Source organism: Ruegeria sp. BB10 (assembly GCF_056535725.1).
Genome location: NZ_JBQFIW010000001.1, coordinates 510817 through 1416752, shown reverse-complemented (window position 1 = coordinate 1416752; position 905936 = coordinate 510817). Strand labels below are relative to the sequence as shown.

Sequence of the window (905936 nt, the reverse complement as noted above, 5' to 3'; positions counted from 1 at the left end):
GGCCAGTGTGTTTGTGAACAGACTTGAAAAAGGCATGAAGCTGCAGACAGACCCGACAGTGATCTATGGTGTCACCAAGGGGCAAGGTGTGCTAGGTCGTGGCCTGCGCCGCAGCGAGTTGCGCCGTGCAACCCCTTGGAATACTTATGTGATTGACGGTTTGCCGCCCACACCGATCGCCAATCCCGGCCTCGCAAGCCTTGAGGCCGCGGTGGCCCCAGACAGCACAGACTATGTGTTCTTTGTTGCAGACGGAACTGGCGGGCACGCTTTTGCGGAAACTCTGGATGAGCACAACCGTAACGTCGCCAAATGGCGAGAGATAGAAGCCGAGAGAAACAGCTCGAGCAACTAAGAAAAGGGCCGCGTTGAAAAACACGGCCCTTTCTTTTTCTTATGCAGCGGGACGTCTGCGTGGACGGCGGCGTTTTGACGGCGCAGGTTTCGACGTCGAATTGGCGCCCTGCGGTTTCCGTCCCCGGAACCCACCACGATTGCGCGGTTTCTTGGGTTCGGCATATTCAGGCATGGTGCCACTAGCGACCGGAATTTCGATCTTCATCAGCTTTTGAATCTGCAGCAGCTGGTCCAGCTCATCGGGCGCGCAGAAGGCAATAGCTTCGCCTTCACGACCGGCACGGGCCGTGCGGCCAATGCGGTGGACATAATTGTCTGGCACTTCGGGCAGGTCATAGTTGATCACATAGGCAACGCCGGGAATATCGATGCCACGCGCAGCCACGTCGGTGGCGACCAGCACGTTGATCTCACCGGCGCGGAACGCCTTGATTGCGCGGTCGCGCTGGCCCTGGCTTTTGTTTCCGTGGATCGATGCCGCGTTAAAGCCATCGGCCACAAGACCTTTCATCAGCTTTTCAGCACCGTGTTTGGTGCGGGAAAAGACCAACGTCAGGGCGTCCATGTCAGCGGACAGAATTTCGCGCAGTTTTTGCGGCTTTTCGCCCCGGCTGACGAAATGCACAGACTGCGTAATCTTGTCGGCTGCCTTGCCCGGGGGGGAAACCTGCACCCTCTGCGGGTTGGTCAAGTAGGATTGGCTAAGCTCCTCCATCTGTTTCGGCATTGTGGCCGAGAACAACATGGTTTGACGCGGTGTACCCAATGCGGGCGCGATTTTGCGCAGGGCGTGGATAAAGCCCATGTCCAGCATCTGGTCAGCTTCATCCAACACCAGATGACGCACTGAACTGAGGTCAACGGCACCGCGTTCCATCAGGTCGATCAGGCGGCCCGGCGTAGCGACCAGAATATCAGTGCCTCGCGACAGGAACGAGATCTGTTTGCCAATGGATTGTCCGCCAACCACAGTGGCCACGCGCAGTTTCGTCTTTTGCGTCAGATTGCGCAGGCTTTCCGCGATCTGGTTCACCAGTTCGCGGGTGGGGGCGAGGATCAAAGCCTTCACCGTTTTCGGCGCAGGTTTGCCCGGTTGCGCCAGCAGATGATCAATCAGAGGCAAGCCAAAGGCCAAGGTCTTGCCGGTGCCAGTCTGGGCCAGCCCAAGAATATCATGCCCGTTCAGCGCCAGCGGAATGGCCTGGTTTTGGATCGGCGTAGGTTGGGTAAAATTGGCGCGTTTCAGCGCGTCGTTCAGGGCGGGCTCGAGGCCCAGCATGTCAAAGTCGAACAAATAACTATCCTTTGCAGCCCTCGGTATTAACCCAAAGGCAAGTCGTCACGGGCCGCATCTGCGACCGGCAGGGGTTGTACGAGACCTCGGGAAATGCAGGCGGCTCCTGCACCATCCGGTCGTCGCATCAAGAACCCTGCGTGATGGGGAACTATGGGTGGATCGGGCGCTGTGGGGCTGTTGATGGCCCGAATGCTCACGCGGCAGCGCTGCTTCATGGGCACATGCGGGTTGAGAGGTCGAATGTCAAGCTATTGGGCAGGGTTTTCTATGTCCTGTACGACGGTGTTGCTTGATTACTGACCCAACCCGACGGCCTGATGGATGGCAAAACCGGTTTTGACCGCGCGATAGGTCGGGAAGGGCATCCGCCCCGAGGTCTCGATATCGCGCTGGATCCAGTCGTGATCCTCTAACTGATGCAATGAGGCGGATAAGGCACGATCGGTGATGGTGATCAGATCCGACCTGATCGCCGAAAAGCGATGCGGGGTGCCGGTTAGGGCCAGGATGGGAACGATCCAGGACTTTCGGAGAAGCTTGTGCGTGGCGTCATCCGGGGCAACCTGAATGATCGCGCTGGCAATACGCGCGGCTTGGGTGCCTGCGGGGGTGAGGCGAAACTCGGGGCGTAGGGGATGGCCATGGCCGGGGTTACGCTCGAGCAGTTCGAGTTGGACGAGGTGATCGAGACTGGCCGCGAAGGCTGTTCGACTGGCGCTGGTTGCGGCGAGTAAAGGGGCTTGTCGCCCAGAAACACCGGAATGCAGCAGCGCCAGAATGTTCAGTGACCATGCGCGGGAGGTGAGCTTGACAAGTAGAGTTATGTCCATAAAGTATAGTAACTATATTTAAATACAAAGGAAAGTTCAATGCCGCATGTTTCGTTAAAAAACACGATCACGTTTGCGATTTCAGTCAGGGATCGTCACGCCAGTGCGGATTGGTATCGTGACATGCTTGGGTTCGAACTTGCCCATCACATCGATGAAGCCGGGTGGAGCGAAATGCGCACCAATGTGGACGGAGTGACATTGGGTCTGGGAGAACAGGCCGAGCCGTCACCGGGCAATTGCGTTCCGGTCTATGAAGTTGGTGATATTGCCACGGCGCGTGGTGCGCTGGAAGCTGCCGGGGTGGCGTTTGATGGCCCGACGGAAACGATCGAGGGGATGGTCAGCACGGCCACATTCTATGATCCGGATCGCAATGCGATGATGCTGGCGCAAGATTTGACGAGCGGTTAATCTTAACACGGCGTACGATTGTTGTTGCGTTCGATGTTGCGTAACACATTGACTTTGCGCGCTTAATCACGTAGAAGTTATGTCATGCTAGAAGAAGTGGGCGACGGCCCCGGGGCGACCCGGTGGCCGTTTTTCGTTTCTCTCGTGCGGAGAAAACTCACGCATGAGGTCACAGGCAAACATGACTTTGATTACCCCGGAAGAGCGGATTTCTCAGACGGCTGACTTGTTGCAGTCCCTTGAAAGATCCATTCGCGATCTGCGCCAAGCAGCGGAAGAACTGCGCCAGCAGATTGGTGCCGGGGAGGATGCAGACCTTGCCGGAGCAGGCAAGCAACTGGGGCAGCTAGAGGGGCTGATCCGAAGTTGTCAGAAAGTGGAGACAACCTTTGTCGAACAACATCACAGACAAGCCGGAATTGCCCAAGGAGGGTATGCGCTCGACCTTGAGCGCGCTCGATTTGAAATCGGGTGCAGGTTGGCTCGCCTCCGCAGATGCTGCGGTTCGGGAAAGATTTCTGAGTGAGATCGGGGAGGGGGGGCTGTGTGCCCTCCCTTTCCTGTTTGAGTTTTGGGCACTGCCACATCAGTTGCCGCCCGAGAGTGATTGGCGATGCTGGGTGATCATGGGCGGACGTGGCGCGGGCAAGACACGGGCTGGATCCGAATGGGTGCGGTCGATGGTCGAGGGGGCGAAACCGCTGGATCGGGGCGAGGCCCGCCGTGTGGCTTTGGTTGGAGAGACCTTCGATCAGGTGCGCGATGTCATGATTTTTGGTGACAGCGGGATATTGCGATGTTCGCCCCCGGACAGGCGACCCAGTTGGAAGGCATCTGAACGCAAGTTGATCTGGCCCAATGGGGCCGAGGCACAGGCATTTTCGGCAAATGATCCCGAGGGGCTGCGGGGACCCCAGTTCGATGCAGCTTGGGTGGATGAGCTGGCCAAATGGAAAAAGGCCGGGGAAACCTGGGATATGCTGCAATTTGCGCTGAGATTGGGTGAGCGGCCGCGGGTCTGTGTGACGACCACGCCGCGGAATGTGAAGGTTTTGAAAGAGTTGCTGGCGTCGCCTTCAACGGTGCAGACGCACGCGCCGACCGAGGCGAACCGAGCAAATCTGGCCGCATCGTTTCTGGACGAAGTGCGCGCGCGCTATGCAGGCACGCGGCTGGGACGGCAGGAGTTGGATGGCGTATTGCTGTCGGATGCCGAGGGGGCGCTCTGGACCGGTTCGATGCTCGAGGCGGCACGGTGCGCACAGGTGCCCGAATTGGACCGCATCGTGGTTGCGCTGGACCCGGCTGTGACGTCCGGTTCAGATGCGGATGCCTGCGGGATCGTGGTCGTGGGGGCTCAGGTGCAGGGGCCGCCCGAGGAGTGGCGCGCCTATGTACTGGCCGACCGGACGGTGCAGGGCGTTGGCCCGGCGGGCTGGGCGCAGGCGGCGATTGACGCAATGGATGAGTTCGGGGCCGAGCGTCTGGTGGCCGAGGTCAATCAGGGCGGGCAGCTTGTAGAAGAGGTCGTGCGGCAGGTGGACCCTCTGGTGCCCTATCGCGCGGTTCGGGCCTCCCGCGGCAAGGTCGCCCGGGCCGAGCCTGTGGCGGCGCTGTACGAACAGGGGCGTGTGGCGCATGTCTCGGGGTTGGATGCGCTGGAGGAACAGATGTGCCAGATGACCGCGCGGGGATTTGAAGGGCAGGGCTCGCCCGACCGGGTCGACGCGCTGGTCTGGGCGTTGCATGAGTTGGTTGTTGGGCCTGCGGGGATGTATCGACGGCCTAGGGTTCGAAGTTTGTGAGCGCTTTGAGGGTCGATAGATTACTGGCGCACTCAGGTTCTGGACGTTGGTTGCCCTTGACTTCAATTATCCTCGTATTCGCCGAGCAACCGGGACAGCGTCAGCAGCGATGAAAACAACCTTTCGTAGACATCCGGTGACATCATGGTTTTGTAGTCATCAAGCAGTTGGACAAGAACGACTACATTGGAGGCAAACACTTCGTAGACGTGTTTGTCGGCAGCGGTAGGTTCCTTGGTCCAGTCTTTGTTCGTATCGTAGTATCTGGACGGCACAAGTTCGTTTTCATTCATCGGGTGGCCTCTTCAATTTGAAGCACACGTGGGGGCATGTGAAACGCAGACAATTGCCGTGGCAAGATATCACAAGAACTTGGCGGTGATTGCAAAGGGTTTAGGCTATCGGTTCAACAAACTTCTGAATCTTGCGATTGGCCAAGCTGGAGTCAGGGGCAGGGCTAACCCGACCGCGTCGACGCACTGATCTGGGCGCTGCATGAGTTGGTTGTCGGGCCTGCGAGGGTGTTTAGAAGGCCGAGGGGCGGAGTTTGTGAAAGAGGATGCAGGCTAGGTAGTGCCGATGGCCCTGTCTCTATACCATCACCAAATAGCTTAACGCTGCGCGTGTTAGAAAATTCTTGAAATTACCGATTTGTGTTAGAGTAGGTGCTTGTAGAGCTTCATTTTACTTTTCGCTGTTGAGGGTTTTTGTTGTGCGCCAAAAAATAATCCAAGTTCTGAAAAGTATCGGTTATCACTTTAATGATCGCGACAATGAAATATCAGTCATCCGAAGACTTCATGAAGAGGCCGTGGAAGAAAGTCTGGAATTCGTTAGAGAGCGTATCGATGGAGCGGCGCTTTTTGGGATGCACCAGAACTCCGGCGCTATGTGATTGACAAAGCCGTTTCTGGTCCCCTGAGGGATGAGCTGTTTATGGAGTTTGGTGTTTTTCGAGGACGAACTCTAAAAGTTTTCGCTGAGAGAATGAAAGCTGGGCAGTCAAATCAAACAATCTATGGTTTCGATGCTTTTGAAGGGCTTCGCGACCACTGGAGTAACATAAATTACCCAAGTGGGGCCTTCAACTTGCGCGGCAAAACACCGCGTGTTCCAGATAATGCAGAACTTGTTGTCGGTTGGGTGAAGACACTTTGGAGGCATTTCTACGTAGACACGCGAAAAAAGTAGCTTTCCTGCATATTGATATGGATGTTTACCCTCCTACCGCTTTTGTACTTAGAAAAACACGTCAAATTTGTGTGCCAGGGACTATTATTCTCTTTGACGAATTCCACGGTTATCTGGGTGGAAGAACTATGAATACAAAGCGTTTTAGAAAACTACGACGAAGACGCATTCGAGTATATCGGGTTTTCAAAGATGCAATGTGCCATTAAAATCAAGTAGATATAAGCTCCCGGCATCATTTCGGGCAGGTACCCGAACATTAAAAAAATGTTCTTTGCCAGTGCGTGAAAATACTGTGATTGCGTATCTAACTGGCTCTTGGACAAGCAATTCGAGACCCCAACCTGTTGCCCACCCCCCGTACGCCCTGTTCCCAAGCCCTAAACTTCTTTCCGTCATAACTCCTTTCAACAAGCCGGGCAGTGCGGCGGCAGAAAGGAGCACAGATGGTATTCGATTTCTTGCGTCGTGGATCGGCTGGCGAGGCGCCCGAGGCGAAGGCGAGCGCGGCGGGGCCTGTGGTGGCGTGGCAGACGGGCGGGCGCGTGGCGTGGAGCCCGCGGGACGCGGTATCGCTGACGCGGACGGGGTTTTCGGGGAACCCGGTGGGGTTTCGCTCGGTTAAGTTGATTGCCGAGGCGGCGGCGGCATTACCACTGGTGTTGCAGGACCGTGAACAGCGCTATGAGACGCATCCGATGTTGACCCTCATGCGTCGTCCGAACGCAGCGCAGGGGCGGGCCGAGTTGATGGAGACCGTGTTCGGTCAGCTACTTCTGTCCGGCAACGCCTATATCGAGGCGGTACAGGCCGAAGACGGGCTGCCGGTTGAACTACATGTGCTGCGCTCGGACCGGATGAGCGTGGTGCCGGGCGCGGATGGCTGGCCCAAGGCGTATGACTATAGCGTCGGTGGCAAGACGCATCGTTTTGCGGCTGAAGTCATCTGTCACATAAAGTCCTTTCACCCGCAGGATGACCACTATGGATTTTCGCCGATGCAGGCGGCGGCTATGGCGATTGATGTGCATAACAGCGCGTCTCGGTGGTCGAAATCGTTGTTGGACAATGCGGCGCGGCCTTCGGGGGCGCTGGTGTGGAAAGGCGATGGCCATGGGGTGATGGCCGAAGATCAGTTCCGCCGCCTGTCCGACGAGATCGAGCAGAACTATCGCGGGGCGCGGAATGCCGGGCGACCGATGGTTCTGGAAGGGGGGCTGGATTGGAAGCCGATGGGGTTCTCTCCGTCCGATATGGAGTTTCAAAAGACCAAGGAAGCCGCTGCCCGCGAGATCGCGCTGGCCTTTGGGGTCCCGCCAATGTTGCTGGGAATTCAGGGCGACGCGACCTATTCGAACTATCAGGAGGCCAACCGGGCGTTTTATCGCCTGACCGTTCTGCCCCTGGTGACGCGGGTGGCGGCGGCAGTGTCAGAGTGGCTCTCGGGCTTTTCTGGCGAGGATTTGATGCTGAAACCCGATCTGGATCAGGTGCCCGCGTTGGCTACCGAACGTGATGCGCAGTGGACCCGCGTCAGCCGTGCCGATTTCCTGACAGATGCCGAGAAGCGGTCTTTGCTGGGGTTGCCGGCTCTGGCGGAGGATGCGGATGGCTGAAGGGTATCCGCCATTCGATTGCGCGCCGGGCTTGCGTCTGGCTGCGCATGAACGGGTGGCCGAGATTCAGCATGCGCACCTGTGCAAACGGTTGGATCAGATCGAAGAAATGATGGAGCGGTTAGAGCGCCGGTTGTGGCTGACGGTCTACGGTGTGGCCGCAGTGATCCTGGCACAGGCGTTTCAGTCGTTTTTGTCGGTAACACCATGAGTTCAGGGGCTTACGAGGAGTTGTTCATGGATTTGGAGCATAAGTTTGCGCGGTTCGGCGATGGGCTGTCTGTGTCCAAGGATGCAGTGATCGAAGGCTATGCCAGTCTGTTCGGTCAGGTCGATCAGGGCCGTGATGTGGTGCAAAAAGGCGCCTATCGTGCATCACTGGATGGGCTGGTGAAGGCTGGTCAGCGGGTTAAGATGCTGTGGCAGCACGACCCGGCGCAACCAATCGGCGTTTGGGACGAAGTGCGCGAAGACGATAAGGGCCTGTGGGTCAAGGGTCGTCTGCTGGAAAGCACACAAAAGGGTCGCGAGGCGGCAGAGCTAATCCGAGCGGGTGCCATGGACGGCCTGTCGATTGGCTATCGCACTCAGCGAGCCGTTAAGAATGACAAGGGCCAGCGGGTCCTGACGGAACTGGAGCTGTGGGAGGTGTCGCTTGTGACTTTCCCGATGCTGCCCAGTGCGCGGGTGGCGGCAAAGGGGACGACCCTGGATGCCGAAGAAACCCTGCACAGTATTGCCGAGGTGTTCAACGACGCCCGGCAGGAGCTGGCGCGACCCTAGCGCGCCTCAAACTCACCCAAGAATGGAAGTGCTGATGAGCAAGACCGAGACCCCGGCCTTGACCGGAGAGGGTGCGCCCCTGGTTCAGGAGGTGAAGCAGGCGATGGCTGGCTTCGTGGATGAATTCAAGGGCCTGAAGGCTGAAGTGAAAACCAAACTGCAACAGACAGAAGAGCGACTGACTATGCTGGATCGTAAATCAACCATCGCGGCACGCCCGCATCTTGCTGCCTCGATAACCGAAGGCGCACCGCACCAAAAGGCTTTTGACGCTTATGTGCGTTCGGGTGACGATGACGGCCTGCGTGGGCTGGATATGGAGGCCAAGTCGCTGACCAGTGCGGTCAACAGCGATGGCGGTTACCTAGTTGATCCGCAAACCGCCGAGATCATCAAATCGGTGCTGAAATCCACCGCCTCGATCCGTTCGATCGCCTCGGTTGTGAATGTCGAAGCGAACTCGTTCGATGTGCTGATCGACCACACCGATGTGGGTGCGGGATGGGCGGATGAGGCCTCGAACGCGACCGAGACTGCGACTCCATCGATTGACCGCATCTCAATCGCGCTGCACGAGTTGAGCGCGCTGCCCAAGGCCTCGCAGCGCCTGTTGGATGACAGCGCCTTTGACGTCGAAGGTTGGCTGGCCGGTCGTATCGCTGACAAGTTTGCCCGCGCCGAGGCGTCGGCGTTTATCAGTGGCGATGGTGCCGACAAGCCGAAGGGCATTTTGGATCACGCCAAAGTCGACAATGACGTCTGGGATTGGGGCAATATCGGCTACGTTCCGACCGGCATTGATGGCGGTGTTGAGGCGGATGCCATTGTTGATGTTGTCTATGCGCTGGGCGCGCAGTACCGGGTCAATGGTACTTTCGTGATGAATTCCAAAACTGCCGGCCTGATCCGTAAGTTGAAAGACAGTGATGGTCGCTTCCTGTGGTCTGACGGACTGGCCGCCGGTGAGCCCGCGCGCCTGATGGGTTATCCGGTGCTGATTGCCGAGGACATGCCGGATGCAGCCTCTGACAGTTTCTCGATCGCTTTTGGTGATTTCCAGGCAGGATACACCATCGCCGAACGCCCCGATCTGCGCGTTCTGCGCGACCCGTTCAGCGCCAAACCACACGTCCTGTTCTATGCGACCAAACGCGTCGGCGGCGACGTGAGCGACTTTGCCGCAATCAAACTGGTGAAATTCGGCACTGCCTAAGCGGTGGCGGATCCGGGGGGCTGGGTAACCGGCCTCTCGGGCGGCGGGTACGGGCCGGGGTGGGATCCTCTGCGTTGTCTAGCTGCTCCCCTCCGTCCGAGCAACGTGGGGCGGCGCGTGCCTGCCAATTTCCTGAAGTGACGACCCCCGGAGGGGGCCGAGATTGCGGAGTGAATGGATGATGTTGATCGAAGAAACCGCCATCGCGGATGCGGCATTGCCGGTAGATCAGTTCAAGGCGCATCTGCGTCTGGGCACGGGCTTTGCCGAGGGCAGTGTGCAGAACGAGGTGCTGAACGGTTTCCTGCGGGCGGCGATCGCTGCGATTGAGGCGCGCACCGGCAAGGTGCTGATTGAACGCGAATTTTCTTGGAGCCTGAGCGAATGGCGCGATGCTGCAGTCGAGGTGCTGCCGGTAACCCCGGTGGTGACTATGGGCGCGGTGACAATCCGCGATGCGGCGGGTTTGGAAAGCACAATCGCGCCCGATGCCTATCGGCTGGAACAGGACAGCCAGCGCCCCAGGCTGCGCCCAAAGGGCGCAATGTTGCCGAGCATTGCGACAGGCGGCTCGGTGAAAATCACCTTTGCTGCAGGGATGTCGGCAGATTGGGGTGGGCTACCTGCTGATCTGGGTCAGGCAGTTTTGTTGCTGGCCGCGCATTACTACGAATACCGCGACGAGACTGCTTTGGGTGCTGGTTGTATGCCCTTTGGCGTAACCAGCCTGATCCAACGCTATCGCGTCGTGCGCTTTGGCGCAGGGGTGACGCAATGAAGGCGCCGCGATTGAACCGAAAGCTGGTTCTCGAAGCGCCAATCCGAACTGCCGACGGCGCAGGTGGGTACATCGAAACATGGGCCTCGTTGGGTACGGTTTGGGCTGAAGTCACTGCACGCAGCGGGTCCGAGCGTCAGGTGGCCGGGGTGCCAGTTTCGCGCGTGAGTTACCGCATCGTTGTGCGGGGTGCGCCCGAGGGGTCATTGATGCGCCCGTCGCCGGACCAGCGTTTTGCCGAAGGCATACGGCGTTTTGTTATTCGCGCGGTCGCCGAGCGTGACCCGCGTGGCCAGTACTTGACCTGTTTCGCGGACGAAGAGGTGGCGGCATGAGCTATGGCGTTTCAGCGGCTTTGCAGGCGGCGGTGTATCAGCAGCTTTCAGGCGATACGCAGGTCAGCACGCTGTCGGGCGGCGCGATCTATGACGCGGTGCCGGCAGGGGCGGTGCCCCAGACTTATGTGACGCTGGGCCCGGAAGAGGTGCGGGATGCCTCGGACCGATCGGGCGCTGGTGCCCTGCATCGGTTCACGGTGTCGGTGATGTCCGAGGCCGCCGGGTTTGGCGCTGCCAAGGCCCTTGCGGGGGCGGTGTGCGATGCGCTTGAGGGTGCAGCACTGACCCTGGATCGCGGGCGACTGGTGGGGCTGTGGTTCGAACGCGCCTCGGCCCGCCGTACGGGAACCGGCGGTGCCATCCGCCAGATCGACCTGAGGTTCCGCGCCCGCGTGGAAGACGACTAAGCAATCAACGGAGAGAGCATATGGCTGCCCAGAACGGAAAAGACCTGTTGGTCAAAGTGGATATGAACGGCTCGGGCCTGTTCGAGACCATCGCGGGGCTGCGCGCCACGCGGGTCAGTTTCAACGCAGAAAGTGTGGATGTCACCAGCCTGGAAAGTCAGGGTGGTTGGCGCGAGCTGTTGTCGGGGGCAGGGGTGAAGTCCGCTGCGATCTCGGGTTCGGGCGTATTCAAGGATGCAGGCACCGACGAACGCGCACGACAGCTGTTTTTTGACGGTGAGACACCGAACTTTCAGGTGATCATTCCCGATTTCGGCATCGTTGAAGGCGCGTTTCAAGTCACCGGCATCGAATATGCGGGGTCGCACAATGGCGAGGCGACTTATGAGATGAGCCTGGCCAGCGCCGGCGCTTTGGCCTTCACGGCACTGTAATCCTATGGCCAATCCGTGGACGGGCGAGGTGGCATTGACCATCGATGGAGAGCGGCGGGTGCTCAAGCTGACGCTGGGTGCTTTGGCGGAATTGGAACAACAGTTGGGCACCGGGTCTTTGGTGGAACTGGTGCAGCGCTTCGAAGGTGGGGCCTATTCCAGCGGTGATGTGCTGGCATTGATCGTGGCCGGGCTGCGAGGCGGGGGCGCCGATGTCGCCCGATCGGATCTGCTGCGGGCCGAGATCGATGGCGGACCGATGGCTGGCGCCAAAGCTGCGGCTGAACTGCTGGCACGGGCCTTCATGGTTCCGGGGGGCGCATGAGCGGGTTCGACTGGCCCGTTCTTATGCGGGCCGGTTTCGTCGGCCTGCGCCTGACGCCGGATCAGTTCTGGCGTCTGACACCGGCTGAATTGCGGCTTGTGTTGGGGCAAGGGGCCGGGATGCCAGCGATGAACCGGGCGGGGTTGGACGCTTTGCTGGCGGCCTATCCGGACAAGCAACAAGGAGAGCGTGATGACGGATCGTGACGGGTTGGATGACCTGCAGGAACGGGGTGAGGCGCTGGGCGACTCGTTGGGGGATGCGGCGTCGATGGCTGCGGCATTCGACAATCAGATGAAGCGGATCAGCGCAGCCTTTGAAGAAACCGGCAAGGACGTCGCCACGTTGGAGCGCGGCATGTCCGGCGGTTTGCGCAAGGCATTTGACGGCGTGGTGCTGGACGGCATGAACCTGTCGGATGCGCTGGATGTGCTGAAGAACTCGATGATACGCACGGCCTATTCGGCAGCGATCAAGCCTGTGACCGATCACTTTGGCGGCATGCTGGCCAATACGGTTGGTAGTCTGGTGCAGGGAATTTTGCCCTTTGCCAATGGCGGCAGCTTTTCGCAGGGCCGGGTGATGCCTTTTGCCAATGGCGGTGTGGTCAGCGGCCCAACGACATTTCCGATGCGGGGCGGCACCGGACTGATGGGCGAGGCCGGCCCCGAGGCGATCATGCCTCTGGCGCGCGGGCCAGATGGCAAGTTGGGCGTGCGGACATCCGGCGGAGGGCGCGCAGTGAACGTGGTGATGAATATCACAACGCCGGACGTGCAGGGGTTCAGACGCAGTCAGGGTCAGATCGCCGCTCAGATGAGCCGCGCCTTGGGTCGCGGCAATCGCAACAGGTAACACGAGGGAGCAGCTCATGAATTTCCACGAGGTAAGATTTCCCGCCAGCCTGAGCTTTGGTTCGGTCGGCGGCCCCGAGCGGCGCACAGATATCGTGACGCTGGCCAACGGGTTCGAAGAACGCAACACGCCTTGGACGCATTCCCGTCGCCGCTATGACGCCGGGCTGGGGATGCGATCATTGGACGATATCGAGACGCTGGTTTCGTTTTTCGAAGCCCGTCAGGGGCAGATGTTCGGTTTTCGCTGGAAAGACTGGTCGGATTACAAATCCGGGGCTGCGACCGCAGACGTGGCAATGGATGATCAGGTCATTGCTCGTGGTGACGGTACAAGCACCGAGTTTCAGCTGGTCAAAACCTACAGCTCGGGCGGGTTCAGCTATGTCCGCCCAATCGTCAAACCGGTTTTGGGTACCGTGCGGATCGGTTTAGAACAGGATCAAATGCGCGAAGGCGTAGATTTTGAAGTGGATCTAAACAGCGGTCTGATCACGTTTACAGCGCCGCCGCCTGAAGAGGTGGAAGTCACCGCCGGGTTTGAGTTTGACGTCCCGGTTCGTTTTGACACCGACAAGATTCAGACCAGTGTCGCTAGTTTTCAAGCGGGCGACGTACCCAACGTTCCAGTGGTCGAGGTACGTGTCTGATGAGCGGTGATAAGCAAGGGCTGCAGACCCATCTGCAAACAGGGTTGACCACAACCTGCCGATGCTGGGCGATCCGGCGTGAGGACGGGCAGGAATACGGTTTCACCGATCATGACATGGTACTGAGCTTTGACGGGATGACCTTCAAGGCCAGCACGGGCCTGACGGCCACGGCTATCGAACAAGCCACCGGACTGTCCGTCGACAACTCTGAGGCCATGGGGGCCTTGTCCGATGCCGCGGTCACAGAAGAAGACATCGAAGCCGGTCGGTTCGACAATGCTCAGGTCCGGGCGTGGCTGGTCAACTGGGCCAAGCCTGAACAGCGTTTTCTGCAATTCAAAGGCTCGATCGGTGAGATGCGCCGCGCAGGTGGTGCATTTCACGCCGAATTGCGCGGTTTGACCGACCTGCTCAACCGACCGATGGGCAGGGTTTACCAGAAACCTTGTACGGCAGTTCTGGGGGACGGTGATTGCAAGTTCAATCTCGGCGCGCCAGAGTATCAGGCCGAGGCTGAAGTGGTCGCTTTAATTGCCGGCACTGTCCTGCAATTGAAAGGGGCAGAAGCACCGAATGAAGCCTGGTTCAGGCGGGGCAGATTGGATGTTTTGTCCGGGCGGGCAACCGGGTTGTGGGCCGCAATCAAACAGGACGACCGGATCGTGGGTGGGCGCAATGTTACGCTTTGGTCCGGGATCAGCGGCGGCCTGGCCGTCGGGGACCGGGTAAAGCTGACAGCAGGGTGCAACAAAAGTATGCACACCTGCCGGAAAAAATTCAATAACATCATCAACTTTCAGGGGTTTCCTGACCTGCCCGGTGAAGACTGGGTAATGGCGGTGCCCAAGCAAGGCAATCCCAACACTGGGGGAAGCAGACGATGAGCGGCCATAGGCAGGATATTGTCGACGAGGCGCGCGGTTGGTTGGGAACGCCTTACGTGCATCAGGCTTCGGTCAAAGGGGTGGGTACGGATTGTCTGGGCCTTTTGCGTGGTGTGTGGCGCGCGCTGCTGGGGCACGAACCCGAAACGGTGCCGAGCTATAGCATGGACTGGTCTGAGCCGCAGGGCGAAGAGCGCATGTGGGCAGCGGCCCGCCGTCACCTGATTGAAAAGAACCCCAGTTCTGCGAAGGCGGGCGATGTTTTGTTGTTCCGTATGCGCGATGGGCGTGTTGCCAAGCATGTTGGTATCGTCAGCGAAACCGCACCCGCGCTGCGGTTTATTCACGCCTATTCCGGCTATGGCGTCGTGGAAAACACGCTTAGTGATCCCTGGCGCCGCCGGGTGGTCGCCTGTTTTGAATTCCCGCTGGAGGATATGTGATGGCTACAATAATTCTGTCTGCGGCAGGAGCCGCGGTCGGCGGAGCGATTGGCGGCACTGTTGCCGGGCTGTCGACCGCGGTGATCGGCCGCGCCATTGGGGCAACGCTGGGCCGGGTCATCGACCAGCGGTTAATGAGCCAGTCGGTCATGGGCGGCGGCAGCGAAGTGGTCGAAACCGGGCGCTTGGACCGTTTCCGCCTGACCGAATCCGGAGAGGGTTCTCCGGTCGCTACGGTTTTCGGGCGTATGCGGGTGGGTGGTCAAGTTATCTGGGCGTCGGATTTTCTGGAAACCAAAAGCACAAGCACAACCTCGCAGGGTGGCGGAGGTGGCAAGGGATCTCCGAAATCGCCCGAAGTCACAACAACCACGCACAGCTACAGCTATTCGATTTCTCTGGCCATTGCGGTAGGGGCGGGGCAAATTTCGGACGTCCCGCGCATTTGGGCTGATGGAGAGGAACTGGAGCTCTCAACCCTGAACATGCGTATCTATCGGGGGAACGACCATCAATTGCCGGACCCTCTGATCGAAGCCATTGAGGGCGCGGGCAACGTTCCGGCCTATCGTGGCACGGCTTATGTTGTGATTGAAGGTTTGCAACTGGCGCCGTTTGGAAACAGGGTGCCGCAATTTTCATTCGAAGTCGTACGTCAGGAACAGCCGGGATTGCCGGATACGCCGGATGCCCTGTTCAAGACCATCCGGGGCGTTGCCCTGATGCCGGGCACCGGTGAATATGCGCTGGCCAGCGAACAGATCAATTACACAAAAGGGCGTGGGCAAAGCTGGGCGGCGAATGTCAACTCTGCCTCGGGGAGGCCGGACCTGGTGACCTCGACCCGGGCGCTGCAACGTGAGTTGCCTTCCTGCGAGGCGGCCTCTTTGATCGTGTCGTGGTTTGGCGATGACTTGCGGTGCGGGCAATGTCAAATTCAGCCCAAGGTTTTGCGCAAAGACATCGAAGGCAAGAACATGCCCTGGAGCGTGGCAGGTGTGACCCGACAGACCGCCCAAGCTGTCAGGTACGAAAATGACCGCCCCGCCTATGGCGCAACCCCTGCGGATCAATCCGTAGTTCAGGCAATCCGGCATATGAAAAGTATTGGCAAACGGGTTATGTTTTATCCGTTTATCCTGATGGATCAATTGCAAGGCAACGGTTTGCCAGACCCGTGGTCGGATGCAGCCAACCAGCCGCATTTGCCTTGGCGGGGGCGCATCACGCTTAGCACCGCGCCCGGTCGGCAAGGATCACCGGATCAAACGGCAACGGCCGACGCGCAGGTGGCCGCGTTCTTTGGACAAGCACGCGCCAGTGACTTTGCCGTTGGCGACGGCGAAGTGACCTATAGCGGCCCTCAGGAATGGGGTTTGCGCCGCTTCATTCTGCATTATGCGGCATTGTGTAAAGCTGCTGGAGGGGTAGAGTCTTTTTGCATCGGTTCCGAAATGCGCGGGCTGACCCAAATCCAAGGTCTGACCGGCTTTCCCGCCGTTTCCCAAATGCAAGCCTTGGCCGCCGAAGTGCGCGAAATCTTGGGACCAGGCACAAAAATCGGGTACGCATCGGATTGGAGCGAGTATTTCGGCTATCAGCCGAACGATGGAACCGGGGACCGTTATTTTCACCTTGATCCACTGTGGGCAGATGAAAACATCGATTTCGTCGGCATCGACAATTACATGCCCCTGTCGGATTGGCGGGATGGCGAGGATCACGTGGATCTGAAGGCCGGCACGGACGCGATCTATGACCTCGACTACCTTCGAGGCAATATCGAAGGCGGAGAAGGCTATGACTGGTATTATGCCTCGCCGGAAGAGGCCGAAGCCCAGATAAGAACGCCGATCACGGATGAGGAGCATGATGAGGCATGGGTTTGGCGTTACAAGGACCTTCGCAATTGGTGGTCGAACCGGCATCACGAACGCATTGGCGGTGTGCGTCAATCGAACCCGACCGATTGGGTGCCTGGCTCAAAACCTATCTGGTTTACGGAACTGGGTTGCGCGGCCATCGACAAAGGAACCAATCAGCCGAACAAGTTTCTTGACCCGAAATCCTCGGAATCCAGCCTGCCGAAATACTCTTCCGGTCGGCGCGATGATTTCATGCAGGTCCAGTACTTGAAAGCGATGTATGGCTACTGGTCTGATCCGGCAATCAACCCGCTTTCGGATCAATATGATGGTCGGATGGTGGATATGGCGAACGCCTATGTCTGGGCATGGGATGCGCGTCCGTTTCCAACGTTTCCGAACCTGCGAAGCCAGTGGAGCGACGGGGCGAACTATCCCCGAGGTCATTGGTTGAATGGACGGTCAGGCACGCGGACTCTGGCCTCTGTGGTCACTGAAATCTGCCACGGAGCCGGAGTAACGGATATCGACGTGTCGCGTCTGGAGGGCGTCGTACGGGGCTATCTGGTTCAAGATGTCTCCAGCGCGCGCGCGGCATTGCAGCCCTTGATGCTGCGTTATGGGTTTGATGCGATTGAACGGGATGGTGTGCTGCTGTTTCAGATGCGCGACGGTCGCAAGGTGGTCGGATTGGATACAGACGATCTGGCAGACAGCTCTGATATCGAAGGCCGCGTGGAATATCGCAGAGAAGCCGAGGCCGAAATGACAGGCCGCGTTCGGTTGCGCTTTGTACAATCTGACGCCGATCATGATGTTGTGTCAGAAGAGGCCATCTTGCCGGACACTCGAACGCATTCGGTGGCCGTGAACGAGATGCCTCTATCGCTGACACGCGCCGAAGGCCGCCAAACCGCTGAACGCTGGCTAAGCGAGGCGCGGGTCTCACGCGAGACAGCGCGCTTTGCATTGCCGCCGTCGATGTTGCATCTGGGGGCGGGTGACGTCGTGAGCCTGACCAAAGACGGGCAGAGTTCACGCTATCGCATCGACCGGCTAGAGCAGGCCGATCTGCAACTGGCCGAGGCAGTGCGCATCGAACCCGGCGTCTATGCGCCATCTGATCTGCCTGACGATCAAGTGTCGATCAAACCCTTTGTGGCACCGGTTCCTGTTTTGCCTGTGTTCCTGGATTTGCCGTTGCTGACCGGGTCCGAAGCCCCACATGCCCCATACCTTGCCACGTCGGCCAATCCTTGGCCCGGTGGCGTTGCAGTCTTTTCAGCGGCCAGCGACGAAGATTATGCGCTGCAAGAGGTGATCTCGGGGCAAGCGGTAATTGGATTTACCGAAACCCCGCTGAGACGGGCAAGCGCCGGTGTCTGGGATGAAGGAATGCCGCTGCGCGTCAATCTAGTTGATGGCCTGCTGGAATCGCGTCCTCGGGATGCGTTGCTGAACGGGGCCAATCTGGCCGCGATCGGTGATGGAACACCCGGCAATTGGGAGCTGTTCCAATTCGCCGACGCTACGCTGCAAGAAACGGGCATCTATACATTGTCCGGTCGCTTGCGCGGTCAGCTTGGGACGGATGCGATCATTCCCGATGTCTGGCCCGATGGGTCGATGTTCGTCCTGTTGGATCAGCGTGTTTACCAAACCAGCTTGTTGCGGTCCGAGCGGCGCGTGAGCAAGCACTACCGCATTGGTCCGGCAACGCGCGGGTATGATGACCCGTCCTATGTACATCTTGTCGAGGCGTTCGACGGCAACGGGTTGCGCCCATACGCACCGGTGCATCTGAAGGCGATGGGAACAGCCGCAGGTGATCAATTGTCGTGGATACGTCGAACCCGGCTGGATGGGGACGATTGGGCGGGGATTGAGGTTCCGCTGGCCGAGGAAAGCGAATCCTACCTTCTGCAAATACGAACCAACGGGACCCTGGTACGGGAACAGATCGTGAGCGTTCCAAACTGGACCTACACGTCGGCAATGAAAGCAGACGATGGGATCAACGGGCCTTATGAAGTCCACATTGCACAGGTTTCAGCCAGCTACGGAGCGGGACTATTCGCCCAAGTGACAGTCGGGTGATCCACTGAATGCGCCCTATCCTGCATGGAGATGTCGCGGCGGCGGCGCGGGCCTTGCTGGCCGCGCTGCCGCAGGATCGCGACCGCCTTTGTACACGTCTCATCCAAGAAGCTGCGCTGGCCGACCAATATGTCGGCCAGACGGGTAATCTTCATCCATTGTTCGGGAATGGATCTTTGATGGCAGCAGCGCGAAACAGGCGGCTGGCGGATGAACCCGGATTTGATGATGTGCAATATTGTCGCTGTTTCGAACTGGTTTTGCAGCATCTGATCCGGTTTCAGATCAGCCGGACGCACAACTGACGCATTTCGTGGCGGCAAGGTTCAGATTCAATCGACCGCCAGGAATCTCATCGCCGCAATCTTCGCAATACCCGAATTCTCCGTCATGTATGCGGTCCAGGGCGGCTTGTAACCGGTGCGTTTCGATATCCCGATTGGCCTGTTGTGCCTTGGCCATCGCCTGATTCTGCAGGGCATCCATTCTGCTAAGGCGGCCGACGGCCTGCTGATCAAGCTCAACAATGGCCTGAGCCTGCTTTTCCGCCGCGGAATGTTCTGAAAGTTCAGCCAATCTTTCCTGAATTTTCGCTTCATAGCCTGCCAAATCAGTTTCATTCATTTTCGTTACTCTGCCGATCACGGGTTTGCGTTTGGCGTTTTTCCCACTAAATGGCATTCTAGGCGCAGCAAAGGATCAAAAGCCATGTTGGAAAAGCGCAGTCAGGTTACTCCGGTCGACCCGGTTTGGAATCGTATCACGACCGAAGCTCATGCAGCGGTCGAAAGCGAACCATTGATGGGTGGTCTGGTTCACGCTTGCATCCTGCACCACCGAAGCCTTGAGCGGGCCCTCTCATACCGGGTGTCGGCCAAGCTGTGTTCGAACGAAATGTCGATGATGGTGCTGCGTGAAATCGTGGATGAAGCCTATGCGGATGACGCTTCGCTGCTTGAAGCGGCCCGTGCGGATCTGATGGCAGTCTATGAACGTGATCCGGCATGCCACCGATTGTTGCAGCCGATCCTTTATTTCAAAGGCTACCAGGCGATGCAGGCTTATCGCGTGGCGCATTGGCTGTGGAAAAAAGGGCGCCACGATCTAGCGTATTTCTTCCAGATGCGCTCGTCCGAGATTTTCGGGATCGACATTCACCCGGCGGCGAAAATTGGAAAGGGCATCATGATCGACCATGCCCATTCGATTGTCATTGGTGAAACAGCTATTGTTGGTGACAATGTCTCGATGCTGCATTCCGTAACGCTGGGTGGCACAGGTAAGGAAGAAGAGCAGCGCCACCCGACCATTGGTAACGGTGTGCTGATCGGGGCGGGGGCCAAGGTTCTGGGCAACATCGTAGTCGGCCATTGCAGCCGCATCGCAGCGGGTTCTGTGGTGCTGCAAGAAGTTCCTGCCTGCAAGACCGTGGCAGGTATTCCCGCAAAGATCGTCGGCGAGGCTGGGTGCGATCAGCCCTCGATCTCGATGGATCATATGCTGGGCAAAGACCAGTAATTCAACCTTAGTTCGAGCGGTTTTTCTTTCTGTTCAACCGCTCGAGCCGCTTTTCCTCGCGGCGCTTTTTGCGCGCCTCGATACGTTTGGCGCGCTCAGCTTTGCGCTTGGCGACTTCGGCGGGATCCGGGTTATAGGTCGAGTTCTCGCCCGGATAGCCGTTGGGTTTTGCGATCGCAGCAACGGGCAGCGACGTCGCCAACAATGAAACCACCAGAAAGCACTTGGCCGAGTTCACGAGGGTCATGGGGCACCTTTGCATCAGAACTATCAATGCAATCAAGGTGGTCTGTTGCGTGTGTCTGAACAACTATCGCAGTGATCACGACTGCTCACAACATGGCAGTGATTTGGTAGGCCACGCCAGGGAATGATCCGGCGTGGCCTGTGTTCAAAAGGCTTTACGCCAGCATAACCATGGGGTTTTCAAGGTTATCGACGATGGCTTGCAGCAATTCCGCACCCAACGCGCCATCAATGACCCGGTGATCCACTGACATGGTGACCGACATGACTGTGGCAACGGTAAGTTCGCCATCGTCGCCGACAACCGGTTTTTTGACGCCCGAGCCCACGGCCAGAATGCCGGCGTGAGGCGGGTTCACAATGGCGTCGAAATTGTCGATGCCGAACATACCCAGGTTCGAGATGGCAAATGTGCCGCCCTGATACTCGTGCGGTGCCAGTTTGCGTTCACGGGCGCGACCCGCAAGGTCTTTCATCTCGGTCGACAGGGCCGACAGGGATTTGGTGTCGGCATCCTGCAGAACCGGTGTGAACAGGCCCCCCTCAATAGCAACCGCAACGGCCACATCCGAAGGTTTCAGCTGCAGAACTCGGTCTTCCGCCCAGACGGCATTGCATTGCGGTACTTGCTGCAGGGCGTTGGCGACGGCCTTGATGATGAAGTCGTTGACACTCAGCTTTATGCCTCGGCCTTCCAGCTGTTTGTTCAACTGGCCGCGGAACTTGAGCAGCGCGTCGAGCTTGATGTCGCGGCGCAAGTAGAAATGCGGGATGGTTTGTTTGGCCTCGGACAGGCGCGCGGCGATGGTCTTGCGCATACCGTCCAGCTTGACCTCTTCATACTCTCGCCCTTCGTACATGCGGGCCACGGCATCTGCCGAGGGACCAGCCGGTGCCGCAGCGGGTGCGGGTGCCGTAGCAGGGGCCGAAGCGGTAGCAGTGGCCGGAGCAGCCGTGGCGCTTTCGACATCTGCCTTGACGATGCGGCCATGCGGACCGGACCCTGCGATTTGCGTCAGGTCCAGACCTTTTTGTGCCGCAATCCGGCGGGCCAGCGGAGATGCAAAGATACGACCGCCATCCGCCTTGGCCGGAGCAGCTGGGGCAGGGGCGGGCGCCTCGGATACCGCTGGCGCGGCGGCCTCGTTGCCCGCGGCGGCTGTGGGGGCAGCCGCAGGTGCGGCGATGGGCGTGGACGCGATATCATCGGCGCTTTCGCCATCTTCCAGCAGAACTGCGATGGCGGTGTTGACCTTAACCCCTTCGGTGCCTTCGGGGATCAGGATCTTGCCGATGGTGCCTTCGTCGACGGCTTCGAACTCCATCGTGGCCTTGTCGGTTTCGATCTCGGCCAGCAGGTCACCGGACGAGACGGTATCGCCTTCCTTGACCAGCCATTTGGCAAGCGTGCCTTCTTCCATCGTCGGTGACAGGGCGGGCATCAGAATTTCTGTGGGCATCTATCTGTCGCTCCTTACCGGTAAGTCACTTGTTTGACAGCGGCGATCACCTCATCGGTGGTGATCAGAGCCAACTTTTCAAGGTTGGCGGCGTAGGGCATTGGCACATCCTTGCCGGTGCAATTAATGATGGGCGCGTCGAGGTAGTCGAACGCCTCCTGCATTACTACGGACGAGATGTAGCTGCCGACCGAACCTTGCGGCCAGCCTTCTTCTACGGTCACCAGGCGGTTGGTTTTCATCACTGAGTTGATGATCGCGCCGGTATCCATGGGGCGGATGGTGCGCAAGTCGATCACTTCGGCGTTGATGCCTTCCTCGGCCAGCTTGTCGGCTGCTTCCAATGCGAACTGCATGCCGATGCCAAAGCTGACGATGGTCACGTCCGAGCCTTCGCGCCAGATACGGGCTTTGCCCAAAGGGATGGCCAGGTCATCGACCTGTGGCATATCGAAGGAGCGGCCATAGAGGATTTCGTTTTCCAGGAAGACCACAGGGTTGGGATCGCGGATCGCTGATTTCAGCAGGCCTTTGGCGTCGGCTGCAGAATAGGGCATCACTACCTTCAGGCCGGGGACCTGCATGTACCATGCGGCATAGTCCTGAGAGTGCTGTGCGGCCACGCGGGCAGCGGCACCGTTAGGGCCACGGAACACGATGGGGCAGCCCATCTGACCACCGGACATATAGAGCGTCTTGGCGGCCGAGTTGATGATCTGGTCCATCGCCTGCATGGCGAAGTTGAAAGTCATGAACTCGACAATCGGTTTCAACCCGCCAAAGGCAGAGCCAACCGCGATACCGGCGAAGCCATGTTCGGTGATTGGGGTGTCGATCACGCGCTTGGACCCGAATTCGTCCAGCAAGCCTTGGGAAATCTTGTAAGCGCCCTGATATTCGGCGACCTCTTCGCCCATCAGGTAGACATCTTCGTCGCGGCGCATCTCTTCGGCCATGGCGTCGCGCAGGGCTTCGCGGACCGTTTCAGATTTCATCTCGGCGTCGGCAGGCCAATCGGGTGACAGATCAACAACTGGTGCTGCCGCCGCCGTGGATGGAGCGGGGGCCTCAACCGCCGCTGGGGCGGCCTCGGCCACCGCTGCGGCTGCAGGCGCAGCCGCGGGCAGGGCCGAGGCGTCTTCGCCTTCCTCGACCAGAACCGCGATTGGGGTGTTAACCTTGACCCCTTCGGTGCCTTCCGCGATCAGGATCTTGCCGACGATGCCTTCATCGACCGCTTCGAATTCCATTGTCGCCTTGTCGGTTTCAATTTCGGCCATGATGTCGCCGGAAGAAACGGTATCGCCTTCCTTGACCAGCCATTTGGCCAATGTGCCCTCTTCCATCGTGGGCGAGAGTGCGGGCATGAGAATTTCGGTTGCCATGTCTTAATCGTCCTCTCAGGCGTAGATATCTGTCCAGAGCTCATCCAGCGACGGCTCGGGGCTTTCTTTCGAGAATTCGGCGGCCTGGTTGACGATCTCTTTGATCTCTTTGTCGATCGCCTTCAGATCCTCCTCGGTCGCGTGTTTGCCGGTCAGCAACAGCTCCCGCACATGTTCGATCGGGTCGCTTTGTTCACGAACCTTCTGAACCTCTTCGCGGGTGCGGTACTTGGCCGGGTCGGACATCGAGTGGCCCCGATAGCGATAGGTCTTGATTTCCAGAATGTAGGGGCCTTTGCCTGCGCGGCAGTGCGCGACGGCTTTTTCTCCTGCGGCTTTAACCGCCAGAACATCCATGCCGTCGACCATTTCGCCCGGTATCCCAAAGGCTTGACCTCGGTGGTAGATGTCAGCGGAAGACGTCGAACGCGCCTGAGCGGTGCCCATGGCATACTGGTTGTTCTCGATCACGAACACCACCGGCAGTTCCCACAGCGCGGCCATGTTGAAGGTCTCATAGACTTGACCCTGGTTCGCTGCGCCATCACCGAAATAGGTGAAGGTCACACCGCCGTTTCCCTTGTACTTGTCGGCAAAAGCCAGACCTGCACCCAATGGCACCTGCGCGCCAACGATACCGTGGCCGCCGTAGAAGTGCTTCTCTTTCGAGAACATGTGCATCGAGCCGCCCTTACCTTTGGACAACCCGCCTTCGCGCCCGGTCAGTTCGGCCATCACACCGCCCGGCTCCATCCCACATGCCAGCATGTGGCCGTGGTCGCGGTATGAGGTGATGCGCTTGTCACCTTCCTTGGCTGCGGCCTCAAGGCCCACAACGACAGCTTCTTGCCCGATATACAGGTGGCAGAACCCGCCAATCAGGCCCATGCCGTAAAGCTGACCTGCTTTTTCTTCGAATCGGCGGATCAAAAGCATTTCGCGGTAGTAGGTTTTAAGCTCTTCCGCAGAAACATTTGGTTTCTTTGTGGTTTTTCGCGCAGCCATCGTGGCGATCTCCCCCTTCCGGACAGATAGTTTAGCGTTAAACTATCTCATAGAGCATTTCCGGCAATCTGGCGAGAGTAAATATGACGCATCGTCATTTCGCGCGGCTTCAGGCCGGGGGAACCTTCTGGCAAAGTTGGATTTCCAAGAAAAATGTCGGTCCGGCTTAGCGGATGACAATTTCGTCCGAACGGATCATGCCAAGAACCGAGCGGGCCTGCTGATCCAGCAGATCGAGGTCCAAATAAGTGTCGGACAAACGGCGGGTCAGGTTATCCATCTCGGCGATCTCGGCCTTAAGCTTGGCCAGGTCTTGTGACAGGGCGTCCCGTTCCGCTGCAATCTCGACCCGTCTGAATAGGCCATAGTCGCCCTGCACGGCGGCGAAGGTGAAATACACACCCAGCATGAAAGCCACCATGAAGAATACAACTGCGCCCAAACCGGGCCGATGGGAACGGGACACTCTGTTTACCGCCGTATGAAGTCTGCCTCAAAAACGTGCCCTTTGCGGGCATCTGTTCGCACTATGTCACAGGTGATTCGGCTTGTGAATCCCTTGATTCGCACTTTTTCGCGAATGGTCGGATTAAGTTTCTCAGCGCGCAGACTTAAGGATCTGATTGCGCGTCAGGGTTTGTTGTTCCATGCAAGCCCAATAGAACATGGGCGCCGCGCTGCCGTCACTATCCAGTTCCGGGTTGCAGGCTGCGTCGCGCGCTTTCAGCCAGGCGCGCTGTTCGTCCAATAGGGCCTGACCGTTTCCACGTGCATCGGCCATTGGTTTGACCTCAGCCCAGATACGGTTCAGTTCGCGATCAGCGATTTCCCACTTTTCCTTGGCGCAGAAATTGGCGTCGAGTTGCGTTTGCCCTTCGCAGCTGGATTGTGCCGCAGAGTAGGCAGGTATCAATATGGCGACCAGGCAGACTATGAACCTCATGACAAAATCTCCGATTCAACAAGGAGAGACTACCATGAGGCCCGAAATGCGACCAATTTTGACCTTACGCCTGACCTTCTAGGGCGGCGACGCCGGGTAGGGTTTTTCCTTCCATCCATTCCAGGAACGCGCCGCCAGCGGTCGAGATATACGAGAAATCCTTGGCCGCACCGGATGCATTCAGCGCCGCGACTGTGTCACCGCCGCCAGCGACCGAAACCAGCTGTCCCGACCGTGTCAGCGCCGCCGCTTTTAGGGCCGCTGCATTGGTGGCGGTGTCAAAGGGTTCGATCTCGAACGCGCCCAGCGGGCCGTTCCAGATCAGGGTCTGGCTCTGACCAAATATGTCCGTAATGGTCGTTACGCTTTCGGGACCAGCGTCCAGGATCATTCCGTCTTCGGTGCATTGATCGGCTGGCAACACCTGATGTGGGGCATTTGCCTCGAATTTCTCGGCGACCACAACGTCCGAAGGCAATACGATCTTACAGCCCGAGGTTTCAGCCTTGGTCAAGATCTCGGCTGCGGTGTCCTTCATCGCTGTTTCCGCCAATGATTTGCCAACGCTAACTCCCTGAGCGACCAAAAACGTATTCGCCATACCGCCACCGATCACCAGGTAATCAACCTTGTCAATCAAGTTGCCCAGCAGTTCTAGCTTGGTTGATACCTTTGCCCCACCAACAACCGCTGTCACAGGGCGCTTGGGCGCACCCAGTGCGCCTTCCAACGCTTCCAGCTCGGCCTGCATTAGGCGACCGGCACAGGCGGGCAGCAACCGCGCGATGGCCTCGGTCGAGCTGTGGGCGCGGTGGGCGGCTGAGAACGCGTCGTTGCAATAGACATCGCCCAGCTTAGCCATGCCCGCGGCCAGATCGGCGTCGTTCTTGGTTTCAGCGGCGTGAAAGCGGGTATTCTCCAGCAGCAGCACCTGACCGGGCTTCAGGGCTTCGGCGGCCAGATCAGCCTCGGTGCCGACGCAATCTGCGGCGAATAGAACTTCGGTGCCGAAGGCGGCTTCAAGCGTGGGGATCAATTGTTTGAGCGACAGGTTCTCGCGCCGCTCGCCACCAGGGCGACCGAAATGGGCCAGCAGAATGGGCTTGCCGCCTGCTGCGAGGATATCGCGCACGGTGGGGACGATACGCTGAATACGGGTCGCATCGGTCACAACCCCGTCAACAACCGGCACGTTGATATCGACGCGCACCAGCACGCGTTTGCCGTTCAGGTCCATATCGTCCAGAGTTTTCCAGCCCATCGCTCTATCCTTGCCATTACAACAGATTCAGGCGGTTCTTTTCCTGCATTTTGCCTTCAGGTCAATGCGTCACTTGGCATTCACGCGCGTGGCGCATAGGTATTTGCGCAAGATAAACGACAGGAGGGCCTCATGGCCGAGATCAAGGATCCCGAAAACACGATCATCATGGAACTGAAAGACGGCAATGTCGTCATCGAGCTGCTGCCGGATGTTGCCCCGCAGCACAGCGCCCGGATGAAGGAACTGGCGCGTGGTGGTGAGTATGACAACGTGGCCTTCCACCGTGTGATCGACGGTTTCATGGCGCAAACCGGCGACGTGCAGCACGGCGACATGGAAGACGGGTTCAACCTGCGTATGGCGGGTACTGGCGGCTCGTCTTTGCCGAACGTCCCGGCAGAATTCTCGAAGCTGCCACATGACCGTGGCACCTTGGGAGCGGCCCGTTCGCAAAACCCGGACTCGGCCAACTCGCAGTTTTTCATCAACTTCAAGGACAACCATTTCCTGAATGGCCAGTACACCGTTTACGGCCGCGTCATCGACGGGATGGAGCATGTTGACGCCATCGTGCGTGGCGAGCCGCCTGCAAGCCCCGACCGCATGATCAGCGTCAAGGTTGCGTCTGATGTATAAGCTGGCCGCCGCTTTTGCCCTGCTAACCAGCCCTGCGCTGGCCACGGGCCTGCAGATCGAGATCGAAGGTGAGGGCGCCAACGGCACCGTCACCGTTGACCTATTTGATGACATCGCCCCCAAACATGTCGAGCAGATCAGTGCTCTGGCCTCTGAGGGCAAGTATGACGGCGTGGTGTTCCACCGTGTCATCGACGGTTTCATGGCGCAAACCGGTGATGTTGAATTCGGCCGTATCGGTGGAGACATGCGTCGTGCCGGAACCGGTGGATCTGATCGCCCCGATTTGCCTGCAGAGTTCTCGGATTTCAACTATGACCGCGGTGTAGTCGGCATGGCGCGAGCGCAGGATCCAGACAGCGCGAATTCGCAGTTCTTCATCATGTTCGAACCGGGTCCGTTTCTGAACGGCCAATACACGGTTGTCGGTCAGGTCACTGACGGCATGGACGTGGTGGACGCGATTAAGCGCGGTGACGGCCCGAACGGCGCTGTGATCGGTCAACCGGACGTGATGAAAAAAGTCACCGTCACCGAATAATAAAAAAGCCCCGATGCGCATCGGCATCGGGGCTTTTTTGTCTCAGTCGTCACCCATCATTTGCCAAATCAGCGCCCCGATGGCTGCGCCGATAAGTGGGGCGACCCAGAACAGCCAGAGCTGCGCCAGCGCCGGGCCATCAGCAAACAGGGCCACGCCGGTAGAACGTGCCGGGTTGACCGACGTGTTGGTCACCGGGATCGAAATCAGGTGGATCAGGGTCAGGCAAAGGCCAATCGCGATCGGAGCGAACCCGTCAGGTGCAAAGTTGGATGTTGCGCCCAGTATGACCACAATGAAGAACGCGGTCATCACGATCTCGATCACCAATGCGGACATCATTGAATAACCTTCGGGTGACGCTTCGCCGTACCCGTTCGAGGCGAACCCGCCAACACCTTCGAACCCTGGTGCGCCGCTGACGATCAGGTACAAAACGGCCGCAGCAGCAATGGCGCCGATCACCTGCGCGATCCAATAGGGGATCAGTTCTTGCGCCGGGAACCTGCCTCCGATCATCAAGCCAAGGCTGACCGCCGGGTTGAAATGCCCGCCCGAGATATGTCCAACCGCGTATGCCATGGTCAGAACCGTCAGGCCGAAGGCAAAGGAAACGCCCAACCAGCCGATGCCTACGTCAGCAACGCCAGCCGCCAGAACGGCGCTGCCGCACCCGCCCAGTACCAGCCAGAATGTGCCGAAGAACTCGGCCATGAGTTTAGGTGCCATGAAAATCCCTCCTGAAAACACTGGTTTAAGCGTAATTCAAAAATCACAATTTGTGAAATGTTAGGATAAGGAGAAAATTCTCCAACTGTGTTCAGGGATGACTTTTCACGTCCCTGTTGGCTTCATTTCTTTGCGTTGTCCCAACTGGCTGGATCCAGTCGAAACAGCTTTGACAGCTGTTTGTAGACATCGGGAACAGCGGCCTTGAGCTGCCGGGGCTGTTCAAAAAACACCTCGACCGACACGGCAAAGAACTCTTCGTGACCCACGGCACCATAGGGATCGATAACCGTATGTTGGCTATGCTCGACTGCGCGAACGTGGGCGTCATAGGCTGTCAGGAAAACACGTTCCCACTCCGCAAAGCTCTGACCGTCGCTCAGGATCGGAACGCCGTTGGTGCCCCCAGACAGGTCATCGACCTGATGCGCAAACTCGTGCAGGACGACGTTCTGCCCATCGTGATCATTCGCGGCGCCTTGCTTGCTGTGCGACCACGACAGAATGACCGGCCCGCGATCCCAGCTTTCGCCGGTGCGTACGATCTCTTTTTCACTGACGACATAGCCATCTTGCCGCCGCTGACGTGATTTGAAGGCGCTAGGATAGATCAGGATGGTTGTCAGGTGATCGTACCAAAGGTCGCTGTTAACCAACAAAAGGCTGGCTTGCGCAGCAATGGCCAGCTCCATCTCTTCGGTGACCTCCAGCCCGTCGCAGCCGTGGAACTCCACCTGGTCCAGCAAAAGGTTCACCTTGCCGTCCAGCTTGGCCCGCAGATCGGCGGGAAGGCGGCGGATCAGTGGTACTTGCTGCTCGATCAGCCTGCGCTGGTGGTCGGTCAAGGGCGTGGCCAGCAGGGCCTGCCGCGCTTGGGACTTTGACCAGTGGCGGTACAGAAAGAAGCCCAAAATCAACAGAAGGATAGAGAAAAAGATCAACATGTCAGAACCCTATACCGACCACAGCAACCGGCAAGGGCAAAAGAAAAACGCCGCAGGCTGACCCGCGGCGTTTGCTTATTCAAATTTAGGGGCAGTGTTACTGCTTGACCTCGGCCGCCGGGTTGGCGCCCGACTTGCCGCTGCGGCCAGGATTCAGCGGGTCGTCCTGACGCTGCACTGAACCTTCGAAATGCGCGCCGCTTTCGATGGCGATGGTCTTGTGAATGATGTCGCCTTCGACACGGGCAGACGAGGTCAGGCGCACCTTTAGGCCACGCACGCGGCCCACGATGCGGCCGTTGATCACGACGTCATCAGCGGTGACTTCGCCCTTGATGGTCGCGGTTTCGCCGATGGTCAGCAGGTGCGCGCGGATGTCGCCTTCTACTGTGCCTTCGACCTGGATGTCGCCCGTGGTTTTCAGATTGCCTGTGATGTGCAGATCCGAGGACAGAACCGATGCCGGAGGTTTGGGCTTGGGTGCGGTGCTGGCCTTGGTTTCCGCCGGTGCAGGGGCAGCCGGTGTCGCCGGAGCAGCAGGTTTTGCTGTCTCGGGGGCGTCGGATGCGGGCTCGTTGATTTTGCTCTTAGAAAACATTTCTCGCAGCCTTAATGTAAGTCATTGGATTTCTTGGCACACCGTCGACGCGAACCTCATAGTGCAGATGCGTGCCGGTAGACCGTCCAGTGCTACCCATATCAGCAATATGATCCCCGCGCGAGACCCTTTGGCCAACCTTGACCCGGATCTTGGTATTATGAGCGTAAAGAGTCTCAACCCCGAACGCGTGCTTGATTTTCACCAGCCTGCCGAACCCGGATTGCCAGCCCGCATGGGTGACGATTCCGTCGGCGGTGGCAAAGATGTCGGTTCCGTGGGCACCGGCAAAATCCGCCCCATTGTGCATGCGCCGCCCCCCGGTTTTTGGATCCCGTCGCGTGCCAAAGCCGCTGGTAAAGCGCACCACATCATGCACCGGGCTGGCAAAGGGGGCTTTTTCGGCGGCAATGCGGTACAGGTTCAGCTGGTCCATCTGTTGCAGCAACACATTCGCGCGGATTTCGTCGGGGGTCAGGTCCTCTCCGCGCGTGCTGAACGAGATGGGGGTGAGGGGGCCACCCATGCCGCTATAGCCGCGGCGGACTTCTTCGATAATACGGTCGGTGGGCATGCCGGCCTGGCGGAACATTTTGTCCAGAGGCTCAACCGAGATAATCATCGCCTCTTCCAGCTGGCGGAAAATCTCGTCGCTGCGTTCCTGCATCAAACGGATTTCCAACTCAAGATCGTCGCGCTGCGCCAGAGCATCCTGTGCATCGGCGGCGATTTGGTCGCGCTCTTGTGCCGTCCGGACCAGAGCGTCGGTCATGAAATTCATTTGTTCCGGGTCGCCTGCGGCGGTCATATAAATGTCGCCGTCATCGGTCTCGACCTGCATGCTGGCCAGCTCGGTGCGGGCCTCTTCGCGCTGTTTCATCGTGGCGCGCAGGGTAGTCTGGATGACCTCGATCCCGGTCTCAAGCTCGCGGCGGCGGTTTTCCGACGCCAGCAGCTCCGATTGCATCGCCGAGATCTGTTCCAGCGCCGCGTTGAACCGGTCTTGCGCGGCCAGCGCTTCTTGCGCGCGGGCATCCCGTTCCGTCGACAGGATGTTCAGACGGTCTTGATAGGTCGCCTGATCCCGCTTGGCTTGCTCGCGGAAGTTACCCGATCCGATGCTGTCCATCAGCAAAATCGCCGTAGCGACTGTGGTCCAGCCAACAAACACCGCAACGCCGGCGACGGCGAATATCTGCGATTCCGAGCTGAGCCGGATAAACCGCGTGTCGTTGTCAGATTTCAGAAAGACTCGGCGTTCGGGAAAATGCCGCTCGAGCAGTGAGTGTAACTTAATTGCCAGACGTGTTCGCACGCGTCTTCACCTCTCATCCCCAAGATTCGGGACCGGTCGTGAGTGATAGCCGTCCCTTTGGCGAAGTGCATAGAGGGCACGCGTGATTTGGGCAAGTTTGTAAACTAGTTCACACATGAAACCGCGTTATTCCCGCCAAATCTCGGCGGGAAATTGCCGATAACATCAATTTGCGCGCGTTTATTGCGCCGAGCCGGGCGCGGGCAGCTCCTCGGTCAGGGGCCAGTAGAAATCAGGCGGCAACCCGGCCTCGGCGCGTTTTTCTTCGTTGAAAGGTGGCTTCAACACGCCGTGAAAGTACCGGCGAACCAATTGGTGAAAAACATCCTTGGGATCGGCATTCTCGCGCCCACACAGGAAATGAAACCATTTCGAGCCATAAGCCACATGCCCGACCTCTTCGGCATAAATGACTTCCAGCGCAGCGATAGCTTTTTCGTCCTTGGCCTTGCGGAATATATCGATCATGCCGGGGGTCACGTCCAGCCCGCGTGCCTCAAGCACCATGGGAACCACGGCCAATCGACCCATCAAATCTTCGGCGGTGTCCTCGGCCGCGCGCCACATCCCGGCATGGGCGGGCAGAGCGCCATAGTTGCTGCCCATGGCCTCAAGGCAATCGCACACCATCTCGAAATGACGCGATTCCTCTTCGGCGCATTTAACCCAGTCGTCATAAAACCCGACAGGCATAGGTACATGACCAAAGCGGGCGATGATGTCCCAATGCAGATCGACGGCGTTCAACTCGATATGCGCGACGGCGTGTAGCAGGGCGATACGGCCCGCTTCTGTACCCGGTTTCCGTTTCGGTACCTCGCGCGGGGAAAGCAGTTCAGGCTGATCCGGGCGCGCGGGTTGCAGCGGTGGCGTAGCGGTGCCGATCTCGATCTCTGGCGCGTCACCGCTGCGCGATGCGAACCACGCGGCGGCATGACTTTTGGACAGGGCGGTTTTTTCCCGACCATCCGCCGTTGTCAGAACCTCAGTCGCCATCTGGGTCAGCGTTTTGGGCACCATGTTTCTCCGCTTGATTGCACGCGCGGCTCTTAGACCGGATGGCGCGCGTGGTCGAGGGGCGTTACATCGCCCGTACGGCTTCCAGCACCTCATCCACGTGACCGGGCACTTTAACCTTGCGCCAGATCTTGGCGATTTTGCCATCGGCGTCGATGATGAATGTCGAGCGCTGAATGCCCATCGATTTCTTACCGTACATATTCTTTTCAACCCATACGCCATAGTCCTCGCAGACCGACGAGCCCTCATCCGACAACAGCGGAGTGGTCAGATTGTGCTTGGCAACAAACTTGTCGTGCTTGGCGACGCTGTCCCGCGAGATGCCGAAAACGTGAGCGCCCGCGTCACCAAAGGCTTGAAGTTGTTCCGAGAAACCGATGGATTCCTTGGTGCAGCCCGGCGTATCATCACGAGGATAGAAGAACAGAACGACGGTGCCGCCGCGCAGGGCTGACAATGTGACCTCGCCGCCTCCGTCGCGGGGCAAAGTGAAATCAGGGGCGATGTCTGAAACGTCGGGCATTGGAAACTCCGCTAAAGTTTTTTAAGGGCTGCCCGACATCATAGGGCGGCGCGGGCGGGTTGGAAGACGTGGATAGAAAATTGGTGCAGCACGAAGACAAAAGTGCGTCGCAGCCCAAAAAGCCCCGGCGTCGCGGGTCCCGTCGTCGTATTGCCGCGCATTTTTCCGGTTGGACGGTCCTGTCGCTGGGGCTGTTGGTCTTTGTGGGCTGGTTTTTTCTGATCGGCCAGAATCTTCATGCACCCGAATGGTTGCGAAAGCAGGTTGAACTGCGCCTTGAACACAGCCTCGGAGGGCTGAAAATCCGGTTTGGCGACGTCAACTTTATCGTGAATGAGGAATGGCGTCCCCGTCTGCAGCTGAGCGACGTGACGATCAGCGACGCAGCCGGGCAGCAGATTGCGCAGGTTTCGGACCTGCGCACCCGATTGTCGATGCGCGGGCTTTTACGGGGTCAAATCCGCCCGCGCCGCATCATCCTTCGCGATGCACAGATCGCGCTGACCCGGGGTCTGGACGGGGCATTGTCGCTGACAGTTGGTTCAGGCAGCGCCCCTGTGCAGCAAGCACCGGACCTGGCCCAACTGATCGAGCAATCGGATGATGTATTCCTGTCGCCTATCCTGTCCGGGTTGCGTTCGGTCGACTTGGAATCGCTGACGCTGGATTATCAGGATCTGCGTCTTGGGCGGGCCTGGGTATTCGACGGGGGGCATATCACTGTGACCCGCACCGGCGATGAGATGCATCTGGCCACGGGGTTTTCCGTGCTGACCGGGCGCGACTATGCAAGCTCGATCGAGGCGAACTATACCAGTGTTCTGGGTACGCCACAGGCGCGGTTCGGCATTTCGATCACCGACCTGCCAGCCGAAGATATTGCCAGCCAAAGTCTTGCCCTGTCGTGGTTGCAGGTTCTCAAGGCACCGATCTCTGGGGCGTTGCGCGGCAGCATTGACGACAAGGCGGCGTTGGGGCCGCTGTTTGCAACGCTAAACCTTGGAGCAGGCGCGGTGCAGCCCACGCAGGAAACGCGCCCCATTCCATTCGAGTCCGCCAGAACCTACTTCACCTACAATCCCACACGGCAGGAGCTGGACTTCAACGAAGTCTCGGTGGTGTCCGCATGGGGCGCGTTTCATGCCGAGGGTAAGGCGTTCCTGCGTGGAATTGAAAACGGTGCGTTGGAAAGCCTGACCTCGCAGCTGAGCCTCAGCAACATCAACATCAACCCGGCCAACCTGTTTCCAGAAGCGCTGAACCTGGCACGCGCCGAACTTGATATGAAAATGAAATTGGCCCCGTTCGAATTGCGGTTGGGTCAGATCATGGTCGAAGACGCCAACTATCGGTTGCTGGGTTCTGGCAAGCTGATCGGCGAACCCGAGGGTTGGGCGGCGCAACTGGATGCACATCTGGACAGCATGAACGGGGATGAGTTGTTGAACTACTGGCCTGAACGCCTGGCGTCAAAACCACGGCTTTGGGTCCAAGAGAATTTGTATGAGGGGCGGTTCTCGGACGTTGACTTTGCTTTGCGGCTGCGACCAGACAACAAACCAGATATCTATCTGGATTTCGGTTTTGACGAGGCAAAGATCAGGTTCGCCAAGACCATGCCGCCGCTTGAGAACGCACAGGGACAGGCCAGTCTGATCAATCACCGTTTCACCGCCACCGCTGAATCGGGTGTTGTCATCGCGGATGAAGGGGGCGCAGTTGATGCCACGGGCACGTCCTTCATCATCCCCGATACCGAGATCAAGGGGATTTCCCCGTCGATTACCCGGATCACGGCCAAAGGGAGTGCGACCGCTGCGTTGTCGCTGCTTGATCGCCCGCCGCTCAGCTTGCTAACCAAAGCGAACCTGCCGGTTGATCTGGTCGAAGGTGCTGTAAATCTTGCCGGAACATTGTCGCTGCCAATGAAGAAGGGGTTGAAATTCGAAGACACCGAATTCCACTTTCTTGGTGATATCGACAATGTAGAAAGTGACAAACTGGTTCCTGGCTTTTCGGTCAGCGCCGACCAGCTTGCGCTTGAAGGCAACCAAACCGGCGTTAAAATTTCCGGCGAAGGATTGTTTGGCGATGTCCCCATCCAAGCTGCTTGGCGACAACCGATCGGTGGAACCGAAGCGCAGCGCAGCGAATTGACGGGCCAGATCGAATTGTCCCCCCGATTGATGACCGAGTTGAATGCCGGGTTGCCTCGGGGGATGCTGACGGGGCAGGGCACGGCGGATATTGCGCTGGGTATTGGCGCAGGTACTCCGCCAAAGCTGACCGCATCGTCCGATTTGAAAGGCGTCGCGCTGGCTATTCCCGAACTGGGCTGGCGCAAGGGGACGGGCACGCCCGGCACGATGACGCTTGAGGCCACGCTGGGGGACAACCTGCGAGTGGACGAACTTAAGCTGGATGCAGCCGGATTGCGCACCACCGCGTCGATCTCGTTCAACGACGGAGATTTCGACCGGGTTCAGTTCAGTTCCTTTGATCTAGGCAATTGGCTGGCGGTTCCGGCGGAGCTTGTCAATCGAGGTGGGGCAGTGCCGGATATTCGGGTGCTGGGCGGCGTGATGAACCTGGGCCGCGCGACCTTTGGCAGCAGCAGCGGCGGCGGCTCGGGCACGGGACCCCGAATGGACGTCACGTTGGACCGTCTGCAAGTGACCGAGACCATAGCCCTGACCGGGTTCAAGGGTGCGTTTCAAACCACTGGTGGCATTAACGGCTCCTTCACAGCGAACGTAAACGGGGGCGCCCCCGTGCGCGGACAGGTCTCCCCGCGCGCGGGCCGCAGCGCAGTGACGTTAACCTCGGGGGACGCCGGGGCAGTTCTGCGGTCTGCGGGCATGATCACACAGGCGCGAAGCGGATCCCTGAACGTGCAACTGGAACCGGTTGCGGGGCCCGGCAATTACGACGTCATCGCGAAGATCACCAATACGTATATCAAGGATGCCCCGGCCATGGCCGCACTGCTGAACGCCATCAGCCTTGTTGGTCTGGTCAATGAAATGGCCGGGCAGGGCATCTTTTTCTCGTCAATCGAAAGCCGGATGCGCATCACCCCGACCGAGGTCAAAGTCCTCAGCGGCAGCGCGGTAGGTCCGTCGATGGGATTGTCCTTTGACGGCACCATCAACACGGTTGCCGGAACGCTGAACCTGCGTGGCGCGATTTCTCCGATCTATCTGGTGAACGCGATTGGCAGTGTTTTCACTAAAAAAGGTGAGGGCGTCATCGGTTTCAACTATACCCTGACCGGACCGTTGCGGGACCCGAAAGTGTCGGTCAATCCGTTGTCTGGGCTGGCACCACTGTTTCTGCGAAACCTACTGAGGGCTCCAGCACCCACGGTGTCCGATGGGCCAAATGCACAGCCGATAAAACCGGATGAGCCGAAACGAACTTTCGGGGCACCACCATCAGACCGTTGAATTGGGAAGTGGGGCGCTGTATGGCGCGGCCATGAAACTCAGCGACTTTGACTTCCACCTGCCCGAAGACCTGATTGCCACACGCCCGGCGAGCCCACGCTCGTCCGCGCGGCTGCTTGTGGCCAATGGTGAAACGGTAACGGACGCCCATGTGTTTGATCTGCCGGATTGGCTGAAACCCGGTGACCGGCTGGTGCTGAACGATACGCGCGTTATCCCCGCGCGCCTGAACGGTCGCCGCCATCGCGACACCGCACAGGGGCCGGTCTCGGCCGCGATCGAAGCGACCTTGCTGGACCCGCAGGCCGACGGCACATGGGGGGCGCTGATCAAACCGCTGAAAAAGGTCAAGCTGGGTGAAGACATCAGGTTTTCCGATGACCTCAGCGCCACGCTGGACCGGGTCGAAGATGGCCAGGCTTATCTGCGATTCAACCTGACGGGCGAGGATTTCGATGCCGCGCTGGAACAGGCCGGCGCAATGCCGTTGCCGCCCTACATTGCGGCCAAACGCCCGGCGGACGAACAAGACAAGACCGATTATCAAACGATCTGGGCACGCAATTCGGGTGCCGTCGCAGCCCCCACGGCATCGCTGCACTTTGATCAGGCGCTGATGCAGGTGCTTGAAGCCCGTGGTGTCGCCATCAGCCACGTGACCTTGCATGTGGGGGCTGGGACCTTCCTGCCGGTCAAAGTCGAAGACGTGACCACCCACAAGATGCACGCCGAATGGGGCAAGGTCAGCGCCTCGGCCGTCGAAGAAATCCGCGCCACCAAAGCTGCCGGAGGGCGGGTGATCCCCGTGGGCACCACCGCCCTGCGCCTGATCGAAAGCGCCGCACGGTCCGGGCAGATCGAGCCGTGGGAGGGTGATACTGATATCTTCATCTATCCCGGTTTTGAATTCTACGTCACCGACGCGTTGATGACCAACTTCCATCTGCCGAAATCCACCCTCCTGATGCTGGTTTCGGCACTGATGGGGCAGGACCGGATGCGTGATGTCTACGCCCATGCGATTGAACAGAAATATCGTTTCTTTTCCTACGGAGACGCGTCGCTTTTGATCCCATAAGGGGCGCGTTGTCGGGATCGTCTACCTGCAATGTCGTAGACAAGCGCGATCAGAGCCGTTTTTCATATAAAAACGAATCCAGAGTTCAGGTCGGCATTTTTCGGAGGCCCCAATGATTCAGGTCCTGTCCAGCGCGTGGGCGCTTCTTCTTGGTATGGGCCTATTGATGGTCGGAAACGGCCTGCAAGGGACGATCCTGGGGGTTCGGGGTGAGATCGAGGGCTTTTCGACCCTGCAAATGTCCTTTGTGATGTCAGCCTATTTTATGGGATTTCTGGGCGGGTCGCGTCTGGCGCCCGAGATGATCCGACGGGTTGGGCATGTGCGTGTGTTTGCGGCGTTGGCCTCATTCATCTCGGCCGTCATGATCCTGTACCCATTGATGACCGACCCGGTCATCTGGATTTTGGGTCGTGTCGTGATCGGATTTTGCTTTTCCGGCGTGTACGTCACGGCAGAAAGCTGGTTGAACAACGCGGCCAGCAACGAGAACCGCGGTCAGGCGCTGTCGCTTTATATGATTTTCCAGATGACCGGCATCATCACTGCCCAAGGGCTGGTATTGTTGGGCGACCCGGCTGGGTTTGACACTTTCGTGATTGCCTCCATCCTGGTTTCCGTCTCATTTGCGCCAATCCTGCTGTCTATTTCACCAACACCGGCGTTCGACACAACCAAACCAATGACCTTACGCGAACTTTTCAAAAGCTCGCCGCTGGGCTGTGTCGGTATGTTTCTTCTGGGTGGTGTATTCTCGGCTCAGTTCGGTATGGCGTCGGTCTATGGTGCCCGCGCGGGTCTGTCGTTGGTTGAAATATCGACCTTTATCGCTGCGTTCTATGTCGGTGCCTTGGTGCTGCAATACCCGCTGGGTTGGATGTCGGACCGCATGGACCGCCGTTTCCTGATCATGTTGGTTGCAGGGGTGGGAACGTGTGCTGCATTAGCGGGCATGTTATTCGGCGTCACTTTCCCGATCCTGTTGGGCGCGGCCTTTGTGATCGGGGGAATGTCGAACCCGCTTTATTCGCTGTTGATCGCCCACGCGAACGATTTTCTGGATCATGAAGACATGGCCGCAGCCTCGGGCGGTTTGCTGTTCATCAACGGTCTTGGCGCGATTGCCGGCCCGTTGATCACCGGCTGGCTGATGGGGGACAGCGTCTTTGGCCCGCAGGGGTTCTTCCTGTTCATCGCCGCGTTACTTGCGACGATGGCTGTTTATGCGCTGTACCGTATGACACAGCGTGCGGCGATCCCGGTGGATGAGACGGGCACCATGTCCCCGGTCTATCCGACGGCCTCGCCAGTTGCGGTTGAAGTGGCGCAAGAGGTTGCCATTGAGGCCGCCGAAGCCGAGGCCGAAACGCAAGATGTTGCCTAAGACACAAGAATATGTCGCGAATGTTGCAATTTTTTACTGTTACAATCCTGAAAAACATCCTTAAATGACCTTACGTCCCTGGGGAGGGCAACACGACGGAGTTAGGGCAATGGTAGGGCCTGAAGAAGTATTGAGTTATTGGTTAGATGAGATTGGTCCCGAAGGTTGGTATCTACAGGACGATGCCTTGGACGCAGACATTCGCGAACGGTTTTTGACCACCTGGGAAGCCGCGAATGAAGGCAAATTCTCTCTTTGGTTGACGTATCCTAGTGGGTCACTGGCCTACATCATTTTGATGGACCAGTTCCCGCGCAACATGTTCCGCGGTAGCGCCAAGGCTTTCGCGTCAGATCGCGCCGCATTGTCGGCCGCGAAATGCGCGGTGGACAAGGGGTGGGATCTCAAGATCGACGAACCAGCGCGGCAGTTCTTTTACCTGCCGATGATGCATTCGGAAAATCTGTGTGATCAGGAACGCTGTGTCCGTTTGATGTGCCAAAACATGAGTGACAGCGACAAAAGCAATCTGCTGCACGCACGAGCACATCGTGAGGTGATACGCAAATTTGGGCGTTTCCCTTATCGGAACGAAGCACTGGACCGTCCGATGACCGAACACGAAGCCGCCTATGTCGACATGGGTGGATATGGTTCGACGGTACGCGAATTGCAGGCGTCCCTCTAGGACTGCGGCACGCAACCTCGAATGGCAATAATTCGGTCGGCGACCACGTCGGCCGATTTCTCTATGGCGGAATTGATCAGCTTGTCCGGAGAGTCGGTCAACTCGGCAATGCTGGCTTGCGCGCCTTGCATTCTTTGTTCCAGATTATCCAGTTTTACTAGCGCCGTGGATATCCGCAGTTTTTCGGCAATATCTGTGACTGAGCCGCTTGATTGCACCTCGGCAAGATCATTGCGTAGCGCCGCAAGTTCCCCCCGAACGCCGAGAATTTCGTCCTTCAGGGGCGCGATAACCTGGACTTTTTCCGAGAAGACCGTGGTGACGCCCTCGACTGTCGATGCCAGTTTCCAGCCTAGAAATAAGCAAAGAGCCACGAGGATGAGTGTCGCGTTGAGCAATGCAAGCAGCAGATCTTTAAGTGTTTTGGCCATGGTAAGCCTCTCGAATGATTTGCGTTTATGAAATGGCGGGCGAACCCGACATCTATGTTCTAGCCATTGAAGGATGCCCGGTATAGGCTGAAAACCGCATAAACTGATACCGATGATCCCACGTCGTATTTGTCGCGGGAATGGTGTGTTGATGCGTTTCGGAAATTAGTTTAATGGTAAACTAAATTTTCAACCGTCCTGCGCCGAGAGGGAAACATGGCTGCACAATCTTTTGATCTGATCGTAATCGGCGCTGGTCCGGGCGGCTATGTCGCTGCAATTCGTGCGGCGCAGCTGGGCCTGAAAACGGCCGTGGTTGAACGTGAGCATCTGGGCGGCATCTGCCTGAACTGGGGATGTATCCCTACCAAGGCATTGCTACGTTCGTCCGAAGTGTTTCACCTGATGGAGCGCGCCAAGGATTTCGGCCTCAAGGCGGACAAGGTCGGATACGATCTTGATGCTGTCGTTAAACGCTCGCGCGGTGTGGCGGCGCAGCTTTCAGGCGGCATCGGTCACTTACTGAAAAAGAACAAAGTCACCGTGGTGATGGGGCAAGCGACGATTCCTGCTAAGGGCAAAGTCTCGGTCAAAACCGAGAAAGGAACCGAAGAGCTGACGGCCAAAAACATCGTACTGGCCACCGGCGCACGAGCGCGTGAATTGCCGGGGCTTGAAGCTGATGGCGATCTGGTCTGGACCTATAAGCACGCGCTGCAACCGCCGCGGATGCCCAAGAAACTTCTGGTCATCGGCTCGGGCGCGATTGGTATCGAATTCGCCAGCTTCTACAACACGTTGGGCGCTGACACGACCGTTGTCGAAGTGATGGACCGCGTGCTGCCGGTGGAAGATGCCGAGATCAGCGGGCTGGCCAAGAAAGCCTTTACCAAGCAAGGCATGACCATCATGGAAAAAGCGATGGTCAAGCAGCTGGATCGGGCCAAGGGCAAGGTCACCGCGCATATCGAAGTGAAGGGTAAGGTCGAAAAGCACGATTTCGATACCGTGATCTCGGCCGTGGGGATCGTCGGGAATGTCGAAGACCTTGGGCTTGAGGCTTTGGGCGTGAAAATCGACCGCACCCATGTTGTAACGGATGAGTTCTGTCGCACCGGAGTTGATGGTCTCTATGCGATTGGTGACATCGCGGGCGCACCGTGGCTGGCGCACAAGGCAAGCCACGAAGGCGTCATGGTCGCCGAACTGATCGCAGGCAAACACGCGCATCCCGTAAAGCCCGAAAGCATCGCCGGCTGCACCTATTGTCAGCCGCAAGTGGCTTCGGTCGGATACTCCGAGGCAAAAGCCAAAGAGTTGGGTTACGACATCAAAGTCGGTCGTTTCCCCTTTATCGGAAATGGCAAGGCCATTGCGCTGGGTGAACCCGAAGGTCTGATCAAAACAGTATTTGACGCCAAAACCGGCGAATTACTGGGGGCCCACATGATCGGTGCTGAGGTGACCGAGCTGATTCAGGGCTATGTGGTTGGTCGTCAGTTGGAAACCACGGAAGAAGACCTGATGAACACGGTCTTCCCGCATCCGACACTCTCAGAGATGATGCATGAAAGCGTTCTGGACGCTTATGGAAAGGTCATCCACATGTAATCTGCGGTGGGTGGGGACTTTGCCCCCCGCCGCCCGTTCCGGGCGACTCCCCCGAGATATTTATAGCCAGATGAAGCAAGGGATCTTTAACTTCATCTGGCCGAAAATACCTCGGAGCGCGAGGCAGAGCCTCGCTTGGACTCATCAGCGCGTCAGCGCGTCCAAAATGCGAGCCCAGGACCGGATGCCTTTGTGAAAGCTTTTCACGTCGTATTTTTCGTTCGGCGAGTGAATTGCATCGTCATCGTTGGCAAAGCCAACCAGCATCGAATCCAACCCAAGTTCAGTATTGAAATAACCGACGACGGGGATCGAACCACCCATCCCGGTGAACACGGCTTCGCGCCCCCATTCGTCCGACAGGGCGCCGCGGGCGGCTTCGAACTCGGGGCGGTCCAGATTCATAACCGAAGCGGGGGACCCTTCTAGATCATTGTCCCAGTCGACCTTGGCGTCGGGCGACAGACGCTCTTGCACATGTTTGCGGATTTTGGTGCGCAAAGCGTCAGGGTCCATGTCACCGACCAGACGGCAGGTGATCTTGCAATGTGCCTGCGACGGGATCACGGTTTTCGAGCCTGCACCATTGTAACCGCCCCATAACCCGTTAACCTCAAGCGTAGGGCGCGCCCATTGCTGTTCCAGCGTCGAATACCCTTTTTCGCCATGGGGTTGCGAATAGCCGACCGAGCTCAGGTACTCGACCTCGTCAAACCCACAGTTTTGCCACTGGCGCAGTTGCTCGGCGGGCACTTCGTGGACGCCATCATAGAACCCCTCGACCGCAACACGACCGGTTTCGTCGTCATAGAACGATGCGATGATCTTGGACAATTCCCGCAGGGGGTTCAGGCCGGGGCCGCCGTAATGGCCCGAATGCAGATCGATGCGTGGGCCGGTGATAGTAAATTCATCCTTGAGCATACCGCGCAGTTGCGAGGAAATTGACGGTACGCCGCGAGATACCATCGAAGTGTCGCACACCAGTGCCAAGTCAGCTTTCAGTTCGGCCGCGTTTTCCCGCAGGAAAGGCACCAGGGACGGCGATCCTGATTCTTCTTCACCCTCGAAGAAAAAGGTGATGCGGCAGGGCAGGGAGCCATTGACGGCCTTCCAGGCCCGGCAAGCTTCGACAAAGGTCATCAACTGGCCTTTGTCATCCGACGACCCGCGACCGCGAATGACGGGGCCGTTGTCGGTGTCTTCAATGGCGGGATCGAACGGGTCGCGTTTCCACAGCTCAAGCGGATCAACAGGTTGCACGTCATAGTGCCCATAGAACAACACATGCGGTGCGTTGCTGTCCTCTCCGACATGGCCGACGACCATGGGGTGGCCGGTGGTTTCACGCTTTTCCGCTGCGATGCCAATACTTTGTAGGTCAGCGACCAACCAGTCCGCAGCTTGATCCACTTGCGCGTCATAGGCCGGGTCGGTCGAGATGGATGGGATGCGCAGCAGCTCCATCAGGCGATCGATTGAGGTTTGCAGATCAGTGTCGATGCGGTTCAGAACGGCGTCCAGCGACATGGGGTTCTCCTGCTTTCAAGATTTGGCAGAACCTATCAGCGCAATCGGCGCCGTCCAGTGCGCTTTGGCGGGAATATGGTATAATATCGGAAACTCCGAGTGGCGCCTGCGTCGTTTCCTCGCGCCCGATGGCCGTAACTTTACTTGTCGATGCGAGTGCGAGGGGATATTTGATGCAAATCAAATGTGTGATCCCAATGTTGTCTATACGTACGGGGCACAAGGGAACGCATTGGCGTATAATCGGATTCGTCCGGTGAGGGCGTCAGAAATTTTGTCCGGCTGCAAATGCAATGGGTCGGGCATGTAAGGAGATACCGGTGGACTATACTGCTCAGCTCGATACAGCGATTGCCAAGCTGCATGATGAAGGACGCTACCGGACCTTCATCGATATCGAACGTCGCAATGGCCATTTCCCGCATGCGGTGCGGACCCGCCCAGACGGGTCGCAGCAGAATATCACTGTGTGGTGCGGCAATGACTATCTGGGCATGGGCCAGCATCCGGTTGTTCTGAACGCAATGCACGAAGCCGTTGACGCCGCCGGCGCCGGTTCGGGCGGGACCCGCAATATCTCGGGGACGACCGTCTACCACAAAAAGCTTGAGGCCGAGCTGGCCGATCTGCATGGCAAAGAGGCCGCGCTGCTGTTCACCAGTGCTTATATCGCCAATGACGCGACGCTCAGCACTTTGCCGAAATTGTTCCCCGGCCTGATCATCTATTCGGACGAGTTGAACCATGCCTCGATGATCGAGGGCGTGCGCCGCAATGGTGGGGCCAAGCGTATCTTCCGTCACAACGATGTTGCCCATCTGCGCGAATTGCTTGAGGCCGACGATCCCAAAGCCCCCAAACTGATTGCGTTTGAATCCGTTTATTCGATGGACGGCGATTTTGGTCCGATAGAAGAGATTTGTGATCTGGCCGATGAGTTTGGTGCGCTGACCTATATCGACGAGGTCCACGCAGTTGGCATGTACGGCCCGCGCGGTGGCGGCGTGACTGAGCGCGATGGCCTGGCGCATCGCATCGACATTATCAACGGAACCCTTGCCAAAGCCTTTGGCGTAATGGGCGGTTATATCGCCGCCAGCGAGAAAATGTGCGATGCCGTGCGTTCTTATGCACCGGGCTTCATCTTCACCACCTCGTTGCCGCCTGCAGTGGCCGCAGGGGCAGCGGCCTCGGTCGCTTTCCTGAAAACGGCGAGCGATCTGCGTGAGCAGCATCAGACACAGGCCAAGATCCTTAAGCTGCGGCTCAAGGGGCTGGGCATGCCATTGATCGATCACGGTACACATATCGTGCCGGTGATTGTTGGAAATCCGGTACACACCAAGATCCTCAGCGACCGGCTGCTTGATGATCATGGCATCTATGTTCAACCGATCAATTTCCCCACTGTCCCGCGCGGAACCGAGCGTCTGCGCTTTACCCCATCTCCGGTACATGGGCCTGACGAAATGAACCGTTTGGTACAGGCGATGGACGAACTTTGGTCACATTGTGCGCTAAATCGCGCCGAACTTGCCGGTTAACCTCACGCTAAAGTGTGCAACGCGTTTGCCGCGTGTTAAGCTTAGGCTAACAAAAGTATCGGACGAATCGTTAATGGGATGATTCGCCGTTAGCGCGAAACGCGCGCAGGCAGAATGGGGCAGCAGGGATGATTGGGCGCAGATCTCAGCGCGATTCCAAGGACGAAGCCGACGTCAGGCCAAAGGGTTTTGACGATTACGAAGTGCGGCTTGGTGACAGGATGCGCGGCGAACGGGCAACGATGGGCAAGTCCCTGTTGGATGTTCAGCGCGAACTGCGGATCAAAGCCAACTACATAGCTGCCATCGAAGACGCCGATCCTGACGCGTTCGACACACCCGGCTTCATTGCCGGGTATGTGCGTTCTTATGCCCGGTATCTGGGGATGAACCCGGATGAGACTTTTGCCGCCTTCTGTAAGGAAAGCGGGTTCGAGGTTGCGCATGGCATGTCGGCCGAGGCTTCGGTTGTTCGCAAGCCTACGGGCGCGGTTCCGGCGCGCGGTCCGATGGGGCGTGATCCGTTTACCTCGCCCAACACGCCATACATTCCCGGTCGCGAATCCCTTGTCAGCCAGATTGAACCGCGGGCTATCGGCTCGTCGCTGGTTCTGGTCGCAGTGATCTGCGGCATTGGCTATGGCGGCTGGTCGGTGCTGAACAAGATTCAGCAGGTACAGGTAAGCCCGGTCGAACAGGCCCCGGTGGTTCTTTCCGATCTCGACCCGCTGGATGCGGCGCGCGACAGTGCCGAAACAGAGGTTGCCGTTGCGGCCACCCCCAGCGCCGAGGCGTTGGACCGTCTGTATCGCCCACAGGCGCTGGACGTTCCTGTTCTGGTCGCCCGTGATGCTCCGATCTCTACCTTGGACCCGCGCACTGTGGGCACCTTCCTGCCACAGGAATTGCCAAAGGTTGAGGTCGCCGAGGTTCACACTGTCGAACGCCCGGCCTTGCCGCAGGTGGTCGAGCAGATCGACACCACCTTGAAAATTGTCGCCGTGAAACCAGCCTGGATGCGGGTCACCGCAGCTGATGGAAGCGTGATCTTCGAAGGCACCCTTGGCACGGTTGAACAAGGTAATGTGTTCGAGGTTCCGCTGACGGAAGAGCCGCCTCAACTGCGCGCGGGTGCTTCGGGTTCGGTGTTCTTTTCGATGAACGGCGAACATTACGGACCGGCGGGCGCACCGGGGACCGTCGCCAAAGGCGTTGTTCTGTCCAAAGACGCGGTTGCCGAATCCTATGCGGTTGCCGATCTTGAGGCTGATCAGAACAGCGCGCTGAAACAATTGGTGGCTGAACTTCAGGCACAGGTTTCAGAAGACCCCGCCGAGTGATCTAGCCATTGCGGTGTCCTGACAGGCGGACTATCTAAAGACGCAACTTAGGTTGTCTTGGACCCGTCCTCATGTCGCTCAATCACGTTCGCCCGTGGCGCAATATCTACCGCCGCAAGTCCCGTCAGATCATGGTTGGGGATGTTGCTGTCGGTGGTGACGCACCCATTGCCGTTCAGACGATGACCAACACGCTGACAACCGATGTTGCGGCGACCGTGGCACAGGTGCAAGCCGCTGCCGAGGCCGGTGCCGATATCGTACGTGTGTCTGTCCCGGATGAGGCGTCATCAAAAGCCCTGAAAGAGATCGTACGCGAAAGCCCGGTGCCGATCGTCGCTGACATTCATTTCCATTATCGCCGTGGGATTGAGGCTGCCGAGGCTGGTGCTGCCTGTTTGCGGATCAATCCGGGCAATATCGGTGACGAAAAGCGTGTGAAAGAGGTCATCAAGGCGGCGCGCGACCACAATTGCTCGATCCGGATTGGCGTGAATGCGGGCAGTCTGGAAAAGCACCTGCTTGAGAAATATGGCGAGCCTTGCCCCGAAGCGATGGTCGAAAGCGGGCTGGAGCATATCCGCATCCTGCAGGACAACGATTTCCACGAATTCAAGATCAGTGTGAAGGCCAGTGACGTATTCCTATCCGCCGCTGCCTACCAGGGTATTGCCGAGGCCACCGACGCCCCCATTCACCTAGGGATAACCGAGGCAGGGGGGCTGGTGTCCGGCACCATCAAATCGGCCATCGGGCTGGGTAACCTTTTGTGGATGGGTATTGGCGACACAATCCGTGTCAGCCTGTCTGCCGATCCGGTCGAAGAGGTGAAGGTGGGTTATGAGATCCTGAAATCTCTGGGCCTTCGCCATCGCGGCGTGAACATCATCTCATGCCCGTCCTGCGCGCGGCAGGGCTTCGACGTGATCAAGACGGTCGAGGCGCTTGAGCAGCGGCTGGAACACATCAAGACCCCGATGAGCCTGTCCATTATCGGCTGCGTGGTCAACGGGCCGGGTGAGGCCTTGATGACCGATGTCGGCTTTACCGGCGGTGGGGCTGGGTCGGGTATGGTCTATTTGGCGGGCAAGGCCAGCCACAAGATGTCCAACGACCAGATGATCGACCACATCGTTGAAGAGGTCGAAAAGAAGGCAGCCGAGCTGGACGCCGCGCAGGAAGCGGCAGAATAACATAACCTAAGGTGGGCAGTTTCAAACCGCTGGCATCTGCTGTGTTGCACAGTGAATCCCGCCGCCAGATTGCCCTAGTACGTCCACGTTCAGGGCAATGACCTCGCGCCCAGGATAGTGGCTAGTAACTGCATCTTGCGCTAGTAGATCGGTTTCAATGTCGCCGAACTCAGGCATGATCACACCATTATTGCACACATAATAGTTCACATAAGACGCGACGAAATCCAGGTCTCTGATGCGCGGTGAATGGGGCTCTGGGATCACCTCGATTTGCAGCCCTTCGGCGGCCAATCGGTCATGTGTATCCAGTGCAGCCAGATGAAACGGGTCCCGCATGTCGGGCTCATCGGGCAGGTTCATCAAAACGCGCCCCGGCCCCGTGAAACGAGCCAAAGAGTCGATATGGTAGTCGGTGATATCTTCGCCCCATACCCCCTCGGACCAGATCATGCGATCTGCTCCGTAGGCGGCCAGCAAGCGCGTTTCGATCTGGTCCCGCGATAGGCCGGGATTGCGGTTCTTGTTCACCCACGAGCTTTCATGCGCCATGAGCAGCCCGTGCCCGTCCTGTTCAACCCCTCCAGCCTCGCCTTGTAAACCGCTTGGCAGCAGGGGCAGGTCCAAGTGTTCCGCTACGCGACCAGCGATGCGCGCGTCATGCGTATGGACCTGCTTCTTGCCCCAACCATTGAATTGAATCTGACGGATCGCCAACTGACCGCTTTCATTAACGACGAATACCGGCCCAGAGTCGCGACACCAAAGATCTTCGGTCGGAATGTCCCAGAGTTCGATGGATGGCGAGAGTTTTCGCTTTGCCGATGCGTGCTCAGCCGCAGAAGCCAGCATGACCACGGGCTCAAATGCGGATATGGCGTTGGCTATGTCGGCGATGGCCTGTTGCGTGTCTTCCAGTTGGGCTGCGTCCCAATACACCCGTCGGCTGCTAGGCCATTGCGTAAAGGTGCGCTGATGGCGGGTTTCCTCGGCGGGTACAAAATAGCCCAAGTCCGGTTGCGATGCAGAGTGATTGGACCAACCCATCAATCCCAGCGCCCCTCCGGTCAGGATCAAATGCCTTCTGTTCATGGCAATCTTATATCGGTTCCCGGACGTTAAAGCACGTCATCGTTTATGGCCCGAAAGTAATTAAGGTTTTGGACCTTCCGATTGACGCATTGTAGGCTGGCCAGTGCGAAGACTTTCAGGGTCGAACCCTAAGGGGCAAAGACATTGGCATTTCGCAATACCTCTGACCCGGTTTCCCCGACATAGCGGATGACCTTACTCGGCGGATGAGTGCTTTGCGTGCAGATCAAACCATCCGATGGCCATGGAAAACAGGTTGTCAGGGGCGGTTCGTCTTGCTTCCTTCAACGCTTTTTGGATTTTCACCGCGTCTTCATATTGAATCCAAGATCCCGGTAGGTCTTCACCAAACACACCTGATGCACTGGCTATAAACTTGTGATCTGGAACCGGTCCGTGGGGTGAGGCAGGCGAGATGGTTTGATATTCAACATATTTTTGGTTGGAGAACTTGAATCTGTCATACCCGTTCTCGTGCAGGGTATTGAGCATGCTCAGGCTTCCGTTCTCAACCGAAACGTAGGATGGCAGATCAGGCAGGGCCATGACTTGCTTAAGAGCAACCTTATCAAGACCCTCAATATCAATTTTGACGTAAAGAATTTGTTTCGAAACCGGCTGAAGCGCCTGCGAAAGATCAATCGTTGGAACAACGATTTTCTCGGCTCCGTCCCTCCGGCTTCCGTATTCTTCTTTGACGGAACTCCACGCTGTGTTGTATTTATTCACATAGAAAGTGACTTCGTCCTTACCGTCATCGGTAACAGCAAAATTCCTGATGTCGACGCCATCGACCTCTAGGTCGGAAAAATGGTCGGACATTGCCGCGCACAGATGGGGGATGGCTTCTACGGCGATGACCTCAAAGCCCCTTTTTCGGTAATACACGGTGTCTTTTCCGTCATTCATACCGATATCGACAATAACTCCCTGATCCGCAGCGGGGAACTGGTTCTCTGCCGATGTTTTATCCTTGGATAGCTGATCAATATAGGTTGGTTTGGTATGTTTTTTTGCCACGCAGAACACGACCTGCTTCGAGTACGCTTCGCGCCGCGCGGGACAGTCCAGATTTCTTGTTATCGCCCATGCGTGCCTCTGACTTTGGATAAACTACTTTTAGCGTGTTCAATGCCCGAGACCAAAATCTCGTTCAACACAAAAATTCGGATTTCAAACCTTGATAGGTGTGCGTGGCAATAGGTTGCTGAACAAGTCCGACCTATTGCCCGAACACTTGCGTCAGAAGCGAGAGGAGGGGCGGGTGAACCGCCCCTTTACTCAGCCTTGTTCAGCGCGCACGCCTTTGGCGATTTGCAGCATTTGATCCGCAGGAAGGAAGCCGCGCAGCATTTCGGTGCCCAAAACAAACGACGGCGTTCCCGAAATCTGCATCCGTTGTGCCAGGGCGCGGGTGCGGGTGATCTCATCGGTCACCTGATCGCTGTCCATCGCCTCGACGATTGCATCGCTGTCCAGACCCAAACCATCGGAAATGCGACGCAGAGAAACCTCGGTCGGTTCGCCGCCAAATTCCAGCAGCGCGTCATGAACTTGCTTGTATGCGTCGTCGCCGGCCACATGTTTGGTCGCCACCGCAAAACGCGAGGACAAGACCGAAGCTTCGCCCAGAATCGGGAATTCCTTGATCACCAAACGGATATTGCCGTCCTCAGCCAGCAGGTCGGCTACTTCGGGCACCGCACGGCGACAATAGCCGCAGCGGTAGTCCATGAATTCGACCAGAGTAATGTCGCCTTCTGGATTGCCACCCACCCAGCTATAGCCGTCATTGAAAAGTTCTTCGGCATTGGCGGCCACTAGTTCTTGGTCAGCGGCGGCCTCGGCAACCGCGTTGCGTTGTTCAAGGATGTTGATCGCCTCGATGATCACTTCGGGGTTCTCCAGCAGATATTCGCGCACCTGGGCGCCGAATTCTTCCTTTTCCGAGGCGCTAAGCGCGTTCAAATCCAACGCTTGCGCAGGGCCAGTGATCAAGGAAAGCCCCAGTAGGGCAGGTGCTGCATGTCTGAGGATCATTTCCGTTTCCTTTTTGCTTTCTTAGCGCGTTCCGAGGCAATCAGCACATCCTGCGCCCTTTGCCAACCCGGAGAGCCTTCGGGCAATTGCCCTAAGGCCCGTTTTGCGTGAATACCCGCGTCGGCCAACCGGCCGCGCAAGGCATATCGTTCAGCGGTCACGACCGAAGCCATGCCATTATTGCCGACCTTCGCATATGCGACCCCGAGATCCTGCATCAGTCGGGCATTTCGGTAATCTCTTTGACGTGCCTTTACAAGCATTTGCAAGGCGTTCTTTGTCTGACCTTGCGCCAGCAATGCACGCCCGTACCCAGCCAGGATCAACGCGTCATTCGGGGCCATTTCAACAGCTTTGCCATAGGCTTTCACCGCGTCCTGCATTTGCCGGTTTTCCAGTAAAATCTGGCCCTTAAGCTCATAGTAAAACGGATCATTTGGGCGAATGGCCAGGGCGCCATCTATGGCGGCGCGGGCGTTGGCCAGATCATGGTTCTGATGATAGGCCGATGCCTCACGCATCAGGCGGATGTCTTGCGCGTCTTCCTCTTTTGCGCGTCGCATGGTCCATGTTGGGGATCGGAGGAAAGCCGACAGCTTACCCTTGACCCGCGCGAACCAGTAATCGGCATTTGGGTCCGATTTGGACCAGTCGCCAGATTGCGCTAGAAACCTTTCGGCCACGCGCAGGCGCTCGCGGCTGGTGGGGTGCGACCGCATATAGGGGTCTTGATTGACCGCGTTTAGTAACTCTTGACCTGCGAATTTTCGATGCAGTTCAACCATCCCGATGGGCGAGATACCGGCCCATCGGAGGTAACTGGCGGCGCTTTGGTCGGCCGAGGATTCTTCGGCGCGGGTATGTCCCAGAAAACTGCGCAGGGCAGCACTTTGGGTTCCTGCGGCAATGCCTACTGCGGCCTCACCACCTCCGGCGGCAGCGGCAATTAGGGCCAGCGCAGTCCCTAACCCCGCCTTGCGTTGCGCCGCGCGCAGGTTTTGCGTCCGCCGGGCCAGATGGCCATTGGCGATATGCGCGGCCTCGTGCGCGATCACGGCCTGCAGCATTTCAGGGCTTTCGACGGTCAGGATCAGCCCGTAATTCAGGTAAATCGCGCTGTAATCGATGACAAAGGCGTTGAACGTGCGGTCATTGACGACAAATATCTTGACCCGATTGGTGTTCAGCCCGGCCGCACGCAGGATCGGAAAGGCCAGTTCGCGCAGCCCATGTTCGATATCGGGGTCTCGGATCAGGCCCTGAGCGATTGCCGGAACAAGGCTTGCCATCCATGTCACTGCCACCAGCAACAGGGTCGGGATTGACGCCACCCTGGATAAGCGTTCAAAAGCCATGGCTGAAACATGGGAGATTGGCATGAGAAACTCAACCCGGTCCGGGGTCGATCCCTTTATCGTGATGGACGTGATGGAGGCCGCGCGACGCGCCGAAGAGGCCGGGCGCCACATAATCCATATGGAGGTCGGCCAGCCCGGCACCGGTGCGCCTAAGGGGGCTGTTAAGGCTCTAGGGAAGGCCATGGAGCAAGCCCCGTTAGGTTATACGGTCGCGTTGGGATTGCCTGAGCTGCGGCAACGGATCGCACGTCTGTATGGCGATTGGTATAATGTTGATCTGAACCCCGAACGCGTTGTGATTACTCCGGGATCTTCTGGCGGATTCCTGCTGGCCTTCACCGCGCTGTTCGACAGCGGTGACCGCGTTGGCATCGGCGCGCCGGGCTATCCGTCTTACCGGCAAATTCTGAAAGCACTGGGTTTGGTGCCGGTTGACCTGCCCACTGCGCCGGAAAACCGCCTGCAACCGGTGCCTGCAGATTTCGCCGGGCTTGATCTGCAGGGGCTGATGGTCGCGTCACCTGCCAATCCGACCGGTACCATGCTGGATCATGCGTCAATGGGCGCGCTGATCGAGGCTGCGCACGGGCAGGGGGCCTCGTTCATCAGCGATGAGATTTACCATGGTCTGGAATATGAGGCCAAAGCCGTCACTGCGCTGGAGTTGACGGACGAGTGCTATGTGATCAACTCATTCTCGAAATATTTCTCGATGACCGGCTGGCGTGTTGGCTGGATGGTCGTGCCCGAGGATCAAGTGCGCGTCGTCGAGCGTATCGCCCAGAACATGTTCATCTGTGCGCCCCATGCCAGCCAGTTGGCAGCACTAGCCGCGATGGATTGCGACGCGGAATTGCAAGCCAATCTGGATGTTTATCGCCGCAATCGCACTTTGATGTTGGACGGTTTGCCCAAGGCCGGGTTCACCAATATCGCGCCGCCTGACGGGGCGTTCTACGTTTACGCCGATGTCTCGGACCTGACCGAAGACAGCCGTGCCTTCGCGGCCGAGATACTGGGCAAGGCCGGGGTGGCCGTGACTCCGGGGCTGGATTTCGACCCAGTGCGCGGGCACCGCACGCTGCGGTTTTCCTATGCGCGATCAACGGCAGATATCGAGGAAGGTCTGATGCGGCTTCAGCGTTTCATGGTTGAACGCGGTTCGATCACAACTCCGGCGTAACCCGTTCACAAATTAGCTTCGGTCCGCTAGTCTGACCGCCAAACGATCTCGGGAAAACTTGAGGCCATGAGCAGGATTTTCTACGCCATCGCGCTGATCTGGGCGCTGAGCAGCGCTGCGCTCGCGCATGATTTCAGCGCGCTTGCGCGGGTTTTGCCCGACGATAGCCGCATAACTCAAGATGGCCGCGCCGGAGTTCGCGTTGAACTTGGCCTCAGTCAGGGCGTTCCTTACCGTGTCTTCACACTGCGCGATCCGTACCGTGTCGTGCTGGATTTTCAGGAGGTCGACTGGACCGGCCTGGACGCCGACACTTTCCTGCAAACCGACCGGATCAGTGGTGTGCAATTCGGCGCCTATGTTCCCGGCTGGTCGCGCATGGTGTTGGAGCTGGGCGCACCGCTGGCCGTTGATACCTCTGACTTGAGGGTGGATCAGGTCAATGGAACAGCGCACCTGTCGCTTGGTCTGAGCGGCACTGATTTCGACAGTTTCGCCGCCAGCGCCGGGGCGCCGCGCCAGCCAGGATGGGACCTGCCGGAACCGTCGGTGACGCCTGCCAAACCCGGTCCAAACGGAACACGCCCTTTGCTGGTGATGCTGGACCCAGGCCACGGCGGTATTGATCCGGGGGCCGAGGTCGCGGGAACAAACGAGAAGACCCTGATGCTGACCTTCGCGCGCGAGTTGCGGGAAACACTGCTGCGGGCCGGGGGATATCAGGTGGTAATGACCCGTGTGGACGACCATTTTGTCAGCCTCGAACGGCGCATAGCCCTGGCGCATCGGGCGGGTGCGGACGTGTTTATCTCGCTTCATGCCGATAGTCTCTCCGAGGGTCGCGCGCATGGTGCGGCGGTCTATACGCTGTCCGACGATGCCTCGGACGTTGCCAGCCACAAATTGGCCGAACGTCACGATAGGGGCGATCTGATCTCGGGCGTGGATCTCAGCGGTGCCGACGACCAGGTGGCCGACATCCTGCTGGATATCGCGCGGCAAGAGACCAAACCACGCACCGACGCGTTGGCGCGGGCCGTGGCCGACGGGATGACGCAGCAGGGCGGGCCAATGAACAACAGACCGATCCGCACGGCATCCTTTTCTGTACTAAAGGCGGCGGATATCCCGTCGATTTTGGTCGAGCTTGGGTTTCTGTCCAGCCCCAGAGATCTAAAAAACGTCACGAATCCAGAATGGCGCAAACGGATGGCGCGCGGAATCCTGGCCGGGCTAGAGCAATGGCGGCAGGACGATCTGGTTAAACGCGCCCTGATTGGGCAGTGACCCTGCGGCGCAAACCGGCTAAAATTGGCCATCGTGTTTTGACCCTGCGCCGGGGCACCACTATATAGGCGGCAGCGCGAGTAAAAGGCAGTAACGTGATCCGTTTCATTCTTTCGTTTTTCGGGGCAATCTTCAGCCTCGTCACCCTGGGTATCTTCATGGCTGCGCTGGTGATCGGCGCGGTGTTCTGGATGTATGGGCGCGACCTGCCCAGCCATGAATCGCTGGCGCAATACAAGCCGCCGACGATCAGCCGGATTTATTCGGGCGAAGGTCAACTGATCGACGAATTCGCGCAGGAACGCCGCTTGTTTACCCCGTCCGAAGAAATTCCCGACCTGGTGAAGCAGGCGTTCATCTCGGCCGAGGACAAGAACTTTTACACGCATCAAGGCTATGACCCGCGCGGCATCATCGCTGCTGGTGTCGAGGCTGTGAAATCCAAGGGTGAAAACGTGCGTGGTGCGTCCACGATCACGCAGCAGGTGATGAAGAACTTCCTGCTGTCCGGCGACCGCCGGGCCGAGCGCAAGATCAAGGAAATCATCCTCGCCACCCGGCTTGAGGATACGCTGGACAAGGAACAGATTCTCGAACTCTATATGAACGAGATCTTTCTGGGCCAGAACTCGTATGGTGTGACGGCTGCGGCGCAGACCTATTTCAACAAGACGTTGCAGGAACTGGCCCCGCATGAGGCGGCCACACTGGCCGCAATGCCCAAAGCGCCGTCCGATTACCATCCAGTTCGCCAGAAAGAACGCCTGCTGGCGCGCCGTGATTACGTGCTGCGCGAAATGCACCAGAATGGCTATATCGATAAGGCGACCTATGAGACCGAGGTCAATCAACCGCTGCGCTCGGTCCAAAACGGTGACTTCGAAAGCTTCCGCACTGCGCTGCCACCGCGTGACTATTTCACCGACGAAATCCGCCGCCAGCTGAGCGAGGATTTCGGCGAGGGTGAGTTCTTTACTGGCGGCTTCACCGTCCGCGCCTCGGTGGACGAAGAGATGCAGGTTGAAGCAGCCAAGGCCCTGCGTACCGCGCTGCAGAAATACGACCGCTCACGCGGTAAATGGCGCGGCACGAAAGAAGTGATCGCCGAAGATAAACTGACCGATGAAGCCCAGTGGCGCGAGGCGCTGACGATCTTGGAAATCCCGCGCGACGTGGTGCTGCCAACGCGGTGGTATCCGGCGGTGGTTTTGAACGTGGCCGATCAATCCCTAACGGTCGGTATCGAGAACGGCCCAGCCGACGGCGTTGTGCCCCGTTCCGATATCAAATGGATGCAGGGCGATTTCGCCGCCAATTTCAAACGTGGTGACGTCATCCTGGTCATGGCCGGCGAAGAAGGTCAGTGGTCGGCGCGTCAAATTCCCGAAGTACAGGGCGGATTTGTCGCGATGGACGTGAATTCGGGCCGGGTTCTGGCGATGCAGGGCGGGTTCTCGTATCAGGATACGGTGTTCAACCGCGCCACGCAGGCGCAGCGCCAGCCGGGGTCCAGCTTTAAGCCTTTTGTTTACGCAGCGGCACTGGACAGTGGTTATAGCCCAGCAACAATCGTGGTGGATGCCCCGATCGAGGTGAACACGCCGCAAGGTTTGTGGCGGCCCAAGAACTCGACAAACAAGTTCTATGGTCCGACGCCACTGCGCACCGGGATCGAGCAGTCGCGGAACCTGATGACGATCCGTCTGGCGCAAGAGGTCACGATGCCGGTTGTCGCGGGTTATGCTGAACGGTTCGGCGTTTACGACCGGATGGGTGCATTCCTTGCCAACTCGCTGGGGTCCGAGGAAACCACGCTGTACAAAATGGTCGCGGCCTATGCGATGTTCGCCAATGGTGGCGAACGGGTCGAGCCCACTCTTGTCGACCGAATTCAGGACCGGTTCGGCAAGACGATTTACCGACATGACGACCGCCAGTGTGTGGACTGTAACTCTAGCTGGCTGGAGCCGGACGAGTCGCCCACCATTGTGACTGATCGCTGGCAGGTTATGGATGCGATCACCGCGTATCAGCTGACGTCGATGATGAAGGGCGTGGTGGATCGGGGAACTGCGTCGAGCGTCGTTAATCTGCCCGTGCCCACAGCGGGTAAAACCGGTACGACCAACGAATCCAAAGATGCGTGGTTCATCGGCTTTACGTCCAATATCGTGGCCGGCTGCTATATCGGGTATGACCGCCCGCGCCCGATGGGGCGGGGGGCCTATGGCGGCACAATGTGTGGCCCGGTTTTCCAAAGCTTTATGGAAAAAGCTGTCGAGAAATATGGCGGCGGTCCGTTTGAAGTGCCCGAGGGTGGCCACTTTATCAAAATCGACCGTTTCAGTGGCGCGCGCCTGCCTGCGGATGCGAACGGGGATTATGTCGTTGCCGAGTATTTCCGCGATGGCGTCGACGGCTTTATTGACCGCGTGTATGACGGCGGCTTTGCGGTTGGTTCGGACCTGCCGCTGTTCGAAGAGGTCAACACCGGCCGTCAGGTGACCACATCAACCGGGAATACCGTCACTGTTGGCCCCAATGCCAGCCAGGGTGATCTTTCGACCGGTGGGCTTTACTGATAACCGATATGTTTCGGGGCTCCGCTGTCTTGTGGTGCCCCGAACCTCTTGCTATCACGCAGGCCTGATTGAGCAAGTTGGGACAAGACCATGCGCGCCGAAACCCAGAATACCGTGGCGGAAATTGAAAAGTCGCTGGAGCTACTGGCGCAGCGTATGGACTATGAAACTGCGCCCCACCGCCTTGAGGAATTTAATGCGCGCGTCGAGGACCCCAACCTTTGGGACAACCCCGAGAACGCGCAGAAACTGATGCGCGAACGTCAGATGTTGGTTGATGCCATCGAGACCTATGAAACCATCAAAACCGATCTAAGCGACAATATCGAATTGATCGAACTGGGCGAGATGGAAGAGGACGAAGAGGTTGTCACCGACGCCGAAAACGCCATCAAAAGCCTGAAGGCCAAAGCCGCCAAGAAAGAGCTGGAGGCGCTGCTGGATGGCGAGGCTGATGGCAACGATACGTTCCTCGAAATCAACTCGGGCGCGGGTGGCACGGAAAGCTGCGACTGGGCCTCGATGCTGGCGCGGATGTATGTGCGTTGGGCCGAGAAAAAGGGCTATACCGTCGAGCTGCAATCCGAGACCTCGGGTGAAGAGGCGGGGATTAAATCCGCCGCCTACAAGATTTCCGGTCATAACGCCTATGGCTGGTTGAAATCTGAAAGTGGTGTACACCGGCTGGTGCGGATTTCACCTTATGACTCGGCGGCTAAGCGGCATACGTCGTTCAGCTCGGTCTGGGTCTATCCGGTGGTTGATGACAATATTGAGATCGAGGTGAACCCCTCGGACATCCGTATCGACACATACCGGTCCTCGGGCGCGGGCGGTCAGCACGTGAACACCACGGACTCGGCAGTTCGGATCACGCACATTCCGACCGGGATCGTTGTAACCAGTTCCGAGAAGTCGCAGCACCAAAACCGCGATATTGCGATGAAGGCGCTGAAGTCGCGCCTGTATCAGCAAGAGCTGGATCGCCGCAACGCGGATATCAACGCTGCGCACGAGGCCAAGGGCGACGCGGGCTGGGGCAACCAAATCCGGTCCTATGTCCTGCAGCCTTATCAGATGGTCAAGGATCTGCGCACCAACCATGAGACATCAGACACCAAGGGTGTGCTGGATGGTGATCTGGATGGGTTTATGGCGGCCACTCTGGCGTTGAACGTGGCGGGCAAAAGCCGGTCCGAGGCGCAGGGCGACTAGGACGGACAGGGGCTTTGCCCGGTCTCCGCAAGCGGAGCCTCCCCCGATATATTTTTAGCCAGATGAAGCGGATCCCGGTTTTCTGTGGGAACGGAAAAGATTCATTTAAACAGTGGGTTTAAATGGGGGGATGCCCCGGCTAGGTTGACCTTGCAAAAGGGACGAGCCTGGGATGAATCTGAGCCAAGCAACTGCAAGTGACCTGTTGAACGCGCTGACGGACCGGCAGGTGTCGGCGCAAGAGGTGATGCAGCAAACGCTGGAGCGGATTGGCGAGGTCAACGAGGCCGCGAACGCCATTGTGGCTTTGCGCGAGCGGGATGATTTGATGGCCGAGGCCCGCGCTTTGGATGCTGGTCCAATCCGTGGCCCCCTGCATGGACTGCCGATTGCGGTCAAAGATCTGGTGAACGTGGCGGGGATCGTAACATCGCAGGGATCTCCGATTTTTAGGGATCACGTTGCGCAAAGGGATGATCTGATTGCCGCGCGGATGCGGGCGGCCGGAGCGATCCTGATCGGCAAGACCAATGTTCCCGAATTCGGGCTGGGGTCCCATACTTTTAATCCGGTCCATGGCGCGACGACGAACCCTTATAATCCGGCCCGGACCTGCGGCGGGTCATCCGGCGGCGCGGCGGTGGCGCTGGCGACCGGGATGGTGGCGCTTGCGGATGGGTCAGACGCGATGGGCAGCCTACGCAACCCGGCGGCCTGGAACAATGTTTACGGGTTTCGGCCAAGCTGGGGGCGGGTGCCGTCGGAACCGGCAGGTGATGGCTTTCTGCATCAGCTGTCCACGCTTGGCCCGATGGCGCGCAGCCCCGAGGATCTTGGCCTGTTGCTGGACGTGATCTCAGGGCCGGATGTGCGGCAGCCGTTTGGTGGGGCCACCCCCGTAGTGTCGCCGGTGCAGGCGGCAGACATGCGCGGCGTGCGGATTGGGTGGCTGGATGACTGGGGAGGGGCTTATCCATTTGAGGATGGCATACACGCGCAATGTGAAAGTGCTTTGAATGTGTTCACTCAGCTGGGGGCCGAGGTCATCCCCGTTGCGCCGCCATTTGAGGCTGAGCGCCTTTGGGAGAGTTGGATAACCCTGCGATCCTGGAGCGTGGCCGCAAGCCTAGCGCCGCTTGCAGATCAACGTGAGGTGTTGAAAGACACGGCGCAATGGGAGTTGGACCGAGGGCAGACTCTGACGGCGATGCAAGTGCATGAAGCCAGCGTCATCCGGTCCGAATGGTTTCGATGCCTGGCAGAGTTGATGCGTGATTATGATGCCATGGTGTTGCCGTCTGCGCAGGTTTGGCCCTTTGAGATTGAGACGCCATACCCAACGGAAATTGCGGGGCGAGGGATGGATACCTATCATCGGTGGATGGAGGTCATGGTGCCAGTCAGCCTGATCGGCTTGCCCTGCCTGTCAGTACCGGCGGGTTTTGGAGCCAACGGATTACCGATGGGAATTCAGGTGTTTGGTCCACGCGGCTCCGACGCCCGCATGCTGTCGATTGGCGCAGCCTATCACGCCGCCACCATGTGGCCGCAAAAACGACCGGCCCAACCGTAGGGTCGGCAAGGGAGGAGGACAGAACATGGACAAGCCATTTGGTGTTCCGGAAATGGGGCCGGTGAATTTGGGGATGTTGCGCGAAGCCCTGCGCCGGGCCTGGACAGACTTTCGTCGGGCTCCGGTTTTTGGGCTTCTGTTTGCGGGGTTTTACGTGCTGGCCGGTTGGTTCATGGCCTGGATCACCTTGCAGACGGGCACGTCGTACTGGTTGGTTCTGGCTGCTATCGGGTTTCCTTTGCTGGGGCCCTTTGCGGCGGTGGGGATGTATGAAGTCTCGCACAGGCTGGAGCAGGGTGAGACCTTGGAATTCAAGTCTATTTTCGGAGTGGTGGTGCAGCAGGGGCGCCGTCAGTTGCCCTCGATATGCGCGATTATTGTGGTGATGTTTTTATTCTGGTTCTTTCTGGGCCATATGATCTTTGCCCTGTTCATGGGGTTGTCGACGATGACAAACGTGTCGACCTCGTTAGAGGTGTATTTGACCGCCAACGGGTTGACGATGTTGGCTGTGGGAAGCGTTGTGGGCGCTGTGTTTGCGACGGTGCTTTATATGATCACCGTACTTTCCATCCCCATGCTGTTGGACCGAGAGCTGGATTTCGTGACCGCTATGATCGCCAGTTTCAGCTATGTCCGTGATCATTTCAGCGTCATGTTGTTGTGGGGAATCTTTATCGCCATCCTGACTTTTCTAGCCATGATTCCGTGGTTTTTGGGCTTGTTTTTTGTGCTGCCGTTGTTGGGGCATGCCAGCTGGCATTTATATCGGCTGATCACTCAAGCGTCGGGCGAAAACGCTGCGTGACGTCAGCTTGCCGCTTGCTGAAGCGAGCGTTCTGCACGGCGGGCGGTTCGCGCCGCTGCCAGAACGGCCGAAGGGTCTTCGCCCAGATGACGCAGTAGAATGCGCCGGGTGGTTGTCTCGCTGGCGGTCGTTCTGGACAAGCAGATTGCCACGCCGCGCCACCGGTCCGAATGCTCATCGGTCCCGCGCGTCACCAGATAAATACGGCTGTTTTGCGAGGCTCGGCTGGACATCAGGATATAAATCTGCCGGCCAGCACAGGCGGCGATGCCTTGCACTTCACGTTCTGTCGGAGCGGCGCTCGGCATGCCAGGGCGCGGCTCATAACCACGCACCAGCGTGCATTGCGGCAACCGGCGTGCGTGAATCAACCGATGACGCGAGGGCTTAGGATCATCCAGTTCGGTCTCCGTCGCATAGTAGAACCCCGCCGGAAACAGGTTCTCGGTCAGTGTTGTGGGGCCCGAGCCCAGAAAATCTGTAAGGGCAGACGCTGCGGGATGTGTCGGAGAGCGGTCGATCTCGTCCAGCGGGCGCAGCAGAATACGGGCGTCCACTTCGAAAAACCGGCAAATCCGGTCAAGTACGTCAGGTCTTGGAAAACTCTCGCCACCAAGGTATCGGTTGAATTGCGTCCGGTTGACGCCCAATTGTCGGCAAAGTTCTGATACTGATGTATATTGCTGCGCAAGTTGCCTGAGATTGGCGCCGAACATCCTGCGCAATTCGTCCGGATTACGGATGTCTTTGGTCATAGGTGTCCCAGGTTCTCGCGACTTGTTTTATAGTACGCAACATGTTCGACCTGACGGTCGACATAACGCACATATCGTACAGATGACACGAACGGGCGCATCCCAACGCCACGTCACACCGAGAGGCTAACGTCCAATCTTACAAACGCAATAGGCTTTATCTTGTTTTGTGTGGTCTTTTCGGGCTGTTTTGCACAAAAAACCGGCACTCGGCCAGATTTAGCCTAAAGGTAAACAAATCAAACCGAAGTTTCCCCACCCTTATCGAACGGCCCGACCGGGTGGGGCAAAGTTCATTCGCCGCGCAACAGGGCCGCGACACCGGTGCGGGCCACTTCGACCAGACCCAGCGGGCGCATCAGATCGGCAAAGGCGTCGATCTTGTCCGGTGCGCCGGTGATTTCAAAGATGAACGAGTTCAGCGTGCTGTCGACCACATTGGCGCGGAAGATGTCGGCCAGACGCAACGCCTCGACCCGTTTGTCGCCTGCGCCAACCACTTTGATGATCGCCAGCTCCCGCTCGACCGCGTCGCCTTCGACGGTCAAATCATGCACGTCGTGAACGGTGACGATACGACCCAGCTGCGCCTTGATCTGCTCGATCACCTGCGGCGTACCGGTGGTGACGATGGTGATACGGCTCAGATGCCCGGTGTGATCGACCTCGGCTACGGTGAGGCTTTCGATGTTGTAACCACGGCCCGAGAACAACCCGATCACACGGGCCAAGACACCGGGTTCGTTTTCGACCAGAACCGCAATCGTGTGGCGCTCCTGCACGTCCGAAAAGGTCGGGCGTAGGTTATAGGCCGAATGGCGGGTAGAGCCTTTTTTGATATGTAGGGCAGACATTTACGTCCCTTTCATCATTCTTGTGGTGTTGGGCGCTCCGCCGCGCCCAACAAATTTCGTCAAACCAGAACCGAGCCTTTGGAATCGATCACGCCCTGTGTTTCGGCCTCGCCCAGCAACATCTCGTTATGTGCCTTTCCTGACGGGATCATGGGGAAGCAGTTCTCGTGCTTTTCCACCAGACAGTCAAAAATCACCGGACCGTCATAGTCGATCATCTCCATGATCGCGTCATCCAGATCGGCAGGGTCAGAACACAGGATGCCTTTGGCGCCGAATGCCTCGGCAAGTTTGACGAAATCGGGCAGGGCCTCGGACCACGAATGCGAATACCGCTCGCCATGCAGAAGTTCCTGCCACTGACGAACCATGCCAAGGCGTTCATTGTTCAGGATGAACTGTTTCACGGGCAGGCGGTACTGAACGGCCGTGCCCATTTCCTGCATGTTCATCAGCCACGACGCCTCACCGGCCACGTTGATCACCAGCGCGTCCGGATGCGCCATCTGCACCCCAACAGAGGCCGGGAAGCCATAGCCCATAGTGCCCAGACCACCCGAGGTCATCCAGCGGTTGGGGTCTTCGAACCCAAGATACTGCGCGGCCCACATTTGATGCTGACCAACCTCGGTCGTGATGTAGCGGTCGTGCTTTTTGGTCAGCTCTTCAAGGCGTTGCAGCGCATATTGCGGTTTGATGGTCTTTTCGCTGTTGGTGAACGCCAGGCAATTCACCTTGCGCCAGTCGCTTATCTGGGCCTGCCACTTCTTGACGGCGGCCGCATCGGTCTTGCGGCCGCGCGATTTCCAGACCTTGAGGATATCCTCAAGCACATGTGCCACATCACCGACAATCGGGATGTCCACGCGGATCACCTTGTTGATCGATGACGGATCAATGTCGATATGCGCTTTTTTCGAGTTCGGCGAGAATGCATCAATCCGCCCGGTGATCCGGTCGTCGAACCGTGCGCCGACATTGATCATCAGATCGCAGTCATGCATCGCCAGGTTGGCCTCGTACAGGCCGTGCATCCCCAGCATGCCCAGCCAGTTTTCACCCGACGCCGGATAAGCGCCCAGACCCATCAGGGTCGAGGTGACCGGAAAGCCCGTCGCATCAACCAATTCGCGCAGCAATTGGCTGGCAGCAGGGCCCGAGTTGATGACGCCGCCGCCAGTGTAAAAGACTGGCTTCTTCGCGGTCTCGATTGCCGCAACCAGTTCGGTGATCTCTTCCAGATCGCCCTTGAGGACCGGCTGGTAGTGCGATGTTGACGGCTTTGGCGCGGTATACTCACCCGAGGCAAACTGAACGTCTTTGGGAATATCGACCAGCACCGGCCCGGGGCGGCCCGAGATGGCGACGTGAAATGCCTCATGCATCGTCTCAGACAGCGAATCCGTGTCCTTCACCAGCCAGTTATGCTTGGTGCAAGGGCGGGTGATACCGACTGTGTCGGCCTCTTGAAAGGCGTCCGAGCCGATCATGAAGGTCGGAACCTGCCCGGTCAGAACCACAATCGGGATCGAATCCAGCAACGCATCGGTCAGGCCGGTCACCGCGTTAGTGGCGCCGGGGCCGGATGTCACCAGCGCGACGCCAGGCTTGCCGGTTGATCGCGCATATCCTTCGGCGGCGTGAACCGCGCCCTGTTCGTGGCGCACCAGAACGTGCCGAATGTCGTTTTGCAGAAAGATCTCATCATAGATCGGTAGCACGGCGCCACCGGGGTATCCGAATACCGTGTCCACGCCCTGATCCTTGAGGGCCTGAACCACCATCTTTGCGCCGGTCATCTCACGTGTCATCTGCTTTGCTCCGTTCGCGACATGTGTCTTGCGTTTAGCATAAAAAAAGCCCCCGAGATTTTTCGGAGGCGCATGGGTTCGATTATGGTTTACCGTTACCGGCCCATGCGCGTGTTTCCTACGATTACGACTAGCGCTTTCATCGCCAGAGGCTCCTTTTCAGCTTGGCAGGGACATTATGGGCGGGCGAAAGGGGCGTCAACAGGCAATCGTACCAATTTTGTAACCTGAGATGCAGATTTTGCGACATTTTATTGCGCAGATTGCCGCAGGTTGGGAATTTCCGCGAATTTTTGCCCGCTCATGATGATTTGGGCTGGCAAATGGCAGGTCTGAAAGCGTCAAGGCAATGTCCAAATTTGACATGAGCGACCCGGTTCTGTGCGGCACGCTGGTCTCAGTTGAACAGATAAGGGAGGCGAAGAATGTTGCAGGACCTCATAGATCTAGGGCGGTATCCGATCGATCGGCCCGGGTCGCGGGGCTATGATCAGACGATTGCAGATGTGCGGAAAGAACTTGATCAAGACGGCTGCGCGGTTCTGCCAGGATTTGTGCATGAGGACGGTTTGGAGTTGCTGGTGCGCGAGGCGGATGAGGTTGCCCCACAAGCGCATCGCTCTTTCAACAGGACCAACGCCTATTTCACCAAGGATGATCCGCGCTTTGGGATCGGGCATCCGATACGCCGTTTTTATGACCGCTCAAACGCCTTTGTTCCCGCAGATAATTTCCCCACGTCGGGTCCTTTGCGGCGGATTTACGAATATGAATGGTTCATGCCTTTTGTCCGTGACGCATTGGACGAGCCCGAGGATCGGTTCTTTCGCTATGATGATCCGCTGGCAGATGTGATCATTAACGTGGTCGAAGAGGGGCAGGGCTTTCCCTGGCATTTCGACACCAACAACTACACCGTTACGCTGGCCATTCAGAATGGAGAAATCGGGGGCACCTTTGAATATGTGCCGAACCTGCGCACGGCCGAGGATGAAAACTTCAAGTCCGTGGCCTCGGTTCTGGACGGAGACAGGGCACGGGTGCGAGAGCTGGAGTTGCAACCGGGGGACCTACAGATTTTCAAGGGACGGTACGCGCTGCATAGGGTGGCGCCAGTTACGGGTGCGCGCACCCGATATGTTGGGATTTTCTCGTTCGTTGAAGCCGAAGGGATGTGCGGCGGGGTTGAACGCACACGACAACTTTATGGGCGTGTGTTACCGCATCATCATGCGCGAGAAGGGATGCGAAAGGATCAATTGCTGGACTGAAAAATCTGGGGTTAAAATAAAGAGGTTTTCAGCGACCGGAGGGTCCGATGCCTAAGATTATACAGCTTACGCCATTTGTTCTGTGTTCCTCCCTGCAGAAGCAGATTGATTTCTATTGCGATCGTTTGGGATTTTCTTGCGGGTTTCGGCAGGACAATTACGCTTTTTTGTCATTGGGGTCCGTGGCCATTCGGCTATTGGAATGCCCGCCGCGCGATGATGGTCGCCCGTTGGGAGGAGATCAGTCGTTTTACATAGACGTCGACGAAATCGACGATTTGTACGACAGCTTGCTGCCGGGATTGGCTGATCTACCCGAAGGGCGCGTGCGCCCGCCGTTTGATCAACCCTATCTGCAGCGCGAGTTTCACGTTATCGACGAAGACGGGACGTTGGTATTCTTTGGACAGGATATCAGCCCGAGGGGGTAGGCCCTCCCGCCCGTTGTCGATACGCCTGCGGCTTATCTCCGCCGGTTGGGCCGAGCAGCGCTGCGCGCCGCGGGTGTGCTTAGAAACCGGGGCTGGTGCCTTGCAAGACTCCGTGTTCCAGCGCGTATCGGGTCAGACCCGCAGTGGATGAGATACCCAGTTTGCGTTTGATGTTCTTGCGGTGAGTTTCCACCGTGCGCACAGAGATTTCCAAGGTCTGCGCCACCTCTTTGTTGGACTTTCCCTGCGCCAGTTCCAGCAGGATGGTCTGTTCACGGCCGGTCAGCGCCTCACGCGCGCTGTCTTGTTTGGGCTGCAGCGACCCGCTGGCACCGGTGCAAAGGTACTGCTCGCCGCGCATCACCGCGTCGATGGCCTGTTTGATCTCATCCGTCGGTACGTCTTTGAGGACATAACCCTTGGCGCCGTGGTTCAGTGCGGTCGAAATATATTCGGGGCTGTCATGCATCGACAGTATCAGGATGCGGGTCTCGGGCAGGCGCTCCAAAATCATCTCGGTGGCGCTGAGCCCGCCTAGGCCAGGCATGTTCAGATCCATCAGGATCACATCGGGGGACAGATCGGCTACCTGATCGACGGCCTCTTGCCCGGTGCCAAGTGTGCAGACCACTTCGATGTCGGGATAGCTTTCAAGGATCGACTGAATCCCTTCAGCCACCATCGGGTGGTCATCCACGATCAGGACCCGGATCGACTGTGCGCTCATGTACCGGCCTTTCGGTTCGGAGTTGCGTCTTCCTGCGGCGGAAGCAAGTGGCTAAGCGGCAGGGTAACCTCGATCACGGTGCCGCCGTGCGGGCTGCGTGATGACAGAATACGCAGTGATCCGTCAAGCTGTTCGATGCGTTCCTGCATGTTGCGCAGCCCGATCCCGGTGCTGACGCCTTCAGCCTCGCGGGGCAGGCCGCGACCATTGTCGGTGATGCGCATTGTGGCACCCTTTTTGTGACCGCGCAGATCAATTGTAACATGCGTTGCGTCGGCGTGGCGTTCGATATTTGTCAGGGCTTCTTGTGCGATACGGTAAAGGGCGATCTTGGCGTCCTGATCCAAACGGTTTCGAAACACGACGGTCGAGAATTCGGTCTCAATCCCCGTACGCTCGCGGAAATCGTCGGTCAGCGCCTTCACTGCGGGGCCAAGGCCCAGATCGTCCAGCACACCTGGGCGCAAATCGCGGCTGATGCGGCGCACCTCGGTGATTGCGGTGCCGAGATGCTCGATCCCCTTGTCCAATGGGGCGTGGGCCCCGTCATCATCGCCCCGCGCAAGCCGCCGCCGGGCATTGTCCAGCGCGTAGCGTACACCGACGAGTATCTGGCTGATCCCGTCATGCAGTTCGCGCGCCACTCGGCCCCGCTCTTCCTCTTGCGCGTCGAGAACCCGTTGCGTCAGTTCCTTCAGCTTGGCATCCGCCAGCCGTCGTTCTCGGAAATTCAGGAGCATGCCGGATGCAAAAACGACCAGCACTGCCGCCAAAGTAATACCGCCGATATAATAGAATGTCCGGCGCACACGGGCCTCGACCTCGGCCCGGGCGGCGGCGATCGATGCGACAACGTCGTCAATGAACACCCCGGTTCCCACAGCCCACTGCCAGCTGGGAAAGCTGGTGACGTAGGTGATCATCTGTGCCTCTTCCCCGGTCGAAGGTTTGGGCCACAGATAGGTGTGATACCCCGCACCTTGTCGGGCGATCCGGATCAGTTCGTCCACGACTGGTGTGCCCTCACTGTCGGTCAGGCCGCTCCAGTTCTTGTTGATCAGGTCGGTTTGGCGCGGGCTAACCAGATTGGTACCGTCATAGTCATAGACAAAAAAGAACCCGTCATCGCCGTAGATCATTGCCGACAGGATTTGCGCGACCTGATCCTTGGCCGCCTGATCATCGGGTTGGGCCGAGCCGTAGACAAAGTAAAATCCGTTGCGAGCTTGGGTGACATAGTTGCGCAGTTCGGCCTTTTTGGCTTCGATCAGCTGTGCCTCAAGCTGATCGATTTCACGTTCGGCCAGTTTGCGCGACTGATGGGCGACGAGAATGGCAATTGCCGCCACGGCCACAATCAGCGGCAGTGTTGCCAGCAGCGACAGCTTTTGCGCGTAATTCGGTCTAAAGACGTTGCGGAATCTCCCCATATCTCTGCGATAGGCAAATTTCACAAAAAAAGCAAAGTCGGACCGTTCAATGCCGGGAATAGGTAGGTGCCGAGTAAAAAATCGCGGTGAATCCAGCGGTTTGACCCAACGAATGACCGTTTCTACGTAGTAGTAGGTATTTTCATCTTCAATTGCATGGATATGATCCGCCCCATCGACAACGATCAACTGCCCCAAGAGGCAGACCATGACTTTGGGAGGACTGACTATATGGATCGTCGTTCATTTTTGAAAACCACGGCACTAGGCAGCAGCGCGGCCGCAGCTACCGCGCTGGCAGCACCGGCATATGCGCAGGGCAAGCGGACCCTGACGATGGTGACATCATGGCCGCGTGGCTTTGCCGTTCTGGATGACGCAGCCAGCTATATGGAGCAGATGGTCGGCGAGATGTCCGACGGTCAGCTGACCATCGACAAGAAGGCCCCGGGTGAACTGGTGGGCGCGCTGGAAGTGTTCGACGCCGTGTCGTCGGGCCAGGCTGACATGTACCACTCGGCCGACTACTACTTTATCGGTCAGCACCCCGGTTACGCTTATTTCACCGCTGTGCCGTTTGGTGGTACCGCGCAGGAACTGACCAACTGGTACTACCATGGCGGCGGCGAAGAGCTGCACGACGAGCTGGGTCAGATCTTTAACCTCAAGGGCCTGCTGGCCGGTAACTCGGGCTCGCAGTCCGGTGGCTGGTTCCGTAACGAGATTAACTCGGCCGCAGACTTCAACGGTCTGAAGTTCCGTATGCCCGGTCTGGGTGGCAAGGTGCTGGGCAAACTGGGCGCCTCGGTTCAGAACATCCCCGGCGGCGAACTGTATCAGGCGCTGTCTTCGGGTGCGCTGGACGGTCTGGAGTGGGTTGGCCCGATGGCGGACGAACGCGCCGGCTTCCAGGAAGTTGCCAAGGTCTACTACACCGCGGGTTTCCATGAGCCGGGCTCGGGTCTGGCCGCATCGGTCAACCTGGATGTCTGGAATGACCTGACACCGGCACAGCAGGCGATCCTGCGCTATGCGTCGATGGCCACAACCCACTATCAGTTGGCTGAAACGCTGGCCAACAACGGTGCCGCACTGGCGCGTCTGCAATCGCAGGGCGTTAAAACGCTGCAATTCTCGGACGACGTCTGGGACGCGTTTGGCCAGGCATCCGCCGAGGTCATGGACGAGAACATGAATGACGAGTTGTTTGCCAATATCCGCGGTTCGTTCGAAGAGTCGCTGGCGACGTCGGCCTCGTGGATCAACAAGTCGGATGGATACTACGTCCAGCAGCGCGTTCGCGTTCTGGGTGGCTAAGTAGGCGCCGGAAATCTCAGAGGCCTCACGAAAGTGGGGCCTCTTTTCAATACATATTCTCTGAATCCTGCGACCCCTGCTAAGGTGAAAGTCACAGATATTCAGCTGAGTGAGGGACATCATGGACGACAGCAGCTCGGTTGGTCTGACCGACGCTCTTGCCGCAGTTGGCGGCGGGATTGTCTGGGTTCTGCAAAATCTGGCCCAAGCCTTCTACAACATTGGCTACGCACTGACCCATCCAAGCCTCTGGCTGGATTGGTCCGATAAAGAAGCTGTCATGCGCTTCGTCTACTATGGCGGATCGGTTGAGTTCTTCTTTGCCGTTTTTGCAGTTTTTCTGGTTATCACAATCATCGGCATGGTCCGCAATAACTTCATGTGGGGGTGTGTGCGCGGACTTGAGGGGTTCACCAACACGCTGGGCCGTTTCTTTGCCTGGGCCGGTCTGCTGATGGTGCTACAGCAAATCATCATCGTGATCATGCAGCGGATTTTCACCCGCCCCGACATCGTGATCGCCTTTGGCATTCCGCTGCAATACGACATCAGTTGGTATGCTGAAATGTTGAAGTTTTACAACGCTTTGGTGGTGTCTCTTTGTGTAGGGTACACCTTTGTGCAGGGCGGGCATGTGCGGGTTGATCTGTTCTATGCCCCGGCACGGTTCGGCACCAAAAAGGTGATCGACATGCTGGGCTCGGTGTTCTTCATGATGCCGCTGGCAGTGCTGGTCTGGATGTATGGCTGGTACTTCATGTGGCGGCACCTGATCGTGCCAAAACCCTCGGCCAGTGACACGCTGGAGCGGCTGCTGCTGAAATCGAAGGCGATGCGCTGGAATGTCGAAACCATCGGCTTCAGCCCCAACGGTTTCACTGCGTATTTCCTGTTCAAGATCATGCTGGTGGCCTTTGCCGGGCTGGTCTTCCTGCAAGCAATAGCATTCCTGTACCGGTCGTATCTTGAATACGTGGAAGGACCGGACAGTGCCGGAAAATACCTCGACAAAGACAGCCTTGGCGAGGGTGAAGAAGCCTTCGAAGGCGTACATTAAGGACGGAGACCAAGACTATGCTATTCGGACTTGATGGCGTCGAGATAGGCCTCATAATCGTATTTTTCTGCCTTTTCGGAGGCATCCTTTCCGGGTTCCCGGTGGCTTTTGCCATCGGTGGGGCTGGTATCATCTCATTCGGGATCATCGCGGCATTGGACAGTGCCGGGTTGCTGGTGCATCAGGCCATCGACTCGGGCACGCAGGCCTATCGGGATCTGGTGAATTCGGGCGTCAAACCTGACACCATATCTGTTTTCCGATACCCGGAATTGCCAACCATTGGCGAGCCGGTCTTCCCCTCTGGCTGGGAAACTGCGCTGGACCGCAACGTCTCGTTCATTGTGAACCGTATCAACGAACGTGTTCTGGCCGGGCAATCCATCGAAACCCTGTTGGCCGTGCTGATGTTCGTCCTGATGGGCATCACGTTGGAGCGTTCAAAGATCGCCAACGATCTGCTGACCACAATGGCGCGTGTTTTTGGCCCGTTGCCCGGTGGTCTGGCCGTGTCGATCGTGGTTGTGGGCGCGTTTCTGGCGGCCTCGACCGGGATTGTGGGCGCGACCGTTGTGACCATGGGTTTGCTGGCGCTGCCGACCATGTTGCGAAACAACTACTCGCCTGAACTGGCAACCGGTGTGATCGCGGCCTCGGGGACGTTGGGGCAAATCATCCCGCCTTCTATCGTGATCGTTCTGCTAGGCACGCTGGCTGGTGATTTGTATTCAACTGCGCAGGAAACCCGCGCGGTTGAGGCCGGGTGTACCGACGCGCTGACCTATCTGGGTGAGCCTGCGGTGGTCTCGGTCGGCACATTGTTCCAGGCGGCCTTGCTGCCGGGGATCATGCTGGCCTTGCTGTATGCGCTTTATGCCTTCGGCTATGCGTTGATGAACCCCGAAAAAGCCCCGGCCGTGGAACTGGGCGGCGGTGGCGGTGAACCGATCACCCGCGGTGAAGGTCTGACTTGGCTGCTGGGGGCGCCGGTCGCACTGATCGTAGGGGCCGTTCTGCTGGGCAGCACAGGTGTGATCGGCAGCCAGAACATCACTGTTTCGGCTTTCTCGGATATCGGCGAGGGTGCTTCGCTGCGCACCAACGTATCTGAGGAATGCAAGGTCTCGATGATCGATCTGCACGGTCAATCCGCCTGGGATCAGGCCGTGGTCGAGCAGCAAGCATTGGATGAGGCGGGCGGTGTTTCTCAGGCTCAGCGCCTGACTGAAGAAGAACTGGCCGCTGCGCAGGAGGCCAAGATTGCCGCTACTGCACCCATTGGTACTGGTGTCGCGGTTATCGTTGTGCTGCTGGGTCTGACCTTGCTGTTTGGTCGCGGCATAGCACCGTCGCAATCCACACAACCACTGATCATTGGATCCATCGGCCTGTTGTTGATGGTGCTGGTGGATGTGTTGCTGATTGCGCCGACGACCTCGTCAGGGGTGGCCTTCGTGATCATGGCGATACCGTTTGCGCTGGCGATCTATGGCTGCAAGTTCGCGGCTGAACGCTGTGCCACAAATGATCTGATCCGTGTGGTCTTTCCACCGCTTGTCCTGATCATCGCGGTGCTGGGTTCGATCCTTGGCGGCATTACCAACCCGACACCGGCGGCTGCGCTGGGTGCGGGCGGGGCGATCATGCTGGCGGCATATCGCAAACTGCAGGATCAGGGGCGCTCGGGGAAAGTGATCATCTGGTCGACCTTCGCCGTCATCATCTGCATGCTGATGGGCATAAATTTCGATCTGCGCATCAATCAAGGCGATGTCTCGGTCGAAAGCTGGATCGCCTTTATCTTTGCCTACGCGGCTTACCTCTATGCGCTGTTCGGATTGATCTTTGCCTGCTGGGTTCTGTTCTCAAGCGGAGTTCTAACCCCGGTTGTGCGCGAAACAGCAAAAGTGACATCGATGGTCTTTACCATCCTGATCGGATCGCAGCTGTTGAACCTGGTGGTAATCTCATTTGGGGGCGAACATTACATCCAGCAATTTCTACGCAGCTTTGACAACGAGTTCACGGTCTTCCTGATCGTGATGTTGGTGCTGTTCATCCTGGGCTTTGTGTTGGATTTTCTCGAGATCATCTACATCGTGATCCCCATCGTGGGCCCGGTGATCTATGGCGGGTCGTTCGATCCGAAATGGGTGACGATCATGGTGGCGGTGAACCTGCAGACCTCGTTCCTGACGCCACCGTTCGGGTTTGCGTTGTTCTACCTGAGGGGGGTTGCACCGAAAGAGGTGACGACGGGCCATATCTATCGTGGGATCATACCATTTGTCATCATTCAGGTGGTGGGGATTGGTATCCTGTGGTCCTTCCCGTCGATTGTGACCATCGTGCCGGATCTGATCCCGAATTGATTGGTTACTGTGATCCAACGGAAAAGGGGGCCAATTGGCCCCCTTTGCTTTTTGGTTTGTTGAATAGGCCAGCCCCTTCTTGGCCTACGGCCAATTCAACCCCGAGAAATTTTTTGCCAGATGAAGGCAGATCAGGTGAACTGAATCAGGTCCCAACGATTTCCGAACGGATCGCGCCAGACGGCGACCCAACCGTAGGGTTCTTGTCTGGGGTTTTCTTCGAAATGGACGCCTTTGGATAACATTTCGGCGTGATCGCGTTCGAAATCATCCGTTTGCAGAAAGAAGCCAACGCGGCCTCCGGTCTGATTGCCCACGGCGGCGATCTGGTTTGGACCGTCTGCCTGCGCCAGCAACAGTGACCCGCTATCTGATCCTGGAGGAGACACCTGCACCCAGCGTTTGCCACCGCCCAGGTCAACGTCTTGCGTCAGGGTGAAGCTGAGTTTTTGGGTGTAGAACGCAATAGCTGCATCGTAATCCGGCACCACAAGGGTGACGGCGTATAGTGTTTGGCGCATGGAAGTTTAGCCCTTGGTCGGGTGGCGGTCGGGCAGTTGAATACTGGCGACCTGCTCGGCAATCGGCGCGGTGGATAGCGGATGGTGCTTGCCGTCCGCCAGTTCAGACGGATTGTTGATACGCGTCCAATTGCCTTGGATATAGGCTTCGAGCCCTGAAAACCGCGCCTTGTACCCCATCTTGGGGCTGCCTGGTACCCAGTAGCCCAGATAGACGTAGGGCAGGCCAGCCTCGCGAGCGATGTCGATGTGATCGAGGATCATGTACGTTCCCAGAGAGCTTTGCGGCTGTTCAGGGTCATAGAAGGAATAAACCATGCTAAGCCCGTCATCCAAAACGTCAGTCAGGCTGACGGCGATCAGCTCTCCGTTTTCGGGGTCGGCATATTCGACCACGCGGCTGCGGATCGGAGTTTCTTCGATCATTGCAGCGAATTCGAACACATCCATATCGGCCATACCGCCATCGGCGTGGCGTGTGTCCAGATAGCGGCGGAACAGTTCGTATTGCTCATCAGTTGCCCAAGGCGAGTTTGCACGGCGCTGTAGGTAGGCATTGCGTTTGGCCGTGCGCTTTTGGCTTTTGCTGGGGCGAAAAGCCGACACGTCGATGCGGGCCGACAGACAGGCTGCGCAATCAGTGCAGGATGGGCGATAAAGCACGTTTTGAGAACGGCGAAACCCCTGTTGCGACAAGGAATTGTTCAGCTGATCGGCACCTTCGCCCTGTAGGGCGGTGAACAGCTTACGCTCCATCCTGCCCTCAAGGTAAGGGCAGGGTTGCGGGGCCGTCACATAAAATTGCGGCGCGATGGGCAGCGTGTGTCGCATGAAGGTTCCGTGTTTCCTGACACAGGATGATAACAACGGTTCCCTGAGCCGCCAAGTGATTCAATTGGCAGATATTTAAGCCCGCTGGTTGATCATGACCGTGCCAAGGAACGAATCCGTCAGGCCCTGACAACGTGCGCTGGTCAGCATCATGATGACCGAGATGATCTGAACCACGAAAAACGCCATGCTGATGAAATACCCGGCGGTATGGGCCACGGCTTTGCCCATATCCAGACGGGACCCGAATGCGTCCCGCAATTCAATGCCCATGAAACGCATGCCCAGTGTCGCCGATCCGTTGGCGATGGTAACAACGCGGTACACAAAGCTGATGACGCCATAGATCAAGGGCAGAAACAGCAGCCCCGCGCCAAATGTCAGGAAAACCGGCACGATGCACAGCAGCGAAATGAAGGCGATATCAAACAGCCACGCGACAAAGCGTTTGGTTGCTACCGACTGGTAGAACTCAGGCTGGGTATCAGGGTCGGGCAGGTGGGTCATGTTGTAATATCCGGATATTGTTCGGAAATTACCCTGTCCCGGATGGCGGGACAGGGCAAGCTTTGATCAGGCGCGCTCGCCGTTTTCGGGCTCGTCGTGGTTTTCGCGGGCGCGTTCGTCCATGAACTGGTCGAATTCAGCCTTGTCCTTGGCGTCACGCAGGCGGCGCAGGAAGGCTTCGAAGTCCTGCTGTTCGCGTTCAAGCCGCGCCAGAGTGTCCGCCTTATAGGCATCAAACGCGCTGTTGCCCGAGGGTTTCATGGCGCTCATGTGACTGTGCCAGGATTTGCGGCGGCTGCAGGATTTGCTGAACATGCGTTTGCTCCAGATCATATAGGCCAACAGGGCCAGGCCAACGGGCCAGAAGAAGATGAAACCAAGGACCATGACGGCGATCCAGGCGCCTTTGCCTTTGTCATCAAGCCAAGTTTCGATGCGGTGCAGCCATCCCGGATTTTCTGGGACGGCGGGGTCGGACAGTGCGGTCATTTGGGGTCTCCGGGGTTGATGTAAATCGTTTTCACATTGATAAGATGGGAAGCAGATGGCTGGTTGCAAGGGGTCGATGTGAAAAAGATTTACATTATGCGTCGGGGCCAAGTTTGGTTGACGTCACCCAGAGAACAAAGCAGTTTGCAAAAATGTCTGTCGAAGAACGAAAAACCGCCCCGTCACTTGCCGAAATTCTGGAACTGGAAAAGCAAGTCTGGACTGCACTAGTTGAAGGCAATGCCTCGGCCGACCGGGCATTGCTGAGCGCGGATTTTCTGGGGGTCTATCCCACCGGGTTCGCTAACCGCGATGATCATGTCGGGCAATTCGCTGATGCGCCAACGATGTCGCGGTACGAGTTGAGCGAGACAAAACTGCGGGTTCTGAACGCTGATATTGTCCTGTTGTCCTATCGTGCCGATTACCAACGCCCGGACAGTGATGCTTGGGAGGCGATGCTGATCTCTTCCCTGTGGGAGCGCCGCCATGACGTCTGGGTCAACAGTTTCAGTCAGGACACTCCATTGGAGGCGCAATGACCGGTCCGCTGACCATCCACCGTGTTCCGCGGGCGTTTGATGCATCACTGGGTGATGAAGCGCTGAATGCGGTATCTGGTATCACGCCTGAACAAGGGGAGCTGATTGCAGGGACGGCGGGTTCGAGTCCATACCTAAAGGGATTGATCGAACACGAACGCGATTGGTTGCCGTCGGCCTTGCAAGAGCCCGATCAGGCTTTTGCGGATGTGATGGATGCAGCGCGTGCCTTACCACCGGATCAGTTGAAATCCGGTTTGCGGCAAGCCAAGCGGCGCATGGCTTTGCTGACCGCGCTGGCCGATCTGGCGGGCGCGTGGCCGTTAGAGAAAGTGACCGCTGCGCTGACGGATTTCGGCGCGCTGGCTGCGGATGTTGCCGCCAAGGCGGAGATCGCGGCACTGATCCGGCGCGGCAAGCTGCCGGGGAAGACCGAAGACGATGTGGAAACCGCTGCCGGGATGATCATTCTGGCCATGGGCAAGATGGGCGCGCACGAGCTGAACTATAGCTCGGATATCGACCTGATCGTTCTGTTTGATGAGACCCGCTTTGACCCCGATGATTTCTTCGATGCGCGTCAGGGGATGGTGCGGGCCACGCGCAATTTTTGCGCCACGCTCAGCGACAAGACCGCTGATGGGTATGTGTTCCGCACTGACCTGCGATTGCGTCCCGATCCGGCGGTGACCCCGGTCTGTTTGGCGACCGAGGCGGCCGAGCGGTATTATGAAAGCCTTGGCCGCACCTGGGAAAGGGCAGCTTATATCAAGGCGCGCCCATGTGCCGGTGACATTGCCGCCGGGCAACGCTTTCTTGATGCATTGCGCCCCTTTGTCTGGCGCAGACATCTGGATTTCGCCGCCATTCAGGACGCCCATGACATGCGCCTGCGCATTCGCGAGAATAAAGGCACCGGCGGCACGCTGACCATTCCCGGCCACGATATGAAGCTGGGGCAGGGTGGCATTCGTGAGATCGAATTCTTCACCCAGACCCGCCAGTTGATTGCGGGAGGTCGCGACCCTGACCTGCGCGTGCGCGGCACGGTGCCCGGTCTGGCTGCATTGGCCGGAAAAGACTGGATACCGCAGGACGTGGCCGAAAAGCTGACCGACCACTACCGCTCCCACCGCGAGGTCGAACATCGCATTCAGATGGTTCACGATGCTCAGACCCATAAGGTGCCCCAATCACCGGACGGTATCGAACGCGTCGCCTGCCTGATGGGGATCGATAGCGCCGGCTTGACTGCTGACTTGACCCGCCGTCTGACCGAAGTGCATGAGCTGACCGAGGGGTTCTTTGCCCCAGGATCTTCGACGCCCGCACCTGCCGGTGAGGCCGATTTTGACCAAAATGTCCTGGCCCGCTGGACCACCTATCCAGCGCTACGCTCGCAACGCGGCGCGCGGATATTTGAACGTCTCAAGCCCGAGCTGCTCTCGCGCCTGTCGAAAACTGCAAAACCGGACGAGGCACTGCGGGCGCTGGACGGTTTTCTTGCAGGGTTGCCAGCAGGTGTGCAGCTGTTTTCCCTGTTCGAGGCTAATCCCCACCTGATCGACCTGCTGGTCGATATCGTGGGCACCTCGCACGCATTGGCGGCGCATCTGTCCCATAACGCCGCCGTGTTTGACGCGGTGATTGGGGGCAGTTTCTTCAGCGACTGGCCAGGGCAAACGGCACTTCAGTCTGATCTTGAGCAGGCGCTGCAGCAGGAATCGGACTATGAAACGCAGCTGGATTTCGCACGTCGCTGGTGCAAGGAATGGCATTTCCGTATCGGTGTACATCACCTGCGCGGTCTGATTGACGGTGTGCAGGCCGGGCAGCAATATGCCGAACTGGCCAGCGCTGTTATAGCCGCGATCCTACCTTGCGTGACTGAACAATTCGCCAAAAAGCACGGACCTGCGCCGGGGCGCGGGGCGACTGTACTGGGTATGGGATCGCTGGGGGCAGGGCGGATCAACTCGCAATCCGATCTGGACATGATCGTGATCTATGACCCGCTGGATCAGGACATGTCGGACGGTCCGCGCCCTCTGGCCACGCGTACCTATTACGCCCGGTTCACACAGGCGCTGATCACGGCGCTCTCTGCTCCGATGTCGCAGGGGCGGCTTTATGAGGTCGACATGCGCCTGCGCCCGTCTGGCAATCAGGGGCCGGTGGCGACCAGCTGGGCCAGCTTCACCAATTACCAGCGCAACGAAGCCTGGGTTTGGGAGCATTTGGCCCTGACCCGTGCCCACGTGGTCGCAGGCGACGCGGGTTTGACGCAGGATATCGAGAGCTTCCGCGCTGATTTTCTGGCGCAACCGGAAGACCGCCAGAAGGTCCTGCGCGAAGTGTCCGAAATGCGCGCCCGTTTGGCCGCCGCCAAATCCCCGGTGGGGATATGGGATGCCAAGAACGGCGCCGGGCGGATGATGGATATCGAACTGATGGCCGAAACGGGGGCATTGCTGTCTGGTGTGACACAGCGCGACGTGCAGTCCGGGTTGGACGGCACTGTCGCTGCCGGTTTGCTGGACGTCGCGCAAGTGCAAACGCTCAAGGATTGCTACGATTTATGCTGGTCCGTGCAATGCGCCGCCCGGCTGCTGTCGGGTAAGGTGATCGAGGCGGACAAGATCGGCGAGGGCGGCGCGGCTTTCCTGTGTCGGGCCACCGGGTTCGAACAGGTCGAACACCTGCAGGGCGCGCTGCAGGACAGTTACACCGCCGCCGCCGGAATCATCGGCCGCGTGCTTGAGGAGGGGCAAGATGCCGCGCAATGACGATCCAAACGATCACAAGGGCCTGATCCGCGAGGCGTACCGCATCGACGGCATCACGCTGCCCGAATGCCGCAGCATTTTTCTGGACTGGGCGCTGAGCCTGCCTGCGGATCGCGATCAGACACAGGCCCTTACTGCGTTACACGCCATCTATGCCACGCAAGAGGCCGATCATCCGATGACACAAGTGCTGGCCGAAGGGCTACAATCGGCTCAGACACCCAAGAGGCGCGGCGGCTGGCGGTCCCGGTCTCGCTAGGGCTTTTCCCCCGGCGCGTTCACCACTATGAGGGCGTCATGACCCAAGCCACCGACCGCCCCCGTATCCGCCTGAAACCCAAAGCCAACGCGCGCGGCCTGCGCCATGGCTTCCCGTGGGTCTATGCCAACGACATTGTCACTGATCGGCGTACACGCAAGATACCGGTTGGTGCTTTGGCCGTGCTGGAGGATGACAAACGCGCGCCCATTGCGTTGGTCGCCGTGAACCCCGAGTCGAAAATCATGTGCCGCGTACTGGATCGCGACCTTGACGCCGATTTGAATGCTGAATGGTTCGAATCCCGCCTGCGCCGCGCTATGGACATGCGCGAACGCCTGTTTGACGCCCCCTATTACCGCCTGATCCACGCCGAAGCGGATGGCTTTCCCGGCGTGATCATCGACCGCTTTGGTGATGCCTGCGTGATCCAACCCAACGCCGCTTGGGCCGAGGCGCATCTGGAAGCGCTGACCGACGCGTTGGTTGCTGTGACGGGTGTGACAACTGTGCTGAAAAATGCCTCGGGCCGCACTCGGGGACTGGAAGGGCTGGATGATGAAAACCAGACCTTGCTTGGAACTGCGCCTGACGCTCCGCTGCCGGTGCCAATGAATGGCGCGACCTATATGGCTGATCTTACCGGAGGCCAGAAAACCGGCCTGTTTTACGACCAACGCCCCAACCATGCATTCGCTGCACGGCTGGTGCAGCCGGGTGCGCAAGTGCTGGACGTGTTCAGCCATGTGGGCGGTTTTGGTCTGGCGATGCTGGCTGGCGGCGCGGCGCAGGCCCTGTCTGTCGATGGTTCGGCTGCGGCGCTGGACTTGGCGACGAAGGGTGCCGAGGCTTCGGGATGTGCGGATCGATTTGAAACCCGTCAGGGCGATGCGTTCGAGGTGCTGACCAAATTGGGCGAAGAAGGCGCGCAATTTGACGTGGTCATCTGTGATCCACCCGCTTTTGCGCCGTCGAAACAAGCCCTGGACGCGGGCCTGCGCGCTTATGAGCGTATCGCACGGCTGGCCGCACCGTTGGTGAAACCGGGCGGCTATCTAGGGCTTTGTTCTTGTTCACACGCGGCCGATCTGGGTCGGTTCCGCGACGCGTCCTCGCGCGGGATTGGCCGGGCAGGGCGCCAGGCACAACTGATCCACACGGGGTTTGCCGGCCCCGACCACCCGCAACTGCCGCAACTGGCTGAAAGCGGGTATCTCAAAGCCGTGTTTTACCGGCTGTGAAGGCGGTTCTGGATACCTGTGTCATCTACCCCACGGTGATGCGCGAGATGCTGTTGGGCGCCGCCAGATTGAGTCACTTCACGCCGATCTGGTCTCCTCGTATCCTCGAGGAATGGGCCCGCGCCGCCCGCAAACTGGGCCCGGAAGGCGAGGCGCAGGCCCGTGCCGAAATCGCCCTGACGCAGGCGCAATGGCTCAAGGCCGAACGCGCGGCCAAGCCGGGGCTTGAACAACGCCTCTGGCTGCCTGATAGCGCCGATATTCACGTTCTCGCCACCGCCGTTGAGGCCTCGGCCGATGTTATCGTCACCGTGAACGCCAAGGATTTCCCAAGAAATATTCTGTCGGAAGAAGGGCTTGAACGCCGCGATCCTGACGGCCTGCTATATGGATTCTGGATGGACGACCCCGACGGCATGGCGGAACTCGCCGACCGTGTTTTAGCCGAAGCCAACCGGCTGTCCGGTGATCAATGGACCTTGCGCGCGCTGATGAAAAAGGCCCGTCTGCCAAGGTTGGGCAAGGCGCTCAGCCATTAGGCCGTATCCAACTTCATCTGGTTAATAATATCCCGGTGGGGCTGGCCCCGAAGCTAACCGCCCGCGCCCCAACGCTGCTCAAGTGCTTCCAGCGCTGCAATACGCTCATCCGTTTTGGGATGGCTCATCAGCCAGGCCGGAGTAACACCTGCGCGCTGTTGTGTCAGGTCTTCCAACTTGTGAAACAGCGACTTTTGCGGCCCAATCCCGATCCCGGCCTTGGTCAGCAGAGCAGCGGCATATTCATCCGCCTCATATTCATCGCTGCGCGATAGACGCGAGGCCAGCAGGTGGGTCAGCATATTGGCAATCCACGCGCCGATGAAGGGAATGAACCGGTTCAACAGCATCATCAAAGCCGCCCGCAATGCGTTCTGGCCGGAAAAATCGATCATCCGCCGCCGCGCATGCCCCAGCGCAACATGTCCCAGCTCATGTGCGATAACGCTGGCCATTTCCTCGGCCGAAACCTCTCCGTTACGGAATTTGCGATAAAAGCCGCGCGTAATGAATATCCGCCCGTCAGCAGCCGCCAGACCGTTCACCGGGTCGATCTCGTAGATGTAAACCGGGACCCGGTCGATCTCGAGCGCGGCGGCCAGCCTGTCAGTCATGCGTTTCAGCACCGGATCAGCCAGTTCGGTCGATTTCGCATCCAGCTCTCGGTGCGTTCGCCAGACGGAAATCCGGTACATCACAAAGGCATAGGCAATCGCCAATAGGATCAGGGTCAATCGAAGCATGCAGTAGATATGGCTCTGAGTGGGGGAATAGGCAACCAGCCTTAATCATTTGTGCATTAAAGAGAGCGGACGTCCTATTTTCGTCGAAATTCTCAGTAGCCGGAATCGGAGAAAAATCACTAGGATTCAATTGATTATGAAGAAGTTTTGTTTTCGCGCGTACAGAGCTTGCCTAAGATCAATGGGATTATACGGGCTTCTATTGTGTTTCATGGCTGCTTGGACACTGACTTTCGGTTGGTCTCAGGAATGAGTATTGGACCGATGGCTTTGGCCACGCTGATTACACTCGGTTTCAGTGTAGCAATGACCAATTCAAAACTAACGCCGAATTGGTTGGCTGATCCGGATGGCATTGTAAAAGCACTAATCGTCTTTGTGGGTTCAGGCCCACTTATGCTTGTTTTTGGCGTGGCGGCCATCGCTGTCATTGGACCATTGGGGTTTGAAACACAGTTGGGTAAATCGCTGTCCATTCTGGTCGCGTTTCCCGCTTTGGTGTTGGGAACTGTGATGGGTTGGGCGGCCCTGTTCTACGGGGTTTGCCCAATAAAGACCAATCCGTCCCGCCAGCGCGGCCCAGTTTTCCTCTGCCGGGTAAACCACCGAAAACGCAATCCTGCGCGACCTGCGTCAATCGCGCACGAGCAGTTGATCCTGACTTAACGCGTCAATTCCTTCATTCCCTGCTCCAGTCCGGCTAGGGTCATCGGCACCATGCGATCCTCAAAAATTTCCTGAATCATGCCGATTGAGTGGGTGTATTCCCAGTATTTCTCGGGCACCGGGTTGATCCACAGGTTTGACGGCCATTGCTCGCGGGCGCGTTGCAGCCAGACCTGCCCGGCCTCTTGGTTCCAGTGCTCGTTGGCGCCGCCTGGATAGGCGATCTCGTAGGGGCTCATCGAGGCATCGCCGACAAAGATGCATTTGTAGTCCGAGCCATAGGTGCGCAGCACCTCATGCGTTGGGGTCTTCTGATCCCAACGGCGGCGGTTGTCGCGCCAGACGCCTTCGTACAGGCAATTGTGAAAGTAGTAGTACTCCAGATGCTTGAACTCGGTCCGGGCGGCCGAGAACAGTTCTTCGACCACTTTGATATGCGGGTCCATTGAGCCGCCGACGTCCAAAAACAGCAGCACTTTGACAGCGTTGTGGCGTTCGGGGCGGGTTTTCACATCCAGATAACCATGTTCGGCTGTGGCCCGGATGGTGCCGTCCAGATCCAACTCTTCCGCCGCTCCTTCACGCGCCCAGCGACGCAGGCGTTTCAAGGCGACCTTGATATTGCGCGTGCCCAGTTCAACCGTGTCGTCCAGGTTTTTGAATTCACGCTTGTCCCAGACCTTGACCGCACGCTGATGGCGGCTCTCGTCCTGACCGATGCGTACGCCTTCGGGATTATATCCATAGGCTCCGAACGGAGAGGTGCCAGCGGTGCCAATCCATTTGTTGCCACCCTGATGGCGGCCTTTCTGATCCTTGAGGCGCTCGCGCAGCGTCTCCATCAGTTTGTCGAATCCGCCCATGGCTTCGATTTCGGCTTTTTCTTCTTCTGAGAGATGTTTTTCGGCCATCTTTGCCAGCCAATCGGCGGGAATGTCGACTGCTTCAAGAACCTGTTCAAAGCTGATCTCGTCCAGCCCTTCAAAACTGGCGGCAAAGGCACGGTCGAATTTGTCTATGTTGCGTTCATCTTTCACCATCGACACGCGGGCGAGGTAGTAAAACGCCTCGACATCATATGTGGCCAGACCCTTTTTCATGCCCTCAAGAAAGGTCAGGTATTCGCGCAAGGATACGGGAATGCCCGCTTTTCTGAGATTTTCGAAAAAGGGCAGGAACATGGGTCAGACCACAAAACGTATGAGTATAAGGGACAGCACAAGGCCGACCAATGCAAAGGCAATGCCATACCCGGCTGCATATTGCGCCATGTCGGCGCCGGTGCCGTTGCGCTTGCGCGCTGTCATCGCCCCAAGGATTGCCCCCAAAATCGCCATTCCCAGAATTACGACCATGCGTTATCCGCCTCTGTTGTTGGGGGATCCTTCCGCAACTTCCTGATTAAGCGACCGGACCACCGTTTCCGAGCCGAACCCGTAACGTGCCCATCCCAGACTGTCCAGCCTGACAGAGCGTGCCTCAGCCGTCCGGCCCGCCTGATTTAGGGCTTCGGATTTCAGTAGCAACAATGTCGCCAGTTGCGAGGCATTTTCGGCCCGCATCATCACGTCGATGGCCTTATCCAATTCGGGCAGGGCTTCGGGGCCTTTGCCTAGTGCTAGTGCGAAAGCGGCAGTCTGTGTAGTGACATAGGCCTGATGGATTTCGGTGCCGGGGGTTGCGCGCAAGTATTGCAAAGCGGTCTGATAATTGCGCAGCGCGTCCTGCGGTTTGTCGAACTGACCCATCCGCCCCATCAGGTAAAAGGGATAGGCGCGGCGATGATCGGTCCAGCCCTGTTCCTGACCGATCCGCGCGGCCTTTTGCGCGGCCCGCAGGCGCCGTTGCGTATTCAGTTGCGGGCGCAGGGATTTTTGAACCGCATTGATCCATTCACGCGGCGTTTCAGATACCGGCTGCATTGGTATGTTCTCGCCACGCGGGTTCAGGCGCCTCAGAATGCCGGGTAGGGCGGCCTTAACCTGTTCGCTTGTCATGCCGCTGCGCAGTTCGGGTGCGTAGGCCGTGCGCAGGATCAGCATGTCGAACCCAGTAAGGACAGTATGGATATTGTCATCGTTGAACACTGAATCCGGCAGATGATACAGATCGTTCAGCGGCCCCAGTGACTGCGCAATCTCTTCATGCAGGCAATCGCGTTTTTCCTGCGGGCTGACGTCGTATGGAATAAAGATGCCCAGACGTTCGCGGCTGCGCAGCCGGCTCCAGCTGCTTATCTGTTTGCGCCGGTTACGGCGGTACTCTTCAAAGCTCGAAGAGTTCGGCACCACGAAACAGGCCGCTTGTGGCAGAATTTCGTGGATCTCTGCCTGGCTGACGGCCTCGATTGTGATGTTGGCCGTGCCGTCCGAAATCTGTTGAATGTCGATTCCGGCCTCGCGGCGCAGGCGGGTCAGCAATTGGGTCAGGTCGCGCTGCATCGAGGGCGTAGGTGAGCCGGTCAGACGCACGGTGATCGGCGTTTCAAACCGCGTGAATACCGGCAGTTTCGCGCCCCCTTCCAACGCGAAATGCAACGATACGAAATCCGCCGCGATATTGGCGTTCGACCGGCCCGGTGGCATCGGGAACGCGCGGGTGAAAGTCTTGGCTGGGGGCAACGTCTCTTCAATCGCCTGCACGCGGGTAGGTACTTCGGTCGTCTCAACCGCTGCGCAGCCTGCCAGCGCCACACCTGCAACAAGGGCCAGCCATCGCATCATGGGCGCTGATACCGGATAAAGGGCGTCTGTTTGCCGATGCGGTCATAAAGTTTGCGGGCGGTGTGGTTGAAATCCTGCGTCAGCCAATAGACTGACGGCGCGCCCTGTCGGTCGGCCTCATCATACACCGCCTGAATCAAGGCGCGGCCGACTCCGGAACCACGCGCCTGGGGGCGGGCGAACAGGTCTTGCAAGTAGCACACGGATTCAACCTTCCACGCGTGGCGGTGGAAAAGGTAATGCGTGAGACCAACAAGCCGCCCGTTTTGTTCCGCAACAAAACATGAGAAATCGTGCGGATCATCGCCCAGCAATCGTGCAAAGGTGCTGTCATAGATCTCATCTGCGACCGTTGTTTCATAAAACGCCAGATAGTCGCGCCACATGTCGGACCATTCAGCGCGGTCTTCAGGCCGCAAGGCGCGGATGGTCAAAGTGTCAGTCAATCACAGGGTCCCATCTGATCCGGTTATAGGTAGCCCGGATAAACCGGACCGCCACCTGCAATGCTGACAGCCAGACCTGTCCAAAGCAAGCAGCGATAACCAGATGTTCAACAGGTTTAGCGTTTGCTGCGCGCCATAAAGGCCAGTCGCTCGAACAGATGCACGTCCTGTTCGTTCTTCAGCAACGCACCGTGCAGCTTGGGCAAAGCGTTCACACCATCGCGTTTCAGGTCTTCGGACGTCAGGTCCTCGGCCAACAGCAGTTTCAGCCAATCCAGCACTTCGGAGGTTGAGGGCTTTTTCTTCAGCCCCTGCGTTTCGCGGATTTCATAGAATTGCGTCAGGGCAGTGGTCAGCAACGCATCTTTGATACCGGGGTGGTGGACCTCGACGATCCGGCGCATGGTCTCCTCGTCAGGGAAGCGGATATAGTGGAAGAAACAGCGGCGCAGAAACGCGTCGGGCAGTTCCTTTTCATTGTTCGAGGTGATGATGACGATGGGGCGGTGTTTGGCCCGGATGGTCTCACCAGTCTCGTAAACATGGAACTCCATCTTATCGAGTTCCTGCAGCAGATCGTTGGGAAACTCGATATCCGCCTTGTCGATCTCGTCAATCAGCAGAACAATCTTCTCGTCGGCGTCAAACGCCTGCCACAGCTTGCCCTTACGGATGTAGTTGGACACGTCATGCACGCGTTCTTCACCCAGCTGACTGTCACGAAGCCGGCTGACCGCATCGTATTCGTACAGACCCTGTTGCGCGCGGGTGGTGGACTTCACGTTCCACTCGATCATGCGCAGCCCCAGTGCGCCTGCCACCTGTTTGGCCAGTTCTGTTTTGCCCGTGCCGGGTTCCCCCTTGACCAGCAGGGGGCGTTCCAGCGTCACGGCAGCATTCACCGCAATGGTCAGGTCATCGGTGGCAACATATTCGGCGGTGCCTTGGAAACGTGCGGTCATGGGCCCCTCGTTTGGTTTTGCGCAATCTGTGTTGTTCGGGTTACAGAGAGGCGATGATTTTGACAAGCGGGCCACGGCGTCGCGGGATCAGATTTTCGTAACGACTCCAATCCCTTTTGCGTGATTCGACGTCCGGCGGGTGCCGTGTCTGTTGGGGATCGCCTAATTTTCGCCTGACAATTTCCACAGTATAACAAGGTTTTGTTGTTATTTGTCTCATATTTAGACATGCCGGGGACGTGACGTATTAAGACGACGTTTGTGTAGTGACATTCGTACGTGCGTCGGATACATGCACCGCAGAAGGGAGTGCCAAATGTCAGGTCAAACAACAGCAACCGACGTTACTGGCCATACCGAGGGAGCAAAAATGAAGCAGGAAGTTTTTCTGCCGGAGGATTATCGCCCGGCCGAAGATGAACCTTTCATGAATGACCGTCAGCTTGAGTATTTTCGCCGCAAGCTGCTGGATTGGAAGAATGAACTATTGGCGGGCAGCCGCGACACGATCGAAGGGCTGCAGGACAACACCCGTAACATTCCGGACGTTGCAGACCGCGCAAGCGAGGAAACAGATCGCGCGCTGGAGCTGCGGACCCGCGACCGTCAGCGCAAGCTGGTTGCCAAGATCGACTCGGCCCTGCGTCGCATCGAAGAGGGCGAGTACGGCTATTGCGAAAAGACGGGCGATCCGATTTCGCTGAAACGTCTGGATGCGCGTCCAATCGCGACCATGACGCTTGAGGCGCAGGAACGTCACGAGCGTCGCGAAAAGGTCCACCGCGACGATTGATCGCTGGAACTTTGGTACAAATTCAAACGCCGGGGCCTGTTGCTCCGGCGTTTTTGCGTTAAGCCAGTGCCATGGATATCAACGGTCTGAAATTCAATGTCATCGGCGGCGGAATAGGGGGGCTGGCAGCCTCTTTGGCACTGCGGCAACGCGGGGCGCAGGTCACGGTTCTTGAGCAGGCTCCGGCCCTGACTGAGGTTGGCGCAGGATTGCAGATCAGCGCCAACGGCATGGCGGTTTTGCGGGCGCTGAATGTGTTAGGGGATAAGCCCGAGGGCGGGCAGTTGTCGCACGGCACAATTCTGCGAGATTATCGCAAAGGTCGAGTAATAAGCCGTATTCCTGCGCCGGCGGCCGGACCGACCTACTATTACCATCGCGCGGATTTGCTGGACCTGTTGCGCCGGGCGGCTTTAGAGGCGGGCGTTATTATCCAGCTGGGCGCGCAGGTGGCGCAGGTTCTCCAACATCCGGCAGAGGTAGAAGTCGTTCTGAATGACGGCGAACGCTTGCGGTGCGACTGTGCTATCGCGGCGGACGGGGGTCGCAGCACCATACGTCCGACCCTGAACGGGCCAGAGGCCCCTAAGTTCACGCACCAGATTGCCTGGCGTGCGACTATCCCCTTGTCAGAACGAGAGGAGATGCCTTGCGCCTCACTGACAATGGGGCCTGGACGCCACGTCGTCACCTATCCGTTGCGCGATCAGAAACTGATGAATGTGGTGGCAATTGAGGAGCGCTCGGACTGGCAAGAGGAAGGCTGGCGACTGCAAGGCGATCCGAATGATCTGCGCGCGCGTTTTGCCGATTTCGGGGGGCCAGTGGGTGATATTCTGTCTGACGTGACCGAAACCCATCTTTGGGCCCTGTTCCTGCGGCCTGTGGCGCAAAGCTGGCAGAACGGGCGGTTGGCGCTGCTGGGTGACGCCGCGCATCCGACCTTGCCCTTTATGGCGCAAGGGGCCTGTTTGGCGTTAGAGGATGCGTGGATTCTAGCCCGCACCTTCGAAGAACAGCCCGATGTGACACAAGCATTTGCCGCCTATGAAAACCTTCGCCGACCAAGGGCTAAGCGAGTCGTTGCCACCGCCGGAGTTAACGCGCGAAATTTTCACCTGCGCGGTCCCATGCGACTGGCGGCACAGATGGCGCTGATGGCCGTTGGACCAAGGCTTTCGAAAAAATACGAGTGGATCTATGCCTACGACCCGACCGCATGATTGATTACAGGTCGAGCTGAACCCAGACTGGCACATGGTCCGACGGTTTCTCATGCCCGCGCACGGCTGCATCAATCTGGCAGTCTTGCATCAGATCGGCAGCCTGAGGTGTCAGCAGAAAGTGATCGATACGAATGCCATCGTTCTTGTTCCACGCACCCGCCTGATAGTCCCAGAATGAGTAGTGACCAGGTCCTTGCGTGCGGGCCCGAAACGCTTCGGTAAAGCCCAGATTGAGGATTTTGCGAAACGCCGCACGGCTATCCGGTCGGAACAAGGCATCCTCGCGCCAGGCATCCGGGCGGGCGGCATCTTCGGCCTGTGGGATGATGTTGTAATCTCCCGCCATAAGTGCCGGTTCTTCGCTGGCCATAAGTTCGCGCGCCCGATGATACAGCCGTTCCATCCAGGCCAGCTTATAGTCGTATTTCGGTCCGGGTACCGGGTTGCCGTTGGGCAGGTACAACCCGCAAATCCGCAGCGCTTGCTTGCCGATCACGGTTGCTTCGATCCAACGCGCCTGTTCGTCCTCGTCATCTCCGGGCAGGCCGCGGGACACATCCTCAAGTGGAAGTTTTGATAAGATGGCGACGCCGTTAAAACTTTTCTGGCCGTGGGTTTCGACGTTATAACCACGTTCCTCGAATATCTCGCGTGGGAAGTTTTCATCGACCGACTTGATTTCCTGCAATAGGACGACGTCAGGTTGTGCTTCGTCAAGCCACCGGGGCAGAGCTTCGGCCCGCGCTTTGATGCCGTTGATGTTAAACGTGGCGATTTTCATGCGCGATCCTCCGGCTGGCTGCCGGTTGATCTATCCCTCAACCACGCGTGCAGGGCAAGGTCACATTGAAAAAGACGTACCGCAGCCGCAGGATGAGGTCGCGTTGGGGTTTTCGATCACAAACCGCGCACCGATCAGTTCCTGCGTGAAATCGATCACTGCATTTTCCAGAAACGGCAGAGAAATCGAATCGACAATGACCTTTTGGCCTTTGCCTTCCAGCACAAGATCGTCGTCTTTGGGTTCGTCCAGCGCGATTTCGTATTGAAAACCGGAACATCCGCCGCCTTCCACTGCGACGCGTAGGGCCTGACCCTGATCCGCTGCACCAATCTCGGCCAGACGGTCAAAGGCGCGTTCTGTGACTGTGGGGGGCAGATTCATGCCGGTCTCCAAAGGTTTATTTCCTTTACGCCTTACAATATAGAAATTGCAAGGACAGGCGACAAGGATAAGGCCTTTGGACAGAGCAGGTTTTGCCTCGGACCCGGGCCGCGCAAGGGGGCGGCTAGTACCTGAGGAGGAAAGCAGTTTCCGGTCATGCTTTCAGCGCGACCGGGATCGGATCATTCATGCCAGCGCGTTTCGGCGGCTGAAACACAAGACACAGGTGTTTGTTGAACATGAAGGCGACAGTTACCGCACGCGCCTGACACATTCTATCGAAGTGGCACAGGTGGCGCGCACGATTGCCGGGGCATTGGGATTGAACCCTGAACTGACCGAAGCCGTGGCATTGGCGCATGATCTAGGGCACACGCCCTTTGGTCATACCGGAGAGGACGCTTTGCACGCTTTGATGGAGCCATACGGCGGCTTCGATCACAACGCGCAGGCCATTCGGATCGTCACCAAGTTGGAACGCCACTATGCCGAATTCGACGGCTGCAATCTGACATGGGAATGTCTGGAAGGCATAGCCAAGCATAATGGACCTGTGACAGGCGAATTGCCGTGGGCGCTGGCCGAGTGCAATGGCGGTTTTGACCTTGAACTGCACACCCATGCCAGTGCCGAGGCACAGGTGGCCGCGCTGTCTGACGATATAGCCTATAACAATCATGATCTGTTGGATGGGCTCAGGGCCGATCTGTTCACGGACGCGGAAATTCAGCAATTGCCCATCGTCGGTGATTGCTATGCGGAAGTGGACCGCAAGTACCCTGGTCTGGACCCGTATCGGCGCAGGCACGAAGCATTGCGTCGCGTGTTTGGGGTGATGGTTTCGGATGTGATCGACACCTCGCGCGACCTGATCGCTGAGTCTGGGGCGCAAACGGTCGAAGATATCCGGCATCTGGGTTATCCGGTGATCCAGTTCTCGGCAGGGCTTTGGGCGCAACTTAAAGAGATCCGCGCCTTCCTGTTTTCGCGGATGTATCGTGCGCCCAGCGTCATGAAGGTCAGGGCCGAAGTGTCTGCGGTCGTTGAAGAATTATTCCCGATCTACTTGAACGATCCCAAACAAATGCCAGCCCATTGGCACGGCGATATAGAAGCAGCCCGTGATGAGACGGTGCTTGCGCGGATTGTGTCGGACTACATTGCAGGTATGACCGACCGCTTTGCCTTGCAGGATCACAAAAGGCTGACGGGGCGGTCGTCACTCGATGCCGATATAGGCTAGCGCCCAAACCTGTTGCCCGGATTGCTCGTCTGCCAGATCAGCATCATCTGTGGGCGGAAAAACGATCATCGTAGGGCCATAGCCGCCGATCCCCATCGGACTGCCATCCGCATGGGTTGCCACGATGGGTTGGTGCGCCTGAATACTGTCCCATGGGATTTCGGACTGGTATCCATCCATCGCCATTGGTTTGGCAGTCTTCCCTTCGGCCCCTGCCATGACCATCAAATCCGACAAAAGCGGACCAGAGAAGGCGACGTCGCGCTGATTGTCTTCGGGGCCGTAGGCAATTGTGACCTCCACTTGCGCTAGACCGTCAAGCATCGCGGCGTCAAATCCGGCGCCGCCGCTGTGCTGCACTTCGAGATAACCCAGCAGACCACCGTCATTTTCACCCCGAGCCGGTAAGTTGGTTTCCGTCACCGCCCCGCCCAGCGTCAGAAGAACATGGCCCTGCGGCGCGGGCATATCGGCCCAGACCGGGATCGAAGTGGTCAGGACGAATGCAAGGGGCAGGGCAAGACGCATGGAACGATCTCCGAGGTTAGGAATTTCCTGTGACCTTAGCCCGGTTTACCGCTAATCCAAGCGGAAACTGATCGCTTCCATTGACCTTGCCGCTTTGCGTGGTAAACCGCCGGGCAAGCAAAAGGACATCCGAAATGAACCTGTTTTCCGAGATCCGCGGCCTTGTACTGGACGCGCTGGCACAGATGCAGTCCGAAGGCGCGCTGCCCGAGGGGCTGAGCTTTGACAATGTGGCGGTCGAACCACCGCGCGATGCCGCGCATGGCGACATGGCGACAAACGCCGCGATGGTGTTGGCGAAGCCGGCCAAGATGAAGCCGCGCGACATTGCCGATGTGTTGGCCGGAAAGCTGGCGGCGGATGACCGGATCACCAGTGCCGAGGTTGCGGGGCCGGGCTTTTTGAACCTGCGGTTGGCGCCATCGGTTTGGCAGGGTGTTCTGGCGGCAGTGTTGGAGAAAGGCACGGGTTATGGCCGCTCGACTATGGGGCAGGGGCAAAAGGTCAACGTGGAATATGTGTCGGCCAACCCGACTGGGCCGCTGCATGTTGGCCATACGCGGGGCGCGGTGTTTGGCGATGCGCTGGCAAGCTTGTTGGCCTATTCCGGCCATGATGTGACCCGCGAATACTATATTAACGACGGCGGTGCGCAGGTCGACGTGTTGGCACGCTCGGCCTACGAGCGCTATCGCGAAGCCAACGGGTTGAGCCCCGAGATTGCCGAAGGCTTGTATCCGGGCGACTACCTGATCCCAATCGGCGAAGCGCTGAAAGAGAAATACGGCGACAGCCTGATCGACAAGCCGGAAAGCGAATGGCTGGATGATCTGCGCGAGTTCTCGACCGACGCGATGATGGACCTGATCCGCGCTGACCTGAAGGCGCTGGGCGTAGAGATGGACGTGTTCTTCTCGGAAAAATCGCTCTATGGGACGGGCCGGATCGAGGCCGCGCTGGAGTCGCTGACCGAAAAGGGCCTGATCTATGAAGGCGTTCTGGAGCCGCCAAAGGGCAAAAAGCCCGAGGATTGGGAGCCGCGCGAGCAGACCCTGTTCAAGTCCACTGAACATGGCGATGACGTCGATCGCCCGGTGAAGAAGTCGGACGGCAGCTGGACCTATTTCGCCCCGGATATTGCCTATCACTATGACAAGGTGACCCGTGGGTTTGATGCTCTGATCGACGTGTTTGGCGCGGACCACGGCGGCTATGTCAAACGGATGAAGGCAGCAGTATCGGCGCTGTCTGATGGCAAAGTGCCGCTGGATATCAAGCTGACCCAGCTTGTGAAGCTGTGGAAGAACGGCGAGCCATTCAAGATGTCCAAGCGGGCCGGGAACTTTGTCACCCTGCGGGATGTGGTCGATCAGGTTGGGCCGGATGTGACCCGCTTCGTGATGCTGACTCGTAAGAACGACGCGCCTCTGGATTTCGATTTCGACAAGGTGCTTGAGCAGAGCCGCGAGAACCCCGTGTTCTACGTGCAATACGCCCATGCCCGCGTGATGAGCGTGCTGCGCCGCGCCGCCGAGGCCGGGATTGTCGCTGATGACGTGACCCTTGCGGGTGCGGACCTCAGCAAGAACGATCACGCCTCGGAACTGACTGTGGCCAAGAAGCTGGCCGAATGGCCTCGTTTGGTTGAGATCGCCGCGCGCACGAATGAACCGCACCGGGTTGCCTTCTACCTGTATGAGCTTGCAGGAGACTTCCACGCGCTGTGGAATAAGGGCAACGACGAGACTCAACTGCGTTTCATCCAGGATGGCGATGTTGCCACAAGCCAGTCAAAAATCGCATTGGCCCGCGCCGTTTCTGTTGTGATTTCAGCGGGCTTGGGTATTCTTGGCGTTACTCCGGCGCAGGAGATGCGGTAACAAACACCGCCCAAAGCACCGGTACGAGGTAGGCAAGAAATGACCCGCGCGCCTTATTTTCTGGCGTGAATCGGGCGGTGAGGCGGACATGGCACGTTACGATTACTCGGGGCAGATGCGCCCCGAGCAGATGCATTACACGAATCAACCACATCTTCAGGATGGGTATGACTATTCCGACGACATGCACGGGTATGAAGAAGCGCCGCGCGCAGCGGGTCTGGGGCGTATCGTAAATGCGCTGGGCGCGGTTGCGTCCCTGGCATTGGTCGCTGGCATTGGTTTTTGGGGTTACAAGCTGGTGATGCGCGATGTTAGCGGCGTACCGGTCGTACGTGCCATCGAAGGGCCGATGCGCATTCAGCCAGAAAGCCCCGGTGGAACACCTGCCGATCATCAAGGACTGGCCGTCAATACGGTGGCCGCGGTCGGAACAGCCGCACCTCCGGCGGATCGTCTGATCCTTGCGCCGCGCCCGGTGTCCCTGTCGGATGAGGACACGCCGGTTGAGCCTCTGAAGCCCACCCCGGCCGTGCATGTGGTGCAGGAAGAGATTTCTGATCAGGAGGCTGCGCAATTGCGCCAGGGTTCGGTAGACGCTCTGGTCGCCGAACTGGCAGGTGATGCGGCACAAATCGACCAACCGACCGAGCAGGGCGTGCAACTGGCCTCTTTGGTCGTGCCCGAAGAAGAGCCCGCGATTGACCCGGCTGATCTGGCCGCACAGTTGCCCGATCCGGAACTGGCCGCACTGCCGGGGGTTCGCCGGTCTTTGCGCCCCAACACGCGCCCGGCCCGTTCTACACCCAGCGGGATCACCACCAGCAGCAGTACTGAAGACGCGATCAACGCTGCGGTCAAAGCTGCTGTGGGGCTGGATATTGACCCGGACACATTGTCCAAAGGCACGCGCATGGCCCAGCTTGGCGCCTATGAAAGCACGGATGTAGCGCGGGCTGAATGGGATCGCCTGAATGGCCGTTTCGGTGAGTATATGGATGGAAAACAACGTGTTATCCAGAAAACCTCACGTGGTGGACGGACCTTCTATCGTTTGCGGGTTCTGGGATTTGACGACCTAAGCGACTCGCGTCAGTTCTGCGCTGCCCTCGAAGCACAAGGCGCCGATTGTATCCCGGTGGCCGCTCGGTGAGTTTCGGCGCGGCAATCACTGATGCCGAAGGCTTGCGCCTGACGCCCGAAGAAAAAAGTCTGTTTCAAGAAATGAACCCGTTTGGGTTCATTTTATTTGCCCGCAACATCGACACCGCCGATCAGGTCCGTGCCCTGTGCGACGACTTCCGCGAGGCTGTGGGACGCAATTGCCCGATCACCATTGATCAGGAAGGCGGCCGCGTGCAACGGCTGCGCGCACCACTGGCGCGGGAATGGATGCCACCGCTGGATCATGTTGCGGGCGCGGGGGATCAGGCTGAACGCGCCATGTATCTACGCTATCGCCTAATCGCGAATGAGCTGTTTGAGCTGGGGATCGACAGCAATTGTGCCCCGATGGTGGATCTGGCGCGTGATGATACGCATGCCTTTCTGAAGAACCGCTGCTATGGATCTGATTCAACAATAGTTTCCGGGATCGGAAAGACGGTTGCCAAGGGGCATCTGGATGGTGGCGTTCTGCCAGTGATCAAGCACATGCCAGGCCACGGCCTGTCCACGCTGGACAGCCACCACGACCTGCCACATGTCGATCTGACGCAAGACGCATTGGAAGAGACCGATTTCGCGCCGTTCCGTGCCTTGAACGACCTGCCGATGGGGATGACGGCGCATTTGGTTTATGACCGGATCGACCCACAACCGGCTACGATTTCACCCACAATGATCGGTCTGATCCGCGACAAGATTGGGTTTGATGGCCTGATCATGACCGATGATATCTCGATGAAGGCCCTCAGCGGCGCACCCGAGGAGATTGCCCGTCAGGCGCTCAACGCCGGGTGCGACGTGGTTTTGCATTGCAACGGCTCGTTTGAAGCCCGCGCCAAAGTGCTGGAAGCCGCCGGAGAAATGACCGAGCAGGCCGAGATACGCGCAGAAAAGGCGCTGGCAATGCGGCAAAAGCCTGCGGAACTTGACATCCCCGCGACTGAGGCGGAACTATCTGCCCTAATGGGCGGGCAGGTATATGAACGATAACCTTTTCAGCGAAGACCCGGTCTCGGTCGCGGATCGCCTTGCGGCCGAAGCCCTGATCGTTGACGTCGACGGGTTCGAAGGCCCGTTGGACGTGTTGTTGACCCTGTCGCGGACACAAAAGGTCGACCTGCGGAAAATCTCGGTTCTAGCGCTGGCGCAGCAATATCTGACATTTGTTGAAAAAGCCCGGGCTCTGCGGATTGAATTGGCAGCTGACTATCTGGTTATGGCGGCGTGGCTGGCCTTCTTGAAATCCCGCCTGCTGCTGCCCCCTGATCCGGATGACGAGGGTCCGTCAGGTGAAGAACTGGCCGCGCATCTGGCGTTTCAGCTAGAGCGCTTGCAGGCCATGCGTGATGCTGCGGCCCGCTTGATGGCGCGGGACCAGCTGGGCCGCGATTTCTTCAAACGCGGGCAGGGCGAGGACGTCACCCGCATCCGCACTGTGACTTATTCGGCAACCCTGCTGGATTTGATGCAGGGGTACGCTCGCATCCGCACACGCGACGAATTCCGCCCCTTCGTGATGGACCGTGACGCCGTGTTCACGATGGAACAGGCGCTGGAGCGGATGCGCCCCTTGATCGGCTTTGCGGGCACCTGGACGGATATGGAGACCTATCTGCCCGATGGTTGGGACGCGGACCCAGTCCGCAAACGCTCGGCCACGGCGGCGACCTTTGCAGCCTCGCTGGAATTGGTGAAAGAAGGACATATGGAGATCAAGCAGAGCGAGACCTTTGCCCCGATCCATCTGCGCAAGAGGACTGACACACGTGACTGACGCCCCCGAAGACGAAGGCACCGGCACCCTGTTCGAAGCGCCGCCGCTGGCAGAGCAAGAGCGCATGGTCGAGGCCGTGCTGTTCGCCAGCGCCGAACCGGTGACTACCTCTGATCTTGAGGCCCGGATGCCCCATGGCAGCGACGCGGCGCAAGCCGTTGAGATGCTTCAGAAACGATATGAAGGGCGCGGCGTGCGGGTGGTCAAGGTTGGCGAAGCCTGGGCCATTCGAACCGCCCCCGATCTGGGCTTTTTGATGCAAAAAGAAACAGTTGAAACCCGCAAACTGAGCCGTGCGGCCATCGAAACGCTGGCTATCGTGGCCTACCATCAACCCTGTACGCGGGCTGAGATTGAAGAAATTCGCGGTGTTTCGGTCTCACGCGGGACGATCGACCAACTTCTGGAAATGGAGTGGATCAGGTTAGGCCGTCGCCGAATGACACCGGGCCGTCCGGTGACATTCGTGGTGACGCCGCATTTCCTGGACCATTTCGGGCTTGAGAACGCTCGAGACCTGCCGGGGCTCAAGGAGCTGCGCGCCGCTGGCCTGCTGGAAAACCGGCCACCGCCGGGCACCATCCCACTGGGCGAGGGGCGCGAAGAAGAGCAGGATGAAGATCAAACCGAACTGTTCGAGGAAGAGTGACCAAACGACCCTTTTGGTGTCACACAATTCGCCTATGTTGAGGGTCAGAAAACGGAGTTGAGCAATGAATGCCAATCGGATGATCGACATGATCGTACGTCAGGTCATGCGCCGCCTTGTCAGTAAAGGCGTTGACAAGGGCTTTGACATGGCAAGCCGTATGGGTGGTAAAAACGAACAGCCCGGCGAGGCCAACCGTGCCAACAACAATGGCCCACGCCCATCCCAGAACCTGAAACAAGCGCAACGAATAACCCGTCAAGCGCGCCGGTTCATGAAGTTCTGATCAGTTAACCGCCTTGAAATGCTTGGACAATTTCAAGCCTTGTCCTTGGTAGTTTGAGGCGATGCCAGCCCCATAAAGCTGGGTGGGCATTTCGGCCATTTTCTCATAGACCAGTCGGCCGACGACTTGACCGTGTTCCAACACAAAAGGTGCCTCGTGGCAGCGCACTTCAAGCACTCCACGTGATCCAGCGCCTCCGGCGGCGGCGTGGCCGAAACCGGGGTCGAAGAAACCTGCGTAATGCACCCGGAATTCACCCACCATGGCCAGATACGGCGCCATCTCGGCGGCATAGAGGGGCGGGATGTGGACAGCTTCGCGGCTGACTAGGATGTAGAAGGCGCCCGGGTCAAGGATGATGCGGCCGTCGGTGGTGCGGACCTCTTCCCAGTATTCCTGCGGGTCGTATTCTCCGATCCGGTCCAGATCGATCACTCCGGTATGCGGCTTGGCGCGATAACCCACCAGATCGGTGTCAGGCAATTGCAGATCGACTGAAAAACCCAACCCGTCCTGAATCACTGCAGGACCGTCAACCAAGGGCGAGTCACTGTGCAGTGCGGTCAGTTCCGCATCGCTAAGCACGGCCTGACCTTGGCGGAAGCGAATCTGATTGAGCCGCATCCCCGGACGTACTAGCACCGAGAAGGAACGCGGGCAAATCTCCGCGTAAAGCGGGCCGGTATAGCCCGCGGGCACGCGGTCGAACTCGGTGCCGCCATCGGTGATGGTGCGGGTCAGCAAGTCCAGCCGCCCGGTCGAGCTTTTGGCGTTAGCCACAGCCGTCACGGTTTCGGGCAGGGCCAGCGATTCCATCAGCGGCACCAGATAGACGCAGCCTTTTTCCAGAACCGCACCGTCCGTGATGTCGATGCGGTGCATCTCGAACTCAGACAACCGATCCGCGACGGATCGAGTTTCGCCGGCCAGAAACGAGGCGCGAACACGGTAAGCCACTGTTCCCAAGCGCAAATCAAGGCTGGCAGGTTGAACCTGCGCAGGGATAACCTCGGGGTTAGCGGTGATTTCACCGCGCGCGATCATCGCTTCGATTTGCTGATTTGGGCATACACCTGTCATTCCGAACCCCCCTGATGCCAGAGCGGGATCTGGCCTGTCTGCCATAAACGTCGGTATGATTTGGTCGGGCTAGCAGGACTCGAACCTGCGACCTTCCGTCCCCCAGACGGACGCGCTACCAGGCTGCGCCATAGCCCGACGTTGAGGTGTTCATAAAGACTTTCCCGGCAGGGGCAAGAGGAAATCATCGCCTTTTTTTCTTATCCCGCCGTTCGGTTTTCAATGCGGTTAAGAACGGCGCGAAGGTCCTTTGCCACCGGAGCGATCTGTTTCAGCAGATCGTCATCGAAATCGGTGCGATTCCATGCCTGCGTTGCGATTCCACCCAGCAGGGGGGCCTCATCCAGAAACTCCGGTGTGGGTTGCGCCGCGACCGGCTGCGGTTTGGGTTCAGCAGGCTCCACCTTAGGGGCCTCGGCAACGGGTGCAGCGTCGTCCAGATTTAGGTTGATCTGTTCGCTTGTCTCGACTGGCTTAGAAGAGAAGGGCACAACTACACTGTCGTTAGCGGTGGCGTCCGGTTTGGCCACCTCGTCCAACCCTTGCGAAAGCGCGGAAACATGCGCTACGCCCTGTTCGCGCAGGATACGTTGAACGCCTTTGATGGTTGTCCCGTCCTCGTGCAGCAGTTTCTTGATACCGCCCAGCAGGCGCATGTCGTTGGGTCGGTAGTAACGCCGCCCTCCGGCACGCTTTACCGGTTTGACCTGATTGAAACGGCTTTCCCAGAATCGCAGGACATGAGCCTGAACGCCCAGCCAGTCCGCAACTTCACTGATCGTGCGAAAGGCGTCGGGGGACTTGCTCATGACCGTGTCGTCCTGATCTTACTTACGGTTCCCTGCGGCGACGCGATCCTTCATCAGGTGCGACGGGCGGAACGTCAGAACCCGGCGGGGTTGAATCGGAACCTCTTCGCCGGTTTTGGGGTTGCGGCCGATGCGGGCAGTTTTGTCCCGAACGCTGAACGTGCCGAATGACGAAATCTTCACCTGCTCGCCGCGCACCAAAGCGTCGGACATGTGGTTCAGAACGCTTTCGACCAGCTGCGCACTTTCGTTGCGTGACAGGCCAACCTCACGAAAGACGGCCTCGCTCAGATCCATTCGGGTCAGTGTTTTATCGCCCATACCATTTCCCCTGTTGATACCGCAGAATACGGCGAGGGGAAATTCGCTGTCAATATCAATGAATTGCAAGTCTGCGTGTAAGCCGAATTGCGCCGGTTACCAGCGCAGCACAACCGCGCCCCAAGCCAGACCGCCGCCGATGGCTTCGGTTACAAGCAGATCGCCCTGCTTGATTTGCCCGCGCTGTTTGCCGACGGACAAGGCAAGAGGAATCGACGCGGCCGATGTGTTGCCATGGTCCTGAACGGTGACGACGACGTTTTCCATCGGCAGGCCCATTTTCTTGGCGGTGCCCTGAATAATGCGGATATTTGCCTGATGGGGCACAATCCAGTCGACGTCAGTGTTGCTGAGGCCAACGCTTTGCAACGCGGTTTCCGCCGTTTTGGCCAGTTTTTCGACCGCATGGCGGAACACCTGATTACCTTGCATCCGCAGATGTCCGGTCGATTGGGTCGACACACCGCCATCGACGTAAAGCAGGTCCTTGTACCGGCCGTCCGAATTGAGGTCGGTCGCCAGAATGCCACGATCCTGCGCACTGCCTTCGCCCTCTTGCAGCTCCAACACTAGCGCACCAGCGCCATCACCGAACAGCACGCAGGTGGACCGGTCCGTCCAGTCCATGATTCGCGAGAAGGTTTCGGCCCCGATGACCAGAACGCGCTTGGCCTGACCGGATACGATCAGGGCGTTGGCATTGGTCAGCGCAAAGACGAACCCGGCGCAGACGGCTTGAACGTCAAAGGCAAAGCCTTTGGTCATGCCCAACTGTGCCTGCACCATGGTTGCGGCAGATGGGAAAGTCAGATCGGCGGTCGAAGTTGCCACAATGATCGCATCGATATCGTCAGCCACTAGCCCCGCATCGGCCAGCGCGGCCTCGGCTGCCTTGGTGGCCAGATCGGACGTTGTTTCGTTTTCGGCGGCGAAATGGCGGCGCTCGATACCCGAGCGGGTCTTAATCCACTCATCCGTTGTATCGAGCGTCTTTTCAAACTCGGAATTCGGAACGATGCGCTCTGGCAAATAGTGTCCGACACCAACGACAACTGAACGGCCTGCCATGCTTGGGTACTGCCTTTTTTGTTATTCGCCAGCCTTTGGCGGCGTGTGGGCGGCATCTTGTGCAAGCTCGGCTGTCGATGCAACCCGTGCCGCCAATTTTTCGGCGAAACCAGACTGGGCCAGGGTAAAGGCCAGTTTGACTGCTGCCGAGACTCCGATGGCATCCGCGCCACCATGTGATTTGACCACGGTTCCGTTGAGGCCAAGAAAAACGCCGCCATTCACTTGGCGCGGGTCGATACGCTTTTTCAAACGATTTAACGACGTGATCGCCAGTACCGAAGCGAGGCGTGACAGCGGTGAATACTTGAACGCTTTGCGCAACAGTTCGCCAATCAGGCTGGCGGTGCCTTCGCCGGTCTTAATGGCGACGTTGCCGGTAAACCCATCAGTGACAATGACATCCGCCTTGTCGCCGGGAATGTCGCTGCCTTCAACGAAACCGACAAAATCGAAATTCGCCTGCTCTGCGAATTCCGTGATCATAGCATGTGCTTCTTTAAGCTCGGCGCGACCCTTGTGTTCTTCGGTGCCCACGTTCAACAGACCGATCCGAGGACGTTCAAGCGCCATGCCGTTGCGCGCATAGGATGCGCCCATCAGCGCATATTGCAGCAGGTCCTTGGCGTCGGCGCGCACATCCGCGCCCACATCCAGCATCACGTTGAACCCCTGCGGGTTGCGCGATGGCCACAGAATCGCAATCGCCGGACGGTTTACACCGGGCAATTTGCGCAACCGCATCATCGACAGCGCCATCAGCGCGCCGGTGTTGCCGCAGGAAACGGCGCCATGCGCCTCACCTTGCCGCACTGATTCCAGCGTTGACCACATCGAGGTCTGCTTGCCGCTGCGGACAACCTGACTGGGCTTGTCCTCCATCGTGACTACATCGGGGCAATCACGAAAAACGACGCGCCCCTGCAGGACACGCCGTTTGGCAACAAGTTTGCGCAGCGTAGGCTCAGGCCCGTGCAGAATAAACGCGATATCGGGGTTTTTGATTGCCGATTTGGCAATGCCCGCAACCACAGTCGCGGGCCCCGAGTCTCCGCCCATAGCGTCAACCGAGATGGTAATCCGTCCGGCGTGCGAGGGCTGTTCAGTCATGCCTTGCCTGCGCTTTTAAAGGCTTAGGCCGCGTCTTCGTCCAGGTCGATTTCGTCGGCCTGTGCGACGACTTCGCGGTCATCGTAGTGGCCACAGGACGCGCAGACGTGGTGCGGGCGCTTCAGCTCGCCACAGTTGGGGCATTCGTTCGGGTTTGCAGCAACCAGAGCGTCGTGTGCGCGGCGGTTGTTGCGACGCGACTTGGAAACTTTGTTCTGTTGGACGGCCATGGTCTCAACCTTTGTCTACTGAGGGCCAACAGATTCGCTGTGGGCCGGGTTTCATTCTTCGTTTATCTCGTGGTTTGACGCGCGTTTAGGGGACGATCCCCGCAATGTCCAACCCAAATTCCGATGAGCGCGCGAAAATACTGCGATTCTCGACATGTTCAAGCGATTTTTCTGAGGGCCTGATATGACAGGAAAACAGACCTATGTCACTCGTCTTTTTTCAGCGCGTCGCGCAGACCGGCCAGACCGGCAAAGGGCTTGACGTCTTCGTCTGTCATGGCCTGTTTGCCCGGCTCGGTATAGTCGGCCTGTCCCAGTTCGGCACCGTCTTTACGTGGGTATTGGGGCAGGGCCAGCGACAGGGCCTCGACCATGACAAGCGCTGGGTCGATCTCAGCACCAAGCTGTTCGGTTTCATCACCTTCGGGAATTTCAAACTCGGGCTCTTCTGGATCAACCCAATCGGCCACATAGATTCGCGCGACCGGGATGTCGATGCGTGTGGTCACCGGTTCCAATGTCACCACGCAGGGCTGAATCACTGTAGCCCCCAGTTTTCCGTTCAATGCCCAGTCGCGCTTGCCCTGTGCCCTTACGTCACCCACAAAGCTGAGCTTGCGTAGGCCAAGCAAGCCCAACTCGTCCCTGATAGCCTCCAAAGCCTTGGCGTCTGGGCGCAACTCAAAGGGGGTTGGTGCATTTTGGGGCAGATCGGCCACCCGCAGAGATGTCTGGTTGCTCATTCGTGACCCTTTCCTGTGTTGAACCGGGGCTGCGGTTTGATGTAAGCGGATAGGGTCCGTAACGGGCCAAGGCAAGAGGGTGTGAATGTTGAAGGTTGTGAACAGGTTGAAACCGGCGTCGAAAACGCTTGTCTTTGCGGCCTGTCTGGCAGCGGCTGGTGCATGTTCGCCGGTCTTCAAGAATCACGGATATGTCCCAACGCCCGAGGATCTGGCCGAGGTCAAAGTGGGTGTGGACACCCGCGACAGTGTGATCGAGGCGGTCGGTGCCCCCAGTTCGTCCGGCGTGATCCGCGATTCCGGGTTCTATTACGTCCGGTCACGCATTCGTCATTACGGCCCGAAAAAGCCCGAAGTGGTCTCGCGTGAGTTGGTGGCGATCAGCTTTGATGACCGGGGCGTGGTTCGGAACATCGAACGGTTCGGGCTTGAGGATGGTATTGTCGTCACGCTGGATCGCCGGATTACCGAGTCCACGATTCAGGGGCAGGGTTTTATCCGTCAGCTGTTGGGTAACATCGGCAACTTCAACCCGGCCAATATTCCCGGCACGTCACAGTAACTTATAGCCACATCTTGCGATGGTCATGCGTCAGTCACACATTGTGTGATAGGGGCATGGCAAGAGGAAACAGGTCAGCAACCGCGGAGGATGCGACCATGGCACTATTGCTTGGTAAGGGGCGGTATCGCGCCCGGCTGGCGCAGTCGCGGCAGGACGTGGTGGCGGCACAGCAGCTTCGGATGTTGGCCTTTGGGACAGAAAAAATCGATCAGGACGATTTCGATTCGGTCTGTGCCCATATTCTGGTTGAAGATGTGCGCGCAGGCGGGCAGGTGGTCTGTTGTTTCCGCATGCTGACCATGGCGGATGGCACTGAAATCGGCCGCAGCTATTCGGCGCAGTTCTATGATCTTTCGGCGCTTGCGGGGTTTAGCGGTCGGATGGTTGAGATGGGGCGGTTTTGCGTTCATCCGGACTGGACCGACCCAGACATTCTGCGTGTCGCCTGGGGGGCAATGACGGCCTATGTAGATCAGAATAATGTCGAGATGCTGTTTGGCTGTTCGTCCTTCGCTGGGACCGAAACCGAGGAGTATCTGGATGCGTTCGCGATTCTAAAGCACAGGCATCTCGCCCCAAAACGCTGGTTGCCACGGGTCAAGGCACCGGATGTATTCCGATTTGCCGCACGTCTGCGTCGCAGGCCGGATGTGAAAAAGGCGATGTTGCGGATGCCGCCCTTGCTTCGTACTTATCTGATGATGGGCGGCTGGGTCAGTGACCATGCGGTCGTCGATCGTCATATGAACACGCTGCATGTGTTCACCGGGCTTGAGATTGGTGCGATTCCCCCGGCAAGGAAACGATTGTTGCGGGCGGTGGTTCGGTAATCCCCGTTGACCCCTTGGCCTTGCCGGTTTAGCTGGCGGGCATGGCGAGAATTCCTTTGTTGCAGATGTCCGGCATTTCCCTGACCTTTGGGGGTGATCCGGTGTTTTCGGGGCTGGACCTGGTGGTGCAGCCGGGCGATCGTGTCGCTTTGGTGGGGCGCAACGGGTCAGGCAAATCAACCTTGATGAAAGTGATGGCCGGTCTGGTCGAGCCCGACCAAGGCGACATTGTGATTCCGCCTGGAAAATCTGTAGGTTACATGGAACAGGACCCAACCATGGAAGGGTTCGCGACGCTGGGCGACTATGCCTCAAGTGGGTTAGAGCCAGGTGAGCTGTACAAGGTTGAACGCGCCGGAGAGGGGCTGAAATTCGACCCGTCGCGCCCGGTCGAAACGGCCTCGGGCGGCGAGCGGCGGCGCGCGGCTTTGGCCAAGTTGATGGCTGAAGCACCTGATCTGATGCTGCTGGATGAGCCGACCAACCATCTGGATATCGAAGCCATCGCCTGGCTCGAGCGTGAGCTGGGCGCGACGCGGGCTGCGTTTGTTCTGATCTCGCACGACCGCGCGTTTTTGCGGGCATTAACCCGAGCCACGCTCTGGATTGACCGCGGAATGGTGCGGCGACAGGAACAGGGGTTCGACGCTTTCGAAACCTGGCGTGACAAAGTTTGGGATGAGGAAGATCAGCAACGTCACAAGCTGAACCGCCTGATTAAATCCGAGGCGAAATGGGCTGTCGAGGGCATCAGCGCACGACGCAAGCGCAATCAAGGCCGCGTGCGCGCCCTGCAGGCGTTGCGGGCCGAAAAGGCGGCGCAAATCAAACGCCAGGGCTCGGCCGCTATGGCGCTTGAGGCAGGGCCGAAATCCGGACGAAAAGTGATCGAGGCCAAAGGCTTGGCCAAGTCCTTTGATGCGCAACAGATCGTGCGGAATTTCGACTTATTGGTGCAACGCGGTGATCGGGTGGCTTTTGTCGGACCCAATGGTGTAGGCAAGACGACCCTGCTGAATATGCTGCTTGGACAAGAGCAACCGGATGAGGGGGCGGTGACCCTGGGTACCAATCTTGAGGTTGCGGTGTTCGATCAGACCCGCGCGCAACTGGACCCGGAAATGAGCCTTTGGGATAGTCTAACCGGCGACCCCGAGATGCGGGTTTCCGGCAAGGCCGATCAGGTGATGGTCGGTGGCCAACCCAAGCATGTGGTCGGCTACCTCAAGGAATTCCTGTTTGACGAACGGCAGGCCAGAGCGGCGGTTAAATCCCTGTCAGGGGGCGAAAAAGCGCGATTGCTGCTGGCCAAGCTGATGGCGAAATCCTCGAACCTGCTGGTGCTGGACGAACCGACCAACGATCTGGATGTCGAAACGCTGGATCTGTTGCAGGAACTGCTGGACGATTATGACGGCACCGTTCTGCTGGTCAGTCACGACCGAGATTTCCTGGATCGCGTCGCCACTACGACCATCGCGATGGAGGGCAATGGCCGCGCAATCGTCTATGCGGGTGGGTGGTCGGACTATATTGCACAGCGAGGGGAGGTTGCGGAAAAGAAGGTAGAAAAATCAAAACCCTCAAAGCAAAAGGTCAAGCAGGAAAGTCAGGCGAAATCGGGTCTGTCTTTCTCGGAAAAACACCGGCTTGAGAAACTACCCGCCGAAATCGCCCGGCTTGAGGCCGAGATCGGCAAACTGGAAGACCTCATGTCCGATCCCGAATTGTTCACTCGCGAACCGGTTAAATTCCAGAAGGCGACCGAGGCGTTGGTCGAGCGGCAGGAAAAACTGGCCGCAGCCGAGGATGAGTGGCTGATGCTCGAAGAAAAGGCCGAAGGCGCTTAGGACTGTTTCAGCGCTCGGGCAGGGTTTCCAACGACCGTTTCTTCGGCCGCGACGTCTTTGGTCACGACGCTGCCCGCACCGATGGTGGCATTGTCGCCGATGGTGATGCCGGGCATCAAGATGGCTCCACCGCCCACCCAGACATTCCGCCCAATCGTCACCGGAAGACCAATTTCAAGACCCTGCGCACGCTTAACCGGGTCTTTGGCGTGTTGGGCGCAATAAATCTGAACGTGCGGTCCGAACATCGTGCCGTCTCCGACCCTCACCGGTGCGGTATCAAGAACCACGCAGCCTGCGTTGAAGTAAACGCGCTGGCCTAGATGGATGTTCACCCCATAGGCGCAGTGAAAAGGAGCCTCAAGAAAGCAATCCGACCCGGTGCTGGCAAACAGTGCCTGCAATTCCGGTGCCACCGCACCGCGGGTATCAGGCGGACAGGTGTTATGCGCGTGAACCGCGCGCCGGGCTTGTGCGCGCAGGGCATCCAGTTCCGGATCCAGACAGCAATACCACTCCCCGGCCTGCATCTTTTCGCGTTCGGTCATGAAGCTGACCTAGCGCATTCGCAGGGCACCGTCGATGCGGATGACCTCTCCGTTCAGGTATCCCATCTCGACGATAACCCCTGCCAGTCGTCCGTATTCGCGTGGATCACCCAGACGGGCCGGGTTAGGGACGTCAGCGGCCAGTTGCTGCTGTACCTCTTCTGGTAGACCGGCCAGCATCGGGGTCATGAAGATACCGGGGGCGATGGCCATCACCCGTATCCCGGTCGAGGCCAGATCGCGGGCCATCGGCAGGGTCATCCCGACCACTCCACCTTTTGAGGCCGCATAGGCCGCTTGTCCCTTTTGCCCGTCAAAGGCCGCGATCGATGCGGTATTGATGATCACACCGCGTGCGCCGTCGGGCTCAGGGTCATTCTTTGCCATTTCAGCCGCAGCCAGGCGCGAGACGTTGAATGTGCCCACCAGATTGATGTCGATGGTGCGTTGAAAGGCGTCCAGAGGGTGGGGGCCGTCTTTGCCCACCGTCTTGATGCCATAAGCGATTCCGGCGCAGTTCACGGCGGCCGTGATCTGGCCCATATTGTTCATCGCCTGATCGATCGCTGCGGCGACGGATTCCTCGTTCGTCACGTCCGTTTCAGCAAAATGCCCTGCGATCTCCTCCGCGACCTGAGTGCCACGGACGGCGTCGCGGTCCAGAATAGTGACCTGCGCGCCGCGCTCGGCAAAGTGGCGTGCGGTTGCTTCGCCCAGCCCCGAAGCACCGCCAGTGACGATCGCGGATGTGGTGGACAATTGCATGGCGGCGGTCTCCTCTCAGGATATGAACGTGTGTTCAGTTAATCTGAGGATTTAGGTGATGTCCACAATTCGGACGAGATTTTTCAAAGTTTTATGCCGTTTCTCAAGCGATTCTCAGAGGAACTTTAACTGCGCTTAATGCGCAAGTCTCACATCGGTACCTATCAATTTGACGCGTCGAGGGGGCGCCGAACAAGGAGACAAGTGTTATGCGTAAGAGTTTGAAAGTCGGAATTCCTGTGCTGGTAACAGCACCTTTTCTGACTGTGATGGCGGTAAGCAGCGCCGCAGCTGCGCCAGAGGTGTGCAACTGGAAGACCGCCCGGGATGCTGCAAATCGGGGGGATTATCAGGCGCTGTGTGATTGTCAGCAGGTGACACCCAGCTTTCTGGAGCGCCTGCAACAACGGTCAGATTTCGCGACCACATTGCGCAACACAACGGCGCAATGCCCAGGATTGGCTTCGTTGTTGACCGACCAACCAACGGGTTCGATTGGTGCATCGGGAAATCCAGGCGAGGCGCGGGGAAATGATCAGTTTGCCGGTCTTGATTCAGATAACGGAGGTGGTTCCGGGTCTGGCGGCGGAGGCGAAGGTGGTAACCCCGGCAACGGCGGCGGTGGCCCCGGTGACGGTGGCGGTGATCCCGGCGACGGTGGTGGTGATCCCGGTGACGGCGGCGGTGACGGAGGCAACGGCGGCGGCAATGGCGGCAACAACGGCGGCGGCAATGGCGGCAACAACGGCGGCGGCAATGGCGGCAACAACGGCGGCGGCAATGGCGGCAACAACGGTGGTGGCAACGGCGGCAACAACGGCGGCGGCAACGGTGGCAACAACGGCGGCCCCGGTAATGGTAACGGAAACAACGGGAATTCCGGCAACGGCGGTGGCAATAACGGCGGCTCTGGCCCCGGCACCGGAAACGGTGGCGGCAATAACGGCAATGGCAATGGCGGCGGTGGTCACGGCAATGGGGGCAGCAATGGCGGCGGTCACGGCGGAGGCAAAGGCGGCCACGGCGACGGTAAAGGAGGCCATGGCGGTGGCAAAGGCGGCCACGGCGACGGTAAAGGCGGCGGCAAGGGCGGCAAGCGTTAACCGCGCCGATGTGAACCTACACCTTTGAAAAGGAAAACGGCCACCCAACGGGGTGGCCGTTATTTGTAATGGGCGGGGCTGTGATCAGCCCAATTGCACAAGCGCGTGCCGCTTTTTACCAGCACTCAGTTTGATGGGCGAGGACAGCGCGCCCGCGTCAATCATCAGCCCTGCATCGGTCAGCGGCGCGTCATCCAACTTGGCGCCATTCTCGGCAATCAGGCGCTTGGCCTCTTTGCCCGATTTGGCCAGACCCGATTTCACGATGACCTGCACGATGGACATGCCGTCGCCCAGCTCATCCGCGCTGAGAGTCAGGGTCGGAAGATCGCCACCCACGCCGCCCTTTTCGAACACTTCACGCGCGGTTGCTTCGGCCTTGGCAGCGGCCTCGGCCCCGTGCAGCAGGGTGGTGATTTCGTTCGCCAAGCGGATTTTGGCTTCGTTGATCTCGGACCCTTGCAGCGCGCCCAGGCGCTCGCACTCATCCACCGGCATTTCGGTGTAGAGCTTCAGGAACCGCCCGACATCCGCATCGGTGGTGTTGCGCCAGAACTGCCAGAATTCGTAGGGCGAGCGCATCTCGGCGTTCAGCCATACCGCTCCGTCCTGAGATTTGCCCATCTTCTTGCCGTCGCTGGTGGTCAACAGGGGCGAGGTCAGGCCAAAGATCTCATGATCCAGCACGCGGCGGGTCAGGTCGATCCCATTGACGATATTGCCCCACTGATCCGAGCCGCCCATCTGCAGAACGCAGCCATAGCGGCGGTTCAGCTCAAGGAAATCATAAGCCTGCAGGATCATGTAGTTGAATTCGAGGAAGCTGAGCGATTGTTCTCGATCCAGCCGCGATTTCACGGACTCAAACGAAAGCATGCGGTTGACCGAGAAGTGCCGCCCGATGTCCCGCAGGAAATCGAGGTAGTTCAGGTCGTCCAGCCACTCGGCATTGTTCAGCATCAGAGCTTTGTTTTCGGCGTCACTGTCATAGTCGATATAGGCCGAGAACACCTTTTTGATGCCCGCGATGTTTTCGTCGATCTGTTCGGGGCCCAACAGGGGGCGTTCATCCGCGCGGAACGACGGATCGCCCACCTTGGTGGTGCCGCCGCCCATCAGGGTGATCGGCTGATGGCCGGTTTTCTGGAACCAGCGCAGCATCATGATTTGGATCAGGCTGCCCACATGCAACGATTTTGCCGTCGCATCAAATCCGATATAGGCCGGCTTGCACCCACTGATCAGCGCTTCGTCAAGGCCCTGATAATCGGTGCAGTCGGCGAGAAAGCCGCGCTCGATCATCGTGGCGATGAAATCCGATTTGGGGTGGTAGGTCATATCGTGCCCTTTGGGTTGATGTTGCGGGGCACTGTATAGGCGTCGCTTTGGGCAAGGAAAAGCCACCATTTCCAAGAAAAACGTGGGCAGTGTCAGCTTTTGACCGGAGGCAGGCGCAACGCATAGAGCATTGCGATCAGGTTCAGCGCGGCCAGTGCAAAGATCGGGGTGATTGGATCGTGCAGATGTGCCACCGCGCCCAGGATCGCAGCAAAGACCATACCGATCAGTCCGGCACTAACATCGCCAAGGGCGACCAGGTAGGGACGCTCCTGTTCCGATGTCTTTTCAATGATATAGAGATAGCGGCCATAAATGACGCCATTCCCGCCCAGTGACAACAGCAGGATGACCAGCGCATAAACCCAGACGTTCTGCGCATAGCCAAGGAATGTGAAGGCCAGCGCCAGTATGGCTGAAACTGCCGAGATCAAGCACCCCAGCCACATCACCGGCTTGACCGAGATCCGACCGCTGAGCCAACCCCACAGGATCGAGCCCAGCACCATACCAAGACTGGCGGCCATCACGAAATAGCTGAGTGAGTGTTTGGTGCCCACGTGAAAGGTCGCAGCGTGGATCGTGTAAAACGGCATGGCCAGCTCAACCGAGACAAAGATCAGACGCGCCGTTAGAAACTTGCGATACCACGAATAAGCCATGCCGGTTTTGAAACCGGTCACCAACTCAGCCAGCGGTTTGGGTTTGCTTTTGGGTGCGGGGGCACGGGCTTGCTCTTGTTCCAGCAGCCGGACACCGGCAAAGCTGACGCCGGCGGCGAACATGGCGACGACGCCGCACCACAGGACGACGATGTGGCGCTGCATTGGTTCATCCGAGGCCAGCAGATCGCGCGTCACCCAGACCACAAGAATGGCCAGAATGCCTGAGATTGTGGCCTGTGCAAACACCATCCGATTTCGTTTCGCCTCGGGCACCGAGATGCCATAGATTTGGCTGGTGCCCAGACTGGTGATCCCTTGGCACAGTCCCATTACAACCGCGGTTGTCAGAAATAGTAACACAATCAGAAGATTGGGGAGGTTTGTTGCGAACAATGCCACGACCGACAGAATGGCAGCCGTCAGGATGTTCGGCACGTAAACCGCCAGTTTCGCGCGGGTCACCCGGTTGATGAACGGAGACATGAAAATCTCGGCAATCAGGCGCGATCCGGTCACGAAGGGCAGCAACAGGCCCGCGAAAAACGTAGGCGCCCCCAAGGCCAGATACAGGAAGGGCAGCACCAGATTGGGGTTCACCAGCTGCCCGCCAATTGTGGCCAGTGACCCTGACCAAAAGATAAGCTGGTAATTGCGCCCCTGCGCGGGCTGGTTGGGTGTCTGTGTGTCCGTCATGGTCGTCCGTTTAGGGTGCAGTTGGTCGCAATGCTTACTCAGGCCGTGCGCCGGTGCAACCGTCCCGTCGCTCGTGTTGTGGTTGCAGGCGCGCAGGTTGTAGCAAAAAAGCACGTGGACCGCGTGATGTGACTTGCCTAGTGGGGCGATGAACAGGCAGGTTGAGCGCCATAAAACAAGATAAATGAGGTGAGCGTGAACCGGGCCATCAGGAAAGGCGGGCCGATCAAAGCCCTGGGTGCAATGTCTGGCACGTCGCTGGACGGTGTGGATGCTGCGGTGGTGGAAACCGATGGGCATCACATCATCGGTTTTGGCCCAAGCGGCTATCGCGCCTATACCGAGGCCGAGCGCAGCGATCTGCGCGCGGCGCTGGGTCAATGGCACGGCCCGGACGTGGACAAGGCGGCTGAGCTGGTTACCATTGCGCACGCCGAGGCGCTCTCGGAATTTGAAGAGATCGATCTGATCGGCTTTCACGGGCAGACTCTGGCGCACGAACCACATGGGCGGGGTACGTTACAAGTGGGCGACGGCAAGGGGTTGGCGCAGGCTTTAGGCGTGCCGGTCGTCTGGGATTTCCGCAGTGACGACGTGGCGATGGGGGGGGAAGGTGCGCCCCTAGCACCATTCTTTCACTTTGCCTGCGCTAAATGGATCGGGGCGACCCAACCGCTGTGTTTTTTGAACCTCGGCGGGGTGGGAAACCTGACTTATGTGGACCCCGGCTTTGACGGCCCGGAAGCGCCCGGAGCTCTGCTGGCCTTTGACACCGGTCCCGCCAATGCACCTGTTGATGACCTGATGCAGGCGCGTCTGGGCCTGCCGATGGACCGCGATGGTGCGGTTGCGCGTGGCGGCACGGTCGAGATGGGCGCGCTCGAACTGTTTCTGGCTGAGCCTTACTTTACCCGAATGCCCCCTAAGTCTCTTGACCGGAACGACTTTGCCGAGATGATCCGGTTGGTTCAGGAGCTAAACGACGCCGACGCGGTGGCCACACTGACCGGGATGTGTGCGGCGGGCGTGCTGCAGGGGATGGAACATTGCCCCAAACCGCCTGCGCGTCTTCTGGTCACTGGCGGCGGGCGGCATAACCCGGTGCTGATGGAGATGCTGCGCGTCGCACTGGACTGCCCGGTCGAGCCGGTCGAAGCGGTAGGGTTGGACGGCGACATGCTCGAGGCACAGGCCTTCGCCTATCTCGCAGTACGCGTGGCACGTGGGTTGCCGACATCATGCCCTGGAACAACTGGGGTTAAAGCTCTTGTCGGGGGAGGAGTTGTCAGTACGGTTTCGATGGGTGCTGCTGGCTGAAGGGAATTTGGCTGGAACCTCAGATGATAGGCTTTCGTGTCGCTCGGCAGCAAAATTTGCATTCGATGTCGCATGCAGACAAACCCAAGTCTGAAAACTGGTTATCCTCGCTCTTTATGAGCAAGGAAGGGGTCTACCAGAATCTACTGCAACAAGCTCGGGATGCATATGTCAGCCATCCCCAGATGACGTCGTTCGCACCGTTTCCAGATGACATTCAAAGACAGGAGATTGAGCCATATCATCTCCCGTGTGGCGACGTGTTGCGGCAGGAGGAGGGGCTGGTATCACAAACCTATGCTCACCTGCAGGATGCGATCGTAAACGCAGCACCTTATGCGGTTTGGCGAGAAACCTACAAATACACAGATATCGGCGATTGTTTCCTGAATAATTTTGGATGTTATTCCATCGTCGGAGCAGGAGGGCCGTTCCTATCGAACAAACTCTGGCTTTGGATTGTTCACATGCCGCCTCAGCTTTACTATCCGTGGCATCATCATCCAGCAGAAGAAATGTACATGGTGATTTCAGGAACTGGCGTGTTCAATCGCGAGGGCTGTCCGAGTGAAAACCTCGGCGAAGGCGGCACTGTGTATCACGAAAGCAATCAGCCGCATGCAATGGAAACGCAGGACGATCCAGTATTGTGCCTTGTGGCCTGGCGCAACCGTTTCGATACGCCTCCTGTCCTGACCCCATCCAATTGAACGGTTGGATAGGGGGTGACTTTGACCAGCTTTTTTGTCGGAGGTCACAGGGTCACTGGAAGACGGATTTTCAATTCAGGGATTTCATGTAATCCAGCGAAAAATCGGAATACCCCTCAGAAGTCGATTTCAAATGTGCCCGGGTCCAATCGTGCAGCGCGGGCAATTTGTGGAAAGGCACATTGGGAAACGCATGGTGCTCGGCGTGGTAGGGCATATTCCAGGCCAGAAACCGGACGATGCGGTTGGTGAAGGTTGTGCGAGAGTTCTCGAGCATATTGGCGACCGAGGGGCAGAGGCCATGTTCGGCTAATAGATAGAGGCGCAAGAAGGGTTGCGCGATCAACACCGGTAGAATCCATAGCCAGAACAATGCTGTTGAATTGAGCAGGCTGAGACCGACAAGGACGTAGAGAACCAGCAATAGCCGCGCCTCAATACGCATGGCGCGGTGTTGGCGGGCGGGCAGATAGGGGGCGTCGATCCGGCCAAAAGCATTTAGCATCAGAACCTTTGCCATCCCGCTCCAATACGGCCAGCCGCTTAGGTAAATCAGCAGGTCCCGCCAATTCCCGGGTCGTGGTTTGCCACCCAGCTCCGGGTCTTTTTCCGGGTGGTTGGTCCATTTGTGATGGGCCAGATGGAAATACCGAAACCACGTAAAGGGCAGGGCGATAGGGATCGAAACCAGATGCCCGATGACATCGTTCAACCAGCCACTGCGAAACGGTGTCTTGTGCGTACACTCGTGACTGAGCGTAAACAGGAAAACCAGAAGGATGCCTTGGGGAAGGATAAACAGAGGCCAAAGCGGCACCCGCAATGCGATACAGGCAGAGGTACCCGCCAGTACTATGCCATACGCCGCCAAATGCTTCAGCCCAGCGGCGTCAAATCGGAGCTGAAGCCTTTCTTTCGCCTCGGGCGGGATCGACGCTATGAGCGCGCGGTGGTCCACGGTTTACCCGCGCGCGATATCGAATTCCGGCGCGGCCAACACAAAGCCGTCGAATTCGAACCCGGGTGAGACGGTGCAACTGACCAGAGTGTACTCTCCAGTCGACTGCGCTGATTGCCAGTGGTTCTTGGGTACGATCAATTGTGGCGCGCCTTTGGTCAGGTCGGGGGTCAGCAGGTGATCGGTGGCAGGGCCGTCATCGGTGGCGCTGAGGGACAGGGTCAGTGGCGCGCCGGCATGATACAGCCAGATCTCGGTCGCATCGACGCGGTGCCAGTGGCTGTGCTCACCTGCTTGCAGCAGGAAATAGATGCATGTGCCGGTGGCGCGGCCTTCGTTATCGGCCCGCCAGGTTTCGCGGAACCAACCGCCCTCGGGGTGGCGCTGCAACTGAAGGTGGTCGACGATCTCTTGCGCGGTCATTGGGGCCTCTTGCTTGGTTGTGGTGATTATGCACGCAGGCGTGCGATCCGCTATGGTATTTACGTGTATCCACCATATGTTTGCCGCATGACCTTGAATATCCCGTTTGACAACAGCTATGCCCGTCTTCCCAACACTTTTTTTGCCCGGCAAGTGCCGGTGCCGGTGCGCGCTCCGCGTTTGATTGCGTTTAATGAAGATCTGGCCCGCGTTCTGGGGGTAACTCCGGGCGATGTGCAGGAAATGGCCGAGGTTTTCGCCGGGAATGCCCTGCCTGAAGGGGCCGAGCCGATTGCTCAGCTTTATTCCGGCCATCAGTTCGGCACCTACAACCCGCAGCTCGGCGATGGGCGTGCGGTATTGCTGGGTGAGACGATCGGAACAGACGGCGTGCGACGGGATATTCAGTTGAAGGGCTCGGGACAAACCCCGTTCAGCCGCCAGGGCGATGGCCGCGCGTGGCTTGGGCCAGTGCTGCGCGAATATGTGGTATCCGAGGCGATGCACGCGCTGGGCATCCCAACCACCCGTGCGCTGGCTGCGGTTGAGACAGGAGAGATCGTCTTGCGCGAAGGCCCGATGCCGGGCGCGGTGCTGACCCGCGTGGCGCAAAGCCATCTGCGTGTGGGGACGTTTCAGGTGTTTGCCGCAAGACGGCAGGTCGACAGCTTGAAGCGGCTGACCGAATACGCCATCGCCCGACACTATCCGCAGGCCGAGGGGCCAATGGGCCTGTTGCGCGCGGTGCGGGATGCGCAGGCCCGGTTAATAGCGCAATGGATGAGCGTCGGGTTTATCCATGGGGTGATGAACACCGACAATTTCTCGATCGCTGGCGAGACCATCGACTATGGACCTTGCGCCTTCATGGACATCTATCACCCGAATACGGTCTTCAGTTCAATCGACCGGATGGGACGATATGCCTATTCCAATCAGCCGGACATCGCCGTGTGGAACTTGGCGCAATTGGCGACCTCTTTGATTCAGCAGGTCGAGGACCCCGAAGCCGCCGTTCAAGAGGCCACTGAGATCGTGCATGCAATGCCGGGACTGATCCAACAGGAATGGCTGGCCCGCTTCCGCGCCAAGATCGGTTTGACGACCGAGGATAAGGGCGACGAGGCGCTGATCACTGATCTATTGACTCGGATGGCGCACAACAGTGCCGATTTCACCAATACGTTCCGTGCGCTGGGCAGTGACAAGGCCCGCGATCAGTTCGTGAACCCCGAAGCCTATGATGAATGGGCCGATGGCTGGCAGACGCGGTTGGCCCGTGAAAATGACCCGCAGACGGTGATGAACGCCGCCAACCCGGCCTTTATCCCGCGCAACCACCGGGTCGAGCAGATGATACAGGCTGCTGTCCAAGGCGATTTTGCGCCGTTCCATCGGTTGAACGCGGTGCTTGCCCGCGCCTATAAGGATCAACTCGACGCAACCGACCTGACACATCCGCCGGCCGAAAGCGAAGTGGTCCACGCGACGTTCTGTGGGACATAGCGAATATCAAAACTTGAACGTCTAGTTTTTAAGCTGTCTAGTGGGCGTTCTTCTGAACATAATGCCAAGCGACTTACCATCGGCACATAATGCTGCATAATGGACGCAACCGGGGGAACTGCAGATAAAATCAGTTTTGTTTTAGGGAGCATAAAATGCGCTACGCCATTTTGCTGGAAGACGCGGACGGTGTGTCTTATTTTGAAAATCGTGAGATTGATTTCGAGCTCAAGACCTTTGCCCCCCCGGCCGCACCGTTTCTGGTCTCAAAAGAGGTCGATGCCGCGCGTATTGCCTTCTTGTCATTGCCTGCTGGGTGGAAAGGGGTTCAACACCGTTCCCCGAAACCCCAACTTGCGACGGTTCTGTCCGGTACGTTCCGTGTTCAGGCGGGGTCGGGCGAAATACGTGATTTCAAAACGGGTGACTTGTTTTGGGCCGAAGATGTCAAGGGAACAGGCCATAGCTCATCCGCAGAAGGGGGTGAGCCCGCCAACCTTATGATTACACAGTTTAAATAGGGGCCGGGTGGCCGAGGAACCTTTGATGTCAGACACAGGATGCCAATGACCAAACCATCAACCCTGCGTATCGCCAGCTATAACATTCAGAAATGTGTGGGTCTGGATTTTCGGCGGCAGCCCCAGCGTATCATGCAGGTCATCGACAGCATGCAGGCTGATATCGTGGTGTTGCAAGAGGCCGACAAACGCTTGCCGCCCCGACCTGCCGCCTTACCACATTTCATGTTGGATGAGGCCGGCTGGCAGATCGTCGATCTGGGTGGGGCCGGCAGTCTGGGCTGGCATGGAAACGCTGTGATCTGGCGCGGAAATTCGATTCAGGTTCGGCAGACCGGGCACCACGACCTGCCAGGGCTGGAACCGCGGGGCGCTGTACGGGTGGAGTTCGATACCCAAATCGGGCCATTGCGGGTGATGGGGATGCACCTGGGCCTGTTGCCCGCATCCCGGCGCCAGCAGATCACGCATATCCGCCGCTTTGACGATGATCTGGACAACATGCCCACCGTCTGGGCCGGGGATTTCAACGAATGGTCGCGCCAGCCCGTGTTAGACCATTTGGCCCCGGACATGCGCTTCCTAGCGCCGGTTCCTAGCTTTCCGGCCGCACAGCCCCTGGGGGCCCTTGACCGCATCGCGCTGGGCGCAGGGCTTGAGGCGGTCGTCCACGGCGTGCACGACGCACGGCCTGCGCATATAGCGTCCGATCATCTGCCGATCTGGGCGGACCTGAGACGGGTGGCCTAGGACGCAATTCCCCTGTGGCGCGATCCGCGCAGACGTACTAAGACAGAATCCCGAACTACTCTGAGGGTCACTTATGTCCGATACGATCATCGCCCGCTGTGAAGCAAAAGGTCTGCGCATGACCGGCCAGCGCCGCACAATCGCGCAGGTGCTGCAACAAAGTGAGGATCACCCGGATGTTGAGGAACTGTATGCCCGTGCCTCGAAAGTGGATTCGGGCATCTCGATCGCCACGGTCTATCGCACTGTCAAACTGTTCGAAGAAGCGGGGATTCTTGACCGGCTGGAATTCGGTGATGGGCGCGCGCGGTATGAGGATGCTGAGCGTGATCATCATGACCATTTGATCGACATGCAATCCGGCAAGGTGATCGAATTCGTCGACCCCGAGATCGAAGTGTTGCAGGAAAAGATCGCGGCCAAGCTGGGGTATAAGCTGAAAGGCCACCGGCTGGAACTGTACGGCGTGCCGCTGGAACAGGACTGATTCATCACAAAACGCGAACGACAGGCGCACGGGAATTCATGCTTTCCGGGCGGATAATGCTTGCTTGAACGGCTTTCTTGCGATTTTGCTGAGAAAAGCGGCATTGGGGCCGCAGGATTCAACGGACACGGTCATGAACAACGTACACGGCATTTTGCTGGTCGTCGGCGCGATGGCGGCTTTTGCGCTTGAGGATATGTTCATCAAGCATCTGTCGGTGACAGTGCCGACCGGTCAGATCATGGTTGTGTTGGGTGTGATCTGCAGCCTGGCCTTTGTCGTGATGTCGTTGGCCACGCGCAAACGTATCCTTGATCCGGTGGCGTGGCAGCCTCTGCCTCTGATGCGCGCCGGGACCGAAGCGGTTGGGGCGCTGAGTTTTGTGACCGCGCTGTCTCTGGTCGATCTGTCCACCGTGGCTGCTGTGTTTCAGGCGATGCCGCTGGCCGTCACCATGGGGGCCGCGCTGTTTCTGGGCGAGCATGTCGGCTGGCGACGGTGGAGCGCGATTGGCATCGGCTTCATCGGCGTGCTGATGATTATCCGCCCCGGGCTGGCCGGGTTTCAACCCGAGTCTTTGTTTGTCGTGGCCAGTGTGCTTGCCATCGCCGCGCGCGACCTGATCACCCGTAAGCTGGATGTTCGCGTGGCCTCGTCCGTGGTCGCCCTGCAGGCCTATGTCGCCGTGGCATTTGCTGGCGTGGCGTTGATGGTGTTTTCCGCACAACCCGTTGTGCCTTTAAATACTTGGCAGATCGGTCCCTATCTGGGTGCCGTTGGCTTTGGTTTTCTGGGTTATTACGGCATCGTCATCGCCATGCGGATTGGTGAGGCTTCGGCCCTGACGCCCTTCCGCTATACCCGGCTGATCTTCTCGATCGCCGCGGGGATGCTGATGTTCGGCGAGCGCCCGGACCTGATGACGCTGGCCGGGGCCACGTTGATCATGGGGTCGGGCATGTACACCTTTATTCGCGAACGCCGTTTGGCCCGTGAACTGGCGGTTGCAGCCTGACGGATCGTCGCACGTTGGCGCAAACAGGTAATTGTTAGCCCTAAAGGGCCGGGAATATACATGTTAGCGTTAACATGACTGGTTTACTTTTTGCCCGGTGATGGTATGAGGCGTGCAACTGATTGCAGCCACAGGAACGGGCCTCATGAGCACCATTATCGACATCCACGCACGCGAAATTCTGGACAGCCGGGGCAATCCGACCGTTGAGGTCGACGTGATTCTGGAAGACGGCACCATGGGCCGCGCCGCTGTGCCCTCGGGCGCGTCGACCGGCGCTTATGAAGCAGTGGAAAAGCGTGACGGTGACAAATCCCGCTATCTGGGCAAAGGCGTGCTTGAGGCCGTCGCTGCCGTGAACGGTGAGATTGCCGAGGAGCTGGTCGGCTTTGACGCCACCGAGCAGGTTGCCATCGATGGCGCCATGATCGAACTGGACGGAACCGAGAACAAGGGTCGGCTTGGCGCCAATGCCATTCTGGGTGTTTCGCTGGCCACGGCTAAGGCAGCGGCGGATTTCACCACGCAGCCCTTGTATCGTTATGTCGGCGGCACGTCGGCCCGCGTGCTGCCCGTGCCGATGATGAACATCATCAACGGTGGCGAACATGCCGACAACCCGATCGACATTCAGGAATTCATGATCATGCCGACCGCAGCCGCGAATATCCGCGAAGCCGTGCGCATGGGGTCTGAAGTTTTTCATACCCTTAAGCGAGAACTGTCGGCCGCTGGCCTGGCCACCGGCGTAGGCGACGAGGGCGGCTTTGCCCCCAACATCGCATCCACCCGCGAGGCGTTGGATTTCATTCTGCAGTCCATTGAAAAGGCTGGCTACAAACCCGGTGAAGAAATCCACCTGGCGCTGGACTGCGCTGCCACTGAATACTATCGCGACGGCAAATACGTTCTGTCGGGCGAGAATATCTCGCTAACCTCCGAAGAAAACGCCGAGTATCTGGCGGCGCTGGTCAAAGACTATCCGATCATCTCGATCGAAGACGGCATGTCTGAAGATGACTGGGACGGTTGGAAGGCGCTGACCGACGCCATCGGTGACCGTGTTCAACTGGTGGGCGACGACCTGTTCGTGACCAACCCCGAACGTCTGGCTAAAGGGATCGACCGCGGCTGCGCCAATTCGATGCTGGTCAAGGTGAACCAGATCGGCTCGTTGACCGAAACCCTGCGCGCCGTCGATATGGCGCACCGCGCGGGTTATACCAACGTGATGTCGCACCGTTCGGGCGAGACCGAGGATGCCACCATCGCCGATCTAGCCGTGGCGACCAATTGCGGTCAGATCAAAACCGGCTCGCTGGCGCGATCGGACCGGTTGGCCAAGTACAACCAATTGATCCGTATCGAGGAATCGTTGGGCGAAGTTGCCGAATACGCCGGGGCTTCGATCCTTAAGCGCTGAGTGTTATTCTGATCTTCGTACCTTATCGAGGATCGGCAGTTGCTTAGTATCATAGAACCCAGAACGCCGGACCACTTTGATGCGGTCCGGCGTTTGTGTTGGGAATACCGCGACTTCCTCCTGACGCTGGATGAAAAGTCGCAACGTATTGTTCAGACCATCTATTCGCAGGATAAATATGCCCGTGTGATGGAGGCCATCGAGGCCGAACATAGCCCGCCGAACGGTGGCGCGCGTCTTGCGCTGATCGGTGATCAGCCCGTTGGATGTGGCATGTTCCACACGATCGAGCCGGGCGTGGCCGAGATCAAGCGCGTATTCGTCCAGGACAGCGCCCGCGGTACGGGGGCAGGTCGTGCCATCATGCTGTCTTTGATCCAGCAATGTCGCCAGCAGGGGTTTGACCTGATCCGCATGGACACTGGCAAACCATTGCAGACAGCGACCCGACTTTACCTCTCAATGGGGTTCGTTCTGCGGGACGCATATGCCGAGATTCCGGAAATCGCCGAGGGTCATCTGCTGTTTTTCGAAATGAAATTGTAGCGGAACGGATAAGATAGACCTTTTAGCCGAATTATTTTGCGCCGCTTTCTCGTTGTTAACGTGTGGAAAAAACATAACCCTAAATATTTCTCAGCATAATTTGCGTTATGTGTGAACTTTTTCCTATTTGTCTCAATTTGAGCTGACCTATTGTGACTGGATTACAGAAAAGGGGGTACACCATGACTGGTTCGAAATTCCTTCTCGTAGTTTCAGTGATCAGCACTGTATTTTTGGCGGCCTGCTCGGGGCCGGGGACTTATCCGGTATCGGGGATGCAGGCGTCGTCCACTGACCCGGTGATGGATATGGACATTCCTGGATTCGATATGGGCGTTGAGGCGCGCTAAAGCGGCTTGCTCATCAGCACATAGCGGTCTCGCGCTTTGAAACCGGTGCGCAGATACAGTCTTTGTGTGGCTTCATTGGTCCGGTCGACCTCAAGATGCAATGCGGTTAATCCTGCCCCGGCAAGGGCTTTGGGCAAGTCCAACAGGACTTCAGTGGCGATCCCGCGACCACGAACTGCGGGGCGGATGTAGATCTCGTCGACAAAGCCGTCCATACCGCCAAATTCGACCGACCAACCAAAGGTCAGCACGATATAGCCCAGCGGCGCGCGGCCGGGTCCGATCAGATAGACGCACCCGTGGGGGATGCCCTCAAGAAGCGGGGCCAGAGCCTCGCGACGTTGATCGGCATCCTGTTCAATTCCGGCCTCGGCGTGAAAGGCCGCGACCAGCGACATCAGGCGATCCAGATCTGTGGGACGGGCAAGTTTCAGCGCGGCGCTCATAGGCGGGCCAGCCTTTCTGTTAGCAGGTCAAAGAATCCATCGGCGTCGATATCCCCCATGAACATGGCATTGGGGGGATGATCCGTCACGCGCCACCAATCAGCGACGGTCATACCAAGGGTCAGGTCGGATTGCGTTTCGATCTGCACATTGACGTGACGGCCCGAGAACAGTTCGGGCCGGATCAGATATGCGGTCACGCAGGGGTCGTGCAGCGGCGCGCCCTCTGAGCCGTATTTTTCTTTGTCGAAGCGTTCGAAGAAATCTGTCATTTCGGCAACCGCATGGCCGACTTTTGAATCGAGCGCGCGGAACGCATCGTTGCGATGTTTCGTGACCAGCGCATCATGAGTGACATCCAGTGGCATCACGACGATATGAACGCCGGATTTAAACACGATTTCAGCAGCTTCTGGATCAACGTAAATGTTGAATTCAGCGGTGGGTGTGATGTTTCCCACCTCAAAATACGCGCCACCCATCAGCACGATTTCCTGCACGCGCTCGACGATATCGGGCGCTTTCTGAAAGGCCGTGGCGATGTTGGTCAGCGGCCCCAGCGGGCAGAGCGTCACCGTTCCCGGTTCCTGCGCGCGCAGGGTGTCGATGATGAAGTCAACCGCGTGCCCATCAGCCAGCGGCATCTCCGGATCGGGCAAGACAGGGCCGTCCAGCCCGGTCTTTCCATGCACATGCTCCGCGGTGACCAAAGCGCGATTCAACGGACGGTCGCATCCAGCGTAAACGGGGATATGCGTATGCCCGGCCAGTTCACAAACAATCCGCGCGTTTTTGGCGGTCAGTTCCAGCGGCACATTCCCGGCAACAGCTGTGATGCCCAGCACGTCGATCTCATCAGGGCTGGCCAACGCCAGCAAGATTGCGACAGCGTCGTCCTGACCGGGGTCAGTGTCGATAATGATCTTGCGCGGTGCCATGATTTGCCTCCGGGGTCTTGAAGCGCGGACACTCGCAAGTGTCACCCCACTTGTCCAGCGGTTTCAGGCCTCGGTCGCTGCGTCCACAGGCGGGAGTTTGCCATTGGCGCGGTGCTCTTCGATCTTCACCTCATCCCACAGCGCATCCATTTCGGCCAAATCACTTTGCGACGGCGTTTTCCCGCGCGCGGCAAGACGTGCCTCGACCTGTTCGAACCGCCGCGTGAACTTGGCGTTGGTACGGCGCAGGGCGGCTTCGGGTTCGATGCCCAGGTGACGGCCCAGATTGACCATCACGAACAGCAAATCTCCAAACTCGTCCTCTAGCGCATCGGCATCCATGCTGTTGCGGGCCTCTTCCAGCTCAGCTGCCTCTTCGGTGATTTTGGCAAGCACATGGCTGGCATCGGGCCAGTCGAATCCCACGCGGGCGGCGCGTTTTTGCAGCTTATGGGCGCGCAACAGGGCAGGCAGGTTCGCGGCCACACCGTCCAAAGCGCCTTTTTGTTCCTTGCCCTCACGCTCGGCTGCCTTGATGGTTTCCCAATCCACCGTTTGCTGTTCCGCAGATTTGTCGCGGGATTCGTCGCCGAACACATGCGGGTGGCGGTCGACCATCTTGTCCGACATGGTGCGCACCACGTCCTGAAAAGTGAAATGTCCAGCCTCTTCAGCCATTTGCGCGTGGAAGACGGACTGGAACAGCAGGTCGCCCAGCTCACCCTTCAACTCGTCATAGGCGTTGCGTTCGATGGCATCGGCGACCTCATAGGCTTCTTCGATCGTGTAAGGGGCTATGGTGGCGAAATCCTGTTCGATATCCCACGGGCAGCCTGATTCCGGGTCGCGCAGGCGGCGCATGATTTCCAGCAAACGCTCGATACCCGCATCGCTGTCGTGGATCAGAGGATTTTCGGCCATTGCGAACCCTTTCGTTCCGGTGTCAGATGCATCCATTCCGCAGTCAGGATCAGGAGTCCACCCCAGATGCCCGTCGTCAACCGAATTGCCGATTTCTCTGCCGATATGGCCGCATGGCGCCGGCACCTGCATTCGATCCCCGAACTGGAGTTCGAATGTCACGAAACATCTGCTTTCGTCGCCGACCGACTGCGCGAGTTCGGTGTAGAAGAGCTGTATGAGGGCATCGCCAAGACAGGCATAGTGGCAATCATCAATGGGCAGGGTGAGGGGCCGACCATCGGCTTGCGCGCCGATATGGACGCATTGCCAATCCCCGAGGAAACGGGTGTGTCTTACGCGTCCAAGAACTCCGGCAAGATGCACGCCTGCGGTCACGATGGGCATACAACGATGCTGCTCGGTGCGGCCCGCTATCTGGCCGAGACGCGAAATTTCCGCGGTCGCGTGGCGCTGATCTTTCAACCCGCCGAAGAAGAGGGCGGCGGGGCCGGTGTCATGGTCGAAGAGGGGATCATGGATCGGTTCAACATCTCTCAGGTCTACGCGCTGCACAACGCGCCCGGATTTGCCGAAGGGTCGTTCTATACTACGCCAGGGCCGATCATGGCGGCGGTGGACACGTTTGAGGTGCATATTCAGGGCGTCGGAGGTCACGGCGCCATGCCGCATGAGACCCGCGATCCGGTGATGGCGGCCTGCGGCATCGCGCAGGCGATCCAGACCATTGTCAGCCGCAACCACTATGCGCTGGATGATCTGGTGGTCTCGGTCACGCAAATCCATACGGGAACGGTGAACAACGTGATCCCCGACACGGCGTTCATCAATGGGACCGTGCGCACGTTCGATCCCGCAGTGCAGAAGATGGTGATAGAGCGGATGGAACAGATCGTGCAGGGGCAGGCGACCTCGTACGGGGTAACGGCGCGGCTGGACTATGAAAAGAGCTATCCCGCCACGGTAAACGACGCCGAAAAGGCTGGTTTCGCAGCCGATGTCGCGCGCGACATCTCGGGCGCTGACCAGGTAACCGCCAACGCAGGGCGTGAGATGGGGGCCGAGGATTTTTCCTATATGTTACAGGCACGTCCCGGTGCCTATCTGTTCCTGGGGCAGGGTGAGGGCGCAGGGCTGCACCACCCCAAATACAACTTCAATGACGAGATCGCGCCGGTTGGCGCCTCGTTCTTTGCACGGATTGTCGAAAAGGCGCAGCCTTTGGGCTGATGGGGGGAAGACATGGCACTGGAAGACGCAAAAAATCAGGTGGATGAGGCATTCACTAATCCGGACCTCAAAGGGTTATCGTTCGAAAACACGTTCGGCGGCGCGACGTCATTCCTGCGGCGGCTCTATACCAAAGAGCTGAAGGGCGTAGATATCGCCGTGACCGGCGTGCCGTTCGATCAGGCCGTGACCAACCGCCCCGGCACCCGCCTAGGTCCTCGCGCAATCCGCGAGGCCAGCGCGCTGCAATCTCCGGATGCGCCTTACGGCTGGCCCTTCGACGCGCTTAGCGAATTGGCGATCGTGGATTACGGAGATATGGCCTATGACTACGCCAATATCCCTGCCTTTCCCGATACGTTGACGGATCATATCCGTACTATTTTGGCGGCCGACGTGGCCTCGGTTTCGTTGGGCGGAGATCACTATATCAGCTTTCCGATTCTAAAAGCCTATGCAGAGAAGTACGGGCCAATGTCGCTGCTGCAATTCGATGCGCACACGGACACATGGGCCGATGACGACATGTCCCGCGTCGATCACGGGACGATGTTTTACAAGGCGGTGAAATCGGGGATCGTGGACCCTAAACGCTCGGTCCAGGTGGGTATTCGCACTACGAATGAGGACACGCTGGGCGTCAACATCATAGACGCGCGCGAGGTGTATGAATCTGGTCCTGCCGCCGTGGCGCAAAAGATCAAGGGTATTCTGGGCGACAGCCCCGTTTACCTGAGCTTTGACATCGACGGTCTGGACCCGGCCTTCGCCCCCGGCACCGGCACGCCCGTCTGGGGTGGGCTGACTTCGATACAAACGCAGATCATCCTGCGCGACATTGCCGGCATCAACATCAAAGGGGGGGACGTGGTCGAGGTCTCTCCGCCTTTTGATACGTCCGGTGCCACGGCGATTGCGGGCGCGCATGTGGCGACGCAGATCATTTGTCTGCTGGGGTGGAATAAGCTGGTCTCGGATTAATTCAACAGGCTTAACCATTGGTTAGCCATCTTTCCGATATCTGGTTAACCAAAAGGCCGGACGGGAGAATGACGGGCATGACAGAATATAACCAACCCATCAGCGGCAATGATCTGGCCCGGTTCTCCGGCCCAAACACGTTTATGCGCCTGCCGCAGGTGGATTCGCTTGCCGGGCTGGACGTGGCCGTGCTGGGCATTCCGATGGATATCGGCACCTCGTGGCGGTCGGGCACGCGGTTCGGACCCAAGCAGATCCGCAGCGAAAGTGCGATGATCCGGCCCTATAACATGGCCACGTTTGCGGCCCCGTTCGACAGCCTTCAAATCGCGGATATCGGCGATCTTGCGATCAATACATTCTCGTTGGCCGAAAGTCTGAAAATCATCAAGGAAAGCTATGATGCCATCCTGGCACAGGGTGTGACGCCAGTGGCAATGGGGGGCGATCACTCGATCACCCTGCCGATCCTGCGGTCAATCGCTGCCAAACACGGGCCGGTGGCACTGGTCCATGTCGATGCCCATGCAGACGTGAATGATGAGATGTTTGGTGAAAGAGAAACGCATGGCACGGTTTTCCGCCGCGCCTACGAAGAGGGGTTGATCGTCCCTGATAAAACCTTTCAGATCGGCATTCGCGGCTCGGGCTACGCAGCATCGGATTTTACCGAGGCTAAGGGCTGGGGCTTTCGCCAATTCCCTGCTTGGGAGCTGTGGCAGCAAAATCTGACCGTGACAGGTGCCCAGATTCGCAAAGAGATCGGCGAGCATCCGGTTTACATCTCGTACGATATCGACAGCCTGGACCCCTCTATCGCCCCAGGCACCGGCACGCCCGAGATTGCCGGGCTGACCACGCCACAGGCGTTACAGCTAATCCACGCGCTGGCGGGTATGAATGTGGTGGGCTGTGATCTGGTCGAGGTTTCCCCTCCGTATGACGCTACCGGCAACACCGCACTGACAGCGGCGAACCTGCTGTTCGAGATGTTGTGCATTCTACCTGGCGTGACGTCACGATAGGGGCAGTGGCGCCTTGCCACGACCAGCGATCCGAATATTGTTTTGCAAAGCGATGGGATCGGGATGAAAAGAATGTTGTTTTGGGGATTGGTTGCCTGCTTGATCGCCATGGCTGCCATTCGCTTAGCCCCATCAGACCCCAATCGTTGGCACGTCGCTCCTGTCGGAGACACGGATCGCGATATGCCGGGCGGCGTGTTTCGGGTGATCGAAAGCTACCCCGACCGTTTTGCGCGTCTGCATGAAATCGTGACAGATACGCCCCGAACCTATGTGCTGGCGGGATCCGTGCGAGAGGGGATGGTCACCTACATAACGCGCAGCAAGGCTTTTGGATTCCCAGATTACACAACGATTCAGCAGGATGGAGACACTCTGCGCGTCTACGGTCGGTTAAGATTCGGTCGGCGAGATTTCGGGGTAAACCGAAACAGGGTCGATGGCTGGCTGGCTGCTTTGCAGCCCTGAGGACAAACACCCCTCTTGCACTTCGCGCCACATGGGGACGTTCAGGGACATTTGGCACTGGGCGGTGAACATGCGGCCGTCGACTTGTAGGCAGATCATCTCACCCAACTCGATGCGCGTTCCGGATTTGTCGGTGCAATAGCAGTCCTGTACCTTGCCTCCGGGACCGACCACATCGGCCATGGCCGGGGCTGCGCACAACAAAATAACAAGTGCCAAACGTGTCATAGCGTCAGCTTAGCACAGGGACGGCCCTTGACCAAAGCGCCGGATTAAGAGACACCGCGCGGATGATCCCCGAAGAACGCCTTGAACAGATAACTCAGCGATTCCAGTATCTCGAAGCGGCCATGGCAGATGGCGCCTCGGGCGGAGATATTGCGGCCTTGGCCAAGGAGTATTCTGATCTGAAGCCGGTCGTGGATCAAATCATGGCGTGGCGTCAGCTGGTCGCCGATCTGGCTGAAGCTGAAACGATGCTGGCCGATCCCGACATGAAAGAGCTGGCCGAGGAAGAAATCCCCGAGCTTCAGGCTCGTATCCCGCAGGCCGAACAAGCCCTGCAACTGGCGTTGTTGCCGCGGGACAAGGCCGATGCGCGTCCAGCGATGTTGGAAATCCGCCCAGGAACGGGCGGGGATGAGGCTGCGTTGTTCGCGGGCGATCTGCTGCGCATGTATCAACGCTATGCCGAAGCGCGCGGCTGGCAGTTTGAGATCATTGAAGAGCAAGCCTCGGACCTTGGCGGAATTAAAGAGGTGGTGGCCCACATAAAGGGCGACAATGTCTTTGCCCGCATGAAATACGAATCCGGTGTACACCGCGTTCAGCGAGTACCCGAAACCGAAAGCGGTGGGCGGATTCATACCTCGGCAGCCACCGTGGCGGTTCTGCCCGAGGCCGAGGATGTGGACATTCAGATCGACGCCAATGACATTCGCATCGACACGATGCGCAGTTCGGGCGCGGGCGGGCAGCACGTGAACACCACGGACTCGGCAGTGCGGATCACACACCTGCCCAGTGGTCTGGTGGTGACGAGTTCCGAGAAATCACAACACCGCAACCGTGAAATTGCGATGCAGGTTCTGAAAACGCGCCTGTATGATCTTGAACGCCAACGGATCGACAGCGAACGATCCGCTGATCGCGCCAGTCAGGTAGGCTCGGGCGACCGGTCCGAGCGGATCAGGACGTATAATTTTCCGCAGGGGCGGATGACGGATCACCGCATCAACCTGACGCTCTATAAGCTGGATCAGGTGATGCAGGGCGATCTGGATGAGGTAATCGACGCGCTGACCGCTGACGGCCAGGCCCGCCTGCTGGCCGAGATGGCACAATGATCGCTGCGTTGACTGCCGCCCAGGCCATGGTTGCCGCCACCGCCCGCTTGCGCGCTGCTGGAGTCGATGATCCGGCACGTGATGCACGGGTTTTGCTGGCCCATGCCGCACGGATAGAGGCCAGCCGAGTCACGTTGATTGCGCCCGAGGAACTGTCACCCGAGATTGCCGAACGGTACGATCACCTGATCTCGCTGCGGGCTATCCGCGTGCCGGTGTCGCACTTGCTGGGAGAGCGCGAGTTTTATGGTCGCAGGTTCCGTGTCAGCCGAGATGTGCTGGACCCGCGCCCTGAAACCGAGACTCTGGTCGAGGCGGCGTTAAGCGAACCGTTCGATCATGTTCTGGACTTGGGCACAGGCTCTGGCTGTATCTTGATTACTCTGCTGGCCGAGCGCACCAGTGCTTCGGGTATCGGTGCGGATCTAAGCGAATCCGCCTGTCTGCAAGCCAGCGCCAATGCGGTGCAGCATCAGGTGCAGGACAGGGTCGAGATTTTACGCTCGGATTGGTTTGAAAATATCGAAGGGTTGTTTGACCTGATTGTTGCAAACCCGCCCTATATTTCGCTGGAGGAGATGCAGGACCTGTCCCCGGAGGTGCGTGAACATGAACCGCGTATGGCACTGACGGACGAAGGGGACGGGCTGGGCGCATACCGCCATATTGCCGCCTCGGCCCCGGATTTTCTGATGCCCGGCGGGCGGATTCTGGTTGAAATCGGACCGACACAGGGTAAGGCCGTTGCAGCCCTTTTCCAAGCGACTGGACTAGTTGATGCAGGCGTTATCCCCGATCTGGACGGTCGAGATCGTGTTGTTGTCGCCAGAATGCCGTAAAATTGGCGCATGATGAGGCTGAAATGCGCCGATCAATGTAAAAAAGCTGCGAATTTTTGGACAAACCTCTTGTCTGTAGGCGCTGGACATGCTTACTCAGAGTTAGTCGGAGAGGTTGACGCTGTTTCAGCGGGCCCCTGACGCCAAGCCCAAAAAAGTCGACATCGCGTGACGGCTAATGCCATTGAGCAGTGCAGGACGCGACTTGATCGGCACCGAATGACAAGGCTGACGTAAAGTACGATGAGATCTTCTAAATCCCGCTCGCGGGCCAAGAATAACCGCAATCGCCCCTCTGGCGGCAACGTTGTTAACCGGGTTTTCGATAGTTCAGGCCCCGAAGGCAAGGTGCGCGGCACGCCCCAGCAGATCATTGACAAATACAACCAACTGGCGCGCGACGCCCAGCTAGGTAACGACCGTGTGGCAGCTGAGAACTTTCAGCAGCACGCCGAGCATTATCTGCGTCTGCTCAGCGAAGCGCAGCGCGAAATCGAAGCGCGCCGCGAAGAGCAGGAGCGCCAGAATCGCGAACGTCAGGCCGAGCGTGACCGGGAACGTGCCGAACGACAGGAGCGCGAAGCGGCCCGTCAGGCCGATCCGGCCGAGGCACCGCAACCCGACGTGATGGATTTCGGAGCCGAAGCTTCCGCCCCCGAATCCGGTCTGGTCGAGACCCCGGAAAGCAAAGATGCCGCCCCGGTGGTCGATGCGCCCGAGAAATCGGAGAAGAAAGAAAAACCTGCACGCCGCCCGCGTGCGCGCAAGCCCAAGGCTGCGCCGGTTGAGGATGCCCCCAAAACGGATGGGGATGCGCCAGAAGCGGCGGAATAAATAAAGACTCCGAAATTGCGAAAGCCCTGGGATGGTCCGGGGCTTTTTCTTTGCTTTCAGCCTTTTTTGACTTCGCGCGCTAAAGCACAAAACGCCTCAAGCGGGACCTGTTCGGCCCGTTCGGTGGGCTGGATACTAGCTGCGAGCAACCTGTCTTCGATATCCGATGCAACACCTTTTAACGATGCGCGCAGCATTTTCCGGCGCTGGTTAAAGGCAGCCGCGACGACGCGTGACAGTGTGGCAGCATCGGCCGGATAACGCGGCTCGGGCAGGGCGGTCAGGTGAACAACGGCGCTGGAAACCTTGGGTGGAGGGGTGAAGGCACCAGGCGGCAATGACATGGCGATCCGCGCCTCGGCCCGCCATTGGGCGAGGATGGCGAGGCGGCCATAGGCCTTGCTGCCAGGTTGGGCGACGATACGCTCGGCCACCTCACGCTGGAACATCAGGGTCAGGCTCTGCCAGAAGGGCGGCCACTCCGGCGGGGTAAGCCAGCGAACCAGCAACTCGGTGCCGACATTGTAGGGCAGATTGGCTGCGATGCGAATCGGTGGAGTTAGGTGCGCCAGCGGGTCGATTTCAAGCGCATCGCCGTTGATAACCTCAAGCCTTCCGGGGTAGGCGTCTGCGATGTCGTTCAGGGCCGCGATGCAGCGTGTGTCTTTTTCCACCGCCACGACCTTGCGTGCGCCCTCTGACAACAACCCACGGGTCAGGCCTCCGGGGCCGGGGCCAATTTCCAACACGTCGCATTCCGTAAGATCTCCGGCCTGACGCGCGATCTTGGCCGTCAGGTTCAGGTCCAGCAAAAAATTCTGCCCTAGCGACTTGCGGGCCGAAAGCTGGTGGGTCGCGATGACTTCGCGTAGCGGAGGGAGATTGTCGATTGCACTCATGATCCGGTTGCCGTGACGCGGGGCGCGCCGATGATTTTGCCTTTGGTTGGGGTATTTTCAGCCAACAGAAGGGTCAAGCGCTTTGTGCCATGCGTTGGGCCAGCTTAAGTGCTTCGATCAGGCTGGTGGGTGTGGCGATGCCTTGGCCTGCGATATCCAGTGCGGTGCCGTGATCGGGTGAGGTGCGGATAAAGGGAAGGCCAAGCGTCACGTTGACCCCGCGATCGAAATCCAGCGTTTTGATCGGGATAAGTGCTTGATCATGATACATCGCAATCGCTGCGTCATAACGGGCGCGCGCAGCGGCGTGGAACATCGTATCGGCAGGGTGTGGCCCGGTAACGGTGTAGCTGTCGTCAGGGAGGTCGGCGATCAGGGGCGCGATCCAGTCCAACTCTTCATGGCCCATCTTCCCGCCTTCACCGGCATGGGGGTTCAGACCCGCGATGGCAATACGAGGATGCGCGATACCGAATTGATTGCGCAGTCCTTGGACGGTGATTGCGATGGTGTCGTGCAGCAGGTCCGGGGTCAGAGCCGAAGGCACCCGGGACAGCGCGATATGGATGGTTGCTGGCACCACGCGCAATTGCGCGCTGGCCAGCATCATGACCACCCGGTCCCGACCGGCCAGGGCGGCGAGAAATTCAGTATGGCCGGGATAAGCGAAGCTGGCGCCGTCGATCAGGGCTTTCTTGTGGATCGGCGCGGTACAAAGCGCCGAGGCCGCACCGGATTGCACCAGCGAAACACCGCGCTCAATAGCGGCGATGACTGAGGGCGCGTTGGCCGGATTGGGTTGGCCGGGGACATTGGGCGCCGGAAAATCCAATTGCAGAACCGGCAGCGCCGAGGCGCTGATTTTAACAGATTCGGACGGGTCAGTTATGCGAACAACCGGCGTTCCCGGCGGCAAGTGGGTTGCATCACCGATATAGAAGAACGGACATGTGTGGCGAAGGTCCGACCACGCTTTGGCTGCGATTTCCGGGCCTATTCCGGCCGGGTCACCACAGCTGAGCGCGATTGGGGATGTCATTGCTCGACAATGTTTGCTTCGGCGCGCAGCTGTGCCACAAGGCTGTTAGCAAAAGCCTCGAGACGTTGTTGCGTCAGCGCGTTGGCAACGTCCACTCGCGAAGTCTCTTCGCCCAGATCACGGGTGCGGGTGCAGAGCATCAGGAACATCAGGGTCTGGCCATTGTTGCGGGTCAGCGTGGTGGACACCTCATTCAGGTCAAGCTTGGCAAGCTCCAGCGCCACGTCACGCGGAATCTCACCGGGGCTGGCCTGAATCCGTTGCAATACTTCTGGTGGTTGGTCCTTGGCGATGCCGTAGAGGTCATCGCAGGTGTCAATTTCTTCTCTAAGTTTGGCCGCCCGTGCCAGGGTTTCAGCACTACGGCCACCGGCCATATTATAGATCGCGTAGTCTATCTCGGAATAGTTGGTCGCGCTGGTCGCGACCTCACGCAGTCCGCGCATCTGGAACAGCGCAATGGCGTTGGGCAACGAAAGCGGCTGTGTGATCTCTCCGTCCTTCAAACCCAGGATCACCGGTTGCAGTGCTGGCGGCAGGCTGGTGAGGCTCAGCCAGTCAAGTCGTCCACCATTATCGCGGGTGGCTGCCGCTGAATATTGTGTGGCTGCGGCTGAGAAGGAGTCAAACCCCTGCAGTTGGGCAATCTCTTGGGCAAGCAGATCCGCCTGGGCAAGGGTTTGCTGATTTACCGGAATAATGATTTCGGACAGCAACACTTGCAGGCCCCCGCTGTCAGTTTGACCCAGGGCACGGTTGATCTCCTCCTCGGACGGGCGCGCCTGTGACAGGAAACGCGCACTGACATAGTCGCGCCAAGCAACCTGATCGGCCACGAAATCCCGAACGGTTTCGCGATCAACACCCTGATCGGCAAGCAATTGCAAGAACCGGTCTGTAGACAACTGCCCACGCGCGGCAAATTCGTCTATGCCGACCTGAATGTCTTCGGGGGCGGCCTGGATCCCGGCCTCGCGCATAATCTGGCGACGCAGCCTTTCGTCGATCAGCGCATCACGGACTTCGGCGTCGGACGCACCGGGGGCACCCAGTGCGGTCAGGAATTGTTGCCGTTGTGACAGCTCGTACCAGGTGATGATGTCTTGATTGACTTTGATCGCCGGGGAAAACAGGCTTTGGGCACCAGCTTGTGGCGACGTCAAAGCCAGCACAGCCCCGATCAGCATTGGGGCGACCGGTTTAAGCCAACCGGAGCGGAGGAAACTGGTGAAACCTGAAATCAACTGCATCTTCTCTTGTACTGTTGGCCGCCACTGTTAACGGAGTACCCCGTCAAGGCTACGGTAAAGCCGAATTCTGTCGAAGGCTCAATACTTGATGATGAAGTAAAGCGCCTACTGACATTCATGTTAACCTGTACGCATTCATTCTGATACGTCACCCCCAACCCATAGCGGATCGGTTCGGATTCGCTTAGGTCATAGCGCGCCAGGGCCCGTGTGTTCCAGTTCTGATCCACCCGGTAACGTCCGGTCAACCGAACTTCGGAAATCTCGTCGTCGATACCTTCAGCCGGGTCCGGCTCTTGCCAGCCATAGCTTCCGGTGAAGCCGACCCGCGGCTGTTGCCAGCCGACCCGCAGTTCGGCTTTGGAAAAGCTGAAATCTCCGTTTAACAAGCCACGGCCGGCCAGACGCCAGCCGTTATTGGTTTGAATCTGACCTGCCAGCAGCAAGTCTGAGGTTGTCCCCTGCAAGCCCGAGGTCAGGTTGAAACTGGGGTCAGCATCTGCACGGTACACCTGACCTATCGTGGCAAGAGCCCGCCAGCCGCCGGCTGCATAGCGGGACCAGTTCAGGCCCACAACGCCGGTCACGCCGTCTTCGCGCCGGTCGGGAGCTGGAAAGCGGGACAGGGACAGCAAGTTACCCTGATCGAATTCCTGAAACGTACTTTCGTCATTTGGCACGTCATCGTCCGAGACATGGGTCCATCCAATCTGGGCAATCGGTTCCAATATCTGGGTCGCCCCCGATGACTCGCGCTTGCGCATTGGATAGCGTAGCGTCAATGCCGCGCGCGGCGTGGTGCGCGTGACGTTATCGGGAAAATCGCTGTCGTGACGAATGTTGAACGCATCAACCGACGCACCGGCCCGCACCTCAGCCCGAAGGCCCGACGCAAAGGTCCAGTCGCGCAGCCATTCTGCATCAAAAGTGGCACGAGCAACGTCCCGTCCGACGATATCCTCGTCACTGGTACGTTCATGCGCGTGAGTAACAAAGCCCAACCGAACCTCGCCGCCCACAGAGGTCGGGAACAGACGCTTTTCATAATACAGATCAAAGATCCGTGACGGGATTTCGTCCTGTTCTTCGCTATCGCGCAGGGTTTTATAGTGGGTGAAACTGGTACGGAACGCCGTGTCGCGTTTGATCCGTTCCAGCGCAACTTGGCTACGCAGCCGATCCAGATCTGGCAGGCCATAATCGGCCAGATAAGCATCGTCTGACGTTGTTCTGATGTTGAAAAGGAACCGATAACCGTCGTTCAGGTTGAACCAGCCATTGGCAAACAAGTATCCGCGATCTTCACCCGGCTGCAGATCATCGCGGGTATAGGCACCCTCAAGCTGGATGCGCCCCCTTTTAAAGGCCTGTCGATAGCGAAACCCAAGTGTATTGGTCTTGGACGAGACATAGGGCGTCAGTGTCAGATCCTTGTGGTCACCCAGCTTGATGAAATACGGCACCTGGACGCCAGTGCCCAACTGCGAGGTGGTTCGGATCGACGGCACCAAAAACCCGGTGGCCCGCTCTAGCGTCGGGTCCGGCAGTCGCAGATAGGGGAAATAGAACACCGGTACATCCAGCACCCGAAGCTGCGCCCCCTCAAAGTAGAGTTGCCGTTCCAGTTGATCATGCGTGACCTTGCGGGCCCGGATCTGCCAGATCGGCGGTTTGCCATTCGCGCAGACATGGCACGAGGTGGCCGAAACCTTGCTGAACTGCGTATACCTGCCCGCCGCGCGCGTGGCCTGAACCGAAGCAATCTGCACCTGCTGGTCGAACACCATCCGCGCGCCGATCAGCAGGCCATTCTGAATACCGTCATCCAGTTCGGCCGAGTCCGCCAGGATTGTCGTATCACCGGCCTGATCGATACGGATTGGCCCCTCCAGCGTAAGCGCGCCGGTATCGCGGTCATAGGTGATGCGGTCAGCGGTGATTTTGATGTCACCCTGAAAAGCTTCGACATTGCCTTCAGCCACCAGCACGCGTTCGGGTGTGATGAAGATTTCGTCAGCCACCAGCAGGGCGGGCTGGTCCTCTTGCTGGGTGTCCTGCGCCGGGCCAGGGGCTGATTGGGTCTGGGCGGCGGCACCTGTTGGCATTGCCAGAGCCACAGCGCCGGACAGCAAAAGACTTGATATGAGCCGCATCAGCCGTCCTCCGCATGGAGAAGAAGGCCAAGGGAAAGAAGAATGGCTGCAAAGGGCGGAGCCCAGGCTGCGACGAAGATTGGCAATTGACCGTTTTCTCCGAGTATTTGGGCAAAGTTGCGAACGAAGTAGATTGAGAATCCCAAAAGCACTGCGGACAGAACCGCGATACCGGTGCCACCAAAACGGACATGGCGCATGGTAAAGGCCGCGCCGATCATCACCATGGCCGCCAGAAAGAGCGGCCGCGCAAGTTGAACCTGCAACCAGACCTCATATTGCTTGGTGGAAAATCCGGCTTCGCGGAGATCACGGATAAGCTGTGGCAAGTCGTAGACGGATACGGAATCCTGCTGGCCCAACGTGTCCAGAATGCGCTGGCGCGTCAGCGTGGTGGGAATTTCGATGCGCTGATGTGTTTGAGCCGTCGCCTCGGGGTTCATATCATCCGCCAGAGACCAGATCTTGGCATTGTGCAATATCCAAGACCCGTTCGACAGCTGTGCCCGATTGGCATTGATTTGCTGTGTTGGTTTACCATCCGGCGAAAATGTAACGATCGTTACGCCGGTTAGTTCCAACGCATCCGCATTTGTGGTGCCGCGCGCGTGGATGACCGATTGCCCATTTTCCGAACCCTGCCGCAACCAAAGCCCCTCGCTGGTGATCGACAGCGCCGAGTTGCCTTTGTCTTTGTAGGCATCAGACAGGCGTCGGTACTCCTCGGACGTGGCGGCGGTGATCGGGTTCAGCAAGGCCACCGCGAGGGTCCCAATGATCAATGCCAACGTGACCGGAGCCAGCAGCGCCCGGATACCGGACCGCCCGATGGCGCGTGTCACTACCAGTTCGGAATTGCGCGCCAAGCCGATGAACAATGCAATGGTGGCAAGGATGACCAGCAAGGGCAGCATCTCGCTGATCGCTGCGGGTGAATTCAGCAAGGTCAGGTGCAGCAGCGTGCCAAAGGACAGCCCCTCCGAGTTGAACCGGCGGGCTTGTTCGACCAGATCAATCAGAATCAGCAGCGTTAGAAAAATGCCGCCAATGACCAGAAAGCTTTGCATGAACCGGCGGGCGAAATAGCGGTCGAGGATCACGATTGTGCCTCCGCCTTGATCCGGCAGCAGGTGAAATCGGCACCGAAACGGCCAGAATCACCTTCGCCTGCGCGGATGCGCAACGGCATATGCCTGCCCTGTCTCGCCAATTCGTTCTCCCCCGATCCTGCCGGAATTTTTCCGCGACTGTAATGCAATTGGCACGCGGGGAAAACTGCTATCTGGTCAAGCCGCGCGGTGCGGGCTAGGTCTTGGGGAACAGTTTTTGAGGAGTTCGCAATGAGCAGTCTTGTCCCGATCCGGTTTCAGCCCTTTGATACGGATGCAATGGCGCAAGCCGAAGGCCGGGTGGTGGTAATCATCCCATCGGACGGCAAGATGAGCCCCGCGGTGCGTCGGGCCAACCGTCTGACCCGCGGTGCGGTGGCGCGTCTGGTGGAAAGTCCCCGGTTTGAAAAGGTAAAGACGGGCGATGTGATCTCGATGGCTTGGCCTGGTGGAATGGCGGCCGAGGCGCTGGATATCGTGATCCTGCCCCGCCGTCCTGATCCGGCCGAGGCCCGCAAGGCGGGCGCGGCGCTGGCCAAGCTGGCAGGGGGCAAGGACGTGCTGGTGATGGCAGGCAATCAGGTCCGGACCGAAGATCTGACTATGGGCATCGTGCTGCGCAGCTATGATTTCGATGCGCACAAGACCAAAGAGGCGGAAGAGGTTGGCACCGTCACCATCAGTCATCAGAAACCCGACGAGGTCGAAGCCGCCTTTGCCCCGCAATACGCCGTGGCCGATGGGGTGCGGATGACCCGTGATCTGACCAACGAGCCTGCAAACGTCCTGACCACCACTGAATTCGCCGACCGTTTGGCCGAGATGGCGGAGCTGGGCCTTGAGGTTGAGGTTCTGGAAGAGGACAAACTGGCCGAGTTGGGCATGCGTACGCTGCTGAGCGTCGGGCAGGGTTCGGTCAGCCCCTCGAAGGTTGTGGTGATGCAGTGGAACGGCGGTGATAAGGACGACGCGCCACTGGCTCTGGTGGGTAAGGGTGTCGTGTTCGACACCGGTGGTATCTCGCTAAAGCCCGCAGGCGGCATGGAAGACATGACCATGGATATGGGCGGTGCGGGCGTTGTCGCTGGCACCATGCGTGCGTTGGCCAAGCGCAAGGCCAAGGCCAACGTGGTCGGTCTGGTCGGGCTGGTCGAAAACATGCCGTCCGGCAATGCCAGCCGTCCGGGCGATGTGGTCAAGTCGATGAAGGGCGACACGGTCGAGATCATCAACACCGACGCCGAAGGGCGTTTGGTTCTGTGCGATGTGATGTGGTACACGCAAGAGCGGTTCCAACCGGTGGGCATGATCGATCTGGCCACGCTGACCGGCGCGGTGATCATTGGTCTGGGCCACGAGAATGCCGGTGTATTTTCCAACAATGACACGTTCTGCGATGCCTTCCTGAAATCGGCCAAGGCCGAGGATGAAGGCGCGTGGCGCCTGCCGCTGGGCGAAGGGTACGACAAACAGTTGAAGTCGCGCATTGCTGATATGAAAAATGTCGGCGGTCGCCCGGCAGGCTCGATCACAGCGGCGCAATTCCTGCAGCGTTTTGTGAAAGAAGAAACGCCTTGGATTCACCTCGATATTGCGGGCGTGGCCTCGGTGTCGTCGGAAACATCCTATGCGCCCAAAGGGGCAACCGGCTGGGGCGTTCGCGCGCTCAGCCGTTTGGTGCAGGATAACTTCGAGTAGTCGTATGGGGGCCGTCTATTTCTACCACCTGACCCGTCAGCCTTTGGAACACACCTTGCCGGTGCTGCTGGACAAGGCGCGGCAGGCTGGGTGGAAGATTGCCGTGCGGGGCACAGATCCCGCGCGGATGGACTGGCTGGATGAAAAGCTGTGGCTGGGGCCCGAGGACGGGTTCCTGCCACATGGGCGCGAAGGTGGCCCGCATGACGCGGCGCAGCCTGTTTTGCTGACGACCGGGCCAGAGGCAGCCAATGAACCGGCCTGTGTCATGGCCGTGGACGGCGCGCCGGTAAACGCCGACGAGGTGGCTTCGCTGGAGCGTGTCTGCATCCTGTTCGATGGCAATGATGATATGGCTGTCCAGCAGGCGCGCGGCCAGTGGAAAGCACTAACTAGCGCGGGTTGTTCGGCGCAATACTGGTCCGAGGAATCGGGCCGGTGGGAGAAGAAGGCCGAGGCGTAAGAGGCTGAACTTAAAAGCTTTCCGGAGACTGACAGATGGAAACAAGACCATTAGGCCGCACGGGGATTTCGGTGACAGACTTATGTCTGGGTACGATGACCTTTGGCACACAGACGTCCGAGGCGGATGGTCACAAGCAGTTGGATATGGCGCTGGCAGCCGGGATCAATTTCGTTGATACGGCGGAGATGTATCCGGTGAACCCGATCGCAAGGGAAACCGTGGGTCGGAGCGAAGAGATTCTGGGCAGCTGGAACGCTGCCAACCCGTCCCGTCGTGCAGATTACGTACTGGCAACCAAACACTCGGGGGCAGGGTTCGCCCACGCCCGCGATGGCGCGCAGATTTCGGGAAAGACGATCCCCGAAGCGATCGAAGGCTCACTGCGGCGGCTGCACACGGATTGCATTGATCTCTATCAGTTTCACTGGCCGAACCGGGGCAGTTACATGTTCCGGCAAAACTGGAATTATGCACCTTCGGGGCACAACACCAACGAAGTATTGGACAACATGCAGGATTGCCTTGAGGCCCTGCAAGTACAGGTCGACAAGGGCAATATCCGCGCCTTTGGCCTGTCCAACGAAAGCGCTTGGGGTACGGCGCAATGGCTGCGGATTGCCGAGCAGATGGGCGCGCCGCGTGTGGCCTCGGTTCAGAATGAGTATTCGATTCTATGCCGGCACTTCGATACGGATATGGCGGAACTCAGTGTGCATGAAGATGTGGGCTTGATGGCCTTTTCTCCGTTGGGGGCGGGATTTCTGACCGGCAAGTATCAGGATGATGCGGTGCCCATCGGATCACGTATGTCGCTGGTGCCCGAGATGGGCGGGCGCACCGGTCCACGCGTGTTTGGGGCCGTGGCGGCTTATCTGGAGATTGCTGAGCGGCATGGGTTGGACCCGGTGCATATGGCACTGGCCTGGTGTCGGACGCGGCCGTTCATGATGTCGGCTATTTTCGGCGCGACCTCGGTGGCACAGCTGGAGCATATCCTGGCCGGTAAGGACTTGCGGCTGTCCGATGAGGTCGTGGCAGAAATCGGTCAGGCGCACCGCGCGCATCCTATGCCGTTCTAGTGGATCTGCCTCCGCTGCACGAGGTACGCCTCCCCGAGATTCTATTAGCCAGCTGAAGCGGATTCCTCAGTGATGGGTGGGCTGGATGCGTTCCTGCCGCAGGTCACGGGCCGAGAGGCCGTGTGCGGTACGGAAAGCACGTGCAAAGCTGGATTGTGAGGCGAACCCCGTAGCCAGGGCCACATCCATCAGCGGCATGTCGGTGTCGGTAACCAGGCGGCGGGCCTCGGCCAGGCGTAACTGCAGATAGTGGTCTTGCGGCGTTGTGTTCAGGCGCAGGCGAAATTGCTGCTGCAGAGTGCGGGGGCTGGTGCCGAGGGTTTCGGCGATGTCCGCCAGTGGCAGCGGCTCGTCCAGCGAAGATTCCATCAAGGTGTTTGCCTTGGCCGTCAGCGCCGTATGGCGGTGTGGGGCACCGGTCCGGCTTTGCGGTTTTGTGGGCTCGGGCGCACCGTCGTACAGGAAAAGACCCGAGACGCGGGCAGCAAAACCGGCACCGTGGCGGGCAGCGATAATGTGCAGCATCATTTCGACCGCTGGGATAGCGCCACCTGAGGTCAGGCGATTTCCGGATACGGTGAACCGGTCGGGGCGCACATCAACATCGGGGAAGCGGGCGGCGAAATTGTCCAAGTCTTCCCAGTGGGTTGTGGCGGCGTGTCCATCCAGAAGGCCAGCCTCGGCCAACAACCAGGGGCCTCCGTCGATGCCCGCCATGGTGGCACCAATGCCCGCAATACGGCGCAGTCCGGCCAGCAAACTGGGTGTGGCGTGTCGGGCCAGTTGGAACCCCGCGACAACGATCATCAGATCGCAGCTTTGCAACCGCGCCAGCGGAACACCCGGTACGTTCAGTGCGCTGGTCAACATTGCAGGCTCTGTCGTGGCGGTCACGTAGTCCCAGTCGAAAGCAGGACGATCTGCCAGACGGTTGGCAGCCCGCATCGGATCAACGGCTGACGCAAAGCTGAGCGTGTTGCATTCGTCCAGAACCAGCACGGCCGTTTTCAGGGCGCGATGTTCGGGTTGAAGTATGTTTTTTGCGGATTTCATCAAGTTCGATTCGCATTCTGGCAAGTGTTTCCACAAGGCTGCGTCAGAGTCGGGGGTGAACGCAAATCGGAATCCGTGGAGAAGCCTGGGGAAAACTCATGGCAAAACCGGGTATAACTTGGGGAAAACACAATGCCTCTGGAAATGAACCGCGAAGTCTTCATCACTTGCGCCGTTACCGGCTCGGGAGGGACACAGGATCGCAGCCCACATGTGCCGCGCTCACCCAAGCAAATCGCCGACAGTGCGATTGCCGCAGCCAAGGCCGGGGCGGCGGTGGTGCATTGCCATGTACGCGACCCTGAAACCGGTGTACCCAGCCGCCGTCTGGACCTGTATCGCGAAGTCACGGACCGCATTCGCGAGGCTGAGGTTGACGTCGTTCTGAACCTGACCGCCGGGATGGGTGGGGACATGGTGTTTGGCCCAACCGAATCTCCGCTGCCGCTGCGCGAGGACGGGACTGATATGATCGGTGCAGCCGCGCGGGTCGAACATGTTGCGGAATGCCTGCCGGAGATCTGCACGCTGGACTGCGGCACCATGAACTTTGCCGAAGCCGATTACGTCATGACCAACACGCCGGGCATGCTGCAGGCGATGGGTCGGATGATGACACATTTGGGCGTGAAGCCCGAGATCGAAGCCTTTGACACCGGCCATCTGTGGTACGCCAAGCAGTTGGTGAAGGACGGTGTTCTGGACAGCCCGGCTTTGGTGCAACTTTGCATGGGCGTGCCATGGGGCGCGCCGGATGACTTGAACACCTTCATGGCGATGGTCAACAACGTGCCGGATGACTGGACGTTCAGTGCGTTTGCTCTGGGCCGCAATCAGATGGCTTATGCCGCGGCGGCTGTATTGGCGGGCGGCAACGTGCGCGTCGGGCTTGAGGATAACCTGTGGCTAGACAAGGGCGTGCTGGCCGAGAATTGGCAACTAGTCGAACGTGCCGGGACTATCATCGAGAACATGGGCGCGCGGGTGATCGGCGCGCAGGAAGTGCGTGACAAGTTGGGGCTAGTGAAGCGGGCGCCAAAGGGCTAAGTGCAAATATGTGCCGCAGGGTTCCTTCGCGCGCTGTCGCTTGTTTGTTCGCTAGCTTGCTTGCATCGTGCAGTTCGGTGGGCAATGACGGTTTGCGAGGGCATCAATCGACATTTAAACCGGTCGAAACGGTGAATTGGTCGATCTTTGATAAGCCGTATTTCGAATTCGCCGCGATCGGGCGCAAAAGCAAAGGTGCGCAACGGTATATGGTTAGGTTGTTGGACCAGCCAATCCCTAGCTATCAATTGCAAGATCCGGATATAACTGACTGCTCGGGATACACCTCCGGAGCGGACGGTTGTTATGAAAACCACCTGAGCGTGCCGACCCGGCGATCCGGGACTGCATTCGAGTACGACATCACTTCGGCAAGCCCGGCGAAGACACACATCATGTACGTGAGTGCGGGAGCAGAACTGGTTGTATTGGCGCGCGAGGACGGTGTGTTTGCCATCGTACTGAGCAGGCACAGGTCAATCACTCAAGAAAAACAGGCGATGGCGCAAGACATTTTGTGTGAAAATGGGTTTGACCCTCAAGAACTGAAAGTAGTTAAGCAATGACAAAAACAGCAGCGATCATTGGCGGCGGCGTCATCGGCGGCGGATGGGCCGCAAGATTTCTACTGAACGGCTGGAACGTCCGGGTGTTCGACCCGGACCCCGAGGCCGAGCGTAAGATTGGTGAGGTTCTGGATAATGCGCGCCGCTCCTTGCCGGGGCTGAGCGATGTGCCATTGCCGTCCGAGGGATCTCTGACGTTCTACGACGATATGGCGGAGGCCGTGCAGGGTGCCGCCTGGATACAGGAAAGCGTGCCGGAACGGTTGGACCTTAAACTGAAGGTCTACAAGGGGTTGCAGGAGGTTTGTGATCCAGATGCGATCATAGGCTCCTCGACCAGCGGATTTAAACCCTCTGAATTGCAGGAGGGCGCGTTGAGGCCCGAGCAGATCGTGGTGACGCACCCGTTCAACCCGGTCTATCTGCTGCCGTTGATTGAGCTGGTCCCAACCGGCAAAAACTCGGCCGAGATGGTTGCCAAGGCACAAGAACTGCTGAAGTCCGTCGGGTTTTTCCCGCTGCACATCAAGAAAGAAATCGACGCGCATATCGCTGACCGATTTCTTGAGGCCGTTTGGCGCGAGGCATTGTGGTTAGTCAAGGACGGCATCGCCACGACCGAAGAGATCGACGAGGCCATCCGCATGGGCTTTGGCATTCGCTGGGCGCAGATGGGCCTGTTTGAAACCTATCGCGTGGCCGGAGGTGAGGCCGGGATGCGGCACTTCATGGCTCAGTTCGGGCCAGCGTTGAAATGGCCGTGGACCAAGTTGATGGACGTGCCGGACTTTTCTGATGAACTGGTCGACCTGATCGCGGATCAGTCGGACGCGCAGTCGGGTATGCACTCGATCCGCGAGCTGGAGCGGATCCGTGACAACAACCTTGTGGGCATGATGCGCGCGCTCAAAGCGCAGAATTATGGCGCAGGCGCGGTGCTGAACCAGCATGACGCGTTGTTGAAGCCCGGCGCGTTGCCGACGCTGGAACAGGCAGACCTAAGCCAGCCGATCCTGACACTGGCCCGCGCGGTGCCGTTGGACTGGACCGATTACAACGGCCACATGAACGAGGCGCGATATCTGGAAGCCTTCGCCGCCGCGACCGACCGATTCATGGAGATCATCGGCTGCGACGCGGATTACATCACCTCGGGCGGCAGCTATTTCACCGCTGAAAACCACATCCGGTATGTCGACGAAGCACACGCAGGCGCCAAGATCGAAGTGCGCACGCAGATGCTGTTGGGGCAGGGCAAGAAGCTGCACGTGTTCCACAGCATGTATGAGGGCGACAAGCTGCTGGCCACGGGCGAAAGCTTCCTGCTGCATGTCAGCCTTGAATCTCGTCGCCCCAGCGCACCGTCGCCGGAAATCGAGGCCGCCATGACGCGGATCGCCGAGGCGCAGGCAGGGTTGCCCTATCCCGAAGGCGCGGGCGCCGCGATCCGGAAACCCGCATGACCCGGCGGGTTCTGATTACGGCTGGCGCCTCGGGCGTTGGCCGTGCCATGGCCGAAGCATTTGATGATGCGGGCTATGGTGTTTGGATCACGGATATTGACGAGGCTGCTTTGAATACGGTGCCGGATCACTGGGAGGCTCGTCGCGCCGATGCCGCAAGTGAGTCCGATATGAGCGCCGTTTTTCAGGATATCGCAGCCGAAGGTGGATTGGATGCGCTGTGCGCCAATGCAGGCACGGCAGGACCGACAAACGCGATCGAGGATATCGGGTTGGCAGATTGGCGGTCCTGCGTTTCGGTCAACCTCGAGGGCGCTTTTCTGGCCGTGAAACATGCAGCCCCCTTGATGAAGACCGCGCAGGCGGGCGTCATCACCCTGACGTCGTCAACTGCTGGTCAATACGGGTACCCGTACCGCGCGCCATATGCCGCGGCGAAATGGGCGGTGATTGGCCTGATGAAAACCCTCGCGATGGAACTTGGCCCCCACGGTATTCGCGCCAATGCGATTTGTCCTGGAGCGGTTGAAGGCCCACGGATGGAGGGTGTGCTGGCGCGCGAAGCGGCCGCAAAAGGTATGACCCGCGATCAGGTCTATGCGGGGTATGCTTCGGGTACCTCGATGGGGCGCTTTGTTGAAGGTCACGATATCGCAAACATGGCCGTGTTCCTCGCCTCGGATGCGGCGCGGCTAGTTTCGGGGCAGGTTATTGCCGTGGATGGGCACACGGTGAATCCAGATCCGAAAATCTAACTCGGTTTAGAAAACACACAGAACCCCAATGCCCTGGCGCAATAAGGGCATTGGTGATCGGCTTGGGGCAGGGCTTTTTCGAAACGCTGAAGCTAGCCCTGATTTGGCCCGCGAATTTGGCGGATGGTCTGGCGGACAGCTTGCCAGTCTAGCGCTTCCTGTCTATTTCCGGCGGCTTCACATTCGCGCATCTTTTGTGCGGCTTCCGCCTCGGCCCGGTCGCCGTGAACAGTATATAAGGCCCGTGCGTATTGAGCGGTCTGTAGTGCGTCCATTCCTGTCGTCCTCCGTCTGTGATCGGAATACCCGAAGGTTCGCGCCGAACGACGATAGCACAAGACAGGCTTAGGTGCATCCTTAGTGGTCGGAAATTTGCGTGCGCAGCCGTTTAAGGTGTTCTGTGAAGTCGCGCGCAGTCAGGTCAGCCTCGCGTACCAGTCGGTCGAAATGGCGGGTGAAGGTTTCGATCCGATCACGGTCCCGAAAGGCCATATAGTGGCTGCCGGCGTAGAAAACACACAGCAAAGGGCCGAAAATCGTAACCGGAGCGGAATAAAGCCGTTTTGCGTCAAACAGATAGATTCTAAGGCGCGGGTAGAGCTGTTGGCAAATCTCCAGCAGATGGTCGATCTGTTCCAACCGGATTTTGGGACAAAGACCGTCGTAATAGCCCCGCGCATGAACGAAACTATCGATTTCATACAGCGGCATGGCGATTTCATAGTCGGATTGCGCGCTGCGCATCCACATCAGCCGGTCAGCCGAGGCACCGATGGCCTGATCCGCCGTCCGCCCCAGATGCGGGGCATATTCCCACTCCAACACCGCGCGGGTCTTTAACATATCGGGCAAAGTCGCTGGAACATAACGGATTTTGTACCCTGCGGCTTCTTGATGCCACTCAAAGATGCGCTCATCCACCAGCGCACGTGGTGCTTCGGTCATTGTCAGCGAGCTGGCCAACAATTCCGCTGCGCTTTCGGGGCGGTCGGACAGGCTCAGAAGCCAATCCGCCGAAACCCCCAGCGCCGAGGCGCAACTGCCTACCACATGTGCATTTGGCAAGCGCGCGCCTTCACCCGTCAAAAGCTGCGATACGGTCGAACGGTCCACCGCAATCTGACGCGCCAGCGCGCTTTGACTGACGTGTCGCTCCTCCATCGCCCGGGCTAGGCGAGTACGGAACTGTGCCGCGCGGTCTCTTTTGTCGATTTTTTCCTGCATATGTTTTAAAATATCACAGCTGATGAGTTTTGTTAATCATATTCAGAATTTTCAACGGATGCAGTGACCCGTAATTTTGAAGACACAACAATAATATGGGTGACGGAATGGAAACACGGCGCAGATCAGTCGTGAAAGCGGTGCTGTGGAATGCGATGGGCTTGCTGGTGATGACCCTGGTCGGGCTGGTCGCGACCGGATCGGCGGCTGTGGGCGGGACACTGGCGATAGTGAACACGGCCATCGGATTGACGATGTACGTTATTTACGAGCGCGTCTGGGCCAAAATCTCATGGGGGCGCAATGTCTAAGGCGGCCTCACCCGAGTGGCGCACGTTCGCCCTGATCCTGGCTTGCTATGGGGCGTGGTTGGCGGTGATTTTCCTGATGCCGGTTTGGCTGGCAATTCCGGTGATGGGTCTGGTTGCGGCGCTCCATTCCTCGTTGACGCATGAGGCGCTGCACGGCCACCCGTTTCGTACAAAATGGCTGAATGAGGCCCTGATGGCGCTGCCTCTGACCCTGTTCATCCCGTATCAGAGGTTCCGCGACTTGCATCTTGCCCATCATCGGGATGAGACGTTGACCGACCCCTATGACGATCCTGAAACCAACTATCTGGATCCACAGGTCTGGGGTGCATTGGCCGGGTGGCAGCGATGGCTGCTGTCTGTGAACAACACGTTATTGGGGCGCATGGTGCTGGGTCCGGCGATTGGCCAATTCATATTCACGCGGAGTGAATTACGCGGTGCGTTGCTGGGCGACCTTGGCATCCTGCGGGCCTGGGCGCTGCATCTGGTTGGGGTGGCCTTGGTTCTGTGGGTGGTCGGGCACTCGGCAATGCCGATTTGGGCGTATGTTCTGTCCGCCTATATCGGGCTGGGGCTGGTGAAGATCCGCACCTTCCTTGAACATCGCGCGCATGAAAATCCGCAGGCCCGTACTGTGATTATCGAAGATCGTGGGTTGCTGGCTTTTCTGTTTTTAAACAACAACCTGCATGTGGTTCATCACATGAATCCTGGTGCGCCGTGGTACCGCCTGCCTGCGCTATATCGCGCCAGCAAAGATCGGTATCAGACCCGGAATGAGGCATATGTCTACCGGTCCTACGCGCAGATCTTTAAGGCGTATTTCCTGCGGGCCAAGGATCCGGTGGAACATCCTCTCTGGCCAAAGCCTTGATTTAGCGACACAAGGGGGCCATGAGTTTATGGATTCCCATCACAATCGCTGCCGCCTCGTTCCAGACAGTGCGGTTCATGCTGCAAAAGTCCCTCAGCACCGTAAAGCTAAGTGCGGCCGGGGCGACGTTTGCCCGGTTCGCGTATTCGATGCCACTGGCGCTTTTGGGGTTGATTGTGGCGCTGCAGGTGACTGGCTTCAGCCTGCCGCCGCTGACGGGGTGGTTCTGGGTAAACGCTGTCATCGGAGGCACCGCGCAAATTCTGGCAACGATCTGCGTGGTCGCTTTGTTCAAGCAACGAAATTTTGCGGTTGGGATTACCTTTAAGAAAACCGAAGTAATTCAGACCGCCATTGTCGGTTTTCTGGTGCTGGGCGATCAGATCTCGTACGGGGGTCTGGTTGCGATCTTGCTGGGATTGATGGCGGTGCTTTTGCTGTCCAAATCACCCGGAGGCGACGGGGCGTGGTGGAAACATCTGACCAACCGGGCGTCGCGCCTAGGGTTGGGGTCAGGCGTATTGTTCGCATTTTCCGCCGTCAGTTACCGGGGTGCGTCGCTTGAACTGGGTGATATCGACGCGTGGTTTCGCGCTCTGATCACTCTGGCCGCGGTTGTGACGTTCCAGTTCCTCAGCATGGCGCTATGGCTGCTGTGGCACGACCGGACCGAACTGCTTGCGGTGTGGCAGACACGTCGAACAGGGGTGTTTGTCGGTTTGACCAGTCTGGGCGGATCGTTTTGCTGGTTCTTTGCGTTCACCTTGCAGAACGCGGCCTATGTCAAAGCGCTGGGGCAGGTCGAACTGTTGCTCAGCCTGTTCGCATCGATCTTGTTTTTCCGCGAGACCATTACCCGGCGTGAGATCGCCGGGATGGCGTTGTTGGGGTTGTCGATCCTGGCGCTGGTGCTGGCGATTTAACCAGCACGGCGCTCGGCAAAGCTTAGGGCAATGAAGCTGGGCAGGTGATCGCCCATGCCCACAACCGCGTTGCCGTTATCCGAACGACGGCCACGACCTTTAGGTTCTTTGTCCTTTTTGCGGTCGCTCTTTTTGCCTTCGCTCTTTTGCGTGTCGGCAGACTTGGTCTTTTTCTCAGGCTTCTGCGTGTCGGCTTTGGGTTCGTCCTTGACCGGATTGTCGAGCTTTGGAATGTCCTTCTGGATCAGCTTTTCAATCGCAGCCAGCGCTTTTTCGTCACGACCCGAACAGATAGTAATCGCCTTGCCATCGCGCCCGGCACGACCGGTGCGGCCGATGCGGTGAACGTAATCCTCGGGGTGGCCGGGGACGTCGAAATTGAAAACATGGCTGACCGACGGGACATCAAGTCCACGCGCAGCCACGTCCGAGGCAACCAGCAACCGCAACGAGCCGTCGCGGAAACCGTCCAGCGTTTTCATCCGCTGTGATTGGTCCAGATCGCCGTGGATCGCGGCGGCGTCATAGCCGTATTTCTTTAGCGACTTTGCGCAGATATCAACGTCTGTCTTGCGGTTACAGAAGATGATCGCGTTGGTGCATTTTTCACCCTCGGCATCGATCAGTGCGCGCAAGACTTTGCGCTTGGCGCTGGCCTCTCGATCGCGACGGCCGCCTTTGAACATGACCACGCCCTGTTCAATGGTTTCCGAGGCGGTCGCCTGTCGGGCAACCTCGACCCGCGCGGGGGCGGACAGGAAAGTGTCGGTAATGCGTTCAATCTCGGACGCCATGGTGGCCGAAAAGAACAGCGTCTGGCGGGTGAACGGCGTCAGCGAGAAGATGCGCTCGATATCGGGGATAAAACCCATGTCCAGCATCCGGTCAGCTTCGTCCACGACCATGATCTGCACGCCGGTCAACAGCAGTTTGCCGCGTTCGAAATGGTCCAGCAGTCGGCCGGGAGTTGCGATCAGAACATCGACGCCACGGTCGATCAGTGCGTCCTGTTCCTTGAAGCTGACGCCTCCGATCAACAACGCCTTGGTCAGTTTCAGGTGTTTGCTATAGGTGTCGAAATTCTCGGCGACCTGTGCAGCCAGTTCCCGTGTCGGGCACAGCACCAGCGACCGTGGCATCCGCGCGCGCGCGCGGCCCCGTGCCAGCATTGTGATCATCGGCAGCGTAAAGCTTGCAGTTTTTCCCGTGCCGGTCTGGGCGATCCCCAATACATCACGACCTTCCAGCGCAGGTGGAATTGCGCCTTCTTGGATCGGGGTGGGGGATTCGTATCCGGCTTCCTCAATGGCTTTGAGGACCTTCGGGTTCAGGTTCAGTTCGTTAAATTTTGTCATGTAAGTCCGGTTCATGCGGACACTAGACCTGGCCCGCGCGTCAAAGGTGTGCCGGGCCCGGATGGCCATACGCTGCATTGCGCAATTTCGGCTTGGAGGGGGACATAACAAAAACGCCGGGTATGGTCAAATGAAGACCTCTTTAAGGTTTTTACTGTGCTCGCTCTGCGGATTTCTCGCAACAATTCAGTCACTTCCGGGAAAGTGTTTCCTGACTTTTTCGTCCAAATCCAGGGGCCGATATCGGATCAGGTCATGTTGTTCCAGACGGGTTCTCACGTCGGGGTCTGCACCGCTGATTTCGTCAAAAAATGCACGCAGCCCATCCATGCCGTCTTCGGCCTCGATCCAGCTGAGTAATTCGTTCATGTTCATGCCGCCCCGTTCACGTGGAACATTCAGGGACATTCCTGGCTGATACGAGCCACGCGCCAGGCGAAATCGAAGGTGAGCCTTAAAATGTTCCCAGTCGGGGGCGTGTCGATGGCACAGCTCCAACCCCGGCAATTCGAACTTGCAGGGCAAGAGTGTTTTTTCCTGGAACAGGTTGTGGATACGAAAGCTCAGTTTCTTCAGGCCCGTCCGGACGATCAGCTTACCTTGCAAATGGCTGAAGAACCCACCCAAAACAAAGGCGCCATAACGCGGGTACAGCGATTGTACGAGGGCGTCACGGTGCGGGGTCTTTGGAAGATGCGCCTTATAAAGATCCGTGCCACCGCCCACGGCTTCGATCGGGCGGACACGTACAGCGGGGATGTGGTTGGGAACATCGGTCAGTTGCTGGGGAATGGGACGGTCCGCCCACAGAAACTCGTCCATGTCGACATGGGCCAACCAATTCAGATTGGTCTTGCGATAGGTGAATGACGCATTTGCGGTCTGACGGTTTTGATGCCGTTCGGGCCGTTCACGCTTGCGGCTGGCCCAGAAGGCCTCATCGCATGTTTGCACGTCGACTTTCGGATGCCGAACTAGGGCATCGAAAGCTTTGGAATTGGGTTCATCCAGATAGATGTGCATCCGGTCGACCCCAAGATCGAGGTGATAGGCAACAAATCGCAGGATATCCGGGGCGGGGCCCCGAACCGTTGAAACAATGCCCCAGCCAGAGCCGTCAGTCATCAATGTGATCCAACAGGGACTGCCGGGTCTTGTAGTGCTGGATACGCCCAAAAATGCTGCGCGGGTCGTACATCACCAGTTTCAACATCCGGTACCCCAGCGGGCGCAACACCGCGTCGTTTTCTGCATGACGCCAAAGGCGTGCCAAAAGGTTGCGATCCAGATCGCCATTCCTTAGCGAATAGCCCGCCATGCCGAATGCCAATGGAACGTCGTGGTGTTTTTCACCCTGCATCTCAAAGGCTTGATCGTTTGGACGAAGGGATAACCGACGCTCGCTATCATGCAGCTTGATCAGATCGTACAACAGGTACAGACCCTGTCCGCCCAAGCGCTGATCCAGTGTTTCGCCATGGTCGGCGAATGTGGTTGCCGAGGAAATAAGCCAACGCACAGGCAGGTCCCGCGCTAACTCTGAACCCTTTTCCCGCCACATCCGCAGAAACAGCGCCCGTGCTTCAGCCGGTGACGGATGCCGGCGCAGCAATGCGATGCAAATTGCGTGAACAAGATGCAGCAGCGATTGGCCAGAAAATTCCTGCTGCAGCGCGTGGTACTTCCTGCGCGCGTCCTGCTTGTGGTCAAAGCTGGCGTCCGGGTCAGGTTTTTCTACGGGTGTTTGGGCAAGTTTACTCAGATCAACGTCCGGCGGCGGCAGTACCCGTTGTGGATCGCGATAAGGAACTTCTTTGCGTTCCAGATGGCGCATCACCGAATAGAAGCCGCCGGGATAGTTTTCCTGATCCAAATCCGCCATGCTTCGGAACCCTAGAGAACGGTGCCCAAACTACAAGACCCGGATCAAACCATCATTTCCTTAGTCGCTGTCAGGTTCAGTTCGGGGTAGTCGCGCACGACCCGGTCGATATCCCATTGCAAGCGCGTCAGATAGACGATGTCGCCGTCATGATCATGGGCGATGTGCTGCTTATTAGCGTTGACGAACTTTTCAACCTCGGCCTTGTCACCGCTCACCCAGCGGGCAGAGGTGAACTGCGACGCCTCGAACCGGACGGGCAGACCGTATTCCATCTCAATCCGGCTGGCGAGGACTTCGAACTGCAGCGCGCCAACGACGCCGACGATATAGCCCGAACCAATCGATGGCTTGAAAACCTTGGCCGCACCTTCCTCGGCAAACTGCATCAGGGCTTTTTCCAGATGCTTGGCCTTCAGCGGGTCGGCTGCCCTGACAGTTTGCAGCAATTCCGGTGCGAATGACGGGATCCCGGACACGCGCAGCGCTTCGCCCTCGGTCAGGGTGTCACCGATACGCAGTTGACCGTGGTTTGGTATGCCGATGATGTCTCCGGCCCAGGCCTCTTCGGCCAGTTCGCGGTCAGATGCCAGAAACAGCACGGGGTTCGAAATCGCCATCGGTTTCTTGGATCGCACGTGAGTCAACTTCATGCCACGTTTGAAATGGCCGCTTGCCATGCGGACGAATGCAACCCGGTCGCGGTGCTTGGGGTCCATGTTGGCCTGCACCTTAAAGACAAAACCGGCGACCTTCTTTTCATCGGGCGCAATTTGTCGGGGTTCAGCGGACTGGACCTGCGGCTGCGGGCCATAGGCGCCGATACCTTCCATCAGTTCCTTGACCCCGAACGAGTTGATCGCCGAGCCGAACCAGATCGGAGTCATGTGCCCCTCAAGCACTGCTTGCGGGTCCAGCGCAGGCAGTAATTCGCGCGCCATCTCAACCTCTTCCAGCAGCTTGTCCAGCAGATGCTCGGGTACGTGTTCGGCCAGTTTGGGGTCGTCCAGGCCGTTGATCTGAATGCTTTCAGCTACCTTGTTGCGGTCGGCGCGGTCCATCAATTCCAGTCGGTCGCGCAGCATGTCATAGCAACCGATGAAATCGCGACCCACGCCAATCGGCCACGCAGCGGGCGTGACGTCGATGGCCAGCATCTCCTGAATTTCGTCGATGATCTCGAACGTATCGCGGCTTTCGCGGTCCATCTTGTTACAGAAGGTCAGGATCGGCAAATCGCGCAGGCGGCAAACCTCGAACAGTTTCTGCGTCTGGCTTTCCACACCTTTCGCGCCGTCGATCACCATCACGGCGGCGTCCACTGCGGTCAGCGTGCGATAGGTGTCCTCGGAGAAGTCCGAGTGACCAGGCGTGTCCACTAGATTAAACCGAAAGTCCCCGTAATCGAAAGACATGGCCGAGGCTGAGACCGAAATGCCCCGATCTTTCTCCATCTGCATGAAGTCCGACCGGGTCCGCCGCGCCTCGCCCTTAGCGCGCACCTGACCGGCCATCTGAATAGCGCCCCCATACAACAGGAACTTTTCAGTCAGCGTCGTCTTGCCCGCATCCGGGTGCGAGATGATAGCGAATGTCCGGCGTCGGGCAATCTCGGGAGGCAATACGGGTTGGTTGGTGGCGGTATCAAGCATGAACGCGCGTATAGGCGGGGAATCCTGCCGAAGCAAGACAAAGGGGGTGTTCAGAATCGTATGGTTATGCCAATAAGAACAAATAGTGAACAAAAGATGGAGAGGATCAATGAATTTGAAAGAAATCGCAGACGAACTGGTCGCTGGGTGTCGTGAGGACCGGGCTAAGGAAAACCTAAACAAATTATACGCGCCTGATGCCGTTTCGGTCGAAGCGCAAGAGATGGAAGGCATGGGGCGTGAAACACACGGCGTCGAGGGCATCCGCGGCAAACACGAATGGTGGGAAGGCGCGCATGAGGTCTCGGGCGCGTCGGTCAGTGAGCCTTATTTGCACGGCGACGATCGCTTTGCCGTAATTTTCGAAGTGCAGGGCAAGGTTAAGGAAAGTGGTGAGACCTTCGATATGAAAGAGGTCGGTATCTATCACGTCGCCAACGGAAAAATCGTGCGCGAAGAGTTCTTTTATTGAAGCTTTGTGACTTCTGGTCTTCCCTGTCTGGCCGGTGCTAGACATGCGGGCAACAACAGATGGGGAGGATCAGATGGATCTGGGAATTTGCGGAAAGCGCGCGCTGGTTTGTGCAAGCTCAAAAGGGCTGGGCTTAGGCTGTGCCGAGGCGTTGGCCGAAGCTGGGGTTGATCTGGTGATGAACGCGCGCGGGGCCGAGGCGTTGGAAGCCGAGGCCACTCGTTTGCGATCCGAGTATGGAGTCGACGTGCAAACCGTAGCTTGTGATGTGACTTCGACCGAAGGTCAGGCACAGGTGATCGAAACCGCACAGGGCGTTGATATACTTGTGACAAACGCCGGTGGCCCGCCGCCCGGACTGTGGTCGGATTGGGATCGTGACGATTTCATCAAGGCGCTGGATGCAAACATGCTGACACCGATTGCCTTCATGAAAGCCTTGTTGCCGGGGATGATGGACAAGGGCTGGGGCCGGGTGGTCAACATCACGTCGCAATCCGTGCGTGCGCCGATCCCTGCTTTGGGCCTGTCCAACGCGGCGCGGACTGGTTTGACCGGCTATGTCGCTGGTACAGCGCGACAAGTCGCACCGCGTGGAGTGACAATCAACAACCTACTGCCGGGCATTCACGCGACGGATCGCGCGGAGTCGCTGGATGGTGGCGTAGCTGCACATAAAGGAATTTCTATGGATCAGGCGCGCGCCGAACGCGCCGAGACGATCCCTGCACGTCGGTATGGGACGCGGCAGGAATTCGGCGCGGCCTGCGCGTTTTTGTGTTCGCAACACGCCGGCTTTATCGTCGGGCAGAATATACTGCTGGACGGTGGCGGAACCAATCTGACGATGTGAGTCATGGCACAGAACTTCTCGCTCAAAGATCAGTTGTTTAACGCGGAAAAGACCCGTTATTTGGCGGGCCTTTTCGCCGATGCTGATCCATCCTTTCATGCCAAGGCGTTCGAGGCAAAGGTCATGTCACGGCTGCTGGAGCTCGAGCTTAAAGAGCGCATGGCCTGGATTGCCGACTGCCTGCAAAAGACCGTACCCGGAGAGCTGCCGACTGTCGCGCCGATCCTTCTGCGCGCACTGCCACCGCCTTTGGACCCAACCAAAACAGATGATGATTTCGGCGATTTCATCTTTGCGCCTTTGGGGGATTGGATCGTTTCAGTGGGGTTGGAGCATCCTGATCTGGCTTTGGACGTGCTTGAAGAACTGACCCAACGGTTTTCGATGGAGTGGGCCATTCGCCCATTCCTCAACCGCTATCCGGATCAGGTCTTGGCGCGGATGGAACTATGGTGCGGGCATGACAGCTATCACGTGCGCCGTCTGGTCAGTGAAGGCACACGACCACGGTTGCCTTGGGGGCAGGCGGTAGAGTTGGAGCTGACCGACCCGCTGCCATTGTTGGACCGGCTACATAGTGACCCAACACGCTATGTTACGCGGTCTGTGGCGAACCATCTGAACGACATCACCAAGAAAGACCCTGCGCTGGTGCTGGACCGGTTACAGGAATGGTCCGAAACCGGGACACAGGATCGGGACGAACTGTGCTGGATGACCTCACATACGCTGCGAGGGCTGGTGAAGGCCGGCCATCCCGGTGCCATGAAGATGTTGGGCTTCGATCCCGAGGCCGAGATAACCGCAAGCGTGCAGGTAAACCAAGAGGCGCGGATTGGTGGGGCGCTCGAGTTCGATGTCTCGCTGAACGGTGCGGGGGATCAACCTGTTCTGGTCGACTATATCATTCACTTTCAACGCCCTGGCGGCAAAACTTCGGCCAAGGTGCATAAGCTGAAGCAGGCGACCTTGCGCGGTGGTGCGCTGAGTCTGACCAAGAAGCACAAGCTGAAAGGCAATGCGACCACGTTCAAGCTGGTTCCCGGCGCACATCGGCTAGAGATTCAGGTGAATGGGCGGGTTCGCGCCTCGGTCGATTTCGACCTGCTGAGCTAGGGCAGGACCCTCACGCTTTTGTCAAAATTGGTAGCAGTGGTTGCACAGGCGGCAGTGCTGCATTAGCTGCGAAGCAGCCAGTGAGGAAAGGGGTGCTGCGATGAAGCATGAATCAGTGCAGAATTACTATGGCGAGGTCCTTCAGGGCAGCGCGGATTTGCAAACCAACGCTTGCTGTACTCCCGATGACATGCCGGACCATGTCAAAAAGATCCTCTCAAAAATTCATGATGATGTGCTGACGCGCTACTATGGTTGCGGCTTGATCGCGCCGCTGGATCTGGAGGGGATGAGCATCCTTGATCTGGGTTGCGGGGCTGGTCGCGACGTTTATGCCCTGTCTGCGATGGTGGGTGAAAAGGGTCGCGTGGTCGGGGTCGACATGACGCCGGAACAGCTAGACGTCGCCCGCGCGCATCAGGATTTCCACGCGCAGGCCTTTGGTCATGCTGCCAGCAATGTAAAATTCCATCACGGCTACATCGAAAAGCTGGATGAGCTGGACCTGGAACCCGGTTCCTTCGATATCATTGTCTCGAATTGTGTGATCAATCTGGCCACCGACAAAGAGGCCGTCCTTTGCGGTGCCCATCGTCTGCTGAAAGAGGGTGGTGAGATGTATTTCTCGGACGTCTACGCCGACCGTCGTGTTCCGCAGGCCATGGCCAAAGATGAAGTTTTGTACGGCGAATGCCTGTCCGGCGCACTGTATTGGAACGATTTTCTGTCGATGTCGCGCAAGGCGGGATTCGGTGATCCACGCCGCGTCACGCACCGCCCGCTGACCATCGAGAACCCTGTGCTGGAAGAACGCGTCGCACCGCTGAAGTTCCTGTCGGCGACTTATCGACTGTTCAAACTGTCCGAACTGGAACCCGCTTGCGAGGATTACGGGCAGGCCGTCATCTACAAAGGCACCATCCCGCACGCGCCACATCTGTTCGAACTGGATGACCACCACGCGATCGAGACAGGCAAGGTGTTTCCGGTCTGCGGCAATACATGGATGATGTTGAACGATACCCGTTTCGCGCGGCATTTCGACTTTATCGGTGATTTCTCGACGCATTATGGCATCTTCGATGGTTGCGGCGGCGAAAGCCCGTTTGAAGCCACCGGCGCGATCACGAGCGCGTCGACCGGCGAGGCTACTTCGGGCGGCTGCTGCTGATCACTTGCACCGGACGGGTGGGGTTGCTATCCCCGCCTAAGCCCGATGAATTTGATCGGGAAAAGGCAACGAGGCCCATCGGTGACAATAGACGTAACTCCTCCTCGTCTGGAAATTCGCAATCTTAACGCACGTTACGAGGGGCGGGTTGTAGTTGACGACGTCTCTTTGACGGTTGAAGCAGGGAAAGTGACTTGCCTGCTTGGGCCTTCGGGGTGCGGCAAGTCGACCACGTTGCGCATGATCGCCGGGGTTGAGATGCAGGAATCCGGTGAGATCTATGTCGACGGCAAGCTGATCTGCGACACCGTGTTCCGGGTTCCGCCCGAACGCCGCGAGATCGGCCTGATGTTTCAGGACTTCGCGCTGTTTCCGCATCTTAGCGTGGCAGACAACGTGGCCTTTGGCCTGACGGGGCAAAAAGAAGAAAAGCGCGCGCGCGTTGATGAGTTACTGCGCAAAGTTGATCTTATCCACTTCATCGACCAATTCCCGCATCACCTGTCCGGGGGCGAGCAACAACGTGTCGCTCTGGCCCGCGCACTGGCCCCGCGTCCGCGGATCATGCTGATGGACGAGCCGTTCTCGGGCCTCGACAACCGGCTGCGCGACGGTATTCGGGATGAGACGCTGGCGATCCTCAAGGAAGAGGATGCCGCCGTTGTGTTGGTGACGCACGAGCCCGAAGAGGCGATGCGCATGGCTGATGAGATCGCACTGATGCGCCGCGGCAAGATCGTGCAGCAAGGTGCGCCTTACAACGTCTATACCCGTCCGGCTGACAAAGCGGCTGTGGCATTTTTTAGTGATGTGAACGTGTTGCAAGCGCAAGTGAATGGAGCGTTGGCCGATACACCCTTTGGTCAGTTTCTGGCGCCGGGCATTCCCGACGGCACAGATGTTGAGATTGTATTCCGGCCACAGCACGTGCGGTTGGACTTTGACCGCAATGGCAAAGGCCCGCTGCCGACGGCAACCGATGGCGTTGCGGCCCGCGGCACGGTCGAGAGAGCGCGGTTCTTAGGCAACGAAAGCCTGGTCGAGTTCCGCATGGACCATGATGGTTCCGTTCTGAAGGCCACGGTGCCGAATGTTTTTGTACCAAATCCGGGACGGGTCATGTGGCTGACCATTCGCCGGGATCGGTGCTTTGTTTTCCCCATTTAGGGCCTGAAAACGTAGTTTAGGCTCAAGTGGTGCGCGAAAGCCTCAGATTGCAGGCGTGCTTTGCTTGCCGCCGCGCGGGGGCGGGTCTATCAAGGTCAAAACGCTGCGGTGGATGGGGCAAATGCGTATTCTTCTGACCAATGATGACGGCATCAACGCGCCGGGCCTGATCACGCTTGAGGCGATTGCCGCCGATCTGGCTGGGCCCGACGGAGAAGTCTGGGTGGTTGCACCTGCGTTCGAGCAATCGGGTGTCGGCCATTGCATCAGCTATACCCATCCGATGATGGTCGCCAAACTGGGGGATCGGCGTTTCGCCGCCGAGGGCTCGCCCGCCGATTGTGTGCTGGCCGGTCTGCATGACGTGATGAAGGACGCGCCGCCCGATTTGGTGTTGTCTGGCGTGAACCGGGGCAACAATTCGGCGGAAAACACGCTGTATTCCGGCACTGTCGGTGGCGCGATGGAGGCCGCGTTGCAGGGCATTCCGGCGATTGCCCTGTCTCAATATTTTGGTCCGCGTAATCTGGGGCTGGACGATCCGTTCGAGGCCGCGACCCGGTTCGGGGCGGGTCTGGTGCGGAAAATTTTGGACGCGACCCCGGGCGAACAGGGCGATTACTGTCTGTTCTACAACGTAAATTTCCCGCCGGTGCCCGCAGACGAGGTTCTGGGCACCCGGATCGCACCGCAAGGATATCGCCGCGATACGCATTTCTCGGTCGAGCCGCACAGTTCGCCCTCTGGGCGGCGGTTCCTGTGGATCAAGGGTGGGTATCAGCACAACCCAACCGCGCCGGGCACGGATGCAGCGGTTAATCTGGCGGGCTACATCTCGGTCACGCCGATGCGAGCGGATCTGACGGCGCATGACGCGCTTGAGGCATTGAAGACGATCGAATGACCGGACCAGATCCAGAAACAATCATGCAGTTCCTGTTTGCCCTGCGATCGCGCGGGGTGACGGATGCGCGTGTGCTGGCCGCGATGGAGCAGGTCGACCGTGGCCGCTTTGTCAAAGGTCTGTTTGCCGATCGCGCGTATGAGGACACACCTTTGCCGATTGCCTGCGGGCAGACGATCAGCCAGCCGTCAGTTGTGGGGCTAATGACACAGGCGCTGGACGTACGCCCGCGCGACACAGTGTTAGAGGTCGGTACAGGCTCGGGCTATCAGGCGGCGATCCTGTCCAAACTGGCGCGCCGGGTCTATACGGTCGAACGCCACAAGCGACTGGTGCGCGAAACCGGCGCGCTGTTTCGCGAGCTGGGGCTGACCAATGTCACCGCGATGCTGTCGGATGGATCCTTTGGTTTGTCCGAACAGGCCCCGTTTGACAGGATCATTGTGACGGCTGCGGCAGAAGACCCTCCAGGGCCGCTCTTGGCGCAGCTTAAAATCGGCGGTATCATGGTTTTGCCGGTGGGACAGTCGGATGCGGTTCAGACCCTGATCCGGGTCAGGCGGACCGAGACCGGTCTGGACTATGACGAATTGTTACCCGTTCGTTTCGTGCCCTTGTTAGAAGGGCTTGGCAGGGACGGGGCGTAAAAGAATATTCTGCAACATGCGCCGGAACCCCGGAAAACACGGGCAGGCGTTGAGGACAGTACAATGAGAGCAGTTTCCAAATCAGCGATGCTCCGCTGCGTGACAGGTGTGGCGGCTTTGGCGATTCTGGCAGGGTGCGAAGGCCCGCTGGACTACGATCTGCGCGGGCAGGTCGGCGGATTTTCGACCGCAGATGCCGCGCGAGGGGTGACCGCGAACCGGCCAGCACCGGATGCTCGCGGGGTCATCACCTATCCGAACTATCAGGTGGCCGTTGCGCAACGCGGCGATACGGTCGCCTCGGTTGCTGCCCGCGTCGGTTTGCCCGAGGGAGAGTTGGCCGTGTTCAACGGTCTCAAACCGACGGACAAATTGCGCGACGGCGAGGTTATCGCCCTGCCGCGCACGGTCAGTTCGACCAGTTCGGTGGATATCGCCTCGATAGCCGGAACCGCGATTGATGAGGCGCCGGCAGATGGCTCGGTACGGACATCGACGCTGGCGCCCGCCCAACCTGCGACCGCGCCTGCACCGGCCCCTGTGGCATCGGGGCCCGAGCCGATCCGTCACCAGGTCAAACGCGGCGAGACGGCATACACTATCGCACGGCTTTACGATGTGCCGGTGGATGCGCTGGCCGAATGGAACGGGTTGGGGTCGGACTTTACCGTGCGGGAGGATCAGTTCCTGTTAATCCCGATCAAGAACCAGCCTGCTCCAAGACAAGCGGCTGTGCCCGCCAGCAATGTGACACAACCCGGCCAGGGCTCGCCCACGCCGACACCGCCAAGTGCCACGCAACCGTTGCCGGACGAGGTGATCGCTCCGGCCACACCTGCGCCCGACGTGACGGCCGAGGCTCCGACAAACCAAAGTAATTCTGCCCTGGGATTGCCAGTTACCGGGACGATCATTCGTACCTATGACAAGGGCAAGAATGAAGGGATCGACATCGCCGGACAGTCGGGAGCTGCGGTAAAGGCAGCCGAAGCCGGGACCGTTGCGGCGATCACCGCAGATGCGGATCAAGTGCCGATCATCGTGGTTAAACACAACAGCGACCTGCTGACCGTCTATGCAAACGTCGACAAGATCACGGTTAAAAAGGGTGACCGTGTGCGCCGAGGTGAGCAGATTGCATCCTTGCGGGGTGGGGATAATTCCTATGTCCATTTCGAGGTGCGCAAAGGGTTCGAATCCGTCGATCCGGAACCTTATCTGAAGTGATTGGAATGGCCCATTTCGGGCCATATACCTGACAGCCGGGTTTAGGCGTGCGGGTCGAAATCGCTCAGTGTTTTGCCGGGCTCGTCAGCGAAGATTTCCGGTAGGGGTGAGACAGCTTCGATCAGGTCGATGCGGAACACGCGGAACCCTTCGCGCAACTCACACCATGCGGTAAGGGTCCAGACGCGGCCCCAGTACTCCATATGAAGAGGGCGAATGGTGCGGTCTGTCAGAACGCCGTCGATACGGCGATAGGACAGGTGCAGTTTCTGCCGGGTTTTGATCGCGGACCGAATCGGAGCCATATGCGCCAGCCCCCGCGCAGCGTCGGCAAACGGGTAGACGGCGAATTTCCACGTGTCCGCCTCGGCCACGACTTGGGTGGGCAGTACAGCGTCAATCTTGTCGGCCAGGGTTTCTGCGGCGGCCTTCAGATCGGGGTCTGCGGCCTCGGCCACGATGGCCATGCCGAGGTTCAGCGCTTCAAGCTCGGCCGGGGTCAGGTTCAGCGGGGGCAGGGTGATTTGCTCGCGAACCATATAACCCACACCGCGTTCACCCTCGACCGGAACGCCCGAGGCCACCAGCGTGTCCATATCGCGATAGATTGTACGAACCGACACTTCGAGCCGGTCCGCAATATCCTGCGCGCGGTGCAGTTTGCCGTCGCGCAGGATCTGAATGATGTCGAACAGACGATCAGAGCGGCGCATGACACGCCGCCCGGACCGCGTTTATGCGGTCATGTTCCATAGCACATTCTCGTGGCGCATCTGGACGCTGTCGGGTTGGATAGCGGCCATCAAGGCCGGGGCAAAGGATTGCTGCGGGAATTGCGCCGCTGCGTCCTTGGCGGCCTTCATATCCGTCCAGATTACATAGTCGGTCCAGCGGCCATCTTCACCCTGGCTTAGCTGACGGTGGGCAAATCCAGGGGCCGAGCGGACGAACGTCTCGGACGCCTGGCTGAGTTTGACGAACTCTTCCGGTGTTGTCCCGTTGGTGAGAGTGAAGGTGACGATTTCAGCAACATGGGTCATTTGATTCTCCGTTGACCAGGTTTCGATGCCCTGTTCCTAATGTCCTTCAACTGACATAAACCTGTCAGTTGTGAAATGCCAGCCTTCAAAAATTGCGTGATCGGATCAATTTTGAGCGCGGAATTGATCTGGCGCACTTTTGCGCAGGGCCAAGCAGGCGTAGACACAGACCCAGATCACATTCCCGGCGCAACGCGTCGACGTACAAGGAGAAGAGACATGCTCAACAATATCGGCCTTCCCGGTCTGCTACTGATCGCCGTTGTGGTGCTGGTGCTGTTTGGCCGCGGTAAAATCAGCTCGTTGATGGGTGAAGTGGGCAAGGGCATCACCTCGTTCAAGAAGGGCGTCAAAGAAGGCGCGGACGAGCTGGAGCAGGACGCTGCCGAAGTGGCCAAGGACGTCACGCCCGAGACCGACAAAGACAAGGCCTAAGCGCAGATGTTTGATCTGGGTTGGACCGAGCTTCTGGTCATTGGCATTGTTGCCCTGATCGTTGTGGGACCAAAGGACCTGCCGGTTCTGTTTCGCAATGTTGGCCGCTGGGTTGGCAAGGCCCGTGGTATGGCGCGCGAATTCAGCAGCGCCATGAACGAGGCCGCGGATCAGGCAGGTGTGAACGAGATCAAAAAAGGTCTGAACGCGGCCGCCAATCCCGTCAGCACCGCCATGGACAGCGTTAACGAGGCGGCGCGGGACGTTGCCAAAAGCATCGATCCCACCAAGTTCGACCCCGACAGCGAAACAGGCAAGTTGGCGGCTGAGCGGGCTGAGCAGGCCAAGAAGATTCAGGCCTCAACTGCCCGTGCTGCGGCTGAGCGTAAGGCCAAAGAAGCAGCAGATGCGCTAGCCAAAGCCGAAGAGGCCGAGGCCGCGCTGAAGACTGAAAGCAAGACATGACAAAGACCGACGAGATCGAAGACAGCTCGGCCCCGCTGATTGAGCATCTGGCGGAACTGCGCACGCGGCTGATCCACTGCGTCGTGGCGTTTTTGGTTGGGATGATCATCTGTTTCACTGTGGCCACGCCGCTTTTCAACTTCCTAACTAACCCTTTGTGCGAAGTTTTGGCCGAACGCGGGCAGGATTGCGGGTTGATTTTCATCTCGCCGCAAGAAGGGTTCTTCGTCGCTATCAAGGTCTCGCTGCTGGGTGGCTTTATCTTGGCCTTCCCATATATCGGGATGCAGATGTGGCGCTTCGTGGCGCCAGGCCTCTACCGATCGGAAAAGAACGCGTTCCTGCCATTCATGCTGGCCTCGCCCTTCATGTTCCTTCTGGGGGCAAGTTTTGCGTTCTATGTCGTAACACCACTGGCTTATGACTTCTTCCTCGGGTTCCAGCAATTTGGTGCCGAAGGAGAGGCCGTGGTCGAAGGCGCAACCGCGGCTCCGCTGAGCGTGGTGTTCCAGGGCTCGGCGCAGGAATACCTGAACCTGACGATCAAGTTTATCGTGGCCTTTGGCCTGTGTTTTCAACTGCCCGTTTTGTTGACCCTTATGGGGAAGGCGGGGCTGGTTACGGCTGAAGGACTGGGCTCGGTTCGGAAATACGCAGTGGTTGCCATTCTGGTGCTTGCCGCGCTGGTGACACCGCCTGATGTGATTACGCAGGTTATTCTGTTTGTGGTGGTCTACGGCCTGTATGAGATTTCGATCTTCCTAGTCGCCCGGGTCGAAAAAAAGCGCGAAGAGCAACTGCGTGCCGACGGCTACTATGACGACGAAGAAGAAGCCGACGAAGAGATCGTGCGGGAAGAAGACAGCAAGTAACCCCGCTGAAAACCATGCAACAGGCGCGCTCAATAGGCGCGCCTTTTTCGTGCCTGGCCCTTGTTGCGCCGCTTCGAACATGGTTTGAACCGCGCAAGACATGACGCCGGAGGCCCCAATGGACGACCAAGCCCTGAACCGTATCGCCGACGCGCTGGAACGGATGGCACCAGCCCCTTTGGACGCGCCCGATTTCGCGGCTGCCCCGGCATTTGTCTGGCATGTTGAACCGGATCGGCTGGAGCCCGTCACGCAGGTCAACCGCGTCGATCTGGATTTGCTGGTGGGCATCAACCGGTCCCGCGATACTCTGCTGGACAATACGCGCCGATTTGCTGCCGGCTTCAAAGCAAATAACGCGTTGCTTTGGGGCGCGCGGGGGATGGGGAAATCCAGCCTCGTCAAAGCTGTTCACGGCACGCTGCAGATGGATTTCCCAGATCTGAAGCTGGTGGAACTCCAGCGCGAGGATATGGGCTCAGTCGCCCGCCTTCTGAATCACCTGCGTGCCGCACCGCACCGGTTCATTCTGTTCTGCGATGACTTATCGTTTAGTCATGACGACCAGCACTATAAATCGCTCAAGGCAGTGCTGGACGGGGGTATCGAAGGGCGCCCGGAAAACGTCGTATTCTACGCCACCTCGAACCGCCGCCACCTGATGCCGCGCGATATGATCGAGAATGAACGCTCCAGCGCGATCAATCCGTCTGAGGCGGTTGAGGAAAAGGTTTCACTGTCTGATCGGTTCGGCCTGTGGTTGGGCTTCCATCCTTGTGATCAGGACGAATACCTAGCGATGATCGACCGCTATTGCGGGGCATATGGCGTGTCGGTTGACGCTGAAACCCTGCGTGCCGAAGCCATCGAATGGCAGGCAACGCGGGGCGCGCGGTCGGGCCGCGTGGCTTGGCAATTCTTCGTCGATCTGGCCGGGCGCAACGGCGTGCACATCGCCTAACCCGCCCGCTTCATCTTTTTCCAAATACTCACGCCGGAGGCATGGCCCAAAGGGCCATTCCTTACAGCAAAGATAAAATCCGAGCGGCTTCGTCTGCCGTGCTGGTCAACGCATCGCGATCCTCACCGGGATGGAATCGCGCACGTACGGCGGTTGGCATCGGGGCAGGTTCGACAATTGAAACCCTCGGGCCGGTACGTTTGGTCTCTTGTGCCCAGCCACGTGCCAGCGCCATCTGCGCCGCCTTGGTTGCACCGTAGATGCCGTAAAACTTCTGACCGGCTTTCGGATCGTCAAAGAACACGGCATGGCCGGTTTCACCCAACAGGGGGGCAATATAGGGGATCAGAACTGACGTCGCCGTGGCGTTGGTATTTACGGCCTTAGTCCACTCTTTCGGGTCGATGAAATGCGTGGGTGTCAGGGCCGAGGTGTGAACGGCTGTGTGCAGCCACAAATCCACCTTGCCCCAGCGATCATAGATGCCCCGGCACAACGTCGCCATGGCGTTGGGGTCGGCGATATCCATCGGTGCCAGGGTTGCGGCACCGCCTTTGGCCCGAATGCGGTCATCCAGTTCTTCCAGCCCGCCGGTGGTGCGGGCAACGGCGACAATGTGATATTCGGGTGCAAGTGCCTCGGCCAGGGCAGCGCCCAACCCACGAGAGGCCCCGGTGACGAGGGCAATTTTGGTCTGATCGGTCATGACAGGGGTTTGAACCCCCGCACGCAGGGCGTCAAGACAGATTAACTGCCGGGTATGACGATCCGCTTGGTCTGGCCGCTTTGTCGCAGCATTACGCCGTCGGCATCAATTGCAACGATGGTGCCCGAAGACACGCGGCTGCCCAGCTTGACCTCTTTCACACGTCCCGAAGACATACGCATAAGGGCCCGCATGTCCGATTTCGGGCCAAAGACCCCCAGAACAGACAAAGAGCTTTTTTTCAGCGCGCCTTTTTGCGTGGCCGCGCTTTTGACAGTGGCGTTTGACATGTATTCCGGCCTGACCACAGCGGCCCGACCCCTTGATTGAGTGGTTGGCAACCTGCGGGCTACCAAACCGGATCAGAAAGGAAAAGCCCGGTTGGTCGAGCACTTCCCAAGGGGATTCGGCATTGCGGCGAAGCCCTTGCGATTGCAATTTCTTCACCGATGGGTTGTGGCGGAAATCTACCGATGCGGCCTGCCAGGCAGACAGAAAAAGGCCCGCATCACATCGGTGAAACGGGCCAAAAAGCAAGGTCGATTCGGATCATATCCTATCCCGAGGCCAGCTTCGCGCTGTTCCACGAGCCGCCCGGAACCTGCATATCTGCGCGTTTCTTGCTGACCCGATTGCTGTTTTCGAGACTGTCCAGATAGTCATCGCTGACGCTGCCGGTGATGTAATTGCCGTCGAAACAGGAACAGTCAAAGGCTTCGATCTCGGGGTTGCCTTCTTTGGCCGCCCAGATCAGGTCGTCGAGATCCTGATAGAACAGGGCATCTGCGCCGACTTCCTGACGGATTTCTTCGATATCTTTGCCATTGGCGATCAGTTCATGTTTGGTGGGCATGTCGATGCCATAGACGTTGGGGAATTTTACCGGCGGTGAGGCGCTGGCGATGTACACTTTTTTAGCCCCGGCTTCGCGGCACATCTGCACGATCTTCTTGATTGTATTGCCGCGCACAATGGAATCGTCGATCAGCAGAACGTTGTGATCGCGGAACTCCAACGGAACGGCGTTCAGCTTGCGGCGCACCGATTTCTGGCGCTCTTCCTGGCCGGGCATGATGAAGGTTCGCCCGACATAGCGGTTTTTGACCAGACCTTCGCGGTATGGAATGCCGGTGGCCTTAGCGACCTCAAGCGCCACGGGGCGGGCGCTGTCGGGCACGGGGATGATGCGGTCGATCTCAAGCCCTGCGGCTTGGATCTGGCGGGCCAGCGTCTGACCCATGCGCATCTGGGTTTTGTAAACCGAAACGCCATCCAGCAGCGAATCCGGGCGGGCCAGGTAGACATATTCAAAGATACACGGGGTCAGTTGACCTTCGACCGCCTGGAAGGTGTGCATGTTTCCATCCAGATCAATCAGTATGGCCTCACCGGGGTTAAGGTCGCGCAGCTTTTCAAAGCCGTTGATGCCAAAGGCCACATCCTCTGAGGCAAAGGCGTAATCGTCGCCGTCGCCGTCCACATCGCGCTTGGCGACGGAAAGAGGACGGATGCCATAAGGATCGCGGAACGCCAGCATGCCGACACCGGCAACCAGACAGATTACCGAATAGGCGCCTTGGATTCGCTCCATCGTCATCTTCACACCGGCAAAGATGTTGCGGATCGGTTCGCCGTTGCCGTTGACCTTGATCGCATCGGCAACCTTGTCGGCCAGCACGTTCAGCAGGATTTCGGAATCCGACGTGGTGCGCAGGTGACGGCTGTATTTGGCGGTCACCTTCTCACGCTGTTCGGCGGTGTTGGTTATGTTGCCATTATGAACCAGATAGATGCCATAGGGCGCGTTCACAAAGAACGGCTGCGCCTCGGACGCGCTGAGCGATCCTGCGGTCGGGTACCGCACATGACCCATGCCGATCTTACCCAGAAGAGTCTCGGCGTCTTGTGCGTTGAACACGTCCTTGACCAGACCATTTGCCTTCTTTTCACGGAAGAAACCGTCGTTATAGGTGACGATCCCCGAGGCATCCTGACCCCGGTGCTGAAGCATCAGCAGCCCGTCATAGATTTCCGCAAAGACATCATGTGTCCTGCTTGCGATCCCTAAAATCCCACACATGTACGGGCTCCAATTTCCATGACGTTTTGACTAGCGGTGATGATCTGAACGTCTGCATGGGTATGCCAGTGCGCCTTGTTTCCATCCCGGCTGATGATGCAAACGCGCCAATGTCACGAGGGCAAGCGCGAGAGAAAACAGGTACAGCAAGATCGGTGGCTCCGATTCCATGTCAGTTCGGCCTCCACATAATGCCTAATGCGCCCTGTGTCATCAAAGGATCACATTCACCAATCGTCGCAGGTGCGTTTTATGAAAGGTGACTGGAATAGGTGACATATAGGCATGCTTGTGCTGTCATGGTGCAAGAAGCGGTTTTTTACCTAGTGTATGAGTTTCGATAGGACGTTAGCCATGTGGGAACACAAGCAAGGAAGAAAAAAAGAAGACCCAGTAAAACGCCGGTGCCATCGCTGCCGTGGCATGGGCCGGTCGCCTTGTCCGATTTGCAATGGCTCTGGCGAGGTGATCAAAAGCCGCGATATCCACGGCAAACCCATAATGGGCCGCTGCGAGGGGTGCTTTGGTCTGAAGAACACCCGATGCACGGTTTGCGGTGGAGAAGGTTTTTTAACTGAATACGTCTGAAAGGCGGCCAAGAAAAAAGCCCGGTCAATGCCGGGCTTTTTCTTATTCAGTTGCGGTCGGTGCCGTGGTTTCCGATGCCTCTGGCGCCTCGGTGCCGGCGCCACAGCTTGCCACCAGCTCTTCATATTGTTGGGTGACCCAACCCAGCCATTGCTCGGGGTTTTGTTCTTCGATGCGGTCGCTGAATTGTTCGAACACTTTGGCGGAACGGCTTTCGTCGACCATCGTATAAGATTGACCGGTCATGACCGTGTCATAGACAAAGAAGGCGATAGCCACCAACAGGATGCCGCGCGCGATGCCAAAGAACAAGCCAAGCGCCTGATCCAACCCGCCAATGGCCGAGCGTTGCACGATCGATGAAAACAGCGGAGTAAAGATGCTGACCACGATCAGAGCGATCGCAAACACGGCGGCAAAGCCGGTGATCACCGACAATTCGCAGCTGTCGCGCAGGAAATCTCCGACGACCGGGATCTCTTTCACCAGCGGAACGGCCTGGGGTGCAAAAATAAAGGCCAGTACGGCGGCTGCGACCCAGCCCGCGATGGCCAAAACCTCTCGTAAAAATCCGCGTGAATAGGCCAGCAGGCCTGACACGACGATGATCAGGGCAACCACCCCGTCGATAATTGTAAAACCTTCCATGGCCCTCGCCTGTACTTTTTTTCAGCCCCTCAAGGCGTTACCTTAACCTGCTCCGAAGGTTTCGCCAACAAACCCCACCAAATCAGAGGGTCGGGTGAGTGTCAGACCTGCCACAGTACCGGTTTTGCCGCCCGCCGGAGCGATTGCCGACGTGAAACCAAGTTTTTGGGCTTCTTTCAACCTGTTTTCTGTCTGTGGGGCCGGTCTAAGTGCCCCGGATAACGAGATTTCTCCAAAAATCACCGTATCAGCGGGCAGAGCTGTGTCTTCTCGGGCACTCAGCAATGCGGCCGCCACGGCAAGGTCGGCGGCCGGTTCGCTGATTTTCATCCCTCCGGCGACGTTCAGGTAAACGTCCAACCCGGCAAAGGGGATGCCACAGCGTGCTTCAAGAACGGCAAGGATCATGGCCAGCCGCCCACTATCCCATCCGACCACGGTACGGCGGGGTTGGGAATGCGGGGACGGTGCCACAAGTGCTTGCAATTCCACCAAAACAGGGCGGGTGCCCTCAATTCCGGCGAAAACGGCCGAACCGGGGCTGGGGGTGCCGCGTTCCGACAGGAACAAGGCCGAGGGGTTTGTGACCTGCGCCAACCCTTTGCCGGTCATTTCGAACACACCGATTTCATCAGCGGGGCCAAAACGGTTTTTCACGGCGCGCAAGATGCGGAACTGATGGCCACGTTCACCTTCGAAATAGAGCACGGTGTCGACCATGTGCTCGACCACGCGGGGGCCTGCGATCTGGCCTTCCTTGGTGACATGGCCGACCATGATGATTGATACGCCGTGTCGTTTCGCAAACGTTGTCAATTCATGCGCTGCGGCCCGGACTTGTGACACTGAGCCGGGGGCGCTGTCCACATTGTCGGCCCACATGGTCTGAATCGAGTCGATGATGGCCAGACCGGGCTTTTCAGCCTCAAGCGTCGTCAGGATGTTGCGTAGGTTGGTCTCAGCCGCCAGTTGAACCGGCGCGTCCTCGAGCCCCAGACGGCGGGCCCGCATTCGAACCTGCGCGCTGGCTTCTTCGCCGGAAACATAGATGGTTTTGACGCCCGCACGGGAAAAGCGCGCCGCGGCCTGCAGCAGAAGGGTGGATTTGCCGATGCCGGGGTCGCCGCCCACCAGCAGGGCCGAGGCGGGAACAAGGCCACCGCCAAGCACGCGGTCCAGTTCCTCAACTCCGCAAAGCGTACGGGGCGGGGGTGTTTCTTCGGTCGACAGATCAGTGAGTGCGATGGACTGGCCGCGTTTGCCGCCCAAGGATTTCTTGGCGGGACCCGCCGAAAGGGGTACGTCCTGCGAAATGGTGTTCCACTCGCCGCATGCGTCACAACGCCCGGACCAGCGCGAATGCGACGCGCCGCAGGCCGAACAGGAGAAAGTCGTTTTTGCCATGCGGCCTTGGTGCCCGAGGATCGGCGGTTCTTCAAGCCCTTGCAAGGCATTCATCTCCACCGTTGGGGTGCCGCGTCCTCAGGCCCGATGGGCCATCGTCCGCAGCAAAAGCGCCAAGCGCCTATTCCGCCGCGCGGGGCGGGGACATGGCGACCACGCTTGAGGCTTTGGTCGAGCTGTCCTTGGGAGGTGTTTGCAACTGAGCCGACAGTTCGGGTAACAGCTCAAACAGCTCATCCCGCAGGCGGGCCAGTTGTGACTTGGCGATGGTTTCTTCCATTTCGACATCGCGCGTCCATTGGCGCAATTCGTTCTGGATCACCTGGGCTTCTTCGAGACGCTTCTGGAACAGCTCAATCTCTTCCTGACGTTGTTGTAGGAAGGTTCGGGCGCGATTGATCCGCACGTCGCCATAGGTTTCGGCCAGTTCGTGGCTGATCTGGCTCATCTGTGCGGCCAGTTCCAGGATTTCGGGCTCGAGTGTCTGTAGGTCAGGGTGTTGGCGCAGAAAGGCCATACGTTCTTTGACCGCGTCAAACTCGGACGACATCATGAACAGACCGCCACGGTCCGCTGCGTGGGCCATTTGATAGGCGTCTGATATGTCGTGCATGTTCAGGGCAAATTTGCGGTGATTGTTTTCCAATGCCATCATTCGGGCATTCGCTGGCAGATAGAATGCCAGCATGAGAATCAGAACGGTCAGACCGATCTGGATAAACATCCCGGCGTCTTGCACTGGCCCACCGCCGAAACCGGCTTGCATGGATAACCAGGGCAATACGCCTAAGGCAGACAATAATGTGGTTGAAACGGCAAGCAGGGCTGCCGCGCAAATGAGGAAAAAAGTCAGTCTTAAAAAGGCATTCTGAAATTGCAATGTAATGTTATGGAGGGCAGTCATGTTCGACGAACTCCTTCTAGAACCGGTACACACCAGGCCCAAGCGGAGAGCATCCAAAACACACAGATTGATCCGCTACGGACCCGAAAACTACAAATTGTCACTGCTCGAAATACTAAGATGATACTCAGATGAGTGTTTTCAATCAATTAGCTATGAGGATTTCGTGATCTGCGTGTCATTTCGGTAATGTGGCCCAACGCGAGCGAGGCCAGAATGCAGGCCGTGAACAGGTAAAGTCCCCATGCAGTTTCGATGGTCGCGTAGGAAATTCCCTTGGCCAGCGTGATGTAAAGCGCGATTAGAAAAATGTCGGCCATGGCCAGTTTGCCGAGGATGTTCAGCGCGGGTTGGACGCGGGCATCAAGCAGGTCCCACTGTATCAGGGCGGTGCCGATGGTTTTGATGTAAGGCGCGACAAGAGCGAAGATGGTGACGATCAGCGCCAGAAAGACGTCCGATTTCCACAGCGATTGCAGGCCGGTGATGACGCTGATTTCCGACAAACCAAAGATCGGCAGCAGACCGGCACGCATCAGCGGGGCAAACCATGCGATGGGGTAGAGGATCAGGAGCGAGAGGGTGGCGAGGCGGAGTATCATGGTAAAATGCGGGAAGTAAGAAAAGCAAACCTATTGCGATACTACCAAAGTCAAACTCCCGCATACTTCCAGACCAACTTTTTGGAAATTCCTTCGGACGTTGAAACCTAGGAGAATGAATAGTACCCCGACACCCATATCCAACAATGGGTCGTCGAGCTTATTCATCAGAAACGACATAACGAAAGCAACGACCACCAAAACAACGAGCCCCAGACCAGTCTGAAACGGAGACGTTTCCATTGCCGCTTCGGAGTACTTTTCTTCAGCGCCCCAGCCAAACTTTTGCCTTCTGAACGCGGCGATGGCGTCTGTGTAGTTTTCACCGGAGTCAGAGGTTTGTTTGAAACCGGGAATAAGGCCGGACAATATAATGCCAAGACCAAACAAATAGGAAAAACCAATCTGTTTAATGAAAGTCGCCAGGTCGCCAAATGTCGTAACTTCGATCACCGCACTGCCTCAATCGGCCCCTCTGCACTCCCACTGATGAACTGCTCTACATAAGGATCACCCGACGCATCCATCTGACTCACTGGGCCGGTCCACTGGATGACGCCTCCGTGCAGCATGGCCACGTTGTCGGCAATCGCGCGGACGGAACTCATGTCGTGGGTGATGGTCATCGCGGTGGCGCCCATCTCGGTAACGATCTCGCGGATCAGATCATTGATGACGCCGGACATGATCGGATCAAGACCGGTGGTGGGCTCGTCAAAGAAAATGATCTCGGGCTCGGCGGCAATGGCGCGGGCGAGGCCCACGCGTTTTTGCATGCCCCCGGACAGCTCGGACGGAAACCGGTCGGCCACGTCGGATTTCAGACCCACGCGGCGTAGTTTCTCGATAGCGATTTCGCGGGCGTATTCCGGCGGGCGCTTCAACGGTCCGCGCAGCAGGCGGAACGAGACATTCTGCCAGACGGGCAGCGAGTCAAACAGGGCAGCGCCCTGAAACAGCATCCCGAACCGGGCCAGAAACTTATCCCTATCGCCTTTGGCGGCGTCTTTGCCATCCACATAGATCATACCGCTGTCGGGTTTGATCAGGCCAAGGATACATTTCAGCGCCACCGATTTGCCGGTGCCCGAACCGCCGATGATGACCATCGAGGTACCCTTGGGGATCTCAAGGTCCATGCCCTGCAGAACCCGATTGTCCCCAAAGGCCTTTTGTACGTTCTCCATCCGGATCATAGCGAGAAGAACACCCCTGTCAGAATGAAGTTGGTGGCCAGAATCATGATAGCAGCAGATTCGACCGAGGATTTGGTGGCGCGGCCCACACCCTGCGCACCGCGGCCCGAGTTCATGCCGTAAAAGCAGCCCATGACCGCCGCGATCAGGCCGAAGGCTGCGCCCTTGGCCAGCGACGACATGATGTCATGGGCCTCAAGGAAATTGACTGTGTTCAGCAGGTAGGTCGCCGGATTGAAACCCAAATTTTGGGTCGCAACGACATAACCGCCCGCGATGCCAATGATATCTCCGATCCCGACCAGTAGCGGCACGGTAATCAGCGCGGCCAGAACGCGCGGGGCCGTCAGGTATTTCATCGGATGAGTGGACAGGGTGACCAGCGCGTCGATCTGCTCGGTCACTTTCATGGTGGCGATCTCGGCTGCGATGGACGAGGTCACGCGGGCGGCGATCATCAGGCCCACCAGCACGGGGCCCAGTTCGCGCACCATACCGATGGCAACGATCTGCGGCACCACGGCCTCGGCGTTGAAGCGAGCGCCGCCAGCGTAGATCTGCAGCGCCAGCGCGCCACCAGTGAAAATGGCGGTCAGGCCGACGACAGGCAGGGACAGCCAGCCGATGTTCATCAGCGCGACGATAAATTCGCGTGGGTAGTAGGGCGGACGAAAAATGTGCGAGATCGCATCAATCGTAAACAGCGCGACTTTGCCAAAGGTGGCAAACAGCGCCAGGACCGCGCGGCCCAACCCACCCAGCAGAGAAAGAGGATTCATTCCACGTAACCCCGTGAATAACGCGCGCCAAGCGAAGTGAGGATTTCATACCCGATGGTGCCTGCGGCCTCGGCCAGGTCATCGACTGTCTGGTGACCGTTCAGGATGCGCAGGCGTTCTGGGTCTTCGGGCAGGTCAGTGACGTCAATGGTGACAAGGTCCATCGATATGCGACCGACCACAGGGCAGGGTTGGTCCCCGGCAAATGCGTCGATACCGCCGCCAATGGCCCGGTGCAGCCCGTCCGCATACCCTGCGGCCACGGTTGCGATTCGTGATGGGCGTCGGGCAACCCAGCTACCGCCATAACCGACGGTTTCACCAACTTCGACCGCGCGCACCTGAATGACGGGCAGATCGACGGTTACGACGGGCTTGGCGTCGGCAAATGGCATGCCGCCATAAAGACCAACGCCCGGACGGCAGAAATCAAAGTGGAATTCCGAGCCCATCAGCGTGCCCGCCGTTGCCGCCAGCGACCGTGGTGCGGTGACACCATCGGTCATATCGCGGAAGGTCTTTAGCTGTTGACGGTTCATCGGGTGGTCGGGCTCATCCGAGCAGGCCAAATGCGATATGACCGCCTGTGGGTTCTGGCTTTCCATCTCAGACCTAAGCGCGGCCCAATCGGCGGGCTCAAGGCCCAGACGGTTCATTCCACTGTCCAGTTGAACTCCGAATGGGTGACTCGGCATGGCCTGTTGCAGGCGTTTGAACTGTTCCGGAGAGTTGATCAAAGGAATCAGGTTGTCAGCAAAGTGCAGCCCGTTGTCACCTTCCATGAACCCTGAGAAGACAAAAATCTGGGGTTCGGGGCCAACGGCTTTGCGCACGGCGGCGCCTTCTTCTGCGGCGGCGACAAAGAACTTGCGAACGCCTTGTTCGGCCAGGGTCGCAGATACCGGTCCGGCACCTAGGCCGTAGGCGTCAGCTTTGACCACGGCGCCGGTCTCGACATCCGTTTTTGCATTGAGCGCCCGCCAGTTGCTGGCGAGCGCCTGAAGATTGATCGTTAAACGTGCGGTACTCATGGTGCTGTTCATGACATTGGATTGCGGCAGGTCAAGGGGGTAGGCGGCAATTCTTGTGCATATCGCGGTGTTCCTACGCAGCTTCTGGCCGGTATCGCAAGATCATGGCTAAAAAAGGCTCGGACAAGGGCAGCCGAACTCTCGTCATTGTGTCCGACCTGTGATCAACTCGGCGCATGAAACGGGACCGTTGATCCATCTGAAAGGGGCCGTAATGCTGAACCTGACCGCCGACTACCGGGCTCGGGCTGCCGAACTGCCCGGCTTGTTTCTGGACGTCTTCACCGCCTCAGAAGGCGAAGGAGAGGGGCGTGCGGTTGCTGCTTTGGTGGATGACCTGCTGCTTTCAACACGCGATGGAGATCTTTTGGGCGTTTTGGCTTTGGACGACCGCAATCTGGCAGGTTGCATCCTTTTCTCGCGGCTCTGTTATGATCAGGACCCACGCCAGGTCTTTCTGATGTCACCGGTGGCCGTGCGCGCCGACAGGCAAAAGTCGGGCATTGGTCAAAAACTGATCGGTTTTGGATTGGAACAACTGCGCCATAACGGGGTTGATTTTGCAGTGACTTACGGTGATCCGGCATATTATTGCAAAACCGGGTTTCAACCGATCGCACAAACATTCGCACAACCGCCCATGCCGCTGAGCATGCCACATGGTTGGCTTGGACAATCCTTGAATGGCGACGATGCGCCGCTTATGGGCCCGTCCCGCTGTGTCAGCGCATTCAATAAGCCTGAGATGTGGTAGGTCAGTAGCCTTCGATCTGGCCGTCCTGTTGCCAGGGTTTGACCAAGTTACCGAACCGGGTGAACTGAGCCTCGAACGACAGCTCGACCGTGCCGATGGGGCCGTGACGCTGTTTGCCGACGATAACTTCGGCTTTGGCGTGCAGGCGCTCCATGGCCTGTTTCCACTCTTCCATCTTTTCCAGCTCGTGATCGCCGGGTTTTTCGCGTTCCTTATAATATTCCTCGCGGAACACGAACATCACCACGTCGGCATCCTGTTCGATCGAGCCCGATTCCCGCAGGTCAGACAATTGCGGGCGCTTGTCGTCGCGGTTTTCGACCTGACGGCTCAGCTGTGACAGGGCGATGACCGGGATGTTCAGTTCTTTGGCGATGGCCTTCATGCCCATCGAAATTTCGGCAATCTCGTTGACCCGATTTTCGGCCATGCCACGGCACAGCTGCAGATAGTCGATGACCAGCAGGTCCAGCCCATGCGTCCGCTTCAACCGCCGCGCGCGGGCGGCCAACTGAGAGATCGGCAGGGCCGGGGTGTCGTCGATGAACAAAGGGCAGGCTTCCAGATCCTTGGCCGCGTCGACAAAGCGGCGGAATTCGGATTCCGTCATGTCACCCTGACGAATTTTGTGGCTGGAAATCTCGGAGGCTTCGGCCAGAACCCGGCCCGCCAATTGCTCGGCACTCATCTCAAGCGAGAAGAAACCCACAACGCCACCGTCAATCGCGCCTTCGGTGCCATCCGGCTTGGTGCCGCGCTTGTACGCCTTGGCCACGTTGAACGCCACATTGGTCGCCAACGAGGTTTTCCCCATCGACGGACGACCCGCAAGAATAATCAAGTCGGACGGATGCAGCCCGCCCAACTGTTTGTCCAGGTCGGCCAGACCGGTAGAAATTCCCGCCATGCCACCACCACGTTGATACGCTTCGTTGGTGACGTTGACGGCTTCTGTGACCGCCTTGAGGAAAGATTGGAAACCCTGTTCGGTCTGGCCCTGCTCGGATAACTGATAAAGTTGCTGTTCAGCCTCGACGATCTGTTCTTTGGGCTCGCTGGATACATCCACCCGCGCCGCCTTGTCAGAGATATCCCGACCCAGCCGGATCAACTCGCGGCGAATAGCCAGGTCATAGATCATCTGGGCGTAGTCATGCACAGCAAACGCGCTGATCGAAGCCCCGGCCAGTTTCACCAGATAGGCGGGGCCGCCCAGTTCCTTCAGACCTTCATCTTCGGCCATGAAGGATTTCAGCGTGACGGGCGAGGCCAGCGCATTCTTGGCGATGCGATTGGCCGCAACCTCGTAGATACGGGCGTGGACCGGATCATAGAAATGTTCGGACCCGATGATCGAGGCCACCCGGTCATAAAGATCGTTGTTGGTCAGGATCGCACCCAGAAGCTGTTGTTCGGCTTCAATGGAATGCGGCATTGTTTCGGCGTTTTGAATCTTCGCCGCTGCCTGCTCGATGCTGCTTATCTCGTTCATTTTGTCCCCGCTGCCCACGGTGTTCTTACACGCGACACCGGCGTGTCGGCTATCTGGAAATACTTGTGGGTAACTATGGGTAACGCCTTGGGATAAGTTTTGAAGACGCCATAGTTCCAGAATGGATTTGGTCTATTATGTAGGATATCGCGCAGATGTCACTATATATTGTTTCCCCAAAGCCGATTCTCAGACGTTTATCCCCATGTAATCCACAGCAAGTTTACGTGGATTTATTCGCATCCTGCCACTTGCGCGGGTCGTTCAGGAAGGCCTCGACACCATCAAGTGTTTCTTGGTCAAAGGCTTTCTGCGCTTTGGCCTCTGCCAAAACATCCCACCATGTGCAAAGTTGATGCAGCTTCACGCCGTGATCGCCCAGCGTTTTTTCGGTTTCGGGGAAAATACCATAGTAGAAGATCACCGCCGTATGCCCGCAGGTCGCGCCGGTTTCACGGATCGCATCCACAAAGGACAGCTTCGAGCCGCCATCGGTGGTCAGGTCCTCGACCAGCAATACACGCTCACCTTCGCTCATCGCACCTTCGATACGAGCGTTGCGGCCATAACCTTTCGGTTTTTTGCGCACGTAGGTCATCGGCAACGCCATGCGTTCGGCGACCATGGCGGCAAACGGGATGCCGGCTGTCTCACCACCTGCGATGTTATCAAACGCCTCAAAACCCGCATCACGCATTACGGTGACCGTCAGGAAATCCATCAAGGTCGAGCGGATGCGCGGGTACGAGATCAGCTTGCGACAATCGATATAGGTCGGGCTGGGCAGGCCCGAGGCCAATGTGAAGGGTTCGCGAGAGTTAAAGTGGACGGCCTTGATCTCCAGCAGCATCCGCGCGGTCAGGCGGGCGATTTCGGTGCTATCGGGGAAAGAGCTGGGGATCATGGTGCAACCTCGGGACAAAATGACATTGCGGGCTGATAGCCTGTCCTTTGGGCCAGAGTCGAGAGGGCTGAGCCGCAAAAGAAAAGCGGACCCGCAAGAGGTCCGCTTTGCGCCCTTGCGGGCCGCGCAGGCTAAGGTGGGCTTAGCTGCTCATATCATAGGCCCGTTCACCGTGTACCGACAGATCTAGCCCGTTTGTCTCGGTTTCTGCGTCTACGCGAAGCGGGGTGATAAGTGCAACCAGTTTGATCAACACAAAAGTGACAACTGCCGTAAAGGCACCCACAATCACCAGCCCGCCAATCTGGGCAGTCCAAGCGCCCAAACCGAATACGGCGATCATCAGCGTGCCAAAGATGCCGCCCACGCCATGAACGGCAAAGACGTCCAGCGTGTCGTCGATCTTGGCGATGTTGCGGATGACGTTGACCGCCTCCTGACATAGGACACCTGCGACTGCACCGATGATTAGCGCCTGCACCGGATCGACATAGCCCGAAGCCGGAGTAATCGACGCCAGACCAGCGATTGTGCCGGTGACCAGCCCCACCATCGAGGCTTTGCCGTATTTGATGCGTTCGTACAGCGCCCATGTCAGTGACGCGGTCGCCGCCGAGATATGCGTGACAGTCATCGCCATCGCCGCACCACCATCAGCGGCCAATTGCGAGCCGCCATTGAAACCGAACCAGCCGACCCACAGCATCGCGGCACCAATCATGACAAAGCCGGGGTTGTGCGGTGGCGTCGTGCGATTGCGGCGTGGTCCAAGTGCAATGGCGATGATCAGTGCAGCCAGACCGGCGGTTTCGTGGACAACGATGCCACCCGCAAAGTCGCGGACACCCACCTCACCAAGAATGCCACCATCGGTCAGCATGCCGCCGCCCCAAATCCAATGCACCACGGGCGCGTAGCACAGCAACATCCACAGGGCTGAGAATGTCAGGACAAACCCAAACCCCACACGTTCGACATAGGCCCCAACGATCAGGGCTGGGGTGATGATGGCAAAGGTCATCTGGAAGGCAAAAAACAGGACTTCTGGCAGGGTGCCCGACAGGCTGTCGGCGTCGACACCGTTCAAAAACGCTTTGCCCAGCCCGCCCCAAAGGCCCGACCCACCGTCGCCAAATGCGATGGAATAGCCTGCGACCAGCCACAGGATGCTCATCAAACAGGCGATGCTGAAACAGTGCATGAAGACGCTCAGCACGTTGCGGGCGCGCACGAGGCCGCCGTAGAACAGGGCCAGGCCCGGCAATGTCATGAACAGGACTAGGGCGGTTGCCACTATGATCCAGGCGGTATCGGCTCCATTCATTAGCCGGTCTCCTTTTTTGCGTCTTTTACGTGCGTGGAAGGGGTTGAAGCCGACAGCAGTCGCGGAAAAAAGAGGCAGACGCGGTTTTAGCGCCTGATTAACGGGCTTTTGGCCAAGCGGTGATAAAACAGGCACCCGATGGTGCTGGATGCCCAATAATTAAACAACTTGGGAAAGGTGCGTTGGCGCAGATCTACTGGCGTCATTGGGGAAACCGACGTGTAAGCGGGTGTCAGGCTCGCCAACGTATGACCCATTCGAAAGCGACCTGCGCTAAGGGATTGCTTGTCTTGGTTGAAAGCGGCTTCTAAAGTCGGTTGCGACGACAGGAGGGGCCGGAATGACGGTGGAGTTGGCAGGACCACGCATCCAGAATTTGGATAAAGTCCTGGAGGGCATCAGTGACATTCACGGCACAGGCTTGTTTGCGCGGTCCGATATCCAAACTGGTGCTGTTCTGGGGTATTTAGACGGCCAAATCGTCGATTATGATCGTCATCCCACGGTTCGCGATCTGGAGTGGAACGGGGTTGGCGGAAGCAAGGTTCTCTGCCGCCCATTTGCCACCCAATACGCTTTGATTAACCATTCGTTTACCCCCAATCTTTCAATACTCAGAATCGATTGGGCCATTGTGGCCTGTAAGGATATTTGTGAAGGAGAAGAATTGACGCTTGATTACCTCGAGCATGGCGTGCCCGAAACCTATCTAAATTCTCCACACGGAAATTACCTGCGTAACAATTGAAAATATGTTCACTCATCATCTTATTCATCCAGTGCATCTGGAAACCGAAACCCGTATCCGGCTGTCCTCTGTCATTCGATAAATTGTCCCTTCAAGACCAGTGCTTTGCGGTAAAACGGCCGAGGAGATCTCGGAGAACAGGCTTAACGCAAACCATACTGATGAATTACACGCATTCTCTGGCAACGCCTTCACAAAAAGTCTGACTGAACTGCGTCGCAATGCCTGCCTTGAGTGGGATCTGTCGGATCTGGTGACATCCCCGGAACCCCATTGCGACGCGTGGTATTTCAAACTCCTGCTGATGGTTTCTGGTGATATGTGTCTGGTCTATGGCGCGAGTTTCTAGGATCTTGCGCACTTGCCCGAAAACCCGCGGCCTTACTACCGCGACCACACGCTTCCCGAAGTTTCAGAACTGGTCGACGCATTGGTTTCCGTTTTGCAGCTTCGCGTTGGATCGCGGCTTGAGGCTGATCTGGACACATCCATTCAAGTCGTCCTTGGTGGGGTGGACACGGCACCATTCCATGAACGCCTTTCGAAGTTGTTCGAAGAGGAAGGGCTGGTATTGGAAGATTGCGAGATGTCGGCGGCAGAAAATGGGGATTGGACCATCTACGGAGGCTGGAGTTATTCCGCCATCGTTCGCAAAGACCTGGCCGAGGAATTCTATTTCGTTGCGCTGATGTTCAGGTTGCAGCTGGACTGGATCAAAGCGCGCCGTATTCGCAACAAGATCGTCAATACTGCGGATGAGCGCGCCGAATCCTATCACGGAAGCAAAATTGGCGAACTCAATACCGCCCTGAATGAGTTGATCTTTTTCCTACAGGTGGCCCGCCAAAGGCGGGCTGATTACCAGGCGAACCTGAAACCTGGCTTGCCCGGTGTTACGATTCGACCAACACGCGCTGGCAAATCGAAGATAACTTTGACAGCCTTTACAAAGCGGCCTGTGATTTTCGGAATTATGTCGGTTTTATCAGCGACGAAAAATCCAAGCTGCAACTCGAGATTCAGTCAAAACTGCTGTACTTCATCGCTGGTCTGGACACATTGGCGATATCCTCTTTTGCAATGACGTTGCTGTCTTTTCGGCGCGGTGACAGCCCTATGTTGCCCAGCTGGATTCACCAATATGGCCCAAAGCTGCTGTTGTTTCTTGTGGCGTCGAATGTCGTTCTTTTGCTGGTGATTTTCGTGCTGGGCTTCATTCGAAAAAGATAGGCAGTTTTGGCGCCACATTAAGAAAATGCGCCAAGCCCTTGTGCCAGCAGTGCCAAAGCATGATCTCGCGCGGCCACGCGCACGTTGTCCCGACCCAATGCACCAAATTCGACGGTCTCGGTCAGCGTGGGATGGCCTTTCGCGGCCATCCCAAAACAAACCCGGCCTTCGGGTTTGAATTCAGAACCGCCAGGGCCCGCGATACCGGTTACGGAAACCGCCAATTGCGCGTCGGAGTGCGCCAGGGCACCGTCCGCCATTTCACCCGCAACCTGTTCCGAAACCGCCCCATGTGCGACCAGTGTTTCGCCCTGAACCCCCAGCATTTGCTGTTTCGCGGTGTTCGTGTAGGTGACAAACCCACGCTCGACTACGGCTGAACTGCCGGGGATATCGGTCAGCGCCGCCGCCACCATACCGCCGGTACAACTTTCGGCTGTGGCGATCATCACGCCCTTTGATTTGGCGCGGTCGAGGATTTCGGCAACGGTCACAGGCCCAGAACTCCGTGCGAGATACCGGCGAGGATCAGAACTCCGACCCCGGCGAGGATACCGGCAATGACATCGTCCAGCATGACACCCATTGCGTCGTCGCGCCGGTCGGCCCAGCCAACAGGGCCCAGTTTGGTGATGTCGAACAAGCGGAACAGCACGAAGCCGGCAATCCAGCCCGGCCAAAGTGCCGTGATTTCAATCCCGTGTGCCCAGGAGGGATAGGAAATTGCCCAAAGCGCGATGAACTGCCCGGCGACCTCGTCGATGACAATCTCGGACGGATCGTGATTGTCCTGGCCCGCTGTCATCACGCGTGCGGCCCAGAGACCGCCAAAGAACGCGGCCAGTGTGGCGATTACCAACAGCGGAAAGCCACCCAGTGTATGCAGAACCCACGCCAGCGGCAGGGCGGCCAGTGACCCCCATGTGCCGGGCGCAGGTCGCAGATAGCCCACGCCGCAGACGGTTCCGATCAGTTGCGCGGCGGTCATGATTTCACCAGACAAGCTGTGGCGAGTGAGGCAATCCCCTCGCTTCGGCCAGTGAACCCCAGCCGTTCCGACGTCGTTGCTTTGACCGAGACCTGATCCGCGCTCAGGTCCATGATCCGTGCCATCTCGTTGCGCATGGCAGGCGCATGGGGGCCGATTTTGGGGTATTCGCAGACCAGTGTGCAGTCGACGTTCGAGATTTTGTAGCCCATCTGCCCGGCCAGTTCGACCGCATGGCGTAGGAAAATCTCGCTGGCAGCACCCTTCCATTGCGGGTCTGAGGGGGGGAAGTGCTGTCCAATGTCGCCCTGCGCCAACGCGCCATAGATGGCGTCAGTGACGGCGTGCATGCCCACATCCGCGTCTGAATGACCTTGCAGGCCGCGATCATGCGGCACCTTCACACCACACAGGATCACGTGATCCCCGTCGCCAAACCGATGCACGTCATACCCGTTGCCCAGCCTTACATCCATATCCGTTCCCAATATGCGTTCCGCCCGGGCAAAATCCTCGGGCCGTGTGATTTTGATGTTATCCGCATTGCCCGGCACGATGGCCACGTCCAGCCCGGCGGCACGGGCGACCTCGACATCGTCGGCAGCGCCTCCTGGGTGGGCCGCGTGGGCCGAGGCGATGGCGTCATAGTGAAAACCCTGCGGCGTTTGCGCAGCGAACAGCCCGGTCCGGTCCTGAGTTCCCGTCACGATAGAACCGTCCCCGGTCCAGAGCGCATCAGTGACCGCCAACCCCGGCGCGGCAGCAGGGTGGGTTTCCAGTGCTTCCAGAACCTGTTGAATGGTCTGAAAGTCAACACACGGCCGCGCTACGTCATGGATGAGAACGCGATGCACCCCATAGGGCAACAGCACATCAAGCCCGTTGCGCACCGATCCGGCCCGGTCACTGCCGCCGTTGGCAAGGATCAAATCAGAGTTTTCGAACTCGGCCCATGCGTCCCTGTCATCTTCGGACAAGACAAGCACGATCTGGTCGACTTGCTCTTGAAATTGATCAATCGTCCAATCCGCAACGCGGCGCCCTGCCAATGGGCGCCACTGTTTTGGTGTTCCCCCTCCGGCGCGCAGGCCGCGTCCTGCGGCGACGATGATGGCGGCGGTGGTCATGGGGGCGTTCTCTCCGATGGTTTGAGGCAATCTTTAGGGTGCGGTGAATGCAGAGGCAATCACCCACGTAAAGTTGCCTAAAAAATAGGCACATGATGATTTAGCGGGCTTGAAGGTCGCCGTTTTGTTGTTCATATGCGCTCAATTCGATATCAAAGCCGCAACTGCCCAAGGATTAAGCACGTTGACTCTGCTCCTCGCTGACAAAGCCCTGAACCCGCCGGTCTTGCTGGCACCGATGGCCGGAATCACCGACCGTCCGTTTCGCGATCTAGTGATGCGTTTTGGCGCGGGCATGGTCGTGAGCGAAATGGTCGCCAGCCAGGAGATGGTTCAGGCCAAGCCTGGCGTGCGGGAGCGGGCCGAACTTTCGGCAGATGTTGAGAACACCGCCGTTCAACTGGCGGGGCGTGAAGCGCATTGGATGGCCGAAGCCGCCAGACAGGTGGCCGATCGCGGGGCGCGGGTGATCGACATCAACATGGGCTGCCCGGCCAAGAAGGTGACGAACGGTTATTCTGGGTCAGCCTTGTTAAAGACGCCGGATCACGCACTGACATTGATCGAGGCCGTTGTCGAAGCCGTTGATGTTCCGGTAACTCTGAAGACCCGACTGGGCTGGGACGACAACCTGCTGAATGCGCCCGACGTGGCGAGACGAGCCCAGGATGCGGGTATTTGTATGGTCACGATCCATGGCCGTACGCGTTGTCAGTTCTACAAGGGCAGTGCCGATTGGCGGGCGATCCGCGCGGTGAAGCAGGCGGTGTCGATCCCGGTTATCGCGAACGGGGATATCGTGGATACGGACGCCGCGCGTGTTGCGCTGGATCAATCCGGCGCGGATGGAGTGATGGTCGGGCGTGGGGCGCAGGGCAAGCCGTGGTTGCTGGCGCAGATTTGTCATGATCTCTATGGCGCAGCCGCGCCGGAAGTTCCGGCGGGTGACGACCTGATCGAAATGGTACGTGCGCATTATCAGGCGATGCTTGGGTTCTACGGGTCCGATCTGGGCCTGCGCGTCGCGCGCAAGCATCTGGGCTGGTACATGGATGAGGCCGGCACGCCCGCCACCCTGCGCCGTTCCGTTCTGACTGCGCGCGATACCGACGAGGTGTTACGCCTGCTGGGTGATGCGCTGAACACAGATGCAGAGGCGGCGGCATGACCTCGGATCAGGATATTTGGACCTCGCTGCCGGTTCCCGCTTTCATCATCAACGCCGAAGACCGGATTGCCGATGTGAATTCGGCTGGCGAAGGGTTTCTGAACGCATCGCGCAAAGCTGTTGTCGGGCATCCGGTCTGGGATCAGATTGCCGTGGATGCCCCGCTGGAAGAAGCGTTTGAGCGCGCGCGTGAACATGGCACGCCGTTGTTCGTGAACGATGTGGATGCAGGGTCGGGCAACCGGGCCCCGCTGCAATGCGCATTGCAGATTGCGCCTTTGGTCGGGCATCCCGGATCGATGATCATGATCATCTCACCGCGTGAGCTGGCCGGGCGAATGACCTTGGGCAATACGGTGAAATCCGCAGCGCAGTCCGCCATCGGCATGGCCGAGATGCTGGCGCATGAGATCAAGAATCCACTGGCCGGGATCACCGGCGCGGCGCAATTGCTCAGCATGAATATCCCGCCGCAAGACCTTGAACTAACAGATCTTATTGTCGCTGAAAGTCGCCGCATCGTTAAGTTGCTGGAACAGGTCGAGCAATTCGGAAACCTGCAACAACCTGATTTCAAACCGGTCAATGTTCATGACGTCCTCGACCGCGCGCGCCGGTCGGCGCTGCTGGGGTTTGGCGCGCATATGAAAATTATCGAGGATTACGACCCTTCGTTGCCGCTGGCCTACGGAGACCCGGATCAGTTCCTGCAGGTGGTGTTGAACCTGCTCAAGAACGCCTCGGAGGCCGCTGACCCCAAGGGCGGAACGATCCGCTTGCGCACATATTTCGAACATTCCTTCCGGTTGCGGCGCAATGATGGATCGGGCCATTCCCTGCCGCTGCAGATCGAAATCATCGACGATGGCCCGGGTCTGCCCGAGAAGATACGTGGGGATATTTTTGATCCCTTCGTTTCAGGCAAGGAAAACGGCACCGGCCTTGGGCTGGCGCTGGTCAGCAAGATCATCTCGGACCATGACGGCTGGATTTCTGCCGACTCGGTACCGGGCCGCACGGTGTTCCGCATCTCGCTGAGGCGGGCACCAAAGGACGCAATGTAAAACAAGGAGAGCACCCGATGGATGGTACAGTACTGGTTGCAGATGACGACCGCACGATCCGCACTGTTCTGACGCAGGCCCTGACGCGGGCGGGGTGCAAAGTACACGCGACCTCGTCGCTTACCACGTTGATGCGCTGGGTTGGCGAAGGCAAAGGCGACGTCGTGATCTCGGACGTGGTAATGCCGGACGGTAACGGGCTGGAGATGCTACCGAAAATCTCGCAAGATCGACCCGGTTTGCCGGTCATCGTGATCTCGGCCCAGAACACGATCATGACGGCGATTCAGGCGGCTGAGGCGGATGCCTATGACTACTTGCCCAAGCCCTTTGATCTGCCCGATCTGATGAAGAGGACCGCTCGGGCGCTTGAGCAAAAGCAACATGTGCAGTCCGAAGCGATCGATGTTTCCGAAGATCGCCCGGAAGAACTGCCCCTTGTTGGGCGTACACCGGTGATGCAGGCGATGTACCGGTTGGTCGCACGGGTGATGAATACCGATTTGTCCGTGATGATATCTGGGGATAGTGGCACAGGTAAATCATTGATTGCACGCGCTATTCATGATTTCTCGGATCGGCGCACATTGCCGTTTGTAACCGCCACTGCGGCGGACCTGCGCGATCTGGAAGGGCCCGCACGCATCATGGCGCGCGTACGTGGCGGCACACTGTTGATCGATGAGATTGCTGATATCGAAGACGAATTGCAGGCACGCATCGTGCGTATGATGGATGCGCCCGGTGATCACGTTCCGCGCTTCATGGCCACCAGCCAGTCGGACCTGACCGAAGTGATGGAGAATGGGCGGGTGCGCCAAGATCTGTATTATCGCCTGTGCGGCGCAACGGTGCATGTGCCCGCCTTGCGCGAGCGGGTGGACGACATCATCTTGTTGGCCGATCACTTTCTGGCGCGCGAAGAGCGTGAGCATGGCGCTAAACGCTGGCTCAGCCCTGATGCTGTAGAGCTGTTTCGACGTTATTCGTGGCCGGGCAATGTGCGACAGCTGGAAAACGCCGTGCGCCGTCTGAGCCTGACCAGCCGCACCGACGAGATTACCAAATCTGAGGTCGAAATGGTTCTGGGCAGCCAGCCCGAGGCCGAACCGATTCTGGGCGATGGTGAACGTGAGAAATTATCGGCCTCAGTTGCCCGTCATTTGCGCCGATATTTCGACCTACACGGAAATCTCTTACCGCCTCCGGGTCTGTATCAGCGGATTTTGCGCGAGGTCGAGGGGCCGCTGATAGAACAGGCTTTGGACGCAACCGGCGGAAATCAGGCGAAATGTGCGGATCTGCTGGGGATTAACCGGAATACGCTGCGGAAAAAGATTACAGATCTCGATATTCAGGTGACACGTCGACGCAAACTGATGTAATATCGCCACACAAATCGTGGCATCTGGGTTCTCACCCGGCAAGGACCACGACATATGGCGGTACGTCGCGCAAGCGACACATCAGGATGAGGGCAGACGGTGGCAACCCGGGCACAGAGCGGGCCGATTCCAGCGATAAATCGGTGGCGGAAATCCCGAAAACTGCGCAATTTCGGCACTTTGGGGCTGGTTCTTCTGGGCCCTGCGCTGGCGTTGTCGACCTATCTTGTCATCGGTCCTTTTGATCTGGGGGCAACGGCCCCAACGCTGCGCCTGATCCTTCTGGCAGATTTGGTTTATGTGCTGGTCGTGGCCGCCCTTGTTTTAGGGCAGGTCTTCAACCTGATCGCGGCGCGCCGGGCGAAGTCCGCGGGCTCCCGTCTACACCTTCGATTGATCGGCGCATTCACGCTGTTGGCTCTGGTGCCGACTGTCACCGTTGCGATCTTTGCGGGGTTGACGGTGAATATCGGTCTGGAAGGGTGGTTTTCGGATCGCGTGCGTCAGGTGGTGGGCTCGTCCCTGACCGCGGCCGAAGCATATGAGTTGGAACACCGGCAGGGTCTGACACAGGACGCAACCATTCTTGCGCGGTACCTGGATAATGCGCGTAACCGCGACTTTTACATTTCGGACGCGGAGTTGCGCGAAGTTCTTGCGCAAGGACAAGCGCAGATTCAACGTGGTCTGCGCGAGGCGTATGTCATTGATGGTATTGGCGAAATCAAGTCGCGCGGGGATCGTTCTTATCTATTCGATTTCGAGGCCCCTACACCTGAACAAATGATTCAGGCCACGGATGACGGCGTCCTGATCATCGCCGATTGGCAAAATAATGAATTCCGCGCGCTTGTTCCGTTGCAGGCTTATCTGGACCGGTATCTTTATGTCAGCCGCGAGGTGGATGGACAGCTATTGACGCTGCTGGACGATACCAAGGAAACGGCGCAATTCTACCAACAGTTGGAAAGCGAACGGGGCAGGGTGCTGTTCGAATTCGGACTGCTGTATCTGGGCTTTGCAGTGATCCTTATTCTGGCGGCCATGTCGCTGGGCATGTGGTTCGCCGAACGCCTCTCGCGCCCGGTGGGTCGATTGACCACGGCTGCTCAGCGCGTTGGTGCGGGTGATCTGAGTGTGCAGGTGATCGAAGAGGCCAACGATGACGAAATCGCAATGTTAGGCCGTTATTTCAATCAGATGACGCGACAACTTAAAGGACAGCGCGATACGTTACTTGAGAACACCCGCCAGATTGAACGCCGTCGGCGTTTGTTCGATTCTGTGCTTAGCTCGGTGACCTCAGGCGTGGTTGGTGTTGACCCAGATGGCTGCGTGACATTCGTGAACCGTTCGGCCGAGCGGTTGCTAGACTGGACGCGCGTGGATGAGCAGCTTGCCATCGGAATTGCGGTGCCGGAGTTCCTACCGCTGTTCGAAAGCCTAAAGGAAAGTGGGCAAGAGGCCGTGCAGGGTGAGATCAAGGTCACCCGCAAAGGTCAACTTGAAAACCTGCTGGTCCGCATGGCGACCCGCCGTGGCGAAGATGGCGGGCTTGAGGGTTATGTGGTTGCTTTCGATGATGTGACCGATCTGGTCAGTGCGCAGCGGATGGCCGCTTGGGGCGACGTCGCGCGGCGGATCGCGCACGAGATCAAGAACCCGCTGACGCCAATCCAGCTGAGCGCGGAACGGATTAAACGCAAATTCGCACGCAAGTTGGATGAAGAGGATTGCGATAGCCTTGAATCTATGACCGACGTTATCGTGCGGCAGACAAATGATCTACGGCGGATCGTGGACGAGTTTTCGAAATTCGCACGGATGCCGGAACCAGACAGGCGCGAAGAAGACGTCGTCGGACTGGTGCGCGAGGCGGTGCTGTTGCAGCAGGCCGGGCAACCGGACGTGCAGATCGATGCAACGCTACCGGATCAACCGATATTGACGGATGTGGACGCCACGATGCTGAATCAGGCTCTGACTAATCTGATCAAGAATGCCGGTGAGGCCATTGAAACACTAAAACAAAAAGGCCCACCAGATAACCTGAAGCCACAGATAAAGGTGGACGTGATCAGCGATGACGCGGGTACGGTGATTACCATCGCTGACAACGGCATCGGACTGCCCGAAGATCGGGCGCGACTGTTCGAGCCGTATGTGACCACAAGGGACGAGGGCACAGGTTTGGGCCTGCCCATCGTCAAAAAGATTATCGAAGAACATGGCGGGGCGCTCACTCTGGAAGATGCACCCGTCTTTGACGGACAGGACCATTTTGGTGCGATGGCCGTGATCCGTTTACCGGGGGGAAATCTCTCTCCGACCGCAGCGCCACAAAAGCAGGCAATTCATACAAACAAACTGAAAGCAGGCCAAAGATGAGCGACATTCTGATCGTAGATGACGAACGCGATATTCGCGAGCTGGTGTCCGACATTCTGGAGGATGAAGGCTATTCAACCCGGCTGGCTGGCAACTCGGACGAGTGCATGGCCGAAATCAATTCTGAACCGCCGGGGCTGTTGATACTGGATATCTGGCTGAAAGACAGCCGCATGGACGGGATCGACATTCTGAAGGCGGTGAAACGCGACAACCCCGACGTGCCGGTGGTGATTATTTCCGGCCATGGAAACATTGAAATTGCCGTGGCGGCGATCAAGCAAGGGGCGTATGACTTTATCGAAAAGCCCTTTAACATCGACCAGTTGATGGTGGTGATCCGACGCGCCATGGAAACCTCGCGCCTGCGTCGCGAGAATGCCTCGTTGAAGCGCAAAGAGGTCACCAATTCGGATATGATCGGCAAGTCCGCGTCTTTCCGCGCGATGCAAAGCCAGTTGGACAAGGTGACCAAGTCGAACGGTCGTGTGATGCTGAGCGGCCCTGCCGGATCGGGCAAGGAAATCGCTGCGCGATATATCCACGCGCATTCCAACCGCGCCAATGCGCCCTTTGTGACCGTGAACTGCGCCGGGGTTGAACCTGAGCGTGTGGAAGAAGTTCTGTTTGGCCGTGAATCCTCGGAACGCGGCATCGAGCCCGGCCTGTTGGAAGAGGCCCATGGCGGTGTGGTCTATTTCGACGAGGTGGCCGATATGCCGATGGGCACGCAGTCCAAGATATTGCGTGTGCTGGTCGATCAGCAATTCCAACGTGTTGGTGGGTCGGACAAGGTGCGGGTTGATCTGCGGGTAATCTCATCAACCAACCGCGATCTTGAAACGGAAATCGCCGCCGATCGGTTCCGCGAAGAATTGTATCACCGCCTGAACGTGGTGCCGATTGCGGTGCCGTCGCTGGAAGAACGGCGCGAGGATATCCCGGTTCTGGCGCAGCATTTCATTGAGATGTGTAATGAAACGCAGGGGCTCGCGATGCGTGAGATCTCGGAAGAGGCGGTGGCGCTGTTACAGACTATGACCTGGCCAGGTAATGTGCGGCAGCTCAAGAACCTGATTGAACGCGTGCTGATCCTAGGGGACGATTCTGGCCCGATCGAGGCCAAGGAATTGCCCGCCGAAGAAGAAAAGACCGACGACTCGGGTCGTGTGGTGCTATCGGGTGCGCTGGCAACCTTGCCCCTGCGCGAAGCCCGCGAGGCGTTCGAGCGGGAATACCTGCTGACCCAGATCAACCGCTTTGGCGGCAATATTAGCCGTACCGCCAGCTTTGTCGGGATGGAGCGCAGCGCGCTGCACCGCAAACTAAAATCGCTGGGGGTTGTGACCTCGAACAAATCGGGCGCGCGAGTGGCACAACTGGACGAACCGGAGCCGGCGGAATAATCCGCCGGGCCATTACCCCGCCTGACCGGGATCGATGATCTGGAACGACCCGTTGTCGAATTTCACATAGCACGATTGGGTGCCTATCGGTGGCAATGTCGTGGTGGCCGCGGCGGGCACCCGTGATTTCACGTTCTGCTTGCAAGGCGGCAGGCTGATCGGGCGAAACCCTTTTTTGGCCATGCACTGGGCCTCGACCTGATTGCGCAATCCTTGATTTGCATCGACGCTGTAAACCTGACCGGGCTGCCACCAGCCGGGCGAGCGGTAACAGCGCCCCCGCCCATCACAATAGGTGCGTCCGGGCCAATACGTGGGCGGGCTTTGACGTATCTGAGTGGCCACCGGAACCTCTTCCAGCGCCTTAACCTGGCATTGAGTGGTCTCAGCTTGAAGGCGCGTAACGCTCTCACCTTCACGATAATACAGTGAAAGGGGGCCTTCGCATGCGGACAGGACCACTAATGGAATAATCAAACGAAGTACTGATTTCATAGGCTTATCTTGCCTTAGCTTTGCCGGTATGACAATTCAATTGACCGCTTTGGGGGCATCTGTCATTCAAAGATTTCAGGCAGAAGGGCCAAAAACATGAAGGTCATCATTTGCGGTGCGGGTCAGGTCGGCTGGCAGATTGCACGGCACCTTTCGGGCGAGCTGAACGATGTGACGGTGGTGGACAACAACCCTGACCTGGTGCGTCGCGCGACCGAAACGCTGGATGTGCAGGGGATTGCAGGGTTTGCCAGTTATCCGGACGTGCTGGAGAGGGCAGGCGCCCGTGACGCCGACATGATCATTGCCGCGACCCATTCGGATGAGGTGAATATGGTCACCTGTCAGATGGCGCACTCCATTTTCTCGATCCAGCGCAAGATCGCGCGCTTGCGTTCGAAATCCTATCTCGAGGCGATCCACTCGGACTTGTTTCGTCGCGATCACCTGCCCATCGACGTGGTGATCAGCCCTGAGCGCGAGGTGGCCGCCGCCGCCATGCGCCGCCTGTCCGCACCTTCGGCCTTTGACACGGAAATGTTTATGGATGGTAAAGCCCAGTTGCTGGGCATCCGCATCGAAGAAGACTGTCCCATCATCAATACGCCGCTACGGCAACTGACAGATCTGTTTTCAACACTCAGCTCTATTGTCGTGGGGGTTCGGCGCGACGGCAGCCTGTTTGCACCGGAATCCGAGGACCAGTTGTTCGTTGGCGATGAATGTTATGTCTTCAGCAATGTTCAGGACGTTGACCGCACGATGGAGGTCTTTGGCAAGACACAAAAGAAACAGGACCGCGTTGTGATCGTCGGTGGTGGCAATGTCGGGCTTGAGGTTGCGCGCACGCTGGAAGAGCGTGAAAGCCGGGTGCGCGCCAAAATCATCGAACGGGACCGCAGCTGCGCCGAACACGCCGCTGAAGCATTGGAACGAACGATTGTTCTGAATGGCGACGGGCTCGATGCGGCCCTGCTGCGCGAGGCCGGGATCGAACGGGCCGATGCGATGCTGGCGGTTACCGATGACGACCGGGCCAACATGCTGGTCGCTGTGCGCGCCAAATCCGAAGGCTGTGCGCTGGCGATTGCGTTGATCAATGATCCAACAATGGTGGCGCTGATGGGCCCGCTGGGGATCGATGCTTATATCAACCCGCGTGCCACGACCGTCAGTTCAATCCTGCGCCACATTCGCCACGGGCGGGTGCGGCAGGTCTATTCCATTGGGGATGCCGAGGCCGAGGTGATCGAGGCCGAGGTGTTGTCGACCTCGCCGCTGGCCGGTCAAAAACTGCGCGACATTGATTTCCCCGAAGGCGTTCTGGTGGGTGCTGTACGCAAGGGGGATGAGGTGCTGCGCCCCACTGGCAGTCTGCGGATCGAGGAAAAAGATGTCGTGGCGATCTTTGCCATGGCCAAGGATGTGCCCGAGGTCGAGCGGTTGCTGCAGGTTTCGATCGATTTCTTCTGATGATGCGCGCGCGAACACAGCAGATCGGTTTGGTGCGGCGCTTGCCGCTGTTCCTGTTGATCTGGGCGGTGTTTTCGCTGTCGATGTGGGTGCCGGCGATCTATGCGCTGGCGCTGGATGATCATGACACGTCGCGGTCGTTCTTCTATTCCGGTTTGTTGGGGCTGTTCGTGGTGGCCTCGGTCGGGTTGGCGTCATCGAACCGGGTGCCGCGAAGGGGCACATTGGGGCAATTGGCGGTGTTGTTGGGGTGTTTTACGGTACTGCCCTTGTTTCTTGCCATTCCGCTGCACGATGCGTTGGGCAATACCACTTTCTTGAACGCCTATTTCGACATGGTCAGTGCGCTGACAACCACGGGCGCTGACATTTTCCCAGACCCTGATCGCCTTACGGCCCCGCTGCACCTTTGGCGGGCGCTGGTGGGGTGGATTGGCGGCTTACTGATGTGGATTTCGGCGGCCGCGATTCTGGCACCGCTGTCGTTGGGCGGGTTCGAGGTGACCGCACGTGGGCAACCCGGCCGTCCGGTCTCTGGTGTTGCACAAAGTGAAAAGGTCGATCCGCGTGGACGATTGATCCGAGTGACTCGCACGCTGACGCCAGTTTATACAGGTCTGACGGCGGTGATCTGGCTGTTGCTGCTGATCGCAGGCGAGCAAGGACTGACCGCCATCTGTCATGCGATGTCCACAATGGCTACGTCCGGAATCTCTCCGGTCGGTGGGCTTGAGGGCGCACAGGCTGGTTTCACGGGTGAGGCGATCATATTCTTGTTCCTGTTCTTTGCCCTGTCCCGACTGACCTTTTCCACGGATACCGCCACCACCGGGTATTCGCGGCTGGACAAGGACCCAGAGTTTCGAATTGGTCTGCTGATTGTCATCGCCGTTGCAACGCTTTTGTTTTTTCGTGTGTGGGCGGGCGTCAATGAAATCGGCGGGACACTGAGCCCGATTGATGCGGTGTATGTGTTCTGGGGTATGGTGTTCACGGCACTGGCTTTCTTGACAACGGCCGGGTTCGAAAGCGCCAACTGGAATGATGCACAGCAATTGTCGGGGCTGGGGACGCCCGGCCTGATCCTTATGGGGCTGGCCCTGATCGGCGGGGGAGTCGCAACCACGGCGGGCGGCGTCAAACTGCTGCGGGTATTCGCTTTGTACCTGAACGGAGCGCGTGAGATTGACCGGCTGATTTACCCCTCATCGGTCAGCGGCGTAGGGGGTGGTAACCGACGCATTCAAAGTGACGGAGCCTTTATCGCCTGGATCTTTTTGATGATGTTCGCACTGACGGCCGCCTTATTCAATCTGCTGCTGGCGATGATGGGGGCAGGGTTCGAACAGGCCATGGTCCTGACCGTTGCGGCGCTTAGCACGACGGGTCCGGTGATTGAACTGGCCACGGATATTCCCATCCGACTTGTGGACCTGTCACTTGGAGCCAAACTGACAATGTGTGCGGCAATGGTGATCGGGCGGCTGGAAACACTTGCGATCATTGCCTTGATTACGCCAACCCTTTGGCGCGATTAAGCTTCGGCATTCCAGAATTGACTGATTTTTCATCTGGAATATCTGTGCGCAGCACTCCATACTCCTGCGGAGGGAGCGCGTTGGTCCGCAGCGCGTAGCAAGAACAATGGCGAGATAATAAAATATGGCTTCGGACAGACAGAATCTGCAGGACGCGTTCCTGAACAATGTACGGAAAGCAAAGGTCCCGGTCACAATATTCCTGATCAACGGTGTGAAATTGCAGGGTGTGATCACCTGGTTCGATAATTTCTGTGTGCTGCTGCGCCGCGACGGACAGTCGCAGCTGGTCTATAAGCATGCGATTTCGACCATCATGCCGTCGCAGCCGATCAGCCTGTATGAGGGCGAAGACGCCTCTTGATGGAACACGATAGGACGCGCACCCGGGCTTGGGTGCTGCATCCGGAAATCAAATCTGATGAACAGCGCCGCGTTCCCGAACCAGCGCTGGACGAGGCGGTGGCGCTGGCAGCCGCTTTGCCCGATTTGGATGTGATCGGGTCTGAAATTGTGCGCTTGCAACGCGCCCAGCCGGGGTTGCTGTTCGGCAGCGGCAAGATCGAGGAACTGGCCGAGCGGCTTCATGACAATGAAATCGAATTGGTTCTGATCGACGGGCCGGTTTCACCCGTACAACAGCGCAACCTTGAGAAGGCTTGGAAGGTCAAAATCCTCGACCGAACCGGCCTGATCCTTGAGATTTTCAGCGACCGCGCCCGCACCCGCGAAGGTGTGTTGCAGGTCGAGATGGCGGCGCTCAGCTATCAACGAACGCGGCTGGTGCGGGCCTGGACACACTTGGAACGTCAGCGGGGCGGATTGGGGTTTGTGGGCGGTCCCGGTGAAACCCAGATTGAGGCCGACCGCCGTGCGATTGATGAGCAACTGGTGCGTCTGCGGCGGCAGCTGCAAAAAGTTGTCAAAACCCGCACGCTGCACCGCGCTGCCCGTGCCAAGGTACCGTATCCGATTGTGGCCCTCGTGGGCTATACAAACGCCGGGAAATCCACACTGTTCAACCGTCTGACCGGGGCCGAGGTGATGGCCAAGGATATGCTGTTTGCCACGCTGGACCCGACCATGCGCCGCGTTGAGTTGCCCGACGGTCCTGAGGTGATCCTGTCGGACACGGTGGGTTTCATCTCGAACCTGCCTACCGAACTGGTCGCGGCTTTCCGGGCGACACTCGAAGAAGTTCTGGGCGCCGATATCGTTGTCCACGTACGCGACATCAGCCATGAGGAAACCGATGCACAGGCGCAGGATGTCGAGGCGATTTTGACCTCGCTAGGCGTCGACGAAGAACGCCCCCGGCTGGAGGTGTGGAACAAGATCGACTTACTGAATGGCGACGAACGCGAGGCCGCGTTTAAACGAGCTAAACGTGATCCGTCGATATTCGCCATTTCGGCGGTAACCGGCGAAGGGGTAGACCCTCTGCTGGCCGAGATTGCAACCAAGCTGCAGGGTGCGCGACACGAAGAGATACTGTCTTTGGGATTCGCCGAGGGCAACAGGCGCGCCTGGCTGTTTCGACAGGATGTCGTGCGGTCCGAAAAGCAGACCGAAGACGGGTTCGAAATCACTGTATTGTGGACGGACAGGCAGGCGGCGCAATTCGCCGGGATTTAGCAATCAACCCCCATCAATCTGACGCTGCATATCCTCGACGTCGAACCAGCCTTGCGAGGATAGAACTTTGTGGTCTTCGGTCAGGTCCCATTCTTCCCAGCCCCGTGTGACGACGAGATTGCCGGTTTTGGTATGGTGGCCTTCGAAGGTCCAAACAAAGATAGCGTGGGGCCCAGCCCATCGCATCATATCGCAGCGTAGCTCAAGATCGGGAAAGTCTGATTGAAATCCACGGGCCATTTCGGCGATCGCGGCGCGGCCTTTCAGCGGTTCAGCCCGGTTCATGGATATCTGCCCGTCGGCGGCAAAAAAGCTGGCGACCGCATTATGATCACCCGAACTCCAGGCGATTGCATAGTCGCGCGCAAGGTTGTTCAGCCTATCCCGAATACTCGCCATTTGTGCCCCCGGTCCCACATAATCCGCTGACAGATCGTATGCGAAAACGGCACTCGGCGTCCACGGGGGCGGGTAGCAGGGGGCAAGGTCTTGCCGAAACAGCGGAATTCAGCGCGGGATCAGGTTGGTCACTCCGACGGCCGCAGCGCGCGCTAAATCCAGGTCCAGTGACATCGGGATATACTCGCCTCGCCGCCATAGCTGAGCCTGATCATCATAATAGCGTGACAGGAAGTGGCCCGACTGGCCGGTTGCCGTAATAAAGACCGAGCTGTCCGGGTCGGCAAAGTCATAAACACCGCGATAACCTGCGCCATGTACGTTCTGAAACGGGTCCTTGCCCTCGCCCGAGGTGCGCCCGCGTAGCAGGGTGTTGTCGCCGCCGCTTGTAGATTGCCGGATATTGACGAAGAACCGTAAAACCGGAACCGAGCCCAAAACCGGGTGATCGTGTGTTGCCTGATGCGCATCGCCCCAGCGCAGGGATTGCAGTGCGCTTCCATAGTTTTCGGCGATCCAGATCAGCGCATCGTCCAGCGCCAGCCGCGCCATGTCGGTGCAGGTCTCAGAGGGGGCACTTTGGCGTACGTCACACCAGACCGACGCGCCATCGATGTCGCGGTAGACGCGCTCGATGAACAGCGGCTCGACATGTTTGTATTCGGCGGCCAGTGGGCCCAGCTCGTCCGAGATCAGACGTATTTGCAGCGCCCTTAGCCACGCGGCATAGATCAGCGGTTCGGGCAGGTGCTCGTTCATCTCACCGTTCCATTCGGCCAGCAAGGACAGGGCGATCTGGCGCTGACGTTCCGGGGTGCCTTCGGGGGCGGATGCGCCGGTAAACCAAAGATCCGCGCCGATCAGCGGCAGCAATGAGCGGGCGGTAAAGCTGACGGTATCCAGTTGCGCCTCGATAAAGCTGTCGCGCGTGTGAACCTCGCGCGTTTGCATCAGGCGTTCCCAGCGATGAACGCGCTGGGTGTCGCCCCATTCATACGAGACATGCAAGGGGAAGGGGCGGTCAATGATCTTGTTGTTTGTGTTGCCCAGAATACCACCTGCGGGGGCTACGAATTCGGGATTGTCGGCATAGGGCAGGCGACCTTGCCAGAGGTTTTCGGCCAGCCAACCGGGCGTTGGGATACGGCCACGGCTTTGGTTGCGCAGGTCGCGTTTGGGCATTGCGCCAATCAATTTCAGACCGATCGTGTCCTTGTCGACCAGCGACAGGTTTTGCGAGGGCGAAATGAACAGCTCGCCCACATCAATGGCCTCGCGAACAGTGTCGGCATTCATCAGGGCCATAGACGCCGTCATCGACGTGTCGCGCGGGCTAAGCGCCGTCCAAGACAACGAGGCGACATGACCCGGAGGCGTGATCGTATCCAGATTGTAGTGACTTCCAGGCAGGACCGGGCCATTTTCCGTCCAACGCAGGGTCAGGGTGATGGGGGTCTCGTCCTTGATCTCGATAATCGAGGGGCGGGTGCGGAACTTTTTGAAGCCATCCGGCGACAGATATTCCTCGGTGTTGTCGGGGTTCAACTGCTCGATATGTACGTCCTGATCGTCCAGGTAGGACGACGTCAGACCCCAGCCCAAACGATCGCTGCGCCCGGTCATGATGGCAGGAACACCGGGAATAGTTGCACCGATCACGCCACCATTGGCCAACTCCAGCCGCGCCAGATACCAGACACCGGGGGCAGTGAACCCTAGATGAGGGTCATTGGCCAACAATGTTCCCCCACTGGCCGAGCGTGAGGGCGCGGCGGTCCAGGCATTGGACGCTCCGGCCAATCCTCGTTTCGGAAAAGGCGACAGCGGCGTGTCGGGCATAGGCGTGCCGCGGGCGTAACGGGGCAGCCCTGGAAACAAAGCGGCATATTCTGGCAGGGCAGCAATACCGGCCCCCGGCACATTCGGCAGGATATCGGTCAACCGCGCCGGATCGTTCAGCATTAATGAAGTACGGGCACGCAGCACTTCGTCCTCAAGATGGCCGGACAGTTGCAGACCCATCAGCTTGATCACCGCAATGCTGTCACCCGGTTGCCAGGGCGAAACGGGCGCGTTGAACAAAAACATCTCGGGCGCACCACGGCCAAGGGCGGCTTCGTTGATCTCATCCAGCCGCGCGTTTACCCCGGCGGCATAGGCGCGTAAGGCGGTTTTGGTGTAATCGTCCTGCGCCTCGACCGAGCGGTGGGCCAGACCGTAAAGGTCCAGTCGGCGCAGCAGCTTGTCGACGTGGACGGTACGCGCGCCGAAAATTTCCGACAGGCGCCCCTGGGCGGTACGGCGCATGACCGTCATCTGCCACAGACGGTCCTGCGCATGGGCATAGCCCAGACCGAAGAACACATCCGGGTCATTTTCGGCCAGGACATGAGGGACATTGGCGGTATCGCGGATGATCTCGACCGGGGCGTTCAGCCCCCGAACCTCGACCGTTTGATCGTAATCCGGCAGGGACTGGCTCGCCAGGAAATACACCAATGCCACAGCGGCCAAAGCCAGCAGGACAAGACCCGTTGTAATGCGTACGAGCCAGCGAAAAACAAATCCCATCTGCGGCCTACAATCCTGATCCTATTCCGATTGAGGTCAGACTAGATGATGGCTGGATCGACCGAAAGAGGAACAGCCCGGGAATATTCGTGTTTACAGCGCTATAAATGAAAAACCCCGCCGCAGCTGGGAACCTGTGGCGAGGACTAATGAGGGGGGAGTGGTAGTCCAATGTTTAAGGAATGATCCGCGTGTATTTGGTGCCTTCGACAGTGGCGCCGAATTTCAAACCGGCTTGGCCGAATACCACCGCCAGCACAGGCGAACGCAGAGTCGTTGTGTCAGTGGACAGGGAGTTTCCAGTTGCATCAACCACATAGCCAATATCGGCACCGGCAGTCCATCCGCTGGAACGGCGGAAATCGTTCAGTGCGTCCTGGGTCATGAAGAACAGGACATGTGCATATTGTTGCGCGCCGATTTGCAGGCCGGCGGTTCCGGAAATTGCAGAATAGTAATCAACCGTTGCGCCTTGAATGCGCAAGGCGCCTTGGCCGTAGGCGCCACCAAAGAAGATTAATCCGGCGTCGGTGATCAGGGGCATGATCAACATGCCGTTGGCTTTGTTTGCGATCTCAACCGTGTTGGGATATTTCGCATACATTTCGGTTAGTGTGGCATCGACGCGCGCGTCGATGGTGGCGGCGTTGGTGTTACCCACGCCGTTGCCACAAGCTGCTGTTACCGTCAAACCGGCCATGCCAAAGGCAAAGCCGCGACGGCTTAGTTGGGGTGCATTGGAACTGCTCATGTCTTTTTTTCTCTGTATGACTGCCTGATATGTCGGGTGTTCCCGATCTTATGTGCAAGAATACGCCGATTGCCGTCGCGTGTCACGGGAAAGCTGAGTGACAGCGAATCACAATCGGCGAAAAATTGCGACAATTGGGGGCATTAGCCTTGCAAGGCGCGCGCGACCTGTGGGGCGAAATAGGTGAGGATGCCGTCGCAGCCAGCGCGCTTGAAGGCCAACAGGCTTTCCAGCATCACCCTGTCACCATCGATCCAACCGTTCTGTGCCGCGGCCTGTATCATCGCGTATTCACCCGACACCTGATAGGCATATGTCGGCGCGCCAAAGGTGTCCTTTACCCGTCGGCAGATATCCAGATAGGGCATGCCGGGCTTGATCATCACCATATCCGCACCTTCGGTCAGGTCGCGTTCGATCAGGCGCAGGGCTTCGTTCGAATTGGCCGGATCCATTTGATAGGTCTTCTTGTCGCCCGTAAGCGCGCCCGAAGCACCGACCGCATCACGGAAGGGTCCGTAAAAGGCGCTGGCGTATTTCGCGGCATAGCTGAGGATCATCACGTTCTGGTGCCCAGCAGATTCCAACGCCCGGCGCATTTCACCGATCCGCCCATCCATCATGTCGGACGGACCGATGATATCGGCACCTGCCTCAGCCTGCGCCAACGTCATCCTGACCAACGCCTCGATCGTCTTGTCGTTCACAATTTCGCCTTCGATGACATAGCCGTCGTGACCGTTGATGTTGTACGGGTCCAGTGCCACATCGGTCATTACCGCGATATCCGGGGCTGCGGCCTTTATGGCGCGGATGGCCCGGTTGGACAGATTGTCGGGGTTCCAGGCCTCGGCGCAATCCTCGGTTTTCAGGTTGGCGTCGGTGTAGGGAAAGATGCAGATCGCTGGGATTCCCAACGCCTGCGCCTCAACTGCGGCCTTAGCTATCAGGTCCACCGACCGGCGCACCACACCGGGCATCGAGGGCACGGGCTCTTCCACACCCTCGCCGTCGCGCACAAAAACCGGCCAGATCAAATCATCTGTGGTCAGCGTATTTTCCCGAACAAGGGCGCGCACGGCCTGAGATTGGCGCGCCCGGCGGAACCGGGTCAGGGGATAGGGGGCGATGGTCGGCTTCATGTCGCGCTCTCCTTGAATATTCCCGCATTGGGTGGCATGAATTCCACGTGGTCTCAAGGGTAACGATGGTCGCGCCTGCGCAGTGAAGGCCCCTAAGGACAGTGAACAAAGGGCTGACGCTTGGACTTATTCTCTACGCTTTTCGAAATTATCGACATGCGCAGCTTTTCGAATCTGTGGTATTGGATCGGGCTGGCCGTGCTGTGGTCGTCCACAAGCCACTGGACGCTGGGTGTGCCCTATGATCTGCTGGTGCGCGCGCGCCGTGTCGGCGGCGAGGCCGAGCGTGATTTTCTGGACATCGTGCGGATCAACAGAAACCGGATACTGTATATCGTTGAGGTATCGGGGCTGGCCATTCTCGGGTTGAGCTGTTTCATCTTCACCGGTCTGGCGATGCTTGGGTTCGTTTACGGGGTTGAATTCGCGCAGGCTGTATTCTTGTTGTTATTCCCGGTCTGTATTGTGATGCTGATCAACATTTCGGCGGCGCGAAAGCTGCAGGCCGGCGACGGGACATTGGAATTTACCGGCAAGATTTTGACCCGCTGCCGGATTTATACGCAGATTATCGGCATGATCTCGATCTTGATCACGTCGCTTTGGGGCATGTATCAGAACTTTTCGATTGGTGTTCTGGGTTAGGAAATTCGGAAAGGCGAGGGAATGACGGCTCCGAACCACGTAACAGTCGGCGGCGCCCCTGAGGGGTTTGACGCACAGCTTGTCCTGAACGAGATCACGCGATCCGCCGGGCCGGTTTGCCACGTCGCGCGAGATGACAAGCGGATGGAGGCAATGCGGGCAGCACTTGCCTTTTTCGCCCCGGACATGCCGGTGTTCGTCTTCCCCGGCTGGGATTGCCTTCCGTATGACCGGGTGTCGCCGAACGCGGATATCGCTGCGGCGCGGGTCGCAACACTGGCCGCGCTGGTGCATCAGATGCCCGAACGGTTTGTGTTGCTGACCACGCTAAACGCCGCGACCCAACGAGTGCCAGCGCGCGAAGTGCTGCGTGAGGCCGCGTTTACTGCCCGGGTCAACCACCGCGTCGACGAAACAGCATTGCGGAACTTTTTGGTGCGCATGGGTTTCACGCAAAGCCCGACGGTTATGGAGCCTGGAGACTACGCGATCCGCGGCGGCATTATCGACATCTTCCCTCCGGGCGAATCCGGCCCGGTTCGGCTGGACCTGTTCGGTGATGTGCTGGACGGTGCGCGCCGGTTTGACCCAGTGTCGCAGCGCACGACTGAAAAGCTGGACGTGGTTGAACTGGCCCCGGTGTCCGAGGTCATTCTGGATGACGCCGCCATCACACGATTCCGCCAGAACTATCGCATCGAATTCGGCGCGGCGGGCACCGATGATCCGCTGTACGAGGCGGTCAGCGCTGGCCGCAAGCATCAAGGCGTGGAACACTGGTTGCCGTTTTTTCACGAAAAGCTTGAAACGCTGTTCGACTATCTGCCTGGTGCCACGATCTCGTTGGACGATCAGGTCACGCCCACGCGCTTGGCCCGGTGGGAATCGATTGAGGATCAGTACGAAACTCGGCGGTTGGCGCTGGAAAACCGCTCGCGCATGGACACGGTCTATAAACCTACGCCGCCCGGATTGTTGTATCTGGACGATGCTGCATGGGAGCAGGCGGTGGGTGATCGGCGCGTTTTGCAGTTCAGCCCGTTGCCGCAGGCCAGCGGCCCCGGCGTGATCGACGCTGGTGGACGGATCGGGCGGAATTTTGCACCCGAACGACAGCAGGAAAGCATCAGCCTTTTTGGCGCGCTGGCCAGTCATATCACAGACAAGATGGACAAAGGGCCGGTCCTGATCGCGTCTTATTCCGAAGGTGCGCGTGAACGCCTGACCGGATTGATCGAAGACGAAGGTCTGGCTGAGGCGATCCCTGTTTCCAACGGTACCCGCATCGGTAAACGCGGGCTGCACCTGGCCGTTTGGGCGTTGGAGCATGGGTTCGAAACGTCGGATCTGACAGTGATCGCTGAACAAGATGTTCTGGGCGACCGCCTGATCCGCCAACCCAAGAAACGCCGAAAGGCCGAGAACTTCCTAACCGAAACCCAATCGCTATCACCCGGCGATCTTGTGGTGCATGTGGACCACGGGATTGGCCGCTACATGGGGATGGAGGTCGTGACGGCGGCGGGCGCAGCCCATGAGTGCCTTTTGTTGGAATATGCCGAACAGTCCAAGCTGTACCTGCCGGTCGAAAACATCGAGCTGCTGTCGAAATACGGGCACGACGAAGGTCTTCTGGATCGTTTGGGCGGCGGTGCATGGCAGGCCAAAAAGGCCAAGCTGAAAGAGCGCATTCGCGAGATGGCGGACAAGCTGATCCGCATCGCTGCTGAGCGGGCGCTGCGTAAAGCTCCGGTGATGGACCCGCCGCCCCATGCGTGGGAGGAGTTCAGCGCGCGTTTTCCGTATCAGGAAACTGATGATCAGCTGCGCGCGATTTCCGATGTGATGGAAGACATGCACTCGGGCGCGCCAATGGATCGTCTGATTTGCGGCGATGTCGGCTTCGGCAAGACCGAGGTCGCCATGCGTGCTGCCTTTGTCGCCGCGATGTCGGGCGTGCAGGTGGCCGTTGTGGCCCCTACGACGCTACTGGCCCGACAGCACGCGGCATCGTTTAAGGAACGGTTCCGGGGATTCCCGCTTGAGGTTCGGCAGCTGTCGCGTTTTGTCTCGGCGAAAGAGGCGCAACAAACCCGCGATGGGTTGGCGCGAGGCACGGTGGACATCGTGGTCGGCACCCATGCGCTGCTGGCCAAGGGGATTCGGTTCAACAACCTCGGGCTGCTGATCATCGATGAGGAACAGCATTTCGGGGTGGGTCACAAAGAGCGCCTCAAACAACTGCGCTCGGACATTCACGTGCTGACCCTAACCGCGACGCCGATACCGCGGACGCTGCAATTGTCGCTGACAGGTGTGCGTGATCTGTCAATCATCGGCACGCCGCCCATCGACCGTCTGGCCATCCGCACCTATGTCAGCGAATTCGATGCGGTCACGGTGCGTGAGGCGCTGCTGCGCGAACATTATCGCGGCGGGCAAAGTTTCTATGTGGTCCCGCGTATTTCGGACCTGCCCGAGATTGAGGAATTCCTGAAGGAGCAACTACCGGAACTGACTTACGTTGTCGCGCATGGGCAAATGGCGGCGGGCGAACTCGATGACCGCATGAATGCCTTCTATGACGGGAAGTATGATGTGCTGTTGGCAACGACGATTGTGGAAAGTGGGCTGGATATTCCGACGGCCAACACAATGGTCGTGCATCGCGCGGATATGTTCGGTCTGGCGCAGCTTTACCAGATCCGCGGACGGGTGGGGCGATCAAAGGCCCGCGCCTATGCCTATCTGACCACCAAACCGCGCCAGCGATTGACGGCCACCGCCGAGAAACGCCTGCGGGTTCTAGGCTCTCTTGATACCCTGGGGGCGGGGTTCACGCTGGCATCGCAGGATCTGGACATTCGCGGTGCCGGCAATCTGCTGGGCGAGGAACAGTCGGGCCAGATGCGCGACGTGGGCTACGAGCTGTACCAATCCATGCTGGAAGAGGCGATTGCCAAAATCAAAGCCGGTGAGATGGAGGGTCTATCGGACGCAGACGACCAGTGGGCCCCACAAATCAATCTGGGCGTCCCGGTTCTGATCCCCGAGGATTATGTGCCCGATCTGGATGTGCGCCTGGGGCTGTACCGCCGCTTGTCCTCGCTTTCGACCAAGGTTGAACTTGAAGGTTTTGCGGCCGAGTTGATTGACCGCTTTGGTTCGCTACCAAAAGAGGTGAACACCCTGATGCTGGTCGTGCGTATCAAAGCGATGTGCAAACGTGCGGGCATTGCCAAATTGGACGGTGGACCAAAGGGTGCGACGATCCAGTTTCACAATGACAAGTTTGCCTCGCCTCAGGGGTTGGTCGAGTTCATCCAGAACCAGCGCGGGCTGGCCAAGGTCAAGGACAACAAGATCGTCGTGCGCCGCGACTGGAAAAAGGACAGCGACAAGATCAAGGGGGCCTTTGCCATCGCCCGCGATCTGGCGGAAAAGGTTGTGGCCGAGAAGAAAAAGGCGAAGGTCTAGTCTCCGCTGACAAAAGTACACAACTGCCAGTCGCCCGCGTCTGACTTGACGAACGCGGCACGGTGGCCGGTCATGGGCCAAAGAAAATCGGCGTGCATATAACCTTGCGTGCCGTCCGTCAGCAGGACGCGCTGATATTCGGCACCGTCTTGATAGTCACGTATAATCGCGATTTCGTGGCTGATCAGGCCGATAATGGACGAGTTGCGATCCGGTCTTTGACGTAGAGATACATCGGAACCTTTGACAAAGAACGCCAACTCTGGGTCCAGCGAGGCGGGCAGGGTGATCTGCCATTGATGCGGCATCCAGAACTCGCCTTCTTCGTCGAAGTAACCGGGCTGAGACAAAGTGGTTTCCAAGTCAGACCAGTATTGCGCGCGTAACGCATCCGCGTTTTCACGCTGTTCTTCCGACAGGGCTTCCGGGTCGAAGGTCAGATTGGAACGTAATTCCTCGGGGCCGCCTTCACCGCCATGGCTTAGGTAGATATCGGGGCAGGACGCGGCAACCACAGCGTCGGTATCCCGTGCAGCCACTTGGGCCAATAATGCCTCGCGAAAGGCGATCAACGATGGATCACGGTCTGCCTGATCGACCGGTGGAAAGGATTGACGGTCGGCAAGTGCTGGGCCGCAGATCACGACAGCCAGCAGTAGCGGGTATCTCATTCGGCGGCCCTCATCGCGGCTTGGGCGCAGAAGCAGGATGCTCCGACGGCGCGGTCGGCACGTGCCAGAGCCAAATCAAGACGTTGTTTGATTTGAGCGATTTCAACACTTTCGCCGCGCGCCTTCAGGCAGTCATGCAGACCTTTGAGGCTCCAAACATTGTCCGGATGGATCGAAGCACGGCTGAGGGTGCCGCCCAAGCCAAGGTCTTCGCGATAGACCGCTTCAGCCTCGGTTACGTGACCTTGTTCAAACAACAACGCCCCTAATGCATGGCGGGTTGGCTGCATCCAGCCCCACGGTTCGTCATAGGGCAGCGTGTCATCCAACTCTACCGAGCGTCGCAGATGGGCGTAGGCGATATCGTAGTTGCCCTTGCGATACTCAATCTCTCCACTCAGCATTTCCCGCGCGATTTCAAGCAGGTCAACGACGCGGTTGTTGTGTAGCAGGCGTGTTTCGGGCACGCAGGCCTTGGCCGACAGGAACAGTTGTTCCTCAGCTTCGGCTTCGGCGACGTCACCGGTTGCAGCATGGGCGATGGCGCGAGCATAGTGGATGGTGGCGGTCAACGTGCGATAGAGGTCGGGGTCTGCGGGCAGTTCCAGCGCCTTTGCCTCGTCCCATCGGCCAAAGCGGATCAGGATATGCGGCCCCATGGACATGTAGCTTTCGAAGTAATCCGCCATGGGCGGGCTTTCGATGCGCAACATCTCTTTGGGGGTTGTGTCCCACAGGCCCTGATTGGCGCGTAGGGCCGGTTCCATCTGGCCGAGGAACAACGCCCCGTAGATGGCGAAATGGTAATTGTGCTGACGGTAGCCAGTGTAGATATTGAACGCGCCTTCGCGCTCGTAATATTTTAGATCGGCTATGGTGGCCTTTTCGTTCCAATAAACGACGTTGTGGTAGTGCCCGCACAGCACATCGATATGGGTGGGCATATGCACCAGATGGCCCGCATCCGGCACCAGCGTGCGCAGAACATCCCCGGCTTTTAATGCCTTTTCGGGGGTCGGAGACATCTCCATCAGGTGGACATAGAGGTGCAGCAAACCCGGGTGCGACATGGCTGCGGGGTCATTTGCCATCGCGTCCTCAAGAACATTCTGCGCCTCAAGCGTGGCGGCACCTTCGGCAGGTTTTCCGGTCTTCAGATCCCACATCTGCCAGGGGGTGAGGTTCAGCAGTGCCTCAACATAAATTGCATGCAGGTCCAAGTGATCGGGTTGGTCGGCAAAGGCTGCGCGCATGGCATCTGCAAAATCGTGGTTCCAGCTGTTCATATCCGGGATCGGTTCGCGCTGAGGGTAACGGGCGGGCAGGGCGCGGATCAGTGCCTGTTCAACGGGGGTGCAGGTGTCCAACAGGGCTACCGCTTGTTGTGTCGCGTCATAGGCTTGCGCGAGCGCTTTCTGCTGACCACGCGCGTCGCGTAAATCCCAGGGCAGGTTGTAATTCGGACCGGCGGCATAAGCGATGCCCCAATGGGCCATAGCGCAATCCGGGTCATGCTCGGCAGCGCGTTGGAAACAGACAACGGCTTCGTCATGGTTATAGCCATAGGTCCAAACCAGCCCCCGATCGAACCAAAGCTGCGCCTCGGCTGAGGTCGTGCTGACCGGACAGGAATGCGTACCCAGATCGTAATAGTCGCCCATGAAAACCCCTTTACTGTGATCCCAAAGTCCAGACTCTGGGGTGCTGCTTTGCTTGTTCCCTATGATGAACGACGTACGCTACCGCCGCAAAGACTATGCAAAACACAAATAAATTCACAATTAGTGCTTTGAGGACACCATGACGGTAGTTGCGCCCTTTCCAAGTGCCCTTAAACTCATTCGGTTTGCGCGACCTTGGGTTCGGAGGCTCAAAGTTCTTTTTCATCACGATCCCTTCGACTTAGGGAAAGATTAACGTGACTCACCCGGGCTGCACAGGTCAGGCAGGCAGTCTGTTTTCGATCCGGCCCATATGCAGCATAAGCCCGAAACCGGCCACGCTCATCACCAGAATGCCGGTGGTCAGCGGATACAGCGAGCCATCGAACATTTGACCGATCGGGGCGGCGATAGCGGCGGCCAGAACGGTCGAAAATGCGCCAATGACCGACGCTGCCATACCGGCAATATGGCCCATTGGCTCCATCGCAATGGCGTTCAGGTTGCCCATCGTCATGCCAGCCATGAAAAAGATCGAGGTCTGCCAGAAGACGAACACCGCAAAATTCAGATTGGCCGAAAGCGGCATCATGTTCAGCGTGATGACGCCAATCGTGATGGCGATCTGCGCGCCAAGAGCCCATGTCACCAGCCGCCGCATCCCCACGCGGATCACAAGCGCAGCGTTCAACAGGCTGGCGGACCCCGCCATCAAAGCCACAAAGCCGAACCAAAACGGGAAGCTGTCGGCGCTGTCATGGATCACATCATAAACTGGCTGCACCATGGTCAGCATGGTGAACAACATGCCAAGGCAAAGGGATTGCACAAAGATTGATACGCGCACCGTGGGATGGGCGAACATCTCGCGTGCGGCCGCGGTCATCAAGGGCAGGCGCAGTGGGCGACGGTTTTCCGACCTCAGCGATTCTGGTAGGCGAAAGCCCAGCCAGATCACGGTGATCACCGAGAACAGAATGAACGAAACAAAGATGCCACGCCATCCCGCGATGGCGATCATTCCGGCCCCCAGCATCGGGGCGACGGCAGGCACCAGCGTAAAGATCATCATGGCGATAGAGACGATCCGCGCCATTTCCCGGCCCGAGTACAAGTCTCGGATGATCGCCATGGCGACCACACGCGGCGCGGCGCAGCCGATGCCCTGCGCTACCCGCGCGAACAGTAGAAGTTCCAACGAAGAACTGGCCCAGGCCACGGCTGCCGACAAGATGTACAACGCCGAGCCGACATAGATCACCGGCTTGCGCCCAAACGCGTCGGACAATGGGCCCACAAAGAATGTCCCGATGCCCATGCCCAGAACAAATGAGGTCAGGATCAACTGAGCGTCGTTGATATCATCGGGGCTCAGCTGCGCGCCGATCTCGGGCAAAGCAGGCAGCATCGAGTCGATCGAAAACGCAATCGTCGCAAACATCATTGCGACAAGTGCGATGAACTCTCCCGAAGACATGCGATTGGCCATGGCGCCCTCCTGACCTGATTGCGCTATCACGGCTTTTCAGGAGGCGCTAGGGGGCAGGCTGCACAGGGACCTGTGCTATTTTGCAGGGGAAGCCTCAAGCTGAGACATAATCTCACCGATTACTTTTTCCCACATTTCAGGGGGTTGTGCGCCCGGAACCGCGTGCTGGTTCGCCACAATGAAGGTAGGAACAGAATTTACCCCCATCTGTCGCGAATGGGTGTCGCGGGTGCGGATATCCTCGCGATCAGCGTCGGATTTCAGCAGTTTCGATACCACAGCTGCGTCCATGCCGATACTGTCGGCGATATCGGCCAACACTTCGTGATCGCCAATATCACGTCCCTGCACGAAATACGCATCGAACAGAGCGTTTACGGCTGCGTCTTGCTTGCCCTCGATCCCGGCCCAGTGGATCAGGCGGTGCGCGTCCAACGTGTTAGGTGTGCGTTTCATCCCTTCGAAGTCGATGCTCAGCCCGGCATTCTGCGCATGCTCAACCACCGGGGCATAGGCGCGCACGGCACCGTCTTTGCCGCCGAACTTGCGCTCCAGATATTCGCGGCGATCCATGCCTTCGTTCGGCATGTCGGGGTTCAACTGAAACGGATGCCATTCGATAACGAACGGGTGGTCCGGAATAGCGGCCAGCGCTTTGTCCAAGTGGGTTTTGCCGATATAGCACCATGGGCAGATCGGGTCGGACATGATGTCGAGTTTGACGGTCTGAGTCATGGTGTATTCGCCTTGAAATAGGCCGGGAGCGCCCGACGCAGGAGTTTGCCATTACCACCGGTTGGCAGCTCGGGCAGGTGAATGAACGCGCGGGGCTGTTTGTAGCGCGCCAGATTTGCCTCGACATAGGTGCGCAGGGCGTCTTCGTCCAGCTTTTCTGGCCCGGTATAGAAGGCTGCTATCACGAATGTGTCCTGTTTAACCTCAACCGCCGCCGCACCCACTTGCGCGATGCCGGGGAATTTGGTTAGGGCGGCCTCAACCTCGACCGGGGACACGCGATAGCCACCCGCGTTCATCATATCGTCGTCGCGGCCCAGATAGGTGATCTGTCCGTCCATCGCCATGGCCCCTTGATCACCGGTCAGAAACCAGTCGCCCTGCATGCGGGCCTTGGCCTCGTCAGGTGCATTCATATAGGTTAGCATCAGACCGGGGTCGGATCGGTGGATGGCAATGGTACCTTCTTGGCCACGCGGAACCGGTCCGTCCGGCCCCAATATCGCCACCCGGCGACCCGGTTGAGGTTGCCCCAACGACTCGCCCCGGGCCGGATGGGCAGGGCTGGACGAGATGAAGGTCGAACATTCGGACATACCGAAGGCTTCGTACAATTCTGTCCCGGTCAGGTCGCTCCATTGCGCATGCAGGTGCCGCGACAGCTTTTCGCCTGCGCACAGGCCGTGACGCAGGTCCGGTAAATGCAGATCACCGGCGGATTTAAGCAATTTGCGAAACACGCCGGGCGCGGCAGCAAAGATCGTTGCCCGATGTTGTTTTAACAACTCTGGAAGGGCATCAGAGTCGGTGCCGGGTTCGGGGATCAACGCGGTCGCGCCGATCGTCCAGGGATCCATCAGCCCGGTGCCCAGAGTATAGGTCCAGTTGAACGCCCCGGCATGACACAGACGGTCCGTATCCCGCAACCCGTACCAGCCATCCACCATCATCTGGCGCGCCCAGATGGCGCGGTGGGCATGGGCCACAGCGCGTGGTTTACCAGAAGTGCCAGAGGTATAGACGACATAGGCCAACCGGTCCGGGTCGCCGAGTTGGAACTCGGCAGGGGGCAGTGCGCGCATCCCCGACAGATCGTCCAGCGTAATCTGCAACGGATGATTGGCGCAGGCGACGGCTGGGTCGCGCAGAATGGCTGTGGGTTGCAGATCAGAAATCATGCGCGCGGTTTCGGGCTCGGTCAGCTGTGACGAGGTGGGAACCGGCACGATCCCGGCAGCTATGGCCCCAAGATAGGCGATGGGGAAATCAACCGTATTCCCCAGTCGCATCAACGCAATGTCCCCGGGATTCAATCCGGTCTTCAACAGCCCGGTAGCGGTACCCAGAATGGCCGATTTCAATACGCCATAGGTCCAATCCTGCGCCCCGACATTGCATAAAACCGACAAGGCGGTTTTGTCCGGGTGGTCATCCGCATGCCGCAGAACGTGCGCGGCCAGATTGAATGGTGCAGGGCAGGCCGGAGGCGGCCCCTGATCGAAAACAGAAAGCATGGCCACTGGCTATCGCGGCGCTTGGCGCGTTGCAAGCCGGGCAGGCTGGTCCTATAGATTGGCGCATGAGCACTAATGAACAGCCATCTTTGATCCGCATAGCACGTGACTCGGGTGAGCACACCGATCCCGAACCACTTGATCTGGGCGCGCGCGTGCGTCAACTGCGCAAGGCGCGGAACTGGACGCTGGAACAAGCGGCGTCTCAGGCGGGGCTTGCGCGCTCGACCCTCAGCAAGATCGAGAATGGGCAGATGTCGCCCACTTATGACGCGCTGAAAAAGCTGGCGACCGGGTTGGAAATTTCGGTGCCACAGCTGTTCACCCCGCCACAGCGTGATCAGGTGATCGGTCGGATGGCAATCACCCGCATGGGCGAAGGCGCTGAACATCCGACGGGAACATACGAGCACGAGTTGCTGGCCGAAAACTTGACGAAAAAGCAGATGCTGCCCTATCGGGCTCGCGTGCGCGCGCGCTCAATGGACGAATTTGACGGCTGGGTGCGCCATGACGGCGAAGAATTCCTGTATGTGCTAACCGGGGTTGTTAAGCTGTACACCGAATTCTATGAACCCGTCGAAATGCGCCGTGGCGACAGCGCTTATTACGACGCCAGTATGGGTCACAACGTGATTTCCGTCAGTGACGAAGATGCGACGATCCTGTGGGTAACGTCACTTGCTTAAGGAGCGGCTGAACTCGCGGTTCAGTCCTTCGGTAAATAGAAAATCCTCAAGTTCTTCGTGGGCTTCATTTACGGTCAGGTGGTGGCGTTCGGCCAGGTAGGCTTCGAACCCTTTTCGATCTTTGCTCAGCCGCACCTTGTCCTGATCGCGCAGATTCGGAAAACGCCGTTTAGCGCGGGAATACATAGCATCCCAGTCTTGCAGCAGGTCAGTCCAGTTCAACATCAGTCAGCTTTCCGTAATTCGGGTTTCACGGCTGCTCGGCCCTTTCATCAGGGTACGGAGATGGCGGGAGTCGATGCGCATGACAAAATGTCGCACCTGAGCGACGCTGACGTTACGTCAAAAAGGCCCGTTACGCACGATACGCAACGGGCCTACGGACCTGAGGTTGGAGTGAGTGGAGGCCGGTCCGCAAAATCCAAGAGTGACGCGCTGCATGACAAGCTATCTAGCGAAATAGTCAGAATTAATCCGGCCAAACAGCACGTTTAAATGACAATAGGCTATATCGTACAGATATGTTCAGTAAAGCCCCTTGTGGGTGTTTTTTTTAGTTAAGCTGGAAATTGGGTGATCAGCAAATTGTGGCGAAACTTAGTTCGAATACCCCTAGATGTAGTGTGGTTTGCGCCATGTGCCGAAATCCGCCGAAGGCTGCGGCGATATGGCAGAGCCGTCCTTTGGCGCCAAATCTTCAGATCCAATCCTCCAAAGCACCAAACAACCTACAGCGGATTAACGCGGCAGCGGGGCTTGTTTGGTCACTCTTCGTACCACCAAACCTGCGGCATATACTCGGGCCCGTCGCCATAGATCGGCAGGGTTTGAGGCTGCTTCAGTTCTTTGGCATGGGCGATGCGCCCGACGTCGAAGTTCCAGATCGGAATGACATAGCGACCAGCAGTCAGAACCCGATCAAGCGCGCGGGTGGCGGCCACGAATTCCTCGTGGCTTTCCGAGGCCAGCATAGCGTCAATCAGCCCATCCACAGCGGGTGAGGCAACACCCATCAGGTTGCGCGTGCCCTGTACATCCGCGTTTTCGCTGCCCCAATACAGACGCTGTTCATTGCCCGGAGACAGTGACAGCGCACGGCGAAGGAACGTGATGTCAAAATCAAACTCGGCATTGCGGCCGACAAATTGCGCGCTGTCTACCTGTTCGACATTGACCTTGATGCCCAGACGCTCAAGCGCGCGGGTGTAGATTTCGATGGCCGTTTGTCCTTCGCTATCGCCCTGTTGCAGCAGAACGGTGATGGCAAAGTCCTGACCATTCTGGTTGCGCAGCACGCCGTCCTGAATGGTCCAGCCAGCCTCGGCCAGCAGCTTGTTGGCCTTGCGAATATTGGCGCGATTCCGGGCCGAACCGTCGCCGACGGGCAGGGCATAACCTTCAAGCGCGTCAGGCGGAAGGTCGTCGGCATAAAGTTGCAGCAGCTCGGCGACACGCCCAGTGGCCGGGCCGGGTTGCATGCCCAGGTCAGAGCCCGAGAAATACGAAGTGATCCGTGGTTGGGCGCTGCCGGTGATCGTATCGTTGATAAATTCGAAATTGAACGCCAGCAGCATCGCCTCGCGGACTCGCCAATCATCGAAAGGAGCCTTGCGGGTGTTCATGACAAACCCGGTCATGCCCGAGGGTTTGCCGTGCGGGATTTCGGTCTTGACCACATCACCGCGCTGAACGGCAGGAAAATCGTACTGAGTGTTCCATTTGTCGGCGTTGAATTCGCGCACCGCGGTCAGTTCACCGGCCTTGAACGCCTCGAACAGGACGGTGCCGTCGCCAAAAAACTCGATCCTTATGTCATCCAGGTTCATGGTCCCGCGACGGAACGGAATGTCAGCCCCCCAATAGTCTGGATTGCGCCGCAAATTCACATAGCGGCCCGCCTCATAGCTATCGATCACGTACGGCCCCGACCCGATGGGAACGTCCTGTAGCGCGGCGTTGGCGAAATCTTTCCCCTCCCACTGTGCTTTTTGCAGGATCGGACGCAGCCCGGCGATCAGTGCCAATTCCCGGTCGGGTTCGTTGAAAGTGATCCGCACCGTGCGGGGGCCAGTCTGTTCGATGCTGTCGATCTTGCCCCACAAACCGCGGTAACGCAGATGACCTTCGGTGCCCAGAGTTTCATAAGACCAAATCACATCATCTACGGTCACCGGATTTCCGTCAGAAAACTGGGCGTTCTCACGCAGGGTAAATTCTACCCAAGAGCGGTCCGGTGCAGTCTCAACTGATTCGGCTAACAACCCGTAAAGAGTGAAAGGTTCGTCCCAGGACCGGCCCATCAGGCTTTCATGGGTCCAAAATCGCAATTGCCATGGCGAGCTGCCTTTTTGCACAAACGGGTTCAAACTGTTAAAGCCGCCGGTGTTTCCGAATACAACCTTGCCGCCTTTGGGCGCGTCGGGATTGGCATAGGGCAGGGACACAAAATCCGGTGGTAGGACAGGGTCGCCGTACATAGCTATGCCATGGGCCGATTCTGCATGAGCGATTGTGACAGCAAAAATAAAGGTGATTCCCGCGATCACAGGGCGAACGGGGCGTAGAAAATTGGGGCGCATTTTGGAAACAATCCTGCTCTGGCCTTATTTTGTTGGGATTCACCGTATCGATGATTTTTCTTATTTTCAAACTTTTAGCTTGGACGGATGCAAGGAATTGCTTATAAAGGATGCACTGCTCGATAGGTTTCTTGCCTGTATGAAACCTGCCTCAATAACTTAACGCCCGCTTCGTGCGGGCGTTTTTTTTTGAGGCGTTTCCACCCCGGATGCAGAACCCATATGTTTCCCCATTTTCTTTGCAGTTGCAGCATGGCACTGTGCGGTCAAAGCAGATGTTGACGGAGAAAGCTCATGAGCGTGGCGGGAAAAACGGCGATCATCACAGGGTCGAATTCAGGGATCGGTTTGGGTGTTGCCCGCGAATTGGCCAAGGCTGGGGCCAACGTAATATTGAACTCGTTCACCGACCGGGATGAGGATCACGCGCTGGCCGCCGAGATTTCGCAGGAAACCGGAACCAACGCGCGTTACATCAAGGCGGACATGTCCAAGGGGGACGAATGCCGTGCCCTGATCGAAAAAGCGGGTGCCTGTGACATTCTCGTGAACAATGCAGGCATTCAACACGTCTCACCGATTGATCAGTTCCCGGTCGACAAATGGGATGCAATCATCGCGATCAACATGAACTCGGCCTATCACACTATGGCAGCGGCTCTGCCGATGATGCGCCAGGCCGGGTGGGGGCGCATTGTGAACATCGCCTCGGCCCACGGGCTGACGGCGTCGCCTTTCAAAGCAGCCTATGTCGCGGCCAAACATGGTGTGGTTGGGATGACCAAAACCGTAGCGCTGGAGACCGCGCAGGAACCGATAACCTGTAACGCGATTTGCCCGGGCTACGTGCTGACGCCACTGGTCGAAGCGCAGATTCCCGACACGATGAAAGAATACGGCATGAGCCGCGAGGACGTGATCAAGAACGTCATGCTGGAACGTCAACCGTCGAAAGCTTTTGCAACGGTCGAGCAACTGGGCGGTACAACTGTCTTTTTGTGTTCAGATGCCGCCGCGCAGATCACCGGAACGGCAATCTCGGTGGATGGGGGCTGGACGGCTCTGTAAGTCAGGGGGCAGGTCATGAAACGCATCAATCTGGCACTGCAGGGCGGCGGCGCGCATGGCGCCTTTACCTGGGGTGTCTTGGACCGGTTGCTGGACGAGGATGATATCGAGGTCGCGGCAATCACCGGCACCTCGGCCGGGGCGCTGAACGGGGCTGCGTACAAATCCGGCATGGTACGCGATGGACGTGACGGCGCGCGGGCCAGCCTTGATGGGCTGTGGGCGCGCATGGGGGCCGTCGGCGATATGCGCCTTGCCAATTGGATGCAGGCACTTGAGCCCGCTCAGATTGCGCATGCCATGGAGTATTCCCTGCCGTTTTCCGTGGGTGATGCATGGTCGCGGCTGGTATCGCCCTATGCTTATGGTCCGTTTTATCGCAACCCGCTGGAACCGGTGGTGGACCGGTTCAATTTCAAGGAAATCTGTGCCGATGAAGGGCCGCGCCTGTTCGTCTGCGCCACCTGCGTGCGCAGTGGCAAAATCCGTGTTTTTACCGGGGATGAGGTCTCGACCGATGCGATTTTAGCATCGGCCTGCCTGCCGAACCTGTTTCAGGCAGTTGAGATTTTTGATCCCAATTCGGGCCGGACCGAGGCGTATTGGGATGGCGGCTATACCGGGAACCCGGCGCTGTACCCCTTGTTCAACACCGATCTGCCGGATGATGTGGTGATCGTGAACATCAACCCGCTGGAACGGGAAGAAGTGCCGAAAACGCCGCAACAAATCCAGAACCGGATCAACGAGATCAGCTTTAACTCATCCCTGTTCCGCGAATTGCGCGCGATCAGCTTCGTGCAGCGCTTGTTGACCGAAGGCAAATTGAAAGCGGGTGAGATGAACCGGGTTCTGGTTCACATGATCGCCGATGACGCGCTGATGAACGATCTCTCGGTGGCAACAAAGACGGTGCCGAACCCGGTTGTTCTGCACAAGTTGAAAGAGGCCGGGCGCACGGCTGCGCATCGGTTCCTTTCGGACAACAAGGGCGATTTGGGGCGGAAAAGTACTGTCAATCTGCCCGAGATGTTTGGCTGATCACTCAGGCGGTAGCATCGGGTCTTTGCCGTTGGGGTAAACCAGACCGGCAGAAATCACCAGCTTGGCCGCGTCCTCGATAGTCATGTCCAGCAGAATGACGTCTTCGGCAGGAAAGAACAGCAAAAACCCCGAGGTCGGGTTTGGTGTGGTCGGGATGAAAACGCTCAGCAATTCGCCCGCGGTTTCGGCGCGCTGGGTGACCTCGCCTTTGGCAGTGGTCGATACAAAGCCGATAGCCCAGATACCGCGGCGTGGATATTGCACCAAGCAGGCTTTTTCAAAAGATCTTTCTGTCTGGGCAAAGACCGTTTCGGATATTTGCTTGATCCCGGAATAGATCGAGCGGACAACCGGCATCCGTTCTACCAGGCTTTCGGTGAAGGAAATAAAGGACCGTCCCAGAATCCCCTTGGCGACCCAGCCCACCAGAACAGTGAAAACCAGAAAGATGATGACGCCGACGCCGCGCAGGTTGATGCCTACATATTGTTGGGGCTGGAACTGTTGTGGGATCAGCGGCAGGACAGCACTGTCGATCCAGCCCACGACGGACCAAATCAACCAGATCGTCAGCCAGACAGGCGCAATGACAACGATGCCCGTCAGAAAAGACGCGCGCAGCCGGGAAAACAGGCCCGGTCCGCGGTGGGGTTCTTCGTCAAACGGTGTGTTCATTGCGATCCTGATTGGTTTGCCGATTTAGTTAAGCAGTCCGGCGTCTTGGTACAATAGGGTAGCTCTAGGCGGATTTGGTCAAAGCAATCGCGATACCGGCGGCTAGACGGGCATTGTTGCGCACCAGCGCAATGTTTGCGGTCAGCGAGCGGCCCCCGGTCTGTTCATAGATCCGTTGTAGCAGGTATGGCGTGACGCCTTTGCCGGTGATCCGGTGCGTATCCGCGTCGGATTGGGCGGCAGCGATGATGGGGGCCAGTTCCTCGGCCGGGATTTGATCGGCGTCCGGGATCGGGTTGGCAACCAGCTGACCCCCGGGCAGGCCAAGCGCGCGACGGGTGGCGTGGGCCTTGGCGATGTCTTCGGCACTATCCATGCGCAAGGGCGCGGGATAGGGGGACTTGGCGGACCAAAAGGCCGGGAATTCGTCCTGTCCATGCGCGATAACCGGAACGCCCAATGTCTCGAGCACTTCAAGTGTTTTAGCAAGATCCAGGATGGCTTTCGCACCGGCTGCAACAACAGTAACGGGTGTCTGCGCCAATTCGTGCAGATCGGCTGAGATGTCAAACGAGGTCTCGGCCCCCTGATGCACACCACCGATGCCACCGGTCGCAAAAACTTCGATCCCGGCATAGCGCGCGGCGATCATCGTGGCGGCCACTGTCGTGGCCCCGGTCCCGCTGGTCGACATACAGGCCGCCATGTCCGCGCGTGAGATCTTGGCGACGCCCTGGGCCTGCCCCAAGGCTTTCAACTGGTCGTCTTCCAGGCCCACATGCAGTTTGCCTTTGATCACGGCCATGGTCGCAGGAACCGCACCAGCGTCACGGACGTCCTGCTGAACCTGCGCCGCCACTTCGATATTCTGAGGGTAGGGCATACCATGGGTGATGATGGTGCTTTCCAGCGCAACGATGGGCTGACCTGCATCTTTGGCGGCGCGGACCTCGGCGGAATATTGGATGTCGATCACAGTGGTGTTTCTCCGGAAACATAGGTTGCGGCGGCATGCAGGGCGCGGCGTAAGGCTTCGTCATTGGACGCACCGTTGGCCTCGGACGCGATATGCGCCGCCATGAAAGTATCGCCCGCACCGGTCACACGGGTGACCAGAACGGAGGGCGGTGTTTGGGTCAATATTTCGTCAGCGCTGCCAATGGTGGCCGAGTTGCCGCCGTCCGTGACCAGCACCCGCAGCGCGCCACGGTTCAGCAGGCCCTTGGCGGCGCCTTCAGAATCGGTGAATTCGCGCTGGCACAAGATGCCGGCCTCTTCGAGGTTCACGTAAAGCGTGGCGCGGGCGTGTTTCAGGAACGGCAGCAGACGCTCGGCCTTGCCGGGCGAGGCCGGGGCCACGCGCAGGTCCGCACGCGCAAAGGCGGGGCTTTGGGCGATTTCTTCTAACAGGGTCAGCGTCAGATTGCCGTCCAATGCGATGGGACCCTGGAACGGAGTGTTCTCATACCCCAGCGGCCCATGCATCAAGGGGCGCAGGATTTTCGCCCCGGCGGCCTCAAGCGAATGCGCGTCAGCAATTGCCGCGATCAGGCCGTTGGCCCCTTCGACGGCCATGTACCTGTCTGTCGGCAAATCCTGCGAACGATAGATGTGGTCCGTGACCATGCCCAGCCGCGAACAGGCGTTGACCAGTTCGTCGCCTTCGGGGTCGCGACCAATGGCTGTGAGAAGGGTCGGCGTCATACCGAAGCGTACCAGCGTCATGGCGATGTTCATGGCCACTCCGCCAGGCAGGCGGGTGATCCGCCCCGGCACGTCCGAGCCCTGACGCATGGCGCTGGCGGACCGCCCGATTATGTCCCACAGGACCGAGCCGATACACAGGATTTCGCTGTTCTGAGTCATGCCCGTGTCATGCCGCAGCCCCGAGGTGGGTGCAAGGGTTAACGCTCACATCGCGTCGGTAAGAGTTGTAAGCGCGGCAAGCGGGTCTTCTTGCGACCAGATCTCATCCCCGATACCGAAGAAATCAGTGCAAGGGGTCAGGTCGCGGATCAGCTCAGGCGTCAGGCCACCTTCGGCCACAACCGGAACCTCGATCATCTCAGACCACCACTGAAACAGGTCTTTTTCAGCCGTGGTTCCGTCCCCCAGCGTTGACGCGCCGACCGGGCCAAAGGCAACATAATCTACGCCAGCTTCGCCGGCGGTCATGCCATCATGGCTGGACGCGCCACAAAAACTGCCAACAATGGCATCCGCGCCCAACTCCTTGCGCGCGGCGCGCACTGAACGTGCGGCGTCGTCCAGATGCACCCCGTCCAACCCCAACCGTTGCGCCAGCAGAACATGGTTCGAGATGACCAGCGCCACGTCACGGGTATGGGCCACCTCGCGACAAGCATCAGCAGCACGCGAGATCGCGTCTTCGTCATTGCCTGCCAGAGCCAGTCGGATGCAGGCAATCTCGGCACCGTCCAGAACGCGGCTAAGCTGGTCGGGGAACGTGCTCAATGAGATGGTCGGAGGGGTGATCAGGTAAATCTGCGGCTGCTCGGGGGTGTCCATTGGCGCGTCCTTAGCTTTCAGTCTTTCGCGCGGTTTAGCGGATTGTGCCGGGGAAGCAAACTTTTATGCCGGTTTAAGGCGTAATTGACCAATCGGATGCCTTGCCCTGCGCCATCGCGCCGATTACAGCAAGCCAAGTTTTCCGGAGACAACCATGCCCAGCGATACATCCCAGCCGTCCTTTGTGCTCGTCCGCCCTCAGATGGGTGAAAACATCGGCGCTGCCGCGCGGGCGATGTGGAATTTCGGGCTGGACCGGATGCGGATCGTCGCACCGCGCGACGGTTGGCCAAACCCCAAGGCGGTGGCAATGTCCAGCGGGGCGGGGCGCTTGCTGGACGAAGCGCAGCTGTTCGATGACCTTGCGGGCGCGCTGGCCGACAGCACCTTTGTCTTTGCAACCACCGCGCGCCAGCGTGGTCTGACCAAACCGGTCTACAGCCCCGAACGCGCGATGCAGATCGCGGCCGAGAAAGTGGCGGCTGGTGAAAAGGTCTCGGTCTTGTTCGGACCGGAACGGGCAGGATTGGAAAACGAAGATATCGCCAAGGCAAATGCCATTATCTCGGTTCCGGTAAACCCGGAATATGCCTCGCTGAACCTTGGCCAATGCGTGTTGTTGACCGCCTATGAGTGGATGCGCCAGACAGGCGATGTGGTGCACGAAGCCACCGATCTGGGCAAAGGCGACTGGGCCACGGGGATCGAGGTCGAAAAACTGGTCGAACATTACGAAAACCGGCTGGACGAGGCGGGCTTTTTCTATCCACCCGAAAAGGCCGAAGGCATGAAGACCAATTTGCGCAATCTGTGGTCTCGGATGCGGATGACGCGCGCGGATGTGCAGATGCTGCACGGGATCATGCGTCAGATGGTCCGTTGGAAGGATAAAGGCTGAGGCTGGACCTTAGCCCCCCTTCACCCTAGCTTGCGACGAAATCCAAGGCACAAGAGGACAGCATGAGCGGTAAGCGCAGCATCTTCGAAGACGTCTCAGACACAGAAAAACAACAGGCCGTTCAACCGGGCATGATTGACCGTGGTCGTGGCGGCGCACGCGGGGCAATTCGCGTCTGGCTGATGATACTGTTCGCGCTGGTCGTTGTCATGATCTCCGTAGGCGGCCTGACACGCCTGACCGATAGCGGATTGTCGATAACGGAATGGCGCCCGGTCACTGGGGCCATCCCACCAATGACCGAGGCCGATTGGCAGGCCGAGTTCGAAAAGTACAAGCAGATCGATCAATGGCGCATTCAGAACCAATGGATGGAGCTTGATGACTTTAAATCCATTTACTGGTGGGAGTGGGGTCACCGTCAACTGGGCCGGGTGATCGGTCTAGTTTGGGCACTTGGGTTCTTTGGCTTCCTGCTGGCTAGGAAAATTCCGACCGGGTGGACAGGTAAATTGCTGATTCCAGGCGCTTTGGGCGGTGTTCAGGGCGCGGTTGGCTGGTGGATGGTTGCCTCGGGCGTGACGCAGGGCGAGGGGATGACGGCCGTTGCCAGCTATCGCCTGGCAGTCCATCTGGGTCTGGCCTTCGTTATCCTCGGGTTCCTTGCGTGGTACATCTTTGAGCTGGGACGCGAGGAGCGTGACCTGATGCAGGCCCGCCGCGCGAAAGAGGGCAAACTGTTCTCGCTATCGACCGGGCTGATGCATTTCGCCTTTCTACAAATACTCATAGGCGCCCTTGTGGCAGGCATAGACGCTGGAAGATCATATACCGATTGGCCCCTGATCGGTGGTCAATTGTTGCCGCCTGACGCGACGATGCTTGAACCGATGTGGCGCAATTTCTTTGAAAGCCCCGGTCTGGTGCAGTTCATTCACCGCTGTGCTGGCTATCTTCTGTTTATCTTCGGTATCATTGTCTGGAGACGCGGCAGCACCAGCGCGCATCCGCAAACGCGGTTTGCGTTCAATGCAGCTTTTGCGGCGCTTTCGCTGCAGGTGGTGGTCGGGATTATGACGGTGATCTACGCGGCCCCCTGGCAGATCGCCATCTTCCACCAGTTCATGGCCGTTGTTGTTTGGACCCTGATCCTGCGCGCACGTTTCCTGACAGCATATCCAATCGCCACCTCAATCCGCGGAGCATGACCCTGATGACTGCCTATGATGACCTGATGGCCTTCCAACGCGAAACGTCGGCCCTCGGGCAAATCGCCGGGCGGCTGGGCTGGGACCAGGAAACGGTGATGCCGCGCGGCGCGGCCCCGCAACGGGCTGAGGAAATGGCCGCCATCGAAGCGGTTCTGCATGCCCGCCGCTCTGACCCGCGCGTGGCTGAGTGGTTGGAGCAAGCCGACCCACAAGACGACGTAGCCCGCGCCCAATTGCGCGATATCCGTCGAACTTACGAGCGGACGGCAAAAGTGCCAGCCGATCTGGCCAAGGCCATTGCGCGCGTGACCTCAGCAGCCCAGGGAACTTGGGCACAAGCCCGTTCAAACGAGAGTGTGGCTACCTTTCTGCCTGTTCTCGAGGAGGTCGTTGCCCTCAAGCGTGAAGAAGGCGCTGCACTGGCGCAGGGTGGTGATGTCTATGACGCCATGGTCGAAGACTACGAACCCTATACCACCGGGTCACAAATCGCCGAGATTTTCGATCAGATGCGCCCTCGTCTTGTGGCCCTGCGCGCGGCCGTTTTGGATAAACCAGCGCCGCACGCTCTGACTGGAAAATTCGACGAACAGATACAAATGCAATTGTCGCAGAAACTGGCGACCACGTTCGGGTACGATCTGAATACTGGGCGGGTGGATAAGGCAGTGCATCCGTTCAGTTCGGGCAGTGGCCTGGATGTGCGCATTACCACTCGCACCAGCGAGACCGACCCGTTCAACTGTTTCTACTCAACCATTCATGAGGTCGGCCACGCCGCCTATGAACAGGGTATCAACCCGGCCTATGCGCTGACACCACTGGGGCAGGGCGTGTCGATGGGCGTGCATGAAAGTCAAAGCCGGATTTATGAAAACCAGCTGGGCCGATCTCGGGCGTTCACGGAGTGGCTTTACAATCAAATGGTTGACGCGTTCGGTGATTTCGATGTCGCGGATGCCGATGCGTTCTATGCCACGGTCAATGGCGTACACAAAGGCTATATCCGGACCGAGGCGGACGAGGTGCAATACAACCTGCACATCATGCTGCGCTTTGACCTTGAACGCGCCCTAATGGCCGGAGACCTTCAGGTCAGCGATCTGGAGGCAGCGTGGAATGACCGGTTCAAGGCCGATTTTGGATATGAGGTCGACCGACCTTCGAACGGGTGTTTACAGGACGTCCACTGGTCGGTCGGATTGTTTGGTTATTTCCCGACCTATTCATTGGGCAATGTCTATGCCGGATGTCTGTATCAAGCGTTGCGCGCTGCGGTTCCTGATTTGGATGCGCAACTGACCAGGGGCGACACGTCAGGCGCAACCAGTTGGCTGTGCGAGAACCTACAGCGTTTTGGCGGACTCTTCACCCCGCGCGAGACTATCCAACGCGCCAGCGGGATAGAACCGGGACCTGAACCGTTGTTGGCGTATTTGGAACAGAAATTCGGTACGCTATACAGTCTTTGAGCGCGAGACCTTCGGCAGCGTTCGTCAACACACTCGGACCGCGTTGCTTGGTTTCGCGCATAAGCTTTAGGAGCGTCGAGTATTGCTAGTCGGGTAACAGGTGGATGGTCAGGTAGCATAAAAGTTGAAAGCCCCCCTGAACCATATGGTTTTCTTCCAAATCAAAATTCATGACCGTCTGATCAGCCAAGAAAAAAGCAAGCCACAATCCTAGCGATACGATAAAGGCCGCGTCGACCCTCTTCTGCCAGCGATCCGTCTGGGAATAGGAGGTAAATGACGCGAACGCAAAAAGCAGCGTCGATAGAAATAGCCACAGTATGATCCCGACAAATATGATTACATCAACGGCAGTAGAGGCACCAAAGTGCGCTAGCGTTTTTTGCAGAAACGGAAAGTTGTGGCCGTCAAACCAAGGGGTTGAAGTCACCCCCAGCAGCTCTAGCCCGCCGATGAAATCGGTTAGAAACGCAAATGCCCACCATAGGAACCAGAAGATCACTAAACTTTGTTTGAACAAAATTCGCATAAAAAACGACCTCTTGAAACTGCTGTTCCAAATATCATTGGTCATAGAATAGCAATTTTTTAGGAATTACAGAAACCAGCGCCGATTTGATCGTTCTATTGGGCAAACCGTTGATTGCCACATTCTGAGAGATTATTGGCGAAAACAAATCCAAGGCCCCAAAACACTGCGCTCTGGGGCCTTTGTTGTAATCTTATCCCTCGGCGTCTTCGTCGCCTTGATCGGCGATCCAGGCGACGCTGACGACCACTTCGCCTTTACCGGTGTTGAACACCTTCACACCGCCCGCGCTGCGCGACCGGAACGAGATGCCTTCGACCGGCACCCGGATCGACTGTCCCTTGGACGTCGCCAGCATGATCTGATCGTCGATCTCAACCGGGAACGAGGCCACCAGCTCTCCACCGCGCATTGCCTTGTCCATGGCAGCAACCCCCATGCCTCCGCGTCCGCGGACCGGGTAATCGTGGCTGGAGCTTAGCTTGCCCGAACCGCCTGCCGTGATGGTCAGGATCAGATTTTCAGCGGCCGACATCTGGGCATAGCGTTCCTGGCTGATGGTCGCCAGCGCATCGCCATCCTCGTCAGTGGTTTCGGCCTCTTCGGTCAGGCCGGCCACGGCGCGGCGCATTTTCAGATAGGCGGCGCGTTCGTCCGACGTAGCCTCGAAATGGCGGATCACCGACATCGACACCACGCGGTCGCCATTGCTTAGCCTGATGCCACGCACACCGGTCGACTTGCGGCCCTTGAAGACACGAACATCAGTGGTCTGGAAGCGGATCGCGCGACCCGAGTTGGTGACCAGCATCACATCGTCATCTTCCGAGCAGATGCGCGCATTTACCAGTTCCACACCCTCGGGCAGATCCATTGCGATCTTGCCGTTGCGTTTTACGTTGGTGAAATCGCTCAGCGCATTGCGGCGCACGTCGCCGGCACTGGTGGCAAAGACGATCTGCAGGTTCTCCCACTCTTCATCCGGGACATCCACGGGCATGATAGCCGCTATGGAAACACCTGTCGGGATTGGCAGGATGTTGACGATGGCTTTGCCCTTACCGGTCCGCCCCGATTGTGGCAGGCGCCAGGTCTTGAGCTTATAGACCATGCCGTCGGTGGTGAAGAACAGCAGCTGTGTGTGCGTGTTCGCTACGAAGAGGTTGGTAACAACATCCTCTTCCTTGGTCTGCATGCCCGACAGGCCCTTACCGCCGCGTTTCTGTGCGCGGAAATCGGCCAGCGGGGTACGTTTGATGTACCCGCCAGAGGTGACAGTCACGACCATATCTTCGCGTTCGATCAGATCCTCGTCTTCCATGTCGCCGGACCAGTCGACGATCTCGGTGCGACGGGGAACGGCGAACTGTTCGCGCACGCTGCGCAACTCATCGCCGATGATCGACATGATGCGTTCGCGCGAGGACAGAATATCCAGATATTCCTTGATCTTACCTGCTAGTTCTTCCAACTCGTCCGTGACCTCCTTGACGCCCAGTTGGGTCAGGCGCTGGAGGCGCAGGTCGAGGATGGCGCGGGCCTGAACCTCGGTCAGGTTATAGGTGCCGTCGTCGTTCATCTTGGACAGAGGATCATCGATCAGTCGCAGATAACCCTCGATCTCAGCGGCAGGCCAACGGCGCGTCATCAGCTTTTCACGCGCCTCGGCTGCGTCCGCGGATGACCGGATGGTGGCAACAACTTCGTCCACGTTGGAAACGGCCACGGCCAGACCACACAGGATGTGGCTGCGTTCCCGCGCCTTGCGCAGGTCATAGGCGGTGCGGCGGGCAACGACATCCTCGCGGAAATCGATGAACGAGGTCAGAAACCGGCGCAGGGTCAGTTGTTCAGGCCGACCACCGTTCAGGGCCAGCATGTTACAGCCAAAGGACGTTTGCATCGGCGAGAAGCGGTAAAGCTGGTTCAGCACCACCTCGGGCGTCGCATCGCGTTTCAGTTCGACTACAACGCGGACACCGTTACGGTCGGATTCGTCCTGTACATGGGCCACGCCTTCGATGCGCTTCTCACGCACTGCTTCGGCGATCTTTTCGATCATCGCGGCCTTGTTCACCTGATAGGGAATTTCATCGACGACGATAGCGTAACGATCCTTACGCAGTTCTTCCACGCGGGTCTTGGCGCGGATAATGACGCTGCCGCGACCTTCAAGATAGGCTTTGCGCGCACCCGAGCGGCCCAGCATGACGCCGCCGGTCGGGAAGTCGGGGCCGGGTACGTATTCAATCAACTGCTCGGACGTCAGGTCCGGGTCGTCGATCAGTGCCAGTGTGGCGTCAACTACTTCACCCAGGTTGTGCGGTGGGATGTTGGTCGCCATGCCCACGGCGATACCACCAGCACCATTGACCAACATGTTCGGGAAACGGGCGGGCAGGACGGTCGGTTCCCGGTCCTTGCCGTCATAATTGTCCTGGAAATCGACCGTCTCTTTTTCGATATCGGCCAGCAGGGACGCGGCAGGCTTGTCCATGCGCACTTCGGTATAGCGCATGGCCGCCGGGTTATCGCCGTCCATCGAGCCAAAGTTGCCCTGACCATCCAGCAACGGCAGCGACATCGAGAAGTCCTGCGCCATCCGCACCAGCGCATCATAGATCGCGCTGTCACCGTGCGGGTGGTACTTACCCATAACGTCGCCAACCGGGCGGGCCGATTTGCGATAGGCCTTGTCGTGTGTGTTCCCGGTTTCGTGCATTGCATACAGAATGCGGCGATGCACCGGCTTCAGCCCGTCGCGCAGATCGGGGATCGCGCGGCTGACGATGACCGACATTGCATAGTCCAGGTAGGACGTGCGCATCTCGGATTCGATGGACACCGTCGGGCCGTCATAAACGGGGCGCTCGGGCGGGGTTTCGTCCATGTTTTCAGGAATATCTGGCGTATCGCTCACGTAAACTGCCCGTGTTTTGTTTTGGGTCTATATCTTGTGGATGCACCTTATCAGACCCGGCACATAAGGTGCAAGCAAGCAACGATTTTGCATGCGAAAAACCCCCGTAACACCTGAGTAACATATTGTTAACTAAGGGTTAGGGTGTTTTCGTGTTACCCTGAAGAGACCTTGCAACAAAATTGGAGGTCTGCATGGAGCAAAGCGAAACCGAACTAATGCTCAAAGGGTACGGGCTGACAACGGCAGAATTCTTCTACCGCATGCCCGATTACATCCACGTTCTGAACACGTTCATCTGGCAGGATTACGATCTGGCGCCGGATCATCCGAAATTGTTCGATTTCATCGACTTCTGGCAGCGCGAGATTGACGGTCCGCTGCATTCGGTCCGGTTTACGCATCGCAAGATGATCGCGCCCGGTGAATGGCGCAACATGGTGGGTGAATTCAGGGTCAATTGAATATCCAGCCTGTTTTTTGGTCAGTAACGATTGAGACGCGTTAAATTTATTGGTGCTTGGGTTATGGTGTCGACCAATCCATTGGTCACATACGGAATCGCTTTATGTCCCGAGCTTTGCTTTTCGCCGCTGCGCTGTTAACTGGCGGACCAGCCGTCGCCGAAGGCGTCTTTGATAAAATCAAAAAAGGTGCTGCGAATACGGCCGACGCTGTAGGGCGTGGGACTGAAACCGTGGGCAACACCATTCAGAAAGGTGCAAGCGCGGTTGAGGGGACCATCAACTCGACCACGGATTTGGTGACGAACGAGGCCACCCCGGAAGAGACGCGCGCCAAGCTGGACGCGATGGCCAGCGAGGTTCTTACCCAGTTATTAGCGGAAAACCCCGACGCAAAAGCGTTGTATGACGTTAGTGCGGGCTACGCCGTGTTCGACTCGCGCAAGGTTACGGTGTTTCCGGTCTCGGCCGGGTATGGGCGCGGGGTGGCCGTTTCAATGGATACCGGTCAGCACACTTATATGAACATGGGTACTGGCGGAGTGGGTGCCGCAGTGGGTATTGGTGGGTTTGAAACCAAGTTCGTGATCCTGTTCGAAACCCCCGCCGATCTGGCGAAATTTATCGAATTTGGTTACGACGCAACAGCGGAAACCGGGGCGATGTACGGTGACGAGCGCAGCGGGGAAACCGTGCGGTTCACTGATGGCCGGTCCTTCTTCGTGCTGGGCAAGAAAGGCTGGCGCGTCTCGGCTGGGGCGTCCGGCACGAAATTCTGGGAATCGCCTGAACTGAACTGATCAGCCTGAACAGCTGGCTCCGCCCAGAACACAGAATTTGGCGCAATGGGGATGGTTGAGGTGTACGTCCGCCTCGGCCTCGGCCAGGGTGTGACCCATTTCGAATTCGGGCGCATAAGGTAAAAGTGTGCAGGCCAGAACGGCGGGGCGTTCCGCACCCTTGCGCTTTACCACCATACGGGCGCTGGCGCACATCACGGCGTCGGGTGATTTGTCCAGAATACCCCAGCAAGCTGTGGTGATTTCCGGCACTTCGATGGTTTCGTCCATCTCGGGGAACAGAACCGTCTGGCCAGGGTTTTGGGCGTCAATGTCAAAGCCGTGCTGCTTGAAAAACGCAGCATAGCCAGCGCGGCTTTCCGCGTCGCTGTCACCCCAGACAGTGCGCCCGGCCACGGCCATGTTTAAGCCGTTGTCACGCAGCCACTCCATCCCGGTCACGGTCTTGGCGAAGCTGCCCTTGCCACGTTCTTCGTCATGCAGATCGGAGCAGTAGTGATCGACCGAGATTCGCAGGGTTAGCTTGTTGCCGTAGTCACGCTGCAATTCCAGCAGACCCTCTCGCATCTTTCGGCGCATCATTGGTTGCATGGCATTGGTGAGAATCAAAACCTCATACCCACGCTCCAGCGCGGCGCGGGTCATGTCGATCATTTCTGGGTTCATGAATGGTTCGCCACCAGTGAACCCGATTTCCCGAACCGGCCAATTTCGAGCTTCGATTTGATCCAGATAGTCCCGCACCTCATCAGCGGTGATATAGACCAGTGCATCGTTGGTCGGGCTGCTTGCGATATAGCAGTTGACACATTCGATATTGCACAAGGTACCGGTGTTGAACCAAAGCGTGTCAGGGTTGCTAAGCGCAACCGAGGCCCGCGTTTGCCCGTCAGCCGTCACCAATGTGTTCTGAAATTTGCCGATATTGGCAATCTGAGAGGCGTTGTCTTTCATTCCGGTATCCGGTTCTTTGCAGTCCTGCTGCTGACTTAGCCTTTCAGACCGAATTAGTTAAGGGTGCCACGGCCGACCTGACAGAGTTTTGATGATGGGAAAAAGTGTAATTTTGTTTGCGCTAACATTGGACATGCCCTCAGGGGTAAGGTAAGGGAAACGCATGGTTTCTCGCGTCATCCCCGTCGACCCGTTCGATCTGGTCATTTTTGGCAGTACTGGCGATCTTGCGCAGCGCAAAATCCTGCCGGCGCTGTTCCGTCGCTATTGTGCCGGACAATGGCCCGAGGATGTTCAGATCATTGGTGCCGCCAGATCGGAATTGGACAGCGATGCGTTTCGGGATGTGGTCGCGCAATCGTTGCGCGAACATGCACCTGCACAGTGCGCGGATGCCAAGGCACTGAATGCGTTTCTGCAGCGGGTCGACTATGTCGCGTTGGATGCTCTTACGGATGAGGGGTGGGGTCAGCTTGCAGCGAAGCTCACAATTGATCGGGTGCGGGCGTTCTATTTCTCGGTTGGGCCGCGCCTGTTCGGACCGCTGGCCGAACGGATCAAAGCTAATGATTTGGCCACGACCCAGACACGGATCGTTGTCGAAAAACCCTTTGGTCACGATCTGGGCAGCGCGCAGACGTTGAATGCGACGCTAGCGGCACATTTCTCCGAAGGGCAGATTTACCGGATCGACCATTATCTGGGCAAAGAAACCGTTCAGAACCTGATGGCCGTTCGGTTTGGCAACATGCTTTTCGAACCATTGTGGAACAGTCAGTATGTCGACCACATCCAGATCACCGTGGCCGAATCCGTCGGCATTGACGGGCGCGAAGAGTATTATGAGCGCGCAGGCGCCATGCGTGACATGGTGCAGAACCACCTAATGCAACTGCTCTGCCTGATCGCGATGGAACCGCCGGCCAAGTTCGACCCCGACGCAGTGCGGGACGAAAAGCTCAAGGTGATCCGCGCATTGGACCCGGTCGAGCCGCACCACATTGTGCGCGGTCAGTTTGAAGGTGGGCTGACTGGACGCAGCTATCGGGATACTGTTGGTAATCCACGTTCGACCACGGAAAGCTATGTGGCGCTGCGGGCTCACGTCAGTAACTGGCGGTGGGCGGGTACGCCGTTCTATTTGCGCACAGGCAAAAGGCTTGTGGCGCGATCTTCGGTTATCAATGTGATGTTCAAAGACGCGCCGCATTCGATCTTTGGCGCAGATGCCGGGCGCCACGCCAACGTTTTGTCGATCCGCCTGCAGCCGAACGAAGGCATCACGCTGAAGGTGACGATCAAGGAACCGGGGCAGGGTGGGATGCGCCTGGTCGACGTGCCTCTGGACATGAGTTTTGCCGAGGCATTGGGGCCCGAAAACCAGGACCCGCCGGACGCTTATGAGCGTTTGGTGATGGACGTGATCCGCGGCAACCAAACCCTGTTTATGCGCGGAGATGAGGTCGAGGCCGCATGGGCCTGGACCGATCCGATCATCGCGGGCTGGCAGGCGCGCGGGGATGTTCCCAAACCTTATGAAAGCGGCAGCACTGGCCCGGGCGACGCCGAGCTGCTAATGAAACGAGACGGTCGCCGCTGGCAAGGGATAAACCCATGAACATACAGGAATACGCCGACCGGGATATGCTGGCTATCGACGTTGCAAACGTGCTGGCAGGTGAACTGGAATCCGCCTTGCTGCATCACGACTTTGCCTCATTGGCAGTCCCCGGAGGCACGACGCCCGGCCCGATGTTTGATGTTCTGTGCGCGGCGGATTTGGAATGGGACCGGGTGCGGGTTCTGCCTACCGATGAACGCTGTGTGCCGGGTGATCACGACCGCTCGAACGAGCGCCTAATCCGCGAGCGGTTGCTGACCAATCGGGCGTCGGTGGCGCAATATATCCCTCTGTACGTGCCGGGAAAGGAGCCCGAGGATGTATTGCCGGAAATCGAAAGCCTAATCACTCCGATCCGGCCCTTGTCGGTGCTGGTGTTGGGAATGGGCGAGGATATGCACACCGCGTCCCTGTTCCCGGGTATGGATGGGCTTGAGGCCGCGTTGGACAGTCACGCGCGTCCTCTGGCGGTGGCACGGACCGAGGTTCAGCCGGAACCCCGTATCACGCTGACTGCGCCTGTTTTGGACGGTGCCTTGTCAAAACACCTGATTATTTTCGGGAACGCGAAACGGGATGCTTTGGAACGGTCCATGTCCCTGCCACCGGAAGAGGCCCCCATCGCAGCAGTGCTGAGTGGCATGGCCGTACACTGGGCGGAGTAGACGCTATGCAACTGGAGACACTCAAAGCACTGGCAGCAGAACGGAAGGGGCAGCCCATTCTGGGTCTGTTCAGTAAGGATGCAAATCGGGCGCAGGGGTATTCGGCCTCAACCGGTGACCTGCTCTTTGATTACTCGAAAACCAGTATTGACGCGGACATCCGTGACGCTTTGATCGGGCTGTGCGATACGGCGGGTCTGGCGGAACGGCGCGACGCCATGTTCTCGGGTGCCAAGATCAACGAAACCGAAGGGCGCGCGGTATTGCACACGGCGTTGCGTAATCTGGATGGCGGACCGGTTGAGGTCGACGGTCTGGATGTGATGCCTGACGTGCTGGACACGCTGCAGCGGATGCGGGTTTTCGCCGAAGAGGTGCGCGGCGGCGCGATTTCTGGGACAGGTGGCAGCTTTACCGACGTCGTGAATATCGGCATCGGCGGCTCGGATCTTGGGCCAGTGATGGCCACGCACGCGTTGGCCCCGTATCACGACGGGCCAAACCTGCACTATGTGTCCAATGTCGATGGTGCGCATATCGCGGATACGCTACGCCCACTTGACCCGACCCGGACGCTGGTGATTGTCGCATCCAAGACATTCACCACTATTGAAACCATGACCAACGCCCGGACCGCCCGTGCCTGGTTAACGGATGGCGGTGGCGATTGTGGAAAACAGTTCGCAGCCGTGTCGTGTGCGGTAGATAAGACCGATGCCTTTGGTATCGCCCAAGATCACGTTTTTGGTTTTGCCGATTGGGTAGGGGGGCGCTCTTCGATCTGGGGGCCGGTTGGGCTACCGGTGATGATCGCCGTCGGTTCGAACGCGTTTGATGCCTTTCTGCGCGGGGGACAGGCGATGGACGTCCATTTCCGCGCTGCCGACTGGATCGAGAACATGCCGGTAATGCTGGCTCTGGTTGGGGTCTGGCACCGCCAGGTTCTGGGATATACCAGTCGCGCGGTTCTGCCCTATGATCAACGTCTGCTGCGTCTTCCCGCCTATTTCCAACAGCTTGAGATGGAGTCGAACGGTAAATCCGTTGCAATGAACGGCAGCGCCTTGACCATGCCTTCGGGGCCTGTGGTTTGGGGTGAACCGGGCACCAATGGCCAGCACGCCTTTTACCAGTTGATCCATCAGGGCACCGATGTGATCCCCTGCGAATTCATGGCGGCCGCCGAAGGGCACGAGCCCGAACTTACCCACCACCACCGCCTTTTGCTGGCCAATTGTCTGGCCCAATCCGAAGCGCTGATGCGCGGCCGGTCGTTGGATGAGGCGCGGCAGCGCATGGCCGAACAAGGGTTGGCCGGTGAGGAACTTGAACGTCAGGCCCGTCATCGTGTGTTCCCGGGCAACCGGCCGTCCTCGACCCTGATTTATCCGAAGCTCACACCGTATGTCCTGGGCCAAATCATCGCCTTGTACGAACACCGTGTTTTCGTCGAAGGGGTTCTGCTGGGGATCAATTCGTTCGACCAATGGGGGGTCGAACTGGGCAAGGAATTGGCGACCTCGCTGGGTCCGATAGTGGATGGTGAGGTTAGCACTGACGGCAAGGATGGCTCGACCGCTTCGCTGGTTGCTTATGCGCTAAAACACCGCGATTGAGGGTTCGATTTTACCACCTGCCGCAACGGCAAATCGCATTCTTTTATTGTCAGACAATTAAATGCTTGGCAGGCTCTGCCTAAGGAAAAGCCATATCGCCCGATGTGATTGCGGGCACAAAGTGGCACCGCCATAGGGAGGACGCCCATGCTGGGACAGATGATGACGCAGCCCTTGCTGATCTCGTCGCTAATTGATCACGCCGACCGCTTTCACGGTCAGACTGAGATTTATTCGGTTGAAACCGATGGCACAGTTAGCCATAGCAGTTGGTCGCAAGTGGCGGAAAACGCGCGGAAACTGGCCTCGGCACTGTCCAAGTTGGGATTGGAGCCACAGACGCGGATTGCGACGCTGGCTTGGAATAATCGGCGGCATCTTGAGATCTACTATGCCACTTCCGGGGCGGGGTTCGTTTGCCACACCGTCAACCCGCGACTGTTTCCCGAACAGTTGACGTATATCATCAACCATGCACAGGATCGGGTCCTGTTTTTCGACGCAACCTTTATTCCTTTGGTCGCAGCCCTTCACGAGCATTTGCCCGATGTTCAACATTTCGTCCTGATGGGGCCAAGAAACGATGACGCTATTGCGCAGATACCGGGTGTGCAATTTTACGACGATCTGATCGAGATCGGTGAGGCCAGTTTTGAATGGCCCAGCTTTGACGAAAACACTGCATCCGGCCTGTGTTACACATCTGGCACAACCGGCAATCCAAAGGGGGTGTTGTATTCGCATCGCTCCACCGTGCTGCACAGTTTCGGATCGAACACACGCGACGTTATCGGGTTTTCGGCGATGGATGTGGTCATGCCGGTGGTTCCGATGTTCCATGTAAACGCCTGGGGGTCCCCATATGCTTGCGCCATGTCGGGATCGCGGATGGTGTTGCCGGGGCCGGGTTTGCATGGTGAGGCGCTGGTGAATCTGATCGACACTTACGGCGTCACTCTGGCCATGGGCGTGCCGACGATCTGGCAAGGGCTGCTGGCTTTTGCCGAGCAGTCTGGCAGCAAGCTGGCCAGCCTGCAGCGGACGGTGATCGGCGGGGCCGCGTGCCCGCCTTCGATGATCGAAACCTTCCGCGAAACCTATGGTGTCGACACCATCCACGCGTGGGGGATGAGCGAGATGAGTCCGTTGGGGACCGCAAATCACCCCCTGGCCAAGCACTTTGACCTGCCGGAAGACGAGCAGCACGCCATTCGAGAAAGCCAGGGAAGACCATGTTATGGTGTCGATCTGAAGATCGTCGACGATGACGGCAATGATCTGCCGCATGACGGCGAAACCCAAGGTGATCTGCTGGTGCGCGGGCCGTGGGTTCTGGACAGTTATTTCCAGATGCAAGATGAAGATTTGCTGCGGGATGGCTGGTTTGCCACTGGTGATGTCGCAACGTTGGACTCTGACGGCTATATGACCATCCGCGACCGGTCCAAGGACATCATCAAATCCGGGGGTGAGTGGATCAGTTCGGTCGAGTTGGAGAACATCGCCGTTGCGCATCCCAAATTGGCGACCGCAGCCGTGGTTGGCGTACCGCATCCAAAGTGGGACGAGCGCCCACTGCTGGTGGCCGTACGCGCCGAGGGGGAGGACCCAAGCGAAGAAGAGGTGCTGACATTTTACGACGGCAAAATCGCTAAATGGCAGGTGCCGGACAAGGTGGTGTTTGTGGATGCCTTGCCTCTGAACGCAACGGGTAAGGTTCTGAAACGCAACTTGCGCGCGGATTTCAAGGACGCCTTGGTGGGCTGATCTTTAAAAAACGTGGGAAATGGCTCCGGCGGTAGGGATCGAACCTACGACCAATTGATTAACAGTCAACTGCTCTACCGCTGAGCTACGCCGGAACGGTCCGCGCCGTATAGCAACCAGTTTCTGCGGCGTCCAGAGGGCGTATAGGATTTTTAGTCGAGAAATCTTGCGCCGCAAGCGACCGTTGGTGATGGGGATTTAAGGTGGTGAGAATTTGGCTCCGGCGGTAGGGATCGAACCTACGACCAATTGATTAACAGTCAACTGCTCTACCGCTGAGCTACGCCGGAACTGAGGGCCGTATAACAATCCCGATTTTTGCCGTCCAGAGGGGAATTCGACGTTTTCGAAAAAAAGTTCCGGCGGCTTAGGTTTGTCTGATGAAACGGGTGTCAGCTGACAGTTTTCCTTCGGAAGTGACCTGAGATTTCCCAATCAGATTAATCAAATGGGCGAAAACATTCCGTTCAGCAGCAGGCAAAAGGGCGGTTGGAGTGTCGAGGTAAATTCGCTCGGCCAGTTCTCGGGCGGTACCGGGGTGATCTTCCAGCGCAGACAGAATCTGTGCTTCGCGTGTCAGGCGGTGATTGATCAGCCAGTCCAGCCGCGCTGCGGGATCGGCAATCGGCGCGCCATGCCCGGCGTGAAAGACGGCCCACTCGCGTGAGTGCAGACGATGGCAGGCCGCCATGAAATCCGTCAGGTCACCGTCTGGGGGCGAAACCAGTGAACTGGCCCATCCCATGACGTGATCACCCGTGAAACAGACCTCACCCCAGCCAAGTGCGATGTGATTTCCTAGATGGCCAGGGGTGTGAATCACCTCAAGCTGCCAGCCGTCGCCTGAGATCAAAGCCCCATCCGCAAGTTCGATGTCGGGGCGAAAGTTGGTGTCGATGCCTTCGCCGCCACCCACTAAACCGCCCTCGGCCAGTTGAGTCATAACTGCACTACGCCCGGCCTCGGGCCCTCCAAAGGCCATGATCGGTGCTCCGGTACGATCCGCCAAGGGTTGCGCCAGCGGAGAGTGATCCAGATGGCTATGGGTAACGATGATATGGCTGATCCGCTGTCCGGGTAGAAGTCCCGCCAGAATCGCATCCAGATGTTCATTGCTGAGCGGACCAGGGTCGATCACGGCAAGCTCGCTGGTTCCCACCAGATAAGTGTTGGTCCCGCGATATGTCATTGGGGATGGATTTGGCGCCAGAATACGCCGCAATCCCGGCTGCAGCTCGACCGCCGGGCCGGCGGGTGGATTGAAATCGTCAGGCGCCTGCATTCTGACCTCTTTCTCTTGTCGTAACAGCCCGTTAGGTTTAGCGCATGTCCGCGCTTTGGCTCAAACACTATATGCCGCGCAGCCTCTATGCCCGTGCTGCACTGATCCTGGTCCTGCCGGTGGTCGTGGTGTTGCTGGTGGTGGGGATCGCGTTCCTACAAAAACATCTGGAAGACGTCACGGCGCAAATGACACGCGCTGCTTCGCGCGAAGTGATGTTGATCACGGAAGTCATGGAAGAGACGGAAACGCAACAACAGGCGATGGCGGCTGTTCGGCTTGACCTGCAAGCGCTTGAAATGAAGGCCCGGTTTCTGGGCATTAACGACGAACCAATGGTTGGTCACCGGCGTTGGTACGATTTCATTGCACCCCAGGTCGAGGCAGATCTGCGGGCCTTGCTTCCAGATTTGATTGCGGTTGCCTTGCCCAGCGGACAAGAGGCGCGGCTGTATCTGCAGACGGATCTGGGCATTCTACAGCTGACTTTTGATCGCCGTCGTCTGTCTCCGGTAGCGCCACACCAGTTGATCGTGACAATGGTGTTCTTTGCGGTTGTCATGACCACGATTTCTTTTCTGTATATGCGCAATCAGCTTCGCCCGATCACTCGTCTGGCCGAGGCTGCGCAGGCCTTTGGTCGGGGCAGGGTGGTGCCGTATTCTCCCGGTGGGGCCATCGAAGTACGCGCGGCGGGCAGTGCTTTTCTGGATATGCGTGCCCGTATCGAGCGCCAGATGGAGCAGCGCACCATGATGCTGTCGGGGGTCAGTCACGATCTGCGCACACCGCTGACGCGTTTGAAACTTGGTCTTTCGATGTTGCCCGAGGATGAAGCAGCCCCTTTGCAGCAGGATGTCGATGAGATGCAATTGCTGCTGGATGCGTTCCTTGAGTTTTCGCGCGGGGCGGCCGAGGGCGCTCCGGAATCTGTCGATCCGAAGGTGCTGTTGGAGCAAATCGTCAAAGACGCGCGTCGTGCAGGACATGAGGTCGACCTGATCTCGGTCGAAGGGGAAGGAACAGTCATGCTGCGCCCCACTGCCATGCGGCGCGCCGCGGAAAACCTGATTGGAAACGCCGTGCGGTATGGCAATCGCGCGGATGTCAGCCTGTCCATCACACCCAGATCCCTGCGTATCCGGGTCGAGGATGACGGGCCAGGAATTCCACCTGAACAGCGATCCGAAGCGGTCAAACCGTTCGCGCGCCTTGATCCGGCGCGCAATCAAAATCAGGGTACCGGAGTGGGGTTGGGCCTTGCCATCGTTTCAGATATCGCGCGGGCCCATGGGGGCGTGGTGCGTCTGAGCAAAAGTGAGCGGCTGGGCGGCCTCTGCGCCGACATTATCATCGGTCGCTAACGACCCTGTACATGCGCTGCATCACTAGCGGAGTCAGGTACATCGGAATTTGATAGGCCCCGATGAACACCATGATCGGCGCAGTAACCTCGGGCGCTAAAGCCACGAAGAACAGCGCGATATTGCGGTTGCCTGCGATCAGGGACACTGCCGTCGACGCGGCTGTGGGCATACGAAACCGGGTCAGTCGAAAACAGACGACTTGAACGCCAAAATTGGCCGCGCAGGCGAAGGTAATCCAGAGGAACGCTCGTTTCGGATCGGTCAGGACGACCTCGCTGACCGAGGGCATCAGGCCGATGACGAAGAGGGCCAAGGTGATGTTTGCAAGACCGTCAAGCGCACTTTCTGTTGTGGGCGATGGGTCTTGCATCAGTATTTTGCGAATACCGACTGCGGTCAGCGTCACCAGCAGGATTGTGATTAGCAGTTTTAACGCGGCCCAAAGCACCGTATCGAATCCGCCCAGTTGCGGCGCCAGCCAGAACACCGGGGCTATGGTCATTGGCAATACCGCAGTACCGATCACCAAAAGGCGGAGCGCGTATTCAGATGGGTGCCCCATCATCCGACACATATTTGGGCTGCCAGCGATGGAGGGAGCCGCGGTCATGACCAGCAAGGCAAACAGGGCGGGGTTGTCGAGCCACCCGCCCAAGGCACCGACCGTCAGAACTGTCAGGGGCATCGCAAGCTGTAGACCAAGAACTACCAAAACAACGCGGGGCAGATCACGCAGTGATCCGAATATGCGCGCGGGCTCCATTCGTAGCACGGTGACGAACAGCAACAGCACAACCATCGGCGGCAACAGCGGCCGCATCGGTTGCGCCAACCCCGGCAGCAGCAACCCCGACAAAAGGCCCGCCAACAGAACATAAGGTCCGTGGCGGGCAGCGATGTGCAGCGGATTCAACGGCAGGCTACCCGGTTGGGCCTTGCCGCAGGTTATTCGGTAGCCAGGTGGCCAAATCCGGGAACCAGATCAGGACGAAAACCATAACAACCATGATCAGGAACATCGGAATCGCAGCACGGGCGATATAGCTCATTTCATGATTGGTCATGCCCTGCATCACAAACAGGTTGAACCCGATAGGCGGCGTGATTTGCGCCATTTCGACCACGACGACGATAAAGATACCGAACCAGATCAGGTCGATTCCGGCGTCGCGGATCATAGGCTCGACCACAGCCATGGTCAGCACGACCGAGGATATGCCGTCCAGAAAACACCCAAGGATGATGTAGAACACAAGCAGCACCATCAGCAGTTCGAACCGCGTCAGTTCCCATCCGGCAATCAGATCGGCCAGACCGCGTGGCAGGCCGGTAAAGCCCATCGACAGCGACAGGAAAGCCGCGCCCGCAAGGATCAATGCGATCATCGCGCTGGTGCGAGTGGCCCCCATGAGGCTTTCAGTGAACGTCTTCCAGTTCAACGAACCCTGACCGGCTGCGAGCAACAGCCCTCCGATCACACCAAAGGCGGCGGCCTCGGTCGCGGTGGCATATCCCAGATACATTGAGCCGATGACAACGACGATCAACAGGATCACTGGCAGCAAAAAGCGCGAGTTCTTGATCTTCTCGGCAAAGGTCAGTTTGTTTTCCTGGTTCGGGTTCCAGTCCTTGCCCATCTTGGAATAGATCGCGACATAGCCCATGAACATGAAGGCCAGCACCAGACCCGGCAGGATGCCAGCAAAGAACAGCTTGGTAATCGATTCATTGATGGTGACGCCATAAACGATTAGCGTCAGCGAAGGCGGGATCATCAAGCCCAGCGTCGCAGCACCTGTCAGAGTGCCGATGATCATGCGTTCGGGGTAATTGCGCTTGCGCAGTTCTGGGATCGACATCTTGCCAACCGTGGTCAGCGTTGCCGCGGACGAGCCCGACACGGCGGCAAAGACCGTACAGCCGACGATATTGGTATGCACCAGACCGCCGGGCAGGGGGGCCATCCACGGTGAAAGCCCCTTGAACATGTCTTCGGACAATCGCGTTCGATACAGGATTTCACCCATCCAGATAAACATCGGCAGCGCCGTCAGCGTCCAGGAGGACGAGGCTGACCAGATGGTGGTGATCATGACGTCGCCGACGGGGCGAGTAGTGAACAGCTCCATCCCGACCCAGGCGACGCCCATCAGGGCAAGCCCGACCCAGACGCCGGTGCCCAACAGAGTGAATAGAACAAAGAGGAAGAGGATGATGATTGATGCGTTTTCCATGCTCTCACTCTCCGTGGCTTTGATCGGCAAGATCGCGGGTAATGCGGTGATCTCCGCGGAAGATCACGTGAATCAGATGATCAGTCAGGGCGATGGCCAGAATGACCGCGCCGATTAACATGGCCGATTGCGGTATCCAAAGCGCGGTTTTGTCCTGTCCCTGGCTGATATCGTTGAACTTCCAGCTCCAATAAACAAAGCGGTAGGCGTACCAGCAGAAGTACCACATGACGGCCGTGCCGATGCCAAAACACCAAATCTCCAGCACCCGGCGGAATTTATCAGGCACCGCATTCAACAGGATCGACACGCGGATATGGCTGCCCCGGTTCAGCGCATTGGCAAAAGCCAGGAATGAGGCCGCGGCCATCGCATACCCGGCATAGTCGGGCGCGCCAGGGAATACCTCGCCTGTCCAACGGGCCAGCATCTGCACCACAATTAGAACCAGTATGGCGATAAGGCTCAACGCCGCCAGTACGCCTGCTGCCAGATAGATGAAATCCAGTACGGACCGAAGCCCTCGTAACGCTGCCATACTGTCCCCGCTTTTCTTTTGGTTGGATAGAGAACGGGCGGCAGATCGCTGCCGCCCGCGTCCATTTGGTTATTGTTGCGCTTGGAAGGCGTCGACAATGGCTTTGCCTTCGTCCCCGGCGGCCTCCAGCCATTCATTGGTCATGGTGACGCCGATTTCTTTCAACTCGTTGGTCATCTGCTCGGACGCCGGACCAACGGTCATGCCGCCGTCACGCAAGCCTTGCAGGGTGAACCCGGTATATTCCTTGGCCCGCCAGTTCCCCGCATATTCCGCCAGTTCGGCGCAGGCTTTGATGACGTTCTTGTTCGCGTCAGACACGCCCGCCCAGATATCCGAGTTCACCATCACGTAGTTGCGCGGCAGCCAGGCATCTACTTCGTAGAAATAATCCAGGCTTTCCCAAACTTTGCGGTCATACCCGGTTGAGCCAGAAGACACCATGGAATCGGCAACGCCAGTGGCAAAGGCCTGGCTGATCTCGGCCGCTTCGATGGTCACCGGCAGCATTCCGGTCAGCTCGGCCAGACGTGACGTGGCGTTGTTGTACGAGCGGAACTTGATGCCTTTCATGTCAGCGACCGAGTTCACCTCGTCCTTAAAGTACAGCCCCTGCGGCGGCCACGGCACTGCATAAAGCAGCGTTAGGTTCTGTTCGGCCAACAGGTTCTCGATCGAGGGTTTTGCAGCATCCCAAAGCTTGGCGCTGTCGTCAAACGACGTTGCTAGGAAGGGGATCGAGTCAAAGCCGAACAACGCGTTTTCGTTCTGGTGGCCGGACAGCAGACGCTCTCCAATAGGGGCCTGGCCGGTCTGAATGGCGCGTTTGATATCCGCCCCTTTGAACAGGGAACCCGAAGGGTGGGTGACAATCTCGATCTCGCCGCCGGTACCGGTGGTCACGCATTTGGCGAATTCAGCACCTGTGGCCGAATGGAAGTTCGACGCCGAATAGGCCATCGGCATGTCCCATTTTTCGGCAGCGACCGGCAGGGCTGCGGCAGCGGTCAGTGCGGTTGCTGCCATAAGGCTCGTCAGTTTTTTCATTTTAGTCTCCCAGTTGGTATTGATTCTGCCGGTGTTGTTCACCGGCTTTGCTAATTTGCGTATCGCGACGGGGCGTAAACGCTGACATCCGTGTTCGGAAGTCTGCCCGCGATCATTTGCGCCAAAAGACGCCCTGTTTTCGGCCCGCCCGTCAGACCGATGTGATGGTGGCCAAAACCCATATACGCGCCGTCAATCCCCGGAACTTCACCGATAACCGGTATCGAATCTGCGGGTGCGGGCCGGTGCCCCATCCATTCCACTTCATCCTTCCATGTCACACCCGGAAAAGCCGCCCGGGCATTCTTGCGCATTAATTCGAACGGCGCCTTCGAGGGCGGCGCGTCCAACCCGCCGAACTCGACAATCCCGGCCAGACGGATGCGACCCTCTAACGGAGTGGCGACGAATTTGCCTGACGCTACCATAACCGGGCTTTTCGGCATCGCGGAAGGTTCCACTAATTCAAGATGATACCCGCGTTCGCTTTCAAGAGGAACAGAAATGCCCAGCTGGTCAGCCAAGGGGCCGGACCAGACCCCCGCCGTTATAATCGCTGTGTCGCAGGGGATGGTTGTACCGCCTGTGTGTACACCTGTAACTTTGCCGTTGTCCCGAACCACGTCTTCGACTGCGGCGCGTATAACTTTGCCTCCATTGTCCTCGACATGGGCGGCCAGATCTTTGACATAGCGCCCCGGATCAGTGATGTGGCCATGATCGGCAAGCCGGGCGGCAAACCCGAGGTCTTTGCTGAAAATCGGGTCATAGGCATGAAAGGCTTCGCCTTCTAATTCGTCCCACGCAAAACCATGCTTGCGCCGGATGTCCCAGCCAAGTGCATCATTCTCAAAATGTTTCCGGTTTTCGTAAAGGAACAGATAGTCGGACGGGACAATCCACTTCTCGGCCCCGGTGCCGTGCGCCAGCGCCTTATGGTCATTCAGGCTATCGCCGACAATAGGCGTCAGCGCAGCAGCAATGCGTTCAACGTCACTCGCGTTGGCATGTTTCAGATAGCGCAGTAGCCATGGCAACAGCTTGGGCACGTATCCCCATTTCAAGAACAGTGGCTGGGACGGATCAAACAACATCCTCGGGGCCTTTTGCAGCAGCCCCGGAACTGTGACTGGAATGATCGAGCAGGATGCCAGAACCCCGCCATTGCCGTGCGACGTACCCTCGCCAGGTCCAGCCTTGTCGATCAATATGACGTCATGCCCGTCACGTTGCAGCCAGACCGCTGTGGACACGCCAACAATACCGGCACCGATTATGGCAATGGTCTTGCGCTCACTCATGCTACCACCGCCTTGGCCACGGCATAGTGGTTCAGCTTGTCCAGGTCCGGTCGGCCACCAATCCCGGGCATGTCCGGCACGATGACTTGTCCGTTCTGTACCACGAACGGGTCTTCCAGAATGTCTTCTTTCAGGAAATACGATGCCTGATAGAACTCGCATCCCAGCTTTATTTCGGGTGTTGCAGCGATCATGTGGGTTCCGGCCAGATGCGCCAGACCAGCCTCGAACATATCTCCACCATAGGAGCTGAGCCCATGAGCCGCAGCGATGCGGGCCACAGTCTGACCCCGGCTAAGCCCACCGGACTTCATGATCTTGACCGACACGCCATCGCATATGCCTTCTCGCGCGGCACGCTCCATATCCTCGGGGCCAAACACGCTTTCGTCGGCCAGCAAGGGCAGGTCGATCTGACCTCGCAGTTTGGCCATCACGCCATAGTGATGCGCCCGCACTGGTTGTTCGATGAAATCGGGTTTGAATTGAGCAACATCGCGTACCTGAGCAGGAGCATCCTCGATAGACAGACCTTGATTGTAATCCACGCGCACAGAAAACTCGGGGCAATGTTGCGCCAGATGTTCAAGCCGCATGATGTCGAACGCATGGTCCTTGAACCCGGTCTTCAGCTTGACGATGCGAACCCCGTCCTCGCGCAATTGCTCGAGTAGCGTAATGTCCTGCGCGAAATCAGGATTGGCGATCGAACAACTCAGCGGAATCGAGTCCCGGGATTTGCCACCCATCAGTGCCCAGACCGGCACGCCGCTGATACGCCCTGTCAGATCCAGCAAGGCGGTTTCCAGTGCGGCCTTGGCCTCGGTGCAATGTGCGACGGCATAGGCGGCCTTGGCCATGATCCCAGCCCGATCTGCCACACGTGACCCGACAGCCAACGGCCGGATATAACGATCCAGCGCTGCGTAAGTTGCTTCGGGTGTACCGGTAAAAACCGACCATGGCGACGCTTCGCCAAATCCTTCTGATCCGCCCTCTGAGGTCAGGCGCAAGATCACAATTTCGCAGCTGCCTTCGACCGAGCCGATTCCATGATCACGCCGTGATGTAACAGGCAGCTCAAGGTGCCAAAGGTCAAACCCTGTGATGGTTTGGTTCAAGTCGGTCATTGGTCCTCCGGTCGTTCAGGGGAACCGTGCCGCGATAGCTATATCATTTCAAATACTATATTGTGGCAAGGGTATCAGAAAAAATGATGTGAGTAAGTCAATGTCTCTAAGGTTTCGGCAATTGCAGGCGTTTCACGCGATTATGGAGACGGGAACGGTGACTGGGGCGGCTTCGGTTCTGGGGATATCACAACCCGGGATCAGTAATCTTCTGGCTCAGCTAGAACGCGAAGCTCGTCTGCCGCTGTTTGAACGCAACAAGGGCCGTCTGTTACCAACCCCCGAAGCTGATTTGCTGTACCGCGAGGTGGACACCGTCGTACGCGGGTTGGATCACGTGGCGCAGGCCGTGACGGATTTGCAGAACAAACATCCCGGTCAGCTGCAAGTGGCCGCACCGCACATGCTGTCGTTTGGATTCATGCCACGGGAAATCGCGCGCTTCGCCGCCAGCCGCCCCAATCTGTCGGTCAGTTTTCAATCGCAATACTCGTCCAAGATTCAGGAATGGGTGATCTCGGGCCTGTTCGAGGTAGGCATTGTCGAGGTACCAATTCTGCACGATACGCTCAATGCTCAGGTGTTCCGCTTTGAAACCGTGGCCACATTTCCCGAAGGCAGCCATTTGGCCCAATACGACGTGCTGACCCCTGAGTTGCTAGAGAACGAGCCCTTTATCGTGATGGGCCCCGAGCATCAGACCTATCGTGGGACACGGGATGTTTTTCAAGCGGCGCACCGGACTTGGCGCACGCAAATTCATACACATCTGTCCGAAAACCTGCTGAGCTTTGTCAAACAGGGCATGGGGGTTGCAGTCATCGACCCCTTTACCGTCGCCTTTGATACTGAGCGCGGATATCAGACCTGCCCATTCCGGCCTGCGGTGACTTTGGAACTGGCGATCATCACAGCCAAAGGGCGTCCTTTGTCGACCATCGCGCGAGAGTTTCTGGACCAACTTGTGCCCGCGATGGCGTCTTTTTCCACCAACGCGCATGGCGGCGACAGCGTTTGAATACCAAGCGCTCAGTTTTTGCCTATTGACCTTTATCCGGTCTGTGCAAACTCTGCCCACGTCGCCGCGTTTCGAATGGCGAACAGACCCCTGCAGAACGTGCCCGGAAATGAAAAGGTTTGAGGAATGATCGCAACTGGTGGCAAATCACTTTATGGCGCATCGGTGGGTATCCTGATGCTGGACGCACGCTTTCCCCGCATTCCCGGCGACATGGGCAACGCGCTGACCTGGCCGTTTCCGGTGCATTACCGCATCGTGCGGAACGCTTCGCCCGATCTGGTGGTGCGTCGTGGAGCGCAGGGGATGCTGGACGCCTTTGTCGATGCCGCGCGCGAGCTGGTTGACGAGGGCGTCGACGGGATCACCACCAATTGCGGGTTCCTGTCGCTGTTTCAGAAAGAGCTGTCTCAGGCGGTCCCGGTGCCCGTTGTCACATCCTCGCTGATGCAGGTCGAAATGGTGAACAGGGTATTGCCTGCGGGTAAACGGGCGGGGGTGCTGACGATCTCAGCCTCGACCCTGACCGAGGCCCACCTGCGCAGCGCACAGGTGCCTGAGGGCACGCCCATCGGCTCGACCGAAGGAGGGCAGGAGTTCACACGCGCGATCTTGGATAATGAACTGACGCTGCACGTGGACAAAGCCCGCGCCGACAATGTCGAGGCCGCCCTGGCGATGAAAGAGGCCCATCCCGACCTCGGCGCGCTGGTGCTGGAATGCACAAACATGTGCCCCTACGCGGCCGATATTCAAACGGCGACGGGGCTGCCGGTGTATTCCATCGTCTCTCTGGTCAGCTGGTTTCAGGCAGGGTTAAGGCCGCCGGTTTACTGAGTGGCTAACGCTGAGCGGCGACGTGTTTTGCATCCATTCAACGCGCTGCGTGCCCGTGCAAGTTAAACGATGAATTTCACGCGGATTCGACACCTCGAGTCGGTTTTATTGGCGTAATTGCCGTAGTATATCTTCTTCACTTTGCAGGATATTCTAGTGGCCGGTGCCGGCACTTGGAGACGTCAGTCGCGCGATCACAGATCACGCGGATGAGATATTGCAGATGATAAGATGATGCAAATTTTTGGTCTAAAGCACCGATCGACCCGTATCCCTTTTGTAATGGGAGGAAGTCATGACCAATAGTTTCGACGTAAAATCGACGTGGGATTCGGTAATGGATGAGACCAAGAACCCACTCAAGAAATACTCTCTATCTACAGCGCATATGCTGATGCAGATGTTGGCGTGGATGTGGAGTGCAATTTTTTCACTTATGATTGGCAGCTATTTCGTTTTCGGAATAACAGCGGTGGGCCACATGCTGCTGATTGGTGGATTGTTTGTAACGTTAGCCGTTTTCCAAAAAGCCGAAGCGGCTGATCCCAAAGAGTGACGTTGCCTCCCCCCAATGATGGGGAGCCATCGTAATCCGGGGCATTTGGTCCAATCCCTGACGTGCTCCGAATAGCCTACACTACCCCAAACTGTCGCCGCGTTGTTTATAAAGGTACATCTCCGAACAACGCGGTTTTTTTGGTTAGGGAATGCATGTGAAGGCTCTGCAGTCGAGTAAGGCGTTTTGTATCCACTAAACTTGAGGCGATTTTTTATCTTATAGTGACGAAATGTTTTTCGCGGTCGGGGATTAGCAATGGACAACACTGTATTATATTTTTTAGTTGGCATTTTTGTCGTTGGGCTTTTGACGCTCGGCTATTACTCAAGAAGTAGCGGCGCATTGATATCTATTGTGATCGTGATTGGCGTAATTGCCTCGGTAATAGCCTATCTTGGTGGTTATTTTGGTGAGCCTCCAAATTAGAAATCCTACTGAGCATCGAAAGCAGCGAGTGATCCAGCGCCTGCGTTGCCGCGTATCCTTTTTGTCCCTTTAGTCTGGGCAACCCCTGACCAGACTATGGCCCGCGTTGCTCGCCATCCCAGATTTGGGCAACGCGGGCACTGTTAATCCAGTTCCTAAGGTAATCCGCATCGTATTTTTCCCCAACTGCGCTCAGTGTAGGCCATTTAAGTATCCTTCAGGTCAGCGCGGGATCTTTGGGTTCTAGGGGTATCTAGCTTCTTGATACGATTGACCGGCCGGGCAAGTGATTTCTGGTCTATCAGTAATGCGTGTTGTTCTGGTTTGGTCTGATCCGACTTTGGATCACGCAACAACCACAGAAACAGCGTTCCCTTGCTTGCCTTCTGAAAACCAGTTTTGCGGTGATTTGGTAGGCCCGGCAGGACTTGAACCCGCAACCAAAGCGTTATGAGCGCTCTGCTCTAACCAATTGAGCTACAGGCCCGCCTGAGCGCTTTGAGTATCACGGTGAACGGCCGCGTCAAGCCTGACCGTTGCAAGATGCCCAACAATCGACTAACCCGCGCGGGAACCATTCATAAGGGGCTGGCCATGACGACGGGCAAGAACGGAATCACCTATGCCGATGCAGGCGTTGATATTGATGCGGGGAACGCTCTGGTCGACCGGATAAAGCCTGCGGCCAAGCGCACCAACCGCTCGGGCGTGATGAGCGGTCTGGGCGGGTTTGGTGCCTTGTTCGATCTGAAAGACGCCGGATATCAGGACCCGATTCTTGTGGGCGCGACCGACGGTGTGGGCACCAAGTTGCGGATTGCCATTGATACCGGAGTGGTCGACGGTGTGGGTATCGACCTGGTGGCAATGTGCGTCAACGACCTGATCTGTCAGGGGGCCGAGCCGCTGTTCTTCCTGGACTATTTCGCCACGGGCAAGCTGGACACCGACACCGCCGCGCGGATCATCGAAGGCATTGCCGAGGGCTGTGTGCAGTCCGGTTGCGCCCTGATCGGCGGTGAAACGGCCGAAATGCCCGGCATGTATCCCGATGGTGATTTCGATCTGGCTGGGTTCTCGGTTGGTGCGATGGAGCGTGGTGCGAATCTGCCCGCGGGCGTACAGCAGGGCGATGTGCTGTTGGGTCTGGCCTCGAACGGGGTGCATTCCAACGGCTATTCGCTGGTGCGCAAGCTGGTTGAAATCTCGGGTCTGGGCTGGGATGCCGCATCGCCTTTTGGCGACGGGTCGCTGGGTGAGGCGCTGCTGACGCCGACGCGGTTGTACGTGAAACCCGTCCTGCAGGCGATCCGGGCAGGGGGCGTACACGCGCTGGCCCATATCACCGGCGGCGGTCTGACCGAAAACCTGCCGCGCGTGCTGCCAGAGGGGTTGGGTGCGGAGATCGACTTGAACGCCTGGGTCCTGCCGCCCGTCTTCCGCTGGATGGTTGAAACCGGCGGGATCGTCGAGGCCGAGATGCTGAAGACCTTCAACTGCGGCATCGGCATGATTGTCGTCTGCGCCGAAGACAGCGCCGATGAACTGGCCGCTCTGCTGGCCGAGGCCGGAGAAACGGTTGCGCGCATCGGCACCGTGACCGACACGCCCGGCATGGACTATTCGGGCAAACTGTTGTGAGTCACAAGCGCGTCGCCATCCTGATTTCGGGGGGTGGGTCCAACATGGTGTCGCTGGTCGACAGCATGGTCGGCGATCACCCGGCACGCCCATGTCTGGTTCTGTCGAATGACGCTACGGCGGGCGGGCTGAAAAAGGCCGCGGACCGTGGCATCCCGACGGCTGCGGTAGATCACCGCCCCTTCAAGGGCGACCGCGCTGCGTTTGAAGCAGAGCTGTTGAAGCCGTTGGAAGAGGCGCAACCGGATATTGTCTGTCTTGCGGGGTTCATGCGTGTTCTGACCGGTGATTTCGTTTCCCGCTTTCAGGGGCGGATGCTGAATATCCACCCCTCACTGCTGCCGAAATACAAAGGCCTCAACACCCATGCCCGCGCGATCGAGGCCGGGGATGCCGAACATGGATGTTCGGTTCACGAGGTTACGGCAGCGCTGGATGACGGACCGATCCTGGGGCAGGCACGGGTAAACATCGAAGCCGGCGACACGCCCGACGCTTTGGCTGCTCGTGTGCTGGTTTTGGAGCATAAACTTTATCCTGCAGTGTTGCGCCGTTACGCCAGTGGCGACCGGACTCCGGTGTTGCTGCCCTGAACGTCCCAGAGTGATTTACACGCGTGTTAAATTCGGCCTATGGTCTGCACTACGGCTAGGTACGGAAGAGATGATCAGCCGAAGAAAACAAGAGCAAGAACAGCACCGCGCATGAAAACCCTGACAACGACGCAAGAGCTGGCCGATTTCTGCAAGGCCGCGGCGGAATATGACTATGTCACCGTAGATACCGAGTTTCTGCGCGAACGGACCTACTATTCAAAGCTTTGCCTGATACAGCTGGCCGTTCCGTCCGATAATGAGGACAGCGCGGTTCTGGTCGATCCGCTGGCTGATGGATTGTCTCTGGACCCACTTTATGAGCTGTTCGGCAACGACGATGTGGTCAAGGTCTTCCATGCCGCGCGTCAGGATATTGAAATATTCTGGGTCGAAGCAGGTGTCTTTCCGAAACCGCTGTTCGACACGCAAGTTGCAGCAATGGTTTGTGGCTTCGGTGAGCAGGTGGGGTATGAAACGCTGGTGCGCAAGATCTGCAAGCAGGGGGTCGACAAGACCTCGCGGTTTACCGATTGGTCCCGCCGCCCGCTATCCGAGGCGCAAAAGACCTATGCGCTGGCGGATGTCACCCATCTGCGCCAAATCTATGAATATCTCGCAGCACAATTGCAAAAATCGCAGCGCAGTCATTGGGTGGCAGAGGAGTTGCGCACGCTGACCCATCCTGCGACCTATGACATTCACCCCAAAGATGCATGGAAACGTGTAAAGACCCGGACGAATTCCGCCAAATTTCTGGCCGTGGTGCGGGAATTGGCGCAGTTTCGTGAGGCTTACGCGCAGGAAAACAATGTTCCGCGCAGCCGGGTCTTCAAGGATGATGCGCTGATCGAGCTGGCATCAACCAAGCCCAAATCGCCCTCGGATCTGGGCGGCTCGCGCTTGTTGCTGCGCGAGGCCCGAAAGGGCGCGATTGCCGATGGTATTCTAAGCGCCGTCAAAAAAGGGGTGAATTGCCCTGCGGATCAGCTGCCGCAAGTCGACAACAGCAGAGACAAACTGAAGGTGAACCCGGCGCTGGCGGATTTGCTGCGGGTTTTGCTGAAATCGAAAACCGAAAGCTCTGGCGTGGCAGCCAAACTGATAGCCACCAGCTCGGAATTGGATCAGATTGCAGCGGGTGAGCGGGAACTGCCTGCGATGTCAGGTTGGCGGTTTGAGGTGTTCGGCGAAGACGCCTTGAAACTGTGTGAAGGTAAAATCGCGCTGGCGGCCAAAGGTCAGAACGTCAAAGTTGTATCGCTGTAGCGCCGATTAACGGCGCCGCGATTCCAATGCGTTCTGCTGTCCTACAACCCGCACCAGACGGGTATTTTCCAAGTCTTTTTTGCTGATATTGATGGCGTCGGACACCATTCGAGACCGTTCTGTTCCCGTATTCGTTGCGCGCGCGGGATAGGTTACCCGGAAAGTGAACTCCAAAACGCCGTTCTTCTGGTTTTCTTCACTGTCCACGCGAACTAGTCGGGCGTCATAAGCACCTTGCCGGATTGCCGTCCCCGAGGCGTAGACGATTGCACCGTTCGGGGTCGGCTCAATCCTCAATTCATCAATCTTGGCGATCGGAACGCTTGTATCCTCGGGGGTTGGCCTTGAGAACAACCCACCGCCTTCCCTTGTTTCGGGCACAAGAGCGTTGGCGTCATAGGTCGCTGTTTCCGGCGGCGGGGCTGACGTGCTTGAACCGAACCAGTTGGACGGGTTCACCCGTGACTCGCGCCAGCTGTTGCAGGCAGACAGGGCCAGGGTAGCCACCAAGAGAACAGTAAACGATTTTTGCATGGTCCCAACGTCCAGAGCTGTAAGTCCAGCAATGGGTTATCGCAATTTCTGTTGATTGAAAAGCCGCGTAGGGGGGTGGACAGGCATAGATCAGAGGCATAGTTCACAATTGTGATTGCAACGAAAGGACCGCCGCGACATGGCAACGCCTGCCTTTGAAGAGATCGTCGAGGATTTCGAGTTTCTGGAGGACTGGGAAGACCGGTACCGCCACGTCATCGACCAGGGCAAAGCGATGGAGCCGCTGGAGGACGCACTAAAGGTGCCGGCCACCAAGGTCCATGGCTGCGCAAGCCAGGTCTGGTTGCACCCGATCATCGAAGATCGGGTTTTCCGGTTCGACGGGGACAGCGATGCGCTGATCGTACGTGGCCTGATCGCGGTGCTGCGTTCCTTGTATAACGGGTTGCCCGTCAGCGAAGTTCCCAAGGTAGACGCAGGCGGAGAGCTGGCGCGCTTGGGACTGAACGATCACCTGTCTGCTCAGCGATCGAACGGGTTGCGGGCAATGATTGATCGTATCCGCGAAGTGGCGCAGGAAAACGCCTGACGCTATTCAGGCTCTCGGCTTACGTTTTGCCCAATCGGTCAGGGTGGTTTCCAAATCGCCATAGCCGGTCAGGCGACGTTCGAATTTCAAACCCATCCGCTCGGCACATTCACGAGCACGGGCCGTCAGGTCCGGATCGTCGATTTGCGCTTGATAGACCAGCTTGGTGTAGTTGCCGAAATACATGCTAAGCAACTCGGGGTGTCGGTCCAGCCCCAGCGGTTTCCATACAAAGGCATCAAACTGCCGGGCTAGAAAGTCCGTCAGGTAAAAGGCGGTGGTTTCCTCATCACCATGTGCTTCAAACGCCTGATTTCCTTCGAAGAAGGAATAACAATGGGGGCCTTTGACCATCTCGACGCCCAGGTCTTCGCAGGCTTGCTGCAGCAGGCCACCCGTTCCGCAATCGGCATAGACCACAAAGATCTGGTCATAGTCGTCACGGTGTTTGGCGACGGCCTCTTGTACTGCCGGAATGATCTTGTCAGGTTGGATGTGAAAAATCGCGGGCAGGCAGGTCAGCGCCATGTGATCCCAGCCATTGCGTTGCTTCAGGTCCAGAATCTCACGCGCCAGCGCGCCACAGGCCAACAGCAGGATGCGCCCGTGCTCACCGGATTCGTAGCCCTTGGTCGTCAGGCTGGCATCGTCTGGCAATTTATCTTGCTGCATTGGGTGCTTCTCGGATTCTACGCGACTGTCAGTGTAACAAAAAAGGCCGCCCGAAACCCGGACGGCCCCAGAATAACCTGCGCGTCCGGTTAACCGGCCAGTTGGTTGTGCTTGCGCGAGACGAAATCCTTGGCGGTTTCAACCGCAACGGCTGCGTCACGGCAATAAGCATCCGCACCGATGGCTTTGCCGAATTCCTCGTTCAGCGGCGCGCCGCCAACCAGAACGATATAGTCTTCGCGTTTACCTTGTTCGACCAGCGTGTCGATCACGACCTTCATGTAAGGCATGGTCGTGGTCAGCAGGGCGGACATGCCCAGAATATCCGGCTCTTCGGTTTCAAGCGCTTCCAGATAGTTTTCAACCGGGTTGTTGATGCCGATATCGACCACCTCAAAGCCAGCGCCCTCCATCATCATCGACACAAGGTTCTTGCCGATGTCGTGGATGTCGCCTTTGACGGTGCCGATCACCATCTTACCCACGCGCGGTGCGCCGGTTTCGGCCAGCAGCGGCTTGAGGATAAACATACCGCCCTTCATGGCGTTTGCAGCCAACAGAACCTCGGGCACGAAAAGAATACCGTCGCGGAAGTCGTGGCCCACGATGGTCATGCCACCGACCAGAGCCTTGGTCAGGATGTCGTAAGGCGTCCATCCGCGTTCAAGCAGGATGTTCACACCTTCTTCGATCTCTTCTTTCAGGCCGTCATAAAGATCGTCGAACATCTGCTCGACAAGTTCGTCGTCATTCAGTTCGGACAGGACGATGTCTTCTTCTTCAGACATGGGGCGTTTCCCTGAGCTGTGCGAGCCATAGGCCCGTGGTGGCATTTTTTCCGTTTTGGCCAAAACGTCGCAGTTTGACTGTGACGATTGCGACCTCAGTCGTTTCGGGACCGACCTATACGTCAAATTTTCGCGTCTCTCGACAGAATTATCTGCAAGATGATCCTGCATCTGGTTCATTTTACTGGTGGATAACCACGCGGTTGATACCTGCGCGGCCTCGAATGCTGTGCTTGCGAGTATTCGGGATTGCCGTTATACCCAATCAAAGGAACATAACGAGAACAAATATGGTTGCACTGCATATTCGCGGCCGAGGAGCCGCCACAAATACCACTGGACGGTTCGAACAATTCGACACCATCCCTTGCGACGATGGCTGGGATATCGACGAGGACCTGCCGCCTTTGCGAACCGATGTTCGGGACGAGGTCGCGCGCAGCCTGATTACCTATAACCGTTCGCCGGATTTGCCGTTTGATCGCTCGATCAACCCGTATCGCGGGTGTGAGCATGGTTGTGTCTACTGTTTCGCCCGCCCGACCCATGCCTATCTCGGGCTATCGCCGGGGCTGGATTTCGAAACCCGCCTGATCGCGCGGCCAAACGCAGCGGATATCCTGCGCAAGGAGTTGTCGGCCAAAGGGTACAAGGTTGCACCCATTGCCTTGGGTACCAACACGGACCCTTACCAACCGATTGAGAAAACCCTTGCGATTACAAGAGGCTGCCTGTCGGTTCTGCAAGAATTCAATCACCCCATCGCCATCGTCACCAAGGGGGCCTTGGTCGAACGGGACTTGGACATCCTGGCGCACATGGCTCAGCAAGGGTTGGTGCGGGTCGGGATATCCCTGACCACTCTGGATGCTAATCTGTCCCGTCGGATGGAGCCGCGCGCGCCCTCACCACAGCGCCGATTGGCCATGATACGCCGCTTGACTGAAGCTGCGGTGCCGGTTCGGGTCATGACGTCTCCCATAGTGCCTGGTCTGACGGATCATGAGTTGGAACACCTGCTTGAGGCGGGGCGTGAGGCGGGGGCGGATGCTGCCAGTTGGATCATGTTGCGCTTGCCGCGTGAAGTATCGACGTTGTGGCAGGAGTGGTTGCAGGATCACGAACCCGCGCGGGCGGAAAAGATCATGTCCAAGCTGCGAGAAATGCACGGGGGCAGGGACTATGACCCGCGCTGGGGCCACCGGATGCGGGGTGAGGGTGAATATGCTGGGCTGATTGCCAAACGGTTTGCCTTGGCGGTCAAGCGCCTGGGCCTTGTAACGCGGACATCGCCCCTGCGATGCGACCTGTTTGCCCGCCCGGCTCAGATCGGCGATCAGTTGAGCCTACTATAAAAGAAGCCCCGGACGCAGGTCCGGGGCTTAAGCATTTCAACGCTGCAATCAGCGGTTTTCGATATCCACGTAATCACGCATGGTTTCGCCCAGATACAGCTGGCGCGGACGACCGATCTTGTTCTGTGGATCGGCGATCATCTCTTTCCATTGGCTGACCCAGCCAACGGTGCGCGACAGGGCGAAGATCGGCGTGAACATCGAGGTTGGGAAACCCATCGCCTCGAGGATGATGCCCGAATAGAAGTCCACATTAGGGAACAGCTTTTTCTCGGCGAAATACGGATCTTCCAGCGCTTCTCGCTCAAGCTCTTTGGCGACCTGCAGTTTTGGATTGTCTTCGATGCCCAACAGATCCAGCACTTCGTCAGCGGATTGCTTCATCACCTTGGCGCGCGGGTCAAAGTTCTTGTAGACGCGGTGGCCAAAGCCCATCAGGCGGAACGGATCATCCTTGTCCTTGGCGCGGGCAATGTATTCAGGGATGCGATCCACTGAACCGATCTCTTCCAGCATCTCCAGACAGGCCTGGTTGGCGCCACCATGGGCCGGACCCCACAGACAGGCGATACCGGCCGCGATACAGGCAAACGGGTTCGCACCCGAGCTTGAGGCCAGACGCACGGTCGAGGTCGAAGCGTTCTGTTCATGATCCGCATGCAGGGTAAAGATGCGGTCCATCGCGCGGCTGAGGATCGGGTTAACATCATACTCTTCAGCCGGAACGCTGAAGCACATGCGTAGGAAGTTCGACGCATAGTCCAGGTCGTTGCGCGGATACACGAAGGGCTGACCGGTGTGATACTTGTATGCCCAGGCTGCGATGGTCGGCATCTTGGCGATCAGACGGTGCGACGCAATCTCGCGCTGACGAGGGTCATGAATATCTGTCGAGTCATGATAGAAAGCCGACATTGCACCGACGACGCCAACCATGATTGCCATAGGATGCGCATCGCGACGGAACCCGCGATAGAAATACTGCATCTGTTCGTGCATCATGGTGTGGCGAGTGATCGTGGTCTCGAACTTCTCCAGATCTTTTGCGACTGGCAGCTCTCCGTACAGCAACAGGTAGCACACTTCGAGGAAGTGCGATTTCTCGGCCAGTTGGTCGATCGGATAGCCGCGGTGCAACAGTTCACCCTTATCGCCGTCAATATAGGTGATGGTGCTGTCGCAGCTGGCTGTCGAGGTGAAGCCCGGATCATAGGTGAACACACCCGCATCACTGTACAGTTTGCGAATGTCGATCACATCCGGGCCAACGGTTGGCGAGTGAACCGGCAACTCGTAATTTTCACCATGTACGGTAAGAGTGGCTGTTTTTTTGCTGTCGGTCATCGTTGTCCCTTCTTCGTTCATGAGCACGCCGGGTGAGCGGCCTGCGCGCGGTCAGCGGTCACACACCAAAGTGTTGACCGGTCGTAACGAAGCAGCGTTACCTGAATATTAAGCCAGGGTTATTTTGCTGCGTCGGAAAGCCGTGCCAAGGTTTCTTCACGCCCCAGCACAAGCATCATGTCAAACACCGAAGGAGTCACTGCCCGACCCGCCAAAGCCGCCCGCAAGGGCCCAGCCAGCTTGCCGAACTTGATGCCTTTCGCTTCTGCAAAGGCATTGAGGGTTTCCTCCAGTTCGTTCCGCAACCAGCTAGCATTTTGCACATGCGGCGTCAATTCACTTAGTATACCGTCGGATACTGTTTGCAGTGCTTTTGCCGCTTTCTCATCCGGCTCAATCGGGCGGGAAATCAGCGCAAAGTGTGCTTTTTCAAGCAATTCCGGGAAGGTTCGGGCGCGATCCTTCAGACAATACATTGCACGTTCAAGAACACTAGATTGTGTCTGAGTGAGAGCAGGAAGGCCCGCCGCATCCAGATAAGCTTCGATTTCATGCCGCAGCGCAGCATCATCAGACGTCGCGATATGCTGACCGCAGAGATTCTCAAGCTTTTTCAGATCAAAGCGGGCCGGACTTTTGCCGATTCCGTCCAAATCAAACCACTCTTTGGCCTGCTCGTCGGTAAAAAACTCATCGTCGCCGTGGCTCCAGCCCAAACGCGCGAGATAGTTGCGCATGCCAGCGGCAGGATAGCCCATCGCCTGATATTCCTGTGCGCCCAAGGCACCGTGACGCTTCGACAGTTTCTTACCGTCTGGTCCGTGAATCAGCGGGATATGTGCCCATACCGGAACGTCCCAACCCATCGCCTCGTAGATCATCATCTGGCGAGCGGCGTTGTTGAGGTGATCGTCACCCCGGATAACGTGCGTCACGCCCATGTCGTGATCATCCACCACCACAGCCAGCATATAAACTGGTGTTCCGTCCGAGCGCAAAAGGACCATGTCGTCCAGCTGATCGTTGCGAATGGTCACTTCGCCCTGCACCTGATCGCGGATCACGGTGGCGCCGTCCTGTGGGGCCTTGATACGGATTACAAAAGGTGCATCGGGATGGGTGGCCGGATCAGCGTCACGCCAAGGGCTGCGAAACAGCGTGGACTTGCCGTCGGCCCGAGCCTGCTCACGAAAGGCTGCAATTTCATCCTGGGTTGAAAAACACTTATAGGCTTTACCTTCGGCCAGAAGCTGGTGAGCGACCTCGGCATGGCGTGTGGCACCCTCAAACTGGCTGATTACATCACCATCGTGATCTAGGCCAAGCCATTCCATGCCTTGCAGAATTGCGGCTGTCGCCTCAGGCGTCGAGCGTTCGCGATCCGTGTCTTCGATCCGCAGCAGGAACTTACCGCCACGACCACGAGCATAGAGCCAGTTGAACAACGCAGTGCGGGCACCGCCGATATGCAAAAAACCGGTGGGCGAGGGGGCGAAACGGGTGACGACCTGATCGGACATTGTATGGATTAACCTTTTGGTAACCGTGTCGGGCATAGTTTGGCGTCTGTCTAACGAGCCCGAAGGACGGGGGCAACCATGCGTGTTCTGGTACGGGTCGACGCCGCTTTGCTGAACCAGACAGGGTATTTGTTCCAGTGGTCTCCGATTTGTCTGGCAGTTGGCATCGGCCTCTATTTCAGCCTTCGGTTTGAACCGGAATGGCAGGTCTATGCCTGTCTTCTACTTGGGATCACGTTGCTGGTCTGGGTTGGCCGCACGCGGCGCACTGGCTGGGCTGCGTTGGCAACGGGGGGCGCGCTGATCGCGTCCGGTTTTATACTGGCCGGCGCCCGAGCCCATACGGTCGCAGAGCCGGTCCTGTCCTGGCGTTACTACGGCCCGATCGAGGGGCGGGTCGTAGCCATGGATCGCTCTGCGTCGGACGCGTTGCGGGTCACGCTGGATCGGGTGCGCATAGGGGATGTGCCCGCAAACCGCAGACCGCAGCGCGTCCGGCTTTCACTGCACGGAGCGCCGATTTCCCTGGCGCCTGGGCAAAGGATCATGACCACCGGGCATCTCTCACCGCCGCAAGGTCCGGTTGAACCCGGTGGGTTTGATTTCCGCCGTCATGCCTGGTTTCAAGGGCTGGGCGCGGTTGGCTATACCCGGGTGCCGGTGATGACCATTGCCCCCGCAACTGACGCGACCGAAGGGGTCCGGGTAACTGCCTGGCGTATGGCCATCTCGGAAAGGGTACGTGCGATCCTGCCTGGTGAGATCGGTGGGTTCGCAGCCGCCGTTACAACCGGAGATCGCAGTGGCATGGGGCAAGAGACGTTAAAATCCCTGCGGGCCTCGAACCTAGCGCATTTGCTGGCGATCTCGGGCCTTCACATGGGGTTGCTGACGGGGTTCGTTTTTCTGGTGTTTCGGTTGGGCTTATCAGCCATCCCTTCAGTGGCCTTAAGGTTGCCCGTCCGCAAGTTGGCAGCAGTTTGTGCGTTGATCGCGGCCGTCATCTACCTGCTGTTGTCCGGTGGCAATGTTGCAACGGAACGCGCTTTCGTCATGGCCAGCGTAATGCTGGGGGCGATCCTGATCGACCGCCGTGCGATTTCTTTGCGCGCCGTGGCCGTGGCTGCCCTAATCGTGTTGATTCTACGGCCAGAAACATTGTTGAGCCCAGGCTTCCAGATGTCCTTTGCAGCCACCACGGCGCTTGTCGCGGTGTTTGGACGGTTGCAGGACTATGGCCCAATGCCCGGTCCAAAATGGCTGAAACCGGTGACCGGCTTGCTGTTGTCCTCGGCGATTGCAGGGCTTGCGACCGCACCTATCGGGGCGGCGCATTTCAACACGATGTCACACTATGGGTTGCTGGCCAATATGCTCTCGGTCCCGGTAATGGGCACGATTGTGGTGCCCGCCGCCTTTGTCGCGGCATTGCTGACCCCTTTCGGGCTAGAGGCGGTCGCATTGAATGTCATGGGTCTGGGGTTGGAGTGGATTCTGATCGTTTCAGACAAGGTGTCAAACTTAGATGGCGCGCAAGGCTATGTCGTTATTCCGCCGCATTACGTGTTGCCCATGTTTGCGCTGGGGGCGTTGTGGCTGGCGCTGTGGCAGGGCCGCGCAAAATGGATTGGGATTATCCCGGTTGCGTCCGCATTTTTGTCGTGGGGGCAGGGGCAAAGACCCGAGGTTCTGATCGCGGATTCAGGCGGGTTGGTGGGTGTCATGACTGAACATGGCCGCGCGCTGAGCAAAGAAAAAGGCAGCGGTTTCATCGCTACGGTATGGTTGGAAAACGACGGTGACGGGGCAGATCAGAAGAAGGCGGCCAGCCGATGGCCTGATGCAGAAAACGCTGTTCAGCGCTTTGATTGGCAGGGCAAGGAAGTGATTCACATCACCGGAAAACGTGCGGCTCAAGGGTTTGAAGAATGCCAATCAAACCAGATCGTGGTGTCTGCAGTTGAGTTGAACCTGAACGGGGATTGCGGTCTTTTCGATCCGAACCGCCTGAAAGAAACCGGAAGCTTGGCGTTTTCAAAAGGACGCATAACAACCAGCCGAGAGGCAATCGGCCATCGCCTGTGGTCCCCGGCTATCGCCGAGAACCGCAATTTCAAACGGAATCAGTAGCTGCGGATCAACCCGACCAGCCGTCCTTGCACCTTGACCTTGTCCTCGGGCAGAACGCGGGTTTCATAGGCGGGGTTCGCAGCCTCAAGCGCGATAGCATTGCCACGGCGAAAAAAGCGTTTCAGGGTCGCTTCCTGATCTTCGACCAGAGCCACGACGATATCGCCATTATCGGCAACCCGAGTTTCACGGATCACCACGACATCGCCGTCATTGATACCGGCATCGATCATCGAGTCGCCACGTACCTCAAGCGCGTAATGTTCGCCTTTGCCCGAAACCATGCTGCCCGGGACCGCCACACGATGCGATACGTGGCTGATCGCTTCAATCGGAACACCAGCGGCGATACGGCCCATGACCGGCAATTCCAAGGCATCTACAGTGACCGGTTCGAAATTCGCCGGGCGGGGACCTTCGGGCCTGTCGCCTTCAATCACGCGAGGTTTGAAAGCGGCTGTTGGTTCGCCGCCGAGACTCTCGGGCAGCTTCACGATCTCAATCGCGCGCGCCCGGTGGGCAAGGCGACGAATAAAGCCACGTTCTTCCAGCGCAGTGATCAGGCGATGAATCCCGGACTTCGACCGTAAATCCAGCGCGGCCTTCATTTCGTCGAAACTGGGCGGAACACCGTCCGCCTGAACGCGTTTGTGGATGAATTCCAACAAATCCAACTGTTTCTTGGTCAGCATTGCTCACACCTCGTCGGTCATGCGTTTTCTTTTGTTCTACGCATGTTCACGTTTTGTGTCAACGGATTTGAGCGTGGCCTATATCGGCAGGTACAGAACCTCATCCCCCGCGGGGCGCGCCGGATCATTCGGCTCACGTACCAAAAGCGCGTTGGCCTGCGCCAGAACGCTGAGAAGCGAGCTGTCCTGATCGGCACAGGCGCGAATGCCATCCTCACCGAGGACAGCTCGCATATAATGTTCGCGTGTGCCGTTTTTGCCGATGGGCTCGGCCAGCTTGGCCTGGCGAAACGGGGTCAGGGCTTGTTCGATGCCCAACATGTGACGCAACATGGGGATCAGGAAGAGATAACCGCAAACCATTGCACTCACGGGATTTCCCGGCAGCCCAACCATCGCTGTGTCACCCAACTGACCCGCCATCAGGGGTTTCCCGGGGCGCATGCGGATTTTGTAGAACGACCGCTCCATCCCCAATTTCTGAGAAACGTCCCCGACCAGATCGTATTCTCCGACCGAGGCACCCCCGATTGTCACGACTAGATCGGCGCCACTTGCCAGCCCAAACGCCGTTTCTAAGGACGCGACAGTATCGCGCGCGATCGGTAGAATTCGCACATGTGCACCGGCATTCTCTAGCATGGCTTTCAGGCCAAAAGTGTTCGAAGCGATGATTTGATCCGGGCCTGGGATCTCACCGGGCATAACCAGTTCATCTCCGGTCGAAATCAATGCGACCACGGGTTTGCGTCTGACCGGCACTGTTGCAATATTCATTGCTGCCAACAGCGCAACGTCTTCAGGGCGCAAAAGGCGCGGGGCGCTGATCTTGGTGCCGACGGTAAAGTCGACACCTGCAGGTCGGATATTTGTTTTCAGTCCGGGATCGTCGGTGATTGTAAGCAAATCCCCGCGCCGTTCCGTATCTTCTTGAATAACAACGAAATCAGCACCTTCCGGCACCGGAGCGCCGGTAAAGATACGAACGGCCTGACCGGGGCCTACGGTGCCTTCAAAACGACGCCCGGCAGCGGATTCGCCAACTACTTTGAACATGGCGTGTTGTTCGACTTCGGTCGACTTCAGCGCATAACCGTCCATGGAAGAGGCTGCAAATGGCGGTTGATCGCGCGTGGCGCTGAGGTCTCCCGCCAGCACGCGGCCAGCAGATTCGGCAAGCGGAACTGTTTCGGCGTTTAGCGGGGAAACAAGATCAAACAGTAGCGACCGGGCTTCTTCGACCGTAATCATCTCGCCTCGTAACGGCCTGATTTACCGCCATCTTTCAGCAGGACCCGGATACCGCCGATCTCCATCGCCTTATCGACTGCCTTGGTCATGTCATACACAGTCAGCGCCGCGGTTGAGACCGCAGTCAACGCCTCCATCTCAACCCCGGTCTGGCCTGCGGTCTTGACGGTGGCTTCAATCTGTACGCCCGGCAAATCAGGGTTCAGGGTCAACTCAACCGCAACCTTTGTGACTGGCAAGGGGTGGCATAGCGGGATTAGGTCGGGTGTTTTCTTCGCTCCCATGATGCCTGCCAGCCGCGCAATACCCAATACGTCGCCCTTTTTGGCGCGTCCTTCTGAAATTAAATCAAAGGTTTCCTTTGCCATCTTGATGTGGCCAGCCGCCACCGCGACGCGGTCAGTAACAGCCTTGTCCGAGACGTCGACCATATGGGCCTGTCCCTGTGCATCGAAATGGGTCAGAGGCATCACATCACTCCGGGGATCAGCGGGTTTGCCAGCAATTGCCGGGTGGCGGCGGTGACATCATCCTGACGCATCAGGCTTTCCCCAATCAGGAAACACCGCGCGCCATAACGGGCGATATCGGCCAGGTCTTCGGGTGTACTCAGACCGCTTTCACAGACAATCGTCCGACCGCCAGGAACCAGTTTCGACAGACGGCGCGTGGTATCAAGTGTGGTCTCGAAGGTCTTGAGATTACGGTTGTTTATCCCGATCAATGGGCTTTTCAGTTGGGTCGCACGTTCCAGTTCAGCCTCGTCGTGAACTTCGATAAGAACGTCCATCCCCCAGTCAAAGGCCGTTTGTTCCAGCTCGGCCGCCTGACCATCTTCGACCGAGGCCATGATGATTAGAATGCAATCGGCACCCAAAGCGCGCGCTTCGACCACTTGATAAGGGTCGTACATGAAATCCTTACGCAGGGCTGGCAGCGACGTTGCTGCGCGTGCCTCGGTCAAGTATTCCTTGGCGCCTTGGAAGCTAGGCGTGTCGGTCAGTACAGACAGACAGGCTGCACCGCCTTCTTCATACGCCTTGGCCAATGCAGGCGGGTCGAAATCGGCGCGGATCAACCCCTTGGAGGGGCTGGCCTTTTTGACCTCGGCGATCAGGCCATACCCCTTGCGGGTCGCTTTCCGCAAGCTTTCGGCAAAGCCGCGCACTTCGGATGCAAAACGTGCCTCACTTTCCAGTTTTTCCAAGGACTTCTCAGCCTTGTCTGCAGCTATTTCTTCCAGCTTATAGGCTTTGATCTTGTCCAGTACCGTCTCGGTCATGCGGTCTCCTGAGTCATGCGGGCCAGAACCGCGATTTTTTCTTTGGCTTTTCCGCTGTCGATGCTTTCGACGGCTTTTTCGACACCATCCCGCAAATCTGTTGCGGCGTCTGCAACCACCAGCGCGGCGGCAGAGTTCAACAGAACCGCATCGCGATAGGCCGAGGGCTGCCCGTCCAGCAGTGCGCGGAAGGCGACAGCATTTTCTTCGGGTGTTCCGCCGATGATATCCTCGAACGGATGAACCGGTAGGCCCGCGTCTTCGGGGTGAAGTTCCACCTCCTTAACGCCACCATCCTCTAGTGCTGCGACCCAACTGATGCCAGTGATGGTCAGCTCATCGGTCCCGTCTGATCCGTGTACCAGCCAGGCGCGGTCAGACCCCAGCAGACCAAGCGTTTCGGCCATTGGGCGTATCAGGTCGCGGCTGAAGGCTCCGGTCAATTGGCGTTTGACGCCCGCAGGGTTCGTCAAAGGGCCGAGAATGTTGAAAATTGTGCGTGTTCCAAGCTCTTGCCGCGAGGGCATGACATGCGCAATGGCTGGGTGGTGCATCGGGGCCATCATAAAGCCGATACCGGCCTCTTTCAAAGCGTTCTCAACAGTTTCCGGGCCAACCATGACGTTGATCCCCAACTGACCCAAGGCATCCGCTGCCCCGGATTTTGAGCTGAGGTTGCGATTGCCATGCTTGGCCACGGTGACACCGGCACCAGCGACAACAAATGCCGTGGCGGTTGAGATATTGAGCGTGCCTTTGCCGTCGCCTCCGGTTCCGACGATATCCATTGCACCGTCGGGCGCGGTGACGGCATTGCACTTGGCGCGCATCACGGCGGCGGCCGCGGCGTATTCCTCGACCGTTTCGCCACGGGTGCGCATGGCCATCAGCAGGCCACCGATCTGGCTGGGCGTGGCTTCACCGTCAAACAAGATACCAAAGGCCTGTTCGGCTTCGGCACGGGTCAGAGGCCGGTCGGCGGCGGCTCCGATCAGCGGTTTCAGAGCGTCGCTCATGCGGGAACTTTCATCTCAGACAGGAAATTCTTGAGCAGGGCATGACCATGCTCGGAGGCGATGGATTCCGGGTGGAACTGAACGCCGTGAATCGGCAATTCTTTGTGCTGCAGACCCATAATGGTGCCGTCTTCCAGCTCTGCCGTGACCTCAAGACAGTCGGGCAGGGTGTTGGGGTCGACCACCAAAGAATGATAGCGGGTCGCCTCAAATGGCGAGGGCAGCCCGGCAAACACACCTTTTCCGGAGTGGTGCATCGTTCCCATTTTGCCATGTACGATTTCGTGGCAGCGGATGACGTCGCCGCCAAAGGCCTGTCCGATAGTCTGATGGCCAAGACAGACTCCCATCAGCGGCGTTTTCGTTTCAGCCGCTGCTTCGGTCAAGGCCAAGCAAATACCGGCCTGATCCGGATCACAGGGGCCGGGGCTGAGCAGGATGCCGGATGGGTTCATGGCCATGGCTTCCTGAACGTCCAAGGCGTCATTCCGCCGAATGACCATCTCGGCGCCAAGTTCGCCTAAATAATGTACCAGGTTGTAAGTAAACGAGTCGTAGTTGTCGATCAGCAGCAGCATTTGGGCACTTGTCTCGGCTTGGGCATTTCGGGCTGGCGATGCAGCCCCGAGCCACGGTATAATGTCGGGACATACATGCTCAGGCTTGCGCGGCAGCGTCAAGGGGACATCCCGTTCTTGGCGCTGCGGCAAGCAAATGCCGCAGCAGACGGCGAACATGTGATCGATGCAGGGCCAAGACGAGAGGCAATTGTTATGGGCGGATTTGTCGGCGGAATGATCGTGGGAACGGTCGCTGTTCTTGTGCTGGGGGCGGTGCTGTCTTTGAACATGCCTTTGACCAGCAAACCGAACGTGGCGGTTTCTGCGCCTGAACCCTCTCTGGCTGATGTCCCGGATACAGTGGCGGACGCCACTGATACCGGGGGTGACCCCGATGTGCTGGACTTGCCACCAACCACACCTGAATCTGTCGGCGAACAGACGGACACGCTGGCTGAATTGTCAGATGTCGAGGTTGAGCCCGATGCCCAGCCCAAAGTCAACCTGGACCCGGCGCAAGTCGATGCGCCCAGCGTTGCTCAATCAGCTCCTGTTATTGCAACCACTGTGGCCCCGGTCGCTCCACAGGCCCCGCCGTTGTCGCAGGTATCCCCAAATGCCGAAGCCTTGCCTGAGGTGTCGCTGGAGGTGCCTGAACCTCAGCCTGAACCGGCCGTCGAACAAGAGCCCGAGGTTGTGGAGGCCGAGCCGAAACCAGAACCCGAGGTTGCCGAGGGGGCTCAGAAATCGGACCCTGTTGTTGCCGACAGTGCAGCACAACCGGAACCCGAGGTCGCCGCAGCCGCCGATCCGGAAACCGAGGAAAACCCATTTGTCGACAGCCCAATCGCCGTAGAAGGTGATGAGGACACAGCACCGCGCAATCTGCCCCGGATCGCGTCGGTTCCGCAAATTGGGGGGGCAAGCGAAGCGACCACAGTCTCGACAGTCGGAACGCGCGTGGTTCCATTGACGGAACGTGATGATGTTATTGAGGTAAGCACATCCAACGTGGAGGTGGCTATTCCCGGCAAGCCGATCGAGGCTTATGCGGCGGAATTCGAAAACCCCGAATCCAAGCCGTTGATGTCAATCATTCTGATCGACGATGAAGGTGCCTATGGGGCTGAAGCTCTGCATGATTTTCCTTATCCGCTGAGTTTTGCCGTCAGCCCGTCTGATCCGGACGCTGTTGAAAAGATGGCGCGTCACCGTGAAGCCGGGTTCGAAGTTCTGGCTCTGGCTGATCTACACGAAGCCGCCAGCGCGCAGGATGCCGAAGTATCGCTGGCCGTATGGCTCGACACGCTGCCGGAAACGGTGGGTATTCTCGAAGGCGTGGATTCGGGCATTCAGGGCAATCGCAAGCTGGCCGACCAAGTGGCCGCAATTGCTGCCGGTACAGGGCGTGGTCTGATCACGCAGGACAATGGTCTGAACACTGTCCAAAAACTGGCTGCGCGCAACGGTATTCCATCGGGTGTGATTTTCCGCGATATCGACGGTGCGCGCCAGGACCCCAAGATCATGCGTCGTTTTCTGGACCAAGCGGCATTTCGTGCCGGGCAGGAGGGGACGGTTGTAATGCTGGGCCGTCTGCGCCCTGACACGATCTCGGCTTTGTTGCTGTGGGGGCTTGAAGATCGGGGCAGCCGTGTGGCGATGGCCCCAATCTCCGCAGTGATGATGAAAGAGGTTCAGTAACCTCGGAACAACGAAAACGGCTGGCCCTGAAAGCCCGCCGTTTTTTTATGTGTTGCCCGATCCTGTGAACCGGGACGCATCGGCAGCAGCGCGGCGAATGGCGTTTGATTTATGGACGGTTTCCATAAACTCTGCCTCGGGGTCGCTATCAAAAACAACACCGCCGCCCGCCTGAATATAAAGCTTGTGATCCTTCACGATGGCCGTGCGCAGAGCAATGCACATGTCCATGTCGCCGCCGGCACTGAAATAACCAACACCGCCGCCGTAGATACCGCGCTTTTCAGGCTCCAACTCGTCTATGATCTCCATCGCGCGCACTTTTGGCGCGCCCGAGACGGTGCCAGCAGGCATCCCGGCAAAGAACGCGTCCAATGCGTCTTTGTCTTCGGCCAGCTCTCCGACCACGTTCGACACGATGTGCATCACATGGCTGTAGCGTTCGATGATGAACTCTTCGGTTGGCCGCACCGTTCCGATCTTGGCCACGCGGCCGGTATCGTTGCGGCCCAGGTCCAGCAACATCAAGTGTTCGGCCAGCTCTTTCTTATCGGCCAGCAGATCGACCTCGTTGGCCTTATCCTCTTCGGGGGTTGCGCCACGGGGTCGGGTACCTGCGATGGGGCGGATTGTCACTTCGTCGCCAAAGACACGCACCAGAATTTCTGGGCTGGCACCGACCACCTGAAAGCCGCCAAAGTTGAAATAGAACATGAACGGAGAGGGGTTAGTGCGCCGCAATGACCGATAGAGTGTAAACGGCGGCAGCGGGAAATCCTGTGTCCAACGCTGAGCTGGTACCACCTGAAAGATGTCACCCGCGCGGATGTATTCCTTGGCCTTTTCAACTGCTTGCATATAGCCGGATTTGGTGAAATTCGACACCGGAGGCGCGACTTCAGAGGCGTCGCCCAGATCGCGAGTCTCGGCGGGCATGGCGCGTTCTAAATCGCGCACTGCGTCCATCACACGCTCAGCGGCTTGCGCATAGGCAGCCTTGGCGGATTGTCCCTCGGCGACCCAGGCAGGGGAGACGACCGTGACCTCTCCCTTTACACCGTCCAGAACGGCGATGACCGATGGGCGCAGCATAATCGCATCGGGTAGGCCCAGCGGGTCTGGGTTCACATCCGGAAGATACTCTACCAGACGCACCATGTCATACCCAAGATAACCGAACAGCCCTGCGGCGGCTTGAGGCAAATCGTCAGGCAGCTCAATCCGGCTTTCGGCCAGCAGAGCGCGCAGATTGTCCATCGGATTGCCACCCTGAGGCGAAAACGCGTCGGCATCGAACCTGGCCGAGCGGTTCAATTCGGACGTCTCACCCCGGCAGCGCCAGATCAGGTCCGGTTTCATCCCGATGATTGAATAGCGGCCACGCACCTCGCCTCCGGTCACGGATTCCAGCATAAAGGCGTCTTTCTGCGCACCGGTCAGCTTGAGCATCAGGGACACGGGCGTATCCAGATCGGCCGCCAAGCGGGTGTAGACGACCTGATTTTCGCCAGCCTCATAGGCGCGGGCGAAGCTGTCAAACTCGGGGGTCAGGGCCATGTTTGGTCTCTTTTAATAGCTCGACTGCACGGCGTTCAGCGCGCGTTGGTCAATCACGGGACGGGCGCGGGTCTGCGCGTCGCGCACATAAGCGTCAAAGATGTTCTGGGCCAGCGCCTGATTTAACTGTGCTTCCAGCGCGGTCTGTACCTGGCGCAGTTCATCAGTTTCGGCGGGCGGTAGCAATTCTTCAAGACGCACGACAAACGCCGTGCCATCGCCAGGAATGACGCGCAGCTCACCAGGTTCCATCTCGAACACCTGACCCATGAAATCTGCCGGCACATCCTCAAGGAAAGCGGTGCGGGTCAGCGCATTTTCAACCCGGAACGGCAAACCGGTGGCGGTGAAATCGCCGTCAGCATTCAGTTGTTCCAGAACGGAATTTGCATTTTCAGCCAACGCCTTGCCGGTTTCCACCTGCGTCCATGCGGTGGCCACACGATCACGTGCGCTTTCCAGAGGCTCGGGGCGTTGGGGCAGCACCTCGTTCAAACGCAAAGCAAAGATCGAACCGTCTTCGAGAAACGCAACCTCGGGGAAATCGCCTTCGTTTACGGCTTCGGCAGCGGCGCGGAAACCGTCATAGGCGGCGACGCCTTCACCGCTTTCGCGGGTCCAGTCGATCTGGCCCAGTTCCATCTCGGTCTCGCCGGTCAGCTCTTCCAGTGTCGCACCACCGGCAAGCAGGTCGTCAATGTCTTCGGCCTGTGCTTCGATTTGACGGCGCGCGCGGTCGGCGGCCAGTTCTTCGCGCAGGGCAGGGGCGGCATCTTCGAACGGCGTGTTGTTTTCGGCCAGCGATCCGTTGATACGGAACAGCGCGGGGCCGAAGGTCGAGGGCAGCGGGCCAACAACCGCGTCCAGATCGGCGGCAAAGACGGCATCAGCAGCTTCGCCCAGATCTTCGCGGGTGACATCGCCAAGGTCGATATCGCTCAGCTCTAGCTGACGATCTCTTACGAGGTTTTCGAACGTGGTGCCACCAACCTCAAGCTGCGCCATCGCATGCTGTGCGTCTTCTTCGTTCGGATAAGTCAGACGTTCGACCAGACGACGCTCGGGCTGATAGAATTCCGAGGCACGCTGATCATAGACGCGACGCACCGCATCCTCATCAATCTCGACACTGTCCAACAGCATGTCGGGCGACAGAATCGCATAAGTCAGTTGCTTGGTGCGGGGCAGGGTGAACTGATCCTGATTCTCATCAAAATAGGTCTGGATCTGCTCATCCGTGGGTGCAGGAACAGGCGATGTCAGGGCGTCGGGTCCGACCGTCGCAACGGTAAAACTGCGGCGTGCGCCGACATAGTCCGTCAGCACTTGCGTCAGAAGTGAAGGCATTTCAACCCCGCTGATCACCGCGTTTTGTACGATGGTGCGCGAGGACTCCTTGCGCAGATCCGATTCGAATTCTGTATCCGTCATGCCAGCCTGTTCCAGCTGGAACTGATAGGCCTCGCGGTCAAACGTGCCGTTGACGCCCTGAAAGGCCGGGATGGCGACGATTTCTTCTTGCAGGTTCTCATCCCCGATCGAAATGCCCAGCTCACCGACTTCGTTGTCCAGCGCGGCCAAAGCGGTCAGGCGCGACAGGGCCAACTGATCCAGACCGAACTCATGCGCCTGCGACATTTGCAAGGGCTGGCCGGTCTGGCTTTCGACCGCGCGGATTTCGCGCTGCAATTCGCGAACGTATTGGTTGATCGAAACCTCTTCGTTCCCAACTTGCGCGACGGTGCGCACGGTGCCGGTCAGGCTTGTTGCGCCAAAGCCCGCAAGGCCCAGCATCAATAGGCCCATGAGAATCCAGACAAAGGTCTTCGATAGGTTTTTCATGCCTGCGGCCATGGTGCCCTCTTAATCTTGTGGCAAGGAACTGCCCTGTCGGTTGCGGCCCTGAATACGACGCGCACCGCCGGGGGGCAAGCTCAGAAGGACAGGGCTTGCAACCGTTCGAACAATTGCTGAATACCGGCGCGGTCGAGATTAGCGAATGCAATGCGCATCTGGCGTTTTCCGGCGGGATCATCCGGCGGCATAAACATCGTTCCGGGCAGCAGAAGGATGCCGGCCTCCGCCACCAGAAGGCGGGCCAGTTCGTCCGAGGGGATATCGAACGGATGTTCGAAATAGGCGAAATAGGCGCCCAAGCCTAACAGACGCCAACCCTTGTCAGTCAGGTTTGGCAACTGCTCTTGGATAGCCGCGCGTCTGTCGAGGATTTCGTCGCGTTCTCCGGCGACCCATTGGGACAGGTTCCGCATGCCCCAAAGGGCCGCGAACTGGCCGATCTGGCCCGGGCAGATCGCCACCGTATCGAGGAATTTTTCCACTTCGGATAGCAGGTCAGCACCGGTTGCAATGGCACCAACCCGATGACCGGTCAGGCGGTAAGCCTTGGAGAAGGAGTAGAGGTGAACCAACGTCTTATCCCAACCGGGCTGTGCGAACAGGTCATGGGGTGGGCCGCTGCGGCTGTCGAAATCGCGATAGGTCTCATCGACCAGCAAGCGCAGACCGTTTTCACGGGCCAGTTCGTAGAACGCGCGCACCAGATCGGCCGGGTATTCCACACCACCCGGGTTGTTCGGCGTGACCAGAGCAATGGCGCGGGTCTTGTCGGTGATCAAAGCGCGGGCGGCATCAAGATTAGGTAACAGATCATCACCGGTCTTCAGGTCAACGGCATGTACCCCGGCCATGTCCAACCACATTTTGTGATTGAAATACCATGGGGTTGGCAGGATGACCTCATCCCCTTCGTCAGTGATGGCCGAGATTGTGGCGGCAAATGCCTGATTGCAGCCCGAGGTGATTGCGACCTGATCCGGTGCGACCTCGACGTCATAGTGCTGACCAATTTGCACCGCCAGTTCGGTGCGCAGATCCGGATTGCCCAGCACGGGCCCATACAGATGGGCCCGATCCTCGGTCACCGCAAATTCGGCCATGGCCTGACGCAGGGCCAAAGGGGGCGGATCGACCGGCGCGGCCTGACTGACATTGATCAAAGGCTGGTCGTCAGGGAAATTCGCGCCTTCCAGCCAGCGCCGCGCCTCCATCACCGGAGGGGCGAAGGTGGCGGCGGTGCGTGTCCGGGTCATGCGAGATCCTAGATGTTCAGGAAAAGATCAGTCGGTGCCGCGGTAGGGCTCGACATATTGCAGGGCCATATCCCACGGGAAGAAGATCCACGTATCCTGGCTGACTTCGGTGATGAACGTATCCACCATCGGGCGGCCTTTGGGTTTGGCATAGACAGTGGCAAAATGCGCCTTGGGGTACATCGCACGCACCAGTTCCAGTGTTTTGCCGCTGTCGACCAGATCGTCGATGATCAAAACGCCTTCACCATCACCCATCAGCTCGGCATCAGGGGCTTTCAGCACCTCGGCTTCGCCTTGTTCCTGATGGTGATAGGACCGCACGCTGATCGTGTCGACGGTGCGAATGTCCAGCTCACGGCTGGCGATCATGGCTGGGGCCATACCACCGCGTGTGATCGCAACAACCGCGCGCCAGGCACCGTCGTCCGGTCCTTGACCATCCAGCCGCCATGCCAGAGCACGGGAATCGCGATGGATTTGGTCCCAACTGATGTGAAAGCCTTTTTCGTGGGGCAGACGGTCCTTGGCGCTCATTGCGTTAACCCTTTTCAACGTCCGGGGCGTCGACGGCTTTCATACCGACGATGTGATACCCCGAATCTACGTGCAGATTTTCGCCCGTGACACCGCTGCTGAGATCGGACAGCAGATACAGCGCCGATTTACCGACATCGTCGATGGTCACGTTGCGGCGCAGGGGCGAATTATACTCGTTCCACTTCATGATATAGCGGAAGTCACCAATACCGCTGGCGGCCAGCGTCTTGATCGGACCGGCAGAGATCGAGTTCACCCGGATACCGTCTTTGCCCAGATCCTCGGCCAGATATTTGACCGATGCTTCCAGTGCGGCCTTGGCGACACCCATGACGTTATAGTGCGGCATAACCTGCTCGGCACCGTAATAGGTCAGAGTGATTGCACTGCCGCCTTCGGACATCATCTTTTCCGCACGCTGCATGACGGCGGTGAAAGAGTAGACCGAAACATCCATGGTCAGCTTGAAGTTCGCCCGGCTGGTATCGACGTACCGACCACGCAGCTCGTTCTTGTCGGAAAAACCAATCGCGTGAACCACGAAGTCCAGTTTGCCCCATTTCTGTTCCAATTCCGAGAACAGAGTATCAATCGAGTCCTCGTCACCCACATCACAGGGAAGAACAATTTCACTGCCCAGCTGCGCCGCCAGCGGATCGACCCGCTTTTTTAGGGCATCGCCCTGATAGGAAAAGGCCAATTCGGCCCCGGCATCGGATAAAGCGCGGGCAATGCCCCATGCGATCGATTTATCATTGGCCAGTCCCATGATGAGGCCGCGCTTGCCGGCCATCAACTGATTTGACATGTTTGGTTCTCCGCCTGTCTTCGCGATTTGTTGCGTTGGTTTATGCCATTGGATGCGCTGCATCAAGGCCGCGTACACTTGCCCGCAGCGGGTTCTCGCCCTAGGGTGGCCAATAATAGTTTCCGGGGGATGGAAATGACCGAGCGTGACGGCATCTTCGCCGGCTCCGATCCGTTTGAAATAGCGGGGCGGTGGCTGGGTGAGGCCAAAGACAGCGAACCGAACGATCCCAATGCAATAGCGTTGGCAACCGTCGATTCTGACGGCATGCCGAACGTGCGTATGGTGCTGTTGAAAGAAATCGAATCCGGTGCCTTTGTATTTTACACCAACTACGAAAGTGCCAAGGCGGCCGAATTGGATTCGGCGGGAAAAGCAGCTTTTGTAATGCATTGGAAATCATTGAGGCGGCAAATCCGTGTTCGTGGTACAATAACCCGCGAAAGCGGGGCGCAAGCCGATGAATATTATGCGTCGCGCTCGCTAAAAAGCCGTCTTGGGGCTTGGGCTTCGAAACAGTCTCAGCCTCTTAGCAGCCGGGCTGCTTTGATGGCAGAAGTTGCAAAGGTGACCGCGAAATTAGGGCCGAACCCACCGCGACCACCGTTCTGGGGCGGGTACAGGTTAGTGCCGAGCGAGATTGAGTTTTGGGCCGATGGTGCATTCCGGTTGCACGACAGGTTTCAGTGGCGCCGGGATCAGGAAGACTCGGCATGGGATGTACAAAGGTTGAATCCATGACATTCGCGTATCGTGAAATGCAACACAAAGAAATCAAAGGATTTTTTCAGCTTGAATTTGCGAGCCAATCCCATACACATCGGACCCTTAACGAACTATTAATTTTCGCGATAGGAATGCTGTGCCGGAAGACCTGAACAATATGTACCGCGTTCGAGGACACGTGAAATGGTTTGACCCCGCTAAGGGGTACGGGTTCGTTGTGTCCGACGAAGGTGGCCCGGATATTCTGTTGCATGTGAACGTGTTACGTAACTTTGGTCAAAGCTCGGTCGCCGATGGCGCCGGGATCGAGATCATGACGCATCGCACTGACCGCGGCGTTCAGGCGGTTGAGGTTGTCAGCGTAGACCCACCGGCGCGCACCGACTCAATGATGTTGGCGGATTTCGCGGAACTTGATCCGGTTGTGATCGCCGAGGCTCCTTTGGAAGCGGCGCGGGTGAAATGGTTCGACAAGGGCAAGGGTTTTGGCTTCGCCAATGTATTTGGTCGGGACGAAGACGTTTTCCTGCATATCGAGGTGCTGCGCCGATCTGGTCTGGCTGATCTGCAACCAGGCGAAGCGTTGGCGATGCGGGTCATTAATGGCAAACGCGGGCGTATGGCGGCTCAGGTCCTGGCCTGGGAAGCGGCACTGGACGAATAATACCAGATGATCAGATTGTTAACGGTTCTTGCAAGTGTGACAATGCTGTGGGCCGGTAACGTGCTGGCTGCGTGCCAGGTGGATCGTGTCGGGCTGCGGAACGACAAAACTCAAGTCAGTTTCAACGTCGAGCTTGCAATCAGTCCACAGGATAGGGCGCGTGGATTGATGTTTCGCGAGTCGCTGCCGCAGCGGTCTGGAATGCTGTTCGTGTTCGATCCGCCGCAGCCAGTCGCCTTTTGGATGAGAAACACGCTGATTCCCTTGGATATCATTTTTCTGGATCGCACAGGAGCTGTTGTACATGTGCATGAGAACGCGATTCCCGGGGATGAATCACTGATCGAAGGCGGAGATTCGGTGTATGCAGTCCTGGAAATCAACGCTGGATTGGCGGCGCGTTACCTGATCACCCCAGGAACACAGATGCAGCACGAAATTTTTTCGCAAGGTCCTGCAATTTGGCCCTGTTAGGGCTTTTCAAATCAGAATGGCAACGTTAGGAAGGCGCACGGTCCGGGGCGTGGCGCAGTCTGGTAGCGCACCTGTTTTGGGTACAGGGGGTCGTAGGTTCGAATCCTGCCGCCCCGACCACTTCTTCCTCTTATGTTAGTGAACCACCCATCTTCTGGAACAGCGCGCCCAACGCTTGATCCAGTGCTTTGCTCTCTACGGGAACCTTGACGGCCGGGCCCTGTTTTTGCGGCACATTAAAGTACAATTCGGCGTCCACGCGATAACCGGTAGTGTTCTTGGTCGACGTCATGCGCATGACGCTTTTGGGCAGGTCTTGCGGGTAGCCATCATAATTGAGAATCAGAAACGCGGTGGTGTCCGGGGGAAGAAACTCCTGGCACTCAAAAACCCGATTCCCCACTTTCTCGAACTTTTCTCCTGGCCCAGCGCATTGAGTCTCAAAGGTGTCAAACAGCCGTTCGGGATATGTTTCAAACTGCGCGCTACGGGTCGGAGGGGGCATATCTTGTGGTGCGCAGGCCACGATAAGGGCCATTGCGGGCAGAAATCGAAACGCGGTCATCCCCTTTGACACTCTCGACTTTCTATTCTGCACGTTATGCCTCCTGTCTGACCGCGCGACCGGTGGTGTTGTGATTCTCATTCAGCCTATCCACCTTACAACGGGATTATCAAATGCCGATAACTCTGCTGAAAAAAACAGTTAATTCTGCTGCGCAATTTTCAAGTGCAGTGCTTTATCCCGTGGATGAACCTGTGGAGGAATCGGAATCCACCACCCGCGGACCCTTTGGAACCGTTTGGTCAACAGAAAAGATTTCAAAAATGAATGAAAATGGCGTTGACGATCTATGGCCGAATACGCCAAGTTGTATGGGCCGAAAGACATGCCACTAAATCTGGTAGCATAACCAGGGTAAGGCATAGGGCGAGGGTCGGAAAGCACATCTATTAAACGTGCAACCGTATAAGCGGTTTCGCGCTGTTAAAGACAGCGACCGGTCATTTGCGCCCAATTTTCAGGCATGGCGTGCGGATCGCTGAAATGCATCTGACGCGAACGGACAAGTTGATTGAATCTAGGGCTGCGGACATGAAGATTGACAGGAAATTCACCAAATCGGGGCAAGATGCATACGCAGAACTGGATTTTGTCTCTGCGACATCTGAGATACGGAACCCGGACGGCACCATTGTTTTCCGACTGGATGAAATCGAGATCCCCGCAAAGTGGAGCCAGGTCGCCAGTGATGTCATCGCTCAGAAGTACTTTCGTAAGGCTGGCGTTCCGTCGGCTCTGAAAAAGGTCAAGGAAAAGGACGTTCCCGAATTTCTGTGGCGCTCAGTTCCTGCAGAAGGTGCTGAATTCGGTGGCGAAACCTCGTCCAAGCAGGTGTTCGACCGCTTGGCGGGCGCTTGGGCGTATTGGGGTTGGAAGGGCGGCTATTTCTCGACCGAGGAGGATGCGCGCGCTTACTTTGACGAGATGCGTTATATGCTGGCGACTCAGCGCGCCGCGCCGAACAGCCCGCAGTGGTTCAACACAGGTCTGCACTGGGCCTACGGAATCGATGGCCCCGCGCAGGGTCACCACTATGTCGATTACAAGACCGGCAAGCTGACCAAATCGAAATCCGCATACGAGCATCCGCAGCCGCACGCGTGCTTCATCCAGTCCGTCGATGATGATTTGGTGAACGAAGGCGGCATCATGGATCTTTGGGTGCGCGAGGCGCGCCTGTTCAAATACGGCTCGGGTACCGGGACCAACTTCAGCCATCTGCGTGCAGAAGGCGAGGCGCTGTCGGGTGGCGGCAAATCCTCGGGCCTCATGGGCTTTCTCAAGATCGGCGACCGCGCCGCTGGCGCGATCAAATCAGGCGGAACAACCCGTCGAGCAGCAAAGATGGTAATCGTCGATGCTGATCACCCTGACATCGAAAAATTCATCGAATGGAAGGTGATCGAAGAGCAGAAGGTGGCCTCGATCGTTGCCGGATCGAAGATGCACGAGAAGATGCTGAACGGCATTTTCGAGGCCATCCGCAGCTGGGACGGCGCTCAGGACGACGCGTATGATCCCAACAAGAATGACAGCCTGAAGAAAGCGGTTCGCGAAGCCAAAAAGGTTGCGATCCCAGAAACTTACATCAAGCGCGTTCTGGATTACGCCAAGCAGGGCCATGACGGTATTGAGTTCCCAACCTATGATACGGATTGGGATTCGGAAGCCTATAGCTCGGTGTCGGGCCAAAACTCGAACAACTCGATCCGTGTGACCAACGCATTCCTGACCGCCGTCGAGAAAGACGCGGATTGGGAATTGATCAACCGCACCGATGGCAAAGTCTCGAAGACCGTCAAGGCGCGGGATCTGTGGGAAAAGGTTGGCCACGCCGCATGGGCTTGCGCCGATCCCGGCATTCAGTTCCATGACACAGTTAACGAATGGCATACATGCCCGGCGGACGGAGAGATTCGCGGCTCGAACCCTTGCTCGGAATACATGTTCCTCGATGACACGGCTTGTAACCTGGCGTCGATGAACCTGCTGACCTTCCTCAAGGATGGTGAATTCCAGGCGGCGGACTATATGCACGCTTCGCGTCTGTGGACACTGACGCTGGAAATCTCGGTGACTATGGCGCAGTTCCCGTCGAAGGAAATCGCGCAATTGTCCTATGACTTCCGTACCTTGGGTCTGGGATATGCCAATATCGGCGGCCTGCTGATGAATATGGGCTACAGTTACGACTCGGATGAGGGGCGCTCGATCTGTGGCGCGCTGACCGCGATCATGACCGGTGTCGCCTATGCGACCTCGGCCGAGATTGCAGGCGAGCTTGGACCTTTCAAGGGGTATGAGCGCAACGCTGAACACATGCTGCGCGTCATCCGCAACCACCGTCGTGCATCGCAAGGCGTGACCGATGGTTATGAAAAACTGGCCGTAAAGCCGGTGCCACTGGACCATGGTAACTGCCCGGACAAGCGTCTGATCGATCTGGCCATGTCCGCTTGGGATGAGGCGCTGAGCCTCGGTGAGAAGAACGGCTACCGGAACGCGCAGGCCACCGTGATTGCGCCCACCGGCACCATCGGTCTGGTGATGGATTGCGACACCACTGGGATCGAGCCTGACTTTGCGCTGGTAAAGTTCAAGAAGCTGGCCGGTGGCGGTTACTTCAAGATCATCAACCGTTCGGTGCCTTCCGCTCTGGAAAAGCTGGGCTATTCCTCGTCGCAGATCGAAGAAATCGTCGGTTATGCGGTTGGTCACGGCACTATCGGCAACGCGCCGGGGATTAACCACACCTCGCTGACCGGTCACGGTTTTGGCCCAAATGAGCTGGCCAAGGTGGACGCCGCGCTGGAAAGCGCCTTTGATATCCGGTTCGTGTTCAATCAGTGGACACTGGGCGAGGATTTCTGCACCGGAGTTCTGGGCATCCCGGCGACCAAGCTGAATGACCCGACTTTCGACCTGCTGCGCCATCTGGGCTTTACCAAGGCGGATATCGACGCGGCGAACGATCATGTCTGCGGAACCATGACGCTGGAAGGCGCGCCGCATCTGAAGGAAGAACACTATTCGATCTTTGACTGCGCCAACCCGTGCGGCAAGAAAGGCAAGCGTTTCCTTGGGGTTGATAGCCACATCACCATGATGGCGGCGGCGCAGAGCTTTATCTCGGGTGCGATCTCGAAGACGATCAACATGCCAAATGACGCGACCATCGAGGACTGCCAGAAGGCATACGAACTGTCATGGTCACTGGGTGTGAAGGCGAACGCGCTGTATCGTGATGGTTCGAAACTGTCGCAGCCTCTGGCGGCGGCGCTCGTCGAGGATGACGATGAAGCCGCTGAAGTGCTTGAAAGCGGATCGGCGCAGGAGAAAGCCGTCGTTCTGGCCGAAAAAGTGATCGAGAAGGTTGTGGTCAAGGAAATCATCCGCAGCCACCGCGAGAAACTGCCACATCGCCGCAAGGGCTATACCCAGAAAGCGATCGTGGGCGGCCACAAGGTCTATCTGCGAACCGGTGAGTTCGAAGACGGCAAGTTGGGCGAGATCTTCATCGATATGCACAAGGAAGGCGCTGGCTTCCGGGCGATGATGAACAACTTTGCCATCGCTGTCTCGGTTGGCTTGCAATATGGCGTACCGCTGGAAGAGTTCGTCGATGCGTTTACCTTCACCAAGTTCGAACCGGCGGGGATGGTACAGGGCAACGACTCGATCAAGAATGCGACCTCGATCCTGGATTACATCTTCCGCGAATTGGCCGTGTCTTATCTGGACCGTACCGATCTGGCCCATGTGAAACCCGAAGGTGCAACCTTCGATGATCTGGGTCGGGGCGAAGAAGAGGGTGTCTCAAACGTCTCTGAAATCAGTGAAAGTGCAGCGACTAAATCTTTGGAAGTGCTGAAACAAATCAGCTCAACCGGGTATCTTCGCAAGCGTCTGCCGCAGGATCTTGTCGTCTTTAACGGCGGTCAGGCCGAGGTGAACGGCATGGCGGAAACCGCCGCATCGTTCGAGGCTCCGGTCGCGGAAACAGCGGTTGCCACAGGCATGGATGCTCGCACCAAAGCCAAGATGCAGGGCTACGAAGGAGACCCGTGCGGCGAATGTGGAAACTATACGCTGGTGCGCAACGGCACCTGCATGAAATGCAACACCTGCGGCGGGACCAGCGGGTGTAGCTAAGGCAAACGCCCCGCCACGCGGGGTGTAGGGACCTGAATTTCCCCTCGGATATTCGGTCCCGACGAATACGGGGCAAGGCATAGCCTGAGACTTACCACTAGGCGTCTTGCTCCACTCGGTCGACATGCCCGTGTCGGCCGGGAACAGGGTGGGGCGGAATATTTGCTCTTTCCCACTCTTTCACGGGGCGGGTGCGCTCGTCCCATGCGCAGTCCAGGCCGCAGGCAAAAAAACACCGGGCGGTCAACGAAATGAGCCTGGAAGGCGAAACTGACAGGGGGCTTCGGCCCCCTTTCTTTTTTCAACCGTGAATGGGAAATTAGGCAGGGTTCTGCCGGATTGTGCATTCCTCATCGGGCAAGACCCGCCGAGACGTGATGGGGGAATTTTGCCCAGCGGCTCGCCGCAGACGCGACTCGGAAAAACACGCAAAGATTGGCGCGAAAGTGGCTTAGTCCCGCAATGCGGGTGACAGCAGCCCGGCGTGCGGTGTTTGTAGGGCTTGTCCGGACGCAAACATGCAAAAAACTCAATCAGGAGGCATCACAATGAAACCGCAAACTCTGGCCGCTATTTCCGCCCTTGCCCTTGGACTGCCGACGCTGGCCGTCGCACAATCCTCGGCAGATACAAATGGAGACGGCGTTTTGACCATCGAAGAAGTGCAGGCGGTTCTGCCTGAAGTGGACACGGATGGTTTCTCGGCAATGGATGCCAACGGCGACGGCGCGCTGGATGAGGCCGAGATTGCCGTGGCACAGGAAGCAGGATTGCTGCCGCCAACCGACGGCTAACACATCAAAGAAAGCGGCCAGAGGATTTCTGGCCGCTTTTCAGTATCTTATTGGGGAAGGTGAATATTGAATCTGGTCCGAAGTTCAGCATCCAGAAGTGGATCAAAACGCGCCGGGGACGGCATCGACAAGATCTCTTCCTTCCGCTTGATCGCCTTTTCGATCAGATCGGGTTTGCCAAGCTCGGCCCATTCCTTGGGTGAGGTGCGGTCACCGAAAACGGGATATACATAGTCCGCCTGCATCCGGCTGAGCGTGGCATCGGTGCCCAGATAGTGACCCGGCCCGCCAATGCAGACCTCGGCGATTTGGTCCAAGGCCAAGGTTTCGTCAGTCACTTCGATCCCGCGTACGCAGCGCTGTGCCTGACCGATCAGGTCGTCACTGAGGATCAGGCTCTCATGGCAAAAGCCCAGCAACGATGCATGCATGCCCGCCGCTTCGTATACCATGTTCAAACCTGACAGGCCCGCCATGACGTTGGAGCACATCTGCTCCCACCCGGCCTGCATGTCGGGCAGCTTCGAGTCCGATGCTCCAGCCGCAGCACCACCCGGCAGGTCATAAAACCGATGCATTTGCGCGCAGCCGGCCGTTAACAGGGCCTGTTCGCCCGAACCGATGGACATCGCACCTGTGCGCAGGTCCAAACCAAATGGCCAGGTGCCAAAAACTGCCGGTGCGCCGGGGCTTACGGCATTTACGTAAACCAGTCCGGCCAGACATTCCGCAGTGGCCTGCGTGATTGCTCCGGCGATGGTTGAAGGCGCGGTCGCGCCTGCCATGCCAGCAGACAACAGCAGAACCGGCATCCCGGCCTTGATGCACTCTTCCATCACTTCGCAACTTTCGGTCGCGAATTTCATCGGGGGTACGACAAAACAGTTCGAATTCGACACGAAGGGCCGCTCACGAAACTTGTCCTCGCCGCCGGCGATCATGTGGAGCATTTCCACCGCAGGGGCAACGTGGCTGGGTTCGGTAAAGGACGTACCGATATGTTTGAAGCTGCCTGAACAGGCGGCGTAGATCGTGTTCAGGTCCATTTCCAGATTGTCCGAGATGTCGCGGCAAACCATGGGGCGCTGAACAAAATGGATGTTTTCTAGCTGTTCGCAAATGCGCGCAGCATCGTGCAGGTCCTGAACGGTCGAGTCGCGGTATTCCCGCCCGCGTACATCCACCATGCTGACGGCAGCACCGGCGGTGCCGTAGTGAACCTTAGTGCCCGACAACTCTAGGTCGGTCTTTCCATCGCGGCTGTACAGAGTGACCGAGCGGTTGGCCTTGGCAATCGTGTCTTCCACCAACGCGTGCGGGAACCGGATGCGGCCATCGTCACCCAGGATGCATCCGGCGCCGACCAGGTAGTCGATGCCGCTTGGCGGGGCATCCGCCAGACCAATGGTTTCCAATGCGGTCAAGGCGGCTTCGTGTATGCGCTCGATTTGGGCTTGGGTCAGCACATTGAGAGTGCCGCCTTCCATACCTGCACGGACAGGGCGCAAATGTTCGGGCAGGGCAGTTGCACGGGCAGCACGACGCGCGGCGCGACCGCCGGTGCGGGATGAGGTGCGGGTTTGATCGTTCATGGTTCGGATTCCGATGGGTAATTGGCTGTCAGAAGGGTTGATCTAAGCCTCTGACGGCCGCCCACGTGCCGCACGACCACGATCCGCACCAATGGTGCGGCTGACCAGTCGAATCTTCCAAACGTCGTTTTGCATGCAGGTCCTCACCTATTGACCTGAAGTTTCCCGATGTACCTGATCACAATCTGTTCTGTTTGCGACCTGAGCGCCTAAAAGCGAAGTATTCATGAAGATGTCACACTCTTCTTTTGTCTGCTCAAGTTTTTTTCTTTGGCACCTGAAAATCTGTTATAGTTCCTTCACTTATTTAAGAGTGGTTCGTGATCTCAATTGAAATTTAATGATCATGTACCAAGTTTTTGAGTTAACATGACTTAACCGAACGTCTCTGCGGCGAAAGGTTTTTAGGAGAGATTAATGAAAGCCCTTAAGGCCCTCAGTCTCACAACATTGGTGTCCCTCGCGACCCCGGTATTGGCTGAGGATTGGACCGGGGCTTATGCAGGTTTTAGCTTTGGATATGCAGATGCCGATGGCCCGAATGGCTCCAGCGGCGATGATCTGACCTTCGCGCCACATATTGGCTATGACCGCGACTTCGGGAATTTTGTTTTGGGCGGCGAGCTTGAATACAATAGCCTGTCTTTGGACTTGGGGCAGGGCGAGGGTTCCCTGGACAGCATGACCCGCCTGAAGCTGCGCGGCGGCTATGATTTTGGCCCGGCTTTGGGCTATGTCGTGATCGGTGCGTCCCGGGTCGATAGCTCAGTCGATAACGATACCGCTGCTGTGTATGGAATTGGCGTGGCCTATCCCATCGGCGACCGCTTTGTCATCAGCGGCGAGGCGTTGCGGCAGGAGTTCGACGATGTCACCCGATCAGATGGCACCCTGGATTCGAATGTCTTTAACCTGCGAACCTCATTCCGGTTCTGACACCCGTTAACTGGCCGCGGCGTGACGACCGGCTATTTCCGTCGCAAATTCGCAAATCGTCGACAAAGCGGACCCGAACCGTTCGTCATCAATGGTCATGGCCACGCGGATATGGCCCGCAGCGGCGGACCCAAAACTCTCACCCGGCATCACGGCAATGGCGTGCGTATCCAGCAGCGCGTTGGCGAATGCTTCTCCGCTGAGACCCGTGGCGCGGATATCCAGCATCAGGTACATGGCCCCCTGCGCTGGAACCAACCCGACAGTGTTCTGTGCGCTCAGAATACCGACGGCGAGTGCGCGCCGCCTGCGGAACGGCGCAGCGATTTGATCTTCCAGCACGTTACCTGCGTTCAGGGCGAAACTAGCAGCGTCCTGAATAAACCCGGGAACCCCATAGGTCGTATGCGTAGCGAGGTTGATCAGATGCGCGATTACATCCTCTGGCCCAACAATCCATCCACAACGCGAACCCGTCATGGCGTGCGACTTGGACATCGACCCAACCACCAGCGTACGTTCGGTCATACCCGGCAGAGTGCGCGGCGAAATATGTGAGCCTTCCCAAACCTGTGTATCATAAACCTCATCCGAAATCAGCCAAAGATCCCGCTTGCGACAGACCTTGGCGATCCCTTCAAGCGTTTGACGGGAATAGACGACCCCTGTGGGGTTGTTTGGTGTGTTGATCAGCAGGGACACAGCGCCATCCGCGACCGCGTCAATCTGCTCGGCACGCGGTTGAAATGCGTCTTCGGCGGTTGTCTGAATCGCCCGCGCTTCCGCTCCGACACCGCGGATCGTCCCGGGATAGGTGGCGTAATATGGATCCAGATACAGACCAACATCGCCCGGATCGCAGACCGCAACATGGGCAGCAAACAAGGCGGATTGCCCACCAGGCGTGATCAAAACATTGTTTCTGGTAGTGGGAACTCCGGTGCGCGCCTGCAGCCGGGCGGCCACGGTATCGCGCAGCAAATCCGTGCCGGGCACCATCGCGTATCCGGTGTGGCCTTGCCGTGCCGAAAGGTCCATGGCTTCCAGAATCGATGGGTCGGTTCGGACGTCATGTTCACCAATGGTCAGTTCGACTACAGCATAGCCGTCACTGATCATTCGACGGGCACGATAGAACACGTCCCAACCGTCACTGCCGCCGCCGGTCAGATGAGTAATACGCTGCGACAATTTCATGACCCGCCTCCGTCTGGTGTTCTGCGCCGAAAGGGCCAGAGCCGTTGCAGAATGTCAATCGGCGAAACAGATGGTTGGAACTCAAGGCTTGGCGAAAGGCGGTCGCCGTGATACTGGGACAATATGAACCCGATGACCTGCATCATTATTTGCTGCATTACCTGCTGATACTTCAAGCGGGCCGGTTTCTTTCGTTTTCATCCCTGAGACAAGTTGCTAAGCCCGCGTTAACGCGACCAGCCATGCTGTCTTTAGGAGCCGACCGATGACGACGATCAAACTGCACAACACCCGGACGCGGACGAAAGAGGATTTCGTGCCGATCAGTGCCGACAATGTGCGGATGTATGTCTGTGGGCCCACAGTTTACGACCGCGCCCATCTGGGCAACGCACGGCCTGTAGTGGTGTTCGATGTGCTCTACCGATTGTTGCGACACACCTTTGGTGCGGATCACGTGACTTATGTGCGCAATTTCACGGACGTGGATGACAAGATCAACGCGACCGCGCTGGCACGGCAACAGGCGGGGGCTGAAGGCACGTTGGAGCAGCTGGTTCAGGAACGCTCGAATGAGACCATCGGTTGGTATCTGCACGATATGGGCGCGCTTGGGGCGCTAGAGCCCAATGAGATGCCGCGCGCTACGCAATACATTGCGCAGATGATCGCGATGATCGAAGACCTGATCGCTAAGGGCCACGCATACGCAGCAGAGGGGCACGTTCTGTTCGCTGTGGACAGTTGGAAAGAACATTACGGTGCTTTGTCGGGCCGGTCCGTCGACGACATGATCGCGGGCGCTCGGGTTGAGGTTGCGCCTTACAAGAAAAACCCGATGGATTTTGTGCTGTGGAAGCCCTCGACCGAAGAATTGCCAGGGTGGGATTCCCCTTGGGGCAGGGGGCGTCCGGGCTGGCACATCGAATGCTCTGCCATGAGCTATGAGCTGTTGGGCGAGAGTTTTGACATCCACGGCGGCGGTAACGACCTGATGTTCCCGCATCATGAGAATGAGATCGCGCAGAGCAAATGCGCCCATCCGCATGGCGAGTTCGCGCGGGTCTGGCTGCATAATGAGATGCTGCAGGTGGAAGGCAAGAAGATGTCCAAATCCCTGGGCAATTTCTTCACCGTGCATGATCTGCTGGAACAGGGCGTGCCGGGTGAGGTGATCCGCTTTGTCTTCCTGCAAACCCACTATCGTAAGCCGATGGATTGGACTGAGAAGAAGGCGCGTGAAGCCGAGGCGACGCTGCGCAAGTGGCGGGCGCTGACGTCGGGCATCGAGCCCGCCGCCAGCGCGGCACCTGCAGTTATCGCAGCGCTTAGTGACGACCTGAACACTGCGGGTGCTTTGGCTGAACTCCACCGTCTGGCTGCGGATGGAGATGCCTTTGGTTTGTTGGCCAGCGCACAATTGCTTGGTCTCTTGACCCCCGAGATGGGGGCGTGGGCGGATACCACATCGACGGATTTGTCGGCACATGCGGACCGGTTGGCAGATGCGCGGGCTGTTGCGATGGAAAGCAAGGACTTCTCGGAAGTGGACCGTCTCAAAGCCGCTTATCTGGCTGCTGGGCTTGAGGTTCGTATGAGCAAGGATGGTGTCGAACTGGTGCCCGGTGCTGGGTTCGACGCAGCCAAGCTGGAGGGGGTGTGATGACCAAAGACCGCCTCTACCTCTACGACACCACCCTGCGAGACGGGCAACAGACGCAGGGCGTGCAGTTTTCGACCTCTGAGAAGGTGCAGATCGCACAGGCGTTGGACGCGCTTGGTGTCGACTATATCGAAGGCGGCTGGCCGGGCGCGAATCCGACTGACAGCGCGTTTTTCGATGTTGCGCCCAAGACTTCGGCCCGTTTGACCGCATTTGGCATGACTAAGCGGTCGGGCCGGTCTGCTGAAAATGACGATGTTCTGGCCGCGGTGATGAATGCAAACACGCAGGCGGTGTGTCTGGTGGGCAAGTCGCATGATTACCACGTGACCCACGCGCTGGGAATTTCGCTGGAAGAAAATGTCGAGAACGTCCGCGCCTCCGTCGCGCATATCGTGGCACAGGGTCGTGAGGCTCTGTTTGACGCCGAGCATTTCTTTGACGGGTACAAGGACAACCCCGGCTATGCGGTTCAGGTGTGTCAGGCGGCCTTGGACGCCGGTGCGCGCTGGGTTGTGCTGTGCGACACCAATGGCGGCGCACTGCCCGCCGAGGTGACGCGGATCGTGACCGAAGTGATTGCCGCCGGATTGCCCGGTGACCGCTTGGGCATTCACACCCACAACGATACCGAAAACGCTGTGGCTTGCTCTCTGGCCGCTGTCGATGCGGGCGCGCGGCAGATACAAGGCACGCTGAACGGGTTGGGTGAGCGATGCGGTAATGCGAATCTGACCGCTCTGATCCCGACTTTGCTGTTGAAGGAGCCCTATGCGTCGAGTTTCGATATTGGTGTTAGTGAGCAAGCTCTGGCCGGTTTGACGCGGGTCAGTCGGATGCTGGACGATATCCTGAACCGGGTGCCCAGCAAGCAATCGGCCTATGTCGGCGCCTCGGCCTTTGCGCATAAGGCAGGGCTGCATGCCAGCGCGATCCTCAAGGACCCATCGACTTATGAACATGTCGATCCGGCCTCTGTCGGGAATGCGCGGATCATTCCGATGTCGAACCAGGCGGGGCAGTCGAACCTGCGCAAACGCCTGACCGAGGCCGGTCTGTCCGTCGAAATGGACAACCCGGCGCTGGGGCGCATTCTGGATCGGATCAAGCAGCGCGAGGCTGAGGGGTATTCCTATGACACCGCGCAGGCCAGTTTTGAGCTGCTGGCACGTGATGAGTTGGGGCAGCTGCCCGAGTTCTTTGAGGTCAAGCGCTATAAGGTGACCGTTGAGCGGCGCAAGAACAAGTACAACAAGATGGTCAGCCTATCCGAAGCCGTCGTTGTTGTGAAAGTCGACGGGGAAAAGAAACTGTCGGTTAGCGAGTCTTTGGACGAGGACGGCAGTGACCGGGGGCCGGTGAACGCGCTGGCCAAAGCGCTGGCCAAGGATCTGGGGCAGTATTCGCAGATTTTGTCCGACATGCGTCTGGTCGACTTCAAGGTACGCATCACGCAGGGCGGCACCGAGGCGGTGACCCGCGTGATAATCGACAGCGAAGACGGGCAGGGGCGGCGTTGGTCGACCGTGGGCGTAAGCGCGAACATAGTCGATGCCTCGTTCGAGGCGCTGTTGGACGCGATACAGTGGAAACTGGTGCGCGATTGCGGGTCACAGACGGCGGTGGCCGAGTGAGCGTAGATTTTGATGATGACGTTAAGGCCTGCGCAGCATTGGTGCATCGCGCCGATCCTGATCGGTTTATGGCGGTCATGGCGGCACCCGTTGCGGTACGACCTAAACTGTTCCCGCTCTATGCGCTGAATGTCGAGGTTGCTCGGGCCCCTTGGGTCACGCAAGAGACAATGATCGCTGAGATGCGCCTGCAATGGTGGCGCGATGCGCTGCAAGAGATTGCCGAAGGTAAGGCGGTGCGTCGGCATGAGGTTGTGACGCCTCTGTCGCAGGTCCTGTCGCCCGATCTGGCGGCCACGTTGGATGAGTATGTGGCCGTAAGGCGTTGGGATATTTACCGTGATCCGTTTGAGGACGAAGCGCATTTCGACACCTATATTAACCATAGCGCCGGATCCTTGATGGTCGCAGCTGCGCAGGTTCTGGGTGAAGCGGACGAATCTGTGCTGCGCGATTTCGGCTATGGCGTAGGGGTGGCGAACTGGTTTCGGGCGATCCCCGATCTTGAGGCGCGTGGTCGTATTCCTTTGCTTGACCGCACGTCTGATGGTGTTCGGTCACTGGCGCAAAAGGCCTTGGACAAACTTCAGCGCGCACGGTCAAACAGTGCAGGTGTTTCAGCAGATGCCCGCCCCGCGCTTTTTGCGGGATGGCAGGCAGAATGGGTTTTGCGGCGTGTCGTAACTCGCCCAGAGCGCGTCGCCGTCGGGGACCTCGCACAGGGTGAAATTCGCCGCAGAGCGTCCTTAATGTGGTCCGTTGCCAGCGGGCGCTGGTAGGCGTCAGACCGTTTCCGGCTCAGAGGGTTTCAGAACCAACCACAGCAGCGCACCACCTGCCAGCGTCAACAGTGGGATCATGGCCAGGTTCACGGCGGTCCAGCCTTCGACTGGTGACCCACCCGAGCAGTTCATCAACCCACCCGAAGCGAGCGACGCAAGTGTCACGCCCCCAAACACCAGCAGGTCGTTCAGCCCCTGCATCCGCCCACGTTCGTTCACGTCGTGCGACGCAGCCAGCATCGTCGTGGCGCCGATAAAGCCAAAGTTCCAGCCAATGCCCAGCAGGATCAGCGCGATAAAGAAATTGCCTAACTCGACGCCTTGCAAAGCAACCACACCCGCACCGGCCAGAATGGCGAGACCGAGGGCTACGATTTTTTCGACCCCGAACCGCGCGATCAACTGGCCCGTGAAAAAGCTGGGCACATACATCGCCAGAACATGGCTAGTGACGACATCAGCGGCATCGTTGGCGCTGTAACCGCAACCCACAACCGCAAGCGGGGTCGAGGTCATGACAAGATTCATCAAAGCGTAGGAAACCATCGCACAAATGATCGCCACGGCGATGCGTGGGGTTTTAAGCATTTCAAGCCGGGATCGTCCTTTGGGCGCGTCTTCCTTTGGCTTTTCGGGCGTCGGGATATCGAGGAAGAAAAACAGCACTGACCCAAAGACATTCATCGCGATGACAGCCAGATAGGTGCCAAAAAACGGAATCACATATGCGGTCGAGGTCAGTTTGACGATCTGCGGACCGATGATCGCCGCTGCAAGACCGCCTGCCATGACATATGAAATCGCTTTGGGCCGAAACGCGTCAGACGCCGTATCAGCGGCTGCAAAGCGGTAAAATCCATGCGCGCTCATGTAAATGCCGGTTAGCAGGCTTCCCAGCAGGAAGACCGGGAACGATCCCAGAAACAACCCATACGCGCCGACCGCCCCGCCGCAAGCCCCCGCAGTCGCACCAACCAGAAACCCGGCGCGCCGTCCCCAGCGCTGCATGATCGCCGAGATCGGCGTGGCAGCCAGCATTGACCCCAGCACGATGAGCGAAATCGGTAGGGTGGCCAGACACGCGTTTGTAGCCAAAGAATCCCCAGCTAGCCCTCCTACAATGAAGAGCATCGGCATCTGCGCGCCCAGTACAGCTTGCGCTGCCACCAACACGGCGACATTGCGCTTGGCCAGACTGTTGCCAAGGGTTGTGGTGGTCAATGTCATGCGCCAATGCGTATCTTTGAAAAGCCAGTCTTACAAGCGGGTTGCATCTGCGACAAAGCAACCTACCGTGAGCGAAATATCAATTCCCAGAGGGCCCATGTCTGTCGGACGTATCATTGAATCACCTGACTGTGTTGCAGAAGGCGCCGAATGGTTGGCCGGTGAATGCCCGCGCATGGCCTGGGCGATGGATCAGACCGGACCTTTACCCCTGCGCCGCCGCCCGGACGGGTTTGCTCAGCTACTCAGCGCCATTGTTAGTCAGCAGGTCAGTGTCGCCTCGGCCAATGCAATCTGGAAGCGGTTGCGCGATGCCAAACTGACCGGACCGCGCAAGATAATGTGGGCGACAGATGATGAACTGAGGGCGGTCGGGTTAAGCCGACAAAAGATACGCTACGCCCGCGCATTGGCCGAAGCGCGCATTGATTACAAGACTTTACGAGATGCTTCTAATGCAGATGTCATTGCCACTTTGACCGAAGTGCCGGGCATTGGCGTTTGGACTGCTGAGATCTACGCCATGTTCTCTTTGGGCCGCGCCGATGTGATCGCGCCGGGTGATCTGGCGCTGCAAGAGGCCGCGCGCATCCTCTATGACCTGCCCAAACGCCCGACGGATAAGGAACTGCGTCAGATGGCCGAAGCCTGGTCGCCCTGGCGATCGGTTGCGGCGCGCGTGTTGTGGGCCTATTACCGGGTGGCCAAAGAACGAGAAGGGATCAGATGACACGGGTTTTGAATGCGCTCCGAAAAGAGCCGGTTTCGGGCGACACACGCTCGGTCGTTGTGTTCGTGCACGGCTATGGGGCCAATGGGGCCGACCTGCTGGGCTTGGCCGATCCTTTAGGCGAACACTTGCCCGACACGCTTTTTGTCGCCCCTGATGCGCCCGAGCAGATCCCCGGGATGCCAAATGGGTTTCAGTGGTTTCCGATCCCATGGATTGACGGGTCGTCCGAAGAAGAGGCCCGACGCGGCATGGAAATGGCGGTTGAGGATTTCAACGCCTTCCTCGATGCGCTGATGGTGGACGAGGATGTTTTGCCGGAACAGGTTGTATTGTTCGGGTTTTCCCAGGGCACGATGATGAGCCTGCACGTCGCACCGCGTCGCGAGGATCCGGTTGCCGGCATCGTTGCCTTTTCGGGACGGTTGCTAGAGCCCGATCTGCTGCCCGACGAGACGGTCAGCCGGATGCCGATTCTGCTGGTTCATGGTGACGTCGATGATGTGGTGCCGCCGCAATCCTTGCCCGCCGCCGCTGAAGCGCTGCAAGAGGCGGGGTTCAAAGAGGTTTACGCTCATGTGATGAAGGGAACCGGCCACGGAATTGCGCCGGACGGCCTGAGTGTCGCGCTGGCCTTCATGCGCGACAAACTGAGCCTGTAGGGATGATCGCGGTCCGCCCCATGATGCCAGAAGATGTGGCCACAGCTTGCCGCATCCTCAATGAGATCATCGAAATCGGGGGCAGCACCGCGTTTGAAATTCCGTTCTCTGACGCGTTGTTCGTTCAAAGCTACCTGCAGGGCGCTGACAAAATCTGCACCCACGTCGCCTTGGACGATCAAGGAGAGGTGGCTGGCTTTCAGTGGCTGGGAATGCAAAACACGTTGCCACAGGATTGCGCCGATATCGCGACCTTCACCAGACGCCATCCTGCGCTGAAAGGGGCAGGCCGGGCCTTGTTCGCGGAAACTTCGAAATTCGCGGCGGCAATGGGGTTTACAGCGATTAATGCAACCATCCGCGCCGATAATGGGATGGGTCTTGGCTACTACGACAAGATGGGGTTTCGAGACTACTCGGTCGCCTATGGCGTGCCACGGCAGGATGGCACGCCGGTTGATAGAATATCTAAAAGGTTTGATCTATCGGCGGGCGCGGCACTCTGAGGGGTCAGCCCCACAAATGCCCTTCGGCAAATTCAACCGAATTGCCTGACGGATCGCGCACGTAAAGAGAGCGTGCGCCGTTTGGCCAGTCAAACTCGGCATCTAAGGGGATATTCCAATCCAGCAGATGTTTGCGCATCGTGTCGATCTCCGCGCGTGTCAGGATCAGACAAACGTGGCCAGGCCCGTGCGCGCCATGGGGGGGGACGGGCAAGTCGGGATTACTCGGCGGTTTCTCGGTTTCTTCCGCGTTGAACAACAACAAGACCGAACTGCCGATCCGGAAGAATACGTGTCGATCCGTCACGCGCTGGATTTTCTCCAACGCCAGAATCTCTCCATAAAACCGTTCGGCAGCATCCAAGTCGTCGACATAGAGAGCGGCCTCAAGAATGCCGGTTGGTACTGGAATGTCGGGTGTGACTTTCATGCTGTAAGCCTATCACAACATGCAGTTTTTGTCACCGGCGTGGACGACGGTCGCGTTTACGTTGCGGGGCAGAGTTTAATGTTGGCGTCGGTAGGCTGTCCCATTGGCCTGGCTCAAGCCCCTCTAGCGACCAATCGCCGATCCGGGCGCGGATCAGGCGCAGGGTCGGGTGACCGACGGCAGCTGTCATCCGCCGCACCTGCCGATTGCGGCCCTCGCGGATGGTCAGTTCGATCCAGCAATCGGGCACCGTCTGGCGCACTCTGATCGGCGGATTGCGGGGCCACAGCCCTGGCGGTTCATCCATCAACCGGGCTTTGGCAGGGCGGGTCAGGCCGTCTTTCAGTTCAACCCCGTCTCGCAGGGCTTTCAAGGTAGCGTCATCCGGCAGACCTTCGACCTGAACCCAATAGGTTTTGGCCATCTTGTGTTTTGGGTCCGATATTTGCGCTTGCAGTCGCCCATTGTCGGTCAGCAGCATCAAGCCTTCGCTGTCCCGATCCAGCCGCCCGGCCGGGTAAACGCCAGGCAGATCGATATAGTCTGACAGAGTGCTGCGGGGCGAACCTGCGTTGGCGCGGTCGGTAAATTGCGGCAGCACATCGAAAGGTTTGTTGAAGCGAATGAACCAGGACATGACAAACGCCATAGCTCGCAGGTCAGTGAGGCGCAACCTGTGGATAACTGTTACGCAGGTGTTACAGATTCGGATTAACCAATCCCCGAGATATTGTGGAAACTCAGGGCTTGTCAGAGATTTAACACGATATATAGTTAAGTTAAGGCCGGGGCGGGTGTTCCCCGCTCTGATGTCAAAAACGGGCAGAGCAGAGCGAGGAGCGATTCTGAGATGGATGGAGACTTCAGGACCGAATTTGTCAGGGAACCCGGTGCGCTCAGGCATCATCCGGCATTGGTTTTGAACGCCGATTATCGCCCCTTATCCTATTACCCGTTATCCCTGTGGCCATGGCAAGAGGCGATCAAGGCTGCTTGGCTGGACAGGGTGGACATAGTGGCTGAATACGACGAAGTCGTCCGAAGCCCCAGTACCGAGATACGAATACCTTCGGTCGTTGTCCTGAAAGATTATGTAAAACCTAGAAAGCGCGTGGCCTTCACGCGCTTTAATTTATTTTTGAGGGACGAATTCCGCTGTCAGTATTGTGGCAGCCGGGGTGATCTGACGTTTGACCATGTGGTACCGCGTGCGGCAGGGGGCGTCACAAGCTGGCAGAATGTCGTGGCGGCCTGCAGCCCGTGCAACCTAAAAAAAGGGTCTAAGTCACTGCGACAGGCGGGGATGACGTTGCGCAAGCCTCCGCGCCAACCGGAATCAGAGGCGTTGCGCAATATTGGGCGCAAGTTCCCGCCGAACCACCTGCATGACAGCTGGATCGACTTTCTCTATTGGGATGCGGAACTGGACGAACTTTAACGAGCGCGCCAGGCTGCGATCCAGACCAGCACCAACACGCCGGACAGGACAGCGTTCCAACCTGCCATCGACAAGCCTAACATCTGCCAGGGGATATCATCGCAACGCACCAGCGGGGCGGACATGATCTGTTCCATCAGATCTTCTGTCGACAGGCCGCCGATATCACCGGATGTGCAGCTAGACGGGCCTTCCCACCATTTCTGCTCGACCCCCGCGTGAAACACGCCGATTGCGGCCGTGGTTAGGGCCGCAAGCGCGCCCAACAATGGCAACAGCGTTGCCCGTGGCAGGGCCAAAGCCATTGCTCCGATTAGAACGGCGGCGCCATGCGGATAGCGTTGCCAGATACACATTTTGCAAGGCGCCAAGCCGCCGAGGTACTGAAACCCCCAAGCCCCAAGCAGAAGTGCCGCAGACCCTGCCGTAGCGATCAGGATCAGAGTGTTTTTGCGAGTCATAGGTATTTCACCACGAAAAATCCGCCGAACAGTAGGATGACGAACAGAGTGAACATAAGGCCCAGCCGCTTCTCGATGAAGGCCCGGATTGGTTCTCCAAAGCCCCAAAGCAGACCAGCGACCATAAAGAACCGCAAGGCGCGCGCCAGGATAGAGGTGGCGATGAAGGTGCCCAGCGGCATACCAGTCCAGCCGGACATGATGGTAATAACCTTATAGGGGAAGGGGGTGACCCCAGCCGCAAGCACGGCCCAAAAGCCGAAATCGTTGAAGCGGGTGTTGAACTCTTCCATGGCGTGGGCTTTGCCCATCGACTCGAGAATCGGTTGGCCGAGACTTTCATAAAAGAACGCGCCAATGGCATAGCCCAGCAAGCCCCCCAACACCGAAAAGACCAGTGCGACCGATGCAATCAGCCAAGCCCGCGACGGGCGGGCCAGAATCATGGGAATCATCAAAACATCAGGTGGGATCGGAAAGACCGAACTTTCGATAAAAGCCACGAAGGCCAACGCCCACAATGCATGCGGATGTTCTGCCAGACGAATGGTCCAGTCATAAAGCGATCGCAACATAAGATGCTAAAATCCTGTTCTAACGTAGCGCAAGCCAAACCACGCGCCCGGCAAGGCGTCAAGCATCACCGCGAATACAAACTGGATTTTGGTTGCTTTTTGCCTCTGGACCTTCCCGGTTATGGGCGCTAATCCAATGGTCGTGGCCCAAGTGGCGGAATGGTAGACGCAGGGGATTCAAAATCCCCCGGTAGTGATACCGTGCCGGTTCGAGTCCGGCCTTGGGTACCAAAGTAAAAACAGAGGGTTAGGGAAACCTGCTCTCTGTTTTTTCTTTTTCGGCATTGCGTTTGCACATACTGCCAAATCACATCTTTTCGTTTTGGTGACGTTTTGCCTGAGTCTCAGAGTCGGCGGATTTGGATGCCTTGGGAAAGCCTGTGAAGATCAACCAGATCAGGAATCCGATATATGCGAAAACGACAACATTCAGCATGGTATCAACAAACTGTCCGCTCATGTCCGGTCCTCTCGCGATAGGCTTTTGAACAGGCAGATCACGAGGATCGGTACGATAAAGACGAACGCCATGGCCGAAAGTGCGATGATTGATCTGACCACGGAAATGTCGCCCACCAGAATCATCGCCAGCCCCAGTGCCCCCAAAATAATGCCCCAGATTGTGCGGATGCGGGGCGACGGGTTCTCGTCACCTCCGGTGCCGATCATTGCTAGTGTGAAACCTGCGCTTACGACGCTGGTTACAACGAACAGGAACGCGGCCAAAACAGTGGCGATTTGCGTCACACCGCCCAGTGGGAACTTTGCAAGCAGGGCAAAGGTCGTCGCGTCCAGATTCTCGGCGTTAACGGCGGACAGGGTGCCGTCCTGACGCAGAGTGTCGTAGAAACCCAGCCCACCGAAAATGCCGAACCACAAGATCGAGAACAGGGTGGGGGCAACGATGACACCAACCAGAAACTCTCGGATCGTGCGCCCGCGTGAGATTCGTGCGATGAAAATGCCCACAAAAGGCGACCAGGCCAACCACCAGATCATATAGTTCAGCGTCCAGCCGTGGAACCAGTCGACAATGATGTCGTCGAAGAATTCAGCCGTGGAAAACCCTGCCGGAAGAACGCCGAATACGTAGCGTCCGAAACCCGATACGATGCCGTCCATCATGAACGATGTGGGGCCGAGGATCAGCAGATAGACCATCATTCCAACCGCAATCAGCATCGCGATATTGGACAGCAGAGACATCCCTTCGCCAAGGTCGCGGCGCAGCGGAATGATATAAGCCACGCAAAGCAAGGCAAAAACGGGCAGGGTTAGCACGCCAGGTGAATCAATCCCGATCAGACCAGCCAGGCCGGTTTGAATCTGGAATACGCCCATCGCCAGCGAACCGGCCAAGCCCACGGCTATCGCAACAATCGAGAGCAGATCAAAAACCCATCCCAGAGATTTGGTCCAGCGGGCCTCACCCAATGTATCGGCTACAGGGGCGCTCAGCAGTAGTGTGCGCCCTCGACGATAGGCAAAATAGGCGATGACCAGACCGACGATCGCGTAGATGGCCCAAGCGTGAAATCCCCAGTTCAGATAGGTGATGAACAAGGCATAACCGGCGGCCATGGGATCGGGGTTGTATTGGCGAAGAACCTCGAAATGGGTCAGGGGTTCGGCCGCGCCATAAAACAACAGACCAACGCCCATGCCAGCTGCGAACAGCATGGCGATCCAGGCAGGCGTTGAAAACTCAGGCTCGGCCCCGTCGGGCCCAAGGCGAATGTCGCCAAATCGGGACAAGGCCAGATACAGCGTGACAAACAGCAGGCCGCTGACCTCAAGCATGATGAACCAGCCACGGCTGTTGAACTGCGTGGCCACTGCTGCGGATGCAAGCCGCCCCAGCCCTTGCGGGTCGACTATACCCCAGGCCGCAATCGCTGCGCTGATGGTCAGAGCGATGACAAGCAACGGGCTGGGGGACGCGGGCTTCATTTTAAATGGCCTTTCCTGGCAGTTGCAGAACAAATTCCTTTCCAGCCCTGCGCTTACAGGTGTCTGTGAATGTCGGTTTGACACTAGAGATCACCGAACCGAGTTTCAAAAGAATTGTTCCTGACCACCCAAAAGACCTGTGAGATGGGCATTCTGGGGGGAAAGTTCTGAAAAAGCCCTCAGATATGCGGCGTGGGCGTGTCAGGCCGAGTACGGGGGTTGACAAGTTGAGTATCTGAATGAAACGTCGAAGGTGTTGGGAGATTTTGGAAATTCAGTCGCTTGTGCCTGTTGCAAGACAGGTGCAGTTGGCGTACCGGCAGGTCCCGGATGGGACCGCTAACAGTCTCCCATCCACCAAAAGAATTGGGAGTTCACGAAAATGAAAAACAGCAGCAAGCTTAGCCTCGGCGCGGTCGTCACCGCGGCCCTTATGGCTCCGGCCGCGTATGCAGAGGAATTCATCACAATCGGCACCGGTGGTGTGACCGGTGTGTATTATCCGACAGGCGGCGCGATTTGTCGTCTGGTTAACAAAGGCCGCAAAGAGCACGGCGTGCGTTGCTCGGTCGAATCGACCGGTGGTTCGGTTTACAACATCAACACCATCCGCGAAGGCGAGCTGGAGTTTGGTGTGGCGCAGTCCGACTGGCAGTACCACGCCTTTAACGGCACCTCGAAGTTCGAAGAGGCTGGTCCCTTCGAAGGTCTACGCGCCGTCTTCTCGGTACACCCTGAGCCGTTCACCGTTGTTGCCCGTGCCGATTCCGGCATCACGAACTTTGAAGACATGAAGGGCAAGCGCGTCAACATCGGCAACCCCGGTTCCGGTCAGCGCGGCACCATGGAGGTCCTGCTGGGCGAAATGGGTTGGACCACCGACGATTTCGAACTGGCGACCGAGCTGAAGGCGGCTGAACAGTCTGCTGCTCTGTGCGACAACCAGATCGACGCGATGGTTTACACCGTTGGCCACCCCTCGGGTTCGATCCAGGAAGCCACCACCGCGTGTGATTCCGTGCTGGTGAATGTCAGCGGCGACGCCGTGGACAAGCTGGTTGGCGACAACTCGTTCTACCGCACCGCAACCATCCCCGGTGGCATGTATCGCGGTTCCGACGGTGACACCGCAACCTTTGGTGTTGGCGCGACTTTCGTGACCTCGGCAGACGTGTCGGAAGACGCGGTATATGCAGTTGTCAGCTCGGTCTTTGAAAACTTCGACGACTTCAAAAAGCTGCACCCGGCATTTGCAAACCTCAAGCCCGAAGAGATGATCGCGGACGGCCTGTCGGCTCCGCTGCATCCGGGTGCCGAGAAGTACTACAAAGAAAAAGGCTGGATTCAGTAAACCAGACCTGACGCAGGGTGCCCACGGGCGCCCTGCAACCTAAAGCCCGCAAAATAACGGGTGGTTCAAAAGGCCAAAACGGCCACGACGGGGAGACATTTGCATGAGTTCCGACACACAATCCAATCGTCCGCTATCCGAAGAAGAGCTGCAGGAACTGGTAGCCTCGTCCGATGCGGGTGGGCGTAATCCGGTCGGCAATGTCGGGATTTTTCTGGCCGTTGTGGCGGCGATCTGGTCGATTTTTCAGGTGCTTTTAGCATCACCTATCGCCAACTATGTGTTGCCGGGCAGCGTCGTGAATAATGCACGTCAGTTTCATCTGGCCTTTGCCATGTTTCTGGCCTTTGCGGCCTATCCAGCGCTGAAGTCCAGCCCGCGTGACTATATCCCGGTTCAGGACTGGATAATGGGGGTCGCTGGCGCGTTTCTTGCGCTATACGGATACTTCTTCTACGAAAAGATCGTCGATGCGGGCGGTCTTGCTGATGACACTGACAAGTGGGTCGCATTGGCCGGCCTGCTGCTGTTGTTCGAGGCCGCGCGCCGTGCGCTTGGGCCTGCAATGGCCATTATCGCGACGATCTTTCTGGCATATGTGTTCTTTGGCTCATCTGAATGGGTGCCCGAGGTTATCCGCTGGAAAGGCGCAAGCCTGAAAAAGGCCATGAGCCACATGTGGATCACGTCCGAGGGCGTGTTCGGCATCGCCTTGGGTGTTTCCACCAAATTCGTCTTCCTGTTCGTGCTGTTCGGCGCCTTGCTCGACAAGGCCGGGGCAGGGAACTACTTTATCAAGATGGCGTTTGGTGCCCTTGGCCACCTGCGCGGTGGTCCGGCCAAAGCGGCGGTTGTGGGCTCTGCGGCAACCGGCCTGATTTCAGGTTCGTCCATCGCCAACGTTGTGACCACCGGTACCTTCACCATCCCGCTGATGAAGCGCGTCGGGTTCAGCAGTGAACAGGCCGGATCGGTTGAGGTTGCCTCCTCAGTGAACGGCCAGATCATGCCGCCTGTGATGGGCGCTGCGGCCTTCCTGATGGTGGAATATGTGGGCATTTCCTATGTCGAGGTGATTACCCACGCGTTCCTGCCAGCGGCGATTTCCTACATCGCGCTCGTCTATATCGTTCATCTTGAAGCGGTGAAGCGGAACATGCCCACACTGGGTGATCGCGACGTCCATCTGGCGCGCACTGTCGTTGGAATGTTGATGTTCTTCCTTGTGTTTGCGGGGCTTTGCTATGGCTCGCAATACCCGGTCGATGCGGTCACCAGCTGGGTGCCCTCGGCGGCCGGATTGGTCCTGAGCCTGATTGTCTGCGCGGTCTATGTGGTGCTGCTGTATCTGGCGGCTCAGGTGCCGGATCTGGAACCTGATGATCCGAATGCCAAAGAAGTAACGCTGCCGGTTATCGCCGATATCTATAAGGCCGGGCTGCACTATCTGCTGCCGATCATCGTTCTGGTTTATTTCCTGATGATCGAACAGAAATCGCCTGGTCTGTCGGCGTTCTGGGCCACGGCGTTGCTGTTCGTGATCCTGCTGACCCAAAAGCCGCTCAAGGCGATGTTCCGTGGGCAGAGTAACCTGAACACCAGCTTTATCGATGGTGTCGCCGACCTCTGGCAGGGCCTGATTGACGGCGCGCGCAACATGATCGGCATCGCGCTTGCGACGGCCACTGCTGGCGTGATCGTTGGCACCGTGACTCTGACCGGTGTTGGGCAGGTGATGGCCGATCTGGTCGAGTTCCTGTCGGGCGGCAACCTGATCCTGATGCTGGTAATGGTTGGTATCCTAAGCCTGATCCTGGGCATGGGCCTGCCGACCACGGCGAACTACATCGTTGTCAGCTCGCTGATGGCCGGCGTGGTTGTCGAACTAGGCGCGCAGAGTGGCCTGATCGTGCCGCTGATCGCCGTCCACCTGTTTGTCTTCTACTTTGGGATCATGGCGGACGTGACGCCGCCGGTCGGATTGGCAAGCTTTGCAGCGGCAGCCGTGTCAGGCGGCGATGCGATCAAAACCGGTTTCACCGCGTTCTTCTACAGCCTGCGCACCGTGGCACTTCCGTTTGTGTTCATCTTCAACACGGACCTGCTGTTGATCGACGTCACCTGGGTTGAAGGGATAACCGTCGCGATATTCGCAACCATAGCCATCCTTGTATTTACTGCGGGGACGATGGGTTATTTCGTGACGCACAGCCGTATTTACGAAAGCGTCGCGCTGATCTTCGTTGCCTTTGCGCTGTTCCGGCCCGACTTCTTCATGGATCGACTTTCACCGCCCTATGCGTCGGTTGAACCGTCGGCCTTCGTTGAAACGATCGGGCAAACGCCGCCGGGAACAGAAGTCCGCCTTGTCGTTAGCGGCCCTGATTTTGACACTCTGGAGATGACGGACACTACGGTCGTAGTGCCGGTTGGCAGCGAAGAGGGTGGCGCCGCGCGTGTGGACGCCATGGGCCTGATGCTGATCGAAGAGGACGGTCTGGTCAAACTGGACGAACCGCTGTTTGGCACCCCGGTCGCGGATGAGTTGGATAACTTCGACTATTACGCGGATGACGCGGTGCGTCTGACCTCGGTCAGCCTGCCATCCAGTCAGCCGCCGAAGCAATTGATCTATATCCCGGCGATGATTCTGCTGGGGCTGATCGCTTTCCTTCAACGCGGCCGCGCCGCCAGACAAGAGGTGCCCGCATGACAAACTCTGTTCTTTGTGCCGTTGATATCAGCAATGGCGATCTGGACGTACATGTGTTGAAGACCGCGGCGGCTTTGGCTGAACAGGACAATGCGCAGTTGGACGTGGTGACTGTGTTGCCGGATTTTGGGGAAAGCTGGGTATCCGGCTTTTTCCAACCGGATTTCCACGAAAAGGCGCTGGATGAGGCGCATACCAAACTGACCGATATGTGTACGGCAACTTTGGGTGCAGAGCGGAACGAGAGAATCCGCCACGTCGTCGCCACCGGAACGGCCTATCAGGAGATATTGAAGACCGCTGAAAGCGCGAACAGCGATCTGATCGTGATCGGCGCACACAAACCGGACCTCAAGGACTATCTTCTGGGTCCAAACGCGGCGCGGGTCGTGCGGCATTCCACGGTCTCGGTTTACGTGGTACGCTAGTATCCGGTCATCTCAAGGTAGCCGCGCCCAGAGTGGCTGCCTGAGACCCTTACGGGGCCTTCCCAGTATTCGAACCGCGTCGCCATCCAGGCATCGGGTGTGATCGCCGATACGTCGACCTGCAAATCGCGATCAGGCATTGTCACGCGCCACTGGATGGGCAAGTCCCGACCAGCGACTCTTGCCGTATCCAACGGTGCGAACGAAACGGAGCCATCGGGCAGGGGCGTAGCGGTGCCATCTGCTGTGATCCAAGTGGCCGCTGTGAAATCCCCGCGCCCGCCGCGCAGGCGAAATGCCATCAGCTTGTTGCCATCATCAAAACTGAGCGAGAACCAAACCCACCCGCTTTGATCTGCGGCAAGCGGCTGGCTGGACCACTCACGATCCAACCAGCCCTGACCGGTGACCGCGACATCGCCGTCGGGCAGTCGCAGTACACCTTCGGCGTCATAGAAGGGTTGAGAATAGTAATAGCTGGCCTGCCTATCGGCGGACTTGACCGAGTATCCGTCCTCTCCGTGAAACACCAGTGGACCTTGGGCTGTCAGGGTTAGGTCATAGGAAAATTCGGCACCGCTCGCGGACAAGGACAAGGCACTGGGATCAGGCCCGCGCATATGCCATTCGTCGATCCAGGCCTCGAATGGTTCGGCAGTCACCCCAGCCTGACCGATGCCGCCACGCGACAGGCGTTCGGCAAAATAATGCGCTTCCTCAGTCGTCACAGCAGCGTGGCCCAACCACAGCTGAGGGCTTTGCCAACCTTCGGCCTCGGTCGGTTTCAGGGCGGATCGGAACAAGGTCCATTGAATGCCGTAATCGCGCCCGTCTTCTCCGCTCAGGTTGGCAGTCAGATACCACCACTCGATCCGAAAGGACGGGTGCGGGCCGTGATCACGCGGAAATTCGAACTGGTAACCTGGTTTGGGGATGTCGAACCCGTCGGCTGAACCGCCCAGTCCGGCATAACCCTGCGCGTGCAAGGCAGAGGGCAGCAATAGGATCAGGACAAACAGCCAAGCTTTAACGTTCATTGGCAAATACCTTCAGCAGGTCGGCGGGTGGCAAACGCATCAAGCGCAACGCGGGCAGGGCTGCGGCGGCAAAGGCGGCAAGCAGGGTCAGCACAAACAGATAGACCCAATCAGCAGGAAACAGAAACATCGGCAGTCGCCAGCCAAAAGCCTGTACGTTGATCACCGCCAACAGCGCCCAGGCCAGAACCAACCCAAGTGGCAAGGCAAGCACGGCCGTCAATGCCGCCAGCAGCACACTGCGCAACACCTCTAGCCGTGCCAGTTGCACACGTGTCAGCCCCAACGCCCAAACCGGGGCAACCTGCGGCAGCCTCTGCGTCCACAAGGTCAGCAAACTGGTCAGGATGGCAAATCCCGCCACCCCCAGTGTCAGCACGTTCAGTGCGGAAGTCACCACAAAGGTCTTGTCAAAGATCGCCAGCGATTGCGCCTTCATGGCGGCCTGTTGGACGACGGCCCGCCGAGGTAGGTCAAACTGGTCTCGCAACGTCTGCGTTACTTCGGTGGCGCGCTCGGGTGCAAGGCGGATACCGAACCTGCGCGTGTCGGCCCCTGGGGCGATTTGGTCAAGCTGCGGCATTGATACGATGGCCTGACCGGTCGGATTGCCGTAGTCCGAATAAACACCTGCCACGGTCAGCGCATGCCCTGCATTCAGGGTCAGTGTATCCCCAGGCCATAAACCCGCACGGCGGGCGAGCTGTTCGTTGATTATAACGGCCTCACCCGTCAGGACGCGATCCCAAACATCGTCTGATGAGGCGATCAGAGGCCAGTGATCGCGGTAAGTCTGGTGGTCCACAATTCCGTATAAGAACAACGGTCCGGTCTCGTGGATCAGTTCAACGCTGCGGATTGGCAACACGGCGTCCACCTGCGGGCCTAGCCATTGGGCAATCTGTTGACCTTGTTGGTTGTCAGTGGCGGTCACGTAAACCTCGGACGTCAGGCGTTGATCCAGCCAGCCAACAAAGGTGAGGCGAAAGCTGGAAACCATGGTTCCGACACCAATATTCGCGGCCAAAGCCAGCAGCAGTGCCATCAAAGCCAAAGACAGACCCGGCAATTGCGCCTGCATATCGGCCCAGACCCATTGTGCGATCGGCCCTCGGGCGCGCCGATGAAAAACCGACAGGGCGAGGGACAGAAGATAGGGCAGAGTCAGTGCCGCTCCGGTGAGAATGCCGCCGACCATCACAAACCCGGCAACCAGCTCGTCAAAGGCAAACCCTATTCCAAATCCGCCGACGATCAGAGCCAGCCCGATCAGACCTGTGGTGCGTAGCCCTGTGGCCGAGCTGCGCCAGGCTTGCACTCCGGCGCCGCTCAAAAGGGGCATGTATGACAGACGATACAAGGCATGACCACTGGCCAGCAAAGTGCCCGCCAAAGCCATCGCCAGCCCGGCCAGCGCCCATTGCGGCCGTAACGACATTTGCCCATCGACCGGCGCGCCATATAGCCCGCGTAAAGTGGCCGCGACGTCGGGCAGCAGGGCTCCGGCCAGAAAGAACCCAAGGACCAAGCCCAGCGTGCCGCCGACCAGGGCTAGCAGAGTCAGTTCCGCCATGATCATCCAGATCAAACGTCGCATTGAGACACCCAGCGCCCGAAGGGTGCGGATCATCGCCCTCCGCTGTGCAAAGGCCAGTCCGACGGTGCCGTTAACGATAAAAAGACCGACGGCAAAGGACAGCAGTCCAAATGCGGTCAGGTTCAGGTGAAAACTATCCGTCAGACTGGCCGCATCCAACTGCGCCGAAGCTGCGATCCGTTCAAGTTCAGGCGCGATCTCGGATAGCGGTGGTACGCCAAGCGGCTGATCGGGCAGCACTATCAGGCGTGAGATCTGCCCGTGTTTGTCCAGAAGTGTCTCGGCAGCGCCGATATCGGTCAGGATCAGATCAGGCGGAACCGTGTCAGAGGTTAGAATCGGCGGCAGACCGCTTTGCCCGCGCAGCACCTGTGCAAGATCAGGCGCAGCCAGCAAGCGGCCCGGTGCGGTCAGCATGTCGGCCGGGTCGGGGGGCGTTTCGCTTTGCTCAATCTGGGTCACGGCGGGCAGGGCCGGGTAGGCGACCATGTCAATGCCCATCACCTGCACCGTGCGTCCCGATATCCGCAGGGGGCCTTCCAAAACAGCCGCCACTTGCCAACCTGCACGGCGCAGCGCGACATAACGCTCAACCGGGATCAGGCCGGACGGATCGCGCAGCTCATCAAACAGACCCAGCGCAAGCTGATCATTGGCCTGTTGATAGCTGGCGCGCGCCTCGGCATTGATGGCCTGCACCGCCGACCACAACCCGGTCGCCAACGCGATGCCAATCAACAGCGTCGCCAGTTGCAGCCAGTGACGTCGCCAATGCGACAGCAATGCCTGTATGATTGCCCCAGTCATGCGATATGGCCACCGGTCAGATGCGCCCGCCGATCCAGACGCGCCGCGATGTCTGGCGAGTGCGTAACTAACAGTAAGGCGGCACCTGTCTCGGCAACTAGCGAGAGCATCAGATCCAGCACGGTCGCGCTGGCGGTTTCGTCCAGATTGCCGGTTGGTTCATCCGCCAGCAACAGCTTTGGCCGGGGGGCCATGGCGCGGCCGATGGCTACGCGCTGTTGTTGACCGCCTGACAGGTTTTCAGGATAGCGCGTCAGCAAGTCGGACAAACCAAGCCGTTCAGCCAGTTGCGCGGTCCAGTCGGTGTCTTCACGGTTCGCCAATCGGGCGTGAAATGAGAGGTTCTGAGCGACCGTCAGCGATGGAATCAGATTGAATTGCTGAAACACCAACGACACGCTCTCACGGCGCAAGGAAGCCCGACCACGGTCATCCAGCGAAGAAAGGGCGGTGCCGTCCAGCGTAATCTCACCGCCGCCAAAGCTGTCCAAAGCGGCAGCAAGGTTCAAAAGCGTGCTTTTGCCGCTGCCGCTTTCACCGGTCAGAGCCAGCGTCTGACCTTGATCCAGCGTCAGTGACACATCGCGCAACACCGGCCGCCCGCCGGGATAGGATTTTTGGACCTTGTCGATATTCAGCAGCATGCAAACCCCTTGGACAGTGCCTGTCACAATGTGCAACGCCACCCCACAGAGTCCAGCGTCCAGACGCAATCTTTTGCGATTGTCACAGCCTTGTTCTTTTTTGGTTAAGTCGCCATTGTGTCAGAACTTCTCCGGGCCGGGATACGAGTTTATGACACTAGCGCAGCAGATTGTTTGGGGCAGTATCTATCTGGGGATTTGCTTCCTAATCGAAATCATCCTTTTGACGTGGTGTACGCAGGTCATCCGGCACGCGGCACCCCGGCTTGAGCACAAGAAACGGTTTCTTGCCATTGCCGGGACCATCTGTATCGCGCTTGCATTCATCGTTGCAATTCACACGTTTCAAGTCTGGTTGTGGGCGATCGTCTGGGTGTTGGGGGATGTTCTGCCTGACTGGAATTCGGCCTTGTATTTCTCGTTGGTGACCTTCACCACCTTGGGGTACGGCGACATTGTGTTGGGTGAGCCACTGCGCATATTTGGCGCGTTTGCCTCGGTCACAGGTTTGCTGGCGTTTGGCCTGTCGACGGCCTTTATGGTTGCGCTGATGACCCAGGTTTTCAAAGAAGAGCTGATGTCCTAGAGGATGGGCGCGAACAAGCGCGCAAGCGGCGAGCCGAACCGAATATAGCCGGGTTGTTCGGGCAGTTTGCGGGTCAATTCATAACTGTTTTCAAAATCGTCGCGCAGCATTTTGTCCACTGCCTCAGCCGCGCGTTGGTCGAAAAACAGTGCCATAGCTTCGAAATTCAGCCGGAATGATCGGTTGTCCAGATTGGTCGTTCCCACAGCAGCCAGCGTGTCATCAACCACGAATGCCTTTTGATGCATGAACCCTTCGGTATACCGAAACACCCGCGCACCGCAGTCGCGGATTTCGTCGAAATAAGCGAAGGCAGCCAGCCAGGGCAGGCGGTGGTCAATCACCTCGGGTACAAGGATGCGCACATCGACACCTCGAAGGGCAGCGTGCTGCAGGGCCGTCATGACGTCGATATCAGGAACAAAATAGGGTGAGGCGATCCATATCCGTTCCTTGGCTGCAGTGATGGCCGAGAAAAACATCATCGCACCAGTTTCCGTTTCGTCCCCCGGACCGGTGGCGACCAGCAGGGCATTCATGTCCTGTTCGGATTCTGATCCGGCCCAGTTGAGCTGATCAATCAGATCTTCTTCGTGGGCCCAGTGCCAATCCTCGACAAAAATCAACTGTAATTGACGGACGATATGGCCGGTCATTTTCAGATGTGTGTCGCGCCAATGGCCGAAATTTTTGCTCTGGCCCAGATACTCGACCCCTACATTGTGACCGCCAATAAAGCCCGTTTCACCATCAATGATTACGGTCTTGCGGTGGTTGCGATAGTTCAGCTGAAAGCGATATTGCGGTCCGCGCCGGTCGCGCGGGTTTGCAATCTCGATCCCGGCGGCGCGCAAGGCGTCAAGGTAGGCGGTCGGCAGACCATAACTGCCCACGGAATCGGTCATAAAGCGGACCGAGACACCACGCTCGGCTGCGGCAATCAGTTTGGACTGCAACTGTTTGCCCAGGTCGTCATCGCGGACAATGTAGAACTGGATCAGGATATAACTTTGCGCCGCGTCGATTGCCTCGAAAATGGCATCGAACGTGGCCTTGCCGTCGATCAGCAAATTGGCACCGTTTCCACGCGATACTGGCAGATGCGCCAGAACCTCGAATGGCCGTGCGTTGAATGGCATCGAGCCGGGCTCGGGCATTGAAAAATCTGCAAAGCTTTTGATGCCTTCAACGACACGTTCGCTGTGTTTTCGCGCAATGCGATACCCGCGAAATCGGTGGTGGCCCAAAAACAAATACATGGGTACGCCGAGCATTGGGGCTGAGATCAGAAACACCACCCAGCCAACCGCGCCCTGCGGTGTTCGGGCTGTCTGCGCAGCCCTTATCGCAAAGACCACAGCCGTCACGTACAGGACGAGGACGGCAGCGGAAACAAGCAATGTCCACATGAGGTTATCGTTCTCTGAGTGTTTTATTCCGACCCAGTGTAGATGCGATTCCAGTCTTGCGCCATATCCACGATGACCCAGCCCATATCGGGGCCTTTGTCCAACCCGTCGACCAGTTTTCCGATCGGGCTTTCGCGATCGTAGGCCCATTCTCTTTCTGCGTCGGTGTGATGGATCAGGACGCCCAAACGCGGTCCGTGCCCGGCGGTTGTCCACTCGAGCATGGCAAAGTCCCCGTCTGAGTTTCCACCGGCCAGAATGGGGCGTCTGCCGAGGGTTCGTTCGATATTAACAGGCTTGCCTTCCTTGTCGTCTATAAAGGCAATGCCGGGGGCCTTGATGATCGTGGGTTTGCCTTCGGCCGTTTCATAAGTGGTGGCAGTATAGGTGCCCAGTACCTGCTCTGGCGGCACGCCATAGGCGTCCTCGGCAAACACGCGCATGAAATGCAGCCCGCCGCCCGAAACGATGTAAGTGCGGAACCCTTCATCCCTGAGATAGCGTAGCAGTTCCACCATTGGCTGATAAGTCATCTGGTCATAGGGCAGCCCGGTATCGGGGTGACGCGCGGTGTCCAGCCATTTGGTGACCGAGGCCTGAAACTCTTCGACGCTGACCCCGGAATGCGAGGCATTCAGGACTTCGATCAAGGCCTCATGGCCGCCTTCCGCGATGGCCTCCATATCCCCCTTGGCCGCAGCTTCCAGTGTTGGGCTGGTCAGGATCGAAGGATCAACCGCGGCCATTTCGGCAAGGCGGTCCATGGCGAAGGTCAGTTGGAAATACACCGGCTGTTCCGCCCAAAGCGTCCCGTCATTATCGAACACGGCGATCCGGTCTGCTGGTGTCACGTAATCGGGATTGTCCGGATCGGTGACGGCGTCAACAAAAGCAACAATCTGATCCTTCGACGCAGAGGTTCCCCAACTGGGCAGCGGGTCGGCCAGGGCAATCGACGGGGCCATGAAAACGGCAGCAGCGAGAAGGGCGGTCTTCATGAGAAATTCCTTTTTCTTCAACGTGAAAAGGGCCGCCGTTGAACCGGCGACCCTAAGCTTGCGAGGGGGTTAGTTGTTGGTCGGCGTGACCAGTTTCTCCATCACCTGATCCAGATTAAAGCTTGCCGCTTTCTGGCGTGGCGGGAACTCCTGGAAGGTTTCCAAGAAAGACCCGACATATTGCTGTGCCGGCACCAGGAAATAAGCCCGGTCCAACAGCCAGTCATAGTAGGTGTTCGAGGTCCGATACGCGCGCTCATACGGATCGCGACGCAGGTTCACGATCAGCGGAATACGCAGTTCAGTCCAAGGCTCGATCCAGGCGCGCAGGGTGGCCCACGCCTTCTGCTCTAGGAAGATCAACTTCCAATCGTCAAAACGCAGCGCGGTCAGGTCACCGTCATCCGAGAAATAGAAAATTTCACGTCGGGGGCTTTCCGTGGCCTCGCCAGTCAGCAAAGGCAGGATGTTGTAGCCGTCCAGATGCACCTTGTAATCGCGGCCCATACCAGAGGAGCTATAGCCAGCCTTCAGCTTTTCCTTGATCTCTGGATCACCAGCGACGGCCAGATAGGTCGGCAGCCAGTCCATGTGATGCACGATTTCATTGGTGACCGATCCAGCCTCGATTTGACCGGGCCAGCGCACCATCGATGGAACGCGCCATCCGCCTTCCCAATTGGTGTTCTTTTCGCCCCAGAACGGTGTCATGGCAGCATCCGGCCATGTGTTCATGTGCGGTCCGTTGTCGGTGGAATAGTGAACGATCGTGTTGTCTGCGATTCCAAGCTCATCCAGCAGGTCCAGCAACTGCCCTACATGCATGTCATGTTCAATCATGCCCGCAGTATATTCGTCTGCAACGCCTCCAATGATATCGTTCGCTTGCGCGCGCATCTCATCCTTGACGTGTGTGCGGAAATGCATCCGAGTGCCGTTCCACCAGACATAGAAGGGCTGGCCTTGCTCATGGGCTCGCTTGATGAAGTCAATTGCAGCGGCAACGGTCTCTTCGTCTACCGTCTCCATGCGCTTGCGGGTCAGGGGGCCGGTGTCTTCTATGGTGCCGTCCGCCTTGGATTTGATTACACCGCGCGGGCCATACGCTTCGCGGAAGGTGCGCCCATCGGCTAGAACCGCCTCGCCGGGATAGTCTTCATTTTCCGGTTCTTCCTCGGCATTCAGGTGATACAGGTTTCCGAAAAATTCATCAAATCCGTGATTTGTCGGAAGATGCTCATCCTTGTCGCCCAGGTGGTTTTTACCAAATTGACCAGTGGCATAGCCGTGGTCCTTCAACAAGCCCGCGATGGTTGGATCTTCGACCTGCATACCCAGATCGGCACCCGGCAATCCAACCTTGGACAACCCGGTCCGGAATACTGATTGCCCCATGATATAGGATGACCGGCCCGCGGTGCAGGATTGCTCGCCATAATAGTCGGTGAAGATCATCCCTTCCTTGGCGACGCGATCGATATTGGGCGTCTGATACCCCATTAAACCCATCGTGTAGGCCGAAATATTGGACTGTCCAATATCGTCCCCCCAGATGACCAGGATGTTGGGTTTCTGTTCCTGCGCCCAGGCGGGAATTGCCAACGCAACGGCGAATGTAGCCACAGCAACCCGGCGCAAGCCTCTGCGCCAACTGTATGCAATCGAACGTGGTGGTGACATGATGTACTCCTGATTTGAAAGGGTCGAAAAAACCCGGAGGTGAAAATTAGTTGGAGGCTGGCTGTTTCAGCCAATAAGCTGCCAAGAAATGGTCGATTTCTGAACGGCGTTACATCACCCGTAGGGGAATCGAGCGTGCTCAGGTTAGGCGATCAATGAGATTGAAAACTCATCATATGATGATATTGAAAAATTCTAATGTTTGACAAAGCGAATAATATGAAACTCTTGCAGGGCGGAGGCTGGTTCAGCAAACGTTCCGCCGCATTTCAGCGTGATTTGTTGGAGTGCGGGGTCCCGAAAACCTATGAAGCCTGGGAAACGCTGTATCACCATGGCGATCCGTCCAACGGGGTCTTTGCTGTCCTCAGCGGTGGCGTGCAGATCACCGCTCCGGCGGATGACGGGCAGGAATTCGTTCTGCATCGCGAAGGCGCGGGGTTTTGGGTCGGGGATCTGGCGTTGTTTGCGGATGAACCGCGTCTGATTAGTGTCGTAACGACGCAAGAGACGCACGCGTTGTACTTCCCAAATGGTCGCGTGACCAAGTTGGTTCAGTCCAAGCCTGACTACGTTCGGGACTTTTACGCGCTGACCCACGAGAATATGCAGACCGCCCTTCGGATCATGGCAAACCTGGCGGTCACGGGCAGCGAAAAGAGGTTAGTTCTCAGGCTGCTGCATCTGGATGAAGGCACCTCGAAATGTGATGGATGGATCGTCGTGTCACAGGAAGAATTGGCCGAGATGATCGCTGTGTCACAACCTACTTTGCATCGCAGCCTACACCGCCTTGCTGATTTGGACTTGATCGAACTCGGCTATGGACGGGTGCGGTTGAAGAACAGACAGGCGCTGATCGCGAACTGCCAGACCTAAGCGTTAAGGATTCAGCGGTGGAAGCGGTTGAGCCTGCGATTGTGGTGTTTCTGCAAGTTCCTTCATGGCCGAAATTGCAGCAGACCAATCCGGTGTTTTCTGATTGGTATCAGATGCATACCGTGCACAGCCAATCCTTGCCAACTGTGCCTCAAGTTCCCGATACCCTTGTGGATCACTGCTGCGGGTTTTCCAGGTTTCCAGCGCTGAATAAGCTGCGGACAAATCATGGGCCTTTAGCGCGCGTTGCAATTCCGCCAGAGCAAATGCAGGCGATGCGCGATATGCTTGGTGCCGCGCGTCTTTCCAAGTGCGAAAGCGCGGTGCGCCCCAACGCAAAGACGCCCAAATAACAATTGCCGCCAATCCCAACCAAAGCGCATATTCAACCATCCTGTCCGTCGTCAGAGGGTTCGACCTGGGCGCGGTGAGCGTCAGATCCACACCCGGTACTTCCACGTTTTCGACCGCGTCAGTTGACAGATTGAACCACTGAAAAGACACGGGCGGCAGCTGCGCTTGGCCGCCATCTTGGGCAAGGTACACTACCTCTTCGACCCGTTGGCCGGACAGAATACCTCGATCCTCGGTTTCAGCTAAGCGTGGTTCCTTGGGGTAAGGGCGCAGCAGAGGTTCTTGATATTCAGGAATAAGTTTCGGAATAAGGATCGGGCTGGTGCCGGTGATACGTGCTGTTAACCGCCGTGTAATCGCATCTCCGGCCTGCATCTCAGTCACGCCCTCAACCTCTTGCTCCAATTCAAAACCCATCGCGATGATCAGAGGGTTCAGGTTGGCTGCACCGTCTGGGACAACAGCATTGATTGCGATCGGTGAAAGCGGGACCGAGACTTGTATTGGAGCATTCGTTTCAGGGTCGGCAAACGTCACCTTCATGTCGGTGACGCCAAGGCTGATTTGCCCGGCAAGCAGAGGGTAAATGCGATAGCTGCGCTGAACCCCGGACCATGTTTCACCGTTCACGGGCTCACTGACGGGACCTGATGCGCGTTCAGGAAGCCGGACCAACAGGTTTTCCTGTTCCAATGACGGGAAGACGGGAGGAGACGGCATGAACGTAGGAACCAGTACCTTGATGCGCACGATCCCCGGTTGCCCCACGATCACGTTTTCGGTCGGCGTCTCCACCGTCACTTGAGGTTGGATTGCAGTTGTTCCTTGCGAAAGCACTGCGCTGGGTAACAAAAGCAGCAGGAGGAGAAGGCGCTTCATTGCGTTCGCTCCTGATTTTCCAACAAGAACCGATTGCGCAGAAAGTCCTGCATGTCTGTGTCGATGGCGCTGATCCATTGATCCGCGGAAAGGGGCTGGCTGCCGTCGGTTTGGGCTTGAATGGTTGTGTTTTCGCCCCGACCTGCGTCGTTGTCGAATACGGTGTCATCCGCGCCGATACCTGCCTCTTCACCGGTATCAGATTGTTCGCGAGTGGTTTCAACATAGTCCAAAATGGCCGTGGCAACTTCAAGATTATGTTGCGCATCCGGCCAGTTAGGGCGACGCTCTAACGCAGTTTCAAAGGCCGAAATAGCTGGTCTGTATTCCCGGTTTCGGATGCGTGCCATTCCCTCGGCGAAGGCTGCTTCAGGCGTTTTAAGTTCCGCAAAGATCGCCGCGGCCTCGGGGTATTGGCCTGTTTTTAGACGAGCGTAACCTTCGTGATATGGGTCTTCGAACAACTCTGCCGCATCAGCAAAGCGCTTTTGGTTCATGGCGATCTGGCCTTGTTGGTCGGGCGTCAGGAACCAATCGCGCCATCCGTCGGCATTGGCCGGGCCAGACGGTTGAACAAGGAATAGCCCCAGCATGGCCCACCGAATGACCCAACCCCGCCTGAACCAAAGAAGGGACAACAGCGCAGCTGGCCAGGCCAGAATCCACCCTCGGTCTTGCCAATCAAGCCGGTCCTCGTCATCCAGAGCATCGACATAAGCTGTCTGTATTTGCCTCAGCAGTCGCGTGACATCCCGGTCATCAGTTGAAAACGGGACCACTTCGGCGTTTTTCAGGGTGTTGAGCTGAACGATTTCCTGGCTGTTAGGCAGCATAGTCAGAAAAAACATCTGCGATGACGCGGTTTCGAATTCTGGAATCTGCGAGGGGTCTAGATCATCCAGGACAAACAGCACTGCGCCTGGTGTCTGACTTTCATCCAAGATGCTTTGCGCCAGTACTAAAGCGTCTCCTGCGGCATCTCCGGACTTTGGCATCACGGCAGGGGTCAGGCCCTCCAACAATGGACGCAAGATGTTCGCATCCTCGGTCAGGGGTGCAACCCGGTGCGATGAGCCTGCATAGGCAATCAAAGCGGTCTGTGCGCCAGCCCGTGCGTTGATGATATCGGTGATCTTGAATTTCGCCCGTTGCAGCCGCGACGGGGTCAGATCGGTCTCTTCCATGCTGTCGGTAACTTTCAAGGCGATCACCAGGGGGGCCGTATCCGCGATCAGAGGGTTGGGCGCCCGCGTCCAGGTCGGACCGGCAGCGGCCAGCGTGAGTAGAACGGCGACTGTCATGGCAACGTCGATCGGATAGATCCGGCGGTTTGCTTCGGCACCTAACAAAAGTGCTTTAGCCAAATGAGGAGCTATACCAGCAGGCAGGTCAGATAGCCCCTTGCGTTTCGGGCGGATCGCCCACCACAGCCCTGCAATTGGGATTAGGAGCAGAAGGTAAGCTATTCTGATAAAATGAAATTCAGTCACAACGCCGATCATGTCGCTCTCCTGTGACGTTGTACGAAATGAAAGCCGGTCGAACTGCAAAGAAAAACGATCAGCGCCATCAGCAACGGGTAATGCGTCAGGCTTTCGCGTGGGCGGTAGCTTTGGGTTTCGACAATTCTGGGGTTTTGTTCATCAATTCGCTGGTATGTGTCGCTCAGCGCGGCCTGATCGTTGGCAAAGAAATACTGGCCACCAGTACGATCCGCGATGGCTTGCAGCGCTTCCAGATCCACACGGTCTTCGCCAGTGGCGTCAGGATCACCAACGCCGATGGTATAAATGACCACACCTTTATCCGCAGCGATGGCTGCAGAGTTGGCGGGCATCATGCGGCTGGACGTATCCGCGCCGTCGCTGAGTACAATCATCAAACGCTGATCTACCTCGCTTGAGTCAAAGATACGTATTCCAAGCCCGATCGCATCACCCAAAGCCGTATTCGGACCCGCCATGCCGACTTGAGTTTGATCCAGGAACCCATTCAAACTATTATGGTCTTCGGTAAATGGTGCCTGTACGAAGGCGCGGGTACCAAAGATAATAAGCGCCATCCGGTCACCCTGACGCTCGGCAATAAATGCGCGCAACACGTCTTTGACAGCAGCAAGGCGCTGCTTGGGCGTTCCATCTGTGGATTGGAAGTCGCGCTGATCCATCGACCCTGAGATGTCGAGAGCCAACACAACGTCCCGCGCAGATTTTTCGACGACAATAGGATCAGCCAGTTTTTCAGGACGAGCAAGGGCTGTAACAAGCAGCAGCCAGATCAAGGTGGCCACGAATGCTTGCAGCATTGACCGCTGTGAGATCATAGACCCCGATTGCGGATCAGCCCCTACAGCCTCGGCGACATGGCGGAAAAACGGGATGCGAATTGCGCTGGTCTGTTCGCGATGCGGTGGAACAAACCAATAGACCAACAGCGGCAAGGGCAACATCAGAAAAACCCAGGGCGCGGCGAATGAAATCATCTGCGCCCTCCTTCAGGTTTGTGGCTTTGTATCCAGACCCGTGCCATATGTGACAGTTCCGGACTTGATGGGCTTATTCTGTAGGGCCCTTCGAGTAGTAGGCGAGATGCCGGAGAGGAAACCGGCATTTTTTCAGCAGTTTGCTGTAGAAAGTTTAGCCACTCTTGCCCATGCAAACTGGCAACCTTCGCGCGTGGATATGCAACAAGTGCCGTACGGCGTAAAATCTCTGCGACTTTTGCGGGGTCATCGTTCGCGGCTTGTAGATCGGCAAGTGCGGCGCGTCGGTATGCGTTGGATCGTTGATGTCCGCGAAACAAATGAAGTCCCACAACAATGACGGCCACTACAACGACTGCAAGAGCCAGCCAACCCCAGGTCTGCGGTGTCATTGGAATTGGTTCGGGCACGGGCGCGGGCACCAGCATGTCGAGCAACTCGACGAGGGATTTGCCGTCCACCTCGACGCTCATGCCCGTCCTCCGGGATGGCCGAACAATTTCAGCAATTGATCAAGGGCCGGCTCGGACGTTGTCAGCGGGACAATCGGGAAGCCATAGCGCCGTGACCAGAGTTGCAATTGCGCCAACCTATTATCCATTGCAGCCTTGATACGGCTGGACAGGTCCGGGTCGGAACTGTCGAGCTCGATTTGTTTCGTCCCATCCGAAACCGTCATCTTCAAGCCTGCGGTCAGTTGATGCGCACTAGGGTCGGAAATATTGAACAGAATAAGGTCGTTGGATTGCGCTAAGCGGCTCAGCAGGCGTTCTGATGCCCTGTCCAGACCATCGAAATCCGAAAACACACAGATCAACGCGTTGGTATGTGCAATACCGACTGCCTGTCTCAGCACGTCATTCAACGCGATGGTCGGTTTGGGACGCAAGGACGCGTTCAAATCGCCATTCAACGCAGCGACCGACGATAAGAACCGCGTTAAGGCAGCGGCGCGGCGTTGCGGGCGGTGTTCGGCCAGATCAGTGTCGCCAAAGACGATGCCGCCGACACGGTCACCTTGCGACAGGACGCGATGGGCCGCAATCGCGGCGGCCTCGGCGGCGATGACTGATTTCATATACACTTCGGTACCGAAAAACATCGAAACGCGTTGATCGACCAACAGCAGGGCAGGGCGATCCCGTTCTTCGGTATAGACCCTAACATGAGGTTTTCCGGTGCGCGCCGTCACTTTCCAGTCGATAGTCCGTATGTCATCGCCAGGGAGATAGCCGCGCAGTTCTTCGAAATTCAGACCGCGCCCTCGCAGCCGCGACGCATGGCGGCCATTCAGGATTGAACGCGCAGGTTGTCTCGGCAAAAGGCTGAGCGCGCGCGACTTTGCGCCAAGCCGCAACAGGTGTTGGGCATCCACATGAATGCGTGGGTCATTAGGATATGTGGCGATCTGGGCCACGAACTTCTCTCCGATCAATCAGGGCAGCGCCACTAGGCGCAGGATTTCCGTTATCACGTCATCCGGTGTTTTGGCGCTTCCTTGCGCTTCAAAGCTAAGCGTGATGCGGTGGCGGAACACGTCGTGGGCAACGGCGCGAATATCCGCAGGGTCCACATAATCGCGTTCATTCATCCAGGCATGCGCGCGTCCGCACTTGTCCAGCGCAAGCGAGGCGCGCGGACTGGCGCCAATTTCAATCCAACTGGCCAACTCATCGCTGAACTTCTCGGGTGTGCGGGTCGCCTGCACCAAATCAGCCATGTATCGATCCATTGCGTCGGACACATGAACTTGCCCTATCTCGAGCCGTGCCTGAAAAACGGCGTCTTGCGGGATCGGGGTTCGGGTCTTTCTGAATACGCCGGTCCCGGCGGCGACCTCTTCACCGCGCACCAGCCGTATAACCTCTACCTCGTCTTCGACCGGGGGGTAGGTGATCTGAACGTGCATCAGGAACCGATCCATCTGCGCTTCGGGCAGGGGATAAGTGCCTTCTTGCTCAATTGGGTTTTGCGTAGCCATCACGATGAACAAAGGCTCCATTTTGTGTGTGGTGCCTGAAACGGTGACTTGCCGTTCCTCCATCGCCTCCAACAGCGCGGCTTGGACTTTGGCAGGCGCGCGGTTGATTTCATCGGCCAACACGATGTTGGCAAAGATCGGGCCAGGATCGAACCGGAACGTGCCGCCGTCACTGGTCTGTTGGAATACTTCGGTGCCGGTTACGTCGGATGGCAGCAGATCTGGTGTGAATTGTATCCGGCTGAAATCTGCATCAAGATTGCGCGCCATGGCTTTGACCGCACGAGTTTTTGCCAGACCCGGCAGACCTTCGATCAATAGGTTTCCGTTCGCCAGCAATCCAATTAGCAGCCGGTCAATTACCTCGACCTGCCCGATAATTGACTTGCCCATGCGAGCTTTGAGATCATTTATCTGATTAAGTGCATTCATTTATTTGGTCCAATCGTGGCCAGATGTCAGAAAAAGACATATCAGGGCTGCGCCGAAGCGGAATGGTCAGGAATATTTAATAATGATCGAAGGTTAGCAGCGTTATCGCCACCAATCCACTATGAAATCCGGGCCGCTAATTGTTGCAGGTCGTTCTGCAATTCGGGGCGAATATCGCCGTGGTTCGGCGTGTCGCACAAGGTTTCGAACCAGTGTCGCGGAGGGCGTTTTCCAGCCGCGCGGCTCCAGGTCAGGTCACCCAGCACCGATCGCGCTGTGGCATTCAGTGTCTCGGGTATGTCAATCTTGTTCAGGGTCGCCCAAACGCCGCTCCACAGCCGTGCGACGGACCAGGGGTTATATCCCCCACCGCCCAGGACCAACAGTCGGGGCGCCATATCGCGCAGGTTGGCAACGGTGCGCCAGTGGGCGTTGTTTGACAACGTCAGACGCGACAGCGGGTCCTCGGTCACGGCATCCGCGCCGCATTGCATTACGATGGCCTGTGGTCGAAATGATGCGGTCGCGGGTAGGATAAGTTGATCAATAATGGCATCGAATTCGTCATCATTGAGGTTTCGCCCAACCGGAAGGTTGAACGCGGCCCCACCTGCGTTGTCGGTCAAAGTTCCGCTGAACGGCCAACGCCGCGCTTCGTGAACCGAGATCATGCGAACCTTAGTTGAACCGCGAAAGGCGACCTCGACCCCGTCGCAATGATGCGCATCGATATCAACATAGACGATCCGGTCGAGGCCGTTCTTCAGCAAGGTCAGGATCGCCAAAACCGGGTCGTTCAGATAACAAAACCCGTTGGCGCGGTTCGGCAGGCCGTGATGCGTGCCACCGGCCGGGCTGTAGACGATGCCTCCATCACGGACCAGCTCTGCCCCCAACATTGATCCACCAGCGGCGGTGGCGGGACGTCTGTACATCTCGGTGAATACTGGGTTCGACAATGTGCCCAGCGCGTATTTCGCCCGCGTTTCATCCGATACGGCCTGATCACGCTCAGCCTGTTGCAACGCTTCGATATAATCAGGTGTATGAAATGCGTGAAGTGCAGCAGGTTTTGCGCACGGGCTGACGCGATAGTTCGAACTCGTCAACCACCCCAGCGCCCGGCACAGATCCATGACGGTAGACACGCGCGGAATGGCCAGAGGGTGTTTTGAACCATAGGTCGAGCTGCGATAGATCTCGGATCCGATGAACAGGGGCGCAGGCATCGTCTAGCTAGCGACACCATGGCGGATGTCTTCCCCCAGCCTTCCGTCCAGAGACATCAGGATCGCAATCGGACGCAGGGCCGGAATATGGCTAAAGACGATCAGGATGCAAACGGTGAGCGGCACGCTGAGGAACGCCCCGATCAAACCCCAGATCGTGGTCCAGAACATCAGCGCCAGAATGACCAGAAAAGTGGACATGTTCAGCGAACGTCCCAGCAGCGCGGGGTCCAGAAAGTTGCCGATCAGGAATTGAAGCGTGCCGCAGCCCAAGATGATCATCAGGAATGGTCCGATGCTTTCGAACTGCACTAACGCGATCAGGGATGGGAAGATCACCGCGATGATCGAGCCGATTGACGGGATGAAGTTCAGGGCGAAGGTCAGGACGGCCCAGGTCTCGGCGAATTCCAGTCCAAGTATCTTGAAGACTGAGTAGCTGATGCTTGCTGTGATCAGGCTGATCAGTGTTTTCACCCCGACATAGCGTTGCAGGCTGAACGAGATCGCATCCAGAATGGCAGCGAATTCGATACCCGTTTTGGGATCGCCCGCGGCCAGTTGAATCTTTTTGCGAAAGGCCAATCGTTCGGCCATCAGGAAGGCGACATAAAGGCTGATCAGGAAAAACTGGTTCAGCAGGGATGTAGCGCTGCCCAACAGAACGCGCGCGATATAAGACATGTCGATGTTGATCAGGTTGTCGCGGATAAATGTGGTCACGTCATTACCAACCCAACCGGTGACGCGGTTGACCGTCTCGTCGAATTGGTTTTCGTAAGTGCCGATCGTGCGGGCGAATTGGGTGGCCTGACTACCCAAAATATACATGATCACGAACAACCCGGCCAAAACGACGGTGACACCGGCCACATTGGCCAACCACACCGGCATTCGGGTCAGGGCGATGATCCGGTCGCTCAGTGCGATGATCAGGACATTGACCAGCAAGGCCATTGTCAGCGGGATCAGAAACGCGGAACCTGCGTATAGCCCCAGCACCAGCAGCGTTGCCACAATCGACACGTCGCGCACAACGGAAAGCTTCAGCTTTGTCGGTGTTGTGGTTTCGTCATTGTCCAGTGTCATAGCTTGGCCTGTCTCGGGAACTGTCCTTAGCGCGTATAGCGATCCTGCACAGCAGAGCCGGATTATGCAATGCGTCCAAACCTTTGTCTGAGATTATTTGGGTAGATCGCGGGATTGCCGGTTCTTTGGGTGCCACAGGCAGGTTAGGCTTTGGGAATGAACGCGCGTGTGATTCCTTATTTGAGCCGACCGGTTCGGGCACTTTGGGTGGCTATTGTCCGCTTTGACGCCAAGAACGGCTTCGTCATGAGCAGCCATGTCGCCATGTCTCTAATGTTGGCGCTTTTTCCGTTTGCCCTGTTTACCGTGGCTTTGGCAGGTTCACTGTCACAGGATTACGTCACCGACGAATTGATCGAGCTGATTTTTGGTGCCTGGCCAAAAGATGTGGCCGGGCCGATTGTGGCTGAACTGCGCTCGGTCCTGACGGAATCCGGTTCAGGGGTAATCACTTTGGGCGGTTTGCTGGCGGTGTTTTTTGCCTCAAACGGGGTATTGGCCGTGCGCAAGGCTATGAATCAGGCCTATCACGACCACGACAGCTGGCCGTTTTGGAAAACGCGGCTGTTGTGTCTGGGGCTGGTGATTGTTGGTGGTCTTACAATCATGATCATAGCGGCGGTCGAAGTGGTTCTACCAGTCTATACGCAGTTGGTGTCCGAGAAGACGGATGTGAACGTGTCCGATTGGTTGTCGGTGGATCGTCTGCGCTGGACTTTCACTGTAGCCGTTCCCGCAGGTGTTGTTGTCCTGGCACATCTGGTCTTGCCAACGGGGCGGCACAAGCTGCGCCAGATTCTGCCGGGCGTTGTGCTGACGCTTGCCCTTTGGGCTGCGGGAGGTTGGGGGTTTTCGGTTTATATCGCGCAGTTCGCCTCGTACAGCGCCACCTACGCAGGTCTGGCCGGGGCGATGGCCGCGCTGATCTTTCTGTATCTGTGTGCCGCGATGCTGATCCTGGGTGCCGAATATAACGGGGCGTTGATGGATATGCAGGATGAGCTGGACGGGCAAGCGGCATGAGGGCGGCAGTATTCCTTTTCGGGGTGCTGGCACCGGTTTACGCATTTGCTCAGTCGCCCGAGTATGTCGGCTCGGACCAATGTATCGCGTGCCACAAGGCTGAGGCCGAGGCCTGGTCTGCATCCCATCACGCTTTGGCCTGGACCAAGGTAGAAGACGGGCACGTCGCGGCTGATTTTGACGGAACGCAGTTTGATCATGACGACATGTCTGTCGAGTTCAGCCAAACAGGCGATATGGTGCAGGCCCGTGTGACCGAAAAGGATGGCACTACAACCCTTTACGATCTGCATTCGGTGGTCGGTATTGAACCGTTGCAGCAATACTTGTTCGAAACCGAACCCGGCCGTTTGCAGAGTTTCGATGTGGTTTGGGATACAAGCGAACAGCGGTGGTATCACCTCTATCCCGATCAGGACCTTCCCCCGGATGATGGTCTGCACTGGACCGGGCCGTATAAGAACTGGAACGCTCGTTGCGCTGAATGTCACGCGACCGGGTTTGAAAAGAATTACGATGGGCAGACCCGCAATTACAGCTCAGTTCAGGCTGAGATTGGGGTCGGGTGCGAGGCCTGCCATGGCCCATCCTCGGCCCATATCGACTGGACGCAAGGAAAAAACATCAGCGCTGATCTGAGCGCGTTTGGGTTCACCATGGATTGGGGAAAAGGCCAGACTGAGGCGGAAATCCAGCAATGCGCCGGTTGTCATTCCCGGCGTGAAGCACACGGCGATGGAAACCCGGTGCCGGGAACGCCCTATCATGACGCTTACAACCTGTCGGTGCTACGCCCAGGCCTCTATCACCCCGACGGCCAGATTTTGGACGAGGTCTATGTCTACGGCTCATTCCTGCAGTCCAAGATGTATGCACAGGGCGTCGGGTGCATGAATTGCCATGACCCGCACAGTGCCGAACTGAAAGCCGAAGGCAATGGCGTGTGTACCCAGTGCCATTCCCCGGCGGGAAATCCAGTTTTCCCGACCCTGACGGCCAAAGATTACGATACACCGGCGCATCATCATCACCCGGACGACAGCGCAGGCGCCCAGTGCGTATCCTGTCATATGATCGAGCGGGTATATATGGGTGTCGATTGGCGACGCGATCACAGCTTTCGCATCCCGCGCCCTGATCTGGGGTTGGGGCAGGACGCCTGTACCGATTGCCACCAATCCGAAGATCAAGCCTGGGCCGCGGGACAAATCCAAGGGTGGTTTCCTGACTCCACCCAACGTCGTGAGCATTTCGGGACGACGTTTCAGGTTGCTCTGACCGGGCAGACTGACGGGCCAGAGGCTTTGCTGGAAATAGCGACTGACCCGAACATGGCTGGCATCGTGCGTGCGACGGCGGCTTATCTATTGCAGCCCTTCGCCTCGCCCAAGGTTGCGGCAAAAGCGGCACCATTGTTGTCGGACACTAACCCCTTAGTGCGCGCCAACGCAGCACCATTGCAACGTGAGGCAGCGCTGCCGGACCGGGTGGGGCGGTTGGAACCGTTGCTTTCTGACCCGATGCGCAACGTGCGTATTTCGGCAGCCAAAGAGTTCCTGAACATCCCAGCTCAGGCGCTGACGCCAGATCAGCAAACACAAGTGGCGCAGAGCATGGCCGAATGGCAAGGTGCAATCGGGAACCGGCTGGATTTCCCTGAAACCCATCTTGTTTTGGGTGGAATGGCGTTGACGTTCCGCAACGCACCTGCGGCTGAGCTAGCCTTTCGCGAAGTTGTCACCCTTGACCCACAGCGCGCCGAGGCCTGGCCAATGTTGGTGCAGTTGGCGCAGATTAATCGTGGGCCACAGGCCGCGCGCACCGTACTGCAAGAGGGGCTAGACATACTGCCTAAAGATCCGGGATTGCTGCAGCTCAAGGCTCAGCTGACCCCGTAAACCGGCATGGCGTGGCCCGGATTTTGCCACGTTCCCGACTAATTATTGGGTTAACCAGGGCTCAAGCTAGAAACACCGCCAGACCCTAAGGTGACCCATGTCTGACAAACCGGTTCACACATCGCAGCTGCAAAATCCTTTGTCCCTGGGCCAGAGGATCGCTGAACTGCAGGCGAGAAAGCCAGAATATATCAACCATGGCGAAGCCCTGCTGTTGCAAAGCACAGCTGCCGCGTCGCTGCGCGAGCAATTCCTGACCGGTGATCGAAGCTGGCTTGACGATTAAGTCAGCCGCGGAATCCCGTGGCGACAACAAATTTCTCGGAACTGTCAGACCGTGACGCAGGGGGTTTTACGTTTGCCACCTTTTCGAACTTTTGCTTCAACAACTTTTGCAGATCGCCCTCGGCCCCCCCGGCCAGAACCTTGGCGACAAACGTGCCGCCTTCTTCCAGCACGTCGAAGGCAAAATAGGCCGCGGTTTCGCACAGGGCCATGATCCGTAGGTGATCGGTTTGCTTATGCCCGGACGACGACGCCGCCATATCGGACATCACGACATCTGCCTTGCCGCCCAGCCATGCTTTGACCTTTTCGTCGGCATCGTCTTCCATGAAGTCCAGCACATGCGCCTCGGCACCTGCGACCGGTTCAACCTCTTGTAAGTCGACGCCCAGAACGGTTCCAATCCGTTTGCCAGATCGCTCGCCCAGCGCATTGACGCGTTTAACGGCTACCTGCAGCCAACCACCGGGCGCACAACCCAGATCGACCACGCGCGCACCGGGAACGAGAAAGCGGAACTTGTCATCCAGTTCCAAAATCTTATAAGCCGCACGTCCGCGATAGCCATCCGCTTGCGCGCGCTTCACATACGGATCGTTCAACTGCCGCTCAAGCCAACGGGTCGAGCTGAGCTTGCGCCCGCGCGCAGTCTTGACCTTGACCTTCAGGTCTCGCTGTCCGCGGCCCGAGTTGTTTTTGCCACTTGGTGTCTTCGCCATTAGAACGGTCCGTCTTCCAATACACCGTCCGCACTCATCTGCGCATAAAGCAGGCCTTCGCGCAGCCCACGATCCGCCACGGAAAGGCGGTCAGTGGGCCAGCAGCGAAGCAATGCCTGCAAAATGGCTGAGCCGGACATGATCAGGGCCTGCCGGTCATCGCCGATACGCGGATCTCGCCGCCGCCCCAGTGGGCCGAGTTCTAAGTATCCCCGTATGACTTTGTCAATCTGATCGCTGGTCATGCGCAAACCGTCCACTTTGGTCCGGTCATAACGCTTTAGCCCCAGATGCGAGGCGGCCACGGTCGTTACTGTGCCGCTAGTACCGACAATCTGAAACCCTTCGCGGGCCTGTTCGTCCTTGTAAGGGGCAAAATCGGCCAGGTTTTCTTCAAAAAACCAGCTCATCAGCGCGAAACGAGCCGAGTCGTCTTCGACATCATTGAACTGGTCACGCAGAGTGGCCACCCCCAACGGAACGCTGATCCAATCCACCACTTTTGCTGCCGGGAAAGGGCTATCGGCTGTATGGAACCCGTGGTGCAGCCGCATAATCGCCGCCGGACGGTCCCGACGCGGTACGGAAGAGACGTCGATCCACACCAACTCGGTCGAACCGCCGCCGATATCTACGACCAATAGCTGTTCGGTCTTGGTCGACACCAGCGGCGCGCACGAGATCACGGCCAGGCGGGCCTCTTCCTCGGGCTGGATGATTTCCAGATTCAGGCCAGTCTCGCGTTTTACCTGCCGGATGAAGTCGCGAGAATTCTTGGCGCGCCGACAGGCCTCGGTCGCGACCAGGCGCATCCGTTTGACCTTGTTTCGCTTCAGTTTCTGCTGACAGATGCGCAGTGCCTGAATGGTGCGCGCCATCGACGACCGAGACAGCCGTCCGGTCCGTTCCAACCCCGCGCCCAATTGCACGGATTTGGAAAAGCTGTCTACCACATGAAACCCGCTACCCTTGGGTTGGGCTATCAACATGCGGCAGCTATTTGTTCCCAGATCCAGCGCCGCATATAACGCATCTGGATCGGGTCTTGCCGGCGCGGGGCTTTCGACCGCCTTGGGGAACGCGCCCGCACCTTTGGGACGCTTGGGCGCCATCTTCAACGCCCTCCGATTTTCGAGTTACCCCGACCATAGGTCGGCCAAATGTTTCGTGCAAGACGCTCATTAAAGTGATGAGTATTTTGATGTGCGCATTTGCGCGAGAATTGAGTACAAGCGCCGTATCCTGTGGGGGACAAAAACGTCGTTTGAAAGACTGCTTGTGTCGAAAATCGACCGACTTTGACCCATATAGAAGTCTAGAACCGATCCATCTGGTTAGGAGGAATCAACGGCAATGCCTGACGTCACCATCGTATACTGGCGCGATATTCCCGCCCAAGTCATCGTCGGCAAAGGCCGTCGTGGCGCAAAGCGGCAGTTGGAGGAGCGGTTCGAACAAGCCATCGACCGGGCTGCGATGAAAGTGAACGCCAAGGACAGCGATGCCTATCTGGCCGAGTGGCGCAAGGCCGAACCCTTTGCTGTCGAGGGCGACCCGTCCGAGATTGCCGAGGCCGAGGCCGTGCGTTTGGAAACGGAATACGATCAGGACCGCATCAAGGCTCTGATCGCCAATGACGGTTGGGCATGAGCCCAAAATCTATATGGGAGGCCGCAATGGCTTTGCTGAACTTCAAGAAACGTGATGCGGTCGAAAACGGCCCTGTGAATCCGACCGTCGAAGCCTTTTTGCAAGGCTATTCGATCGAGGTGATGCCGCGCACCGCCGAAAAGGTCGAAGATTTCCGCGCGCTGTTGCCCGAAGGCACCCGCGTCTACATCGCCCATATTGAGGGCACGCCCATCGAAGATATGGTCAAGACCGCCAAGCGGATCGCCGACGAAGGTTATCCGGTGATGCCCCATTTCCCGGCGCGGATCATCAAGGATGCCGCCACGCTGGAAAACTGGATCTCGGTGTATCAGGGCGAAGCGGGTGTTGATCAGGCGCTGTTGCTGGCCGGTGGTGTCGCAAATCCGCACGGTGATTTCGACAGCTCGATGCAGTTGCTGGAATCCGGCCTGTTCGACAAGGCAGGCTTCAAGCGTTTGCACGTGGCGGGCCACCCCGAGGGCAACAAGGACATTGACCCGGACGGCTCGACCAAGAATGTCGACGACGCGCTGCGTTGGAAACAGAAATTCTCGGAAACCACCGATGCGGAAATGGCTCTGGCAACCCAGTTTGCTTTCGATGCTAAGCCGATCATCGCATGGGCCGACAGCCTGAAAGAAGCGGGCATCGATCTGCCGATCCATATCGGCATCGCGGGCCCGGCCAAGCTGCAGACCTTGATCAAATTCGCCATCGCCTGCGGTGTTGGCCCGTCGCTGAAGGTTCTGCAAAAGCGCGCTATGGATGTCTCGAAGCTCTTGCTGCCGTATGAACCGACCGATGTTGTGACTGAGCTGGCCAACCACAAAGCGGCCAACCCGGATTTCAACATTACCAACGTACACTTCTTCCCGCTTGGTGGCATCAAGACCAACGCCAACTGGGCGATCAATAACGGCGGCGCTTCGGCAAAGCCTGCAAACGCTTAAGGAACGGACATGACCCGTACAGTCGTAGAATCAAAAACAAAAACAGCCGTCCTGGGATTTGACGAACCGTTTTGCGTCATCGGTGAGCGGATCAACCCGACCGGTCGTAAAAAGCTGGCCGCAGAGCTGGAAGCGGGCGATTTCTCAACCGTTGAGAAAGACGCCATCGCACAGGTCGCCGCAGGGGCCACCGTGTTGGATATCAACGCAGGCGTTGTCTACAACTCGAACCCCAACCCGAACGAGACCGAGCCGCCGCTGATGCGCAAGATTGTCGAGCTGGTACAGGGGCTGGTCGATGTGCCGCTGTGCGTTGACTCCTCAGTTCCCGGCGCTTTGGAAGCGGGTTTGGAAGCCGCGGAAGGTCGTCCACTGCTGAACTCGGTCACCGGCGAAGAAGAGCGGTTGGAAATGGTTCTGCCGCTGGTCAAAAAGTACAACGTTCCTGTCGTTGCGATCTCGAACGACGACACCGGTATTTCCGAAGATCCCGATGTGCGGTTCGAGGTTGCCAAAAAGATCGTCGAGCGTGCCGCTGATTTCGGCATTCCGGCCCATGACATCGTCGTTGACCCGCTGGTTATGCCCATCGGTGCGATGGCAACCGCAGGCCAGCAGGTGTTCGCTCTGGTCCGTCGCCTGCGCGAGGAACTGGGCGTGAACACCACTTGCGGTGCGTCCAACATCTCGTTCGGTCTGCCGAACCGTCACGGCATCAATAACGCGTTCCTGCCGATGGCAATGGGCGCTGGCATGACCTCGGCGATTATGAACCCGGTCGCCTTGCCGGTGACGCAGAAAAAGATTGCCGAGAAGAAAGAGGCCGTCACAGCCGCTGGCATCATCCTGCCCGAAGGCATGGATGACGAGGCTTTCGTCCAGATGTTTGGCCTGGGTTCGACCAAGCCGCGCGCTGGCAAGGAAATGGAGGCCATTCGTGCCGCCAACCTGCTGACCAATAACGACCCGCATGGCGGGGAGTGGATCAGGTTCAACAAAGCGCCGGACGAAGCTGGGGCCGCAGGCGCTGCTGGTGGCCGTCGCGGTGGTGGTCGTCGTCGCCGCGCGTCCTGAACCGGACACTATATACAGTGAAAAGGCTGGGCCTCGCGCCCAGCCTTTTTCGTTCTTGATACCAATCAAGGCTAAGGCGAGGGTGGCGGGTCAGACTGACTGGGACAGATGACGAAGGACCAGCGCAATCATGACCCGACATCACCCCCCAAAGCTCGCCGACGCGGACTTGAACCTGAAATTGGGCAAGCAGAGGTATTTCAAGAAATTGGCCGAGTTGCAGGCGCAGTTGGCGCTGATCCAACAGGCTTTTCTGTTTCACGGAACCAAGGGCGTGCTGGTCTTTGAAGGATGGGATGCGGCAGGCAAGGGCGGCACGATCCGACGGATCAGTCAGGCTCTGGATCCGCGCAGTTTCAAAGTGTGGCCGATTGGGGCGCCCCGGAACTATTATCTGAACCGTCACTACCTATTGCGGTTTTGGGAGAGGTTGCCACCTCAAGGCGCGATCTCTGCTTTTGATCGCAGTTGGTATGGCCGGGTGCTGGTCGAACGGATCGAGAAGTTCACCCCGGAAGAGCGCTGGCGCGGAGCCTATCGCGAGATCAACGATTTCGAACGCATGCTGGTGGATGACGGTACCCGCATCGTAAAGCTGTTCTTTCACATTTCTCAGCAAGAACAGATGGAGCGGTTCACCGAACGCCTACGCAACCCGATGAAGCGGTGGAAACTGACCTATGAGGACTTTCGCAACCGCGAACGATGGGCCGAAGCAGAAGTTGCCGTAGATGAAATGTTGGCCCGTACCTCAACCGATGTCGCGCCATGGTATGTGATCCCTGCCAACAACAAGAAATATGCAAGAATCAAAGCAATGCAGGCAATTGTTGACGCGTTTTCGAAAGATATCGACCTGAACCCGCAGCATCTGGATCAGCGCACGCTGGATGCGGCATGCGAGGCGCTGGATGTGGATCAATCCCTGATCGACGACCTGCGTGCCCGGACCGAGTAAGATGGGAGCTGAGATGGAAAGACGCTTGCGGTTAATCAATCGCCGGTGCTATTCAGCGCCACGCGGCGGGTATGATGTAATGGTAGCCTGTCAGCTTCCCAAGCTGAACGCGCGGGTTCGATTCCCGCTACCCGCTCCAATTACTCAGATTTTCGCGCCTGAAACAGGTTGATCAAAGCCGGGATTTCGACCGTGTTTTCAGACGCATACGGTTGAAATGCCTTTGTAATTCCTTGCTGGATATTCAATACGTCCTCGGCATCCCCTTCAAAATAGACGATCAGACGGGCCGCCGGACCGATACGTGTACACAAGGTTGCGCAATCCTCGATCGTTCCGCGAATGCGCAGTAAGACAGGTACTTGTTCGACACGAATATCGGTCAGGCCAGCCTGGTCCAGTAGGCCAGAGACCCGTTCGTGGTCATGAAAGGCCAATGGGCCGGGGGCGTTTCGATCCATTACAGGTGGGTTGCCCAGTCGGGCACATGCGATGATATGCGGCGTCTTGAACCAGGGATTTCCGTCTAATGGTCCCCAGGCGGCAAAGGTCATCTGACCACCCGGCTTCAACGCACGTTTCATGTTGGCAAAGGCAGCGACCGTGTCTTCAAAAAACATCACCCCAAAACGCGAGATCATTGCGTCGCGGTCTGCCTCAACAAACCGGTGGGTCTGAGCATCGGCATGTTGGAGGTCAATGTTTAACAACCCTTTTTCGATGGCCCGTTGCCCCGCGCGGTCCAGAAATGGTTGTGAGAAGTCCGCCGCCAGTACGTGACCGCTTTCGCCTACGGACTCTGCCGCTCTGACGCTGCTTGCACCGGTGCCGCAGCCGATATCCAGCACCCGCATGCCGGGTTGCAGCCCGGCTCGGTCTAGGACCAGATCAAGAACCGGGGCCAACATCTCATCCATCTGCTCTTCAAAGGTGAGCCAATTGGCGCCAGAGGGAGAATTGCTCCAGAACTCGGCCTGTTCTTCGTTCGCAGCTTGCATGATCGCTTCCCTCAGGTGACGCGACTATGACCGGCGACGGCGACGACGACCAGACTTTTCCTCGGCCCCGCCACCCGAGTTGAACGACGGTGAGGGCAGAGTGACCACCTGCGCAAGTTCCGGGAACGGATCGGTTTTGTGCGGGATGGCGTTTGCGGCGACGAAATGGTCCTGGAATTTGGACTCAATCGCGGTTTCGACCTTGGTAATTTCGCGAACGACGCGCTCGATCTCGGACCGGGCGGCAATATTGCACAGGGCAATCCGCGCACCTGTGCCCGCCGCATTGCCCGCGCTTGAGACTTTGTCCAGCGGCGCGTCGGGGATCATGCCCAAAACCATCGCGTGTTTGGTCGAAATATGCGCACCGAAAGCTCCGGCCAGTACCACGCGATCCACTTTATCGACCTCCATGACATCCATCAGTAGGCGCGCACCGGCATAAAGCGCGGATTTGGCCAGCTGGATGGCACGGATATCGCCTTGGGTCACGGTTATGCGCGGGCCGCCCTCGGCGCTGGCGTCATGGATCAGGTAGGCATGGGTGCGGCCTTCGGGCACGCAGCGCGTGGTGCCAGTTTGCTCGGCCGACCCGATTAGACCGCTTTCATCCAGCAACCCGGCGATGCGCATTTCAGCGACCGCCTCGATGATGCCCGAACCACAGATGCCGGTGATACCGGTGGTGGCAACGTCCTGATCAAATCCATCTTCGTCAGACCATTTCTCGGAACCAATAATGCGGAAGCGGGGTTCCTTGGTAACGGGGTCGATTTCGATCCTTTCAATGGCTCCGGGGGCGGCCCTTTGGCCGGAACTGATCTGCGCGCCTTCGAATGCAGGACCCGTGGGCGACGAACAAGCCAGAACGCGGCTGGTGTTGCCCAGCAGAATTTCGGCGTTGGTGCCGACATCGACGATCAGAACGAGGTCTTCGGATTTTCCGGGCTCCTCGGACAGGGCAACGGCGGCACAGTCGGCGCCGACATGACCCGCGATGCAGGGCAGGATATAGACCTGCGCGCGTGGGTTCATTTTCGTCAGGTCCATCTCACGCGCGGGCAGAGACATGCTTTCCGACGTGGCCAGAGCAAACGGCGCCTGACCAAGTTCAACCGGGTCCAGCCCCAGCAGTAGATGGTGCATGACCGGGTTGCAGACGAATACGGTTTCGACGATCAGGTCGGCATCAATCCCAGCTTCATCCGCAATCGAGGTGGACAGGTCATTGATCGCCTCGCGCACGGCTTTTGTCATTTCCTGATTGCCGCCGGGGTTCATCATCGAATATGACACGCGGCTCATCAGATCTTCGCCAAAGCGGATCTGTGGATTCATCAGGCCCGATGATGCCTTGACCTCACCTGTTTCCAGATCGGTCAGGTGGGCGGCAATGGTGGTTGAGCCAAGGTCAATAGCCAGCCCATACAACCCGCTTTCATGGAGGCCGGGCCAGATTTCAACGACCTTCGCGACCGAATCCTTGTGCCCTTTGTGAACAGCAACGGTAACTTCCCATTTACCTTTGCGCAGAACCGGCTGCAGCTTGGACATCAGCGACAGATCGGCTGTGACGGCATCGATGTGCCACTGTTCGCGCAAGGCACGCTCCAGCCGCTCCAGATCGCCGGTGGGTGAGTGCATATCGGGCTCTTCCACTACCACAAAATACAGCCGGGTTGCCGGGTCCATGGTGATGGCGCGCGCGGTGGCAGCCTTGCGGACGACCTGCCGGTGTACCTGGCTTTCAGGTGGTACGTCGATCACGATGTCGCCCTGAACCGTCGCCTGACAACCCAGGCGGCGACCGGTTTTCAACCCGCGCTTGTCGTCGTAACGCTGTTCGACCGCGTTCCATTCGCTCAGCGCGTCGTCGGATACAGTCACGCCGTGCTTGGGAAACTCTCCATAGCTGGGCGTGATCTGGCATTTCGAACAGATCCCGCGCCCGCCACAGACCGAATCCAGGTCGACGCCCAACTGCCGGGCAGCGGTCAGAACCGGGGTGCCGACGGGGAAATGCCCGCGTTTGCCCGAGGGGGTAAAGACAACAAGGGGATCGGTGGTCATATCTGGCCTGCCTTTTTGTATTCGCGCGTTTGCCGGCAAGATATGGGTTTGTGCGCAAAGGGAAAGGGCATTCCGCGGCACGTTTTGGATAATGAACGTCGTTTTTTACTGTGGTAGCGGCTTGCGGGGGAAAACTAGTTTAGGTCAGGGGCTTTTCCTTGGGATGAATCCATGTAATAGGGTCACCGCCAAACGGGCTTTTGCATGAGGTTAGCAGATGCAGATTCGTGAGGCACTTACCTTTGACGACGTACTCTTGGTTCCGGGGGCATCGACGGTGCTGCCTGCGACGGCGGACACGACCACGCGCGTGACCCGTGAGATTACCATGAACATCCCGCTGCTCAGCTCGGCCATGGACACGGTGACTGAGGCGCGCATGGCCATTGCCATGGCGCAGGCCGGTGGCATTGGCGTTATTCATAAGAACCTGACAACCGAAGAACAGGCCCGCGAAGTGCGGCGGGTCAAGCGGTTTGAGTCCGGCATTGTGTATAACCCAGTGACCCTGCGCGCGGATCAGACGCTGGCAGATGCGCAGGCGCTGGTGCAGCGTTACAACTTTACCGGTTTTCCGGTGATTGATGACCAAGGTCGCGTCGTTGGTATCGTGACAAACCGTGACATGCGTTTTGCGACCTCGGATGATACGCCGATCAAGGCGATGATGACCTCGGACAATCTGGCGATGCTGAAAGAGCCCGCTGATCTGGAAGAGGCCAAAAGCCTGATGCGAGCCCGTCGGATCGAAAAGCTGCTGGTGGTCGATGGCGAGGGCAAGCTGACCGGCCTGCTGACGTTGAAGGACACCGAACAAGCGGTGCTGAATCCAACGGCCTGCAAGGACCGCCTGGGCCGTTTGCGTGTGGCTGCGGCGACCTCGGTCGGGGATGCCGGGTTTGAACGGTCTGAGCAACTGGTGGATTCCGGTGTCGACATCATCGTGGTCGATACCGCGCATGGTCATTCCCAAGGCGTTCTGGACGCGGTGAAACGGGTCAAGACGCTGTCGAATGAGGTTCAGATCATTGCCGGTAACGTCGCCACGGGTGATGCGACCAAGGCGCTGATCGACGCAGGCGCGGATGCGATCAAGGTTGGCATTGGGCCGGGGTCGATCTGTACCACGCGGATGGTTGCCGGGGTCGGGGTGCCTCAGCTGACAGCGATCATGGATTGCGCTTCGGCCGCCGGAGATGTTCCGGTGATTGCGGATGGTGGCATCAAATTCTCGGGCGATTTCGCCAAGGCGATTGCGGCGGGCGCATCCTGTGCGATGGTCGGCTCGATGATCGCGGGCACCGATGAAAGCCCGGGAGAAGTGATCCTGTATCAGGGCCGTTCATTCAAATCCTATCGCGGCATGGGTAGCCTGGGCGCGATGGCGCGCGGCTCGGCAGATCGGTATTTCCAGAAGGATGCGGCCAACGACAAACTGGTGCCCGAAGGGATCGAAGGGCAGGTGCCTTACAAAGGGTCGGCCAGCGCGGTGGTCCACCAATTGGTTGGCGGTTTGCGCGCGGCGATGGGCTATACCGGTTGTGCGACAGTTGAAGAAATGCGCAAGAACTGCAATTTCGTCAAAATCACTGGTGCAGGCCTGAAAGAAAGCCACGTGCATGACGTGCAGATCACCCGTGAAAGCCCGAACTACCGGGTGATGTAATTGTATCCAATGCGTAATGCGGCGTCCGGATCAGGGCGCCGTTTTGCATTTTCAGCGCATCTTTACGCGCCAAGACAACAGCATCGGAAAACACTATGACCCCGGCCGCTCGTATTCAGGCATCGATTGAAATTCTTGACCAGATTCTGTCGGGTATGCCCGTCGAGAAGTCTCTGACCAACTGGGCGCGACGCAGCCGGTTTGCCGGGTCCAAGGATCGTGCTGCGGTTCGTGATCATGTGTTTGATGCGTTGCGGTGTCAGCGGTCCTATGCGGCGCTGGGTGGTGCTGACACTGGCCGAGGTTTGATGATCGGTGCGCTTCGCGCCTCTGGCGAACGGCCGGAGGATTTGTTCACAGGCGCCCGTCACGCGCCCGCGGTTTTATCTGAGTGTGAGGTCAGGCGTGATTTTCATTCGGATGCCGAGTCTTTGGACATTCCCGAATGGCTCTGGCCCAGATTTCAGTCCTCACTGGGAGATCAGGCAGTTGCCGTCGCGCGGGCGCTGCAACACCGCGCGCCGGTGCATCTGCGGGTTAATCTGGTCAAAACGGATGTAGCTTTCGCAAGCAAATCGCTAGCGGCTGAAGACATAACAGCCGCCCCGCATCCAACTTGCGAAACAGCCTTGGAAGTGACCCAAGGCGCGCGCAAGATCGCCCAAAGCCGGACCTATGCAATGGGGTTGGTCGAACTTCAGGATGCCGCCAGTCAGGCCGTTGTGGCCGCTTTGAATCTGCGCCCGGGGATGCGGGTTCTGGACTATTGCGCAGGTGGGGGTGGTAAGTCGTTGGCCCTGGCCGCGCATCAGGGGGTCGAGGTGTTTGCCCATGATGTAAACGCAGGCCGGATGCGCGACCTGCCTGCGCGCGCGGAACGTGCGGGGGTGCGGATTCAGATCGTGTCCACGGATAAACTCGAACAGCAAAAGCCGTTTGATGTCATTCTCGCGGATGCGCCATGTTCGGGCAGCGGGTCGTGGCGACGTGCGCCTGCGGGCAAGTGGGCACTAACCGAAAGTCGCTTGCAGGAGCTTACCGGAATTCAATCGAACATTCTGGATAAGTTATCGACAATGGTCGCGCCGGGCGGTGTCTTGGCCTATGCGACGTGTTCTATGTTGGAGGACGAAAACGGCGCTGTCGTCGCCTCCTTTCTGCGCGCCAATCCAGAGTGGTCCGAGGAATTTCGCAAAACGTGGTTTGTTTCGCACGGAGCTGATGGTTTCTTCACTGCACACTTGACGCGATAGTGCGTCAGGGCATAGCAACTTTAGGGAGAGTATCCGGTTTCGCTTAATCGGACATTAACCTTATTTGGGCTGACTACGCCAAAGCCCATCGACTTGAGTTGTTTATGACTGACACTACGGAAGTATTCGCCGATCCGTCTGACCACAAAACCCCATCCGGCCTGCGACTTGCCTCTTTGGTTGTCATCGGTGCGCTTCTAAGCCTGACGCCGGTTTTAGGGCTGTTGCCCGACGTTTGGCATACAGGCTTCATGGTTGCGGGCGTATCTCTTCTGGCCGCTTCGTTTCTGGTGGTTCTTCGGGGGAAGATCACGGACTATTTGGCGCAGCAGGCGGTGAAAACCATGGCCGTTTTTGCAGAGCAAGATCTGTTTCCCTGCGTGATTGCGAATGCCCAAGGCGAAATTCTGGCCGCCAACCCCGAGGCACGCGCGCAGTTTCAGGCCTTTCCGGGCAGTCGGTTAGAGCAATGCCTGAAATCCCCGTTCGCGAACCCCCCGGCTATTTTGCTTCGACTGCAGTCATCGGCTGAAATTTATGGCAAAGCCCGCGAAGACATTGTGACCGTTGGGTCAACGATCCCGGTTTCAGTGTTCAATGTTGGTCAGGGTCGGTTTTGCTGGCGTTTTCATCTGGATACGCCAGGACAGTGGGACGAGGTCAACATCCCGGTCCTGACCGAGGGGCGCAACGGCACTTTGCTGCGGGTGAATGATGCAGCGGCGCATATGCTGGGGCAGAGGCCGGACGCGCTGAACGAAGTGCTCACGAGCGATTCTCTTACGCAGGGTGAAATTGTACAGGTTCAGACAACAAGGGGTGCGGTTTCAGCCATTGTATGCGAACTCGGCTGGTCCGGCACTGTGCGAAACCTGCTTGTGTTGCCTGTGGCGCAGGACCGGCAAGCCAGCAGTGGTACATCCTTTGCCGATTTGCCAGTGCCGATCATGCGCCTTGCCCCCGATGGTCGTATTCTCGAGGCGAACCGGCTGGCGGTAAAGTTGATCGGTGATATCGAGCCCGACGAAACCAATGTCGATCAGATCATGCAAGGGCTGGGGCATCCAATCTTGGATTGGTTGGGGCGGACCGCCGCACAAGAACCCACGATGCGGTCCGAGTTTCTGCGTCTGACCCGCAAGGACAAAGAGATTTTTGTTCAGGTCACCTTAAACCGTGTGGTGAACAACGGGCAGGTCTGCCTGATTGCGGTGTTGAATGACGCTACTGAACTCAAAACGCTTGAGGCACAGTTCGTGCAGGGGCAGAAAATGCAGGCGGTGGGCCAGTTGGCCGGTGGCGTTGCCCATGATTTCAACAATTTGCTGACAGCAATTTCCGGACATTGCGACCTGCTGCTTTTGCGGCACGACCAAAATGACCCGAACTACGGCGATCTGGTTCAGATCAACCAGAATGCCAACAGGGCTGCGGCTCTGGTCAGTCAGCTGCTGGCGTTTTCGCGCAAACAAACCTTGCAGCCCGAGGTGCTGGACCTGCGCGATACGATCTCGGATCTGATCCACCTGCTGAACCGGTTAGTGGGCGAAAAAGTGCGTCTGATACTCAGCCATGATCCGGTTCTGAAACCCGTCCGGGCGGACAAAAGACAGCTAGAGCAGGTGCTGATGAACCTAGTTGTGAACGCGCGCGACGCCATGCCAGATGGCGGCGAGATTCGGATTGAGACCGAGGTGGTCGTGCTGAGCCAACCCTTCACACGCGACCGTGCCACGGTTCAGCCGGGGGAATACGTGACCGTCAAGGTAATCGACAGCGGCACTGGTATCCCGGCAGACAAGCTGCAAAAGGTATTTGAGCCGTTCTTTACGACCAAGCGCACTGGCGAAGGTACGGGGTTGGGCTTGTCCACGGTCTATGGAATCGTCAAGCAAACGGGCGGGTTCATTTTTGTCGACAGCCTTCCCGGGCATGGAACCGAATTCATCGTCTACCTTCCGGTGTCGGCCGCGCCTCAGGAAGTCCAGCAAGAGGCGTTGCCCCCAGTCGAAACGCAAAGCGCTCGGCAAGGTGAGGGTGTTGTGCTGTTGGTTGAAGACGAGGCCCCGGTGCGTGCCTTTGCAACACGCGCATTAAGGTTGAAGGGCTATACCGTTCTTGAGGCCGGGTCGGCAGAAGAGGCACTGCGCTTGCTTGAGGACGGGGCGTTGAATGTCGATGTTTTTGTCACCGATGTGGTCATGCCCGGGATGGATGGGCCAACCTGGGTGCGTCAGGCGATGAAAACGCGTCCGGATGTACGGGTGATCTTCATGTCTGGCTATACCGAAGGAGCCTTTGGCGATTCCGGGCCGGAAATCGCGCATTCGGCCTTCTTGCCGAAACCATTCTCATTGAATGAGCTGACCGAAGCGGTGTTTCAACAGATTAACTGACCAAATCAAAGTGCAGCGTCGTGGCATATGAACTCGGCGTCGTGGCGTTTTCGAAATTTTCGCTCGGTTTCAGGTGACAGGGCAAGCTCACGTCGGGGTGAGACATTTTCCTGCTGCAGGTTAATCTGCATGTTCAGACGATCCTGAAGGAAGTTCAAAATCTTATCCTGATTTTCGTATTTGAAGACATGGCTTGCACCAAAACCGTTGCTTCGGGTGCGGAAAAACTGACTTTGGCTGCCCACATCCGCGAAATCGGGGCGCGGAGATTTCATATAGGCCTGCACAAAATCGTCAAAGGATATGTCACGAGTTGAATGTGGATGCCCGACCCGGTCATTGCGGCTGCGGAAACGGTACCAACTGCCCAGCCAGTCGATCGGTTCGCGAACGACGGCCATGATCTCCATTTCGGTTTCGTACATTTTCCGAAAAATGTTCTGAAAAAAGCGGTCATAGCGACGCACAGGAGCGTGTTTCAGATCCGGTGGACCCGTTACGACAAAATCGGCGCGCTCGCGCAGGGCTGAGTGATAGGCCGTGCTGCCGGTCTTTGGAACAGCCAGAAACGCAAGGCGTTCCTTATAGAAAACAAGCATTTATTTGCCTTTTGCCGATCTCTGTTACGGGTGCAGATTGGCGTAAACGACTCTTTAACACAATTGCCCAACAGTAAGTATTGTAAGTTTTAGTTGAAATGTTCTCTTTTTGGTCCCATAAGGAACAAGAGGCGAACAAAGCAGCGATTGCCGCCCGTTCAAGGGTGTGACAAAAGGGAAGGCGACAGGACAATGGCGGATCTTCTGACGATGAGCGACAAGAAAAACGCAGACAAGCAAAAGGCGCTCGACAGCGCGCTGGCCCAGATCGAACGCCAGTTCGGCAAGGGCTCGATCATGAAGCTGGGCGAGGATTCCAAGCAGGACATCGAGGCCAGCTCGACCGGCTCTCTGGGTCTGGATATTGCTCTGGGGATTGGCGGCCTACCGATGGGCCGGATCGTTGAAATTTACGGGCCAGAAAGCTCTGGTAAGACGACGCTGACATTGCACTGCATTGCCGAACAGCAAAAGCGTGGTGGTGTTTGCGCTTTTGTTGACGCGGAACATGCGCTGGACCCGCAATATGCGCGCAAGCTGGGCGTCGATCTGGATGAGTTGCTGATCTCACAGCCCGACACCGGCGAACAGGCGCTAGAGATTACCGATACGTTGGTGCGCTCGGGTGCGGTGAACATGGTTGTCGTCGACTCTGTTGCGGCTTTGACGCCGAAATCCGAGTTGGAAGGCGACATGGGCGACAGCAATGTCGGCGTTCAGGCCCGTTTGATGAGCCAGGCGATGCGCAAACTGACCGGTTCGATCAGCCGCTCGAACTGCATGGTAATCTTCATCAACCAGATTCGGATGAAAATCGGCGTGATGTTCGGCAGCCCGGAAACCACGACCGGTGGTAACGCTCTGAAATTCTACAGCTCGGTCCGCTTGGACATCCGCCGTATCGGCGCCATCAAGGATCGTGATGAGGTTGTGGGCAACCAGACCCGCGTCAAAGTGGTCAAGAACAAGGTGGCGCCGCCCTTCAAGCAGGTGGAATTTGACATCATGTATGGCGAAGGCATCAGCAAGATGGGCGAACTGCTGGATCTGGGCGTCAAGGCCGGCGTGGTCGAAAAATCGGGCTCGTGGTTCAGCTATGGCGACGAACGGATCGGGCAGGGGCGAGAGAATGCCAAGCAATACCTGCGCGACAACAGCCGCGCCGCGCTTGAGATTGAAGACAAGATTCGCGCAGCACACGGTCTGGATTTCGAAATGCCGCCCGGCGCGACTGAGGATGATGATATCCTCGAGGCATAAACGCTCGCTGACGGGAACGGAAAAAATTCCGCGTCACACAGCCAGTGCTTAGAAAATCCGAAACAAGGCGGTCCATTGGGGTCGCCTTGTTTCGTTCTGCGAGTCCAACGCTGTGGACTATCCGCAGGGACAGGGATAAACCCGTTTTGACACAATATGATTGCGCGCCGAGAGAGCCTTATGCCCACGCTGAATGATATCCGATCAACCTTTCTGAACTACTTTGACAAGCAGGGGCACGAAGTGGTGCCGTCCAGCCCTCTGGTCCCGCGCAACGACCCGACGCTGATGTTCGTGAACTCGGGGATGGTGCAGTTCAAAAACCTGTTTACCGGTGTGGAAACCCGTGACTATCAGCGTGCGACCACCGCTCAGAAATGTGTGCGCGCGGGCGGCAAGCACAACGATCTGGACAATGTGGGCTATACCGCACGGCACCACACGTTCTTTGAAATGCTGGGGAATTTCTCGTTCGGTGATTATTTCAAACCCGAGGCAATCCCGTTTGCCTGGGAGTTGATCACTAAGGAATTCGGTGTCGACAAGAACCGCCTGCTGACCACTGTCTATCACACCGATGATGAGGCGTTTGAGATCTGGAAGAAGGTTGGTGTGCCAGAAGACCGGATCATCCGTATCGCCACCAATGACAACTTCTGGCAGATGGGCCCCACCGGCCCGTGCGGTCCGTGTACCGAGATTTTCTATGATCATGGCGATCACATATGGGGTGGCCCTCCCGGATCGGCCGAGGAAGACGGCGACCGGTTCATTGAAATCTGGAACATCGTTTTCATGCAGAACGAGCAGTTCGAAGACGGCTCGATGGTCGAACTCGACATGCAGTCGATCGACACCGGCATGGGGCTGGAGCGGATTGGGGCGCTGCTGCAAGGAAGCCATGACAACTATGACACGGACCTGTTCAAAACCCTGATCGAGGCGTCGGCGGACGCCACAGGTGTTGACCCTTATGGTGATCAGAACGTGCATCACCGGGTGATTGCAGATCACCTGCGTTCGACGTCGTTCCTGATCGCAGATGGTGTGATGCCGTCGAATGACGGACGAGGCTACGTTCTGCGGCGGATCATGCGCCGCGCCATGCGTCACGCGCATTTGCTGGGCGCGAAAGACCCGGTCATGCACCGGTTGGTGCCCGCGCTGGTGCAACTGATGGGCGCGCAATATACCGAGCTTGGTCAGGCGCAAGCTCTGATCGAAGAGACGCTGCTGCTGGAAGAAACCCGCTTTAAACAGACGCTGGATCGCGGTCTGAAGCTGTTGGATGATGAGGTCTCTGGCCTGCCTGAAGGCAGTGCATTGTCTGGTGAAGCGGCGTTCAAGCTGTATGACACTTACGGTTTCCCACTGGATTTAACGCAAGATGCATTGCGTGAAAAAGGCCGGACTGTGGATACGGACGGGTTCGATGCGGCCATGGCCGAGCAAAAAGCCAAGGCCCGCGCCGCTTGGGCCGGATCGGGCGAGTCCGCGGATCAGGCCGTTTGGTTTGATGTGCTGGATGCAGCCGGAGCAACGGATTTCCTGGGCTATGACACCGAAAAGGCCGAAGGTCAGGTGGCTGCTCTGGTTGTTGACGGTGCGTTGGTTGACAAGATTGAAAAGGGCGGCTCGGGATGGGTTGTCGTGAACCAGACGCCATTCTATGGCGAAGCTGGTGGTCAGGTTGGTGACACCGGGGAAATTCGGCGTCTTGAGAACCTGCAAGACGTGGCGCAGGTCGAAGACACGCGCAAGTTTGCAGAAGGTAAGGTTTATGCGCATCGGGTCACGGTAAGTCAGGGTACTTTGTCGAAGGGCGATGCTGTTGAGCTTGAGGTTGATCATGCCCGTCGAACAGCGATCCGGGCCAACCATTCGGCCACGCACTTGCTGCACGAGGCGCTCCGCGAAACGCTGGGTGATCACGTGGCACAGCGCGGTTCGCTGAATGCATCAGATCGGCTGCGTTTCGATTTCAGCCATTCCAAGGCGCTTAGCCCTGATGAGATTCAAAAGATTGAACGTGAGGTGAATGAATTCATTCGCCAGAACTCGACCGTTGAAACTAGAATCATGACGCCCGACGATGCGCGCGAACTGGGTGCGCAGGCGCTGTTTGGTGAGAAGTACGGTGACGAAGTCCGGGTTGTGTCGATGGGTAAAGCTCAGACAGGCAAGGGTCATGACGGTGATACATGGTCCATCGAACTGTGTGGCGGCACGCATGTGCGTCAGACCGGTGATATCGGCACGTTTGTTGTACTGGGTGACAGTGCCAGCAGTGCCGGTGTGCGCCGGATCGAGGCGCTAACCGGGGATGAGGCATTCCGGCATCTGTCCGCACAAGATCAGCGGCTGGGTCAGATTGCTTCGGAATTGAAAGCGCAGCCGGATGATGTGGTCACCCGGGTCAAGTCTCTGCTGGATGAACGCAAAGCTTTGCAAAACGAGGTTGCTCAGTTGCGCCGTGATCTGGCGATGGCCGGTGGTGCAGGGCAGGGCGGCGGAGCCGAAGCACGTGACGTGAACGGTGTGCCTTTCCTGGCGCAGGCGCTGAGCGGAGTTTCCGGCAAGGATCTACCTGCATTGATTGACGAACACAAAAGCCGTCTGGGCTCGGGCGCGGTGCTGTTGATTGCGGATGCCGGTGGCAAGGCTGCCGTGGCTGCTGGTGTAACATCGGACCTGACCGACAAGGTTTCAGCCGTTGATTTGGTACGGGCTGCAGTGGTCGAACTGGGTGGCAAGGGTGGCGGCGGACGCCCGGACATGGCGCAGGGCGGTGGCCGGGATGCGTCAAATTCAGAAGCGGCAATCAAAGCCGCAGAACAAGTTTTGGGAGGATAAAATGCCGGCACTTTGGATTGCCCACGTGACCGTGACAGACAACGAGGCCTATGGCAAATATGCTGAACTGGCAGGACCGGCGCTTGCTAAGCACGGGGGCTCGTTCATCGCACGTGCTGGACGGTATGTGCAGCTTGAAGGGAAAGAGCGCCCACGCAATGTTGTTGCCCGTTTCCCCTCGGTCGAGGCCGCAGTGGAATGCTACAATTCACCCGAATATCAACAGGCGCTGGACCATGCACGCGGGGCTAGTGAACGTGAATTGTTGATTGTCGAGACCACTGAATAAAGCTCGACCGCCAAAGATTGGCCAACTTCTGGTTGTGTAAGCGGAATTTGGCCAATGGATAAGCCAGGCAACTTGATGAGTCGTCTGGCTTTTTTGACATCGCAATATTTCTATATATTACAGTTATTTGCCTTCAATAACTTGCGCTAAGTTAACCTTACGTAACTTTTGGATTGTGGCCGAGCCCTCACAATTCTTGCCTGAAATGGTCAAAATGCGGAACGAATTTCCGCCTCTTTTTCCTTGCAACTTCACCTCAGATTGCGCAAACGACCCCGTCTACTGATAGTTAAGCTAAACGATCTACGGTCCTGTTTGTCCGCAATTGCGAGGATGAATAATGGTCGAGGAACAGGCATGAAGCTGTTGAGCAATGAACTCAGAGATGTATCTGCACGGTTGATCTCATCAATTGGTCGACTGGTTGCTGTATCTGCATTGGCGTTAGGAACTTTGGGTGTTGGCACCGATGCACAAGCAACCGAGGGACGCTTTATCCAGATTGCAGCCGTGTCGCCGCCGCCGTCAGGCGCTCGGCAATTGTGCCGTCAATACAGATGGGCGTGTTCGACCAAAGCAACTGTGTCCATGTCCAGCCAGAAAGAGATGCAGATTATTCAACGCGTAAATCGTCAGGTGAATGCTACGACACGCGCGGTAACGGATCGGTCGCAATATCGAACTGCGGAACGATGGGCCTTGCCGACCTCTCGTGGGGGAGATTGCGAAGATTTTGCGCTGCTTAAGAAACGCGATTTAATTCGGGCCGGGGTTGATCCTAGTAAATTGCTGATCGCGACTGTGTTAGATGCAAGGCGCAATTCACATGCCGTGCTTGTCTATCGCTCGGCAGCCGGGGATTTGGTTTTGGATAACCTAACCAATCAGATCAAACCGTGGGCCGCCACGCAATATCTGTTCCTTCGCATGCAAAACCCCAGGAAACCCAGCGGTTGGGTCGGCGTTTACGGTCGTAGCTGAGACTTTTTCCATTCCCCCTCAGGCTTGAGGGAAAAAAGGGCTGCCCGGAGGTCGCCCTTTGTGCATTCCATAGGTTTTAGCTTGGTCTGACTATTCAATCCGAATCTAAGGACGCAAGTCAGATGCAGCTGTTCGGTTAAAACGTTCCACCACTGCCGGGGCCGCCAGCGTTTCCACCAGAAGCGCCGCCTGTGCTGCCGCCATTACCGTTGCCGCCGCCGCCGCCACCTTGTCCGTTGTTGCTGCCGCCATTGCCGGTGCCCGGTCCTGAGCCACCGTTGTTGCCGCCGCCATTACCGCTGTTTCCGGCGTTCCCGTTCCCATTGCCCGGGCCACCGTTATTGCCGCCGTTTCCGTTACCGCCATCGGTGCCGCCGCCATTGCTGCCGCCGTTCCCGGAACCGCCACCGCCATTGCCGCTACCGCCGCCTTGGCCATTATTGCTGCCGCCATTGCCGGTGCCCGGTCCTGAGCCACCGTTGTTGCCGCCGCCATTACCGCTGTTTCCGGCGTTCCCGTTTCCATTGCCCGGGCCACCGTTATTGCCGCCGTTGCCGTTACCGGAATTGCCACCGCCGCCGTTGTTGCCGCCGTTGCCGTTACCGGAATTGCCACCGCCGCCATTGTTGCCGCCGTTGCCGTTGCCGGAATTGCCACCGCCGCCATTGTTGCCGCCGTTGCCGTTGCCGGAATTGCCACCGCCGCCATTGTTGCCGCCGTTGCCGTTACCGGAATTGCCACCGCCGCCATTGTTGCCGCCGTTGCCGTTACCGGAATTGCCACCGCCGCCATTGTTGCCGCCGTTGCCGTTACCGGAATTGCCACCGCCGCCATTGTTGCCGCCGTTGCCGTTACCGGAATTGCCACCGCCGCCATTGTTGCCGCCGTTGCCGTTACCGGAATTGCCGCCGCCGCCATTGTTGCCGCCGTTGCCGTTACCGGAATTGCCGCCGCCGCCATTGTTGCCGCCGTTGCCGTTGCCGGAATTGCCACCGCCGCCATTGTTGCCGCCGTTGCCGTTGCCGGAATTGCCACCGCCGCCATTGTTGCCGCCGTTGCCGTTACCGGAATTGCCACCGCCGCCATTATTGCCGCCGCCGCCGTTATTGCCGCCGCCGCCACCGCCGCCGCCGCCGTTATTGCCGCCGCCGCCACCGCCGCCGCCGCCGTTATTGCCGCCACCACCGCCGCCGCCGCCATTGTTGCCGCCGCCGTCGTCACTGCTGCCGCCGCCGTTATCACCGTTGCCTGAAGCGCCAAAGGTGTCGCTGTCACTATCGCGATCAGATGCAGCCGTGGACGCCGTTGGCAAATCAGTCAGGACAGCCGCAAAAGCCGGACAACTATCAAGTGTACGGGCCAGAATGTCCTCGAAATCAGCTCGGCGTTGGATATAGCGCAACATGCGCGTATCGACGACTGAGCAGCCGCACAACGTTTCTGTCGATACCGATTGTCGGGCTGTTTTGATGTTGCATCTTTCCGCCTGCGCCGCGCTGGCGGTGATGAACGGTAATGTTGCTGAGACAAATACAAAAGATAATAAATGGGATTTCACGCGCATGGCGCCGCTCCTTCAGAACTCGTTACTAACACTATTGCACTACAGTTTGTGCTTTACGTTTTGGTACATCAATTGTGCCATACTTCAACCACAATTACACCTATTTTGGGTCACATTTACAAGAGGTGTTTAATTTGAATTAATATTAGGAACAAATTTTACGCGAAAAAAATACACTTAAAACAAAGAGAAAGCCCGCCAAAACGGCGGGCTTTTCGTATATTTGCGCAGTTCATGCGCGCACAAATTTGTCAGATGTGTGGCATTGTTGCAATTGTGGCAACTATACTTAAGGGAGACTCAAGCAGACTTCGCCATACGCTTGCGTTCATGCGGGTCCAGGAAGCGTTTGCGTAGACGAACAGCGTTTGGGGTGACCTCAACCAATTCATCATCATCGATATAAGCAATCGCCTCTTCCAGCGAGAACTGAACGTGGGGCGTAAGCCGTACGGCATCGTCAGATCCGCTTGCGCGAACGTTGGTCAGCTTTTTACCCTTGAGAGGGTTTACTTCCAGATCATTGTCGCGCGAATGCTCACCGATAACCATGCCCTGGTAAACGTCGGTTTGTGGGGCAACGAACATGCGGCCACGCTCTTCCAAGTTCCACAGGGCATAAGCCACGGCCTGACCCTTCTCCATCGAGATCAGAACGCCTGCGCGACGGCCCGGGATCGGGCCCTTGTGCGCGGCCCAGCCGTGGAACACGCGGTTCAGAACGCCGGTGCCACGTGTGTCTGTCAGGAACTCGCCATGATACCCGATCAACCCGCGTGAAGGGACGTGTGCGATGATCCGGGTTTTGCCTGCACCGGCGGGGCGCATTTCGGCCAATTCACCTTTGCGTGCACCGGTGATCTTTTCGATCACCGAGCCCGAAAACTCGTCATCGACGTCGATAGTGACTTCTTCGATAGGTTCCAGACGCTGGCCTTCTTCCTCACGGAACAGAACCTGCGGGCGCGAAATGCTGAGTTCGAACCCTTCGCGGCGCATATTCTCGATCAGAACGCCCATTTGCAATTCGCCACGACCCGCGACCTCAAACGCCTCGCCGCCGGGGGTATCGGTGATGCGGATGGCGACGTTGGATTCGGCCTCTTTCATCAGTCGGTCACGAATAACGCGGGATTGGACCTTTTTGCCGTCACGACCTGCCAGAGGGGAATCGTTAATGCCAAAGGTCACAGTGATGGTCGGTGGATCGATGGGCTGGGCGGGCAGGGCTTCTTCGACCTGCGGGGATACCAACGAGTCCGCCACCGTGGCCTTGCTCATCCCTGCAATGGTAACGATGTCCCCAGCTTCGGCCACGTCGATGGGTTGTTGCGCGAGGCCACGAAACGCCAGGATTTTCGACGCGCGGAAGTTTTCGATCTGGGTGCCATCGCGGGACAGCGCCTTGAGGCTGTCGCCGGCTTTCAGCGTGCCGCTTTCCACGCGGCCGGTCAGGATACGGCCGATGAAGGGATCACTGCCCAGCGTGGTCGCCAGCATGCGGAACGGTTCATCCTTGCGTTCGGCCTGTTGCGGGGCAGGGACGTGATCAACGATCAGGTCGAACAGCGCGGTCAGGTCCTTGCGCGGTCCGTCCAGTTCCATATCTGCCCAGCCCGAACGGCCCGATGCGTACATTGCCGGGAAGTCCAGTTGGTCATCATCAGCGCCAAGGTTGGCGAACAGGTCGAAACATTCGTCCAGCGCGCGGTCGGGTTCGGCGTCGGGCTTGTCGACCTTGTTCAAAACGACGATCGGGCGCAGTCCCAGCGCAAGCGCCTTGGAGGTCACAAACTTGGTCTGTGGCATCGGGCCTTCGGCGGCATCGACCAGCAATACAACGCCATCGACCATGCTGAGAATCCGCTCAACTTCGCCACCAAAATCGGCGTGGCCGGGGGTGTCGACGATGTTGATGCGCGTGCCCTTCCACTCGACCGAGGTGGCTTTGGCCAGGATGGTGATGCCACGCTCGCGTTCAAGATCGTTGCTGTCCATGGCGCGTTCAGCCACAGCTTGGTTTTCCCGGAACGCGCCGGATTGTTTGAGCAGCTCATCCACCAGGGTCGTCTTGCCGTGGTCCACGTGAGCGATGATTGCGATATTGCGCAGGTCCATGAGAGGTCAGCCTTTGAACGGGAAGTTGCCGCGCGCATAGCGTGGTTTGACCAAATAGGCCAGCCCTAACCGGCGATCAGTGGCCGGCCGTCTTGGAAAACAGGTGAATGATCAGGATTCCGGCCAAAATCATGATCAACCCAATGACGGCTGGCCAGTCCAGCCTTTGCCCGAAAACAATGAAGCCGATGATCGCGATCAGAAAGATGCCAAGCCCGGACCAGATCGCATAAACAATTCCGACCGGCATGTATCTTAGCGTCAGGCCCAGCAGGTAAAAAGCAATGCCATAGCTGACAACCACCAGAACGGAGGGCCAGAAACGACTGAACTGTTGGCTGGCTTGCAGGGACGTTGTGCCGATGGTCTCTGCGATGACCGCCAGCAACAAGATCAGATAGGCTTTGGGCACGGTAGGTGTCTCGACAAATGTTTTGCGAGGTTGAGCATGAAAACGGCAAAGCGAGCAAGCAAAATTTCGGATTCTCGACATGCGCAATGACGTTAAGGCAAAAACACTAGCCATTTGGGAAGTATGGATAACCTGACTATTTTTTGACCCTGGGTTATGTTAAAAACGCGTTGTTTTTTAATGATTTTTGTTTTCCAGGTTACATCGCATGACTAAATTTGCAGGAATAATAGTTTTTGTTTCGGCTTTGATCGTGGTGCTTGGGTGGCTTGCTGGCGGGGGGTCCGTCGACAAAAACGCGGCCAAGTTTGTTGAACGGTTAGATAGTTTTCAGGTTTGAGCGCCTGCCGAAACAAGGGAAAAAGAGGCCTTTGCGCCTCTTTTTCTTTTCTTACATGGTTGCCGTGGCAGCGAAGTAGGCATCTAGCTGGGGTTGCAGCCACGCCCACAAGTCTGGTGCGCCGCGTTTGACCGGAGTGCCGACACGGGTTTCGATCTGCGCATAACTGACATCATAATCCACCCATGATCCGCCGCCCGTTGCCAGGTTTCCGACTGGTGCCTGAAAACGGTCAACTGCCTTGGCAAAGCGGGCATCGGGACTGTCGGCTGCTTCGAACTCATGCCACAGAGACAGAAAGGTCGCCTTTTGATTATCCGGTAGCATCCCGAACAGGCGCTCTGCTGCGGCTTGCTCTTCGGCTTCTTGGGCCGCGTGGTCGACATGACCATGAATGGGGTTATCCCCGGCGTCGATCTCAACAACATCATGCAGCAGAAGCATTTGTAAAACGCGGTCAATGGACACATCGGGTGCTGCGTATTCGGACAGAATCCAAGCGTACAGCATGATGTGCCATGAATGCTCGGCCGAATTCTCGAACCGCTCACCGCTGAGCAGGCGCGAAGCCCGGTAGACGGATTTCAGTTGGTCGCTTTCGGCAAGAAATCCAAGGCGAGCTGAGAATGAAGTCTGTGCAGGGGTGTCTCCGTTCAGCAGGCATTGCGCTGCGGTATAGGCGTCTGGAAATTCGGTCTTCAGATAAGCGGCCCGCCCGCCGTTCAGATTGTCCTGAACAATAGCTTTGTGATCCGCCCTCGGGGCCGCGGCGCAGAGGACCTGAAACATCGGCTGGCAGCGATCAAGGGATTTCGCGAATCTGGCGTCTTGGGTCTGATCGGCCTCGAACTCTTGCCACAGGTTCAGACAAGCCTCGGCCTGATCTTCGGGCAAAAGATCGAACAATTCTGACGCGGCGGCTTGCTCGGCCCGTTCGACCGCTTGCCAATCGGTTTGCAGATGGATCGGATGATCGCCGACAATGATTTCGACCAAATCATGCAGCAACAGCATGCGGATGACCCGATCAATGCTGACACCTTCATCAGCCAAGGGTTGCATAACCAGCGCCCATAGCGCGAGTTGCCAGCTGTGTTCTGCCGCGTTTTCAGCGCGGGATTGATCCAGAAGAAAATTCGCGCGATCGACCGATTTCAGCCTGTCCACGCGTTTGAGAAATTCGATTTGCGCGGACAGTCTGTTTGTCATTGTTTTTCGATCGCTTTCAATTTGGAGCGGTGATCCGAGAGCCTCTGGATCACGAACTTGCGGGCTTTGCGCTCGGCCAACCGCACGCGAATTTCGGTCAGGAAGGCTTCTTCCAAAGTCTGCGAGGACGCACCCAGATGTTCGCCCACTTCGACAAAGAAACGGTCGTCGCCGGTTTCATCCATCACTTTCATTGTGTCCTCGGCCAGCTTGGCGGCCAGGGTGGTGATGGTGTCAGACATCAGCGTGTGTTCTCGGTCAGGCGGCGTTTCACATAGTCGCTGACATCGGTCATCAGAGTATCCATGTGACGATCCTGGAAGAAGTGATCGGCGCCATCAACCTCGTTATGGGTGATGGTGATTCCCTTTTGTTCGTGCAGCTTGTTCACCAGCGAGGTTGTGTCCGCAGGTGGTGCCACGCGGTCGGCTGATCCGTTGATGATCAGGCCCGAGGACGGGCAGGGTGCCAGGAACGAAAAGTCGTACATATTTGCAGGGGGTGACACGCTGATAAAGCCGGTGATTTCCGGGCGCCGCATCAACAACTGCATTCCGATCCATGCACCAAACGAGAAACCCGCGACCCAGCAGTGTTTCGAGTTGTTGTTCATTGACTGCAGGTAATCCAGCGCCGAGGCTGCGTCGCTCAACTCACCAACACCCTGGTCGTATTCACCCTGGCTGCGACCCACGCCACGGAAATTGAACCGCAAAACGGTAAAGCCCATGTTGTAGAATGCGTAATGCAGGTTGTAGACCACCTTGTTGTTCATGGTCCCGCCAAATTGAGGATGCGGATGAAGCACGATGGCGATCGGTGCGTCTTTTTCCTTTTGCGGGTGGTAGCGGCCTTCCAGGCGGCCTTCGGGTCCGGGAAAAATCACCTCGGGCATGTGTGCTTTGGTCCTGTCTTTTTCTTCTTGGTGCCGGGATATACTTGACGGTTATCGTCGGGCACCTTAGAACGGTTCTAATAATTTTGCATTGCGCAATGCGCTGCCCGTCGGAGATACGCACTGGCAGCGGCGGCGTCAATGTTTTCGCGCGGTATCGACCAAAAGGGGACGAGAATGAAGCTTTCGACCAAGGGTCGCTACGCGATGGTAGCTATGGCCGATATCGCCCTGCAACCGACAGATACGCTTGTAACGCTGAGTGAGATTTCTGAGCGGCAGGACATCTCACTGCCTTATCTTGAGCAATTGTTCGTGAAACTACGCCGAGCCGATCTGGTCTCATCGGTTCGCGGACCGGGTGGCGGGTATCGGTTGTCGCGGTCGCCTTCGGAAATTCGCGTGGTCGAGATTCTGTCGGCGGTCGACGAAACAGTGGATGCGCTGCAAAAAGGCGCAGGGGCATCGGGTGCGTCATCAGGAAGCCGGGCGCAATCACTAAGCAACCGCTTGTGGGAAGGGCTAAGCGCCCATGTTTATGTTTTTCTGCATCAAACCCGACTGTCGGACGTAATCAGGAACGATTTGGCCCCGTGTCCCGCGGTTCCGAGCCTGTTTGCAGTGGTGGACGAGTGAGATTATGCACTTGGTCTATGAAAACGCGATACCACTTCGCATTCGTGAAAAGGTGACTCCATGAGTCGTGTTTACCTGGATCATAATGCCACGACTCCTTTGCGCCCCGAGGCCAGAGAGGCGATGATCGCGGCGATGGAGGTTTGCGGCAACCCGTCTTCGGTGCATGCCGAGGGACGTGCCGCCAAGGCCTTGATCGAGAAGGCGCGGGCGCAAATCGCGGCGGCCTTTGGTGCGGATGGGGCGGATATCGTATTCACGTCGGGTTCCACCGAGGGGGCGGCGCTGACCTTACGCGGGCGTGGCCTGCATGGATCTGCTGTTGAGCATGACGCGGTAAGATCCTGGATTACAGAAGACTTGCCAGCGGACGCCTCGGGCCGCGTTCAAGTCTCCGATCCTGCTCAATCGACCTTGCAGCTGGCGAATTCGGAAACCGGTATCGTGCAGGCTTTGCCTGCGGGGCTTGCTGTAACCGATGCGACGCAAGCTTTTGGAAAACTACCGGTGGCCTTCAACTGGCTGGGTGCCCAAATGGCGCTGATCTCAGCGCATAAATTGGGTGGCCCCAAGGGTGTTGGTGCTGTTGTGATGAAACGCGGCACGGATTTGCCTGCCCAAATTCAAGGCGGTGGTCAGGAAATGGGGCGCCGGTCGGGTACCGAAAATGTCATTGGAATCGCGGGCTTCGGGGCCGCAGCAGAAGCCGCTGCACGGGATCTTGCCAATGGGGTTTGGGACCAGGTCAAAGAAATTAGAAATATTCTAGAAAATGCCCTTGAGGCCGGTTCTAAATTGACTATTTTTGTCGGGAAGGATCAGGATCGCCTGCCTAACACATTGTGTTTTGCCACTCCGGGATGGAAAGGCGAAACGCAGGTCATGCAAATGGACCTGGCGGGGTTTGCCATCAGCGCGGGTTCTGCCTGTTCCAGTGGCAAGGTGCGCGCCAGCGCGGTCCTCACGGCAATGGGGTATGATGAGGTCACGGCAGCCAGCGCAATACGCGTTTCGCTGGGACCTTTTTCGACGAAAGAAGATGTGCTGCGTTTCGCCGAAACGTGGCTGGAAAAAGAGAAAAAGCATCGCGCGCGTGCCGCGTGACTTGACGGAGTGAAGGAAATGGCCGCTTTGGACCAGACCCAGGTAAAAGAAGGTGTCGATCAGGAAACCGTGGACGCGGTGCGCGAGGCTGGCACTTATAAATACGGCTGGGATACCGATATCGAAATGGAGTACGCGCCCAAAGGTGTGAACCCGGATATCGTTCGACTGATCTCTGACAAAAACGAAGAGCCCGAATGGATGACCGAATGGCGTCTGTCGGCCTTTGAACGCTGGACCAAGATGAAAGAGCCGACCTGGGCGATGGTACATTACCCGCCGATCGACTTTCAGGACCAGTATTACTATGCCCGTCCCAAGTCGATGGAAGAAAAGCCAAAATCGCTGGACGAGGTCGACCCCAAACTGCTGGCCACCTATGAAAAGCTGGGCATTCCGCTGAAAGAACAGATGATTTTGGCCGGCGTCGAAGGCGCCGAGAATGCGCCCGCCGAAGGCCGTAAGGTCGCTGTGGACGCGGTATTTGACTCGGTCTCTGTTGGTACAACCTTCAAGGATGAGCTTGCCAAGGCTGGTGTGATCTTCTGCTCGATCTCTGAGGCGATCAAGGAACACCCTGAACTGGTTAAGAAATACTTGGGCACTGTGGTTCCGGTATCCGACAACTTCTATGCCACGCTGAACTCGGCCGTATTCTCGGACGGATCGTTCGTTTACATCCCGCCGGGTGTTCGCTGCCCGATGGAGCTGAGCACCTATTTCCGCATCAACGCCGAAAACACTGGTCAGTTCGAACGCACGCTGATCATCGCCGATAAGGGATCATATGTGTCCTATCTGGAAGGCTGCACCGCGCCGCAACGTGATACCGCGCAGTTGCATGCCGCTGTGGTTGAGATCATCGTCGAAGAAGATGCTGAAGTTAAATACTCGACCGTTCAGAACTGGTTCCCCGGTGATGAAAACGGCAAGGGCGGTATCTATAACTTTGTGACCAAGCGGGCGGATTGCCGGGGCGACCGGTCCAAGGTGATGTGGACGCAGGTCGAAACCGGCTCGGCCGTGACCTGGAAATACCCGTCCTGCATCCTGCGTGGCAATGAAAGCCAGGGTGAGTTCTATTCGATCGCGATTGCCAACAATTATCAGCAGGCCGACACCGGCACCAAGATGATTCACCTGGGTAAGAACACAAAGTCGCGCATCGTGTCCAAGGGCATCAGCGCGGGCAAGGCGCAGAACACCTATCGCGGGCTGGTTTCGATGCACCCCAAGGCGAAGGACAGCCGGAACTATACGCAGTGTGACAGCCTGCTGATCGGTGACAAATGCGGCGCACATACGGTTCCGTATATCGAGGTCAAGAACAACTCGAGCCGTGTGGAACACGAAGCGACGACATCCAAAGTGGACGACGATCAGCTGTTCTACTGCCGCCAGCGCGGTATGGACGAGGAAGAAGCCGTGGCCTTGGTCGTCAACGGGTTCTGCAAGGACGTGCTGCAGGCATTGCCGATGGAATTTGCCATGGAAGCGCAGCAGCTTGTTGCGATCTCATTGGAGGGCTCGGTCGGTTGACCGGTCGAGCTTGACTATCGGCAACTCTAAAAGGTCATTCCTTGTGGAAACAGCTGCAGATTTCAAAAGATGGGTTAGAAGCTCCAGACGCTCTGGCGTTTTTAGAGCTACAGCAGGGCAGGTGGTTCGGGCTCGGGTTCATGACCGAACAGTCTTTTTTTCCGTGATCAATCCAAAAGATACGATACAAAAATGTCACTTTGGGGGTGCGTTCTACGAAGTCGAAGAGCTTAGGATGATTTCAGAACACTTCCCTGTTGGCGGCAGTTTTTTGGATATCGGCGCAAATGTCGGGAACCACAGCCTGTACTTGGCGCTGTTCCTTCACGCGTCTCTAGTAGTTCCTGTTGAACCCAATCCTGTGGCTGCCGAGATTTTGGTTAGCAACCTCCACTTGAATGGGATGGAAAGTAAGGTTGATTTCAACTGGGTTGGGTACGGTGTTTCGAACGAGGCACGCTCGGACCTTGGTGTGTCTTGGAACGCCAGGAATTTGGGTGGGGGTAAACTGATTGAGCAACAAGGGTCTATTCCCGTTGTCCCGGCTGCAGAATTGGTTAAAGACCGCTCATTCGACTTTATAAAAATTGACGTCGAAGGTATGGAAATCGCCGTTCTGGAAAGTCTTTTACCCAGTTTGGGACAAAATCGCCCTGTGATTTTTGTCGAAGTGGATGACAAGAATACCACCGAATTCCACGAACTGATCGCGACCAATGGTTATGAGGTGGTCGACCAGTTCAGGCGCTACCGCGTTAACGAAAACTTCCTGATCAAACCCAGCGAGGGACCGGCAAAGGTCGCTAAGTCTGCATAGCCATCAGGTAGAAACCAAAATTCAAACAAGGCGGCAGGTAATCAAACTGGCGCGAAAAGAGGAAAAATCATGCTGGAAATCAAGAACCTGCACGTACAGCTTGAAGACGAAGACAAGCAAATCCTCAAGGGTGTGGACCTGACGGTCGAGCCTGGCAAGGTACACGCGATCATGGGACCGAACGGCTCGGGCAAATCGACGCTCAGCTATGTGCTTTCGGGACGTGACGGCTATGAGGTCACCGAAGGTACGGCGACGCTGGACGGCGAAGACCTGCTGGACATGGAGCCAGAAGAGCGTGCTGCCGCTGGCGTCTTTCTTGCGTTCCAGTATCCGGTCGAAATTCCCGGCGTTGGCAACATGACTTTCCTGCGCACGGCGGTAAACGCTCAGCGGAAAGCGCGCGGAGAAGAGGAGCTGTCAGCGGCAGACTTCCTGAAAGAAGTGCGCGCCAAGGCCAAGACGCTGAAAATCGACGCCGATATGCTCAAGCGTCCGGTCAATGTTGGTTTCTCGGGCGGTGAGAAAAAGCGCAACGAGATCCTGCAGATGGCTATGCTGGAACCCAAGATGTGCATCATGGACGAAACCGACTCGGGTCTCGACGTGGATGCGATGAAGCTGGTGTCCGAAGGCGTGAACGCGCTGCGCAACGAAGGTCGCAGCTTTTTGGTCATCACCCACTATCAGCGGCTGCTGGATCACATCAAACCGGACGTCGTACACATCATGGCCGACGGTCGTATCGTGAAGACCGGCGGACCCGAGCTGGCGTTGGAAGTTGAACATAACGGCTATGCCGACATTCTGGCCGAGGTGAACTGATGGCTTTGCCACAAGAGAAACTGACCGCAACCGAGGAGCGGCTGGCATCCCTGGCCATGCCCGAGATGTGCGGATGCACCCGTGCTGCACGCGAGGATGCGCTTGCGCGTGTGCAAGAGATGGGCCTGCCTGGCCGTCGCGATGAGTACTGGAAGTACACACGTCCTGATACGCTGATCTCGGCTCAAGCACCGCGCGCCGAGGTTTTCGACGCGGGCGAGCCCATGATTTTCGAAGACATGGACAATCTGAAAATTGTCTTCGTCGACGGAGTATTCAGCCCCGAGGAATCCGATGATCTGACACTTGAGGGGGTGATGATCGACCGGATCGAGGATATCTGCGGCAAGGACATTCACTGGGCCAAAGAGCTGTATGGCGCGTTAGAGAGCCGTGGCCAGACCCCGGTGCCACGTCCGCTGGCTGCGCTGAACACAGCCTTTGCCAAAGATGGTGTTGCCATCCATGTGACAGGCAAACCGTCCAAGCCGATCTGCCTGATGTATCGTCACGCCTCGGAAACATCGGACGCGATGCTGCATCACGTGATCCGTGTCGAACCAGATGCCGAGGTCACCGTGCTTGAGGTTGGTCCGGCCGCGTCGCGCTTTAACAAGGTGATGGAGATTGACATCGCCGACAATGGGACGCTGCATCATGTGCGCGCGCAAGGTCGCGATCATGAACGTCGGGCAATGACTCATATGTTCGCCCGTCTGGGAACGGAATCGACCTATAAGTCATTTACCCTGACCGCAAACGGCGTTCTGACCCGCAATGAGCAGGTCGTGGAACTGACCGGAGATGATGCGGTTGCCCATGTGGCAGGTGCATGTGTCGGAGACGGTGATTTTCACCATGACGACACAGTGTTTATCACCCATGACGCGGTGAACTGCGAAAGCCGCCAGGTGTTCAAGAAGGTTCTGCGCAACGGTGCGACCGGCGTCTTCCAGGGTAAGATCCTTGTGAAAGAAGGCGCGCAGAAGACTGATGGCTATCAAATCAGCCAGTCGCTTCTGTTGGACGATGACAGCCAGTTCCTCGCCAAGCCCGAGCTTGAGATCTATGCCGATGATGTGGCCTGTTCACACGGCTCGACCTCGGGCGCGATTGACGAGACGGCTCTGTTCTACCTGCGATCACGCGGCGTTCCGGTTAAAGATGCAACCAACATGTTGACACTGGCCTTTCTGGCCGAAGCGGTGGACGAGATCGAAGACAGCGAAGTTGCTGAAAAGATCGTGAACCGTTTGGAAGATTGGCTGGCGCGCCGCAGCTGATGCCAGTCACATCGGATATCGTGGCCACGTACCGGGGGCCGGGGCGCGTCGTGCGTCGGCTTCTGGATTTGGGGCAGCGGGAAGACAGGGCCTTGGTCTTTGTCATGGGGTTTTGCGTGGTGGCTTTCATCGCACAGCTTCCCGGCCTCGCGCGGCGGGCGCATTTGGAAGGGCTTGAGCTGAACGCGCTGATGGCCGCGGCTTTGCTAGGCACTGTTTTCATACTGCCGTTGCTGTTTTACCTTCTGGCGTTCGTATCATACGGGGCTGCTCGTTTGGTTGGCGGTCGCGGCACGGCTTACGGTGCCCGTCTGGCTTTGTTTTGGGCTTTACTGTCGTCGACACCATTGGTGTTGTTGAACGGTCTGGTGGCGGGTCTCATCGGGCCAGGACCTGCGTTAACCCTGGTAGGGGCAGCCTGGTTTGGCGTGTTTATCTGGTTCTGGCTGGCGGGCCTGACACAAACACAAAGGCAGGCGGAATGAATTTCTCGACCCTAGGTAACATTGCGGTCCTGACGCTGGTCAACCCGGCTGAAGCGGCCCGGCACCTATTATCCTTTCGCGTCGGGCGCGAAGTTCTGTGGCTGGCCTTCTGTCTGGCCGTCGTTTTGAATGGGCTGGTGCAGTTTGGGATCGAACATCTGGTTCCTTCGCCGGAAGGCCTGAATGTTCCTGCACCCGAACCGATTTTCATGAGCCTTATCCGCTCGGCCGCCCTAATGATGTTCAGCATTGCGGCGTTCCTGTTCGTCGGGCGATTGCTGGGCGGGCGCGCGTCATTCGACGAGATCATGACGCTGACGGTCTGGTTGCAGTTCCTGCAAAGCGCGGCGATGTTCGTAACGCTTGTGCTGGCCATTTTCGTTCCGGTTTTGATGGTGCTGTTTTTGTTCGCCACAGCGCTGGTGAGCCTTTACGTCACGCTGCATTTCCTCAATGAAGCGCATAAGTTCGGAACGCTTTGGAAATCCTTTGGGGTCATAGTGTTGTCTGCGTTGATCGCAGCCCCCTTTGTCCTCGCTTTAACACCAAGCGGCCCGGTATAGGGATATGAAGACCATGTATGACGTAGAAAAAATCCGCGCGGACTTTCCGATTCTGTCGCGTGAGGTAAACGGCAAACCGCTGACTTATCTGGACAATGGTGCCTCTGCGCAGAAACCTCAGGTGGTGATCGACGCGGTGACCCGCGCCTATGCCGAGGAATACGCGAATGTGCATCGTGGCCTGCATTACCTGTCCAACCTCGCGACCGAAAAGTACGAGTCCGTCCGCGGCACCATCGCCCGTTTCCTTGGGGCGGCGGATGAGAATGAGATCGTCCTGAACTCGGGCACGACCGAGGGGATCAACCTTGTGGCCTATGGCTGGGCGATGCCGCGCCTTCAGGCCGGGGATGAGATTGTCCTTAGCGTCATGGAGCATCACGCCAACATCGTTCCCTGGCATTTCCTGCGCGAACGGCAGGGGGTTGTCCTAAAGTGGGTCGATATCGATGGGGATGGCGGGCTGGACCCGCAGGCCGTGATCGATGCAATCGGTCCCAAGACCAAGCTGGTCGCGGTTACACAATGCTCGAACGTGCTGGGAACTGTGGTGGATGTTAAGGCCATTACCGAAGGTGCGCATGCCAAAGGCGTTCCGGTGCTGGTCGACGGCAGCCAGGGTGCCGTGCATATGCCGGTCAATGTGTCGGATATCGGCTGCGACTTTTATGCAATCACCGGGCACAAGCTGTATGGCCCGTCCGGTTCGGGCGCGATCTATATTAAATCCGAACGCATGGCCGAGATGCGCCCCTTCATCGGTGGCGGCGACATGATCAAAGAGGTCAGCAAAGATCAGGTGATCTACAACGACCCCCCAATGAAGTTTGAGGCCGGAACACCCGGTATCGTGCAAACGATTGGTTTAGGCGTGGCGCTTGACTATATGATGGACTTGGGGATGGAGAACATCGCCGCCCACGAAGGCGCGCTTCGCGAATATGCGATGCAGCGGCTGACCGGTTTGAACTGGCTGCAGGTACAAGGCACACGTCCCGATAAGGCCGCTATTTTTAGCTTTACGCTGGATGGGGCAGGGCATGCGCATGACGTGTCGACGATCCTCGACAAAAAAGGGGTTGCCGTGCGGGCCGGTCATCATTGCGCTGGTCCACTGATGGATTTCTTCGGCGTGACCGCCACCTGCCGCGCCAGCTTTGGTTTGTACAACACCAAGGATGAGGTCGACACGCTGGTCGATGCCCTTGAACTGGCGCATGATTTGTTTGCCTAAAAGCTGGCCGATCCGGGTGGATTTTCAGTTGCACCCGGATCGGAACAAGGATAGCTAACGGCCAAGGCACCTGTAGCTCAGCTGGATAGAGCGCTGCCCTCCGAAGGCAGAGGCCAGAGGTTCGAATCCTCTCAGGTGCGCCATACCACCTCGCATTAGCAGTTATTCTGAGTGTCTTATATTGGAGAGTGCGTCCCTTAATTTGACGCTATGATGACGGGTTCTGATACAGTCCGGTAAGCGACAATATCTGGTCGATGGATCGCAGTTCATCGAGGTTGAGCTGTTCTTTTCATAAGGAATAATTCTAGGTTACTTAAAAACAAAGAGCGCCCAGAGGCGCTCGTTGTTTTTTAAGATTTTGGAAGTGTTAACCGCCCCAGCTACGGACCTCACCGCAGTCCATATGGACGAAATTCGAGCGGGAGTACTTGCCCACTCCACCAGCGCGGCAGGACATTGCAGCCTTGGCCATTTGCGACACTGAACGCGACGACAGGCGCAGGTCAGCCGCTTGGCCTTTCATGTGCAATGAGTTCTTGGCAACCCGACGAGAACGAGACCGAAGCATCGCGTTGGTTTGCGGAGAACGATAGCCGGACAGCAGCATATAGGGCTCATTTACGTCCAGAAGGTTATGCGATGCAGCCATGATGTCGATCGTGCGCAGATCCATGTCTTTGCTCTGATCGGTCCGCCAGTCACGCATGAAGTGGTTCACTTCTTTGACAGCGTCCTTGATGTATTTTCCGTCGACCCAATATATCATATCAATCCGTTCGCCGGTGCGACCGGAATACATACGAATACGGCGGATATCGCCGCCGCCTCGAAGGAAACCTGCTGCATTGGAATAGGTCGGTGCTGCCACAACTGCCGTAGCTGCAAATGCGCCCAGAAGGGCACGTCGGGTCAAGCCCGATGTACTGCTCATCGTCATTTCAGTTTCGTCCCGTACTGTTCCTGCCTGCACACGATGTTACGCGCGCGATATTAATTTTTTCCCATCCCAGATGCGGGATTTATGACACAGTCGGTTTTGTCCGCCAAGAAGTCTTTCGGATTCATCAATTCAAGGGGGAAATTTCGGCAGTTTTTTGCGCAGGTGATGCGAATATGTATAATATTGAGACATTTGGCGGCGCATTTCCGCTGGGCGATGCAAAGACGCATCACGCACCGAGAGATGCGCCAGGTTGATACGTTTGTGAATAGACAACGCGCCCAAGGCGTAACCATATTTGATCCGCGCACATTTCTGCTGCGTAAAATAATGAATAATCAAGGCCATCCAATGTTCTCAGGTATTCGGACCCGTTCTGGTATTATTTTCACCGCATGTTTTCTGGCTTCGGCGTCCGTAGTGAATGCAGACACCCGGCCAGCGACGGCGTTTCAGATGGCTGTTGCCGAATTTGCGCCCTCGGGGTCAGGAATCGCCGAGTTTTACCGCGAGAATGGTTTTGCCCCGGTTTGGGTTGGTGAAACGCCGCTGCATTCGGCGCGCCGCGCACGGCTGATACAGGCCTTGTCATCGACTGATATGCATGGATTGCCGCAAGGTTCGGACAGCGTCCAGTCCCTTGTGGAACAGATGCAAGAGGCCCGTACGACGCGCGATCTGGGCGCTGTTGAAATCAGTCTGACCCGCGCCTTCGCTGAATACGCGCGCAATCTTCAGTCGGGCGCGCTGCGCCCATCCCAGATTGATGATGGGTTAGTGCGCAAGGTTCAAAGGGCTTCGACAAAGGAGCACTTGCAGGGGTTGATCGCAGGGGAAAATGGCTCGTATTTCGATCAATTGGCCCCGCAAACAACCCAGTACCGGGCGTTGATGAAGCAGAAGTTGGTGCTGCAGGACCTCATCCATCAAGGCGGTTGGGGCGCGACGGTTCCTGTTGCCAAGTTGGAGTATGGTGACACTGGGCCCAATGTAATAAAGCTGCGGAACCGTTTGGTTTCCATGGGGTATTTGCGTCCTACCGCCAGCCCGGAGTTTGATGCGGCTTTGTTGGGTGCCGTTCAGGCGTTCCAGACAGATCATGGTCTTGCGCCGGACGGTGTGGCCGGTCAGGGCACGATTTCTGAGTTGAACCGCAGTGCCTCCGACCGTCTAAAGGCTGTCTATGTCGCATTGGAGCGCGAGCGCTGGTTGCCGCGCGAACGGGGTGAGCGGCACATTTTAGTAAATCAGACTGATTTCTCGGCCAAGATCGTCGATGACGGTTTGGTCACGTTCGAAACGCGCGCGGTGATCGGCAAGAACACACATGACCGACGCAGCCCCGAGTTCTCGGACGAGATGGAGCATATGGTCATCAACCCCAGTTGGTATGTGCCGCGCTCGATCATCACCAAGGAATACCTGCCCCAACTGCAATCAAATCCCAACGCCGTTGGCCATATCCAAATCACCGACCGCAGCGGTCGGCAGGTCAATCGCGGTGCGGTGGATTTCACCCAGTTCAACGCGCGGAACTTCCCGTTTGCGATGCGCCAACCGCCCAGCAAAAGCAATGCGCTGGGGCTAGTGAAGTTCATGTTCCCCAACAAGTACAACATCTATCTGCATGATACGCCTCAGAAAAGTCTGTTCGCGCGTGAGGTGCGGGCGTTCTCGCACGGGTGTATCCGCCTAGCAGATCCGTTTGATTTCGCCTATGCGTTGTTGGCCAAGCAGGAAGAAAACCCAAAGGCGTTTTTTCAGCGTGTTCTGGCCACGGGTAAGGAAACCACGGTGCAATTGGAACAGCATGTTCCGGTTCACCTGATCTACCGCACGGCTTATGTCGGCCCCAAGGGTGAGGTTCAGTATCGCCGGGATGTCTATGACCGTGATCGGAAAATCTGGGAGGCCTTGCAGAAAGCAGGGGTGGCCCTGCCGGACGTTCAGGGGTAATCAGCAGGGCAGATCCTTAAACTAGGAAGCCCGATATGCACTACACCATCCAGCAAATCGCCGACTCCCTCGGAGCTGAAAGCGACGGCGATACAGATCTGATCGTTAAACGCGCGGCCGAGCCCGGCGACGCGACGATAAACGATCTGGCGATGGCGATGTCTCCGAAATATGCCGAGGCGCTAAGTAGCGGCTCGGCGCGGGCAGCTGTGTTGTGGGAAGGCGCAGATTGGCAATCGCTGGGGTTGGAGGCCGCTATTTTCGTGCCCCGTCCGCGCATGGCGATGGCCGGGGTCACCGCCATGCTGGACCGCGGGCAGGGCGTTGCGCCGGGCATTCACCCGTCAGCCGTCATCGACCCAACAGCAGAGATCGCAGAAAATGCAGCCATCGGCCCCTTGGCCGTCATCGGTGCGCGGGTTCGTATTGGCAAAGGCGCAGTTATCGGCCCGCATTGCGTGATTGGCATGGATACGGTTCTGGGCGAAAACGCCATGTTACGTGAGATGGTTAGCATCGGGTCCAGGGCGCAGATCGGTGATCGTTTCATTGCCCAACCCGGCGCACGGATCGGGAGCGACGGGTTCAGCTTTGTTACCCCCGAGGTTTCGGATGTTGAGAATGTCCGCAAAACAATGGGCGACAAAGGTGATGCGCGGGCGCAAAGCTGGCTTCGCATTCACTCGCTGGGTGCAGTTGAGATCGGGGATGACGTTGAAGTCGGCGCCAATTGTACCGTCGACAACGGAACGATCCGGAATACCTGCATCGGAAACGGGTCCAAGTTGGACAATCTTGTGCATGTGGGGCACAACACACGGGTTGGGCAGGATTGTCTAATTTGTGGTCAGGCTGGCGTGTCCGGCTCGGTCGAGATTGGCAATAACGTGGTACTGGGTGGCCAGACCGGCGTGGTCGACAACATCTTTATCGGTGACGGCGTGATAGCGGCGGGCGGCACAAAAATCCTGTCCAACGTTCCTGCGGGTCGGGTACTAATGGGATATCCGGCCATCAAAATGGAAACCCATACCGACATCTACAAAGCACAACGTCGTTTGCCCCGCATGGCGCGTGACGTCGAGGCGTTGAAAAAGGCTGTTTTCAAACAGCCCCCGAGTGATTAAATCATCCGCAACGGGAAAATCAGAGGACCGACATGAGCATCACCGACCGCGTCATCGCAATCATTGCTGAGCAGGCCGTGCTGGAGCCTTCGGACGTCACGCCCGAAAGTACACTTGAAGATCTGGGTATCGACAGCCTGGGTCTGGTCGAGAGCATTTTCGCCATCGAAGAAGAGTTCGATATCTCGGTCCCGTTCAACGCGAATGAACCACAAGCCAGCGATTTCGATATCTCAAATGTGGCAGCGATCATTGCCGGGATCGAAAAGCTTGTGTCGGAAAAGGTCTGACCTGAAATTATGAAACGCGTTGTTATTTCCGGGGCCGGGACGATTAATTCGCTGGGTCACTCTGTCCCTGATACGCTTGAAGCTATGCGCGAAGGGCGTTGTGGTATCTCGCAACTTGAATTCCGCGATGTTGAGCGGCTTTCCATCAAAATCGGCGGCCAAGTGCGCGGGTTCGAGGCCGAAGGGCGGTTTAATCGCCAGCAGATGAGCCTTTACGATCGCTTTACTCAATTCACGCTGACCGCCGCGAAAGAGGCGATTGACCAATCCGGGATCGAGTTTCACGGAGATCTTGCTGCTCGGTCCGGTGTCGTTCTTGGCACCGCCGGTGGCGGCGTGTCCACTTGGGACGATAACTACCGTTCCGTCTACGAGGACGGTAAAAACCGTGTGCATCCATTTGTGGTGCCCAAACTGATGAACAACGCGGCGGCCAGCCACGTGTCTATGGAACATAACCTGAAGGGGCCAAGTTTTACGGTTTCAACCGCTTGCGCCTCATCAAATCACGCGATGGCATTGGCGTTTCAGATGGTCCGCAGCGGCGCAGCACCTGCAATGATCACGGGTGGATCAGAATCCATGTTGTGTTTCGGCGGCGTCAAAGCCTGGGAAGGCCTGCGCGTGATGTCCAAGGACGCTTGCCGCCCGTTCAGCGCCAACCGAAATGGAATGGTGCAGGGCGAAGGGGCTGGGGCTTTTGTCTTTGAAGAATACGAACATGCGCGCGCACGAGGGGCAGATATCCTGTGTGAGGTTGTCGGCTTTGCCATGTCCTCGGATGCGTCTGACATCGTGATGCCCAGTAAGCAGGGCGCGGCGCGTGCCATGTCAGGTGCGCTGACCGATGCACGCCTGAATGCGGACCAGGTCGGGTACATCAATGCGCATGGGACGGGCACAGCGGCGAACGACAAGACCGAATGCGCGGCGGTGGCCGGTGTGTTCGGGCCTCACGCAGACGACCTGATGATATCGTCCACGAAATCCATGCACGGGCACTTGATTGGGGGTACTGGCGCGGTCGAGTTGCTGGCATGTATCATGGCGTTGCGCGACGGGGTGATCGCCCCAACCATCGGTTATGAAGATCCAGATCCCGAATGTGCATTGGACGTGGTGCCAAATGAGGCGCGAGACGCGAAGGTGGATGTTGCGCTTAGCAATGCGTTTGCCTTTGGCGGGTTGAACGCGGTTTTGGCTCTGAAACGGGTCTGAAGCTTCGGAAGCAAAACGACAAAACGCCGCCCGAAGGACTGGGCGGCGTTTTCTGTTTTTCTAGTCATTAGTTTTTGATGACTTCCAGCTGGTCAAACCCGGCAGTGAACCCTGCTAGTGATATTTCCAATTGCAGCGCCTGCGAAGGTGCCAGAACAGAAACCATCGACAAGGTACCTTTGGTCCCACCCTTCAAAGCTTCGAGGTCTTGCTGGGTAAAGCCCACTCGCGCAAGGCACCCAACGGGGTTGCAGTGGTGATAATTGTATCGTTTGCCTGGCGCTCCGTCGATCGACAGGGATATCTGAGCTTGCAAAAGCACCTCGAGGGGCACAACGATGATCGCAGCAGCTACGACCGGAGATTCTTCGGGCAGCTTTTCAATCGTTATTTCCGCGATGGGCTGGTCTTGCTGACCGGTCAGAATCTGGCGCATGACACAAGGTTCGCTGTCAGTTCCTGTATTGATGCACAGGACTGCCCAGTCGCCGGTCTCTTCCTTAAGGTACTGCTCGCCAATACGCGGGCCGGATTCCCCAAGATCCAGGTCAGCACCGGTTTGGGTTTGCGGAGCCTCGGCATCCTGCGTTGCTTCTTGCGCATAAGCGGCACCACACCAAAGCGCAGCGGCCACAAGGCTGAGAGATAGAGAGTTCTTGATCATGAGTGCCTCGGCAATGTGATTGAGCTTTTTGACCCGTCTATCATCCTTGGATCATGGTGTCAGGCATTAAGCTGAACAAATGAGTGATCGTAGTCAGCTTTTTGCCGCTTTCCAGCGCTTGAAACCTGGATGAAACAAAAAAGAAAGGGAACCGGTGGAGCGGCTCCCTTTCATAAAATTTTCTCCCCGTCGGACTGGCCGACTTAGTTATGCGCAGACGTTACGAAAGGCGGTCGCATGCGTCAACTGAAAACCTGAAATTTTAATGGAAGAACCAGCATTGCTTTAAAAAAACCGCGCCCGAAGGCGCGGTCAGTCGACAGGGAGGAAGTTTGCCGCACCCGACCTCTGACAGCGAGGGCAGCAAAATGACTATCGCAGTCAAAGGTTAACTTTGTATGCTGGGTCCAGATCGGTGGAAATTAAGGCCTTACCTACATGGACAAAAACATTTTTCTGGGCGGCGCGGGTGAAGATTACAGCCAGCCTCAAAACCTGACCCTCAAATATGCCAACCGGCACGGGTTGATCGCAGGGGCGACGGGCACAGGCAAAACGGTGACGTTGCAAATCCTGGCCGAGGGGTTCTCTGCTGCGGGCGTCCCGGTGTTTCTATCCGATGTCAAAGGCGACTTGTCCGGGTTGGCAATGGCGGGCAGTGAAAGTCACAAGTTGCACCAGGCGTTTCAGGATCGCGCGGTTCGCATCGGCTTTCAGGATTATACCTATGCCGCATGCCCGGTAACATTTTGGGATCTGTTTGGCGAACAAGGCCATCCTGTTCGAACAACCGTTACAGAAATGGGGCCATTGCTGTTGTCTAGGCTCATGGACCTGAGCGAGGCGCAGGAAGGTATTTTGAACATTGCTTTCCGAGTGGCGGATGAAGAAGGGATGCCGCTGCTAGACCTCAAGGATCTGCAAGCCCTGCTGGTCTGGATCGGTGAGAACCGCACACAGTTATCCCTGCGCTATGGCAATGTCTCGACTGCTTCGATTGGGGCGATTCAGCGGCGGTTGTTGGTGTTGGAAAACCAGGGCGGGACCAGTTTGTTCGGAGAACCCGCGCTGGAATTGGCCGATCTGATGCGTACTGATGCGAACGGGCAGGGGATGGTGAACATCCTGGCCTCGGATAAGCTAATGGGGTCGCCGCGTCTCTATGCGACTTTCCTGTTGTGGCTGTTGAGTGAGCTGTTCGAGGAGTTGCCCGAGGTTGGCGACCCCGACAAACCCAAACTGGTGTTCTTCTTTGATGAGGCCCATTTGTTGTTCGAAGATGCGCCCAAGGTTTTGGTAGACAAAGTAGAGCAGGTCGCACGGCTGATCCGTTCCAAGGGTGTCGGCGTCTACTTCATCTCGCAAAACCCGGCGGATATTCCCGAAGATATTCTGGGACAACTCGGCAATCGGGTGCAGCACGCACTGCGGGCCTTTACCGCGCGGGATCGCAAGAACCTGCGTTTGGCGGCCGAAACCTATCGCGAAAACCCGGCCTTCGACACCGAAACCGCAATCCGAGAGGTTGGCGTGGGTGAGGCAGTCACGTCGATGCTGCAGAAGAAGGGTGTGCCAGGTATTGTTGAACGGACGCTGATCCGTCCACCGGGAACACAACTTGGGCCAATCACCGCGTCCGAGCGTCAGGCGGTCATGACGGCGTCACCGATGCAGGTCAAGTATGGCACATTGAAGGATCGGAAATCGGCCTTTGAAATTCTGCAGGCACGCGCCGATCAGGCCGCGCAGGCTGCTGCAAAATCAGAAGAACAAGAAGAGACACAATCTGTTGCTGAACGCGAGTTCGCCACGGCCAGGCGCTATTCCGGTGGCCGGGTCGGGCGATCTTCCTCTCGCGTTAAGCGGCAGAAAGATACTTTTGCTACAGCAATGAGCGAGGCCGTCATCAAAGAACTAAAAGGAACAACCGGGCGCCGCATTGTTCGTGGAATTCTGGGCGGGTTGTTCCGCGCTAGGTAAGCCCAAGGCGCCGCACAGCGGTTTGGTTGCGCGGCGCTATTTAGGTTACTTCAGACGACGCTGACCTTCCTGCCGGCAGTAGCCGTCAGCCTCGGCAACAGACATCTTTGTCGCGGGGTAGTCGATGGCACGATCCCAGATGACGCGATCCGGGCGGTACAACTGGCACGTCACCACACCCTTTGAGGTCTGGACCTGAACTGGATCGGTTTCCAGATCTTCGGGTGACGGGATACATGCGGCCAGGCTGGCAACAACTGCCAGCATTAGGATTTTTGGGATAAACGAAGTTTTCATGTGTCGTCTTCTTACTCTCGAGAGGTGACCTGTAGTATCAGCGTCAACTGACTAATTAACCGTGAAGGCGATCTGGCGCAGGTCCGGAAACTGCCCAACGATAATTCGGTCTATTAAGGTTCGGTTCATGAATCAAGAAACCGCGCCGATTTTGAGGCGCGGTTCCGAATATTCCCCTGAAAGTGATCTATTTCTCGGGGATCAAGCCCCTTGGACTGAATCTGAGAACAATCAGCAGGATCAACCCCATGGTCAGCAGGCGCATATGCGCGGCGCTTTCGATCAGATGTGCCTTAAGCGCGCTGCCATCAGGCAATCCAGCGGTGATCAGGTTCATCAGCCACAGCCCGATAGGTTCGACCTGAACCCACAGGAACCAGATCACGAACGCGCCCAGTACCGCACCAAAATTGTTACCTGATCCACCGACGATCACCATTACCCAGACCAAGAATGTAAACCGCAATGGCTGATACGCGCTGGGGGTCAACTGGCCGTCCAGCGTTGTCATCATAGCACCTGCAATTCCGCAGATGGCCGAGCCCAGCACAAAGATCTGCAAATGGCGACGGGTCACGTCCTTGCCCATCGCCTCGGCCGCGACCTCGTTGTCACGAATGGCGCGCATCATGCGGCCCCACGGGCTGTTCAGCGCCTTTTGCGCCATCCAGAGCAGGACCAGCAGAACGATCAGGAACAGAAACGAATAGCCCAGCTTAACTGCCAGCGTCGAAGCCGTGACTGTATCCAGCCCCAACCATTCGGCGCGAGCGATAAAGCCAGGGTTATTCTGGAGATCGACCTCATATCCAACGACCGGAGCAGGGCGCGGGATGCCATAGACGTTTTTGACGCCCCGGGCCAACCAGTCCTCGTTTTTCAGTATTGCGATAATGATCTCGGCAATCCCCAGCGTTGCAATCGCCAGATAGTCCGAGCGCAGGCCCAGAGCAGTTTTACCAATCAACCACGCTGCACCAGCTGCCAGCAATCCACCCGCGGGCCAGGCCAGCAGGACAGGCAGATTCAGGCCGCCGAGGTTGCCCGCAACAGCCGGTTCAATGGCTTCGACCGCTGCGGTATTGGGGTCGAGGACAGCGCGGTAAACAAAGAAGCCGATGATGAGAATGGCAATGATCGACATAGTCCGAACCCGCCCTTTGGGCATCTTCTGCGCCACCAGAACTGTGGCCACAACGGTTGCGGCGCCCAGCAGCAGGGCCAGTACAATACCGAAACCTCCGGCAGACCAGGCGCCAGGTGTTGTCGGGGTCGAGACCAGCACAACGGCAAGCCCACCCAACGCAACAAAGCCCATGACCCCGACGTTGAACAAACCGGCGAACCCCCATTGCAGGTTCACCCCAAGCGCCATGATGGCCGAGATCAGTCCCATGTTCAGGATCAATATCGCGGCGTTCCAGCTTTGCGTGAACCCGGTCAGCAGGATCAGGCCACCGACAACAGCGAAAAGCAGCGTATTTTTGACAGGCTCGGTCATACCGCTTTCCCCTTAAACAGACCCGTTGGTTTGAACAGAAGCACGATCAGCAAAATGACAAAACTTACGGCGAATTTGTAATCGGTGGACAGGAATTGCACCAATCCCGACGGCTCCAGGCTTTCCGGGGCAAGATAGGTCAGCACCTTTTTCCAGGCGTAAGTGATCGTGACCTCGGAAAAGGCGATGATGAATCCACCCGCGATGGCCCCCACAGGGCTGCCCAGTCCGCCGACGATGGCCGAGGCGAATATCGGCAGAAGCAGCTGGAAATAAACGAAAGGTTTAAAACTCTTGTCCAGCCCGTACAGGACCCCGGCCGTGGTCGCGAGCGCCGCCACGATGATCCATGTAATCATCACCACCCGCTCGGGGTTGATACCGGACAGCAGGGCGAGATCTTCGTTGTCCGAATACGCACGCATCGATTTGCCAGTGCGGGTTTTGTTGAGGAACCAGAACAACAGCACAACGGCAACAACTGCAACGATGACGGTAATGCCCTGAGATGTCTTGATCGCCAGCCCCTCATTCAGCCCGGTCATGGCCTTGAATTCACGTGCGGAGATCACAAACCGCTGACCGTCCGAAAACCTCTGATCGTCCGGGCCGATGATGAACCGCACCAGACCGTTCATGATGAACATCACGCCCATCGACACGATAACCAGAATGACCGGCTTGGCCTTTTGCTCGCGATAAAATCGATAGACCAATCGGTCGGTGATCAGCACCAGAACGATACAGCCCAATATGGCAAAGGGCAGAGCCAAAAGGGCGGTCGGCAGCGGACCAAAACTGACCCCAGCGGCCTGCAGCCCCCAGGTGACCAGAACGGCGATCATCGCGCCAAAGGCCATCGTGTCGCCATGGGCAAAGTTGGAAAACCGCAGGATACCGTAGATCAGCGTGACCCCCAGCGCCCCCAGTGCCAGCTGGCTGCCATAAGCAATTGCAGGCACCAACACAAAATTCGCAAGCGCGACAAGCGCGTTCAGTATGTCCATCTCACCTTCTCATTCCGCCGGGTGCGGCCTTATGGCATACCCGCGCGCAAAGACACAATATTTCAACGGTTATGGACGGTCGAATTCCGAAGAAAAACTGCATAGGGCAGCGTTCCTTTCGGGCATTCAATGCGCGCCTGACAGGATTATGTCCGTCAGACACGTCGCTGGTTCAGCTTTGCTGTTCTTGGGATAGTAAATGTGGTCAATTTTTGAGCGTACAGACCCCGCGTTCGTTGCGCTGTTGCCCGCCAGAGGCGCGAACTTCAAGGTGGCCAGTCTCTGAATCAACCGTGTATCCCACACTTCCGTTGCTTAGAATTTGTAGAAATTCCTGCGCGCCGAGGCTGGGGATCACAAGGACTTCATGTTCTTGACCCTCGGCCAAAAGCAAGCCCTTGGATTGCCCTTCGACCTGTTTCAGCGCGACCTGGTGGGCTGGTTCAATTGGATTGCACCCACCGGGGTTGCAGGTTTCGGTAATCTGGCACTCGTAAACAAATTCACCTTGCGCGGGGGCTTGCGACGCGGCCTGCGCGGTCGCAGGCAGAACGATGGCGGCAAGCGCAGCCAGATATTTCATAATATGTCTCCTGAAGGGGGCAATTGCCCGAAATATTTGAGAATCCAATCAGGATTCCCGCTGTTCGCGCGTTCGTGATTAGGGGCGGATCGTGGCGGAATTTGAGCCGAGACGAGGCGGAATTCTGAAGGGATTAATTTTAACAATTCTTAGGGGAGTGGGGTAACCAGCCGGGAACAAACCGTTTTATTGGAGGTTGTTTATCCGACCAGTGGCGCAAAGCTGCAAACGCCATCTTCTCGCCACGATTGATTGCCTGAAAGCACGCGGTTTAACCGTGTCAAAGAGGCGTTGACACGCGAACACAGCCTTTCACCTGGGATCAACTGAAAGTGAGGGCCGTCGTGCAGCCCGTTGAAGTTATTGAGCTAATTTATGATCTTGCCCTGTGCCCGAGGGCGCTGAATAAAGGGAGGTACATCATGAAATTCTACGCAGCATTGATATTGAGCGCGGTTTTGCCGGCGATGGCGTATGCCGCATCAAGCGACCCTCTGGACGGGGCGGATTTCGTCATCAACTGCGTGTCGGACAGTACTGGTGGCGCGGTGACATTAGCGAGGTCCGGAGCCACGGATAAGGGATTTATCGTCACAGATGATATCCGCGGAGAGGCGACGATCATTGCCGGTCTGAACTCGCTGACCTTCCTGCACATCATGGACAAGGACGTCGTGACCTTTGTTGTGGATTTTGAGGATCTGAACTACGACATGTCGATTAAAGGCCCGCATGCTGCGCAGGACTTCGGGTCTTGTGGTGATCCGATTGGGTGATTGAAATCAGGTGTATGGGTGGTGAAGACAGGGCTGACGAGAGAAGGTCCCGTTTTCTCACCTCGAAAACTTAAAGCTATTTTGGCATCACGAATTCCGTGCTTCAAGATTTGGTTTTTCACCCTGCATATGGTTACAGCTGGAGAGCGCAACAAGTGCAGCTAGGAAGATTAATTTCGTTATTAGTCTGAATCGCAAAGTAATTTCTGAGTGTGGTATTTGCCGGTTCACCCCATAATTTTCTATATACGGTTATTTCGGGTAAATCATCATCCTTGTCTAAATTGGCTCTACTATAGCTAATTTCTTCTAAGTCACCAGTCATAACAAGCGCATAACCTTTTACGTTGTAAGGGAATCTTGTTGCCCATTGAGCCAATCTTCCAGACGGAAGGTTATCTCTGGATCAAAACCAGCATCGTCCAGATACCAAACAGGCAATGGGAGCTACCAGCACGAGGATTTATGAAATCCACCCAAGCTGTTACTTCCTGCCAAGTGTCAAACGGGTAATCAATCGGAGTTATCGACTTGAAACTGACAAGTCGTGAACCAATGCCGTGTAAGCTATTTGAGTAGATTCATCAGTTTTCTTACAAAGAAACTGGTGGTCGCACTTTGAATTATGGTGCAATCGAATTCTACAAAATGGCTTTGCGGCCCCGAATACGCCAATACAGCGGTTGATGAAATTGCAAGAAATAATGAAGTAGCGGCGTATTTTTTCATCACCCCCAAGAAACTCTTCCGAACTTCGGGATCAGCCAGCAGTTCCTTACCCGTGCCGCTATACGCATTCCGCCCCTGAACCAACACATACCCTTTATCCGCGATCTCCAGCGCCTGACGGGCGTTCTGTTCGACCATCAGGATCGGTAGCCCGGTGCGTGAGACCTCGATGATCCGGTCGAACAGTTCATCCATCACGATGGGTGAGACACCAGCGGTGGGTTCGTCCAACATCAGCACCTTGGGCTGGGTCATCAGCGCCCGGCCCACGGCGACCTGCTGGCGTTGACCGCCCGACAGTTCTCCGGCCGCCTGGTTGCGCTTGTCGCGGAGGATCGGGAAGAGGTCATAGACCTGCTCCATCGTCTGACTGATATCGTTGCGGCGGATGAAGGCACCCATTTCAAGGTTTTCCTCGACCGTCATGGACGTGAAGATATTCGAGGTCTGCGGCACAAAGCCCATCCCCCTGATCACGCGGTCCTGCGGTGAAAGCTTGGTAATGTCCTCTCCGTCCAGTCGGACTGCGCCGGCGCGCACGTCCAGCATACCGAACACGGCTTTCATCGCCGTGGACTTGCCCGCGCCGTTGGGGCCGACAATCACTGCAATTTCGCCCTTGTCGACGGCAATAGTGCAGTCGTGAAGGATGTCGGGCCCCTTGCCATAACCACCGGTTATGGTGTCACCGATCAGGAAAGGGCCACCGCTGACCTTGTGGGTTTCCCCGCTGGTCGGATGTGCAGGGGTCATCGTGCCAATGCCTTTGGTATTGGCAATTGTTGCGTCCTTGTTGCCGTGATCGTCCTGATAGGGGTTGTCGCTTGCGCCCGCGGTCATGTCTGGGCCTCCAGCTTGTCTTTGTTCTTCAGGCCGGTGCCCAGATAAGCCTCGATCACGTGTTCGTTGGCCTTGATCTCGTCCAAAGTGCCCTCTGCCAGAACCTTGCCCTCGGCCATGCAGATGACCGGGTCGCAGATTTTTCCGATGAAATCCATGTCATGCTCGATCACGACGAATGTGTAGCCGCGTTCCTTATTCAGGCGCAGGATGGTGTCGCCGATGGTCATCAGCAGGGTGCGGTTCACGCCCGCACCGACCTCGTCCAGAAACACGATCTTGGCGTCGACCATCATGGTGCGACCAAGTTCCAGCAGTTTCTTTTGCCCGCCCGAAACCTGACCTGCCTTGTGGTCGGCCAGGTGTTCGATGGTCAGGAACTCCAACACCTCGTCCGCCTTGGCGCGCAGGGCGCGTTCCTCGTCGGCGATGCGTTTGCGGCCAAACCAGGTGTTCCACAGTGATTCACCCGATTGCGCGCCGGGCACCATCATCAGGTTCTCGCGGCAGCTCATTGACGAAAACTCATGCGCGATCTGAAACGTGCGCAGCAGCCCTTTGTGAAACAGCTCATGCGGAGGCAGGCCAGTGATATCTTCGCCATCCATGAAAACCTTGCCGCTGGTAGGCGGTAACACACCCGCTATCACGTTGAACAGGGTTGTCTTGCCCGCACCGTTCGGTCCGATCAGGCCGGTGATCGAGCCCTTTTGGATTTCCAGCGAAGCCCCGTCCACTGCGTGGAATCCGCTAAAATGCTTATGCACGTCCTCAACGACGATCATGGTTTTCCCTTGCCTTTTCCCCGAAAACAGAGGTGCAGCCTTTTGTCACTGAAACAGCCCGGACACAAGGCCCGGGCTGTTCGGTTTTGCTCTGTCAGATGAGGATTTAACGGTAGTTAACCGTCTTCATCTCACCATCGATGACTTCGATTTCGCGGTATGCACCGGCGCTTTCGCCGGGGCCGATCAGCTCAACACCCGAGGCGCCGACATAATCGATGTCTTGGCCCGCTGCGAGGAGCTCCAGACCCTTCGCCAGCTCACCCGGATAGATCTTTTCACCCGGTTCGTTGGCAACATCCATGATCTTGCCGCCATAGTCCGCCGGGTTGCTGGAACCCGCCGCCTGCATGGCCAGCAGGAACAGTGCCGCAGCGTCATAGGACTCGGGCACGAAGATGGACGAGCCGTCAAAACCCTCGGCTTCGGCCATGGCAAAGAACGAATCCGCAGCTTCGCTTTTCGATCCCGGGGCCTGACCATACGAACCATTCAGATCCGGACCGACGTTTTCAGGCAGCGAGTCACCGATCATGCCACCCGGCAGACCAAAGGTGTCAAATGCGCCGCTGTCCAGCGAGGACTGGATGATGCCCAGACCGCCCTGATCCAGATAGCCCGCAACGACAAGAATGTCGCCACCTGCCGATGCCAGCGCGCCGACTTCGGCCGAATAGTCGGCCTTGCCGTCTTCGTGCGCGGCAACGATGGTTACCTCACCGCCCAGCGCCTCGAACGAGGATTTGATCGCCTCGGACAGGCCCTTGCCGTAGTCGTTGTTGGTATAGGTCAGAGCGATCGAGTCGACGCCGCGCTCTTTCAGGATGTCGGCCATGATTTCGCCTTCGCGCGCATCCGATGGGGACGTGCGGAAGAACAGGCCGTTATCTTCCATAACTGACAGGCCCGGAGAGGTGGCCGAAGGTGAGATCATGACCATACCGTTCGGCACGGCGACGTTTTGCAGAATGGCACCGGTTACGCCCGAACAGTCTCCGCCAACAAGGCCGTTGATGCCTTCGGCAACCAGACGTTCCGCATTAGCGGTGGCCAGAGCATTGTCAGCGCAGCCCGTATCAGCACGTACGGGCGTTACGGTGGACCCTTCCAGCAGTTTGCCGGAATCCGAGACTTCTTTCATCGCCAGCTCAGCGCCGGACGCCATTGCTGGCGAAAGCGATTCAATCGGGCCGGTGAAACCGAACATAATGCCCAGTTTAACGTCTTCGGCCATGGCGGTGCCGGCCAACAGTGCGGTTGCTGCGGTTGCAGTAAGCAGCTTTTTCATGTGGTTACTCCCAAATTGGAACGTATTCGTTCTGGGCACGACCCTAGGCAAGCTGTTCGGAAAAGAAAAGTCCTCACGCAATTGTGTGGTTGCCACCTGAAGTTCTGATTGTTTTGTTGGGTTTGTTCCGTTTCTGGCGGCTGGCATGCTGCAGGTGGAGAGCTGAATGTTGAGAGTTTTCACGATTCTGTTTCTTGTCTTTAAGGCGGGGCTGCTCAGTGCCGACGTACTGCAAACTTCTTCTGGCCCTGTGCGAGTGACGCCGATGGTCGAAGGATTGGATGCCCCGTGGGCAATTGGTATTTTGCCGAACCAGGGGGTTTTGATCACCGAACGTGATGGCAAACTGCTTTATGTTGCGGATGGGAAAGCCAATTCCGTCAAGGGTGTGCCCGACGTTTTGGCCAAAGGGCAGGGCGGTTTGTTGGACGTGACGGTCGCCCGTGATTTTAACCAAACACGCGAGATATTCCTTACCTTTTCCAAACCACAGCGCGGCGGCGCCGGAACGGCCCTTGCGGTGGCCCGATTGTCTGAACGCGGTGATCGGCTGACCAACCTGCGTGTGATCTTCGAGGCTGTCCCGGGTGGCTCTTCAGGGCGTCACTACGGTTCCCGCGTGGTGGAAGCTAAGGACGGAACTTTATTCGTCACAATCGGCGACAGGGGGGAACGCCCCAAGGCGCAAGACAGGTCCAATCATAATGGCACGGTGATCCGCGTGAACCGTGACGGATCGGTTCCCGGTGACAATCCCTTTGTTCAGGCAAGCGGTGTGCAGCCTGAGATCTGGTCCTATGGCCATCGCAATCCGCAAGGGGCCGGTTTGGACGCAAGGGGCCGCCTTTGGATATCGGAACACGGGGCAAAAGGTGGGGATGAGGTCAATCTGGTTCAGCCGGGATTAAACTACGGTTGGCCAGTCATCTCCTATGGCGTGCATTATTCCGGCGACAAAATAGGAGAAGGTACAGCGAAGCCAGGCATGGAGCAGCCCGAGCACTACTGGGACCCGTCAATGGCTCCATCCGGGTTGATGGTTTATTCCGGCAAGCTTTGGTCGGACTGGAAAGGGGATATCTTCGTTGGTTCGCTCAAGTTCGACTATATCGCGCGGCTGGCGGGATCGCCGCTGCGCGAGGTCGAGCAGATCAAAGGCCCCGAGACTGAACGCGTGCGCGATATCGTCGAGGCCCCGGACGGATCGATCTGGTTCATTTCGGTCGGGCAGGGCGCGGTTTACAGGATGACCCCTTAGGTCTAAGGGGCTTTCAAAGCTTCAGTTCTAAGGTGTTTAGATGTTTCGAATTCTTCTTTCACTTTTTCTGAGCGTATGTGCGGCTCCGGTGATTGCAGACGACTTGTTCGCTTCTTACGAAGACTATGCATCCTTTGTTGACGCTAAGATGAAAACCGAGAGTTTTCGAACGCTATTAAAGGGCTAAGCAGCAAGACCCAAATCGTACCCCAAGAGGTAGAGAAAGTTCACAATCAGCTCCGTGAAGTGATTCCGTATTATTTGACAAATGCTGATGTCGTTAAGCGCGTAGAACTTGAAAACGGATATTGGCAAGAAATGCGCGCTTACTGGAATGGCAAAGGCAGCATTATTTACGTTTACGCTTTTTACGAGAGAGACGACGGCTTGGCGGTTCTTCATATCGCATTGAACACCAATTCCGAAGTCATATTCGGCATGTTCTAGAGATCTAAACTGACAATCGATCACCCTGCGCTCCACGCTCGCGATAAGGCGTGGTATTGTAATGCGCCCGGTAGCATTTCGAGAAATGGCTGGGCGAGGCAAACCCGCAGGCCAGCGCCACATTGATCACACTCATATCGGTTTGCATCAACAAGTTGCGCGCTTTGTGTAGGCGCAGCTCCATATAATACCGTTTGGGCGAACGGCTGAGGTAGCGGCGGAACAGACGTTCCAACTGCCGCGTCGACATGCCGACATCCTTGGCCAGAATCGAGGGTGAGATCGGTTCCTCGATGTTCTTTTCCATCATCAGGATGACCTGGCTCAGTTTCGGGTGGCGCACGCCGATCCGAGTTGGTGTCGATAGACGCTGGGTGTCTTGGTCGGTGCGGATCGAGGAATAGATCATCTGATCCGCAACGGCATTCGCCAAATCCTCGCCGAAGTCATCAGCAATGATTTTAAGCAGCAGGTCGATGGAAGATGTGCCGCCTGCCGTCGTCATCCGGTTGCCGTCGACGATAAAGACGGACTTGGTCAGTTCAACCTCGTCGAATTCTTCGACAAAGCTGTCGGAGTTTTCCCAGTGAATGGTTGCGCGTTTGCCATCCAACAGTCCGGCCTTGGCCAAAGTATAGGCCGCTGTGCATAGGCCACCGATGCGCAAGCCGCGCCTTGCCTCGCGGCGCACCCAGTTCAACACCTTCTTAGTGGTCGCCGCCTGAACGTCGACCCCACCGCAGATCATGACAACATCGTCGCGCTGCAGCTCAACCAGGTCTGAATCCAGCGCAAAGGTAGTTCCGGCCGAACAGCTGACTGTTTCGCCACCTTCACCCATCAATGTCCACGTATACAGCGTTTTGTCCGCCATACGGTTGGCTATGCGCAGGCTGTCTAGTGCCGAAGCAAACGACAGCAGAGAAAATTTGTCCAAAAGGACAAATACGAAATTGCGGGAGTTGGCCGCAGTGTCTTCCACCGTGACAACTTGGCGTTGCTCTTGCATGGCGAGGTGTCCTTGATTCGGCGCCCGGCGACTTTTTGTCCGACGTCAGATTTGGCAGCCACCTTGATCAAAGCTTGTTTGCTGCGTCAAGAGGGCCAAATCGTATATGGTCAGTCTTCAATGCATTTTGTATAGAAGCAACCTGAATACTTCAGCGGAGATCAAAGCTATGACTGAATGGCAAAAAACGAACTGGCGCAACAAGCCCCGGGTTCAAATGCCAGACTATACCGACGCGGCTGCGCTGGCCAAAGTCGAGGCGCAGCTTTCACAGTATCCCCCGCTGGTCTTTGCGGGCGAAGCGCGGCGTCTGAAGCAACATCTTGGCGCCGCCGGTCGCGGAGAGGCCTTCCTGTTGCAGGGCGGGGATTGTGCGGAAAGCTTTGAACAATTCAGCGCGGATGCGATCCGTGATACGTTCAAGGTGATGCTGCAGATGGCAATGGTTCTGACCTATGGCGCCAAGGTACCGGTGGTCAAAGTGGGCCGCATGGCCGGCCAATTCGCCAAACCGCGCAGCGCCCCGACCGAGGTGGTGGATGGCGTTGAGCTGCCCAGCTACCGTGGTGACATCATCAACGAGCTGGCCTTTACACCCGAAGCGCGGATTCCGAATCCGGGCAAGATGCTGCAGGCCTACACTCAGGCGGCTGCGACCCTGAACCTTTTGCGCGCTTTCTCGACCGGTGGTTTCGCCGATATGAGCATGGTGCATTCCTGGACTTTGGGCTTCACCGATGTACAGGACGTGCAGAAATACTCGGAAATCGCCGACCGTATTCAGGACACTATCGACTTCATGGGCGCGGCGGGGATCACGGCGGACACCACGCATGAGTTCTCGACCGTTGAGTTCTACACCAGCCATGAAAGCCTGCTGCTGGAATACGAAGAGGCGCTGACCCGTCTTGATTCCACCTCTGGCAACTGGCTGGCCGGTTCGGGCCATATGATCTGGATCGGTGACCGCACCCGTCAGCCGGACGGGGCGCATGTAGAATTCTGCCGCGGCGTCCTGAACCCGATTGGTCTGAAATGTGGTCCCTCGACCACGGCAGAAGACCTCAAGGTTCTGATGTCCAAGTTGAACCCGGAAAACGAGGAAGGTCGCTTGACCCTGATCGCGCGCTTTGGTGCGGGCAAGGCGGGTGAGCATCTGCCGCGTCTGGTCAAGGCCGTCAAGGAAGAGGGCGCCAAGGTCACATGGGTCTGCGACCCGATGCACGGCAACACGATCAAATCGGCGACGGGCTACAAAACCCGTCCGTTTGATTCAGTCCTGCGCGAGGTGCGCGACTTCTTTGGTGTGCATCAGGCCGAAGGCACCATCCCTGGGGGCGTGCATTTTGAAATGACCGGTTTGGACGTGACCGAATGCACCGGTGGGGTGCGTGCCGTGACCGAGGAGGACCTCTCGGATCGTTACCACACTGCGTGCGACCCGCGACTGAACGCGACGCAATCGCTGGAACTGGCCTTTTTGGTTGCCGAAGAACTGACCAACCTGCGCCGCGATCGCAACAAACGTGAAGCCAGCTAAGGCTTGCTGTCTTTAAGGTTAAAAGGCGGGCTGCATTGGCCCGCCTTTTTTGTCAGTCGTCCCGTGACGCAACCAGCCGTAGATGTGATCCGGGTTTCTTGAATTCTGCTTGCTCTTCCGCAAACCCGGCCGAGATTTGCCGCGCCGGTTGTTGCGGTGCCTGAACGTCTGATACAGCCCGCACTCTGGTGTCGGGGATTGAGAAACGGCGAGGCGTCGAGCCGATTGCACCGTCAGACATCATGACACCCAACACGCGGCTGACATCGCCAAGATCGCTTTTCAGGGGCAACAGGATCATACGTGCCTGCAACTGGCTGCGGCCCAGTTTGCCGGCGGCGACCAATCCAAGCTCGGCAATTGCCGGCTGGGCAAAGACCTGCTCCAATACGTCCGATATCTGGCCACGAGCGCTGGGTTCGAAAAACGCGGTTAACGGCATGCCGCGCACTTCCATGCCTGCCAGCTGTGTTAGGTGGCTTCCAGCCAGACGAAACCGGGCCAGACCGGGCGCGATACGTTCCAGAATGAACGTGTATTCCAGAACGTTCTCAAGCCCGCGCGGATCGATCTGCGCACGTTTGGGGACACTGTCACCGGTTAACAGCGCGGTCCAGTACGCCTCGACCTGTCGGATGGGCGAGAGGCTGCGCCCGCTATCAAAACGATCCATTGCGACGATCTTTCCAGAGTTCGATCCGAACCTGTTACCGAAAAACGTTTTCATTTACATCACCCTAGCGTCAATCGACCGTCATCTATCTAAAATTCCAGATATTGGGACCCTTCAGGTCCGATCATCCCTGACCAAAGCCAAATTGACACGAGTTGAGTCAATTTTGGAGGAATTCTTTAATGAATGGTTAACTTCTGGGCGAAGGCCGAAAACCAGCAAACTCTTGCCCTGCGCCCGCCGATGGCATTAGGTGCGACAACCGAGCAGACAAGGACAGCCAACATGATCAGATCCATGACCGGATTCGCCGCAGGCAAAGGGGCGTATGGACCCCATAGCTGGACGTGGGATCTGCGCAGCGTGAACGGCAAGGGTCTGGACATACGGTTGCGCATGCCCGAGTGGCTGACCGGGCTTGAAACTGCCTTGCGCGGCCAGCTGTCCAAATCACTGAGCCGGGGAAATGTCACCTTGTCCTTACGGTTAAGCCGCGAAGAAACTGCCCCTGATCTGGTTCTGAATGAAGACGCCATGGGCGCGGCACTTGCTGCGCTGGCCCGTACGCAGGAAATGGCGGCAGAAAGCGGCGTCGCGCTGGCACCTTCGACCGCGGCGGACCTGATAGGGCTGAGAGGAATGTTGGAGGCTGGCAGTGAAGTGGACGACCCCGCGCCTCTGGTCAAGGAATTGACGAACGAATTTGCCGACCTGTTGGCAGCTTTCGTCGACATGCGCCAGACAGAAGGCAAGGCTCTGGCAGACATTCTGGACGGGCAGCTTGCTCAGGTCGCTGACTTAGCGGCGCAAGCGGCCGAGCTTGCAGAACAACGCAAGGACAAGACCGCCGAGGCACTGCGCGAAAATCTGGCCCGTGTGCTGGACAATGCGCAAGGGGCTGACCCGGACCGGGTCGCGCAGGAATTGGCGCTGATCGCGGTCAAATCCGATATCACCGAAGAAATTGACCGCCTGAAAACGCATGTGAACGCCGCACGCGATCTGCTGTCGCAGGATGGAGCCGTGGGGCGCAAGCTGGATTTCTTGATGCAGGAGTTTAATCGCGAGGCCAACACGCTGTGTTCAAAGGCGCAAAGCGCCGAGCTGACCTCGGTTGGGCTTGAGCTGAAGGCGGTAATAGATCAGATGCGCGAACAGGTGCAAAATGTTGAATGACGATGGGAACAACTGACATGGCAGATCGCCGCGGCCTACTTATCATCCTGTCTTCGCCTTCCGGGGCGGGGAAATCCACTTTGGCCCGCAGGCTTATGGCCTGGGATGAAGGTCTGGAGTTCTCGGTTTCGGCCACGACCCGCGCACCTCGTCCGGGCGAAGAACACGGACGGGAATATTACTTTCTGTCAGAGGATGAATTCAGACAGCAGGTTGCCAAGGGTCAGATGCTGGAACATGCGCACGTGTTTGGGAATTTCTATGGCTCTCCGGCAGGCCCGGTGCAGGACTCGATAAATGCGGGCCGCGATGTTCTTTTTGACGTGGATTGGCAGGGTGAGGTTCAGATCCGCAATTCGGATCTGGGTAAGCACGCATTGTCGATTTTCATCCTGCCACCCTCGATCCCCGAATTGCGCCGCCGCCTGGAAACCCGCGGGCAGGACAGCGAGGACGTGATCGCCAAGCGGATGCTCAAAAGCTGGGATGAAATCAGCCACTGGGGCTATTACGACTATGTGCTGGTCAACGATGACCTGGACACAACCGAGGAAAAGCTGAAAACCATCGTCAGCGCGGAGCGTATGCGCCGTATCCAACAGCCAAGACTGCAAGACCACGTACGCACCTTACAGAACGAATTTGAAGGTTTGTCATGACCATCTATGCCTTGGGCGAACACGCACCACAAATCCACGACGATACTTGGGTTGCACCCGATGCCAACTTGATTGGCAAAGTAGTGCTGGGAGAAGGGTCCTCGGTTTGGTTCGGCTGCACCATCCGCGCTGATCATGAAGAGATTCGCGTGGGCGAAGGCAGCAATGTGCAGGAAGATTGCATCATGCATATCGACGCCGGTTATCCTCTGACCATCGGTAAGAATTGTACTATCGGCCACAAGGTGATGCTGCATGGGTGTACGATCGGGGAAAACACGCTGATCGGCATGGGAGCCATCGTGTTGAACGGGGCAAAGATTGGTAAGAATTGTCTGATCGGGGCAGGGGCCTTGATCACTGAAGGCAAGGAAATCCCCGACAACTCGCTGGTCATGGGAACGCCGGGCAAGGTCGTGCGGGAACTGGACGAAGCCGCGGCGCAGAAAATCACGCTCAGCGCGTTACATTATCAACAGAATATGCGCCGGTTCCGTGACGAGATGAAGCCTGTGTCCTAACTTGCCGGGAAGGGTCTGAAGAATGTCAGACGACCTGCTTGCCGAATTTGTCTCGGCCATTCCGATGCCGGCTTTGATGGTCGACCAGACCGAACGGATCATTGCCGCCAATGACGATGCCAAAACCCTGCTGACGCAGAATATCGTCGGTCGGCATTTCGCGACGATTTTGCGGCAACCTGGCGTGATTGACGCAATTGAACAGTGCCTGCATGCCAATGGTCCGGCAAAGGCGCGCCACCTGTCCAATGACGGAGCGCAGGACACCACGTTCGAGGTCGAATGCCGTTATCTGAACGGTGTAGGGGCGGTGTCCGGCGGTGCCATGCTGGCGACTTTCCAAGATGTCTCGCATGTCGAGCAGGCCAGCCAGATGCGGCGGGATTTCGTGGCGAATGTCAGTCATGAGTTGCGCACACCGCTGACAGCGTTGATGGGCTTCATCGAAACGTTGCGTGGTCCGGCGCGTGATGACGCCGCCGCGCGCGCGCGGTTTCTTGAGATCATGGCCGACGAAGCCAATCGTATGAACCGATTGGTGGGGGATCTGCTGTCACTGAACCGTGTCGAAAGCGAAGAACGTGTGCGGCCCAAAGATCAGCTTGAATTGACGGGGCTGTTGCAATCAACGCTGAACTCACTGCGCCCGCTGGCCGAGAGTGCCAACGTCGAGGTGAGCTTGAACGCGCCAGAAGGGCCTGTCTCGCTGATCGGGGATGGCGACCAGCTGCGTCAGGTCTTCACCAACCTTATCGAGAACGCCATCAAATACGGTGGCAGTGGGGACAGCGTCGACATTCGGGTGGAATCATCCGAACGCGATTCCGTCATGCGTGGTCCGGCTGTCAGGGTTTTGGTCAGTGACAAGGGGCCCGGCATTGACGCGATACACCTGCCCCGCCTGACCGAGCGATTCTACCGCGCCGACAGCCACAGATCGCGACAACTGGGCGGAACCGGGCTGGGCCTTGCGATTGTAAAACACATAATCAACCGCCATCGCGGGCGTTTGCGGATGCAAAGCGAAGTTGGAAAGGGTTCAACCTTTACCGTAATATTGCCGCGATAACAAAAGCTTGCCAGACGTGGTCTGCCTGTCATGTAAAAAGCGCATTGCAGCTTTGCGTTCCAACGTCCTGTTTTCATGCGATCTGTCATAAAGCTGTTACATACCTGTCACAAAAGGCTTACGCGCGACTTTTAGACGTTGGCGCAAGATCATCATGGGGATGATCACAAACTGATATGATCAAGGAGACTGGAATGTCCTTTGTAAAACTGTCGGCTTCGGCGCTTGCTATCGCTGCCGTATCGGCCACCGCTGCTGCTGCGCGTGACCAGGTTCAGGTTGCGGGTTCTTCGACCGTGCTGCCCTATGCTTCGATCGTTGCAGAAGCCTTCGGTGAAAACTTTGACTTCCCGACACCAGTAGTCGAGTCGGGTGGTTCGTCTGCGGGCCTCAAGCGGTTCTGCGAAGGTGTTGGCGAAAACACCATCGACGTGGCAAACGCATCGCGCGCGATCCGTGAAAAAGAGATCAAAGCCTGTGCCGAAAACGGTGTGACCGACATCATCGAAGTGCAGATCGGTTATGATGGCATCGTGTTCGCCTCGGACATTAACGGCAACACGTTCGAGTTCACGCCGGAAGATTGGTACAAAGCCCTGTCCGCGCAGATCGTTGTGGACGGCGAGCTGGTCGACAACCCGAACAAAACCTGGGCCGACGTGAACCCGGATTTCCCGGCGCAACCCATCGCAGCCTTCATCCCGGGCACCAAGCACGGCACCCGTGAAGTGTTCGAAGATAAGGTGATCCTGGCCGGTTGTGAGCATCTGGGCGACTTTGACGTCTACAAAGCGGCCAACGGCGACGACAAAAAGGCGGCTGAGAAAGCCTGTATCGCTCTGCGCACCGACGGCGTTTCGGTCGACATCGACGGCGACTATACCGAGACCCTGGCGCGCATCGATAGCAATAAGGACGGCATCGGCGTCTTTGGTCTGGCGTTCTACGAAAACAACACTGACAAGCTGCAGGTTGCGACCATGTCAGATGTTGTTCCGTCGACCGAATCCATCGCATCGGGCGAATACCCGGTGTCGCGCCCGCTGTTCTTCTACGTGAAGAAAGCGCATATCGGCGTGGTTCCCGGCCTGAAAGAATATGCTGAGTTCTTTGTCGCGGATGAGATTGCAGGCCCCGATGGCCCGCTGGCCGAGTACGGCCTGGTCTCTGACCCAGAGCTGGGCAAGGTTCAGGAAACTGTTGCAAACGAAGCCGTTCTGGGCGGTGGTTCCTAATCCATATCGAAAACCGAACCGGGGCGTTTTCTTCACGCCCCGGTTCTTTTTGGCTCCACTCACTGCCATCCTCACGGAGTTCTCATGGCGTTATCATGGCTGTTGCTAATCCTGCTTGCGCTGGCAGTGATCGGATATTTCACGGGCCGTTCCCGAGCCCTGGCTAGCGCGGGGGGTAACGCACGCGAACTGCATTCGTTGCCGTCTTATTACGGCTACAATGTTGCCTTTACGGCGCTTGTACCGGCCTTGGGCGTACTGATCATCTGGCTTTTGGTGCAGCCAATGATCATCGACAACGCAATATCCGGTTTGATCCCTGACAACGCGATCGACGAAGGGTCGGATCGCGGCCTTGTTATGAGCGAGGTGCGCCGCGTGGCTGAAGGCCTGAACGGTGCTGTTGCCGCTGGCACGATGACCGAGGCACAAGCGCAGAACGCGAATGCGGATATTGACACACTGACCGCGGCCCTGAAGGACGCGGGCCAGGTTCTGACGCAAGATATCACCCAGCCAATCTTGATGGCCGCTCAGAAATACCGCAGCATGACCAGCAGCGGGTCTGTGGCGATGCAGGTCGTAGTGCTGGCGCTGGCCTTGTTGGGTGCGGCCTTTGCTTATGTTCGCACGAATAAGGAATTCCGCGCCCGTAACGTGGTCGAGCAAGGCGTTCTGGCCTTGCTGCTACTGGCCGCGTCGATTGCTATTCTGACCACCGTAGGCATCGTCTTGTCGATGTTCTTCGAGACGCTGAACTTCTTCCAACTACACTCGTGGAAAGACTTTTTCTTCGGCAGCACCTGGGCCCCGAATTTCCGCGGTGGGAGTGAGCTGTCGATCCTGCCGCTTTTGTGGGGTACGCTCTATATCTCGGTGATTGCCCTGTTGGTGGCGGTGCCGATTGGCCTGTTTGCGGCTGTGTATCTGTCAGAATACGCCTCGACCGTGACGCGGTCGGTCGCGAAACCTTTGCTGGAAATCCTCGCGGGTATTCCAACCATCGTTTATGGCCTGTTTGCCTTGCTGACTGTGGGGCCTGCGCTGGTGTCCCTGTTCGGAAATGGCGGCGCGTTGGGGCTGGGGTGGATGGCAAGTTCCAATGCCGTTCTGACCGCTGGTTTGGTGATGGGTATCATGCTGATCCCGTTTGTCTCATCGCTGTCTGATGACATCATCAACGCGGTGCCGCAGTCGATCCGGGATGGCTCGCTTGGACTGGGCGCGACGAAATCTGAAACCGTGCGTCAGGTGGTTCTGCCCGCCGCGCTGCCGGGGATCGTGGGCGCGATCCTGCTGGCCGCCAGCCGCGCCATTGGTGAGACGATGATCGTGGTGATGGCCGCCGGTGCAATCGCCAAATTCTCGGGCAACCCGTTCGAGGCAATGACCACCATTACAACCCGGATCGTCAGCCAGCTAACCGGCGACACCGACTTTGCCAGCCCCGAGACTCTGGTGGCCTTCGCACTGGGTCTGACACTGTTCATCATTACGCTAGGGCTGAACATCTTTGCCCTCTACATCGTACGCAAATACCGGGAGCAGTACGAATGACCGATATTTCCCAAACACCTGGCGCTGCTTCTGCGGCGAAACCCAAGGGCGGTTCGCTGTTTGAAAAGGACGCGCGCACCAAGCGGCGCAATGCGGCTGAAAGTCGGTTCAAGATGTACGGTGTCGCCGCAATCGGTATCGGGTTGCTGATGCTGGTCGTACTGGTCACGAATATTGTGACCGCTGGGACCGGGGCGTTCCAGCAGACCTATCTTGAACTGAATGTCGAGCTAAAGGCCGACAAGCTTGATAAGAAGGGCAACCGCAATATTGAGGACATCAAGAAGGTTTCGACCTTCGGTTACGCGCCCCTTATTGCATCGGCTCTGGAAGCCGAAGTTCAAGAGCTGGGCATTCAAACCGATCTGAAACCTAAGGCAATGGGTAAAACCCTGTCCAAGGCAGCACAAGCCGAGCTGCGCAATTACGTCATCGCCAACCCAGATGAGATCGGCAAAACGGTCAGTTTCCGCTTTTTGACCAACAGCCGCGTCGATGGCTACATGAAAGGTCGTGTAACGCGTGAGTCCATCGCCAACGACAAGAGCATCACGGTTGAACAACTTGATTTCGTTGATCAGTTGCGGGATGCGGGCGTGCTGTACAAAGCCTTCAACCCTGATTTTATCTTTGGCTCGGACGCATCTGATCAGCGGCCCGAGGCTGCGGGGATCGGTGTATCGATGCTGGGTTCGCTGTTCATGATGTTTGTGGTGCTTGCGCTAGCGCTTCCGATTGGCGTTGCGGCCTCAATCTATCTTGAGGAATTCGCACCGCAGAACCGACTGACTGATATCATTGAGGTAAACATTTCGAACCTCGCTGCCGTGCCGTCCATCGTGTTTGGTATTCTGGGTCTGGCCGTGTTCATCAACTATATGCACCTGCCGACATCCGCTCCGCTGGTCGGTGGTCTGGTGCTGACGCTGATGACCTTGCCGACGATCATCATATCGACCCGCGCGTCGCTGAAGGCGGTTCCGCCGTCGATCCGTGATGCAGCGTTGGGGGTAGGGGCCTCGAAAATGCAGGCGGTGTTCCATCACGTTCTGCCTCTGGCCGCGCCCGGCATCTTGACTGGCACGATCATCGGCCTGGCGCAGGCGCTGGGGGAAACCGCGCCCCTACTGCTGATCGGAATGGTGGGCTTTATCGCCTCGAACCCACCGGATGGCATCGTCGCTGGTTTCCTGTCGCCAAACTCGGCCATGCCGGCGCAGATCTATGAATGGTCCAAGCGCGCCGACCCGGCCTTTTATGAACGCGCATGGGGGGGCATCATCATTCTGTTGATCTTCCTTGTGACAATGAACACCATCGCGGTACTTCTGCGCCGCCGCTTTGAACGCCGCTGGTAAAAGGGGCCCAAGATGAACCAGATGACAAATGTGGAGAGAAACGTGGACTCCAAAAACATCAAGATCGCCGCGAATAACGTTCAGGTCCATTACGGCGATACGCACGCCATCAAAGACGTAAATGTTGAAATCGAGGACAAAACTGTCACGGCATTCATCGGGCCGTCGGGCTGCGGCAAGTCCACTTTTCTGCGGTGCTTGAACCGGATGAACGACACGATCGACATTTGCCGGGTGCAGGGCGATATCCTGCTGGATGGCGAGGATATCTATGACAAGCGCGTCGACCCAGTACAACTGCGTGCAAAAGTGGGCATGGTGTTTCAGAAACCCAACCCGTTCCCAAAGTCGATCTATGACAACGTGGCCTACGGTCCGCGCATTCACGGTCTTGCGAAAAACAAGGCGGAACTGGATGAAATCGTGGAAAAATCCCTGCGCCGCGGTGCGATCTGGGACGAGGTCAAGGACCGCCTGGACGCCCCTGGCACCGGTCTGTCCGGCGGTCAGCAACAACGCCTGTGCATCGCCCGCGCTGTGGCGACGGAGCCCGAGGTTCTGCTAATGGATGAGCCATGCTCAGCCCTGGACCCGATTGCAACAGCACAGGTCGAAGAACTGATCGACGACCTGCGCGCGCGCTATTCGGTGGTGATCGTCACTCACTCGATGCAGCAGGCCGCACGGGTCAGCCAGAAGACCGCATTCTTCCATCTGGGCAATCTGGTGGAATTTGGGGAAACCGGGCAAATCTTTACCAATCCCGTCGATCCTCGCACGGAAAGCTACATCACCGGCCGGATCGGCTGAACACAGGTATTCAGATATGAGCGAACAACATATTGCATCCGCCTTCGACCGCGACCTAGAAGCCATTCAGGCCCATATCATGAAGATGGGCGGTCTGGTCGAAGCCGCCATCATGAACTCGGCCCGGTCCCTTGAAACACGCGACGAGGAACTGGCTCAGCAGGTTCGTCAAGGTGACAAGGCCATCGACGCTCTGGAAGAGTTGATCAACGAAGAAACCGCCCGCCTGATCGCGCTGCGTGCGCCGACCGCCAGCGATCTACGTCTGGTGCTGTCAGTTCTGAAGGTATCTGCCAACCTGGAACGCATCGGCGACTATTCCAAAAACATCGCCAAGCGCACCACAGTTCTGGCCAGTGGGGGTGATATCAACGGCAGCGCGGCTGCCTTGCGTCGTATGGCGCGCGAGGTTGAGCGCATGCTGCGCGACGCACTGGACGCATATATTCAGCGTGATGCCGAACTGGCCGCCGAGGTGATCGACCGCGATGAAGAGGTCGACCAGATGTATAACGGTCTGTTCCGCGAATTGCTGACTTTCATGGCTGAGGACCCGCGCAATATCTCGTCCTGTATGCACCTGCATTTCATCGCCAAGAACATCGAGCGTATGGGTGACCACGTCACCGCGATTGCCGAACAGGTCGTGTATTTCGTCACCGGCGAGCGCCCGACCGAGGCGCGCCCGAAAGCCGATATAACCTCTCAATCCGCCTAGGAGTTCAGACGAATGTCCGCTGATCAACCAACCGTTCTGGTGGTCGAGGATGAACCGGCCCAGCGTGAAGTGCTGGCCTATAACCTCGAAGCTGAAGGGTTCCGCGTATCCAAGGCCGCCAATGGCGACGAAGCCATGCTGTTGGTCGATGAGGAACAGCCTGACATCATCGTATTGGATTGGATGATGCCGAATCTCAGCGGGATTGAGGTCTGTCGCCGTCTTAAAATGCGCCCTGATACACGCGCAATTCCGATCATCATGCTGTCGGCGCGCACGGAAGAGATCGACAAGGTGCGCGGTCTGGAAACCGGCGCAGATGATTACGTTGTCAAACCGTATTCGGTGGTAGAACTAATGGCGCGGGTGCGCACCCAACTGCGCAGGGTCCGCCCGGCAACTGTTGGTATACGTCTTGAATTTGACGACATCATTCTGGACGCGGAAACGCACAAGGTGAGCCGTAACAGCAAACCATTAAAGCTTGGCCCGACCGAGTTTCGCCTGCTGAGCACATTCATGGAAAAACCCGGCCGCGTCTGGAGCCGCGAGCAACTGCTTGACCGGGTTTGGGGCCGCGATATCTATGTCGATACGCGCACCGTAGACGTCCATATCGGTCGGTTGCGAAAAGCGCTGACCCAGCATGGCGGCAATGACCCGGTTCGAACCGTTCGCGGCGCCGGTTACGCTCTGGGTTGAAGGCCGGGCAGGGGTATGAGTTTTGCTCATAGCCAGATGCCAAACTCTTACTGTCTTTTGCTGAAAGGCCGGGTTAGTTTGCCGCGAAGCTGATTGAGCGGAGAAGCACCATGAACGCCCCTGACACCAAGCCAACTCTGCGCGCCAAAGATGCGCCTGATATGGGTAAATTCACATGGGATGACCCTTTTCGTTTGTCCGATCAACTGACGGAAGACGAACGTATGATCGCCGCCAGCGCCAACGCTTATGCGCAGGAAAAGCTGCAACCAAGGGTGACCAAGGCCTATCAGAACGAAGAAACCGACCCCGAGATTTTCCGCGAAATGGGTGAAATGGGCCTGCTGGGCACCACGATCCCCGAGGAATACGGCGGACTGGGGGCAGGGTACGTGTCCTACGGTCTGGTCGCGCGCGAAGTCGAGCGTGTAGATTCGGGCTATCGCTCGATGATGTCGGTGCAAAGCTCATTGGTGATGTACCCAATTTATGCCTATGGCAGTGAAGAACAGCGCCGGAAATACCTGCCGAAACTGGCCAGCGGTGAATGGATCGGGTGTTTCGGTCTGACCGAGGCTGATGCAGGATCGGATCCGGCCGGTATGAAAACCCGGGCCGAGAAAATAGACGGCGGATACCGTTTGACCGGCAGCAAGATGTGGATCTCGAATTCTCCGATTGCGGATGTGTTTGTGATTTGGGCCAAGTCAGACGCCCATGACGGAAAGATCCGTGGTTTTGTCTTGGACAAAGGTCTTAAGGGACTGAGCGCTCCGAAAATTCAGAACAAGCTGAGCCTACGGGCGTCGATCACCGGCGAAATCGTTTTGGACGGCGTCGAGGTCGACGAAAACGCGCTGTTGCCGCATGTACAGGGGCTGAAAGGTCCGTTTGGTTGTTTGAATCGTGCACGCTATGGCATCAGCTGGGGCGTGATGGGGGCGGCTGAAAACTGCTGGCACGCCGCGCGCGAATACGGGTTGGATCGAAAACAATTCAATCGTCCGCTGGCGCAGACGCAACTGTTTCAACGCAAGCTGGCAGACATGCAGACCGAAATCTCATTGGGTTTGCAGGCAAGCCTGCGCGTTGGCCGTCTGATGGACGAAGCGAATGCCGCACCCGAGATGATTTCGATCGTCAAGCGCAACAACTGCGGCAAAGCGCTGGATATCGCGCGGATGTCGCGGGATATGCACGGCGGCAACGGTATCTCGCTGGAGTTCCATGTCATTCGCCACATGGTCAATCTTGAGACTGTGAATACCTATGAAGGGACCCATGATGTGCATGCGCTGATCCTGGGGCGGGCTCAAACCGGGTTGCAGGCATTCTATTAAGGTTAGCGTGTAATTGGTATTATGGTAAAAAGATGATATGCCTGATATGCAAATTACACCATTTTAACAATGGATTACGACGGTTCACTGAACCGTCGTTTGAATAAGCTGAATGGAACTGCGCGGAAAAACTGTGGTTGTCACCGGTGCCGCTCAGGGTATTGGCAAAGGTCTGGCTGAGCGGTTCGCCAAAGACGGTGCCACTGTTGTCTGTTCAGATATCGACCAGCGCGGCGCAAAATCCGTGGCCTCACAAATCGGAGGTCACGGACTGGCATGCGATGTGTCGAGCGAAGACGATATCAAAACTCTGATCAACACTGTTGAAAACGAAATTGGACCCATTGATCTTTTCTGTGCCAATGCCGGTATTCTGACACTTGGCGGTCTGGATGTTCATGACCAGGATTGGGATCGCATCTGGAAGATCAATGTCATGTCCCACGTCTGGACCGCGCGCCATATGGTGCCGCGTATGGTTGCGCGTGGCGGTGGTTATATCATGATCACGGCGTCTGCGGCTGGCTTGCTAAATCAACCCGGCGCCGCACCGTATGCCGTCACAAAGCATGCGGCAGTCGGATTTGCCGAGTGGCTGTCAATTACATACGGCCAGAAAGGTTTGCGTGTGTCTGTTCTATGCCCACAGGCGGTTCGCTCCGAAATGACGCGCGGGCATGAAACTTCGGTCGCTGCAATAGACGGCATGTTAGAGCCTGAAGAAGTGGCTGATGCCTGTCTTTCAGCTATTCAGTCCGAGCAATTTCTGGTCCTGCCGCATCCCGAAGTTCGGGATTACATGCAACTTAAAGCTGGTGACTACGATCGCTGGCTGTCCGGAATGCAAAAGCTAAATCAGCGGTTTATCGAAGACACCTAAGGTTTGTGCCGCACCTTGCGCATCAAACCTTCCTGCGCCACCGAAGCGACCAGTGTGCCGTCTTGCGCATAAATGGACCCACGATTGAAATTACGTCCCTGCCCGCTCCAGGGAGAATCCATTGCGTATAGATGCCAGTTTTCGAAATGTATCGGCGCGTGGAACCACAAAGCGTGATCCAGGCTTGCTCCGTTGACGTCTCCGGCAAACCAACTAAGCCCATGCGGGCGCAGGCCGGACGTCATCAGGTACATGTCAGACGCATAAGCCAGAATCAGATGTTGCGTCACCGGATCAGTTCCGGCGGCAGCTTTCATGCGAAACCAGATCTGGTTTCGGTCGTCTGATTTTTCGGGGGAAAATGGATTTTGGTGATCCACTTCGCGCACCTCGATTGGACGTTCTCGCAGCAGTTCGTCGCGTAATTTTTCGGGAACCTGGTCCACGTATCTTTGGCGCAATTCCTCGCGGGCCGGATAAGCTTCGGGTGCTTTGGTCTGCGGCATGGCGTGCTGGTGATCCCATCCTTCGTCCTGAACATGAAACGAGGCTGACATGTTGAGGATTTGTTTGCCGTGTTGGATCGCAACGACGCGACGTGTGGTCATGGAACCTCCATCACGCGCTCTATCAACTTGATAAATAACAGGAATAGACGGATCACCAGCGCGAATGAAATAAGCGTGCAGTGAGTGGCACAGGCGATCTTCGACAGTTCGATAAGCCGCTGCTAGGGCCTGAGCGATCACCTGACCTCCGAATATGCGTGTTGGTGTTTCACCACCCGATCCGGTGCCGCGAAACAGGTCGACCTCAAGCCTTTCGATGTCCAAAAGGTCAAGAAGAATACGTTCTGCTTCGGTCATGTTGCGGTCTCCGGGTGTTTTAAGTCTTGGGTATCAGCGGTCAGAACGTCATTCAATCAATGCCCCGAGGACAAGCGCCTTTAGCTCTGCCCGCGATGGGTATGAACTGGAGGGTGACAACTGGGTGAAGAAGACTGTGGTCAGGTCGTTGACCCGGTCGATCCAAAAGTATGTCGACGCCATGCCGCCCCAGCCAAAATCCCCCAATGAGCCTGGCACTCGGGTTCGACCGGGGTTTATCACCACAGCACCGCCCAAGCCGAATCCTGTACCCTCCATGGGCTGTTCTGCGAAACTTTGCGGACCCATCGCGGCGATGTCGCCTGGCAAATGGTTGCGCAGCATGTAGTCGACGTTTTTAGGACCTAAAAAGCGATGGCCCGCGCCCTGCCCGCGATTTCGCAACATCTCCGCAAACCGTGAATAGTCGTCGATCGTGCCAACCAAGCCGCCACCACCCGAAAACGTCGTGGCGTTTTCGAACGGAGACCCTTTGGCCTGATCAACCAGCCGCAGGGTCTCGGCACCGGTTTGTGCCGAATTCAAGGCCATCGCGTCCCCGGCCAACGGAGTGTACAGCGACGCAAACCGATCCCCTGCCCCTTTTGGCACTGAAAACCGGGTGTCCTTCATTTCAAGCGGTTCAAGAACTTCCGTCGCGAGAAACTGATCCAGGGTTTGACCCGAAACAACCTCGATCACGCGGCCAATAACGTCGATGCCCACGGAGTATTCCCAGCGAGTGCCCGGTTGGAACGCAAGAGGCAGAGCAGCGAGGTCGCGAACACGGTCGGCCAAAAGACCCTGATCCGATTTGAACATAAGGTCCTGTTCATCCATAGCTTGCGGCAGCACTCCGGGGTTGAAGGGATAGCTGAACCCACTTGTATGCGTCAGGAGTTGATGCAGCGTCGGCGTAGGTGCGTCTTCGGTTTGATCTAACCGCGTGGCCCCCGGAATCAGTGCCTGCATTTTGGAAAATTCTGGCAGAAATTCTGATAGTTGCGCATCGAGGTGAAACAAACCCCGCTCGGCCAGCATCATCAGAGCGACAGTGGTGATCGGTTTGGTCATTGAATAAATGCGCACAATTGTATCGCGCTGAAAATCCAGATCATCTTCAACGCTTCTTTTGCCGCAGGCGTTGAAAAACACCTCGGAGCCTTTGTGTTTCACCAACAGGGAGTTGCCCGCGTATTTTCGCTTATCGACATAACGCTGCATCCAATCGGCAATGCGGCTCAGGCGGTTCGCGTCGAAGTTTGTCATTGATGATTAACCCTTTGGTACATGGGCGCGATCTTGCGGGCTTACGTGCTGAATTGACAGGGAAATCGACCACACGGACTGCAAGCCTGTTACACTAGGGTCGTAGCGGATTCGCTTGTCACGAGTTGGTTCATTTCTAGTGTTCAAATTCTCGGAGGAGCAACATGGCGCAACATATAGATTTCGTTTATGATTTTTGCAGTCCCAATGCATTTTTGGCGTTTAAGACCTTGCCGGATTTGGCAGGCGAACACGGTGTGCAGGTGAACAATGTGCCGGTCCTGCTGTCGACGGTTTTCAAGGTGACCAACAACCAAAGCCCGTTTCAGGCTTTTTCGGAAAACCGTCAGAAATCGGCCTATCTGACTCATGATCTGCATCGATTTGCGCGCACGCGGGGCCTGAGCTTTCACATGAGTCCTCATTTTCCGATTAACACCAAATTTGCCATGCGTGGGGCTGTGTTTGCGTCCGGAAAACCTTGGGAAGACAAATATATGAACGCTGTTTTCGATGCGATTTGGGTGCATGGTCAGAAGGTCGATGAACTGGGTGTTCTGTCGGAAATCATGCAAGAGAACGATCTGCCAGCGCGTAAAATACGCGAGGCGATGACCAGCGTCGACATCAAGCAACAATTGAAAGACCAGACCAAGGCCGCCGTAAAACGCGGTGTGTTCGGCGTTCCCAGCATGTTTGCGGGGTCCGAAATGTTCTTTGGCAAGAATAGTCTTGGAAATCTAGGGTTGGAGCTGTCAAAAACCCCTTAGCCTTCTATGGCGTCCAGCCCGTGGCGTGCGAATATTGGAACATACGAACCAAGTATCATCGCCCGTTCCGGGTCGGAAGCATTTCCGTCCTGCGCGCGTTTGAAGACCCCCTGCAAAATCGCGGCCATACGAAAGAAGTTGAAGGCCAGATAAAACCCGAAATTGTCGATCCCGGAAAGGCCACGACGCTGGCAATACTGATCGATAAATGCCTGATCTAAGGGCAGGCCTAGACTTGCCCGATCAATTCCGGCCAGCCCCCTGCCCTCGGCACCCGGCGGCATCTGCCACTGCATGATCACTGCCGCCAAATCTGCATACGGATGCCCGATCGTCGACAATTCCCAATCCAGAACCCCGATGCACTGTGTGCCGTCTTTCTCAAACATCAGATTGTCGATACGGTAATCACCATGCACCAGCGTTCTTTGGCCGTCATCTGCGGGTATCGAACCTTCAAGGGCGGTCATCAGCGCATCCATCTCGGGGATATTTGCGGTCTCAGAGGCGCGGTACTGTTTGATCCAGCGCGCAATCTGGCGTTCAAAGTAGTTTCCGGGCGGGCCATAGTCAGATAGTCCGGCGGCATCTATATCCACCTCGTGGAGGTCGGCCAGTACACGGTTCGTTTCATCCAGCACGGCGCTGCGAGTGGCATCGGTTTCCCCGCTCAATGTAGGTTCTAGAAATACGCGCCCTTCCAGATGCTCCATAACATAAAAATCCGACCCGATGACATCGCCATCCTCGCACAGCAGGTACATTTTCGGGACCGGTACGACACTGTTGGCCAACGCGCTTTGAACACGGAATTCCCGATCCACCGCATGGGCAGATTTCAATAACGCACCCGGAGGCTTGCGACGCAGAACATAAGACTGATCGGGGGTTTTCAGCAAAAAGGTCGGGTTGGATTGCCCTATCGCAAACTTTCTCGCCTGCAACGGCCCACAATAGCCCGGAAGATGCGACTTGAGGTACGCATCCACAGCTGCCAGATCCAAACTCGTGCTGTCCATCTACGTCTGAATCCTCACAAAGCTTCGGCAAATATGTTCCCGGCCGTCTCGACGTTGATCCCACCGGACACCGGGATCACTGCACCGGTGACATAGCTGCCGCCACGACCGCATAGGAACAGCATACAGCCGGCAATATCCTCATCACGCCCAACCCGACCCAAAGGAACCGAGTTACCAACCCTTTCGCGTGTCTCTTCATCGGCCGTGGCAAAGGCAGTCATCTTCGAGACGAACGGCCCCGGTGCCAGCGCGTTGACCGTGATGTGGTAGGGCGAAAACTCCTTGGCCATGATCTTGGTCAGGTGCAGCACTGCCGCTTTCGAAGCCGAGTAGCTATAAGCCCCATCGCCCATTGGCACCTCACCCATGACCGAACCGACATTGACCACTCGCGCCGGGTCGTCAACTAAGCCAGACTGCATCAGCATCGGCAACAGTTTTTGGGTCAGCTCGAACAAACCCGCGACATTGACCGTCATAACTTTATCCCAGGCCTCATGTGGGAATTGTCCCATCGGCGCACCCCAGGTTACGCCTGCATTATTCATCAGGATATCAAGGCGATCTGTTCGCTTGTTAACCTCGGATACAAGCGCCGCGATTCCATCTTTGGTTGCAACATCACCGCCGAACCCTTCGGCATGACCGGGCGCATCCAAAGCGTTCAGCTCAGCCGCAACGGCTTCGCAGGCGTCTGCTTTGCGGGATGCGATCAGAACACGCGCCCCTGCCCGCACCAAAGCCTCGGCCGCCATTCGCCCGATGCCTGTTGCGCCACCGGTGACCAGTGCGGTTTTGCCTTGCAATGAGAATAACGTGTCGGGGGTCATGGTCTGCTCCTCGGTAAAGTGGCTATAGGCACGTCTGGGAAATGGTTGATTTCTTGACAACTCATTGGTCCGCGCCAAAGCTCCTCATATCCGAATAACAGGGATAACGGGATTAATATGCAAGCTTTACTCAGCGTCGCGCCGGGCGGGCCAGATACACTAGAGCTGACCAGCCTGCCTGATCCAGTACCGGGTAAAGGCGAATTGCTGATCGGGGTTAGGGCCGCAGGCGTTAATTTCCCCGACACACTGATCATTCAGGACCTCTATCAGATCAAGCCACCCCGCCCCTTTGCGCCGGGCGGTGAAATCGCCGGGGACGTTCTGGCCATTGGCGAAGGTGTGACCGGTTTCAACGTTGGAGACCGTGTTCTGGCGCTGACCGGGCATGGCGGGTTTTCAACACATCTAACAATCCCCGCTGCAACCGCCATTAAATTCCCAGGCTCGATGCCATACGAGGATGCGGCCTGCTTTGTCTTTACCTACGGCACGTCTTATCACGCGTTGAAAGACCGCGCTGCCCTGCAGCCCGGGGAAACCCTGTTGGTGCTGGGCGCTGCCGGAGGGGTCGGGTCGGCCGCGATCGAGCTGGGCAAGGCCATGGGTGCACGTGTGATTGCCGCAGTCTCATCTCCAGACAAAGCGGATTTTTGCCGAGATTTGGGGGCGGATGAAACGCTTATCTACTCCCGTGAGATGAACAAAGAGGCACAAAAAGAATTCTCATCGGGAATCAAAGGTTTGGCAGGGCCGTTAGGTGTAAATGTCGTTTATGATGCTGTGGGTGGAGATTATGCGGAACCTGCGCTGCGTAGTATGGCCTGGGCCGGGCGATATCTTGTGATCGGTTTCCCGGCGGGCATTCCCAAAATACCTCTGAACCTGCCATTGCTGAAAAGCTGCCAAATTGTAGGGGTTTTTTGGGGCGCATCGGTGCTGCGCGATCCTGTAGGGCATTCTAAAAATGTTAATGATTTGTTCAAGGTATACGTCGATGCTCGTATAAAACCGCGGATCAGCGCAAGATATCCCCTCGATCTTGCCTCCAAAGCTCTGACTCATCTGACCAACCGTTCTGCCCTTGGTAAAATCGTGGTGACAATGCCTGAAAGGGCTGAACATGATTGACGGTTTCTTTAATCGCTCGCCCTATACGCGCGTTGGCCGGTGGACATTCCCACCTGTTCGCGTTTAAGAAACTGTTATGGGAACAGTGAAATAATGCACAAAGCTCTGATTTTGAATGGCCCGAACCTGAACCTTTTGGGCACCCGACAACCTGAGGTTTATGGAAGCACCACGCTGGAGATGGTTGAGAATCTGTGCGTAAGCCACGGATCTTCCATCGGTCTGGACGTGTCGTGCTTTCAGTCAAACCACGAAGGTGCCCTGATTGATGCCATCCACGCGGCCAAGGGGGATCAGGACGGCATTGTTCTGAATGCAGGTGCTTATACGCATACCTCAATCGCCCTGATGGATGCGATTGCGTCCGTTGAACTTCCAATGATCGAGGTCCACCTGTCCAACATCCATGCCCGCGAAGAATTCCGGCACGTGTCCTATATCTCGAAGGTGGCGATCGGCCAGATTTGTGGCTTTGGCCCGCAAGGCTATGTGATGGCTCTGGACGGATTGGCGGCGCAACTGAAAGGCGGGTCGACTGCATGAAGCTGAGCGAATACCTGCACTTTCTCAGCTATACCAAAACTTTGGAAGAGCTTTGGGACGCCCATTGCCGTCAGATGGCCGAATACGGGTTTGATCGGCTGATCTATGGCTACACCCAATACCGCACCGAGACATCGCTGGGTGATCCAGAGGATTTCGTGATTCTGACCAATCATGGAAAGTCCTATCTGGATGGATTCCTGCGTGGTGGCCTGTATTTTCATGCTCCGATGTTGAAATGGGCGCTGAGCAACGAAGGTGCCGCCAGTTGGAATATCGCCCAGGATTTGGTGTCCAACCGAGGATTAACACAGCAAGAACTGGACGTTTTGGAATTCAATCGAAAGCACGGCGTTGCGTTTGGATATACGGTCAGTTTCACCTCGGTTTCGATGCGTTCCAAGGGGGCGATTTCCCTTTCCGCCGGAAATGCGACCAGCCAGGACGAAGTGGATGCGATGTGGGATGAGCATGGTGACGATATCCTGCTGATGAACAATGTTGCGCATCTTAAAATCCTCACCCTGCCCTATAACGCGCCGAACCGAGCGCTGACCAAGCGCCAGCGTGAAGCGTTGCAATGGGTCGGTGACGGCAAGACCACCCAGGACATTGCCCTATTGATGGGGCTGACATCGGCTACGGTCGAAAAACATTTGCGATTGGCGCGCGAGGCGCTGTCGGTGGAAACCACCGCTCAGGCCGTTCTGAAGGCGTCACTACAGAATCAGATGTTCGTTATGGAGGTCTAAGGTCCGAGAATTGACGCTTAGGAGCGTCAATTTACCCTAGGTAAGGAAATCATGACTTTCCAATCTGGGGGGCTGGTTGCAAAGTGAGAGTGTTCCGTGAGTGGTGGCTTTAGCCAGGGAACATTTGGTTGGATCTTTGTAATACCAAGGCTCTCCAATCGCTCTGACATAAAGGCGCCTATTTGTCCGCGTCAGTTTGTCGGAATTTTGAGGGGCCTCGACCATCCCCATCATGCGGGGCCCCTCATACCCTTTCAGAAAGGTTCAGGACGCGAGTGCGTCCTTTTTTTTGGGCTAATGGCTTAAGTGGCCTAAAAAAAACCGACCACGACTTGCGCGACCGGTTTCTTTGGCTCCCCGAACTCTGCAGAGTTCGGGAATGCTTTTTTAGCCTTGTGCGGCTTTGGCAACTTCTGCTGCGAAGTCTTCTTTTTCGACAACGATGCCTTCGCCAACTTCCAGACGGACAAAGCCGGTGATGGTTGCGCCTGCCTCTTTCGCCGCTGCTTCAACGGTCAGGTCAGGGTTCACAACGAAAGACTGGTTCAGCAATGTGGATTCCGCGACGAATTTCTTCATGCGACCAACGATCATCTTTTCGATCACCTGCTCCGGCTTGCCGGATTCGCGGGCAATGTCCATCTGAACCTGCTTTTCTTTTTCAACAACAGCCGGGTCCATGTCTGCCTCGGACAGGGCCGCCGGGTTCACGGCTGCGATGTGCATTGCAACTTGTTTGCCGATGGCTTCATCGCCGCCAGACAGAGCAACCAGAACACCGATTTTGCCCATGCCGTTGGTGGCCGCGTTGTGGACATAGGACACAACAGTGTCGCCCGACAGCTTGGCCATACGACGGACCGACATGTTCTCACCAATGGTGGCGATTTTGTCGGTCAGAGTGCCCGCAACATTCTTGCCACCCAGATCAGCAGCCAGCAACGCCTCGACATTGTCGACGCCTTCTGCGGCATATGCGATCTTGCCAACCATTTCCTGGAACTCGGCGTTTTTCGCGACAAAGTCGGTTTCCGAGTTCACTTCGACAGCAACACCGTTGCCACCGTTGACGTGAACAGCGACCAGACCTTCTGCAGCGGTACGGCCCGATTTCTTGGCCGCTTTGGCCAGGCCCTTGGTGCGCAGCCAGTCTACGGCTTCGTCCATGTTACCTTCGGTTTCGGTCAGCGCTTTTTTCGCGTCCATCATGCCTGCGCCGGTCGAGTCGCGCAGTTCTTTAACCATTGCTGCTGTGATTGCCATCTCTTGGCTCTCCTCAATTCAAACGGAATTGGGGCAGGTCTACCCTGCCCCATATGTCATTTAGGTGACGGGCAGCTTACGCTTCGGCTTTGGCTTCCGGCGCGGCTTCTTCTGCGGGTGCTTCCTCCGCAACGGCTTCTTCAACCGGAGCTTCTTCGAACGCACCCAGATCAACGCCTGCTGCACCCATCTGCGCGGTCATACCGTCCAGAGCGGCCCGTGCGGCCAGATCGCAGTACAGCGCAATCGCGCGCGCCGCGTCGTCGTTGCCGGGAATGATGTAATCAACACCGTCGGGCGAGCAGTTGGTGTCGACAACGGCCACAACCGGGATACCCAGTTTGTTGGCTTCGGCGATGGCCAGTGCTTCTTTTTTGACGTCGATGACGAACAGCAGATCAGGAACGCCGCCCATTTCGCGGATACCGCCCAGCGAAGCCTGCAGTTTGCCCTGGTCACGTTCCATGCCCAGACGCTCTTTCTTGGTCAGGCCCTCGGCGCCCGACTCCATGGCTTCGTCGATCTGGTTCAGACGGTTGATCGACTGAGAAACGGTTTTCCAGTTGGTCAGAGTGCCGCCCAGCCAGCGGTGGTTCATGTAGTACTGAGCCGACTTTTCAGCTGCTTCAGCGACGGGCTGAGCTGCCTGACGCTTGGTGCCGACAAACAGAACGCGGCCACCTTTTGCGACGGTGTCACGAACGGCTTGCAGAGCCTGATCCAGCATCGGAACGGTCTGAGTCAGGTCCATGATGTGGATACCATTGCGCGAGCCGTAGATGAACGGGCCCATGCGGGGATTCCAACGCTGTGTCTGGTGACCAAAGTGAACGCCAGCTTCCAGCAGCTGACGCATGGTGAACTCGGGAAGAGCCATGCTATTTTCCTTTTCCGGTTTACGCCTGGGCGGGGGTGAAAGAAGCGGATGCTCCAACCGGCGGTCTTGATGAGGATGTCTCCCTCAAAAAGCCCAAACCCCGCCTGCGGGTTTGAATGGCGCGCGTATACGGCAGGTTTTCGGCTAGCGCAAGGGCTTTTCGCCCTTATTTTTCAAGCCGTGCCAGTGCGTGCGCGTGGCGCACGGCCTCTTCACAATATGCGGCTAGCGCCTTGCGGCTTTCGAAATCGCTAACCTTGGCCGGTGCATGATAAATCAATTCAACCGCACCCTGCCCGCGCGCACCCAGCGTTTTCAAAAGGTGTGGGGCGAAATCCATATCTCCCCACCAGCCATAAAACCGGTCGGGTTGCCCTTTGGGCGCGTGATACACAACCGAGACTGGCTGCACATACATGAAATCTCGCAATTCATCTGCGAAGAACGCGGCGAAAAGAGTTGTTTTAAAAGGTAAAACGCGCTGCCCGTCGGTCGAGGTCCCTTCGGGGAAAAACAGCAGCTTATGACCAGCTTTCAAGCGAGTTTCGAATATTCTTGTCTGTTCTCTTGCTTTCTTGCGGTCCCGCTCGATGAACACGGTTCCTGTTGCACGGGCAAGCCAGCCGATACCGGGCCATTTGGCCACCTCGGCCTTGGACACGAAATAGACGCGCTTGCGCGCATTCAAGGCGAAAATGTCCAGCCATGACGTGTGATTTGCAACCACAGCGCCGCGCTGTTGCATCAATTCGCCCGAGGTTCGAAACCGTATCCCGAGGATCCGAAACGCATTGCGGCAGACAAATTGCGAAAAAAACGGCGTTACGGGGCGGCGCACGCCGTACAACGGACGCTCGATCAAGCGCACGACTAATAGAACTAGCAAACCTCCAAACACCAATACGGCCAGTGGTAATCCGCGGAGAAAAACCAACATCCACCCCACCAACCCCAGTTTGATGGGGTCTGGTTCATCCTCGCTGTTCCAAAGCGGTTCGTTCACCAATTTATGCCCCGCCATAGATGCGTTTCTGCCGCTCGTTCATGCGGGCCGTATCGAGGATCAGGCAAACATCAGTGGTGTTGAATGAATGGTCGATGAACGCGCCTTCTCCCACGAAACCCCCTAGGCGAAGATAGGCCTTGATCAATGCCGGAACCTGAACCATCGCAGCTCGGCGATCCAGATCCGCGGGCGCAACAAGATCCATGGATTCAAATACTTCTGGTTGTGCCCTCACCCTCAAATCAGGCGGCGCAAGATGGTTGTGATGCAGCATCGACAAGGGCTGCGCCAATTCCTGAACATCCGTTCCGTGAAAGCTGGCGACACCGAACAGAACTTCGATATCACGCTCGTTTACATAGGCCGCCAATCCGTTCCACAGGTGATACATCGCAGTGCCCCCGCGATAGTCACGGTGGACGCATGAACGGCCGAGTTCCAACAGCTTGCGACCGCTTTGCTTCAAAACAGTCAGATCGTATTCATCTTCGGAATAAAACTGCCCCAGTTCTACAGCACGTTCGCCCGGTAATAGCCTGTAAACGCCAACAACTTCGCCTGTCAGGTCGTCTATCGCCAGCATGTGATCAAAATACGGATCGAACTTGTCGCGCTCCAGTCCGGCGTCATGATCCACCATCTCTCCGCCACCGCCCAGTTCGCGAACAAACACGTCATAGCGCAGCCGTTGGGCAGCGCGCAGTTCGTCCTCGGTCTGTGCAAGTTTGACGGTAAAGGAAGGGCCTGCGTCCGGCATTGATGGTTCCGTTCTTGTTTGCGCGCTGATACCGCAGTTTCCGTAGGGATGGCAACAAGAGCGGATATGCGGGGCCGTTAACCTTTCCTAAACCAGTTTCACAGATCAAAGACCGGCATCAGGGCGATGCGCGTTCCGTCAATCACCACTTTCCCCTGCTCGCGAAAGTTCACGGTGATCTTGCCCCCGATGTTGGACTGCACCTGTCCAACGCCCCAATCGGGGTAATCGGGGTGGCGGACGTACATGCCCGGTGCAAGAATAGCATTAAGGTCTGTCATGCGAGGGCTCCGGTCCGGCGGCAGATGCAGCAGGAGGTACGCATGAGCGACACCACAGTCAACCTGGCCGAGTTGATCGGGTCCCGGATCTGTCACGATTTGATCAGCCCCATCGGGGCGATCACCAACGGTCTGGAGCTGCTTGAGATGGTTGGCGCAGTCCAGGGGCCTGAGATGGAACTTATCTCGGGCAGTGTTGGCAGTGCCGGGGCGCGGATTCGGTTTTTCCGCGTGGCGTTTGGTTCAGCCAGCGATCAGCCTTTGGGCCGAACCGAGGTCTCGGAACTGTTAAAGGATGTCGAACGCGCAGGCCGCGTGCGCGTCAACTGGCACCTGACCGAGGCGGTGCCGCGTAATCAGGTCAAACTGGCATTTCTGGCGTTGATGTGCTGCGAAAACGCCATGCCTTTTGGGGGCGAAGTGACCATCGATCAAAATGTTGAAAGCTGGACGGTCACAGGATCAGCCGACAAGCTGAATGTGGATAATGACCTTTGGAAGAATCTGCCGACAGGGCGATACCCCAATAAAGTCACGCCCGCACAGGTGCAGTTTGCTCTTTTGCCAAAGACTGCCACGTCGGTGGGGCGGCGGGTTGCGGCGGAAACCACCTCAACCCGCGTTGTGATCCGGTTTTAAGACCGGGTCGTTCCATTCCCGCGCACAAGATACTGAAAGCTGGTCAGCTGCGCCGCACCCACCGGGCCACGCGCATGCATCTTACCGGTCGCAATGCCGATCTCAGCGCCCATACCAAACTCACCCCCATCGGCGAATTGGGTTGAGGCATTGTGCATCAGGATTGCACTGTCGAGCCGTTCGAAGAACCGCGCAGCAGCGGTCTCGTCCTCGGTCATGATGCAGTCGGTATGGTCCGAGCCATTGAGGCGAATATGCGCGATGGCTTCGTCAATATCAGCGACCGGTCTCGCCGCTATGATACTGTCGAGGAATTCTTTGCCCCAGTCATCGGCCGTCGCAGCCACGGTGCCATTCTGGGCCAGCGCGCCTTCGGCGTGAACCTCAACACCTGCGGCCATTAGAGCGGCGATAACGTCGCGTCCCAGTGTTTCCACCACATCCTGATGAATCAACAGGCATTCGGCTGCGCCGCAGATTCCGGTCCGCCGGGTTTTAGCGTTCATCACCACGTTCAGCGTTTTCTGCGGATCGGCGGCTTTGTCGATGTAGATATGCACGATGCCTTCAAGATGTGCGAAAACAGGTACACGCGCCTCGCGCTGCACTAGCCCCACCAGGCCTTTACCCCCGCGCGGGACGATAACATCGACATAATCCGTCAGGGTGAGCAATTCCTGAACCGCAGCGCGGTCTCGCGTCGGCACCAGTTGGATGGAATCCTCGGGCAGGTTTGCGGCCTTTAGCCCTTGGACCAGACAAGCGTGGATGGCGCCCGAAGAATGAAAGCTCTCGGACCCGCCACGAAGGATCACCGCGTTGCCCGATTTCAGGCACAGCGCGCCAGCATCTGCTGTCACATTGGGGCGGCTTTCATAGATCACACCGATCACACCCAAAGGCGTACGCACACGCTGGATATGCAGACCCGAGGGCATGTCCCATTCGGTTAACACCTCGCCCACAGGATCAGCCTGATCCGCGACCGTGCGCAGCCCGTCAACCATGCCCTGAATGCGCGCCTCGTCCAGCATCAGGCGATCCATCATTGCCGAGCTCAGACCTTTTTCACGACCGAATTCCAGGTCTTTCTTGTTGGCCTCGATGATGTCGGCACGGTTGGCCCAAACCGCATCAGCGGCGGCGATCAGGGCTGCATGTTTCCGTTCGGCGCTGGCAAAAGCCAATTCGGCCGAGGCTTTCTTGGCGCGTTTTCCAAGATCGGCCATCAGTGTGGGGATGCTGTCGAAATCCTTCATCTCAGGTGCCTTTCGGTCGGTCTTTTGGTGTTCTAACATCGCTCGGCTACCGCGCCAAATCGTCTCGATGGATCAGCACGGCCCTGCCCGGATAACCCAGAGTTGCCTCGATTTCCGAGGACTTTCGCCCCTTGATCGCGTCTGCTTCTTGCGCGGTATAGCGGCTGAGGCCCTGTGCCAAGCGTCGCGCTTCTGGGTCCAGAATGGCCACAGGATCGCCACGGCCAAAGTCTCCGGTCACTTCGACGATCCCGGCAGGCAACAGGCTTTTACCGTTGCCAAGTGCCCGGGCTGCGCCGGCGTCCACCACGATTTCACCACGCGGTTTCATCGCCGAGATCCACCGTTTCCGGGCCGCATGTGGGTCCAGGGTCGCGGTGAACCAAGTGCAATTCGCACCGTTTTCAAGTGATTTCAGAGGGTTCAGCGGCGATCCTTCAGTAATCGCCATATCACACCCGGCGGCTGTCGCCATCTTTGCAGCCAGCAGCTTTGTCTTCATTCCGCCTTTGGACAGGCCTGACCCTGCGTCACCCGCCATCTGTTCGATCTTAGGCGTAATTTCTTCGATCACGTCGTAACGCGTGGCCGAGGCGTCCTCATTCGGGTTGCCGGTATAGAAACCGTCCACGTCAGATAGCAGTATCAACTGATCCGCGCCCACCGTGACAGCGATCTGTGCGGCCAAGCGATCATTGTCGCCATAGCGGATTTCATCCGTTGCGACCGTATCGTTTTCGTTGACGATAGGCACGACACCCAAACCCAGCAAAGTTTCAAGTGTCGCGCGTGAGTTCAGATAGCGGCGGCGGTCAGCGCTGTCCTCCAACGTCACCAAGACCTGCGCGGTAGTGATCTTATGCGGCGTTAACGCCTCCTCGTACGCGCGAGCCAGCCGGATCTGACCTACAGCAGCGGCAGCCTGAGATTTCTCCAGCGGCAAAGCCTCCATCGGCAAGCCCAAGACCCCGCGACCCAACGCGATAGACCCAGATGACACCAAAATGACGTCCGTTCCCTGCCCCTTTAGCCAAGCTACGTCCTGCGCCAAGGAGTGCAGCCAGTCCGAGCGCAAAAGGCCCGTGTCCCGATCCACCAGCAAGGCGGACCCGATCTTGACCACCAGACGCTTGGCTGAGGTCAGGGTTGCCACGTCTTCGCCTCCTCAACGGGCTTTTGCCGCAGGCGGTTTTCGTCAATCTGGGTACGCAATGCGCGCAGAACCTCGGTCACGCCCAGATGCGCCACACCGGACATTGTCATGACGGGGCCGCCGACGGCCTCTTCCAGCTCGGCCTTAGCCGCTTCGCGTTCTTCGTCATCCAGTGCGTCGACCTTGTTCAGCACCGTAATGCGAGGTTTCTCAGCCAGTTCGCCGCCATAAGCCTCAAGCTCGTGAATAATGGTCCGATAGTCATCAGCCACGGTCTCAGACGTTCCATCGACCAGATGCAGCAGAACGGCGCAGCGTTCCACGTGACCCAGAAAACGATCTCCGATCCCACGGCCTTCGTGGGCGCCTTCGATCAGGCCGGGAATGTCAGCCACGACAAACTCGACGTTATCAACGCCGACCACACCCAGGTTCGGGTGCAGCGTGGTAAAGGGATAATCCGCAATTTTCGGACGGGCGTTGGATGTTGCGGCCAGAAAGGTCGACTTACCCGCATTGGGCATGCCCAGCAGACCCACATCAGCGATCAGTTTCAGCCGCAGCCAGATCGTACGGTCGATCCCCGCCTGCCCCGGATTGGCCCGGCGCGGGGCCTGGTTGGTGGCAGATTTAAAGTGCAGGTTGCCGAAGCCACCATTGCCGCCTTTGGCCAGCAAAACCCGCTGACCGACCTCAGTCAGATCGCAGATGATGGTTTCTTCGTCTTCGTCCAGAATCTCGGTACCAACCGGCACCCGCAAGACAATGTCGTCGCCGTCCTTGCCGGTGCGCTGCTGACCCCGACCGGGTTGACCGTTCTTGGCAAAGAAATGCTGCTGATAGCGGAAGTCGATGAGGGTGTTCAACCCGTCAACGACCTCGGCCCAGACAGATCCGCCTTTACCGCCATCACCGCCATCGGGACCGCCGTATTCGATGTACTTTTCGCGCCGAAAGCTGACGCAGCCGCCACCTCCGGCACCGGACCGGATGTAGACCTTTGCAAGATCGAGAAATTTCATGTGTGTCCCCTACTGCAAAGGCCCCATCGGCCACAAGTCAGAGTTTCTTAGTATACGTCCAGGTGGGCACATTCGCATCACGCGCCACCGAATAGGTTTCGGCATCACCCAGATATTCAAACCCGCAATGGGTCAACACCCGCGCCGAGGCCGGATTGTCCTGAAAAACGCTGGCAAACATAGTGGCGTTTTCCAACGGGTTGGCATTGACCAGCGCTTCGACCGCCATCGAGGCAACGCCCGTGTTCCAATAGACCGGCGCGACCCAATAGCCCACCTCGGACTGGTTGCGATCCAGGCGCGTCAGCGAGATCAGGCCGATCAGCTCGGGGCCGCCATCTTTGGTGGCATCCATTGCCCAGACGTCTTCATCGCGTTCTTCGGACATCGCGCGCGTCACAAAAGCTTCGGTCGAACCCGGTGGCAGCGGATGTGGAATTGCTGTGGTCATGCGCGCCACGCGCTCATCACCTGCATAATGTTCAATGAGACCCAAATCCGACCGGCGCAATGGTCGCAGATCGAACCGCTCGGTTTCAATGACCGGCTGGTTTATTATTGCCTCAAGCTTCATGAGTGCGTTCCTCCTCCGAACAACACGAATAATACGGACGCAACGGTGAGACTGGCTAACGTCCACATCAGATATTTTTCAATTGGCCGTCCTTCAACCGCGTAAGCAATTCTATCGCCCGCAAATGTCCAAATTGGATGAAGAATGACCTGACAAAACAACAAACAGAGAGCAATCGTTACTGTGGCCTCAATACTGGGCGTCCCTGCCGCCACAAACCCGGTAAACCCTGCAATGATCATCGCCCAAGCCTTTGGATTTAAGGGATGAACGATCAAACCAGCCAAGAACCCGGGTGCTTTGCCATCAGCCTGCTGACGCGACAGGCGTGTGTTGGCGATCTTCCAGGCCAGCCACATGATATAGGCTGCTGACGCGTATTTCAGCGCTGTAAATACGCCCGGAGCCTGATCGGCCAGTTGCAGCAGGCCAAAGCCCACAGGCCAGATGATCAATTGCTTCCCTACAATGACGCCCCCGACAAACGGAAGTGCCGCCCGAAAACCATAGCGCGCACCAGTTCCCAACAGGACCATATTGGCGGGTCCTGGGGTGCCGACCTGACTGGCGGCGAAAATCAGGAAACTTGTGGTTGCGACGGGCATAGGTGCGTTCAATCAAAACTACGTTAAAACGAGAAAGGGGACCGGCATTTTCTGCCGGTCCCCCAAGAATTTTCAAACCTTATGGGTTTCGGCTTACTCTGCGGCCTCCGCCACTGGCAGGACCGAAATAAAGGTGCGGTTTTTGAGGCCTTTGTGGAACTTCACAGCGCCGTCGACAGTTGCAAAGATTGTATGATCCTTGCCCATGCCTACGCCTTCGCCCGGCCAGAACTTGGTGCCGCGCTGACGCACGATGATGTTACCTGCGATGGCGGCCTGGCCACCATACAGTTTCACGCCAAGGCGGCGACCAGCTGAGTCGCGACCGTTACGGGAGGAACCGCCAGCTTTTTTATGTGCCATTCTCTCTCTCCTTAGCCTTTAGCCAGTTCTTTGGCCTGCTCAACCCATTCGGGTTTCACTTTGATGGTGTCGATAGCAGCAATCTGCTCGTCCGACAAGGCGGCCAGAGCGGCAAAGCTCTCGATACCGGCGTCGGCCAGCTTTTTGGCGGCGGCGGGACCGACACCGTTCAGGGCTGTCAGATCATCAGCGGCAGCAGCAGCAGCGGCAGGTGCCTCTGCTTTGGCTTCAGCTTTCTTAGCAGGCTTTTTCGCTGCCGGAGCAGCTTCGCCAGCAGGTGCCGAACCAGTTGCAGCTTTGATGCCCGATTTGTCAGCGCCCGATGCCAGGATGTCAGTGATTTTGACCAGAGTCAGTTTCTGACGGTGGCCAACGGTACGCTTCGAGCTGTGCTTACGACGACGCTTGACGAAGTTGATGACCTTGTCACCTTTGATCTGTTCGATCACTTCGGCCTGAACGCCTGCGCCTTCAACGAAGGGTGCGCCAACAACCGGTGCGTCACCGCCCAGCATCAGAACATCGTTGAATTGAACTTTTTCACCTGCGTCGGCAGCCAGCTTTTCAACACGGAGCACATCGCCCGCCTGAACCTTGTACTGCTTGCCGCCAGTCTTGAGGACCGCAAACATGCGTCTTTCCTTTTCCAAACCGCGTTCTGTGGTCCCCGTTTGGGTGTTTTGGCTTTCGCCACCTCGAACAGCGCGCCCTTTTTCCGGGCTGTGTGACGACCCGTGGGAAAAGCCCTTTGGGTCAATAATAACGAGACCCGGCGCGGAAGAACCGGCCGGGATGCGCGCTTATCCAAGGATTGCGGGGGAAAGTCAACATCAAATGCGACGCTAAAGGTCCGATCCTTTCAGCACCTGAGCGACCGCCTGACCCAGCTGATAATAGATCGTGTCGAACATCCGGTTAAAGCTTTCAAACAGGGCCGTATTGATCGCTTTGCCCGTTTCAGTGCGTGAAAAGGCGATGTTCTCGCGCATTTGACTGTCGGTCAGTGGCTTGTATGCCAGCAGAAAAAAGGAATACAGCCACATTCGTGTGTCTTCGGTCATGCTGTCTTTTTCCTCAAGCAGCTGTGCCAGAAGTTCCCCGTCGTCCCCACCAACCCCCAGGCTCATCCCACGGAAAAAATTGTAATCTGCACTGATGGAGTTATGCACATTCTCGTCAATCAGGTTGTTGACCTGAATATACTCGTCGACCAGCCGGTATAGCTCCGTGCTGCGATCACCGTTTCTGTAGACGTCCTGTGCCATTTCTTCGATGGCTTCATCTGCCAAGGCGACACGGGCGGATAATTCCAGCGAGGTGATAGCCTGCCCTAAATCGCTTTCGAAAAACAGGATGGCGCGGTCCATCTGGCTTTCGGTCAGGGTTTCCGCGAATACACTTTCGATCTGATCACGCATTCTGTCCGCGTCGTAAATCCGGTCTACCTGATCCAGAAAGACCGGGCCGCCATTGTTGTTCAGAAAGGTTTGCTGAAGGTCCTGCCCAAGTGTACTGCCTTCGTCCCGCAGGATGTCGATGACCGCGTCCACTTGCAGGGCCTGCATAAGTTGTTCGACCTTTTCCTCGGCCTGCAAAGGCGTGGTCCAAACGAACAACGCCAGGAACGTCGCGATAAAACGCATCATATATCCTGTGCCGGGTGCAAGTCCGCCATCCGAGTGGCAAGAATTTCGAATTTCATGGCCATGATTTCATACTGAACGGCATTCAGCAGTTCATAGACCTCTTGCATCAGCGGCTGCTCTAGCGCATCGGCATAAGCGTTCACATCGGCATCGGAAAAATTCTGATACGTATAGGCAGCCCCGGCCAAGGCCGATAACTGCAACGCCTGTCGCATGCTTGTTTCGTTCTGACGCATCATGAGGCGCAGTTGATCAGCATCCAACTGAAGATCAATTACCCCCGAAGCACTGGCGGCCAGCAGAAACCGCAGTTGGATCTCTTGCAGGGCTCGCAATGCGGTCCCGCTTGAATCAATGGCTCTATTCATGCGTTTGAGGCTTTCGACACGGTGAGAGCCGTCTTTGATCAACTCTGCCACGATCTCTTGCCCCTGCTGCTGCTTGGCCTCGTCATCTTCTAGCATATGCGAGGCGTTTTCCGCCTCGACCAGACGCTGCCCCAGGTCCGAGGCGTAAAATTCCACTGCATGAAGCAGCGCCTCATCTCTGAGTGTCTGCTCCAGAATCGACACGGCGGTTTCATGCATGTCTTCAGTGTCGAATACTTCTTCGGTCAGTCGGGCCCAATCGGAGCCGAAACCATCCGGGTCTATACCAAGCATCTGCGGCGCCGACGCAGAAGAGAGCGCGATACTTTCCAGCGCCACGTCAAAACCAGTTGTAGTCAGAAACGCTTCGATCTTGTCTCGCCCGGCGGCAAAGGACGACACAGGCGCCATGGCCAGTGTCAGAAGCAACAAGAATAGGGTCAGAGCGGAGCGGCGAAGAGAATAAGTCATACTTCAAAGCCTAGGCGTTTTGTGCCGTCTGGCAATGGAAAATCCCGTCATATTGAATTTCGGGAATTTTCTGCTTGCACCCCCGCGCGTTCCTCACTAAATCCCCCCCTCACAGACCCCCGCGGAGAGGTGCCGGAGTGGTCGAACGGGGCGGTCTCGAAAACCGTTGTGGGTGCAAGCCCACCCAGGGTTCGAATCCCTGTCTCTCCGCCACTATCTTCTTGAAATTGAAAGCTAGTAATAGAAATTCAGGGTGTAGTGTGCTTTCTGCCCTAGTCGACAGGTACGGCCATAGGTGTCCTACTGCGCCCCATTTTAGAACCTCCGGCTATGCCAATTACGGCCCTTTGGCGCAGACTATGACACATTGACACCCTTCCAGACTGCAATCAGGCAAACGAAATAGGGATCCTGCGTCTGCGGGATCCCTTTTGAATGTTGCGGGGTTTAAAGGCTTCAGCGAAAGCCGTTGTCGCTGTTCTGCCCTAACCTGAGCGATTTCTTCCTGTGTCAGGTATCTCAGGTAGTAACGGCCTGTGGCAATTCGTTTGTGACCGCTGCAGTAAGACATGCCTCGCGTAGAGCGGTCTGAGTTGTCTCTCTTTACGAAGGATCCGATATAGAAACCAAAATCCTGTCAAGCTCGCTGTGAACTGGCTCCCATCCCGTGGCTAGTTTAAGAGCGCTGACATCCGCACAGATCTTTGCGATGTCACCAATACGTCTGGGCGCGTAGACCGGTGTGATCGAAGGCGCATGGCGGGCGTTACTTATTTAACTCCCCTTCCCGACCAATATTAGTAAAGGGAACCTTGGCAACCGCCAGAAATGTCCTGAAAGCTAATTTGCCAGACAGTTCATAAAACTACGTTTAGGTGCGTGAAACGCTCTGCCCCAAGCCGCAGGATACGCACCAATCAGACAAACTTCATTCAGCCATCAGACGCGAAATTGAAGGTGGAGAACAAAAGCTCCGAAATTTAGGACACTGAAAATCTTTCGCGTTAAATAGCGGTTGCTCCCATTGTTGACGAGATCACCGCAGGGAAAAATGCGACACTTCACATATGTTCACTGGGCTTTTCTTTTTGCTGAAAAAGCTGCTGAACCACGATAGCGCATTGATTTATAGGCGATAATAGAAATGATTAGGCAAATCCTAATGTTTAGTGAGGAAGTCAATTCTTAGGACGGCAACGCAGCCCGTATATACCTGAATGGAATTTCGCGATGCTCAGGGGAGGCGCAATTGTCTGGCAAAGAAAATATCGCGATTGACGTGCGGGACGCGGTAAAACGTTATGGCGATTTTACGGCGCTCAAGAAGATCTCGCTGTCGATCATGGACAATGAGTTCTTTACCCTTCTGGGTCCGTCTGGCTGTGGCAAGACAACTCTCCTTAGAATGATCGCCGGGTTCGAGGCCGTAACCGAAGGTGCGATCTACCTATACGGAGATGAAATCGAGAACCTGCCTCCCAACAAGCGCCCGGTGAACACAGTTTTCCAAAACTATGCTTTGTTTCCGCATATGACCATTTTGGACAATGTTGCATTCGGGTTGGAAATGCGCGGGGCCTCGAAATCCGAAGCGCGTAAGAAAGCGGGTGAGATGCTGGAATTGGTACAGCTCTCTCAGTTCTCGGCCCGCAAGCCCAGCCAATTGTCAGGTGGCCAGCAACAGCGTGTTGCGCTGGCACGTGCCCTGGCGCCTCAGCCCAAGGTTTTGTTGTTGGACGAACCCCTGTCTGCACTCGATTTGAAGCTCCGCAAAGCAATGCAGCTTGAGCTGAAGCATCTGCAACGTGAAACCGGGATCACCTTTATCTTCGTGACCCACGACCAAGAAGAAGCGTTGACCATGTCCGATCGCATCGCGGTTATGTCCGCTGGCGAGCTGCAGCAACTGGGGTCCCCGACGGACATTTACGAGCGTCCGCACAACATGTTTGTGGCTGATTTTATTGGCGAGACCAACCTATTGGAGGTTTCCGTTGACGATATCTCGAATGGCCGTGCGACCTGCCACCTTGGCGGTGGGCATGAGTTGACCTGCAACTCGGTTGAGGGGGTCGGCGTCGGCTCCAAGGTTCACATGTCAATCCGGCCAGAGCGGTTGTTTATGTCGGACAGCCCTGCCGAAACCGAAAGCCTGAAAGGGCGGATCAAGGAAAACATCTTTGTCGGCACAGATATCACAACCATCGTGGATTTGCAGGATGGCCCAGATTTTGTCGTACGCACCTCAAACTCAGACCGCGGCAACAAGCGGATTTTTGAGCCGGGCACCGAAATGTATGTCAACATGGAGCTGGGGGCTGGTCGCCTCCTGGTCGACTAATGGCGGCGGGTGCGGCAAGCGGCGGCAGCGCAACGACAGATACCTATAAAGAGGCGCGAACATGGCTTCTGCTGCCCGCATGGGTGACACTGGCCATTCTGGTTCTGGCGCCGGTCATCATGATGCTGATCTACTCTTTCCTGACAAAAGAGTTCCGGGGCGGCGTCATTTGGGAATTCTCGCTGGCGGCTTATGATCAGTTCTTCTTTGATCGAGGATTGTTCGGTGACGACCCCCCTAAGATAGAATGGACCTATATCACGATTTTCTGGCGCTCGATCTGGCAGGCAGGTGCTGCTACATTGCTCAGCCTCGTGATCGGCTTTCCAACGGCCTATTTCATCGCCACCCGATCCGAAAGCATGCGTCCGGTTTGGGTGTTCCTGATTACCATCCCCTATTGGGTGAACCTGTTGATCAGGACCGTGTCGATGAAATTCCTTCTGCGCGATCAGGGGCCGTTGAACGACTTTCTGATGAATATCGGCCTGATCGACAGCCCCCTGCATATCGTTAACACCAATTTTGCGGTGCAGCTCGGCCTGTTCTATTCATATCTGCCCTTCATGGTGTTGCCGATCTATGCAGCGGTTGAACGGTACAACTTTGCCCTTTCCGAAGCCGCGGCCGACCTCTACGCGTCGAAATGGACCACACTGCACCGCGTGCTTCTTCCCGCGGTCAAACCCGGAGTATTTGCGGGTTGTATTTTGGTGTTTGTTCCGTCGATGGGGTCGTTTCTTGCACCCGACCTTCTGGGTGGCGCCAAAAACTTTATGATCGGCTCGCTGATTGAGGAGCAGTTCAAAGGCAACGCCGGCAACTGGCCGTTTGGCGCGGCCGCGTCGATGATCCTGCTGACAATGGTTTTGATCATCCTGATGTTCTCGGCCCGTCAGCAGGCCAAAGCCGACAAGGCGGGGGGCTGATCCATGGCAAGCAAGCAATTCGACATCAAGTCTTACACTGGCTTCAAGGGGATCACCCTGCTGTGTCTGGTCATTCTCTATGCGCCGCTGGTTGTGGTCACGATCTACAGCTTCAACGCATCCCAATCACTGACCAACTGGGAAGGCGTTTCGCTCCGTTGGTATGCGGATGTTTTTACCGGGCCTGAAAGCGGTAAGTTCAAGACGGCTGCCAGGAACAGCTTTATCATTGCGATCATTGCCTCAACCACGGCAACCGCAATTGCAACGTTGGCCGCAACTGGCATGGTTCGAGGTGGCAAGTTCCGCTTTCGCACATTGTCCTTTGGGTTGATCAGCCTGCCGCTGATGGTGCCCGAGATCGTTCTGGCCGTCGCGACCCTGATCTTCTTCAATTCGATCGGATTCGAACGCGGGCTACTTACCATCCTACTTGCCCATATCGCCTTTTGTATTCCGTTTGCCTATCTGCCGATCTCGGCCCGTATGCAGGGGATCGAGGACAGTTATGAGCAGGCCGCACTGGATCTCTATGCTACTAAACGGCAAGCATTCACTAAGATCCTCCTCCCGCTGATGATGCCCGGCATCATATCAGGTTTTCTGCTGGCCTTCATCGTCAGCCTGGATGACTTCATCATCACCAACTTTGTGAAAGGTGCCGGGGTCGAGACTTTGCCAACGGCGATCTTTGGCTCGGTCAAACAAGGGATCAAACCGAATATCATGGCGATTTCGACCATGTTGCTGAGTGTGTCCATCCTCATGGTCACGATCAGCTATTTCGTCAGCAAGTCTGACAACACAAAATAACCAACAGATGGAGAGACACATGAAACATATGATGAGAAGCGGCGTTGCTGCCATTGCTTTGGCTATTGGCGCGAACGCTGCCGCCGCCGATGGTGAACTGGTTCTGTACCATTGGTTTGAGTACATCCCGCAAGAGCTGCTGGACAAGTTCACCGAAGAAACCGGCATCAATGTCACCATGGACACCTACGACTCGAACGAGGCGATGCTGGCCTCGCTCAAGGCCGGTGGTATCGGAACCTATGACGTATCGGTTCCGGGCGATTACATGGTGTCGATCATGGCCGGCGAAGGCATGTTGGACACAATCGCCGACGGTGAATTGAAGAACAAGGGCAACATCGCCGAGGAATGGGCCGATCCCGGTTTTGATCCCGGTCGGCAGTCCTCGATCCCGTATCAGTGGGGCTCGACCAGTTTTGCAGTCAGCCGTGATGCGTTTGACGGCGATATTCAAACCACCGATATTCTGTTCAATCCGCCAGCTGAGCTGCAAGGTCGTATCAACATGTTGGACAGCCAGGGCGAAGTGATGGCCATGGCCGCGTTGCATATGGGTATCCCGCAATGTTCCACTGACCGCGAGCAGTTGAAGGCGCTGAATGCCATGCTGCAAGAAGCTAAGCAGCACTGGGCGTCGTTCAATTCGGATACCGCGAAAGAGGTTCTGGTTTCCGGTGACGCAGCCGTAGGCCAGATTTATGACGGGTTCTCTGCCAAGGCGCGCGAGGAAGGCGCCAATGTGGAATACGCCTTTCCGACACAAGGTTACATCGCCTGGATGGACAATGTCGTTCTGCTAAAAGACGCCCCCAACCGCGAGAACGCGCTGATATTCATGGATTTTCTGCTGGAGCCCGAGAATATCGCAGCCGTGTCCAATTTTGCGCAGTACAACGCCGGTGTGAACGGTGTGGGTGAATTTCTAGACCCGAAGCTGGCTGAACAACCCGAAAAGAACCCTCATGCCAATGCAGGCTCGGGCGTGTTCATCGAAGTATGTGATGAGGAAACCCAGGCGGTCTATGACCAGATCTGGACCAACTTGAAGAAATAATTCAGGCCTTATTCCTGACGCCAAAGCCCCCGGTTTTTCCGGGGGCTTTTTCGGTTTCAGTAAGGGGTTGTTGTTTAGCGGCTGATGTCTTCGAGGATGCGATCCATCATCGCGTCGCACGCGTTAAGCTGTTCGATTTCAAGGTATTCATCCGGCTTGTGTCCCTGACGTTCCATGGAACCCGGCCCGCAGACAACAGTTGGAATCCCCAACTCGCTGAAAAACCCGGCCTCGGTGCCAAAGGCGACTTTGGTGGTGGCGTTGCTTTGCGCAAGTTTCTGGGCGTAAGCGATGACTCCCTCGGTCTCGACAACATCCAGTCCGGGATAGGCGTTATACTGTTCGACCTCAATGCGCGCCTCCGAGCATAGGGCCTGATACCGGGCCCCTACCCTGACCGCTGCGTCTTGGATCTGTGACAGAATATCCTTGCCATGATCCAAAGCAAGATGACGGTATTCAAAGGTCAACTCAGCGCGGTCGGGCACAATATTCAGGGCTCTGCCGCCCGACAGTATACCCATGTGGAAGGTCGTATAGGGCACCGAGTAAGCCGGGTCGCTGTTGCCACTCTTGGCGTAAACGTCTTGTAGCGCACGCAACTCGGCGACAAAATCGGTTGCAAGATGCAGTGCATTGACAAATTTAGGGGCCAGCGCGGAATGCCCGCTTTGACCGTGGCAAACAGCGCGCAGCGCAGCTTTGCCTTTGTGCCCGATAGCGACCTGCATTTCTGTCGGTTCGCCGACGAAACACGCGCGGGGCTGACCCAGCATTGGGGCGAGCCGATCCAGCATGTGCTGAATACCGACGCATCCCACCTCTTCGTCATAGGACAACGCGATCTTAAGGGGTTCTCGCAGGTCAACCCCAGCAGTCCGGTCTGCCAAAGCCATAACCGACGCCACATAACCCTTCATATCAGTGGTGCCACGACCGTAGACACGGTTACCTTCTTGCGTCAGGCAAAACGGGTCTTTGGTCCAGCTTTGGCCTTCGACTGGGACAACATCCGTATGCGCAGACAGCAGAACTCCGTCACCGTCAGGGCCTTTTTCCGCGTAGAGCCCAGTTTTGTCGCCGCCGGGATCGGTGATGCGATGAACCGCAAAGCCGCGCGCCTCTAGAAACTCTTCGACATAAGCGGCAAGTTCGAGGTTCGAGTTCTTGCTGACCGTATCGAAGCCAACCAGTTTATCGAGAATACCCAGTGTAGACGTCATGCGACTTGAACCTGCTTTTCGGATTGCCGACCGGTTTGACCCCCTCTGCGTTGGGGATTGTAGATTAGCCTATACGACAGGCAGAATACTTAAATCTGGGAATGACGAAGCAGAGGTTAGGAGATTTCTAAGGACCTGCGGTCACTCTTTCTCTTGAATGCACAAACCCGGGAGGGTTCCCGATTTTACGGCGTGCGCACAATGATCGACAAAGGTTTTCAGAGTGTTTGTTTCATTCTCGGCCCGGGCGCGCAGCAGACCAAGGCGCATGGGGCGCACCTCTCCAGCCAAAGGCACAAAAATCAGTTTCTTTCCGTCCGGTGACAAGCTGTTCAAGGGGCGAATATTTGCAATGGAAAAGCCGAATCCGTTGGCAACCAGTGAACGCATCACCGACATATCTGCGGTGCGTTCCGCGATATTGGGCTTTATATTGGCCTCGCGGAAAAACGACAAGAAATACTCACCGCTGAATGGAAGGTCCAACAGAACCATCGGGCTGTCCTGCAGGTCTGGAATCGTTAATTCGACCTGCTTCGCCAAGGGATGGTCTTCTCCCAAAACCACATAGGGCGGGAGCGCGTGCAGAGGTTGGAATTCAAGATCAGTGGGAATGTCCAGGTCGTATGTCAGTGCAATGTCCAGCTCGGCCCGGCGCAATTGGCTAAAGATGTCAGCCTGATTCAATTCACGTTGTTCAATTTGTACATTAGGGTAGCTGTCCTCGAATTCGCGCCGCAAGCCCGGCAAGACGATCTGAGCGAATGTCACAAGACACCCTACGGACAGAATGCCCTGAACCTTACCCGTGATTTCCCCAGCAAGCGTGGCCAGCAGTTCGGCTTCACGCAGAACGAACTCGGTTCGTTCCATGATCTTGTGTCCCGCCTTCGTCAGCGACAGACCGCGCGCATGTTCGCGCACAAACAACGTAACGCCGAATTCGACCTCAAGCTGAGTTATCGCCGCCGAAATCGACGGCGACGACACGTTCAGCTTGTCGCTGGCCGCAGCGATACTGCCCGCCTTCCCGACCGCAACAAAATACTCAAGCTGTCGCAGCGTGTATCTGAAAGGCAATGGTACATCTCCGCTTGGCCGTGGATTAAGCCTTGTACTTGATCCACGTGGTCTTCAAAGCAGTATACTTTTCAAGTGAGTGCAATGACAAATCGCGTCCAAAACCTGACTGTTTCATGCCTCCGAATGGTGTCATGGCTGACAATGCGTCCACCGTGTTGACCGAGACGGTTCCCGCCATCAGCTTGTCAGACACCCGGCAAGCGCGTGACAGGTTGTCAGTCCAGACTGACGCGGCCAATCCATAGATCGAGTCATTTGCCATCGTGACCGCCTGCTCTTCGGTGTCAAACGGGATCACCGACAAGACGGGGCCGAAAATCTCATCCCGCGCCAATGGGTTGTCATGGGTCACGTCGTCAAAGATGGTCGGTTGAACAAAACAACCTTTACCGTCCACGGTAACACGTTCACCCCCTGTCACCAGATTGGCCGTGTTCTTACCCTCGTCCACAAAGCGCATGATGCCTTGTGTTTGCTTCTCATCGACGATCGCTCCCATCTTCGATGCCGGGTCTAGCGGGTCGCCAGGCTGCATTGCTTGCGCGCGGGCAATCAGCTTTTCAACAAACGCATCCTTGATCGAGCGCTCTACATAAAGCCGAGAGTTGGCCGAACACACTTCGCCCTGATTGAAAAAGATGCCAAAGGCCGCCATGTCCGCGGCGGCGTCCAGATCCTCGCAATCGGCGAAGACCAGATTGGGGCTTTTGCCGCCCGTTTCCGGCCAGACCTGTTTCAGGTTCGACTGGCCCGAATATTGCATGAACATTTTACCAATCGCGGTAGAACCAGTGAAGGCCAGGCAGTCGACATCCATATGCAGGCCAAGTGCCCTGCCCGCCGTCACCCCAAAACCGGGAACAACGTTGAAGACGCCATCCGGAACACCGGCTTCAGCCGCCAGCTCTGCCAGGCGAAGTGCTGACAGGGGCGATTGTTCTGCGGGTTTAAGCACAACCGAGTTTCCCGCAGCCAGCGCTGCGGCGGCTTTCCAAGTCGCCATGTCCAGCGGAAAGTTCCAAGGGGTCACGGCACCAACAACGCCCAGCGGCACGCGGCTGACCAACGCCAGATCGCCAGGGCCGGTTGGGGCCACTTCATCATAGACCTTGTCGATGGCCTCGGCGTACCACTGAAAGAAATGTGCCGAGCCCGGCGCGTCGATAGTCGCCGCATCAGTTACCAGCTTGCCCATATCAAGGCTGTCCAGCAGCGCCATCTCCTCCAGATTTTCCCGGATCAAGTCAGCCAGCTTCAGCATCACTGCCTTACGGTCACCCGGAGCCATACGCGACCAGCGGCCATCCTCAAAGGCAACACGACCTGCGGCAACGGCACGATTGACGTCTTCTTCGTCACATTCGGCGACCGGTGTCAGAACCGCACCTGTGGCCGGGTTTATACTGTCAAAAGTCTTGCCTGACACGGCATCGGTGAATTTACCGTCGATAAAGGCTTGATCCCGGAACGACAGACCGGCGGCGAGGCTTTTCCAATCCGCGTGGGTATTGTCCAACATTTTGTTTCTCCCTGATTATTCGTCGCCGGGGACGCCATAAGACGGTGCCTCGCTCGGGTCGAGCGCACGCTGGACATAGGCGTCAAGATGCGGCTTATAGATGTCCCAGGTGGTCGCGATGGCCTCAATGGGGCAATCCTCGGTCCAGTCACAGCGAAGATCGGCGACGGGCCAACTGACTTTGTCGACAATTTTCATGCCTGCGGAATGCACCGGGCCAGCCTCGCCCCCTGCGGCCAATCCGGCGCGCATGGCGGCGATCAGACGGTCGCCGATATGGCCCGAGGCCGACAGAAAGCCATCGACGATGGCCTGCGGGACTCCGTCATTGGCCAAAAGGTTGCCGCCCGAGGCGACATTTTCAGCCTGTGCTTGCGTCCAGATTCCAAGGCTGTTGGGACCGGAATGGATCGCCGTGCGCCCGGCGATATCCACCGCCAGAACCTGCCGGTATTCGATGAATTTTGCCTTTGCGGTCATGGCCTCGATTGCTTGAGGTGCTGTCTTGCCCCGCTCCATCAGGTCCAGCGTCAACGGACCGAGGCTTGGGTCTGTAACGTTCTGCGATGCAACCGCGCCAACACCTGCACGCGCAAAAGAACAGCGCGCAGCCACAGCGGGTGACGATGACGAAATCGCCAGACCGAACATGCCGGTTTCAGCGCAGCGGGCGACCAGTGAAAAAGTCATTCGGATCTCCTGAAAATAGAAAGTCCGGACCGCGCCTGTTTGGAGGAGAACAAGTGGCGCGGTCCGGCTAAGGTGGTTGATCTGGTGGATCAATCGGGAATAACGGCGGTTCCGTCGATTTCAACCAACCAGTCGGGACGCGCCAGAGCCTGAACGACCAGCCCTGTCGAAACAGGATGAACACCTTTGATGTACTCGCCCATAGTACGGTAAACAGCCTCACGGTGGCGGACATCGGTGATGTAGACGACCACCTTGACCAGATGCTCCATCGAGCCGCCGGCTTCTTCGATCAACTGTTTGATGTTCTGCATCACTTTGTGGGTCTGTTCGACCGGATCATGACTGTCGATATTTACCGCATCATCCAGATTTTGCGGGCACTGACCGCGCAAGTAAACCGTTTTGCCGCCCTGTGTCACAACGGCCTGACACAGGTCGTTATCCAGGTTTTGCTCAGGATAGGTTTCTTTGGTGTTGAATTTGCGAATGCGTGTATGGGCCATTTCGAAGTCCTGACTACTTATTCCGCCGCGGCGGGGGCGATGATCGCAGCTTCGCCGTCGTATTCGGCATAAGCGCGTTGAATAGCGATCTGATCGGCGATGTATTTCGCGTCGTGCCAGACACCCCAAATGAAGGTTGAACCGCGTCGCGATTGCCATGGCAGGCCCAGAAAATAGATGTCGGGCTCGACAGAAACGCCTCGCTGATGGATCGGTGCGCCTTTGGCGTCAAATGCGTCGGCCTTGATCCAACTGAAATCCTGACGGAAGCCTGTCGCCCAGATAATTGTCGTGATGCCTTCCTTAGCAAAATCGACTGAAGTCAGGGGATTGGTTAGGCTATCGGGATCAGCAAACCGCTCTCGTGCCTCTGGCTCTTCGGGCAAATCAATACCAGTACGAGCGATATAGGCGTCCGCCATGTCCAGCATTTCAAGGTAGTTGGCATCGCCCGCAGCGACGTTGCCTTGGAGATCATCGGCAAAGCTGAGAATACCGTTCTCGAAGCTTTTGGTCATCCCGGTAAGGGTCACCCCTTCATTTCCCAAGCGGCGGAAATCCATCGTGTGGCCGCCATTCGCGCCGCTGACCGAGATCGTGACGTGTTCAGTACCTGGTTTCTGTGCAGCCATATCCCAGAGTCCCAGAACGCCCAGCCACCAAACATTATCGCGGCTACGATAGCGACGCGGGGGGCGGTCATGAGGACCAACAGACAGGAACACCTTGCGACCGGCGCGATTTAACTCATCCGCAATCTGAGCACCGGACGAGCCGGCGCCCACAACCATCACCGCCCCTTCGGGCAGTTGCTCGGGGTTTTTGTAGTAAAAGGAATGAAGTTGCTCGACGCCAGCCGTTTCCGGCACAATGGGCGGAATAACCGGGTGCTGGAAAGCGCCTGTTGCGGCGACAATGCGCTTGGCATGGATTTCACCGGCGGTCGTCTCAACACGGAACCCACCTTCGCCGGGCAACCGTTCAGCGTTCAGCGCCTCAACACCCTCGCGGATTGGGGCGTTCACCATTTCTGCGTATTCTACCAGGTATTCGGCGACACGGTCCTTTGGCACAAACGCATCCGGGTCATCCCCGTTGAACTGGAGGCTGGGAAAACGGTCATGCCAGCATGGTCCATTCGCAACCAATGCATCCCAACGGCCGGTGCGCCACGCCTCGGCAGTTCGGTTCTTTTCCAGAATGATATGGGGCACATCGTTGTTTCCAAGGTGCTCGCTTAGCGCGATACCCGCCTGCCCGCCGCCAACAACCAGCGTATCCGTTTTCTCAATGGACATGTGTCGGTTCCCTATTACTGCGTCTCGAATTGACCTGAAAAGGTCGTTGTGCGCGTGCATCTTGCGCTGCCTGGATGGACGTACGACCACAACCGGCCGAAGACCTTGCACATTCAAAACAGAAGACATCAGAGCAGAGCCATCGCATCGGCCAACACCGAACAAGGGCCGCTTTGGCGTTCCGTTTCCTGTGCCATTCCAGCACGTTTTGCACGTTTCCGGGTAAAGGTTTCACAAGTTGGGAACAGACGAAATTACTGTCTAACTTACTCTTAATTAGGCTTTGACTAACCCGCCGGGAATTGCCCCTGTTTCCCAGCCGGTTGTCCGCTTTCCGACAGATACGGCGCGATCAGATAGTATAGTTCACCCTGCGAAGAGATATGACATTTCCGGTAGAGTTGCTTGCGCAAAACCTTGACGGTCTGAGGGCTGATACCCAGTGTCAGGCCAATAGAAATCGATGAATGACCCTGCAGGATTAACAACGCCACCTGCGCCTGCCTCGGACTTAAACCGATATCTTGTTCAACGGACAAACGCTGACGCAGTTGCGCGACGATATCTTCCGGCTTTTTTTCATTCGAGGGCTTCAGATCAGGCCAATTCCTTCTCACCAGCGCATTGACGATCGGCGCTACATTTTTTGCGATGGAAAAATCCTTGCTGGAAAAACGCGATGCAGTGGTTGCGTCCCTGCCGAGACAAACAGTGATCGAACTCATGGGGTTGAGACCGGCGTAAAAGGCCAGCTCGTCCGTCAGCGTCGTGTTTGTGTAATAGGATTTAAAGTACTCGTTCCGTTGAAACTGATCCGGGGCAACATCGGTCAATCTGTAAAGACCGTCCGCCGCGCGGCTTTGATGCAGGCCATAAAACGGATCCAACAGATAAGCGCCTTTGACATAGTGGCTGTCGATCCGCTCAAAAACGCGGCTGTTGCGGGCATGGGTCATAAGCACCATTGGGCTGCTGCGCCGAAAAAATGCGATGATTGCGAAGTTGTCGAAGGAACAGGTTGCATCCAGCCACCTGTAGAGCGCATCGCCGAACCCCTCTGATCCGATTGCCATTATAGCGGCTGATAGAGCGTCTGGTGCTTCAACAGTTGACATTTCGAATACCCCCCTGGGGGTATATACCCCTCAAATGAGCCTAAGTAACCTTTGATATAAATGTAGGTGGTATGCAATCGCCAGCACGTTGGTGGTTCCTAACAAGCCTCACCGGATCAGCGGAATTGCATCGCGAAAACAAAGGGGTTGATCATGGCCAAAGATACACTCGACATTCTTGCACAGGACGAACACCTGATTCAGTCCTTCGCTGATCTAAACGCACTTAAGCAACAAGGCGCGCGCACCGTGATCTCGCGCGCAAAGGGCGCATATGTTTACGACAGCGATGGCAATGAACTGATCGATGGCATCGGCGGGTTGTGGTGTGTCAATATCGGTCACGGCAATGATGAAATGATTGAGGCTATTTCTAATCAACTGAAAACGCTGGACTATTATTCGACCTTTTACAATTTCACGCACCCGGCAGCGGCAGCTCTGGCTGATAAGATTGCGCAACTTGCACCGGGTCATTTGAACGCCGTGTATTTTGGCAATTCCGGTTCCGTCGCCAATGACAGTGCCATTCGGATGCTGCATCACTACAATATCCGCAAAGGGAAGCCGGAAAAGAAACTGGTTCTATCAAGACACGGGGCCTATCACGGCTCGACCCATCTGGCGATGGCGATGACCACGCCCGGTTATTCCGAAGGCTGGCACGCGGCCAGTGAATTGGTGCATCATCTGCGCTCGCCCCATTACTGGCGCGAAGGCGGTGATATGACCGAGGCCGAGTTCCTCGACGCGCTGATCGACGATCTGACGCAAAGAATTAAGCGTATTGGTGCCGAGAACATCTGTGCTTTCATCGCCGAACCGATCCAGGGCGCGGGTGGTGTCGTGACCGCGCCAGCTGGTTACCACAAGCGCGCGTGGCAGGTCTGTCAAGCCAACGACATCAAATACGTTGCTGATGAGGTCGTTACCGCCTTTGGTCGCCTTGGGCATTTCTTTGCATCAGAAGACGTGTTTGACATGGTGCCCGACGTCATCACCACGGCCAAAGGTCTGACCTCAGGCTATCAGCCGCTGTCTGCTACGATCGTTTCCGACGATATTCACGAGGTCATCTCAGGCCCCGACGGAATGTTCCTGCACGGCATGACCTATTCGGGCCATCCAGCAGCTGCGGCAGCGGGTCTGACCAATATCGCAATTATGGAGCGTGAAGAAATTCCTAAGCGTGTGCAGACAACCGGGAAGCAGTTTGAAAACAACCTGCGCGGCCTGACCGATATCGAAATGGTCGGCGAAGTGCGTGGCAGCCATTTCATGATGGGGGTCGAATTCGTCAAGGATCGCGACACAAAGGAAGGCCATCCGGCAGAGGCGCAAGTTGGTCTGAAAGTCGCACGCGCTTGTCAGAAACGCGGTCTGATTGCTCGTCAGCTCGGCAACGTTCTCATCTTGTCTCCGACGCTGATCATGGACGAGCCGATGATTGACCGTATCGAAGCCATCCTGCGCGACGCCATCACCGAAGTCGCCGCTGGTCTGTAATCCCGCATTTGGGGCGGCACGGCCCCGTCATCATCTTAGCCATCCATAAGGAGCCAGCTATGCGCGATCCACGCTATGACATCCTGTTTGAACCGACAAAAATCGGTCCCCTAACAGCCAAGAACCGGTTCTATCAGGTGCCTCACTGCAACGGTGGTGGATATCGCGACCCATCGGCGGCGGCTGCGATGCGAGGCATCAAGGCTGAGGGTGGCTGGGGCGTGATCTTCACCGAACAATGCGAAATGCACCATACGTCTGAAATCACCCCATTTATCGAGCTGCGCCTTTGGGAAGACAAAGACATCCCCCAATTGCGCAAGATGTCCGAGCGCATGAAAACCCATGGTGCCCTGGCTGGCATTCAGCTTGCCTATTCGGGCATCAACGGTCCCAACCTTTATACCAAAGAAGTGCCATTGGCCCCTTCTGCCATGCCGATCCGGACCTTTACCAATGATCCGGTGCAGGCGCGCGCCTTGGACAAGCAGGACATCAAGGATTTGCGCCGGTGGTTCGTGAATGCCGCAAAACGCTCGAAAGAAGCAGGTTTCGACCTGATCTGCCTGTATGGCGCGCATGGGTTTGGTATCTTCCAACACTTCCTCAGCAGGGCAACCAACCAGCGCAGCGACGAATATGGTGGCTCACTGGAAAACCGCGCCCGATTCAGCCAGGAGGTTATCACCGATATGCGCGACGCCGTGGGCGATACGATGGCGATCACGCTTCGGGTGTCGTTGGACGAGACCATTGGCGATCTGGGCTTCTCGAATGCCGAGGTGCGTGACTACATCGAAATGAACAAAGACCTGCCCGACCTCTGGGATCTTGCGCAGGGTACTTGGGAGGATTGCTCCGGCCCTTCGCGGTTCAAAGAAGAGGCTGCCCAGGAACAACTGGTGCGTGGCATTCATGAATTGACCGAAAAACCGATCGTTGGGGTCGGTCGGTTCACTTCGCCCGATGTTATGGCCAAGATGATCAAGTCTGGCACACTGGATTTCATCGGCTGCGCCCGACCGTCTATCGCTGACCCGTTTCTGCCGAAAAAGATCGAAGAGGGCCGGATCGAGGACATCCGAGAGTGTATCGGGTGTAACATCTGCATCACTGGCGATATGACCATGTCAATCAGCCGCTGCACCCAAAACCCGACCTTCATGGAAGAATGGCGCAAAGGCTGGCACCCGGAGAAGATGAACGACAAGGGTGATAGCTCGAACGTGCTTGTCCTTGGGTCTGGCCCCGCCGGGCTTGAGGCTGCTTGGGCTCTTTGTCGCCGGGGGTATGACGTCGCCGTGGCCGAGGCGCGTGATGTGATCGGCGGTCGCGTGGCCCGCGAACGTCTGCTTCCGGGGCTGTCGGCCTGGGGCCGTGTCGTGGACTATCGCGACTATCAACTTAGCCAACGTCCGAACGTGGAAATCTATCGCGAAAGCGAGTTGGGTGCCGAGAGCATTCTGGAGTTCGGTTTTCAAAATGTCTGCATCGCCACGGGATCTACATGGCGCAACGACGGGGTCTCGCGTCAGCACGTCGTGCCAATGCCGATTGCCGAAGGCGCCAAGGTCTATACACCAGACGATCTGATGGATGGCACAATCCCATCGGGCCGCGTGGTGGTGTATGACGATGACCACTATTACATGGGCGGCGTTCTTGCCGAACTTCTGGCCAAAAACGGTGCGCAGGTGACACTGATCACTCCGTCGGCTTATGTCAGTGACTGGACGAACAACACGCTCGAACAAATCGCAATCCACCCGCGGCTGGTGGATGCAGGTGTCGAAATCGTCCTCAACCAGGGTGTCACTGAAATCCACCCGGATCACGTGGTCTCGAACTGCGTCTACACCGACCGAACCTGGAAGATCGAGGCGGATGCGGTTGTGGTGGTGGCGTCACGTCTTGAAAACAACACCGTTTTCAATGACCTGATTGCCCGCGAGGTCGAATGGGCGGACGCAGGTATCAAGTCGGTCAAGTTGATTGGGGATGCCAACGCACCGGGCCCAATCGCCTGGGCAACCTATGCCGGCCACCGCTATGCGCGTGAGCTTGACGGTAAAGATATTGGTGACGACTTGCCATTCCGCCGCGAAATCACAGAGCTTGCGGTGGACTGAGGTCGTGACCGCGTAACGGGCGGCAAAGTGCTCACTCCACCGCCCGTCACATTTGAACGCCAACTGCCATCTGCGATGCTTCAACGGATACAACCGTATTCTGTGCGCCCCAATGTTCGCCTTCACCGGTCAGTGGCAAATTACTCGCTGTTTTTCTCAAACTCGTAATAGCTTGTTTGCCCGCTTTTTCTTTAAAATTGATAGCCGTATGCAATGGCCGCGAATGACTGCCCTCAGCGCCGTGCTTGACTATTTTTGCCGTCACAACGCCCTTGTTGTATTGATCCAAGGACTTCCGTTTGATGTCGAAATCGGAATAGCAAACTGTTGTGAGTGCAAGCCCACCCAGGGTTCGAATTCCTGTCTCTCCGGCATTATGTCCCTTGGCTACGATACTTTCGGACCAATGATGCGAAACGGCCCTCCCTGCGCCCGGCAGAGACTGGTTTTTAACCGGCTGACATCAAATCTCTTTTCCTTTGCGCATCCCTGATAAGAGCTGCAAGCCGATAGAAACCGTGCGCCATCTTGGTATACGGCATCAAAACAAAGAACGTCAGGACCGATCCAAGATGGATGGCAAGCAGCGCTGGCATCATGGCTGTTGAACCGAGGGCGTAAAGACCAAGTCCACTCAACCCAACAAATCCAAGCAAAAGGGTAAAGGCGATATCCCCTCCCCATGCCATAGGGTCACCGAGATCGCGGTCGGATTTTTGTTTGAGATACACCATAGCGCCACACCCCACTGTCAGCAAAACACCACCGGAAATCCCAAACAGTTTAGGCAATGACCAGAACCCATAGGGCGCATGCATGCCAAAGCCGTAGTGCATCACTGTTGCGATTGAAGTTGACGCAAAGCACAACAGGAAGCCGTACATTATAGCTTGGTGAAGGTGTCGCCGCGCTTGGCTGAAGCGGTCTTCGTCCTCAAAATTGCAGCCCTCTGCGTGCCCAGCAGCAAGATCCTGCATCTTTCCTGCGCGCTTGAAAGAAGCTGTCACGTCCGCAATTTGAACAGGTTTGCCGCCGACTTCGACCCAATAGCGCCTTAGGCTTATGGCTAAACTAAAGAGCGGCAGCAGGAAGGCAGGTGCAAAGATCGCGACCATCGCATTATGCGACAAGACAGCATAGAACCCCTCGCCTCCGCTCGATCCAATGGCGCGAATGGCCAAGAACAGCATGGCAAATCCAATTACAAGCGCCAGGGCTATGGTGCCACCATGGGTGTGGAACCAACGCGCCAGAGGTTGCGGCCAGGCGAAGCATTCCCAGCTGTTCCGCCGCACCTCGGCCAAAGCTTTGGGGAGGTTCAGGTCGAACTCATGCGGAGCTGTGTACTGACAAGCGTAATAGCAACCCCGGCAGTTGTGGCACAGGTTAGCCAGCTGCGTGATATCCCCGTCGGAAAACGCGCGTTCAGCATGCAAAGACGGAAAAACCGAGCAATAGCCTTCGCAATACCGGCAGGCGTTGCAAATTTCGGCCTGACGACGGGCCTCATGAATCAGTTCAGTTTGCATAAGCGGCGGCCTCACGTCCTGCGATGCGTCCAAAAACGGTGCCTATGGTCATGCCAAAGCCCGCCAGATAACCCTGTCCAAGGATCGACCCGGCCATGGTTTCTCCGGCGGCCCAAAGGTTTTTGATCTTTCCGTCAGGGGTCGAACACTGAGCGGTATCGTCTACCTTGAACCCCAAATAGGTGAAGGTCACGCCGGTGCGTAGCGAATAACCATAGAACGGTGGCTCGGTGATCGGGCGGGCCCAGTTGGTCTTGGGCGGTGTCAGGCCAGAGGTTGTAACACCGTCCAATTCAGTTGGGTGAAAGCCAGTTGTGTCACCACAAGCTGCGTTAAATTTGCTGACAGTCCGGGTCAGCTTGTCGGCTGGCAGGTCCATCATCCCGGCCAATTCTTCCAACGTATCCGCCTTATACGGCGGGAACACTGACGGCATAAACAAATTCAGCGATTTGGCATCGATAATCACATAGCCCACCTGATCCGGTTGGGCTGCCACAAGTCGTCCCCAGATCGCATAGCGCTTTGGCCAGACGTCCTCACCCTCGTCATAAAACCGTTCGGCATCTTTGTTCACAACGATGGAAAACGGAACGCAATCAAGACGAGTGACAATCCCGCCATCGAATTTCGCCGCGCGTCCGTCGATGGCAACGGCGTGACATTGAGTCGGATCTCCAACGCTCTCGACGCCTTGATCCAGAAGGTCTGCCAACACCACACCCCGGTTATAGGGCGTTCCCCGGATCAAAAAGTTCTTTGCTGGCTCACCCCAGGCACGCGTAAGCCAATCGGTATCGGCCTGAAACCCGCCCGAGGCGACAATCACTGCTTTGGGTGTGATGCGATGCGACTGGCCTTCAAAGGTGTAATCGACCCACTCGATTTGGTCACCGCTCAGTTCCAGATGCGTAACCGCAGCCTCATAAAGCACATCAACGCCCAGACCAGCCGCCGTGCGGTAATAGGCATTCACCAACGACTTGCCACCCCCCATGAAGAATGCGTTGGTCCGTGCCAAAGACAGCGTTCCTGACAATGATGGCTGAAAGCGAACCCCATGTTCCTGCATCCACGTTAGGCACTCTTCTGAAGAACGGATTGCCAGCCGGGCCAGATGCTCATCGGTCTTTCCGCCGGTGACTTTCATCAAATCCGAGAGATATTCGTCTTCGCTGTATTCTTCTATAAGTGGACCAAGAGGAGATCTGTGCATGCAGCGAAAATTACGCGTGTGGCGAGAGTTTCCTCCGCGATACGGTTTTGGCGCCGTTTCAAGGATCAGAACTCGGGCGCCTGCCTCGGCAGCGGTCATCGCGGCACAGAGGGCAGCATTGCCGCCGCCAATCACAGCGATATCGTAAGCTTCACTTTTGGGGACCATGTCCTGACTACCTACTGGCTTTCGTCGATTGTGCGGTCGCGCTCCTGCAACGCACGTATCCGCATCCGTTGCGCGGCCTGAATATGCGCACGCATTTCCGTCTCGGCCGCAGCACCATCACGGGCTTTCAACGCGATCATGATGCGCCGATGTTCGGCCACTGCCGCCTCAGCCCTGTCACCATCCAACAGTTGCGATGGCCCAAGGATCAGCAGCGCCTTTTGAAGCGACAGCATGGATTTCGTCAAAAACCGGTTCTTGGCCGCGTCAAGCAAAGTGGCGTGAAAAACTCTGTTAATCCGTGCCGTATCTGTACCGGTGCCCGCTTCGGCCAGCCGGTCTGTCAGCACGTCCAACTCATCCACTTCGACTTCTGACGCCGCGCGTGCTGCCAGCCGGGCTGCGGTACCTTCCAACACCGCGCGCATTTCATAGAGCTCCATGATCTCGGCGTAATCAAGACTTCGAACGGTTGCGCCCTGCCGGGGAACATGGGTGACAAGGCCATCGGCCTCAAGCTGCCGGATCGCCTCACGCACGGGGGTACGGCTGACGCCTAATCGTTCGGACAACTCGACCTCGCGCAGGCGTTCGCCGGGCAAAAGCGAGCCTTCGCGAATTTCTTCCAGCAAACGCTTATACGCGGAATTTCCTTGCGGACCGGGCTGGAAAGGGTCGTCCTGAATTGTCATTGCGGGCTCTCTTGTCATTATGTGTCCTGATGTATACAAATGGATACATTGTGAGTCAACAACGCCGGAATTCTTCCCTTGTCCGACCAGTTAAAGACATCTTCTCTGTTGTTAAGACGGGCCGTAACACTCGGCCTTGCAGTATTGGGAACGGGAGTATTCTGGGCATTGAGCTTGCCGTTGCCCTTTCTATTCGGCCCAATGAGCGCTTGTCTGATTGCTGCCTTGGCTCATGCCCCCATGGCGGGTTTCGGTCAGGTCTCAGTCGCGGCTCGCACAATATTGGGTGTGGCGGTTGGGGCGTCTATTACACCGGCCCTGTTTGTTGAATTGCCAAAGATGGCAGCATCGATCGCGCTGATCCCGTTCTTCATCCTTTTGATCGCGCTGGTTGGGGTGCCATTCTTTCGAAAAGTCTGGGGCTTTGACACCACAACCGCTTTCTACGCGGCTATGCCCGGTGGATTGCAGGACATGATCATCTTCGGTTCCGAGGCCGGGGCAAACCCGCGCACCCTATCCCTGATCCATGGTACGCGTGTGCTGATCATCGTGACGCTGGCCCCTTTGTTTTTAACCGTGTTTTACGACGCACAACTCACCAACCCAATCGGAGAGCCCGCCCGCGATCTGCCCTTGCGTGAACTGGCGCTTATGGTTCTGGCGGCCTTTGTTGGCTGGAAAGGCGGCGAACGGATCGGCCTGTTCGGCGCGTCCATACTGGGACCAATGATACTGACTGCGGCGCTGTCTCTGGGGGACGTCATTCATACCCGCCCGCCGCGCGAGGCCATCCTTGCGGCGCAGTTCTTTATCGGCTGCGGGATCGGTGTGAAATTTGTTGGCGTCACATGGGTTGAATTGCGCAGGGTTGTGGCAGCAGGCTTTGCCTATGTCGTCGTGCTAGCCATACTTGCGGCTGCCTTTACTGCTGTCGTCACTACACTGGGCTTCGGTCAGCCGGTCGAGGCATTTCTTGCTTTCGCACCCGGCGGACAGGCTGAAATGACGGTTCTAGCCATCGTTTCGGGGGCAGATCTTGGCTTTGTGATCACCCACCACCTGACGCGGATTGTTCTGGTCATCATCGGCGCGCCCATCGCGGCCAATCTTATCTTGCGTTGGTCCAAATCTCGGGATTGATCATGTGAATCGGAGCGTTCTCGGCATAGGCGTTAACCTGATCGAAGATGTCGGCAAATTGCAGGTCGAACTCATCTTCGGTGACGAAACCGATATGCGGGGTTGCGATCAGGTTGGGATGCGACAGCAACGGATCATTCGGATCTGTAAGGGGCTCTGTATCAAAGACATCAATTGCGGCCTTGCCAGGACGACCCGCGTTTAACGCGTCAAGCAACGCACCGGGAACAATTAGCCCTGCACGGGATGTATTCACAAACAGCGCGTCTTCTTGCATCTGCGCGAAATCTGACGCCGTGACTATCCCATGCGTGTCTGGTTTCAGGCGCACATGGATCGAGACGACGTCACTGTTGGCAAAGAACGCGTCGCGGTCGGGCGCGACCTGTACTCCATCTGCTTGTGCCCGTGCCCGGCCTTCGTCCGAAGACCACCAGACGACGTTCATACCGAACGCCTCGGCATAACCAGCGACGGCACGGGCAATACGGCCATAGCCATAAAGGCCCAGATGCCGCCCCCTAAGTGTTTTGCCTACTCCGGCCTGCCAATGCCCCGCCTTGGCCGAGGCTATCTGTGCAGGTAAATCGCGCATTCCGGCCATGATCAGCGCCCAGGTGAGTTCGGCAGCGGCATATGAGGGCGTCCCGCCATGCATGTTCGAACACAGCAGTACGCCGTGGTCCGAGCATGCCTGCACATCGACATGGGGGTACACGCTGCGCTGGCTGATAAGTTTCAGGTTGGGCAGTTTTTCAATCAAGGCGCGACTGATTTTGGTGCGTTCGCGAAACAGCACCAGCGCCTGAGCCTGATGCAAGCGCGCGGCCAGTTCGTCGGTGTCTTCGACATGATCGGTCCAGACCTTCACGTCATGTTTAGAAAGCTTCCCAAAACAGGGCAGACCCTGCAGCGTATCAAACCAATCATCCAGAATGTGAACCTTCATCGGCTTTCTATACCCTGCCCTGTTGTCAGCTTTCTTGGTGTCGGCACAAAATGCTGCGCGTCGAGTGCGGCAAGCGCATTTCGAACGCGTTCGCTTTGATCAAGTAAATGGTTGAACTGCTCATCGCATCCGGCGATCGGTGTTGGGTATTCCGCCATGTCCCGTCTTAGGGCCGCCTGCGCCAACCTGAGTTCCTGACGCGCAATATGAAGGCATTCAGAATAGTCATCCATCGCGGCATCCTAAAATTGTATACCGAAGTATACCAAATTATGATCCCTATTTCAACTCCCGTTCCATACAGATTCCGGCACATAGACATGTCCATCCGCCAACTTCCGTGCGGTCCGCACCAGACCTGCTGAGTTGACTTTGAACTCCTGGCCATTTGAAAAGTCCACTAACACGTCGATGTTGCCTGATGCATGTTCCAGCACAACATCAGCCGGGCTTGCCTCGGGTCGATCCAACAAACTGTCGGCGACTGTTCCGGGTGTCAAAGCGCAAGACGCCATACATTGTGCGCCGGTAACGGCCATGGTCGGATGAGTCTTCCACGGCATGAAATACCGAATTGCTAGGGTTCCACCTTTCTTGGCGGGCGCGACAAGGCCGAATTTGGGTGTCACTGATTTTGACACGTCCCCCATGCCCATCAATTTTCCGGCTTCGATCCGAACCGCCTCCATCCGGTCAAAGAAACCGCGGTTGGCATCCAACTCATCAGCGCTTTCATACCCTGTCAGGCCGAAATCTGAGGCCCGCGCGATGGCCATCGGCATGGCGACATCCATACAGGTCAGCTCGATCCCCTGCACTGTATCGCGCAGGTGTCCGGTGGGCAGGAACGCACCGGTGGCTGATCCTACAACTCCCATGAAACTAAGTTGTACCGGCGCTGATTGCCCGGGTACCCCGGCGATTTCTGCATCGCCTTCATAAACCAGCTCTCCCCCCGGCGTCTGCACTTTGGCTACAACACGGGCACCCGTGTTGACTGCGCGAATGCGAACCTCCGTCACATCACCTTGTGGCTGGAACAAACCCATTTCGATCGCAGCCGGAGCGACGCCGGACAGGATGTTGCCGCAGGTGGGTTTGAAATCGACCAACTTCTCTTCAACCGAAACCTGCGCGAAGAAATAGTCGATATCGGCCCAGTCATCGTCGCTGACCGACAGCATTGCAACCTTTGTGGTCACCGCTGTACCGCCACCGATCCCGTCGATGTTGATTGATTGCCCTGCCCCAAGGGCCGCGACCAGAACGTCGGCCAACCTGTCCCGATCTTCAGGCAGATCAGAGCGGCGGAAATAAGGCCCCCGCGAAGTGCCGCCACGCATGAAAATATACGGGATTGCTGTCTGGGTCATAGCGAACCGTCCTTTACAAACCGTGTGAGATTTTTTGTGAATTCAGCCCCGTGCTGCGTGCTGTTCATCAGGTCGGGCATCATTGGACCGCTTACTTCAGTGGCCATGGCAAGCTGACCATGTCTTGCAGTAGACCCGGCGGGAAATCCCGGTTCAGAGCACCTGCCATGAAGCACATGAAGCCAATGCCGCAGGCGGTCAGGATCAGAGTTAACCGCCAGTCCGCCCCGGAACGAATGCGAAAGAAGGCGATCAGGAATCCAAGCAAGGCGAGGATGAAACCCACAACCCAAGTGGCCGCGATCAAACTGGCGAACCATGCCAAGGTAGACCAGAGGCCGTGAGGCGCGCTCGCGTCCTCGCCGGCGATCTCTTTGTCTGCAAAGATTGGATCACCCTCGGGCCGCCTCATCATCTGGACCAACAAAATGACACAACAGAACAAAGACACGCTGCCGATCACCAGCGGGATGATCTTGTCGGTCATGTTGTAGTCGGGGATCATATTGGCGTTCACCAAAGCGACGATCAGATAGGCCATGATCACCAGCAGGAAGATCAGCGGCGCACGTTTGGTGCCTGCTTGAACATCACCCTCGGCCATGATCATCTTGGCTTGTCGAATACCTAGAATGATCGAAACAACCGTAACCACGATCAGCACGATGACGATTGGGCTGAACACGTACTCCATCCCCTCACCAAAGCTTTTGCGGAACCGGAAAGAGGCGATCTGGAACGCCTGATTGGTGAACTTCTCAACCGGGTTTGACAGGACAAAACCGATCAGGAAAGCCGGGCGCGACCAGTCGAAACGGCGCAGGAAGATGCCAATCAGACCGATGACAAACAAGGCCAGAAGATCTTCGAAATTCTGACCAGATTGAAAGGCTGCAAAGCTGATCAGCATGAACAGGAACGGCGCCAGATAGGTGAAGCGGATGGTTGTCAGTTTGGCGATACCGCCCGAAGCGGCGATACACAGAATGGTTCCAACGACGTTGGCCAACGCCAACAGCCAGACGATGGAATAGGTAATGTTGAGATTGTCCTTGAGCATGCTCGGGCCAACCTCAATGTCGCCAGACCCCAACAATGCAACTGCACCGATGAAAATCGCCATCGATCCCGAACCGGGAATACCAAACAGCAGAGTAGGAACAAGCCCACCACCCTCTTTTGCGTTGTTCGAGCTTTCCGGGCCAATGACCCCGCGCACTTCTCCCTTGCCAAAGTTGCTCTTGTCCTTGGTGGTTTGCACCGAGTGGCCATAGGCGATCCAGTCGACGACCGAACCTCCGAGGCCGGGGATGACACCGACAACCACACCGATGATCGAACACCGGACCGACAGCCAGATATTCGCAGCCCAATCCTTTACACCATCCAGCCATCCAGCCCCCAGCGAGGCCCCCTTGGCGATAGATCGATCCTGCCGCAGCAAAGAAACAATTTCGGGGACGGCAAAAATGCCCAGGCCCACGATGACCAGTTTCAGACCGTCCGTCAGATAAGGAATGTCATAGGTTGCCATACGCAGTGAACCGCCTGCGTCAGCCTCACCAATAGTTCCGACCATCAGGCCCAAACCCGCAGCGGCGATACCTTTCAGCGGAATGCGCCCTGCCAGAATAGCCACCATCGATAGGCCGAGAATAGTGATCATCAGCATCTCGGGCAGGCCAAAGGCCAGCACGATTGGTCGCGCGATCAGAATGAACATGGTCAGGAAGGTCGCGCCAACGAGCCCGCCAAACAGCGAAGACGAAAAGGCCGCTGACAATGCCCGAGCGGCCTCGCCCTTTTTTGCCATGGGGAACCCGTCCAGCACCGTGGCCTGCGAAGCAGAGCTGCCGGGAATACCCATCAAGACAGATGCGAACGTGTCCGAAGTGGGCACAACTGCGACCATCCCGATCATCAGCGCTAGACCCAGGATCGGGTCCATACCGAACATGAATGGCAGCAACAGGGAAAGACCGGCTATTCCACCGAGGCCAGGAAAAACCCCTACGGCCAGCCCCATGACAACACCCAATATTAGGTATCCCAGAACGATGGGTTGCAGGATCAGACCCCACGCCTCTCCAAGCGCAGGAAGAGCGGTGGCGAAAACCTCCATAGCGGCCGCCTTTCATAAATTGTATTGTGTATGGAAAAGCGCGCGCCCTTCGTTACAGGCGCGCGCTGCGGCTTATCGGCTTAGTTCAGCTCGACGCCATAGGCTTCTTTCAGCCAATTCAGGACATATTCCTTGGCATTGTCGTCGACATTGGTTGCCGTCTGCAGTGCCGACTTAGAACCGTCACCGACGAAAACCGGATATTTCCCAACGCGCTTGGACGAGATATCGGCAAAATCCCCGCGCTCGGTCACAGCCTGAAATGCGGCGGTATAAGCATCGACCACTTCCTGCGGTGTGTCGCCCGGCAGAAAGGCCAGTTTCTGTACCGGGAAACCAGCAACGAAGAAGGCTTTCCATGCGTCCCAGGCCTCGCCGCTGGTTTCACAACCATCAGTGGCCTCGCAAACCTCTTTAAAGGTCGGAATGTCCGGGAAGGTCGGGTCGCGGACGATGTTACCGTCAGCGTCCAGTGCGCCCCATGTCATCATTGGCACGGCCTGACCGGCCTCGACCAGCGGTGCCGAACCGCCCAGATACCCGGACGACGTCTGGTAGTCGATATTGGCTTCACCGCGTTCAAACATCAGTCGGCCGTCGCCGCGCCCCTTGATGCCGAATACCGGCTCAACATTCATACCCAACATTTGCCATGCCAAAAGCGGCACGAGGTCCAGCCGGGTCGCGCCCTGCGAACCGTAAATGAAGTTGGTATCTTTCAGTGCATTTGCGGAACCATCAAACTTGGCGCCGTCCTCGGCGTTCAGATAAGCGACACCGCCGGTGCCGGACGCCATCACCGGAATCCAATCATTGTATTCATAGCGGACGCGCGGATCGCTCAGCAGATACGGGAACTGTGTCGAACCCGAGGTGCCGAACAGCAAAGTTCCATCATCGTGCGCCTGTTCCTGGAACCAGTTGGCACCTTTGGTCGAACCTGCGCCTGGCATGAACTTAACAACCACGGTTGGCTGTCCTGGCAGAGCCTCGGACAGAAGTGGTGCAAAGAAATTGGCCCATTTGGCCGAACCGCCCGTTTCCGAGAACGGGATGACCCATTCGATAGTCTTGCCTGAGAAGTCGACCTCGGCTGCGGCGGGTGCCGTGAGACCGGCGGCGGCAATCAGCCCCACGACGGCGCGACGGGTGAATTTGGTAATGGCCATTGGTTCCTCCCTGTTGACCAGACAACCACGCCAGCGACTGTCGCGCCACCATGATCGTAAATAGAACTGTGGGGTTGATTCCCCCTCCCATCTGGCAATCATGGAGTGCCAACCTTGCGCGAAACTTGCAGGAGACCCGATGCGGATCGTCATCGTCGAGGATAATGAACCCCTTGCCAACGCAATTGCCTATCGTCTGCGAGACCGCGGACATGCAGCAGATGTACTGACCGACGGCGACGCAGCGGACCTGTATCTTGAACAGGAAAGCGCGGACTTGATCGTTCTGGACATCAACCTGCCAGGTCGGTCCGGGCTGGAAATTCTGAAATCGCTGCGCAACCGTGGAGACAGTGCGCCCGTAATTCTGCTGACAGCACGCACTGAGACAAGCGACCGGGTGTCTGGTTTGGACATGGGGGCCGATGATTATCTGGTCAAACCCTTCGAAATGGACGAGTTGGAGGCACGCATCCGGGCGCTTTCACGCCGCAAACAGCTTGATTACGGAGCGCGGGAAAGCATCGGAAGCCTAGAGTTCGACCGCACTGCTCGTCAGGTCAGCGTTAAGGGTGAGGTGATGGATATTCCGCGACGGGAAATAGCGGTGCTGGAATGCCTGTTGGAGCGTCGAGGCAGGATCGTTCCCAAAAGCCAACTAACTGATTACGTCTATGGTGTAGGGGCGGATGTCGAAGTTTCGGCTGTTGAACCTCATGTGTCGCGACTGCGAAAGCGTCTTCAAAACCTGGGTATAAAGATTAAGACAGCCCGCGGCCTGGGGTATCTGCTTGAGGTGCAGAAGTGATCAACCACGGCTCGCTCAGGCTAAGGCTGTTCATTCTTATCCTGACACCTTTGGTGCTGCTTGCAGTGCTGCTTGGGTTTTGGCGTTTTTTGGTTGCCCAGAAGACCGCTCAGGAGCTTTTTGACGACAGTCTACTCTCAGCTGGCCTGGCAATTTCGCGGGATGTGGCGATTTCGGGCGGTGATGCGTTGTCGCCCACCACACGCAGTCTGATCCGCGACGCATCGGGCGGTGAGATCTTCTATCATGTGACTGGCCCCGGCGGCATTTACGTGACGGGTTATGCCTACCCTCCGGCATCCGCGAACTCGTCGGTGCAAGAGGTGTACAAGCCACAGTTTTTCGAAGCGATCTACCGCGATGAACCGGTACGCGTTTTAAAGATGACAGAACGTGTGACCTTGGAAAATCTTGTAGGTGATGCGACGGTCACGGTTTGGCAACGGATGGCGGATCGCAACGCATTTGCCAATGAACTGTCCATTCGCGCCGGAATTGTCATGGGCATCCTGCTGGCCACCTTGGCTGTTGTGGTATGGTTCGGCGTAGCGCGTGGCCTGAGACCATTGCTGGATTTGCAGGACGCAATCGACCTTCGTTCGCCAGATGACTTAAGTGAGATTAAGCGTCCTGTCCCGGACGAAGTGCAAGGTGTTGTAAAGACTTTGAACCGGCTCTTTGGGCAGGTCGAACACAGCATCAACGCCCATCAGGTTTTCATTTCCGAAGCAGCTCATCAGTTGCGGAATCCGGCGGCCGCAGTCCAGTCGATGGCCGAGGCCCTGCGCGATGCGAAAACGGATGATGACCGAGAAAAACGCATCTACGAGCTTGTGGCGGCCGCAAAGAACTCGGCAACGGTGGCCGAACAACTGTTGTCACTTGAAAGGCTCAGGCAACCGACGCACCAGGATCAAATGGATGAGATTGATTTCCGCTTGGTTGTGGAAGAAGCCTGTGCCGAGATGGGTGTTCACATCCTGGCGAAGGGTATCGAGTTTGACGTTACGATGCCCGAGACGGCTATCATGGTGTCCGGTGATCGGGTGTTTTTAACTGAGGCCCTGAAGAACCTTTTGGACAACGCAGTAAAGCACGGCGGCACCAAGTTGAGCCGAATTTCTGTTGTGCTGCAGCGTGACGAAGGCGCGGTCAGTGTAACCGTAGCCGATGACGGAGCGGGCCTTTCGCCCGATCAAAGCGAAGCGGCCTTCAGTCGGTTTTCGCAGCTGGACTATTCCGAAGGCAGCGGGTTGGGGTTGTCAATCGTTTCAGCCGTGGCTCAACGGCATGGGGGATCGGTGTCGATCAACCAAGTCGAAAAAGGAGCAAGCATCACGCTCGAGCTTCCAATCGCCCTTTAAAACGGACGAATCCGTATGCTGAGCCCTGAAACCGCGCATCTAAATGTATGGCGGCGTGTTATTGCCGCTCGCTCTTCGCGGATAGGCATAGCATGGCTCAATCCACGGATTTGAAAAGAATTTCCGGGATTTCCCCTTTGAACTCGGGTAATTTTGACCCATCTCGGCGACACATTTTCCAAAGGAGAGACACATGTCGCGTACTATCATATTGGCCGTGGTCATCATTGCCGCTGGCGCAGGAATTTATTTTTACACTACCCAACCAGACCCCACACCCGCCGAACAATTGCAATCGGCGGCAGAGGACGCTTCTGAGGCTGTTAGCGAAGCGGCAAGCTCTGTGACCGAGCAAGCCAGTGAGGCCGCGTCTTCCATCTCGGAACAGGCCTCAGACGCTGCTGAACAAGCAGGACAAACAGCCACGGATCTGGCTGATCAGGCCGGCGATCAAGTTGCCGCCTTGGCAACTCAGGGCCAGGATCTGCTAAATTCATGGATTGAAGACGGCACACTGACCCTTGATAATTTTGACTATGACACGTTGGTCGCCTCGGTTCAGGAAAGCGATCTGGCGCAGAACCTTAAAACACAAGCCATCCAAATTCTGGACGATATCAAAGCATCGCCTGAAACGATCGCGACAAAGATCCAAGAACTCAGCAATCTGCTGTCAGGACAGTGAAACTCGGCGGGCTGCCATTCGGGGCAGCCCGTCCTCTTTTGGCGCAATCATTATTCCAAGCACGTCATCTTGCGTGTCGATTGGTCTTCCACACCGCATTTGATTGGTTGCGAACCAGCGGAACGCACACCAAGTCCATTGCCGCCGTGCCGCTCAATCGGAAAGAGCGTCTATGACCACCCTGCCCCTGACCAAGTTCGGAACCGATCTGACACAAGACGGACCTTCCGGTGAGGCCACCGGCACGAAAATCAGGCGCGGGTTGCGGCCAAGGTCCAAACCCGTTTCACCGATGGACACCGGCAAACCGACATTTCAGAACGACTTGCCTTGAAAGATGTGGTCTCAAGCTTGGCCTGTTCTTTGAAAAAGAGCGATGGAAAGGTGATCATCCCGCCCTAGCAAAAGACGCTCTGGTTGAGGGGGTATGCTCGGCGCGTTTAGAGTGTTGTTCTCGCTGTGCCAGAGGGTTTGACCGGTCAGCGCGTTGCTGCTGATCGGCGGGTCGAAGCTCGTATTCCGACTTCGCCTACAATCATATTAAATTACTTTTAATACTAACTTAACAACGTATTATGTGACTTATTTCAACTGCGGTAATTCACCCGATCACCTGTGTTTTTCGGGGGGATGTTCAGAGGCACGACCTCGGCTTGCACCTTCACGAAACTGATATAATTTGGCGGCATGGCAAGCGCTCGAATCGAAAACTTGGTAAGGCTCAAAAACTCTGAGGTGATAGCTCAGGGTAATCGGCAGTTTGTTTACCAACACCCTGATGCGTCCGACGCGCTTCTGAAAGTCCCGCAACCGGACACGACGGATGGCGAGAACGGTCTTTTGGGTGACACATGGTTCGATCGAACGTTTCGGCGATCTACTGTATTCAAAGGTTTCCTGCGCGAGTTTCACGAATCCTTTGACCTTATGGTGCGTTACCAGCACAGGGATGAGGCTATTCCTGTTTGTGAGGTCCGGGGTGTTGTGCAAACCGATATCGGCCTTGCCCTCGTCTATGAACGAATTTCCGAACCCGATGGGCAGTTGTCGCCCAGCCTGAAGGAGTTGGCGAAAAGCGGGGGCTTGACGCAAGAACATTTGGCTTCCCTGCACAAACACTTCGATATGTTGATCGAAGAACAGGTCCTTATCAGCAACAAGAATACCGGCAATATTGTCTATCAAACGTTTTCTGACGGGTCTGGCCGCTGGGTTTGGATCGACAGTTTTGGTAGCAAGCAGATCATCCCCGTTCGCCGCTGGTTTCGGTCTTTGAACCGGCGCAAGATCAATCAGATCAGAGAGAAATTTACGACCGTTGCCGAGAACGCTTTGCTCTCGAAGTCAGAGCGTTAGTCAACAAACCTCTCTTTGGCCAAAGAAACTACTCACTGGGTATCGGTCAAATATTGATTGCCCAAAAGAAAACGGTCGCAATTTCTTGCGACCGTTTGAAATTTGTAATTTGCAGCTATTAACGCTTCGAGAACTGGAACGAACGACGCGCTTTACGCTTACCGTATTTCTTACGTTCCACAACGCGACTGTCGCGGGTCAGGAAGCCAGCGGCTTTCAGTGCGCCACGCAGCGACGGATCGTACAGTTGCAGCGCTTTCGAGATGCCGTGCTTGACCGCACCGGCCTGACCGGTCAGGCCACCGCCTTTGACGGTTGCGACAACGTCGAACTCACCTTCTACACCAGCAACCTGGAACGGCTGGCGCAGGATCAGCTGCAGAACGGGACGAGCAAAGTACTTGTCCTGATCCTTGCCGTTTACAGTGACCTTGCCGGAACCCGGCTTGATCCAAACGCGGGCAACAGCGTCTTTACGCTTGCCGGTGGCGTAAGAGCGGCCCAGCTCGTCACGCACGGGTTCACGCACGATGACTTCTTCGGCCACGGTTTCAACGCCTGCGACGGCGCTCAGCTCTTCGAGAGTATTGATCTGATCAGCCATCGGTCATTAGCTCCGGGTGTTTTTCTTGTTCATGGACTTAACGTCCAGAACTTCGGGCGCTTGCGCCTCATGGGGATGCTCGGCACCGGCGTAAACGCGCAGGTTGGTCATAACCTGACGTGACAGGCGGTTGCCCGGCAGCATACGCTTGACCGCTTGGGTCACGACGCGCTCGGGGTGTGCACCCTCGAGGATCTGCTGCTTGGTGCGCGACTTGATGCCGCCCGGGTGGCCAGTGTGCCAGTAGAAGTTTTCTTCGCGCTTCTTGCCGGTCATCTGGATTTTGTCAGCGTTGATCACGATGACGTTGTCGCCCATGTCCATATTCGGGGTGAACGACGCTTTGTGCTTGCCACGCAGGCGCATGGCGACAATCGAGGCAAGACGGCCCAGAACAACGCCCTCGGCGTCGATCAGGATCCATTTCTTGTCGATGTCTGCAGGTGTTGCAGAAAAGGTTTTCATGGCAGGATAGTCCTGTTTGATGTGAAAGACCGCCCCAAGTCAGAGCGGCCCGAATTCGATGGAGCGTATTTAGAGGCCCCCGCAGCGCAGGTCAACAACACTAATCTCTTTTAAATATAGTAATATCAATGAGTTATAAAATAGGTATTATTTTACCCCACGATTAAGCCCCTTTACCCCTGCCCCGCCTCGCTCGCTATACTGAATAAGCAAGTCGACTCAAGGAGCGTGAATACTATGAAGTGGCAACAAACCATCGCTGACTACGGCGCATCCTGGCAAGAGACGGACCCGGAAAAACGCCTTTTGCTTTTGACAAAGTGCTTTGCTGAAAACGGCCGCTATGTAGACCCGACTGCCGATGTGAATGGCCGCGTGAACCTGTGCGATCATATTGGCGAAGTTCTACAGAGTTCTGGTGGACGTGTTGAACTGACAAGCGAACCGTCCAACCATCACGATGTTGTCCATTTCACTTGGCACATGGTTAGTCCAGAAGGCAGTATCGTTGTGTCTGGTCACGATTTTGTTCGTTTGGATGCCGGGGGTAAAATATCCGATTTGGCGGGTTTCTTTGGTGATCCGACCCCACTGAATTGAACGATTAAACACTGATCTGTTCCGGCGGATTGTCCAGCAGACGCCGCAACCTGTGCATCGCATCCTCAAACCGCTCCAGGGACACATGCCCGTTCATGGCTATACGAACCGCATTTGGGGCCCGTCCGTCCCGCAGAGCGAACTCATCGGCAGACCGAAGCTGTATCCCCTCTCGTTCAGCCGCACGGCTGAAGGCTGCGGCGCGCCAACCCGAAGGCAAGTTCAGCCAGACAAAAGGCACATCCGGTGCCCAGTTCAAATCGAACCCGCCCAAGGCGTTGACCGCAACGCGAACATATTCACCCATTCGAACCCGCACGTCCCTTGCAATCTGCAGCGTACGAGGATCAGACAGCAGCAACCTGGTCAATTCCGCCAACGGCTGCGCCAAACCAAAGTACCCGTATTCCGCCGAACGCCGCAGGTCGACGCTCCGCTCACGCGGGGCAATGGCAAACCCAACACGCAGCGCAGGTGTCAGAGTTTTCGAGATTGAAGATACATGCCACCCCCGTTCCGGTGCCAAAGCACGAAAGCTGGGTTCACGAGCGTCACCCATGCGATAACAATCATCCTCGATGATCTGAAGGTCAAAGCGCCGGGCCACGTCGACAATTTCTTTCCGACGTTCAAGCGGTGTATGCGCGCCGGTCGGATTCTGTACCTCTGGTGAAACGCAGATGGCTTGTGCTGGTGTCTGGCGCAGGACATGTTCCATCGCGGACGGATCTACGCCCCACTTATCCATTTTCACGCCAACCACGTCAGCGCGCATCAATTCCCCGGCCCGGCGGAACCCGGCATAGGAAAGGTCTTCGACCAGAACGACCGGTTTTGGCCCCCGCAGGATTGTTTGAAACACAAGGCACAGCCCATTTTGCCCCCCATGCGTCAGCACAATATCGTCATGCGACAATGCACCCAAAGGTAGGTCAGACAGCCACTCTACCACCGCCTGCCGCATGGGTTGATAGGCGTCGCGGGTCGGGTAGTTCAAAAATAGGCCCGGATCAGCCTGGGCCACTTTTTGCAGGCACTCCCGTATTAGCGAGACCTGCCCAACATCCGCCAATCGTGGGCTGAAAAGACTGACATTGGCATTGTACTTATTGTCTTGCAAATGCAGTTGGCGGGCCCAGACATCATCCAGGATTGGCGATTTGGGCGGGGCGACAAATGTACCACGTCCGACCTCGGCGTGTAACAATCCCTCATCCGTCAGAATCGTATAAGCCCGCGCAACTGTGCCCGGCGTGATTTGTAACCGATACGCCAATTCACGCACTGGGGGCAGCTTTGTCCCGACCTCCAGCAACTTGTTATCAATCGCTTTTCTGATTGTATCAGCGACCAGAGTATATTTCGGCCCCTTGGACTTTGGCAGCGATTCCGGCCAAATTGTATCCATTACAATTCTTCCTTTGATTTTGGCACAATCCTGAATGTATCAAGCACATATACCGAACACTTTAACTTTGTGTCAATACAATTTGAAAGGATACCCTGATGACACGCTCGATGCACAACCCCGCCCTCTTGCTGCTGAACGACAGCCCCCGGCTGCCGCTGATCGCCGCGCTGGCCGTGCGGTTTGCGGCGACGGTCACGAAATGGGAACGTCAACGCCGTAGCCGGCTCAATCTGTCCAAGCTGGATGACAGGCTTCTTAAGGATGTCGGTCTGACAAGATATCAGGCTCGACAGGAATTCACCCGCCCATTCTGGCAGGGTTGAGTTTTCCCCAGTCCCTTGATGGGACCTCTTCCTGGCCGGGCTTCGCCCGGCCTTTTTTATCCGAAGGCCGCCGCGGCCGATCCTTCGGGAGGTAATGAATAGGTCATCGTGGCGCGCGCGACGGGTCTGTCCGACCCTTCTGAAAACATCAACACATCCCCAACAGCCAGACTGCGGCCCAGCTTTAGCAGTCGACATCGGGCAATAATATCTTTGCCGCCCTCGGGTTTTCTTAAAAAATCTAAGGAGCTGTTCGTGGTAACGGCCAAGGATTGGCGTCCCTTGCGCGCCAGGATCATCGCATAGACACTAACATCCGCCAGCCCGAACATGGATGGCCCCGAAACTGTACCGCCAGGGCGCAGATGGCGATCTTCGACAACCAATCGCATCTCGATCGACTCCTCATCCAGCTTTTCCACGACGAAATCTCGATGTACCTGTGGGAAGATTTGCCGCAGGTATTCCATCAGGTCTTCCCGGCTCATGGCCAATGACATGCTTCCCCTCCTCGACTTGCCGACCTAGAGTTGGCCCAACATCGCTACGGAGGGCAAGATGGCAATTTTGGAACGTAACGACACAGGCGCAGTCGCCACACTGACAATGAACGCGCCCGATCGTCTGAACGCCCTGAGCGACGAAATGCTGGCTGCCCTGCAATCCGAGTTCGACAGCCTGCGCGACGACAGCGCGATTCGGGCGGTTATCCTGCGCGGTAAAGGCAAAGCGTTCTGTGCGGGCCATGATCTGAAACAGATGACAGCCGGACGTCAGGACGAGGACGGTGGCAAAGCTTATTTCCAGGGCTTGTTCGCCAGATGCACCCAGATGATGCTGTCAATCCGGTCCCTGCCCCAACCGGTCATCGCACAGGTCCACGGTATCGCCACCGCTGCGGGATGCCAGTTGGTCGCCACCTGCGATCTGGCCGTCGCGGCTGAAGGTACGCGGTTTGGCGTGAACGGAGTGAATATCGGTTTGTTCTGCTCGACACCGATGGTTGCCCTCAGCCGGAACATCCCGCGCAAGCGCGCGTTCGAGATGCTGACGACTGGCGACTTTATCTCGGCCGAAACCGCAGCCGAGCTGGGTCTGATCAATCGCGTCGTGCCCGAAATGCTTTTGGAGCATGAAACCGTGTCGCTTGCCGATCAGCTTGCGGCCAAATTGGGTTCGGCTGTGAAAATCGGCAAACAGGCCTTCTACAAGCAGCTGGAAATGCCTCTGGAGCAGGCCTATGACTATACCGGAGACGTAATGGCGCAGAATATGCTGCATCGCGATACCGAAGAAGGCATATCTGCATTTATCGAAAAAAGGCCGCCGAACTGGCACCAATAAAGCGATTATTGTCAACAATTTTTACGATTGTTCGTAATTTTGCACTTCCCAAAAGGGCGACACTGTGGCAATGCTGGGACAGGGCTATGGCTCTAGATACACTTTTTGGGTCGCCGTGGGCGGAAGGTCCCTCCAAGCTGGTTTCTCTCACCGGCGTCGACATTCCCGCAGCGGCGACCCCAAAATTCCCTTAAATTCTTAAACTAGGCGGCCTGTGTTGCGTTGCACGGTTCACTGTCCTATGTGGCAGCGCATGACACAAAAACTGCATATCGTGGGCGGCGGCATGGCCGGGTCCGAGGCCGCCTGGCAGGCGGCGGAAATGGGCGTAGATGTGGTGATCCACGAAATGCGACCCAAAGTAGGCACCTTTGCGCACCAAACTGGCAATCTGGCCGAGATGGTGTGTTCGAACTCATTCCGCTCAGACGATGATGAACAGAACGCCGTTGGCTTGCTGCATTGGGAAATGCGCGCCGCGAACGGCCTGATCATGACAACGGCGGACGCGCACCGGCTGCCCGCGGGTGGTGCGCTTGCTGTAGACCGCGATCCTTTTGCCGAGGCGGTTACCGCCAAACTGCAGGCCCATCCGCGTATCGAGGTTACAGGGGAAGAAGTCACCGCCCTGCCCGATGACGGCCAATGGATCTTTGCCACTGGTCCTTTGACATCGGCAACATTGGGTGACTCCATCCGAACCGAAACGGGTGCAGAGTCCCTGGCATTTTTCGACGCCATTGCCCCGATTGTCTATGCCGACAGCATCGATATGAGCAAAGCCTGGATGCAATCGCGCTATGACAAAGGCGAGACCGAGGAAGAACGCACCGCCTATCTGAATTGCCCAATGGACCGCGATCAGTATGAGGCATTTATCGACGCTCTGCTGGCCGCTGACAAAGCTGAGTTTCACGAAGGCGAAACGGCGGGGTATTTCGACGGCTGCCTGCCGATCGAGGTGATGTCAGAGCGTGGTCGCGAAACGCTGCGCCACGGCCCGATGAAGCCGGTCGGCCTGACTAATCCTCATCAGCCTGACGTCAAACCGCATGCGGTGGTGCAACTGCGCCGCGACAATGCCCTTGGCACGCTGTTCAATATCGTCGGCTTTCAAACCAAGATGAAATATGGCGCACAGACTGAAGTGTTCCGTATGATCCCCGGTCTGGAAAACGCCAGCTTTGCGCGGTTGGGCGGTATTCACCGCAATACGTTTATCAACTCTCCGACGCTTTTGGATGCGCAGATGCGGTTGAAATCGAAGCCAAATATCCGTTTTGCGGGGCAGATCACCGGGGTCGAGGGTTATGTCGAAAGCGCGGCGATGGGCCTGTTGGCCGGTCGTCTGGCCGCGGCCGAGATTCTAGGCCGGACCCTGCCCGAGGTTCCGCAGGACAGCGCCATGGGCGCCCTGATCCACCACATCACCGGCGGGGCCGAGGCCAAGACTTTTCAGCCCATGAACGTCAATTTCGGCTTATTCCGACCTGTCGACGGGCTAAAAGGCGGTCGGCGCGGTCGCAAGGACCGGTACAAGGCTTATACGGATCGCGCCAAGGCCGAGTGGACCAACTGGCTGGAGCAGTGTTGACTGGACGCTGTTGGCTCATGCAGCGTAGTATCAATGTATGAGCGATAAGTACCTCAAAGACGTCTATAATCTGGACACCCCGCAAGAGACGCATGCGCACTATCAGAAATGGGCGTCCTCCTATGATGCCGAGGTTGGCGCGCATGGCTATGCGACCCCCGGGCGGGTGGCCGAGGCGTTATGGTCAAAACTGCCCGAGCCGCAAACACCGATCCTGGATTATGGCTGTGGCACCGGATTGTCCGGTGTAGCCTTGCGTGCGGCGGGTTTCGAAGTGATTGACGGCGTTGATCCAACTCCGAAGATGCTAGAAGGCGCTCTGGCCAAGGGGGTCTATCGAAGTCTTTCAACCTTTGAGATCACCAATCCCGATCCGTTGGATCAAGGAGCCTACAAGGCAATCACCGCAATCGGTGTCATCGGGGTTGGCGCAGCACCGCCCGAGGTTTTCGATATGCTGATGCGCGCGCTTCCCGAAGGTGGCCTGCTTGGCTTTTCCTTTAATGATCATGCACTTGAGGACGTCTCTTACACTTCACGCTTGAATGATTGGCTTGATATGGGGGCAGCTCGATTGCTGTTTCGGGAATACGGTCCTCACCTACCAGGAATGGACCTTAAGTCAGACGTATATATCGTTGAAAAAGCGTGATATTTAAAACCCGATTTGCGCCGTCTCCCACAGGTCCGCTGCATCTGGGACATGCGTATTCAGCGATGCTCGCCCATGATCTGGCCAGGTCTGAAGACGGGCAATTCCTGTTGCGGATCGAGGATATCGACCAATCTCGATCGCGCGCCCACTGGGAAGAACAAATTTTTGATGACCTGAGGTGGCTTGAGCTGTGGTGGCCTGAACCCATCATGCGTCAGTCCGACCGGTTGGCAGTATATGACAGAGCATTGGATGACTTGTGGTCGCGGGGCCTGCTTTATCCCTGCACCTGCAACCGCAAAGATATCGCCGCTGCGGCCAGTGCCCCACAAGAAGGTGTACCGCTGCACGGGCCAGACGGGATCATTTACCCTGGGACGTGCCGTGGCAAACGTCGAGACACACAACGTCCCACGGACATTCCTTTGAGATTGGATATGGCCGCTGCAGGCCGCGTGCTTACGGGTTCAGCCCAACCCGGTGCAAAAGTCGGCGTATTTCACGAATCCGGCGCGGGACCAAATGGAGAGACGGGCACCATTCCGTTTTCTTCAGGCGAACTGACAGGCACAATCGGCGACGTTGTCCTGTCGCGACGCCATATGGGAACGTCTTATCACTTGTCAGTGGTCTTGGACGACGCCGCACAGGGTATTACCCACGTTGTACGCGGACAGGACCTGTTCGAAGCGACCCGTATTCATGTTGTGCTGCAAGCCTTGCTGGGTTTACCGACACCGCATTACCTTCATCACCGGTTGATCCGCGACGATGTAGGAAAACGTCTGGCCAAGCGTGACGATGCGCGGGCGATCTCGAAATACCGGGCCGAGGGGGCGTCGCCAGCAGATATCCGGGCGATGGTTGGACTGTGAACCGGTTACTCCATGGGTGACATCAGCTCGACCTCGTCGCCGTCTCGTACCGCGGTATAGAAACAGGTCCGGCGATTTGTATGACACGCAGCACCGGTTTGACGCACTAGAACCAGCAAACAATCGCGGTCGCAATCAAAGCGGAAATCCACCAATTCCTGCACATGGCCCGAGGTTTCGCCCTTGATCCAAAACGACTGACGCGACCGCGACCAATATGTGACGCGCCCGGTTTCCAACGTCTTCTCAATGGCTTGAATATTCATCCAGGCCATCATCAACACTTCGCCCGAGCTTGCATCCTGAGCGATGGCAGGGATCAGCCCGGCCTCATTAAACTTCAGCGAGGACGGATCAAACGCGACGGTGGCAGACATGAGAAAAACCTTTTGCATCCCGGTAGATGCTCACTATGTATGGGGAACAGACAACGAGGGAAAGCCATGTCCGGCGAGAACGACCTGATAAAGCTCTATTCCGGCCGCATTCTGGCGCTGGCTGCGGATATTCCGCATCTGGACCGGCTTGAGAATCCTGATGCTACGGTGAAAAAACGCTCACCCCTGTGCGGGTCGACGGTGACCGTGGATGTAAAGATACAGGACGGCAAGATCTTGGAGTTCGGGCAGGACGTCAAAGCCTGTGCCTTGGGCCAGGCTTCGGCCTCAGTCGTGGGCAGTGCCATCATCGGGGCGACTCGGGCGCAGGTGGAAACTGCACGCGATCAATTGGCCGCCATGTTGAAGAAAGACGGACCCGTACCTGATGCACCATTTGATGGGCTCAAAGTTCTGATCCCTGCGCGGGACTACAAGAACCGCCACGCATCGATACTGCTGGCCCTTGAGGCCACCGCCGAAGCGATGCGGCAGGCTGAACAGGCAAATTGCGCATAACATTGGAATTTTTGCGGGCAATCCGGTTTAATCACCCCGCATGATGTCGGGGGGATTGGATGGAAAAATTGCTTGAACACTTTGTTACACTCTGGGTCGTAATTGACCCGATTGGCACAATCCCTGTTTTCATAGCCGTTACAGCGGGCCTGACTGCAGCGGCCCGTCGCAAAACCGCCCTGCTCGCCGCGTTCGTCAGCGCTGGTGTCCTTCTGTTCTTTTTGATTTTCGGCCAATTGCTGATCGAGGCGCTGGATATCGGACTGAATTCGTTTCAGGTCGCTGGTGGTATCATCCTGTTCCTTTTTGCGCTGACAATGATCTTTGGCGAAAGCAAACAAGTCGTCGAACAGCATGAAGCTGAAGAGGAAATGGAGATTTCCGCCAACAAACCCAATCCGGCGATTTTCCCGTTGGCAGTACCGTCCTTGGCGTCACCCGGTGCAATGCTGGCGATTGTCATTCTCACCGACAATAACCGTTACAGCGCCGCGGATCAGGGTATTACGGCGCTGGTCATGCTGTCCGTTATTCTGATTTCGTTTGTTCTGATGCTGCTGGCGGACCCGATAATCCGTGTCATCCGTTCTTCGGGTGCTGCGATTATCAGCCGGGTCATGGGAATGATCTTGGCTTCGGTCGCAGTGAATTCCGTTCTGTCCGCGCTTCTTGAGATCATGAAAACCGGGCAGTTATAAGAAAAAACCGCCGCACCTTCCGGGCGGAAAGGGCGGCGGCAGGTTGTGCGTGTCTCGCGTGGGGTCCGGATAGCCGCACGGGGCCGAGGCAGGCCCCTCAAGGGAATTGGGACAGGCAGGTCACCCTTGACTGAAATGGGGATGACAGCGCGGTATGATCGGCACGAGATCGCAGGCAGAAAGGCTTAGAACGCTCCGGGCAGGTGCAGGGCAACCATCAACATGACCACCAAAGACACGGCCCCCACAGCATCCTGCAAAATCGTCGATTGCGAACGGCTCAGGGCGGTCTTGATCTGGGTCAGCATGGTCTCACCTCCGGTCGAGATTTAATCCTTTGTTGACCTTTTGTTCTCATATTTTGATGAGTCGGTAAAGAACTTTTTGAGAACATTTGTGAACTTAGTGGAGCAAAGTTTCTAACCTACTGAAATCAAACGGATTGCCTGATCCTGTTTCATAAGCCACAGCAGAACACGTGCCGCCTGCCCCCGGTCCGATTTCAAACGGGGATCAGCAGAAAGTAACGCACGGGCATCAGTCTGCGCTGTTGCCATCAACCCAGCCTGACGTTCCAGGTCCGCAATCCGGAACTTCGGCAACCCTGATTGCGCTGTCCCGATCAAATCACCCGCACCACGCATCTGCAGATCAGTTTCTGAAATGCGAAACCCGTCTTCGGTTTCGCGCAGCACTTCTAATCGTTTGCGTCCTCCTTCACTGAGCGGAGGCTGATACATCAACAAACAGGTTGATTCCGCCTCACCACGCCCAACGCGACCGCGCAACTGGTGCAGTTGCGCAAGCCCAAAAATCTCAGCGCGCTCTATGACCATGATTGAGGCATTTGGCACGTTGACCCCAACCTCGATCACGGTCGTGGCGACCAGTACCTTGGTTTGCCCGTCCTGAAAGGCCTTCATGGCGGCATCTTTATCGACCGATGGCATCTGGCCATGCACCAACCCGACCACTCCTTCGCCCAGAATGGCGCGCAAGCGCTTGAATCGTTCCTCAGCTGCCGTAAGGTCCGAAACTTCGGATTCGTCGACCAACGGACAGACCCAGTAACACTGACGTCCTTCTTCAATCGCTCGACGTAGGTGCGAAACGACATCATCCATGCGATCTGTGCTGATGATGGCAGTCTTGATGGGTTTTCGTCCCGGCGGTTTTTCGTCCAGCACCGAAACATCCATATCGCCATATTGCGCCAAAGCCAGACTGCGAGGGATCGGAGTGGCGGTCATCACCAGTACATCCGCGCCCTGCCCTTTTTCCGACAACTCCATTCGTTGCCGAACACCGAACCGGTGTTGTTCATCGACGATCGCCAGCCGGAGCGCCCTGAATTCAACATCGCTTTGAAATACCGCGTGAGTTCCGACCAGGATTTGAATATCGCCATTCTTCAGCGCCGCCAGCTTTGCACGTCGTTCCGCGCCCTTGTCCCGGCCAGTGAGGATTTCCAGCACGACCCCAGCCTCTTCGGCCAAAGGGCGCAATCCCTCCAGATGTTGCCGGGCCAGAATTTCGGTAGGCGCCATCATGACGCCCTGGCCTTTGGCCTCGACCGCGATGAGCAAGGCCATAAAGGCCACCAGCGTCTTGCCCGCACCCACGTCGCCCTGCAATAACCGGTTCATACGCGCGTCCGAAGCCATATCGCCAGCGATGTCGTCAATGGCCCGCAACTGCGCGTTGGTAGGTTGATATGGCAGACTGGCAAGAACCTTGGCCTGCAAAGCCCCCGTTCCGACACTGACCAGACCCCGCGCTTTCCGCTCTCGCTGACGGGCCAAGGCCAACGTCAATTGATGCGCAAACAACTCATCATAGGCCAGACGTTCCCGTGCCGGAGCATGAGCAGCCACATCATCTGCCCCCTGCGGGTTATGCGCAGCTGCAATTGCAGTGACCCAGGCTGACCACCCTTGCTTAGCCACCAGGGTGGGATCGATCCATTCAGCCAATTCCGGGGCCCGCGCCAACGCGCTGCGGGCAGCTCTAAAGGCCGTTTTCTGTGTGATCCCCTGTGTCAGATGATACACCGGTTCAAAATCCGGAATTTCCTGCGCCTCTTCCACAGGCATCATATGATCCGGGTGGACCATCTGCGCCATGCCATCGAACAGTTCGAGCTTGCCCGAAATCACCCGCCGTGAACCTTCCGGCAAAATACGCTTCAGGTAGTCACCGCGCGCGTGAAAGAACACCAACTGGAAATCTGCCTGGCTATCCTCGACATGCACCCGGTAAGCGCCGCCCTTATTGCGGGCCGGCCGGTGCGTACCAACAGTCACTTCAACTGTCAGAGTGGTCGGCAGGTCAACACCCTGAATCGTATCGCGCCGACGGCGGTCAATGACGGCATATGGCAGGCTGAACAGCACATCGCGCGGCGACTCCGTCCCCGCTTGGGTCAAGACCTGAGCTGTCTTCGGCCCAACCCCATCCAATGTTTCCAATCCCGCGAACAGAGGAAACAGGCTTTCTGGGCGCCCGCTCATGCGGTTCCGATCAGCTGCAACCAACCATCCTCATCCAATGTTTCAATACCCAGTTCGGCGGCTTTCTTTGCCTTGGAGCCAGCACCGGGGCCGGCAACCAGAATGTCTGTTTTCTTGCTGACCGAACCCGAGACTTTAGCCCCTAATGCCTCGGCGCGGGCCTTGGCCTCGGCGCGAGTCATCTTTTCCAGCGTGCCCGTGAAGACGACCGTTTTGCCTGCGACCGGACTGCCGGCTGTGTCGGGGCGTTTCGCCTCTTGTATGTCCAGCTGGGCGACCAGCGCATCAATGCTGGCGCGCTCGGCCTTTTGCGCGAAGGCTGATATGAGGGCGCGGGCCATAACCTCGCCGACGCCATCCACGCCCAACAAGTCGTCCCATTCGGGGCCTTCGAACCCCGCCGCAGAGGTAATGGCGCGTTCAAAGTCACCCCAGTTTCCATAATGTGTCGCGATCAGGTTCGACGCGGCCTCACCCAAATGGCGGATGCCCAGTGCAAACAGTAGCCGACCAAAGGGAATTTTGCGTTTCTCGTCGATGGCCTCCCACAGATTACCCGCACTTTGCGCCCCCCAGCCTTTTCGATTGGCTAGTTTGTTCAGGTTTGCCGCGTCGCGTGTCTGCAGGGTGAAAATATCGACCGGCGTTCTGACTGGCAGATCCGGGTCATCGTAGAACATCTCGATCTGCTTGGCGCCCAAACCTTCGATGTCGAAGGCTTTGCGAGAAACGAAGTGCTTCAGCTTTTCAACCGCCTGTGCCGGACAAATTACACCCCCGGTACAGCGGCGCACTGCGTCGCCCTCTTCGCGGACCGCGTCGCTGTTGCATTGGGGGCAGGTCTTGGGGAACTGAAACGGCTCTGCCCCTTCGGGTCGTTTCGAGATATCGACATCGGCCAGTTTCGGGATCACATCACCGGCTCGGTATACCTGCACCCAATCACCGACCCGAATATCCTTGCCGTCGCGGATAGTACCACCTTTGGCGTCACGACCCGCAATATAATCTTCGTTGTGCAAGGTGGCATTCGACACGACCACACCACCCACTGTGACCGGGTGCAACCTGGCAACCGGGCTGAGCGCCCCAGTGCGGCCAACCTGAATGTCGATCGCTTCAAGTCGGGTCCAGGCCAGTTCCGCAGGAAACTTGTGCGCAATCGCCCAGCGGGGGTTTGTGGAGCGGAACCCCAGACGCCCCTGCAAGGACAGATCGTTCACTTTGTAGACGACGCCGTCGATATCATAACCCAAGGTGGATCGTTGGGCCTCGATTTCACGGTAATGCGCCAGCATCTGATCCGTCGTTTCACACAGCTGGGTCAGGGAATTGGTGGCGAAACCAAGACCGCGCAACCGATCAATTGCCTTCATTTGGGTTTCTGCCAACGGTTCGGACAGCTCACCCCAGGCATAGGCAAAGAACCGCAATGGCCGGGATCGCGTGACGGACGAATCCAATTGCCGCAAGGAACCCGCTGCTGCGTTTCGTGGATTGGCGAAAGGCTTTTCTCCTGCCTCTTCCTGCCGCGCGTTCAGCTTTTCGAAGTCTTCATGCGACATGTAGACCTCGCCCCGAACTTCCAAAATGTCCGGCGCATTTTCTAAGGTTTGGGGAATATCTGAAATCGTCCGGGCATTTGCCGTGACATTTTCACCAACTTCGCCGTCTCCGCGGGTGGCCGCCTGAACCAATTTGCCCTTCTCATACCGCAAGGAAAGCGACAGACCGTCAATTTTAGGTTCAGCCGTGTAAGACAAAGGTTTAGATGCTTCCAACCCGAGGTACTTTCGGATTGAGCGGTCAAAATCCTGCACGTCTTCGTCATCAAACGCATTGCCCAGCGACATCATGCGAACAGCATGGGTGACTTTCGAAAAACCGTCAGACGGGCGAGCGCCGACTTGATCCGAGGGGCTGTCGGCGCGCTTTAGTTGCGGAAACCGCGTTTCGATTTCAGCATTTCGACGCTTGAGCGCATCATATTCGGCGTCAGATATCTCGGGGGCGTCTTCGCCGTGATACAGCATGTTTGCCCGCGCCAACTGTTCGGCCAATTGCGCCAACTCAGCGCGCGCGGCCTGTTCAGTCAGGTCAGATACCGGAATCAATTTGCTCATGGCCTCGCCCTGTCACTTAGTCTTGGACCTCAGTGATAGGGCGAGGTCATGGTCAGGTCCAGACGTGCTGTTCAGTGAGTGAAAGCGGTCGCCCCGGACCACGGGCGACCATGTTCAAATCAGGCCCCAACCGCCATCCGCGTTTCGTCAACACTGTTGCTTTGCGGATCACGCAGGACATAGCCCCTGCCCCAAACTGTCTCGATGTAATTTTCACCACTGGTGGCGTTGCTGAGTTTCTTACGCAGCTTGCAGATGAAAACGTCGATGATTTTCAGCTCGGGCTCGTCCATGCCGCCATAAAGATGGTTCAGGAACATCTCTTTGGTCAGCGTGGTGCCCTTACGTAGGCTCAGCAGCTCAAGCATCTGATATTCCTTACCGGTCAGATGAACCGCCTTGCCTTCCACTTCGACCGTTTTGGCATCAAGGTTCACCGCAACGCGACCGGTCTGGATGATGGATTGCGAATGCCCTTTTGAGCGGCGGATGATGGCATGGATTCGGGCCACCAACTCCTCTCGATGGAAGGGCTTGGTCATATAATCGTCGGCACCGAACCCAAAACCTTTGATTTTGCTTTCCGTGTCGTCTGCGCCTGACAGGATCAGGATCGGTGTTTCCACCCGAGCGATGCGCAGTTGCCGCAGGACTTCATGCCCATTCATGTCCGGCAAATTCAAGTCTAGCAGGATCAGATCGTAGTCATAAAGCTTTGCAAGATCGATACCTTCCTCACCCAAATCCGTTGCATAGACGTTGAGGTTTGCGTGTGTCAGCATCAATTCAATGCTTTTGGACGTAGTCGGATCATCCTCGACAAGAAGTATACGCATTTACTGCTCCAATTCGGGTCAATTTACCAATTCAAATTGAGCCTGCTCAAAAATGGTTAATCTGACGTTACCGTTGAATCATTTATTCCCTTTCGCCCTTAGGTTGTCGATATTTTTTTAACGCGGTCACCTTTAATGCGTCCGTGCCGTGTTCTGCGACGGCCGCAACCCAGGCGTTAAATTCCTCATCACTGAGGCCGTATCGCTTTTTGGCGTCTGACAGTGTGATCAGCCCATAAACCACTCCCCGCACGACGATTGCCTTGCGCGATGCGACCCAGCGTGTCGTATCCTTTGGCGGCAGATCGGCGCGCGATAAAACTGTTCCATCCGGTAAGGTTATGGATCTTGGCCCCTCAACTTTGTGCAAAAACATTTTATGACCCTCTTCGTGCTGCGACAAAGCTGACACCACCCTACTTAATGCTGAGTGAAACCGCCCCTTGAGAGTGTGTAGAATTTTCCTATATTCTGCCGGTCTTTCTTAACCCGCACTGGAATCACCATGGCCCTCGCTGCCGAGACCCAACTCAATTCGCTTGGCTTTGCCAAACCGCCCTCGGAAACGCGGGTGGTTGTTGCCATGTCCGGTGGCGTAGACAGCTCTGTCGTGGCGGCCCATCTGGCCGACCAGGGCTATGACGTGGTTGGCGTAACGCTTCAGCTTTACGATCATGGGGCGGCGCTGGCCAAAAAAGGTGCCTGCTGTGCCGGGATCGACATCCATGACGCACGCCGTGTGGCCGAGGAACGCGGCTTTCCCCACTATGTTCTGGATTACGAGAACATCTTCAAAGACGCGGTGATCGACGAGTTTGCCGACAGCTATTTGGCCGGAGCAACGCCTGTGCCCTGCATCCGCTGCAACGAACGGGTCAAATTCAAGGATTTGCTGGAGACCGCCAAGGATCTTGAGGCCGACTGCATGGCCACCGGTCACTATATCCAACGCAAAATGGGTTCCAATGGGCCAGAGTTGCATAGCGCCGAGGACGCGAACCGCGATCAGTCCTATTTCCTGTTCTCGACCACGCCCGAGCAGTTGGATTTCCTGCGTTTCCCTCTGGGCCACCTGCCCTCGAAGGACGCTACCCGCGAGATGGCCGCGCAATACGGGCTGGCCGTGGCGGACAAGCCGGACAGTCAGGACATCTGCTTCGTGCCCAACGGCAATTATGCCAGCGTCATCGAAAAACTGCGCCCCGGTGCGGCAGAATCCGGTGAGATCGTGCATGCGGACGGTCGCGTTCTGGCGCAGCATAACGGCGTGATCCACTATACCATCGGACAACGCCGCGGTCTGGGCATCGGTGGCCTTAGCGAGCCATTATATGTCGTAAAACTGGACGTGGATGCGAAACAAGTCGTTGTTGGCCCCAAAGAGATGCTGGCCACCCGAACCATTCCTGTGCGTGAAATCAACTGGCTTGGGGATGAACCCTTCACCTCACGAGATGAATGGCATGTTCTGGTCAAGGTCCGCTCGACACGGCCCCCGCGTGAGGCGATCATCCGGCCTTTGTCCGAGACTACGGCCGAGGTCGAGCTGTTGACGCCCGAAGAAGGTGTCTCACCCGGTCAGGCCTGTGTGTTTTACGCGTCGGAAGGCAGCCGTATCTTTGGCGGCGGCTGGATCTGGCGCGGGTACTAAATCGCGTCCGTCCACGAGTTGCTAAGGATATAGAGCCCGGCGCAAATCATCACATAGGGAACCAACCGTTCCAACCGCCGGGCCAGCGTGCCGCTCATGAACGGCGCTTTTGCCCCTAACAGCGCAACAGTAGCCAGACCAAGTGCTGCCAGCACGGCCCCGATGACACCAGCCGTTCTAAACGTGGGGGCCGAGTCGGCCAGCAAAGGCGCAAGGACGGCAAACGTATCCATCGACAGGCTGATGAACAGCAGCGTGACCATGATCACCGACGCCCCGGTATCCAGATTTGCGTGCGTTTCAGTCTCGGTTCCCCGCCTTTGTCGGATCAAGGCTAAGATGCCCAAACTCAGAGGTATCAGACCCAGATACCCGGCCCAGTGCGGCACGACATCCTCAACCCCCAACGCCAGCAAAAGCGCTGCGCTGATCACGACCCCCTGCGCAAGCAGAAAGCCAAAGACCGCGCGTTTGGCCCCCGACACCAGCGATAGCGCCAGCAGCGCCGCCAGATTGTCCAGATTGGTCAGAATCTGAGCCATAAAGGCAGACAGTCCGAACAGCACGAAATCCAGCATTACGGAGTCATCCGATCAAGAACGGCTCGGGCGGCCCTCAAACCGGGGGCCTCACCTCCGCGCCCCAGACGTTCCATCGTGAGGGTCATGGCATCGCGCTGCGCATCGGGGGCAGCCGCGACCTGTTTCAACGCCTCTGCTATCTTTTCAGGCTGGCAATCATCCAGCAAACACTCGGGGACCGTTCGGGTCTCGGACACCAGATTGACTAGCGTTACAGTATCCAGCTTGACCATCCGCTTGGCAATCAGAGTGGTCAGCCAGTTCAGATTATACGCTATCACCATAGGCGTCGATTGCGCGGCCAGTTCCAACGAAACCGTCCCCGAAGCGGCGAGTGACAACTCTGCCGCCGCAAACGCGACCCGCTTTTGTGCTTGTGCCTGATCCGAAGGCATCTCGCGCGGATCGACGACAACAGGGTTTCCGGGCCAGCTTTGCATATGCTCGGTGACGGTATCCACCATATGCGCAACCGCGGGCACCACAATACGTGCGCACGGCCGTTCATTCAGATAAAGGCGCAGCGCCTCACCAAAGATCGGAGCCAGGCGCTCGATCTCGCCACCACGCGAACCAGGAAGCGCCAGTATGATCGGTGCGTCGCCCAGATCGTAGGTCGCGCGAAAATCCTGGATATCCTGATCCGAAGCTATCGGTTCGCTGGCCACCGGATGACCAACGAAATCACACTCCATCCCCGCACGTTCCATATAGGGCGGTTCAAATGGTAACAACGCCAGAACTTGGTCGATCACCTTGGCCATCTTGTCCGCGCGCCCGGGGCGCCATGCCCAGACACTGGGGGCGACGTAATGCACCGTTCTGATATTACTCTGCGCTTTTACCTGCTTGGCGACGCGCAGTGAAAAATCCGGGCTGTCGATGGTAATCAATACATCGGGCTGCGTATCCAGAACGGCCTGAGCTGTCTCGGCAATCCGGCGTTTCAGGTGGAAGAACTTGGGCAAAACCTCAACCAGCCCCATCACCGACAGTTCGGCCATTGGAAAGCGGCTGTCCAAACCCTGTGCCTGCATCAGCGGTCCGCCAACGCCATCGAACTGGATATCGGGTACGAGACTGCGCAACCCTTCCATCAAGGCGCCGCCCAAACGGTCGCCCGAAGGTTCACCGGCGACCAGGAAGACTCGCATCAGATCGCCCGCTCACGCACATACAGAAACAGGCCCAGACGGTTGCATTCGTCGATCACACGATCCTGTTGCAACACGATCACGCCACCTTTTTCGATGACAATACCCGCTAGCCCAGCTGCCACCGCACCAGAAACGGTCCCAGGGCCAATGGTCGGCAAGTCAGCACGTCGGTCCTGATCGGGTTTCGGCGCTTTGAACAAAACGCCACCCCCTGCATCCGGTCGTTGGGTCAAGGATTGCAGCATCCAATCTGTGCCGTAGATGCTTTCGACCGCAAGCGCCTGCCCTTTGTTCACCGCACAAGCCTGACCGATATCCGCAGCTCCCATGGCCCGCAGAATACCCGCTGCCCTGTCTGCATCGGACAGTTCAGCTTCGGATGGCTGCGTTTCGGTAAGGCACCCTAGTTCCGGCAGTAACGCCGGGGCAATTTCGTGAGCGGCACGAACGGTCAGTCCAGAGTTTTCGAATATGCCGATCACGGCGCGCAATGCCCCGTCATCCCCGGACATCATCGCCTGTTGCAGTACTGGAACCAGAGGCATCGTGGCCGCATCAATCCGCGATGGATCAATCGCGGGACGGCGCACCGCGCCAGCCATGCAAATCTCGGTCACGCCGCGCGCTTTCAAATCCGCAAGGAAGCTTCCCAACTGTTCCAATGGAAAGACGATATCCGCAGTCAAAGTGTCCGGTGTGAACCCTTCCATCGCACAAATCAGAGGGCGATCGGAAAGTTGGTCAACCACTTCGCCCGGTAATGCGCCTGTTCCAGCAATCAATGCCAGCATCGACCTATTTCCTCGGCGTCAGGAACGAGCGATCGGATTGCCCGGTCACGAAATCCACGATCCGCTGCACATATTCGCTTTCGTTGTCCACACCTACACGGTGCGCGCGTTCCATAAACGTGCCATCGCCAGTCGACAATTCGCGGAATGCAGCACGCAGGGCCGAGATATCCTCGCGCGAGACACCGCGCCGTTTCAAGCCAACCAGGTTCAGTCCGTCCAACTCACCCCGAGGCGCCTGAACCAGGCCATATGGGATCACGTCATTGGGCACCATAGTCAGTGCGCCGATGATCGCGCCACGGCCCACGCGCACCCATTGATGCAGGCCGGAAATTCCGCCCACGATCACATCATCCTCGATGACACAGTGACCCGCCGCGCCGGAATGGTTCACCATGATCACACGATCCCCGATCTGAACGTCATGCGCCACGTGCACACCTGCCATCAAAAGACAATCGTCGCCGATCCGGGTCACACCGCCGCCGCCCTCGGTTCCGGTATTCACCGTCACATGTTCACGAATGCGGTTACGCTTGCCGATCTCAAGCCGCGTATTCTCACCCCCGAATTTCAGGTCCTGCGGAATTTCTCCGATTACCGAGAAATTGAAGATCACGGTCTCATCACCGATCTGGGTGTCGCCGGTCACGACGACATGGGACTTCAATTCTACCCGGTCGCCCAGCTTAACCTGACTGCCGACAAAGCAGAATGGTCCGATGGAGCAGCCTTCACCGATCTGCGCACCGTCTTCGATGATTGCGCTTGGGTGGATGCCGCTCATGTTGTCTTTTCCATGTCCCAGTCGACATAGGCCGAAAATTCGGCTTCGGCTGCGACTTCGCCATCAACCGTCGCCCGGCCGCTGAACTTGAAGATCTTGCCACCCTTCTTACCGCGCACGGTATCCACGTGCATTTCAAGCACATCGCCAGGGATCACTTTGCGGCGGAATTTGCACTTGTCGATGTTCATGAAATAGATCAGCAATTCGCTGTCGATCACGTCCATACCGACGCCCAGCATCACACCTGCAGTTTGCGCCATCGCTTCAACAATGGTCACGCCGGGCATGATCGGCGTTCCGGGAAAATGGCCCTGAAAATGTGGTTCGTTCATTGTGACATTCTTGATGCCAACGGCCGATTGATAACCCGAGATATCAACCACCTTGTCGACCAGCAGAAACGGATAGCGGTGCGGCAAAATCCGTTGGATCAACTGGATGTCGGCGCTTTTGGTTTCCGTGCTCATGGTGTTGTAGTCCCATTCTGGATTTCTGTTTGCGGCGTGGTTAGCAATACCGCGCCCTAAGGGCAAGCAAACCTATTCACTGGCCCCATTTTCAACGGCGCTGCCGTCGCCGATCGCCGCATTGATCCGCGCAATGGCGGCATCGGTGATATCGGTTCGATCCGAACTGAGGAAAACGCTGGATCGTTCAATAATGATCGAAGCGCCGGATTCGCGTAGCAGGTCAATCAAAACCGGCCGTGCAAGTTCCAGAAACATCTGCCGAGCCTCTTCACTGCGTCGTGCCAACACGTCCAGTTTTGCGCGCTGCCCCTCCCGATGCGACTGAACCTTTTCGTCAAAGGCATCGGCCAGGGGGCGAAATTCTTCGGCCGTCATGGTCGCACGCTGTTCCGTCAGAACCTTTTCCTCTCGGCTCAGCTCGGCCACGATCCGTTCGTTTTCTTCCCCTAAAAGAACGCCTTCGGCCTCTATCTCTCGAAGGACACGTTGACCAAAGGCAGATTCAGCAAACAAACGCTCGCTGGACAACGTCACCACGCTGCTTTGCGGAACCCCCAATTGTTGGGCCGCTACTGGCTCCAAAAAGACAAGGGTCAGAAATACACACAGGGCCCATAAAGGGCCCTGCAGTTTCATGAAAACAGTTTTCAACATTCAGGATCAGAACCGAGCCTGAACCGTCAGGTCGAAGTTCTGCTCTTTGTCAAAGTCTTCCTTTTTCAACGCTTTCGAGAAGTTGAAGCGCAGCGGACCAAACGGCGTTTCCCAAAGAACCGACACACCAATTACGTGGCGGATCGAGCCGTCTTCGCCGACGATATTGGCACCGGCCGTATTGACGTCGTTAAGATTGTACAAGTTACCAAAGTCGTAGAACACGCCGCCACGCAGACCGAATTCTTCGGGCAGACCCAGCGGGAAATCCGACTCCAAACGCGCAACCCAATAATAATTGCCCCCGATCGCGTCATCCTGTCCGTTGGACAAGTCGCGCGGACCAAGACCCGCGGGCTCGAACCCGCGGAAGATGCTGGGTCCCAAAACAAAGCGGTCGATAGTGCGGCTGAAATCATCACCTCTCCAGTGCAGCGCACCGACTTCCATCGACGCACGCAGAACAACTTCTTCGTTCCAGACACGTGTCTGGGCGACACCACGGGCCGTCGTCTTGAAGTATTCGTTGTCGCCGCCCAGTCCTGCAGCATCGATACCGGCCTCAAACAGGACGCCTGCATTCGGGTTCAGACCTCCGATCCGGCTGTCATAAACGTACGAGAGACCCAGAGAACTGGTGGTACGCTCACCCTGATCGATTTCCGACGAAATGACTGCACCGTTAGTTTCGTCACCTTGCTGGGTCATTTCGCTGTTTTGCCAACCATAGCGCAGACGCAGGGATGACAACTCGCCAATCGCATAGCTCAACTGAGGCCGGAAGAAGAGTGTCTCGGTGTCATAGCTGGCAAAGCTTGAATTGGTCGTCGACAGGCCCAATCCCAGATCAAACCGAAGTTTGCGCCCCAGCAGGTAAGGTTCTGAGAAGTTCAACGTGTATTGTTCGGCATCCTGGGCAGTCGACAAATTGACGCCAATTGTTTGCCCGCGTCCCAGGAAGTTAGATTCCTGAAGGCCAATCGCAACCCCGAAACCATCAGAAACTGAGTAGCTACCACCCAGGCTCAGCGAACCCGTCGGCTGTTCCTCTACATCCACATCCACAATCACCTGGCTGGGCGAAGACCCTTCGCGCGGTTCGACATCGGCCGCAGCAAAGAAACCCAAGGCCCGGATACGTTCGGCGGCCTGACGGATCTCACGCGGGTTAAAGGGGTCACCTTCCACCGTATCGAATTGACGACGGATCACGCGGTCAAGCGTGGTTGTGTTGCCTTCAATATCGATCCGCTCGACAAAAATCCTTGGGCCTTTGGTCAGAACAAACTGCACATCCAGCGTCAGGTCACGTGCGTTGCGCGTCACGCGCGGCTCCACACGCAGGAAATCCACGCCCTGCTTGATGCCGAGACGTTCCATCCGCGCAATCGAGTTTTCGATCAGCATCGGAGTGTAAGTCACTCCCGGTCGAATTTTCAGTGCATCCTGATACGGAGCAGGATCCACACCCGGAATTTCGCTGACAGTGCTGATCTGCCCAAATGAGAATTTTTGACCTTCGGTGATGTTCATCACCAAGAAGAAAGCGTCGCGCTCGCGAGTGAATTCCACATTTGCGCTGTTCACGCGGAAATCGACATAACCACGCGACAAGTAGAAATCCCGAATGACCTGTTTGTCGAATTCGATCCGGTCAGCAATGAAAGTATCGCTGCTGACAAACGTCCGCAGGATATTCGCCTGTTTCGATTCCAGAACCCTGCGCAGGCGCCGGTCAGAATAAGCTCGGTTGCCGACAAAACTCACACGCTCGACTTCGATCGTGGTCCCTTCTGCGACCTCGAATACCAGATCGACACGGTTGTCACTGCGGCGAATGATGCGGGGAATGACCGTTGCAGACACCCGTCCCTGAGACGAGTAGATCTCGGCGATCAGGTCGGCGTCAGCCTCCGCGACTTGCGGTGTAAAGACGCGGCGTGGCTCTGATGAGATCGCTTCAAGCAGCACGTCATCTTTTACGCGGCTGTTACCTTCAACGCTGATCTGATTGATTGTCGGATATTCTTCAACTTCGATAACCAGCGTACTGCCACGCGGCGTCAATTCGACTGTCTCAAAAACACCACTGTCAAGCAAACGCTGATAGGCATCGTTCAATTCGCCCGCTGTGACCGACTGGCCCGGCTCGATTCCTGTACGTTCAATAATGGTCGAGGTTTCGATACGTCGGTTGCCTTCGACATCGAACGAATTAAAGACGAAATTTTGCGCCCACGCGGCCTGCGGAAACGGTACAAAACCTACCAATGTAAGAAGGAATATTAACGTTAGTGACCGCCACAAAATCTTGTTTTTCGGCTTCTGCCCACCGCAGGATGTGCCCGCGCCTCGCCTATCAGTCATATTTTTCACTACCCAATATTTTTGGACTTTAAAGCTGATTAGCGAGAATATTTAGCCTTGTCAAAAGACCAAAACAGAAAGCGGCCCGTGGGCCGCCTTGTGTAGTTTCAATAACAGGTCTTAAGAATCACATAGTGATCAAATAGGCCCAACCGCCCATTGCCACGGCAGTCACACCGAAGAACAGCAATGTATCCCAGTTCAACACGAACAAGCACCCAAAGCTTTTGGCGGATTTACGCAGGGCCTTTGTCATAACTACCTCTGACACGGTTCAATTACCGGCTATTAACCTAAGCTAGAATTGAGGCGGAATTGGGGCATTTTCTTGTGATCGATGCCTCAATCAGCAGAACAGATCATTCGTAACCGAAAAGACCATAAGTCCAAGGATCAACGATACGCCAACCCCCATAAGCACGCGCAGTACACCGTCGCTGGGTGGTTTACCTGCAATAGCCTCATACGCATAGAATACCAGATGGCCCCCATCCAATGCCGGAATGGGAAACAGGTTCAGCAAGCCTACGGCGGTCGACAGAACGGCAATAAAGAATATGAAATTCTGAGCACCCTGACTGGCCATAGCGCCCGAAGTTTCCGCAATGCCGATGGGACCGGAAATGTTGCAGGTGCTGATCGCCCCCGTCACCATATGCCAGACGCCCGACAAAGAGCCGTCAACGATACGAATGGTCTGCTGCACACCGCCGGAAAGAGATGCCAGAAGGCCCGCGGGTTCCGTCGCTGGTTCCAAAGCCATTCCACCCACAATCCCGATGCGCCAATGGGTCACAAAGCCACCTTCCGGCTGCGGCTCATCCGTGCGACGCGGGGCCAGGGCAAATTCAAGCTCGGCCCCGTCGCGCCAAACGTTCAGCAACAGAACCTTGCCGTCCGATCCCTCTACATGTTCTTTGAGCTGCTCAAAGGCAAAGATAGGATCGCCGTTGACGGCCGTGATAACGTCGCCCGACTTCAGATCGATATCCATGGCTGCGCTGCGTGGAACGACCTGTTGGATCAGCGCCGGGAACAACCAGGGGCCGGATACATCCAGTGTCTGCCCATCGCGGATCACCGTGTAATCCAACTCCGGTTCAACAGGCAGTGCATCCGTAAAATCAGACCAGGCCCCCTGCTGATCAAAATCAGGAACGGGAAGACCCGCAATTGCGACGATTTCATCCCCGTCCTGCAATTCCTGCACCGAACCAGGCAACGAGCGCAATTCGCCGACTGTAAAAGGATCGCGCGTAACGCCCTGAGACATAAAAATCAGGCCAAACACCACAATGGACATCACAAAGTTGAACACCGGCCCTGCGGCAACGGTAGCTGCCCGCGCCCACAAGGGCGCGCCGTGCATGGTGCGGCGCAGCTCTTCGGGGGTTTGCTCGGTGATTTCCTGCATCGCGCCTTCGTCCTTGCCGGATGCGGCGTTGGCATCCCCAAGGAATTTGACATACCCGCCGAAAGGCAAGGCTGCGATCTGCCAACGTGTTCCGCGTTTGTCGATACGGCTCCACAATACCGGGCCAAACCCGACCGAGAACACCTCGGCATGGATGCCGGACCAACGACCGACGATATAATGGCCGTATTCATGTACCGCGACGATTACGGACAGGGCGATCACAAAGGCAACGATGGTATAAAGCAAGTTGCCGAATTGAGGGATCAGAGAGATTACGTCCAAGTTTCTATCCTGCTTTCTGCATCACGGCTTCTTCTGCCCACTTACGTGCCAGATGGTCCGTTTGCAGTACGTTATCAAGGGTTAAAGAGGCATCAAGAAGGCCGTCTGACGTCTCAAATCTGTCCAATACACTTTCAACGATCTGGGCCATCTCTGGAAAACTGACCCGGCGTGCGATGAACAGGTCCAGCGCCCGCTCTTTCGCGGCGTTGAACACCGCACCTGACAGACCGCCGCGCTGCATCACGTTACGGGCGAGGCGCAGTGCTGGATAGCGGGTCTCGTCCGGGTCCTGAAAGCGCAACTGACCCAGTTTCGCCAGGTTCAGACGTTCGACCGGTAGCTTGCGCCGATCCGGCCAGTGCAGCGCATAGCCAATTGCATGGCGCATATCCGGTGTGCCCATATGCGCCATGACCGCGCCGTCATTGAACCCAACCAGTGAATGCACGATGGATTCGGGATGCACCAACACTTCGATCTGATCAGGGGAAACACCAAAGAATTCCCGCGTTTCGATCACTTCGAGCGCTTTATTGAACATCGAAGCGCTGTCTATGGTGATCCGCTGACCCATATCCCAGTTCGGATGGCTCGAGGCTTGCTCGACCGTGGCATTGACCAGATCGCTCAACGGCCAATCGCGGAACGCGCCACCGCTGGCGGTGATAATGATCCGTTCAACTGCATCCATATCCTCGCCCACCAGCGCCTGGAACACGGCAGAGTGTTCGCTGTCCACCGGCAAAAGTCGGGCATTGTGTTTTCGCGCCGTTTCCAACACCAACGGTCCGGCACAAACGAGCGTTTCCTTGTTTGCCAGGGCTAGGGTCGCACCTTGTTTCAATGCCTCAAGACCCGGTGGCAATCCGGCCGCACCGACAATGGCCGACATGACCCAATCCGCTGGCCTCGTTGCCGCTTCGGTCAGCGCAGCCTGTCCGGCCGCAGCCTCGACACCGCTGCCGGATAGTGCAGCACGCAGCTCCTCGAGCTGATCCTCATGCGCGGTCACGGCCAAATCAGCCTGCAGTCGGCGTGCATCGTCGGCCAGCTTTTCGATATTTGCACCACCGGTCAATGCCACCACGTCATAGGCCGACGGATTCCGGTCAATCAGGTCGATTGTGTTCTGTCCGACCGATCCGGTCGCGCCGAAAATGGAAACTCTGCGCATTACATGCCCCCGGGGGAGTAAATCAAACCCGCGATCAGAACGAACAAGGCCGCCCCCATCATCCCGTCAAACCGGTCGAGAAATCCGCCATGTCCCGGGATCAGGTTCGAACTGTCCTTGACCCCGAATTTCCGTTTGGTCGCACTTTCGACGATATCTCCGGCTTGACTGGCCATCGAGGCCAAAACCGAGATCACAACAAACATGTACCCAAATCCCGCATAGATCGCAAAAACAGCCCCCACGATGGCTGCTGCGGCCCAGCCTCCGGCAGTGCCCGACCATGTTTTCTTGGGGCTGACCTTGGGCCAGAACTTAGGGCCCCCAAAGGTTTTGCCAACAAAGTACCCAGCTACATCCGTCGCCACGACCACCGAAATCAGCCAAACCATCCAGCCAAAGCCCATCGTCTCGCGGATAGAGATGAAGCCCAGACCAGATGCTGCAATCCAGACGGCAAATAGCGCATAAGTCGTTTTCGAACGACCGACCTGCCCCGCCCCAACCAAAGCCGGAGCCACCAGAACCGGAAGCTTAAAAAGCGGCGGCACGTGGTAGCTGATCAAGACGGCCACTCCGGTCAGAATGCCAAGCTGAACGCGCACGCCGACCTTGTCCGGGTCGATCATCCGCACCAGCTCCCAGGTCATCAAACCGCAGGCAATTGCGATGAATGCTTCGAACCAAAGGCCGCCCAGCCAAACCTCGACCGAGCCGATGGCAATTAAAACGGCGGCGGACAGAACCCGGGCGCTTAGGTCAGACCATCGGCCGTCGCTCATACCCGCACTGCCCCAAACCGGCGCTCGCGAGAGCCAAAGTTGCGGCACAGCCGTTCCAGCTCGGCCGCTGTGAAATCCGGCCAGAGCGTGTCGATGAATTCATATTCGGAATAGGCCGATTGCCACAGCAGGAAGTTCGATATCCGCGCCTCTCCACTGGTCCGGATAACCAGATCGGGATCAGGAAGAACATGCGTGTCCAGATACTTGGGCAGAGTTTCTTCATCAACATCTTCGGGGCGCAACCGTCCTTCGGCTACGTCCAGCGCAAGACGTTTGGTGGCCCGCGCAACCTCATCCCGACCGCCGTAATTCAGGGCGACCGTCAGGTGTACCAGATCGTTGTTCTTGGTTTCTTCTTCCAGCGCGTCCATCAAGCCAATCAGCTTGGCGTCCAATCGAACGCGATCCCCAATGAACCGAACCCGGATACCATTTTCCTTCAGAGTCCGGGTTTCTTTGATGATGTAGCGCCGAAATAGGCTCATCAGCCCGGCAACCTCAGCCTGCGTGCGTTTCCAGTTCTCGGTCGAAAAGGCAAAAACCGTCAGGTATTTGATTCCAAGTTCCGGGCAGGCCTCAACCACCTCGCGCACGCGCCGCGCCCCGGCGTGGTGTCCGAACAGTCTTGGCCGACCACGCGCCTGCGCCCAGCGACCATTTCCGTCCATGATAATAGCGACATGGCGCGGCCCAAGCGCGGGCGAAGTATGAGGGGTGTTGAGCATTCCCTGTCTCAGACCTGCATGATCTCGGCCTGCTTGGTCTCAAGCGCGGCGTCTACAGATTTGATCATCTCATCGGTCAGGTCCTGAACCTCGGATTCCCAGAATTTCTGATCATCCTCGGACATACCGTCCGCTTTGGCTTTTTTGACCTGATCCATCCCGTCGCGGCGCACATTCCGGATCGAGACACGGGCGTGTTCAGCATATTGCCCGGCAACTTTGCCCAATTCGCGGCGGCGTTCTTCGTTCAGTTCCGGGATCGGCAGCATGATGATCGTACCGTTCAGCTGCGGATTGATCCCCAGCCCGCTTTCGCGGATCGCCTTTTCGACCTTGCCCACCAGACCCTTGTCCCAGACGTTGACGGTCACCATGCGCGGTTCGGGTACATTCACCGTCCCAACCTGATTGATCGGAGTCATCGAGCCATAGGCATCCACCATCACCGGCTCAAGCATCGAGGCCGACGCCCGCCCGGTCCGAAGCGAGGCGAATTCGGTTCTGAGGTTGGCCATGGCGCCTTCCATGCGCCGTTTCAGATCATCGGTATCCAGTTCGAAATCGTCAGACATGCTGCTCACTCCCCGTATTCAGGTGCTGTTTGCATGGCTTCTAAGCCATCGCAATTGGGATGTATAGCAATGATGATGTGGAAATGCGCCATTGACCAGAGGTGTCTTCAGCATTTTTTCGGTTGATTAAATACCAAACAGGCCAGCCGACATCCTAGTCGGCCGGTCTGAAGGAAGCTTTTCCGATCAGGCGTTTACGTCAACGACGACGCGGCCTTTGACCTGACCTTTCAGAATATCGGCGCCCAGTTGCGGCAGATCGTTAAGGGTTGCTGGCTGAACCATTGCCTCAAGCTTATCCATCGGCAGATCGGTGGCGATACGTTGCCACGCCCGGACGCGATTTTCATAAGGCTGCATCACGCTGTCGATGCCCAGCAGATTTACGCCGCGCAGAAGGAATGGGATGACCGTCGCAGGCAAGGCAGCACCACCCGCCAACCCCACAGCCGCGACCGAGGCGCCGTATTTCATCTGGCCCAGGACGCGCGCCAGCATCTCTCCTCCGACCGCATCAACGCAGCCAGCCCAGCTTTCGCTTTCCAGAGGCCGCTTGGTGGTTTCGTTCAGCTCTTCCCGCGGGACGATTGTGCTGGCCCCAAGAGATTTCAAGTAATCCCCCGCCTCGGGTCGACCGGTAACAGCTGCCACTTCGTAGCCAAGATTGGACAGAATGGCCGTGGCCACAGATCCGACCCCACCTGCGGCCCCGGTTACCAAAACCGGCCCGTGATCGGGTGTCATTCCGTGATCCTCAAGCGCCATCACAGCCAGCATCGCAGTAAATCCGGCCGTGCCTACAGCCATTGCCTGGCGCGCATCCAAGCCATCGGGCAAGGGCACCAACCATTCGGCCAGCGCATTGGCTTTCTGCGAATACCCGCCCCAATGCGCCTCACCCACGCGCCAGCCGGTTAAAACTACCTTGTCACCGGGCTTATAGCGGTCATCTGATGACGCTTCGACGGTCCCGGCATAGTCAATGCCCGGTACATGTGGGTAGTTGCGCACCAGCCCGCCACCCTTTGGCGACGTACACAAACCATCCTTGTAATTCACCGTCGAATACTCGACCGCCACGGTCACGTCACCATTTGGTAAATCATCCAGAGACAACTGCTTGACCGAGGGGCTGGCCAAGCCGCTCTCTTCATCCTTTTCCATCACCAATGCGTTGAACATCCGATTTCCTTTCGTTTTCCTAGCGCCAGGCCGTTCTACGCCTGGCTGAATGAGTTCGGGTGCGCCGTGTAGCGCCGAGGGCGACGCCCAAACCCTCCCTTAGATCCAGAAACGCTCCTGCACTGTGGCGCGGCGCATGCCGTCTGGTGTTTCAACCTCGACAATCGTTCCTGCTTCCCAGTGGCTTAATCGCAGCATACCGATTGAGACATTCGTCCCGAAATCCGGGGACCACGCAGCTGAGGTCACCTGCCCCACACGCCTTCCACCTGCGAACACAGACCACGGTCGGTCGCAGGGCGGTACTGCGTCGCCCTCAATCGCAATTGGACGAATCTGCTGTACCGGGCCTTCCTTAGCCACACGCAACAATGCATCCCGACCGATACACCCAATCGCGGTGTGAGTATTACAGAACTTGCCCAAACCACATTCGTGCGGCGTGTTGTCGTCGGTCATGTCATTGCCATAAGACAGCAAACCACCTTCGATCCGCTCGATCAGGTTGGGACAGCCCGCCCGCACCTGCAGGTCCTCACCCGCCGCAAAAAGGGCGTTCCACAATGGCATGCCTATTTCAGTGCCTTCGAGATAGATCTCGAACCCACCCTGTTTCGAATAACCCGACCGAGCCACAGCCAGGTCACGCCCTTCGAATTCGAACATATCGAATTTGAAAAACCGGATATCCCGCACGCGATCCCCGAATACGCGCACCATCAGGTCATCCGCCTTGGGCCCCTGAACCGCCAAGGGCGACACGTCGGGTTCATCCACCAGAACATCCAGCCGATACCCGTTGGCGACCCCTTTGACCCAAAAAAGCAGGTCACTGTCAGCAATGGAAATCCACCAACGATCATCGGACAACTTCACCGCCACAGGATCGTTCAGCATCCCACCGGTTTCATCGACGATGGGCACGTAAAAGCACTGCCCCGGCAGCATCCCCCGCAGATCACGCGGCGTCAGCATTTGCATCAATCTGCCCGCGTCCGGGCCGCGCAGCTCAACCTGCCGTTCACAGGAAACATCCCAGACCTGAACGTGGGATTTCAGATGCCTGTAATCTTCCTCGACGCTTTCGAAAACTGTGGGCAATAACATGCGGTTATAGACCGTGTATGCTTTAACTCCCGCAGCCTCGACACCGTCTGAGAAGGGCGTGCGCCGCAACCGGCGGGATAAGGAAATTTGCGGCATTCAAACCTCCTTTGGCATAAACACCAAATCGCTAACAGGTGCGGCTGATCCGGTCTCGGTCAGCATTTGGTGCAATTGCCCGCGATGATGGGTCTGATGGTTGAACATATGGATGACGCATTGCGCGTAGGGCAATGTAACGTCAGCTTCTTTTGCCGCCGAGAACCACGTGAATTCACCAGTCAGAAGGTCCTCTTCAAGCGATCCAGCCCAATTGGAGATGCGGGCGTCGACTGTTTTGCACAGCGGCAACCACTCGGCCAGATCAGCGCACAAAGACACACTTTCCGGCATGCCGCCACCTGGACCATCGCTTTGATCAAAACGCGAAATCCAAATCCAGTTACCCCACAAAAGATGGTTAGCAGTCCCCATGATCGAGCCAAAAAAAGCGCCGCGATCTTTCGCTAACTCCTCGGGTGTCAGGTCTTGAAGAAAAGCGGACAACTGGCTGTTCTGCCATTGATTATACCGCGCCATTTCCTGTGCATAGGCCCCGGTGATCATTATTTTGGTCCATGCCAGTCAATCGGGCAAATCTCGGCCGATTTACCGCCGAAATCCCAGACGCGGCCGTAATCACGCACCTTGGATTTGGTTCCACGCGCTACGATGATATCCGGTCCCATCCAGTATTTCGAGTTCGAAACCATCACCGGATGCTCGGGGTCTTTACCCGCCAACATCTCAATCTCGCCCTGAATCTTGCGACCGATTACGATGCGGCGCTTGTTGCCATCGCGTTCGATCTGGACAGGGGCCCGCTCGGCCCCGATGATCTCGCTGACCAGCATGGTGAACAGACCAGTTGTACCGCCCGCCTGTCCGCTGAAGATTTGCAGCAGACCGTTATAGGCCTTGCCGCTAGCGCGTTCATCGACATAGGCCGCGACTTTCCACTGGCCCTCGCCCATGCGACCGGGAATGTCGACCAGCAGACCAACGTTCAAACCCGACAGGTCCTCGCCCTCGTAATGGCCTTCATCGATGATGACCCCCATCCACGCGTGGCAATGCCCTTCGGTCGGAGGATGCGCCCCCAGTGATACAACGCAGGGGCAAAACACATCGCACGAGCAGTTGAGGATCAACTCTCCCTTGATGACCCAATCAGTAGGACTCATCTCGCGCCGCTTGGGATTTGGCATACGACTGTCGATACGTTGGCTGATCGGCAACCTGTCGGCTTCAGGTTTTCTGTTCTTAGCCATATACTTATCCTCCGAAAATAAAGGGATAGATCAACAGGAGAATCCCCCCTGCAACTAGAGCAAACCCCATTGGTCGCGTCACTGCATGACCGATCTGAGGCAATTTTTCCAAAACCATGAACAGAGTCGCCAACCCCATCCAAAGCAAGCTCATGACGCCTCCAACGAAACCCAGCGCCATAAAGCCCCAACAACATCCGACGCAAAAGGCACCCAGCCCCAGGCCCATGCGCAACCCGCCTGTGAAACCGGTTTTCCAATGAACTAGAAAATAGGTCATGGGCGCGTGGCAAACTCCGTGGCAGACCTCTTTCGCGCGAGTGAACTGAAAAGCGCCAACTGCGATCATCAAACCACCGGCCACAAAGCTGGATTTGGCGATGCCCAGCATGTCGACAACGCCACCGAACAGTAAAACCAGCTGAACCCCCGTGATCAGCGCTGCGAACCCGACCCAGACGATGAAATACCCCGCCAGAACGCCCAGCCAACCAGCTCGTGTGCCATTGGCGCTGTGGATCAGGTCATCATAGCTGCGCAAGGTCGGCACAAGGGTCGGCAACATCATTGCGGCCATCATGATGGCCCACATCCAGAACAGCGGGCTAAATTCGGCCATCGGCATGTACATATCCATGCGCGGATCCATGGCGGCCATCGCTTGCCCCATTGGGCCGGGGCGCCCGATCCAATCCAGATCCATTCCGCGGCTCATGGTGAACATCATCCACCAGGCCCACAGAATCAGGCTGTAAAACCCAAGCCACAAACCGCTGCGTAGAACTGCGCGACTCATGCGTCCCTCCCGACTCAGTCCTTGCAATTCAAATGTCAGACTTTTAAATGTCAGACAAATAAAATCTTACCAACGGTCCCCGGAATATGAAAATCGACCCACGAAAACCCGCCGATTTGTCCGCGCAAATCGCGCAGGCCATCCGTGATGCCATCATCTCGGGTGAATTGATCGTGGATGAGCGTTTGCCGTCCGAGGCAGAACTGTCCGATCAGTTTCAGGTCTCTCGCCCCACGGTGCGCGAGGCATTGAAACGTCTAGCCGCGCAATCCTTGATCCGAACGCAACGGGGCGCCAGCGGGGGGGCTTTTGTTAATCGGATCCGCTTTGAGGATGCGCATTCGCAGCAAATCACAACCTCAACACTTTTGTTGTCGATGAATGAGGTCAGCTTTGAAACCGCTTGTGAGGCTCGCTTTGCGCTGGAACGCGCCTGCGCGCCCCTGGCTGCGCAACGCCGAACGGCCGATCAACTGGCCACCATGCGGGCCGAGATTTTCCGTCAGGCACAGCCTGGGCTTTCGGATGAGGCCTTTTGCGCTTCAGACGTCACATTCCATCGGGCCTTGGTAGATGGTGCCGACAACCCGGTGCTCTCTTACCAGTTGGCCGGCGCTGTCGAGGCCATGCAGCCCTTGATGAACATGATCACCTTCACCGCCCGATCGCGTGAACAAATCATCTCCTTGCACAATCAGATTGCCGATGCGCTGGAAGAAAGGGATGCGGCAAAGGTTGATGCAAAACTAGTTGAGCTAGAAGAATACACCCGTAAGCTGGCCCAGGATGTCGCCCAGCAACATCGTAAACCTGCTTGATGAGGGACAGATGACTACAGCGCTGAACGTAATTGCCGCCCTCTTGACCATAGGTTTTGGCCTCTTCGGATTTCTGGCGCCCGCGTTCACTGCGGCCTCGTTGGATTTGACACCAACCGACAGCAACATGGGTCTTAGCGAGATGCGCGCATCAGTCGGTGGGCTATTTGTCGTAACCGGCGCGGTGGTGCTGTGGCTGAACAATCCTATGGCTTATGCCATGTTGGGCGTTGTTTATGCGGGCGCGGCGCTTGGGAGGTTTGTCTCGGTCATTCTTGACAATCCGCCACTCATCAAAGCCATGGCATTCGGAGGAATCGAATTGGCCCTGGCGCTGTGGTTGGTCTTGGCGAACATCAACAGGGCCGCGTAAGCATCTGTTTCTAAAGCAAGCGTAGATTAGAAATCCTGGTTTGCATCCACGCGCGCGCTCACCTATATAGGATATGTCTTTCGGGACTATGGACATAAACGCGCTCGTAATAAGCGGATCGGACCCGGGGGCGGTACCCGGCGGCTCCACCAACCATCCTTCGTTTGAGGATTTTGGGGCCGAAATAGGATCGACGAACGTCTAAAGGTGTTAGCTTTGTCTCGGCTGTCTGCCACCGTTACCGGCGAAAATAGTACAATTGCAAACGACAATCGTGCTCCGGTTGCAGTTGCTGCGTAAGCAGTAACAAGACCGAAACTTAAGTCCTTGCGCCTAGCCGCGTAAGGCGGGGTTCGCAGGTACCTGGCAACAGAAACCTGCATTTTCTCCTTAATGTCTGCTGTTTTAACCCTGATCTTGTTCACGTTCAGAGTTTATTCACCCTTTGGTCTCATGCTGACCCCGACAGAAAAAGGAGAGTCGGGATGTCCCATACAGATGTCGTCAAAGGATGGTATTCCGAGGTTTGGGAAAACGGGAACCTTGATGCGATAGATCAGTATTTTAGCGCTGATACGATGGCCGAAGGGTTGATCCCCGAAATGCAGGTCGGCGCGGATGATTTCCGCGATCTGGTCATGGCGTTTCGTCACGTTCTTGGGGACATCAAGGTCGAAATTCCAAAGATCGTCGAAGATGGGGACTGGGTTTCTGCCATTTTGCACGTCAGCACGACGCGGGCCGACAATGGCGCCCCGCTAATGGCCACTGGCAGCGTGTTCGCGCGAGTCAAGGATGGTCGCATGGTCGAGGCTTATAATCAATTCGACTTCATCTCTTTGTTCGAACAACTTGGGCAATTTCCGCAAGACACTTTGCCTGTCTGCATGACAGGTCAAAGGCTCGATTGGGCGTAACGCGGTTCAGGCAATCTTGACCCCTTTGGCGCTTAGCCGTAAGCAAAGATCATGGGGTAAGATTGCGAACGCCCCGTGAGGCGCCAGCCCAAGTTTCGCATGTATCCGCCCAAACCAGGAGACATGCCATGCCTGCGCCCAATTCAATCACCCCGAAACAGCTGATGCGCCTAATCGGAACGCCACAGGCTCCGGTTTTGGTCGACATATGTCTGGATGAGGATTTCACAGCTGACCCCTATCTAATCCCCGGCTCACTGCGTCATCCCGCCAAAGATATCGACGGGATCGCTGAAAGGATTGGCGACCGTGCGGCTGTCATCATTTGCCAAAAGGGCAAAAAACTCAGCCAAGGGGTTGTCTCTTGGCTGCGCAGCAAAGGTTGTGTGGCGGAATACCTGGAAGGTGGTATGTTTGGCTGGCGGGATATGCCCGACGCGCCGCGGGTTCCAGCCTCGGTCGTACCATGGCACGAGGGTGGTCGATCCGTCTGGGTCACGCGTCACCGGCCCAAAATCGATCGGATCGCATGCCCCTGGCTGATCCGCCGCTTTGTCGACCCGGACGCGCAGTTTCTATTCGTGGCACCGTCCGAGGTGCAAGCCACCGCCGAGGCCTTTGACGCAACGCCGTTCGATATAGAGAATACGTTTTGGTCCCACAGACAGGATCTCTGCACCTTTGACACCATGCTGGACGAGTTTCAGCTGCACATGCCCGCGCTTGACAGATTAGCCACGGTCGTTCGGGCCGCCGACACCAATCGCCATGATCTCGCCCCCGAAGCTGCCGGACTATTGGCAATCTCGGTCGGCCTGTCACGTCAATACCGCGATGATCACCAGAACCTCGAGGCTGGGCTGCATCTGTATGACGCGCTGTACCGCTGGGCACGGGACGCGTTTGACGAGGGTCACGACTGGCCAACGGATCGCAAATCATGACGCCATCCCTTTCAGAACTTGTCCGGGTGTTTGGCCGCATCGGGTTGTTGTCGTTCGGAGGGCCGGCCGCGCAAATCTCACTGATGCACCAGGAACTGGTCGAGAGACGCCCGTGGCTGGACGAACAGGCTTATCTGCGCGCCTTGTCCCTGTGCATGCTTCTGCCCGGCCCCGAGGCCATGCAACTGGCCACTTATGCCGGTTGGCGTCTGCGTGGTGTGACCGGCGGGTTGATCGCAGGTGCCCTTTTCGTACTACCGGGTGCGTTTGTCATCGCCATTCTCGTGGGGCTTTATGCTGCGTTTGGCGACCTGCCAGTGGTGCAGGCTGGGTTTTTGGGTGTGAAAGCAACTGTGATTGTCATCGTTCTTCAGGCTCTTAGGAACCTGTCGCGCAAAGCGCTGACCGACAAGCAGCATCGAGTGATCGCAGGGTTGGGTTTTCTTGCGATTTTCGCGCTGAACCTTCCCTTTCCGCTGATCATTCTGGCGGCAGCAATCTGGGGCTATGTCACCTTTAACGGCGAGGTCACTACCGCAGATGCACCCCCTGCCCCACAGGCCAAAGGCATGCTCGGCACCGCCGCAATCTGGCTGGCCCTGTGGCTGGGGCCACTGTTGGCATTGACCTTGGCGGGACAAAAACTGTTGAGCGATTTGGGCTGGTTTTTTGCTCGCCTTGCCGTTGTCACGTTTGGCGGGGCCTATGCTGTTCTGGCCTATATGACCCAGACCGTGGTTGAAAAATATCAATGGGTCAGCACAGATCAGATGATCGACGCGCTGGGTTTGGCCGAAACGACTCCGGGGCCGTTGATTCTGGTGACACAGTTTGTCGCCATGTTGACCGGTCAAATCAACGGCGGGGCGCCGCTTGCGATTGCGGCTGGAGCGGTTGCCCTTTGGGCCACATTTGTACCGTGTTTTCTGTGGATTTTTTTGGCCGCCCCCTATCTGGACCAATTGGCGGCCCGCCCAAGGTTGTCCGCCGCGCTGCATGGGATTACTGCCGCTGTGGTAGGTGTGATTCTTAACCTGTCAGTATGGTTCAGCCTGAACGTTCTGTTTCAGACTGTTCCCCAACAGTCATGGGGTCCGGTGACCATCCCCAGGCCCGATCCAGCCACCCTGGATCCTGCCGCTCTGATCCTGACACTATTGGCTGGGCTATTGATTTTTAAGTTTAAATTTGGGATGGCAACAACTCTGGTCATCATGGCCATGATTGGAACGGGAATTCACTTCCTTTAAACAATCCTCGCATACCCGGTCTTTCGTTTCCGTTGAAATCCCCTATGCTGAGGGTAACCACTTTTGAGGATGACACATGTCGCAAGACATCGACTATGGAAACCTGATGCACACCGCGATGCGCGGGCTCATCAAATCCGTTCTGAACAGCGTTGCCGATAATGGCCTGCCTGGGGCGCATCATTTCTTTATCACCTTTGATACGCGTCAGGATGGCGTTGAGCTGGCGGATTGGCTGCGCGAGCGGTACCCTGAAGAGATGACAATTGTCATGCAGCACTGGTTCGAAAATCTAGAGGTCGGCGACGAAGGCTTTGCCATCACGCTGAACTTTGGAGACGCACCGGAACCACTATACATCCCTTATGCGGCGATCAAAACCTTCGTCGACCCATCCGTCGAATTCGGCTTGCGGTTTGAAAGCCCCGATGATGAGGAAGAAGCCGACCCCATCGTCGAGGAATCAATCGAGGTTGAGGAAGGGGCAGATCAACAAGACGCCGAGGTCGTCTCGCTGGACAGTTTCCGCAAATAATTGCTCAATAGACTATTGTTTTTTAAGAAAAGTCTCGACCGAACGGGACTTTTCCCCATTGCGGAACCGCGAAAACGACAGGTCCAGACCGCCCTCAGCCAATGTACGGTCATATTGCTGCAATTCGTAGTCGCCTGTTTCGCCGATAAACAGGGAAAATACGGTTAGAGTATCACCTTGGATCCGGCCCCAGACAAAGGGTTCGCCCTGCATCGGGTCAAGCGGTACTTCGTGTCCGAACACATTGCGTTTCATCGCAGCCGAAAAAACATCTGCCCGGTCGGACTGTTTGAAATCAATCGAGAATTTCTGTTCCTTGATGCGGCCATCCGCCTTGTAGGTCGTTGTGGTCCAACTGATGTTAAAACCGTTTTTCATCTCGTGAATCGACACGCTCATGTCGCGTGGCGTTTCGGTACCGTCATCATCGACAACACTTGCAGATCCAACATAGTCGCCGACAAAAGGCGAAATATCCGCCGCTTGGACAGGAACGCCAGATAATGCGATCAAAAACAGGAAGCCCAGCGAAAAGACTATATATTTCAAGGAATAAGTCTGAACCAATTTGCCCACCGGAGCCTCCAATATGGTGATCCTGTTATTGTAGCGGACACGTATGCACGCACAATGCGATTCACAAGAAATTTCACCGTCCCTTCCACCTATACCTCTGGCACCCTTAAGTTTATGGTGCGCGCAACTGGCCGATTGCTCTGCAACTATGTTGCGGGTAAATGGCATACGAACGTATACACTACGGAGTGACAGATGTCTCAGACCCGCACCGAATCCGACAGCTTTGGCCCGTTGGAGGTTCCTTCTGACAAGTATTGGGGTGCCCAAACGCAGCGATCGATCATGAACTTCCCGATCGGTTGGGAAAAGCAACCCGTTGCCATCGTGCGCGCGCTGGGCGTGATCAAAAAAGCCTGTGCGATGGAAAACAAAGCCATTGGTAAGCTGGATGCAAAGATCGCGGATGCAATCATTCAAGCCGCTGGCGAAGTGATCGAAGGCAAGTTTGACGACAATTTTCCTCTGGTCGTCTGGCAGACCGGTTCGGGTACGCAGTCGAACATGAACTCGAACGAGGTGATAGCCAACCGCGCGATCGAAATCCTCGGCGGCGTTATTGGTTCGAAAGAGCCTGTTCACCCCAACGACCACTGCAACATGGGTCAATCGTCGAACGACACCTTCCCCACCGCCATGCATATCGCTACCGCGATGAGCGTGCGCGATGTGCTGTTGCCGGGTCTTGAAAAATTCGCTTCGGCGCTGGAAGCCAAAGCAAAAGAGTTTGCAGGCATCATCAAAATCGGCCGGACCCATACTCAGGACGCGACGCCACTGACGCTAGAACAGGAATTTGGCGGTTATGCGCACCAGATCCGTCAGGGTATCGCCCGTGTCCATGCGTCGATGCCCGGAATTTATGAACTGGCGCAAGGTGGTACGGCTGTTGGTACTGGCCTGAACACTCATAACGGCTGGGATGAGGCTGTGGCCAAGAACATGGCAGACATCACCGGCCTGCCCTTCATCACCGCACCGAACAAGTTCGAGGCACTGGCCGCCCATGACGCCATGGTGTTCCTGTCGGGCGCTTTGGCGACCATCGCGGGCTCTTGCTACAAAATCGCCAACGACATCCGTCTGCTGGGTTCCGGCCCACGTTCTGGTCTGGGTGAGTTGATCTTGCCGGAAAACGAACCTGGCTCGTCAATCATGCCGGGTAAGGTGAACCCAACACAGGCCGAGGCGCTGACCCAAGTGGCCGCGCATGTCATGGGCAATGACGCAGCGATGAAGTTTGCCGGTTCGCAAGGTCACTTCCAGCTGAACGTCTATAACCCGATGATGTCCTACAACCTGCTGCAATCGATTCAACTGCTGGGCGACGCAACCGACAGCTTTACCGAGCGGATGCTGCTGGGCATCAAGGCTAACGAGCCGCGCATCGACAAGCTGATGAAGGAATCGCTGATGCTGGTGACCGCTCTAGCCCCGACGATTGGCTATGACAACGCCACAAAGGTTGCCAAAACCGCACACAAAAACGGCACCACCCTCAAGGAAGAGGCCATCGCGCTGGGCTTTGTGGATGAAGAGACCTTTGACGCCGTTGTCCGCCCCGAACATATGATCGGCCCGAAAGACTGATGGGTAAGCCGGTCAATCTGAACCGGTACAGAAAAGCAAAGGCTCGGGCCGAGAAAAAGGCCCGCGCCGACCAGAACGCTGTCAAATTCGGGCGCAACAAGGTCGAAAAGGTCGAGGCCAAGTTCGAACAGGACAAACAGCGCCGCGACATGGACAATCACGAGTTGGATGAATGAGCGGTCGCCCGGTCAAACGCTCACTGACTTTGAAAGGTCATCGTACTTCGGTGTCCCTTGAGGATGAGTTCTGGCAAGCCTTTCGCGACATTTCGAAAGAAAAAGAAATGGCAATAAATGCGTTGGCGGCTGAGATTGACGTCGAACGTGACCCCGATATCGGTCTAGCTTCAGCCATTCGCGTCTATGTTCTGAATTGGTACCGCACCCGCGATTGATGCTTGTCACCCTGTTTCCTTTGCATGTACCCTGATCTGGAACAAAAGGGGTACATCATATGAGCAAGACTGTAACCGGACCCGATGGACAACCGCGCTGCGCTTGGTGCCAAGCCGCCCCTGAGTTCTTTGAGTATCACGATCAAGAATGGGGCTATCCGGTCGCGGACGATCAGCGATTGTTCGAAAAGCTGTGCCTTGAAAGCTTTCAGTCCGGACTTAGTTGGCGAACAATACTGAACAAGCGCGAGAATTTTCGCAAAGCGTTTAATCAATTCGATTTTAACGCTGTAGCTGCATTTACTAATGCAGACATCGAGCGTCTCTTACAGAACGAAGGCATCATACGTCATCGCGGCAAGATCGAGGCCGTGATCAACAACGCCCGCTGCGCGCAGGACCTTATCGTGGCCGAGGGGTCTCTGGCCGCTTATGTGTGGCGATACGAGGCCGACAACCCGCCTGCGCCGCAAACTGCGTCAACCTCGGCCGAGTCCATTGCAATGTCGAAGGATTTGAAAAAACGCGGTTGGAAGTTTGTTGGGCCAACCACGGTATTTGCTTTCATGCAGGCCATGGGGTTGGTCAACGACCACGCAATCGGCTGTACCATGCGTGAAAAAGCGGCGCAGATGCGCCGCGAATTCATCAAGCCGGAATAGCGCCTCTTAGACTGAGGCGCGGAAGATCTTGTCGATATTGCCGCCCAGAGCCGTATTGAACTCAGCATCTGATTGCTGTTTGGACAGCCCTTCGGTCAACGCGCGCGAAAACGACGCAATCATCTTGCCGTTCTGGTTCAGCAGATCACAGGCTTGCTCGGTCGAATAACCACCAGACAAGGCCACTACGCGGACAACACGAGGGTGGTCGGCCAGTTCGTCGAACAGGTTGGCATTGGTGGGGATGGTCAGTTTAAGCATGATGTCCTGCCCCTCGTCCAGTTGATCGAGGTTCTTCAGGATTTCGGCCTTCAGAATATCCTCGGCCTCGGCCTTGGTGGCGGAATTGATGTTCACTTCGGGCTCGACAATCGGAACCATGCCTGCGGCAACAACCACGCGCGCGACGTCAAATTGCTGGGCAACTACGGCGGCAATTCCTTCGGCGTTGGCTTCATGGATCACCGAGCGTTCCTTGGTGCCGAACACGCCATCCACCTTGGCCAGTGTTTCCGCCAGGCCAGGAATCGGTTTCATCATCTGTACACCGTTGGCCTGATCTTCCAGACCCTTGTCGATCTTCAGGAACGGCACGATACCTTTCTGCGACCACAGGTAATCGGCGACTTTGCGGCCATCGATTTCCTCGCCCAGCGTGCGTTCGAACAGGATCGCGCCGATCACTTTGTCCTTGGTAAAGTCGTCAGCCAGAATAATGCGGGCGCGCATCTTCTGGATTTCACCGAACATTTCCTCGTCCGAGCTATAGTCCGAGGCCTCAACCCCATAAAGAGCCAGCGCCTTGGGCGTCGACCCGCCGCTTTGATCCAGGGCCGCAATGAAACCCGCGCCGTTGGACATCTGCTCGCGCTGTTCTGCTTTGGACATAAGACTTTCCCGTTTAACAATGATTCCGCATTTTGCACTCGCATACAGCAAGGCGGCGGGCGATGGTAGCGTGTTAGCGCTCAACCACGCGCAGCCAGATGCCATCTTTGGACCGTACCGTCAGATGCGCCACTGGCACTGGTGTGCGATCTTCAACCAGTTCGAACCGGAAATTTCGCAACAACATCGACAACAGCAATGGCCCTTCGACCATGGCGAACCCGGCCCCGGTACACACGCGGGGACCGGCGGAAAACGGGATATATGCGTAGCGCTGGCAGGTTTTACCGTTTTCGGTAGACCATCGAGTAGGATCGAAATCATCGGGTCGATCCCACAAACGCTCTTGCCGATGCAGGTGCCAGGGGCTGATAACGATCTGCGCGCCCTTGGGAATGTCCCGCCCCCGGAATTGTTCAGGGCACGTCGCCTCGCGCACCATCATCGGTACCGGAGGGTACAGGCGCAGCGCCTCGCGAAATACATCGCGGCTGAGCTTCAATCTGGACACTGCGCTAAAGCTGGGATCATTCAGAATATCCGCCTCAGCGCTTAGTTTTTCCTGCCATTCGGGGTAAAGCGCCATCAAATACAGCGTCCAGGCCAGCGCTGATGCACTGGTTTCATGCCCAGCCAGGAAAAAGATGGCGACCTGATCCACCATCTCCTGCGTGTCGAAACAATGACCGGTTTTCGGATCAGGTGTGGTCATGATCTTGGTTGCCAAGTCGTCCGGCGCTTGACCCGTGGCGATCAGATCGGCACGCTCTGCTATTAGACCCGAAATCAAAGCCCGGATATCCTGCGCGTTTCTGCGTGTATTGCGCGCATGCAACCGGGGCACCCACTTCGGTACCGGAATAAAGGCCGCCAGGTTCAACAAAGGCTGTTGCCGCTGATAGGCTCGGAACTTTTCGAACACCTGCGCGGCTACTTCATGTTCAATCGGAACTGAGAAGAGCGTTCGGAAAATCACGTCCGCCGCGGCGTGGCTGGTAACCTCCTCGCATTCAATCACCTGCCCCGCTTGCCCTTTCAACCGCGTGACACAGGCTTGCACGGCTTCCAGCATGGCTGGGAATGTGTCTTTCAACCGCCCGCCTTCAAAGGCCGGGTCGATGATGCGGCGCTGCCGTTTCCAGGTCTCACCATTGGTCAGAAAGACCGAGTCACCCAATAGCGGGCGCAACCCCTCGCTTATGCGACCAGATTTCGGGAAATCGTCGGGGCGCTGCTTAAGGACGGTTTCCACAAGCTCGGGCTGGTTGATCATGTAGGACCGAAAGAACGGCGTTCGGAACTCGGCCATCCAGGCCCGGTACAGGCGCTGTGGCTGGGCCGATAACAGGTCCTTGCGGAACAGTTTCAGATAGCGCCACAGAGAGACCTTATCCGGGCGGGATGTTGGTTTGGGCGGCTTCACGGAAGAACCGACCTGTATTTCGAAACCGGCTGGTCGATACGCGATTTTGACGGATCACGGCCTTGAAACCTTTGCGCCAATGAAAGCGGCCCTGCGGTAACGCGGAAATAGTCATAATCGCCAGGGCGATCAAACGCGCAGAGATACTGAAAATGCAGCCGGAAAAACCGCCAGCGCAGCTCGTGCCAGCGTTCTGGCGACAGAGTCTGTGTAAAGGCCGCGGACAGCACCAGCGGCCAACGTTTTTGATCGGGGGCAACGCCACTGACGCCCACTGGGTCACATAGAGCAAAGGCACACCCGTCCCCCGGGGCGGACACGTCAACCCAGGTGAGTTCACTTCGGGTCGACAGAAATTGCAGATCGGTGCGCAAATCCCTGGCGCTTGGCAGGAATGAGACCATAGGCACCACCTGCCCAAGGCTTAGAAAGGACAGGATCGGGCCGTCACTGGGAAGGTTTTGCGAACGGATCAGATCAGCCAGCACCATCACACCAAGATGCGCCCCCGATGAATGGCCAACGACCAGAACCTCATCCACATCCGTCTCAAGTGCGCATTGAATATGTTCGGCAAAGTCGGCCAGACGTGAGCGTAACTCGGCTGGGGTGGCGCCATTCAACGCGGCCGAATAGGCATAGTCGTGCATCAGGTAATACGCAAACAAGCGATTATCGATCTTGCGAAACCAATGCAGCAAGCCATAAGCGGCCGCTATTGCCGGCACCATGGCCAACCACCCAGCAACAGGCCATAGCAACGCCGCAAATATCCACAGCACGCCTAGCGACAGGGCCAATTGCGCAATCAGCATGCCGACAGGATACAACGCTGCAATCACTGGCCCTTTGCGCAAGCGCATAAGGCGCCACAATGCCCCTGACTCAATGTAAATCCAGGCCGTGCGCACAAGCTGCAAGTAGGCCGCGGGGATCGAATTCGACATGCTGTCGCGCACGATGTCCGACCAGACCAAGACCTCAATATCTGCCTCGACGTCGACGCCATCCTGGTGCGAGCAGACATGCCAGCCGTACGGACCGTCACCTGATTTGGGCGCCAGTGAGATCTCGTAGCCTGAGATTTCCGCCTGCGTCCGACCTTCTTTTCGGTACAGCTCTCGGTATCGCCGAGGGTGAATCGGATCGTAGCCGGGTATGTAGAAAACCCGACGCCGTCTTACTTGAGGCTGATTTGTGTGACTGCTCATGGCCTTACCTTCTGCGGCGCAGGTTAACGCAGCCTTGCCGCCAAGGTAAGTCAGATCATCCGAAATTGGCGAGTGCGGGGAAGGTTTCCAGCAGCCACCAGCTGAACTCGGTGAATAGGCCAGTGATCAGCATGATGCCGACGAACAGCAGCAGACCCCCCATGACCTTTTCAATCGTACCCATGTAAGGCTTGATCCGGTTCATCACTGACATCGACCGGTTCAGGAACATCGCGGCCAGTAGGAACGGAATACCCAGACCTGCCGCATAAACACCCAGCAACAACGTACCCCGCGCCACCGAGGACTCGGACGCCGCCAGCGACAGGATCGCACCCAGTTGCGGTCCGATGCACGGAGTCCAGCCGAACGCAAAGGCCAGACCCAGGATATAGGCACCAAAGACCGAGCCGCCGGAATCTCCGGTTTCGATCCGCGCCTCACGATCCAGGAAAGGAATGCGGAAAACATTCAGGAAATGCAGACCAAAGACAATCACCACTGCACCGGAGAGTTTGGCGAAAAGCACCTGGTTCTGCAGCACGAATACCCCGAAGGCAGATGCTGTGAACCCCAATAACAAGAACACCGTGGACAGACCAAGCACAAAGAACAGCGCCGACATCGTCGCCTTACGCCGCGCACGCGCCTCATCCTGCATCTCGTTGATGGTCACACCGCTCATATACGCCAGATAAGGTGGCACGATGGGCAGAACGCAAGGCGACAAGAAGCTGATCAGCCCGCCCAGCATCGCGATGAACATGGCGGGCAGCAGGCCCGCGTCTATGATATCAATTCCGAACATAAATCAGCACATATGGTATCAACCCCGCCACGTCACGGGGCCATTCGGTCACATCCCCGTGCTTAGACGCTGGACACTGCGTCAACTTGGAAATATCTGCACATTATGTCTAGCCCCACTGAAACATTGGATGCGCTGGGTCTTTTGTGCCCTTTGCCCGTCCTGAAAGCCAGAAAACGCCTTAAATCTATGCCCTCGGGGGCAATTTTGCGCGTGTTGGCCGATGATCCTGCCGCCATCATCGATGTTCCGCATTTCTGCACCGAAAGTGGGCACCAGCTGGTGTCACAAGAGGATGCGGACGGACACCAGATCTACCTGATACAAAAATCAGGCTGAGGTGGAAACACGTCTGGTTCAAGAAAAAGGCGGGCTCAAAGCCCGCCTTTCTTTTTTATTGCCCCAAGGACCACCACCCGCGCCGTTTCGGCTTGGGCGGTTCGCTGGGTTGCTCAGGCTCTTCGGCCACAACTTCCAGAACAGGCTCAGGCGTTTCTGCAACCGGCTCTTCCAGCGCTACTTCGACTTCAGCGGTCTGGACAGTCTCGGCAACCTCTTCCACAGCTTCTTCAGCTTCGACAGCAACTTCGGTAATCACTTCTGTCTCGGTTACCTCATCCACTGTCGGCGCATCGGCTTCCGCTGAAACCGGTTCGGTCACCACCTCAGCAGCTTCGGGCTGTTCAACGGCTTGTTCCGGCGCAGGTTCTTCTGCAGCGGTTTCCTCGGCCTGCTTAGCGACTGCTTCCTCAGCTTTATCAGCGGGTGTTTCGTCAGTTGCTTCAACCGTTTCCGCGTCCTTCTTACGACGGCGCGGCGCACGGCGGCGTTTCGGTTTTTCAGCCTTTTCTTCCGCAGCGGGTTCTTCGGATTGAGCCTCAGCAGCTGCTTCATCCGTAGCTTCGGCTGCGGTCTCACCGTCCTCTGCACCAGTTTCAGGCGTATCCCCCGAACCGTTGCTTTTCTTACGACGACGGCGGCGACGTTTGCGCTTGGGCTTAGCCTCTTCTTCGGTCTGAACCGCCGTTTCTTCTTCGGCGGCTTCGTCCTCGTCCGCATCCACCAGATCCATCAGCGTTGCGTCCACGGATACAACCGGCGCTGTCGCCTCGGGCACAATACGGCTGGCGGTCTTAAACTTCTCCATCGAGAAATCGGGACTGACCAGATGCACGTCGCCTTCGATGCGAACTGACAAGCCATAACGTGCTTCGATCTGCGCAATATGTTCCCGCTTTTGGTTCATCAGGAAGTTAGAGATACTGACCGGGCAGCGCACCAGAACCTCGCGCGAGCGGCGGCGAGTGCCCTCCTCTTCGATCTGACGCAGGATGGTCAGTGCCATGTTGTCATCCGACCGGATCAATCCGGTGCCATGACAGGACGGGCACGGCTGTGTTGTCGCCTCCAGCATGCCAGGGCGCAGACGCTGTCGGCTCATCTCCATCAGGCCAAAGCCGGATATCCGACCCACCTGAATACGCGCGCGGTCTGTCTTGAGCTTGTCTTTCAAACGCTTTTCAACGGCCGAGTTGTTCTTACGCTCGTCCATGTCGATAAAGTCGATGACAATCAGACCAGCAAGATCGCGCAACCGAAGTTGCCGCGCCACTTCTTCAGCGGCCTCAAGATTGGTCTTAAGCGCGGTTTCCTCGATCGAGCCTTCCTTGGTTGCCCGGCCCGAGTTCACGTCGATCGCCACCAACGCTTCGGTCACGCCGATCACGATATACCCGCCGGACTTCAGCTGCACCGTCGGGTTGAACATGCCGGTCAGATAGCTTTCGACCTGATAGCGTGCGAACAGCGGCAGTGCGTCTTCATACCGTTTCACATTCTTCGCGTGGGACGGCATGATCATTTTCATGAAGTCCTTGGCGATGCGGTAACCGCCTTCACCCTCGACCAGAACCTCATCAATCTCACGATTGTAGAGATCGCGGATCGAGCGTTTGATCAGGTCGCCCTCTTCATAAATCTTGGCGGGCGCGATGGACTTCAGCGTCAGCTCGCGGATCTGCTCCCACATGCGCTGCAGATACTCATAGTCGCGTTTGATTTCGGACTTGGTGCGCTTGGCCCCCGCAGTCCGAATGATCAGGCCCGCACCAGTCGGCACGTCAATTTCAGCCGCGATTTCCTTTAGTTTCTTACGATCCGGGGCATTGGTGATCTTGCGGCTGATGCCACCGCCACGCGCGGTGTTGGGCATCAGAACGCAATAGCGACCCGCCAGCGACAGGTATGTGGTCAACGCGGCACCCTTGTTGCCACGCTCTTCCTTGACGACTTGTACCAGCAGAACCTGGCGTACCTTGATCACTTCTTGAATCTTGTACCGGCGCGGACGTGGCTTGCGCGGCGGACGGATGTCCTCGCTGTCGTCCTCATCAGCAACTGACTCAATGCTGTCATCCTTAGCCGATGCATCTGAACGAGGCTTTTCTTCGGCCTCGTCTTCGTCTTCGGCGTCGGTTTTGGTGGCTTCCGCAGCAGGCGTGTCTTCTGCGTTGTCGTCCGCAGCGCTTTCGGCTTCAGCCTCCCCTTCAGGAGAGGCATCTTTCGCCTCAACGTCTGCAGTTTCTTCTACAGGCTCCGCAGATACCTCTTCCGTGGCGGCTTCCTCAGCCTCGGGAGCAGGCTCCTCCGCGGTCGCAGGCTCTTCTGCCTCAGCGGCAGGTGCCTCAACTTCATCCGAGGCTTCTGCGTCATCGCTGGGTTCCTCAACCGGCGTCTCAGCGACATGATCCATCGGAGAGGTGCCTTCTGGAACAGACAGATCAGCCCCTTCTTCGCCCTCATCCAGATCAATCGTCTCCATGCCTGTTGGCTCAGACGAAACCTCGATGGATTCGACTGCGTCGTCGGATTTCACATCCGCCGCCTTGGTCCGCGATCGGGACCGGCGCTTTTTAGGCTTGGCTTCTTCCGCCTCGTCCCGCGCCTTCATAGCCTCGGCGTAGGCGCGCTCTTCTTCCATCAGCGCTTCGCGGTCGGCGACCGGAATCTGATAGTAATCCGGGTGGATTTCCGAGAACGCGAGGAACCCATGCCGGTTCCCGCCGTAATCCACAAAGGCCGCCTGAAGGGACGGTTCTACTCGCGTAACTTTTGCTAGATAGATATTGCCAGCAAGCTGACGTTTGTTTTCGGACTCAAAATCGAACTCCTCGACCTTGTTTCCGTCGACCACCACAACGCGGGTTTCCTCCGCGTGGGTGGCATCGATAAGCATTTTCTTAGCCATTTGTCCTTGGTGCACCGCGCCAAACGCGTTGTCCTGGCCCGTCCGGGAGGACAGGCGCTTTTGGGGTGGTGTCTTGTCAGGGCGATATTGGACGGCGCGCGGCAGGGTCTGGCGCTGTGGCCCCCTGCCCGTACTCTCGATCGTTGCGCGCGCGTCATCGCGGTTCTTCTCCGACAGGCGCGGAATGCCGCGTTCTGCCCATTTTTTCCTTTCGCCCGCTCAGGCGGGCTCAGGCGTTCAACTGCCCGGATAAGGGCATAATCGGTCTGCTTTGCCTCGTGGGGATCATCACCATCCGCGGCAGAGCAGCGAAACTCAAAGCTTGGGGCTTAAGGGCGTGAAAAGGCCCGGCCCGTCCCGCCACCATAAAGGCAGTCCTGTGGAAAAGACAATGGGCAAACTGCACGGTTCACTCCGAACACCGGCCAGGATCGCTTCATCTGACCAAAAATACCTCGGGGGAGTAAATTGGCCCAAAAGGCCAAGAGAGGGGGCTGACCCCCTCTCTTGTGTTTACAGGTAATCCGAACGCTGCAGGCTGTATTTGGCCATTTTCTCGTTCAACGTCCGTCGCGGCAGGCATAGCTCTTCCATCACGGACGCAATCGAGCCCTTGTGACGGCGCATCGTGTTGTCGATCAGCATCCGTTCGAACGCCTCGACATATTCCTTCAGCGGCTTGCCCTCAGTCGTCATAACCGGCTGCATTTCTTCGTGATCCGACATCAGCAACGAGGCAATCGTCCCGGAACCCCGGCGAGATTGCAGCACGGCGCGTTCGGCGATGTTGATCAACTGGCGCACATTGCCTGGCCACGGGGCCTGCAGCAACTGCGCGGCCTCCTGCGCGCTGACCTGCGGTGCGTCACAGCCATATTCTTCAGCAAATTGCTCACTCAAGCGCGTGAACAGCGTCAGGATATCTTCTCCGCGCTGGCGCAAGGGCGGCATGGTGATCCGAAGCGCGGCCAGGCGATAAAACAGGTCCGGACGCAGGACATCTTCACTGGTTTTACCTGCCTCTTGCAGGTTCGAAATTGCAACGATCCTGGTCTCGGCCGGCGTGCCCTGATCGTTCATGACGCTCAGCAGTCGGGCCTGAAGCGTGTCACTGAGGGCTTCGACATCTTCCAGCACCAACGTCCCACCGCGCGCCTCTTCAATCGCGGGCAGTTGCGCGTCTTCGGGCATCATCGGACCGAACAAACGTTTCGACAGCGCCTCTTCTTCCAACGCTGCGCACGAAACCAGAACGAATTTCTTGCCCGCCCGGCTGCCAACAGCATGCAGAGCATGCGCAACCAGGGTTTTACCCGTGCCGGTCTCACCGTCGATCAGAACATGGCCGTCCGCCTGCCCCAAATCCAGGATATCCTCTCGCAAGCGCTCCATCACCGGGCTGGCCCCGATCAGCTTGTTCATGATCTGAGTGCCGCCGGACAGCTCGCGCCGCAAGGCCCGGTTGTCCAATGTCAGACGGCGTGCATTGCTGGCGCGTTTTGCCAGTTCAGACATGCGGTCCGGGTTGAAAGGCTTTTCAAGAAAGTCGAACGCACCCACGCGCATCGCCTCAACCGCCATCGGAACATCGCCGTGACCGGTGATCATGATGACCGGTAAGGTGCTATCAGCCCCCATCAGCTTTTTCAGCAGTTGAATGCCATCCATTCCCGGCATCTTGATGTCCGAAATCACAATGCCCGGATAATCCGGTCCCAGTACCTTCAACGCGTCCTCGGCGCTCGAGAACGTTTCAGTGTCATATCCCGACAGTGCCAGCCATTGGCTGATCGACTGGCGCATGTCCTGTTCGTCATCCACAATGGCGATTTTCATGGCCTGTGCCATAGTCATTCCTTTGTTATTCAGCGGCCTCTAGGCCGTCGCTTCCTAGTATCGGCAATTGCATCTCAAACACCGCGCCGCCGTGCTGGCCGTTGCGCGCAGTCAACCGTCCCCCATGGTCGTTCACGATACCCGACGAGATGGCAAGCCCCAACCCGACCCCATCGCCGGGCTGCTTGGTGGTGTAGAAGGGCTCGAACAGATTCTCGATATTCTCGATCCCGTGACCATTGTCGCGGACGGTCAGCACCGCCATGTCACCAGCTGCCAGGATGATTTCAACATCCGGTTCTGATACAGATTTGGTGGCGTCCAGCGCATTGCGCAAGAGGTTCACCATCACTTGTTCGATCCGCATCCGGTCCCCCATCACTATAACGGGTTCCTCGGGCAGGATCTGCGTTATTTTAACGTGCCGCTGCCGCAGCTGCGGTTCCATCATTGACAGGCTGGAAGCCAGCGCTTCGCCAAGATTTACTGGTGAAAACGCATCCGCGCCCTTGCGCGCATAGGATTTAAGCTGTCGGGTGATCGCCCCCATCCGTTCGATCAAGCCGTCGATGCGACCAAAGCTGGCCAGCGCCTCTTCAGGGCGGTTTCTGCGCAGCAACAGACGCGCGCCAGCCAGATAAGTTTTCATTGCAGCCAGCGGTTGATTCAACTCGTGGCTGACAGCGGCCGACATCTCACCCAAGGCCGCAAGTTTCGAACTCTGCGCCAGCGTTTGCTCGGCAACTTCCAGTGTCTTTTCAACCCGTTCACGTTCAGCAATTTCCCGCTGTAGCCGCATGTTCAATGCGCGAAGCTCTGCCGACTCGCGCTGGAACAAGGCCATCCGCAACGTCGCTCGGCGGCTCAGCGCGTAAAAGGCCAGCGCCAGCAGAATCGCGAATCCCATAATCTCAAGCGCCAGAACGCTGTTCACCTTTTCCCGGATCGACGCATAGGTGGTGAATGACGTCATTTGCCAACCGCGGAATGGTATACGCGTCTCCATGCGCATCACGGCCTCACCCTGCAGATAGGCATCAGGCGGCAAGGCGGTCCAATCGGTCGTTGCCCGGATTGCGCGCTGGATGGCCCCTTCGGGCGGCTGACGCAGCATCGCCTCGCCTTCTTGCACGCCGCGCCACTGTGGTTCGGTCGACAAGATGATCGTGCCGGTACTATCTGCCACCATTACCGCGTCCGAAATCCCTGCCCAGGCCAGTTCGAACTTGTGCAAATCGACCTCAACCACGATGACGCCAAGGATTTCGGCGTTGGCTTCCATACGACGCGAATAGACAAAACTATAGCCGCCGGATTCCTTCGGGATTACCGTAAAGATCGTGGCGTTCGAGCGTACCGCATCAATGAAATAAGGCAAACTCCTGTGTGCCTCACCTAAACGGTTGCGATCGGTGGACGCGACCGAACGCCCATCCCCATCCAACAGCATCAGCGAGGCTGCTCCAATTTCTTCAACAAATGAGATCAGGCGCTGGGTCGACAGAGAATAATCGCTGGATTGAAGCGCCGAGATCAGCGTGGGATCCCGCGAAAGCAGCTGCGGCACAATCGCATTTCTGCGTAGTTCGCTCAGCAGGTTGCCGGAGTACAGGGCTAGACGCAGCTCGGCGCGGTTGCGAGTGGACTCAGTAAATCTGTCCGTCAGCAGCCGGTTTGTGATCCAGATCGTCGCAACAGCGACCACCAGAAGGGTAATGACGGCCAATCGCAGGCGCCACCCAAGGGGCGCGCCGCGAAAAGGTTTTGTCAGAATGGACCAGCCAGAGCGAACATCAGAACTCATCCCGGGAAATTACGCGGGCTTGATCGCAACCTCAAGTCACGCAGGTGCGAGGACCCCCGACAATGCGCGGAACAATGCCGTTCCATCAGTGCCGCCGTGACCTTCATCCGCCGCCCGCTCGGGGTGTGGCATCATCCCCAACACCCGGCGGTTTTCCGACAGGATACCAGCAATATCGCCAACCGAGCCGTTTGGATTCTCGGTATAGGTGAACGCGATCCGATCCTGATCCCGCAACGCAGCCAGAGTGGTGTCATCCGCGAAATAATTGCCGTCGTGGTGTGCAATCGGAATACCGATCACGTCACCGGCGTTGTAACCTTGGGTAAAGGCGCTGTCGCTGGTTTCCACCTTCAGACCGACAGTTTTGCAGATGTATTTCAGACCCGCATTGCGCAGCAATGCACCCGGTAGAACGCCGGTTTCTGTCAGAATCTGGAAGCCATTACAGACACCCACGGCATAGCCACCGCGGTTGGTATGTTCGACAACCGCCTTGCAGATCGGCGATTGCGCGGCAATCGCGCCGCAACGCAGGTAGTCACCATAGGAAAACCCGCCGGGAACGCCCACGATGTCGATGCCCTCGGGCAGCGCGGCATCCTTGTGCCAGACCATGTCGACCTGAAACCCCGCCTGTTCAAAAGCGACGGCAAGGTCCCGGTCACAATTGGACCCAGGGAATACGATAACAGCAGCGCGCATGGCGGGGCCTCCGGGGTAAAGGGTCAGACCAGTTCGATTTCGTAGCGTTCGATGACCGTGTTGGCCAACAGCTTTTCGCACATCTCGGTGATGTCGGCCTCGGTCGCGCCTGAAGCCAGCTCAAGGTCGATCACCTTGCCTTGACGCACGCCTTCGACCTGATCGAAGCCCATAGCGCCCAATGCGTGCCGCACTGCTTCACCCTGCGGGTCAAGGACCCCATTTTTGAGCATCACATGCACCCGTGCTTTCATTCCTGCAACTCCAGCTAAGGGCCATGGTTCCGGGCCCGTTCCGTTGCGCGGGGGATAACGCGACAAACCGCGTTCGACAACCCTTGTCCGCACAGAGTTTGCCGCAGGTGTGACGCTCAGCCACTGCCGGTTAATCCGGGGTAATGCGCATCAATGGCGTTAAACGTACCGGTCAGCACCATTTCGACGGCCACAGCCACAAGAATGATTGCCATAACGCGGGTGATCACGTTGATCATGGTTGGCCCAAAAAACCGCGAGATCGGGTCGGCGAACAGCAACCCCAGCCCGACGATGGCGCAGGCGATCAATACGGCTGAGCCCAATGTCACGATCTCGGCCCCATCCGAAAGTGTATGAGCAAACACGATTGTTGTAGCAATCGTCCCCGGTCCGATGGTCAGCGGTATTGCCAACGGCACGACGGCAATGTTGCTTTTCTTCTTTTCGCCCTCTGCAACCGCCCTTTGATCACCTTTTGGCAGGTCAGACGCGTTCAGCATCGACATGCCGACCCCCAGAATGATCAACCCGCCGGCAATGCGGAAGGACGGAATGTCGATGCCGAAGACCGCCAGAATCTCTTCGCCAACCAATACCGCGATCAAGGCCACGACAACCACTGTTCCGGTTACGACCAGTGCCACGCGCTTGCGTTCGGGACCCGAGTAGCCTTCGGTCATACTCAGAAAGATCGGGATACCGTAAAGCGGATTGAAGATCGCCAGTAACGCCGCGAGGAATTTCAGAAAAACCGCCTGATCGAACAATTCGGCCATTTCGGGACTATCCTTGATTGCACCTGACCCGACAATGCGAAGGTGCGGACCGTCTGTCAAACCACCAGAGCAAAAGAAAAAAGCGCCGTCTTAGAAACGGCGCTTTTGACAGAATTTACATCCGAAAACCGGCTTAGTTTATCAGCGTGGGCTTAGTCACGTTGCTTTTAGGCAGAACGCCCAGACGTCGTGCGACCTCGGAATAAGCATCAGTCAGATTGCCCAGATCGCGGCGGAACACGTCCTTGTCCAATTTCTGTCCGGTTTCGATATCCCATAGGCGGCAGCTGTCCGGGCTGATCTCGTCCGCGATAATTAGACGCTGATAGTCGCCGTCATAAACGCGGCCAATCTCAATCTTGAAATCGACCAGACGGATGCCCACGGCCAGCATCACGCCACTCAGGAAATCATTCACGCGCAGCGCCAGGCTCAGGATATCTTCCATGTCCTGCTGGCTGGCCCAGCCAAAGGCGGCAATGTGTTCCTCGGTTACCAGAGGATCACCCAGCGCATCATCCTTATAGCAGTATTCCACGATCGGGCGCGGTAACTGCGTTCCTTCGGCAATGCCAAGACGTTTCGACATCGTACCGGCGGCATAGTTGCGCACGATCACTTCCAGCGGCACGATCTCGCAGCTGCGCACTAACTGTTCGCGCATGTTGAGGCGGCGAATAAAGTGGGTCGGCACGCCGATCTGGGTCAGGCCGTTCATGAAGAACTCGCTCAGGCGGTTGTTCAGCACGCCCTTGCCGTCGATCACGTCCTTTTTCTCGGCGTTGAACGCGGTGGCATCATCCTTGAAATATTGCACGATGGTGCCCGGCTCTGGGCCTTCATACAGAATCTTAGCTTTACCTTCGTAGATTTTCTTGCGACGCGCCATAAGCGACCCTTCCAGTCTGGTAAGAGGGAATGAGTCCCCTCACGTTGGCGTCCTCATAGTGCAAGCCCCCCTTTCCCGCAAGTTCGCACACAAGAAAGACTTTGATACAACGCAAATCCCTTGCACGCGGCGTTCTGTATGGTCATATCAACATCAACGATATGTTACTCGAAGAGGTCCCCAACCTATGACGACGTTTGACGAACGCGAAAACGCATTTGAAGCCAAGTTTGCGCATGATGAAGAGATGCAGTTCAAGGCACAGGCCCGCTGCAACAAACTGCTTGGCCTATGGGCCGCGGAAAAGCTGGGCAAAACCGGTGACGAAGCGGAAGAATACGCCAAAGCCGTCGTGAAATCCGATTTTGAAGAAGCCGGTCACGAAGACGTTGTGCGCAAGGTTTCCGGCGATCTGGGTGCTTTGTCGTCTGACGATGAAATTCGCGCCAAGATGGCCGAGCTTCTGCCCGAAGCCAAGTCGCAGATTCTTAGCGAGACTGACTAAGGGCTTTTGCCCCACCTCATGATCTTCATGAGATTTATGAGTTTGCTTTGGCGTCCCGGTCATGAGACACGGGGCGCCTCTGTTATTATCAGGCCAATTGCGCCTTTTTCCGGACAACCCCAATGACAAATGCATTGACCGAACTTCTCAAAACCAAAGATGCCATTTTGGCAGACGGTGCAACTGGGACCAACCTGTTCAACATGGGTTTGCAATCGGGTGATGCGCCCGAATTGTGGAACGTGGACGCGCCGGGTAAGATCCGCGCTCTATATCAAAGCTCGGTGGACGCGGGCAGTGATCTTTTCCTGACCAATACTTTCGGGGGCACGTCAGCCCGGCTAAAACTGCATGATGCGCAAAACCGCGTGGCCGAGTTGAACCGGATCGGTGCCGAGTTGGGACGTGAGGTTGCTGACAAAGCCGGACGCCCGATCGTTGTGGCCGGATCGGTCGGCCCAACCGGCGAGATTCTGGTGCCCGTTGGCAGCCTGACCCATGCCGACGCCGTCGAAATGTTCCATGAACAGGCCGACGCGCTCAAGGCTGGTGGCGCCGATGTTGTGTGGCTGGAAACCATAAGCGCCCCTGAAGAATTCCGCGCCGCTGCCGAGGCGTTCGCCTTGGCCGATATGCCTTGGTGCGGCACCATGAGCTTTGACACCGCTGGGCGAACCATGATGGGTGTTACTTCGTCCGATCTGGCCCAACTGGTCGAAACCCTGCCCAACCCGCCGATTGCTTTCGGGGCCAACTGCGGCACCGGCGCGTCGGATATCCTGCGCACCGTTCTTGGCTTTGCCGCGCAAGGCACCGAGCGGCCCGTGATCTCGAAGGGCAATGCCGGTATTCCGAAATACGTGGATGGCCACATCCACTATGACGGGACGCCCGAGTTGATGGGTGAATACGCCGCCATGGCGCGTGATGCTGGGGCCACAATCATCGGCGGTTGCTGCGGCACCATGCCCGATCACCTGCGCAAGATGCGCGAAGCGTTGGACACAAAACCGCGCGGTTCACGCCCGACACTGGATCAGATCACCGATGCGTTGGGGCCGTTTACCTCGGCGTCGGATGGTACCGGCGACGATGCCAACGCGCCCGAACGGCGCACACGCCGCCGCCGTCGCGCCTGAACGGTTCAGCGCCCCTCGAATTTCGGGGGGCGTTTTTCCATGAAGGCGACGACGCCTTCGGCAAAATCACGGCTGCGCCCGCATTCCCCTTGTAAATGTGCTTCGGCGGCCAATTGCTGTGGCAGCGTTTTCTCATATGTCCCGCGGATGGCCTGTTTGATCGCGCCAAAACCGGCTGTGGGACCATTCGCCAGATAGGCTGCACGTTTGCGCCAATGGGCATCGAATGTGTCGTCGGACACTGCTTCCCAGATCAGACCCCATTCATCAGCCTGCCGCGCGCTGATCTTGTCCGCGAATAAGGCGGCCCCCATCGCTTTGGCAAACCCCATCTGACGCGGCATGAACCACGTACCGCCCGCATCCGGCAACAACCCGATCCGGGCGAACGCCTGCAGGAAGTATGCGCTTTCGGTGGCGATCACCACATCAGCGCACAGCGCAAGGTTTGCCCCTGCCCCGGCTGCTGGTCCGTTCACAGCCGCAATGGTGGGCACCGGGCAATCATAGATCGTTTCCAGCATCGGTTCATATTCATCACGCAGCGTGCGTTCTAAATCGACCTTGCCGGTGCTGGACGCATCACCCAGATCCTGTCCTGAACAAAAGGCGCTTCCCGCTCCGGTCAGAACGATCGCCCTTGCATGACGCGCCGCATGTTTCATTGCATGAGTAACTTCGGCCCGCATCTGCGCGGTCATCGCGTTCATCTTGTCGGGCCGGTTCAGGGTGACAACAGCCAAATCATCCGTGATGTCCAAAAGGATTGTTTCGTATTCCATGAACCTTCCCCCAATTCCAAACTTTTCGGAACCCTGACCGAAATGGAGGGGAAGGAAAAGATGAACGCGGGGTCAGTCTTCAAGAATCTGGCGCAAACGCTCTTTCTCAGCGTCGCTGAGCGTGTCCTTTTCACCCGTGACCTGAACCCGGGACCGTTTGCGCAGGAAACTCCAGCCCATGACGGCTGCGATCAACAACATGATCGGGCCCGCAAGCCACAGCATCAGATTCGATCCCGAAGTAGTTGGCTTCAGTAAGACATATTCGCCGTAGCGATCGACAATGAAAGCGATTGCCTCGTCATCCGTGTCCCCGGCCACCAGTCGCTCACGCAACAACAGGCGCAAGTCACGGGCCAGTTCGGCGTTGCTTTCGTCGATGCTCTCGTTGCGGCAAACCAGACAGCGAAGGCCGGTGCTAAGGTCGCGCGCCCGCTGTTCCAGCGCTGGATCGTCCAGCACTTCGTCCGGCTGTACGGCAAACAGGGGCGACGCGATGAGGGACAGGATCAGGACCAGACGTTTCATTCCGCAGGTACTCCGCCCGATGGCGCCTTGCGCGCACCTGCCGCCACACGGAACCGGCGGTCCGACAGGCTGAGCAGCCCGCCCAGAGCCATCAGGATACACCCACCCCAGATCCAGTTGGCCAGCGGCTTGATATAGGTCCGCATGACCCAGCCACCATCCGCTTGCTGATCGCCGATTACCACGTAAAGATCCCCCAGGAACCGATAATCAATTGCAGCTTCGGTCGTGGGCATCCGTGCCACTGGGTAATCGCGCTTTTCAGGATGCAATGTTCCCATAGGCCGTCCATGCTTTTCGATCCGAACGTCAGCAGTGGTCGAGAAATAGTTTGGCCCTTCCACAAGCCGGACGTCTTCCAAGGTCAGAGTAAACTGCCCCACCTCGAACGGCTGACCTGGTTGTGCAACACGAATGTCTTCGACCTCCCACGCGGTCAACCCGGCGATGGCGAACATGGTCACGCCCATACCTGTATGAGCAACGGCCTTGCCCCAATCCGCACCGGGCAAACGAAACAGACGTTTCAGATTGCCTTTGCGGCCCGTACGGCTCCACAAATCAACCGCCGCGCCAAAGGTGATCCACGCGCCCAGGAACAGCCCAACCGGACCCAGCGCACTGCGCCCTGTTTGAATTGCCCAGACCAGCAATGCCAGCGCAACGGCCAGAACAAAGGCATAGCGCAGCGAATAGGCAGTTTTGCCAAGCTTGCCGCGCTTCCACGGCAACATCGCACCCACTGGCAATGCAATCCCTAACGCCACCATGAAGGGCGTAAATGCCGAATTGAAGAACGGCGCGCCGACCGAGAGTTTGCGGTCAAAGGCCATCTCAGCCACCATCGGCCACATTGTTCCGACGAATACGACGAAACAGCTGACGGCCAGCAGGATATTGTTCAACACCAGCGCGCTTTCTCGGCTAACCATACCAAAAACGCCTTTGGCCTCCATCGCTTGCGCCCGCGCGGCAAACAGGGTCAGCGCGCCGCCGATGAAGATCACGAGGATAATCAGGATGAACACGCCACGCTCGGGGTCATTGGCAAACGCATGGACCGAAGTCAGAAGGCCCGAACGCACAATGAAGGTACCAATCAGCGAAAAGCCAAAAGCAATGATTGCCAGCAGGATCGTCCAGCTTTTCAACGACTCGCGTTTTTCCACGACGATGGCCGAATGCAACAGCGCAGCGGCCAGCAGCCATGGCATGAACGAGGCATTTTCGACAGGATCCCAGAACCAGAACCCGCCCCAGCCGAGCTCGTAATAGGCCCACCAGGACCCCAGCGCGATACCGATGGTTAGAAACACCCAAGCCGCCAGCGTCCATGGGCGTACCCAACGGCCCCACGCGGCGTCTACGCGCCCTTCGATCAGGGCGGCGACGGCAAAGCTGAACGCCATGCTCAGCCCCACATAGCCCAAATACAGAAACGGCGGATGAAAGGCCAAACCGGGGTCTTGCAGCAACGGGTTTAGATCGCGCCCGTCAAAGGGGGCCACGATCAGCCGGTCAAACGGGTTCGAGGTGAATAGGATAAACGCGAAAAACGCCACCCCAATTGCCCCTTGCACCGCCAATACCCGCGCCTTCAAAGTCGGCGGCAAACCGCCCCCAAAAAACGCGGCCATCGCGCCAAACAACGACACGATAAGAACCCACAACAGCATCGAGCCTTCGTGGTTACCCCATGTTCCGCTGATCTTGTACAACATTGGTTTGGCCGAGTGACTGTTTTCAACCACGATCCTCAGCGAGAAATCGGACGTCACAAAGGCCCAGACCAGCGCACCGAACGAAAAGGCAACCATCGTAAATTGAATGATTGCCGCCGGTTCAGCGAAATTCATCCAGCTAGGCCAGCGTTTCGCTGCGCCTATCAGTGGAACCACCGATTGCACGATGGCAACCAGAAAAGCGAGGATCAGGGCAAAGTGGCCAAGTTCGGTAATCATGGCCCGGGTATATTCCTGTTCCGGGGCAAGCACCAATCACTTTCGCCCCTTTGGGGCGAGCATAGTGTCGCGGTTTAGGCCACGCGATTGCGTCGCCAATCCTCAAGCGCCGGATTTGCATCAGGACGGCCTGCTTTTTCCGCCAACGCGGCGTCCGTTCCGGGATTTGCTGCGCCGACAGCGTCGCCATGCATTGCCTTCAGGGCTTGCAGGTTTTCTAAAACCTGAGGCGTGCGCTGCATCATTGCGGTGATCTCTCGCTGCAGGTCTTGCACCTTGGCCTGATGACGCGCGCCGAAATAGAAGGACACAATCACCCCCAGCAACCACCACAGGGGTTCCGGTACCAGGGCAATCCCCTGCATTCGGGCCGCAAACCACAGCGGATCGACCATCGCCGCGACAAACAAACCCAAAGTACCAAGTGCCATAGCCGGTCGCGGCAGACGGTTGAGCCCATCCATGAACCGGTCAAACGCGCCCTTATTAGGGCCCTCAAATTCACCGCCGAACTGAACCATCGCCTGATGTTGCAAAGCCAGGCCACGCTCGGCCCCATTTTCAGCGTTTTCTCGAAAAATTTCAGCAGTTTCCCGCACGACATTACGGTCGCCGCCAAACAAAAACGTCAACACGTCCGAGATCAAACCCATCCTGAAACCCTCGCTTGAAATTCCGCGTCACTCAGGTGGTAAGTCGGCGAAACAAATTCCTCGGCCCGGCGAATCCAACCGCCCTTGCGGCCCGCCCGAGTACGGGCATATTTGCGTGACGCAGGCCGATGATCTGCCAGACGGAAATAGTAGTTCCGCCGCGCCACACCGTACGCATCCCTGAGTGCATCCGGATCGGGGTCAGCCGCATCCCGGCAGGCCCGCGCGGTTTTGGGACCAATTGCCCCATCAACCACGATTTCGAACCCCATATCGCGCAACAGACGTTGCAGGATTTTGACCGCGTGACTGCCAGCGTTGACATACATGTCAAAAACCGAAGCCCGCAATTCGTGCGGCAAGAGGTCCAACCGCGGTTGTTCAAAATAATGCTGCACGAAAATATCAATGGCCTGAGATTTGCTGAGCATCCGAACATCGGTGCGGTTGATTATCCCGTCACCTGAAAGATCAAGCCCAAGACGCCGCATCGTGTGAATGGTCACCCCGTATTTCGTCGCGCCACCGGGATCGTCCGAATCGTCCACAAAGCCACCTTCTCGCGCCACGATCTCAGTTGCAATCTGTCGCACCGTCTGCATCGCACCCTCCGCCTGCCGTTGACCAAACGCTGAGGCTAACCGGTTAATTTGGCGCAATGAAAAAGGGCGCTGCATGCGCAACGCCCATCAGTTCTTGCTTGTCAGCTAAGGTAAATCAGCTTTCACCAGCCTCTTTGTAAACACCCTGTTCTTTCAGGGCGTCGACCACCTCTTTCGGCATGTACGTTTCGTCGTGTTTTGCAAGAATTTCTGTGGCTTCGAATACACCGTTCACGTAAGAACCCGTCCCTACCATGCCCTGGTTTTCCGCAAATAGATCCGGCAGAACCCCGGTAAACGCCACCGGCACACTTTCACCGCCATCGGTCACGACGAAACGCACCGTCTCGCCCTGCCCGCGAATGATCGAGCCTTCCTCGACCAGACCGCCGATACGAAACACTTCTGTCGGTTTCGGGGGTTCAGCAATCACCTGACTGGGAGAGCGGAAAAAGTTAATGCCATCGCGCATCGCAAACCCAATCAACCCCGTCGCCAAGACCAAAGCCACGACGGCCAGAAGAATGACTTGTACTCGACGACGTTTCTTGAGCGTTTTCATACCGTCCTCACGGGAATAGCGGGGCCATCATCAGCCCCCGGGTTTCATCTTCACCTAACATCAGGTTGGCGTTCTGCAAGGCTTGGCCGCTGCTACCTTTTGTCAGGTTATCCAATGCGCCGATCACGATGGCGCGGCGTTCGATCCGATCGCCGACAACACCGATATGGCAGAAATTCGAACCGCGCACATGGTGGGTCGAAGGTATTTCGCCGAACGGCAACATCTGAATAAAGGGTTCATCTTCATAGGCTTTGGCAAGTGTCTCATAAACACTTGCCGAGTCCCCTTTGACGTAAGTCGTCGCAAGAATTCCCCGGTTAGCCGGGATCAGGTGCGGCGTGAACTGCACATGCACCGTACGCCCCGCCAGTGCCGAGAATTCCTGATCGAACTCACCCAGATGCCGGTGCGTACCGCCAACGGCATACGCATTGTAGCCTTCGCTGAGCTCCGCATGCAGCAGATTTTCCTTCAGTGACCGGCCTGCGCCCGAAACGGCGCATTTCAGATCCAGCACGATATCATCCAAATCGATAACACCTGCAGAAATCAACGGGCGCAGCACATACTGACCCGTCGCTGCATTACACCCGGTTCCCGCGACCAACCGCGCATTGCGGATTTCATCCCGGTAGAACTCGGTCAGGCCATAGACGGCCTCTTCCTGCTGTTGCAGTGCGGCGTGCGGGTTTCCGTACCATTTTTCGTATTCGTCCGGGTCCCGCAGGCGGAAGTCTGCAGACAAATCGACAATCTTCAGGTTTTTTGGCAGGTCACGAATGACCTCTTGGCTGGTTTTGTGTGGCAAGGCGCAGAAACACAGGTCGATCTGCGAAAAGTCGATCTCAGAGATCTTGCACAGGTCTGGCAAATCCATGTGGCGCAGATGCGGAAAGACCTGTGCCATTGACATGCCGGCCTTCCGCTCGGCGGCCAGGGCAGTGATTTCCATATTCGGGTGCTCGGCGATCAGCCGCACCAGTTCGGCGCCGGTATAGCCGGATGCGCCCAAAATTGCGATTTTATGGGTCATGTCAGACCTCTTGTTCCAGTGTGTCACAAATCACGACCGCCGATGTGACGGTCTTCAAATAAAGGAGAGTGTGCAGCAGCGTCCTTGACCTAAGTCAGGCAGCTTCGAACGAAATCTGTCGTCGGAGGAACTGCGTCGCCCGGTCGCTGACAAAATTTGGCTTTCCAGTCGTCAAGAAGCCGCCCTTGCCTTCACCCTGCATGTTGGGGTGACGTTTAAGGTAATCCCCAAGACTTTCAGCAACCAAGGCGCCCTGACTGTAAACCTGAACATCCGGGCCCAAGGCGGCCTGAAAGGTTTCCGCCATCAACGGGTAATGCGTGCAACCCAGAATGGCTGCTTGCGGTTCTGGCATTTTCCGTTTCAGCGCATCCACATGGCTGCGTACCAGTGCCTCGGCCAAGATCATGTCGCCGTCTTCGATGGCATCAACCACGCCGCCGCACGCTTGCGCCTCGACGTCCACGCCGATGGCTCGGAACGCCAGCTCTCGCTGGAAGGCTCGGCTAGACACCGTTGCGGGCGTGGCAAACAAAGCAACGTGCTTTACGGCAACCTCACGCGGAGGGCTGTTGTCGCCCCACTGCCGCTCAGTCAATGCCTCGATCAAAGGCACAAAGACTCCCAGGACACGCTTACCGGCAGGCACACCTTCTTCCTGCATCCGACGCAGCGCGGCGGCGCTGGCGGTGTTACAGGCCAGAATCACCAGATCGCAGCCACGGTCCCACAAGTTGTAAACAGCGTGCCGTGTTAGATCATAGATGTTCTCGGCGTCCCGCACGCCATAGGGCGCATGCGCGCTGTCCGCAAAGTACAGAAAATCCACGTCCGGCAGACGTTTCTGCGCGGCGTCAAGAACGGTTAAACCGCCCAAACCAGAATCAAAAATGCCTACTGCCATTAGCCTCTTTAGGCGCGATGCCGTTCCTCGAATTCATAGCCGTAATCATAAGATTTCAGCGGCGTTGGGGACAGCTCATACGTGGCTTTGCGCAAGAAATCCATCATCTTGCGCGTATCCGTGGCCAATGGGTCCAGAACGTCGCGCCCGATGGGCTCTCCGATCACCACTTTGACAGGCGTATCCACGCGTTTTTTGAACTCTTTGATCAGCAGTCCCATGCGTAAAGTATTGTGCAAATGACTGGCGATCTGGAACAAGCGCGACGTGTGGCCGTCAAAGAAGACCGGCACTACAGTGGCGTTCGATTTGGCCACCATTCTTGCCGTGAATCCACGCCAGCCCGGATCCATCGGGTGTGAAAAGGGTTTGAGCCCGGTGCTGACCGTACCACCCGGAAATATCCCGATGGCTCCGCCCTCGCCCAAATATTTCAACGCCGCTTTGCGCGTCTCAAGGTTCTGCCTCATCGCCTCTTTGGTTTCATCAAACGAAATCGGCAGGACGATCTTGTTCAGATCCTCGGCTTTGCGAAACACGTGATTGGCCAAAATTCGGAAATCGCCACGTGTCTGAGACAGGATGTGACCCATCATCAACCCGTCCAGAATACCGTAAGGATGATTGGCAATCAGAATCAGAGGCCCGGTCGTCGGAATATTCGTCAACGAACCGTCGACAATATCCAGTGACAGACCATAGCGACCCACCATGACCGACCAAAAGTCGCGCCCTTTGGCGACCTCTTTCTCATACCCGTCTGCGCGCTTGATCAGGCGCAAACGCCCAGTGGTGTTCTCCATCAGCTTGATCACCATCCGCCCCCCTTTGGTTGCGGCGGAATAGGCATAGGATATGTCGCGAGCGATATGGCGGCGCGAGGGCATACGACTCTCCGAGGTTTGCGGCCAGCAAGATAAGTATAAGCGGCAATTTTGCCTAGGTTTCGTGACAATCCCGTTACGGTTTATTCGGCGGCAGCGCGCAGCTCTGGCCCTCCGTTCCGTATAGTGGCCAGTAATTCCTCGCGCCGCTTGGCCGCCTTGGCCTCGTTGGCCTGCAACACCGGCCCGAACCCGCGAATGTCCAGCGGCAGTTGCGCCAGCGCAATTACTGCGTCGCGAGTCTGAGGTGTAACAAGAGGTTTTATCTCATTGAGATCATTTTCATATTGCTTGATCAACGCGCGTTCCATCCGCCGTTCTGCACTGTAACCAAAAATATCCAGAGGTGTTCCCCGCAGTGACTTCAACCGCGTGAGCAGTTTCATCGGCTTCAAAATCCACTCACCGAAGGAACGTTTGCGCGGACGCCCGTCAGCACCAGTTCCGCCAAGGATGGGCGGGGCCAGATGAAAGGTCATTTTGAAATCCCCGTCAAACTCAGCCACGGCTTTTGCGCGGCTGTCCAACATCAACCGAGCAACCTCGTATTCATCCTTGTAAGACAACAACTTATGATAGCCTTTTGCCACGGCTTCGCGGATTGCTTCATCATCAAACATATCCACCATTTTGCGATATCGTTTGGCCAACCGACCGCTTTGATACGCTGTCAGGTGCTGCACACGATAGTCGATCTTTTGCTCCAAAGATCTTGGCATATCTGACACGTTAGGCTCTAAAATACCTGCAACCTCCTGCGAGTGCAGAACCGCCCAACGCCCAATGTCAAAAGCACGCTTGTTGCGCTCGACCGCAGTTCCATTCAGTTCGATGGCCTGAATTACGGCATCATGGCTGATGGGCAGCAAGCCGTTCTGCCAGGCCGCACCAAAAACCATCATGTTGGAATAGATCGAGTCGCCCATCACCGCGCGCGCCAGATCGGTTGCGTCAAACAGTGAGACGTCATCCTTCAACCGCGCCTGCAAGGCCAGTTCAAGCCGGTCACCCGGAATACGGAAATCGGTATCGCGGGTGAAATCTCCGGTCACCGTCTCATGATTGTTGATCACGGCCCCGGTTTGACCCGCGCGCGTCAGACCCAGCGTCTTGGCCCCGGCAGAGACAACCAGATCGCCACCGATCAGTGCATGTGCCTCACCTGTGGCAACACGAATGGCGCTGATATCCTCGGGTCGATTGGCCAGGCGACAATGGATATGCACGGCACCACCTTTTTGAGCAAGGCCTGCCATCTCCATCATTCCGGCGCCTTTACCGTCGATCTGTGCCGCCTGTGCCAGAATCGCACCCAGTGTCACCACACCTGTGCCACCAACACCAGTGATCACCACGTTATGTGTCCCTTTGATTTCAGGCAGCACTGGTTCAGGTAGATCCGGTAGATCGATATCGGTGGTTGCTTCCTTGCGGATTTTTGCACCTTCCAAGGTTACGAACGACGGGCAAAACCCGTTGAGGCAAGAGAAATCCTTGTTGCAGCTTGATTGATCAATAGCCCGTTTGCGACCGAACTCCGTCTCTTTCGGCACAATCGAGACGCAGTTCGATTGCACGCCGCAATCGCCGCATCCCTCGCAAATGTCAGTATTGATGAATACGCGCTTATCGGGGTCAGGAAACTCACCTCGTTTGCGCCGACGCCGTTTTTCGGCCGCGCAGGTTTGGATGTAGACGATGACCGAAACACCCTCGGTCTCGCGGAACTGTTCTTGTACCCGCATCAAATCCGCGCGCTCAAAGGTTTCCACACCAGCAGGCATCGCCTTGAAATTCACATCTTCCTTTTCATCATAGACTACGGCCACGTTCTGCACGCCCATAGCCTTGACCTCTGCAACAATCCGTTCCGCCGACAGTCCGCCCTCGTTTTCCTGGCCGCCGGTCATGGCGACAGCGTCGTTGAACAGGATTTTGAAAGTGATGTTGGTGCCCGCAGCCAACGCCGCCCGGATCGCCTGCACACCGGAATGGTTATACGTCCCGTCACCAAGGTTCTGGAACACGTGCTTGGTGGTCGAAAATGGCGCTTCGCCGATCCAGTTTGCGCCCTCACCCCCCATCTGCGTGAACCCGGTGGTCTCGCGGTCCATCCATTGCACCATATAATGACAGCCAATACCCGCGTAGGCGCGACTGCCGTCGGGCAACCTGGTAGAACTGTTATGCGGACAGCCCGAACAGAAATACGGCAGACGAGTCGCGATTTCTTCGGCGTTGTCGGCTCGGCGGGCCTCGGACAGTTTGGCCAAACCGGCGCGGACGCCTTCTGTGTCGTGGCCCTCTTCGATCAGAATCTCACCCAGCTTCTCGGCGATCATATTCGGATCAAGCGCACCACGGGTCGGAAACAGTTCCTCGCGATGCAGAGTCCCGGCCCCACCCTTGTACCAGCCATAAACCCGGCGTCCGCGACGGTCGTCAAAGATGGCTTCTTTGACCTGAACCTCGATCAATTTTCGCTTTTCTTCAACGATAACAATCAGGTCCAGTCCCTCAGCCCAGTCGTGAAATCCAGTCATATCCAATGGGAAAGTCTGGCCGATCTTGTAGGTTGTGATCCCCAACCGTTCAGCCTCATCCGCGTCGATGTTCAGCAATGACATGGCATGGGACAGATCCAGCCAGTTCTTGCCGGCCGCGACAAACCCGATCTTGGCGCCGGGTTTGCCCCACACACGCTTGTCCATCTTGTTGGCGTGCGAGAACATCTCGGCCGCGAAACGTTTGTGGTCGATGATCCGCCCTTCTTGCAGGTGCGGCGTGTCGCCCAAACGTATGTTCAATCCGCCCTCGGGCATGTCGAACTCGGGCACGACAAGCTTCATCCGGTCAGCACTGCCATCAACGACCGACGTGACCTCAATCGTGTCCTTCATCGTCTTCAGGCCAACCCAAAGCCCCGAAAACCGGCTGAGCGCGAAACCGTAAACGCCATAGTCTAAAATCTCTTGCACACCCGCAGGGCTGACAATTGGCATGTACATATCAACCAAAGACCATTCCGACTGATGCAGAACGGTCGAGCTTTCGCCAGTATGGTCATCACCCATCGCCACCAGCACGCCGCCATGTTTGGCCGTACCCGCCATATTTGCGTGGCGCATCACGTCACCGGACCGGTCTACACCCGGCCCCTTGCCGTACCAGAGACCGAAAACACCATCGAACCGCCCATCCCCGCGCAGTCCAGCCTGCTGGCTGCCCCAAAGCGCTGTGGCGGCTAGGTCCTCGTTCAAACCGTACTGGAATGTGATGTCGCTTTCAGTCAGCTGTTTCTGTGCCCGCGTCATCTGTAGGTCCACCGCGCCCAGCGGTGAGCCGCGGTACCCGGTCACCAATCCAGCTGTATTCAGTCCTGCCTGCGTATCCCGGGACTTTTGCATCAGCATCAGGCGAACCAGCGCCTGCGTGCCGTTCAAAAGAATTGGATTCTTATCCAGATCGTAACGATCATTTAGCGATATTTGCGGCTGACTCATCAAACGCCTCCCCACGTCAGATCAGTGTGCTATATATTTCTACATTTTAGGTCATAAATTCTGACCTGCATAGGGTTTATCCCCTGAAACCTAAGGATTTCACCGTTTGAATGTAGAAGTTGCTACCTATTTCATATAGGCAGTTCGAAAGATAACGAAAGTTGCGGCGATGGATTGGGACAAGCTTAGAATATTTCACGCAGTTGCGGATGCAGGCAGCCTGACTCATGCGGGTGACAAGCTAAACTTGTCGCAATCGGCCGTCAGCCGACAGATCAGAGCGTTGGAAGAGTCGCTTGATTCGACGCTGTTCCACCGCCACGCGCGCGGGTTGATCCTGACAGAACAGGGCGAGTTGTTGTTTGACGCAACCTCGGCCATGACAAAACGTCTGGACGCTGCTGCTGCGCGCATTCGCGACAGCGAAGAAGAAGTGTTTGGCGTTCTGCGCGTCACAACTACGTACGGCTTTGGCACGCTTTGGCTGGCACCGCGCCTGCCGAAACTGTACGACCAGTTCCCCGATCTCAATATCGACCTGATGCTGGAAGAGCGCGTGCTAGACCTGCCCATGCGCGAGGCTGATGTCGCCATCCGCATGAAAGAGCCCAGCCAGGCCGATCTGGTCCGCAAACGCCTGATGACCGTGCAGATGCAGCTGTATGCGACGCAGGAATACATCGATACCCATGGCGGTATGCTGAAATCTTTGGACGAAATCAAAAATCACCGGCTGATCTGTCAGACACCTTCAGCACCGCAAGTTGGTGCGGGAGCTGCGATGGTGCGCCATCTGATGACGTACAATCCAGGATCCCTGCTGACCGTGAACAATTATTTTGGTGTGCTTCAGGGTGTGCTGCATAACTTGGGTATTGGCGTCCTGCCGGACTACGTTACCCAAGGGCTTCCCAATGTCGCGCCGATCCTGTCGGATATCGAAAGTGCGGATGTTCCCGTATACCTCGCCTATCCCGAGGAACTGCGCCATTCCAAGCGCGTCGCGGCCTTCCGTGACTTTGTTCAGGATGAGATCATAACGCAGCGCAAACAATTGAAGCAGATGGGAAAACTCTAGCTATGCACCACTGGCATAGCGGGGTTGATCAGCAATCATTCTGAAATCTCTTGATCGTTCACAAAGTGATCCCTAAATGAACTCTCGAAGGCGGTGATGCTGAAACGCTCATCATCTTCATACCTCCCTGTTGGACTACGGCCGAGCTTAGTGCTCGGCCTTTTTTTTGGCCATTCGGCAACGCGCGCTGTGTTCGGCTGGCAAAACATCTGGGAAACTCGGGCACTTAGACCTATGATCACGAAAAATTCACGAAGACTTGTGTTCGAGGACAGATTCGATGTTTCAGCCCCTTCGCCTTTTGTTGGCGATACTTTCCGTCATTTGCCTTTCAGGGCCGGTTCTTGCGCAGGATAGCGGATCGACCGGTTCCTCAACCACTATCAGCATTCCCGATGATCTGACGCCTGAACAGGTGGACGATCTGGTCGCGCGTATGTCTGACGATCAGGTCCGCGCCATTTTGCTTGAGCGTTTGGACGCGGTCGCTGAACAAAAGGCTGCCGAAGCAGAGGATCGCGAAGATCCCATCAAGGAAATCGGCGCAATTTGGGCGGCAATGGTGACGTCCTGGACGCAGGTCGTGGTCACGGTGCCGAATATATTCAGCGCTCAGGCCCATGCGGCCGAGAACTTTATAAGCACATTCGGATCAAGCGGCGCTCTTACGCTGATGGGTTTGATTCTGAGCGTTTTGATTGCAGGCTACATTGCGGAAAAGCTTTTCTACCTGCTCACCAACAGATGGCACAGTCAAGCAAGTGCGACCGAGGAAAGTGACCTTTGGGGTGCGGTAAGCTTCCTGTTTCGCCGCTTTTGCCGCGAGATTGCTGGGCTAGTTGTTTTTTATGTCGTGATCCGCGCCTTGGGACGCGGATTGTTGACGCCTGAACAACTGACCTACGCCGCACCTTTCGTCCTTTACTTGATCTGGGTTCCACGCCTGGGCGCGGCTGCCTCGCGGTTCATACTGGCCCCGAACCAACCCCAATATCGGCTGGTCAACATTGACGACCACTGGGCAAAATACCTGCACCGTAATCTGATCGGTCTGTTGATCCTGATCGGGTTGACGTTGTTCATTATCCATTTCAACGAATTGAACGGCATCACCGGGCGTGAAACCCGGATCGGGTTCTGGCTGAACGGTGCGATCCACATCTATATCGGAGTGATTGCCTGGAAAGCCCGTGAAGGCCTGTCCCAGATGATGCTGGGGACAGACCCGGACCACACCAAGTTCGACGAGGAAGTCGCTCATTATTACCCATATTTCGCCATCGGCGTATCTGCGGTGATCTGGCTACTTGTCGAGTTCCTGGCTGCTCAGCGCGACCCGATGTTGCGCGCCTTGTTGCTGCAGGGTGCACATTTCACCACCATGTTCTGGCTGCTGATTGCACCCGCGCTTGATACGTTGATACGTGGCTTGGTGCGCCATCTGCAGCCGCCCATGCAGGGCGAAGGCCCGGTGGCCGAAAAGGCGTATAAATCGACCAAGCGCAGCTATATCCGCATCGGACGGGTCTTGGCTGGCATTCTGGTCATCTTGATGATCGCCAACGCCTGGGACCTTGATCTTCGGGAAATCGCAGGCGGCGGCGATGAATCCGGCAGCAAGGTTATCCAGTTCTTTATTATTATTGCCGTTGGCTACATCCTCAACGAGCTTGTGTCGCTTTGGGTCAATCGCCGTCTGGCCAAAGAACAAGCAGCCGATCAAAGCCCGGATGAAGAGGCTGGCGAAGGTGGTGGCTCGGGTGGGTCACGGTTAGCCACCGTCCTACCCCTGCTGCGTGTGACCGCTCAGGTCGCTATCGCGGTGATCTTTGTGCTGCTGGCGCTTGGGGCGTTGGGGATCAACATCACCCCCCTGCTGGCCGGTGCTGGTGTCCTGGGTCTGGCCATTGGTTTTGGCGCACAAAAGCTGGTGGCCGATATCGTGGGAGGTATCTTCTTCCTGGTCGATGACGCCTTCCGCGTTGGAGAATACGTAGATGTCGGTGGCACCACCGGGACGGTCGAAAAAATCTCGATCCGCTCAATGCAACTGCGCCACCACCGCGGGCCGGTTCACACTATTCCCTACGGTGAGATTCAAAAGCTGACCAACTACAGCCGCGATTGGGTCATCATGAAGCTGAAATTCACCGTGCCCTTCGACACCGACCCCAACAAGGTCAAGAAGATCTTTAAGAAGATCGGTGCCGAGATGATGGAGGACGAAACCCACAAGGACGGTTTCCTGCAGCCCTTTAAGTCGCAAGGCGTGTTCGACTTTGATGATGTCGGCATGATTATCCGCGGTAAGTTCATGGCCAAGCCGGGCAAGCAGTTCACCCTGCGCAAGGAAATCTTCAACCGTGTTAAGGCCGCGTTCAAGGAAAACGGCATCGACTTTGCCCGCCGCGAGGTGCGCGTTGCGATCCCCGGCCTGGATGACGCGGATAACCTGAACGAGGAGCAAAAGGCAGCTATCGGTGCAGCAGCCGGAGAAGCAGCAAACCAACAAGCGGAACAGCAGGGTCAGAAATCGGGTTCCGAACACGGTGCGCCAAAATAACGAACTGACACTACAAACACGCAAAGGCCGCCCTCAGGGCGGCCTTTTTTCATCGGATTGGCGCAGGAAACCATCAGACCCCGGTCTTAACCCTTTCCACCGACGCGCCCTTGCCCTAAAAGGCGCGCAATCTCGGCCACCTTGAGAACAGGACAGACGATGCAAGAGCCCGCCATCACACCGGATCTGATTGCCGCCCACGGATTGAAGCCCGACGAATACGACATGATCCTTGAGATCATCGGCCGCGAGCCGACCTTCACCGAGCTGGGTATCTTTTCCGCCATGTGGAATGAGCACTGCTCGTACAAATCCTCGAAGAAGTGGCTGCGCACCCTGCCCACTTCGGGTCCGCAGGTGATCTGCGGTCCAGGTGAAAACGCCGGTGTCGTTGATATTGGCGATGGACAAGCGGTTGTTTTCAAAATGGAAAGCCACAACCACCCGTCTTACATCGAACCCTATCAGGGCGCGGCGACCGGGGTTGGTGGTATTTTGCGCGATGTCTTTACAATGGGTGCGCGTCCCATTGCGTCAATGAACGCACTGTCCTTTGGCGAGCCCGGCCACCACAAGACCCGCCAGTTGGTCAATGGCGTTGTCGAAGGCATCGGCGGCTATGGCAACTGCTTCGGAGTACCCTGCGTCGGCGGCGAAGTTCGATTCCATCCCGCCTATAACGGCAACTGCCTTGTGAACGCCTTTGCCGCAGGTCTGGCCGACAGTGACAAGATTTTCTACTCGGCGGCTTCAGGCGTTAGCATGCCCGTCGTCTATCTGGGTGCCAAAACCGGTCGCGACGGGGTTGGTGGTGCAACCATGGCCTCGGCCGAGTTCGACGACACGATCGAGGAAAAACGTCCCACCGTTCAGGTCGGTGACCCCTTCACCGAAAAGCGCCTGATGGAGGCGACGCTGGAATTGATGCGAACCGGTGCCGTGATTTCGATTCAGGACATGGGTGCAGCTGGTCTGACCTGTTCCGCTGTTGAAATGGGCGACAAAGGTGGTCTGGGCGTGCGCCTCGATCTGGAGAACGTCCCTCAGCGCGAAGAGGATATGACAGCGTACGAGATGATGCTGTCTGAGTCTCAGGAACGCATGCTGATGGTCCTGAAGCCTGAGCTTGAGGCCGAAGCCCGCGCCGTGTTCGAGAAATGGGATCTGGATTTTGCCATTGTCGGCGAGACCATCGCCGAAGATCGCTTCCTGATTGTACATAACGGCGAGGTTAAAGCCGATCTTGTGCTGTCGAAGCTGTCTTCCACCGCACCGGAATACGACCGCCCGTGGGAGCCTACGCCCGAAGCTGAAGAACTGGCCGAGGTTCCGCAGATCGACCCGATCGACGGCCTGCGCGCCCTCCTCGCTTCGCCGAACTATGCGGGCAAGCAATGGGTGTACGAACAATACGACACCATGGTGATGGCCGACACCGCGCGCACGCCGGGTCTGGGTGCGGGCATGGTTCGCGTGCATGGCACAGACAAGGCATTGGCCTTCACCAGTGATGTTACCCCCCGCTATGTGCGCGCCAACCCGGTTGAGGGTGGCAAGCAGGCCGTCGCCGAAGCGTACCGCAACCTGACTGCCGTTGGGGCAAAACCACTGGCCACCACCGACAACCTGAATTTCGGCAACCCCGAAAAGCCCGAGATCATGGGCCAGTTTGTTGGCGCAATTCAGGGTATCGGCGCTGCGGTCGCCGCGCTGGATATGCCCATCGTGTCGGGCAACGTGTCGCTGTATAATGAGACCGACGGTCAAGCTATCCTGCCTACCCCGACCATTGGCGCGGTTGGCCTGTTGGACCACACCGACGAAATCATCGGTAACGAGGTCCGCGAAGGCCACGTCGCGCTGGTCATCGGCGAAACAAATGGGCATCTGGGTCAGTCGGCCCTTCTGGCCGAAGTGTTCAACCGCGAAGACGGCGACGCGCCGCATGTCGATCTCGACGCCGAAAAGCGCAATGGTGAGTTTATCCGCGCCAATCGCGAGATGATCAAGGCCTGCACCGATCTGGGCGATGGTGGTCTGGCACTGGCGGCCTTTGAGTTGGCCGAGGCCGCAGGTGTCGGCGTTCACCTCGACGAAGCCTCGACCGAGTTTTTGTTTGGCGAAGATCAGGCCCGATATCTGGTTGCCTGCAACTTTGACCAGGCCGAGGCGCTGATGATCGCAGCAGGTCAGGCCGGTGTTCCGCTAGTCTCGGTCGGTCGCTTTACTGGTGACGCCGTCAAGGTCGGCAATTCCGAGGCCCCTCTGGCCGAGTTGACGGACACGTTCCGCGACAGCTTTGCCGCCGCCGTGGCCTGATCATATCTTGAAGCTAATTCGCGAAACCTGCGCCCATATTGGCGCAGGTTTTGTCGTTTCAAGCCCCTCATCACACCCTTGCACGCCCTGTCCGGGCGCTCTACATCTTGAGAAAGACCTTCAGGAGTTACCTACATGCCGATGAGCACCCACGAAATCGAACACTTGCTGCGCGAAGCCTTTCCGGATGCGGAAATTCAGGTCGGCGGGCATGACGGCGTGCATATGTCTGCCATGGTCGTGGACGAAAGCTTTCGCGGTAAGAACCGGGTTCAGCAGCAACGCGCCGTCTACGCGGCCTTGAAGGGCAAGATGGACGGCCCGGATGGAGAATTACACGCGTTGGCGCTGACGACGAAAGTGCCTGAATGACGATCACGTTCTGGATTTACACGATTTGCGGTTTACTGGCATGTGCCGGTTTCGTGTTGATTCTGAAATCAACTTTCGGCAAATCCCGATACAAACAGAAACGCGGCGCAACACCCAGCCAGAACGCAAGCTTAGTTGCGTCTACAACAGACACGGGTAAAGGCGGTGGCGTTAGTGCAATGCCGATATCTCGAGATCCTCAGCAATATACTAAAGCAATGTCCCCGAAAAAATGAACGGTTGGCTATTCTGGATAGGTGTACTCGCAGCATTGATAGTTGCCGCCGCGCTGATCGAAGCCTATGTGAAGCGCAATCGGAAACGTAAGCTCGCTGATATGCGTCCGGACCCGGACAAGATCAGCAAGGTTGGCGGCATAGAGAGATACGGGCTGGACCCGCTGTCTCTGGCACAGGCCGAACATCGGCGGCTAGAGGAAGAAGGATGGGGGCCGGACCCCGCGCAAAATGAAACGACTGCCCGGACTTCGGGTGAAGAGGACAAGCAAGATGACCGACGTTAAGACCCAGATCGACGAAACCGTCAAAGCCAACGATGTGGTGCTGTACATGAAAGGCACCAAAGAGATGCCGCAATGCGGGTTCTCGTCCCGCGTGGCCGGTGTGCTGAACTATATGGGTGTGGACTACACCGATGTGAATGTCCTGGCCGATGACGAAGTACGTCAGGGCATTAAGGACTATTCCGACTGGCCGACCGTTCCGCAACTGTATGTCAAAGGCGAGTTCGTTGGCGGCTGCGACATTATCACAGAGATGACCCTGTCTGGCGAGTTGGACACACTGTTTGACGACAACGGTGTCGGCTACAACAAAGAAGCAGCCGACAAGATCCGCGAAGCAAACGCTTGATCAGCGGCTAACGCAATTATCCAGAATGACCTGCTCACTGGCGGCATCCGATCCTGTCGCCAGAAAGCTCACCGTTGCGTCCCATCCTTTTGAGCGCAGGATGTACGTCCCTGTCTCTCCGTCGGATTCATAGCGTATGCCGGAACCGCTTTGGACCTGACGCAGAGTGACCAATTGGTTGTCTACCATCATTGCTGCTGCACTCGACCCGTCCGGCGCGTTGAAATAGGCCACTTCTAATGGCACGCCGTTCTGGCATGTGAATGTCACTGGCAGAATGTCGATCTCAGCCCAAGCCAAGCCACCGGGCAAAGCAAATACCACGGCGCAGGCGACCGTCTTTACAGAGTTCATCCCGCTGACTTCTCCTCGATCACGGATGCCAAGGCTTCGGCCCGCGCGGCTATTTCCGCCAGAGTGTCCGTCACTGACGGAGGTACCACGGCCACCTCGATACGCTCAGGCTCGGGCTGTGGCATGTTTCTGAGGGTTCGAAGCTCGGTCTCAACCTCGGCCAGCTTTGCCTCGAGCGCCTTGATCTTGTCATCGGTTCCGGCGGCCTTGTCGGCCAGCATCAGCCCGGCCATCAGCAGCATCCGTGATTCTGGCATGCGCCCGATCTGATCAGACAAAACTTGCGCCTCGTCATCCAGCAATTTGGCAGCCGAATGCAGGAACGCTTCTTCCCCCTCCTGGCACGAGACATCAAAGCCGCGGCCACCGATTTGAATAGTCAATTCGGGCATTATTCAACCTCTCCTTCTGCCAGTTTCGCCTTCGACAGCAACGGCTCTAACCGCGCCAGAACTGCGTGCGCTTCGGCAGCGTCGGTTGCTTGTGCGGCGCGCGTCGCCTCAAGTTCGGCCACTGTTGCGCGGTTAAGCAGATCAGCATCCGGCACGCCGTCTTCGGCGGCGGCGCGCAGTTCATCCACCGATTGCCGCAACTGTTCATTCGCCTTGCGCATGCGTTGCAGATCGTCATCCAGACGGGACATCGCCGCCCCATGACTGGATCGCTCAGCGCGCAACATATCCAGCTCGGCGCTCAACTCGGCGACGCGTTCGCTGTCCGCCAGTTCAGACCGCAGGCGCGCGTTTTCAGCTTCGACACCCTGTGTCGCAGCCGCGGCGGCCTTGAGCTGTGCATTTTCGGCCTTTAGCGCCTCAACCTCATCCTGGTTTTCCAGCGCGGCCTTTGCCGCGGCCAACTCGGCGCGGGCGGCCTCAACCGAGGCCAGTTTTGCCTGCGCCTCTGCCAATTGTTCGCGCAATGCTCCGTTTTCCGGGCTTTCAACGGGCGTGGTTCGCAGCCTTTCCATGTCCGATCGCATGGCGTCGACTTCTAGTTCGTGGCGCTCTTTCAGCGATTTCAGACGTTCTTCCAACTGCGCATTGGCGACACGTTCATCATCCAATGCCGTCCGCAGAGCGTCATCTGCAACACCGCTGACCGGAGACGTATCCCGCAGCGTATCGACGCCGGTCCCTATCCGATCCATTGCAGCAACAATACGGCGATGTAATTCTTCGATCTGGCTCATGCCCCTGCCACCTCTTAACCAAGGTTCCTTGTATCGCGGATAGTCCGAATCAATATCATCCACGTCTTGCCCTAGTCTAACCTAACGAGGCGGAAAATACCCACTGTTTGCTTTCAACAACTTGGGCTGCTTTCTTGAACCACTACCTCATCAGAAATCCCGGTTCTACTTGCACTTTGGAGGCTGGATGGTATTGAGCGCCACATCTGCCTGTAATCCAAAGGAACAACGCCCGTGGACCTGACTGCGCTGCGCAATGCAAACCCCGAACACTGGGACAAAGCTGCGGCCATCCGCACCCTGACCCTTGACGCCGTCGCCGCCGCCAATTCCGGCCATTCCGGTATGCCGATGGGCATGGCCGACGTTGCGACCGTGCTGTTCGAAAAGCACCTGAAATTCGACGCCTCGGCCCCGAATTGGCCTGACCGCGACCGGTTCATCCTGTCGGCGGGTCACGGTTCGATGCTGATCTATTCGCTGCTGTATTTGACCGGCCACGGCGACGTGACCCTTGAGGAAATCAAGAACTTCCGCCAGTTGGGTGCAAAGACAGCTGGTCACCCGGAGAACTTCCTGGTTGATGGCATCGAAACCACGACCGGCCCGCTGGGCCAAGGCATCTCGAACGCTGTGGGCTTTGCCATGGCCGAAGAAATCCAGCGCGCGCATTACGGCAAGAAGGTTGTGGATCACTATACCTATGTGATCGCCGGCGACGGTTGCCTGATGGAAGGCGTCAGCCAAGAGGCAATCACCTTGGCCGGTCGTCATGAGCTGAGCAAGCTGATCGTCTTCTGGGACAACAACAACATCACAATCGACGGCACCGTCGATATGGCTGATCGCACCGATCAGGTGCGCCGTTTCGCAGCTTCGGGTTGGCACGTGATCGAGATTGACGGGCATGATCCGCAAGCCATCGATACGGCTATCGAGCAGGCAAAAAAGTCGAACAAGCCGACTATGATCGCCTGCGAAAGTCACATCGCTTTGGGTCACGCAGCTCAGGATACCTCGAAAGGTCACGGCGCGCTGACCGATCAGGACCAACTGAAGGCTGCGAAAGAAGGCTATGGCTGGCCGCATGACGCGTTCCATGTTCCCGCCGAAGTGAAATCCGCATGGGAGGCCATCGGTTCCCGCGGCGTCGCCGAGCGCACTGCTTGGGAAGAGCGTTTCGCGCAACTGTCCGAACGCAAGCAAGCCGAATTCAACCGCGCCTATGCGTTTGAAGCGCCCAAAAAACTGGCCGGTGCGATCCGCGCGTTCAAAAAGCAGATCTCGGAAGATCAGCCGAAACTGGCAACCCGGGCGTCGTCCGAGAAGGTTCTGAACGTTGTGAACCCGATCATGACCGAAACAGTTGGCGGTTCGGCGGACCTGACCGGTTCAAACAATACCAAATCGGCTGACATGGGTGTCTTCCTACCGGAAAATCGTAAGGGCCGTTACATCCATTACGGAATCCGCGAACACGGCATGGCTGCAGCAATGAACGGTATGGCGCTGCACGGCGGCATTCGCCCCTATGGCGGCACGTTTATGGCTTTCACCGATTATGCCCGCCCGTCCATGCGTCTGGCAGCGCTGATGAAAGTGCCTTCAGTCTTCGTGATGACTCACGACTCGATCGGTCTGGGCGAAGACGGCCCGACCCACCAGCCGGTCGAGCATCTGGCAATCTCGCGCGCGACCCCGAACACCTATGTGTTCCGCCCCGCAGATTCTGTGGAAACCGCCGAAGCGTGGGAACTGGCGCTGACGTTCAAGGACAGCCCCTCGGTTCTGTCGCTGACCCGTCAGGGCGTTCCGACCGTACGCACGGATCACAAAACCAAGAACCTGACCGCGCAAGGTGCATATGTGCTGGCTGATGCCGAAGGCAAACGTCAGGCCATCCTGATCGCAACGGGTTCCGAGGTTTCTTTGGCTATGGAAGCCAAAGCGATGCTTGAGGCTGAAGGCATCGGTACTCGCGTTGTATCTATGCCCTGCATGGAGTTGTTCGCACAGCAGGACGAAGCCTATCGCAAGCGCGTTCTGCCCGGTGGTCCGGTCCGCGTCGGGATCGAAGCCGCCGTACGCGCTGGTGGCTGGGATCGCTGGCTATTGGGTGAGCGTGGCCGCGAAGCCAAGGCCGGCTTCATCGGTATGTCCAGCTTCGGCGCGTCCGCTCCGGCGAATGAGCTGTACAAGCATTTTGGCATCACTGCCGAGGCGACCGTTGCTAAGGTCAAGGAATTGCTGGGACTGTAATCCAGCACACGAAGAATAAGGCAAAGGGCGGCATCAGCCGTCCTTTTTATTTTTATTTCAATGTGTTGCGGTCTTCTTTGATAGCAATGGCCCAATCACCTTGGTGGCTACAGGGATCAGAACAAAGCCCCACGCCAGACCAAACACACCATCCATTGCTGCTTTGGAAATCCATTCGACAGCCCCTACCCAGCCGTCTGACACGGAATGCCCAATCGCATATGCCCAGTCGTGGATGTGATGGCCCAGCCAGCCGAAGCCCAGAACTTCCATCCCGTGAATGATGATCGACCCGCCGACCCACAGCATCGCCGCGGTCCCAACAATAGACAGGGTCTTCATCACACCGGGCATTGCCTTGACCAATCCACGCCCCAGCCCGCGCCCGACAGGTGTCGGGGCATTGTTTGCCAGAAACAATCCGACATCATCCATCTTCACGATCAACGCGACCGAGCCATAGACGGCCACCGTCACCCCGATGCCCACAACCGCCAGAGTCGCCGCCTGCATCCACAGATTCGGCGCCTCGATCGCGGCCAGTGCGATGGTCATGATTTCGGCGGACAGGATGAAATCCGTTTTGATCGCACCTTTGACTTTCTGCTCCTCTAGATGACCAGGGTCGCGCACGTTCATGTCTTCATCAATGGCATGGCTGCCATGTGGAAACAGAACATGAAATATCTTTTCAGCACCCTCGAAGCATAGGTAAGACCCACCGATCATAAGCAGCGGCGTAATAAGCCAGGGCGCAAAATTGGCCAGCAAAAGGGCCACAGGCAGCAACAGCACGATCTTGTTGAATACCGATCCACGCGCAATCCGCCAGATGATTGGCAACTCGCGCGCAGGCGCAAAACCCTGAACGTATTTCGGAGTGACGGCTGCATCGTCAATAATCACCCCTGCCGTCTTGGCCCCGGCCTTTCCCGCCGCCGCCACCACGTCGTCCACCGACGCCGCTGCAACCTTGGCGATCCCCGCCACGTCATCCAAAAGAGCCAAAAGACCGCTCATCGCGCTACCTTTCCTGTCACCTGCCGCCTCAGGAACCTACCCAATCTTACAGCCAGTGCAAGCGTTAGCGCAATCGTGCGAAGTTTGCGCTAACACATTAAAAATATGCCGCTTTTGCTCTTTTGAGATTCACCAATCGCGGCTATATGGCCTGCAAGGCAAGCGCATTTGGAGACGTCACATGACCATCAAGGTCGGCATCAATGGTTTTGGCCGCATCGGCCGCTGTACCCTGTCGCATATCGCAGCGTCAGGCCGGAACGATATCGAAGTTATCAAGGTCAACGCGACCGGGCCGCTGGAAACTTCGGCTCATCTGCTGAAATACGACAGCGTTCATGGACGGTTTCCGCGCGACATCGCCATCAATGGCAACACCATGGATCTGGGCCGCGGCCCGATGGAGATGTTCTCGACCTACGACATGAACGAGCTGGATTGGGAAGGCTGCGACGTCGTTCTGGAATGCACCGGCAAATTCAATGACGGCACCAAGGCGAAAACGCACCTCGAGCGTGGCGCCGGCAAGGTTCTGTTGTCCGCACCGGGCAAGAACGTCGACAAAACCATCGTGTTTGGTGTGAACCACAACACGCTGACCGCCAACGACAACATGGTCTCGAATGGGTCTTGCACCACGAACTGCCTTGCTCCGCTTGCCAAGGTTCTGGACGAAGGTGTCGGCATCGAAAACGGCATTATGACCACGATCCACGCCTATACTGGCGACCAGCCGACCCTGGATCGCCGTCACAGCGATCTGTATCGCGCCCGTGCCGCTGCCATGTCGATGATCCCGACATCGACCGGAGCGGCGAAAGCACTGGGTGAGGTTCTGCCGAACCTGAAAGGCCGTCTGGACGGTTCCGCCATCCGCGTACCTACCCCAAACGTGTCGGCGGTGGACCTGACTTTCCGCTCATCGCGCGAAGTGTCTGTCGAAGAGGTCAATGAAATCGTTCGCGAAGCCGCGCTTGGCCCGATGCAGCGCGTTCTGGGTTATGAACCCGCGCCGCTGGTTTCGACCGATTTCAACCACACCGAAGAAAGCTCGATCTTTGCGCCGGAACAAACCCGCGTTGTAGACGGCCGCCTTGTCCGGGTTCTGGCCTGGTACGACAACGAATGGGGCTTCTCGGTTCGCATGGCCGATGTCGCTGTTGCCATGGGTCGGCTTAACTAAGATCGATTTGAAATCTTGAACATTTTTGCCCGCTCAGGTTATCTGGGCGGGCATTTTCGTTCGGGGCCACTATGACCAACCAAATCGCTATCTGGCTTGGCCTCTTGATCCTTGGCGGGTTGATTCTGGACTACGCTATCTTTGGACCCGAACATTTGGTTTTCCTCGGGAAAAAGCTTTACGCCTTTCTGGATTGGCTGGCTTTCTGGCGCTGACAGAGGTTTTGCTTGACTTTTCCGCTCATCTGGCTTTGTTAGCGCTAACTTTACTAAAGTCGAAATTCGGACGGAGCGGAACATGACACTCAAGCTGGCAATCAACGGATTTGGTCGGATCGGACGCGGAGTTCTGCGTGCAGTGATGGAATCGGGACGTACAGATGTAGAAATTGTTGCCATCAACGATTTGGCCAAACCCGAGATGAACGCGCATCTGTTCGAGTTCGACAGCGTACATGGCCGTTATTCCAACAAGGTGACATTGACCAACGAAGGCCTGGACGTTGGCGCAGGCCCCATTCGTCTGTCCAGCGAGCGCGACCCCGAAGCGCTGGATTGGTCGGATATCGACGTAGTTCTGGAATGCACAGGCGTTTTCCGCACCCGCGAAGCGGCTGAACGTCACCTGAAAAACGGTGCCAAGAAAGTCCTGATCTCTGCGCCTGCGCGGGGCGAAGGTGCCGTTAAAACAATCGTCTATGGTGTGAATGAGCATGAGCTGACAGCCGGGGATACCGTTGTTTCGAATGCTTCATGTACCACCAACTGCTTGTCGCCAGTTGCCGCTGCGCTGGATGCCGGGCTTGGCATCGTCCATGGCAACATGACCACGGTCCATGCGTATACCGCCAGCCAGCCAGTTCACGATGCCGCGGGTAAAGACCCCTATCTGTCGCGCGCTGCGGCTTTGTCGATGATCCCGACCACCACGGGTGCCGCAGCGGCTGTCGGTCTTGTGCTGCCGCAATTGGCAGGCAAGCTGACCGGTCAGGCCATCCGCGTTCCGACGCCTAACGTGTCTGTTGTCGATCTGGTGGCCGAAGTATCGCGCCCCACCACCGAAGACGAGGTCAATGCGCTGTTCGTCGAAGCCGCCGCCAAAATATCGGGCGTTCTGGCCGCCGAAAGCCGCCCACTGGTGTCGATGGATTTCAACCACGATTCCCATAGCTCGACCGTGTCATTGGCCGAGACCAAAGTCACCGACGGCACATTGGTGCGCGTTCTGGCCTGGTATGACAATGAGTGGGGCTTTTCGAACCGGATGCTGGACACAGCCGCCGCGATGGGCGCGTTAGCCTAACCTTTCGCGCAATGCAGTATGAACGCGGGGCGTTACGAATTTCGACACGTCCCCGTTCAGGCGCGCGATTTCCTTAACCAGTTTCGATGCGATGGCCTGATGCCGTGCTTCGGCCATTAGAAAGACGGTTTCGATTGAATCGTCCAAAGCACGGTTCATTCCGACCATCTGGAATTCATACTCGAAATCCGCCACGGCCCGCAGCCCGCGAACAATGATTTGTGCACCCACATCGCGGGCGCAATCGATCAGAAGGTTTTCGAACGGATGAGCAACAATTTCGGTTCCGGTTTGTTCAGACAACAGCGCACATTCCGCCTCGATCATGGCCACGCGCTCTTCCAGAGAAAATAACGGTCCCTTATCGCGGTTGATCGCTACTCCGATCACCAACTTGTCGACCAAAGCCGAGGCGCGCCGGATAATGTCAATATGGCCCAGAGTAATCGGGTCAAAGGTTCCGGGGTATAGACCAACCCGCATCACGCTCTCCTGCGTTCTGGAAATTGTGCGTCAGCAAACATAACTTTGCTGTCGGTGCAAGAGGTTGCTATCGCAACCAGCCCCGTCAGTGACCCATAATCATACCTTGAAGGGCGTCTTTTTCCATCGCCAGTTCGGCCAATTGCGCCTTGACCACATCGCCCAGGGTCACAATGCCTATCAGCTTACCCTCTTCGACCACGGGCATGTGGCGAAAGCGGCCTTCGGTCATGCGGGCCATGATGTCTTGTACCGTGGCCTGTCGTGTGGTGGTGATCAGATCCTTTGTCATGTAAGAGCTGACCGGCTGCGTCAAACATCCGCTGCCACTGGCAGCCAATTCACGAACGATATCGCGTTCAGACAGAATGCCGGCTGCCGTCTGACCACCATCTTCGGAAACGATGACGGTACCAATGCGCTTTTCCGCAAGGATTTTCGCAGCCTCCGACACAGTCATCGAAGGCTCGACCGTCACGACGCTGTCTGTCGCCTTGGATTTTAGAATGCCCTGAACGAGCATGAAAGCACCTCCGGAATAATGAATTTATCCAAAGCGTTGCGCGATTGTGTCGACCTGTCAAGCGTTGGCATCGGCTTCAAGCCGCGCGACTTCGTCACGGATGCCTTGCGTTAAAGCCTCGGCAAAGCGGTTTAACCGTTCGTTGCGCTGATCGCCCTGATGCCGGACAAGATAGAAGCTTCGCGTCAAACCCACTTGATCCGTCAAGATTTTCCGCAGGTTTGGATGGAACGGCAAAGTAAAGTCATGGGCAACACAAACACCGGTACCCAACGAAACCTGTCGCAATTGAACTGAGACCGAATTCGATGCAAGTGCGACACGGTCAACGCCAATATCGTTGAGATAGTCCAGCTCTCGGTCAAAGATCATATCCGGAATGTAACCAATCAGGCGGTGCCCCTTAAGATCGTTGATTGAACCAATAGGCGCATGGAGATCCAGATAATCCTGCGTGGCCACCATATGCAGCTTATAATCGCTGATCTTCTTGACCAGCAACCGTCCTGCTGTGGGCGCGCTGACAGTTACGGCCATGTCGGCTTCGCGCCGGGATAGGTTGATGATCCTTGGCAGCGCCAGGATCTGGATGTCCAGATCAGGGTTGGCATCACTGATTTTCGCACAAACCTGTGGCAACAGGTAATTGGCGCTGCCATCGGGCGCACCAATCCGTATCTGCCCACTGAGAGATTTGGTCGACCCAGTGACCACACCAGCCGCCGCGCGCATCGCCTCTTCGGCCTGCAAACCGTGGTCCAACAGGCGTTCACCTGCGGCGGTCAGGATGTATCCCTGTTGCGACTTCGTAAACAACAGCGCATCCAATGTTGTCTCAAGCCGCGCAATGCGCCGCCCTACAGTTGCAGGATCAATCTTGAGGATACGGCCCGCCGATGACAGGCTTTCCTCGCGCGCGACGGCCAGGAAAACCCGCATATCATCCCAGTTCGGATTCATATTTTCCCTTTTGCATTTTTGCAAAGCAATTTTGAAACATTGCCTCTGTTCACCAAATTTTTGCAAGTCTATTTTGCCGGCAGGTCTACCCGGAAGGAATTTGTCATGCAGAACCTGACCCACTATATCAACGGCGAGAATGTAGAAGGTACATCTGGCCGTTTCGCCGACGTGTTCAACCCCGCCACCGGCGAGGTTCAGGCCCATTGCCCGATGGCCAGTGTTGCCGAAACCGAAGCTGCGATTGCCGATGCCGCTGCTGCTCAACCAAAATGGGGTGCAACGAATCCCCAGAAACGTGCTCGCGTGATGATGGCAATGGTTGGCTTGATGAACCGCGACATGGACAAACTTGCCGAAGCGCTGAGCCGCGAGCACGGCAAAACCATCCCCGATGCCAAGGGTGACCTTCAGCGTGGCCTGGAAGTGATCGAGTACTGCATCGGCGCACCGCAGATGCTGAAGGGTGAGTTTACCGACAGCGCAGGTCCCGGCATTGACATGTATTCGATGCGCCAGCCTCTAGGTGTTGTCGCCTCGATCATGCCGTTCAACTTCCCAGCCATGATGCCTCTGTGGCATGTCGGCCCGGCTTTGGCCTGCGGCAACGCGGTGGTACTGAAACCGTCCGAGCGCGATCCTTCCGTGCCGCTGATGCTGGCAGAACTGTTCGTCGAAGCTGGCCTTCCCAAGGGCGTATTCCAGGTCGTGAACGGCGATAAGGAAGCGGTCGACACTCTGCTTGACAGCGAAATCATTCAAGGCGTCAGCTTTGTCGGTTCAACACCGATCGCGCACTATATCTATTCCCGCGCAACCGCCAACGGGAAGCGTGCACAATGCTTTGGCGGTGCGAAGAACCATATGATCATCATGCCGGATGCCGATCTGGATCAAGCCGCCGACGCGCTGGTCGGAGCTGGTTTCGGAGCAGCTGGCGAACGCTGCATGGCAATTTCGGTTGCTGTACCCGTAGGCGAAGAGACCGCCGACGCGTTGATCGAGAAACTGATCCCGCGTGTCGAGAAACTGAAGGTTGGCCCCTACACCGCCGGGGACGATGTTGATATGGGACCGGTCGTAACCGGTGCCGCCAAAGAGCGTATTCTTGGCCTGATTAACTCGGGTGTTGAACAAGGTGCAAAGCTGGTTGTCGACAACCGCGATTTCAGCTTGCAGGGATATGAAGACGGCTTCTTTGTTGGCCCGCACCTCTTCGACCATGTCACACCCGACATGGACATATACACCCAAGAAATCTTTGGCCCAGTTCTGTCTACCGTTCGCGCAGGTTCGTATGAAGAAGCGCTGAAGTTGGCGATGGACCATGAATATGGCAATGGTACCGCGATCTACACCCGCGATGGCGATACCGCGCGTGACTTTGCGAGCCGTGTCAACATCGGCATGGTCGGCGTCAACGTTCCGATCCCGGTTCCGCTGGCCTATCACACCTTTGGTGGTTGGAAAAAGTCCATGTTTGGTGACCTGAACCAGCACGGCCCAGACAGCTTCAAGTTCTACACCCGCACCAAAACCGTGACTTCGCGCTGGCCGTCGGGCATCAAAGAAGGTGGCGAGTTCAACTTCAAAGCGATGGACTGATCTGCATCCGCAAAACTGCCTACCACCAATACCGGCCCCCAACGGGCCGGTATTTTTTGGCGAAGTATTGCCACAGTGGATAAGAAAATCCGGGCTTCACGATAAATTCACAGCTCTGCCACTGGAAAAGCAACTAAGCCGACAATAGTTTGTTGCCAATTTCCTAGTTTCGAGCAGTACGAATACCGGAGGCCGCTTTGTCAAATCCGTACATGACCCGCCGCTCTGCCCTGTTGGGCGCAGCTTCTCTTTTGGCGACGCCCGCCTTGGTGCGCGCTCAAAGCTCTGATGCCTTCCCGGTGGATGAAGAGGCCATCAGCACGCAATTGCCAGTACGCCGCAATGTATCATCGTTCTCACAGCAGAACTGGCAGGATCACTTCGATGAGCTGGGTGTCGGCTGCCTGCTGGCCGATATCACCAGCCGAGCAGTGCATTACTGGGGACCGGACGGAACGTATAAGCTGTACCCCAGCTCAGTTCCGATGAGCGAAGAGCTTACCAAGCGCGGCTATACCGAGGTCAAGCGCAAGACTGAAAATCCAAGCTGGACTCCAACCGCGTCTATGCGTGAACGTGATCCGTCCCTGCCCGTACGCATGGAAGGTGGCGATCCCGGCAACCCGTTGGGGACTCGCGCCATGTATCTGGGCTGGCCCGCTTATCTGGTGCATGGCACCCATGACACGCGCAAGATTGGCCGCCAAAGCTCGTCAGGGTGTATCGGCCTTTACAACCAGCACGTTGAGGAACTGTACCCTCTGGTCCAGGTTGGAACTCAGGTCAGATTGGTTTGACAAAAAAGCCCCGGCCAACAGGACCGGGGCTTTCTACTTAGCGGGGTCGTTATTCCGGCAGGATCACCGCATCGATTACATGAATCACGCCATTGCTGGCTTCGATGTCGGCCTGCACAACTTTGGCATCATTGACCTTGACGCCTTTTTTGGCGTTCACGCTCAGCTGGTCGCCCTGTACCGTGCGAACCTTGGCGCGTTTGCCGGCAATATCACCTGACATCACCTTGGCCGGGACTACGTGATAGGTCAAAATCTCGACCAGTTGATCCTTATTTTCCGGCAACAGCAGCGTTTCAACCGTGCCTTCAGGCAACGCGGCAAAAGCTTCGTCTGTGGGTGCAAAAACGGTGAACGGTCCATCACCTTTTAACGTGTCAACCAGACCTGCGGCCTGCACAGCGGCGACCAGAGTGTTGAACGATCCGGCCGAAACGGCGGTGTCCACGATGTCGGCAGCTTGTGCCTTGACGGGCAGTGCAAGTGCAAGTGCGGCGGCGGCGCCCATGAATGTGCGGCGAAACATGGCTGTTATCTCCTCTCCAGCTTGTTATGAAAAGGGTTACGGAGGTTCAGCCAGCCCGGATCACTTTTCTTTGATTTGAACCCAGATACTCTGCGCGCGCCCGTCTTTGAGAAACGGCAATGCTTCAACCGCATCAGGACGATCCTGTTGCAGGAAGTACCCCGGCCAAAGCAATGAATACGCGCCAGATTGCAACAAAGCATGTAGGATGTACTGCTCTCCCCATCCGGGGCAATCATAGAAGAACCGCTTGGGGTACTCGAAGGGCAGAAAAACATCATGTACGTGAATCACCACACCCGGCTTTAGCGCGGGAATGATGCGGCAGAACAGATGTGCCACGTCGTTGCTCATCCGTACGACGTGGCTGGAATCGATGAACAGAACGTCACCTGCTTCAAGCTGATCGAACAGCGCCGGATCGACCTCTTCCAGCCGCTTCTGTTCAAAGTGATCGACGACATGCGCGATATCCGCCCGTGGATACGGATCAATCGCAATGATCTGCGTATCAAAACCGCCGTCGATGACGGCCTGCCGGGTGACGCGGGTTGAATTGCCGCAGCCGACCTCAATCACGCGTTTGGGTGCGAACCGCCGGACCATCAGGTACAAGGCGTCAGCATCTGGGCTGTCGTAATATCCATTGCCCTGGCGATAGCCGGTTTGATTGCGCGCAGGGTCTTTCAACGCCTCCAGTGCGGCAGCGTGCTGACCATATTCTGCAACCAGCTCGGTGATATCAAATCCCTCCATCCCCGGCGACAAGGCATAGGCCGGGCGGGTCAATCCGCCTGCCCTTTCAAACGCCTCAAGCCGCGCACGCTCGTCCAGTTCTGTGACCTTATCGACGAGCTTCACCCCCAACTCATCAAGGGCTGCATTGATCTGTGGGAATTTTCTGGGTTTCACGGACGGCTCCAATTTGCGGTTCGCGTGTTCCATACCCGTGCGGGCCGGGCTTGTGCAAGATGAGCCACCCCAAACGCTTGGCAAAACAGAAATTTCCGTATTCACTGGTCGGATTAGTAGTACGAGGGTCGCCATGCAGCAGGAATTCACGCTGGGCATAGAAGAAGAGTATCTGCTGGTCGATCGCGACAGCTTTCAACTTGCCCAAGCGCCCACGGCACTGATGGAAGCCTGTCAGGCGGATTTCGAAGGACAAGTTAGCCCCGAATTCCTGCAATGCCAGATTGAGGTCGGCACCCGGCCCCATTCGACGATCAAATCGGCCCGAGAAGATTTGAAACGCCTGCGCTCATGCGTTGCGGATCGGGCGGCTGAATACAACCTCGCGCCAATTGCCGTGTCCTGCCACCCGTTTGCCGACTGGAAGAAACAGCACCATACCCGCAAGGATCGCTATGACGCGCTGCAACATGCCCTTGGTGGCGTTGCCCGACGCATGTTGATCTGCGGGATGCACGTTCATGTCGGTGTCGAAGACCCTGCCCTGCGGGCCGACCTGATGCCTCAGCTGTCCTACTTCCTGCCACATCTGTTGGCCCTGTCGACGTCGTCTCCCTATTGGAACGGAGAGGATACTGGCCTTTCCTCCTACCGCCTGACCGTGTTTGACAACCTGCCACGCACAGGGTTGCCACCGGTTCTGGCCAGTTGGTCGGATTATGAACGCACCACCGGCATTCTGGTCGAGTTGGGCGTGATCGAGGACACGACAAAGATTTGGTGGGACCTGCGCCCGTCACACCGATTTCCAACTCTGGAAACACGGATCATGGATGTGCAACCACGGTTGGAGCACACATTGTCGCTGGCCGCCCTGGCCCAAGCGCTGACCCGCATGCTGTGCCGCCTGAAGGATCGCAATCTGCGTTGGCGGCATTACGATCAGTTCCTGATCAGTGAAAACCGTTGGCGCGCTCAGCGCTATGGCGTGGGCGAAGGCTTGATCGACTTTGGCGACCGTTCCATCAAACCCATGCCCGAGCTGATGGGTGAACTGATGGGAATGCTGGCCGAAGACGCCGAGGCACTGGGCACCATGACCGAGCTGGCGCGCCTGCAGCAAATCGCACAGACCGGCACGTCGGCCACCCGACAGCGCCGCGTCCATGCCGAAGCTGCAGCACGCGGCGATGATCCCGGCAAAGCCGTCGTGCAGCACCTGATCGAAGAATTTCATCACGATCTTTAGTGCCCCTGCCGATTGCTGGCCGTGCAAAATTTCTGTAAGAATTCGGAAATAAACAGTCGTTCAATTCATTCGGCAGCGTGGGAGGCAAGCCTTGGATTTCGCACTGACAGAAGAGCAAACCGCAATCTTCGACATGGCGTATGATTTCGGGCAGGACAACATCGCCCCTAACGCACGCCAGTGGGAGGCTGACGGAACCATCCCCAAAGACCTTTGGCCGCAAATTGGCGAGTTGGGGTTCGGCGGTCTTTATGTCTCGGAAGACGGCGGCGGGTCCGGCCTTACACGTCTGGACGCGACATTGGTGTTCGAAGCGCTGTCAATGGCTTGCCCTTCCGTCGCGGCCTTTCTGTCGATCCACAACATGTGCGCCAAAATGTTGGACAGTTTCGGAAGCGACGATCTGAAATCCCGCATCATGCCGGATGTGCTAAGCCTCAATACCATCCTCAGCTATTGCCTGACGGAACCCGGATCAGGCTCGGACGCGGCTGCACTGAAAACCCGCGCGGATCGCACGAATGAGGGGTATACGCTGAACGGCACCAAGGCCTTTATCTCGGGTGGTGGTTATTCTGATGCCTATGTCTGCATGGTGCGCACCGGCCAGGATGGGCCAAAGGGCATTTCAACGGTTTATGTCGCGGACGGCACGCCGGGCCTCAGCTTTGGCGCGCTGGAACAGAAGATGGGTTGGAAAAGCCAGCCGACAGCGCAGGTGCAATTCGATGACTGCCACATCCCGGCCGGAAATCTGGTGGGCACCGAAGGGGATGGGTTTAAATATGCGATGAAGGGTCTGGATGGCGGGCGGCTCAATATCGCCTCTTGTTCCCTGGGGGCTGCCCAGTCCGGGCTCAACATGACCTTGCAATACATGTCTGAACGCAAGGCATTCGGCCAATCGATCGACCAGTTTCAGGCGCTACAATTCCGGCTGGCGGATATGGAGATCGAACTGCAGGCCGCCCGTACCTTCCTGCGGCAGGCCGCCTGGAAGCTGGATCAGGGCACGCCCGATGCCACCAAGTTTTGCGCCATGGCCAAGAAATTTGTGACCGAGACTGGATCGAAAGTTGTCGACCAATGCCTGCAATTGCATGGTGGCTATGGTTATCTGGCCGATTATGGCATCGAAAAACTGGTGCGCGATCTGCGCGTTCACCAGATTCTGGAAGGCACCAATGAAATCATGCGGGTCATTGTCGCCCGTCAAATGCTTGCCGAACACTGAGGAACACATGCCAGACATCGACATCCGCATCACTGGTCGCGCCGGGCGCATCACACTGACCCGACCAAAGGCCCTGAACGCGATGACCTATGATATGTGCATGGCCATCGACACGGCCCTGCGCAACTGGCGCGAAGATGATGCCGTGGATCTGGTCATCATGGACGCCGAAGGCGACAAGGCCTTTTGTGCGGGCGGCGATATCGCCGACCTTTACGCGTCAGGCAGCAAGGGGGATTTCGATTATGGACGTACCTTCTGGCGCGATGAATACCGCCTGAATGCGCTGATCTTCGAATACCCCAAACCGGTCATCAGCTTTCTGCAGGGTTTCACCATGGGCGGTGGCGTGGGCATTGGATGCCATGGCAGCCACCGGATCGTTGGAGAAAGCTCGAAGATTGCTCTGCCGGAGTGTTCGATTGGGCTTTTGCCGGATGTGGGCAGCACATTGATGCTGGCGCTGGCCCCCGGTCGTCTAGGCGAATACCTGGGCACAACCGGTCATCGCATGGGCCCCGGAGACGCTGTCTTTGCGGGTTTTGCCGACCACTTCATCCCGATATCGGATTGGTCCGCCTTAATCGAGATGCTCGAGGCCTCGGGTGATGCCGAACTGATTGCAAAACACTCCACGCCACCGCCCGAAAGCACGTTGGAACAACAGCACTCCGTTATCGAAGCCCTATTCGCCGGGGAAAGCCTGGGCGATGTCCTGAACGCATTGACCCATTCCAGCGACGCAATCGCTGCGGACGCGCTGACGCTGATGGGCCGCAATTCGCCGCTGTCGATGGCTTGTACGATCGAAGCGCTGCATCGCCTACGGGGGCCCAGCCTGACGCTGCGGAAGGCGTTGGAACTGGAATACCGCTATACGTTCCGCGCGATGGAGCATGGCGACTTTCTGGAAGGAATTCGCGCTCAGATCATCGACAAGGACCGTAATCCACAATGGCGGTTTGCCGACCAATCCGTACCAGCGGTGGCGGTGTCGAAAATGCTGCAGCCACTGGGCAAAGACATGCTGACATTTGAGGAGGTTTGAGAGATGAAAATCGGGTTTATCGGTCTGGGCAACATGGGCAATCCAATGGCCGCCAATCTGGCAAAGGCCGGGCATGAGGTAACTGGTTTTGACATGGCCGAGGTCAGTGTCGCTGGTGTCGCCATGACCGGTTCGGGAGCCGAAGCTGCCGCAAACGCCGATATCGTCATCACCATGCTGCCAAACGGAAAAATCTTGCGCGCTGTCGGGGATGAGATCATCCCTGCAATGCAATCCGGCTCTGTGTGGATAGATTGTTCAACCGTCGATGTCGACAGCGCCCGCGCTGTCGCGGATCAGGCAAAACAGGCTGGAATTCTGGCGGTAGATGCCCCTGTTTCGGGTGGGATCGGCGGCGCAGCGGCTGGTACTTTGACTTTCATGGCAGGTGGCAGCGATGCCGCATTTGCGAAAGCCGCGCCGCTGTTCGATATCATGGGTCAAAAAGCCGTTCATTGCGGTGAATCCGGCGCCGGTCAGGCTGCCAAGATCTGCAATAACATGATCCTCGGTGTCACCATGATTGCCACGTGCGAAGCTTTTGCCCTGGCAGATAAACTGGGCCTGGACAGGCAAAAGATGTTTGATGTGGTCAGCACATCCTCGGGCTATAGCTGGACCATGAACGCCTATTGTCCCGCGCCTGGCGTGGGGCCGGAAAGCCCAGCAGACAACAATTACCAACCCGGTTTCGCCGCTGAATTGATGCTGAAAGACCTGCGTCTAAGCCAACAGGCCGCCGAAAGCTCGGATGCCGATACGCCGATGGGTCAGGCCGCAACCGCGCTTTATGAACAGTTCGTTGAGTCTGAGGGGGGATTGGGCATGGACTTCTCGGCCATGCTGCCGCGGTTCGAAAAGCGCGGTCGTAGTTAGGCGCGCTGCGTGGGCGGCTTCTTGCCCACGGGGTTGACCATACAGGAACCAACGGCCATTTGTCTTTAACTACGGCATGTTTGCAGAGGGAAGTTAGATGTCGCGAGTCTTAACTATTTCCACGTCAATCCTCGCGCTCGCGCTCAGCGCTGGGTTTGCCGACGCCGGGAACGGCAAAGGGAAAGCCGGGCATTGCCCTCCTGGACTGGCCAAGAAAGCCGTTCCGTGTGTGCCGCCGGGTCAGGTTAAGAACCTCTATCGCACGGGCGACTACATCAACCGCGACTATCGCTGGATCAACGACCCGTATCGCTATGGGCTGAACCGTGGCAGCTACATCCGCGCAGGTGACTATGTCTATCGCGTCGATCCTGATACACGAAAAGTGCTGAACCTGATCGGTGCGATGGCTGACATCCTCAACTGAGGATCAGCCCCCTATTCCGCAGCAACACGCGCGCCCTCAAGCATCTGCTTCAGATACCGCCCCGTATGGCTGCGTTCCACTGCAGCCACATCCTCGGGCGTGCCGGTCGCGACGATTTCACCACCACCATCGCCACCTTCGGGGCCGATATCAATGATGTGGTCGGCGGTTTTCACAACGTCCAGGTTGTGTTCGATCACCACAACCGTATTGCCCTGATCGACCAGTTCATGCAGCACTTCCAACAGCTTACGGACGTCTTCGAAATGAAGACCGGTGGTCGGCTCGTCCAGGATATACAAAGTCCGCCCGGTTGAACGCTTGGACAACTCCTTTGACAGCTTCACCCGCTGCGCCTCACCACCAGACAGCGTAGTCGCCTGCTGACCGACCTTGATATAGCCAAGCCCGACTCGTGCCAGCGCATCCATCTTGTCGCGGATCGAGGGCACGGCCTTAAAGAACTCTTGCGCATCTTCCACTGTCATATCAAGAACATCGGCGATGGACTTACCCTTGAACTTGATCTCAAGCGTTTCGCGGTTGTAGCGCGCGCCCTTGCAGGTTTCGCAGGTTACGTAAACATCGGGCAGAAAGTGCATCTCGATCTTAATGACGCCGTCACCTTGACAGGCCTCGCACCGGCCGCCCTTGACGTTAAAGCTGAACCGACCCGGCTTGTAACCACGCGCCTTGGCTTCGGGTAAACCGGCGAACCAGTCGCGGATCGGGGTGAAGGCCCCAGTGTAAGTTGCTGGATTCGAACGCGGAGTCCGCCCGATAGGCCGCTGGTCGATGTCGATGACCTTATCCAGATGTTCCAGTCCCTTGATTGTCTCACAGGGTGCCGGGGTCTGACGCGCACCGTTCAGACGCATCGAAGCGGTTTTAAACAACGTCTCAATCGTCAATGTCGATTTGCCACCGCCCGACACTCCGGTCACGCAGACAAACTTACCCAGCGGGAAATCGGCGGTGACGTTCTTCAGGTTGTTGCCCGTCGCCTTAACCACCGAGACCTTTTTCTTATTCCCCTTGCGCCGTTCTGTTGGAACGGCAATTTCCCGTGTGCCTGCCAAATACTGACCGGTCATAGAGGCTGCATCTGAAGCGATCTGTTCAGGTGTTCCCTTACTGACCACCTGTCCGCCATGAACACCGGCTCCAGGTCCTATATCAAACACATAGTCGGCCTCACGGATTGCCTCTTCGTCATGTTCGACGACGATCACCGTGTTGCCCTGATCGCGCAGGTTCTTGAGCGTGCCCAGAAGGCGGTCGTTGTCCCGCTGGTGCAGCCCGATTGAGGGCTCGTCCAGCACGTACAGAACGCCGGTCAGGCCGGAACCGATCTGGCTGGCCAGACGAATCCGCTGGCTTTCGCCCCCGGACAGTGTTCCACTTGAACGGGACAACGTAAGGTATTCCAAACCCACGTTATTCAAGAAACCCAACCGCTCGCGAATCTCTTTCAGAATCGCCCGCGCGATTTCGTTCTTCTGAACGCTCAGGTGGTTCGGAGCATCCTCGACCCACGCCAGAGCCTCTTTGATCGACATCTGAACAACCTGTCCCACATGCAGACCTGCGATCTTGACGGCCAAAGCCTCGGGGCGCAGGCGATACCCTTCGCAGGACCCACAGGGGCGGTTGTTCTGGTAGCGTTCGAACTCTTCCCGAATCCAGGCGCTGTCGGTCTCGCGATAACGGCGCTCCATATTGGGAATCACGCCCTCGAAACTGCGAGTGACCTGATACACCCGACCGCCTTCGTCATAACGGAACTGGATCTCCTCATCGCCAGACCCGCGCAAAAACACCTGTTGGACCTTTGGCGGCAGGTCTTTCCAAGGCGTATTCTTGTCGAATTCGTAATGCCGCGCGATGGCTTCGATGGTTTGCAGGAAATAGGGCGACTTTCCTTTGCGCCACGGGGCCAAGGCACCATCATAGAGTTTCAGCGTCTGGTCCGGCACTACAAGCCTTTCGTCAAAGAACAGCTCGACCCCCAGGCCATCGCAGTCCGGACAGGCCCCGAACGGCGCGTTGAATGAAAACAGGCGGGGCTCGATCTCGGGGATGGTGAAGCCGCTGACCGGGCACGCAAAATTTTCACTGAAGGTAATCCGCTCAGGATCACCTTCGCGCGGCGCGGTTTCCAGAACCGCGATCCCGTCTGCCAGATCCAGAGCGGTCCGCAGGCTGTCGGCCAGACGCGTTTCCATCCCCTCGCGCACAACCAGTCGGTCGACCACGACATCGATATCGTGGCGGAACTTCTTGTCCAGCGTGGGCGGCTCATCGAGCTCATAGAACTCGCCATCAACTTTCACACGCTGAAAACCCTGTTTGCGCAGTTCGAGGAATTCCTTTTTGTACTCCCCCTTCCGGTCCCGCACAATGGGGGCCAGCAGATAGCCGCGCGTGCCCTCCTCCATCGTCATGATGCGGTCGACCATGTCCTGCACCTGCTGTGCCTCGATGGGCTGCCCAGTAGCCGGACTATAGGGTGTCCCCGCGCGCGCAAATAACAGACGCATATAGTCGTAAATCTCGGTCACCGTCCCAACGGTCGAACGCGGGTTTTTCGACGTGGTTTTCTGTTCAATCGAAATTGCCGGGGAAAGGCCGCTGATATGATCCACATCCGGCTTTTCCATCATGTCCAGGAACTGACGCGCATAAGCCGACAGGCTTTCGACATAGCGACGCTGACCTTCGGCATAAATCGTATCAAAGGCCAAAGACGACTTGCCAGAACCCGACAACCCGGTGATCACCACCAGCTGATCGCGCGGAATATCCACGTCAATGCCCTTGAGGTTATGCTCGCGCGCGCCGCGCACCTCGATATTTTTCAGCTCAGCCATTTTGGCCCCCAACACACAAGTGTCCTAGAAATAGGCGAGCGGCTCCGAGTCTCCAATAGAAAAGTTAGAACAAAGTGTGAACAATCGGATTATTGCCGACATCTCCTGACAGTATGACCCCGATCCGATGCGTGCCCCGGAAGGGGTTGATTGAATATTCGGTATTTCAGGAAAATGGCGCGGTTGACGGGGCTCGAACCCGCGACCCCCGGCGTGACAGGCCGGTACTCTAACCAACTGAGCTACAACCGCGCATTTAGGGTCTATGTGCGATCCATTAACCCGGATCAAAGGCTGGCAGCGATGGCGCGGTTGACGGGGCTCGAACCCGCGACCCCCGGCGTGACAGGCCGGTACTCTAACCAACTGAGCTACAACCGCCCGCTGCCCGTTCGTTGCTGAACGTTGGGGTGTATTATGGCCACGCCCCGGCATCGTCAAGCGGGGTTTTGAAGTTTTTTTAAAGAAGGCAGAAATTGTTTCCGGGCTTCGCGACACACCTTCTTCGTAACCAGACCTTTCCGAAGCTACCGCAAGACCCCAAACACACTTTCTCTAAAATGATTCTTAAATTTGGAAATGTCGAAATATCCAAGGATTTTTCTTTCAAACGATTCCTTCGAAAGGCACTCATAGGTTGTATGCTTTCTGAAAAACCCGAACATAATCCTCGATATATCTGTATCTAGCAAAACGACCTTTTGAGCGGCTTGAAACCCCCGCCATTATTCAGCCACATTGCGTGTGCAAGAGGCGACACTGCCCCCACAAAATCAAAAATACGTGTCGGCAAACTTGCGCAGGCAAGTCTCGAAGTGAAGTATCCCAGCGGATAACAAAATCTCGGGTTACGAGATCGGAAGGAAGCTTAACGCAATCAAAAGTCATGATTTGTGATGACCTATCGGTTGCGTTGTTAATGATGGAAATAGCGGAATGTCAGTTGCAAATCAGAATTACCCGGGCGCCAGCCCAACCGGTCATGAATATGTTGACGGATTGATTTGGGGGACCTCTTGGAACCTTGGCACAAATAACGGAGGACCGGCTGGCACGATTACCTATTCATTCGGGGACTCGTCGGTTCAGGGCTTCGTAGATTTTCTCCCCCATGAAAAACAGGCGTTCCGCCAAGCCCTGGCCGTGATCGAACAATACATCCCGATTGATTTTGTCGAGGTCAATTTCCTATCGCCTCAGGGGACGCCCTATTACGAAAACATCTCGTGGGGTCTAGTTACAACCCAATCCCTTGATGGCGGCCTCGGCGCACACCAAGTGCCCGGAAGCGATCCCATTCTGCAAGGGTTTGGTATCAACACCCTGTTTGGCTGGTTCGCATACGATACTCCTCTGTTCAGCCAATCCGCGCTGGCAAAGGGCGGCGAAGGATTTGCAACCATTGTGCATGAGATCATGCATGGCCTCGGCCTTGCACATCCGCATGACAATGGTGGACAATCAACCGTCTTCGACGGTGTGACACAGGCGTTCGATGACTATGGAACCGATGGTCAGAACCAAGCCGTCTACACGATCATGTCCTATAACTCTGGCTACCCGCAGGTTGTACCGCTGCCTTCGTTCAACTACGGCGGCGTGGCCTCGCCCATGGCACTGGACATCGCCGCACTTCAAGCGATTTATGGAACCAAGTCAAACAATACGGGCAACAACGTCTATTCTTTGAAAGGGTCCAATGCTCCCGGCACCTATTGGGAGGCGATCTGGGATACGGGTGGAACTGATACAATTTCAGCCAGTGGCCTTTGGAAGAGCGTGAGGATCAGCCTGAAGGCTGCTGATCTGGAAGGTCACGATGCTGGGGGAACGCCGTCGCACGCGGCCGGGGTCAGCGGTGGCTTCACGATCGCCAATGGTGTTGTCATTGAAAACGCTGCTGGTGGCCACGCCGGAGACTTCCTTTATGGCAACGACGTTGCAAATCTCATGGTCGGTAATGGTGGCAATGACCTGATTGCAGGCGGAAATGGCAACGACACCATTAAAGGCGGCCAAGGAAACGATTTCTTGATCGGTGGTCAAGGCAACGACACCCTGACCGGCGGCAACGGTTTGGACAACTTCATCATCAAAGACAGCGATGGCAACGACACCATCACAGGTGGCCTTGGGATTGATACCCTCTCGTTCAACGGCTCATCTGCTGCGACCGTGGATCTGTCGGTTACGACCGCTCAGGATACCGGATACGGCATGGATACGATCACCTTGGTCGAAAACGCCGTAGGAACTGCGCAGGACGATCAGCTTACTGGCGATGATCTGGCAAACACCTTTATCGGTAACGATGGAAACGACACGCTTGACGGCCAGAAAGGCGCGGATCTGCTTCAGGGTGGCGTTGGCAAAGATACGATTTCCGGTGGCAATGGTTGGGATACACTGCGTGGTGGCAACGGCTCTGATATCATTGACGGTGGTCTAGGCAATGATGCGATCTTCGGCGGCAAAGGGATCGACACGATCATCGGCGGCGCCGGCGTGGATACGATGACCGGCGGTATCGGAACGGATACGTTTGTTTTCAATGATATCACCGACAGCGGCACCAAAGGGTCTCTGGCCGACAAGATCACGGATTTCATACAAGGCGAAGACAAGATCGATCTGAGCGGTATCGACGCCAGCACGGTTCTTGTTGGCGATGATGCTTTCGTCTTCAACGGCACGACCCCAATCGGATCGTCCGACGAAGGTGAGATCTATTTCGTCAAGCAGGACAACGCTGGCACGGCATTCGACCAGACCCTGGTTTACGTTGACACAGACAATGACAGTGATCCTGAGATGGTCATCAAGCTATCTGGTCTGCATGACCTGACAGCGAACGACTTCATCCTGTAAGGCTGTATGCGAAATCAACAGGCAGCAGGTTTATGCTGCCTGTTTTTTTGTGTCCGCAGCATAGAAAATTTACCCTTCGGGCACCCTTGCAAGCCTGCGGGACACTCTGTATTAGGCGCGCTTATGGGTGATTAGCTCAGTGGTAGAGCGCTTCGTTCACATCGAAGATGTCAGGAGTTCAAATCTCTTATCACCCACCATTCCTCTCATTGGTAGGCACCATCCAAATTTCCGTTTCTTGACGGATGCTTGCCAGATTTCTCCTGGGCTGCGTATCCTGTTTTGGACGGCCGCATAATTTTGCGGCGCTTTGGGATGGAGTGGGAACGTGGCCAGATTGAAGCGGGACATCGGCCTCGTTGGGCTAACCTTCATCTCGGTTGGTGGAATCATTGGGTCCGGGTGGCTATTCGGTCCGTTGCTGGCGGTGCAACATGCAGGGCCTGCTGCCATCTTTTCATGGATCATTGGCGCCGCGGCCATGTTCATTCTGGCAATCACCTTCGCCGAAATATCGGCCATGCTGCCGATCCCAGGGGGCATCGCGCGGGTGCCGCAGTTTTCACACGGCAATATTGTCTCGATGACGATGGGTTGGACCGCCTGGATCGGCTATAACACCACCGCCCCGATCGAGGTCGAGGCGATGCTGAAGTACCTGGCCCCCTATGCCCCTTGGCTCCACACAGCAGACGCAGGTGACCTGACTGGCGCGGGCATCACCGTGGCGCTGTTCTTCATGCTGCTGTTCGTCGCGGTTAACGCGTTAGGCGTCAAGTTCTTCACTCAGGTGAACGCGACGCTGACATGGGCCAAGATCGCAATTCCAATCGTATTGGCCGCCTTGTTGATCGCCAATCGATTCGACACTCAGAACTTCACTCAACCAGATGGATTCGCACCCTATGGGCTGCAAGGCATCATGGCTGCTGTCTCGACCGGAGGCGTTATCTTCTCCTTCATCGGCTTTCGTCATGTGGTTGATATGGCCGGTGAGGTTCGAAACCCCAAATTCGCCATCCCTGCCGCACTGATTCTGTCCATCGTGCTTTGCGCGTTGATCTATGTGGGCTTGCAAATCGCCTTTATCGGTGCGCTCGACTCGAAAATGCTGAGCAACGGTTGGGCCAGCCTGAGTTTCGGCGGTCAGGGCCCATTGGACGGCGTCATCATATCGGTCGGGTTTGTCTGGTTCCTGAGCGTACTGAACATAGGATCGGTCATCGGTCCGTTCGGCAATGGCCTTGTCTCAACCGGATCAAATGCGCGGATCGCTATGGCTTTAGCAAAAAACGGATTTTTACCGTCACGCCTGATGATGCTGTCGTCGTTCGGAGTGCCCCTTTGGGCACTGGCACTGAATTTCCTGATCGGTACCCTGTTCCTGCTGACGGTTCCCTTTACCACTGTCATCGCCTTGAACGGCGCCGCCATCGTGCTGTCTTTTGCAGTCGGCCCTATCGCCGTCGTGTGCCTGCGCAATCTGATGCCAGATCGCCCCAGATCCATCCGCATCCCCGCCGTGAAACTGGTTGCGGTCTCGGCCTTCGCCATCGCAACCCTTGTTGTTTATTGGAGCGGTTGGGACACGGTCTGGCGTCTGGGTATCGCCCTTGCCTTCGGGATGGCCCTGCTGCTGGTGCGGTTTCGCAACCGGTTGGATGAGATGGACGTGACCGAAGCGCTATGGCTGCTCCCTTATCTGGTGGGCGTCGGCCTGATCTCATATCTCGGACAGTTCGGGGATGGCGCGCTGAAGCAAATCCCGTTTGGGTGGGATATTGCGCTGTGCGTGTTGTTTTCTGCTGTGATCTTTGGGTTGGCAGTACGTTCTGCCCTGCCCCAGGAAAAGTTCCAGGAATACATCGACGAAGAAGAGATTCTGGACCCGAAAAAACCCATCATCGGGTTGTAAAAAAGGCGGGGTCTCCCCCGCCTTTGATCTGCTCAATGCGCTGTTGCCGATGGGCTGGCACCTTCGGCCGCCTTGGCTGCTGCTGCGGCGGCCTCTTCTGCAGCTTCATCCCATTCGACAGGCTCAGGCTCGCGGATCAGCGCGTGTTTCAGAACTTCCGAGACATGTGTAACCGGGATGATTTCCAACCCTTCTTTCACGTTGTCCGGAATTTCCGCCAGATCCTTCTCGTTTTCTTCCGGGATCAGAACGGTCTTGATACCACCACGCAGGGCCGCCAGCAGTTTTTCCTTCAAACCACCAATCGGCATCGCGTTACCACGCAGTGAAACCTCACCCGTCATCGCGATATCCTTGCGCACCGGAATACCGGTCAGCACAGACACGATCGAAGTCACCATCGCCAAACCGGCGCTTGGGCCATCCTTGGGCGTGGCACCATCCGGCACGTGGACGTGAATATCCAACGTGTCGAATTTCGGCGGCTTCACCCCAATCTGAGGCGAGATTGACCGCACATAGGACGAGGCCGCGTCGATGGATTCTTTCATCACATCGCCCAGCTTACCGGTGGTCTTCATCCGACCCTTACCCGGCAGTTTCAGCGCCTCGATATGCAGCAGGTCGCCACCTACGGATGTCCACGCCAGACCGGTGACCACACCGACCTGATCATCCTGTTCGGCCAGACCATAACGGAATTTCGGCACGCCCAGGAATTCATCCAGATTGTCAGGCGTAACAATGACTTCTTCCGCCTCATTCTTGATGATCTTGGTCAGCGATTTCCGCGCTACCTTGGCGATCTCACGCTCAAGGTTCCGCACGCCCGCTTCGCGAGTGTAAGTGCGGATCATCTTTTGCAGCGCCTCATCCGTCAGCTCAAACTCCTTGGCTTTCAGACCATGGTTTTTCACTTGTTTGCTGATCAGGTGCTGCTTGGCGATCTCGCTCTTTTCTTCTTCGGTGTAACCGGCCAGCGGGATGATCTCCATCCGGTCCAGCAGAGGCCCTGGCATGTTGTAACTGTTCGACGTGGTCAGGAACATCACATTGGACAAGTCATATTCGACCTCAAGGTAATGGTCCATGAACGTGCTGTTTTGCTCAGGATCCAACACCTCAAGCATGGCCGAGGCCGGATCGCCACGGAAGTCCTGACCCATCTTGTCGATCTCGTCGAGCAGGATGAGCGGGTTCGTAGTTTTTGCCTTTTTCAGCGCCTGGATGATCTTGCCGGGCATCGAGCCGATATAGGTCCGACGGTGGCCGCGAATCTCGGATTCGTCGCGCACGCCACCCAGCGAGATGCGTATGAACTCGCGCCCCGTTGCCCGTGCAACCGATTTACCCAAGCTGGTCTTACCAACACCCGGAGGACCGACAAGGCACAGGATCGGGCCCTTCAGCTTTTTCGATCGCTGTTGAACTGCCAGATATTCGACGATCCGTTCCTTGACCTTTTCCAGGCCATAGTGATCGGCATCCAGAATGTCCTGCGCCCGGCCCAAATCCTTTTTGACGCGGGATTTGGTGCCCCACGGCAGTGACAGAATCCAGTCCAGATAGTTACGAACAACGGTGGCCTCAGCCGACATTGGGCTCATGTTGCGCAGCTTTTTCAGCTCGCCTTCGGCCTTTTCACGCGCCTCTTGCGACAGCTTGGTCTCGTTGATCTTGGCTTCCAGCTCAGCGACTTCATTACTGCCGTCCTCGCCGTCGCCAAGCTCCTTCTGAATAGCCTTCATCTGCTCATTCAGATAATACTCGCGTTGCGTCTTCTCCATCTGGGATTTGACACGCGTCTTGATCTTTTTCTCGACCTGCAGAACCGACATTTCACCCTGCATCAGGCCATAGACTTTCTCAAGCCGCTCGCTGACAGAAAGGGTTTCCAGCAGTTCCTGCTTTTGCTCGACCTCGATACCCAAATGACCTGACACAAGGTCGGCCAGCTTGGCGGGTTCGGCGGTTTCACCAACGGCGGTCAAGGCTTCTTCGGGGATGTTTTTGCGCACTTTTGCGTAGCGCTCGAACTCATCCGCAACGGTGCGCAGAAGCGCCTCGGTCGTGGTGACATCGCCCGGAATTTCAGTCAGATATTCGGCGCGAGCCTCGAAAAACTCTTCATTTTCAAGGAACTCGGTGATCTGCACGCGTGCTTGACCTTCGACCAGCACCTTTACGGTACCATCGGGCAGCTTCAGCAACTGCAAAACATTGGCCAGAACACCCGAGCGGTAAATTCCGTCTTCTGCCGGGTCATCATCACCCGGATCAATCTGGCTAGACAGCAAAATCTGTTTGTCGTCCTGCATCACCTCTTCCAGAGCGCGGACGGATTTTTCCCGACCCACGAACAGCGGTACGATCATGTGCGGGAACACCACAATATCGCGCAGCGGAAGTACGGGGTATGAGGAATTAAGGGGCTCTTGCATGCTCAATCCTTATCGTTGGCAAGATGGCTCCGGTCCCTGTTCAGGCAACGCTCGGCCATCTCCTGTCTTGGACGATAAAGGTGGGGCCTCATCGCCCTTTTTCAACCTTACCGCCATGTATCGCGATTCAGAATGGCCCGAGGTTTAGCGGACTGCAAGGCGTCCAACGAACATATCCACGGAATTTAACAAAACATGCCAACAAGGCTTAGAATGCGTGCGTCAGAACACCCTTTGAACTGCACGAGACAGAAAAAATCCGTGCGCGTCCTCATTTTTGCACTCCAAACCCTTTGTCGAAGAATGGCAAACAAATCCACCGAATTTACCAGTCACGCCATATTCGGCCCGATCAAATCCGTCGCGATGACGGTTGAGAGGACGGCACAGCATTTCGACCGGCCCGGTATTTGCCATGAAGAAATCATGCCCCCAATCGGATTGGCAATTAGACGGGCGCGGCAGGGCTGGATCACCCCGGCGCTCAATGATGGTGCAGTAGATATCTGCGGTGTTCAGCTCTTGTCCAACCGAGCATTGGATGTTTTCCGACGGAGTTTCAAAAGTCCAGACGTCAGCATGAGCCGGCGTCACAATCGCAGATAGAACAAATAAGAATCCAAATAGGCGAGGCATCGTAACCCCCAACAAAAACAGAAAATTTCTTGGTTAATCAGTTTGTAGATTACCAAAAAATCAGCGTTCTGTCATCTAGGGTTCAGCGCTACAGCGGTTCGATATCGCCTTGCGCCCTCTGTGCGTGAAACTCTGCCTGCCATGCCTCGAATGTTCCGGCTGCAATGGCATCTCGCATGCCCTGCATGATTTCCTGAAAGTAATGCAAGTTGTGCCAGGTCAACAGCATGCCCGAGATCATCTCGTTAGACCGGAACACGTGATGAAGGTAGGCCCGCGAATAGTTCGAACAGGCCGGGCAAGAGCATGCCTCATCCAGCGGTCGCGGATCATCGGCGTGACGGGCGTTCTTGATGTTCACAACCCCATGACGGGTAAACACCTGGCCAGTGCGCCCCGAACGTGAAGGCAAGACGCAGTCCATCATGTCGATGCCACGCGCAACTGCGCCGACGATGTCGTCCGGCTTGCCGACCCCCATCAGATAACGCGGTTTATCGGTGGGCAAGAAGTCAGGCGCATAGTCGAGGCAATCGAACATCGCTTCCTGCCCCTCACCCACAGCCAGACCACCGACTGCGTAACCTTCGAAACCGATGGCTTTCAGGGCCTCAGCGCTTTCTTCGCGCAAGTCCTGTTCCAAACCGCCTTGAATAATGCCGAACAACGCGTGACCAGGGCGATCCCCGAAGGCTTCGCGTGAGCGTTCGGCCCAACGCATCGACAGGCGCATCGACTCGGCGATGCGGTCGCGGTCGGCAGGCAAGGCGGGGCATTCGTCGAAACACATGACAATGTCAGACCCCAGCAAGCGCTGAATCTCCATCGACCGTTCCGGCGTCAGCTCGTGTTTGGATCCATCGACATGGGATTTGAACGTCACGCCCTTTTCGGTCAGTTTGCGCAGCCCGGCCAGTGACATGACCTGAAACCCACCCGAGTCCGTCAGAATGGGCCGGTCCCAGTTCATGAATTTGTGCAACCCACCCAACCGGTCAATACGTTCCGCCGTGGGACGCAGCATCAGGTGATAGGTGTTGCCCAGCAGAATATCCGCCCCGGTCGCCCGCACACTTTCCGGCATCATCGCCTTGACCGTCGCTGCGGTGCCCACGGGCATAAAGGCTGGCGTGCGCACTTCGCCCCGCGGCGTGTTAATCACACCGGTTCTGGCCTTGCCATCGGTGGCTTTTAGGTCAAATGAAAAACACTCGGTCATGGAGGGTGCCTCGGGGTCTCTGAACCGGGCAGCATTTGCCCTATCTGTCGGTCCAATGCAACCCGTCAGGGAAGCGAGGCGACGCGCTCGGTAAACAGATGCACCACCCCTGCCCCATCTACATCCCGACACACGCGAACCGGAGGTCGCGAAGGATCGGGACGAGTCGCGCCAACTTCAGCCCCCTCGGTCGCCACGCGCAACCCTGTTTCGACCATATCGAACATTGGTTCATGGGTGCAGGCAATCACAGCCGTCGAGTCGTGTAACCCACATCCCTCTAGCCCGCCAACCTCTTTGTAGAACTTCAGATAGAACCGAGAGATATCGCGCAGGAACCCACCCATATTCGGTGATCGGCCCGCCAACGCCTCGAAATCCGCGGTTTCATAAAGGGTTTTCAACGTTACATCCAAACCCACCAATACGGTCTGTGGTGGTGCAGCGAATACCTCATCTGCAGCATGGGCGTCGTGATAGATGTTGGCTTCGGCGAATTGAGTGACGTTTCCGGGGCAGTAAACCGCGCCCCCCATGATCACCAACCGTTTGATATTTGTCGCAAACTGCGGATCCAAACGCATAGCAGCGGCGACATTCGTCAGTGGACCAACTGCGCAAACGACTAACTCGTCCTTATGTTCACGCGCCATATCGACCAAAAACTCAGCTGCTGTCAGCGTATAATTGGCCCCAATCTCTGGAATCTCGGTCACATCGCCAAAACCTTCAGGCCCATGCACATGATCCGAGGGGTCATGACTACTTTGTCCCGCTGCAAAGGCCGCACCTTCGGCCACTGGTACTTCCAATCCAAGTTTATCCAGCAAATACCGTGCATTGCGGCTGGATTGATGAATATGCGTATTGCCGAAAACCGTCGTCAGACCGATCAGGTCAATTTCGGGCGCGGCAGCGGCATAAGCGATGGCCATGGCATCGTCGATGCCGGGGTCTGTATCAATGATCAGTTTCATAGCGCCCGATACCGCAAACAAGACGGGATGCAAAGCGGTCACATTCCTGAATTTCCACCCCACATCCGCAGCTTCAAAGATTTGCATCTGCGACCGTTCACCCCATACCAGAGTTGAAATCGGGCGACTCAATCCCCACATGTATACCATAGTACACAATAAAAGAGGACAGATATGATCGAAGACCAGATTATTGGCTTGCTGACGTCCAATATCATTTACGTGCTGGCGGCGGTGCTGATCGTCGTTGTCATTTTCAAGGGCATTAAAATCGTCCCACAATCGGAAAAATACGTGGTCGAACGGTTTGGCCGCCTGCATTCGGTGCTTGGCCCTGGCATCAACTTTATCGTTCCTTTTTTGGATGTTGCACGTCACAAGATATCTATTTTGGAACGCCAGTTGCCCAACGCGACCCAAGATGCGATTACCAAAGACAATGTTCTTGTGCAGATCGACACCTCGGTGTTTTATCGCATTCTCGAACCGGAAAAGACGGTGTATCGTATCCGTGACGTAGACGGTGCGATTGCGACAACTGTGGCCGGTATCGTACGGGCGGAAATCGGTAAAATGGACTTGGATGAGGTCCAATCGAACCGCGCACAACTGATCGAACGCATTCAGGAAAGCGTCGAAACCGCCGTGGATGACTGGGGTATCGAAGTGACCCGGGCCGAGATTCTGGATGTGAATTTGGATCAGGCCACCCGCGACGCGATGCTGCAGCAGCTAAACGCCGAACGCGCCCGCCGTGCGCAGGTAACCGAGGCCGAAGGTCAAAAGCGTTCGGTCGAGTTGCAGGCAGATGCCGAACTGTATGCCGCCGAGCAAACCGCCAAGGCCCGCCGCATTCAGGCCGAGGCTGAAGCTTATGCAACCGGCGTGGTCGCCAAGGCCATTCAGGACAACGGCATTGAAGCCGCGCAATATCAGGTTGCCCTGAAGCAGGTCGAGGCTCTGAACGCCCTGGGCAACGGCACCGGTTCGCAAACGATCGTTGTGCCCGCCAATGCGCTGGAGGCTTTTGGCGACGCCTTCAAGATGCTGAAAGGAGGAAAATAATGGCCGATCCCTTCTGGCTGACCTGGTGGCTATGGCTGGCCGGAGCGCTGGCCTTGGGTATCCTTGAGATCGTACTACCCGGCTTTATCTTTCTGGGCTTTGCGATTGGGGCCGCTGTTACAGGGGTGTTGCTGGTTATCCCCGGTCTCACACCGTCTCTGCCAATCCTTCTGTTGATCTTTGCGGCACTGTCGCTGATCGCCTGGTTGGTGTTGCGCCGGGTGTATTCCCTGCCCCATGGTCAGGTGAAAACCTTCCGGCACGACATTAACGATTAAAAGTTTCTGGCGCCCCTCAGGGGGCGTCATTGCGCCTCTGGACGCTGCCGTTGGCTTTCCCTATATAATTGCTCAGGTAACAGACCCGAGGCACAAATGACTCATCCGAGTGAACACCTAGAAGGCACCCCACTGATTGCACCTTCGAGCGTTGAACACCCCCTATATGACAACGTGGTAGAAGCCTGCCGCTCGGTCTTTGACCCTGAAATTCCGGTGAATATCTACGACCTTGGTCTGATCTACACGATTGACATCACTCAAGAAAACGCGGTGAAAATCATCATGACGCTAACCGCACCCGGCTGCCCGGTTGCCGGTGAAATGCCTGGTTGGATCGTCGAAGCGGTAGAGCCCGTCGCAGGCATCAAAGAGGTTGACGTCGAGCTGACATGGGAACCCCCCTGGGGCATGGAAATGATGTCCGACGAAGCGCGACTTGAACTTGGCTTTATGTAAGCCGGGCAAATAACCCCCTGACCTAAAAGCTTTATATTTCTGTCATCACCGCGTTAAAAAACCGTTACCAAAAACTGGTGATAGTTTCCGCGTGTCCATGCTTGCATCCCGTCAAGCGCTGGCCGGGCCTGTGCTTGCCCCCCCGTTAAAGACCCGGCTTGACGACCAGAACACTAGACCGCTCTTGCCCGAGAGCGGTCTTTTTCCTGCCAAAGCGCAACTTATTGCACGCCACATTTGGATTTAATTTCCGCCGCTCGTTCATCCAAGGCTTTTACATAATCGCCTGACAACATGGACAATCTCTTGTTTTCGGTTCCTGTTATTAGACCCAAAAGCGCCCCAGCGGGCAGAATTGATACCACACTTTCCACTTGCTGATCCTGCGCATGCTTTTTTTCGGCTGCAATAGCGCGCAAGTCGCCTTCGGCAGTTGCACAATTAACGGGATGCCTTTTTAACTTTGCCTCAGCCAAAGCCGCGCTTGAAAGTAACGGAGACATGGCAACAACCGACGCCAACGCAATGCTTTTGCAGGTAAATTTAATCTTGGTCATTTTGCTTCACCCTATATCTAACTGCCTGAAATTGCCCATGCTCAGCTAAGGTCAGCTTGTTTCAAAACGCAAGAACAATCCCCAAAGTCGCGAATTGTTAGGTAAGAATGGCTGCTATGCCTTGAGCCATTGCCCGGTCGGCACTAAATTGAAGGCTACGCGCGACAACGGAGATCACAATGTTCGGCATTCCCGGCAAACAGGCCGTGACCATGACGCCTAAGGCGGCAGAGCAGATTGCCCGCCTGATGGATACTGGCGGCCATGCGGGCCTGCGCATCGGCATCAAAAAAGGTGGCTGCGCCGGCATGGAATACACGATGGACTATGTCGATCAGCCGGAGACGAACGACGAGGTCGTAGAACAGGATGGCGCGCGGATCATGATTGCACCGATGGCGCAGATGTTCCTATTCGGAACCGAGATCGACTATGAGGTCTCGCTGCTAGAATCCGGATTCAAGTTCCGCAATCCAAATGTCGTTGACGCATGCGGCTGCGGCGAATCGATTAAGTTCGACGAAAAACTGTCTTCTCAATCTTAAGTCCACCGAAGTTAACGACCCCCTACCTTCGACCGCGGTGGACGCTGCCGTTTTGATGGCTGCGCTAGAACCGCAATTGTAAGCCCGAGCTGGCGATGCTATCCGGTTCCAGAATTTACGAATTTCAAGGAGATCGGGATATGCGGCGCAAGCTGGCGGCTGGGAATTGGAAGATGAACGGAACCACGGCAGCGCTAAGTGAGTTGGACGCTCTGGCTCGCGCCTTCCCCTCGCCGACCGTGGACATTCTGATCTGCCCACCTGCTACACTGCTGCACCGTGCGGCTGAAACTGTACATGAGACCGGCATTGCCGTTGGTGGGCAGGATTGCCACGCCGCCCCATCGGGTGCGCATACAGGCGATATCAGCGCTGACATGCTAGTTGATGCCGGAGCAAACGCCGTCATTCTGGGCCATTCCGAACGTCGCGAAGATCACGGTGAACAGAACGAAACCGTCCGCGCCAAGGCCCGCGCAGCCATGGATGCCGGGTTGAAGGCGATCATTTGCGTTGGCGAAAGTCTGGAACAGCGTGAGGCCGCCAATACGCTGGATATCATCGGCGGCCAACTGTCGGGTTCGATCCCGGATCAGTCGACCGGCGAGAACCTGATCGTCGCATATGAGCCGATCTGGGCCATCGGCACAGGTAAGGTGCCTACGCTGGACGAAATCGGAGAGGTTCACGACTTTATCCGCAACCGTCTGGAGCGGCGCTTCGGTGAAGGAGTTGGCCGGTCTGTGCGCCTGCTGTATGGGGGGTCGGTCAAGCCCGACAACGCCTCGGATATCTTTGCGGTGTCCAATGTGGATGGTGCGCTGGTCGGTGGTGCAAGCCTGAAGGCGCAGGACTTCTCGGGCATTATTGATGCGCTGCAAAGGCCTGAGCGGCAGCTCAGGCCAGTTTCATTGTCACCAGACCTGTCACGATCAGAACCGCCGCGATGATACGCGCGGCATTTACTGTTTCGCCCAACAGCATGATTCCGACAAGAAACGCCCCTACTGCGCCGATGCCGGTCCAGATGACGTAGGCCGTGCCCAAGGGCAGTGTACGCATCGCCATGGCCAGCAAACCGAACGAGCCAACCATGGACACCCCATGATGGCCGTAGGCCAGAGCCGCGTGAAACCAGCCGACTGTTTCATGGCGACGGCCCACACGATTTCCAGCAGGCCGGCGAACAACAGATAAATCCAAGACATAAGGACACCTCGAAACTCTTCGGGTCGTCCCGAATGATCACCCTAATGGGGAGGTCGTCCTCTGCCACCGATGTGGAAAGTTGGCCACAACTTCAAGTGGCTGGCAAAGAAAAGGCCGGGCAGATTGCGCTGCCCGGCCTGAACGAAGGGTTCTCTTCGCTAGTTCGTTATGATTTCAGGCCCCATGAAGGTATTGGGCAGGAAGGTCGAAATCCATGGTATGTACGTCACCATGATCAGGAAGACGAACAGGACGGCCAGGAACGGCAGCGCCGCCTTCACCACACCCATCATCGGCATGCCAGCCACGCCGGATGTCACGAACAGGTTCAAACCGACTGGGGGCGTGATCATCCCGATCTCCATGTTCACCACCATGATGATGCCCAGATGGATTGGGTCGATGCCCAGCTCAATCGCAATCGGAAAGACCAGTGGTGCAACGATGACCAGCAGGCCCGAGGGCTCCATGAACTGACCACCGATCAGCAAGATCACGTTTACCACGATCAGGAACGTCACCGGTCCCAGACCCGCCGACAACATGGCGCTGGCGATATGCTGTGGCACCTGTTCGTCCGTCAACACGTGCTTGAGGATCAGGGCGTTGGCAATGACGAACAGTAGCGTGACGGTCAGTTTACCAGCCTCGAACAAGGTGTGTTTGGTGTCAGGGTGGAAGAAGGCCGTGATCAGTGCATAGGGTTTCTTGATCAGCGGCAGGTTCGCCTGACCATCTTCCGTGCTAAGCGGCCCCATATCCTTGTAGACAAAGCTAGCAATCAGGAACGCATAGACGGCAGCCACAGCCGCAGCTTCGGTTGGGGTAAAGATACCGCCATAGATCCCGCCAAGGATGATGACGATCAGGAACAGGCCCCAACCGGCTTCGCGCGCCGAAGTAAAGACCTCGCCCCACCCTTTCCATTCACCTTTCGGCAGGTTCTTGACCTTTGCCATGACATAGATGGTGATCATCAGCATCAGACCGGCCATCAGGCCCGGAATGACACCGGCAAGGAACATGCGCCCGACCGAGACTTCAACGGCCGCGGCATACACAACCATCACGATTGACGGTGGGATCAGAATGCCCAGCGTACCCGCGTTACAGATCACACCGGCGGCGAATTCCTTAGAATAGCCCACCTGGCGCATCCCGGCGATCACAATCGAGCCGATGGCCACAACAGTCGCCGGAGACGATCCGGACAGCGCCGCGAACAACATACAGGCAAACACGCCCGCGATTGCAAGACCGCCCGGCAAATGGCCCACACAGGCAATCGAAAACCGGATGATCCGCCGCGCTACACCGCCCGTCGTCATGAATGATGACGCGAGGATAAAGAACGGGATCGCCAGCAGTGTGAAATGCCCCTCAAACGCTTCGAACAACGTGCCAGCCACCGAAGCCAGCGAACTGTCGGAATACATCAGCAGGAACAGGGTCGAGCTTAGGCCCAGAGCCACCGCAATCGGAACCCCGATCAGCAGCAGGCCGATGACCATCGAGAAAAGGAATACAACGTCCATCAGTCATGCTCTCCTTGCTGAGCGCGCACTTCTTCGATCTCGTCCTCAACCTCATGGCTGGCGACAATTCGATCGGCCTCGCCCCGCCAAATCTGAATGGCGGCCTGCGTAAAGCGGATCACCAGCAGCAGCATCGACAACGGTAGGATGAAATACGGGACGACTTTAGGCAGTTTCTCGTAGGCCTCGTCGTAGTTGATCATCGCTTCCAGGAATCGCAGCGGCGCGACCATGGGGATATCGTCGACCTCGTAGAAACTCTGACTACGGGCGTCGAAATTGAAACCTGTCGGGAACCAACGGCCCGACGTGGGCGGCAGATCAGCGAATACAGCCCAATAGTCATACGCGCCTTTGAGCATCAGCAGCGAAAACACCAGACAGCACCCCACTGCAACTAACGCCAGAACACGACGTGGCGCCGGGGCCAGCATATTCAGGATGGCATCCACACCCAGATGCGCGTGCTTTTTCACCGCATATGACGCCCCCAGCAGCACCAGCCAGCCAAAGGTGAACACCGTCAGCTCAAGCGCCCACAGAATGTTGGAATTGAACACGAACCGCGCGATCACATTGGCAAAGGTCACGGCCGTCATCAGGCCCAGCAACAACGCGATCAGGGTTTCTTCGATATGGTCGACCAGCCCGCCTTGGCCGGATTTCGCACCAGACATCTCTTTAGTCCCCGCAAATTTTTTGTGATGAGAGTGATAGCGGGCGGGCCTGGTATGTCGGCCCGCCCGGCCTGCGCGTCAGCAACTCCCCAGCCCCCTGACGCGCGGCCTCAACCGGGATCAGAACCCGGCGTTGATTGCCTGAGCAGCGTCGATCTTGTCCTGACCCACGTCGTCGGCGAACTTGTCCCAAACCGGCTTCATCGCATCGACCCAGGCCTGACGCTGTTCGGGGTTCAGATCACGAATGATTCCACCCGCGTCGGTGATCGAGGCTTTGGCCGCTTCGTTCACAGAAAAGGCTTCTTTGTTCCGGGTCTCAGTGACCTCTGCCAGAATGGTCAGAAACTGTTCGCGCACTTCTGGATCAAGGCTGTCCAGCCAATCCACCGAGGTTACGACCAGATAGTCGATAATGCCGTGGTTGGTCTCGGTGATGCCGTCCTGCACTTCAAAGAACTTCTTGCCATAGATGTTCGACCAGGTGTTTTCCTGCCCGTCCACAACGCCCTGTTGCAGCGCGCCGTACACTTCCGAGAACGCCATTTTCTGCGGGCTGCCGCCGATGGCCTCCATCTGTGCAACCAGCACGTCCGAGGACTGCACGCGGAACTTCAGGCCATCCGCATCTGACGGATCAACCAGCGGCTTGTTGGCCGACATCTGCTTCATGCCATTGTGCCAGAACGCCAGACCTTGCAGGCCACGGCGCTGCATGCTGTCTTTCATTGCCTGACCTTCCGCCGAGGCCTGGAATGCATCCACAGCGTCGATGTTCTTGAACATGAACGGCAGGTCAAACAGGCGGAACTGCTTAGTGAACTTCTCGAATTTCGACAGCGACGGTGCAGCCAATTGCACGTCGCCCTGCAGCATCGCCTCAAGCACCTTGTCGTCGTTATAAAGTGTTGAGTTCGGATAGACCTCAACGCACATCACGCCGTTCATCTCATCATTCACGCGCTGTTCCAGCAGCGATGCCGCGATGCCTTTGGGGTGCTTATCAGTGTTCGTCACATGCGCAAACTTCACAACGATTTCACCATCGTCGCATGCCGCCATGCCAGTCGTCGCAATTGCGGACAGTGCAATCGCCGTTGCAGCGGTTGTCAGAAATTTCATCAGCCTTTTCCTCCCGGACTTCCTAGATACTCCAATTGGCGCTTGATCAGCGCCGGATGCCGGGAAGTGAACTGAATCAGCGGGTACGGCTCAACGATTTGTTACAACGCGCCACATTCGAATTTTTACCCTTTTAAATTAGTCTGTTAAATGGTGAGCTTTCGATTTACCTATAACGCAACATGACCCGCTGTGTGAAAATCCGCACACGCCTGACGATCGTTGTGCGGATTTTCGCACTTCTCTCGAATCACTTCGAAAGAATCAGGTCTCTCTTGGCTTGATCCAACCGCAGCCCGCGCCAGCGGGCTGCCCTGCCCAACGCCTTTAACCGCATGATAATGCGGTCAAAGGGGACGGGAGAACCTGCGACTACCTGCGGTAATCCTCTGGGCGAATCTGATATCTAGCCAGTTTGTCATAGAAGGTTTTACGCGGCAGCTTCAGCGCCTTTGCCGCCTCTGATGCCTTTCCGTTGTACCGCCCAAGCGCTGCAATCAGCAATGACCTCTCAACCCGCGCCATCTGTTCGCTCAGCCCCAAGTCGACGGCTTGTGAAACCTCTTCGGGCATCCCCAGAACAAACCGCATCGCCGCAGACATCAAGGATCGCGCGTTCCCTGGCCATTCTCTGACCATGAGCGTGGCGAGATGATCCGATGTTATCTCGGGTTCCGCAATGCCCGACTGTTCGGCGGCCTGAGCCACATAGTGGCGAAAGATCACCGGTATATCCTCAGGCCGTTCCGCCAAAGACGGAATGCGCACGCGCATCACATCCAAGCGATAGAACAGGTCCGCATGAAACCGCCCCTCAGCAGACAGTGCGGCCAAGTCCGCCGTTGTGCCCGCCAAAATACGCGCACCCACGCCCTGCTCGACCAACTCCAGCGCGGCATACTGAGTGGCCTCTGGCATAGCTGAAATCTCATCCAAAAACAGTGATCCCCCCGCGGCATCTTCGCAGACCTGGATCAGCGCCTCAGGCGTCAAACCCGATGACGGCTGTTTCACGAACGAGCCATGAACCTGCGGCGACATCAGATGAACGACCTCGGCCACTTTCGAAATCCCGCTGCCTGCGGGCCCGGTAACCAGCACCTCGGCCCCGGTGGGGGCGACAGTCCGAACACGCTCTCTCAACGCTTCGGCCTGTGCGGATAGACCGAACAGCAACCGCGCGGCCGGATCTCCGCGCATCAGTTCGTTCTTCAAGGCTCGCCGTTCCAAAACCTGAGCGCGAGCAGCAAAAGCCTTATTTAACACCTCAAGCAGGTCCGCAGCCGCACAGGGTTTTTCCAGAAAATCGAAAGCGCCCTGTCCCATGGCCCGCACTGCCATGGGAATATCCCCTTCGCCTGTCAACAGAACAACCGGCAGTTCCGGGTCGACCTCATTGGCGTAGTTCAAAAGGTGAAACCCGTCCCGCCCCGGCATGCGGATATCCGACACGATCACACCCGGAAAATCATCACGAATGTGGTCCTTGGCCGCAACAAACGACCCCGCCGTGACCGGATGGTATTCTGCTAATTCCAGCGTCTGCGCCAATGCCTCGCGAACGGCGGCGTCATCATCGACCAATAGAACCTTGCGCGTCATGCCACTTTATCTTCCCGGTAATATTCAAGCTCGACCGTAAACATCGCACCTGTTCCGGCGTTGGACCCCCGAATGTTACCGCCAAAACTCTGTACCAGACCATACGAGATCGAAAGGCCAAGACCCATCCCTTCGGACGAACCAACAGCCTTTGTCGTGTAGAACGGCTCGAACAGTTTTTCCGTGTTTTCAATGCCCGGCCCGATATCTCGCACAGTAACAGTCAGCTTCTTTCCGTTGTTGATTGCAACTCGAATAAGCCGATCATCCTGCTGGCTCATCGCGTCTGCGGCGTTGTTGATCAGGTTTACAAAGACCTGAACCAGCCGCACTTCCCCGCCCCACGCATATACCGGCGTTTCTGGGGGATGCCATTCCATCGTGACGCCCTCGGTACGCAGGCGCGCTTCGGTCAGCTCCACAGCCGTGTCAATCACCTGCACCAGATCGACCTTGCCCATTGGCTCACTTTCGTTGCGGGCAAAAGCGCGCAGGTTTTTGATGATCCGCGCCATCCGGGCGGCCATATCAGAAATGCGTGTCAGGTTTTCGCCAGCCTTTTCTGCGCGACCTCGCGACAGGAACGCAGCCCCATTGTCAGCAAATTGACGGATCGCCATCAGAGGTTGATTCAATTCATGACTGATGCCTGCCGACATCTGACCCAATGCGCTTAGTTTGCCGGCCTGAATAAGTTCCTCCTGTGCGTGTTTCAACGCGGCCTCAGCCTCTTGCCGCTCGTGAACCTCGCGGCGCAAAGCAGTGTTGACCGCCGTCAGAGCATGGGTGCGCTCGGCGACGCGAATCTCAAGTTCCGAATTGGCCTCGGCCAGGGTACGCCTGCGCTCGGTCGCCAGAAAAAGCAGGGCGCCAAAGGCCAGGCAGATCGCCGCAACTGTAGCCGCCTGCAAACCGGCCAGACGCCGTGCGGGGGCCACATCCATGACCACTTCGCCCGTCATACCGATCACCGGCAAATCCCGACTGAGATGTAAGGCGCGCTGCGGCAGGTATGGCCCCCACCCAAGCTGCCATAACTCGAACGAACCAAGGCGGGTTTCGGAAAACACAACCCTTTCACCGCTCGGAGGGATCAATCCCAATTGCCCCTCTGTGCGTTGCCAAAACAACAATTCAGATCGGTTGGAAATGAACACCAAGCCGGTGCGATCAACAAAATATACGGCTTCGGTGCTACCGCGCCAGGTCTGTTCGATACCCTCGACATCGGCGATGACGATCAAAGCGCCTAAGACTTTACCATTGGGTGCAAAGTCCGGCGCAGCGTAGGTGAAAATCCGGCTTCCCATCTTGGGCAGGACGCCGTGGGAACTGCCTAATGCGCCTTGCATCGCACGTTCGAACGCAGGTTGACCCGAAACATTGCCGCCTACAACGTCATGCGCTGCCGCCAATACGCGCCCCGAAGCATCAGCATACAAAACATCGACAGCCGCAGTTTTGTCAGCAACCTCTAGCAACAAGGCACGGGCAACAGCCAAATCCACAGGATTGTTCAGGTCGCGCAATTCAGGGTGCCCAGATATTAGAACGGCCAGCTCCTGATACACCTGCAACTGAGTACTGAGCCGATCTGCAGCCAATTCCAGATCCGCTTCGGCCTTTTCACTCAGCTGCGACAGCGCCTGCCGATACCCATAAGACCACACCCCGGCGGACAACAGCCCGACGACACACAGAAAACCCAAGATCAACCAAACCCTTTGCATGACTTAGGGTCTTGCATTCGACGGACCACATGGCAAGTCTGCCGAGCATGAAGACGGTGTTCCAATCCCCGGTCGAACCGGATTTTGTTCAAAACCCCTATCAGTTCTATGACGCCGTTCGTGCGCATGGGGACCTTGTATATTGGGAGGATTACCAGAAGGTCGCAGCAGTTTCGCACCGGGCTGTACAGGCCTTCCTGAAAAATCGCCGCTTTGGTCGGGAGGTTCCCACCGAACTGCAACGCCCTGGGCCCGACCACTTGGCGCCCTGGTTGATGACCGAAGCGCATTCCCTGCTTGAGGCTGAACCACCCCGCCACACGCGGCTGCGCGCACTGGTCATGCGCGCCTTTACGTCGCGTGCGATTGTCGCGTTGGAACCTTCCATCCAAGACCTCAGCCACAGCTTGATCGACCAATTCCCCGGCACGCCTTTCAACCTGCTGGACGCGTTTTGCACGCAGGTTCCCGTGATCACCATCTGCCGTCTTCTGGGTGTACCCGAAGAAATGTCGCCGGATCTGTTACGATGGTCGCATGCCATGGTGGCAATGTATCAGGCCAGCCGGACACGCCAGACCGAGGACAAAGCCGCAGACGCCGCGCGTGATTTTACACTTTTCCTCACTGACTATATCGAACAGCGCCGGACCGATCCCCAGGACGATCTTATCACCCGCTTGATCGCGGCCGAGGAAGAGGGTGAAAAGCTTTCGCACGATGAACTGGTCGCCACCTGCATATTGCTGCTGAATGCGGGGCATGAGGCGACGGTTCATTCATTGGGCAACGGTGTGAAAACGGTTCTGCAACTAGGATTTGACCCCCGAACTTGTGATCCGGACAGGTTGGTCGAGGAAATCCTGCGTTACGATCCGCCCCTTCATATGTTCACGCGCTATGCGTATGAAGATGTTGAGGTTTTCGGCCACGACTTCAAACGTGGAGAAGAGGTTGCCCTGCTACTGGGTGCCGCAAACCGTGACCCTTTGATCTGGAGCGATCCGGGGCGCTTTGACCCCTCGCGCCCGATTGTCACCAATACCAGTTTCGGTGGCGGTTTGCATTTCTGCGTCGGTGCCCCGCTGGCCCGGTTAGAGATGCGAATTGCGTTACAAGCGTTGTTCGACCGATGCCCAGAGCTGCGCTTGGTCGACGAACCGGAGTATTCGAACACCTATCATTTCCACGGGCTGACCCGGTTGATGGTTCAGCTCTAAGCGGCTTTAGCTTTCGATCAGCGCATTCAGCGGCAGCATTGTGGTGGATTTGATCTCTTCCATCGACAGCAAGGCGGTCACGTTATGCACGCGCACCTCGGAAATTAGGGTCTGATAGAAGACGTCATAGGCCCGCGCGTTTTTGACCCGCACCTTCAGGATATAATCAATGTCACCGGCCAGTCGGTGTGCCTCTTGCACTTCGGGCCGGTCACGTAGGGCCTTGAGGAACTTGCGCTGCCATTCTGCCTCATGTTCAGAGGTTCGGATCAGAACGAAGAATGTGGCCTCAAACCCCAGCGCTTCGGCGTCCAGCAAAACGGTCTGCTGACCGATGACTCCGGCCCCTTTCAGCTTGCGGATTCGATTCCAGACGGGGGTCTTGGAGCTGCCGACACGGGCGGCTATTTCATCCAGCGATTGGCTGGCATCGCGCTGTAGCTCGGCCAAAATTTTCCGATCCGTGTCATCTATCCGCACCGACATTCCAATTTTCCCTTTGTTTCGAAACCAGCGTCCCAATTGGCGATGCCAGAAGAACATTTGTCCTTATTTGGTCGCCCATATGGCGCAATACCGGGAATATTTCCTATATTGCAGGTCAAGTCAAACCAAGCGGAACAGAACATGCAGTTTACGCATTCATATGATGGCACAGGGCACGTCGACTTTGTCGGCGCAGGTCCGGGCGATCCGGAATTGCTGACGCTCAAGGCGCTGAAAGCCTTCGCGCGCGCTGACGTCGTACTGCATGACCGCCTGATCAGCGCCGAGGTTCTGGAACTGGCTGGCAAGACCGCCGTTCTGGTCGATGTTGGCAAGGCCGGGTTTGGTCCGTCATGGAAGCAGGAAGACATTGATGCCCTGCTTGTGGATTACGCTCTGAAAGGTCAGCGCGTGGTACGGTTAAAGTCTGGCGATCCGACCGTTTTCGGGCGCCTGGATGAAGAGATCGAAGCGGTTGAGGCCGCAGGCATCACCTGGCAAATCGTGCCTGGCATCACTGCTGCGTCGGCAGCCGTCGCCGGGATTGGTCAAAGCCTGACCCGCCGTGGCCGCAACTCGTCCGTGCGCATCCTGACCGGCCATGACATGAAAGGATTTGCCGATCACGACTGGGCCGCGCTGGCACGTGCTGGTTCCGTTGCGGCGATCTATATGGGTAAGAAATCCGCCCGCTTCATTCAGGGCCGCCTGATCATGCACGGTGCCGACCGGGACACGCCGGTGACGCTGGTCGAAAATGCCTCGCGCCCCGATCAACGCATTCTGGCTACCAATCTGGACCAACTGCCCAATGACCTGGCCGCCGCTGAAATGGACGGCCCCGCCCTGACCTTTTATGGCCTCGCCCCGCGCCAAGCGGCCCAGGCCCTGACCGAATTCAAGAAGGAGCACGCCTGATGGCCCGCGCTTTTACCCCCAAAGTAGTGACCGCCAACGATCTGTTGGAAGGTGACGTCATTTACCTGACCGAGGACGACCGCTGGTCGCGTGATCTGCGCGAAGCGGAACTGATCACTGACGAAGCACATGCGCAGGTTCGCTTGCTGGATGCCCAACGCCAGGCCAACAAGATTGTCGGTGCCTATCTGGCGGATGCCGTCGCTGGCGCAACCGGCCCCGAACCCACCCATTTCCGCGAGGATTTCCGCCGTACCGGCCCGTCAAACTATGCCCACGGCAAGCAGGAAACAGCAACGCAGCCCCGGGCCTGACCTCTGGCCTAATCTCTCCCCTTCAAGGCCCCTTGGTATCGGGGCTGCAACTAAGGACAGCTAGACATGTATCGCTACTCCGAATTTGACCACGATTTTCTGGCAGAGCGTAACGCACAGTTCCGCGCCCAGGTCGAGCGCCGCATTGACGGTTCGCTGACCGAAGATGAATTCAAGCCCTTGCGCCTGATGAACGGCCTGTATCTGCAGTTGCACGCCTATATGCTGCGCGTCGCGATCCCTTACGGCACGCTGTCCAGTGCGCAAATGCGCCAGCTGGCTCTGCTGGCCGAGAAATGGGACAAGGGCTATGGCCATTTCACCACCCGCCAGAACATTCAGTACAACTGGCCGAAACTGAACGACGTTCCGGATATGCTGGACGCGCTGGCCGAGGTTGGCATGCATGCCATCCAGACCTCGGGCAACACCATCCGCAACGTGACAGCCGACCATTTTGCCGGCGCCGCGGCTGATGAGGTCGCCGATCCACGCCCCTATGCCGAACTTCTGCGCCAGTGGTCCACCGACCACCCGGAATTCCAGTTCATGCCGCGTAAGTTCAAGATTGCCATCACCGGCTCGGAAGAGGACCGCGCCGTGATCAAGGCGCATGACATTGGCCTGCAACTGATCGAGCGTGACGGCGTTCTGGGTGCTCGCGTTATCGTGGGTGGTGGTCTGGGCCGCACGCCGATGATTGGCAAGGAACTATCCGAATTCGTCGCCTTTGACGACCTGTTGGCGTATCTCGAAGCCACCGTTTCTGTGTGGAACCAGATCGGTCGCCGCGACAACAAGTACAAGGCGCGCATCAAAATCACCGTGCATGAGCATGGTATCGACGCCATCCGCGCCAAGGTGAACGAACGCTTCCTGAAGGTTCGCCCGCAGTTCAAAGGCGCGGATATGAACCTGCTGGAAGAAATCAAAGGCCACTTTGCGCCTCCGGCCTTCCGTGAAGGTTCGGTTGCCTCGTTCGAGAGTGCCTACACCAATGATCCGGTTTTTCGGTCGTGGGTCGACACCAACATCGCGCCACACAAGAACGCAGACCATGCGATCGTCACGATCTCGATCAAAAAGCACGGCCAGACGCCGGGCGATGCAACTGCCGAGCAAATGCGCGTAATGGCCGATCTGGCCGAAGAGTTCGCCTATGACGAACTGCGCATCAGCCATGAGCAGAACGTGATCCTGCCGCACGTCCACAAGTCGGACCTGCCCGCGATCCACGCGAAGCTGAAAGAGTACGAGCTGGCGACCGCCAACATCGGCCTGATCAGCGACATCATCGCCTGCCCTGGCATGGACTACTGCGCCCTGGCGACAGCGCGCTCAATCCCTGTTGCCCAGGAAATCGCGACTCGCTTTGATGACCTCAAGCTTGAGCATGATATCGGCCACCTGAAGATCAAGATCTCGGGCTGCATCAACGCCTGTGGTCACCACCACGTTGGTCATATCGGTATTCTGGGTCTAGACCGTGCAGGCGTCGAAAACTACCAGATCACTCTGGGTGGTGACGGCACCGAGAACGCGGCCATCGGCGATCGCACGGGTCCCGGCTTTGCCTATGACGAAATCGTGCCTGCCGTGGAACGCATCGTTGACACGTATCTTGAGCAACGCGAAAGCGCAGAGGAAGAATTCCTGCAAACCTATCGCCGGGTAGGCATGGCACCATTCAAGGCTGCCCTCTACCCCGAGGCGCAGGCCAATGCCGCTTGACCTAATCCAGACGGAACTGGGTAAAGATCGTGCTGAACTGACCGAACAGGTCGAAGCACTGAACGCCCAGTTCCGCCATCACAGCGCTCATGATGTGATGCACGGCGCGATTGAAGAGATCGACGAGCTTGCTCTGGTCTCAAGCTTTGGGGCTGAATCGGTTGTGCTGCTGCATATGGCGGCTGTGGTGAACAAGGCCACACCGGTTTTGTTTGTGGATACGCAAATGCTGTTTACCGAAACGCTGGAATACCAGCAGGAGGTGAGCGAGCGTTTGGGCCTGTCGAATGTCCGCATCATTCGGGCCGAGGACGAAGACCTTGAGCGTGACGACCCATACGGTGCTTTGCGGCTGAACGACATGGATGCGTGCTGCAACCTGCGCAAGACCTTCCCGCTGCAAAAGGCACTGGCGGGATTCGACGGCTGGATTACCGGGCGCAAACGGTTCCAGTCCGGCTCGCGGTCCGCCCTGGATTTCTTTGAGGTCGAGGACGGAACCGGTCGGATCAAGGTCAACCCGCTGGCCCATTGGGCGCCCGAAGATGTGCGCGCCTATATGGAAGAGAACAACCTGCCCCGGCATCCGCTGGTGGCCAAAGGATACCCTTCGATCGGTTGTGCGCCCTGCACCTCGCCGGTCAAAGAGGGCGAAGATCCCCGCGCCGGACGTTGGCGCGATCAGAACAAGGAAGAATGCGGCATCCATTTTGTCGATGGTAAGATGGTGCGCGCAGGAGAGAAAACATGAACGTAATCGTAACGGATACGGGGTTCGCCCCCGATGACTGGACCGATGGCTTTGTCACACTGGAAGATGCGGCCAATGACGTGGTCGCACTTGACGTGGCCTCGGATACGGACCCGGATGAGTTGTTTGACCGCCTAGGCAACGCCAAAATGGTGCGTGTGGATTTTCCATCCTCGGCCGATGGTCGCGGCTTCACCATTGCTCGCGTCCTGCGCCTGAAGGGCTACACCGGGCGCTTGCGTGCCAAGGGCCATGTGCTGGCCGACCAATATGCGATGGCCCGCCGCAGTGGCTTTGACGAGGTCGAGATTGATCACGCGCTTGCCAACCGCCAGACGGAAGATCAGTGGCTGGCCCGCGCTAACTGGAAAGATCACCACTATCAGGACCGCCTGCGCGGCTGAGATCGCAATCGCCAGCTTGTGACTAAAGGGGGCAAACTGTCCCCTTTTCCTGCCTTGAAACAACGTTTAAACGGAGATGCCGGTCACGCTGACCGACAGTGAAACCATGACAGAGATGAAGCCCGTGACCGAAGCAACCGCCGTGAAGGCCCCCGTTCTGCCGGACGCCCAGACCGTAACCGACGTCAAACACTGGACCGACAGCCTGTTCTCGTTCAAGGTGTCGCGCCCTGCCTCGCTGCGGTTCCGCTCGGGTGAGTTCGTGATGATCGGCCTGTTGGGCGACAACGGCAAGCCGCTGTTGCGCGCATATTCCATCGCCTCGCCATCTTGGGACGAAGAGTTGGAGTTCTACTCGATCAAGGTGCAGGACGGCCCGCTGACTTCGAAACTGCAGCACATCAAGCCGGGTGACCAGATCATCCTGCGGCCCAAACCCGTTGGCACGCTGGTCCATGACGCCCTGCTGCCCGGCAAACGCCTGTGGTTCTTCGCCACCGGCACCGGCTTTGCGCCATTCGCTTCGCTGCTGCGCGAGCCGCAGACCTATGAGGATTATGACGAGGTCATCATCACTCATACCTGCCGCGAAGTGGCGGAACTGGAATATGGCCGTCAACTGATTGACAGCATCCGTCAGGACGAGATGCTGGCCGAATTGATGGGTGAAGGCTTTGCCGACAAGATTCGCTATTACCCCACCACGACCCGCGAAGAGAGCCCCAAGATGGGCCGCATCACCAACCTGCTGAAGGACGGGACCGTGTTTGCCGATCTGGGCATCGAAGGCGGCATCAACCCTGACACCGACCGTGCCATGGTCTGCGGTTCGCTGGCCTTCAACCTGGACATCAAGGCGATCCTGGAAGAGTTCGGCCTGCGCGAAGGCGCCAATTCCGAACCCAAGGAATTCGTGATCGAAAAGGCCTTTGTGGGCTGATCTTCTGTCGCGGGCCGCTGGAATTACCGTGGCTCGCGCATAAACCCGCTGCAAACCTGTGAATTTCAGCCATTTCCGCGCGGATGGCGCTTGAAACGGGCCGCGCAGCAGTCTAAATTTCGGGCTCGAAATTCTGCAATCATCAAAGGAATGAACCAATAGCTCGCAGACCTCACAACGCGCCGCCGCAGCGAGACACCGGCCCGCGCGTCAATGATAAGATACGTGCCCCCGAAATTCGCCTGATTGGCGCCGAAGGTGAAAACGTCGGGGTGGTTCATCCCGCCAAAGCAATGCAAATGGCCGCCGATGTCGGACTTGATTTGGTTGAAATCTCGCCCAATGCGAACCCGCCTGTCTGCAAGATCATGGATTTCGGCAAGTTCAAGTACGAACAGCAGAAACGCGAAAGCGAAGCACGCAAAAAGCAAAAAATCATCGAGGTGAAAGAGGTCAAATTCCGACCCAACACCGACACGCATGATTATGATGTGAAAATGCGCAACGTGTTCAAGTTTCTTGAAAACGGCGACAAGGTCAAAGTCACCCTGCGTTTCCGTGGTCGTGAGATGGCGCACCAGAACCTGGGCCGTGAGTTGTTGGAACGCGTGGCCGAAGACGTCAAGGATCTGGGCAAGATCGAAAACATGCCCAAAATGGAAGGCCGTCAGATGATCATGATGATCGGGCCTCTGCCACAGAAATAAAGTTCTCACAGAATGAATGATTAATGCCCCCTTTTCATAAGGGGGCTTTTTTCATTTCAAACGCGTTGTCCCATACCGCTAGATCACGGACGCAATAGCCTTGCTCAGCTTGCTGACCATCTCATCAATCTGCGCGTCTTCGATGATGAAGGGCGGTGCCAACAGGATGTGATCCCCCAGCTGCCCATCGCGTGTGCCAGACATCGGATAGCAGATCAGGCCTTCGGCCAGCGCGGCCTTTTTGATCTTGCCAGCCACCCCAAGCGCGGGGTCAAGCGGTGCCTTGGTGTCACGATCCGCCACCAGTTCAATGCCCCGGAACAATCCCCGACCCCGAATATCGCCGACATTCGGATGCTGGCCCAAAGCAGCCTCAAGTTTGGATTGGACCCTTTGACCCATGACCGCCACCCGAGCAGGCAGATCGCGTTGTGTCATTTCGCGGACAACTGCCAGGGCTGCCGCTGTCGCGACCGGATGGCCGATATAGGTGTGGCCGTGCTGAAAAAAACCAGACCCATTGCGGATCGCATCAAAAATCTGTGCGGTACACATCATCGCGCCGATGGGTTGGTATCCAGCGCCCAGCCCTTTGGCGATGCATAGAATATCCGGGGCAACCCCATCGTGATCACAGGCAAACAGATGCCCGGTCCGCCCCATGCCGCACATCACCTCATCCAGGATCAACAACACACCATACTGGTCGCAGATTTCGCGGATGCGTTTGAAATACCCTTCAACCGCTGGCACCGCGCCCAAGGTTGCGCCAACAACCGGCTCGGCCATGAACGCCATCACGGTATCAGGACCCAGCCGCAGGATCTCGGCTTCAAGCTCATTGGCCACGCGCTGACCGTAGTCAAAGCTGCTCTCGCCGTCGGGTTTCTCCGCGTATTCATAGCAGGGCGCGATATGAGTCATCTCGATCAGCATCGGTGCGAACTGCGCCCGCCGCCACGCGTTGCCTCCGGCTGACAAAGCCCCCAAAGTGTTCCCGTGATAGCTCTGCCGCCTGGCAATTACATGTCGCCGCTCAGGCTGGCCAATTTCCAAATAGTACTGCCGCGCCAGCTTGATCGCAGCCTCGGTCGCCTCGGATCCACCCGACACGAAATACACCCGGTCCAAGTCACCCGGAGCATGCTCGACCAGCAAATCCGCCAACGCTTCGGCCGGTTCCGAGGTCATGAACCCGGTATGCGCAAAGGCGATCTGCTCGACCTGTTCCTGCACTGCCCCGATGACGGATGGGTTGGAATGCCCCAGACACGACACCGCAGCATCACCACAATCCAGATAGCGGCGGCCCTGCGCATCAATCAGGTAACACCCGTCCCCACCAGCCGCGATCGGCAGCTCTGATTTTGTATGGCGTGGAAATACGTGACTCATTTGACTGCCCTTTCCAGCTTGTCAACAAGCGCCGACACCGACGCGGCATTGTCTTTCCAAAGGGTTCCGCTCTCATCGGTCAGGCTGTTTTCAAACCCGACGCGAACGTCCCCGCCCTCCCCAGCAGCGTATGCCAGACAGGCATGTTCATGCGCGCCAAAGGCACACACCATCCATGGCGACAACCCTTTGGGAAATCTGTCCAGGTCCTGCGGGGTAGATTGCTGACCGGCCGTATAGCGCCCCAGAACAAAAATACACTCCGCCTGATTTTCACGCACAATTCCGACCTTTTGCCATTGCGCCAGCAAGTCGGCATCGTCAGCATCGTACAGAATATGCTGCACCCGCGTCCCCTGCGCGGCACACAGACCGTAAACCCGATCGGCCAATTCAGGCGAGCGCGCAATCTCCCGTATGGAAATCGACGCCCAATCCGGGCACACCTGCTCCAGACACGCAAACTGGGCGACCACATCGAACACGCCCGCGGCCTCGGTCGTGATTTGCAGATCCAGCCCGGGTACACTCTGACGCAGCGCGGCCATCGTTTCCCGGTATTGACCAGCGTCCAGAGAATGCTGCCCCTCCGCATCCCTGATATGCAGATGCAATCCGTTCGCGCCCACCGCAAAACAGGCGCGTGCGGTCTGGATAATCTGATCAGTGGATACCGGCAATTCCGGGTGATCCGACACCCCACGCCGCGCGCCATTTGGGGCGACAAGAACATAGGGCCGTCCAACAGTTTGGGTTTTTGATTGCGAGTCCGACATGCACATTCCTCGACTAATACTTGCCCTATCTAATCTGCCAAAAATTGTTTTTTACTTGCTAATTGCATAACATTTGTTTTTTTACAGCTATGAACAGCACACCAACCCAGATCATCGACCATCTGCGTCAAGAGATTGAACAGATGCCAGCTGCCCTGCAAGCTGCTGCCAAATACATCATCGACTACCCCGGAGATTTCGGCCTTGATCCGATCCGTACCACAGCCACCCGGATCGGCGTCAGCTCGAATGTTCTGGTTCGATTGGCGCGACGCATGGGTTTCGATGGTTTCGAGGCCTTCCGCACCCCGTTCCGAAATGCTCTGGTTACCGACAGGGAAAGCGATCTGGGACAAGATTGGCTGACAGCCCTTCAATCCGAGGATGCTTTTGGCACCTTTCAAGCCAAACTGGTGCAGAACGAACAGAACGTCGTCACACGGTCGCTGCGCCTTATGAAACTCGAAGGAGTGCGCGAGGCCATCCAGTACATGAACACGTCTCACCGGTGTTTCGTGACGGCCACGCGCGCCAGCTATGCGCTGGCCTATTATTTTTCCTATACAGGGCGCATGGCGCACCCGGGCATTCAACTGGTGCCGCGCCATGTGGGATCCGCAACTGACGACCTATTGGATGCGGACCAACAGGATTGCCTGATCGCCATCACTGTTCATCCCTACTCGGCAGATACAATCCAATCGATGCGAATTGCGAAGCAACAGGGGCTGCGCCTGATCCTGATCTCGGACAGTGACGTGATTGCACCAGGTGTCGAGCCTGATGTTGCCTTCACCGTCAGCACCCGCGCCTTGCACCCGTTTTCCTGTTTCACAGGCGCAATGGCCGTTCTGGAGTGCCTGCTGGGTCATCTTTTCGACGCAGGAGGTGACGCGGCCCGTCAACGGCTGGAAGCCTATCAAAAAGCCCGCGAAGACACCGGCGCATACTGGCAGCCCTCAAAACCCCCAAAACTACGCCGTACGTAAAAAGCCCCGACTTGCGGCCGGGGCTTCTGGGGTTTTCTACCATTCACATACAGGCTTCGACGGCCCGTTTTGTCATGACACCAACAAGATGCGCGCGGTATTCTTTGCTACCATGCAGATCACCGATCATGTTTGCCGGATTGATACGTAGATCCATCAGAGCATCGGCCCTGAACTCTTTGTTCAAAGCTTCCTCCGCTTCGGACCAACGGAAGACACCGTCTTCACTGGCGCCGGTCACAGCAACGCGCACCCCATCCGCAAAACGTGCAAGGTAGACGCCAACCAGTGCAAACCGCGACGCAGGCTGGAGGAACTTCTGGTAGCTCGCCGCCTGTGGCACCGGAAACCGGACTGTGGTGATGATCTCACCTTCATCCAGCGCGGTTGAGAACATCCCTTCAAAGAAATCATCCGCCGCAATCTGGCGCGTATTGGTGATAATTGTCGCGCCCGACCCCAAAACGCCCGCCGGATAGCAAGCTGCAGGATCGTTATTGGCAACCGAACCGCCAATGGTGCCGCGATTGCGCACCGCGGGGTCACCAATCTGACCAGCCAACGCCGCCAGTGCAGGATAGCTGCCCGCCGCCTCTGCCGCGACGGTTGCATGTGTTGTCGCTCCCCCAATCGACACCGAGCCGTCGTCGTCGACACATACACCCTTCATCTCGGCAATCCCGCTCAGCGAGACCAGAGCGGAAGGTGCCGCCAGCCGTTGTTTCAGCGTCGGAATCAGTGTTTGCCCACCTCCTAGGGCTTGGGCATCCTCAACCGCCAGAGCAGCAACCGCATCCGCAATGGTCGAGGGTTTCTCAAACTCGAAATTGTACATTTCGTCTTCCTTTCCGAAAGGCGCGGAACCGCCCTTCATCTGGCTGTAATTATTCCGGAGAGCGCGAGGGATGGCCCCTCGCACCCCAAACCACTCAGCTGTTCATCGCCGCCCAAACGCGCGATGGGCTCATTGGCATGTCGATGTGATCCACCGCCTTGCCACCCGAGTTCAGCGCATCCAGCACCGCGTTCACCACTGCGGGCGGCGAACCGATCGCGCCAGCCTCACCACAGCCTTTGACACCCAGCGGGTTGTGCGTGCAGGGCGTTTGGCTGGAGTGGTCGACCGCATAGAACGGAACATCATCGGCACGCGGCATGGCGTAATCCATGTAGGAGGCGCTCAGCAGCTGGCCGTTCTCGTCAAATGCGCAATTCTCTAACAGCGCTTGGCCAATTCCCTGACCGATACCACCGTGCACTTGGCCATCCACAATCATCGGGTTGACGATGTTGCCGAAATCGTCCGCGGCAGTGAACTTTTCGATGCTGACCTGTCCAGTTTCCGGGTCGACCTCAACTTCACAGGCATAGGCCCCTGCGGGGAAAGTAAAGTTGGCCGGATCATAGAACGCGGTTTCCTCCAGTCCCGGTTCGACCTCCAGCGGGTAATTGTGCGGAACATAAGCCGTGAGGGTCACATCTCCCCAAGCAACCGATTTATCGGTTCCTGCGACACTAAACTGACCGTCCTTGAGTTCGATATCAGCCTCGGACGCTTCAAGCAGGTGCGCCGCGATCCGCTTGGCTTTATCGATTACTTTCTCGGTTGCTTTGACCATAGCCGAACCGCAAACCGCCAGCGATCGGGATCCATAGGTTCCCATACCAAACGGAATCTTGGAGGTATCGCCATGCACGATCTCGACCATCGACTCATCGATACCGATCATATCGGCCACAACCTGCGGGAAGGCCGTCTCATGACCTTGTCCGTGGCTGTGTGCTCCTACCATTACGCTGATTGAGCCGGTGGCGTTCACCCGCACCGTCGCCGCATCGTAAAGACCCGCGCGGGCCCCTAGCATGCCGACGATGTTTGACGGAGCAATCCCACAAGCCTCGATGTAGCAGTTGAGGCCAAGCCCGCGCAGCTTGCCCTTTGCCTCGCTTTCCGCACGACGCGCGGCAAACCCTGCAAGATCGGCCGCAGTCTCAAGCTTGTCCATCGTCCCGTTGTAGTCCCCGGTGTCATAGGTCAGCGCCACCGGCGTGTCATAGGGGAACTGGGTGACAAAGTTCTGACGGCGCAGGGCAATCGGATCGACGCCCAACTCGCGCGCAGCCTTGTCCACGACACGCTCCAGTTGGAATGTCGCCTCGGGCCGCCCTGCTCCTCGGTACGCATCCACCGGCACCGTATTGGTGAACATCGCCTTCACGTTGACCTGAATAACCGGCGTCTTGTAATTGCCCGCCATCAGCGTGCCGTGCAGCCATGTTGGAACCGAGCTTGAGAACGTCGACAGATAAGCGCCCAGATTGGCAAAGGTGTTGGTGCGCAGACCGACAAAGTTATTATCTGCATCAAGCGCCAGCTCGATGGTGCTGACGTGATCGCGGCCATGGGCGTCCGACATAAAAGCCTCGGACCGGCTGGACGACCATTTGACCGCACGGTTGCAGGCCTTGGCGGCGAAGGTGCAGAACGCCTCTTCGGCATAGTGGAAAATTTTGGTGCCAAAGCCGCCGCCGACATCCGGAGCCACAACGCGCACCTTATGTTCGGGCAGGCCCAGAACAAATGCACACATCAGCAACCGGATCACATGCGGGTTTTGTGACGTTGTGTACAGCGTATATTCATCCGTGCTGCGCTTGTATTCGGCTACGGCCACGCGCGGCTCCATCGGGTTCGCCACCAGACGGTTGTTCACAAGATCCAACGTGGTCACATGCGCCGCATTGGCGAAAACCTCATTTACCTTGGCATCATCTGCCTCACCCAACTGCCAGTCATAGCAGATGTTGTTCTTCAGATCGTCATGAACCAGCGTCGCGCCATCCTGCGCGGCGGCTTTCATATCCATGACGGCAGGCAATTCCTCGATGTCGACGTCAATCGCCTCGGCGGCATCACGTGCCTGTTCAAGACTGTCAGCGACAACCGCCGCAATCGGGTCACCCACATGGCGTACCTTGCCTTGCGCCAGAATGGGGTGCGGCGGCTCTTGCATAGGCGCGCCATGCTTGTCGGTGACTTCCCAGCCGCAGGGCATTCCCCCCACACCTTCGAAATCTTTACCGGTGAATACCTTGACCACGCCGGGCATGCCCTCGGCGGCCGAGGTGTCGACGCTTTTGATCCGTCCATGCGCGATGTCGGAACGCAGAAAATGTACATAGGCCTGGCCGGCCACGTTAATATCGTCGGTATAATTGCCGTCTCCGGTCAGAAAGCGCACGTCTTCGCGGCGCTTGGAACTGGCTCCGATGCCACTGTCTTTGGGCATTGCTTGTTCTCCTCCCAATAACGGATGCTTATGCACCCTTTGTCATCCCACGGGCGTCTCGCTAACGCCCGCAGCGGCATCATTCGGCAGCGATGCTGCTGACGTCCTGGCCTGACGCGGCCATGATCGCCTTAACGATGTTGTGGTATCCGGTGCAACGGCACAGGTTGCCTTCCAGATACTTGCGGATTTCAGCTTCGGTCGGGCGCGGATTGTCTTTCAGCAACGCCGCCGTACTCATCACCATGCCTGGCGTACAGAAACCGCATTGCAACCCGTGATGATCCTGAAAGGCCTGTTGGATGGTGTTGAGCGAACCATCGTCGTTGGCCTGCCCTTCAATCGTGCCAACATCTGCGCCGTCAGCTTCCAGCGCCAGCATGTTGCAGGATTTGACCGCCTCGCCATTCACATGGACCACACACGCGCCGCATTGTGCAGTGTCGCATCCTACATGCGTTCCGGTCAGTGACAGATGATCGCGCAGAAAACTGGACAGCAATGTCCGGCCCTCGACATCACCGCTCACGGATTTTCCGTTCACGGTCATTGAGACCTGTGTCATTCGCTCCTCCCAAAATGAAATTCCCTGGCCCGAGTTAAACACGGGAATTTTTGTTTGAGAACAAAAATATTTAGCGATTTGCCCAGGAGGTCATTTGGTTAGCCTTCATAAGTATTACGTTGACTCAGAAAGGCAAATTATCGCCGCGATGCCCGCGGTTGCGGCCGCGTCGGAATCTCTTTAAGCAACCCACCCACGCCCATTGCGGCAATGTCTGTTCCGGTCGTGTTGATCCCGCAGGCCACACGAGACAGCACCCAATCGGCCCCGTTCAACGCTGGTGACCGCGCGCATCCCGGCAACCCGATCACCGGTCGTGATCCAAGCGAGCCAAGAAATAGCAGATTGCCCGGATCGACCGGCATGCCGAACCGATCCACTTGCCCACCTGCGGCCCGCACCGCCTGAGGGGCGACATCAGCCACATCCGAGGTGGCCGACCCGGTCAGGATCATCGCTACCTGGCCTTGTATCTCAGAGACAGCTTGCGCAATCGCATCCGTCTGGTGCGGGACGATGCGGACATCGGTCATCTCCATCCCCAGTGCCTCGACCCGGCCCCGGATTGCGGCAATGCCTTTTTCATTCGAAGGCCCGCCAGGAATGTCGGTCACCACCAGCCCGGCTTTTTTGTAAACTGGTGTGGCTAGGCGGATGGCACCCTTTGCCACTTGTGAGGCTTCAAGAACGTCCGCTCTTGGAACGGCATAGGATATGACTTTGATCGTCGCGACCATACCTCCGGCGCCCATCTGCTGATGTTGCGGCACGGTGGCAACTGTGATCATTGGGTTGACCTGATTGAACGCCTCAAGCGCTTCGACTTTTAGAACCACAACACCCGGCCCGTCCGCTAACAGATTCACGCGCCCGGTGAACGGCTGGGTCACCCTGAGCGCGGCAGCTTTCGGATCGGGCGCCAGGGCATCGGCCAGCATCCCAGCGGCCTTGTCCTCATGACAATCTCCGGGCTCCAGCCGGGCGACCGTGACGGCCTCATACCCAGCGGCGGCCAGTTGTTCCTGATGCTCGGGTGTTAGAACGATCCCTTTGCGCAGTTTGGCGTCCTGGACCTGCACGGAATGCGCAAGGATGGCTCCGGCAGCTTGATCGACGGGAACGGGGCCGAACTTCACGCTTTGCCTCGCAGCACGGCTGTCATTTGCGCCAAAATGGCCACGGCGATTTCCGAAGGCCCCGCAGCCCCGATATCCAACCCGATGGGGCCATGAATGCGGGCGATCTGTGCGTCGGTAAAGCCGGCCTCTTTCATCCGTGCCACCCGCTTGGCATGAGTTCGGGTCGATCCCAGGGCGCCGATATAGAACACGCCCGCCTGCAAAGCTGATTCCAAGGCTGGATCGTCCAGCTTTGGGTCATGGGTCAGCAGCACCACCGCCGTGCGCGCGTCCAAGCCCAGTTTGGCCACCGCCTCATCCGGCCAATCGGTCAAAATCTTCTCACCCGGAAATCGTGCGTCCGAAGCAAAGGCGTCGCGAGGATCGATGATAGCCGGGTCATACCCAGCGATCCGCGCCATCGGCACCAACGCCTGCGCGATATGGACCGCGCCAACAATGATAAGCCGCAGCGGGGGATTATGGACCGCGACGAATGTTTGGCCATCTTCCTCAAACCCCGAACGGTCCATACGCAACCGGTCTGCATAAGCGTTGCGACGCAGGGCTCGATGACCGGTTTCGATGTTCACTTCGTATGCCACGGGGTTACGCCCGGCACGCGCCTTAACCAGCTCACGTAGCATAGGTTCGGGCAGCACGCTGCCCACCGGCTCGACCAGAACCCGGATAGTACCACCACAGGCCAGACCCACGGCAAAGGCGTCCTCGTCGCTGACGCCGAATTCCAACAGGCGCGCTTCGCCTTCGTCGATCGCCTCCAGAGCCTCGACCACAACCGCGCCTTCGACACAACCGCCCGAGACCGAGCCTTCGATCCGCCCATCCGCACCTATGACCAGTTGCGCACCAACACGGCGCGGGGCACTGCCCCAGGTCTCCACCACTGTGGCCAGGGCTGTGGGCTGTCCTTCACTGAACCAGCGCAAGGCCGTTTCCGGGCTGTTGTCGAATCTGTCCATTAACACTCTCCGCCAGCGTTCTGACCCAACATAGGCAGGTTTCGCCATATGAAAAGGAAACCCGGTCATCAACTCTGTGCGTGAGTTCGAAGTTCGGAACCTTCGGCGCAATTTAGCCCGGATACCCGCCATAACCGCAAGGGATTGATTGTCACGGAGCCTGATTCTAGCTTACACGCGCGACTAGTGCATTCTAGTATGCGCATATTTTATTTTCGCAAGGGAGACAGAGACTTGAAACGCATTTTTACACTCGGAACAGCAATCGCCCTGTTGGCTTCAACCGCCGTCAGCGCGGATACCTTCCTGCGTTATGGCGAAGTTGAAGGGTGGAAGGTCTTCATCGACCAGGAAAAGAAATCCTGCCTGATCGAGGCCGTAGATAGCGCTGAAAACGTGGTGCAGATGGGGCTGACCGAAGATCGTGGCGTAGGCTATGTGGGCGTATTCACCAAAGCCAAGACCGACATCAAGCGTGGCGAAAAAGAAGCCGTGGCGATTCTGCTGGGCGACAACGTTTATGTCGGCGAAGCCACCGGCATGAAGGGTAACATTACCAAGGGCTATTCTGGCGGCTATGTTCTGTCAGATGATCCCCAATTCGCTGAGGATATCGCAAAACAAAAGGTCATGATCGTGTTCCCGGAAAAGGAATTCGCCTTCACCGTTGATTTGACCGGCACCTACAAGGCCATGGAAATGGCGCGTAAGTGCAACGAAGAACAGCTGGGCTAACGGTCAGCCGGAAAGCGCGGTCATCAGCCGCGCTTTCTCTCCCATGTCATCAGGCTTTGAGATTGCGGCGGCTAGGTCTTCCAGTGACGCAATTGAATGACCGGCGCGGAAACTGTCCACATGCGGCAGCATGGCCACCACGCCCTGCGCCTTGGGCATGAACCCATCCCAACGCAACAGAGGATTAAGCCAGATCAGACGGCGAGACGACAGATGAAGCCGTTCCACCTCTCGGCCCAAGGCGTCGGGGTCGCCGCGATCCAGCCCGTCCGAGATCAGCAAAACCACCGCCCCCTGCCCCATAACCCTGCGCGACCAATCGCGGTTGAACGCGTGCAGGCATTCTCCGATCCGGGTTCCGCCCTCCCAGTCTTGCGCTTCGGCACCAGCCGCAGCAAGTGCTGCATCCACATCGCGTTGTTGCAAATGACGGGTGATGTTGGTCAGGCGTGTGCCAAAGGTAAAGGCATGCACCTTGGCCCATCCCGCCCCCTTGGTGTTCGAAACAGAGTGCAGGAAGTGCAAGATAAGCCGGCTGTATTGGCTCATCGATCCCGAAATATCACACAGTACCACAAGGTTGGGCCAACGCGGCTTAGGCTTCAGGCGGGCGATATCGCGCAGTTCTCCGCCCTGGCGCATGGCCGCTCGTAAGGTCCGCGCACGGTCAATCCGGTGCCCCAGATGGCTGGCTTGCCCACGGCGGGATTCGATCGGTTTTACGGGCAACGCCAATCGCGCCAGCATGCGTTTGGCCTGCGCGATCTCGGCGGTACTCATCTGTTCGAAATCAAGGTTGCGCAACCGTTCCTCGGTCGACGCGGTTTTTGAGGCGTCGATCTCCAGCTCAGTTTCGCTTTCATTCTCGTCAACGTCTGGTGGATCACGCTCGACCCCGTCCAACAATGCCTCAGCTGCACGCTTTTCGGCGGCGTCGGCCTTGCGTTCCTCTTGCACGCCACGGATCGCGGGCAACATCAAGGACATCATATGTTCAAGATACCGCGGGTCGCGCCAATACAGGCGAAAGACCTGCGCAAACACCGTGCGATGTTCGGGGCGGTTCACGAAACAAGCGTGCAAGGTCCAGTAGAAATCCTGTTTCTCTGTAAAACCTGCTGCCTGAACGGCACGTATGGCATCAACCACCCGACCTGTCCCGATGGGCAAACCGGCCTTGCGCAAGGCTCGCGCAAAATGAGTGATGTTTTGCGCCAGCTTTGGATCGTCGGGGATATCAAGCGGTAGTTGTTCGGCCATCAGGCCAATTCCAGATCAGCTTTCGCCTGATCCAAAATCCGCTTAGCCTCGGACCCCTGCAGCTTTTGAATGTCGTCTTGGTATTTCAGGATCGCGCCCAGCGTGTCGCCGATCACTTCGGGGCTTAGGTTGATCACGTCCAGCGCCAGCAAGCATTTGGCCCAGTCTACCGTCTCGGCCACGCCGGGTTTCTTGAACAGATCCTCGGTGCGCAGACGTTGAACAAAAGCAACGACCTCACGGCTGAGCGCCTCGGTCGCTTCGGGGGCTCTGGTGTGAAGGATTTCGATCTCACGGTCGAAATCGGGATAGTCGACCCAGTGATATAAGCAACGCCGTTTCAGCGCGTCATGCACCTCGCGCGTGCGGTTTGAGGTCACGATCACGATCGGTGGCTGGGGCGCTTTAACAGTACCCAGTTCGGGAATGGTGACCTGAAAATCGCTGAGCGCTTCAAGCAAAAAGGCCTCAAAGGGTTCGTCGGTTCGGTCCAGTTCGTCAATCAGCAGGACCGGCGCACCATTTTCGTCCGGGCGCATGGCCTGCAGCAATGGGCGCTCGACAAGGTACTCATCCGAGAACAACTCAGACTGCAAGGTCCCGCGATCTGCTCCGCCCGCCGCCTCGGCCGTGCGGATCGCCACCATCTGTGCCGGGAAGTTCCATTCATACACGGCCGAGGACGCATCCAACCCCTCATAACACTGCAACCGGATCAGGCGTCGGTTCAACCCGGCGGCCATTGCCTTGGCGATTTCGGTTTTTCCGACCCCGGCCTCACCTTCCAGAAACAACGGCCGGCCCAATTTTAGCGACAGAAACACAACCGTAGCCAAGGCCCGCCCGCAGACATAGCCTTGCGCGCCCAGCATTTTCTGAACGGCGTCGATGGAATCCGGCTGTGTCATGTCAATCTTCTCCTTCGCCTCAACTGGTCATGGCTGTGTTCAAGCGTCAAGGCCATAGTCTTTCCAGACATACGGTGATCTGAGTCGTTGACAAGGTCTTTTCCGGCGGCGGGCTCTGTGCTAGCCGGTGCGCCATGACCGATAGCATCACGATCCGCCGCCCCGACGACTGGCATCTGCACTTGCGCGACGGCGCTATGCTGCAGGCCGTCTTGCCCGAAACCGCGCGACATTTTGCCCGTGCCATCATCATGCCGAACTTGGTGCCGCCGGTCGTGCGCGGCGATCAAGCCGCCGCTTATCGCAACCGCATCATGGCTGCTCTGCCAGAGGGTATGACGTTCGAGCCGTTGATGACGTTATATCTGACCGAGGACACTGATGCCGAGGACGTGGCCGCAGCGCATGCCAGCGGATTGGTCAAGGCGGTCAAGCTATATCCGGCGGGAGCAACGACCAACTCGGCCTCAGGCGTGCAGGATTTCGACAATGTCCGCTCGGTGTTGGAAAAGATGGCCGAGATCGGACTGCCCTTGTGCGTCCATGGCGAGGTCACCGACCCTGAGGTCGACATCTTCGACCGTGAGGCCGTGTTCATCGACCGTATTCTGGATCCGATCCGCAAGGCGACACCCGGACTGCGCGTGGTGATGGAACACATCACGACCAAAGACGGTGTGGACTATGTGAAATCGAACAACGCTGATCTGGGCGCGACCATCACGGCGCACCACCTGATCATCAACCGCAACCACATTCTGGTCGGTGGGATCAAACCGCACTACTACTGCTTGCCTGTCGCCAAGCGAGAGGAACACCGACTGGCGCTGCTGGCCGCTGCGACCTCGGGCGATGCGCGGTATTTTCTGGGCACCGACAGCGCGCCGCATACGGATGCCAACAAGGAAATGGCCTGCGGTTGTGCCGGCTGTTTCACCGCGACAAACACAATGTCGCTGGTGGCCGAGATGTTCGAATCACAAGGTGCGCTGGACAAGCTGGAAGGCTTCGTCTCGCTCAACGGGCCTGCGTTCTACCGCCTACCGGTGAACGAAGACACCATTACCCTGACCAAAGGCGCCCCCGTGGAATACCCGGATAAAATCGAGACCGAGGACGGCCCCGTGACGGTGTTTGAGCCGGGCTTCGCTTTGCACTGGCGCGTGGTTTAACCCGCCAGCATCCGTGCCAAATCGCGGGCGCGACCGCCGGTGCGCAGCATCGACCAGATCGCGTCCGCCTCTTCGCCACCGATCAGCTTGCCTGCCTTGCCGCGCACGCGGTCTTCGCGATCAGACAGGGTCATCGGTGCCATCAGATCATGCGTCGCTTCAAGCCGCGCCCCGTCGCGGCGCAACAGGGTCAGATGCGCCTGCGTTTCCGTCAGGGTCTCATCCGCCTCAACCGCGATCCTGTCGCGTAAGGATATCAGTCGCGGATCAGCACAGACCTTTTCCGAATAGCTGTCCGGCAAGGCCGTATCATAGCCAAGCGCCTGCATGGCGATCACGGTGCGATATGAAAACTTCGCCCCCAGCCCGGTCATCGGAGACATCTGGTTACAAACGCTCATCCAGCGCGGGTGGGTCTTGATCTTGATCTCGGCCACTTCGGGTTCGGCGATATCCAGATCACGCGCGGCTTCAAGCGCGGCGTGTAAGCCGTGGCAACAGGCATGGAACTTATGGCTGACTGTTTCGAACAGCCATTCATCGCCCAACCCATCTAAAGCGGTTTGCGCATCCGCCTGGCCGCTATGGGTCGCACCAAACCCATACTGACCTTCCAAAGCGTTCATGTTCGGCGTGAAGCCTTTAGCGATCAGCAACGCTGCCTCGACCCCGGCCGAGGCCGCAAGCCCTGCATTATAGGGTTTTCCCATTGTTCCGAATTGCGTCTTGAGGCCAGCCGCGCGGGTGGCCGTCAACCCAAGCGTTTTTTGCATCTGATCCGCGTCGAAGCCAAGGATGCGCCCTGCCGCAACGGCCGCACCGAACGCGCCTGCCGTAGCGGTTTGGTGAAACCCCGCCTGATAGTGATCCCGTCCAAGCCACAGCCCGACACGGATCGAAACCTCCATCCCCACCAGCGCGGCCTCAAGGAAATCGACCAGGATGCGGTCATCCCATTCGCTCAGCGCCAGCGCGGCGGGCAGAATCGCAACAGAAGGATGACCGATATGGGCAAAGTGCGTGTCATCGTAATCCAATGCATGCGACACGGTGCCATTGACCAATGCCGCCCCACGCAACGGCGCCGCCCCACCGCCAAAAAGATGCGCCTGCGCGGCGCCCTCTTCGCCTAAAACAAGGTCACGGACCGTTTTAGAGACAGGCTCATCAACCCCGGCCCGACCTACAGCAATCCAGTCTAATACAGACAAAGACGTGACGACTCGCGTTTGCATTGTCGTCTCGACGGGTCCGGCAGCAAACCCTGCAAGTGATGTGGAAAAATCGCTCATGGGCGCAGTCTAGCGTGCGCCGTATGCGGGTAAAGACCTAGCCGTACAAATCCGCAGCACGGGTTTCGAACGCCTGCACGATCCGGTGCATGGCCTCGTTGAACACAACACCGATGATACCTTGCAGGATGGCGTTCTTGAATTCAAAGTCCACATGGAAGGACACGTTGCAGCCCCCCTGAGGCGCGTCTTCGAACTGCCAATCGGATTTCATGTATTTGAACGGGCCGTCCAGATATTCCGTGTCGATCTTCATCTGATCAGGAAACAGCGTCACCCGGCTGCCAAACCTTTCACGGAAAACTTTGAACGAGATGATCAGGTCCGCCTCCATCACCTGCGCCTCGCCCGCGGCATAGGTCCGGCGAATACGGGCCGCGGCACACCAGGGTAGAAATTCGGGATACTTCGCCACGTCCGCGATCAGGTCGTACATCTGCTGCGCCGTATACGGCAGGTGGCGGGTTTCCGAATGAGTAGGCATGGCGTCCAGTATTAACAGGTGACAATGGCGCGTGATTTCGTATGTTGCGCGCCAAAGATCAAGGGGGCAGCGATGAGCGACCGTGCATATGTGATAGATGAGATGATCTCGGCGAAGGCCATCGCCGCCCGGATCGAGGAGTTGTGTCGCGAAATCAGCACTGAATACAAAGACACCGACAAGCTGGTCGTGGTCGGCCTGTTGCGCGGCAGTTTCGTCTTTATCGCCGACCTAGTGCGCGAGCTGGACCTGCCGATCGAGGTGGATTTCCTTGAAGCTTCATCCTATGGCGATTCAATGGAAAGTAGTCGAGAAGTTCGCATTCTTAAGGACTTGCGTGGCGCTATCGAAGGGCGCGACGTTCTGGTCGTCGAGGATATCGTCGATACAGGTCACACGCTGAACCACGTCACCCATTTGCTGCAAAGCCGTAAACCCGCGCGACTGAGATCCATTGCTCTGCTAGACAAACCCAGCCGGCGCGAGGTCGATTTCCGGTCCGACTGGATAGGGTTCGAGATTCCGGATGAATTTGTTGTGGGTTATGGAATCGACTATGCGCAGCGCAACCGAAACCTGCCATTCATTGGCAAGGTGCGCTTTACCGAGGATTGATCGGGCCCAGTACCTGTTGAATGGCGGCTACGAAAATCCCGGTACCGACCGGGATCAGCGCATCCGGGAAATCGTAGTCTGGGTTGTGCAGTTGTGGTGGCCCTCCTGAGCCCAGCCAGAACATAGCAGCTTTGGCGTCTTTGCCGAACTGCCCAAAATCTTCCGAGAACTTCTGCGGGTAAGCCGTCACTTCACAAGGTACATCCGTTTCAGAGCAAGATCGGCTTAGGATATCGACGGCGTCAGGCGCGTTCACACAGGCTTCGAACACATCTTCATAGGTGATCTCATATCCCAACCCTTGATCCGAAGCCGCCTGGGCAACCAGCGCTTCGGCCTCATCGATCAGGCTTTGCATCCGCGCATCAGCGACGGTGCGCAATGTCACCCACAGCTCAGCCCGGCCCGGCGCCACGCCAAAGGACGGTTCACCAAGATTGACATGCGTCACGGTCGTCAGCGCGAAATCGGCGTCCAGCGAACCGCCACTTCCCAGCCGTGCCATTTGCGGCATCAACGCGGCCAGCGCCCCAGCCGGAGAAACGCCATCCTGCGGCGCCGCCGCATGCGAGGTCTTGCCCGACAGAACAACCTTCATCCCGCGAGACGCGCAGTTCGCTGGTCCTTCGCACAACTGCACATCACCCAATGGTAGCCCCGGCAGATTGTGCAGGGAAAACACATAATCCGGCGCTACCTCGGGAAACTTGGGATCGGTCCGATAGGCAATGGCCCCCTGCCCGGTTTCCTCAGCGGGTTGGAAGATCAAAACCACCCGGCCTAGCTGAGGACGATTCTGGTTCAGATGGTCTGCGACACCCAGAACCATCACCATATGCCCGTCATGCCCACACAGATGTCCTTTGCCTGGAATGCGCGAGGCATAGGCTGCGCCGGACAGCTCTTGAATGGGCAAACCATCAAGCTCGCATCGAATGGCAACTGTCAGCCCGGCCTGCCCGCTGTCGAACACACCCGCCACGCCGTGCCCACCGATTCCCGTCAAAACCTGATCTGCGCCACGGGCACGCAATTCGTCCGCGATCCGAGCGGCCGTCAACTCTTCTTGGCCCGAAAGTTCCGGGGATTGGTGCAGTTCGTGACGCAGGCGGTTAAGCTGCGCGCGTGTGTCAGGTGTCACCCTTGCTCCAACTTCTTCTGACGTGCATCGCGCAGGCGGGCAAAATCGTCGCCCGCGTGGTAGGATGACCGGGTCAGAGGCGTTGCCGACACCATCAGGAAGCCTTTGCCAAAGGCCGCTTTCTCATAAGATGCGAACTCTTCAGGCGTGACAAAGCGGTCGACGCCATGGTGTTTCGGCGTGGGCTGCAGGTATTGGCCGATGGTCAGAAAATCGATGTCAGCGGCGCGCATGTCATCCATGACTTGCCGGACCTGCTGTTCGTCTTCCCCCAGACCGACCATGATGCCCGATTTAGTGAAAATCGAAGGGTCCATTTCTTTGACCCGCTGCAACAGGCGCAGCGAATGGAAATAGCGCGCACCGGGGCGCACTTCGGGATACAGCCCCGGGACGGTTTCAAGGTTGTGGTTGAACACGTCCGGCTTGGCTTCGACTACAACTTCCAGAACCGAGGGGTCACACTTCAGAAAATCTGGCGTAAGAATCTCGATCGTTGTCTTGGGCGAACGGTGCCGTACGGCGCGAATGGTCTGCGCGAAATGCTCCGCCCCACCGTCGGCCAGGTCATCGCGGTCCACAGACGTTATGACCACATGGTTCAGCCCCAGTTTCTGCACGGCGTGTGCCACGCGTCCGGGCTCAAACGCGTCCAGATCATCTGGGCGGCCGGTGGCAATGTTGCAGAATGTACAGCCGCGGGTACAGATCTCGCCCATGATCATCATGGTGGCGTGGCCCTGGCTCCAGCATTCGCCCACATTCGGACACCCGGCCTCTTCGCAGACCGTAACCAGATTGTTCTCGCGCATGATTTTGTGAGTTTCGGCATAGCCCTTACCACCGGGTGCCTTTACGCGAATCCACTTCGGCTTTTTCGGTTGCGCATTGTCCTGACGATGCGCCTTTTCGGGATGACGTTGTTCGGGGATCTTCAGATCACGCACGGTTTGCTTTCCTGACTTTGGGTCATTTTGCTTCGACATAATATAAACTGCAGCGGTTAGCTACGCCACCCATGCATAGCTGCCATAACAGCGCACTATGCAATTGCAGAAGAGCACCCAGCAAATCCCGACAAAATTTCATTGAAAACAGCACGATTTGAGGCCTTCACAAGAATTCGTGTTCGCAGCAATAATCACGTTGAAGCCAATTTAGAACTGTTTTAAATCTTCAGCAGTTCACAGATGAATCACAGGAAATTGAGCATGAAATCCGGTACTAAACTGCCTGACGTAACCTTTCACACCCGCGTCCGTGACGAGGCTGTCGAAGGCCCCAACCCGTTCCGTTGGGAAGACAAGACCACTGCAGATTACTTTGCCGGTAAACGGGTGATCCTGTTCTCGTTGCCCGGTGCATTCACCCCCACCTGTTCGACCTACCAACTGCCCGGGTTTGAAAACGGCTATGCCGAATTCAAGGAAAAAGGAATCGACGACATCTATTGCATGTCAGTGAATGACAGCTTTGTCATGAACAAATGGGCACAGGATCAAGGTCTGGAAAACGTCAAGGTCATTCCAGACGGATCGGGCGAGTTCACTCGCAAGATGGGCATGCTGGTCGACAAGGACAATCTGGGTTTCGGCATGCGCTCGTGGCGCTATGCCGCCATCATCAATGACGGTGTGGTTGAGGCATGGTTCGAAGAGCCCGGCCTGATGGATAACTGCCCCGAAGACCCCTATGGCGTGTCGTCCCCGGACAACCTTAAAAAGCACCTGAACGAAGCCAAAGAGCCCGCACTGGCCTAAGCTTCGCGCTAAATCAAAGCAAAGGCCCGCTCATGGCGGGTCTTTTCATTTCAGGTGCGTGTTGCGGTGACGATGTCCTCTCCGACTTTGCGGATGACCTGAGCCAGACCGTCGAACCAATCCTCGCCCACAGTCGATGCACGCCGGACCAGACCAACAGTTCGCGCCGGTTGCGGCGTGCCAAAGCGCAGCAGTTTCAATCCGGGAACAGCGTCAGATTCCGCGCGCGCGGCCAGTTCGGGCATGAGAGTCAGACCAAACCCCTCAGCCACCAATCGTGACAACGTCGCAAGCGATGACGCACCCATATTGATCAGGCCGCTGCTTCGATCCCGACCGCAGACCTCAAGCGCCTGATCGGTCAGACAGTGACCGTCATCAAGCAACATCAGTTGCGCGGTCTGCAGGTCCAGCGGCCGTAATGCTTCAGGGTTGGGGACCATGCCCTTCAAGCGCGCTGAGCTGCCAGCCAACAGGAAGCGATCCTGAAACAGAGGCAGCTCAAATAACTCACTCCCACCGGCGGGCAAAGCCATGACGCCGGCGTCGATTTCCCCGGCGCGCAGCATAGTCAGCAAACGCTCAGTTCTGGCTTCGCGCACCTGCACGCGCAACGACACATCGGACGATCGCAACCCAGCCAGCACACCCGGCAGTAAATATGGCGCGATCGTTGGGATGATCCCGATCGCCAACGACCTGTGCCCCCCAGAGCGATCCTTGGCAAACTGATCTAACCTGTCCGCCGCTCCAAGAACCTGACGCGCATGATCCAGCACGTCGCGCCCTAGCGGGGTCAGCAGAATATCACGCGCCTGACGTTCGAAAAGCTGACCGCCCAAACTGTCCTCTAACGCCTTGATCTGCACGGACAAGGCGGGCTGAGACACGTGGCACACCTGGGCGGCCCGACCGAAATTGCGCTGTTCTGCGACTGCACTGAAGTATTTCAGCTGTCTAAGGGTAAAATTCATAACCTTTGATTATCACCCATCCACCCAAGTGCAACCAAAACATATTGCACCGTTAACCGATCATGCGATTGCGCTCGGACTGCCCTTCATAATGTCGCTTGAGCCGCTGCAACGCGATCCGCAACACGATCTTGCCCGAGCGCGCCGACCAGCCCATCCGCTTTTCCGCAAGCTCTAGCCCTTCGAGGTAGCAACAGCAGCGCAAAGCAACATCGCTGAGACCCGGACCCAGATCTGACAAAGCATGTTCAACCCGATCCCGTGCGTCCGACGCCCCGTGCCCAGCATGAGCTTCACTGTTGAAACCACCGCGCCCCCCTGCAGTCAGAAAATGGTCCCAATTCTGTGCGACCTGAGGGCCAATCTGCGCCAGTTCGAAATCCTCACGCAGGCGTTCGCCCGCCGCCACAAGTGTTTCATCAAGAAAAGGCTTTCCATCCCGATCTCGCCGACGTGCCAATGCGATCAGGGGACTTTCCGCTGCACTATAACGAATCCGCCGAGGCCGGTCGGGTTTTGCAGTCGCGCTCTGACAGGGCGCCATTTGCGCTTGGAACGGCGCTTGTGCATCTGCCATTCCAAATTCACTACGCTCACGCGCTTTGTTCTCGGCCTCGGCAATAAGGCGACTCAGCGCCGTGCGGCCCGACGAAGAAATCCGATACCGCGAAATCCGTCCGGGATTGTCGCAGGAAATCCAGTCTTTCAGCGCCAGCGCCTGCGCAATCTTGCAATCCACAACGGCTGTTCGTGTGGCGCCGCTGTCTCCGGTGTCGCGGACCACCACGGCCTTGTCCATTTCCTCAGCCACCGCAAGCACTGACCCCGTTTCACACAAACGGCGCAAAATTCGCAGTGCCTCGCGGTTGAATTCTTCGTCCTTGGCGGCGGCGGTTTCCTGTTCGGTCACAGCCAAGGCCCCGAATTGGATCGAGCCCGTGCCATCGGCTGAATCCGAGTAATGCGTTTCGGCCAGAGATTGCAACGCAGCATCCACCAAAGGATCGTCACGGCGCATTTCGATGCGCCTGATTTGTCTGAGTATGGTCGAAGCATGGCACCCCGCAGATCGCGCAATATCGCGGATCGACTGGCCGGTCTCTGTGTGGGCAAGGTATCTTTGTGCCCCCTCAGGTACCCAACCCGGAATGGTGAATGCCATGTTGTTTTCCATAGTTACTTGTCCTCGTCGACACAACAATCTGTTCTCAATCGCCCCCGATGAAGTGGTTAACCAATTCTAACTAGAGTCGCTTTCGTTACTTGTTCGTTAACCCGCGGTGACAAGAACCAGATTTGATTCAAAAACATAAACACTCATGAAGTCATAGTTCGGCACGAACCCAATCAAGGCAACACCCGCTAAAGTTGTGCGATACAATCAGGGACGTTCACCTAGACAAAGGACCCCGGAATGCAGGACCTGATGACCATGATTACCACCCTCCGCCGCCCTCGCCTGTTGGCTCGGGCCGCGAGACACGGGGTGCAGGACTATGACCGGGACCGGCATCTGCAGCGCATCCTTGGCTACGGATCGCTGCCTGGTACAGGCGCGGCACTGGTGCGGCTTATGGAAATGGAACGGGAAGTTAACGCGCAGCGTTTAGAAGAGGACGCAGCTTATTCGCTGGTCCGTCATCTGGACCTACTGATCGCGTTGTTGGGCGAGGCGCAGCTGTTTCAGGCCAGCCGCGCCGCGCAATATCAGTGATCAGGTAAAGGCATCCGGCATGGATGCTTTTTTCTTGTCAATGTACTCGTTCAGAGCAGCATTGATTGCCGGGTCGAGTTGCGGTTGCTGGTAGTTGGCCAGCAGATGCTCGACTCGGGCAGATGCCAGTTGGCGCGTGTCACGCGCGCCTTCATCTTCCCAAGTTTCGAACGGTTTATAGTCCAGCAATTCCGACTTCCAGAACGCGTCCTTGAAGTTCGCCTGCGTATGCGCACAACCCAGATAGTGGCCGCCCGGACCAACCTCGCGGATCGCATCCATCGCCTGCGCATTCTCGTCGTAAGCCACGCCTTTGGCCAAGCCGTGCAGCACGCCAAGTTGATCCGCATCCATGACGAACTTCTCGAAATCCGCAACCAGACCGCCTTCAAGCCAACCGCAGGAATGCAGCATGAAGTTCACGCCTGACATCAGGCCCATGTTTAGCGAGTTTGCTGTTTCGTAAGCAGCCTGCGCGTCGGGCAGTTTCGAGCCACAGAACGACCCGGCCGAGCGGAACGGTAGGTTCAGGCGACGCGCCAGCTGACCCGCACCATAGGTGACCATCGACGCCTCGGGCGTACCGAAGGTCGGCGCGCCCGAATTCATGTCAATCGATGACACGAAGGCCCCAAAGATCGCCGGGGCACCCGGACGGATGATCTGGCTATACGCGACACCGGCCAGAACTTCGGCCAGAACCTGCGTCAGCGTCCCTGCCACCGAAACCGGTGCCATCGCGCCACCCACGATAAAGGGAGAGATAATGCAGGCCTGATTGTTAGCCGCGTAAACTTCAAGCGAACCCATCATCACGTCGTCGAAGGTCATCGGCGAGTTGATGTTGGTCAGCGAGGTCATCACTGTGTTTTCCTGCACGAACTCTTTGCCGAACAAGATCTCGCACATCTCTACCGAATCCTGCGCCCGGCTGGGGTCGGTGACCGAGCCCATGAATGGCTTGTCCGACAGGGTCATGTGCGCCATCAGCATGTCCAGGTGACGCTTGTTCACCGGCACGTCGGTCGGTTCGCACACAGTCCCGCCCGAGTGGTGCAACCACTTGGACATGTAGGCCAGTTTCACGAACTTGTTGAAATCGTCCATGGTCGCATAGCGACGGCCACCTTGCGCGTCGCGCACGAATGGAGGGCCGTATACCGGTGCCAGCACCAGATTGCGGCCCCCGATGACAACCGATTTCTCGGGGTTGCGCGCGTGTTGTGTGAACTCGCTAGGGGCAGTTTTGATCAGCTCGCGCGCCAAACCGCGCGGGATGCGAACACGTTCACCATCGACATCGGCTCCGGCATCTTTCCAGCGCTGCAGCGCGCCCGGATTGTCGACGAAGTTAACGCCGACCTCAGCCAGAATGGTTTCCGCATTGGTTTCAATGATCTCCAACGCTTCTGCGTTGAGGACCTCGAAATTCGGAATATTCCGTTCGATGTATTTTGCAGTTTCGATTCGAACTGCGGTGCGCTCGGCCCTGCGGGCGGCACCACCACCGCCTCTGGCTCTGCGTCGGGTGTTTGCCTCTGCCATGAGATAATCCCGTTAGTCATGTTCACGTTGCAAATCGTGTTACCGGAACCGCAGATCACACCAGACGTGGATTACGGCGCTATAGGGGTAAAAGCGACATGATCGCCTATTCAATGTCGTTTGAACCCCTAATTCCTGACGCTCATGATAAAAGCATGGAACCGAATTCGCAAAAACCGCCTAACCGCTAGCTGAGCGAAAACCCCTTTACGCGACAGAATTTGGGTACGTCGCATTTCGCAAGATGGTTATGAGAAATCTAAATTGACGGGCTGACAAACCTCAAAGGTTTTTGCGCATAGCAACCGAATTCCCGGCCACTTCAGCTTCGATCCAGCCGAGATGCGCGTAAATCGCCCTCGTATCCTGCATCAAACGATGGGTGCGCAGTTCCATATGGGTGCAGCCAACCTCGCACGCTTCGGCCTCGGCGTAAGACAACAACTTTCCGGCAACTCCCTGCCCCTGCGCCGAAGGTGAGACCGCCAAGTTGACGACCTTCATCACAGCACCTTGTTGCGCAAAGATTATCACCCCTGCCAACCCATCATCACTGTGGGCCAGGACCACGCGATGGTCCGCGATGTCCTTCGCTAAACCACCCGTTACATCGGGCAGATCTGCGATGTTTTTAAGCGCCTTGGCATAAGCCGCCGCAATGCAGTCTGTGACCGCCTCGACGTCATCCTGCGTTGCATCCGTGAAACGAATGACGGCCATTGATCCCATCTCCCTCTGCATCTGGCTGAAATCGCCTTCATAACGCTTGCACATAACCGCCGCGCGACCTAAGAGCCAGTCATGAGCCAGACATCCCATGACCGCCTTCTGATCATCGACTTCGGCAGCCAGGTGACGCAGCTGATCGCACGCCGCCTGCGCGAGTTGAATGTCTATTGTGAAATCCACCCCTATCAAAACGTCACGATGGACTTTGTGCGCGAAATGGCGCCCAAGGCCGTGATCTTTTCCGGTGGGCCGGACAGCGTGACGCGCGAGGGGTCCCCCCGCGCCCCGCAAGAGATTTTTGACTACGGCGTGCCGATACTTGGCATCTGCTACGGTCAACAGGTGATGATGCATCAACTTGGCGGCAAGGTCGAAAGCGGCCATGGCACTGCCGAGTTCGGTCGCGCTTTTGTCACTCCGAAAAACCAACTGGACATTCTTAACGGCTGGTTCGCGGATGGTGACGAACAAGTCTGGATGAGCCACGGAGATCACGTCAGCGAAATCGCACCCGGGTTCGAGGTCTTCGGCACCTCGCCCAATGCGCCTTATGCAATCACGGCTGATACCAACCGTCACTTTTATGCCGTTCAGTTTCACCCCGAAGTGCACCACACGCCCAAAGGCGCGAAACTGTACGAAAACTTCGTGAAACTGGCCGGGTTCAGCGGTGACTGGACAATGGGTGCCTATCGCGAACAGATGATCGAAAAGATCCGCGAACAAGTCGGCGACAAAAAGGTTATCTGTGGCTTGTCCGGCGGCGTCGACAGCTCGGTCGCGGCGATCCTGATTCACGAAGCAATTGGCGATCAACTGACTTGCGTGTTTGTCGATCACGGCCTGTTGCGCAAGAACGAGGCCGAAGAAGTCGTCGGTATGTTCCGCGACAACTACAACATTCAGTTGATACACGCAGATGAAAGCGACCTTTTTTTGGGCGAGCTGGACGGCCAATCCGACCCGGAAACCAAACGCAAGATCATCGGAAAGCTGTTCATCGACGTGTTCCAGAAACACGCTGATACGATCGAAGGGGCCGAATTCCTGGCCCAGGGCACGCTCTATCCCGACGTGATCGAATCGGTTTCGTTCTCGGGCGGCCCCTCGGTCACGATCAAGTCGCACCACAATGTCGGAGGCCTGCCTGAAAAGATGGGCCTGAAACTGGTCGAACCCCTGCGAGAGCTGTTCAAAGACGAGGTTCGCGCACTGGGCCGCGAACTTGGCCTGCCGCAGAGCTTCATCGGGCGCCACCCCTTCCCCGGGCCGGGTCTGGCGATTCGCTGCCCAGGCGAGATCACCCGTGAAAAACTGGAAATCCTGCGCGAAGCCGACGCCATCTATATCGACCAGATTCGCAAACATGGTCTGTATGATGATATCTGGCAGGCTTTTGTTGCCATCCTTCCGGTACGCACCGTCGGTGTGATGGGTGACGGGCGCACATATGATTATGCATGTGCGCTGCGTGCCGTAACTTCGGTCGATGGCATGACCGCCGACTACTATCCGTTCAGCCACGAATTCCTCGGTGAGACCGCCACGCGGATCATCAACGAGGTCAAGGGCATCAACCGATGCACTTATGACATCACCTCGAAACCTCCGGGAACGATTGAGTGGGAATGACAATAAGCCGGGCTTTGACCCGGCTTTTTTTGTTTAAGTCCTGCAAGAAACCCATAGGTTTTAAATTAGAATTCCGCGATTCCCGCAGGCAGGTAAATGGACAGCAGCAGACCGCAGATCGGCAAAGCCGCGCTTTGGATGACGGGGGCAATTGCTTCTTTCTCATCGATGGCGGTTGCCGGTCGCGAATTGAGCGTGGCCCATGATACATTCGAAATCATGTTATACCGCAGCCTCGTCGGCATCTTCGTTGTAGCGGTGATTCTGACCCTGTCGCGCAAATGGGATCAGGTCTCGACATACAGACTGGGGCTGCACGGTGTCCGAAACCTGACGCATTTTATTGGTCAGAATTTGTGGTTCTACGCGGTAACCGTCATTCCTCTAGCACAGGTTTTTGCGCTTGAGTTTACGCAACCCATCTGGGTGATCCTGCTGTCTCCGCTGCTGCTGAAGGAACGGCTAACACCTGTACGCGCGCTGTCTGCCTTGATTGGTTTTGCCGGTGTCCTGCTTATTACCCGCCCCGGTGCCGTGCCTCTGAGCGCTGGTATTTTGGCTGCTGCTTTGTCTGCGGTATTCTTCGCATTTACAACGATTTCCACCAAAACCCTGACCCGTTTTGCCAGCATTGGATGCATCATGTTCTGGCTGACTGTCATGCAGGCTGTCCTGGGATTGATGGCCGCAGGGATCGATGGGCAGATCACTCTGCCAACCGCGAACACGATCCCCTTCCTGGTATTGATTGGGTTGGCAGGACTACTGGCGCATTATTGCATCACCAACGCTCTGGCTATTGCGCCTGCGACTGTGGTTGTACCATTCGATTTTGTCCGCCTGCCCACAATTGCCGTGATCGGAATGATTCTGTACCACGAGCCGCTGGATCACTGGACGCTGCTAGGAGCCGTCGTGATCTTTTCGGGCATCTTTTTGAACGTGCACGCCGAAAATCGTAACAGTTTGGCAACAGTTTCCCGACACACTCACCCTGAATAACGCACCGTCACTAGTTGACGGTAATATAACCCTCAAGAAAGTATCGAGCACCACAAGACAGATCGGCCTTCACCACTCGATAGTCTGGTCTGAATAACAGGACACCTTTTGGGAGGACAGAATGAAAAAAGCGCTTCTACAGGCGTGCGCGGTGTGCGTTGGGACAACAGGAGCTTACGCCGGCGGTCTGGATCGTAGCGGACAGGGTGTCAATATCCTGTTCGAAGAGGGATCAGTTGTACAATTCCGTCTCGGCTATACTGATCCAAGCGTAAGCGGCACTCAAAATGGCGTGGATTCCGGCAATGTTGCCGAGTCATTCTTCACACCGCATTTAGCCTATAAACATGCTTTTACAGACAGGCTGGATTTCGCACTGGTCTATGATGAGCCGTTCGGCGCGGATATCGAGTATCCGTCAAACTACCCGTTGTCGATTAACCCGACAACGCCGTTTGGTGGGCGCACGGATGTTCTGCGCGCCAAAGCGGATGTGGACGCAATTACTGCGCTTGTTCGGTATAAATTCGACGGTGGCTTCAGCGCTATCGGAGGTCTCCGCGCGCAACGTTTGAAAGCCAACGTGGCAGTGCCCGCCGCTGCGGGGTACGAAGTCGACACAGATTCTGACATCGCATTTGGGTATGTCGTCGGCGTTGCGTGGGAAAAGCCAGAAATTGCCGCACGTGTGGCTCTGACTTACAACTCAAAAATCACACACGATTTTTCCCAGACAGAGTCATTCAACTTCGTGCCGCCTGTATTCCCGCCTAGTGCGGTGCTGGTCACAGCGGAAACCGAGTCTGAGATTGAATCACCTCAATCCATCAATCTGGATTTCCAAACCGGTGTAGCCCCCAAAACATTGCTGTTTGGTTCAATTCGATGGGTGGACTGGCCGCAAACTGTTTTTGCGCCGCCCAACTATGTCAACATTGTCGGGGATAACCTCGTCGACTACGAAGATGATACGTTCACGTATACGCTGGGGCTCGGCTATCAGTTCTCGGAAGAATTTTCGGGTGCGGTAACTGCTGGGTATGAAACATCCACTGGTTCCGAAGTCACAAATTTGGGCCCGACAGATGGGTTCTGGAGCCTTGGGCTCGGTGGAACCTACTCTCTCGAACGCGCTCAGATTTCCGGTGGTGTCCGGTATACAGACATTGGAGACGCCACTACCACCACCGGAGGAGAATTCAGCGGCAACAGCGCTTGGAGCGTCGGCTTCCAGATCACTTACTCGCTGGGCTGATCCATAAAACAATGAACGTTGAACCCCGCCCTTCCGGCGGGGTTTTCTTGTGCGTTACCAAGATTTCAATTACCTCGGCCATTGCAGGCGCACAGGAATTTAACGGTGCTGCCACCTTGGGCTATGGACAATCTTCCATTTCCAACGGCGGTGGCGATTTCGGCACCTTCACCGGCGATTTCACCGGTACTTTGAGCTTCGACAACGGTCTGCACTGGGGCTTTGACGCCAAGTATTACAATGCCGATCCCGACAATATTTCCGGGGATGTTTCGCTTTGGGATCTGGGCACGACATTGAACTACCAATTTGACAACGGCGGCGTTCTGGGTGGCTATCTCGACTATGCCGGGTTCGAAGCCTGGATCGGCGAATCGGAAACCTCCCCAAGCCTGCCAAACGGCACGGATTGGACCGATTTCGGCGCACGATTCCGCTATCAAGTGTCGGATAGTGCCGTATTCGGCGGTCACTATGTTCGCAGCGACGTGTCAGGTGGTGGCGTAAACCTTGACCTATATAGTGTTGGCCTTGGCGGTTACTATCGGTTCAACAGCGGTTGGGGGACTTATGCAGGTCTCGTGCATCAGTCGTTTAGCTACTCGATTTGGATTCCACAACGAAGGGTATCGGCGGACTATAACCTGCTTGAGACCAACGAAGCTCTCGGACAAGTGTCTCTGGAACAGGCCAGAACGGATATCGAAATCGGTCGTGCAAGCGGCGATATCGACACCCTTCGCTTTGGTCTGACATTCCCCCTTAGCGGCCCCACCTCCTCCACTCTGTTCAACAGCACAGCCCGCGCGTCTTGATGGCATTTGGGATCATAGGGCTGCTGATCATCGCCATTCCGTTTTCCGGGATGATTTGAGAGCAGTTGTATATCGATACCAGCCAGATCTCGTGCCAGAGGGGCCGGTTAGTTTATTGGGGTGCGACCATTGTCAGGCGGCTGATCCCAAACCGTTCGGACACGCGATTGACGCCACCCGCTACCCGTTTTAGCAAGGTCGGAAAAAAGGACGGCGGACAATGATCTACAGCTCGGCAAAAGATTGGCGCAACGCGGCGCGAAAAAAGGTGCTGTTCTTTGGCATGTCGGGCCTGGGCAAAACCTATGTGTCGAACGTGCTGCGCGACTCGGGCGATTGGTTCCACTATTCGATCGATTACCGCATCGGTACCCGGTACATGGGAGAATACATCGCTGACAATGCCAAAGCCGAGGCGATGAAAGTCCCCTTTCTGCGCGAATTGCTGTTGTCGGATTCGATCTTTATCGGCTCGAATATCTCGTTCGAGAACCTGACGCCTGTCGCCGCCTATTTGGGTAAGCCCGGAAATCCGGCGCTAGGTGGTTTGGAACTGCCCGAATACAAACGCAGGCAGGAACAATTCCGGCAGGCGGAGATTCACGCTCTTCTGGATACCGAGTATTTCATCGACCGGGCACAACGTCTGTACGAATACCCGCATTTTATCTGCGACACCGGCGGGTCGATCTGCGAATGGGTAGACCCGGAAAATTCTACAGATCACGTGTTGTCCGAACTGTCTCGCCAAACCTTGATGATTTGGATTCAAGGGGATGAAGATCACACGGCAGAGCTGATCAGCCGCTTTGATAAAGCGCCCAAACCGATGTCTTATCAGCCCGAATTTCTGGTCCGTGTTTGGGACGCCTATCTGACCCAGCATAACTGCCGATCCGAGGATGTAGACCCCGACGCGTTCATCCGCTGGACTTACGCGCAGGCGCTGGCGCATCGGCAACCCCGCTATCAGGCGATGGCGGACAATTGGGGTGTAACAGTCACCGCTGATGACATGCACAAGGTCCGTGATGCCGCTGATTTCGATGAGTTGATCGAACGCACCCTTGAGACCCGCGCAAACCGGGCTTAATTACCGCCTCTACACTGTAACTCCAAAGGCTTGTACCTGATGCCGATCAAGATCCCCTCTGACCTGCCCGCATTTGACGTTCTTACCCAAGAGGGCGTATCGGTCATGGCCGAGGATCAGGCAATGCGTCAAGACATTCGCCCCCTGCGGATCGGGTTACTGAATCTGATGCCCAAGAAGATTCAGACTGAAAATCAGTTTGCCCGCCTGATCGGGGCGACTCCGTTGCAGATCGATTTGTCGCTGATCCGGATGACGGAACACCGTACCAAGAACACCGCGGCCGAGCATATGGCCGAATTCTATCGCCCTTTTCAGGAGGTGAAGGACGAGAAATTTGACGGGCTGATCATCACCGGTGCCCCGATTGAGCATTTGGAATTCGACAACGTCACCTATTGGGACGAAATGCGCGAAGTGTTCGAATGGACGCAGACCAATGTGCATTCTACCTTTGGTGTGTGCTGGGGTGGAATGGCGATGATCAATCACTTCCATGGCGTCAAGAAACATATGTTGGACGCTAAGGCGTTTGGTTGTTTCCGGCATGCGAACCTTAATCCGGCCTCGCCGTTCCTGCGCGGATTCTCGGATGATTGCGTGATTCCGGTCAGCCGCTGGACGGAAATGAAACAAAATGAGATTGACGCCGCTAACGGTTTGGTAACTCTGCTGGGCAGCGACGATGTCGGTCCCTGTCTGGTCGAAGATCGGAACCATCGTGCCGTCTATATCTTCAACCATTTCGAATATGACAGCGATACGTTGAAACAAGAATACGACCGCGATGTTGCCAACGGCACGCCGATCAACGTGCCCATGAATTACTATCCGGACGACGATCCAAGCCAGACACCACAGAACAGATGGCGCAGCCATGCGCATTTGCTCTATGGCAACTGGATCAGCGAGATTTATGGGACAACGCCCTATGATATCAATCGGATCGGTGTCGATCAGACCGATCTGAGGGCCTGATCCGGTGATGCGCGTCGGCCTCATAGCTTTGACTTTGCTGGTCTTGCTGTGGGCCCTCGCACTCTGGCGCGCTGGTCGGAATGAAGCCCGTGCCGAAGCCGCCTTTCCCCCCGAAGGTCAAATCGTCGAAGTCAATGGCATCCCAGTGCATGCGGTGGTGATGGGTGAAGGCCCGGATGTTGTGCTGATCCATGGGTCCAGCGGCAACACGCGCGACATGACCTTTGCCCTGGCTCCTATCCTGGCGGAAAACTACCGTGTGATTGTGTTTGACCGACCGGGTCTGGGGTATAGCGCCAGCTTCAATCCGGACGGTGAGACCATTGAGGAGCAAGCGGAAATCCTGCAAAAGGCTGCCGCGCAACTAGGTGCGGAAAAGCCCATCGTCGCAGGGCAAAGCTATGGCGGATCCGTCTCACTTGCTTGGGCTGTTACGCGGCCAGGCAATATCTCGGGGCTGGTCCTGATCGCAGCTGCCGCCATCCCGTGGGAGACACCTCTGGACGGGTTCAACACACTGGCGGCAACGCCCACCGGCAATGTCACCGCCCTGCCCCTGATCACTGCCTTTGTGCCCGAATGGTACGTTGAAAAAGCTTTGGACAAGGTGTTCGAACCGCAAACCACACCCGAAGGATATGCCGACCATTTCGGCCCCGGGCTGACCATGCGTCGGGCTTCGATGCATGCAAATGCCAAGCAGCGCGCCAATTTGCTGGAAGAAGTCCGCGCCCTACAACCGCGATACGGCGAGATCGACGTGCCGACCGAGATCGTCCATGGCACAGCCGATGATACCGTTGGGCTGGGCTGGCATTCTCATCGACTGATCAAACAAATCCCCGGCGCGGAACTGATTGAACTGCCTGGAATCGGGCACATGCCACAGGTCGTTGCTGCACCCGAAGTTGCTGCTGCCATCGACCGTGCAGCGCAACGTGCGGGTTTGCGTTAGGCCCTCCGCTAATCCATAGTAGGATATGGATTTTATGGCGAGGTAACACATGGCCCGTTCCGAAAAAGGCTCCATCGAAAAGTACTTTAAGAATGACGCCCCGAAAGAGGTGCGTTCGGCCATCGAAAAGTCCGAAAAAGGCGACATCCTGAACCCCACCTTCCCTTACGACGAACGAATGAAGCGTAAGGAATACGAAAAACAGATGGAAGAGCTTCAGATCGAACTGGTCAAGATGCAGTCCTGGCTCAAGGAAACTGACCATCGCATATTGCTTATTTTCGAAGGACGGGACGCCGCTGGCAAAGGGGGCACGATCAAGCGGTTCCGCGAAAACCTGAACCCACGCGGCGCACGCAATGTTGCGCTAAGCAAACCCTCGGACACTGAGCGCAGTCAGTGGTATTTTCAACGCTATATCGCACATCTGCCTGCCGCTGGTGAGATCGTGTTCTTTGACCGCAGCTGGTATAACCGCGGTGTTGTTGAAAACGTCTTTGGCTTTTGCACAGCGGAAGAACGTGAACGGTTTTTCCGACAGGTCCTGCCGTTGGAAACCGGTTTGGTGAATGACGGGATCAAACTGTTTAAATTCTGGCTCAATGTCGGACGAGCAGAACAGCTCAACCGTTTTTTGGCGCGTGAAACCGACCCACTGAAGCAGTGGAAACTCAGCCCGATTGATATCGCGGGTCTGAACAAATGGGATGAATACAGCCAGTCGATCGAAGAAACCCTGACGCGCAGCCACACGGAACACTGCCCCTGGACCATCGTGCGATCCGACGACAAGAAACGCGCGCGGCTGGCGGCCATTCGTACGGTTCTGCACGCGCTGGACTATGACGAAAAGGACGAAGACGCCATAGGCGCGAATGACCCCGATATCTGTGGCGGGCCAGAGATTTGGGATGCGTGACAGGTGGTGGACGAATGTCTTTTCGCGAATTATGTCATGAATTCTATAACTTGAAAAAGGGCACCTGAAGCAGGAATGACAAAACGCGGGTATCACCACGGGAACCTGAAACAGGCTTTGATCGAGGCTGCCCTGTCTCTGATCGAAGAAAAAGGTCCGACCGGCTTTACCCTGTCCGAAGCTGCGAAAACCGCCGGCGTCACCCCCGCTGCGGTTTACCGGCATTTCCACGGGCGCGAAGACCTGATCGCCGAAGCCGCCCGGCAAGGGTTCGAGATGTTCTCGGATCTGATGCAATACGCCTATGACAAGGGCCAGCCCTCGGCGCTCGCCGCGTTCGAGGCGACAGGCCGTGCCTATCTGGCATTTGCCCGCAAACATCCTGGCCACTACATCGCGATGTTCGAAAGCGGGATTTCGATCAATCGAACGCCTGAACTATCCTTGGCCGCAAACCGTGCCAAAGCAGTACTGGAGAAAGCGGCGGCTGATCTGTCGCAACACATTCCACCGGAAAAGCGCCCGCCCGCATCCATGTTCAGCGCCCATATCTGGGCCATGAGCCACGGCGTTGTTGAACTTTACGCCCGCAACACTGGCGCCAGTTCCCCCTTTTCACCCGAAGACTTGCTGGAATCCGGCATCGGCATCTATTTGCGGGGTTTGGGGTTGGTGCCGCAGGACGACTGACAATCAGAACCTGCTCAGCGGCTGTGGTGCGCTGAGGCCAGAGGTGACGTTAATCAACTCCATTTCCCCCATGCCTTTGATATCCACGCGCCCGATATCCGCGACCTGGAACTCATCAATCAAGGCAAATTTCATCTCTTCTGGGGCGACGATATGCATTGGGTTTGCAAAGACTTGCAGGCGCGAAGCAATGTTCACAGCCGGACCGAACACGTCATAGACGTATTTCTGTATCCCAACGACAGAGCCCACCGCAGCCCCCATTCCAAGGCCAATCCGGGCCTGCCATTTATGCGGATGGCTTTCATTGCGCCGCTCCAGATACCGTAGGAAGCGAACGGCGCAATGTGCCACGGCCGTGGCATGATCCGGTGTCGCGTCAGGCATACCAGACACCGCCAGATAGGCGTCACCGATGGTCTTGATCCGCTCGCATCCGAATTGTTCGACGATACGGTCGAACGCGGTGAAAATGTCATTCAACTCGCTTAACGTAACGGTTGGATCGGTCTTTGCGGCAAAATCAGTAAAGCCCACAAAATCCAGCATCACCACCGACACCTGATCATATAGCTGCGGCGTGACGACACCGAAGGTCTTGAACTCTTCGTACACCGCCCGCGGCATAAGGTTTAGCAGCAACCGCTCGACACGCTCTTTCTCACGCTCCAATTCGCGCGTGTTGCGTTCAACCATTGTCGAGTAGCTATCGATCATGCTTTCCAGCTCGCGGATGCGAGTAATGTTCTGGCATTCCACAACCAAAACCTGTTCAGACAAGCCATTCGCAAGCGATACAGCCGTTGCAAAAATCAGCGTTCTGCGTTTTGGCTTGATCTGCAATTCGACTGTATAGCGAAGCCCCGATTGCTTGACGTCCTCCAATTCACGCTGATCCAAAGATGGGAGCAAATCCAGCAGGGTCTGTCCTTCGGTCGGAACCCCAAACCATTCGGCAAACGGCCCATTGTGAAACACAAAACTCAGGTCTGAGGCACGCACAACAGCCACGCCAACTCCGATCGCCCGCAGTAACTGTTCGTTTATCGCTGAAATACTCATGCGGCGTCACGGGTTACAATAATTGCGCGTTTGGATTCAATGGCGTTCAAGGCGATCTTGATGTGACCGTCTTCCATACCGTGCATAGAAAGTGCCTCGGCAAATAGTTCGGCCATCTCATCAAAATCCGCATGAGAGATATTCAGGTGTCGATGAACCGCCTCAATCCTGTCATCGCTAAAAGAAGCAGGACCACCAACCAGAGAAGACACGAACTTGGTCTGGTGATCGATCAGGCGCGGCATGTCGATGTCTTCGAAATGACCACCGATCTGATCGGAGTCCAATGCCATTTCATAGAACGTCATAACGATCCGACTGATCGTTTTGAATCCGCCGTATCTTTCATAGATTGTCTGACCCACACCGCACACCCAAGCTTCAACCACAAAAACACTGAAAGCTTATATCAAACTGACAGTTTTGTTAACGCTTATGCGAGGGTTACCAGATCAATGGTCACAAACGCCCTTTGGGCGGCCTATGTAACAAGTTAGACGTTCAGGTCTTCGGCGCAGGGAATAAAGCCCGCAAACCCACCCTGTGCCAACAACCTGTCCTGCCCGCCAGCGCGCCAATACAGTTTGCGCCGCGCGGCTTGCAGCTCGCGGCGTATACGGAACCCCAATGGCCCCTTGTCCAACCCGCTGTTGGTTTTCTGATCCTGCGACCGCTCGCTAACCTTGACGGGTTCGGCGGTCTGCTCCTGCTGCTTGGACCACATCATCTGTACCCCCACCGCCGGAAAACACTGACACATGCGCCAGTCGGGACGTGGGAGCGAGATAAAGTCGTCCAGATGGTCCGAATACTCCTCAGACCAAGACAGCAGTTTGCGACAAGCCGCTTGCGTCAGAATGTAGGCAGCAGAACTGGGGGCCATTTCCAACATTGGGCGAACTGGAACGTCTGCAATCGACTCAAGCGGCCCAAACCGCATGGAACGTGGCGAATAATCCAGCTTGATCAGATCAAAACCCGCATCATCCGCCAGCAAAGCCGCGATGACGGCCCCGGCCTGAGCCGACATTTCAACGTCATCCTCAAAAATCGCAACCTTGCTCAGGTTCTGATCCACAGCAACCCGCCAAACGGCGCGGTGGCTTTCAAAACAGGCGATTTCGCTTTGTGTCAGCCCCCATCGGGTGCCGGCGCCGGGAACGTAGCAATTGTCATCCAGTGCGCCGGGTTGCTGACCGTCCACTGCGCTGAACCGCTGTGCGCCACGCAATCCTGTGTCGGCGAACTGACCTTCCATGAACTCGGCCCGCTCGGGCACCCGATCCAGGTTAATAAAATAGGCAGCAGCTCCCGATGGCAGTTCGTAATGTCCCACGGCGCATCCTTTCAAACACTGTCGTCAGATACACACCGCTGAGCCGGACAATCAACCCCACCAGGGCATGACCACGCTGACCCTTGCCGTCAACGTGAGGCAGGAAAGGCAGATCGCCCTTCCTGCTGATCCGATCAGAGGCTGATCGTGTTGTGTTCGGGGCCATAGGGGAAGCCGGTGATGTTTTCGGCACCAGAATCCTCGACCACAAGGATGTCATGCTCGCGATACCCGCCTGCGCCTTTCTGGCCTTCGGGGATCCACAGCATCGGTTCAATGGATACGACCATACCGGGCTCCAGCACAGTGTCGATGTCTTCGCGCAGCTCAAGCCCAGCCTCGCGACCGTAATAGTGGCTGAGAATGCCGAAGGAATGACCATAGCCGAACGAGCGGTATTGCAGCAAATCTTCGTCAGCGAAGAACCGGTTGATCTCTTCACAGATTCCAGAGCAGGTCGCGCCGGGTTTGATCAGGCTCAGGCCCAACTCATGCGCAGCGACATTCGCCTTCCAGATGCGCAGGCTTTCGGCGTCGGGTTCACCCAGAAACAAGGTGCGTTCCAGCGCAGTGTAATAGCCCGAGATCATCGGGAACGTATTCAGCGACAGGATATCTCCCTTTTGCAGCGCCCGTTTTGTGACCGGGTTATGCGCCCCATCGGTATTCAGACTGGACTGGAACCAAACCCACGTGTCGCGATATTCTGCATCCGGATAGGCGCGCGCAATCTCAGCCTCCATCGCGTCGCGACCGGCCATGGCGATCTCAATCTCGGTCGCGCCTTCGCGGATCGCGGCGTGGATGGCCGCGCCACCGACATCAGCCGTACGCGCACCACCTTTGATCAGTTCGATCTCTTCAGCCGATTTTACCATGCGCGCGGCCATCGTATCCGGCGCGATATCCACCAGTTCCGGCCCGCCCAACATGTCCAACGCCGTATCGCGCATCGCCAGTGTCATGTGGTCGCCCTCGATACCGATCCGTCCCGCAGGCCCAATCAGGCTGGCCACCGCACGCCAATAGTTGTTCCGTTGCCAATCGGTATAGATCACATTCTCTTCGACCGAGCGCCGCCAAGGCTGGCCAGCGTCGATATTCGCCGAAACCGTGGTGCAGCTTTCTTGGGTGACAACGCAGCCATACGGGCGCCCAAACGCGCAATACAAAAAGCCCGAGTAATAGGCGATGTTGTGCATCGACGTCAGCAGCACCGCCGGGATATCACGTGCCGCCATCGTCGCACGCAGGCTGGCCAGACGTCGGTCATATTCTGCCTTGCTAAACGGGAGCGGCGCCTTGTCACCATTGTGGCTGGTGAAGAACTCGGGGCGATTGTTCAGGTCTTTCATCATCTCTCTCCTCAATGCCGGACAGGCAAAGCCCGGCCACAAGTCCCGGCGTTCAGGACAAGCGGCCTCGGGAACCGAGAGCCATGCACCCCGCGCTGCGTCACGACGCCATCGTGACCGAGGTGCATGGTGAAATCGCTAAATCAGCTTTCGAGTCGCGTCAAGCCGGGCTGAGACCCCGCAAGCGTTCAGACCGACGCCGCAGCAGCTCGACCGTGGTCAGCAGCGCAATCGAGATCACAACAAGAATGGTCGCAACCGCCAGAATGGTCGGGCTGATCTGCTCGCGCAGGCCAGTGAACATCTGCCAGGGCAACGTTTTTTGACTGGCCGAACCGACGAACAGAACCACAACAACCTCATCAAACGACGTGATAAAGGCGAACAAGCCACCCGAGATTACGCCCGGCAAGATCAGCGGCATCTGGATTTTGAAGAAGGTCCGTACTGGCCCTGCCCCCATATTCGCCGCGGCCCGTGTCAGGGATCGGTCAAACCCGACCAACGTCGCCGTCACCGTAATGATAACGAACGGAATACCCAGAACCGCATGAGCCAGAACAACTTTGATGTATCCGACAAAGTTCTTGTCCATGCCCAATGTTCCCTCCATGAAACGACCGATGTCGCTGTAGAAAAAGAACATACCCGTGGCCGAAATGATCAGCGGCACAATCATGGGCGAGATCAGGATACCCATGATCGCCCGACGACCGGGCACGTGCGACTGGCTGAGACCAATGGCAGCCAGCGTCCCCAGTGAAACCGATATGACGGTCGCGATTGGCGCGATAATCAGCGAGTTTTTGAAACTGCGCTGCCATTCATTGTTGGTGAAGAAATCACGGTAATGCTTGAGCGAGTAGCCTTCGGGGTCCAAACGCAGCATCTCAGGCGTGAAGGTAAAGAAGTCCTGTGCGTTGAACGATAGCGGCAAAACCACAAGGATGGGCGTGATCAGGAACACGAAGATCGCGCCGCAGATAACCCGAAACAGGTAATGTCCAAACACCTGCTGGCCCGTCAAATAGGGCAGCAGCCTTTGCCGATAGCGCCCCTCGTACAGCCAGAAGATGAAGAAGGCAAAGAACCAACCGGCCAGCAAGCCGACGATCAACCCCGTGAATCCGGCGAACAGAAAACCGATCACCCCCATCCCAAGAATGGTGATCCAGCGTGCGACACGTTCATTGTCCAGAACCGTGATATAGACCCAGGCCAGCGCCGCCATCAGCGCGGCACCTATCAGGATGCCCAGCAGGGCACTGCCCTGCCCGGCCCCGACGAACATGCCGAGGAAACCTCCGGCGGCGGCGACTGTGGGCAGAACCATCGACAACGGCTTGCGGGATATTGGTGTAAGTGCTGCCATGATATTTATCCCAATTTCACGTTATCGATGCCCACGATCTTGTCGTAGCACCAGTACAGAAGCATGACGACCGCCAGCAGGATCGTCCCCAACGCCGCAGCCAGTCCCCAGTTCAGCGAGGACGAGATGTGATACGCAATCCGGTTCGAGATGAAGACACCCTTGGTGCCACCCACGATCTCGGGCGTGATGTAGTAGCCAATGGCCAGAATGAACACGAGGATCGAACCGGCCCCAATTCCCGGAATGGATTGCGGGAAGTAAATTCGCCAGAAGGTGGTCCAGTTGGTGGCCCCCATCGACTTGGCCGCACGGGTATAAGACGGCGGGATCGTCTGCATCACCGAATACATCGGCAGAATCATGAACGGCAGCAGGATATGCGTCATCGCGACGATCGTGCCGATCTGGTTATTGATGATCACAAGTCGCGCATCATCTGCGACCAACCCAAGCCAAACCAGAGTTTCGTTAATGACACCTTGTTGTTGCAGCATCACTTTCCAAGCCGAAGTTCGCACCAGAAGCGATGTCCAGAAGGGCAACAGCACCAGGATCATTAGCATGTTCGAAACACGCATCGGCAAATTCGCCAACAGGTAGGAAACCGGATAGGCCAGCAGGATACAGGACCCAGTAATGATCAGGGACATGAACAGCGTACGGCCAAACAGCTTTACAAGTATCTGCTTGTCTTCCGGCTGCGCAGCAACGCCGTCGGGCGTCAGCCTTAAATCGACGGCGGCAAGAAAATAACCGGGGGTCACGTTTCGGGAATGGGTCTTGATCACACGCCAGTTTTCGACGTCCCCCCATCCTTTGTCCGCGTCAATAAGCTTTTCTTTGAACGGCGCATCCGCTTCAGGGTCCCATTTCCGGATTTTTCGACCGGATTTACGGAACAGGGACGAGATGCCCGGTTCTTCATAGTTCAACCGTGATCCCAACCGGGTGTGTTTCTTTTCAGCAACCGCAACGATCATATCATTGACAAAGGCGTCATAGACGGCCTCGTCCGGCAGTTCGCCGCTTTTTTCATCCCAATTTTCTAACGCCACGACCGTCAGAGGCAGCGTTTTTTCCACGATACCGTTTTCCACCGAACGGAATAGCATCGACGCAATCGGAATTATGAACGAGAACAGAACGAACAGAAGAAGGGGCGCAATCAATAACAGAGCGCGCAGCTTTTGCCGTCTTAGTGAACGTGCCAGAGATTGCTTGAGCGGCGTTCCGTCCGCGGCCAGCATCGGTCCTGCGTTTTGGCTTGCGTCAGTCATCAGTGCCCCTTGGTTTTATGGGTCAAGGGGCAGCGTGCCGCCCCCTGACTGGTTTTTTGAACTTGAAAGGTTACTGCGACAGCCAGGCCTGGAAACGTGCATCCAGATCATCGCGGTAGTCAGCCCACCATTCGTAGTTGTTCACAAAGGTGTTCTTCGCGTTACGCGGATCGGTCGGCATGTGCGGTGCCATGTCGATACCCAGATCGGCATGCTTATCGACCAGAGGCGCCGAGGATTTACGTGCCGGACCATACGAGATGTATTTTGCCTGATCCGCCAGACGCTGTGTATCGGACGAGAACCGGATGTAATCCAAGGCCCGTGCCTCACGCTCAGGGCTCAGACCAGCCGGGATCGCCCAGCCGTCCAGATCAAACATCTGCCAGTCCCAAGCCATGCCAACAGGCTGATTCTGCTCGACAATCATCGAGAACAGACGGCCATTATAGGTGGACCCCATAAAGATCTCGCCATCAGCCAAAAGCTGAACCGGCTCGGCGGCGGCCGACCACCAGATCGTCTGATCCTTGATCGTGTCCAGCTTGGCCAACGCACGTTCAACACCCTCTTCAGTTTCAAGCGTGTCGTATACGTCTTCGTAAGCTACGCCATCACAAAGCAGGGCCCATTCCATATTGGCGATTGGGCGTTTGTTGAGTGCGCGTTTGCCTGGATACTTCTCAAGGTCGAATACATCGCACGCTCCGGTCGGAGGCTCTACACCTTCCGGCACCATATCGGTGCGATAGCCGAAGGTTGTCGAGTATACGATCGTCGGAATATAGCAAGGTGAGACAAGTTGATCACCAAAGTCCTCAGACGCAGGTGTCCCATCGGGCGCAGGGGCCAGATGCACGTCTGGGTCGATTTCAATAATCAGGCCTTCGTCGCAGGCACGAATATTGTCAGCGGCTTCAAGATCGACAACGTCCCACGTGACGTTGCCCGCTTCGTTCATAGCGCGCAGCTTGGCAACACCTTCGGGCGAGCTGTCATCATTCAGAATGGTGACACCAGTCTTTTCCGAATAGGGCTCGTGATACGCTTTCAACTGCGATTTGGAATACGCGCCGCCCCACGAGACGATTGTCATCTCTTCGGCCATAGCGCCACCAGCAATTGCGGCAACCGCACTCGCCAATAGAGTGGTTTTGGTAACTTTCATTGTTAACTCCCTGTTATTCCCGTTAATTTTAGCTTTTCAGATCAGGTCACGGGGTGCCTGATCATCTGATATCCCGCGCGTCCGGGCAGAGCGCGCGGGTATTTCCTTGCTCAGGCGTCAAGCGCCCGGCAATCATGGGCCAGCCAGCCGATTTCAACCTCTTGGCCCGGTTGCAGTTTTACCGCATCCGGGGCGTTTCGGGTTTTGATGATGAAATCGTCGTTCCCCGCAACAGACAGGCGGAAGCGGAACACGTCACCCATATAGATGAATTCTTTGACCGTTGCCTTCAGCGTATGCGCATCGGCGTGCAGACGATCTTTGTTGAACTCGACCCGTTCGGGGCGGATGGAAACCTTGGTCCGATCTCCCGGGTTGTGGACGTTTACCGGTTTGGCGTCAATCTCAGACCCATCGTCCAAAGCCACCACGCATGAATCGCCGTCGATGGATTTAACAACGCCTTCCAACGTATTGTTTTCGCCAATAAACTGCGCAACGAAGCTATTTTCGGGTTCTTCGTACAGAAGATCGGGTGGGGCCAATTGCTGAATGCGCCCATCGTCGAACACTGCGACACGGTCCGACATCGTCAACGCTTCGGTCTGGTCGTGTGTTACATAGACCGTGGTGATTCCAAGCTCATGCGCCAGTCGGGTGATTTCAAACTGCATATGTTCGCGCAGCTGTTTGTCCAGCGCGCCCAGCGGTTCGTCCATCAGCACCAGTTCGGGTTCGAAGACCAGCGCCCGCGCCAAGGCGATACGCTGTTGCTGACCACCCGAAAGCTGCGCCGGGCGGCGGCTGCCAAAGGCCCCCATCTGAACCATATCCAGCGCGCGCTTGACCTTTTCCTCGCGCTGATCCTTGCCCATTTTCCGCACTTCCAAAGGAAAGGACAGGTTTTCGGCCACGGTCATGTGCGGAAACAGGGCATAGTTCTGGAACACCATCCCGATGCCACGTTTATGCGGGGGAATATTGTTGATCGGTTTCCCGTCCAACATGATCTCGCCATGTGTGGCGGTTTCAAACCCTGCCAACATCATCAGGCAAGTTGTCTTGCCAGACCCTGACGGGCCCAACATTGTCAGAAACTCACCTTTTGGTAACGAGAGGTTTAGATCTTTTACAACGAGTATTTCACCATCATAAGACTTCTGGACACGTTGAAACTCGACGAACGCAGCGTCATTGGACATATACCGACTTGGCTCCCTGTGCGGTCTGTTGGTTGCCCGGTTTATCCGGATCTCAAAGACCATTGGGGACATTTAAGGACATGCAGGGCGCGCCGTGCAACCAAAAATATATTTGAAGCACTACAATTTTGGATACGGTCACCCCTTCAATGATGCGAATTCAGTTCCCGCATGTGCCACGCAAGGCTTTGATTGCTGGACAAAACCGGCTTTCCTAGCCGCTCCTGAATCTCACGGATCGCATCAAAAGTTCTTAGATTTGTGCAGCTTAGAAAAATAGCTTCAACCGAAGAATCAGCACCAAGCTTGAGCGCTGCATCAACCACAGAGCGCCGCGAAATGCGCACAACTTTCGATTCTTCAGCCTCTCCGAACGAGCCGAAAACATCCATTGAAACCCCGTTTTCGGCGAATGCCCGACGTAATGGTTCGTTCACATCTTGTATATATGGCGACAGCAGCGCGAATTTTGAGACTCCCAAATGCGCCGCGCAGGCAGATGCGGCACGCAAAGGGTTGGTGACCACGGCAGTATTGCAGGTCTCTTGCACCATACGCTCGACCTGTTCGGATCCGATGACGGAACTGGCGGATGTGCATCCATATCCAACCACCTTGTAGGGGCGAATTTTCGGCAGCAAATCCGCCGCTGCGGGCAAAGCCTTTTCCATTTGCGCCAAGGTATCGGTCGTAACTTCAGTTCCGCTTGGAATACGCGAGACATAGATCGGATAGGTTCGATCGGCGAAATAGGCATTGAACTCTGGCTCAATGGTCTCATCCGTTTGCAAAACGATCAGGCCCATTGGTGAGGCAGCTGGATCATCCGCATCCAACGTATAGGGAAGATAGCTCATATCTGGGGCAACTCCGGACCGACTCTTGGGCTGATAAAGCGCGGTGCGTCTTGCGTGATGACGATATTTTCTTCGTGGACCAGTATTTTATCGCCCACGGCGATGCCTGGCTCTAATGTCAGGACCATCCCGGGTTCCAATACCGTGTGATCCGATGGGATCAGAGAAGGCCATTCCGTCAACGACATGCCAAGGCCATGTCCCAACCTCCCTGCACCGGTGTCTTCGCTGTTTCGGGACAAGATCGCGTTCATTGCTTGGAACAGATCAGCTGCAGTTGCGCCTGGGCGTGCCGCTTCAAACCCCGCATCTGATGCTTCGATCAACGTGGCATAAGCGTCGCGCACTTGCGCCGACGTCTGCCCGACCGACCAATTGCGGTCGTAATCGCAAAAATACCCGTCCCACACCAAGCCTGTGTCCAACATTAAAACATCCCCCGACACCAATGCGGTTGGACGGGCTGGAGAGATCACGTCGGCATACCCGCCCTGCTCGGCCCCGCCAGCCAGATACGGCACCCAATCCGCGCCTTCCTCAAGGCACAGCATCTGAAAACGGCGGAACACCTCGTCCAAAGCAACATCTTCTCCGGCGATCTCGGGCACGCGTTGAAAGGCCCTGCCCCCGATTGCGCAGGCGGTTTCGATCTTGGCGATCTCTGCCTCGGATTTCACCATTCGCAACGCACGGAGAATACCTCCGTCGCTGACCAGACGACGGGAACCCAACCTTTCCTGCAACCTGTTAAGATCGGTCAAAGGCATGCGAACATGGGTTTCGTGACCGTCCGGCAGACCGATTACCGCATCTGCAGGGCAGATTTCGAACAAAGCGTCGGCCAGCAGGCTAACACCATCGTCGGTCAAGTCCGGCGCGCTCCAGGTGCGAATGTCTTCGATCCAGGTTGTCGCCATCAATGCCACCCCGATCGATGGGATGACGGCGATCGGTTTGCCAGTTGCAGGCACGATCAGGTACCACGGGCGCGTCGGGCTTTCCCAAAACCGGGTCAGATACCCTGTAAAATAGCGAACCTCGGGTTCTGTGGTCAGCAACAGCGCCGACAGCCCCTCTTGCGCCATCCGATGTTGCGCACGCTCGGTCCGCGACTGGAATTCGGACGCTTCAAAGCCCCTCATTCGGCAATCTCTGAGATAATGCACAGAACACGAGCATTTGGTTCGATGCCCAGACCCGCCCGCGCATCCGCATTCATCACGGCGGCAACCCCCGCCCCGCCCGAAGCCGTTGTAGCGATGCCAGCATCGGCCATTGCGGGAAGATGTTCAGTCACCTGCTCATCGGTCAGGGTCAGGAAACTGTCGGCATCCCTGGCCAATCCGTTCAAGGCAATCAGAGACGGTTCCTTGCAATCGAGACGCCCCATGACGCTGTCCGGACCATCGGCGAACACGCAGGCGCCAGCCTCAATACTGGCTTGCAAGGCCGGAGCTGCATCGGGTTCGACAACGATGATCTGAGGTTCTTGCCCCCAAGCCGTCCTCATATAGGCTGCGGCCGCTCCGGCCAAACCACCAACACCGGCCTGCAACATGATATGTGTCGGCACTTGCGGGCATTGGCGCACAGCTTCGGCGGCCATCTGCAGGTACCCCTCCATCAGAGTATGCGGCAGTTCGTAATACCCCTCCCACGAACTGTCCGACAGCAATATCCATCCGTTATCCTGCGCTGCTTTACTTGCGGCCTCCATGCTGGCGGCATAGTCCACGCCCTCGCGCACAACATCAGCACCCTGCGCGCGCAGGCGTTCGGCAAAGCTTTCGGGTACGGTGTCTGCGATATAGACGACAGAATTGGCCCCGAAACGGCTCGCACCGGACGCGACGCTTAGGCCGTGATTGCCTGCGCTGGCGGTGACATAGGTCCGACCCGCCAGTGTCGAGGCGTCCGGGTTTTCCGCGATATCCGCCGCGTGGCGCGCGATGACATAAGCCGCACCCAAGGCTTTGAACGACCCCAGATCCATCCGACCACGTTCATCCTTTGCCCACAGGTGTGCGACATCGGCCAACCCCTTCACTTCGGTCAGAGGCGTTTCTTTGTCCGACAGGCAGCGTGCGATCAATTCTGACGCGCGCGCGACATTGGTCGAAGGGTACGGCGCGGCCTCGATCAGTTTTTGGCCGCCGCGATGAGGGTTGGATGTGATTTTCAATTGAGCGTCTTTCCTGAGTTGCCCATTGACGTGATCGGATTCGTCAAGTTCTGTCAACAAAACTCGGTCACCACAGGAGCGTCCCATGGCCCATGCCAATCCGGCATTCAGCCCATCTGAGTATGATCGTCGGCTGGCAAAGACGCGTGCTGCCATGGCAGCAGCTGGTCTGGATGGGCTGTTCATTGAAGACCCGTCTAATATGACATGGCTGACGGGATATGAGGGTTGGTCATTCTACGTGCATCAGGGCGTATTGGTTCTGCATGACGGTGACCCGATTTGGTGGGGCCGCAATCAGGACGCCAACGGCGCGCGGCGCACGGTCTGGATGAAAGACGATCAGATTCGCGGATACGCGGATCACTATGTGCAATCGACCGTCCGCCACCCGATGCAGGACCTTGCGGCTTTGATCCGGGACAGTGGACTGGCAGCGGGTCGGATCGGTGTCGAATTGGACAACTACTATTACTCGGCCAAGGCGCATCTGACCTTGATGGCCGAACTGCCGCAGGCCGAACTGGCCGACGCGAATGGGCTGGTGAATTGGCAACGTGCGGTGAAATCGGATGAAGAAATTGCCCTGATGCGCAAGGCCGCGCGGATCTCGGAACATGTTATCGACGGTGTGCTTGACCGGATCGAGCCCGGCCTACGTAAGAACGAACTGGTCGCGCAGATTTACCACGATGCGATCCTGGGTGTGGGCGAGGATTGGGGGGACTATGCCGCCATCGTGCCGCTGTTGCCTTCCGGCTCGGATGCTGCCGCCCCGCATCTGACATGGGATGGTGCGCCGTTCAAATCCGGCGAATGCACATTCTTTGAACTCTCTGGCTGTTACCGCCGCTACCACACGCCTTTCTGCCGCTCAGTTTTTCTGGGTCAACCACCCGACTATCTGTTGCGAGCCGAAGCGGCGTTGGTCGAAGGGCTAGAGGCCGGGCTGGACGCTGCCCGCGCGGGCAATCAGGCGCGGGATATTGCACTGGCTCTGGCTGCCCCATTGGAACGCGCCGGGATCGAACGCGGTGCGCGGTGCGGCTATCCGATTGGCCTCAGCTATCCGCCGGATTGGGGCGAGCGCACAATCTCTTTGCGCCCCGAGGATGAGACCGTTCTGGAACCCGGCATGACCTTCCACTTCATGCCCGGTCTTTGGATGGGCGACTGGGGGCTTGAGATCACAGAGTCGATCCTGATCACCGGAACCGGAGCCGCGGAGTGCTTTTGCAACCGGCCCCGAAAACTGTTCGTAAAGCCATGACCCTGCTAAGAACCAAGGAAATCCTTGCGGACCTGATCGCCTTCGAAACGGTATCCGCTGACAGCAACCTTGAGATCATCCGCTATTTAACCGAACGCCTTGAAGCTTTGGGCGCGCGCTGTATCGAAACGCGGGATGCAACGGGCAAAAAGGCCAATGTCTTTGCCACGCTCGGGCCGGAAATGGCGGGTGGCATTTTGCTGTCAGGCCATACGGATGTGGTTCCGGTGGCCGATCAGGACTGGACAACGAACCCGTTTGAGATGACCGAAAGGGACGGCAAACTCTACGGTCGCGGCACCTGTGACATGAAAGGGTTTATCGCCGCCGCATTGGCCTTTGCCGAGACCTTGGACGTAAGCAAACTGACCCAACCGCTGCATTTCGCCTTTACCTATGACGAAGAAACCGGCTGTCTGGGCGCGCAGAACCTTGTCAGTGACCTATCCGAACGCGGCATCGTACCGGACATCGCCATCATCGGCGAACCAACCGAGATGCGCGTGATCGAAGGGCACAAGGGCTGCTTCGAATACACCACCAGTTTCGTTGGGCTTGAAGGGCATAGTTCGGCCCCTGATGACGGCGTCAATGCGGCTGAATACGCGGCGCGCTATATCGGCAAACTACTGGAGCTGCGTCATATCTTGAAATCGCGCACGCCAAAGGGCAGCCCGTTTGAACCGCCCTGGACCACGGTCAATGTCGGGCGCATCTCGGGCGGTGTTGCCCATAATGTCATCGCCAGCAAAGCCGAGGTCGCGTGGGAAATGCGCCCCGTTCAATCCAGCGACGCCGAACTGGTCAGAAGCACCCTATCAGATTACGTCAAGCACAGCTTGTTGCCCGAAATGCAGGCCGTCCACCCCGACGCGAGCATCACGCAAGAAGCCGTGGCCGAGGTCGAAGGGCTTGAACCCATGGACGAAAACGCCGCGCGCGAATTGGTGGCCGAACTGACCGGCGCCAATGGCACTGGCGTCGTCGCCTTCGCCACCGAGGCCGGCCTGTTCCAACAACTGGGCGTACATGCCATTGTCTGCGGGCCGGGCTCGATCACCCAAGCGCACAAGGCGGACGAGTATGTCGAGATCGAGCAGCTTGATCTGTGCTGCCGAATGCTGAATCGCCTGGGCCGCCGCCTGATCGCTTAACCAGCTCCGTGTGTGCGGTTATAGGCCGAGCGCGCGGGTTGCACATGCGCGGCGCGCGCATCCTCGCCCGGATCATAGACCTCCATCACCAGCGGATAGCAGGCGGCAGCGTCCGACGAATGCTCCGACGAACAATCCCCTCCGGGACAGGCCGAAAGACCGACGATCAAGTCGATCTCGGCGTAGAACTCAAGATAGTCGCCGGGGCGCACCGGGCTTGCTTTCATGAAATACTGCCCGGTGTCTCGGGTGAACCCGGTACACATGAACACGTTCAGGACGTCATGCACCAGCATCTCGGCCTCGTGCAGCGGCAGGTTGCAATGGCTGGCCAGCGCACGGGTCAGGTTGGAATGGCAGCAATAATGGTAATCGTCGCCGGACAACAACCGCCCCGTATAGGGATCGCAGCGCGTGCCGATTACGTCATGAACCGAGCCGCCGAACGCGTCGAACCCGTACCAATCCAGAGTATCATCGACGACAGTCGCCATAGGGCGCATGTTGGGAAAGCTCGACCACATGCGATCCCCGGTCGACAGATGGGTGCCGTGCAGAGCGCGGGTTTTGCCGGAATAGAACCGTTCGGACAGGTCGTGCTTGTTCCACATGTTCAGGTCGCCGACCTGCGGACCATCAACAGACAAGACCCGAACAAACGCCCCGGCGGGCACGTCGATACAGGTCGCATCACGTGGGGCTGCGATAGCCTCGGCCGTTTTGCTGGCCCCTTGCCGCAGTTTGGCCAACGCGGTCAGGTCCGGTTGTGTCAACGTCTCGGGCGGGTAGCAAATGACCGGTTGGATGGCCTTGCGGTCATCTGCATCCGTTGGTGCCGCGAAGTTCGGGTTTACCAGTTTCATCAACGCTCTCCCCATGCTTTTGCACAGGCTTAGCGCATAATGAACGGGTTCGCCATCGGCTCTTGCGCGGTGTTGATCCAGGTTGTTTTGGTTCTGGTGTAATCCAATATTGCCTCAACCCCGGCCTCGCGCCCATAGCCCGATTGGTTGAACCCGCCAAAAGGCGCAATCGGTGAGATCGCTCGGTATGTATTCACCCAGCAAATCCCCGCCCTGATCCGTTTCGACACCCGATGCGCCCGCGCGAGATTCTGCGTGAACACGCCTGACCCCAGCCCATAAGCTGTGCTGTTCGCCAGCGCGATCGCTTCATCCTCGGTATCAAACGGCAACAGAGACATCACTGGCCCGAACATTTCGACCTTTAGCGTTTCTGTATCAGCCGAGGCGCACTGAACCAGTGTTGGCTTCATGTAGTTCCCCGGTCGATCCGCGATCTCGCCCCCAAAGCGGACCGTCGCGCCCTGCCCGCGCGCTTTGGCCAGCGTTTCCTCGATCCGTCGCACCTGTGTTGCGGTGCAGAGCGGCCCCACATGCGTTTCCGCCTGCAGCGGGTCGCCCAGCCGGATGCCGCTGGCCTTTTGCTCAATCCGTTTGATCAGCGGTTCCAGAATGGATCGATGCACCAAACCTCGTGTTCCTGCTACGCAACTCTGCCCCGAGGCGCCAAAGTTTCCGGCGATCAGACCATTGGCCGCGCCATCCAGATCGGCATCTTCAAACACCAGAATAGGGGATTTGCCCCCCAGTTCCAACGAGGTGACAGCAAAGTTCTCGGCCGAGTTGCGCACCACATGCCGCGCAGTCTCTGGCCCACCCGTAAAGGCAATACGGTCAATATCCGGGTGGCGGGTCAGCGGAATGGCGCAGTTTTCAGCGTCACCCGTGATGACCGAGACGACACCGGGTGGAAACCCGGCCTGTTCAATCAACCGCGCAAACTCCAGCATCGGCGCAGGCGCAATTTCTGAAGCCTTCAAAACGACCGAGCACCCCGCCGCCAGTGCCGGACCCAATTTGGTCGCCGTCAGGAACATCTGCGCGTTCCATGGCACGATGGCAGCAACAACTCCGATAGGTTCGCGGGTCGTAAAGACGTGCATGTCGGGCTTGTCAATAGGCAGAACCGTTCCTTCGACCTTATCCGCCAGACCCGCGAAATAGCGGTAGTAGTCCGCTACATAACCCGTTTGTGCCGAAGTTTCCGCCAGCAGCTTGCCGCTATCGGTCGTCTCCAGTTCACCCAACTTAGTCGCATGTTCGGCCACCAGATCGGCCAGCCGGTACAACAGCTTGCCTCGCGCAGTCTGCGTCATATCCCGCCACGCCGGATCGTCCAAAACGCGTTTGGCAGCCGCAACTGCGCGATCGACATCCGCGGCCGAGGCACAAGCGAACGTGGCCCATCCCTGCCCCGTCGCTGGGTTTTCTGATGTCATGACCTGTGCGTTTGACCCTTCGGACCATTTGCCATCAATGAACAGTTGAAAATGCGGAAGATTTCCCATGGTGGTCCTCACTGAAAAGCTGGCATAACGTCGTCGATGAACCGCGCCAGAGAGGCGCGTTTACGTTCGTTGGTCATGCCGCTGTCGACCCAGAACGAAAACTCATCATATCCCAGATCCTCGTACCGTTTGATCCGGTCAATCACCTGCTGCGTGGTTCCTACGGTCAGATCGCGGCCCAGCTTTTCGGTGGTATACATCGGGTTGGCGTCCATTTCGGCCTGCGTGATCGGTTCGATCAAGCCCTGCTGGATTGGTCGTTTATTCAGGAACCACGCACCGAAATAGTTATAGTAGCGCCGCAAATCCTGAATGCCCTGCGCCACGTCATCGTCATCCTTGCCGACATAAGTGTGATGCAGCAACATAATCTTGGGTCGCGGTCCTGCATAGCTATCGCAGGCATCGTTGAACCGACCCATCAGTGTTTCGATCTCCTCCATCCCCTGCCACAGCGGCGTGACCTGAATGTTGAATCCGTTATGGACGCCAAATTCGTGGCTGTTTGGGTCTCGAGCGGCGATCCATATAGGCGGGCCACCATCCTGCAACGGTTTCGGGGCCGAAGTCGTGGCCGGGAAGGTGTAGAACTCACCATCATGCGCGCAGTCCCCTCGCCAAATTTGCGGCAATAGTGGCGTAGACTCTCGCATCCTTTGACCGGCTTCCCAAGCGTCCATCTCGGGCATCAGACGCTCGTATTCAAAGGAATAGGCCCCGCGTGCAATGCCCAATTCGATCCGGCCCTTGGTGATCTGATCTGCCGCTGCGGCCTCACCGGCCAGCTTGATCGGATGCCAAAATGGCGCGACCACCGTACCCGTGCCAAGGCGCACATTCTTTGTATGATGCGCTAGATCGACCAGAGACAGGAACGGATTCGGCGCAATGGTGAATTCCATGCCATGATGCTCGCCCGTCCAAACCGCGCGCATGCCGCCCTCATCGGCCATTTTCACCAGACTAACGAACTCGTCATACAGAACGTCATGCGGCTGATCCGGCGTCAGGCGTTCCATATGGGCAAACAGCGAAAACTCCATCAATCGGCTCCTTTAGCGAAAACTGTGAATGTCGCCGCGTTCGGCGTCGCCCAGATACAAGGCGAAATCCCCGGTCTGAACCTCGCGTGCAAAGCGGGTCATCATGTGGTGAATGCCTTGGGTGGCGAAGGTCAGGTTGGGCAGGTTCGCAACCGGTACCCACTGGGCATTCGCAGATGCGCAGGGCTGATCTGCTGACGCCAGGAAAAACGTATATTGCAGCTTGGTCTCGGCGTCATTGAACGACGAATAGACCTGTTCGATCCGCGCATGGATACCGCGTTCCGACAAACCCTGCGCCAGCCTGTTCCGTTGACCACCAGTCTCAGCACCCGAGACTTGAACCGGGCGAAACGCAGCGCCATGGCATTCCAGAAGCACTTGGTCGCCAGCTGTAATAATCGCACCGCAAACCGTCGGGACTTTGGCGTCCATCTCGGCCTCAAGACCCAGGCTGAAATACGATCCGCCCACATAGCCCAATCCGTCGCCCGCAACGTGTGAGAATTCAAGCACACGGCCCATCAGGATGGTATGATCGCCTGCCGGAATGGCCTGATGGGTTTCGCAACAAAACTGCGCTACCGCTCCGTCAATCAGCGGCAAGTCATGCTCGCCGTTATGATGGGGAATTTTCGCGAACCGGTCGCCTTTATACCCTGCAAAAGTGTTCGAAACCTCTTGCTGACCTTCAGCCAGAATGTTGACGGCGAAATGACGGCAATCGGTGAACACTTCATAGCTGGACAGGAACTTGCCTGGGCACACCAGCAGCAGCGGCGGGTCTAGAGACACCGAGGAAAACGAGTTTGCCGTGAATCCAACCGGCACGCCATTTTCATCGCGGGTGGTCACCACTGTCACGCCGGTCATGAAGCTGCCAAAGGCATCGCGCAGGGCGCGTGGGTCCAACGTGGTCATGTCAGGCACTCCTGAACAAAGGGCAACAGCGTGGCGTTGATCTGCGCCGCATGGGTCATCGGCATCATGTGTGCTGCACCGGGGATGATCTCTGCCCGCCCCTTTGGTGCAAGGCTGGCCATCTGTAGCGACATAACGGGGGTCGAGTTCGGCTCATCCGCGCCGGTCACAAACATGGCCGGACATGTAACCGCAGCCAACTGCGCTTCGGTCGGGCCGTCGCTTTCGGCAAAGACCGTATAGGCCGCCTTATAGGCGCGTGGATCGACCTCTTGCAGCCATCGCGCGCAGGCATCGCGTTCCGCTGATGCACTCTCTGCAAACCACCGGCGCAGAGTGACCGAGGCGTCGTTCGGTTGCTGCGCATCAAGCGCTTGAGCCCGCGACAAGACCGCTTGTCGGGCCGCGTCTGACCTTTTGTAAATGGCGTTCAGAGCCACAACCCCTTTGACATTTCGATTGTCCGAGGCCGTTATTTGCGTCGCAATCAGCGCACCCATCGAATGCCCGATCAGCACCGCAGGCTCGTTCAACAACGCGGCAATCGGCGCGGCGTAGCTATTCAGTCCACTTGGCGCGGCAAAAGCCGTTTCCCCGTGACCCAGTATGTCCGGGCAAACCACGCGATACCCAGCAGAAACCAAAGGCTCGATCTGCCCGCCCCACGCTTCGGCCCGCAGACCGACACCGTGCAACAGCACGACCAGAGGCCCCTCGCCCACGTCAATCGCGGCAAGATCGTCGAACTTAGACCGAGGCCGGGTTGTCCACGTCATGACCCAAATCCTTCAAGTCCTGATAACGATCCCCAATCCGATGGTGCGGACGCCCCGTCGTCGCGCCGCCCAGCACAATCACAACCTCATCAGCACGCGGTGCGTCGGGAATGGCGAATTGCAGCGTCAGATAATGCGACCGGCGACCGGCATCGTTCTTGTCCATCAAAGGCACCATGATCGGTGCGTTGGCTGGCCCTCGGGTATTGGTGAAAGACAGGTAGGATTTCGCCCCAACCGCCTGCCGGAAATGATTACCGAAATGCAGCGTGTGGATCAGGCCCGAGGCATGCTCGACCTCTCCGTCCAGCCCGACAACAGCCGCCTTACCATAGGCTTCGATTGCATCGCCGCTGCCAGCCAACGCAATCATTCGTCCGGTCAGTTCCTCACCTAAAACAGGGGCAAAGCTCAGAATCTCAGGCCTCAGGTCCTCGACATAGCGTCCGGCCCACGGGTTGGTGACCACAGCCGCCACCGCGAACATCCGCCATGGGAGGTCTGCCTTGCGAAACCCTTCAACCAGAACCTCTTCGTCGTAGGTCACGATTTTTCGAATATTTGGCTGCACAAACGCCCCCTTTGATTGATTGGCAAACTATCCTCGGCCAGGGGCTGCTTTGACAAACGAAAGAACTTTGGTCTTAGGTATTAGTGACTCTAATATGTAGGTTACAAATGCCCAAAACCCTGCCCCCGCTCACGTGGTTCAGATCGTTCGAAGCCGCCGCACGACGGCTCAGTTCCACCGCAGCCGCTGACGAGATCGGCCTGACGCAATCCGCCGTCAGCCAACAAATCAGATCGCTGGAAACGCGGTTGGGTGTGGTGTTGTTTCACCGCCACGCGCGCGGCCTGTCGTTGACCGACGAGGGCCGCAAGCTGCTGCCACAGGTCGAAGCCGCGCTGGAGATGCTGCACTCGGCGGCGTCACCGTATCTGGCCGAGGAACGCGCGCGTCACCTTACCGTTGCGGCGTCGGTCAGCGTGCTGGAATGGGTGATATCCCCCGCATTGCCGCAATTCCGGTCGCGAAACCCGGACACATCCGTCCGTTTTGTCAGCACGATCTGGCCGGACGAATACTCGGCCTCTCGCGCGGACATCGAAATACGGTTCGGATCTGCAAAACAGGTGGGTCGGGACGCAACCGAACTGTTGCCCAATGACTTGATCGCGGTGAAATCTCCCCAGTTGGACGGCGACTTGCCGGACCTGCCGTTGATCGAGGCGGTCGGCACATCCGGCAATTGGTCGTCCTGGTCCGAGGCAACTGGGTACACAATCCCAATCCCCACCTTCTACGTGGATTCTTACGGTCTCGCTCTACAACTCGCCACCACTGGAAACGGGGTGGCTTTGGTCAACGCTTTGGTCGCGGAACACGCATTGCGCACCGGTCAGGTCATACGTGCCACCGAAGCCTCGGCCCCCGCAACCGAAGGGTATTTTCTGGCGGCCCAACGCCGCTCGCCCGAGGTAGACGCATTTCTGGAGTGGTTTTCCGGCGCACTACCTGAGGTAAGTCGCATTTAACGTCTGATTCAAACAAGTGGATGTCGCATCTGAGGATATCCACAGGCCTTATTTTAGTGAATTCTGGCGAAAAAGGTCCGATTCATGCGATATTCCGGCTTCCGAGTCATCAAAGAGGCGCTCACCGGCCACAAAGGGTGGAAACCGGTCTGGCGTGAGCCCGAACCCAAGGCGCATTACGACATCATCGTCATCGGCGGTGGTGGTCATGGGCTGGCAACAGCGCACTACCTGTCCAAGGTCTATGGTCAGCGCAATGTGGCGGTGGTCGAAAAAGGTTGGATCGGCGGCGGCAATGTGGGGCGGAACACGACGATTGTGCGCTCGAACTATATGCTGGACGGGAATGAACCGTTCTACGAGTTCTCAATGAAGCTGTGGGAAGGGCTTGAACAGGACCTGAACTACAACGCGATGATGAGCCAGCGCGGGATCATCAACCTGTTCCACACCGACGGTCAGCGAGATGCTTATACGCGGCGCGGCAATGCGATGATCCTGAACGGTGCGGACGCTGAACTGTTGGACGCTGATCAGGTTCGTAAGGAACATCCCTATCTGAATTTCGACGATGCCCGCTTTCCGATCAAAGGCGGCTTGGTTCAGCGCCGCGCGGGTACTGCTCGTCATGACGCGGTGGCATGGGGGTTTGCGCGATCGGCTGACCTGCACGGCGTCGACATCATCCAGAATTGCGAGGTCACAGGCCTGCGGATTGAGAATGGCAAATGCCTGGGCGTTGAAACGACTAAGGGCTTCATCGGCGCGAACAAAGTGGGCTGTGCGGTTGCGGGCAGTTCCGGCCGCGTGATGGGAATGGCCGGAATGCGATTGCCCATCGAGAGCCACGTTTTGCAGGCGTTTGTGTCCGAGGGTCTGAAACCAGTTCTGCCCAGTGTCATCACCTTTGGCGCGGGCCATTTCTATGTCAGCCAATCCGATAAGGGAGGGCTGGTCTTTGGCGGTGATATCGACGGCTATAACACCTATGCCCAACGCGGCAACTTGCCCGTGGTCGAGGATGTTTGTGAAGGCGGCGTGGCCCTGATGCCCATGATCGGCCGCGCCCGCCTGTTGCGAATGTGGGGCGGTGTGATGGACATGTCGATGGATGGCTCGCCCATCATCGACCGTACCCCGGTCGAGGGGCTCTATTTCAACGGCGGTTGGTGTTACGGCGGGTTCAAGGCAACCCCGGCCTCAGGCCATTGCTTTGCGCATCTTTTGGCGAAGGACGAGCCGCACCCGGTCGCCACCGCCTACCGCCTCGACCGGTTCCAGACAGGCCGGATGATCGACGAAAAAGGCGTGGGCAACCAGCCCAATCTGCACTGAGGGGACTGTACAATGATTATCAACCATCCCCTTTTGGGTCCGCGCGATGCCTCGGAGTTCACATATCTGGGTGATGCCTCACTGATCGATCGCCCGGACTGGCAGGCCGAGAACGCATCCGAGGCATTCTATGAATACGGCTACCTGCGAAACAACCCAGCCGGCGAGCATCAAGAGCTATGGTATCACGAGGCCGGAGACCGATCCTGGCTGGTCGTAACGCGCAACACGCTGACGCATGAGATTTCAAAGGTGGAACTGGCCCGTGACGTGGCCCGCGCACGGGGGCGATCCAAATGACGCAGACAAACCGGCTGAATGGCGGCCAGATCGACCGCAACACCTCTTTGTCCTTCAAATTTGACGGGCGCAGCTATACTGCGCATCCCGGCGATACTCTGGCCTCGGCCTTGCTGGCCAACGATGTGCGGCTGATCGGGCGGTCGTTCAAATACCATCGCCCGCGCGGGCTGCTGACCGCCGGGTCTGAAGAACCCAACGGCATGGTCGAACTGCGCACCGGTGCCCGCAAGGAACCCAACACCCGCGCCACAACAATTGAAATGTTCGACGGGCTTGAGGCGAAGTCGCAGAACCGCTGGCCCAACCTGAAATTCGACGCGCTGGCCGTGAACGATATGTTCTCGAACTTCCTGTCGGCAGGGTTTTACTACAAGACCTTCATGTGGCCTGCCGCGTTCTGGGAAAAGCTCTACGAACCGATGATCCGCCGCGCCGCCGGTTTGGGATCGCTGTCGCAAGAGGCTGACCCGGATGAATATGACAAAGGGTTCCGTCACTGCGATCTGCTGATCATCGGCGCTGGACCCTCTGGCCTGATGGCTGCCCTGACCGCAGGACGTGCCGGGGCAGACGTTATTCTGGCGGATGAGGATTTCACCCTTGGCGGACGTCTAAACAGCGAGACCTATGCGCTGGGTGACCACAGCGCCCCGGACTGGGCGGCTCAAGCGATTGCAGAGCTATCGTCTTTGCCCAACGTCAGGCTTATGCCGCGCACCACAGTCATCGGCGCGTTTGACCATGGCGTCTATGGCGCAGTGGAACGGACTGGGGATCATTTAGCCACCCTACCAGTGGGCAAACCCCGTCAGATTCTATGGCGTATTTACACTCCAAAAGCTCTGCTTTGTGCCGGAGCCACGGAGCGCCCCATCGCGTTCGAAAACAACGACCGGCCCGGCATCATGATGGCCAGCGCATTGCGAACCTATGCCAACCGGTTCGCTGCCACCGCGTCGCAACGTGTGGCGATCTTTACCAACAATGATGACGGCCATCGCACCGCAGCCGATCTGCATGCCATGGGCGTCACAATCACTGCCGTCGTAGATGTGCGCGAGGACGCACCTACCTGCTATGACTATGAGGTCCTGAAAGGCGCACAAGTCATTGATACCAAAGGCCGCCACGGGCTGACCTTTGTCGAAGTCGCTGTGGCTGACGGCTCAACCCGTACTCTGGAAAGCGGGGCGCTGGGCGTGTCCGGCGGCTGGAACCCGAACGTGCATATGACATGTCACCAGCGCGGTCGCCCGGTCTGGGATGACGCTTTGGCCGCCTTTGTGCCCGGAGAAAACCTGCCCGTCGGCCTGTCGGTTGCTGGTGCCGCAAACGGGGTGATGTCGACACATGGCGCCCTGCAATCCGGAGCGGAAGGCGCGGCCAACGCGCTGGAACTGACAGGTGTCCTGCCCGACTTGCCCGAAGCCGAGGATTCTCCGATCTCGCAAACGCCATTCTGGTATGTGCAAGGATGCAAGCGCGCCTGGGTGGATCAGCAGAACGACGTAACCGTTAAGGACGTCAAGCTCAGCTATCAGGAAGGGTTCCGATCAGTTGAGCACCTGAAACGCTATACCACGCTGGGCATGGCAACGGATCAGGGCAAGACCTCGAATATCACTGGACTTGCGATCATGGCCGAGGTGGCTGGCAAGTCGATCCCCGAGGTCGGAACCACCATCTTCCGCCCGCCTTACACGCCCGTGCCGATTGGCACTTTCGCGGGTCGGATGAAGGGGCAGGAATTTCACCCGACCCGCCTGACGCCCTCGCACTATTGGGCCAAGGAACGCGGCGCCGTGTTTGTCGAGGTTGGCAACTGGCTGCGTGCGCAGTGGTTCCCCCTGCCTGGTGAAACCCATTGGCGGCAGTCCGTGGATCGTGAGGTACGCCAAACCCGCGCCTCGGTCGGGGTGTGCGATTGTACGACACTGGGCAAGATCGACGTGCAGGGCACCGATGCGGCCGAGTTTCTGAACCGCATCTACGCCAATGGCTTCGCAAAGCTGGCCGTAGGAAAAACCCGGTACGGACTGATGCTGCGCGAAGACGGGATGGTCATGGATGACGGCACCGCCGCGCGGATGGCCGAGGATCACTTCGTCGTAACCACAACCACGGCGAACGCCGTAAGTGTCTACCGCCACATGGAATTTGCGCGCCAGTGCCTGTATCCGGACATGGATGTGCAATTGATTTCAACCACCGAAGCCTGGGCACAGTACGCCGTGGCCGGCCCCAATTCGCGCAAACTGCTGCAAAAGATCGTGGACCCTGAGTTCGATCTTTCAAACGACGCCTTCCCGTTCATGGCCTGTGGCAACGTCACCGTCTGCGGTGGGTTACGGGCGCGGCTGTTCCGAATCTCGTTCTCAGGCGAGTTGGCCTACGAAATCGCGGTGCCCTCACGTTATGGCGACGCGCTGATGCGGCGGTTGATGGCCGAGGGTGAGGAATTTGACGTGGTGCCATACGGCACCGAAGCGCTGGGCGTGATGCGGGTCGAAAAAGGCCATGCCGCAGGAAGTGAACTTAACGGCACCACCACGGCACTGAACCTTGGCTTGGGCAAAATGGTGTCAAAGAAGAAAGACAGCATCGGTTCGGTCCTGTCCGAACGCGAGGCTCTGGTCGAGCCGGATGTCCTGCGACTTGTCGGGATCAAACCTCTGCAACCCGAAGATAAGGTCACAGCAGGCGGACATCTGATGAACAGCGAAGGCCCAGTCGATGCGGCGCATGATCAAGGGTATGTGACCTCGGCTGTCTACTCGCCGATCCTCAACAGCAATATCGGTCTGGGTCTTGTGAAAAACGGGGCCGAGCGGCTGGGCGAGAAAATGCGTCTGGTCTCACCCCTGACTGACCTGACTGTCGAGGTGGAACTTGTCTCGGCCCATTTCGTCGACCCTGAAGGAGAGCGTCTACGTGCATGATCTTGTTGCGATAACCGCCCTGGGCGGGACTGACCCACACGTGGACACCGTCGGAGGTGTCGCATGTACCGAAGTGCCCGGCGTGGCACTGGCCTCGGTCGCGGCCCGGATGGGGCAGGAAGACAAAACCGCCACTTCTCTGGCCAAGTTGATCGATGCCCCCACCCCCGATATTGGTCGCTGGGCGGGTACAACGATCAGCGCGTTCTGGGCCGGCCCCGATCAATTGATGATTGAGGCCCCCTTTGACACCCACGAAGCGCTTGCCGAACAGGTCAAAACCGCCATGGGAGATGCCGCCTCGGTCACCGAGCAAACGGACGGCTGGACCCGGTTCGACCTGAACGGAGATCATATTCCTGCGGTTCTGGAACTCCTGTGCCAGCTTGATCTGCGCAAGCTTGACCCAGGCAGCGCGGCGCGCTGTTCGATCCATCATATCGGTTGTTTTGTTCTGTGCCGAACACCCGAGAGTTTCAGTTTCTACGGTCCACGATCCTCGGCCGGTTCACTGCATCATGCCCTTTTGACAGCGATGCGCTCGGCACTTTGATCCATCGGTCAGACCGACGGGAGCGGCGCGTTATCTTCAACGCGAAAACGGTTGATTCTGCGGCGGTCTTCGCTGGGGCTGAGCCCGAAGGCCGCCCGATAATGCGTCACCAGAGGCGCGACCGAACCGTACCCGACGGCTGAGGCGATCTGGGGGATCGGGTCTTTGGTATAAACCACCATCTGCCGCGCAGCTTTCATACGCATGGCGCGGTAATAGTGGCTGGGGCTTTGACTGGTTGCCTGTTTGAAAGCCCGTTCGATCTGTCGGGGCGTCACCCCCATCCGCTGCGCCACCTCTGCCACGGAAATTGGCTCGCTCATATGCGCAGCGAACAACGCAACACTGCGGGAAACCAGAGGCGGCAGGTTATCGCCCGTGTCGGGCGCAGTTGCTCTGGGCACCTGCTGTTGCACACCGGCGCCGCGCATCATCGGGTGCTGGAACCAACAGGCGACTTCATGTGCTACGTCCCCACCCAGCCTATCCTGAATAAGATGCAATGCCAGATCAAACCCTGCCGCCGCGCCCGAAACGGTTGTTCGACTGGCATCTCTGACGATCACTTCACTGCGGGCATCCATGTCAGGGAATTCCGCTTCGAACGCGGCCTCATAACACCAATGAACCGACACCGGATGACCTTGCATGACACCCGACCTAACCAACGGAAAAACACCGGCGCTGATCCCGCCCAGAACCGTCCCGTGGCGGCCTAGACTGCGCAGGGCACCGTTGCCAAAACTCGGGTTGTCGAAGACCGAAGTCGGACTGCTGAGAAGGAAAACAATATCAATGTCCTTGCAGGCTGCCAGAGATCGCTCGGCTTCGAATCCGACACCTGCGCTGGATTGGACCTTTTGGCCATTCTCGGAAATCAGCGACCAGAGGAACGCTTCTTGCCCCGCGATTTCATTGGCCGCCCGCAGCGGCTCGATCACTGAGGTCAGGCAAGCCATGGGAAAGCCATCAAACAGCAAAAAGCCGATCTCGATTCTGTTTTCAGTCCGCATGGACCTGTCCTAGCAGGAAATCCGCCGCTGCCCTAAGCGAAGTTTCAAGCCCAGCGGATCAACCCGATGATGGCTGATGTTGCGTAAAACCCCTGTAGCAATAGAAATGTCCAGCGACGATCGATCACAGCCCAGGCTGCGAACAGACCCGACGACAATAGCAGAAGCGTAAAACCCAACAGCTCCGCCCCGATATTCGAAGCGATCAGCAAGGCATAGGCCATCGCCAACACGGACCCGGTGATTTCAAACACCGTAGTCAGATTGCGACGCGAGGTTTCGAGTTTTTCCATGCTTCACCCCTGTCCTGTCATGCGGTTTATCGGAGCGGGCTCAGTGATAAAAAATGTCATTTTGGGCCTTTGATGTTTTGTCTTTTCCTGTGACTAGACCAAGGTTATCATGTGACTCAAATGAATGATTGTCATTCGATGATCGTATATTGTCATATGGCGACACATGAACGAACGTCTGGAAATTGACGCCCTGCGCGCCTTGCTGGCCATTGCGGCACATGGTGGCGTGACCCGCGCGGCAGAACATCTGGCGTTGTCTCAATCTGCGGTCAGCCACAAAATTCGTCGGCTAGAGCAGACGTTGGATTGTAACTTGCTGGCCCGCCGCGCCGGTGGCCCCTTGTTTACCGAAGCCGGTCAACGGCTGTGCAACTATGCACGCCGGATCACCGATTTGCATGACGAAGCGTTGTCATCTTTGGGCAAGAAACCTCTGACCGGAACCATCCGCCTGGGCATGACCGAGGACACCGCCACAAGCGACATCGCCCGAATAGTGGGTCGTTTCACGCGGTTGTACCCTGACATTCGTGTCCGCACCCGCACCAGTCAAAGCCTAAACGTGCAGACTTGGTTGAAAGCCGGAGAGCTGGATGTGGCGGTGATGCAAATCTTTCGTCAGGACATTCTACCTGACGATTTGATCCTGTTTGAAGACACGCTGCACTGGGTCAAATCGCCGGAATTTCACTTGGATTTATCCACACCCGTGCCATTTCTCTCCTTCGATAGCCAATGTTTTTATAAACAATGGGGCATGGGACGAAAGCTGCACCAGTTCGATAACGTTCTGGAGTGCCCGAGTGCGGCGGGCATCCAATCGGCGGTGCGGTCGGGTTTGGGTGTTGCATTGTTGAACGGTATGCACATCACTTCGGACATGGAAATCATCGACAAGCTATTCCCTGTCCCGCCCCGTATCGCCTTTGTCGCGCGCACGCATCTAAAGCGCCGAAACCCGGCTGCAATAGCACTCATTCAGGAAATCCGCAAAGAGGTTGAGACCACGATGCCAGCGACCGGCGCAGGCTAAGTTAACTGGCCCCGAGATTGAACGCTTTGGACATACGTTCCCGGCGGCGTTCGATCGACTTGTGAAACGCCAACTTGCTGAACAAAACAAGCGGGAACATCACCCGTTCACCTAGCCCGTCGATGATGACCAGCTTTCCGCCGCGTTCCTGCGCGCGGACGATGTTTTCAAACCCCATGTCACCGACAATGATCTGCCCTTTTTTGAGATCGTCCATCAGTTCCATGAACTCATCATGCAGCCGTTGGCGCGCCTCCCTGTCCGACGCAACCGCACGCTTTTCGGATTGCAGGGTCGGCGCAAGCCCACCATCTGAACCGGTCAGTTTTTCAACCACCAATGCCGGGCCTTTCGACGTCGGCGCATACCCCATGAACCGCGCGAGGCGTTCGATTTCCGGGCAGCCGCGATTCAACGCGGCCAGATATTCGTTCGCTTCTCGATTCCACTGCCGCAGATTGCCATAGCGCCATGCCGCATATCGCGGAATCGTATGATGTCGAATAGGTTCATCCACCCGAACTTTCAACAACGCGCCTTCAATTTCAGGGTGTTGGAAAATCTTGTAGTTGCGGCTTTCGCGCAGCGGGGTGTGACCGCTTAGGTCAATCATGTCTGTCAGGTCCCAATCATGAGAAACGTGCGCCGCAGGGGCACTTAGTGCTAAAATTAGTGCCCTTCATAGGGCGTTCTGATTTCCGTGACAATTCACCTTTGTTTCAGCCTGAACTAGCGATGACGCTTCCTGAACCTGTTTGATCAACCAGTTCCGAACCGCCTCGGCGACCATTGCCTGTCTGGGCGTGCGTTGGGTGACGACGTGGTACCCCTCTTGCACCGGGGTCGCAAAAGAAACGGGATGGCACAAGCGCCCGGCCTCAAGGTCCCCAGCGACAAATTCCCGGTTGGCCAGCGCGATGCCCTGCCCGGCGATTGCTGCATCGATGGCCAGCGAAGTCTGGCTGAACGCCATGGTCTTTAGCCCGGATACAGGCACCTCTCCCAAAGCGGCCTCCAGAAACAGGGGCCACTGGCCATGGGTGTCTTCGAGCAGAACATGGTTGATCAGGTCTGCAGGCGACTGAATGGGGCTATGCCCTGACGCGAGATCAGGATGGCAGACAGCGATCAACTCTGCAGAAAACAAAGGCACGGAGACCAATCCCGGACCAAACGGTGGCTTACCCTGCCGGATCGCGATATCGACCCCGTCCGTCTGGAAATTCGCCAGCGTGTTCGACGCATCCAGACGTAGCCGGATATCGGGATGATCCTGTGCGAAATACCCCAATCTCGGCACCAGCCACCGTGTAGCAAAAGAAGGGGTTGAACTGATCGTGGCAACAACGTCTTGCGGTGATAAGTTCTCCGTTGCCTCGGCCATCATATCAAAAGCGCGACGGATCGGTGCAAGGTAAGCCCGACCCTCATCAGTCAGGGACAGTCCTCTGGCCTGCCTGTGGAACAGTTTGATTTGCAATATTTCCTCAAGCGACCGCACCTGTTGGGCCACAGCGCCTTGCGTGACGCCCAACTCATCAGCGGCCCGGCTGAAGTTCAGATGGCGCCCGGACGCTTCAAAAGCCTTTAACGCGTTCAAGGGGGGTAAATTACGCATGGTTAGGGATTCAACACGATAGATTTTCTACAAGGTTAAGGCAGAATTACTGATTGGTCAAACGCCACCGCTGACGCCATTTTTCATCCTAAGTAGACACAATGAGGTGCAACATGTCGGACAACAAAGTCTCAATCATCATGGGCGGCGGCAGCGGCATGGGCGCGGAAAGCGCCCGTCGTTTGGCAGCTGATGGGTTCAACGTCGCCATCCTGTCATCATCGGGTAAAGGCGAAGCTTTGGCGACTGAATTGGGCGGCATCGGCTTGACCGGCACCAACAGATCCAGCGCAGACATGCAAAGGTTGGTGGACATGACCATGGACCGCTGGGGTCGCGTTGATGTGTTGGTGAATTCAGCTGGTCACGGCCCCCGCGCCCCGGTTCTTGAGATCAGTGATGACGACTGGCACGAAGGGCTTGAGGTCTATTTCCTCAACGCGGTAAGGGCCGCGCGGATCATCACCCCGATCATGATCGACCAAAAGTCCGGAGCAATCATCAACATCTCGACCTTCGCGGCGTTCGAACCCGACCCGGTGTTTCCAACGTCTGGTGTGATGCGGGCGGGTCTGGCAGCCTACACCAAATTGTTCGCAGACAAACATGCGACTGACAATGTGCGCATGAACAACGTGCTGCCGGGCTTCATTGACAGCCTGCCGGAAAACCCGGACTGGAAGGCCCGCATCCCGATGGAACGATATGGCAAGGCCTATGACGAAATCGCGGCGACAGTAGCTTTTCTAGCGTCGGGCGGTGGAGCATATATCACCGGCCAGAACATCCGAGTAGACGGTGGGCTGACACGGTCGGTGTAACACCAGCGAACGCCCTGCCCCGGCTCATAACGCTGTACGGTCATTTGCTGTTATCCGCCGGGCTCTGGGACTGGGCCTTTTGACCGACCCAAAGCCCGATATCGTCGCCGTCGATAATGATCGCCAGATCCCAGAATTTTCGGATCTCTTCTTCAGCGGCCCGCGCTGCACTCGGTTCATCCGGCACACGTTCAACACGGAAACCGAACTGCTCAAATCCGCTGTAATCTATGCGGCTTAGAATGACCGGATAAACCTCGCGCTCCAACGCAGCTGCAGCAAGAAATCTTGCTACATTATACACTGATTTCATAGGGTTCACGATCCGAACACCGATATGCGTTGGCCCACCCTCATCCCGTTCCCACAGAGCAACGGAAGGGATAAGGCCCATTTCAGGAAATACAACATTCCCGTGCGGCTTGAGTGCTTGATCGCCAGAGATCAGACCATCCAATTGAACCGGCCGTTTTGGCGTCGTTCTGCTTAGGATATCGTACCATGAAATATCTGTCATTTTCTGCACTTGGCCTCTGCAATGATTTCGGCCGCTTTCGCCGCACCCGGTTCTGGCAATTCAATTTTATTCAACGCGGTCCGATAGACCTCCAGATCACCTTGATCCAAACAGTCTGAAACCGTTCGCTCGAGTTTCATGAACTCTTTTTCGGTGATGATCGCGCACAGGTCGCGGTCAGCCAACGCCTGGGCGCGTCGTTCCTGATTGTCCAGATACGGAGCTGATTGGGGGATTAGGATTGCCGGAATTTTGTTGTACAGGATCTCGAGAACAGAATTGTATCCCGCCGCCGAAATGACCAAATCCGCGGCCAGGCAAAGGGTTGTGGCCTCAAAGGTCTGAACAACGTGAGTATTTGACCAACCGAAGGTGGCCGGCTGAACCTTGCTGCCCGGCCAGGTTACGACAAGATGCAAACAGTCTGACCGGTCCTCAAGCATCCCGGAAATTGCCTGAAGTTGTGCCGACCGGTCCGACGCCACGCCGCCGCCTAACATGCTGACAACCAGATGATCGAACTCACGCCCGAACCGTTCAGCCAGCCGACCCCTAAGTCCTTGGCGTTCATCACCCGACTGGACCACACGGCGAAAGATCGGGCCAACGTTGCGAACGTGATCGCCGTAACTGTAGGTGTCGTTTAGCTCTTCAAAGGCTTCGGATGGCACTATGACCTTGTCGAATACGGCCTCACGCTGGAGCATTCTTGGCCTGGACCGCCCATCAGGCCACAACCCACGCCGTATCCAAACCGCCGACAAGTTGCGCTCAAGGATCGTTCGGTAGACGGAATCAAAGACATAGCCGCCGTCAAACACCAACCTGTCATTTTCCTGCAGAGCTGCGCCAAGTCGGCGGTAAGTCAGGATATCGTTGCCATTAAAGTTGGCTGAAACTTCAGTCCGCTGAACCAGAGGGATACTGTCCAAGCCTTCGCGGCGCACAAGTGGAACGCAGCTGGGAAAGGCCGCAAAAATCGGGGCCATATCATCCGGCAATTCTTTGGCAATGATAGCGCATCGCTGAGCGTGCCCCAATCCAACCCCGTTGGTTGGAAAAAACACTGTTCGCTGTGCCGTTCGAATAGGTTCCCGTTTTTGGGGCTTTAGGTCTGCTGCCTTTTCCAAACGGGAAATGTCCACCGAATGCAGCCACTGGGATTTTGTCGCCTGTTCAGCCACCCCGGCAAGGTTTTCAAGTATCTTCCCTGTGAGGTACCCATCCAGGGCAAGCGGCGTTTTGGGCCCGATCAAAGCCGGGGCGCCAGAGGACACAATGGCCTCATCATCCGTGCAATCTATCGCGACCCCACCAGTGGCGATCAGTTCGACTGCAAGCGCGGCCATGCGAACCCCGGCGACACCATGACCAAACATCACCAGGACATCTGTCGTTTTTGCCAGAATACGGGCGGAAAGATCGGTATACAAAATAGTCGGCAGATCATGAAAGGGCGACTCATTGATCACCTTGTTCTGCGCCCCGTTGACGATAAGTTGCAGAGTATAGTCACTGCGATTGCTCATCCGGGCCAAGCAAGAGAGAGTCTCGGGCGCGTCAAGTTCCATGGACCCCAAGACCACGGCAACATTTGGCTTTTCGACCGCCGAACGAGCCGTTGGCCGAATGTCTGCGACCAAGGGACAGGCCGCCGAAGGTAACATCGAGCGCGGCTGGAAGTCCGTAAGGTCCAACACCGTGGCTTCACGCCCAAGGGCATATGCCAGACGCGCCTTTGCACCGATATAACTTTGCTGCGTTTCGAAACGGCCCGTGGCAACCACTGGAACATCCGCCGGCAGTTGCCTTTGCCGCAGGGACGCAAGAAGAAGATCATCAATCTCCTCGGCGCCAAGCACAAATACCCTTTCGACCTCATGCTCGCCCGGATCGACCAAAAACTTGGCAGCATCGTAAACCCGGCCGCGACCTGCGTCTTTCGGCAAGTATTCGGCATCGATACACACGTTAAAACCGCGTGCGGTCAGCTGATCGGCAAAGATCAATTGCGCATCAAAGGTCCGCAGCGAGCGCGTGCCAGCCTCGATGAAAATCATTTCATAACCCCGCTGTCTGTAGTCAGGACATTTGACAACATTGCCCTGAAACTCTCTGCCGAGTAACGCTCCAGCACTTTTTGCGACCGTGAGACCTGTTCATGATATCGCTGCGGGTCAGCGACCAGATCAGATATGACCCGGTCCACGTCGCCCGGATGACACGTAAGGACACCATCGCCGAAATTTGCCCCGGTTTCCGGATTGGTTAGAACCACTTTGCCAGCGGCCAGCGCTTCGGTCACGACGCGACCAAAGCTTTCTTGCCAGGTCGACGCTGTAAAATAGACGTAGAAATCGATCATTCCAAAAAACTCGTCCACACTAATGGCGTCAAAAGGAAGCAAGGTCCAATGAGCCCGCAGAACACCTGCGTTCATCATGGCATCAGCACCCAGAATTACATTGCTTTGAGAATGTTCGGGAAAGCACATGTCGAGGTCGGAAAGCGATGGGAACTTTTCAAACCCCGGTCGTGAATGCCTGCCCCGACGGTCCTGTGGCTTTTCGCACGGAGGACTTGCATCCGTATGGCAGATGTTGAACCAGTCGGTGTCCCGAACCCTCCACTGCCTTGCCATGCGCGAGCTGTCCAACCAATCGTTCACGGTCTTGCGATTATGGGGAGAAATCGGTGCCAGGGTACGCTTCAGCACAAAAGATGACGCCTCAATCTGGTTCAGGCAGCCGGAAACGTCGAACCCTTCCTCGCCGCCCGGACGCAAGAAATTTTCATGCGTCACCACGATCAGATCACGGGCAAAAATTCTGGTGTTCAGTGCCTCGTTGAACTTTAGAAACGATGGATTGTGCAGGATCACGTAATCCGCACTAATACGCGGTGCATCCCAAATCAGCGGGATATGCAATTCGTCCAACACCTGCCGCAGTGCCGGCGCAACAGATTGATTTTCACCAAAAGTTCGCGAAGTTATCGCGTGCACCTCTAGCGTTCCAAAGTCCACAGCCACCCGCAGTTCGGCCGCAACCGCTGCTGACGTTCCACCGGAAAACCGCGGTTCAATGATGTAGGCGATCTTTGGACGCACTGAGCAATTGATGGCCTCAAGCGCCGACATAAGCTTTAATGCGCCAGCTCGTTGTCGGTCGCAGCAGCCGCGGTACCGGCTGTCGGACCGGCGGTATAGCCAAAGTTCAAAGTGCCCGTGGACGCGGCCTCGTAAAAGCTGCGCAATTCGACCGACAGTTCATCGGTTCCGGTCAGCAATTCGGGATTTCTTTCCAGATACGAGCGTAGCGCCTGGGTGTCATTGGCCGACAAGAGTTGATCGATGGCAAGGAGATGCTCAAGCGTGATCTCAGCGCGCGCATCCTGCGCCGTCGTCAGAAATAGTAGCGCGGTTACTATGCCAATAAGTCTGCTTTCAGTCATTTTACAAAAACCCGTCGATACTTTTTAACTTTACACAATTCAACTTGGTCCTTCGCACTTACCCTATAATAGCGCCATTAGTTTGTCGTTGTCCTGAGTTTTTTCAGAACCTGACTTTTAAGGCGGTTAACCGGGCTACTTTGAGTTGTGGACCGGCGGCTTTTCTTGGCCACCCGTTTGACCGGAGCTTGGCCAAGACCTTCGCCGGCCAAATACAATTCGATCACCCCGGTGGGTGTTTTGGATTTCGATCCCGTGAAATCGCGCAACAAGGCGCCTGCGTCCTTAGCAAGGGCGGCAGCTTTGGCCGCATCCTGTCTGTGATAAAACCGCACATTGGATTGGGATACTTTGTAACCAACGCGCGCCGTTCCGCTAAGTTCATGCCCCGTCGTTGTTAATTCAGCAACAAATGAGTCCACAGCATCATTGGGAATCTTGTTTGGCGCGTAGAGCCTGAATGACGCGCCGCCACCATTTGCACTCGGATTCGATGGCTTGGCGTCTTCGCTCGGTAGGGCCGCAATATCCTCGGCAGGCAATGCCGCGGGTGTGGCCGAATCCAGCGGGTTTGGTGTCTGTTTCAAAGTAAGCGCCTGTGGGATTGGCGGGCTAAGCGCCACGTCTTCCAGCAGGATAGAAGGATCAGATGAAACGACTTTCAAAGGACGCTCAGCAAGATTACCCGCCAAAGGACGATCTGGCTGAGGTTCCTGGATCAGATTAGACGGCAACTGGTGATCTTCTGCGGCCTCCAAAGCCACCGGAGATTGCAACGACACAAGCTGTGAAGACACGCTGGGCGCGCGCTGCGGGGGAATGATCTGGTTGATCGAAATCGTCAAAGGATCAATTTCTGTGGAAATCTCATCCACCAAGGCAATCCGCGTGGCGAAAAGCTCTGGTTCAAGTTCATAAGGCAGAAAACTCGGGTTTGCCTCTTGTTTTGGTAGGTCACCAGCCCCGCCCACCGGCAACAGCGGTGGTTCAAGCGCCGCAACAAATGACAAAACGCTAGGCGGCACGCTTGAGGTGCTGGGCTCAACAACCTCGGTGCTAGAAGAAACAGTAGTCGTACGCCGCGAGGGCGGGATCGGGTCAATCGAAATCGCCACTGGATCAAAGCCTGCCGAAACTTCGTCCAGCAAAGCGATCGACGTAGTAAAAAACTCTGGTTCGAACTCATAGGGCAGGAAACTGGGATTAGCCTCTCGTCTCGGCAAATAGCCAGCGCCGCCTACCGGTAGTAACGGTGGTTCAAGCGTCGGAACATACGACAGAACGCTAGGGGCCAGACTTGGAGTGCCGGGCTCAACGATCTCGGCCGTTTCCGCCAACTCGGACTGAAGGGGCGCTGATGAGGCAAGACTGCTCAAATCCTGCGTCTCTTCCAATTCTGCGCCGGATGACGACGGCAATGATGACGCGTCGAACAATTCGGCGGAAATGACAGTTTCGCCCCCTGCTCCACTCGGCACATCAGGTTGCGATGGTCCGGTTTGGCCAAAATCGTCTGCCGCTGTACCATCAGTAGACCCAATAGCCGCGCTTTCAATCGGGTTCGATACACCCAATCCGAACAAAGTCAGAAATATCGAAGACGAAGCAACCACACCGATGGTGCATCCAAGGGCTACCAAGCTCCACCTGATCCTGCGCCGCGTCCGTTGGTGATCTTTCAGCTGTTGCAGGAGCTTTTTGGACAAGCGATGATCAACTTCCTCGGAAGACAGTATTAAACTTAACTCTGCCCTCGTCAGCGCGCTTAAGGACGCGTCTTCGCTGGCCAGAGCGTCATCAGACGGGCCCGGCCTCCCTGCGCCCTTTTCTTCCAGAACGCTCTTGGCTGTTGCTTGGTCTGGTTTGGCAGCTGCACGATCAGTCTGTTCACGATTGGTCGGCTTGTCTTCCTGTCTCGGTGTCCGTGTAGAGGTTGCTTTGTCTCCACCTTGCAGATCTCCCTGACGGGCCTCAGAACTACTGGGGTCTGCTTTTTTCGACTCGGCTGCACGACGGGCAAGCACTTCATTTCTTTTGTGTCTTGCTTCCTCGACCTGAGCGGACCATGGCTTTTGCTTGCTTTGGGCACGCTCATTTGTGGTTGATTGGTTGGTCCTACGGCGAACCGGTTTGGGTTGTTGACCCTCTTTGTTTTGCTGCGCAGGGGCCGAAAGGTTTTTTTCTCGTTCTACCCGCGCTTTTTCAAGCACCTTCTGCCACTCGGGGGATTGCACAAAATCATAAATATCCGCCGTTTGATTGGCAGTTTTCTTGGCAACTTTAGGTCGAGTTCTTGGGCCGTTAGCCTTTGTCATAAATTCCCCCGACTGGCCGCCGAAACAGGCCCTAATTTATTGTAAATTCGACAAACCGATTACGCCTTAGCGCCGAAATTTCTAAAAGATTATGTTCAAACTATAAAAAGATGGCCACTCGAAAACAAGTCGACCGAACCCGCAATCGCCCTGTCACATAGGCAATTGGCCTTGTGAAATGGGTTCTCAGGTATCCGAAACCGTCCACCAAAGCGCCATTGATGCCTAGTGTTCCAAAAAATTTTGTTCCAATTCCTATTTCAAGATAGGCTGTGGAAAATTGGTGGGGGCCACAGGACCACTCTGGTCGCACTGTCGGAGGAACTTAGCTAAACGCTTGGATTTTAATGGAAGATATCCAGAACCATCCGGACCTATTTACTCTGATTGACCACCCCGATCCTGCGTGTGGCAACATGGTCGTGGTGGACTGGACGCTCGGGAATTCGTGCAGCTATGCGTGCAGTTATTGCCCAAAGGCTTTGCACGACGGTTCGCTTGAGTGGCAGAAAACCGGTGACGTTCTGAATCTGTACCGTCAATTAAATCGACACTATGTGGATGAATTAGGCAAGATTGTCTGGCTGCAGTTTACAGGCGGCGAACCCACAATGCATCCTCGCATCATTGATCTGCTAGGTCATGCGTCCGATATAGGGTTCAAGGTCAGCCTGATCAGCAATGCGTCGCGCACACTTCGGTTTTGGGAGATGATCAACAGCCGCCTGAACAGCGTTATCCTGACCTATCATGCCGAATTTGCAGAGCTGAGCCATTTTATCCAAGTGGCGGGTACGATGACTGACCGTATCACCGTTCATATCAACGTGACGATGCATCCAGATCGTTTTGATCAGACGCTTGAAGATGCGCGGGAATTACGCGCGGCGCTGCCCACCGCTTCGATTTCCTTGAAACCGTTGCGGAAAGATTTCGGAGTGCAGCTGTACGACTACACCGACGACCAGTTGCAGGTTCTCGCGGTGGGTTTGCCCTCGGACAGGGCCCCGGTTGGTGAAGAACCTCGATCAGTGATGCGCGCAACCACGCGGTCGGGCCACACTGAGATACTCCGCCCCAATGACTTCCTTCTTAGGGATATGAACCGCTGGCGTGGATATAAATGCAACGTAGGGCTTGAATCCCTTCGGGTCCGGGGGAATGGCGAAATCTTCCGGGGCGTCTGCGGCGTTGGGGGCAAAATAGGGACTCTCGGCGACGCGCTTGACCTGCCTCGCGATCAAATTCGATGCACAAAAGACGCATGCTCTTGTCTGGCCGACATCCTGATCCGTAAGGAGATGTAACTTCCGCGCATATAATAGGCCAAAGCTCAAATGCGGAAATCAGGTAAGGATGGCAGTGCTGTCAGACGAATTCGAACCAGTCTCAGTTTGCCGCGGAAACCGTGAATCTATCAGGAAAAAAGTTGACGCCACTCGCTAAGAGCGGCGGAGCGCGTCAGCTTGAAGGTATCTCGGCTTGCGAGCGATCTTTCCTGGTTGAAGTGGTTGTAGACGGAAGAGTGGACCGAGACGAATTTCTGCAAATTTCGCATGCGCCTGAACCGTTGCATCGCGCGTTCGCGTCGTCGGAAAGGAAGGTGGGAATTCTCAACGCGGTTGTTGAGCCACCTGCCCGTCTTTTGTGTTTCGAGCGCGCCTAGCTCTCTGAGCGCTGCTCTGTATGAGGCGAAGCGATCGGTGACGACGTTCTCCGGTTTACCGTGTCGCTTCATTAACTTCTTGAGGAATTTCAATGCCGCCTGCTTGTTTCGGCGTTTGGTAACGACGGCTTCCAGCACTTCGCCCTCATGATCAACGGCCCGCCAAAGAAAATGCCGCTTACCATTTACCTTCACGAAAACCTCGTCAACGTGCCACTGCCATTTGGAGAACGAGCGCAGCTGCTGAACACGATTCCGCCTTATCTCAGCAGCAAACATCGGGCCAAACCTGTTCCACCAATACCGGACAGTTTCGTGGCTCACGTCGATCCCGCGTTCGTGCAGCAGATCTTCGACATTCCTAAGCGAGAGCGGGAAACGGATGTACAGCATCACCGCCAAGCGGATAATCTCGGGATTGGTTTTGAAGTACTTGAAAGAGGCAGGTCTGGTCATGGGCAAAAGCTACGCAACACCCCTGCCCCGCTCAACCCAAGTTCTTCTGACAAGACCTTCAAAAGAACCTAGAATCTACGCGGATTGTTCTTGCCGGCAGTTCTTCTGTTTGTTGCGGATTGATTTCGAATGCTCGGTGAGCAAGCCAGCCAACTCTGGCCGGCAAGACCCGCAATTCGTTCCAGCCTGAAGGGCATCTCCGATATCGTCCACACTGATCATATGCTGGTCATGAATGGCACGGATGATGGTTTTTAGCCCGACTTCGAAACAGGAACAGACAATTGGTCCGCAATCTTCTGAAGACGCAGAGGAACGGCCAGACAAAATCTGCTGAGGCGTCACCTTGGGAAAGCTTGCCAAATAATCTCGCATCAGTGTGATAGGTTGGCGCGAGACAAAGAGCGCTGCCAATAAGCGCTGCTCGTCTGTCAGCGCTATTCTGTAAGAGCCCCTCTTTGGATCTTCTACTACGGTGGCCTCGGCATCCGGTAGCCCAAACCAATCGCGGGCAGTGCTTTCCCAATCGTCTATGATCTGCTTGCCTGCCAACTCCATCCTGTAGCCGTTGGGTGTTTTGGCTGTTGCCCAGTACTCTGAGCAGGGCCGCCGCGTCAACTGAAACGGCAAAGCCGTACCACGCGGCATGCATAGGTTTTACAGATATCGGTGTTGACTTACTTTCCGGCTGTCCTGAAATCGGATCAGTCACACTTGGAACAAGCGCATCCACACAGGCTGATGGGGCCGTTTCAGCCGTCCAGTGAATTGGCGCAAACACTTGACCTGGTTCCACAGACTCCGTGATCCGAAGCCGAAATATACCGCTTCCAACTGAGCTGTTGAGTTCAACCAAATCTGCGGCACTAAGGCCCAATCGATCAACGTCGTTGGGGTTAACGTCAACATAAGGCTCGGCAAGATGGGCAGACAGGCGCGGCGACAACCCGGACCTTGTCATGGTGTGCCACTGGTCCCTGTTTCGTCCCGTGTTCAGGAGAAACGGAAATTGTTCAGAAGTCGTCGCCTTAGGTGGACGATGGGTAACAGGCACAAAACGTGCTTTACCATCAGGATGAAAGAACTGCCCATCGCCGAAAAAACGGCCATCTGATTTACGAGATGTCGTCGGCCACCGTGTTGCGCTCAGCGCTTCATAGTCTTCGTCATCAAGGTCCGAAAAACTTGTAATATCCAGATCTTTGCCAAATGATACGGCGAGCGAAGTCATCTTAGCGTGTTCTCGAAAACCTGTGCTGGGGTTTTATAACTGAATGCTTCTGTCCAGCCCATGCGGCGGCCCACTTCGGCCAAAATATCCCAATCCGCTCGCGCTTGTCCCGGAGGCGCCAAAACGGCGCGTTGTCTGCTGATCGTGCGGTCTGAATTGGTCACTGTACCGCTTTTTCGCCCCAACCTGCTGCTGGCAACAATATGTCTGCGACACGCGCGGTATCTGTTCTGGCGGTCAGGTCGCTGACAACTGTGAATGGACAGTTTCGATGGCCGCCTTCACGCGGTCTGCATCTGGCATAGTGGCCGCTGGATTGGTGTGGATGACCCACAGTGCTTTGATCTGGCCGCTTTCGACAGCGCGAAACAAGTCGACCGCTTTGAGCCCCTGCTTCTGTGGCATATTGGGTGCCTTCCAGAAATTCCGGACGGCTGCATTGTGGGCTTTATTCTCGATATCCAAATGGCACGCGAGCATATTGGCCTGCCGCCCACCTCTCGACCACCCATGGCGTTTGGCTGACCGGTGACTGAAAACGGACCCATTCCCGCACGACCGATCCGTCCGGTGGCTAAATGGCAGTTCAGGATCGCGTTGACTTTGTCGGTTCCGCTGGAAGACTGGTTCACACCCTGACTAAAGATTGTCACAACGCGCTCAGTCCCGATCCACATATCACAGAAAGCTTCAATCTCATCAGGGCTCAGCCCCGTCTCATCAGGATCGTCAAGCTGTGCCAGCTCAACCGCCTCATTGAACCCAACACTGCGATCCAGAAAATCCGCTGACACGTGCCCCGTTTGGTGAATTCTAGCCAACAAGCGGTTGAACAATGCGACGTCGCTGCCCGGTTGAAGCGCCAGATGGAGGTCGGCTTGATCGCAGCTCGCTGTTCGACGCGGGTCAATAACCACAATCTTCGCGCCGCGCGCCTTACGCGCAGCTATGACCCGTTGATGGAGAACGGGATGGCACCAAGCGAGATTCGAGCCGACCAGCACAACCAAGTCAGCCTGATCCAGATCCTCATAGGTTCCGGCACCGTATCGGTACCAAAAGCGCGTTTGTGTCCGGCCACGGTCGAGGCCATACAAAGCCGAGAGTTGGTGTCGATATTCGCCGAGCCCATAAAGCCCTTCATTAGCTTGTTGGCGACATAGTAATCCTCGGTCAGCAACTGCCCCGAGACGTAAACGCGACGCTGTCCGGCCCGTGTTCAGCTATCGCGGCAGAGAACCGGTCTGCGACCAGTTGCAACGCGTTATCCCAGTTGGTGTCGTGACCAAAGGCGCGAGGAGCCAGCAACCGGTTTTCCAACCCCACGGTTTCACCTAAAGCCAACCCTTTCGAGCACAAACGACCATGGTTCGCTGGATGATCCGGGTCGCCCCGGACAGTCAGCCCTCCAACTCCATCAGGTCGCAGAAGCACACCGCAGCCAACGCCGCAATACGCACAGGTCGAGCGAACTTCGGGCAGACCACTTCCGTCCATCAGGCCGCGCTCCGCCGGGAAACCACGCTGTCGTCCAGAAGGATACGACCGTCTTCAAGACGCACCGGATAGGTGGTGATGCGGCCATCATCCACGCCTTTAGCTTCGCCCGTGTTCAGGTCAAAGACCCAGTTGTGCAGCGGACAGGTGACCGATTGGCCGTGGACGATGCCCTCGGACAATGGGCCGCCTTTATGCGGACAGCTGTTGGTCGCTGCGAATACTTCCGCCTCGGCGGTGCGGAAGACGGCGATACAGCCGATATGGGTTTTCACCAGACGCGCTCCGCGCACCGGCACCTCATCAATATGTCCGATGTCGATCCAGCTCATTCCGCGGCCTCCAATGTAAAATCTGCAATCGGCGCGTAGGTCTGCGCTTTTCTTTGACGTGTTCGGCCCACGGGTCTTTGCGGTAGATGCTTGCGACAGTTCGAACCGGGCGACCAAAGCAGCGCGGTTTTCAAGATCGTCCACGACCTGAGATTTGACCCAGTCCATGCCAACCTTGCCCAACCATTTATACAGGCGATCCAAATACTTGCCGCCCTCGCGGTAGGCCTGGGTCACGGCCATCACGACCTCGATCGCGTCGTCTTCGGTGGGGACCTGACACAACAGTTGGGTCTCTTTACGTCCATGCCTGCGGCACCGCCGATGCTGATCTGAAAGCCCGAATCCACACAGACGACGCCAATATCCTTGCACGTCGCCTCGGCGCAGTTGCGCGGGCACCCGGATACGGCCAGCTTAAGCATGGGGCGTCCACGACCCCACAGGATTTTCTCCAGCTTGATCCCCAGGCCTGTACTGTCCTGTGTACCAAACCGGCAATGATCCGTGCCGACGCAGGTTTTGACCGTGCGCAAACCCTTGGAATAGGCATGGCCCGAGACCAGACCGGCCTGGTTCAGATCCGACCAGATGGCGGGCAGGTCCTCGCCCTTTACACCCAGCAGGTCGATGCGCTGACCACCCGTGACCTTGACAGTGGGCACGTCATACTTGTCGGCCGCATCTGCGATGGCGCGCAGTTCTTCGGGGTGGTGATGCCACCCCACATGCGCGGCACAACGCTGAAGGTGCCGTCTTTCTGGATGTTGGCGTGTTTGCGTTCGTTGACGAACCGACTTTGTGGGTCGTCCTTATAGTCCAGCGGCCAATCCGCCAGCAGGTAATAGTTGATCGCCGGACGGCAGACATGGCAGCCGTTAGGCGTGGACCAGCCGAGTTCCTGCCAAACAGCCGCCTGGCTTTTCAGCTCCTGCCCCTTGATCAGGCGGCGCACGTCTTCGTGGGTCAGATTCGTACAACCGCAGATCGGTTGTGCGGTTGGCATTTGGAAGTCGTCACCCAGCGTCACCTGCAACACCTGTTCCACCAATCCAGTACAGGTGCCGCAGGACGCACTGGCCTTCGTGCCTGCACGCACTGCGCCCAGATCGTCGGCACCTGCGTTGATCGCTTCGACAATCTCGCCTTTGCATACGCCGTTGCAGCCGCAAATCTCCGCCTCAGGCGGCAATGCTGCAACGGCTGAGAGAGGGTCCGCAGTGTCGCCCCCCTGATAGGCGGGTCCGAAGATCAACGTCTCGCGCATCTCTTCGATACTGGTGTCGTCCTTGATCAAACCAAAGAACCAACTGCCATCCGCCGTGTCGCCATACATAACGGCCCCAACCAGACGATCCTCTTCGATCACAAGGCGTTTGTAGACCCCGCGCGAGGGGTCGCGGAACACGATATCCTCGCGCCCCGGCCCATCCGCGAAGTCGCCCGCACTGAACAGATCGCAGCCGGTGACTTTCAGCTTGGTCGAGAGGGTTTTCTGCGTGAATGCAGCGTCTTCCGCCAGCAACGACTGCGCCGCCACCTTCGCCTGATCGTAGAGCGGCGCAACTAGGCCGAAGACCTCTCCGTCATGTTCGACGCATTCGCCCACGGCGTAGACATCCGGGTCCGAGGTCAACATCTGGTCATCCACATGGATACCGCGCCCGGTGGCCAGCCCCGCCTCTTGTGCCAGAGCCGTGTTGGGACGGATGCCCACGGCCATGACCAGCAGGTCGCAGGGCAGTTCGGTTCCGTCCTCCAGCAGTAATGCGCGGACCTTGCCTTCGTGCCCGAGAATCTCCTTGAGTTTGCTTGCAGACAAATCTTGATACCTTTGTCTTCCAGCGATTTCTTCAGCAGGTAGCCTGCGGCCTCGTCCAACTGACGCTCCATCAGGTGGCCCATGATATGCACGACGGTGACGTCAACACCATGCGCGGCCATCCCCGCAGCGGCCTCGAGCCCCAGCAAACCGCCGCCAATTACGACGACCCGGTTTCCCGAACCCATTCCCATCATCTGCTGTGTGTCTTCTAGGTCGCGATAGGCGATCACGCCCTCTAGATCATGCCCTGGTAGAGGGATCATGAACGGGTTCGACCCGGTTGCGATTACCAGCTTGTCGTAGGGTACATGCCCATTTGCGCCTTCGACTACCTTCATCTCGCAGTCAATCTTCTCGACCTTTTCGCCAAAGCGGCAGGCGATGCCACGTTCGGCATACCAGGCGTCGTCATGGGTGACGATCTCGTCATAGGTCTTCTCACCCGACAAAACCGGGCTGAGCATGATGCGATTGTAGTTTCCGCGCGGTTCGGCGTTGAACAGAGTGATGTCGAACGCATCGAGCGCGGCATCCGTCAAGTGCTCCAGCACCCGGCCCGAAGCCATCCCTGCGCCTATAACAACTAGTCTTTGCTTCATGGTTTCACTCCGCTGCAATCGCTTTGGGGGCGGACGATTTAGGCTTGGCGCCGTGTTCGTATTCTTCGAGGAAATCGAGAACCTCTTGCCGGTAAGCGTAGTAATCCGGATGTTCGAGCAACGCCTTGCGTGTTCGTGGCCGCGGCAGATCAACCTTGGTGATCTTACCGATGGTCGCTTGCGGGCCGTTGGTCATCATCACCACGCGGTCGGCCAGCAGGATCGCCTCATCCACGTCATGGGTGACGCAGATCGCGGTCACTTTAGTGCGGGACCAGACCTCCATCAGCACTTCCTGCAATTCCCAGCGCGTCAGGCTATCGAGCATGCCAAACGGTTCATCCAGTAGCAGCAGCTTGGGGGATAGGGCAAAGGCACGGGCGATGCCGACTCGTTGCTTCATACCGTTCGAAAGATCGCTGGCAGATTTGTCCATCGCGTCAGCCAGACCGACGCGTTCCAGATAATATTCAACGACATCTTGCCGCTCGGCGACGCTGGCCTTGGGATAGACCTTATCGACCCCGATCGCGACGTTTTCCTTGGCACTGAGCCATGGGAACAAGTTGGGCGATTGGAACACCACGGCACGTTCAGGATCAGCGCCTTCAACGTGGCGGCCATCCAACTTGATCGCACCTTTAGATATCTCATTCAGCCCCGCCGCCATGGTCAGAACCGTGGATTTGCCGCAACCGGAATGGCCGATCAGAGAGATAAACTCACCTTTGTCGATCTTCAGATCAAAGTCCTCTACTACGGTCAGCGGCCCCTTGGGGGTCGGATAGATCTTGTGCAATTGCGAGAAGTTGAGGAAGCGGTTCTGAATCATCCCCTTCTGAGCCTTGGCAACCGCTGCTGGCACGCCGTGCATTGGCGTTACGTTGGGCAGGATGCGTGAACCTTCGACCTTGGCCTCGATCCCCACATCCATCAGGTATTTGGTGACGTCCGCGCGCAGGCGTTTGAAGGTTTCATCATTATTCATCGCCCTCGATCACGCGGTCGAGGGATCGAAACGCGGAACTCCTGCCCCAACGTGCCATCCGGGTTCAGGGCAATGATGCGGTCGGCCAGAATGATCGCCTCATCCACATCATTGGTGATCAGCACGCAAGTCTTTTTGTCGGCTTCCCAGATATGTTCGATCTCATCCGCCAGATTGGCGCGGGTCAATGCGTCTAGCGCAGAGAGTGGTTCATCCAGCAACAAAACCTCTGGGTTCATCGACAACGCACGGGCCACATTGACCCGCTGGCGCATACCGCCGGACAGTTCAGCCGGGCGACGCGTCGCAGCGTGGCTGAGGCCAACCATCTTGATGTGATGTGCAACCTTCTCGGCTTTCTCGGCCTTGCAGAGACCGGGAAAGACCGTATCAACCGCCAGCCCCACATTGCCGCTAACTGTCAACCACGGCATCAGAGAATAGTTCTGGAAGATCACGCCTCGTTCCGGACCCGGGCCCTTGATCGGGGAGCCTTTAAACGTGACTTCTCCGCCGGTCGGGGAGTCCAGCCCGGCCATCAGGTTGATCAGGGTGGTCTTTCCGGAGCCCGAAAACCCGAGGATCACCAGAAACTCGCCTTCCTGCACGTCCAGATCGATGCTTTCAGCACTTCGGTGCAAGCGGTACCTTCTCCGAAGGATTGGAGGCGTTATTGAAGCTCAGAATACTCATCACGCTCACCGATTGTTTGTAAAGGTGAAGAGGGATTGGAGTGCGTACATCACCCGATCCAGCAGGAAGCCGATAATGCCGATGGTGAAAACCGCAACCATGATCTTGGCGAGTGAACTGGATGAACCGTTCTGGAATTCATCCCAGACAAACTTGCCCAGACCAGGGTTTTGCGCCAGCATTTCAGCCGCAATCAGAACCATCCAGCCAACGCCTAGAGAAAGGCGCAAACCGGTGAAGATCAGCGGCAAAGCCGAGGGGAGCACCAGCTTGGTGATCTTTGTATAGGTGTTCATCTTCAGAACTTTGGAGACGTTCACCAGATCTTTGTCGATGGACGCCACACCAAGCGCGGTATTGATCAGGGTCGGCCAGAGCGAACACAGAGTCACGGTGATGGCAGAGATCAGGAAAGACTTTGCAAACCAGCCGTCATTTGTGACGTAGACCGCCGAGACGATCATGGTCACGATCGGCAACCATGCCAGAGGCGAGACCGGTTTGAAAATCTGGATCAGCGGGTTCAGTGCGGCATTTGCGGTCGGAGACAGGCCAGCGGCAATGCCAAGCGGAACCGCGATGACAGTGGCGATCAAAAACCCGAAGAAGACAGTTTTTATCGAGGTCCAGATTTGCTGGTAGTATGTTGGCGCCCCGGTGAAGGCTACGTCTTTCACTTTCTCGGGCTGTCCGGCATCAATGAATTTCTGATTGCGCTTCTCGACCATGGCCTCGAATTTCGCTCGTTTGGCGGATTTGGCCTTTGCGTCCTCGTTCAGACTGACCATTTCTTCCCAAACCTGAGCCGGTCCGGGCACCGCGCCCAACGAGGTCTGAACCTTGGGGGCCAGTGTGGCCCAGAGCAGCAGGAAGGCACAGATCGACAGCAGGGGTACGATCAGCAACCGCCAGATTTCGGTTATCTGCGCGCGTGGGTTGTCTCCGGCGGCGGCCTTTAGGACGGGCGTGGCCCAGCTGAGGCCCAGCACCTGAAACCACTTGTCGGCTGCGTTGATGCGGGTGAAAAGGCGGGCGCGACGTTCCTCTCGGGCGGCGTCTGCATTGAATTCTGGATCGACCGTTGTCATCTGATGCGTCCTTGCGATGGCGGGGCACTGTTTGGGCCACGCCCAGCAGATGCTGGGCGCGGATTTTTGGGATTAGCCTTGCACGTCCGAGCCGACGATCGTCTGACCGTCTTTCAGACCGATGGAGAGGCTTTCGAGATAGGCGTTGGGGGTGCGGCCGTTGTAGGCGATGCCGTCAATGATATCCTCGGCCGGGGTCGGGGCTTTGTAGCCGTCGCTGTCCCAAGGGAAGTCGGCCTCATTCGCCAGCCCTTCGTCGACCAGCAGGCGTGCGGCCTCCAGATAGATTTCAGGCTTGTAGATGGATTTAGCGACTTCGTCGTACCAGCTGTCAGGCTTGGATTCGTTGATCTGACCCCAGCGGCGCATCTGCGTCAGGTACCAGACGGCGTCAGAGTAGAACGGATAGGTGGCATTGTAGCGGAAGAACACGTTGAAATCGGGAACCTCGCGCTTGTCACCTTTTTCGTATTCGAACGTGCCGGTCATCGAGTTGGCGATGACGTCATAGTCCGCGCCCACAAATTCTGGACGGCTCAGGATCTCGACCGCCTCGGGGCGGTTAGCATTGTCGTTCTCATCCAGCCACATCGCCGCACGGATCAAAGCCTTGGTCACCGCCAGAGTAGTGTTCGGATACTCCTCAGCGAACTCAGCCGTGATGCCGAAAACCTTCGGGGTTGTTCTTCCACAGCTCGTAATCGGTAATAACCGGAACTCCGATGCCCTTGAACACCGCTTGCTGATCCTGTGGCTCACCCACGCAGTAGCCATAAATTGTACCGGCCTCCAACGTGGCTGGCATCTGTGGTGGAGGTGTTACCGACAGGAACACATCCGCACCGATCTGACCGGTAACATTGTCTGGGCTGTAATACCGGATGCAGCCCACCCGCGGCCAGCCAATAGCGCAGTTCGTAATTGTGGGTCGAGACCGGGAATACCATGCCCATGTTAAAGGGCTTGCCTTCGGATCTGTATTTCAACGACCGGAGCAAGCGCCTCGGCACTGATAGGGTGTTGGGGACGACCATCCTCCATCACCGGGATGTTCGGTTTCATCTCTTCCCAGATTTCGTTGGACACGGTGATGCCGTTGCCGTTCAGGTCCATCGAAAACGGTGTGATGATATGCGCCTCGGTCCCGTATCCGATAGTCGCGGCCAAAGGCTGTCCGGCCAGCATGTGTGCACCGTCAAGCTGCCCATCGATCACGCCATCCAATAGAACTTTCCAATTGGCTTGTGCTTCCAGCGTCACGAACAGGCCTTCGTCCAGAAAGTACCCATTCTCGTAAGCGACAGCCAGCGGCGCCATATCGGTAAGTTTGATAAAGCCAAAAGTCAGTTCGTCTTTTCCAGTTCCAGTTCGGCCAGTGCCGGAGACACAAGCGCCGTCGCTGCGACGAGGCCTAAAAGAAGCTTTTTCATCTCGATCCCTTTCGGTTCAGCCCAACCTCTTGGCAACAAAAGCCGCCGACACAGTCCGCCGGGAGGAGGTGGCGGATGGTCGAGCGGCTTTGCTCTTGTAAGGTGCCCTGGATTGTGGGCGAATTCCGTCGGTGGGCGTCGTTGCCTTCCGATGTTCCGATTAAGACATCCTTGATCCGGGCCGTCACCCAGTTTTGAGCGTCAAAGTGTGATTTTTCTGCGGTGCAGCGTGATTTGATGCTGCGATGCAAAATTTTGGGCACTCTTACCCCGTTGGCTCGAAAATGCGACGGTCGAAGAAGACGTTCGGCGCCAGAATCAAGCTTCCGTTTGTCGAGGCAACGGTGGTCGACTCAGGAAGCGCCCCTTCCAGCTTCTCTGACGCTCCGGGGGTTTCGACACCCAGCCCGAACAACTCGCGCCGATAGAGGTCGCTGCGAAAGACGCAGGCAGCCTGACGTTCGGCTGTGCTGACATAGATCCCGTTCCGTTGTGCTAGCTGATGCGCGATCCACTTGGCCTGACTGCGCCATGGGAAGGTGGCAGCGCCATCAAAGAACTCGACAAACCCATCCACATGGCGTTGCTCGCCGCGCGCCGAGATTGTGAATTCGCCCATTAATGCACGATCGATTAGTTCGGGTGAGACATTGAGGTAGGTTTTGCGCGATAGCATCTCGGACGCGGTTGTTCGGCTGTCCGTGTTTGAGAGCCAACGTCCCGCGCGCCAAACGGCCCGCATGAGGCTACGCAGCAAATGCGGCTCGGTTTCGGCCCAGTCGTTTCTAACTGCCAACACCTTTTCAGGTGCGCAGGTCCAAATCGCCTTACCGGGCAGCAGCAACGCGCCAACACTATCATCCACGGCGAATGAGCCCCAAGGCTCGCCCACGCAGAAGGCGTCGATCTCACCACCTGCAAGCGCCTGCGCCATCAGAGGGGCGGGACAGTGCGGATTTCGACCTGCTTCGAAGCCAGTTCGGTTCCCGCAACCCAATAGCGCAGCAGTTCGACATGCATCGAAAACGGAAACGGCACGCCGAACACCAAAACGTCACCAGCAGCCTTTGCCAGTGCAGCCCCAGCCGCCGCGGCATCAGTGAAATCGAAGCCATAGCCCTGATCGGTCAGACGCCCGGCCAATTGAGTTCCAACACCTATGACGTTGCCATTCAGGGAAAGGACCGACACCGCAGAAAGCGGCGTCGCGATACCGCCCAAACCCAAGGCCATTGCGACAGGTATAGGTGACAAAAGATGTGCCGCGTCCACATGCCCAAAGGCCAGCATATCGCGCAAAGAGGACCATGACGGAGCCAGTCGCAGGTCCAACGAAATACCTTCGGCATGATCGAACCCCATCTCGCGCGCGACAATCAACGGGGCCGCGTCAACCAGCGGCATATAGGCGACAGGCAGGTTTACGGTTCTCATGACAACAATCCCGAAGCCGTGACCAAGGCTTCGGCCACATCTGCAACCCGGCGGTTCTGGTTCATCGCCGTTTTGCGCAGAAGTGCGTAGGCCTCGTCTTCAGACACACCCTTGGCTTTCATCAACAACCCTTTGGCGCGCTCGATCACCTTGCGTTCTTCCAGCGCGCGGCGGGTCTCGACCAGTTCGGTCCGCATCTGGCGTAGTACCTGAAACCGGGCGATGGCGGTATCGATCACGGGTTTGATGCGCTCGGCTTGCAAACCATCGACCACATAAGCTGATACCCCGGCCTCAACTGCGGCTTTCGCTAATCCGCCCGCAGCGCCCGAGACGAACATGGCCACCGGTCGCTCCATCGGGCCGGAGGCAACGGTCAACTCTTCCAGCATATCTCGCGATGGATTGTCTATGTCGATCAGAACTATGTCTGGGCTATGCATTACGATTTTACGTGCCAGCCCAGAGACATTGCCGATTACAGAAACGTCTACGTCTCCAGACTCTTTCAAAGCATCCACAATTGCAAAAGCACGTTCTTGATTCTGCTCGACGACAACGACGGTAAGGTGTTGTTTCATAGGCACCAAGTGCGCCCAAACTTCATCGATCGCAATTCCAAGGCCGCCAAGCATTTCATCATGCTGCCAGCTTGCCCATTTTATCAGCATGTTTTTACGTTCAGCGGAATGTCTGCACAGTTTTTCTACATTCCATCAAGGAAATCTGGCATTAACGCTGGCGTGGCGCAATTGATCGGCCCTTTGATTTTCATTTGGTCCAATCTCCGGATATGGGTGGTCGAAATGCAATTTCATCGACGATGAGAAATCGAAGGTCCGCTTTGACGGTGAACCACGTGATTTCGCGATCGCAGCGAATGTCCGATTCCGCCGATTTTGTCTGATGTTGTACCGTTACGCGATCACTTCCGCGTTAACACAATTTACTCCTATCAACAGTGGCGAATTTCCGGTTCGAGCCCAGATCGATCCTGCAAAATGACGCAACCCATCGCCCGCGGTGAATGCAGATAACTCGCTTTAAGTTGGGTCTTGATAGAATATCGAAAGGCGAGAACGTCTTACATGTCTTCTATTCGATTATAAGCCTACGCTTTAGTAACCTATCTAGGCCTCTATGCTTGGATCGGATCACCTGGCAACCCTATCGCCTCTCTGATGGCGTCAGGCAGATTCAGATTTTGTGCGAGGATATTCGCTTTTTCTGACAGCGCCTCCGCATGTTCTGCAGCAGTTTCCGCTTTGGAATGCATTCCCGACTTCCTGAATATCCACGCCTTCACTAACCAGAAGTGTCTGCAGTAGGGACGCATTTCAGTCGCGTCTGAAATTGCTTCGATCGCGAGTTGCTTATCACCTGTCATCATGTGGGCAATCGAAAGAGGATAAAGCCGGTACGTAAGAAACGGATCCTCGGTGGAACGACTGACGGCCTTCGCTAAACTCTTCCGAGCAGCTTCCCAGTTTCCGGCAATAACTTCAGTGTAACCGCTCGCCTCCATACCCAAAACGTAGCTGGGATTCAGTCGGAAGATCCTATCAATGGTGCTGTCAGACGAATTCGAACCAGTCTCAGTTTGCCTCGGAAACCGCGAACCTATTCGGAACAAAGTTGACGCCACTCGCTAAGAGCGGCGGCGCGGGTCAGCTTGAAGGTATCTCGGCTTGCGAGCGATCCTTCCTGGTTTAAGTGGTTGTAGACAGAGGAGTGGACCGAGACGAATTTCTGCAAATTTCGCATGCGCCTGAACCGTTGCATCGCGCGTTCGCGTCGTCGGAAAGGAAGGTGTGAATTCTCGACGCGGTTATTGAGCCACCTGCCCGTCTGCTGTTTTTCGGTAGCACCAAGCTCTCTGAGAGCAGCCCGATACGATGCGAAGCGATCCGTGATTACGGTTTTCGCTTTTCCGTGACGCTTCATCAATTTCTTGAGGAATTTCAGTGCTGCAGCTTTGTTTCGGCGTTTGGTGACAACGGCTTCCAGCACCTCGCCTTCGTGATCAACAGCCCGCCAAAGATAATGCCGTTTGCTATTTACCTTCACGAAAACCTCGTCCACGTGCCACTTCCATTTGGAGTATGCTCTCAATTGCTGAACACGCTTTTGTCGGATCTCAGCAGCAAACATCGGGCCAAACCTGTTCCACCAATACCGGACAGTTTCGTGGCTCACGTCGATCCCGCGTTCGTGCAGCAGATCTTCGACATTCCTAAGCGAGCGGAAACGGATGTACAGCATCACCGCCAAGCGGATAATCTCGGGATTGGTTTTGAAGTACTTGAAAGAGGCAGGTCTGGTCATGAGAAAGCTACGAAAGCCCCTGCCCGCCTCAAGGCAAGTTCTTCTGACAAGACCGTAAATTCCCTGCTGGCAGGGAAAATCAGGCAAAACCGACCCCGGTTTAAGCCGTGTAGAGACGCAGCGGGAATACGAGAAAATACCGTCTCTGGGTTGTATCTCTGAGTGAAGAACAACGGCGCAAGCCCCGGAATGGCAGGGCAAAATCCCAAACCTACATCAGTTTCTCTCGGTAAATTGTGGGTGGCGGAGACAGGATCGAACCCTGGAGACGGTTTCCCGCCTACACACTTTCCAGGCGTGCGCCTTCGACCACTCGGCCACCTCTCCGTGCGCGCGATATTTGGACCATCGCCGGGGGATTTGCAAGGGGCGATTAAAGCGAAAATTCAACCTTCCGCAGTTCCGCCACAGACCCCGTTACAGCTCGTCCCCATCACCGTCTGCAAGATCGGCCTCGGTCATGTCCGCAGGCTTGGAAGACAGGGGTTCGGTAGGTGTTTTTTCCGTTGCAGGTTCGGTTTCTTGCGCAGGCCCCTGCCCTTGCAGCGTCTCAGGATTGCGCAGCCAGACATCGCGCTGCGCAAAGGGGATTTCAATACCTTCTTCGACAAACCGGCGGTTGATCTCGTGGTTCATATCCGATTTCACCGAAAGCACCCAGTTCACGTCGCGCAAGATGGCGCGAATTTCAAAATCCAGCGAATCCGCACCAAAGCCCTGAAACACCACGCTGGGCGCTGGATGCGCCAGAACCATCGGATGGGAATTGGCAATCTCACCTAAAATCTTCTCGACCACGCGGGTATCTGTGCCGTAGGCCACGCCCACCGGCACGATAACGCGCCCGATCGTGTTGCCCCGCGTGTAGTTCGTCACCACCCCGCTGATCAGGTCCGAGTTGGGAACGATCACATCGGTACGATCAAACGTCTCGATCCGCGTAGACCGCACCGAGATATCGCGCACATAACCCATCATCCCATTCACATCGATCCAGTCCCCCTTGGAGATTGGACGCTCGACCAGCAGGATGATCCCCGACACAAAATTCGACACGATGGTCTGTAGTCCAAAGCCGATCCCAACCGACAGCGCGCCGGCGACAATGGCCAGCGAAGACAGATCAAACCCCGCCAACATGATGGCCACCAGCGCGGCCAGGAATATCCCCACATAGCCGGTGCCCGCGGCAATCGCGTTCTGACCGCCCGGATCGATACTGGTCTTGGGCAGCAGAGAATTGCGCAGCCCGCTTTGCAACAGCCGGGTCAAGCCATAGCCGATGACAAACACTATTAGGAAGGTAAAGAAGTTGCGGGGCGAAATCGTAACGCCGCCAATGTCAAAACCAAGCAGCAAACGCGACCAGACTTCAAGCAAGTCAGTCTGTCGTGCGCCCCAATACAGCGCCAGAACCGGCAATGTCAGGATGGCGATTATAAACCCGGCCAACACCGAAAACAGTGAGTCCCGCGCCGACTCCCCTTGCCCGCTGAGCCAGCCGTAAACCGAGGTGATAAAGCGATGAAAGATCGTCAAAGCCGCAAACAGAACCAGCGTTTTCACCGCCGGGAAAACGATCCCCTCGGCTGCATTGGTGTAACCGACGGCGGCCAAAATCGGGCTCGCAATCCCCAACAGAAAAATCGCCCGGCGCAGAAAGTCCATCAGCTGGGTCAGCCCGGCACTTCTCGGCGTTTCGCTTGACTGCCCATCTTCGGCTTCTGGTTTTGTGGTCTGAATCCGGCGGATACGCAGAAGTACCAGCGCGGTTCCCACTACCACAGGAAAGCTGATAACGGCCCGCGTCGCGTCCGAGATATTTTCGATCTGATCAAACAGCAGCCCGAATTCGTACACGATCAGGAAGATCGCCAGAATATCCAAGTAAACCCGCAGCTGCGTGACACTCTTGCGGGATAGCCGGTTAAAGTTCTGTGCCGCCTGCGAGATGTGAACCTGACGTCCGATCCAGTCGTAATAAAATATAATCGCGGCCCAATAAGGAACATTCTGGATTAATAGCGTTCCGCGCAATCCCGGCAGGCCAGTCATTATGATCGCCTGAACCAGCAACCAGACACCCAGCCATGGCAGCAGAATCCGCAGCAGTGAAACCAGAAACGACCACACGCCGCTGCCCCGGCCGCCCAACTGCCGTAGATATTCACCTGCAGCCTCGGACCAGTAACGTCCGTAGTACAGTAAAATCCCTGCCGCGACGGTCAGGAAGAAAATGCCCAGCCCGCGCTCTTTCAGGTGTTTTTGAACGATGTTGGTTTTCAGGTTCAGCGCAGATTCATTGATCAGGCCTCGCACGGCCTCGACAATATCGACCCAGGCTGGGCCCCAATAGACAGGGTTAAGCGGCGATACACCGCGTTCTAAAAGCTCTTTTGTCTGTCGCTCGCGCAACAGGCTGTCTATCTCGCTGATCAGGCCGTTGGCGCGGCTGAACGCTTCTTCCGAGATGATTTGCGGCACCTGCAGGCTGGTCAGTTGGTTTTCCAGATGCTCGCGAAGCTTGGCAATCTCTTCGGGTTCGGTCGCATCCCCTTCGGGGGCTGGCCCCAACGCCTTGATCTGCGCGTCCAGCGTCTGGATACGGTCGGTATTGGCGCCACGTGCCTTGTTGAAATCCTCACGATAGTTGTGGATTTCAGCCCGCAGGTTTTCCAATGCCGCGTTTGACGTGCGATCGGATTCGATATCCTTCTCGGCGCGATCCGCCGTCTCAAGCCAGTTCTGGTAATATTCGCTTTGCCGATCAGTCAACTGGGCGGCAACGGGGCCGCCCAGCATGGCAAAACAAACCAGAAGAAACGCAAGAAACAGGCGAACCTGCCGCAGCATCATACGTCCTCGAATACGCCAGGAATGCTGCGTGGGGCTTCGGTCATCCAATCTGGCACCGGCAGTTCCTTTTCACGCAGGAATTCGGGATTGAACAGTTTGGACTGATAGCGCGTGCCAAAGTCGCACAGGATCGTCACAATGGTGTGGCCCGGCCCCAGATCCTTGGCCAGACGCACCGCGCCCGCCATGTTGATCGCGGTCGACCCGCCCATAACCAGACCCTCCTCGCGCAGCAGATCAAAGATGTATGGCAGCGCCTCGTTATCGGTCATCTGGTACGAGAAGTCTGGCTTGAACCCTTCAAGGTTCTTGGTAATGCGCACTTGACCGATACCTTCGGCGATCGAGCTGCCCTCCATAGCGATCTCACCAGTGGTGTAGTACGAATACAGTCCTGCCCCCATCGGATCGACCAAAGCGATCTTGACGCCCTTGGGCTGCAACGCGTCGGCCACGCCGGCCAGCGTACCACCCGAACCTACAGCGCTGACGAAGCCATCAACCTTGCCGCCCGTCTGCTCCCAAATCTCGGGGCCGGTGGTTTCCACATGGGCCTGACGGTTGGCAACATTGTCGAACTGATTGGCCCAGATCGCGCCATTGGGTTCAGTCTGCGCCAGTTCCTCGGCCAGACGGCGCGAATAATGCACAAAGTTGTTGGGGTTGCGATACGGGGCGGCCGGAACCTGAACCAGTTGCGCGCCCGCCAGACGCAGCATGTCTTTCTTTTCCTCGGATTGGGTTTCCGGGATCACGATCACCGTTTTGAACCCCATCGACGCGCCCACCAATGCAAGGCCAATACCGGTGTTACCAGCCGTGCCTTCGACAATGGTTCCGCCGGGCTTCAGTTCACCGCGCGCAATTGCGTCCTTGATGATGTAGAGCGCCGCGCGATCCTTGACCGATTGCCCCGGGTTCATGAACTCGGCCTTCCCGAGAATCTCGCAACCGGTCTCTTCACTGATGCGCTTCAACCGGATCAGCGGTGTTTTCCCGACTGCGTCGGCAAGGTCTCGTGCAATGCGCATGGCGCCCTCATTTCATTACGTATCAACGAAGATTTACAGATGCCGTGCGACAACCACAAGCGGCGATAGTTAACCGCGCAAACGATCGCGATGCCGGGCCAGCCAATTGGCCATCAACAACAGGGGCAAATCCTTGAATTCGTTGCTGTCGACCTTTTGAAGGAACGCGTCATATGGCAGGATTTGTGTGCGAATATCCTCACCTTCCGTAGCAACGCCACCATTGTCGATGGTCCGGGTCAAATCAGCCAACCCAACATAAAGGTAGACATACTCGGTCGATGACCCGCTCGAGGAGTAGGCACCGCCTGCATATTCCAAGGCGTTCAGCGACACCTGCGCCTCTTCCTGCACTTCGCGGTGGGCGGCCTGATCCGGCGTTTCACCGGGGTCGATCATGCCAGCTACCGGCTCCCACATCCACGGTTCGGGATCGTCGATCAGAAAAACCGGCGCGCGGAATTGTTCAACCAAAAGAACAGTGTCGCGCACCGGGTCATAAGGCAGAACAACGACGGCGGCCCCCTGCATCAATCCGCTCCGGTGCAGCACAGGACCCATCGTTCCGTCATGCTGGCGGTGCTGCACATCCAATTCTTCCACACCGAAATAATTGACATAGGCCCGCCGATGGCTTTGCACGATCACATCTTTTGCGACGTCACGCGGATCGCCCGTCTGGCGTTTTCGCGCAGCCAGCTTAGCCCAAGCCCGGGTGCGGATCGGCGCAAAGTTACGAGCGATCGTGGTTGCGTCGACCTTGCCGTAATAGGCCAGCTCTTCTTGTGCAGCCAGCAAGGTCACTTCGGACCATTCATCAACCCAGGCCTGCAACGACCACGGCTTGTCTGGTGTCCACAATTCGGGTTCGGGAAAGAACACACTAGCCTCGGCGCGTGAGCCGTCAGCAACGTCCACACCGTGCGGGCTGAGATCATAGTCGAACCCACCTTCGTAAAAAGCCAATCGTTTCAGGTCTTCGGGGCTGAAACCCTGAACCAGCAACCCCATGGCCTGACTCCCCTTTTCTGGAACAATCATCGGGAAGGCCTGGCCTGCCACGCCATAAACAGCATGGTCCGGCAAACTGGCCTGAGATATTTTTATTTGTGACAGCGGGTGGCCAAGCACACATTCCAGCAGCGGCAAATGCCTAAGCGTGCCGTAAAAAAACAAATCGGACACTAGAGTAAAGCTCGTCTAAATTCTGGTGAGTTATCGCCAGCGACGGCCGGCTTCTTCTGTTGCAAGCCCTGCGATAAGAGCTCCGATAGCCAAAGTCCACAGAATTTCCGGAACGATGAGCAGTTTGCCGTAGTCCACACCAATCTGGAAAATGGCCGTGAGCGCCTCAAACGGGCCGTCATAGCGATGACGCATGGCCAGTCGGAACATCTCGTAGCAACCCTGAACAAAAAGGGCCCAGAACACCAAGGATACAACCCCAGCGATGCCATTATTGACCGCGGCGGTCCAGCCGCGACCAACGCGCTTTCCCATCACCTTCCAACCACAGGCCACCGCAATAATCATGTTGACATAGGTGAACCAGCCATAGTCCTTGCCCTCTTCGCCGTTGCTGATAATCATGCTCGACACGATAAAGGCCACTGCCAATAGGCATAGTGAAGCAACAAGTCGCGGCGCAGTAGGCATTCGGAATTTCCCTTTGTTAACTGGGTTTTGCTATAGTGATCTGTGTCACATCGCAGTTGCCAGTGTCAAAGGCCGCGCCACACGCGGTTAAATAATAGTTCCACATGCGCCGGAAACGCTCGTCAAAGCCCATTTCCGAAATTTCGTCCCATTTGTCGTTGAACGTCTCGTACCAACGACGCAATGTCAGGTCATAACTTTTACCGAATTCCCGCGATTTCACGACGTTCAATCCTGCCTCTGCCACCTGCTGTTTCAGGATCGTCGGCGCGGGGAGCATTCCGCCGGGAAAGATATATTTCTGAATGAAATCAACGCCGTTCTTGTAAATATCCCAACGGTGATCGGCAACGGTTATGATTTGAAGGGTCGCGTGCGCACCGGGTTTCAACCGATCACGCACAGTCTCAAAGTAAACCGGCCAGTATTTCTGTCCGACGGCTTCGAACATCTCAATCGAGGCGATGCCGTCATACTGGCCACGCTCGTCGCGATAATCTTGCAATTTGAACTCAACAAGGTCAGAAAGTCCTAATTTTTCAATTCTTTGCCTTGCAAAGTTTAACTGTTCCTGGCTGATCGTCAAACCTGTGACCCGAAGGCCACGCTCTTTTGCGGCATATTCAGCGAAACCGCCCCATCCGCAACCGATCTCAAGGATGTGGTCACCGGGTTTGGCACCCATTTCATCGACTAGGCTGGCATATTTCGCAGTCTGCGCTTTCTCCAGGCTTTCCTGCCCTGTTTCGAACAGCGCGCTGGAATAGGTCATCGTTTCATCCAGCCACAGCCTGTAGAAATCGTTCCCCAAATCGTAATGGTACGAGATGTTCTTCTTGGCCTGTCGACGGTTGTTGTTGTGCAACCAAAATCGAAGGCGTTCATAGGCTTGCACCAGGAACCTTCCAGTGAAATCGTCATACACCGTCTCAGTCCCTAAATGCACCAGATCCATGAACGATCGCAGGTCGGGCGTGCTCCACCCACCCTCTAGATAAGAATCCGAAAAACCCAGCTCACCCTCTCGGATCAAACGCGCAAATACGTCGGGATCGTGAATGTCCACGCGCGCCACTGGCCCCGGCTTGGCACCTTCGGATCGGAACACGCGCCCATCGGGCAAAGCGATATCCATTCGCCCCGAACCCATCCGGTTCAACATTTTGAACACTTGAGCAAAGTATCTGGGCAGGTCTTTTTGCCCTTCAGTTGTCGTCAGGATCATCCGCTCTCCCCTGTGCGGCCGCAGTTAAAAGCTAGGCCGAGTTTGTGTTTGTGGCAAGTTTTCAGTTCCTTACCCGGTTTTTCGGCCTTCATAAGCCGCCAAGGCGCACGCTCGGCCAGCGGCCAGATCGACCACTGGTGAAGGGTAATTTTCCGCCGGATCAAGCGCCCACGAATGCGGCACCGCCCCAAAATAAGCCAACGCCGTAGCCGAAGGCTTGGTCTGCCCTTCGGCGATCCAGTGTTTTAGATAAACACCATCAGGATCAAATTTTTCCTGCTGTGTCAGCGGGTTAAATATCCGAAAGAACGGTGATGCATCGGGACCCGAGCCTGCAACCCACTGCCAACCCATAGCATTCGCCGCCGGGTCCCAGTCTATCAGGCAGTCGGCAAACCAGTTCATTCCGATTTTCCAGTGCGTCATCAGATGCTTGGTCAAGTAGCTGGCGACAATCATGCGCGCGCGGTTGTGCATACGGCCGGTCACATACATTTGACGCAATCCCGCATCGACAACCGGAATTCCAGTGCGGGCCTGTCGCCAAGCAACAACTGAGGGATGATCGGCGTCCGTGTTCCACGGAAACGTATCCCATTCCGGTTTCCAGTTCCCGCTGAGCAAACGCGGTGTGTGATACATCAAGTGATACGCAAACTCACGCCAAACTAATTGACGCAAGTAGGCGTCTGTCCCTTGCGTGCCGTTCATCGCAACCCGCTGTACCGCATGCCAGACACTGCGGGGGCCGATTTCGCCAAGCGATAGGTATTCGGACAGATCCGAGGTGCCCTCCAAATCCAAACGGTCCCGATCGTGCGAATAGTCTTGGATTCGGTCCAGAAACTCGTGCAAAGCCTCAAAGGCGGCATTCTCGCCGGGGCGGACAAAAGGTGCGACCACGGCTGCGCCCCGGTTCATTGCCGCACCCAGGTTCCAACCGGTCAGGTTTTCCGAAGTCGGCCAATTCAAGGGTGCTTTGATCGACGACACGCCTTCAGGCGTGGCAACTTCTCGGCCTTGAACGGATCGCCACATCGGTGTGAACACACGAAACGGCTGGCCTGTTTTGGTTGCTACGGTCCAGGGCTCAAACAGTAAGTGACCCGCAAAGGATTTGGCCTCTACCCCCTGCTCTGCCAAAGCAGACTTAATGCGTGTGTCACGGTCGATGGCATCAGGATCATACGCTCGCGTCCAATAGACGCCGCTGGCTCCGGTTTCTGCGAAAAGGTTCTGCAAAACAGTCAGCGCGTCCCCGCGCCGCAGGATTAATCGGCTGCCAATGTGCGACAGAGATTGCGCGAAGGCCTCAAGCCCCAGCCCAAGCCGCCATTTCGGCGCGGCACCGAGCGCTTGAGCCAAATCATCCAGAATGAAAACCGGCAGAATAGGACGACCCGTTTGGGCCGCAGCACTTAGCGCGGGATGGTCCGACAGGCGTAAATCCCGTCGGAACCACATGATGATCGGTGATTGTTTGTTATCCATGACCGCCCGGCTGTTTTCTTCGCATTACGAAGCCGAGCAGAAACCGGATCACAAAACGGCGTCAAGTGCGCCCAATAACTGATCAATTTCCTGTTGCGAGGTATAGTGCGTAAAGCTGACCCGCAGCACGCCCTGATCCAAATCCACACCCATCGCCTGCAACGGGCGCACGGCGTAAAAATCGCCGCCTCCTGCCATGATCCCGTGTTCAACCAGATCGGTGGCCACGGCTTCGGCATTCCGGCTCAGCGATAACGCTACGGTCGGAGCGCGACGCGTAGCATCTGAGGTACCGATCAAGCGTACGGCATTTCGATCCTTGACCGCGTCCAATACGGGCTGAAGCAGCGCAACCTCCTGACCGCGCATAAGGTCATGCACAAAAGCTCCACGTTCGGTTGCGTTACCCTTGGGGCCGTTATGATGGTCGCACAAAAGATCAACGTAATCCGCCATACCTGCACTGGCCGCGACCTGCGCGTGATCCGGACCCGCCGGGGTGAAACGCTTGTACAGCGCGTCTGAATTGAAATAGTGCGCCTGGTTTGGCAGCAGCTCTCCAAGCGCACGCCGGATCACCATGCAACCCTGATGCGGACCGTAGGTTTTATAGGCCGAGAACAGATAGATATCCGGCCCGAGATCGCCGACATTTGGGAACCCATGTGGCGCGTATGAAACGCCATCTACACAGACAAACGCCCCCGCCGCATGGGCAATGGCGGTGATTTCGGTGACCGGGTTGATCTCTCCGATCACGTTGGAACAATGCGGGAAACAGACCAGACGCACCTTCTCGTCCAGCAAGTTCTCAAGATCCTGCGGGTTGAGCGAACCGGTTTCCGGGTCGATCTGCCATTCGCGGATTTCAAACCCGTCCTCGACCAGACGCCGCCACGGTCCCGAGTTGGCCTCGTGATCCTGATTGGTGACAACGATGGCATCGCCCGGCTGCATCCACTGGCGAAATGCCTGCGCCAAAACATAGGTGTTCTGAGTGGTCGAGGGGCCAAAGCTCAGCTCATCGGTGTTCACGCCCAGAATCGCAGCCATGCGTGCGCGGGCTTCATCCATCTCTTCGCCTGCCAGACGGCTGGCGTCATAGGGGCCGTAGGGCTGCACTTTGCGTTGAGTATAGTAGCGCGTCAGCCGGTCCAGCACCGGCTTACAAGTATATGACCCGCCTGCATTTTCAAAGAACGCCTGACCTTGCAGGCTGGGCTCGGAAAAAGCCGGGAACTGCGCCCTAACGAAATCGATATCAAGAGTGCCCATGGCACGTCGCTCCTTGCTCATGCTGCTTGTTCCGATGACGTGCCCGTGCATGATTTCGGACAACTCGGAAATCACGGCAGGTCTTCCAGCCCAGCCACAGCCCCAGTCAAACAAACAGAAGCACGGGCAGTCTTTCGGGACCAGATCTGGCAATCAAAAGACGCGGATACATAGCCAGCGGCCCTGAGCTCGGTCAACCCGGCATGAAACAAAAAAGCCCCGACGCTTGTCCGGGGCTTTCGAAGGGCTGAATTGGATTCAGCGGCGTCGCTGTTCGTTCGCAAGACCGATGAAGATCGACACGCACATCAGCACCAGAACGATCGCAAACGGGAAGCCTGTTGCAATCGCAGCAGCCTGCAGCGCACCCAGGCCGCCACCCAGCAATAGAACGATCGCGATTGCGCCCTCCAGAATGCACCAGAACACACGCTGCGCCGTCGGCGCATCGGTTTTGCCACCTGCCGTGATCGTATCAATCACCAACGAGCCGGAATCCGAGCTGGTGACGAAGAATACAACCACCAGAACGATGCCAACGAAGGACAGCAAACCTGTCATCGGGAATTGTTCAAACATGGAGAACATCTTGAGTTCTAGCGCAGCATCCGACAGGGCCTGCCCCGAACCGGACATAACCTGATCCAATGCGGCTCCACCAAAAACGCTCATCCACAGGGCACCTACAACGGTTGGGATCAGGATCACGCAAGTCACGAATTCGCGCACGGTTCGGCCGCGCGAGATTCGAGCGATGAACATGCCGACGAAAGGTGACCAGGAGATCCACCACGCCCAGTAGAAGGTGGTCCAGCCCTGCATAAAGTTGGTGTCTTCGCGACCGACCCAGTTCGACAGTGCAGGCAATGCGACGACGTATTCAATCAGGCTGTCGAAGAAGCCGGTCAGAATCGCCACGGTAGGCCCAAGGATCAGCACCAGCAGCAACAAGGCCGCGGCCAGGATCATGTTGGCCTCGGACAACCGCTTTACGCCCTTATCGAGGCCAGCAACCACTGAGATCAATGCGAATGCCGTGATCAGACCGATCAGCAGAACTTTCATCCCGTCCGTAATCGGAACATCGAACAGATAATTCAGACCAGCCAGCGCTTGCGTTGCGCCCAAGCCCAGCGATGTCGCCAAACCGAAGATCGTGGCGAACACGGCTAGAACGTCAATGATGTGACCCAACGGACCCCATGTCGCCTCGCCAAACAGTGGGTAGAACACCGACCGCATGGTCAGCGGCAGACCGCGGTTAAAGCTGAAGAACGCCAGCGCCAGTGCCACTACCGCATACACGGCCCAAGGGTGCATACCCCAGTGAAAAATGGTGGCTGCCATCGCCAGCTTCTTCGAGGCTTCGGGGTCCTCCAGACCGGCACCTAACGGTGCCCAGTCGGTGCGAAGGCCATCCTCGCCAGCGGCAACCCCGCCCAGCGACGACCCGTAATGCGAGATTGGCTCGGCCACGCCCCAGAACACCAGACCGATGCCCATACCCGCGGCAAACAGCATCGAGAACCACCCGGCATAGCTGTAATCCGGCTTGGCATCATCCCCGCCCAGACGGATCGAACCATACGGCGTGACGATCAGCAGTAGTGAAAACACGACAAAGATGTTCGCCGCAATCATGAACACCCAGTCGAAATTGCTGGTCAAAGCCGGTCGAAGCCAGCCAAAGAACTCGCTCGCCTGCTCGCGGAACACCAGCGAGAAGAACACGAATGCAATGATGGTTAGCCCCGAAACGGCAAAGACCGGATTGTGGACGTCCAGACCCATGATCTGAACGTTGTCCTGACCGACTTCATAGTCGGTTTCCGTATTGTCGGACATTATCTTTCCTTCCCCTTATCGATGCGCAGGACATCCAATATCCGGATCGGCAAGGGCGTAACTGAGAAGACCACCTATTACTTAAAAGCGACAAATTGCGTAAAAGTGACAGGCTTGCTTCATATGACCGCCATGACGAAAATCGGTCGCTGTAAATGAAAACAGGCCGGGCAATCGCCCCGGCCTGCACACAAAAAGCTGTCGAAGGATTTAGCCCTGAACCTTGGTGTAGGTCCCCTCACCCGCCAGAATTCCGCGGAACCCGCCCGGCTCATCCAAGCCAAATACGATCAGCGGCAGGTTGTTGTCGCGTGCCAGTGCAATGGCCGAGGCATCCATGACGCGCAACCGCTTTGCCAGCACGTCATCATAAGTAACCGTGTCATAGCGCACTGCGTCCGCGTGTTCTTTGGGGTCTTTGTCATAAACCCCATCCACACCGTTTTTGCCCATGAAAATCGCCTCACACGCCATTTCATTGGCACGCAGAGTCGCGGCGGTGTCGGTGGTAAAATACGGGTTGCCAGTTCCCGCAGCAAAAATGCAAACCCGCTTTTTCTCAAGGTGGCGCACGGCGCGACGGCGGATATAGGGCTCGCAAACCTCATCCATGCGAATGGCTGAGATGACACGAGTGAACACACCGATTTCCTCAAGTGCCGACTGCATCCCCAGCGCGTTCATCACCGTGGCCAGCATGCCCATATAATCGGCCGTTGTGCGCTCCATCCCCTGTGCTGAACCGCTGAGGCCGCGGAAAATGTTGCCCCCGCCGATGACCATGCAAATCTCGACCCCCAGATCATGCACCGACTTGACCTCTTGTGCGATGCGCTGAACGGTGGGGGGATGCAAGCCAAACCCCTGATCGCCCATCAACGCCTCGCCCGAGATTTTCAGCATCACGCGATTGTACTTGGTTTTGGCGGTCTCGGTGGATTCGAGGGTCGGGGAAAGGCTCATGTTGCGCTCCGGGCTGGCACGGGTTTATTTTCCGGCGCAAAATGAAGCAAAACCTCCGCAGGTTCAATGCGATTGGTGACGATTGAGGCAGCCCGAATGGACAATAACGACAGATCGCAGATTTGGGACCGCCTTCCCCCCATCCCCGACGACAAACCAGTGTTGATTGCGGGGCCGACCGCTTCGGGCAAATCGGCCCTGGCCCTGCAGATTGCCGAGACGTTCGGCGGCGTGATCGTCAATGCGGATGCGAGCCAAGTCTATGACTGCTGGCGTGTAATTTCGGCCCGCCCTTCGATCGAAGAAGAGGCCCGCGCGCCGCATCTGCTTTACGGCCACATCGCGTATGATCAGGAGTATTCGACGGGTCATTGGCTGCGCGAGGTAACGCCACTGCTGACCGGGGGGCAGCGCCCGATAATCGTGGGCGGCACCGGCTTGTATTTCTCGGCGTTAACCGAAGGGATGGCCGACATCCCCGCCACGCCGCTGGAAATCCGCGCCGAGGCAGACCAACTAGACCTGACCGTATTAATTGCTGGTGTCGATACGCGGACACAGGAACGGATCGACACGCAGAACCGCGCCCGTGTTCAGCGAGCTTGGGAGGTGCAGCGGGCCACCGGACGAAGCCTGAGCGACTGGCAGGCTGAGACACCGCCGCCCGTTCTGAATTTGACTGACACGGTTCCGATCGTTTTTGACGTGGATAAACAATGGCTTCTTGATCGCATCACCCGGCGGTTCGATCTGATGCTGGACTCTGGCGCGCTTCAAGAGGTCGAAGCGATGCGAGACCTCTATGATCCGACGTTGCCCGCCTTCAAAGCCATCGGCGTTCCCGAATTGCTGGCCTATCTTGACGGTCATCTTACGCTGGACGCCGCCAAAGAGCGTGCAACTATTGCCACCCGCCGATTCGCCAAACGTCAGCGCACCTGGTTTCGCGCACGGATGAAGAACTGGAATCAGATAGATTTCTCAAAACGATACAAGCCGTAGTTCAAACTTCATCTCCGAGAATCCTTTCCAGCGATTCCCAAAAACGCCAATTGTTTCGGTTTACGACAGTATACATCGCTTGAAATAAGACGCTGCGGGCCCGAGACAACAGCAAACACTCCCAGCCATGTCGTTTTTGTGCTATCTACGTCGATTTCGAACATTGACCTCATTTGAATTCTAGGGCGGAATAGCCCCATGGGGATGATGAAAATCCAACGAGTATTCCGAGAACCTGCTGTTCACCTCAATATGGTCTGAACGGTTCCAACCTTCTTCAATAAAAAGAACATGTCACAGGGAGAGACATCGATGAATAAGCAAACCTTTACCGGAGCACCGATTCACTGGGCGGCAGAGATGCATGCTCAGGAATATCGGGACGGCAAATTAAGCCGGCGCGAGTTTCTGACCCGCGCCACGGGTCTGGGTGTTACTGCTGTAGGTGCTTACGGCATGATTGGCTTGGCAGCCCCTGTCCGCGCCGAGGGCGAAGATACCAGACAAGAAGGCGGCACCCTGCGCGTCCAGATGAGCGTTCGTGCCTTGAAAGACCCACGCACGTATGACTGGTCGGAAATGGGCAACCAAACCCGCGGCACAATGGAATACCTGGTCGAATACAACTCGGACGGTACATTCCGCGGAATGTTGCTGGAAGGTTGGGAAATCAATGATGACGCCACTGTCTACACACTGAAACTGCGCCCAGGTGTGAAGTGGACCAACGGCGATGATTTCACTGCAGATGACGTGGCACGCAATATTGCGCGTTGGTGTGACAAAAGCTCGGAAACCAATTCGATGGCAGGTCGCTTTGCGACACTGATCGACGCGGACACCGGCCAGGCTATCGAAGGCTCGATCGAAGTTGTTGATCCGACGACGGTGAAATTGAACCTGCCAAGCTCGGATATTTCATTGATTGCCGGCATGTCCGACTATCCGTCGGCCATCGTGCATAGTTCGTTCAATGAAAACGACCTACTCAACAACGTCGGAACCGGTCCCTACATCCTTGAAGAGCTGGAAGTCGGGGTCAAATGCACATTGGTGCGCGCACCTGACCACACCTGGTGGGGTGAAGAAGTGTTTGGTCCTGCGACATTGGATCGTATCGAATATATCGACTACGGCACCGATCCGTCGGCATGGCTGGCAGCCCTGGAATCGGACGAAGTCGATATGCTGCACGAATCCGTGGGTGAATTCATCGATGTGATGGACGGCCTCGGCTATGAGAAATCCGAAGTGATCACCATGGGAACCCTCGTGATTCGCCCCAATCAGCTGGCCGAAGTTGACGGCAAACAGGTTTATGCCGACAAACGCGTGCGCAAAGCTCTGCAAATGGCGGTGGACAACAGCGTTCTGCTTGAATTAGGCTATGGCGGCCGCGGCACGCTGGCTGAAAACCACCATGTCGGGCCTATCCATCCGGACTATGCAGAACTGCCCAAGCAAACGGTCGATCCGGCTGGGGCGAAAAAGCTCATGGAAGAAGCTGGCATGGCTGATTTCGAGCACGAACTGCTGTCGATTGACGACGACTGGCGCCGTAACACAACCGACGCTGTTGCCGCGCAGCTGCGGGACGCGGGCATCAATGTAAAACGCACGGTTCTGCCGGGGAACACCTTCTGGAACGACTGGACGAAATACCCCTACAGTTCAACCAACTGGAACCACCGCCCTCTGGGCGTACAGATCTGGGCATTGGCGTATAAATCCGGTGAAGCTTGGAACGAGTTCGGTTGGGCCAACTCCGAATTCGACGCCATCCTGACCGAAGCCCTGGCCATTGCCGACGCCGACAAACGGCGCGAAGTGGTCGCTAAAGGCGAGGCGCTGATTCAGGAAGAAGGCGTGACCATCCAACCCTACTGGCGCGCGCTGTATCGCCATATGAAAGATGGTCTGGTCGGAACCGATATGCATATCGCTTTCGAACATCACCACTACAAGTGGGGCTGGTCGGCCTAAAACCTGTCAGACAATCAACGGGGGCGCCTGATCCAGGCGCCCCTTTCCAGCCGCAGACAACCCGGCGTCAAGTTGGAAGTCCGAGGCCAGAAAATGGTCCAAAGATCTGCGGAACACCCGAAAAACAGGGGCCATCATGGGACTATTCATCCTCCGACGGTTTGGCGTCATGCTGTTGACAGCATTGTGCCTGACGTTCGTGGTCTTCTTTCTGACCAACCTATACCCAAACTTGGAAAAGCTGGCCAAAACCCAGGGCAACCAACGGATGTCCGACGAACAGGTCGAGGCCTGGCTGGGTAATCGTGGCTACCTGCAACCCACGTTGGTCAAATATGGCCAATGGCTGGGCGTGGCACCGGGGTTTTCCAAAACTCTGGATGACGGCACATTCGTGGGCACCTGCACCCGACCCGGATTGACTGAGGAAACCACGCCCCGGTTTTGCGGCATCCTTCAGGGGGACTGGGGCTATTCCACTGTTTTCAAGGATGAGGTCGGCACCATTGTCGCCAAGCGATTGGGCAATACCGGCTACTTGATGATGTGGGTTTTGATCCTGATGGTCCCCTCAGCCCTGTTGGTGGGCGTACTGGCCGGGATGCGCGAAGGCTCAGCGCTGGATCGGTCTCTGTCTACATTCTCAATCATAACGACGGCGACGCCAGAATATGTGTCGGGCGTGATCTTCATTGCCATCTTCACCTCATCCACCGTTGGTCTGAAATGGTTCAAAGGCACTGCAACGCAGGCGATGGACAATCCGACCTTCGAGAACTTTTTCCTGCCGGTACTAACCATTGCGTTGTATGGTATGGGTTATATCGCCCGAATGACCCGCGCCTCGATGACCGAGGTGATGACAGCGCAGTACATCCGCACCGCACGGCTGAAAGGCGTATCCTTCCCCAACATCGTCATGAAACACGCGCTGCGCAATGCGCTGATCGCGCCCTTTACCGTCATTATGCTGCAGTTCCCATGGCTGTTGAACGGCGTGGTGATTGTTGAGACGCTGTTCAACTACAAGGGTTTCGGTTGGGCACTGGTGCAGGCGGCGGGCAACAACGACATCCAGTTGCTGTTGGCGATTTCGGTCGTGTCGGTCTTTGTGGTGCTGTTGACCCAGCTGATCTCGGATATCGGCTATGTCTACCTCAACCCGCGCATTCGCATTTCTTAAGGAGGGTTAGAACATGGAACCACTTACCTGGACCGGCTCTATCGCCTTCCTGAACCCGCTGCTGATGATCGCAATCGCAGCCCTTCTGGTCTCCATCGTGACTTGGATAGTTGGCAGTATCGTACTGCCCGAGGCGCCGATGAGTGTGAATCTGGACGGCACGCTCAGCTCAGGATCGGGCATGCGTGGGTTGACGCAAAAGGCGCTGCGCTACAGCTTTGCTGCCTGTGTCGCGCTTGCCGTGGCCTATATCGTGCTGGGCATCGTGTTGGGTACCAGCGCGGGGATCATCGGTGCGATCTCACAGCAGTTTCTACCTGTCTGGCTGTCGCTGATCATCCTGTACGCCATGTCGATCGCGTTTAAGCGGCGTCTGGGCCTTTATGGCAAACTGTTCGACAGCCCCATCGGCATGATCGGCTTCGGCCTTGTGATGTTCTGGGTTTTCACCGGCATCTTTGGGGCATTGGACCTGATCGTCACCCATGACCCGCTGTCACAGATTTCTGGGATGAAAAACAAAGTTCCCGGAACACCTCTGCCAAGCCCGGAAGAGGGGGAATACACCTGGTATCTGTTGGGGGGTGACAACCTTGCCCGCGACGTCTTCAGCCGCATGGTCAAAGGTGCCTGGATCGTGGTGCAGATTGCGCCGCTGGCAACGTTGTTTGCCTTTATGGTCGGGATCACTCTGGGTCTGCCCGCGGGTTACTATGGCGGTCGGTTGGATACGTTCCTGTCCTTCCTGGCCAACCTTATCCTGGCCTTCCCGGTGATCTTGCTGTTCTACCTGCTGGTGACACCGGAAATCGTAGCGACGGGCGTGCCGAACTATATGGCTGCTGTGTTGTTCGTCTTTCCGATCCTATTCATAGGCGTTCTGCTGAATTCACGCTATTACACGCGACCGAATTTCCGCACACCGCTGCTGATCGGGGTTTTAGGCGTTGCGATCTGGTTCTACCTGTCGCTGATCTCGACCGGTGGTTACATCATCAATACCGATAGCTATCGCATCTGGGGACTGCCGACTTATCTGGACCTGTTCGATATTCCTGGCGGCATCCTGGTGGTGTTCGTATCCGTTGTGTTCGTGAATTCACCCACCGTGTTCCGCATCGTGCGTGGTTTGGCGTTGGACATAAAGACGCGAGATTATGTGGCGGCGGCGCAAACCCGTGGAGAAGGTCCATGGTACATCATGCTGTGGGAAATTCTGCCAAACGCGCGCGGTCCGCTGATCGTCGATTTCTGCCTGCGGATTGGCTACACCACCATCCTTTTGGGAACCTTAGGTTTCTTCGGACTGGGGCTGCCACCGGAAAGCCCAGACTGGGGTTCGACGATCAACGAGGGGCGCAAGCTGTTGTCGATCTATCTGCACCCTGCCCTTCCGCCTGCGCTGGCCCTGTTGTCACTGGTTCTTGGATTGAACCTGCTGGCGGACGGCCTGCGTGAGGAAAGTCTGAAGGACTGATGTGATCGAGGCCGGGGGCCCTGCCCCCGGACCCCCGAAGTATTTTCGAAAAGATGAAAATGGTCGCTTGATCAATTTCATCAGGGAGTAGGAAACGATGAACAAACTGGCGGAATATGACGGCCCGATCCTCGAGATCGACAAGCTGTCGATTTCCTTCTTTACCCGTCTGCGGGAAATTCCGGCCGTGATGGATTTCTCGGTCAGTGTGCAACCGGGTGAAGCTGTAGGATTGGTTGGTGAGTCAGGCTGCGGCAAATCCACAGTGGCACTGGGTGTCATGCAGGACTTGGGCAAAAACGGTCGGATCGTCGGCGGCACCATCAAGTTCAAGGGGCGTGATCTGTCCGAGATGACCTCGGACGAGTTGCGCGACATTCGTGGCAATGAAATCGCGATGATCTATCAGGAGCCGATGGCCTCGCTGAACCCGGCGATGAAGATCGGCAAACAGTTGATGGAAGTGCCCATGATCCACGAAGGCGTCGGCGCAGAAGAGGCCTATGCCCGCGCGCTTGAGGTGGTCACCGATGTACGCTTGCCCGACCCCGAGCGTATGCTGAATTCCTTCCCCCATCAGTTGTCGGGTGGTCAACAGCAGCGGATCGTCATCGCCATGGCGTTGATGTCAAAACCAGCGCTGCTGATCCTGGACGAACCAACCACCGCGTTGGATGTGACGGTTGAGGCCGCCGTGGTAGAGTTGGTCAAGGATCTTGGAAAGAAATACGGCACCTCGATGCTTTTCATCTCGCACAACCTGGGTCTAGTGCTTGAGACCTGTGACCGGCTGTGCGTGATGTATTCGGGTGAAGCGGTCGAGCGTGGCTCGATTCATGATGTGTTCGACGAGATGCAGCATCCTTACACGCAGGCGCTATTCCGCTCGATCCCCTTGCCCGGCGCTGACAAGAACGCACGCCCGCTGGTGGCCATTCCGGGGAACTTCCCTCTGCCGCATGAACGCCCGCCGGGCTGTAACTTTGGTCCGCGCTGCGACTATTTTGAGGAAGGCCGTTGTGACGCGCAAAACATTCTGATGGAGCCGGTGCCGGGCAATGATCGGCACCACACGCGCTGTCTGAAGTTCCAGGAAATCGATTGGAACGCACCGATCACCATGGCTGAACAGAAGGAAAAGGGCGAAATCGGGCGCACAATTCTGAAGATGGACAATCTCAAGAAATACTATGAGGTGGCCGCGAATGCCCTGTTCGGGGGTGGAGAGACCAAAGTTGTAAAGGCCAATGAAACGTTGAGCTTCGAGGCCCACGAGTCCGAGACACTGGCCATTGTGGGTGAATCCGGTTGCGGAAAATCCACCTTCGCCAAGGTGTTGATGGGGCTGGAAACGGCCACCGACGGTCAGATCTTGCTGGACAACCGCAATATCGAAGCTGTCCCGATTGAGGAGCGCGACACCAAGACCGTGGGCGAGGTTCAGATGGTGTTCCAGAACCCGTTCGACACACTGAATCCATCGATGACCGTAGGCCGTCAGATTATCCGCGCATTGGAAATTTTCGGCGTCGGAAATTCCGAGGCTGAACGTAAGCAACGTATGCTGGAACTACTGGACCTGGTGAAGCTACCCCGCGCCTTTGCGGATCGAATGCCGCGCCAGTTGTCGGGCGGACAGAAGCAACGTGTCGGTATCGCCCGCGCCTTTGCAGGGGACGCCCGCATTGTGGTGGCGGATGAGCCCGTCTCGGCCCTGGATGTGTCCGTTCAGGCGGCGGTGACTGATCTGTTGATGGAGATTCAGCGCGAGCACAAGACCACGCTGCTGTTCATCAGCCACGACCTGTCCATTGTGCGTTACCTCAGCGACCGGGTGATGGTGATGTATCTTGGCCATGTGGTCGAACTGGGCACCACCGATCAGGTCTTTGCGCCGCCCTACCACCCCTATACCGAAGCCCTGCTGAGCGCTGTTCCCATTGCGGATACGTCGATCGAGAAGCAGCACATCGTGCTTGAGGGGGATATTCCGTCAGCCATGAATCCACCGCCGGGTTGCCCGTTCCAGACCCGGTGCCGTTGGAAATCCGAAGTTCCGGGCGGGTTGTGTGAACGCGACGTACCGCCAGTGAAAACTCTGGCCGATGGTCATCAGGTGAAATGTCATCTGGCCGAAGATATACTGGCCCGTATGGAGCCGGTCATCAAAATCGCCGCGGAATAGGCTTCAAAATTGGTGCAAAGGGCGTCGGTTTCTGATCGGCGCCCTTTGGCATTACTTGAACAAATTTTCTCATAAGCATTTTAGCTAAATGTATCTGGTCAAAGGAGACCTAAGCATCGAATTTAGCTCAACCGCCCCAGATAACCTTCACGTAGTTCTGGGTTTCCTTGTAAGGTGGTACGCCGCCGTGTTTCTCAACCGCCTGAGGTCCGGCATTGTAGGCCGCCAGCGCCAGACGCCACGATTTGAACTTGCGGTATTGCCAGGATAGATACCGCGCGCCACCTTCCAGATTTTGCTGTGGATCATGCGGATTCACACCCAAAAGCTGCGCTGTACCGGGCATCAGCTGTGCCAGTCCCAAAGCGCCTTTGTGTGATACTGCACGTGGATTCCAACCGCTTTCTTGTTGAACCAAGCGCAGGAAAAGCTCTTCCGGGACGTTATGTTTGCGTGCCGCCTGACGCGCCAGTGTCATATACTGACCGCGATACTTCCCGGTATAGCGTTTGTTAAACTTCGGTTGAGCAGTCTTGGGTTTAAGCCGTTCGGAATCCCGATACTGGGTTGCGGCGCGCGTGTCCAAAATCTTGGATTGTTTAAGGAAAATGTCTTTCCGGCTTTTGGTCGACAACGTTTGTGCGGCCACCGGAACCGAGACCAGAGCAACACATAAACCAACAAAACAACCAACCAGAAAACGCATTAAAGCCAATCTCGCTTAGTCAGGAACCTTATGGAGTATAGATATCTCAGTTTATAATGAAAGCATGGTTAACCGAACCTGAGTAATTTCTTGCTCAGTGTTGCATGCAGTAACTGTGTTTCAACCAAGACGCAGGCCGTATAGGGTCGCTGGGAAACACTGCGCCAGATTCGGCGCGCATACGTCAATTCAAAACGGGGAAATACATGGCGGGTTCAGTCAACAAGGTCATTCTGGTCGGAAATCTTGGCCGCGATCCCGAAGTCCGGACATTCCAGAACGGTGGCAAGGTTTGCAATCTGCGCATCGCCACATCCGAGACCTGGAAAGACCGCAACACAGGTGAGCGTCGCGAACGTACCGAGTGGCACTCGGTCGCGATCTTCAACGAAGGGCTTGTCCGCGTGGCCGAGCAATACCTGCGCAAAGGGTCCAAGGTTTATCTTGAAGGCCAACTGCAGACCCGCAAATGGCAGGATCAATCCGGACAGGATCGGTATTCGACCGAAGTTGTTCTACAGGGCTTTGGCTCTACCCTTGTGATGTTGGATGGCCGCGGCGAAGGCGGCGGCGGTGGCGGCCAATCGGGCGGTTACGGCGGCGGTCAGGCCGGGGGTGGATACGGCGATCCTTATGGCGCACCGTCCAGCGCCCCTGCCCCGGCATCCGGTGGAATCGACGACGACGAGATTCCGTTCTAAGCGTAGCGGAGGCAAATCATGACATGGTCCTTCTCACTCGGCCGGTTTCTGGGGTCCGAGTTGAGGGTCCATGTCACCTTTTTCCTGCTGCTGGCTTGGGTCGGTTTCGCCGCCTATTCCCGCGGCGGGCTGCCAGCCGCCATCGAAAACCTGATCTTTGTGCTGGCTTTGTTTGCCTGCGTCGTCGCGCATGAATTCGGCCATGCGCTGATGGCACGGCGATACGGCATCAAAACCCCAGACATAACCTTGCTGCCAATTGGCGGTTTGGCGCGGTTGGAACGGATGCCCGAAAAGCCGATGCAAGAGGTTTGGGTGGCCCTTGCCGGTCCGGCGGTGAATATCGTCATCTGGATCATTCTGGTCGCGCTGGGGGCTGGTATGCCACTTGAGACAATGGCGCAGATCGACACCACTGTTCCGGGTCTGTTGAACCGTCTGGCATATGTGAATTTGCTGCTGGCCGCCTTCAATATGATACCAGCTTTCCCAATGGACGGCGGGCGGGTGTTCCGCGCCTTGTTATGTCTCAAAATGGATCGGGTGAAGGCAACAAGGATCGCGGCAATCGCAGGACAGATCGTGGCTGTCGCCTTTGGCTTTTGGGGGCTGAGTACCGGCAACGCCATTCTGGTCCTGATTGCGGTTTTCGTTTTTGTCGCCGCCAATTCCGAAAGTCAGGACGTGGCCATGCGTTCGGTCGCGCGGCGGGTTCTGGCGCGTGATGCGATGATCACTGAATTCCACGCTCTGTCCCCGTCCGATACGCTGGCGACGGCAGCGCAGGCCGTCATCCACACCACTCAGCACGAATTTCCCGTTTTGGATGGTGACGGCGCATTGCTTGGCTTTGTCACCCGCGGTCGTCTTTTTGCAGCCCTAGCCGGGGAAACTCCGCGGTCCGACCCCGCCACGTCGGTCATGGAAACCAATATCCCAAGGGTGCAACTGACCAGCGGGCTTGAGATGGTTCTGGAAACGCTCCACAAGGGCGCACCGGCTATCGCCGTCTGCACGCAGACTGGTAAAATGGTCGGCTATATCACCCGGGAAAACATTGGTGAGTTGATGGTGATCCGGGGGCGCTGATCAGGCCGTCGCCAGGGCGTCTTCCAGCACGGATATCACCGCCTCACGCGGGACGTCCGATGTCACGAAAGCTTCACCGATCCCACGTGCCAGGATGAACCGCAATTGACCGTCGATGACCTTTTTGTCCTGCGCCATCAGATCGACCAAGGCTTCGGCCTCAGGCAGGTCGCCGGGGATGTCATTCAGATCGGTTTTCATGCCCATAGCGCGCAAATGTGCCCGCACTCGGCTGGGGTCTTCCTGTGAACACAGACCCAGGCGCGACGACAGCTCGAACGCCAGCGCGCAGCCAATGGCGACGCCCTCGCCATGCAGCAGACGGTCGGAATAACCAGTGGCAGCCTCAAGCGCGTGACAGAAGGTATGGCCAAGGTTCAGCAGCGCGCGGTCGCCCTGCTCGGTCTCATCCCGCGCCACGATATCGGCCTTCATCTGCACCGAACGGGTTACGGCCCGCACCCGTGCGGCCATATCACCGCCTGAGACATCCGTTCCGTTGGTTTCCAGCCACTCAAAGAACGCTGCGTCTCCCAGCAGGCCGTATTTCACCACCTCGCCATAGCCTGAAAGGAAATCGCGCTGGGTCATCGACCCCAACACCGAAGTATCTGCCAGCACCAGCGACGGCTGATGGAATGCCCCGATCAAATTCTTGCCCTGCGGCGCGTTGATCCCGGTTTTTCCCCCCACCGAACTGTCGACCTGCGCCAGCAGCGAGGTCGGGATTTGCACAAACCGTACTCCGCGTCGCAAAGCCGCAGCGGCGAACCCCACCAGATCGCCAATCACACCGCCACCAAAGGCAACGACGATATCGCGGCGCTCAATTTTCTCAGCCAGCAACCACTCTACAGTGCGTTCGAAATGCGGCCAGCTTTTGGTCGCCTCACCAGCGGGCAAAGTCAGCGACGTCATCTCGATCCCGGCGTGGGCTAAACCGTCACGCAAAGCGTCCAGATGCAGCGCGCCCACGTTCTCGTCCGTCACAACCGCCACTTTGGGCCGGTGCAACAACGGTGCGATCCGTGTACCGGCCTGAGCCAGCAATTCCGGGCCGATTTCTACATCATACGAGCGCTCGCCCAGCTCTACATGTACGGTTTGATGCATTACTTCCGTTCCAAAACATCGGGGCGTGTTGCCAGCGCATCCACCACCCGGTTCACCATATTCTCGATCGAGGTCTCGCCGTCGGACTCGGCGATCAAATCCGCTTTCGCATAAACCGGGACACGCTGTTCATACAAGCCGCGCAAAGTCGCATAAGGATCAGAGGTACGCAGCAAGGGGCGCGTGTCTTTGTGTTTGACGCGATTCCACAAAACCTCGAGTTCGGCCCGCAGCCAGACCGAGACCCCACGTTCCGTGATCATTGTGCGGTTCTGTTCCGCCAGAAACGCGCCGCCACCGGTCGATAGGATGCCTTTTTCCTCATCCAGCAAACGCCCGATAACCTGAGATTCCTTAGCGCGGAAAAACGGTTCTCCGTCACGTTCGAAAATCTCGGGGATGGTCATATTGGCTGCCGATTCGATCTCGGCGTCGCTGTCGAGAAAGGGAACGCCCAGCCGCGCGGCCAGCGCACGGCCCACCGCCGTCTTTCCCGCCCCCATCATGCCTACAAGTACAACCGTTTTGTGCAGTGCAAAGCCCGCATCTGTGTCCGAGCTGTGGGTGTTATGCTTAATTTCGCTCATTTCACTGTGAATGACGTGATCTTAGGAAAAATGCTAGCTATAACTATGACAAAAGAGAAAATTGGGGCAGCGTTGAGCAATGGGCCGTCTAATCAAGTTCCTGTTATATCTGATTTGCCTGGGTTTTATCGGGCTGGTGGCATATGCCTATCTTGGGCCGTTTTTCGGTGCGGATTTCTCGGCGCCGCAAGACGAGATACGAGAGCCGGTAATCCTGAATGTCGAATAAGGCCGCAGTGTTCGCACTGTGTTTGGCCGGTTCGGCGCAAGCGCAGCAGGAACCTCTTTCTGTCATTGATTGGTTGAGCAACCCGCCAGAAAACCTGCCGGGAACCGTTTTGCTGGAACCGCCCGTGACACAGACCGGTGTGCGGCCGGATGTCGAAGTCACACCGCTTGAGGCGCTGTCGCAACCGCTGGGGTTGGTGTCGTCCTCTGTAACGGGCCTGCCTGTGAGCCTATGGCAGAACAGTGATCCCGACCGGTTGGCGCAGCTGATCGCTCGGGTTCCTGTTAAGTACAACCCAGCAATGCAGCGGCTGTTATTCACTCTGCTATTGTCTGAAGCGCGGGCCCCTGCCGGGCCGAGTGCGGAGGAAACCCTCTTGTTAGCTCGCCTCGACCGCTTGATGCAGCTGGGTGCCGCCGATCCGACGCAATCGCTGGTGCAACTGGCCGGACCCACCGACAGCCGCGCGCGGTTTCAGCGCTGGTTTGATGCAACGCTACTGACCGGGGATGAGGATCGCAGCTGCACAGCGCTCATCGCGCAACCGCACCTATCGCTGGATTATGCAGCCCAGATTTTTTGCAAGGCGCGCCGAGGCGATTGGAACTCTGCCGCGCTAACGCTTGAGGCGGCCCATGCGCTGCAAGTCCTGCCCCCCGAGGATCTGGATGTGCTGGACCGCTTCTTGAGCCCCGAACTGTTTGAGGATGCCGAGTACCTTCCCCAGCCGGACAATCCCGATCCGCTGACTTTTCGATTGTTTGAAGCGATTGGCGAACGTTTGCCCTCGGCCCCTCTGCCGCGGGCTTTTGCCAACGCCGACCTGCGCGATGTGGCGGGCTGGAAAGCCCAGATCGAAGCGGCCGAACGCCTGACGCGGATTGGCGCGCTGACCCCTAACCAGCTTTTGGGCTTGTATACCGAGCGGGACCCGGCGGCGTCAGGTGCTGTTTGGGACAGGGTGTCAACCATTCAGAAATTTGAGGACGCGCTGGAAACCGGTAAGCCTGAGGCCATCGCCAAGTCGTTGCCCCTTGTGTGGGACCAGATGCGCAGTGTCGGGCTTGAGGTTCCCTTCGCCGATTTATTTGCTGGTCGCCTGTCACAAGTCTCTCTGCCGGATGACAAAGCCGAAAACCTGCGGTGGCGTATCCTGCTGCTGTCCGATCTCTATGAAACCGCAGCCGAGACTCCGCCGGACAAATCAGAAGATGCGCTTTTTCTAACCGCTTTGGCGCAAGGTGATCCGGGGCGTGCGCGCAGCCCTTCACCTTTGGCCGATGCGGTGGCTCAAGGCTTTGCCTGGGCGGCGCCGATCCCATCGGACATTCAGGCGATGCTGAACAACAACCAACTGGGCGAAGCAATTCTTGAAACGATGGAAATGTTTGCTCATGGCGCCAGGGGCAATCTGGTCGATCTGACGGCTGCCATTGCGACCCTGCGCCGGGTGGGCCTAGAAGAAACGGCGCGGCGTGCGGCCCTGAACCTTTTGATCCTGCAGGGCACATGATCATGGCGTCCCCGGCAACTTCTGAGCTTTGGATTTCCTCCTTCCTGCAAGCACAGGCCGCCGAGCTTGGGGCAGCCAACAATACCCTGTTGGCCTATGGCCGCGACCTAAAGGATTTCGCCGCCTGGCTGCAGCGCCGCAAAACCAACTTTGCCGAGGCAGAGCGGGATCAGATCGAGGCATATCTGATCGACTGCGACGCCCAAGGTCTGGCGCAGTCCACCCGTGCCCGACGATTGTCAGCGATCAAACAAATCTACCGTTTCGCGTTCGAGGAAGGCTGGCGCGACACCAACCCCGCCATTCAGATCAAAGGGCCCGGACGCCAAAAACGCCTGCCCAAAACGCTGGACGTGCCCGAGGTGGACCGGCTGCTGCAAGCCGCCCGCCAAACCGGGCGCACCAAGGCAGACCGGGTGCGGAATACCTGCCTGATGGAAGTTCTCTATGCCACCGGTATGCGGGTGACCGAACTGGTCTCATTACCTGTGTCGTCAGCCCGCGGTGATCCGCGCATGTTGCTGGTGCTGGGCAAAGGCGGAAAAGAGCGGATGGTGCCCCTATCTCCGCCTGCACGCGACGCACTGGCGGTCTGGCTAATGGTGCGGGATGAAGCCGAAGATCAAGTTGTTGCCGATGGCGGCCAGCGATCCAAGTTCCTGTTCCCCTCACGCGGCAAATCCGGGCATCTAACTCGGCATATGTTCTTTCTGCTGGTCAAGGAATTGGCCGTTCAGGGCGGCGTGTCACCGGAAAAAGTCACGCCGCACACGCTGCGCCACGCATTTGCGACGCATCTACTGGCCAACGGTGCCGATTTGCGGTCGATCCAGACCCTGCTGGGGCACGCGGATGTGGCGACTACCGAGATTTACACTCATGTTCTCGACGAACGTCTGGCCGAGCTGGTGTTAGAGCATCACCCACTGGCGAAAGACCCCGACAACAAGGGCTAACCCCTTGATCCGCAGGGGGCGCGCCCCCATAACGGATGCAGCAACACCAACAACCAAGGACCAATGGAACCCTCTTCTTCTCTGATCGACGGCGCATTCTGGTTTACCACAGGCGCCATTCTGCTTTTGCTCGTCCTGTCGGGCTTTTTCTCGGGTTCTGAAACGGCATTGACCGCATCGTCACGCGGCAAGTTGCGGGCGCAGGCCGACAAAGGCTCACGCGGGGCGCAAAAGGCGCTGGACATCACCGATGACAATGAACGGCTGATCGGCTCGGTCCTGCTGGGCAATAACCTTGTCAATATCCTTGCCGCCTCGCTGGCCACGGCCTTGTTCACCCGGTTGTTTGGCGAAAGCGGCGTGGCGCTTGCAACGCTTGTCATGACTTTGTTGGTACTGGTTTTCGCCGAAGTTCTGCCCAAGACCTATGCCATTACCAACGCGGAAAAAGCGGCAGCATTGGTCGCGCCGATCATCAGTATTGTGGTGACGGTGTTCTCGCCCATGGTCGCAGCCGTACGCCTGCTGGTGCGCGGCGTCTTGCGTTTGTTCGGTGTTCGGATCGACCCGGACAGCAACATTCTTGCCGTACGTGAAGAGATCGCGGGCGCGCTGCAGCTGGGCCATTCCGAAGGTGTGGTAGAAAAAGAAGACCGCGACCGCATCCTTGGCGCGCTGGATCTGGGTGATCGGACGGTGGAAGAGATCATGCTTCACCGATCAAATATCGAGATGATCGATGCCGACGACGCGCCCGAGGCCATTCTGCAACAATGTCTGAAAAGCCCGCACACCCGTCTGCCCGTCTTCCGGGATGAGCCCGAAAACATCGTAGGTGTCGTGCACGCCAAGGACCTGTTTCGCGCCATGTATGCCCACGCAGGTGCCAGTGAAAGTGACACCAACCGGCTAAAAGAATTCGATATCTCCAAAGTGGCAAACGACCCGTACTTTGTGCCGGAAACCACGACGCTGGACGACCAAATGCGGGAATTCCTGCGGATGCACAGCCATTTTGCACTGGTGGTCGACGAATACGGATCATTGCGCGGTTTGATCACGCTGGAAGATATCCTGGAAGAAATCGTGGGAGAAATCGCCGACGAGTTCGATATCGAAGAAGACGTTCCGGTGACCCGCACCGAAGACGGGCAGTATCTGGTCGAGGGCGCAATGACGATCCGCGACGCAAACCGCGCGATGGACTGGTCATTGCCAGATGATGAGGCGAACACAGTCGCCGGGCTTGTCATACATGAGGCACAGATGATCCCGGTGGTAGGTCAGGTCTTCTCATTCCACGGATTTCGGTTCGAAGTCACCGCGAAGGACGGCAACCGGGTGACCGAGTTGAAAATCCGACCGCTATAACTCGGCTAAAGAAAAAACCGGCGCCCACCATCGGGCGCCGGTTTCATTTCCTGGGTTACGCGAACCAGGTACGGCTGGCGACATAGCCATCCATCAGGTCACCATTCGCATGTGCGGACCAACCCGTCACCTTGTCAGAATATCCGTCGATGAACTGGTTGAACATCGGGTTGATCAAACCGCCCTCTTCCCAGACGATCCGCGCCATCTGGGCGTAGATGTCTTTGCGCTTGGCGGCGTCCAGTTCAGCACGGGCTTTCAATACCAGCGCGTCGAACTCTTCGTTCTTAAAGTTGGTGTCGTTCCAGTCTGCGGTCGACAGATAGCCAACCGACCACATCTGATCCTGCACCGGACGCCCACCCCAGTAGGATGCACAGAACGGTTTGTTGTTCCACACTTCCGACCAGTAGCCGTCCGCCGGCTCACGCTGAATCTCAAGCGGGATACCAGCCGCTTGTGCCGACAGCTGGAACAATTGCGCCGCGTCAAGTGCACCGGCAAACGCGGCGTCAGACACATGCAGAACGATGGGCGTGCCGTCATGACCCGACGCTTTGTAATGCTCAGCTGCCTTGGCCAGATCGAACTGGCGCTGCTCCATCGACGCATCGAACAGCGGATAGGCTTCGTTGATCGGAATATCGTTCCCGACCGAGCCAAAACCGCGCAGAACCTTGTCGACCAGCTCCTCGCGATTGATGGCATATTTCAGCGCCAGACGCAGGTCTTTGTTGTCAAACGGTGCGGTGTCGGTGTGCATGACAAAGATGTAATGCCCCCGGCCCGAGGTCGCGTTGATGGTGACACCCGGCGCGCGGCCAAACAGCTTGGCGGTACGCGGTGGCACCACGTTAATGGCGTGTACCTGACCGGCCTGCAATGCTGCCGAACGTGCTGTGTCATCGTTCAGAACAAGGATCTCGTGGCTGTCATAATGGCCAACGCTTTCATCCCAGTGGTTGGCGAACTTCTCGAACGCATAGCGCACTCCAGGTTCATCTGCGGTCACCTTGTAAGCACCGGTCGAAACCCCCTCGCCGGGGTTATCGATCCCGCCACCCGGCTGCATGACCAGATGATAATCCGACATCAGATACGGCAGGTCTGCGTTGGGTGTGGTCAGCGTGATCACCACATAGTCACCGTCGACCCGCACATCCTCGATCCCGCGCATGATTCCCAAAGCACCCGACTGGGAATCTTCGTTCGAGTGGCGCGCTAGGGTCTGCTGTACATCTTCAGGCGTCAGTGTCTTGCCATTGTGGAATTCGACGCCTTTGCGGATCAGGAAAGTCCAGACCTTACCGTCCTCATTCGCTTCCCAGCTTTCGGCAAGGCTTGGCTCGATTCCACCATCAGTAGTCACCACGGTCAGGGTGTTTCCATAGGCCCGCAGCGCCTTGGCCGTCACATGCGACGCCGACAGCGCCGGGTCCAGCGAGTTGGTGCTTTCACCACCCGTCAGCCCCAAAACGAAATGACCGCCTTTTTGGGGCGTCTCGGCCAGACCGGCCTCGGCCCAGATCAGGTTCGCAGCAGTGGCTGTCAGGCCAAGTGCCGCGGCTTTGGCCATGAATTCACGGCGGCTCAACGCTTGGGGTTGGGGATCAAACTTGCTCATCTTATGTCCTTGTAGAGTAGTTACACAGGGTCCTTCCCGGATGCCTGGTAGATCGATTCCGTAACAGAACCACGACACCGTTTAGTTGATGTTTTCCGCAGATGCGATTTGCTGCGGCGACACGTTTTGTCGCATTCGGAATTGCATCCTGATCCCCACTGATCAGACTGACAAAAACACTGACGGAGGCCTTCATGAAACTTGAAACCCGCGTAGCAGTTATTGGCGGTGGCGTCGTCGGTTGTTCCGTGCTGTACCACCTGACCAAACTGGGGTGGTCCGACGTCATACTGCTGGAACGCTCAGAACTCACCAGCGGCTCAACCTGGCACGCGGCGGGCGGGTTCCACACGTTGAACGGTGACACCAACATGGCCGCGCTGCAGGGGTATACAATCCGTCTATATAAAGAGCTGGAAGAGATCACCGGTATGTCTTGCGGTTTGCACCACGTAGGTGGCGTGACTTTAGCCGACAACCAGGACCGGTTCGACATGTTACTGGCCGAGCGCGCCAAGCATCGGTTCATGGGATTGGAGACCGAGATCGTCGGGCCGGACGAGATCAAGAAGATCGCGCCCATCACCAATACAGACGGCATCATCGGTGCACTGTATGATCCGCTGGACGGGCATCTGGACCCATCGGGCACCACTCATGCTTATGCCAAGGCGGCTCGGATGGGTGGGGCCACAATCGAAACGCATTGCATGGTGCGCGAGACCAACCAGCGCCTCGACGGCACCTGGGATGTGGTCACCGACAAGGGCACCATTCACGCCGAACATGTGGTCAACGCTGGTGGCCTCTGGGCGCGTGAGGTTGGCGCGATGGCCGGTGTCTATTTCCCGCTGCACCCAATGGAACATCAGTATCTGGTGACAGATTCGATCCCGCAGATCGAAGCGATCATCGACGCTGGTGGAGAACACCCGCATGTCATGGATCCAGCCGGGGAAAGTTATCTGCGGCAAGAAGGGCGCGGGCTGTGCATCGGGTTCTATGAACAGCCCTGCAAGCCGTGGGCCGTCGACGGCACACCGTGGGAGTTCGGGCATGAACTGCTGCCAGACGATTATGACAAGATCACCGACAGTATCGAATTCGCCTATCGTCGCTTTCCTGTTCTGGCCGAAGCTGGGGTGAAATCGGTGATCCACGGACCGTTTACCTTTGCACCGGACGGGAACCCTCTGGTCGGGCCGGTACCGGGGATGCGCAACTACTGGTCAGCCTGCGGCGTGATGGCCGGATTCAGCCAAGGTGGCGGAGTTGGCCTGACGTTGGCGCAATGGATGATCGAGGGCGAACCGGAACGCGATGTCTTTGCGATGGACGTGGCCCGGTTCGGAGATTGGATCAGCCCCGGGTACACCCGCCCGAAAGTGATCGAGAATTATCAGAAACGCTTCAGCGTCGCCTACCCGAATGAGGAACTGCCCGCCGCGCGCCCGAACCGAACAACCCCGATGTACGATATTTTCAGCGATCTGGGCGCTGTCTGGGGTCAGCAATACGGATTGGAAGTCCCGAACTATTACGCCCAAGGGGACGAGCCGGGCTATGAAACTCCCTCATTCCGTCGCTCGGACGCGTTTGACGCGACTGGGCGCGAAGTGCGCGCCGTTCGCAACAGTGTCGGCATCAACGAGGTCCACAATTTCGGCAAGTACCGCATTGCCGGCCCTACGGCCCGCGCGTGGCTGGATCGGATTATGGCCGGACGCATTCCACAACCTGGCCGAGTGTCTCTGACCCCGATGCTATCACCCAGGGGTAAACTGATCGGAGACTTTACCGTTTCGTGCCTGGCTGAAGGCGAGTTTCAACTGACCGCGTCATACGGCAGTCAGGCGTTCCACATGCGCTGGTTCCTGACACATCAGCAGAACGGCGTACAAATCGATAACATCAGCGACCGGTTGAACGGGTTTCAGATCGCGGGTCCAAAAGCAAAGCAAGTCCTGGACGCCTGCACCCGCGACAATGTTTCGGACCTCAGCTTTCTAGACGTGCGGCGTATGACCGTTGGCATGACCGACTGCATCGTGCAGCGGGTCAGCTATACCGGCGATCTGGGGTACGAGATTTATTGCGATCCGATGGCACAAAGACAGCTCTGGTGGGTTCTATGGCAGGCTGGGCAACCGCACGGGATGGTGCCGTTTGGAATGCGTGCGATGATGAGCCTGCGTCTGGACAAGTTCTTTGGCTCATGGATGAGGGAATTCTCACCTGACTATACCGCCGCGGAAACAGGTCTGGATCGGTTCATATCATTCTCGAAAAACGCCGATTTCATCGGCCGAACCGCCGCTGAGCAAGACCGATCGCAGGGCCCGGCGCGCAAATTGGTGGCTTTTGAGGTGGACGCCGACGACGCCGATGTGAATGCGTATGAACCGATCTGGTTGGACGGTAAGGTTGTTGGCTTCTGCACGTCTGGCGGATACTCGCACCATGCCCAAAGATCGGTTGCAATGGGGTTCTTGCCCGTGGGCCGGGTGATTGACGGACTGCAGGTTGAAATCGAAATCCTTGGTCAACTGTGTAAGGCTAGGGTGATCTCGGAACCACTATTTGACGCAGATGGCGCGCGCATGCGGGGATGACTCTGCCCTGTTGCGGCGGCATGGTGGCGGTATGACACAAATACCCATAATTCTATTGGCCGCTGGGCAATCCAGCCGCATGAGCGGCCAGGACAAGCTGTTGCAGATCATCGACGGCCAACCCTTGCTACGTCGCGCGGCATTGATTGCCGGGCTAGCGGCACCAGTCATCGTTGCATTGCCCTCCGCCCCGCATCTCCGATACCAAGCCCTTGATGGATTGAATCTGCATCAGGTCGAAATTCCGGATGCCCAAGAAGGTATGAATGCCAGCCTGCGCGGCGCACTTGCGCACGTGTCTCCCGAAGCGACCGGCGCAATGATCTTGCTGGCAGATTTGCCGGACATCACAACCGAAGATTTGCTTGCAATGCTATCCGCGGTCCAGGCCCACCCGGACAACCTGATATGGCGCGGCGCCACAGAGGACGGCAAACCAGGTCATCCGGTCATATTTGATCGCAGCCTGTTTGATCAGCTCAGCCGTCTGACAGGAGACGAAGGTGCGCAATCCGTGGTGCGCGCGCATGCGGACAAGGTGCATCTGCACGCCCTGCCCGCCCAACACGCATTGCTGGATTTGGACACGCCCGCGGATTGGGCGACATGGCGCGCAAAGCGGACCATCTAAAATCGACAGGTCTGAAAGTAAATCGGCCCGGTCGATAACGACCGGGCCGGTACCCAAAACAGGACTACCACTTTTCATCAATCCCGGAAACGCGGCCAATAATGTCTGTCGACACTCTGGCTATTCCGCCGCCGAACCTAAACAAGACCCCCTCGTTAACATGCCGCTCAGCGTTTCCAGTGACTGTGACAAGCCTTGGGCACCCCCTAGTGCCTTTGGCTCCCCCTCGCTTGGGCACATTCATCGTCACCCATCCGTTGGATTCAAACAACGTAAAATTGGAAAGAACGGTTAATTTTGCCGATATCAGGATGGTTTTTCCGCAACATTTAATAACGGCGAATCAACCTTAAGATGAGTGCCATTTTTGCCCGAAACACCACATTTCACCATTAAGCATAAACCTAATGTGCTATCTGGTCTAAATGTTATAAATTGTTTTCGATAACCGCATTAACACTTGCAGGTCGACACAACCAAGACGGTATCACCTGAAAATCGGAGTTTGCGACGGCTGACTTGTTAACGATTTTGATTCAATTCAACCTTTTTCGAGCTTTGGCGTCCAAACCGGCAACAATCCACCGATTCGTACTCAGTGATTCGCACAAATCCTCCGACTCCAGTCCTCGAACGTCGCGATAGAACCGCGAGTTTGTGGCAAAATTAAGATATCTTAACAATTCGCTCAGGAAACACACAGATTGAAGGCGCATCTCCTGTTTCAACGCGCGGCCGCACCCGCGTGAAATAAACAGGAGAAAAAAAATGAGCATCCGCAAATCCTCACTTCTTTTGCCCGGGACAGCCAGTTGGGTTGGCGCTGGCGCACTGAGCGCCGCATTGCTGGCGACCACCGCCCTGCCCTCGATGGCCGACGAAGCACTGGCCGATCTTGTTGAAAATGTATCGCCCTCGGTCGTCACCATCATCGCCGAACAAGGTGCTACACCGGTTCCCACGCAGGGACAGGAGTTTGACTTTGACCAACACCCGTTCGGAGAATTTTTCAAACGCTTCGGCGCGCCCGAAGGGTTTAACGCCCCGCAGCGTGGACCGGTACAAGGTCTGGGTTCGGGTTTCGTTTTGGATGAAGCGGGTTACATCGTTACCAATCACCATGTCGTAGACAATGCCGAGTCCGTAACGGTTCGCATGTCGGACGACCGTACGTTTGACGCCGAGGTAATTGGCACCGACCCGCTGACCGACATCGCAGTTCTGAAGATCGACGCAGATGAAACCCTGCAGGCGGTTGAACTGGGTGACAGCGACGGCATCCGCGTGGGCGAAGACGTCGTAGCCATCGGCAACCCGTTCGGGCTGCATTCAACCGTGACGACCGGTATCGTATCGGCCAAAGGGCGCAACATATCGCAAGGACCATATGCTGAGTTCATTCAGACCGACGCAGCCATCAACAAAGGCAACTCGGGTGGCCCGCTGTTCAACATGGAAGGTGAAGTCGTCGGCGTAAATTCGGCGATCTACTCGCCCACCGGTGGCTCAGTGGGTCTGGGGTTTGCGGTGACATCGAACATTGTGGAACACATCGCGGCCGACCTGCGCGATGACGGCCAGGTCAGCCGGGGTTGGCTGGGTGTGTCGATCCAGAATGTCAGCCCCGAGCTTGCGGCAGCCATGGGCATCGATAGCTCAATCGGCGCGCTGGTTGCGGACGTTGTTGCCGACAGCCCGGCCGAGGGCGTTCTGCAACAGGGTGATGTCATTCTGACCTTCAACGATGAAGTGGTCGATTCCAGCAGCGATCTTCCGGTCCTTGTCGGCACCACCAAAGTGGGCACTGACAGCGTTCTGACCGTTCTGCGCGATGGCAAGGAACAACAGATCGAGTTGACCGTCGGCCAGCATCAAAGCGCATCGGCCCAGATTGATAAGTCAGTGGACGAAACCGTCTCTGGCACTGCTTTGGGCGTAACAATTGCACCGCTGACCGACACCAACCGCGCCGAGATGGGTGTGGCTGAAAATGTCGATGGTGTGATCGTCACTGACCTGAAACCCGATAGCCCGGCAGCCAAAGCCGGTCTGCAACGGGGCGATGTGATCGTGAAACTGGGCGGCCAGGAAACCGCAACACCGGACGCGTTGAAGGCCGCTCTGGACAGCGAAAAAACCGACCCCGCGCTTGTTCTTATCAATCGCGGTGGAAACCAGATCTTTGTAGCGGTGGAAATCGCCTGATCTGACACCAGCGCGCGCCACGTGATGGGGAAATCTGGCGGGCGCCTCCTCGGTGGTTTGAATTGTCCGCAAACCTCCGGGACTGCCGGGTGCGATACACCGCACCCGGCAGATTGATTAGCCAACCCATGTGCTTTGCCCAAAAATTGTGTTTAAATCCCGGTAGAAAGGAACTCGCATCATGAGCCGTCGCTTGCTGATCGTCGAAGATGATGAAGACACACGAGAGTTCATCGCCAAGGGATTTGGCGAAGAAGGTTATGTCATCGAGCAGGCCGAGGACGGCCGTGAAGGTTTGTATCATGCCACCGACGGCGGATTTGACGCGGTCGTTCTGGACCGCATGTTGCCGGGTTTGGATGGCCTGTCGCTGATCAAATCGATGCGCGCGGCGGGCGTTAAAACGCCGGTTCTGATGCTAACCGCTATGAGCGCCGTTGATGAACGTGTCAAAGGGCTGCGTGCCGGTGCGGATGACTATCTGGTCAAACCGTTCTCGTTCCAGGAATTGCACGCCCGGATCGAGGCCCTTCTGCGCCGACCGCAAGAGGCCGAGGAAAGCCCGACCCTGAATTGCCGCGACCTTGAGATGGACCTGCTGACCCGCAAGGTCACCCGCAACGGGCGCGAGATCACCCTCACCCCGCGTGAGTTTCAGATCCTCGAGTTTTTCCTGCGCCGGAAGAACCGCGTGGTATCGCGCACCATGCTGCTTGAGGGGGTTTGGGACTATCACTTCGACCCCAATACCAATGTGGTCGATGTCCATATCTCGAAACTGCGGCGTCAACTGGACGAAGGCGGCGAGCCGCCGTTGATTGAAACCGTCCGGGGCGCCGGTTACATGATATCTGATGGATAACCTGCGACTTTCCTTCAACAATTCACGCACACGCCTCGTACTGGCCAGCATGGTCCTCAGTACGTTACTGACCGCGACCGTGCTGGCGTTGGTCTATGTAACGGCGAACCGCAGCATCGAAAGCGAGACACGCTCGGTCGTGTCGGCAGAGCTGACAGGGTTAGCAGATGAATACGAACGCCGAGGCCTGATCGGGTTGATGCGGGCGATTGAGCGGCGTCTTCCAACCGCCGCAGACCGCGATGCGTTGTATCTTCTGACCGATCGCTTTGGCGTCAATCTGGCTGGCAACCTCAAACAATGGCCCGAGAATATCGCAGCCGGCAGCGGCTGGGTCGATCTGGAACTGCGCCGGGCCGAAAATGATGAATTGGTGCCCGTCTCGGCCGCCTCGGTTCGCCTGCCCGGCGGTGAACGCCTGCTGGTAGGACGCGACGCACTGGCGCGGCAGCAATTCGACCGGGTTCTGCTGCGGTCGGTCGGCATCGCGCTGGCAATTGCCCTGGCGCTGAGTGTACTCACCGGTTGGCTATTCACCCGCCTGGTCTTTTCTCGCTTGTCCGATATCGCCAACACGGCAGAGAACATCGTATCGGGCGACCTAACCCGGCGCATGCCCCTGCGCGGCACTGGGGACGAATTCGATCAGGTATCCGGGACGCTCAACACCATGCTGGACCGGATTGAGGAACTGGTTAGCAATCTACGTACAACGTCAAACTCAATCGCCCACGATCTGCGCTCGCCCCTGTCGCGGTTGAAGCAACGAGTTGAAACGCTGTCTGACCCTTCGAAAACGGATCAAGAGCGCGAGATTGATATCGCGCGGGCCAGTGTGGAAATCGACCATGTGTTGCGAGTATTGGGGCAACTGACCGAAATCTCACGCGCCGAAGCTGGTGTTGGTCGGGAACAATTCGAACCGGTCGATCTGCAGCAACTGGTGGCGGATGTAGTGGAGCTTTACGATCCCGTGGCAGTCGATCAGGGTATCCAGCTTGAGGTCACGGGCACAGCAGCGCCAATACCGGGGCATCGCCCGCTGTTGTCCCAGGCCCTTTCGAACCTGCTGGAAAACGCGATGCGCTATGCGCCGCAGGACACCACTGTCACGATCCACCTGTCCGAAGATGGTGCCTATTCAAATCTGAGCGTTCGCGATCGTGGTCCCGGCGTTCCGCAAGAAGACCTGCCGCGCCTGCAAATGCCGTTTGTCACACTGGACCCGGCCCGAACCGAGCGGAATGCCGGTCTGGGCCTGGCCCTTGTCGCTGCGATTTCCCACATGCATGGCGGCGCGTTTGAAGCCAGCAATTGCAATCCGGGGCTTGAAGCGAAAATCAAATTGGCGCGCAAACCCTAAGTGGGTACGCCGTTGATTGCCATTGTCTTGTTTTTATAGCGTTTATCAGCAGTAACATCCTCACCGAACCAATCCGGCGGAGTGTAGGCCATAGCCTCGACTTCGGTCTCAAATTCCACCTCGACCAACTGCAGCGGGGCCAGATCGCCCTGAAACACGTCCAACTCGAACGCGCGCCCGTCGGACAACTGGCCTGTGAAACGTTCCTTTTCCACCCGGCGCCCATCAGTTTCCGGCCAGAATGTTTCGAATTGCTCGGCCGTAATTTCAGCCTCACGCTCGACCCGCACCATCGAGCCGCCACCTTTGAGGGTTAGGAAGAACCGGTCATTCTTTTGACGCAGGCGCAGTTCGGTGGAATCGTCGGGCGCTGTCAAATATCCCTGCCGCACGACAGCTTTCTCTGCGCCGCTGAGGTCCGGCAGGTCCGCGACCAAAAACTTGCGTTCAATTTCCATGCTCATTTGCTTGAAATCACTCCGTTTTCCAATTCATCGAACAACGACTGATAGGCAGAGCTGGCGTCACTGCGACCAGCAAAGATACTGACCGGGGCGCGGTTTTGGCCCATACGTTCGATATTGGCGGCAAAAGGTATTTCGGTTTGCAGGAACCGTTTTTTGTACTGTTTACGCATCTTCTCCATCGTTTCCAGATGCAAGATTTTGCGCCGCTGCACCATCGAAAAGAACGCCCTAATCTTTTTCTTGGGCAGCTTCTGTTGGTCAAAGAAGGCCACCAACTGCGCAAGCGTTCGCTCGGACAAAGTGGTCGGAATGACCGGCACCACGATCTGATCCGCCGCCTTAAAAACGTTCTCGGACAGAGTCGAAAAATTCGGGGGGCAATCCAGAATGATCACGTCGTAGTCACTGCCGGCGGCGGCCAGAGCCTTTTTCAACCGGGATCGCTTGTTTCGCATACGCGATAGGAACACGTCAAAGTCGCGGAAGGTCAGGTTCGCTGGCAACACGTCCAGCCCTTCGAAATCACTGGCCTTGATAGATTTGGTGAACCGGGAAACATCCCCGAAAAACCGCGCGTCGGTCAACTTTTTTGAAGGTTTTACCCGAAAATAGAACCCCGCCGCACCCTGCGGATCAAGGTCGCACAACAACACGGTGTACCCTGCTTGCGCATAGGCATAGGCCAAGTTTACCGAGGTTGCGGTTTTACCCACACCGCCCTTGTTGCTGTAGCAGGCAATGATCTTCACCAGTCAATCCTCCTTTTGGCGAAACAGGGCTCGGAACAGGTTCTGAATCTCGGGGCTATCGAAATGCTGAAAATTGGCAATCACGTGGTCGCGCTCAGCTTTTTGGCGCTGATCGAGTACGGCGATCAGCCCTCCGGCGGCCATGGCAAGCGGCGCACTTGTCCGATTTCGGGCATCACTTTGAGTGGAAACAAAATTAAGCAGCGCCTCTTGTTGCACCGAATAGTCATTGAACAAACCCAAATTATCTTGCATTTTTTTCAATGGCTTAATGAGCATTTTGAAATTACTCTTGTCGAACAAAGGCGCAAAGAACTCCATCAGATAGCGCAACTTCTTGCAATCTATCCGCAGTTTATGCACCGCCTCGTCTGGAGTTTTCGGGGTAATCCCACGGGCAAGCTTGCATACTTTTCGGTAGCGTTTCCAGATCAACGAACGGGCATAGTCATAAGCTCTGAGCTCGGCGTTGGGTCCGGGTTCCAACCGTTTAGTATCAGCAAACAGTGCTAGAAGTTGCTTCATCTGTCTGCCATAGGCGGCACTGCGCAAACGCCGACTCAGCACAGCAAGTTCGCGGTTACGCTCTTGTTCAAACTTCGCGAACATCGCCTCGATACCGAGATGAAGGTTAGGCGGTATCAAGTTGAAATAAATATCTTTTTCCAAAAGATAGACATCCAAATCCCGCACCCGCCCGGTAGACGCCATCAGGTCCGAGAATTCGCGTTTTAGTGCGCTTGTCTGCTGTGGCGAAAACACGCCTTTGAACAGGCTTAGTACGGACCGCACGCGCCTGAGCGAGACGCGATAATCATGCAGAAATTCCGTGTCTATATCCGCGACAATTCCCGCCTCGTTCTTGCGCGCGACCTCCAGATAGGTGCGGATGATATCCACCGCCACTTCGATCGAGGGTTCCTGTTTGCCCAACTCGATATCGGGTTTGGCATTGTAGGCAGGGAAATCTGCAAAAAGGCCTTGCATGACCACCTCTGCACCTGACGCGCCAGCCGCCAATTCCCCTAGCGCCAAACAGACCTTTTGAAAGGCGCGTTTATAGCCGCGCATGGGCTGAACGGTCAGGATCGTCACCTGCCCGTGGTGTGTGCCCAAAGTCAGGGCGTGACCGCGAACTTGAGTCTTTTGCAGGTCATCCAATACGGCAAAGGTGCTGCTTTTGATGGTGCCAGAGCCGATACACATAAGCGCGCGCAACTTTGGGAAATCTTTCAACGCCGCGCGGACAGGTCCATCCGGCAGGTCCTGTACGAACATGCCTGTGCCGCAGCCATCTTGAAACAGAAAGTCCCTGTCGTTCAGCAGCTGCAACGAGCCGCCTGTTTCGATCAATAACCGCCCTTTAGCCCGTAGCGACTGATCATGGCTGTCTAGCAGGTCAAAGGAGCGGGCAGCGGAAGGCGGTTCAAACGCGATCGTCAACCCCTTAACTAATCCTGAGAATTCGTCCTGGTCGAACTTGCCTGAAAGGACGAACACCCTGCGTTTCCGCCCCATCACCCGCGCCTCGTTTTCAAGGCATCAAGGCTTCGTAGTGCCGTGCCATCGAACTGCCAGCGCGGGTTCTTGCCGTGTCTCTTAGCGGTCTCCCGGTTCTTGAACATCGGCACCCTCATGACAGCATGGTGCCATGAAATCGCATACTATTCCGTCTGGCAAGCTTGATGTCTTACTGACCGTGCGTCAGGTCGACAGCCCCTAAACACCCCGCTAAAAGTAGCGCATGTCCGACCCTATCTCCTCAATCCGCAACCTCGGCCCGGCTTACGAACAAGCCTGCGCCCGTGCAGGTATTCATTCGGCACGGGAATTGCGCGAATTAGGTCCCGATAAAGCCTACTCCCGGCTTTTGCAGACAGGAACCAAGCCGCATTTCATCGGCTATTACGTGATGGTCATGGGGTTGCAGGGCCGCCCGTGGAACGATTGCAAGGGCGATGAGAAAAAGGCCCTGCGGCAGCGGTTCGATGCCATTAAGGCCAGCGTCACCGCGATGCCTGAAACCCAGATGATCTCGGATCTGGATGCAATCGGTGTGCGGGTGTCTGCCGACGACCTCAAGCCGAAATAAAAAGAGCCGCACCCGTAAACTGGCGCGGCTCAAGAATCCGATCTGACAGCGGCTTAGCCGACCAGTTCGATGCCCGAGAAGAAGTAAGCGATTTCAACCGCTGCAGTTTCGGGGGCGTCCGAACCGTGGACCGAGTTTTCACCAACCGATTCAGCAAACTCGGCGCGGATGGTGCCGGGGGCTGCGTCTGCAGGGTTGGTTGCGCCCATGACTTCGCGGTTCTTTGCAATGGCGCCTTCGCCTTCCAGAACCTGAACAACAACCGGAGCCGACGACATGAATTCGCACAGTTCGTCATAGAACGGACGCTCGGCATGCACGTCATAGAACTTGCCAGCCTGAGCTTTGGTCATGTGGATGCGCTTTTGCGCAACGATGCGCAGGCCGGCTTCTTCGAACTTGGCGTTGATCTTGCCAGTCAGGTTGCGGCGGGTTGCATCAGGTTTGATGATCGAGAATGTGCGTTCCAGTGCCATGTCGGCCTCTCCTTAACATAAGGCGCGGGGTCGCGCCGAAATCCATCGCGCGCCGCGTAGCACGGTCTGTCTGATATGAAAAGGACTATGATGCGCAGCGGCTCAGATCGTCTCGGGCAGTGGGTCCTGACGGTCAACCCAGCGCACATAAACCACGGCCAACAGTCCGGCAAAGCTGCATGCCCACATCATACCCAAAACCAGAAACGGCCCGTTGTCGGGGCTGACCCATAACCCGGTCAGCGAGGTCAGTACCGCCCCAAGCGCCACGATCATCGCACCTGACAAGCCAGCGGCGCTGCCTGCCAGTTTGGGCCGGACAGACATCAGCCCGGCCGAGGCATTGGCGTTGGTCAATCCGTTGCCAAAGCCAACAAAAATAGCCGACCCGAAGAACACCCAGACCGAGCCCAGATCCGCAAGAAACAGAAGAAGACCCAAAAGCGGCCCGGTTGACGCGACCATGCGTCCGATCAGGATCATGGTTGTCAGTGGTGTTCTGGCGGCGATCCGACCCGTGATGAAATTCCCCACCATGAAGCCACCGGTGATGATGCCGATCCCCAATCCCAACATCGCGGGGCTTAGATCGAACCAAGCAGCGGCGACAAGGGGCGCGCCGGTGATGAAACTGTAGAACCCGCCGATCGAAAACGATGCACACAAGGCATAACCCCAGAACCGGCGAGCACGAAAAAGGTGGGGGTATTCACGCAACTGCGCCGCGAAGGTTGAAGAACGGTTGGTATTGGTCTCACCCATATCGACCCACAGCAACAGCAGCATCCCCGCCCCTAAGCCGGAGTACAGAACAAAGCCTGCCCGCCAGCCGAACAGGCCGTCCAGCGCACCGCCTAGCATTGGCCCAAGCATCGGGGCCAGCGCCATCGCCATGGCCACATAGCCCAGTTTGCTGGCGGCCTCGTTCGGCGGGTATATGTCCCGGATTGCGGCGCTCGACAGCACAGGCCCGGCAACCACAGCCGCCTGCAACAGACGAAAGCCCAGAAAGGCCCAGATTGATTCAGCTAAAACGCAACCAACCGAGGCCACAACAAAGACCGACATACAGATCAGCAAAACGGGCCTGCGACCAAATCGGTCGGACAGCGGCCCCATGATCAGTTGCAATACTGCAGACACCGCCAGATATCCGGCCACCGACAGGTTCACCAATGCATAGTCGACCTGAAAATCCTCGGCCATTCGGGCCAGCGACGGCAGGAACATATTCAACGTCAGCACGGAAATCGCCGTGGCGAACACCAAAGTGACCAGAGAGGGAGGCGAAGAAGCCGCGCGCATGTTAAAACCGTCAAAATCCAACCGGACCAGCGCTAGCACATAGGCTGACCGATGAACATGCCAACCCGCTGGCGGCGTCTGACATGCTCTGTTATGAGCGGCTCATGTTACGGATCGAAGACATCACCTATGCGGTCGAAGGCCGCCCCCTTTTTGACGGTGCCAGCGCCACCATTCCCGATGGCCACAAGGTTGGTCTGGTGGGGCGTAACGGCACTGGCAAGACCACTCTGTTCCGCCTGATCCGGGGCGAGTTGGCGCTGGAATCGGGCAATATCGTATTGCCGAAACGCGCACGGATCGGCGGCGTGGCGCAAGAGGTCCCCTCGTCCGACGTGTCGCTGATCAACACGGTACTGGCCGCCGACACCGAACGCAGCGCCCTAATGGCCGAGGCCGACAGCGCCGAAGACCCCGCACGCATTGCCGAGATTCAAACCCGGCTGGCGGATATCGACGCGTGGTCTGCCGAATCCCGCGCGGCCTCGATCCTCAAGGGTCTGGGATTCGATGACGGAGATCAATTGCGCCCCTGTTCCGATTTCTCGGGCGGTTGGCGGATGCGTGTGGCACTGGCGGCGGTGTTGTTTTCGCAGCCCGACCTATTGCTGCTAGACGAACCGACCAACTATCTGGACCTCGAAGGCGCACTGTGGCTGGAAAGCTATCTGGCGAAATATCCGCATACGGTGATCATCATCAGCCACGACCGCGGGTTGCTGAACCGTGCGGTGGGCTCGATCCTGCATCTGGAAGACCGCAAACTGACCTACTACGCGGTGCCTTATGACAAATTCGCTGAACGCCGGGCGGAGCGACTGGCCCAGGCGGAATCTGAGAACGCCAAGGCCAAGGCCCGCATCGCTCACCTGCAAAGCTTCGTGGACAGGTTTCGGTACAAAGCATCCAAAGCCGTTCAGGCCCAGTCCCGCCTGAAGATGATTGAACGCATCCAGCTGGTCTCGACCCCACAAGAGGCCGCTTTGCGGGCGTTTTCCTTCCCCGAGCCCGAAGAGTTGTCCCCCCCGATCATCCAGATCGAAGGCGGTGTGACTGGCTATGGCGAAACCGAAGTATTGCGCCGTCTGAACTTGCGCATTGATCAGGACGACCGCATCGCGTTGTTAGGTAAAAACGGTCAGGGTAAATCGACGCTATCCAAGCTGCTATCCGACCGCCTGCCCCTGATGGCGGGGAAGATGACCCGCAGTAACAAACTCCGCATCGGGTATTTCGCACAGCATCAGGTGGATGAGCTGCACGTGGACGAAACGCCGCTGGACCACCTGCGCCGTCTGCGCCCAGATGAGGCACCGGGCAAATGGCGATCACGTCTGGCCGGGTTCGGGCTGAACGCGGATCAGGCGGAAACGCTGGTTGGGCGCCTTTCGGGCGGTCAAAAGGCCCGCTTGTCGCTGCTGATCGCAACCATCGACGCGCCTCATATGCTAATCCTGGACGAACCGACCAACCACCTGGATATCGAAAGCCGCGAGGCGCTGGTCGAGGCGCTGACTGAATACTCCGGCGCAGTCGTTCTGGTCAGCCACGATATGCACCTGCTGTCACTGGTTGCTGACCGACTTTGGCTGGTCTCGGACGGAACGGTCAAACCCTTTGACGGAGACCTTGAGGCTTATCGCGCCATGCTGCTGGCCCGTGACAAACCGGTCAAAGAGAAACCCAAGGCAGCGAAACCCAAACGCCCTTCGCGTGATACGATGCAGGCCCTGCGCGCCGATCTGCGCAAATGCGAGGACCGGATTGAAAAGCTGACGGACATGCATGAGAAACTGTCCGCAAAACTAGCAGATCCAGCATTGTACGAAGACGACCGCATCAACGATCTGGAAACCTGGAATCGGAAATTTGCCGAAGTGGTTGAAGCCATGAAAAAGGCCGAGACTTTGTGGGTGGCAGCCGCCGAACGACTTGAACAGGCAGAAACAGCAGCATGATAGACAGCGCATTCCTTATCACCGCATTCACGACGCTTTTCGTGGTCCTCGACCCGCCGGCCCAAACGCCTATCTTTGTGGCGTTGACCCAGGGCATGGACTGGCACACCCGTCGCTCAATCGCGATCCGGGCCTGTCTGACAGCAGGTGTGATTTTGGCCGCCTTCGCTGCCTTCGGTGAGGCCCTTCTGGGGTTTGTAGGCATCTCGATGGAAGCGTTTCGCGTCGCAGGGGGCGTTCTGTTGTTTCTGACCGCGCTCGACATGCTGTTTGAACGCCGCACCAAACGTCGGGAAAACAGTGCCGAGGAAGAGGAACATCCGGATCCATCGGTATTTCCGCTGGGTATTCCACTGATCGCTGGCCCCGGCTCGATTGCGACAATGATCCTGCTGGCAGGTCAGCAGCCCGGTATTCAGGGCTTGGCCGTGGTCGTCGGAGTAATGCTGGTCGTGTTGGCAATGGTCTTTGTGATGTATCTGACATCTGGGGCGGTGGCACGTGTATTGGGCAAAACCGGGCTGAATGTGTTGACCCGGCTGCTGGGCATGCTGCTGGCGGCGCTGTCGGTTCAGTTTATTTTGGACGGGCTCAAGGCCTTTGGTTTTACGTCGTAAATCCCCATATAGATTAAAGTAAGCGTGGTAAGGGGTACGGCATGGACGGCGACAGCATTGGACGTTTGGTGTATCTGGCCGTGCTTGGTGCGGCGGTGGTGGCGTGGTTCGTCTCGCAGAACCGTCAGTCTCTGAACAAGACTATGCAACAGGCGATGGCCTGGGTGTTCATTTTCGTCGGTGCCATTGCCGTTGTCGGACTGTGGGAAGACATCCGATCAACCGTTGGCCCTGCCCCGCAGATGACTGTCACTGGCGAAACGATCGCGGTGCCTCGGGCACGTGACGGCCATTATTACCTGCCCGTTGTGGTGAACGGAGAGCCGATAACCTTTCTTGTCGACACCGGTGCCAGCCAGATCGTGCTGAGCGATCAGGACGCCCGACGCATTGGTATTGACCCTGACCAACTGAACTATCTCGGCCGTGCCTCGACCGCGAATGGAGAGGTCCGCACCGCACCCGTTCGGCTGGATAGCCTTGAGCTGGGGCCGATCACCGATCACAACGTCTCGGCCTGGGTCAACGAAGGCGATTTGCGCCAATCGCTACTGGGCATGGATTATCTGCATCGCTTTTCGAATATCCAGTTCGCGGATGGCCGTCTGATCCTGTCTCGTTAAAGGGTCTGCGGCGGCATTTCCGAATTGAGAACAAAATAAGAACATGCTAGGCTGCGGGCATGTCTACAAACCTTCTTGGCCGCAAACCTGCGCGTGAGGCGCCGGGGCTGACCCTACACCCTCAGATCACTCTGCAGCTGGCCCGCGTGCATGAGGCCTGCGGCCCCGCCCGGCGCAGCTTTGCCATGTGGTTGGCCGGTCAGGCGCAGGGGCCGGTGCTGTGGATTTCCCCAGCGTGGGAGTCCGGCCAATTGAACCCGGACGGGATGATGCCCTTTGCCGATCCTGCCCGGTTCCTGTTCGTCCGCCCCACCCGCGCCGAAGACCTGCTGTGGTGCATGGAAGAGGCGCTGCGCAGCGGGGCCATTCCGCTGATCATCGGCGACCTGCCGGGCGCACCGGGGCTGACGCCGGTGCGGCGCATGCATCTGGCTGCTGAACAGGGTGGCACGATGGGGCGGGCGCCGCTGGGGCTGCTGCTGACGCCCGGCGACGGTGGCGCGCAGGGGGTCGAGACCCGCTGGCACATGGCCGCGAACCATCAGGGCGAGGCCCGCCGCTGGACCCTGACCCGCCGCCGCGCCCGCGCCCTGCCCCCCGTCAGCTGGCGCGCCACCCAGATCAAACCGCGCGCCGGGCTGAATCTGAACCGGACCGAAGCCGAAGATGTTTTGGTGTGACACATCACGCAGTTCACGCAACTTGTGACTGGCAAAAGCCGGACCCCCACCCTAGCGTGCCAGCATGAGCCATCCAATCCATGACAGTCGATATTCCTGGCTTCGCCTTCTGATCACGCTTGGCATCGCCATGGTCGCGAATGCCGGTATGTGGGCGGTGGTCGTGGTGATGCCCGCCATCGAGGTACAGTTCAACGCCGGAAGAGCCGAAGTGTCGATGCCCTACACGCTCGCCATGATCGGCTTTGCGTTGGGTAATATGTGGCTGGGGCAACTGGTGGATCGGCTGGGCGTGACCAAAGCGCTGATCGGGGCTTCTGTGCTAAGTGCAGTCAGCTATCTATTGGCGACATTGGCCCCGAACATGTTGATGCTCTCGGTGGCGCATCTATTGATGGGCTTGGGCGCATCCATCGGGTTTGGCCCCTTGATCGCGGACATTTCCCATTGGTTCATGCGGCGACGCGGGATCGCCGTCGCGCTGGTCGCCAGCGGAAACTACCTGTCTGGGGCCATCTGGCCCACCCTGCTGGCCGGAATTCTGGCCCGAGAAGGGTGGCAGCAAGTCTATCTGACATTGGCCATCGTGACACTGATCGTTGTTATACCTCTTTCCTTACTACTAGGCCGTAAGGTTCCGGACGAAGCCCACAGTACTGCAGCTGCTACTGCTCAAATTAATACGCGCAGCGTTGGAATACCTCCGCGCACCCTTCAATACATCCTGGGTCTGGCTGGGATCGGCTGTTGCGTAGCCATGTCCATGCCACAAGTTCATATCGTGTCCTATTGCGTCGGGCTGGGCTATGGCCCTGCGGTCGGGGCCGAGATGTTGTCACTAATGCTGTTGGGTGGTGTCCTCAGCCGGATCGTTTCGGGGTTGGTCGCCGACAAGTTGGGTGGGATCAGGACCTTGCTTATCGGTTCTACCCTGCAATGCATCGCCCTGTTTCTATTCCTGCCCTATGACGGGATGGTCTCGCTTTATGTCATCAGTATGCTGTTCGGGCTGGCGCAAGGTGGGATCGTGCCTAGCTATGCCTTAGTGGTGCGCGAATACATGCCCCCGAAAGAGGCCGGCGCACGGGTGGGGTTCGTCCTGATGATGACCATCATGGGTATGGCTTTGGGCGGGTGGTTGTCCGGGTGGATATACGACGTGACGGGAAGCTATCAGTTGGCCTTCGTTAACGGCCTTCTTTGGAACGGGTTGAACATCGCCATCCTGCTGGTGCTGCTGCACCGCTCGCGCCCTCGCGGGCACGGGGCGTTGGCATGAGCCTGCTGTCCCGGCGCATCGTTCTGGCCGGGATGGCCGCCTTGCCCATGGCGCGTCCAGCCCAAGCTGCGCTTACTCAATACGAGCTGCTGTCACAGGGCACATCCGTCGACTTTACCTTTGATCTGTCGGGCCTTGCACAATCCGGTACCATGCCAATCCAGTCGGCGGATATTCAGATCGACCTGAGCAATCTGATCAACAGCCGCGTCAGCGTGACCCTGAACGCGGCTGAAGCCCGCACCAGATTGCCCTTTGCCCGAACCGCAATGCTGAGCGCCGGGGTGCTGGACGTTGAGAACTTTCCAACCATTCACTTTACGTCAACCAAGGTGCAGCTTGGCGAAGGCGGTCGAATTTCACGCGGGGCAGAGATTACCGGAGACCTGACCCTGCGCGACGTCACCCGCCCGATCACCCTGCAAGCCAACCTTCACCGACCGCCCGGCAGCGCCGCAAACATCCTGGATATGCTCTCGATCCAATTGACCGGCTCGCTCAATCGCCATGACTTTGGGGCGTCCGGCTATGCTGATCTTGTACAGGACACCGTCGGGCTGGACATCCGGGCGGAAATCAAAAAGGCCGAATAGGCAAAAAACGACGCGCCCGCGTCGATTAGGCGCGCGCATCACCGGCAAATTCCGCCAAGGTGCCCCCATCATGCGTACGATCATTTCTTTTGCCGCCCTCTTTCTTTCAGTCATTCTGCTGCAACTTTCCACAGGTGGCGTCGGGCCGCTGGACGCCATCTCGGGCATTACACTGGAATTCACAACCGAGCAGATCGGTCTGCTGGGCTCGTCCCATTTCCTAGGCTTTTTCATTGGTTGCTGGTGGGCCCCGAGACTGATGGGGAATGTCGGCCACTCTCGCGCCTTCGCGGTCTGCACGGCTTTGGGCGCGATGGGGTTGATCGGGCACACCCTGACCGACAACCCCTATCTATGGGCCGCATTGCGGATCGCTTCGGGCACCTGTGTGGCGGGCTGCTATACCGTGATCGAGGCCTGGCTGAACGCCAAGGTCACCAACGAAACCCGTGGCCGGGCGATGGGGACCTATCGGTTCGTGGATATGGGGGCGTCACTGGGGGCACAGTTGATCATCGCCGTGCTGCCGCCCGCCTCATACGTGTCTTATAACCTGTTGGCGATTTTGTGCTGTGCCGCCCTGTTGCCGCTGACCCTGACCCGCGCCAGTCAGCCGATCACACCTAACGCCCCCCGCTTGCGGCCCAAACTGGCCTGGCGCAGTTCGCCCCTTGCTGTGGCAGGTGTGATTGTTGCGGCGCTCAGCTCAGCCTCGTTCCGAATGGTCGGTCCGGTTTATGGGCAAGAGGTCGGACTAGGCGTGGATCAGATCGCGTTCTTCCTGGCCTCATTTGTTCTGGGTGGGGCGCTGGCGCAATATCCGCTGGGATGGTTGGCCGACAAATTCGACCGGCGCTGGGTACTGATCTGGTTGTCTGGTGCTGCCGTGCTTAGCTGTGGCGTTACAATGGCCGCCAGCGGAACCGGCACCTTGGGCGTCATGCTGGCCGCTGCCATTTTTGGCCTGACAACTTTCCCGATCTTCTCGGTGTCATCGGCGCACGCAAATGACTTTGCTACCACCGAGGAACGGGTCGAATTATCAGCCGCGTTGATGTTCTGGTACGCGCTAGGGGCTATTGCGTCGCCCTACATTTCGTCCACCCTGATCCAGCAATTCGGTCCAAGTGCCCTGTTTGCTTTCGTGGCAGCCGGGCATCTGGTTTTGATCGTGTTTGGCCTGGCCCGGATGCGGTCTCGCCCAACACCGGACGAGCGGACCAACTATGTTTACGCCCCACGCACTTCGTTCACCATCGGGCGGTTGTTGAAAAAGTCGCGCGAAGATTAAAGGGCCGGGAAATCCCGGCCCCTTATTCGGTTATTGCTGTGTCGGCGGTGTTTCGTCTTCCACCACCTCGGCCACTTTGGCGGGTTCAACCGTCTGCTCCAGCGCGCCGTTCACCACGCCACCGACGCCTTGCTCCATCGACAAACCAAGTTCTTCACCCAGCTTCTTGAGCGCGGGCATCTGCACTGCCATACCCATGATCGAATCCAGCGCCTGATTGACCACCGGCTTGTCGCCATTTGCAGCCCCGCCTCCATTGGCAGCGCCGATGCCGCCGACCTGATGGATCTTGATCGAGTCGATCTTTTCAGCCGGCTTCACCATTTCCGAGATGATCGACGGCATGGTTTCGATCCGGGTCAGATCAACCTTCATGCGGATCTGTTCGGGCGACAGGGCATTGTCTGCCTCAACAATCGCGCGCTTACCTTCCGCTTCGGCCAGCATGTCGTTCTTCTTGGCCTCGGCGCGGATATTCAGCGCGTCCGCTTCGGCCTGCGCTTCTTCGCGGCGGGCTTCGGCGCGGTCGGCGGCGGCCTCTTTCTCCGCCTGTGCGGCCAATCGGATAGCGGTGGCCTGACGTTCGGCTTCACGCGTGGCTTCGATCAGTACGATCTGCTTCTGACGCTCGGCCTCGGCCACTTCGCGAGCAGTTGCCACGGCTTCGGTCGCCTTAGTCGCTTCAGCACGAGCCAAGTCAGCAGAGGCACGCGCGCGGCTTTCCTCTTCGGATTTCTGCGCGATGATGATCTGGCGTTCTTGCTCAGCCACTTCCAGTTCCCGCTCTTTCGCGATTTCGGCATCACGGATATTGCGCTCACGCTCGATCTCGGCGGCACGAATGGCTTCCTCACGGGCGATCCGGGCGCGTTCGGTTTCACGCACCGAATCTTCGGTTCGCGCCGCAATTTCAGCCTCTTGTGCCACGCGCAAGGTTTCCACCTTCTGCGTCTGCTCGATCCGCGCCTGCGCTTCATCCTGCTCGATCAGCAGCTTTTGACGTTCCGCTTCCATCGCGGCACGGCGAACCTCAACCTCAGCTTCAGCGTCGATCTGCGCGCGTTCTTTCTTGGACACGGCGATAACCTCGGCCAGTTTGCGCATACCTACCGCGTTAAACGCGTTGTTCTCGTCCAAGGCCTCAAACGGCGTCTGGTCCAGCGCGGTCAGCGAGACGGATTCCAGAGACAGACCGTTTTTCAACAAGTCCTCAGACACCGCATTCTGCACCTCTTGCACAAAGTCGGCGCGGTTTTCGTGCAGCCCGTCCATGGTCATTTGAGCGGCCACAGCACGCAGACCGTCGATCAGCTTACCTTCGATCATCTCGCGCAGTTGCTCGACGTCAAAAGTGCGACCACCAAGTGTTTGAGCCGCGCGCGAAATACCTTCTTCGGTGGCCATGACCGAGACGTAGAATTCCACGCCAACGTCCACACGCATCCGGTCCTTGGTGATCAGAGCAGCCTCGCCGCTGCGCTGCACTTCAAGGCGCAAGGTCTTCATGTTGACCGGGCTGACCTCGTGCAGCAGCGGTACGATGATGACCCCGCCATCCATGATGACTTTCTTGCCACCTGCCCCGGTTTTCACCAGACTGACCTCTCGGGTCGCGCGGCGATACAGACGGCCAAGCACAAGGCCGATGAACAAAACGACTGCTAATAAGGTCACAACTGTGACGGCCAGGAATGGTAGTTCCATGCTAAATCCTCCAGGTTGGGGTTTGAATTTTGTTAGTCTGACAAGCCGACCAGAACGAACCGGTCACGCCGTCGGTCACGCAAAACCAGCACTTCGGTGCCTTGTTTCAGCGCATCCTTGTCCTGCAGCGGTTCCGCGCGAAGGTAGTGAGAGTTTCCAAAACGGTCGGTGACGCGGACCTCAGCCGGACGCCCGCGCGAGGCCGTTCCTTGCGTGATCACGCCACGACGGCGTGCAAGCATTCGTTCCGACATCGCCTCGGTCTCGGTTTTCGGCAACAGGCGGGCAAAGACACCACCAAAGCCGCGCGCAAACCACAGGGCAAAGGCACCGGCCGGAAGTGCTGCCATCCAGCTTGGCAGGTCAAAGCCCAGCAGATCGCGCAGCGCCAATTGCAGGCCAATTCCCGACAGGCCGAATCCAGCCAGCAGAACCGCCAGCCATATCATGAATGGCACCTTGCCGATCCCAAGCCACGCCAACGGACCCGAAGGGGCTGCGCCCGGTGCGTCCGCCTCAACCTCGGCCAATTCGAATTCGCCCAGATCAACATCCGCGTCGACATCCAGGTCAAAATCACCAATGTCCAGATCGGGACCGTCAACCACATCCAGGTCAACCTCGGCCTCGCCTGCCAAAAGACTTCCGCCCAGAACCAATGCGATCAGTTCCAGCCCAAGAAGACCGAACAGAAGCGCAAGCGCCAGAGTAAAGGGCACAAACGCACCCTCAAGCAGAAAGTCGAACATCAGTAGACTGCCCTCATTTTGTGTATACTTTTGTATACATTAGATAGGTAGCGATAACACAAATTCAAGTAGCTGTGATTCCGCTATTCAACCTAGGGGTATTGTGGACCACCAGCCGGATGCAATCGTATTCCTCTGCTAGATGGATTTTCGGGGTTGTTGTTGTTTTAATTCGCCCCTGAGCAAAAGCCGGGCTTTTGCTGGCCTTCCACATAAGATAGACGGGCGCGCAGATAGATACGTGGAAACGCAAAATGGCTCGGATTCTCATCACCTCGGCGATCCCTTACATCAACGGGATCAAGCACCTCGGCAATCTGATCGGCTCGCAATTGCCTGCCGATCTGTACGCGCGTTATCAGCGTGGCCGGGGAAATGAGGTCATGTTCCTGTGCGCCACGGATGAACACGGCACCCCCGCCGAACTGGCCGCCGCCAAGGCGGGTAAACCAGTGGCCGAATATTGCGCCGAGATGTATGGCGTTCAGGCCGACATCGCCAACCGCTTTGGTCTGAGCTTTGATCACTTTGGTCGTTCGTCCAGCGATCAGAACAAGAAGCTGACCCAGCATTTTGCAGGTAAGCTGGACGACGCCGGACTGATCCGTGAAGTGACGGAAAAGCAGGTCTATTCCAACGCCGATGGCCGCTTTCTGCCCGACCGTTATATCGAGGGCACCTGCCCCAATTGCGGCTATGAGCGCGCGCGCGGCGACCAGTGTGAAAACTGCACCAAGCAGCTGGACCCGACCGACCTGATTGAGCCACGCAGCGCGATCAGCGGTTCGACTGATTTGGAGGTGCGCGAAACCAAGCACCTGTATCTGCGTCAGTCGGCCATGAAGGATCAACTGGACGCCTGGATTGACAGCAAGACCGACTGGCCGATCCTGACGACCTCCATCGCAAAGAAGTGGTTGCACGATGGCGACGGTCTGCAAGATCGCGGCATCACCCGTGATCTGGATTGGGGCGTACCGGTCAAGAAAGGTGATCAGGACTGGCCGGGGATGGAGGGTAAAGTCTTCTATGTCTGGTTCGACGCGCCCATCGAATACATCGCCTGCGCCAAAGAATGGGCCGATGCAAACGGCAAAGCCGACGCCGATTGGCAGCGCTGGTGGCGCACCGACAAGGGCGCGGATGACGTACGCTATGTGCAGTTCATGGGCAAGGACAACGTGCCCTTTCATACGCTGTCCTTCCCGGCCACCATTCTGGGGTCGGGTGAGCCGTGGAAGATGGTCGACCACCTGAAATCGTTCAACTACCTGAACTATGACGGCGGCCAGTTCTCGACCTCTCAGGGCCGCGGCGTCTTCATGGATCAGGCGCTTGAGATTCTGCCCGCTGATTACTGGCGCTGGTGGCTGCTGAGCCATGCGCCCGAAAGCAGCGACAGCGAGTTCACGTGGGAGAACTTCCAGCAATCTGTGAACAAAGACCTTGCGGATGTTCTGGGCAACTTTGTCAGCCGGATCACCAAATTCTGCCGGTCTAAATTCTCTGAGGCCGTGCCCGAGGGCGGTAGTTTTGGTGAACGTGAAAAGACCCTGATTGACGATCTCACAAAACGCGTTCGGGCCTATGAAGGACATATGGAGGCGATGGAGGTTCGCAAATCCGCGCAGGAATTGCGGGCGATTTGGGTCGCGGGCAACGAATATCTGCAGGCCGCTGCCCCTTGGTCAACCTTCAAAGAAGATCCGGAACAGGCCGCAGCTCAGGTACGTCTGGGCTTGAACCTGATCCGCCTGTATGCCGTTCTCAGCGCCCCTTTCATCCCCGAAACCTCGGCCCGGATGCTGAGCGCGATGAATACTCTGGACACCAGCTGGCCCGACGATATCGCGGCTGCGCTGAACGCACTGCCCGCTGGGCATGCCTTTACGGTACCAGACGTGCTGTTCGCCAAAATCACTGACGAACAGCGTGAAGATTGGGAAAACCGGTTCGCCGGCGCGCGCGAATGATCCGATGCAACATCTGAATTTGGAAACGGGGGCCAAACGGTCCCCGTTTTCGGTTGCCTCACCGGAATCCAGCCATACGACCGCAGGCACGTTGGCCTAAGTCAGCCTGTTAACGAGAAAATTCCTGCAGGTCTCCGCCCGTTCATCGCATTCAAGAAGCTTGAGATATAATCCTAAAACGGTCATCCTGACCTGAATTCAGTCGACTCGCCGGGGCGACCAACCTGCCCGGGCGCAAAATCCTTATAATGAACGAGGCGCCTGCCATGTCCCTTGCATTGAAGAACTTGAATATCCGTCACAGCGGACCGGTCCAGGCCTTTGCTGTCTTGGTTTGTCTGGGCATGGCACACACAGCCACAGCACAAGACCAAAGCGACGCCCCGCCGCCCAAAGTTTCGATCGCGGCTGCGTATACTGAGGAAATCACCGAAGAGGCCAGCTTTATCGGCCGCGCCGAGGCCCTGAACAAGGCCGACATCGTGGCGCGCGTCAGCGGGTTTCTGGAAAGTCAGAATGTCGAAGACGGCGCGCTGGTGAAACAGGGCGATTTGCTGTTCACCATTGAGCCCGACCTTTATGAAGCGACGGTAGAAGCACGCAACGCCGACCTGGACAAGGCCGAGGCCAATCTGGAACTTGCCAAGGTCGAGCTGGCCCGTAAACAAGAGCTGTACGAACGAGACGCCACCCCTGAATCCGAACGCGATATCGCACGCGCAAATGAACTGGTGGCCGAAGCACAAGTCAAAGCTGCCAAAGCCGCGATCCAGCAGGCCGAACTTGATCTGAGCTACACCAAAATCCACGCCCCGTTTGACGGGCGCATTGGTCGGGTTGCAATCAGCGTCGGTGACGTGGTCGGTCCGAACAACCCGCCGCTGGTCAATATCGTCAGCGAGGCGCCGATCTATGTGAATTTTTCACTGAATGAAAAGCAGTTTACTTCGGTTCTTGAAACCGTGGGTGAGAACCCTGCATCCCTGAGCGAAAGCGACAAAAGCCCGAATGTTCATATAGATCTGCCAAACGGCTCAGAACTGGATGAAACGGGCAAAATCGTGTTTGTCGACAACCGGATCGACCCTCTGACCGGTGCCATTACGATGCGTGCCGAATTCTCGAACGCCGACCGGTTGATCGTGGACGGTGCATTTCTGAACGTGCGGATCGAGGCCCTGCAACCTACGCTTGAGGTTCTGGTGCCACAGGCCGCACTGCAACGTGATCAAAGGGGTGAATTCGTACTGGTCGTCAATGACCAGCAAATGGTTGAACAGCGTTACATCACCACCGGCGACAACGAAGGCACGGCAGTGATTGTCAAAGACGGTCTGCGCGAAGGCGAAAGCGTCATTGTTGAGGGCCTGCAAAGGGTTCGTCCCGGGGTTGCCGTCGATGCCGTCGTGGCATCTGAGCAGCCGGGAGAGTAACAGATGTTCTCAGCCCTGTTCATCAGCCGGCCCAAGCTGGCGCTTGTTATTTCGCTTGTCCTGACCATCATGGGTGCCATCGGCTATCTGGTTCTGCCAGTGGCCCAGTTCCCCGACATCACGCCACCGGTGGTCAGCGTAACGACCACCTATACCGGTGCCAACGCCGAGACCGTTGAAAACACTGTTGCCGCGCCCATTGAGGCGCAGGTGAACGGTGTGGATGACATGATCTACATGACGTCCACCTCGGCCGATAACGGCTCGTATTCATTGAATGTCACCTTCGAGGTCGGCACCGATCCCGATATCGCCTCGGTGAACGTGCAAAACCGCGTGGCACAAGCGATGTCCTCGCTACCGGCCGAAGTGACATCTTCGGGCGTGGTGACGCAGAAGGCGTCCACCAACATGCTGCTACTGGTGACGCTGACCTCGCCCGAGGGAACGTATGACAGCGTGTTTCTGTCGAATTATGCCTCGATCAACCTGAAAGACGCACTGGCGCGCGTTCAGGGCGTTGGTAAGGCGGACGTTCTGACCAATCTGGAATACGCCATGCGGATCTGGATGGACCCGGATCAAATGGCCGCGTTGTCCATTACTCCGGGCGACGTGATCAACGCTATCCGCGAGCAGAACGTCGAAGTATCGGCAGGTTCGATCGGTGCGCCTCCGGTGCCCGAGGGGCAGACATTTCAGTACACGATCAAGACCAAGGGCCGCCTGACCTCGGCCGAGGAATTCGGCGAAATTGTCATCCGCACCGGCGATGCAGGATCTATCGTGCGGGTCAAAGATATCGCACGGGTGGAACTGGGTGCAGAATACTATGCGGCGTCCGGCTATTTCGATAGCGTTCCGGCTACCGTCATTGGTATATATCAGGCCCCTGGCGCAAACGCGCTGGCGGTTTCTGAACGTGTCGAGGCCGAGTTGCAGCGGCTGTCTCGCAGCTTCCCCAACGATGTGGAATATGACGTTCCCTTCAACACCACCGACTTTGTCGAGCAATCACTGAACGACGTGGTGACGACCCTGATCTTGACGTTCACGTTGGTAATCTCTGTTGTGTTTGTCTTTCTGGGCAGTTGGCGGGCGACGATCATCCCGGCTGTTGCGATCCCGGTCTCTCTGATCGGTACGTTCGCGTTTTTGCTGCTGTTCGGAATGTCACTGAATACGATCTCCCTGTTTGCGTTGGTTCTGGCCATCGGCATCGTGGTGGATGACGCGATTGTTGTGGTTGAAAACGTCGAACGGATCATCGCGGACGAAGGATTGCCCCCAGCAGAAGCAACCCGAAAGGCCATGGGACAGATCACCGGCCCAGTTATTGCTACCACGCTGGTTCTGCTGGCCGTGTTCGTACCGGTGACTTTCATGCCCGGTATCTCGGGGCGGCTGTATTCACAGTTTGCGGTAACCATCTCAACCGCCGTTGTGATTTCCTCAATCAACGCGCTGACCCTGTCGCCAGCCTTGTGCGGCCTTGTTCTGAAGGCGCGTTCGGGGCCACCCAAGGGGTTGCTGGCCGTGTTTGAACGCTTCATCGGCACAATCCGCAGCGGCTATGTCGCCATCGTGCGCAAACTGTTGATCCTGCCGGTCGTCGGTCTGGGCGTTATCGTTGCGCTGGCGATGGGCACCGGGACCATCATGTCCAACACATCCAGCGGCTTCCTGCCGCTTGAGGATAACGGTTACCTGTTCGTCGACATTCAGCTGCCAGACGCGGCAACGCTGGAACGGACCGAGATCGTCTCGGCTCGTGTGGATGATCAGATTCAGCAGATCCCTGGCGTTTCAAGTACCGTTCTGATCAACGGATTTTCGATCCTGAATGGCACCACCACAAATGGCGCGGCGATCTTTGTGAACCTCGAAAACTGGGATGATCGTCAGGACGATGACCTGAGTGCGGATGCTATTCTGCAAAAGGTTCTGGCGATTGCGTATGGGGAATCCGCCGCCTCGATCGTGGCCTTTAACCCGCCGCCTATTCAGGGCCTTGGCAATTCGGCCGGTGTCGAGATGGAGGTGCAACAAACCGGGGGCGGAACACCGCAGGATCTGGCCTCAGCCGTGGGGTCGTTCGTATACGCGGCGAACCAGCGGCCCGAAATCGGGCAGTCCTATACGACCTTCCGCGCAAACGTGCCGCAGTTGTTCGTCGATCTGGACCGCGAAAAAGCCAAAACACTGCAAGTGTCCGTGGCCGAAGTGTTCCAGACCATGCAGGCGCAGTTGGGGTCGTACTACGTCAACGACTTCAACCTGTTCGGACGGGTGTATCGCGTGATGATCCAGGCCGATGGCAGCTATCGCGACAATGTCGAAGATATCTCGAACCTTTATGTCCGCTCGGAACAAGGTGAGATGGTGCCACTGGGTACGCTGATCGACGTGGAAAACGTGCTGGGACCAGTGCTGCTTAAGCGGCACAACCTGTTCCGGTCGGCGACCGTTACAGCTGTACCAGCGCCGGGCTTGTCCACTGGCGATGCTATCAACGTGATGACCGAGGAATCAGCGACCGCCCTGCCCCCGGGATACGCGTTCGAATGGACTGGTACGGCGCAGCAGCAGTTGGCCTCGGGCAGTCTGGTGATTGTGATCCTGGGGCTGGCGATCTTGTTTGGCTATCTGTTCCTTGTGGGGCAATACGAAAGCTGGTCGATGCCGGTGTCGATTCTGCTGTCGGTGATTGTGGCCCTGTTCGGGGCGGTGGCCGCCGTGGCCATCGTGGGCAGTGATATCAACCTCTACACACAGATCGGGATGATCATGCTTGTGGGGTTGGCATCGAAAAACGGCATTCTGATCGTTGAGTTCGCGATGGAGCAACGGGCAAATGGCCTTTCGATCCGGGATGCCGCCGCCGAGGCAGCCTATCAGCGTTTTCGCGCGGTGATGATGACCGCCCTGTCCTTCCTGCTAGGCGTTGTACCGCTGCTAGCAGCGAGTGGCGCGGGTGCGGCCAGCCAGAAAGCGATCGGTGTTGCCGTCTTTGGCGGGATGCTTGCAGCCACGCTGGTTGGTGTCATTCTGGTGCCGGTTCTCTATGCCCTGATGCAGAGTCTCAGGGAATGGATCAAGGGCACCAAGAACGACCCCGGTCCCTCGGAAGAAACAGCGTAATAATAAATGCCCCGCCAAATCGGCGGGGCTTTTTCTTAGGCAGCAGCCTGAGCGCTGCGATGGTCCATCCAATCCTGTATCCGGGCGATCTGCTCAACGCTCAGACGCAAGCCCAGCTTGTTTCGACGCCAGACGACATCCTCGGCCGTGCGGGCATATTCTTTATCCATCAGCCATTCCAACTCGCGCGCAGTCAGTGTGGCACCGAAGTCCTCTCCCAAGTCTTGGGCGGATTTCGCATCCCCTAGAATGATCCTGGCCTCGGTGCCGTAGGCGCTCACAAGACGCTCGGCCCAGGCGCGCTCCAAAAAGGCAAAGTCAGCTTCCAACCCAGCCACCAGATTTTGCACCCCTTCGACAGGGAAATCTCCGCCAGGCAAAGCCACACCAGCCGTCCAGGGACCGGGTAAGTCCGGGAAATGCTCGGCTGCTTTCTCCAACGCACTCTCGGCCAGACGTCGGTAGGTTGTGATCTTGCCGCCGAAGACATTCAGCACCGGTGCCCCGCCTTGCGCGTCCACTTTCAACGTATAGTCCCGAGTCGCGGCGGTGGCGCTACTGGCACCGTCATCGTACAGCGGGCGGACACCTGAGTATGTCCAGACGATTTCATCTCGCGTCACTGGCGTCTTGAAATATTTGGTCGCAAACGCGCACAGATATTCCTGTTCCGCCTCGGTACACACCGGAGATTCAGATGGATTCGGATGATCCTGATCTGTCGTGCCGATCAAGGTGAAATCACGCTCGTACGGGATGGCGAAAATGATGCGCCCATCCTCGCCCTGAAAAAAGTAACACTTGTCGTGGTCAAACAGCCTGCGGGTCACGATATGACTGCCCCGCACCAACCGGACGCCCTCGCGCGAATTCACGTGGATTTTCGATTGAATGATATCCCCAACCCATGGACCACCAGCGTTGATCAGCATTCTAGCCTTGATCACGCGTGTCTCGTCACTGTCGCGGTCCCGAACCGTCACCTCCCATAGGTCGTCTACGCGCTTCGCCGCCAGAACCTCGGTGCGAACCATAATATTAGCACCGCGTACCGCGGCATCGCGGGCGTTGAGAACGACAAGGCGCGAATCCTCGACCCAGCAATCGGAATACTCATAGGCGGTCTCAAACTTGTCCTGCAGCGGTCGCCCTTCGGGTGCTGTTTTCAGGTTCAGAGACGCCGTGCCCGGTAGAATTTTACGCCCACCCAGATGGTCGTACATGAACAACCCCAACCGGATCAGCCAGGCCGGACGACGACCCTTCATCCAAGGCATCACCGTGCTTAACAGGCGCGAGGTCGGCGTTTCGGAATCGAAACGCATGTCTGCGTGGTACGGCAACACAAATCGCATCGGCCAGCTGATATGCGGCATCGCCTGCAGCAAGGTCTCACGTTCGATCAGAGCCTCGCGGACAAGGCGGAATTCGAAGAACTCCAGATACCGCAATCCGCCGTGAAACAGCTTGGTCGACGCCGACGAGGTTGCCGAGGCCAGATCGTTCATCTCGGCCAGTGTCACCGACAGCCCGCGCCCCGCTGCATCGCGTGCGATGCCGCATCCATTGATGCCGCCCCCAATGATGAAAAGGTCTGAGATCTGGTCGTGTGACTGTTCCATATCTGGATGATTCCCGTTTGCCGAAAACGCGCGCTCATTAACCGTACAGGTCCGCGCTTCGTCAATGTTTGTTTTCGTTTTTGTTCGTTTTACCACACAATACTTGCTTTTTTGTGCATTCGCCCAGCACATTATTGCAATTCAACGGAAACAGAACAAAAACGAACACATCAAAATTGGAGCCAACCGTGTCCCTTTCCTTTCGCCAGTCAGACATTCTGAACATCGCTAAACAAGATGGCCGCGTGATGGTCGAAGACCTGGCGCTGCGGTTTGGTGTGACGGTTCAGACCATCCGCCGCGATCTTTCGGAACTTGCTGACATGGGCAAACTGGACCGCGTGCATGGTGGTGCTGTCCTTCGTTCGGGGGTGTCGAATATCGGGTATGAGGATCGCCGAGCGCTTAACGCAGACGCCAAGACGCGCATCGCGCAACTTTGCGCGCAGGATATTCCCGATGGCGCATCTGTGTTCCTGAACATCGGCACCTCGACCGAGGCTGTTGCCCGGCAATTACTGAACCACAAGGACCTGATGGTGGTCACCAACAACATGAACGTCGCCAATATTCTGGTCGACAACCCAAACTGTCAGATTGTTGTGGCGGGCGGTGTGCTGCGCCGTTCGGATGGGGGACTGGTCGGCAACCTGACGATTGCTACCATCGAACAGTTCAAGTTCGACTATGCCATCATCGGATGTTCGGCGTTGGATGCCGAAGGTGATCTGATGGATTTTGACTTTCAAGAAGTCCGGGTCAGTCAGACCATCATTGCCCAAGCCCGCCGAACCTGCGTGGTGGCCGATCACTCCAAATTCCAACGTACAGCCCCCGCCCGAATTGCCTCATTGTCCGATGTCGATGTGTTCTATACCGACAAAGCCCTTCCCAATTCGCTGACCAAGAAATGTTCCGAATGGCGAACACAATTAAAGCTGTGCGCCTGACCCCAAGTAATTCGCATTAAACGGGAACTTCCTTCGCGACTTCTTGCCAGAACCAAATTCACCTGACACACTCCCCCATATTGCAATCGTCGCACGGGAGGGGAGAACCGAGCCATGATAGCGCTTTTGTTTGCGTTACTTACAGCCACGATGGGACTGAATTACTTTAATCGGACAACAGCGGCCAACGTGCTTTTCTTTTTCACGCTGGCGTTGAGTGTGTATTGGCTGAAGTTCCATGCCACCAGCCAACTGACGATCCAATTGTAAGGGGGCCGCGATGACACCGGAACTTTCACGCAATCTCAACGCTCTTGGTATGCTGGCTGTCAGCCTGGTGTTGGTACTGGCCTATTTCTACCAGTTAAAACTCGATGAACTCCCCTGCCCTCTGTGCCTGTTGCAAAGGGTTGGACTGGTGGCCGTGGGCGTTGGTCTAGGCCTGAACCTGCTTTACGGAGCGCGGCCGCAGCACTATGCGATCATGCTGCTTGCGGCACTGTTCGGCGGCAGCGTCGCCGTACGCCAGATTCTGCTGCATATCGTACCGGGTACAGGTCACTATGGGTCACCGGTTCTGGGGTTGCACTATTATACCTGGTCCGCGATCTGCTTTTTCCTGATCTTGCTGGGTACGGCCTTTATGCTGCTGTTTGACCAGCAATACGCCGAAAACACCCAACAACCGCGTTTTGGTGGCAGCATTTTGGCCAAAAGCGCGTTCTTTATCATGCTGGGGCTGGCGGCGCTGAATGCGGTCTCGACACTGGTGGAATGCGGGCCTGGAATCTGCGCAGACCCACCCACCAGCTACAAATTGATTGACGAACTGGGCACCGACGGCTGAGGATAGGACAACCTGCCCAAAAGGAGGCACGAGCATGGGACTATTGGGGCAGCCACTTGGCTACTATGACTACCTGACTTTCGTGGCATTGATCCTGCTTCTTGCGGCTGTGATGGCGCTGATCCTGTTCATCATGGGGTTACCGGGGCGGATCGCGATCAAACGCAATCACCCCCATGCCGAAGCCGTCAAGATCATGGGGTGGATGGGTTTTCTGGCTGTTGTGCCGTGGGTGCATGCCTTTATGTGGGCCTTCCACGATGGCGTCACAGTCGACATTCGGCGCACACCCGATGACGAAAAAGATGCGATCCGCAAGGAAATCAAGCGGTTGGGCGGAACGGTGAACGAAGAATACAGCGATCCGCTAGACCCTGACGAGACGCAGAAAAGCTAAGGCCAAAGGAAGTCACAGAATATGTTTGTCGCCCTCGGCATTACGCTGTTCTACATCATTTTCGTCTGGTTCATTTTCTTCAAAGCGAAGTTACTGAAGTTCAACATCACCTGGGGTGTCGTTTCATTCTGGGTCGGCGCGCATCTGCTGCTGATCTTCCTTGTCGCACTGCGTTTTTTCCAACCGTTTTCCATCGACAGCCACGTGGTGCGTTCGACCATTCAGATCGTACCGCGCCTGACCGAGCCCACGATCCTGACCGAAGTGCTGGTCGAGCCGAATACCGAGGTGAAAAAGGGCGATCCCCTCTATCGCTTTGACGACACGGTATTCGCTTTGGAAGTTGAAGAGGCAACCGCGCAGCTGGTGGCAGCCGAGCAGAATGCCAAAATCCTGGAACAGGACGTGATCGCGGCGTCCGAGGCCATCGAGCGCGCAAATGCGCAGCTAGCTTACGCCCTGACCCAACAGGCGCGGTACGAGAACCTCGTGCCTGCTGGTGGCGCAAGGCAGGACGAATTAGATCGCTGGGATGAGCAGGTCACCGAGGATCAGGCACAGGTCAAAGAGGCCGAGGCCAATCTCGAAAAGGCCCAACTCGCGCTGGATTCCCAGATTGACGGGGTCAATACCGGCATCCTTCAGGCGCAGGCACAGCTGGATAAAGCCCAGTATTTCCTTGATAACACGACGATCTATGCACCCGAAGACGGCATGATCGTCTCGCAACAGGCGCGTCCCGGTCTGGTTGTTGGCGATATCCGGCTGGGTGCAATTGCCAGTTTCGTGACCAAGGACAATCCTTACATTCTGGCCACCTATCGTCAGCAGAACCTGAAATTTGTCGAGCCCGGTCAGGAGGTGGAGGTCGCGCTGGACCTTTATCCCGGCGAGATTCTAACCGGCAAGGTCGAAGCAATCTGGTGGGCTACGCGTCAAGGTCAGTACCTGCCCTCAGGCCGCCTGCCCGGCTTTGAGTTTCCAAAACTACCGGGTCGCATCGCGGTGCAGATCTCGGTCGACATCCCAGACAGTCACACATTTCCCGCCGGCGGCCACGCGGCGGTCGCCATCTACACCGGTCAGGGCAAAAGCTTTGAATTCCTGCGCCGCATCAATATCCGCCTGTATTCCTTCGCCAACTTCATCCGACCACTGGATATCTGAGGACACATGACATGACCCGGGCCAGACTTCACCGCAGATTGATCGGCACCGCCCTATGCGCGGCCCTGCTGGTCGGCTGCACGCCAGTTGGCCCGGATTTCGTGCGCCCGAACTCTCCGGTCGTGAAAGAATGGATCGAGGTGAACAGCCCCAGCGCCGGACCCAGCGGCCTAACCTCGCGCAGCGCGCCGGTGGTGAAATGGTGGGAGACGTTCAACGACCCCACCCTGAACAAACTGGTTGCAGAGGCTTATGCCCAGAACCTTGATCTACAGGTGGCAGGTGCCCGTGTCCTGCAGGCTCGCGCGCAGTTGGGGATTGCGTTCGGGGAGCTGTATCCGCAATCGCAAGCCATCGGCGGATCAATCGAGCGGCGCCAAATCAGTGACAATCTTGGGCCGATTTCGGATGTAAATCGGATCATCCCCTTGGATACCGAGTTTTCGACATCTCAGGTTGGGTTCGATGCGCAATGGGAGCTGGACGTCTGGGGTCAGCAAAGGCGCGGCGTTCAGGCGGCGCGGTCCAATCTGGCGCTGCAGGTGGCGAATTACGACGACGCCCTGGTGACGCTGACCGGCGACGTCGCCGCCCTGTACGTAAATATCCGCGCTTTGCAGGAATCTCTGGCGGTCGCGCGTGAGAACATTCAGCTGCAACAGGCGTCTGCTGATCTGACGCAATTGCGCTTTGACAACGGTGTGACGACCGAGCTGGACGTGCAGGAATCCACTGCCCTGCTGAACAACACCAAGGCGCTGGTCCCAGAGATTGAAAGCGATCTGCAACAGGCCAAGAATGCGTTGGCTGTGTTGTTGGGGGCAACGCCCTCGCGCATGACCAGTCTGCTGGGTAATTCGGGGCGCATCCCTTCAGCCCGGTCGAATGTAGCCGTGGGTGTTCCGGCCGAGCTGCTGCGTCGCCGTCCCGATGTCCGCGCGGCCGAGTTGGCGGCGGCAACGCAATCGGCCGAGGTCGGCATTGCGATGGCTGATCTGTACCCGCAATTCATTCTGTCTGGGTCCATCGGCCTACAAGCCTCGGGCGGGCGGGATTTGTTTTCCGCAGCCAGCACGACCAGTCTGGCCAATGCAGGTGTGGTCTGGAACGTGCTGAACTACGGCCGGATCAAGAACAACGTCCGTGCGCAAGACGCGGCTTATCAAGCGCTGATCGCCAACTACCAAAACACTGTTCTAACCGCCTATTCCGAGGTGGAAAGCGCGATGGTCGCCTATGCCCAATCGCGCAAGCAGGTGGTTTTTTACGAAAACAGCGTCACCGCGTCGCGCAAGGCCGCCCAGATTGCGGTGGATCAATATCGCGACGGTATTGCCGATTATTCCCGCATCCTGAACACTCAGACCGCGTTGCTGCGGTCGCAGGCCAATCTGATCGAGGCGCGGCAACAGGTCTCAAGCAATCTGGTTGCCGTGTACAAGGGGCTGGGCGGCGGCTGGCAGATTCGCCAAAATCAGGAATTCCTGCCTGAAACCGTGCTGGCCGAGATGGCATACCGCACCGATTGGGGCGACCTGCTGCAACAAGACCCGACGCGGGCAAGCCTCAACTAATCGCTATTTGGTCAATCCGCGCAGCCCGCCGGAAATCAGGATGTTCACTTCATACAGGATGCGCGGCGCTGCAAAACCGCCCGGGCTGGCCAGATAATTCGGGCTCCATTCCGGGTCGAACTTCTGCTTGAAGGATCGCAACCCTTCAAAGTGATAAAACTGTTCGCCATGCTCATAGACGAACCCGCCGACACGGTTCCAGAACGAAGCCAGTTGCCGGTTCTCGATCCCCGAAAACGGCGCCGCGCCCAGCGAGAACCAGTGGAACCCCTGCTCTGCTCCCCACGACATCATCTCGGCAAACAGCGCGTCCATGATGAAGTTCGAGCCGTCAGGTTCGTAACGCATCAAATCCAGCGACAGTTCAGATTTATGGCCGCCTTGGAACAGATTGGCAAAAGCCACGATCTTGCCTGTGTCCCCATTTCGCAGCACGGCAAAATCGAAATAGGACAGGTAGTCATCGTCGAACCCGCCTAGGGCAAATCCCTTTTCCTCACCCGCTTTATGCTCGAGCCAGTCGTCAGAAATTTTGCGTAGCTCCGGCAGGACCGGGGTCAGTTCTTCCTTCGGGATGATCTCGAACACATACCCTTCACGCTCGGCCCGGTTTTTGGCCTGACGGAACCGTTTTCGGGATTTGCCATCCAGCGAGAAATCTTGCAGCGGCACCCGCGCGACCTCACCGATTTTCAAGATGGACAGACCCAGATCCAGAAAGGTTGGCAGATATTTGGTCGAGACGCTGTAAAACGCACAGAGCTTGCCCTCGCGGTCGGCCATTTCGCGCAGCTGCCAGATCAGTTGTTGACCGGCTTTTTCATCGCCAACCGGCTCTCCCTTGGTGATTAGAGCGTTGCCGGTGTCGGCATAGGCCAGAAACGCGGATTCATCGGGCGCGATCAAAAACTGCTTGTCTCCGGTCAGCGAAATCTGCGCCTCCGTGTCTTCGCTTTCCAACGCCAGCCGTTCGACGACAGGCGGGATTTCCGTGCGTACCGGTTCAGGGATTTCCCGCCCGAATAGTGAGTTAACAGCCACCACACCAAGTATGACCGCTACCACCAGGCTGGAACGCAGGAACCGTGAGGCGTCGCCGCTCCACGCGAAATCCCACCACAGGGCGTTCTGGTATTCGACATGCGAATAGGCAAACAGCCCGATCCAGAAAATGACCGCCAACAGGGCCACTACGCTGACCAGCCACGGGATGTTCAGCCGAAAAATCGACGCGCCGCTGACCCGGTAAAACGCACCCCGGAATGTGGCCAGCACCGCGATTGAGGCCAGCATGCCGATCGCCTCGTGCGTATCCAACCCCTTGGTCAACGAGGCAACGAAACCGGCCACCATCAGCAACATCGCCACGATCCAGGCACGATAAAGTTTGCGGAACAAACCGCGCGAAATCAGGATCAGAAGAACACCTATTGCACTGCCTGCCAGATGTGAGGCTTCGACAAAGGACAAAGGCAGAAAATCTCGCAAAACACCAAGGCTTTGACTGCTGGACGGTAAGGCCCCGGACACCAACAGGATGATCCCGGCAACCGCCGTCACGCCTGCGGCAACCATCGGCACAATCGGCCGGATCGCGCGATAGACCCATGTGGCCGCGCCGCTGATATGGTTGCGATGCGTCAGCGCCGAGGCCACAGCAATCGACACGCTGGCAATGACAAAAGGCAGAAATGTGTAGACAAGACGATACAGCAGCAAGGCCGCGATTACGTCAGACCGGCCAGAGGCACCCAAACCTGCGATCAATGTCGCCTCGAACGCGCCAATACCGCCCGGCGCGTGACTTACGATCCCAACGGCAATAGCCCCAATAAAGATCGTGAAGAAATAGGGGTAGCCGACCCCAAGGTCATCGGGCATCAGGGTATAAAGCACCATCGAAGCGCCAAACAGGTCCCCGATCGCGGCCAGCGTTAGCAAGCCTGCCAGTTTGCCGCCAGGCAAGTTGAACCCAAATCCGCCATAGGCCAACTTGCGCCCGCCCCGCGCGAGCCAGAGGAACAAGGCCACCAACGCGGCCAACAGGCACAGACCGATTATCGTCTCAGTCGTGTCGCTGATCGGCAGAACATTTGAAATACCATCGGGATGCAGGGTAAGCAGTATGCCCAGCAACAGCACCAGCCCGGACCAGAACGCGATCCAAGAGGTCGCGATGACCCCGGCAACCCGGCTTAGGTCCAACCCAAGCGAGGCGTAGATGCGATAGCGGATCGCCGTTCCGGTAATGTAGGAAAAGCCTAGGCAGTTCGATACGGCATAACCACTGGCTCCGGCCATGCCAGCTACGGCCAGGGGAACCTCTCCGTCCGCCACGCTTTGAACGGCCAGCACGTCGTACATGGACAAGGACAAAAAGCTGAAACAGGTCCAGCACAGGGCGATGAACATCAGTTTCCAGGATGTATTTGCCACATCCACCTGAACATCGGCCCATTTCACGTGCTGGGACAGTTCGTGCAGTACGACCAGCGCAATCAACGTCACCAGGATCGGAACCGCAATTCTGACCGCGGGCTTTTCAAGGAACCCGGTGACCCGCTCGGCCAGACGAACGGCCCAAAGCTCTTTATCAGTCTCCTGCGTGGTCATGGTTCCCCCCTGCTCCGAGGCACTGCAACGATCCTGTGCGTGGATCGGCGACGCAGGGCAACCTTGGCACAATTTCCTTGAACGTCAAAGCACTACAAGGGATCAGACCCGCCCTTTACGCGTTGACAGCAACAGATTGGTCTCGGACCGCGTTATCCCCTCCATCCGCCGGATCTGAAACAAGACCTCGTCCAGTTCCGCCAAAGTTTCGGTGCCAATCTCGGCAATCAAATCCCAACTGCCGTTGGTCGTATGCACGGCGCGCACTTGGCGCAGGGCCGCGATTCTGGCCATCGTACGTTCGGTCCCGCGGCCTTCGATCTCAAGCATCATAAGGCCCCGCACCGGGCTTTCCGCCACATCCAAACGGGTCAGGACGGTAAAGCCCACAATCTCACCCGATTGTTTCAGACGCTGCAGGCGGCTGCGCACCGTGGTGCGGGTGACGCCCAGCGTCTCGGCCAGTTCAGACAGCGAGGCCCGCGCGTCCCGGTGCAGCGCATTCAGCAACCTACTGTCCAAATCGTCCATAGTCATTTCTCATTTCGCTTATTGAGGTTTCATTTTGAACATTTTGCTCTCTTTTCGCAACCCACCCTGCGGAACTAAACAAACATATGGACAACAAACACGTTATATTGGTCGGCGCCCCGATGGACGCTGGCAAGCGTCGTCAGGGCTGCCGAATGGGGCCTGACGCCTATCGAGTGGCCGGTCTGGATCAGGCTTTGGCCAATCTGGGTCATCAGGTTTCAGACATTGGCGATGTCCAGCCGGACAGCATGGATGTGGCTGAGGACACACATCTATTCGCCCTGCCCGAGGTTATCGGCTGGACCAACGCGCTAAGCCGTGCGGCGCAGGAAACTGCCCCCAAGGGTCTGCCGATCTTTATGGGCGGCGACCACGCGCTGTCGATGGGAACCGTTGCAGGGATGGCCGCCCATGCCCAGCAGATCGGGCGCCCTCTGTTCGTACTTTGGCTGGATGCCCATAGCGACTTTCACACCCCCGACAGCACTGGCAGCGGCAACCTGCACGGTACTCCTGTCGCCTATTTCACCGGCCAGGCGGGTTTTGATAATTTCCCAACCGTACCCGCCCCGGTTCCAACAGATCGCGTGGGCATGATTGGCTTGCGCTCGGTCGATCCTGCCGAGCGCGCACGGCTTGAGGAAGATCACGCCATGCTGGCCGATATGCGCAGCATTGACGAACACGGAATCAAAGCCCCATTGAACGCGTTTCTTGATCGGGTCCGGGCGGAGAATGGCATCCTGCATGTCTCGCTAGATGTCGACTTTCTTGATCCCTCGATCGCCCCTGCCGTCGGCACCACCGTCCCCGGCGGCGCGACCGAACGCGAGGCGCATCTGGTGATGGAGCTGCTGCACGAAAGCGGCCATGTCTGCTCTTTGGACCTGGTCGAGCTGAACCCGTTTCTGGACGAACGCGGCCGTACCGCAAAGCTGATGGTCGATCTGGCCGCCTCATTGTTGGGCCGCCGCATTTTTGACCGCCCAACACGGAGCTTCTGATGCACTCTCTGCAAGCCCCCCCTGCCGTCGTTATGATCCGGCCCCATGCGTTTGCTTCTAACCCTGAGACCCGCGACGACAATGCGTTTCAGACATTGGCCAACCGCTCGGCTGCAGCCACATCTGCTCAGGCGCGCGATGAACATGACCAGGCGGTCGCATTGCTGCGCGATGCAGGTGTAAAGGTTCATGTCTTCGACGATCACGGGGACCTCGACACACCCGACAGCGTGTTCCCGAACAACTGGTTCTCGACCCACCCCGGCGGGCATGTGGCAATCTATCCAATGTTCGTTCCGTCGCGCAGGCGCGAACGCCGCGCGGACGTCATTGAGATGCTGAAACAGGAATACCGTGTTCAGGACGTGATTGACTATTCCGGGCTTGAGCAGGACAAACTGGCGCTGGAAGGCACCGGAGCAATGGTTCTGGACCACGTTGGCCGCGTCGCTTACACAGTCAAATCCAACCGTGCCGATCCCGTTTTGTTGGAGCGTTTCTGCACTCATTTCAATTATGAGCCTATTGTGTTCGAAGCACATGATGCCGAAGGGCGAGATGTCTATCACACCAATGTTCTGATGGGCATCGGCAGCGAGTATGCACTGATCTGTCTGGACATGATCACCGATCCGGAACGGCGCGCGACCGTAAAAGCCCGGTTGGAAGAATCCGGTCGCACGGTCATTGACCTGACCCACGAACAGATCGCCGAATTTGCGGGCAACGCCATCGAACTCAGCGGTCGGGATGGCCTGGTTTTGGCACTGTCGAGCCGGGCGCTTGCCGCCCTGACCCCGGATCAACTCGCAACAATCGAAGCCAGCGCAACGCCGCTGCCGCTGTCGGTTCCCACAATTGAAACTGCCGGTGGATCCGTGCGCTGTATGATTGCAGGCATCCACCTGTCCCGTCGATAGGAGACCCCAATGCAACCATCTGAAAAGGCGCTTGTGCCCTTTGTATCCGTCGACAACATGATGCGTCTGGTTCATCACGTCGGGCTTGAGAAGATGATCACCCAAATCGCGGCCCAGATCGAAGCCGATTTCAAGCGTTGGGAGAGCTTCGACAAAACCCCGCGCATCCCGGCCCACTCGCCGCATGGCGTGATCGAGTTGATGCCCACGTCGGATGGTGAGGCCTACGGATTCAAATACGTGAACGGTCACCCCAAGAACACCTCCGAAGGGCTGCAGACCGTGACCGCTTTTGGCCTGCTGGCTGATGTCTACACCGGCTATCCCACCCTGCTGACCGAGATGACGATGCTGACCGCCCTGCGTACAGCCGCAACCTCGGCACTAGTGGGCAGTTATCTGGCACCGAAGTCTTCGTCGGTTATGGCCATGATCGGCAACGGCGCGCAATCAGAGTTCCAGTGCCTGGCTTTCAAGGCCATGTGCGGGATTGATACGGTTCGTTTGTATGACACCGATCCGAATGCCACCAAGAAATGTGCCGCGAACCTTCAAGGCAAAGGTCTGACAGTAGTGCCCTGCATAACCGCCGAAGAGGCCATCGAAGGCGCACACATCATCACGACCTGCACCGCCGACAAGAAATACGCCACGATCCTGACTGACAATATGGTCGGCCCCGGCGTTCACATCAACGCCATCGGCGGTGACTGTCCCGGCAAAACCGAATTGCATCGTGATATCCTGTTGCGGTCGGAAATCTTCGTGGAATACCCCGAGCAGACCCGTATCGAAGGTGAGATTCAGGCACTGGACGACACCCATCCGGTGACAGAAATGTGGCAGGTCATGACCGGCCAGGCCAAAGGGCGCAGCGATGATCGTCAAATCACTCTGTTCGACAGCGTCGGCTTTGCGATCGAGGATTTCTCGGCCCTCCGCTACATCAAGTCCGCTATCGAGGGAACTGATTTCTTTGAACCTTTGGACATGCTGGCCGATCCTGACGATCCGCGCGATCTATTTGGAATGCTGATGCGGGCAAGCTAAAGAACCCGCAAATGGCATTACCTCGCCCCCGGTTAACCCCGGGGGCTTTTTCTATCCGGCCAGCGACGGCAAGTAGAGGACGATGGCCGGGAACGCCACAAGCAACGCGATGGTAATCGCGTCGGCGATGAAGAACGGTGTCACGCCTTTGAAGACGTCCTGAACGCTCAAGTCCGGGCGCACACCAGCGACAACAAAGCAGTTCAGGCCAATCGGCGGCGTGATCAGGCAGAATTCGGCCATTTTCACTACCAATATACCAAACCAGATCGCACACATCGGCCCCGACATGCCAAAGGCACTTTCAGCGGCGCTGACGGCTTCCCCACCGTTCAGAGCCATGACGGCCGGGTACACGACCGGTAGCGTCAGCAGCAGCATTCCGATGGCATCCATGAACATGCCCAACACCGCATAGGCCAGCAGGATGCAAATCAGGATCAGCATCGGCGACATCTCAAGCGAGGTGATCCAGTCCGAAAACGCGCCCGGCAGGTCGGCGAAACCAAGGAACCGCACGTAGATCAGCACGCCCCAGATGATCGAAAAGATCATCGCGGTCAGTTTGGCGGTTTCAAGCAACGCGGATTTCAGCTCGGTCCAGCGCATGCCGTGGAACAGGGCAAAACAGAAGACAATGAAGGCGCCGATGGCACCACCCTCGGTTGGTGTGCCCCAGGCCTTTTCTCCGAACGGGTTATAGACAAAGCAGATGATGATCAGGATCACAGCCACAATCGGCAAGGCACCGGGCAAGGACGCAAAGCGCTGTTTCCATGTAAACCCCGTGACCGGAGGCCCAACGCTTTTGAAAATCACCGCTATTCCCACAATAAGCAGGCCATAGATAACTGCCGAAAACGCCCCGGGGATGAACCCGGCCAACAGTAGCTTACCCACGTCCTGTTCAACGATGATGGCATAGATCACAAGAATGGCCGAAGGCGGGATCAACGAGGCCAGCGTACCCCCGGCAGCAACGACTCCGGCAGCGAATTGCTTGTTGTAACCGACTTTCAGCATCTCGGGGATGGCGATGCGGGCGAAAACCGCGGATGTGGCGACCGACGCGCCCGACACGGCGGCAAACCCGGCTGTCGCGAACACGGTCGAAACCGCCAGCCCACCCGGCACCCACGCCACCCAGCGTTTGGCGGCCTCGAACAATGCCTTGGTCAGGCCCGCGTAATAGGCCAAGTATCCGATCAGGATAAAGGTTGGGATCAGGCTGAGCGTATGGGCGGCCACCTTGGAATGCGGCACCTGCCCGGCTGTTTTGACAGCCACCGTCAATGCTTTGCCAAACCGATCCGGGTCATATCCGAACTTGGCCCAGAAGATCCAGACCAGCCCGGCCAACCCGGCAAGCCCAGCGGCAAAGGCGACCCGCATCCCTGTGACGACCAATACAAGCAGGCCACCTGTAACCCACAGACCAATATCTATTGTGTCCATGCGTTAGTCCTGCCCTTCGAATTGCTCGGCCTCGGCAGCGGCCTGCGCCGCCGCATCCTGGATCAACGGCACGGCCACCGGATGTTCGAGTCCCAGCACAAAAGCACGCCCATATCCCCAGACCTGCAACACCAGCCGCGCGCACAGGACCGAAAACGCCACTGGCGCCAGCAGCTTGGCAGGCCAAAGCGGAATGCCGATGTCAATTGAACTGTCACGGCTCCACAGCGGTGCGCCAAAATCGAAAGAGCGGTCGAAATGGGACCAGCTGCCCCAGACCAGTGCCAGCATAAGCACAAGGATCAAAACTACCGAGATCAGTTCGAACAGCCACAGCGCCCGCCCGTGCAGACGCGCGATCACGATATCCATACGAATATGACCGCCTTCGCGCTGCACGTATGAGATTCCAAGGAAGGCAATCAGCGGCATGGCCTGTTCGATCCAGTCCACATAACCGGGCAAAGGCGCGTTAATCGCGTTGCGGCCACTGACCGAAACCACTGCCAGCACCATCAAGCCAAAGACGGCAAGCCCACTGATCAATGCCAAAAACTGCTCTAACCTCAAGAGCTGACGATCCAGCCAACTGAGCCGACTGCCGTCCTCAAGCACCGTGGCTTGTCCTGCCATTCCGGTGATCCCCTGTTTTTTGATGAGTGTCCGGGTGCCCGGTCAGGCACCCGGAAAAGGAACTCAGTTTCCGCCGCGCTGTTGCTTCAGCGTAGCTTGAACCAGATCATAGAGGTCCTGCGCTGGCAGACCCTGTGCGGACATATCCGCAATCCACTGTTCACGGATCGGATCGGCTGCCTTAGCACGGAATTCTTCAAGAACGGCATCATCGATCTCAACTTTTTCAACGCCCTTCTCAGACAAAACGCTATCCCACTGCTCAAGCAGCCCGCCGTAGTTCGCAAGGTAATGATCAATCGCCTCGTCGATCGAACTGTTCAGCGCCTCCTTGTGCTCCGCAGGCAGCGCTTCATAGGCTTCGATATTCACCACCACCGGGCAGTTGACCGTGCCGGGGTTCAGGTTCGCGGTCCACCAGTCGGCTTCATTGATGGTGCCGAAAGACAGGTGAGCGTGTTGGGCAAAGGCAACCGTGTCGACCACACCCGATTCCATCGCGTTGAACGCTTCTGTTGCCGGGACAGAGGTTGGCACACCGCCCACAGCCTCGAACGCCTGCCCCAGGCCACCAGTGGCACGTACACGCATCCCGTCAAAATCCGCCAATTCGTCGCGCGGATCACCGGTGCCGACCAGGTTGTACTGCGGCATTGGTGAGGTCATGATTATGCGCGCGTTCCACTGCGCCATCTCATCCTTAACGGCCGGGTGATCGTAGACCGCGTGGCTGACAGCCACTTCTTCGTCAAGATTGTTCACGCCCAAAAACGGAAGCTCAAGCACGGTGATCGCTCGGTTCTTGTCGCGGTGATACCCGGCGCAGAATTGAGCCATTTCAAAAGCACCGATTTCAATGCCGTCCAGATTTTCCTTGGGCTTTGACAGGCCACCGTAGCTGACGTTGATGGTGAACTCGCCACCCGTCTTTTCGCCAACCAGTTCGGCCAACTTTTCGACATGTTCAGTAAAGGCGCGCCGCTTGCCCCAAACCGAGGCATTCCATTCGGTTGCAGCAGCCTCTGAGACGAATGCAACACCCAAGGCGGCGACGGCCGCGCCGCTCAACATCTTTTTCATCATGAATTCTCCCTTTGTTGCGCTTCTTCTCCAAGCGCTTGCGTTCAAAGCTAGCGCCAACATTGATGTGTGCCAACCCCGGACAAATTCACCAAGCACCAGAAGACAGCGCTGACAAACAATAGGTGCATCCAAGATTCAAAAATTGCGGTTGATCATCTGCATCCGCCAATCAAAAATTTCATGACACTTACTATTCTGGTTTTATTTGTTTTTTTGAAATTCATAGTGGCTTTATTTACTATTTTTTGCACACTAACAAAATTTCTTTACAAACAAATCTAAAGATATCGGTAATTTATTTAATTGTTTTCAGTTTCGCTTATTATTTGACGTGGGGAGGAAACGGGTCGACATCGCCCGTTCCGCGGGCAAGATTTGGCCCAGTGAAATAAAGTCCAGAGGGAGGAGCCTCAGAATGACAACCGCTGCTCAAGCAGATGCCAAGGTCTATCCGCCATCCGCAGAAACCGTTGCCCGCGCCCATGTCGATGCCGACGCATACACCCAGATGTACAACGCCTCGATTGAAAATCCTGTGGCGTTCTGGGATGAGCAAGGCAAGCGAGTAGATTGGATCAAGCCGTATACACAAGTCAAAGATGTCAGCTATGATTTCGGCTCGGTTGGGATCAACTGGTATGCGGACGGCACGCTGAACGTCGCAGCCAACTGCCTGGACCGCCATCTGAAAACACGCGGCGACCAGACCGCAATCATCTGGGAACCGGATGATCCGAACGACGACGCCCAGCACATCACCTATGCCGAGCTGCACCGCCGCACCTGCCGCATGGCCAATATTCTGGAATCGCTGGGCGTGCGCAAAGGTGACCGGGTGGTGATCTATCTGCCGATGATCCCCGAGGCCGCCTATGCGATGCTGGCCTGTGCGCGTATTGGCGCAATCCATTCCATCGTATTCGCGGGCTTTTCGCCCGACGCGCTGGCAGCGCGGATCAACGGCTGCGATGCCAAGGTGGTTATCACGGCGGATGAGGCCCCGCGCGGCGGTCGCAAGACCCCTCTTAAGTCCAATGCGGATGCCGCTCTGCTGCACTGTAAAGACACCGTGAAATGTCTGGTGGTCAAGCGCACCGGCGGCCAGACCACATGGGTTGACGGCCGCGATTTCGATTACAACGAAATGGCGCTTGAAGCGGATGACTATTGCGCGCCCGCCGAGATGAACGCCGAAGACCCTTTGTTCATCCTGTATACTTCCGGATCAACCGGTCAGCCCAAAGGCGTGGTGCATACCACTGGTGGCTATCTGGTCTACGCAGCCATGACGCATCAGATCACCTTCGATTACCACGATGGCGACATCTATTGGTGTACCGCAGACGTAGGCTGGGTCACCGGCCACAGCTATATCGTCTATGGCCCGCTGGCCAATGGTGCGACGACCCTGATGTTCGAAGGCGTGCCGACCTACCCCGACGCTGGCCGTTTTTGGGAAGTCTGCGCCAAGCACAAGGTAAACCAGTTCTATACCGCCCCCACGGCGATCCGCGCATTGATGGGTCAGGGTACCGAATGGGTCGAAAAGCACGATCTGAGCGATCTGAAAGTGCTGGGCACCGTGGGTGAACCGATCAACCCCGAAGCGTGGAACTGGTATAACGAGGTTGTCGGCCAGGGCAATTGCCCCATCGTCGACACATGGTGGCAGACCGAAACCGGCGGTCACCTGATGACCCCCCTGCCCGGCGCACATGCGATGAAGCCCGGCTCGGCGATGAAGCCGTTCTTTGGAATTCAGCCTGTCGTTCTTGACCCGCAATCGGGTGTCGAAATCACAGGAAACGGGGTCGAGGGTGTGCTGTGCATCAAAGACAGCTGGCCCGGACAGATGCGCACCGTCTGGGGCGATCACGAGCGGTTCGAGAAAACCTATTTTGCCGACTACAAAGGCTATTACTTCACGGGCGACGGTTGCCGCCGGGATGAGGATGGCGACTACTGGATCACTGGCCGCGTCGATGACGTGATCAACGTCTCGGGCCACCGTATGGGTACGGCCGAGGTAGAAAGCGCGCTGGTGGCGCACGCCGCCGTGGCCGAAGCTGCTGTTGTCGGTTATCCCCATGATATCAAAGGGCAAGGCATTTATTGCTATGTCACTCTGATGAACGATCGCGAGCCTTCGGATGAGCTTCTGAAAGAGCTGCGCACTTGGGTTCGCACAGAAATTGGCCCGATTGCCAGCCCCGATGTGATCCAATGGGCCCCCGGCCTGCCCAAGACCCGTTCCGGCAAAATCATGCGCCGTATCCTGCGCAAAATCGCCGAAAACGACTTTGGCTCGCTGGGTGATACTTCGACCTTGGCCGATCCGTCGGTGGTCGAAGATCTGATCGAAAACCGCGCAAGTAAGTGAGGATGTGATGGACGCTGCCACGACCACCACCCCCGCCGTTCTGATCCTTCTCGGCCCTCCGGGCGCCGGGAAGGGCACGCAGGCGCGGATGCTCGAAGACACGTTCGGGCTTATACAACTCAGCACCGGCGACCTGTTGCGCGCCGCCGTTGCCGCCGAGACCGAGGCCGGACTTGCTGCAAAGGCCGTTATGGAAGCTGGCGATCTGGTCAGCGACGAGATCGTCATCGCTATCTTGCGCGATCGGCTGGATGAACCGGACTGCGCCAAAGGCGTCATTCTGGACGGCTTCCCGCGTACGACCGTGCAGGCCGAGGCGCTGGACGGTTTGCTGTCGGAGAACGGCCAGAAAATCAGCGCCGCAATCAGCCTTGAGGTCGAGGACGCCGAAATGGTCACCCGCATCTCGGGCCGTTATACCTGCGCAGGCTGTGGTGAAGGGTTTCATGACACGTTCAAGGTCCCCGCGGTCGAGGGCAAATGCGACAAATGCGGCCATACCGAGTTCAAACGCCGCGCCGACGACAACGCCGAAACTGTTGCCTCGCGCCTTGCTGCCTATCACGCCCAAACCGCGCCGCTGATCACCTATTATGAAACCCACGGCGTTCTGCAACGCACCAACGCAATGGGCAAGATCGAAGACATCGCGAGCGACCTCAAGGATATCGTGGGTGGCGCGATGAGTTAAGGGGAGGAGAAAAGCCCCCCAAGGCTTTGATCCAACAAGAGAATACTTCAATGGACCCGCCTTGGCGGACCAGAGGAGTCTTGCCTGACATCATGCTGGTGCCAGGCACAATCGAGAAGCGGCCCAAGTCACTGGAGGAGTTGGGCACGGGCCGCCCAACGAGGAAGCGAAGGAGGAACCCGCAATGGCGGATCAATCAACAAACTCCGCGCAGGCTGCCGAGGCCGACAAGGGCTATTGGCAGGCCAACCTGCGTCTCATCTACATCAGCCTCGTGATCTGGGCGCTGGTGTCTTTTGGATTCGGCATTCTGCTGCGTCCGCTGCTGTCCGGTATCGCCGTTGGCGGCACCGATCTGGGCTTTTGGTTCGCTCAGCAGGGATCAATCCTGGTCTTTCTGGTGCTGATCTTCAACTACGCCTGGCGCATGAACAAGCTGGACGCCGAATACGGCGTGGATGAGGAGTAAACCCCATGGACCAGTTTACTATCAACCTGCTGTTTGTCGGCGCGTCCTTTGCGCTGTACATCGGTATCGCGATCTGGGCCCGGGCGGGTTCCACATCGGAATTCTACGCCGCCGGTCGCGGCGTTCACCCGGTCACCAACGGTATGGCAACAGCGGCCGACTGGATGTCGGCGGCTTCGTTCATCTCGATGGCGGGTCTGATTGCCTTTACCGGCTATGACAACTCGACCTTCCTGATGGGGTGGACCGGTGGCTACGTGCTGCTGGCACTGTTGCTTGCGCCTTACTTGCGTAAATTCGGCAAATACACCGTATCGGAATTCATCGGCGACCGCTTCTACAGCCAGACCGCACGTATCGTAGCGGTGATCTGTCTGATCGTGGCCTCTGTGACTTACGTAATCGGTCAGATGACCGGCGTTGGCGTGGCCTTTGGCCGCTTCCTCGAGGTGTCCAACACATCCGGTCTGCTGATCGGTGCCTGTGTCGTGTTTGCTTACGCGGTGTTCGGAGGGATGAAGGGTGTGACCTATACTCAGGTCGCTCAGTACTGCGTGCTGATCACAGCCTATACCATCCCGGCAATCTTTATCTCGCTGCAGCTGACCGGTACGCCGATTCCAGCGCTGGGTCTTTTCAGTGATACCGCCAGTGGTGAGCCTCTGCTGACCAAGCTGGACGCAATCGTGACCGAGCTGGGCTTTGCCGACTACACAGCGCACCATTCGAACACGTTGAACATGGTGTTGTTCACGTTGTCGCTGATGATCGGTACTGCTGGTCTGCCGCACGTGATCATGCGCTTCTTCACCGTGCCTCGCGTGGCTGACGCCCGTTGGTCGGCTGGCTGGACGCTGGTCTTCATCGCGCTGCTGTATCTGACCGCCCCTGCGGTTGGCGCAATGGCCCGCCTGAACATCACCGACATGATGTGGCCCAATGGTGGCATCGAAGGTGGTGCCGTTTCGGTCGAGGAAATCGACACGGATCCGCGTTATGACTGGATGCAGACATGGCAGAAAACCGGGCTGCTGGATTGGGAAGACAAGAACGGCGACGGTAAAATCCAGTACTACAACGATCAGAATGCAGACATGCAGGTGCTTGCCGAAGAAAAAGGCTGGGTGGGTAACGAGTTGACAAAGTTCAACCGCGACATCCTGGTTTTGGCCAACCCCGAGATCGCCAACCTGCCAGGTTGGGTGATCGGTCTGGTCGCGGCCGGTGGTCTTGCAGCTGCTCTGTCGACCGCTGCGGGTCTGTTGCTGGCGATCTCGTCGGCTGTGTCCCACGACCTTGTCAAAGGCGCGATCAACCCGCAGATCTCGGAAAAAGGAGAGCTTATGGCGGCGCGGATCGCAATGGCCGTGGCCATCGTTGTTGCAACCTATCTGGGTCTGAACCCACCGGGCTTTGCAGCGCAAACTGTGGCCTTGGCCTTCGGTCTGGCGGCAGCCTCGATCTTCCCGGCGCTGATGATGGGGATCTTCTCGACCCGCATCAACAACACCGGCGCGGTTGCTGGTATGCTGGCTGGTCTGACCGTGACCCTGGTCTACATCTTCCTGCATAAGGGCTGGCTGTTCATTCCGGGCACCAACTCTTTCACCGATGCTGATCCGCTGCTGGGTCCGATCAAGTCGACCTCGTTCGGTGCAATCGGTGCGATGATCAACTTCGGTGTCGCCTACGTGGTCGCTGGTATGACCAAAGAGACCCCGCAGGAGATCGTGGAATTGGTCGAAAGCGTTCGCATTCCCCGTGGCGCTGGCGCAGCTCAGAATAAATGAGCATGATGCGGCATATGGATAACACCCGTGTGCCGCGTCTTTCGACCTACTGTTCCCGCCCGGCATTCCACCGGGCGGGATTTTTCAAATGGAAGCCCAGGATTGTCTGATGCCCCTGTCCCATGACCAGATCACCCGGTTTCTGAAATCCGTACACCCCTATGACGCCTTGCCGCCTGACACGCTGGACGATCTGGCCAACCAGATCGAGGTGTGGGAGGTCGATGAAGGGTTTCCCGTGTATGAGCTGGGCAACACCCTACCCGGCATATTTGTGATCTATGAAGGACAGGTTGAGATCACGGATGAAAACGGCGCTGTCGTTTCGCATCTGGGACTGCGCAATTCCTTTGGGGAACGTGGTCTTCTGAAGGACGGCAAAGCTGCAACCCATGCACATACGCATACGCCGTCCGTTCTGATGGTTCTGCCCCCCAACGTGGTGCGCGGGCTGATCGACGGCCATGATGTTGTCGCCAACTTCTTCAACCGTACGCGGGGGGAACGTGCCGGTCCGCAAAGCTTGGCGACCAGCGCGATTGACGTTTTGATGGCCCACAACCCGGCCACCTGTCCTCCGGACATGCAAGTTCAAAAAGCCGCGCGGGTGATGCGCGATCGCCATATCTCGTCTCTGTGCGTGACCCAAGACGACACGCTGCTGGGCATCGCAACGCTGCGGGACGTAGCCGGAAAATATGTGGCGGACAACATGCCCGAAACAACGCCCGTTTCAGCGATCATGACACATGATCCCATCACTCTTTCACCCTCCGATATTGGATCGGACGTGTTGCATGTGATGATGGAGCGCGGGATCGGCCATATCCCGATCTGTGAAGGCGGCAAGCTGGTCGGTATCGTCACGCAGACCGATCTGACCCACTATCAGGCCGTAAACTCGGCCGAACTGGTTCGGCGGATCGCTCATGCCAACTCTGCGGGTGAAATGGCACTGGTCACGGCTGAAATTCCTCAACTTCTGGTGCAGCTGGTGGCCAGCGGTAACCGGCATGAGATCGTTACCCGTCTGATCACCGACATCGCCGATACTGTGACCCGCCGTCTGCTGGCGCTGGCAGAAAAGAAATTGGGCCCGCCGCCCGTGCCTTATTTGTGGCTAGCCTGTGGTTCGCAAGGGCGGCAAGAGCAGACCGGCGTATCGGATCAGGACAATTGCCTGGTGTTGGACGACAACATGTCTGACGGCGACATGGCCTATTTCAGCGAACTGGCAAAATATGTTTCGGACGGGTTGGACACTTGCGGGTATTTCTATTGCCCGGGCGACATGATGGCGACCAATCCCCGCTGGTGTCAGCCGGTGCGGGTATGGCGGGATTATTTCAACGGCTGGATCGCCAAACCGAACCCCGAGGCGCAAATGCTGGCCTCGGTCATGTTCGACCTGCGCCCCATCGGCGGCGCGTTCGAACTGTTCGAGGATCTGCAAGCCGACACGCTGGCTGCAGCCAACGCGAATTCGATCTTCGTGGCGCACATGATTTCCAATTCATTAAAGCACACGCCCCCGCTCGGCCTGTTGCGAGGTTTTGCCACCATCCGCTCGGGCGAACATCGCAACACGCTTGATCTGAAACATAACGGCGTTGTGCCGGTGGTTGATCTGGCCCGCATCTACAGCCTTCAGGGTCAGTTGCCCGAGGCCAACACCCGCGCCCGCTTGAAAGCCGCCGAAGCGGCCCAAGTTCTTAGCCCTTCGGGCGCGCGGGATATTCTGGACGCCTATGACTTGATCGCTGAGACACGGCTGGAACATCAGGTGAGGCTGGTCAAATCCGGCAAAAACCCCGACAACTATCTTCCACCATCGACTTTGTCTGACTTTGAGCGAAGTCATCTGCGAGACGCCTTTGTCGTCGTAAAAACAATGCAGTCGGCGGTGGGCCATGGCAAAGGTATGCTGAACTAGGCAGACCCAAACGGGCGCAAAAGCGTTAAACCAGGAGAAAAACATGTTTCTGGAACTGATCGGCACCATCTTTGCAGGGATCGCCTTTGCAGGAGTGGTGATGGGAGTGAACAAACTGACGGGTGGTCGCCTGCCCCGCTGGGCCGCTCCGGTCGCGGCTGGGTTGGGTATGATCGGCATGACCATCGCCAGCGAGTATTCCTGGTACGACCGGACCGCTGAAACGCTGCCGGAAGAAATGGAAATCGTGCAAGAGGTCGAAAGCCGGGCCTTCTATCGCCCGTGGACCTACGCCGTACCGTTCGTCAATCGCTTTGCCGCGATCGACACCGCCTCGGTCCGCACCAACGAGCAGGTGCCGGATCAACGCCTTGTGGACATGTATTTCTTTGGTCGCTGGTCCCCGATCTCGAAACTGCCGGTGGCCGTCGACTGCGCCACCAACAGCCGTGCCAGCCTGGCCGATGGAGCCGAGTTCGGTGACGACGGCCAATTGCTCAATGCCGACTGGCTGACCGTCAACGCCGAGGACCCCATCGTCGAGGCCACCTGCGGAGTGTAACATGCTGACCCGGCTTAGCCTGCGCGTCCGAATTTTTCTGTTCTTCTGCTTGATGGCAGTGGGCGCGCTGGCCGTTAGCTCTGTGGCACTTTGGGTAAGCTATCTGCGTGTCGCTGATCCTGCGTTAGCAAGTGCTTTTATCCTGGCTGAAATCCTTATGGGTTTCGGCTTCATCGCCTTGATCATTGCCGTCTGGCTGCTGTTTGACGACAACGTGGCAAAGCCCATCGAACGTCTATCGGCCCAGCTGCGCGCCCGCGCACATGCGGGCGTAAGCACGGATATGGACATGCAGGCCGCGCGTTATCTGGGCGACCTGGCCCCAGCGGCAGCCGGGTTGGCGGATCAGCTGTCAGGCAAGACCATGGATGTGGCTCAGGCCGTGGCTGCTGAGACTGCGCATCTGTCTGCTGAAAAACAAAGACTGACGGCCCTGCTGACCGAGATTCCGGTGGCGATGGTGCTGGCCAGCCCCACCCACAAAATCGTGCTGTACGATGGGCAGGCCGCCGGAGTGCTGGCCCAAATCGCCCATCCCCGCTTGAACGCCTCGCTTTACGAATACCTGCAACCCGTGCCACTGCAACAAGCCTACGAGAAACTGTCAAAAACCGGGCTTGAGGTCGATTGCACCCTGACCAGCATCGACGGCGCGCAAACCTATTCCGCCCGCATGAAGCCGCTGGGCGACGCGCCCGGCTATCTGCTGATATTCGACGAAAGTGCCGCTAATATCGCACCCGAGGCTGCGCGCCCACTGGTATACGACTTTGACTTGCTGAACAGCGCGGTCGCGGGCGAGTTCGAATCTCTCGCTCTTCGCGATCTGTGTTTTGTGGTGTTTGACACCGAAACCACGGGACTACTGCCGCACAAGGACGAAATCGTACAGATCGGCGCGGTCAGGGTTGTGAATGGACGCATCGTTCAGGGCGAGCGGTTTGATATGTTGGTTGATCCTGGCATGCCGATCCCGCCGGCTTCGACCAAAGTTCATCATATCAGCGACCACATGGTTCAGGGCGCACCGGATATTGCTGCGGCGGGGCGCACGTTCCACCAATTCGCGCGGGATGCGGTGATCGTGGCCCATAACGCGCCTTTCGACATGGCCTTTCTGCGGCGCCATGCAAAACGCATGGATGTCGACTGGGATCACCCCATCCTCGACACCGTTTTGCTATCTGCCGTTCTGTTCGGCGCCAGCGACAAGCACACCCTGGATGCGTTGTGTGACAGGTTAGAGATTGCCATTCCGCACGACCTGCGCCACACCGCCCTTGGCGACGCTGTCGCCACAGCGCAAGCACTGGTCAAGATGCTGCCTATGCTGCAAGCCCGTGGCATGACAACCTTTGGCGCAGTCATCGAGGCAACCCGTCAGCATGGCCGCCTGCTGGAAGACTTGAACTGAACGTCAAAATATTCGCTCAAGATTCAGCTTTTCATGGACAATTCCGGCAGACCGTGGCACCTGATGCGCGGCCACTGCACGAGCGGACAATGACTGAAAAGACCTTCACCCCAACTCCTGACCAAAGTACCGCTTTTCGCGAAGCGCTGGGGTGTTTCGGCACAGGTGTCACCGTCATCACGACGAACACCGAAAACGGACCGCGTGCGATAACCGTCAATTCGTTCTCATCGGTCTCGCTGGACCCACCGCTGGTGCTTTGGTGCCTGGCAAAAGACTCGTTCCGGTTTAATTCCTTTAATGCCTGCCAACACTATTCCATTCACGTGATGGCACAGGAACAGCAGGATCAGGCACTGCAGTTCGCGCGTGATGGGTTGGATTTCTCGCACGTGGAATGGGATACGGATCACAAAGGCAGACCGCAACTGAACGAGTGTCTGGCCCGGTTCGATTGCCAATTACATGCCAAGCACGAGGCCGGGGATCACCTGATCTTGGTTGGTGAGGTCGAACAGGTGATGTATCGCACAGGCAAAGGCCTGATTTTCAAACGCGGTCAGTTCGGCGGCTTCGCGGACCTGCTGTAACCTTCATTCATCAAGCGAGCCGTGAACGGCCAACGCCTCAAGCTGTGTTTCCTGTGGGGTGATAATACGGAACGCTTCGTGCACACCCGTGTCGGACAACTCGCGCGCGACTGTCAACAGCGTGTTCGGGGCGTGTTCTTCGCAAAGCTCACTCATATGGACGATTTCGGCCTTTGCCACACCCAAGGCCGCTTCGACTGAAGGCGCACCGTAGAATTGCACAAAATGCTCGGCCAGAGTTTGCACGATCTGGTCCAACTCGGCCTGTTCGATCTGGGTCACGGCGACAAATGTCACGCGCCCAAAGGTTTCGACGCCCAACCAACCGTTTGAAAACGCCTGCCGCGACTTACCTTCCAGATCGGCCTCACCCCAGTTCGAGAATTCAAACCCGCCTGATATGCACCATTCCCCCGTCCGCGCCGGGGAATGGAACACGTTCATGTCGCTTTCATCGAAATGGATCGCACGGGCCAGTTTCATCATCGGTTCTCCAACAGTTCGGTCAGCGGGCGTAAACGTGTTTCATCGCCGTCACGGATCAGCATGCCAAACCGCTCATCCGTTCCCAGAAACACGCCCGTCTCTCCATAGGGCTCTCCGACGCCGCGCAGCAGCCCCATCCATTCGCCGTGCAAAGGGGCGTTGCCGTCCTCTTGCCAGCGATTGAGCCAGGTCAGCATATGCCGCGACCAGCTTTCAACCAGTTGTGCTGCTGAGACATCGGCGCACCCTTCGTCATACAGTGCGGTGACATCCGGCGTTTTCCCCGGATCATCCCCGGTTTGCAGTAACGCCAGTTCCCAACTGACCACCAGCCAATCGGGTTCTTGCCCGGGATCGCGGCCTGAGGCGGCGGTGCGGAACATTCCACACTTCGCCCCGTTCACGCAAATCAGTCCATCCCAGCCCAAATGCACGGCAACCTCGGGCGGAGCCAGCGCGCCCAGCGCGTTCTGAAACCCCACGGCGCACAAAGGAAGCATCGCCATAGCGTCCTGCAAAGGCACCTCGGGCGCAAAGACGATGGCAACGCGCAAGCGGTCGGCCTGAATGTTGTAAACCACCGTCCCCGCGTCGCAGCCCAGCGCGGCCATGGCTTGGGCGCGGTCGAACGGGTCTTCCCCGCCCTGCACAGGATGGCCCGTCAGCAATGGCGGAAAGACCGGTTGGTTCATGCGTTTCCCTTAGCGATCATATCGCGGGCGACTTTGCGGAATGCCTCGGCCTGCGGGCTGTCGGGTTTGCTGACCACGATGGGCGCGCCCCCGTCCGCAGCGACCCGGATATCCAGATGCAGGGGGATTTCACCCAGCAGCGGAACACCCAGCGCTTCGGCCTCGGATTTCACACCGCCGTGTCCGAACACGTGTTCCTCATGCCCGCAGTTGGAGCAGATATGGGTCGACATGTTTTCGATCATGCCGACGATAGGAGTCTTGAGCTGGTTGAACATGTCGATCCCTTTGCGGGCATCGATCAAGGCCACGTCCTGCGGGGTAGATACAACAATGGCACCGTCCACCTTGAACTTTTGGCTCAGCGTCAGTTGCACGTCACCGGTGCCTGGCGGCAAGTCCACGATCAGCACGTCCAAAGCGCCCCACTGAACCTGGCTCATCATCTGTTGCAGCGCGCCCATCAGCATTGGGCCGCGCCAGACAACCGCTTGCCCTTCATTGGTCATCAGACCCATCGACATCATGGTGACGCCGTGATTGCGCAGCGGCAGGATCGTCTTTCCGTCAGGGCTGGCCGGACGGCCCGAGACACCCAGCATCCGGGGCTGCGACGGGCCATAAACATCAGCGTCCAATAGACCGACACGACGACCCTCGGCCGCCAGCGCACAGGCAAGGTTGGCCGAAACGGTGGATTTACCTACCCCGCCTTTACCCGAGGCAATGGCGATTATTCGATCCACTCCCGGTACGGCCTGCGGGCCGGTTTGCGACGGCTTGGGTTTCGGTTTCAGATCTGGCGGAGCCTTTTCCGAATGCGCGGTCAGCAGAGCAGACACATTGGCCACACCGTCTGCCAACTTTGCGGCCTGCTCGGCGGCGGCACGAACGGGCTCCATTCGCTCGGCCTGTTTCGGATCAATCTCAAGCACGAACCGAACGGTGTCACCTTCGACATTCAGCGCGCGCACCACTCCGGCGCTAACGATATCCTGCCCCGACACAGGGTCAGTGATCTTTTTCAGGTTTGCCAGAACCGCGTCACGAACACTCATGCCATTACCCCTTTAGTTCCACCCACGATGAGGTTGCGTTTCATTGCATGTGTCTCCGTCTCATTCAGTTCATTTGACGCAATCGGGACCAGACCGTTAGGTTGGGCCATGCGCGTTGTCCTTTTGTGCCTGAGCCTGACGCTCTCTGCCAGTCCCTCTTGGTCGCAGGAGGCCATTGGCCTTGCCGCCCCGACGGAAGTAACAGACTCTGGTCTGCTGCAACATATCCTTCCTCGCTTCTCTCTCAAGACCGGGATACGCGTTATTGCGGATGACGGGGGCATTTTGGTGCTGGAAACCTCCCCGCCGGGCGACCCGGTCTTTGCACGCGGCGGAGTGGTGTACCATCTACGGATCGAAGACAACGCCCGGCACGAACGGTTCCGCGACTGGCTGCTGTCCGATATCGGCAAGAATACGGTCGAAAGCTTTGTCCCTGACCAAGGGGCACCCTTCTCTGCGAGTTTCGAAGTAACGGCCGCGCAGGAGGAAACTGTGGTCGATGGTGACGCCGTGCGCGGCGCGGAACTGTCGATGATCCATTGCGGCCGGTGCCATGTGATTGGGCCGCAAAACCGGATGAACGGTCTGGGCTCAACCCCATCGTTCGCGGTGCTGCGATCGATGCCGGACTGGTCTGAACGGTTTGAGGCGTTCTTTGCCCTCAACCCCCATCCCGCCTTTACACAGATCGACGGGCTAACACCGCCGTTTGACCCAGAACGCCCCTCGCCCATTTACCCGGTCGAGATGACGCTGGAAGAGCTGGAGGCCATTCTGGCGTTTGTCTCAGCCATCCAGGCTGCTGATTTAGGCGCGCCGCTACAGCTTCAATGATCCTTTCGCTTTGAGAAATAATCCTCGGTCGTGACAACCTTGGGTCTTGGATTGGACTGGAACGGATTGTCTGATTGCTGAAACTGCGCGTTCACTCGGCAATTGTCACACATCTGGATCATCCGGGCCTTGTCCGAGGTGGCAAACATCGGATGCGTGCCAGACAGCTTTTCCATGATCCGTTCGACCGTAGATTTCACACCGAACAACGCACCGCATTCAACGCAGGCAAAGGGTTCTTCCTCATTCAGCACCTGCTGAGACAAGGCTGCGTCGCTCAGGTCCAGTTGCGGGACAAGGGTAATCGCATCCTCGGGGCAAACGCCCTTGCACAAGCCACATTGCAAACAGGCGTCCTGCTGAAAGTTCAGCTGCGGTTTGTCCGGGTTGTCAGCCAACGCACCTGACGGGCACAGCGACACGCAGCTGAGGCACAATGTACAGGCGTCCGTATTCACCGCCACCGCCCCGTACGGAGCATTTTCGGGTAATGATAAAGGTGTATCCGCCTGCGGATTCAACGCCTGTGCGGACAAGCGCGCGATTTGTCTGCGGTTGCCCAGCGGCAGCACCGGATCGGACAGCGGTGACGGAACATCCTGCGCATATAGCAGGTCTGCCATCGCATCGGGGTCGGCCTGATCAATCAAGGACAATCCATCCGGTCCTGCAATTGCCTGCGCCAGAACCAATTCACGATCCAGCGCGTCGCGTTCGGTGGTTGGGGCCAGAAGGATATCGACACGTGCGAACCCATGCGCCAATGCGGCCAGCATTTCGGCGTGGCCGAACCCCGAAATCACGTTTAACTCAAGCGGGATGACATCTGCGGGCAAGCCGCGCCCGAACCGGGCGGCCAGCCGGATCATCTCAGCACCGTGGGCATCGTGGACCAACAAACGGGGCGACGCCCCCCCTGCCCGCCGATAGGTCCGCGCCAGAATGTGCATGCGTGACAACAGGGCAGAAACTGGCGGGTCCTCGTATGTGATTGCGGTCGATGGGCACACCGCCGCACATTCCCCGCATCCGGCGCAGACCATTGGGTCAATGGACACATGTTCCTTCGCCGGTACGATCGCGCCCGTCGGACAGATATCCAGACAGTTAGTACAGGCGACCTGCTCGGCGCGGGAATGGGCACACAGCGTTTCTTCGAGCCGCACGTAAAGCGGCTTTTCAAACGTGCCAACCAGTTGCACTGCCTCATAGGCCAACCGTTCCACAGCAAGCGGGTCTTTGGGATCGGCGCGCAAATAGCCTTCGCGTTTGGCCGGGGCCTGAACGAAGGCAGTGCCGCCGGACAGGTCTATTATAATATCGCAGGCCGAGTGCGCCCCATCGCGGGCCTCAGTCCAGGTAAACGCCCCACGACCGCCCGGTTTCAGCTGTTGCAAGGCGTCCAGCCGCAATGTGAACCCGCCCAGTGCGCCGTTCAGCGACCGAAGCTGGCCGCGCACCACGTCAAATGACCGCGAAACCGGCGACGCGTCATCGGTCACCAGCACCGTCACCGCCAAAGTGTCCGACAGCCGGGCCGCCAGATCAAAACTCACCTCACTTGCCCCGACAATGAAACAGGTGCCTTCGCTAAAGACGTCAACGCTGGGCGTGATGGGCTGAGGCAGCAGCGCCTCAGCGGCCAAAGCGGCCATCTTGGGGGTCGCTTCGCTGTTCTGCTCTGACCAACCGGCGCGGTCACGCAAGTCGACAAACCCCGGCATGTTGATATTCAATTCGTCTGCAAGGTCCCGGAACACATCTTGCTCCTGCCCGCAGGCAATCACCGTATCCCCGTCCTGCATCAGGGATGCAGCAGTCTCCAACTCAACCGTACACAGGGCCGTATGAACCTTTGAGCAGGCGATCCCACAAGCGGATGCGATTTTCTCGGCCTCCAGTTCCTGCGTTCCGGCGCAATCGCATAGTATTAGTTTTGTGCCCATGGCATCCCCTCCCCATCTTGGTTTCAGCTTAGGGTGTCTTGGAAAAGTGGCAATGCCCCATGGCTAATCTTTCGGCATGGCCGGGTCTTCAATGCCTCTCGGGTTCGTAAACAATCGGTGATCAGATAATTAACCCAGCAATTCAGACTTGGCACATGGTTGCTTTGTGTACCATAGTAGACCCAGGGGAAGGCAGGGGAGAGCCTTCCGGGGAGGACTAAGTGGCCAAGGCCGCAAGCCAGATTGAAATGCCAATCGGCGTCGTCGTGCGCAAAACACCCGGTGTTACCCGCTGGGCGAAATGGAACTGGCGCGCCGTTGCTGTGCTGCCCGGTGCCGGGCCAGCGGATTGGCTTGAGATGCGCCGCGAGGGTGAAGCCGTGGAGTACCACGCCGCCACCCTTCCCTTGACGCTTTGGGCTGATGAAACTGAGGCCTACATGGTCAACCTGTCCGACGGACAACCTTCGATCTACCTTGTTCTTCGCGATGCGCTGGATGGCGAACGCCCGATGGATGCGGTGCTGGTCACGGCGTCCCCGTTCGAAGGGCAGGATTATGCAGATACCGGTGAAGAGATCGTCGAAAAAATCCCGATGACTGAAGGGCTGATTGCCTGGGTTCGGGATTTCGCGCTGGAACACCACCGTGATGAGGTTTTCGTTAAACGCCGCCGCGACAAGAAACGGACGGACCTTGTAGAGGACGGCAAGGGGGATGCGCGTATCCGGCAGACCTCGGACGTTTACCGCGCACCGCGGAGGCTGTTGCAATGACCCAAGCTCGCGATTTCTGGTCCCGCCGCAAAGCTGCCGTTCAGGCCGAAGCCGAGGCCGAGGTCATCGCAAGTGAAGAACAGGTCATCGCCACGCAACACGCCGAGTTGGAAGAAAAGAGCGACGCCGAGATTTTGGCACAGTTCAACTTGCCCGACCCCGATCAGTTGCAGGCCGGGGATGATGTCTCGGGGTTTATGGCAAAGGCCGTCCCTGACCGGTTGCGCCGCCGTGCCTTGCGGCGGCTGTGGCGGCTGAACCCGGTATTGGCCAATGTGGACGGGCTTGTCGACTATGGTGAGGACTATACCGACGCGGCCTGTGTGATCGAGAACATCCAGACCGCCTATCAAGTTGGCAAAGGAATGCTGAGCCACATCGAAGCATTGGCTGCAGAGGCCGAAGAGGATGCCCCTGAAATCGAACCCTTGGTGGATGAAGGTGAAACCCTGGCAGCCGAAGAGGAACCGGAAGTGGTTCCAACCCCAGCCCCTGCCCAGGTGGCCGTGGCATTTACCGATGAGGTGGACGAGACAGCGCCGCAGGTTGCCCCGCGCCGCATGAAATTTGAATTCGAAGGATGACGAAATGACCGCAGGCAATGCGCAAAATCTGGAAGTCTCGGCCGAAGATCGCCTGCGCGCGGATTTCTACAATTTTCTGGGTCTGCTTCTGTCAGGCCCACCAGATCAAATGCTGCTAGATCAGGTCGCGGGTCTGACCGGGGATGGCACAGACCTGGGTCAAGCCATTCAAGCCATGGCGCGGGTGGCCAAAGTCACCAAACCCGCCGCCGCGGAACGGGAATTCAATGCGCTGTTCATCGGACTGGGTCGGGGTGAGCTGCTGCCTTATGGCAGCTATTACCTGACCGGTTTTTTGAACGAGAAACCTCTGGCGCAGTTGCGCAATGACATGGCCGTCCGCGGAATCACCCGAGCGCAGAACGTATTCGAGCCCGAAGACAACATAGCCTCGCTGATGGAAATGATGGCAGGCATGATCGTTGGCCGTTTTGGCGCACCCGCCACGGTCGAGGATCAAAAGGTGTTCTGGAACAAACATATCGGCCCCTGGGCCACACATTTCTATTCTGATTTGGAAGCAGCCGAAGCGTCGGTTCTCTATGCCTCGGTCGGCACAGCCGGTCGGGTGTTTATGGAAATCGAACGCGAGGCCTTCCGAATGACGGCGGTGTGAACCACCGCAACTCGCCAGCGCCCGAATTGGCGCTAGATCGCAAATGGGAAAGGAGAAGCCCATGAGCAAGACCAAGGAAGAAGGCGCCTCGCGCCGCGACTTCCTCAAACTGGCCGGAACCGCAGCGCCCGCTGCTGTTGCCGCAGCCACACTAAGCGGAAAAGCCGAAGCAGCCGAGCTGCCCACGGACGAAACCCGCATGCAGGATACAGCGCACACCCGCGCTTACCTGGACAGCGCGCGATTCTAAGCCGCCTCGACTGCGCCCGGTTTACCGACCGGACGATGTCACCAACCGACTGACGGTTGCGATTGGCCCTGACGTCGGCATCAGCAGTACCAAGCCAGCCGTGGCTTACACGGCGCGCAAGGGAGGAAAACAATGCTAAGGAAAAAGACCAACGGGGTTGCGAGACGCCCCCAGCGGACAAGTATCCTGTCCCAGGTCGGCGAGAAAACCGTCGATCGCCGCGCATTCCTGCGTGGATCGGGCCTGACGATCGGCGGCCTTGCCGCGATCAGCGCCACGGGTGGAACCGTGACGCCAGCCAGCGCCCAGACAGCGGCCAATCAGGCCGTTGAAAACATCAAATCCGTATGCACCCATTGTTCGGTCGGCTGTACAGTCGTCGCCGAAGTGCAGGACGGCGTCTGGATCGGGCAGGAACCCGGTTGGGACAGTCCGTTCAACCTGGGTGCGCACTGCGCCAAGGGGGCCTCGGTTCGCGAGCACGCCCATGGCGAGCGCCGCCTGAAATACCCGATGAAAAAGGAAGGTGGCGAGTGGAAACGCATCAGCTGGGAAGAAGCGATCAACGAGATCGGCGACGGCATGATGAGCATCCGCGAAGAGTCGGGGCCAGACAGTGTTTATTGGCTGGGTTCCGCGAAGCACAATAACGAACAGGCCTATCTGTTCCGCAAGTTCGCCGCCTACTGGGGCACGAACAACGTGGACCATCAGGCGCGTATCTGCCACTCGACCACTGTTGCGGGTGTTGCGAATACATGGGGCTACGGCGCCATGACCAATTCGTATAACGACATGCACAACAGTAAGGCGATCTTCATAATCGGCGGTAACCCGGCTGAAGCGCACCCTGTCTCGCTGCTGCATATATTGCGCGCGAAAGAGCAGAACAACGCACCGCTGATTGTCTGCGACCCGCGTTTTACGCGCACCGCGGCCCATGCAGATGAATATGTCCGCTTCCGCCCCGGCACAGACGTTGCGCTAATCTGGGGCATCCTGTGGCACATCTTCGACAACGGCTGGGAGGACAAAGAGTTCATCCGCACCCGTGTCTGGGGTATGGACCAGATCCAGGAAGAGGTTGCCAAGTGGAACCCAGAAGAGGTCGAGCGCGTCACCGGCACGCCCGGTTCGCAGCTGAAGCGCGTTGCCCGCACCATGGCCAACAACCGGCCCGGCACAGTCGTCTGGTGTATGGGTGGGACTCAGCACACCAACGGCAACAACAACACCCGCGCCTACTGCGTGCTGCAGCTTGCGCTTGGCAACATGGGCACCTCGGGTGGTGGCACCAACATCTTCCGCGGTCACGACAATGTGCAGGGCGCGACGGACCTTGGTGTTCTGTCTCACACCCTGCCCGGCTATTACGGCCTGTCAGCAGGGGCGTGGGGTCATTGGGCACGTGTCTGGGGTGAAGAACCCGAATGGCTGGCTGGTCAGTTCGCCACGATCAAGGACAAGGAAGGCAAGGATAAACCGCTTCAGAACGAGCGCGGTATCCCTGTCTCTCGCTGGATCGACGGTGTTCTGGAAGACCCAGCAAACATGGATCAGGACAACAACGTTCGCGCCATGGTTCTGTGGGGTCACGCGCCGAACTCGCAAACGCGTGGGCCGGAAATGAAGACGGCGATGGAGAAGCTGGACATGCTGGTCGTGATTGACCCGTACCCCACCGTCTCGGCCGTTCTGCATGACCGCACCGATGGCGTTTACCTGTTGCCTGCCTGTACGCAGTTCGAAACCCGTGGCTCGGTCACGGCCTCAAACCGCTCGCTGCAGTGGCGCGACAAGGTGGTTGATCCGCTGTTCGAAAGCTTGCCGGATGAGGTCATTATGGCCAAGTTTGCCAACAAGTTCGGCTGGGCGGACCGGTTCTTCCGCAATATCGAAATGGAAGACGCCGAAACCCCGAATGTTGAAAGCATCACGCGTGAGTTCAACTCGGGCCTCTGGACCATCGGCTATACCGGTCAGTCGCCGGAACGTCTGAAAAGCCATATGGCCAACCAGCACACGTTCGACAGAACGACGTTGCAGGCTGTTGGTGGACCAAACGACGGCGAATACTACGGTCTGCCATGGCCCTGCTGGGGCACGGCCGAGATGGGTCATACGGGGACTCCAAACCTTTATGACATGTCCAAACCGGTGGCCGAGGGTGGCCTGACCTTCCGCGCCCGTTTCGGGGTGGAACGCGATGGCGACAACCTGCTGGCCGAAGGGGTCTATAGCGTAGGGTCGGAAATTCAGGATGGATATCCCGAATTCACGATGCAGATGCTGATGGATCTTGGTTGGGATGGCGATCTGACGGATGAGGAACGCGCAGCAATCGACGCTGTTGCGGGTCCGAAGACCAACTGGAAAACCGACCTGTCCGGCGGCATCCAACGGGTCGCGATCGAGCATGGCTGTGCGCCCTTCGGGAACGCTAAAGCCCGTGCGGTCGTCTGGACCTTCCCGGATCCGATCCCACTGCATCGCGAGCCGCTATATACCAACCGGCGCGATCTGGTGGAGGATTATCCGACCTACGAAGACCGTCAGGCCTATCGCCTGCCTACCCTTTACGCTTCGATCCAGAAGAACGACTTTTCAAAGGATTACCCGCTAATCCTGACGTCTGGTCGTCTGGTCGAATATGAGGGTGGCGGCGAGGAAAGCCGATCGAACCCGTGGCTGGCCGAACTGCAACAGGACATGTTCGTCGAGATCAACCCGCGCGATGCCAACAACCTTGGTATTCGTGATGGGTCTCAGGTCTGGGTCGAAGGTCCCGAGGGCGGCAAAGTCAAAGTGATGGCGATGCTGACCAACAGAGTCGGTGCCGGCGTGGCCTTCATGCCATTCCATTTCGGCGGCCATTTCCAGGGACAGGACTTGCGGGACAAATACCCCGCTGGCGCTGATCCCTACGTGCTGGGTGAAAGCTCCAACACCGCCCAGACCTATGGCTACGATTCAGTGACCCAGATGCAGGAGACGAAATGTACTCTCTGCAAAATCTCGGCAGCGTAAGGAGGACGATTTATGGCTAGAGCAAAGTTTCTCTGCGACGCTGAACGCTGCATCGAGTGCAACGCCTGCGTCACCGCGTGCAAGAACGAGCACGAGGTCCCATGGGGCATCAACCGCCGCAGGGTGGTGACGATCAATGACGGCAACCCGGGCGAACGCTCAATCTCGGTGGCCTGCATGCATTGCTCGGATGCGCCTTGCATGGCGGTGTGCCCGGTCGACTGCTTCTATCAGAACGAAGAAGGCGTCGTCCTGCACTCCAAGGACCTGTGCATCGGTTGCGGCTATTGCTTCTATGCGTGCCCCTTCGGCGCGCCGCAGTATCCGCAGGCCGGAAACTTCGGATCACGCGGCAAGATGGACAAATGTACCTTCTGCGCCGGTGGTCCCGAGGAAACGCACTCGACCGCAGAGTTCGCCAAATACGGTCGCAATCGGATCGCCGAGGGCAAACTGCCCATCTGCGCCGAGATGTGTTCCACCAAGGCCCTGCTCGCCGGTGATGGCGACGTGGTTTCGGCCATCTACCGCGAACGCGTCGTGGCGCGCGGGTTTGGCTCGGGCGCCTGGGGTTGGGGCACGGCCTACGACCAGAAAGACGGTTAGTCCCGTTTTGAAATTGGCGGTCTCGTAGTGTCAGCTACGGGACCGTCCCAGCCCGGCCAAACCACTTGGCCGGGCATAAGTTGGCGTGACCAACCTGAACGGAGTATTTCATGACCGAAGATGTTTATTGGCTGCTGAAACTTGACCTGCAAGCAGATCAGGATGACCTATTCGATGCGCTAATGGCTGAAATGGTGGATGCAACACTGAATGAAAGCGGTGCGAAGTCCTATGAATGGCACCGCAGCGGATCGGCAGTTCACATATTTGAACGATACGCCAGTTCTGATGATGCGATGATCCACATGCAAAACTTCGGGGCAAATTTCGCAGATCGTTTTCTGGCAATTCTGACACCAACTCAGCTGGACGTTTACGGCCCCGCTAAAGAAGACCTGCACGCGGCGCTTACGCCGGTTGGAGCGGTCTTTCACAAACAAGTCAGCGGCTTTGACCGATAGACACGAACGACACAGGAGATTCGACAGATGCGCCTGATCTTAATGCTGCTGATCCCCCTATTCCTCACCAGTGTCGCCTTGGCTCAAGAAAGTGCGGATGTCCCGACTGAATCCGAACGCAGCACCACTGGCGGCGCCACGACACTGGAAGACATTCTGGCCCGTCAGCGCGGTGAAAAGGTCGACAATCGTTATCGCTCGGACAACACCGGTCAAGGCAATGCCGAAGGTCTGCTGGGCCAGTTGGGAACACGCGGCGTTGCCTCAGACAGTGATGTCTATCGCGCGATCCGATACGGCTCGGCCGATACAACAGTTTCATCCAAGGGGCCTGCGGCTGGCGTTCTAATCCAGGACGGTGGCATGTGGTGGCTGAACTTCCGCACAGGCCCCTTGCGCGAATACGGAACGTATATCCTGGGCGGAATGGCGGCCATCATCGTGTTGTTTTTTCTGATCCGCGGAAAAATCCGCATCGACGGGGAAAAAACCGGCCGCACCGTAACCCGCTTTAACAGCTTTGAGCGGTTCGGGCACTGGCTGTTCGCCGGGTCTTTCCTTGTACTTGGCCTGACCGGCCTGCTGACCCTTTATGGCCGTGATTTCCTGATCCCGCTTTTCGGGAAAGAAGGGTTTGCCACCATCGCGCAAGGCTGCAAATGGTTACACAACAATCTCGCATGGGCATTTATGCTGGGTCTGGTCATCGTCACCGTGAACTGGATCGCCCACAACATCCCCAACCGGGTGGACTTGAAGTGGCTGGCCGCCGGTGGGGGCCTTTTCACCAAGGGTAGCCATCCGCCTGCCAGGAAGTTTAACGCAGGACAAAAGGTCATCTTCTGGGCCTGTATCCTGCTGGGCGTTTCGATCAGCCTGTCCGGGCTGTCGCTGCTGTTCCCGTTCGAACTGCCGATGTTCGCCAAGACCTTCTCGGTCGCCAATTCCACCGGTATTCCACAGATGTTTGGCCTGAATTTGCCAACCCAGATGTCCCCACAGGAGGAGATGCAATACGCGCAGGTTTGGCACGTGATGATCGCCTATGTGTTCATCGCCATCATTATCGCCCACATCTATCTGGGTTCGGTCGGCATGGAAGGTGCCTTTGACGCAATGGGTACCGGCGAAGTCGAAGAGCAATGGGCACGCGAGCATCACTCGCTGTGGTTGGAAGAGGTACAAGAAAAAGAGGCCGGTAAGGCAGCGGCCTCACCCGCAGAATAGATGCGTGGGCTGGTCCTGGCCCTGGCGCTGGTCCCCCTGCCTGCCATGGCCGAGTTTTTCACGCTCAAGGGTCACGGCGGACCGATCATGGGGATCGCCACTGCGCCAGACGGACGGATCGCCACCGCCAGTTTCGACAACTCGGTTGGCTTGTGGTCGAACCGCAGGCCCGAATGGCTGGAAGGGCACGAGGCAGCCGTAAACTCGGTCGCGTTCAACGGGCGCGCGATCTATTCAGCAGGCGATGATTTCACCCTGCGCCGCTGGCCGGGCGGAGAGGTTGTTGGCCAGCACAAAGGCAAGATCGTGGGGGTCGCGGCCTCGAAAACGCATGTCGCCACTGCCAGTTGGGACGGCACCATTGGACTTTGGCCCGAAGATGGATCAGCCGCGCAAACGCTTACGGCGGGCAGCGGTGTGAACGCCGTCACTTTTTCACCAGATGGAGCAACCCTGTACTCGGCTGGCATAGATGGAACTCTGCGGGTGTGGGATGTAGCCAGTGGACAGGAAATCCAGCGACTGGTCGAACACGGGTTCGGGATCAATGAATTGGTTCTGAACGTCGCCGACAACTGGATTGCCTATGGTGCAGTCGACGGTGTGACCCGCATTTTGGACCTGACCACCGGCGAAGAACGCGACTTTACCCTGGATCGCCGTCCTATTCTGGCGCTGGCACTCAGCCCGGATCGTAGCCTTTTGGCCGTGGGTGATGGTGAGGGCTACATCATGGTGATCGACACAGTCGAATGGCACATCGCGCAGGACTTCCGCGCCACTCTTCGCGGGCCGGTTTGGGCGCTGGCCTTTTCTACGGACGGCCAGAACATCCATGCGGGCGGCATGGATGAGGCGATGTATAGCTGGCCGGTTTCATCCCTCGGCGATCGCGCACAGATGGCAGCCACCGAGCCCAGCTTCTTGAAGAACCCCGAAGAAATGAGCAACGGGGAACGGCAATTTTCCCGCAAATGTTCGATCTGCCACAGCCTAACGCCCGACGGGCAAAGGCGTGCCGGGCCGACTTTGTATGGAGTCTTCGGACGCAAGGCCGGTACGCTGGCGGGATATTTCTACTCGGATACGCTGCAAGACTCTGATATCGTTTGGAATGACGAAACGATAAATGCCCTTTTCGACGAGGGGCCAGACCACTACATACCGGGATCGAAGATGCCGATGCAGCGGATCACTCAGGCCCAGGATCGCGATGACCTGATTGCCTATTTGCGCCGCGCAACGGCACCGGAGAATAAGACCGGAGGAGACCAATGAAAGCCTTTCTTGCCGCTGTGGCCGTAATGGTCGTAATCACCGTCGCAGCGCCCTATGCACTGCAACAGGTCGGCTTCAGCGCCGCCGATGCGGGAACCGGTTCGGCTGTGCGCCTCGACTGAATGTCCGAATATCTAACCACCAAAGAGCTGGCCGACCTGCTGCGCATTGGCGAGCGTAAGGCCTATGATCTGGCCTCATCCGGCGCGGTCCCCTGCGTGCGCGCCATGGGCAAGCTGCTGTTTCCTCGGGCCGAGGTCATCGCCTGGCTGAACGCATCCCGGTCCGGCCCGAAAGTGGCAGAACCCGCCCTGCCCCTGATCATTGCTGGCAGCCATGATCCGCTGCTTGATTGGGCTTTGCGCGAAAGCGGCTCGGGTCTGGCCACGTATTACGACGGTTCCTTCGACGGGCTGATCCGCCTGAAGGACCGCAGTGCGCAGGCTGCGGCGCTGCATATTCATGAGGATCAGGGGTTCAATACGCAATCTCTGCGTGCCAATCTGGGTGAAGCCCCGGTGGTTTTGTATGAAGTCGCGCAGCGGCAACGCGGATTGCTATTGGCACCGGGCGTCACTGGCATCACTGGCTTTGCGGATCTGAAGGGACGGCGGGTGATCCTGCGGCAGGACAGCGCCGCCAGCCAACGGCTGTTCGACGCACAGCTAGAAGCCCACGGTCTGACACGCGACGATCTGGACGCCCTACCCGCCTGCGCCCGGACCGAAGAAGAACTGGCCATTGCCCTGCATGACAGCAAGGCCGAAGCCGGGTTTGGGTTGGGTGCCCTGGCCAGCCTATACAATCTGGGCTTCGCGCCCACCCATACTGAACGGTTGGACCTGGCCATCTGGCGCCGCGCTTATTTTGATGACCCGATGCTGAAACTTCTCAGCTTTTTTCAGTCTGAACGTTTCACCAACCGTGCTGCCGAATTCGGTGGTTATGACTTGTCCGAGTTGGGCACGATCCACCACAACGGCGCAAGCGGCTGACCCCAATCACTCGGCGTTGGGAAAGAACAACTGCTCACCATCCAGCTTGTAAGACGCAATGGCCGCCTGCCCGTCGGGGCCGATCAGCCAGTCAATGAACCGTTGACCCGCTGCGGCCCGGACCTGCGGATGCTTATCCGGGTTCACAAGAATGATACCGTATTGATTGAATAGACGCGGGTCACCCTCGACCAGAACCTCTAGATCCCCCCTGTTGCCAAAGGATTGCCACGTGGCGCGATCCGTCAGCACATAGGCCCCCATCCCGCTGGCCACGTTCAAAGTCGCCCCCATGCCCGAGCCGGTCTCGCGGTACCACGTCCCTGATGCGGCGGTCGGATCGGCACCCGCCCAATCCCAAAGGCGCATCTCGGCCTTGTGCGTTCCGCTGTCATCTCCGCGCGAGGCAAAGGGAGCTTCGGCTTCGGACACCGCAACCAGCGCCTCAACGATATCCATGCCACCCCGCACCTTGGCCGGATCGGATTTTGGCCCGACCAGAACAAAATCGTTGTACATCACGTCAAACCGCTCGACCCCCCAACCGTCGTCAACGAATTGTTCCTCGGCTGGTCTGGAATGCACCAGCAACACGTCCCCATCCCCGTTGATGGCATTGCGGATCGCCTGACCGGTGCCCACGGCAACAACACGTACGTCAATACCCGTCTCGGCCTCGAACCCCGGCAGGATGTAATCCAGCAAACCCGAATTCTGAGTGGACGTCGTCGATTGCACCACGATAAAGGGTTCCTCGGCGTTGGCGGACGCAGCGGTCAAACCAACGGCGAAAAGAGCTGCTCGAAAAAAAGTACGGATCATTTAGATCTCCGTTATTGTTTAAGTGACTAGCCCGCCAGCCAGATATCGGTGTGCGGCGTCGCTTTTGGGGGCATTTAGTACCTGTTTGGCCGCCCCATGTTCAACCACGTGACCGCCCTGCATCATCACGATATCGGCGGCTAACCGCCGGGCCTGCCCGATGTCATGCGTCACCATAACGATGCGGACACCCCGGGTTGAGGCGCGCAGGATCATCCTTTCGATCATCTGCGTGGCATTGGGATCAAGCGCGCTGGTGGGTTCATCCAGAAACAACGTCTCTGGGTCCAGCGCGAGGGCGCGTAGAATGGCCAGCCGCTGCGCTTCTCCCCCTGACAGGGACCGGGCGGATTGGCGGGCTTTGCCATCCAGGCCGCCTTCGGTCAGCAATTCCTCGATCCGGGACTTGCGCGTGCTGCGCGGCATCCCCTGGCGTTTCAGCACAAAATCCAGGTTGGAAGCAACGGTCCGGCGCAACAGCACGGGCTGCTGAAACACCATCGCCTGCCGCGCCTTGTGATCAGCATTCAGCTCGACACCATCCTGCCGGACCTGCCCGCGATCCGGCACAATTAGCCCATGCAGACAGCGCAGCAGCAGGCTTTTGCCCGATCCATTCGGCCCAAGGATCAAGGTTGGCCCCGGACCATCAAGGATAAGCTGCGGCACATCCAACAAGGCCTTGCCTTTACGGGTGATCCGCATCCCATCAACCGACAAACAACTGGCCAATTGCAAAGTCAAATCACGCATGGCGCAACCCCTCCTGCTCGGCTCGCAGGCTGAGCGTGCTGACCATGGCATTCACCGCCACCGCGATACCGATCAGGATCGCCCCCAGTGCCAACGCCAGCGCCAGATTGCCCTTTGAGGTCTCCAAAGCAATGGTCGTCGTCATAACACGCGTGACGTGATTGATGTTGCCGCCAACGATGATCACCGCGCCGACCTCGGCAATGGCCCGACCAAATCCAGCCAGCAGTGCGGTCACCAGCGCCAATCGCGCATCCCACAACAGCACCGGAACCGATGCCAGCCGGGACACCCCCAGTGAGCGGAGCTGTTCCGAATACTCCTCGGCCAGCAATTCGACCACTTGCCGGGTCAACGCTGCGATGATGGGGGTAACTAGAACAACCTGCGCAATGATCATCGCGGTCGGCGTATACAGCAACTCAAGCACACCCAACGGACCCGAGCGTGACAACATCAGATAGACCAACAGCCCGACAACGACCGGTGGGAACCCCATCAAAGCATTCATCAGCACGATCAGAATTCGACGTCCCGGAAACCGAGCGACCGCCAAAGCCGCACCAACGGGCATGCCAATCAACGCAGAAATCAGCACGGCAAAGATGGAAACTTTCAGGGACAGCAACACAATCGCCCACAACTCTGCATCCCCGTTTAGGATCAGAGTCATTGCCGAGTTGAATTCTGATGCAAAACCCTGCATTTCCTACCACATAACGAGCATTTCGTACAAAATGCGCCTAATTTCATAAAGATACTAGACCATTTACTCACCAAGTACAGACACGATTCCGACATCCCCAAACAAAAACGCGGCCCCGGTTGGGGCCGCGCGTGTTCAGGCAATTGAACTGGGATCAGTTCAGCGCCGCATCTGTGATCTGATGTGTCCAGGCCCCATCGGGCTGCTTGGTGATCACTGGGTCAGACCCACCTGCCAGCAAGGTACCCACGGTACGTTCAAAATCGGCCGGATCCAACGCGCCATTCGAACCCGCGGTCAGTTTGGCGATCTCGCCCATCATGCGCTTCTGATGCTCTTCGGTCTGGGCACCGGTCGCGTCATTCTCAAGCACGATGTCGGCTGCCTCATCAGGGTGTTCTTCAGCGTATTTCCAGCCTTTCATCGAAGCACGAACAAAACGCTCCATTTTTTCAACAAAGGCCGCGTCACCCAAATTTTCCTCAAGCACATACAAACCGTCCTCCAGCGTCGCCACGCCCTGGTCTTCGTACTTAAAAGTGACCAGCTCATCCGGGCTGACGCCAGCGTCGATGACCTGCCAGTATTCATTATAGGTCATGGTGCTGATGCAATCGGCCTGACGCTGCAGCAAAGGATCAACGTTAAAGCCCTGTTTCAGAACCTCGACGCCGTTTTCACTTTTGCCACCGGTGTCGATACCCAACTGGCTCATCCAGCTCATGAACGGGAATTCATTACCAAAAAACCAAACACCCAGCGTGCGGTTCTTTAGGTCCTCGGGCGAGGAAATCCCGGCATCTTTCCAGCAGGTCAACATCATGCCTGAGCTTTTGAACGGTTGCGCGATATTCACTAGGGGCAGACCCTTTTCGCGCGCGGCCAGTGCGGCGGGCATCCATTCGACGGTCACATCCGCACCACCGCCCGCAATGACCTGAGTCGGTGCGATATCCGGGCCGCCGGGCAAAATGGTGACGTCCAGTCCCTCTTCCTCGTAGAACCCTTTGTCTTTGGCCACATAATAACCCGCGAACTGCGCCTGAGTGACCCACTTGAGTTGCAAAGTCACCTCATCTGCGGCCAGCGCTGCGCTGGCAGTCAGGCTAAAGGCAGCAATCACCCCGCTGAGTAGCTTGTTCATCTTCATATCTCCTAGTTGTTGTTGGCGCCCCATTTTCGGGGTCTGTTAATTTCCATTTATCCGCGTTGCGATGGGTGCCAGAATGTCACCCCCTTTTCGATCATGGCGACCAGCCCATAAAACGCCGTCCCGGCCAAAGCAGCCACGACAATCTCGGCCCAGACCATATCCAGTGACAGTTGCCCGACACTGGTCGATATCCGAAAGCCCATGCCCAGAGTTGGAGAGCCAAAGAACTCGGCCACGATAGCGCCGATCAGCGCCAGAGTGGTAGAAATCTTTAGCCCGTTGAAAACAAACGGCATCGCTGCGGGCAAGCGAAGTTTCAGAAAGCTCTGCCAATAAGTCGCGGCATAGGTCTCCATCAGGTCGCGCTGCATGACGGTGGCTTCTCGTAGACCGGCAACGGTGTTCACCAGCATGGGAAAGAACACCATCACCACGACCACCGCCGCCTTGGAATGCCAGTCGAACCCGAACCACATCACCAGAATGGGGGCCGTCCCGACAATAGGCAGGGCCGCCACAAAGTTCCCGACCGGCAACAATCCGAGGCGCAGGAAATCCCAGCGATCCACGGCAATCGCCATCAGGAAGGCCGATCCGCAACCGATGATGTAACCGCTCAGCGCGCCTTTGATGATGGTTTGCACGAAATCCGCCCACAGGATTGGAAGGCTGTCAGCAAAGCGCACAGCGATCACTGACGGTGCAGGCAAAATGACCAACGGCACATCAAGTCCACGCACCAGCAGTTCCCAAATTGCAATCACGGTCAGTCCAAAGATCAGCGGCGCCAGAAACCGCACCGTCTTTGTATCGGCATAAGGTCCACTGGCCAGGCGGCTGTTCAACCACCAGCCAAACAGCCAGACGCCAATTGCACCGAGAACAGATATCATTGCGCCATCCCCATCCGTTTCAGGACCGCCCGCTCGATCAGACCCAACAGCCCGACCAGACAGGCCGCCAGGATGGCCGCCGCAAACAACGCCGACCAGATTTGCACGGTCTGACCGTAATAGCTGCCAGCCAGCAGTCGCGCACCCAAACCAGCCACGGCCCCTGTCGGCAGCTCTCCGACGATAGCCCCGACCAGTGAGGCCGCGATTCCGATTTTCAGCGAAGTAAACAGATACGGCATCGACGCTGGTAACCGCAGCTTCCAGAACCCCTGAGACCGACTGGCATTATACGTGCGCAACAGGTCCAATTGCATCGCATCGGGGCTGCGCAGCCCCTTCACCATACCGACCACGACGGGGAAAAAGCTAAGGTAGGCCGAGATAATCGCCTTGGGGATGATCCCCTGAATACCTATCGAATACAGCACCACGATGATCATCGGGGCCAGCGCGATGATTGGAATGGTTTGGCTTACAATGGCCCAGGGCATGACCGACAGGTCCATCACTCGGCTGTGTACAATTCCCACTGCCAGCAGAATGCCCAACCCGGTGCCAATCGCAAAACCTAGAATAGTGGCGCTGAGTGTCACCCAGGAATGATAAATCAATGATCTTTTCGAGGTGATTTTCTTCTCGACCGTGGTGTCCCACAGCTCTTCGGCCACCTGATGCGGTGCGGGCAAACGCGGTCGGTCCTGTTCCCATGTCTCATCAATGGCATAGGGGTTGTCGATGACCAACTCGAACTCGCTCATGTCGCGGCGGTCAACAGCTTTGGGCGGATCGACTTGTTCCCCGGCTCGTTCGAATTCAGTCAGAACACCTTTGATGTTCATCGGCACGCTGGCGGCATACCAGAACAGGATAATGACGCCTACAACGGTCAAGACGGCCCAGACAGCTTTGATCCCTGCACTAGTCATCCGTATGCCCCGCCCGCAGCCCCTCGCGCACACGATGGGCGACTTCGATGAATTCCGGCGTGTCGCGGATATCCAGCGGCCGTTCCTTTGGCAGAGGGCTGTCGATCACATCAGTGATCCGCCCCGGTCGCGGGCTCATCACCACGATCTTTGTGCTGAGATACACCGCCTCAGGGATCGAGTGCGTCACGAAACCGATGGTCTTTTCAGTGCGCGCCCAAAGTGCCAGAAGCTGTTCGTTCAGGTGATCGCGCACGATCTCATCCAGCGCGCCAAAGGGCTCATCCATCAAAAGGATATCGGCGTCAAAAGCCAGCGCCCGCGCAATGCTGGCGCGTTGCTGCATACCGCCAGAAAGCTGCCAGGGGAATTTCCCGCCAAATCCCTCTAGATCAACAAGTTCCAGAACTTTTTTAACCCTCTCTTCCTGCTCGCTGGCGGAATAACCCATGATTTCCAAGGGTAGTTTAATGTTCTTGGCAATGGTCCGCCAAGGATATAGCCCCGCCGCCTGAAACACATAGCCATAGGCCCGGTTCCGCCGCGCCTCATCCGGGGTCATTCCATTGACGGTTAACGTTCCCCCTGTCGGTGTTTCCAGCGCCGCGATACAGCGCAGAAAGGTGGTTTTCCCGCAGCCCGAGGGGCCTATGAAGCTGACGAAATCGCCTTTGTCGACTGTCAGGTTCACATCCTTGAGCGCATGGATTGGCCCGTCGTTTGTTTGGAAGGTAAGGTCCAACTGCCTTGCCTCGATTACGGGCTGGGTAGTGCTTTCAGTATTCATTCCATTGCCTTGAAAAGGTTTGGCTTTAGGGTGCCTTGGTGACAATCCCTGCGCAATCAGACACCCGTCGCCGGAATGCCCGTCCGCTCAACCGGGCGCGGCGCAGTCAGCTCTTTCCACGTACTCAGCGCCTTGTTCACGTGACCATTGGGCTCGCGCGCTACAAACTCTCCATGCCCTTCCTGCGTGCGGATTTCACCGTCATGCACGGCCACCTGTCCACGGGTCAGCGTAAAGCGCGGCAGACCTTTGACCTCTTTACCCTCGAACACGTTGTAATCGATCGAGGATTGCTGGGTATCAGCGCTGATCGTTTTGGATTTCTCAGGGTCCCATACAACGATATCGGCATCCGCCCCCACAAGGATCGCACCCTTTTTAGGATAGCAATTCAATATTTTGGCGATGTTTGTTGAAGTCACGGCCACAAACTCATTCATCGTCAAACGCCCCGTATTCACACCATGGGTCCACAGCATCGGCATCCGATCCTCCAGCCCCCCGGTCCCATTCGGTATCTTGGTAAAGTCACCGACGCCAAAACGCTTTTGGTCGGTGGTAAAGGCGCAATGGTCAGTGGCCACAACGCTCAATGTCCCGGAATGCAACCCGTTCCACAGACTGTCCTGATGCTGTTTGTTCCGGAACGGGGGGCTCATGACGCGCCGCGCCGCGTGGTCCCAATCCTGATGGAAATATTCGCTTTCATCCAACGTCAGATGCTGGATCAGGGGTTCTCCCCACACTCGCTTTCCATTCATCTTGGCCCGGCGAATGGCTTCATGCGCCTCTTCACAGGATGTATGCACCACGTAAAGCGGCACGCCCGCCATATCGGCAATCATAATGGCCCGGTTGGTTGCCTCGCCTTCAACCTGTGGCGGTCGCGAATACGCATGCGCTTCGGGGCCTGTATTTCCTTCGGCCAGCAGCTTGGCGCTTAACTCAGCCACGACATCGCCGTTTTCAGCATGCACCATCGCGATGCCACCCAACTCAGCCAATCGCTTGAACGAGGCGAACAGCTCATCGTCATTCACCATCAGTGCGCCCTTGTAGGCCATGAAGTGCTTGAACGTATTGATGCCGCGCGTCTCGATCACCGTTTTGATGTCGTCAAACACCTGTTCACCCCACCAGGTCACCGCCATATGGAAGGAGTAATCGCAGTTTGCACGGGTCGACTTGTTATCCCAGCGCTTCAAGGCATCAAGCAGACCCTCACCGGGGTTTGGCAGCGCGAAATCGACCACCATCGTGGTGCCCCCGGCCAGCGCCGCTCGCGTCCCGCTTTCGAAATCATCGCTGGAATAGGTTCCCATGAACGGCATCTCAAGATGCGTGTGCGGGTCAATCCCACCGGGCATCACGTAACACCCCGTCGCATCAAGCACTTTGTCGCCCTTAAGATCCATTCCGATCTCGGTGATCACACCGCCTTCGACCAGCACATCCGCCTTATAGGAAAGATCGGCGGTCACGACGGTTCCGTTTTTGATAACAGTGCTCATTTTAATCTCCCTGACGCGGTCTGCGCCGCTTGCTTCATCTGGCCAAAATACCTCGGGTGAGTCGCTTTTCGGGCGACAGGGGCAGCGTCCCTTACTCCACAATCTCTGCGGTTTCGACGACTGCATGAAACAGAACATCCGCCCCGGCGGCCGCCCAGTCTTTACTGATCTCTTCGGCCTCGTTGTGGCTCAGCCCATCAACGCACGGGCACATTACCATCGCGGTTGGTGCCACTCGATTGATCCAGCACGCATCATGTCCTGCACCCGAGATGATGTCGGTGTGCGAATACCCCAACCTCTCAGCCGCATCGCGAACCGCCTTTACGCACCCCTCGTCGAACGTCACAGGGTCAAAGCCGCCAACTTTCTCGAATTCGATCTGCAGGCCCATCTCTTCGACGATATCTTCGGCGGCAACACGCAGGCGGTTAACCATGTCGGTGATCACGTCCAATTCGGGTGAGCGGAAATCGACCGTGAAAACAGCCTTGCCGGGGATCACGTTGCGAGAGTTCGGATAGACATCGATATGCCCTGCTGCACCGACCGCATGGGGCGCATGCGACCAGGCGATTTCATCCACTTTCTCAAGGATGCGTGCCATCGCAAGGCCAGCATTCTTGCGCATTGGCATCGGGGTCGACCCAGTATGGGAGTCCTTGCCCGTCACGGTGATTTGCGTCCAGCTTAGGCCCTGCCCATGTGTGACAACGCCAATATCCTTACCCTCGGCCTCAAGGATCGGTCCTTGTTCGATATGCAGCTCAAAGAAAGCGTGCATCTTGCGTGCGCCGACCTCTTCGTCGCCCCGCCAGCCGATGCGATTCAGTTCATCACCAAACTTTTTGCCCTCGGCATCCTCGCGGTCATAGGCCCAATCCTGCGTGTGCATTCCAGCAAAAACGCCCGAAGACAACATAGCCGGCGCGTAACGTGTGCCCTCTTCGTTGGTCCAGTTGGTCGCCACGATGGGATGTTTGGTTTTGATGTCCAGATCATTCAGCGTCCGTATGATCTCTAACCCGCCCAGCACGCCCAGCACGCCGTCATATTTCCCGCCGGTCGGCTGCGTATCCAGATGTGAACCTACATAAACCGGCAGAGCCTCGGGGTCAGTCCCCTCTCGGCGAGCAAACATATTGCCCATTTGATCCAGGCCCATTGTACAGCCCGCGTCCTTGCACCATTTCTGGAACAAGGCGCGCCCTTCAGCATCCTCATCCGTCAGGGTCTGGCGGTTGTTGCCCCCTGCAACACCGGGGCCAATCTTTGCCATCTCCATCAGGCTATCCCAAAGTCTGTCGCCATTGATCCTGAGGTTTTGCGCCGGAGCTGCCATTGGTGTCTTCCCTGTTGCTTGCGATTTGGCTCGCTTTTGGTGTCTTGATTTGACCATCTGGTCAAACTCACGCTATCACGGGTTCGAGATCAGTCAAGAAATTGCATGGTGCCGCCGGAATTTTCGGCATAATTGGCCCCGCATGGCAAAAAAAGAGACACGCTGGAAACATGCCCAAGGATCGCGCCCCGACCCGAATACAGAGAAAGAACCGCGCTGCGATTCTTGAGGCCGCGCTGAACGTGTTTTCCGCCCACGGATTTCGCGGCGCAACTGTTGATCAGATTGCTGCCGAAGCTGGGCTAAGCAAGCCGAATTTACTGTATTATTTCCCGTCGAAAGAGGCGATCCATACTGCCCTGCTTTCGGGGCTGTTGGACACATGGTTGGCCCCCTTACACGAGTTGGATGCCGACGGAGACCCGATGGAGGAAATCCTGTCCTACATCCGCCGCAAATTGCAGATGAGCCGAGAGTTGCCGCGTGAAAGCCGCCTGTTCGCGAACGAGCTTGTTCAGGGCGCGCCGCGCATTCACGAGGCTTTGTCGAATGACCTTAAGGCGCTGGTGGACGATAAAACCACGATCCTGATGCAATGGATGGATGAGGGCAAAATTGCGCGCCTGCATCCCTATCACCTGATCTTTTCAATCTGGGCTCTGACGCAGCACTACGCCGATTTCGATGTGCAGGTCCGTGCCATTCTGGGCAACGAGGATCCGTTCGCAGGTGCTGAACCGTTTATTGATACGCTTTATCGCAAACTTCTGACACCCTAGAAAAACAGTCTCACAGAACCCTTGGCAGACCATTCCATCTTGCCATGATATACTGGGTCAATTGAGGTGACTTTCATGCGGCAGCAACACCGAAAGGAAGGTGATTGCATGATCATTCGCATATTTCAGGTCGTTACACGCCCCGGCAAAGAAGAAGAGTTCGGGAAGTTCTTTCACGAGACGGCGATCCCGCTCATGAAGGGAACGAAAGGGATAGTTCAGGTCATACCCGGGGCGCCGCGTGCCGATACGCCCAGAGAGTTTAGTTTTGTTATGGTTTGGGAAGACCTTGTGTCTCTGAAGGCTTTTGTAGGGGACGATATTTCCAGCCCTCATATTGATCCTATGGAAGCTGAACTGGTCGAGTCGCGCTCAATCAGACATTATGAGCTTGTCGACAGTTAGCTTACGGCGATTTTCAATCTAGTTCGCGATTCCCAATTGACAGCTTTGGCTTAAAGAGCGGGCGCGTTTCAGAGGGGCTTCGGTCGTTTTTGAATCCGGATAGTCTATCGAGAGCGAACATTGACCAGACCTGCAGGATCGCTCAAATTTTCTGAGCCATTTGAAAAGGGCTGGCCTATACCAGCCCCTTTTCTTTGTTTCAGTTAACCAATCTACTCGGCCGCTTTCGCCATTGGATTATTGGGATGCGTCGTCCAGTTGGCATAGCCAGGCTGCACCTCATTTCCAGTGCGCGGATCGACCTCACCGGCTGCCATCGGCTCCATCGAGATACACCCGTCCACAGGGCAGACATCCACGCACAGGTTACAGGCGACGCATTCGTCATCCATGACCTCAAAAACCCGATCGTCAGACATTGAGATCGCCTGATGGCTGGTGTCTTCACACGCGGCGTAGCAGCGACCGCATTTGATGCACTGATCCTGGTCGATCTTGGCCTTGGCAACGTAGTTCAGGTTCAGATACTGCCAGTCGGTCACATTCGGCACAGCAAGACCTACGACTTGCGATACGTCTGTATAGCCCTTTTCATCCATCCACTTGGACAGTCCGGCAGTCAGTTCGTCGATAATCTTGAACCCATAGGTCATTGCGGCGGTACACACCTGCACGGTCCCACATCCCAACGCCATGAATTCAGCCGCATCGCGCCACGTGGTCACGCCACCGATACCGGATATCGGCAGGCCCTGCGTGGCTTGGGCACGGGCAATTTCGGACACCATCGACAGGGCAATCGGCTTTACCGCCGGGCCACAATACCCGCCGTGGCTGCCCTTGCCATCAATCGACGGCTCGGGGCTGAATGTGTCCAGATTGACGCTGGTGATTGAGTTGATCGTGTTGATCAACGACACCGCGTCCGCGCCGCCATTTCTAGCCGCCTCAGCTGGCTTGCGGATATCGGTGATGTTCGGCGTCAACTTTACGATAACCGGGCGGTCGTAATACTGCTTACACCAGCGGGTCACCATTTCGATATATTCTGGCACCTGCCCCACGGCCGAGCCCATACCGCGCTCGCTCATCCCATGCGGGCAACCGAAGTTCAACTCGATCCCGTCTGCGCCGGTTTCTGCCACACGCGGCAAGATGGCTTTCCATGCCTCTTCTTCGCACGGCACCATGATCGAAGCGATCAGCGCACGGTCCGGGTAATCTGCCTTGACCCGCGCCATTTCTTCAAGGTTCACCTCAAGCGGGCGATCGGTGATCAGTTCGATGTTGTTCAGGCCCAGCAGCCGACGATCAGCGCCATAAATCGCGCCGTAGCGCGGCCCGTTGACGTTTACGACCGGAGGTCCCTCGGCCCCGAGCGTTTTCCACACAACTCCGCCCCATCCGGCCTCAAAAGCACGGCGGACGTTATATTCCTTATCCGTCGGTGGCGCCGAGGCCAACCAGTATGGGTTGGGGCTGGAAATACCCAGAAAGTTTGTTGTCAGATCGGCCATAGCTTCTCCCTTCCCGGCTCAGCCGGATTTCTTGAATATCATTTCGGTCGGGCGAATGCGCCCGGCCTTGAGGTTCATGACGTAGTTTTGAAACTTTTCGGGCGCCGTCTCGCCCATCATAAGGTGGATGCCCAATGGGGGCGGGCCGCTCTCGGCGATGCGCGCGAAAACTTCTTCGAAAAAAGCAAGCGCGAACTCGGTCCGGTCTGTCTCGGCTACCAGCTCAAGACCCGCCGAGGCCGCCGCGTTCTTGTAAACCTCCGGCATATCTACAAATGAGGTCTCGGCAACAGTTGACCAGGGCAGAGGAAAGGCCAGCGGTTCGTCCACGTCCCCTCCCATCACATCAAACAGGGCAAAGGAACCATCCCAGGCCAGAGCGCGCGACACTTCTGCAAAAAGACCCGCCTTGTCTTCGATGTTCATCCCAACGTGCATCATAACGGCAAGATCAAAACCCGCATCGGGCACGGGCATATCCAGTGCGCTACCCACCAGAAAACTTGTTTTGTCGGAATGCCCGACAAGTTCACTCAATGCAGTGGCCGTTTCGACAAATTCAGGCGTCAGGTCGACCCCGGTCACTGTCGAGTCATAGCGATCCACGATGTAGCGCGACGTCCCGCCGATGCCGCTCCCGACATCCAGGACGCGTGTCGCATGGGTCGGCGAAAGCTGGGCAAACAGGTTGTCCGTTGCCAGAACCCCGCCTGTGTGGAACTCATCACCAGCCTTGAGGTCTGCAACCGTGGCCGCGTTTGGGTCAATGCCACTTGCCTTTAGTGCCTCACGCATACGCTCCGTGAGGGCACCGGTTGTGTAGTGTTGCGCAATAGCTTTTTCGATCTGGGACATGAGAATACCTCAGCAGCGAATGGGATGGGGTGAATGCCCCATCCTATCACGAAACAAGCGTTGCGTGGATGTCCATCGCCGCATCGCGGCCTTCGGCCACGGCGGTTACGGTCAGGTCTTCGCCACCAGCTGCGCAATCGCCCCCGGCCCAGACGCCATCCATCGAGGTACGCCCAGCGCCCGTCACGGCGATCTTGTTGCCGTCCAGCGTCAATCCATCCGGTGCGCCATCCAGCGTCTGGCCAATCGCCTTGAGGACCTGATCGGCGGGCACGCGGATGATTTCTCCGGTCCCCGACAGCTGGCCGTCATGGCTGGATGTGTACTCCAGCTCGATCTCTGCCGCTGCTCCGTTTCCATGAACGGCAACGGGTTGCACATTGGTCATGATCTTGACGCCGTGGGATGAGGCGAGGTCCTGTTCATATCGGCTGGCCCCCATCGCATCGCGGCCACGCCGATAAGCGATGGTGACATGCTCAGCCCCCAGCAGTTTTGATTTCACTGCGGCGTCAACGGCCGTCATTCCGCCACCGATCACCACGACGTTGCGACCAACCGGCAAATGCGCCAGATCAGAAGCCTGGCGCACATCCGAGATGAAATCGACGGCAAAGCGCACGCCATCCAGATCAGCCCCTTGTGAGCGCAGGGCGTTCACGCCGGCCAAACCGATGGACAAAAAGACAGCGTCGTAATTTTCGACCAGACCGTCCAGCGAGATACCCTCACCCAGAACCGAGCCGGTCTCGATCGTGATACCGCCGATCTTTAGCAGCCAGTCCACCTCGGCCTGTGCAAAGTCATTGGTCGACTTATAGGCAGCGATGCCATATTCGTTCAGACCGCCCGGCTTGGGTTTGCCCTCGTGGATCACCACGTCATGCCCAAACATCGCTAGGCGGTGCGCGCAGGCCAGACCAGCAGGCCCTGCCCCGATCACAGCAACAGTCTTGCCAGTTGACGCGGCGCGTTCAAACGGGTGATCCCCGGAAACCATCACGCTGTCCGTCGCATACCGCTGAAGGCGGCCAATCTCGACCGGGGCCCCTTCGGCCGTTTCACGTACGCAGGCCTCTTCGCACAATGTCTCGGTCGGACAGACACGGGCGCACATGCCGCCCAGAATGTTCTGCGCCAGAATGGTTTCACCCGCCGCCTCAGGTTGCCCTGCCTGAATCTGACGCATGAACAACGGAATATCGATATCCGTCGGACAGGCCGTCACACATGGCGCGTCATAACAGAAATAGCACCGATCTGCGGCAACTGCGGCCTCATGCGTGGCCAATGGCGGGTGCAAGTCCGTGAAATTCGATGTCAGCTCATCGCTGGAAAGCCGCCCGGAGACAATGCCGGGGGCAATCTGGCCCTGTGCCATCGCTCTACTCCCTGTAGATATGTTCGTTATGTTCTCAGCTTGCCACAATCTGATTTTTTATCAATTGGTAAAATTTAGAAAATCATCAAAAAATCGAAAAAACCGGAAAATTCCGCCCATTTTACTGAGGAAATCGCCTGTTTTATTGGCATTCGATACTCCTGTTGTGCCCAAAGACCGATTGCGCAGGGCAGACAGCAGCCACGAATTCCGGTTTTTCCGGCATCTGGTTTTGACGGAGCCAGCTGCGTAATGTAGGTCAAACTCAACCCGAGCAGCGCCGGTCAACGGCCAGATACCTGAAAGTCATTCGATGCAGGCCACCCACCCGAAGTTCAACATCGTCATCATCGGGCAAAACAACCGGCTACAGTATGAGGCACTGCTGTTTGCCGCCTCTCTGCGTCATAGCTCACCGAATTTCGCGGGTCGGCTGTTTGTGGCGGTCCCACAGCCCGGCCAGCGCTGGCCGCAAGACCCAAGCATCCGGAGCGAGGACGTTCTGAAAGCGTTGCGGCAACTGGATGCGGAAATCCTGCCATTCGACAACCATGTCTTCGGCAACAGCTATCCCCACGGCAACAAGATCGAGGCATTGCTGGCGCTGCCAGAAGGCGAGCCTTTTGTGTTCTTTGACAGCGATACTCTGATCACCGGTGATCTGGCTTCGGTACCGTTTGATTTTGACCGACCTGGCGCCTCACAAAAGGTCGAAGGGACGTGGCCCAAACCCACCCTGTATGGCCCTGATTTCGATGGTATCTGGAGCGCCCTCTATCACCGGTTCGAACTGGACTTCGAAAGCTCATTGGATACCAGCCAGCCCGAGAATTACTGGCGGCGGTATTTGTACTTCAACGCGGGCTATTTCTATTATTCCTGCCCGCGCAAGTTCGGCGCGCGTTATCTGGACTTTGCCCGCACGATCCGGGATGGGAATATCCCCGAACTGGCCGGGCAGAACCTTGACCCATGGCTGGATCAGGCCGCGCTGCCGTTGGTTGTCCATTCCTTCGGTGGCGGGCGGGATACCCTGCCCCCGGGCCTGCTGGATGGATCGGTCAGCTGCCACTATCGTCTGTTCCCCCTGCTCTATGCCCGCGAAAGCGACCATGTGATTGAGGTGCTTGAAACCGTCGTGGCCCCCAACCGGGTCAAGAAGGTTCTCAAGGGATATGACCCGATCAAAAAGCTGGTTTTGCAGCGTAAGGGCCACAAGATCCGGGACCTGTTCGACCGTGATAACCTGCCCCAGCGCGAACAGGTCATTCGCAATACAATCAAGAACAAGGGCCTGTGGATGCGCTGACAGGATTGTTGTGCGCGCGCGCTCAATCGCCTAGAGATTCAGCAACAAACATTCCAACAGGAGATTTTAGCGATGTCTGACGGCCCTACCTACGGTTTTGACACACTTCAGATTCACGCGGGCGCACGGCCCGATCCGGCAACGGGCGCGCGTCAGACTCCGATTTATCAAACGACAGCTTATGTGTTTCGCGATGCCGATCACGCGGCGGCGCTGTTCAACTTGCAAGAGGTTGGCTTCATCTATTCCCGCCTGACCAACCCTACTGTGGCCGTATTGCAAGAACGTATCGCCACACTGGAAGGCGGAGTGGGCGCGGTCTGCTGTTCTTCTGGTCATGCAGCACAGATCATGGCGCTGTTTCCGCTTATGGGACCGGGCTGCAACGTGGTGTCCTCGACGCGCCTTTATGGCGGTACGGTCACGCAATTCAGCCAGACGATCAAACGCTTTGGCTGGTCGGCCAAGTTTGTCGACACCGATGATCTGGATGCCGTAAAGAATGCCATCGACGAAAACACCCGGGCGATATTCTGTGAATCAATTGCCAATCCGGGTGGGTATGTGACCGACATTCAGGCTATGGCGGATATCGCTGACGCAGCAGGTATCCCCCTGATCGTCGACAACACCTCGGCCACACCGTACCTATGCCGCCCCATCGAACAGGGCGCGACGCTGGTTGTGCATTCGACGACCAAGTACCTGACCGGCAATGGCACGGTCACCGGCGGCTGTATCGTGGATTCGGGCAAGTTCGACTGGTCGGCGAATGACAAGTTCCCTTCGCTCAGCGAACCGGAACAAGCCTATCACGGACTGAAGTTCCACGAGACCTTTGGCCCGCTGGCTTTTACCTTTCACGGTATCGCCATTGGCCTGCGCGATCTGGGCATGACCATGAACCCGCAAGCCGCGCATTACACGCTGATGGGGGTTGAAACCCTATCCCTTCGGATGGAACGCCACGTGGAAAACGCCCAAAAGATCGCTGCCTGGCTCGAAGCAGACGACCGCGTGGACTATGTGACCTATGCGGGTCTGCCCTCCTCGCCCTATCATGACCGGGTGAAAGCACACTATAGAAAGGGTGCCGGCGCATTGTTCACCTTTGCGGTCAAGGGTGGTTATGACGCCTGTGTCAAACTGGTGAACGCGCTTGAGATTTTCAGCCATGTCGCCAACCTTGGCGATGCGCGGTCGCTGATCATTCACTCAGCCTCGACCACCCACCGTCAGTTGACGCCTGAACAGCAAGAGGCAGCAGGTGCAGGCCCCGGCGTAGTCCGCGTCTCCATCGGCATCGAAGACGCAGACGACCTGATCGCCGATCTGGATCAGGCGCTGGCCAAGGCAACGGCCTGAGTCATGAGCGGCCACGATACCAACGAACTGGGTCAACCCATCGGTCTGCCGGTTTCGGGCGAATTCCCGCGTCCCACGCCGCCCTATACACCGATGGAAGGTCAGTATTGTTCCGTCGTGCCGCTGGACGTGAACCGGCATGCGCCCGGACTTTACCAGGCGTTTGCCAACGACGCGGATGGGCACAACTGGACCTATCTGCCCTACGGTCCCTTCGACAGGGAGCAGGATTTCGAGGATTGGACCCGCGCCACATGCATGGATGCCGATCCGATGTTCCACACGGTCTTAGACGAAGACGAAACGCCGATTGGCATGGCTTCATTTTTGCGGATCGAACCCGCGGCAGGTGTGATCGAGGTCGGCCACATTCACTTTTCACCCCTGCTGCAGCGCAGCCCGAAATCGACCGAGACCATGTATCTGATGATGCGCCGCGTCTTCGACGAGTTGGGCTATCGCCGCTATGAGTGGAAATGCGATGCCCTGAATGCTGCTTCCTGCCGTTCGGCTGAACGATTGGGTTTTACATTCGAAGGCATCTTTCGGCAGGCCACCCACTACAAAGGTCGGAACCGGGATACGGCCTGGTATTCGATCCTCGACAGTGAATGGCCGCGGATTAAGACCGCGTTTGAGGATTGGCTGTCACCTGACAATTTTGACCAGGCGGGCCAACAGCGACAACCGCTACAGGCCCGCAGTCAAAGCAAAGGATCACTCGGCCATCCCGAATTCCATCGACACGTTGACCGAGACTGAAATCTCCCCCCCCACGACCGGCACACCGCCGCCTTCGGCCATAGCCATCGCACGCATCTGCGGTGCGGGGTTGATTCCTCCGACCCGCTCGCTGATCTGCTGAACCTGACCCAGAGTTACATTGGCCGCCTGTGCCAGTTGTTCCGCCTTTGCAGTTGCTTCGGCAACAGCTTTGGCTCGTGCCTGCGCCTGCAGCGGTGCGGGGTCCTGCACACCAAAGCTGAGCCCACCGAAATCATTCGCACCGTCCTGAATGACCCCATCCATGATCGTGCCCAACTGTGTCAGGTCACGGACGCGGACCTGCACATTGTTCGATGCCACAAAGCCGGAAATCTCGGGCCGTTCACCACTTTGATTGTTGCGCCCGGACCAAACCGGCGACAACGACAGATCGCGAGTTTGTACATCACGGGATTCGACGCCCATCTCCTCAAGCCGTTTCAGAATCTGCGCCACCGCATCAGATGTCGCCTGCATCGCATTTGACGCCTGCGGGTCTTCGTTGGTGACACCCAATGTGATGGTTGCCATATCCGGTGCAGCCTGAACGGTGCCGGTTGCATCTACCAAGATGCGACGTTCTTCCGCATGGGCCATACCTGCGGCTGTCACGGCCAGCATTGCGGCCAGAAAAGCGATTTTCTTCAAGGTCTTCCCTCCAATATCTTCTGCACCAAGATGGGGCCGCCAGGGTTTATCAGACAAGGGGAAGCGCTGGCTTTTTCTTTCCCTCGGCGAGATCCTGCTTTAATGTCAGCCTGCGGACGAAAAGTCGTTTGCATCGATGCTGACAATTATGGTTCCTCGGGAATATGAAACCCGCCTTTGCGCTGTCTTTTTCTGCAACCGGAATATCTGTGCACCACCAATCCGATGACGATTGGTTTTGCATTGGTAAGGTTGCATTGGACGCGCCGGACCTGAATGCGCAACTTCACGCCCTGCGGGAAAAAGCATTTGCTTTGGAAAACAACCTACGGTGCAAGGTCATAATCCCGACCGAGCAGGTGCGTTTTTTGTCGGTCGAAACTGACAATCAACCCTTGGGAGAAGACGCAAAGGAAAAGCTGGCCGAGGCTACGCCATATACGGTCGAAGACTTGGTTTTTGACACCACAACCGTCGGCCCCACCACCTATGTCGCCGCCGTGACGCAACAAACACTTGATGAGGCACGCGACTTTGCAACCGAACACGGTTTCATACCGGTTCATTTCACTACAGATACCGACGCCAGTTCTTTCCCTTCTGAGCCATTGTTTGGGGCCTCAGAAACTGTCCCCTTTGCGACCGAAGCCAAAGATGAGGTTCAATCGGACGCAGCAGAACCAAATGTACATCCCATCGCCGCAGATGCAGCCCCGGATGTGTTCCGATCTGCGCCGGCGGCCTCCGCCCCCACCAAAATACCCACTGAGGTATTTACAAAAAAGTACGTTGTGCCAGTCGCGGCCGCACTGGGGATAGCGGCAGTGTTGGGCGCATGGGCGCTGATCGGATCAAACGACGAGTCACAAACAGCCGAACCGGAAACGGCACAGGTAGAAGACGCCCTGCCCGCACCCACCCCTCAGGCCAGTGTCGAAACCGAGAACCCGGCCACGCCCGGAGTGCCACCTGCCGAAACGGCTGAGCTTGATACGGACGCCACCCTTTCTGAACAGGACGCACCTGCCCAAAACGAGAATATTCAACCCGATCTTTCGCCCACGGACACAGCCATTCTCGAGGCGTTAAACGTCGCCCCGACAATCGTGGAAGAGGTTGCCCGCGACCCCGTGATCCAAGCAACCTCAGCCCAGCCCGGCCTTGAGATCATCGCGCCCGATCCCCTGTTGCCCCCGGTTTTACCCCCGCAGGATGAGCTGTATCTGGCTTCGGTCGACAACTCCAACCTATCGACTGACGCCGTTGCTCTGCCCATAGCGCAGAGCTTTGCCACAGATGAACCCTTTGACCAGGTTGCACTGCCCAGCACTGCCGGCGCCCAGTTCGAGCTTGATGATCGCGGCCTGGTCACACCCAGCGCTGAGGGGACGCTGAACCCGGACGGTATTGTCGTCTATCTCGGGCGTCCTTCGAAGACACCACCCGAGCCACCTGTCCGGTTCGAAGAGGAACCCACACTTGAGGAAACTCCTGACAGGTTGGCCGGGCTGCGCCCAAAGCCCCGCCCCAGCGATCTGATCGAACAGTTCGAACGTCAGCAGCTGGGCGGACGAACACGTGAAGAACTGGCGGGACGGCGCCCCAAACTGCGCCCTGCCTCACTGCAACAACAGCCGCAGATTGACTATACCCCCACAGCGCTGGCGGTGGTGCGCGTGCCGCGACCAAAATCCCGCCCGGCAGGTCTTGCACCACCTACCGGGACGCAAACCGCCAATCTGGGGTCAACGGCGGCCATCGGTCAGGTCGAGGCCGGGTCATTCCAACCCAAAGCCGTTGCTCCAAAGATTCCGTCTGCCGCTTCGGTCGCGCGTCAGGCGACAATCGACAACGCGCTAAACTTGCGCAAACTGAACCTGATCGGGGTTTATGGAACACCCGCCAACCGCCGCGCGCTGGTGCGGCTGCCTAGCGGTCGTTATAAGAAGCTGAAGGTCGGTGACAGGGTGGACGGCGGCAAGGTCATCGCAATTGGTGACAGCGAATTGCGCTATCAGAAAAAAGGCAGGAACCTGACGCTGAAGATGCCGCGCAGCTAACGCGGACGCGAACGCCCGCATTATGCTTTAACACACGAACTCAAGCCGCTGAAATTTCGCCGCTTTCGATCTGTTCGCGTTCGATAGATTCGAATAGGGCCTGAAAGTTTCCCTCGCCAAACCCATCGTCGCCCTTTCGCTGAATGAACTCGAAAAAGATCGGGCCGATCACAGTTTTTGAGAAGATTTGCAGCAAGATTCTGGTCTCGCCGCCATCCAGAACACCTTCGCCGTCAATCAGAATGCCGTGCTTCATCATACGGTCCAACGGCTCGTCATGGTAGGCAACCCGTTCCTTGGACATCTCGTAATAGGATTTGTTCGGGCCAGGCATGAATTTCAAACCCTTCTCGGCAATCGCGTCGGTCGAGGCATAGATATCTTCGCTGCCCACTGCGATATGCTGGATCCCCTCACCTTTATACTTGTTGAGATAGGACACGATCTGCCCGGTTTCGCCCCGATCTTCGTTAATCGGAATGCGAATGCGTCCACAAGGCGACGTCAGAGCGCGGCTGAAAAGGCCGGTAAATTTGCCCTGAATGTCAAAAAAACGGATTTCGCGGAAGTTGAACAGAGTTTCGTAGAATTCGAACCACTTATCCATATTCCCGCGATAGACGTTGTGCGTCAGATGATCGAGGTAATAGAAACCGTCGCCACGCGGCTTGGACTGTGTGGTCCAGGTGAACTCTTGATTATAGGGCGAAGTGTCGTGGTACTGATCGATGAAGTAGATCAACGAGCCACCGATCCCCTTGATCGCCGGAACATTCATGACCTTGTCCGCCGCATCATAGGGTTCTGCACCTTTGGCCACAGCGTGTTCATAAGCTTTTTGCGCGTCCACAACGCGCCAGCCCATCGCCGAAGCACAGGGGCCATGTTCTGCAGCAAAGCGGGCCGCAAAACTTTCAGAGTCAGCGTTGAGGATATAGGTCACGTCACCCTGCTGCCACAGCTCGACCGTGGGCTTATCCTTGTGGTGGCCGACTTTTTCATAACCCATTCTGGCAAACAGGTCGCGCAACTCCTGCGGTTCGGGGTGGGCGAACTCTACAAATTCAAACCCGTCCGTACCGACCGGATTTTCTTTGCTGATCACAGATTTCGGGGCGTTGTGGGGGAAAGGACCCATGGCGCGTCTCCTTAAAACAGGAATTTCTTTGCTGATTCCAAAATATGCCTTAACTGGCGCTGTTTCTGCGCATAGTTTTCGTGTAAACTAGGCAAGAGTGCGCAAATTCCGCATGTTTGCGCGAAATTTTGGAGATTTTCCGCATATGTTGGATTCCACCGATATGCGCCTGTTATCCGCTTTGCAGGTGGATGCCCATCTAACTGCACATCAACTGGGTGAGATGCTGAACCTGTCGCCCAGTCAGGCCGGGCGGCGGCGGCAACGGTTGGAGGCCGAAGGATACATCACCGGGTACGCGGCGCGACTGGACCCGCTGAAACTTGGGCTGCATGTTCAGGGATTCGTTCAAGTACATCTGGGCACCCACGGCCCCGAACAATCGCAAAGCTTTGCACGCATGGTGGACACGCGGCCTGAGATCACCAGCGCCTGGACGATGACAGGTGAGGCAGATTACCTGCTACATGTCTATTGCGACGATCTAGCCGCGCTCAACCGCTTGCTTCACCAGGTGATCCTGCCGCATCCTGCCGTGGCGCGGGTTCAAAGCCAAATCGTGATGGACCAGCTCAAACGCGACGCCCCGTTGCCCACCTGACCCGACCGAAAGGACCGACATGGACGATTTCCTCTATCAGGCTTCGATCTATCTGGCAGCTGCCGTGATCGCAGTGCCGTTATCGGCACGTCTGGGATTGGGGTCGGTGTTGGGATATCTGGCCGCCGGGATCGTCATCGGACCCATATTCGGGCTGGTTGGTGCGGAAACAGAAAGCCTGCAACATGTGGCCGAGTTCGGCGTAGTTATGATGCTGTTCCTGATCGGACTGGAACTTGAGCCGCGCGCTCTTTGGGACATGCGCGACAGGCTTTTGGGGCTGGGCGGCCTGCAGGTCGGTCTGTCAACTGCCGCCATTGCTGCTGTTGCTATTTATGCGAACCACCCATGGTCCGTGGCGTTGGCCGTTGGTCTGACCCTGTCGCTATCCTCGACGGCGATTGTGCTACAGACCCTGTCCGAAAAAGGGTTGATGCAGACGAACGGAGGCCGCGCCACGTTTTCCGTGCTGCTGACGCAGGATATCGCAGTGATCCCCATTCTGGCCTTGCTGCCGCTGTTGGCGTTGCCAGCCATGCCACATATCGAAAGCGACGGATCGATCGACCGCGGCGCGAAGGACCTGCACGACACGGCGCATCACAGCTTATCTCTGGTCGAGGGCCTGCCCGGTTGGGCCGTCACGCTGGTCACCCTTGGTGCCATCGCGTTTGTGATCCTGGCCGGCGTCTACCTGACGCGCCCACTGTTCCGTTTCATCCACGCCACCCGCCTGCGCGAGATGTATACTGCGCTGGCCCTGATGATCGTCGTTGGGATATCCTTCCTGATGACCCTTGTTGGTCTGTCCCCCGCCCTGGGAGCTTTCCTGGCAGGCGTAGTTCTGGCCAGCTCGGAATTTCGGCACGAAATGGAAAGCGACCTTGAGCCCTTTAAGGGTTTGTTCCTAGGCCTGTTCTTCATCACCGTTGGTGCCGGAATTGACGTCGCCTATTTCTTCAACGATCCGCTTGAGCTGATCGGACTGGCGCTGCTGGTCATTCTGACAAAGGGGGCCATCTTGTACTTGGTCGGGCGCGCCTTCAAGCTGCGCGGGCGCGATCACTGGCTGTTCACGCTGGGTCTGGCGCAGGCGGGTGAGTTCGGATTTGTCCTGCTGGCCTTTTCCACGCAGCAGAACGTAATCCCACCTGATTTGTCGCAGAAACTGCTGATGATTATCGCACTGACCATGCTGATCACTCCGCTGTTGTTCATCATCTACGACCTTCTGTCCCGTCGGATCAGGGAGAATACCCCGCAGGTCGAACCTGACGAGATCGACGAAAAAGGCCCGGTGATCATCGCGGGCATTGGACGTTTTGGTCAGATCGTGAACCGGTTGGTGCGGGCCAGTGGGTTCAAGACCATCGTTCTGGATCATGATATCGAGACCATTCAACTTATGCGCCGCTTTGGCGTCAAAGGCTTCTTGGGCGATCCGACACGGCCCGAGTTGTTGCGTGCAGCGGGGCTTGATAAAGCCGCCGTACTGGTTGCTGCAATGGACGACCGCAAGACTGTGACCCGTCTGGTCAGCTTTGCACGTCGCCAACGCCCGGATCTGCACATCATCGCGCGCGCGCATGACCGCACCCATGTGTATGAACTGTACCAGGCGGGCGCGAATGATATCGTGCGCGAGATGTTTGACAGCTCACTGCGCGCCGGTCGCTATGTGCTCGAGAATATCGGCCTCAGCGAATATGAGGCCGCACAAGCCGAGCAGACCTTTTATCACCACGACCGAGCCTCGATCCGGGATCTGGCCGAGCTTTGGATTCCCGGCATGCCGACGGCGGAAAACAAGAAATACATCGAGCGCGCCCAGCAATTCGAGAAAGACCTTGAAACCGAACTGCTGGAACTGGCTGAGAAACACGCTCAGAAATCGGCCTGATCCTTTTTGGCGGATCAAACCATCCGGTTCAGCCGCCGGACACGCCGGCTTCAGCAAAGGTTGCCATACCTGAATGACAGGCAACCGCGCTTTTGAGGATATTGATCGCCAGCGCACCGCCCGACCCTTCGCCCAGGCGCAGCCCAAGGTTCAACAGTGGCTGTTTGCCCAGCTTCTCCAATACCGCACCGTGTGCGCCCTCGGCACTTTGATGGCCCGCTACGGCGTGATCCAAAGCCCCGGCAGACACATCGGCCAGGCAGGCCGCCGCAGCCGAGCAGATGAAGCCATCCAAAATGACCGGAATACACAGAACACGGGCTGCTGCGATCGCTCCAGCCATGGCCGCAATCTCACGCCCGCCCAGACGTCGTAGGATCTCCAGCCCGTCACCCGATGCACCGTGCAAGGCCACGCCCTCGGCCACCACGCGGGTTTTGTTCGCCAACCCGGCGTCATCCACACCGGTGCCACGCCCTGTCCAGTCCGAGGCTTCTCCCCCGAACAGAGCGCACGCGATTGCAGCAGCCGGGGTTGTGTTGCCGATCCCCATCTCTCCGACGACTAGCAGGTCGGACTTGGGGTCAACAGCTGTCCAACCGGTGCGCAAGGCGTACAACAGGTCATCCTCGGACATCGCCGGGCCTGCGGTGAAATCCGCCGTTGGCCGGTCCAATTCCAATGCATGCACATCCATGGTGGCCCCTGCGGCCTTGGCCAATTGGTTGATTGCCGCACCGCCATGTTCAAAGTTCATGACCATCTGCACGGTCACATCTGGTGGAAAAGCCGACACACCCTGCGCCGTCACCCCGTGATTTCCTGCAAACACGATAACCTGCGGTGCCAAGATTTGCGGGCGGGCATCGCCACGCCAACCGGCATACCAGATCGCCAATTCCTCAAGCCGCCCAAGCGCGCCGGGCGGTTTGGTGAGCTGTCCGTTCCGGTCAGCCGCGCCCTGCAATGCGGCATCATTCGAACCCGGCGCCTGACTCAGGGCATCGCGGAGTGTTTTCAGGTCATTAAGTTCGGGCAGCATCCAAAGCCTCGTTGCATCAGAGTGGTCCTGTGTGTTTAACCGAAGCGTCCGATCCAACAAGACCCCGAAAGGCGCGGGAGTGCATAAAAACGACACCAAGCTGTTTTCCGTGTGGGATATACCACTGGCGCTGGTCTTGCTGACCCGCCTACCGCTGCCGCGGCTGCCGGAAAACACCTTTGCACGGCAGGCCAGCGCCGCCTGGGCGTTTCCCGTGGTCGGTTTGACAATAGGGCTGCTGGCTTGCGCGGTTGGTTGGGCCACGATGGCTCTGAATTTACCCGCTATGGTCAGCGCTGTTTTCCTGGTTGCGGTTCTGATCATAACCACCGGTGCGATGCACGAAGATGGTTTGGCCGATACCGTAGACGGACTTTGGGGAGGGTTCACCCCGGAGCGCCGATTAGAAATCATGAAGGACAGCCATATTGGCGCCTATGGTGTTCTGGCTCTGATCTTCACGCAGTTGATACGCGTCGCTTTGATTGCAACCCTGTTAACGGCAAGCGACTATGCCGCGATCCTTGCGGCCTGCATCTTGTCCCGCGCGATTATGCCGGTTCTGATGAATGCCCTGCCAAATGCGCGCAATAGTGGTCTGAGCCACTCGGTCGGAGGGCCGCAAGGTGTGACGGTTGCGGCAGGTTTTGGATTGGCTTTGCTAGGCGCGGTACTTTTGATGGGCGCAGCGGCCATTCCGCCAACTCTCGTCGCTGCGCTGGTTGTTGCGGTGCTCGCCGGGGTCGCAAAGGCCAAAATCGGTGGTCAGACCGGTGATATCCTAGGGGCTTCGCAGCAATTGGCAGAACTGACATTCATGACCGCGGTCGTTGCCGCGCTTTAGGCCGTACCACCGGTTTCGATACGCAGCGTTTCACCGCAGTGCTTGCAATGCACCGCGTCAGGATCATGCCGATAAAGGCCACAGCTGGGGCACTTGTGGCGCACTTTCTGCGGCATGAAAACAGCCTGCGCCAGACGTACAAACAGCGCCACACCCACAACCATTATGAAAACTGAGAACAACTTGCCAGCCGGTGTCGCCAAGGTGATGTCGCCAAACCCCGTCGTCGTCAGCGTGGCCATGGTGAAATAGAGCGCATCAATGTATGCATGCGGGCTGCTATCAGGAATGAAGAACACCAGAACCGCCGTTGAGGTCGCGAATACGAATACAAGCAGATTGATCGCCGCGATGACGGCATCCTCATGCGTTCGGAAAAACTGACTGTCACGCCGCAAATCCCGCAGCAAGTGATAGGAATGGATCAGGCGCAGGGCGCGCAATATTCGCACGAAGGCCAAGTTTCCGGGCAAGAACGGCTCAAGCAGCAGCGAGGCGATCACGACGATATCGGCCAGTGTGTAAACCTTGCACAGAAGTTTCCAGCGGTCTTTCGAAATCCATAACCGGGCCAAAAAATCCAACAAGATGAGAAACCCGACGCACAGACTGGCAAGCGTGATCCCCGGCCCATGCGGCACATTCGCCGTGGACACGAAGAACACGATCGACGCGGCGTCAAACAGGATCAAGCCATAGCGAAACCAAACCGAAATCGGGTCATGCGCGATGTACAGAAACTTAACGGTTTGCTTTATCCTGGTCATGTATCCGCCTCTGACTACAGGAAAATTAGCGGCAAAAGCGGATTTCACCAAGACAAGACACAAAAAAAGGCCGCCCCCTTTTCAGGAGCGGCCCCAATTTCAGAATTGCCAGATATCAGGCGGCAGCAGCGCGCGAGGTCAGCACCTCATCAACTTGCTTGGCGGCCGAAACCTCACCGGCGCCGGACACAGCGGCCACTTCGCGGGTCAGACGCTCTAGCGCGGCTTCGTACAGTTGACGCTCGGAATAGCTCTGCTCGCGCTGATCGTCTGTGCGGTGCAAGTCGCGCACCACTTCCGCAATCGAAATCAGATCGCCCGAGTTGATTTTTTGTTCATATTCCTGCGCCCGGCGCGACCACATGGCGCGTTTCACCTTGGCCTTGCCCTTGAGCGTCTTCATCGCCTGGCTGATGACATCGGGCGAACTGAGTGACCGCAAGCCGGACTCGGTGACTTTGTTGGTCGGCACCCGCAGGGTCATTTTGTCTTTTTCAAAGGAGATGACGAACAGCTCAAGCGAATATCCCGCGACTTCCTGCTCTTCGATCGAGATAATCTGACCCACGCCATGCGCAGGGTAGACAACATAGTCATTCGGGCGGAACTCAAGCTTTTTCGACTTAGACATACAGGTTCATCCTTGGTTATAGAGTAAGATGCGGACAACAAAACAGCCTAGCCGGTGCCATTTCGGCCCCGTCAGGTGGCTTGTTTGTCAAAAAATCAGAACTCCAAAGCACACATACTTACGGAGTACATCCCCATCTCATTCATCATTCAGCTTTCGATTATATCACAAAATTACGACATCTGAAAGGGCACGCCCAAAAATGGCCGTGAAACCCTATAAGTTTCAAAGCGTTGCAACTTGTTTCTACACCTGAACCGGCAAGTTCAGAGAGCGAATCGCTTAGCCGCCTTCGCCGGGCGCTTCCGAGAAATACTTCTCCATCTTACCCTCTTCGCCGTCGCGCTCTTCGGCCTCGGGCAGCGGGTCTTTCTTGGTCACGATCACCGGCCATTGTTCCGAGTATTTCCGGTTGAATTCCACCCACTGGTCCATCCCCGGCTCAGTGTCAGGGCGAATGGCGTCAGCGGGGCACTCGGGCTCACACACGCCGCAGTCGATGCATTCATCGGGATGAATGACCAAAGTGTTCTCACCTTCGTAGAAACAATCCACCGGGCATACTTCGACGCAGTCGGTGTATTTGCAGCCAATGCAGTTTTCGGTGACAACATAGGTCATAGTGGGAATCCCGTTTGCGGTTTGGGCGTTTAGCTAATCCAGTATTATACTGTCTTCAAGGGCGGATCAGCCCCTAGTGGTACGAGAAAGATCAAGCGCGCGCCGATCTTTCTTGGTTGGACGACCTTTTCCTTCGAATCCGGGGTTTCCGGGCGGCGCGTCCTTCTTTTCGGTCATATCGAAGTACAGTGTTTGCGCCTCGGGTGCAGGGCCGCGTCGTTCGCCCAGCTTTTCCACGCGAACGACGCGTACAACTCGCCCTTGCGGGAAGGTCAGAACATCACCGGGTTCTACAGCTTGCGCTGGTTTCAGAACCCGGTTTCCGTTCAACCGAACATGGCCGCCGCTGACCTGTTTGGTGGCCAGGCTGCGGGTCTTGAAGAACCGCGCCTGCCAAAGCCATTTGTCGATGCGCAGCTTGGCCTCAGCCATCGGCGTTTAGTTACCGTCTTTCAAACCCATGAGCGCAGCTGCAAACGGGTTATCGGGGTCGATCGCCTTTTCTTTCTTGGGCGGTCGGGAGGAGAAGGTCTTGGCCCCTTGCGGCTTGCCACCCTTCTTGCCCTGCGGTTTGCCGCGACCATCCTGCGGTTTACCGCGCGGCTTGCCTTTGCCCGGCCCCTGCCTCTGTTCACGACGCGGGCCACGGTTGGCCTGACGCTGACGGCCCCAAGTGAACGTATAGAACACCTCGACTTCGGGTTCATCCGTTGCCGGAGCCTCGGCTGCCGCCTCGGTGTTGTCGGTGGCCTCGGCTGGCGCCTCGGCGGGGGTGACGACCTCTTCGGTTGCCGCTTCTGGTGCCGGGGTTTCTTCAACAGCGGGTTGCTCGACCGCATTGGTCTCAGAAGTTTCGGCAGGTGCCGCTTTCACCTTTTCACGCTCGCCACGCTCGGCTTTATAGCCCAGCCCATGCATAAGGTCAGCGAACTGTTCCAGCGTCATACCGGTGATCGACAGCATGTCGGGCTTGGCTTCAAACCCGCCACGGCTGTCTTCGGCGCGCAACATGTCGGCCAGACGTTCCAGCATGTCGATTCGGATCGAGCGCTCGCCCGCATCGCGGTAGCCGCACATGGTGTCGTACCCTTCGGGTGCATCCTTCGCGACCGGTACGGTGACAAGACCCGGAGGCGGTGCTTCGGGGAATTCCTGCAGCCCATTGGCCAGAGCCCACAAAACCAGACGCAGACGCGTCGGCGCAGGTTTCAGCAGCAGCGGCATGAAGATGGTGAACTGACCGAACCGGATGCCGTGCTTGCGTAGCGCGCCGCGGGCGTCCTGATCCAGATCCTTGACCTCTTGCGCGACGCCTGCACGCGGCAGCACGCCCAGTGCCTCTACCATGCGGAAGGCGAAGCCCTTGGCCACTCCGGACAGTTCCTCGTCCCGCGACAGGTTCAGCAACGGCTCGAACAACGCGGCCACTTTACGGTCGATGAAATGCTGCAGACGGCGCTGCACTTTCTGCTCAACCTCTGGGCCTGCGGCCTCATCCACAAACACCTCGACCATCGGCTTGAGCGGTTCAGCCCCGGCAACCAGTTTGCCAACGGCATATTCGCCCCACATCAGGCCGCCCTGATCGGTAAAATCAATTTCGGTATCGGGCGCATTGTAGAAGCGATCGGCGCGCAGATGGAATTGCGGCGCGAGTGCTTGCAGGGAGGCCGTTTTCAAAGCTTTCGCCTCGGTTCCTTGCGCGCTTTTGTCCGGGATAAACCGGAACCCTTCCAGACGACCGACGAATTCACCTTCGACGGTCACTTCACCCTTGTCATTTACTTCGGCCAAAAGGGCCTCCTTCTGTTTGAGCCGGCGCAGCAACACTGACGTGCGCCGGTCCACAAATCTCTGAGTCAAACGATCATGCAATGCGTCTGACAGCCTGTCTTCTACAGTGCGTGTTTCGTCACGCCAATGTGATTCGTCATGCACCCAACCGTTTCGCTGCGCAACATATGTCCAGGTGCGAATATATGCCAACCTTTTAGACAAAGCATCGATATCTCCGTCGGTTCTGTCGATCCGGCGGATTTGCCGCGCCATGAAATCATCTGGGATCGAGCCGCGTTCATGCAAGTGGCCATAGATCACTTCGAGCAGGCTGGCGTGTTCCGCGTGGCTGATGCCGCGAAAATCGGGGATGCGGCACACATCCCACAACAAACGGATCGATTGACCATCACTGGCGCGGGCGGCAACCTCGGTCACTTGCGAGAGTGATTTCAGCACATTCAGATCGTCTGCAGGCCGCGCCTTGACCAGGTGTTCGTCATTCGGGCTGACCTCAAGCGAGTCGATCAGTGCGTCAATCGAGCCAAATCGCAAAGCAGCATTCCGCCAGTTCAGCTTTTTCATCGGCGTAAAGCGGCTGTCCATGATCGCCTGCGCCACGCCGTCTTCCAGCGGTGGGGCCTCACCGGTCACGCCAAAAGTGCCGTCCGACATGCCGCGCCCGGCCCGACCTGCGATCTGCGCCAGTTCGTTCGGGGCTAGAGGGCGCATTCTGCGTCCGTCAAATTTGCTCAGGGACGAGAACGCCACATGGTTCACATCCAGATTCAACCCCATCCCGATGGCATCGGTGGCGACCAGATAGTCGACCTCGCCATTCTGATACAAATCGACCTGCGCGTTCCGTGTGCGCGGGCTGAGGGCGCCCATGACCACGGCCGCACCACCCTTTTGGCGGCGCAAAAGCTCGGCAATCGCATAGACATTATCAACCGAGAACCCGACAATTGCGCTGCGCGATGGCATGCGGCTGATTTTATTGGATCCTGCATAGACCAGCTGCGACATCCGCTCCCGCCGGACAAACTGTGCCTCAGGGATCAAAGCCGCGATGGAACCGCGCATGGTGTCCGAACCCAGAAACAGCGTCTCGTTCGTGCCGCGCGCGCGCAGCAGGCGGTCGGTGAAGACGTGACCGCGTTCTGGATCGGCGCACAGCTGGATTTCATCCACCGCCACGAAATCTGTGCCCATACCTTCGGGCATCGCCTCGACCGTGCAGACCCAATATTGGGCACGGGGCGGCACGATCCGTTCCTCGCCCGTGACCAGAGCCACGACAGAAGGGCCGCGAATGGCGACGATCTTGTCATAAACCTCTCGCGCCAAAAGACGCAGCGGCAGACCGATCACTCCGGTCCGATAGCCCAGCATCCGCTCGATCGCGTAATGGGTTTTACCTGTGTTGGTCGGGCCAAGTACGGCCACGATTCGGGATGACCCGCTCACCTTTGCCCCCTGCCCCGGTTCTTTAGAGGGCCGAGCCCTCGACCTGAGGCTTCAGTCGATTCACCGCATTGGTTACTTCTTCATGATGAGGATGTATAGCCAGCGCACGTTCATACGCATCCAGTGCCTTGTCGGGCTGTTCGATGATCTCAAAAATCAGGCCAAGCCCGAAAATAGCCTCGTAGTTATTCGGGTTCAGCGTCAGCGCATGTTCCAGATCAGCCGCGGCCATGCCAAAGCGATCCATCCCAAAAAACGCCGAAGCACGCAGGTGCCACCCTTCGGCAAAGCCGGGCGCATGGTCGGTCAGGGCCGTAAGGTGTTCAACCGCGGTCAACACATCCCCGTCATCCAGCGCCTCGCGCCCGCGTTCCAGCAACAAATCCGCCGAGGCCGAGCCCGATTGCGACCAAAGAGCTTTGAGTTGACGGTCGATAGCAATCGCCTGTTCCGGCGTGGAAAGCGCCAATTGCTGTAGCAAGGCGTCCTCGTCCCGCGAATCCGCCTGTTGTGCCACCGAACTGGTGGAAAACATGACCGTGACAAAAAGTGCCGTGACGGTACGTTTGAGATTGTTGATTGCAATGCCCATAACAATGTTCAGTGTAGCGTTGCGACCGGGGATGTCCATTCACGGCGCAGAAACAATATGAGGAACACCATGAGCGACATTCTTGAAAAAGCCGCAGCCGCGCTGAACGAAAAGCTGTCCGGCGGCGATTTCGACGCATCGGCCAAATTTACCATCGCCGATCTGGGTGCTATCGTACTGGACGCGGACGGCGCACGTGTCAGCGATGACGACGCAGATGTCACCCTGAGCGCAGATGCGGATACGTTCGAACAAATCCTCAGCGGCGACCTGAACCCCACCGGTGCGTTCATGTCGGGCAAGCTGAGCGTGGATGGAGACATGGGTATTGCCATGAAACTCGCCTCGGTGCTGGCCTGATGAAGTTCTCGCCGGCCCCTTTCTTTGAAGACGTGGCCGGCGGACCTGCCGGTGGTGCGGCCCATTGGGTGACGACTGCGGACGATACGCGTATCCGTGTGGGTCACTGGTACCCCGAAGGTGCAACAAACGGCACGGTGATAATGTTCCCCGGCCGGACGGAATACATCGAAAAATACGGCAACACGGCGGTTGAATTTATCGACCGTGGGTTTGCCTTTCTGGCCGTTGACTGGCGCGGTCAGGGGTTGGCAGACCGTTTGCTGGACGATCCCCGGGTCGGCCATGTCGACCAGTTCACCGATTATCAACAAGACGTACACGCAACTTTGGAACTTGCCGCCCAACTTAATCTGCCCAAACCGTGGTACGTGATCGGACATTCGATGGGCGGCGCAATTGGTCTGCGCGCGGTGCTGGAGCGAGACGTTTTTGCAGCCTGCGCCTTTACCGGCCCGATGTGGGGGATCTTTTTCACTCCGATCATGAAACCGCTCAGCCGGTTGACGGCCTATTGGGGGCCACGAATTGGGCTGGGTGAGAAAACGCCTCCGACCACGTCGCTGGAAAGTTACGTCGCCTCACAACCCTTCGAAGGCAACATGCTGACGCGCGATGCGGCGATGTATCAAATGATGAAAGACCAGCTTGAGGCGCACCCGGAACTGGCCCTTGGCGCGCCTTCGACCATTTGGCTGCGCGAGGCGCTGGACGAATGCGCCTGGCTGATGGAACAAACCGCTCCCGCGACGCCCGCCCTGACCTTCCTTGGCAGTCACGAGCAAATCGTTGACCGCAAAGCGATCCGGGCGCGGATGGCCAACTGGCCCAGCGGCACACTGGTTGAAATTCCCGATGGAGAACATGAGGTACTGATGGAGGCGCCTGACGTGCGCGGGCCCGTCTTTGATCAACTGACGGCACATTTTTTGGCCGCCCACTCGGACACACCGACCTCGGCTGCTCTTTCCAGCTAAACAAAACCTCAAGCAAAGGCGGCTTGTGATCCGGGCCGCCCGCGCCTAGATGTTTGCCAAAGCAGATATTCCGAGGTGATCCATGCGCGACCTTCCCTTTCCCGTCCGTGACGCAAACGCAGCCGGAGGCGCCGGCGATCTTGGCAACCTGCCCGAATGGGATCTGACTGATCTGTACAGCTCGGAAGAAGCGCCGGAACTGGACCGCGATCTGGAATGGCTTGAGGGCGAATGCGCGTCCTTCGCCGCCGACTACGAAGGCAAGCTGGCCGATTTGGATGCCGAAAGCCTGCTGAACTGCGTGCAGCGCAACGAAAAGATCAACGCTATCGCGGGCCGTATCATGTCCTTTGCCGGTCTACGTTATTACCAACTGACCACAGATGCTGAGCGCGCCAAATTCCTGTCGGATATGCAGGAGAAAATCACCATTTACACCACGCCGCTGGTGTTCTTCACGCTTGAGATCAACCGCATCGACGATGACGCGCTGAAAACAAGTTTTGGTGCAAACGCCGATCTGGCCCGTTACGAGCCCGTGTTCCGCCGCATTCGCGCGATGAAGCCCTATCAGCTGTCTGATGAGCTAGAAAAATTCCTGCACGATCTGGGCGTTGTAGGTGACGCTTGGGAACGTCTGTTCGACGAAACCATCGCCGGGCTGACATTCACTGTTGATGGTGAAGAACTGAACATCGAAGGCACCCTGAACCTGCTGACTGAACAGGACCGCTCCAAGCGTGAGGCGGCGGCGCGGGAACTGGCGGCTGTGTTTCAGGACAACGTCAAAACCTTCGCCCGCGTTCACAACACGCAGGCCAAGGAAAAGGAAATCGTCGACCGTTGGCGCAAAATGCCCACGGCACAAACCGGTCGCCACCTTTCAAACGATGTCGAACCCGAGGTGGTCGAGGCCCTGCGCGAGGCTGTTGTGGCTGCGTACCCCAAGCTCAGCCACCGCTACTACGAACTGAAGCGTAAGTGGCTTGGTCTGGACATCATGCAGGTCTGGGATCGCAATGCGCCGCTTCCGATGGAAGACACCCGCATCGTGGGCTGGGACGAAGCCGAGAAAACCGTGATGGACGCCTATAACGCGTTCGACCCGCGTATGGGCGAAATCGCGGCACCGTTCTTTTCGAAGGGCTGGATCGACGCGGCTGTAAAACCGGGCAAGGCACCGGGCGCATTTGCGCATCCAACCGTCACCGAGGTGCACCCCTATGTCATGCTCAACTATCTGGGCAAGCCGCGCGACGTGATGACCCTTGCGCATGAACTGGGCCATGGCGTGCATCAGGTTCTGGCCGCAGATCAGGGTGAGATGCTGTCATCCACCCCGCTGACCCTGGCCGAAACCGCCAGCGTATTCGGCGAGATGCTGACTTTCCGCAAAATGCTGGACCAGGCAGAAACGCCCGAGCAGCGCAAGGTGCTGTTGGCCGGTAAGGTAGAGGATATGATCAACACGGTTGTCCGTCAGATCGCCTTTTATGATTTTGAATGCAAACTGCACGCGGCACGGCGTGAAGGCGAACTGACCCCGGATGACATCAACGCCCTGTGGATGAGTGTTCAGGCTGAAAGCCTTGGCCCCGCATTCGAATTCATGGACGGGTACGAAACCTTCTGGGCTTATATCCCGCATTTCGTCCACTCACCCTTCTATGTCTACGCATATGCGTTTGGGGATGGGTTGGTGAACGCGCTCTATTCCGTTTACGAAAGCGGGTCCGAAGAGTTCGAAGACAAGTATTTCGAAATGCTGCGCGCCGGTGGGTCCAAACACCACAAAGAACTGCTTGCCCCGTTCGGGCTGGACGCCAGCGATCCGAAATTCTGGGACAAGGGCTTGTCGATGATTTCGGGCTTCATCGACGAATTGGAAGCGATGGAAAACTGATCACTTCTGACTTTTGGTCGTCAGGAACACGGCGGCTACGATCAACACCGCCCCAAGGGCTGCAATCGGCGTGATTGCGGCCCCGAGAAACAGCGCCGAGTTGATGAAAGTGAACACGACCGAGGCGGCGAACATCAAGGTCGCTGTCAGCGTCGACACCCGCGCGGCGGCCTCGTACCACAAGTAATAGGCCAGCGCGGTCGGAAGCACCCCCAGCAGGAGCAGGAAGACCACGTCATTGGCCGTCGGAACTTGCAACGAAAACACGGCCAGCGGCAGCAACAAAACGCCAGAACATAGGAATATCCCGAAGAGGAAATTCAGACGCTCTGCGGTTGATTCCGAATTGCGCATCGCGCGGCTGCTTGAGATCAGAAATACCGCCCAGCTGAGGCCCGCACCGATTTCAAGCAGATCGCCGAACAAGGGGTCTCCGCCCCCTTGGAAATCCTGATAAACTGTTAGAAAAACGCCCAGAATTGCCAACGCTGTGGCCAGAACATCGGTGCGTGTGACGGGGGTGTCGGCAAAGAAGTACAAAAACACCAGCACGAAGAATGGCGCCGTATTTTCAAGCACCATCGCATTGGCCGCACCGGTATATTCCAAGCCGATATGGAACAGGATGTAGTTGACGACCGTCGACAGAACCGCCAGCCGAAAGTTCCAGTCGCTCAGACGGATCGACACGGCAACCCGCATCACGCGCAGCATGCAATAGATGGCCATTGCGGCAATGAACAGGCGCGTCACCGCAATTTGCAGCCCGCCCAGATCGCTGGTCAGATAGCGCACGATAACGCTGTGTGTGCCCCAAAGGAAGGCGGCCAGAAACCCAAGCACCAGACCATTTTGAAAAAGCTTGGTGTCGGGCATCCTTCGGATCCGGTTACTTCAACTGACTGTCTTTAGAGCCACGCCGATTGATCCCAGAACGCGCTTTGAAAGCCCCATCCCGTTCCTGCTGGCAATCCAGACACAATTTGACGCCCGGCAAGGCCAAACGCCGTTTCTCGGGGATCGGTTCCTCGCATTCGGCGCAATGGGTCAGGCTTTCGCCCACTGGCTGCTTTTGCGCTTGCATCCGGGCAAGCTCATCCGAAATGGATACTTCGATCTGTTCACTCACTGCGCCGTCACGCGCCCAACCGCCTGCCATGGCGTCCTCCTGATCAGGTGCACGCCAGATTAGCCGAGCCGGACGCGACGTGGCAAGTCAGAGGGAAACCGCCCCTTCCAGCACGCGATCGATCATCTCCTGCGTCCCGCGTGAGAATTCAAGCGGACATGGGTATTTGACACCTTCGCGCACGGATCGGCAAAACGCCTCGACCTGCAGCTTGTAATGGTCATCCCCGGGAAAGCGCGTGACCTGAACTTCAAGCCCCGGACGGTGCAATTCCACGCGCGCCTCACCAAAGACGCGTGCGTTGAACGGAGCTGTCAGGCGAATAACCCCACCTTCGCCGTGAAACACCATCTCTTGATGCGGATGCATGCGGATCGAGACATAGGCGGAATAGGTAAAATCTGGAAATTGTGCGCGAATCTCCGTGAAAGTGTCGATCCCTTCCTGCCATCGGATGGCTGACTCCACCCGCACAGGTTCCTGCCCTGTCGCAAACCGCGCGCCGCCGATCACATAGACACCGATGTCGCGCAGCCCGCCACCGCCGGTCTCGGCACGATTGCGGATGTTTCCGGTATCCGCGCGATTGTCGAAACTGAAGGCACCGGTCACATGCACCAATTTGCCGATGGCCCCATCGGAAATCAACTTTCGCACCAATTGCCACTGCGGATGATGGACGATCATGTAAGCCTCGGCCGCCAGCAGCCCGGTCTTATCCCGTTTTTTGATCAGGGTGTCGAACTCGGCCCCGGTCATGGCCATCGGCTTTTCACACAGTACATGCTTGCCCGCTTCTAGTGCCTTCAGACTCCATTCCACATGCAGGTGGTTGGGCAAAGGAATATAAACAGCCTCAATCTGAGGGTCCGCAAGCAACGCGTCATAACTGTCATAAACCACCAAGTCAGAACAAAAGGCCCGAAACGGTTCAGCCTTGGCAGTATCCGACGTGGCCAACCCGGCCAAACGCGCGCCGTGGGCCGCATGAATCGCCGGTGCCATGAATTGCCGCGCGAATTTGGCAGCACCCAGAACGCCCCATTGAACTGGTATATGCATAATTTCCTCCGACATGTGTAATCAGGGGCGATCCAAGCGTTATCGCTAACAGCCCCATTTCCTGACCTTCTAGCAACCATCCGACGTTAAGTCAGGCTTTTATCTGCATGGAACCTTCGTAGTCTGCCCCCAATGGTTGAAAGGGAGTGAGAATGAAACGGGTCCTCAAGTGGATTGGCGGTCTGCTGTTGCTTGCAGTTGTGGTCGGTGCCGTCGTGTTTTTCGGATTTCTTCCGTCTTACATTGAAGCTGATCGGAACAACGTGATCGCCCATGCCCCCTATGCGGTGTCCGACGATGCCGCCGCATTGCACGAAATCCTGATCGTCGGCGACTTACACGCGGACCCCCTTTTATGGAGCCGTGATCTGACCGAACGAGGCACCCGCGGTCAGGTAGATATCCCACGACTGATCGAGGGTAACGTCGCGCTACAGGTCTTCACCGCCGTCACCAAATCCCCTGCCGGTCAGAACTATGAGGCGAACTCGGCTGAGTCTTTTGATAACATTACCCTTTTGGCCATCGGACAGTTGTGGCCATTGCGCACGTGGGACAGCCTGAAGGAACGCGCCGTCTATCAGGCGGAAAAGCTACATCAGTTCGAAGCGGCCTCGGACGGGCATCTGAAAGTCGTCAAGACAAGGGCTGACCTGGACGCCGTGCTGGCTGCCCGCGCGGCAGGCCAACCCGTTGTCGGAGGCATCCTGGGCATTGAAGGCGCGCATGCGCTAGAGGGCGATCTGAACAATCTGGACGCTCTGTTCGACGCCGGCCACCGAGTGTTTGGACTGCACCACTTTTTTGACAACGAACTTGGCGGATCATTACATGGGGTGGGCAACGCTGGCCTGACAGAGTTCGGCCGTCAGCTTGTGGCGGACCTAACGCAACGGCCCGTAGTGATCGATTTGGCCCATTCCAGCCCTCAGGTCGCGCGTGACGTGATCGATATGACTGATGTTCCCCTGATCGTCAGCCACAGCGGCTTGCACGGATTCTGCCCGGTCAAACGCAATTATCCCGACGATCTGATGCAACAGATTGCCGCCACCGGCGGTGTAATCGGCATGGGCTATTGGGCGGACGTTACCTGCGGGGACATCACCCCGACCGGCATCGCCAAGATGATAAAGGCAGCCATCCAGACCGTTGGCGAAGACCATGTCTCGTTGGGGTCAGACTATGATGGCTCAGTAGAAACCGCATTTGACACATCGGAATTGGCGGCCCTGACCTCGGCATTGTTGGATCAGGGATTGACCGAAGCTCAGGTTCGGAAAGTGATGGGTGAGAATATGGTGAGAGTTTTCCAGCAACAATTGAACTAGTTGCACCTTGTGATTCAAATTGTTGAAATTTAAATGAGATTCGGTGCCGCCAAACCGGATCTTATCCGGGCTCTCAATTGATAAATCCGAATTTCGTGATCCGTTTTCCAACTCTCCCCGTAACAACTTTATCGCCGGGGAGAGAAACCTGACCTGTCAGCATTACTCCCGATCAAAAGGCGCGCAACCGGGTGGGAGATAAACCGATATGCCAGCTAATACAGAACTACCTTCGATTACCGGAAAAGTCCTGGAACTAAGCGGGGACCCGGGATCCTTCGACCATAACGCTCATGATTTCGACATCCTTCGCGAGGCTGTTCTTGCAGCAGGTCTGGACGGAGCGTTGGCCGACCCCAACGCCGATCTGACCGTTTTTGCGCCGAAAGATGCGGCATTCATCGGATTGGCTCAGGCATTGGGCTTTGAAGGCTCGGACGAAGCCGGAGCGATCAATCACATCGTGAAAGCCCTGACCCTTTTAGGCGGTGGCGACCCGATTCCTCTGCTGACCGAGATTCTAACCTATCACGTCGTCGATGGGTCATTCACGAAACAAGAGGTCGTCAGTTTTGGTGACGGTGCGGCCATCGAAACGCTGCAGGGTGGTGAAGTGGAACTGAACCTTTCCAGCATGCCACCCAGCTTGGGCGATGCGGACCCGGGAATCGACGATCCAGGTCTTGTCGGTTTCGACGTTCCCGCCTCGAACGGGATCATCCACGTTTTGGATGGGGTACTACTGCCAGTTTCCGTGACCGGCATCCTGGGCCAGAAGAATACAGATTTCATTCTGGGAGATGACTCGGACGAATTCCACTTCACCGGTCGTGGCAAAGATTTTGTGCATGGTGGTGGCGGAAATGACGTCATCGGCGCCGGTCGCGGTAAGGATATTGTTCTAGGTGGTGATGGCAATGACACCATTTTCGGCGGGCGCGGCATGGATATACTGCGCGGCGATGATGGGAACGACAAAATCTTTGGCGGTCGCGGCAAAGACCTGATCGATGGCGGCGCTGACGATGACTTTTTGGTCGGCGGCCGTGGGCGTGACACCTTTTTCTTCGATGAAGGCGACGGAGAAGATACCATCCTCGATTTCGAGATCGGCAAGGACAAGATCGACCTCAGCGCCTATGACGGTATCGACAGCTTCGAGGATATCGAAGACCACATCGAAAGTGGGTTCTTCCGCACCACAATCGAGTTGGGAGATGGCGACAGCATTGACTTGCTTGGCGTTGGAAACGGTCAACTGTCGGAAAGCGATTTTATCTTCGCGTAAACGAAAAAGCCCGCCATCTAAGGCGGGCTTTCTTTGCTTGGGTCCGTCTCAAACGTTGCCCAGCATCCCTTTTTCACGCGCCAATTCGCGCATTTTCTTTTGGAGCTTCTCAAACGCACGAACCTCGATCTGACGAATACGCTCGCGGCTGACATTGTACTGCGTACTCAGGTCCTCCAGCGTGACGGGCTGATCCATCAAGCGGCGCTGAGTCAGGATGTCCTTTTCCCGATCATTCAGGACTTCCAGAGCAGCCGCCAGAAGCTCGCGCCGGGCGTCCAGCTCGTCGCGGGCTTCGTAATCGCCAGCCTGATCGGCATCCTCATCCTCAAGCCAATCCTGCCACTGCATGGTGCCTTCGCCTTCGGACCCAACAGTCGCGTTCAACGAAGCGTCGCCACCGGACATACGGCGGTTCATGCTGATGACTTCTTCTTCGGTCACGCCCAGATCATTGGCGATCTGCTTGACGTTCTCGGGACGCAGGTCGCCTTCTTCCAGCGCACCAATGCGTGCCTTGGCTTTGCGCAGGTTGAAGAACAGCTTTTTCTGCGCGCTGGTCGTGCCCAGTTTCACCATGGACCACGACCGTAGGACGTACTCTTGGATCGAAGCGCGAATCCACCACATGGCATAAGTCGCCAACCGGAAACCTTTTTCCGGGTCGAACTTTTTGACAGCCTGCATCAGGCCCACGTTGGCCTCGGAAATCACCTCGGCCTGCGGCAAACCATAACCGCGATAGCCCATGGCAATCTTGGCCGCCAATCGCAGATGCGATGTGACCATTTTATGAGCCGCTTCAGTATCTTGTTCCTCGACCCAACGCTTCGCCAGCATGTACTCTTCTTCCGGCTCCAGCAGCGGAAACTTGCGAATTTCCTGCATATAGCGGTTCAGGCCGCCTTCTGGCGTCGGCGCGGGGAGATTTGCGTAATTTGCCATGATTCATGTCCCTCCGACAAATGTTTAATTCGTTAACATGGGATATGGGAGGTCGTCCCAATCCGTTCAAGAGGTACCGTTAACAGTTTGGAATTAACGATAGATAAAGGAAACCAAAGAAAGTCTTAATCACGTAACTTTGCGCATTATGTCAGCGGTGCGCGAAGCTGTTCAATCAGTTTCTGCATATCTTCGGGCAATTCGGCCTCAAACCGCAGGTTTTCGCCAGTTACCGGGTGTTCAAAACCCAACACAGCGGCGTGGAGCGCCTGCCGCGGAAAGGCTCTCACGGCCTCGGCTGTGGTCGCGCTGAACGCCTTGGCGGCCAGTTTTCGCTTGCCGCCGTAAACCGGATCGCCCACCAAACCGTGCCCGGCATGGGCCATGTGTACGCGGATCTGGTGCGTGCGCCCGGTCTCCAACCAGCATTCGATCAAAGCCAACCCTGCTGGTGATCCAAAAACCTCAACCAGACGTTCCCGCGTCACCGCATGACGCCCGCCATGAAACAGCACCGCCTGCCTTTGCCGGTCGGTCTTGTGCCGTGCCAGTTGCGTGGTCAGGCGCATGATGTTTCCGGGCTCGAAGCTGACGCCTTTGACACCGCGCAAACGAGGGTCATTGGCATCCGGCACGCCGTAGCAAATCGCGCGATAGTAGCGCTCGACCGTGTGCGCCTCGAACTGTGCAGCCAGACCGTGATGGGCCGCATCGGATTTCGCCACCACCAGCAGGCCGCTGGTTTCCTTGTCGATGCGATGTACAATTCCGGGACGCTTGACCCCGCCTACCCCGGACAGGTCGTCACCGCAGTGATGCAGCAACGCATTGACCAATGTACCGCTCGGAGACCCCGGCGCAGGATGCACAACCATGCCCGCCGGTTTGTTGATAACGATCAGGTCTGCGTCCTCAAAGACAACCTCCAACGGGATATCTTCGGGACCAATATGGCTGTCCTCTGCCTCATTCACGGTAATCGCCACGGATGCGCCCTCGGCCACTTTGGCTTTTGGGTCGCGCGCCTCGATGCCGTCGATCAGAACAGCGCCCTGATCAATCAGCCGGGCCAACCGCGTGCGCGAGAGGTTTTCATCGGCTGGCACATCCCGCGAAAGCGCCTTATCAAGACGAGGCGGCGGATCGGCCGCAATCTGAAATTCAATCTGGCGGGTGCCCATGACTGTCCCTTCCGAACCCCAAGAACCGCAGGAAACACCGCAGCTTCGCCTGCTGCGGAGAATGGTCATGTTGTTGACCGCGGTGATGATTGGCGGGGTTCTAGTGACATTCGCGCTGATTGTCATCCGACTATCGGACGGAACCCCCACCCTGCCCGATCAGATCGAGCTTCCAGACGGCGCCAAAGCACAGGCAGTGACAATCGGCAGCAACTGGTATGCGGTGGTGACCGATGACAACCGTATTTTGATCTTTGACAAAACAACCGGTCGCCAGCGTCAGGAAATCACCATCGAACGGTAGGGTTCAATCCTCTAGCGCCATGCGAAAGACGATCTCGGACGCGCGGCGCAGGGCGTCGTATTCCTCGGGCGTGTCGCGTCGGAATTTCTGGTCTTCTTCGTTTAGCTCAACCGGTTCAAACAACCTTGGCCGGTCGGGAAAGAACTCTTGCTGGAATGTGACGTCTTGCTTGGTCAAATACTCATCCAGCCAGGCCCGCTCGTCCGGCTCCAGCACATCATAGCGCCGGATCATGACCGGATCACTGACCACGCGCCGACGCAGCTGGCGACTTTCCTTGCGCCCCATGGAACGTGAGACAATGCCAAAAGCTTCGCTGGCCACACGCGACTGAGATTGGTTAGCGGGCCGTTTAGCCGCCGTGCCTTCCGGCAAAGGCACGCCTATGCGCGACATGAAATCATCCACGATATGGCCTTGGACCATCTGCGCGCGATCATACATCATCGGGACAATCGTAACGCCCGGAAAAGCCTGCCGGATTTGGTCCAGTTTCGCCGAAAAGGTGAAGGTCCCAGGGTCATTCTTGATTTTCGCCAGCCTGTCCCGGACATATTCCGACGCGCTGGTGCCCATACGGCCATTCTTAGCGCGCTGCTTGTAGTCGGCTTCAAAGAAATCCGAGTAGCGGCGGCAATAGTAGGTGATCCTTAAGTCGCGAGAGGGGATTTCCGCGAATACCTGTGCCAACTTGTTCAAATCACAGGAATAGAACATCTCTGAAGACACTAGGCAGGTCTGATCGCTGTGCGCCTCATACTCGGTTGCCATCAACGCGCGGAACGGGTCCATCGACTCATTGGTCTGATTGATGCGAAAGGCGATGATGTTGTGGCTGATCGCCAGACGTCCGCTCCCTTCCAACCGACGACGGCCCGCCTCAAGATAATGCAAGCCGACATCAGCCAGTGGGGCCTTGTTCTGACGCACATATGCCTGCAACGCAGTCGTGCCGGTCTTGGGCATACCTATATGCAGCCAAAGCATCACAGGCCTCCTGTTTCAAAGAGAATTCCGCTCATTCCCCGTGACTGGCGGCAAAGTCGGCCGTCATCTGCTGCATAAGGTCCTGCATCTCGGGCAGTGCCCGGAGGTCGGAAATCTTCTGCCTGTGCAGATCGCAGGACAAATGATGCAGCCGGGCCGTTTCAGGATCTGACAGCAACTCGTAAAAATGTTCGCGCTTGCGATCCAGGATGACATCGATCGAGCCATCTTCCTCGGCGTTTTGGTTCATCATGTTCCAATAGTCCATGCCAAGGCTTTCCCCCAGATGGTGGGCCCGCCCGCGCATTTTCTTGACCAGGTAGCTTTCACAGGACTTCAGCGCATAGTGATTGATCTGCACCAGATCATACCCAATGGAATCCCGTGCCGAGCGCCAACTGGCACTAAAATACCGGTCCGGCATCAATTGCCCCGATCCGTTGTACCAGTGACAATCTTCCATGGTCTCAACTGTCGGGCGTTTGGGTCGATGAACCCCCAGCGCACTCCAAAGTTCGCGCTGAAACATCGTTTTGAAACCCCAAGCTTGCGGTGGACGGTATTTCTGCTTTTGCGCCGCTCGTCGAAACTGGTCCGACAGGAATCGATCCTCATATCGAACGACACCAGCATTTCCGAACAGGCGCCATGTCATCGAAATCATCTTGGCGTCCGGAACGGCATCGGTCAGCGCGCGCAGAGTGTTATCCCCAGTTTTGACGTTGATGTGTTCATCGGCGTCAATCACGATCACCCAGTCTTGCGGCCGCGCGACCTCCATCTTAAGGAATTTTCTGTAGGCGCGCTTTTGGGGGCTGGTCTGACGGCGCGAATTATTGTCGACATGGGTCAGAATGCCCCTTTCATCCAACCGCGTCAGCAACTCATCGGTGCCATCGGTGCAGTCATTGGTCATCACCACTATTTGGTCGATGCCGATTGCCCGGTTATGGGCCACCCATTCCAGCACAAAGGGGCCCTCATTCTTCATGGGGGTTACGCTGACATAACGGGGGTCCTGATCAGACACTTATTCGCCTCATGTTTTACCGCCTATTGAACTTGCAGCCGATGTCCTGCGGTTTTCGCTCGGGCCACAGCTTAGGTCTACTGACCACAGCAGCCAAGAGCAATCCGGCAACGTTTTGAAAGCGTGTGCCATTCTCATAGTGTTCGCGCCAACTGGTTTGCAAATCGCTTGTAGGGCGGGAACAGATCATGCGCTTTTTGCAAGTAGGACCTTGCTTTACCTTTGTTTCCACGACGAAGGTAAATTTGCCCAGCCATACCTTGTATCGACGCGGTTGCATCGTCGAGGTCCGCTGCCTGCAGAATCTGACTTTCCCCCTGCTCAGAGGCACCAGTTCTTTCCAAGAAGCGCCCCATTGCAAAGATCAAAAAAGGGTTGTCCGGATCGCAGGCCAACGCTTCTGCCATGGTCAGCCTTGCCCGTTGTTGATCACCCTCATCCTCGTAAAGTTCAGCAAGTCTTTTATAATACAGCGAATTTTCAGGTCTGCGTGAAACGACCTCTCGGGTGATATCGATGGCCCGAGACCTAGAAAATTCGCCCGTATGCGTGCGCAAGACTGCTTCGAAACTCATTTTTCGAAGGTCGTCGCCCGGAATATCCGTTGCTCTTTCCAAACTTTCTGCAAGCAACGCAATCCGAGCCGGATTGCTAAACAATCTTTTTGCCTTTTGATCCAAAGCCAAGTCCGACCAGTCAAATAGGATAAAGTCAAAGTTACAGGGTAACCGGATAAGCGCCTTTCGCTGCGCGAGGTGAGAATTAAAGTTGAACCAAGGCCGTCTGATGAGTTTTTGCAGTGACCAATCCGTTGGAGGCAGAACACGCAAAGCCAACTGGTCGCGATAAAAAGCACGCGAACCAAGCACAACGACATCAGGCCTAAGTGGTTTTGCCCAGAATGCCTGACTGAAAGCCCTTGCCGCGCGCCATCTTTTCTTCAGCCGACCCAGGACCGCACATTGCAACGCGCATAGAACCGCATAGTCTTCCGGCCATAGGTTGTCGTTTTTAAGGGCCTCCTCGGACATGGCGAGCGCTTCGTGCCATCGACCAAGGTAAAAAAGGTTTAAGGCCTGAAGGAGCGGCAGAAATGCGTTGTCCGCCCCGGCCTTCAACAATGGCTCCGCAAGCTCCAGTGCCTCTTGAGAACGGTCATCGGAGCCAAACTGAAACATGTGAAACAAGACTTTGGCGTAGATATGCGATGCTTCTGACGTATTCAGAAATCCATCGGAGCCGCCCTTCAGCCTCTGGACAACGCGTTCGTTGGCAATTTGGATTTCGTCCTCACTCATCAAGTCGCGAAATACTTTGCGTTGTTGCCCGGAAATCCGCGCTGCCGCCATCGAAAAGGCCGAGATAACGGGCGCAATCACCTGATCTGCCCGCGACATCGTGTACAGCTCTAGAAAATCACGTTGCGCGCGGGTCATGCTCGACAAATCGGCTATGTCTGACATCTGGAGTAACTGAGGATAGCGCTTTTGAAAACGGGTGATCAGTTCGGGCTGATCGGAAAACATGATGGCCGTTTGTCCGGAGGTTTTCTCCAGATGCGCCTCGTACAGTTCTTCGGGCTCGATCTTGGCGGGCCAGGTTGTGTGTTTCCACGGCGAACCGTTCAGAATGTCGCCCCGCCGGATGTGATAAGCCGTCACCCCCTGTCCCGACAGCTTTTCATCCGCCCGGTCCATGATGGCGCGGATTTCCTCCGTAAAGCCGATCTGATGGATGAAATCCCGATACCGAGGGCGGATCGCTTCGATATCTTCCCAGGGAAAGGCCAGCACTTCGAACCCTTCCTCAACCACAACCGACCGGCCCGAATTGAGATGCGCGATCAGGCGGTCTGGGGTTTTGTCCCCCTGAAAGGTCCAGATTGGCAAAGCCTTGTCGCTGAGTTTTTCAAACGCCTTTGCACTGAGGAATTGCGCATCCATCCAATCCTGGGCAAACAGTTCCTGCGGATGATCCAGCTCGGGTGCATCCGATCCTTTCGGAAACCAATTAACCTTGTAAGTGGTGTTAAAATCCTCGGCCAAACGAATGCAGGTCAGCATCATCAGCAGGCGCGCGCCCATGCGGTCTTTGCGCTGGCCGATGAACACTCCTTTCGCAGGCGTCATTGGGACTTCTCTGCCTCAACCAATGCGGCGCGACGCAGTATGCGGAACTTATGGCGCGCCTGACCCACCAACTTTGGGTGACGTTCGCCTGCCTGCGCCTCAATCGCGCGCATCACCATCGGCAACCGGCGCCGTGCGCGCATCATCTGATAGAAATCACCTGCCTCAAGCGATCCGTCCATAGCCCTCTGCATGACGGGCTTGAGGATACCCAGCTTGCGCAACATAGGGGCTGCAAAATGGTTCGAAAACCATGTCTTAAGCAGCATGACATTTTCACCCTTCAGCCGAGTGACCTGCTGCCGGTCAAGGTCGAAAAACGGGTCATAGAAGACATAGGCCTTACCCGCCTGCTTCACCGTCTGCGCGGCGTCACCGTATGGCAGATCCCAATCCTGCACCCGCCCGAAACGATACCGCGTTTCCCACGGGACCAATCGTTCATCCAGTGACGTCTGAGGGTTAAATGCGATCACATTTGCGCCCGGGACCAATATAGAAAAGGTCAGCGCCCCGAAGCCACCCATCGAGGCCCCGGCAAAGACGACCTGGTCGAACTGATCGAAAAACCCTTCGGCTGCGCGGTTCTGGAAATACGTGATGATCTCGGGATCTCGATACCAGGCCTTGGTGCGCGCGAATATCCCCATATGCGACCAGCCCTCATCACGAAAGAACTTCCAACCCCAAGGTTCACGCGCAAAGGACAGGTCGTTCGCATTGGCGATATTGTCAAAACTGACAACCAGTTGCGAGGCAGAGCGTTGATGAAACAGCACCGAATGGCGTTCCAGCTTTTGCAGGAAACCGGCCCCATCTCCACCAGGATAGAGTTCGACAAACCACGGCGGTGCAGGGTCGGTCAGAATACGTTCATACCCCGTCTTGCGGTCGGGGTGATCTGGTTTCAACTGCTCTTTCGAAAGGTCGTCTGCCATGATCTTCAGATAAGATTATCCGCCAGCCAAACCCGAAAATCCACCCAGTCAGGCCGCATTTTTATCTCGGCGACCTTGGCACGGTGCCAGTCACAGGCCTTTGCGTGCAGCGCGCCCAACGTTTCGTCCGCCTTCAGCTCTGCCAACAATGGCGCCGCGCGCCGTGCGATGGGCTGAATGGATTGGTCAGCTTCTTTGTTGGCATTCATGTCCTGCCAGTAGGATTGCCCCTGATCCACTTTGATATGGTTGGTCCTCCCCCGGTCTCGCTTGATCAGAAATCCGTCCAGCGATCGAACCGAGTAATGATGCAGGCGCCCAAGTGAATGATCGAACCCACGCCAAGCGCGCCAGCCCACCTTTTCGGCCGGAAACAGCTTGCCCCCGGCGTCAGACCAAGCAATCTCACTTTCCTTGCCTTCTTCCATACCCTTTGGGCGATGCGGGCCAAACCGGGTGAATTTGCCATTGTTGCGAAACAGGGTTTTAAGTCCAAACGCCCGGCCCGAATGGTATGGAAACTCCTGATCTCCCATCGCGAAGGTTTCGGTTACGGGCCTGTCTTCAAAACTGATATTGCCGGAACTGCCAAACAGTTTCCAAGCAAATGAAATCGCATCCACCTGCTGCCCTGCACGGTTTTCGACCTCGGTGATCAACGCGTCAAAGCTGTTGTCGCCGTGGCGGATGTTCCAGAACTCATCTACATCCAGACATAACAGCCAGTCCGCTTCCTTGACCTTAGGTTGACGCCGCGCCCGACGCAGCATCTGATGCTGTGGATTGCCCCCCTCTTTCACCTCGTTCGAGACATGGGTGGCCAACCCCAACTCCTGCAGTCGGCGGGCAATATCGTCGGTGCCATCGTCGCAATCGTTGGTGAAGACCACAAAGTGATCGACCCCCAATGTTTTATGAAACGCGACCCATTCCAGCATATAGGGGCCTTCGTTCTTCATCGTGGTGAATACGGTAATGGCCTGAGACATTAATACTTCCCGACTTGCGTTGACCTTCGTCATACACAACCCAGAGGGCGCGGGCGAGGCAGGAATTGGAGTAATCAGCAATCCGGCACAAACTGGTGCAACTCTACCCCGATTCAAAGGGCTGATCGCCATGAATTAAGAAGAGAATGGTGCGGTCGAGATGCATTGAAGACTTGAACGCGCATACTTCTGACCGTTTCTGGCTGCTTCAAGAAGTCGCCTAACTTACTGCAAAATATAAAAATATGGTTTCATTTCGCCTCAGAGTGGTTCACTGTGCCTCACACTAAAAGGTGGACCATAGGGTGGACCAAATTCCAGCACTCAACAAGCTATCATCAATGCAAGTGAAGAACACTCAAACCGGCTAGTGCTTGGATGGCGAGAACCTCTGGCTGCCAAAAACGACGGTGATGCTGGCAAGTAGTGCTTCGGGTTCATGTCCACAGGCTTCGCAGAGGGATGGGGTTGGGTGCTCTGTCAGCCATAGCTCTGAAGATTCACGCCAAGAAGTAGAGAAATGGCGACCCGTAGCCCGTAAAGGCAAAGACCCTATCAAAGAACAAGAACGGATACGCCGGGAAGCTGCTTAGACCGATCACGCTTTGACCGTGGTAGCGAAAGAAACCTTCAGGAAATTAGAGAGAGGCGAATACGCCAGATCTCGCATCAGATCAAATTTCGAGAAGAAGCTTACGGGTTCTTTCTCCGAGTTGTTGCCGCCGGGTAGGCACTGAGAACGGACAAAGTAGGCCAAAAGCACAAAGGTTGAACGTCTGATGAACGAGCGCGCGGATCGATTTAAACCAGCAAAATGAAAAACTCAGGGCGTTCTAATGTATTTTTTACACCAACAGCCTAGTCTCAATCACCATCCATATATGCAGTTTTTCAACCGATATTCGCCGCTCGACCTTCCGACATTTCAGCCATTTCGACGGCCTTGTCTATCAAGAACAACGCCTCCATCTTGGTTTTGGCTTTAAGCATAACTTCTTCGCTAACTTGGAAGCCAATTGGCCGACCTGAAGTGGTGTCACCGGAAATTTCTTTAAATGCCTCCGGAAGCGGAGCTCCAAACTGGTCCACGCTCAAATTAATTTGATTGTCGTAGATCACCAAGAACACGCCATTTCCCCAATAGGTCGCCACTTTACGCCCTTCCTGACTAGCTGACAGAACCGCTGTACCCGCTAAAGTCATGGCACTACGGAATTCACTGACCGTGCTCGTCTCATAGATTTGTTCGGCGCCTATACATTTCACCGCCACAAGCTTTGCAGCCATGGAGTGCATCGTTGAAAGCTGAATTACGTAGTTCTCAAATTCAGCTAACCCAATGAAACCGGGCAAATCTCCGAAACATTGCGGATCACTTAAGCGAACGTCCGGACTATTGCCAAAACACAACTCAAAATCCGCTTCAGCTTCCAGCACTTCGATTGCGGCTCTGCGTTCCGCTGCCATTCTATAGGCGTCAGACAACCTCTGCTTCAGATCAGAGAACTCAAAAGGCTTTGTAACGTAGTCCGTCGCCCCAACTCCGAATGCTTCGTCGATGTACTCTTTTTGCACCATGGCGGTCACCATGATAATAGGCGTGTAAGTGTACTCTGGTAATTTTCGCACTTCTTCGCAAAGAGTTATGCCGTTCATTTGCGGCATCTGCACATCCAGCAGCAAGCAGTCGAACGCTTCGTTAGGTCGTGACAGTATTTCAATGGCCTCTGGCCCACTTCTGGCGGTGACGACGTCTTTATAACCGAACGCGTCTAGAACTCTATCTAGCAACTCCAGGATGCTAGGATCGTCGTCTACAGCAAGTATACGCATAACTTTTCACCAACCTTTTACACCTCACCAAACGTTGGGCATTGCAGACTTCAGGCAACGGTTGGCTCGCGCATGATACACTCAGGGTTTTCTCATCCTCTCTTACGAAGGCGGCAAAACGGTGACACAAGGTGGGCTTCCTTATGTCTGTGCATTTTTTTTAATTTGCGCAATTCTTCCCGTGCGAGAGCGCATACTGAAAAGCAAATCCCTCCAATTCTTGATGCCATTTTAACTTTGCTCCTATCAGCCGTCACGACTGCCTCGAAATACTATCGGATAGCGAAACCGCGCCTGATCCATCGAGAATTTGAAAGGATTACATAGGAGAAGCTGTATTTTTTCAAAATGTTGCCAGACATGGGGAAAAAAGTGGAACCTGCGGGAGAAAATAGAGGCCAAGAACTTTCTAAAGTTTTTGGTCAATTAGCGAAGGTAACCAAAGGAAGGGAGGAGATTTAGACACACCTATCCATCTATTCGGGCAACTACCGCATAGGGTTGTGGACTTGCTGAGTTGAATCTTGCCATAAGTGTGTCAGAAATATGAGTAAAATATGGACCGACCACTCAGGTATAAGCAGACATACCCGGTCCCGGAGGGGCTTCCGGAACTGACACCTGCTAACGGCACTTCAGGCGCACCAAATACTTTGGCGCGACTAGAAATTTTTGCTGCCAATAGCAGTCCGCCAATGCCACGTGGCAACATTGGCAATATTCGCGCGACTACACTTAATTTTCGCAATATTTCCGAGCATGGCACCCTTCTGGCAAAATACCTTGAAACCAGAAAATCAATTTTCATTGACCAGTTAAAGTGGCAAGTTGGTGAAGCTGACGGGATGGAATTTGACCAATACGACACGCCAGCCTGTCGATGGGTTGTGTTGCATGAATTCGGTGAGATCTTAGGAGGTGTGCGACTTCTGCCCACGACTGCAGAGTGCGGGGTATACAGTTATATGCTGCGCGACGCGCAAAGAGGTATCCTTAAAGGAATACCAACTGACGTTCTATTTATTGACGCCCCGGTAAAGCGCTCTGTTTGGGAAGCATCCCGTTTCTTCGTGGCAAAGGATGTTGCATCGTCGCGCAGGCTTTCGGTTCAACAGGAGTTGTTTCACCAGATGACTACTGTCGCGATGGAAGGTGGTGCGACCAGCATCCTGGGCATCGTCCCCTCAGTCTGGGCACGGTGGTCACGGCGACTGGGCATCAATGCCTCGCCTGTCGGCGCAAAGTTTTCCATCGATGGCACCATCAGTCAGTCGGTTTTATTCAACATCCACAAGTAAATAGAACACCTCACCCACTAGATTGTCTTATTTACTCTTGGACGCCCGACGCATATTTCATTGCAACTAAGGTTGATTTTAAGACTATTGGGAAAACTCGGCTGTATTGCATTTTCGTGGGGTTTCCAGAGTCGATGCTTAGACTTCCAACCGTTGTTCATTTCCGTAGTTTTGCGATCGTAGACTGCCCTTTAGCGCCAACAGATTGCCGAAAAAATAACGTTAAGAGAAAGCGACGCTAGTTCACAACAATAACTGGCAATTCGTTATTGAGGCCGTTGGCGCCAAATAAAGGTCAAGAAAAAGCCCCTTTCTACGAAGACTTTCTCCATTTTTGCCGCTGTTTCGGCCCACTCTCCTCATAAGTTTATCCCGTTATGAGGATATCGACGGTTCACCAGTTATGAGACATTCCACATTTGGCAGTGATCGGTTCCAAAGAAAATTAGAGCATCGAGCGCAAAGAAAGACCGCACTTACTGTACTGGCGGTTGATGATGATCCTGACATTTTGAAATTGCTCCAGTCAGCACTTCCTGAACTCGAAAACTGCAATGTGGCTGCTGCCAGTTCAGCTGATGAAGCGCTTGGGATAATAGAAGCAGCAGAATCCCCGTTCGACTGTCTGCTTGTTGACATTCAGATGCCTGGAACCTCAGGGATAGAGTTGCTTTCGCAAATCCGAAACCTGCCGGAAAATCTGGAAACACCTGTCATAATGCTGACTGCACTGGATGACAGGCACAACATCGAGAAGGCATTTTTAGAAGGCGCGTTTGATTATGTAACTAAACCCTTCGACTTCTTTGAATTGCGCAGCCGTATGAACGCTGCTCACCTTCTGATGATGGAAAGAAGGAAAACCCAATCCTCATCGGCGTCGATAGAAAACCTTCGCAGTGAGTTGGATTTCAACCAGAAATTCAATTTCGAGGATCCTTTGTCTATCGACGAGCAGGAACAATGCTTGGGGTATGTCGAATTCGATAACTATGTCGAGCAGCTTTCACGGAGGCGTCGATTTGACACCTGGGTCACCGCAATCAAATTTCGTGACGCCGAGTATCACTTTGATCTGAAGAATTTTGGTGATTTTCGGCGATCTGTTTCCGACATTGGATTCTGCATTGAAAGAACAACACAGGCTGCTGGAGGAATCTATTCCTATCGCGGGAGTGGCGCATTTCTCGTTGTTACACATGGGCGGGAACGCACCCAGAATATTCCGACCGAAGCTTTCCTAAACCAAGATCTAGGGACTGTTCTCAGCAACCGCTGCGCATCTGTCCATCTTAAAGTGGTGAAAGGTACACCGGTATCGCTTCGTTCTTTTACGAAGGTTGGAGCATTCGCCTCTTTGGACACGGCTATCAAAAAAGTGAATCATCGTGAGGCCAATCTCAGAAAGGGTCTGGTTACAACCTCTTCCACATTTTCAGAGCCCACACCGCATCGCAAAGAAATGGTCAACGATAGATTGTTTGATGTAGTCTTGCGTGAGCTGTACGGCGATAACACTTACCTCACTCGCCGGCAGTAAGCTAATTCTATCGCCAGGCCTGACGTCGATCAAAGGTCAGGCACTGGAGTTTAGATATCAACTTTATTCGCGAACCCGTTTGGCATTGAGGATGAGTGGGCCACTGGTACGCATGGTGAATGTCAAAACTGGTTCCGGTAATTCAGTCTCTGTAATCGAAAAATTTATTCGACGGAGCACCGAAGCCATAAGTACCATGATTTCAGTTTCAGCGTACTGAGCACCAATGCAGATTCTGGGACCATCTCCAAATGGAATGTACTGACCTCGAGGTAGTGTAGATCCCAAGAACCGTTCCGGTCGATAGTGGTCAGGAGCATCCCATAGTTTTTCGTTTCTGTGCAAAGAATAAACTGGGAAGAACAGCGCGTCACCATTTGCAATCTCTACCCCTTTGATTTCAAGGTCAGCAGTTGCGTCTCTAGCAAAGAACGCGGCTGAAGGGTAAAGCCGCAGCGTCTCTTTTACATGGGCGCGCAGGAGTGGCATTGCCTCCAGGTCAGAAAACTCCATTGGACCTTTGGGGCGAACCGACCGAATTTCTTGTCTAACCTTAGCTTGCATATCTTGGTGCAACGCCAGCAGATAATACCCCCAGGCCAGAGCGTTGGCGGAAGTTTCATGACCAGCGACGACAAAGGTTAAAAGGTTGTCAACGGTTGTCGCTTCATCCTCGAAATCTGTTTTCAACGCCTCAATCATGAAATCGAGGAAATCCTGTGGCTCGCTGCGGCATTCGGAGCGACGCTGATCAATAACCTGTCTGGCAAGGTTCCGCATATTAGTCACCGGGGCCAGGCTGCGTAGCCAATTCTTGCGCGGCACCCACTTTGGCAAACCCATTAAATCGAAAAGAGACAAATCAGAAATGTACTCAAAATACTTGATCAGCCCCACGCGTATTTGCTCTGAACTGACTTTCTTGTTACCCGAAAAAATCACCCTGGAAATATTCGTCAACGTTGATGCAGGCGCAATTTGTGCAACATCTACGGGGCCTTCGTGTTCCGCCAATGAATCTGCAATCTCGACACCAGTCTCTGCAAAATGCCGAGCCAGAACCGGGAGGTTCCTGGCGGCGAATAGTGGAGAATACCTACGCCGCTGCTGACGCCATTTTTCCCCTTCAGAGAGTATCAACCCGTTGCCTACAGCCGATCCAATAATGTCTTTAGTGAACTTGGCTTTGGGAAACGAACGGCCCTGCCCGACAAGTAACTCGGTTATTATTTCAGGATCGCAGATATAGTGTATGTTTAAAGGCCCACGAACATAAGTTTCACGCAGAGTTTCGGCCGGGATGACTTCAAACATGTTTCGACCCGCGGACCTTGCAAACTGAAGCAGTGTCACCGGCTTTTTTGCAAGCCTAGCCGAAACAGGAGCGACAGCGCCCTGCCCCAACTTCGTAAATTCAACTGCAGTCAAACCCCAACCCTTTTAGATTTTCTCCTTCTTTATGGCACATTAAGATAAAAAAAATTGCACTTAGCAACGAGATCGTCAATTCTGGGCGCCCCACACTGCATTTGCGCAACAAAAATTTTTCAACCTCTCACATCAGAATCTTGCGTGAAACGCCAACAATCACGGTGGCCTTCAAAGGATTAGCGCCAAACTGTGAACCCAATTCAGACCAACTAAGTCCTCATTATGCCGCTAATGGTACTGTCCAAGCGCGAAAAACGAAGACATCTAGATGACAGCCATCGACGCCAATCTGCCGGACCGGGATTCTGGTGAAACGGAAAACCGGCTTCTGCAAAACATAATAGATTATACTGCCATGAGCTTTGCGCTTCTGTGGCAGCGGCAGGCTATTTATCTGGCCACGACCATTTTGACTGCGTTCTTCTTCGATCCCGTTAACGCCATGCTGTTCTATGGGACAATCCTCATATGCGAAGCGCAAGATTTATTGCTGGCCAAACGCGTACCGCGCTTAAAGCCAGATCAGCACAAAGCAATTAGTATGATGGTTGCTTGGATTTTGTTGAACACGATCCTCAGCTCAACTGCAATCTGCCTGTATGCTGTTTCAGTTGCTTTCGCACAACCCGCCGGCGGTCACTTTACTCCAATGTTCTTCTTGTTTGCTGCGGCGTTGTTTGCTGCAATGAACAACCATCAGTTTCTGTGGGCAATGATTGTCCGTCTGACCATGTACGGCGTATCGTTCATGTTGATTGTCGTCAAAGATATCTGGACCGAACGCCCCGAGCTTTCATCTGAACTCTGGCTGCACTTCTTCACCGTTATCTTTGTAATGTACTTTCTGATTGACTGTTCGATGGTGTTTCTGAAGCTCTACCGCAGGAATTTGGAACAACTCGAAAAGCTCAAAGCAGAGCACGAAAGAACAAAAGCGGCCTACATTGCGAAAACTCAGTTCATATCGACAGTTAGCCATGAACTGCGTACGCCCCTCACTTCGATCAAGGGATCACTTGACTTAATCAACACAGGCGCATTGGGTGAAGCTCCAGAATCAATGCAAAGCCTCATTCATTTAGCAGGTAAAAACTGCGAACGGCTCGCATCCCTAATAAATGATGTGCTGGACATTCAAAAAATGGAAGCGGGCGAGATGAACTACCGTGAAGGAACTGTTGATGTACATGCGCTGATTCAGGAAGCGATTGCCTGTAACATGGGATACACCAGTGCTCACAACGTAGAAATTGTAGAAGACTTAAGGGGAAACAATGATCTGTACGTTAAAGGTGATGCCTCCCGCCTTCTTCAGGTGTTGGCCAACATTATCTCCAACGCAGCTAAATTCTCCCTTGATGGAGGCGAGATAACCGTCGGATGCGAGAAAGTCGGCGGGAATATTCGCCTCTTCGTCAAAGACCATGGCATCGGGATACCTGAGGGGTTCCATGACAAAGTTTTCGATTGCTTTTCCCAGATAGACTCCTCCGACGAACGTCACGCAGGCGGTACCGGCCTCGGGATGCACATTTCAAAGGAAATTGTTGAGCATTTTGGCGGTACAATAGACTACAGGAGCAAACTTGGTGAAGGCACAGAGTTCTTTGTTATGTTTCCCGCGATAAGCGGGCACGAGGTAGGTTCCGCCGGAGCCGAGCACACCTCACTAACCTGCGCCGTGCAATCCAAGCAACTTTAGCCGAATCCCACTAAGCAGGTCACCATGCTTTTTCGAAGGAATCCCAAGGTTTTAGAGCGGATTCTTCGCAGTAAAGTTAACGCCAAAACTACATGACCTCATGACAAGCTTGAAATCGCCTGCGGTAAAATGAGGGAGCCTGCATATTGCCAAAGCAACTCCAAAAAGAAAATGCTGTCCCGATCATACGATCGAAACAGCACACTCGTTACCAAATACACTTCCGAAGATGCTGTAGATTTACAACTTTCGGCAAATAAGCCTACTACTTGCAGGCCGCGATATTACTACGAACATCATAAGGGATGAGCTGTTCAAGCACCGAGAATTTCTCGTGTTTTGTTCGTTTTAGTTGTTCTAACTGATGTAAACCGGAAACAAAAAAGCTAATGACCGCCGGACTGTCAACATATTCAGCTTCTTCATCGATTCGGCGCACTCTATTTGAACTAATTCACTCAAGTTTTGACGCCCAACTCAGATTGTATGGTCGTCACAGTTCTTAAGCCCATATTGCACGTTTATCTCAATACTCGCGGCTGATCAGCCTTCACATGTGCGGCAGCTAATTACGTTGACGCACTCATACAGCCTTTTAACCAGCAGTGGAGATTCATCCTCGATAAACAGTAGTTGGTGGAAGCCATTTATGTACTTGATCGGTTGTCGGGCACTCTACTCGACGATCGGAGGCATCAGCGCACGCGTGCAGAAGCAGCGAAAGCGTTTACGTTGCGCCGATGACCAAATCACAAGCCTTTAGGTGGACCAAGATCGTTCACGCCAACATGATAAATTGAAATTACACGACGAGATGAATTATTTGGTGCGGTCGAGAAGACTCGAACTTCCACGGGTGTTACCCCACAGCGACCTCAACGCTGCGCGTCTACCAATTCCGCCACGACCGCACTGCCAGTGACTTGGTTGAGGCGCGTATAGACGCAGATGATCAGGATGTGAAGAGACAAAAACACGCCAGTTTGAATTCCCCGCCTGCATTCATATCTGTATCGTCAACGTATCCTTCATCTTCCGCTCAGGAGTCTAAACATGACTGCCGCAGATCCCCGCCCCGTGCTTCAGATCGACATCATTTCAGACGTCGTCTGCCCCTGGTGTATCGTCGGATTTCAACAGCTTGATCTGGCTCTGAAGCAGGAAAATGTTCTGGCGCGCCTTAGATGGCATCCGTTTGAACTGAACCCCAATATGCCGCCCGATGGTCAGAACCTACGCGAGCATATCATGGAGAAATACGGCTCGACCGCGGAACAAAGCCAACAGAATCGAGATCGGCTGACGCAGCTTGGAGTCGAACTGGGGTTTGCGTTCAATTTCAATGAAGAAAGCCGAATGGTGAACACCTTTGCGGCCCACCAACTGTTGGACTGGGCCGAAGCTCAGGGCCGCCAGCATCCGCTGAAACTTGCCCTGTTCAAGGCGTATTTTACCGACCAGAAGGATGTGTCGAAGATTGATGTGTTGCTTGAAGCAGTTGCAGAGGCCGGTCTGCCCGTTGATGCGGCGCGATCTGCGCTGGAAACCGGTGCGCATGTCGCCGCAGTACGTAAGAAGCAAGAGTTCTGGACCAGCCGGGGTATTTCCGGTGTCCCGTCAATGGTGTTCGGCGGCAAATATCTGGTGACCGGAGCGCAGGGCACGGACACCTATGCCCAGATTCTGCAAAGGTGCCTGGCCGAGGCCGCCTGACCCCTTCCCCTTGCAGCACCTGCGCGATATGGAACCGCCATGGAATGGAAGATCACCGACGGGTTAACCGATTACACTGAAGCCGTCGCTTTTATGGAGGCGCGCGTCGCGGCCATCGCTGCGGGCGAGGCGGACGAGTGTGTCTGGCTGCTGGAACACCCGCCGCTCTATACGGCAGGCACCTCGGCCCGGTCCGAGGATCTGACGGATCCAGATCGCTTTCCGGTCTATGAAGCAAAGCGTGGTGGAGAGTATACTTATCACGGCCCCGGTCAGCGCGTGGCTTATGTCATGCTGGACCTGAACAAACGCGGCAAGGATGTGCGGGGCTTTGTAAAAAAGCTTGAGACTTGGGTGATCGCAGCCTTGGCCGAGTTCAACGTTAAAGGCGAAATTCGCGACGGCCGTGTCGGCGTGTGGGTGCAACGTGATGACAAGCCGCTTACGGTGACCGGCCAGCCAGCCGAAGACAAGATCGCAGCCATTGGATTGCGCCTGCGCAAATGGGTCAGCTTTCACGGTATCTCAATCAATGTTGAACCTGATCTTGAGCATTTTTCCGGCATCGTCCCCTGTGGAATCAGCGAGCATGGTGTGACGTCTCTGGTCGATCTAGGCTTGCCTGTAACGATGGCCGACGTGGACGCTGCCTTGCAAAAAACCTTTGTGGATAGTTTCGAAACGGCCATCGCATAGCCTGAATTCGAATCGCTAAACGCGGCAAGGCGAATTGACAATTCCCCCTAAGAATTCCCTTTGTTTCCGAACCCGTATGCAATCCGCCATTTAGCTCGTTAATTTTGAGTTTATTTGGCGGAAAGCTCACTCAGAACGATACAAATTGCGCGTTAACGGGTAGTCTAACTTTACCGTTCTAGAGTGAGTGGTGTGTTAAACCGGAGATCCCGGAAGACCTGGGTGTCGGAAAAAGTGTTTGTTTACGAGTCTGCCGTTCCGACCCCAAAATCGGAACGGCAATTCCTTTTCAGGACCCTTGCAAATTGTCATGTCCAAACCGGGGCAATGCTGCATGCGTTTTGCCCGCGCGCTCTAACTCCAATGTGACATGCCCGATTGCGAACCGCGACCTCAGGGTTTCTTTCACCAACAGTCTTATGGTTTCCGCGTCTGTCCAGCTTTGGGCGTCGATCTCAAGATGCGCGGTCAGGGCTGGTTCCTGCTCCTGCATGCTCCAAAGGTGGATATGGTGGACACCGGCCACTCCTTCAGTGGCTTCGATCGCGGTGGCCACATCCTCGGGTGACAGATCGGGCGGCGCGCCCAGCATCAGCACCCGGATCGTTTCTCCGATCTCAGATTTCACGTGCCACAGGATGTAGACCGAGATCAGGATCGTCACCGCAGGGTCTACCCAGGTCCAGCCAAACAGTATGACGGCCGCACCTGCGACAATGACGGCAACCGATCCAAGGGCGTCAGCGACATTGTGGATAAAGGCCGCACGGATGTTCATGCTGTCCTTCGACATCGAATAGGTCAGCGCAGCGGTGATAAGGTCGACGACCAAGGCAAGCGCGGCGATCCAGACAACCATCCAGCCGTTGACAGGCTCGGGCTGGAAAAACCGCATGACACCTTCGTACAACAGATACACCGACAACACGATCAGTGTGGTGTAATTGACCAGCGCCGCGACCACCTCAGCCCGGCCATAGCCAAAACTCATACGCGGATCGGCGGGGCGACGGGCAATCTTACGTGCGAAAAAAGCGATGATCAGCGCGATAGCGTCCGAAAAATTGTGCAATGCGTCTGCAATCAGTGCCAGAGATCCGGAAAGGATGCCGCCGATGACTTGCGCCAGGGTCAGCAGCATGTTCACCCCTATCGCCCCTGCGACGCGCATATCGCCTGCGTCCGGGTCGATATGGTGATGGTTATGTCCCTCGTGGCCGTGATGATGTGCCATGGTGCCGGTGTTCCTTGTTTTGGCTGCACAGCACATGTAATTCCTCTAGTCACTAGAGGTTCAAGAGAGGAAAGCCGAAAAATGTACTCGATCGGAGAGCTTTCCCGGCGAACCGGCGTCAAAGTGCCCACAATCCGGTTCTACGAAGACAAAGGGTTGCTGCCAAAGCCGGAAAGAACGGCTGGAAATCAGCGCCGGTATGACACTGCCGTATTAAATCGGTTGCAGTTCATTCGCCACGGGCGAGACCTTGGCCTGCCTTTGAGCGATATTGAGGCACTGTTATCCTTGGAAGGCGCGCATGGCGATGATTTGAACCGGGCACATGAAATCGCCGAACGTCAATTGGCGGATGTACGTGAGCGTATCGCCCAATTGGTCAGGCTTGAGGCGGAACTGACCCGTATCGCCTCGGCTTGTGACGGTGGGCACGACCATGTTTGCGCCGTGCTCCACACGTTCGGCGACCACAGCGCGTGCCTTGGGCCGCACGACGGCAAGGGGTGATCAGACCAGCGCTGCTTTGATCTTGTCCGCATGCTGGGCGATCAGGCCGAAGTCACCCATCTTGCCCGGAGGCCGCATGGCAACACCTTCCTGACGCGGCAGGATGTGGAAATGCAGGTGAAACACCTCTTGCCCGCCTGCAGCCTCATTGAATTGCTGAACGGTGACCCCGTCGGCGTCAAACGCCTTGACCACTGCCTTCGCCAATTTTTGAACCGTCGCTGTCACGGCGGCCAGTTGCGCGGGTGATGCGTCCAGCAGGTTTCGGCAGGGTGTTTTGGGGATCACCAACAGATGCCCGTCGGACCGCGGCATGATATCCATAAAGGCCAGCGTTTCGTCATCCTCGTACACGCGGGTCGCGGGAATTTCCCCGCGCAGGATCTTGGCAAAGATGTTGTCGGGATCGTAAGCGGCCATATCTTGTCTCCGGTTTCGGGAATTGGGGATAGTACTGCGATCCACACAACCGGGGGTCAAGGCGGAACTCTGCCACGCCGCACGAATGGGCAGAAGCGGACCCTTGAAATTTTGACAGCCATCGCCAGATAGGGCCTGACTGAGACCAAGAATTCGCGGGATTTCCTCCCACCCGCGACAATTATTCTTGATCCAGATCAAACTCGGCCATTGAAGGTGCCCCCTTCGCCCTCTAAAACCAGCAGGAATCCCGCGCGCCAGAGAGGTCTGGCTGCGCGGTGCAGTTGCAACAGGAGGCACCTATAATGGCAGACGCAGCCATTCATGGTCACGAGCATGAAGATAATCGCGGATTCTTTACCCGCTGGTTCATGTCGACCAACCACAAGGACATCGGGATTCTGTACCTGATCGTCTCGGCACTTGCCGGTCTGATCTCGGTTCTGATGACCGTTTACATGCGGCTCGAGCTGATGCACCCCGGTGTGCAGTTCATGTGCCTGGAAGGCTTCATGGCCGACCCGTGTACCCCGAACGGACACCTGTGGAACGTGATGATCACCTACCATGGTGTTCTGATGATGTTCTTCGTTGTCATCCCGGCTCTTTTCGGCGGATTTGGCAACTATTTCATGCCGTTGCAGATCGGTGCGCCGGATATGGCGTTCCCGCGGATGAACAACCTGTCCTTCTGGCTGTACGTCGCCGGTACCTCGCTGGGCGTGGCTTCGTTGCTGAGCCCCGGTGGGAACGACCAGCTTGGTTCGGGTGTCGGATGGGTTCTATACCCGCCGCTGTCCACGACCGAGGGCGGCATGTCCATGGACCTTGCGATCTTCGCCGTACACGTATCGGGCGCCTCCTCGATCCTCGGCGCGATCAACATGATCACCACCTTCCTGAACATGCGTGCCCCTGGCATGACGCTGTTTAAGGTACCGCTATTCAGTTGGTCGATCTTCGTCACTTCGTGGCTGATTCTTCTGTCGCTGCCGGTTCTGGCCGGCGCGATCACCATGTTGCTGATGGACCGCAACTTTGGCTTCACCTTCTTTGACCCGGCAGGTGGCGGTGACCCGATCCTGTATCAGCACATCCTGTGGTTCTTTGGCCACCCGGAAGTGTACATCGTGATCCTGCCCGGCTTCGGCATCATCAGCCACGTGATTGCGACCTTCGCACGCAAGCCGATCTTCGGTTACCTGCCAATGGTCTGGGCGATTATCGCAATTGGCGTTCTGGGCTTCGTCGTATGGGCGCACCACATGTACACCGTTGGCATGTCGCTTCGTCAGCAGGCGTACTTCATGTTGGCCACAATGGTCATCGCGGTGCCGACAGGCGTCAAGGTCTTCTCGTGGATTGCAACAATGTGGGGCGGTTCCATCGAGTTCAAGACGCCGATGCTGTTTGCCTTCGGCTTCCTGTTCCTGTTCACCGTTGGTGGTGTGACCGGCGTTGTACTGTCGCAGGCAGGTATCGACCGCGCCTATCACGACACCTACTATGTCGTTGCGCACTTCCACTATGTGATGTCGCTCGGTGCTGTTTTTGCAATCTTTGCCGGTGTCTACTTCTACTTCTCAAAGATGACTGGTCGTCAGTACTCAGAGTTCTGGGGCAAGGTTCACTTCTGGCTGTTCTTCATCGGCGCCAACCTGACCTTCTTCCCACAGCACTTCCTGGGCCGTCAGGGCATGCCCCGCCGCTACATCGACTATCCTGAGGCTTTCGCCCAGTGGAACTTTGTATCGTCGATCGGTGCGTTCATTTCCTTCGCTTCGTTCCTGCTGTTCTTCGGCATCGTGATCTATGCCCTGCTGCGTGGCGCGAAAGAGACCCGTCCGAACCCTTGGAACGAATACGCAGACACGCTGGAATGGACCCTGCCCTCGCCGCCGCCTGAGCATACGTTCGAGCAGCTGCCAAAGCAGGAAGACTGGGACAAAGGCCACGCGCACTGATCCCGCAGTCCGATAAACCCATTAAAGCCCCGCCTTGAGCGGGGCTTTTTTTGTGTCCGGTCTCTGCACCCTGTCCGGCACGTGCATAGACACATCCAGCACCATGGGAATAGTATTCAAAAACAGGAATTCAGGGCGCCCCGGCGGAAGACACGCATACCATGATACTTCATGATGGCATTTCGATCAGAAATCTGCTCAAAGGTTCGGTCGGTTTTATCGGTATCGTTCTGGCCTGGATTTTACTGGTTCAGGTGGTCGATGAACTGACGCCGATTGACCTGATTTCGAATCCCAGCCCACCAGTAGCGATGTTGGGTTTGGCAGTGGCGTTTTTTCTGGGCTTCAAGAATACTTCCACCTATGGCCGCTGGACCGAAGCCCGCGGGGTTTGGGGTGATATCGCCAATACAAGCCGGGACTGGGGCAATACGATCTGTACCCTGGTTCAACCAAATGGCTCAGTGATTGAAGAAGACCTGCGCGATGAACTGATCGAGCGGCACATCGCCCGGATAAACATGCTGGCCTACCAGCTGCGCTAACCTGCAACTACCGGTCGCAAACGCAGGCCATGGATGTTCGGCCACAAGCCCGTATCAGGCCGCGAAGACCTGCATTAAAAACCCGAAAGCTGGCGTAACAGTCAACTTGAGGCGGATTTGCCGCTGTTAGAGGACAAGACCAATCGCGCGGCCTGTCTTATCAACCTGCAGGCCCGTCGTTTGTCAGATATGGCGCAACAGGGAAAGATAGACCCCTTCTGGCATGTCGCGCTGATGGATCGCTTATCCCGGTTTACGACGGCGCAAGGTCAGTGCGAGCGGATCAAAAACACTCCATTCCCGCGTCAGGTTGCCGAGGTCGGTCGCCTGTTCAGCTGGATATTCTTTTTCCTGTTGCCTCTGGCCTTCAACGACGAACGTTCCATCATGGTGGGCACCGATGCCTCGATGATAAGAACAGTGCTGTTCGACTGGATGACCTTTGCCCCTGTCGGCGCGCTGGTTTGCTGGATCTTCTTTGTGACCGAGCGCGTCAGTGCCTCGATGGAGGATCCGTTCGAAGGAGATGTCACCGACGTGCCAATCTCGGCGCTGTGCCGAACAATCGAGATCGATATGCGTCAGATGACCGGCTGCGGTGTTGCCCACCAACCCGCGCAACCTGTCGAAAAAGCCCTGTTTTGAACAACGTGCCACCACGCTGGTGAACCGCGTGTTTCAGGCAAAATTCGAAACTTCGACCATTTTAGGGTATGATAGGCGAAGGAACTCTGAGATCGGAGTGATTACATGCCCGAAATTGATTTTTGGTATTCCATTGGCAGCACCTACAGCTTCCTGACGATCATGCGGCTGGATGATTGGTGCGACGAACATGACGTTGCCGTAACTTGGCGGCCCTTCAACGTACGCACGGTCATGGCGGATCAGAAGAATATTCCCTTTGCAGGTAAACCGGTGAAGTCTGCATATATGTGGCGCGATATCGAACGTCGGGCCGCAAAATATCACATCCACGCCAAGCTGCCCGTACCCTACCCGATCTCGGACCTGGCGCTTGCCAATCAGGTTGCCTTGCTGGGTATGGGCGATGGCTGGGGTAAGAATTTCACGTTGGCCCTGTATCGCATTTGGTTCGAAGAAAATATCGAAGCCGGCAGCGAAACCGCGATCTCAGAAGCGCTGCACAGATGCCAGCAGGACCCGCGCCTGGTACTGTCCCGCGCTCGCAGCCCTGATACCGTGGCCGCACTTGAAGCGGAAACCGAACGGGCCGCCAAGCTGGGTGTTTTCGGCGCCCCCAGCCTTGTCGTCCGCGGCGAGGTTTTCTGGGGAGATGACCGACTGGACGACGCGCTATCCTGGGTGCGTGTTGGCCACGTTGCGTAATCATTTCCCTTCGAAACGCCACAGCATTGCGCTACATATCAGCCATGCCCTACCGATGGACAAAGACGTCTGAAACTGAACAGGAATTGCGCCTCTGGCCGCATAATTCACTGCCTCCACGCGGGGCGATGATCGTGATTCTGTCCGTGTTTCTGTTTGGACTGATCCCCCTGTTGGCAGTGCTTGGGTCGATCATCCTTTGGGGGCTTTTGCCTTTCCTGCTGATAACCGTTCTGGGACTGTGGCTGGCGATCCAGACCAACTATCGCGCGCGCAGCGTGTTCGAGATTCTAACTCTGACCGGCACACGGGCGCACCTCGTCCACCATGACCCGCGCAGCGGCCAGCAGGAATGGATCTGCAACCGTTATTGGGCCCGCCCCGAAATGCATAAACGCGGTGGACCTGTCCCGAATTACGTGACGCTGACCGGAGATGGGCGCGAAGTTGAAATAGGGTCATTTCTGTCCGAGGAAGAACGCATCGCGCTATACGACGACCTGATACAAAAACTGCGCGAACCGGTCGCGCAGTAAAAGCCGTTTCAGACTGAAAGACGGATCAGCAACCGCCGCCTGTTGCCGCGCAAAGTTGATCTTTGACCATCGGCCCGACTTTGCCAAAATCCATCTGGCCGGTGTACCGGGTCTTAAGTTCTCCCATCACTTTGCCCATGTCGCGGATCGAACCCGCACCTGTCGCAGTGATTGCCGTTTGAATGGCCTTGGAAACCTCGTCATCGTCCAATTGCTTGGGCAGAAACTCCTCGATGACTTCAACCTCACGCAACTCGCGCTCGGCCAAATCCAGCCGTCCGCCTTCTTCATAGGCGCGCGCGCTTTCCTTGCGCTGTTTGGTCATTTTACCAAGGATTTCAAGGACCTCGGTATCGCCGCAGCCCTTGGCCTCTTCGTTTTCTGCAGCCCGCGAAGCAATATCGCGGTCCTTGATTGCGGCATTGATCAAGCGCAGCGTCGACAGACGCTCGGCATTCTTGTCTTTCATTGCTTGCTTCAGGGCTGAGTTCACCCGTGATCGCATATCCATATGTTCTGTCCATCCCCATGGAAAAGGAACCCTGACCATATCGAAACAAAAAGCGTGATACAACAGGGGGTGAATATCTCTAAGTAATTGATTTTCCACAATAGCCCAAATTTTGAACAGACTTGACCCAGCGCCACAACCCCCTTAGGTATGCGCCGATTTACCCAGCAGGAGAGTCGCCCCATGGCCCAGAACGCCCCGTCCAAGCCCACCGCATGTCTGGCTTTGGCCGACGGAACATTGTTCTACGGGATGGGCTTCGGTGCCACCGGCCAAACCGTGGCCGAGTTGTGCTTTAACACTGCCATGACCGGATATCAGGAGATCATGACCGATCCCTCTTATGCCGGTCAGATCGTGACCTTTACTTTCCCCCATATCGGCAATGTCGGTGTAAACCCCGAGGATGACGAAACCGGCGATCCGGTTGCTGCCGGGATGGTGGTCAAATGGGACCCGACCGATGCGTCCAACTGGCGCGCAACTGAAGAGTTGAAGACCTGGCTTGCCAGCCGTGGCCGCATCGCTATCGGCGGTGTGGACACCCGCCGCCTGACGCGCGCCATCCGGCAGCAAGGCGCGCCGCATGTGGCGCTGGCCCATGACCCCAAGGGCAATTTCGACATCGCTGCGCTGATTGCCGCTGCGCGGGGTTTTGCTGGGCTTGAAGGCATGGATTTGGCCAAAGAGGTCACCTGCGCCCAAAGCTATCGCTGGGATGAGATGCTTTGGGCCTGGCCCGACGGATACACCCGTCAGGAAGCCCCCGTGCACAAGGTTGTCGCCATCGATTACGGTGCCAAGCGCAACATCTTGCGTTGCCTGGCGTCGGCTGGATGCGATGTAACCGTATTGCCCGCCACCGCGACAGCGGCCGAGGTACTGGCCCACAATCCTGACGGAGTATTCCTGTCCAACGGCCCCGGCGACCCTGCTGCAACGGGCGAATACGCCGTACCAATGATCAAAGAGGTTCTGGACACCACCGAACTGCCGGTCTTTGGCATCTGCCTTGGCCACCAGATGCTGGCGCTGGCCCTTGGTGGTCAGACCGTCAAGATGAACCACGGCCACCACGGCGCCAACCACCCGGTCAAGGATATGGACACTGGCAAGGTCGAGATCACCTCGATGAACCACGGCTTTGCGGTGGATGCGCAATCCTTGCCCGACGGCGTTGTGGAAACGCACCGCTCGCTGTTTGACGGGTCGAACTGCGGTATCCGCATGACCGACCGTCCGGTTTACTCGGTACAGCACCACCCCGAGGCCTCGCCCGGCCCACAGGACAGTTATTATCTGTTTGAACGCTTTGCTGAGGCAATGGCAGCCCAGAAAGCACAGGCATAATCGCCAGTTCGATCATGGTTAACCTGGTGTTAACCTAAATTGCGCAACCCTGACGTCTGGTAACCGCGTCAGGGTTGTTTCATTATGGTCGAACTAAACCTGCAGCATTTCGCGCGTGCCGCACCGATCCCTGCGCAAGACCGTAAGCCATTGGGGGCGTGTCTGATTGATCGAGGTCTGATCACCCGGTCACAACTGGACGAGGCGTTGTTTCTGCAATCCTGGCAACAGGCACCGCTGGGCGAAATTCTGGTGGCCGAAGATTGGGTCACCCGTCAGGATATTCTCTGCGCGTTGTCCGAACAAACCGGTCTACAGATTGCCGATCTCAGCAGTTCGCCCCCGCCCCTGGAACTGTGTCAATTTAAACCAGTTGAATTCTGGCTGAAACATAACGTCATTCCCTGGCGCCGCCTGGGTCCAATCCTGCTTGTGGCAACTGCGCGACCCGATCTGTTCCCCGCCGTGCGCAGCGGGTTTGAGGATGCCGGTTACACCGTCATGCCGGTACTCGCCTGTGCCGATCAGATCGACAACACCATCGCGCGCATTTACGCCTCTCCGCTTGCCCAATCGGCCGAGACGCGCGTTGAGCTGGATCAAAGCTGCCGATCATGGACCCCGAAATCTCATATAGGACCCGCCCTTGCCCTAACAGGGCTTACGGGGCTGTTTGCTGCTTTCCCCACGACAGGGCTGACCGTTCTGGTCGCCGCCGCCGTGATCAGCCTGGTCTTGTTTTTGTGCCTGCGCCTTGCCGGGCTGCTGGCCTTTGTCTGGCATTCGGCAAAACACCGGCCCAGGGCAAACCCAGCAGCCCCGCCACAAGCGTTGCCTTGTGTGTCGATCATGGTGCCGCTTTATAAGGAACGTGAAATCGCCGACGCGCTCATTCATCGGTTGCAACGGCTTACTTACCCCAAGGCGCTACTGGACATTATTCTGGTGCTTGAGGAAACCGATGAGGTAACACGCGCCACTCTTGCTCAGGTTGCTCTGCCCAGTTGGATCAGAACCGTCGAAGTGCCCGAGCTGAACGGTCTGACCACCAAACCCCGCGCCATGAACTATGCGCTGGATTTCTGCCGCGGCGATATTCTGGGTGTCTGGGATGCCGAGGACGCGCCGCAGCCTGATCAGATCGAACGTGTCGTCCGCCATTTCACCCAGGCGGACGAAGATGTTGTCTGCTTGCAGGGCGTATTGGACTACTACAACCCTCGCACCAATTGGCGGTCCCGCTGTTTTACCATTGAATACAACAGCTGGTTTCGGGTCGTCCTTCAGGGCGTCGCGCGGCTTGGGCTTGTTGTGCCCTTGGGCGGAACCACGTTCTTTTTCCGCCGCGACAAGCTGTTGGAGTTGGGCGGCTGGGACGCCCACAACGTCACCGAGGACGCCGATCTTGGTGTGCGCCTTTCGCGCGCCGGCTATCGCACCGAAATGGTGGACACCGCCACCTATGAAGAGGCCAATTTCCGCGCCTGGCCCTGGGTACGACAAAGATCACGGTGGCTAAAAGGGTTCATGGTGACCTACCTGGTTCACATGCGGGCCCCCACGCGGCTGCTTCAAGATCTGGGGCTATTTCGGTTTTTAGGCGTGCAGGCCTTTTTCCTGGGAACTGTCGGGCAATTCCTGCTGGCACCGGTTCTGTGGCTGTTCTGGCTGACAAGCTTTGGCTTGGCCAGCCCATTAGACCCCATTCTCTCTGACAACGTTCTGGCGGCACTGATCGGCCTTTTTCTAAGCGCCGAGATCACCAATATTGCAGTTGGCACCATCGCCGTTTCAGCACGTGAAAGACGGTTTCTATTGCCATGGGTGCCGACCATGCCGCTGTATTTCCCATTGGGTGTTCTGGCGGCCTATAAAGCCTTATGGGAATTGGTGCTGAACCCGTTCTTCTGGGACAAAACGCAACACGGGCAGGCCAGTGAAGAAAGCCTGCCGCCCGCGTGATCAGTTCTCGCGCAGAACCGCGTCCTGTTTCAGCCGCGTCATGAACGCCACAGAAATGTGATCCTTGAGCGCGCGTGCCGCGGCCTCTTCGTCACGCGCAGCGATGGCTTCGACAATTCCCTTATGTTCGCTCTGCGCAATCTCACCGCGCCCTTGCACCGCCAGCGACGTCGTGGCCATCAGCGCCATGGTGCGATGCACAAGATCCAGCTGCTGCACCAGATAGCGGTTGTGCGAGGCCAGATGTATCTGCTCGTGAAACCGGCGGTTCGCCCGAGACAAAGCCTGAGGGTCGTCGACCAGCGCGTCATCCTCGGTCACCATTTCCTGCAGCACTTTGATTTCTTCTTCGGTGGCGTGCTTTGCGGCCAGCTTGGCCGCTAACCCTTCCAACTCGCGTCGTACGACGTACAACTCGGCCATCTGGTTGTGGTTCAGCGAGGCCACGATCAGTGACCGCCCGTCCCGCTCCAAGAGGGATTGCGTTTCAAGTCGCTGCAGAGCTTCGCGAATAGGTGTGCGCGATACACCGAACCGTTCGGCAAGCTCGCTTTCGACCAGACGGTCACCGGGCTTGTAAACGCCTACGTCGATCGCTTCGAGAATTAGGCTATAGGCGTCTTTGGACGGCTGTCTGGACTGGGGCATATGGTGGTTTGTCTCCTCGTTCGGATATGTCTATCCGTCACTTGCCCTTTGGATCAAGAGCAGCATTGAAAACCGTGCCTTTGCGGCCTAAACAAACCCCATGGTCAAACCAGCTTTTGCTCACGTCACCCAATGGGTGTTCGACCTCGACAACACGCTCTACCCGCCGCATATGCGCCTGTTCGATCAGATCGAGGTGTTGATGACGGATTACGTGGTGCAGGCTATCGGCGTTGACCGGGCCGAAGCGGATCGGCTGCGCTCACATTACTGGCGGCAATACGGAACTACGCTGGCTGGGCTGATGGCCGAGCATGATCTGGACCCCGATCCCTATCTGCACGCCGTCCATCAGGTCGACATGAGCCACATGGACCCCGATGTCGAACTGGCCGATCACATCCAATCCCTGCCCGGTCGTCGGATCGTGTATACCAACGGCAGCGCGCCCTATGCGGAACGTGTACTTGAGGCGCGCGGCCTCAACGGTCTGTTCGATGCGATCTACGGGGTCGAACACGCCGGTTATCGCCCCAAGCCCGAACAGGCAGCGTTTGAGGCGATATTTGCGCAAGACGGAATCGATGCTGCGCAGGCCGCCATGTTCGAGGATGACCCGCGCAATCTGGCCGCCCCGCATGCAATGGGAATGCGCACCGTCCACGTCGCGCCCGAGCCGCACGAGGCGGACCATATCCACCATCACACCGACGATTTAACCGCCTTTCTGGCTCGCCTGCGATAGGCTGTCACACTGCGACGATCTGCACATTCTGCAGGTGCAAAATCGATCCTATATGCGCCTCAGCGACGAACAGAATCGGAGACCCCATGAGCGCGATCGAGATGCCTCGGCGCCTGCCCATTTGGCAGCGCCTGTTGTTTGCAATCCCCGTTTTCGGCTGGCTGGCCCGCGATGCCGCCAATGGAACGGCCGAGGATTGGTATTACACGGCAGCCGCCATTTTCAGCATGTGGGGATGTTCGGCGCTGCTCTTCGGCCTGCCTGGGCTTTACATCCCGGCCGTCATGATGGTGCCGATGATGTTCATCCTGCTCATCCTGATCTCGCGCGGCTGACACACGGGACAGGATGTCACTTGGCACCGGCCTTGGAACCGAACTAGGTTCTGCCCAAGACTCGGAGACCAAGGCCATGACTGACAGCTGTGATATCCTGATTTCTGGCGGAGGAATCGCCGGACTGACCGCTGCGGCGGTCTTTGGAACTGCCGGGTTCGACGTGGTTTGCGTCGACCCCGCGCCACCGATTACCGAACGAGATGTGGACGGATCCGACCTGCGGACCACCGCCTTTTTGCAACCTGCGCATGGGTTGTTGGCGCAATGCGGGCTGTGGCAACGGCTGGACGAATACGCGGCACCCCTTCAGATCATGCGAATCGTGGATGCAGGAGGCGACGTTCCCGAACCCCGCGTAGTGCGCGATTTCAACGCTGCCGATATTTCGGACCAACCCTTTGGTTGGAACCTGCCCAACTGGTTGCTGCGGCGCGAGATGGTGACCCGCCTGGCCGAACTTCCCAATGTCGATTTCCGCCCCGGCACCGGTACCGTCAGCCTGTTTACGCGCACCGCCGAAGCCCGTGTGGGGCTGAGCGATGGCAGCCGTATACGCTGCAAGCTGGTGATCGCCGCAGACGGGCGCAATTCCCCGATGCGCGAGGCCGCGGGAATCAACGTCCACACCACCCGGTATGGCCAAAAAGCACTGGCCTTTGCGGTCACACATCCGATTCCGCACGACAATGTCTCGACCGAGATTCACCGTTCCGGCGGGCCGTTCACTCTGGTCCCCCTGCCCGACTGGCAAGGGCAGCCCTCATCGGCGATTGTGTGGATGGAGCGCGGCCCACGGGCGGTCGAGTTGCTGAACACCGACCCCGAGGCGTTCGAGACGCTGATGACCGAACGCTCTTGCGGGTTGTTCGGGCCGCTGAAACTGGCCTCGCGCCGGACGATCTGGCCGATCATCAGCCAGTCGGCAGAACGGCTGGCGGGCGAAAGGGTTGCCCTAATGGCCGAGGCAGCCCATGTGGTGCCCCCCATCGGCGCGCAGGGATTGAACATGTCACTGGGTGATCTGCGTACCTTGCTGGATCTGGCACAAGCACGACCCGAAGGTCTGGGCGATGCTCAGATGTTGGACGCTTATCACAAGGCCCGCCACACCGAAATCGAGATGCGCGTCAAAGGTATCGACCTGTTGAACCGCGCCTCGATGATCGAGGCGCGTCCGCTGCGGGATGCACGGGCGATGGGGTTGAGCGCTCTCTATTCCCTACCGCCCGTACGAAAGACATTGATGCAGATGGGCCTCGGCGTACGCTGAGGCTCCGCAATCAAAGAACCTGATCTAGTACACGCTTGAGCCGCGCGATTGTGCCATCAACGTCATAAAGCTTGTCCAACCCGAACAGACCCAACCGGAACGTGCTGAACCCTTCGGGCTCATCACATTGCAGCGGAACACCTGCCGCGATCTGCATACCCAAAGCGGCGAATTTCTTGCCATTCTGAACTTCGGGGTCCGACGTGTAGGTGACCACAACCCCCGGCGCGCCGAACCCGTCTGCCGCGACCGAGATCAGCCCTTGGTCTTTCAGCATCGCCCGCACCCCGTTGCCCAAGGCCCACTGAGCGTCCCGCAACTTTTCAAAACCGTAATCACGGGTCTCGACCATGGTGTCCCGGAACGCCTGCAGCGCGTCGGTTGGCATGGTCGCGTGATACGCGTGCCCACCGTTCTCATACGCCTGCATAATCTGTCGCCATTTCTTCAGATCTACAGCGAAACTGTCAGACGTTGTCTCCTCCAGCCGCGCTTCGGCTCGTTCGGACAGCATGACCAGACCGGCGCAAGGCGAGGCGCTCCACCCTTTCTGAGGGGCCGATATCAGAACATCCACGCCGGTGGCCTTCATATCAATCCAGGCACAGCCCGAAGCGATGCAATCCAGCACCATCAATGCGCCAACCTCATGCGCGGCCTCCGCCATGGCAGTCACGTAATCACTCGGCAATATGAGGCCTGCGGATGTTTCCACATGCGGTGCAAATACGACATCGGGGCGTTGCTCGCGAATTGTTGACACCACCTCTTCAATCGGTGCCGGCGCAAATGGGGATGGGCTGGAGTTGCCGGTTTGCCGCGCCTTGAGTACGGTCGCCGATGCCGTCAAATCCGCAGATTCGATTATCTGGCTCCAACGATAAGAAAACCACCCGTTGCGCACGACCAGAACGTTGGCGTTACGCGCGAATTGGCGCGCCACAGCTTCCATCCCATAAGTACCGCCACCAGGGATCACCGCAACGCCATCGGCGTTGTAAACATCACACAAGATGGACGAAACATCGCGCATGACAGTCTGAAACCGGGCTGACATGTGGTTCAGCGACCGATCCGTAAAAACAACCGAAAACTCTTCGAGCCCGTTCGGGTCGATACTTTCCAAAAGCGCGGGCATGATATGTCCTTTCAAACTGTCCTTCAGAATTTTGAGGCCTTTTTCGAGAATGGTACAGCCCCAGTCTCGTGCTGATAATTGACGCAACGGAAGTCAAAATCCTAACAAAAAATTAACCACGAAAAGCTCTAATTGAACAACTCGTTGACGCCAAATAGGGTCACCACCCCTTTACACCCAGAGGTGTTTCTGAACAGATACATACACTTTGTACAAGAAAGGTATTGCTTCTCGTGACTGCTCAAAAGCGGATCAGTTTTCAGGTCGTACGTGACGAAGTTAAGCGGCGTATTGAAAGCCGGATTTGGCCACAAGGATCTCTGCTGCCGACAGAAACGCAGCTTGCTGAAGAATTCAATTGCGCGCGTGCAACGGTAAACCGCGCCCTGCGCGAGCTTGCCGAGCAAGGGTTCGTAGAACGCAAACGCAAAAGCGGCACGCGGGTAAAAAAGGAGCCCAGCAAACACGCCAAGCTGGAGTTTTCTCTGGCCCGTCAATCGGTTGAGAATCAAAACTCAATCTATCGCTATGCACTTGTTGAACGGAATGTCGTATCCAGCCCCGGTTGGCTGGCCTCGCAACTCAGCGTTTCGCCCGACGCGCGGGTGCTGCATGTGATCTGCATGCACTATGCGGACAACCGCCCCTTTCAGCTAGAGGAGCGCTGGATCAACATCGACACAGTACCTGACGTTGAGCATGCGGATCTCAACACGCGGGGCCCCCACGAGTGGCTGCTGAACGTTGCCCCCTTTACCGAGGCTGAGGTTGCATTCTGCGCAATTTCCGCCGACGGGAGGCTGGCAGAATTCATGGGCACCACTGCCGGAACTTCGATGATTCAATTGGAACGCACTACTTGGAAAGATGGTGTTCCGATGACCTTTGCCCGGATGACGCATCACCCCGGCTATTGCATCCGCACCAAATACTAACCTTGCTTAGCCGATTGGGCCGGGCAAGCGCTCTTCGCTCAGCAATACGTTTGCCTCGACCTCACCCGCGCCGGGTAAGGTCATAATCCGCCGTCGCAGCACCCGTTCGAAATCGGACAGATCACGTGCAACTACCCTCAGGCGATAGTCGTAAAGACCCAACACATGTTCGACCGTCTGCACCTCGGGGATGGCGCTGACGGCGCGCTCAAAGTCTTCAAGGCTGACTTGTCCCTTGCGCGCCAGTTTGACGCCCAGAAACACGGTCACGCCGAACCCCAACGCCTCGGCATTCAGACGCAGGCGACGGCCCTTGATGACCCCTGCTGATTCCAGCCGGCGGATGCGCCGCCAGGTTGCCGGTTGGGACAACCCCAGCTTGCGCCCCAACGCCCCGGCGCTTTGCGTGGCATCCAGTACCAGCGCACGCAGGATGGTCCGGTCGGTTTCATCCAGTTCGATCATACCGGCAACACCTCGTTCCGCTTGACCCGCGCGATATGCATCAGCGCTTCGATATCGGCTATGTGCGGCAGGGTTAGAATACGATCGCGATAGATTTGCTGATAGTGCGTCATGTCGCGTGCAATCACCGACAGCCTCACGTCCACACGCCCCAAAAACGTCTGAATTTCAATAACTTCCGAAACTCCCCGCGCGGCAACAGTAAATTCGTCAAACGCGCGCGGTTGGGTTTTGTCCAGCGTCACGCGCAGTGAAACCTCAACCGCATATCCCATCGCCGGCCAATCAATAACAACCTCTTGCCCCAGAATGACACCCGAGGCCTGCATCTTTTCAACCCGACGCCAGCACACACCCTGACTGATCCCGCAACGCTCGGCCAATTCGGCCATGGTCAGGGTCGGTTCGGCCTGTAAGTGACGCAGAATGCGCCTGTCCATATCATCCAGCATGTTTTTTCCGGTTAAGTCAGAATTTGCGCATAAATTTTCGCATTTAGCTTCAATAGTCGATTGTAAAGCGCTCGCCAATAGCTTTGGACCCTATTAGAACCGCAGCAACCGCAAATGAAAGGACCGAAAACATGCGCGTCTATTACGATCGCGATTGCGATATCAACCTGATCAAAGACAAAAAAGTAGCGATCTTGGGCTATGGCTCGCAAGGTCACGCTCATGCGCTGAACCTGCGCGACTCGGGCGCCAAGAACCTGGTTGTCGCTCTGCGCGAAGGGTCGGCATCCGCCAAGAAAGCAGAAGCCGAAGGCCTGACCGTCATGGGCATCGCCGAAGCGGCGGCCTGGTGTGACGTCATCATGTTCACCATGCCCGACGAACTGCAGGCCGAAACCTACAAGAAATACGTGCATGACAACATCAAGCCGGGCTCGGCCATTGCCTTTGCCCACGGCCTGAACGTCCACTTTGGCCTTATCGAGCCGAAAGAAGGTGTCGACGTCATCATGATGGCCCCCAAAGGCCCCGGCCACACCGTGCGTGGCGAATACGTCAAAGGCGGCGGCGTGCCCTGCCTGGTGGCCGTGGACAGCGACGCAACCGGCAAGGCGCTGGAAATCGGCCTGTCCTACTGCTCGGCCATCGGTGGCGGCCGCTCGGGCATTATTGAGACCAACTTCCGTGAAGAATGCGAAACCGACCTGTTCGGCGAGCAGGCCGTTCTGTGCGGCGGTATCGTTGAGCTGATCCGCTGCGGTTTTGAGACTCTGGTCGAAGCAGGTTATGCACCTGAAATGGCCTATTTTGAGTGTCTGCACGAGACCAAGCTGATCGTTGATCTGATCTATGAAGGCGGCATCGCCAACATGGATTACTCGATCTCGAACACTGCGGAATATGGCCAGTACGTCACCGGCCCGCGCATTCTGCCCTATGAGCAGACCAAGAAGGCGATGAAAGAGACCCTGTCGGACATCCAAACCGGTAAGTTTGTGCGTGACTTCATGCTGGAAAACGCAGTTGGTCAGCCAACCATCAAAGCGTCCCGCCGCCACAATGACGAGCATCAGATCGAGCAAGTTGGCAAGAAACTGCGCGACATGATGCCGTGGATTTCCGCCGGCAAGCTGGTCGATCAGGAAAAGAACTGATCCTGACTGTTCTAAGCGAAGGGGCGGCCAAGTGGCCGCCCTTTTTCGTCACAACCGCTTTTGACCCCAAGGCGTAACATGGTTGATCAACCCACATCCCGCGATTGGAGCGGCGTGATCGCTTTAGGCCTCATATGGGGCGGCACGTTCATGGTCGTCGCAATGGCGCTTGAGGGATACGGGCCTGTGACAGTTGCCACTGCACGTACGACTCTGGGCGCGTTGACATTGCTGGGGATGATGGCGTTGACCGGTCGCAAGCTGCCGACTGGCGATCTGAACCTGTGGGTGTTCATTGCTATTATTGGACTGCTTTCTACCGCCCTGCCCTTCATGTTGCTCAGCTGGGGGCAGCAATATGTGGCCTCGGCCTTTGCCGGGCTGTCGATGGCGGCAATTCCGCTGATGGTTCTGCCATTGGCCCATTTCTTTTCAGACGAGCCGCTGAATGCCCGCAGATTCCTTGGAGTCTCACTGGGATTTTGCGGTGCATTGGTGTTGATCGGGCCGGGTTTGGCGCAGATCGGGCAAGGTAACGAACCCCTGGCACAATTGGCCTGCATCGGCGCAGCTTTGTGTTACTCCTGCGCGTCTATCTTCACACGGCGCTGCCCGCCGATTGACCCAGTAGTGCTGGCAGCGCTGTCGTTGGTGGTTGGCGCCGTTCTTTTGTTGCCGATCATGCTGGTGACCGAGGGCTTGCCACGCTGGGAAGGAACACGCCCCGGTCTAGCCATTGTCGCGCTAGGTTTGTTACCGACCGCCTTTGCCACCTTGCTGCGCGTATCGATCATTCGCAGCGCCGGGTCCGTCTTTCTGACGCTGGTCAATTATCAGGTGCCAATCTGGTCGATGGTTTTCGGCGCCTGGATCTTGTCCGAGGCCTTGCCCCTGCGCTTTTACATCGCGCTGACCATGATTCTGACCGGGCTGGCCATCAGCCAATGGTTTAGCCTGCGCAAGATGCTGATCGGGCGTTAACCGGCGACCGCCTCGACCTCGGCCACGATACCGTCGACGACTTGTGTCAACAGGGCATCATCCTCGCATTCTGCCATCACGCGAATCAGGGGTTCCGTCCCCGACTTGCGGATCAGCAGCCGTCCTTGCCCGTTCAGGCGCGCCTCGGCATCCGCAATGGCCGCTTTCACGGCGCTGGTTTCCAGTGGGGTTTGCCCCTCGCCGTAACGCACGTTTTTAAGCAGTTGTGGAACGGTTTCGAATTGCACCGACAGCTCGGACGCCTTGCGACCTGAATGCACCATCTCGGCCAGGAAATGCAGACCGGCCATCAGGCCGTCACCGGTGGTGGCATAATCGCTCATGACGATGTGGCCTGACTGCTCACCGCCCAAGTTGAACCCGCCTTCGCGCATCCTTTCGACGACATAGCGGTCACCAACGGCTGTTCGTTCCAGACGCAGCCCTTGCGCGGCAAGGTGCCGTTCCAACCCAAGGTTCGACATGACCGTCGCAACCAGCGCGCCGCCTTCAAGACGATCCGCCTTGGCCCAACAGGTCGCCAGCAACGCCATTAGCTGATCTCCGTCAGCCACCTGCCCGTTTTCGTCAACCATCACCACGCGGTCGGCGTCACCGTCCAGACAGATACCCACATCCGCGCCGTGCGCGACAACCGTCTCGGCCGCCAGCTGAGGTTTGGTCGAGCCGCAATTCAGGTTGATATTCTTACCGTTCGGCGCGATTCCGACCGGAATGACATCTGCGCCAAGCTCCCACAAAACCTCGGGCGCCGTGCGGTGGGCCGCGCCGTTGGCGCAATCGACCACTACTTTCAGCCCGTCCAGACGCAGATCGCGGGACAGCGAGGATTTTACCCGCTCACCATATCGAAACCGCGCATCATCCACCCGCCGGGCACGGCCAATGTTCTGTGCTTGCGCTGGTTTGACACCCTCTTCGATCAGACGTTCAATCTCCAGCTCAGCCTGATCGGACAGCTTGTACCCGTCGGGGCCAAAGAACTTGATACCGTTATCCTCAGCCGGGTTGTGGCTGGCCGAGATCATCACCCCCAGATCCGCGCGCATCGAGCGGGTCATCAACCCTACCGCCGGTGTCGGTACAGGACCCAACAGCAGCACGTTCATCCCTGTCGAGGTCAACCCAGCAGTCAGCGCGTTTTCCAGCATATACCCGGACAAGCGCGTATCCTTGCCGATCACCACCCGGTGCGCACCGGATCGATCGCGACGGAAATACCGCCCCACGGCAGCCCCAATGCGCAGGGCCATTTCGGCCGTAATCGGATGAGTATTGGCGGTGCCCCGCACCCCATCGGTTCCGAACAGCTTGCGCATTGTCTAACTCCGTAGTTACTCGTCTAGAACGGGATTACCGGACGGCGGCCCACAGACGCAAGGCCTGAGCGGTTTGAGCCACGTCATGAACACGCACGATCTGCATGCCTTGCGACAAACCGGCCAGTGCTACAGCGATTGATCCCGGCGCACGGGCATCCTTGCGCGGCTCTTGCCCGATTTGCCCGATAAAGCCCTTGCGCGAGACGCCCAGCAGAACCGGGCATCCCAAGCCATGGAAAAGGCTAAGATTTTTCAACAGTGTCAAATTATGCGCCTGGGTTTTACCGAACCCGATACCCGGATCGACCAAGATCTGATCGCGGCCCAGCCCAATCTGCTCCAGCTTTTCAACCTGACCTTCAAGGAAATCATAAACCTCCAGCGACACGTCATCATATTGCGGATCGTCCTGCATCACAGTTGGATCGCCCTGCATATGCATCACACAGACGGGCGCGTTAACCTCAGCGCAGAACGGCGCGAGATGCGGATCAAAGGTAAAGCCCGATACGTCATTGATTAGCCCCGCGCCTGTCGTCCACGCAGCCCGCGCCACGCTGGCCTTGCGGGTATCGATGGAAATCAGAGCATTCGTCTTGGCGCGAATGGCATCTATCAGGGGTTGCGTCCGGGCGATTTCCTCATCCTCGGGCACATAGGTAGCCCCCGGTCGGGTCGATTCACCGCCGATATCCAGAATGCTGGCACCATGCTCCACCATCCGCTCGGCAGCGGACACTGCCGTTTCAACCGAGTTGTGCACCCCGCCGTCCGAGAAGCTGTCGGGCGTGGCGTTGAGAATTCCCATGATCTGCGGGCGATCCATCGCCACACCAGCAATCTCTGCGCGTGGGCGCGTCAGACGGTTCAGTGCATCGGCTGGAATATCCCGCGCCGTGACAATCGTCGGCGCATCCGTGCGGGACAGCCGTTCTGCATGGGTGAACCACAATTCCTGCCCGGCAAGAGAAACCGCCCCGTCCGGGCGTACAGACCCGTGCTGTACCAGCGGTCGAAAATACGCAGTCACAGTTGCGCCTGATCCACTGGAATAGCGCGCAGAGGCGTCTTTGGAGCGTTCGGCAAGGCACCGCCGATCACCATCATTTCGCTGGCTTCAAAAGTGGCCGCAAACCAGGCTGCCAAGGCTACAGCGTCCGAAGGCGCCGCCGAAGGGCCATCAACCGCATCCAGCACAATCTTTGATGGGGCCCAGACACAAATCTGCCCATTCTTCATTGCCCAATCCAATTCCGTCCGCGTCGACACCACCACACAGCGATGATCCCGTGCGGCCAGAACCCAGGCGTTTTGCTCGATCGCCAGCAGATCAATCCGGCGTTGGGTCATCGCGTGACCAGTCTGTGGCAGCGTCAGTTCTGATGCGCCAACACACAGGATCAGCGGGCGCTGACGGTTCTCCAACTGATCAATCCAACCCGTCAGGTTGGCGGATGAAATGGCCTCGTTCGACAGGAATACCAACCGCGGATGGGGGCGTTCTTCTTCGACCACATCGTGGTGGATCGTGTCCTTGCCGCGCACGATTTCGACACCCAGCGCGCCCGGTCCACGATCAAGTTTTTCGATGCGAACAAAAGCTCTTACAGCCTGAGGCTCAAGCAAAATGCGCTCTGCCACGCGATCCGCCAACGTCTCAAGCAGGTTCAGACGTTCAGCCGCCAGTTCATGGGCAATCGCCTCGGTCACTCGGTCGTATGACAGAATGCGATCAACATCATCGTCAATCGGATCGGTCAGCGGCCGAACCTCTACAACAATGTTGAAGCAGATACGCTGTGTGGTGCCACGTTCGGCCTGAAAGGCACCGATCTCAACTTCAACGGTATGATCCCTGAGCGAGATGCGATCCAGCGGGCCGCGCGTCGCGGTCGCTTCTGACCGTTCAGACGGGTGCGCAAAAGCAAGGCGGATTTCAGAGCTCATTCGGCGAACCTTTTCGGGCTTGGTACACTAATCTACCAAATTTATAGGATGCGCGCGCATATAGCATCGCAACAAGCGCCATTCTAGTCGTTGATTGCGGCGTCAGGTTACGCGAAACCAGCTCATCATCCCGGATGCGGCGTGCCCCAGCATATGGCAATGCAGCAACCAGTCGCCCGGATTGTCGGCCACAAGGGCGATTTCACGGGTTTGTCCGCGCTCCACCAGCACCGTATCGCGCCATGGGCCAAGGCTGCCGTCGGGCAGGATTAGCCGAAAATGGTGCCCATGTAGGTGCATAGCATGCGGAAAAGCGGTTTCGTTGACGAACTCGATCCGGTGGGTACTACCGCGCTGCGCATCCAGAAAAGGGTCCAACGGGCGTTCAGCATACCCGTTCAAAGCCCAGAACCGGCCCAGTTGCGCCAATTCGCGGCCAGAAAGCTGCGTGCCGCCAAGCTGCGCGGATTCCAGCCACTGCATCGCACCACCCTGCAACGTCATCCGATGAACCGGGGCGCCGTCCAACACCACCTGTGCCAATGGATTCGCGGGCAAGAGCACAACGCCTGACCGGGCAGTCGTAGCCGAATTACCGGAAACCGGGAACCGCACCAGACCAAAGCCCCCGTCCCGCTCGCGACTGATCAGCCCGGCGACGGTGTCAGATTCCGCTGTTACGTCCACAATCAAGTCCGCGCGTTGAGCCGGGGCGAGTGGAAAACCGTCCTCAACCTCTAACGGGCTTTCAAGCGGCATTCCGTCCAGCGCAATGATCCATCCTGCCACCCCATCCAGAGCCAGATCGTAGATTCGCGCGTTAGAGGCATTGATCAGCCGCAGGCGCAAACGCTCGTGGCGGCGAGCGGGAAAAACAGGATCAAACTGGCCGTTGACCGAGATCAAGTTCCCCAACCGCCCGGCATGGCTTTGATCATGACCGTTGTCAAAATCCTCAACGATATGTCCGGTGTCTGGGTCCAGTCGCCAATCGTCCAGCATCAGTGTCAGGTCTTGGTCGACATCTGGCCCTGTAGCCTCTTCAACGATCAGCGGGCCGTATAAGCCGCGCGCCACCTGCTCGACCGAGCGGTTATGCGCGTGATACCAATAGGTTCCCGCGTCCGGGACGACAAAGTCATAATCGAACCCCTCGCCCGGTGCGATCACATCTTGCGTCAGGCCCGGCACACCGTCCATCGCGTTGTCGATCCGGATGCCATGCCAGTGCACTGTTGTTGGCTGAGGCAGCTCGTTCACCAACCTGCGCTGAACCCGCGCGCCCTGAGGCAAACGGATTTCGGCACCAGGTACACCACCGCCATAGGACCAGACAGGCGTTTGGGGAAAACCACTCGGGGCGATCTGCTGCATCGCAGTCTGTGCGATCAGATCAGAGCTTGATGCGCGGGCCGAGTGTGGCAGTACCGCCAGTGCGGCTGCTGATTGCAGAAATTGTCTGCGTGTAAACGTCATTGCGGGCCTCCTGGCCCGCAACATAGGTTATAAAACGCCCCGCGCCAGCAAGGTTCCAGCGCGGGTGCGTCAATCAGTTGCTCGCTGTTCGATAATTATGCCTGTAGAAAATATGAACTCCGATCCGCGCGGTTTCTTTATACACGCGCGACCAAGACGGACGAACCGCCGTGGTGTGATAGTGTGTGGCACCTTCGGTCAGTTCTTTGGTGACACCGTCGATGGCCGCACGCGCAACTTTAGCTACGCGCTCATACGCCTTCTTTTCGCGGATCACTTCCTTTTGGCCATCACAGGTGTAAGTGAACTGGCACTGGTATTTCTTACCGGTTCCCTGCTTGATCACGCCGCAAAGCGAGTCCGGGAACCGGCCACTGTCCACGCGATTCAGGATAACCTCGGCCACGGCAAACTGTCCGCGCACGCTTTCACCACGTGCTTCAAAGTACAGCGCCTCAGCTAGACACTTGAAATTCTCGTCCCCGGTGGCCTTGGGCTGTTGGTCCAGCCAATCCTTTGAGTACGACATTTTTTGGGGCTCAAGCTCTTTTCGGGGCTTGAACAGAGTCAGATAGTCGCGAAAATTCTGCCCGGGCACTTCGGTCCGGGTGACAAGTTCGCGTTCGGCAGTATCGGTGGCTTTCTTTTCAGCGAAAGACACACTTGGCAGCATGGTTGCCGCCAACGTGGCAGCAGCCAGTATGTATCGTAGCATCAGATAACCTCGCACAGGCACATATCGCGCCGTACCCTCCCCCGGCGGGCGCGACGAGGCATTTAGCGCAGTCCGGCGCAGACGTCCAGATCAGAAGAAAACGCAAGTGGAAAATCGCCCGTGGCGAAAATTAATTCTGCCACAAGGTTGCTTAAAAACCACTAATCCTAGGGCAAACAGCCTGTGTCAACCCCCAAGTCTGGACGAAATCGCCAGCTGAGCGGAAGCCAGCCGAGCGACAGGCACCCGGAACGGAGAGCAGGACACATAGTCAAACCCAAGATCGCGGCAGATGGCGATTGATTCGGGGTTACCGCCATGCTCGCCGCATACTGAAAGGGTAACATCCGGCTGGGCCTGACGTCCACGTTCCGCGCCGAGTTTCAGCAATTCTCCGACCCCGTCGGGGTCAAGCACATGGAACGGGTCCTCGACAAAAACGCCCTGACGAACATAGTCAGACATGAACCGACCCGCATCATCGCGTGACAGCCCGTAAGTCATCTGGGTCAGGTCATTGGTACCAAAGCTCAGGAATGCGGTTTGAGGGGCTATTTCATCCGCCCGTAAACAGGCCCGAGGCGTTTCGACCATCACGCCCAGACGGTATTCAAACTCTTCGCCCCGTTCGCCTGCAACAGACGCAGCGACCGAGTCGATACGGGATTTGACCAGCTCAACCTCGCGCTTGGCCGAAACCAACGGGATCATCACCTCGGGAACGACAGGCGCGCCGTCCTTGCTGGCCTCAAGCGTCGCCTCAAAAATGGCGCGTGCTTGCATGTCGTAGATCTCGGGCACAGTCACACCCAGACGCACACCGCGCAGACCCAGCATCGGGTTGTATTCAGTCATCGCTGCAACACGCCGTTCAACATCCGACACAGGCAAATCCAGCGCCTCAGCCAGCTCGCGCTGTCCACTGCGCGTGGTCGGCAAAAATTCGTGCAAAGGCGGGTCGAACAGGCGGATACAGACGGGCTGACCTTCCATGATACGGAACAGCTGAACGAAGTCTTCGCGCTGCATGGGCAGCAGACGCTCCAAAACCGCCGCGCGACCCGATGAAGTTTGCGCAAAGATCATCTCGCGCATCACGATCAGACGACCGGGATCAAAGAACATATGCTCGGTCCGACACAGGCCGATCCCCTGCGCCAAAAAGTTCCGTGCAGTCTGTGCGTCGGCCGGTGTATCCGCGTTGGCGCGGATGGCGATGTCGCGTTCATCATCCGCCCAGCCCATAAGCGTTTGAAAACAATCGTCCAAAGCTGCTTCAAGCATCGCGGGCTGTCCGGCCAGAACCTGCCCCGAGGACCCGTCGATCGTCAAAACGTCACCCGTCTTGAACACCCGCCCATCAGGGGCCGACAGCAGCCTTTTCTTGGTCTGGAACCGCATCTCGGACGCACCAACGATACAGGGCAAGCCCAAACCGCGCCCAATCACGGCGGCGTGGCTCGTCATACCGCCCTTTTCGGTCAGTACGGCGACCGCCGCATGCATCCCGCGCACATCTTCGGGCGAGGTTTCACGGCGTATCAGAATACACGGCTCGCCGCGCGCGGCGCTGGCCTGCGCCTCGGCGGCGGTGAACACGATCTTGCCCGTTGCAGCCCCAGGGCTGGCGGCAATACCGGTGGTCAGTACATCCCGTTCTGCCTCGGGGTGGACCTGACGGTGCAACATCTCGTTCAGGGAATGCGGATCGACTCGCATCACCGCCTCTTGCGGCGGTATGATGCCGTCTTCGGCCAGGCGAACGGCAATCCGCATCGCCGCCCGAGCGCTGCGCTGTACACGTACACCGTCCAGAATATGCACATGACCATTCTCTATCACGAACTCGACCTGCATTTCCTCGCGCAGCTTGGCGCGCATCAAGGCTGCGTGGGCCTTGAGTTCGGCAAATGCCTTGGGTGCAACCTCTTCCAGTGATTTCCCGCGCGGGTCCTTTTCCAGATACAGCGCTGCCACATCCGCACCCAGCGCATCGCGGCCTTGGCTTTGACTGAGATAACGACCGGTGATTTGCGGCAACCCAGTTGCAGGATCAATCAGTTGCAACACACCCGAGCCGCACTCACCCTGCCCCACGCCGGGGATCATTTCCTGAATGACCAAGCCCAACCCGGCATCCGCCGGCGCCCCCTTGGCCTGTCGCAGCAACCGGGCCGAGGTTCCATCCCACGCCCGCGCCATCGATCGAAGGACGGCAATCAGCTGCTCGCCCCGGTCTTGGGGAAATGCCTCGTCCGTTTCATCCTCATAAGCGCGCAAGGATTGGCTCAGCCCTTCGCTGCCATCCGCGCTGATATCGTCGAAAACATCCGCGTCCAGACGGGCCACATGAATTGCGTAGCTTTGGACAAAGCGCAAGTACAGCGCGGCGGCGGCCTCGGCGCCCATCGAATCCGACAGGTCAACGTAGCGCGCGTCGTTCATACCGATGTTCAAGATCGCACCGGGGCCACCCCAATCGGGGTCTTCGGAACTAGGCCGGACGCACAGCAACGCCGTCTGTTCAAACTGCTCCAGAACTGCGGCGATATCCGGTACCTGCCCTTCGGCAATCCGATGTACCGCGTCAAAGGACAGCGCCACCGTTCGCGGCACCGGAAGTTCCAAACGGACTAGACGTTGCAGACATTTCGCTCGCCCGCCGTGTGTGTTGGCGGCCACGGGCGCTTCGGTCGTTATCAGAGTGGTATGCGGATTATTCTGCACTGCAGCACCTTTTGGTTTCACCGCAGCATAAGCCCTTGCACCAATGGCGCAAGGGCGTTCTGGATTAACCTTCGATCTTGCTGAGGTCCGCCACGCTGGAACAAACCTGACGGATTTGGCTCAGCAGGTTCAGACGGTTGCGGCGCAGAATGTCGTTGTCCGTATTCACCTGAACCTCGTCAAAAAACGCATCGACCGGCCCACGCAGCTCCGCCATTGTCGTCATCGCCTTGGGGAAATCTTCGGCCTTGAGCGCCGGTTCGATCTTGCCCTGCGCCTGATCCAAAGCGGCAAACAGAGCCTTTTCGCTGTCCGTCTCCGCGAATTTCACATCCGCGCCATAGGAGTATTCGACGCCGTCTTTTTCCTCGGCCTGCGTGAGGATGTTGTTGGCGCGCTTGAACCCCTGCACAAGGTTCTCGCCATCCTCGGTCGCAATCACCGCATTCAGCGCACGGGCGCGTTTGACCAGCAGGTTGAGGTCGTCATTCCCCTCCATCGCAATACAGGCGTCGATGATGTCGTGACGAATACCCTCATCGCGGAGGAAGGTTTTGAGGCGGTCGTGGAAGAAGTTAAGAAGACTGGATACCAAACTAAAAGAGTACTCACCAAGTTCTTTCCAAACTTCTTTCTCATTTCCATTTGGATGAGGTACTTCCCCCATCAAAACGGCGGCCAGGCCATGCGCGTTCATCTCGTCGAAAAACATCATCAAACTAGTCAAGTTTGCTGACCGATATGTAAACTGTGTTCTAGATGTTGACGCCTTCTCGGAAATATGCCCCCTCTCATTCAGTTCTGAAACCTCAGACCTGAATTTGGCAACTGCCTTTTCGTCCAAGTCCCTATTGTGATACTTAAAGTAGTTGGCACGCGGTCGACCATCAAAATGCTGGTCCAAGTAGTTCACACTGTGGGAACTTAAACCTCCAAGTTCTTCACAAAACTCAGTCTCGTAATCAACAAACCCATCTGGGTCACGGAGGAGAGAAAACAGATGATCATTGATTGACTTGGTCAATGGAATTTTTAAATCATTCTCTAGTACCAACCGAATAACCCCCAACGCCGCACGGCGCAGGGCGAACGGATCCTTCGATCCGGTCGGCTTCTCATCAATCGCCCAGAACCCGGTCAGTGTGTCCAGCTTGTCGGCCAGTGCCACGGCCACCGACAGCGGCGCGGTCGGCACGTCGTCGGACGGGCCCAGCGGTGAGTAATGCTCCTGCGCAACGGCGGCCACGGTGGCGTCTTCGCCTGCGGCTTCAATATAATACCGCCCCATAAGCCCTTGAAGTTCGGGGAATTCATAAACCATTTCCGAGTTCAGATCAGCCTTGGCCAGACGCGCGGCTTTCTCGGCCTGATCCGCATCCGCGCCCGTCACCGGGGACAGTTCGCGAGCCAATGCCGCGATGCGGTCGATCCGCTCGGCCTGTGTGCCCAGCTTGTTGTGGAAAGTCACATTCTCCAGCGCGCGGGTCCATTGGGCGATGTCCGATTTGGCAACGCGCATGTCGTTTTCCCAGAAGAACTTGGCATCCGCCAGACGCGCCGACAGCACCTTTTGGTTCCCCGCCATAATGGTCGCGCCATTGTCGGCGGTCTCGCGGTTGGCGACGGTGATGAAACGCTCGATCCGGCCCGTCTTGGGGTTGCGGACCGAGAAGAACTTTTGATGCTCTTTCATCGAGGTCTGCAACACCTCGGGCGGCAGTTCCAGAAACTCTTCGTCGATCTTGCCCATCAGCACTACGGGCCATTCGACCAGACCGGCCACCTCGGCCAACAAACCCTTGTCATCGACCACTTCCAGACCCGCGGCAAAGGCCATGTTCTGGGCATCGTTCCAGATATGGTCTGCCCGGTCTTCTGGCTTTAGCACTACGAATGCACGTTTCAGCTTGGCAGCGTAATCGTCGAAGGACGTGACCGCGAACCGATCCGGCGCCATGAAACGGTGACCCGCAGTGGTGTCGCCCGCTTTGATCCCTTCGACCTCAAGCGGCACGACTTGCGCGCCAGCCTCATCGGACAGAATGCACAAGATTGAGTGCAACGGGCGCACCCAGCGCAGCGAACCGCCGCCCCAGCGCATAGACTTGGGCCAGGGAAAGTTTCGAATGGTGGTTTCAAGCACCTCGGCCACAATCTCGGCCGCAGGGCGTCCGGCTTTTTCGATAGTCGCGAAATAGACCGCGCCTTTGGGTGTATCGCGTTCTTCCAACTGATCGCGGGTCAGGCCCGCACCGCGCAGGAAGCCTTCGATGGCCTTGTCCGGTGCGCCGACTTTCGGCCCTTTGCGCTCTTCGCGGATCGTTGGGCTCTCAGTCAGAAGACCTTCGATCGCCAGCGTCAGGCGACGCGGCGTGGTCAGGGCGGCAGCCCCGGCATAGGTCAGACCGGCCTCAACCAAACCGTCGGTCATCCGTTTTTTCAGGTCCTCACCGGCGCGGGTCTGCATGCGGGCGGGGATTTCCTCGGAAAACAGTTCGATCAGCAGGTCGGGCATTTTCGGTCCTTAGAAATTAACGATCGTCTGAATGACGATGGCATTGGCGATATCCACAAAGAAGGCGGATACAAGGGGCAGCACGATAAAGGCAATAGGCGACGGGCCATATCGCTTGGTAACTGCGGTCATATTGGCAATAGCGGTCGGCGTCGCACCCAAAGCAAAGCCGCCGAACCCCGCAGACAGAACAGCAGCGCGATAGTTGCCGCCCATCACCGGAAACAGAACCCAGATCACGAACGCCACGGCAAACAGGGTCTGCGCACCCATGATAACGACGATGGCCAACCCCAGTTCGGCAATGGTCCAAAGCTGCAGGCTCATCAGCGACATGGCCAGAAACGCGCCCAGCGAAAACTCGGATATCAGCGCCAGCGAGGGAGTCCGAGACACCGGCGGCGCCTTGGGGGCCAGAGCTGCGCGAACATTGGCAATGACGATCCCCATGATCAAGCAGGGCACGAACAAGGGCAGTTTCAACCCGGTAGCCGCGATTGCCTCGCTCAAAAAATATCCGAAGATGATCGCCAGATTCAGATAGAGCAACACGCGCATGATGGTCAGGTGGTCGATCATGGTCTCGGCCTCGGCGGCATCATCCGGCAGCCCAACTGTGTGTTCTTCGTCCGGGCGTTCCGGGGTCAACTTCTTGCCTTCGACCAATAGACGGGCAATCGGCCCGCCCACCAGCGCGGCCAACACAAGGCCAAGCGTCGCCACGGCCACGCCGAGTTCAGTCGCGCCCTCAAGCCCGGTGACTGCGCCAACCTCGGGGGCCCACGCGATGGCGGTACCATGCCCGCCAATCAGAGACGCAGAGCCAAAGAGAACCCCAGCTTGGGCCGGATAGCCAAAGGCAACTGCTCCGGCGGCACCGACGGCATTCTGGGCAACTATTGTCACCAACGTCAGAATGAGCAGCAGGAACAAAGGCTTGCCGCCGGAAATCAAATCGGCAAGCCGCGCATTCAACCCAATTCCGGCAAAGAACACGATCAGCAGAAAATCCCGCGAGGCAAGGTCGAACGTCAGCTCAAGCCCTGCCACGACATACAGAACCAGCAATACTAGAGACGCCAGCAACCCGCCGGTGACAGGCTCAGGGATATTGAATTGACGCAGCGGAGCGACCCGAGAGTTGATCTCGGCCCCTATCAGATAGACCGCAATGCCAAGCGTGGCGGTCAGAAAATTGGGAATGTGAAGCATTTCCTCGACTTCGGGCATCTCAGTCCCCCGGCCGTGGCGGGCATTCCTCGCCCACAACCGTTCCGTCATAGGCTTTTTCACCGCAATTGTTCAGCGCGTGCCAGACATAGCCCTTGCCGTCAGTGGTCACCGCGACGATACGATCCACGCCATAGTGTATGTTCTTGGCCCCCATAAAAGCTTGCGCCTGTCCAGACTTTAGAGCCTCGGCAATGGCAACCGCGTCGTAGCAGTCAAACCAGCCCGGCGCGGTCAGCGGTTCGGGGTTTTCGACCGGCTGAAAAGCCGCAAGATCATCGCTCGTCATCTCGGTCTCAAAACACGCCCGGTATCGGATCGGAGAGCTGTCCGCATCAATCGCCTGAAACGCCGTGTACGGGATCGGCTGGGGTTCCTCTGCCCCCTCAACAAGCAATTCCACGTCCTTCCCTGGCTGGGGCGCGACGTCATAGTAGAACCCGTACACCTGAAGGTAATACATGCCCACCCCGGCCAAAGCCGCAGAAACAATAAGGATGATTGCAAGCAGTTTTCCGGTCATCTTCTCAACATCCCGATCACGCGGCCTCTTTCAACTTGGCGGAAAATAGGCCAGTTTCCAAACTGATACAGGTCGGAACGAGGCTATTCGAATGGACATGACCCTTGCCGTTGGGTTCTTCGGCGCGCTGTTTGCGATTATGAACCCGATCACCAACCTGCCCGTTTTCCTGAGCGTCACCGACGGCCTGACGCCCACCGACCAGCGCAAGGTCGCGGCGAAAACCGCCACGTACTGCCTGATCCTGGGCGGAGCGTTTGCGGCCATTGGCAATCAGACGCTTGGCCTGTTCGGCATCAGTGTGGATGATCTGCGTGTTGCAGGCGGTTTGGTCGTTCTCATGATCGGTCTGAATATGCTGAACGGCAATGAAAGTACCTCGCACCATGGAACCAAAGGGGAAAAGCAGGCTTACCCCGAACCCGCGACGGTCGCCTTCTACCCGCTGGCCTTTCCTATTCTGGTCGGTCCCGGCACGATCACGACGCTGATCCTGTACGCCCACCATATCGCAAAACCCATAGACGCCATCATCTATGCGGGCGTGTTTCTGGTGGTTCTGTTTTTGTTGTTCATCACCTTCTGGAACGCTTCGGCCCTGGCCAAACGCCTGTCCGACAACGCGCGCGTAATCATGAGCCGTTTCATGGGCATGATCCTGTCGGCCATCGCGATCAGCATGATCGCGGATGGCCTGAAAGTGCTGTTGCCGGGATTGGCCTGAGCCCGCCATCAGGCCTCGAACCCGGCTGCCCCGGTCTGTACAAACGCATCGGCACATTGCTTGGCCAGCGCCCGGACCCGGCCGATATAGGCCTGCCGTTCGGTCACCGAGATCACGCCCCGCGCGTCCAGCAGGTTAAAGATGTGGCTGGCCTTGATGCACTGATCGTATGCGGGATGCGCCATCACGATGCGCTTGCCGGTTTTGGGATCGTCATGGTCCTGCGCCAAAATAGCGGCGCATTCTGCCTCGGCCTCTTCGAAATGGCGCAGCAGAACTTCGGTGTTGGCCACGTCAAAGTTCCAGCGGGCGTATTCCTCTTCGGTCTGTTTGAAGATGTCGCCATAGGTCAGCGGGCTGGGTGATTGCGGATCGTTAAAGGGCATGTCCATCACGTGATCAATGCCCAGCACATACATTGCCAGACGCTCCAGACCATAGGTCAGTTCACCCGAAACGGGTGTGCAGTCATGGCCGCCGACTTGCTGAAAATAGGTGAACTGGCTGACTTCCATGCCGTCACACCAGACCTCCCAACCCAGACCCCAGGCGCCCAGTGTGGGGCTTTCCCAGTCATCTTCAACAAAGCGGATGTCATGCAGGTCCATATCTATACCGATGGCCTGTAGGCTACCCAGATACAGCTCTTGTAGATCCGGCGGGCTGGGTTTGATCAGCACCTGATACTGGTAATAGTGCTGCAACCGGTTGGGGTTTTCACCGTATCGCCCATCGGTTGGACGGCGCGAGGGTTGCACATAGGCCGCCGCCCACGGCTTTGACCCCAAAGCGCGCAGCGTGGTGGCCGGGTGGAACGTACCTGCACCGACCTCCATGTCATAGGGCTGCAGGATCGCGCAGCCTTTCGAAGCCCAATAGGTCTGAAGTCGCAGGATAATTTCCTGAAAAGAACGTGGTGCGCTGGACGGTTCGGTCATGACATTCCCTTTGGGCACGTCTGCGCCCTGTTCCGGTCGGTTTTGTCCTTCCTATGCAAGGGGCCAAGGGGCGTCAACGGGCCAATCGGGTTGGGCTGTCACTGCACCGCCACACTGGAAATTCCCCGTATTCCAGGCATGGCTTTCTGCGGTTCAATTCGCGTAGTCTGCCGCAAAGCTAAAACACTGCGAACACGGGCAGACAATGACACGCATATTCACTGTAATTTTGTTTCTATTTTCTATCGGCGCAGGCGCCGTATCAGCGCAACAGGACGCTGGCGTCTGGGTTCAGGTCGAGGCGCGCCCTTCGCTGCGCGAGGCACAAGAGCGCGCGCAGGCTTATTCGAGCCTCTTGCCGGACGTAAACGGATTTCGCCTGAACTCTGGCTGGTATGCTATTGTTATCGGGCCTTATTTGCGCAGTGACGCTGAACAGGTACTGGACGTTTACCGTGCCGAAGGGCAGATACCGGCTGACAGCTACATAGCCTTCACCAGCTCTCTGGGTCAGCAGTTCTGGCCAGTCGGTGCGAATATCCTGAACCGGGGAGTGGTGACACCGCCCGTCGAAAACACTCCACAACCGGAAGCGACCGTTTCGGGGTTGTCGGCTGAGCCCGCAGATGAAACCCGCTCGCAAGCCCTACAGTCCGAACGCCTGCTCACTGCGCAAGAGCGTCGGGATTTGCAGACAGCCTTGCAGGCCGCAGGGTTTTACAACGCCACTATCGACGGCGCGTTTGGTCAAGGCACGCGCCGATCGATGGGTGACTGGCAACGATTCAACGGTTTTGAAGCCACCGGCGTTCTGACCACAGCGCAGCGCAAGTCGCTGATGGATGACTATAACGCGCCGCTGATCAGCGTCGGCATGGCGCGATATTCGGACCCGCAGGCAGGGATTGAACTCGACCTGCCATTGGATGTTCTTGCCTTTGACCGCTATGAGGCCCCGTTCGCGCATTTCAAAGGCACCACCGACCTGGATGCCAAAGCGCTGCTGATCAGTCAGAAGGGCGACAAGGCGACCCTACGCGCGCTCTACGAGGTCATGCAATCGCTAGAGATCGTCCCACTGGACGGCCCCCGACAATTGCGCGGTGATCGCTTTACACTGGAAGGTCGCGGGAACGGGGTTGTCTCGTACACCCAGGCCGCGCTGAAGGACGGCCAGATCAAAGGCTTCACGCTGGTCTGGCCCGAAGGGGATGAGGCCCGCCGGGCACGGGTTCTGGCCGCGCTCAAGGCCAGCTTCACCACAAACAGCGCCGTTCTAGACGCAGGGGCCGGTGCAAATGCCGAGCAACGGATCGATCTTGTTTCCGGCCTGCAAATCCGCAAGCCGCGCCTGTCCCGGTCCGGCTTTTTCACCGATGCTAGCGGTACAATCCTGACGGTATCCGAGGCCACCGACAGCTGCACCCGGATCACCCTGAACGACGATCAGGAAGTTCGGGTCGCCTGGGCCGATGCTGATCTGGGCGTGGCCGTTCTGCGGCCCCGGAACAACCTTGCGCCGATCAGCGTCGCGGAATTCGGCACCGATCAACCGCGCATCCAATCCGAGGTCGCAGTGTCGGGCTTTTCGTATCAGGGCGCATTGGGGGCGCCGACGCTGACCTATGGCCAGATTACTGACGTGCGCGGCCTGAATGGAGAAGACGGAGTGAAACGTCTGGCGATGGCCGCCCAGCCGGGCGATGCTGGCGGACCTGTTTTCGATGACGCCGGTCAGGTTGTCGGCATGTTGCTACCCACCCCGTCCGATGGGCGCACCCTACCCGCCTCGGTCAGTCTGGCAGCCACGGCTGAGCGGTTGAACGCGGCGCTTGAACAGGCAGGCGTCTCGGGCCAACCGGGTCAATCGACTGCCGAGATCTCACCCAACGAACTTAGCCGCAGAGCCAACGGAATGACTGTTCTGGTGCATTGTTGGGATTAATTTGATCCCCAAAAGTGGAACGCCGCCCCTTTGGGCGGCGTTTTTTTTGTTTACACGATATCAGGCGTTACGCGGATCAAGGTTGGAACCGGCGCGTCAAAGGCCGCGCGCACTGCAGTCTGCATCTCCGCCAAACTAGTAGGCGCGGCAGACAGGGCCCCGAAAGCCTCAGCCAGTTTGCAGAAATCCGGGTTGTGGGCGATCACCGCGTTCGGCGCGATCTGACCTCGGACCATGCTGTCCTCGATCTCTTTCAGCTTGCCGTTGTCCCATAGGATAATGGGCAGTGAAAGGCCCAGCTCGACCGCCACACCAAGTTCCATCATCGTATAGTGAAACCCGTAATCCCCGGCGACCACGGCTGTTGGTTTGTCCCGACGCGCAACCGCACCGCCAATACCAGCGGGCAAGCCATATCCCAGCGTGCCAAAGCCGGTCGGGTGATGCCAGTGATAGGGATAGGCCATGTCCCAGACCTCTTTCCCGGCATAGGCGATTTGGGTCATGTCGGAATAGATCATCGTATCCGCCGGCATGGCATCGCGCAGAGCATCAAGCACCGGAACGATCCCCGGCCGCTCGGCATCGACCTCGGCGCGCCAGCGTCTGCGTGCGTCGGTGATTTCTTCCGGCGTCCAACCCGTTGCAGGTTTTACCTTGTCAATCGCACCCCACAAGGCATGCGCAAAGCTTTCCCCATCAGCCTGCAGCTTGATGCCTGCACGATGGTGATCGGACAGAACCCTGGGATCAAGATCGACCCGCACCAGATGAGCGCTGTGCCCCAGGTTGTCGCGCCACAGATCGACCTCGCCCAGTTCGGCACCTACGGCGACTACAAGGTCAGCGGACCCAATCACCTCGGCGCTGCCGGGGCGCGTCAGCATGGCACCAAAGTCCAACGCATAGCCCTGCCCGGCCATCCCACGCCCAGCAAAAGTTGTGAAGCAGGCTGCTCCCAGTTCCGTCAATATCTGCCGCCACAGATTAGACCGCGCGCCACCGCCCAAAATGAACAACGGCCTGCGCGCGATATTCAACAAAGACATGACCGGAGCAATATCGGGCGGCAAAACCTTGGTGCGCAGCCCCGGCTGATTGGGAAACGGCGCGGGGTCGGCATCGGCCTCAAGCTGGGCAATCGGCACCTGAATATGTTTGGGGCGCGGTCGGGACAGTTCGAACTCTTCAAAAGCACGCTCGACCAGACCATAGGCGGCCTGTGCGGAATTGGCCTGCCGCGACCAGTCAGTCACGGTTTCAGCCGCCCCAAGCTGATCCTTCATCTGATGCAATTGCCCATGCACCGCTTGCGTTTCATCCAGACAAGAAGACATCACCAGCAGTGGCACCGAATCCGTATAGGCCTGCCCCATCGGTGTCATGATATTGCACAGCCCCGGCCCGGTGATCACATAGGCGACGCCCGGCTTGCCGGTCGCGCGGGCATAGCCATCGGCCATGAACCCGGCCCCCTGTTCATGCCGGGCCAACACATGTGTGATGCCAGCTTCTTCGATGCCGCGATACATTTCCTGATTGTGAACACCCGGAATGCCAAAAATCACGTCAACGCCCCGATCTTTCAACATATGCGAAATCTGGGCCCCCAAGGGTCTTTTCATTAGTTTCTCCAGAATTGGACGGTGAACAACGCGTAGACGGCCAGCAGTTCCAGCCGTCCGACCAACATGCCGATGGACAACAACCATTTGGCGGTGTCATTCAGCCCGGCGAAATTTCCTGCCGGACCGATCTGGCTGCCCAGTCCCGGCCCCACATTGGCCAGTGCGGTCGCAGCCCCCGAAACCGAAGTGATGAAGTCCAACCCCGTCAGCGCCAACGCCCAGGCCAGCACACCCAGCGACAGCACGAAGAACATGAAAAAACTCATCACCGAAGTCAGGACATCCGTCCCGATCGTGCGCCCGCCATATCGCGGGGCAAAAACGCCATGCGGTGACCGGATACGGCGAATTTGCGTTTTGATCGACGCAAACAGCAGCTGATACCGGAAAATCTTGATCGAACAGGCGGTCGAGCCCGCGCATCCGCCGATCAGACCGATCAAAAAGAACAGCATGACCGGGAAACTGCCCCACGTCATGTAATCAACGCTGGCATAACCCGTACCCGAAATGATCGAGGTGATGTTGAACAGCGATTCCCGGAACGCCTGTTCCCAATGATGTGGAAAGACTACGGTTAGGAACACCGCCATGACCACGACCAGCACCAGGATTGTCGCCAGGAATGTCTGTATCTGGCTGTCCTGCCACAGTGAGTTCGTGTTGCCATTGGCGAATTGAACATAGCGCACGAAAGGCAGCGCCGCGAGGATCATAAAGACCGCAGCCGCATACTCGGTCGGCCCCGAGAAACTGCCGAAGGACGTGTCGTAGTTCGAGAACCCTCCGGTCGCGATGGTTGTCATCGCATGCACCACGGCATCGAAAAACCCCATCCCCAAGCCGGCGTAGACAAGCGCGCAGACAAAGGTCAAAAAGACATAGATCAGGGATATCTGCCCAGCGATCTCTTGCGCGCGCGGCAGGATTTTCCCCATGGTTTCAAACCCTTCCGAACGGAAGATCTGCATCCCCCCCACGCGAAGTTCGGGCAGGAACACCATGGCGACTACAATAATCCCAATGCCGCCCAGCCATTGCAGCAATCCGCGCCACAACAGCAAACCCTGTGGCAGATTATCAAGCCCGGAAATGACAGTCGAACCAGTAGTGGTCAGCCCCGACATAGCCTCAAAATAAGCATCGACAAAGCGCAGCTCGGTCTCGCCGAATAAAAACGGGATTGCGCCGAAAAAGGGCAACGCCACCCAAACGCCGGTGGTCAGCAAAAAGGTCTGACGGATCGTCAGACCTTCGCCCACTCCGTTCGAACAACTGATGGACAGGATAACGCCCGTCAGCATGGTGATCACGCCGCTTCCCAGAAAAACAGGCCATTCGCCCCGGCCTTCGATGAAATCCGCAAGCATGGGAAGCATCATGGTCGCCCCAAGAATGGCGACCAACAGGCCAATCACATATCCAACCGGGCGCATATCCGTCATGAGGCGCAGCGTTGGCGCGCCTGCACGACTGTGTCAAGCGGATGTCCCGTTTACTCGTCGGTTTTGCTGACGGGTGTGGGCATTGCGGGCGGTTTTGAAGGCGCGCGCGTCCGGTTCTGAGGTGCCGCAGACTTGGCTGTATTCGCCAGAGGCGCCACAGGTTTCGCCTCGGCTTTGGGGGCCACAGGCTTGGCGGCAGGTGCAGCCGTTGGTTTTGCCGTCACCGATTTCGCCGCCTGCACTTTGGGCGCGGCTGGCTTGGCTGTGGCCTTGGGTGCGGCAGGTTTCGCTACTGCCTTTGGAGCCACGCGTTTTGCGGCAGGTTTGGGTGCGGCAGGTTTTGCCTCGGGCTTGACGGCCGCAGGTTTAGGCGCTGCAACCTTGGCCACTGCTGGCTGGGAGGCCGCATTTGCTACAACCGGTTTAGGTGATTCGGCTTTTGGGGTCGCTGCCGTCTTGGCCCGAACGCGCGGCTTGGACTTTGGTGCGGCGGTCGTTTTGACCTTGGCTACAGGCTTGGCAGCTGCCGCCTTGGATTTGAATTCCGGTTTCTTTTTGGCAGGTGCAGGAACCGACGAAGACGCGTGCAGAGCATTCACTGGAACGAAAGGCAGCTCCATGGCCGAATTCGCCAAAATCTGCATGATCTTCAGTTGGTTGCTGACTGCATAACCGGCCAGTCGAATGGCCGCCGCCTGAAACTCAAGCGGTTGGGTAATCGGATTCATTAGTCATTTCTCCTGTAAAAGCGAAGCAACCTTCCAAGAAAAGAACCGCTCTGCCCCACCCCGGTATTAGGGGCGAGTGACCAAGGCCTGAAATCCCCGGACATCGCACGTCGCGGCTTCCTTTTCAGAGTGGCCCGAGGGCTGACACGCCCTCACACCATGGCTGCGTTCACGGATAGTTTAACGCGAAACACACTGCGCGTGCAGAAATATTGCTGCAATGCGGCAATTTTTCGCCAATTGGATCAAAATGAGACAACAGGATGCTCTTTTCGATCTACCCGATGTGAAACAGGGTCGAGAACAAGCGTGGATCCAAGCTGGCGGAAACAAAGGTTGGCCCTTCGGTCAGCACCGACACTGCGTCGTGGCTGTGCAGGCTTTCCTGATGGCTGGCCACAACACGGAAATCACCGACATGATGATCGGCCAGAAGCTCGGCACAAAACAAGCGCGCGGCGTCTTCGACAAAGATTGGGTTCGCGGCATTCAGCTCAGCAAAGGCCTGTTCGTCCTCGCGCTTGACCATCACTTGCGTTTCGGTCGGTACGGCGCGGCGGCACAGGGCAATCAGATCTTCGAACCACAGGCAATCTGCTTTGCAATCAACAACAACGGAAATCCGCGCAACAGAACGCTGGGAATGCGGTGTCGCCAGTTGCCCCCGTGTGGACCGCGCATGTTCGCTCAGCTCAAGCGAACATGGGCAGGTGGATGAATAGACATAGTCCAGATGGATGATCTTCTGACGTACGCCGTTTTGTTCGACCAATTCCAACGCGATGTCGTAATACTGATACCCTTGCAGCCCCGATCGCAGGCTTTCCACCCGGTCCGGGTAGGATAACCGCATCTGGATACGCGCATCGAAACTGTCCAGATCGGTCATATAATCGTCCAGCGCAGCCTCCATGACCTCAAAACTGAACGTACGCTCGGCATGTTTGTAGAACGAGCGCATGATGCGGGACATGTTGATGCCCTTCTTTTCGGCATCAAGGCTGACCGTTCCGGTGACCGAGGTTTCAAGCGTGAGATCCTCACCATGTTTACGGTGGAACCGAATCGGCAATCGGAAATTAGAAATGCCCACATGCTGAATTTGTTGCATGGCCCCGCGGATCAGGCTGGACGGTCCGTTTTGAAGGTCCGGCAACGATGCCCGATAGGCCGCGTCAACTGTGAAGTCTTCGGCATATTCTCGCGACAGCGAAGGATAATTCACTGGAACCAGCCCGGGCACGAGGCGCGCAATTGCAGGATCAAGCTGGCTGATCTCAGCTTCACTCGCGGACTCGGCCCATTTGCGCAGCGTTCTAAGCGCGGCGGCGGCGTCTTCATTGTCAGGTGCGTCTTCAATGGTGCGGGGGTACACATTCATCGAACGGGGTTCCTCGGTTGGTCGCCGGACTATATACAGGTTCGACGCTTTTTCCAGTTTAACCGTATACGCATCAAAGTACGGCCCGGATGAAAATCCGCAAACATCGCGGGAGTTACGCCGCGTTTACGCAGTTTCACCCAAGGCATAACAGGATATAGAGCGTAGTTAGCGCTGAGAAACGTCCAAAGCGCGCTTAATATCGGCAAGCAGGTCGCCCGCATCCTCCAGACCGATGGACAGGCGGATCAGGCCGGGAGTAATGCCCAACTCGTCTTTCTGCTCATCGCTCAGCCGTTGGTGGGTCGTGGTCGCTGGATGGGTCGCAATCGATTTGGCGTCGCCCAGGTTGTTCGAAATCACCGGAATCGTCATCGCGTTGAGGAACGCAAACGCAGCCTCCTTTCCGCCCTTGATGTCCAGCGACAGAACGGTGCCGCCCTTACCGCCCAACTGTGATTGAACCAGCGCATTCTGCGGATGCGTCTTTAGCCCCGGATACAATGTGCGTTCCAACGCGGCGTGACCCTCCAGTGCCTCAGCCACGATCTGGGCCGTCTCAGCCTGAGCATTGACCCGCAGGGTCATCGTTTCCAGACCTTTCAGCATGATCCAGGCGTTAAACGGGCTCAGCGCCCCACCGGTGTGCTTCAGATAAGGCTCAACGGTGCCGCGGATGAAGTCCTTGGTGCCGATGATTACGCCGCCCAGCGCACGCCCCTGCCCGTCGATATGTTTGGTCGCCGAATAGACCACAACATCCGCGCCCTGCTCGATCGCACGCGAAAACACTGGGGTCGAGAACACATTGTCCACGACCACCATCGCACCAACTGCATGGGCCAGTTCGGCTACGGCCGAGATGTCGATCACCTCAAGCGTTGGGTTCGACATGGATTCAAAGAACACAGCCTTTGTGTCGGGCCGGATCGCTGCTTTCCATTCGTCCAGATTGGTGCCGTCTACAAAAGTTACATCTACACCAAACCGGGTCAGGATATTCTCGACAATATACAAGCATGAGCCGAACAGCGCCTTAGCCGAAACGATGTGGTCGCCTGCCTTCAGCATCGAGGTCAGCGCGCCATTGACAGCCGCCATGCCCGAAGCTGTGGCGAAAGCATCCTCGCCCCCCTCAAGCGCCGCGATACGCTGCTCAAACATCGACACGGTGGGGTTGCCATAGCGGGCATAGATGAACTCATCCGGGCCACATTCCAGAAAACGGGCCTCGGCCTGTTCGGCATTCTCATAGACGAACCCCTGGGTCAGAAAGATCGCCTCGCTAACCTCATTGTATTGGCTGCGGCGGATGCCGCCATGGACGGCTTGAGTGCGTTTGTTCCAGCTTTCGCTCATGTCATTCCTCTCGACCTTTGCCCGGCAAAGGCATCAAAAAAACCCCAGACGCGGTCAAGCGAAAGGGGCCTTTCATCCTGACCTTTTAGCGGTGTTGTTTAGCGTGGCCCGCAATCCGGTAACAAATCGCCACGTAGCTCTGCGAGAGGCAATACGCTTCGGGCGGTTTGCCGTCAAGCCCGGCGTTCCCCCGGTCACGGTTGCGTAATCGGCCCTTGCCGCCCCGTCAGAAACCCGCATGATCCATTCAACAAAAGGAGGGCACATGGCGGACCCGATTGATCTGTATTTTTGGCCTACCCCCAACGGGTGGAAGGTATCCATCGCGTTAGAAGAGATGGAGTTGCCCTATTCCACGCATCTGATCAACATCGGCAAGGGCGATCAGTTCGACCCCGAGTTCCTGAAGATTTCGCCCAACAACCGTATGCCTGCAATCTTTGACCCTGACGGGCCCGACGGCGCGCCGGTTTCCGTGTTCGAAAGCGGGGCAATCCTGATGTATCTGGCTCGCAAGACCGGGCGGTTTTATGGCAATACCGAGCGTGACCGGATCGCGGTCGAAGAATGGCTGATGTGGCAGATGGGCGGCGTTGGCCCGATGGCCGGTCAGGCGCATCACTTCCTGAAATACGCACCCTATATGGACCCACCGCAGGACCTGCCCTATGCAAAAGACCGCTACCGCACCGAGGTCGGGCGTTTATACGGCGTGCTGGATCGACGGCTGGCCGACAACGAATATGTCGCGGGCGACTTCTATTCCATTGCCGACATGTCAATCTGGGGCTGGGCCAGCCTATGGGAAGGCCAGCAGCAGGTGTTAAAGGACAAGCCGCACTTTACCCGCTGGCTGGAGACGGTCAGTGCCCGACCCGGCGTCCAAGCCGGTCGCGCACTGCATGCCGAATTGCGTGGAGATAATCGTGACAAGCAGGCGCAAGAGACCTTGTTCAAGCGATAAATCACATCGATCCAGTGTCAGCTGTGAGCCCATAGCGGACCGACACCGTGAATCGAACTACTATTGTGGAGAGTACCAAATAGGCGAAGTATAGGCGCGTTCCTGTGCTGTCATAGGGACGCCATCCGGCATGTCTATTCCGAATTTCACTGCATCATACGCCGTCCAGCGAGGGGTCGGAATTTCCATAACCCGGGCATAATAAAATGCGCTTTCCGAGGATCGAAATCTGGGTCCTGCCACACAGTTCCCAGCTCAGAGGCTCCAATTGTGTTGGTCCACGAGGGGATAGAAAGGTCCACTGTGGTGCCTACTGACGGCAACTTGCCAGCGGCATCTGGTTCGCGGGAACCAGACCAGGCCACGTCGTAGACTTTTTCCCGTTGCTCTCCATCTGCATCTAACCAGCCCTTTATGATCTGGATCTGATCCAGGTTTGCTCCCATCGGATCACGAAGCGCATATACTAGAAAGGAAGGTGCGCCTTCACCGGGGTAAAGATCACCACCCATCGGCACCCTTTGCTGTATCCCACAAGCGCCAGGTCGCGCCGTAGGGCATCTTCTTCGGTAAAAGAATATCCTCCGAACATACGGACGCGCATTCTGGGCCCTGTAGTTGCGTAGGTTTCACGCCGATGCATCGCATCCCAAATGGCTTCTCGGGAATTCTCCTGCGCCCACACAGCTGTCAAACCACCAGTAATGTATTGCGACGAAAGCAGCGCAACAGTCCCGTCAGCATAGGTCTTACTGACATGTTGGCTGCGCTCTTCGCTGGGCTCGTAACCGGTGAACTTCCCGAAGAAATTGTCGTTATCTGGAGCCGTTAAACCTGTGTGTGTCACTGGCCCCACCTGGCCAAACTTGAACGGGTTTACTCCCAAAGCCTTTTCCAAAGATAAGCCTCGAAGTAACCCGGATCGAGCGTATTCACCGGGCAACATTGCTGGCTCTTTCGGAACCGAAGCATCCAGATTGCCGTAATCCCATGTTTCGAAGTCAGCAAATTCATCGTCAGGTGATAGGAACGGGTGGGCCTCACCATCTCCCTTAATCTGCGTTGGTTCGTATAGTCTTTCCCATTTGTTTCGCGCTTCTGCGTATGCGGGATCTAACGGCACCCCATCCGCGAAGTCATCGACTAACGGGAACATCCAGCCGTTAGACAAGTTCCCATTATGTGGAATAGCAAGAACACGCCCGCCTATCGTTTGCTCATAGTTCTCCAACCACTTCCAAAGATCACGAGGGTTAGGTGAGCCCACAGGTGGCGTTGTTGTATAAGGCAGTATCTGTCTTGTGAGCTCAGGGCCATCGCGAAAGATCACATTTCGGTGCAAATTGTTCCCTGCGACGAGAGATGTCCATTCATAGGCGATAAAGGTGCTGAACACGCCCGGATCATTGTACTCTTCCGCGGCATCGATAATTTCGCCCCAAACACGGGCATACGCAGGGTTGCCTGGTTGATAGTTCAGCGCAGGGGAAACCTGTCCTTGCGCAAACGCGGCTGTAAGCTCAAGCGCAGCCGCTAGAGCGGCTTCCTCCTTATTGAATTCTTCATGGAAATATCTGCCTTGCTCATCTGCCAAGATGTTGGGAGCACCTCCGATTATATCGGTAATCGCACCCATAGCATCCGAATGATCTGTAATCATAAAGAAATCGAGAGGCCTCGACAACTTTACAGGTTGCCCCGTGTTCGACACAACTTCTTCGCCACGCGCAAACCGATAGGCATCATGAGGCATGAGGCGCGTACCGCCCCACCAGCATCCCCGGAAAGACCAGTGTGAACGTGAGTGTCACCAAAATAGACTTGAGTTGGATACGCACGTTCGGCGTAAGGTGAATAAGGTCGACCGGAAGGGCCTGAAAGGCCTGACGGATTTATTGCATCCTGAGCTAGGACTGGGCTCCCAGAATGAGAGCTGCCGGCAAAACATAGCGAAACAATTTTTCCTCCATAATTGAAGGCACCATAGCACAACTCTGCTCGAGAAGTTATTTCGACTGAGTTCGAAGGTTTGCTAAGTCCGCATTGCAGACCTATCCCCCCGCCCGCACCATCACATCCAGCTCCGCGAGATATCCTCAACATCTCTGCGTTCAAATTGGGCACCAAATGCGCACAGCATTTCGACATGCGCTGAGGCAACAAGGGAAAGCCAGCACAGAGCAATTTGTTCAAGCGATGAGAAATCCCTGCTATACTCTGGCTTTGAATAGGAAAAGGATTTTGCAAAGCCCAGACTGGTCCACGCCGCGACACCTGCTTTGAGGCTGATCAGGCGACCATTGGTCGGGCCGGAAAATGAACGAGTTGTTTTATGCGAGTTTTAACCCCTCTGTTTTTTTTATGCGCAGGTATGGCGAGTGCCGCGCCAGATTGCGAGGAGCCTGCGCAGGCTCAACCGCATGAACTGGTGGCCTATGACCCGTCCGCTGAATTGGACGTCCTGTTGGAGGAAGACGCCGCCGCAGCCCCCACCAAGCGCGAACTGACTGTATCCCCCAGACCGCGACTGCGACCCTGCAAATTCCGTCAGATCGAGGTTGGCCGCGAACGGATGCGCGATCGCGGTGCGGTGTGTGGTGACTGGACCATTCTCGGCGAGAGCCGAAAACCCTTTAGAGGAAAGTACAGGGGATGCGGCATTGCCGATCCCGTGCGTATCCGCGTGGTGTCTGATGTCTTTCTCAGCCAATTGGCGCTGATGGATTGCGAAACCGCCATCACGCTCAAGACTTGGCTGGAGAACACGGCCAAACCGACCTTTGCGGATCAGGGTGGCGGTTTGAAAGGAATTCGTCTGGCCGGCCATTATGCGTGCAAGACACAGAACAATCAGCCGCGCGCGCGAATGTCGGAACACGCCCGCGGTCGCGCGATTGATATCTCATCTTTCGTACTCATGGATGGCACTGTGATCACGGTACGCGACGGGTGGACAGCTGAAGATACAAGCGACGCCATGCGAGAGCTTCATGCAGGTGCTTGCGGTCTGTTCGGCACAGTTCTGGGTCCGGACGCCGACCGCTATCACAAAGGGCATTTCCATTTTGACACAGCGCGCCGCCGCAGCGGATCTGTTTGTCGCTAGAGGCCTAACCCTCCCCCCGTACCAATACATCCAGCATTGATGAGATATCCTCGATCTCTTCCGCGATCACATGGGTCACCGAATGCGCCCGCTGCATCCGGCCCGTGACCCGCAACAGGCGCCCGGAAATCACCGCGCGGCGGAATTGTTCGTAGATTTTCCGCCAGACGACCACGTTCACGATACCGGTCTCATCCTCAAGCGTGACAAAGATCACCCCCTTGGCTGTCCCCGGTCTCTGCCGCAGAATCACCAGCCCGGCGACAGCCACGCGCGCGCCTTCGGGCGGGTCGTCCAGCCGGTTGGCTGGCAAACAGGTCGGCGGGCGCGGCCAGTTCCAGTTTGAAACCGCAGGATGAACAGGGGCAACAAGCATGAGAACAAAAATAGAACAAACTGCAGGAAAGTCCAGACACGGCGTGTTGAGTCGCAAATGGTACTGGAAAGACCTAAACGCCTTCACTAAGGAAGAATTCGACAACCGAAAAAGGAAGACGCACGCAATGGCAAAGATCACCTATGTCGAGCATGGCGGTACCGAACATACAGTCGAGGTCGCCAACGGGCTGACAGTCATGGAAGGGGCCCGCGACAACAACATCCCCGGCATCGAGGCCGACTGCGGCGGCGCGTGCGCCTGCTCGACCTGCCACGTCTACATCCACCCCGACTGGGTCGAGAAAGTCCCAGGCAAGGATGACATGGAAGAAGACATGCTGGATTTTGCCTATGAGCCCGACCCGACCCGTTCGCGCCTGACCTGCCAGATCAAGGTCACGGATGAGTTGGACGGTCTGGTGGTACAGATGCCCGAAAAGCAGATCTAATGCTTTCCAAAGCGCCGCGTCTGTCCGCCCGTCTGTGGCAACATCGGGCACGCGGCGCGGTGCTGTCGTTGAGTGTGTGGCTGACGGGGATGGGACCAGCAACTGCAGACACCATCACAAGCGCCCGCTTCACTGAGCCAACGACACGCTATGCCCATGGCGTACTGGGCGACGACATCGAATATGGCGCGCTTGAACTCAAAGTTTCGAATACGTCAACTAAAACGCTCTTCATCCAGCCGGTATACAAACGCTCGGTTCTGACCATCAAGTTGCCGCTTGATCGCGTCTTTGAAGACCTCAGTCCCCGTCTGGTCGATATCAATCTAGATGGATCAAACGAAGTGATCGTCGTGGAGTCCAACGTCCATGCCGGTGCACAACTCGCAATCTATGATGCACGCGGAGAAAAGATCGCAGCCACGCCCCACATTGGGACCCGCTTTCGCTGGCTCGCTCCAATTGGCGCTGCAGATCTGGATGGTGACGGGCTAGTCGAGATTGCTTACATCGACCGCCCGCATCTAGCCAAAACCCTGCGCATTTGGCGATTTCAGAACAGCGCACTGACCGAGATCGCAACCCTACCCGGTCTGACCAATCACCAGATTGGAGAGGACTTCATCACCGGTGGCATTCGCAAATGCGGAGGAAACCGTGAAATTATTGTGGTCAACGCTGACTGGAGCAGCATTGTCAGCGTCAACTACGATGATGGCTGGAAAAAACGTGAACTGCTGCCCTTTACCCCATCCGCAATGAAAGGGGCACTGACCTGTCCAAAATAGAACCGACCGCAGCCCGCGCCAGCTGGCTGCCCGGCCCAAGGCCTTTGGCGGTGCATCTTTGATGCAGCGTCAGGACGCGGGAGCGTTTTGGATCAAAGCGCCCGCCAGCCAATGTCGCGACGGTAGAACCCATCAGGCCAGTCAATCCCGTCGACCGCCGCATAGGCCCGGTCCCGTGCCTCTTGCAATGTGCCTCCACGGGCAGTGACATTCAGTACGCGACCGCCAGAGGCCACGATCTGACCCTCCGAAGCCTTGGTTCCGGCGTGGAACACCATATTCCCGCTATCCTCGGGAAGGCCCTCCAGACCATTGATCACACTGCCCTTTTCGTACGCACCCGGATATCCGTTCGCCGCCATCACCACGGTCAGGGCATGATCATCCGCCCAGTTCACCCGCGCCTCGCCCAACCGGCCCTCGGCAGCGGCATGCATCAGGTCCATCGCCTGCGCACCGAGGCGCATCATAAGAACCTGACACTCGGGATCACCAAAGCGCACATTGTATTCTACCAACCGAGGCTGACCGTCCTTGATCATCAGACCGGCATAAAGGACGCCCTGAAACGGCATACCACGACGCTTCATTTCGGCCACGGTGGGCTTGATAATCTCTTCCATCGCGCGTTCTTCGATCTCAGCACTCAGAACCGGTGCTGGTGAATAGGCGCCCATACCGCCAGTATTCAGTCCGGTATCACCCTCGCCCACGCGCTTGTGGTCTTGTGCGGTGCCGACGGACAGGATGTTCTCGCCATCGCACAGCACGAACAGTGACGCCTCTTCTCCATCCATGAACTCTTCGATGACAACCTCGGCCCCTGCCCCGCCAAAAGCACCGCCGAACATGTCGTCGATGGCGTCCAGAGCGGTTTGGTCATCCATCGCCACGATCACGCCCTTGCCTGCGGCCAATCCATCGGCCTTGACGACAATCGGAGCCCCTTGTTCGCGAATATAGGCTTTGGCTGGTTCAGCCTCGGTAAACCGCGCATAGGCTGCGGTCGGTGCGCCCGACGCATCGCAGATTTCCTTGGTAAAACTTTTCGACGCCTCCAACTGGGCTGCCGCCGCAGAAGGCCCAAAAACCAGCACGCCTGCTTCGCGCAGGCGATCCGCCACGCCGGCAGCCAAGGGTGCCTCGGGGCCTACAATCACGAAGTCAATCGCGTTTTCCTCAGCAAAACTAACGACGTCCCCACCGTTCTCAATATTCAGCGCGGCACAATCCGCGATCTGCGCGATCCCGGCATTTCCCGGCGCCACGATCAGACGGTCACATTTGGGGTTCTGCATCACCGCCCAGGCCAGGCTGTGTTCCCGCCCACCACTGCCGAGAATGAGGATATTCATGAATGCTCTCCGATCTGCTTGGCCTCGCCTTGCGCGCGTTCTAAGCTGGCCGGGCATTTGACACAAGGCGCTGAAATGTCTGACCTGCTTGACGACCCCATTCCCGGCCAAAACACCCCTGAATACACTGTCTCGGACATCTCGGGCGAGGTGAAACGCACGCTAGAAGGTACGTTCGGTCGAATCCGTGTGCGCGGCGAGGTCGGGCGCGTGTTCAAGGCGCGCTCGGGTCATCTCTATTACGACATCAAGGATGACCGGAATGTGCTGGCCTGCACCACATGGAAAGGCCAGATCTCGGGCTTGTCCGTTGTCCCCGAAGAAGGGTTGGAGGTTGTGGTCACCGGTCGACTGACCGCATTTGGCGCGCAGTCGAAATACAACTTGAACGTCGATGAGGTCGCCGTTGCCGGGCAAGGCGCGCTGATGGCGTTGCTGGAGAAACGCAAGAAACAGCTTGAGGCCGAAGGGCTGTTTGCCCCCGAGCGTAAAAAACCGCTGCCCTACCTGCCACAGGTCATCGGTGTTGTGACCTCTCCCTCAGGGGCGGTGATCCGGGACATACTGCACCGCCTGCGGGATCGGTTCCCGCGTAAGGTTCTGATCTGGCCAGTCGCCGTGCAGGGGTCGAACTGTGCCCCCGAAGTTGCAAATGCGATCAAGGGGTTCAACAAATTAACACCCGGCGGGGCTCTGCCGCGCCCCGACCTGATCATCGTCGCCCGAGGCGGAGGATCGATCGAAGATCTGTGGGGCTTTAATGAGGAAATCGTGGCGCGCGCCGCTGCGGGATCAGATATCCCGCTGATCTCGGCCGTGGGGCACGAGACGGACACGACACTGATTGACTACGTCTCAGACCGTCGCGCGCCCACCCCGACCGCCGCCGCCGAACTGGCCGTACCTGTACGGATAGAGCTGCTGGCCTGGACCGGCGAACAAGGCGCACGTCTGTCGCGTGCCGCAACCGATGCGGTCCAACGTCGGTCGCAGCGCCTGCGCGACCTATCGCGTGCGCTACCGCGACCGGACAGCCTGTTGAACACCCCGCGCCAACGGCTTGATTTGATTGCAGATCGCCTGAACCCGGCGCTTGAGCGCGGTGTGCAGAACCGCCGCCTACAAGTGGTTAAACTTTCCGCCCATTTGCGCCCTTCGACCTTGCGCAACCTTGTTTCAAGCCGACAAGAATCCGTGCGAAATCTGTCGTCACGCCTGTCCTTGCGTCCCATTCAGCGTGAAATCGAGATACAGCGCCAATCCATCACCCGATTGGCTGAGCGTATGAATGCCGCCCAAACAACGCGTCTGGACCGGATGCGACAACAGCTGGACGCTACCGACCGCCTACGCGAAACGCTCAGCTACAAGGCAACGTTGCAACGGGGTTATGCCGTTGTCCGCGCCGAGGATCAGGTTGTCACGACAAAAGCTCAGGCTGCAAAGCATGGCTCACTTGAGATAGAGTTCGCCGATGGCGTGCTAACCACCGGTCAAACTGCTGCCCCACGATCAGCTACGAAAAAAACGCCCAAAAAAGACGCGCCAGATCAGGGTTCATTGTTCTGAGCCGATCTCAGACTCCAACATCCGGCCCATAGCAGATCATCTCTTCGTCGACATCCTCGGCCTCATAAAGCTCGGTTTCTTCCGGGTCGCCTTCGAATTGCGCGATCAGACCACCCCCTGATCGGGTGAACACCCAGCATTGTGGGTCCAGACGGTCTTCGTAGATGAAACAGATCTGGGCATCCTTTTCGTACCAGACGCCATGCTTGCAATCGCCATCCAGAAACGACCAGATGACGCGGCGATTGGGTAAGTACCGCTCAACGCCATATACCTGCCCCTGAAAACCGTAGAACAGGGTTTTCCCCCGCGTGTAGTCGTCAAAATCCGCACCCGACAGGGCTGATTGAGCCGTCGCTGAATACGCGGGCAGCAGAAGAAGAATCACAAGATATCTGAGCATAGCCACATTGTGTCAGAAGCAATTGTCCGGCGCCAATCACCATTTCCGCAGGATCCCTGCCTCAACGTCACGGTTGAGGTGAATCAACAACCCGTCACAAGCTGCTGAAAACGGAGAGGTATCTATGACAACTGTACTGTTCTGGCTCGCGGCTGCTTGTGCTTTGGCCTACCTACCGCTGTCGCCGCGTCCGGCCAGCACATTGCGATCCGTGTTGAAAACTGCATCCGTCGCACTGCTGGCCGTGACTGCCTTGTTGGGTGCAGGTCCGCTTCTTCTGGTGGTCGCCCTCTTATTGTGCGCCATTGGCGACGCACTGTTGTCGCGCGAAACTGACAGCACTTTCATGGCCGGGATTGGGGCCTTTGCCGCAGGTCACCTTGCATATATCGCCCTGTTTCTCACTCATCCTTCAAGCAATTTTGCCCTGATTTTCGACCAGCCTGGATATTTCTGGTCACTTATCATTCTGGGCATTGTCGCCGCCACCCTGTTGGCCCCACGGGCCGGGGACCTCAAAGGTCCTGTTCTGGGCTATATTCCGATCATTCTGGGGATGGGCGTCGCCGTACTGACCCTGTCCAAAACCGGTGCACTGAGATGGGCCTTGCCTGCAGCTCTGGCCTTCATTGCCTCGGATCTTATCTTGGCAACCGAAAAGTTCCTGCTGCCCAAGGGCCACCCCGCCCTGAAGATCACGCCTTATCTGGTCTGGCCATTTTATTGGGGTGCTCAGGCGGGTCTGCTGATTGCGTTCCTCTGACCCTTTGCAACTTGCGTTCCTCTGACCCTTTGCAACTGCCGCAAATCCGCATTAGGTGAGGGGAACACCTGCGGAGACCAAAAATGGCGTTTTTCTCAAAGCTCAAGGACAAGTTGTTCAAATCCTCGTCCCGCCTCGAACAGGGGCTTGAGGCCATTGTTGAAGATGGGGGCGAGGAAACAGTCGCACCCGACCCGATCATCCCGGACCCCGAGCCGCAGCCGGAACCTGTGCCGGAAGTTCCCCAACCAGTCCCAGAGGTGCCCGAACCTACGCCAGCGCCGCAACCGGTTGAGGTACCCGAGCCCGCGCCTGTTGATCCGACACCTGCCCCCCCGCCCCCCGAGGCGACACCTTCCAAAGGCGTATTGGGTCGATTGTTCGGGCGCAGCGAGGCCAAAACCGCCGTGCGCCGTACGCTGGACGACGACATGCTGGAACAGCTCGAGGAGCTGCTGATCGCCTCGGATATGGGCTTAGATACTGCCTTACGTGTCACCGCCAACATGGCCGAAGGGCGTTTTGGTCGCAAACTCTCGACCCAGGAAATCAAACAGCTTTTGGCGCAGGAAGTGGCCCGCGTAATGGAGCCAGTCGCCAAACCCCTGCCTATCTATGCCAAACGTCCGCAAGTGGTGCTGGTCGTCGGCGTGAACGGCTCAGGTAAAACCACAACGATCGGCAAACTGGCCAGCCAGTTCAAAGCTGCCGGCAAAAAGGTCGTGATCGCTGCAGGAGATACCTTCCGCGCTGCCGCTGTCGAACAGCTGCAAGTCTGGGGCGAACGCGCGGGCGTGCCCGTCCTGACCGCCCCTGAAGGGTCCGATCCGGCCAGCCTTGCCTTCGACGCGCTCACCAAGGCGCAAGAGGACGGAGCCGACCTGCTGATGATCGACACCGCCGGTCGGCTGCAAAACCGCGCCGACCTGATGGAAGAACTGGCTAAGATCGTCCGTGTTATCCGCAAGAAAGACGAAACCGCACCGCACAACACATTGCTGGTGCTGGACGCCACCACCGGTCAAAACGCGCTGAGCCAGGTGGAAACTTTCCGCAATCTAGCCGATGTCTCGGGCCTGGTGATGACCAAACTGGACGGCACGGCCAAGGGCGGCGTTCTGGTCGCACTGGCTGACAAGTTCGGCCTGCCCATTCACGCCATCGGCGTCGGAGAGCAGATTGATGACCTCGCTGCTTTCGACCCCGAAGAATTCGCCGCCGCGCTCACTGGTCTGGATCAGTCCTGAACCGCAGCTTTATCTGGCCTCAAATACTCTCTGGGGGTCTGGGGATGGAAAATCCCCGCCCCCTCCCAGCGAAATGATCTGACACTTGAGCGACTGGCTGATTTCTCTCGAAGGCACGGAAGCAGGCCATCAACTCGCCCTGGGGCTTGCTTTGATGGCCGCCTTTCTGCACGCAGTGTTCGGCGCCCTGCAAAAAGGCCGCCACGATCCATGGCTATCACGCGGTGCGATCGACGCTAGCTATTGCCTGATGGCCGCCCCGTTCGCTTTTTTTGTAGTACCGTGGCCTGAACCCTATATGTGGCCAATCTTTGCCACCGTCTGGCTGATCCATGTCGCCTACAAAGTTCTGCAGGCGATGGCCTATACCAAGGGCTCTTACACCGTCGTCTACCCAGTTGTCCGCGGCACAGGCCCCCTGTTCACCGTCATCGGTGCCTACCTGCTGTTCGGAGAAACATTCACCGGTACCCAGTGGTTCGGCGTGGCTGTTCTGCTGGCCGGTATCTTTGGATTGGCCGCCTATAACTTTCGGTTTCTCGAAACCAACCGCGACACGCTGGGCATAGCGCTGGTATTGGCCGTTTCGACCGGCTTGTTCGTGGCGCTTTACACCACCTATGACGCCTATGGCATCCGCGCCACTGCCGATCCGTTCACCTTTCTGGCCTGGTTCTTCATGATCGACGGTGCGACCATGCCGATCTATGCCTTTCTGAGATGGCGCGCGATGATCAATCGGCCTACCATTGGGCCCTTGATGCTGCGCGGCCTTGCAGGCGGCATTATCGCCCCGATGTCTTTCGGTGCCATCATGCTGGCCACAAGGCTCGACAAGGTCGGCGAAGCGGCAGTCCTACGTGAAACCTCAACCGTCTTTGCGGCCCTGATCGGATGGCTGGTGTTGAAGGAAACCGTGGGGCCAAGGCGGATTGCGCTGATGGCATTGATTGCACTTGGCGCCGTAATAGTTGAAATGGGCGGGTAAGCAGCAGGAAACCACTATGTCAGGCAAAAAAGAGATTAACCCGTTTCTGAAACAAGTGCTGGAGCTTGGGCCTCCACTGGCTTTTTTCTTCATCTACCTACGCCTGCGCGACGACAGCTTCCTGATCGGCGGCATCGAGTATTCCGGTTTTATCATTGCCACAATCCTTTTCGTGCCGCTGATGTTGGCCGCGATGGGGGTTCTTTGGTTCCTGACTGGTAAGCTCAGCCGGATACAGATTTTCACCGCATTCATGGTCATCTTCTTTGGCGGCCTGACCGCCTGGTTCAATGACGAGCGGTTTTTCAAAATGAAAACCACGCTGGTCTACGGCTTCTTTTCAATCATGCTTGGCATCGGTCTGCTGCAGGGCAAATCCTACCTCGCCTATGTTCTGGACGAAATGCTGCCCATGCGCCACGAGGGGTGGATGATCCTGACCAGACGCCTGTGCGGTTGCTTCGCCGTTCTGGCCGTGGCTAACGAATTTGTCTGGCGGACGATGTCCACCGACCTTTGGGTCAAGATCGAAACATTCGGCTTTCCCATAGCGCTGATGGTGTTTCTGATGCTGCAATTCAACCTGCTTCAAAGCTATATGGATGACCCCGACCACCAGTAGATGAACCGGTCGGGAAGGCGTTCGCCTCATACGTTTGCGATGGTTTGTCGGCCGAAGCCGACAAAATCCTTGGCTTAACGCCGAACCTGTGGAAAGTTGTGTCACCACCAAAACACTCACAGCCGGAGAATCTGGAACTCATGACGGCTTTCCCAGACAGCGGCTTCCTGTCCGAGGCATCCGACGGGTTGAAAGCCATGCTTTCCGCCCAGGCGACTGAAATCGCACTGGAACGTGGTGACGTCCTGTTTGAACAGGGTGACGAGGGTGACGCATTGTACGCCATTCTCGAAGGTACGCTTGAGGTGTCCTTTCTGGCCATGAGCGGCCGCAAGCTGTCGCTGACCCTTATGCGCCCTGGCGAAGTGTTTGGAGAGATTGCACTGTTCGACAGCGGCCCTCGCACAGCCACCATCGCCGCGGCAGAATCCTCGCGCATTTTGCGTGTCCGGCAGGGGGACGTGATGGAGCAAATTCGCCAGCATCCCGATCTGGCGGTCGACTTGATCCGATTGGCTGGTCTGCGCATGCGCTGGATGGGGTCGCAGCTGAATGAGCAGGTGTTCCTGCCGATGCCAATCCGGTTGGCCCGCAAGCTGTTACACCTGTCCGGACTTCAGGATGACCCTTCGACCCGGATCACCCTGTCGCAAAGCGAACTTGCCGAATTCGTTGGCGCCACGCGCGAGGCGGTGTCCAAGACGATCTCGACCTGGAAACGCGACAATGTGGTCGAAGCTTCGCGTGGCGGGTTGATGATTCAGGATTTCCAAGCCCTGCGCGAACTGGCAGAATCCGACCTGATCTGATCCCTGTGACCTGCTTCACAGACCTTTTACAACATCAAGTTTAATCTCTTAGTTGTTACCGTAGGAGGTCAGAGAATCATCCCCGATATCTGTCCACTGACCTCTCCCTGTATCAGAGCCATGCGCCTCCCCGGCGTGTGGCTCACCTTTTTTCTGCCCCCCAAAAACGCAAAAAAGCCGGAGCGATAACCCCGGCCTTTTCGTTTATTTAGGTGTCAGTTACTCGCCCAGGCTCAGCGCCACAAAGCGCGGTTCACCGCCACGGCGTACCAGCAACAGCAACGACTTGCGGCCTGCCTCGCGCGCTTCTTCCATACGGGCCTCTAGATCTTCAATCGAGCTGACCTTCTGCTGACCGGCTTCGGTAATCAGATCGCCGGAGCGCAGCCCCTTGGAATAAGCTTCGGACGCTTCGTCCACCGCAGTCACGACCAGCCCTTCTGCCTCCGCATCCAAATCAAGATCGGTGCGCAACGTATCTGTCAGGGGTGAAATCGTCAGGCCCAGAATATCGGCGTTTTCCTCAGGCGCGGCATCTGGTGTTTCCTCTTCCTCGCTATCCGCGCGTTCCGCATCCTCACGACGGCCCAGCGTGACCAGAACGGTCTGAGTGCCCCCGTCGCGATGCACCACAACACGAACCGACTTGCCAACCGTAGTCTCGCCCACCTGACGCACCAGACCGCGCGTATCTTCGACCTCGACCCCGTCAAAGCTGAGGATAACGTCACCCGCAAGCAGGCCCGCATCTTTGGCCGGACCGTCCGGTACATCGCTGATCAGCGCGCCGCCGGGTTTGTCCAGCCCCATCGCCTCGGCCATGTCCTCGGTCACGTCTTGAATGCGCACGCCCAGCCAGCCACGGCGGGTTTCACCGAATTCGCGCAGTTGGTCGACGACCTTAACGACCACGTTGGACGCCATCGAGAACCCGATCCCGATGGAGCCGCCATTGGGCGACAGGATCGCGGTGTTCACGCCAATCACCTCGCCGTTCATATTAAACAGCGGCCCGCCCGAGTTCCCCCGGTTAATGGCTGCGTCCGTCTGAATATAGTCGTCATAAGAACCGCTCAGCGCCCGGTTGCGGGCCGACACGATACCAGCCGAAACAGAAAAGCCCTGTCCCAGTGGGTTACCCATGGCAATCACCCAATCCCCCACACGCGCAATGTCGCTGTCACCGAATTGCACATATTGCAGCGGGCCCGAGGCTTCGACCTTGAGCAGCGCGATGTCTGTTTTTTCATCTGTGCCAATCACCTTGGCGGGCAACTCTTTCTTGGGCTGGCCGTCGCCTGGAAAGAATTCCACAAGGATTTCATCAGCTTCCGCAATGACGTGGTTGTTGGTGACGATATAACCGTCCTCGGAAATCACAAAACCCGATCCCAGCGCATTGCTGCGGCGTGGGCGGTCGCCCTCTTCACCATCTCGGTCCTGAAATTCGCGAAAGAAATCCTCGAACGGAGAGCCCTCGGGCACGATCCCTTGCGGGCCAGTTTGCCCTTCGATCAGGGTCGATGTGGTGATGTTCACCACTGCCGGGCTGATCTTTTCGGCCAGCGGCGCCAGGCTTTCGCTCCGCGCCTGCGCGGCGACGGATTGGGCCAGAACAAGCAACATCCCCGCAAAGGCCAACCACATCAGCCGCATGAAACCAACACTGTCGTCCCTTTGGACGGAAATACTGCGCGCTTGTGCCTGCACTTGGGAACTCCTTGTCGAACAACGTCATAAGGGTGCCGCATAGCAACCCCTCTTGGAAACCAATGTAGTCAGTTTACCCAAGCCCGCAACTCGGGATCGCGGGGAATTCACCGGCAATTGAAATCAACGTGTCAAAACCCGAGCTGAAATGCACCCCACAACAACACCAGACCGCTGACAACACATAGCAGACCGGCCAGACGACGGGCCTGTTCAGGCAGTGACCGAAGCGCCTCAAGCATACGTTCAATAAGCGAAGGGGCCAGCGCATAGGCCAGCCCCTCGACAATCAGTACCAGCCCGAAGGCCAGAAGGATCAGGCCCATTACCGACCAGCCTGCCCGGTGGGTGACTTCAGGTAATTGAAGAACTCGGAGTCCGGGCTCAGAACCATCGAACTGTTGCTACCGCCCAACGCATTTTCATAGGCCGACAAAGAGCGGTAGAATTCAAAGAACTCAGGGTCCGCGCCGTAGGCTTCGGCAAAGATCGCGTTACGTTCGGCATCTGCTTCACCGCGGATGATCTCGGCCTCACGGCGAGCATCCGACACCAGTTCAACCACAGTACGATCCGCCTGGGCGCGCACTCGCTGGGCCGCCTCGTTACCACGGGCGCGTTCATCGGTCGCCTCGCGTTCACGCTCGGCCTTCATCCGGTCAAAGGTGGCCTCAAGGTTGGCTTGCGGCAGGTCAGTTGCTTTCAAGCGCACGTCGATGACGTTAACGCCCAGCGCCTGCGCTTCGGCAATCGCGCTGTTGCGGATGCGCAGCATCAAGGCGGCACGGTCGGAACTCAGGATATCGCGGGACGAAACCGAACCCAGCACTTCGCGGGTTTCGGCGCGCAAGATGCGATCCAGACGATCCTCGGCGACCGGGATACCGCCAACACCGACGGCCTGACGGAAGCGGTTCAGATCGGAAATCCGATAACGTGCAAACGCATCAACAACCAAACGACGGTCATCCAGTGGCGTTACTTCCAACGGCTGAACGTCGATGGACAGGATACGGTCGTCGTAACGCACGACTTCCTGAATGACGGGAATCTTGAACGCCAGACCAGGTTCTTCCTTAACGGCGACAACCCGGCCAAATTGCAGAACCAGTGCGCGCTCACGCTCGTCCACGATGAAAATCGAAGATAGGCCGATAACGCCCAGAATCACGACCAGAATGAGGATAATAGGTGACTTACGCATCAGTTGCTCTCCTCAGTCTGATTGCGGCGCAGCTCGTTCAGTGGAAGATAAGGCACGACGCCCTGCCCCGATCCTGTCGAGTTCTCGTCGAGGATGATTTTGTCTACGTCGCCCAGAACCTGCTCCATGCGCTCCAGATACAGACGCTTGCGCGTCACATCAGGTGCCTTGGAGTATTCTTCCAGAACCGCGCTAAAGCGGCTGGCCTCACCCTGCGCGCCATTGATCTGCTGGGCGCGATAGGCTTCGGCCTCTTCCAGAACCTGCGCGGCTTCACCACGGGCCTCAGCCAGAACACGGTTCGCATAAGCGTCGGCCACGTTTTGCAGGCGGTCACGTTCTTGCGCCGCAGCCTGAACATCACGGAACGCTGCGATCACGTCTTGCGGCGGGTCCGCTTTGTCAAAGTTCACGCGGACGATGTTCACACCAGAATCGTAGCTGTCCATTGTCAGCTGAATCAATTCCTGCAACCGGTCCGCGATAATGCCCCGGTCCCTGTTCAGAATCGGCGCCAACTCGCTCTGCGCGATGATCTCGCGCATCGCCGATTCAGAAACGGCCCGAATCGTCTGACGCGGATCGCGCAGGTTAAACAGATATTTAGCCGGATCGTTGATGTTCCAGACAACCTGATAGTCGATGTCGACCACATTTTCGTCGCCAGTCAGCATCAGACCATCGTCACTGCCGCGCGCACCGCCCATGTCTTCATTCTGTTCACGGGTTACCGGGATCACCTCGGCGGTCACAAACGGCCAAGGCGCAAAGTTCAGACCCGGATTTCCAACGGCCGAAAATTCACCCAAGAACAACTCAACCGACTGTTCTTCCGGTTTGACCGTGTAGAAGCTTGCAGCTCCCCACAGACCCGCGGCAACCAGCAAACCAATCACTATCGTGCCTTTGGTGAAAACCGGACCACCGCCGCCCGTTCCCTGACCGCCGCTACGGCCACCGCCGCCGCGACCGCCCATGAGGACGCGCAGTTGCTCTTGGCCTTTTTTCATCAGCTCATCGATCTCGGGAATCTGCGGGCCGTCGCCTTCGGGAGGCTTGCGTCCGTCCCCATTATTACCCCGATTTCCTCCGCCTCCAGAAGAGCCTCCGCCCCCCCAGGGGCCACCGCTGTTGCCCGCCATATGTATCTGTTCCTTCGTGTTGGACCGTGTGATCACGGTGTCCCTTGTAACTTGTGTGCGCGCGCTTGCAAATCAAGCAGTGCGAACAGGTTGCCGCATTGTCACCAGTTCTTCGGCCATAACCGGGTGAACGGCAACCGTGCGGTCGAAATCTTCCTTGGTTGCACCCATTTTAACGGCGATTCCTGCCAGCTGGATCATCTCGCCCGCGCCCGGTGCCACGATATGGCAACCCAACACCTTGCGGGTCGCCTGACTGACGATCAGCTTCATCAGCACCCGCTGCGTTCCACCCGCAAACGCCTTTTGCATCGGCTTGAACGAGGTTGCATATACCTCGACCGGTTCTTGCGCGGCAGCGTCTTCCTCGCTCAATCCCACGGTACCGAACTCCGGTTGGGTGAAGATCGCGGTCGGGATCAGCTCGTGATCGACCGGCGTCGGGTTGCCTTTGAACACTGTTTCGACAAAAGCCATGCCCTCGCGGATAGCAACCGGTGTCAAATTCACCCGATCTGTCACATCCCCAATTGCAAAGATCGAAGGCACGCCCGTCTGGCTGTATTCGTCCACAACGATCTCGCCCTTACGACCCCGTTCAACGCCCACTGCCTCAAGCCCTAGGTTGTCGGCATTGGGCGCACGACCAGTGGCGTACATGACAACATCGAATTGATCCTCGGTGCCGTCGGTGGCTTTGACGCGAATTTTGTCACCTTCCTTGGCCATCTCCAACACATTGGTGCCCAGACGTACATCAATACCGTTCTGGCGCATTTCCTCGCAGATCAGGCCGCGTGCTTCCTCATCAAAGCCGCGCAGAATTTGCGCGCCGCGGTAGAACTGAGTGGTCTTCACACCCATCCCGTTCATGATCCCTGCGAACTCGCTGGCGATGTAGCCGCCACCTACGATCAAGATGGATTGAGGCAATTTCTCAAGATGGAAGATTTCGTTTGAGGTGATGGCTAGATCCGCGCCCGGAAACTCGGGCACGACCGGACGACCGCCGGTGGCGATCAGGATGTGCTTGGCCGTCTTACGCGTGCCATCGGCCAGCTCAACCGTATGCGCATCAACCACATGGGCACGCTGATCAAAGCTTTCGACACCGTTGTTTTTCAGGATATTGCGATAAACACCTTCAAGCCGATCCAGTTCCGCGACCAGCTTGTCGTGGAACGTGTTCCAATCAAGCCCGCCGGGTTTAACATCCCAACCATAGGCTTGCGCGTCCTGCATTGTCCCTGAGAACTCACTGGCAAAGACCATCAGCTTTTTCGGAACACAGCCTCGGATGACACAGGTCCCGCCATAACGATCCTCTTCGGCCAGCGCCACCTTGGCACCATTCTCACCAGCAGCCACACGCGCTGCGCGAACCCCGCCCGAGCCGCCTCCGATGACGAACAGATCATAATCAAAGCTCATTTACCGTGCCTCTTTCAGTTTTCAGCAAGCGCCATCAAAGCGACGCCACGGGTGTATCCTATTGCTCACCACAGTCCAGACCGTTCTGGTGAGACAGTTGATCTTGCCAGGACGCAAAAAAATCGGCCAGTAATGCTCAACCGTCCTTACGAACCGCTCAGATATGGGTTTCGCCATAGATTGCAACTGGAGGGGCATGCTCTCGAATGTGCCGTCCGGTTTTTGGAAACTGACTTCGCCGAATTGTAATGCCGAAAGCTCTGACATTCGTCAGTCAGCCAAATCCGAGAACAGGTTCTCACCACTGTCCACCAATTCGTCCAGCTCGGTGGTACCCGCGTTGATGTCGCGCAGTTCGACCCGGCCGTCCCCGTGGCCAATCACGACCTTGTCACAGATGTCGATGAACAACCCGTTCTCGACCACACCTGGCACCTGATTAAGCACTAGCGCCAACTGGCGCGCGTTGCCGATGCGCTGCAGGTGCAAATCCAAAACGTGGTTGCCTTCATCTGTCACAAAAGGGGCTTCACCATCCATCCGAAGCATGGCCGAAGTGCCCAGAACATCCATCGTGTCCAGCACCTCTTGGATCAAAGTGCGGGTGGTTTGCCAACCAAAGGGGATCACCTCGACCGGCAAAGGGAAGGCGCCCAGGGTTTCGACCTCTTTGCCGGCATCGGCGATAACGACCATCTGGTCGCTGGCCGTGGCGACGATCTTCTCCTGCAGATGCGCGCCACCGCCACCTTTGATCAGGTTCAGTTCGCCATCGAATTCATCCGCGCCATCAATGGTCAAATCCAGCCACCCCGCCTGATCCAACGAGACCACTTCGATCCCGACTTCGCAGGCCAGTTGCGCGGTGCGGATCGACGTCGGAACACCCTTGATCCGCAGCCCTTCTTTTTTGACCCGCTCACCGATGCGACGCACCATCCAAGCGGCTGTTGACCCTGTCCCCAGACCAACACGCATTCCGTCTTGCACCATGTCAGCAGCGCGACGAGCGGCGACATATTTGGCGTTATCGATGGGTGACAGATCACGGGTCATGGCAGCGTTTCCCTTTATTACTGCCAGACTTATACGAAATGCGGCCACCAACCGCGAGTGCCAAATCGCCGCCATCACGCGTAAACATGCGTGGAAAATACGCGTTTCCGAAGGGAAACGTCGCAATCGAGGCTTCCAGCATTCGCCCTGCAAGTTACATAGGGGCCATGACCGCGCCCTATCGCCTTCATTATGCCCCCGACAACGCCTCGCTGGTGATCAGACTGGTGTTGGAAGAGATGGGCCTTCCTTTTGAGACCGTACTGGTGGACCGCCGCCGGAACGAACAGGACAGCGCGGCCTATCGGTCCTTGAACCCGAATGGACTGATCCCCGTGCTGGACACCCCGCAAGGACCGATCTTTGAAACGGCAGCCATTTTGTTGTGGCTGGCAGATACGCACAAGAAACTGGCCCCTGCCCCCAACAGCCCGGATCGGGCGGCGTTTCTGAAATGGCTGTTTTTTGCGTCCAACACACTGCACGCCGATCTGCGCATTCTTTTCTATGCTGAAAAGTACATCGACCCCGCGCAGGCCGAGACCCTACGTGAAGGCATCCGCCCGCGCCTGCGCCAACATTTGCGGGTAGTGGATGCCGAAGCCCAGAAAGCGCCGGATTGGCTGCAGGCCGACACCCCATCGGTTTTAAGCTTTTATCTGGCGTGTCAAATGCGCTGGATGGCGCTGTACCCCGCCAGCGCGGATCGCAGCTGGTTTCAGCTCAGGGACACGCCCCATCTGCAGGACATCCTGACGCGGCTGGATTCCCGACCCGCAACCCAAGCCGCCATCGCGGCCGAGGGGTTGGGGGTTACGCCGTTCACCTCACCACGTTACGCTACACCTGAAGAAGGCTCAGCTACCTGATATGTTTCTATCTGTCTTCGATATGTTCAAAGTGGGCATCGGCCCGTCATCGTCTCATACCATGGGGCCGATGGTGGCCGCCGCGCGTTTTCTGGACATGATGCGCGCGTCCCCGTTCGAATTTGCGGGGCTGCGCGGATCGCTGCACGGCTCGCTGGCTTTTACTGGGGTCGGTCACGCCACCGACCGTGCCACCATTCTGGGACTGGCCGGGTTTGTGCCCGACACATACGACAACGATAAGGCCGAGGCCGCGCTGGCCGAAATTTCCAAGACGCACTCGGTGACGCCCGAAGGGTTGCCGACGCTTCAGTTCAACCCAAAGACCGACCTGATCTTTGACTATGACAACAACCTGCCCGGCCACGCCAATGGCATGATCCTGATGGCCACCGACGCACAAGGCGATGTGATCCTGCGGCAGGTTTACTACTCGGTCGGCGGTGGCTTTGTCCTGACCGAAGAGGAACTGGCCGAAGGCAAGGCAACCGACGAGGGCGACCCGGTCCCCTTCCCGTTCAAATCCGCCGCCGAAATGCTTGAGATGGCAAAGACTAGCGGCAAAAGCATCGCTCAAATGAAGCGCGACAATGAAATCGCGCGCGGCTGTGCCGACAGCTTTGCCAAGGGCACTGCGCGTCTGTGGGAAGTTATGAACAATTGCATCGAGCGCGGCCTGAATACTGACGGCATTTTGCCCGGTGGCCTGAACGTGCGACGCCGCGCCAAAGGCATTCACGATGCTCTGCTGGCCGAGCGGGGCATGAACCTGAACGCGCCGCACACCATCAATGACTGGATGAGTGTCTATGCCATGGCGGTGAACGAGGAAAACGCCGCCGGTGGGCAGGTCGTGACCGCCCCGACCAACGGCGCCGCAGGAACGATGCCTTCGGTGCTGCGCTATTACCTTGATCACGTGCCCGGCGCGTCGGAAAGCCATATCGAAGATTTCCTTCTGACCGCTGCCGCCATTGGCGGGCTGGTGAAATATAACGCCTCGATCTCTGGCGCCGAAGCGGGCTGTCAGGCCGAAGTCGGAAGCGCATCAGCCATGGCTGCGGCAGGCCTGTGTGCCGTCATGGGCGGAACACCGGAACAGGTTGAAAACGCAGCTGAAATCGCGCTGGAGCATCATCTGGGCATGACCTGTGATCCGGTTGCCGGGTTGGTGCAGGTTCCGTGTATCGAACGCAACGGACTGGCGGCGATCAAAGCCGTTTCCGCAGCATCGCTGGCGTTGCGTGGCGATGGGAAACACTTCGTACCGCTGGATTCCGTGATCGAGACCATGCGCCAGACCGGCCATGATATGCACGAGAAATACAAGGAAACGTCACTGGGCGGCCTGGCTGTGAACGTACCCAACTGCTGATGCCGCAATAAGGGGGATATCATGCGGGGACATTGTCTGTGCGGCACAATCCGGTACGAAGTTACGCCTCCGGTCCTGTCCTGCGTTACCTGCCATTGCAACAGTTGCAGACGGCAATGCGCCGCGCCGATGACCACCTATTTCGGCGTGCGCGACGGCCAGTGGCGCTGGACCGGGGACGAGCCGAAAACCTTTGCCTCGTCGCCCGGTGTCACCCGCAGTTTCTGCCCCAATTGCGGCACTCCGATATCATTCCGATCACAAGCCATGTCGGACGTGCTGCATCTGTACGTGGCAACACTGGAAGACCCGAACCAGTTGGAGCCAACGTTGCACGTGGCGCATGAGGAAAAGCTGAACTGGCTGAAACTGGGTGACGGCCTGCCCACTTGCATCGGTCCAGACTATACCAAGGTTCAACCCCTGCCCTAGACGCTTCCCACCGGACCCCAAACCCCGTAGCGTCGCCTTTATGACACAGGATCGTCCGGTCTTTGGCATCATCCTGATGCTTGGCTTTTGCATCATCGCGCCGATGGGCGACGCGATGGCAAAGCTGTTGGCCGAAACCACACCTGTCGGCATGCTTGTCTTTGTCCGCTTCGCCGTTCAGGCGCTGGTGCTGGTCCCACTGGCCGTATTGACCGGGCGATCCCTGCGCATGCGTGGCCGTATCCTGTGGCTGACATTTATTCGCACGGTTCTGCATATCCTCGCCCTCTCAGCCATGTTCAGCTCACTGCTTTTCCTGCCGCTGGCCGACGCGATCGCCATCGTCTTTGTCATGCCGTTCATCATGTTGATCCTGGGCAAATACATACTGAAGGAAACCGTTGGCCCACGCCGCCTGATAGCCTGCGCCGTTGGCTTTGTTGGGACCTTGCTGGTCATTCAGCCCAGCTTTGTACAAGTGGGGGCCGCAGCCCTGCTACCGCTTGTGGTAGCTTTGCTCTTTTCCCTGTTCATGCTGGTGACGCGCCAGATCGCCAAAGAAACAGACCCAATCACCCTACAAGCGGCATCGGGCATGATGGCTATAATCCTAATGCTGCCGGTTCTATTGGCCGGAACAATCGGTGGCAGTTGGGCCGTATCGCTGATCTTACCTCACCCGGACATTCACCTTTTGCTGATCGCAATCGGGCTGCTGGGAACCGTCGCGCATCTGTTGATGACATGGTCGCTGCGCTTTGCGCCGTCGGCTACGCTGGCCCCGATGCAATATCTGGAAATTCCAATGGCCACCCTATTCGGCTGGCTCGTCTTTCACGACCTGCCCAACGGGGTTGCGGCCATCGGCATAGCCATCACCATCGCCGCGGGCCTTTACGTTATTCTGCACGAGCGGGCCAACGCCCGGTCTGCTCCGACAGAAACGCCTGCATGATCTGATCCAAGGCGTTGCGCGGAACCATGACCAAAAGGCCGGGCCTGTCCACCTCCAGTTCTACATCAGCCAACGCGCGATTGGAGGTCCCGACGCGACCGCTCGGCTCTAACACCAGATCATCAATCGGCCATTCCAATCCACGGCTGCGCCCCGTTACCCTCTGAAACGGAAACAGCGACACCACATCGCCGGGTGAAAGGTCAAAAGCGATCCGCGGTGGGGCGTGGAATACGACTTCATGCTCCCCTAGCAAAATGCACGGGCGATCCTGAAGTCGGATCAACGCGCTCAGCACCGCCAATTGGTGATCCAGCCGCCCGCCCAGAAACCCAACCCCTAGCACTAGCGGCGCCTCGACACTGCGCAGGGTCTTGTCGAAATCCGTGCTGTCCTGCTCGCGGATCGGAAACAATCGCTCTGCCGGAATCCGGTCGCGATAGGCGCTGCTGAGCGAATCAAAATCACCAATAACCGCATCCGGCATCCGCCCCGAATCCATCAGCGGGATCGCTCCGCCATCTGCGGCAACAACGGTATTGACGCGAATCAGCGCCAAATTTAGGTCATCTGGACCGATTTCTCCGCCTCCGACCACCGCGATTGGCTCCTCAGACCGTACAATCGACTGATTTTTTTTAAGATTGATCATTTTTCCCGGATTTGGACACATTGAGACCACAAAATGGTAGGTTCATGCAGAGAGTTTCGAGCCATAGGTGTGCCCTCTATTGGGTGGGTGGCTCTAGTAGTTTGTAGAGGACGTGCGTCTGATGGTACAGAATAACAAGGTTTTGACCGTTTCTTATGGAACCTTCTCGTGCACTTTGGAAGGCTTTGATGATTCCTTTGAAACGATGAAAGCGATTGCCGAATACTTCCGCGATCTCGCGGCTGATGATCGCTACTTTGGTTCTGAACCCCCACAGCCTGACACCGAAATGCTGACACGGATCGCGCAGCGTGACGCATCCCGCAGGGTCGAAGCCAGTCAGAACGACTCTGGCCTGCTGATCCGCGCAACCGAAGAAAACGCTCCATCCCCCCAATCCGCCGCCAGCGCTCAGGGTTTGAATGTTATCGACACGCCGCCCTCTTCTCAGCCCGTTTTTTCTGACGCGGAAACCGTAGAAGATGCCCCGGCGCCTGCCGCTGACAGTATTGCCGCCAAGCTGCAGCGCATCCGGGCCGTTGTCTCTCATTCCGAAGAAAACTCGGTCATCTACACGGAAGACGAAGACACGACCTTGATGAAAAGCGCCGCTCCGTCTGATGCAGTGGCTGCGGCCTTCGCAGCTGGTTCGCTTGACCCCGTTGATCTGGACGACACTGAAGAGGCCAGCGCGCACGTCGAAACGCAAGACGAAGCACCGGCAACAGAAGAAGCCGAGGCTGAGATGCCTCAGATCGAAGAATCCGAAGCCCCTGCACTGGAAGTCGAAGCCGAGGATCTGGATTCAGAGGTGTTGGACGCGACATCGGAAGACCAGACCGAAGCAGAAAAGGAAGACACATCCGAAGTGCTGTTCTCGGACCTCGAAGACATTGCGAAAAGCGATTCTGAAGAGGAGGCCAACATTCTCGACGACGCCGGTGCAGATGAAGACGTCGTCGAAGCCACCGACGAAGGTGTGTTGACGGAAGAGGATGAAGTCGACCTGCTGGAAGAGATTTCAAGCGTGGAAGCTGTACTGGCAAAACGCTCGGCCAATACAGACGCTGGAACGTCAGATCTGGACCGGGACGTATCGCGCCTGATGGATAAGGCCGGCAAACAGTTGAACGACCCGGACACCAGCGATCAGCGCGAGGCCTACACGCATCTGCGGGCGGCCGTCGCCGCAACCGAAGCTGAACGTGGCGACGGTATGGCCACAGCACAGGACAGTGAGGAACAGGGCTATCGTGGAGATCTTTCCTCGGTTGTCAGCCCGCGCCGCCCGGAAATTCAGGTCACCAGCATGCGCCCCATCAGTGACGATGCAGCCCCTCTTAAGCTGGTCGCTGAACAGCGCATCGACAATCAAACCGTAGACGCCGGACCAGTTACCCCTCGCCGCGTCAAATCAGAAACTGAAGCCGAAGACGAAACACCCGAGGAAGGTGGCTTTGCTCTGTTTGCGCAGGAACAGGGCGCGCAGTCCCTACCCGACTTGCTTGAGGCTGCCGCCGCGTACCTGTCGTTCATCGAAGGTCAGGAACAGTTTTCGCGCCCGCAGTTGATGAACAAAATCCGCTCACTCAAGCAAAATGACTTCAACCGCGAAGAAAGCCTGCGGTCCTTCGGTCAGTTGCTACGCGATGGAAAGATTGAAAAAGCGGGCGGCGGGCGTTTCGCGGCCTCGACCCAGATCGGGTTCCGCCCGGATGACGAGCGCGCCGCGGGATAATCCCCCCCAACCAGTACAATGGATAAAGGGCCAGAGGTTACTTTGGCCCTTTTCTCTTCATCACCTGAATTGCCAGTGATCAATCCGAGTTGTGCTCTGGGTCTTCTTTGCCAACACCTTTGAAGACAAATTTGAACGGCAGCGCCCACACAATGCCCAATCCGACGTAGACCAGCAGTTCCAACCAGATGGGCGGACGGTCGAGCCAGTTCACCACCGTCACAACCGCCACGATATAGATAGGAAGCCCAATCAACAGCAGCACCAGCGACCAACGCCGCCGGGCCTTGTAGCTCAGACCGGATTTGCCGTGATCGCTCATCAGTCGGCAAACGGGTCGGTCACCAGAATGGTGTCGTCCCGCTCCGGACTGGTAGACAGAAGGGCCACGGGACACTCGATCAGCTCTTCGACGCGACGCACGTATTTGATCGCGTTGGCAGGCAGATCGGCCCAGCTGCGTGCGCCTTCGGTGGATTCACTCCACCCCGGCATTTCTTCGTAGATGGGTTTGCAGCGCGCTTGTTGATCAGCTGCGGTAGGCAGATAGTCCAGACGCTCGCCATCCAACTCGTATCCCACGCAGATTTTCAGCGTCTCAAACCCATCCAGCACGTCCAGCTTGGTCAGCGAGATGCCGTTTACACCGCTGGTCGCACAAGTCTGGCGTACAAGGCAGGCATCGAACCAACCGCAACGGCGCTTGCGCCCGGTAACGGTGCCAAATTCACGCCCGCGAGTCCCCAGGCGCAGGCCGTCGTCATCATCCAGTTCGGTTGGGAAAGGCCCCTCACCCACGCGGGTTGTGTATGCCTTGACGATCCCCAGAACAAAATCGACCGATCCCGGCCCAATACCCACGCCGGTCGCCGCCTGCCCCGCGATCACGTTGGACGAGGTCACAAAAGGATAGGTGCCGAAATCAATATCCAGCAGCGCGCCTTGCGCCCCTTCGAACAGGATACGCTTACCCGCCTTGCGCTTTTCGTTCAGCACCCTCCAGACCGGAGCGGCAAACGGAAGGATTTGCGGAGCAATTTCTTTCAGCTGTTCAACCATCTTGTCCCGATCGACGGCTTCGATTCCCAGACCTTTGCGCAGCGGGTCATGATGTTGCAGCGCGCGGTCTACACGCGCCTCTAGTGTTGCCTCATCCGCCAGATCGGCAACACGCACCGAGCGGCGGCCAACTTTGTCTTCGTAAGCCGGACCAATACCGCGTCCGGTTGTGCCGATCTTGGTACCTTTGCTGGCGGCCTCTTCGCGCGCCCTGTCCAACTCACCGTGGATCGGCAGAATCAAAGGGGTGTTTTCGGCAATCATCAGCGTTTCAGGTGTGATCTCGACACCTTGCTCGCGGATTGATGCGATCTCCTTGACCAGATGCCACGGGTCCAGAACCACACCATTGCCAATGACGCTCAGCTTACCGCCGCGCACAACGCCCGAGGGAAGCGCGTTCAGCTTATAAACTTCACCATCAATGACCAGCGTATGACCGGCATTATGCCCGCCTTGAAAACGCGCGATCACGTCTGCCCGTTCGCTGAGCCAGTCGACGATCTTGCCTTTTCCTTCGTCGCCCCACTGGGCGCCGACAACAACCACATTGGCCATATCCGGTCCTTTTGCGCTGAATTATCAAACTCGGCTCATATAGCGGGGTCAAAGCGGCAGGGAAACCGGTAATTCGCCGCAGTTCAGAACCGCGCAATGTGCGGTGCCTCCGGCGGGGATAGTTTCGGCCAGATTAAGTATGGCTCCCCTGTTCATCCGGCCTCAAATATCTTGGAGGAGTCGCCCAGAACAGGCGGCGGGGGCAGCGCCCCTCCTATTCGCCTGCCGCCAAATGCACCGGTTGACCGTGTGGCGTCGTCAAATAAGCCTCTTCCCAAGCATTTCTCATGCGTTGAATGTCACCTGGTAACGTCGAACCTTGTTCGACCAACAATTGCTCCAAGTTCTCCAGCCATGCGTGAAAATAATCATTCCCGCCATCCAGTTCCTTGTCCAACCCGTGCAATTTCAAAGTATGCGAAAATCGATCGGCCCAATCTGACCACTCGAATTGTCCAGCTTCGTTCAATGCAACTGTCAGGGCGAAGACCTGCGCATGCCAGGGTTCGGCAAAAACCGGCTCTGGTGCGGAATGGGTTGTACAGGTGCTCATACGGGCTCCAGATAGCTTTGCCACAAGTCCAGAACGACCTCGTCCTTGGGATGCTCCGGGTCAGCCCATAACTCGGACGCGGCAAACGCCACCGCATAAAGGGGCTCTGGTGCCTCGCCCAAACCATGTGCATTTGAATCTGGCAACACATGCGTACCGTGCAGCCGCAAAATTCGGCCATTTGCACCCGATGCATAGATTGGCAGTCGCGTATGGCCGCCATTCACCAGGCGATTGGCGGCGGGATCCACAGTTCGGACATTCTGCCCGACCTCAAACTGTATCGGCACGTCCGAAGCCCGATCTGCTGGCCCGCCTTTGGCCAAGGCTCCCGAGACGGTCCCGGCTTTCAGAGCACGGGCTACCAAAGGGTGTGGGTCGTCGGTGCCTGCGCCCGACAAATCATCCAAGGTCAGCACCCCCTTTTCGACCAGCAGGTCGGCCAGACCGGATATCCACTTTTCATAGTAAGAGAACCGTGCGTAGTCCTTGGGCGACAGCCTTTCGCGCGCGTGGCGCGAGACGTCAATATTCCATTGCCCCAGAAACCCGGCCGCCAGCGTCACGGCCAAGGCACGACCATGCCAGTCCTCGGCAAAGACCGGGGCGCTTTCGGCCTCGGGCGTAACCGGACCGTCCCCAAACCGACCACCCATATCATGAACACGGGTCATGACGGCACCTTAGGCAGGCCCGTGCCAATCATGCTGTCACGGGTAACAAGCGCGGCAAGATCCTCTTCACCCAGCCCTTCTGAGCCTTCCGGGCGCATGGGAAGCACGAGGTAGCGAATCTCTGCGGTCGAATCCCATACCCGCACGGATGATTCTGGCGGCAATTCGACACCGAATTCGGCCAAGACCTTGCGCGGCTCACGTACCGATCGAGCGCGGTAGGCGTCGGACTTGTACCAACCCGGTGGAATACCCAGCAAAGGCCACGGGTAGCAGCTGCATAGGGTACAAACGACCATGTTGTGCTGTTCCGGCGTATTCTCGACCACTACGATATGTTCGCCCTGCCGCCCGTAAAACCCAAGATCAGCGACAACAGACGTCGCGTCTGCAAGCAGGGCTTGCTTGAACGCAGAATCACCCCACGCCTTGGCAACAACGCGCGCGCCGTTCTGTGGACCGATCTTGTTTTGATACGTGTCGATAATCTCATCCAGCGCCGCCGGGTCGATCAGACCCTTACGGGTCAGAATCGTCTCAAGCGCTTTAACTCGAAGCGCGGGATCGGGCGGCAACAGGGCGTGCGGGTGGTCGTGATGGTCATGAGGCATGGCCGCAGCCTGCGTTACGTATCATCTGCCTGTCCAGTCCCTTTGCTGTGATCTGGAATATCACCGTTCGTGATGCCAACTCATCCCTTGCCCCCGAAGGCAAACTTGCATAAGTACCACGCGATACACGCCACGCTGTACAGGAACACCATGGAAAACGTCGTTCTCATCATCCACCTCCTCTTGGCCCTGGGCCTGATTGCCGTTGTTCTGATGCAGCGGTCCGAAGGCGGTGGCCTTGGTATGGGCGGTGGTGGCGGTGGCGCCATGACAGGTCGCGCGGCAGCGACCGCTTTGGGCAAGGTGACCTGGATTCTGGCAGCCTGCTTTATCGTGACCTCGATCACGCTGACCATTCTGGCGGCTCAGAAGTCTTCGGGCAGCTCGGTTATCGACCGTTTGGGCGTTCCGGCACCTGCGGCAACCGAAGAAAGCACCCCGGCGGTTCCGTCGGCGGATGATCTGCTGCCACCGGCGCAGGGCGACAACGCACCTCTGATTCCTCAGGCCAACTGATCCACAAAACCTAGAAATCTGAAAGAGAGCTGCAACAGCATCTTGCGGTTCTCTTGCGCTATTGGCGCGAATCCTTTATACGTGAAGTCCCGTGATGCAGCGGTTTTTCGGAACCGTCGGGCAGCTGATTTTGACGTCTCACGGGAGCAGCCGAAAAACATGGCGCGTTTTATTTTCATCACTGGTGGTGTGGTTTCGTCCTTGGGCAAAGGGCTGGCTTCGGCGGCTCTGGGTGCCCTGTTGCAGGCCCGGGGATACTCGGTGCGTTTGCGCAAGTTGGACCCCTATCTGAACGTCGACCCCGGCACGATGTCGCCCTTCGAACATGGCGAAGTATTCGTCACTGATGACGGGGCTGAGACTGATCTGGACCTGGGCCACTATGAGCGTTTCACTGGCGTGGCGGCCCGCAAAACCGACTCGGTCAGCTCGGGCCGGATTTATTCCAACGTGCTGGAAAAGGAACGTCGCGGCGACTACCTTGGCAAGACCATTCAGGTGATCCCGCACGTCACTAACGAGATCAAGGATTTCATCGCTATCGGCGAGGATGAAGTTGATTTCATGCTGTGTGAAATCGGTGGCACCGTCGGCGATATCGAGGGCCTGCCCTTTTTTGAAGCCATCCGTCAGTTTAGCCAGGACAAGCCCCGTGGTCAGTGCCTGTTCATGCACCTGACCTTGCTGCCCTACATCAAGGCGTCTGGCGAGTTGAAAACCAAACCGACGCAACACTCGGTCAAAGAGCTGCGCTCGATCGGTTTGGCACCCGATATTCTGGTCTGCCGGTCCGAGGGCCCGATCCCGACCAAGGAACGCGAAAAGCTGGCGTTGTTCTGCAACGTGCGCCCCGACAGCGTAATTGCGGCGCAGGACCTTTCCACCATTTACGACGCCCCGCTGGCTTATCACCGCGAAGGTTTGGATCAGGCCGTACTGGACGCGTTCCAGATCAGCCCGGCCCCTAAACCCGATCTGACCAAGTGGGAAGACGTCAGCGACCGCATCCACAACGCCGAGGGCGAAGTTAACGTGGCCATTGTGGGCAAATACACTCAGCTCGAAGACGCCTATAAGTCGATTGCCGAGGCGCTGACCCACGGCGGCATGGCCAACCGGGTCAAGGTAAAGGTCGAATGGGTGGATGCCGAAGTTTTCGATACAGAAGACGCCGCCCCCCATCTGGAAGGCTTCCACGCGATCCTCGTGCCGGGTGGGTTTGGTGAACGCGGTACCGAAGGCAAAATCAAAGCGGCGCAATATGCGCGCGAACACAAAGTGCCGTATCTGGGCATCTGTCTGGGCATGCAGATGGCCGTGATCGAGGCTGCGCGAAATGCAGCGGGGATCACCGAAGCCGGGTCCGAGGAATTCGACCACGAGGCCGGGAAAAAGCGTTTCGAGCCGGTAGTTTATCACCTGAAAGAATGGGTGCAGGGCAATCACAAAGTCGAACGTAAAGTCGGCGACGATAAAGGCGGCACCATGCGTTTGGGCGCCTATGACGCGGTACTAGCCGAAGGCTCGAAAGTGGCCGAGGTGTACGGTGGCACTAATATCGAAGAACGCCACCGCCACCGTTACGAAGTAGACATCAAATACCGCGAAAAGCTGGAAAAGGCGGGCCTGAACTTTTCGGGCATGTCACCGGACGGACGTTTGCCCGAGATCGTTGAATGGTCAGATCACCCTTGGTTCATCGGCGTGCAATATCACCCCGAACTGAAATCCAAACCGTTTGACCCGCACCCCTTGTTCCGCGACTTTGTGCGCGCAGCCAAGGACAGTTCGCGGCTGGTTTGACCTCGGACAAATCACTGTATTGTGTTGGTCGGCGCGAAACATCTTTACGCGCCGACTATTTGCACGGTTAACTGCCGCCATAGCAGCGACAGGAGACCGGCATGACCAACCAGATTACCCAAGCAGAAGAATTCGCCGCCCTACACAAAAAGGGCGAGCCGGTCATCCTGTACAATATCTGGGATCCGGGCAGCGCCGGGGCTGTCCGCGATGCGGGCGCCAAGGCAATTGCGACCGGCAGTGCGCCGGTTGCGATGGCGCAGGGGTTCGGGGACGGGCAGAAAATCTCACTGGATGCTGCCCTGGACAATGCACGCCGGATCGTTGCCGCGGTGGATCTTCCCGTGACGCTGGATTTCGAAGGCGCCTATGCTGAGGATGCGCTAAGCGTCGCCGCCAATGTTCAACTTGCGCTGCAGACCGGTGTCATCGGCTTTAACTTTGAAGACCAAATCGTTGGCACCAACGACCTCTACGACATCGAAACGCAGGAAGCACGCGTCCAGGCAATGCGCGAAGGCTGCGATGCTGCCGGCATCCCGGCCTTCATCAATGCCCGCACGGATATCTTCCTGAAAGCCAAGCCCGACACTCATGATAATTCGATGCTGGACGATGCGATCGCACGGGCCAAGGCCTATGCCGATGCCGGGGCCAGCGGGTTCTTTGCGCCGGGTCTCAAAGACGAAGGGCTGATCGCTCGGCTCTGCGAATCGACCGAGTTGCCCGTCAACATTATTGCCCTTCCCGGCACCCCCGATACGGCCACTCTGGCGTCACTGGGCGTGGCGCGGGTCAGCTATGGCCCTGTCCCCTATCGGCAGATGCTGGGCTGGCTGCAAGAGCAGGCAAAACAGGCGCTTCAGGCGGGTTGATCCATCCGCAGGTGGATCGCGCCAGCGTGTTTCTGCCAAATCCGACAGTCTTGCGACCATTCTGCCTATGACGGGTGGTCTGTGCTTGGCGGCCCACAAAATATGGAATAACCTGAGCGTATGTTGAAGAAGTTCTTTCAGGCTTTTCGCCCACCGCAGCACGATAAACTGCCCGACCCGGATGCCGAGCTGGCTCTGGGTGCGCTTATGGTGCGTGTGGCGCAGGCGGATCGTGACTATAAGCTTGAGGAAATCAGCCTGATCGACCGCATCCTTGCGCGGCTCTATCAACACAATGCGATCGAAGCTGCCAAGGTTCGCGCGACCTGCGAAAAGCTGCACGCCGCCGCACCTGAGACGGACACATTCGGCAAGCTGATCCGCGAAACCACCGACCTTCACGAACGCCTTGCCGCGTTGGACGCCCTGTGGGAGGTCGTTCTGGCCGATGGCGATACAGACGAAGGTGAGATTAAGATCGTGGAAGAGGCACGCATTGCCATGGGCCTTAGCTTCAATGACAGCCAGACCGCCCGCGAGCGCGTTCAAAGAAGCTTGGAAGAGCATTAAGCCCCATCTATATCTAACCCATGTTTAGTGATTTCCTGTCCCGGCTGACACAGCCCGCCCCCGACCCGCTTGCCGATGATGATGCCCGTCTGGCCTTGACGGCCCTGCTGGTGCGCATCGCCAGGTCCGACAACGACTATGCCGATACCGAGATGGCCCGAATCGACAAGATTTCAGCCGAACGTTATGGCCTGTCCCCGTTCGAGGCCGCCGCCCTGCGCGCCCGCGCCGAAGACCTAGAGTCTGAGGCCCCCGACACGGTCCGTTTTACCCGCGCGATCAAAGAGGCCGTGGCCTATGGCGACCGTCTGGCCGTGGTGCAGGCGATGTGGTCCGTCGCTTTGGCCGACGGACAGCGCTCGGGCGAAGAGGATTCGCTGTTGCGGTTGGTGGTCAGCCTGCTGGGCGTCAGTGACGTAGATTCCGCCCTGGCACGTCAAAAGGCCGCCAAGTCGTGATCGCGATGCTGGGCATGTATGACATGCCCGCATTACAGCCTGCGAATGATCGGTTATGGGCGTTGATTCGCGATCACCTGGGCTTTGGCCCGGATCAGCTAACGCGAGACACCGATTTCTGGGATGTCTGGCAACACCCCGACCTGACCTTTGCGCAGACCTGCGGCATGCCTTACCGCACCCGCCTACATGGCAACGTACAGCTGGTCGGCACCCCGGACTATGGGCTTGAGGGGTGCCCGCCCGGTTACTATCACTCCGTTTTTGTGGCCCGAAAAAATGACCCGCGCGATCTGCACGGGCTTTCGAACGGCACGTTTGCCTATAACGAGGGCCTGTCACAATCGGGGTGGGCTGCGCCAATGGTTCATCTAGAGGCGCTCAACCTGTGCCCCAAAACCATACTTGAAACCGGTGGGCATGCGCTTTCTGCCGACGCTGTGACCGATGGACAGGCTGATTACGCGGCGTTGGATGCATTGACCTGGGAATTGCTCAAGACGCATTCCGACCTTGACGCGTCCCTACGCGAGGTTGGAACGACGCCGCCGACGCCCGCCCTACCCTATATCACGGCCATCGGGCAGGATGCACCAGGTATCGCCCGCGCTGTTCGCGCAGCAATTGACGACCTGAACCCACAAGATCGCGACCTGCTGCATCTTCGCGGCCTGATAACCATCCCTGCCGAGAACTATTTGTCAGTCCCCAATCCGGTCCGGGATTATGCCATCTGACCCAATCGGTGATCATTTTGGTCAGTACGTTTGGTCAATTTGACGGTTTCAGCACCCGATGATGTCAATTGCGCATTGCATTGCCCCGATTTTTGCGCCCTATTACCGCACCAACACCGACAACACATGGGCCACCCGTGACAGATTCCACTCCCGTTATCGAAATCAAAAACCTCCACAAAAGTTTCGGCCATCTCGAGGTGCTGAAAGGGGTTGATATTACGGCAAGACGCGGGGATGTGGTTTCGCTTATCGGATCGTCCGGGTCAGGCAAATCCACACTGTTACGCTGCTGTAACCTTTTGGAAGACAGCCAGCAGGGCGAGATTCTGTTCAAGGGTGAACCCGTACGCTGGGCCGGTGACCTTCACCATCGCCGCCCCGCCGACCCAAAACAGGTGATGCGCATCCGCACCAACCTGTCGATGGTGTTTCAACAGTTTAACCTGTGGGCCCATATGACCATCCTGCAAAACGTGATGGAGGCCCCAGTAACCGTTCTTGGCCGCGACCCGAAAGAGGTCGAGGATAGCGCCCGCAAATATTTGGCGAAGGTCGGCATTGGCGATAAGTGCGACGTCTACCCGGCGCAGCTTTCGGGGGGTCAGCAACAGCGCGCGGCCATCGCCCGCGGCCTTTGCATGGAGCCCGAGGCGCTATTGTTCGACGAACCCACCTCGGCACTGGACCCGGAACTGGAACAGGAAGTGATCAAGGTGATCAAGGATTTGGCCGCCGAAGGGCGCACCATGATCATCGTGACCCACGACATGAAAATGGCGGCCGACATCTCAAGCCACGTCGTGTTCCTGCATCAGGGTCTGATCGAAGAAGAGGGCCTGCCAGAAGATATCTTTACGTCCCCCGAATCCGAACGGCTTCGGGGCTTTCTATCCGCCACTCAGGCGGCTTAACTTCAGGACAGAAAACAAAACTGGGGAGTATCCAATGAAAAAACTGATTCTGACTACTGCAGCACTGGCGCTTGGCGCTGGTATGGCCATGGCAGACACCATCCGCCTGGGCACCGAGGGTGCCTATGCACCGTGGAATTTCGTCAATGACGCGGGCGAGATTGACGGGTTCGAGCGTGAGCTGGGCGATGAGCTGTGCAAGCGTGCCGACCTGGAATGCGAATGGGTCAAGAACGATTGGGATTCGATCATTCCGAACCTGGTGTCGGGCAACTACGATGCGATCATCGCGGGTATGTCGATCACTGATGAGCGTGACGAAGTCATCGACTTCACCCACAACTACACGCCCCCGGATCCGTCGGCCTATATCGCCATGTCCGATGGCGTTGATCTGGCAGGCGGCGTGATCGCAGCGCAGACCGGTACCATTCAGGCCGGTTACGTTGCTGATTCCGGCGCAACTCTGGTTGAGTTCGCAAGCCCGGAAGAAACCATTGCCGCCGTACGTGGTGGTGAAGCGGATGCAGTTCTGGCAGACAAATCCTTCCTGGTGCCTTTCACCGAAGATGGCTCGGGTCTAGTCTTTGTTGGTGACGAAGTTCCGCTGGGCGGTGGCGTCGGCATGGGTATCCGTGAATCCGACGGTGAGTTGAAAGAAAAGTTCAACACCGCCATCCAGTCCATGAAGGACGACGGCAGCCTGAACGAGCTGATCACCAAGTGGGAAGTGTCCTCGACCTTCTGATCTTACATTCAGCGGCGCGCCTGATCTTTGGGCGCGCCGCCCATGCGCCCTTGCCAGTCAAAGAGGCCCGCCATTTTCTCGTTCTGCACTGATCCCGAAACACTCGGCACGTTCCACTGGTTCTCGTGTTATCTGACCAACGGTGTGCATTGGGTGTTCTACCTGTCCTTCTTCAAGGTCTTGCTGTTGCTGGCCATTACGGCGCCGGTCGCGCTGGGTTTTGGGTTTTTGGGCGCTATGGCGGCTCGGTCGCATTTCTTGCCGCTCAGCCTGCTGGGCAAAGGTTATATCGCCGTCGTGCGCGGTGTGCCGGATATTGCCTTCTTCATGTTCTTTGTGATCGCACTGGATCAGGCGTTCGAATGGACTCGTCATCAAATACTGTGCCCGGAATGGACTGATCCGATCCGACAGGGCAATGACTTTATCGTCTGTCAGGCCGCCAAGCTGCCGCTTGGCACTGCCCCCGAATGGGTACACGAAACTTACGGCTTCTTTCTGGCCGTCATCACATTCTCAATCGTTTTCGGCGCCTTTGCCGCCAACGTACTATTTGGCGGTATGCGCGCTGTCCCACGTGCTCAGCTGGAAACGGCCGAGGCCTATGGCATGACCCGCCGCCAGACTTTCTGGCGCATTCTGGTGCCACAAATGTGGGTATACGCCCTGCCCGGCCTGTCAAACCTGTGGATGGTACTGATCAAGGCTACACCGCTGCTGTTCCTGCTGGGCATCGAAGACATCGTTTATTGGGCGCGCGAGCTGGGTGGGTACAAGAACCCGAAATTCACCCAATACCCGCATGGCGACTGGCGCATGTGGTACTTCCTAGCCCTTCTGGTGTTCTACCTGGGCATGACCCGAGTCTCGGAAATCGGTCTTGAACGGCTGATGCGTCGCCTGTCCCACGGTCAGGCGACCTCGGGCGGAGAGCTGCTGCGCAAGGAGACCACCGCATGAGCTGCTTGCAAACGATCCAGGATTACGGCCTGCGCTCGATCGGGATTGGCGAACGTCTGTTGCCACGAAACGATTTTACCCTGTGCGAACAGTTTACCCTGATCGGCTCGGGCATGATCTGGAACATCTATTTCGGGATCATGGCGCTGGTGACCGGGTTCTTTCTGGCCACCGCGCTTGCCATGGGCAAGGCTTCCACGAATAAGTGGCTGCGCAAACCGGCAGAGTGGTTCATCTTCTTGTTCCGAGGCTCACCGCTGTTTATCCAGTTCTTCTTCGCCTATTTCTTCTTCCTGTCGCTGAAGCAGAGCTATCCGTTCCTCGACGCGCTCACCTCGGCCTGGCTTGGCGCGCTGATCGTGCTGTTCTTCAACACCGCCGCTTATTCCGGCGAGATCTTTTATGGCGCGCTGCGGTCGATCCCCAAGGGTGATATCGAGGCTGCTGATGCCTATGGCATGACGGGCTGGGCACGGTTCCGCCGCATCGTGTGGCCAACCATGCTGCGGCTGGCCTGGCCTGCCTATACGAACGAGGCGATCTTCCTCTTTCATGCCACTACGCTGGTGTTCTTCTCGGCCTTCCCGGTCTGGCAGCAACGTGGCGATGCGCTGTACTACGCGGGCTATTTTGCGGACAAAACATTCAACCCGTTCATCCCCTACCCGATTCTGGCCTTCTACTTTATCCTGCTGACCCTCGTGGTCATCTGGAGCTTTGGTCGCGTGAATAAGCACTTGAACCGACATTTGCCCGCAGAAAAGCGGAGCAAAATGAAGCTGAAACTGAACCTGGCGCGCTAATCACAGGCGCGCCAGCCGTCAAATCTGCCAACAACTACAGCAAAATCAGTCACTGCTCCAAGCAGCACATTTTGCACGTTTTTTCAGACTATATTGAGGGAGATGGTACCGCCTCCCTGGCTTGAACAGGGGACCTCTGGATCCACAATCCAGCGCTCTAACCAACTGAGCTAAGGCGGCACTCGTGAGGGGCGATGTACCGAACGCGTCCAAGGAATGCAAGAGGATTAAAGCCGAATTTTCCAGCTTTGTTCGACAAGATCGACACCAAAGGAATGCACCGGCTTACTGTCCAGCAACTGCCATCCATTCGCACGATACAGCGCACAGGCCGCCCTGTGACTTTCGTGGGTCCAAAGCCGCATTTCAGCGTACCCTGCACCACGCGCATAGCCCATACAGGTGTCCAGCAAGCGCTTTCCCAAGCCCCTCCCCCGTGCTTCGGGCAGCAACAGAAAGAGCCGTAGTTTTGCAGTTTGTTCGTCCAATGCGACGCAGAATATGCTGCCAAGTCTTTGGCCGTCGCTTTCCGCTATCCAGCCGCGTTCACACGTCGGATCATGGCTGGCCACAAAATCCTCCAGAATGCTCTGCACCAAAGCGCCGAACGAGGAATCAAACCCCTCGTCGCGCGCATAATACCGGCCGTGCTGCTCTACTAGCCAGGGTGCATCAGTGGCGCGAAAGGGTCTGATCTGAATATTCTCCATACCTCATCAGACCGCAAAGGCAGCTTGATTCTCAACCCTTTGCGCGTTAGCACGAACGCCTAGTCCCGGAGGCGAACATGGGCATCAATACCGAACGCGACATTCAGGCAAACCTGCAGATCGGGCCCACTGATCACGGCATGGTGCGGCTATTCATCGAGGCAGACAACATCGAAATCCCAATGGATTTCGACCCCGAAGAGGCCGAGGAAATCGCGGATGAAATTCGCGCTGCTGCTCAGGCCGCCCGCGCTGTCCAAAGCTAGTCGCTTAAATCCTGGGATCACGTAGCGCTTGCAACCTGCGCGCCGCGTCGGTTGCGAATTTCTGGATCATCTTCTTGCGCCGCGCCGGTGCAACCTTGTCTTCCGGCGCCATGCGCACAATCTCGGCGTCATAAGCGTCGGCGATGATCAGACCGGTTTCCGCAGGAAGCAGATCGGTTGGAAAGTCGATATCGACGGCCCAGAAGAATCGATCACACCACTCCAGATAGCCCTGCCATTTGGAATCGGACTGATAATCCGCCCGACTGGATTTACATTCGATCACCCAAAGCTCGCCCTTAGGGCCCAGCCCCATAACATCGACGCGCAGCCCACGCATCGGTACGAATTCTTCAACTGAAACAAAACCATGCGCCGACAAATGGCGGGCCACGCCGCGGGCCAGCTTTTGTCCGGGTTGCAGATCGAGTGTCATTTTAGAAATGTGAACAATTCGTGAACAAAAATCAAGAACCACTTCAGGCTTGACACAATACCATTTGGTACTGCATTCAATGTGATACCAAAAGGTATTACGAATGGTGAAGCACATGCAGCCTCAAACCCAAAACGCATTTCGTGCGCTGGCCGACCCTACCCGCAGGGACATCGTTCAGATGCTCGCCGCGCAGGACATGACCATCGCTCAATTGACCGAACGGTTCGACATGACCCGCGCCGCCGTCAAAAAGCATCTGACTGTCTTGTCGGATGGCGGTCTGATCTCGGTCGAGACACGCGGGCGGGAACGTATCAACCGACTGGAACCAATGGGGATGGCCCCTGTTCTCGACTGGTTCAGCTATTTCGACCAGTTCTGGGACGACCGCCTGAACAAACTGAAAGAAGCCATTGAAAGGAAAGACACATGACACATACCGTTCTGCAAAAAACGATCTTTCTACGGGCCGAGCCCACAACCGTCTGGGCCTATTTGACGGACCCCGACCGTCTGGCCGAATGGTTTCACAAACCCGAACGCCCGCTGGCCGCCGGACAAAAGCTTGAGATGTTCGGAACAACCAGTGGTGATCTGTTGATCTGGGGAGAAGTGCGCGTTGCACGCCCACCGGAATACCTGGAATACACATTCACCGTCAAACCCATGGGGGACGCCGTCAGCGTGGTGAAATGGACGCTCGAACCCGTTTCGGGCGGCACACGGCTTGCGTTGCAACACGAAGGGCTGCCTCAGAGTGCCGAAGCCTTTGGTCTGATCCTGTCGCTCGATAGCGGCTGGGATGAGCATTTCGTCAAAATGCGCACCGCCCTGCACGAAACAGTCGATGCCTGACCCCTTGTGCAAACCCGCCGCAACCCCTACTTAGGCGCGTGGCGGGTTCTGCCCTTCTTGTGATAGGTAGCATTCTGGTGGCCTTAAGCAATTCCGAGGGGGCTGGCTCTGTTCAGGTCCTGGCCTGATTACCTGGCGCCCACCTGTACATACAGGTCCTCGGGAATCACACCGCACGGTTGACTGGCGGTCCCGCCACATTTTTCTGAAGCAAAATTACTTCGGCGCAGGCGCGTTCTGTTGAACTGCAACAGGTTCAAAGCTGTGTACGACGGGTGAGCCACGACGCGGACCACCCGGTTTCTCTGCCAAGCTCATGATGGAATAGGCAAATTGAACACCTGCGAAGACAATGCCGTTCATGAACCAGATCATGAACAGCGCTATCAGACCGATATCCGAACCGCTGATCAAACCGCGCAAATTGGCCACGTTAAGCGCCAACAGCACCCCGACAAAGATGGCCGAGATGACAAATCCCCAGATAACCTGAGTGATGTACAATCGGATCAGTTTGGGCATGGCGGACCTCATTGCGCTTGTACAGTCAGTGTAGCGCGTGTCGGACCATGGTAAAGGCGTCAGAACGCCTCGGGCTGGGCCTCGCGCGCCATGTGATCCAGCACGGCGTTGACGAATTTTGGCTCTTTGCCTTCCGGGAAAAAGGCACGGGCTACATCGACGAACTCGGTAATGACGACTTTGGGCGGAGTGTCGCCCTGAGTCAGCTCCGCCCCGGCGGCACGGAACGTGGCGCGCAAGGTCGGGTCGATGCGCGCAATGGGCCATTTGGCGACCAACGCGCGGTCGGTCATCTGGTCAATGGGCGCCTGATAGTTCACGGCGTCCTCGACCAGTTTGCGGAACACGCGGATATCGCCGTCCAACATCTCTTCGCCCTCATAGACAGCGCCGAACCGGTGATCCAGAAACTCATTCACAACCTGTTCGGTCGTCTGACCTGACTGCTCCATCTGGAACAGAGCCTGCACGGCATAAAGCCGGGCGGCGGATTTCATCAGGCGTTTCTGGTTGGCCGGTTTCGGCACATCTGTCTGGGTCATGCTGTCGTGGGTCCGTTGCTGTCGCCCGCCACAAGGATGGACTCGGACGGGGGCTTGAAGCCAACGCCCTTTTGTGAGGCGCCCCACTTACGGCTGAGTGCGATCAGATGCAAGGCCGCAGCGGCAGCTCCGCCACCTTTATTCATCTTTTCTGGATTTGCGCGGACTTCGGCCTGATCGTCATTTTCCACCGTCAGAATACCATTGCCGATGAGCAGACCTTGCAAACCCATCAGTTGGATGGCGCGACTGGAGTCATTGCACACCGTTTCATAATGCGTGGTCTCGCCACGAATGACGCAGCCCAGCGCGACGTAACCGTCGAAATTGCACTGACGGTCAGCCATAGCGATGGCGGTCGGGATTTCCAACGCGCCGGGTACTTCGACCACGTCACAAGTACCACCAGCCGCTTCGATCTCGGCTTTTGCACCGGCTACCAGATTGTCGGCGATGGCGCGATAGAACGGGGCGACCACAATCAGCAGTTTCGCCGGTTTGTCGAAGGTTGGTGTCGGCAGGACGCCGTGTTTGTCTTGTTCAGCCACGATCAGTCATCCTTAAGGATTGAGCGGGTGCCGACGATGGACAGGCCAAAAGCGTCGAGCCCCAGATATACAGTTTCCGGCGAATCTGTCAGCAGTACCAACTCCTGGATACCCATCTTGGACAGGATCTGCGCGCCCAGGCCGGTTTGCTTGATGGTGCGCGGGCCTTCGTCCTCGACCGCGTAAAGCGAGTTGCGCGGCTGACGGAACAGACACACCACGCCGCGGCCCTCTTCGGCGATCTTTTCCATTGCCCGCGGCAGTTCGCGAGAGGATTTCGGGCCCAGACCCAGAATATCGGGTGCTTCGTGCAGGGCGTGTGTGCGGGTCAGCACCGGGTCGGGTGTGGTGATGTCACCTTTGATCATGACGACATGTTCGATGCCGTGGGTCTGATCGGTGAAAATACGCAGCTCCCACTCTCCGCCATATTCCGAGGTAACAGTCTCACGCGATGTTTCGACCACCAGATTGTCATTGCGAGACCGATACGCAATCAGGTCGCTGATCGTGCCGATCTTCATGTCATGTTCTTTGGCGAATTCGACCAGATCAGGCAGACGCGCCATGGTGCCGTCAGCCTTCATGATCTCACAGATCACGCCCGAAGGGTTCAGCCCAGCCAGACGCGAGATATCCACGGCGGCCTCGGTGTGGCCCGCACGGACCAGCACCCCGCCGCGCTTGGCGCGCAGGGGAAAGATGTGGCCGGGGGTGGCGATATGCGCCATCGTGTTCTGTTCGTTAATCGCAGTGGCGACCGTCAATGCCCTGTCAGCGGCGGAAATGCCGGTCGACACGCCCTCACGCGCTTCAATCGAAACGGTGAATGCAGTTTCGTGTCGGGATGAGTTGTTCACCGCCATCATCGGCAGTTCAAGGGCGTCCACCCGTTCGGCCGTCATCGGCAGGCAGATCAGCCCGCGCCCATGTGTGGCCATAAAGTTGATCGCGTCGGCATCGGCAAACTCGGCGGGGATCACCAGATCGCCTTCGTTTTCACGATCCTCGTGGTCGACCAGAATATACATCCGGCCCTTGCGCGCCTCGTCGATGATGTCTTCGATCGGGCTGATCGCGTCGCGCAGCTGGGCTTCGACGGGTCCTGGGGTTTCAAAGCTCATGAGGCAGCCTTTCACAGAGCATGTTTGACCCGGTGGATAGACTACCAGACGGTCAAAGGCCAGAGCACTTGCGGCACCAGGCAATCCCGGCGCGACGTAGTTTCAGGACATTTCGGCCAGGCGCGCGACGTAGCGGGCCAGTGTGTCGATCTCAAGGTTCACCTTGTCACCAACCCCTACATCACCCCAGGTTGTGACTTCCTTGGTGTGGGGGATGAAATTGATACCGAAATCACAATCATCCACATCGTTGACGGTCAGCGAGGTTCCATTCAATGCAACCGAACCTTTTGGCGCGATAAACCGGGCCAGTTCTTTGGGTGCGCGCAGGGTCACGCGCGTGCTGTCGCCTTCGTCCTGCACGGCGACCACCTCGGCCACACCGTCCACGTGACCTGAAACGATATGACCGCCCAGCTCATCCCCGACTTTCAGGGCGCGTTCCAGATTGACGCGCTTACCGACCTGCCAACTGTCCAGATTGGTTTTCGAAACCGTCTCAGCGCTGATCTGCACGTCATACCAATCATCGCCCAGCGCGATCACGGTCAGGCACACGCCATCACTGGCGATCGAGGCGCCGATATCAATTCCCGCCGTGTCGTAATCCGTTTTGATCCGGGCCCGCAGATCGCCCTGCTGATCCAGCTCGGTGACGGTGCCGATATCGGTGACGATCCCTGTAAACATTCTGCTAACCCTCAGCTCTCAACCTGATCCAGTGTTCCAAGCCGAGGTAAGCGCAAGCGGCGTGACGGGCAAGCCCCACCTTGCCGGGAAAGGTCGAAACAGGCATAATTTCCTGAACAAAAGGCAAGAGCAGTAGTGATGTCACCCGACGCCAAAGGCCTGAACCGCCGTGTTTTCCTGTTTTTGCAGGGACCGCATGGCCCGTTTTTCAACGGGCTCGGGCGTATGCTGCGCTCTACGGGGGCCGAGGTTTGGCGCGTGGGGTTCAACGCCGGGGATCAGGCGTTCTGGTTTGACAAGGCCTCGTACATCCCATTTCTCGACACGCCCGAGCTTTGGCCGGACAGGTTGTCTGAGTTGATCGCAGATCGCGAAATCACGGATATTGTACTGTACGGCGACACGCGCCCAATTCACGCCAGCGCCGTTAAGATTGCCCAAGGCAACGGCGCCACTGTTCACGTGTTTGAGGAAGGTTACCTACGCCCCTGGTGGGTAACGTATGAGCGGTTCGGCTCAAACGGAAACTCACGCCTGATGTCTTTGGGCGTCGATCAGATGCGACATGCACTGAATCAGTCGACAGCGCAGACACCACCGCCACCTTCGCATTGGGGGGATATGCGGCAGCACATCTTTTATGGGGCGCTCTATCATTGGTTTGTATTGTTTCGGAACCGGCGTTATCGAAACTTCCGGCGGCATCGCGACCTACCTGTATCAAAGGAATTTGGCTTGTATTTCAAACGGCTGGCACTGATGCCGTTTCACCGGCTTCAGCGCCGCTGGGCCACAGCGCGCGTTCTGGGGAGCAGTCACCCTTACCATCTGGCACTGCTGCAACTGGGGCATGACAGCTCGGTTCAATCCCATTCGAACTATTCCTGCATGTCTGACTTTCTTGCGGACGTAATCCGTGGTTTTGCCATCGGCGCGCCCGCGCATCATCGGTTGGTGGTGAAGGAACACCCGCTGGAAAACCACCGCGAACCACTACGCCACCGTGTGTATGCGCTGGCTCAAGCGCATGGAATTGCGGATCGCGTGCATTATGTGCCCGGCGGCAAGCTCGCCAAGCTTCTGGATGGTGCGAGTTCTGCCGTAACGATCAATTCTACTGCCGGGCAGCAGGTTTTGTGGCGTGGCATCCCGCTGCGCATCTTTGGCAAATCGGTCTATGACAAACCCGAATTTGTATCGCGCCAACCATTGGCGGCGTTCTTTGCGGACCCGATGCCCCCGGATCAGGATGCCTATCAGGCCTATCGCCGGTTTTTGTTGAAAACGAGTCAGGTGCCCGGAGGATTCTATTCCCGCCGGGGTCGCAGGCAGCTTTTGCGTGGCGTGGCGGATATGATACTGAACGCCGCAGACCCCTATCAATCCGTCCTGTCCCACAAAGAGGCGCAGACGCCACAGTTAAAGCTTGTTGAGTAAAACTGGCCGGTTGGCGCTAGAAGTTATCGCGCGAACCGGGTAGCCTGCGCCCAACAAAAGACCATAACAAAAACGACCGAGGATTACCGGCAGTGCAGCGCTTTCCAATCCGATGGATACGGGGGATATCCCTTGTGACCGCAATTGGCCTGTTGGCCGGGTGTCAACTTCCGAAATCAGGGCCCAACAAGTCTGAAATTTTGGCGGGCTCCACGGAAAAAGGTGGCAATGCTTTTGTGGTCGAAGTTGATGACCGCGTCGCAAAGGCCACTTCGGCCATCCCTCAATACGGGTTTTCGTCCTCTTTTCGCAGTGCGCAACGCCTGGCGGCAGACACTGTTCGCCCCGGTGACGTCCTTGGTTTGACGGTCTGGGAAAACGTCGATGACGGCTTGTTGTCCGGTGAAATAAGCTCCTCCACTATCCTAGAACAGATACAGGTCGACAGCGACGGTTTTATCTTTGTGCCGTATGCCGGACGCATCCGAGCCTCGGGCAACACGCCCGAGCAACTGCGCCAACTGATCACCAGCGAACTGCAGGAACAAACACCTGATCCGCAAGTCGAAGTGCGCCGTGTCGCAGGGGATGGCGCAACCGTTTCGCTTAGCGGGGAAATCGGGGCAGCGGGCATTTATCCAATCGAGCGGCCAAGCCGTACCCTGTCCGGAATGCTGTCGCGGGCCGGCGGCGTTGCCGTAGGTTCGGACATCGCGCTGGTGACGCTGATCCGCGGAAATGACCGCGGGACGGTCTGGTATGACGATCTGGTGCGTAATCCCCAGTTGGACGTCGCGCTGCGCGGCGGAGACCGCATTCTCGTCGAAGCTGACAGCCGTTCCTACATCGCGCTTGGGGCCACCGGGCAGTCGCGCGTGGCATTCGACACACAAGACCTTTCGGCGCTTGAAGCTCTGGCGCAAGTGGGCGGCTTGCAATCCCTGTCCTCGGACCCGACCGGTATTTTCGTACTACGTAAGGAACGGCAGGACATCGCGCGCAACGTCATGGGGCGCCAGGATCTGCAAGGTGATCAGCGCATGATCTATCTGCTGAACCTGACCGCGCCCAATGGATTGTTCGTCGCTCGGGACTTCGTCATCCGTGACGACGACACGATCTATGTGACCGAAGCCCCGTATGCGCAGTGGAGCAAATCGATCTCGCTGATCGCCGGTGGACTGACACCGGTTGCAAACGTCGCCACGCTGACGGGCGGCTGATGCAACTTGACCCAACAGCCGGGGCACAACGGACCCGGTTGCTTGTCTATAACGGTGGTTTCCTGACCCAACGCCGCATACGGCGCATCCTACACCTCAAGGGTTACGACATCCGGCTGGGTCTTCCCCGCGACGGAGACGTAGTGGGTGTTTGGGGCAACAGCCCAACTGCGCATCGCGGCTTTAGCATCGCGGCCCAACACAACGCACCGATTCTGCGTGTCGAAGACGCCTTTTTGCGCTCGTTACATCCTGGGCGGACGGGTGAGCCGCCGCTGGGTCTGTTGCTTGATCGGTCGGGCGTTCATTTCGATCCTGCGCAGCCTTCGGATCTTGAAACCCTTCTGGCCACGCATCCGCTGGACGATACCGCCCTGCTGAACCGGGCCCGATATGGGACCGAAAGGATGCGCGAATTGCACCTCAGCAAGTATTCTGCCGTCGATCCCACCCTGCCCCCACCTGAACCGGGTTACGTTCTAGTGGTCGATCAGGCGCGAGATGATGCCTCGGTCACGGCCAGCGCGGGTGATGACGCACGCTTCCGCGAGATGCTGGTCATGGCACAAGAGGAAAACCCCGGTGCCCGTGTCCTGATCAAGACACATCCCGAAACCGCTGCCGGACATCGCAGCGGGTATTACTCGGATCAAGATATGACCGACCGGGTTTCGTTTGTAACCGAGCCCATCAGCCCATGGACTCTGCTAGAGGGTGCGGTCGGCGTCTACACCCTGTCATCGCAGTTGGGCTTTGAGGCTATAATGGCTGGCCACAAGCCGCGTGTCTTTGGCCAGCCCTTCTATGCCGGATGGGGGCTGACACAGGATGAGGTCTATTTCCCTCGCCGCCAGCACAACCTGACCCGGGCACAGTTATTTGCCGCAGCAATGATCCTCTATCCTACATGGTACGACCCATACCGGGATCAGCTGTGCGAGTTGGAAACTGTGCTGGACACGCTCGAGGCGCAAACGAGGGCGTGGCGTCAGGATCATAAGGGGTGGACAGCCTCCGGCATGCGGCTGTGGAAGCGCAAACACCTGCAAGAGATGTTCGGTCGCGAAAAGAAGATTCGCTTCACTCCGACCCCGCCCGATACACCCGACTGCCCGCATATGGTTTGGGCCAACCACGCCCGCGATGCAGAAGACGCGATCAGGATCGAGGACGGTTTTCTGAGGTCCCGCGGGCTTGGCGCCAATCTGGTGCCGCCCCTGTCTTTGGCAACGGACGATCTGGGCATCTACTACGACCCGACACATCCAAGCCGATTGGAGGAATTGATCACCGCACGTGAAACCCTGCGCCCAGATCAGGAATTGCGGGCCGAACGGTTGGTGGCGCAGATCGTTTCGGGCCAACTCAGCAAATACAATACCGGCGGAGCGCCCCCGGAACTGCCCGAAGGGCATCGCATTCTGGTTCCGGGTCAGGTCGAGGATGATGCCTCAATCCTGCTTGGCACTACGACTGTCCACACAAACACCGACTTGCTGAGGGCCGCGCGTGAGGCGAACCCAAATGCGATCCTGATCTATAAGCCGCATCCTGATGTCGAGGCCGGACTGCGCGAAGGGTCGATTGGCGACGAAAGTCTCGCCGACGTGATCGCCACAGACACCGATCCAGCCGCGCTGCTGGCCCAAACACACGAAGTCTGGACGATGACCTCTTTGCTTGGGTTCGAGGCCCTTTTGCGCGGGGTCAGTGTGACCACGCTTGGGGCCCCTTTTTATGCTGGGTGGGGGCTGACGAACGATTTGGGAACGGTACCGGCGCGACGTGGCGCAAGACCGTCCATCTTGGGTTTGGTTCATGCCGCGTTGATCGATTATCCACGATACCACGATCCGCTTACCAGTTTGCCCTGCCCTGTCGAAGTCGCGTTGCAACGCCTGACAGAGGGCAATGAACGCAAGGGCGGTATATCTCTGCGCTTGTTATCGAAACTGCAAGGCGCGCTTGCCACGCACGCTCGCCTATGGCGTCGCCGCTAACGTAGCGCCCTCGCCCAGCGATGCAAAACATCCGGCCCGATGGCGCGGGTTTCGATCAGGTCAAACCGGGGGGCCGCGTCCAACTTGTCCAGCTCCATTGATCCAATGGCGGGCAAGCCTTCGGCACCAATTGTCAGCCCCGCGCTAAAGCCCACCAGCTCGTCCACCAGATCATCGGCCAGCAAGGACGCCGCAAGCGCCGACCCACCTTCGCAGAAAACGCGCGTCAACCCGGCGTGCCCAAGTTGTTGTAACAGGTCAGCGGCATCTATGTGATGTTCCTGCAGCGCACAGGGGATCAGACGTGCGCCCAGCCCCTCCCACGCGCGGGCCCGATCGGCATCAGGGGACGGACCATGGCATAACCAAACCGGTATCTCAGCAGCCGTACGTGCCAATTGCCCCATCAGCGGAATATCCATGTGGCGTGACACTACCACTCGCACCGGCTGCGCCTCGACCCCCAGATCGCGAACAGTCAGAGACGGATCATCAGCCCTCGCTGTCCCTGCTCCGACTATCACCGCATCATGACGCGCGCGCATCGCGTGGACCGCCCGCCGCGCTTTCGGTCCCGTAATCCACTTGCTGTGACCGGTCGACGTCGCAATGCGCCCGTCAAAACTGCTGGCCAGTTTGAGCGTCACAAACGGGCGCCCCTGTTCCGTCTTCAAGAAAAACCCCGCGTGATCATGTGCGGCTTGTTCCGCCAAAACACCGGTGGTGACCTCAATCCCAGCCTCGCGCAACATGGCAAACCCCTGCCCTGCGACGCGCGGATCGCTATCCTCAATCGCGGAAACCACCCGCGACACACCTGCCTTGATCAGCGCCTCGGCGCATGGCGGTGTTTGACCGTGATGAGAACAAGGTTCCAGTGAGACATACGCAGTTGCCCCTCGCGCGGCCTCGCCCGCTTGGGCCAGCGCCTGGGTTTCACCATGCGGTCGACCACCGGGTTGGGTCCAGCCACGCCCGACGATCCGACCGTCGCGCACGATAACACACCCTACCGCAGGGTTGGGCCAACACGTGCCCTGACCGCGCTGCCCCAATGACAAGGCCAGCGCCATATATCGCTTATCTGTTTCGCTCACTCGTCCGTCGAAGGCTGCGGCGGGCGCAGTTCGTGGACAAACTCCTCGAAGTCATCGGCCGCCTGGAAATTCTTGTATACACTCGCAAAGCGAACATAAGCCACGGTGTCGATCCGCGCCAGAGCTTCCATAACGATCTCACCGATCTTGCTGGACGGGATATCGGTTTCACCCATGCTTTCCAGACGGCGGACAATGCCCGAAATCATCTGGTCGATCCGGTCGGGATCAATGGGGCGTTTCTGCATCGAAATGCGGATCGAACGTTCCAGCTTATCCCGGTCGAAATCCTCTCGTTTTCCGTTGGTTTTGATCACCACCAGATCGCGCAATTGTACACGTTCATATGTGGTAAAACGCCCCCCACAAGCGGGACAAAACCGACGTCTGCGGATCGCGACGTGATCCTCTGCCGGGCGTGAATCTTTGACCTGAGTGTCGATATTACCGCAAAACGGGCAGCGCATTCGCCCTCTCCTCGTCCCTTGTTCCGCTTCTTATTGTAAGCGCAGTGGCTTAGTTATCCACAACTATAGGGCAGCCGCTAGGATTTGGGTAGTCGGAAATTTTAACCGCAAGATCATGAATCTACGCGAAATGCGCAGCAACCTTACGGTGATGCGGCGCAGTTCGATGTTCAAACAGATATATACCCTGCCAAGTGCCCAGAACGGGTTGTCCAGACACCACAGGAATCGACAGGGAAACCGGCAAAAGCGCGGCTTTGATATGGGCTGGCATATCATCGGGACCTTCATAGGTGTGCCGCAGATACGCCATCGACGGGTGATCCGACGGCGGCACCAGCCGATCGAAGAACGCACGCAAATCCGCCTGCACTTCGGGGTCCGCGTTTTCCTGAATGACCAGCGAACAAGAGGTGTGCCGCACGAACAGTGTCAGCAACCCATCCCCCCCGACTGAGTTCAGCCAGTCACGCACATCCGGAGTGAACTCATAAAGTCCGGGACCCCGCGCTGAAATTAAAAACTCGGTCTTCATTAGGTGGACAGGCCTGTATTAGTCAAAGATTGGCCGAGCAGTACACCGGCCATTGGCGGCCGAAACTGACATACTGAAACCCGGCTGAAACCCCGTCGAAAAACCACTGCTTTGCTGCGGAACACCCTCGGGTGCCGTAAGCGAAAACTGCACGGCTGTTCTGCGCCCCGTGGCCTCGCTTGGACCATAACCACGCTTGACGTAAATCCGCTGTTGCCAACTGGCGCCCAGTGTTCTGCGGGCAAAATCAGAGGCCGCACACCAATACCCGTCTATATCGGTCCGCCCGCGAGGGATAACCTCAAAGACTGTGTTGCTAAGCGCTACGGTCTGATAGCCAAACCGAGCGAACGTCGCTGACGCTGGAGTGGTCAATACAAGGGCCGCGAATACGGCAAAAGACATAACCTTTTTCATAATTACACTCTTTCCTGTTTCGAGGTAGGTATTGACCTAGTGTACTCTGAATTCAAACAAACCCGTTTCACGATGAATTCAATCCGGGTCCATCTGTACGTGAACAAGTTTCAACCAGCCGCTATACCGGATCAATACCCCAAGGCCCGGCACTTTGGCCGAGACATCAAAGCAATAATCCCCTGTTTCGCTCTGCCATTCTACGGTTGATGAGCGTGGCAGCAAAAATGCCGGGCAACGAAGACCCAAAATGCTCAGGCCCCGGATGTGGATCAACAGGCGTTCAGCTTCGACTTCGACCTCCAGCCACAGCGTCAGCCAGCCCATCCTTTCACGAACGCAATCTGCGCCGTGATCAAATGTCAGGAGGGATCGAGTCGTGTGGCCATCAAAATCACGTACCCACTGCCATGTGTCATCGTCACGGTCTATCCGAACTTGCACCGGTATGTCGTTGGCGCTTCGAGGAAACCGTCCGAGGTGCAAAGCAAGCCTGATCAGCCACCCTCGTCCCTCGACAATATCGCACCGTCCCGCGTAGTGACCTGTGTTGGAATGCAACTGCTGAAGGGCCAAGGGCACTTCTACCCCGGCAGGAAGGGATTGCAAAAACGGATCGGGTTCCACTCAAAATCCCTCGGGCAAAAAACGGGATCGCAGTGCGGCATCCGGGATCATACAGGTCGGATTGCGTCCGAATATCTTGTACCTGTTACGTGCAATGGCATGATACAGCGGGTCTTTGATCCAGCTGGGCAGGAACCTACAAAAAGACAAGATCGGCCAAATCCCCGGCAGCGCGCCCATCGCCGCGGCGAAGGCATCCAGACGTTGATGTACATTGCCGTTCACGATCACCAGGTTGGTTTCAAAATCCTGCATGGGCAATCCAAGCTCTTGGTACAGCCTTTGCCCTAGCGGCGATTGCGCCGTTGCGAATTTAAAACGCTGCGCTTTATCCCTCATCGTCATGAATTGAAAAAAACCTGAACACAGAACACATTCTCCATCAAAAACAATGGCATCCTGAGCATCCACCAATTCTGAGACGGCAAAGTTTGGCATATCTGTTGCGCCCGTTAGCTTTCCTACCCGCACCCTTTCACCATGGTCCGGACCGGGCAATGCGACATGAGGCCGTCTGTTTCAAACGCGTGAATATGCCGGGGAGCCACCGGTTTTGGTGGTTTTTTATCCAGGGCTCTGACCTCATCCCCACAAGGCGCTAACCCGACAACGGACGGGGAAATACAAAATGTCTGACCTTGGGTCTTGTGTTTGCCGGCCAAAACCATTCGAATTCCAGACATTGAAGCAATACATGGGATCGACAAACGCCCAATACGCAACAACGGCATTAAACCCGATTGAAAACACAGTGGAACAGCCATGGAAGTTGATATCGCCCGCATTCAGTTATTGACCAAAGCGCTTGATCAACGAACAAACGGCACCGAAGCATCTGACCGTATACTGGAAAAGTGTAAACTCTCACGGGATAGAATTGCAGCGCCGACAACAACGTGCAGCGCCCATCAAGAAGCCCTGTTTGCACGCTATGCCTGCGATACCGTCGGAGATATTACCTTTGCCGCGCAGACCGGGTTGCAGTTTTCTTCGTCCTCTAGCCTGACGGCGTATATCAGTAAGTATTCGCGCGACCTGCGGCAGGTGATCGAGAATACCTCGCGCTTTCATATGTTCATCGACCCGGCCATAGCCTTTGCACTACGCCTTGCCGGAAACTTTGCCACTATTGAGGCCGAATGGAAGGATGCCAGTTTTGCCCGGTATCACCGCCGGACCGAATTCCTCATGTTCGCCGGATTGGCCCGCATGCGCACCCTGACGCAATCGAATTTCCGTCCCATTGAGATACGGTTTCAGCACGAGGTTGGGAAAAACAGCGAAAAATTTCAAAAACTTGCAGGGTTTCCCGTTGTTTTCGGTGCAGAGAGACTGGAAATCGTCTTTGCCGTATCTTCGTTGGATTTGCCGGTTCCGACCTACGATTCAAACCTGCGCTCGCATCTTCTGGAATATGGTGAACGCGTCCTGGCAGAGCGACGCTCGCCCAAGCAAAAACTGCGCGCGCAGGTCGAAGGGCTGATTACCCGCTCGCTGCCCGGCACTGTCATTCACGCCGATGAGGCCGCCGCAAATCTGGGGATGAGTCCGCGCACCTTCACACGGCGGCTCAAGGAAGAAGGGGCAACCTATCGCGATATCGTCGATGACCTAAGGTGCGATCTGGCGCAAACATTTATCACCAACGGCATGGCGCTGTCCGAGATTGCCTATTCGCTGGGCTACGCCGATCAACCGGCCTTTTCGACCGCTTTCAAACGCTGGACCGGTCAGGCCCCCAGCACTTTCCGCAGTCGTCTGGATTAATCGGATGCGCTATATGGCTAGTGGCCGGGGGTCATCAGCCGCAAAGCCTCACCCCGGCCTGTCCCATGAGTGGACAATGCGGATATAAAGAGGTGCAGGGGTCTTGCCTTGTGACTTCCCGCCAATTTGATCTTTCCAATGGACAATGTGAAAGCGCGTGGGGTGAAAGAAAAAAGGCGCCACTCTCGGGGCGCCTTGGTTTTATTGATCCAGGAAAGACCGCAGTTTTCGCGAACGGCTGGGATGTTTCAGCTTGCGCAACGCTTTCGCTTCGATCTGACGGATACGTTCGCGGGTCACACTGAACTGTTGACCGACCTCTTCCAGCGTATGGTCGGTGTTCATGCCGATGCCAAAACGCATGCGCAGCACCCGCTCTTCGCGCGGGGTGAGCGAGGCAAGAACCCGTGTCGTCGTTTCCTTGAGGTTTTCCTGAATGGCGCTGTCCAGCGGCAGCACGGCATTCTTGTCCTCGATGAAATCGCCCAGCTGGCTGTCTTCCTCGTCGCCAATCGGCGTCTCAAGGCTGATCGGCTCTTTGGCGATCTTCATCACCTTGCGAACCTTTTCCAGCGGCATCTGCAGCTTTTCAGCCAGTTCTTCTGGCGTCGGCTCGCGCCCGATCTCGTGCAGCATCTGACGGCCGGTCCGAACCAGCTTGTTGATCGTCTCGATCATGTGGACCGGAATACGGATTGTACGGGCCTGATCCGCAATTGAGCGCGTGATCGCCTGACGAATCCACCAAGTCGCATAGGTCGAGAACTTATAGCCGCGGCGGTATTCGAACTTGTCTACCGCCTTCATCAGGCCGATGTTACCTTCCTGAATAAGATCAAGGAATTGGAGGCCGCGGTTCGTGTACTTTTTGGCAATCGAAATCACCAGACGCAGGTTTGCCTCGACCATTTCCTTCTTGGCCTGCCGCGCCTCTTTTTCACCCTTTTGAACCTGCTGCACGATGCGGCGGAATTCGGGGATATCCAGACCGACATATTGCCCGACCTGAGCCATATCGTTGCGCAGTTCCTCGACTTTGGCAGTCGAGCGTTCGATGAACATCTGCCAACCCCGACCGGGTTTTTCAGCCATCTCGGCCAGCCAGTTCGGGTCCAGTTCACGGCCACGATAAGCGTCGATAAACTCGCGACGATTGATACGGGCTTGGTCCGCCAGCTTCACCATCGCGCTGTCCAGCGACATGATACGGCGGTTGATGCCGTAAAGCTGGTCGATCAGCGCTTCGATACGGTTGTTGTGCAGGTGAAGACCGTTCACCAGCTCAACAATCTCGGCCCGTAGCTTTTGATAGGTCTCTTCGTCCTTGGCGCTGAACGTGCCATCTTCGTTCAGCGTGGCCGAAATCCGGCTGTCCTGCATTTCCGAAAGCATCGCGAAATCGGTCGAGATTCGCTCCAGCGTGGTCAGCACCTGATCTTTCAGCGCCGCTTCCATCGCGGCCAGAGACATGTTGGCCTGATCATCTTCGTCATCATCGTCATCATTGGCGATCGGATTGCCATCCGCGTCCAGTTCCGGTCCGCTGTCCTTGGCTGGCTTTGCCGCCTGTACGGCTGACGTGTCGACGACCGGTTCTTCGACATCGCCGTCTTCGTCCAACTGGTTGCCAAATGTGGCCTCCAGGTCAATGACGTCACGCAGCAGAATGTCTTCGGACAACAATTCGTCGTGCCAGATGGTAATCGCCTGGAAGGTCAGCGGGCTTTCGCACAGACCGGCGATCATGGTGTTGCGACCGGCCTCGATCCGCTTGGCGATCGCAATCTCGCCCTCACGGCTCAGCAGTTCGACGCTGCCCATCTCGCGCAGATACATGCGCACGGGGTCGTCAGTGCGGTCCAGCTTTTCCGTTGCAGCACCGGACAACGCAACCTCACGGTTGCTTTCCGTGGTGGTCAGTTCGGTCGAGCCTTTGTTCTCTTCCTCTTCGGCCTCTTCATCTTCGATGATGTTGATGCCCATTTCGGACAGCATCGACATAACGTCTTCGATCTGTTCCGAGCTGACCTGATCAGGCGGCAGCACCTGATTGAGCTGGTCGTAGGTGATGTAACCTTTCTCGCGGGCCTCGGCGATCATCTTCTTGACGTTGGCCTGGCTCATGTCCAACGAGATTTCCTGTTCCTGCTCGTCGGATTTGCGGTCTTCGTTCGTATCCTTGGCGGCCATTCAATGCTCCTGCAGGGATGGGTGATTCGTTTCAACCGAATCATTAGCGCGTAGAAGTGATTCGGCCACCCGTTTACCTGTTTTTCTTTTCCAGTGCCTTACGAAAACACCACTTCACCGGCGTTTCCGTTCAAAATTGATGCCCGACATGATTGCCTTGAACGCATCTTTCTCGTCGCGGTTGATCCGCGCGCCATTGTCGGCGATGTCGAAAACGGCCCTGTCCTCGTTCTGGCTACGGCTTGTGCGGTTGCGTTCTTCGGCGGCTTGCGCCAATCGGTACGTCAACGCCTCATCGGCCAGATCGGACAGTTCCTCTGCAGCTTCGGCAATCTCAGCATCCAACCCCCGGAGCGCTTTGATCTTTGCGAGTTCCTCGGCCAGCGTCATCTCGGCCTTTTCAACGTCGCCTGGTTTGTACACACAGGGGATTACTGCGACATGGCGAAGGGCCAGCAGGTTTTCAAGGGCTTGGGGCCCCAAAGTTTCGGCAATGTGGTCTTTCAGGTTGTCCGGATCATCTACCGCGTGGCGCAGTATCGCATGGCGCAGGGCCGCGTGGTCGGTATCGCGGCACTCCATCTCTTCCAACTCGTGTTCAAACTGGACGACAACATCGGGGTTTAGCGCAGCAATGGCAAGAATAGCCGCTTCGCGCAGTTGAATCTCGGCACCTTCGGACGACGCCAAAAACGATGCCCGCGCGTCGGGCGTTGCTGGCTGTTTCTGCGGTTGCCACTTGCCCCGAGGTTGCCATTGGCGGTTCTCAGATTGCCGCTGCGGGCGGAACAATTGCCACCGCAGATCCTTAATCTCTTGCCCGTAATGAGAGCGGATCGAAGGGTCACGGATCAGTTTGATCTTGTCCCTCAGCACCTTATCCAACGCTGCCTTACGTTCCGGGCTGTCAAAGACCTTGCCTTCGGTTTCGCGCTGCCACAGCAATTTGACCATCGGAATGGCCCCATCCAGCACGGCCTGCACCGCCCCTGCCCCTTCGGCACGCAACAGATCGTCGGGGTCCTTGCCTTCGGGCATCAGGGCAAAGCGCAGGGATTTCCCGGCCTCCAGCAACGGCAGAGCCAGATCAACCGCCCGCAGGGCGGCCCGCAGACCCGCCGTATCGCCATCCAGTGCAATGATCGGCTCGTCCGAGATACGCCACAGCAATTGCAACTGATGCTCGGTAATCGCGGTACCTAGCGGCGCGACCGAAGCACCAAACCCAGCCTCTGCCAGAGCAATCACGTCCATGTACCCTTCGGCCACGACCAAGGGCAGCCCTTTGCCCGCAGACTGCCGTGCGGGCCCGTGGTTATAGAGGCTGCGTCCCTTGTCGAACAACTCAGTCTCGGGCGAGTTCAGATATTTGGCGTTGTCGGCCGGGTCCATCGCCCGCCCGCCAAAGGCGATGCAACGCCCGCGCGGATCGCGGATCGGGAACATGATACGGTTGCGGAACGTATCATAAGGCTTTTTGCCCTTGTTCGACGGCTTGGCCAAACCTGCGCCAAGGATCAAATCCTCGGCCACGTTCTTGCCCCGCAGATGGTCCCACAGCGCCTGCCAGCCATCCGGGGCAAAGCCGATTTCCCATCGCTCCAACACCTGCGCATCCAACCCTCGGCGTGACAAATAATCGCGCGCCGCACCCCCTGCCCCGGTCTTCAGTTGCAGGCGGAAGAATTGCGCCGCCTGCTCCATCACCTCGGCCAGTTGCGAACGGCGGTCCTGCTTTTCCTGTGCTTTGGGGTCTCGTGCGGGCATCGGCATCCCGGCCTCGCGCGCCAGAATCTCAACTGCCTCGATGAACGACACATTTTCGGTCTCCTTCACGAAGCTAATCGCATCACCTTTGGCGTGACAGCCAAAGCAGTAATAGAACCCCTTTTGGTCATCGACATGGAAGGATGCGGTCTTTTCGTGATGGAATGGGCATGGCGCCCACATGTCGCCTTTGCCCTGATTGGACTTGCGGGCATCCCACATGACCTTGCGCCCAACGACCTGAGACAAGCTCAGGCGGGTGCGCAGTTCATCTAGAAATCCGGGGGGCAGCGACATGGGTCAAACTTGGCAGAAATGAAAACGCGCGCCAAGGGGAAGGCGCGCGGTTGTCCACAGAGAAATTGTGATCCTGTGGATTATTGCTGCAAACACAGCTCTAACCAGGCGGCGCCCAGGTCCTTTTTGCGAACGTCGCGCATCTTTTGCTCATAGACCCAAGGAGCGATCAACGGGATGGCGGCGTTGTAGTTTTCGGGCCAAGCCGGGCTTGTATCAGCGACCGCTTGCGGCACGTCGCGCTCCTTGACCCTGTCCAGCCGGGCCTTTTGGATCGCTGCAACGACATCGGCTTGGTACTGGCAACTTTGTTCTTTGGTTTCCTCAGCAGCCAGAGGTGTAGCCAACAACAGGGCCGCGATGGCGGTACGCAACATGGGGATCTCCCGGAATCGTTTCTTTCGCGGCAGCTTACCTGTCAGGCGCACTGCCTGCCATCTTCCTTTTCACCGCTTGCGGTCAATTTAGGCCGGACAGCAACAGGGGCAATCGGATCGTGGCCCGATCGCCCCTGTAATGCAAAGGATCAAAGCCCCTTGGCGCGGTAGCTTTTCGAGACGCGATCAATGGCCACGATATAAGCCGCCGTCCGCAGGTCTTCGACATCATCACGGCTGTGCCAGACCTCGCGCATGGATTGGTAGGCAATGCGCATCGTGTCATCGAGGCCCGAACGAACCAATTCCAGCTCATCCGCACCTTTGAGGTATTTGGCCTTAAAGTCCGGGGACATCGACCACGCATCGCCCAGATACCGGTCCAGCCGCTCCAACTCGCTGACGATCAGCTCGTGGCGCGCTTCTTCCTGACGACGCTGCATCCGGCCAAAGCGGATATGGCTGAGGTTTTTCACCCATTCAAAGTAAGACACCGTCACACCGCCGGCATTCGCGTACATGTCCGGAATGATCACGGTGCCTTTTTTGCGCAGGATTTCATCCGCACCCGCCGTCACAGGACCATTCGCCGCCTCGATGATCAAGGGTGCCTTGATCCGTTCGGCGTTAGCTAGGTTGATGACACCTTCAAGGGCCGCCGGAATGAGGATGTCGCAATCTGCTTCCAGAACCTCGGCACCTTCAGCAGAATGCGTTGCATCCGGATAGTCGCTAACACCGCCATGCTTGACGATCCACTGCCGGACCGATTCAACGTCAATCCCGTCGGGATTATAGAGCGCACCATCCCATTCAACGATACCGACAATACGAGAGCCGTCCTCTTCACTCAGGAACTTTGCGGCGTGATATCCCACGTTGCCCAACCCCTGCACGACAACGCGCTTGCCGTCCAGCTTGCCGGACAGGCCTGCCTTCTGCACGTCCTCAGGGTGGCGGAAGAACTCACGCAATGCGTATTGAATGCCCCGCCCTGTGGCTTCGACACGTCCGGCGATACCACCGGCATTCAGCGGCTTGCCGGTGACACAGGCACGCGCATTGATATCGGTTGTGTTCATTCGTGCGAACTGGTCCGCAATCCACGCCATCTCGCGCTCGCCCGTGCCCATATCGGGCGCAGGCACGTTCTGAGACGGGTTGATCAGATCGCGCTTGGCCAATTCATAAGCAAAACGCCGCGTGATCTGTTCCAACTCATGTTCTTCATACTGCCGGGGATCAATGCACAAGCCACCTTTCGAGCCGCCAAACGGTGTCTCAACCAATGCACACTTGTAAGTCATCAGTGCCGCCAGAGCTTCGACTTCGTCCTGATTCACGGCCAGAGCATAGCGAATACCGCCCTTGACCGGCTCCATATGCTCAGAGTGAACCGACCGATATCCGGTGAAAGTATGAATCTCACCCCGCAGGCGAACGCCGAAACGCACGGTGTAGGTCGCGTTGCAGACCCGGATTTTCTCCTCCAACCCCGGAGGCAGGTCCATCAGGGACGCTGCCCTGTTGAACATAAGGTCCACACTCTCGCGAAAGCTGGGTTCTTTAATGGCCGTCATTTAATCCTCCGTGCCAGCGAACGGTTTACGTTCTGACGTTTTGTCGCACCCATTGGGTAAACGATCAATAATTAAGCAGAAATAAAACTCGAAAAACGCATCAAAAATACTGTGACGGTCGCTGAGTCGCCCAATTCGGCACCTAGTATCGAAATTGTCGCCCAACCGAAGACAGAAGCGCTCATCGCCCGCGAATTATCCCGCTTTTGCTTGTAAATCAGTCAAGTCAGCAGCTTTTTCGCCTAAATCCCGCCACGATTCGGCGTTAATTTTTGAGAGTTAATATTTCCTTAGCAGTTTGGATGTCTGCTCAGCGAGGTCATCAAGATGAATAAGCGCGTATTTCAAAGCGGCTCAAAGAGATCTGATAAAAAGGCTTCGGTCGCCCGCCGTTTCGCCAAAGACGAAGGCGGTGCGGTATTCACGCTTTTTGTACTTATCGGCCTTCTGATGATGTTTGCGACAACCGGTCTGGGCGTCGATATCATGAAGTTCGAACGCGAAAGAGCAACGATGCAAGCGACCTTGGATCGCGCTGTTCTTGCTGCCGCCAATTTGGATCAAGTTGATGTAGACCCCAAGCTGGTGGCTGAAGAGTACATCAAGAAATCTGGGTTGGGTGACGTCAACTACGACATCGAGGTCATTGAAGGCATCGGATCTCGGAAAGTGATCGCGTCGGCAGATAAAACCGTCACAACAAACTTCATGAGGTTTGTGTACATCGACACTTTGACCGCCTCAGCGACAAGTACCGCGGAAGAATCTGTTGGTTCTGTTGAAATCTCCCTAGTTCTGGACATGTCCGGTTCGATGACTCGGGCATCCGCCACGGAAGGCCGATCCAAAATTGCGGTTCTGCGCGATGCGGCTAAAAGTTTCGTGGACACAATGTATGAGAAAGAAAATCCGGATAAGATTTCAATCTCGATCATCCCCTACGCCACGCAAGTGAACGCGGGCGAGGATATTCTGGGCAAGTTCACAAACGTAACAAATGAACACAATTACTCGCATTGCCTGAACTTTAGCTCATCAGATTTCCGGCAGGCTGCTTTGGACCCAACCGCCTCGTTTGACCGCACCGCCCATTTTGATCGCTATCGGACAAGCAGAACGCAATGGGAAGAACCCAGGTATCTTACTTGCCCAACGCGGGACGGTAGTGAAATCACCGCTCATACAAACGATATCGAAAAATTGCATGACCGGATCGACGATCTTACGGCGCAGGGCAACACTTCGATCGACATCGGCGTAAAGTGGGGCATGGCGTTGCTGGACCCCGATTTTCAGGACATCATAAATGACTTGTCGGCACAGAGAGTCAGCTCGTCTTCGACCGAGACCATTGTTCCTGCTACTTTCGGTGACCGTCCGAAAAACTATGAAGACGATGTAGAAAAAATTCTCATTGTGTTTACCGATGGCGAAAATACCTCACAATACAGGCTGGAAGAAGATCTGCGTGACGGGAATTCGGATGTCTGGTTCAACGCTGGATACACGCATTGGGACGGCAAAGTAGGTGAATACAGCGTCAGAATTACGGAACCTGGCGTAGAACCGCCTGTTTATTATTGGTCCCGTCAGCAGGAATACCGCGACCACGCCCATGGCGATCAAGAGGATGGAGATGCCATTCGCCTGACTTATCCACAATTGTTCAATCGTGCGTCGCTGCGCTGGAATGCCGAAAACAACTACCGCTTTGACAGCAATCGTATCAACAACTGGTACTACGGTGCATATAACTCTATCGGTTCGTCCACTAAAAATATTCGCACTTCGGATATTTGTGCGGCCGCTAAGGATAAGGGTGTGATCGTCTACGGCATTGCTTTCGAAGCACCTGCAGTCGGCGTGACCACCATCGAGGATTGCGCCAGCAGCCCCAGCACAGTTTATGCAGTAAACAGCGATGGGACGTTGGGCAGCGCCAATCTGACCCTTAAACAGGTGTTCGAATCCATCGCTGCTTCGATCAAACAATTGAAGTTGACGCAATGACCCGTGGGTTTCTGAAAAGTATACTACGGTTCAGACGGTCCGAGAAAGGCGGGTTGGCGGTTGAGTTCGTCATCTTGTTCCCCTTGTACCTCGTCGTCATACTGTGCGCTGTGGAATATGCACTGGTTTCCGTAAAACAAGTTATGCTGGAACGTGCTGTCGATATGGTTGTCCGTGATATTCGCCTTGGGACCGGATCAGGGCCCACGCACGATCAAATCAAGGATGCAATTTGCGAAAGATCCCTCGTAATTGACGATTGCACGAGTAACTTGCAGCTGGAAATGATCCGTCAGAGCGCCTTCACTGGCGTCACGCTGCCTGTGTCACCGGACTGTACGGACCGTGCGGAACCGACAAAACCCGTTCGGGAATTCACGAATGGTCCGGCAAATGA

866 protein-coding genes, 15 tRNA genes, 1 other RNA gene, 12 pseudogenes and 1 riboswitch (2 of these 895 only partly in view) are annotated in these 905936 nt (G+C 57.3%); of the genes and pseudogenes, 429 read left to right on the top strand and 465 right to left on the bottom strand.

Annotated features, from left to right (window positions below; translation table 11 throughout):
- Positions 1-355, top strand: partial view of an endolytic transglycosylase MltG gene (gene mltG / locus ACR3EP_RS07095; protein WP_480637029.1) — the 3' portion only. The gene continues 806 nt to the left of window position 1, outside the view; 355 of the gene's 1161 nt are visible here — the last part of the coding sequence; the start codon falls outside the window, past its left edge; its stop codon occupies positions 353-355.
- Between the two features lie 39 nt (positions 356-394).
- On the opposite strand, the gene ACR3EP_RS07090 is transcribed toward mltG, so the two are convergent.
- The gene (locus ACR3EP_RS07090; RefSeq protein WP_480637027.1) at positions 395-1651 is read right to left on the bottom strand and encodes a DEAD/DEAH box helicase; all 1257 of its coding nucleotides are present in this window, start codon (positions 1649-1651) and stop codon (positions 395-397) included.
- A gap of 296 nt (positions 1652-1947) precedes the next feature.
- Positions 1948-2484, bottom strand: coding sequence for a winged helix-turn-helix transcriptional regulator (locus tag ACR3EP_RS07085; RefSeq protein WP_480637025.1), 537 nt, complete (start codon positions 2482-2484; stop codon positions 1948-1950).
- A 39-nt stretch (positions 2485-2523) separates the two neighbouring features.
- Between ACR3EP_RS07085 and ACR3EP_RS07080 the strand changes: the two genes are divergently transcribed.
- The 3 genes from ACR3EP_RS07080 (at position 2524) to ACR3EP_RS07070 (ending at position 4703) form a co-directional block, all read left to right on the top strand.
- Positions 2524-2898: a VOC family protein gene (locus ACR3EP_RS07080; RefSeq protein WP_170396213.1), complete on the top strand. Its 375-nt coding sequence runs from the start codon at positions 2524-2526 to the stop codon at positions 2896-2898.
- Positions 2899-3079: 181 nt separating this feature from the next.
- Positions 3080-3424 carry a hypothetical protein gene (locus tag ACR3EP_RS07075; protein ID WP_480637023.1) on the top strand — a complete coding sequence of 115 codons (345 nt, stop codon included), beginning with the start codon at positions 3080-3082 and terminating at the stop codon, positions 3422-3424.
- On the top strand, positions 3333-4703 hold the full coding sequence (locus ACR3EP_RS07070) for a DNA-packaging protein (RefSeq protein ID WP_480637022.1): 1371 nt from the start codon (positions 3333-3335) through the stop codon (positions 4701-4703). Before ACR3EP_RS07075 ends, ACR3EP_RS07070 begins: the two co-directional genes overlap by 92 nt.
- 62 nt (positions 4704-4765) lie before the next feature.
- Here ACR3EP_RS07070 and ACR3EP_RS07065 read toward each other — a convergent pair whose 3' ends face one another.
- Positions 4766-4996: a hypothetical protein gene (locus ACR3EP_RS07065; protein ID WP_480637020.1), complete on the bottom strand. Its 231-nt coding sequence runs from the start codon at positions 4994-4996 to the stop codon at positions 4766-4768.
- A 1344-nt stretch (positions 4997-6340) separates the two neighbouring features.
- Here ACR3EP_RS07065 and ACR3EP_RS07060 point away from each other — a divergent pair.
- The 16 genes from ACR3EP_RS07060 (at position 6341) to ACR3EP_RS06985 (ending at position 18889) form a co-directional block, all read left to right on the top strand.
- Positions 6341-7510 carry a phage portal protein gene (locus ACR3EP_RS07060; RefSeq protein ID WP_480637018.1) on the top strand — a complete coding sequence of 390 codons (1170 nt, stop codon included), beginning with the start codon at positions 6341-6343 and terminating at the stop codon, positions 7508-7510.
- The gene (locus tag ACR3EP_RS07055; RefSeq protein WP_058280601.1) at positions 7503-7721 is read left to right on the top strand and encodes a GTA head formation protein, RCAP_rcc01685 family; all 219 of its coding nucleotides are present in this window, start codon (positions 7503-7505) and stop codon (positions 7719-7721) included. Before ACR3EP_RS07060 ends, ACR3EP_RS07055 begins: the two co-directional genes overlap by 8 nt.
- A 26-nt stretch (positions 7722-7747) precedes the next feature.
- The gene (locus ACR3EP_RS07050; protein ID WP_480637016.1) at positions 7748-8293 is read left to right on the top strand and encodes an HK97 family phage prohead protease; all 546 of its coding nucleotides are present in this window, start codon (positions 7748-7750) and stop codon (positions 8291-8293) included.
- 34 nt (positions 8294-8327) lie between these two features.
- Positions 8328-9506 carry a phage major capsid protein gene (locus tag ACR3EP_RS07045; RefSeq protein WP_480637015.1) on the top strand — a complete coding sequence of 393 codons (1179 nt, stop codon included), beginning with the start codon at positions 8328-8330 and terminating at the stop codon, positions 9504-9506.
- Between the two features lie 178 nt (positions 9507-9684).
- Positions 9685-10284 (top strand): head-tail connector protein, encoded by a 600-nt coding sequence (locus tag ACR3EP_RS07040; protein ID WP_480637013.1) that lies wholly within the window; start codon positions 9685-9687, stop codon positions 10282-10284.
- Positions 10281-10619: a phage head closure protein gene (locus ACR3EP_RS07035; RefSeq protein WP_480637012.1), complete on the top strand. Its 339-nt coding sequence runs from the start codon at positions 10281-10283 to the stop codon at positions 10617-10619. The genes ACR3EP_RS07040 and ACR3EP_RS07035 overlap by 4 nt, the downstream gene beginning before the upstream one ends.
- Complete coding sequence (locus ACR3EP_RS07030) at positions 10616-11029, top strand: DUF3168 domain-containing protein (protein ID WP_425080451.1); 414 nt, start codon at positions 10616-10618, stop codon at positions 11027-11029. The genes ACR3EP_RS07035 and ACR3EP_RS07030 overlap by 4 nt, the downstream gene beginning before the upstream one ends.
- 20 nt (positions 11030-11049) lie before the next feature.
- Entirely contained in the window at positions 11050-11463 is a 414-nt protein-coding gene (locus ACR3EP_RS07025; RefSeq protein ID WP_058280596.1) for a phage major tail protein, TP901-1 family, read from the top strand.
- Between the two features lie 4 nt (positions 11464-11467).
- The gene (locus tag ACR3EP_RS07020) at positions 11468-11788 is read left to right on the top strand and encodes a gene transfer agent family protein (protein WP_480637010.1); all 321 of its coding nucleotides are present in this window, start codon (positions 11468-11470) and stop codon (positions 11786-11788) included.
- On the top strand, positions 11785-11994 hold the full coding sequence (locus ACR3EP_RS07015) for a rcc01693 family protein (RefSeq protein WP_480637009.1): 210 nt from the start codon (positions 11785-11787) through the stop codon (positions 11992-11994). Before ACR3EP_RS07020 ends, ACR3EP_RS07015 begins: the two co-directional genes overlap by 4 nt.
- Complete coding sequence (locus ACR3EP_RS07010; RefSeq protein ID WP_480637008.1) at positions 11981-12643, top strand: phage tail tape measure protein; 663 nt, start codon at positions 11981-11983, stop codon at positions 12641-12643. Before ACR3EP_RS07015 ends, ACR3EP_RS07010 begins: the two co-directional genes overlap by 14 nt.
- A 16-nt stretch (positions 12644-12659) precedes the next feature.
- Positions 12660-13292 (top strand): phage distal tail protein, Rcc01695 family, encoded by a 633-nt coding sequence (locus tag ACR3EP_RS07005; protein WP_480637006.1) that lies wholly within the window; start codon positions 12660-12662, stop codon positions 13290-13292.
- Positions 13292-14179: a DUF2163 domain-containing protein gene (locus ACR3EP_RS07000; RefSeq protein ID WP_480637005.1), complete on the top strand. Its 888-nt coding sequence runs from the start codon at positions 13292-13294 to the stop codon at positions 14177-14179. Before ACR3EP_RS07005 ends, ACR3EP_RS07000 begins: the two co-directional genes overlap by 1 nt.
- On the top strand, positions 14176-14622 hold the full coding sequence (locus tag ACR3EP_RS06995; RefSeq protein WP_480637003.1) for an NlpC/P60 family protein: 447 nt from the start codon (positions 14176-14178) through the stop codon (positions 14620-14622). The genes ACR3EP_RS07000 and ACR3EP_RS06995 overlap by 4 nt, the downstream gene beginning before the upstream one ends.
- Positions 14622-18584, top strand: coding sequence for a baseplate multidomain protein megatron (locus ACR3EP_RS06990; protein WP_480637001.1), 3963 nt, complete (start codon positions 14622-14624; stop codon positions 18582-18584). Before ACR3EP_RS06995 ends, ACR3EP_RS06990 begins: the two co-directional genes overlap by 1 nt.
- Before the next feature lie 8 nt (positions 18585-18592).
- Complete coding sequence (locus tag ACR3EP_RS06985; protein ID WP_170349050.1) at positions 18593-18889, top strand: DUF7742 family protein; 297 nt, start codon at positions 18593-18595, stop codon at positions 18887-18889.
- On the opposite strand, the gene ACR3EP_RS06980 is transcribed toward ACR3EP_RS06985, so the two are convergent.
- Positions 18870-19208 carry a TraR/DksA family transcriptional regulator gene (locus ACR3EP_RS06980; protein WP_480636999.1) on the bottom strand — a complete coding sequence of 113 codons (339 nt, stop codon included), beginning with the start codon at positions 19206-19208 and terminating at the stop codon, positions 18870-18872. The two genes, ACR3EP_RS06985 and ACR3EP_RS06980, sit on opposite strands and share 20 nt — an antisense overlap.
- Before the next feature lie 84 nt (positions 19209-19292).
- Here ACR3EP_RS06980 and cysE point away from each other — a divergent pair, with 84 nt between their 5' ends.
- Complete coding sequence (gene cysE, locus ACR3EP_RS06975) at positions 19293-20102, top strand: serine O-acetyltransferase (RefSeq protein WP_170358963.1); 810 nt, start codon at positions 19293-19295, stop codon at positions 20100-20102.
- 7 nt (positions 20103-20109) lie between these two features.
- Here the strand turns inward: cysE and ACR3EP_RS06970 are convergent, their stop codons facing one another.
- The 7 genes from ACR3EP_RS06970 to ACR3EP_RS06940 form a co-directional block, all read right to left on the bottom strand.
- Complete coding sequence (locus ACR3EP_RS06970) at positions 20110-20349, bottom strand: hypothetical protein (protein ID WP_170349047.1); 240 nt, start codon at positions 20347-20349, stop codon at positions 20110-20112.
- Positions 20350-20503: 154 nt separating this feature from the next.
- Positions 20504-21808 carry a pyruvate dehydrogenase complex dihydrolipoamide acetyltransferase gene (locus ACR3EP_RS06965; protein WP_480636997.1) on the bottom strand — a complete coding sequence of 435 codons (1305 nt, stop codon included), beginning with the start codon at positions 21806-21808 and terminating at the stop codon, positions 20504-20506.
- Between the two features lie 14 nt (positions 21809-21822).
- Positions 21823-23193 carry a pyruvate dehydrogenase complex E1 component subunit beta gene (locus ACR3EP_RS06960; protein WP_480636995.1) on the bottom strand — a complete coding sequence of 457 codons (1371 nt, stop codon included), beginning with the start codon at positions 23191-23193 and terminating at the stop codon, positions 21823-21825.
- A gap of 15 nt (positions 23194-23208) precedes the next feature.
- On the bottom strand, positions 23209-24198 hold the full coding sequence (pdhA, locus tag ACR3EP_RS06955) for a pyruvate dehydrogenase (acetyl-transferring) E1 component subunit alpha (RefSeq protein WP_170349044.1): 990 nt from the start codon (positions 24196-24198) through the stop codon (positions 23209-23211).
- 166 nt (positions 24199-24364) lie between these two features.
- Entirely contained in the window at positions 24365-24664 is a 300-nt protein-coding gene (locus ACR3EP_RS06950; protein WP_170349043.1) for an FtsB family cell division protein, read from the bottom strand.
- 132 nt (positions 24665-24796) lie between these two features.
- A complete protein-coding gene (locus tag ACR3EP_RS06945) occupies positions 24797-25141 on the bottom strand; it encodes a lysozyme inhibitor LprI family protein (RefSeq protein WP_480636993.1) in 345 nt (114 codons plus the stop codon).
- Positions 25142-25205: 64 nt separating this feature from the next.
- Positions 25206-26402 (bottom strand): phosphoglycerate kinase, encoded by a 1197-nt coding sequence (locus ACR3EP_RS06940; protein ID WP_425080463.1) that lies wholly within the window; start codon positions 26400-26402, stop codon positions 25206-25208.
- Positions 26403-26534: 132 nt separating this feature from the next.
- Between ACR3EP_RS06940 and ACR3EP_RS06935 the strand changes: the two genes are divergently transcribed.
- Both ACR3EP_RS06935 and ACR3EP_RS06930 read left to right on the top strand, forming a co-directional pair.
- Positions 26535-27041, top strand: coding sequence for a peptidylprolyl isomerase (locus ACR3EP_RS06935; protein ID WP_170349040.1), 507 nt, complete (start codon positions 26535-26537; stop codon positions 27039-27041).
- Positions 27034-27582, top strand: a complete 549-nt coding sequence (locus ACR3EP_RS06930; protein ID WP_170410218.1) for a peptidylprolyl isomerase — start codon at positions 27034-27036, stop codon at positions 27580-27582. The genes ACR3EP_RS06935 and ACR3EP_RS06930 overlap by 8 nt, the downstream gene beginning before the upstream one ends.
- A 42-nt stretch (positions 27583-27624) precedes the next feature.
- Here the strand turns inward: ACR3EP_RS06930 and aqpZ are convergent, their stop codons facing one another.
- The 6 genes from aqpZ to ACR3EP_RS06900 form a co-directional block, all read right to left on the bottom strand.
- Positions 27625-28311: an aquaporin Z gene (gene aqpZ / locus ACR3EP_RS06925; protein ID WP_170358950.1), complete on the bottom strand. Its 687-nt coding sequence runs from the start codon at positions 28309-28311 to the stop codon at positions 27625-27627.
- A gap of 122 nt (positions 28312-28433) precedes the next feature.
- Entirely contained in the window at positions 28434-29255 is an 822-nt protein-coding gene (locus ACR3EP_RS06920; RefSeq protein ID WP_480636991.1) for a M90 family metallopeptidase, read from the bottom strand.
- A 97-nt stretch (positions 29256-29352) separates the two neighbouring features.
- The gene (locus tag ACR3EP_RS06915; RefSeq protein WP_170349036.1) at positions 29353-29853 is read right to left on the bottom strand and encodes a bactofilin family protein; all 501 of its coding nucleotides are present in this window, start codon (positions 29851-29853) and stop codon (positions 29353-29355) included.
- Positions 29843-31168 carry a DUF5930 domain-containing protein gene (locus ACR3EP_RS06910; RefSeq protein WP_480636989.1) on the bottom strand — a complete coding sequence of 442 codons (1326 nt, stop codon included), beginning with the start codon at positions 31166-31168 and terminating at the stop codon, positions 29843-29845. The genes ACR3EP_RS06915 and ACR3EP_RS06910 overlap by 11 nt, the downstream gene beginning before the upstream one ends.
- A gap of 180 nt (positions 31169-31348) precedes the next feature.
- The gene (locus ACR3EP_RS06905; RefSeq protein WP_480636987.1) at positions 31349-32188 is read right to left on the bottom strand and encodes a ferritin-like domain-containing protein; all 840 of its coding nucleotides are present in this window, start codon (positions 32186-32188) and stop codon (positions 31349-31351) included.
- A 61-nt stretch (positions 32189-32249) separates the two neighbouring features.
- Positions 32250-32711 carry a peroxiredoxin gene (locus tag ACR3EP_RS06900; RefSeq protein WP_170396168.1) on the bottom strand — a complete coding sequence of 154 codons (462 nt, stop codon included), beginning with the start codon at positions 32709-32711 and terminating at the stop codon, positions 32250-32252.
- Positions 32712-32779: 68 nt separating this feature from the next.
- Here ACR3EP_RS06900 and ACR3EP_RS06895 point away from each other — a divergent pair, with 68 nt between their 5' ends.
- The 4 genes from ACR3EP_RS06895 (at position 32780) to ACR3EP_RS06880 (ending at position 39307) form a co-directional block, all read left to right on the top strand.
- Positions 32780-36157, top strand: a complete 3378-nt coding sequence (locus ACR3EP_RS06895; RefSeq protein WP_480636986.1) for a YhdP family protein — start codon at positions 32780-32782, stop codon at positions 36155-36157.
- A 31-nt stretch (positions 36158-36188) separates the two neighbouring features.
- The gene (gene queA, locus ACR3EP_RS06890) at positions 36189-37235 is read left to right on the top strand and encodes a tRNA preQ1(34) S-adenosylmethionine ribosyltransferase-isomerase QueA (RefSeq protein WP_480638999.1); all 1047 of its coding nucleotides are present in this window, start codon (positions 36189-36191) and stop codon (positions 37233-37235) included.
- 112 nt (positions 37236-37347) lie between these two features.
- The gene (locus ACR3EP_RS06885) at positions 37348-38619 is read left to right on the top strand and encodes an MFS transporter (RefSeq protein ID WP_170375765.1); all 1272 of its coding nucleotides are present in this window, start codon (positions 37348-37350) and stop codon (positions 38617-38619) included.
- A 109-nt stretch (positions 38620-38728) separates the two neighbouring features.
- Entirely contained in the window at positions 38729-39307 is a 579-nt protein-coding gene (locus ACR3EP_RS06880; protein WP_480636984.1) for a DUF924 family protein, read from the top strand.
- Here the strand turns inward: ACR3EP_RS06880 and ACR3EP_RS06875 are convergent.
- A complete protein-coding gene (locus tag ACR3EP_RS06875; protein WP_170375761.1) occupies positions 39304-39738 on the bottom strand; it encodes a hypothetical protein in 435 nt (144 codons plus the stop codon). The two genes, ACR3EP_RS06880 and ACR3EP_RS06875, sit on opposite strands and share 4 nt — an antisense overlap.
- Positions 39739-39954: 216 nt before the next feature.
- Here ACR3EP_RS06875 and lpdA point away from each other — a divergent pair, with 216 nt between their 5' ends.
- Complete coding sequence (lpdA, locus tag ACR3EP_RS06870; RefSeq protein WP_170358935.1) at positions 39955-41349, top strand: dihydrolipoyl dehydrogenase; 1395 nt, start codon at positions 39955-39957, stop codon at positions 41347-41349.
- Positions 41350-41493: 144 nt separating this feature from the next.
- Here lpdA and ACR3EP_RS06865 read toward each other — a convergent pair whose 3' ends face one another.
- Positions 41494-42879: a M20/M25/M40 family metallo-hydrolase gene (locus ACR3EP_RS06865; protein WP_480636981.1), complete on the bottom strand. Its 1386-nt coding sequence runs from the start codon at positions 42877-42879 to the stop codon at positions 41494-41496.
- 320 nt (positions 42880-43199) lie between these two features.
- On the opposite strand from ACR3EP_RS06865, the gene hemA reads away from it, so the two are divergent.
- The 3 genes from hemA (at position 43200) to ispG (ending at position 46956) form a co-directional block, all read left to right on the top strand.
- A complete protein-coding gene (gene hemA / locus ACR3EP_RS06860; RefSeq protein WP_170410202.1) occupies positions 43200-44423 on the top strand; it encodes a 5-aminolevulinate synthase in 1224 nt (407 codons plus the stop codon).
- Positions 44424-44551: 128 nt separating this feature from the next.
- Positions 44552-45763: a helix-turn-helix domain-containing protein gene (locus tag ACR3EP_RS06855; protein WP_480636979.1), complete on the top strand. Its 1212-nt coding sequence runs from the start codon at positions 44552-44554 to the stop codon at positions 45761-45763.
- Between the two features lie 71 nt (positions 45764-45834).
- Positions 45835-46956 carry a flavodoxin-dependent (E)-4-hydroxy-3-methylbut-2-enyl-diphosphate synthase gene (ispG, locus tag ACR3EP_RS06850; protein WP_170358927.1) on the top strand — a complete coding sequence of 374 codons (1122 nt, stop codon included), beginning with the start codon at positions 45835-45837 and terminating at the stop codon, positions 46954-46956.
- 21 nt (positions 46957-46977) lie between these two features.
- On the opposite strand, the gene ACR3EP_RS06845 is transcribed toward ispG, so the two are convergent.
- The 4 genes from ACR3EP_RS06845 to ACR3EP_RS06830 all read right to left on the bottom strand — a co-directional run bounded on the left by ACR3EP_RS06845 (position 46978) and on the right by ACR3EP_RS06830 (position 51467).
- On the bottom strand, positions 46978-48048 hold the full coding sequence (locus ACR3EP_RS06845; protein ID WP_480636977.1) for an agmatine deiminase family protein: 1071 nt from the start codon (positions 48046-48048) through the stop codon (positions 46978-46980).
- 195 nt (positions 48049-48243) lie between these two features.
- Positions 48244-49068 carry an FkbM family methyltransferase gene (locus ACR3EP_RS06840; RefSeq protein WP_480636975.1) on the bottom strand — a complete coding sequence of 275 codons (825 nt, stop codon included), beginning with the start codon at positions 49066-49068 and terminating at the stop codon, positions 48244-48246.
- Positions 49069-49329: 261 nt separating this feature from the next.
- Entirely contained in the window at positions 49330-50088 is a 759-nt protein-coding gene (locus ACR3EP_RS06835; RefSeq protein WP_170410196.1) for a DsbA family protein, read from the bottom strand.
- Entirely contained in the window at positions 50085-51467 is a 1383-nt protein-coding gene (locus tag ACR3EP_RS06830; protein ID WP_480636973.1) for a M48 family metalloprotease, read from the bottom strand. The genes ACR3EP_RS06835 and ACR3EP_RS06830 overlap by 4 nt, the downstream gene beginning before the upstream one ends.
- Between ACR3EP_RS06830 and ACR3EP_RS06825 the strand changes: the two genes are divergently transcribed.
- The 6 genes from ACR3EP_RS06825 (at position 51466) to ACR3EP_RS06800 (ending at position 60094) form a co-directional block, all read left to right on the top strand.
- Positions 51466-52629 carry a pyridoxal phosphate-dependent aminotransferase gene (locus ACR3EP_RS06825; protein WP_170410192.1) on the top strand — a complete coding sequence of 388 codons (1164 nt, stop codon included), beginning with the start codon at positions 51466-51468 and terminating at the stop codon, positions 52627-52629. The genes ACR3EP_RS06830 and ACR3EP_RS06825 overlap by 2 nt on opposite strands.
- A gap of 66 nt (positions 52630-52695) precedes the next feature.
- Positions 52696-53916, top strand: coding sequence for an N-acetylmuramoyl-L-alanine amidase (locus ACR3EP_RS06820; RefSeq protein WP_480636971.1), 1221 nt, complete (start codon positions 52696-52698; stop codon positions 53914-53916).
- 95 nt (positions 53917-54011) lie between these two features.
- Entirely contained in the window at positions 54012-56498 is a 2487-nt protein-coding gene (locus ACR3EP_RS06815; protein WP_480636969.1) for a penicillin-binding protein 1A, read from the top strand.
- A gap of 90 nt (positions 56499-56588) precedes the next feature.
- Positions 56589-57713, top strand: a complete 1125-nt coding sequence (prfB, locus tag ACR3EP_RS06810; protein WP_170349016.1) for a peptide chain release factor 2 — start codon at positions 56589-56591, stop codon at positions 57711-57713.
- Between the two features lie 172 nt (positions 57714-57885).
- Positions 57886-59286 carry an amidase gene (locus tag ACR3EP_RS06805; protein WP_480636967.1) on the top strand — a complete coding sequence of 467 codons (1401 nt, stop codon included), beginning with the start codon at positions 57886-57888 and terminating at the stop codon, positions 59284-59286.
- Positions 59287-59311: 25 nt separating this feature from the next.
- Entirely contained in the window at positions 59312-60094 is a 783-nt protein-coding gene (locus ACR3EP_RS06800) for a DUF2189 domain-containing protein (protein ID WP_170349014.1), read from the top strand.
- 2 nt (positions 60095-60096) lie between these two features.
- Here the strand turns inward: ACR3EP_RS06800 and ACR3EP_RS06795 are convergent, their stop codons facing one another.
- The 3 genes from ACR3EP_RS06795 to ACR3EP_RS06785 form a co-directional block, all read right to left on the bottom strand.
- Complete coding sequence (locus ACR3EP_RS06795; RefSeq protein WP_226688333.1) at positions 60097-60849, bottom strand: helix-turn-helix domain-containing protein; 753 nt, start codon at positions 60847-60849, stop codon at positions 60097-60099.
- A 293-nt stretch (positions 60850-61142) separates the two neighbouring features.
- Positions 61143-61703: an acetolactate synthase small subunit gene (gene ilvN / locus ACR3EP_RS06790; protein WP_170349013.1), complete on the bottom strand. Its 561-nt coding sequence runs from the start codon at positions 61701-61703 to the stop codon at positions 61143-61145.
- A 59-nt stretch (positions 61704-61762) separates the two neighbouring features.
- On the bottom strand, positions 61763-63514 hold the full coding sequence (locus ACR3EP_RS06785; RefSeq protein ID WP_480636965.1) for an acetolactate synthase 3 large subunit: 1752 nt from the start codon (positions 63512-63514) through the stop codon (positions 61763-61765).
- Positions 63515-63939: 425 nt separating this feature from the next.
- On the opposite strand from ACR3EP_RS06785, the gene ACR3EP_RS06780 reads away from it, so the two are divergent.
- Together ACR3EP_RS06780 and ACR3EP_RS06775 are read left to right on the top strand one after the other, a co-directional pair.
- Complete coding sequence (locus tag ACR3EP_RS06780) at positions 63940-64785, top strand: HalD/BesD family halogenase (RefSeq protein ID WP_480636964.1); 846 nt, start codon at positions 63940-63942, stop codon at positions 64783-64785.
- A 47-nt stretch (positions 64786-64832) separates the two neighbouring features.
- On the top strand, positions 64833-65216 hold the full coding sequence (locus tag ACR3EP_RS06775) for a bleomycin resistance protein (protein ID WP_480636962.1): 384 nt from the start codon (positions 64833-64835) through the stop codon (positions 65214-65216).
- Positions 65217-65295: 79 nt separating this feature from the next.
- Here the strand turns inward: ACR3EP_RS06775 and ACR3EP_RS06770 are convergent, their stop codons facing one another.
- Complete coding sequence (locus ACR3EP_RS06770) at positions 65296-65943, bottom strand: response regulator transcription factor (RefSeq protein ID WP_170349009.1); 648 nt, start codon at positions 65941-65943, stop codon at positions 65296-65298.
- Entirely contained in the window at positions 65940-67373 is a 1434-nt protein-coding gene (locus ACR3EP_RS06765; protein WP_170349423.1) for a cache domain-containing protein, read from the bottom strand. The genes ACR3EP_RS06770 and ACR3EP_RS06765 overlap by 4 nt, the downstream gene beginning before the upstream one ends.
- 231 nt (positions 67374-67604) lie before the next feature.
- Here ACR3EP_RS06765 and ACR3EP_RS06760 point away from each other — a divergent pair, with 231 nt between their 5' ends.
- From ACR3EP_RS06760 to ACR3EP_RS06750, 3 genes are all read left to right on the top strand, one after another.
- Positions 67605-68690: a TRAP transporter substrate-binding protein gene (locus ACR3EP_RS06760; protein ID WP_170349008.1), complete on the top strand. Its 1086-nt coding sequence runs from the start codon at positions 67605-67607 to the stop codon at positions 68688-68690.
- A gap of 121 nt (positions 68691-68811) precedes the next feature.
- A complete protein-coding gene (locus tag ACR3EP_RS06755) occupies positions 68812-69747 on the top strand; it encodes a TRAP transporter small permease subunit (protein ID WP_170358909.1) in 936 nt (311 codons plus the stop codon).
- Positions 69748-69764: 17 nt separating this feature from the next.
- A complete protein-coding gene (locus ACR3EP_RS06750) occupies positions 69765-72119 on the top strand; it encodes a TRAP transporter large permease subunit (RefSeq protein WP_480636960.1) in 2355 nt (784 codons plus the stop codon).
- A gap of 131 nt (positions 72120-72250) precedes the next feature.
- On the opposite strand, the gene ACR3EP_RS06745 is transcribed toward ACR3EP_RS06750, so the two are convergent.
- From ACR3EP_RS06745 to ACR3EP_RS06730, 4 genes are all read right to left on the bottom strand, one after another.
- Complete coding sequence (locus tag ACR3EP_RS06745; protein ID WP_480636958.1) at positions 72251-72640, bottom strand: VOC family protein; 390 nt, start codon at positions 72638-72640, stop codon at positions 72251-72253.
- A 6-nt stretch (positions 72641-72646) separates the two neighbouring features.
- Entirely contained in the window at positions 72647-73471 is an 825-nt protein-coding gene (locus tag ACR3EP_RS06740; protein ID WP_480636956.1) for an arginyltransferase, read from the bottom strand.
- A 75-nt stretch (positions 73472-73546) separates the two neighbouring features.
- Positions 73547-73978: an RDD family protein gene (locus ACR3EP_RS06735; protein ID WP_170349003.1), complete on the bottom strand. Its 432-nt coding sequence runs from the start codon at positions 73976-73978 to the stop codon at positions 73547-73549.
- A gap of 66 nt (positions 73979-74044) precedes the next feature.
- Positions 74045-74467 carry a DUF2852 domain-containing protein gene (locus ACR3EP_RS06730; protein ID WP_170349002.1) on the bottom strand — a complete coding sequence of 141 codons (423 nt, stop codon included), beginning with the start codon at positions 74465-74467 and terminating at the stop codon, positions 74045-74047.
- Positions 74468-74619: 152 nt separating this feature from the next.
- Here ACR3EP_RS06730 and ACR3EP_RS06725 point away from each other — a divergent pair, with 152 nt between their 5' ends.
- The 5 genes from ACR3EP_RS06725 to ACR3EP_RS06705 are packed head-to-tail and all read left to right on the top strand — an operon-like array spanning position 74620 to position 79834.
- A complete protein-coding gene (locus ACR3EP_RS06725) occupies positions 74620-75009 on the top strand; it encodes a nuclear transport factor 2 family protein (RefSeq protein WP_170358901.1) in 390 nt (129 codons plus the stop codon).
- The gene (locus tag ACR3EP_RS06720; protein ID WP_480636954.1) at positions 75006-77795 is read left to right on the top strand and encodes a [protein-PII] uridylyltransferase family protein; all 2790 of its coding nucleotides are present in this window, start codon (positions 75006-75008) and stop codon (positions 77793-77795) included. Before ACR3EP_RS06725 ends, ACR3EP_RS06720 begins: the two co-directional genes overlap by 4 nt.
- Entirely contained in the window at positions 77782-78054 is a 273-nt protein-coding gene (locus ACR3EP_RS06715) for a hypothetical protein (protein ID WP_170396122.1), read from the top strand. The genes ACR3EP_RS06720 and ACR3EP_RS06715 overlap by 14 nt, the downstream gene beginning before the upstream one ends.
- 38 nt (positions 78055-78092) lie before the next feature.
- Entirely contained in the window at positions 78093-79295 is a 1203-nt protein-coding gene (locus ACR3EP_RS06710; RefSeq protein ID WP_480636952.1) for an RSP_2647 family RNA methyltransferase, read from the top strand.
- Entirely contained in the window at positions 79292-79834 is a 543-nt protein-coding gene (locus tag ACR3EP_RS06705) for an RSP_2648 family PIN domain-containing protein (RefSeq protein WP_425080484.1), read from the top strand. Before ACR3EP_RS06710 ends, ACR3EP_RS06705 begins: the two co-directional genes overlap by 4 nt.
- Positions 79835-79887: 53 nt before the next feature.
- Here ACR3EP_RS06705 and ACR3EP_RS06700 read toward each other — a convergent pair whose 3' ends face one another.
- Positions 79888-80577 carry a M48 family metallopeptidase gene (locus ACR3EP_RS06700; protein WP_480636949.1) on the bottom strand — a complete coding sequence of 230 codons (690 nt, stop codon included), beginning with the start codon at positions 80575-80577 and terminating at the stop codon, positions 79888-79890.
- A 249-nt stretch (positions 80578-80826) separates the two neighbouring features.
- On the opposite strand from ACR3EP_RS06700, the gene ACR3EP_RS06695 reads away from it, so the two are divergent.
- Positions 80827-81243, top strand: coding sequence for a hypothetical protein (locus ACR3EP_RS06695; RefSeq protein WP_480636948.1), 417 nt, complete (start codon positions 80827-80829; stop codon positions 81241-81243).
- Here ACR3EP_RS06695 and ACR3EP_RS06690 read toward each other — a convergent pair.
- From ACR3EP_RS06690 to ACR3EP_RS06670, 5 genes are all read right to left on the bottom strand, one after another.
- A complete protein-coding gene (locus ACR3EP_RS06690) occupies positions 81240-82424 on the bottom strand; it encodes a vWA domain-containing protein (RefSeq protein WP_170375722.1) in 1185 nt (394 codons plus the stop codon). The genes ACR3EP_RS06695 and ACR3EP_RS06690 overlap by 4 nt on opposite strands.
- A 3-nt stretch (positions 82425-82427) precedes the next feature.
- A complete protein-coding gene (locus ACR3EP_RS06685) occupies positions 82428-82598 on the bottom strand; it encodes a hypothetical protein (protein WP_170348993.1) in 171 nt (56 codons plus the stop codon).
- 3 nt (positions 82599-82601) lie between these two features.
- Positions 82602-83966, bottom strand: a complete 1365-nt coding sequence (locus ACR3EP_RS06680; protein ID WP_480636946.1) for a DUF2927 domain-containing protein — start codon at positions 83964-83966, stop codon at positions 82602-82604.
- Positions 83963-84412, bottom strand: a complete 450-nt coding sequence (locus tag ACR3EP_RS06675) for a GNAT family N-acetyltransferase (RefSeq protein ID WP_367647911.1) — start codon at positions 84410-84412, stop codon at positions 83963-83965. Before ACR3EP_RS06675 ends, ACR3EP_RS06680 begins: the two co-directional genes overlap by 4 nt.
- Before the next feature lie 116 nt (positions 84413-84528).
- Positions 84529-85374 carry an AAA family ATPase gene (locus ACR3EP_RS06670; RefSeq protein ID WP_480636943.1) on the bottom strand — a complete coding sequence of 282 codons (846 nt, stop codon included), beginning with the start codon at positions 85372-85374 and terminating at the stop codon, positions 84529-84531.
- 370 nt (positions 85375-85744) lie between these two features.
- On the opposite strand from ACR3EP_RS06670, the gene dksA reads away from it, so the two are divergent.
- Together dksA and ACR3EP_RS06660 are read left to right on the top strand one after the other, a co-directional pair.
- Complete coding sequence (dksA, locus tag ACR3EP_RS06665) at positions 85745-86167, top strand: RNA polymerase-binding protein DksA (RefSeq protein ID WP_170348990.1); 423 nt, start codon at positions 85745-85747, stop codon at positions 86165-86167.
- 71 nt (positions 86168-86238) lie between these two features.
- Positions 86239-87390 carry an FAD-dependent monooxygenase gene (locus ACR3EP_RS06660; RefSeq protein ID WP_480636942.1) on the top strand — a complete coding sequence of 384 codons (1152 nt, stop codon included), beginning with the start codon at positions 86239-86241 and terminating at the stop codon, positions 87388-87390.
- A 4-nt stretch (positions 87391-87394) separates the two neighbouring features.
- Here ACR3EP_RS06660 and xth read toward each other — a convergent pair whose 3' ends face one another.
- Complete coding sequence (xth, locus tag ACR3EP_RS06655) at positions 87395-88174, bottom strand: exodeoxyribonuclease III (protein WP_480636940.1); 780 nt, start codon at positions 88172-88174, stop codon at positions 87395-87397.
- 60 nt (positions 88175-88234) lie between these two features.
- Positions 88235-88558 carry a HesB/IscA family protein gene (locus ACR3EP_RS06650; RefSeq protein WP_170348987.1) on the bottom strand — a complete coding sequence of 108 codons (324 nt, stop codon included), beginning with the start codon at positions 88556-88558 and terminating at the stop codon, positions 88235-88237.
- Positions 88559-88634: 76 nt separating this feature from the next.
- Between ACR3EP_RS06650 and ACR3EP_RS06645 the strand changes: the two genes are divergently transcribed.
- Positions 88635-89801, top strand: a complete 1167-nt coding sequence (locus tag ACR3EP_RS06645) for a deoxyguanosinetriphosphate triphosphohydrolase (protein ID WP_170549336.1) — start codon at positions 88635-88637, stop codon at positions 89799-89801.
- Here the strand turns inward: ACR3EP_RS06645 and ACR3EP_RS06640 are convergent.
- Positions 89778-90329: a putative pterin-binding protein gene (locus ACR3EP_RS06640; protein WP_480636939.1), complete on the bottom strand. Its 552-nt coding sequence runs from the start codon at positions 90327-90329 to the stop codon at positions 89778-89780. The two genes, ACR3EP_RS06645 and ACR3EP_RS06640, sit on opposite strands and share 24 nt — an antisense overlap.
- A gap of 134 nt (positions 90330-90463) precedes the next feature.
- Between ACR3EP_RS06640 and argS the strand changes: the two genes are divergently transcribed.
- The 6 genes from argS (at position 90464) to ACR3EP_RS06610 (ending at position 96085) form a co-directional block, all read left to right on the top strand.
- Entirely contained in the window at positions 90464-92209 is a 1746-nt protein-coding gene (argS, locus tag ACR3EP_RS06635) for an arginine--tRNA ligase (protein WP_480636937.1), read from the top strand.
- Positions 92210-92297: 88 nt separating this feature from the next.
- Positions 92298-93362 carry an SPOR domain-containing protein gene (locus ACR3EP_RS06630; RefSeq protein WP_480636935.1) on the top strand — a complete coding sequence of 355 codons (1065 nt, stop codon included), beginning with the start codon at positions 92298-92300 and terminating at the stop codon, positions 93360-93362.
- Positions 93359-94366, top strand: a complete 1008-nt coding sequence (gene nagZ / locus ACR3EP_RS06625; RefSeq protein ID WP_480636933.1) for a beta-N-acetylhexosaminidase — start codon at positions 93359-93361, stop codon at positions 94364-94366. Before ACR3EP_RS06630 ends, nagZ begins: the two co-directional genes overlap by 4 nt.
- Positions 94356-95150, top strand: a complete 795-nt coding sequence (locus ACR3EP_RS06620; protein ID WP_170348981.1) for a segregation and condensation protein A — start codon at positions 94356-94358, stop codon at positions 95148-95150. The genes nagZ and ACR3EP_RS06620 overlap by 11 nt, the downstream gene beginning before the upstream one ends.
- Entirely contained in the window at positions 95143-95799 is a 657-nt protein-coding gene (gene scpB / locus ACR3EP_RS06615) for an SMC-Scp complex subunit ScpB (RefSeq protein WP_170348980.1), read from the top strand. The genes ACR3EP_RS06620 and scpB overlap by 8 nt, the downstream gene beginning before the upstream one ends.
- Before the next feature lie 64 nt (positions 95800-95863).
- A complete protein-coding gene (locus ACR3EP_RS06610; RefSeq protein WP_480636931.1) occupies positions 95864-96085 on the top strand; it encodes a hypothetical protein in 222 nt (73 codons plus the stop codon).
- Here ACR3EP_RS06610 and ACR3EP_RS06605 read toward each other — a convergent pair whose 3' ends face one another.
- From ACR3EP_RS06605 to ACR3EP_RS06570, 8 genes are all read right to left on the bottom strand, one after another.
- Positions 96086-97165 carry a 2'-deoxycytidine 5'-triphosphate deaminase gene (locus ACR3EP_RS06605; RefSeq protein WP_480636929.1) on the bottom strand — a complete coding sequence of 360 codons (1080 nt, stop codon included), beginning with the start codon at positions 97163-97165 and terminating at the stop codon, positions 96086-96088. It abuts the gene before it with no gap.
- A gap of 61 nt (positions 97166-97226) precedes the next feature.
- A tRNA-Pro gene (locus tag ACR3EP_RS06600) sits at positions 97227-97303 on the bottom strand.
- 62 nt (positions 97304-97365) lie between these two features.
- Positions 97366-97974, bottom strand: a complete 609-nt coding sequence (locus ACR3EP_RS06595; protein ID WP_480636927.1) for a MerR family transcriptional regulator — start codon at positions 97972-97974, stop codon at positions 97366-97368.
- Between the two features lie 18 nt (positions 97975-97992).
- The gene (gene ihfA / locus ACR3EP_RS06590) at positions 97993-98295 is read right to left on the bottom strand and encodes an integration host factor subunit alpha (RefSeq protein WP_008755922.1); all 303 of its coding nucleotides are present in this window, start codon (positions 98293-98295) and stop codon (positions 97993-97995) included.
- Between the two features lie 96 nt (positions 98296-98391).
- Positions 98392-99363 (bottom strand): beta-ketoacyl-ACP synthase III, encoded by a 972-nt coding sequence (locus ACR3EP_RS06585; RefSeq protein WP_170358866.1) that lies wholly within the window; start codon positions 99361-99363, stop codon positions 98392-98394.
- 21 nt (positions 99364-99384) lie between these two features.
- Positions 99385-100473, bottom strand: a complete 1089-nt coding sequence (gene plsX, locus ACR3EP_RS06580; protein WP_480636926.1) for a phosphate acyltransferase PlsX — start codon at positions 100471-100473, stop codon at positions 99385-99387.
- Positions 100474-100496: 23 nt separating this feature from the next.
- Positions 100497-100703 carry a 50S ribosomal protein L32 gene (gene rpmF / locus ACR3EP_RS06575; protein WP_008756996.1) on the bottom strand — a complete coding sequence of 69 codons (207 nt, stop codon included), beginning with the start codon at positions 100701-100703 and terminating at the stop codon, positions 100497-100499.
- A gap of 206 nt (positions 100704-100909) precedes the next feature.
- Positions 100910-101446, bottom strand: a complete 537-nt coding sequence (locus ACR3EP_RS06570) for a YceD family protein (RefSeq protein ID WP_170375703.1) — start codon at positions 101444-101446, stop codon at positions 100910-100912.
- A gap of 85 nt (positions 101447-101531) precedes the next feature.
- On the opposite strand from ACR3EP_RS06570, the gene ACR3EP_RS06565 reads away from it, so the two are divergent.
- The 3 genes from ACR3EP_RS06565 to ACR3EP_RS06555 all read left to right on the top strand — a co-directional run bounded on the left by ACR3EP_RS06565 (position 101532) and on the right by ACR3EP_RS06555 (position 104691).
- Positions 101532-102008 carry an outer membrane protein assembly factor BamE gene (locus tag ACR3EP_RS06565; RefSeq protein WP_170348973.1) on the top strand — a complete coding sequence of 159 codons (477 nt, stop codon included), beginning with the start codon at positions 101532-101534 and terminating at the stop codon, positions 102006-102008.
- A gap of 98 nt (positions 102009-102106) precedes the next feature.
- A complete protein-coding gene (locus ACR3EP_RS06560) occupies positions 102107-102841 on the top strand; it encodes a GNAT family N-acetyltransferase (RefSeq protein ID WP_480636924.1) in 735 nt (244 codons plus the stop codon).
- Between the two features lie 41 nt (positions 102842-102882).
- Entirely contained in the window at positions 102883-104691 is a 1809-nt protein-coding gene (locus ACR3EP_RS06555) for an ABC-F family ATP-binding cassette domain-containing protein (RefSeq protein ID WP_480636922.1), read from the top strand.
- On the opposite strand, the gene ACR3EP_RS06550 is transcribed toward ACR3EP_RS06555, so the two are convergent.
- Positions 104688-105239 carry a sugar O-acetyltransferase gene (locus ACR3EP_RS06550; RefSeq protein WP_480636920.1) on the bottom strand — a complete coding sequence of 184 codons (552 nt, stop codon included), beginning with the start codon at positions 105237-105239 and terminating at the stop codon, positions 104688-104690. The genes ACR3EP_RS06555 and ACR3EP_RS06550 overlap by 4 nt on opposite strands.
- A 9-nt stretch (positions 105240-105248) precedes the next feature.
- On the bottom strand, positions 105249-106004 hold the full coding sequence (locus ACR3EP_RS06545; RefSeq protein ID WP_480636918.1) for an SDR family NAD(P)-dependent oxidoreductase: 756 nt from the start codon (positions 106002-106004) through the stop codon (positions 105249-105251).
- A gap of 209 nt (positions 106005-106213) precedes the next feature.
- Here ACR3EP_RS06545 and ACR3EP_RS06540 point away from each other — a divergent pair, with 209 nt between their 5' ends.
- Positions 106214-107107, top strand: coding sequence for a hypothetical protein (locus tag ACR3EP_RS06540; protein ID WP_480636916.1), 894 nt, complete (start codon positions 106214-106216; stop codon positions 107105-107107).
- Positions 107108-107191: 84 nt separating this feature from the next.
- On the opposite strand, the gene tyrS is transcribed toward ACR3EP_RS06540, so the two are convergent.
- Both tyrS and ACR3EP_RS06530 read right to left on the bottom strand, forming a co-directional pair.
- On the bottom strand, positions 107192-108445 hold the full coding sequence (gene tyrS / locus ACR3EP_RS06535; protein WP_170505613.1) for a tyrosine--tRNA ligase: 1254 nt from the start codon (positions 108443-108445) through the stop codon (positions 107192-107194).
- Between the two features lie 92 nt (positions 108446-108537).
- Positions 108538-109803: an MFS transporter gene (locus tag ACR3EP_RS06530; RefSeq protein WP_170348967.1), complete on the bottom strand. Its 1266-nt coding sequence runs from the start codon at positions 109801-109803 to the stop codon at positions 108538-108540.
- A 243-nt stretch (positions 109804-110046) separates the two neighbouring features.
- Between ACR3EP_RS06530 and ACR3EP_RS06525 the strand changes: the two genes are divergently transcribed.
- Both ACR3EP_RS06525 and ACR3EP_RS06520 read left to right on the top strand, forming a co-directional pair.
- Entirely contained in the window at positions 110047-111120 is a 1074-nt protein-coding gene (locus ACR3EP_RS06525; protein ID WP_254428473.1) for an anhydro-N-acetylmuramic acid kinase, read from the top strand.
- Between the two features lie 23 nt (positions 111121-111143).
- Positions 111144-111830: a dimethylsulfonioproprionate lyase family protein gene (locus ACR3EP_RS06520; protein ID WP_170577673.1), complete on the top strand. Its 687-nt coding sequence runs from the start codon at positions 111144-111146 to the stop codon at positions 111828-111830.
- Positions 111831-111900: 70 nt separating this feature from the next.
- Here the strand turns inward: ACR3EP_RS06520 and ACR3EP_RS06515 are convergent, their stop codons facing one another.
- Positions 111901-112788: a fatty acid desaturase gene (locus ACR3EP_RS06515; RefSeq protein WP_480636914.1), complete on the bottom strand. Its 888-nt coding sequence runs from the start codon at positions 112786-112788 to the stop codon at positions 111901-111903.
- A gap of 3 nt (positions 112789-112791) precedes the next feature.
- Positions 112792-113211, bottom strand: a complete 420-nt coding sequence (locus ACR3EP_RS06510) for a cupin domain-containing protein (RefSeq protein ID WP_170396082.1) — start codon at positions 113209-113211, stop codon at positions 112792-112794.
- An 87-nt stretch (positions 113212-113298) separates the two neighbouring features.
- Here ACR3EP_RS06510 and ACR3EP_RS06505 point away from each other — a divergent pair, with 87 nt between their 5' ends.
- The 8 genes from ACR3EP_RS06505 to ACR3EP_RS06470 all read left to right on the top strand — a co-directional run bounded on the left by ACR3EP_RS06505 (position 113299) and on the right by ACR3EP_RS06470 (position 119809).
- On the top strand, positions 113299-114717 hold the full coding sequence (locus tag ACR3EP_RS06505; RefSeq protein WP_480636912.1) for a protein adenylyltransferase SelO: 1419 nt from the start codon (positions 113299-113301) through the stop codon (positions 114715-114717).
- Between the two features lie 155 nt (positions 114718-114872).
- Positions 114873-115238 (top strand): cupin domain-containing protein, encoded by a 366-nt coding sequence (locus ACR3EP_RS06500; RefSeq protein ID WP_170396078.1) that lies wholly within the window; start codon positions 114873-114875, stop codon positions 115236-115238.
- 39 nt (positions 115239-115277) lie between these two features.
- A complete protein-coding gene (locus ACR3EP_RS06495; RefSeq protein ID WP_170375677.1) occupies positions 115278-115988 on the top strand; it encodes an endonuclease/exonuclease/phosphatase family protein in 711 nt (236 codons plus the stop codon).
- Positions 115989-116061: 73 nt separating this feature from the next.
- Positions 116062-116475 (top strand): Fur family transcriptional regulator, encoded by a 414-nt coding sequence (locus tag ACR3EP_RS06490; RefSeq protein ID WP_170348959.1) that lies wholly within the window; start codon positions 116062-116064, stop codon positions 116473-116475.
- Positions 116476-116608: 133 nt separating this feature from the next.
- Positions 116609-117490 carry a DMT family transporter gene (locus tag ACR3EP_RS06485; RefSeq protein WP_226688351.1) on the top strand — a complete coding sequence of 294 codons (882 nt, stop codon included), beginning with the start codon at positions 116609-116611 and terminating at the stop codon, positions 117488-117490.
- A gap of 145 nt (positions 117491-117635) precedes the next feature.
- A complete protein-coding gene (gene eno, locus ACR3EP_RS06480) occupies positions 117636-118913 on the top strand; it encodes a phosphopyruvate hydratase (RefSeq protein ID WP_480636909.1) in 1278 nt (425 codons plus the stop codon).
- Between the two features lie 39 nt (positions 118914-118952).
- Positions 118953-119459 carry a GNAT family N-acetyltransferase gene (locus ACR3EP_RS06475; RefSeq protein ID WP_480636907.1) on the top strand — a complete coding sequence of 169 codons (507 nt, stop codon included), beginning with the start codon at positions 118953-118955 and terminating at the stop codon, positions 119457-119459.
- A gap of 182 nt (positions 119460-119641) precedes the next feature.
- Positions 119642-119809, top strand: coding sequence for a hypothetical protein (locus ACR3EP_RS06470; protein WP_165590747.1), 168 nt, complete (start codon positions 119642-119644; stop codon positions 119807-119809).
- On the opposite strand, the gene ACR3EP_RS06465 is transcribed toward ACR3EP_RS06470, so the two are convergent.
- From ACR3EP_RS06465 to mazG, 3 genes are all read right to left on the bottom strand, one after another.
- Complete coding sequence (locus ACR3EP_RS06465; protein ID WP_170348955.1) at positions 119806-120255, bottom strand: GNAT family N-acetyltransferase; 450 nt, start codon at positions 120253-120255, stop codon at positions 119806-119808. The genes ACR3EP_RS06470 and ACR3EP_RS06465 overlap by 4 nt on opposite strands.
- Entirely contained in the window at positions 120252-121193 is a 942-nt protein-coding gene (locus ACR3EP_RS06460) for a nucleoside hydrolase (RefSeq protein WP_425080508.1), read from the bottom strand. Before ACR3EP_RS06460 ends, ACR3EP_RS06465 begins: the two co-directional genes overlap by 4 nt.
- Positions 121194-121256: 63 nt before the next feature.
- Positions 121257-122114: a nucleoside triphosphate pyrophosphohydrolase gene (gene mazG, locus ACR3EP_RS06455; RefSeq protein ID WP_480638998.1), complete on the bottom strand. Its 858-nt coding sequence runs from the start codon at positions 122112-122114 to the stop codon at positions 121257-121259.
- 66 nt (positions 122115-122180) lie between these two features.
- Here mazG and ACR3EP_RS06450 point away from each other — a divergent pair, with 66 nt between their 5' ends.
- The 7 genes from ACR3EP_RS06450 (at position 122181) to ACR3EP_RS06420 (ending at position 128837) form a co-directional block, all read left to right on the top strand.
- Positions 122181-123344, top strand: a complete 1164-nt coding sequence (locus tag ACR3EP_RS06450) for a M20 aminoacylase family protein (RefSeq protein ID WP_480636906.1) — start codon at positions 122181-122183, stop codon at positions 123342-123344.
- A gap of 12 nt (positions 123345-123356) precedes the next feature.
- Positions 123357-124325, top strand: a complete 969-nt coding sequence (speB, locus tag ACR3EP_RS06445) for an agmatinase (protein WP_170348951.1) — start codon at positions 123357-123359, stop codon at positions 124323-124325.
- Positions 124326-124402: 77 nt separating this feature from the next.
- Positions 124403-125350: an agmatinase gene (gene speB, locus ACR3EP_RS06440; RefSeq protein ID WP_480636904.1), complete on the top strand. Its 948-nt coding sequence runs from the start codon at positions 124403-124405 to the stop codon at positions 125348-125350.
- Between the two features lie 72 nt (positions 125351-125422).
- A complete protein-coding gene (locus ACR3EP_RS06435; RefSeq protein ID WP_480636902.1) occupies positions 125423-125818 on the top strand; it encodes a DUF1499 domain-containing protein in 396 nt (131 codons plus the stop codon).
- 290 nt (positions 125819-126108) lie between these two features.
- Complete coding sequence (gene prfA / locus ACR3EP_RS06430; RefSeq protein ID WP_170396051.1) at positions 126109-127164, top strand: peptide chain release factor 1; 1056 nt, start codon at positions 126109-126111, stop codon at positions 127162-127164.
- The gene (prmC, locus tag ACR3EP_RS06425; RefSeq protein ID WP_480636900.1) at positions 127161-128003 is read left to right on the top strand and encodes a peptide chain release factor N(5)-glutamine methyltransferase; all 843 of its coding nucleotides are present in this window, start codon (positions 127161-127163) and stop codon (positions 128001-128003) included. Before prfA ends, prmC begins: the two co-directional genes overlap by 4 nt.
- Before the next feature lie 243 nt (positions 128004-128246).
- On the top strand, positions 128247-128837 hold the full coding sequence (locus ACR3EP_RS06420) for a DUF4167 domain-containing protein (protein ID WP_170348945.1): 591 nt from the start codon (positions 128247-128249) through the stop codon (positions 128835-128837).
- Between the two features lie 56 nt (positions 128838-128893).
- Here the strand turns inward: ACR3EP_RS06420 and rsmA are convergent, their stop codons facing one another.
- The 5 genes from rsmA to lptG form a co-directional block, all read right to left on the bottom strand.
- The gene (gene rsmA, locus ACR3EP_RS06415) at positions 128894-129736 is read right to left on the bottom strand and encodes a 16S rRNA (adenine(1518)-N(6)/adenine(1519)-N(6))-dimethyltransferase RsmA (protein WP_170549280.1); all 843 of its coding nucleotides are present in this window, start codon (positions 129734-129736) and stop codon (positions 128894-128896) included.
- Between the two features lie 73 nt (positions 129737-129809).
- On the bottom strand, positions 129810-130775 hold the full coding sequence (pdxA, locus tag ACR3EP_RS06410; protein ID WP_170549277.1) for a 4-hydroxythreonine-4-phosphate dehydrogenase PdxA: 966 nt from the start codon (positions 130773-130775) through the stop codon (positions 129810-129812).
- Positions 130772-132025, bottom strand: a complete 1254-nt coding sequence (locus tag ACR3EP_RS06405; RefSeq protein ID WP_480636898.1) for a peptidylprolyl isomerase — start codon at positions 132023-132025, stop codon at positions 130772-130774. The genes pdxA and ACR3EP_RS06405 overlap by 4 nt, the downstream gene beginning before the upstream one ends.
- Positions 132016-134178: an LPS-assembly protein LptD gene (locus ACR3EP_RS06400; RefSeq protein WP_480636896.1), complete on the bottom strand. Its 2163-nt coding sequence runs from the start codon at positions 134176-134178 to the stop codon at positions 132016-132018. Before ACR3EP_RS06400 ends, ACR3EP_RS06405 begins: the two co-directional genes overlap by 10 nt.
- Entirely contained in the window at positions 134178-135278 is a 1101-nt protein-coding gene (gene lptG, locus ACR3EP_RS06395; RefSeq protein ID WP_480636894.1) for an LPS export ABC transporter permease LptG, read from the bottom strand. The genes ACR3EP_RS06400 and lptG overlap by 1 nt, the downstream gene beginning before the upstream one ends.
- A 240-nt stretch (positions 135279-135518) precedes the next feature.
- Here lptG and ACR3EP_RS06390 point away from each other — a divergent pair, with 240 nt between their 5' ends.
- Genes ACR3EP_RS06390 through ACR3EP_RS06380 form a run of 3 tightly spaced genes read left to right on the top strand, consistent with a single transcriptional unit; the run spans position 135519 to position 138530 of the window.
- Positions 135519-136985: a leucyl aminopeptidase gene (locus tag ACR3EP_RS06390; protein ID WP_480636892.1), complete on the top strand. Its 1467-nt coding sequence runs from the start codon at positions 135519-135521 to the stop codon at positions 136983-136985.
- 4 nt (positions 136986-136989) lie between these two features.
- On the top strand, positions 136990-137448 hold the full coding sequence (locus ACR3EP_RS06385) for a DNA polymerase III subunit chi (RefSeq protein ID WP_170358808.1): 459 nt from the start codon (positions 136990-136992) through the stop codon (positions 137446-137448).
- A 35-nt stretch (positions 137449-137483) separates the two neighbouring features.
- Positions 137484-138530, top strand: coding sequence for an aldo/keto reductase (locus tag ACR3EP_RS06380; RefSeq protein WP_480636890.1), 1047 nt, complete (start codon positions 137484-137486; stop codon positions 138528-138530).
- 66 nt (positions 138531-138596) lie between these two features.
- On the opposite strand, the gene ACR3EP_RS06375 is transcribed toward ACR3EP_RS06380, so the two are convergent.
- On the bottom strand, positions 138597-139583 hold the full coding sequence (locus ACR3EP_RS06375) for a GlxA family transcriptional regulator (RefSeq protein WP_170549263.1): 987 nt from the start codon (positions 139581-139583) through the stop codon (positions 138597-138599).
- Between the two features lie 132 nt (positions 139584-139715).
- On the opposite strand from ACR3EP_RS06375, the gene bcoG reads away from it, so the two are divergent.
- The 4 genes from bcoG to ACR3EP_RS06355 all read left to right on the top strand — a co-directional run bounded on the left by bcoG (position 139716) and on the right by ACR3EP_RS06355 (position 143414).
- On the top strand, positions 139716-140630 hold the full coding sequence (gene bcoG, locus ACR3EP_RS06370) for a 3-dehydrocarnitine:acetyl-CoA trimethylamine transferase BcoG (protein ID WP_425080516.1): 915 nt from the start codon (positions 139716-139718) through the stop codon (positions 140628-140630).
- A 77-nt stretch (positions 140631-140707) separates the two neighbouring features.
- Positions 140708-141196 (top strand): hypothetical protein, encoded by a 489-nt coding sequence (locus ACR3EP_RS06365; protein ID WP_480636888.1) that lies wholly within the window; start codon positions 140708-140710, stop codon positions 141194-141196.
- On the top strand, positions 141193-142659 hold the full coding sequence (locus ACR3EP_RS06360) for a carnitine 3-dehydrogenase (RefSeq protein WP_480636886.1): 1467 nt from the start codon (positions 141193-141195) through the stop codon (positions 142657-142659). The genes ACR3EP_RS06365 and ACR3EP_RS06360 overlap by 4 nt, the downstream gene beginning before the upstream one ends.
- Positions 142656-143414 carry an SDR family oxidoreductase gene (locus ACR3EP_RS06355; RefSeq protein ID WP_480636885.1) on the top strand — a complete coding sequence of 253 codons (759 nt, stop codon included), beginning with the start codon at positions 142656-142658 and terminating at the stop codon, positions 143412-143414. The genes ACR3EP_RS06360 and ACR3EP_RS06355 overlap by 4 nt, the downstream gene beginning before the upstream one ends.
- A 92-nt stretch (positions 143415-143506) precedes the next feature.
- Here ACR3EP_RS06355 and ACR3EP_RS06350 read toward each other — a convergent pair whose 3' ends face one another.
- Both ACR3EP_RS06350 and ACR3EP_RS06345 read right to left on the bottom strand, forming a co-directional pair.
- Positions 143507-143689, bottom strand: coding sequence for a hypothetical protein (locus ACR3EP_RS06350; RefSeq protein ID WP_170348931.1), 183 nt, complete (start codon positions 143687-143689; stop codon positions 143507-143509).
- An 82-nt stretch (positions 143690-143771) separates the two neighbouring features.
- On the bottom strand, positions 143772-144638 hold the full coding sequence (locus ACR3EP_RS06345; protein ID WP_170533052.1) for a helix-turn-helix domain-containing protein: 867 nt from the start codon (positions 144636-144638) through the stop codon (positions 143772-143774).
- 107 nt (positions 144639-144745) lie between these two features.
- Between ACR3EP_RS06345 and ACR3EP_RS06340 the strand changes: the two genes are divergently transcribed.
- The 3 genes from ACR3EP_RS06340 to ACR3EP_RS06330 are packed head-to-tail and all read left to right on the top strand — an operon-like array spanning position 144746 to position 146749.
- On the top strand, positions 144746-144949 hold the full coding sequence (locus ACR3EP_RS06340; protein ID WP_170348929.1) for a DUF2061 domain-containing protein: 204 nt from the start codon (positions 144746-144748) through the stop codon (positions 144947-144949).
- Entirely contained in the window at positions 144942-145826 is an 885-nt protein-coding gene (locus ACR3EP_RS06335) for a fatty acid desaturase (protein WP_170549254.1), read from the top strand. Before ACR3EP_RS06340 ends, ACR3EP_RS06335 begins: the two co-directional genes overlap by 8 nt.
- 20 nt (positions 145827-145846) lie before the next feature.
- A complete protein-coding gene (locus ACR3EP_RS06330; protein ID WP_480636882.1) occupies positions 145847-146749 on the top strand; it encodes an EamA family transporter in 903 nt (300 codons plus the stop codon).
- Here the strand turns inward: ACR3EP_RS06330 and ACR3EP_RS06325 are convergent.
- From ACR3EP_RS06325 to ACR3EP_RS06310, 4 genes are all read right to left on the bottom strand, one after another.
- Positions 146746-148104: a DEAD/DEAH box helicase gene (locus ACR3EP_RS06325; RefSeq protein WP_170348926.1), complete on the bottom strand. Its 1359-nt coding sequence runs from the start codon at positions 148102-148104 to the stop codon at positions 146746-146748. The two genes, ACR3EP_RS06330 and ACR3EP_RS06325, sit on opposite strands and share 4 nt — an antisense overlap.
- A gap of 186 nt (positions 148105-148290) precedes the next feature.
- The gene (locus ACR3EP_RS06320; protein ID WP_480636880.1) at positions 148291-149229 is read right to left on the bottom strand and encodes a glycosyltransferase family 2 protein; all 939 of its coding nucleotides are present in this window, start codon (positions 149227-149229) and stop codon (positions 148291-148293) included.
- Positions 149222-149986 (bottom strand): hypothetical protein, encoded by a 765-nt coding sequence (locus ACR3EP_RS06315; RefSeq protein WP_480636879.1) that lies wholly within the window; start codon positions 149984-149986, stop codon positions 149222-149224. The genes ACR3EP_RS06320 and ACR3EP_RS06315 overlap by 8 nt, the downstream gene beginning before the upstream one ends.
- A gap of 44 nt (positions 149987-150030) precedes the next feature.
- Entirely contained in the window at positions 150031-151638 is a 1608-nt protein-coding gene (locus ACR3EP_RS06310) for a peptide chain release factor 3 (protein WP_170348923.1), read from the bottom strand.
- Between the two features lie 109 nt (positions 151639-151747).
- Here ACR3EP_RS06310 and ACR3EP_RS06305 point away from each other — a divergent pair, with 109 nt between their 5' ends.
- The 8 genes from ACR3EP_RS06305 (at position 151748) to ACR3EP_RS06270 (ending at position 159195) form a co-directional block, all read left to right on the top strand.
- Positions 151748-152110: a nuclear transport factor 2 family protein gene (locus ACR3EP_RS06305; RefSeq protein WP_170358779.1), complete on the top strand. Its 363-nt coding sequence runs from the start codon at positions 151748-151750 to the stop codon at positions 152108-152110.
- 73 nt (positions 152111-152183) lie between these two features.
- The gene (locus tag ACR3EP_RS06300) at positions 152184-152963 is read left to right on the top strand and encodes an SDR family oxidoreductase (RefSeq protein WP_480638997.1); all 780 of its coding nucleotides are present in this window, start codon (positions 152184-152186) and stop codon (positions 152961-152963) included.
- Positions 152964-152966: 3 nt separating this feature from the next.
- Entirely contained in the window at positions 152967-154079 is a 1113-nt protein-coding gene (locus ACR3EP_RS06295; RefSeq protein ID WP_480636877.1) for a DNA alkylation repair protein, read from the top strand.
- 100 nt (positions 154080-154179) lie between these two features.
- Entirely contained in the window at positions 154180-155250 is a 1071-nt protein-coding gene (locus ACR3EP_RS06290; RefSeq protein WP_480636875.1) for a methyltransferase domain-containing protein, read from the top strand.
- Between the two features lie 45 nt (positions 155251-155295).
- A complete protein-coding gene (locus ACR3EP_RS06285) occupies positions 155296-156417 on the top strand; it encodes an ABC transporter ATP-binding protein (protein ID WP_425080527.1) in 1122 nt (373 codons plus the stop codon).
- 121 nt (positions 156418-156538) lie between these two features.
- Positions 156539-157321: a 5'/3'-nucleotidase SurE gene (gene surE / locus ACR3EP_RS06280; protein ID WP_480636872.1), complete on the top strand. Its 783-nt coding sequence runs from the start codon at positions 156539-156541 to the stop codon at positions 157319-157321.
- Positions 157318-157968 carry a protein-L-isoaspartate(D-aspartate) O-methyltransferase gene (locus ACR3EP_RS06275; protein ID WP_480636870.1) on the top strand — a complete coding sequence of 217 codons (651 nt, stop codon included), beginning with the start codon at positions 157318-157320 and terminating at the stop codon, positions 157966-157968. The genes surE and ACR3EP_RS06275 overlap by 4 nt, the downstream gene beginning before the upstream one ends.
- Positions 157969-158031: 63 nt before the next feature.
- Positions 158032-159195, top strand: a complete 1164-nt coding sequence (locus tag ACR3EP_RS06270) for a LysM peptidoglycan-binding domain-containing M23 family metallopeptidase (RefSeq protein WP_170348916.1) — start codon at positions 158032-158034, stop codon at positions 159193-159195.
- A 41-nt stretch (positions 159196-159236) separates the two neighbouring features.
- Here ACR3EP_RS06270 and ACR3EP_RS06265 read toward each other — a convergent pair whose 3' ends face one another.
- The gene (locus ACR3EP_RS06265; RefSeq protein ID WP_170358768.1) at positions 159237-159908 is read right to left on the bottom strand and encodes a helix-turn-helix transcriptional regulator; all 672 of its coding nucleotides are present in this window, start codon (positions 159906-159908) and stop codon (positions 159237-159239) included.
- A 21-nt stretch (positions 159909-159929) separates the two neighbouring features.
- Complete coding sequence (locus ACR3EP_RS06260; RefSeq protein WP_480636867.1) at positions 159930-160235, bottom strand: hypothetical protein; 306 nt, start codon at positions 160233-160235, stop codon at positions 159930-159932.
- 219 nt (positions 160236-160454) lie between these two features.
- Between ACR3EP_RS06260 and ACR3EP_RS06255 the strand changes: the two genes are divergently transcribed.
- From ACR3EP_RS06255 to ACR3EP_RS06240, 4 genes are all read left to right on the top strand, one after another.
- Entirely contained in the window at positions 160455-160670 is a 216-nt protein-coding gene (locus tag ACR3EP_RS06255; RefSeq protein ID WP_170348913.1) for a twin-arginine translocase TatA/TatE family subunit, read from the top strand.
- Positions 160671-160676: 6 nt separating this feature from the next.
- Positions 160677-161135, top strand: a complete 459-nt coding sequence (gene tatB / locus ACR3EP_RS06250) for a Sec-independent protein translocase protein TatB (RefSeq protein ID WP_170348912.1) — start codon at positions 160677-160679, stop codon at positions 161133-161135.
- Positions 161132-162007 carry a twin-arginine translocase subunit TatC gene (tatC, locus tag ACR3EP_RS06245; protein ID WP_170348911.1) on the top strand — a complete coding sequence of 292 codons (876 nt, stop codon included), beginning with the start codon at positions 161132-161134 and terminating at the stop codon, positions 162005-162007. Before tatB ends, tatC begins: the two co-directional genes overlap by 4 nt.
- 118 nt (positions 162008-162125) lie before the next feature.
- Positions 162126-162968, top strand: coding sequence for an ATP-binding protein (locus ACR3EP_RS06240; protein ID WP_170348910.1), 843 nt, complete (start codon positions 162126-162128; stop codon positions 162966-162968).
- Positions 162969-163029: 61 nt separating this feature from the next.
- On the opposite strand, the gene ACR3EP_RS06235 is transcribed toward ACR3EP_RS06240, so the two are convergent.
- From ACR3EP_RS06235 to alr, 11 genes are all read right to left on the bottom strand, one after another.
- Positions 163030-163674: an SDR family NAD(P)-dependent oxidoreductase gene (locus ACR3EP_RS06235; RefSeq protein WP_480636866.1), complete on the bottom strand. Its 645-nt coding sequence runs from the start codon at positions 163672-163674 to the stop codon at positions 163030-163032.
- Between the two features lie 41 nt (positions 163675-163715).
- Complete coding sequence (locus ACR3EP_RS06230; RefSeq protein WP_170348908.1) at positions 163716-163964, bottom strand: hypothetical protein; 249 nt, start codon at positions 163962-163964, stop codon at positions 163716-163718.
- A gap of 266 nt (positions 163965-164230) precedes the next feature.
- Positions 164231-165754, bottom strand: a complete 1524-nt coding sequence (gene purF, locus ACR3EP_RS06225) for an amidophosphoribosyltransferase (RefSeq protein WP_170348907.1) — start codon at positions 165752-165754, stop codon at positions 164231-164233.
- 630 nt (positions 165755-166384) lie between these two features.
- Entirely contained in the window at positions 166385-166990 is a 606-nt protein-coding gene (locus ACR3EP_RS06220) for a CvpA family protein (RefSeq protein ID WP_170348906.1), read from the bottom strand.
- Between the two features lie 42 nt (positions 166991-167032).
- Positions 167033-168394: a DNA repair protein RadA gene (radA, locus tag ACR3EP_RS06215; RefSeq protein WP_170348905.1), complete on the bottom strand. Its 1362-nt coding sequence runs from the start codon at positions 168392-168394 to the stop codon at positions 167033-167035.
- A 121-nt stretch (positions 168395-168515) separates the two neighbouring features.
- Positions 168516-169118 carry a DNA repair protein gene (locus tag ACR3EP_RS06210; protein WP_226688372.1) on the bottom strand — a complete coding sequence of 201 codons (603 nt, stop codon included), beginning with the start codon at positions 169116-169118 and terminating at the stop codon, positions 168516-168518.
- A gap of 329 nt (positions 169119-169447) precedes the next feature.
- Positions 169448-169900, bottom strand: coding sequence for a paraquat-inducible protein A (locus tag ACR3EP_RS06205; RefSeq protein ID WP_480636865.1), 453 nt, complete (start codon positions 169898-169900; stop codon positions 169448-169450).
- Between the two features lie 30 nt (positions 169901-169930).
- The gene (locus ACR3EP_RS06200; RefSeq protein WP_480636864.1) at positions 169931-170353 is read right to left on the bottom strand and encodes a hypothetical protein; all 423 of its coding nucleotides are present in this window, start codon (positions 170351-170353) and stop codon (positions 169931-169933) included.
- Positions 170350-171096, bottom strand: a complete 747-nt coding sequence (locus ACR3EP_RS06195) for an ABC transporter ATP-binding protein (RefSeq protein ID WP_480636863.1) — start codon at positions 171094-171096, stop codon at positions 170350-170352. Before ACR3EP_RS06195 ends, ACR3EP_RS06200 begins: the two co-directional genes overlap by 4 nt.
- Entirely contained in the window at positions 171093-171875 is a 783-nt protein-coding gene (locus tag ACR3EP_RS06190) for an MlaE family ABC transporter permease (RefSeq protein WP_170348900.1), read from the bottom strand. Before ACR3EP_RS06190 ends, ACR3EP_RS06195 begins: the two co-directional genes overlap by 4 nt.
- A complete protein-coding gene (alr, locus tag ACR3EP_RS06185; RefSeq protein WP_480636861.1) occupies positions 171872-172906 on the bottom strand; it encodes an alanine racemase in 1035 nt (344 codons plus the stop codon). Before alr ends, ACR3EP_RS06190 begins: the two co-directional genes overlap by 4 nt.
- A gap of 190 nt (positions 172907-173096) precedes the next feature.
- On the opposite strand from alr, the gene ACR3EP_RS06180 reads away from it, so the two are divergent.
- On the top strand, positions 173097-173660 hold the full coding sequence (locus ACR3EP_RS06180; RefSeq protein WP_480636859.1) for a GNAT family N-acetyltransferase: 564 nt from the start codon (positions 173097-173099) through the stop codon (positions 173658-173660).
- A gap of 1 nt (position 173661) precedes the next feature.
- Here ACR3EP_RS06180 and ACR3EP_RS06175 read toward each other — a convergent pair whose 3' ends face one another.
- The 3 genes from ACR3EP_RS06175 to ACR3EP_RS06165 form a co-directional block, all read right to left on the bottom strand.
- The gene (locus tag ACR3EP_RS06175; protein WP_170348898.1) at positions 173662-175152 is read right to left on the bottom strand and encodes a replicative DNA helicase; all 1491 of its coding nucleotides are present in this window, start codon (positions 175150-175152) and stop codon (positions 173662-173664) included.
- Positions 175153-175375: 223 nt separating this feature from the next.
- On the bottom strand, positions 175376-176056 hold the full coding sequence (locus ACR3EP_RS06170) for an orotate phosphoribosyltransferase (RefSeq protein ID WP_480636858.1): 681 nt from the start codon (positions 176054-176056) through the stop codon (positions 175376-175378).
- A 142-nt stretch (positions 176057-176198) separates the two neighbouring features.
- Positions 176199-177380: an ammonium transporter gene (locus tag ACR3EP_RS06165; protein WP_170348896.1), complete on the bottom strand. Its 1182-nt coding sequence runs from the start codon at positions 177378-177380 to the stop codon at positions 176199-176201.
- A 340-nt stretch (positions 177381-177720) separates the two neighbouring features.
- Here ACR3EP_RS06165 and ACR3EP_RS06160 point away from each other — a divergent pair, with 340 nt between their 5' ends.
- Both ACR3EP_RS06160 and ACR3EP_RS06155 read left to right on the top strand, forming a co-directional pair.
- Positions 177721-178128, top strand: a complete 408-nt coding sequence (locus ACR3EP_RS06160) for an SET domain-containing protein-lysine N-methyltransferase (protein WP_480636856.1) — start codon at positions 177721-177723, stop codon at positions 178126-178128.
- Between the two features lie 361 nt (positions 178129-178489).
- On the top strand, positions 178490-179212 hold the full coding sequence (locus ACR3EP_RS06155; RefSeq protein ID WP_480636855.1) for a hypothetical protein: 723 nt from the start codon (positions 178490-178492) through the stop codon (positions 179210-179212).
- 163 nt (positions 179213-179375) lie between these two features.
- On the opposite strand, the gene ACR3EP_RS06150 is transcribed toward ACR3EP_RS06155, so the two are convergent.
- The 3 genes from ACR3EP_RS06150 to ACR3EP_RS06140 are packed head-to-tail and all read right to left on the bottom strand — an operon-like array spanning position 179376 to position 181473.
- Positions 179376-179852: a CinA family protein gene (locus ACR3EP_RS06150; RefSeq protein ID WP_480636853.1), complete on the bottom strand. Its 477-nt coding sequence runs from the start codon at positions 179850-179852 to the stop codon at positions 179376-179378.
- Positions 179849-180346 (bottom strand): phosphatidylglycerophosphatase A family protein, encoded by a 498-nt coding sequence (locus tag ACR3EP_RS06145; protein ID WP_480636851.1) that lies wholly within the window; start codon positions 180344-180346, stop codon positions 179849-179851. The genes ACR3EP_RS06150 and ACR3EP_RS06145 overlap by 4 nt, the downstream gene beginning before the upstream one ends.
- A complete protein-coding gene (locus tag ACR3EP_RS06140) occupies positions 180343-181473 on the bottom strand; it encodes a bifunctional 2-C-methyl-D-erythritol 4-phosphate cytidylyltransferase/2-C-methyl-D-erythritol 2,4-cyclodiphosphate synthase (protein WP_480636849.1) in 1131 nt (376 codons plus the stop codon). The genes ACR3EP_RS06145 and ACR3EP_RS06140 overlap by 4 nt, the downstream gene beginning before the upstream one ends.
- 184 nt (positions 181474-181657) lie before the next feature.
- On the opposite strand from ACR3EP_RS06140, the gene dusB reads away from it, so the two are divergent.
- The 5 genes from dusB (at position 181658) to ntrX (ending at position 188884) form a co-directional block, all read left to right on the top strand.
- Positions 181658-182641: a tRNA dihydrouridine synthase DusB gene (gene dusB, locus ACR3EP_RS06135; protein ID WP_480636847.1), complete on the top strand. Its 984-nt coding sequence runs from the start codon at positions 181658-181660 to the stop codon at positions 182639-182641.
- A complete protein-coding gene (locus ACR3EP_RS06130; protein ID WP_170348889.1) occupies positions 182638-183705 on the top strand; it encodes a two-component system sensor histidine kinase NtrB in 1068 nt (355 codons plus the stop codon). The genes dusB and ACR3EP_RS06130 overlap by 4 nt, the downstream gene beginning before the upstream one ends.
- 17 nt (positions 183706-183722) lie before the next feature.
- Positions 183723-185090 carry a response regulator gene (locus ACR3EP_RS06125; RefSeq protein ID WP_480636845.1) on the top strand — a complete coding sequence of 456 codons (1368 nt, stop codon included), beginning with the start codon at positions 183723-183725 and terminating at the stop codon, positions 185088-185090.
- A 99-nt stretch (positions 185091-185189) separates the two neighbouring features.
- Positions 185190-187478, top strand: a complete 2289-nt coding sequence (locus ACR3EP_RS06120) for a sensor histidine kinase NtrY-like (RefSeq protein ID WP_226688379.1) — start codon at positions 185190-185192, stop codon at positions 187476-187478.
- The gene (ntrX, locus tag ACR3EP_RS06115; protein WP_170348886.1) at positions 187475-188884 is read left to right on the top strand and encodes a nitrogen assimilation response regulator NtrX; all 1410 of its coding nucleotides are present in this window, start codon (positions 187475-187477) and stop codon (positions 188882-188884) included. The genes ACR3EP_RS06120 and ntrX overlap by 4 nt, the downstream gene beginning before the upstream one ends.
- A gap of 12 nt (positions 188885-188896) precedes the next feature.
- On the opposite strand, the gene ACR3EP_RS06110 is transcribed toward ntrX, so the two are convergent.
- On the bottom strand, positions 188897-189379 hold the full coding sequence (locus ACR3EP_RS06110; RefSeq protein ID WP_480636842.1) for a hypothetical protein: 483 nt from the start codon (positions 189377-189379) through the stop codon (positions 188897-188899).
- Positions 189380-189475: 96 nt separating this feature from the next.
- Between ACR3EP_RS06110 and trkA the strand changes: the two genes are divergently transcribed.
- The 4 genes from trkA (at position 189476) to hflX (ending at position 194025) form a co-directional block, all read left to right on the top strand.
- Positions 189476-190852 (top strand): Trk system potassium transporter TrkA, encoded by a 1377-nt coding sequence (gene trkA, locus ACR3EP_RS06105; protein ID WP_480636840.1) that lies wholly within the window; start codon positions 189476-189478, stop codon positions 190850-190852.
- On the top strand, positions 190852-192390 hold the full coding sequence (locus tag ACR3EP_RS06100; protein WP_170514529.1) for a TrkH family potassium uptake protein: 1539 nt from the start codon (positions 190852-190854) through the stop codon (positions 192388-192390). Before trkA ends, ACR3EP_RS06100 begins: the two co-directional genes overlap by 1 nt.
- Positions 192391-192514: 124 nt before the next feature.
- A complete protein-coding gene (hfq, locus tag ACR3EP_RS06095; RefSeq protein WP_010440340.1) occupies positions 192515-192754 on the top strand; it encodes an RNA chaperone Hfq in 240 nt (79 codons plus the stop codon).
- Positions 192754-194025, top strand: a complete 1272-nt coding sequence (hflX, locus tag ACR3EP_RS06090; protein ID WP_226688380.1) for a GTPase HflX — start codon at positions 192754-192756, stop codon at positions 194023-194025. The genes hfq and hflX overlap by 1 nt, the downstream gene beginning before the upstream one ends.
- Before the next feature lie 3 nt (positions 194026-194028).
- Here the strand turns inward: hflX and ACR3EP_RS06085 are convergent, their stop codons facing one another.
- The 4 genes from ACR3EP_RS06085 to hemB all read right to left on the bottom strand — a co-directional run bounded on the left by ACR3EP_RS06085 (position 194029) and on the right by hemB (position 198888).
- A complete protein-coding gene (locus ACR3EP_RS06085) occupies positions 194029-194424 on the bottom strand; it encodes an SgcJ/EcaC family oxidoreductase (protein ID WP_170348881.1) in 396 nt (131 codons plus the stop codon).
- 108 nt (positions 194425-194532) lie between these two features.
- Positions 194533-196995, bottom strand: a complete 2463-nt coding sequence (locus ACR3EP_RS06080) for a penicillin acylase family protein (RefSeq protein WP_480636837.1) — start codon at positions 196993-196995, stop codon at positions 194533-194535.
- A gap of 175 nt (positions 196996-197170) precedes the next feature.
- Positions 197171-197746 (bottom strand): lipid-binding SYLF domain-containing protein, encoded by a 576-nt coding sequence (locus tag ACR3EP_RS06075; protein ID WP_170358718.1) that lies wholly within the window; start codon positions 197744-197746, stop codon positions 197171-197173.
- A gap of 143 nt (positions 197747-197889) precedes the next feature.
- Entirely contained in the window at positions 197890-198888 is a 999-nt protein-coding gene (gene hemB / locus ACR3EP_RS06070; protein ID WP_480636835.1) for a porphobilinogen synthase, read from the bottom strand.
- Positions 198889-199008: 120 nt separating this feature from the next.
- Here hemB and ACR3EP_RS06065 point away from each other — a divergent pair, with 120 nt between their 5' ends.
- Positions 199009-199533, top strand: a complete 525-nt coding sequence (locus ACR3EP_RS06065; RefSeq protein WP_170375562.1) for a component of SufBCD complex — start codon at positions 199009-199011, stop codon at positions 199531-199533.
- Between the two features lie 21 nt (positions 199534-199554).
- Positions 199555-203010, top strand: coding sequence for a transcription-repair coupling factor (mfd, locus tag ACR3EP_RS06060; protein ID WP_480636833.1), 3456 nt, complete (start codon positions 199555-199557; stop codon positions 203008-203010).
- Here the strand turns inward: mfd and ACR3EP_RS06055 are convergent.
- The 5 genes from ACR3EP_RS06055 to ACR3EP_RS06035 all read right to left on the bottom strand — a co-directional run bounded on the left by ACR3EP_RS06055 (position 203007) and on the right by ACR3EP_RS06035 (position 209080).
- Positions 203007-203681: an SH3 domain-containing protein gene (locus tag ACR3EP_RS06055; RefSeq protein ID WP_480636831.1), complete on the bottom strand. Its 675-nt coding sequence runs from the start codon at positions 203679-203681 to the stop codon at positions 203007-203009. The genes mfd and ACR3EP_RS06055 overlap by 4 nt on opposite strands.
- Positions 203678-205342, bottom strand: coding sequence for a tetratricopeptide repeat protein (locus tag ACR3EP_RS06050; RefSeq protein ID WP_480636829.1), 1665 nt, complete (start codon positions 205340-205342; stop codon positions 203678-203680). Before ACR3EP_RS06050 ends, ACR3EP_RS06055 begins: the two co-directional genes overlap by 4 nt.
- A 280-nt stretch (positions 205343-205622) precedes the next feature.
- Positions 205623-206831 carry a multidrug effflux MFS transporter gene (locus ACR3EP_RS06045; RefSeq protein WP_480636827.1) on the bottom strand — a complete coding sequence of 403 codons (1209 nt, stop codon included), beginning with the start codon at positions 206829-206831 and terminating at the stop codon, positions 205623-205625.
- A 75-nt stretch (positions 206832-206906) separates the two neighbouring features.
- Complete coding sequence (locus tag ACR3EP_RS06040) at positions 206907-207566, bottom strand: DsbA family oxidoreductase (RefSeq protein WP_170348872.1); 660 nt, start codon at positions 207564-207566, stop codon at positions 206907-206909.
- Complete coding sequence (locus tag ACR3EP_RS06035) at positions 207563-209080, bottom strand: class I adenylate-forming enzyme family protein (RefSeq protein ID WP_480636825.1); 1518 nt, start codon at positions 209078-209080, stop codon at positions 207563-207565. Before ACR3EP_RS06035 ends, ACR3EP_RS06040 begins: the two co-directional genes overlap by 4 nt.
- Before the next feature lie 65 nt (positions 209081-209145).
- Here ACR3EP_RS06035 and ACR3EP_RS06030 point away from each other — a divergent pair, with 65 nt between their 5' ends.
- The gene (locus ACR3EP_RS06030) at positions 209146-209769 is read left to right on the top strand and encodes a helix-turn-helix domain-containing protein (RefSeq protein ID WP_170348870.1); all 624 of its coding nucleotides are present in this window, start codon (positions 209146-209148) and stop codon (positions 209767-209769) included.
- Here the strand turns inward: ACR3EP_RS06030 and ACR3EP_RS06025 are convergent.
- Together ACR3EP_RS06025 and ACR3EP_RS06020 are read right to left on the bottom strand one after the other, a co-directional pair.
- Complete coding sequence (locus ACR3EP_RS06025; RefSeq protein WP_170348869.1) at positions 209758-209994, bottom strand: hypothetical protein; 237 nt, start codon at positions 209992-209994, stop codon at positions 209758-209760. The genes ACR3EP_RS06030 and ACR3EP_RS06025 overlap by 12 nt on opposite strands.
- Positions 209995-210533: 539 nt before the next feature.
- On the bottom strand, positions 210534-212348 hold the full coding sequence (locus ACR3EP_RS06020; RefSeq protein WP_480636823.1) for an extracellular solute-binding protein: 1815 nt from the start codon (positions 212346-212348) through the stop codon (positions 210534-210536).
- Between the two features lie 294 nt (positions 212349-212642).
- On the opposite strand from ACR3EP_RS06020, the gene ACR3EP_RS06015 reads away from it, so the two are divergent.
- Together ACR3EP_RS06015 and ACR3EP_RS06010 are read left to right on the top strand one after the other, a co-directional pair.
- Positions 212643-213416, top strand: coding sequence for a 3-hydroxybutyrate dehydrogenase (locus ACR3EP_RS06015; protein ID WP_170375544.1), 774 nt, complete (start codon positions 212643-212645; stop codon positions 213414-213416).
- 15 nt (positions 213417-213431) lie between these two features.
- On the top strand, positions 213432-214457 hold the full coding sequence (locus ACR3EP_RS06010) for a patatin-like phospholipase family protein (protein ID WP_480636821.1): 1026 nt from the start codon (positions 213432-213434) through the stop codon (positions 214455-214457).
- Here ACR3EP_RS06010 and ACR3EP_RS06005 read toward each other — a convergent pair whose 3' ends face one another.
- The 4 genes from ACR3EP_RS06005 to ACR3EP_RS05990 form a co-directional block, all read right to left on the bottom strand.
- Positions 214458-215135 (bottom strand): DUF502 domain-containing protein, encoded by a 678-nt coding sequence (locus tag ACR3EP_RS06005; protein WP_425080548.1) that lies wholly within the window; start codon positions 215133-215135, stop codon positions 214458-214460.
- Between the two features lie 64 nt (positions 215136-215199).
- The gene (locus ACR3EP_RS06000) at positions 215200-216111 is read right to left on the bottom strand and encodes a pseudouridine-5'-phosphate glycosidase (RefSeq protein WP_170348864.1); all 912 of its coding nucleotides are present in this window, start codon (positions 216109-216111) and stop codon (positions 215200-215202) included.
- Positions 216108-217001 (bottom strand): PfkB family carbohydrate kinase, encoded by an 894-nt coding sequence (locus ACR3EP_RS05995; protein ID WP_480636819.1) that lies wholly within the window; start codon positions 216999-217001, stop codon positions 216108-216110. The genes ACR3EP_RS06000 and ACR3EP_RS05995 overlap by 4 nt, the downstream gene beginning before the upstream one ends.
- Before the next feature lie 45 nt (positions 217002-217046).
- Positions 217047-217664 (bottom strand): thiamine phosphate synthase, encoded by a 618-nt coding sequence (locus tag ACR3EP_RS05990; RefSeq protein WP_170395948.1) that lies wholly within the window; start codon positions 217662-217664, stop codon positions 217047-217049.
- Positions 217665-217818: 154 nt separating this feature from the next.
- Between ACR3EP_RS05990 and ACR3EP_RS05985 the strand changes: the two genes are divergently transcribed.
- From ACR3EP_RS05985 to ACR3EP_RS05975, 3 genes are all read left to right on the top strand, one after another.
- Positions 217819-218562: an RNA methyltransferase gene (locus tag ACR3EP_RS05985; RefSeq protein ID WP_170395946.1), complete on the top strand. Its 744-nt coding sequence runs from the start codon at positions 217819-217821 to the stop codon at positions 218560-218562.
- A gap of 62 nt (positions 218563-218624) precedes the next feature.
- Entirely contained in the window at positions 218625-219770 is a 1146-nt protein-coding gene (ctaA, locus tag ACR3EP_RS05980) for a heme A synthase (RefSeq protein WP_480636816.1), read from the top strand.
- A gap of 5 nt (positions 219771-219775) precedes the next feature.
- The gene (locus ACR3EP_RS05975) at positions 219776-221245 is read left to right on the top strand and encodes a carboxypeptidase M32 (RefSeq protein WP_480636814.1); all 1470 of its coding nucleotides are present in this window, start codon (positions 219776-219778) and stop codon (positions 221243-221245) included.
- A gap of 85 nt (positions 221246-221330) precedes the next feature.
- Here ACR3EP_RS05975 and ACR3EP_RS05970 read toward each other — a convergent pair whose 3' ends face one another.
- Together ACR3EP_RS05970 and gyrA are read right to left on the bottom strand one after the other, a co-directional pair.
- Positions 221331-221774, bottom strand: a complete 444-nt coding sequence (locus ACR3EP_RS05970) for a hypothetical protein (RefSeq protein WP_480636812.1) — start codon at positions 221772-221774, stop codon at positions 221331-221333.
- Between the two features lie 193 nt (positions 221775-221967).
- Positions 221968-224694, bottom strand: coding sequence for a DNA gyrase subunit A (gene gyrA, locus ACR3EP_RS05965; protein ID WP_480636811.1), 2727 nt, complete (start codon positions 224692-224694; stop codon positions 221968-221970).
- Positions 224695-224888: 194 nt separating this feature from the next.
- On the opposite strand from gyrA, the gene ACR3EP_RS05960 reads away from it, so the two are divergent.
- Both ACR3EP_RS05960 and ACR3EP_RS05955 read left to right on the top strand, forming a co-directional pair.
- Positions 224889-225158, top strand: coding sequence for an usg protein (locus ACR3EP_RS05960; protein WP_058280415.1), 270 nt, complete (start codon positions 224889-224891; stop codon positions 225156-225158).
- A gap of 104 nt (positions 225159-225262) precedes the next feature.
- Positions 225263-225958 carry a lipid-binding SYLF domain-containing protein gene (locus ACR3EP_RS05955; protein ID WP_480636809.1) on the top strand — a complete coding sequence of 232 codons (696 nt, stop codon included), beginning with the start codon at positions 225263-225265 and terminating at the stop codon, positions 225956-225958.
- Here ACR3EP_RS05955 and ACR3EP_RS05950 read toward each other — a convergent pair whose 3' ends face one another.
- Positions 225959-226912 (bottom strand): radical SAM protein, encoded by a 954-nt coding sequence (locus ACR3EP_RS05950; RefSeq protein WP_480636807.1) that lies wholly within the window; start codon positions 226910-226912, stop codon positions 225959-225961.
- Positions 226913-227075: 163 nt separating this feature from the next.
- On the opposite strand from ACR3EP_RS05950, the gene zwf reads away from it, so the two are divergent.
- The 4 genes from zwf (at position 227076) to ACR3EP_RS05930 (ending at position 232581) form a co-directional block, all read left to right on the top strand.
- The gene (gene zwf / locus ACR3EP_RS05945) at positions 227076-228530 is read left to right on the top strand and encodes a glucose-6-phosphate dehydrogenase (protein ID WP_480636805.1); all 1455 of its coding nucleotides are present in this window, start codon (positions 227076-227078) and stop codon (positions 228528-228530) included.
- Complete coding sequence (pgl, locus tag ACR3EP_RS05940) at positions 228527-229198, top strand: 6-phosphogluconolactonase (RefSeq protein WP_480636804.1); 672 nt, start codon at positions 228527-228529, stop codon at positions 229196-229198. The genes zwf and pgl overlap by 4 nt, the downstream gene beginning before the upstream one ends.
- 5 nt (positions 229199-229203) lie before the next feature.
- On the top strand, positions 229204-230814 hold the full coding sequence (pgi, locus tag ACR3EP_RS05935) for a glucose-6-phosphate isomerase (RefSeq protein WP_480636802.1): 1611 nt from the start codon (positions 229204-229206) through the stop codon (positions 230812-230814).
- A gap of 147 nt (positions 230815-230961) precedes the next feature.
- Positions 230962-232581 (top strand): long-chain-fatty-acid--CoA ligase, encoded by a 1620-nt coding sequence (locus ACR3EP_RS05930; protein WP_480636801.1) that lies wholly within the window; start codon positions 230962-230964, stop codon positions 232579-232581.
- A 20-nt stretch (positions 232582-232601) separates the two neighbouring features.
- Here ACR3EP_RS05930 and ACR3EP_RS05925 read toward each other — a convergent pair.
- The 3 genes from ACR3EP_RS05925 to ACR3EP_RS05915 form a co-directional block, all read right to left on the bottom strand.
- Positions 232602-232676, bottom strand: a tRNA-Asn gene (locus tag ACR3EP_RS05925).
- Positions 232677-232796: 120 nt separating this feature from the next.
- Positions 232797-232871: transfer RNA gene (locus tag ACR3EP_RS05920), tRNA-Asn, on the bottom strand.
- A 77-nt stretch (positions 232872-232948) separates the two neighbouring features.
- Complete coding sequence (locus tag ACR3EP_RS05915; RefSeq protein ID WP_480636799.1) at positions 232949-233863, bottom strand: MBL fold metallo-hydrolase; 915 nt, start codon at positions 233861-233863, stop codon at positions 232949-232951.
- 44 nt (positions 233864-233907) lie between these two features.
- On the opposite strand from ACR3EP_RS05915, the gene ACR3EP_RS05910 reads away from it, so the two are divergent.
- Entirely contained in the window at positions 233908-235227 is a 1320-nt protein-coding gene (locus ACR3EP_RS05910; RefSeq protein ID WP_480636797.1) for an ATP-binding protein, read from the top strand.
- Here the strand turns inward: ACR3EP_RS05910 and ACR3EP_RS05905 are convergent.
- The 6 genes from ACR3EP_RS05905 to ACR3EP_RS05880 all read right to left on the bottom strand — a co-directional run bounded on the left by ACR3EP_RS05905 (position 235214) and on the right by ACR3EP_RS05880 (position 241480).
- On the bottom strand, positions 235214-236143 hold the full coding sequence (locus tag ACR3EP_RS05905; RefSeq protein WP_480636795.1) for a hypothetical protein: 930 nt from the start codon (positions 236141-236143) through the stop codon (positions 235214-235216). The two genes, ACR3EP_RS05910 and ACR3EP_RS05905, sit on opposite strands and share 14 nt — an antisense overlap.
- 7 nt (positions 236144-236150) lie before the next feature.
- Positions 236151-237464, bottom strand: coding sequence for a TRAP transporter large permease (locus ACR3EP_RS05900; protein WP_480636793.1), 1314 nt, complete (start codon positions 237462-237464; stop codon positions 236151-236153).
- 4 nt (positions 237465-237468) lie between these two features.
- Positions 237469-238002, bottom strand: a complete 534-nt coding sequence (locus ACR3EP_RS05895; RefSeq protein ID WP_170348847.1) for a TRAP transporter small permease — start codon at positions 238000-238002, stop codon at positions 237469-237471.
- Positions 238003-238071: 69 nt separating this feature from the next.
- A complete protein-coding gene (locus ACR3EP_RS05890) occupies positions 238072-239049 on the bottom strand; it encodes a TRAP transporter substrate-binding protein (RefSeq protein WP_170348846.1) in 978 nt (325 codons plus the stop codon).
- Between the two features lie 50 nt (positions 239050-239099).
- A complete protein-coding gene (locus tag ACR3EP_RS05885) occupies positions 239100-240350 on the bottom strand; it encodes an NAD(P)/FAD-dependent oxidoreductase (RefSeq protein ID WP_480636791.1) in 1251 nt (416 codons plus the stop codon).
- On the bottom strand, positions 240347-241480 hold the full coding sequence (locus ACR3EP_RS05880) for an enolase C-terminal domain-like protein (RefSeq protein WP_480636790.1): 1134 nt from the start codon (positions 241478-241480) through the stop codon (positions 240347-240349). Before ACR3EP_RS05880 ends, ACR3EP_RS05885 begins: the two co-directional genes overlap by 4 nt.
- Before the next feature lie 100 nt (positions 241481-241580).
- Between ACR3EP_RS05880 and ACR3EP_RS05875 the strand changes: the two genes are divergently transcribed.
- From ACR3EP_RS05875 to ACR3EP_RS05860, 4 genes are all read left to right on the top strand, one after another.
- Positions 241581-242498, top strand: coding sequence for a LysR family transcriptional regulator (locus ACR3EP_RS05875; RefSeq protein WP_480636788.1), 918 nt, complete (start codon positions 241581-241583; stop codon positions 242496-242498).
- A gap of 126 nt (positions 242499-242624) precedes the next feature.
- Positions 242625-243335, top strand: coding sequence for an aspartate/glutamate racemase family protein (locus ACR3EP_RS05870; RefSeq protein WP_480636786.1), 711 nt, complete (start codon positions 242625-242627; stop codon positions 243333-243335).
- Between the two features lie 295 nt (positions 243336-243630).
- Positions 243631-243891, top strand: coding sequence for a hypothetical protein (locus ACR3EP_RS05865; RefSeq protein WP_170348841.1), 261 nt, complete (start codon positions 243631-243633; stop codon positions 243889-243891).
- Between the two features lie 258 nt (positions 243892-244149).
- A complete protein-coding gene (locus tag ACR3EP_RS05860; RefSeq protein WP_170348840.1) occupies positions 244150-244320 on the top strand; it encodes a hypothetical protein in 171 nt (56 codons plus the stop codon).
- 410 nt (positions 244321-244730) lie between these two features.
- Here the strand turns inward: ACR3EP_RS05860 and ACR3EP_RS05855 are convergent.
- Positions 244731-244807, bottom strand: a tRNA-Ile gene (locus ACR3EP_RS05855).
- Positions 244808-244914: 107 nt separating this feature from the next.
- Here ACR3EP_RS05855 and purM point away from each other — a divergent pair.
- From purM to rnd, 3 genes are all read left to right on the top strand, one after another.
- Positions 244915-245961 carry a phosphoribosylformylglycinamidine cyclo-ligase gene (gene purM, locus ACR3EP_RS05850; protein ID WP_480636784.1) on the top strand — a complete coding sequence of 349 codons (1047 nt, stop codon included), beginning with the start codon at positions 244915-244917 and terminating at the stop codon, positions 245959-245961.
- Positions 245958-246554, top strand: a complete 597-nt coding sequence (gene purN, locus ACR3EP_RS05845) for a phosphoribosylglycinamide formyltransferase (protein ID WP_480636782.1) — start codon at positions 245958-245960, stop codon at positions 246552-246554. The genes purM and purN overlap by 4 nt, the downstream gene beginning before the upstream one ends.
- A 111-nt stretch (positions 246555-246665) precedes the next feature.
- Positions 246666-247823 (top strand): ribonuclease D, encoded by a 1158-nt coding sequence (gene rnd, locus ACR3EP_RS05840; protein WP_480636780.1) that lies wholly within the window; start codon positions 246666-246668, stop codon positions 247821-247823.
- Positions 247824-247829: 6 nt separating this feature from the next.
- On the opposite strand, the gene ACR3EP_RS05835 is transcribed toward rnd, so the two are convergent.
- Positions 247830-248357, bottom strand: a complete 528-nt coding sequence (locus ACR3EP_RS05835; protein WP_170514415.1) for a hypothetical protein — start codon at positions 248355-248357, stop codon at positions 247830-247832.
- Positions 248358-248496: 139 nt separating this feature from the next.
- Here ACR3EP_RS05835 and ACR3EP_RS05830 point away from each other — a divergent pair, with 139 nt between their 5' ends.
- Entirely contained in the window at positions 248497-248907 is a 411-nt protein-coding gene (locus tag ACR3EP_RS05830) for a SufE family protein (protein WP_170375491.1), read from the top strand.
- 6 nt (positions 248908-248913) lie between these two features.
- On the opposite strand, the gene ACR3EP_RS05825 is transcribed toward ACR3EP_RS05830, so the two are convergent.
- Both ACR3EP_RS05825 and ACR3EP_RS05820 read right to left on the bottom strand, forming a co-directional pair.
- Entirely contained in the window at positions 248914-249579 is a 666-nt protein-coding gene (locus ACR3EP_RS05825) for a DUF1638 domain-containing protein (RefSeq protein WP_226688398.1), read from the bottom strand.
- Positions 249580-249668: 89 nt separating this feature from the next.
- The gene (locus ACR3EP_RS05820) at positions 249669-250367 is read right to left on the bottom strand and encodes a corrinoid protein (protein WP_170348833.1); all 699 of its coding nucleotides are present in this window, start codon (positions 250365-250367) and stop codon (positions 249669-249671) included.
- A 290-nt stretch (positions 250368-250657) separates the two neighbouring features.
- Here ACR3EP_RS05820 and ACR3EP_RS05815 point away from each other — a divergent pair, with 290 nt between their 5' ends.
- Positions 250658-251722 (top strand): PA0069 family radical SAM protein, encoded by a 1065-nt coding sequence (locus ACR3EP_RS05815; protein WP_480636777.1) that lies wholly within the window; start codon positions 250658-250660, stop codon positions 251720-251722.
- 48 nt (positions 251723-251770) lie between these two features.
- Here the strand turns inward: ACR3EP_RS05815 and gltA are convergent, their stop codons facing one another.
- Positions 251771-253066 carry a citrate synthase gene (gltA, locus tag ACR3EP_RS05810; protein ID WP_170348831.1) on the bottom strand — a complete coding sequence of 432 codons (1296 nt, stop codon included), beginning with the start codon at positions 253064-253066 and terminating at the stop codon, positions 251771-251773.
- A 119-nt stretch (positions 253067-253185) separates the two neighbouring features.
- Positions 253186-254586: a glutamate--tRNA ligase gene (gene gltX, locus ACR3EP_RS05805; protein WP_480636775.1), complete on the bottom strand. Its 1401-nt coding sequence runs from the start codon at positions 254584-254586 to the stop codon at positions 253186-253188.
- 78 nt (positions 254587-254664) lie between these two features.
- Between gltX and ACR3EP_RS05800 the strand changes: the two genes are divergently transcribed.
- The gene (locus ACR3EP_RS05800; RefSeq protein WP_480636773.1) at positions 254665-256716 is read left to right on the top strand and encodes a ComEC/Rec2 family competence protein; all 2052 of its coding nucleotides are present in this window, start codon (positions 254665-254667) and stop codon (positions 256714-256716) included.
- Here ACR3EP_RS05800 and lexA read toward each other — a convergent pair.
- From lexA to ACR3EP_RS05770, 6 genes are all read right to left on the bottom strand, one after another.
- A complete protein-coding gene (gene lexA / locus ACR3EP_RS05795; protein ID WP_170348829.1) occupies positions 256710-257408 on the bottom strand; it encodes a transcriptional repressor LexA in 699 nt (232 codons plus the stop codon). The two genes, ACR3EP_RS05800 and lexA, sit on opposite strands and share 7 nt — an antisense overlap.
- 78 nt (positions 257409-257486) lie before the next feature.
- A complete protein-coding gene (locus ACR3EP_RS05790) occupies positions 257487-258659 on the bottom strand; it encodes a molybdopterin molybdotransferase MoeA (protein WP_480636771.1) in 1173 nt (390 codons plus the stop codon).
- Positions 258656-259129 carry a cyclic pyranopterin monophosphate synthase MoaC gene (moaC, locus tag ACR3EP_RS05785; RefSeq protein WP_170348827.1) on the bottom strand — a complete coding sequence of 158 codons (474 nt, stop codon included), beginning with the start codon at positions 259127-259129 and terminating at the stop codon, positions 258656-258658. The genes ACR3EP_RS05790 and moaC overlap by 4 nt, the downstream gene beginning before the upstream one ends.
- Positions 259129-259941, bottom strand: coding sequence for an indole-3-glycerol phosphate synthase TrpC (gene trpC / locus ACR3EP_RS05780; RefSeq protein WP_170348826.1), 813 nt, complete (start codon positions 259939-259941; stop codon positions 259129-259131). The genes moaC and trpC overlap by 1 nt, the downstream gene beginning before the upstream one ends.
- A complete protein-coding gene (gene trpD, locus ACR3EP_RS05775; protein WP_480636769.1) occupies positions 259938-260957 on the bottom strand; it encodes an anthranilate phosphoribosyltransferase in 1020 nt (339 codons plus the stop codon). Before trpD ends, trpC begins: the two co-directional genes overlap by 4 nt.
- Positions 260954-261535 carry an anthranilate synthase component II gene (locus ACR3EP_RS05770; protein ID WP_170348824.1) on the bottom strand — a complete coding sequence of 194 codons (582 nt, stop codon included), beginning with the start codon at positions 261533-261535 and terminating at the stop codon, positions 260954-260956. The genes trpD and ACR3EP_RS05770 overlap by 4 nt, the downstream gene beginning before the upstream one ends.
- Before the next feature lie 117 nt (positions 261536-261652).
- Here ACR3EP_RS05770 and ACR3EP_RS05765 point away from each other — a divergent pair, with 117 nt between their 5' ends.
- Positions 261653-263221, top strand: a complete 1569-nt coding sequence (locus tag ACR3EP_RS05765) for a divergent polysaccharide deacetylase family protein (protein WP_480636767.1) — start codon at positions 261653-261655, stop codon at positions 263219-263221.
- A gap of 45 nt (positions 263222-263266) precedes the next feature.
- Here the strand turns inward: ACR3EP_RS05765 and trpE are convergent, their stop codons facing one another.
- The 5 genes from trpE to fabI all read right to left on the bottom strand — a co-directional run bounded on the left by trpE (position 263267) and on the right by fabI (position 269236).
- Positions 263267-264778, bottom strand: coding sequence for an anthranilate synthase component I (trpE, locus tag ACR3EP_RS05760; RefSeq protein ID WP_480636765.1), 1512 nt, complete (start codon positions 264776-264778; stop codon positions 263267-263269).
- A 12-nt stretch (positions 264779-264790) separates the two neighbouring features.
- Entirely contained in the window at positions 264791-266632 is a 1842-nt protein-coding gene (locus ACR3EP_RS05755) for a peptidyl-prolyl cis-trans isomerase (protein WP_480636763.1), read from the bottom strand.
- Positions 266633-266712: 80 nt separating this feature from the next.
- Entirely contained in the window at positions 266713-267888 is a 1176-nt protein-coding gene (locus ACR3EP_RS05750) for an aminotransferase (protein ID WP_480636761.1), read from the bottom strand.
- A gap of 27 nt (positions 267889-267915) precedes the next feature.
- On the bottom strand, positions 267916-268425 hold the full coding sequence (gpt, locus tag ACR3EP_RS05745; protein ID WP_170505761.1) for a xanthine phosphoribosyltransferase: 510 nt from the start codon (positions 268423-268425) through the stop codon (positions 267916-267918).
- A 4-nt stretch (positions 268426-268429) separates the two neighbouring features.
- The gene (gene fabI, locus ACR3EP_RS05740; RefSeq protein WP_480636759.1) at positions 268430-269236 is read right to left on the bottom strand and encodes an enoyl-ACP reductase FabI; all 807 of its coding nucleotides are present in this window, start codon (positions 269234-269236) and stop codon (positions 268430-268432) included.
- Between the two features lie 135 nt (positions 269237-269371).
- Between fabI and pdxH the strand changes: the two genes are divergently transcribed.
- From pdxH to ACR3EP_RS05720, 4 genes are all read left to right on the top strand, one after another.
- Entirely contained in the window at positions 269372-269977 is a 606-nt protein-coding gene (pdxH, locus tag ACR3EP_RS05735) for a pyridoxamine 5'-phosphate oxidase (RefSeq protein WP_170358619.1), read from the top strand.
- Positions 269978-270119: 142 nt separating this feature from the next.
- Entirely contained in the window at positions 270120-270626 is a 507-nt protein-coding gene (locus ACR3EP_RS05730) for a cold-shock protein (protein WP_174818762.1), read from the top strand.
- Positions 270627-270668: 42 nt separating this feature from the next.
- Entirely contained in the window at positions 270669-271100 is a 432-nt protein-coding gene (locus ACR3EP_RS05725) for a DUF192 domain-containing protein (RefSeq protein WP_254437329.1), read from the top strand.
- A 43-nt stretch (positions 271101-271143) separates the two neighbouring features.
- Positions 271144-271220, top strand: a tRNA-Pro gene (locus tag ACR3EP_RS05720).
- A gap of 10 nt (positions 271221-271230) precedes the next feature.
- Here the strand turns inward: ACR3EP_RS05720 and ACR3EP_RS05715 are convergent.
- Positions 271231-271638, bottom strand: a complete 408-nt coding sequence (locus tag ACR3EP_RS05715; protein WP_480636756.1) for a hypothetical protein — start codon at positions 271636-271638, stop codon at positions 271231-271233.
- Between the two features lie 140 nt (positions 271639-271778).
- On the opposite strand from ACR3EP_RS05715, the gene ACR3EP_RS05710 reads away from it, so the two are divergent.
- The 3 genes from ACR3EP_RS05710 to ACR3EP_RS05700 all read left to right on the top strand — a co-directional run bounded on the left by ACR3EP_RS05710 (position 271779) and on the right by ACR3EP_RS05700 (position 276611).
- A complete protein-coding gene (locus ACR3EP_RS05710; protein WP_480636755.1) occupies positions 271779-272000 on the top strand; it encodes a hypothetical protein in 222 nt (73 codons plus the stop codon).
- Positions 272001-272196: 196 nt separating this feature from the next.
- Complete coding sequence (locus ACR3EP_RS05705) at positions 272197-275817, top strand: vitamin B12-dependent ribonucleotide reductase (protein WP_480636753.1); 3621 nt, start codon at positions 272197-272199, stop codon at positions 275815-275817.
- Between the two features lie 548 nt (positions 275818-276365).
- Entirely contained in the window at positions 276366-276611 is a 246-nt protein-coding gene (locus tag ACR3EP_RS05700; protein WP_170358611.1) for an EF-hand domain-containing protein, read from the top strand.
- 47 nt (positions 276612-276658) lie between these two features.
- On the opposite strand, the gene ACR3EP_RS05695 is transcribed toward ACR3EP_RS05700, so the two are convergent.
- Entirely contained in the window at positions 276659-278203 is a 1545-nt protein-coding gene (locus ACR3EP_RS05695) for a trimethylamine methyltransferase family protein (protein WP_480636751.1), read from the bottom strand.
- Positions 278204-278620: 417 nt separating this feature from the next.
- On the opposite strand from ACR3EP_RS05695, the gene ACR3EP_RS05690 reads away from it, so the two are divergent.
- Positions 278621-279139 carry an outer membrane protein gene (locus tag ACR3EP_RS05690; RefSeq protein ID WP_226688405.1) on the top strand — a complete coding sequence of 173 codons (519 nt, stop codon included), beginning with the start codon at positions 278621-278623 and terminating at the stop codon, positions 279137-279139.
- Between the two features lie 6 nt (positions 279140-279145).
- Here the strand turns inward: ACR3EP_RS05690 and ACR3EP_RS05685 are convergent, their stop codons facing one another.
- Entirely contained in the window at positions 279146-280336 is a 1191-nt protein-coding gene (locus ACR3EP_RS05685) for a pyridoxal phosphate-dependent aminotransferase (RefSeq protein ID WP_170375465.1), read from the bottom strand.
- A 265-nt stretch (positions 280337-280601) separates the two neighbouring features.
- Here ACR3EP_RS05685 and cysS point away from each other — a divergent pair, with 265 nt between their 5' ends.
- The 3 genes from cysS to ACR3EP_RS05670 are packed head-to-tail and all read left to right on the top strand — an operon-like array spanning position 280602 to position 284412.
- Complete coding sequence (gene cysS / locus ACR3EP_RS05680) at positions 280602-281999, top strand: cysteine--tRNA ligase (protein ID WP_480636749.1); 1398 nt, start codon at positions 280602-280604, stop codon at positions 281997-281999.
- Positions 281999-283633, top strand: coding sequence for a citramalate synthase (gene cimA, locus ACR3EP_RS05675; RefSeq protein ID WP_480636747.1), 1635 nt, complete (start codon positions 281999-282001; stop codon positions 283631-283633). The genes cysS and cimA overlap by 1 nt, the downstream gene beginning before the upstream one ends.
- Positions 283630-284412 (top strand): squalene/phytoene synthase family protein, encoded by a 783-nt coding sequence (locus ACR3EP_RS05670; RefSeq protein WP_480636745.1) that lies wholly within the window; start codon positions 283630-283632, stop codon positions 284410-284412. Before cimA ends, ACR3EP_RS05670 begins: the two co-directional genes overlap by 4 nt.
- Before the next feature lie 3 nt (positions 284413-284415).
- Here ACR3EP_RS05670 and ACR3EP_RS05665 read toward each other — a convergent pair whose 3' ends face one another.
- On the bottom strand, positions 284416-285642 hold the full coding sequence (locus ACR3EP_RS05665) for an MFS transporter (protein ID WP_226688409.1): 1227 nt from the start codon (positions 285640-285642) through the stop codon (positions 284416-284418).
- A 97-nt stretch (positions 285643-285739) separates the two neighbouring features.
- Between ACR3EP_RS05665 and ACR3EP_RS05660 the strand changes: the two genes are divergently transcribed.
- From ACR3EP_RS05660 to ACR3EP_RS05650, 3 genes are read left to right on the top strand one after another with little or no spacing between them, the layout of a single operon-like run.
- Positions 285740-286372, top strand: coding sequence for a DNA-3-methyladenine glycosylase family protein (locus ACR3EP_RS05660; protein WP_480636743.1), 633 nt, complete (start codon positions 285740-285742; stop codon positions 286370-286372).
- Positions 286369-287034 (top strand): alpha/beta hydrolase, encoded by a 666-nt coding sequence (locus tag ACR3EP_RS05655; protein ID WP_170348805.1) that lies wholly within the window; start codon positions 286369-286371, stop codon positions 287032-287034. Before ACR3EP_RS05660 ends, ACR3EP_RS05655 begins: the two co-directional genes overlap by 4 nt.
- A gap of 2 nt (positions 287035-287036) precedes the next feature.
- Entirely contained in the window at positions 287037-287540 is a 504-nt protein-coding gene (locus tag ACR3EP_RS05650) for an N-acetyltransferase family protein (RefSeq protein WP_480636741.1), read from the top strand.
- A gap of 4 nt (positions 287541-287544) precedes the next feature.
- Here ACR3EP_RS05650 and ACR3EP_RS05645 read toward each other — a convergent pair whose 3' ends face one another.
- Together ACR3EP_RS05645 and ACR3EP_RS05640 are read right to left on the bottom strand one after the other, a co-directional pair.
- Complete coding sequence (locus ACR3EP_RS05645; RefSeq protein WP_480636739.1) at positions 287545-287970, bottom strand: VOC family protein; 426 nt, start codon at positions 287968-287970, stop codon at positions 287545-287547.
- Positions 287971-288001: 31 nt separating this feature from the next.
- The gene (locus ACR3EP_RS05640) at positions 288002-288607 is read right to left on the bottom strand and encodes a pseudouridine synthase (RefSeq protein ID WP_480636737.1); all 606 of its coding nucleotides are present in this window, start codon (positions 288605-288607) and stop codon (positions 288002-288004) included.
- Positions 288608-288820: 213 nt separating this feature from the next.
- Here ACR3EP_RS05640 and ACR3EP_RS05635 point away from each other — a divergent pair, with 213 nt between their 5' ends.
- Entirely contained in the window at positions 288821-289408 is a 588-nt protein-coding gene (locus ACR3EP_RS05635) for an HNH endonuclease (RefSeq protein WP_170348801.1), read from the top strand.
- On the opposite strand, the gene ACR3EP_RS05630 is transcribed toward ACR3EP_RS05635, so the two are convergent.
- Both ACR3EP_RS05630 and ACR3EP_RS05625 read right to left on the bottom strand, forming a co-directional pair.
- Positions 289405-289869, bottom strand: a complete 465-nt coding sequence (locus ACR3EP_RS05630) for a disulfide bond formation protein B (RefSeq protein ID WP_170348800.1) — start codon at positions 289867-289869, stop codon at positions 289405-289407. The genes ACR3EP_RS05635 and ACR3EP_RS05630 overlap by 4 nt on opposite strands.
- Positions 289866-290444 carry a YqaA family protein gene (locus ACR3EP_RS05625; protein ID WP_170348799.1) on the bottom strand — a complete coding sequence of 193 codons (579 nt, stop codon included), beginning with the start codon at positions 290442-290444 and terminating at the stop codon, positions 289866-289868. The genes ACR3EP_RS05630 and ACR3EP_RS05625 overlap by 4 nt, the downstream gene beginning before the upstream one ends.
- A 145-nt stretch (positions 290445-290589) precedes the next feature.
- Here ACR3EP_RS05625 and ACR3EP_RS05620 point away from each other — a divergent pair.
- Positions 290590-290675: transfer RNA gene (locus ACR3EP_RS05620), tRNA-Leu, on the top strand.
- A 76-nt stretch (positions 290676-290751) separates the two neighbouring features.
- Here ACR3EP_RS05620 and ACR3EP_RS05615 read toward each other — a convergent pair.
- Together ACR3EP_RS05615 and ACR3EP_RS05610 are read right to left on the bottom strand one after the other, a co-directional pair.
- A complete protein-coding gene (locus tag ACR3EP_RS05615; protein ID WP_480636735.1) occupies positions 290752-290904 on the bottom strand; it encodes a hypothetical protein in 153 nt (50 codons plus the stop codon).
- A complete protein-coding gene (locus ACR3EP_RS05610; protein WP_480636734.1) occupies positions 290901-292394 on the bottom strand; it encodes a BCCT family transporter in 1494 nt (497 codons plus the stop codon). Before ACR3EP_RS05610 ends, ACR3EP_RS05615 begins: the two co-directional genes overlap by 4 nt.
- 382 nt (positions 292395-292776) lie before the next feature.
- Between ACR3EP_RS05610 and ACR3EP_RS05605 the strand changes: the two genes are divergently transcribed.
- The 3 genes from ACR3EP_RS05605 to ACR3EP_RS05595 all read left to right on the top strand — a co-directional run bounded on the left by ACR3EP_RS05605 (position 292777) and on the right by ACR3EP_RS05595 (position 296886).
- Positions 292777-293745, top strand: a complete 969-nt coding sequence (locus tag ACR3EP_RS05605) for a TAXI family TRAP transporter solute-binding subunit (RefSeq protein ID WP_170348796.1) — start codon at positions 292777-292779, stop codon at positions 293743-293745.
- Between the two features lie 103 nt (positions 293746-293848).
- Positions 293849-296458 carry a TRAP transporter permease gene (locus ACR3EP_RS05600; RefSeq protein ID WP_480636732.1) on the top strand — a complete coding sequence of 870 codons (2610 nt, stop codon included), beginning with the start codon at positions 293849-293851 and terminating at the stop codon, positions 296456-296458.
- Complete coding sequence (locus ACR3EP_RS05595) at positions 296455-296886, top strand: universal stress protein (RefSeq protein ID WP_170348794.1); 432 nt, start codon at positions 296455-296457, stop codon at positions 296884-296886. Before ACR3EP_RS05600 ends, ACR3EP_RS05595 begins: the two co-directional genes overlap by 4 nt.
- Here the strand turns inward: ACR3EP_RS05595 and ACR3EP_RS05590 are convergent.
- Genes ACR3EP_RS05590 through ACR3EP_RS05580 form a run of 3 tightly spaced genes read right to left on the bottom strand, consistent with a single transcriptional unit; the run spans position 296883 to position 300971 of the window.
- Positions 296883-297923, bottom strand: a complete 1041-nt coding sequence (locus ACR3EP_RS05590) for a lipocalin-like domain-containing protein (RefSeq protein WP_480636730.1) — start codon at positions 297921-297923, stop codon at positions 296883-296885. The two genes, ACR3EP_RS05595 and ACR3EP_RS05590, sit on opposite strands and share 4 nt — an antisense overlap.
- Positions 297913-300327 carry an FtsX-like permease family protein gene (locus tag ACR3EP_RS05585; protein ID WP_480636729.1) on the bottom strand — a complete coding sequence of 805 codons (2415 nt, stop codon included), beginning with the start codon at positions 300325-300327 and terminating at the stop codon, positions 297913-297915. Before ACR3EP_RS05585 ends, ACR3EP_RS05590 begins: the two co-directional genes overlap by 11 nt.
- Positions 300324-300971 carry an ABC transporter ATP-binding protein gene (locus ACR3EP_RS05580; RefSeq protein ID WP_480636727.1) on the bottom strand — a complete coding sequence of 216 codons (648 nt, stop codon included), beginning with the start codon at positions 300969-300971 and terminating at the stop codon, positions 300324-300326. The genes ACR3EP_RS05585 and ACR3EP_RS05580 overlap by 4 nt, the downstream gene beginning before the upstream one ends.
- A 151-nt stretch (positions 300972-301122) precedes the next feature.
- Here ACR3EP_RS05580 and ACR3EP_RS05575 point away from each other — a divergent pair, with 151 nt between their 5' ends.
- The gene (locus ACR3EP_RS05575; protein WP_170514333.1) at positions 301123-301557 is read left to right on the top strand and encodes an ion channel; all 435 of its coding nucleotides are present in this window, start codon (positions 301123-301125) and stop codon (positions 301555-301557) included.
- Here ACR3EP_RS05575 and cls read toward each other — a convergent pair.
- The 3 genes from cls to ACR3EP_RS05560 all read right to left on the bottom strand — a co-directional run bounded on the left by cls (position 301554) and on the right by ACR3EP_RS05560 (position 305644).
- Positions 301554-302966, bottom strand: coding sequence for a cardiolipin synthase (gene cls, locus ACR3EP_RS05570; protein WP_480636725.1), 1413 nt, complete (start codon positions 302964-302966; stop codon positions 301554-301556). The genes ACR3EP_RS05575 and cls overlap by 4 nt on opposite strands.
- Before the next feature lie 23 nt (positions 302967-302989).
- Complete coding sequence (locus tag ACR3EP_RS05565) at positions 302990-303964, bottom strand: HAD family hydrolase (protein ID WP_480636723.1); 975 nt, start codon at positions 303962-303964, stop codon at positions 302990-302992.
- A gap of 69 nt (positions 303965-304033) precedes the next feature.
- Positions 304034-305644, bottom strand: a complete 1611-nt coding sequence (locus ACR3EP_RS05560; RefSeq protein WP_480636721.1) for an arylsulfatase — start codon at positions 305642-305644, stop codon at positions 304034-304036.
- Between the two features lie 219 nt (positions 305645-305863).
- On the opposite strand from ACR3EP_RS05560, the gene ACR3EP_RS05555 reads away from it, so the two are divergent.
- Entirely contained in the window at positions 305864-306523 is a 660-nt protein-coding gene (locus tag ACR3EP_RS05555; protein ID WP_254429480.1) for a Crp/Fnr family transcriptional regulator, read from the top strand.
- A gap of 3 nt (positions 306524-306526) precedes the next feature.
- Here ACR3EP_RS05555 and ACR3EP_RS05550 read toward each other — a convergent pair whose 3' ends face one another.
- The 8 genes from ACR3EP_RS05550 to ACR3EP_RS05515 form a co-directional block, all read right to left on the bottom strand.
- On the bottom strand, positions 306527-307756 hold the full coding sequence (locus ACR3EP_RS05550) for a hypothetical protein (RefSeq protein WP_480636719.1): 1230 nt from the start codon (positions 307754-307756) through the stop codon (positions 306527-306529).
- On the bottom strand, positions 307753-309258 hold the full coding sequence (locus ACR3EP_RS05545) for a VWA domain-containing protein (RefSeq protein WP_480636717.1): 1506 nt from the start codon (positions 309256-309258) through the stop codon (positions 307753-307755). The genes ACR3EP_RS05550 and ACR3EP_RS05545 overlap by 4 nt, the downstream gene beginning before the upstream one ends.
- Positions 309255-310238, bottom strand: coding sequence for a vWA domain-containing protein (locus tag ACR3EP_RS05540; RefSeq protein WP_480636715.1), 984 nt, complete (start codon positions 310236-310238; stop codon positions 309255-309257). Before ACR3EP_RS05540 ends, ACR3EP_RS05545 begins: the two co-directional genes overlap by 4 nt.
- Positions 310235-310711 (bottom strand): DUF4381 domain-containing protein, encoded by a 477-nt coding sequence (locus ACR3EP_RS05535; RefSeq protein ID WP_480636713.1) that lies wholly within the window; start codon positions 310709-310711, stop codon positions 310235-310237. Before ACR3EP_RS05535 ends, ACR3EP_RS05540 begins: the two co-directional genes overlap by 4 nt.
- Positions 310708-311655 (bottom strand): DUF58 domain-containing protein, encoded by a 948-nt coding sequence (locus ACR3EP_RS05530; protein WP_480636711.1) that lies wholly within the window; start codon positions 311653-311655, stop codon positions 310708-310710. The genes ACR3EP_RS05535 and ACR3EP_RS05530 overlap by 4 nt, the downstream gene beginning before the upstream one ends.
- A gap of 18 nt (positions 311656-311673) precedes the next feature.
- The gene (locus ACR3EP_RS05525) at positions 311674-312651 is read right to left on the bottom strand and encodes an AAA family ATPase (RefSeq protein WP_480636710.1); all 978 of its coding nucleotides are present in this window, start codon (positions 312649-312651) and stop codon (positions 311674-311676) included.
- A 119-nt stretch (positions 312652-312770) separates the two neighbouring features.
- Positions 312771-313880 (bottom strand): acetoin utilization protein AcuC, encoded by a 1110-nt coding sequence (locus ACR3EP_RS05520; protein ID WP_480636708.1) that lies wholly within the window; start codon positions 313878-313880, stop codon positions 312771-312773.
- A gap of 3 nt (positions 313881-313883) precedes the next feature.
- Complete coding sequence (locus ACR3EP_RS05515; protein WP_170348779.1) at positions 313884-314969, bottom strand: AI-2E family transporter; 1086 nt, start codon at positions 314967-314969, stop codon at positions 313884-313886.
- 156 nt (positions 314970-315125) lie between these two features.
- Between ACR3EP_RS05515 and ACR3EP_RS05510 the strand changes: the two genes are divergently transcribed.
- The 3 genes from ACR3EP_RS05510 to ACR3EP_RS05500 all read left to right on the top strand — a co-directional run bounded on the left by ACR3EP_RS05510 (position 315126) and on the right by ACR3EP_RS05500 (position 318176).
- The gene (locus tag ACR3EP_RS05510) at positions 315126-315992 is read left to right on the top strand and encodes a YihY/virulence factor BrkB family protein (RefSeq protein ID WP_480636706.1); all 867 of its coding nucleotides are present in this window, start codon (positions 315126-315128) and stop codon (positions 315990-315992) included.
- Entirely contained in the window at positions 315989-317890 is a 1902-nt protein-coding gene (locus ACR3EP_RS05505; RefSeq protein ID WP_480636704.1) for a multiheme c-type cytochrome, read from the top strand. Before ACR3EP_RS05510 ends, ACR3EP_RS05505 begins: the two co-directional genes overlap by 4 nt.
- A 97-nt stretch (positions 317891-317987) precedes the next feature.
- The gene (locus tag ACR3EP_RS05500; RefSeq protein WP_170348776.1) at positions 317988-318176 is read left to right on the top strand and encodes a hypothetical protein; all 189 of its coding nucleotides are present in this window, start codon (positions 317988-317990) and stop codon (positions 318174-318176) included.
- Between the two features lies 1 nt (position 318177).
- Here ACR3EP_RS05500 and ACR3EP_RS05495 read toward each other — a convergent pair whose 3' ends face one another.
- On the bottom strand, positions 318178-318894 hold the full coding sequence (locus tag ACR3EP_RS05495) for an RlmE family RNA methyltransferase (protein ID WP_170358560.1): 717 nt from the start codon (positions 318892-318894) through the stop codon (positions 318178-318180).
- Positions 318894-320006: a Ppx/GppA phosphatase family protein gene (locus ACR3EP_RS05490; RefSeq protein ID WP_170348774.1), complete on the bottom strand. Its 1113-nt coding sequence runs from the start codon at positions 320004-320006 to the stop codon at positions 318894-318896. The genes ACR3EP_RS05495 and ACR3EP_RS05490 overlap by 1 nt, the downstream gene beginning before the upstream one ends.
- A 241-nt stretch (positions 320007-320247) precedes the next feature.
- Here ACR3EP_RS05490 and ACR3EP_RS05485 point away from each other — a divergent pair, with 241 nt between their 5' ends.
- The 5 genes from ACR3EP_RS05485 (at position 320248) to ACR3EP_RS05465 (ending at position 323668) form a co-directional block, all read left to right on the top strand.
- Complete coding sequence (locus ACR3EP_RS05485; protein ID WP_170324990.1) at positions 320248-320544, top strand: virulence factor; 297 nt, start codon at positions 320248-320250, stop codon at positions 320542-320544.
- A 26-nt stretch (positions 320545-320570) separates the two neighbouring features.
- On the top strand, positions 320571-321497 hold the full coding sequence (locus ACR3EP_RS05480; protein ID WP_480636701.1) for a methylenetetrahydrofolate reductase: 927 nt from the start codon (positions 320571-320573) through the stop codon (positions 321495-321497).
- Between the two features lie 9 nt (positions 321498-321506).
- Positions 321507-322571, top strand: coding sequence for a methyltetrahydrofolate cobalamin methyltransferase (locus ACR3EP_RS05475; RefSeq protein WP_170348771.1), 1065 nt, complete (start codon positions 321507-321509; stop codon positions 322569-322571).
- A gap of 130 nt (positions 322572-322701) precedes the next feature.
- A complete protein-coding gene (locus ACR3EP_RS05470) occupies positions 322702-323529 on the top strand; it encodes a polyphosphate kinase 2 family protein (protein WP_480636699.1) in 828 nt (275 codons plus the stop codon).
- Positions 323530-323594: 65 nt separating this feature from the next.
- Positions 323595-323668, top strand: a tRNA-Gly gene (locus ACR3EP_RS05465).
- 1 nt (position 323669) lies between these two features.
- Here ACR3EP_RS05465 and ACR3EP_RS05460 read toward each other — a convergent pair.
- Together ACR3EP_RS05460 and ACR3EP_RS05455 are read right to left on the bottom strand one after the other, a co-directional pair.
- A complete protein-coding gene (locus ACR3EP_RS05460; protein WP_480636698.1) occupies positions 323670-324527 on the bottom strand; it encodes a class I SAM-dependent methyltransferase in 858 nt (285 codons plus the stop codon).
- Between the two features lie 24 nt (positions 324528-324551).
- A complete protein-coding gene (locus ACR3EP_RS05455; RefSeq protein ID WP_480636696.1) occupies positions 324552-326597 on the bottom strand; it encodes an ASKHA domain-containing protein in 2046 nt (681 codons plus the stop codon).
- Positions 326598-326814: 217 nt separating this feature from the next.
- On the opposite strand from ACR3EP_RS05455, the gene guaB reads away from it, so the two are divergent.
- From guaB to ACR3EP_RS05440, 3 genes are all read left to right on the top strand, one after another.
- Complete coding sequence (gene guaB / locus ACR3EP_RS05450) at positions 326815-328263, top strand: IMP dehydrogenase (protein ID WP_480636694.1); 1449 nt, start codon at positions 326815-326817, stop codon at positions 328261-328263.
- A gap of 95 nt (positions 328264-328358) precedes the next feature.
- A complete protein-coding gene (locus ACR3EP_RS05445; RefSeq protein ID WP_226688428.1) occupies positions 328359-329516 on the top strand; it encodes an RsmB/NOP family class I SAM-dependent RNA methyltransferase in 1158 nt (385 codons plus the stop codon).
- Between the two features lie 104 nt (positions 329517-329620).
- On the top strand, positions 329621-331912 hold the full coding sequence (locus tag ACR3EP_RS05440) for a hybrid sensor histidine kinase/response regulator (protein ID WP_480636692.1): 2292 nt from the start codon (positions 329621-329623) through the stop codon (positions 331910-331912).
- A gap of 5 nt (positions 331913-331917) precedes the next feature.
- Here the strand turns inward: ACR3EP_RS05440 and ACR3EP_RS05435 are convergent, their stop codons facing one another.
- On the bottom strand, positions 331918-332511 hold the full coding sequence (locus ACR3EP_RS05435; protein ID WP_480636690.1) for a sulfotransferase family 2 domain-containing protein: 594 nt from the start codon (positions 332509-332511) through the stop codon (positions 331918-331920).
- 192 nt (positions 332512-332703) lie between these two features.
- Here ACR3EP_RS05435 and recA point away from each other — a divergent pair, with 192 nt between their 5' ends.
- The 4 genes from recA to ACR3EP_RS05415 all read left to right on the top strand — a co-directional run bounded on the left by recA (position 332704) and on the right by ACR3EP_RS05415 (position 337894).
- On the top strand, positions 332704-333771 hold the full coding sequence (recA, locus tag ACR3EP_RS05430) for a recombinase RecA (protein WP_170348763.1): 1068 nt from the start codon (positions 332704-332706) through the stop codon (positions 333769-333771).
- A 180-nt stretch (positions 333772-333951) separates the two neighbouring features.
- Entirely contained in the window at positions 333952-336624 is a 2673-nt protein-coding gene (gene alaS / locus ACR3EP_RS05425) for an alanine--tRNA ligase (RefSeq protein ID WP_480636689.1), read from the top strand.
- A 1-nt stretch (position 336625) separates the two neighbouring features.
- On the top strand, positions 336626-336913 hold the full coding sequence (locus ACR3EP_RS05420; protein WP_170348761.1) for a DUF1330 domain-containing protein: 288 nt from the start codon (positions 336626-336628) through the stop codon (positions 336911-336913).
- A 357-nt stretch (positions 336914-337270) separates the two neighbouring features.
- Entirely contained in the window at positions 337271-337894 is a 624-nt protein-coding gene (locus ACR3EP_RS05415; protein ID WP_425080612.1) for a transglutaminase-like cysteine peptidase, read from the top strand.
- A gap of 136 nt (positions 337895-338030) precedes the next feature.
- Here ACR3EP_RS05415 and ACR3EP_RS05410 read toward each other — a convergent pair whose 3' ends face one another.
- The 6 genes from ACR3EP_RS05410 to ACR3EP_RS05385 form a co-directional block, all read right to left on the bottom strand.
- Entirely contained in the window at positions 338031-339299 is a 1269-nt protein-coding gene (locus ACR3EP_RS05410; protein ID WP_480636686.1) for a hypothetical protein, read from the bottom strand.
- Positions 339300-339758: 459 nt separating this feature from the next.
- Positions 339759-341576, bottom strand: a complete 1818-nt coding sequence (typA, locus tag ACR3EP_RS05405; RefSeq protein ID WP_170394144.1) for a translational GTPase TypA — start codon at positions 341574-341576, stop codon at positions 339759-339761.
- Between the two features lie 76 nt (positions 341577-341652).
- Positions 341653-341988 carry a DMT family transporter gene (locus tag ACR3EP_RS05400; RefSeq protein ID WP_226688434.1) on the bottom strand — a complete coding sequence of 112 codons (336 nt, stop codon included), beginning with the start codon at positions 341986-341988 and terminating at the stop codon, positions 341653-341655.
- Between the two features lie 391 nt (positions 341989-342379).
- Entirely contained in the window at positions 342380-343537 is a 1158-nt protein-coding gene (locus ACR3EP_RS05395) for an HD domain-containing protein (RefSeq protein WP_170548965.1), read from the bottom strand.
- A complete protein-coding gene (locus tag ACR3EP_RS05390) occupies positions 343534-343779 on the bottom strand; it encodes a hypothetical protein (protein WP_170348755.1) in 246 nt (81 codons plus the stop codon). The genes ACR3EP_RS05395 and ACR3EP_RS05390 overlap by 4 nt, the downstream gene beginning before the upstream one ends.
- A complete protein-coding gene (locus ACR3EP_RS05385) occupies positions 343779-344432 on the bottom strand; it encodes an alpha/beta hydrolase (RefSeq protein WP_170348754.1) in 654 nt (217 codons plus the stop codon). Before ACR3EP_RS05385 ends, ACR3EP_RS05390 begins: the two co-directional genes overlap by 1 nt.
- A 177-nt stretch (positions 344433-344609) precedes the next feature.
- Between ACR3EP_RS05385 and iscR the strand changes: the two genes are divergently transcribed.
- From iscR to ACR3EP_RS05335, 10 genes are all read left to right on the top strand, one after another.
- On the top strand, positions 344610-345068 hold the full coding sequence (gene iscR, locus ACR3EP_RS05380; RefSeq protein WP_170348753.1) for a Fe-S cluster assembly transcriptional regulator IscR: 459 nt from the start codon (positions 344610-344612) through the stop codon (positions 345066-345068).
- Positions 345069-345128: 60 nt separating this feature from the next.
- Positions 345129-346172, top strand: coding sequence for a cysteine desulfurase family protein (locus tag ACR3EP_RS05375; RefSeq protein ID WP_480636683.1), 1044 nt, complete (start codon positions 345129-345131; stop codon positions 346170-346172).
- 18 nt (positions 346173-346190) lie between these two features.
- A complete protein-coding gene (gene sufB / locus ACR3EP_RS05370; RefSeq protein WP_480636681.1) occupies positions 346191-347711 on the top strand; it encodes a Fe-S cluster assembly protein SufB in 1521 nt (506 codons plus the stop codon).
- 235 nt (positions 347712-347946) lie between these two features.
- Positions 347947-348528, top strand: a complete 582-nt coding sequence (locus ACR3EP_RS05365; RefSeq protein ID WP_480636679.1) for an FkbM family methyltransferase — start codon at positions 347947-347949, stop codon at positions 348526-348528.
- Between the two features lie 69 nt (positions 348529-348597).
- On the top strand, positions 348598-349353 hold the full coding sequence (sufC, locus tag ACR3EP_RS05360) for a Fe-S cluster assembly ATPase SufC (RefSeq protein ID WP_170358524.1): 756 nt from the start codon (positions 348598-348600) through the stop codon (positions 349351-349353).
- Positions 349353-350636: a Fe-S cluster assembly protein SufD gene (sufD, locus tag ACR3EP_RS05355; protein ID WP_170348748.1), complete on the top strand. Its 1284-nt coding sequence runs from the start codon at positions 349353-349355 to the stop codon at positions 350634-350636. Before sufC ends, sufD begins: the two co-directional genes overlap by 1 nt.
- Entirely contained in the window at positions 350636-351121 is a 486-nt protein-coding gene (locus ACR3EP_RS05350) for a YIP1 family protein (protein WP_480636677.1), read from the top strand. Before sufD ends, ACR3EP_RS05350 begins: the two co-directional genes overlap by 1 nt.
- Positions 351118-351684 (top strand): YIP1 family protein, encoded by a 567-nt coding sequence (locus ACR3EP_RS05345; RefSeq protein ID WP_170358522.1) that lies wholly within the window; start codon positions 351118-351120, stop codon positions 351682-351684. Before ACR3EP_RS05350 ends, ACR3EP_RS05345 begins: the two co-directional genes overlap by 4 nt.
- 13 nt (positions 351685-351697) lie before the next feature.
- Entirely contained in the window at positions 351698-352918 is a 1221-nt protein-coding gene (locus ACR3EP_RS05340) for a cysteine desulfurase (RefSeq protein WP_480636676.1), read from the top strand.
- Between the two features lie 66 nt (positions 352919-352984).
- Positions 352985-353061 (top strand) — tRNA-Arg (locus ACR3EP_RS05335).
- Between the two features lie 227 nt (positions 353062-353288).
- Here ACR3EP_RS05335 and mepK read toward each other — a convergent pair.
- Together mepK and ACR3EP_RS05325 are read right to left on the bottom strand one after the other, a co-directional pair.
- The gene (gene mepK, locus ACR3EP_RS05330; RefSeq protein ID WP_170348744.1) at positions 353289-353858 is read right to left on the bottom strand and encodes a peptidoglycan L,D-endopeptidase MepK; all 570 of its coding nucleotides are present in this window, start codon (positions 353856-353858) and stop codon (positions 353289-353291) included.
- A gap of 132 nt (positions 353859-353990) precedes the next feature.
- Positions 353991-354209: a hypothetical protein gene (locus tag ACR3EP_RS05325; RefSeq protein WP_170348743.1), complete on the bottom strand. Its 219-nt coding sequence runs from the start codon at positions 354207-354209 to the stop codon at positions 353991-353993.
- A gap of 3 nt (positions 354210-354212) precedes the next feature.
- Here ACR3EP_RS05325 and ACR3EP_RS05320 point away from each other — a divergent pair, with 3 nt between their 5' ends.
- The 4 genes from ACR3EP_RS05320 to ACR3EP_RS05305 are packed head-to-tail and all read left to right on the top strand — an operon-like array spanning position 354213 to position 358452.
- Positions 354213-355817 (top strand): L,D-transpeptidase family protein, encoded by a 1605-nt coding sequence (locus ACR3EP_RS05320; RefSeq protein WP_480636675.1) that lies wholly within the window; start codon positions 354213-354215, stop codon positions 355815-355817.
- 35 nt (positions 355818-355852) lie between these two features.
- Positions 355853-356944 (top strand): UDP-3-O-(3-hydroxymyristoyl)glucosamine N-acyltransferase, encoded by a 1092-nt coding sequence (gene lpxD / locus ACR3EP_RS05315; RefSeq protein ID WP_480636673.1) that lies wholly within the window; start codon positions 355853-355855, stop codon positions 356942-356944.
- A 32-nt stretch (positions 356945-356976) separates the two neighbouring features.
- Positions 356977-357234, top strand: a complete 258-nt coding sequence (locus ACR3EP_RS05310; RefSeq protein ID WP_170348740.1) for an acyl carrier protein — start codon at positions 356977-356979, stop codon at positions 357232-357234.
- A 9-nt stretch (positions 357235-357243) separates the two neighbouring features.
- The gene (locus tag ACR3EP_RS05305) at positions 357244-358452 is read left to right on the top strand and encodes a beta-ketoacyl-[acyl-carrier-protein] synthase family protein (RefSeq protein WP_170375382.1); all 1209 of its coding nucleotides are present in this window, start codon (positions 357244-357246) and stop codon (positions 358450-358452) included.
- Positions 358453-358519: 67 nt separating this feature from the next.
- Here the strand turns inward: ACR3EP_RS05305 and ACR3EP_RS05300 are convergent, their stop codons facing one another.
- Entirely contained in the window at positions 358520-359116 is a 597-nt protein-coding gene (locus ACR3EP_RS05300) for an invasion associated locus B family protein (protein WP_170514171.1), read from the bottom strand.
- A 438-nt stretch (positions 359117-359554) separates the two neighbouring features.
- Between ACR3EP_RS05300 and ACR3EP_RS05295 the strand changes: the two genes are divergently transcribed.
- A complete protein-coding gene (locus ACR3EP_RS05295; protein ID WP_480636671.1) occupies positions 359555-361096 on the top strand; it encodes a helicase HerA-like domain-containing protein in 1542 nt (513 codons plus the stop codon).
- 45 nt (positions 361097-361141) lie between these two features.
- Here ACR3EP_RS05295 and ACR3EP_RS05290 read toward each other — a convergent pair whose 3' ends face one another.
- From ACR3EP_RS05290 to ACR3EP_RS05275, 4 genes are all read right to left on the bottom strand, one after another.
- On the bottom strand, positions 361142-361393 hold the full coding sequence (locus tag ACR3EP_RS05290; protein WP_170514168.1) for a hypothetical protein: 252 nt from the start codon (positions 361391-361393) through the stop codon (positions 361142-361144).
- 187 nt (positions 361394-361580) lie between these two features.
- Positions 361581-362894, bottom strand: coding sequence for a branched-chain amino acid ABC transporter permease (locus ACR3EP_RS05285; RefSeq protein ID WP_170394122.1), 1314 nt, complete (start codon positions 362892-362894; stop codon positions 361581-361583).
- Complete coding sequence (locus ACR3EP_RS05280) at positions 362891-363901, bottom strand: branched-chain amino acid ABC transporter permease (protein WP_170375377.1); 1011 nt, start codon at positions 363899-363901, stop codon at positions 362891-362893. The genes ACR3EP_RS05285 and ACR3EP_RS05280 overlap by 4 nt, the downstream gene beginning before the upstream one ends.
- Before the next feature lie 205 nt (positions 363902-364106).
- A complete protein-coding gene (locus ACR3EP_RS05275) occupies positions 364107-364484 on the bottom strand; it encodes a hypothetical protein (RefSeq protein WP_480636668.1) in 378 nt (125 codons plus the stop codon).
- Between the two features lie 422 nt (positions 364485-364906).
- On the opposite strand from ACR3EP_RS05275, the gene ACR3EP_RS05270 reads away from it, so the two are divergent.
- Entirely contained in the window at positions 364907-365260 is a 354-nt protein-coding gene (locus tag ACR3EP_RS05270) for a hypothetical protein (protein WP_480636666.1), read from the top strand.
- Positions 365261-365992: 732 nt separating this feature from the next.
- Here ACR3EP_RS05270 and ACR3EP_RS05265 read toward each other — a convergent pair.
- The 3 genes and pseudogenes from ACR3EP_RS05265 to ACR3EP_RS05255 form a co-directional block, all read right to left on the bottom strand.
- Positions 365993-366829, bottom strand: a pseudogene (locus ACR3EP_RS05265) (ABC transporter ATP-binding protein); the annotation flags it as partial.
- Positions 366826-367614, bottom strand: a complete 789-nt coding sequence (locus ACR3EP_RS05260) for an ABC transporter ATP-binding protein (protein ID WP_170358499.1) — start codon at positions 367612-367614, stop codon at positions 366826-366828. The gene ACR3EP_RS05260 and the pseudogene ACR3EP_RS05265, both read right to left, overlap by 4 nt.
- Before the next feature lie 106 nt (positions 367615-367720).
- The gene (locus ACR3EP_RS05255) at positions 367721-368902 is read right to left on the bottom strand and encodes an ABC transporter substrate-binding protein (protein WP_480636664.1); all 1182 of its coding nucleotides are present in this window, start codon (positions 368900-368902) and stop codon (positions 367721-367723) included.
- Between the two features lie 166 nt (positions 368903-369068).
- Here ACR3EP_RS05255 and ACR3EP_RS05250 point away from each other — a divergent pair, with 166 nt between their 5' ends.
- Positions 369069-370160, top strand: coding sequence for a PQQ-dependent sugar dehydrogenase (locus tag ACR3EP_RS05250; protein WP_480636662.1), 1092 nt, complete (start codon positions 369069-369071; stop codon positions 370158-370160).
- A gap of 451 nt (positions 370161-370611) precedes the next feature.
- Here the strand turns inward: ACR3EP_RS05250 and ACR3EP_RS05245 are convergent, their stop codons facing one another.
- Entirely contained in the window at positions 370612-371616 is a 1005-nt protein-coding gene (locus ACR3EP_RS05245) for a GlxA family transcriptional regulator (protein WP_170348726.1), read from the bottom strand.
- Between the two features lie 169 nt (positions 371617-371785).
- On the opposite strand from ACR3EP_RS05245, the gene ACR3EP_RS05240 reads away from it, so the two are divergent.
- On the top strand, positions 371786-373156 hold the full coding sequence (locus ACR3EP_RS05240) for a class II 3-deoxy-7-phosphoheptulonate synthase (RefSeq protein ID WP_170348725.1): 1371 nt from the start codon (positions 371786-371788) through the stop codon (positions 373154-373156).
- Positions 373157-373208: 52 nt separating this feature from the next.
- Here the strand turns inward: ACR3EP_RS05240 and ACR3EP_RS05235 are convergent, their stop codons facing one another.
- A complete protein-coding gene (locus tag ACR3EP_RS05235; RefSeq protein ID WP_480636660.1) occupies positions 373209-373883 on the bottom strand; it encodes a PAS domain-containing protein in 675 nt (224 codons plus the stop codon).
- A 231-nt stretch (positions 373884-374114) separates the two neighbouring features.
- Here ACR3EP_RS05235 and ACR3EP_RS05230 point away from each other — a divergent pair, with 231 nt between their 5' ends.
- From ACR3EP_RS05230 to ACR3EP_RS05175, 12 genes are all read left to right on the top strand, one after another.
- Positions 374115-375005, top strand: coding sequence for a YicC/YloC family endoribonuclease (locus tag ACR3EP_RS05230; protein ID WP_480636658.1), 891 nt, complete (start codon positions 374115-374117; stop codon positions 375003-375005).
- 17 nt (positions 375006-375022) lie between these two features.
- The gene (gene gmk / locus ACR3EP_RS05225) at positions 375023-375664 is read left to right on the top strand and encodes a guanylate kinase (RefSeq protein ID WP_170348722.1); all 642 of its coding nucleotides are present in this window, start codon (positions 375023-375025) and stop codon (positions 375662-375664) included.
- On the top strand, positions 375661-376185 hold the full coding sequence (locus ACR3EP_RS05220; protein ID WP_480636657.1) for a gamma carbonic anhydrase family protein: 525 nt from the start codon (positions 375661-375663) through the stop codon (positions 376183-376185). The genes gmk and ACR3EP_RS05220 overlap by 4 nt, the downstream gene beginning before the upstream one ends.
- A gap of 22 nt (positions 376186-376207) precedes the next feature.
- Positions 376208-377254 carry a sensor histidine kinase gene (locus ACR3EP_RS05215; RefSeq protein WP_480636655.1) on the top strand — a complete coding sequence of 349 codons (1047 nt, stop codon included), beginning with the start codon at positions 376208-376210 and terminating at the stop codon, positions 377252-377254.
- Between the two features lie 194 nt (positions 377255-377448).
- Entirely contained in the window at positions 377449-378489 is a 1041-nt protein-coding gene (locus ACR3EP_RS05210) for a substrate-binding domain-containing protein (protein ID WP_170348719.1), read from the top strand.
- A gap of 84 nt (positions 378490-378573) precedes the next feature.
- The gene (gene pstC, locus ACR3EP_RS05205) at positions 378574-380046 is read left to right on the top strand and encodes a phosphate ABC transporter permease subunit PstC (protein ID WP_480636653.1); all 1473 of its coding nucleotides are present in this window, start codon (positions 378574-378576) and stop codon (positions 380044-380046) included.
- The gene (gene pstA, locus ACR3EP_RS05200; protein ID WP_480636651.1) at positions 380043-381404 is read left to right on the top strand and encodes a phosphate ABC transporter permease PstA; all 1362 of its coding nucleotides are present in this window, start codon (positions 380043-380045) and stop codon (positions 381402-381404) included. Before pstC ends, pstA begins: the two co-directional genes overlap by 4 nt.
- Positions 381405-381416: 12 nt before the next feature.
- On the top strand, positions 381417-382214 hold the full coding sequence (gene pstB / locus ACR3EP_RS05195; RefSeq protein WP_170532963.1) for a phosphate ABC transporter ATP-binding protein PstB: 798 nt from the start codon (positions 381417-381419) through the stop codon (positions 382212-382214).
- A gap of 16 nt (positions 382215-382230) precedes the next feature.
- Positions 382231-382932: a phosphate signaling complex protein PhoU gene (gene phoU / locus ACR3EP_RS05190; protein WP_058281268.1), complete on the top strand. Its 702-nt coding sequence runs from the start codon at positions 382231-382233 to the stop codon at positions 382930-382932.
- A 12-nt stretch (positions 382933-382944) separates the two neighbouring features.
- Entirely contained in the window at positions 382945-383634 is a 690-nt protein-coding gene (gene phoB / locus ACR3EP_RS05185) for a phosphate regulon transcriptional regulator PhoB (protein ID WP_425080635.1), read from the top strand.
- A 110-nt stretch (positions 383635-383744) separates the two neighbouring features.
- Positions 383745-384974, top strand: coding sequence for an acyl-CoA dehydrogenase (locus ACR3EP_RS05180; protein WP_170394102.1), 1230 nt, complete (start codon positions 383745-383747; stop codon positions 384972-384974).
- Positions 384975-385086: 112 nt separating this feature from the next.
- Positions 385087-385854 (top strand): SDR family oxidoreductase, encoded by a 768-nt coding sequence (locus ACR3EP_RS05175; RefSeq protein ID WP_480636648.1) that lies wholly within the window; start codon positions 385087-385089, stop codon positions 385852-385854.
- On the opposite strand, the gene ACR3EP_RS05170 is transcribed toward ACR3EP_RS05175, so the two are convergent.
- The gene (locus ACR3EP_RS05170; protein ID WP_170394098.1) at positions 385851-386720 is read right to left on the bottom strand and encodes an acyl-CoA thioesterase; all 870 of its coding nucleotides are present in this window, start codon (positions 386718-386720) and stop codon (positions 385851-385853) included. The genes ACR3EP_RS05175 and ACR3EP_RS05170 overlap by 4 nt on opposite strands.
- Positions 386721-386768: 48 nt before the next feature.
- Complete coding sequence (locus ACR3EP_RS05165) at positions 386769-387989, bottom strand: serine hydrolase domain-containing protein (RefSeq protein WP_480636646.1); 1221 nt, start codon at positions 387987-387989, stop codon at positions 386769-386771.
- Between the two features lie 164 nt (positions 387990-388153).
- Between ACR3EP_RS05165 and ACR3EP_RS05160 the strand changes: the two genes are divergently transcribed.
- Positions 388154-388759, top strand: a complete 606-nt coding sequence (locus ACR3EP_RS05160) for a 2-hydroxychromene-2-carboxylate isomerase (protein WP_170348710.1) — start codon at positions 388154-388156, stop codon at positions 388757-388759.
- Here ACR3EP_RS05160 and ACR3EP_RS05155 read toward each other — a convergent pair.
- Positions 388756-389778, bottom strand: coding sequence for a phosphotransferase family protein (locus tag ACR3EP_RS05155; RefSeq protein WP_480636644.1), 1023 nt, complete (start codon positions 389776-389778; stop codon positions 388756-388758). The genes ACR3EP_RS05160 and ACR3EP_RS05155 overlap by 4 nt on opposite strands.
- Positions 389779-389792: 14 nt before the next feature.
- A complete protein-coding gene (locus tag ACR3EP_RS05150; protein ID WP_480636643.1) occupies positions 389793-390611 on the bottom strand; it encodes an SDR family oxidoreductase in 819 nt (272 codons plus the stop codon).
- Between the two features lie 117 nt (positions 390612-390728).
- Between ACR3EP_RS05150 and ACR3EP_RS05145 the strand changes: the two genes are divergently transcribed.
- The 3 genes from ACR3EP_RS05145 to ACR3EP_RS05135 all read left to right on the top strand — a co-directional run bounded on the left by ACR3EP_RS05145 (position 390729) and on the right by ACR3EP_RS05135 (position 393037).
- Positions 390729-391742 (top strand): NADPH:quinone oxidoreductase family protein, encoded by a 1014-nt coding sequence (locus ACR3EP_RS05145; protein WP_480636641.1) that lies wholly within the window; start codon positions 390729-390731, stop codon positions 391740-391742.
- A 93-nt stretch (positions 391743-391835) separates the two neighbouring features.
- Positions 391836-392285: a type II 3-dehydroquinate dehydratase gene (gene aroQ / locus ACR3EP_RS05140; protein WP_170375340.1), complete on the top strand. Its 450-nt coding sequence runs from the start codon at positions 391836-391838 to the stop codon at positions 392283-392285.
- The gene (locus ACR3EP_RS05135) at positions 392282-393037 is read left to right on the top strand and encodes a helix-turn-helix transcriptional regulator (protein ID WP_170348705.1); all 756 of its coding nucleotides are present in this window, start codon (positions 392282-392284) and stop codon (positions 393035-393037) included. Before aroQ ends, ACR3EP_RS05135 begins: the two co-directional genes overlap by 4 nt.
- A gap of 387 nt (positions 393038-393424) precedes the next feature.
- Here the strand turns inward: ACR3EP_RS05135 and tsf are convergent, their stop codons facing one another.
- The 5 genes from tsf to ACR3EP_RS05110 form a co-directional block, all read right to left on the bottom strand.
- Positions 393425-394300 carry a translation elongation factor Ts gene (gene tsf, locus ACR3EP_RS05130; protein ID WP_480636639.1) on the bottom strand — a complete coding sequence of 292 codons (876 nt, stop codon included), beginning with the start codon at positions 394298-394300 and terminating at the stop codon, positions 393425-393427.
- A 76-nt stretch (positions 394301-394376) separates the two neighbouring features.
- Positions 394377-395177, bottom strand: a complete 801-nt coding sequence (gene rpsB, locus ACR3EP_RS05125) for a 30S ribosomal protein S2 (protein ID WP_170348703.1) — start codon at positions 395175-395177, stop codon at positions 394377-394379.
- Between the two features lie 166 nt (positions 395178-395343).
- Entirely contained in the window at positions 395344-396198 is an 855-nt protein-coding gene (gene olsA / locus ACR3EP_RS05120; RefSeq protein WP_480636637.1) for a lyso-ornithine lipid O-acyltransferase, read from the bottom strand.
- Complete coding sequence (gene olsB / locus ACR3EP_RS05115; protein ID WP_480636635.1) at positions 396185-396940, bottom strand: L-ornithine N(alpha)-acyltransferase; 756 nt, start codon at positions 396938-396940, stop codon at positions 396185-396187. Before olsB ends, olsA begins: the two co-directional genes overlap by 14 nt.
- A 98-nt stretch (positions 396941-397038) precedes the next feature.
- Positions 397039-397221, bottom strand: coding sequence for a DUF3553 domain-containing protein (locus ACR3EP_RS05110; RefSeq protein ID WP_170348700.1), 183 nt, complete (start codon positions 397219-397221; stop codon positions 397039-397041).
- Between the two features lie 42 nt (positions 397222-397263).
- Between ACR3EP_RS05110 and ACR3EP_RS05105 the strand changes: the two genes are divergently transcribed.
- Positions 397264-397860 carry a histidine phosphotransferase family protein gene (locus ACR3EP_RS05105; RefSeq protein WP_254440172.1) on the top strand — a complete coding sequence of 199 codons (597 nt, stop codon included), beginning with the start codon at positions 397264-397266 and terminating at the stop codon, positions 397858-397860.
- Here ACR3EP_RS05105 and ACR3EP_RS05100 read toward each other — a convergent pair.
- The 9 genes from ACR3EP_RS05100 to ACR3EP_RS05060 form a co-directional block, all read right to left on the bottom strand.
- A complete protein-coding gene (locus ACR3EP_RS05100; RefSeq protein WP_170348698.1) occupies positions 397857-399119 on the bottom strand; it encodes a glutamate-5-semialdehyde dehydrogenase in 1263 nt (420 codons plus the stop codon). The two genes, ACR3EP_RS05105 and ACR3EP_RS05100, sit on opposite strands and share 4 nt — an antisense overlap.
- 46 nt (positions 399120-399165) lie before the next feature.
- Entirely contained in the window at positions 399166-400272 is a 1107-nt protein-coding gene (gene proB / locus ACR3EP_RS05095; protein ID WP_170358454.1) for a glutamate 5-kinase, read from the bottom strand.
- A complete protein-coding gene (gene obgE / locus ACR3EP_RS05090; RefSeq protein WP_226688453.1) occupies positions 400260-401294 on the bottom strand; it encodes a GTPase ObgE in 1035 nt (344 codons plus the stop codon). Before obgE ends, proB begins: the two co-directional genes overlap by 13 nt.
- Positions 401295-401331: 37 nt before the next feature.
- Positions 401332-401868, bottom strand: a complete 537-nt coding sequence (locus ACR3EP_RS05085) for a GNAT family N-acetyltransferase (RefSeq protein ID WP_170358452.1) — start codon at positions 401866-401868, stop codon at positions 401332-401334.
- A complete protein-coding gene (locus ACR3EP_RS05080; protein ID WP_480636634.1) occupies positions 401865-402473 on the bottom strand; it encodes a LysE family translocator in 609 nt (202 codons plus the stop codon). The genes ACR3EP_RS05085 and ACR3EP_RS05080 overlap by 4 nt, the downstream gene beginning before the upstream one ends.
- Before the next feature lie 93 nt (positions 402474-402566).
- Complete coding sequence (rpmA, locus tag ACR3EP_RS05075; protein ID WP_010440093.1) at positions 402567-402836, bottom strand: 50S ribosomal protein L27; 270 nt, start codon at positions 402834-402836, stop codon at positions 402567-402569.
- 11 nt (positions 402837-402847) lie between these two features.
- A complete protein-coding gene (locus tag ACR3EP_RS05070; protein WP_170375320.1) occupies positions 402848-403468 on the bottom strand; it encodes a 50S ribosomal protein L21 in 621 nt (206 codons plus the stop codon).
- A 210-nt stretch (positions 403469-403678) separates the two neighbouring features.
- A complete protein-coding gene (locus tag ACR3EP_RS05065) occupies positions 403679-404479 on the bottom strand; it encodes a DUF2059 domain-containing protein (protein WP_480636632.1) in 801 nt (266 codons plus the stop codon).
- Positions 404479-405321 carry a DUF2059 domain-containing protein gene (locus tag ACR3EP_RS05060; RefSeq protein WP_480636630.1) on the bottom strand — a complete coding sequence of 281 codons (843 nt, stop codon included), beginning with the start codon at positions 405319-405321 and terminating at the stop codon, positions 404479-404481. The genes ACR3EP_RS05065 and ACR3EP_RS05060 overlap by 1 nt, the downstream gene beginning before the upstream one ends.
- A 123-nt stretch (positions 405322-405444) precedes the next feature.
- Here ACR3EP_RS05060 and ACR3EP_RS05055 point away from each other — a divergent pair.
- The 5 genes from ACR3EP_RS05055 (at position 405445) to ACR3EP_RS05035 (ending at position 410461) form a co-directional block, all read left to right on the top strand.
- Positions 405445-405534 (top strand) — tRNA-Ser (locus ACR3EP_RS05055).
- A 1036-nt stretch (positions 405535-406570) separates the two neighbouring features.
- On the top strand, positions 406571-407662 hold the full coding sequence (locus ACR3EP_RS05050) for an ABC transporter ATP-binding protein (protein ID WP_170348690.1): 1092 nt from the start codon (positions 406571-406573) through the stop codon (positions 407660-407662).
- Positions 407662-408591 (top strand): ABC transporter permease, encoded by a 930-nt coding sequence (locus ACR3EP_RS05045; RefSeq protein WP_170394038.1) that lies wholly within the window; start codon positions 407662-407664, stop codon positions 408589-408591. The genes ACR3EP_RS05050 and ACR3EP_RS05045 overlap by 1 nt, the downstream gene beginning before the upstream one ends.
- 3 nt (positions 408592-408594) lie before the next feature.
- On the top strand, positions 408595-409404 hold the full coding sequence (locus ACR3EP_RS05040) for an ABC transporter permease (RefSeq protein WP_170348688.1): 810 nt from the start codon (positions 408595-408597) through the stop codon (positions 409402-409404).
- A gap of 19 nt (positions 409405-409423) precedes the next feature.
- Complete coding sequence (locus ACR3EP_RS05035) at positions 409424-410461, top strand: extracellular solute-binding protein (RefSeq protein WP_170348687.1); 1038 nt, start codon at positions 409424-409426, stop codon at positions 410459-410461.
- Between the two features lie 74 nt (positions 410462-410535).
- Here ACR3EP_RS05035 and argE (ACR3EP_RS05030) read toward each other — a convergent pair whose 3' ends face one another.
- From argE (ACR3EP_RS05030) to ACR3EP_RS05000, 7 genes are all read right to left on the bottom strand, one after another.
- A complete protein-coding gene (gene argE / locus ACR3EP_RS05030; RefSeq protein ID WP_480636627.1) occupies positions 410536-411684 on the bottom strand; it encodes an acetylornithine deacetylase in 1149 nt (382 codons plus the stop codon).
- A 141-nt stretch (positions 411685-411825) separates the two neighbouring features.
- Entirely contained in the window at positions 411826-412764 is a 939-nt protein-coding gene (locus ACR3EP_RS05025) for a LysR substrate-binding domain-containing protein (RefSeq protein ID WP_480636625.1), read from the bottom strand.
- Positions 412765-412789: 25 nt separating this feature from the next.
- Entirely contained in the window at positions 412790-414286 is a 1497-nt protein-coding gene (locus ACR3EP_RS05020) for an aldehyde dehydrogenase (protein ID WP_480636623.1), read from the bottom strand.
- 15 nt (positions 414287-414301) lie between these two features.
- Complete coding sequence (locus ACR3EP_RS05015) at positions 414302-414976, bottom strand: DUF1028 domain-containing protein (protein ID WP_480636621.1); 675 nt, start codon at positions 414974-414976, stop codon at positions 414302-414304.
- 89 nt (positions 414977-415065) lie between these two features.
- Positions 415066-415482, bottom strand: a complete 417-nt coding sequence (locus ACR3EP_RS05010; protein ID WP_170330089.1) for a RidA family protein — start codon at positions 415480-415482, stop codon at positions 415066-415068.
- A gap of 17 nt (positions 415483-415499) precedes the next feature.
- Positions 415500-416780: a flavin-containing monooxygenase gene (locus ACR3EP_RS05005; protein ID WP_170358437.1), complete on the bottom strand. Its 1281-nt coding sequence runs from the start codon at positions 416778-416780 to the stop codon at positions 415500-415502.
- A 287-nt stretch (positions 416781-417067) separates the two neighbouring features.
- Positions 417068-417667, bottom strand: a complete 600-nt coding sequence (locus ACR3EP_RS05000) for a helix-turn-helix transcriptional regulator (RefSeq protein ID WP_480636619.1) — start codon at positions 417665-417667, stop codon at positions 417068-417070.
- Between the two features lie 381 nt (positions 417668-418048).
- Between ACR3EP_RS05000 and ACR3EP_RS04995 the strand changes: the two genes are divergently transcribed.
- Both ACR3EP_RS04995 and ACR3EP_RS04990 read left to right on the top strand, forming a co-directional pair.
- Positions 418049-419401, top strand: a complete 1353-nt coding sequence (locus ACR3EP_RS04995; RefSeq protein ID WP_480636617.1) for an aminotransferase class III-fold pyridoxal phosphate-dependent enzyme — start codon at positions 418049-418051, stop codon at positions 419399-419401.
- A 59-nt stretch (positions 419402-419460) separates the two neighbouring features.
- Positions 419461-421530 (top strand): oxidoreductase, encoded by a 2070-nt coding sequence (locus tag ACR3EP_RS04990; protein WP_480636615.1) that lies wholly within the window; start codon positions 419461-419463, stop codon positions 421528-421530.
- 46 nt (positions 421531-421576) lie between these two features.
- On the opposite strand, the gene ACR3EP_RS04985 is transcribed toward ACR3EP_RS04990, so the two are convergent.
- The 4 genes from ACR3EP_RS04985 to ACR3EP_RS04970 form a co-directional block, all read right to left on the bottom strand.
- Positions 421577-421819, bottom strand: a complete 243-nt coding sequence (locus tag ACR3EP_RS04985) for a hypothetical protein (RefSeq protein WP_480636613.1) — start codon at positions 421817-421819, stop codon at positions 421577-421579.
- Between the two features lie 160 nt (positions 421820-421979).
- Positions 421980-423059, bottom strand: a complete 1080-nt coding sequence (gene tcuB / locus ACR3EP_RS04980; protein WP_170549781.1) for a tricarballylate utilization 4Fe-4S protein TcuB — start codon at positions 423057-423059, stop codon at positions 421980-421982.
- Positions 423049-424443 (bottom strand): FAD-dependent tricarballylate dehydrogenase TcuA, encoded by a 1395-nt coding sequence (tcuA, locus tag ACR3EP_RS04975; protein WP_170548841.1) that lies wholly within the window; start codon positions 424441-424443, stop codon positions 423049-423051. Before tcuA ends, tcuB begins: the two co-directional genes overlap by 11 nt.
- Positions 424444-424454: 11 nt before the next feature.
- The gene (locus ACR3EP_RS04970) at positions 424455-425135 is read right to left on the bottom strand and encodes a GntR family transcriptional regulator (RefSeq protein ID WP_170548838.1); all 681 of its coding nucleotides are present in this window, start codon (positions 425133-425135) and stop codon (positions 424455-424457) included.
- Between the two features lie 225 nt (positions 425136-425360).
- Here ACR3EP_RS04970 and ACR3EP_RS04965 point away from each other — a divergent pair, with 225 nt between their 5' ends.
- Positions 425361-426278, top strand: a complete 918-nt coding sequence (locus ACR3EP_RS04965; RefSeq protein WP_480636611.1) for an AbrB family transcriptional regulator — start codon at positions 425361-425363, stop codon at positions 426276-426278.
- On the opposite strand, the gene ACR3EP_RS04960 is transcribed toward ACR3EP_RS04965, so the two are convergent.
- The 5 genes from ACR3EP_RS04960 to ACR3EP_RS04940 form a co-directional block, all read right to left on the bottom strand.
- The gene (locus ACR3EP_RS04960) at positions 426247-427227 is read right to left on the bottom strand and encodes a D-2-hydroxyacid dehydrogenase family protein (protein ID WP_480636610.1); all 981 of its coding nucleotides are present in this window, start codon (positions 427225-427227) and stop codon (positions 426247-426249) included. The genes ACR3EP_RS04965 and ACR3EP_RS04960 overlap by 32 nt on opposite strands.
- Entirely contained in the window at positions 427224-427460 is a 237-nt protein-coding gene (locus ACR3EP_RS04955; RefSeq protein WP_480636608.1) for a hypothetical protein, read from the bottom strand. Before ACR3EP_RS04955 ends, ACR3EP_RS04960 begins: the two co-directional genes overlap by 4 nt.
- 51 nt (positions 427461-427511) lie before the next feature.
- On the bottom strand, positions 427512-428600 hold the full coding sequence (locus ACR3EP_RS04950; protein ID WP_170375284.1) for a 4-oxalomesaconate tautomerase: 1089 nt from the start codon (positions 428598-428600) through the stop codon (positions 427512-427514).
- A gap of 91 nt (positions 428601-428691) precedes the next feature.
- On the bottom strand, positions 428692-430722 hold the full coding sequence (locus ACR3EP_RS04945; RefSeq protein ID WP_480636607.1) for a tripartite tricarboxylate transporter permease: 2031 nt from the start codon (positions 430720-430722) through the stop codon (positions 428692-428694).
- An 80-nt stretch (positions 430723-430802) separates the two neighbouring features.
- On the bottom strand, positions 430803-431891 hold the full coding sequence (locus tag ACR3EP_RS04940; protein ID WP_170358419.1) for a type 2 periplasmic-binding domain-containing protein: 1089 nt from the start codon (positions 431889-431891) through the stop codon (positions 430803-430805).
- A gap of 139 nt (positions 431892-432030) precedes the next feature.
- Between ACR3EP_RS04940 and ACR3EP_RS04935 the strand changes: the two genes are divergently transcribed.
- The 5 genes from ACR3EP_RS04935 (at position 432031) to ACR3EP_RS04915 (ending at position 436104) form a co-directional block, all read left to right on the top strand.
- Positions 432031-432699 carry a response regulator transcription factor gene (locus ACR3EP_RS04935; RefSeq protein ID WP_170348669.1) on the top strand — a complete coding sequence of 223 codons (669 nt, stop codon included), beginning with the start codon at positions 432031-432033 and terminating at the stop codon, positions 432697-432699.
- On the top strand, positions 432696-434063 hold the full coding sequence (locus ACR3EP_RS04930; RefSeq protein ID WP_480636605.1) for a sensor histidine kinase: 1368 nt from the start codon (positions 432696-432698) through the stop codon (positions 434061-434063). The genes ACR3EP_RS04935 and ACR3EP_RS04930 overlap by 4 nt, the downstream gene beginning before the upstream one ends.
- Before the next feature lie 193 nt (positions 434064-434256).
- A complete protein-coding gene (locus tag ACR3EP_RS04925) occupies positions 434257-434748 on the top strand; it encodes a hypothetical protein (RefSeq protein ID WP_170375278.1) in 492 nt (163 codons plus the stop codon).
- 172 nt (positions 434749-434920) lie between these two features.
- Positions 434921-435082 (top strand): hypothetical protein, encoded by a 162-nt coding sequence (locus tag ACR3EP_RS04920; RefSeq protein WP_480636603.1) that lies wholly within the window; start codon positions 434921-434923, stop codon positions 435080-435082.
- A 353-nt stretch (positions 435083-435435) separates the two neighbouring features.
- Positions 435436-436104 carry a YrbL family protein gene (locus ACR3EP_RS04915; protein WP_480636602.1) on the top strand — a complete coding sequence of 223 codons (669 nt, stop codon included), beginning with the start codon at positions 435436-435438 and terminating at the stop codon, positions 436102-436104.
- Positions 436105-436222: 118 nt separating this feature from the next.
- Here ACR3EP_RS04915 and rpsI read toward each other — a convergent pair whose 3' ends face one another.
- Complete coding sequence (gene rpsI / locus ACR3EP_RS04910) at positions 436223-436708, bottom strand: 30S ribosomal protein S9 (RefSeq protein WP_039535473.1); 486 nt, start codon at positions 436706-436708, stop codon at positions 436223-436225.
- A gap of 6 nt (positions 436709-436714) precedes the next feature.
- Positions 436715-437173: a 50S ribosomal protein L13 gene (gene rplM / locus ACR3EP_RS04905; protein WP_170348665.1), complete on the bottom strand. Its 459-nt coding sequence runs from the start codon at positions 437171-437173 to the stop codon at positions 436715-436717.
- 237 nt (positions 437174-437410) lie between these two features.
- Between rplM and ACR3EP_RS04900 the strand changes: the two genes are divergently transcribed.
- The gene (locus ACR3EP_RS04900) at positions 437411-437773 is read left to right on the top strand and encodes a nuclear transport factor 2 family protein (protein WP_480636601.1); all 363 of its coding nucleotides are present in this window, start codon (positions 437411-437413) and stop codon (positions 437771-437773) included.
- Between the two features lie 4 nt (positions 437774-437777).
- On the opposite strand, the gene ACR3EP_RS04895 is transcribed toward ACR3EP_RS04900, so the two are convergent.
- Positions 437778-439181 (bottom strand): aminotransferase-like domain-containing protein, encoded by a 1404-nt coding sequence (locus ACR3EP_RS04895; RefSeq protein ID WP_170394003.1) that lies wholly within the window; start codon positions 439179-439181, stop codon positions 437778-437780.
- A gap of 98 nt (positions 439182-439279) precedes the next feature.
- On the opposite strand from ACR3EP_RS04895, the gene ACR3EP_RS04890 reads away from it, so the two are divergent.
- Positions 439280-439507: a DUF1127 domain-containing protein gene (locus ACR3EP_RS04890; RefSeq protein WP_170348662.1), complete on the top strand. Its 228-nt coding sequence runs from the start codon at positions 439280-439282 to the stop codon at positions 439505-439507.
- 56 nt (positions 439508-439563) lie between these two features.
- Here ACR3EP_RS04890 and ACR3EP_RS04885 read toward each other — a convergent pair whose 3' ends face one another.
- The gene (locus ACR3EP_RS04885) at positions 439564-440007 is read right to left on the bottom strand and encodes a PaaI family thioesterase (RefSeq protein ID WP_170394001.1); all 444 of its coding nucleotides are present in this window, start codon (positions 440005-440007) and stop codon (positions 439564-439566) included.
- A gap of 58 nt (positions 440008-440065) precedes the next feature.
- Here ACR3EP_RS04885 and ACR3EP_RS04880 point away from each other — a divergent pair, with 58 nt between their 5' ends.
- The 4 genes from ACR3EP_RS04880 to gluQRS all read left to right on the top strand — a co-directional run bounded on the left by ACR3EP_RS04880 (position 440066) and on the right by gluQRS (position 443975).
- The gene (locus tag ACR3EP_RS04880; protein ID WP_480636599.1) at positions 440066-440851 is read left to right on the top strand and encodes an enoyl-CoA hydratase; all 786 of its coding nucleotides are present in this window, start codon (positions 440066-440068) and stop codon (positions 440849-440851) included.
- A 253-nt stretch (positions 440852-441104) separates the two neighbouring features.
- Positions 441105-442445, top strand: a complete 1341-nt coding sequence (trmFO, locus tag ACR3EP_RS04875) for a methylenetetrahydrofolate--tRNA-(uracil(54)-C(5))-methyltransferase (FADH(2)-oxidizing) TrmFO (RefSeq protein WP_480636597.1) — start codon at positions 441105-441107, stop codon at positions 442443-442445.
- A 37-nt stretch (positions 442446-442482) separates the two neighbouring features.
- Positions 442483-443097 carry a class I SAM-dependent DNA methyltransferase gene (locus ACR3EP_RS04870; protein ID WP_170409786.1) on the top strand — a complete coding sequence of 205 codons (615 nt, stop codon included), beginning with the start codon at positions 442483-442485 and terminating at the stop codon, positions 443095-443097.
- A complete protein-coding gene (gene gluQRS / locus ACR3EP_RS04865; RefSeq protein WP_480636595.1) occupies positions 443094-443975 on the top strand; it encodes a tRNA glutamyl-Q(34) synthetase GluQRS in 882 nt (293 codons plus the stop codon). The genes ACR3EP_RS04870 and gluQRS overlap by 4 nt, the downstream gene beginning before the upstream one ends.
- Before the next feature lie 5 nt (positions 443976-443980).
- On the opposite strand, the gene hisI is transcribed toward gluQRS, so the two are convergent.
- Positions 443981-444370 (bottom strand): phosphoribosyl-AMP cyclohydrolase, encoded by a 390-nt coding sequence (gene hisI / locus ACR3EP_RS04860; RefSeq protein WP_170358401.1) that lies wholly within the window; start codon positions 444368-444370, stop codon positions 443981-443983.
- 48 nt (positions 444371-444418) lie between these two features.
- Here hisI and ACR3EP_RS04855 point away from each other — a divergent pair, with 48 nt between their 5' ends.
- The gene (locus ACR3EP_RS04855; protein ID WP_480636593.1) at positions 444419-444871 is read left to right on the top strand and encodes an iron-sulfur cluster assembly scaffold protein; all 453 of its coding nucleotides are present in this window, start codon (positions 444419-444421) and stop codon (positions 444869-444871) included.
- A gap of 59 nt (positions 444872-444930) precedes the next feature.
- Positions 444931-445569 (top strand): MarC family protein, encoded by a 639-nt coding sequence (locus ACR3EP_RS04850; RefSeq protein ID WP_480636591.1) that lies wholly within the window; start codon positions 444931-444933, stop codon positions 445567-445569.
- A 185-nt stretch (positions 445570-445754) separates the two neighbouring features.
- Here ACR3EP_RS04850 and ACR3EP_RS04845 read toward each other — a convergent pair whose 3' ends face one another.
- From ACR3EP_RS04845 to sciP, 5 genes are all read right to left on the bottom strand, one after another.
- Positions 445755-445877 carry a hypothetical protein gene (locus ACR3EP_RS04845; protein ID WP_264187059.1) on the bottom strand — a complete coding sequence of 41 codons (123 nt, stop codon included), beginning with the start codon at positions 445875-445877 and terminating at the stop codon, positions 445755-445757.
- A 111-nt stretch (positions 445878-445988) separates the two neighbouring features.
- The gene (gene recG, locus ACR3EP_RS04840; protein ID WP_480636590.1) at positions 445989-448079 is read right to left on the bottom strand and encodes an ATP-dependent DNA helicase RecG; all 2091 of its coding nucleotides are present in this window, start codon (positions 448077-448079) and stop codon (positions 445989-445991) included.
- Positions 448076-450202: an NAD-dependent DNA ligase LigA gene (ligA, locus tag ACR3EP_RS04835; RefSeq protein WP_480636588.1), complete on the bottom strand. Its 2127-nt coding sequence runs from the start codon at positions 450200-450202 to the stop codon at positions 448076-448078. Before ligA ends, recG begins: the two co-directional genes overlap by 4 nt.
- 119 nt (positions 450203-450321) lie before the next feature.
- A complete protein-coding gene (gene ctrA, locus ACR3EP_RS04830; RefSeq protein ID WP_170348651.1) occupies positions 450322-451038 on the bottom strand; it encodes a response regulator transcription factor CtrA in 717 nt (238 codons plus the stop codon).
- A gap of 82 nt (positions 451039-451120) precedes the next feature.
- Positions 451121-451414 carry a CtrA inhibitor SciP gene (sciP, locus tag ACR3EP_RS04825; RefSeq protein WP_170358393.1) on the bottom strand — a complete coding sequence of 98 codons (294 nt, stop codon included), beginning with the start codon at positions 451412-451414 and terminating at the stop codon, positions 451121-451123.
- Between the two features lie 129 nt (positions 451415-451543).
- Between sciP and mnmA the strand changes: the two genes are divergently transcribed.
- On the top strand, positions 451544-452689 hold the full coding sequence (gene mnmA / locus ACR3EP_RS04820) for a tRNA 2-thiouridine(34) synthase MnmA (protein WP_480636587.1): 1146 nt from the start codon (positions 451544-451546) through the stop codon (positions 452687-452689).
- On the opposite strand, the gene ACR3EP_RS04815 is transcribed toward mnmA, so the two are convergent.
- From ACR3EP_RS04815 to ACR3EP_RS04730, 18 genes are all read right to left on the bottom strand, one after another.
- Positions 452686-453267 (bottom strand): cadmium resistance transporter, encoded by a 582-nt coding sequence (locus ACR3EP_RS04815; RefSeq protein ID WP_170358391.1) that lies wholly within the window; start codon positions 453265-453267, stop codon positions 452686-452688. The two genes, mnmA and ACR3EP_RS04815, sit on opposite strands and share 4 nt — an antisense overlap.
- Positions 453267-454424, bottom strand: a complete 1158-nt coding sequence (gene lpxB / locus ACR3EP_RS04810) for a lipid-A-disaccharide synthase (protein ID WP_480636585.1) — start codon at positions 454422-454424, stop codon at positions 453267-453269. The genes ACR3EP_RS04815 and lpxB overlap by 1 nt, the downstream gene beginning before the upstream one ends.
- A complete protein-coding gene (locus ACR3EP_RS04805; protein ID WP_480636583.1) occupies positions 454424-455218 on the bottom strand; it encodes an LpxI family protein in 795 nt (264 codons plus the stop codon). Before ACR3EP_RS04805 ends, lpxB begins: the two co-directional genes overlap by 1 nt.
- 4 nt (positions 455219-455222) lie before the next feature.
- Positions 455223-456008 (bottom strand): acyl-ACP--UDP-N-acetylglucosamine O-acyltransferase, encoded by a 786-nt coding sequence (gene lpxA / locus ACR3EP_RS04800; RefSeq protein WP_480636581.1) that lies wholly within the window; start codon positions 456006-456008, stop codon positions 455223-455225.
- Complete coding sequence (gene fabZ / locus ACR3EP_RS04795) at positions 456005-456478, bottom strand: 3-hydroxyacyl-ACP dehydratase FabZ (protein WP_170513986.1); 474 nt, start codon at positions 456476-456478, stop codon at positions 456005-456007. Before fabZ ends, lpxA begins: the two co-directional genes overlap by 4 nt.
- Before the next feature lie 72 nt (positions 456479-456550).
- Positions 456551-457135, bottom strand: coding sequence for an OmpH family outer membrane protein (locus tag ACR3EP_RS04790; protein ID WP_170375235.1), 585 nt, complete (start codon positions 457133-457135; stop codon positions 456551-456553).
- A gap of 6 nt (positions 457136-457141) precedes the next feature.
- A complete protein-coding gene (bamA, locus tag ACR3EP_RS04785; protein ID WP_170375233.1) occupies positions 457142-459502 on the bottom strand; it encodes an outer membrane protein assembly factor BamA in 2361 nt (786 codons plus the stop codon).
- 127 nt (positions 459503-459629) lie between these two features.
- Positions 459630-459758 carry a hypothetical protein gene (locus tag ACR3EP_RS04780; protein WP_264187062.1) on the bottom strand — a complete coding sequence of 43 codons (129 nt, stop codon included), beginning with the start codon at positions 459756-459758 and terminating at the stop codon, positions 459630-459632.
- Between the two features lie 90 nt (positions 459759-459848).
- Positions 459849-461201 (bottom strand): RIP metalloprotease RseP, encoded by a 1353-nt coding sequence (rseP, locus tag ACR3EP_RS04775; RefSeq protein WP_480636579.1) that lies wholly within the window; start codon positions 461199-461201, stop codon positions 459849-459851.
- A gap of 4 nt (positions 461202-461205) precedes the next feature.
- Positions 461206-462378: a 1-deoxy-D-xylulose-5-phosphate reductoisomerase gene (gene dxr / locus ACR3EP_RS04770; protein WP_480636578.1), complete on the bottom strand. Its 1173-nt coding sequence runs from the start codon at positions 462376-462378 to the stop codon at positions 461206-461208.
- Positions 462378-463160, bottom strand: a complete 783-nt coding sequence (locus tag ACR3EP_RS04765) for a phosphatidate cytidylyltransferase (protein WP_480636576.1) — start codon at positions 463158-463160, stop codon at positions 462378-462380. Before ACR3EP_RS04765 ends, dxr begins: the two co-directional genes overlap by 1 nt.
- Complete coding sequence (locus tag ACR3EP_RS04760; protein ID WP_480636575.1) at positions 463157-463888, bottom strand: isoprenyl transferase; 732 nt, start codon at positions 463886-463888, stop codon at positions 463157-463159. Before ACR3EP_RS04760 ends, ACR3EP_RS04765 begins: the two co-directional genes overlap by 4 nt.
- A gap of 8 nt (positions 463889-463896) precedes the next feature.
- A complete protein-coding gene (gene frr, locus ACR3EP_RS04755; protein WP_170348638.1) occupies positions 463897-464460 on the bottom strand; it encodes a ribosome recycling factor in 564 nt (187 codons plus the stop codon).
- A 186-nt stretch (positions 464461-464646) separates the two neighbouring features.
- Positions 464647-465642 carry an acryloyl-CoA reductase gene (acuI, locus tag ACR3EP_RS04750; protein ID WP_480636573.1) on the bottom strand — a complete coding sequence of 332 codons (996 nt, stop codon included), beginning with the start codon at positions 465640-465642 and terminating at the stop codon, positions 464647-464649.
- Positions 465643-465741: 99 nt separating this feature from the next.
- A complete protein-coding gene (locus ACR3EP_RS04745) occupies positions 465742-466845 on the bottom strand; it encodes a dimethylsulfoniopropionate demethylase (RefSeq protein WP_480636571.1) in 1104 nt (367 codons plus the stop codon).
- The gene (locus ACR3EP_RS04740; protein WP_480636570.1) at positions 466846-467352 is read right to left on the bottom strand and encodes a DinB family protein; all 507 of its coding nucleotides are present in this window, start codon (positions 467350-467352) and stop codon (positions 466846-466848) included.
- The gene (locus tag ACR3EP_RS04735; RefSeq protein WP_170348634.1) at positions 467352-468056 is read right to left on the bottom strand and encodes a DUF1326 domain-containing protein; all 705 of its coding nucleotides are present in this window, start codon (positions 468054-468056) and stop codon (positions 467352-467354) included. Before ACR3EP_RS04735 ends, ACR3EP_RS04740 begins: the two co-directional genes overlap by 1 nt.
- A 4-nt stretch (positions 468057-468060) precedes the next feature.
- Positions 468061-468852 carry a DUF2182 domain-containing protein gene (locus ACR3EP_RS04730; RefSeq protein WP_170358364.1) on the bottom strand — a complete coding sequence of 264 codons (792 nt, stop codon included), beginning with the start codon at positions 468850-468852 and terminating at the stop codon, positions 468061-468063.
- 86 nt (positions 468853-468938) lie between these two features.
- On the opposite strand from ACR3EP_RS04730, the gene ACR3EP_RS04725 reads away from it, so the two are divergent.
- From ACR3EP_RS04725 to ACR3EP_RS04695, 7 genes are all read left to right on the top strand, one after another.
- Positions 468939-469670, top strand: a complete 732-nt coding sequence (locus tag ACR3EP_RS04725; RefSeq protein WP_480636567.1) for a FadR/GntR family transcriptional regulator — start codon at positions 468939-468941, stop codon at positions 469668-469670.
- Positions 469671-469680: 10 nt separating this feature from the next.
- Positions 469681-470043, top strand: a complete 363-nt coding sequence (locus ACR3EP_RS04720) for a DUF4345 family protein (RefSeq protein ID WP_480636565.1) — start codon at positions 469681-469683, stop codon at positions 470041-470043.
- A gap of 36 nt (positions 470044-470079) precedes the next feature.
- Positions 470080-470427, top strand: a transfer-messenger RNA (tmRNA) gene (ssrA, locus tag ACR3EP_RS04715).
- A 101-nt stretch (positions 470428-470528) separates the two neighbouring features.
- Complete coding sequence (locus ACR3EP_RS04710) at positions 470529-470960, top strand: ester cyclase (RefSeq protein ID WP_170513960.1); 432 nt, start codon at positions 470529-470531, stop codon at positions 470958-470960.
- Between the two features lie 128 nt (positions 470961-471088).
- Complete coding sequence (locus tag ACR3EP_RS04705) at positions 471089-471904, top strand: chromate resistance protein ChrB domain-containing protein (RefSeq protein WP_480636563.1); 816 nt, start codon at positions 471089-471091, stop codon at positions 471902-471904.
- A complete protein-coding gene (gene chrA / locus ACR3EP_RS04700) occupies positions 471901-473154 on the top strand; it encodes a chromate efflux transporter (RefSeq protein WP_480636561.1) in 1254 nt (417 codons plus the stop codon). The genes ACR3EP_RS04705 and chrA overlap by 4 nt, the downstream gene beginning before the upstream one ends.
- Positions 473155-473230: 76 nt before the next feature.
- Positions 473231-473689 carry an SspB family protein gene (locus ACR3EP_RS04695; protein ID WP_170348627.1) on the top strand — a complete coding sequence of 153 codons (459 nt, stop codon included), beginning with the start codon at positions 473231-473233 and terminating at the stop codon, positions 473687-473689.
- Positions 473690-473701: 12 nt separating this feature from the next.
- Here the strand turns inward: ACR3EP_RS04695 and ACR3EP_RS04690 are convergent, their stop codons facing one another.
- Positions 473702-474433, bottom strand: a complete 732-nt coding sequence (locus tag ACR3EP_RS04690; RefSeq protein ID WP_480636559.1) for a PH domain-containing protein — start codon at positions 474431-474433, stop codon at positions 473702-473704.
- 27 nt (positions 474434-474460) lie between these two features.
- Here ACR3EP_RS04690 and fumC point away from each other — a divergent pair, with 27 nt between their 5' ends.
- Genes fumC through ACR3EP_RS04670 form a run of 4 tightly spaced genes read left to right on the top strand, consistent with a single transcriptional unit; the run spans position 474461 to position 476911 of the window.
- A complete protein-coding gene (gene fumC / locus ACR3EP_RS04685; protein ID WP_170358351.1) occupies positions 474461-475855 on the top strand; it encodes a class II fumarate hydratase in 1395 nt (464 codons plus the stop codon).
- The gene (locus ACR3EP_RS04680; RefSeq protein ID WP_170358349.1) at positions 475855-476031 is read left to right on the top strand and encodes a DUF4169 family protein; all 177 of its coding nucleotides are present in this window, start codon (positions 475855-475857) and stop codon (positions 476029-476031) included. The genes fumC and ACR3EP_RS04680 overlap by 1 nt, the downstream gene beginning before the upstream one ends.
- Complete coding sequence (locus ACR3EP_RS04675) at positions 476028-476249, top strand: ribbon-helix-helix domain-containing protein (protein WP_170348623.1); 222 nt, start codon at positions 476028-476030, stop codon at positions 476247-476249. The genes ACR3EP_RS04680 and ACR3EP_RS04675 overlap by 4 nt, the downstream gene beginning before the upstream one ends.
- 59 nt (positions 476250-476308) lie before the next feature.
- Positions 476309-476911 carry a DNA-3-methyladenine glycosylase I gene (locus tag ACR3EP_RS04670; protein ID WP_170358347.1) on the top strand — a complete coding sequence of 201 codons (603 nt, stop codon included), beginning with the start codon at positions 476309-476311 and terminating at the stop codon, positions 476909-476911.
- Between the two features lie 6 nt (positions 476912-476917).
- Here ACR3EP_RS04670 and ACR3EP_RS04665 read toward each other — a convergent pair whose 3' ends face one another.
- From ACR3EP_RS04665 to ACR3EP_RS04650, 4 genes are all read right to left on the bottom strand, one after another.
- Entirely contained in the window at positions 476918-477799 is an 882-nt protein-coding gene (locus ACR3EP_RS04665; protein ID WP_170348621.1) for a fructose bisphosphate aldolase, read from the bottom strand.
- A 73-nt stretch (positions 477800-477872) separates the two neighbouring features.
- Positions 477873-479222 (bottom strand): cytochrome P450, encoded by a 1350-nt coding sequence (locus ACR3EP_RS04660; RefSeq protein WP_226688487.1) that lies wholly within the window; start codon positions 479220-479222, stop codon positions 477873-477875.
- Positions 479219-480433: a hypothetical protein gene (locus ACR3EP_RS04655; RefSeq protein ID WP_480636556.1), complete on the bottom strand. Its 1215-nt coding sequence runs from the start codon at positions 480431-480433 to the stop codon at positions 479219-479221. The genes ACR3EP_RS04660 and ACR3EP_RS04655 overlap by 4 nt, the downstream gene beginning before the upstream one ends.
- Positions 480434-480488: 55 nt before the next feature.
- Complete coding sequence (locus ACR3EP_RS04650) at positions 480489-481241, bottom strand: cytochrome c biogenesis CcdA family protein (RefSeq protein WP_170348618.1); 753 nt, start codon at positions 481239-481241, stop codon at positions 480489-480491.
- 105 nt (positions 481242-481346) lie between these two features.
- Here ACR3EP_RS04650 and ACR3EP_RS04645 point away from each other — a divergent pair, with 105 nt between their 5' ends.
- Positions 481347-481580, top strand: coding sequence for a sulfurtransferase TusA family protein (locus tag ACR3EP_RS04645; protein WP_170348617.1), 234 nt, complete (start codon positions 481347-481349; stop codon positions 481578-481580).
- 55 nt (positions 481581-481635) lie between these two features.
- Here ACR3EP_RS04645 and ACR3EP_RS04640 read toward each other — a convergent pair whose 3' ends face one another.
- The 7 genes from ACR3EP_RS04640 to purC form a co-directional block, all read right to left on the bottom strand.
- A complete protein-coding gene (locus ACR3EP_RS04640) occupies positions 481636-484488 on the bottom strand; it encodes an Rne/Rng family ribonuclease (protein ID WP_480636554.1) in 2853 nt (950 codons plus the stop codon).
- Positions 484489-485001: 513 nt separating this feature from the next.
- The gene (locus ACR3EP_RS04635) at positions 485002-486336 is read right to left on the bottom strand and encodes a sigma-54-dependent transcriptional regulator (protein WP_170348615.1); all 1335 of its coding nucleotides are present in this window, start codon (positions 486334-486336) and stop codon (positions 485002-485004) included.
- A 13-nt stretch (positions 486337-486349) separates the two neighbouring features.
- A complete protein-coding gene (locus ACR3EP_RS04630) occupies positions 486350-488128 on the bottom strand; it encodes a sensor histidine kinase (protein ID WP_170348614.1) in 1779 nt (592 codons plus the stop codon).
- A 36-nt stretch (positions 488129-488164) separates the two neighbouring features.
- The gene (gene purQ, locus ACR3EP_RS04625) at positions 488165-488833 is read right to left on the bottom strand and encodes a phosphoribosylformylglycinamidine synthase subunit PurQ (protein ID WP_170375204.1); all 669 of its coding nucleotides are present in this window, start codon (positions 488831-488833) and stop codon (positions 488165-488167) included.
- 23 nt (positions 488834-488856) lie between these two features.
- Entirely contained in the window at positions 488857-489087 is a 231-nt protein-coding gene (purS, locus tag ACR3EP_RS04620) for a phosphoribosylformylglycinamidine synthase subunit PurS (RefSeq protein ID WP_480636552.1), read from the bottom strand.
- A gap of 116 nt (positions 489088-489203) precedes the next feature.
- Positions 489204-489866 (bottom strand): MarC family protein, encoded by a 663-nt coding sequence (locus ACR3EP_RS04615; RefSeq protein WP_170505198.1) that lies wholly within the window; start codon positions 489864-489866, stop codon positions 489204-489206.
- A 133-nt stretch (positions 489867-489999) separates the two neighbouring features.
- The gene (gene purC / locus ACR3EP_RS04610; protein ID WP_170358332.1) at positions 490000-490755 is read right to left on the bottom strand and encodes a phosphoribosylaminoimidazolesuccinocarboxamide synthase; all 756 of its coding nucleotides are present in this window, start codon (positions 490753-490755) and stop codon (positions 490000-490002) included.
- A 187-nt stretch (positions 490756-490942) separates the two neighbouring features.
- Between purC and ACR3EP_RS04605 the strand changes: the two genes are divergently transcribed.
- Together ACR3EP_RS04605 and bmt are read left to right on the top strand one after the other, a co-directional pair.
- Positions 490943-491260, top strand: coding sequence for a DUF1476 domain-containing protein (locus ACR3EP_RS04605; protein ID WP_170348609.1), 318 nt, complete (start codon positions 490943-490945; stop codon positions 491258-491260).
- A 122-nt stretch (positions 491261-491382) separates the two neighbouring features.
- Positions 491383-492399 (top strand): betaine--homocysteine S-methyltransferase, encoded by a 1017-nt coding sequence (gene bmt / locus ACR3EP_RS04600; protein WP_480636549.1) that lies wholly within the window; start codon positions 491383-491385, stop codon positions 492397-492399.
- A 5-nt stretch (positions 492400-492404) separates the two neighbouring features.
- Here bmt and ACR3EP_RS04595 read toward each other — a convergent pair whose 3' ends face one another.
- The 10 genes from ACR3EP_RS04595 to ACR3EP_RS04550 all read right to left on the bottom strand — a co-directional run bounded on the left by ACR3EP_RS04595 (position 492405) and on the right by ACR3EP_RS04550 (position 503814).
- Complete coding sequence (locus ACR3EP_RS04595; RefSeq protein ID WP_170348607.1) at positions 492405-493181, bottom strand: enoyl-CoA hydratase-related protein; 777 nt, start codon at positions 493179-493181, stop codon at positions 492405-492407.
- 72 nt (positions 493182-493253) lie between these two features.
- Complete coding sequence (locus ACR3EP_RS04590; protein WP_170409726.1) at positions 493254-493709, bottom strand: cytochrome c-type biogenesis protein; 456 nt, start codon at positions 493707-493709, stop codon at positions 493254-493256.
- Positions 493706-495670 carry a heme lyase CcmF/NrfE family subunit gene (locus tag ACR3EP_RS04585; protein WP_480636547.1) on the bottom strand — a complete coding sequence of 655 codons (1965 nt, stop codon included), beginning with the start codon at positions 495668-495670 and terminating at the stop codon, positions 493706-493708. The genes ACR3EP_RS04590 and ACR3EP_RS04585 overlap by 4 nt, the downstream gene beginning before the upstream one ends.
- Positions 495671-495744: 74 nt before the next feature.
- Positions 495745-496323: a holin family protein gene (locus ACR3EP_RS04580; protein ID WP_480636545.1), complete on the bottom strand. Its 579-nt coding sequence runs from the start codon at positions 496321-496323 to the stop codon at positions 495745-495747.
- Positions 496314-496925 (bottom strand): holin-associated N-acetylmuramidase, encoded by a 612-nt coding sequence (locus ACR3EP_RS04575; RefSeq protein WP_480636543.1) that lies wholly within the window; start codon positions 496923-496925, stop codon positions 496314-496316. Before ACR3EP_RS04575 ends, ACR3EP_RS04580 begins: the two co-directional genes overlap by 10 nt.
- Before the next feature lie 115 nt (positions 496926-497040).
- Positions 497041-497487 (bottom strand): cytochrome c maturation protein CcmE, encoded by a 447-nt coding sequence (ccmE, locus tag ACR3EP_RS04570; protein ID WP_170348602.1) that lies wholly within the window; start codon positions 497485-497487, stop codon positions 497041-497043.
- Positions 497488-497494: 7 nt separating this feature from the next.
- Entirely contained in the window at positions 497495-498523 is a 1029-nt protein-coding gene (gene argC / locus ACR3EP_RS04565; protein ID WP_480636541.1) for an N-acetyl-gamma-glutamyl-phosphate reductase, read from the bottom strand.
- Between the two features lie 94 nt (positions 498524-498617).
- Entirely contained in the window at positions 498618-499427 is an 810-nt protein-coding gene (locus ACR3EP_RS04560; RefSeq protein ID WP_480636540.1) for a glutamate racemase, read from the bottom strand.
- A gap of 8 nt (positions 499428-499435) precedes the next feature.
- Complete coding sequence (locus ACR3EP_RS04555; protein ID WP_480636538.1) at positions 499436-500314, bottom strand: lysophospholipid acyltransferase family protein; 879 nt, start codon at positions 500312-500314, stop codon at positions 499436-499438.
- 80 nt (positions 500315-500394) lie between these two features.
- Positions 500395-503814 (bottom strand): indolepyruvate ferredoxin oxidoreductase family protein, encoded by a 3420-nt coding sequence (locus ACR3EP_RS04550; protein WP_480636536.1) that lies wholly within the window; start codon positions 503812-503814, stop codon positions 500395-500397.
- A gap of 169 nt (positions 503815-503983) precedes the next feature.
- Between ACR3EP_RS04550 and ACR3EP_RS04545 the strand changes: the two genes are divergently transcribed.
- The 6 genes from ACR3EP_RS04545 to grxD all read left to right on the top strand — a co-directional run bounded on the left by ACR3EP_RS04545 (position 503984) and on the right by grxD (position 511018).
- Positions 503984-504892 carry a LysR family transcriptional regulator gene (locus ACR3EP_RS04545; protein ID WP_170348597.1) on the top strand — a complete coding sequence of 303 codons (909 nt, stop codon included), beginning with the start codon at positions 503984-503986 and terminating at the stop codon, positions 504890-504892.
- 280 nt (positions 504893-505172) lie between these two features.
- Positions 505173-507455 carry a mechanosensitive ion channel family protein gene (locus tag ACR3EP_RS04540; protein WP_170548681.1) on the top strand — a complete coding sequence of 761 codons (2283 nt, stop codon included), beginning with the start codon at positions 505173-505175 and terminating at the stop codon, positions 507453-507455.
- Between the two features lie 159 nt (positions 507456-507614).
- Positions 507615-509774, top strand: a complete 2160-nt coding sequence (purL, locus tag ACR3EP_RS04535) for a phosphoribosylformylglycinamidine synthase subunit PurL (RefSeq protein ID WP_480636533.1) — start codon at positions 507615-507617, stop codon at positions 509772-509774.
- Between the two features lie 135 nt (positions 509775-509909).
- Positions 509910-510146, top strand: coding sequence for a BolA/IbaG family iron-sulfur metabolism protein (locus tag ACR3EP_RS04530; protein WP_170348594.1), 237 nt, complete (start codon positions 509910-509912; stop codon positions 510144-510146).
- A gap of 232 nt (positions 510147-510378) precedes the next feature.
- The gene (locus ACR3EP_RS04525) at positions 510379-510669 is read left to right on the top strand and encodes a hypothetical protein (RefSeq protein WP_170409705.1); all 291 of its coding nucleotides are present in this window, start codon (positions 510379-510381) and stop codon (positions 510667-510669) included.
- Positions 510656-511018 carry a Grx4 family monothiol glutaredoxin gene (grxD, locus tag ACR3EP_RS04520; protein ID WP_480636531.1) on the top strand — a complete coding sequence of 121 codons (363 nt, stop codon included), beginning with the start codon at positions 510656-510658 and terminating at the stop codon, positions 511016-511018. The genes ACR3EP_RS04525 and grxD overlap by 14 nt, the downstream gene beginning before the upstream one ends.
- Here the strand turns inward: grxD and ACR3EP_RS04515 are convergent, their stop codons facing one another.
- Genes ACR3EP_RS04515 through ACR3EP_RS04505 form a run of 3 tightly spaced genes read right to left on the bottom strand, consistent with a single transcriptional unit; the run spans position 511019 to position 512561 of the window.
- Entirely contained in the window at positions 511019-511372 is a 354-nt protein-coding gene (locus ACR3EP_RS04515) for an MliC family protein (RefSeq protein ID WP_480636530.1), read from the bottom strand.
- Positions 511369-511764 carry a cell division protein ZapA gene (locus ACR3EP_RS04510; protein ID WP_170358299.1) on the bottom strand — a complete coding sequence of 132 codons (396 nt, stop codon included), beginning with the start codon at positions 511762-511764 and terminating at the stop codon, positions 511369-511371. Before ACR3EP_RS04510 ends, ACR3EP_RS04515 begins: the two co-directional genes overlap by 4 nt.
- Positions 511764-512561 (bottom strand): hypothetical protein, encoded by a 798-nt coding sequence (locus ACR3EP_RS04505; RefSeq protein WP_480636528.1) that lies wholly within the window; start codon positions 512559-512561, stop codon positions 511764-511766. The genes ACR3EP_RS04510 and ACR3EP_RS04505 overlap by 1 nt, the downstream gene beginning before the upstream one ends.
- 234 nt (positions 512562-512795) lie before the next feature.
- On the opposite strand from ACR3EP_RS04505, the gene tkt reads away from it, so the two are divergent.
- Positions 512796-514820: a transketolase gene (tkt, locus tag ACR3EP_RS04500; protein WP_480636526.1), complete on the top strand. Its 2025-nt coding sequence runs from the start codon at positions 512796-512798 to the stop codon at positions 514818-514820.
- Between the two features lie 57 nt (positions 514821-514877).
- Here the strand turns inward: tkt and ACR3EP_RS04495 are convergent, their stop codons facing one another.
- Positions 514878-515840, bottom strand: coding sequence for a DUF808 domain-containing protein (locus ACR3EP_RS04495; RefSeq protein ID WP_170358295.1), 963 nt, complete (start codon positions 515838-515840; stop codon positions 514878-514880).
- A 181-nt stretch (positions 515841-516021) separates the two neighbouring features.
- Here ACR3EP_RS04495 and gap (ACR3EP_RS04490) point away from each other — a divergent pair, with 181 nt between their 5' ends.
- From gap (ACR3EP_RS04490) to gap (ACR3EP_RS04480), 3 genes are all read left to right on the top strand, one after another.
- Complete coding sequence (gene gap, locus ACR3EP_RS04490) at positions 516022-517023, top strand: type I glyceraldehyde-3-phosphate dehydrogenase (RefSeq protein ID WP_170358292.1); 1002 nt, start codon at positions 516022-516024, stop codon at positions 517021-517023.
- A 71-nt stretch (positions 517024-517094) separates the two neighbouring features.
- A complete protein-coding gene (locus ACR3EP_RS04485; protein ID WP_170348585.1) occupies positions 517095-517238 on the top strand; it encodes a hypothetical protein in 144 nt (47 codons plus the stop codon).
- A gap of 82 nt (positions 517239-517320) precedes the next feature.
- The gene (gap, locus tag ACR3EP_RS04480; protein WP_170358290.1) at positions 517321-518325 is read left to right on the top strand and encodes a type I glyceraldehyde-3-phosphate dehydrogenase; all 1005 of its coding nucleotides are present in this window, start codon (positions 517321-517323) and stop codon (positions 518323-518325) included.
- Here the strand turns inward: gap (ACR3EP_RS04480) and coaD are convergent.
- From coaD to ACR3EP_RS04465, 3 genes are all read right to left on the bottom strand, one after another.
- The gene (gene coaD / locus ACR3EP_RS04475) at positions 518317-518808 is read right to left on the bottom strand and encodes a pantetheine-phosphate adenylyltransferase (protein WP_170348583.1); all 492 of its coding nucleotides are present in this window, start codon (positions 518806-518808) and stop codon (positions 518317-518319) included. The genes gap (ACR3EP_RS04480) and coaD overlap by 9 nt on opposite strands.
- A gap of 85 nt (positions 518809-518893) precedes the next feature.
- Positions 518894-519331, bottom strand: a complete 438-nt coding sequence (locus ACR3EP_RS04470; protein WP_170358288.1) for a CBS domain-containing protein — start codon at positions 519329-519331, stop codon at positions 518894-518896.
- A gap of 57 nt (positions 519332-519388) precedes the next feature.
- Positions 519389-520291, bottom strand: a complete 903-nt coding sequence (locus ACR3EP_RS04465) for a LysR family transcriptional regulator (protein WP_480636523.1) — start codon at positions 520289-520291, stop codon at positions 519389-519391.
- Between the two features lie 105 nt (positions 520292-520396).
- On the opposite strand from ACR3EP_RS04465, the gene ACR3EP_RS04460 reads away from it, so the two are divergent.
- Together ACR3EP_RS04460 and ACR3EP_RS04455 are read left to right on the top strand one after the other, a co-directional pair.
- Positions 520397-521896 carry a CoA-acylating methylmalonate-semialdehyde dehydrogenase gene (locus tag ACR3EP_RS04460; RefSeq protein ID WP_480636521.1) on the top strand — a complete coding sequence of 500 codons (1500 nt, stop codon included), beginning with the start codon at positions 520397-520399 and terminating at the stop codon, positions 521894-521896.
- A gap of 212 nt (positions 521897-522108) precedes the next feature.
- Positions 522109-522693: a L,D-transpeptidase gene (locus tag ACR3EP_RS04455; protein WP_170349399.1), complete on the top strand. Its 585-nt coding sequence runs from the start codon at positions 522109-522111 to the stop codon at positions 522691-522693.
- Positions 522694-522742: 49 nt separating this feature from the next.
- Here the strand turns inward: ACR3EP_RS04455 and ACR3EP_RS04450 are convergent, their stop codons facing one another.
- Both ACR3EP_RS04450 and ACR3EP_RS04445 read right to left on the bottom strand, forming a co-directional pair.
- Complete coding sequence (locus tag ACR3EP_RS04450) at positions 522743-523219, bottom strand: fasciclin domain-containing protein (RefSeq protein WP_170348579.1); 477 nt, start codon at positions 523217-523219, stop codon at positions 522743-522745.
- A gap of 60 nt (positions 523220-523279) precedes the next feature.
- A complete protein-coding gene (locus ACR3EP_RS04445; RefSeq protein ID WP_170348578.1) occupies positions 523280-524131 on the bottom strand; it encodes a class I SAM-dependent methyltransferase in 852 nt (283 codons plus the stop codon).
- Positions 524132-524264: 133 nt separating this feature from the next.
- Between ACR3EP_RS04445 and ACR3EP_RS04440 the strand changes: the two genes are divergently transcribed.
- The 5 genes from ACR3EP_RS04440 to ACR3EP_RS04420 all read left to right on the top strand — a co-directional run bounded on the left by ACR3EP_RS04440 (position 524265) and on the right by ACR3EP_RS04420 (position 528965).
- Positions 524265-525380: a carboxylate-amine ligase gene (locus ACR3EP_RS04440; RefSeq protein ID WP_170513846.1), complete on the top strand. Its 1116-nt coding sequence runs from the start codon at positions 524265-524267 to the stop codon at positions 525378-525380.
- Between the two features lie 91 nt (positions 525381-525471).
- Positions 525472-526614, top strand: coding sequence for an acyl-CoA dehydrogenase family protein (locus tag ACR3EP_RS04435; RefSeq protein ID WP_480636519.1), 1143 nt, complete (start codon positions 525472-525474; stop codon positions 526612-526614).
- Between the two features lie 7 nt (positions 526615-526621).
- Positions 526622-527662 (top strand): enoyl-CoA hydratase/isomerase family protein, encoded by a 1041-nt coding sequence (locus ACR3EP_RS04430; protein ID WP_480636517.1) that lies wholly within the window; start codon positions 526622-526624, stop codon positions 527660-527662.
- A gap of 3 nt (positions 527663-527665) precedes the next feature.
- Entirely contained in the window at positions 527666-528538 is an 873-nt protein-coding gene (mmsB, locus tag ACR3EP_RS04425; protein ID WP_170393896.1) for a 3-hydroxyisobutyrate dehydrogenase, read from the top strand.
- A gap of 97 nt (positions 528539-528635) precedes the next feature.
- A complete protein-coding gene (locus tag ACR3EP_RS04420; protein WP_480636515.1) occupies positions 528636-528965 on the top strand; it encodes a hypothetical protein in 330 nt (109 codons plus the stop codon).
- An 11-nt stretch (positions 528966-528976) separates the two neighbouring features.
- Here ACR3EP_RS04420 and uvrA read toward each other — a convergent pair whose 3' ends face one another.
- From uvrA to ACR3EP_RS04405, 3 genes are all read right to left on the bottom strand, one after another.
- Positions 528977-531835, bottom strand: coding sequence for an excinuclease ABC subunit UvrA (gene uvrA, locus ACR3EP_RS04415; RefSeq protein ID WP_170505167.1), 2859 nt, complete (start codon positions 531833-531835; stop codon positions 528977-528979).
- 175 nt (positions 531836-532010) lie between these two features.
- Positions 532011-532087 (bottom strand) — tRNA-Asp (locus ACR3EP_RS04410).
- Positions 532088-532139: 52 nt separating this feature from the next.
- Positions 532140-532216 (bottom strand) — tRNA-Asp (locus ACR3EP_RS04405).
- 555 nt (positions 532217-532771) lie between these two features.
- Between ACR3EP_RS04405 and ACR3EP_RS04400 the strand changes: the two genes are divergently transcribed.
- The 3 genes from ACR3EP_RS04400 to ACR3EP_RS04390 all read left to right on the top strand — a co-directional run bounded on the left by ACR3EP_RS04400 (position 532772) and on the right by ACR3EP_RS04390 (position 536618).
- Positions 532772-534703, top strand: coding sequence for a M10 family metallopeptidase (locus ACR3EP_RS04400; RefSeq protein WP_480636513.1), 1932 nt, complete (start codon positions 532772-532774; stop codon positions 534701-534703).
- A 125-nt stretch (positions 534704-534828) separates the two neighbouring features.
- Positions 534829-534903, top strand: a tRNA-Val gene (locus ACR3EP_RS04395).
- A gap of 128 nt (positions 534904-535031) precedes the next feature.
- Positions 535032-536618 carry an APC family permease gene (locus ACR3EP_RS04390; protein ID WP_480636511.1) on the top strand — a complete coding sequence of 529 codons (1587 nt, stop codon included), beginning with the start codon at positions 535032-535034 and terminating at the stop codon, positions 536616-536618.
- Positions 536619-536650: 32 nt separating this feature from the next.
- On the opposite strand, the gene lon is transcribed toward ACR3EP_RS04390, so the two are convergent.
- From lon to ACR3EP_RS04370, 4 genes are all read right to left on the bottom strand, one after another.
- Positions 536651-539059: an endopeptidase La gene (gene lon, locus ACR3EP_RS04385; RefSeq protein WP_170358266.1), complete on the bottom strand. Its 2409-nt coding sequence runs from the start codon at positions 539057-539059 to the stop codon at positions 536651-536653.
- Between the two features lie 222 nt (positions 539060-539281).
- Complete coding sequence (locus ACR3EP_RS04380) at positions 539282-539695, bottom strand: DUF6636 domain-containing protein (RefSeq protein ID WP_480636509.1); 414 nt, start codon at positions 539693-539695, stop codon at positions 539282-539284.
- An 88-nt stretch (positions 539696-539783) separates the two neighbouring features.
- Positions 539784-540914 (bottom strand): tRNA guanosine(34) transglycosylase Tgt, encoded by a 1131-nt coding sequence (gene tgt / locus ACR3EP_RS04375; protein WP_480636507.1) that lies wholly within the window; start codon positions 540912-540914, stop codon positions 539784-539786.
- A gap of 65 nt (positions 540915-540979) precedes the next feature.
- Positions 540980-541891, bottom strand: coding sequence for a nucleoside hydrolase (locus tag ACR3EP_RS04370; protein ID WP_480638996.1), 912 nt, complete (start codon positions 541889-541891; stop codon positions 540980-540982).
- A gap of 174 nt (positions 541892-542065) precedes the next feature.
- Here ACR3EP_RS04370 and ACR3EP_RS04365 point away from each other — a divergent pair, with 174 nt between their 5' ends.
- The 3 genes from ACR3EP_RS04365 (at position 542066) to ACR3EP_RS04355 (ending at position 543693) form a co-directional block, all read left to right on the top strand.
- The gene (locus tag ACR3EP_RS04365; protein WP_170348566.1) at positions 542066-542956 is read left to right on the top strand and encodes an SPFH domain-containing protein; all 891 of its coding nucleotides are present in this window, start codon (positions 542066-542068) and stop codon (positions 542954-542956) included.
- Complete coding sequence (locus ACR3EP_RS04360; protein WP_170348565.1) at positions 542956-543234, top strand: NfeD family protein; 279 nt, start codon at positions 542956-542958, stop codon at positions 543232-543234. The genes ACR3EP_RS04365 and ACR3EP_RS04360 overlap by 1 nt, the downstream gene beginning before the upstream one ends.
- A 96-nt stretch (positions 543235-543330) precedes the next feature.
- Positions 543331-543693, top strand: coding sequence for an SUF system Fe-S cluster assembly protein (locus tag ACR3EP_RS04355; RefSeq protein WP_170348564.1), 363 nt, complete (start codon positions 543331-543333; stop codon positions 543691-543693).
- Positions 543694-543914: 221 nt separating this feature from the next.
- Here ACR3EP_RS04355 and ACR3EP_RS04350 read toward each other — a convergent pair whose 3' ends face one another.
- Positions 543915-544250, bottom strand: a complete 336-nt coding sequence (locus tag ACR3EP_RS04350; RefSeq protein WP_480636505.1) for a hypothetical protein — start codon at positions 544248-544250, stop codon at positions 543915-543917.
- 179 nt (positions 544251-544429) lie between these two features.
- Here ACR3EP_RS04350 and ACR3EP_RS04345 point away from each other — a divergent pair, with 179 nt between their 5' ends.
- Positions 544430-544795, top strand: a complete 366-nt coding sequence (locus ACR3EP_RS04345; protein WP_170358258.1) for a HesB/IscA family protein — start codon at positions 544430-544432, stop codon at positions 544793-544795.
- A 140-nt stretch (positions 544796-544935) separates the two neighbouring features.
- Entirely contained in the window at positions 544936-545745 is an 810-nt protein-coding gene (gene tpiA, locus ACR3EP_RS04340) for a triose-phosphate isomerase (protein ID WP_480636503.1), read from the top strand.
- Here the strand turns inward: tpiA and ACR3EP_RS04335 are convergent.
- From ACR3EP_RS04335 to ACR3EP_RS04310, 6 genes and pseudogenes are all read right to left on the bottom strand, one after another.
- A pseudogene (locus tag ACR3EP_RS04335) lies at positions 545693-546003 on the bottom strand (DMT family transporter). The gene tpiA and the pseudogene ACR3EP_RS04335 sit on opposite strands and share 53 nt — an antisense overlap.
- Positions 546004-546162: 159 nt before the next feature.
- Complete coding sequence (locus tag ACR3EP_RS04330; protein WP_480636501.1) at positions 546163-547539, bottom strand: TRAP transporter large permease; 1377 nt, start codon at positions 547537-547539, stop codon at positions 546163-546165.
- Positions 547539-548216: a TRAP transporter small permease gene (locus tag ACR3EP_RS04325; RefSeq protein ID WP_170348558.1), complete on the bottom strand. Its 678-nt coding sequence runs from the start codon at positions 548214-548216 to the stop codon at positions 547539-547541. Before ACR3EP_RS04325 ends, ACR3EP_RS04330 begins: the two co-directional genes overlap by 1 nt.
- 120 nt (positions 548217-548336) lie before the next feature.
- On the bottom strand, positions 548337-549338 hold the full coding sequence (locus ACR3EP_RS04320; protein ID WP_302476798.1) for a DctP family TRAP transporter solute-binding subunit: 1002 nt from the start codon (positions 549336-549338) through the stop codon (positions 548337-548339).
- Positions 549339-549710: 372 nt separating this feature from the next.
- Complete coding sequence (locus tag ACR3EP_RS04315; protein ID WP_170348557.1) at positions 549711-550940, bottom strand: sigma-54-dependent transcriptional regulator; 1230 nt, start codon at positions 550938-550940, stop codon at positions 549711-549713.
- Complete coding sequence (locus ACR3EP_RS04310; protein WP_480636499.1) at positions 550937-552670, bottom strand: sensor histidine kinase; 1734 nt, start codon at positions 552668-552670, stop codon at positions 550937-550939. Before ACR3EP_RS04310 ends, ACR3EP_RS04315 begins: the two co-directional genes overlap by 4 nt.
- Before the next feature lie 47 nt (positions 552671-552717).
- Here ACR3EP_RS04310 and ACR3EP_RS04305 point away from each other — a divergent pair, with 47 nt between their 5' ends.
- Positions 552718-553890 carry a cytochrome P450 gene (locus tag ACR3EP_RS04305; protein WP_480638995.1) on the top strand — a complete coding sequence of 391 codons (1173 nt, stop codon included), beginning with the start codon at positions 552718-552720 and terminating at the stop codon, positions 553888-553890.
- 6 nt (positions 553891-553896) lie between these two features.
- Here ACR3EP_RS04305 and ACR3EP_RS04300 read toward each other — a convergent pair whose 3' ends face one another.
- Entirely contained in the window at positions 553897-554376 is a 480-nt protein-coding gene (locus ACR3EP_RS04300; protein WP_170348555.1) for an Lrp/AsnC family transcriptional regulator, read from the bottom strand.
- A 141-nt stretch (positions 554377-554517) separates the two neighbouring features.
- Here ACR3EP_RS04300 and cobA point away from each other — a divergent pair, with 141 nt between their 5' ends.
- The 7 genes from cobA (at position 554518) to infC (ending at position 560141) form a co-directional block, all read left to right on the top strand.
- On the top strand, positions 554518-555294 hold the full coding sequence (cobA, locus tag ACR3EP_RS04295; RefSeq protein WP_480636497.1) for a uroporphyrinogen-III C-methyltransferase: 777 nt from the start codon (positions 554518-554520) through the stop codon (positions 555292-555294).
- A complete protein-coding gene (locus ACR3EP_RS04290) occupies positions 555294-555608 on the top strand; it encodes a DUF2849 domain-containing protein (RefSeq protein ID WP_170348553.1) in 315 nt (104 codons plus the stop codon). Before cobA ends, ACR3EP_RS04290 begins: the two co-directional genes overlap by 1 nt.
- Positions 555609-555674: 66 nt before the next feature.
- Positions 555675-557339 carry a nitrite/sulfite reductase gene (locus tag ACR3EP_RS04285; protein ID WP_170348552.1) on the top strand — a complete coding sequence of 555 codons (1665 nt, stop codon included), beginning with the start codon at positions 555675-555677 and terminating at the stop codon, positions 557337-557339.
- Positions 557329-558090 carry a phosphoadenylyl-sulfate reductase gene (locus ACR3EP_RS04280; RefSeq protein ID WP_170348551.1) on the top strand — a complete coding sequence of 254 codons (762 nt, stop codon included), beginning with the start codon at positions 557329-557331 and terminating at the stop codon, positions 558088-558090. Before ACR3EP_RS04285 ends, ACR3EP_RS04280 begins: the two co-directional genes overlap by 11 nt.
- A complete protein-coding gene (locus ACR3EP_RS04275) occupies positions 558087-558494 on the top strand; it encodes a DUF934 domain-containing protein (RefSeq protein WP_170348550.1) in 408 nt (135 codons plus the stop codon). Before ACR3EP_RS04280 ends, ACR3EP_RS04275 begins: the two co-directional genes overlap by 4 nt.
- Before the next feature lie 106 nt (positions 558495-558600).
- On the top strand, positions 558601-559434 hold the full coding sequence (locus ACR3EP_RS04270; RefSeq protein ID WP_480636495.1) for a ferredoxin--NADP reductase: 834 nt from the start codon (positions 558601-558603) through the stop codon (positions 559432-559434).
- 116 nt (positions 559435-559550) lie between these two features.
- Entirely contained in the window at positions 559551-560141 is a 591-nt protein-coding gene (gene infC, locus ACR3EP_RS04265; RefSeq protein ID WP_437436676.1) for a translation initiation factor IF-3, read from the top strand.
- 78 nt (positions 560142-560219) lie between these two features.
- Here the strand turns inward: infC and ACR3EP_RS04260 are convergent, their stop codons facing one another.
- Both ACR3EP_RS04260 and ACR3EP_RS04255 read right to left on the bottom strand, forming a co-directional pair.
- Positions 560220-561536, bottom strand: coding sequence for an aspartate aminotransferase family protein (locus ACR3EP_RS04260; protein WP_480636494.1), 1317 nt, complete (start codon positions 561534-561536; stop codon positions 560220-560222).
- Positions 561533-562312 carry a beta-keto acid cleavage family enzyme gene (locus tag ACR3EP_RS04255; protein WP_480636492.1) on the bottom strand — a complete coding sequence of 260 codons (780 nt, stop codon included), beginning with the start codon at positions 562310-562312 and terminating at the stop codon, positions 561533-561535. The genes ACR3EP_RS04260 and ACR3EP_RS04255 overlap by 4 nt, the downstream gene beginning before the upstream one ends.
- Positions 562313-562455: 143 nt before the next feature.
- Here ACR3EP_RS04255 and ACR3EP_RS04250 point away from each other — a divergent pair, with 143 nt between their 5' ends.
- The gene (locus ACR3EP_RS04250) at positions 562456-563301 is read left to right on the top strand and encodes a MurR/RpiR family transcriptional regulator (protein ID WP_480636490.1); all 846 of its coding nucleotides are present in this window, start codon (positions 562456-562458) and stop codon (positions 563299-563301) included.
- A gap of 43 nt (positions 563302-563344) precedes the next feature.
- Here the strand turns inward: ACR3EP_RS04250 and ACR3EP_RS04245 are convergent, their stop codons facing one another.
- From ACR3EP_RS04245 to ACR3EP_RS04225, 5 genes are all read right to left on the bottom strand, one after another.
- Positions 563345-564136, bottom strand: coding sequence for an FAD binding domain-containing protein (locus ACR3EP_RS04245; RefSeq protein WP_170348546.1), 792 nt, complete (start codon positions 564134-564136; stop codon positions 563345-563347).
- Between the two features lie 94 nt (positions 564137-564230).
- Positions 564231-566591 carry a xanthine dehydrogenase family protein molybdopterin-binding subunit gene (locus ACR3EP_RS04240; RefSeq protein WP_480636488.1) on the bottom strand — a complete coding sequence of 787 codons (2361 nt, stop codon included), beginning with the start codon at positions 566589-566591 and terminating at the stop codon, positions 564231-564233.
- Between the two features lie 79 nt (positions 566592-566670).
- Positions 566671-567156 (bottom strand): (2Fe-2S)-binding protein, encoded by a 486-nt coding sequence (locus tag ACR3EP_RS04235; RefSeq protein ID WP_170358232.1) that lies wholly within the window; start codon positions 567154-567156, stop codon positions 566671-566673.
- Between the two features lie 137 nt (positions 567157-567293).
- On the bottom strand, positions 567294-568292 hold the full coding sequence (locus ACR3EP_RS04230) for a molybdopterin-binding protein (RefSeq protein ID WP_480636485.1): 999 nt from the start codon (positions 568290-568292) through the stop codon (positions 567294-567296).
- Positions 568289-569257 (bottom strand): XdhC family protein, encoded by a 969-nt coding sequence (locus ACR3EP_RS04225; RefSeq protein WP_480636484.1) that lies wholly within the window; start codon positions 569255-569257, stop codon positions 568289-568291. Before ACR3EP_RS04225 ends, ACR3EP_RS04230 begins: the two co-directional genes overlap by 4 nt.
- 234 nt (positions 569258-569491) lie before the next feature.
- Here ACR3EP_RS04225 and ACR3EP_RS04220 point away from each other — a divergent pair, with 234 nt between their 5' ends.
- Entirely contained in the window at positions 569492-569992 is a 501-nt protein-coding gene (locus tag ACR3EP_RS04220; RefSeq protein WP_170375108.1) for a hypothetical protein, read from the top strand.
- A 3-nt stretch (positions 569993-569995) separates the two neighbouring features.
- Here ACR3EP_RS04220 and ACR3EP_RS04215 read toward each other — a convergent pair whose 3' ends face one another.
- On the bottom strand, positions 569996-571252 hold the full coding sequence (locus ACR3EP_RS04215) for a vWA domain-containing protein (protein ID WP_480636482.1): 1257 nt from the start codon (positions 571250-571252) through the stop codon (positions 569996-569998).
- Entirely contained in the window at positions 571252-572160 is a 909-nt protein-coding gene (locus ACR3EP_RS04210) for an AAA family ATPase (RefSeq protein WP_226688515.1), read from the bottom strand. The genes ACR3EP_RS04215 and ACR3EP_RS04210 overlap by 1 nt, the downstream gene beginning before the upstream one ends.
- A gap of 134 nt (positions 572161-572294) precedes the next feature.
- Between ACR3EP_RS04210 and pyrC the strand changes: the two genes are divergently transcribed.
- Positions 572295-573332: a dihydroorotase gene (gene pyrC / locus ACR3EP_RS04205; RefSeq protein WP_480636480.1), complete on the top strand. Its 1038-nt coding sequence runs from the start codon at positions 572295-572297 to the stop codon at positions 573330-573332.
- Here the strand turns inward: pyrC and ACR3EP_RS04200 are convergent.
- On the bottom strand, positions 573329-574624 hold the full coding sequence (locus tag ACR3EP_RS04200; protein ID WP_480636478.1) for an MmgE/PrpD family protein: 1296 nt from the start codon (positions 574622-574624) through the stop codon (positions 573329-573331). The genes pyrC and ACR3EP_RS04200 overlap by 4 nt on opposite strands.
- A gap of 37 nt (positions 574625-574661) precedes the next feature.
- Entirely contained in the window at positions 574662-575108 is a 447-nt protein-coding gene (locus tag ACR3EP_RS04195) for a type II toxin-antitoxin system RatA family toxin (protein WP_170393848.1), read from the bottom strand.
- Positions 575109-575180: 72 nt separating this feature from the next.
- Here ACR3EP_RS04195 and hpt point away from each other — a divergent pair, with 72 nt between their 5' ends.
- The gene (gene hpt, locus ACR3EP_RS04190) at positions 575181-575723 is read left to right on the top strand and encodes a hypoxanthine phosphoribosyltransferase (RefSeq protein ID WP_170348535.1); all 543 of its coding nucleotides are present in this window, start codon (positions 575181-575183) and stop codon (positions 575721-575723) included.
- Here hpt and ACR3EP_RS04185 read toward each other — a convergent pair.
- Positions 575710-576864, bottom strand: a complete 1155-nt coding sequence (locus ACR3EP_RS04185) for an amidohydrolase (protein ID WP_480636476.1) — start codon at positions 576862-576864, stop codon at positions 575710-575712. The two genes, hpt and ACR3EP_RS04185, sit on opposite strands and share 14 nt — an antisense overlap.
- Positions 576861-577811 carry a lipoyl synthase gene (lipA, locus tag ACR3EP_RS04180; protein WP_170348533.1) on the bottom strand — a complete coding sequence of 317 codons (951 nt, stop codon included), beginning with the start codon at positions 577809-577811 and terminating at the stop codon, positions 576861-576863. Before lipA ends, ACR3EP_RS04185 begins: the two co-directional genes overlap by 4 nt.
- A gap of 264 nt (positions 577812-578075) precedes the next feature.
- Between lipA and ACR3EP_RS04175 the strand changes: the two genes are divergently transcribed.
- Positions 578076-578624, top strand: a complete 549-nt coding sequence (locus tag ACR3EP_RS04175; protein WP_170505113.1) for a peroxiredoxin — start codon at positions 578076-578078, stop codon at positions 578622-578624.
- A 50-nt stretch (positions 578625-578674) separates the two neighbouring features.
- Here the strand turns inward: ACR3EP_RS04175 and ACR3EP_RS04170 are convergent, their stop codons facing one another.
- Together ACR3EP_RS04170 and ACR3EP_RS04165 are read right to left on the bottom strand one after the other, a co-directional pair.
- A complete protein-coding gene (locus tag ACR3EP_RS04170; RefSeq protein ID WP_480636474.1) occupies positions 578675-579598 on the bottom strand; it encodes a LysR substrate-binding domain-containing protein in 924 nt (307 codons plus the stop codon).
- A 52-nt stretch (positions 579599-579650) separates the two neighbouring features.
- Positions 579651-580772: a DUF6456 domain-containing protein gene (locus ACR3EP_RS04165; RefSeq protein WP_480636473.1), complete on the bottom strand. Its 1122-nt coding sequence runs from the start codon at positions 580770-580772 to the stop codon at positions 579651-579653.
- A 240-nt stretch (positions 580773-581012) separates the two neighbouring features.
- On the opposite strand from ACR3EP_RS04165, the gene ACR3EP_RS04160 reads away from it, so the two are divergent.
- Complete coding sequence (locus ACR3EP_RS04160) at positions 581013-581312, top strand: DUF6477 family protein (protein WP_480636471.1); 300 nt, start codon at positions 581013-581015, stop codon at positions 581310-581312.
- Here ACR3EP_RS04160 and ACR3EP_RS04155 read toward each other — a convergent pair whose 3' ends face one another.
- Together ACR3EP_RS04155 and ACR3EP_RS04150 are read right to left on the bottom strand one after the other, a co-directional pair.
- Entirely contained in the window at positions 581313-582857 is a 1545-nt protein-coding gene (locus ACR3EP_RS04155; RefSeq protein WP_170358206.1) for a trimethylamine methyltransferase family protein, read from the bottom strand.
- A gap of 282 nt (positions 582858-583139) precedes the next feature.
- Positions 583140-583577: a GNAT family N-acetyltransferase gene (locus ACR3EP_RS04150; protein WP_480636470.1), complete on the bottom strand. Its 438-nt coding sequence runs from the start codon at positions 583575-583577 to the stop codon at positions 583140-583142.
- 81 nt (positions 583578-583658) lie between these two features.
- Between ACR3EP_RS04150 and guaA the strand changes: the two genes are divergently transcribed.
- The 9 genes from guaA (at position 583659) to ACR3EP_RS04105 (ending at position 592925) form a co-directional block, all read left to right on the top strand.
- Positions 583659-585218: a glutamine-hydrolyzing GMP synthase gene (gene guaA, locus ACR3EP_RS04145; RefSeq protein ID WP_480636469.1), complete on the top strand. Its 1560-nt coding sequence runs from the start codon at positions 583659-583661 to the stop codon at positions 585216-585218.
- 96 nt (positions 585219-585314) lie between these two features.
- Complete coding sequence (locus ACR3EP_RS04140) at positions 585315-586220, top strand: DMT family transporter (protein WP_480636468.1); 906 nt, start codon at positions 585315-585317, stop codon at positions 586218-586220.
- A gap of 121 nt (positions 586221-586341) precedes the next feature.
- Positions 586342-587475 (top strand): OmpP1/FadL family transporter, encoded by a 1134-nt coding sequence (locus ACR3EP_RS04135; RefSeq protein ID WP_170348524.1) that lies wholly within the window; start codon positions 586342-586344, stop codon positions 587473-587475.
- A gap of 11 nt (positions 587476-587486) precedes the next feature.
- Positions 587487-588290: a hypothetical protein gene (locus ACR3EP_RS04130; RefSeq protein ID WP_480636466.1), complete on the top strand. Its 804-nt coding sequence runs from the start codon at positions 587487-587489 to the stop codon at positions 588288-588290.
- Between the two features lie 220 nt (positions 588291-588510).
- Complete coding sequence (locus ACR3EP_RS04125) at positions 588511-589383, top strand: ATPase (RefSeq protein WP_480636465.1); 873 nt, start codon at positions 588511-588513, stop codon at positions 589381-589383.
- 39 nt (positions 589384-589422) lie between these two features.
- Entirely contained in the window at positions 589423-590361 is a 939-nt protein-coding gene (metA, locus tag ACR3EP_RS04120; RefSeq protein WP_480636463.1) for a homoserine O-acetyltransferase MetA, read from the top strand.
- A gap of 7 nt (positions 590362-590368) precedes the next feature.
- Positions 590369-591316: an alpha/beta fold hydrolase gene (locus tag ACR3EP_RS04115; RefSeq protein ID WP_170358194.1), complete on the top strand. Its 948-nt coding sequence runs from the start codon at positions 590369-590371 to the stop codon at positions 591314-591316.
- 49 nt (positions 591317-591365) lie between these two features.
- Positions 591366-592235: a polyphosphate kinase 2 gene (ppk2, locus tag ACR3EP_RS04110; protein ID WP_170358193.1), complete on the top strand. Its 870-nt coding sequence runs from the start codon at positions 591366-591368 to the stop codon at positions 592233-592235.
- Positions 592236-592310: 75 nt separating this feature from the next.
- Positions 592311-592925: a TetR/AcrR family transcriptional regulator gene (locus ACR3EP_RS04105; RefSeq protein ID WP_170348518.1), complete on the top strand. Its 615-nt coding sequence runs from the start codon at positions 592311-592313 to the stop codon at positions 592923-592925.
- A 3-nt stretch (positions 592926-592928) separates the two neighbouring features.
- On the opposite strand, the gene ACR3EP_RS04100 is transcribed toward ACR3EP_RS04105, so the two are convergent.
- From ACR3EP_RS04100 to ACR3EP_RS04050, 11 genes are all read right to left on the bottom strand, one after another.
- Complete coding sequence (locus tag ACR3EP_RS04100; protein WP_170348517.1) at positions 592929-593987, bottom strand: adenylate/guanylate cyclase domain-containing protein; 1059 nt, start codon at positions 593985-593987, stop codon at positions 592929-592931.
- A complete protein-coding gene (locus ACR3EP_RS04095) occupies positions 593984-594352 on the bottom strand; it encodes a group I truncated hemoglobin (RefSeq protein WP_480636460.1) in 369 nt (122 codons plus the stop codon). Before ACR3EP_RS04095 ends, ACR3EP_RS04100 begins: the two co-directional genes overlap by 4 nt.
- Positions 594353-594480: 128 nt before the next feature.
- Complete coding sequence (locus tag ACR3EP_RS04090) at positions 594481-595323, bottom strand: glycosyltransferase family 25 protein (protein ID WP_480636458.1); 843 nt, start codon at positions 595321-595323, stop codon at positions 594481-594483.
- Positions 595324-595457: 134 nt separating this feature from the next.
- Positions 595458-596678, bottom strand: a complete 1221-nt coding sequence (locus ACR3EP_RS04085) for an aminopeptidase P family protein (RefSeq protein WP_480636456.1) — start codon at positions 596676-596678, stop codon at positions 595458-595460.
- Between the two features lie 160 nt (positions 596679-596838).
- Positions 596839-598050, bottom strand: coding sequence for an ABC transporter permease (locus ACR3EP_RS04080; protein WP_170348513.1), 1212 nt, complete (start codon positions 598048-598050; stop codon positions 596839-596841).
- A gap of 5 nt (positions 598051-598055) precedes the next feature.
- Positions 598056-599330, bottom strand: a complete 1275-nt coding sequence (locus ACR3EP_RS04075; RefSeq protein ID WP_170375062.1) for an ABC transporter permease — start codon at positions 599328-599330, stop codon at positions 598056-598058.
- 70 nt (positions 599331-599400) lie between these two features.
- The gene (locus tag ACR3EP_RS04070; protein ID WP_170348511.1) at positions 599401-600498 is read right to left on the bottom strand and encodes an ABC transporter substrate-binding protein; all 1098 of its coding nucleotides are present in this window, start codon (positions 600496-600498) and stop codon (positions 599401-599403) included.
- Between the two features lie 110 nt (positions 600499-600608).
- Positions 600609-601700 carry an ABC transporter ATP-binding protein gene (locus tag ACR3EP_RS04065; protein WP_170348510.1) on the bottom strand — a complete coding sequence of 364 codons (1092 nt, stop codon included), beginning with the start codon at positions 601698-601700 and terminating at the stop codon, positions 600609-600611.
- Between the two features lie 146 nt (positions 601701-601846).
- Complete coding sequence (locus ACR3EP_RS04060) at positions 601847-602557, bottom strand: maleate cis-trans isomerase family protein (RefSeq protein WP_170513693.1); 711 nt, start codon at positions 602555-602557, stop codon at positions 601847-601849.
- On the bottom strand, positions 602554-603699 hold the full coding sequence (locus tag ACR3EP_RS04055) for a M24 family metallopeptidase (protein ID WP_480636454.1): 1146 nt from the start codon (positions 603697-603699) through the stop codon (positions 602554-602556). Before ACR3EP_RS04055 ends, ACR3EP_RS04060 begins: the two co-directional genes overlap by 4 nt.
- Complete coding sequence (locus tag ACR3EP_RS04050) at positions 603696-604739, bottom strand: pyridoxal-phosphate dependent enzyme (RefSeq protein WP_170358175.1); 1044 nt, start codon at positions 604737-604739, stop codon at positions 603696-603698. Before ACR3EP_RS04050 ends, ACR3EP_RS04055 begins: the two co-directional genes overlap by 4 nt.
- Positions 604740-604824: 85 nt before the next feature.
- Here ACR3EP_RS04050 and ACR3EP_RS04045 point away from each other — a divergent pair, with 85 nt between their 5' ends.
- Positions 604825-606009: a M24 family metallopeptidase gene (locus ACR3EP_RS04045; RefSeq protein ID WP_480636452.1), complete on the top strand. Its 1185-nt coding sequence runs from the start codon at positions 604825-604827 to the stop codon at positions 606007-606009.
- Positions 606006-607163, top strand: a complete 1158-nt coding sequence (gene argE, locus ACR3EP_RS04040; protein WP_480638994.1) for an acetylornithine deacetylase — start codon at positions 606006-606008, stop codon at positions 607161-607163. Before ACR3EP_RS04045 ends, argE (ACR3EP_RS04040) begins: the two co-directional genes overlap by 4 nt.
- Here argE (ACR3EP_RS04040) and ACR3EP_RS04035 read toward each other — a convergent pair.
- Genes ACR3EP_RS04035 through ACR3EP_RS04010 form a run of 6 tightly spaced genes read right to left on the bottom strand, consistent with a single transcriptional unit; the run spans position 607160 to position 612845 of the window.
- Positions 607160-608026: an urea carboxylase-associated family protein gene (locus ACR3EP_RS04035; protein WP_170577516.1), complete on the bottom strand. Its 867-nt coding sequence runs from the start codon at positions 608024-608026 to the stop codon at positions 607160-607162. The two genes, argE (ACR3EP_RS04040) and ACR3EP_RS04035, sit on opposite strands and share 4 nt — an antisense overlap.
- A gap of 29 nt (positions 608027-608055) precedes the next feature.
- Positions 608056-609534, bottom strand: coding sequence for an aldehyde dehydrogenase (locus ACR3EP_RS04030; RefSeq protein ID WP_480636450.1), 1479 nt, complete (start codon positions 609532-609534; stop codon positions 608056-608058).
- An 8-nt stretch (positions 609535-609542) separates the two neighbouring features.
- Positions 609543-610577, bottom strand: coding sequence for an LLM class flavin-dependent oxidoreductase (locus tag ACR3EP_RS04025; protein WP_170358165.1), 1035 nt, complete (start codon positions 610575-610577; stop codon positions 609543-609545).
- Between the two features lie 12 nt (positions 610578-610589).
- Positions 610590-611498: a flavin reductase family protein gene (locus tag ACR3EP_RS04020; RefSeq protein ID WP_480636449.1), complete on the bottom strand. Its 909-nt coding sequence runs from the start codon at positions 611496-611498 to the stop codon at positions 610590-610592.
- The gene (locus ACR3EP_RS04015; RefSeq protein WP_480636447.1) at positions 611495-612274 is read right to left on the bottom strand and encodes an alpha/beta fold hydrolase; all 780 of its coding nucleotides are present in this window, start codon (positions 612272-612274) and stop codon (positions 611495-611497) included. The genes ACR3EP_RS04020 and ACR3EP_RS04015 overlap by 4 nt, the downstream gene beginning before the upstream one ends.
- Entirely contained in the window at positions 612246-612845 is a 600-nt protein-coding gene (locus ACR3EP_RS04010; protein WP_480636446.1) for an amino acid synthesis family protein, read from the bottom strand. The genes ACR3EP_RS04015 and ACR3EP_RS04010 overlap by 29 nt, the downstream gene beginning before the upstream one ends.
- Before the next feature lie 107 nt (positions 612846-612952).
- Between ACR3EP_RS04010 and ACR3EP_RS04005 the strand changes: the two genes are divergently transcribed.
- The 5 genes from ACR3EP_RS04005 to ACR3EP_RS03985 all read left to right on the top strand — a co-directional run bounded on the left by ACR3EP_RS04005 (position 612953) and on the right by ACR3EP_RS03985 (position 618940).
- Positions 612953-613810: a LysR family transcriptional regulator gene (locus ACR3EP_RS04005; protein ID WP_480636444.1), complete on the top strand. Its 858-nt coding sequence runs from the start codon at positions 612953-612955 to the stop codon at positions 613808-613810.
- A gap of 84 nt (positions 613811-613894) precedes the next feature.
- Complete coding sequence (locus ACR3EP_RS04000; RefSeq protein ID WP_170348499.1) at positions 613895-615145, top strand: sarcosine oxidase subunit beta family protein; 1251 nt, start codon at positions 613895-613897, stop codon at positions 615143-615145.
- A 12-nt stretch (positions 615146-615157) separates the two neighbouring features.
- Entirely contained in the window at positions 615158-615445 is a 288-nt protein-coding gene (locus tag ACR3EP_RS03995; RefSeq protein WP_480636442.1) for a sarcosine oxidase subunit delta, read from the top strand.
- Positions 615442-618387, top strand: coding sequence for a sarcosine oxidase subunit alpha family protein (locus ACR3EP_RS03990; RefSeq protein ID WP_480636441.1), 2946 nt, complete (start codon positions 615442-615444; stop codon positions 618385-618387). The genes ACR3EP_RS03995 and ACR3EP_RS03990 overlap by 4 nt, the downstream gene beginning before the upstream one ends.
- Positions 618380-618940, top strand: coding sequence for a sarcosine oxidase subunit gamma (locus ACR3EP_RS03985; protein WP_480636439.1), 561 nt, complete (start codon positions 618380-618382; stop codon positions 618938-618940). Before ACR3EP_RS03990 ends, ACR3EP_RS03985 begins: the two co-directional genes overlap by 8 nt.
- Positions 618941-618948: 8 nt before the next feature.
- Here ACR3EP_RS03985 and ACR3EP_RS03980 read toward each other — a convergent pair whose 3' ends face one another.
- Together ACR3EP_RS03980 and ACR3EP_RS03975 are read right to left on the bottom strand one after the other, a co-directional pair.
- Positions 618949-619953 (bottom strand): GlxA family transcriptional regulator, encoded by a 1005-nt coding sequence (locus ACR3EP_RS03980; protein WP_480636437.1) that lies wholly within the window; start codon positions 619951-619953, stop codon positions 618949-618951.
- 44 nt (positions 619954-619997) lie between these two features.
- Entirely contained in the window at positions 619998-620246 is a 249-nt protein-coding gene (locus ACR3EP_RS03975) for a hypothetical protein (RefSeq protein ID WP_170348495.1), read from the bottom strand.
- A gap of 166 nt (positions 620247-620412) precedes the next feature.
- Here ACR3EP_RS03975 and ACR3EP_RS03970 point away from each other — a divergent pair, with 166 nt between their 5' ends.
- Positions 620413-621282 (top strand): LysR family transcriptional regulator, encoded by an 870-nt coding sequence (locus tag ACR3EP_RS03970; RefSeq protein WP_480636435.1) that lies wholly within the window; start codon positions 620413-620415, stop codon positions 621280-621282.
- 1 nt (position 621283) lies between these two features.
- Here the strand turns inward: ACR3EP_RS03970 and ACR3EP_RS03965 are convergent, their stop codons facing one another.
- Both ACR3EP_RS03965 and gcvA read right to left on the bottom strand, forming a co-directional pair.
- Positions 621284-621895 (bottom strand): YrbL family protein, encoded by a 612-nt coding sequence (locus tag ACR3EP_RS03965; protein WP_480636433.1) that lies wholly within the window; start codon positions 621893-621895, stop codon positions 621284-621286.
- A 66-nt stretch (positions 621896-621961) separates the two neighbouring features.
- Positions 621962-622900, bottom strand: a complete 939-nt coding sequence (gene gcvA, locus ACR3EP_RS03960; RefSeq protein WP_480636431.1) for a transcriptional regulator GcvA — start codon at positions 622898-622900, stop codon at positions 621962-621964.
- Positions 622901-623013: 113 nt separating this feature from the next.
- Between gcvA and ACR3EP_RS03955 the strand changes: the two genes are divergently transcribed.
- Positions 623014-623721: an SDR family oxidoreductase gene (locus tag ACR3EP_RS03955; protein WP_480636429.1), complete on the top strand. Its 708-nt coding sequence runs from the start codon at positions 623014-623016 to the stop codon at positions 623719-623721.
- Between the two features lie 40 nt (positions 623722-623761).
- Here the strand turns inward: ACR3EP_RS03955 and ACR3EP_RS03950 are convergent, their stop codons facing one another.
- From ACR3EP_RS03950 to ACR3EP_RS03930, 5 genes are all read right to left on the bottom strand, one after another.
- Positions 623762-624238, bottom strand: coding sequence for a hypothetical protein (locus ACR3EP_RS03950; protein ID WP_480636427.1), 477 nt, complete (start codon positions 624236-624238; stop codon positions 623762-623764).
- On the bottom strand, positions 624235-626298 hold the full coding sequence (locus tag ACR3EP_RS03945; RefSeq protein ID WP_480636426.1) for a glycosyltransferase: 2064 nt from the start codon (positions 626296-626298) through the stop codon (positions 624235-624237). The genes ACR3EP_RS03950 and ACR3EP_RS03945 overlap by 4 nt, the downstream gene beginning before the upstream one ends.
- The gene (locus ACR3EP_RS03940; RefSeq protein ID WP_480636424.1) at positions 626295-627377 is read right to left on the bottom strand and encodes a hypothetical protein; all 1083 of its coding nucleotides are present in this window, start codon (positions 627375-627377) and stop codon (positions 626295-626297) included. The genes ACR3EP_RS03945 and ACR3EP_RS03940 overlap by 4 nt, the downstream gene beginning before the upstream one ends.
- Positions 627378-627382: 5 nt before the next feature.
- Positions 627383-627691 (bottom strand): hypothetical protein, encoded by a 309-nt coding sequence (locus ACR3EP_RS03935; RefSeq protein WP_480636422.1) that lies wholly within the window; start codon positions 627689-627691, stop codon positions 627383-627385.
- A gap of 77 nt (positions 627692-627768) precedes the next feature.
- Positions 627769-629331, bottom strand: a complete 1563-nt coding sequence (locus ACR3EP_RS03930) for a hypothetical protein (RefSeq protein WP_480636420.1) — start codon at positions 629329-629331, stop codon at positions 627769-627771.
- 1022 nt (positions 629332-630353) lie between these two features.
- Between ACR3EP_RS03930 and ACR3EP_RS03925 the strand changes: the two genes are divergently transcribed.
- Entirely contained in the window at positions 630354-631313 is a 960-nt protein-coding gene (locus ACR3EP_RS03925) for a radical SAM protein (RefSeq protein ID WP_480636418.1), read from the top strand.
- 110 nt (positions 631314-631423) lie between these two features.
- Here ACR3EP_RS03925 and ACR3EP_RS03920 read toward each other — a convergent pair whose 3' ends face one another.
- From ACR3EP_RS03920 to pyrH, 21 genes and pseudogenes are all read right to left on the bottom strand, one after another.
- Positions 631424-632128, bottom strand: coding sequence for an IS6 family transposase (locus ACR3EP_RS03920; RefSeq protein WP_480636417.1), 705 nt, complete (start codon positions 632126-632128; stop codon positions 631424-631426).
- Between the two features lie 75 nt (positions 632129-632203).
- Positions 632204-634856 (bottom strand): annotated as a pseudogene (locus ACR3EP_RS03915) (molybdopterin-dependent oxidoreductase).
- A complete protein-coding gene (nirD, locus tag ACR3EP_RS03910) occupies positions 634856-635188 on the bottom strand; it encodes a nitrite reductase small subunit NirD (protein WP_480636416.1) in 333 nt (110 codons plus the stop codon). The pseudogene ACR3EP_RS03915 and the gene nirD overlap by 1 nt, the downstream one beginning before the upstream one ends.
- Positions 635185-637612 (bottom strand): annotated as a pseudogene (gene nirB / locus ACR3EP_RS03905) (nitrite reductase large subunit NirB). Before nirB ends, nirD begins: the two are co-directional and overlap by 4 nt.
- Before the next feature lie 4 nt (positions 637613-637616).
- Positions 637617-639293: pseudogene (locus ACR3EP_RS03900) on the bottom strand (ABC transporter ATP-binding protein).
- Between the two features lie 5 nt (positions 639294-639298).
- On the bottom strand, positions 639299-640381 hold the full coding sequence (locus tag ACR3EP_RS03895; RefSeq protein WP_170397536.1) for an ABC transporter permease: 1083 nt from the start codon (positions 640379-640381) through the stop codon (positions 639299-639301).
- Between the two features lie 72 nt (positions 640382-640453).
- Positions 640454-641811: pseudogene (locus ACR3EP_RS03890) on the bottom strand (CmpA/NrtA family ABC transporter substrate-binding protein).
- Positions 641812-642076: 265 nt separating this feature from the next.
- Positions 642077-643245: pseudogene (locus tag ACR3EP_RS03885) on the bottom strand (ABC transporter substrate-binding protein).
- The gene (locus ACR3EP_RS03880) at positions 643242-643826 is read right to left on the bottom strand and encodes an ANTAR domain-containing response regulator (RefSeq protein ID WP_480636415.1); all 585 of its coding nucleotides are present in this window, start codon (positions 643824-643826) and stop codon (positions 643242-643244) included. Before ACR3EP_RS03880 ends, ACR3EP_RS03885 begins: the two are co-directional and overlap by 4 nt.
- A gap of 557 nt (positions 643827-644383) precedes the next feature.
- Entirely contained in the window at positions 644384-644770 is a 387-nt protein-coding gene (locus ACR3EP_RS03875) for a hypothetical protein (RefSeq protein WP_425080765.1), read from the bottom strand.
- Between the two features lie 95 nt (positions 644771-644865).
- Positions 644866-645570: an IS6 family transposase gene (locus ACR3EP_RS03870; RefSeq protein ID WP_480636413.1), complete on the bottom strand. Its 705-nt coding sequence runs from the start codon at positions 645568-645570 to the stop codon at positions 644866-644868.
- A gap of 241 nt (positions 645571-645811) precedes the next feature.
- Positions 645812-645897: transfer RNA gene (locus ACR3EP_RS03865), tRNA-Ser, on the bottom strand.
- A gap of 90 nt (positions 645898-645987) precedes the next feature.
- Positions 645988-648423: a DUF3772 domain-containing protein gene (locus ACR3EP_RS03860; RefSeq protein WP_480636411.1), complete on the bottom strand. Its 2436-nt coding sequence runs from the start codon at positions 648421-648423 to the stop codon at positions 645988-645990.
- The gene (locus tag ACR3EP_RS03855; RefSeq protein WP_170348483.1) at positions 648423-649457 is read right to left on the bottom strand and encodes a cysteine synthase A; all 1035 of its coding nucleotides are present in this window, start codon (positions 649455-649457) and stop codon (positions 648423-648425) included. The genes ACR3EP_RS03860 and ACR3EP_RS03855 overlap by 1 nt, the downstream gene beginning before the upstream one ends.
- Before the next feature lie 69 nt (positions 649458-649526).
- A complete protein-coding gene (locus tag ACR3EP_RS03850) occupies positions 649527-650642 on the bottom strand; it encodes an NUDIX domain-containing protein (RefSeq protein ID WP_170548499.1) in 1116 nt (371 codons plus the stop codon).
- A 30-nt stretch (positions 650643-650672) separates the two neighbouring features.
- Positions 650673-651113 (bottom strand): TrgA family protein, encoded by a 441-nt coding sequence (locus tag ACR3EP_RS03845; protein ID WP_170513615.1) that lies wholly within the window; start codon positions 651111-651113, stop codon positions 650673-650675.
- Between the two features lie 16 nt (positions 651114-651129).
- A complete protein-coding gene (locus ACR3EP_RS03840) occupies positions 651130-652338 on the bottom strand; it encodes a class I SAM-dependent methyltransferase (RefSeq protein ID WP_480636408.1) in 1209 nt (402 codons plus the stop codon).
- Positions 652339-652407: 69 nt separating this feature from the next.
- Entirely contained in the window at positions 652408-653829 is a 1422-nt protein-coding gene (locus tag ACR3EP_RS03835; RefSeq protein WP_480636406.1) for a cryptochrome/photolyase family protein, read from the bottom strand.
- A gap of 48 nt (positions 653830-653877) precedes the next feature.
- Complete coding sequence (locus ACR3EP_RS03830; RefSeq protein ID WP_480638993.1) at positions 653878-655104, bottom strand: aminotransferase class V-fold PLP-dependent enzyme; 1227 nt, start codon at positions 655102-655104, stop codon at positions 653878-653880.
- A 258-nt stretch (positions 655105-655362) separates the two neighbouring features.
- The gene (locus tag ACR3EP_RS03825; protein ID WP_480636405.1) at positions 655363-656949 is read right to left on the bottom strand and encodes a BCCT family transporter; all 1587 of its coding nucleotides are present in this window, start codon (positions 656947-656949) and stop codon (positions 655363-655365) included.
- Between the two features lie 210 nt (positions 656950-657159).
- Entirely contained in the window at positions 657160-657912 is a 753-nt protein-coding gene (gene pyrH / locus ACR3EP_RS03820; RefSeq protein ID WP_170348476.1) for a UMP kinase, read from the bottom strand.
- 96 nt (positions 657913-658008) lie between these two features.
- On the opposite strand from pyrH, the gene miaA reads away from it, so the two are divergent.
- From miaA to ACR3EP_RS03795, 5 genes are all read left to right on the top strand, one after another.
- A complete protein-coding gene (gene miaA, locus ACR3EP_RS03815) occupies positions 658009-658914 on the top strand; it encodes a tRNA (adenosine(37)-N6)-dimethylallyltransferase MiaA (protein ID WP_170409564.1) in 906 nt (301 codons plus the stop codon).
- Between the two features lie 312 nt (positions 658915-659226).
- Positions 659227-660897, top strand: a complete 1671-nt coding sequence (locus tag ACR3EP_RS03810) for an ABC transporter substrate-binding protein (protein WP_170348474.1) — start codon at positions 659227-659229, stop codon at positions 660895-660897.
- A gap of 136 nt (positions 660898-661033) precedes the next feature.
- Entirely contained in the window at positions 661034-662080 is a 1047-nt protein-coding gene (locus tag ACR3EP_RS03805; RefSeq protein ID WP_170348473.1) for an ABC transporter permease, read from the top strand.
- 13 nt (positions 662081-662093) lie between these two features.
- On the top strand, positions 662094-663557 hold the full coding sequence (locus ACR3EP_RS03800; protein WP_170348472.1) for an ABC transporter permease: 1464 nt from the start codon (positions 662094-662096) through the stop codon (positions 663555-663557).
- 97 nt (positions 663558-663654) lie between these two features.
- Positions 663655-665742 carry a dipeptide ABC transporter ATP-binding protein gene (locus tag ACR3EP_RS03795; protein WP_480636402.1) on the top strand — a complete coding sequence of 696 codons (2088 nt, stop codon included), beginning with the start codon at positions 663655-663657 and terminating at the stop codon, positions 665740-665742.
- 127 nt (positions 665743-665869) lie between these two features.
- Here the strand turns inward: ACR3EP_RS03795 and ACR3EP_RS03790 are convergent, their stop codons facing one another.
- Positions 665870-666448 carry a lytic transglycosylase domain-containing protein gene (locus ACR3EP_RS03790; RefSeq protein ID WP_170348470.1) on the bottom strand — a complete coding sequence of 193 codons (579 nt, stop codon included), beginning with the start codon at positions 666446-666448 and terminating at the stop codon, positions 665870-665872.
- Positions 666449-666654: 206 nt separating this feature from the next.
- On the opposite strand from ACR3EP_RS03790, the gene ssb reads away from it, so the two are divergent.
- Together ssb and ACR3EP_RS03780 are read left to right on the top strand one after the other, a co-directional pair.
- Entirely contained in the window at positions 666655-667149 is a 495-nt protein-coding gene (ssb, locus tag ACR3EP_RS03785; protein ID WP_170348469.1) for a single-stranded DNA-binding protein, read from the top strand.
- An 18-nt stretch (positions 667150-667167) separates the two neighbouring features.
- Positions 667168-668238 (top strand): site-2 protease family protein, encoded by a 1071-nt coding sequence (locus ACR3EP_RS03780; protein WP_226688549.1) that lies wholly within the window; start codon positions 667168-667170, stop codon positions 668236-668238.
- Here the strand turns inward: ACR3EP_RS03780 and aroB are convergent, their stop codons facing one another.
- Together aroB and ACR3EP_RS03770 are read right to left on the bottom strand one after the other, a co-directional pair.
- Positions 668239-669351, bottom strand: coding sequence for a 3-dehydroquinate synthase (gene aroB, locus ACR3EP_RS03775; protein ID WP_480636400.1), 1113 nt, complete (start codon positions 669349-669351; stop codon positions 668239-668241). It abuts the gene before it with no gap.
- Entirely contained in the window at positions 669351-669938 is a 588-nt protein-coding gene (locus tag ACR3EP_RS03770; RefSeq protein ID WP_170348466.1) for a shikimate kinase, read from the bottom strand. The genes aroB and ACR3EP_RS03770 overlap by 1 nt, the downstream gene beginning before the upstream one ends.
- Before the next feature lie 79 nt (positions 669939-670017).
- Between ACR3EP_RS03770 and ACR3EP_RS03765 the strand changes: the two genes are divergently transcribed.
- The 4 genes from ACR3EP_RS03765 (at position 670018) to ACR3EP_RS03750 (ending at position 674007) form a co-directional block, all read left to right on the top strand.
- On the top strand, positions 670018-670167 hold the full coding sequence (locus ACR3EP_RS03765) for a hypothetical protein (protein ID WP_170348465.1): 150 nt from the start codon (positions 670018-670020) through the stop codon (positions 670165-670167).
- The gene (locus tag ACR3EP_RS03760; protein WP_480636398.1) at positions 670157-671680 is read left to right on the top strand and encodes a hypothetical protein; all 1524 of its coding nucleotides are present in this window, start codon (positions 670157-670159) and stop codon (positions 671678-671680) included. The genes ACR3EP_RS03765 and ACR3EP_RS03760 overlap by 11 nt, the downstream gene beginning before the upstream one ends.
- Before the next feature lie 2 nt (positions 671681-671682).
- Positions 671683-672636 (top strand): site-specific tyrosine recombinase XerD, encoded by a 954-nt coding sequence (locus tag ACR3EP_RS03755; protein ID WP_480636396.1) that lies wholly within the window; start codon positions 671683-671685, stop codon positions 672634-672636.
- A 63-nt stretch (positions 672637-672699) separates the two neighbouring features.
- Positions 672700-674007, top strand: coding sequence for an HlyC/CorC family transporter (locus ACR3EP_RS03750; RefSeq protein WP_170348462.1), 1308 nt, complete (start codon positions 672700-672702; stop codon positions 674005-674007).
- 55 nt (positions 674008-674062) lie between these two features.
- Here the strand turns inward: ACR3EP_RS03750 and ACR3EP_RS03745 are convergent, their stop codons facing one another.
- The gene (locus ACR3EP_RS03745; protein ID WP_480636394.1) at positions 674063-675631 is read right to left on the bottom strand and encodes an ABC transporter substrate-binding protein; all 1569 of its coding nucleotides are present in this window, start codon (positions 675629-675631) and stop codon (positions 674063-674065) included.
- Between the two features lie 194 nt (positions 675632-675825).
- Here ACR3EP_RS03745 and ACR3EP_RS03740 point away from each other — a divergent pair, with 194 nt between their 5' ends.
- The 5 genes from ACR3EP_RS03740 (at position 675826) to ACR3EP_RS03720 (ending at position 683304) form a co-directional block, all read left to right on the top strand.
- On the top strand, positions 675826-678243 hold the full coding sequence (locus ACR3EP_RS03740; protein ID WP_480636392.1) for a GcvT family protein: 2418 nt from the start codon (positions 675826-675828) through the stop codon (positions 678241-678243).
- Positions 678244-678274: 31 nt separating this feature from the next.
- Complete coding sequence (locus ACR3EP_RS03735; protein WP_480636390.1) at positions 678275-678874, top strand: nucleotidyltransferase family protein; 600 nt, start codon at positions 678275-678277, stop codon at positions 678872-678874.
- A 768-nt stretch (positions 678875-679642) separates the two neighbouring features.
- Complete coding sequence (locus ACR3EP_RS03730) at positions 679643-681079, top strand: DegQ family serine endoprotease (protein ID WP_480636389.1); 1437 nt, start codon at positions 679643-679645, stop codon at positions 681077-681079.
- A 181-nt stretch (positions 681080-681260) separates the two neighbouring features.
- Positions 681261-681941 (top strand): response regulator transcription factor, encoded by a 681-nt coding sequence (locus ACR3EP_RS03725; RefSeq protein WP_170348457.1) that lies wholly within the window; start codon positions 681261-681263, stop codon positions 681939-681941.
- Entirely contained in the window at positions 681934-683304 is a 1371-nt protein-coding gene (locus tag ACR3EP_RS03720; protein WP_170358095.1) for a sensor histidine kinase, read from the top strand. Before ACR3EP_RS03725 ends, ACR3EP_RS03720 begins: the two co-directional genes overlap by 8 nt.
- Here ACR3EP_RS03720 and ACR3EP_RS03715 read toward each other — a convergent pair.
- The 3 genes from ACR3EP_RS03715 to ACR3EP_RS03705 are packed head-to-tail and all read right to left on the bottom strand — an operon-like array spanning position 683301 to position 686020.
- Positions 683301-683762 carry a CYTH domain-containing protein gene (locus ACR3EP_RS03715; RefSeq protein ID WP_254440476.1) on the bottom strand — a complete coding sequence of 154 codons (462 nt, stop codon included), beginning with the start codon at positions 683760-683762 and terminating at the stop codon, positions 683301-683303. The genes ACR3EP_RS03720 and ACR3EP_RS03715 overlap by 4 nt on opposite strands.
- Before the next feature lie 2 nt (positions 683763-683764).
- Positions 683765-684520, bottom strand: a complete 756-nt coding sequence (locus ACR3EP_RS03710) for a ParA family protein (protein WP_480636386.1) — start codon at positions 684518-684520, stop codon at positions 683765-683767.
- A gap of 3 nt (positions 684521-684523) precedes the next feature.
- Positions 684524-686020 carry a CHAD domain-containing protein gene (locus tag ACR3EP_RS03705; RefSeq protein ID WP_480636384.1) on the bottom strand — a complete coding sequence of 499 codons (1497 nt, stop codon included), beginning with the start codon at positions 686018-686020 and terminating at the stop codon, positions 684524-684526.
- A gap of 244 nt (positions 686021-686264) precedes the next feature.
- Between ACR3EP_RS03705 and ACR3EP_RS03700 the strand changes: the two genes are divergently transcribed.
- Positions 686265-686612, top strand: a complete 348-nt coding sequence (locus ACR3EP_RS03700; RefSeq protein WP_480636383.1) for a TfoX/Sxy family protein — start codon at positions 686265-686267, stop codon at positions 686610-686612.
- 53 nt (positions 686613-686665) lie between these two features.
- Here the strand turns inward: ACR3EP_RS03700 and ndk are convergent, their stop codons facing one another.
- Together ndk and ACR3EP_RS03690 are read right to left on the bottom strand one after the other, a co-directional pair.
- Positions 686666-687088, bottom strand: coding sequence for a nucleoside-diphosphate kinase (gene ndk, locus ACR3EP_RS03695; RefSeq protein ID WP_008757405.1), 423 nt, complete (start codon positions 687086-687088; stop codon positions 686666-686668).
- A 102-nt stretch (positions 687089-687190) separates the two neighbouring features.
- Positions 687191-688393, bottom strand: coding sequence for a multidrug effflux MFS transporter (locus tag ACR3EP_RS03690; RefSeq protein ID WP_480638992.1), 1203 nt, complete (start codon positions 688391-688393; stop codon positions 687191-687193).
- Positions 688394-688497: 104 nt separating this feature from the next.
- Between ACR3EP_RS03690 and ACR3EP_RS03685 the strand changes: the two genes are divergently transcribed.
- The 7 genes from ACR3EP_RS03685 (at position 688498) to ACR3EP_RS03655 (ending at position 695434) form a co-directional block, all read left to right on the top strand.
- Positions 688498-690351 (top strand): ABC-F family ATP-binding cassette domain-containing protein, encoded by a 1854-nt coding sequence (locus tag ACR3EP_RS03685; protein ID WP_170393739.1) that lies wholly within the window; start codon positions 688498-688500, stop codon positions 690349-690351.
- Positions 690348-690968 carry a MarC family protein gene (locus tag ACR3EP_RS03680; protein WP_480636381.1) on the top strand — a complete coding sequence of 207 codons (621 nt, stop codon included), beginning with the start codon at positions 690348-690350 and terminating at the stop codon, positions 690966-690968. The genes ACR3EP_RS03685 and ACR3EP_RS03680 overlap by 4 nt, the downstream gene beginning before the upstream one ends.
- 41 nt (positions 690969-691009) lie before the next feature.
- Positions 691010-691591 carry a retropepsin-like aspartic protease family protein gene (locus ACR3EP_RS03675; protein WP_170348448.1) on the top strand — a complete coding sequence of 194 codons (582 nt, stop codon included), beginning with the start codon at positions 691010-691012 and terminating at the stop codon, positions 691589-691591.
- Positions 691592-691650: 59 nt separating this feature from the next.
- The gene (locus ACR3EP_RS03670) at positions 691651-692271 is read left to right on the top strand and encodes an ImuA family protein (RefSeq protein WP_170409530.1); all 621 of its coding nucleotides are present in this window, start codon (positions 691651-691653) and stop codon (positions 692269-692271) included.
- A gap of 64 nt (positions 692272-692335) precedes the next feature.
- Positions 692336-693550, top strand: a complete 1215-nt coding sequence (locus ACR3EP_RS03665; RefSeq protein ID WP_480636379.1) for an MFS transporter — start codon at positions 692336-692338, stop codon at positions 693548-693550.
- Entirely contained in the window at positions 693547-694143 is a 597-nt protein-coding gene (locus ACR3EP_RS03660) for a YceI family protein (RefSeq protein WP_480636378.1), read from the top strand. The genes ACR3EP_RS03665 and ACR3EP_RS03660 overlap by 4 nt, the downstream gene beginning before the upstream one ends.
- A gap of 70 nt (positions 694144-694213) precedes the next feature.
- Positions 694214-695434, top strand: coding sequence for an MFS transporter (locus ACR3EP_RS03655; protein WP_170348444.1), 1221 nt, complete (start codon positions 694214-694216; stop codon positions 695432-695434).
- Positions 695435-695464: 30 nt separating this feature from the next.
- Here ACR3EP_RS03655 and ACR3EP_RS03650 read toward each other — a convergent pair whose 3' ends face one another.
- The gene (locus tag ACR3EP_RS03650; protein ID WP_170358079.1) at positions 695465-697138 is read right to left on the bottom strand and encodes a flotillin family protein; all 1674 of its coding nucleotides are present in this window, start codon (positions 697136-697138) and stop codon (positions 695465-695467) included.
- A gap of 32 nt (positions 697139-697170) precedes the next feature.
- Positions 697171-697887, bottom strand: coding sequence for an OB-fold-containig protein (locus ACR3EP_RS03645; RefSeq protein ID WP_170358077.1), 717 nt, complete (start codon positions 697885-697887; stop codon positions 697171-697173).
- A gap of 254 nt (positions 697888-698141) precedes the next feature.
- Here ACR3EP_RS03645 and metG point away from each other — a divergent pair, with 254 nt between their 5' ends.
- The 3 genes from metG (at position 698142) to ACR3EP_RS03630 (ending at position 704434) form a co-directional block, all read left to right on the top strand.
- Positions 698142-699860, top strand: a complete 1719-nt coding sequence (gene metG, locus ACR3EP_RS03640) for a methionine--tRNA ligase (protein WP_170409518.1) — start codon at positions 698142-698144, stop codon at positions 699858-699860.
- 266 nt (positions 699861-700126) lie between these two features.
- Entirely contained in the window at positions 700127-701293 is a 1167-nt protein-coding gene (locus tag ACR3EP_RS03635; RefSeq protein WP_170358073.1) for an efflux RND transporter periplasmic adaptor subunit, read from the top strand.
- A gap of 3 nt (positions 701294-701296) precedes the next feature.
- Positions 701297-704434: an efflux RND transporter permease subunit gene (locus ACR3EP_RS03630; RefSeq protein ID WP_480636375.1), complete on the top strand. Its 3138-nt coding sequence runs from the start codon at positions 701297-701299 to the stop codon at positions 704432-704434.
- 35 nt (positions 704435-704469) lie between these two features.
- On the opposite strand, the gene glpD is transcribed toward ACR3EP_RS03630, so the two are convergent.
- Entirely contained in the window at positions 704470-706056 is a 1587-nt protein-coding gene (gene glpD / locus ACR3EP_RS03625) for a glycerol-3-phosphate dehydrogenase (RefSeq protein WP_480636373.1), read from the bottom strand.
- 188 nt (positions 706057-706244) lie between these two features.
- On the opposite strand from glpD, the gene ACR3EP_RS03620 reads away from it, so the two are divergent.
- The 6 genes from ACR3EP_RS03620 (at position 706245) to ACR3EP_RS03595 (ending at position 710991) form a co-directional block, all read left to right on the top strand.
- On the top strand, positions 706245-707006 hold the full coding sequence (locus ACR3EP_RS03620; RefSeq protein ID WP_480636371.1) for a DeoR/GlpR family DNA-binding transcription regulator: 762 nt from the start codon (positions 706245-706247) through the stop codon (positions 707004-707006).
- Positions 707007-707120: 114 nt separating this feature from the next.
- Complete coding sequence (locus tag ACR3EP_RS03615; RefSeq protein ID WP_170331252.1) at positions 707121-707276, top strand: DUF5993 family protein; 156 nt, start codon at positions 707121-707123, stop codon at positions 707274-707276.
- A 10-nt stretch (positions 707277-707286) separates the two neighbouring features.
- Complete coding sequence (locus tag ACR3EP_RS03610) at positions 707287-707853, top strand: disulfide bond formation protein B (protein WP_425080790.1); 567 nt, start codon at positions 707287-707289, stop codon at positions 707851-707853.
- Positions 707854-707887: 34 nt separating this feature from the next.
- Positions 707888-708250 (top strand): DUF3302 domain-containing protein, encoded by a 363-nt coding sequence (locus ACR3EP_RS03605; RefSeq protein ID WP_170348435.1) that lies wholly within the window; start codon positions 707888-707890, stop codon positions 708248-708250.
- 21 nt (positions 708251-708271) lie between these two features.
- Complete coding sequence (locus ACR3EP_RS03600) at positions 708272-709417, top strand: HlyD family secretion protein (RefSeq protein WP_480636368.1); 1146 nt, start codon at positions 708272-708274, stop codon at positions 709415-709417.
- Between the two features lie 11 nt (positions 709418-709428).
- Positions 709429-710991 carry an efflux transporter outer membrane subunit gene (locus tag ACR3EP_RS03595; protein WP_170409507.1) on the top strand — a complete coding sequence of 521 codons (1563 nt, stop codon included), beginning with the start codon at positions 709429-709431 and terminating at the stop codon, positions 710989-710991.
- Between the two features lie 3 nt (positions 710992-710994).
- Here ACR3EP_RS03595 and mprF read toward each other — a convergent pair whose 3' ends face one another.
- Both mprF and ACR3EP_RS03585 read right to left on the bottom strand, forming a co-directional pair.
- Positions 710995-713604 (bottom strand): bifunctional lysylphosphatidylglycerol flippase/synthetase MprF, encoded by a 2610-nt coding sequence (gene mprF / locus ACR3EP_RS03590; protein ID WP_480636366.1) that lies wholly within the window; start codon positions 713602-713604, stop codon positions 710995-710997.
- A 102-nt stretch (positions 713605-713706) separates the two neighbouring features.
- Positions 713707-714135, bottom strand: a complete 429-nt coding sequence (locus ACR3EP_RS03585) for an Lrp/AsnC family transcriptional regulator (RefSeq protein WP_058280995.1) — start codon at positions 714133-714135, stop codon at positions 713707-713709.
- Between the two features lie 86 nt (positions 714136-714221).
- On the opposite strand from ACR3EP_RS03585, the gene rocF reads away from it, so the two are divergent.
- The 3 genes from rocF to ACR3EP_RS03570 are packed head-to-tail and all read left to right on the top strand — an operon-like array spanning position 714222 to position 717112.
- On the top strand, positions 714222-715142 hold the full coding sequence (gene rocF / locus ACR3EP_RS03580) for an arginase (RefSeq protein WP_480636364.1): 921 nt from the start codon (positions 714222-714224) through the stop codon (positions 715140-715142).
- A complete protein-coding gene (gene ctlX, locus ACR3EP_RS03575; protein WP_170358055.1) occupies positions 715142-716062 on the top strand; it encodes a citrulline utilization hydrolase CtlX in 921 nt (306 codons plus the stop codon). The genes rocF and ctlX overlap by 1 nt, the downstream gene beginning before the upstream one ends.
- A gap of 9 nt (positions 716063-716071) precedes the next feature.
- Positions 716072-717112, top strand: coding sequence for an ornithine cyclodeaminase (locus ACR3EP_RS03570; RefSeq protein ID WP_480636362.1), 1041 nt, complete (start codon positions 716072-716074; stop codon positions 717110-717112).
- A 51-nt stretch (positions 717113-717163) separates the two neighbouring features.
- On the opposite strand, the gene ACR3EP_RS03565 is transcribed toward ACR3EP_RS03570, so the two are convergent.
- The 3 genes from ACR3EP_RS03565 to ACR3EP_RS03555 form a co-directional block, all read right to left on the bottom strand.
- Entirely contained in the window at positions 717164-718567 is a 1404-nt protein-coding gene (locus ACR3EP_RS03565) for a TRAP transporter large permease (RefSeq protein ID WP_480636360.1), read from the bottom strand.
- 3 nt (positions 718568-718570) lie between these two features.
- The gene (locus tag ACR3EP_RS03560; RefSeq protein ID WP_170358049.1) at positions 718571-719200 is read right to left on the bottom strand and encodes a TRAP transporter small permease; all 630 of its coding nucleotides are present in this window, start codon (positions 719198-719200) and stop codon (positions 718571-718573) included.
- Between the two features lie 63 nt (positions 719201-719263).
- Positions 719264-720280: a C4-dicarboxylate TRAP transporter substrate-binding protein gene (locus ACR3EP_RS03555; RefSeq protein WP_170349382.1), complete on the bottom strand. Its 1017-nt coding sequence runs from the start codon at positions 720278-720280 to the stop codon at positions 719264-719266.
- A gap of 418 nt (positions 720281-720698) precedes the next feature.
- On the opposite strand from ACR3EP_RS03555, the gene acs reads away from it, so the two are divergent.
- The 8 genes from acs (at position 720699) to ACR3EP_RS03515 (ending at position 730112) form a co-directional block, all read left to right on the top strand.
- A complete protein-coding gene (gene acs, locus ACR3EP_RS03550; protein ID WP_170348426.1) occupies positions 720699-722663 on the top strand; it encodes an acetate--CoA ligase in 1965 nt (654 codons plus the stop codon).
- 7 nt (positions 722664-722670) lie between these two features.
- Complete coding sequence (locus ACR3EP_RS03545) at positions 722671-723354, top strand: adenylate kinase (RefSeq protein WP_170348425.1); 684 nt, start codon at positions 722671-722673, stop codon at positions 723352-723354.
- 184 nt (positions 723355-723538) lie between these two features.
- Positions 723539-723823: a DUF4212 domain-containing protein gene (locus ACR3EP_RS03540; RefSeq protein ID WP_170348424.1), complete on the top strand. Its 285-nt coding sequence runs from the start codon at positions 723539-723541 to the stop codon at positions 723821-723823.
- Positions 723824-723828: 5 nt separating this feature from the next.
- Positions 723829-725613 (top strand): sodium:solute symporter family protein, encoded by a 1785-nt coding sequence (locus tag ACR3EP_RS03535; protein WP_170358045.1) that lies wholly within the window; start codon positions 723829-723831, stop codon positions 725611-725613.
- Positions 725614-725722: 109 nt separating this feature from the next.
- Positions 725723-727546: a DUF294 nucleotidyltransferase-like domain-containing protein gene (locus ACR3EP_RS03530; protein WP_480636357.1), complete on the top strand. Its 1824-nt coding sequence runs from the start codon at positions 725723-725725 to the stop codon at positions 727544-727546.
- A gap of 43 nt (positions 727547-727589) precedes the next feature.
- Entirely contained in the window at positions 727590-728108 is a 519-nt protein-coding gene (locus ACR3EP_RS03525) for a hypothetical protein (RefSeq protein ID WP_480636356.1), read from the top strand.
- A 1-nt stretch (position 728109) separates the two neighbouring features.
- Positions 728110-729522, top strand: coding sequence for a 3'-5' exonuclease (locus ACR3EP_RS03520; protein ID WP_170374926.1), 1413 nt, complete (start codon positions 728110-728112; stop codon positions 729520-729522).
- Between the two features lie 89 nt (positions 729523-729611).
- Entirely contained in the window at positions 729612-730112 is a 501-nt protein-coding gene (locus tag ACR3EP_RS03515; protein WP_170348419.1) for a flavin reductase family protein, read from the top strand.
- Between the two features lie 3 nt (positions 730113-730115).
- Here the strand turns inward: ACR3EP_RS03515 and ACR3EP_RS03510 are convergent, their stop codons facing one another.
- From ACR3EP_RS03510 to ACR3EP_RS03500, 3 genes are read right to left on the bottom strand one after another with little or no spacing between them, the layout of a single operon-like run.
- Positions 730116-730595 (bottom strand): DUF6505 family protein, encoded by a 480-nt coding sequence (locus ACR3EP_RS03510; RefSeq protein WP_170349381.1) that lies wholly within the window; start codon positions 730593-730595, stop codon positions 730116-730118.
- A complete protein-coding gene (locus ACR3EP_RS03505; RefSeq protein ID WP_170393695.1) occupies positions 730595-731290 on the bottom strand; it encodes a biotin/lipoate--protein ligase family protein in 696 nt (231 codons plus the stop codon). Before ACR3EP_RS03505 ends, ACR3EP_RS03510 begins: the two co-directional genes overlap by 1 nt.
- The gene (locus ACR3EP_RS03500; RefSeq protein ID WP_170393693.1) at positions 731287-732348 is read right to left on the bottom strand and encodes an Mrp/NBP35 family ATP-binding protein; all 1062 of its coding nucleotides are present in this window, start codon (positions 732346-732348) and stop codon (positions 731287-731289) included. Before ACR3EP_RS03500 ends, ACR3EP_RS03505 begins: the two co-directional genes overlap by 4 nt.
- Positions 732349-732456: 108 nt before the next feature.
- Here ACR3EP_RS03500 and ACR3EP_RS03495 point away from each other — a divergent pair, with 108 nt between their 5' ends.
- Positions 732457-733185 (top strand): c-type cytochrome, encoded by a 729-nt coding sequence (locus tag ACR3EP_RS03495; RefSeq protein WP_480636353.1) that lies wholly within the window; start codon positions 732457-732459, stop codon positions 733183-733185.
- On the opposite strand, the gene ACR3EP_RS03490 is transcribed toward ACR3EP_RS03495, so the two are convergent.
- Complete coding sequence (locus ACR3EP_RS03490; protein ID WP_480636351.1) at positions 733179-735131, bottom strand: 4Fe-4S binding protein; 1953 nt, start codon at positions 735129-735131, stop codon at positions 733179-733181. The two genes, ACR3EP_RS03495 and ACR3EP_RS03490, sit on opposite strands and share 7 nt — an antisense overlap.
- A 221-nt stretch (positions 735132-735352) precedes the next feature.
- Here ACR3EP_RS03490 and ACR3EP_RS03485 point away from each other — a divergent pair, with 221 nt between their 5' ends.
- The 11 genes from ACR3EP_RS03485 (at position 735353) to ACR3EP_RS03435 (ending at position 744951) form a co-directional block, all read left to right on the top strand.
- Complete coding sequence (locus ACR3EP_RS03485; RefSeq protein WP_170348414.1) at positions 735353-735907, top strand: DUF3305 domain-containing protein; 555 nt, start codon at positions 735353-735355, stop codon at positions 735905-735907.
- Complete coding sequence (locus ACR3EP_RS03480; protein WP_170348413.1) at positions 735904-736491, top strand: DUF3306 domain-containing protein; 588 nt, start codon at positions 735904-735906, stop codon at positions 736489-736491. Before ACR3EP_RS03485 ends, ACR3EP_RS03480 begins: the two co-directional genes overlap by 4 nt.
- Before the next feature lie 4 nt (positions 736492-736495).
- Complete coding sequence (locus tag ACR3EP_RS03475; RefSeq protein WP_480636349.1) at positions 736496-737107, top strand: TorD/DmsD family molecular chaperone; 612 nt, start codon at positions 736496-736498, stop codon at positions 737105-737107.
- A 61-nt stretch (positions 737108-737168) separates the two neighbouring features.
- Entirely contained in the window at positions 737169-737357 is a 189-nt protein-coding gene (locus tag ACR3EP_RS03470) for a twin-arginine translocation signal domain-containing protein (RefSeq protein ID WP_170348411.1), read from the top strand.
- A gap of 132 nt (positions 737358-737489) precedes the next feature.
- On the top strand, positions 737490-740384 hold the full coding sequence (locus ACR3EP_RS03465; protein WP_170348410.1) for a formate dehydrogenase subunit alpha: 2895 nt from the start codon (positions 737490-737492) through the stop codon (positions 740382-740384).
- Between the two features lie 12 nt (positions 740385-740396).
- Positions 740397-740990, top strand: a complete 594-nt coding sequence (fdh3B, locus tag ACR3EP_RS03460) for a formate dehydrogenase FDH3 subunit beta (protein WP_037307340.1) — start codon at positions 740397-740399, stop codon at positions 740988-740990.
- 110 nt (positions 740991-741100) lie between these two features.
- Complete coding sequence (locus ACR3EP_RS03455) at positions 741101-741451, top strand: putative quinol monooxygenase (protein WP_366551014.1); 351 nt, start codon at positions 741101-741103, stop codon at positions 741449-741451.
- Between the two features lie 27 nt (positions 741452-741478).
- On the top strand, positions 741479-742678 hold the full coding sequence (locus tag ACR3EP_RS03450; RefSeq protein ID WP_480636345.1) for a formate dehydrogenase subunit gamma: 1200 nt from the start codon (positions 741479-741481) through the stop codon (positions 742676-742678).
- On the top strand, positions 742679-743956 hold the full coding sequence (locus tag ACR3EP_RS03445; RefSeq protein ID WP_480636344.1) for a c-type cytochrome: 1278 nt from the start codon (positions 742679-742681) through the stop codon (positions 743954-743956).
- A complete protein-coding gene (locus ACR3EP_RS03440; RefSeq protein WP_264187089.1) occupies positions 743953-744078 on the top strand; it encodes a hypothetical protein in 126 nt (41 codons plus the stop codon). Before ACR3EP_RS03445 ends, ACR3EP_RS03440 begins: the two co-directional genes overlap by 4 nt.
- Positions 744079-744951, top strand: a complete 873-nt coding sequence (locus tag ACR3EP_RS03435; protein WP_480636343.1) for a substrate-binding domain-containing protein — start codon at positions 744079-744081, stop codon at positions 744949-744951.
- 6 nt (positions 744952-744957) lie between these two features.
- Here the strand turns inward: ACR3EP_RS03435 and ACR3EP_RS03430 are convergent, their stop codons facing one another.
- The 9 genes from ACR3EP_RS03430 to ACR3EP_RS03390 form a co-directional block, all read right to left on the bottom strand.
- On the bottom strand, positions 744958-745773 hold the full coding sequence (locus ACR3EP_RS03430; RefSeq protein WP_170374910.1) for an ABC transporter substrate-binding protein: 816 nt from the start codon (positions 745771-745773) through the stop codon (positions 744958-744960).
- 18 nt (positions 745774-745791) lie between these two features.
- Complete coding sequence (locus ACR3EP_RS03425; RefSeq protein ID WP_480636341.1) at positions 745792-746526, bottom strand: ATP-binding cassette domain-containing protein; 735 nt, start codon at positions 746524-746526, stop codon at positions 745792-745794.
- Positions 746519-747232, bottom strand: coding sequence for an ABC transporter permease (locus tag ACR3EP_RS03420; protein WP_170358007.1), 714 nt, complete (start codon positions 747230-747232; stop codon positions 746519-746521). Before ACR3EP_RS03420 ends, ACR3EP_RS03425 begins: the two co-directional genes overlap by 8 nt.
- Positions 747233-747386: 154 nt before the next feature.
- Complete coding sequence (locus tag ACR3EP_RS03415) at positions 747387-748376, bottom strand: ABC transporter substrate-binding protein (RefSeq protein WP_170409475.1); 990 nt, start codon at positions 748374-748376, stop codon at positions 747387-747389.
- A 56-nt stretch (positions 748377-748432) separates the two neighbouring features.
- On the bottom strand, positions 748433-749278 hold the full coding sequence (locus ACR3EP_RS03410) for an ABC transporter permease (RefSeq protein WP_480636339.1): 846 nt from the start codon (positions 749276-749278) through the stop codon (positions 748433-748435).
- Positions 749275-750192 carry an ABC transporter permease gene (locus ACR3EP_RS03405; RefSeq protein WP_170349379.1) on the bottom strand — a complete coding sequence of 306 codons (918 nt, stop codon included), beginning with the start codon at positions 750190-750192 and terminating at the stop codon, positions 749275-749277. The genes ACR3EP_RS03410 and ACR3EP_RS03405 overlap by 4 nt, the downstream gene beginning before the upstream one ends.
- A gap of 7 nt (positions 750193-750199) precedes the next feature.
- Complete coding sequence (locus ACR3EP_RS03400) at positions 750200-750994, bottom strand: ABC transporter ATP-binding protein (RefSeq protein ID WP_170348400.1); 795 nt, start codon at positions 750992-750994, stop codon at positions 750200-750202.
- A gap of 56 nt (positions 750995-751050) precedes the next feature.
- A complete protein-coding gene (hydA, locus tag ACR3EP_RS03395; RefSeq protein WP_170505015.1) occupies positions 751051-752505 on the bottom strand; it encodes a dihydropyrimidinase in 1455 nt (484 codons plus the stop codon).
- Between the two features lie 91 nt (positions 752506-752596).
- Positions 752597-753847 carry a Zn-dependent hydrolase gene (locus tag ACR3EP_RS03390; protein WP_170374898.1) on the bottom strand — a complete coding sequence of 417 codons (1251 nt, stop codon included), beginning with the start codon at positions 753845-753847 and terminating at the stop codon, positions 752597-752599.
- Between the two features lie 170 nt (positions 753848-754017).
- Here ACR3EP_RS03390 and ACR3EP_RS03385 point away from each other — a divergent pair, with 170 nt between their 5' ends.
- Positions 754018-754626 carry a TetR family transcriptional regulator C-terminal domain-containing protein gene (locus ACR3EP_RS03385; RefSeq protein WP_480636337.1) on the top strand — a complete coding sequence of 203 codons (609 nt, stop codon included), beginning with the start codon at positions 754018-754020 and terminating at the stop codon, positions 754624-754626.
- 108 nt (positions 754627-754734) lie between these two features.
- Positions 754735-755031 carry a putative quinol monooxygenase gene (locus tag ACR3EP_RS03380; protein WP_480636335.1) on the top strand — a complete coding sequence of 99 codons (297 nt, stop codon included), beginning with the start codon at positions 754735-754737 and terminating at the stop codon, positions 755029-755031.
- 212 nt (positions 755032-755243) lie between these two features.
- Here the strand turns inward: ACR3EP_RS03380 and preA are convergent, their stop codons facing one another.
- The 3 genes from preA to ACR3EP_RS03365 are packed head-to-tail and all read right to left on the bottom strand — an operon-like array spanning position 755244 to position 758784.
- Positions 755244-756548, bottom strand: a complete 1305-nt coding sequence (preA, locus tag ACR3EP_RS03375; RefSeq protein ID WP_480636334.1) for an NAD-dependent dihydropyrimidine dehydrogenase subunit PreA — start codon at positions 756546-756548, stop codon at positions 755244-755246.
- 18 nt (positions 756549-756566) lie between these two features.
- A complete protein-coding gene (locus tag ACR3EP_RS03370; protein WP_480636332.1) occupies positions 756567-757403 on the bottom strand; it encodes a methyltransferase domain-containing protein in 837 nt (278 codons plus the stop codon).
- A gap of 46 nt (positions 757404-757449) precedes the next feature.
- Positions 757450-758784, bottom strand: coding sequence for an NAD(P)-dependent oxidoreductase (locus ACR3EP_RS03365; RefSeq protein WP_480636330.1), 1335 nt, complete (start codon positions 758782-758784; stop codon positions 757450-757452).
- 313 nt (positions 758785-759097) lie between these two features.
- Here ACR3EP_RS03365 and ACR3EP_RS03360 point away from each other — a divergent pair, with 313 nt between their 5' ends.
- From ACR3EP_RS03360 to ACR3EP_RS03350, 3 genes are all read left to right on the top strand, one after another.
- Positions 759098-760093 (top strand): hypothetical protein, encoded by a 996-nt coding sequence (locus ACR3EP_RS03360; RefSeq protein ID WP_480636329.1) that lies wholly within the window; start codon positions 759098-759100, stop codon positions 760091-760093.
- Between the two features lie 72 nt (positions 760094-760165).
- The gene (locus tag ACR3EP_RS03355; protein WP_170348391.1) at positions 760166-761458 is read left to right on the top strand and encodes an O-acetylhomoserine aminocarboxypropyltransferase/cysteine synthase family protein; all 1293 of its coding nucleotides are present in this window, start codon (positions 760166-760168) and stop codon (positions 761456-761458) included.
- A 3-nt stretch (positions 761459-761461) separates the two neighbouring features.
- Positions 761462-762220: a GNAT family N-acetyltransferase gene (locus tag ACR3EP_RS03350; protein ID WP_480636328.1), complete on the top strand. Its 759-nt coding sequence runs from the start codon at positions 761462-761464 to the stop codon at positions 762218-762220.
- On the opposite strand, the gene ACR3EP_RS03345 is transcribed toward ACR3EP_RS03350, so the two are convergent.
- Complete coding sequence (locus tag ACR3EP_RS03345) at positions 762176-762871, bottom strand: SIMPL domain-containing protein (RefSeq protein WP_480636327.1); 696 nt, start codon at positions 762869-762871, stop codon at positions 762176-762178. The genes ACR3EP_RS03350 and ACR3EP_RS03345 overlap by 45 nt on opposite strands.
- A 209-nt stretch (positions 762872-763080) precedes the next feature.
- On the opposite strand from ACR3EP_RS03345, the gene ACR3EP_RS03340 reads away from it, so the two are divergent.
- Positions 763081-764931, top strand: coding sequence for a hypothetical protein (locus ACR3EP_RS03340; protein WP_480636326.1), 1851 nt, complete (start codon positions 763081-763083; stop codon positions 764929-764931).
- 40 nt (positions 764932-764971) lie between these two features.
- Here the strand turns inward: ACR3EP_RS03340 and hppD are convergent, their stop codons facing one another.
- The gene (gene hppD, locus ACR3EP_RS03335; protein ID WP_480636324.1) at positions 764972-766069 is read right to left on the bottom strand and encodes a 4-hydroxyphenylpyruvate dioxygenase; all 1098 of its coding nucleotides are present in this window, start codon (positions 766067-766069) and stop codon (positions 764972-764974) included.
- Between the two features lie 145 nt (positions 766070-766214).
- Between hppD and ACR3EP_RS03330 the strand changes: the two genes are divergently transcribed.
- Complete coding sequence (locus tag ACR3EP_RS03330; RefSeq protein ID WP_058281113.1) at positions 766215-766670, top strand: Lrp/AsnC family transcriptional regulator; 456 nt, start codon at positions 766215-766217, stop codon at positions 766668-766670.
- Between the two features lie 19 nt (positions 766671-766689).
- Entirely contained in the window at positions 766690-768570 is a 1881-nt protein-coding gene (locus tag ACR3EP_RS03325) for a monovalent cation:proton antiporter-2 (CPA2) family protein (RefSeq protein WP_170348386.1), read from the top strand.
- A gap of 28 nt (positions 768571-768598) precedes the next feature.
- Here the strand turns inward: ACR3EP_RS03325 and cobT are convergent, their stop codons facing one another.
- Positions 768599-769612, bottom strand: a complete 1014-nt coding sequence (gene cobT / locus ACR3EP_RS03320) for a nicotinate-nucleotide--dimethylbenzimidazole phosphoribosyltransferase (protein ID WP_480636322.1) — start codon at positions 769610-769612, stop codon at positions 768599-768601.
- A gap of 79 nt (positions 769613-769691) precedes the next feature.
- On the opposite strand from cobT, the gene cobS reads away from it, so the two are divergent.
- Entirely contained in the window at positions 769692-770456 is a 765-nt protein-coding gene (gene cobS, locus ACR3EP_RS03315) for an adenosylcobinamide-GDP ribazoletransferase (protein ID WP_170548359.1), read from the top strand.
- Here the strand turns inward: cobS and ACR3EP_RS03310 are convergent.
- The 6 genes from ACR3EP_RS03310 to ACR3EP_RS03285 all read right to left on the bottom strand — a co-directional run bounded on the left by ACR3EP_RS03310 (position 770453) and on the right by ACR3EP_RS03285 (position 776352).
- On the bottom strand, positions 770453-771223 hold the full coding sequence (locus tag ACR3EP_RS03310) for a potassium channel family protein (RefSeq protein WP_226688576.1): 771 nt from the start codon (positions 771221-771223) through the stop codon (positions 770453-770455). The two genes, cobS and ACR3EP_RS03310, sit on opposite strands and share 4 nt — an antisense overlap.
- A gap of 115 nt (positions 771224-771338) precedes the next feature.
- Complete coding sequence (locus ACR3EP_RS03305) at positions 771339-771854, bottom strand: CarD family transcriptional regulator (protein WP_170348382.1); 516 nt, start codon at positions 771852-771854, stop codon at positions 771339-771341.
- Between the two features lie 282 nt (positions 771855-772136).
- Entirely contained in the window at positions 772137-772475 is a 339-nt protein-coding gene (fdxA, locus tag ACR3EP_RS03300; protein WP_170348381.1) for a ferredoxin FdxA, read from the bottom strand.
- 66 nt (positions 772476-772541) lie between these two features.
- The gene (locus ACR3EP_RS03295) at positions 772542-772907 is read right to left on the bottom strand and encodes an RNA-binding S4 domain-containing protein (RefSeq protein ID WP_170374875.1); all 366 of its coding nucleotides are present in this window, start codon (positions 772905-772907) and stop codon (positions 772542-772544) included.
- Between the two features lie 6 nt (positions 772908-772913).
- Positions 772914-775721, bottom strand: coding sequence for a helicase-related protein (locus ACR3EP_RS03290; protein ID WP_480636319.1), 2808 nt, complete (start codon positions 775719-775721; stop codon positions 772914-772916).
- A 22-nt stretch (positions 775722-775743) separates the two neighbouring features.
- A complete protein-coding gene (locus ACR3EP_RS03285) occupies positions 775744-776352 on the bottom strand; it encodes a tetratricopeptide repeat protein (protein ID WP_170548351.1) in 609 nt (202 codons plus the stop codon).
- Positions 776353-776382: 30 nt separating this feature from the next.
- On the opposite strand from ACR3EP_RS03285, the gene ACR3EP_RS03280 reads away from it, so the two are divergent.
- The 3 genes from ACR3EP_RS03280 (at position 776383) to ACR3EP_RS03270 (ending at position 779553) form a co-directional block, all read left to right on the top strand.
- Positions 776383-776673, top strand: a complete 291-nt coding sequence (locus ACR3EP_RS03280; protein ID WP_480636317.1) for an SCP2 sterol-binding domain-containing protein — start codon at positions 776383-776385, stop codon at positions 776671-776673.
- Positions 776673-777650 (top strand): alpha/beta fold hydrolase, encoded by a 978-nt coding sequence (locus ACR3EP_RS03275; RefSeq protein ID WP_480636315.1) that lies wholly within the window; start codon positions 776673-776675, stop codon positions 777648-777650. Before ACR3EP_RS03280 ends, ACR3EP_RS03275 begins: the two co-directional genes overlap by 1 nt.
- 82 nt (positions 777651-777732) lie before the next feature.
- Positions 777733-779553, top strand: a complete 1821-nt coding sequence (locus tag ACR3EP_RS03270; protein WP_480636313.1) for a M3 family oligoendopeptidase — start codon at positions 777733-777735, stop codon at positions 779551-779553.
- Here the strand turns inward: ACR3EP_RS03270 and ACR3EP_RS03265 are convergent, their stop codons facing one another.
- Genes ACR3EP_RS03265 through ACR3EP_RS03255 form a run of 3 tightly spaced genes read right to left on the bottom strand, consistent with a single transcriptional unit; the run spans position 779554 to position 781744 of the window.
- On the bottom strand, positions 779554-780429 hold the full coding sequence (locus ACR3EP_RS03265) for a DMT family transporter (protein WP_170348375.1): 876 nt from the start codon (positions 780427-780429) through the stop codon (positions 779554-779556). It lies immediately after the preceding gene.
- Positions 780430-780442: 13 nt separating this feature from the next.
- Positions 780443-780712, bottom strand: a complete 270-nt coding sequence (locus ACR3EP_RS03260) for a DksA/TraR family C4-type zinc finger protein (RefSeq protein ID WP_170409441.1) — start codon at positions 780710-780712, stop codon at positions 780443-780445.
- A gap of 57 nt (positions 780713-780769) precedes the next feature.
- Positions 780770-781744, bottom strand: a complete 975-nt coding sequence (locus ACR3EP_RS03255; protein ID WP_480636311.1) for a Gfo/Idh/MocA family protein — start codon at positions 781742-781744, stop codon at positions 780770-780772.
- A 152-nt stretch (positions 781745-781896) separates the two neighbouring features.
- Between ACR3EP_RS03255 and ACR3EP_RS03250 the strand changes: the two genes are divergently transcribed.
- Together ACR3EP_RS03250 and ACR3EP_RS03245 are read left to right on the top strand one after the other, a co-directional pair.
- A complete protein-coding gene (locus ACR3EP_RS03250) occupies positions 781897-783075 on the top strand; it encodes a dipeptidase (RefSeq protein WP_170357938.1) in 1179 nt (392 codons plus the stop codon).
- 208 nt (positions 783076-783283) lie between these two features.
- A complete protein-coding gene (locus ACR3EP_RS03245) occupies positions 783284-784363 on the top strand; it encodes a fasciclin domain-containing protein (protein ID WP_480636309.1) in 1080 nt (359 codons plus the stop codon).
- Between the two features lie 48 nt (positions 784364-784411).
- Here ACR3EP_RS03245 and rpoH read toward each other — a convergent pair whose 3' ends face one another.
- Positions 784412-785308, bottom strand: a complete 897-nt coding sequence (rpoH, locus tag ACR3EP_RS03240; RefSeq protein ID WP_170348370.1) for an RNA polymerase sigma factor RpoH — start codon at positions 785306-785308, stop codon at positions 784412-784414.
- A gap of 146 nt (positions 785309-785454) precedes the next feature.
- Positions 785455-786489, bottom strand: a complete 1035-nt coding sequence (locus ACR3EP_RS03235; RefSeq protein ID WP_480636307.1) for an RluA family pseudouridine synthase — start codon at positions 786487-786489, stop codon at positions 785455-785457.
- Between ACR3EP_RS03235 and ACR3EP_RS03230 the strand changes: the two genes are divergently transcribed.
- Complete coding sequence (locus ACR3EP_RS03230) at positions 786488-786793, top strand: DUF6476 family protein (protein WP_480636305.1); 306 nt, start codon at positions 786488-786490, stop codon at positions 786791-786793. The genes ACR3EP_RS03235 and ACR3EP_RS03230 overlap by 2 nt on opposite strands.
- A gap of 3 nt (positions 786794-786796) precedes the next feature.
- On the opposite strand, the gene ACR3EP_RS03225 is transcribed toward ACR3EP_RS03230, so the two are convergent.
- The 6 genes from ACR3EP_RS03225 to ACR3EP_RS03200 all read right to left on the bottom strand — a co-directional run bounded on the left by ACR3EP_RS03225 (position 786797) and on the right by ACR3EP_RS03200 (position 794699).
- A complete protein-coding gene (locus tag ACR3EP_RS03225) occupies positions 786797-787780 on the bottom strand; it encodes a hypothetical protein (protein WP_425080819.1) in 984 nt (327 codons plus the stop codon).
- Between the two features lie 31 nt (positions 787781-787811).
- Positions 787812-788810, bottom strand: coding sequence for a glycosyltransferase family 2 protein (locus tag ACR3EP_RS03220; protein ID WP_480636303.1), 999 nt, complete (start codon positions 788808-788810; stop codon positions 787812-787814).
- A gap of 134 nt (positions 788811-788944) precedes the next feature.
- Positions 788945-790855 (bottom strand): hypothetical protein, encoded by a 1911-nt coding sequence (locus ACR3EP_RS03215; protein WP_480636301.1) that lies wholly within the window; start codon positions 790853-790855, stop codon positions 788945-788947.
- An 80-nt stretch (positions 790856-790935) separates the two neighbouring features.
- A complete protein-coding gene (locus tag ACR3EP_RS03210; RefSeq protein WP_170548324.1) occupies positions 790936-791877 on the bottom strand; it encodes a hypothetical protein in 942 nt (313 codons plus the stop codon).
- Between the two features lie 5 nt (positions 791878-791882).
- On the bottom strand, positions 791883-792866 hold the full coding sequence (locus ACR3EP_RS03205) for a glycosyltransferase family 2 protein (RefSeq protein ID WP_170548321.1): 984 nt from the start codon (positions 792864-792866) through the stop codon (positions 791883-791885).
- Positions 792867-793757: 891 nt separating this feature from the next.
- A complete protein-coding gene (locus ACR3EP_RS03200; protein ID WP_480636299.1) occupies positions 793758-794699 on the bottom strand; it encodes a response regulator in 942 nt (313 codons plus the stop codon).
- Between the two features lie 557 nt (positions 794700-795256).
- Here ACR3EP_RS03200 and ACR3EP_RS03195 point away from each other — a divergent pair.
- Both ACR3EP_RS03195 and ACR3EP_RS03190 read left to right on the top strand, forming a co-directional pair.
- Positions 795257-795997, top strand: coding sequence for an acyl-homoserine-lactone synthase (locus ACR3EP_RS03195; RefSeq protein WP_480636297.1), 741 nt, complete (start codon positions 795257-795259; stop codon positions 795995-795997).
- 403 nt (positions 795998-796400) lie between these two features.
- A complete protein-coding gene (locus ACR3EP_RS03190; RefSeq protein WP_480636295.1) occupies positions 796401-797537 on the top strand; it encodes a response regulator in 1137 nt (378 codons plus the stop codon).
- A 63-nt stretch (positions 797538-797600) separates the two neighbouring features.
- Here ACR3EP_RS03190 and ACR3EP_RS03185 read toward each other — a convergent pair whose 3' ends face one another.
- Complete coding sequence (locus ACR3EP_RS03185) at positions 797601-798851, bottom strand: cytochrome P450 (protein WP_480636294.1); 1251 nt, start codon at positions 798849-798851, stop codon at positions 797601-797603.
- A 385-nt stretch (positions 798852-799236) separates the two neighbouring features.
- On the opposite strand from ACR3EP_RS03185, the gene ACR3EP_RS03180 reads away from it, so the two are divergent.
- On the top strand, positions 799237-800670 hold the full coding sequence (locus ACR3EP_RS03180; RefSeq protein ID WP_480636293.1) for a sensor histidine kinase: 1434 nt from the start codon (positions 799237-799239) through the stop codon (positions 800668-800670).
- A gap of 824 nt (positions 800671-801494) precedes the next feature.
- Here the strand turns inward: ACR3EP_RS03180 and ACR3EP_RS03175 are convergent.
- Positions 801495-801581: transfer RNA gene (locus tag ACR3EP_RS03175), tRNA-Leu, on the bottom strand.
- 142 nt (positions 801582-801723) lie between these two features.
- Between ACR3EP_RS03175 and ACR3EP_RS03170 the strand changes: the two genes are divergently transcribed.
- Both ACR3EP_RS03170 and lipB read left to right on the top strand, forming a co-directional pair.
- On the top strand, positions 801724-802383 hold the full coding sequence (locus tag ACR3EP_RS03170) for a DsbA family oxidoreductase (protein ID WP_480636292.1): 660 nt from the start codon (positions 801724-801726) through the stop codon (positions 802381-802383).
- Positions 802384-802422: 39 nt separating this feature from the next.
- Positions 802423-803079: a lipoyl(octanoyl) transferase LipB gene (gene lipB / locus ACR3EP_RS03165; protein WP_480636291.1), complete on the top strand. Its 657-nt coding sequence runs from the start codon at positions 802423-802425 to the stop codon at positions 803077-803079.
- A gap of 289 nt (positions 803080-803368) precedes the next feature.
- On the opposite strand, the gene ACR3EP_RS03160 is transcribed toward lipB, so the two are convergent.
- Positions 803369-804313: a cation diffusion facilitator family transporter gene (locus ACR3EP_RS03160; RefSeq protein ID WP_480636290.1), complete on the bottom strand. Its 945-nt coding sequence runs from the start codon at positions 804311-804313 to the stop codon at positions 803369-803371.
- An 81-nt stretch (positions 804314-804394) separates the two neighbouring features.
- Here ACR3EP_RS03160 and ACR3EP_RS03155 point away from each other — a divergent pair, with 81 nt between their 5' ends.
- The gene (locus ACR3EP_RS03155; protein ID WP_170348355.1) at positions 804395-804820 is read left to right on the top strand and encodes a MerR family transcriptional regulator; all 426 of its coding nucleotides are present in this window, start codon (positions 804395-804397) and stop codon (positions 804818-804820) included.
- Here ACR3EP_RS03155 and ACR3EP_RS03150 read toward each other — a convergent pair whose 3' ends face one another.
- Positions 804821-805240, bottom strand: a complete 420-nt coding sequence (locus ACR3EP_RS03150) for an HIT family protein (protein ID WP_480636288.1) — start codon at positions 805238-805240, stop codon at positions 804821-804823.
- A gap of 305 nt (positions 805241-805545) precedes the next feature.
- Here ACR3EP_RS03150 and ctaD point away from each other — a divergent pair, with 305 nt between their 5' ends.
- The 4 genes and pseudogenes from ctaD to ACR3EP_RS03130 all read left to right on the top strand — a co-directional run bounded on the left by ctaD (position 805546) and on the right by ACR3EP_RS03130 (position 809635).
- The gene (ctaD, locus tag ACR3EP_RS03145; RefSeq protein WP_170348353.1) at positions 805546-807204 is read left to right on the top strand and encodes a cytochrome c oxidase subunit I; all 1659 of its coding nucleotides are present in this window, start codon (positions 805546-805548) and stop codon (positions 807202-807204) included.
- A 161-nt stretch (positions 807205-807365) separates the two neighbouring features.
- Positions 807366-808394, top strand: a pseudogene (locus tag ACR3EP_RS03140) (bestrophin family protein).
- Positions 808395-808499: 105 nt separating this feature from the next.
- Positions 808500-809099, top strand: a complete 600-nt coding sequence (locus tag ACR3EP_RS03135) for a 2-hydroxychromene-2-carboxylate isomerase (RefSeq protein WP_170348351.1) — start codon at positions 808500-808502, stop codon at positions 809097-809099.
- 44 nt (positions 809100-809143) lie between these two features.
- Positions 809144-809635: a DUF2244 domain-containing protein gene (locus tag ACR3EP_RS03130; RefSeq protein ID WP_480636286.1), complete on the top strand. Its 492-nt coding sequence runs from the start codon at positions 809144-809146 to the stop codon at positions 809633-809635.
- 25 nt (positions 809636-809660) lie between these two features.
- Here ACR3EP_RS03130 and ACR3EP_RS03125 read toward each other — a convergent pair whose 3' ends face one another.
- Positions 809661-810146: a GatB/YqeY domain-containing protein gene (locus ACR3EP_RS03125; protein ID WP_170348349.1), complete on the bottom strand. Its 486-nt coding sequence runs from the start codon at positions 810144-810146 to the stop codon at positions 809661-809663.
- Positions 810147-810329: 183 nt separating this feature from the next.
- Here ACR3EP_RS03125 and carA point away from each other — a divergent pair, with 183 nt between their 5' ends.
- Positions 810330-811496, top strand: coding sequence for a glutamine-hydrolyzing carbamoyl-phosphate synthase small subunit (carA, locus tag ACR3EP_RS03120; protein WP_480636284.1), 1167 nt, complete (start codon positions 810330-810332; stop codon positions 811494-811496).
- A gap of 84 nt (positions 811497-811580) precedes the next feature.
- Positions 811581-813458: a glycosyltransferase gene (locus ACR3EP_RS03115; RefSeq protein WP_480636282.1), complete on the top strand. Its 1878-nt coding sequence runs from the start codon at positions 811581-811583 to the stop codon at positions 813456-813458.
- Here the strand turns inward: ACR3EP_RS03115 and ACR3EP_RS03110 are convergent, their stop codons facing one another.
- Positions 813459-814106 (bottom strand): GntR family transcriptional regulator, encoded by a 648-nt coding sequence (locus ACR3EP_RS03110; protein WP_170348346.1) that lies wholly within the window; start codon positions 814104-814106, stop codon positions 813459-813461. It abuts the gene before it with no gap.
- 100 nt (positions 814107-814206) lie between these two features.
- Here ACR3EP_RS03110 and ACR3EP_RS03105 point away from each other — a divergent pair, with 100 nt between their 5' ends.
- The 3 genes from ACR3EP_RS03105 to ACR3EP_RS03095 all read left to right on the top strand — a co-directional run bounded on the left by ACR3EP_RS03105 (position 814207) and on the right by ACR3EP_RS03095 (position 816459).
- Positions 814207-814851, top strand: coding sequence for a pyrimidine 5'-nucleotidase (locus ACR3EP_RS03105; protein WP_480636280.1), 645 nt, complete (start codon positions 814207-814209; stop codon positions 814849-814851).
- Positions 814852-814937: 86 nt separating this feature from the next.
- Complete coding sequence (locus ACR3EP_RS03100) at positions 814938-815186, top strand: hypothetical protein (protein ID WP_170348344.1); 249 nt, start codon at positions 814938-814940, stop codon at positions 815184-815186.
- A 76-nt stretch (positions 815187-815262) separates the two neighbouring features.
- Positions 815263-816459 carry a UbiH/UbiF family hydroxylase gene (locus ACR3EP_RS03095; RefSeq protein WP_425080832.1) on the top strand — a complete coding sequence of 399 codons (1197 nt, stop codon included), beginning with the start codon at positions 815263-815265 and terminating at the stop codon, positions 816457-816459.
- Positions 816460-816469: 10 nt separating this feature from the next.
- On the opposite strand, the gene ACR3EP_RS03090 is transcribed toward ACR3EP_RS03095, so the two are convergent.
- Positions 816470-817597 carry an aminotransferase class V-fold PLP-dependent enzyme gene (locus tag ACR3EP_RS03090; protein ID WP_480636278.1) on the bottom strand — a complete coding sequence of 376 codons (1128 nt, stop codon included), beginning with the start codon at positions 817595-817597 and terminating at the stop codon, positions 816470-816472.
- A gap of 233 nt (positions 817598-817830) precedes the next feature.
- On the opposite strand from ACR3EP_RS03090, the gene ACR3EP_RS03085 reads away from it, so the two are divergent.
- Positions 817831-818532 (top strand): GntR family transcriptional regulator, encoded by a 702-nt coding sequence (locus ACR3EP_RS03085; RefSeq protein ID WP_170357886.1) that lies wholly within the window; start codon positions 817831-817833, stop codon positions 818530-818532.
- Between the two features lie 6 nt (positions 818533-818538).
- Here the strand turns inward: ACR3EP_RS03085 and ACR3EP_RS03080 are convergent, their stop codons facing one another.
- Together ACR3EP_RS03080 and ACR3EP_RS03075 are read right to left on the bottom strand one after the other, a co-directional pair.
- The gene (locus ACR3EP_RS03080) at positions 818539-818997 is read right to left on the bottom strand and encodes an Lrp/AsnC family transcriptional regulator (RefSeq protein ID WP_480636276.1); all 459 of its coding nucleotides are present in this window, start codon (positions 818995-818997) and stop codon (positions 818539-818541) included.
- On the bottom strand, positions 818994-819449 hold the full coding sequence (locus ACR3EP_RS03075; RefSeq protein WP_480636274.1) for an Lrp/AsnC family transcriptional regulator: 456 nt from the start codon (positions 819447-819449) through the stop codon (positions 818994-818996). The genes ACR3EP_RS03080 and ACR3EP_RS03075 overlap by 4 nt, the downstream gene beginning before the upstream one ends.
- Positions 819450-819541: 92 nt before the next feature.
- Here ACR3EP_RS03075 and ilvC point away from each other — a divergent pair, with 92 nt between their 5' ends.
- Both ilvC and ACR3EP_RS03065 read left to right on the top strand, forming a co-directional pair.
- Positions 819542-820603, top strand: coding sequence for a ketol-acid reductoisomerase (gene ilvC, locus ACR3EP_RS03070; protein ID WP_480638991.1), 1062 nt, complete (start codon positions 819542-819544; stop codon positions 820601-820603).
- Between the two features lie 78 nt (positions 820604-820681).
- The gene (locus tag ACR3EP_RS03065) at positions 820682-821584 is read left to right on the top strand and encodes a DMT family transporter (protein WP_480636272.1); all 903 of its coding nucleotides are present in this window, start codon (positions 820682-820684) and stop codon (positions 821582-821584) included.
- Here ACR3EP_RS03065 and glmM read toward each other — a convergent pair.
- The 10 genes and pseudogenes from glmM to ACR3EP_RS03015 form a co-directional block, all read right to left on the bottom strand.
- Positions 821581-822924 (bottom strand): phosphoglucosamine mutase, encoded by a 1344-nt coding sequence (gene glmM, locus ACR3EP_RS03060; protein WP_170348337.1) that lies wholly within the window; start codon positions 822922-822924, stop codon positions 821581-821583. The two genes, ACR3EP_RS03065 and glmM, sit on opposite strands and share 4 nt — an antisense overlap.
- A gap of 34 nt (positions 822925-822958) precedes the next feature.
- Positions 822959-823957, bottom strand: a complete 999-nt coding sequence (gene folP / locus ACR3EP_RS03055) for a dihydropteroate synthase (protein WP_480636270.1) — start codon at positions 823955-823957, stop codon at positions 822959-822961.
- Positions 823954-824874 carry a dihydroneopterin aldolase gene (locus ACR3EP_RS03050; RefSeq protein WP_480636269.1) on the bottom strand — a complete coding sequence of 307 codons (921 nt, stop codon included), beginning with the start codon at positions 824872-824874 and terminating at the stop codon, positions 823954-823956. The genes folP and ACR3EP_RS03050 overlap by 4 nt, the downstream gene beginning before the upstream one ends.
- Before the next feature lie 102 nt (positions 824875-824976).
- Positions 824977-826350, bottom strand: a complete 1374-nt coding sequence (locus tag ACR3EP_RS03045) for a multicopper oxidase family protein (protein ID WP_480636267.1) — start codon at positions 826348-826350, stop codon at positions 824977-824979.
- A gap of 73 nt (positions 826351-826423) precedes the next feature.
- Complete coding sequence (locus ACR3EP_RS03040; RefSeq protein WP_170357870.1) at positions 826424-827065, bottom strand: cell wall hydrolase; 642 nt, start codon at positions 827063-827065, stop codon at positions 826424-826426.
- Positions 827066-827251: 186 nt separating this feature from the next.
- Positions 827252-829813: a putative PEP-binding protein gene (locus ACR3EP_RS03035; protein WP_480636265.1), complete on the bottom strand. Its 2562-nt coding sequence runs from the start codon at positions 829811-829813 to the stop codon at positions 827252-827254.
- Between the two features lie 43 nt (positions 829814-829856).
- Positions 829857-830381: pseudogene (locus tag ACR3EP_RS03030) on the bottom strand (DALR anticodon-binding domain-containing protein); the annotation flags it as partial.
- A 432-nt stretch (positions 830382-830813) separates the two neighbouring features.
- Positions 830814-832307 (bottom strand): annotated as a pseudogene (glyS, locus tag ACR3EP_RS03025) (glycine--tRNA ligase subunit beta); the annotation flags it as partial.
- A 9-nt stretch (positions 832308-832316) separates the two neighbouring features.
- The gene (gene gltS / locus ACR3EP_RS03020) at positions 832317-833537 is read right to left on the bottom strand and encodes a sodium/glutamate symporter (protein WP_480636263.1); all 1221 of its coding nucleotides are present in this window, start codon (positions 833535-833537) and stop codon (positions 832317-832319) included.
- A gap of 1 nt (position 833538) precedes the next feature.
- The gene (locus tag ACR3EP_RS03015) at positions 833539-834060 is read right to left on the bottom strand and encodes a DUF6446 family protein (protein WP_170374809.1); all 522 of its coding nucleotides are present in this window, start codon (positions 834058-834060) and stop codon (positions 833539-833541) included.
- Between the two features lie 91 nt (positions 834061-834151).
- On the opposite strand from ACR3EP_RS03015, the gene ACR3EP_RS03010 reads away from it, so the two are divergent.
- Positions 834152-834784, top strand: coding sequence for a MarC family protein (locus ACR3EP_RS03010; RefSeq protein WP_480636262.1), 633 nt, complete (start codon positions 834152-834154; stop codon positions 834782-834784).
- A gap of 8 nt (positions 834785-834792) precedes the next feature.
- Here ACR3EP_RS03010 and ACR3EP_RS03005 read toward each other — a convergent pair whose 3' ends face one another.
- Complete coding sequence (locus ACR3EP_RS03005; protein WP_480636261.1) at positions 834793-835722, bottom strand: glycine--tRNA ligase subunit alpha; 930 nt, start codon at positions 835720-835722, stop codon at positions 834793-834795.
- A gap of 205 nt (positions 835723-835927) precedes the next feature.
- On the opposite strand from ACR3EP_RS03005, the gene ACR3EP_RS03000 reads away from it, so the two are divergent.
- The gene (locus ACR3EP_RS03000) at positions 835928-837667 is read left to right on the top strand and encodes a serine protease (RefSeq protein ID WP_480636260.1); all 1740 of its coding nucleotides are present in this window, start codon (positions 835928-835930) and stop codon (positions 837665-837667) included.
- Positions 837668-837717: 50 nt separating this feature from the next.
- Here ACR3EP_RS03000 and ACR3EP_RS02995 read toward each other — a convergent pair whose 3' ends face one another.
- From ACR3EP_RS02995 to metZ, 5 genes are all read right to left on the bottom strand, one after another.
- Positions 837718-839292, bottom strand: coding sequence for a thiamine pyrophosphate-binding protein (locus ACR3EP_RS02995; protein ID WP_480636258.1), 1575 nt, complete (start codon positions 839290-839292; stop codon positions 837718-837720).
- Positions 839292-840740, bottom strand: a complete 1449-nt coding sequence (locus tag ACR3EP_RS02990; RefSeq protein ID WP_170348324.1) for a TrkH family potassium uptake protein — start codon at positions 840738-840740, stop codon at positions 839292-839294. Before ACR3EP_RS02990 ends, ACR3EP_RS02995 begins: the two co-directional genes overlap by 1 nt.
- Positions 840741-840790: 50 nt before the next feature.
- Positions 840791-841468: a hypothetical protein gene (locus ACR3EP_RS02985; RefSeq protein WP_480636256.1), complete on the bottom strand. Its 678-nt coding sequence runs from the start codon at positions 841466-841468 to the stop codon at positions 840791-840793.
- Positions 841469-841745: 277 nt separating this feature from the next.
- Complete coding sequence (folE2, locus tag ACR3EP_RS02980; RefSeq protein ID WP_480636254.1) at positions 841746-842849, bottom strand: GTP cyclohydrolase FolE2; 1104 nt, start codon at positions 842847-842849, stop codon at positions 841746-841748.
- Positions 842850-843017: 168 nt separating this feature from the next.
- Positions 843018-844208 (bottom strand): O-succinylhomoserine sulfhydrylase, encoded by a 1191-nt coding sequence (metZ, locus tag ACR3EP_RS02975; RefSeq protein ID WP_480636253.1) that lies wholly within the window; start codon positions 844206-844208, stop codon positions 843018-843020.
- A gap of 65 nt (positions 844209-844273) precedes the next feature.
- Positions 844274-844351, bottom strand: a riboswitch (SAM riboswitch).
- A gap of 122 nt (positions 844352-844473) precedes the next feature.
- On the opposite strand from metZ, the gene ACR3EP_RS02970 reads away from it, so the two are divergent.
- Positions 844474-845172: a glutathione S-transferase N-terminal domain-containing protein gene (locus ACR3EP_RS02970; RefSeq protein WP_480636251.1), complete on the top strand. Its 699-nt coding sequence runs from the start codon at positions 844474-844476 to the stop codon at positions 845170-845172.
- A 60-nt stretch (positions 845173-845232) separates the two neighbouring features.
- On the opposite strand, the pseudogene ACR3EP_RS02965 reads toward ACR3EP_RS02970, so the two are convergent.
- Positions 845233-846925, bottom strand: a pseudogene (locus ACR3EP_RS02965) (DUF3604 domain-containing protein).
- 618 nt (positions 846926-847543) lie between these two features.
- On the opposite strand from ACR3EP_RS02965, the gene ACR3EP_RS02960 reads away from it, so the two are divergent.
- A complete protein-coding gene (locus tag ACR3EP_RS02960; protein ID WP_480636249.1) occupies positions 847544-848278 on the top strand; it encodes an extensin-like domain-containing protein in 735 nt (244 codons plus the stop codon).
- A gap of 4 nt (positions 848279-848282) precedes the next feature.
- Here ACR3EP_RS02960 and ACR3EP_RS02955 read toward each other — a convergent pair whose 3' ends face one another.
- Positions 848283-848654, bottom strand: a complete 372-nt coding sequence (locus ACR3EP_RS02955; RefSeq protein ID WP_480636247.1) for an OB-fold nucleic acid binding domain-containing protein — start codon at positions 848652-848654, stop codon at positions 848283-848285.
- A gap of 127 nt (positions 848655-848781) precedes the next feature.
- On the opposite strand from ACR3EP_RS02955, the gene ACR3EP_RS02950 reads away from it, so the two are divergent.
- The gene (locus ACR3EP_RS02950) at positions 848782-849105 is read left to right on the top strand and encodes a 2Fe-2S iron-sulfur cluster-binding protein (RefSeq protein ID WP_170348307.1); all 324 of its coding nucleotides are present in this window, start codon (positions 848782-848784) and stop codon (positions 849103-849105) included.
- The gene (locus ACR3EP_RS02945; RefSeq protein ID WP_480636245.1) at positions 849105-849893 is read left to right on the top strand and encodes an FG-GAP repeat domain-containing protein; all 789 of its coding nucleotides are present in this window, start codon (positions 849105-849107) and stop codon (positions 849891-849893) included. Before ACR3EP_RS02950 ends, ACR3EP_RS02945 begins: the two co-directional genes overlap by 1 nt.
- Before the next feature lie 92 nt (positions 849894-849985).
- On the opposite strand, the gene purD is transcribed toward ACR3EP_RS02945, so the two are convergent.
- Entirely contained in the window at positions 849986-851248 is a 1263-nt protein-coding gene (gene purD, locus ACR3EP_RS02940; protein ID WP_170548250.1) for a phosphoribosylamine--glycine ligase, read from the bottom strand.
- A gap of 75 nt (positions 851249-851323) precedes the next feature.
- On the opposite strand from purD, the gene xseA reads away from it, so the two are divergent.
- Positions 851324-852817 carry an exodeoxyribonuclease VII large subunit gene (xseA, locus tag ACR3EP_RS02935; RefSeq protein ID WP_480636243.1) on the top strand — a complete coding sequence of 498 codons (1494 nt, stop codon included), beginning with the start codon at positions 851324-851326 and terminating at the stop codon, positions 852815-852817.
- A 7-nt stretch (positions 852818-852824) separates the two neighbouring features.
- On the opposite strand, the gene ACR3EP_RS02930 is transcribed toward xseA, so the two are convergent.
- On the bottom strand, positions 852825-853220 hold the full coding sequence (locus tag ACR3EP_RS02930) for a hypothetical protein (RefSeq protein WP_170348303.1): 396 nt from the start codon (positions 853218-853220) through the stop codon (positions 852825-852827).
- A 124-nt stretch (positions 853221-853344) separates the two neighbouring features.
- Here ACR3EP_RS02930 and ACR3EP_RS02925 point away from each other — a divergent pair, with 124 nt between their 5' ends.
- The 5 genes from ACR3EP_RS02925 to ACR3EP_RS02905 all read left to right on the top strand — a co-directional run bounded on the left by ACR3EP_RS02925 (position 853345) and on the right by ACR3EP_RS02905 (position 857649).
- On the top strand, positions 853345-853983 hold the full coding sequence (locus ACR3EP_RS02925; RefSeq protein WP_480636242.1) for a lysoplasmalogenase: 639 nt from the start codon (positions 853345-853347) through the stop codon (positions 853981-853983).
- 83 nt (positions 853984-854066) lie between these two features.
- On the top strand, positions 854067-855230 hold the full coding sequence (gene ftsY / locus ACR3EP_RS02920) for a signal recognition particle-docking protein FtsY (protein WP_480636240.1): 1164 nt from the start codon (positions 854067-854069) through the stop codon (positions 855228-855230).
- 85 nt (positions 855231-855315) lie between these two features.
- Positions 855316-856218, top strand: coding sequence for an EamA family transporter (locus tag ACR3EP_RS02915; protein ID WP_170348300.1), 903 nt, complete (start codon positions 855316-855318; stop codon positions 856216-856218).
- Between the two features lie 16 nt (positions 856219-856234).
- Complete coding sequence (locus ACR3EP_RS02910) at positions 856235-856840, top strand: inner membrane-spanning protein YciB (RefSeq protein WP_170357834.1); 606 nt, start codon at positions 856235-856237, stop codon at positions 856838-856840.
- A 140-nt stretch (positions 856841-856980) separates the two neighbouring features.
- Positions 856981-857649: a Crp/Fnr family transcriptional regulator gene (locus tag ACR3EP_RS02905; RefSeq protein WP_170348298.1), complete on the top strand. Its 669-nt coding sequence runs from the start codon at positions 856981-856983 to the stop codon at positions 857647-857649.
- Positions 857650-857868: 219 nt separating this feature from the next.
- Here ACR3EP_RS02905 and ACR3EP_RS02900 read toward each other — a convergent pair whose 3' ends face one another.
- The 6 genes from ACR3EP_RS02900 to rpiA all read right to left on the bottom strand — a co-directional run bounded on the left by ACR3EP_RS02900 (position 857869) and on the right by rpiA (position 864192).
- A complete protein-coding gene (locus ACR3EP_RS02900; protein ID WP_480638990.1) occupies positions 857869-859305 on the bottom strand; it encodes a DegQ family serine endoprotease in 1437 nt (478 codons plus the stop codon).
- 185 nt (positions 859306-859490) lie between these two features.
- On the bottom strand, positions 859491-859685 hold the full coding sequence (locus ACR3EP_RS02895) for a DUF2065 domain-containing protein (protein WP_170348296.1): 195 nt from the start codon (positions 859683-859685) through the stop codon (positions 859491-859493).
- Entirely contained in the window at positions 859685-860563 is an 879-nt protein-coding gene (gene hflC / locus ACR3EP_RS02890; protein WP_480636238.1) for a protease modulator HflC, read from the bottom strand. The genes ACR3EP_RS02895 and hflC overlap by 1 nt, the downstream gene beginning before the upstream one ends.
- Complete coding sequence (gene hflK / locus ACR3EP_RS02885; RefSeq protein WP_480636236.1) at positions 860563-861705, bottom strand: FtsH protease activity modulator HflK; 1143 nt, start codon at positions 861703-861705, stop codon at positions 860563-860565. Before hflK ends, hflC begins: the two co-directional genes overlap by 1 nt.
- A gap of 72 nt (positions 861706-861777) precedes the next feature.
- Positions 861778-863136, bottom strand: coding sequence for a glutathione-disulfide reductase (gene gor, locus ACR3EP_RS02880; protein ID WP_480636234.1), 1359 nt, complete (start codon positions 863134-863136; stop codon positions 861778-861780).
- A 270-nt stretch (positions 863137-863406) separates the two neighbouring features.
- Positions 863407-864192: a ribose-5-phosphate isomerase RpiA gene (gene rpiA, locus ACR3EP_RS02875; RefSeq protein WP_170348292.1), complete on the bottom strand. Its 786-nt coding sequence runs from the start codon at positions 864190-864192 to the stop codon at positions 863407-863409.
- A gap of 167 nt (positions 864193-864359) precedes the next feature.
- On the opposite strand from rpiA, the gene ACR3EP_RS02870 reads away from it, so the two are divergent.
- The 4 genes from ACR3EP_RS02870 to ACR3EP_RS02855 are packed head-to-tail and all read left to right on the top strand — an operon-like array spanning position 864360 to position 867823.
- Positions 864360-865061: a glutathione S-transferase family protein gene (locus tag ACR3EP_RS02870; protein ID WP_480636232.1), complete on the top strand. Its 702-nt coding sequence runs from the start codon at positions 864360-864362 to the stop codon at positions 865059-865061.
- A 1-nt stretch (position 865062) separates the two neighbouring features.
- Complete coding sequence (locus ACR3EP_RS02865) at positions 865063-866436, top strand: L-serine ammonia-lyase (RefSeq protein ID WP_170374755.1); 1374 nt, start codon at positions 865063-865065, stop codon at positions 866434-866436.
- Positions 866437-866457: 21 nt separating this feature from the next.
- Positions 866458-866868 carry a GFA family protein gene (locus ACR3EP_RS02860; RefSeq protein WP_480636230.1) on the top strand — a complete coding sequence of 137 codons (411 nt, stop codon included), beginning with the start codon at positions 866458-866460 and terminating at the stop codon, positions 866866-866868.
- Positions 866869-866908: 40 nt separating this feature from the next.
- Positions 866909-867823: a DMT family transporter gene (locus tag ACR3EP_RS02855; protein WP_170348288.1), complete on the top strand. Its 915-nt coding sequence runs from the start codon at positions 866909-866911 to the stop codon at positions 867821-867823.
- Here ACR3EP_RS02855 and ACR3EP_RS02850 read toward each other — a convergent pair.
- Entirely contained in the window at positions 867768-868475 is a 708-nt protein-coding gene (locus ACR3EP_RS02850; protein WP_480636229.1) for a thiamine diphosphokinase, read from the bottom strand. The two genes, ACR3EP_RS02855 and ACR3EP_RS02850, sit on opposite strands and share 56 nt — an antisense overlap.
- A gap of 121 nt (positions 868476-868596) precedes the next feature.
- Here ACR3EP_RS02850 and ACR3EP_RS02845 point away from each other — a divergent pair, with 121 nt between their 5' ends.
- Positions 868597-870213: a hypothetical protein gene (locus ACR3EP_RS02845; protein ID WP_480636228.1), complete on the top strand. Its 1617-nt coding sequence runs from the start codon at positions 868597-868599 to the stop codon at positions 870211-870213.
- 79 nt (positions 870214-870292) lie between these two features.
- Here the strand turns inward: ACR3EP_RS02845 and ACR3EP_RS02840 are convergent, their stop codons facing one another.
- The 5 genes from ACR3EP_RS02840 to nthA all read right to left on the bottom strand — a co-directional run bounded on the left by ACR3EP_RS02840 (position 870293) and on the right by nthA (position 873668).
- Positions 870293-870535: a DUF2842 domain-containing protein gene (locus tag ACR3EP_RS02840; RefSeq protein WP_480636226.1), complete on the bottom strand. Its 243-nt coding sequence runs from the start codon at positions 870533-870535 to the stop codon at positions 870293-870295.
- The gene (locus ACR3EP_RS02835; RefSeq protein WP_480636224.1) at positions 870535-871830 is read right to left on the bottom strand and encodes an adenylosuccinate synthase; all 1296 of its coding nucleotides are present in this window, start codon (positions 871828-871830) and stop codon (positions 870535-870537) included. Before ACR3EP_RS02835 ends, ACR3EP_RS02840 begins: the two co-directional genes overlap by 1 nt.
- Positions 871831-872044: 214 nt before the next feature.
- Positions 872045-872383, bottom strand: coding sequence for a nitrile hydratase accessory protein (locus ACR3EP_RS02830; protein WP_170348283.1), 339 nt, complete (start codon positions 872381-872383; stop codon positions 872045-872047).
- Positions 872380-873057, bottom strand: a complete 678-nt coding sequence (gene nthB, locus ACR3EP_RS02825) for a nitrile hydratase subunit beta (RefSeq protein ID WP_226688612.1) — start codon at positions 873055-873057, stop codon at positions 872380-872382. The genes ACR3EP_RS02830 and nthB overlap by 4 nt, the downstream gene beginning before the upstream one ends.
- Complete coding sequence (gene nthA, locus ACR3EP_RS02820) at positions 873054-873668, bottom strand: nitrile hydratase subunit alpha (RefSeq protein WP_480636222.1); 615 nt, start codon at positions 873666-873668, stop codon at positions 873054-873056. The genes nthB and nthA overlap by 4 nt, the downstream gene beginning before the upstream one ends.
- A 150-nt stretch (positions 873669-873818) precedes the next feature.
- Between nthA and secG the strand changes: the two genes are divergently transcribed.
- The 10 genes from secG to ACR3EP_RS02770 all read left to right on the top strand — a co-directional run bounded on the left by secG (position 873819) and on the right by ACR3EP_RS02770 (position 882052).
- Positions 873819-874184: a preprotein translocase subunit SecG gene (secG, locus tag ACR3EP_RS02815; RefSeq protein WP_058280875.1), complete on the top strand. Its 366-nt coding sequence runs from the start codon at positions 873819-873821 to the stop codon at positions 874182-874184.
- Between the two features lie 159 nt (positions 874185-874343).
- A complete protein-coding gene (locus tag ACR3EP_RS02810) occupies positions 874344-875987 on the top strand; it encodes a CTP synthase (RefSeq protein WP_480636220.1) in 1644 nt (547 codons plus the stop codon).
- 101 nt (positions 875988-876088) lie between these two features.
- A complete protein-coding gene (locus tag ACR3EP_RS02805) occupies positions 876089-876862 on the top strand; it encodes an isocitrate lyase/PEP mutase family protein (RefSeq protein WP_480636218.1) in 774 nt (257 codons plus the stop codon).
- Between the two features lie 120 nt (positions 876863-876982).
- Positions 876983-877432 (top strand): tellurite resistance TerB family protein, encoded by a 450-nt coding sequence (locus ACR3EP_RS02800; protein ID WP_170348277.1) that lies wholly within the window; start codon positions 876983-876985, stop codon positions 877430-877432.
- A gap of 20 nt (positions 877433-877452) precedes the next feature.
- Complete coding sequence (locus ACR3EP_RS02795; RefSeq protein WP_480636216.1) at positions 877453-877890, top strand: tellurite resistance TerB family protein; 438 nt, start codon at positions 877453-877455, stop codon at positions 877888-877890.
- A complete protein-coding gene (locus ACR3EP_RS02790; protein WP_480636214.1) occupies positions 877887-878627 on the top strand; it encodes a phosphate/phosphite/phosphonate ABC transporter substrate-binding protein in 741 nt (246 codons plus the stop codon). The genes ACR3EP_RS02795 and ACR3EP_RS02790 overlap by 4 nt, the downstream gene beginning before the upstream one ends.
- A 137-nt stretch (positions 878628-878764) precedes the next feature.
- A complete protein-coding gene (locus ACR3EP_RS02785) occupies positions 878765-879541 on the top strand; it encodes an ABC transporter ATP-binding protein (RefSeq protein WP_170357811.1) in 777 nt (258 codons plus the stop codon).
- Between the two features lie 34 nt (positions 879542-879575).
- Positions 879576-880289 carry a transporter substrate-binding domain-containing protein gene (locus ACR3EP_RS02780; RefSeq protein WP_170348273.1) on the top strand — a complete coding sequence of 238 codons (714 nt, stop codon included), beginning with the start codon at positions 879576-879578 and terminating at the stop codon, positions 880287-880289.
- Positions 880290-880361: 72 nt separating this feature from the next.
- Positions 880362-881249: an ABC transporter permease gene (locus tag ACR3EP_RS02775; protein WP_480638989.1), complete on the top strand. Its 888-nt coding sequence runs from the start codon at positions 880362-880364 to the stop codon at positions 881247-881249.
- Positions 881246-882052 (top strand): ABC transporter permease, encoded by an 807-nt coding sequence (locus tag ACR3EP_RS02770; protein ID WP_170348272.1) that lies wholly within the window; start codon positions 881246-881248, stop codon positions 882050-882052. Before ACR3EP_RS02775 ends, ACR3EP_RS02770 begins: the two co-directional genes overlap by 4 nt.
- A 103-nt stretch (positions 882053-882155) precedes the next feature.
- Here the strand turns inward: ACR3EP_RS02770 and ACR3EP_RS02765 are convergent.
- Both ACR3EP_RS02765 and ACR3EP_RS02760 read right to left on the bottom strand, forming a co-directional pair.
- A tRNA-His gene (locus tag ACR3EP_RS02765) sits at positions 882156-882232 on the bottom strand.
- A gap of 47 nt (positions 882233-882279) precedes the next feature.
- Positions 882280-882762 carry a GNAT family N-acetyltransferase gene (locus tag ACR3EP_RS02760; protein WP_480636212.1) on the bottom strand — a complete coding sequence of 161 codons (483 nt, stop codon included), beginning with the start codon at positions 882760-882762 and terminating at the stop codon, positions 882280-882282.
- Positions 882763-882839: 77 nt separating this feature from the next.
- Between ACR3EP_RS02760 and ACR3EP_RS02755 the strand changes: the two genes are divergently transcribed.
- The gene (locus tag ACR3EP_RS02755) at positions 882840-883028 is read left to right on the top strand and encodes a DUF6324 family protein (protein WP_170348270.1); all 189 of its coding nucleotides are present in this window, start codon (positions 882840-882842) and stop codon (positions 883026-883028) included.
- Between the two features lie 4 nt (positions 883029-883032).
- Here ACR3EP_RS02755 and ACR3EP_RS02750 read toward each other — a convergent pair whose 3' ends face one another.
- Entirely contained in the window at positions 883033-883464 is a 432-nt protein-coding gene (locus tag ACR3EP_RS02750; protein ID WP_170348269.1) for an MmcB family DNA repair protein, read from the bottom strand.
- A gap of 115 nt (positions 883465-883579) precedes the next feature.
- On the opposite strand from ACR3EP_RS02750, the gene ACR3EP_RS02745 reads away from it, so the two are divergent.
- The gene (locus ACR3EP_RS02745; RefSeq protein WP_170348268.1) at positions 883580-883900 is read left to right on the top strand and encodes an ArsR/SmtB family transcription factor; all 321 of its coding nucleotides are present in this window, start codon (positions 883580-883582) and stop codon (positions 883898-883900) included.
- Positions 883897-884322 carry an SRPBCC family protein gene (locus ACR3EP_RS02740; RefSeq protein WP_170348267.1) on the top strand — a complete coding sequence of 142 codons (426 nt, stop codon included), beginning with the start codon at positions 883897-883899 and terminating at the stop codon, positions 884320-884322. Before ACR3EP_RS02745 ends, ACR3EP_RS02740 begins: the two co-directional genes overlap by 4 nt.
- Positions 884323-884538: 216 nt before the next feature.
- On the opposite strand, the gene ACR3EP_RS02735 is transcribed toward ACR3EP_RS02740, so the two are convergent.
- The 5 genes from ACR3EP_RS02735 to ACR3EP_RS02715 all read right to left on the bottom strand — a co-directional run bounded on the left by ACR3EP_RS02735 (position 884539) and on the right by ACR3EP_RS02715 (position 887748).
- On the bottom strand, positions 884539-884844 hold the full coding sequence (locus ACR3EP_RS02735; protein ID WP_170348266.1) for a hypothetical protein: 306 nt from the start codon (positions 884842-884844) through the stop codon (positions 884539-884541).
- A 59-nt stretch (positions 884845-884903) separates the two neighbouring features.
- The gene (nusB, locus tag ACR3EP_RS02730) at positions 884904-885386 is read right to left on the bottom strand and encodes a transcription antitermination factor NusB (RefSeq protein WP_480636209.1); all 483 of its coding nucleotides are present in this window, start codon (positions 885384-885386) and stop codon (positions 884904-884906) included.
- Positions 885383-885934: a 6,7-dimethyl-8-ribityllumazine synthase gene (locus tag ACR3EP_RS02725; RefSeq protein WP_170348264.1), complete on the bottom strand. Its 552-nt coding sequence runs from the start codon at positions 885932-885934 to the stop codon at positions 885383-885385. The genes nusB and ACR3EP_RS02725 overlap by 4 nt, the downstream gene beginning before the upstream one ends.
- 2 nt (positions 885935-885936) lie before the next feature.
- The gene (gene ribB, locus ACR3EP_RS02720; RefSeq protein WP_170348263.1) at positions 885937-887058 is read right to left on the bottom strand and encodes a 3,4-dihydroxy-2-butanone-4-phosphate synthase; all 1122 of its coding nucleotides are present in this window, start codon (positions 887056-887058) and stop codon (positions 885937-885939) included.
- A 102-nt stretch (positions 887059-887160) separates the two neighbouring features.
- Positions 887161-887748, bottom strand: a complete 588-nt coding sequence (locus tag ACR3EP_RS02715; protein WP_170357806.1) for a riboflavin synthase — start codon at positions 887746-887748, stop codon at positions 887161-887163.
- 138 nt (positions 887749-887886) lie between these two features.
- Here ACR3EP_RS02715 and ACR3EP_RS02710 point away from each other — a divergent pair, with 138 nt between their 5' ends.
- The 3 genes from ACR3EP_RS02710 (at position 887887) to ACR3EP_RS02700 (ending at position 892408) form a co-directional block, all read left to right on the top strand.
- Entirely contained in the window at positions 887887-889185 is a 1299-nt protein-coding gene (locus ACR3EP_RS02710) for a capsule biosynthesis protein (RefSeq protein WP_480636206.1), read from the top strand.
- A gap of 92 nt (positions 889186-889277) precedes the next feature.
- Positions 889278-890408, top strand: a complete 1131-nt coding sequence (locus tag ACR3EP_RS02705) for a polysaccharide biosynthesis/export family protein (RefSeq protein WP_170348260.1) — start codon at positions 889278-889280, stop codon at positions 890406-890408.
- The gene (locus tag ACR3EP_RS02700; RefSeq protein ID WP_480636204.1) at positions 890408-892408 is read left to right on the top strand and encodes a capsular polysaccharide biosynthesis protein; all 2001 of its coding nucleotides are present in this window, start codon (positions 890408-890410) and stop codon (positions 892406-892408) included. The genes ACR3EP_RS02705 and ACR3EP_RS02700 overlap by 1 nt, the downstream gene beginning before the upstream one ends.
- Here ACR3EP_RS02700 and ribD read toward each other — a convergent pair.
- The 6 genes from ribD to ACR3EP_RS02670 all read right to left on the bottom strand — a co-directional run bounded on the left by ribD (position 892405) and on the right by ACR3EP_RS02670 (position 895989).
- Positions 892405-893505: a bifunctional diaminohydroxyphosphoribosylaminopyrimidine deaminase/5-amino-6-(5-phosphoribosylamino)uracil reductase RibD gene (ribD, locus tag ACR3EP_RS02695; protein ID WP_480636202.1), complete on the bottom strand. Its 1101-nt coding sequence runs from the start codon at positions 893503-893505 to the stop codon at positions 892405-892407. The two genes, ACR3EP_RS02700 and ribD, sit on opposite strands and share 4 nt — an antisense overlap.
- Positions 893502-893972, bottom strand: coding sequence for a transcriptional regulator NrdR (gene nrdR, locus ACR3EP_RS02690; protein WP_005983889.1), 471 nt, complete (start codon positions 893970-893972; stop codon positions 893502-893504). The genes ribD and nrdR overlap by 4 nt, the downstream gene beginning before the upstream one ends.
- A gap of 121 nt (positions 893973-894093) precedes the next feature.
- Entirely contained in the window at positions 894094-894507 is a 414-nt protein-coding gene (locus ACR3EP_RS02685; protein ID WP_170348257.1) for a secondary thiamine-phosphate synthase enzyme YjbQ, read from the bottom strand.
- A gap of 18 nt (positions 894508-894525) precedes the next feature.
- Positions 894526-894924 carry a hypothetical protein gene (locus ACR3EP_RS02680; RefSeq protein WP_480636200.1) on the bottom strand — a complete coding sequence of 133 codons (399 nt, stop codon included), beginning with the start codon at positions 894922-894924 and terminating at the stop codon, positions 894526-894528.
- Positions 894925-895002: 78 nt separating this feature from the next.
- Complete coding sequence (locus ACR3EP_RS02675) at positions 895003-895506, bottom strand: DUF4166 domain-containing protein (RefSeq protein ID WP_480638988.1); 504 nt, start codon at positions 895504-895506, stop codon at positions 895003-895005.
- A gap of 45 nt (positions 895507-895551) precedes the next feature.
- On the bottom strand, positions 895552-895989 hold the full coding sequence (locus ACR3EP_RS02670; RefSeq protein ID WP_170374718.1) for a thiol-disulfide oxidoreductase DCC family protein: 438 nt from the start codon (positions 895987-895989) through the stop codon (positions 895552-895554).
- A gap of 324 nt (positions 895990-896313) precedes the next feature.
- On the opposite strand from ACR3EP_RS02670, the gene ACR3EP_RS02665 reads away from it, so the two are divergent.
- Entirely contained in the window at positions 896314-897318 is a 1005-nt protein-coding gene (locus tag ACR3EP_RS02665; protein WP_480636198.1) for a helix-turn-helix domain-containing protein, read from the top strand.
- A 201-nt stretch (positions 897319-897519) separates the two neighbouring features.
- Here the strand turns inward: ACR3EP_RS02665 and rpoD are convergent, their stop codons facing one another.
- The 4 genes from rpoD to ACR3EP_RS02645 form a co-directional block, all read right to left on the bottom strand.
- A complete protein-coding gene (gene rpoD / locus ACR3EP_RS02660; protein WP_170348252.1) occupies positions 897520-899508 on the bottom strand; it encodes an RNA polymerase sigma factor RpoD in 1989 nt (662 codons plus the stop codon).
- 114 nt (positions 899509-899622) lie between these two features.
- Positions 899623-901572 (bottom strand): DNA primase, encoded by a 1950-nt coding sequence (gene dnaG, locus ACR3EP_RS02655; RefSeq protein ID WP_480636196.1) that lies wholly within the window; start codon positions 901570-901572, stop codon positions 899623-899625.
- A gap of 80 nt (positions 901573-901652) precedes the next feature.
- A complete protein-coding gene (locus ACR3EP_RS02650) occupies positions 901653-901949 on the bottom strand; it encodes a hypothetical protein (protein ID WP_480636194.1) in 297 nt (98 codons plus the stop codon).
- 149 nt (positions 901950-902098) lie between these two features.
- Positions 902099-903529 (bottom strand): Glu/Leu/Phe/Val family dehydrogenase, encoded by a 1431-nt coding sequence (locus ACR3EP_RS02645; RefSeq protein ID WP_170374714.1) that lies wholly within the window; start codon positions 903527-903529, stop codon positions 902099-902101.
- A 327-nt stretch (positions 903530-903856) separates the two neighbouring features.
- Here ACR3EP_RS02645 and ACR3EP_RS02640 point away from each other — a divergent pair, with 327 nt between their 5' ends.
- The 3 genes and pseudogenes from ACR3EP_RS02640 to ACR3EP_RS02630 all read left to right on the top strand — a co-directional run.
- Complete coding sequence (locus ACR3EP_RS02640) at positions 903857-905539, top strand: TadE/TadG family type IV pilus assembly protein (protein WP_480636192.1); 1683 nt, start codon at positions 903857-903859, stop codon at positions 905537-905539.
- Positions 905536-905703 (top strand): annotated as a pseudogene (locus ACR3EP_RS02635) (TadE/TadG family type IV pilus assembly protein); the annotation flags it as partial. The gene ACR3EP_RS02640 and the pseudogene ACR3EP_RS02635, both read left to right, overlap by 4 nt.
- Before the next feature lie 120 nt (positions 905704-905823).
- A protein-coding gene (locus ACR3EP_RS02630; RefSeq protein ID WP_226688819.1) for a hypothetical protein crosses the window boundary here: on the top strand, positions 905824-905936 show its 5' portion. It continues 130 nt past the right edge of the window; the window shows 113 of its 243 coding nt (coding positions 1-113); it begins with the start codon at positions 905824-905826; the stop codon falls past the right edge of the window.

What these genes read in the sequence shown, in the direction of transcription:
- ACR3EP_RS07085 (WP_480637025.1), bottom strand. Translation starts at nt 2,484, where the DNA reads ATGGACATAACTCTACTTGTCAAGCTCACCTCCCGCGCATGGTCACTG.
- ACR3EP_RS07080 (WP_170396213.1), top strand. Translation starts at nt 2,524, where the DNA reads ATGCCGCATGTTTCGTTAAAAAACACGATCACGTTTGCGATTTCAGTC.
- ACR3EP_RS07075 (WP_480637023.1), top strand. Translation starts at nt 3,080, where the DNA reads ATGACTTTGATTACCCCGGAAGAGCGGATTTCTCAGACGGCTGACTTG.
- ACR3EP_RS07070 (WP_480637022.1), top strand. Translation starts at nt 3,333, where the DNA reads ATGCGCTCGACCTTGAGCGCGCTCGATTTGAAATCGGGTGCAGGTTGG.
- ACR3EP_RS07065 (WP_480637020.1), bottom strand. Translation starts at nt 4,996, where the DNA reads ATGAATGAAAACGAACTTGTGCCGTCCAGATACTACGATACGAACAAA.
- ACR3EP_RS07060 (WP_480637018.1), top strand. Translation starts at nt 6,341, where the DNA reads ATGGTATTCGATTTCTTGCGTCGTGGATCGGCTGGCGAGGCGCCCGAG.
- ACR3EP_RS07055 (WP_058280601.1), top strand. Translation starts at nt 7,503, where the DNA reads ATGGCTGAAGGGTATCCGCCATTCGATTGCGCGCCGGGCTTGCGTCTG.
- ACR3EP_RS07050 (WP_480637016.1), top strand. Translation starts at nt 7,748, where the DNA reads ATGGATTTGGAGCATAAGTTTGCGCGGTTCGGCGATGGGCTGTCTGTG.
- ACR3EP_RS07045 (WP_480637015.1), top strand. Translation starts at nt 8,328, where the DNA reads ATGAGCAAGACCGAGACCCCGGCCTTGACCGGAGAGGGTGCGCCCCTG.
- ACR3EP_RS07040 (WP_480637013.1), top strand. Translation starts at nt 9,685, where the DNA reads ATGATGTTGATCGAAGAAACCGCCATCGCGGATGCGGCATTGCCGGTA.
- ACR3EP_RS07035 (WP_480637012.1), top strand. Translation starts at nt 10,281, where the DNA reads ATGAAGGCGCCGCGATTGAACCGAAAGCTGGTTCTCGAAGCGCCAATC.
- ACR3EP_RS07030 (WP_425080451.1), top strand. Translation starts at nt 10,616, where the DNA reads ATGAGCTATGGCGTTTCAGCGGCTTTGCAGGCGGCGGTGTATCAGCAG.
- ACR3EP_RS07025 (WP_058280596.1), top strand. Translation starts at nt 11,050, where the DNA reads ATGGCTGCCCAGAACGGAAAAGACCTGTTGGTCAAAGTGGATATGAAC.
- ACR3EP_RS07020 (WP_480637010.1), top strand. Translation starts at nt 11,468, where the DNA reads ATGGCCAATCCGTGGACGGGCGAGGTGGCATTGACCATCGATGGAGAG.
- ACR3EP_RS07015 (WP_480637009.1), top strand. Translation starts at nt 11,785, where the DNA reads ATGAGCGGGTTCGACTGGCCCGTTCTTATGCGGGCCGGTTTCGTCGGC.
- ACR3EP_RS07010 (WP_480637008.1), top strand. Translation starts at nt 11,981, where the DNA reads ATGACGGATCGTGACGGGTTGGATGACCTGCAGGAACGGGGTGAGGCG.
- ACR3EP_RS07005 (WP_480637006.1), top strand. Translation starts at nt 12,660, where the DNA reads ATGAATTTCCACGAGGTAAGATTTCCCGCCAGCCTGAGCTTTGGTTCG.
- ACR3EP_RS07000 (WP_480637005.1), top strand. Translation starts at nt 13,292, where the DNA reads ATGAGCGGTGATAAGCAAGGGCTGCAGACCCATCTGCAAACAGGGTTG.
- ACR3EP_RS06995 (WP_480637003.1), top strand. Translation starts at nt 14,176, where the DNA reads ATGAGCGGCCATAGGCAGGATATTGTCGACGAGGCGCGCGGTTGGTTG.
- ACR3EP_RS06990 (WP_480637001.1), top strand. Translation starts at nt 14,622, where the DNA reads ATGGCTACAATAATTCTGTCTGCGGCAGGAGCCGCGGTCGGCGGAGCG.
- ACR3EP_RS06985 (WP_170349050.1), top strand. Translation starts at nt 18,593, where the DNA reads ATGCGCCCTATCCTGCATGGAGATGTCGCGGCGGCGGCGCGGGCCTTG.
- ACR3EP_RS06980 (WP_480636999.1), bottom strand. Translation starts at nt 19,208, where the DNA reads ATGAATGAAACTGATTTGGCAGGCTATGAAGCGAAAATTCAGGAAAGA.
- cysE (WP_170358963.1), top strand. Translation starts at nt 19,293, where the DNA reads ATGTTGGAAAAGCGCAGTCAGGTTACTCCGGTCGACCCGGTTTGGAAT.
- ACR3EP_RS06970 (WP_170349047.1), bottom strand. Translation starts at nt 20,349, where the DNA reads ATGACCCTCGTGAACTCGGCCAAGTGCTTTCTGGTGGTTTCATTGTTG.
- ACR3EP_RS06965 (WP_480636997.1), bottom strand. Translation starts at nt 21,808, where the DNA reads ATGCCCACAGAAATTCTGATGCCCGCCCTGTCACCGACGATGGAAGAA.
- ACR3EP_RS06960 (WP_480636995.1), bottom strand. Translation starts at nt 23,193, where the DNA reads ATGGCAACCGAAATTCTCATGCCCGCACTCTCGCCCACGATGGAAGAG.
- pdhA (WP_170349044.1), bottom strand. Translation starts at nt 24,198, where the DNA reads ATGGCTGCGCGAAAAACCACAAAGAAACCAAATGTTTCTGCGGAAGAG.
- ACR3EP_RS06945 (WP_480636993.1), bottom strand. Translation starts at nt 25,141, where the DNA reads ATGAGGTTCATAGTCTGCCTGGTCGCCATATTGATACCTGCCTACTCT.
- ACR3EP_RS06940 (WP_425080463.1), bottom strand. Translation starts at nt 26,402, where the DNA reads ATGGGCTGGAAAACTCTGGACGATATGGACCTGAACGGCAAACGCGTG.
- ACR3EP_RS06935 (WP_170349040.1), top strand. Translation starts at nt 26,535, where the DNA reads ATGGCCGAGATCAAGGATCCCGAAAACACGATCATCATGGAACTGAAA.
- ACR3EP_RS06930 (WP_170410218.1), top strand. Translation starts at nt 27,034, where the DNA reads ATGTATAAGCTGGCCGCCGCTTTTGCCCTGCTAACCAGCCCTGCGCTG.
- aqpZ (WP_170358950.1), bottom strand. Translation starts at nt 28,311, where the DNA reads ATGGCACCTAAACTCATGGCCGAGTTCTTCGGCACATTCTGGCTGGTA.
- ACR3EP_RS06920 (WP_480636991.1), bottom strand. Translation starts at nt 29,255, where the DNA reads ATGTTGATCTTTTTCTCTATCCTTCTGTTGATTTTGGGCTTCTTTCTG.
- ACR3EP_RS06915 (WP_170349036.1), bottom strand. Translation starts at nt 29,853, where the DNA reads ATGTTTTCTAAGAGCAAAATCAACGAGCCCGCATCCGACGCCCCCGAG.
- ACR3EP_RS06905 (WP_480636987.1), bottom strand. Translation starts at nt 32,188, where the DNA reads ATGGTGCCCAAAACGCTGACCCAGATGGCGACTGAGGTTCTGACAACG.
- ACR3EP_RS06900 (WP_170396168.1), bottom strand. Translation starts at nt 32,711, where the DNA reads ATGCCCGACGTTTCAGACATCGCCCCTGATTTCACTTTGCCCCGCGAC.
- queA (WP_480638999.1), top strand. Translation starts at nt 36,189, where the DNA reads ATGAAACTCAGCGACTTTGACTTCCACCTGCCCGAAGACCTGATTGCC.
- ACR3EP_RS06885 (WP_170375765.1), top strand. Translation starts at nt 37,348, where the DNA reads ATGATTCAGGTCCTGTCCAGCGCGTGGGCGCTTCTTCTTGGTATGGGC.
- ACR3EP_RS06880 (WP_480636984.1), top strand. Translation starts at nt 38,729, where the DNA reads ATGGTAGGGCCTGAAGAAGTATTGAGTTATTGGTTAGATGAGATTGGT.
- ACR3EP_RS06875 (WP_170375761.1), bottom strand. Translation starts at nt 39,738, where the DNA reads ATGGCCAAAACACTTAAAGATCTGCTGCTTGCATTGCTCAACGCGACA.
- lpdA (WP_170358935.1), top strand. Translation starts at nt 39,955, where the DNA reads ATGGCTGCACAATCTTTTGATCTGATCGTAATCGGCGCTGGTCCGGGC.
- ACR3EP_RS06865 (WP_480636981.1), bottom strand. Translation starts at nt 42,879, where the DNA reads ATGTCGCTGGACGCCGTTCTGAACCGCATCGACACTGATCTGCAAACC.
- ACR3EP_RS06855 (WP_480636979.1), top strand. Translation starts at nt 44,552, where the DNA reads ATGATTGGGCGCAGATCTCAGCGCGATTCCAAGGACGAAGCCGACGTC.
- ispG (WP_170358927.1), top strand. Translation starts at nt 45,835, where the DNA reads ATGTCGCTCAATCACGTTCGCCCGTGGCGCAATATCTACCGCCGCAAG.
- ACR3EP_RS06845 (WP_480636977.1), bottom strand. Translation starts at nt 48,048, where the DNA reads ATGAACAGAAGGCATTTGATCCTGACCGGAGGGGCGCTGGGATTGATG.
- ACR3EP_RS06835 (WP_170410196.1), bottom strand. Translation starts at nt 50,088, where the DNA reads ATGATCCTCAGACATGCAGCACCTGCCCTACTGGGGCTTTCCTTGATC.
- ACR3EP_RS06825 (WP_170410192.1), top strand. Translation starts at nt 51,466, where the DNA reads ATGAGAAACTCAACCCGGTCCGGGGTCGATCCCTTTATCGTGATGGAC.
- ACR3EP_RS06830 (WP_480636973.1), bottom strand. Translation starts at nt 51,467, where the DNA reads ATGCCAATCTCCCATGTTTCAGCCATGGCTTTTGAACGCTTATCCAGG.
- ACR3EP_RS06820 (WP_480636971.1), top strand. Translation starts at nt 52,696, where the DNA reads ATGAGCAGGATTTTCTACGCCATCGCGCTGATCTGGGCGCTGAGCAGC.
- prfB (WP_170349016.1), top strand. Translation starts at nt 56,589, where the DNA reads ATGCGCGCCGAAACCCAGAATACCGTGGCGGAAATTGAAAAGTCGCTG.
- ACR3EP_RS06805 (WP_480636967.1), top strand. Translation starts at nt 57,886, where the DNA reads ATGAATCTGAGCCAAGCAACTGCAAGTGACCTGTTGAACGCGCTGACG.
- ACR3EP_RS06800 (WP_170349014.1), top strand. Translation starts at nt 59,312, where the DNA reads ATGGACAAGCCATTTGGTGTTCCGGAAATGGGGCCGGTGAATTTGGGG.
- ACR3EP_RS06795 (WP_226688333.1), bottom strand. Translation starts at nt 60,849, where the DNA reads ATGACCAAAGACATCCGTAATCCGGACGAATTGCGCAGGATGTTCGGC.
- ilvN (WP_170349013.1), bottom strand. Translation starts at nt 61,703, where the DNA reads ATGTCTGCCCTACATATCAAAAAAGGCTCTACCCGCCATTCGGCCTAT.
- ACR3EP_RS06785 (WP_480636965.1), bottom strand. Translation starts at nt 63,514, where the DNA reads ATGACACGTGAGATGACCGGCGCAAAGATGGTGGTTCAGGCCCTCAAG.
- ACR3EP_RS06780 (WP_480636964.1), top strand. Translation starts at nt 63,940, where the DNA reads ATGTTGCAGGACCTCATAGATCTAGGGCGGTATCCGATCGATCGGCCC.
- ACR3EP_RS06775 (WP_480636962.1), top strand. Translation starts at nt 64,833, where the DNA reads ATGCCTAAGATTATACAGCTTACGCCATTTGTTCTGTGTTCCTCCCTG.
- ACR3EP_RS06770 (WP_170349009.1), bottom strand. Translation starts at nt 65,943, where the DNA reads ATGAGCGCACAGTCGATCCGGGTCCTGATCGTGGATGACCACCCGATG.
- ACR3EP_RS06765 (WP_170349423.1), bottom strand. Translation starts at nt 67,373, where the DNA reads ATGGGGAGATTCCGCAACGTCTTTAGACCGAATTACGCGCAAAAGCTG.
- ACR3EP_RS06760 (WP_170349008.1), top strand. Translation starts at nt 67,605, where the DNA reads ATGGATCGTCGTTCATTTTTGAAAACCACGGCACTAGGCAGCAGCGCG.
- ACR3EP_RS06755 (WP_170358909.1), top strand. Translation starts at nt 68,812, where the DNA reads ATGGACGACAGCAGCTCGGTTGGTCTGACCGACGCTCTTGCCGCAGTT.
- ACR3EP_RS06750 (WP_480636960.1), top strand. Translation starts at nt 69,765, where the DNA reads ATGCTATTCGGACTTGATGGCGTCGAGATAGGCCTCATAATCGTATTT.
- ACR3EP_RS06745 (WP_480636958.1), bottom strand. Translation starts at nt 72,640, where the DNA reads ATGCGCCAAACACTATACGCCGTCACCCTTGTGGTGCCGGATTACGAT.
- ACR3EP_RS06740 (WP_480636956.1), bottom strand. Translation starts at nt 73,471, where the DNA reads ATGCGACACACGCTGCCCATCGCGCCGCAATTTTATGTGACGGCCCCG.
- ACR3EP_RS06735 (WP_170349003.1), bottom strand. Translation starts at nt 73,978, where the DNA reads ATGACCCACCTGCCCGACCCTGATACCCAGCCTGAGTTCTACCAGTCG.
- ACR3EP_RS06730 (WP_170349002.1), bottom strand. Translation starts at nt 74,467, where the DNA reads ATGACCGCACTGTCCGACCCCGCCGTCCCAGAAAATCCGGGATGGCTG.
- ACR3EP_RS06725 (WP_170358901.1), top strand. Translation starts at nt 74,620, where the DNA reads ATGTCTGTCGAAGAACGAAAAACCGCCCCGTCACTTGCCGAAATTCTG.
- ACR3EP_RS06720 (WP_480636954.1), top strand. Translation starts at nt 75,006, where the DNA reads ATGACCGGTCCGCTGACCATCCACCGTGTTCCGCGGGCGTTTGATGCA.
- ACR3EP_RS06715 (WP_170396122.1), top strand. Translation starts at nt 77,782, where the DNA reads ATGCCGCGCAATGACGATCCAAACGATCACAAGGGCCTGATCCGCGAG.
- ACR3EP_RS06710 (WP_480636952.1), top strand. Translation starts at nt 78,093, where the DNA reads ATGACCCAAGCCACCGACCGCCCCCGTATCCGCCTGAAACCCAAAGCC.
- ACR3EP_RS06700 (WP_480636949.1), bottom strand. Translation starts at nt 80,577, where the DNA reads ATGCTTCGATTGACCCTGATCCTATTGGCGATTGCCTATGCCTTTGTG.
- ACR3EP_RS06695 (WP_480636948.1), top strand. Translation starts at nt 80,827, where the DNA reads ATGAGTATTGGACCGATGGCTTTGGCCACGCTGATTACACTCGGTTTC.
- ACR3EP_RS06690 (WP_170375722.1), bottom strand. Translation starts at nt 82,424, where the DNA reads ATGTTCCTGCCCTTTTTCGAAAATCTCAGAAAAGCGGGCATTCCCGTA.
- ACR3EP_RS06685 (WP_170348993.1), bottom strand. Translation starts at nt 82,598, where the DNA reads ATGGTCGTAATTCTGGGAATGGCGATTTTGGGGGCAATCCTTGGGGCG.
- ACR3EP_RS06680 (WP_480636946.1), bottom strand. Translation starts at nt 83,966, where the DNA reads ATGATGCGATGGCTGGCCCTTGTTGCAGGTGTGGCGCTGGCAGGCTGC.
- ACR3EP_RS06670 (WP_480636943.1), bottom strand. Translation starts at nt 85,374, where the DNA reads ATGACCGCACGTTTCCAAGGCACCGCCGAATATGTTGCCACCGATGAC.
- dksA (WP_170348990.1), top strand. Translation starts at nt 85,745, where the DNA reads ATGAAGCAGGAAGTTTTTCTGCCGGAGGATTATCGCCCGGCCGAAGAT.
- ACR3EP_RS06660 (WP_480636942.1), top strand. Translation starts at nt 86,239, where the DNA reads ATGGATATCAACGGTCTGAAATTCAATGTCATCGGCGGCGGAATAGGG.
- xth (WP_480636940.1), bottom strand. Translation starts at nt 88,174, where the DNA reads ATGAAAATCGCCACGTTTAACATCAACGGCATCAAAGCGCGGGCCGAA.
- ACR3EP_RS06650 (WP_170348987.1), bottom strand. Translation starts at nt 88,558, where the DNA reads ATGAATCTGCCCCCCACAGTCACAGAACGCGCCTTTGACCGTCTGGCC.
- ACR3EP_RS06640 (WP_480636939.1), bottom strand. Translation starts at nt 90,329, where the DNA reads ATGCGTCTTGCCCTGCCCCTTGCATTCGTCCTGACCACTTCGATCCCG.
- argS (WP_480636937.1), top strand. Translation starts at nt 90,464, where the DNA reads ATGAACCTGTTTTCCGAGATCCGCGGCCTTGTACTGGACGCGCTGGCA.
- ACR3EP_RS06630 (WP_480636935.1), top strand. Translation starts at nt 92,298, where the DNA reads ATGGCACGTTACGATTACTCGGGGCAGATGCGCCCCGAGCAGATGCAT.
- ACR3EP_RS06620 (WP_170348981.1), top strand. Translation starts at nt 94,356, where the DNA reads ATGAACGATAACCTTTTCAGCGAAGACCCGGTCTCGGTCGCGGATCGC.
- ACR3EP_RS06610 (WP_480636931.1), top strand. Translation starts at nt 95,864, where the DNA reads ATGAATGCCAATCGGATGATCGACATGATCGTACGTCAGGTCATGCGC.
- ACR3EP_RS06605 (WP_480636929.1), bottom strand. Translation starts at nt 97,165, where the DNA reads ATGACAGGTGTATGCCCAAATCAGCAAATCGAAGCGATGATCGCGCGC.
- ACR3EP_RS06595 (WP_480636927.1), bottom strand. Translation starts at nt 97,974, where the DNA reads ATGAGCAAGTCCCCCGACGCCTTTCGCACGATCAGTGAAGTTGCGGAC.
- ihfA (WP_008755922.1), bottom strand. Translation starts at nt 98,295, where the DNA reads ATGGGCGATAAAACACTGACCCGAATGGATCTGAGCGAGGCCGTCTTT.
- ACR3EP_RS06585 (WP_170358866.1), bottom strand. Translation starts at nt 99,363, where the DNA reads ATGGCAGGCCGTTCAGTTGTCGTTGGTGTCGGACACTATTTGCCAGAG.
- plsX (WP_480636926.1), bottom strand. Translation starts at nt 100,473, where the DNA reads ATGACTGAACAGCCCTCGCACGCCGGACGGATTACCATCTCGGTTGAC.
- rpmF (WP_008756996.1), bottom strand. Translation starts at nt 100,703, where the DNA reads ATGGCCGTCCAACAGAACAAAGTTTCCAAGTCGCGTCGCAACAACCGC.
- ACR3EP_RS06570 (WP_170375703.1), bottom strand. Translation starts at nt 101,446, where the DNA reads ATGAGCAACCAGACATCTCTGCGGGTGGCCGATCTGCCCCAAAATGCA.
- ACR3EP_RS06565 (WP_170348973.1), top strand. Translation starts at nt 101,532, where the DNA reads ATGTTGAAGGTTGTGAACAGGTTGAAACCGGCGTCGAAAACGCTTGTC.
- ACR3EP_RS06560 (WP_480636924.1), top strand. Translation starts at nt 102,107, where the DNA reads ATGGCACTATTGCTTGGTAAGGGGCGGTATCGCGCCCGGCTGGCGCAG.
- ACR3EP_RS06555 (WP_480636922.1), top strand. Translation starts at nt 102,883, where the DNA reads ATGGCGAGAATTCCTTTGTTGCAGATGTCCGGCATTTCCCTGACCTTT.
- ACR3EP_RS06550 (WP_480636920.1), bottom strand. Translation starts at nt 105,239, where the DNA reads ATGACCGAACGCGAAAAGATGCAGGCCGGGGAGTGGTATTGCTGTCTG.
- ACR3EP_RS06545 (WP_480636918.1), bottom strand. Translation starts at nt 106,004, where the DNA reads ATGCAATTGTCCACCACATCCGCGATCGTCACTGGCGGTGCTTCGGGG.
- ACR3EP_RS06540 (WP_480636916.1), top strand. Translation starts at nt 106,214, where the DNA reads ATGCGTAAGAGTTTGAAAGTCGGAATTCCTGTGCTGGTAACAGCACCT.
- tyrS (WP_170505613.1), bottom strand. Translation starts at nt 108,445, where the DNA reads ATGACCTACCACCCCAAATCGGATTTCATCGCCACGATGATCGAGCGC.
- ACR3EP_RS06530 (WP_170348967.1), bottom strand. Translation starts at nt 109,803, where the DNA reads ATGACGGACACACAGACACCCAACCAGCCCGCGCAGGGGCGCAATTAC.
- ACR3EP_RS06525 (WP_254428473.1), top strand. Translation starts at nt 110,047, where the DNA reads ATGTCTGGCACGTCGCTGGACGGTGTGGATGCTGCGGTGGTGGAAACC.
- ACR3EP_RS06520 (WP_170577673.1), top strand. Translation starts at nt 111,144, where the DNA reads ATGATAGGCTTTCGTGTCGCTCGGCAGCAAAATTTGCATTCGATGTCG.
- ACR3EP_RS06510 (WP_170396082.1), bottom strand. Translation starts at nt 113,211, where the DNA reads ATGACCGCGCAAGAGATCGTCGACCACCTTCAGTTGCAGCGCCACCCC.
- ACR3EP_RS06505 (WP_480636912.1), top strand. Translation starts at nt 113,299, where the DNA reads ATGACCTTGAATATCCCGTTTGACAACAGCTATGCCCGTCTTCCCAAC.
- ACR3EP_RS06500 (WP_170396078.1), top strand. Translation starts at nt 114,873, where the DNA reads ATGCGCTACGCCATTTTGCTGGAAGACGCGGACGGTGTGTCTTATTTT.
- ACR3EP_RS06495 (WP_170375677.1), top strand. Translation starts at nt 115,278, where the DNA reads ATGCCAATGACCAAACCATCAACCCTGCGTATCGCCAGCTATAACATT.
- ACR3EP_RS06490 (WP_170348959.1), top strand. Translation starts at nt 116,062, where the DNA reads ATGTCCGATACGATCATCGCCCGCTGTGAAGCAAAAGGTCTGCGCATG.
- ACR3EP_RS06485 (WP_226688351.1), top strand. Translation starts at nt 116,609, where the DNA reads ATGAACAACGTACACGGCATTTTGCTGGTCGTCGGCGCGATGGCGGCT.
- eno (WP_480636909.1), top strand. Translation starts at nt 117,636, where the DNA reads ATGAGCACCATTATCGACATCCACGCACGCGAAATTCTGGACAGCCGG.
- ACR3EP_RS06470 (WP_165590747.1), top strand. Translation starts at nt 119,642, where the DNA reads ATGACTGGTTCGAAATTCCTTCTCGTAGTTTCAGTGATCAGCACTGTA.
- ACR3EP_RS06465 (WP_170348955.1), bottom strand. Translation starts at nt 120,255, where the DNA reads ATGAGCGCCGCGCTGAAACTTGCCCGTCCCACAGATCTGGATCGCCTG.
- ACR3EP_RS06460 (WP_425080508.1), bottom strand. Translation starts at nt 121,193, where the DNA reads ATGGCACCGCGCAAGATCATTATCGACACTGACCCCGGTCAGGACGAC.
- mazG (WP_480638998.1), bottom strand. Translation starts at nt 122,114, where the DNA reads ATGGCCGAAAATCCTCTGATCCACGACAGCGATGCGGGTATCGAGCGT.
- ACR3EP_RS06450 (WP_480636906.1), top strand. Translation starts at nt 122,181, where the DNA reads ATGCCCGTCGTCAACCGAATTGCCGATTTCTCTGCCGATATGGCCGCA.
- speB (WP_170348951.1), top strand. Translation starts at nt 123,357, where the DNA reads ATGGCACTGGAAGACGCAAAAAATCAGGTGGATGAGGCATTCACTAAT.
- speB (WP_480636904.1), top strand. Translation starts at nt 124,403, where the DNA reads ATGACAGAATATAACCAACCCATCAGCGGCAATGATCTGGCCCGGTTC.
- ACR3EP_RS06435 (WP_480636902.1), top strand. Translation starts at nt 125,423, where the DNA reads ATGTTGTTTTGGGGATTGGTTGCCTGCTTGATCGCCATGGCTGCCATT.
- prfA (WP_170396051.1), top strand. Translation starts at nt 126,109, where the DNA reads ATGATCCCCGAAGAACGCCTTGAACAGATAACTCAGCGATTCCAGTAT.
- prmC (WP_480636900.1), top strand. Translation starts at nt 127,161, where the DNA reads ATGATCGCTGCGTTGACTGCCGCCCAGGCCATGGTTGCCGCCACCGCC.
- ACR3EP_RS06420 (WP_170348945.1), top strand. Translation starts at nt 128,247, where the DNA reads ATGAGATCTTCTAAATCCCGCTCGCGGGCCAAGAATAACCGCAATCGC.
- rsmA (WP_170549280.1), bottom strand. Translation starts at nt 129,736, where the DNA reads ATGAGTGCAATCGACAATCTCCCTCCGCTACGCGAAGTCATCGCGACC.
- pdxA (WP_170549277.1), bottom strand. Translation starts at nt 130,775, where the DNA reads ATGACATCCCCAATCGCGCTCAGCTGTGGTGACCCGGCCGGAATAGGC.
- ACR3EP_RS06405 (WP_480636898.1), bottom strand. Translation starts at nt 132,025, where the DNA reads ATGCAGTTGATTTCAGGTTTCACCAGTTTCCTCCGCTCCGGTTGGCTT.
- ACR3EP_RS06400 (WP_480636896.1), bottom strand. Translation starts at nt 134,178, where the DNA reads ATGCGGCTCATATCAAGTCTTTTGCTGTCCGGCGCTGTGGCTCTGGCA.
- ACR3EP_RS06390 (WP_480636892.1), top strand. Translation starts at nt 135,519, where the DNA reads ATGAGCAGTCTTGTCCCGATCCGGTTTCAGCCCTTTGATACGGATGCA.
- ACR3EP_RS06385 (WP_170358808.1), top strand. Translation starts at nt 136,990, where the DNA reads ATGGGGGCCGTCTATTTCTACCACCTGACCCGTCAGCCTTTGGAACAC.
- ACR3EP_RS06380 (WP_480636890.1), top strand. Translation starts at nt 137,484, where the DNA reads ATGGAAACAAGACCATTAGGCCGCACGGGGATTTCGGTGACAGACTTA.
- ACR3EP_RS06375 (WP_170549263.1), bottom strand. Translation starts at nt 139,583, where the DNA reads ATGAAATCCGCAAAAAACATACTTCAACCCGAACATCGCGCCCTGAAA.
- bcoG (WP_425080516.1), top strand. Translation starts at nt 139,716, where the DNA reads ATGCCTCTGGAAATGAACCGCGAAGTCTTCATCACTTGCGCCGTTACC.
- ACR3EP_RS06360 (WP_480636886.1), top strand. Translation starts at nt 141,193, where the DNA reads ATGACAAAAACAGCAGCGATCATTGGCGGCGGCGTCATCGGCGGCGGA.
- ACR3EP_RS06355 (WP_480636885.1), top strand. Translation starts at nt 142,656, where the DNA reads ATGACCCGGCGGGTTCTGATTACGGCTGGCGCCTCGGGCGTTGGCCGT.
- ACR3EP_RS06350 (WP_170348931.1), bottom strand. Translation starts at nt 143,689, where the DNA reads ATGGACGCACTACAGACCGCTCAATACGCACGGGCCTTATATACTGTT.
- ACR3EP_RS06345 (WP_170533052.1), bottom strand. Translation starts at nt 144,638, where the DNA reads ATGCAGGAAAAAATCGACAAAAGAGACCGCGCGGCACAGTTCCGTACT.
- ACR3EP_RS06340 (WP_170348929.1), top strand. Translation starts at nt 144,746, where the DNA reads ATGGAAACACGGCGCAGATCAGTCGTGAAAGCGGTGCTGTGGAATGCG.
- ACR3EP_RS06335 (WP_170549254.1), top strand. Translation starts at nt 144,942, where the DNA reads ATGTCTAAGGCGGCCTCACCCGAGTGGCGCACGTTCGCCCTGATCCTG.
- ACR3EP_RS06330 (WP_480636882.1), top strand. Translation starts at nt 145,847, where the DNA reads ATGAGTTTATGGATTCCCATCACAATCGCTGCCGCCTCGTTCCAGACA.
- ACR3EP_RS06325 (WP_170348926.1), bottom strand. Translation starts at nt 148,104, where the DNA reads ATGACAAAATTTAACGAACTGAACCTGAACCCGAAGGTCCTCAAAGCC.
- ACR3EP_RS06320 (WP_480636880.1), bottom strand. Translation starts at nt 149,229, where the DNA reads ATGACTGACGGCTCTGGCTGGGGCATTGTTTCAACGGTTCGGGGCCCC.
- ACR3EP_RS06315 (WP_480636879.1), bottom strand. Translation starts at nt 149,986, where the DNA reads ATGGCGGATTTGGATCAGGAAAACTATCCCGGCGGCTTCTATTCGGTG.
- ACR3EP_RS06310 (WP_170348923.1), bottom strand. Translation starts at nt 151,638, where the DNA reads ATGCTTGATACCGCCACCAACCAACCCGTATTGCCTCCCGAGATTGCC.
- ACR3EP_RS06305 (WP_170358779.1), top strand. Translation starts at nt 151,748, where the DNA reads ATGAATTTGAAAGAAATCGCAGACGAACTGGTCGCTGGGTGTCGTGAG.
- ACR3EP_RS06300 (WP_480638997.1), top strand. Translation starts at nt 152,184, where the DNA reads ATGGATCTGGGAATTTGCGGAAAGCGCGCGCTGGTTTGTGCAAGCTCA.
- ACR3EP_RS06295 (WP_480636877.1), top strand. Translation starts at nt 152,967, where the DNA reads ATGGCACAGAACTTCTCGCTCAAAGATCAGTTGTTTAACGCGGAAAAG.
- ACR3EP_RS06290 (WP_480636875.1), top strand. Translation starts at nt 154,180, where the DNA reads ATGAAGCATGAATCAGTGCAGAATTACTATGGCGAGGTCCTTCAGGGC.
- ACR3EP_RS06285 (WP_425080527.1), top strand. Translation starts at nt 155,296, where the DNA reads ATGAATTTGATCGGGAAAAGGCAACGAGGCCCATCGGTGACAATAGAC.
- surE (WP_480636872.1), top strand. Translation starts at nt 156,539, where the DNA reads ATGCGTATTCTTCTGACCAATGATGACGGCATCAACGCGCCGGGCCTG.
- ACR3EP_RS06275 (WP_480636870.1), top strand. Translation starts at nt 157,318, where the DNA reads ATGACCGGACCAGATCCAGAAACAATCATGCAGTTCCTGTTTGCCCTG.
- ACR3EP_RS06270 (WP_170348916.1), top strand. Translation starts at nt 158,032, where the DNA reads ATGAGAGCAGTTTCCAAATCAGCGATGCTCCGCTGCGTGACAGGTGTG.
- ACR3EP_RS06265 (WP_170358768.1), bottom strand. Translation starts at nt 159,908, where the DNA reads ATGCGCCGCTCTGATCGTCTGTTCGACATCATTCAGATCCTGCGCGAC.
- ACR3EP_RS06260 (WP_480636867.1), bottom strand. Translation starts at nt 160,235, where the DNA reads ATGACCCATGTTGCTGAAATCGTCACCTTCACTCTCACCAACGGGACA.
- ACR3EP_RS06255 (WP_170348913.1), top strand. Translation starts at nt 160,455, where the DNA reads ATGCTCAACAATATCGGCCTTCCCGGTCTGCTACTGATCGCCGTTGTG.
- tatB (WP_170348912.1), top strand. Translation starts at nt 160,677, where the DNA reads ATGTTTGATCTGGGTTGGACCGAGCTTCTGGTCATTGGCATTGTTGCC.
- tatC (WP_170348911.1), top strand. Translation starts at nt 161,132, where the DNA reads ATGACAAAGACCGACGAGATCGAAGACAGCTCGGCCCCGCTGATTGAG.
- ACR3EP_RS06240 (WP_170348910.1), top strand. Translation starts at nt 162,126, where the DNA reads ATGGACGACCAAGCCCTGAACCGTATCGCCGACGCGCTGGAACGGATG.
- ACR3EP_RS06235 (WP_480636866.1), bottom strand. Translation starts at nt 163,674, where the DNA reads ATGACCGATCAGACCAAAATTGCCCTCGTCACCGGGGCCTCTCGTGGG.
- ACR3EP_RS06230 (WP_170348908.1), bottom strand. Translation starts at nt 163,964, where the DNA reads ATGTCAAACGCCACTGTCAAAAGCGCGGCCACGCAAAAAGGCGCGCTG.
- purF (WP_170348907.1), bottom strand. Translation starts at nt 165,754, where the DNA reads ATGTGTGGGATTTTAGGGATCGCAAGCAGGACACATGATGTCTTTGCG.
- ACR3EP_RS06220 (WP_170348906.1), bottom strand. Translation starts at nt 166,990, where the DNA reads ATGGAAGGTTTTACAATTATCGACGGGGTGGTTGCCCTGATCATCGTC.
- radA (WP_170348905.1), bottom strand. Translation starts at nt 168,394, where the DNA reads ATGGCAAAAACGACTTTCTCCTGTTCGGCCTGCGGCGCGTCGCATTCG.
- ACR3EP_RS06210 (WP_226688372.1), bottom strand. Translation starts at nt 169,118, where the DNA reads ATGTTTATCCAGATCGGTCTGACCGTTCTGATTCTCATGCTGGCATTC.
- ACR3EP_RS06205 (WP_480636865.1), bottom strand. Translation starts at nt 169,900, where the DNA reads ATGATACTCCGCCTCGCCACCCTCTCGCTCCTGATCCTCTACCCCATC.
- ACR3EP_RS06195 (WP_480636863.1), bottom strand. Translation starts at nt 171,096, where the DNA reads ATGATCCGGATGGAGAACGTACAAAAGGCCTTTGGGGACAATCGGGTT.
- ACR3EP_RS06190 (WP_170348900.1), bottom strand. Translation starts at nt 171,875, where the DNA reads ATGAATCCTCTTTCTCTGCTGGGTGGGTTGGGCCGCGCGGTCCTGGCG.
- alr (WP_480636861.1), bottom strand. Translation starts at nt 172,906, where the DNA reads ATGAGTACCGCACGTTTAACGATCAATCTTCAGGCGCTCGCCAGCAAC.
- ACR3EP_RS06175 (WP_170348898.1), bottom strand. Translation starts at nt 175,152, where the DNA reads ATGAACGAGATAAGCAGCATCGAGCAGGCAGCGGCGAAGATTCAAAAC.
- ACR3EP_RS06170 (WP_480636858.1), bottom strand. Translation starts at nt 176,056, where the DNA reads ATGATCCCCAGCTCTTTCCCCGATAGCACCGAAATCGCCCGCCTGACC.
- ACR3EP_RS06165 (WP_170348896.1), bottom strand. Translation starts at nt 177,380, where the DNA reads ATGAATGGAGCCGATACCGCCTGGATCATAGTGGCAACCGCCCTAGTC.
- ACR3EP_RS06160 (WP_480636856.1), top strand. Translation starts at nt 177,721, where the DNA reads ATGACGGTGGAGTTGGCAGGACCACGCATCCAGAATTTGGATAAAGTC.
- ACR3EP_RS06145 (WP_480636851.1), bottom strand. Translation starts at nt 180,346, where the DNA reads ATGACCGCCGCGCAACTGATCGGAACCGTCTGCGGCGTGGGCTATCTG.
- ACR3EP_RS06140 (WP_480636849.1), bottom strand. Translation starts at nt 181,473, where the DNA reads ATGACCACCGCCGCCATCATCGTCGCCGCAGGACGCGGCCTGCGCGCC.
- ACR3EP_RS06130 (WP_170348889.1), top strand. Translation starts at nt 182,638, where the DNA reads ATGACCTCGGATCAGGATATTTGGACCTCGCTGCCGGTTCCCGCTTTC.
- ACR3EP_RS06125 (WP_480636845.1), top strand. Translation starts at nt 183,723, where the DNA reads ATGGATGGTACAGTACTGGTTGCAGATGACGACCGCACGATCCGCACT.
- ntrX (WP_170348886.1), top strand. Translation starts at nt 187,475, where the DNA reads ATGAGCGACATTCTGATCGTAGATGACGAACGCGATATTCGCGAGCTG.
- ACR3EP_RS06110 (WP_480636842.1), bottom strand. Translation starts at nt 189,379, where the DNA reads ATGAAATCAGTACTTCGTTTGATTATTCCATTAGTGGTCCTGTCCGCA.
- trkA (WP_480636840.1), top strand. Translation starts at nt 189,476, where the DNA reads ATGAAGGTCATCATTTGCGGTGCGGGTCAGGTCGGCTGGCAGATTGCA.
- ACR3EP_RS06100 (WP_170514529.1), top strand. Translation starts at nt 190,852, where the DNA reads ATGATGCGCGCGCGAACACAGCAGATCGGTTTGGTGCGGCGCTTGCCG.
- hfq (WP_010440340.1), top strand. Translation starts at nt 192,515, where the DNA reads ATGGCTTCGGACAGACAGAATCTGCAGGACGCGTTCCTGAACAATGTA.
- hflX (WP_226688380.1), top strand. Translation starts at nt 192,754, where the DNA reads ATGGAACACGATAGGACGCGCACCCGGGCTTGGGTGCTGCATCCGGAA.
- ACR3EP_RS06085 (WP_170348881.1), bottom strand. Translation starts at nt 194,424, where the DNA reads ATGGCGAGTATTCGGGATAGGCTGAACAACCTTGCGCGCGACTATGCA.
- ACR3EP_RS06080 (WP_480636837.1), bottom strand. Translation starts at nt 196,995, where the DNA reads ATGGGATTTGTTTTTCGCTGGCTCGTACGCATTACAACGGGTCTTGTC.
- ACR3EP_RS06075 (WP_170358718.1), bottom strand. Translation starts at nt 197,746, where the DNA reads ATGAGCAGTTCCAATGCACCCCAACTAAGCCGTCGCGGCTTTGCCTTT.
- hemB (WP_480636835.1), bottom strand. Translation starts at nt 198,888, where the DNA reads ATGAAGCCGACCATCGCCCCCTATCCCCTGACCCGGTTCCGCCGGGCG.
- mfd (WP_480636833.1), top strand. Translation starts at nt 199,555, where the DNA reads ATGACGGCTCCGAACCACGTAACAGTCGGCGGCGCCCCTGAGGGGTTT.
- ACR3EP_RS06055 (WP_480636831.1), bottom strand. Translation starts at nt 203,681, where the DNA reads ATGAGATACCCGCTACTGCTGGCTGTCGTGATCTGCGGCCCAGCACTT.
- ACR3EP_RS06050 (WP_480636829.1), bottom strand. Translation starts at nt 205,342, where the DNA reads ATGGGCGACTATTACGATCTGGGTACGCATTCCTGTCCGGTCAGCACG.
- ACR3EP_RS06045 (WP_480636827.1), bottom strand. Translation starts at nt 206,831, where the DNA reads ATGGCCAATCGCATGTCTTCGGGAGAGTTCATCGCACTTGTCGCAATG.
- ACR3EP_RS06040 (WP_170348872.1), bottom strand. Translation starts at nt 207,566, where the DNA reads ATGACTCAGACCGTCAAACTCGACATCATGTCCGACCCGATCTGCCCA.
- ACR3EP_RS06035 (WP_480636825.1), bottom strand. Translation starts at nt 209,080, where the DNA reads ATGCTTTCTGTTTTCGATCAGGGGCCGCCTCCGGCCTGCCCTGCACCA.
- ACR3EP_RS06030 (WP_170348870.1), top strand. Translation starts at nt 209,146, where the DNA reads ATGAGCACTAATGAACAGCCATCTTTGATCCGCATAGCACGTGACTCG.
- ACR3EP_RS06025 (WP_170348869.1), bottom strand. Translation starts at nt 209,994, where the DNA reads ATGTTGAACTGGACTGACCTGCTGCAAGACTGGGATGCTATGTATTCC.
- ACR3EP_RS06020 (WP_480636823.1), bottom strand. Translation starts at nt 212,348, where the DNA reads ATGCGCCCCAATTTTCTACGCCCCGTTCGCCCTGTGATCGCGGGAATC.
- ACR3EP_RS06015 (WP_170375544.1), top strand. Translation starts at nt 212,643, where the DNA reads ATGAGCGTGGCGGGAAAAACGGCGATCATCACAGGGTCGAATTCAGGG.
- ACR3EP_RS06010 (WP_480636821.1), top strand. Translation starts at nt 213,432, where the DNA reads ATGAAACGCATCAATCTGGCACTGCAGGGCGGCGGCGCGCATGGCGCC.
- ACR3EP_RS06005 (WP_425080548.1), bottom strand. Translation starts at nt 215,135, where the DNA reads ATGAACACACCGTTTGACGAAGAACCCCACCGCGGACCGGGCCTGTTT.
- ACR3EP_RS05995 (WP_480636819.1), bottom strand. Translation starts at nt 217,001, where the DNA reads ATGACTCAGAACAGCGAAATCCTGTGTATCGGCTCGGTCCTGTGGGAC.
- ACR3EP_RS05990 (WP_170395948.1), bottom strand. Translation starts at nt 217,664, where the DNA reads ATGGACACCCCCGAGCAGCCGCAGATTTACCTGATCACCCCTCCGACC.
- ACR3EP_RS05985 (WP_170395946.1), top strand. Translation starts at nt 217,819, where the DNA reads ATGCCCAGCGATACATCCCAGCCGTCCTTTGTGCTCGTCCGCCCTCAG.
- ctaA (WP_480636816.1), top strand. Translation starts at nt 218,625, where the DNA reads ATGAGCGGTAAGCGCAGCATCTTCGAAGACGTCTCAGACACAGAAAAA.
- ACR3EP_RS05975 (WP_480636814.1), top strand. Translation starts at nt 219,776, where the DNA reads ATGACTGCCTATGATGACCTGATGGCCTTCCAACGCGAAACGTCGGCC.
- ACR3EP_RS05970 (WP_480636812.1), bottom strand. Translation starts at nt 221,774, where the DNA reads ATGCGAATTTTGTTCAAACAAAGTTTAGTGATCTTCTGGTTCCTATGG.
- ACR3EP_RS05960 (WP_058280415.1), top strand. Translation starts at nt 224,889, where the DNA reads ATGGAGCAAAGCGAAACCGAACTAATGCTCAAAGGGTACGGGCTGACA.
- ACR3EP_RS05955 (WP_480636809.1), top strand. Translation starts at nt 225,263, where the DNA reads ATGTCCCGAGCTTTGCTTTTCGCCGCTGCGCTGTTAACTGGCGGACCA.
- ACR3EP_RS05950 (WP_480636807.1), bottom strand. Translation starts at nt 226,912, where the DNA reads ATGAAAGACAACGCCTCTCAGATTGCCAATATCGGCAAATTTCAGAAC.
- zwf (WP_480636805.1), top strand. Translation starts at nt 227,076, where the DNA reads ATGGTTTCTCGCGTCATCCCCGTCGACCCGTTCGATCTGGTCATTTTT.
- pgl (WP_480636804.1), top strand. Translation starts at nt 228,527, where the DNA reads ATGAACATACAGGAATACGCCGACCGGGATATGCTGGCTATCGACGTT.
- pgi (WP_480636802.1), top strand. Translation starts at nt 229,204, where the DNA reads ATGCAACTGGAGACACTCAAAGCACTGGCAGCAGAACGGAAGGGGCAG.
- ACR3EP_RS05930 (WP_480636801.1), top strand. Translation starts at nt 230,962, where the DNA reads ATGCTGGGACAGATGATGACGCAGCCCTTGCTGATCTCGTCGCTAATT.
- ACR3EP_RS05915 (WP_480636799.1), bottom strand. Translation starts at nt 233,863, where the DNA reads ATGCAGGCGCCTGACGATTTCAATCCACCCGCCGGCCCGGCGGTCGAG.
- ACR3EP_RS05910 (WP_480636797.1), top strand. Translation starts at nt 233,908, where the DNA reads ATGTCCGCGCTTTGGCTCAAACACTATATGCCGCGCAGCCTCTATGCC.
- ACR3EP_RS05900 (WP_480636793.1), bottom strand. Translation starts at nt 237,464, where the DNA reads ATGGAAAACGCATCAATCATCATCCTCTTCCTCTTTGTTCTATTCACT.
- ACR3EP_RS05895 (WP_170348847.1), bottom strand. Translation starts at nt 238,002, where the DNA reads ATGGCAGCGTTACGAGGGCTTCGGTCCGTACTGGATTTCATCTATCTG.
- ACR3EP_RS05890 (WP_170348846.1), bottom strand. Translation starts at nt 239,049, where the DNA reads ATGAAAAAACTGACGAGCCTTATGGCAGCAACCGCACTGACCGCTGCC.
- ACR3EP_RS05885 (WP_480636791.1), bottom strand. Translation starts at nt 240,350, where the DNA reads ATGAGTGAGCGCAAGACCATTGCCATAATCGGTGCCGGTATTGTTGGC.
- ACR3EP_RS05880 (WP_480636790.1), bottom strand. Translation starts at nt 241,480, where the DNA reads ATGACCGACTTGAACCAAACCATCACAGGGTTTGACCTTTGGCACCTT.
- ACR3EP_RS05875 (WP_480636788.1), top strand. Translation starts at nt 241,581, where the DNA reads ATGTCTCTAAGGTTTCGGCAATTGCAGGCGTTTCACGCGATTATGGAG.
- ACR3EP_RS05870 (WP_480636786.1), top strand. Translation starts at nt 242,625, where the DNA reads ATGATCGCAACTGGTGGCAAATCACTTTATGGCGCATCGGTGGGTATC.
- ACR3EP_RS05865 (WP_170348841.1), top strand. Translation starts at nt 243,631, where the DNA reads ATGACCAATAGTTTCGACGTAAAATCGACGTGGGATTCGGTAATGGAT.
- ACR3EP_RS05860 (WP_170348840.1), top strand. Translation starts at nt 244,150, where the DNA reads ATGGACAACACTGTATTATATTTTTTAGTTGGCATTTTTGTCGTTGGG.
- purM (WP_480636784.1), top strand. Translation starts at nt 244,915, where the DNA reads ATGACGACGGGCAAGAACGGAATCACCTATGCCGATGCAGGCGTTGAT.
- rnd (WP_480636780.1), top strand. Translation starts at nt 246,666, where the DNA reads ATGAAAACCCTGACAACGACGCAAGAGCTGGCCGATTTCTGCAAGGCC.
- ACR3EP_RS05835 (WP_170514415.1), bottom strand. Translation starts at nt 248,357, where the DNA reads ATGCAAAAATCGTTTACTGTTCTCTTGGTGGCTACCCTGGCCCTGTCT.
- ACR3EP_RS05830 (WP_170375491.1), top strand. Translation starts at nt 248,497, where the DNA reads ATGGCAACGCCTGCCTTTGAAGAGATCGTCGAGGATTTCGAGTTTCTG.
- ACR3EP_RS05825 (WP_226688398.1), bottom strand. Translation starts at nt 249,579, where the DNA reads ATGCAGCAAGATAAATTGCCAGACGATGCCAGCCTGACGACCAAGGGC.
- ACR3EP_RS05820 (WP_170348833.1), bottom strand. Translation starts at nt 250,367, where the DNA reads ATGTCTGAAGAAGAAGACATCGTCCTGTCCGAACTGAATGACGACGAA.
- ACR3EP_RS05815 (WP_480636777.1), top strand. Translation starts at nt 250,658, where the DNA reads ATGGTTGCACTGCATATTCGCGGCCGAGGAGCCGCCACAAATACCACT.
- gltA (WP_170348831.1), bottom strand. Translation starts at nt 253,066, where the DNA reads ATGACCGACAGCAAAAAAACAGCCACTCTTACCGTACATGGTGAAAAT.
- gltX (WP_480636775.1), bottom strand. Translation starts at nt 254,586, where the DNA reads ATGTCCGATCAGGTCGTCACCCGTTTCGCCCCCTCGCCCACCGGTTTT.
- ACR3EP_RS05800 (WP_480636773.1), top strand. Translation starts at nt 254,665, where the DNA reads ATGCGTGTTCTGGTACGGGTCGACGCCGCTTTGCTGAACCAGACAGGG.
- lexA (WP_170348829.1), bottom strand. Translation starts at nt 257,408, where the DNA reads ATGCTGACCAAGAAACAGTTGGATTTGTTGGAATTCATCCACAAACGC.
- ACR3EP_RS05790 (WP_480636771.1), bottom strand. Translation starts at nt 258,659, where the DNA reads ATGATTACGGTCGAAGAAGCCCGGTCGCTACTGTTTGATCTTGTTTCC.
- moaC (WP_170348827.1), bottom strand. Translation starts at nt 259,129, where the DNA reads ATGCCTCTGACCCATTTCGATGCACAGGGACAGGCCCATATGGTCGAC.
- trpC (WP_170348826.1), bottom strand. Translation starts at nt 259,941, where the DNA reads ATGACCGAGACGGTACTGGACAAGATCAAAGCCTATAAGCTGGAAGAA.
- trpD (WP_480636769.1), bottom strand. Translation starts at nt 260,957, where the DNA reads ATGAGCGACGCTCTGAAACCGCTGATCGGAGCCGCCGCCGACCGGCCT.
- ACR3EP_RS05770 (WP_170348824.1), bottom strand. Translation starts at nt 261,535, where the DNA reads ATGCTGCTGCTGATCGACAACTACGACTCGTTTACTTACAACCTGGTA.
- trpE (WP_480636765.1), bottom strand. Translation starts at nt 264,778, where the DNA reads ATGGCCCTGACCCCCGAGTTTGACAGCTTCGCCCGCGCCTATGAGGCT.
- ACR3EP_RS05755 (WP_480636763.1), bottom strand. Translation starts at nt 266,632, where the DNA reads ATGGCCGCAGGCATGAAAAACCTATCGAAGACCTTTGTCTGGATTCTC.
- ACR3EP_RS05750 (WP_480636761.1), bottom strand. Translation starts at nt 267,888, where the DNA reads ATGACCCGGACACGCACCGCCGCCACCTTCGCCCCTCCGGTGATGGAG.
- gpt (WP_170505761.1), bottom strand. Translation starts at nt 268,425, where the DNA reads ATGAGCGCCAAGGACCGTCTGCCCCACGAAAAAGGCTTTCACATCAGT.
- fabI (WP_480636759.1), bottom strand. Translation starts at nt 269,236, where the DNA reads ATGTCAAATCAGTTGATGGCCGGCAAGCGCGGCCTCATCATGGGACTG.
- pdxH (WP_170358619.1), top strand. Translation starts at nt 269,372, where the DNA reads ATGACCGAGCGTGACGGCATCTTCGCCGGCTCCGATCCGTTTGAAATA.
- ACR3EP_RS05730 (WP_174818762.1), top strand. Translation starts at nt 270,120, where the DNA reads ATGTACCGCGTTCGAGGACACGTGAAATGGTTTGACCCCGCTAAGGGG.
- ACR3EP_RS05725 (WP_254437329.1), top strand. Translation starts at nt 270,669, where the DNA reads ATGCTGTGGGCCGGTAACGTGCTGGCTGCGTGCCAGGTGGATCGTGTC.
- ACR3EP_RS05715 (WP_480636756.1), bottom strand. Translation starts at nt 271,638, where the DNA reads ATGGCCCTTATCGTGGCCTGCGCACCACAAGATATGCCCCCTCCGACC.
- ACR3EP_RS05710 (WP_480636755.1), top strand. Translation starts at nt 271,779, where the DNA reads ATGCCGATAACTCTGCTGAAAAAAACAGTTAATTCTGCTGCGCAATTT.
- ACR3EP_RS05705 (WP_480636753.1), top strand. Translation starts at nt 272,197, where the DNA reads ATGAAGATTGACAGGAAATTCACCAAATCGGGGCAAGATGCATACGCA.
- ACR3EP_RS05700 (WP_170358611.1), top strand. Translation starts at nt 276,366, where the DNA reads ATGAAACCGCAAACTCTGGCCGCTATTTCCGCCCTTGCCCTTGGACTG.
- ACR3EP_RS05695 (WP_480636751.1), bottom strand. Translation starts at nt 278,203, where the DNA reads ATGAACGATCAAACCCGCACCTCATCCCGCACCGGCGGTCGCGCCGCG.
- ACR3EP_RS05690 (WP_226688405.1), top strand. Translation starts at nt 278,621, where the DNA reads ATGAAAGCCCTTAAGGCCCTCAGTCTCACAACATTGGTGTCCCTCGCG.
- ACR3EP_RS05685 (WP_170375465.1), bottom strand. Translation starts at nt 280,336, where the DNA reads ATGAAATTGTCGCAGCGTATTACTCATCTGACCGGCGGCGGCAGTGAC.
- cysS (WP_480636749.1), top strand. Translation starts at nt 280,602, where the DNA reads ATGACGACGATCAAACTGCACAACACCCGGACGCGGACGAAAGAGGAT.
- cimA (WP_480636747.1), top strand. Translation starts at nt 281,999, where the DNA reads ATGACCAAAGACCGCCTCTACCTCTACGACACCACCCTGCGAGACGGG.
- ACR3EP_RS05665 (WP_226688409.1), bottom strand. Translation starts at nt 285,642, where the DNA reads ATGACATTGACCACCACAACCCTTGGCAACAGTCTGGCCAAGCGCAAT.
- ACR3EP_RS05660 (WP_480636743.1), top strand. Translation starts at nt 285,740, where the DNA reads ATGTCTGTCGGACGTATCATTGAATCACCTGACTGTGTTGCAGAAGGC.
- ACR3EP_RS05655 (WP_170348805.1), top strand. Translation starts at nt 286,369, where the DNA reads ATGACACGGGTTTTGAATGCGCTCCGAAAAGAGCCGGTTTCGGGCGAC.
- ACR3EP_RS05650 (WP_480636741.1), top strand. Translation starts at nt 287,037, where the DNA reads ATGATCGCGGTCCGCCCCATGATGCCAGAAGATGTGGCCACAGCTTGC.
- ACR3EP_RS05645 (WP_480636739.1), bottom strand. Translation starts at nt 287,970, where the DNA reads ATGAAAGTCACACCCGACATTCCAGTACCAACCGGCATTCTTGAGGCC.
- ACR3EP_RS05640 (WP_480636737.1), bottom strand. Translation starts at nt 288,607, where the DNA reads ATGTCCTGGTTCATTCGCTTCAACAAACCTTTCGATGTGCTGCCGCAA.
- ACR3EP_RS05635 (WP_170348801.1), top strand. Translation starts at nt 288,821, where the DNA reads ATGGATGGAGACTTCAGGACCGAATTTGTCAGGGAACCCGGTGCGCTC.
- ACR3EP_RS05630 (WP_170348800.1), bottom strand. Translation starts at nt 289,869, where the DNA reads ATGACTCGCAAAAACACTCTGATCCTGATCGCTACGGCAGGGTCTGCG.
- ACR3EP_RS05625 (WP_170348799.1), bottom strand. Translation starts at nt 290,444, where the DNA reads ATGTTGCGATCGCTTTATGACTGGACCATTCGTCTGGCAGAACATCCG.
- ACR3EP_RS05615 (WP_480636735.1), bottom strand. Translation starts at nt 290,904, where the DNA reads ATGAGCGGACAGTTTGTTGATACCATGCTGAATGTTGTCGTTTTCGCA.
- ACR3EP_RS05610 (WP_480636734.1), bottom strand. Translation starts at nt 292,394, where the DNA reads ATGAAGCCCGCGTCCCCCAGCCCGTTGCTTGTCATCGCTCTGACCATC.
- ACR3EP_RS05605 (WP_170348796.1), top strand. Translation starts at nt 292,777, where the DNA reads ATGAAAAACAGCAGCAAGCTTAGCCTCGGCGCGGTCGTCACCGCGGCC.
- ACR3EP_RS05600 (WP_480636732.1), top strand. Translation starts at nt 293,849, where the DNA reads ATGAGTTCCGACACACAATCCAATCGTCCGCTATCCGAAGAAGAGCTG.
- ACR3EP_RS05595 (WP_170348794.1), top strand. Translation starts at nt 296,455, where the DNA reads ATGACAAACTCTGTTCTTTGTGCCGTTGATATCAGCAATGGCGATCTG.
- ACR3EP_RS05590 (WP_480636730.1), bottom strand. Translation starts at nt 297,923, where the DNA reads ATGAACGTTAAAGCTTGGCTGTTTGTCCTGATCCTATTGCTGCCCTCT.
- ACR3EP_RS05585 (WP_480636729.1), bottom strand. Translation starts at nt 300,327, where the DNA reads ATGACTGGGGCAATCATACAGGCATTGCTGTCGCATTGGCGACGTCAC.
- ACR3EP_RS05580 (WP_480636727.1), bottom strand. Translation starts at nt 300,971, where the DNA reads ATGCTGCTGAATATCGACAAGGTCCAAAAATCCTATCCCGGCGGGCGG.
- ACR3EP_RS05575 (WP_170514333.1), top strand. Translation starts at nt 301,123, where the DNA reads ATGACACTAGCGCAGCAGATTGTTTGGGGCAGTATCTATCTGGGGATT.
- cls (WP_480636725.1), bottom strand. Translation starts at nt 302,966, where the DNA reads ATGTGGACATTGCTTGTTTCCGCTGCCGTCCTCGTCCTGTACGTGACG.
- ACR3EP_RS05565 (WP_480636723.1), bottom strand. Translation starts at nt 303,964, where the DNA reads ATGAAGACCGCCCTTCTCGCTGCTGCCGTTTTCATGGCCCCGTCGATT.
- ACR3EP_RS05560 (WP_480636721.1), bottom strand. Translation starts at nt 305,644, where the DNA reads ATGTCACCACCACGTTCGATTGCATACAGTTGGCGCAGAGGCTTGCGC.
- ACR3EP_RS05555 (WP_254429480.1), top strand. Translation starts at nt 305,864, where the DNA reads ATGAAACTCTTGCAGGGCGGAGGCTGGTTCAGCAAACGTTCCGCCGCA.
- ACR3EP_RS05550 (WP_480636719.1), bottom strand. Translation starts at nt 307,756, where the DNA reads ATGAAGCGCCTTCTCCTCCTGCTGCTTTTGTTACCCAGCGCAGTGCTT.
- ACR3EP_RS05545 (WP_480636717.1), bottom strand. Translation starts at nt 309,258, where the DNA reads ATGATCGGCGTTGTGACTGAATTTCATTTTATCAGAATAGCTTACCTT.
- ACR3EP_RS05540 (WP_480636715.1), bottom strand. Translation starts at nt 310,238, where the DNA reads ATGATTTCATTCGCCGCGCCCTGGGTTTTTCTGATGTTGCCCTTGCCG.
- ACR3EP_RS05535 (WP_480636713.1), bottom strand. Translation starts at nt 310,711, where the DNA reads ATGAGCGTCGAGGTGGACGGCAAATCCCTCGTCGAGTTGCTCGACATG.
- ACR3EP_RS05525 (WP_480636710.1), bottom strand. Translation starts at nt 312,651, where the DNA reads ATGAATGCACTTAATCAGATAAATGATCTCAAAGCTCGCATGGGCAAG.
- ACR3EP_RS05520 (WP_480636708.1), bottom strand. Translation starts at nt 313,880, where the DNA reads ATGCCTGCGCCCCTGTTCATCGGATCCGAGATCTATCGCAGCTCGACC.
- ACR3EP_RS05515 (WP_170348779.1), bottom strand. Translation starts at nt 314,969, where the DNA reads ATGACACTGGACAATGACGAAACCACAACACCGACAAAGCTGAAGCTT.
- ACR3EP_RS05510 (WP_480636706.1), top strand. Translation starts at nt 315,126, where the DNA reads ATGAACGCGCGTGTGATTCCTTATTTGAGCCGACCGGTTCGGGCACTT.
- ACR3EP_RS05505 (WP_480636704.1), top strand. Translation starts at nt 315,989, where the DNA reads ATGAGGGCGGCAGTATTCCTTTTCGGGGTGCTGGCACCGGTTTACGCA.
- ACR3EP_RS05500 (WP_170348776.1), top strand. Translation starts at nt 317,988, where the DNA reads ATGTCTGACAAACCGGTTCACACATCGCAGCTGCAAAATCCTTTGTCC.
- ACR3EP_RS05495 (WP_170358560.1), bottom strand. Translation starts at nt 318,894, where the DNA reads ATGGCGAAGACACCAAGTGGCAAAAACAACTCGGGCCGCGGACAGCGA.
- ACR3EP_RS05490 (WP_170348774.1), bottom strand. Translation starts at nt 320,006, where the DNA reads ATGGCGCCCAAGCGTCCCAAAGGTGCGGGCGCGTTCCCCAAGGCGGTC.
- ACR3EP_RS05485 (WP_170324990.1), top strand. Translation starts at nt 320,248, where the DNA reads ATGCCTGACGTCACCATCGTATACTGGCGCGATATTCCCGCCCAAGTC.
- ACR3EP_RS05480 (WP_480636701.1), top strand. Translation starts at nt 320,571, where the DNA reads ATGGCTTTGCTGAACTTCAAGAAACGTGATGCGGTCGAAAACGGCCCT.
- ACR3EP_RS05475 (WP_170348771.1), top strand. Translation starts at nt 321,507, where the DNA reads ATGACCCGTACAGTCGTAGAATCAAAAACAAAAACAGCCGTCCTGGGA.
- ACR3EP_RS05470 (WP_480636699.1), top strand. Translation starts at nt 322,702, where the DNA reads ATGACCCGACATCACCCCCCAAAGCTCGCCGACGCGGACTTGAACCTG.
- ACR3EP_RS05460 (WP_480636698.1), bottom strand. Translation starts at nt 324,527, where the DNA reads ATGCAAGCTGCGAACGAAGAACAGGCCGAGTTCTGGAGCAATTCTCCC.
- ACR3EP_RS05455 (WP_480636696.1), bottom strand. Translation starts at nt 326,597, where the DNA reads ATGACCACCGATCCCCTTGTTGTCTTTACCCCCTCGGGCAAACGCGGG.
- guaB (WP_480636694.1), top strand. Translation starts at nt 326,815, where the DNA reads ATGCAGATTCGTGAGGCACTTACCTTTGACGACGTACTCTTGGTTCCG.
- ACR3EP_RS05445 (WP_226688428.1), top strand. Translation starts at nt 328,359, where the DNA reads ATGACCCCGGCCGCTCGTATTCAGGCATCGATTGAAATTCTTGACCAG.
- ACR3EP_RS05440 (WP_480636692.1), top strand. Translation starts at nt 329,621, where the DNA reads ATGACTGACACTACGGAAGTATTCGCCGATCCGTCTGACCACAAAACC.
- ACR3EP_RS05435 (WP_480636690.1), bottom strand. Translation starts at nt 332,511, where the DNA reads ATGCTTGTTTTCTATAAGGAACGCCTTGCGTTTCTGGCTGTTCCAAAG.
- recA (WP_170348763.1), top strand. Translation starts at nt 332,704, where the DNA reads ATGGCGGATCTTCTGACGATGAGCGACAAGAAAAACGCAGACAAGCAA.
- alaS (WP_480636689.1), top strand. Translation starts at nt 333,952, where the DNA reads ATGCCCACGCTGAATGATATCCGATCAACCTTTCTGAACTACTTTGAC.
- ACR3EP_RS05420 (WP_170348761.1), top strand. Translation starts at nt 336,626, where the DNA reads ATGCCGGCACTTTGGATTGCCCACGTGACCGTGACAGACAACGAGGCC.
- ACR3EP_RS05415 (WP_425080612.1), top strand. Translation starts at nt 337,271, where the DNA reads ATGAAGCTGTTGAGCAATGAACTCAGAGATGTATCTGCACGGTTGATC.
- ACR3EP_RS05410 (WP_480636686.1), bottom strand. Translation starts at nt 339,299, where the DNA reads ATGTTGCGCTATATCCAACGCCGAGCTGATTTCGAGGACATTCTGGCC.
- typA (WP_170394144.1), bottom strand. Translation starts at nt 341,576, where the DNA reads ATGGACCTGCGCAATATCGCAATCATCGCTCACGTGGACCACGGCAAG.
- ACR3EP_RS05395 (WP_170548965.1), bottom strand. Translation starts at nt 343,537, where the DNA reads ATGACAAACAGACTGTCCGCGCAAATCGAATTTCTCAAACGCGTGGAC.
- ACR3EP_RS05390 (WP_170348755.1), bottom strand. Translation starts at nt 343,779, where the DNA reads ATGTCTGACACCATCACCACCCTGGCCGCCAAGCTGGCCGAGGACACA.
- ACR3EP_RS05385 (WP_170348754.1), bottom strand. Translation starts at nt 344,432, where the DNA reads ATGCCCGAGGTGATTTTTCCCGGACCCGAAGGCCGCCTGGAAGGCCGC.
- iscR (WP_170348753.1), top strand. Translation starts at nt 344,610, where the DNA reads ATGAAGCTTTCGACCAAGGGTCGCTACGCGATGGTAGCTATGGCCGAT.
- ACR3EP_RS05375 (WP_480636683.1), top strand. Translation starts at nt 345,129, where the DNA reads ATGAGTCGTGTTTACCTGGATCATAATGCCACGACTCCTTTGCGCCCC.
- sufB (WP_480636681.1), top strand. Translation starts at nt 346,191, where the DNA reads ATGGCCGCTTTGGACCAGACCCAGGTAAAAGAAGGTGTCGATCAGGAA.
- ACR3EP_RS05365 (WP_480636679.1), top strand. Translation starts at nt 347,947, where the DNA reads ATGATTTCAGAACACTTCCCTGTTGGCGGCAGTTTTTTGGATATCGGC.
- sufC (WP_170358524.1), top strand. Translation starts at nt 348,598, where the DNA reads ATGCTGGAAATCAAGAACCTGCACGTACAGCTTGAAGACGAAGACAAG.
- sufD (WP_170348748.1), top strand. Translation starts at nt 349,353, where the DNA reads ATGGCTTTGCCACAAGAGAAACTGACCGCAACCGAGGAGCGGCTGGCA.
- ACR3EP_RS05350 (WP_480636677.1), top strand. Translation starts at nt 350,636, where the DNA reads ATGCCAGTCACATCGGATATCGTGGCCACGTACCGGGGGCCGGGGCGC.
- ACR3EP_RS05345 (WP_170358522.1), top strand. Translation starts at nt 351,118, where the DNA reads ATGAATTTCTCGACCCTAGGTAACATTGCGGTCCTGACGCTGGTCAAC.
- ACR3EP_RS05340 (WP_480636676.1), top strand. Translation starts at nt 351,698, where the DNA reads ATGTATGACGTAGAAAAAATCCGCGCGGACTTTCCGATTCTGTCGCGT.
- mepK (WP_170348744.1), bottom strand. Translation starts at nt 353,858, where the DNA reads ATGACGATGAGCAGTACATCGGGCTTGACCCGACGTGCCCTTCTGGGC.
- ACR3EP_RS05325 (WP_170348743.1), bottom strand. Translation starts at nt 354,209, where the DNA reads ATGGCCTTGATTATTCATTATTTTACGCAGCAGAAATGTGCGCGGATC.
- ACR3EP_RS05320 (WP_480636675.1), top strand. Translation starts at nt 354,213, where the DNA reads ATGTTCTCAGGTATTCGGACCCGTTCTGGTATTATTTTCACCGCATGT.
- lpxD (WP_480636673.1), top strand. Translation starts at nt 355,853, where the DNA reads ATGCACTACACCATCCAGCAAATCGCCGACTCCCTCGGAGCTGAAAGC.
- ACR3EP_RS05310 (WP_170348740.1), top strand. Translation starts at nt 356,977, where the DNA reads ATGAGCATCACCGACCGCGTCATCGCAATCATTGCTGAGCAGGCCGTG.
- ACR3EP_RS05305 (WP_170375382.1), top strand. Translation starts at nt 357,244, where the DNA reads ATGAAACGCGTTGTTATTTCCGGGGCCGGGACGATTAATTCGCTGGGT.
- ACR3EP_RS05300 (WP_170514171.1), bottom strand. Translation starts at nt 359,116, where the DNA reads ATGATCAAGAACTCTCTATCTCTCAGCCTTGTGGCCGCTGCGCTTTGG.
- ACR3EP_RS05295 (WP_480636671.1), top strand. Translation starts at nt 359,555, where the DNA reads ATGGACAAAAACATTTTTCTGGGCGGCGCGGGTGAAGATTACAGCCAG.
- ACR3EP_RS05290 (WP_170514168.1), bottom strand. Translation starts at nt 361,393, where the DNA reads ATGAAAACTTCGTTTATCCCAAAAATCCTAATGCTGGCAGTTGTTGCC.
- ACR3EP_RS05285 (WP_170394122.1), bottom strand. Translation starts at nt 362,894, where the DNA reads ATGACCGAGCCTGTCAAAAATACGCTGCTTTTCGCTGTTGTCGGTGGC.
- ACR3EP_RS05280 (WP_170375377.1), bottom strand. Translation starts at nt 363,901, where the DNA reads ATGGACATACTGAACGCGCTTGTCGCGCTTGCGAATTTTGTGTTGGTG.
- ACR3EP_RS05275 (WP_480636668.1), bottom strand. Translation starts at nt 364,484, where the DNA reads ATGAAATATCTGGCTGCGCTTGCCGCCATCGTTCTGCCTGCGACCGCG.
- ACR3EP_RS05270 (WP_480636666.1), top strand. Translation starts at nt 364,907, where the DNA reads ATGAAATTCTACGCAGCATTGATATTGAGCGCGGTTTTGCCGGCGATG.
- ACR3EP_RS05260 (WP_170358499.1), bottom strand. Translation starts at nt 367,614, where the DNA reads ATGATCGTCGTTGAGGACGTGCATAAGCATTTTAGCGGATTCCACGCA.
- ACR3EP_RS05255 (WP_480636664.1), bottom strand. Translation starts at nt 368,902, where the DNA reads ATGAAAAAGCTGCTTACTGCAACCGCAGCAACCGCACTGTTGGCCGGC.
- ACR3EP_RS05250 (WP_480636662.1), top strand. Translation starts at nt 369,069, where the DNA reads ATGTTGAGAGTTTTCACGATTCTGTTTCTTGTCTTTAAGGCGGGGCTG.
- ACR3EP_RS05245 (WP_170348726.1), bottom strand. Translation starts at nt 371,616, where the DNA reads ATGCAAGAGCAACGCCAAGTTGTCACGGTGGAAGACACTGCGGCCAAC.
- ACR3EP_RS05240 (WP_170348725.1), top strand. Translation starts at nt 371,786, where the DNA reads ATGACTGAATGGCAAAAAACGAACTGGCGCAACAAGCCCCGGGTTCAA.
- ACR3EP_RS05235 (WP_480636660.1), bottom strand. Translation starts at nt 373,883, where the DNA reads ATGAAAACGTTTTTCGGTAACAGGTTCGGATCGAACTCTGGAAAGATC.
- ACR3EP_RS05230 (WP_480636658.1), top strand. Translation starts at nt 374,115, where the DNA reads ATGATCAGATCCATGACCGGATTCGCCGCAGGCAAAGGGGCGTATGGA.
- gmk (WP_170348722.1), top strand. Translation starts at nt 375,023, where the DNA reads ATGGCAGATCGCCGCGGCCTACTTATCATCCTGTCTTCGCCTTCCGGG.
- ACR3EP_RS05220 (WP_480636657.1), top strand. Translation starts at nt 375,661, where the DNA reads ATGACCATCTATGCCTTGGGCGAACACGCACCACAAATCCACGACGAT.
- ACR3EP_RS05215 (WP_480636655.1), top strand. Translation starts at nt 376,208, where the DNA reads ATGTCAGACGACCTGCTTGCCGAATTTGTCTCGGCCATTCCGATGCCG.
- ACR3EP_RS05210 (WP_170348719.1), top strand. Translation starts at nt 377,449, where the DNA reads ATGTCCTTTGTAAAACTGTCGGCTTCGGCGCTTGCTATCGCTGCCGTA.
- pstC (WP_480636653.1), top strand. Translation starts at nt 378,574, where the DNA reads ATGGCGTTATCATGGCTGTTGCTAATCCTGCTTGCGCTGGCAGTGATC.
- pstA (WP_480636651.1), top strand. Translation starts at nt 380,043, where the DNA reads ATGACCGATATTTCCCAAACACCTGGCGCTGCTTCTGCGGCGAAACCC.
- pstB (WP_170532963.1), top strand. Translation starts at nt 381,417, where the DNA reads ATGAACCAGATGACAAATGTGGAGAGAAACGTGGACTCCAAAAACATC.
- phoU (WP_058281268.1), top strand. Translation starts at nt 382,231, where the DNA reads ATGAGCGAACAACATATTGCATCCGCCTTCGACCGCGACCTAGAAGCC.
- phoB (WP_425080635.1), top strand. Translation starts at nt 382,945, where the DNA reads ATGTCCGCTGATCAACCAACCGTTCTGGTGGTCGAGGATGAACCGGCC.
- ACR3EP_RS05180 (WP_170394102.1), top strand. Translation starts at nt 383,745, where the DNA reads ATGAACGCCCCTGACACCAAGCCAACTCTGCGCGCCAAAGATGCGCCT.
- ACR3EP_RS05175 (WP_480636648.1), top strand. Translation starts at nt 385,087, where the DNA reads ATGGAACTGCGCGGAAAAACTGTGGTTGTCACCGGTGCCGCTCAGGGT.
- ACR3EP_RS05170 (WP_170394098.1), bottom strand. Translation starts at nt 386,720, where the DNA reads ATGACCGAAGCAGAACGTATTCTTCTTGACCTTTTGGACATCGAAAGG.
- ACR3EP_RS05165 (WP_480636646.1), bottom strand. Translation starts at nt 387,989, where the DNA reads ATGACAAACTTCGACGCGAACCGCCTGAGCCGCATTGCCGATTGGATG.
- ACR3EP_RS05160 (WP_170348710.1), top strand. Translation starts at nt 388,154, where the DNA reads ATGGCGCAACATATAGATTTCGTTTATGATTTTTGCAGTCCCAATGCA.
- ACR3EP_RS05155 (WP_480636644.1), bottom strand. Translation starts at nt 389,778, where the DNA reads ATGGACAGCACGAGTTTGGATCTGGCAGCTGTGGATGCGTACCTCAAG.
- ACR3EP_RS05150 (WP_480636643.1), bottom strand. Translation starts at nt 390,611, where the DNA reads ATGACCCCCGACACGTTATTCTCATTGCAAGGCAAAACCGCACTGGTC.
- ACR3EP_RS05145 (WP_480636641.1), top strand. Translation starts at nt 390,729, where the DNA reads ATGCAAGCTTTACTCAGCGTCGCGCCGGGCGGGCCAGATACACTAGAG.
- aroQ (WP_170375340.1), top strand. Translation starts at nt 391,836, where the DNA reads ATGCACAAAGCTCTGATTTTGAATGGCCCGAACCTGAACCTTTTGGGC.
- ACR3EP_RS05135 (WP_170348705.1), top strand. Translation starts at nt 392,282, where the DNA reads ATGAAGCTGAGCGAATACCTGCACTTTCTCAGCTATACCAAAACTTTG.
- tsf (WP_480636639.1), bottom strand. Translation starts at nt 394,300, where the DNA reads ATGGCAATCACAGCAGCAATGGTTAAAGAACTGCGCGACTCGACCGGC.
- rpsB (WP_170348703.1), bottom strand. Translation starts at nt 395,177, where the DNA reads ATGGCTCTTCCCGAGTTCACCATGCGTCAGCTGCTGGAAGCTGGCGTT.
- olsA (WP_480636637.1), bottom strand. Translation starts at nt 396,198, where the DNA reads ATGGCGGGGCATAAATTGGTGAACGAACCGCTTTGGAACAGCGAGGAT.
- olsB (WP_480636635.1), bottom strand. Translation starts at nt 396,940, where the DNA reads ATGCCGGACGCAGGCCCTTCCTTTACCGTCAAACTTGCACAGACCGAG.
- ACR3EP_RS05110 (WP_170348700.1), bottom strand. Translation starts at nt 397,221, where the DNA reads ATGACAGACCTTAATGCTATTCTTGCACCGGGCATGTACGTCCGCCAC.
- ACR3EP_RS05105 (WP_254440172.1), top strand. Translation starts at nt 397,264, where the DNA reads ATGAGCGACACCACAGTCAACCTGGCCGAGTTGATCGGGTCCCGGATC.
- ACR3EP_RS05100 (WP_170348698.1), bottom strand. Translation starts at nt 399,119, where the DNA reads ATGAAGGATTTCGACAGCATCCCCACACTGATGGCCGATCTTGGAAAA.
- obgE (WP_226688453.1), bottom strand. Translation starts at nt 401,294, where the DNA reads ATGAAATTTCTCGATCTTGCAAAGGTCTACATCCGGTCCGGTGCCGGA.
- ACR3EP_RS05085 (WP_170358452.1), bottom strand. Translation starts at nt 401,868, where the DNA reads ATGAAGCTTGAGGCAATAATAAACCAGCCGGTCATTGAAACCGAGCGG.
- ACR3EP_RS05080 (WP_480636634.1), bottom strand. Translation starts at nt 402,473, where the DNA reads ATGCCCGTCGCAACCACAAGTTTCCTGATTTTCGCCGCCAGTCAGGTC.
- rpmA (WP_010440093.1), bottom strand. Translation starts at nt 402,836, where the DNA reads ATGGCACATAAAAAAGCTGGCGGTTCCTCCCGTAACGGTCGCGACTCA.
- ACR3EP_RS05070 (WP_170375320.1), bottom strand. Translation starts at nt 403,468, where the DNA reads ATGTTTGCGGTCCTCAAGACTGGCGGCAAGCAGTACAAGGTTCAGGCG.
- ACR3EP_RS05065 (WP_480636632.1), bottom strand. Translation starts at nt 404,479, where the DNA reads ATGCGTTTTATCGCGACGTTCCTGGCGTTGTTCGTTTGGACCACGCCT.
- ACR3EP_RS05060 (WP_480636630.1), bottom strand. Translation starts at nt 405,321, where the DNA reads ATGACTTATTCTCTTCGCCGCTCCGCTCTGACCCTATTCTTGTTGCTT.
- ACR3EP_RS05045 (WP_170394038.1), top strand. Translation starts at nt 407,662, where the DNA reads ATGGCGGCGGGTGCGGCAAGCGGCGGCAGCGCAACGACAGATACCTAT.
- ACR3EP_RS05040 (WP_170348688.1), top strand. Translation starts at nt 408,595, where the DNA reads ATGGCAAGCAAGCAATTCGACATCAAGTCTTACACTGGCTTCAAGGGG.
- ACR3EP_RS05035 (WP_170348687.1), top strand. Translation starts at nt 409,424, where the DNA reads ATGAAACATATGATGAGAAGCGGCGTTGCTGCCATTGCTTTGGCTATT.
- argE (WP_480636627.1), bottom strand. Translation starts at nt 411,684, where the DNA reads ATGACGTCTACACTGGGTATTCTCGATAAACTGGTTGGCTTCGATACG.
- ACR3EP_RS05020 (WP_480636623.1), bottom strand. Translation starts at nt 414,286, where the DNA reads ATGTTGGACAATACCCACGCGGATTGGAAAAGCCTCGCCGCCGGTCTG.
- ACR3EP_RS05015 (WP_480636621.1), bottom strand. Translation starts at nt 414,976, where the DNA reads ATGACTTTTTCACTGGTCGCCCGCTGCGCTGAAACCGGCATGTTCGGT.
- ACR3EP_RS05010 (WP_170330089.1), bottom strand. Translation starts at nt 415,482, where the DNA reads ATGGCCCATACACGCATTCGCAAATTCAACACCAAAGAAACCTATCCT.
- ACR3EP_RS05005 (WP_170358437.1), bottom strand. Translation starts at nt 416,780, where the DNA reads ATGTCCATTGAGAAAACGGATACGCTGGTTGTTGGCGGCGGGCAGGCG.
- ACR3EP_RS04995 (WP_480636617.1), top strand. Translation starts at nt 418,049, where the DNA reads ATGGCCAAAGATACACTCGACATTCTTGCACAGGACGAACACCTGATT.
- ACR3EP_RS04990 (WP_480636615.1), top strand. Translation starts at nt 419,461, where the DNA reads ATGCGCGATCCACGCTATGACATCCTGTTTGAACCGACAAAAATCGGT.
- tcuB (WP_170549781.1), bottom strand. Translation starts at nt 423,059, where the DNA reads ATGCAAACTGAACTGATTCATGAGGCCCGTCGTCAGGCCGAAATTTGC.
- tcuA (WP_170548841.1), bottom strand. Translation starts at nt 424,443, where the DNA reads ATGGTCCCCAAAAGTGAAGCTTACGATATCGCTGTGATTGGCGGCGGC.
- ACR3EP_RS04970 (WP_170548838.1), bottom strand. Translation starts at nt 425,135, where the DNA reads ATGACAATTCAGGACGACCCTTTCCAGCCCGGTCCGCAAGGAAATTCC.
- ACR3EP_RS04960 (WP_480636610.1), bottom strand. Translation starts at nt 427,227, where the DNA reads ATGAAGGTTCACATTCTGGATGATTGGTTTGATACGCTGCAGGGTCTG.
- ACR3EP_RS04955 (WP_480636608.1), bottom strand. Translation starts at nt 427,460, where the DNA reads ATGGATGACTATTCTGAATGCCTTCATATTGCGCGTCAGGAACTCAGG.
- ACR3EP_RS04950 (WP_170375284.1), bottom strand. Translation starts at nt 428,600, where the DNA reads ATGACCCAGACAGCAATCCCGTATATTTTCATGCGTGGCGGCACTTCG.
- ACR3EP_RS04945 (WP_480636607.1), bottom strand. Translation starts at nt 430,722, where the DNA reads ATGGAGGTTTTCGCCACCGCTCTTCCTGCGCTTGGAGAGGCGTGGGGT.
- ACR3EP_RS04940 (WP_170358419.1), bottom strand. Translation starts at nt 431,891, where the DNA reads ATGGCCATTACCAAATTCACCCGTCGCGCCGTCGTGGGGCTGATTGCC.
- ACR3EP_RS04935 (WP_170348669.1), top strand. Translation starts at nt 432,031, where the DNA reads ATGCGGATCGTCATCGTCGAGGATAATGAACCCCTTGCCAACGCAATT.
- ACR3EP_RS04925 (WP_170375278.1), top strand. Translation starts at nt 434,257, where the DNA reads ATGTCGCGTACTATCATATTGGCCGTGGTCATCATTGCCGCTGGCGCA.
- ACR3EP_RS04920 (WP_480636603.1), top strand. Translation starts at nt 434,921, where the DNA reads ATGACCACCCTGCCCCTGACCAAGTTCGGAACCGATCTGACACAAGAC.
- ACR3EP_RS04915 (WP_480636602.1), top strand. Translation starts at nt 435,436, where the DNA reads ATGGCAAGCGCTCGAATCGAAAACTTGGTAAGGCTCAAAAACTCTGAG.
- rpsI (WP_039535473.1), bottom strand. Translation starts at nt 436,708, where the DNA reads ATGGCTGATCAGATCAATACTCTCGAAGAGCTGAGCGCCGTCGCAGGC.
- rplM (WP_170348665.1), bottom strand. Translation starts at nt 437,173, where the DNA reads ATGAAAACCTTTTCTGCAACACCTGCAGACATCGACAAGAAATGGATC.
- ACR3EP_RS04900 (WP_480636601.1), top strand. Translation starts at nt 437,411, where the DNA reads ATGAAGTGGCAACAAACCATCGCTGACTACGGCGCATCCTGGCAAGAG.
- ACR3EP_RS04895 (WP_170394003.1), bottom strand. Translation starts at nt 439,181, where the DNA reads ATGGATACAATTTGGCCGGAATCGCTGCCAAAGTCCAAGGGGCCGAAA.
- ACR3EP_RS04890 (WP_170348662.1), top strand. Translation starts at nt 439,280, where the DNA reads ATGACACGCTCGATGCACAACCCCGCCCTCTTGCTGCTGAACGACAGC.
- ACR3EP_RS04885 (WP_170394001.1), bottom strand. Translation starts at nt 440,007, where the DNA reads ATGTCATTGGCCATGAGCCGGGAAGACCTGATGGAATACCTGCGGCAA.
- ACR3EP_RS04880 (WP_480636599.1), top strand. Translation starts at nt 440,066, where the DNA reads ATGGCAATTTTGGAACGTAACGACACAGGCGCAGTCGCCACACTGACA.
- trmFO (WP_480636597.1), top strand. Translation starts at nt 441,105, where the DNA reads ATGACACAAAAACTGCATATCGTGGGCGGCGGCATGGCCGGGTCCGAG.
- ACR3EP_RS04870 (WP_170409786.1), top strand. Translation starts at nt 442,483, where the DNA reads ATGAGCGATAAGTACCTCAAAGACGTCTATAATCTGGACACCCCGCAA.
- hisI (WP_170358401.1), bottom strand. Translation starts at nt 444,370, where the DNA reads ATGCAAAAGGTTTTTCTCATGTCTGCCACCGTCGCGTTTGATCCGTCC.
- ACR3EP_RS04855 (WP_480636593.1), top strand. Translation starts at nt 444,419, where the DNA reads ATGTCCGGCGAGAACGACCTGATAAAGCTCTATTCCGGCCGCATTCTG.
- ACR3EP_RS04850 (WP_480636591.1), top strand. Translation starts at nt 444,931, where the DNA reads ATGGAAAAATTGCTTGAACACTTTGTTACACTCTGGGTCGTAATTGAC.
- ACR3EP_RS04845 (WP_264187059.1), bottom strand. Translation starts at nt 445,877, where the DNA reads ATGCTGACCCAGATCAAGACCGCCCTGAGCCGTTCGCAATCGACGATT.
- recG (WP_480636590.1), bottom strand. Translation starts at nt 448,079, where the DNA reads ATGAGCGGGCGCCCAGAAAGCCTGTTTCCTCTGTTCGCGGGATTGGAA.
- ligA (WP_480636588.1), bottom strand. Translation starts at nt 450,202, where the DNA reads ATGAGCAAATTGATTCCGGTATCTGACCTGACTGAACAGGCCGCGCGC.
- ctrA (WP_170348651.1), bottom strand. Translation starts at nt 451,038, where the DNA reads ATGCGTATACTTCTTGTCGAGGATGATCCGACTACGTCCAAAAGCATT.
- sciP (WP_170358393.1), bottom strand. Translation starts at nt 451,414, where the DNA reads ATGTTTTTGCACAAAGTTGAGGGGCCAAGATCCATAACCTTACCGGAT.
- mnmA (WP_480636587.1), top strand. Translation starts at nt 451,544, where the DNA reads ATGGCCCTCGCTGCCGAGACCCAACTCAATTCGCTTGGCTTTGCCAAA.
- ACR3EP_RS04815 (WP_170358391.1), bottom strand. Translation starts at nt 453,267, where the DNA reads ATGCTGGATTTCGTGCTGTTCGGACTGTCTGCCTTTATGGCTCAGATT.
- lpxB (WP_480636585.1), bottom strand. Translation starts at nt 454,424, where the DNA reads ATGCGAGTCTTCCTGGTCGCCGGTGAACCTTCGGGCGACCGTTTGGGC.
- ACR3EP_RS04805 (WP_480636583.1), bottom strand. Translation starts at nt 455,218, where the DNA reads ATGCTGGCATTGATTGCTGGAACAGGCGCATTACCGGGCGAAGTGGTT.
- lpxA (WP_480636581.1), bottom strand. Translation starts at nt 456,008, where the DNA reads ATGAGCGGCATCCACCCAAGCGCAATCATCGAAGACGGTGCGCAGATC.
- fabZ (WP_170513986.1), bottom strand. Translation starts at nt 456,478, where the DNA reads ATGAGCACGGAAACCAAAAGCGCCGACATCCAGTTGATCCAACGGATT.
- ACR3EP_RS04790 (WP_170375235.1), bottom strand. Translation starts at nt 457,135, where the DNA reads ATGTTGAAAACTGTTTTCATGAAACTGCAGGGCCCTTTATGGGCCCTG.
- bamA (WP_170375233.1), bottom strand. Translation starts at nt 459,502, where the DNA reads ATGACTGATAGGCGAGGCGCGGGCACATCCTGCGGTGGGCAGAAGCCG.
- ACR3EP_RS04780 (WP_264187062.1), bottom strand. Translation starts at nt 459,758, where the DNA reads ATGACAAAGGCCCTGCGTAAATCCGCCAAAAGCTTTGGGTGCTTGTTC.
- dxr (WP_480636578.1), bottom strand. Translation starts at nt 462,378, where the DNA reads ATGCGCAGAGTTTCCATTTTCGGCGCGACCGGATCGGTCGGACAGAAC.
- ACR3EP_RS04765 (WP_480636576.1), bottom strand. Translation starts at nt 463,160, where the DNA reads ATGAGCGACGGCCGATGGTCTGACCTAAGCGCCCGGGTTCTGTCCGCC.
- ACR3EP_RS04760 (WP_480636575.1), bottom strand. Translation starts at nt 463,888, where the DNA reads ATGCTCAACACCCCTCATACTTCGCCCGCGCTTGGGCCGCGCCATGTC.
- frr (WP_170348638.1), bottom strand. Translation starts at nt 464,460, where the DNA reads ATGTCTGACGATTTCGAACTGGATACCGATGATCTGAAACGGCGCATG.
- acuI (WP_480636573.1), bottom strand. Translation starts at nt 465,642, where the DNA reads ATGTTCAACGCATTGGTGATGGAAAAGGATGAAGAGAGCGGCTTGGCC.
- ACR3EP_RS04745 (WP_480636571.1), bottom strand. Translation starts at nt 466,845, where the DNA reads ATGCCGCAAATTTCCTTATCCCGCCGGTTGCGGCGCACGCCCTTCTCA.
- ACR3EP_RS04740 (WP_480636570.1), bottom strand. Translation starts at nt 467,352, where the DNA reads ATGATCACCGGGGCCTATGCACAGGAAATGGCGCGGTATAATCAATGG.
- ACR3EP_RS04735 (WP_170348634.1), bottom strand. Translation starts at nt 468,056, where the DNA reads ATGGCTAAGAACAGAAAACCTGAAGCCGACAGGTTGCCGATCAGCCAA.
- ACR3EP_RS04730 (WP_170358364.1), bottom strand. Translation starts at nt 468,852, where the DNA reads ATGAGTCGCGCAGTTCTACGCAGCGGTTTGTGGCTTGGGTTTTACAGC.
- ACR3EP_RS04725 (WP_480636567.1), top strand. Translation starts at nt 468,939, where the DNA reads ATGAAAATCGACCCACGAAAACCCGCCGATTTGTCCGCGCAAATCGCG.
- ACR3EP_RS04720 (WP_480636565.1), top strand. Translation starts at nt 469,681, where the DNA reads ATGACTACAGCGCTGAACGTAATTGCCGCCCTCTTGACCATAGGTTTT.
- ACR3EP_RS04710 (WP_170513960.1), top strand. Translation starts at nt 470,529, where the DNA reads ATGTCCCATACAGATGTCGTCAAAGGATGGTATTCCGAGGTTTGGGAA.
- ACR3EP_RS04705 (WP_480636563.1), top strand. Translation starts at nt 471,089, where the DNA reads ATGCCTGCGCCCAATTCAATCACCCCGAAACAGCTGATGCGCCTAATC.
- chrA (WP_480636561.1), top strand. Translation starts at nt 471,901, where the DNA reads ATGACGCCATCCCTTTCAGAACTTGTCCGGGTGTTTGGCCGCATCGGG.
- ACR3EP_RS04695 (WP_170348627.1), top strand. Translation starts at nt 473,231, where the DNA reads ATGTCGCAAGACATCGACTATGGAAACCTGATGCACACCGCGATGCGC.
- ACR3EP_RS04690 (WP_480636559.1), bottom strand. Translation starts at nt 474,433, where the DNA reads ATGCCATTTACCCGCAACATAGTTGCAGAGCAATCGGCCAGTTGCGCG.
- fumC (WP_170358351.1), top strand. Translation starts at nt 474,461, where the DNA reads ATGTCTCAGACCCGCACCGAATCCGACAGCTTTGGCCCGTTGGAGGTT.
- ACR3EP_RS04680 (WP_170358349.1), top strand. Translation starts at nt 475,855, where the DNA reads ATGGGTAAGCCGGTCAATCTGAACCGGTACAGAAAAGCAAAGGCTCGG.
- ACR3EP_RS04675 (WP_170348623.1), top strand. Translation starts at nt 476,028, where the DNA reads ATGAGCGGTCGCCCGGTCAAACGCTCACTGACTTTGAAAGGTCATCGT.
- ACR3EP_RS04670 (WP_170358347.1), top strand. Translation starts at nt 476,309, where the DNA reads ATGAGCAAGACTGTAACCGGACCCGATGGACAACCGCGCTGCGCTTGG.
- ACR3EP_RS04665 (WP_170348621.1), bottom strand. Translation starts at nt 477,799, where the DNA reads ATGTCCAAAGCAGAACAGCGCGAGCAGATGTCCAACGGCGCGGGTTTC.
- ACR3EP_RS04655 (WP_480636556.1), bottom strand. Translation starts at nt 480,433, where the DNA reads ATGAGCAGTCACACAAATCAGCCTCAAGTAAGACGGCGTCGGGTTTTC.
- ACR3EP_RS04650 (WP_170348618.1), bottom strand. Translation starts at nt 481,241, where the DNA reads ATGTTCGGAATTGATATCATAGACGCGGGCCTGCTGCCCGCCATGTTC.
- ACR3EP_RS04645 (WP_170348617.1), top strand. Translation starts at nt 481,347, where the DNA reads ATGTCTAGCCCCACTGAAACATTGGATGCGCTGGGTCTTTTGTGCCCT.
- ACR3EP_RS04640 (WP_480636554.1), bottom strand. Translation starts at nt 484,488, where the DNA reads ATGGCTAAGAAAATGCTTATCGATGCCACCCACGCGGAGGAAACCCGC.
- ACR3EP_RS04635 (WP_170348615.1), bottom strand. Translation starts at nt 486,336, where the DNA reads ATGGCACAGGCCATGAAAATCGCCATTGTGGATGACGAACAGGACATG.
- ACR3EP_RS04630 (WP_170348614.1), bottom strand. Translation starts at nt 488,128, where the DNA reads ATGAGTTCTGATGTTCGCTCTGGCTGGTCCATTCTGACAAAACCTTTT.
- purQ (WP_170375204.1), bottom strand. Translation starts at nt 488,833, where the DNA reads ATGCGCGCTGCTGTTATCGTATTCCCTGGGTCCAATTGTGACCGGGAC.
- purS (WP_480636552.1), bottom strand. Translation starts at nt 489,087, where the DNA reads ATGAAAGCACGGGTGCATGTGATGCTCAAAAATGGGGTCCTTGACCCG.
- ACR3EP_RS04615 (WP_170505198.1), bottom strand. Translation starts at nt 489,866, where the DNA reads ATGGCCGAATTGTTCGATCAGGCGGTTTTTCTGAAATTCCTCGCGGCG.
- purC (WP_170358332.1), bottom strand. Translation starts at nt 490,755, where the DNA reads ATGGCGCGTCGCAAGAAAATCTACGAAGGTAAAGCTAAGATTCTGTAT.
- ACR3EP_RS04605 (WP_170348609.1), top strand. Translation starts at nt 490,943, where the DNA reads ATGACGACGTTTGACGAACGCGAAAACGCATTTGAAGCCAAGTTTGCG.
- bmt (WP_480636549.1), top strand. Translation starts at nt 491,383, where the DNA reads ATGACAAATGCATTGACCGAACTTCTCAAAACCAAAGATGCCATTTTG.
- ACR3EP_RS04595 (WP_170348607.1), bottom strand. Translation starts at nt 493,181, where the DNA reads ATGGAATACGAAACAATCCTTTTGGACATCACGGATGATTTGGCTGTT.
- ACR3EP_RS04590 (WP_170409726.1), bottom strand. Translation starts at nt 493,709, where the DNA reads ATGAAACGTCTGGTCCTGATCCTGTCCCTCATCGCGTCGCCCCTGTTT.
- ACR3EP_RS04585 (WP_480636547.1), bottom strand. Translation starts at nt 495,670, where the DNA reads ATGATTACCGAACTTGGCCACTTTGCCCTGATCCTCGCTTTTCTGGTT.
- ACR3EP_RS04580 (WP_480636545.1), bottom strand. Translation starts at nt 496,323, where the DNA reads ATGGGTTTGATCTCGGACGTGTTGACGTTTTTGTTTGGCGGCGACCGT.
- ACR3EP_RS04575 (WP_480636543.1), bottom strand. Translation starts at nt 496,925, where the DNA reads ATGCAGACGGTGCGACAGATTGCAACTGAGATCGTGGCGCGAGAAGGT.
- ccmE (WP_170348602.1), bottom strand. Translation starts at nt 497,487, where the DNA reads ATGAAAACGCTCAAGAAACGTCGTCGAGTACAAGTCATTCTTCTGGCC.
- argC (WP_480636541.1), bottom strand. Translation starts at nt 498,523, where the DNA reads ATGACCCATAAAATCGCAATTTTGGGCGCATCCGGCTATACCGGCGCC.
- ACR3EP_RS04560 (WP_480636540.1), bottom strand. Translation starts at nt 499,427, where the DNA reads ATGGCAGTAGGCATTTTTGATTCTGGTTTGGGCGGTTTAACCGTTCTT.
- ACR3EP_RS04555 (WP_480636538.1), bottom strand. Translation starts at nt 500,314, where the DNA reads ATGCCCTCGCGCCGCCATATCGCTCGCGACATATCCTATGCCTATTCC.
- ACR3EP_RS04550 (WP_480636536.1), bottom strand. Translation starts at nt 503,814, where the DNA reads ATGAGTCAGCCGCAAATATCGCTAAATGATCGTTACGATCTGGATAAG.
- ACR3EP_RS04545 (WP_170348597.1), top strand. Translation starts at nt 503,984, where the DNA reads ATGGATTGGGACAAGCTTAGAATATTTCACGCAGTTGCGGATGCAGGC.
- ACR3EP_RS04540 (WP_170548681.1), top strand. Translation starts at nt 505,173, where the DNA reads ATGTTTCAGCCCCTTCGCCTTTTGTTGGCGATACTTTCCGTCATTTGC.
- purL (WP_480636533.1), top strand. Translation starts at nt 507,615, where the DNA reads ATGCAAGAGCCCGCCATCACACCGGATCTGATTGCCGCCCACGGATTG.
- ACR3EP_RS04530 (WP_170348594.1), top strand. Translation starts at nt 509,910, where the DNA reads ATGCCGATGAGCACCCACGAAATCGAACACTTGCTGCGCGAAGCCTTT.
- ACR3EP_RS04525 (WP_170409705.1), top strand. Translation starts at nt 510,379, where the DNA reads ATGAACGGTTGGCTATTCTGGATAGGTGTACTCGCAGCATTGATAGTT.
- grxD (WP_480636531.1), top strand. Translation starts at nt 510,656, where the DNA reads ATGACCGACGTTAAGACCCAGATCGACGAAACCGTCAAAGCCAACGAT.
- ACR3EP_RS04515 (WP_480636530.1), bottom strand. Translation starts at nt 511,372, where the DNA reads ATGAACTCTGTAAAGACGGTCGCCTGCGCCGTGGTATTTGCTTTGCCC.
- ACR3EP_RS04510 (WP_170358299.1), bottom strand. Translation starts at nt 511,764, where the DNA reads ATGCCCGAATTGACTATTCAAATCGGTGGCCGCGGCTTTGATGTCTCG.
- ACR3EP_RS04505 (WP_480636528.1), bottom strand. Translation starts at nt 512,561, where the DNA reads ATGAGCCAGATCGAAGAATTACATCGCCGTATTGTTGCTGCAATGGAT.
- ACR3EP_RS04495 (WP_170358295.1), bottom strand. Translation starts at nt 515,840, where the DNA reads ATGAGCGGTCTTTTGGCTCTTTTGGATGACGTGGCGGGGATCGCCAAG.
- gap (WP_170358292.1), top strand. Translation starts at nt 516,022, where the DNA reads ATGACCATCAAGGTCGGCATCAATGGTTTTGGCCGCATCGGCCGCTGT.
- ACR3EP_RS04485 (WP_170348585.1), top strand. Translation starts at nt 517,095, where the DNA reads ATGACCAACCAAATCGCTATCTGGCTTGGCCTCTTGATCCTTGGCGGG.
- gap (WP_170358290.1), top strand. Translation starts at nt 517,321, where the DNA reads ATGACACTCAAGCTGGCAATCAACGGATTTGGTCGGATCGGACGCGGA.
- coaD (WP_170348583.1), bottom strand. Translation starts at nt 518,808, where the DNA reads ATGCGGGTTGGTCTATACCCCGGAACCTTTGACCCGATTACTCTGGGC.
- ACR3EP_RS04470 (WP_170358288.1), bottom strand. Translation starts at nt 519,331, where the DNA reads ATGCTCGTTCAGGGCATTCTAAAATCCAAGGCGACAGACAGCGTCGTG.
- ACR3EP_RS04465 (WP_480636523.1), bottom strand. Translation starts at nt 520,291, where the DNA reads ATGAATCCGAACTGGGATGATATGCGGGTTTTCCTGGCCGTCGCGCGC.
- ACR3EP_RS04460 (WP_480636521.1), top strand. Translation starts at nt 520,397, where the DNA reads ATGCAGAACCTGACCCACTATATCAACGGCGAGAATGTAGAAGGTACA.
- ACR3EP_RS04455 (WP_170349399.1), top strand. Translation starts at nt 522,109, where the DNA reads ATGACCCGCCGCTCTGCCCTGTTGGGCGCAGCTTCTCTTTTGGCGACG.
- ACR3EP_RS04450 (WP_170348579.1), bottom strand. Translation starts at nt 523,219, where the DNA reads ATGTTTCGCCGCACATTCATGGGCGCCGCCGCCGCACTTGCACTTGCA.
- ACR3EP_RS04440 (WP_170513846.1), top strand. Translation starts at nt 524,265, where the DNA reads ATGCAGCAGGAATTCACGCTGGGCATAGAAGAAGAGTATCTGCTGGTC.
- ACR3EP_RS04430 (WP_480636517.1), top strand. Translation starts at nt 526,622, where the DNA reads ATGCCAGACATCGACATCCGCATCACTGGTCGCGCCGGGCGCATCACA.
- mmsB (WP_170393896.1), top strand. Translation starts at nt 527,666, where the DNA reads ATGAAAATCGGGTTTATCGGTCTGGGCAACATGGGCAATCCAATGGCC.
- ACR3EP_RS04420 (WP_480636515.1), top strand. Translation starts at nt 528,636, where the DNA reads ATGTCGCGAGTCTTAACTATTTCCACGTCAATCCTCGCGCTCGCGCTC.
- uvrA (WP_170505167.1), bottom strand. Translation starts at nt 531,835, where the DNA reads ATGGCTGAGCTGAAAAATATCGAGGTGCGCGGCGCGCGCGAGCATAAC.
- ACR3EP_RS04400 (WP_480636513.1), top strand. Translation starts at nt 532,772, where the DNA reads ATGTCAGTTGCAAATCAGAATTACCCGGGCGCCAGCCCAACCGGTCAT.
- lon (WP_170358266.1), bottom strand. Translation starts at nt 539,059, where the DNA reads ATGCAAGAGCCCCTTAATTCCTCATACCCCGTACTTCCGCTGCGCGAT.
- ACR3EP_RS04380 (WP_480636509.1), bottom strand. Translation starts at nt 539,695, where the DNA reads ATGCCTCGCCTATTTGGATTCTTATTTGTTCTATCTGCGATTGTGACG.
- tgt (WP_480636507.1), bottom strand. Translation starts at nt 540,914, where the DNA reads ATGACCGAGTGTTTTTCATTTGACCTAAAAGCCACCGATGGCAAGGCC.
- ACR3EP_RS04370 (WP_480638996.1), bottom strand. Translation starts at nt 541,891, where the DNA reads ATGAAACTGATCATTGATACAGACCCCGGCATCGACGATGCCATGGCC.
- ACR3EP_RS04365 (WP_170348566.1), top strand. Translation starts at nt 542,066, where the DNA reads ATGATCGAAGACCAGATTATTGGCTTGCTGACGTCCAATATCATTTAC.
- ACR3EP_RS04360 (WP_170348565.1), top strand. Translation starts at nt 542,956, where the DNA reads ATGGCCGATCCCTTCTGGCTGACCTGGTGGCTATGGCTGGCCGGAGCG.
- ACR3EP_RS04355 (WP_170348564.1), top strand. Translation starts at nt 543,331, where the DNA reads ATGACTCATCCGAGTGAACACCTAGAAGGCACCCCACTGATTGCACCT.
- ACR3EP_RS04350 (WP_480636505.1), bottom strand. Translation starts at nt 544,250, where the DNA reads ATGACCAAGATTAAATTTACCTGCAAAAGCATTGCGTTGGCGTCGGTT.
- ACR3EP_RS04345 (WP_170358258.1), top strand. Translation starts at nt 544,430, where the DNA reads ATGTTCGGCATTCCCGGCAAACAGGCCGTGACCATGACGCCTAAGGCG.
- tpiA (WP_480636503.1), top strand. Translation starts at nt 544,936, where the DNA reads ATGCGGCGCAAGCTGGCGGCTGGGAATTGGAAGATGAACGGAACCACG.
- ACR3EP_RS04330 (WP_480636501.1), bottom strand. Translation starts at nt 547,539, where the DNA reads ATGGACGTTGTATTCCTTTTCTCGATGGTCATCGGCCTGCTGCTGATC.
- ACR3EP_RS04325 (WP_170348558.1), bottom strand. Translation starts at nt 548,216, where the DNA reads ATGTCTGGTGCGAAATCCGGCCAAGGCGGGCTGGTCGACCATATCGAA.
- ACR3EP_RS04320 (WP_302476798.1), bottom strand. Translation starts at nt 549,338, where the DNA reads ATGAAATTTCTGACAACCGCTGCAACGGCGATTGCACTGTCCGCAATT.
- ACR3EP_RS04315 (WP_170348557.1), bottom strand. Translation starts at nt 550,940, where the DNA reads ATGACGCGCAAGGTTCTATTGGTCGATGATGACGCCGCCGTTCGCGAG.
- ACR3EP_RS04310 (WP_480636499.1), bottom strand. Translation starts at nt 552,670, where the DNA reads ATGCAAAGGGTTTGGTTGATCTTGGGTTTTCTGTGTGTCGTCGGGCTG.
- ACR3EP_RS04305 (WP_480638995.1), top strand. Translation starts at nt 552,718, where the DNA reads ATGAAGACGGTGTTCCAATCCCCGGTCGAACCGGATTTTGTTCAAAAC.
- ACR3EP_RS04300 (WP_170348555.1), bottom strand. Translation starts at nt 554,376, where the DNA reads ATGTCGGTGCGGATAGATGACACGGATCGGAAAATTTTGGCCGAGCTA.
- cobA (WP_480636497.1), top strand. Translation starts at nt 554,518, where the DNA reads ATGCAGTTTACGCATTCATATGATGGCACAGGGCACGTCGACTTTGTC.
- ACR3EP_RS04290 (WP_170348553.1), top strand. Translation starts at nt 555,294, where the DNA reads ATGGCCCGCGCTTTTACCCCCAAAGTAGTGACCGCCAACGATCTGTTG.
- ACR3EP_RS04285 (WP_170348552.1), top strand. Translation starts at nt 555,675, where the DNA reads ATGTATCGCTACTCCGAATTTGACCACGATTTTCTGGCAGAGCGTAAC.
- ACR3EP_RS04280 (WP_170348551.1), top strand. Translation starts at nt 557,329, where the DNA reads ATGCCGCTTGACCTAATCCAGACGGAACTGGGTAAAGATCGTGCTGAA.
- ACR3EP_RS04275 (WP_170348550.1), top strand. Translation starts at nt 558,087, where the DNA reads ATGAACGTAATCGTAACGGATACGGGGTTCGCCCCCGATGACTGGACC.
- ACR3EP_RS04270 (WP_480636495.1), top strand. Translation starts at nt 558,601, where the DNA reads ATGACAGAGATGAAGCCCGTGACCGAAGCAACCGCCGTGAAGGCCCCC.
- ACR3EP_RS04260 (WP_480636494.1), bottom strand. Translation starts at nt 561,536, where the DNA reads ATGAGTCACGTATTTCCACGCCATACAAAATCAGAGCTGCCGATCGCG.
- ACR3EP_RS04255 (WP_480636492.1), bottom strand. Translation starts at nt 562,312, where the DNA reads ATGTCGGACTCGCAATCAAAAACCCAAACTGTTGGACGGCCCTATGTT.
- ACR3EP_RS04250 (WP_480636490.1), top strand. Translation starts at nt 562,456, where the DNA reads ATGCCAGCTGCCCTGCAAGCTGCTGCCAAATACATCATCGACTACCCC.
- ACR3EP_RS04245 (WP_170348546.1), bottom strand. Translation starts at nt 564,136, where the DNA reads ATGTACAATTTCGAGTTTGAGAAACCCTCGACCATTGCGGATGCGGTT.
- ACR3EP_RS04240 (WP_480636488.1), bottom strand. Translation starts at nt 566,591, where the DNA reads ATGCCCAAAGACAGTGGCATCGGAGCCAGTTCCAAGCGCCGCGAAGAC.
- ACR3EP_RS04235 (WP_170358232.1), bottom strand. Translation starts at nt 567,156, where the DNA reads ATGACACAGGTCTCAATGACCGTGAACGGAAAATCCGTGAGCGGTGAT.
- ACR3EP_RS04225 (WP_480636484.1), bottom strand. Translation starts at nt 569,257, where the DNA reads ATGGACAGATTCGACAACAGCCCGGAAACGGCCTTGCGCTGGTTCAGT.
- ACR3EP_RS04215 (WP_480636482.1), bottom strand. Translation starts at nt 571,252, where the DNA reads ATGGCCGAACAACTACCGCTTGATATCCCCGACGATCCAAAGCTGGCG.
- ACR3EP_RS04210 (WP_226688515.1), bottom strand. Translation starts at nt 572,160, where the DNA reads ATGACACAGCCGGATTCCATCGACGCCGTTCAGAAAATGCTGGGCGCG.
- pyrC (WP_480636480.1), top strand. Translation starts at nt 572,295, where the DNA reads ATGACCGATAGCATCACGATCCGCCGCCCCGACGACTGGCATCTGCAC.
- ACR3EP_RS04200 (WP_480636478.1), bottom strand. Translation starts at nt 574,624, where the DNA reads ATGAGCGATTTTTCCACATCACTTGCAGGGTTTGCTGCCGGACCCGTC.
- ACR3EP_RS04195 (WP_170393848.1), bottom strand. Translation starts at nt 575,108, where the DNA reads ATGCCTACTCATTCGGAAACCCGCCACCTGCCGTATACGGCGCAGCAG.
- hpt (WP_170348535.1), top strand. Translation starts at nt 575,181, where the DNA reads ATGAGCGACCGTGCATATGTGATAGATGAGATGATCTCGGCGAAGGCC.
- ACR3EP_RS04175 (WP_170505113.1), top strand. Translation starts at nt 578,076, where the DNA reads ATGAAATCCGGTACTAAACTGCCTGACGTAACCTTTCACACCCGCGTC.
- ACR3EP_RS04170 (WP_480636474.1), bottom strand. Translation starts at nt 579,598, where the DNA reads ATGAATTTTACCCTTAGACAGCTGAAATACTTCAGTGCAGTCGCAGAA.
- ACR3EP_RS04165 (WP_480636473.1), bottom strand. Translation starts at nt 580,772, where the DNA reads ATGGAAAACAACATGGCATTCACCATTCCGGGTTGGGTACCTGAGGGG.
- ACR3EP_RS04160 (WP_480636471.1), top strand. Translation starts at nt 581,013, where the DNA reads ATGCAGGACCTGATGACCATGATTACCACCCTCCGCCGCCCTCGCCTG.
- ACR3EP_RS04155 (WP_170358206.1), bottom strand. Translation starts at nt 582,857, where the DNA reads ATGGCAGAGGCAAACACCCGACGCAGAGCCAGAGGCGGTGGTGGTGCC.
- ACR3EP_RS04150 (WP_480636470.1), bottom strand. Translation starts at nt 583,577, where the DNA reads ATGGCCGTCATTCGTTTCACGGATGCAACGCAGGATGACGTCGAGGCG.
- guaA (WP_480636469.1), top strand. Translation starts at nt 583,659, where the DNA reads ATGAGCCAGACATCCCATGACCGCCTTCTGATCATCGACTTCGGCAGC.
- ACR3EP_RS04140 (WP_480636468.1), top strand. Translation starts at nt 585,315, where the DNA reads ATGGACAGCAGCAGACCGCAGATCGGCAAAGCCGCGCTTTGGATGACG.
- ACR3EP_RS04135 (WP_170348524.1), top strand. Translation starts at nt 586,342, where the DNA reads ATGAAAAAAGCGCTTCTACAGGCGTGCGCGGTGTGCGTTGGGACAACA.
- ACR3EP_RS04130 (WP_480636466.1), top strand. Translation starts at nt 587,487, where the DNA reads ATGAACGTTGAACCCCGCCCTTCCGGCGGGGTTTTCTTGTGCGTTACC.
- ACR3EP_RS04125 (WP_480636465.1), top strand. Translation starts at nt 588,511, where the DNA reads ATGATCTACAGCTCGGCAAAAGATTGGCGCAACGCGGCGCGAAAAAAG.
- metA (WP_480636463.1), top strand. Translation starts at nt 589,423, where the DNA reads ATGCCGATCAAGATCCCCTCTGACCTGCCCGCATTTGACGTTCTTACC.
- ACR3EP_RS04115 (WP_170358194.1), top strand. Translation starts at nt 590,369, where the DNA reads ATGCGCGTCGGCCTCATAGCTTTGACTTTGCTGGTCTTGCTGTGGGCC.
- ppk2 (WP_170358193.1), top strand. Translation starts at nt 591,366, where the DNA reads ATGGCCCGTTCCGAAAAAGGCTCCATCGAAAAGTACTTTAAGAATGAC.
- ACR3EP_RS04105 (WP_170348518.1), top strand. Translation starts at nt 592,311, where the DNA reads ATGACAAAACGCGGGTATCACCACGGGAACCTGAAACAGGCTTTGATC.
- ACR3EP_RS04100 (WP_170348517.1), bottom strand. Translation starts at nt 593,987, where the DNA reads ATGAGTATTTCAGCGATAAACGAACAGTTACTGCGGGCGATCGGAGTT.
- ACR3EP_RS04085 (WP_480636456.1), bottom strand. Translation starts at nt 596,678, where the DNA reads ATGAAAGACCTGAACAATCGCCCCGAGTTCTTCACCAGCCACAATGGT.
- ACR3EP_RS04080 (WP_170348513.1), bottom strand. Translation starts at nt 598,050, where the DNA reads ATGGCAGCACTTACACCAATATCCCGCAAGCCGTTGTCGATGGTTCTG.
- ACR3EP_RS04075 (WP_170375062.1), bottom strand. Translation starts at nt 599,330, where the DNA reads ATGACTGACGCAAGCCAAAACGCAGGACCGATGCTGGCCGCGGACGGA.
- ACR3EP_RS04070 (WP_170348511.1), bottom strand. Translation starts at nt 600,498, where the DNA reads ATGAAAGTTACCAAAACCACTCTATTGGCGAGTGCGGTTGCCGCAATT.
- ACR3EP_RS04065 (WP_170348510.1), bottom strand. Translation starts at nt 601,700, where the DNA reads ATGTCCAATGACGCTGCGTTCGTCGAGTTTCAACGTGTCCAGAAGTCT.
- ACR3EP_RS04060 (WP_170513693.1), bottom strand. Translation starts at nt 602,557, where the DNA reads ATGAGCTATCTTCCCTATACGTTGGATGCGGATGATCCAGCTGCCTCA.
- ACR3EP_RS04055 (WP_480636454.1), bottom strand. Translation starts at nt 603,699, where the DNA reads ATGAGGGGCTTTGAAGCGTCCGAATTCCAGTCGCGGACCGAGCGTGCG.
- ACR3EP_RS04045 (WP_480636452.1), top strand. Translation starts at nt 604,825, where the DNA reads ATGGCCCATGCCAATCCGGCATTCAGCCCATCTGAGTATGATCGTCGG.
- argE (WP_480638994.1), top strand. Translation starts at nt 606,006, where the DNA reads ATGACCCTGCTAAGAACCAAGGAAATCCTTGCGGACCTGATCGCCTTC.
- ACR3EP_RS04035 (WP_170577516.1), bottom strand. Translation starts at nt 608,026, where the DNA reads ATGAAACTGGTAAACCCGAACTTCGCGGCACCAACGGATGCAGATGAC.
- ACR3EP_RS04030 (WP_480636450.1), bottom strand. Translation starts at nt 609,534, where the DNA reads ATGGGAAATCTTCCGCATTTTCAACTGTTCATTGATGGCAAATGGTCC.
- ACR3EP_RS04025 (WP_170358165.1), bottom strand. Translation starts at nt 610,577, where the DNA reads ATGGAGTTTTCGCTGTTTGCCCATATGGAACGCCTGACGCCGGATCAG.
- ACR3EP_RS04020 (WP_480636449.1), bottom strand. Translation starts at nt 611,498, where the DNA reads ATGACCACGTTGGACCCACGCGCCCTGCGCGATGCCTTTGGCAGCTTC.
- ACR3EP_RS04015 (WP_480636447.1), bottom strand. Translation starts at nt 612,274, where the DNA reads ATGACGTGGACAACCCGGCCTCGGTCTAAGTTCGACGATCTTGCCGCG.
- ACR3EP_RS04005 (WP_480636444.1), top strand. Translation starts at nt 612,953, where the DNA reads ATGCCCAAAACCCTGCCCCCGCTCACGTGGTTCAGATCGTTCGAAGCC.
- ACR3EP_RS04000 (WP_170348499.1), top strand. Translation starts at nt 613,895, where the DNA reads ATGCGATATTCCGGCTTCCGAGTCATCAAAGAGGCGCTCACCGGCCAC.
- ACR3EP_RS03995 (WP_480636442.1), top strand. Translation starts at nt 615,158, where the DNA reads ATGATTATCAACCATCCCCTTTTGGGTCCGCGCGATGCCTCGGAGTTC.
- ACR3EP_RS03990 (WP_480636441.1), top strand. Translation starts at nt 615,442, where the DNA reads ATGACGCAGACAAACCGGCTGAATGGCGGCCAGATCGACCGCAACACC.
- ACR3EP_RS03980 (WP_480636437.1), bottom strand. Translation starts at nt 619,953, where the DNA reads ATGCGGACTGAAAACAGAATCGAGATCGGCTTTTTGCTGTTTGATGGC.
- ACR3EP_RS03975 (WP_170348495.1), bottom strand. Translation starts at nt 620,246, where the DNA reads ATGGAAAAACTCGAAACCTCGCGTCGCAATCTGACTACGGTGTTTGAA.
- ACR3EP_RS03970 (WP_480636435.1), top strand. Translation starts at nt 620,413, where the DNA reads ATGAACGAACGTCTGGAAATTGACGCCCTGCGCGCCTTGCTGGCCATT.
- ACR3EP_RS03965 (WP_480636433.1), bottom strand. Translation starts at nt 621,895, where the DNA reads ATGATTGACCTAAGCGGTCACACCCCGCTGCGCGAAAGCCGCAACTAC.
- gcvA (WP_480636431.1), bottom strand. Translation starts at nt 622,900, where the DNA reads ATGCGTAATTTACCCCCCTTGAACGCGTTAAAGGCTTTTGAAGCGTCC.
- ACR3EP_RS03955 (WP_480636429.1), top strand. Translation starts at nt 623,014, where the DNA reads ATGTCGGACAACAAAGTCTCAATCATCATGGGCGGCGGCAGCGGCATG.
- ACR3EP_RS03950 (WP_480636427.1), bottom strand. Translation starts at nt 624,238, where the DNA reads ATGACAGATATTTCATGGTACGATATCCTAAGCAGAACGACGCCAAAA.
- ACR3EP_RS03945 (WP_480636426.1), bottom strand. Translation starts at nt 626,298, where the DNA reads ATGATTTTCATCGAGGCTGGCACGCGCTCGCTGCGGACCTTTGATGCG.
- ACR3EP_RS03940 (WP_480636424.1), bottom strand. Translation starts at nt 627,377, where the DNA reads ATGTCGGCGCTTGAGGCCATCAATTGCTCAGTGCGTCCAAAGATCGCC.
- ACR3EP_RS03935 (WP_480636422.1), bottom strand. Translation starts at nt 627,691, where the DNA reads ATGACTGAAAGCAGACTTATTGGCATAGTAACCGCGCTACTATTTCTG.
- ACR3EP_RS03925 (WP_480636418.1), top strand. Translation starts at nt 630,354, where the DNA reads ATGGAAGATATCCAGAACCATCCGGACCTATTTACTCTGATTGACCAC.
- ACR3EP_RS03920 (WP_480636417.1), bottom strand. Translation starts at nt 632,128, where the DNA reads ATGACCAGACCTGCCTCTTTCAAGTACTTCAAAACCAATCCCGAGATT.
- nirD (WP_480636416.1), bottom strand. Translation starts at nt 635,188, where the DNA reads ATGAGCTGGATCGACATCGGACATATTGATGAGGTGCCGGTGCGCGGA.
- ACR3EP_RS03895 (WP_170397536.1), bottom strand. Translation starts at nt 640,381, where the DNA reads ATGACAACGGTCGATCCAGAATTCAATGCAGACGCCGCCCGAGAGGAA.
- ACR3EP_RS03880 (WP_480636415.1), bottom strand. Translation starts at nt 643,826, where the DNA reads ATGAAACAACACCTTACCGTCGTTGTCGTCGAGCAGAATCAAGAACGT.
- ACR3EP_RS03875 (WP_425080765.1), bottom strand. Translation starts at nt 644,770, where the DNA reads ATGGAGGCGAGCGGTTACACTGAAGTTATTGCCGGAAACTGGGAAGCT.
- ACR3EP_RS03870 (WP_480636413.1), bottom strand. Translation starts at nt 645,570, where the DNA reads ATGACCAGACCTGCCTCTTTCAAGTACTTCAAAACCAATCCCGAGATT.
- ACR3EP_RS03860 (WP_480636411.1), bottom strand. Translation starts at nt 648,423, where the DNA reads ATGCTGCGGCAGGTTCGCCTGTTTCTTGCGTTTCTTCTGGTTTGTTTT.
- ACR3EP_RS03855 (WP_170348483.1), bottom strand. Translation starts at nt 649,457, where the DNA reads ATGCGCATTGCACGAGACCTTGCCGACGCAGTCGGGAAAACACCGCTG.
- ACR3EP_RS03845 (WP_170513615.1), bottom strand. Translation starts at nt 651,113, where the DNA reads ATGCCTACTGCGCCGCGACTTGTTGCTTCACTATGCCTATTGGCAGTG.
- ACR3EP_RS03840 (WP_480636408.1), bottom strand. Translation starts at nt 652,338, where the DNA reads ATGATCCTGACGACAACTGAAGGGCAAAAAGACCTGCCCAGATACTTT.
- ACR3EP_RS03835 (WP_480636406.1), bottom strand. Translation starts at nt 653,829, where the DNA reads ATGGATAACAAACAATCACCGATCATCATGTGGTTCCGACGGGATTTA.
- ACR3EP_RS03830 (WP_480638993.1), bottom strand. Translation starts at nt 655,104, where the DNA reads ATGGGCACTCTTGATATCGATTTCGTTAGGGCGCAGTTCCCGGCTTTT.
- ACR3EP_RS03825 (WP_480636405.1), bottom strand. Translation starts at nt 656,949, where the DNA reads ATGTCCGACAATACGGAAACCGACTATGAAGTCGGTCAGGACAACGTT.
- pyrH (WP_170348476.1), bottom strand. Translation starts at nt 657,912, where the DNA reads ATGAGCCTTTCCCCGACCCTCGAATCCACCGAGACCGCCAAAACCAAG.
- miaA (WP_170409564.1), top strand. Translation starts at nt 658,009, where the DNA reads ATGGACAATAACGACAGATCGCAGATTTGGGACCGCCTTCCCCCCATC.
- ACR3EP_RS03810 (WP_170348474.1), top strand. Translation starts at nt 659,227, where the DNA reads ATGAATAAGCAAACCTTTACCGGAGCACCGATTCACTGGGCGGCAGAG.
- ACR3EP_RS03805 (WP_170348473.1), top strand. Translation starts at nt 661,034, where the DNA reads ATGGGACTATTCATCCTCCGACGGTTTGGCGTCATGCTGTTGACAGCA.
- ACR3EP_RS03800 (WP_170348472.1), top strand. Translation starts at nt 662,094, where the DNA reads ATGGAACCACTTACCTGGACCGGCTCTATCGCCTTCCTGAACCCGCTG.
- ACR3EP_RS03795 (WP_480636402.1), top strand. Translation starts at nt 663,655, where the DNA reads ATGAACAAACTGGCGGAATATGACGGCCCGATCCTCGAGATCGACAAG.
- ACR3EP_RS03790 (WP_170348470.1), bottom strand. Translation starts at nt 666,448, where the DNA reads ATGCGTTTTCTGGTTGGTTGTTTTGTTGGTTTATGTGTTGCTCTGGTC.
- ssb (WP_170348469.1), top strand. Translation starts at nt 666,655, where the DNA reads ATGGCGGGTTCAGTCAACAAGGTCATTCTGGTCGGAAATCTTGGCCGC.
- ACR3EP_RS03780 (WP_226688549.1), top strand. Translation starts at nt 667,168, where the DNA reads ATGACATGGTCCTTCTCACTCGGCCGGTTTCTGGGGTCCGAGTTGAGG.
- aroB (WP_480636400.1), bottom strand. Translation starts at nt 669,351, where the DNA reads ATGCATCAAACCGTACATGTAGAGCTGGGCGAGCGCTCGTATGATGTA.
- ACR3EP_RS03770 (WP_170348466.1), bottom strand. Translation starts at nt 669,938, where the DNA reads ATGAGCGAAATTAAGCATAACACCCACAGCTCGGACACAGATGCGGGC.
- ACR3EP_RS03765 (WP_170348465.1), top strand. Translation starts at nt 670,018, where the DNA reads ATGGGCCGTCTAATCAAGTTCCTGTTATATCTGATTTGCCTGGGTTTT.
- ACR3EP_RS03760 (WP_480636398.1), top strand. Translation starts at nt 670,157, where the DNA reads ATGTCGAATAAGGCCGCAGTGTTCGCACTGTGTTTGGCCGGTTCGGCG.
- ACR3EP_RS03755 (WP_480636396.1), top strand. Translation starts at nt 671,683, where the DNA reads ATGGCGTCCCCGGCAACTTCTGAGCTTTGGATTTCCTCCTTCCTGCAA.
- ACR3EP_RS03750 (WP_170348462.1), top strand. Translation starts at nt 672,700, where the DNA reads ATGGAACCCTCTTCTTCTCTGATCGACGGCGCATTCTGGTTTACCACA.
- ACR3EP_RS03745 (WP_480636394.1), bottom strand. Translation starts at nt 675,631, where the DNA reads ATGAGCAAGTTTGATCCCCAACCCCAAGCGTTGAGCCGCCGTGAATTC.
- ACR3EP_RS03740 (WP_480636392.1), top strand. Translation starts at nt 675,826, where the DNA reads ATGAAACTTGAAACCCGCGTAGCAGTTATTGGCGGTGGCGTCGTCGGT.
- ACR3EP_RS03735 (WP_480636390.1), top strand. Translation starts at nt 678,275, where the DNA reads ATGACACAAATACCCATAATTCTATTGGCCGCTGGGCAATCCAGCCGC.
- ACR3EP_RS03730 (WP_480636389.1), top strand. Translation starts at nt 679,643, where the DNA reads ATGAGCATCCGCAAATCCTCACTTCTTTTGCCCGGGACAGCCAGTTGG.
- ACR3EP_RS03725 (WP_170348457.1), top strand. Translation starts at nt 681,261, where the DNA reads ATGAGCCGTCGCTTGCTGATCGTCGAAGATGATGAAGACACACGAGAG.
- ACR3EP_RS03720 (WP_170358095.1), top strand. Translation starts at nt 681,934, where the DNA reads ATGGATAACCTGCGACTTTCCTTCAACAATTCACGCACACGCCTCGTA.
- ACR3EP_RS03715 (WP_254440476.1), bottom strand. Translation starts at nt 683,762, where the DNA reads ATGGAAATTGAACGCAAGTTTTTGGTCGCGGACCTGCCGGACCTCAGC.
- ACR3EP_RS03700 (WP_480636383.1), top strand. Translation starts at nt 686,265, where the DNA reads ATGTCCGACCCTATCTCCTCAATCCGCAACCTCGGCCCGGCTTACGAA.
- ndk (WP_008757405.1), bottom strand. Translation starts at nt 687,088, where the DNA reads ATGGCACTGGAACGCACATTCTCGATCATCAAACCTGATGCAACCCGC.
- ACR3EP_RS03690 (WP_480638992.1), bottom strand. Translation starts at nt 688,393, where the DNA reads ATGCGCGCGGCTTCTTCGCCTCCCTCTCTGGTCACTTTGGTGTTCGCC.
- ACR3EP_RS03685 (WP_170393739.1), top strand. Translation starts at nt 688,498, where the DNA reads ATGTTACGGATCGAAGACATCACCTATGCGGTCGAAGGCCGCCCCCTT.
- ACR3EP_RS03680 (WP_480636381.1), top strand. Translation starts at nt 690,348, where the DNA reads ATGATAGACAGCGCATTCCTTATCACCGCATTCACGACGCTTTTCGTG.
- ACR3EP_RS03675 (WP_170348448.1), top strand. Translation starts at nt 691,010, where the DNA reads ATGGACGGCGACAGCATTGGACGTTTGGTGTATCTGGCCGTGCTTGGT.
- ACR3EP_RS03670 (WP_170409530.1), top strand. Translation starts at nt 691,651, where the DNA reads ATGTCTACAAACCTTCTTGGCCGCAAACCTGCGCGTGAGGCGCCGGGG.
- ACR3EP_RS03665 (WP_480636379.1), top strand. Translation starts at nt 692,336, where the DNA reads ATGAGCCATCCAATCCATGACAGTCGATATTCCTGGCTTCGCCTTCTG.
- ACR3EP_RS03660 (WP_480636378.1), top strand. Translation starts at nt 693,547, where the DNA reads ATGAGCCTGCTGTCCCGGCGCATCGTTCTGGCCGGGATGGCCGCCTTG.
- ACR3EP_RS03655 (WP_170348444.1), top strand. Translation starts at nt 694,214, where the DNA reads ATGCGTACGATCATTTCTTTTGCCGCCCTCTTTCTTTCAGTCATTCTG.
- ACR3EP_RS03650 (WP_170358079.1), bottom strand. Translation starts at nt 697,138, where the DNA reads ATGGAACTACCATTCCTGGCCGTCACAGTTGTGACCTTATTAGCAGTC.
- ACR3EP_RS03645 (WP_170358077.1), bottom strand. Translation starts at nt 697,887, where the DNA reads ATGTTCGACTTTCTGCTTGAGGGTGCGTTTGTGCCCTTTACTCTGGCG.
- metG (WP_170409518.1), top strand. Translation starts at nt 698,142, where the DNA reads ATGGCTCGGATTCTCATCACCTCGGCGATCCCTTACATCAACGGGATC.
- ACR3EP_RS03635 (WP_170358073.1), top strand. Translation starts at nt 700,127, where the DNA reads ATGTCCCTTGCATTGAAGAACTTGAATATCCGTCACAGCGGACCGGTC.
- ACR3EP_RS03630 (WP_480636375.1), top strand. Translation starts at nt 701,297, where the DNA reads ATGTTCTCAGCCCTGTTCATCAGCCGGCCCAAGCTGGCGCTTGTTATT.
- glpD (WP_480636373.1), bottom strand. Translation starts at nt 706,056, where the DNA reads ATGGAACAGTCACACGACCAGATCTCAGACCTTTTCATCATTGGGGGC.
- ACR3EP_RS03615 (WP_170331252.1), top strand. Translation starts at nt 707,121, where the DNA reads ATGATAGCGCTTTTGTTTGCGTTACTTACAGCCACGATGGGACTGAAT.
- ACR3EP_RS03610 (WP_425080790.1), top strand. Translation starts at nt 707,287, where the DNA reads ATGACACCGGAACTTTCACGCAATCTCAACGCTCTTGGTATGCTGGCT.
- ACR3EP_RS03605 (WP_170348435.1), top strand. Translation starts at nt 707,888, where the DNA reads ATGGGACTATTGGGGCAGCCACTTGGCTACTATGACTACCTGACTTTC.
- ACR3EP_RS03600 (WP_480636368.1), top strand. Translation starts at nt 708,272, where the DNA reads ATGTTTGTCGCCCTCGGCATTACGCTGTTCTACATCATTTTCGTCTGG.
- ACR3EP_RS03595 (WP_170409507.1), top strand. Translation starts at nt 709,429, where the DNA reads ATGACCCGGGCCAGACTTCACCGCAGATTGATCGGCACCGCCCTATGC.
- mprF (WP_480636366.1), bottom strand. Translation starts at nt 713,604, where the DNA reads ATGACCACGCAGGAGACTGATAAAGAGCTTTGGGCCGTTCGTCTGGCC.
- ACR3EP_RS03585 (WP_058280995.1), bottom strand. Translation starts at nt 714,135, where the DNA reads ATGGACGATTTGGACAGTAGGTTGCTGAATGCGCTGCACCGGGACGCG.
- rocF (WP_480636364.1), top strand. Translation starts at nt 714,222, where the DNA reads ATGGACAACAAACACGTTATATTGGTCGGCGCCCCGATGGACGCTGGC.
- ctlX (WP_170358055.1), top strand. Translation starts at nt 715,142, where the DNA reads ATGCACTCTCTGCAAGCCCCCCCTGCCGTCGTTATGATCCGGCCCCAT.
- ACR3EP_RS03570 (WP_480636362.1), top strand. Translation starts at nt 716,072, where the DNA reads ATGCAACCATCTGAAAAGGCGCTTGTGCCCTTTGTATCCGTCGACAAC.
- ACR3EP_RS03565 (WP_480636360.1), bottom strand. Translation starts at nt 718,567, where the DNA reads ATGGACACAATAGATATTGGTCTGTGGGTTACAGGTGGCCTGCTTGTA.
- ACR3EP_RS03560 (WP_170358049.1), bottom strand. Translation starts at nt 719,200, where the DNA reads ATGGCAGGACAAGCCACGGTGCTTGAGGACGGCAGTCGGCTCAGTTGG.
- ACR3EP_RS03555 (WP_170349382.1), bottom strand. Translation starts at nt 720,280, where the DNA reads ATGAAAAAGATGTTGAGCGGCGCGGCCGTCGCCGCCTTGGGTGTTGCA.
- acs (WP_170348426.1), top strand. Translation starts at nt 720,699, where the DNA reads ATGACAACCGCTGCTCAAGCAGATGCCAAGGTCTATCCGCCATCCGCA.
- ACR3EP_RS03545 (WP_170348425.1), top strand. Translation starts at nt 722,671, where the DNA reads ATGGACGCTGCCACGACCACCACCCCCGCCGTTCTGATCCTTCTCGGC.
- ACR3EP_RS03540 (WP_170348424.1), top strand. Translation starts at nt 723,539, where the DNA reads ATGGCGGATCAATCAACAAACTCCGCGCAGGCTGCCGAGGCCGACAAG.
- ACR3EP_RS03535 (WP_170358045.1), top strand. Translation starts at nt 723,829, where the DNA reads ATGGACCAGTTTACTATCAACCTGCTGTTTGTCGGCGCGTCCTTTGCG.
- ACR3EP_RS03530 (WP_480636357.1), top strand. Translation starts at nt 725,723, where the DNA reads ATGCCCCTGTCCCATGACCAGATCACCCGGTTTCTGAAATCCGTACAC.
- ACR3EP_RS03525 (WP_480636356.1), top strand. Translation starts at nt 727,590, where the DNA reads ATGTTTCTGGAACTGATCGGCACCATCTTTGCAGGGATCGCCTTTGCA.
- ACR3EP_RS03520 (WP_170374926.1), top strand. Translation starts at nt 728,110, where the DNA reads ATGCTGACCCGGCTTAGCCTGCGCGTCCGAATTTTTCTGTTCTTCTGC.
- ACR3EP_RS03515 (WP_170348419.1), top strand. Translation starts at nt 729,612, where the DNA reads ATGACTGAAAAGACCTTCACCCCAACTCCTGACCAAAGTACCGCTTTT.
- ACR3EP_RS03510 (WP_170349381.1), bottom strand. Translation starts at nt 730,595, where the DNA reads ATGAAACTGGCCCGTGCGATCCATTTCGATGAAAGCGACATGAACGTG.
- ACR3EP_RS03505 (WP_170393695.1), bottom strand. Translation starts at nt 731,290, where the DNA reads ATGAACCAACCGGTCTTTCCGCCATTGCTGACGGGCCATCCTGTGCAG.
- ACR3EP_RS03500 (WP_170393693.1), bottom strand. Translation starts at nt 732,348, where the DNA reads ATGAGTGTTCGTGACGCGGTTCTGGCAAACCTGAAAAAGATCACTGAC.
- ACR3EP_RS03495 (WP_480636353.1), top strand. Translation starts at nt 732,457, where the DNA reads ATGCGCGTTGTCCTTTTGTGCCTGAGCCTGACGCTCTCTGCCAGTCCC.
- ACR3EP_RS03490 (WP_480636351.1), bottom strand. Translation starts at nt 735,131, where the DNA reads ATGGGCACAAAACTAATACTATGCGATTGCGCCGGAACGCAGGAACTG.
- ACR3EP_RS03480 (WP_170348413.1), top strand. Translation starts at nt 735,904, where the DNA reads ATGACCCAAGCTCGCGATTTCTGGTCCCGCCGCAAAGCTGCCGTTCAG.
- ACR3EP_RS03475 (WP_480636349.1), top strand. Translation starts at nt 736,496, where the DNA reads ATGACCGCAGGCAATGCGCAAAATCTGGAAGTCTCGGCCGAAGATCGC.
- ACR3EP_RS03470 (WP_170348411.1), top strand. Translation starts at nt 737,169, where the DNA reads ATGAGCAAGACCAAGGAAGAAGGCGCCTCGCGCCGCGACTTCCTCAAA.
- ACR3EP_RS03465 (WP_170348410.1), top strand. Translation starts at nt 737,490, where the DNA reads ATGCTAAGGAAAAAGACCAACGGGGTTGCGAGACGCCCCCAGCGGACA.
- fdh3B (WP_037307340.1), top strand. Translation starts at nt 740,397, where the DNA reads ATGGCTAGAGCAAAGTTTCTCTGCGACGCTGAACGCTGCATCGAGTGC.
- ACR3EP_RS03455 (WP_366551014.1), top strand. Translation starts at nt 741,101, where the DNA reads ATGACCGAAGATGTTTATTGGCTGCTGAAACTTGACCTGCAAGCAGAT.
- ACR3EP_RS03450 (WP_480636345.1), top strand. Translation starts at nt 741,479, where the DNA reads ATGCGCCTGATCTTAATGCTGCTGATCCCCCTATTCCTCACCAGTGTC.
- ACR3EP_RS03445 (WP_480636344.1), top strand. Translation starts at nt 742,679, where the DNA reads ATGCGTGGGCTGGTCCTGGCCCTGGCGCTGGTCCCCCTGCCTGCCATG.
- ACR3EP_RS03440 (WP_264187089.1), top strand. Translation starts at nt 743,953, where the DNA reads ATGAAAGCCTTTCTTGCCGCTGTGGCCGTAATGGTCGTAATCACCGTC.
- ACR3EP_RS03435 (WP_480636343.1), top strand. Translation starts at nt 744,079, where the DNA reads ATGTCCGAATATCTAACCACCAAAGAGCTGGCCGACCTGCTGCGCATT.
- ACR3EP_RS03430 (WP_170374910.1), bottom strand. Translation starts at nt 745,773, where the DNA reads ATGATCCGTACTTTTTTTCGAGCAGCTCTTTTCGCCGTTGGTTTGACC.
- ACR3EP_RS03425 (WP_480636341.1), bottom strand. Translation starts at nt 746,526, where the DNA reads ATGCGTGATTTGACTTTGCAATTGGCCAGTTGTTTGTCGGTTGATGGG.
- ACR3EP_RS03420 (WP_170358007.1), bottom strand. Translation starts at nt 747,232, where the DNA reads ATGCAGGGTTTTGCATCAGAATTCAACTCGGCAATGACTCTGATCCTA.
- ACR3EP_RS03415 (WP_170409475.1), bottom strand. Translation starts at nt 748,376, where the DNA reads ATGAACAAGCTACTCAGCGGGGTGATTGCTGCCTTTAGCCTGACTGCC.
- ACR3EP_RS03410 (WP_480636339.1), bottom strand. Translation starts at nt 749,278, where the DNA reads ATGATATCTGTTCTCGGTGCAATTGGCGTCTGGCTGTTTGGCTGGTGG.
- ACR3EP_RS03400 (WP_170348400.1), bottom strand. Translation starts at nt 750,994, where the DNA reads ATGAATACTGAAAGCACTACCCAGCCCGTAATCGAGGCAAGGCAGTTG.
- hydA (WP_170505015.1), bottom strand. Translation starts at nt 752,505, where the DNA reads ATGAGCACTGTTATCAAAAACGGAACCGTCGTGACCGCCGATCTTTCC.
- ACR3EP_RS03390 (WP_170374898.1), bottom strand. Translation starts at nt 753,847, where the DNA reads ATGGCAGCTCCGGCGCAAAACCTCAGGATCAATGGCGACAGACTTTGG.
- ACR3EP_RS03385 (WP_480636337.1), top strand. Translation starts at nt 754,018, where the DNA reads ATGCCCAAGGATCGCGCCCCGACCCGAATACAGAGAAAGAACCGCGCT.
- ACR3EP_RS03380 (WP_480636335.1), top strand. Translation starts at nt 754,735, where the DNA reads ATGATCATTCGCATATTTCAGGTCGTTACACGCCCCGGCAAAGAAGAA.
- preA (WP_480636334.1), bottom strand. Translation starts at nt 756,548, where the DNA reads ATGGCCGATCTGACAACAAACTTTCTGGGTATTTCCAGCCCCAACCCA.
- ACR3EP_RS03370 (WP_480636332.1), bottom strand. Translation starts at nt 757,403, where the DNA reads ATGTCCCAGATCGAAAAAGCTATTGCGCAACACTACACAACCGGTGCC.
- ACR3EP_RS03365 (WP_480636330.1), bottom strand. Translation starts at nt 758,784, where the DNA reads ATGGCACAGGGCCAGATTGCCCCCGGCATTGTCTCCGGGCGGCTTTCC.
- ACR3EP_RS03360 (WP_480636329.1), top strand. Translation starts at nt 759,098, where the DNA reads ATGCAGGCCACCCACCCGAAGTTCAACATCGTCATCATCGGGCAAAAC.
- ACR3EP_RS03355 (WP_170348391.1), top strand. Translation starts at nt 760,166, where the DNA reads ATGTCTGACGGCCCTACCTACGGTTTTGACACACTTCAGATTCACGCG.
- ACR3EP_RS03350 (WP_480636328.1), top strand. Translation starts at nt 761,462, where the DNA reads ATGAGCGGCCACGATACCAACGAACTGGGTCAACCCATCGGTCTGCCG.
- hppD (WP_480636324.1), bottom strand. Translation starts at nt 766,069, where the DNA reads ATGGGTCCTTTCCCCCACAACGCCCCGAAATCTGTGATCAGCAAAGAA.
- ACR3EP_RS03330 (WP_058281113.1), top strand. Translation starts at nt 766,215, where the DNA reads ATGTTGGATTCCACCGATATGCGCCTGTTATCCGCTTTGCAGGTGGAT.
- ACR3EP_RS03325 (WP_170348386.1), top strand. Translation starts at nt 766,690, where the DNA reads ATGGACGATTTCCTCTATCAGGCTTCGATCTATCTGGCAGCTGCCGTG.
- cobT (WP_480636322.1), bottom strand. Translation starts at nt 769,612, where the DNA reads ATGCTGCCCGAACTTAATGACCTGAAAACACTCCGCGATGCCCTGAGT.
- ACR3EP_RS03310 (WP_226688576.1), bottom strand. Translation starts at nt 771,223, where the DNA reads ATGACCAGGATAAAGCAAACCGTTAAGTTTCTGTACATCGCGCATGAC.
- ACR3EP_RS03305 (WP_170348382.1), bottom strand. Translation starts at nt 771,854, where the DNA reads ATGTCTAAGTCGAAAAAGCTTGAGTTCCGCCCGAATGACTATGTTGTC.
- fdxA (WP_170348381.1), bottom strand. Translation starts at nt 772,475, where the DNA reads ATGACCTATGTTGTCACCGAAAACTGCATTGGCTGCAAATACACCGAC.
- ACR3EP_RS03295 (WP_170374875.1), bottom strand. Translation starts at nt 772,907, where the DNA reads ATGGCTGAGGCCAAGCTGCGCATCGACAAATGGCTTTGGCAGGCGCGG.
- ACR3EP_RS03285 (WP_170548351.1), bottom strand. Translation starts at nt 776,352, where the DNA reads ATGGACATCCCCGGTCGCAACGCTACACTGAACATTGTTATGGGCATT.
- ACR3EP_RS03280 (WP_480636317.1), top strand. Translation starts at nt 776,383, where the DNA reads ATGAGCGACATTCTTGAAAAAGCCGCAGCCGCGCTGAACGAAAAGCTG.
- ACR3EP_RS03275 (WP_480636315.1), top strand. Translation starts at nt 776,673, where the DNA reads ATGAAGTTCTCGCCGGCCCCTTTCTTTGAAGACGTGGCCGGCGGACCT.
- ACR3EP_RS03270 (WP_480636313.1), top strand. Translation starts at nt 777,733, where the DNA reads ATGCGCGACCTTCCCTTTCCCGTCCGTGACGCAAACGCAGCCGGAGGC.
- ACR3EP_RS03265 (WP_170348375.1), bottom strand. Translation starts at nt 780,429, where the DNA reads ATGCCCGACACCAAGCTTTTTCAAAATGGTCTGGTGCTTGGGTTTCTG.
- ACR3EP_RS03260 (WP_170409441.1), bottom strand. Translation starts at nt 780,712, where the DNA reads ATGGCAGGCGGTTGGGCGCGTGACGGCGCAGTGAGTGAACAGATCGAA.
- ACR3EP_RS03255 (WP_480636311.1), bottom strand. Translation starts at nt 781,744, where the DNA reads ATGCATATACCAGTTCAATGGGGCGTTCTGGGTGCTGCCAAATTCGCG.
- ACR3EP_RS03250 (WP_170357938.1), top strand. Translation starts at nt 781,897, where the DNA reads ATGAAACGGGTCCTCAAGTGGATTGGCGGTCTGCTGTTGCTTGCAGTT.
- ACR3EP_RS03245 (WP_480636309.1), top strand. Translation starts at nt 783,284, where the DNA reads ATGCCAGCTAATACAGAACTACCTTCGATTACCGGAAAAGTCCTGGAA.
- rpoH (WP_170348370.1), bottom strand. Translation starts at nt 785,308, where the DNA reads ATGGCAAATTACGCAAATCTCCCCGCGCCGACGCCAGAAGGCGGCCTG.
- ACR3EP_RS03230 (WP_480636305.1), top strand. Translation starts at nt 786,488, where the DNA reads ATGACTGTCCCTTCCGAACCCCAAGAACCGCAGGAAACACCGCAGCTT.
- ACR3EP_RS03235 (WP_480636307.1), bottom strand. Translation starts at nt 786,489, where the DNA reads ATGGGCACCCGCCAGATTGAATTTCAGATTGCGGCCGATCCGCCGCCT.
- ACR3EP_RS03225 (WP_425080819.1), bottom strand. Translation starts at nt 787,780, where the DNA reads ATGCTTTGGCTGCATATAGGTATGCCCAAGACCGGCACGACTGCGTTG.
- ACR3EP_RS03210 (WP_170548324.1), bottom strand. Translation starts at nt 791,877, where the DNA reads ATGGCAGACGACCTTTCGAAAGAGCAGTTGAAACCAGATCACCCCGAC.
- ACR3EP_RS03205 (WP_170548321.1), bottom strand. Translation starts at nt 792,866, where the DNA reads ATGTCTCAGGCCATTACCGTATTCACCACGATGAAGAACGAAGGCCCC.
- ACR3EP_RS03200 (WP_480636299.1), bottom strand. Translation starts at nt 794,699, where the DNA reads ATGCGTATACTTGCTGTAGACGACGATCCTAGCATCCTGGAGTTGCTA.
- ACR3EP_RS03195 (WP_480636297.1), top strand. Translation starts at nt 795,257, where the DNA reads ATGGACCGACCACTCAGGTATAAGCAGACATACCCGGTCCCGGAGGGG.
- ACR3EP_RS03190 (WP_480636295.1), top strand. Translation starts at nt 796,401, where the DNA reads ATGAGACATTCCACATTTGGCAGTGATCGGTTCCAAAGAAAATTAGAG.
- ACR3EP_RS03185 (WP_480636294.1), bottom strand. Translation starts at nt 798,851, where the DNA reads ATGTTTGAAGTCATCCCGGCCGAAACTCTGCGTGAAACTTATGTTCGT.
- ACR3EP_RS03180 (WP_480636293.1), top strand. Translation starts at nt 799,237, where the DNA reads ATGACAGCCATCGACGCCAATCTGCCGGACCGGGATTCTGGTGAAACG.
- ACR3EP_RS03170 (WP_480636292.1), top strand. Translation starts at nt 801,724, where the DNA reads ATGACTGCCGCAGATCCCCGCCCCGTGCTTCAGATCGACATCATTTCA.
- lipB (WP_480636291.1), top strand. Translation starts at nt 802,423, where the DNA reads ATGGAATGGAAGATCACCGACGGGTTAACCGATTACACTGAAGCCGTC.
- ACR3EP_RS03160 (WP_480636290.1), bottom strand. Translation starts at nt 804,313, where the DNA reads ATGGCACATCATCACGGCCACGAGGGACATAACCATCACCATATCGAC.
- ACR3EP_RS03155 (WP_170348355.1), top strand. Translation starts at nt 804,395, where the DNA reads ATGTACTCGATCGGAGAGCTTTCCCGGCGAACCGGCGTCAAAGTGCCC.
- ACR3EP_RS03150 (WP_480636288.1), bottom strand. Translation starts at nt 805,240, where the DNA reads ATGGCCGCTTACGATCCCGACAACATCTTTGCCAAGATCCTGCGCGGG.
- ctaD (WP_170348353.1), top strand. Translation starts at nt 805,546, where the DNA reads ATGGCAGACGCAGCCATTCATGGTCACGAGCATGAAGATAATCGCGGA.
- ACR3EP_RS03135 (WP_170348351.1), top strand. Translation starts at nt 808,500, where the DNA reads ATGCCCGAAATTGATTTTTGGTATTCCATTGGCAGCACCTACAGCTTC.
- ACR3EP_RS03130 (WP_480636286.1), top strand. Translation starts at nt 809,144, where the DNA reads ATGCCCTACCGATGGACAAAGACGTCTGAAACTGAACAGGAATTGCGC.
- ACR3EP_RS03125 (WP_170348349.1), bottom strand. Translation starts at nt 810,146, where the DNA reads ATGGATATGCGATCACGGGTGAACTCAGCCCTGAAGCAAGCAATGAAA.
- carA (WP_480636284.1), top strand. Translation starts at nt 810,330, where the DNA reads ATGGCCCAGAACGCCCCGTCCAAGCCCACCGCATGTCTGGCTTTGGCC.
- ACR3EP_RS03115 (WP_480636282.1), top strand. Translation starts at nt 811,581, where the DNA reads ATGGTCGAACTAAACCTGCAGCATTTCGCGCGTGCCGCACCGATCCCT.
- ACR3EP_RS03110 (WP_170348346.1), bottom strand. Translation starts at nt 814,106, where the DNA reads ATGCCCCAGTCCAGACAGCCGTCCAAAGACGCCTATAGCCTAATTCTC.
- ACR3EP_RS03105 (WP_480636280.1), top strand. Translation starts at nt 814,207, where the DNA reads ATGGTCAAACCAGCTTTTGCTCACGTCACCCAATGGGTGTTCGACCTC.
- ACR3EP_RS03100 (WP_170348344.1), top strand. Translation starts at nt 814,938, where the DNA reads ATGAGCGCGATCGAGATGCCTCGGCGCCTGCCCATTTGGCAGCGCCTG.
- ACR3EP_RS03095 (WP_425080832.1), top strand. Translation starts at nt 815,263, where the DNA reads ATGACTGACAGCTGTGATATCCTGATTTCTGGCGGAGGAATCGCCGGA.
- ACR3EP_RS03090 (WP_480636278.1), bottom strand. Translation starts at nt 817,597, where the DNA reads ATGCCCGCGCTTTTGGAAAGTATCGACCCGAACGGGCTCGAAGAGTTT.
- ACR3EP_RS03080 (WP_480636276.1), bottom strand. Translation starts at nt 818,997, where the DNA reads ATGATCGAACTGGATGAAACCGACCGGACCATCCTGCGTGCGCTGGTA.
- ACR3EP_RS03075 (WP_480636274.1), bottom strand. Translation starts at nt 819,449, where the DNA reads ATGCTGGATGATATGGACAGGCGCATTCTGCGTCACTTACAGGCCGAA.
- ACR3EP_RS03065 (WP_480636272.1), top strand. Translation starts at nt 820,682, where the DNA reads ATGGTTGATCAACCCACATCCCGCGATTGGAGCGGCGTGATCGCTTTA.
- glmM (WP_170348337.1), bottom strand. Translation starts at nt 822,924, where the DNA reads ATGCGCAAGCTGTTCGGAACCGATGGGGTGCGGGGCACCGCCAATACT.
- ACR3EP_RS03050 (WP_480636269.1), bottom strand. Translation starts at nt 824,874, where the DNA reads ATGAGCTCTGAAATCCGCCTTGCTTTTGCGCACCCGTCTGAACGGTCA.
- ACR3EP_RS03045 (WP_480636267.1), bottom strand. Translation starts at nt 826,350, where the DNA reads ATGACGTTTACACGCAGACAATTTCTGCAATCAGCAGCCGCACTGGCG.
- ACR3EP_RS03040 (WP_170357870.1), bottom strand. Translation starts at nt 827,065, where the DNA reads ATGCTACGATACATACTGGCTGCTGCCACGTTGGCGGCAACCATGCTG.
- gltS (WP_480636263.1), bottom strand. Translation starts at nt 833,537, where the DNA reads ATGCCCGAAGTCGAGGAAATGCTTCACATTCCCAATTTTCTGACCGCC.
- ACR3EP_RS03015 (WP_170374809.1), bottom strand. Translation starts at nt 834,060, where the DNA reads ATGACCGGAAAACTGCTTGCAATCATCCTTATTGTTTCTGCGGCTTTG.
- ACR3EP_RS03010 (WP_480636262.1), top strand. Translation starts at nt 834,152, where the DNA reads ATGGACATGACCCTTGCCGTTGGGTTCTTCGGCGCGCTGTTTGCGATT.
- ACR3EP_RS03005 (WP_480636261.1), bottom strand. Translation starts at nt 835,722, where the DNA reads ATGACCGAACCGTCCAGCGCACCACGTTCTTTTCAGGAAATTATCCTG.
- ACR3EP_RS03000 (WP_480636260.1), top strand. Translation starts at nt 835,928, where the DNA reads ATGACACGCATATTCACTGTAATTTTGTTTCTATTTTCTATCGGCGCA.
- ACR3EP_RS02995 (WP_480636258.1), bottom strand. Translation starts at nt 839,292, where the DNA reads ATGAAAAGACCCTTGGGGGCCCAGATTTCGCATATGTTGAAAGATCGG.
- ACR3EP_RS02990 (WP_170348324.1), bottom strand. Translation starts at nt 840,740, where the DNA reads ATGACGGATATGCGCCCGGTTGGATATGTGATTGGCCTGTTGGTCGCC.
- ACR3EP_RS02985 (WP_480636256.1), bottom strand. Translation starts at nt 841,468, where the DNA reads ATGAATCCGATTACCCAACCGCTTGAGTTTCAGGCGGCGGCCATTCGA.
- folE2 (WP_480636254.1), bottom strand. Translation starts at nt 842,849, where the DNA reads ATGAATGTGTACCCCCGCACCATTGAAGACGCACCTGACAATGAAGAC.
- metZ (WP_480636253.1), bottom strand. Translation starts at nt 844,208, where the DNA reads ATGAGCGAAAGCTGGAACAAACGCACTCAAGCCGTCCATGGCGGCATC.
- ACR3EP_RS02970 (WP_480636251.1), top strand. Translation starts at nt 844,474, where the DNA reads ATGGCGGACCCGATTGATCTGTATTTTTGGCCTACCCCCAACGGGTGG.
- ACR3EP_RS02960 (WP_480636249.1), top strand. Translation starts at nt 847,544, where the DNA reads ATGGCGAGTGCCGCGCCAGATTGCGAGGAGCCTGCGCAGGCTCAACCG.
- ACR3EP_RS02955 (WP_480636247.1), bottom strand. Translation starts at nt 848,654, where the DNA reads ATGCTTGTTGCCCCTGTTCATCCTGCGGTTTCAAACTGGAACTGGCCG.
- ACR3EP_RS02950 (WP_170348307.1), top strand. Translation starts at nt 848,782, where the DNA reads ATGGCAAAGATCACCTATGTCGAGCATGGCGGTACCGAACATACAGTC.
- ACR3EP_RS02945 (WP_480636245.1), top strand. Translation starts at nt 849,105, where the DNA reads ATGCTTTCCAAAGCGCCGCGTCTGTCCGCCCGTCTGTGGCAACATCGG.
- purD (WP_170548250.1), bottom strand. Translation starts at nt 851,248, where the DNA reads ATGAATATCCTCATTCTCGGCAGTGGTGGGCGGGAACACAGCCTGGCC.
- xseA (WP_480636243.1), top strand. Translation starts at nt 851,324, where the DNA reads ATGTCTGACCTGCTTGACGACCCCATTCCCGGCCAAAACACCCCTGAA.
- ACR3EP_RS02930 (WP_170348303.1), bottom strand. Translation starts at nt 853,220, where the DNA reads ATGCTCAGATATCTTGTGATTCTTCTTCTGCTGCCCGCGTATTCAGCG.
- ACR3EP_RS02925 (WP_480636242.1), top strand. Translation starts at nt 853,345, where the DNA reads ATGACAACTGTACTGTTCTGGCTCGCGGCTGCTTGTGCTTTGGCCTAC.
- ftsY (WP_480636240.1), top strand. Translation starts at nt 854,067, where the DNA reads ATGGCGTTTTTCTCAAAGCTCAAGGACAAGTTGTTCAAATCCTCGTCC.
- ACR3EP_RS02910 (WP_170357834.1), top strand. Translation starts at nt 856,235, where the DNA reads ATGTCAGGCAAAAAAGAGATTAACCCGTTTCTGAAACAAGTGCTGGAG.
- ACR3EP_RS02905 (WP_170348298.1), top strand. Translation starts at nt 856,981, where the DNA reads ATGACGGCTTTCCCAGACAGCGGCTTCCTGTCCGAGGCATCCGACGGG.
- ACR3EP_RS02900 (WP_480638990.1), bottom strand. Translation starts at nt 859,305, where the DNA reads ATGCGGCTGATGTGGTTGGCCTTTGCGGGGATGTTGCTTGTTCTGGCC.
- ACR3EP_RS02895 (WP_170348296.1), bottom strand. Translation starts at nt 859,685, where the DNA reads ATGGGCCTGATCCTTCTGGCCTTCGGGCTGGTACTGATTGTCGAGGGG.
- hflC (WP_480636238.1), bottom strand. Translation starts at nt 860,563, where the DNA reads ATGCGTAAGTCACCTATTATCCTCATTCTGGTCGTGATTCTGGGCGTT.
- hflK (WP_480636236.1), bottom strand. Translation starts at nt 861,705, where the DNA reads ATGGCGGGCAACAGCGGTGGCCCCTGGGGGGGCGGAGGCTCTTCTGGA.
- gor (WP_480636234.1), bottom strand. Translation starts at nt 863,136, where the DNA reads ATGAGCTTTGATTATGATCTGTTCGTCATCGGAGGCGGCTCGGGCGGG.
- rpiA (WP_170348292.1), bottom strand. Translation starts at nt 864,192, where the DNA reads ATGACCCGTGATCTGTCACCCATCGATAACGCCAAATATGTCGCCGCT.
- ACR3EP_RS02870 (WP_480636232.1), top strand. Translation starts at nt 864,360, where the DNA reads ATGACCGCGCCCTATCGCCTTCATTATGCCCCCGACAACGCCTCGCTG.
- ACR3EP_RS02865 (WP_170374755.1), top strand. Translation starts at nt 865,063, where the DNA reads ATGTTTCTATCTGTCTTCGATATGTTCAAAGTGGGCATCGGCCCGTCA.
- ACR3EP_RS02860 (WP_480636230.1), top strand. Translation starts at nt 866,458, where the DNA reads ATGCGGGGACATTGTCTGTGCGGCACAATCCGGTACGAAGTTACGCCT.
- ACR3EP_RS02855 (WP_170348288.1), top strand. Translation starts at nt 866,909, where the DNA reads ATGACACAGGATCGTCCGGTCTTTGGCATCATCCTGATGCTTGGCTTT.
- ACR3EP_RS02850 (WP_480636229.1), bottom strand. Translation starts at nt 868,475, where the DNA reads ATGATCAATCTTAAAAAAAATCAGTCGATTGTACGGTCTGAGGAGCCA.
- ACR3EP_RS02845 (WP_480636228.1), top strand. Translation starts at nt 868,597, where the DNA reads ATGGTACAGAATAACAAGGTTTTGACCGTTTCTTATGGAACCTTCTCG.
- ACR3EP_RS02840 (WP_480636226.1), bottom strand. Translation starts at nt 870,535, where the DNA reads ATGAGCGATCACGGCAAATCCGGTCTGAGCTACAAGGCCCGGCGGCGT.
- ACR3EP_RS02835 (WP_480636224.1), bottom strand. Translation starts at nt 871,830, where the DNA reads ATGGCCAATGTGGTTGTTGTCGGCGCCCAGTGGGGCGACGAAGGAAAA.
- ACR3EP_RS02830 (WP_170348283.1), bottom strand. Translation starts at nt 872,383, where the DNA reads ATGAGCACCTGTACAACCCATTCCGCACCAGAGCCGGTTTTTGCCGAA.
- nthB (WP_226688612.1), bottom strand. Translation starts at nt 873,057, where the DNA reads ATGACCCGTGTTCATGATATGGGTGGTCGGTTTGGGGACGGTCCGGTT.
- nthA (WP_480636222.1), bottom strand. Translation starts at nt 873,668, where the DNA reads ATGCCTCATGACCATCACGACCACCCGCACGCCCTGTTGCCGCCCGAT.
- secG (WP_058280875.1), top strand. Translation starts at nt 873,819, where the DNA reads ATGGAAAACGTCGTTCTCATCATCCACCTCCTCTTGGCCCTGGGCCTG.
- ACR3EP_RS02810 (WP_480636220.1), top strand. Translation starts at nt 874,344, where the DNA reads ATGGCGCGTTTTATTTTCATCACTGGTGGTGTGGTTTCGTCCTTGGGC.
- ACR3EP_RS02805 (WP_480636218.1), top strand. Translation starts at nt 876,089, where the DNA reads ATGACCAACCAGATTACCCAAGCAGAAGAATTCGCCGCCCTACACAAA.
- ACR3EP_RS02800 (WP_170348277.1), top strand. Translation starts at nt 876,983, where the DNA reads ATGTTGAAGAAGTTCTTTCAGGCTTTTCGCCCACCGCAGCACGATAAA.
- ACR3EP_RS02795 (WP_480636216.1), top strand. Translation starts at nt 877,453, where the DNA reads ATGTTTAGTGATTTCCTGTCCCGGCTGACACAGCCCGCCCCCGACCCG.
- ACR3EP_RS02780 (WP_170348273.1), top strand. Translation starts at nt 879,576, where the DNA reads ATGAAAAAACTGATTCTGACTACTGCAGCACTGGCGCTTGGCGCTGGT.
- ACR3EP_RS02770 (WP_170348272.1), top strand. Translation starts at nt 881,246, where the DNA reads ATGAGCTGCTTGCAAACGATCCAGGATTACGGCCTGCGCTCGATCGGG.
- ACR3EP_RS02760 (WP_480636212.1), bottom strand. Translation starts at nt 882,762, where the DNA reads ATGGAGAATATTCAGATCAGACCCTTTCGCGCCACTGATGCACCCTGG.
- ACR3EP_RS02755 (WP_170348270.1), top strand. Translation starts at nt 882,840, where the DNA reads ATGGGCATCAATACCGAACGCGACATTCAGGCAAACCTGCAGATCGGG.
- ACR3EP_RS02750 (WP_170348269.1), bottom strand. Translation starts at nt 883,464, where the DNA reads ATGACACTCGATCTGCAACCCGGACAAAAGCTGGCCCGCGGCGTGGCC.
- ACR3EP_RS02745 (WP_170348268.1), top strand. Translation starts at nt 883,580, where the DNA reads ATGCAGCCTCAAACCCAAAACGCATTTCGTGCGCTGGCCGACCCTACC.
- ACR3EP_RS02740 (WP_170348267.1), top strand. Translation starts at nt 883,897, where the DNA reads ATGACACATACCGTTCTGCAAAAAACGATCTTTCTACGGGCCGAGCCC.
- ACR3EP_RS02735 (WP_170348266.1), bottom strand. Translation starts at nt 884,844, where the DNA reads ATGCCCAAACTGATCCGATTGTACATCACTCAGGTTATCTGGGGATTT.
- nusB (WP_480636209.1), bottom strand. Translation starts at nt 885,386, where the DNA reads ATGACCCAGACAGATGTGCCGAAACCGGCCAACCAGAAACGCCTGATG.
- ribB (WP_170348263.1), bottom strand. Translation starts at nt 887,058, where the DNA reads ATGAGCTTTGAAACCCCAGGACCCGTCGAAGCCCAGCTGCGCGACGCG.
- ACR3EP_RS02715 (WP_170357806.1), bottom strand. Translation starts at nt 887,748, where the DNA reads ATGTTTACAGGGATCGTCACCGATATCGGCACCGTCACCGAGCTGGAT.
- ACR3EP_RS02710 (WP_480636206.1), top strand. Translation starts at nt 887,887, where the DNA reads ATGTCACCCGACGCCAAAGGCCTGAACCGCCGTGTTTTCCTGTTTTTG.
- ACR3EP_RS02700 (WP_480636204.1), top strand. Translation starts at nt 890,408, where the DNA reads ATGCAACTTGACCCAACAGCCGGGGCACAACGGACCCGGTTGCTTGTC.
- nrdR (WP_005983889.1), bottom strand. Translation starts at nt 893,972, where the DNA reads ATGCGCTGCCCGTTTTGCGGTAATATCGACACTCAGGTCAAAGATTCA.
- ACR3EP_RS02685 (WP_170348257.1), bottom strand. Translation starts at nt 894,507, where the DNA reads ATGAAGACCGAGTTTTTAATTTCAGCGCGGGGTCCCGGACTTTATGAG.
- ACR3EP_RS02680 (WP_480636200.1), bottom strand. Translation starts at nt 894,924, where the DNA reads ATGAAAAAGGTTATGTCTTTTGCCGTATTCGCGGCCCTTGTATTGACC.
- ACR3EP_RS02670 (WP_170374718.1), bottom strand. Translation starts at nt 895,989, where the DNA reads ATGCCAAACTTTGCCGTCTCAGAATTGGTGGATGCTCAGGATGCCATT.
- ACR3EP_RS02665 (WP_480636198.1), top strand. Translation starts at nt 896,314, where the DNA reads ATGGAAGTTGATATCGCCCGCATTCAGTTATTGACCAAAGCGCTTGAT.
- rpoD (WP_170348252.1), bottom strand. Translation starts at nt 899,508, where the DNA reads ATGGCCGCCAAGGATACGAACGAAGACCGCAAATCCGACGAGCAGGAA.
- dnaG (WP_480636196.1), bottom strand. Translation starts at nt 901,572, where the DNA reads ATGTCGCTGCCCCCCGGATTTCTAGATGAACTGCGCACCCGCCTGAGC.
- ACR3EP_RS02650 (WP_480636194.1), bottom strand. Translation starts at nt 901,949, where the DNA reads ATGTTGCGTACCGCCATCGCGGCCCTGTTGTTGGCTACACCTCTGGCT.
- ACR3EP_RS02645 (WP_170374714.1), bottom strand. Translation starts at nt 903,529, where the DNA reads ATGACGGCCATTAAAGAACCCAGCTTTCGCGAGAGTGTGGACCTTATG.
- ACR3EP_RS02640 (WP_480636192.1), top strand. Translation starts at nt 903,857, where the DNA reads ATGAATAAGCGCGTATTTCAAAGCGGCTCAAAGAGATCTGATAAAAAG.